Origin of the sequence: Comamonas sp. GB3 AK4-5 (assembly GCF_041320665.1) — a bacterium.
Lineage (GTDB): Bacteria > Pseudomonadota > Gammaproteobacteria > Burkholderiales > Burkholderiaceae_C > Comamonas.
Genome location: NZ_CP166730.1, coordinates 3,193,652 through 4,116,397 on the forward strand (window position 1 = coordinate 3,193,652; position 922,746 = coordinate 4,116,397).

Below are 922,746 nucleotides of genomic sequence, written 5' to 3' on the forward strand. Positions count from 1 at the left end.
GCGTCTAATTCCATGTCGGCAGTAATTGATTGTCTAGTCAATAGTTGACGCAGCAATGTATTCGATTCCGCCCCGCTCGTCGCGCCCCTGCTGCGATCAGGGACAACACCCACCGCCTGCGCCGGCCTTTATCGCCGCGTCAAAAAATCAAATTTCATAGCGGCCATAGCTTTATGCATCGGCGCCAAAGGCCTTTTTTACTCCAATTTCTTGGTGCAAGGCCTGCGCCGTGTTTTCCCTGAGCTGTCGCCTGCAAGCCCCATCCTGGGGCGCGGCGCTTTCCATAATGGTTCTTCACAGACCCATTTCAGGAGTGCTTTCGTATGCGTGCAGCAGGCAAATCCACCATCGTCACCGGCGCCGGCAGCGGCATTGGAGAAGGCATTGCGCGGCGGCTGGCCGCCGAAGGAGCGCGCCTCATCGTCAATGACATCGATGCCGCCAAGGGCGAGGCCGTGGCCGCCAGCATTCGCGCCGCAGGGGGCGAGGCCCAATTCATCCAGGCCGATATGACGCGCAGCGCCGATGTGCAGGCCCTGGTGGCGCGCACGCTGCAGCATTACGGGCGGCTGGATGTCTTCATCAACAACGCCGGTTGGACCCACCGCAACCGCCCCATGCTGGAAGTGAGCGAGGCTGAGTTCGACCGGGTGTATGCCGTCAATGTGAAAAGCATCTATCTCTCTGCCGTGCACGGTGTGCCGGCCATGCGCGCCAACCCACCGCTGGCCGATGGCAGGCCCAGCGGCGGCAGCTTTATCAATATCGCCTCCACCGCCGGCCTGCGCCCCCGGCCGGGGCTGACCTGGTACAACGGCTCCAAGGGCGCGGTGATTACCACCAGCAAGTCCATGGCGGCCGAGCTGGGGCCAGACCAGATCCGCGTGAACTGCATCAACCCCGTGTTCAACCCCGACACCGGCCTGGCTGCCGAGTTTGCCGGCGGCCCGGTGGACGATGCCCGCCGCGCCAAGTTTCTGGCCACCATTCCGCTGGGCCGTTTTTCTACTGCACAGGACGTTGCCAACGCGGCCCTGTACCTGGCCAGCGACGAGGCTGCCTTTGTCAGCGGCGTGTGCATAGAGGTGGACGGCGCACGGTGCGTGTGAACACCATGCCCTAGCCCACCCAAGGCATACCGCCTTGCGGGCACAATTGCTTTCCTATGGTCGACCGAGTGATTCCCGTACTGCCGCAGCGCCCTGCACCGCTGCAGCCCCCGCTGTCCGCTGCCGCAGCCGCGCCCTCTGGCGTGCTGCGGGATGCACTTGGCCGCTCCTTGCATGATTTGCGCATCAGCGTCACCGACCGCTGCAATTTCCGCTGTGCCTATTGCATGCCCAAGGAAATCTTCGACAAGGACTACCAGTACTACCTGCCGCATGCGTCCCTGCTTTCCTTTGAGGAAATCACCCGCCTGGCCCGCCAGTTCGCCCTGCATGGCGTGCGCAAGCTGCGCCTGACCGGGGGCGAGCCCCTGCTGCGCAAGAACGTGGAAGCCCTGATCGCCCAGCTGGCCCAGTTGCGCACCCCCGACGGCCAGCCGCTGGATTTGACGCTGACCACCAATGGATCGCTGCTGCGCCGCAAGGCCCAGGCCTTGAAGGACGCCGGCCTGCACCGCGTGACCATCAGCCTGGACGGGCTGGACGACACCGTGTTCCGCCGCATGAACGATGTGGACTTTCCCGTGGCCGATGTGCTGGATGGCATTGCCGCTGCGCGTGAGGCCGGGCTCTCGCACATCAAGGTGAATATGGTGGTCAAGCGCGGCACCAACGAGGACCAGATCCTGCCCATGGCCCGCCACTTTCGCGGCACGGGCGTGACACTGCGCTTTATCGAATACATGGACGTGGGTGCCACCAATGGCTGGTGCATGGACGAAGTCCTGCCCTCCGCCGAGGTCATCGCCCTGCTGCAGCGCGAGCTGCCCCTGGTGCCGCTGTCAGCCAGCGCACCCGGTGAAACCGCGCAGCGCTGGGGCTATGCCGGCAGCGACGGCCAGCACGACCCGGCCCTCGGTGAGGTGGGCGTGATCAGCAGCGTCACCCATGCTTTTTGCGGCGACTGCAACCGCCTGCGCCTGTCCACCGAAGGCCAGCTCTACACCTGCTTGTTTGCCAACCAGGGCTGGGATTTGCGCCAGTTGCTGCGCGATGGGGCGGGCGACGAGCAGTTGGCCGCCGCCATTGCCGCCATCTGGCAGGGCCGCAGCGACCGTTACTCCGAGCTGCGCAGCCAGCTGCCGCCCTCCTTGGCTTCGGCCACACCACAGCGGCGCATTGAGATGAGCTATATCGGGGGGTGAACAAACTCCCCCCTGAGTCGCCTACGGCGCCTTCCCCCCAAGGGGACGACACCAGCGCGGCGGAGCGGCCCTTGCGCGGTGTCTCTGCCGTGGGGTACGCCAGTTTTTTACAGCAAGAGCGCAACCCCAGCTTTTGAAGCGCCACGGGAATCCCCATGGTTACGCCATGCCTCCTCCCGAAGGACCGCATCAAAGCGCAATGACAGCGCCCACCTTCTACGCTGGCGCCCTGGCTTCACTCCCTCGCCCCTCCGGGGAGAGGGTGGGGGTGAGGGAGCGGCCAGCACGGCACGGGGCATCCCTCACGAGAGCTGTGTGCACAGCAGCGCCGCTACACTTGGCATCTTTATGCACTCTAACGCGCTCTGTACCTGCGTAAGCAGCTACGTTTTTTGAAAACGATGATTGTTGCTTCTGACATCACCGGTCTGGTACTGGCCGGCGGCCGTGGCAGCCGCATGGGCGGGGTGGACAAGGGCTTGCAGCCTTTTACCGGCCTGCCGCTGGCCCGCCACGCCCTGCAACGCCTGGCGCCCCAGGTGGGCGGCATGCTGCTCAACGCCAACCGCCACCTCGATACCTACCGCAGCTGGGGCACGCCCGTGGTGACCGACACGGAGGCCGATTACCCCGGCCCCCTGGCCGGCTTTCTGGCCGGGCTGCTGCACTGCCCCACGCCCTGGGTGCTGGCCGTGCCCTGCGATACGCCGCGCTTTCCGACCGATCTGGCCGCACGCATGGCCGCGGCGGCCCATGCTGCAGGCGCCCCGCTCGCCGTGGCGCTGGCTCCCGAAAGTGAAGCTGGCCACGCAGGTGTGCTGCGCGCCCAACCGGCTTTTTGCCTGATACACCGCAGCCTGCTGGACAGCCTGCAGCGCTTTGTCAGCGAGGGTGGCCGCAAGATTGACCGCTGGACTGCCCAACACCCGCTGGCCCAGGCCTGCTTTGACCAGGCCGGCGATGACCCGCTGGCTTTTGCCAATGCCAACACCTTGCAGGAGCTGCAGGCACTGGAAGCCCTGACCACCACGCCCACAGACCCGGAGAACGGCTGATGCCCTCTGTTGCCCAATTGCTGACCACGCTCGGCGCCCAGGCCGGCGCCATGCGCGTGGACCAGGTCCAGGCCCTGCTGCACGCCCTCGTCCGCCCCGTGACCGAGACGGAAACCCTGCCGCTGCACCAGGCCCTGGGCCGCGTGCTGGCGCAGGCCGTTATCTCACCGGTTGATGTGCCGCCGCATGACAACGCGGCCATGGACGGCTATGCCTTTGCCAGCAGCCTGCTGGCGGGCTGCGATGCCGCTACTGATGCGCCAGGCGACATCGGCCTGCCCATTGCCGGCACCGTGCTGGCCGGCCAACCCTGGCAAGAGGTCGTGCCCCCGGGCCAGGCGCTGCGCATCATGACCGGCGCCATGATGCCGCCGGGGCTGGACACCGTCGTGCCCTTTGAGCTGTGCCAGGTCGATGCCGAAACGCAGCAGGTGCGCTTTGCGGCGGCCTCCCTGCGCGCCGGTGCCAACCGCCGCCAGCGCGGCGAAGAGCTGGCCGCTGGCGCCACCGCCCTGGCTGCGGGCACCCGCCTGGGCCCGGCCGAGCTGGGCCTGGTGGCCGGCCTGGGCCTGCCCCAGGTGTGCGTGCGCCGCCGTTTGCGCGTGGCCTTGTTTTCCACCGGCGACGAGATTCTGCAACCCGGTGACGCGCCCCGCAGCGGCGCCATTTACGACAGCAACCGCTTTGCCCTGGCCGCCGCGCTGCAGCAACTGGGCTGCGAGGTGCAAGACCTGGGCGCCGTGGCCGATGAACCCGCAGCCCTGCGCGCCATCTTGCTGCAGGCCGCACAGGCCGACGCCATCATCACCAGCGGCGGCGTCAGCAGCGGCGATGCCGACCACACCCAGACCATGCTGGCCGAGCTGGGCGATGTGGCCTTTTTGCGCATCGCCATGCGCCCCGGCCGCCCACTGGCCGCCGGCCGCATGCAGGGTGTGAATGGGCAAAGCGGCCCTTTGCTGCTGGGCCTGCCTGGCAACCCCGTGGCCGCCCTGCTCAGCTTTGCCCTGCTGGCCCGCCCGGCCTTGCTGCAGGCCATGGGCATGCATACCGACCAGGCCGCACCCGCCATGCTGCAAGTGCCACTGGCCGTGCCGCTGCGCAAGCGCGCCGGCCGCACGGAATTCGTCCGCGCCACCCTGGTCCGCAATGCCCAGGGCCGGGTGGAGGCCCACCCCACCGGCAACCAAAGCTCGGCCATGCTCAGCAGTCTGGTACAGGCCGACGCCCTGCTGTGGCTGGCACATGCGCCCGGCGACCTGGATGCGGGCACCCTGGTGGACGCCCTGCCCCTGCACGGCTTGTTCTAAGAACGTGTTCAATGTCTCTACGCAGGCGCGTTGGAACGCAATCGGGATGAGTTCGAAGCGATGGAGCGCAGCTTGCACCTGTGTGCAAGCAAGCTTCAGCGCGAAGAAATCGCCCGATTTCGCTCCAACCCTGTGGGCCAGTGCCTTTGCGGGCGGTCTACTGTGTTGCGAATCCTCGCAATAGCGCGGCTATTGCTGCGGTATCGCGCCTTGTATCCCATCCCGCAAAGACGCTGGCGCGCCACGAGGAGACTTTGAACACGTTCTAAGCTAAAAGCCCTTCACGGCGAGAAAGCGCCTGCGCATAGAGGCTCTCGAACCGAGAGGCAATGGCTTGCGGGCGCATCATGGGCGAGGCCTGCATATGCCGACGCAGCTGCTGCCGGATCTCGTCAAGGTGCTCGGCATGGCTGGCCAGTTCGACCGCGCAGGCCACATAAGCATCCTCATCCACGGTAGACCATTGCTCACAGCCCAGGCTGTGCAAAATGCAATGCGTCAGCCGGCTGGCGCTGCGGCTGCCTGGCAGGGTCACCACGGGCACACCCATCCACAGGGCGTCGCAGCTGGTGGCGCCGCCCCCAAATGGAAAAGGGTCCAGCGCAATATCGATGTGGTGATAGGCCTGCAAATGCTGGGAAGTGGCCGGCTGCAGCTCAATGCGCGCGGCCTCTATGCCTTGCGACTCGAACAGGCCCAGCACCCGCCCGGCCGAGCGCGGGTCAGCCAACTGCTTGGTCTTCAGCAGCAAGCGGCTGCCGGGAACCGCATGAAGAATGCGTGCCCACAATTTGACAACCGCCACATTGAGCTTCTTGAGCTTGTTGAGCGAGCCAAATGTGATGTAGCCCTTTTCCAGCGCAGGCAGGCGGTTCACCTCGGGAGATTGCCAGTGCGGCATATAGCCCAGCGAGCCGCCCGGCACCCGCAGCAATTGCTCGGTGTGATAGTGCTCGGTCATGCCCGGCGGATCGATCCACGCATCCGTGATGCGAAAGTCCATGGCCGGCAGCCCTGTCGTTCCCAGATAGCCCAGGTAGCTCATCAACACCGGAGCAGGCTTGTGCGCCAGGGCGGTGACTCTGCTGCCCTGGGTATGGCCCAGGCAATCCACCAAGACATGCACGCCATCGCTGCGAATCAGTGCGCACAACTGGCTGTCGTCCAGGCCGTGAATGGGGCGCCACAGATGGCCGTAGCCCATGAGCTGCTGGGTGTATTCATCCACCACCGGGCTTTGCGCATAGCAAACCACTTTGACCTTGGCGGGGTCATGGCCCGCCAGCAGCGGCTCCAGGTAATGCCGCATGGCATGGGATCTGAAATCGGCAGACAGATAGCCCACCGTCATGACCGCCCCGGGTTGCCAATCCAGCGCCGGAGTCTGGGTACCTCCCCTGTGCGCCAAGGGGTACCGAAGACCCCAGCTTCTGTGCCGCTGAAACACTTCGGCATCGCTGTGGCGATCGCTATGGAGCAGGTTGAAGAGCGTGCCGCCCCATTTGTTTTGCTCCGCCTGGTCTTTGAGATTGCTGTCCAGCGCGATGGCCCTGTCATAGCACGCAGCAGCCTCCTGCTCCAGCTCTCTTTCGGCCAGCACATTCCCCAAATTATTCCAAGCCGATGCCAGCTTGGGATTGATCTCCAGGGCTTGCCGGCAGCAATGCTCTGCCTGCTCCAATTGCCCGTCCATGTGCAGCACATTGCCCAGATTGCTCAGGGCCGCTGCCGAGTAAGGCATGTGAAAAACGGCGCGCCGGTACAGGTCCATGGCGCTGAAGCCCTGCCCTTGGTCCAGCAAAATATTGCCGGTGTCATTGAGCAGCGACGACAGCCCTTGGGCCTGCAGCTCGGCCAGGCCGGCATTCCCAGCAGCCCGGATCCGCAGCAGCACCTTCTCCAGCAGGTCGATCAATGCACGGCGTGCAGGCAGAAAATGGGGCTGCAACCCAATGGCGCGCTGAAACTCCCGGGCCGCAGCCTCACTTTGCCCCAGCTGGCGCAATGCCTCGCCGTGGTTATGGGCTACCAGCGCGTCTTGACCGAATGCCTGTACCGCCTGCGCCAGATAGGGCAAAGCCAGCTCCGGCTTGCCCGTGGACAGCAGCCATTCGCCGCAAAGATATTCCATCTTGGGGCCATGTTGGGCCGTGAGCTGCTGCACGAATTGCTGCAGTTTTTCCGCGTCATGCGGGGCCTGCAGTTGCTGCTGCAGCGACTGCATGACCGCTTCATCGATTTCACTCATGGTGTGTCCCGGAAAAGCCGTTGTAGAGACTGTGCAGGCTGCGACCCTGCTTTGCCTTGTGCCCCCAGGGGTGCACCAGGCACCCACGGGGGCGGTACTCAAAACTGGTAGGAGGCGCTCAGCCATACCCGCGTACGGTCTGCATCCGGCTCGGACTGCGAAGCCGCCGAGCCATTGCGCCGCGCCACGGCCAGGTCCAGCTTGACGGGCTTGGCGTCATAGCGCACGCCCAGGCCACGGCCGGCAATGGAGCGGGTGTTGTGCCCCTGCGACCAGGGCGACTTGTTCAGGTGCACCGAGCCCGCATCCACAAACACATAGGGCTGCCAGGCCGGAGCAAGCTGCCAGCGCAGCTCCAGCTGGGCCAGCCAGCCCCGGTCTCCTATGGCCTCCCCCGTGGGCCAGCCGCGTACCCCGGTGCTGCCACCCAGCGTCATCTTCTCGGAGCCATCCAGGTTTTTGTTTGCCCATTGCGCGGAAACGCGCCCATACACGCTCCAGTTGCTCACCACGGATTGAATCCGGGCCGCATCCAGGTTGAGGCGGTTGTAGCGGCCGGCCGTGCGGGCAGTGAGGTGGTCGATCTCCAGCTGATCGTCACGCAGCTTGAGGTCACCGGCATGCAAGGTCATGCTCCCCCAGCTCACGGCATGGGGTTCGATCAAATCGCCGCTCAGGCTCAGCACCACGGCCTTGACGTTTTTGCGCTCGGAGCTGTGCAACGCATCGCGGTGATCGCGCAGCGTCCGGTACTGCCAGCCCGCAGAGGTCCGGATGTTGGCGTTTTGCGTGCGCAGCAGCGGATAGCTGGCCCCCAGGAAAAAAGTGTCGGCCGTGCCATGTGCATCCAGTGCCGAGAACTCCTTGCCCAGTTGGTAGTCGGTGCGGCTGAGCTGGGTTTGCAGCCGCCAGCCATCGACACCCAGGGGCAGGCTGTAGCTGGCCGCGGCTTGCCAAGTCTTTTCCCGCGTGCCCAGCACATCGATGCTCGCCTGGTCTCCAAAAACCAGCCCCGGCTGGAACTCCAGGCCAGCGCTCAGGCGCTCACGGCCGGAATAGCGGTTGCCATAGTTGTCCAAGGCCACCTGGCCCTTCCAGCGGTCGGTGGGCTCGGCCTCCAGCAGCAAATCTGCCTCACCCACATTGGCCCCCGGTCGCAACACGGAACGCGTGCTGAGGCCGGGCAGATCCGTCAACAGCAGCAGGCTGCGGTGCAGCTGCGCCTGCGTCACGGCCTGCCCTGGCTGCATGGACGCCAGCCAACGCTGCGCAGAAGCGACCACGGCATTGTCACTGCTCTGCGCCAGCACCTGGCCATAACGACCTTCCAGCACATTGATCTGCAGCACGCCGCTGGAGAGGTCTTGCTCGGGCAACCAGGCCCGGGCCACCAGATAGCCCTGGTCCTGCAAATAATGCGTCACCTGCTGCGCGAGGGCACGCAGGCCGTTGAGGTCCAGCGATTGGCCTATGACCTGGTCCAGACCTGTGGCGGCACGCAAGCGCACCATGTCAACGCCCAGGACCTCTTGCACGCGCACCTCACGCAGCACCACACGGGGCCCTGCAGTCGGTGCGCCATCTGCCTTGCGCTCATCCTTGAACGCCTCCGGCAATGCCGGCGCAGCCGCCGGAGGTGCCGGTGCGGGCCGGTTTTCCTGCAGCAGCCTGCCGGCATCCGGTGGGCGCACATGCTGCGCCTCCGCCGGAAGCAAAAGCCCCATCCAACCCACAAACCCTAAAAAACAACTTTGACGAACTGCATGAGGTGGCACAAAGATCTCCCAGCGTGAGCGATTTTTTTCAGAAGGCATGCGTACAACCTCAGTTCAGTTGTTGCAGTTGTTGGGAGGGAGGCTTGGCGCCTTGCACCGTCAGATCCAGCTTGGACTGCGGTGGCTCGGGGAAGTCTCTGTCCTCGTGCTCAATGGCATTGCGTGCCAGCCAGATGGGCTCGGGGATCACAGGCGTCACGGCTTGTTGGGTGATGTCCGCCAGCGCCGTCAACGAGGGCGCAAAGCTGTAGTTGCCCGCATCGGCCCCCGCCAGGGTGATGCCGCGAATGGTCACCGTTTTGCCCCACCCCACGCTTTCCGTATCGAAGCTGCCAACCCCACCCACACTTAGCACATCGCCCGCAATGTGGTCATCTGACAGGCTGATGTGGACGCTGGTGTTGCCGTCATAAGCCTTGCCGCTGGCCGTGGCCACCACATTCAGCGCCCGCTGCGCGACGTCGGCCTGGGTGGTGGCCGTGGTGTTGAAGCTGTAGTTGCCTGCATCGGCACCGGCCAGGGTGATGCCACCCACTGTGACGGTCTTGCCCATGCCGGCGTTCTTGTCGTCAAAGCTGCCGTTGCCGGCCAGGGTCAGCACATCGCCGGCAATGCGGTCATCGGTAAAACTCAGCTGGGCCAAGGTGCTGCCGTCATAGACCTTGCTGGCCGCCGTGGCCGCCACATTCAGCGCCCGCTGCGTGATGTTGGCCCGGGTGGTGGCTGTGGTGTTGAAGCTGTAGTTGCCGGCATCGGCACCGGCCAGGGTGATGCCGCCCACGGTGACGGTCTTGCCTGCTCCGGCGTTCTTGTTGTCAAAATTGCCACCGCTGTGGCCAACGCTCACATCATCGCCAGCGAGGTAGTTGCCCACCAGCGTGGCAGTGGCCAAGGTGTTGCCGTCATAGACCTTGTCGCTGGCCGTGGCCGTGACGGTGAGAACGCGTGGCGTAATGTCTGCGGCCCCTGCGGGCGCCAACGCCTGGCCGTCGCGGTACAGCGTGCTGTTTTGTGTCCCGTTAAAGCCGGTGATCCGCAAAGGCGTTGTAGTCACGACCTTGTTTTTTCCCACGTTCTTGTCGGCAAACTGGAAAACATCAGGCGCTCTGCGCAGATTGCTGTCGTTGTGGAAATCCAGCCCCTGTAAATCGGCCCATGCATCGGCACCTACTAGACCGTCGTAAACCTTGTCCTTCGCCCACAAGGTGGCGCTCAGCCTATGGCTATCGATTTGCAAATCCCCCGCCAGCATCTTGGACAACAGAATGATGCCGGCCTCTGCATTGGCGATGCCTTTGCCGTCCCGCACCTGCAGCTTCACAGTGCCTGTGCCTGCATCAATGGTGGTGCCGCGCTCCTGAATGATGTTCCCAGGCCCCTTGTCTCGGTGCGCATCCACCACGCCGCTGGCGGCTGTGTCGTTGGCCACCAGGGTGAGGTTGCCATCGCCGGTGTGCATATCGGCCTTGAGCAAGATGGAGCGGCCGGCCTGCAGCGTCAGATCGCCGCCCTTGGCGCTGCTCACCTTCAAGGCATCGAGCAGGCTGATATCGGTGTTGGCCTGCAAGGTGACTTGCGCGCCCGTGGCCAGCAGATTGGCCAGCGTGCTGACGTTGAGGGTGTAGTCCGATCCGGGGTCCAGTGCATAGACCAAAGGACTGGGTTGTCCCCGACTCAAAATATCGACGCGACCACGTTGGGCGTTGTAGTGGGGCGAAGCCACCAGAACAGCGCCATTGCTGAGCTCGTGAACACCATCGGTCGGGTCCCACTCCCACAAATCCGTCGCCCCCATATGGTCCTCAGTACGCACACCGACCAAGCTATTGCGACTGCCGACCACCCCCATGGTGCCTGCTGTGCCATTGCCCAAAGTCACAGCCCCTGCTTCTGCTTCCGTGCCATTCGCCCACGCCGAGCTGAGTACCACATAATCGCCATTCGAAAGGGCTGCAACGCCATCAAGGCCAACCTCGTCACCCACCTGGCTACCCACCAGACTGTTGTTGCTGCTGACCACGCCGGTGATACCGGCTGCGCCATCGCCCCAGGTCACCGCTCCCGCTTTTTTTGCTGTGCCATTGGCCCAATTGGAGCTGACCACCACATAGTTGCCATTGGTGAGCGCTGTGACCTGCGTCCCCCATCCCTTCCCCACCCTGTCACCCTCTTGGCTGCCGACCAGACTGTTGCGGCTGTTGATCTCCCCCTTAATCCCCGTAAGCCCATTAGCCCAGGTCACCGCTCCTGCCTCTTTGACCGAGCCATTGGCCCAGCTGTAGCTGGCCACCACATAGTTGCCATTATTGGTAAGGGCCGTCACATCCCACCCCACCTGGTCACCCTCTTGGCTTCCCACCAGGCTGTTGCTACTGCTGACTTCACCAGTCATCCCCTTGGTTCCATCGGCCCAGGTCACCGCGCCTGCATTTTTTGCCGAGCCATTGGCCCAACTAGAACTGGCCACCACGTAGTTGCCATTGCTCAACTCCGTGAGTGCGTAGTAGGAGCTCCCCACCAAGTCGCGCTTTTGACTCCCCACCAAGCTGTTGCCGCTGCTGACTACACCCGCAATACCTTTCAGCCCATCACCCCAGGTAACCGCCCCCGCTTCGGTTGCAGTGCCATTGGCCCATTTGGAACTACTCACCACGTAGTTACCATTGCTCAGCGTCCAGATTTGGGTGCCCACATAGTCACCGACTTGGCTACCCACCAAGCTGTTGTTGCTGCTAACCGCCCCTTTAACTCCTGCGGTGCCACTGCCCCAGGTTGCGGCACCGGCCGTGGCGGTTGCGCCATTGGCCCAAAGACTGCTTTGCACCACATAGTTGCCATTGGTGAGAGCCGTAACCCCTCCAAAACCTACACGATCCTTGGCTTGGGTTCCCACCAGGCTATTGCTGCCGCTGACGACGCCGGACACGCCTTGAGTACCACTCCCCCAAGTCACCGCACCTGCTGCTGCTTGTCCCGCATTCGTCCAATCCGGTGCAATGACTACGTAGCTGCCATTGCTGAGCGCCGTAATGTAGAGGCCCACCCGGTCCCACTTGTTGCTACCGATCAGACTGTTGCTGCTGTTGACCTCACCGACAGTGCCGCCAAAACCATTTCCCCAGGTCGCTGCACCGACCTGTGAGACGCTCCCATCGGCCCAGCTCCAGCTGCTCGCCACATAGTGGCCATTCGTGAGTGCTGTGACACCACCAGCACCAATTTCATCGTAGGCCTGGCTCCCCACCAAGCTGCTGCTGATCTCACCCACGGTGCCATTCAAGCCGTCACCCCAGGTCACCGCCCCTGCCTGTTGGAGCGAGCCCTTGTCCCAGTATGGACTGGCTACCACGTAATTGCCGTTGCTCAGGGCCACAACGCTATTCGGGTTCTTCAAGTTCCCCAAAATCCCTATCTGATCTCCGGCCGTGCTACCCACCAAGCTGTTGCTGCTGCTGACCACGCCAAACACACCTGCGGCACCACTCCCCCAGGTCACGGCTCCGGCCTTTTTCTCTGCGCCATTGGCCCAATTTCCGCTGGTTACCACATAGTTGCCATTGCTTAGTTCTGTAATGCCATCCCACCCCACCTTGTCACCCGCCTGACCGCCGACCAAACTATTGCTGCTGTTGACCTCTCCGGTCACTCCTGCAGCACCACTGCCCCAAGTGACAGCACCTGCGAAATTCCCCCAGTAGAAGCTGCGAACCAGATAATTTCCGTTACGCAGCACGGTAACTTCGTCTAGATCACCTCCTAGCAGCGCATCTTGTCCGCTCCCCACCAGGCTGTTGCTGCTGCTGACCATGCCGCTGACCCCGGCCGTACCACTGGCCCAGGTCACCGCTCCCGCCTTTGTGGCTGAGCCATTGGCCCAGTAGGAGCTGACCACCACATAGTTGCCATTGCCCACAGGGATGATGCTGGGGTCAGGGTCCCCGTCATTGCGCAGCCCGACCTTGTCGCCGGCTTGGCTGCCCGTCAGCGTGGAGACCAGCGTGCCATCCAGCTTGTACAGACGCACAGCGCCGGCATTCGTGGCAACGGTGTTGTCATAAGGTGAGGCCACGGCGACATAGCCATTGCTCACCTCCACAGCTCCGCTCGCGCCGTGCATATCGTCCGGCTGAGGATTCGCATAAGCCAGCGGCGTGACCGTGTAGCTGGGGCTATTGGCTCCATTGCTGATGGTGATGTTCTTGGGGTCCAGCAGCACCTGCCCCGCCCGGCCCTTGGCCGCCGTCACATCCACCTGGGCCGCAAACGCCAGCGCCCCTTTGCTCGAGGCCTCCACCTTGCCACCATGGCCGCCTTGGGCACCGCCCTTGGCATCGATCTTGGCGGCCACGCCCGTGCCTTGTTCGGACCACACCACCACCATGCCGCCATCCCCTTGGCCCGTGGCATTGGCGCTGAGCTGGCTGCCGGCCGTCACCGTGGTGCTGGCGGCATTGCGGATGTCGGCATCGCCCCCTTGCCAGCCACCACCCACACGCACGCGGCCACCGCCTTGGGCGCCATTGGCGCTGAGCTGGGCGCCGGCCAGCGTCAGCTTCTGGGCCGTAACCGAGACATCACCGCCCACACCGCTGTGGCTGCTGTCGGCACGGCTGCTGCCCGAGAGATAGGCGCTGGCACCGCCATCGATGCGCACGCTGCCACCGCCTTGCGTGCCGCTGGCATTGAGCTGGGCCGCTGCGGTCTGCTCCAGGCTCTGGCTGCTCTGTAGATGGATGCTTCCGCCCTTGCCGTGGCTACCCGTGGCACTCCACTGGCCCGCATCGACCATGGCCCGGCCGCTGGCTTCGATGTGCCCCCCACTCTGGCCATCGACCTTGAGCTGGCCGGTCTGCACAATGGCTCCGCCTTCGGCACTCAGCCTGATGCTGCCGCCCTGGGCCTGCAAGCTGCTGGCCTCGATCAACCCAGTCTGGTTCACCACCGCATTGCCCAGATTGGCGGCCGCCTTGGCGCTGAGCAGCACATGGCCGCCCTCCACCACAATGGCGCCGCCGTTGGCGATCTGTGCATTCAGCGCACCCTGGCTGATTTGCATCTGCACCGGGCCACCAAAGTCCAGCGTCACGGCCTGGCCAGCGCCGAGCAGCACATTCCCGCCCGGGGCCTTGATCTGGCCGTCGTTGACGATGCGGGCCGCCACCAGGGCCACATGGCCGCCCTGGGTCGCTTCAATCTTGCCCTGGTTGATGATGGCCTGGGTGCTGCTGCCGCTGAGCTGGTAGCGCCCCGCCATAAAGTCCGCATCGCTGAGCTTGAGCGTGCTGGCCAGCAGGCCGCCCACATTCACCTGGGCCGTGGGGCTGAACACCACGCCATTGGGGTTGAGTAGGAACACCTGGCCATTGGCACGCAGGGCACCCTGGACGGAGCTCACATCCGCACCCAGCACCCGGTTCAGCGCCACAGCACTGGCCGAGGGCTGGTTGAACTGCACGCTGTGGCCTGCGCCGATGTTGAAGCTTTGCCAGTTGGCAACCAGGCGATCACTGCCCTGGTTGACGGTGAGCTGCGTGCCGCTTTGGCTGATCTGACCCTTGCCTGCAACCACCTGCCCGCCCGTGGGCAGAGCCTGGGCCATGACCACGCCTGCGCCGACCAGGGCGGACACCAGCACGCTGAGTCTGGCGATCCACCGCATGGGCGCCGCAGGACCTGATTCGGACCGTGATCCACCCGATGCGGAACCCGACACAGAAGCCGTCTCGGGAACCACCACCACGCATTGCTGCGCATGACTCCAGATGGTGCGATAGATGTGGTTCATACGAGCCTTCCGCCTTGAATTGAATCAGTTGGAAAAAATCGTAACAATCGACTATCTGAATCAACTTCGCTTATTTCTCGTACTTTTGTAGTCCCCTCCTCACATAAGCTGTCGTCTTCTGCGCAGTACATAGGCATGTGCTGCCAAGCACTGCCACCGCTTTTTTTGAAAACGCAGAAACCCCCAAGCGACCGCTTCAAGCACCCCGGGTTTGAAGGCCTGGCCACGTTGACACCGTCCTGCGTGGAAAGAGAGCGCCTGAGAGAGCGGGAGCGCAACAAGCGCAAAAAGCAATCTGCGTGGATGCAGACACAGATGCAGATGCCATCGGGCCCCGCACAAGGTGCTGTACGCCTCTGCCAATACCGTTCCAGATGCGCTTGCGTGCGGCACAGCTTGGCTTGGTACGCCTGGGTTTGCCGTGCTGCCGGGGTATTTTTTGTACGGCAGAAACGACAATGCCCGCTATAAAGCGGGCATTGTGTGCGGCAAGCTCTGGTGGTGCTTGCCTGGATTTGGTAGGCGCGATTGGACTCGAACCAACGACCCCCACCATGTCAAGGTGGTGCTCTAACCAGCTGAGCTACGCGCCTGTCGTTGAAGCTGCAATTGTAGCAGGCCTATTTGAAGCTTTTGCGCTCGCCGTGCATTTTTTGTCTGCCGCGCTGCGGCTTAGGGCACCAACGCAGCATCCTGCAGCTGGCGCCGCCACAATGTCTGCAGCCTTTCTTGTGAGACCTATGCAATTCACTCAACCCGGTATCTTGGCTCCGCTGCCCACTGTGGGCCGCTATGTATTTTTCTCCGTGCAGGGCAATGCCTCTGCCCTTCATTCCGCGCTGGGCCAATTGCGTGTGCACGCCGACGGCCTGCACACAGTCGTGGCCATAGGCCCTGCACTGGTGCAGGCGGTTTCCAGCGAGGTGCCCGGCCTGCGCGCCTTTCCGGCACTGCAAGGTGTGGCTCCTGCGCATTCCGCACACACCGACTCGGCCCTGTGCCTGTGGCTGCGGGGTGAAGAGCGCGGCGAGCTGCTACTGGCCACCCGCCGCCTGGTGGAGCTGCTTGCCCCCGCCTTTGCACTGGAGCGCGTGGTTGACGCCTTCCGCCACGGCCATGGTCCCAATGGCTATGGCCGCGATCTGACGGGCTACGAAGACGGCACCGAAAACCCGGTGGATGCACAGGCCGAAGCCGCAGCCTGTTTCCATTGCAGCACCATGGGCCTGCATGGCTCCAGCTTTCTGGCGCTACAGCAATGGGAGCACAACATACCCGCCTTCCATGCAATGCAGCCCCATGCACGCGACCATGCGATGGGCCGGCGCCTCAGCGACAACGAAGAGCTGGACGATGCGCCGGAGTCCGCCCATGTCAAACGCACCGCGCAGGAAAGCTTTGAACCCGAGGCCTTTTTGGTGCGCCGCTCCATGCCCTGGTGGAGCCACCCCAGCGATGGCAAGGACCGCATGGGCCTGATGTTTGCGGCCTTTGGCCATTCGCTGGACGCCTTCGAGGCCCAATGGCGCCGCATGCTGGGTCTGGACGACGGCATTGCCGATGCCCTGTTCCAGTTCTCGCAGCCCCTGACGGGCAGCTACTACTGGTGCCCACCGATGCAGCAAGGCCAGCTGGATTTGCGCTTGCTGGGGGTGTGAAACCCAAGACCTCTGAACGCGTAGCGCATCGCGTCAGACAGGAGCACCAGGGCCAGAAACCACTCTGCCGCGACAAGGCGCGGCAGAAAGAGGAGCACGGGGGCGAGCCGCTCACAACGGCGGCACACCCCCAGCTCTGCCCCACACTCAGGCTTCGAGCAGGCGCACGCCCTTTCTGACCTTGAAGGCCAGCAAGACCATGACCAGGCCCAGTAGCACGGCGTACAGGGCCAGCACCCACAGCATGGCCATCATGCCGGCTCCGGGCTGGGCCAGCACAAAACCGCCGAACAGCACAGACATGGCGCCGCCCAACACCAGCAGCCACTCGCCCCGGATCTCCTTGCGCAGGCGCAGCGCCGCAATGATTTGCATCACGCCGGTGACCAGGGCCCAGGCTGCGATGTAAATCGTCATCACCAGGGCGGTCACGGCTGGCGCCACCACGGTCAGCACGCCAACGATCACACCCACCAGACCCCAAAGCATCAGCACCCACCAATGGCCGCCCAGGCCCCGGCCACGGATGGCCGCGTACATGCCCAAAATGCCGTCAACAAAGGTGAAAACACCAAAGGTCAGCATCAGCGCCACCAGAGAAACCCCGGGCTGGGCAAAGGTCAGCACGCCAAATGCAATGGCCACCAGGCCACGCAGCAGCAGCACCCACCAGGTGCGATGAAGAAGAATGGACAGGGGGTTGCGTGCCATAAAGGGTTCCTTGAAATGGGGGGCGAACAATGCCCGAATGCATAGACATTGCCGTCGACGTAGGCAGGCGTTTGTAGGCTGAGCGCCCAAACCCTCCGCACAAAAAGCCACCCTTGATGTACATCAAGCAGCATGAGCCCTCCTCGCCCAGTCTGGGCAAAAGCCGCGAGGCCGCAAAGCGCGCGCCTCCAGCCGGACCCAGCGATCACCCCGCTTTATGCGGGCGATCCCTGCAATGCCCACAGGCCGGCATGGTGGCCGCGCACAAAGGCCTCTTCCAGCACCGAGTAGCCGGCCCAGTCGCTGTGGGCAAACACCAGGCGCTCGGCCTGCGGCAGCGGCAAAAGCGGCACGCGCTCACCATTCCATAGCTGCTTACGTGCTCCACCACTGCTTTGCAGGGCGATTTGGCTCAAAAACTGTTGATCACCAGGCCGGGGGATGGCCATGGCATGGCCGTAGCGGGTGATCTCCATGCGCGTGGCGCGTGCCAGCAGATCGGCGTGCGGGGCACCCAGGCTGGCCACGATGCGATCGCGCCAAAAGGTCCAGGGTTGCTGCAGCAGTTGCTGGCGCCCGTCGGGCCAGTCGCCCAGGGCCTGGTAGTAGCTCAGCACCGTGGGCTGGCGGCGCAGCCGGTCCAGGCGCTGGTGGCCGGCATCCACATAGCCCAGGCCACCGGCATTCGGGTCTTGGTAGAGCACATTGTCCCAGGCCGGCTCGGCCCCGGGGTAATCGGCCAAAGGCCGGTCCAGGTGCAGATTGGCCACCAGCCAGGGCGCCCAGGAAAGGCGCTGCGCCAGGCTCTGCACAAAGCCCGGGGCATTGCGCACCACGCGCGCAGCCACCCAGCTGGGCAGGGCCACCACGCAGCGCGCGGCCTGCCAGCGCACATGCTGCTGCCGGACATGGTCATAGCCGTCCACCTGCACACCGTCGCGCTGTGCGGTGATGGCCAGCACGCTGCAGTCGCTGCGCTGCTGCACATGGCTGAGGCGCTGCACCAGCTGCTGCACCAGCCAGCCATTGCCCTGGGCCCAGGTCAGCACCTGGTCACCGCCCTCCTCGTTTGCAGGCGCTTCACCGCCACGACGCGGCGTATGAAAGCCGCGCCGGCTGGCGAAGTAGTGCACGCCGGCCCAGGCCGAGACGCGGGCAATGCCGGCGCCAAAATCATCGCGGCAGCAGTAATCCAAATACCACAGCAGTTGGGGGTCATCGATACCCTGGACCGCCAGCCACAGGTCAAAGCACTGGCCATCCAGAGCCGCGTGCGATGGCGCCAGCGCACCGCCTTGCCAGCAACGCGCCGCCGGCAGAGAAAAGCGCGCCGCAGCCGATGCGGCCTGCACCAGCCGCTCCCATTGCTGGTATTGCTGCAGCGTGCGCGGGGCCACGCCCTCCACGGGCAGCAGGCCTTCGCTCCATTGGCCATTGCGGTAGTGGCGCTCCTGCGGGCTGTGGCAAAGATGGCGCTCGTCATACTGCCAGCGCCCGGCCACGCGCTGGCGCAGACCCAGCTCCTGCAGCCAGTCCTGCACCTCGGGCGCATCGTCGCTGGGCAGGGGCAGGTAATGCGCGCCCAGTGGACAAGCCACGCCTGCCACGCTGCCGCCCTGGCTGTTGCCGCCCATGCGCTCCTGGGTGTCCAGCAACACGGCAGCCACACCCTGCTGGTCCAGCACCCGCGCGGCCGCCAGGCCTGCCAGACCACCGCCGGCAATCACCACCGGCACGCGGTGCACCACGGCGGGTGTGGGCAGTTCCAGCCCCTGGACCAGGCGCTGCCAGAACGGCCGCAGGCTGTGGCCGCGCTCCAGGGCCGTGCCGCTGTAGCCGCCCGCCAAATCTTGCAGCTGCGGCGCGGGCGGCGTGCAGCCAGCCAGAGCCAAGGTGCCCGCCCCCATGGCCTGCAGCCATTGGCGGCGCTGCAGCACCGGTCCGCCGCGTGCTACCTGATTCAATGCGCCACCTTGCCCCATTCCTGCTCGTAGGTATGCACCAGCACCTGGTTGGACAAACGATTCACCTCGGCCGGCACACGGTCCATATCCAGCGGGAAATTCACCATCTGCGCCAGCGTGGGCAGGGTCAGAAAACGCAGGCCCTCCGGCAGCGCTTGCGGCATGCGCCAGGGCCGGCGGCTGGCCAGCACAAAGCCCCATTCACCAAAGCTGGGCACATGCACGTGGTAGGGCGTGGTGGCAAAGCCCACCGACTCAATCGTCTGCACCACGGTCCAGAAGCTCTGGCGTGCAATCAGTGGCGAGGTGGTCTGCACCACGGCATAGCCGCTGGCGGCCAGGCGCTGGTTCAGCAGCGCATAAAAACTGTTGGTGAACAGCTTGCCAATGGCAAAGTTGGTGGGATCGGGGAAGTCCACGATGACGACGTCGAACACCTCAGACGTCTGCTGCAGCCACTGGAAAGCATCGGTGTTGACGATGGACACACGCGGGTCATTCAACACCCTGCCATTGAGGGCGCTCATCAAGGGGTTGTGGGTGAACAGCGCGGTCATGGCCGGGTCCAGCTCCACCAGGGTGACGGCTTGCACACCGGGGTATTTGAGTACTTCGCGCACGGCCATGCCATCGCCACCGCCCAGCACTGCTACTTTCTTTGGAGCGCCATGTGCAGCCATGGCAGGGTGTACAAGGGCTTCGTGGTAGCGGTACTCGTCACTTTGCGCAAACTGCAGATTGCCATTGAGGTACAGGCGCGCGCCCTGGCGCCCCTGGGTGACCACGATGCGCTGGTAGGCGCTGCTGCTGCTGAGCACGATGCGGTCCTGGTAGAAATGGTCATCGGCAATGCGCGTCAAATGCTCCGCCCCCCAGATGCCCGTGCCCAGCGTTGCCAGCACGGCCGCACAGCTCCAGGCATGGGCGCGGAAGTTGCGCAGCTCATGGCGAAACAGCCACAGCGCCCACACGGCCACGGCCGCGTTCATAAAGCCGAACAGCAGGCCGGTGCGCACCAGACCCAGCTGCGGCACCAGCACCAGCGGAAACGCCAGCGACACAGCCAGCGCGCCCAGGTAGTCGAAGGTGAGCACCTGCGACACCAAATCCTTGAGCGAGGCATTGCGCTTGAGGATGCGCATCACCAGCGGAATCTCCAACCCCACCAGCGCACCCACCAGCAGCACCATGCCGTAGAGCAAAAAGCGAAAAGCCCCGGGCACATAGGCATTGGCCAGAAACAGCACCGCAGGCAAGGCACCGCCAATCAAGGCCACCAGCAGCTCGACACGCAGAAAATGCGCCGGCAGCTGGTCTTCAAAATAGCGCGACAGCCAGGAGCCAATGCCCATGGCAAACAGATAGGTGCCGATGATGGTGGAGAACTGCAGCACCGAGTCCCCCAGCAGATAGGACGCCAGCGCCCCCGCCGCCAGCTCATACAGCAAGCCGCAGGCCGCAATCACGAACACGCTGGCCAGCAGCGCCACATCCATAGACCGGGGCCCTGCGCGCTGCGCCACTGCTTTCACATTCACCACATCATCCATGGACTCTTTCCATCTCGCTCCGCACCAGAACCGCCTCGTGCTGGCAACCCCTCACCCCTCCCCTCTCCCCGAAGGGGCGAGGGAGTAAAGCCCGAAGGGCCCGCAGCATGCCATCCCCACAGGAATGACAGGCACGCCACCGCCCCTCCAAGTAGACCCGCGCCGCACAAAACCGGCGCAGCCCAAGCCAGGGCACCGCACAAGGGTCGCCCCGCAGCGCCGGTGCCGTCCCCCTCCCTCGCACAGCGAGAGAGAGGGGGAAGACGCGAAGCGGCTCAGGGGGTGTCAAATTCAGGCGTCTCAGTGAATCGCCGCAGCCACGATGATGCTGATGCCCAGGCACATGGCGGCCACCACCATGGCCAGAGCCTTGTTGTGCTTTTCCACGATCTCGGCCCACATGTCCACGGGCGTGATCTTGTCGATGATGATGAAGCACAGCCAGAACACCACCACGCCCACCAGCGCGTAGAGGATGGAGCCGAAAAAAGCCTGGGGATTGAACCAGTTGAAGTTCATGGCAAGTTCTCCTTGTCTGCCGGAAAAATCATTTGTGGCTGCCACCCGAGGTGTAGCCGCCATAGGAGCCGCTGCTGGAGCGGCTGTAAGTGCAATTGGGATCGGTGCGCGGATCGCAGCTCGGGCTGGAAATACAGGCCCGCAGAAACGGCAGCAGGAACAGCAGCAAAAACAGCCAGAACAAGATGGTGCCCAGGCTGAACTTGCTGCCCGACAAGGGGCCGGCCTGTGAGCGGTCCTTGAGCTTGCCCACACCAAAGGCCTGGGCCAGGGTCTCTGCCGAGACCTGCTGGCCATGCGTCCAGGTGGTTTCGCCCTGCTCGGTCTCCTGGGCCAGCGAAGACCGCTTGCCATGGTTCACATAGTCCACGTTGTCGGTGGTCTGCCCCTGGCGCACCGGCCAGTAAAACTCGCCTTCCGCGTAGTCTGTGCTGGCCTGGTAGGTCGATTCGCGCACATATTGCTTGCGCAAATAGGTGGCCGTCCCCCCGGTCTTGGACAGCTTGGGCACACCGCTGACCACGCGCGCCATGCTCCAGCCATCTTCGCTGTCGACCAAGAAGGCAAAACCTGCCTTGCGCTGGTAGAGCAGGTATTCGTCCCAGCTGAAGCTTTCGTTGCCGTCCTCGTCCTGCTCATGGCCGGTGCGCCTTTGAAAGCCCACGACCTGCCAGACCAGCCCGTCGAGCTGGCCTTCGCTGCCCAGGGGAATCTGGGGCTTGATGCGGCGGCGCTGCTCGGCATATTGCAGCGCCTGGCCCAGGCCGGCCGACAGATCGACCAGGCTGCCGCAGCTGGGGCAGCTCAGGGTTTTGCTGCCGCCAAAGCGCAGCTCCAATGCGGCCGCGCAATGCGGGCAATTGAAATGCTGGCCCTGCTCACGCTGCAGCGCCGGGCCTTCGCGCAGGCCCTGCATCTGCAGCGCATCCAGCTGCACGGGCATGCCCAGGCTGCTGCCGGGCGGCTTGCTGCCAAAGTCCACGGACCACACCCGTTCCTGGGGGTCGCGCAACTCCACCAGCTTGAAGCTGCGCCCTATGGGGGGCAGCTCGGTCAGCTGGCCCTGGGCCGCAGCCACCTGGGCGTTTTGCACGCTGCTGACGGTGAACTCATCGCCCCCCGCCATCACCGCGCGCCCCAGCTTCCAGTCGCGGGCCACAAAGCCCTTGGGCTGAAAGCCCGGAGGCTGCCAGGGGCGCGACAGCACCCAGCTGCCGTTGTCCTCGCTCAGCCAGCCCAGTTGGCCGTCGCTGAAATCCAGCACCCATTCATTCCACGCGCCGGCATCGCTGCGCAGCTGCAGCCGCCCCACCACGGTGAAAGGGATGGATACCCCCCGGCGGTCGGGCGCCTGCCCGGTGGCGCCGATCTGCAGCGGGCTGTAGTCCTCAAAGACTTCGGCCATGCTGCCCACGCGCTCCAACACCTCACCGCGCCGCGCCACGGTGCTGCGGCAAAACGCGCAGACAGCAAATGCCGCTTGCGCGTTGGCGAAATGCACGGGCGCGCCGCAGCCAGGACAGGGCGCGCTGTAATCACGCTGCGATGGACTGGAAGCCATGGGTACCAAGGTCTGAAATCGATAAAAAAGGAGCAGCCTGTGCACACTCCCTACGGCGTGCAGACTGCCAGAGCATGAAAGCAGCCGCAGTATAGGCGCAGCCTGCTACGGATTCAGGAGCCGCACCTATCCACCCTTCCCGCTCTATTCGAGCCTGCCCTGGCATCCATTACGCAATGGGCAGGAGCGGGGACCAAAAAACAAAAAAGCCTCTCGCTTTGGAAAGCGAAAGGCTTTTTGATTTTGGTAGGCGCGATTGGACTCGAACCAACGACCCCCACCATGTCAAGGTGGTGCTCTAACCAGCTGAGCTACGCGCCTGTGTTTGTTCGAGAAAGCGATTCTAGCACGGTTTTCAACGCCTTCTGGCCGAGCGCACACCAGGCACGCCAGAAACAATGCCCAGCACCTTGTTCAGCCGCACGGAGTCGGAGACTTCCACGGTGAACGTCATCCAGGCCGTGCCCTTGACGGACTGGGTCTGCACACCGATCACATTGGTCTTTTCACGGGCGAACACTTCCGAGATGTCGCGCAGCAGGCCCTGGCGGTCAGCGGCTTCCACGGCCACGTCCACCGGATAGACCGCCGAGTTGACCGCAGCCTTGGGTTGGCCCCAGGCCACGTCGATGACCCGCTCCTCATAGCGCGCGGCCATCTCACGGAAGTTGCTGCAATCGGAGCGGTGCACGCTGACGCCCTTGCCCCGCGTGACAAAGCCACGGATATCGTCCGGCGGTGCGGGCTTGCAGCATTTGGCCAGCTGGGTCATCAGCGAATCCACGCCGACCACCAGCACGCCACCTTTTTGCGATTCGCTGCGCGGCTTGCGCACCACCTGCTGTATGTCTTCCTCGGCCGCAACGGGCTCAGGGGGCGGACGCAGCACGATCTCGATGTTGCGCAGCGAGTATTCGTCCTTGCCCACCACCTCAAACATGCCGTCGGCCGACTTGAAGCCCAGCTGCGCAGCCAGCTCGTCGAGCTTGGTGGCGGTCTTGCCCTCGCGCTGCAGCAGTTTTTCCACGGCTTCGCGGCCACGGGTCACGGTTTCATGCGTGGCCTGGGCGTTGAACCAGGCACGCACCTTGGCCTTGGCCCGGTTGCTGGTGAGGTAGCCCAGATCGGAGTTGAGCCAATCACGCGAGGGGCGCCCCTCCTTGACGGTGGTGATCTCCACGGTCTGGCCGCTTTGCAGCGGGGTGTTCAGCGGCACCATGGCGCCGTCCACGCGTGCGCCCCGGCAGCGGTGGCCCAGGCTGGTGTGCACGGAATAGGCAAAGTCCACCGGCGTGGCGCCCTGGGGCAGCTCGATCACCGCCGCATCGGGCGTGAGCACATAGATGCGGTCGTCAAACAGGTTGCGGTGGGCAGGCCCTTCGGACAGATCCTGACCCCAGGCCAGCAACTGGCGCAGCACGGCGATCTTGGCGTCGTACTCGCTGGTGGCGGACACGCCGGCATAGCCCTTGGTGCCGGCCTCTTTGTAGGCCCAGTGCGCGGCCACGCCATGCTCGGCGTGGTCATGCATGGCCTGGGTGCGAATCTGGATTTCGATGGCCCGGCCCTGGGCATCGCGCACCACGGTGTGCAGCGACTGGTAGCCGTTGGGCTTGGGCTTGGCGATGTAGTCGTCGAACTCCGATTCGATGGGCTGGAAATGCTCATGCACCCAGGACAAGGTGGTGTAGCAGTCCTTGACATTGGGCACCACCACGCGCAGCGCGCGGATGTCGAACACCTGGTCAAAGTCCAGCGACTTGCCGCGCATCTTCTTGACGATGCTGTAGATATGCTTGGGCCGGCCCTGCACCGTGGCGCTGATGCTGTAGGCACGCAGCTCGGATTCCAGCCGCGCACGCAGCTGTTCCATATAGATCTCGCGCTCGGCCCGTTTTTCGTCCAGGTTCTTGGCAATCTGGCGATAGGTCTCGGGCTCCAGAAAGCGGAAGGACAGGTCTTCCAGCTCCCACTTGAGCTGCCAGATGCCCAGGCGATTGGCCAGCGGCGCAAACACATGCAGGGCCTCGCGCGCCATCGTCGGGGACACGACGCGCTTGGTGGCCGCGTAGTAGCGCAGCGTCTGCAGGCGCGAAGCCAGGCGCAGCAGCACCACACGCACATCGCGCGAGAAGCCCAGCAGCATCTTGCGCACGGTTTCTGCCTGGGTGGCGAGGTCATCCACGCGCTGGCCGCTGCTGGCGGCATCGCGCGCCTGCTGCTGCACATGCATCAGCTTGGTGGTTTCCACGGCCAATGTGGCGAAGTTGGCGCCAAAGGCCTTGGTCAGCACTTCCTGCGGCTTGTTCAGGTGCAGGCTGGCATAGACCAGATAGACCGCGGCCTGCATGGTTTCCGAGCCGCCAATGCCATACAAAATGGCGGCCACCGCATCGGCGTGGGCCAGTGCGTTTTCACCTGTACCCAGCAATTCACCGGCCAGCAGCGGCTCGGCAAAGGCGCGTGCGCGCACCAGGGCATTGGCCTGGTCCGGCATGGACTGCGAGGTGGCCGCAATCAGTGCCGGCGTCATCGGCACGGTGCCCCCGGTTGGCGAGCCTGCCTCCACGGTGGTGGGCGGCAAAGAGGTCACACTTCTCATAAGCGCCCCCCCCGTCCGACCTGGCTTTGCAGCTGTTGTTGTTCTTGCGTCATTCACTGCCCAATAAAAAATCCCGCACGACCTGAACCTGGTCGGCTGCGACCAAGGTGGGGGCATGTCCCACATTTGCAAGCGTGATGCATCGTGCGCGGGGCCCACGCTGCTGCATGGCCTGTGCCGTGGCGGCGGTCAACAGGTCGGACTGTGCCCCATGCAAGAGCAAGGTCTGTGCCGTGATCTGGTCGTACAGCTGCCACACCAGGGCCTCGCCCTGGGCCGCATCTTGCTGGGTCATGGCACGCAGCGCCACACCAATGGCCGGGTCATAGTGCAGACCCAGCCCCCCTTCAGGCAAGGGTTTGAGCATGGGGGCCGTCAGCGCCAGCCACTCGGCATCGGTGTGTGGACCGAAGCCGGCCGAAATCATGCGCAGCGATGCCGCTGCCTGCTCGAGATTGGCGAAATGCACCGGCTCGCCCACATAGCCGGCGATGCGCTGCAAGGCCGCCCACTCCAGCGCAGGGCCTACGTCGTTGAGCACCAGGCGCCGAATCGGCGCAGGCAGTGGCAAATGGGGCTGGCCCGCCAAGCCCATGCCGATCAGCCCGCCCATGCTGGTGCCTACCCAATCCAAGGTGGATATAGGCGCCTGCTGCTGCAGATGCTGTAGCAGCACCAGCATGTCCAGCGCGTATTGCGGCACGGCGTAATGCAGCGGGTTGGCCAGCCATTCGCTCTGGCCGCGCCCGGCAACGTCCGGGCAGATGACACGGGCATGGGGGGCCAGCGCCTGGGCCAGCACATCAAAGTCCCGCCCCTGCCTTGTCAGGCCGTGCACACACACCACCACATGCGGGTGGGTGGGATTGCCTGTGGCATTCCACTCCCAATAGGCCATACGGTGATCGCTGCGCACGGGGCCTGTGGATGCCTGCTGGGCAGCGCCGGGGCAGGTTACGTAGTTCAGCGTAGGTTCAATCATCAAACAGACTTTCCGAGGCGCACCCCATAATGGACGCTTGCCCATCGTAATAGATTCGGAGATGCTGCATGCTCAAAGGAAAAACGGCACTGGTGACAGGTTCCACCAGCGGGATTGGCCTGGGAATTGCCCAGGCACTGGCGCGACAGGGCGCCCATGTCGTGCTCAACGGTTTTGGTGATACCGAAGGCCCCATGGCCGCAGTGCTTGAAGCCGGCAAAGCCCATGGCGTGCGCGTGGCCCACCATGGCGCCGACATGAGCAAAGCCGAAGACATTGAGGCCATGATGGCCTTCGCTGCCAAGGAGTTCGGCCAGGTGGACATTCTGGTGAACAACGCCGGCATCCAGCATGTGGCCAATGTGCAGGACTTCCCCGTGGACAAGTGGAATGCCATCATTGCCATCAACCTCAGCAGCGCTTTTCACACCACACGACTGGCGCTGCCTGCCATGCAAAAGACCAACTGGGGCCGCATCATCAATGTGGCCTCCGTCCACGGCCTGGTGGGATCGGCCCAGAAATCGGCCTATGTGGCGGCCAAGCATGGCATCGTGGGCCTGACCAAGGTGACCGCACTGGAGAACGCCACCTCCGGCGTCACCTGCAATGCCATTTGCCCCGGCTGGGTGCTGACGCCCCTGGTGCAAAAGCAGGTGGATGCCAAGGCCCAGGCGCAAGGCATCTCGAACGTCGACGCCACCAAACAGCTGCTGGGCGAGAAAGAGCCCTCCATGCAGTTCACCACCCCCGAGGAACTGGGCGAGCTGGCCGTATTCTTCTGCTCCCCCGCCGCCAACAATGTGCGCGGCGTGGCCTGGAATATGGACGGCGGCTGGGCTGCCCAGTAAGCCCCCGGCCCTGAAAAATCAAAGCCCTGCGGCCTCTGCCCAGGGCTTTTTTCATGCGCAACGGATGGCAAAACAGGTGTGTCGTACCCAGGCTGTATAAAGCTGGCGCGCCCCATCCCCGAAACACCGCGCAAGGGCCGCCCCGCCGCGCCGGTGTCGTCCCCTGGGGGGAAGGCGCCGAAGGCGACTCAGGGGGGGATTCACTTACTGCAACTGCACCGACCCCGAGACCTGCACTTCCACCTGGGTCTTGCCGGCTTCCACAGCCAGGGGCGCTGCCTCGCCAGCGTCCGCTGCCATGGCGGACTTGAACATGGCGCCCTGTGCCATATAGGGGCGCATGCCGATTTCATTGCTGTTCACCGATACCTCCCGCAGGCTGTAGTTGCGGAAACCAAAAGCTTTGCTCAGGCTGGCCGCCTTGGCCTGGAACTGGCTGATGGCCTGCTGCTGGGCCTCACCCTCCACCTTGGCTCGGCCCTCTTTGGACAGACCGAACGCCACCTGGCTCACCTGCATACCCTGCACCTTGGTGGCCTGGCTGGTGATGCGGTCAAAGTCCTTACCCTCCAGCACCAGCTGCGCCCGACCTTGCCAGCCTGCCAGCTTGCCGTCCTTGCTGTTGGTGCGAGGCGCCACGGTGAATCCTTGCGTGCGCACTTCCATGGCGCCGTTCTGTGCCTGGGGGCGCACCGCCGCCAGCGCCGCATCCACCACCTGCTGCAAGCGCTTTTGCACGGCAGCCGCATTGCTGCCCTCTTCGGTGGCAGTCAGGGTGAGCATCAGCAAATCCTGCGTGACTTCCACCGAGCCGGAGGCTGACAGCTGCACCACGTTCTGTGGTGCGGCCTGCACCACAGTCTGCGCCATGGCATTTGCGCCCCATGCGCCGACCGCCAGGGCCAATGCCACACCCAGGCCACGACATACTGCTTTTTGCTGCATCACCACTCTCCTCCAAGGGAAAAAAAGACGTTTTCAGCAGCCGCAGCAGGTGCTGCGCTGCAATATCTGCCGACCATACCACCGTCGGGCTAGAGTCCCTGCGTTACGTCAAACCACACTTGCTCCGCAGGGCAACACTTGTAACACTTGGTCAGGGTGCCACCAAAAAACGGTTTTTGGGGCTCCAAGATGGTCAAAATTGGCTCTGTTACAAATTGGACTAGGACTAGGGATACCCATGGCCTCAACGAACAACCGTACCGACAAGATCTTGGTGGTGGATGACGATGCCCGCATCCGTGATCTGCTGCGCCGCTATCTCACGCAAGAAGGCTTCGAGATCATGATTGCCGAAGACGGCAAGGCGCTGAACCGCATCTTGCTGCGCGAGACGGTGGATCTGATCGTGCTCGACCTGATGATGCCGGGCGAGGATGGCCTGTCCATCTGTCGCCGCCTGCGCTCTGCCAACGATCGCACGCCCATCATCATGCTGACCGCCAAGGGCGAGGATGTGGACCGCATCGTCGGTCTGGAAGTCGGCGCCGACGACTACCTCGGCAAGCCCTTCAACCCCCGCGAACTGCTGGCCCGCATCCACGCCGTGCTGCGCCGCCGCCCGCCGGTCGAAGCCCCTGGCGCCCCTTCGGGCGACAACGAAGTGGTCAATTTCGGCCCCTTCACCTTCGACCTGGGCACCCGTGTGCTGCAAAAGAATGGCGAGGAGCTGGCCCTGACCACGGGCGAGTTCGCCATGCTCAAGGCCTTGGTGCGCCACCCGCGCCAGCCGCTGTCGCGTGAAAAGCTGGCCTTGCTGGCCCGTGGCCGCGAGTTCGAGCCCTTTGACCGCAGCCTGGACGTGCAGGTGTCGCGTCTGCGCAAGTTGATTGAAGAAGATGCTGCAGCGCCGCGCTACATCCAGACAGTCTGGGGCGTAGGTTACGTCTTCGTACCAGATGGTGCGAATTGAGCCCAGTAAGATAGGCCGTTGTCCGATGCTGATTGCCTGCCACCGCGCACCCCGCGGTGGCAGGTATCGCCACGGCCCGACGAAGGCTTTCTGACCATGCGTGCTTATTCCGCCAGCCCCCCTTCCGCCAGCGCCTCTGTGGCAGCCGGCAGCACGGAACACCGCCCCCCTGCAGGACCTGCGCGCTCGCGCATGGGGCTGAATCTGTTCTGGCGCACTTTTTTTCTGCTGGCCCTGCTGCTCGTCGGCTGCATCCTGGCCTGGCTGCAGACGCTGCGGGCCTTCGAGTTCGAACCCCGCACCCTGCACACCGCGCAACAGGTGGCCTCGCTGGTCAACCTCAGCCGCGCCGCCCTGGTGCATTCCGACGCCATCAACCGTGTCTCGCTGATCAAGACCATGGCCGATCAGGAAGGCGTGCGCATTCTGCCGCGCGAGCCTGGCGACAAATACGAGGCCATGGACCACACGCCCCTGAGTCTGCGCCTCACCGAGGAGCTGACCCATCGCCTGGGCTCGGGCACCATCGTGGCGCGCAGCGTCAACGGCGAGCCAGGCCTGTGGGTGGGCTTTTCCATCAATGGCGACCGCAACTGGCTGCTGATGGACCGCTCGCGCTTCAGCCCGGCCGGCGGCCGCACCTGGCTGGTGTGGCTGATCACCGCCGGCATTCTGTCGCTGGCCGGCGCGGCCGTGATTGCCCGACTCATCAACCAGCCGCTCAAGCAGCTCAGCGACGCGGCCAACCGTGTGCGCGATGGCGATTTCGAGGCCAGCCAGCTCGACGAGCAGGCCGTGACCAGCGAAATCCGCGAGGTCAACATCGGCTTCAACCGCATGGCCCAGAAGTTGGCCAAGCTCGAGCAGGAACGCGCCGTGATGCTGGCCGGTATCTCGCACGACCTGCGCACGCCGCTGGCCCGCCTGCGACTGGAAACCGAGATGAGCGTCACCGACGATGTGGCACGCGACCACATGGTGGCCGACATCGTGCAGCTCGACGCCACCATCGACAAATTCCTCGACTACGCCCGACCCGACCATGTGACGCTGTCCACCGTGAATCTGCATGCCGTGGTGTCGTCCTGCGTCTATGCCGTGCAGGACCACCGCGAGCTGCAGATCAATATGGCCGTCCCCGAAGACGTGTATGTGCTGGCCGATGAGGTGGAGCTGGCCCGTGTCATCTCCAACCTGCTGGAAAACGCCCGCCGCTACGGCAAGACGCCCGACACCGACACCACCTTGGTGGACATCACCCTCAAGCGGCGCGAGGACTGGGTGGTCATACGCCTGCGCGACCACGGCACCGGCGTACCGCCCGAGCAGCTGTCCGCGCTGATCCAGCCGTTTTTCCGCGGCGACTCCGCCCGTACCGCGGCCGCAGGCGCGGGCCTGGGCCTGTCCATCGTGGACAAAACCGTGCAGCGCATGGGTGGCGCGCTATCGCTGTCCAACGCCCAGGGCGGCGGCCTGGCGGCCCATGTGCAGCTGCAATGCGCCGTCCATGCCTCGGAGGCCGATGCGCCGCAGCGCCTGCAACGCCCGCTGATCAAGCGCCAACTGCCACCGCGCAACCACAGCACAGACCGCAGCCTGCAGGAAGACCTGCTGGACGACTGAGGCAGCGCGCCAGCGGCTGCGCTGCGCCCCCAAAAGCCAACAGGGAATGCGGGGCATCACAGTCGCCCGCATTCCCTGAGCCCGCTCAGGCCTTGCGGTACAGCAAGGCCGCGGCACGCGCCTCCATGGCCTGCAACTGGCCCACCGGCCCCAATTTCTCGGCCGTCTTGGCCTTCACATTCACCTGGTCCAGCTCCACACCCAGGGCCTGGGCAATGCGCTCGCGCATGGCCGGAATATGCGGCGCCAGCTTGGGCGCCTGGGCCACCACGGTGCTGTCCACATTGCCGATCTCCCAGCCCTTTTCACGCACACGGCGGGCTGCCTCGGTCAGCAAACGCACCGAATCCGCACCCTTGAACTCGGGGTCGGTGTCCGGGAAATGCCGGCCAATATCGCCCAGTGCGGCGCCGCCCAGCAGGGCGTCGGTGATGGCATGCAGCAGCACATCGGCATCCGAATGCCCCAGCAGTCCGGTCACGTGGGGAATGTCCACCCCACCGATGATGAGCTTGCGGCCCGGCACCAGGGCATGGGTGTCCCAGCCTTCTCCAATACGAAAATTCATAGCACTCTCCGCAGATGGCTGTAGCGCCAACTGCCAAAAACAAGGTTGATTCAAAAAAACGGATTGCCCTGGGCTGGCGGCGGTTCGCGCCGGCCCTGGAAGCGCTCCGTGGTGGCGCCCAGCTTGCGCTGCGACAGCACCGCCGTCGCCAGGGCAAAGTCATCCGGGTAGGTCACCTTGAAATTTTGCGCCCCACCGGGCACCAGTTTGGGGCGCAGCCCCATGGCTTCCATGGCGCTGGCCTCGTCGGTCACCGCCGAGCCGGTACGGCCCAGTGCATCCAGCAGCGGACCGATGCGGAACATCTGCGGCGTCTGCGCCAGCCATTTGTCGCTGCGGTCCACCGTGGCCGCCACACGCACGCCTGAAGGCCCGGTGACGGCGGTCTTGAGCGTGTCCGGCAGCTTGTGCGCCAACAGACCGCCCACGGCATCACCTTGGCAGGCATCGATCAGCGTACGAATCTGCTGCGGCGTGATCAGGCAGCGCGCCGCATCATGCACCAGCACCCAGTCATGCTGGGCTGCCCCCTGGGCCAGCAAGGCCTTGAGCCCGCCCTGCACCGTGTCCGCGCGGGTAGCGCCGCCACAGGGCACGACCACACAACCAGGCACCGGGTGGTTCTGCAAAAAAACATCGCCAGGGGCCACGGCCACCAGCGTGCCAGCCAGCCCGGCCGTGCCGGCAAAGGCCGCCAGCGTGTGCAGCACCATGGGCTGGCCCGCCACCAATTGGTATTGTTTGGGCAGCTCAGGGGCCGGGCTGCCCGGGGCAATCGCCCGCAATCCCATGCCCGCGCAAGGCACCAGCCCCCAAAAGCGTCCAGGAAGGCCATGGGGCGGATGGGGGACAGAGGAAGGGACAAGCAAGTCAGTCATGGCCGGCATTCTAGAATCGGGATCCCCTGTCGCGGACTTAATCTCTCGGCGAACGGCGCCCTGCGCGCGCACTGCCCTTTTTCCCTCATGCAACTGCCTTCTCTCTCGCCCGGTAAACGCTTCACCCTTCCCCGCCCCGTAGGCAGTGCCGATGCACTGCAGCTGGCCCGTCTGGCCCAACGGGAACGGGCAGCGGGCCGCATTACGGCCATCGTCACCGCTGATGCAGGAGATGCCCAGCGGCTGATCGACGAGATGGCGTTCTTCGCACCCGAGCTGCGCTGCGCCCTGTTTCCCGACTGGGAAACCCTGCCCTACGACACCTTCTCGCCCCACCAGGACCTGATCAGCGAGCGCCTGGCCACGCTGTGGCGCATCCGCAGCCGCGACCACGAAAGCGGTGCCGATGTGGTGCTGGTGCCGGCCACCACGGCCTTGTACCGGTTGGCACCGCCCTCCTTTCTGGCCGGCTACACCTTTCACTTCAAGCAAGGCCAGAAGCTGGATGAGGCCAAGCTCAAGGCCCAGCTGACCCTGGCCGGCTACCAGCATGTCTCTCAGGTGGTGAGCCACGGCGAGTACGCGGTGCGCGGCGGGCTGATCGACCTCTTCCCCATGGGCTCGCCCGTGCCCTACCGCGTGGATTTGTTCGACGACGAGATCGACTCCATCCGCACCTTTGACCCCGACAGCCAGCGCAGCCTCTACCCCGTGCCCGAGGTGCGCCTGCTGCCCGGGCGCGAATTCCCCATGGACGAGGACGCGCGTGCCAAGTTCCGCCACCGCTGGCGCGAGCTGCTGGAGGGTGACCCCACGCGCAGCCGCATCTACAAGGACATGGGGCAGGCCATCGCCACGGCCGGCATCGAGTACTACCTGCCGCTGTTTTTTGACGAGACCGCCACCGTCTTCGACTATCTGGGCGAAGACGCCACCCTGGTGCTGCATGGCGATCTGGAGCCGGCTTTCCAGCGCTTCTGGGCAGACACCCGCGAGCGCTACCGCCTGGTGCAGGGCGACCCCGACCGCCCGGCCCTGCCGCCGGAAATCCTGTTTTTGAATGCCGAGCAGTTCTACACCACGGCCAAGCCCTATCCGCAGCTGGCCCTGCGCTCCGGCGTGGACGATGTGGCCGACAGCGCCGTCTTCCAGCAGTTGCCACCGCTGGCCGTGGTGCGCGGCGCCGAAGAACCACTGGCCCGCTTGCAAGCCCATATTGCCCAGGCCGCCCGCCGCGTGCTGGTGCTGGCCGAAAGCGATGGCCGCCGCGAAAGCCTGCTGGATTTTCTGCGCGCTTCGGGCGTCAACCCGCCCGCCTTCGACTCCCTGGCCGAATTCCAGGGCGATGCAGGCGAGGGCCTGGGCATTGCCACCTCCAACCTGGCCCAGGGCTTTGCCTGGGTGGAGGAAGGCATTGACTTCGTCACCGAGACCGAGCTGTTCGAGACCACCGGCAGCACGCGCCGGCGCAAAAAGCAGGAACAGGTCAGCGATGTCGACGCGCTGATCAAGGACCTGTCCGAGCTCAAGGTGGGCGACCCCGTGGTGCACAGCCAGCACGGCATTGGCCGCTACCAAGGCCTGGTGAATATGGACGTAGGCCAGCAGAACCCCGACGGCACGCCCGCGCTGCAGGAGTTTTTGCACCTGGAATACGCCAAGGACGCCGTGCTCTATGTGCCCGTCAGCCAGCTGCAGCTGATCAGCCGCTATACCGGCGTGACACCCGAATCCGCCCCCCTGCACAGCCTGGGCAGCGGCCAGTGGGAAAAGGCCAAGCGCAAGGCCGCCGAGCAGGTGCGCGATGCGGCCGCCGAGCTGCTCAACATCTACGCCCGCCGCGCCGCGCGCCAGGGCCATGCCTTCCGCTACAGCGCCCAGGACTACGAGCAGTTTTCGCAGGACTTCGGTTTTGAAGAGACCGCCGACCAGAACGCGGCCATCCACGCCGTGGTGCACGACATGATCAGCCCCCAGCCCATGGACCGCCTGGTCTGCGGCGATGTGGGCTTTGGCAAGACCGAGGTGGCCCTGCGCGCCGCCTTTGTGGCCGCCATGGGTGGCAAGCAGGTGGCGTTTCTAGCGCCCACCACGCTGCTGGCCGAGCAGCATTACCAGACCCTGGTGGACCGCTTCTCCAAATGGCCGGTCAAGGTGGCGGAGATGAGCCGCTTTCGTTCCACCAAGGAAATCAATGCCGCACTCAAGGGCATTGAAGACGGCTCGGTGGACATCGTGGTGGGCACGCACAAGCTGCTGTCCGAGAAGACCCAGTTCAAGAACCTGGGCCTGCTCATCATCGATGAGGAACACCGCTTCGGCGTGCGCCACAAAGAGGCCATGAAGGCCTTCCGCGCCGAGGTCGATGTGCTCACCCTCACCGCCACCCCCATTCCCCGCACCATGGGCATGGCCCTGGAGGGCCTGCGCGACCTGTCGGTGATTGCCACCGCGCCCCAACGCCGCCTGGCCATCAAGACCTTTGTGCGCAGCGAAAGCAATGGCGTGATCCGCGAGGCCGTGCTGCGCGAATTGAAGCGCGGCGGCCAGGTCTACTTTCTGCACAACGAGGTGGAGACCATTGAAAACCGCCGCCAGAAGCTGGAAGAAATCCTGCCCGAGGCGCGCATTGCCGTGGCCCACGGCCAGATGCCCGAGCGCGAGCTGGAGCGCGTGATGCGCGACTTCGTGGCCCAGCGCTTCAACATCTTGCTGTGCTCCACCATCATCGAGACCGGCATCGACGTGCCCACAGCCAACACCATTGTGATGAGCCGGGCCGACAAATTCGGCCTGGCCCAGCTGCACCAGCTGCGCGGCCGTGTGGGCCGCAGCCACCACCAGGCCTATGCCTATCTGATGGTGCCGGATCTGGACAGCCTGACCAAACAGGCCCAGCAGCGCCTGGAAGCCATCCAGCAAATGGAAGAGCTGGGCAGCGGCTTTTACCTGGCCATGCATGACCTGGAAATCCGCGGCGCCGGTGAGGTGCTGGGAGAAAACCAGAGCGGCAACATGATGGAGATCGGCTTTCAGCTCTATAACGAAATGCTGGCCGAGGCCGTGCGCAGCCTGAAAAATGGCAAGGAGCCCGATCTGCTGAGCCCGCTGTCCGCCTCCACCGACATCAATCTGCACGCCCCTGCCTTGCTGCCCAACGACTACTGCGGTGATGTGCACCTGCGCCTGTCCTTCTACAAAAAGCTGGCCACGGCCAAGACCACCGAGCAGATCGACAATCTGCTCGAAGAAATCGTCGACCGCTTCGGCAAGCTGCCCGCCCAGGCCCAGACCCTCATCGACACCCACCGCCTGCGTGTGCTCTCCGAGCCCTATGGCGTGCTCAAGGTGGATGCGGCGCCCGGCGTGATCAGCATCACCTTCAAGCCCAACCCGCCGATTGACCCCATGCAGATCATTCACCTGATCCAGAAGAACAAGCACATCAAGCTGGCGGGCAACGACAAGCTGCGCATAGAGCGTACGCTGGAAGACCCCAAGGCCCGCGCCCAGCTGGTGCGCGATGTACTCAAAAGCCTGGGCCAGCCGCTGCGCGCCGAGGCCAGCGCTGCAGCCTAGGGTCCGCAGCAGCAACTACCGAGAAACGCCACATGCTCGAAGCCGTTCTGGAAACCGTGGTGGCCCTGATCGCCCTGGGCATGGCTGCAGCCATGCGCCCCTGGCGGCTGTTGGGCGATCGCCAACTGCCCGGGCGCGATGCCCCGCGCCTGGCCTCTCCGTTGTGGACGCCGCTGCTCTTCATCCTGGTGGTACTGCCCTGGCTGTGGGCTCTGCCCACGCTGCACAAAATGCCGCTGCAGCTGCAATGGTCCGGTGCCTGCCTGGTGATGCTGATGCTGGGATGGCCCCTGGCCATGCCCACGCTGGCCCTGGTGGGCGCCATCGCCTGGCTTCTTTCGCCCGGACTGGATGCGGCCGAGGCGCTGCGCCTGGTGGTCTGGCATGGCATGCTGCCCGCCACGCTGGGCCTGTTGTGGGGTGGGCTGCTGCGCCGGCGGCTGGGTACCCGGGTGTTTGTCTACATCTTTGGACGAGGCTTTGTCGGCACCGTGCTCAGCCTGTTTGCGGCCAGCATGCTCTCGGCCGCCATGGGCCACCAGCTACCCGGCGTCAACGAAGACCTGTCCACGATTGCCCGCTGGCTGATGGCCTGGGGCGACGCCGTGGTCACCGGCATGGCCTGTGCCATCTGCGTAGCCTACCGCCCGCAGTGGCTGGCCACCTGGTCCGACAATTTATACCTTTATGGAAAAACCCGCTGAGATGCAGGCCCCATCAGCTACAGACACTATCAAAGATGGGGGCTCCGTGCTGCGCAGTGCTTTGGCCGTCGCGCATGGCTCGGCTCTGCTCCAAGGCAGCGTGCTGAGCCAACACCCTCGACAACCACCGCGCCTGCTGTCACTGCATGGTGGTGGCCAGACCGACCACCGCCGCATGGACTATCTGCTCGCACCGCTGGCCGCAGCCGGCTGGAGCAGCGCCGCCTTCGACCATATCGGCCACGGTGCCACCGGCGGCAGCCTGCAGGGCTCCAGCCTGAACGACAGACTGGCCCAGGCCCGCAGCGTGGTCACGGCCCTGGGCCTGCAACGGCCCGATGCGCTGATCGCCTCCAGCATGGGGGGCCACACGGCCTGCAGCCTGCTGGATATGCTGCAGCCGCGCACCCTCATCCTCTACTGCCCTGCGGCCTATGTCAGCGCGGCGGAAGACCTGCCCTTCGGCCCGGCTTTCCAGCACACGCTGCGCACCAGCACCGACTTTGCGGCCTCGCCCGCCTTTGTCGCGCTGCGCCACTTTCGCGGCCAGGTGCTGCTGGTCTGGGGCGAACATGAGCAGGTCATACCACCTGCCGTGCAGCAGCTCTATGCCGACAGCGCCCGCGCTGCGGCCAGCCTGGATATCGTGCGCCTGCCCGGCGCCGACCACCGCCTGCACCTGTGGCTGCAGCAGCAACCCGAGCAGGCAGCAGCGCTGCAACAGCGCATCACCCAACTGCTGCACCAGGCCACCGCGCCCCAGCCCCATCAAGGCTGAGGCCCGCCCACCTCGGCCAGGCGGGCGGCAGGGGATAATGGCGTCTGGTACGGCCATGCCTCACATGCTTGCCACGCACCGAACGCCCCTCCCATTCCCGCATTCACCTGCCCTGTTTCCCATGAGCGCTGCTACCGAATTTGCCCCCGGCCTGACCCTACAGAACACCACCGCACCGCAAAAGCTCAGCGACTACCGGCTGATTGCGTTTGATATGGACTCGACGCTGATCACCATCGAGTGCATCGATGAGATTGCCGACGCCACGGGCAAAAAGGCCGAGGTGGCCGCCATCACCGAAGCCACCATGCGCGGTGAAATCACCGACTTCAAGGACAGCCTGCGCCAGCGCGTAGGCAAGCTCGCCGGTGTGACCGAGGCCGATATGGCCCGCGTGGTGCAGGAACGCCTGCAGCTGTCACCCGGCGCCAAAGCGCTGGTGCAGGCCGCACAGGCTGCAGGCCTGAAGGTGCTGCTGGTCTCGGGCGGTTTTACCTACTTTGCCGAACATGTGCGCGGCCTGCTGGGCATCGATTTTGTGCGCGCCAATGTGCTGGAGATGGAGGGCGGCGTGCTCACCGGCGGCCTGGTGGAACAGCCCTGGGGCGATATCTGCGACGGTGCCGAAAAACGCCGCACCCTGCTGGAAGTGGCTTCGCTGCTGGGCATTGAGCCCGCCCAGTGCATTGCCGTGGGCGATGGCAGCAACGACATCCCCATGATGCAGGCGGCCGGCCTGTCCGTGGCCTACCACGCCAAGCCGCGCGTGCGGGCCGAGGCCAAAGTCTGCATCAACCAGGGCGGCCTGGACCGGCTGCTGGAAGTGCTGCACTAAGAACGTGTTCAAAGTCTCGCCAGATGTGAGAAGCTCGCAGGATGAGAAAAGGCTACCCCAGCGATATCAAGCGCGAGCAGTTCGAAGTGATCCGGCCAATGCTGGAGAGTGCGCGCAAAAGGACGGCCCCACGCAAGGTGGAGCTTTACGAGGTGTTCTGCGCCGTGCTGTATCTGCTGCGCACGGGCTGCCAGTGGCGAGCGCTGCCCAGCGACTTTCCCAAGTGGCGCACGGTGCATTCGTACTGGGCGATCTGGAGCGAGCCCCGCGAGGAAGGCAGCCTGCTGGAGCAGGCTTTAAAAAAATCAGGTTGGCGCGGCCCGCGAGAAACTGGGGCGCAACGCATGCAGCGCGTTCTTGATTGTGGACGCGCAGAGCGTGAAGAACACGGACACGGCGGGGCTGAAGGGCTATGACGCGGGCAAGAAGGTCTGTGGGATCAAGCGCCACATTGCGGTGGACACGCAGGGGCTGCCACATGCCATTGCGGTGACCACGGCCGAGGTAACGGACCGCAAAGGTGCCCTGCAGGCCCTGCAGCGCTGTAAGCGGACGTTGGGGCGAGTGCAAGGCGTGCTGTGCGACAGCGGCTACGTGGGCCAGCCCTTTGCGCAGGGCGTACAAGAGATTCTGGGCGAGCACGTGACGGTGCAAATCGCCAAGAGGAGCGAGATGCACAGCTTTAAGGTCATGCCCAAGCGCTGGGTAGTGGAGCGCAGCTTCGCCTGGCTGGAGAAGAACAGAAGGTTATGGAAAAACTGCGAGCGTTGGCTCAACACCAGCTTGCAGTTCGTCCATCTGGCGTTCTTGGGGCTCTTGCTCAGGAGACTTTGAACACGCTCTTAGAGCGTGTTTACGATCTCCTCGCGGCGTACCAGTGTCTTTGCGGGATGGGATACAAGGCGCGATACCGCAGCAATAGCCGCGCTATTGCGAGGATTCGCAACGCAGTAGACCGCCCGCAAAGGCACTGGTCCTTCGGATTGAAGCGAAATCGGGCGACTTCTTCGCGCTGGTTCTTGCTTGCACACGAGTGCAAGCTGCGCCCCATCGTCTCGAACTCATCCCGATTGCGCTCCAACGCGTCTGCGTAGAGATCGTAAACACGCTCTAAGCACCAAGCTCCCACATGAAAAAAGGCTGGCCGCATAAGCGACCAGCCTTTTTGATTGAAGAGGCAGTGCTCAGAGCGTGTCGGCCATGGGCTTCCAGCCGCCATCCGCAGCCTCAAACATGGGTATATGGCCCAGCGCCTTCACGCGCGCTTGCCATTGCGGACCCAGTTCGGCCAGCACCTTGCGCCATTGGTGGCCTTCGCTCAGCACCACGGTCAGGCCCACCACCTGGGCACCTGCGCGCTCCAAAAGGCGTATGGCCGACAGCGCGCTGACGCCGGTGTTGATCACATCGTCTACCAGCACCACACGCTTGCCACGTACACGCTCGACCAGGGCCGGGTCCAGGTAGACGCGCTTGCCCTTGGTACTGGTGCCCGAGGTGGCAGCTTCGCTCAAATCCTCGTCATACCAGAACTTGCGCGAATGGCCCAGGGCCACGTAATCGGCCATGCCCAGGCCACGCGCCACCAGGCGCGCATAGTCCAGGCCCATGGTGGGTACGGCGGCAATCACCTCGGGCTGCAGGCTGGCAGCGGCCTGCGTCATCAGCGGCGCCAGCGCATCTTCCACAGTGAAGCTGGTCTGGTTGGACATCAGCAGCGCAATCGCCTTGTCGCCCGTGGGCAGCACGCGCAGCGGCAGCTCCAGCGTGCTGCCATCGAACAGTGGCACGGTGTAGCTGCGGAAAAAAACCGGGCCTGCGCCCGGCAGCGCACGCGACGCTGCGGCCGAACGCCAGTGCGCCGCATAGGACGGCAGCGGGTCTTGAGAAGAGAGACTCATGATCGGGGCAAAAGAAAACAAAGGATGTGGTGCACCAGGCCGATGCACCACAGCAGAGGTCAGCGCGGCAGATTGCCGACCACGCCTTCCACCAGCCAGTTCATCTGCAGCTTGTCGGCATCGGGCAGCTCGGCTCCGCTGATGCGCACCTTGCCGCTTTGGTCACGCACGGTGCCGGCAAACACGGGCTGCTTGCCCGAGGCAATGTCCTTGCCGCGCTGCTCCACGGCCTTTCGCACATTGGCGGGCAGCTTGGCGCTGAAGTGGTCGTAATGGATGGCGCCATCCTTCATGCCCAGCCACACATTGTCCGGCTTCCAGGTGCCGGCCAGTACCTCACCCACCACCTTGCTGTAGTAGCCGCTCCAGTCCAGGCGGGCCGCGGCCAGCTGCTGGGCACCGCCCCACTGGCTCATGTCGGTGTCCCAGCCAAAACCGTAAGCGCCACGCTCCTTGGCCACTTGCAGCGGCGCGGGGGAGTCGGTGTTTTGCATCAGCACGTCTGCGCCCTGATTGATCAGGGTCTTGGCGGCTTCCGACTCCTTGGGTGGATCGTAGAAGGTGTTGACCCACAGCAGGCGGGTTTGCACCTTGGGATTGACGGCGCGTGCGCACAGCGTGAAGGCATTGATGTTGCGCACGATCTCGGGAATGGGCACCGGGGCCACCACACCAATGGTGTTGGTCTTGGTCATGTGGCCGGCGATGGTGCCGTTCAGGCAAGCGCCTTCATAGGTGCGGATGTCGTACAGGCCCAGATTGGGCGCACCCTTGAAGCCGGTGGCATGCTCAAACGCCACCTTGGGGAAGTCACGCGCCACGCGGTGCATGCCGTTCATGAAGGGGAAGGCGCCACCAAAAATCACCTTGGCGCCTTGTGCTGCCAGGTCACGGGTCACGCGCTCGGCATCGTTTTCGGCCACGTTCTCGACAAAAATGGTTTCCACCTTGTTGCCGAACTTCTTTTGCACTTCCTGGCGGGCCAGCTCATGGGCATGCGACCAGCCGGCACCGCCCGCGGGGCCTATGTACATAAAGCCCACCTTGACGGGGTCTGCAGCGTGGGCCGATGCCATGGCGGCAACATATCCCAGGGCAACTGCCGTGGGGCCAAAAATAGAGCGAATGGGGCGCATAGAGAACTGAAATACGGGAGATGCAACAAGCCCGAAGCGCTGGCGGCAACGCTTCGGGGATTTTTCCAGTATTCGATTTTGCAGATAAAAGGTATCTGTTTTTTCAAAAACCAGCATCTTTTTAGCGTCCCCCATGCTCGCCACTTGCGCAGCAGGCCGTCCAAACTGCACCTTAGGAACTGTCCGACACCGCTTGCCACCCCCACTCGCTAGACTGGCTACGGTCTTTTCACCTCTCACTCATCCAAGGTTTCTCCATGAGCACATTGAAAATTGGCGTGATCGTCGGCAGCAACAGCAAGCAATCCATCAACAAGCAACTTGCGCAAGGCCTGGTGAACCTGGCCAAAGACCGAGCCGACTTTGTGTTTCTCGATATTGCCCAGCTGCCGCTGTACAACCGCGACTTCGATGGCACGCCCGCCGCACAGCCTTTTGAAGAGTTCAAGGCCAAGGTGCGCGGCTGCAGCGGTTTGCTGTTTGTGACGCCCGAGCACAACCGCTCCGTGCCTGCGGTGCTCAAGAACGCCATCGACGGCGGCAGCCGTCCCTATGGCCAGTCGGCATGGGGCGGCATTCCTGCGGCCATCATCGGCACCTCGCCCGGCGGCCCCGCCACCAGCATGGCCCAGCAGCACCTGCGCAATGTGTTTGTGTTTGCCGACATGCCCACCATGCAGCAGCCCGAGGGCTTTATCCGCTGGACCGAAGGCCTGGTGGACGCCAATGGCCAGGTGGGCAGCGCCAGCAAAGAATTTCTGAACAAGTACATGGAAAAGTTCCTGGCCTGGGTGAAGCTGCACCAGCCACGTTGAACCCCATACCAACCGCGACACCCCTGCTCCAAGTTAACCGCCCGCATGCCGGGCGGTTTTTTTCGCCCGGACACCATGCCAGAGCGCAGCAATGGCCCGCGCCATCAAAACCATAGCTGCCTATGTAGATACACCTAGCGCTTCAGGGTATTTCGTGCACCACCACAACCGCGCTGTTTGTGCACCTGGATACATTTAGAATGACAACAGCGGCCCCATAACGTCTCACTCCTCGCGCCGTCATCGCCTCGTCCCAATGGCAGCCTCAACGCTGACCGCCTGGGACCACCTCCTCCACCCTGCATACACCCAGGCCCGTGCAAACACGCACTGGCCCGGCAGCCTGGCATCGCCATCTGCCCTGCATGGACCACTTTGATTGGATTTCTTTGTGAAGACCTCGTTCCGTTCCACCGCTTCCGTGATCGCCCTGGCCATTGCAGCACTGTCCGTCCCCTCCCTGGCCCAGGCCAAGCGCATGGGCGGCGGCAAGAGCGTGCGCCCTGCCAGCATTGGCTCGGCCCCCGCCAAGCCTGCAGCGGCACCGGCTACACCTGCGGCAGCTGCCAAGCCCAGCACACCCACTCCTGCGGCCACCACACCTGCTGCTGCCGCAGCACCCGCTGCCGCTCCCGCCACTGCGGCAGCGCCGGCCCGCTCCTCCGGCATGATGGGCACCATGGCCGGAGCCGCCGTGGGCGCCGTCGCTGGCACCATGGCCGGCAGCGCCATTGCCGGTGCCATGAACAGCCCTGCCGACAAGGATGCCGAAGCCAAGACCAAGGCAGCTGCTGAAGCCAAGGCCGCTGAAGCCGAAGCGGCCGAGCTGCAAAAGCAGCTGGACGCAGCCAAGGCCAAGGCGGCAGCCGCCCACGCAGCATCCAAATAAGCCTGTCATCCGCCTACGGGCGGACAACCCCTTCGCCCCGCATGCCCACGCTGCGGGGCGTTTTTGTTGGGGTGCCGCAAGACCAGCAAGCTGGGCGGTCTCCAGACCGGCACCACACCCTCACCCCAACGATCCGGCCCACACCGGCCGCGCCCTGCTGCTGGCCAAGCGAGGGAGTTGCATGCTGCAAAGGCTGTAGCTACGCCCTGGGGCCACGCTGTCGCAAAGGCTGCAGCAGCTCGGCCAGGCCGTTGTGGTCCAGCTCATGCATGAGCGCCAGCAACTGTCCCAGCCGGCCAGGCGGGAATCCTTTGCGGGCAAACCAGGCCAGGTAATTGCCTGGCAAATCGGCCAGCAGCATGTCCTTGTGCTTGCCAAAAGGCATGCGCGTCTGCACCAGCGCCTGCAAGTCTTCAGGCTGCATGGATGCCTTCGGTTCGATATTGCATAAAAACCACGTTTTTTATAACCAAAATTGAAAACCTGCTGTTCGAGGACAGCAGACGTACTAGACTAGCCGACAGCCAGCGCCTGCTCCCCACAGGCGTATTCATGCCGGCCCCATCGCCGATTGTCCCCTCGCTAAGGAACGCAGACCATCATGTTGAAGAAGACATTTACCGCCGTAGCCATCGCCGCCCTGGCTCTGTCCGCCCAGGCTGCCGATGTGCTCAAGGTCGCCGCCACCGCTGTGCCGCACGCCGAGCTCCTGAACTTCGTCAAGCCCAAGCTCAAGGCCGACGGCGTGGACCTGCAGATCAAGGAATTCAGCGACTACGTGCAGCCCAATGCCGCCGTGGAAGACAAGCAGTTGGACGCCAACTTCTTCCAGCACCAGCCCTATCTGGACAGCTACAACAAGGACCGCAAGAGCTCCTTGGTGATGGTGCCCAACGGCAAAATCCATGTGGAGCCCTTTGGCGCCTACTCGCAAAAAATCAAGAACATCAAGGATCTGAAGGATGGCGCCACCGTCGCCATTCCGAATGACCCCTCCAACGGTGGCCGCGCGCTGCTGCTGCTGGCCAAGCAAGGGCTGATCACACTGAAGGACCCGAACAGCCTGACCGCAACGGCGCTGGACGTGGCCAAGAACCCGAAGAAGCTGAAGTTCAAGGAACTGGAAGCTCCCTTGCTGCCCCGCGCCCTGGCCGATGTGGATCTGGCGCTGATCAACACCAACTACGCCATTGAAGCCAAGCTCAATCCCACCAAGGATGCGCTGTTCATCGAAGGCGCCGATTCGCCCTACACCAACATCGTCGTCGCCCGCAAGGACCGCGCCAACGATCCCAACATCGCCAAGCTGATCAAGGCCCTGCACAGCACTGAGGTGAAGCAGTTCATCCAGGAAAAGTACAAGGGCGCCGTGGTGCCGGCCTTCTGATCGCCTGTCCTGCACCTCTTCCAAGATATCCCAAGGCGCCGCCAGTCGGCGCCTTTTTCATGCCTGCAGCCCGCCACAGTCCGGTCTGCCCTGCCCGGTCGTCGCTCTTTGCGCACGCTGGTCGCACTGCCCATGGTGGCGGTCGACAAAGCCCGCTGTAATGCACGCCTGATGCGCGCATTTAGCGCAGATCAACTCCATTGTCAGTAGGCGGTCCGCCCTGTTTCGCGTACAGACACTGGCTGGCATGATGCTGCGCTACTTGCATGCACACCCGGTGCGCACCACCGTGACACCGGGATTACCAACCAGATACTGCACCACCCATGAGCCACACCGAAGCTCCCGCCACACCTTCTCTGGACAAAGCCATCATGGAAGGCCAGAACGAAGTGACCCGCCCCAAGACCCTGGAAGTGTTTGAGAAAAAACACGGTGAAGAGCTGGGCAAGCACACCATCAACTTCCGGGGCGACATCGCAGAGAAGTTCGGCTACGACAAGATCCTGCCCATCTCCCACGCCAAGGCGACCGGCAATGTGGTCTACATCCAGGGCAAAAGCGGCAAGACCGGCCAGGAAGGCATCTACCAGATCATGGCCAACCAATGGGGCCTGCTGGAAGTGCTGGCCAGGCTCGACTGAGTCCTTGAATCGCCTGCGGTGCCGTCCCCCATGGGGACGTCGGCCTTTGCAGGGACAGCGGCGCTGCCTGCACAGGCCCTTGCCGGCCGGCCGCCTCCCGCAAAGAAATCGCCAGTTCCACAGGCTGCAGCAGATACATAGCATCTCTGGCTCGCAAGCCTCCGCTTTCAAGCCGCCCTGCCAGCGACCGCATCGCCCACAGCTTGCCGCTGCAAGCAGCGGCTCACTATTCAGGCGAGGCCGCTATCCAGCCCCTGCCACACCCACAGCGCCAGGCCCAACATCATCGCGGCCGTCAGGCCATCGAGCAGGCGCCAGGCCCGGGGCTGGGCAAACCAGTGCTTCAGCCTCCGACCCAAGGCCATCAGGCTGGTGAACCAGACCACGCTGGCACTGGCGGCACCGGCCACGAAGACCCATTTCAGCTCTCCCTCCTGGCGTGCGCCTATGGTGCCCACCAGCAGCACCGTGTCCAGATAGACATGGGGGTTGAACAAGGTGATGACGACCAGCGTGCCCACCACCCGCCACAGGCTGCGCCCCCCATGGCCGGCAGCACCCATTCCGGTCGATGCGCTGGCCCAGACGGCCCGCCGCAGTGCCATCAGGCCGTAGACCAGCATAAAGACCACACCGCCCAGGCCCAGGACATAGGCCCAATCCGGGTGCCGATCCAAGAGCTGCGCCATGCCAGCCACACCCATGCCGATCAGCAGCGCATCACTGAGCACACACCACACCACGCAGGCGCGGACATGCCGCTCCTGTACCGCCTGGCGCAACACATACAAGTTTTGTGCGCCAATGGAAACAATGAGTGAGAGACAGACCGTAAAGCCGGCCAGCCATGCAGTGAAGAGGTTGCTGTGTGCCATAACCCCTTGATTGTCCAAGGCTGGCACAAATTAGTAAAATTAAACTATCTGAACAATCTTAAATTAATCTAAATGCTGGACTACGCTGGACTCGAGGCCCTGGCCGCCGTGCTGCGCGAGGGCAGCTTTGACCGTGCCGCACGCAAGCTGCATGTGACCCCCTCTGCCATTTCACAGCGCGTCAAGCAGCTGGAAGAACGCGTGGGCCAGGTGCTGGTGCTGCGCGGCCAGCCCTGCTCGGGCACCGAGGCCGGCCGGCGCCTGGTGTTGCATGTGGAGCAAGTCGCCCTGCTGGAAAACGAGCTGCGCCGCCACAATCCCGAGCTGGTACCCGAAGGCCAGGTGCCCCGCCCCACGCTGAAGCTGGCCGTGAATGCCGACTCGCTCAACAGCTGGTTTGTGGATGCCATGGCCGCCTTCACGCGCGACGGCAACGAGCTGCTGGACATCAGCATCGACGACCAGGACCACACGGCCAAACGCATCAAGGAAGGCGAAGTGATGGCAGCCATCACCGCTTCATCCAACCACATCACCGGCTGCAACACCTGGCCCCTGGGCCGCATGCGCTATGTGGCGGCCGCCAGCCCGGAATTCATTGCCCGCCACTTTCCCGATGGACTCACCAAGGAAGCCATGGCCGTAGCCCCCATGCTGGCCTATGGCCGCAAGGATGGCATGCAGGATAAATGGCTGCAGCAGCAAGGCCTGGCCTCACGCACGGCCTCGCCGCGCCATTGGCTACCTTCGGCCCATGCTTTTGTGCGTGCCTGCGAGGCAAGCGTAGGCTGGAGCATGCAGCCCACGGTGCTGATACAGCGCTATCTGGATGCCGGCACCCTGGTCGAGCTGTGCCCCGGCAGCGATATGGTGGTGGACCTGTACTGGGCCCATGCCCGCAATGCCCAGGCCGGGCTGGAACGGTTGACCCAGTGCATGATCAACGCAGCGCGCAACTGGCTGGACCCCATGCCGGCGTCGACCGACTGATGCCGCTGCGGCGTTGCCACCGATAAAAATAGTCGTACAAGCAGCGCTGATGCGCTGTGGCAGCTATCAAAAGAGCAGGTGCTCCAGGCTCAGGACTTGGCCGGAGGATGTGCGCTGCAATGCATCTCCAGCACATGGAAATTCAGCAGCTGAGTGGCCAGCACCGTCTCCCACAGAAAACAGCCCAGCGCGGCCAGAAAGGTCAGCACGCCCAGCAAAAAGCTGATCACGGCAAACAGCTGCTCCTCCACCCCCCAAGCCTGGCCCATAAACAAAAAGACGATGGTCAGGCCGATCAAAAAGCCGCACAACGTCAGCAAGCCGATGCTGACATTGGCAATACGCCCGCGCCGGCGCAGATACAGCAGCTCGGTCAGCCCGCGTTCGATGGTCTGCGCCTCCTGGCTGCCCCGCACCATGTCCTCCACCACGCGCGCACGGTCGATGATGCGTGCCAGGCGCCCCGCTACAGCACCAATCATGCCGGCCACGGCCGTCAACAAAAACACGGGGGCCACAGCCAGTTGCACGCTGTGGGTGGCGGTAGCCATATCGATGACGACGCTCATACAAGTAGGGCGAATGCGAGTGAAGCTACGCATTGTCACCGCTTTGTGCCTGCACTGCCCTGCGCCGGCGAAATGGGCAAGAAACCTTCACAGCTTGCGCCAGCACAAAGCACGCCCCGCGCAGTGTTGACGTGGCTCAAACCGGCCCCGCACACGCGCGGCGATAGTGCTGCCATCCCCTCGATTCAGAAAGGCTTTTACTATGAAGATGCTGGTTGACCTTTTCTCCACAGACTACGGCCTGATGAGTCTTGCCGTGATCGTTATCATCCTGATCATGGCCGTGTACTTCACCATCCTCTTCCTGGGGAAGATCAAATCCGGCCCCACCGCGCACGACCCAACCGCACAGCCCACCACACCCAAATAACCAGAAGACCAGCTCGGCTCGTTGTTGCACTCAAGCCCGCTGCCTGCGGGCTTTTTTGCACCCCATCCCCCCTGACTCAGCGGCGCGGCAGCAGGGGATAGACCGGATCGGTATAGCCCGGGGTGGACGGATGGCCCGGCGCCACCAAGGCAGCCACCATGACCTCTTCCTCGGGTGTGATCGCGATCTCCAGCGCGGGCAGATAGTCCTGCCACTGCGCCCGCGTGCGCGGCGCGGCGATCAGCGCCCTAGCATCGGCCCCCCCGCAAGTTGGCGAAGTAGCTGCAACTGTTCACGCTGAATCACAATGAGCTCGCTCCACTGTGTTTGCTGCAACTGATCTATTTTTTCGTGAAGCAGCATGATTTCAAGCTCCGCCTTAAGGTTCACTTCATAGTCATGCTCGCTTCGGATACGATCCTTGTCTGACTGTCGATTCTGGGACATCAGAATAATGGGCGCCTGAATGGCGGCCAGCATGGACAAAAACAGATTCAGAAGAATATAGGGATATGGATCAAACGTAGATCCTCGTGCAGAAAGAAGCAGTGTGTTGAGCCCTACCCAGGCCAACATCGTTGCTCCAAACAGGGCAACAAATATCCAAGACCCGCCAAATGTGGCAACCGCATCCGCTGCGCGCCCCCCCAAACTGGACGGAGGCAGCTCGAGCTCCTGCGCAACATTGCGCGAGATATGCTTTCTTCCAGCAATATGCTGCGCCACCTTGAGCATTCTTTCGTCCAAGGCATCGAAGGGGGTCTCAAGTCCCCTATCTACAGCAGATTTTTTCTTGGGCATAGAACCTCCTTGGTGCATGATCCATAAAGCGAGCTTTCCACCTGCGTCTGCCAGGCTCAACCTATCGCTGGCAATCCGCAGCCACCATGTGCGTGACTTGCAAATACTCTATGCGCTTGCATTTTCGCAGTGCCAAGGAATCCCCTCCTCGCCGAAATAAACCAGAATGCGGCGGTTCGACGGATCGCTATCTGCAACATATTGCTACAGCATGGTTATAACTATTACCTCACAGTGAAGACGCAGCATTCATCTCGATTCGCTGCAAACGGCTAAGGAGTAGTCAAATGACTCAAAACACCCAACCCGGCCAACCAAGCCAAGCCCCAGGCAAAAAGCCTGGCCAAGCTGAACAGTCTTCCCCCAAGACTCCGAATCAAGGACAACCTGCTCAAAAGCCTGTCGAGCACAACAAGTAACCAAGCTCTTCGCTTTAGACCTGCTTGAAATTCATTCAGCCAAACAACAAACAGCCCGCGATTGCGGGCTTTTTGGATTGTGCGCTTGCTAAAAAAGCCGGAGCACCTTGCACCGGGGTGCTAGGGCTTGATTTCCATCCGAGCCTGGGACACCTCACTCCCTGGATCTTCTTCCACAGGTACGCCCACGGACACCGGTTTTTTCTTAGGAGGACAGTCTCAAAAAACAAGAAGCCGCCGTAGCGGATCCGGGTCCATTGAGGTCAGCAATGGTCTTGCTGAGCTTTTGAATCCTCGCCCCACTAGTGGCCACGATCACGATCGTGAGATGAGGAGGCTGAGCATCGCAGACCAGGACGCCTACGGAGTGCACCATACCCAGGTATGAGGACGCACCAACAAGCTATCCCTGAAGGGCATAAGGCGCGCCCTGCCTGCCTGCGGAACGCTGCGCAAGCGCATCAAGTCCCTTGGAGATGCACACGCATGGCAAGCGCCAGCCAGACCGGCCAGGGGCTTGGACACAGACTTCTGCCTGCCCTTATGCCCTTATGCCCTTATGCCCTTATGCCCTTATGCCCTTATGCCCTTATGCCCTTATGCCCTTATGCCCTTATGCCCTTATGCCCTTATGCCCTTATGCCCTTATGCCCTTAATTTTCAATACCATTAAGCCGCCACGGTCTATATATATCGTAAATATTTTCATGCAAACGGTTTTCCCCCATAAATTGGAGTATTGTGGATCAGTCAGTTAACCCTAATTGACAACAAGGACCGGAGGTCCACATGAAACTCACAGAGAAAACAATTCACAATATTCAAAGCCGAAGCGATAATCTACCAGATGTCGATAGCCACGCCATACATCGCGACGACTATCACCGCACGCCAGATGATCCAAAAAACAAAAATTACATTCAACCGAATAAAGATCAAGCGGCTTCTCACCGAAAAGATGCAGCGCCAAAGCGCTAAAGGCATCCAAAGAGCAAGATAGGGGTAGATATGTTTGTACTTCCACTCACCCCATGGGCAAAAATTTATGCTGCAGTTAAAAGCATTTTTCCCCACGGTTCAAAAATAGAACCACTCCCTCAAAGGCCAGCCAAAAAATCTCTAACCAAAGAGGAAATAGCAATCCTAGAGGATGAGTACATGATAAATCGTGACGCTTAATTAAGCACTCATTTTGGGTCAAATAAACCACTGAGCCACTATTGCCACTTGATAGTAGCTCTTTTATTTCAACCAGTCCGGCCCACGCCATGCGAGCTTTTTTTCTGGAGCCCCACCCAGCACGCAGCGCAAGGCATGCAGCCAACGCCAATCCCAGCCACCCTGACCATGTGCAGGGCAACCGGAAAAAGGCTTTGATCTCACAGATGGGGAATTTTGCCCGCGAGCATGGAAAGACGTCTCTCACCAATCCTTGCGCCGGGGTGTGCGCAGCGGCAAGGAGTCCGAGCGGTGCGCCGTTGTCGAATCTGCTGCAATGCAGGCTGTCATGCAGCACGCAGGGAGGCCGCTGCAGTTCGCCCTGCCGCTGGCCCGACTCACTGGACAGCGTCCTGCAGATCTGCTCTGGATAAGCGAGACCACATTTCCAATGGATTCTTGCACGTCACCAAGGGAAAACGGCCGCCAAGCTGGGAGTCGAGCCAACGGGCTCACAACTGCCCTCGTCGATGCAATACGGTCTTGCAAACGCAGTTCAAGGTAGCTGTTGGTCAACGAGAAAGGCGGCCGGGCTTGATGAGACAGCCGGTATCCGCACGGCCCAGGCCCTGGGGCTGCGCCATGGAAGGAATGACGGTGGACGACGTGCACGCAAAGTGGGAAGAGAGTCAAGCCCGCACAGTGAGCCGCCCAATTTGCGGAACACCGCACACTGTGCGGTCCGCACTTCACTATCGACTTTATAGCACCAGCTTCAATGGCTACGCAGATAATTGGTGCCCCGAACCGGAATCGAACCGGTACGCCCGATTAAAGGCGGCGGATTTTAAGTCCGATGTGTCTACCAATTTCACCATCGGGGCCAAGACGGATTTGGCAAGACGTCCGAGCTTTGGGGCCGCAAGACGCTACGCGCTGAAATCCGAAAAGGACTGCATTATGGGCCAAGTCGGCCCTGCTCCCGGGCCGGTGCACCACTTTCTTCGCCCCAGCCACCCAGCCAGCGCTGGCTCCTGCCTAAATCGTCGGGCAATCCAGGCGCTGGTCGGCAGCCACACCCAGCTGCACTTGGTGGATGGACAGCTCCAGACCTGGCGCGGAGCGAATGCCAAAGGGCATGTCCAGCTTTCTCAGATCGGCTCCCTGCTTTCTGAAGCATTTCAAGGGAATGCCTGCCGTAAACCATTGCTTGTGTGGCAAAGACTGCAGCCAGGAGGCAATCTGCAGTGCTCCACGCTTGCCGCCTCCCGAAACATAGGCCTCCACCGGCCCCTGACTGGGCAGCGATTCGATACGCAGGGTGACCGTCAGCAGCAGCTCGCCATTGGCCTGGCGCTCAAAGTCCTTGGGTGGGCTCGAAGACAGCTCCCATGCCCCTGCTTGCTCGCCCGCCCACTTGATGCTGCGCGCATCCTCTTGCGCCTTGAAGTCCAGCGCGCTCACCGTCACTGGCGCATGGCTGGCGCCCGCCACATGTCCCTCGGCATCAAGCACTCGAGCCTGGATGCCTGCGCTGGCCACACCGCGGTGAAAAAGCACGCTCTCATCCGAAGCGGAGGCCGTGACCCCGGACTGCTCGGACAGCGCGGCCAGGTTGCCGTCATCCTGGTAGCGCAGGCCGTAGCCAAATGGGAACTGCGCCACATAGCCCGTGTCGTCGATGCTGCTGACATCAGCGCGTGCCGGCCATGAAAAGCTGAGCTTGCCCTTGAAGTCATGCTGCTGCGCGCCTTGCGGGTTGCGCAAAACAACATCCGCCACGCCACCACCTTCAGACCCTGGCAGCCATATTGCCGCGAATGCATCGGAGGCATTGATCTCCTGGTTCACCCACAGTGGCCGGCCCGTGATGAACAGGGAGACCACCGGAATGCCATCGCGCTTGAGCTGCTGGATCAGCGCCAAATCCTGGCCACGACCGGACTTGTAGAGGCGATTGGGAATGTCTCCCTGGAACTCTGCGTAAGGGTCCTCGCCAAACACCACAATGGCCACATCGGGCTTTTGCCGGTAGCGACCATCGATGGCCAGCTCCGTACTCCCACCCGCCGCATCGATCTGGCTTTTCAGGGCCTCATAAATCGTGTCGGCATGGGGGAAGTCCGCCCTTTTCGTGCCGCTTCCCTGCCAGTTCAACGTCCAGCCGCCCGATTGCTTGCTCACATTATCGGCGCCATCACCCGCCACCAGCACGCGCTGCGTGGGGGCCAAGGGGAGAATGCCGTTGTCGTTCTTGAGCAGCACCAGCGACTCCCGCACGGCCTGCCTGGCCACCGCACGGTGCGCGGGCGCTCCCAGCAGCTCGAACTTGCCACCGTAGGGGCGCAGCGAAGGCTTGGGCTGCTCGAACAGGCCCATGCGCAGCTTTACCCGCACGATGCGCTTGACCGCATCATCCAGGCGCTCCATCGCGAGGCGGCCTTCCTTGACGGCCGCCAGCGTGCTTTCGTACATGCCTTTCCAACTGTCAGGCGCCATGGGCATGTCCACCCCCGCCCGGTAGACCGCAGGGCAGTTTTGCGGGCTGCAACCCGGGATCTGTCCATGGCCATTCCAGTCCCCTACCACAAAGCCTCCGAAATGCATGCGCCCCTTCAGCACATCGGTCAGCAGTGCCTGGTAGCCATGCAGCTTGATGCCGTTGAAGCTGTTGTAGGAAGCCATCACGGACTGCGCCCCTGCAGCAATGCCAGTCATATAGCCGGCGGCATGGATGTCGCGCAGCGCCGCTTCAGAGATGCGTGTGTCCCCTTGATCGTGGCCTTCAAACGTGCCGCCGTCTCCCACAAAATGCTTGATGGAGGCCATCACCCGGTCATCACCCAGAAAGCCCGGCTCACCCGCCTTGCCCTGCAGGCCTTCGACCATGGCGCGGGCATATTCCGCTACCAGCTTGGGCCTCTCCGAGTAACCTTCGTAGCTGCGCCCCCAGCGCATGTCACGCGGCACGGTGACGGTGGGCGCAAACGTCCACTCCATGCCCGTGGTGCGGGTCTCTATGGCCGTGATATGTCCAATGCGCCGCACCAGCTCCGCATTGCGCGTAGCCCCCAGGCCAATATTGTGCGGAAACAAAGTGGACCCCACCACCTTGCTTTGTCCATGCATGGCATCCAGCCCCCAGATGATGGGGATGGGCTTGCCGCCGCCACGGGTGTCCATCGATGCCTCCCAGAAGGCATCGGCCATCTCCAGCCAGGCCTGTGGCGTGGCGTTGTACCTGCCACCGGGATGGGAATTGCCACCCGCCAAAATGGAGCCCAGCCGGTACTTGCGCACATCATCCGGGGTGATGCTCGCCAGATCCCCTTGTATGGTCTGCCCGACCTTCTCCTCCAGCGTCATGCTGGCCACCAGTGCGTTGACGCGCGCCTCCAGCGCCTCATCTGGTGCAAGCGGCCACTGCACCTCGGGCCAGACTTCAGGGTGAATAGGGCTGTCCGAAGCAGCCACCGCCTTGGCCGAGGTTGCGTCCGCAGCCTCCCGGTCGGTGCAAGCAGTCAATGCCAGTGACAGCACGGCGACCAGGCCGGAAAGAGGCAACCAGGTCAGGGGAAGGTAAGGCCTTCTGATCATGGGGGAGCAATGAGGTGTGATGGCAAAGCCGAGAGCTGCAGCAGCGGACGCCCGGCGCAACCGGTCACGCGAAGGCACACGCCCCGCGCACGTTGTGGTGCACGCTTGCCGCAGCCAACATGCAGCACAAAGTCTATGAGTACCCACTCTTCGCACGCCATAGGGTTGGCGCTCGGGTGTTGAAAATGAAATACCTCAACCGCTGCGGCGCATAGCTCATCGCATGTGCACCCTGGCGGCGCGCTGCGCAGGCCGTCTTCCCGATCCGGCGCAAGGGCTATCCCTCTTCACCACCGCCCCACACGGCCTCATACCACCCATACCGCAGCGCGGGCCGCCACCACGCCTCCCGCAGGACTTGCGGACTCTCGCCGCATGCACCCGCCACCCGGATTGGTATGAAGTTTGCACACGTCTTTCCGCAGTCCCTGATTTCACCGCTCCCTGCCTGCAGCCTGTAACGCGCCCATCCATGCATTCCTGCAACGACAGCAGGCTGCCTATGCGGCGGAGGTGGCCTTGTGGCGCAACGAGACGGCCAGCGCCACCGCGCCGGGCACAGACCGTCCGCCCATGGCGGCGGCAGGAGGCGATGCCGTGGTGACCGACATCTCTGACAGCGTGCGGAAGCTCCTGGTCGAAGTAGGCTAGGCGGTAGCGCCTGGGCAGACACTGGCCATTTTCGAAGCCATGAAGATGGCGTTTCCGGTCTGTGCCGCGCGGGCTGGCACCGTCACTGCGGTGCACTGCCAGTCGGGCAAGACGGTGGTTGCCGGTCAGGCCTTGCTGGAGATACAGGCGCTCGACGCCTGAGCGCACAGGGGCTCGCAGGCCGCCTAGGCATGCGAAAATGCAAAAAGGAGCCGAAGCTCCTTTTTTCACCACTGCGACAGCTTGCGCTGCCTGCTTTTTCAAACCGTGGAGCGGGAAAACGGGTTCGAACCGTCGACCTATACCTTGGCAAGGTATCGCTCTACCAACTGAGCTACTCCCGCAATATATGGAGGCGCGAACCAGAGTCGAACTGGTCTAACCGGATTTGCAATCCGGGGCATAACCGCTTTGCTATCGCGCCGTCACAGGATGACTTGCGTCACCCTTTCACTTCTAACCTGGAGCGGGAAAACGGGTTCGAACCGTCGACCTATACCTTGGCAAGGTATCGCTCTACCAACTGAGCTATTCCCGCGTTGCTTCAGTTACCTGAAGCGGCTGCAGAGCCGAAGCTCCACAACAAATGTGGAGCGGGAAAACGGGTTCGAACCGTCGACCTATACCTTGGCAAGGTATCGCTCTACCAACTGAGCTATTCCCGCGTTGCTTCAGTTACCTGAAGCGGCTGCGAAGCCGAAGCTTCACAACAAATGTGGAGCGGGAAAACGGGTTCGAACCGTCGACCTATACCTTGGCAAGGTATCGCTCTACCAACTGAGCTATTCCCGCGTTGTTTCAGTTACCTGAAACGGCTGCGAAGCCGAAGCTCCACAACAAATGTGGAGCGGGAAAACGGGTTCGAACCGTCGACCTATACCTTGGCAAGGTATCGCTCTACCAACTGAGCTATTCCCGCATTTCTATCGAGCCTTGTATTCTATAACGAAGCAACGCTGCGATGGGATGAATTGTAGCGTAAATTTTTGACCGCATTTTTCAAATGCAGTCAAAAAACTCAATGCTTCACGGCTCCCGAAGGGTCAGCAGCCTTCTCACCCTTGTCAGCAGGCGCGGCGGCGGCCACTTCCTCTTCAGTCAAAGGCACGGGCATGCGCTCCAGCGCCACCTTGAGCACCTGATCGATCCACTTGACGGGGATGATCTCCAGGCCGCTTTTCACATTGTCCGGAATCTCCTGCAGGTCCTTGACGTTCTCTTCAGGAATCAAGGCTGTCTTGATGCCACCGCGCAAGGCGGCCAGCAGTTTTTCCTTCAGACCGCCAATGCCCGTGACTTCACCACGCAAGGTGATCTCACCGGTCATGGCCACATCGCTGCGCACGGGAATGCCCGTAAGCGCCGACACAAAGGCCGTGGCCATTGCCGCACCAGCGCTGGGGCCGTCCTTGGGCGTGGCGCCATCGGGCACGTGCACGTGCACATCGCGTTTTTCGAACAGCTCGTCCTTGATGCCCAGCATCTTGGCACGGCTGCGCACCACGGTACGTGCAGCTTCCACCGACTCCTTCATCACATCGCCCAGGGAGCCTGTACGCAGGATGTTGCCCTTGCCCGGCATCACGGCCGCCTCGATGGTCAGCAGATCGCCACCCACCTCGGTCCAGGCCAGGCCCACGACCTGACCGACCTGGTTTTGCTGCTCCGCACGGCCATAGGTGTACTTGCGCACGCCCAGGTAGTCGGGCAGGTTGTCGGCCGTGACCACCACCATGGGCTCCAGCTTCTTGAGCTGAATGCCCTTGATGACCTTGCGGCAGATCTTGGACAGCTCACGTTCGAGCGAACGCACACCCGCTTCACGGGTGTAGTAGCGCACGATGTCGCGGATGGCGGATTCCTCCACCTTCAGTTCACCTTCGCGCACGCCGTTGTTGCTCAGCTGCTTGGGCAGCAGATAGCGCACCGCGATATTGGTCTTTTCGTCTTCGGTGTAGCCCGACAGGCGAATCACTTCCATGCGGTCCAGCAGGGCCGACGGAATATTCATGGAGTTGGAGGTGGCTACGAACATCACGTCCGACAGGTCGAAATCGACCTCGACGTAATGGTCACCAAAGGTATGGTTTTGCTCGGGGTCCAGCACTTCCAGCAGCGCACTCGACGGATCACCACGGAAATCCATGCCCAGCTTGTCGATCTCGTCCAGCAGGAACAGCGGATTGCGCGCCCCCACCTTTTCCAGGCTCTGCAGCACCTTGCCCGGCATGGCGCCAATGTAGGTGCGGCGGTGACCGCGGATTTCCGCCTCGTCACGCATGCCACCCAAGGCCATGCGCACGTATTTGCGGCCGGTGGCCTTGGCAATGGACTGACCCAGCGAGGTCTTGCCCACACCGGGAGGGCCAACCAGGCACAGAATGGGCGCCTTGACCTTGTCCACACGCTGCTGCACCGCGAGGTATTCCAGAATGCGGTCTTTGACCTTTTCCAGGCCAAAGTGGTCGGCATTGAGCACCTCTTCGGCGTTTGCCAGGTCGTGCTTGATCTTGGTCTTTTTGCTCCAGGGCAGACCCGTCAGCACATCAATGTAGTTGCGCACCACCGAAGCTTCTGCCGACATGGGCGACATCAGCTTGAGCTTTTTCAGCTCGGCCTCGGCCTTTTTGCGGGCCGCCACCGGCATCTTGGCCAGCTTGATCTTCTTTTCGATCTCTTCCAGATCCGCGCCGTCTTCGCCTTCGCCCAGCTCTTTCTGGATAGCCTTGACCTGCTCGTTCAGATAGAAGTCACGCTGGTTTTTTTCCATCTGGCGCTTGACGCGGCCACGGATGCGCTTGTCCACATTCAGGATGTCGACCTCGCGCTCCAGCTGCTCAAACAGGTTTTCCAGACGCTCCTTCACATCGGCCAGGCCCAGCACCTGCTGCTTGTTTTCCAGCTTCAGCGGCAGGTGGGCGGCGATGGTGTCGGCCAGTCGGCCCGGCGAATCGATGCCAGAGATCGAGCTCAGGATTTCCGAAGGAATCTTCTTGTTGAGCTTGACGTACTGGTCGAACTGCTGCGTCACGGCACGGCGCAAGGCTTCCACCTCGCTGGAAGGCGTGGCGTCTTCTGCCTCGGCCTGCGCACGTGGCACGCTGGTGAAGTGGGTTTCGTGGTCGGTGATGCTGTCCACCTGGGCACGCTGCTGGCCTTCCACCAGCACCTTCACGGTGCCGTCGGGCAGCTTGAGCATCTGCAAGATGGTGGAGATGCAACCCACCTCGAACATGTCGTCGGCAGACGGCTCGTCCTTGGACGCAGTCTTCTGCGCTACCAGCATGATGCGGCGGTCGCCTTCCATGGCCAGCTCCAGAGCCTTGATGCTCTTGGGGCGCCCCACAAACAGGGGAATGACCATGTGGGGAAACACCACGACGTCGCGCAGCGGCAGCAGCGGCAGGTCGACGGGTGTATCGGTCACGGGAGTAGTACCTGACATGGTATTCCTCAGTAATGCTGCAGAACATGCTCTGCAGCGGATATCGGAGAAGCCAGGCTGGCCCAGCGGCCCTGGGCCACTGGCTTGCACAGCCTTTCAGAGAAGCATGCGGGCGCCATGGGCGCACCGCATACCTCTGCCCACAGACTCAGGCGGTCTTGACCGCTTCGCGGTACACCAGGAGCGGCGCCTTGCCGTCCTCGATGGTGGATTCCTCCACCACCACCTTGGCCACACTGTCCATAGTGGGCAAATCAAACATGGTGCCAATCAGCGCTTGTTCAAGGATGGAGCGCAAACCACGCGCACCGGTCTTGCGAGCCAGGGCCTTGCGGGCAATGGCATTGAGTGCGCCAGGGCGAATTTCCAGCTCCACGCCTTCCATGCCCAGCAGCTTGCTGTATTGCTTGACCAGGGCGTTCTTGGGCTCGGTCAGAATCTGCACCAGTGCATCTTCGTTCAGCTCCGCCAGCGCCGTCATCACCGGCATACGCCCCACCAGTTCAGGAATCAAGCCGAACTTGATCAGGTCTTCCGGCTCGATTTCCTGGAACATCTCGGACAGCGAGCGCTGCTTCTTGCTCTTGACCGTGGCGCCAAAACCGATGCCAGAGGCCTCGGTGCGGTTTTCGATGACCTTCTCCAGGCCCGCAAACGCACCACCGCAGATGAACAGGATGTTGGTCGTGTCGATCTGCAGAAAGTCCTGGTTCGGATGCTTGCGCCCGCCCTGGGGCGGCACGCTGGCCATGGTGCCTTCGATCAGCTTGAGCAGCGCCTGCTGCACGCCCTCACCCGACACGTCACGGGTGATGCTGGGGTTGTCCGACTTGCGCGAAATCTTGTCGATTTCATCGATGTAGACGATGCCGCGCTGTGCACGCTCAACTTCATAGTTGCAGCTTTGCAGCAGCTTCTGGACGATATTCTCCACGTCCTCACCCACGTAACCGGCTTCGGTCAGCGTGGTGGCGTCGGCCATCACAAACGGCACATCCAGCTGGCGCGCCAGGGTCTGGGCCAGCAGCGTCTTGCCCGACCCCGTAGGGCCCACCAGCAAGATGTTGCTCTTGGACAGCTCGACCTCGTCCTTGCCGGCCTTGTCCTTGTGGCGCAGGCGCTTGTAGTGGTTGTAAACCGCTACCGCCAGGGTGCGCTTGGCCTGGTCCTGGCCAATCACATAATTGTCCAGATTGGCCTTGATTTCTGCCGGCGTGGGCAGATCGCCTCGGGCTTCACGGGCGGCATTGCCTGGCAACTCGTCACGGATGATCTCGTTGCACAGATCGATGCACTCGTCGCAGATAAAGACGGACGGCCCAGCAATCAGCTTCTTCACCTCATGCTGGCTTTTGCCGCAGAAGGTGCAGTAGAGGTTTTTCTCGCTGGAAGTGCCTTTTTTCTCGGCCATGGGGGCAGTGCCTTGTTACAAAGAAGAGGAAAAACAATGATACCAACAGGAAAAACGGCGCACTCCGTGTGGAATAACGCCGCACTCCCTCGGCTTCGCGGTGCTTAGGAGCGCCGAGCAATCACCTGGTCCACCAGACCATAGTCCTTGGCTTCATCAGCACTCAGGAAATAGTCGCGCTCGGTGTCGCGCTGGATCTTTTCCAGCGACTGACCAGTACGCTCTGCCAGGATGTTGTTCAGCTGCTCGCGGGTCTTGAGGATTTCACGGGCGTGAATCTCGATCTCCGTGGCCTGACCCTGCATGCCGCCCAGCGGCTGGTGGATCATGACCTTGGAGTTGGGCAGCGCAAAGCGCTTGCCCTTGGCCCCTGCAGCCAGCAGGAAAGCACCCATGCTGGCAGCCATGCCGGTGCACAGCGTGGACACATCCGGCTTGATGAAGTTCATCGTGTCGAAGATGGCCATGCCGGCGCTCACCGAGCCACCGGGCGAGTTGATGTAGAACGAGATGTCCTTGTCGGGGTTCTCGCTCTCCAGGAACAGCAGCTGCGCCACCACCAGGTTGGCCGTTTGGTCATTCACCGGGCCCACCAGGAAGATCACGCGCTCCTTCAGCAAGCGCGAATAGATGTCGTACGACCGCTCACCGCGGCCGGACTGTTCGATCACCATAGGGACCATGCCCAAACCCTGTGTATCCAATGCGCTCATAGTTCTCTCCTGTCAATTTCAGCAATGTAGCCTAGCCAAGAAATGAAATGGGGCTTGTGCCGCAAAGCACAAGCCCCGGTGATGAAAAGCCTAACGGGGACTTTCTGCCAGCAGCCCGCCCACCGTCAGGTCAAGCCGCTTTAGGCCTGACCCATCAGCTCATCAAACGACACAGCCTTGTCGCTCACCTTGGCCTTGCCCAACACAAACTCGGTCACATTGTTTTCCAGCACCACGGCTTCCACTTCAGCCAGACGCTGACGGTCGCCAAAGTACCAGCGCACCACATCTTCCGGCTTTTCGTAGGAAGCTGCCAGCTCATCCACATGGGCCTTCAACTGCTCGGGCGTGGCTTCCAGCTTGTTGGTCTTCACCAGCTCGGCAACCACCAGGCCCAGACGCACGCGGCGCTCGGCTTGGGGCAGGAAGATGTCTTCGGGGATTTCAGCATTGGCTGCATCCTTGATGCCGCGCTGCTGCAGGTCGGCGCGTGCGCCTTCCAGCAGACGGCCCACTTCGGCTTGCACCGAAGCCTTGGGCAGCTCCAGCTCGGCCACGGACACCAGAGCGTCCATGGCGGCTTGCTTGTTGCGAGCCTGCACGCGGAACTTCACTTCGCGCTCCAGGTTCTTCTTGATGTCACCGCGCAGACCGTCGACCGTGCCGTCAGCAATGCCCAGCGACTTGACGAAGGCTTCGTTCACTTCGGGCAAGTTTGCGGACTCAATCTTCTTCACGGTCACCAGGAAGTCGGCAGTCTTGCCGGCCACATCCTTGCCATGGTAGTCCTCGGGGAAAGCCAGGGGGAAAGTCTTGGACTCACCGGCCTTCATGCCGCGCACTGCGTCTTCGAATTCCTTAAGCATCTGGCCTTCGCCCACCAGGAACTGGAAGTCTTCGGCCTTGCCGCCGGCAAAGGTTTCGCCGTCGATCTTGCCTTCAAAGTCCACGGTCACGCGGTCACCGTCCACAGCGGCTTCGGCAGCGGGGCGCTGAGCGAAGGTGCGACGCTGCTTGCGCAGAATGTCCACGGTCTTGTCGATGGCTTCGTCGTTCACTTCAGCGGTCAGCTTTTCGACAGCGGCACCGGCCAGATCACCGATCTTCACTTCGGGGAAGACTTCGAAGATGGCGTCGAACTGGGCTTCGCCTTCGGCAGCGCCTTCCTTTTCGGAAATACGCGGCTGGCCAGCCACGCGCAGGCCGGCTTCATTCACGGCCTGTGCAAAAGCCTCGCCCACCTTGTCGTTCAGCACTTCGTACTGCACGGAGTAGCCGTAGCGCTGTGCCACCACGTTCATGGGCACCTTGCCGGGACGGAAACCATCCATCTTCACCGTGCGTGCCACCTTCTTCAGGCGCGAATCGACTTCGGTCTGGATTGCGGCGAGGGGCAGGCTCAGCGTGATCTTGCGCTCGAGCTTTTCAAGGGTTTCAACAGTAACTGCCATGATGGTTCCTAAATCTCGGGGAAAGGGTGGACCGTGCCGGCTGCAGTACAGCCTGCACCGTATTCCGCAAAGTCTCACATGGATGGTGCGCGGGGCCGGACTCGAACCGGCACGGTGTTGCCACCGTCAGGACCTAAACCTGGTGCGTCTACCAATTTCGCCACCCGCGCGGTCTCTATAACTGCAAAGCCGGCAGGCGCGCTGCCGGCTTGTGCGTTAGGGGTCAACCTTGGATTTTAGCGTGGATTCTTTGGGCCCCATGGATTTTCACTTTCAAACCTTCAAATTTGTGTAGCCGGCGCTATCTCTGTGAGCCACGCCCTCACGCCTTTTCAGCCGCAGAAAACCGGCTGCCCCAGGCCGGGGCAACCAGCAAGGGCCGCACCACTGCAAAGGCAGCCCCCACATGAGGCCGCTCAGGTGGTGATATCCAGCCCCGGCTTTTTCACCCTGAACCAGGCTGCATACATGGCGGGCAGGGCCAGCAAGGTGAGCACCGTCGCCACCACCAGCCCACCCATGATCGCCACGGCCATGGGCCCCCAGAACACGCTGCGCGACAGCGGAATCATGGCCAGCACGGCGGCGGCGGCGGTCAGCACAATGGGCCGCAGGCGGCGCACGGCGGCTTCCACGATCGCATCCCAGGCCGGTACGCCCCGGGCGCGATCCAGCTCGATCTGGTCGATCAAGATCACCGAGTTGCGCTGGATCATGCCCATTAGTGCGATCACGCCCAAGAGCGCCACAAAGCCGAAGGGGCGGTTCAGCAGCAGCAGGGCTGCGGCCACGCCGGCAATTCCGAGCGGACCTGTCAGGAACACCAGCATGGCGCGACTGAAGCTGTGCAGCTGCAGCATCAGCAGCGTGAAGGTGAGGAACAGCATCACCGGCACACCGGCCGCAATCGAGGCCGATCCCTTGGAGCTTTCCTCCACCGCACCTGCCACTTCGATGCGGTAGTCCGTGGCGCCCTGGGCATGCCACTGCGCCTCCAGCTGGCGCAGCTGCGGCAGCAGCGCAGCCGTCACCGTGGCGCCTTGCAGGCCTTCGCGCACATCACCTTGCACGGTGATGGCGTAGTTGCGCCCTTCCCGCCACAGCACGCCCGGCTCCCAGCCCATGACGGGCTTGGCAATCTGCGTCAGCGGAATGGATTTGCCGCTGGCCGTGGGCAAATAGGCGTTGGCCACCTGGGAGATGGCCTCGCGCTCGCTGCCTGGCACGCGCAGCACGATGTCGATCAGCTTGTCGCCTTCGCGGTACTGGCCCACAGCGGCACCGCTGAAGCGGATGCGGGCTGCCTGGGCGATGGACTGGCTGCTCACTCCCAAGGCCCGCGCCTTGTCCTGATCGACCTCCAGACGCATCACCTTGACGGACTCGTTCCAGTTGTCATTCACGCCGCGCATATCGGCGCTGGCACGCAGCATCTCCTTGACGGTGTCGGCACGCTGGCGCAGCTGGGTCGGGTCGGTGCCTATGACGCGAAACTGCACCGGATAGGCCACCGGTGGACCGCTGGGCAGCAACTTGACCCGCCCGCGCGCTTCGGGGAATTCCTGGGCCAGCAGCGCAGGGAATGCCTGCAGCAACCGATCGCGTTGCGCCAAATCCTTGGCCAGCACAATGAACTGCGAGACGTTGCTCTGCGGGAAGACCTGGTCCAGCGGCAGATAAAAGCGCGGCACGCCCGTACCCACCCACACGGCCACGTTCTCCACGCCGTCAAGCTGCATGAAACGCTGCTCCATGCGCTGCACCACGGCCTCGTTGGCTGCAAAGGCCGTGCCTTCGGGAAACCAGGCATCGACCAGGATTTCCGGGCGATTGGAGTCCGGGAAGAACTGCTGCTGCACCCGCGTCATGCCCACAATGCCCAGCCCAAACACCAGGGCCGTGGCGCCAATGGTCAGCCAGCGGTGCTGCACACACCAGTACACCGCGCGGCGAAAGCGGTTGTAGAACGGGCTGTCGAACACCTCATGCGGATCCTCGCTCATGCCCGGATGCACCTCATGCTTGGGCTGTTTGAGGAACAGCGTGCCCAGATAGGGCACAAAGTACACCGAGGCCAGCCAGCTCAACACCAGAGCCACCACGGTCACAGCAAAGATGGCGAAGGTGTATTCCCCGGTCATGGACTTGGCCATGCCAATGGGCAAAAAGCCGGCCGCCGTGATCAAGGTGCCGGTCAGCATGGGCTTGGCAGTAATCTCGTAGGCAAAGGTGGCCGAGCGCAGCTTGTCATAGCCCTCTTCCATCTTGCGCACCATCATCTCCACCGCAATGATGGCGTCGTCCACCAGCAGGCCCAGGGCGATGATGAGCGAGCCCAGCGACACCTTGTGCAGCCCTATGCCCCAGTACCACATAGCCAGAAAGGTGGCGGCCAGCACCAGCGGAATCGTCACCCCCACCACCAGGCCGGGGCGCGGGTCGATGTACCAACGCTTCCACCACACCGAGGCTTCGGCACGCTTGTGCAGGCCCAGGCTGACAAAGCTCACCGCCAGCACCACCACCACGGCCTCGATCAGCACCTTGATGAATTCATTCACCGACTCGGACACCGCACGTGGCTGGTCCTGCACATTGGCCAGTTGCATGCCTGCCGGCAGCGTGGCCGCAATGCGCTCCACCGCCGCATGCAAGCCCTTGCCCAGGCGGATGATGTCCCCGCCCTTGGTCATGGAAATGCCCAGCGCAATGGACTCCTGGCCCTGAAAGCGCACCTTGGTCGCGGGCGGGTCCACATAGCCGCGCGTGATGTCGGCCACATCACCCAGGCGCAGCTGGGCGCCCGAGGCACCGCGAATCGGCATGGCGCGCAAGTCCTCGATGGCGGTGAACTGGCCGCCCACACGCACCTGCACCTGCTCATCCGGCGTTTGCAGCACACCCGCGCCCTCGATGGCGTTTTGCTGGCTGAGCTGGCCCAGCACCTGGTTCATATCCAGACCCAGCTGCGACAGCCGTTGCTGCGATAGCTCGATGAACAGCTTCTCATCCTGCGCGCCGAACAGCTCGACCTTGGCCACATCCGGCACGCGCAGCAGTTGCTGGCGCACCTCGTCGGCCACGGTCTTGATTTCGGCGTAGCTAAAGCCCTCACCCTGCAGGGCATAGATCACGCCATACACATCACCGAATTCATCGTTGAAGAACGGCCCCTGCACGCCCTGCGGCAAGGTGTAGCGCATATCCCCCACTTTCTTGCGCACCGTGTACCACAGCTGGGGCACGTCGCCGGGGCGGGATTTGTCCTTGAGCTGGAAGATGACCTGCGACTCCCCCGGCTTGGAATAGCTGCGAATCTTGTCCGCATAGGGCACATCCTGCAGGGTGCGCTCGATCTTGTCGGTCACCTGCTCGGCCACCTGCTGGGCCGTGGCACCGGGCCAGTAGGTGCGGATCACCATGGCGCGGAAGGTGAAGGGTGGATCCTCATCCTGCCCCAGCTGGAAATAGGCCGCGCCCCCCAGCAGCAAGATGACGATCAGCAGATAACGGGTGAGCGGAATATGCTCCAGCGCCCAGCGCGAGAGATTGAAGCCGGCTTTGGGTTCCTGGCGTGCCATGGTCAGCGCCCCTGCTGCGCTGCTGCGCCGGCCTGCTCTGCTGCGGACACTTCGGATTTGATAGCAGACCCTGCTTCACCAGCCTGCGTTACAGCCTGTTTTGGCGCATATTTATCCTGGTAGACCGTCACATGCTGGCCCTCGGTCAACACATGCACGCCCGCCGTCACCACCTGCATGCCCGGCGCCACGCCCTGGGCAATCACCGCCTCGTTGCCATCGGCCGAGGCCACCGTCACCAGCTGGCTGCGCACGGTCTTGGCCTGCGAGTCATACACCCACACCGCCGATTGATCTCCCTGCGCGCGCAGCGCCGTGGTCGGCAGCTTGATGAGCGCCGTCCCCGCCGGGCCCATGCCCTGGGGCAGGGCATACACGGTGGCCCCCAGGGGCAGGGGCGCATCGGCCGCCAGCGCCACCTTCACGGCGTAGGTGCGCGTCACCGGGTCGGCCGCAGCCGCCAGCTCGCGCACCTTGCCCTGCAGCAGCGCCCCGCCATCGGCCCAGGGCCGCACCTGCACGGCCTGGCCCACATGCACCAGGCCGCGCTTGTCTTCGGGCACAGCCAACACCACGTCGCGCGCGCCGTCCTGGGCAATGCGCACCACGGGCGCGCCGGCTGCCACCACCTGGCCAGGTTCGGCCTCCACGGCCGTCACCACACCGGCCACATCGGCCACCAACCGGGTATAGCCGCTTTGATTGGATTGGGATGCGGCATTGGCCTTGGCCTGGTCCAGCTGCGCCTGGGCAGATTTGAAGGCGGCAGAGCGCCGGTCCAGCTCGGCGCCGCTGATGAAGTTCTTGTCCTTCAGCGCCTGGTAGCGCGCCAGATCGGCCGCAGCCAGATCGCGCTGCGTGGTGGCCGCCGCCATCTGGGCCTGGGCGGCCTGGGCCGCCAGGGCGTAGTCGCTGCCATCGAGCTGAGCCAGCAACTGGCCGGCCTGCACACTCTGGCCCACATCCACCAGGCGCTGCACCAGCTTGCCCGCTACACGAAAGCCCAGCCGCGACTCGGTGCGCGCGCGCACCTCACCGGCGTACTCCAGCGTCGCCGTGGCGTTCGATGCCCCCACGGTGACCAGCTTCACCGCGCGCACAGGCTCCTCGGCTGCAGGCTTGCGCGAGCAGCCCGCCACAGTCAACGCCACCGTCACTCCCACCAGCACACCGGCCCACGGCGTGCGTCCCCAAGCGCAAGGCTTCATCGCCATTCCCACCCTTACTTACTGACTAGCTGGTTATTAAAAGATTCGGCATATTAACCGCAGCACGGCGACAATCCACCGCGTGAAGTCCACTACCCCCGCCACAGCGACCAAGGCCTCGCTTTCCCAGGCCGCACCGGTCACGCATTACGAGAACTTTCCGGTCGCCTCCCTCCTCTGCCCACCGGCGCTGCGCCCACCGATTGCGGCGCTCTACCACTTTGCCCGCAGCGCAGACGACCTGGCCGACGAGGGAGACGCCACACCGTCTCAGCGCCTGGCCGACCTGGCGGCCTACCGCCAGGAGCTGCACGCCGCGGCCGCTGGCAGCCCGCCCGGCCCGCGCTGGGCCGGCATCTTTGGCCCGCTGCAATATGCGCTGCAGCAACACCATCTGCCCGCGGCACTGCTGGACGATTTGCTCAGCGCCTTTGCCCAGGATGTGGACTTCAATGCCCGCGCCGCCAGCTATGCCGACCGCGACCAGCTGCTGGATTACTGCCGCCGTTCCGCCAACCCCGTGGGCCGGCTGCTGCTGCATCTGTATGGCATACAGGACGCCACCAGCCTGCAGCAAAGCGATGCCATTTGCAGCGCACTGCAGCTGATCAATTTCTGGCAGGACCTGAGCGTGGACCTACCACGCGGCCGCCACTATCTGACCGATGCCGACTGCAGCCGCTTTGGCGTGCAGCGCGCCGATCTGCTGCAGCCCCAGACCACGGAAGCCAGCCGCGCCCTGGTGATGGACTGCGCCACCTGGGCCCGCGCACTGATGCTGCAGGGCGCCCCCCTGGTGCACCGCCTGCCCGGGCGCGCAGGCTGGGAGCTGCGCCTGGTGGTGCAAGGCGGGCTGCGCATTCTGGACAAGGTCGAGGCCTTGCAAGGCAACAGCCTGCTGCAACGCCCCACCGTGAGCAAGGCCGATCTGCCGCGCATGCTGTGGAAAGCGTTAAGGATGTCACCCCCCTGAGTCGCCTTCGGCGCCTTCCCCCCGCTCTTCGCTCGCTACGCTCGCGGGCAGGGGGACGCTGCCAGCGCTGCGGGGGCGGCCCTTGCGCGGCAGCCCTGGCCTGGGCCGCGCCCGTTTTACGCACCTAAGAGCGTGTTCACCATCACCTCGCGGCGCGCCCGCAAAGCCACTGGCCCGAAGGGTTGAAGCGAAATCGGGCGATTTCCTCGCGCTGAAGCACATCGTGCCCCCGCTCTCGCTTCGCCGCAGGCAGCACCAGTTTTACGGCTACGCCCCCAAGCTGGCCGCTATGGCAGGAAAAGCCTTCCAAAGCTTATGGATGCGCATAAGCACCCTCACAATCCATAGCAAACCCCATCGCTGACTTAAGTAACCACCCTGCTTGCGAGCCGCCGGCTGCTGGCGCATGCTGGTCAGCGGTCCACCCTCACTTTCGCGCTCCAGGCCTACGAGGTATTTCCATGCATGTCAGCGTGTTCGATCTGTTCAAGATAGGCATAGGTCCCTCCAGTTCCCACACCGTCGGCCCCATGGTGGCGGCCCTGGATTTCGCCTTGGGGCTGCAAGCCCGGGGCCTGCTGCCCCAGGTCGACAGCGTGACCGTGGAGCTGTTTGGCTCCCTGGCCGCTACCGGCATAGGCCATGCCACCGACACCGCCGTGCTGCTGGGCCTGGCCGGCCACAGCCCCGAGACCGTATCCGCCGACGCGGCCCAGACCCTGGAGGCGCAAGTCGCTCGCAGCAGCCAGCTGCAGTTGCTGGGCGTGCACCCCACGCGCTTCATCACCCAGCGCCAGATGCTGCTGCGACGCAAAAGCCTGCCGCGCCACCCCAATGCCCTGCGGCTGGTGGCGCATGACGCTGCTAGCCAGTTGCTGCACGAGGCGGTGTACTACTCGGTGGGCGGCGGCTTTGTGGAAGATGAAGCCGGCCAGCGCATAGGCACACCGCCCGGCCCGCCGCTGCAAGATGGCACGGCCGCCGTGCCCTACCCCTATGCCAATGCCCTGCAGTTGCTTGCCAGCTGCCAGGCCCGGCAGCTATCCATAGACACCCTGGCCTGGGCCAATGAATGCGCCCAGCGCGAAGCCGCTGCCGTGGCCGAGGGGCTGGACCAGATCTGGCAGGTCATGGACGCGGCCATCACACGCGGCTGCGCGGCCCAAGGCCTGCTGCCCGGGCCGCTGCGCCTGCCCCGGCGCGCTGGCGCATTGATGACCCGCCTCAAGACCCAGGCCGGCGAGCGCCCACCCGACCCGCTGGCTGCCATGGACTGGGTGAATCTCTACGCCATGGCGGTGAACGAGGAAAACGCCGCCGGCGGCCGTGTGGTGACCGCACCCACCAATGGTGCGGCCGGCGTGATTCCGGCCGTGCTGCGCTACTACCAGCGCTTTATCCCCGGTGCCGATGCCACCGGCATACGCCGCTTTCTGCTGGCCGCCGGCGCCATTGGCGCCATCTACAAGCGCAACGCCTCGCTGTCGGGCGCCGAGGTGGGCTGCCAGGGCGAGGTGGGCGTGGCCTGCTCCATGGCCGCCGCCGGCCTGGCCACCGTGCTGGGCGGCACACCGGCCCAGGTGGAGAACGCGGCCGAAATCGGCATGGAGCACAACCTGGGCATGACCTGCGACCCGGTCGGCGGACAGGTGCAAATCCCCTGCATAGAGCGCAATGCCATGGGCGCCGTCAAAGCCATCAACGCCGCGCGCATGGCCTTGCTGGGCGATGGCACGCATTTTGTCTCGCTGGACCAGGTGATCCGTACCATGGTGCAGACCGGCGCCGATATGAAGAGCAAGTACAAGGAGACTTCACGCGGCGGGCTGGCGGTCAATGTGGTGGAGTGTTGAAACACCCCCCTGAGTCGCCTTCGGCACCTTCCCCCCGCTCTCGCGTCGCTGCGCTCGCGGGCAAGGGGACGACACCAGCGCGGCGGGGCGGCCCTTGCGCGGTGTCTCTGGCTTGAGCCAGGCCTGTTTTTACACGGCTTGGACGCTGGTCAATCTTTGCAGTGACGAAGAAGTCCCCCGTCGGTACGGACTGCCTGCTCTTGGGTCAATCACCCTGAAACGAACGCACAGAGCGCAGCAGCAGCTACTTTTTCAAGAGCACCCGCCTACTCGGCGGCGCCGCCTCACGCCAGCGCGGGCGTATCCACAGGCTGGGCCGACAGGGCCGATCTGCCCATGCCGGTCGATCCGCGTGGTGCGGCCACCGGCGCGGCCCTTGCCCCGCTGGCACTGGCATCCAGCACAAAGCGCGAGGCCATGGCGGCCAGCTGGCGGGCCTGATCCTGCAGCGAGGACGAGGCGGCCGAGGTCTCTTCCACAAGGGCTGCATTTTGCTGGGTCACATCGTCCAGATTGGTGACGGCGCTGTTGATCTGCGCCAGGCCACGCGACTGTTCGCGGCTGGCTTCGGCAATTTCGCTGACGATGTCGGCCACGCGCTGGATGCCGGTGACGATGTCCTGCATGGTGGCGCCGGTGCGGTGCACCTGCTCGCTGCCCACGCGCACCCGGTCCACCGAAGCGGTGATCAGCGTCTTCACTTCCTTGGCGGCTTCGGCGCTGCGGCCGGCCAGCGAGCGCACCTCGCCAGCCACCACGGCAAAGCCGCGGCCCTGCTCGCCGGCGCGCGCGGCTTCCACGGCGGCATTCAGCGCCAGGATATTGGTCTGGAAGGCGATGCCATCGATGACGGCAATGATGTCTTCGATCTTGCGCGAGGACACATTGATGTCCTCCATGGTCTGCACCACCTGGCTCACCATCTCGCCGCCGCGCTGGGCCACATTGGTGGCGGTGGAAGCCAGCTCGCTGGCGCGCACGGCGCTGTCGGCGTTGTGCTGCACGGTGCCGGACAGCTCTTCGGTTGCGGCGGCCGTCTGCTCCAGCGAGCTGGCCTGCTGCTCGGTACGGGCCGACAAATCCTGCGTGCCGGCGGCCACCTGGGTGGATGCTCCGGCAATGGCTTCGGCACCATTGCGCACCTGGGCAATGATCTGGTGCAAATGGGTGCGCATGGCCTCCATCTGCCCCAGCAGCGAGGAGATTTCATCCCGGCCGTTGCTGTGGATATGTTGGGAGATATCGCCCTCAGCAATCGCCTGGGACGCGGCCTGGGCCTGCTGGAAGCCCTGGCGCATGCGGCGCAGCAGCGAGACGGACAGCAGCGTGGCCGGCACACCGCCCAGCAAAATCGCCACCACAAACACCAGCAAGCCCATGTGGTAGTGCTGCTCGGCCTCCTGGTAAGCCACATCGGCCTTGCTCACCTGCAGGCCCTTGAAGGCGCCCACCAGGGCCACCAGCATGTCGCCTTCTTCGCGGCCGGTGGCCAGAAAGCGCTGCATCAGCTCGGGCGTGAAGTTCCCCCCCGTCATGGCGGTGATGTACTCCCCCATTCTGGCGTTCCAGGCTTCTTCCACCCGCACCACCTCCTCCAGCATGGCTTTTTCCTGCGGGTCCTGGGTCTTGGCCAGCAGCTCTTTTTGCATCTGCGCACCACGCTCCAGATTGCCGCGCACCGTGTCCAGGTGATCGGTCACCGGGTGGTCATGCAGCGCGGCCAGCGGGCTGTCGGGCGCATGCTGGTAGGCCAGCAGCAGTTGGTTGCGGCTGTGCAAGGCCGTCTCGGTCAATGCATCGGACAGCAAGATGCGCTGCAGCGATTCTTCATGCAGATTGCGCAGACTGTCTCGCGCAGACACCAGGCCATACCAGCTCATGCCGATGACAGCGACCAAAGAGAGCCAATAAGCCACAAACACCAGCGTATAGCGTTGGGTCAGTTTCAGCGCATTGAAATTCAGCATGCCCAGCCGTCCTCATGTGCAAAAAAATCGATATCCCACCATGGTAGAAGGATTGCCCGCGCTTCCGTAGGGGGGCGATGTTCACATCCGACACTCACTTGATCCACATCAAGCATGCGCCGCATGCGGCACGGCCTCGCGACATGGGACAATGCCGCCCCTATGACACCGGAACAGTACGTCCAGCAAAAAGCCGCTGCCTCGGGCAGCAGCTTCTACTACGCCTTCATGTTTCTGCCGGCCGCACGCCGCGCTGCCATCACGGCGTTCTACGGCTTTTGCCGCGAGGTGGACGATGTGGTGGACGAGGTGCACGACGCCGGTGTCGCCGCCTCCAAGCTGGCCTGGTGGCGCAAGGAAGTGAGCCAGGCCTTTGCCGGCCAGCCCAGCCACCCCACCATGCAGGCGCTGATGCCCCATGCCCAGGCCTTTGGCATCGCACCACACCATCTGCTGGCCGTGATCGAAGGCTGCGAGATGGACCTGGAGCAAACCCGCTACCTGGACTATCCCGGCCTGCAGCGCTACTGCCATCTGGTGGCCGGCGTGGTGGGCGAGGTCGCAGCGCGCATCTTTGGTCAGAGCAGCGAACAAACCACCGCATACGCCCACAAGCTGGGCCTGGCCTTTCAGCTCACCAACATCATCCGCGACGTGGGTGAAGACGCACTGCGCGGCCGCATCTATCTGCCCATCAGCGAGCTGCAGCAGTTCGATGTCAAGGCGCACGAAATCACCAAGCGCGAGTATTCCGAGCGCTTCACCGCGCTGATGCGCTTTCAGGCCGCACGCGCCCACCAGCTGTACGACGAGGCCTTTGCCCTGTTGCCCGATGCCGACCGCCGCCCCCAGAAGCCAGGCCTGATGATGGCCAGCATCTACCGCACACTGCTGCGCGAAATCGAGGCCGCCAACTTCCAGGTGCTGCACCAGCGCATTGCGCTGACGCCGCTGCGCAAGCTGTGGCTGGCCTGGAAGATGCAGGCCCTGGGCCGCATGTAGCCCATGCAGGCCGCAGTTTCACAGCACATTGCCGTCATCGGCGGCGGCTGGGCAGGTCTGGCCGCCGCCGTAGCCCTGGTGCAACGCGGCCACCAGGTGACCGTGTGGGAGACGGCCCGCCACTGGGGCGGCCGTGCCCGGGCCCTGAGTGTGCGTGACACGGCAGGCCAGGCACTGACGGTGGACAACGGCCAGCACATCTTGATCGGTGCCTACCGCGACTGTCTGGCGCTGATGCGCACCGTGGGCGTGGACACCGAAACCGCCCTGCTGCGCATACCGCTGGATTTGCGCCATGCCGACGGCAGCGGCCTGCAGCTGCCCAACCTGCCCCCGCCCTGGGATGCGGCGCTGGGCATCGCCCGCGCCAAGGGCTGGACATGGCAAGACAAATACGCCTTGCTGGCCCGCGCCACACGCTGGAAGCGCTCTCATTTCCGCTGCAACGCCCACGACACCGTGGCCGATATCTGCCAGGGCCTGCCTGCACGCCTGCTGCAGGAGTTCATTGATCCGCTGTGCATTTCGGCCCTCAACCTACCGGCCGCACAAGCCAGCGGCGTGGTGTTTCTGCGCATATTGCACGACAGCCTTTTTGCCGGACGCGGTGGCTCCGACCTGCTGATTCCGCGCACCGACCTGGGCCAGATTTTCCCCTGCGCCGCCGCCACCTGGCTACAGGCCCAGGGTGCGCAGTTGCACCTGGGCCAGCGCGTGCACCAGCTGCAGGCCTGCGGCGCCGATGCCCAGCAAGGCTGGCGCGTCAACGGCCAGCCTTTCGATGGCGTGGTGCTGGCCACCACCAGCGCCGAGGCCGCGCGCCTGGCACTAACTGCCGCTCCCGGCCTGCACGCCACCCGCAGCGCCTGCGAGCACTGGGCCGGCCTGGCCGACGCCTTGCCCCACACGGCCATTGCCACCATCTATGCCCAGCAACTGGCAGCCGTGCCCCGCACCCTGCCGGCCCCCATGGTGGCACTGCGCACCAGCGCCCAAGCCCCGGCACAGTTTGCCTTTGACAAAAGCCTGCTTCAGGGGCCACCCGGTCTGCTGGCCCTGGTGGTCAGCGCCAGCGACGCCCAGCCCGGCCATGACCGCGCCCGGCTGCAAACCCTGGTGCTGGAACAGGCCCGCCAGCAGCTGGGCCTAGGGCCGCTGCAGGCACTTCGTACCGTGGTGGAAAAACGCGCCACCTTTGCCTGCACGCCCGATGTGCAGCGGCCCCTGGCCCATGTGGGGCCACATTTGTGGGCCTGCGGCGACTATGTGCAAGGCCCCTACCCGGCCACCTTGGAAGGCGCCGTGCGCAGCGGGCTGGAGATGGCCAGGGCATTTGAAAAGCCACTGGGCTGACTGCCCACACCAGATAGGTTTCCAGGCATGCCACGGGTATCTCCCAGGCCCGCCAGACAGGGGTTTGACAGATTGGCGCGCCAAGATGGCGGTTTGGGCGCGGCCACCACTGCATCGCACGCGCCAGTTTGCTGGAGACCTGCCATGCCTTTGCCACCGCTTTACCCACCTTCCCGTGTCCCTGCCCTCAACCGTCGCCAACTGCTGGCAGCCGGCGCCGGCCTGGGCCTGGCTTCGGCCCTGCCGCATCTGCATGCCCAGACCGGCTGGCCCAGCAAGTCCATCCGTTTTGTGGTGCCGTTTGCGCCGGGTGGCAGCTCGGAAATCATTGCCCGCTCCACGGCGGCCGAGCTCAGCAAAAACCTGGGCCACAACGTGTATGTGGACAACAAGCCCGGCGCGGCTGGCAATATCGCCATGAGCGAGGTGGCGCGCGCCGATGACCAGCACACCGTGATCCTGGGCCATATCGGCACGCTGGCGGTGAACCCCTACATCTTCCCCAAGCTGCCCTACGACCCGAACAAAGATTTCCGCCCCGTTAGCCTGCTGGCCAAGGTGCCCAGCCTGTATGTGGTGCACCCGGACTTCCCGGCCAAGAACCTGCGGGAGTTTGTGGCCTATGTCCGCGCCAACCCGGGCAAGTTCAGCTACGGCTCGGCCGGCAATGGCAGCGCCGGGCATCTGGCCTTTGAATACCTGAAAGCCACGGCCAATCTGTACATGCTGCATGTGCCCTACAAAGGCACCGGGCCGATGATGACCGACCTGCTCTCCGGCCGGCTCGACGCCGCCTCGGTCGGCGCCTCGGCCCTGCTGCCCTTTATCAAAAGCGGCAAGCTGCGCTGCATTGCCACCGGTTCCACCCAGCGCCTGGCCCAGTTGCCGGATGTACCCACCGTGGCCGAGCAAGGCTTTGCCGGCTTTGAGATGACCCAGTGGTACGGCATGCTGGCCCCGGCCACCCTGCAGGCCGCCCATGTGGAACGCCTGGCCGCCGAATGCCAGAAAGCCGTGCGCGCACCCGATGCCTTGAAGCGTCTACAAGGCGATGCGGCCGACCCCATGGGTGGCACACCCGCCGAGTTTGCCCGCTTTATTGCGGCCGAACAGGCCCGCTGGAAGCAGGTGCTGCTGCGGGCCCAGGTGAAACCTGACTGACCCCCTGTGTCGCTTCGCGCCTTCCCCCTCTCTCTCGCTGCGCGAGGGAGGGGGACGACACCGGCGCTGCGGGGCGGCCCTTGCGCGGTGTCCTGGCGAAAGAGGGCTCGGCATGCTGCAACGGAAAGACTAGCCCCTCGCTTTAAGGATCGCCGGAGCGGGCCTGCGCTGCGCAGTGGGACTTCGGTAAAGCCCCACAACGCCGAGACAGCGCTTCAGGCTAGGCGCTGACCCGCAGACAGTACGTGGGTACGGCAAGGGCCAGCAACACCGCATGAAGCGCTGTATCGGCGCCTCAAACGATTAGCCCATCCTGACTTGCATCTCAGACCCAGAGCTTTTCAGCGCTCCATCCACCACTGGATAACGATCTTGGCCAGATAGCCGATAAACCCCACCCCCAGACCCAGAAAAATCACAAAGGTCCCGAACTTGCCGGCCTTGGATTCCCGCGCCAGTCGCCAGATGATGAACACCATGAAGGCGATGAAAGCTCCCACCCCGTAGGTGAGGAAAAATTGGGCCAGCTGTTCTTCTGTATAGCCAAAGATCACGACGTTCTTCTTTTCACAAAACCCTGCGGCCCTCCCCTTCTGCAACGGACAGATCACGCGCAGCAAACGCGGATGCATCCACCAGATCCCGGTAGGCATGCCAGCTGGCATGGCCCAGCATCGGCATCACGGCCACCAAGCCGATCAACAGCGATCCCAGCCCCAGCAGGGTAAACAACACAATCCATCCCGCCCACCAGGCCATGGCCAGCGGGTTCTCAATCACCACCAGCCAGCTGGTCAGCACCGCCTGGTAGACGCTGATGCGGCGGTCCAGCAGCAGTGGCATGGCCACCACGCTGGAGGCAAAAATCGGCGCTGCCAGCAGACTGCCCAGGGCCAGCCAGATGGCAAACCAACGCCCATCCGGCGCCAGCACCACATGCACGATGAAATCCACCGGCGTGGCAATGCGCACCGGCACATACAAGGTGATCAGCGAGGCCGACACCAGCACCCAGCCCGTGGCCGCCAGCGCCAGCAGCAGGCCAAAACGCACCAGACACCAGTAGCTGCCCGGATCGCTGCCAGCCTTGCCTCCATGGGCCTGCTGCCAGCTGGACCAGGTGGCCCGCACGGTGTGCCAGGACACGGTTTCGCCTCGCTCCAACGCACGGCTGATGGCATACAAGCTGGTGGCAAGCACCGGCCCGACGATGAGGAAACCCGAGAGGGCTCCCGCCATCAACCAAAAGCGATTGTGCCCCACTGCCAGAATGAGCCAGCCGAGCAGCATCAAGAAAACACCATGGGCCAGGCTCAGGGCCGGCGCTCGGCAGATGTCTTTCCAGCCCAGGGCCAGCCATTGCAACGGCTGGAGCATGCGGATGGCATGCACCGTGGGCAGATCCATGGTGGCGGTGGGTGTCAGGATACCGGGCATAGGCATTGCTCCTGTGGTGTGGCACAGGCACCGACCATGGGCCATCGGCAGGGCTGCTTGCCCCTGCCCTGCCCGCCCCGTCAGCTCAGTGGCCAGCCGTCTGCAGCAGTGCGCACAGCTGGTGCAAGTCGGTCACCGTAGCATGGGGTGCCGGTCCCTGTGCGGGCCAGTCTACGCCTTGGCGATTGAGCCATACCGCGTGCATACCCGCATCCAGGGCCCCGACCGCATCCAGCAGCGCGTCATCGCCCACATGCAGCACCTGGGCCACCTCCACCCCGGCGGCCTGGGCTGCGGCCTGGAACATGCGCACATCGGGCTTGGCATAGCCTGTGCTGCCCACGTTCAGGCTGGCGTGAAAAAAGCGCCCCAGCCCAATCTGCTCCACGTTTGCATTGCCATTGGACAACGCCACCACCGGCCAGCGCGCGGCCAGAAACTCCAGGGCCGGCAAGGCGTCGTCGTACAGATCGACTTTTTGGCGCTGGGCAAAGAAGTGATCGAATGCGGGCTCGGCCAGCGCGGGGTCATCTCCGGCCTGGCGCAGGGCGCGGCGTATGGATTCACGGCGCAGGCCGCTCAGGTCATGGCGCAGCGCGGGGTGCTCGCGCTCCACTGCCATGCGAATGGCGCGCACGGCTTCGGTGCTGCCCAGCATGGTGGCGGTACGCGGCGCATGCTCGCCCAGCCACTGCAGCAGCACGGCTTCGGCCCGTGCAATCGCCGGCCACACAGGCCACAAGGTGTCGTCCAGGTCCAGCGTAATGGCGCGTATCGCACTGAAATTTTGCATAGCGGGTGAGCATACTTCAGCGCGCTGCGCGGCCCGGCGCAGAGGGGCCTGATGCAGCGAATATGTCAGCATATGTCACAAAACCAAGCTATATGGCGGGCCGCATGGGCCAGCTAGGCTGACAGCCCTGCAGGATTTGCCACAATCGGGGCATGCCCTCACGCTTTGCCCCCGAACCCTCCTTGCCCGCAGGACAGCCCGAGCGCCTGGCCGTGCTGCTGTGCAACCTCGGCACCCCCGACGCCCCAACCCCTTCGGCGGTGCAGCGCTATCTGGCCCAGTTTCTGGCCGATGACCGCGTGGTGGAGATTCCCAAGCCGATCTGGAAGCTGATCCTGCACGGCGTCATCCTGCGCAAGCGCCCCAAGGAGTCGGCGGCCAAATACGCCACGGTGTGGGATGCCGAAAAGGGCTCACCCCTGCTGCACTGGACGCGCCGCCAGGCCGAGCTGCTGCAGGAATGGATGCGGGGTGCGGGCTGCGATGTACTGGTGGGCTACGCCATGCGCTATGGCAATCCGTCCATGGCCAGCCAGCTCGATGCGCTCAAGGCCCAGGGCGCCACGCGCATTCTGATTCTGCCGCTGTATCCCCAGTACTCGGGCACCACCACGGCCAGCGTCTGCGACGCCGTGTACGACTGGGCCAAGACCCAGCGCCATATCCCCGAGCTGCGCTTTGTGCACCGCTACTACGACGACCCGGGCTACATCCAGGCCCTGGCCCAGCGCGTGGCCCAGCACTGGCAGACCCATGGCATGGGCCGCCACCTGGTGCTGAGCTTTCACGGCGTGCCCGAGCGCACCCGCGACCTGGGCGACCCCTACCAGGCCCAATGCCTGGAAACCGCGCGCCTGCTGGCCGAATGCCTGGGCCTGCCCCAGGAGCAGTTCACCATCACCTTCCAGTCGCGCTTTGGCAAAGCCAAGTGGCTGGAGCCCTATACCGAACCCACGCTGGTGGCCTTGGCCCAGGCCGGCATCCATGGCGTGGACGTGATCTGCCCGGGCTTCACCAGCGACTGCATAGAAACGCTGGAAGAAATCGACCAGGAAGCGCGCGCCGCCTACCTGCAGGCCGGCGGCAAGCAGTTCCACTTCATTCCCTGCCTGAACGACACGCCGCACTGGATCGATGCGCTGCGCACACTCACCATGCGTCACATGGCGGGCTGGCCGGTTCCGGCCTATGTGGCCCCTCCCGTGGCTGCAGTGCCGCAAGCAGCGCCGCCCGACACAGAGGCTGCTGCCATCGCCCCTGCCGAAAGCGATAGCCCTTCCACCTCCCAGGCCAGCTGAGGCCAGCGCTTGTGTCTCCTGCCCCGGCCTGGCTCAGGCCGTGGCAGGCAAAATCCAGGCGGGATATTTCCGCAGCAAATGCCCAGCCGCTGCCCGCACCGCATCCTGGGCCTGCTCGCTGATGGGGGGCAGGCTTGAGCCCTTGCGCTTGACGATGCCGACCGAGCGGATCGGTCCATCTTCAATCCGGCACAAACGCATGCCTTTCAGGTCCAGCAGGGGTAAGACGCCCAGATAGGGCTGAATGGCAATGCCCACGCCCTGGCGCACAAACCCTGCCGCCGTGGTCACCTGGTCGAACGAAAGCTTGGGCCTGAACACAATGCCGCGCTGCAAAAAGGCGGCGCTGACATATTCCTTGGCCGTGCTGGCGTCGGTACCGCTGATCAAGGGCAGCTCCAGCAACTCCTCCATCTGCATCACCGGGCGCACCTGCTGCGTCCAGGCCGCCGGGGCCAGCAGCGCAAAGCGGTCGCGCATGATTTCTTCATACTCCAGTTCGGGGTGCGAGGGCGCGGCCGAGGCCAGCGCAAAGTCCACCTGGTAGTTCAGCAAACGCTGGATGGTGGAGGCGTTCGTGCCGTCATAAATGGTGAAGCGTGTGCCCGCCACCTGGGCCTCCAGCTTGGCGCAGACCTGGGGCAGCAAGGCATGGGCCATGGAAGGAATGGCGGCAATGGGAATGTGGTGTGCCTCCTTTTCCACCAGGCTTTGCATATGCTGCAGGCCGCTGTCGAACTCTCCCACCACGCGCCGGGCCAGACTGGTCATGCGCTCGCCCGCCGGCGTCAGCCGCACCGAGCGCGTGGTGCGCTCAAAGAGGACCACATTCAGCTCGTCCTCCAGGTCTTTCACGGCCTTGCTCAGCGATGGCTGGGTGACAAAGAACTGCTCTGCCGTGCGGCTGAAATTCAGCGATTCGGCCAATGCCAGAAAGATGCGCAGTTGGCGCGGCGTCACATTCACATCGACTTCCTTGTGTGCGGATTGGGGCTGTCCGCCGCAGCGGAGGCAGACCTTTTTCCATGGCGGGCAATTAATTCTTTCAGTCTATCAATATATAGAAATAAAGAATTTCAGGAATTAATAACCTCTGCCTAGAATTTCCATCAAACGGGCGGAAACCACCGCCCAACAACCAAGATGGAGACCTTGCGGAATGTTGAAATTGACGGACAAAGTGGCCCTGGTCATGGGCTGTGGCTCGGTGGCACAGGGCTGGGGCAATGGCCGCGCCATGGCGGTGTTGATGGCCCGCCAGGGCGCCAAAATCTTCGGCACCGACCTGAACCTGGCAAATGCCGAGGACACACGCCAGATCATCGAAGCCGAAGGCCATAGCGCCACCATCATGCAGTGCGACTCCACCCGGGCCGAAGCGGTGGAACAAGCCGTCAAAGCCTGCATGGCGCTGCACGGGCGCATCGACATCCTGGTCAACAACGTCGGCCTGTCCCAGCCGGGCGGCCCGGTGGACATGAGCGAAGCCACCTGGGATGCGCAGTTCGAGATCAATCTGAAGGGCGCATTCCTTGCCTGCAAGCATGTGCTGCCCATCATGCGCCAGCAGGGCACTGGCTCCGTCATCAATGTCTCGTCCGTGGCCGGCATGCGCTATGTGGGCAAGCCCCAGGTGGCCTATGCAGCGGCCAAGGCGGCGCTCATCCAGTTCACCAAGACCACGGCCGTCATCCACGCTGCCGAAGGCATACGCCTGAACTGCGTGGTACCGGGGCTGATGCAGACCCCGCTGCTGGACAACCTGGTGCAGAAATATGCGCAAGGCGACAGCGAAGGTTTTCTGGCCCGTCGCAACAACCAGGTTCCCATGAAGTACATGGGCAGCGCCTGGGACACGGCCCATGCCGCGCTGTTTTTGGCCGCCGACGAAAGCCGCTATGTGACCGGCACCGAGATTGTGGTGGACGGCGGCCTGATTGCCTGCACGCCTTAAACCTTCGCATCTGCACACCCCAGATACAGACCCAGAGCGGGCCACCACGGCCCGGGGTTCTGCCGCCCACAAAAAGACCCACAGAGTCCGGGCACGGAACCCATTTCCCCACCACCCCAAAGACCCAGGAGACAACCATGGCCTTTTTGAACCGACGCGCCTTCCACGCCGCCCTCTTCACCCTCTGCGCCGGCGCCAGCACATGGGCTGGCGCGCAAGCCTACCCCCAGCACCCCATCCGCATGATCGTGCCCTTTGCACCCGGCGGTGCCGTGGACCAGACGGCCCGCATCATCGGCACGGCGTTGGGTGACAAGCTGGGCCAGCCCATCGTCATCGAAAACCGCCCCGGTGCCGGCGGCTCCATAGGCGCCACCGAAACCGCACGCGCCAAGCCCGATGGCTATACGCTGATGCTGGCCCTGGACACCCAGGCGGCCAACTACCAGATCATGAAGGGCCTGCGCTACGACACCTTCAAGTCTTTTGACTACCTGAATCTGCTGGTGACCACGCCCCAGGTGCTGGTGGCCAAGGGCGATCTGCCGGTGAAGACTCTGGAAGACCTGATTGCCTACATCAAAGCCCACCCCGGCACCACCTATGGCACCTCGGGCCTGGCCTCGGCCGGCCATATCAACAGTGCCCAAATGGCGCTGGCCCGCAATCTCCAGACCACCCACGCGCCCTACAAGGGCGCCGCCCCCATGATCACCGATCTGCTGGGCGGGCATCTGGACTTTGCCTTTGCCGGCGTCTCCGTGCTGCACCCCCATATTCAGTCCGGCAAGGTGCGGGCGCTGGCCGTGGGCTCGTCACAGCGCTCGGCCATGCTGCCCGGCGTGCCCACCATGAGCGAATCCATTCCCGGCCTGGAATACCCCACCTGGGTCGGCCTGACCGCCCCCAGCGGCATGCCGGCCGAGGTCCGCAGCAAGATTCTGGCGGCCACCAACGAAGTCATGCGTGACCCGGACATCGTCAAGCGCTTTACCCAAAGCGGCTTCGATGTGGTGAACAGCACGCCAGAGGCATTCAAGGCCCGGCTGGAAAAAGACGCCGCCACGCTGAAAGAGCTGATCCAGAAAAAAGTGGTGACTACCGACCCCGCCTGATGCCAAGCCGCCACCTGTCTTGACCCTGACCTGCATCTCCTGCAGGCGCCAGGCAGGTGGCGCAGGTGGCACCTGCACCGTCACCGGCTTCTGCGCCTCCCAAGGCCCTCCCCTCTCTCCCCGATCCCCAGCGAGTCACATCATGTTTATTTCCGTCAACCCTTTCTCGGGCGCACAGCTCGGCCGCTATCCACTGGATACCCCACAGGCCGTTGAACAAAAGCTGCAGCAAGCGGCGCAGGCCCAGAAAGCCTGGGGGCAGACCGCGCTGCCACAGCGCTGCGCCCTGCTCGTCCAGGTGGCCCAGGTGCTACGCGCCAACCAGGCACGCTATGCGGAGATGATCAGCCTGGAGATGGGCAAGCCGCTGCAGGAAGCCGAGGCGGAAATCGAAAAATCCGCCTGGACCTGCGAGTTCTACGCCCAGGCAGCCCCGGGCTATCTGGCAGACATGCCCGTGGCCAGCAATGCGGCGGACAGCCGCGTGGTGTTCGACCCACTGGGCGTGGTGCTGGCCGTCATGCCCTGGAACTACCCCTTCTGGCAGTTCATCCGCTTTGCCGCACCGGCGCTGGCCGCCGGCAATGCGGCTCTGCTGAAGCACGCCAACAATGTGCCGCAATGCGCACTGGCCCTGGCCGAGGTCTTCGAGCAGGCCGGCGCACCCCAGGGCCTGGTGGCCACCTTGATGGTGGAGGCCGCATCGGTCGCAGGCATTCTGGCCGACCCGCGCGTGGCCGCAGTCACGCTGACCGGCTCCACCGCAGTGGGCAAGCTGGTGGCCGCACAGGCCGGCAGCCTGATGAAAAAGCAGGTGCTGGAGCTGGGTGGCTCCGACCCCTTTATCGTGCTGGCCGACGCAAATGTGGAAGCCGCCGCCGCGGCCGCGGTGAAGGCGCGCTTTTCCAACACCGGCCAAAGCTGTATTTCCGCCAAGCGCTTCATCGTCGAGGCCAGCGTGGCCGATCGCTTTGTCGCGGCTTTTTGCGCAGGCGCCAGCCAGCTCAAGCTCGGCGATCCACTGGACCGCAGCACCACCATGGGCCCGCTGGCCAGGCTGAATCTGCGTGACGATCTGCATTCTCAGGTGCAGCGCAGCGTGCAGGCCGGTGCCCGCATCGCACTGGGCGGCCATCCCGTAGACGGGCCCGGCTTTTTCTACGCCCCCACCATCCTCGACCATGTCACCCCGGACATGGCCGCCGGCATGGAAGAAACCTTTGGCCCCGTCGCCGCCGTGATCCGTGTGGCCAACGCCGAAGCCGCCATCCAGGTGGCCAATGCCACGGAGTTTGGCCTGGGCGCCGCGCTGTGGACAGCCGATATGGAGCGCGCCCAGCAACTGGCCCGCCGCATTGAAGCCGGCGCCGTGTTCATCAACGGCCTGGTGGCCTCCGACGCCCGCCTGCCCTTTGGCGGCATCAAGCAATCCGGCTATGGCCGCGAACTGGGTGAGTTTGGCATTCGCGAATTCACCAACATCAAAACCGTCTGGGCCGGCCCGGCGCGGTAAACCTTTGATGAACCAGAAATGCCAGCCGGAGTGGGCCTCAGAAGCCCAGCTGCACGTAGAACCGCGCTCCACAACGCCAACACGGCCCCACTCTGCGTTCCGAGATTCCATCACCCACCTTTACCTCCAGAGATAACACCATGATCAAAACCGCATCCAACGCCGTGCTGCTGCAAACCGCCCACATCAAAACCCATGACCGTGGCGGCGGTGCCAGCACCATGCCCCTGGTGGGCAAAAGCCAGGGGGCCACGGCCTTTATCACCGGCTACACCCAGTTTGGCGGCGGAGCCGAGATTCCCTTTCACCACCACAACGCCGAAGAAAGCGTGGTGTTGATCGAGGGCGAGGCCATCTTCGACATCGACGGTCAATCGATTCCCGTCCAAAAGGGCGATGCGACTTTCATCCCGCCCAATGTGCCCCACCGCTTTCGCAACGCCTCGGCCACCGAGCCCATGAAGATTCTGTGGATTTATGGCTCGCCCGATGCCACGCGCACCCTGGTGGACAGCGGCGACACCCGCCCCATCGCGGCGGAACACAAGAGCTGAAGCCTTTTTGGGGAGAGCCGAATGATTGTCGAGATCGCTGACTTCAAGGTCGCACCCGAGGAGCAGTCTGTTTTTTGCGAACAGCTGCAGCGCGGTGTGCGGGAGGTGCTGTCACAGGCCCGGGGCTATCTGGGCCACCGCGTGCTGGCCTGTAGCGAAACACCCAGCCGCGTGGTGCTGATGGTGGACTGGCGCAGCCTGGAAGACCACACCGTGGGCTTCAGGCAGTCACCCGCCTTTGCACAGTGGCGGGCCATCATCAGCCCCTTTTTCGCCGCCGCCCCGCAGGTGGAGCATTTTGTGCCGAGCGCAGACTAGGTTCCCGCCAGGAATTGGGCAGTACCCGTGCCTATTGCAGGCCTGCCCGTAGCAGCGCCTGCAAGCCTGGAGGCAATTGCCTAGAATCCCACCCAGCGCACCACCGCCGTGCGCCTGCGCACGAGCTGCGCAGCTCCTGTCTTTCTTTGGGCCCGGTCTGTTCTGATCCTCGGCCCCGCGCTTTCCCTGATCTTGTCTTTGTTTGCCGGTGCCGTCCCGGCAGCATGTGCTTTTTGTAGAGGCTGTCGAGCGCCCTTTGGCACTCTTCGGCGCTCTCGCACCCGACACAAGGAAAAGCACAACAATGAACACCCCCACCACGGCCGGCACCGGCCAGCCCACCGAAGTCACAGGCTATAGCTGGAAGGCCCTGGCCGGCTCGGCCGTTGGCTATGCCATGGACGGCTTTGACCTGCTGATCCTGGGCTTTATGCTCACCGCGATCTCCGCCGATCTGCAGCTCACACCCGGCCAGGCCGGCTCGCTGGTGACCTGGACGCTGATTGGCGCCGTGGCCGGCGGCATCTTCTTCGGTGCGCTGTCCGACCGCTACGGCCGCATCCGCGTGCTGACCTGGACCATCATGCTGTTCGCCGTGTTCACCGGCCTGTGTGCCTTTGCCCAGGGGTATTGGGATTTGCTGGTCTACCGCACCATTGCCGGCATCGGCCTGGGCGGTGAATTCGGCATCGGCATGGCGTTGGCGGCCGAGGCCTGGCCAGCCCGCCACCGTGCCCGCGTGTCTTCTTATGTGGCCCTGGGCTGGCAGGTGGGCGTGCTGGCCGCAGCCCTGCTGACCCCGCTGCTGCTGCCCTTGATTGGCTGGCGCGGCATGTTTTTGGTGGGCGTGATTCCCGCCGTGGTGGCCTGGGTGATTCGCAACAAGCTGCACGAGCCCGAGGTGTTCACGCGCAAGCCCGCACCCGCCAAAGGCGAGCGCTTTGCCGCCTTCAAGCTGCTGGTCAAGGACAAGGCCACCACCAAGACCAGTCTGGGTGTGATCGTGCTGACCTCGGTACAGAACTTTGGCTACTACGGCATCATGATCTGGATGCCCAGCTTTCTGTCCAAGCAGCTGGGCTTTGGCCTGACCAAGTCCGCCATGTGGACCGCCGTCACCATCGTCGGCATGATGCTGGGCATCTGGGTCTTTGGCCACCTGGCCGACCGCATAGGCCGCAAGCCCAGCTTTCTGATCTTCCAGCTGGGCTCGGTCATCATGGTGCTGCTGTATTCCCAGCTGCAAGACCCCACGGCCATGCTCTGGGCCGGCGCCGTGCTGGGCATGTTTGTCAACGGCATGATGGGAGGCTATGGCGCCGTGATGAGCGAGGCCTACCCCACCGAGGCCCGCGCCACCGCGCAAAACGTGCTGTTCAACATCGGCCGCGCCGTGGGCGGTTTTGGCCCGGTGGTGGTGGGTGCCATCGCCATGGGCTATGGCTTTCAGGTGGCGATTGCGCTGCTAGCGGCCCTCTATGTGATCGACATGATCGCCACACTGTGGTTGATCCCCGAATTAAAAGGCCGGGAACTCTCCTAAACACGGGGCAGCCGCCTCATTTGAAGGCGGCCATACAGCGCTTGATGCTTTGTTACGTGCCCTTGCCGTATAGGCATACTGTCTGCGGGCACGTGCCGCGCCTGAAGCGCTGTCTGGCCGTTGGGGTTTTGCTTTAGCGCTCACTGCGCTTTTCAAGCCCACTCCGGCAGACATCCTTTTGCAATGACCTAGCAGGCATATGCATAGAACAAATAGTTCATTGAAGCTTGGCAGCCGGGGTCAGAAAATAACGGCTTTCCCTCGCTATGACCCGCAGTGCCAACCAGCGCTGCGGCAGATGCCATGAACCAGAAACTGATTGCTGCGGCCCTGCTGCTTTCCAGCAGCGGCTGGGCACTGGCGGCGCAGCCGCTGTTGGCGCCCGCCGCCCTATCGCCTTTGCTCAAAGACCCCCAGCTGCGCGTGATCGACATCCGTGACGCCAAGGGCTTTGCCGTGGCCCATATCCCCGGTGCGGTGAATGCACCCTATGGCCAGTGGCGCGGCCCGGCCAGCAACCCCGGCGAGCTGCCGGACCAGGCCAAGCTGGTGGCCCTGGTGCAATCGCTGGGCCTGACGGCGCAAACCCACGCCGTGATCGTCTCCACCGGCAAGGACGCCACCGACTTTGGCGCCATGGCCCGCGTGTACTGGACGCTCAAATCCCTGGGCTTGACCGAGCTGTCCATCGTCAACGGCGGCATGCAGGCCTGGGATGCGGCCAAGCTGCCCACCACCAGCACACCGGTGCAAGTCGCTCCCAGCAGCTACGCACCCCGCTTTGATGCGCGCTGGCTGGCCACGCGCGATGAGGTGCAGCAGCATGTGAAGCTGAGCAATGCGGTGCTGGTGGACTCGCGGCCCGATGCCTTCTACCAGGGCAAGACCCAGGCGCCTGCCGCCAAACTGGCCGGCACCCTGCCCAGCGCCGTGCAGCTGGACTTCAACCAATGGTTTGTGCCCGGCAGCTCCACTTTTGTGGAGACGGCCCAGGCCAAGCGGGTGGCGGCCCGCATACAGCACGGCCCGGACATGGTGGCCTTTTGCAACACCGGCCACTGGGCCGCCACCGACTGGTTTGGCCTGAGCGAGGTGGCCGGTCTGCCAAATGTGCGGCTGTACGCCGGCTCCATGGTGGACTGGACCCAATCCCCCGATATGCCCGCCATGCAAAACATGCCCGGCCGGGGCGAGCAGCTGCTGCGCGCCACCAAGCAGTGGTGGGAAAAAAAGCTGAACTGAGCCTGCGCACCATTTCATAAAAAAGTGAGCTTTCCAAGCGCATGCAGCGCCAACTTCAAGCATAAAACACCTTGAAGCACCGGCTGCAAGCACACAGGCTGCTCCTGCTTTTCAATATTCGCCTTTGCTATGAAACGACTTCCCTTGGCCGCCTTGATGGCTATTTTCTTTGCCTGGCTGCTGTGGACCGTGTCCCTGCGCCAGGCCGCGCTGTTTGCCGTGGGCATAGGCCTGGGCGCCGTACTGGCGGGCCAGCGTTTTGGCTTTACCACCGGCTGGCGCATGCTGGTGGAAGACAAGGACCCCTCCGGCGTCTTCGGCCAGCTCCTGCTGCTGGCCCTGGCCGCCGCCATGGCCATGCCGCTGCTGGGCCACTTCCCTGAGCTGACGGCCGCGCTTGGCCCACCCAGCATCAGCCTGCTGGTGGGCGCTTTTGTGTTTGGCCTGTGCATGCAGATCGCGGATGGCTGCGGCAGCGGCACGCTGTACAAGGCCGGCATGGGCATTCCCATGAACTCTGCCATCCTGCCGCTGTTTGCCATCGGCAGCTTCATGGGCAGCCTGCACCTGGGCTGGTGGCTGGACCTGGGCCGCACCGCCCCCGTGGGCCTGGTCACGGCCTGGGGCTGGGAGCGGGCCCTGGCCGCCACGCTGGCAGGCCTTGCCGTGATTGCCGTGGGCGTGGGCCTGTACTGCAAGCGCGCCCAGTTACAGGCCGGCCGCACACCAAAACCTTTGTTCGTGCGCAAATGGGTGCTGGGCGCCGTGCTGCTGGCCCTGCTGGCCACCGTGAACCTGGTGGTGGCCGGCCAGCCCTGGGGCGTGGTCTATGGCTTTGGCCTGTGGGCAGCAAAAATCGCCAACGCCACGGGCACGGTCGATCTGACCAGCAACTGGTTCTGGAGCCAGCCCGGCAATGCGGCCCGGCTCTCCGAGACCGTGCTGCTGGATGTAACCAGCATCACCAACATCGGCATTCTGGCCGGCGCGCTGTGGGTCAGCGCCGGCAAGCCCGCCGCCGCCAAGCCCTTGACGGGCAAGCAATGGGCCGTGGCCCTGGTGGCCGGCCTGGTGCTGGGTTACAGCTCACGCCTGGCTTTTGGCTGCAATGTGGGCGCCATGTTCTCGGGCATTTCCACCGGCTCCATCCATGGCTGGATCTGGGTGCCTCTGGCCTTTGCCGGCACCATCTTTGGCCTGCGCATACGCCGCCATTTCGGCTTTTAAAACAAGGAAAATGCCATGACACAGCCCACCCTTTTGCGCTCGGCTTTCTGGATCGTTCTGGTCGCTTTCATTGCCTGGGACTACGGCCACTCCAAGCCCGTGGACCTGCGCTTTGAAGCGCCCTTGATTGCGGCGGGCTCCGGCCAGGCCGCGCAAGGCGGCCACTGCTCCATGCCGGACTGATACGGTTTTTTCTTCAACCGTCTGACGCGACTGCGGTCGTCCCTCAGCCCATGCCCAGCCCCGCACGCGGGGCTTTTTTCATGCCCCTACCAAGGCACGTGAGCAGCTGCCGGCCCCGGGTGCGAGGGGAAGTGCGGCAGCACTTCTTCGGCCAGCTCCTGAATCACCTCGGTCACCGGCCGCGGCGAAAACTGAATGCCCAGGGCCGCGTGGTTGACGCCCGCCGCCTGCCATTCCTGCAGCAAAGCCAACAGCCCCTTGCGCCCGGTGCGCAGCACAAAGCCGCCACGCAGCGGCGTGCGCGGATGGTCCGGGTCATCCACCAGGTCCAGCCATTCATTGGTCATGTGCGGACGGAAACCGCCATCGGGAATCCGCTCGCGCCAGGCGCGGATTTTCTCGGCCAGATGCCGGGGGCCTTGCGGGGTATGGGTGGCCTGTGGGTAGGTGAGCCAGCCATCGGCATATTCGGCCAGCCAGTCCAGTGACTGCCCCGATGCACCGGTGACCATCAGAGGGATCGCACCGGTCACGGGCTTGGGCAATAGCTCGGCCTGCTGAAAGCGCCCCAGCGGCGAATCAATGGACAGGCTGCCGCCCTGCATGAGCTGGCGAAAATACGCCACGGTCTGCGCAAACCGTGCGCCGCGCTCCCCATGCTCCAGGCCGTAGGCAGGAAATTCCACAGGCCTGTCACCCGAGGCAATGCCCATCACCAGGCGTCCACCCGAGAGCTGGTCTATGGTGCTCGCGGCCTTGGCCAGGTCGATGGGGTGGCGCAGCGAGAACACCGCACTGCCGGTGGCCAGCGCCACCTGCCGGGTCCTGGCGGCCAGAAAAGCCAGATAGGTGAAGGGGTCGAAGACCTGGCCGGCATCGCCGAACTGGGGGTCGAACAAGGGCACGTCGCGCACCCAGACTGCGGCAAAACCCCGTTGGTCTATGGTTTCGACCAGCTGCGCCTGGCCGGCCAGCACGCCCATATCGCCTTCAAAAAAGCGCAGGGGCAGAAAAATCCCCAGGGTCAGCCGGTCGGGGGCAAACATGCGCCGGTAGCCGGGGTGGTTGTGGAATGCAGAAAACGGCGCGCCCTTGGGGGCCGCAGACAGGTGTGGGTGGTTCATGGCGGCTCTCTTCATGCGCCGGTGGCCGGCTCGGGCAAGACCACGCCACGGCGCACGGCCGGCCGCTGGGCAATGCGCGCATGCCAGGCGCTGAGATGCACATGGCCGCTGAAGTCGAAATCGATGATGCGGGCGATATGCATCCAGCCGAAGTGGGCGATATCGGCAATGGAGTAGTCCGCACCGGCCAGGTAGGGACGGCCATCGGCCAGATGGCGGTCAAGCACGGCCCAGGCCTGCTCCGTCAGCTCACGGTAGCGTGCGATGGCCGCTGTATTGCCCGGGTTGGCAAACAGCTCGAAATGCACGCGCTGGCCCATGATGGGCCCCACGCTGGAGGCATGAAACTGCAGCCATTTGACGGCCTCCCAACGGCCTGCCGGATGCGGCGGCAACAGGCGACCGGTCTTCTCTGCCAGATACAGCAGGATGGCCGCCGACTCGAACAAGGTGATGCCGCTGTCTTCATCGCGGATGACGGGGATGCGGCCATGCGGGTTCAGGGCCAGAAAATCCGGCTGCCGGTGCGCCCCATCGGCAATGCGCACATGGTGCAGCTGGTAGGGCAGCGCCAGCTCTTCCAGGGCAATGCTGGCCTTGAAGCCATTGGGAGAGCTGTCGGTATAGAGGTGAATCATGGCTTTCTTTCATGCTCCAGCGTCCGCCAACAAAATAAGTCTGGCTAAATCTTCAAGACATCTGGAAAATGCATTCTGCTCACTGATACCTTATAAGAGAAACGATTAAATCTTTCTCATAAATTTAGAAAATCTAAACCATGAACCCCGTCTTCCCCTTGCTGGCCCTGCGCGCTTTCACGGAGGTCGGGCGACACGGCAGCATCAAGCATGCCGCCGAGGCCCTGGGCGTGACCTCGGGCGCCGTCAGCCAGCAGATACGGCTGCTGGAAGAGCGTGTGGGCCTGCCGCTGTTTGTGCGCAGCCGCCAGCGCATGGGCCTGACCGAGGCTGGCGCCCGTGTGCATCCGGGCCTGGTCATGGCCTTCGACCAGATCGAGAACGCCTTGCATACGCTGGAGGCGGCGCGCGCAAGGCCGAGCATCACCATCAGCACGCAGCCTTCTTTTGCCGCATCCTGGCTGGTGCCCAGGCTGGGGCGCTTCACCCACCGGCATCCGGAGATCGAGGTCCGCGTCGAGGCCTCGTCCGCCCTGGTCGATCTGCAGCGCGAGCGGGTGGACATCGCCATACGCCATGGTCTGGGCCAGTACCCCGGCCTGCTGGCCCAGCCCTTGATGGCCCCGGTGCTGCTGCCTGTGGCCAGCCCCGGCCTGCTGGCCAGCATGGCCCCGGTCTACACCCCAGCCGACTGCCTGGCCTACCCCTTGCTCCAGGATGCCGACCGTGCCGACTGGGCGCTATGGCTGGCCGCCCATGGTGAGGCCGACGACCCGCGCGCCGAACGCGGCACGGCTTTTGAAGATGACTATTTGCTGATACGGGCGGCCGTGGCCGGCCAAGGACTGGCCCTGGTTCCCCAGGAATATGCCCACGAGGAAATCACTGCAGGCCGCCTGGTACAGGTGCTGGACAAGCCCTGGCCCGCGCGCTTTGCCTACTACCTGGTGACGCTGCCCCACGCCATGCAGCGCCCGGAGGTGCAGGCGTTTGCCGACTGGATATCCGAAGAAACGCGCAGTTCCCTGGTCTGATCGCCCTGCCTTCGCGGTTGGCGCAGCAAGCTATCGCCGCATAACAAGGCTAACACTGTCAAAAAACTGACAAGCTGATAGCACCCGCAAACTATAAAAAACAGAGCATCAAGTGCTTTACTCATAAGCATTTCAAAGATGTTTGATATGCATTCCCTATCGCACTGCACTCTTCCAGGGCTAGACCAAATGTTTCAATAAGTGAATCGACTGACAAAATTTAACAACTCTCTGCCTCACGGTCTGGTCAGCCGCTGCGCTGCCTGGTCTTTGGGTATCTCCCCCCTCAGGAAATTCGCATGAAACAAGTCAGCATCCGCGCCCGCCTGTGGCGTCTGGTGAGCGCGCTATTGGTCTTGCTGGTGGCTTCGGCCCTGGCCTTGATGTGGCAGCTGCAGGTGGCCAACCAGCGCCTGTCCACCATCTACAACGACCGGGTGCTGCCCATGCAGCAACTCAAGGTGGTGGCCGACAGCTATTCGGTCAAGCTCATCGAGGTGGCCACCAAGGTCTATGTCCAGCAAATCCTGCCCGAGCAAGGCCAGCACATGCTGGAGGAGCAGCGCGAGCGCATGGGCCAGTCCTGGGCGGCCTACCTGGCCCACCCGCTGCTGGACAGCGAAAAAGAGCTGGTGCACCGCATCGAATCGCTGAAAGAAGCCTCCCAGCCGCGCCTCAAGGAACTGGACAGCGTGCTGGCCAATTACGACATGGACCGCATGGGGGCCTTCATCGAGTACAGACTGTTCCCCACCGTGACCCCGCTGGCCAAGGCCTTTGACGAGCTGATCACCATCCAGACCGCAGAAGCCCAGACCCAGTACGAGGTGGCCCACAGCGACTATGAGCGCCTGCAGCTGATCAGCGCCGGCGTGCTGCTGGCCATTGTGGTGCTGGGCCTGGTGTCGGCGCGCCGCTTGATACGCGCCATCATCCAGCCGCTGGACCAGGCCGTGCAAATCGCCGAAACCGTGGCCCAGGGCGACCTCACGGCCCGCATAGGCGCCCACGGCAACGATGAAATCGGCCGCCTGCTGGGCGCGCTGCAGACCATGAATGGCAATCTGGCCCAGGTGGTGGGCCGCATCCGCAGCGGCAGCGAATCGATTGCCACCGGCGCCTCGCAGATCACCATGGGCAACAACGACCTGTCCCAGCGCACCGAGACCCAGGCCTCCAATCTGCAGCAGACCGCGGCCTCCATGGAGCAGCTCACCGCCACCGTGCGCCACAACACCGATGCGGCGGCCCAGGCTTCCAGCCTGGCCGTGCGCGCGGCCGACACGGCCCGCCAGGGCGGCGATGCCATGCGCCAGGTGACGGAGACCATGCAGACCATCTCCGCCAGCTCGGGCAAGATTGCCGACATCATCGGCGTCATCGACGGCATCGCCTTCCAGACCAACATCCTGGCACTCAACGCCGCCGTGGAAGCCGCACGCGCGGGCGAGCAAGGCCGTGGCTTTGCCGTGGTGGCATCGGAAGTGCGCTCCCTGGCCGGACGCAGCGCCGAAGCCGCCAAGGAAATCAAGCTGCTGATCCAGCAAAGCGTGGACCAGGTGGGCGACGGCGCCCGGCTGGTGGATGACACCGGCCACACCATCCAGGCCATCGTGGAGCAGGTGCAGCAGGTTTCGTCGCTGATCAACGAGATCAACAGCGCCAGCCAGGAGCAGGCCCGAGGCATCTCTCAGGTCAGCGACGCGGTCTCGCAGCTGGACCAGGTGACCCAGCAGAACGCCGCCCTGGTGGAGGAAAGCGCCGCTGCCGCCACCAGCCTGAACCAACAGGCCGAAACGCTGACGCAGATGGTGGCCACCTTCACCTTGAACGACTATGCCGGCATGGAGGCCATCGACGGCATGCGCGCCCCGGCCATGGCTCCTGCAACCCTGTCCGGCACAAGGCTGGGGAGCGCGGCCCTGCCTCACGCCAACACAGCACGTATTGCGGCAGAGGTCTAAACCACGCGGCCCAACCGGCCGCACACCGCACCAGGGGAGCGCCATGCGCTCCCTTTTTGCATTGGCCGCCATACCGCAGCCCACAAGCCAGAAACCTGTTTACGCCCTGGCCGGAAAGCCATGTGCCCTGGCCGCCCACGCCAGACCGCAGGCCACGGCGATCAGCGCCAGTGCCACCCAAGGCAGCAGCACAATGCCGACCGCCTGCAACAGCAGGCCACCCGCCAGACCACCTGCGGCGATCGCCAGATTCCACGCGGTGACGAGCAAGGACTGCGCCACATCGGCGCCCTCACCTGCGGCCTGGGCCGACGCGGTCTGCAGCAAAGGCGCGGCCCCACCAAAGCTCAGCCCCCACAAGGCCACGGCCAGATAGACCGCGGCCGGCCACCCGCCGGCCATGGCCAGCACCAGCACCGCCGCCGCGAAGCCCGCCAGACTCACCAGGCTGAGCCGGCGCAGCATGCGGTCAATCCACAGACCGCTGAGGCCCAGGCCCACCATGGAGGCCAGGCCAAACACCAGCAACACCTTTCCCACCTGTTCTGCCAGGCCGGCCGGCGCCACCAGCGGCATCACATAGGTGTAGAGCATGTTGTGGGCCAACACCCACAGCACCAGCACGGCCAGCACCGTGCGCACACCGGCAGTGCGCCACACCTGGCGCAGCGGCTTGCGCTGCTGCGCGGCCTGACCCGGAGAGTCTGGCACTTGCAGCGTGATCCAGGCCATCACCAGCAAAGCCAGCAGCGAGATGGCCGCAAAGCTGGCCCGCCAGCCCAGCGCGGCGCCCAGCCATGCGCCCAGTGGCACCCCCAGTGCCATGGCCAGGGGGGCCCCCACACCGGAGATGGCCAATGCCCGCCCCGCAAGATGGGGCGGCACCAGACGCCGCGCGTAACCGGCCAACATGCCCCAGATCAGGCCCGTGGCCATGCCCGCCAGCAAACGGGCCGCCAGAACCAGTCCATAGCTGCTGCTCCACGCCGTGACGCTGTTGAACACCAGAATGGCCGACAGCGCCACCAGCAGCAGCGGACGGCGACGCCAGCCCAGGGTGGCAGCCGTCAGCGGTACCGCGGCCACCAAAGCGCCCACGGCATATGCCGTGACCAACTGGCCCGCCTGGGTGGGCGTGATCTGCAGATCGGCGCTGATGGGCAGCAACATGCCGGCAGGCAGGGTTTCGGTCATCAACGCCAGAAAGCCGGCCATGGCCAGGGCCAGCAAGGCGGCCAGCGGCAGCCGGTCGGAAGTGGGCGCTACAGCAGCCGCAGAAACAGAAGCCGCCGCAGATGCCGCAGCGGTGCAGGAAGAAGGGGTCGTCATCGGGATTCCTTGCCCGCAGCCACCATGGCTGTCGGGGGTGGTTGGCAGTGTGGGCCCGGCAACATTAAAGAAAAACAGGCTACAGTTCAAAATTCTTGTGACTACCAAGTCATCAATCAAAAGAAAGACACGCCATGGAACATCTGGGCGCATTGCAGGTGTTTGTGCGGGCCGGTGAGACGCGCAGCTTCACTGCGGCGGGGCAGCAGCTGGGTATCTCGGCCTCGGCCGTCAGCAAGGCCATCGTGCGGCTGGAAGCGCGCCTGGGCGTGCGCCTGTTCCACCGCTCCACACGCACCATCCACCTGACGCCCGAGGGCACCTTGTTTCTGGAGCGCTGCCGCCGCATCCTCTGCGAAGTCGAAGCGGCAGAGGCCGAGCTGCAGCACACACAGGCCACGCCCAGCGGCCTGCTGCGTATCAGCCTGCCCTCGGTGGGGAGCTTGTTCATGCCTTTGCTGGGCGCGTTTCAGCGGCTGTACCCCGACATCACGCTGGACATCGACTATTCCGACCGGCTGGTGGATGTGATCGAGGAAGGCTTTGATGCCGTGATTCGCTCCGGCACGCCCAGCGACTCCCGCCTGACCGCGCGGCGCCTGGGCAGCTGCCGCCGCGTGCTGATTGGCAGCCCGGCCTATTTCGCCCAAACCGGCACACCCGAGCGCCCCGAGGACCTGGCCCGCCACGCCTGCCTGCTCTACCGCTTTCCCAGCACCGGCAAGCTGGATGTGTGGCCGGTGCTGCGCGGCAGCGCCCTGTCGCCCCAGGAGCTGCCGGTGGGCATGGTGACCAACACCCTGGACCCGCAGCTGAGCTTTGCCGAGCAGGGTTTTGGCATTGCCTGCCTGCCCGAGCTGGCGGTGCATGCCCCGCTGCAGCAAGGCCGGTTGGTCACGGTGCTGGACGCCTACAACCAGGAGCAGATGGTGTTTTATGTGCTGTGGCCCGCCAGCCGCCAGCTCTCGCCCAAGATCCGGGCCTTTGTGGACTTTGTCGCGGCACGGCTGTTTCGGCCTTGGCCCGAGGGCGTGGGCACGCCGGTCAGCGACAGCGGCGCCCCCGCATGAAAAAAGGGAGCGCCTCGCGCTCCCTTGCAGGTGACTGCAGCCTGATGGCTGCAGTCAGTCTCCCCGCTAGACCGATGCCGTGGGGCTGCCGCCATGCAGGGCCATGCGGCGCTCGGCCCAATGCTTGAGTGCACGCGGCACGATGAGCACGGACAGCACGATGATGATCAGCGTCAGCGACATGGGGCGCTGCAAGAAGATGGCAAAGCTGCCTTCGCCAATGGCCACCGCATTGCGCATCTGTGCCTCGGCCAGCGGGCCAAGAATCATGCCCACCACCACCGGTGCGGTGGGGAAGTCAAAGCGGCGCATCAACACACCCAGCAGGCCTATGCCATACAGCAGAAACAGATCGAAGGTGCTCTGGCGCATGCCATAGGCGCCCACGGTGGCGAAGATCAAGATGCCGGCATACAGCTGGGGGCGCGGTACTTTCAGGAGCTTGACCCACATGCCCACCATGGGCAGGTTCAGCACCAGCAGCATCACGTTGCCGATGTAAAGCGATGCAATCAGCGCCCACACCAGGGCGGCCGAGCTGGTGAACAGCTGGGGGCCGGGGTTGATGCCGTAGTTCTGGAAAGCGCCCAGCAGCACGGCCGTGGTGTTGCTGGTGGGAATGCCCAGGGTCAGCAGCGGAATCAGCGCCGCCGTCACCGTGGCATTGTTGGCGGCCTCGGGGCCGGCCACGCCTTCGATGGCGCCCTGCTTGCCGAACTCGGCCTTGTTCTCGCCCTTGGCCAGCTTTTTCTCGGTGGCATAGCTCAAAAAGGTCGGGATCTCGGTGCCGCCGGCGGGAATACAGCCAAAGGGCGTGCCGATGATGGTGCCGCGAATCCAGGCCGGCCAGGAACGCTTCCAGTCGCGTGCCGACATATGCACCCGGGTCAGCTTGTTCTGCGACTCCTCCACCTTGCCCTCGAACAGCGCCGCATACAGCACCTCGGCCACGGCAAACAGGCCCACGGCCACCAGCACGATGTCGATGCCATCGAGCAGCTCCATGCGGTCGGCCGTGTAACGGGCCGAGCCCGAGATCTGGTCCATGCCCACGCAGCCCAGGGCCAGGCCCAGGAACAGCGCCGTCATGCCGCGCAGACTGCTTTGGCCCAGCACCGCGCTCACGGTGGTGAAGGCCAGCACCATCAGCATGAAGTACTCGGGCGGGCCCAGCTTGACGGCGAAGTCAGCCACCGTGGGCGCGAACAGCGTCACGATCACCGTGGCAATCGTGCCGGCCACAAAGGAGCCTATGGCCGAGGTGGCCAGGGCCGCCCCGGCGCGGCCGCTCTTGGCCATTTTGTTGCCCTCCATGGCCGTGACCATGCTGGCCGTCTCGCCCGGGGTGTTCAGCAAAATGGAGGTGGTGGAGCCGCCATACATGGCGCCGTAGTAGATGCCGGCGAAGAAGATCATCGAGGCCGTGATCTCCACCTTGGCGGTGATGGGCAGCAGCATGGCCACGGCCACGGCCGGACCGATACCGGGCAGCACGCCCACGGCCGTGCCCAGGGCACAGCCCAGCAGCGCCCACAGCAAATTGATGGGTGTGGCGGCGGTGGCAAAGCCCGCCATCAATGCGTCAAACAGTTCCATTACAGCCACCCCGTCTCGGTCAGGCCCGGTAGATTGATGGCCAGGAATTGCGTAAAGGCCCAAAACACTGGTGCCGCAATCAAGAGGCCGACCACGGCGTCCTTGAGCAAGGTCTTGGGCGTCAGCGTATGTGCCTGGTGGGCCGCGCGGCGCAGGCCTTGCACGGCAAGGAGATAGCACAGCGTGCAGCTGATGATGAAGCCCAGGTGCTCGATCAGCCCGGCGTTCAGCAGCATGCCGGCCGACACCCAGACAAAGGCGCCGATATCGGCACGGCCCGAGCCACCGCCGGAGCCGGCATGGCGGTAGCCACCGGTTTTGGCCTCCCAGACCAGCCACAGACCGCACACGGCCAACACGGCCGCGCACAACCAGGGCACAAAGGCCGGGCCCACGCCGCCATAGCCGGCGTCGCCCGCGATATGCGAGGCACCCCAGGCCATGCCGGCAGCCAGCAGCACCACGGCAGTGCCCACAGCGGCCTGCCATTTCGCAGAAGGAATGACTCCGTCCTCCGGCGTCGAGTCGGCAGACCGCATCTCAGTGTCTGCTGCAATAGGTTTTGTCATAGATGTCTCCTGATAAGGAGGGCGCTGGAGGCGATTGGCAAGCCAACAAGCTTCTAGCGCATATGCAGAGCGCATAGACCGCTCCGCTTATGAGAGCACCGCAAGCGGTGCAAGTAAATTCAGTGAGTACAACAGGCCCTGAAACCGACGTAGCCTCGCCCCCCTATACCAGGGCTGCCGCGCAAGGGCCGCCCCGCAGCGCTGGCAGCGTCCCCCTGCCCGCGAGCGCAGCTCGCGAAGAGCGGGGGGAAGGCGCCGCAGGCGACTCAGGGGGGTGTTCAGACCATGCCGGAGCGGGTCATGGTGTCCCGCAGGCTGGCAAAGTCCTTGTCCACAAAGCTGGCAAAGGCGTCGCCGGCCAGCCATGCGGGCGTCCAGCCGTTCTTTTCCAGGGCTTCGGCCCAGGCCTTGCTCTTGGTGGCTTTTTCCACCTTGGCGATCAGCTCGTCGCGCTGGGCCTTGCTGATGCCGGGGCCGGCATACACGCCGCGCCAGTTGCCTATGGACACGTCGATGCCCTGCTCCTTGAGCGTGGACACATTGGGCAGGTCCTTGAGGCGCTCTTCCGAGGTCACGCCCACAGGCTTCATCTTGCCAGTGGCGATGTATTCGGCGAATTCGCTATAGCCGCTGCCGCCAATGGTCACATTGCCGCCCAGGATGGCGGAGATGGCTTCCCCGCCCCCACGGAAGGCCACGTGGTTGATCTTGGCCGGGTCCACACCCACGGCGCGGGCGATCATGGCGGCCGCGATGTGCTCGGTGGAGCCGCGCGAGCCACCACCCCATTTGACGGAGCCGGGGTCTTTCTTGAGCTGGGCAATCACCTCGGCCATGCTCTTGTAGGGCGAGTTGGCGGGCAGCACAAACACGTTGTATTCGCTGGTCAGGCGCGCCAGCGGCGTGGCCTGGGCCAGGGTCACCGGCGGCTTGCCGGTGATGATGCCGCCCAGCATCACAGCCCCCATCACCATCAGCGCATTGGCATCGCCCTTGCTGCCGTTGACGAACTGCGCCAGGCCGATGGCACCGGCGGCACCACCCTTGTTGTCATAGGTCACGGTCGAGGCCACGCCGGCATCGATCAAGGCCTTGCCCAGCGCGCGGCCCGTGGTGTCCCAGCCGCCGCCGGGGTTGGCCGGCAGCATCATCTTCATGGCCACGGAAGCTTGTGCCGACAGGGGCAGGCTGCTGGCGGCTGCCAGTGCCATCATGGACTTGAGAAAGGTATCGCGTCGCATGGGTGTCTCCTTCTGAATTTATGGATACGCTTCCTGGCAGACCATGCGCGGCGCGGCCCGCAGGAGGTCTGCCGATCATGCAGCGCCAGCCTGTCAAACCGCTGTCCACCAATCCCCGTGAAAACCCCAGGTCACCATGCCGCAGCGCCAGCTTGCGCGGTGCTATGGTGCTGCGCCATGCAGATACTGCTTGTCGAAGATGACCTCAGCATGCAGGCCACGCTGCAACGCGCCCTGCTGCGCCGCGGCATGCAAGTGCACCTGGTGGGGGATGGCCTGCAAGCCCTGCAGCGCTGGCAGGCCCAGCCACCCGACGCCCTGGTGCTGGACCTGAGCCTGCCCGGCCTGGACGGTCTGGAGGTGCTGGCCCAGGGCCGTGCCCTGGGGCTTGCCACGCCAGTACTGGTGCTCACCGCCCGCAGCACCGTGGGCGACCGCGTGCTGGGCCTGAATGCCGGTGCCGATGACTATCTGCCCAAACCCTTTGATCTGGATGAGCTGGAAGCGCGGCTGCGCGCCCTGTTGCGCCGTAGCAGCACGGCGACAGCCGCCCCCTCGGGCTCGGACCACAGCGTGCAGCTGGGCCATATGCGCTATGAGCGCGACAGCGGCGCTGTTTACCACCTGGGCGAGCCCATGGACTTCACGCCACGAGAACGTGCGCTGATGCAGGCGCTGCTGGCGCGCCCCGGCCAGGCCGTGGCCAAGGAGCGGCTGTATGCCCTGGTGTTTCCGGGTGAAGCCACCGTGCAGTACGAAGCCATCGAAGTGGTGGTTTACCGCCTGCGCAAAAAGCTGGCGGGCACCGGGGTGGACCTGGTGACGCTGCGCGGCCTGGGCTATTTGCTCAAGCAAAGCCAGGGCTGAAGCCATGTCCGCGCCCACGCCGCCCCCTCTTGCGCACCAGGTTCCGCCGCAGCTGGAGCGGCCGCTGCTGCTGTGGCATCGCTTGTGGCCCCCCGCGCCCTGGTCGCTGCGGCGCCAGCTGCTGGTGGGCATTTTGCTGCCCGTGGTGCTGTCCATTGGCTTCAACACCGTCAGCCTGTACCGGGAGTCGCTGCAGACACTGCACACCGCCTATGACCGCACGCTGCTGGCTTCGGCCAAAAGCATCAGCGAACAGCTGGATGTGGACGGCTATGACGAACATGCCCAGCTGCGCTCCATCGTTCCCTATTCGGCGCTGGAAATCTTTGAGGCCGACAACCAAAGCCGCATGTTCTACCGCGTCTCCACCCTGGATGGAGAGCTGGTGTCTGGCTTTGCCGAGCTGCCGTTTTGGCGCGGCCAGATTCCCATGCGCCCGCCCTATGCGGCCCTGGTGGATTTCTATGACGCCAAATTCCGTGACCAGCCCGTGCGCGTGGCCGTGCTGCTGCAACCGGTGGCCAGTGCCACGGGCCGCAGCATGGCCGTGATCCAGGTGGCAGAAACCCTGGAGCTGCGCCGCACGCTGGCCCTGCACCTGCTGGCCGATACGCTGTGGCGCCAGGCCCTGCTGGTGCTGCTGGTGGTGCTCACCGTGCTGCTGGTGGTGCAGCGGGTGACGCGCCCGGTGCGCCGCATCAGCCAGGCCATGGCTCAGCGCCCGCAGGGTGACCTCAGCCCGCTGGCCCCGCCTGCCGCACCGCGTGAGCTGCAGCCGCTGCTGGAAGCGACCAACCAGGTCATGGCCCGGCTGAGCCGGCTGCTGCAGCACCAAAAGCGCTTTGTGCGTGATGCGGCCCACCAGTTGCGCACGCCGCTGGCCGTGCTCAAGACCCAGGTGCAATCGGCTCGCCGCGGCGATATGCCGCCAGCCGAGGCTCTGGCCGAGATCGAAACCACGGTGGACCGCGCCACCCAGCTGGCCAACCAGATGCTGGCCCTGGCCAAGGTGGAGCAGCTGCGCCAGGCCCCGGCCCCAGCGGCGCCCATGGCCTGGGATGCCATCGTGCGCGAGGTGGCCCTGGACCTGGCCCCACTGGTGGCCGACAAGACCCTGGACTTTGAGCTGCAGGCCGATGCCGCGGTCTGGGTGCAGGCCCCGGCCTGGATGCTGCGCGAGCTGGTGCGCAATCTGCTGCACAACGCCATACGCCATGCGCCCGTGGGCAGCCCGCTGCGCGTGCAACTGCAGCCTGCGCCCCAGCCCTCTTCTGCCCAGGACGTCCCGTCCATGGCGCTGCTGCGCATCACCGACAGCGGCCCCGGCATCAGCGCTGAGCTGCAGCAACGACTATTCCGTCCTTTTTCAGCAGGCGACGGCCATGGCGGCTCCGGCCTGGGCTTGGCCATCTGCCATGAGATTGTTCTGGCCCTGCATGGCCACCTGCAGCTGCGCAACCGCCATGCGCCTGGCAGCGACACCATCCACGGCCTGGATGCCGAAGTGCTGCTGCCCCAGGCTTCACTTTGAACCCTCGCTGCATGCGTAGCCGCCGACATACATTCGACATACAAACCGGCCCGGGCACAGGCACAATGGCAGCCATATGAGCGATCTGCTTTCCATGCGACTGGACAAATGGCTGTGGTGTGCGCGCTTTTACAAGACGCGCAGCCTGGCTGTAGAAGAAATCGGCAAAGGCCGCGTCAGCGTCAACAATGCGCCCACCAAACCTGCACGCGAGGTACGGATTGGAGACAGCATTGCTCTGCGCCAGGGCCCGCTGCCACGCACCGTGGTGGTCAAGGCCTTGAGCGGCATGCGCGGGCCGGCCCCCATCGCCCAGCAGCTGTATGAAGAGACGGCGGAAAGCCTGGCCGAACGCCTGCGTCTGGCCGAGGAGCGTCGCCTGGCTCCCGAACCTGCCGACAGCATTGCCAGCCTGCGCGATGGCCGCCCCACCAAGCGCGACCGCCGCCAGATCGACCAGGCGCGCAGCGGCTGGGGCGATCGCTGGAGCGCATCGCTCGATGATGTTTAGCACCTGACAGCCTCGCTGCGCTTTCGCACACCACGCTCGACTTTGCATAGCAGCTTGTGCTGATCTGCTCAGCACTGCAGCGCATTTCCCCCAGAAACCCGGCGCCACCTCGGGCTGCCGCATTTCAGGTCCAATGGCCGCTGTTTTTCGGTCAGCCTGGGCGAAATGCCCTTTGAAAATTTGTGAAATCCGGTTCGATATGGACACGCACAGCACGTGCCGTGATCTGCGCCAGCGCCCTGGCGCTGCTCCCCTCCCTCCACGCCAAATCCCCACCCGCTCCCAACGCTGCTGCCATTTCTGCCGCAGCCACAGGCTTTGCCGATTGCCCGGAGTTTTTTGCCAACGGCAGGCCTCCGGCGATTGCGCCCCAGCCACGGCTGCGCGCGCTGTGCTATGACGCCTTTGCCGTGCTGCACAGCGGCAGCACCAAGACCCCGGTCTATGTAGCCCAGCGCATGAACCGCGCCCTGGTCGAGGACGCTAACGAAAAGCGCAGCAACCGCTTCTATGCCGATGCCCGTCTACCCCGCGCCGAGCGGGCCGAGCTGGACGACTACAAGCGCTCCGGCTACTCGCGCGGCCATATGGCACCGGCAGGCGACATGCCCACGGCCCAGGCCATGGCGCAAAGCTTTTCGCTGGCCAATATGGTGCCCCAGTCCATGGCACAAAACAGCGGCCCCTGGGCCCGCATCGAGCAGGACACGCGCCGCTACGCCCACCGCGCGCGGGGCGATGTCTACATCATCACCGGGCCGGTGTTCCAAGGCGAAGCCGGCACCATAGGCGCCAACCATGTGCATGTGCCTTCCCACCTGTTCAAGCTGGTTTACGACGCCCAGACCCAGCGCGCCTGGGTGCATTGGCAGGCGAATGCCGACGATGCGACGGTGACGCGCCCCATCAGCTACCAAGAGCTGGTGCGCCGCACTGGCATCGAATTTCTCCCCGGCCTGCAAGTGCATTGAATATGCCGTCTTGATGCGAAGCCTTGCGGCTTCGTGGTGCCTCGTTTGGGGGCGTCCAGACAGCGCTTCATGCTTTGTTGCTCGCCCTTGCCGTACAGACGTACTGTCAGCGGGCGAGACGCCGCGCCTGAAGCGCTGTCTGGGCGTTGTGGGGATGACCCAAGCGCTTGCTGGACTGCGCTGACCCGCTCCGGCGGCCTGACCAGAGCCACAGGCCTGCGGCCACTCAGATGTTTTTGGTGGAGATACCGGCAGAGCCAAAACTCGCCATCTCGCGCAGCACGGCGCAGGCGGAAACGAGCAGCGGCCAGACTGTGGCCGCGCCCGAGCCTTCGCCCAGGCGCATCTGCCAATCCAGCAGCGGCGCCCCCCCCAGGGCCTGCAGCAGCAGCGTGTGGCCGGGCTCGCCCGAGCGGTGGGCATAGACGCAGCGTTCCAGCACCGCAGGGCGCAGGCGGCTGGCCACCAGCACGGCGGCCGAGGTGATGAAACCATCCACCACAATCACCCGGCGCTCCACCGCGGCTTGCAGCACGGCGCCCACCATGGTGGCCACTTCCAGCCCGCCCATGGCAGCCAGCACGGCCAACGGTTCAGTCACATCGGCATGGTGGTTCAGCACGCTGCGCAGCACCTCCACCTTGCGGCGCAGGCCCTCGGCGTCCAGGCCCGTACCCATGCCGCTGACGCTGGCCACATCCAGCTGCCCCAGCCGCGCCAGCAGCAGCGATGCGCAGGAGGTATTGCCAATGCCCATCTCGCCCAGCAACAGGGCATTGCCCGGCAGCTGTTTGACCAGGGCCATGCCGTTGTGGATGGCCATGCGGCATTCCTCCGCCGTCATGGCCGGGCCAGTGCTGCAGTCGCGCGTGCCATAGGCTACCTTGCGCCGCCACAGGCGCGGCTCGCCGGGCTTGGGCAACTTGTCTTCGGGGTCTTGCTCGCGCCGGTCTATATCGCGGGCCACACCACAGTCCACGATGTTCAGGTGAATGCCCTGGGTGCGCGAGAGCACGCTCACCGCTGCACCGCCGGCCAGGAAGTTCTCCACCATCTGCCAGGTCACATCCTGGGGATAGGCAGACACGCCACGCGCCGCCAGCCCATGGTCGGCGGCAAACACCACCATCTGCGGGGCCTGCAGCACAGGCGGCTCCGTGCCCAGGATGCAGGCCAGTTTCAGGGCCAGGCGTTCGAGCTGGCCCAGCGATCCCACAGGCTTGGTCTTGTCATCCAGCAGATGCTGGACATGCCGGGTGAATGCCTCGTCCTGGATGGAGGCCACGGTGGGGAGAAAGTCGTGCATAGCCAAAAATGGGAGGCGCCCGTCCATGCCTTCACGGCAGGCTGCGCTCCAAAGTGGAGAAAGCCCCAAGTATCGTCCTGCCCACACGCCCGCAGATCAATGCCAGGGTGCATTTCACGGCTGTTGCTCGCAGCTTTCATGCGCACCGAATTGAATCACTCATGCACCAAATTCAAGTTACTTGACAAATAATCAAGTCACTTGAAAAATAAACACCGCCGCTCGTTCAGCGGTTGCACTGCAGTCTCATGTGTTCATCTGAATGCGAGGAAGCAAGCTATGGCGCTTACACGACGTGGTTTCATTTCAAAAGGATCAACGCTCGGAGCGAGCGCTGCGCTGATCCACAGCACGGCCGCCACCACAGCCTGGGCCAAGAACGAGCAAACCCTGGTCTTTGCCGCTGCCGGCACCGTGACCAGCAGTTGGGATCCCAGCTCGCACACGGTGGCCCCGCAAATCACGGCCGAAGGCTTTCTGTATGGGCATTTGACGAAATGCCCGATGCGGCCCGGAAATGCCAGCGAGATCCTTCCTGACCTGGCCACCAGCTGGAAGGTCATCGACAAATTCACGCTGGAATACAGCTTGCGCAAGGGCGTCCGGTTTCACGACGGCAAGGAGTTTTCGGCCGAGGATGTGAAGGCCACCTTCGAATACGCCTCGCAACCGGAAAGACCCGCCTCCGCCTGGTACCCGGGTCGCGTGGATGTGGAAATCGTAGACCGCTACAAGATTCGGCTGAACACCCAGAAGCACGGCTACCCCGCTCTGAACTTCTGGTATTTGGTGGGCTTTTTGCCCATTCTTTCTGCCAAGGACGTGGCAGACCCCGCCACCTTGAAGCGGCGCCCCAACGGAACAGGGCCCTACCGTTATGTAGAGACCAAGGGCGACCAGATCATTTTCAAAGCCTTTGACAACTACTACGAAGGCAAGCCCCCCATCGACCATCTGGTCTGGGCCTATGTGCCCGATGCCAACACCCGGGTGCTGGGCCTGCTCAATGGGCAGTACCACCTCGCGGAGCGGCTGGAGCCGGAGCAATATGCCTCGCTCAAGCAAAACCCACGCATCGTCACGGACCGCAGCCTCTCCAGCGAAAACAAATACCTCCACTTCCGCTGCAACAAGCCCCCATTCAATGACCTGCGCCTGAGGCTCGCCGCCGTGCATGCCATTGACCGTGCACAGGTGCTGACCGTGGTCGGCGATGCGGGGCAGAACGCAGGCTGTCATCTGTCCCCCGTCAAGTTCGGCTACACCAACCTGGCCAGCTACCCCAAGTTCGACCCCGCACTGTCGCAAAAGCTGCTGGCTGCCGCCGGCTTCCCCAAGGGCAAGGGGCTGCCGGATATCGAATACATCACCTCGGTGGGTTTTTACCCCAAGACGCGCGAGTACGGAGAGCTCATCACCGGCATGCTGCAAGAGCAAGGCTTTCCGGTAAAGCTCACCACGCTGGAGCCTGCGGCATGGGAAGAACGCCTGTACCGCCGCGCCGACGGCCAGGGGCCTGGCCACATCATCGATGTGGGCTGGATCACCGGCTCTCCCGAGCCAGACCTGGTGCTGCGCCCCAACTACCACTCGAAATTCGCGCTGGTCAACGGCATCGCAGACCCGCAGCTCGATGCCTCGCTGGACAAGGAGCGCAATGCAGACACCGTCGAAGCCCGCCAAAAGATTCTGCAGGAAGAGACGCTGCCGCTGATTGCGAGCAAGGTGCCCAGCCTGTCGCTGTTCTCTTCGGTCTTTTTGCGCGCCATGACCAAGAACCTGCAAGGCGTCAGCTTCTACCCCAACGGCCCTGTCGACCTGAGCAAAGCGCGCTTTATCTGAGCCCCACGCGGCGCGCACGCCGCATCCACCGCCCCAACCATCACGGCTTGCGAATACAACAGGCCGGGGTGACGCTCGTTCACGCTTTGCGCAAGGCCTTGCCATGACATTTGCCATCGAGTTTTTTGCACGCCGCATCAGCCAGGGCCTGGTGATTGTGTTGTTGGTGGCTTTCGCCATCTTCACACTGCTTCGCGTGGTGCCGGGGGATCCCATCCGCATCATCCTGGGGCCCATGACGCCCGCCAATGTTCTAGAGGAAACCGCAAAGCAGCTCGGCCTGCGCGACCCCATCCCGGTGCAGTTCACGCGCTTTCTCGGCGAAGTCGCCACCGGTGACCTGGGGCATTCCTTCATCCGTGGAGCGCAGGGCGGGAGCAGCAGTGGCACGCAAGACACCCAAAGCCCGGGCAATGCAAGCCGCGCCTCCGTTGCGCAGCTGATTGCAAGCGCACTCCCCTATTCGCTGCAGCTTGCCGCGCTGGGCGTTTTTTTCGCCTTGATCGTCGCCATTCCCATGGGGCTGGGCGCCGGTTTGAACGCAGGGCGCTGGCCCGATCGCATAGGCCTCTACACCAGCTCGCTGTTCGTCTCCCTGCCCAATATCTGGGTGGGGGTCGTACTCATTTATTTGCTGTCCGCCAAGGCGGAGCTGCTGCCAGCGATTGGCTACCAGGGGTTTAGCTACACCATCATTCCGGCCATGGTCCTGGCCATAGAGCTGGCGCCGGTCATGATTCGGTCGATCTCCGTCTCGGTCGCCGCCAACCTGGGCGAGGCCTACTTTGACGTAGGCCTGGTGCGCGGCCTGTCCTACCGGGCCATGGTCACCCGGCATGTGCTGCGCAATGCCTCCATCCCTTTGCTCAACCTCTTTGGCGCGCAAATGATCGGCATGCTTTTGGGCGGGCTGTTCGTGGTCGAGTACATCTTCAGCTATCCCGGCATCGGCTTGCTCACCATCAACGCCGTCTTTCAGCGCGACTTCCCCATCATCCAGGCCGTTGCCATCCTCGCAAGCAGTGCCCTGGTCTCTCTCAACATGCTGGTGGACTATCTGTCCACCAGCATTGACCGGCGCTTGAAGTTCTGATGGAGACGTCCATGCCACACCCCGTGCATGCGGCGCGACGCGCCGGCATCAACGAGCGCATTGTGCGCAGTGCGTGGAAGCACACCGAGATGAAGCTGGCCTTTGCGATCTTTGCCATGCTGGCATTGCTTGCCGTTTTGGGCCCCTTGCTCATTGATGCGTCGGCCACGCGCATGAACGTCGCGGAGCGTTTTCTGCCTCCCGCCTTCATGGAGGGCGGATCGCTGCGGCACTTCATGGGCACGGACCAGCTGGGTCGCGACCTGCTGCTGCGCTCCCTCATCGGCCTGCGCAATGCCTTCGCGATTGGCCTTGTCAGCGTCGTCGGCATGTTCGTGCTGGGCTGTGCCATCGGCATCTTTTCGGGCTATCGCGGCGGCTGGGTGGACATTGCGCTGATGCGTCTGACCGACGTGCAGATGTCCATCCCCGTCATCATTTTGGCCATCACCATTTTGGGCATGTCGCGCCCCACCGCCCTCTCCGTGATTGCGGTGCTAATCCTCTCGAGCTGGCCGGTGTATGCGCGCGTGGCCCGCAGCGTCACGCTGGCGGAGCGCCAGAAAGAATATGTGCGGGCCGCCCAGATTCTGGGCGCCTCCGATATGCGCATCATGGCCAGGCATATTGCGCCCAGCGTGTTGCCTCCCATGGCTTTTGTGGCGGTGCTGGACGTGGCACGCATGATGATTTTTGAAGCCATCTTCGGCTTCATCGGCATAGGCATACAACCGCCAACGCCCACCTTCGGCACCATCATCTCCTCGGGCACCCAGTACCTGCTGAATGCCTGGTGGATCACCATTGTTCCTGGCGTGCTGCTGGCCCTGGCATTGAGCAGCCTGAATCTCATCGGCGGATTCTTGGAACGCGCGCGCAACCAAGCCCTTCAGGGAGTGGAGTGATGGGACCTCAAGCTGACGCGCTCTCGCCGCCCCCGGTTCTGGTGGTCGACAAGCTGGCCGTGGAGCTTTGCACCCATGGGGCGCCGCGCAAAATCCTGACGGACATTGGCTTTTCCATTGCCTCGAACGCCGTGCTGGGCATCATCGGAGAGAGCGCATCCGGGAAGACCGTGCTGTCCCGGGCACTGGTGAATGCGCTGCGTGCACCACTCCAGATCTCGGGGGGGCAGGTGCGTTACCGCGGCAAGGATTTGCTCCAGTGCACGCCCGCCGAGATGCGCCAGCTGCGGGGAAGAGAAATCGCCTATATCGGCGCCAATCCGGGCAGCGCACTCGACCCCACGCTGCCGGTAGGGCATCAAATCCAAGAAAAGCTGCTCGCGGTGTCACCGGGCATGGAAAAAAAGGCGGCCAAACGCCGGGTGATCGAGGTGCTGGATGCGGTGCGCATTCCTTCCGCAGCCAAGCGCTTTGACGAATACCCGTTTCAGTTCAGCGGCGGGATGCTGCAACGTGCCTTGATCGTGGACGCCCTGGTCTCCAACCCGCGTCTGCTCATTGCGGACAACATCACTCAGTCGCTCGATGTGACTGTGGCGGCCCAGATCCTGCGTCTGCTCAAGGAGCTGCAGCAAGACTTTCACACCGCCATCGTCTTTGTGTCTTCACTTCTGGGCATCGTGCGCGATATTGCCGACCAGGTGATCGTGCTCGACCAAGGCCGCATCGTGGAGCGCGCGCCCATTGCTCGCCTGATCGAACAGCCGGAACATGCCTATACCCGCGCACTGCTGGAACGGGTCCCCAGAATCTGGGGCGTGCAGGCACCGCCGAAGGCCGTGCTGGGCGAGACCATTCTGGATGTGCGTGCCGTCGTCAAAAGCTACGCGGTGCGCAACCAGCGCGCGCTTTTTGCCACCCAGAAAATTCAGGCGGTACGCGGCGTCTCGTTCTCCGTCAGAAAAGGGGAGAACGTCGGCATCATCGGGGAGTCGGGCTGTGGAAAGTCAACGCTTTCCCGCCTGCTGAGCTGCCTCGAGTCCCCAGACAGCGGTGCGGTTTTTTTTGAAGACACCCATCTCGGGGCTTTGCGCGGCCGCGAGCTGCTGCACATGCGGCGGCGCTTTCAGCTGCTGCTGCAAGACCCCTACAACGCCATTGCGCCCCATGCCACCATAGGCCGGACGATCTCGGAGCCGCTGCGCATCCATTCACCGCTGCGGGGCCAGGCGCTGCGCCAGCGGGTGATGGCGCAGATGGTCGAGGTGGGGCTGTCCCCCGAACTTTTTGACAGCCTGCCCGTGGGCCTCAGCGCCGGGCAGCGTCAGCGGGTCAACATCGCCCGCGCGCTGATGCTCGAGCCGGAGCTGCTCATCCTGGATGAAACCTTGTCAGCCCTCGATCAGGTGGAGCAGGCCAAGCTGCTGGATCTGTTCAAGCAGCTTCAAGCGCGGCGCGGCATCACCTATGTCTTCATCTCCCACGACCTGGCCATGGTCCGCCGTGTCTGCTCCCGCATTGCCGTCATGTACCTCGGCCGCATCGTGGAGCTGGCCGACAACGACGCCATATTCAGCCGCTCCTGCCACCCCTACACCCGCGCCTTGCTCAGTGCCGCGCCCAGCATCGAAGCAAAGCCCTACAGGACGGAAACCTATCTGCTAGAGGGCGAGCCACCTGACCCCATCCAGATCCCTCAAGGGTGCAGCTTTCGCACGCGCTGCCCATTTGCCATGGCGCAGTGCGCAGAAGTTGACCCCATACTCAGACCGGTCCAGGGAGAAGGCCTGGTGGCTTGTCACTTGGATGCTGCGCGCATGCCGGACGCGCGCAACATGCCAGGCACGCAGCCCCACACCCATGCCCCCCCCTCTGCTGCGCGGAACTACACACCGCCCATGGCTTGAAACGTTTTTCAACAGGGAGTATGTGATGCGACTTCAGGGAAAACGGGCGCTGCTCATTGGCGCCGCCACCGGCATAGGACGGGCCTGTGCAGAAGATTTTGTGCGCAACGGCGCGCGCATCGCCATCGCCGACATCAACAGCGCGGGCGTGCAGGAGGTCATCGCGCAACTCGGCCCCTTGGGGGCATCAGCCCATGGCCTCGGCTGCGATGTACGCGATGAAGCCTCGATGCGCGAGGTGGTGCGCGATGCGGAACGCCTGCTCGGCGGCCTGGATACCCTGGTCTTCCTCGCGGGCGCTATGCGCGTAGGCAAGGTCGATACCTTCGAAGCAGAAACCTGGGACGCGATCTTCGCGGTCAATGCGCGCGGCACCTTTCTGGCCGCCAAATACGGCGCACCCGCCCTGCGGCGCGCGGGCGGCGGCAGCATCACCACCACGGCCTCGCTCGCTGGGCTGCGCGGTGCGCCGGGCATGAGCGCATACGCGGCTGCCAAAGGGGCTGTGATCGCCTTCACCACGGCCTTGGCCCTAGAGCTGGCGCCCGACCATATCCGGGTCAACGCCGTGCTGCCAGGGTGGATTGACACGCCCTTCAACCGCCCAGCCATAGACCATATGGGGGGCGACGCGTTACATTCTGAGATCGTTCGCCGCGCCGTCCCCCTGGGGCGACAGGGCGTTCCCTCGGAGGTCTCCCCCATGTATGTGTTTCTGGCCTCAGAGGAAGCCAGGTACATCACCGCCAAGGCGATGATGGTGGATGGGGGAATGGCCCACTGATAGCTTTGTGGATAAGCCCTGGGGCAGGCACCCCCAGGGCTTTAGCGTATCCCGCCAGATTGAGCAGTATGGACAGAGTCAAGAAAAGTGTTGCGCCAGCCGACCCCGCCCTCGATGAATCGCGTAGAAGACTCGGCGTCAAGCTCAAGCTCGCCAGACAGACCAAGAACCTGACATTGCGCACGCTGGCTGAGCTGAGCCAATGCTCCGAAAGCCTTCTCTCCAAGATCGAGAATGGAAAAGCGCTGCCCTCTTTGCCCCTGGTGCACCGCCTGGTGCGGGTGCTGGACTCCAATGTGTCGTGGCTGTTTGATGAGACGGACCCCGACGAAGGCCCCATCTACCCCGCCGGCAAGCGCCCCCTGATTACGCTGGAGCGCAAACGCGGCGCAGGCGGGGTCTCCTTCGAGCGCATCATCCCCTTCAAGAACGGCCATTTGCTGGAGTGCACCATCCACCACATCGAGGTCGGGGGCCATAGCGGGGCCTCCATCACCCATGAGGGTGAAGAGGTGGGCTATGTGCTGTGCGGCCATGCCGAGCTGATTCTGGACGGCGTCAGCTACGAGCTCAAAGCCGGTGACGCCTTCTCCTTTCGCTCCCACCTCCCGCATTCCTACCGCAATATCGGCAAAGAGCGCGCCAGCATCTTCTGGGTGTGCACGCCACCCACGTTTTAAAAAAATCGCCTCCACCCGGAAGGCAGAAGCGATTGCATCATGGGCTTTGCATCACCCCCAGGCGGCGCAGCCTGGGTTGATGCAGCTGTCCTGATTTACTGCGACACCGGCACCTGCTCGGTGTACTCCATCAGCATGCCGCCACCTTCCACGGAACCGCTGACATGGCCATGGCGCATGCGCTGCTCGCAGCTATGGCGGTCGGTATCGGCCTTGAACACCTGGCAGCGGGCCATGGCATTGCGCTCGTACTGGTTGGCGCTTTGCGGGCCGCCCAACTGCCCCTGGCGCTCGGCCTGGCGTGCGGCGGCGGCTTCCCGGGCCTGCGGGTTGCCCATGTGCTGGCGGTGATCGGCCCTGCGCGGCTGTGCATGGCGCGGCTTGTTGTGCCGGGGCTGCGCATGGGGCGGCTGGTGCATGGGGGCGACCTGGGCATCGGCCGCAGGGGGCGATGCCGGCGCAGCAGGCGTGTCGCTGCTTTGTGCGAGTGCCCAGCCCGCCATGCTCAAGGCCACGGCACCTACCGTGGTCTGCAGCGTACGCAATCCAAAGTGTTTCATTTGGCAACTCCATTACCAAGAGTGGATAACAGCACTAGATTGCCGTTTTTGCACAGCGACGCTATCGGCCCACCCCTGCTGCCCCTGCAGGCCGCAGCCTACAGCGCGCTCTCGGCGGCCGGCGGCACAAACCACTGCCCCACGCCTTGCGCCAGCCGCGCAAACACCTGGTCCAGGCTGGGGGCGGACTCTCCAAACAAGGCATGGACCACGCTGGCGTTTTCAAACAGGCCATGCAAATAGGTGCCGACCACAGCCGGGTTGCCGCCCTGCCACCACATGCCGGGCAGCAGCTCTTGTGCGGGGTCTGCCGCACCGGCTTGCATATCGGCCCGCAGCTGGGTCTGTCCGTGGTGGATTTCATAGCCCTGCACACGCACCCCACCCAGGGCCTGCCAGGGCGGCAGCAGCGCCGGCAGGGTCAGCGTGGTGGGCTGCACGGTCTTGTCCTGGGCAAACAGCGTCACCAGTGGCAGCAGACCCAGGCCTGCGGCATTGCCATCCACACCATGCAGATCAATCAGCGCCTCACCCAGCATTTGCAGGCCGCCGCAAATGCCCAGCACGCGTTTGCCGGCCTGGGCATGGGCCACCACGGCGGCATCCAGCCCCTGGCTGCGCATCCACTCCAGGTCGGCCACCGTGGCCTTGCTGCCGGGCAGAATGACCCAGTCCGCATCCAGCAGCTGCGCGGGCGAGCGCGCCCACACCAGGCGCAGGCCGGGCACTTGCAGCAGGGGCTGGAATTCATCGAGGTTGCTGATGCGGGGATAGGCCAGTACCGCCACCGTGGTGTGCACGGCCTGGCCTGCGCCCTGGCTGCCACGGTCGTCGAACACACCGTCCTCCTCGGGCAGGCCATGGGCCCATTGCATGGGAATGCAGGCCACCGTGGGCACGCCAGTCTTCTCCTGCAGCATCTGCGGCGCGGGCGCCAGCAAATTAGCATCGCCCCGGAATTTGTTCAGTACAAAGCCCTGGATCAAGGCCTGCTCATCGGGAGGCAGCAAGGCCCAGGTGCCGTACAAATGGGCAAATGCCCCACCCCGGTCGATATCGGCCACCAGCAGGCAATGCGCCGCGCAATGCTTTGCCACGCGCATATTCACCACATCGCTGGCATGCAGATTGATCTCGGCCGGAGAGCCCGCCCCCTCGATCACCACCACATCGTTTTCGGCCCGCAAATCGTCCAGGGCCTGGGCAATCTGCGGCCAAACCTTGAGGCTGCGGCCGCGCCAGGGCATGCGCGACAGCGCCTCGTCCACTTGGCCAAGCAAGACCACCTGGCTGCGCGTATCGGCCTCGGGCTTGAGCAGCAACGGGTTCATACGCACATCGGGCGTGCAGCCCGCAGCCAGGGCCTGCAGGTATTGGGCCGTGCCAATTTCACCCCATTGCCCATCGGGCGTGGCCACCACGCGGGCGTTGTTGCTCATGTTCTGCGCCTTGAAGGGCGCGACCTTATAGCCCTGTGCCCGGTACCAGGCACACAAGGCCGTGGCCACCCAGCTTTTGCCGGCGCCGCTGCTGGTGCCCAGCACCATCACGCACAGCGCGGGCCGTTGGCCGGCCTGGGGCTGCGGCAGTTGAATTTGCGGGTTCATGTTCTCGTTCTCTTCAAGCATTCCAGGCGGCTTGCAGCGCGGCCTGCGATGCCGGTGGCAGCACGCCCAGGCGCACAGCCCCTAGCAGTCCAAAACTGGCGCAGTCGCGCAGCTTGATGCCCTGGGCACGCAAGGCGGTCAGGCGCTTGGCCAGATCGCCTGCATCCAGCGGCAGCCGCGCCACAAAGTAATTGGCTTGGTGGCCGGGCAGCACCTGCCAGCCCAGGCGCGCGCACAGCGCCAGCTGCTGCGCCTTCCAGGCGCGCAGCTGGTCCAGGCTGTGTGCCAGCCATTGCTGTACCTCGGTCGTGACCCAGGCCTGCAGCATGGCCACGCCGTGCGCCCCCACCACCCAGGATGGCGCCAGCGCGCGCAGCGCCTGCATCTCGGCCGAAGAGACATGCACGGGCGCAATCGCATAAGCCGCGCGCACCCCTGTCATTCCCAGGGCCTTGTTGGGCGTCCACAGCTGCCACAGGCCATCCAGATGGCGCGCGGGCGCTGCCCCTTCCAGCCACAGCGGGCGGTAAGCGCAGTCGAGTACATGCCAGGAACGTGCACCCTCACCCCAACCCTCTCCCTGGGGGAGAGGGGGAAAGCCTTCAACCTCAAGTTGCCCCAAAGGGCTGGAGGGCTCGCACCACCAGTGCAGCTCGGCCTGTTCACGTCCCTGCTGCGCCAGACCCCAGACCGCAGCGGCCTGGGCGTAGTCACCATAGTGGTGCGGAGGCAGGCTGATGCCACGGGCGCCGCTGCGCAGCGCATGCTGGGTCAGGCGGTGAATCAGCTCGCTGCTGCTGCCGCCTATGAGCAGGCGCTCCAGCGCCACGCCGTGGAAGGCCGCCAGCTGTGCGCGCAGCTCGGTATAGAGCGGATCGGGGTATTGCGCCCCATGGGCGGCCTGCAGTGCAGCCTCTGCGGCGGGGCAAGGCCCGCAGGCATTGCGGTTGGTGGAGAAATCATGGGCAGGCACGCCCAGCGCGTCCGTGCCGCCATGCAGGTTATCCGCCATGGGTGCTGGTCCTCCACATCCACAATGCAATCAAAATCATAGCTGCCAATGCGCAGACCACCTGCGTTACAAGCACTTTAGATGCCAAAGCCACGGCACGCAGCAGATCGGCAGATTCCGGTGCACTCCCCTCGGGGTTGAGCTGGTAGACGCCGGGCTTGGACAGGTGCACGCCCAGCGCCTGGGCCATGGCCCCCATGGGCCAGCCGCCATTGGGCGATGGGGTGACGGCGGCATCGCGCCGCAAGGCCTGCCAGTTCAGGCCACCGGCCAGCAGCGCCAGCCAGGCTGCCGTGAGGCGGGCCGGCAGCCAGCTCAGCACATCATCGGCCCGTGCCGCCCATTTGCCAGCCCATTGCCAGTGGCGGCGCTGCGCGCCCTGGCCGCGCCAACCGGGATAGCCCCACATGGCATCGGCCGTGTTCGCCAATCGATACAGCGCCGCGCCCGGCAGGCCGGCCACGGCAAACCAGAACAGCGGAGCAATCACGGAGTCATTCAAATTCTCGGCCAGGGTTTCGATGGCGCTTTCGCGCACCGTGGCGGCATCCAGCTGTGCGGTGTCGCGGCTAACCAGCCAGCGCAAACGCTCGCGCCCTGCGGGCAGCGACTGCTGCAGCGCGGCTTCCACGGCCAGCACCTCGTCCTTGAGCATGCGCCAGGACAGCAGCGGCTTGAGCAGCACGCCCACGACCACCCCGGTCAGCCACCAGGGCTCGTAGGGCAGCAGGAACAAGACCACCCCGTACGCAATAAAAACCAGAGCAGCCAATGCGCACCACAGCAGCGCTGCGAGTACAAAACGCTGGTAATCCCGCGCGACTTCTTCGCGCGCGGCCACACGCTGGCCCAGCCAGCCCAGGGCTTTGCCCATATAGACCACGGGGTGCAGCCAGGTGGGGGGCTCACCCCACAGCCTGTCCAGCGCCAGGGCCACCACCACGGCCAGCAGCGCGCCAAGTCCATGGCGCGCCCACAGCAGCTGGGCTGCCACCTCGGGCGCCATCCATGCCTTGTACAGCCAGGCCAGCGGGCTGAAAGACCAGGCCAGCAACTCCCACCAGGTGATAGCAGTCATGCCTTGTTATGCGCCAGAGTGCTGGCCCGCAGGCGGCGGAGCAATGCGCGAGGCATCCCAGAGGTCATCCATCAGCATGTCTTCCAAGGGCGCGCGGCTGGCCCATTTTTCCTGCTGCAGCATGGGCTCGGCGTAATAGGCATTCACCGGCCCCAGGCACAGCACACCCAGCGGGTGGGCGCCGGGTGGCATCTGCAGCAGGGCTGCCAGGGCCTGGGGATCGAAGATGGACACCCAGCCCATGCCCAGCCCTTCGGCGCGTGCGGCCAGCCACAGGTTCTGGATGGCGCAGCCGCTGCTGGCAATGTCCATCTCGGGCAGGGTGCGGCGACCAAAGATATGCGCCTCGCGCCCCGGCGGCATGGCCACCACCAGCACCTCGGCCGCATCCAGCACGCCCTGCACCTTGAGTTGCATAAAGTCTTCCTCGCGCGCGCGCAGGGCCCGGGCCGTGCGCACACGCTCTTCTTCCACCAGCGCGTGGATGGCCTGGCGCAGCACCGGGCTCTTCACCCGGATGAAGCGCCAGGGCTGCATAAACCCCACGCTGGGCGCATGGTGGGCGGCACGCAGCAGGCGCAGCAACACTTCGCTCTCCACCTGGCCGCCCGCGAAATGGCGCATGTCGCGGCGCTCGTAAATCGCGCGGTAGACCGCGGCGCGCTCGGCCTCGGTAAAAGGCGTGGCGGGGATGGTGGAAGCGGGGGTGGGAACATCAGGCTCGGACATACCGACCATTGTCGGCCAATCCCCCTCTCCTGCCAGTCAGCGACCTCAAAGAAAGCGTGAACTTTTCGCGCATAAAAAAAGACCTCCGAAGAGGTCTTTGCAGCAAAGCGGCGGGCGATAGTCAATGGCCCGACGCGCCCTGTCTGGCTTAGCTGCCCAGGTGCATGGTGAAGCGTGCGCCGTTGTTCAGCTCGCACTCGCCGGTGCCCAGCGCGTTGGAGTTCATCTGGTAGCTGCACTTCATCCAGCCACCGCGGCTGCCCACGCCATTGGCCATGCCGCCGCGGCTATTGCCTGGGTTGCGTGTGGCTTCGCCGGTATAGGTTTCGCCAGCCACATTGGCGGTGAAGATGCCGCGACCATGCAGGTCGTTGGTCACCGTGCCCTGCACCGCACCGTATTTGGCGGCCAGGTCGTTGGCGGGATACATGCGCGCATTGAAAGTGACCGTGCTTGCCACGGGCTGCTGCGCGCTGGCAGCAGCCGCTGCGGGCGACTGCACAGGACCACCCACCGTGGGCTGCATGGGCACCACATAGCAGGCGCTGAGCAGGCCGCTGAGGGCCAGCACGGCTGCTGCCTGGGCTGCACGAAGACGGTGACGGGTCACAAACGCAATACTGGTATGCATAGAAGATTCAAAGAAAGCAGGCACATACCTGCGTGCCGCGCAGTCTAAGCGAACTTTTTTTTATTACAAACAAATGCACCAGCGATTCACACCTTTGACATGCTGCTGCGCCAGCGCGGAGATGGTCAAGAATGGTCAATCCTCAATGCCGCGCTGGGCCGGGATACCCGCCTGGAAAGCGTGCTTGATCAGCTTCATCTCGGTCACGGTATCGGCCAGATCGATGAGTTCCTGCGGGCAACGGCGGCCAGTCAGGCAGACATGAACCTCCTTGGGCCTGGCCTTCAGGGTCTCCAGCACGGACTCCAGCGGCAGCCAGCCATAAATCAGCGGGTAGGTGATTTCGTCGAGCACCACCAGAAAGTATTCGCCCGACAAGATGGCTGCCTTGGCCTTTTCCCAGCCATCGCGGGCCAGCTGAGCGGAATGCTCCAGATCGCGGCTTTTCCAGCTGAAGCCGTCGCCCAGGCCTTCGATGGGCAGGCCCACCTGATCGGCCAGGCGATGCTCGCCAAAACGCGCCGTGGGCACCTTCATGAACTGGAAGACCTTGACGGCCTTGCCCCGGCCCGTGGCGCGGAAAGCCAGGCCGAACGCGGCCGTGCTCTTGCCCTTGCCGTCGCCGGTGTTGATGATGACCAGGCCACGGCGTTCGCCCTCGGGCTTTTCATAGGGCTTTTCGGAGGGAGGCGTTTCTATTTGCATGGGGAGAGTGATTCAGCAGATTCAAAAAAGCGGGCCGCCGCAGCGGCCCACGCGATATCAAAAAACGTGCTTAGAGCCGCTCACACGACCCAGCAAATCGAAGATTTGCGCTTGAGACGAGGCGCGAAGTCGCAGGCAGTACAGAGGTACGACAAGACGAAGCAACGACGTATCAAGGGTTGTGTTAGCAGGTCTCAGACCGCCTGGTAGACGCGGCGCTCCACCAGGGCGCTGCCTTGCAGGCGCTGCCAGGATTTGGCCAGGGCCAGCACCGCCAGATCAATCAGGGGCTCCAGCAGCACCACCGTCATATAGGCCGCGCCAAAGCGGCTGATGTCGGCCAGATTCGTCGCACCGGCGCCCTGGCCGTAGATGGCCCAGAAACCCACCCACAGCACAATGCCGCCCTGGTAGGCCACCGACAGCTTCAAGGTTTGCGTGTAACTCAGGTCCACATAGGCCATCTGCTGGGGTACCACGCGCCGCGCCAGAGCGGCAGTGGCAAACAGCGGCACCAGCAAGGTGGTCACATTCATGCCGTACTGGGGCAGGTCTTGCGGCGCAAAAAACAGGCTTTGCACCAGCAGGCCGACAGCCAGCCCGATGGCGGCCGGGGCCGCGCCAAAAATCAGCAGCAAGGTGGTGCCCAAAATCAGATGCACCTCGGACACGCCCACCGGGTGGTGGGGAAACACCTCAAAAAACACAAACACCAGCGCAGCCGCCAGGGCCGAGCGCAACAGCAAGGCCTGTGGCCCGCTTTGCCGCCACATGCCCCATGCCAGCCTGGCCGTATACGCCAGCGCGGCGGTGGCCGTGGCGTAGCTCAGCAGTATCTTGCTTCCATCCACCAGACCCGGTTCGATATGCATGGCAGGTTTCCTTCCACTGTTTGGCATTGCGTGCAATGCAGGTTAAAAATCAATGTGCCCTTCAGCGCTTCAGCGGGGCAGCGCCATCCACAGGTCTTCCACCTGGCAGATGCGGATGCGGTGATCGAACACGGCTTCCAGTGCGGCATGGGTTTCCGGTGCCTGGCAGGCACCGTGGTGCACCACCCGGCCGCTGGCCATCACCACCATATCGTCAGCCATCAAGGCGAATGACAGCTCATGTAACACGCTGACCACGGTGCTGCCCTGCGCCACCAGGGCACGCACGGACTGCATCCAGTCGGTCTGGTGCGGTGGGTCCAGATTGGCCAGGGGCTCATCCATCAGCAGCACCTGGGCCTGCACCGCCAGCGCACGGGCCAGCAGCACGCGCTGGCGCTCGCCGCCCGAGAGCTCCACCACCGGCCGGTGGCGCCATTCCCAGGCATGGGTGGCGCGCAGGCAGCGCTCTACCACGGCATGGTCTTCGCTGCTGGGCGCCGCCAGCCAGGCCTGGTGGGGCAAGCGGCCCAGCAGGGCCACGTCCAGCACGGTCAGGTCTTCGGTCACCACTTCGCCCTGGCCCAGCCAGGCCAGGGTCTGGGCTCTTTGCTTGCGCGGCCAGGCCGCAAGCGGCCGGCCCAGCAGCTCCACCCGGCCTTGCAGATGCGAGGCCGGCCACAGGCCACCCAGCACCTTGAGCAGGCTGGACTTGCCCGCGCCATTGGGGCCGACGATGCTGGTCCAGCGCCCTTGTGCGAACTGCACGGACAGCCCATGCAATATGGGGGTGGAATGCACGCTGGCGCAAATGCCATGCGCTTGCATAGCTATAGATTCGGGAGTTTTTACCCTGCTCATCGCCGCCCTCCGATGCCGGTGCTGCGGTGCATGCGCCACAGCAGATAGCTGCCGCCCAGGGCCGCGGTGAGCACGCCCACGGGCAGCTCCTGCGGGGCGACCAGCCAGCGCGCCAAAATATCGGCCGCCAGCAGCAGCACACCACCCATGGCCGCCGCCAGCAGCGTGCTGCGGCCATGGCCTACCCGCACCAGGCTGCGCACCAGATGCGGTGCGGCCAGGCCCACAAAGGCAATCAAACCGGTTTGCGCCACCGAAGTGCCGGTGGCCAGCGCCAACACGGCCACCAGGCCATAGCGCAGCTGGGTCAGCGGCAGACCCAGGCTGGTGGCCGTGGCCTCGCCCAGGCTCAGGCCATCGAGCACGCGGGAGCAGACCCAGGTGGCCAGCGCGCACAGCAGCAGCACGGCCGCCATCAACGCACAGCTTTCCCAGCCCACAAAGGCCGAGGTGCCCAGGGTAAAGGCCTGCATGGCCTGCAAAATATCGGGGTGGCGCAGCTCCAGCAGATCACGCACGGCGCCCAGCACCACGCCCACAATCACCCCGGCCAGCAGCAGGCGCAGCGTGTTTTGCACATTGCGCGCCAGCACCACGGTAAGGCCCACGGCGCAGGCCGCACCGGCAAAGGCCATGCCCGTCATACCCAGGCGGTAGACCAGGCTCAGGCTGGTGAGGGACGAGCCCATCAGCACCAGGCCCAGGGCGCTGCCCAGCGAGGCGCCCGAGGCGCTGCCCAGCAAATACGGGTCGGCCAGCGGGTTGCGAAAAAGGCCTTGTGCCACCGCGCCCGCCAGGCCCAGCAGTGCACCGGCCAACCAGGCCCCCATGGAGCGCGGCAAGCGGATGTCCATCACGATCTGCCAGGACGTGGCGTCGTCGCGCATGCGCAGCACGCTTTCCCAGCCGGTGCTGCCCACGCTGGCACCCACGGCCAGAAACAGCAGTGTCAACACGGCCAGCAGCCAGGCCAGCAAGGCACTGCGGCGCAGGCCCGGTGAGCGATCCAGATCGGTGGCCGCCATTACCGCCCTCCCTGCGCCTTGCGCGGGGCCTTGTCTATCAGGCACTGGGCGATCAAATGCGCGGCCTCGGCCATGCGCGGTCCGGGCCGCACAATGGTGAAGGACTGTTGGTCATTGAAGACACACAAATGCCCGCCCTTGATGGCTTTGAGGCTGTTCCAACCCGGATAGGCCGTGGCCGCCTGCATGCTGCGGTTGCCCAGCAAGATCACATCGGGCTGGGCACGCAGCAAGAATTCGGGGCTCAGGCGCGGGAATGGGCCCAGGTCGGCGGGCACCACGTTGTCCACGCCCAGCAGGGTCAATGTCTCGCCGATGAAGGACTGCGGCCCGGCCGCATAGGGGCCACGGCTCACTTCAAAATACACCCGGCTGTGCTTGACCTCTGCCGGAATGCGCTGTGCCGCATCGGCCACACCGGCCTGCAGCGCGCGCCACACGCGCTCGGCACCTTGCTCGGGCGCCACGCCCAGCAACTGGCCCAACTGACCCAGCACCCGGTGCACACCGGCCTGCGACTTCATGTCCAGCGCGGCCACAGGCAGACCCAGGGCCTCCAGCCGCTCCGCCGCTTTCGAGGAATGGGACAGCAGCACCAGATCGGGCTTGAGCGCCACCACCGATTCCACGCTGGGGTCCAGCCCGCCGCCCACCACGGGCAGCTTTTTGATCGATGCCGGCCAGTCGGAATAGCGATCCACCCCCACCAGCCGGTCACACAGGCCCAAGGCGCAGGTGCTTTCGGTCAGCGAAGGCAGCAGGCTGACAATGCGCTGCGGTGGCTTGGCCAGCTTGATGGTCTTGCCACGGTCATCCGTGATGGGCTGGGGCGCCAGCCGGGCCGACTCGGCCAACACCGGAATGGCAGCCGCACGCTGGGCAGCCGACAGCGCAGGCTGGGCTTGTGCCGCAGCAGACTGGGCCGCCATGGCAGTGCCCAGCAGCAGCGCGGCCAAGGCCGTGCCCAGCAGCAGCGCGGCCAAGGCCGTGCGCCGCAGCGCAAAAACAAGGAGTTGAAAGCTCATTTCAAGCACAGCGGTAGGCCCGCTGCCATCAAGGTGGCGCGGCTGCATGTACGGGCCACATCCTGGTTCAAGACACCGAGCGCATCCACAAAGGCTCGCACTTCGCGGCCCAAGGGGATCACGCCCAAACCAATTTCATTGCCCACCACCACCACGGGGCCGGGGCAGCGCGGGAGAACTTCCAGAAAGAGAGCACGCTGCGCGCTCCAGTCCTGCGCTGCAGCCTGATTGGATGCGGAAGACACGGCATCCTCCATTGGCATCATCCAGTGGGTCAGCCACAGCGTCAGGCAGTCCACCACCACTAGGCACTGCGGGCTGCTATGGGTCTGCAAGGCCTGGGCCAGCAGCCGTGGCGCTTCCACCGTTTGCATACCGGGCACGCGCTCGGCGCGCTCGACCTGGTGGCGGGCAATACGGGCGCGCATTTCATCGTCCCAGGCCTGGCCGGTGGCCAGATAGACAGCCTGGCGGCTGGGCGCGGCGTCCATCCAGTCGCGCGCGGCCTGCTCGGCACGACGGGTCTTGCCGCTTTTCTGGCCGCCCAAAATCAGCTCCTGCCAGGGCGCTGTGGGCTTGGATAGGGTGGGGCTCATGGTGTGCACGGGCTGCATTATGAAAGTGCGTGTGCGACGCTTGCGACAGCGCCCTCTTCGCCTGCTGCATCGCCTGCATCACCCCAGCGCAACGGCTCGGCGCCGAACAGCGCAGCCACGGCACGCGGGTGCGAAGCAAACCAGGCGTGAAAATAGCTGGCATGCACGCTGCCATGTTGGTAGACGGCCTCGCCCTTGCCGGCCTCTGCCTTCTGGCGCGCCCGGCTGGTGCGCGCCACTTCGGTGGCCGTGCAATCAAAGCGCGAATAGTGAAAGGTGTGGCCGCGCAGCACGCCGCCTTGCAACACGCATTGCTGCATGCCCAGACCGGCCAATTTGTTTTGCATTTGGCCAGTGCCAGGCAGGATGCCCCACAGCGGCTGGGCCTGGCCATCCACATCGCTCATCTGCTGGCCCAGCGCCAGCATGCCGCCGCATTCGGCCCACACGGGCTTACCCGCCGCCACATGGGCTTGCAGATCGGCCTGCAGGCTGCGGTTGGCCGCCAGTGCAGCCGCATGCAGCTCGGGGTAGCCACCGGGCAGCCATAGCGCATCGCAGGGCGGTAGGCCTTCACCTGCCAACGGCGAGAAGAACGCCAGATTGGCCCCCATGGCTACCAGACAATCCAGATTGGCCGGGTAGATAAAGCTGAAAGCGGCATCGCTGGCCACGGCAATGGTGCGGCCCCGCAACCAGGGCTGGGGCGCCTCCAGGGCGGCGGTCGGGGCTGGAAACTCCACGCTAAAGCGCAGCCAGTCTTCCCAGCCCATTTGACCCAGCGGGGTCTCTGCCAATTGGTCTGCCGCAGTGTTCAGGCGGGCCATGGCATCGGGCAGCTCGTGCGCGGCCACCAGGCCCAGATGACGCTCGGGCAGCAATGGCCCATTCTTGCCCTGGCCCAGGGGTGGCAAGGCGCCCAGCCACAGCGCGGGCGTGCGCAAGCTGGTCTGCAGCATATGCGCATGCATGGTGCTGGCCACGCGGTTGGCCAGCACGCCGGCCCAGGGCACACCCGTCTGGTATTGCTGCATGCCCAGCACCAGGGCACCAAAGCTGCCGGCCATGGCCGAGGCATCGACCACCAGCAACACCGGTATGCCCAGCTGCTCGGCCAGATCGGCTGCTGTGGGGCTGCCATCGAACAAGCCCATCACGCCTTCGATGAGGATGACATCGGCCTCGCCGGCCGCCGCGTGCAGGCGGGCGCGGACCTCGTCCATGCCCACCATCCAGCCGTCCAGGTTGTGCACGGGCGCGCCACTGGCCAACTGGTGCCAATAGGGATCGAGAAAGTCCGGCCCGCACTTGAACACGCGCACCCGGCGGCCCTGTCGGGTATGCCAGCGCGCCAGGGCCGCCGTGACGGTGGTCTTGCCCTGGCCGGAGGCCGGTGCGGCAATCAGCAGGGCTACGCAGTGGTGGACTGGGGCAGAAGCAGAGGTCGTGTGTGGCATGCGAACTTTCTCAGGCATTGCAGGTGGGCTGTTCGGGCATCCGTATGGCCCTAGTGGGGCATCCACTTGAGGCCCACCCAGAAGGTGCGGCCCGGCGTGGCGTAGTCCTGGGCCAAGGTGTAGTCCTTGTCCATCAGGTTGTCGACGCGCGCGGTGAGCGTGAAGTCCCTGGCGATTTGCCGGGACGCGGACAGGTTGAACAAGGTGTAGCCGGCCAGCGTCATCACCTTGTCATCCTTGCCGTTATAGCGGCGGCTGGCCGCCTGCATTTCGGCTCCCAGGGTCCAGCCTTGCACAGCAGCATCCACGCCCAGGGTGGCAAAGCGGCGTGAGCGGCGCTCCAGCAGCTTGCCAGTCTCTTCGTTCTTGGGGTTTTGAAAATCCACCGAGCCATACCACTTCAGCATGCCGGTGCGATAGGCGCCAGCGATGGTAATGCCCTGCAGCAAGGCGCGATCCACATTCACATAACAGGACGGCATGCCGCAACTGCCCAGCCCCTTTTGGTAGGACACCAGGTTCTTGAGCTTGTTGTGGTAGAGCGTGATGCCCAGGTGATTGCCCTGCTGCGCCCAGCGCAGGCCGATTTCCTTGTTCAAGCTCTCTTCAGGCGCCAATGTAGAGTCGCCATAGGCCGAGAAACGCTGGTACAAGCTGGGCACACGAAAGCCGGTCGAGGCGGAAGCCGTAGCCCGCCACTGGGGGGCGAAATCCCAGCCATAACCAATGCCGCCCGTGTTCTTGCGACCAAAGTCACTGTCATCGTCACTGCGGGCATTGAGCTGCACGGTATGGTTGCCATATTTGGCGCCATAGCCTACGGCGATGCCTGTCTGATCGCGTTCCTTGCGGTTGGTGTTTTTCAGCCCTGTGTTCTCCAGCGCATCTTCACGCCGCTCCAGCGCCAGGCTCAGCGTCCCCTGCCCCAGTTTCCATTCGTTTTGCAACAGCAAGGTGCGCAGCCGGGTTTCCGCCTCATAAAGGCTGGTGCCCGTGGTCTGGTAGCGGTTGGTGGACTCGCTCACGGACAGACGTGTGCGGTAGCCCTCTGTCCACTGGGCCGCCCATGTCAAGCCATAGGCATCGAACTCACGGATCGCCCGATCGTCCTGGATTGATTTGGTGGCGTCATAGCCCGCATCGGATTTACTGGTCAGCGCCGTCAGATCCAAGCGGTGAACCTTGCTCAGCTGCAGACCCACGCGCGCATTGGCGGATTTGCGGGTGTAGCCATCACGGTCTTCGTTGTGCACCCCATTGGTCTTGGAGTCAAAGCCCTTGCTTGTCGCATAAGAAACGCCCAGTGCGTAATCCACGGCACCATGCGCACCGCTGAGGCCGGCCTCGCCCTTGCTGCTGCCGTAGGTACCGGCGCCAACCCCAATGAAAGGATGCACTCCATCTTCGCCACGTTTGGTGAAAATCTGCACTACCCCCGCCAGGGCGTCCGAGCCATACACAGCACCAGCAGCACCGCGCAGCACTTCGATACGGTCTATCAAATCAACGGGCAAGGATTCCCACTGCGCGCCACCCGAGCCGTTTTGTCCATCCACCCGAATCCCATCGATGTACACCGCCGTGTGCTGCTTGCTGGCGCCCCGCAGGTACAGACTGGTGTCGGATCCTGGACCACCATTGCGGGTGATCTGCACGCCGGGCAACTTGGCCATTACATCTTCCAGGGAGCGGCCAGCCTGCTGGTCCAGCTGATCACGGTCCACCACCGTGATGTCCGCCACCACATCGGCCAGGCGTTGCTCGCTGCGCGTGGCCGACACCACTACATCATCCAGATTGGCGGCATGCACCGTTGCTGCAGCCAGTGCCGTCAGCCCCACGGCCACGCTGGCGGCATGCGCGGCCAGCGACGAAGCAGCGCCCGCGCACTGCTGAGAAAACGAACTCATTGGAGAAATCAGAAAAGTCCGCCCGCGCCAGCCTCCCCGCCAGCAGTGGGCAACCACATGCCCTGCCAAAGCGGGCACACCTGTGTTGGCCGGTATCCGGGCTGGTCCTCCACACCATCGCCTTCCCACATGCTTGTTCAAGGCATGCAGTGGCTGTGTTGAATGGCGGGGGTGCAGCATATGCACCTAGGACTCACCGTTGCGGGGGCAGCGCAGGCTGGGCATGTGGGGGGCCCACGTCGCCGTCCTGCTTCCCGTTGAACTGCCACGCGTGAACCGCGCGACGAGCACCAACAGGGTGCGATTCTAAAGAGTGCCGGAGCCCACGCCCCACAAGCAGGGGAATGGGCTGCAAACGGGGACTACGCGCAAGCCCTCTTCAGAACTTGTAGGCGGACACCGCATTTATGCGCCTGGAACGCCGAACAGCAAGGTCTGGCATAGGAAATTCCAACTTGTTGCAGGCGCGAAAGCCTACAATCGCTACCCTCTATGTCCATGACCTCACAGCCTTCCCTGATCGAGCCGCTGGCAGAGCGTGTTGATCGCCTGCTGGTGCGGCATGCGGAGCTCCAACGCACCAATACCCTGTTGGCCGAACAAGTCGCCGCCCTGACGCAGGAGCGCGATTCGCTGCGTTCGCGCCTGCACGCGGCACGCTCCCGTGTCGACGCCCTGATTGCACGCTTGCCCGTCAACCAAGAGGGATCATGAGCCAGATCGAAGCACGCATCCTGCAGCAAGACTATCTGCTGACCTGCCCCGATGGCCAAGAAGCCCCGCTGCTGGCTGCCGTCGACCGCGTTGACGCGGAGATGGAACGCATACGCAACACTGGCAAAGTCCGCTCGCGCGAGCGTGTGGGCGTGCTGGTGGCCGTGAATCTGGCCTTTGAAAATGCAGCCCTGAGCGAGCGGGTGCAGGCATTGGAGCAAGAGCTGGACCTCAACCTCGAAAGCACGCCAACCGCCCTGCCGGCCACCGAGACCACCCACAGCGACGAGGACACGCCGGCGCTGATGACGGAGCTGCAGGCACTGCTGGCACAGCGTGAGCTGGAGCTGCTGCAGGCCCAGCATCTGATTGCACGCATGGAAGCCGCACTGGATGTAGAAAGCCAACTGCTGTAACGGCTTTGGGGATTGTCGGCACTGCGGCCAGAAGCGCAGTAAAATAACGCTGTCTGCAAGGCCGCTGCGCTTTATATTTCCTTGAACCAATGCTCCCTGAGCACGGGCTTGGTACATTGCCAGGCAAGCGTGATCGTCTCGCGTTAGATGAACCCAATGCTTGGTTGCCCTCGCCCACCTGAACCCCCGGTTCAGGATGACGGCGTAGCGGTTTTTGCAGACACCTTTCGCCCCGCCTTCCCAGGCAGCGCCGGCGAATCGGCAGAGGCTGTCGCTCCGGTCCGCATATCCCCCACATCCATTCCCGCCGTCTGCGCCCGCAGCATGGCCAGCACCGTGGCGCTTTCAACGCCTGGTGCACACAAAAAGCCCTGGTAAAAACCGCAGCCCATGCTCTGCAGCATCTCGCGCTGCGCCTGGGTTTCCACGCCCTCGGCCACGATTTCCACGTCCAGCGCCCGTCCCAGGCTGACCACGGCTTCCACAATGGCTTTGTCGCTGGCATCTTGCGGCAGGCCGCGCACAAACGACTGGTCCACTTTCAGCTTGCTGATGGGCATGCGCTTGAGATAGGCCAGATTGGAATAGCCCGTGCCGAAATCATCGATCACCAGTTGCACGCCCAGTGCCGCCAACTGCTCTATGCATTGGACGATCACCGGCTCTTTTTGCAGCAGCACGGATTCGGTCAACTCCAGCTCCAGCCAGCAGGCCGGCAGGCTGTAGGTGCTCAACAAACCAGACACGCGCACGGCGAAGTCTGGCTGCAGCAGCTCCAGCGAAGAGACATTCACCGAAATCTGGATGGCAACGCCCTGCTTGAGCCAGCGCGCAGCCTCGCGAATGGACTGCTCCAGCACCCAGGCGCCCATCTTGACGATAAAGCCCGACTCTTCCGCCAGGGGGATGAATACTGCGGGTGACACCACGCCCAGTTGCGGATCGGTCCAGCGCAGCAGGGCTTCGCAGGCCACGATGCGGCCCGTGGCCATTTCCACCTGGGGCTGATAGACCACGCGCAATGCCTCATGACTGAGCGCCTGACGCAGGGCATGCTCCATTTGCATGCGCCCCAGCAGACCGGTGGACATGGCGGGCTCGTAAAAGCCGTAATTGCCCTTGCCATTGGCCTTGACGCGGTACATGGCCGTATCGGCCTGCTTGACCAGCTCATCCAGACTGCGACCATGGTCGGGATACTGGGCCATGCCGATGCTGCACTGCACCGAGAACCCCAGTCCATCCAAGCCAAAGGGCTCACGCATCACGTCCTGGATGCGCTTGGCCACGCGCTCCGAATTGGGCATTTGGCAGTGGTGCAGGTAGAGAACGAACTCATCACCCCCCAGCCGGCACAGCACGTCGTGCGGGCGCAAACAGGATTGCAGGCGCTGCGCCACCAGCTTCAGCACGCGGTCCCCGAACTGGTGACCCAGTGAGTCGTTAATGATCTTGAACCTGTCCAGGTCCAGGAACAGAACCGCAAAGCTGCTCTCGGGCGACTCGGCAATGGCCCGCTCGACATGCTGCCCCAGAAACAGGCGGTTGGGCAGCCCGGTCAGGGCGTCGCTGAAAGCCAGTTGCTCGATCTGCTGCTGCGCGGCCTGCTGCTGGGTGAGGTCGCGCATAAAGCCCACGCTTTGCTGCAGCTTTCCATGCTCGTCCCGCGAAGCCACCCAGGACAGGCGCACGGCACACAGGCTGCCATTGGCCCGCTGCAAGGTACGGTTGCCCTCCCAGTAGCCCACATCACCCCAGGCACGTGCCACCTCTTCCTGCCAACCCTGCTCGCAGTAGTCGAAAAGCTCTGTAGCGCGCGTCCCTTCTGGAAAGCCTGCTCCCAAAAGCTGTGTGCAAGCCGGGTTGGTCTTGACAATGGCACCTTTCGCATCCGCGATGAAGATGGCATCCAGACTGCTCTCGAAGACCTGGGCTGCAACCCGCAACCCGTTTTGAATTTCGGTGGCCTGCGTGATGTCGCGAAAGGAAAAAATACGCCCTGCCGGCACACCGTGGCGCAGCAGGGGCACACTGCGCCGCTCCACCACGCGCCCATCCAGCAGCTGCAGCGCGTCGCATGTGTGCAGCTGTGGCTGCTGCCCCAACTGCTCGAGCAATTGATCGTATGCCTTGGGCTGCTGCACCTGGCTGCGCAGAAAAGCCAGCACGGCACTGTCATTGCGCTGCAGCAGCAATGCGTTGGGCATGGCCCAGATTTCCGCCAGCTTGTGGTTGAAGGCCCGAATCTGTCCGTCCGCGCTACACACCAGCATGCCGTCCGCAGCAGAGTCCAGCGTGGCGCGCAACTCAGCCAGCAGGCTTTCCAGCTCGCGCTCCGTGGCGTCCTGCTCGCTGCGGTCCATCAAGGTCCAGATCAGCCAGCCTGCGCCATGGGCATCCTGAATCTGGCGAATGCATTGCTCCACCGGTATCACCCGGCCGCTGGCATGCAGCACCTGGGTGTAGGTGACCTGCCCCTGGGCAATATCGGCCAGGTCGTTCCAGCGGTAGACATCCTGCGGCGCTGCCGCCAGATCGCGCACATGGCAGCCCTGCAGCTGCTCGCGGGGCAGGCCCACCAGTTGCTGGGCCGCGCGATTGGCATACACCACCGTCAGCGATGAGGGCGCAACCACCCAGACCGCCTCACTCATCCAGTCAAAGGCCTGGCACCAAGCCTGCAGAGGATGCGTGCTCATGACACCTCCCCTTGCTGAACCAGCAACGGAACGGCCCGCTCGAAGAAATAGCACACACGTTTGCGCGGAAGGAGATAGTCCAGCACCTCGCGCGGCAGCTGCGATGGCCGCAGGCTGCGCTTGATCACCACCCCGGGCAGCTGCGCCAAGGCCACGGGCTGTGCATCGTCTTGCGCCACATCGGCCTGGTACAGCAGCACCTGTGGCTTGAGTGGCTGCGCGCTGTCCACCGCCACCACCATGCCGTAGCGCTCATCGCTCAGTTGCACCACCGAGCCCGGGGGATACACCCCCAGCACGCGCACAAACAGCTCCACGAACTCGCGCGTGAAACCGCCGCGGCGTTGGGCAAAAAGCACGGAAAGGGCCTCGTGCGGCGTCATGGCCGAGGCCAGACCCACCGGATTGCACAGCTTGTCATAGCAGTTGGTCAGCGCCAGGATTTGCCCTTCCACCGTCAAGTCCTCCTGCAGCAGGTGCAGCGGGAACCCCGACCCATCTGCCGCCTCGTGGTGCTGGGCAATCGCCGTCAACACCCGTGCCGACAGCCCCATGCGCTGGGCATAGGCCACCGAAGCCCCCACATGCTTTTCATATTCCTGCCGCTGGCCATCCGTGAGCCCAGGCAGGTTCTCTGCACAGCGCGGATCGATATCAAGCTTGCCCACATCGTGCAGCAAAGCCGCCAGACCCAGATCCATCAAGCACGCCGCATCCAAGCCATGCGCCTTGCCGAGCAGCAGCGACAAGACCGTCACATTGATGGGGTGGGCACCTTGCCGCTCCCCCACGTTTTCGGACAACAGCCGGATGGTGGTCTGCGAGCTGTCCAGCAGCTCGGTGATGTAGTCCCCCACCAAACGCTGGCTGGTTTGCAGAGCTTGTTCGGGAGCGCTCACCACCTCATCCAACACCTTGCGGTATCCATCAGCTGCCACCGTAAAGCGTTGGTTGCACATTTGCAATGCGGCACGCTCCGTACGGACCGCGAGTGGTCCGTCTTCCTGCGGCTGACTCCGGCGGGGCGGCACGCTTTGTCCCGAAGACCTGGCCTGCATCAACAGGGGGGCAGGTATGCGCAAGGGCTGCTGCTCCGTACCGTCACCTTCTGCAATTGAAAGGGAAAGTAAAGCAGGCGATATCTCCGCATCACTTTTGGCAGGAATACAACGGATTGAGCGTATTCCCAGCGACTGCAGCGCCTGGATTTGCTCCGGGCTGCCGATGCGAAAACTGCTCACAGGAAAAGGATGGCGCAGCCAGCCGATGTCCAGCTGGATATACATGCCTATGCAGACATCCTGAATATCGATGAAAAGGGATTGCGTCACATCGTCTCCGCCACCCAAAACGGCCAGCGCATCAACCCAAACGCCTCATTATGACGACAGACAAAGCCACATTAGCTTGTAGGCACCCAACTTATCTGGTTGCCCCCATGTGATTTCACCTGCACGCCACATATGTCAGCGGCACCACTGCGAGGGCTGCACCACCACATCCATCCACAACGCCCAGACAGACACAGCCACCAGCAAGGCACCCGCCACCCGCATGCCCCAGGCCGCACGCCACTGGGGCAGCACGCTGACGCGGCGCCACAACCAAGGCCCAGCCGCCAGCCACAGCCCGGTGCCGACACCAAAGGCCAGCATGCTCACCGCCCCCAGCCACACGCTACCGGCCAAAGCAGCCACCAAAACGCCAGAGTACAGCAAGCCGCAGGGAAGCAGTGCCCACAGGCAACCGGTGAGCCAGGTGCCACCCGGCATATGCAGCCAGCGCTGCACCACCGCCCACAGCTGGCGACCGCTGCGCTCCAGCCAGGCAGGCTGGCGTGCCTGAAACAGCAGCAGCAAACCCCAAGCCAGCGCGGCCAGGTGCAGCATCACCCACAAGGGGTGCAGCGCCGTGGTGCGATCGGAAAACCACGCGACGCGCTCCATGGCATAGGCTGCCACGCCACCCAGCGCTGCATAGCCCAGCAAACGCCCGCCATGAAAGGCCAGCCAACGCGCCGAAATCCGGGACTGCCGGGCCGGCTGCACACCATCCGCATGCACGGGAATGCTGGTACGGGTGCCGGCTTCCGGCCCCAACTCCAGCCCCGTCACCGCCGCGCAAGGCGCTGCGCACATTGCAAGACAATGGGGCCCACCCACGAGCCCCATGAAAAATGCCGTCCCCAACAACGATAGCCACATGGGCTAGATGATCCGGGAAAACCGTGCCCGGGTCTTGCCAGCCTGCAAATGTCGGTCAAACACCATGGCCACTCCGCGCACAAAGAACCAGCCCTTGGAGGTCACGCGCACACCGTCGCTGCGAATCTCCACCAGACCTTGTTCTGCCTGCGGCTCCAGCAGCTCCAGCTCATTGGCAAAGTAGCTCTCGAAATTCAGCAGCCAGGCTTGGCTCATGGGCTCGAACAGCACCTCGCCCTGGCACATCAGCGCCATGATGACAGCGCGGCGCACCAGATCATCGCGGCTCAGTGCCAGACCGCGCACCACGGGCAGTTGCCCCTGGTCGAGGAAGTCGTAGTACTCCTCCAGCGTCTTGGCGTTCTGGCTGTACGTCACACCCACGCGGCCGATGGCCGACACACCCAGCGCGATCAGATCGCAATCCGGCTGCGTGCTGTAGCCCTGAAAGTTGCGGTGCAGCCGCCCCTGGCGCTTGGCGATGGCCAAGGCATCGTCCGGCAGCGCAAAGTGGTCCATGCCCACATAGACATAGCCGGCCTGCATAAAGGCATCAATGGACCGCGACAGCATGGACAGCTTGTCACCGGCTTGCGGCAGCTCTTCCGTCACGATGCGGCGCTGCGGCTTGAAGCGCTCGGGCAGATGGGCATAGGCATACAGCGCAATGCGATCAGGGCGCAAGGCAGCCACCTGCTCCAGCGTCCGGTCAAAAGACTCGGCCGTCTGGCGTGGCAACCCATAGATCAGGTCCACATTGATCGATTGAAAGCCGATGTCGCGTGCGGCCTGCACCAGCTCGAACACCTGCTCGGCAGGCTGCTCACGGTGCACGGCTTTTTGCACATCGGGATCGAAATCCTGCACACCAAAGCTCAGGCGGTTAAAGCCCAGGCGCGCCAGATGCAGCAGGCGCTCGCGTGTCACCGTGCGCGGGTCGATCTCGATCGAGTATTCCCCTACGGCCTCGAAGGAAAATTTCGCTCGAAGCATCGTCATCAGTTGCGACAACTCGCTGTCAGACAAGAACGTAGGCGTTCCGCCGCCAATGTGCAGCTGGCTGACGGCCTGCCCCTCACCGCAATGCGCCACCTGCAAAGCCACCTCTTTTTCCAGGTACTGCAGATAGGTGTGCGCACGCTCATGGTGCTTGGTGATGATCTTGTTGCAAGCGCAGTAGTAGCACAGCGATGCGCAAAACGGCACATGCACGTACAGCGACATGGGCAGCGCCTTGGCGGCCGAGTTGAGTTTGCGTTGCTGCAAGGCCAACTCGTAATCTCCAGGGCCAAAGGCTTCGATAAATCGGTCAGCTGTGGGATAGGAGGTATAACGGGGCCCAGGCACGTCATACCGACGAAGTAGCTCTGGCGTTACAGCAGTCATTGTGTGAATTCCTTGTGTGCTGGCTGCACTGTGCCCCAAGCAAGAAATGTCACACTTGACACTCATCAAGATACAAGCAAACTACACCTGCGACAATTTGATTCAAATCATTCGAGCCTTCCCTCCACTTTTCTGCTTCGATCCCCCTCGCCCCACATTCCGATAATCCTTCAGCATTACGTCCGATGGCCCGTTCCGCGGGATCCCAAGGCGTCATTACCATGACCCCCCCCCCCATCAAAGTTACCTGCTCCAATTGCAACCTGCGCGAACTGTGCATGCCCAGCGGCCTCAATGAGCAGCAGCTGCAACGTATTGATGAAATTGTGGCGACCCGCCGCAAAGTAAAGCGTGGAAGCACCCTGTTTCGCAATGGCGAGGCCTTCACCTCGCTCTATGCCATCCGTACCGGCTTCTTCAAGACCTGCGTGGCCACGGAAGATGGCCGCGATCAAGTCACCGGCTTCCAAATGGCAGGCGAGATCATTGGCCTGGATGGCATCGTGCACGACCACCACACCTGTGATGCCGTGGCACTGGAAGACGCCGAAGTCTGCGTGATGCCTTTCGATCGCCTGGAAGATCTCTCACGCGAAGTCACGGCACTGCAGTCCCATGTGCACAAGGTGATGAGCCGCGAAATCGTGCGCGAGCATGGCGTGATGCTGCTGCTCGGCAGCATGCGCGCAGAGGAGCGCCTGGCCGCCTTTGTGCTGAACCTGGTGCAGCGCCTGCATGCCCGCGGCTTTTCCTCGTCCGAGCTGGTGCTGCGCATGACGCGCGAAGAAATCGGCAGCTACCTGGGGTTGAAGCTGGAAACCGTCAGCCGCACCTTCTCCAAGTTCGTCGAAGAAGGCCTGGTCGAAGTCAAGCAGCGCCATGTGCGCATCCTCGACACCGAAGGCCTCAAGCGCATCGTCAACAGCCAGCACGAGTGCGCATGATCCACAGCCCACGGCAGCTGATGCCGTGCGCGCCCTATTGAAAAAGCCTCCGTACGGAGGCTTTTTTTCATGGTGGCATCTGCACCACATCAGGCGGATGCGGACGCCGCGTCGTTGATCTCCCGGGGCGAAAGCGCCAGCAAACAGGTCATCGCCGAAGCCATGATGGTGATGCCCCAGAACACAAAGAAAGCGGCGGTACAGACACCCAAGCGCGACGTCTCGGCACAGGCTGAGAACCGAGGCAGATCCAGTGGATCGACAAAGGCGAAGACCAACATCTCCATCACCCCGGCGGCCAGAAAGGCCGGCCAAACAATCCACATCCAGCGACGCAACAGCATGGGACTCTCCTTGTTGAGGGATACGCACTGCCATTGTCCCCAAGCTGGGCGCGGGCGCTCTAGCAGATACCCTAAACATAAAAAAAGCCTGCATTGCTGCAGGCTTTTGAAGGTCAGCGTCTAAACGACCTTATTTGCTGCCACGCAGCAAGGCCTTGAGCGCGCTTTGCAGACGCTGGGCATCGCTGTCACTGCGGGCAGCGGCCAGCACGGCGGCCACATCCTGCTCCCAGGTGGTGCGGGGGTCAGCGGCCTTGCGGTTGGTCAGCAGCTGCAGCTGCAGAGCGCGGCGGGCAGACAGTTGGTCGGCCGGCGTGGGAACATCGGCCGCCATTTCCAGGCGCAGCAGCGACTGGGCAGCATCGCCCTGGGCAGCACCCGACACAGCAGCCTGCCAGCTGTTGCGCGTCGCATTGCTGAGCTTGCCCAGCTCTTGGGCAGCGGGCAGCAAAGCCGCATCGCGCTGGCCCCAGGCATCCATCAGTTGGGTCAAGGCTTCACCGTGGGCCTGGGCCGTCAGCTTGCGCAGCGCAAACTGGGCGTGGTCCATGGCTTCGCGCTGTGCACGGAAAGCCGCATCACCCAGGCGTGGGCCACGGGGCGTACGGTCGGGGCGCTCGAAACGATCACCGCGATCACCACGCTCCGGACGGCCAGGCTTGCGCGCAGCGGGTGCCGGTGCGGCCTCCTTGCGCATACCGGGGCGGTCATCACCACGCACCGCCTTGATCGGGCGGGCCACGGCCGGCGCTGCGGGGGCAGCTTCGCCCTCCGCTGCGGACGGGCTTGCAGCTTCGGCAGCAGCGGCCGCAGGCGCGTTGCGCAGCACTTCTTCCAGCCCTGCCACGGCGGCGCGGATTTTCTGGACATCGCCGTCGGCATTGGCGGCTTCCAATTGCTGCGAAGCTTCCAGCACGGCACGGTCATGGGCACTCAGCGTGGCGGGGTTCACGGCCGTGCGGGCGCGGTCACCGCGCTCGGCCGGCTTGCGGCTGAAAGCCTCATCCAGCGGCTTGCGGAAGGCATCCCACAGCTTTTGCTCCTGGCGGCGATCCACCGGCACCTCCTGGGCTTCAGCCTGCCAGCGCTGCTGCAGCGCCTTGATGGCGGCGATTTGCAGCGCGGGTGCATTGCCCAGCGCCTGTGCCTCTTCGATCATGGCGTGGCGGCGTTGCAAGCTCGCTTGCTGCACGCGCTGCAGCGGGGCTTCCGCCTCGCCCATGGCCTGGCGCCATTGCTGCTGCAGCTCGGCATACAGCTTCTCGCCCACATGACCGCCTTCACGCCAGCGCTCGGCAAACTGGCGCAGGCTGCGGGCCATGCCCTTCCAGTCCTGGCTGTCCTTGACCGACTGGCCCCAGGCGCGCAGCTCTTCAATCAGCGCGGTGCGCGAGGCCTTGTGCTCGGCCGATTCGCTGCGCAGCTTGTCCAGCCAGCCCTCCACCACCTTGTAGGCGGTGTTGCAGGCCTCATCAAACTGCTTCCACAGACCGTGGTTGGGCGCGGAGCCCTGGTCCAGCTGCTTCCATTGCTCACGCAGCTGGCGCAGCGACTCCTGCACCTTGCGGCCACCCAGGGATTGACCTTCCGGACGCTCCAGCAGCGCCTTGGCCTTGGCCACCAGGGCTTCGCGCTCGGCATCCACGGCCTGGGGCTTCCAGCCTCGGGCATCGCCCGCCTGCACCAGCAGCGCATCCATTTGCGCCAGCACTGCGGCGTCCAGCGAGCGGCCATGCTGGCGCAAGGCGGCGCGCAAACCGGCGATGGCGCCGGTCTTGTCTTCGCTGCCTTCCAGCAGGGCTTGCAGCGCCTGCGCAGCCTGCAAGACCACGGCGGCAGCCTTGATGGGGGCGTCACCCTTGGCGGGCTGGGCAGCTGGCGTCTCGGCAGCCAGCTCGGCCGGCAGACCTCGGCCCACGCGAATTTCGTCGGCCCACACGGGCACGGTGGGCAGTGCAGCTTCGGCGTTGTCGGCAGCGGCCTGCGTGGCGGCCAGTGCGGAAGAGAAAGCCTCCCACACCACGTTCAGCTGATCGCGCGAGCCGGTCAGCTGCTGGGCCAGGCGGGCGTCCAGGCTGGCCCAGGCGGCGTCTTCGGTCAGTGCCTGGGCCTGCTCTTGCCAGCGCGCCACATCGGTGCTCAGGGCTTGCTGCACGGCGGCGGCGTCTTTCCACGACTTGGTGGACAGCACTTCGATGCGCTGGGACAGCAGCACGGCGGCTTCCTTTTGCACCTGCACGCGGTGCTGCAGGTCTTCTGCGGCCTTGATGCGCTCGGCCAACTGGGCCTTGTAGCCTGCCAGCGGCTCGCGCGACAGCGGTGCGCCGGCCTTGGCGGCTTCACGCTGCCAGGCTGCGGCATCGGCCGTGTTCAATGTAGGCTGGGCCAGCAGGGCCTGGGCTTTTGCCACCCATTCCACGGCGATGGCGTCCTGGTCCTTGGCACGGCGCAGCTCGTCCAGGCGGTCACGCACGACACGGGCCGCGCCCTTGTCGCGCACATTCATTTCCTTGAACACGTCCTGCAGCACATCCAGTGCAGGCGCAGTGGCCAGCCATTCGCGCAGGCGTGCCGCACGGTCGCCCGATGTTTCTGCAGAAAAAGCACCGCCAGTCACCGTATCCAACGGGTGGGCCTCGGGGGATTTGGCCGGGGTCGGGTTCACTTCTGGGGCTTCAGACATTTTTCTGCTTCAAAAAAAGTTGGTACATGTGTGTGTAAATGCCCCGCACGCCCATGCGGCGGGGCCATAAAGCAAGCGCGCGAGCCTGGGGCAGGCGCGGCCAAGTGGGGTATTTTCCCCTTTATTGCCGCTCAGCCCCAGCGAATCACTGAACTGCCAGACTCAACTGGGCTTTTGCCTCGGCATCCTTGCCATCGGCCTTGGAATTCCCCAGGAACAAACGGGCCATATCAATGCCCTGCGCCGCCAGGTAGCTGCGCACGGCCATGGCCCGCGCCACCGCCAGCTCTTGCATGGCGGTAGAGGGCAGCGGCAGTTGCTCGACCAGCAGCTTGCGCATGTCTTCGGGCGGCAGCGATTTGCTCAGGCCCACCACGTTGCGCGGCTTGTCGATGGAGGCTTTGCGGTAGATGGACTTGAGCCGGCTTTCGCGCTCCTTGTCGGTCAACTCCGTGTCGTCGTCCTCGTTTTTACCGCGCTGGGCGATCTGCGCCTCCAGGCGAGCGGCCTGCCAGCCCTGGGCATCGAGCTTGGTGGAGGCACTGCCGGCCACCGTGAGCTTGAGCGCAGGCTTGTCCTTGAGCGACTTGGCAATCTTCTCCAGCTGCGCCTTGGCTGCTGTGTCCAGCGTGGCCACGCCAGCAGGGAAGCTCACATCGCCACCGCCTTTTTCGTCACCACCAAAAACACCTGCCAACAGCGAGAACGGCGCGGTGACGGCCTTGAGGATGAGATTGCCAATGACCTTGAAGATCACCGGCCCCAGACGGAACTGCGGGTCGTTGAGCGAGCCGCTGATGGGCAGGTCGATGTCAATGACACCGTTGCGGTCTGCCAACAGTGCCACGGCCAGCTTCACGGGCAGCGAGGCTGGCGCGCCCTGCACGGCGTCGCCAAAGGTCAGCTGGTGCAGCACCAGATTGTTGTTGGCCGTGAGCATGCCGTCGGGCTTGACCTGGTAGTGCACGTCCACGCTGAGCTTGCCGCGCTCGATGCCATGGCCGGCGTATTTGACGGCATAGGGCGTGAGTGGCGGCAGCTCCAGATCACGCACCTTGCCGGTGATGTCCAGCGCCAGCGGCTTCACCAGCGGGTTGAGCTTGCCGGAGATATCCAGACTGGCAGTGGACTGGGCCATGCCCTGCAGCACCAGATCGGCCATCTCCGGCGGCTGGCCTGCTGCCGGCGCCACCGAGGAGAAGGCACTGAGTGAGCCGGCCAACTGGGTCAGATCGGCCGTGTAGTTGGGCTGGATGAAGAAGTCCGAGAACTTGACCGTGCCATCCAACAGCTCCACCGGCCCCACGACAATGCGCGGCGCCATGGGATCTGGCGCTACAGACTCAGGAGCTGCTGGTGCCGATACGGTCTTGCTCTCCGATGGTTTTGCCTCTGCATTTGGCGCTGCATCTGCTGCTGCTACGGCTTCAGGAGCACCTGCCAGGTCCTGCAAATTCAGACGGCCATTGGGCTGGACCACCACGCGGGCAAAAAAGCTGCGCAGCGCCGTCTTTTGCACCTGCACCGACAGCGGCTTGCCCGGCTGCAGGTCCACGGCCAAGCCCGTCAGCTGCAGCTGCTTCCAGCGCAACAGGTCTTCGCCGGCCTCCATGGTGGTCTTCTCGGCCGTACCCGTGCGGTGCATGGTTTGCACATACACATCCTGCAGACCGGCCTGGCCTTGCACCTGCACCCGGGGGCCCTTGCCCTGGTCGGCATAGCGCACCAGGCCGTCAAAGCCGGCGTAGGCGGAGCGCAGGCGCATATTCACCACGCCGTCCAGATAGCTTTCAAACAGGTGCAGCGGCAGGCGCTGGGCCTTCAGCTGGCCCTCGGCGCTCAGGTGCGGCGCCAGATGCAGGCGGCCGTCGAAGCCCAACTGGCCATCGTTCTTGCCGGCGCGCAGCAGCCCGCGGGCGTTGACCGGCTGCACACGGGTCTGCAGCTTGACCACGATGGGCTGCTTGCCCATGCGGCTGTCCAGGCCCTGCACATCCAGGTTCAATCCCGACAGGCCCATGCGCACCGGGCGCACGGCCTGACCGTCTTCGAGCAACACCACACCATCGCGAATGCGGGTGTGCTGTGCCTGCACCGACCAGGCGGGGCCGGCGGCCGCTGCTGTGGCCTGGGTCTTGGGGACCACCGCCACCTGCTGCACCGGCGCCTTGCGCAGCCAGGACTCGTACATCCACTGGCCTTTTTCGTTGCGCGACAGCTTGACCTGGGGGGCATTCAGCTGCAGCAGCTCGGTCTGCACCGTGCGCTGCGTCATGTCGATGCGGGCGTTTTCCACGGCCAGGCGCTTCCAGGCCGCCAGCGGCGCCTTGTCTTCACCCAGGTTCAGATTGCGCACGGCGAGCTGGGGCACCACCGCAAACACATGGCCGCGGTTCCAGGCCAGCCCGGCCACGCCGTCAGCCTGGGCGCGCAACACCGGTTGCAAAAACTGCGACACATAGGCACGCCCCACTTCAAAGGGCACACCGTCCAGCTCCAGGCCCAGTTGGCCGCGCTCCAGCGTGCCATGGCCGGACAGTCGCGCATGCGAAGCGCCTTCGTAGCCTGCCAGGGCCAAGCGCCCCTGGAATTGGCTGTCCCCTTGCATGGGCCAGGTGACATGGCTGCCGGAGAGGTTCAGGTCGCGCACGGCCAGCTCGGCCGCAGGGCGCACCGTGGCATCGCTCCAGCTGATATGGCCTTGCTGCACCTCCCAGTGGGCGACCTCAATCTTCCAGGGTGTGGGGGTTGCGGCGGGGACTGCCGTACCTGCCTCTGCCTTGGCTTGCACAGAGGCCTCAGCTGCCAGGGTGTTTTGTGCTTGCGGCTTGGACTGCTGCGGAAACTGCAGCAACTGGCCTTTGGCGTCCAGCCGCAGGGCCAGCGAAGGCTTTTGCAGGCTGACACGGCCCAGCAGGACCTGCCCAGTCAGCGGCTGCACATCGGCCAGGTCGATGTCCAGCGCCTCCCACTGCAGCCAGTCCTGGCCGGCCAGATCCTGGAGCTTGGCGGCCTCGGCGCGCACATGGCCACTCAGGCGCACCACGGCATCGGTTTGCTGCTCGAAAGCCACATCCACCTTGGCCTGCAGCACGGCGTCTTGCAGCTTGAGCGGCAAGCTGGCGGGCCAGTACGGCAGATAGGGCTTGAGGTCCAGGTCCTTGACCGTCAGCGTGGCCGAAGTCTTGCGGTCCTGGGCAAAAGGCGTGCTCTGGGCCTCGCTGGCAAAGCGGCTGCCATTCAGATCAAAAGACAGCTCCGGCGCCACATGCACCTGGCGCTTGGAAGGCAGGCTGCTCACAAAGGGCAGCTTCAGCTCCAGATCCTTGAGCGCGTGTTGTGCGCCCGCAACTTCGTCATTGAAAGCCAGGCGGCCATCGCTGATTTCGATGTTGTAGAGGGCAAAGCGCGGCAGCTCGCTGCTGCTTTCCTCGGGCTTGTCCGTCTGGAACTTGTCGAGGATGTCCTGAATGTCCAGCTTGCCGGGGGCGACCTGGGCCAGACGGATATGGGGGGAATCCACCTGGATGGCATCGGCCACCGGGCCCCAGCGCAGTAGAGAAGACAGCTCTGCATCTATATATATGCGCGCTATGGAAACCTGGGGCTCGCTTTGGCCATCGGCGCCTGCCAGCGCCACATCGCGCAGCGTCAGTTCCATGGACCAGGGCGAGAACTCCACCTTGCCCACGGACAGCTGCCTGCCCAGGGCCTGAGAGCCATGCTTTTCAATCAGCTGCCGCGCGGCCCATGGAAAGCTCAACCACGCGAGCATCCACAGCCCCAACACCGCTGCGAAGACCCAACCCAAGCTGCGCCACAACTTTGCGCTGCGCCAAATTTGCACCTGCATGTGGATATGCACCCTCTTTTTGTCTATGGAATCTATGGCTATCTTGCCAGCCGTGATTGCAACAGAAATTACAGCATCGCACTGGAATAGGCGCAAAAACGAGAAAGCCCGGAGCCAGCTACACCGACTCCGGGCTTCACGGCTGGCACAAGGCGCAGCCGTTGTGGGTCATGGGGAGAGAAGCGTCCCGCATGCCCGGAAGCAATGATTGCCTCCATGAGCGCCTCAACCCTCTTCACAGGTACTGGCACCTTGGCGGTCCAGACCATCGTTGTGCAGAGGCTTTCGGCAGACGTCCGCCAGAGCAGACGACCTCGATTTAATCACGGTCATCGGGAAAAACAATTGTTTCTTGCACTTTTTCACAACTCAAACATAGCAAACGCTTACTAAACAAATCCTCTTGCATCTTCATCAATCCCGACAGGCCCCAAGCCCAAAAAACTGGATACCCATACATGGTCTTTATATTTTTTTATAATTAAGGAAAAGATAAATAGTGTTGACCTTGTATTTAGCGGCCCTCTAGAATCCGCCCACTTTTGTTTTTAGTCATTGTTTTGACGTTTTTCGCTGCTTTCTGATCACGTTCTTTCTTCGTGATCCTCCCGCGCTCCCCCATGCAAGGACCGCAGCACCACCCCCACTGGGTGCCAGCCTACAGACCCTCGGTCCTCCAGACCGCTGCCAGATTGGCACCTCATGAAAGGAATGCTATGCCTGCATCTCTACAGGTAGTTTCCGGATTGCGTACGTTCATCAAAGACGTCGCCGACGGATTCATTGAAATCACCCACAACGGCTTTGCCCTGCTTGGACTGGCCGTGGCCTTTGTGGCCATCTTGCTCGTCAGCCGCCCCGATCTGCGCCACTCCGGCGAAGCACAGCTGCGCGATTGGCTGCAAGAGCGCCAAGTGGCCACGCTGGGCTCGCCCGTCGAGCCCGGCGCCGTGGACCGCGCCACCGCCACCAACCCCAAGGAGCTGCCCAAGGAGCAAGCTGCCGTGGCTTTTTGGCTGAGCAAAAAATACCGCGTGGCTCCCGAGCCACTGGCGGCACTGGTCTCCGAAGCCTATGAACTGGGCGAACGCAACCAGCTCGACCCCACGCTGATCCTGGCCATCATGGCCATTGAGTCCAGCTTCAATCCCTTTGCGCAAAGCTCCGTCGGCGCGCAAGGCCTGATGCAGGTCATGACCCGCGTGCACACCGACAAGTACGAGCATTTCGGCGGCCAGCTTGCGGCCTTCGACCCCGTCAGCAATCTGCGCGTAGGCGTGAAGGTGCTCAAGGAGTGCATTGCCCGTGCCGGTTCGCTGGAAGGCGGCCTGCGCTACTACGTGGGCGCAGCCAATCTGGAAAGCGACGGCGGTTATGCCGCCAAGGTGCTGGCCGAGCACCAGCGCATCCGCCAGATCACCGGCCGCCCGGTGCAGGCTGTGCGTCCGCCGGCCATGCAGGCCAAGCAGGACAACGCCTCCAGCACGGTGGCTGCAGCCGATGTGGCCATCGAAACCCAGCCAGTGCTGAACTAAGCCTCGAGTTTTCCCCTTTCAGCCGGCGGCCCGCCGGCTTTTTTACGTCTGTCTGCCCCAGGTCCAACCCTGGGCCTGCGACGGAGACCTGCCCACAGAGCCCAACCGCCTGGCCGCCCTCAGCTACACTAATGGGGTACGCAACTGGCGATAGGCGCAGACTTTGATCTGCCGCTGACGTGGAAACCGGCAGACTGCAAGGTCTGTGAACCACCGGGGAGCGTACCGCTGAGAGCCGCCGCCATGGCGGCTTGCAAGTGTTTCAGCCGTTCGCCTGGGCAGCCCTTGGCCTCAAGGGAATAGCTAGTTCATAGGACTGCCATGTTTCAACGTACCGACACCGTCGAAAAAGTCGACCCCGAACTGTTTGCCGCCATCCAGGCTGAAAACCACCGCCAGCAAGAGCACATCGAGCTGATCGCCAGCGAGAACTATTGCTCGCCCGCCGTCATGGAAGCCCAGGGCTCCCAGCTGACCAACAAATACGCCGAAGGCTACCCAGGCAAGCGCTACTACGGTGGCTGCGAGCATGTGGACGTGGTCGAGCAGCTGGCCATCGACCGCATCAAGAAGATCTTCGGTGCCGAAGCCGCCAACGTGCAGCCCAACTCCGGCTCCCAGGCCAACCAGGCCGTGCTGATGGCCTTTGCCAAGCCCGGTGACACCATCATGGGCATGAGCCTGGCCGAAGGCGGTCACCTGACCCACGGCATGCCGCTGAACATGTCCGGCAAGTGGTTCAATGTGGTGTCCTACGGCCTGAACGCCGATGAATCCATCGACTACGACAAGATGGAAGCCCAGGCGCGCGAGCACAAACCCCGCATCATCGTGGCCGGTGCCTCGGCCTATGCCCTGCACATCGACTTTGCACGCTTTGCCAAAATAGCCAAGGAAGTCGGCGCCATCTTCTGGGTGGACATGGCCCACTACGCCGGCCTGATCGCCGCAGGCGTCTATCCCAACCCCGTGCCCCACGCCGACGTGGTCACCACCACCACCCACAAGAGCCTTCGCGGCCCCCGTGGCGGCGTGATCCTGATGAAGGCCGAGCACGAAAAGGCGCTGAACAGCGCCATCTTCCCCGGCCTGCAAGGTGGCCCGCTGATGCATGTCATCGCCGGCAAGGCCGTGGCCTTCAAGGAAGCCCTGACGCCCGAGTTCAAGGCCTACCAGGAGCAAGTGGTGAAGAACGCCAAGGTCATGGCCGAAACCCTGATCGCCCGCGGTCTGCGCATCGTCTCCGGCCGCACCGAAAGCCACGTCATGCTGGTGGACCTGCGTGCCAAGGGCATCACCGGCAAGGCCGCTGAAGCCGCCCTGGGTGCTGCCCACATCACCATCAACAAGAACTCCATCCCCAACGACCCGGAAAAGCCCATGGTCACCAGCGGCATCCGTGTGGGCACGCCCGCGATGACCACCCGCGGTTTCAAGGAAGAGGAAACCCGCATCACTGCCAACCTGGTGGCCGATGTGCTGGAGCACCCGAACGACGAAGCCAAGCTGGCCGCTGTGCGCGCCAAGGTGGCCGAGTTGACCGCCAAGTTCCCGGTCTACAGCAAGTAAACCCAGCCGCAGGCGCGCCGCCATGAAGTGCCCTTTTTGCAGCCACCCGGATACCCAGGTTGTGGAGACCCGTGTGGCTGAGGATGGCAGCTTCATCCGGCGGCGGCGCCAGTGCGGCGATTGCAGCAAGCGCTTTACCACCTACGAGCGGGCCGACGTGAGTTTTCCCGCCGTGGTGAAAAAAGACGGCAGGCGCATCGACTACGACCGCAGCAAGCTGCAAGGCTCGTTTCGCTTGGCGCTGCGCAAGCGCCCGGTGCCGGCCGGCCAGGTCGATGCGGCCATGGAGCGCATCGAAGAGCAGCTACTCACCGCTGGCGTGCGCGAGCTGCCATCCAGCCGCATTGGCGAGCTGGTGATGAATGAATTGAAAAAACTGGACAAGGTGGCCTACATCCGCTTTGCCAGCGTCTACCGCAGCTTTGAAGACATCGAAGACTTCAAGCACCTGGTGGACGAGGTGCGCAACTGAGCGCCCCCAGGGCGATCTCTGCCCGGCGTGGGCAAAGATGCCTCTCTCAAAAAGAGAGCACCTTCTGCTGACACTGACTCAGTTTCCCATATAAATCGCCCCAGATTCGTGGCTGCACAAGCATAGGCCGCTATGCATTTCACTGTGTTGAAGGCTGCAAGCCGTTCCGCTGCTGGAACACTGTTGCCCATCTGCGCGCCTAGGCAGCGATGGCGCCGGCACGTAGCATGAGGGCTACACCATGGATTTCGATACTTCCACCCTGAGGACCGCCCTCACCCTCTACGCACCCGGCGTGGTATTTGCCAACGTGCTCTTGCAGCAGTTGGGCCTGCCCCTGCCCGTGTTGCCCACGCTGCTGCTGGCCGGCAGCCTGGCACCCAGCCTGCCGCGCCTGGCCGCCCTGCTGGCACTGGCCTTGCTCGCCGCCATGCTGGCCGACAGGGCTTGGTACCTGGTGGGCCAACGCTTCGGCTCGCGCGTACTGGCCTGGATGTGCAAGCTCTCCATCAACCCCGGCAGCTGCATCAGCCAGACGGCCGACCGCTTTGGCCGCTGGGGCGCCTGGTCGCTGCTGCTGGCCAAGTTCATACCCGGCTTCTCGGCCGTGGCCGCACCACTGGCAGGCGTGCTGCGCATGCCTGTTGCCCGCTTCACCTTGGCAGCTGCCGGTGGCGCATCCCTGTGGGCCGGCCTGGCACTGGGCACGGGCTGGCTGCTGCGCCACCAGGTGGACCGCGCCTTGACCATGCTGCAAACCCATGGCCCGCTGCTGGCCATGGCTGCAGCGCTGCTGCTGGTGCTGTGGCTGGGCAGCAAGCTCTGGCGCCGCCAGCTGTTTCTGCACCTGGCAGCCATGCCCTCGGTCACCGCTGCGCAATGGGCGCAAGCCCAGAGCTGGGAGCGGCCACCGCGCCTGCTGGATCTGCGTGGCCCGGCGCTGGTTGCCGAGCTGGGCGAGATTGCCAATGCCCAGACCGTGAGCCTGGCCCAGTTGCCCCGCCTGGTACGCCCCTGGCCGCGCGACACCCACATCATCACCCTGTGCGCCTGCCCGCACGACGCCACGGCCGCCCGTGCAGCCCAGCGCTTGCGGCGTCTGGGCTTTGCCCATGCCTGCCATTTCCAAGGTGGCTTTGATGCCTGGAAGACATTGCAGCCCGTGCATGCGCCTGCAGATGCCGTGCATGCGGCCCAGCTGCAGGGCGCATAAAGAAGGCGCACACCCCCTCAGAACGTGTTTACGATTTCCTCGCGGTGCGCCAGCGTAGAGATCGCAAACACGCGCTCCAAAAGCAAACGCCCCAAGGCCAGGGCCTGTGGGGCGTTCAACGTTGCGGTGCAGCCTTTTTACGCAGCCGATGCCGGAATGGGCGCCAGCCCCGAGTCCACATCGCCGCATTGCGCACGGTGGCGCAGGGCGTGGTCCATGACCACCAGGGCCAGCAAGGCCTCGGCAATGGGCGCGGCGCGTATGCCCACGCAAGGGTCGTGGCGGCCCTTGGTAATCACCTCGGTGCTCTGGCCATGCACATCGATGGATTCGCGCGGCGTGATGATGGAGCTGGTGGGCTTGACGGCAATACGCACTTCCAGGTCCTGACCGGTGCTGATGCCACCCACAATGCCGCCCGCGTTGTTGCTGCGAAAACCCTCGGGGCTGAGCGAATCACCATGCGTGGTGCCGCGCTGGGCCACACTGTCCCAGCCCGCACCGATCTCCACGGCCTTGACGGCGTTCAGGCCCATCATGGCGTAGGCAATATCGGCATCCAGCCGGTCATACAGCGGCTGGCCCAGGCCCACGGGCATGCCGCTGGCCTGGATGCGCAGCGCAGCGCCGCAGGAGTCGCCGGACTTGCGCAGCTGCTCCATGTATTCCTCATAGCGGCCCACATCGGCCACAGGTGCGAAAAAGGGGTTGTGGGGCACATGCGCCCAGCTCTCGAACGGGATCTCCAGCTCGCCCACCTGGCTCATGCAGGCGCGAAACTCAGTGCCGAACTTTTCTTTCAACCACTTCTTGGCCACGGCACCTGCAGCCACCGTGGGCGCCGTCAGTCGCGCCGAGGAGCGGCCTCCGCCGCGCGGATCACGTATGCCGTATTTCTGAAAATAGGCGTAGTCCGCATGACCGGGCCGAAAGCTCTGGGCGATGTTGGAATAGTCTTTGCTGCGCTGATCGGTGTTGCGGATCAACAGCGCAATCGGCGTCCCCGTGGTCTTGCCCTCGTAGACGCCAGAGAGGATTTCCACGGCATCGGGCTCGTTGCGCTGGGTGACGAACTTGCTGGTGCCAGGGCGGCGGCGGTCCAGGTCGCGCTGAATGTCCGCCTCGCTCAATTCCATGCCCGGAGGGCAGCCGTCGATCACACAGCCAATGGCCGGTCCGTGAGATTCACCGAAGTTGGTGACCGTGAAAATGGTGCCAAAGGTATTGCCGCTCATAGGCGGTAATTATGCCCGTCCGCCCAGAGTGCCGCGCAGCTGAACGGAACATGGTTAGGATTTGGAACTCTCTGTCGCCCCTCATTGCCCGCATGACCTCTTCTTCAGCGCCTCGAAACGGCCTCGCTCTACGCCAGGCCCTGGACAGCAGCGATGCAGCATGGATAGTCACCGACACCCAATGCCTCACCTGCCAGGTCAATGCCGGTTTTGAGCGCCTCTTAGGCTGGTCCGAACAAGCACTGCTGGGCCAGCGTCCACTGCAGCTGCTGCTGGGCGAGGCCCAGGACAGCCCCCTGCCCACCCACATCCAGCAAGTCCTCACGAGCCACGGCCGCTTTGCGGGCGATCTGCAATTGCGCCACCGGGACGGCCATATGTTGTGGGTGGCCGCCATCATCAACCGCATCCCCGAAGCCGGCGAAGTGATGGTGCTGACCGACATCACCTTCTCCAAGCGCCTCCACGCCCTGCAAAAGCAAGCACTGGAAGACGTGGCCCAAGAGCGCCCGCTGTCCCTGCTGCTGCAGCGTCTGTGCGAAGAAATTGAACGCATCGCGCCCGAGTTGGCCATGGGTGTGCTGCAGGTCGACGAACAGGGGCACCTCCACCCCTTGGCCTGCCCCAGCCTGCCCCGGGATGCGCTGGAACGGCTGAACAATCTGCCCATAGGCCCCGACATGGGCGCCTGCGGCCAGGCGGCCTTCCTGGCCCAACCCGCCACCGAAGACGACCTGCGCCGCGCTCCCGCCCATCTGCAAAGCCTGAGCCAATGCCTTTTGCAGGCCGGACTGCAAGCTTGCTGGGCCGCCCCCATCTTCAGCCGCGAGCGCCAGGTCATCGGGGTGTTGGCACTGTATTTCCGTGAGCCACGCGGCCCACACACCCAGCACCTGCACATGGCGCAGACCTGCATCCACCTGTGCACCGTGGCCATGGAGCGCGAGCATTCGCGGGCACGCATCCACCAGTTGGCCTATTACGACCCGCTGACCCAACTGCCCAATCGCAATATGTTCCACCGCAGTGCCACCGATGCACTGCACGCCGTCCAGGGCCGCAGCTGTGCACTGCTTTTTGTGGATCTGGACCGTTTCAAGCTGGTCAACGACAGCCAGGGGCATGCCGCAGGTGATGCCTTGCTGTGCGAAGTGGCCCAGCGCATTCGTGCCACGGCCCGCCCCGGCGATGTGCTGGGGCGGCTGTCCAGCGATGAGTTCGCCTTGCTTTTGCCCCAGTGCTCGGCCACCGAGGCCGAAGCCGTGGCCCAGCGTCTGCTAGGACGCATTGCCGAGCCCTTCACCATTGGCAATGCCGTCAATATTCCGCATGCCAGCGTCGGCATCTGCACCTACCCGGAAGACGGCACCGACATCAACACCTTGCTGCGCCATGCCGACCAGGCCATGTATGTCGCCAAACAGCATGGCCGTCAGCGCTGGCAGCGCTTCTCGCCCGAGATCAACCAGTTCACCCAGGACCGCGTGGCCATGGAGCATGCGCTGCGTGAGGCCCTGCACAACGGCCAGCTGCAGCTGCACTACCAGCCCCAGGTTCTCAGCCACACGCTCGGGCAGCTGCATGGTGTGGAAGCACTGGCCCGCTGGCAGCACCCCGAGTGGGGCTATGTCTCCCCCATGCGCTTTATCGCCGTGGCCGAAGACGCCGGCATGATCCAGGACTTCACCCAGTGGCTGCTGGAAACAGCCTGTCACCAGCTCGCGCTGTGGCGCAGCCAGGGCGTGCAAGTGCCACAGGTGGCGGTCAACCTGTCGACCAAGAACTTCCACGACCCGGAATTCGCCCAATCGGTGGCCAGCGCCCTGCAACGCCACGGTCTGGCCGCCAAGGATCTGGTGCTGGAAATCACCGAAAGCGTGATGCTCAACGCCAGCCCTGCCACCCTGGCCAATCTGGAATCCCTGCACCAACTGGGCCTGCAGCTGTCGCTGGACGACTTTGGCACCGGCTATTCCAGCCTGAGCTATTTGCACCGGCTACCGATTTCCGAGATCAAGCTGGACAAGAGCTTTGTGCAGGATCTGGGCAACAGCGTGGCCGCCGAAGCGCTGATCCGCTCCGTGCTCAGCATTGCCCACAGCCTGCACATGACCGTGGTGGCCGAAGGCGTGGAAACGGCCGAGCAGCGCCAATGGCTGCAGCAACAGGACTGCCCGGTGCTGCAAGGCTATCTGTTCTGCCGCCCGCTGCCGCCCCAGGATCTGCCGGGCTGGATCCTCAGCCACCGCGCACGCCAATCCGCCAGCGCGGCGCCCACGGCCGACATCACGCATTGAGCGCAACACACCTTGCGCCGCACCACTCACCACTGGGGCGCCGCACTGCCCGGCGGCATCGAGGGGTAGTCCCATGCCGCCGGCGTGTGTGAAAACTGTGCGCTATGGCGCACGGCCTGCAGCCGGCCAAACCCGCTGTCCAGCGTCTCCAGATAAGGCATGACATCCGGTTTGGCCTGCTGCCCGATATCGGCAACAGGCTCCACGCGCCCCAGACTGCGCAGCCAGCGGGCCACACCCGCCAAGCTCAGCCGCACGCGCCAGCTCCCGCCCTCGCGGGCCTGGCGCAGCAGCGCGGCCTGCACGCCAAAGGCCAGCCAGAACCCGGCGCTGTAATCCAGTGCCTGCATGGGCAAGGCCCGTGGCTGGTGGGTGCCGTATGCCGCGGCCTCATCGGCATTGATGCCGGTCGCCGTCTGCACCAACGAGTCAAAGCCCCTGCGCCCGCCCCAAGGGCCCTCCCAGCCGTAGGCACACAGCTCGCCCACCACCAGACCCGGGCGCTGCTGCACCAGCTGCTGCGGCCCGCAGCCCAGCGCCTGCAAAGCCCCTGGCCGATAGGCCTGCAGCAGCACATGGGCCGAGCCCAACAGTTGCTGCAGCGCAGCCTGGCCCGTGGGGGTGCGCAGATCGACATGGGCCGAGCGCTTGCCCCGGCTGGTATCGGCAATGGCTTCGATATTGGGCAGCTGTGGGCTGTTGACCAGCATCACATCGGCACCATAGGCCGCCAGCGTGCGCCCGGCCACCGGGCCGGCCAGGATACGTGTCAGGTCCAGCACCTTCAGACCCGCCAAGGGCCGCTGCTGCGCTTCCAACGCGGGCCACGGCAGCGGCGGTGCATCGCCCAGGCGCTCCAGCTGCACCAAAGGGGCTGCTGCAATGACGGCCTCCTGCCCCAGGGCCTGCCACTGCGCATGGCTGCGCGAGGCGACAATCGGCAAGCCGCGCTCGGCCGCGCGGGCCTCGAAGTCATCGGCCCGCCAGCGGGTCAGCGCTTGCGCCACGGCCTCGCGCGGTGTGTCCGCGCCCATGGGCAGTCCCAGCAATGCCAGCGCGCCATCGCGGTGGTGGTCAAAGTTGGCATGGATACGCACCCAACCCGGCACACCCACGGCCTGACCGCAGGCATACAGGCCGGAGATGGGAGCCCACAGTGCGGGCTGCTGCCCGCCAAGCGTGAAATAGCCGCTGGCCTCGAAAGCCGCGTGCTGGGCATCCACCACCACCTGCTGCACCGGGCGCTGCGGGTTGCGCCATTGCTCCAGCTGCGTGGCGGCCAGTGCGGCGGCGGCCACGCCGGCCTGTACGGCATCCACCGCAGCAAAGCTGCTGTGAAAGCCCAGGGCCTGGCCCGTCAGCGCAATCTGCGACAGGGCTGCCTGCGGCAACGCGCTTGCAAGCCATTGCTGGGACAGTGCCGTGAATGCGGTGTGCGCCCGCGCAGCGCACCCGTGCGGCAGGCTGGCAAGGGCTGGGGAATCGACAAGCTGTGTCATGAAAAACCTCCTGGTGGCGGGCACCGCAATAGGGCCCGCATACGCCCCGCATTGCACGCCCTACCCTTGTGCAGCGTCAATCTTGATTGGGCCAATCCACTCGCTCTTGCACAAGCCTGACATGCAGGGCCATGGGGCAGCGCTAGGATGCGACTTAGAACATGTTCTTCGCGCCTCTTGGCGATCTCTACACCCCAGCCCCCATGTCACGCCCTCGCCCACCCACCACTGGCGAGCCCTGGCTCGACGCCGGCCAGGCCGCCGCCCTGCTCGGCGTACAGCGCTCCAGCCTGTACAGCTATGTCAGCCGGGGACTGCTGCGCGCCCACGCCGTGCCGGGCCAGCGCGGCAAACAGTATCTGCAGGCCGATGTGCAACGCCTGGCTCGCCAGCGACAGGCCGTGCGCAACCCTGCGCAGCTGGCCCGCTCCACCATGGACTGGGGCCAACCGGTGCTGGCATCGGGCATCACCCTGGTGCAAGGCGGGCAGTTTTTCTATCGGGGCAGGAACGCGGTGCAGCTGTCCGGCCATGCCAGCCTGGAAGAAACGGCCGCGCTGTTATGGCAGCAAAAAATGCCGTTTACGCCCACCACATCTGCACCAGAAGCTATCCATGCAGGAGCGCGCGCAGTCACCCTGGCAGCCCGGATTCCCCGCAGTGCAGACCAGGCCCTGGCCGCCTGGCATGGCATGGGCTTGCAGAGCCAAGCCGGGCAAGCCCCCCGGCAACCACCCGCTGGCGCCTGGGTGCTGCTGCACCAGATGTGCGACGCCTTGACCGGCACAACCCCACCCTCCCATGCAAGCTATGTCCAAGCCATGCAAGACGGCACCGGGCTGGCCGCGCTGCACCTGCGGCTGGCCGCACACTGGTGCACAGATCGACAGGGCACGGACCTGCTGCGCCGCGCGTTGGTGCTGTGCGCTGACCATGAACTCAATGCCTCCAGCTTTGCCGCCCGCGTGGTCGCCTCGACCGGCGCCAGCCTGCATGCCAGCGTGGGCGCGGGGCTGGCCGCACTGTCCGGCCCACTGCATGGCGGCATGACACAGCAGATCGCCGCACATTGGCAGGAATGGCACCGCACCCCCAGCTTTCCTGCATCGCTGCAGACCTTGCTGCAAGCCACCCAAACGGGGAAAACGCCCAACTACTGCGCCGGCTTCGGCCACCCGCTATATCCCACCGGTGATCCGCGCAGCATCAGCCTGCTGGCACAGCTGCCGCCCGATGCAGACCGCGAGCGTCTGGTCCACCGCGTGCTTGCCACCACCGGTCTGCACCCCAGCCTGGACTACAGCCTGGTGGCGGTCGAGCATGCCCTGGCACTGCCTGCGGGGGCAGCCTTTGTGCTGTTTGCCCTGGGCCGCACTGCAGGCTGGATCGCCCATGTGCTGGAGCAAAAAGCCTCGGGGCAGTTGATACGGCCCAGGGCCCAGTACACCGGCCCAGTCCCACAAATGCCCCAGGAGCTACCCCTCTCTGAGATCTCGACACCCAGACGCGTCATCCGCTTTTAATGCAGCACTTGAGAAGCTTGGCGGCGCGCCACTCAAAACAAAGGCGGCCCGAAGGCCGCCTGACGAGGACTGGGGCGCAGCTTATTTATTCAGCGCTCTGGCGCTCGCCCTCGGGCCAGTCACGGATATAGGCCTTGAGCATGCGGTTCTCAAAGTTCTGGCTGTCCACCACGGCCTTGGCCACGTCGTAGAAGCTGATCACGCCCTTGACCTGGCCCATCTCCATGACCGGCATATAGCGCGCATGGCGCTCCAGCATCATGCGACGCACCTCGTCCATTTCGGTTTCCAGCGTGCAGGTCAGCGGCGCGTCATCCATGGCGCTGCGCACCTGCAGCGTGCCCACGCTGCCGCCGTTCTTGACCACGGCCTGGATCACCTCGCGGAAGGTCAGCATGCCCACCACATCGTCATGCTCCATCACCACCAGGGAACCTACGTCCTTGTCGGCCATGATTTCCACCGCACGGGCCAGTGGTTCATTCGAGGTCACTGCATACAAGGTGCTGCCCTTGACGCGCAGTATGTCGCTCACTTTCATGTCGGGGTCTCCGGTTCTTGTTCATGCCAGTGGCCCGCTACCTGCGGGCCTTGCGGCTAAATATAGCAGGGCATGGGCATGCCATCGCGTGTGCATGCACCATCTTGGTCACCCAGGCGCGTGCTTTTTGGCGCATACCATGTCAGCATGGCCCGTCCATGCCATGCACGCTGACCGCGAAATGCGCCAAACCTTTGCTGTGCGTGCCTGGTGGCCGGCCCTGGATTCCCCGGGGTCGGCCCGCTTTTGACAAGAACTTTCGGAGACCACAAGATGCCCGGTTACGCCGATCCTGGCTTTGACACCCTGAGCCTGCACGCAGGCGCCCAGCCCGACCCCGCCACCGGCGCCCGCGCCGTGCCCATCCATTTGACGACGTCCTTCGTCTTCGAATCCAGCGACCACGCGGCCAGCCTGTTCAATCTGGAACGCCCCGGCCATGTCTACAGCCGCATCAGCAACCCCACCAACGCGGTGCTGGAGCAGCGCGTGTCTGCCCTGGAGGGCGGCGTGGGCGCGATTGCCGTGGCCAGCGGCCAGGCCGCGCTGCACCTGTCGATTGCCACGCTGATGGGTGCGGGCAGCCACATCGTGGCCAGCACCGCGCTCTATGGCGGCTCGCAAAACCTGCTGCATTACACGCTGCGCCGCTTCGGCATTGAGACCACGTTTGTTGCGCCCGGCGACATCGATGGCTGGCGCGCCGCCGTGCGCCCCAACACCAAGCTGTTCTTTGGCGAGACCGTGGGCAACCCCGGCCTGGACGTGCTGGACATTCCTACCGTCTCTTCAATAGCCCACGAAGCGGGCGTGCCGCTGCTGGTGGACTCCACCCTCACCTCGCCCTGGCTGATCAAGCCCTTTGCGCACGGGGCGGACATCGTCTACCACTCCGCCACCAAATTCCTCTCGGGCCACGGCACGGTGATTGGCGGCATCGTGGTCGATGGCGGCAGTTTTGACTGGGAAAAGTCCGGCAAATTCCCCGAGCTGACCGAGCCCTACGACGGTTTCCACAACATGGTGTTCAGCGAAGAGAGCACTACCGGTGCCTTTTTGCTGCGTGCCCGCCGCGAAGGCCTGCGCGACTTTGGCGCCTGCATGAGTCCACACAGCGCCTGGCTGATCCTGCAAGGCATAGAGACCCTGCCGCTGCGCATGGAACGCCATATGAAGAACACCGAGAAGGTGGTGCAGTTCCTCGCCAGCCACCCGCTGGTAAGCCGTGTGGGCCACCCCATGCTGGAGACCCACTCCTCCCACGCACTGGCCCAAAAACTGCTGCCACGCGGCGCGGGCTCGGTGTTCAGCTTTGACATTGCCGGCAACCGCAACCAGGGCAAGAAGTTCATCGAAACGCTGAAGGTCTTCAGCCACCTGGCCAATGTGGGCGATTGCCGCTCCCTGGTGATTCACCCGGCCAGCACCACCCACTTCCGCATGAGCGATGAGGCCCTGTCCCAGGCCGGCATCAGCCAGGGCACGATTCGCCTGTCGATCGGCCTGGAAGACGCCGACGACCTGATCGACGACCTCAAGCGCGCGCTCAAGACGGCGGAGAAGGCGGCTTGAGCCACCTCGCCATATTCAATAAAAACGCCTCTAGCGCTTACCCATACAGCGAGACAAGCTATGTTTTTTGAAGTCAACAAGGCACGTATCTACGCCTACACCGGCGGCAAGGCCTTTGATGCCGCCAAGCCCACTGCCATCTTGATCCACGGCGTGCTGTGCGACCACAGCGTCTGGGCCCTGCAAAGCCGCTACCTGGCCAACCATGGCTGGAATGTGCTGGCCGTGGACCTGCCCGGCCACTGCAAAAGCGGCGGTGCTGCCCCCAAGTCGGTGGAAGAAGCCGCCGCTTTTATTGCCCAGTTGATGGATGCCGCAGGCCTGACCCAGGCCGCGCTGATCGGCCACAGCTGGGGCAGCCTGATTGCCATGGAAGCTGCCGCGCAGCTGAAGGAGCGCATCAGCCATTTGGTGCTGGTGGGCACGGCCTTCCCCATGAAGGTGGCGCCCGCCATGCTGGACGCCGCGCTGAATCAGCCGGAAAAAGCCATTGCCATGGTCAACACCTTCTCGCGCGCCACGCTGTCCCCCCCCAATGGCGCGGGCAGCTGGGTGTTTGGCGCCGGCATGGCCCTGGGCCGCCGCGTGCTGGCCAGCAACCGCGACGTCAATCTGCTGCACACCGGCTTTCTGGCCTGCGACAGCTATGCCAGCGGTGAAGCCGCCATGGCAGCCCTCACCTGCCCCACGCTGTTTGTGCTGGGCGAGCAAGACCAGATGACACCGCCCAAGGCGGCCAAGGGATTGATCGATGCCGCCAAGGCTGCGGGCAAACCGGTCAAGGTGCAGATGATTCCCAATGGCCACAACCAGATGACGGAGTCACCGGACGCCACGCTGTTTGCGATTGTTGAATTTCTGACACCCCCCTGAGGCACTGCGTGCCTTCCCCCCGCTCTCGCACCGCTACGCGCTGCGGGCAGGGGGACGACACCGGCGCTGCGGGGCGGCCCTTGCGCGGTGTCCCTGAGCTGGGCTGTGCCTGTTTTACGCACCAGGACCTGAGTTTGGGGAAACGGCATGCAAGCCCCCCCCGTGGGCACATCGCGCCCATTCCCGCTATTCGCACCGCTACGCGTTGCGGGCAGGGGGACGCTGCCAGCGCGGCGGGGCGGCCCTTGCGCGGCAGCCCTGGCGTGGGCCGCGCCGGTTTGATGCACCGGGGCCTAGCTGGGGGTTCGGTGGTAGGAAGCCCCTGTGAGTACATCTTCCTGCTGCGTGCTCATGTGCAGAGAGATACTGCCAGCGCGGCAGGACAGCCCTGGCACGGCAGGCCTGATGAGGCTGTTTCATGCGCTGTGACGAATTCGCAGCAAGCGCGGGGCCAACGCAGGATCAAGGCTTGCGCGGCAGGTTTTGCTTGAGCGTATAGCGGCCGGTTTTGGCATTCACCAGCAGCTCAAAGCGAAAGCGCTGGTCGTCGTGGCCGTTTTCGGCCTCACCCAGCACGCGCACGCGGCCGTCGCCGGTCGGTACACAGCGCAGGCCATGCAAGCTGATCTCGGCGTGGTCGTTGTTGAACTCGGCAATGCTCAGCCCTTTTTCCACCGCCCAGTGCGCGCCATGGTCTTCGCTGCGCACCCAGTCCACAAACAGCATGTCCTGACCATAGAGCTGGGCTTGTATGACGCGGAACTCGCCATGGCGCTCCCCCTTGCTCCAGCTGCCGCAGCTCATGATCTGGCGGATGCTGGCCGGGTGGTAGTCCCAGATCTCTTCATAGCCCACCACGCGGCCCAGGGCCTGGGCCTGCAAGGCCGACAGCAGAAAAAACAGCAAGGCAGCGATTTGGGAAGTCATGTGCTGAGTGTAAGAGCGCGCCCTGAACGGCCTTGCGACGCGACTGGGTAGCGCCTACCCCACACGCTCTGATAATGGCGCGTTCGGATTTTGCCCCCATCGCCCATGCACACCGGCCTCTCTTGCTCCAGCCCTCTTGCTGACATCGTCCAGTACGCCGCGGCCATCCGGCTCTCCGGCCTGCAGCCACGCCGCACCTTGAACCTGGCCGACAAAAAGGCCGATTGGAAAGCGGCCCTGGCCACGTTGCGGCGCTTTGCCGCCAGCCCCGGCTGCCGGGCGCCGCTGCAGCTGCAGGCCCATGCCGCGCTGGAGAACTACTGGCAATGGCAAGCCGCCGGGCAAGAGGCTTGCCACTTGCTGGTCTACGGCATCGACCTGGGCCTGCCCGCCGCCACGCTGCGCCCGCTCTATTTGGGCACGGCGGCGTTGTGGCGCGATGCGGCCACCGTGGCCGAGCATGCCCGCCAAGGCATGGCCCAGGCCACAGCTGCGCCCTATGGCATGCCCGCGCCCATTGCCACGCGCACGGCCGACTACCGCTATGCCGTGCTGCTGAGCAGCCTGGCCGTGCTGCTGGATGCACCCGAGGCCATTGCTGCCCTGGTGGAGCACACGCTGGGCTTGGACACCGACCGCCTGCTCGACTACCTCAGCGCCGCGGCACTGGAGCTGGAACAGGCCAACGACGATTTATTTCACCGCCGCCCCTATGGCGCGCTGGCAGCGTTCTTCGACCAGTTGGGCGACGCCCTGCCCGACCCGCTGGTGGGCTATGTGCAAAGCCAGTACAGCGACTTTCACCGCCTCTCGCCCAAGCAGCAGAAAAAAGGCGGCCCCTGGCTGGGCACCTGGTATTGGGCGCTGGAGGTAGCGGCGCTGTCCGCCCTCTATGGCTGGGACGATGCGGCGCTGCGTGCCAGCCCCCACTACCCAGCCGATCTGGTGGACTTTGCGCGGGAGCGCCAAGCCCTCGATGGTCTGTAGCCTTGCCGCTCACTCCACGGCCTGCAGAAACTGCGCAATGCGCGCCACCATGCGCTCGGGCTGCTCGCGGTGGGGCACATGGCCGCCGCCGACCACAATCTCCTGCTCCACCGGCCCTGGCACCCAGGCCGCGATATTGCGGGGATGGGCCAGGGAGCCGTATTCGTCCTGCTCGCCATGGATGGCCAGCACCGGGCAGCGCACCTGGCGCAGCGCGGCCTCCAGGCTGTAGTTGGTAAAGGCCGGCGACAACCAGGTGTCCACCCAGGCCGACAGCACCCAGGCTGCTTTGTCGCCGTGGTATCTGGCCAAACGCTCCAGCTGACCAGGCTGGGCAAACTGATCGCGTGCCACGCGAATGCCCTCCAAGGTTCGCTCTTCCACAAAGGTCTGGGCCGATGCGGTCACCAAGGCCACACATTGCTGCGGATAGGCCGCGGCCACATGGGCCGCCATGCCACCGCCCACGCTGTGGCCTAGGGTCACAAAGCGCTCCATGCCCATAGCCTGGCAGACCTGCGCAAAAGTCTCGGCCTCACGGGCCACAAAGTCGGGCGCCAAGGGGCCGGGAGCGGCATCGGACAGGCCAAAGCCCAGCCGGTCATAGGCAAGCACCGTGCGCTGCGTGGCCTGGGCCAATTGCGCCGGAAAGTCACGCCACAGCGCCACCGAGCCCAGGGAGTCATGCAGCAACACCACAGGAGCCAGCTTGGACTGGGACACGGGCACAGGCTGCCAACGCTGCGCCTGCAGCTGACCCTGGGCCGTGGGAATGCGAAAAGTGTGAACGTTCTCGGTCATAAGACGGAAAAGACAGAAACCATCACGGCGGCCCTAGGCATTGCCCCGCTGGTGCTGCCCCATGGTCCGCCGTATAAAAAGTGCAGGAGCGGCCCAAGGTCGCCCCGTTCTCACCAGCATAGCCTTGCCAGGAGCCATGCCATGTCCGATGCGTCCTCACACACCTATGCCGCCGTCTCCGGCGTGACAGAGGCTGTCGATCCACGCAGCTTGCACAGCTTTGCCGAGTTCTACCCCTTCTACCTGAGCGAGCACAGCAACAGCAACTGCCGGCGCCTGCACTTTCTGGGCTCCAGCCTGGGCCTGCTGTGCCTGGCCGCCGCGCTGTGGTGGCGCCAGCCCTGGTTCGTTCTGCTGGGCCTGATGCTGGGCTATGCCTGCGCCTGGATAGGTCACTTCGGCTTTGAACACAACCGCCCCGCCAGCTTTAAGCGCCCGCTCTACAGCCTGATGGGCGACTGGCGCATGTATGCGGATATGTGGCGGGGAAGAATAAGCTTTTAGCTCCCCCTGTGCCGCTGCGCGTCTTCCCCCTCTCTGGCGCTGCGCGCCGGAGGGGGACGGCACCAGCTCGGCGGGGAGGCCCTTGCGCGGTGCCCTTGGCTTGGGGCAGCGCCGAATTTATGCGTATGGGAAACACCTAGCGTTGCAAAGCGCTTGCTATGCGCTTGCTATGCGCAAGAATAAAAAATGAGCATCAGATGCTCACCACCAGCGGATCTCAGGCCCTTAATGGCCTGAGTTGCTTTCTCCATCTGCACAGCACGCTCACTTTTTGCTGAGCGCGCTCGACCCTCTTACGCGCTGGGTGCGGGCGTACCCACTTCGTCGCCGGGCAGGTTGCTGGGGATTTTGGGCAGGGCGGCACGCAGCAGGGCGCTGTCCCAGCCGGCGCCGGTCCACAGTGGGGCGGTGCTGTCGCTGCGCACCAGCAGCAGTTGCTCCAGCAGCGGCTCCAGCAAGGTGGTGTCGGGGTCGGCCAGCAGCACATAGCGCGGCTCGCCCTCTTCCAGGTAGGCCGTGCCTGCGTCGGGCATGGCACCCACCCAGCGCATGGTGGTCAGCACGGCCAGGGCCGGCTCCAGTTGCAGCCGATCCACCCGCAGCCGCTTGGCCAGGGCCTGGCAGGGCATGCCGCGCTGGGGCTGGCCGCGCAGCGGCTCCAGGGCGGCGATGATTTCCAGCGCCAGCTCGAAGTTCCAACCCTGGTCATCGGCCTTGCGCCCCATGCCGGTGAGCAAACTGGGCAGATAGGCCGCGACCACGGCGCCCAGCAAGAAGATCACCCAGCAGACATAAATCCAGATCAGCAAAATCGGCAGCGTGGCAAACGTGCCGTAAATCACCGAATAAGTGGGCACGGCCACCAGATACAGGCCCAGCACCTTCTTGGACAAGGCCATGCCCAGGGCCACAAACAGGCCACCGGCCCAGGCATGGGGCCAGCGCACCGGCGTGTTGGGCACATAGTGGTAGAGCGCGGCCATGGCGGTGGACAGCAGCAGGAATTCCACCGAGTTGAAGGCCCATTGCACAGGCTCGGGCAGCGCCACCACCAGGCCCTTGGAGGCCGACAGCACGTACGAGGTGGTGGCAATGCTCACCCCCATCAGCAGCGGCCCCAGCGTCAGCACCGCCCAATACACCAGCAGGCGCTGGCCCAGCGGGCGCAGGCGCTGTACACGCCAGATGTTGTTGAGCGTGCGGTCCATGGTGAGGATCAGGCTGATCACCGTCACCACCAAAAAGCCCAGGCCCACCACGCCCAGTTGGCTGGCCTTGGAGGCGAACTGCATCAGATAGCCCATGACCTGGGCCGCAATCTCGCCGGGGATGAGGTTTTCCACCAACCAGCTCTGCAGCGTGTTCTCCAGCCGCGCAAAGCTGGGGAAGGCGGTGAACACCGACAGCAGCACGGTGAAGAAGGGCACCAGCGCCAGCAGCGTGGTGAAGGTGAGGCTGCTGGCCGTCAGGCCCAGGTTGTCCTGGGTGAAGCGGCGTTGCAGCGTGGCGAGCGTGTTGCGCCAGGGAAAGACTTTGAGCGTTTCGCGCAAATGGCGCAGGCGCGTGCGAGCACGGTGAAGGGTCAAGGGCATGGCCTATATGATGCCAGCCCCATGCAGTCCTTCCCCCAACAACAACCCGATGGTCCCGTAGCAGTCACCCGGTGGCTGGCCGTGGGCAGCGTGCTGGCCCTGATCGTGCTGTGCCTGGCCTGGGAGCTGTGGCTGGCGCCGCTGCGCCCCGGTGGCTCCTGGCTGGTGCTCAAGGCCTTGCCGCTGTGCCTGCCGCTGGCGGGGCTGCTCAAGCGCCGCATGTACACCTACCGCTGGGTCAGCCTGGTGATCTGGCTGTACTTCACCGAGGGCGTGGTGCGCGCCTGGAGCGACAAGGCGCCCGGCAATCTGCTCGCCCTGGTGGAAATCGCGCTGTGCCTGGTGCTGTTTGTGGCCTGTGCCGCCCATGTGCGACTGCGCCAACGCGCAGCCAAAGCGGCAGCAGCGGCTTAACAAATTCTTCAATGCCTTCTGGTCGGTGCCGCTTTCTGAGGCGGCCATACGGCGCTTGATGCCGCGCCTGAAGCGCCGTCTAGCCGTTGTGGGGCTGGATGAGGCGCCCGCTTTGCTGCACAGGCCCGCTCCAGCAGCCCCACCACGCCCTCAAACCCAAGGCATTCACTCCACCACCATGCCTTCATAACGTGCCAGTTGCTGCACCTGCGCAGCCAGCGCATCAAACAGCAGTTGCGCGGCCGGTGACAGCGCGCGGCGCGGGCGCTGGATCAACAGGGTGCGGCGCAGAATCCGTGGCGCCTGCAGCACGCAAAAGCCCAGATCGCCCCGAGACGGGTGCATGGCCGTGAGCGCCGGCACCAGGCTCACGCCCAGGCCCAGGCGCACGGCGTCAAACAGCAGGGCCGGGTTGGACACGCGCAGCGGTGTTTGCAGCACATTGGCCGGCATGCCCGGCGCGGCGGCCAGCAACTGGCTGATGGCGGTGTCCGTAGTCAGGCCCACAAAGGGCAGATGGGCCAGGTCGGTCGCCACCAAATGCTTGGCCTGCAGCAGCGGCTCGTCGGCCCGTGCCACCAGGCCTATGGCGTCGCTGACCAGGGGCTGTGTCTGCAACTCGCCGCCCGCGGGGTGGGCCGCCCCAATGCCAAAGTCCACCAGGCCGGCCTGCACGCGCTGGGCAATGCCCTCGGCGCTGTCTTCCACCAGCTCCACCTCAATACCGGGGTGCTGGGCCCGCAACTGGGGCAGCGCCGGCAGCAGCAACACGGCCAGCACCGAGGGTGCGGCCGCAATCCGCACACGGCCGCGCCGCAAGGCGGCCAGATCGCCCAGATGCTGCACGCCCTGCTCCAGCGCATCAAAGGCCTGGCGCACATCCTGCAAAAAAGCCTGGCCAGCCGCCGTCAGCCCCACGGTGCGCGTGGTGCGGTCAAACAAGCGCATGCCCAGCGCCTCTTCCAGCTGGCGTATGGATTCAGACAGGGCCGACTGCGTGATGCACAGCTCGCGCGCCGCCGGGGCAAATGCGCCCTGGCGCGCCACCTCGTCAAAGGCGCGCAGCTGGCGCAGGCTGAGATTGTTCGGGAAAACCGGCATAACCAAGCAATTTATTCCGATTGTTCCGCAGTCTGCCATGGCCTAGGCTTGGGGTTTGGCGGTATCCCCCTCAACCCCATGTGCTGCGGGCTTAGGATGCACACCGTCTTTCTCCTCTCCCACCTTCTTCTGCCATGACTTCCACTGCCCTGCTCGATACCCTGCGCGCCACCGTCGGCGCTGCCCATGTGCTGACCGAGGGCGACCTGAGCGCCTATGAACAGGACTGGCGCAAGCGCGTGCACGGCAAGTCCCTGGCCGTGGTGCGCCCGGCCAACACGGCCGAGGTGGCCGCCGTGGTCAAGGCCTGCGCAGCGGCCAAGGTGTCCATCGTGCCCCAGGGCGGCAACACCGGTCTGTCGGTGGGCTCCACGCCCGATGACAGCGGCCAGCAGGTCGTGCTGAGCCTGACGCGCCTGAACCAGGTGCGCCATATGGACCGCGACAACCTCACCTTCACGGTGGAGGCCGGCTGCATTCTGCAAAACCTGCAAGACGTGGCGGACAAGGCCGGCCTGCTGTTTCCGCTGTCGCTGGCGGCCGAAGGCAGCTGCACCATTGGCGGCAATCTGGGCACCAATGCCGGCGGCACCCAGGTGGTGCGCTATGGCAATACCCGCGAGCTGTGCCTGGGCCTGGAAGTGGTCACGCCCCAGGGCGAGGTCTGGGACGGCCTCAAGGGCCTGCGCAAGGACAACACCGGCTATGACCTGCGCGATCTGTTCATCGGCAGCGAAGGCACGCTGGGCGTCATAACCGCGGCCACCATGAAGCTCTTCCCCCAGCCTGCGGCCCAGCTCACAGCCTTTGCCGCCGTGCCCAGCATGGAGGCCGCCGTGCGCCTGCTGGGCCTGGCCCACCAGCATCTGGGGGCGGGCCTGACAGGCTTTGAGGTCATGGGCCAGTTTGCGCTGAGCTTGGTGGTCAAGCATATGCCGCAGCTGCGTGTACCTTTTACCGATAACGCCGATGCGCCCTACTGCGTGCTGCTGGAGAACAGCGACAGCGAATCGGAGCAACATGCCCGCGAACGCTTCGAGCATTTGCTGGAGCTGGCGTTTGAAGACGGCTGCGTGCTGGATGCCGTGGTGGCCGAAAGCCTGTCCCAGGCCCACGACCTCTGGCATATCCGCGAAAGCATTCCGCTGGCCCAGGCCGAAGAAGGCCTGAACATCAAACACGATATTTCGATTGCCGCCTCGCGCATTCCAGCCTTTGTGGAGCATGCCGACGCCCTGCTGCAGCGCGAGATTCCCGGTGTGCGCCTGGTCAACTTCGGCCACCTGGGTGACGGCAATCTGCACTACAACGTGCAAGTGCCCGAGGGCGAAGACGGCAAGACGTTTTTGCGCGACAAGGAGGCCCTGGTCAACCACCTGGTGTATGAGGCCGTGGCCGAATTTGGCGGCTCGTTCTCGGCCGAACATGGCGTGGGCGCGCTCAAGGCCGACAAGCTGGAGAAATACCAGTCACCCGTGGCCCTGGGCATGATGCGCGCCATCAAGAATGCGCTGGACCCGTTGGGGATGATGAATCCCGGTTGTATCTTGAAATAACTCCCCCTGAGGCGCTGCACGCCTTCCCCCTCTCTGGCGCTATGCGCCGGAGGGGGACGACACCGGCGCGGCGGGGCGGCCCTTGCGCGGTGTCCTGGCCTAGGCAGCGCCAGTTTTATAGGCTGCGCGTGCCGCTCGCGGGCACAAAGCAAAGCATCAAGCGCTGTCTGACCACAGCAAGCCCGCCTACTTGGGCTGCATATCCTTGTGGTTGTCCAGCTGGGCTTGCACAGAGCTGGGCCAGGCGACGGTGGCGGCGGGGTCTTGCTTGTCTTGCATCTGGCCGGCGTGCAGCAGCCACACGCGCAGCGCGTTCTGGGCCAGGTCGATCACCACGGCCGCTTGCTCTTCGCCGCCTTCGTGCGGCTTGTTGCCGCTGATGTAGAGCAGCTCACCCTCTTGCTCCAGCGGGCCCGAGGTGTCCAGATTCGTCAGCACCACTTCGTAATCGGCGCCCAGCAAGGCCTGCAGCCGCTCGGCCAGTGGGCCTTGGCGCAGAAAGTCCACGCCATCGCTGCGGTAGTGCCCCACCTGGGCGCGCAGGCCCTCCAGCGAAGCGGGTGCAGGGGCCGCAGCAGGGGCGGCCTCACTGGTCGCGGCAGGCACCTCAGGCGCGGCGACCGGCGTTGCCGGAGCCGGCGCCTTGTCGCAGGCGACCAGCAATCCGCCGGCCAACACCAATGCGGCCCATGACCAGGGCTTGCGCACCGCGCTTGTACCATTGTTTTGCACCATATGACCTCCTTGTAAAAACAAACGGGAAGCATAGCAACAGGTGCGCACTGCAGCTGCATTCAACAGCGTTTTGTGTCTGTGTTTACGCTGTAAGAAAAACACCTGCTTCGCCATCAGACAAGCCCTGAAGCCTTCTTGGCTGTGGCAATAGAGCATCCCAGACTGGGACATTCGCCCCGGCCGCGCCAACAGCGGTGCAGCTGGGATACGATTTCGCCCTAGCTTTGTCACCTTGGCCCATGAAACAGTACCTCGACCTCGTCCAGAACATCTTTGACAACGGCAGTTGGCAAGACAACCGCACGGGCGTCCGCACCCTCAGCCTGCCGGGTGCCATGCTGCGCTTTGATTTGCAGCAGGGCTTTCCTGCGGTGACCACCAAGAAACTGGCCTTCAAGTCGGTGGTGGGCGAGCTGACGGGCTTTTTGCGCGCCTACCGCAGCGCGGCCGATTTCCGTGCCCTGGGCTGCAAGGTCTGGGACCAGAACGCCAATGAGAACGCCCAGTGGCTGGCCAACCCCTATCGCCTGCAGGAAGACGATCTGGGCTCGGTCTACGGCGTGCAATGGCGCCAATGGCCGGCCTACAAGCTGATCGACCCGCAAGCGCCCCAGGGCCAGGCCCAGATTGCAGATGCCATCAGCCGCGGTTTTGCGCAGATTGGCGCCGTGGATGGCGCTGATGGCCAGCCCTCGGGCGTGCTGCTGTACAAGGCCGTGGACCAGCTGCGCCAATGCCTGGACACCTTGATCAAAGACCCGGGCAACCGCCGCATTCTGTTCCACGGCTGGAACTGGGCCCAGCTCGACGAGATGGCCCTGCCCCCCTGCCATTTGCTCTACCAGTTTCTGGCCAACCCCAGCAAGAAAGAAATCTCGCTGTGCCTGTACATCCGCTCCAACGATGTGGGCCTGGGCACGCCCTTCAATCTGGCCGAAGGCGCGGCCCTGCTGCATCTGGTGGGGCGCCTGACGGGCTATACACCGCGCTGGTTCACCTACTTCATAGGCGACGCCCACATCTACGAAAACCATGTGGACATGCTGCGAGAGCAGCTAACGCGCACGCCCCACGAGATGCCCAAGCTAGTGCTGTCGGACCGCATTCCCGACTACGCCGTCACCGGCAAGTACGAGCCTGAGTGGCTGGAAAAGGTCGAACCTTCGGACTTTGCGCTGGAGGGCTACCAGCACCACGCCCACATCACGGCGCCCATGGCAGTTTGATGCCGGACCGGCCCAGGGCCTCGCCCTGGGCACCTGCTCCCGCCACCATTTGCGGCATTGCCTCTTCACGCCTCTCCCGCCTGAAAGCCTATGGATTTCCGACAGCTGCGCCAATTTGTCGTGCTCGCGTCCGAGCTGAACTTTCGCAAGGCGGCAGAGCGTTTGCACATGACCCAGCCGCCCCTGAGTATTGCCATCAAGCGGCTGGAGGAAGACCTGGAGGTCAAGCTGTTCGAGCGCGACCGCCAGGGCGTGCGGCTGACGCCTGCGGGCATGGTGTTTCTCGGCGAGGCCCAGCGCCTGATCGAGGGCGCAGACAACGCCGTCAAGGCCACCCAGGATGCGGACAAGGGCCAGATCGGCACGCTCAGAATCTCGGTGGTGCCCAGCGCCTCTTTGGAGTTGCTGCCGGACATCTTGGAGCGCTTTGCCCAGCGCTTTCCATCGATTCGCCTGCGCCTTTCCAGCGGCAGCTCGGTCAGCAGCGTGGGCGAGGTGCAACGCGGCGAAATCGACGCCGCCTTGCTGGTGCCACCCGCCTTCGGCCTGCCCTCGGTAGCGTTCTTTCCGCTGTGCAAGCCGCGCCTGGTGCTGGCCCTGGCAAGCAGCCACCCCATGGCCCAGGCCGAAACGGCCAGGCTCAGTCAGCTCCAGGGTGAGCCCCTGGTCTCGCTGGCGCATTCGGACAGCCCTGGCTTTGCGGGCGAAATCATGCGCCTGTGCCAGCTGGAGGGCTTGGCACCCAAGGCGCTGTACGAGTCTTCGCATGCCCTCATCACCCTGCCCCTGGTGGCGGCCGGGCAAGGCATTGCCATCGTGCCGGAGTCCTACCGGCGCATCCAGCTGGACAAGCTCCGCTATCTGGAGCTGACCGACTCCGCCGGTGAGCCGTTGCGCTACCCCATTGCCATTGCGGCCCAGGAGCACTGCAGCAACCCCGCTGTGCGCTGGCTGGTAGAGGTGGCGCAGCAGGTGCTGGGCCAGGCCTCACCTGCCGCGCCACCGGGCGACTAAGCCTGTATTGGCATTAACGCCCGGGCTTCAGAATGGCGGCCCACTTGGCCTGCTCTTGCTTGACCCGTGCCTGAAAGGCCTCCTGCGAGGTATCGACAGGCTCGCTGCCGCGCGAGAAGACCTTGTCTTTGGCCGCATCGCTGCGTGCCACCTGGGTGATGGCCGCATTCAGGCGCTGCAGCACCGCATCGGGCGTGCCCGCCGGCGCGGCAATGCCCGACAGCGAACCACCTTCTATGCTTTTTCCCAGCACCTCTTTCACCGTGGGAATGTCGGGCTGGTCCGCCAAACGCCGTGCAGAGGTCACGGCAAAGGCGCGGATCTGCCGGCTCTTGATGAAAGACTGGGAGGTGGCGGCCGAGATGGCGGTGGCGTCAGCCGTTCCGCCCATTACCGCCGTCAGCGACTCCGTGCCGCTCTTGTAGGGCACATGCAGCCACTTTGTGTGGGTGGCCTGCTGCAGCAGCTGCAGGATTTGGTAGTTGTCCGAGCCCTCGCCCGCCGTGGCAAAGCTGATTTTCTCCTCGCCCTTGGCGGCGGCATCGATCACCGCCTGCAAGCTGGTGTAGGGGCTGTTTGCGCTGACCGCCAAAATATTGGGCGTGTTCGCCAGCATGGCGATATAGCTAAAGTCCCGCGACGGGTTGTAGGGCAGCTGGGGGTAGATATGCGGGTTCACCGCGAATATCCCGTTGGTGACCACCAGCAAGGTGTACCCATCAGGCTTTGATTTGGCGACCATGCCGGCCGCAATCGAACCGCCGGCCCCCGGGCGGTTTTCCACAATCACGGGCTGGCCCAGCTGCTTGCTGATGCCATCGGCAAACACCCGGGCGGTGGTGTCGGTCACGCCACCGGCCCCAAAGGGCACGATGAGGCGCAGGGGCTGCTGCGGCCAGGTCTCGGCGGCCTGGCTCCCCCAGCTGGCGGCGCCCAGCAAAACAGCCATGGCGGCGCGGCGAGGGATGCAGTGGGTGCGGTGGGTGAACTTCATTGTGTGGTCTCCATTTCAACAATTGTCTTTTGCAGCGCTGCACGCTGCTGCGCTGCCAGCGGCAGCAGCGGCGCACGCAGATGGCCTGCATCCACGCCCCGGATCTCCAGGCCGGCAGACACGGCGCGCGGCAGGCCGTAATCCAGCAGTTGGTTGAGCAAGGGCTCCTGGCGGCTGAGCCACAGGGCCGCGCCCTTCCAGTCCCCGGCCACCACGCAGCGGTAGAAATTCAGCACCTGGGCCGCGCAGACATTCGGCGCTGCAGTGCACCAGCCCTTGGCACCCGCCGCGAATCCGCTTTGGGCCATTTTGCTGACGCCGACAAAAATATCGACCTGGTCGCCACAGGCTTTGCGCAATGCCGGTATTTTTTCGGGATTGGGGCTGGCCTCTTTCACCATGGTGATATTCGGAATGCTGGTGATTTTCTGCAGCAGCTCCACCGACATATCCCAGCCCGTAGTAAATGGGTTGTTGTACGCCATAATGGGAATAGAAACCGATTCAGCCACCGCTTGAAAATACCGGAGCAGCTCGTTTTCGGTGAGCGTCCAATAGGTGCTGGGCAATAGCTGCAGCGCGGCGGCGCCTTGGGCCTCGGCAAACCGGGCGTGGCGAATGGTGTGCGTCGTGCTCAGGCTGGAAATGCCCACCAGCACGGGCACACGGCCTGCGGCCGCCTGCACCGTGGTGCAGACCACCTCGTCCCGCTCCGCATCGCTGAGATAAGGCAGGCAACCCACACTGCCCAAAGGCGCCACGCCATGCACGCCGGCATCGATCAGCCGATTTACATGCGCTGCCAGCAAGGCATTATCAATCTCGCCATTGGCCTTGCAAGGGCTCAGCAGATAACCAACGATTCCGGTGATTTTCATGGTATTCCTCAGAAATTGCTGGCAGCGTAATCGAAGGAATCCAGGCAGGCCAATATTATCGAAAGGGGTGACTGATATATTTGACGCATATGCACTCGGTGCGCCTTGGGTGATTCACATGCCCGCTCACCCCAAACAGGTGAAAACCCTTGCCACCACTGCAACAGGAGCACGGCCTGGCCGGGTACGCATGGCACATGGCCGCTGCTCCGCCACGCCTGCGGACGCGGCAGAGAACCGCAGAGCAGCGTCAGGCTTTGGCAACACCCCCACCGCCTGGCCGCAGTTCCTAAGAGAAAATCCATGCCATCCGCGATGGAAGGGCTTGGCCCGCGCTATCGCTTGCGGAGCACCTATCGCCCTTCACGCCTGCATCTGCAGCATGAAACACCTGCAAACCATGACGGCATGCGCGATAGCTGCTCCTGTTTTATTTTTTGAAAAAGTCCGCCTATGTCCTTGACCGTGAACCTGATCTACGCCCGCGCCGCCAACGGCGTCATCGGCAAGGACAACGCCATGCCCTGGCATCTGCCCGAGGACCTGGCCCACTTCAAGACGCTGACCCAGGGCCACCCCGTCGTCATGGGCCGCAAGACCTGGGATTCGCTGCCCCCGCGCTTTCGCCCGCTGCCGGGGCGCACCAATATCGTCGTCACCCGCCAGGCCAACTGGCAAGCCGACACGCAGCCCGACCCCGCCAATGCCACCACCGTACGCGCCAACAGCCTGGAGGCCGCCTTGCAAGAAGCCGCCCGCCACGGCAGCAACGTGTGGGTCATGGGGGGCGCGCAAATCTACGCCCAGGCCCTCCCCCTGGCCCAGCGCGTGGAAGTGACCATCATTCACCAGGACTTTGACGGCGACGCCCACGCCCCCACGCTGGGCGCGGAATGGGTGGAAGCGGCACGCAGCGACCATGTCAGCGCCAAGGGCCTGGCCTACAGCTTTGTGACCTACACCCGCCGCCAGGGCTGATGGCCGCGCCGCGCTGTCCTGAATGCACTGTTGCCTGTGGGCCGCAAAGCCCCGGCAGCCCAGTGTTATGCTGCATAGCAACATAATTCACCACATCACCGTCTGCCGTATCGTCCCATGAGCCTCATCCACACACTCCCAGCCGGCCCACTGGATGTCGTGGGCGATATCCATGGCGAGCTCACCGCCCTGCGCGAGCTGCTGCGCCACCTCGGCTATGACCGCTTTGGTGTGCACCCCGAGGGCCGCAAGCTGGTGTTTGTGGGCGATTTCTGCGACCGCGGCCCCGACAGCCCGGCCGTGCTGGAATGGGTGCAAAACTTGGTCCAGGCCGGCCATGCCTATGCCATCTTGGGCAACCACGAAATCAATCTGCTGCGTGAGGACCCCAAGGATGGGTCTGGCTGGTTCTTTGATGTGCGCTACCAGAGCGACCAGGTCAAATACGCCCCCTTCAACCGCCCAACCGAAGGCCAGCGCCAGCGCATTGTGGAGTTTCTGTCCACCCTGCCCCTGGGGCTGGAACGCGAAGACCTGCGCATCATCCACGCCGCCTGGGTTCAGCCCCAGGTAGAAGCAGCCCGTGCCATGCCGGCCGGCCAGGTGCGCCACGAATACGACCGCTGGGAGCTGGAAGCCGCCCGCATCGCCCGCGAGCGCTGCATTGCCGCCCGTATGCAGCAAGAGTGCCACGACTGGCCCCACAGCCTGGAAGACCACGAACAAAAGCCCCCGCTGCTGCCCGCCCATGCCGACCACGAACTGAACAAGGGCATGGTCAACCCCCTCAAGGTGCTCACCACCGGTGTGGAACGCGCGGCCCAGGCCCCGTTTTATGCGGGCGGCAAATGGCGTTTTGTGGAGCGCGTGGCCTGGTGGAACCAGTATGACGAGGGCGTGCCCGTCATCGTCGGCCATTACTGGCGCCGCCTGCATCCGCCGGAAAAACCCGTGCATGGCAAGCAAGAGGAAGAGCTGTTCGGCAGCACCGCGCCCACGGCCTGGCACGGCCTGCAGCGCAATGTGTTCTGCGTGGACTACTCCGTCGGCGGCCGCTGGGTGGCCCGCCGCGCCGGCGAGCCGCTGCAGTCCCGCTTCAAACTGGCCGCCCTGCGCTGGCCCGAGCGCCAGCTGGTGTTTGATGACGGCACCCAGCGGCCCACGCTGGAATTTCAGGCGACGGGCCATCCGGCCTGAGCCTGTACCAGGCTGCCGCGCGGCAGCAGGGCAAACACCGCCGTCAAAGCACGGTGCACCTCTTTCACAGGCCCTGCCCAAGCCTCCCACTCCCTCCGGCCTGCCTTGGCCCAGAGCTCCATGTCATGGACTGCACAGGGCCCGGGCATCTTGCCGGCAGCGCCCCTGGGGAGCACATCTTTGCTTGAACCCGGCGCACCCAGCCGCAGAACCGCATAAGACCTTCTTTGCGCCGAAAAACACACAGCGCATAGGTGGTGTTGGGCTTTTCTATATTGATTTTTTGTTAATCAAATGAATCTGCAATCAATGAATTGCATGAGATTGCATGCAATTCATGCAGGAATGAGCACTGAAATCAATATACATCCATACATATTCAAAAATACTTGATGATATTTTCAATACTTTAACAAAATATTATTCAGCTCTGCTACAAATTCTAGACAGGGTTAGTCCCAGTGCATAAAAAATGGACGAAAGAATAATATTCAAAAGCATATTAAATATTTTCTTATTATTTCATGATTAGATATCAAAATATTCGTCCTGTTTTTTGGTCATCCTGGATTTTTTCAAAATGAATTTTTCTTTTTCTTCTACATTATTTTTCTACGAACAATTGGGTTTTGAAACAAGCAACATTATGCGGCATAAAGAGTTTGCGAAACAAACCCCATGGTTTTCAGGATTTTTCATGATGATATTTTCACCATGGATAGAAATACTCATTTTTCAGCACGCTGTCAAAAGATTACCAAAAAATTCAAAGTGCATCGCTGGAGCACTTATACTTTTATCTCTCCAATCCCTTTTGGAATGGCCCATGGATTAAATTTGGCTTTTCTTCCTGCCTTAGCGGCTGGATTAACTTGGCCTCTTTTTATCAAATTCTAGATTCTCCGCAGGGAAAACCATTTCTTTACACATGGAAGCTTCACTTTATGCAAAACAGTTTTGCATTCTTTTCATGGATATATGATTAATAAATAAAGCATATGAATTGAGCGTAATCGCATAAATCAATGCATACATGTCATCCCCATATGGAAAACAAAACGCCTACGCTAACCATCAGAAAGTAACTGTAATTTTTATACAGGATAAATAAATGTGGCAAAACATAATCCAGTATTCGAAAAATTTAAGGTTAAACAATTATTCAATTATCAACATTAAAAAAATTCACCCTATTGCTCTTGTGATTTTGGCTTATTTTGCAATGAAATTAGCCTTTGCTTCTGCATTCTTCTTCTATGAGCAACTGGGTGTGGATGCCAACGGTGTAATGCAGTTTAGAGAATCTGACAAAAAACATCCTTGGGTAGCTGGGTTTTTTGTAGTTCTCTTAGCTCCATGGCTTGAAACTCTGATTCATCAACATGCAATCAAACGATTGTTCATCTGGTGGAAAATCACCAATTCAAGTATTTATATCTTTATTTCCGCCATATTGTTTGGCATAGCACATGGATCCAAATTGGCTTTCTTGCCTGCATTCATGGCAGGTGTGGTGCTTGCCACAGTTTATCAACTACGAGATCATCCACCAGGAAGACCATTTTTTTACACATGGATGGTTCATTTTATGAATAATGGTATTGCATTTTTCATATGGAAAACAACCTCTAATTAAAATGCAATTTATAGCCTTGAGCTCATGCCTGCCGAATTTAGCCCCGTCTTGACCACCAGCGATCAATTCACAATAAATCTCCAGCTCTGCAAGCGGTAGGCCTATGGGGCGTTTCTTGCCAGATCAACCAAGGATGCGATGGCGGCATGGACAGAAAGCGTCACAGGAACCTCGGTCAGGAAGCATGACAAACAAAACACCAACTGCAGCCCCTACCGCTCCCGCGTAGAGCACCACTGCACAGCAAAAACGCTGACCAGCACGACCACCAGCCCCAGCAGGGCCGTGCCCGTCATGGACTGACCCAGCAAGGCCCATCCCAGCACCACGGCGGACAGCGGGCTGAGCAGGCCCAGCGATGCCACGGCCACCGTGGGCAGACGGGCCACACCACGGAACCAGAGCGCATAGGCCAGCAAGGCGCCAGCCAGGCAGAGGTAGGCATAGGCGGCCCATTGCGTGGGGGTGAGCGCAGGCAAGGGGGCATCCACCCACCATGCCACCGGCAGCAGCATCAAGCCGCCCAGCAGCAGTTGCCAGCCCGTCAGCGCCAGCACGGGTAAATCCATGCGCCAACGGCGTGTGAGCCAGACACCGCAGGCCATGCAGGCTGCCCCCAGCAAGGCTGCAGCCATACCCACGGGCTCAAACACGGTTTGTGGTGACAGCAGCAGCACGGCCATGCCACAGACGCCCAGCAGCGCAAACCACAGGGTTGCGCTGCCAGGGGCACGGCGGTCTGCCACCCAGGCCAGCACCATCACCAGCAAGGGCTGTATGGCGCCCAGCACCGCAGCCAAACCACCCGGCAAGCGATAGGCCGCCACGAACAGCAGCGCCTGAAACACGCCGATGTTGAGGGCGCTGAGCACCAGCAGCCGCCACCAGGCGCTCCTGCCGGGCATATGCCGCGTTATCAAAAGCAATAGCAGGCCTGCAGGCAGCACCCGGATCAGTGCTGCGGTGAAGGGCCGATCCGGAGGGAGTAGCTCCGAGGTGACGATGTAGGTAGAGCCCCAGATGGCGGGAGCCAGCGCCGTCAGCAGGACGTCCCGCCAATAGTGCAGAGGGTTTGCAGCAGACATGTGTTATCTTCAATTCAAGATAACTTCACTGTGAAAGCAGATTATCTTGAAGTCAAGACAAAACTACAATCCACCCACGGAGCCAGCCCGCGATGCCGTGGATACCATCCTGGAACAATGGCGCCGAGAACGCCCGGACCTGGATGCCAGCCCCATGGGGCCCATAGGCCGCATCAAGCGTTGTGCCGCGTTGCTGGAGCAGCAGCTGGAAGCTGGTTTTTCCGAGTTCGGCCTCAGCCTGTGGGAATTCGACATGCTGGCCGCGCTGCGGCGATCCGGCGCGCCCTACTGCCTCAGCCCGACCGCGCTGTTTTCCATGCTGATGGTGACCTCGGGGACCATGACCCACCGACTCAAACGGCTGGAAAGCTGCGGCTGGGTGCTGCGGGTCCCCAATGCGCAGGACGCACGCAGCAGCCTGGTGCAACTCACGGATACAGGATTGGCACTGATTGATCGCGCGGTCGAGGTGCATGTCGAGAACGAACGGGCAATGCTGTCGGCCATGCCGGCCGATGCGCTGGAACAGCTGGATGCACAGCTCGCCACGCTGCTGCGCGTGCTGGAGGCGCCAAGCGACAGCCTCAGCCCCGCAAAAACAACCTAACCACGCTCAAAACACCTCCCATGCGTCACACACCCCCTCAAAAAATCATCATCGTCGGAGCAGGCATTGTGGGTGCGTCTTTGGCCTACCACCTCGCCCGCAAAGGGGTGAGCACCACGGTCGTCGAAGCCGAAGACATTGCCTCAGGTGTCACCGGTCGCACATTCGGCTGGATCAACACCTCACGCACCGGGCCCGATCCCATCCGCGCCTTGCGCAGCGCCGCCATCCATGAATATCGCCGGCTCGAGGCCGAACTGCCGGAATTGCAAGTGCAATGGACCGGTGCGCTGACTTATGGCGAGGCAGCAGCGCCTGGGCTGCAAACCACAGCGAGCATGGCCACCGCCAACATGGTGACGCGCGCCCAGATCCTTGCACTGGAGCCCGGCCTCAGGCACCCGCCACACCAAGCTTGGTATGCGCCAGAAGATGGTGCACTGGATGCGGTGAAAGCAGCACATGCCTTGATAGCTGGGGCCCAGGCGCATGGGGCCAAGCTGCTCACCCGGACACCTGTTCTCGGCTTGATGGCCCAAGGCACACAGATCACCGGCGTGGAAACCAGCGCAGGCATGCTGGAGGCGGATTTGGTCGTGCTGGCTGCAGGCACTGGCATAGCCAAACTCGTTGAGAGATTCCATATGCCCCTGCCCATCGAGGCCTCCCCCGCCATTTTCATTCGCTACCGACCACGGCCCAAGCTGCTGCACACCATTGTCTCCGGCCCGACCATGGAAGTGAGACAAGCCACGGATGGCGTCTTGCTGGCGGCAGAGGATTACGTCAGCGACTCAGCAGAAGACCAACCCGCAGCCGTGGCACAGCGAACCGCCAGGGCCATTGAAGATGGGCTGCAAGAGGCCGCCCCTGTGGAGCCCGAATGGTCTTGCATAGGGCTGCGGCCCATTCCCCGTGATGGCCTGCCCATCATTGGCTATCCCCCTCAGGTGGCAGGCCTCTATGTATGCACAATGCATCCGGGGGTCACGCTCGCGGCAGTTGTGGGTCGCCTTGCCAGCGAGGAAATTGTCGATGGGCAGCAGGATCCGGCCCTTGCTCCCTGCAGGCCCGAGCGCTTTCTGGCGCCGCATTCCGAGTCTTTACCGGTACACGCATCGGTTTAGATGCGTGTTCACCGAGCGCAGCGCTGCTGCGGCTTTACCCCATCAACCCTCAGCCCTGCCCGACAGCGTGGCATCGATCTGTTCCAGCACGCGCAGCGCAGCGTGATGCCGTTCCAAGGCACGCTCGTTCCATTGGTGCTCGGCCAGGGGCTGCACACTGCACTCGCCCGGCAGCGGCAGGCCGCCATCCATCAGGGCCTGCAGGCGGGGCACAAACACCCATTGCAACCACGCTTCGATCTGCAAGGTGTCAAACATGAAAGGCATGGTGGATGCCATGGCCTGCTCGCTGGGCGGCAAGGCGCTCCACAGGCCGGCGTCGCGCAGCGCGGCTTCCAGTTGCTGCAATTGCGCACGCAGCTGCTGGTGCTGGGCGCTGGGGGTGGTGTTTTCGCTCATGGCCGGTATTGTCCGAACTTTTGCTGTCCCCGCCGTCCGTGGGGCATCCAGCATGGCAGGCTGCAGCCTGCGTCCGGCTTGCTACGATCGGGCATTCCCTGGCGCAGCGGGCTGCGCCGGCCCTGCGCGCCTCGTTGCGCCCTCTTTGCTTTTTTCCGGATTACGTCATGCAAATAGCCACGTGGAACGTCAACTCGCTGTCGGTGCGCCTGCCCCAGGTTCTGGCCTGGCTGGAAGCCAACCCCGTCGATGCCCTGGGCCTGCAAGAGCTCAAGCTCAGCGACGACAAATTCCCCTTCGAGGCCCTGCAAGCCGCCGGCTACCACGCAGTGGCCCATGGCCAAAAGACCTACAACGGCGTGGCCTGGCTGACCCGCAGCCCGGCACACGATGTGGTGCGCAATATTCCCGGCCTGGATGATCCCCAGGCTCGCACCATTGCTGCCACGCTGGATACGCCCCAAGGCCCGCTGCGCCTGATCAACTGTTATTTCGTCAACGGACAGGCACCGGGCACGGACAAGTTCGCCTACAAGATGCAGTGGCTGCAGGCCTTGCAGGACTGGGTAAAGGCGGAGATGGCCCAGCACCCGCAGCTGGTGTTGGTGGGTGACTTCAATGTGGCGCCCGAGGACCGGGACTCCTACGACCCGGCTGGCCTCAAGGACACCATCCACCACACCATGGAAGAGCGCGCGCATTTCCAGGCGCTGCTGGACCTGGGGCTCAGCGATGCATTTCGCATGTTCGAACAGCCGGAGAAAAGCTTTTCCTGGTGGGACTACCGCATGCTGGGTTTTCAGAAGAACCGCGGCTTGCGCATCGACCATATCCTGGTCAGCGACGCGTTGCGCCAGCGCACCACGGCCTGCCACATTGACCGTGCCCCCCGCAAAAACCAGCAGCCCAGCGACCACACCCCCGTGGTGGTACAGCTGGCTTAACGGAGCTGGGCGGGCCCAGAGCCTGCTGCCGATCTCCGCTCCGCTGCGCCCACCACGCTGGGCGCAGGGGCGTTGACCTTAGAACGTGTTCACGTTCTTACGGCGCGGAGCAGTGGCGCCAGTGCTGGCGCACCCACTGCAGCTTGTCATGGTGCAACTGCAGCTGGTGTGTCTGGCGCTGCAGCAGTTGCAGCAGCTCCGGCATCAGCGTCTGCGTCTGCAATCCCTGGTAGGCAGCAAGCAGCTGCACCTCCAGCATGTCGCATTGCTGCAGCAGGAGGTCGGTGTCGGTGTCCGACCACCAAAGCCGCAGCCGCATACGGCCTTGGTGCAGGCGCAAAGCCAGATGGCGCAGCGGCGCGCCCCAGTCCCACGGCAGCGGAGCAGGCAATGCCAGCCCCAGTTGGGCCAGCATATCGGCATGGCGCTCCACCACTTGGTAGACAAAGGCCGCAGGGGGTGGATCGGTCTGCGGCAGCAGCAGTTGCAGATCGCCCGATGCCTGCAGCAGCTGCAAGCGCAGATCGCACACCTGACGGGCTACACGCACCGCATCGCCAGTGGCGCGGCCACGCTGCTGGCAGGCCTGGCCGCGCAGCCATGCGGCCTCTGCTGCGCCACGCACCTGGCCCCAGGCCAGCAGGCTGCCCGTGTCGCAGGACTCCCAACGCTGCTCCAGCACCTCCTCTACGCCGGAAAAGTCGGTGGCAGCATGGTGAAAAGCCGCCTGCCAGCCCAATGCATAAGCAGGGCGATACTGGTCGTAGCTGCGCCCCGGCGCGTAATACGGCTCATGGCTGAAGGCCGCATGCCAGAAGGCATCTTCCCGCTGGGCCTGCTTGCCGGCACGCAGCCCCTGCATGCCGAGCATGGGCGCGCCATCGCTCTTGGCTGCCAACGGCGCTTTCGGGCCCGCACCACGGCGAGCAGAGTGCTTCTGCCTGCTTTCGGGTGGCACATCCCCCGAACGAAGCTTGTGAGGTGCACACGCATCCACGCGGTTTGGCTGGAACGAAAAAAACGGTAGAAGGGCTTTGCCCATGCAGCAACGACTCCCAGTGCGGCAAAAGAAGAAAGCCGCCATTGTGAAAAATCGTCCACAACCCTGAAGTCAGCAGGTGCTTGCACCCAATGTAGGAATACCGCTGCATCCGACAGAAGGTATACGCAAAAGCAGCGCAAAGGCGTCTGCAGGCGGCTAACCCCTTTTCTACCGTCAGGCGTCGCCCGCGTCCTCCAGGCCCAGCTCCTGGATCTTGCGGGTGATGGTGTTGCGCCCTATGCCCAAACGCTGGGCCGCTTCCATGCGGCGCCCGTGGGTCACGTCCAGGGCAGCCCGGATCAGCTGCGATTCAAAGCGGCGTGTCAGCGCATCCCAGACATCGGGGTGCCCGGCCGAGAGCAGCTGCGTAGCTTCCACGGCCAGGCCCTCGTCCCACAACGCAGAGGCGGTCGCCACGGCCTCTGGCACGTCATAGAACGCTGGCATGGACACCACGGGCATGGCCGCGTTGGCGAAAACGGCCGAAGCCGGAGCGCTATCTGCCGCCGCCACGGGGACAGGCTCCGCAGGCACATGCAGCACTTCGGGCGGCAGATCCTGTACGGAAATCACCTGGGATGGCGCCATCACCGTCAGCCAGTGGCAGATGTTCTCCAGCTGGCGCACATTGCCGGGGAAACCAAACTGCGTCAGCCGCTGTAGCGCCTCAGGCGCAATGCGCTTGGGCTCCACGCCCAATTGCTTGGCGCTTTTCTGCAGAAAATGGCGCGCCAGCATGGGAATGTCTTCGCCGCGCTCGCGCAGCGAAGGCAGGCGCAGGCGGATCACGTTCAGGCGGTGGAACAAGTCCTCGCGGAATGCGCCGTCACGCACGCGCTGCTCCAGGTTCTGGTGGGTGGCCGCAATCACGCGCACATGGGTTTTGACGGCGGAATGCCCGCCCACGCGGTAGAAATGCCCGTCCGACAGCACCCGCAGCAAGCGGGTCTGCAGCTCGAAAGGCATGTCGCCGATCTCATCCAGAAACAAGGTGCCGCCTTCGGCCTGCTCGAAGCGCCCGCGCCGCTGCGTCTGCGCGCCGGTGAAAGCGCCGCGCTCATGGCCAAACAGCTCGGACTCCAGCAAATCCCTGGGGATGGCAGCCGTATTGATGGCCACGAAAGGGCCATTGGCCACGGGCGAGTGGCGGTGCAGCGCACGCGCCACCAGCTCCTTGCCGGCCCCGGATTCGCCGGTGATCAGCACCGTCACCTGGCTCTGGCTCAGCCGGCCTATGGCGCGAAAAACATCCTGCATGGCGGGCGCCTGGCCCAGCATTTCGGGCATGGCGGCCTGGCGCTCTTCGCTGACCAGCTCGCGGTTGTTTTCCTCCGCCGCGCGGCGGATCAGGGCCACGGCCTTGGGCAGATCGAAAGGCTTGGGCAGGTATTCGAAGGCGCCGCGCTGGAAGGCTGAGACCGCGCTGTCCAGATCGGAGTAGGCGGTCATGATGATGACAGGCAACTCGGGGTCTTGCGCACGCACCTGCTCCAGCAGCTGCAGGCCTGTGCCACCGGGCATGCGGATGTCGCTGACCAGCACCTGCGGCCCCTGGCGTTCCGGGTCGCCCGGGGGCAACGCACTCAAGGCATCCAGCACCTCACGCGGGTTGGTGAAGCTGCGTGTGGGCAGGCTGTCGCGGGCCAGCGCCTTTTCCAGGACGAAGCGGATCGAAGGGTCGTCATCTACTATCCAGATCGGCTTCATGTTCGCGTAACCCTTTTCTCTCTATGTGAATGGCCAAGACCTCAAGGCAGCGGGACGAGGATGCGGAAATCGGTGCACCCCGGGCTGCTCTCACATTCGATCAGCCCATGGTGGCGCTGCACAAAGGTCTGCGCCAGCGGCAGCCCCAGGCCCGACCCACCATCCCGGCCTGTCACCAACGGATAGAAGATCCGTTCCTTGATGTGTTCAGGCACGCCCGGTCCGTTGTCAATCACATGCAATTCCAATGCCAGCTTGTAGCGCTGGCGACCAATCGTTACCTGTCGGGCCACGCGGGTGCGCAGCGTGATCTCGGCATCACCCTTCTCTATCCGCTCGGACAGCACCTGGGCGGCGTTCTGCACAATGTTCAGCAGCGCCTGAATCAGCTGCGCCCGGTCGCCCCGGAATTCGGGGATGGAGATGTCATAGTCGCGCTGAATGCGCAAGCCCTGCGGATACTCCACCAACACCAGGGAGCGCACGCGCTCGCAAACCTCGTGGATGTTGACGTCCCCCACCTGGTGGGGGTGGCGGTGCGGAGCCAGCAGCCGGTCCACCAAGCTTTGCAGGCGGTCGGCCTCATGGATGATGACCTGGGTGTATTCCGTGAGCTCACGGCTTTCCAGCTCCATCTCCAGCAACTGCGCAGCGCCTCGGATGCCCCCCAGCGGGTTCTTGATCTCATGGGCCAGATTGCGCACCAGCTCCTTGTTGGCCGCCGCCTGCTCCACCAGGCGCTCCTCACGGTCCTGGCGCACCTGCTGGTCCAGCACCCACAGCTCCACCACCACCTCGCCGCTGTCCTCCAGGGGACTGACCGTGACATGCACGGTCAAGGGCTCCTGCACCGGCCGCACCAGGCTGGTGTCAAAGCGCATGGCGGCGTAATCCAGCCCCTTGCCGCCGGCCAGCGCCTGGTCCAGCAGCGCGGGCTGGGAAAAAAAGCTGGAAAAGCGCCCCCCTTCCAGCATGCGGCGCGACATGCCCAGAGTGCTTTCCAGCGCGGCATTCGCAAAAATCACCTCCCCCTCGTGGCTGAGAACCACGGCCAGGGTGGACAGCATGTCCAGCGCGGCAAAGCGCAGAGCATTCGGTTGCGTAGAGGTCATGCAAATACCAAGCAAGCACAGTGCCTGCAAGATGCGCCCATATCAAAACAAGAGCATTGTGTGCGCGCTGCAAGCGCGTTGCACCGCATTATGGGCGTGAATCAAGGCAAACGGTCCAGCTCGCGCTGGATGCTGGCGATGTCGCTTTCCTGGCGTGCCATATCGGCCTGCAGGGCATCCACCCGCTGCAGATAGCCCTGGGGGTTGCGCAACTCCAACGCCGAACGCTCAGGGCTGCCCTCGTTGTATGCAGCCTTCAGGCTGGCCAGCTGCGCCTGGGCCTTGTTCAGCTCGGCCTGCAAAATGGCCCTGGCATCGCTGTCGCGGGCGCGCTGCTGCGCCCCATTCGCCCGAGGCACAGCAGGGGCTGGCTGCGGGGTTACAGCAGCACGGTTGCCACTGCCCGCCGCGCCATGGATGACGGTGACCTGCCCGCCCTCCACCAGCTTGCAGCCCCGTTCCTTGGCCATGCGTGCCTGGTTGGTGTATTCATTGCCGCAGCGGTAGATGTTCTGCGCCGCCACGCCTGCGCTGGCACCCAGGCACACCAGCCCCCACAGCGCCCCACCGGTTTTCAGCCCCATACCGCCCTCCTCTCCAGGCAGCCTGTGAGCCACCGCTCGGCCATGCTCGCATGGAAGCCCCGGCGCAGAACGCAAGAAAGGCGGCCGAGGCCGCCTTTCATCCATGGCCTGCAGGCGCGGTGGGCACCTGCAAAAACCGGGCGCTGTGCTTACAGCGAGTAGTACATATCGTACTCAACGGGGTGCACGGCCTGGCGCAGGCGGGTCACTTCACCCATCTTCAGCTCGATGTAGGCATCGATCATGGCATCGCTGAACACACCACCCTTGGTCAGGAAGGCGCGGTCGGCATCCAGCGCTTCCAGGGCCTGGTCCAGGCTGTGGCACACGGTGGGCACCAGCTTGTCTTCTTCCGGAGGCAGATGGTAGAGGTCCTTGGTGGCGGCTTCGCCGGGGTGGATCTTGTTTTCCACACCGTCCAGGCCTGCCATCAGCAGCGCGGCAAAACCCAGGTAGGGGTTCATCAGCGGATCGGGGAAGCGGGCTTCCACGCGGCGGCCCTTGGGGTTGCTCACGTAGGGGATGCGGATGGAGGCGGAGCGGTTCTTGGCCGAGTAGGCCAGCTTCACCGGGGCTTCAAAGCCGGGCACCAGGCGCTTGTACGAGTTGGTACCAGGGTTGGTGATGGCATTCAGGGCACGGGCGTGCTTGATGATGCCGCCGATGTAGTACAGCGCGAAGTCGGACAGGCCGGCATAGCCGTCGCCGGCGAACAGATTCTTGCCATCCTTCCACACGGACTGGTGCACATGCATGCCGGAGCCGTTGTCGCCCGAGTAAGGCTTGGGCATGAAGGTCGCGGTCTTGCCGTAGGTGTTGGCCACGTTCCAGATCACGTACTTTTGCAGCTGGGTCCAGTCGGCGCGCTCCACCAGGGTGGAGAAGCGGGTGCCCAGTTCGTTCTGGCCTGCACCGCCCACTTCGTGGTGAAACACTTCGACAGGAATGCCCAGGGATTCCAGGATCAGCGACATTTCGGCGCGCATATCCTGGGTGCTGTCGACCGGGGGCACGGGGAAATAGCCACCCTTGGTGCGCGGACGGTGGCCGCGGTTGCCACCTTCAAACTTGGTGCCGGTGTTCCACGGTGCTTCGTACTCTTCGATTTCGAAGAAGGGGTTGTGTGGCTCGACGCCCCAGCGCACGCCGTCGAAGATGAAGAATTCGGGTTCGGGACCGAAGTAAGCGGTGTCGCCCAGGCCCGAGGCCTTCAGATAGGCTTCGGCGCGCTTGGCCACCGAGCGGGGATCGCGGTCGTAGGCCTTGCCGTCACCGGGCTCGATCACATCGCACTGCAGAATCAGCGTGGTTTCTTCAAAGAAGGGGTCGATGTTGGCGGTGTTGGGATCGGGCATCAGCAGCATGTCCGAAGCTTCAATGCCCTTCCAGCCTGCGACCGACGAGCCGTCGAAGGCGTGGCCCGACATGAACTTGTCTTCATCAAAGTGCGACAGGGGCACGGTCACGTGCTGTTCCTTGCCACGGGTATCGGTGAAGCGCAGGTCGACGAACTTGACGTCGTTTTCCTCCACCATGTTCATCACGTCTGCAACGGTCTTAGCCATCAGGTCTCTCCTGGAAAAGCGCTTGGTAAATGTACGGGGGATGTAAAGCAGAATGCGTGCCAGCTTGCACGACCCTGGGATGCACCCAGGGGTCCGCCGCAGCACATGGCAGCAGACCGGGCAATCACCAAAGCGGTGCAATCTGGCGCTTTTTCACAAGGCGAAAAGCAATGCACCAATTTAGCGCTCAACTGCACCATATTGGTGTAATCAGGCCAAACCAAGGCCCAGGCCTGACATCCATCGCCCGCAAGTGTAGCTGTGCGGACTGTGGTTTTGTCGCTGCGGGCACAGGATTCCCATGCGCTGAAGACTATGCGCCGTGCGCACCAACTTCCACTGGGGCCGCATACCCCTGCCGCGCCTGCTGGCGCAGCTGCTCCAGCGCGGCCAGGCAAAAATGCGCAAACCACAGTGAGGAGAAGGCCAGCACCAGGGCGTAAATCCAGATGGCCAGCGGCACCAGCAGCCAGAACAGCGCCACAAACAGCACGCCCGAGGCCCACACCACACTGGGTGCAGCGCCCAGCACCCCGCACACCACCCCCATGAGCAGCAGCGACATGCGATGGCGGGCAAACAATGCCTGGCGCTCGGCCTGGCTAGCATGCTCGGCCAATGCATCAAAGGCCATGACACGGTAGGTCAACCAGCCCCAAATCAATGGCGGCAACACCAGCACCAGCGGCGGAATCAGCCACAGCGGAATGCTGAGCACCAGCAGCAGCAAGGCCGCCGACGTGGAACCCACGGCCCAGGCCAGAGACTGCCACCAGGGAGCCCCCTGCTTGCGCTCCAGCGTGGGAAAGCGCCGCTCGGCCACCCAGGCCACCAACTGGGGCGTCATGAACAGGGACACCAGCATCAACACCAGCAGCACCAGGACCGCAGAGCTCACCAGCACCAGCAGCATGGCGGCAAACCAATCCACGCCCCAACCCCAGCCTTGCTGCTGCAGCCAATCCCATACGCGCCCCAGCCAGCTCACGCCTTCCAGGCTTTGCACGGTCCATTGCAAGGCCGGTTGCCAGAACAGCCAGGACAGCAGCATGGCCAAGACGGCCATCAACAGCAGGGGCAACAAAGACCAGGCCACGACCTTGCGGTGCAGGCAATGGCCCAGGGCGCGGGCCAAGGAGGTGAACAACAAATGCATGCCCGCCAGCATAGCGCCAGCCCGCCCCTGCCCGGTGCGCTCAGAGCGTGTTCACGATCTCTACGCAGGCGCGTTGAAGCGCAATCGGGATGAGTTCGAGCCGATGGGGCGCAGCTTGCACCGGGGTGCAAGCAAGCTTCAGCGCGAAGAAATCGCCCGATTTCGCTCCAACCCGAAGGGCCAGTGCCTTTGCGGGCGGTCTACGTCGTTGCGAATCCTCGCAATAGCACAGCTATTGCTGCGGTATCGCGCCTTGTATCCCATCCCGCAAAGACGCTGGCGCGTCGCGAGGAGATTACGAACACGCTCTCAGGCCCGGTTCACCAGGCGCAGCAGGCCTTTCCATTGCTGGTCCCAAAAGCCCCGCCCATAGTCGCGCAACTGGCCTGCGGCATTGGGCTGGACCTGGTCGCGCACGCCCGTGGGGTCCCAGCGCAGCTCGAAGTTGGCCGTGCCCCACAGCATGTCCCACCAGGGCAGCAGCACGCCGAAGTTGTTGCCACGGGCCTTGCGGTTGCGCACCGAGACCTGGGCCTCGTGGCCTATGCCTATGGTGTGGTGACGGCGGTGAAAGCGCGGGCTGACCCACAGGCGCTCGCCCACGCTGCCAAACCACAGGCGCAAATTGGCATGCTGAAAGCTCTCGCTCAACTGGGTCAGCGCCACCAGCAGCACAAACTGCGCGGGCTGCACGCCAATCAGCTGGGCCACGATGACGATGATGCTGTCGCGCACCACATCATCCAGCAGGTGGTTGCGGTTGTCGCTCCACATGGTCATCTGCCGCTGCGAGTGGTGCAGCGCATGCAGCTTCCACCACCAGCCCCAGCTGTGCTGGCCCCGGTGAATCCAGTAATCCACCAGATCAAACACCAGCAGATAGAGGATGAAGCTGACCCAGGCCAGATCGGTCACGCCCGGCCACAGGTCTTCCAGCTGCAAGCTGGGCATGCCCCAGACATGCAAGTGCCCGAACAAGGCGTTCCAGATCGGATCCAGGGCAAAGAACAGCCCCAGGCGAAACAGCCCCAGGCGGTGCACCAGGGTGTAGAGCACATCCACGCGCACGGACTGGTGGTCGGTCACCGCCTCCACGGGTCGCCAGCGCTGCAGCGGGCCAATCACCAGCACCAGCACCACCAGCTGAATCAGCCCCACCAGCAACCAGCCGGTGGCATCAAAGGCATCCTCCATCCAACTGGCCATGCCCAGGTGGTAGAGCGCCGGCTGAACCACGCCCTCATACAGGCCTTGCTGGGCCTGGCCAAACCATTGGGACAATGTTTCCCACACCATGTCATTCCTTCACTGCGGCAGCGCCCGCATGGGCCTGCACCCAGGCGCGCAAGTCGGAGTGCGTATCCAGGGTGCGAAAACAAAATCCCTTGGCCTGCAGGCCCACAATCAAGGGCTCCAGCACGGCCGGTGCCCAAGGGTCTTTGCGCGACCAGATGCCTAGGTGGGCCAGCAGCACATCGCCCGGGCGAATGCGCGCCAGCGCCTGCTGCAGCAAGGCCTGGTTGCTGAATTTTTCGCTGGACAGCTCATCGCCCAGAAAGCCCGCCGGCGACCAGCCCACATGCTTGAAGCCACAGGCCTCGGCCGCCTGCAAGAGCTGGGGCGAGGTCTTGCCGCCCGGTGCCCGCCACAGCGGCAGCGGCGCCTGGCCTGTGGTCTGGCGCAGCCAGTCGCTGGACTTGCGAATTTCCGCGCAGTACTGGGCCGCGCTCATGGTCGTGGCCTGCTCTTTGTTGGGCCCTTGCGAGGGGCGCACGCGAAAGCTGGGTGCAGCCGCCGTGCCCTGGTCACCACGCCAGTAGACATGGTCCCAGGTGTGGCTGGCAAAGCGGTGGCCTTCCTTGGCCCTGGCCTGCCACCAGGGTGCCCAATGCTGGCCCAGGCTGCCATCGCCTTGCTGCGTGGCCTCGTTGGCGACAAAGAAGGTAACGCGCACCTGGTGGCGGCGCAGCACATCGGCCACCAGATCGGCCACGCCCATGTGGCCGGTGTCGAAGGTCAAATAGACTGGCTTGTCGCAGTCTTTGACGTCTTTAGGGGCTACAGCGCCCGCCCTATCTGCATAAGCAGCTATGCAAAACGCAGCACCCGCCAGCATGGCAACGCGGGCGACATATCGGTAGGTGGCCATGCACCCTCCTCTCGCAGACTCTGCGGGTTCAACGTGGCGAGTGGGCCAGGGTCCACACGCCATGTGGCGACTTGCCCACCTTGACCTGGCGAACCACTTTTTTCTCCACCATGTCGATGACGCTGAGCTTGCGTGCCCAGCGCGAGGACAGATAGATATAGCGGCGGTCCGTGGTCACGTCCATGCAGTCCGGGCCGCCCGGTGCCGGGTAGTTGTCCGCCACGGTGTGGCTGAGCATATCGATCTTGCTGATGGTGTTGGCCACGCGGTTGCTCACCAGCAGGTGACGGCTATCGCCCAGAGCGCGGAAAGCGTGCGCGCCCTTGCCCGTGGGGATTTGCCCCACCCGCTTGGCCGGCGTGGCCGCAGCGCCCGGGGTGATGCTGAACACCTCGACGCCATCGCTGCCGGTCAGGCCGATAAAGATGAACTTGCCGTCCGGGCTGCCATACAGATCGGCCGGCATGGTGCCCGTGGGCACGCGCCACAGCAGCTTTTGCGTGGCGATGTCGATGGCCACCAGCTCATCGCTGTCCTGCATGGTGGAGTAGATGGTGGTGCTCTTGGCGTCGATCCACAGGTGGCTGGGCGTCTTGCCGGTGCTGATGCGCTGCACCAGCTGCGGGTTGCTGCCATCCCAGCGGTAGATGTCCACATGGTTCAAGCGGTTGGCCGCAGTGACGAACCACTTCATGTCCGGCGAGAAGCGCAGGTGATAGGGATCGACAATGTCGCGCACGGTGCGCTGGATGGCGGCCGTGCGGGGGTCGACAAAGGTCAGCGAGTCGCCCGTGGCATTGGCCACGATGATGGATTTCTCATCCGGCGTCAGATACAGGTGGTGCGGCTCCTTGCCCGTGGGCAGGCGCGCGGTCTCGGCCCAGGTGTTGGGGTCGATGACGCTGATGGTGGCGTCCAGCGAGTTGAGCACGAACACGGGCGGCAGTTTGGCACCCGCAGCGGCGGCGGGTGCAGACGCGGGCGTGCCTGCTGCCCCGGTGGCTGCGGCCCCTGGAAGTGCGGCCAGGGCCGGGGAAGAGATTGCACCCAGCAGCCACGACAGGCTTTGACGTTTGGAACGAGAGACCACCACAGAGACACCACTTTCAAAAATGAGCCCGCAGTGTATGCCTGCTGTTACGACTTGGATACAAGCTTGAATGCATGACCCGGGCATCGCGCATTTTCACGACAGCGCAGCATTGCCCATGGTGCAGCACACCGCCGCGCAGCGCCATGCGGCGGGCAATGCCAATGGCGTCAAAACAGGCAAGTATTCTGCATTTATAGCTACCAATTAAATAGCATCAATCGCCTATGCATGGCGACTTTCAAAGCCCTTCTTGGCTTAAATCACCAACACAGCAGCACAGGCCGCTCACTTTTTGCTATACGCACCCAAGCTGCGGTGGATCGGCACCACAGCGGGCACAAAAAAAGCCCCTTGCGGGGCTTTCAGCATGAGGCCAGAGGCTCAGACCTTCCACTTCTCCAGCAGCTTGGCCGGAGTCAGATTGTCGTAGTTCTCGAAGGGCTGGTGAATCCATGGATTCGTGGGCAGATCTTCCACCGAGTAGTCGGCGTGGAAGGTCGACAGGCCCTTGGTCCAGACCACGGCGGTGCGCAGCTCGGTGATCGGGGGGTAGTTGTCCTTGAGCATCTTGACCACGGCATTCAGCGTCACGCCGGAATCGGCCAGATCGTCCACCAGCAGCACACGGCCGGCGATCTCGCCCTTGGGCGTGGCGATGAAACGGCCGATGTCCAGATGGCCACGCACCGTGCCGGCTTCGGCGCGGTAGGAGCTGGTGGACATGATGGCCAGGGGCTTGTCAAAAATGCGGCTCAGGATGTCACCGGGGCGCAGGCCGCCACGGGCCAGGCACAAAATGGTGTCGAACTCCCAGGCGGACTGGTGGATCTTGATGGCCAGCTTTTCAATCAGGCCGTGGTATTCGTCGTAGCTGACGTACAGGTGCTTGCCGTCTTCAGTCAACATAAGGTTGGCTCCGGTATTTCGCGTGTTGAATGGTGAGAAGGTGCGCACCGCTTTAAGCAGCGCTGTAGGGGTTGTGCATCAGGATGGTGTGATCACGGTCGGGGCTGGTGGACACCATGGCAATGGGCACGCCCGTCACTTCCTGGATGCGGTCCAGATAACGGCGCGCATTCACCGGCAGCTTGTCGTAGTCGGTCACACCCACGGTGGAGTCGGTCCAGCCGGGGATGGATTCATAGATGGGCTTGCAGCGCTCGATGTCGTCCGCACCCAGGGGCAGCAGATCGATCTTCTCGCCATCCAGCTCGTAGCCCACGCACAGCTGCAGCTCTTCGATGCCGTCCAGCACATCCAGCTTGGTGATGCACAGGCCCGACAGGCCATTGATCTGGGCCGAACGCTTGAGCAGCGCGGCGTCAAACCAGCCGCAGCGGCGCGAACGGCCGGTGGTCACACCCTTTTCGGCGCCCACGGTGCTCATCACATAGCCGGGGGTGCCTTCCTTTTCCCATTCCAGCTCGGTGGGGAAAGGACCGCCGCCCACGCGGGTGCAGTAAGCCTTGGTGATGCCCAGCACATAGTGCAGCATGCCCGGGCCCACGCCCGCACCAGCGGCCGCATTGCCGGCCACGCAGTTGGACGAGGTGACATAGGGGTAGGTGCCGTGGTCCACGTCCAGCAGCGTGCCTTGTGCGCCTTCAAACAGCAGGTTGCTGCCCTGGGCATGTGCATCGTTGAGCTCACGCGAAACGTCGGCGATCATGGGCTTGAGCAGCTCGGCGTGGCGCATGGCTTCTTCGTACACCACATCGAACTGCACTTCGCCGTTCTGCATGTAGGGGGCCAGCGCAGCAGGGAACTCCAGCTTTTGCGAGCCCAGCACGTTCACCAGAATGTGGTTGTGCAGGTTCAGCAGCTCGCGCAGCTTGGTGGCAAAGCGCTCGGGGTGCTTCAGGTCCTGCACGCGCAGCGCACGGCGGGCGATCTTGTCTTCATAGGCCGGGCCAATGCCCTTGCCGGTGGTGCCGATTTTCTGCACACCGCCTTGTTCGCGGGCCGCTTCGCGGGCCAGGTCCAGCGCCTGGTGGAAGGGCAGGATCAGCGGGCAGGCTTCGGACACGCGCAGGCGGTTGCGCACCTGCACGCCGGCCTTTTCCAGGCCTTCGATTTCTTCAAACAGCTTGCCGGCAGCCAGCACCACGCCGTTGCCGATGTAGCACTTCACGCCGGGGCGCATGATGCCGCTGGGAATCAGGTGCAGCGCCGTCTTCACGCCATTGATCACCAGGGTGTGGCCTGCATTGTGGCCGCCTTGGAAGCGCACCACGCCTTGGGCGCTTTCGGTCAACCAGTCGACCAGCTTGCCCTTGCCTTCGTCACCCCATTGGGTGCCGACCACGACCACATTGCGACCTTTGCTTGCTTTCATAGTCTATATCCGTTGAATTGGAAAAATGCCTCAGATGGCTTGTACGACCCATTGCCCGGCACGCAGCACAAGCTCCCGATCGCAGTGGAATTCATCAACTTCGCTCCCATGGCCCGGCAGCACGCAGACCACGGTCTCGCCCTGGGCGCGCAAGGCTGCAATAGCCTGCGCCTGGCTGGCATCGCTGGCCCCCCAGGGGGCACGCACAGCGGCCTTGAGCGGCCGGTTGGGCACCACGGCCACCAGCTGCTTGACGTCGAGCGAGAAACCGGCCGCAGGACGGTTGCGGCCAAACACGGCCCCCACCTCGTCATAGCGGCCGCCGCGCACCAGCGCATCGCTGGCACCCGGGGCATACACCGCATAGCGTGTGCCGCTGTAATAGTCATAGCCGCGCATATCGGCCAGGTCCACCGTCACCTGCACGCTTTGTGGCAACTGGGCGGCAAACCATTTGAGATGCTGGAGCACATGCTGGGTGCCGGGCACACGGGCCAGCACCTTCTCGGCCTCATCCAGCACGCTCACATCGCCATACAGCTGCAGCAAGGCCTGCAGGCCTTCGCGCGAAGCCTGGGGGAAGCTGCGGGTGATGGCGGCCAGGCTGGCGGCATCCTTGGCTGCCAGTGCCGTGTAGACACGCTGCAGCACGCTGGGATCCACCAGCACCCCTGCCAGCAGGCTGCGCACAATGCGCACATCCGCCAAATCCAGAATGAAGTGCCCCACCTGGGCGCTGTGCAGACAGGCCAGCGCCAGCTGCAGGGCTTCGAGGTCGGCTTCCGGGCCGGCATGGCCATAGATTTCCGCACCGAACTGCAGAGGCTCACGCGTGGCGCGGGGACGGTCCGGCGTGGTGTGCAGCACAGGGCCGCAGTAGCACAGTCGGGTGACGCCCTGGCGGTTGAGCAGGTGGGCGTCGATGCGGGCCACCTGCTGCGTCGTGTCGGCGCGCAGGCCCAGCGTGCGGCCGGACAGCTGGTCCACCAGCTTGAACGTTTGCAGGCTGACCGCCTCACCCGAGCCGGTCAACAGCGACTCCAGGTACTCCAGCAACGGCGGCATGACCAATTCATACCCGTAGCTGCGAGCGGTGTCGAGCAGGCCTCGACGCAATTCCTCGATGTGCCGAGCCTCGGAAGGCAATACATCGGCGATGTGATCCGGCAGGACCCAAGCAGACATGGAAAAATGGAGAGGCTGTTAAAAAGGCGATTCTACCGGCTATCGCAGCCAGCACCTATAAGCAGCGCCCGCAAGGCCTAGCCGGCACGCGAGTTATTGCAGCACCAGCAGCAGGAGCAGGCCAACTGCGATACCCAGCAAACCGAAGAAACGCAGCTGGCCGTCGCGCAGGGCCAGCATCTGGGTGAAAGCGCGGCGCCAGGCCGCAGGAAACAAAAAGGGGCCAAGCCCCTCGATCACCAGCACCAACGCCAGCGCCATCCACAACGAATCGGTCATGGATTCCATGGAAGGGGCTGGCGTGGGTGCATCACAAGGCCTCAGCGTGCGCTGCCGCTGCTGCGCATGGCCTTGAAGAAGTCGGACGATGGGTCGACCACCATCACGTCGCTCTTCTTGTTGAAGCTGGCCTTGTAGGCCTCCAGGCTGCGATAGAACTGCGCGAACTGGGGATCGCGGCCAAAGGCCTCGCCATAGACGCGGGCAGCCTCGGCATCGCCCTGGCCCTTGATGATCTGAGCATCGCGGTAGGCATTGGCAATGGTGATGTCACGCTGGCGATCGGCCTCGGCGCGAATTTTTTCACCCTCGGCCGCACCGGTGGAACGCAGCTCGTTGGCCACGCGCTTGCGCTCGGCCTCCATGCGGCGGTAGACCGACTCGGTGATGGTTTCGGCGTAGTCCACGCGGGTGATACGCACGTCCACGATGTCCACACCCCAGGGCTTGGCGCCGCTGACAGCCTCGGCCACTTCGCGCTTCACATCGGCCATCAAGGCCTCACGCTTGGAGGAGAGCAGCTCGCGCACGGTGCGGCGGTTGATCTCTTCCTGGAAGGCGTTGCGCACCACACGGTTGAGCTGCATGGCACCGGCCGACTCGTCCAAACCCACGTTGCGGATGTACTGCGAGGGCTCGGAGATGCGCCAGCGCACATACCAGTCGATGACCACGCGCTGCTTTTCTGCCGTCAGCATGGGCTCGGTGTCGGTGCTGTCCATGGTCAGCAGGCGCTTGTCGATGTAGCGCACGTTCTGGAACGGCGGCGGCATCTTCCAGTTCAGGCCGGGCTCGGTGATCACTTCCTTGATCTGCCCCAGGGCGTAGACCACACCGAACTGGCGCTGGTCCACCACAAAGAGCATGGAGCTCAGCAGGGCCAGCACCACCAGCAAAGAGGAGACAAAAAATCCTATGCGGTTCACGAATCGCTCCTAGCGGGACTCACGTTCACGCGAGCGGTTGGCATCGCGGGCACGGGGGTCAAGGGTAAGGGTGGACGGCGGGACGACCGAGGGCGTCGTGGCAGGTGCGGCAGCCGAGTCAGAGGCGGCAGCGCCAGTTGTCTGGCTCACGCCCTGCATGATTTTGTCCAGCGGCAAATACAGCAGGTTCGAGCCTTGGCGCGACTCCACCAGCACCTTGGTCACATTGCTGTAAACCTGTTGCATGGTCTCGGTGTAGAGGCGGTCACGGGTGGCCTGCGGCTCTTTCTTGTACTCGGTCAGCAAGGAGCTGAAGCGCTGGGCATCACCCTGGGCTTGGGCCGTCAGGCGAGCCTTGTAGGCCTCGGCTTCTTCCTTCAGGCGTGAAGCGGTACCGGAGGCACGCGGGATCACGTCGTTGGCGTAGGCCTGGGCTTCATTCTTGGCGCGCTCGCGCTCCTGACCCGCCTTGAGCACATCGTCAAACGCGGACTGCACCTGCTCGGGCGGGCGCACACCACCTTGCTGCAGATTGATGCCCACCACTTCCACGCCCACTTTGTAGCGGTCCAGAATGGTCTGCATCAGATCGCGCACGCGGGGAGCAATCTGGTCGCGCTCCTCGGCCAGGGCCGAGTCCATACGCATCTTGCCCACCACTTCACGCACGGCGGTTTCAGCCGCCTGCACCACGGCTTCCGCCGGGCTCTTGCTCTCGAACAGCCAGGCGCGCGCGTCTTTCAGGCGGTACTGCACGGCGAACTTGATTTCGACGATGTTCTCGTCTTCCGTCAGCATGGCCGATTCGCGCAGGCCCGTGCTCTTGATGATGGTGTCACGCCCCACATCCGCCGAGCGGATCTGCGAGACATACACCAGCTCGTGGTTTTGCACCGGGTAAGGCAGACGCCAGTTGAAGCCGGCCCCCACGGTGGAGTGGTATTTACCGAACTGGGTGATCACGGCCTGCTGGCCTTCTTGCACGATGAAAAAACCCGTTCCCAGCCAGATCAGCACCGCCACGCCGGCAATCAGGCCCACGCCCATGCCGGCATTTTTCATGTCGGGGGGCGTAGCGCCGCCATTGCGACCACCGGATGCACCGCCACCCGAAGGCGGCTTGCCGCCGAACAGGCCGGAGAGCTTGCGGTTGAAGTCCTTCCAGATCTCATCGAGGTCCGGAGGCTGACCACCGCTGTTGCGCGGATCACGGCCACGGGGCGGCTGCGCCGGCGGAGGTGGCTCGGGCCGGTCTTGCTCGGGACGGGGGGCATTGCCTTCGTCGGAGTTCCCCTCCCCTCCTCGGCCCCAACGGGGATCGTTCAGGTTGAACATTCCCCGCAGACGCTCTGGCAACACCGCCCAACGCGGGGTGCGATTCAAGAAATTCATGCGAAAAGTCTCAATTTTGAAAAGACACAGTTGTTCGGAAGCATTGTGCCCAAGCCGACGCCCTGGCGTTTACAAATCGGCAGCGCTGTCTGGGGTCATATCTTCCGGCACGGCTGCACGCGCCAGCACGGTATCGGCCAGCAACTGCCGCAAGGCAGGCAGGCCCTCACCCGAGCGGGCGCTCACGAATACCCGTGGCACCGCCACACTATCGACTTCGTAGCAGTCCAGGAGTTCCGCTGGACGTTGCCCAGGCTCCAACGCATCGAGCTTGTTGAACACCAGCACCTGCGGAATATCGTGGGCGGCAATCTCGGTCAGCACCTTGCGCACCTGCTCCATCTGCTCGGGGAAGGTGGGGTTGGACGCATCCACCACATGCAGCAGCAGATCTGCATCCACCGCCTCTTGCAGCGTGGCCTGAAAGGCATCCACCAAACCGTGCGGCAGGTCCCGGATGAAACCCACCGTGTCCGACAGGGACACCGAGGTGGCGGCCTCCGTCAAATACAACTGGCGCGTAGTGGTATCCAGCGTGGCAAACAGCTGGTCAGCCGCATAGGCGCGGGCCTTGACCAGGGCATTGAACAGCGTGGATTTGCCGGCGTTGGTATAGCCCACCAGGGAGATGTTGAACACATCCCGGCGTTCGCGCTGGCGGCGCTGGGTAGCACGCTGCTTCTTGACCTTTTGCAGCCGCTCCTTGGTGCGTTTGATGGCGTCCGCAATCATGCGACGGTCCAGCTCGATCTGCTTTTCACCGGGGCCGCCACGGCCACCGATACCGCCGGCCTGGCGCTCCAAGTGGGTCCAGCGACGCACCAAGCGGGTGGCGATGTACTGCAGCCGCGCCAGCTCCACCTGCAACTTGCCTTCATGGCTGCGGGCGCGTTGGGCAAAGATTTCGAGGATCAGCAGCGTGCGGTCGTTGACCGGCATCTCCAGGGCGCGCTCCAGATTGCGCTGCTGCGCAGGGCTGAGGGCCTGGTCGAACAAGACTTCTTTGGCGCCATGCATCTGGGCCAGCATGCGGATTTCATCCGCCTTGCCGCTGCCCACGAACAGCGCGGCATCCGGCACCTTGCGCTTGCAGACAAGACGCGCAACGGGATCCAGGCCAGCGGTCTGTGCCAGCAACCCCAACTCTTCCAGCTCTTGGTCGAAATGGGGCAGACCGAAGTCCACGCCCACCAGCACCACCGGTGCGGCAGCGGCTTGCGAGTGATCAGCCATGGATACCTCGCTGTGCAACAACCGTCACACCGCCCTGCGGCTGGCGCAGGGAGATGAACGAAAAAAACAAACTCAAGCGGCGGGAGCTTCGTTGGTGTCGGCAGTGGAGAAGTTCACAGCGCGACCGGGAACAATGGTGGAAATGGCGTGCTTGTACACCATCTGGGTGACCGTATTGCGCAGCAGCACCACGTATTGATCGAAGGACTCGATCTGGCCTTGCAGCTTGATGCCGTTGACCAAGTAAATGGACACTGGCACATGCTCACGGCGCAGTGCGTTCAGGAAAGGATCTTGCAGGAGTTGGCCTTTGTTGCTCACGATATTCTCCGTGTTCGGAAATGTTGTTGTAAACCTACACCTTAACACAGCCCTGCCATACCAACCCCATCCAGGGGTTGGCGGGCTGTTCTACGGTTAGCTGCCGCTCTTGTCGGCAAAAGGATTCTGGGAAGTCTTCATCTCGATGCGCAAGGGCGTTCCGACCAGGTTGAATTCCTTGCGGAATCGCCCTTCCAGAAAGCGCTTGTAGGCCTCGGTGACATGCTCCAGCGAGTTGCCATGGACCACGATCACCGGAGGGTTCATGCCGCCCTGGTGGGCGTAGCGCATCTTGGGGCGGTAGGCGCCCACTTTTTTCGGCGTCTGGTATTGCACGGCTTCGAGCAGCAGGCGGGTGAGCACCGGCGTCGGCATCTTGCAGGTCGCAGACTTGTGCGCCTGGGTCAGCGAAGCCCACAGCGGCCCCAGACCCTGGCGCTTTTGTGCCGAGATGAAGTGCAGCGGCGCAAACTTCAAAAAGGACAGACGCGTCTCGATGGAGCGCTCCAGCATCTGACGCTGGTAGTCGTCCACCGCATCCCATTTGTTGACGGCCACCACCACGGCGCGCCCGCTTTCCAGCACATAGCCGGCGATATGGGCGTCCTGGTCGGTCACGCCTTGCGTGGCATCGATCAGCAGCAGCACCACGTTGGCGTCTTCGATGGCCTGCAAGGTCTTGACCACCGAGAACTTCTCGATGGCCTCAAACACCTTGCCCTTGCGGCGCAGGCCGGCCGTGTCGATCAGCTCGAACTTCTGGCCGTTGCGCTCGAACGGCACCGAGATGGCGTCGCGCGTGGTGCCCGGCATGTCAAAGGCCACCAGGCGCTCTTCACCCAGCCAGGTGTTGATCAGCGTGGACTTGCCCACATTCGGGCGCCCTGCCACCGCCAGGCGGATGGGGGCTTTTTCCACATCATCCAGCGTCTCTTCTTCGGGATCGGGCAGCTTCAGCTGGCCCAGCGCCAGCTCCACCACACCGCGCACGCCCTGGCCGTGGGCAGCAGAAACGGCCTGCACACCACCCAGACCCAATTCATAGAATTCGGTCAGCTGGGCGCCTTCGAGCATGCCCTCGGCCTTGTTCGCCACCAGCATGGCAGGCTTGCCCAGGCGGCGCAGATAGCCTGCGATCTCATGGTCCTGTGCCGACACGCCGGCGCGGGCATCCACGATGAAGAGCACCACATCCGCCTCGGCCACGGCCTGGCGCGTCTGCTTGGCCATCTCTTTGAAGATGCCCTTGGATGCATCGGGCTCAAAGCCGCCCGTGTCGATCACGATGTACTCGTGCTTGCCCTGCTTTCCCTGGCCATAGTGGCGGTCACGCGTCAGGCCGGCAAAGTCGGCCACGATCGCATCCCGCGACTTGGTCATGCGGTTAAACAAGGTTGATTTGCCCACATTGGGCCGCCCGACGAGGGCAATTACTGGCTTCATTCCGAAGAAAACCTGTCAATCCGGCCGGAAGCCGTAAACGCCGCCCTTGCGCGTCACGACCACCAGCGTATCCGCGGCCACCACCGGTGCGGCAGCCACGCCCGATCCATCTGTTTGGAGGCGATTGAGGTGCGAGCCATCCTGCTTGGACAGCACATGCACCGTGCCCGTGTCTTCGCCAAGGATGACAGAACGCCCCAACAGCAGCGGCGCCGTCAGGCGACGGTGCTGCAAGCGCTCCACCGACCACAGCTTTTTGCCGTCGGCAAAATTCCAGGCCTGCACCACGCCGTTGCTTTCTGCACCGGCCAGCAATTCTGCATCGCCTGCAACACCCACAGAACCTCTGGCAGTTTGCGTCCACAGCACCTGGCCGCGGGCGGCGTCCACGCAGCCCACGCTGGACTGAAAGGCGCGCATGCACAGCACATTGCCCTGCGTGGTCGTGGGGCCCAACAGGTCCACCATGCGCTCCACGTCATTGGTGCCGCGCGAGCTGGCCATGGGCGCTTCCCACAGCACCGAGCCGTTGTCCGGCTGGTAGGCCACCAGGCGGCCGGCCATGCCGGCGAGCAAGGTGTTGCCATGGGCCTGCAGCACGCCAGGCTGGCGCAGCACCAGGGGCTCGCCCGAGCGCTGCTGCGACCACAGCAACTGACCGTTGCGCGCATCAAAAGCCGACAGCGTGCGGTCTGCCGCCACCACGAACACGCGGGCACCAGCCACCAGCGGGGCGGTGTAGGCGCCTGCAGAAAGGCGTTTGCGCCATGCGGCCTTGCCGTCGATGATGCCCACCAGCTCATTGGTCTTGGTGACCACGGCCGTGGTCACGCCATCGCTGCCCATGCCCGCCACCAGGGGCTTGCCCACGGTAGCACGCCAGACATCCTGGCCGTTGCGGGCATTGATGGCTGCCACGGTGCCCTCATCGGCTGCCACGTAGACAGTGTCACCCAGCACATGCACGCTCAGGCTCATGTCCTTGATGGCGCCCACGCGGGCCGTCCAGGCCTGGCGAATGTCCAGCTTGACCACATTCGGCCCCAGATCCAGTGGCTGGGGCTTGCTGCTGCCAAACCAGGCGCAGCCACCCAAGGCCGTCACCATGGCAGCAGCGGCGCACCAGCGGCCCACTGTCCAACCCATTTCCGCGCCTTGCGCGCGCTGTGCCCGAATCTTCACTTTGCGGTCTCCGTGCCGCCGGCGGCGGTCGTGGTTGCAGTTGTCACGCCCAAGGCATTGAGCTTGAACTCCACCAGGCGGCGATAGTCCACCTGCTTGTCCAATGCCTGGTAGGCGCGCTGGTAGGCCTGCACGGCTTCTTCGGCCTTGCCCTGCAGCTGCAGCACGTCACCCTGGCGGTCGGCCACGGCACCGGCAAACTCGGCAGGAAAGCTTCCTGCCAGCAGGCGGCTGGCGCCGTCCAAATCCTTTTGCTCCATCAGCACCGCAGCCTGGCGCAGCTGCGCCACGGCCTTGAGGCCGGCATCGCCGGCATGCTCGACCACCCAGGTCAGCGAGGCCTTGGCGGCGTCCAGCTGGCCGGCATCGGCCTGGGCCTTGGCGGCTGCCAGCGCGGCCTGGCCGGCTTGCTCGGTGCTGCCGTACTTGCTTTGAATGTCTGCCAGCGACTGGGTGATGCGGCCTTCATCCTTGGCCTCCACGGCGGCCTGCACGGCATCGGCCAGGGCCGAGGCCTGCACGGCCTGGCGCTGCTGCCAGTACTGCCAGCCATTCCAGGCGGCAAAACCACCAAAAACCACCACCAGCACGGCTGTGATGGGAGTGCCCCAGCGGCTCCAGAAATGCTTGATCTGGTCGATCTGTTCTTGTTCTTCGAGGTCGAGATGCGTTGCCATGACGGTTCCGTGCTATCAGGTTAAGCGTTCGATTGTAGGGTGCCCGCCCATTGCGCCACTTCGGCCAGGGATTGCTGCTGCTGCCGACCTTCGCCGTCGCGCAGCGACTTCACGGTCACCTGGCCCTGGGCCAGCTCATCGGCGCCAAAGATCAAAGCAAAACGCGCGCCCGATCCGTCGGCCTTTTTGAACTGCGACTTCATGGAGCCCATGCCTTCGGCACCGGCCGTGTGCATTTGTGCCCGCACACCGGCCTCACGCAGCTGCGTGAGGGTGCGCAACACCACCGGCATGGCGGCCACATCGGGGACGATGGCGTACACATCCAGCTCGGGCTCGGGGATGGGCGTGCCCAGCTCCTTGACCAGCTCCAGCACACGCTCCACACCCAGGGCCCAGCCCACGGCGGGTGCGGGCTTGCCGCCCACTTGCTCAATCAGGTAGTCGTAGCGGCCACCGGCGCAGATGGTGCCTTGCGAGCCCAGCAGATCGGTGACGAACTCGAACACCGACAGGTTGTAATAGTCCAGGCCACGCACCAGGCGGGGGTTGACCGACCAGGGCACGCCGTTGGCATCCAGAATGGCCTTCAGACCGTCGAAGTGGGCCAGCGAGGCCTCGCCCAGATAGTCCAGCAGCTTGGGCGCTGCATTCACCATGTCCTGCATGGCGGGGTTTTTGGTGTCCAGCACGCGCAAGGGGTTGGTGTACATGCGGCGCTTGGCTTCCTCGTCCAGCACATCGGTGTGCTGCTCCAGGTAGGCAATCAGCGCTGCGCGGTGGGCCTGGCGCTCTTCGGGCTGGCCCAGGCTGTTGATTTCCAGGCGCCACTGCGTGAGACCCAGGCGCTTCCACAGCGCCACGGCCAGCAAAATCAGCTCGGCATCCACATCGGGGCCGGCAAAGCCCAGGGCTTCGGCGCCGATCTGGTGGAACTGGCGGTAGCGGCCGCGCTGCGGACGCTCGTGGCGAAACATGGGGCCCATGTACCACATGCGCTTGCCGCCGTCATACAGCAGATTGTTCTCGATGGTGGCGCGCACCAGGCTGGCCGTGCCTTCGGGGCGCAGTGTCAGGCGCTCGCCGTTGAGCTTGTCTTCAAAGGAGTACATCTCCTTTTCGACGATGTCGGTCACCTCGCCAATGCCGCGCACAAACAGCTGGGTGTGCTCGACGATGGGAGTGCGCACATTGCGGTAGGCAAAGCGGCCCATCAGGTTGCGCACCTGCGCCTCCAGCCATTCCCAGCGGGCGGACTCGCCGGGCAGGATGTCATTCATGCCTTTGACGGCGCTCAGTTTTTCGGTCTTTGCCACTTCAACAATCTCTTTAGGGTTGGGGCAGGCTATGTAATTTTTATAGCTGCTCTAGCGCTCTACGCCAGCAGCTGCAAAGCAATTCATACGTAAATCGTTGCTTCAAGCGCTGGTGTAGCTATGGTTTTTATTGGATTGTGCCAGCCGTTCAGCCCTGGCCACCGTAGCGGCGCTGCACGTAGTCCTGCACGATGGTCTGGAATTCCTGGGCAATATGCTCGCCGCGCAGCGTCATGGCCTTTTCGCCATCGATGAACACCGGCGCCGCCGGTGCCTCGCCATTGCCGGGCAGGCTGATGCCGATGTCGGCATGCTTGCTCTCACCCGGACCGTTGACGATGCAGCCCATGACGGCCACCTTCATGGCCTCCACGCCGGGGTATTGGGTGCGCCACACCGGCATTTCGCCCCGCAGGAAATCATCGATCTGCTTGGCCAGTTCCTGGAAGGTGGTGCTGGTGGTGCGGCCACAGCCCGGGCAGGCCGTGACGCTGGGCACAAACACGCGCAGCCCCAGGGACTGCAGGATTTCGGAGGCCACCACCACCTCTTGCGTGCGGGCCTCGCCCGGCAGGGGCGTGAGCGAGACGCGAATGGTGTCGCCAATGCCCTCTTGCAGCAACACGGACAGCGCGGCCGTGGAAGCCACCGTGCCCTTGGTGGCCATGCCGGCCTCGGTCAGGCCCAGGTGCAGTGCGTAGTCGCAGCGCTGGGCCAAGGCGCGGTAGACGGAGATCAAATCCTGTACGCCGCTGACCTTGCAGGACAGAATGATGTTGTCGGGGTTCAGGCCAATGTTCTTGGCCAGCTCGGCCGAGCCAACCGCCGAGGTGATCAGCGCCTCGTACATCACCTGGCGTGTTTCCCAGGGCTGGGCACGGCGGCTGTTCTGGTCCATGAGCTCGGCCATGATTTCCTGGTCCAGCGAGCCCCAGTTCACGCCGATGCGCACCGCCTTGTCGTACTTGGCGGCGATCTCGATCATCTGGCCGAACTGCTTGTCCTTTTTATCGCCCTTGCCCACGTTGCCGGGGTTGATGCGGTATTTGGACAGGGCCTCGGCGCAAGCCGGGTAGTCGGCCAGCAGCCGGTGGCCGTTGTAGTGAAAGTCCCCCACCAGCGGCACGTACTCACCCATGCGGTCCAGCTGCTCGCGGATATAGGGCACGGCGGCGGCGGCCTCGGGGGTGTTGACGGTGATGCGCACCATCTCCGAGCCGGCCTGGGCCAACTGGCGCACCTGGATGGCGGTTTCCACGGCATCCACGGTGTCGGTATTGGTCATGGACTGCACGCGCACCGGCGCGTCGCCACCCACGGTGACCACGTTGTTGCGCCAGACCACTTTGGCCTGGCGCGATTTGCGCGGCAACGGACTGGCAATCGCAATCGGACCGCCTGCCTGCTGCTGCAAATTTTGCGAATCTTTCACTTCTTACTTCACCTCAAATCGGGCCACGTTCTCGCGGGCCACGGTCCCCAGATCGAACACGGCACCGCTCACTTGCACATCGACCGCATCCACGCGGCCAATCACCACCGACAGCGGCTTGGCTGCCTGGGTTTCAAAAAATTCACCCGCATTCAGGGTTTTTTGCTCCAACACCTTGCCGCCACCGCGCACCTGGATCCAGGTGGCCGCGCGGGCCTGAATGCGCAAGGTGGCAGCGCTGCCAGCCAATGCATCCTGCGCTGCGGGAGGCGCGATCGGCACAGCCACTGGCGCTGGAGTTGGATTTGGGGCCACCTGCGGTTGCACGGCGGGCTCGGAAGCCAGCGGCGCGGCGGCAGAAAGCAGGCTGGCAGGCGTCACCGCCGCGGCAGCAGGGCTTTCCATCTGCGCAGCCACATCGGCTGCCGGAGCTGCGGCAGACTGCTCGGACAACAGGCTGGGCTGGTCCGCCGTGACATCCGCCGCAGGGAACGCAGCGGGCGCAGGCGTGGCGCTGGATACTGCCCCCCCCATGGCCCGCTCCGAGCGCTCCTGCACCGACGCCACCACGGCATCGCGCAAATCCTGTTGCTGCGTGAAATACCAGGCACCGCCGCCGGCACCGGCCAACAAGGCCAAGGCCAGCCATTTCCAGACGCCTGCGGCATGGGGGGTGTCGTGCACCGAGCGCACCGCCTTGTCGCGGAAGGGCTCGTTGATGCCAGGCCCCGGAGCCGTGAACTTTTGCGTAGCCGCAGACTTGGGCAACAGCGCCATGACGGGCGTCGCATCCACCTGCAGAGCTTTGCAAATGCTCAGTGCCAGCGAACGGGTGAACACCGCGTCCGGCAAGGTCTGCCAGTCATCGGCCTCCAGCGCCCGTAGCTTGGCCACGGGCACCTTCAGCACATCGGCCAAGGTGGACACATGCATGCCAGCGGATTCGCGGGCATGGCGCAACAGACTGCCAGCAGTCTGGGGGGCTGGGGACGTATCAACGAGTTCTGTCACATCTGCTTCCTGGAGCTCAACCACTGAAAGCTCCTTGCTCATAACGTTGCCATTCTTTGGAATCTGGATAGCGCCGCTGCAGCTGGTCTGCAAGCTGGCGCATGGCTGCCGCATCGCCCACGGCCCGTTCCACACGGATACCCAGCCACAGCGATTCGGCATTCGCATACTCACCATTGTTCAGGCGGCGGACATAAAAGCGCGCACGCTCCAAGTCCTGGCGCCGAAACAGCAAATCCCCAAGATGGTAGGCGATCACGGGGTTGCCTGCATCCATTTCATGGGCTTTGAAGAAAGATTCTTCTGCACCGGCCAGATCACCCGAGCGCCGCTGGCACATGGCCTTGGCCATCATGGACTGGGCCCGCGCCCCATAACGGGGCAGCGCCATCACTCGCTCCAGCGCCGCAATCCCCTGTGCATACCGCCCTTGCTCGCACTGCAGCCACCCGGCATTGTGCAGGGTATTGGGCTCACCGGGCTGCAAGGCCAGGGAGCGATCCAGGCTGGCCTGTGCTGCCGGCCAGTCCTGCAAGGCCATCAGGATCAAGCCCTGCAGGTTGTAGGCCTCGGCATTTGTGGGCTCGGCCGCCAGGGCCTGCGCCACCTCTCCCAGCGCCACCTGGTGCTGCCCTGCCTGGTAGTAGCTGACGGCCAGCTCCATGCGGATGCGGGCACGGCGGGCGGTATCCGGCATCTCGGGCGTCGCAGCAGCAGCCGCAGATGCTGTCCTTGCAGCACCAGGGGCCGCGCAGCCCGTCAAAAATCCCAGCAGCAATGCAGTTGCACCCCATGTCATGGTCCACCGTTGGCAGAAATCCCTGGCATTCCCGGAGTGCAAGCGCATAAGGCCTCTTGTTGCTGGTGTTTCTGTCTTTGCTCGCGCTACCCGCCTACCCGGCCACCGGCTTCAGCACGATGGTGCGCTGCTTGGCCATGCGCTCCGCCGCGCGGGTGCGGTCCTTCACGTCTCCCGCCAATTGTCCACATGCGGCATCGATGTCGTCGCCGCGCGTCTTGCGCACCGTGGTCACAATCCCGGCGTCGCTCAGGTATTTGGCAAAAGCGGCCACGCGCTCGTTGCTGGAGCGCAGCAGGCCCGATGCGGGGAAGGGGTTGAAGGGAATCAGGTTCAGCTTGCACCAGGGCTTGCCATTGCCGTAGCTGCGAATCTGCTCCACCAGCTGCTTGGCATGCTCGGGCTGGTCGTTGACGCCATCGAGCATGCAGTACTCGAAGGTGATGAAGTCGCGCGGCGCAAACTCCAGATAGCGCTGGCAGGCCTGCAGCAGCTCTTCCAGCGGGTATTTTTTGTTCAGCGGCACCAGGTTGTCGCGCAGCAGATCGTTGGGCGCGTGCAGTGACACGGCCAGCGCCACGGCGCAGTCCTGGGACAGCCTGTCCATCATGGGCACCACACCCGAGGTGGACACGGTGACGCGGCGGCGCGACAGGCCGTAGCCGTGGTCGTCCAGCATGGCGCGCAACGCCGGCACCAGGGCACTGTAGTTTTGCAGCGGCTCGCCCATGCCCATCATCACCACATTGGTGATGACACGGGTGCCGGTCTTCAGGTGCTGGCGCAGGAAATGCTCGGCAAACCACAGCTGGGCCAGGATTTCACCGGTGGACAGATTGCGGCTGAAGCCCTGGTGGCCGGTGGAGCAAAAACGGCAGCCCACGGCACAGCCCGCCTGCGAGGACACGCACAGCGTGCCGCGGTCGTCTTCGGGAATGAATACGGATTCAACGGCATTGCCGTCACCCACGTCGAACAACCACTTGATGGTGCCGTCGCGGGATTCATGCTGGGTGATGACAGGCAGCGGGCGAATTTCCGCCTCGCGCTGCAGTTTTTCACGCAGCGACTTGGCCAGATCCGTCATCTGGTCGAAGTCCTTCGCGCCACGCTGGTGGATCCAGCGGAACAGCTGGGTGGCACGGAAACGCTTTTCCCCCAGTTGCTCGCAATAAGCAACCAGCCCCTGGAGGTCGAAATCTAAAAGATTGGTAGTCATATCTGCATGCCCTGACCCCTGCATGGGCGAGACCCCCCATGCAGGAGGGCCGCCATAGCAGCAGCCTTGGCCAGCATGGGAGTCATGGAATTAACGTGCGTAGACGTTCATGCCGGGGAAGAAGAAAGCGATTTCCACAGCGGCAGTTTCGGGAGCGTCGGAACCGTGCACGGCGTTGGCGTCGATGCTGTCGGCGAAGTCGGCGCGGATGGTGCCCTTCTCAGCCTTCTTGGGGTCGGTGGCACCCATCAGTTCGCGGTTCTTCAGGATGGCGTTTTCGCCTTCCAGGGCTTGGATCATCACGGGGCCGGAGATCATGAAGTCCACCAGATCCTTGAAGAAAGGACGGGCAGCGTGCACGGCGTAGAACTGCTCGGCTTCGCCGCGCGACAGGTGCACCAGCTTGGCAGCAGCGACCTTCAGGCCGGCGTTTTCAAAACGCGAGTAGATCTGGCCGATCACGTTCTTGGCAACTGCGTCGGGCTTGATGATGGAGAGGGTGCGTTCGATAGCCATTTGATTTTCCTAATCAGGTTTAGTTTGTTTTTTGCCACACCGGCAAAACCCTTGATTCTACCGGGGCGGCATAAAGCCTTGGTGAGCGAATCGCAATCCGCTCAACGACTTCCACCGCGGCGACCGCCGGAACCCTTTTTCTGCGTGGCGCGATAGCGCTCCAGGCTGTCCCTGCCGATATAGCCGGCCGAAGTCTTCAGGGGGTCGGGCTGGGAGCTGCGCTTGGCGCGCACGGCGCTGCTGCGTGCCGCACCTTCGTCGCCAAACAAGGCGCCCAGACGTGCTGGACGATCGTGCTCGGGCGCATTGCCCTCCTGAAAGCGGCGAGCCGCCTGCGGGCGCGAGGCACCGGGGCCACCACGGCGGCTGCCGGCACGGTCCGCGCTGGCGCGGCGCTGGCCTGTAGCAGCGCCTTCACGCGGCGCGGCCTTGGGGATGACGGAGCCAGCCGCCTGCATCAGCGCCTGAATGTCTTTTTCGTCCAGCTCCAGCCAGGCACCACGCTTGAGACCCTTGGGCAGCATCATGGCGCCATAGCGGATACGAATCAGACGACTGACCGCATGGCCCACGGCCTCGAACATGCGGCGCACCTCGCGGTTGCGGCCTTCCGAAATGGTGACCCGATACCAGCAATTGGCTCCTTCACCGCCGCCGTCCTCGATGGAGCCAAAAGCGGCTTCGCCATCTTCCAGCTTCACCCCGTCCAGCAGGCGCTGCTTTTCTTCCTTGCTGAGCGCTCCCAGCACGCGCACGGCGTATTCGCGCTCCAGGCCGAAACGTGGGTGCATCAGGTTGTTGGCCAGGGCGCCGGAGCTGGTCAGCAGCAGCAGGCCTTCGGTGTTCAGGTCCAGACGCCCCACCGACTGCCACTTGCTGTTGTGCAGCTTGGGCAGCTTGCGAAACACCGTGGGGCGGTTTTGCGGATCGTCATGCGTCACCACCTCGCCCACGGGCTTGTGGTAGGCGATCACCCGTGCGGGTGGCGGCTCGATGCGAAAGTGAATGGGCTTGCCATTGACCTTGATCTGGTCGCCAAACTGCACGCGCTGGCCCACGTGGGCAGGCTCGTTGTTGACCGAGATGCGGCCCTCGGCAATGAGTTTTTCCATTTCCAGGCGCGAGCCCATACCGGCCTGGGCCAGCACCTTGTGCAGCTTGGGCGATTGGGCCTCGGGCTGCAGCACGCGCTTGGTGGGCTCCAGCTCTTCGCGGGCTTCATCGGCGTCGAGCACGCCCGACACCACATCTTCAAAAGCGTAGCCCTGCGCATCTTCTTGCGCAATTTCCGCCATGGAAGGGGTCACAGGAGATGCGGCGACCCGGGGTGCAGCGGCGCGTGACGCACGCGCGCCGGCCAACGAAGGCTTGCCTGGGGCGCGACGCCCCTGGTTTTTGGAATTCATACGGTCCATTCACTGCGCCAAAGGGCGCAGACATAGTGATCAAACTGCGGCAAAGCCTTGAAAGCGGGTTTCAAAGCCTGGCCCATGTGTTACCTGTTTTTCCAGATCCAGCTCTGGTTGGCATCGCCTTCGGCATCACCATCACCCGCCTCATCGGGCTCTGGCTGCTCTGGCTGCTCTGGCTGCTCTGGCTGCTCTGGCTGCTCTGGCTGCTCTGGCTGCTCTGGCTGCTCTGGCTGCTCTGGCTGCTCTGGCTGCTCTGGCTGCTCTGGCTGCTCTGGCTGCTCTGGCTGCTCTGGCTGCTCTGGCTGCTCTGGCTGCTCTGGCTGCTCTGGCTGCTCTGGCTGCTCTGGCTGCTCTGGCTGCTCTGGCTGCTCTGGCTGCTCACCAATAGCATCCTCGATCCGCGCGCCCTCCGGCAAAACACCTTGGGCTTCCAGCTGCGCAAACAAATTCGCCTGCACTTCGGAAGACTCCAACATGGGCAACTGGTCCAGCGACTGCAGCCCCAGGTCATCCAGGAACTGGCGGGTGGTGGCAAACAAGGCCGGCCGGCCCACGGTTTCTCGGTGGCCGATTTCCTCGATCCAGCCGCGATCCTCCAGCTGCTTGATGATCAGGCTGTTCACCGTCACACCGCGGATATCCTCGATATCCCCCCGCGTCACCGGCTGGCGATAGGCAATGATGGCCAAGGTCTCCAATGTGGCGCGGGAATATTTAGGCGGCTTTTCCGGGTGCAGGCGATCCAGATAGATGCGCATGTCGGGCCGGCTTTGAAAGCGCCAGCCCGTGGCCACCTGCACCAACTCCACACCCCGCTGGGTCCAGTCGCGTTGCAGGGAAAGCAGCAAGTCCTTCAGCGTGTCGGTGCCCAGTACGCCGTCAAACAGCGCGCGCAAGTCCTTCAGCGGCACCGGCTGGTGCGCACAGATCAAGGCGGTTTCGAGCACCCGTTTCGCATCTACCGTATTCATAAGCGGAGATTTTCGGGGGAAAAGAACGGATTGACGTTCTATGAGAGTGCGCCTTCACAGGCGTGCCACACAGCGCCATCGCCTTGCCCCGAAACCCATCGGGGCACAGCAAGGGCTGTACTAATCGGGCGGATTGTAGCGCAGCCCCAAAAACTCGACTGCCGCCATGAAATCCGAGGGCGGCTGGCTGCGCAGCAGCAAGGCCTCGCCCGTGATGGGGTGGGCAAAGCCCAGCCGGTAGGCATGCAAGGCCTGGCGCTGCATGCCCGCCATAGGAGCGCCGGCATACAAGGTGTCGGCCAGCAACGGATGCCCCAGCCAGGCCATGTGCACGCGGATCTGGTGGGTGCGCCCGGTGTGCAGCTTACAGTGCACCAGGCAGGCCGCGTCCATGCCATCCACCAGCTGGATATCGGTCTGCGCCGGCTTACCCGCCTGGCTACCCAGGTCCACCACGGCCATGCGCAAGCGGTTGCGCGGGTCGCGGCCAATGGGCTGGCGCACCTCGCGCAGGCCACCGCGCCAGGCGCCCTGCCCCAGGGCCAGGTACTGGCGGGAGACATCGCGCCGCGCAATCATGGCCACCAGCGCATCCATCACCTGCCGGCTCTTGGCCACCACCATCAAACCACTGGTGTCCTTGTCCAGCCGGTGCACGATGCCGGCGCGCGGCACCTGGGCCGCAGCGGCATGGTGGGCCAGCAGGCCGTTGAGCAGCGTGCCGCTCCAGTTGCCCGGCGCGGGGTGCACCACCAGGCCGGCCGGTTTGTTGACCACCAGCAGGTGCGCATCCTCATAAACCACATCCAGGGCCATGGCCTCGGGGCGGAAAGACTGGCTCTGCGCCGTGGGCCGCATCTCCACCTGCAGCCGGTCACCCAGGCGCACCTTGGCAGACGGCTTGGTCGCCACCACACCCTGCACCTGCACCGCCCCCTGGGTCAGCAGCTGCTGCAGATAGCTGCGCGAAAACTCGGGCACCAGCTCGGCCAGGACCTTATCCAGGCGCAGCCCATGCAGGCTGGCTGGCACCTCTACGGAGCGCAGCTCGGCCTGTTCGGTGGACAGACTCCACTCGTCGCTTTCGGCGCCTTCCACGGACTCGGCTTGCTCCGTCACGGACATTTCCTATTCATGCATGGACAAAAAAGCCAGTGCCCGCAGGCACTGGCTGTGTGGAATCGGCTGCCTGCGGCAACTCAACGCGAAGGCAGATAGCGCGAGGGATCAACCGGCTTACCCTGGCGGCGCACCTCAAAGTGCAGCTTGACACGGTCGGCGTCGGTGCTGCCCATTTCGGCAATTTTTTGACCCTTCTTCACATTCTGGTCTTCCTTGACCAACAGCTTCTGGTTGTGGGCGTAGGCCGTCAGATAGGTGTCGTTGTGCTTGAGGATGATCAGATTGCCGTAGCCACGCAGGCCCGCGCCGGCATACACCACGCGGCCATCGGCCGCGGCGGCCACGGGGTCGCCCGCCTTGCCGCCGATGTCCACGCCCTTGTTGCGCGACTCATCAAAGCCACCCAGCACCGGGCCGGATGCGGGCCAGATAAAGCCCATGCTGCTGTCGCTGGCAGGTGCCGGCGTCTTGGGTGCGGGCTCTGCCGGCTCGGCACTGCCACCACCCACCACCACCGGTGCCACGCCGCGGCCACCCGAACTGGAGCCGGCCGAAGCCGTTGCGCTGCTCGGCGGCACCACGCGCACCACCTGACCCACTTCGATCAGGTTGGCGTTTTCCAGATTGCTCCAGCGGGCAATATCCTTCCAGCTTTGGCCATGCTCCAGGCCGATGCGGATCAGCGTGTCACCCGGCTTGACGGTGTAGTAGCCCGGCTTGCCGGCATTTTCGTAACCCGGCAGGGTGGAAGGATCCACCGCCGGTTTGGAGGAAGACGAAGAAGAGCTCGTGGACCGTGAACCACGGTCTTCCACGGGAGCCTTGTTCACTTGTGCGCAGCCCGCAAGAATTCCTCCTGCAACGACCAACGTTCCCCAAGCGCTAAGGCTTCGCGTAAACAACATATGTAATTCCCTTTCAGGCAATCCCCGATTTTAGAGGGACAAAATTCACCGCTTCCAATACGGCTTCTTGGAAACCGTAAGGAGTTTTGTCTATCACCAGCAGAATCTGCTGGCCATTGCTGCGGGCCATAGGCGCCACCAGGCGCCCACCTACGGCCAACTGGTCACACCAGGCGACAGGCAAGGCGTCACCGCCCGCGGCCGCAATGATGCCCGCATAGGGCGCTCCTTGCGCGTAGCCCTGCATCCCGTCCCCAAACAACAGATGCACATTGGTGAGTCGCAAAGGACGCAAATTGTTCCGCGCTTTTTCATGCAGACCGCGCAAACGCTCCATGGAGTAGACCTCCTTGGCCACCCGCCCCAGCACCGCAGCCTGGTAGCCGCAGCCGGTGCCGATCTCCAGCACCCGCCCCAGGCCGCCACGCGCGCCTTCGGCTCCCAACAGCAGCTCAATCATCCGCGCCACCACGCTGGGCTTGGAGATGGTCTGCGCCAGCCCGATGGGCAGGCTGGTGTCTTCATAGGCCTGATTGACCAGGGCCGTGTCCACAAACAAATGCCGCTCCACCGTGCCCATGGCCTGCAGCACGGCGGCCGATGTGATGCCCGATGCCGCCAGGCGCTGCACCATGCGCGTGCGCACGGCAGCCGAGTCCAGCCCCACGCCGCTGGGGGCGTACATGGCGGCTGCAGCCGGCTTGGCACCCACACCGGCGCGCACAGGGCGCCCCGCAGCCGGGGCACTGGTCAGCGGCCCCAGGCGTGCGGGAAAGCTCGGGCGCTTGGGTTGGTTCATGCATCCTCCTTGCGGGCCGCAGCTGTTTCCAGGCGCGCTGCGGTCTGCGCCCAATACACCAAATGGTCGTGATCGGTCAGGTCCACCTTCAGCGGGGTCACCGCCACATGGCCCTGGGCCGTGGCGTAAAAGTCTGTGCCTTCGGATTCATCCTTGGCCGCCCCTGCGCTGCCAATCCAGTACATGGTCTCTCCGCGCGGGCTGACCTGGGTGATCACCGGCTCGGCCGAGTGGCGCCGCCCCAGGCGGCAGACTTTCAGCGCACCCAGCCGGGACAGCGGCAGGTTCGGAATATTCACATTCAGCAGCCAGGGCGCCGTGCCCAGCAGCTTTTGCTGCATCAACTGGGCCACCATGTCGCGGGCCTTGGCGGCGGCGGCATCCAGCTCCAGCCAGTCGCGCTCCACCTGGGAAAACGCAATCGAGGGCACTCCAAACAGATAGCCCTCCATGGCGGCGCCCACGGTGCCGGAATACACCGTGTCGTCACCCATGTTGGCGCCGTTGTTGATGCCCGAGACCACCAGGTCGGGCTTGTAGCCCAGCAGCCCGGTGAGGGCGATGTGCACGCAATCGGCCGGCGTGCCGTTGACATAGCGGAAACCATTGGCGGCCTCGCGCACAGACAGTGGCGAGTGCAAGGTCAGCGCATTGGACTTGGCGCTGTTGTTGTGCTCCGGCGCGACGACCTCCACATCGGCAATGGTCTTGAGGGCGGCGTGCAGGGCGACGATGCCTGGCGCCTGGTAGCCGTCATCGTTGGAAATAAGAATCTTCATGCTGAACAAAAGGTTGCCCGGATTGTAGGGGCAGCCTCTGCCTCCCGCATTCTTGTCACCCGCACGGAACTATCCGGCATCGGCCAAAAGTGATACGTTCTGTCACACTCCAACACCCTGCAGCTTCCCCATTGCAAAGGACCATCCGTGGCTGAGCGTTCCGTTCCCGATATTGCGCGAGAAACCCTCAAATTGCTGGCCAACCGACGCCTGCCCCCCACGCCCGAGAACTACCAGCTGGCCTACGAGGAAGTCGCCGGCCACCTGCCCACGCCCCCCTTCCCGCACAAGGCCCTGCGGCAGATCTTTGGCGTGCTGCCCACCCAGTCTGCCGTGCAAAAACGCATTGCCCTGCACTTCAACCAGGCCATCAACGACCAGAACTGGCATGGCATTCAGCAGGCCATCCTGGCCTATGCCCATATGGACGAGGTCAAGAATGCGCTGCAGCCTGGCGGCGGCGCCCAGGCCCCGGCCATGCCGCAAATGCTGGATGTGCTGCCGCCCGAGCTGGCCGAGCAGCTGGCCCGGGTGCTGGACCATATCCTGCCCATGCTGGCGGAAGAGGCCGACCAGCGCATGCACGACCTGACGGACCAGTTGGTGAATTTCCTGCGCGTTTCCCCGCCGCCGCTGCAAGACCTGCTGCATATGCTGCAGAACTACGCCTACCGCCTTTCCTTTGCCACCGAGGACCAGGCCCAGCGCCGCCGGGCCATCCAGGGCATGCTGCAGACCTCCGTCACCCACACGGCCGAGCTCAACGCGCATGACACCATCATGCAGACCCAGAGCCAGCAACTGCTGGCCGCCATGGAAAAGCCCTGGACGCTGCGCCACCTCGACCAGCTGCAGCAACAGCTGCAAACCCTGCTGCTGCGCGAGCTGGACCTGCATGACAAGACCCTGGAGGTGCAGGAGCACATCAAGGCCTTGCTGGGCGAAGCCCTGCAACGCCTGGCCGTCCTGTCCGAAAACAGCAGCACCCAGACCGGTCACATCGAGCAATGCGCCAGCCGGCTGGAACAGGCCAAGGGCCTGGCCGACATGGCCAGCGTGCTGGAGGAACTAGTCGGCGCGGCCCGTGCCATTGCCTCGGACAACCGCATCGCCCATGCGGCTTTGCAAGACCTGCGCGACCGCTCCGAAGAGGAGCAGCGCTCCATCCAGACCCTGCAAAAAGCCCTGGACAGTGCCGAAGAGCTGGCTCGCCACGACCCCCTGACCCAGGCCCTGAACGCCAAAGGCCTGGAAGAGACCCTGGAACGTGAGCTGGCCCGTGCCCAGCGCCACCATGGGCCTTTGAGCCTGGCCTCCATCGCACTGGAAGGCCTGCAAGCCCTGGCGGTGGAACAAGGCATGGCCGTGGTGGAACAGGCCCAGCGCCACCTGGCCGTGGTGGCCCGCTCCGTGCTGCGCCCGCAAGACCAGCTGGCGCGTGACCAGCCCAACCATTTCTTTCTGCTGCTGCCCTCCACCACGATCGAAGACGCCCGCCAGGCCCTGAATAGGCTGCAGCAGGAACTGATGCAGCGCCCTCTGCTCAGCGAAGACGAAAAAACCGGCCTGCAGTTCAGCGCCGGCCTGGTGCAGGCCTGGCCCATGGAGTCACGGCTGGACCTGCTCAACCGCGCCGACCAAAGCCTGCAGGACGCCCGCATGGCAAGCCCCGGCAGCCACCAGGCCCGGCATTAACTTTCCCAACCCCTGCTTTCAGCAGCCCCATGCCTACTGCGGCCAGGGGCTGCTGCAGCCCGCGCCTGCGCCGCGCCGGGGGAGCAGCGACAATCAGCGCCCACCTTTTCCATTTTTTCACCGGCTTCGCGCCCCCTCCATGTCCTTTGCTGCCCTGGGCCTTGCCCCTTCCCTGGCCCACGCCGCCCAACAACAGGGCCTGATCGCCCCCACCGCCGTGCAAAGCGCGGCCCTGCCCGCCGTGCTGCAAGGGCAGGACCTGCTGGCCTGCGCGCCCACGGGTTCGGGCAAGACAGCCGCCTATGTGCTGCCCCTGCTGCAGCAGTGGATGCTGGCGGATGCACCCGCCGGCCCACGCCCTACCCACACCCTGGTGCTGGTGCCCACGCGCGAGCTGGCCAGCCAGGTGGCCGAGCTGCTCTACCACCTGGGCCAAAGCCTGGGCCGCCGCCCCAAGGTGGCCGTGCTGGTGGGTGGCGTCTCCATCAACCCGCAGCTGCTGGCCTTGCGCGGCGGCGTGGACTGGGTGATTGCCACGCCCGGCCGCCTGCTGGACGTGGTGGAGCACAGCCGCTTGCAGCTGGACCGCATCCACAGCCTGGTGCTGGACGAGGCCGACCGCCTGATGGACCTGGGCTTTGCCGAGGAGCTGGACCGCGTGCTGGCCCTGCTGCCCGCCACCGGCCAGCGCCAAAGCCTGCTGCTGTCCGCCACCTTCCCACCCACCGTGCAGGCCGTGATCCCCCAATTGCTGCGTGCAGACCATGCCAAGGTGCAGGTGGAAGACACCCACCAGCAGGACGCCACCATCGTGCAGCGCGCCGTGCTGCTGGACGGCAGCGCACGCACCGCCTTGCTGCGCGAGCTGGTACAGGCCGCCGGTGCACCGCGCACCCTGGTGTTTGTGGCCAGCCGCTACAGCGCCGAGCATGTGGCCTTCAAGCTCAAGGCCCATGGCATTACGGCCCGCGCCTTCCACGGCGAGCTGAGCCAGGGCGCACGCCAGGCCGCGCTGCAGGACTTCAAGACCGGGTCGCTGCAGGTGCTGGTCACCACCGACCTGGCCGCACGCGGCATCCACATTGCCGAGCTGCCCCAGGTGGTCAACTACGACCTGCCGCGCTCCCCCACCGACTACACCCACCGCATAGGCCGCACCGGCCGTGCCGGCAGCAGCGGCCTGGCCATCAGCCTGGTCAGCCCCGCCACCCAGGCGCATTGGCAGCTGATTGCCAAGCGCAATGCGCTGGAACTGCCACTAGAAACCCTGGACGCCTATCCGCTGACCGAACAGCCCCCGGCCCGCGCCCCCCACGAGGACGGAGACAACGGAGGCATCAAGGGCAAGCGCATGAGCAAAAAAGACAAGCTGCGCGCTGCCGCAGCCGCTGCTGCGGGCGGACAATCCCAACCCGATCCGCATTGAGTTTCGCTGCAACGCAGCCCCCAACCGCCACCCGGCATGCCCCGCCAAAACACCAGTCCCTCCGACTTTCCCGCCGCCATACGCCAGCAGATTGCACAGCTGGCGCAGCGCATCACCGCCGAGCGCAAGCGCCTCGGCGCCACCCAGGTGCAATGGGCCGAGCAACTGGGCATTTCCCAGCCCACCATGGCCCGATTGGAGCGCGGTGACCCCGCAGTCTCCATGGCCACCTATGTGGCCTGCCTGACGCTGATCCACCCGACGCTGGACCTGACGGTTCTGCTGCCCACGGCAGACACCGCTGCGGCGAACTCCGCTCCCAATCCGATAGCTATAACTGCTGATGCAGAAAGCGCTAGCGGCATAAAACCCATCAAACACAGCAGCGGCAGCAGCGCTACCACATCGGACCCGCTCACCGCCGAGCAGCAGGCCCAGGTCGCCCAGCAATTCGCCGCCGCCAAGGCCGCGCTGGACGCATTCAAAAGCCCGGGGTTTTAGAACCTCCCCCGGAAGAAATCCTGGATCGCATGGCGTTTTGATGCGCTTGGCTCCCCTATGTCTGGGCTAAGTCTTGCTGCCCAGACTGCATGGCAATTCCTTCACCGCCCAAGGAGCACGCCATGCACCCCATACCTGTCACCCGCAGCGCCGACTGGCTCAACAAGGTTCCGGAAATCACGCTGTCGTTCTGGATCATCAAAATCATGTCCACCACGGTGGGCGAAACCGGGGCAGATTTTCTGGCGGTCAATGCCGGCTGGGGCCAGGGCCTGACCCGCGCCGTCATGGGGACCTTGCTGGCAGCCGCCTTGCTCCTGCAGCTGCGCAGCCGCCGCTACACACCGTGGATGTACTGGTTGACCGTGGTGCTGGTCAGCGTGGTCGGCACCCAGATCACCGATTGGCTCACCGACGGCATGGGCATCAGCCTCTACCTCAGCACGGCCTTGTTTGCCGCCATGCTGGCCGCCATCTTCTTTGTCTGGTACCGGGTGGAGCACAGCCTGTCCATCCACAGCATCGTGACACGCAGGCGCGAGCTGTTTTACTGGTCTGCCATCCTCTGCACTTTTGCGCTGGGTACTGCGGCCGGCGACCTGGCCACCGAAGCCCTGGGCCTGGGGTTCACCTGGGGCGCGCTGGCCTTCGGTGCACTGATTGCCGCCACCTACATGGCCTGGCGCCTGGGCGGCCATGCCGTGCTCACCTTCTGGCTGGCCTACATATTGACGCGCCCATTCGGGGCCGCACTGGGCGATCTGCTGACCCAAGCCAAGACCTATGGTGGCCTAGGCATGGGTGCCATGACCACCAGCGCCCTCTTCCTCACGGTCATCGTGCTGCTGGTAGGCATGGCGCAGTACAGCCAGTCTGCAGTCCGCCCCAGCGCAGTGATCGCCAAATAACTTGTTTCACACCAAGGAGCCACCATGTCCACCTTCATGCCCAAGCACCTCCGCCGCTCTGCAGCCGCCCTATCCGCCACCTTGCTTTTGGCCTTGGCGGCCGGCTGCTCTCCCTCACCTTCTCCCACCCCTGTTCACGGCAGCGCAGATGCCGCAGCCACCGGCGCCCCCCAGACCGCCATGGCCCATTCCAAGCTGGGTGATCTGTCGGCGTTTCGCAGCATTGCCATCGATGTCAACACCCTGGTGGACAGCGGCAAGCTGCCTGCCGCCAAGGAGCGCATCAAGGATTTGGAGCGGGACTGGGACCAGGCCGAGGCCGGCCTCAAACCCCGGGCCGCCAGCGACTGGCATGTACTGGACAAAGCCATCGATCAGTCCCTGTCCGCCTTGCGTGCCGACACGCCCAATCCTGCGGCCTGCAAGGCCGCCATGGCGGCCCTGCTGAAAACCTTTGACGCACTCCAGAACCCCGCCTGAGCCACAGGCGTGTAGGCTGTGCGCATTGCCATGGAGGCTGCATGCGGGTATTGCTGGTGGAAGACGATCCCATGATTGGCGCTGCGATGCAGGCCGCATTGAAAGATGCGTCCTATGCCGCAGACTGGGTGAAGAACGGGCAAACCGCCCTCTCCACCTTGGCGGCCCAGGCTTACGACCTGGTGCTACTGGACCTGGGCCTGCCCGGCAAGAGCGGGCAGGAGGTGCTGGCCAACCTGCGCGCCCAGAACAATCCGGTGCCCTTGCTCATCATCACCGCGCGCGACGGCCTGGAAGACCGCTTGCTGGGCCTGGACGGCGGGGCTGACGACTATGTCACCAAGCCTTTTCAGATGGCGGAGCTGCTGGCCCGCATGCGCGCCGTGCTGCGGCGCAAAGGCGGCCAGGCCGCGCCCCAGTTGGGCAACGGCGTGCTAGCGCTGGACCCGGCCAGCAAAACCGCTTGCGTACAGGGCGGCACCGCGCAACAGCTTTCCGCACGCGAGTTCGCCCTGCTGCAGGCCTTGCTGCTGCGGCCCGGCGCCATTTTGTCGCGCAGCCAGTTGGAAGGCCATATCTACGGCTGGGGCGAAGAGGTGGAGAGCAATGCCGTGGAATTCCTCATCCACGGCCTGCGGCGCAAACTGGGCAGCGAACACATCAAAAACGTCAGGGGCTTGGGATGGATGGTGGCCAAAAACGTGTGAATGCCTCGCTGCAACGCAGGCTGTCCCTCGGCCTGTCACTGGCTATTGTGCTGGTAGCCCTGGTGGCCGGGGTTTTCTCTTTTCTGTCCGCCATGGACGAGGCCCATGAGCTGCAAGACGATGTGCTGCGCCAGGTGGCGCAGTGGGCACAAATCCAGCCCTTGCCCGCCTCCGTGACCCCACCCCGTTTGCAAGGGGTGGAAGAAGAGGCCCGCGTCATCGTCCAGCATCTGGGCAGCGGCCCTGCCACGCCAGGCTCGCTCGCGCTGCCAGCCGGCTTGGCCGATGGGCTGCAAACGCTGAATGTGGGCGGCCAGCCCTACCGGCTGCTGCTCAGCACCTCAGCCTCTGGCGAGCGCCTGGCCGTGGCCCAACCCTTGGCCTTCCGCGACGAAATCGCCCGTGACAGCGCGCTGCGCACCGTCATGCCGCTCTTGCTGCTGGTACCGGTGCTGCTGCTGATCGTGGCCGCGCTGGTGCGCCGCATGTTCCGGCCCATGGCCGCGCTCGCCCAGGAAATCGAGCAGCGCGCCGAGCATGAGCTGCGCCCCGTTGCGGAGCAACAGCTTCCAGCCGAAGTACAGCCTTTTGCCGCCGCCATCAACCGCCTGCTCGCAAAGGTGGAGCAGTCCATGCAAGCCCAGCGTCGTTTTGTGGCGGATGCGGCCCACGCGCTGCGCTCGCCGCTGACGGCGCTGTCGCTGCAGGCGGAGCGGCTGGCGGAGGCCGAGATGTCCGCCCAGGCGCAGGAGCGGCTGGCCGTGCTGCGCCTGGGCATAGAACGTGGTCGCCAACTGCTGAACCAGTTGCTGAACTTGGCCAGGGCCCAGTCACCTGCCGAGCGGGCACCGGCTCCACTGTCCGCCCAGGGCCTGTACCGCCAGGTACTGGAAACGCTGATGCCGCTGGCCGAAGCCAGGCAGATCGATCTGGGGGTGGAAGGCGAGCAGGACGCTCAGCTCTGGGCCTGCGAGCTGGACCTCTTCACCCTGCTCAGCAATCTGGTGGACAACGCCATTCGCTACACGCCGCCAGGGGGCCGGGTCGATCTGTCGGTACACACCCACCAGAACCAGGCCACATTACGCATTCAGGACAACGGCCCCGGCATTCCATTGGCCGAGCGGGACAAGGTGCTCCAGCCTTTTTACCGCCTGCTGGGCAACGATCAAACCGGCTCGGGCCTGGGCTTGTCCATTGTGCAAACCATTGCCCAGCGCATGGGCGCGGATATGCAGCTGGATTTCAGCGACCCGGAACGGCAAAGCGGCTTGCGCGTGGAGATATGCCTGCCGCTGTACCAACCTACGCACCAAGGGCTATGACGCAGGGGCAGGTATGCAGGAGTGGGCTTTTGCATTGCCACAATGCCTACCACAAGCCCCCACAACGGCCAGACAGCGCTTCAGGCGCGGCGCGCGCCCGCAGGCAGTTGAACATACGACCAGGGCACGCAACAAAGCATCAAGCGCTGTATGGGCACCCCCCAACGAGGCACCGACAAAGCCGCAAGGCTTTGCAAAAGACGCTCAACCACGCCAGCTCAGCTGGGGGAAATTCCTAAAACGCTGTCAGCCCACTGTTTTCAACGGTGCATTCCCATGCCCATGGCCAGCACGGCGGCGATATTGCGTGCCGTGCTGCGCACATTGTGTTCGGCCTCGGCCAGCGCTTCGGGCAGCGTGCAGATGCGGCTGAGCACGCTGAAGGTGGCATCTATGCCATGGGCATGCACCAGCTCGGCGTTCTGGCCCAGGCTGCCGGCAATGCCAATCACGGGCTTGCCATGGCGCTTGGCCACGGTGGCCACGCCAAAGGGGGTTTTGCCAAAGATGGTTTGCTGGTCAATGCGGCCCTCGCCAGTGATCACCAGGTCAGCATCCTGCACGGCCGCGTCCAGGCCCAGAGCCTGGGCGATGATTTCGCAGCCCGGCCGCAGCTGGCCACGCAAAAACGCCAGCATGGCCGCCCCCATGCCACCGGCCGCACCGGCACCCGGCACGGCATCCACGGCCACACCCAGATCGCGCGCAATGATAGCGGCGTAATGTGCCAGGGCCGCATCCAGGCGCTCCACCATGGCGGGGGTGGCGCCTTTTTGCGGGCCGAAGATGGCCGAAGCGCCGCGCGCACCGGTCAAGGGGTTGTCCACATCGCAGGCCACATCGATGCGGCAGTCACGCAGGCGTGCATCCAGGCCCGAGGCATCGATGCGCGCCAGCTGCGCCAGCGCTGCGCCGCCACGCTCCAGGTCGTTGCCGGCGGCATCCAGCAGCCGCACGCCCAGGGCCTGCAACATGCCGGCGCCGCCGTCATTGGTGGCGCTGCCGCCCAGGCCCAGAATCAGCTGGCGCGCGCCGGCATCCAGGGCCGCGGCAATCAGCTCGCCCATGCCATAGCTGGTGGTGATTTCGGGGTTGCGCTGCGCAGCCGGCACCAGGGCCAGGCCGCTGGCGGCGGCCATCTCGATCACGGCCGTGCGGCCGTCACCCGTGAGGCCGTAAAAGCCGGTGACGGGTTGGCCCAGTGGGCCGCTCACCTGTACTTGCACCAGCCGGCCCTGCGTGGCCTCCACCATGGCCTGCACCGTGCCTTCGCCGCCATCGGCCATGGGCAGCTTCACATACTCGGCCTGGGGGAAGACCTGGCGAAAGCCCAGCTCGATCTGCGTGGCCACTTCCAGCGCCGACAGGCTTTCCTTGTAGGAGTCGGGGGCGATGACGATTTTCATGGCCTGCGCTCAGTCCTCTGCGGCAGTGGCTGCCTGGCGCTCGCAGGCCAGGGCAATGGCCCCCGCAATCGCTGCACGGGCCTGGGGGCTGTTCTTCCAGCAGCTCGTCCCCACCAGCGCGGCAGCGCGCTCCACCACGTCCAGCATGCTGGCTTGGGACAGCTGGCGCAGCGAGGCAAAGCCCAGTTGCTCCAGGCGCGCCACCACCGTGGGGCCCACGCCTTTGACGCCCAGCAGCGCCTGGCGCTCTTCAATGGGAAAGCCCATGGTGATCTCCTGTAGACGGATGATTTTCAGTATGGAGAACCATAGCACGGCATGCGCGTGCAGCTTGCGTTCTGGCGGTGCAAGCCTTTCACCCCACCCCCTCGAAGGAACAGGTCAGGGCGCTTTGCTTCATCCACCAAATCGCTCTCGATAGACCACGGGCGTAATCCCCAGCCGCCGCACAAACAAATGGCGCAACGCCTGCTCCGATCCCAGACCCACCTTGGCAGCCACGGTTTTGAGCGGCAGCGTGCCCAGGTTTTCCAGCAGCTGCTTGGCCCGCTCCAGCCTGGCGTTTTCCACAAAGGTGCTGGGGCTGCAGCCGGTCTCCTGCTGGAACACGCGGCGGAAGTTGCGCTCGCTCATGGCTGCCTTGTCGGCCAGCAAGGCCAGGGGCATGGGCTGGTCCAGGTGCGCCAACACCCATTGCTGGGCGGCCTGCACGCCGCTGTGCTGTGTGGCCTGCGCCGCCAGCGAGACGCTGAACTGCGACTGCCCGCCCGGGCGCTTGAGGTACATGACCAGATCGCGTGCCACATCCAGCGCCAGCGCGTGGCCAAAGTCCTGCTCCACCACGGCCAGCGCCAGGTCGATGCCCGCCGTCACCCCGGCCGACGTCCAGTAGCCGCCGTCGCGCACATAGATGGCATCGGCATCCACGGCAATGGCGGGATAGCGCTGGGCCAGCAACCCCGCCACGCTCCAGTGCGTGGCCGCGCGCCGCCCATTGAGCAGGCCGGCCGCCGCCAGAAAAAAGCTGCCGCTGCACAGGGCAATCATGCGCCCCACCTGCGGGGCCACACGGCCCACCCAATCCACCAACCCGGGCGATGCGGCCAGCACCTGCTCGATGTGGCGCGAGCCCACCAGCAGCACGGTGCAGCCCGTGCCCTCGGCCTCCAGCTGCGCCAGTGAATGTGTGGCCTGCAAGCCCATCAAAGTGTCTGACTGCACCAGACCGGTTTGCGCGGCCACCACGCGCACCACATAGCCATCGGCCAGGCCCTGCTGGCGCAGATGCACATTGGCGTAATCAAACACCGACATCGGGCCTATGGCCTCCAGGGCCTTGAAGCCGGGGTAGACAAGCAGATCGACGCGGTGGGCGCCTGCGTGGCGGTGTTCCATACAAAAATCAGAGCATTGTGTGCATAGAGGGCAAGCACCACAGGCCTTTTTGATAAGAAAACCGCAGCGCGCTGGCGCCGACTATACGCAAGCCAGTCCCATGGCTGCGTCACCGCCACGGGCGGCCGTCGTTACAGTCAGGGCTTGTTCCGGTTCCGTCTCTCCCCCTGCCCATGATTCCTGCCCCGCTGTTCTCCATCCCCCAGCTCCTGCTGCTGCTCTCCCCTTTTCTGGCCATGGCACTCGGCGCCGGACTGTTGCTGCACGGCCTGCTGTGGTGGAGCCGCCACCGCCATCTGACTGCCGCACAGCGCCCCCGCTTTTGGCGCCCCACCACCATCGTGCTCGCTCTGCTGGTGCTGGCCGGCGGTATCTGGGGAGGGGTGCTGCTGTGGAAGATGCAGCAGATCAGCCACCAGGTCGAGCTGCGCGCCCATTACCGCCAAAGCCGCCAGCAGTTTGTGCTGCCCCAGGACTTTCAATATGGCGAACTGGTGATTCCCCAGGGCAGCCTGGTCAACCGCTACGACCCTTTTGACAACGGCGAACCCCAGCGCCCCTTGGGTTTGCGCGGGCTGCGCACGGTGCGCTTTCCCCATCCCGTGCAGGTGGCCGGCGTCTGGGCCACGGCCATGGAAACCGGCCCCACACGGCTGGAACTGGCGCGCGACCAGTCAATCAGCCCGGTGTTTCACTTCGACAGCAAGGCCAACAACGGCTATGGCGCCTGGGTCAAAGACCCAAAGCGCAGCCACCTGGCCTGCAAGCAAGGCGAATACGCCTGGTTTGAGGTCCCCCTGATTCCCTACGACATCCAGGAGGAGTTCGGCAAGCCCGGCCCCGACGGCCCTGAGGCGCGCTTTCGTCCCAGCCAATGGACCGTCACACGCTGCGAAAGCGACTGGGGGCCTATCGAGGTCAAGCCCGTCTACACGGGCGCCGGCCCCGACGACGCCCAGCCCCAGGTCTGGGGGCCGCTGCTACCGGACAGCGGGGACTGAAGCCTCAGCCCTGGCGGCTTATGCCACTTATGCGGTCATGCCTTGCTGCGCCTGCCCAGCATGGGCACGCAGTTGGGCAATCGTCTGCTGGTAATCGTCAGAACCAAAGATCTCGGTACCGGCCACGATGGTGTCGGCCCCCGCAGCCACCACGGCGGCGATATTGGAGCGCTTGACCCCGCCATCCACCTGGATGCGAATACCTGGCGCCAGGCGATCCAGCAGCGCCCGTGCGGCCTGGATCCGAGGATAGGCCAGCGGCAAAAAAGACTGCCCACCAAAGCCGGGGTTGATGGTCATGATCAAGACCATGTCGAGCTTGTCGTGCAGATGCTCCAGCACCGCCAGCGGCGTGGAAATATTCAGCGCCAGACCGCTTTGGCAGCCCAGGTCCCGAATCCGTTGCAGGCAGCGGTCCACATGGGGCGTGGACTCGTAATGGATGGTGATGGCATTCGCGCCGGCCTCGGCAAACTCCTCAATCAAGCGCTCGGGCTGGGCCACCATCAAATGCACATCCATGGGTGCCTGGATGCCGTGCTTGCGCAGGGCCGCCAGCACGGGCACGCCAAAGCTCAGATTGGGCACAAAGCAGTTGTCCATCACATCAAAGTGAATCATGTCGGCCCCTGCGGCCAGCACACGTTCGACATCGGGGCCCAACTGCGCCAGGTTGGACGGGGCAATCCGCAAGGGGTGGCGAGAGGTGTGGCTTGTCATATCCAGGAGAGGGGTGAAGTTGGCGCGCATGGTAGCGCTGTTCCAACTTCGAATAACGAAGCAACGCAGCGGCGCCGGCCCGGGCATGGATGAAATTCGGCTATCGATATACGCAAACCGCACTTCATTCCAAATTCATCTGAAGTTAGATTTCTTAACAACTATTTCAGATGAAGGATTCTCCATGCCCCGCTTTTCTGTGACCCGTATTGCCGCCGCTGCCGTGCTGGGCCTGTCCACATTGCCCTCCTTCGCCCAGAACCTGCCCGCCGAGGTGCGCCTGGCCTGGGCCGGCGGCCCGCGCGTGTGGGTGCTGGGCAAGATCGATGGTTCTTTCGACAAGGCCTTTGGCACCAAGACCCGGTGGGTGCAGTTCGCCTCGGGCGCCGATGTGCTGAGCCTGTTCGCCGCCAAGGAGATCGACATTGCCCGCTTTGGCTCCAGCCCGGCCGCCGCCGGCATTGCGCGCAAGCTGCCCATCGAGGTGATTGGCACGCCGGAGATCATTGCCACGGCCGAGCGATTGATTGCCCGCGACGGCATAGCTGATCTCAAAAGCCTGGAGGGCAAGACCGTGGCCTATCCGGCCAATTCCACCGCGCAATACGCTTTCGAGCAGGCGGTGAAGCTGGCCAAGGTGGACCGCAGCAAGATCAAGACGCTGACGCTCAAGCCCGCCGAAATCGTGGCCGCCTGGAAACGCGGCGACATCGATGCTGCCTATGTCTGGGGCCCTTTCACCCAGCAGTTGGAGGCCAGCGGCGGCAAGCAGATCTATGTCACCAAGGATTTGCAAAAGCAGCAGGTGCTGGTGTTCAACAACTTTGTGGTGCGCAAGGAGTTCGCAGAGCAAAACCCCGAGCTGGTGGCCAAGTTTTTGCGCGTGGTGCAAGACAAGGTGGAGCAATACCACAAGGACGAAGAAGGCTCGGTGCAGGCCATTGCCAAGCACCTGGACATTCCGGCCGACAGCGTACGCACCACCCTGGCCGGGCTGGAATACCCCTCACTGCAGCAGCAGCTGACGCCGGCTTTTATCGGTGACGACAAGACCAAGGCGAACTCGCTGATCACCCGGGCCTACAAGGACTCGGCCGAGTTCCTGGCCAGCATTGGCGAGCTGCGCAAGCAGGAGATTCCGGTCAACTACGGCCCCTACATCAACACCCGGTATCTGCAGCGCGCTGCGGCCACCAAGTAAGCAGGGGCAGCCATGTCCCTGTCTTCACCAACCTCGCTGCCGCTGTACCTGCCGCCCGCCACGGCCCAGGCTGCGGTAGCAGTGGCGGCGCCATCGCCCCATCGCCCCGCACGCTCTCTGTCCACGGCCGGCCGGCTGGCCCTGGTCAGCACTGCCAGCGTGCTAGGCGTGCTGCTGCTGTGGCAGGCCAGCGGCAGCCTGGGCTGGGTCGACCCGCTGATGCTGCCGGCCCCCTCCGAGCTGTGGCAGACCCTGGTCGAATTGGCACAGCAAGGCTATCGCCAGACGCCGCTGTGGCAGCATCTGCTGACCAGCACCTTGCGCGCTCTGGTGGCCTTTGTGGCCGCCATCCTGGTGGGTGTTCCCCTGGGTCTGTCCATGGGCCTGTCACCCACGCTATCCGCCGCGCTCAACCCCTTTGTGCAGTTTCTGCGCCCTCTGCCCAAGATTGCGCTGGTTCCCCTGGTCATCGTCTGGTTCGGCATTGGTGAGGGGGCCAAGTTCTTTCTGATCTTTATCGCCACCGTGCTGAGCATTGTGGTGGGCGCGGCCGCCGCCGTGGCCCATGTCAGCCAGGCCAGGCTGCGCGCGGCCCAGACCCTGGGCGCCAACCGCCGCCAGCTGTTCAGCCATGTGGTGCTGCCCCATGCCCTGCCCGAGCTGTTCACCACCGTGCGCCTGGCCATTGGCATAGGCTGGACCTCGCTGATCGCCGCCGAAATGGTGGCCGCCAACTCCGGCCTAGGCTGGATGGTGATCAATGCCGGCAGCTATCTGCGCACCGATGTGGTGATGCTGGGAATTTTGCTGCTGGGCCTGATCGGCTATGGCTTTGACCTGCTGCTGGTGCGGCTGCAACGCCGCTACGCCCCCTGGGCCGGAAAGGACGCATGAGCACGTCATATCACCCCACAGGCCATGAGCAGGGCCGCATCCAGATTCAAGGCGTGAGCAAGGGCTTTGCCCAGCCGGGCAGCAACGCGCAGCAACAGGTGCTCAGCGATGTCTCGCTGTCGCTGCACCATGGCGAATTGGTCTGCCTGCTGGGCGCCTCGGGTTGCGGCAAGTCCACGCTGCTGAATCTGGTGGCAGGCTTTGAGCAACCCGACAGCGGCCAGCTGCTATGCGACGGCCGCCCCATTACCGGCCCGGGGCCGGAACGCGGCATGGTGTTCCAGCAGCCCACGCTGTTCCCCTGGCTCAGCGTGCGCCAGAACGTGGGCTTTGGCCCGCGCATGGCAGGCCAGCGCGCGGCCGAGTACGCGGCCCGTGCCGATGCGTTTTTGCGCCTGGTGGGCCTGGCCGACTTTGCCGACCACCATCCCTGGCAGCTGTCCGGCGGCATGCGCCAGCGCGCCGCCCTGGCCCGCGCCTGGCTGCCGGAGCCGGAAATCCTGTTGATGGACGAGCCCTTTGGCGCCCTGGATGCCCAGACCCGGCTGGCCATGCAGGAGCTGTTGACCAACATCTGGCAGCACAAGCGCACCACCATTTTGTTTGTGACCCACGATGTGGATGAGGCCTTGTTTCTGGCCGACCGCGTGGTGCTGCTGTCGTCGCGCCCAGGCCGGGTGCGCGAGGAATTACTGGTGCCATTTGAGCGCCCGCGCGGCTTTGCCGATCTGGTGGCCGACCCGCGCTTTGGCGCCCTCAAACGCGACATCTTGCATGTGCTGCGTGAAGAAGCCAGCAAGTCACTGCAGGGGGTGGCCGCATGAGCGCGCCCCGCCTGGTGGGCGTGCTCGGCGGCATGGGGCCGCTGGCCACGCTGGACTTTTTGCAGCGGCTACTGGAGGTGCGTGCGGCGCGGCGCGACCAGGAACATGTGCCCACCGTGACCTGGAATGTGCCGCAGATACCGGACCGCCAACTGGCCCTGGCCGGTGGCGGCGCCGACCCGCTGCCCGCCATGCTGCAAGGCATTGAGCGGCTGAATGCCGCCGGCGCCAGCTGCATTGCCATTCCCTGCAACACCGCCCACGCCTGGTATGAGCCCCTGAGCGCCCACAGCCGCGCGCCGATTTTTCACATCGTCGACGCCACGGTGCAGGCGCTGCTGGCCGACGCGCAACAACACCGCCCCCGCATCGGCCTGATCGCCACCCGCGGCGCACTGGAGCAAGGCCTCTACCAATCCAGGCTGGAGGCCGCCGGCCTGGACTATCTGACCCCCACGCCCCAGGAGCTGGACCAGTTTTTCATGCCCGGCTGCTATGCCATCAAGGCCCATGACATTGCCAGCGGTGGACGCCTGCTGGCCCTCAGCGCCGAGGCCTTGCTGGCGCGCGGGGCCACGCGGCTGGTGCTGGCCTGCACCGAGGTGCCGATTGGCCTGCGTCATGCCGCGCCCGAGTTGTTGGCGCTGAGCGTGGACCCGGCCACCGCCCTGGCCCAGGCCTGTTTGCGCCACTGGCAACAAAGCTGAGCCACAGAAAACCACCATATGCGGACATAAAGCCTGCGCGACCGGCCATGGTGGTCGCCTGCGGCAGGGTGCGGCCAGCGAATGCCCTACAGTGGGGCTTTCGCCGGGCGCGCCCACCTTGATGGCTGCGCGCCCCCGTGCCCGCTCCATCGAAAGACCCGCCCATGAAATCCCGCGCCGCCGTTGCCTTCAAAGCCGGAGAACCCCTGCAAATCGTCGAGATCGACGTGGCCCCACCGCAAAAAGGCGAGGTGCTGGTCAAGATCACCCACACCGGCGTTTGCCATACCGATGCCTTCACCCTGAGCGGTGACGACCCCGAAGGCATCTTCCCTGCGGTGTTAGGCCACGAGGGCGCGGGCATTGTGGTGGAGGTGGGCGAAGGCGTGACCAGCGTGAAGCCCGGCGACCATGTGATTCCGCTGTACACCGCCGAATGCGGCGAATGCCTGTTCTGCAAGAGCGGCAAGACCAACCTCTGCACCGCCGTGCGCGCCACCCAGGGCAAGGGCGTGATGCCCGACGGCACGACCCGCTTCAGCTACAACGGCGAGCCTGTTTACCACTACATGGGTTGCAGTACCTTCTCGGAATACACCGTGGTGGCCGCCGTGTCGCTGGCCAAGATCAGCCCCGAGGCCAACCCCGAGCAGGTGTGCCTGCTGGGCTGCGGCGTGACCACCGGCCTGGGTGCGGTGAAGAACACCGCCAAGGTGCAAGAGGGCGACACCGTGGCCGTGTTCGGTCTGGGCGGCATTGGCCTGGCGGTGATCCAGGGCGCGAAGCTGGCCAAGGCCGGCCGCATCATCGCCATCGACACCAACCCCGGCAAATTCGACCTGGCCCAGACCTTTGGCGCCACCGACTGCGTGAACCCCAAGGACAACGACCGGCCCATCCAGCAAGTCATCGTCGAGATGACGGGCTGGGGCGTGGACCACAGCTTTGAATGCATTGGCAACACCCAGGTGATGCGCGCCGCACTGGAATGCGCCCACCGCGGCTGGGGCCAGAGCGTGATCATCGGCGTGGCAGGCGCCGGCCAGGAAATCTCCACCCGCCCCTTCCAGCTGGTCACCGGCCGCAAGTGGATGGGCACGGCCTTTGGCGGCGTCAAGGGCAGGAGCGAACTGCCCGGCATGGTGGAAGACGCCATGGCCGGCCGTATCCAGCTGGAGCCCTTTGTGACCCACACCATGGGGCTGGCCAAGATCAACGAGGCTTTTGATCTGATGCACGAGGGCAAGTCGATTCGCTCGGTGGTGAATTTCAGCACCCCCTGAGTCGCTTCGCGCCTTCCCCCTCTCTCTTCGGGAGGGGGACGACAGCCTCGCGGCGGGGCGGCCCTTGCTCGCTGTCCCTGCGCTGGGCCGCGCCAGTTTTGAGGCCGCACCCAATAATTTAAATGGGTGAGCGGCCCATGCTTTATTTGCACTGTTTTCAAGACAAAACCACCGCAAACGCTGCCTCATCAAGCGCTGGCAGCTTTTCTTTTAGGAACACTTTCCATGGAACTCAAATCCGCCCACGCCTGTTTTGGTGGCGCCCAGCGCTACTACCAGCACGACTCGCGCGAGATCGGCCTGCCCATGAAGTTCTCGGTCTATCTGCCGCCCAAGGCCGTGATGGGCGAGAAGGTGCCGGCCCTGCTGTATCTGGCCGGACTGACCTGCACCGAAGAAACCTTTATGACCAAGGCCGGCGCCCAGCGCCTGGCTGCGGTGCTGAACATCGCTCTGGTCGCCCCCGACACCAGCCCGCGTGGCGCCAACGCCCCCGGCGAGGCGGACAGCTGGGACTTTGGCGTGGGCGCCGGCTTTTACCTCGATGCCCAACAGGCCCCGTGGGAACGCCACTGGCGCATGGAAAGCTATCTCACGGATGAGCTGATTCCCCTGCTGGCCCGCCACCTGCCCATCGACACCCAGCGCCTGGGCATTTTTGGCCACAGCATGGGCGGCCATGGGGCGCTGACGCTGGCGCTGCGCCATCCGGGTCTGTTCAAAAGCCTGTCGGCCTTTGCTCCCATTGCAAACCCCATGAACTGCCCCTGGGGTCAGAAAGCCTTTGCGGGCTATCTGGGTGGGACTTTGGAAACCCACCAGGCCGTCTGGGCCCAGCATGACGCCAGCGCACTGATGGAGGCCCAGGCCAAGCCGCCCTACCCGGCCGGCATCCTGGTCGACCAGGGCCTGGCCGACAAGTTTCTGCATGAAAAACAGCTGCTGCCCGAGGCCTTGGAGGCCGCCTGCGACAAGCTGGGCCAGCCGCTCACGCTGCGCCGCCATGCGGGCTATGACCACGGCTACTACTTCATCCAGAGCTTTATCGACGACCACCTGCGCTGGCATGCGCAGCAGTTGCTGGGCTAGAGGATGGGCCAGGGTGTGGCCCCCAGACCTTGCTGCACCCGGAAGATGTCCGACACCGTGTACAGGCCCACGCCCGGCTCCAGATGGCGGTTGTCGGGGCCAGTCTCCACGCAGGCCTTGACCAGCACCAGCTGTGCTGCGGGGTCGGGCATGAACTTCATGCCTGACACGGAATATTTGGAGATGCGCTCGCGGCCGTCGTTATAGCGCTGGCCGCGGGCGCGCGCGCCCTCCAGCTCCTGCATGGTGGGCACATGGTCGAACACCGTCTCATAGAACTCGATGACGGGGCTTTCATTGGTGCGCGCGCAGCGGTGTACATAAAGCACATGGAAGGCTGCGCCCACCTGCAGCGACACCACATCGCCCGCGCGGTAAAAGCTCAGGTGGTCGGGCATGGCTGGCGAGCGCTTGAGCGGGGCGGGAGGCGTCTGCAAAAAAGCCGTCTTGATGGCCTCGGTCTTGCGGAAAAAATCGTCATCTAAAGCCACCGCCTGGTTCAGTGCATCCATACCAGCCTCGGCCCTGGCGTTGATGGCCTGGTCCTGTATGCCGTATTTGTGCAGCAAGATGGCCAGGGCCACGGCCGTCTTGTGGCGGTACAGCGCCGACGCGACCGCGTCCCCGGCCTGCAGCACGCAGTTCCAGCGCTGCAGCAGCGGCGGCAGAACCCGGGTAGGGTCCACGGGGTCTTTCTTGTTGCCGAGCATGGCCCAGGCCACCAGCCGGGCAATGTCTTCATCCAGGGCCTGGACCTGGGTGTCGGCCGCCAGCTTTTTGAGGGCTTGGGCATGGGTCATGGTTTTCATGGACGCCATTGTGGCGCGGCGCGCCCCCTCTTCCGTCTCCGTCGCCTGCGTTCTCCAGGGCCGCGGCCTTCAAAAAAGTGACAAAGGCCTGGGTCCGGGGGCTGCGGCCCTTGCGCGTGGGCACCAGGGCCACCACATGGGCGGCGCCAAAGCTCCAGTCCGGCATCACCCGCTCCAGCCGCCCGGCCGCCACGGCGGCGGCTGCGTCCCATTCGGAGCGCAGCACCAGCCCCATGCCGTCCTCGGCCCATTGCCGCGCCACGCTGCCGTCGTTGCTCACAAAAGCGGGGGTGATGCGCAGCGTCTCGCCCTTGCGGCCACCCTCGGCAGGCCGCATATGCCACAGCGTGACGTCCTCATCGTTCTCGCGGATGCAGATACAAGCGTGGCGGGCCAAGTCGGCCGGGCTGCGCGGTCTGCCATGGGCGTGCAGATAGGCCGGGCTGGCACACATCCAGCGCTCGTTGGCCGCCAGCGGATGCGCCACCCAGGATGAATCGCGGACGCTGCCCACATGGATGACCACGTCCGAGTCATAGCGGTCCGGCCAGGGCGTTTCGCGCAGGTCCAGCTGCAGCTGCAGCCCGGGATGCAAGCGTGAAAAGCGCGACAACAGCGGCGCCACATGGGTGCGGCCGTAGCCAAAGGGGGCAGCCACCTTGAGCGTGCCGGTCAGGCGCTGGTCGTCGCGCTGCAAAGATTCTTTCAGGCCATCGAGCCGCTGCAGCAACTCATAGGCCTCGCGGCCAAAACGCTCCCCTTCGGAGGTCAGCTGCAGCTTGCGCGCGGTGCGGTTGGCCAGCACCAGGCCGAGCGTGCCCTCCAGCTTGCGCAGTCGCATGGACAGGGCCGGCGGCGTCACCCCCAGCGAACGGGCCGCCGCGCTGAGAGAGCGCTCGCGCAGCAGCGCGGCGGCAAGGCGCAGATCATCGATTTGCATATTCAGCTGAGCTTAATGATTGATGACGAAATAGTGAAAACCAAAAACATCTGCCCAAGCCTACAGTAGAACCATGCCAAACACTTCTTCCCCCACTCTCGCCACAGCCAGCGCCTACCCCAGCGCCGTGCTGTTTGATCTGCTCACCGCCTTGCTGGATTCCTGGACGGTCTGGAATGCCGCCGCCGGCTCCGAGTCCATGGGCCGCACCTGGCGCGCCGAATACCTGCGGCTGACCTATGGCTGCGGCGCCTATGTGCCCTACGAGGCCCTGGTGCGCCAGGCCGCGGCCAACGTCGGCCTGCCAGCCACGGCCCCACAGGCCCTGGAAGACCACTGGGACGAGCTGCCCGTGTGGAGCGGCGCCAAGGAACTGCTCAGCGCACTCAAGCCCCATTGCAAGCTGGCCGTGGTGACCAACTGCTCCCAGCACCTGGGTGAACGTGCTGCCGCGCGCCTGGGCATTGACTGGGATGTGGTGGTCACCTCCGAAGAGGCGGGCTTTTACAAGCCAGACCCCAGGCCCTACCAGCTTGCGCTGCAGCGCCTGGGCGTTCAGGCCGGCGATGCCGCCTTTGTGGCGGGCTCCGGCTACGACATGTTCGGCACGGCCAGCGTGGGATTGCGCACCTATTGGCACAACCGGGTGGGCCTGGCCCGCCCCCAAGGCGCCCCCATTGCCGAGGCCGAATCCCCCTCGCTGGAAGCCGCCCTGCCCTGGCTGCAGCGCTTTCGCCAGGCCAGCACCTGAACGACCACCCCCACAAGGCTTGAACCATGCAACACCGAATCCGGCGCGCGGCCGCCCTGGCTGCAGCGTGCAGCGTCTCCCTGCTCACCCTGCACAGCAGCTGGGCCCAAACGGCCTTTCCCACACGCCCTGTGACCCTCATCGTGCCGTTTCCGGCCGGCGGCCCCAGCGATGCGCTGGCCAGAGCGCTGGCCCACAAAATGGGCGAGCAGCTGGGCCAGCCCATGATCATCGAGAACCTGGGCGGCGCCAACGGTGTCATCGGCCTGACCAAGGCCCTCAAGTCCGCACCGGACGGCTACACCATTGCCTTCGGCGGCATTGGCACCCATGTGGCCAACGCAGCGCTGTACAAAAAACTGGCCTATGACCCGGTGGCGGATTTCGCCCCCATAGGCCCGGCAGGTGCGGCCCCCATGGTGTTGCTGGCCCGGTCTTCGCTGCCGGCCTCCAATCTGCGCGAGTTTGTGGGCTGGGCGGCCAAGAGCCGTGCCAATGCCTCCTATGGCAGCGCGGGCGTGGGCTCCATCTCCCACTACGGCTGCGTGCTGCTGCTGTCTGCGGCCAAGCAGAACATCACCCACATCCCCTACAAGGGTGTGGCCCCGGCCATGAACGACCTCATGGGTGGGCAGACCGATTTTCTGTGTGACCAGACCACAACGGCCCTGCCCCAGCTGGCGGGCGGGCGCATCAAGGCCATTGCCGTGCTGTCCAACACCCGCCTGCCCCAGCTCCCCCATGTGGCCACCGCCGCAGAGGCCGGCTACCCCCTGGACATCCGCTCCTGGAACGCCTTCTTCGCGTTGCGCGGCACACCCCAGCCCGTGGTGGCGCGCCTGACCACGGCGCTCCAGCATGCGGTCGCAGACCCTGCCTTGCGCAAGCAAATGGAGGGCCTGGGCGTGGACCTGCCCAAGCCCGCCGAAACCACTCCCGCGGCCGTGTCTGCCCTCATTGCCCGCGGCCTGCGTGAAGACGTGCCCGCCCTCAAGGCCAAGAGCGAATACCTCGATTGAATCCCGCACCCATATGCCCAACCATCTCACCACCATAGACACCCCTGCGGCCGTCATCTCGCTCGAGAAGATGCAGCGCAATATTGCGCGCATGCAGCAGCAGGCCAATGCCCTGGGCGTGCGCTTTCGCCCCCATGTCAAGACCACCAAATGCGCCGACGTCGTGGCCGCGCAGCGCCATGCAGGCGCCACCGGCATCACGGTGTCCACGCTGAAAGAGGCCGAGCAGTTCTTTGCACAGGGCGTGACGGACATTCTGTACGCCGTGGGCATGGCGCCCCACCGGTTGGCCCACGCGCTGGACCTGCGCCAGCGCGGCTGCCAGCTGCAAATCCTCACGGACAGCGTGCAAGGCGCACAGGCCATTGCCGACTTCGGCAAGCCGCATGGCCATGCATTTGAGGTGCTCATCGAAATCGACACCGATGGCCACCGCTCCGGCATCCAGCCGGAAGATGCCGTGCTGCTGGAGGTGGGCCAAGTGCTGCACCAGGGTGGCATGCGCCTGGCCGGGGTGCTCACCCATGCGGGCTCCAGCTACGAACTCCACACACCGCAAGCGCTCATGCAACTGGCCGAGCAAGAGCGCACCGGCTGCGTGCGGGCCGCACAGCGCCTGCGCCAGGCCGGCCTGCCTTGCGAGATTGTCTCGGTCGGCTCCACCCCCACGGCGCTGGCAGCGGCTTCGCTGCAGGGCGTGACGGAGCTGCGTGCCGGCGTCTACGTGTTTTTTGACCTGGTGATGCGCAATGTGGGCGTGTGCCGCGAGGAGGACATTGCCCTGAGCGTGCTCACCACGGTGATTGGCCACCAGGCCGACAAGGGCTGGGCCATTGTTGACGCCGGCTGGATGGCCATGAGCCGCGACCGCGGCACCTCCAAGCAGCAGCGCGACTTTGGCTATGGCCAGGTCTGCACACTGGACGGCAGCCCGCTGCCCAGCTATGTGCTGTCGGGCGCCAACCAGGAGCACGGCATTGTGTCGGCAGAAGGCGCCGCGGACACCGACATCGTCCAGCGCTTTCCCACCGGCACGCGGCTGCGGATTCTGCCCAACCACGCCTGCGCCACAGGCGCCCAGTTTCCCGAATACCACGCGCTGGCCGACGACGGCTCGCTGCAGACCTGGGGGCGCTTCCATGGCTGGTGAATCCACTCTGGGCACGGCAAAGGCCGAGCCGCAATATGTCCAGGTCGCCGCGCTGGCACAGCCCGGCGGCCACTACAGCCATGCCTGCAGCGGTGGCGGCATGGTGTTCATCTCCGGGCAACTGCCCATCACCCCGGCCGGCGAGCGCCTGGTGGACGCCCCGTTCGAGGCCCAGGCCGCCCAGGTGCTGGCCAATGTCCAAGCCGCCTTGCTGGCCGCGGGCAGCCAAATTGACCAACTGGTGCAGGTGCGGGTCTATGTGGACGACATCGCCAACTGGCCTGCGTTTGACCAGCTGTACCGGGCATGGGCCGGAGCCTCCCGCCCCGCCCGCGCCGTGGTGCCCACCGGGCCGCTGCACTTTGGCTGCAAGGTGGAAATGGAGGCCGTGGCGCTGTTGTGAGCACCGAGCCTGTGGGGCACAAGCTACCGCCTAGAGACCGCCCCAGCGCACCGGCAGCGACTCACTGCCACATCGCTTGCGATGCGAGAGCGGGCGAAGGTGATATCAGGGCAATCGCATCTAAATTCTCAGCCTGAGCGCTTGCCGGTATGACCCCTTCCCCCGCCGGGGGAAGGCGGGGATGGGGGCTGCAGCGTGTACGGCATCACCGCTGTTGGTGTCGCCTCCGCTGCAGACCCCCACCCCAACCCTCCCCCGAAAGGGGAGGGCTTTGATGACATTGGTTTCTTGATGTGCTTGCCCGAAGGGGACATGACGTACCCACGGATATGGCTTGCACCTCGCCCAGTCCCCATCAGACCCCCTGCGCATAAAACTAGCGGGGCCAAAGCCAGAGACACCGCGCAAGGGCCGCCCCGCCGCGCTGGTGTCGTCCCCCTGCCCGCATTGCGTAGCAATGCGAGAGCGGGGGGAAGGCGCGCAGCGCCTCAGGGGGGTGTCATCAACACCCCAGAAAATGCTGCCCCAGCTGGTCCGCCACCAGCAACGCGCCATAGACCTGTTCCACCGTCACGCCGCCGGGCATGTTGTGGATGGTCTCGCCAGCGGCGCAGGCCAGCTCGGCCACGGCGCGCATCTTGGCGGGGATGTCTTCGGTAATGTCCAGCTGCGCCAGCGTAATGGGCAGGCCCACGGCGTGGCACAGCGACATCACTTCCTGCATTTCCGCGTTGGAGGCGTTTTCCAGCGCCAGTTGCACCAGCACACCAAACGCCACTTTTTCGCCGTGATAGAAGTGGTGGGTTTCGGCCACGGCGGTCAGGCCGTTGTGCACCGCGTGGGCAGCGGCCAGGCCACCGCTTTCAAAGCCCACCCCGCTCAAATAGGTGTTGGCCTCAACAATGCGCTCCAGCGCCGGCGTCACCACCTGGGCCTGCACGGCCAGCATGGCTTTTTCACTCTCTTCCAGCAGGGTGTCGTAGCAGAACCTGGCCAGGTTCAGTGCGGTCTGCGTGGCCGGGCCGCCGGCCATGGTGGCAGCGCTGCTGCGCGATGCGGCGCGCGCCTCGAACCAGGTGGCCAGGGCGTCACCAATGCCGGCCGCCAGCAGCCGCGCCGGTGCACGGGCGACGATGGCGGTGTCCACCACCACCAGGGCGGGGTTGGTGGGCAGCATCAGATAGCGGTCGAATTCGCCGTCATCGGTATAGAGCACCGACAGCGCGCTGCAGGGCGCGTCGGTGGAGGCGATGGTGGGGGCCACGGCCACGGGCACTTTCTGGAAAAAAGCCACGGCCTTGGCGGTGTCCAGCGTCTTGCCGCCACCAATGCCGACGATGGCGCTGCGCCCGTTTTGCGTGGCCAGCTGGCACAGGCGATCGACCTCGCCCTGCGAGCATTCTCCGTTGAAGGCGACGATGTCCATGGCCAGCCCGGCCTTGCTGAGGCTTTGGCGGATGGTGTCTTCGGCAAAGCCCAGCACGAACTTGTCGGCAATCACCAGCCAGCTGTCCGCCAGCGGCTTGAGATAGTCCCCCAGCCGTTGCAGCGCATCGGCCCCTTGTACATATTTGCCGGGCGATTGAATGACGCGGTCCATGGAAACTCCTTCTTGAAATTGCACATTGCCTGCGCCCTGTCCGCCTTGTGGGCAAGGACATGACGCAAGTCAATTACAGCCCGGAGCAAAAAACCGGGGCTTGCGTCAAGTCAGGAAAAAGGCGATGCGCTGATCGACGCCAGCATCAGCCCCAAGGCGGCAGCCCGCCATCGCAGCGCACCCGCCTGAGCGGCAGCCAGGGCCCACTCACTCACCCGGTGCGGCAGCTGGAGAGCGCTCACCTGCCGGGCGCACCCTCACGTTCGTGCTCGTGCTCGGGCATGCCCAAGCCGCCCAGCGAGGGGGAATCGCTGGCCCGGTGTCCGCCCTGCGTCTTGGACATGTACAAGGCCTGGTCTGCACGGCGCATGACGTCTTCCATGCTGGAGTCTGAGGGCTGGAAATGGGCCATACCCAGACTCAGCGTCGGCGCAGGGCCACCGTTTGCATAGGGTTGCAGCACCCGCATCCCGGTCTGCAGCAGTTGCTGGGCCAAGGCGGCAATGTCGGCCATGGTGCGGCCCTGGCACAGGATGGCAAATTCATCCCCGCCCAATCGGCACACCCAATCCTGGGCAGCCACCAGCGGCTGCACCGCATGGGCCAGATCCCGCAAAGCCCGGTCACCGGCGGGGTGACCCAGGCCGTCATTGATGGCCTTGAAGCGGTCCACATCAAAGCTCACTAGGCAGGCAGACCGGGCCTGATTGCAGAAATCGGCATAGGCCTGCTCCAGCACCTGCATCAGGCGGCGCCGGTTGGGCAAGCCCGTCAACTCATCGCACATGGCCTGCTGCTGCAGCAACTGTTGCATGCACTTACTGGCCGTGATGTTGCTGGCCACCCAGACCACCGCTTTTTCGCCCCCATACAGCTGACCCAGTGCCGTGACACGGCCCTCAAACCAGATGGGCTCCACCGGCCCCTCGGTGGGCAGGCCCCGCACATCGTGGGCGCTCAACTCGTACTCCACCACCAGCATTTGCCTGCTGGCCAGTGCATGCTTGATTTGCTGCACAAACCACTGCGCCTTTGCGACGGTCAGCACGTCCGCAATCGACTTGCCCACCAATGAACTTCCGTCGTGGTAGTAGCGCTTGTCTTTCCCGCCCAGGATGGCTGCGTAACGACCTGACTCCGTCAGGATGAAGGTCGGATCGGGCAAGCTGTCGCAAACCGACTGGTATTGGCTGTGCGTTAAAACAGAAGCGTCAGACATAGAGGCATCAGACATGCTGGCAGGCCAGAAACGGGGCGCAAATACAAGTCGCGAATACGGGTCGCACATACGGGTCGCAAATTCTCGCAGATCCACTCGGTCGGGGCTGGCATGCGGCCTGGCCAGCGCGCCTAGGCCTGCCAGCTCCACCAGCGCAGCGTGGGCTGCTCGCTGCGGTCGTCCGGGTCATCCACCTCAAACCCCAGCTCCACCCCGCCCGCCGTGCGCAGCACATGGGCATAAGGCAACAAGCCCGGGCGCGCGCAGGGCTGCACCGGCAGGCCCTGCCCCTGGGCCAGGCGCAGAAATTCCGCCATGGGCCTGCCGTAGCGCAGCAAGGCGCTGTCGGCAAAGCGGATCTGCCGCCCGCCATAGGGCTGGCCTACCCAGGGGTTATCAGAGAACACGCAGTACAGCGTGCGGCCGCTGTCGAAGTGAAATTCCAAGCTGCCATAGCAGGCGATGACGGGAAAGCAGCTGGTGCTTTCCACCGCGTAGGGAACACCGTCTTGGGTTTCCACTTCGTCCGGCGGTCCCAGCATGGCCGCCAGCGCTTCCGGGGAAAGATCACGGCACGGCTGCAATGCCCCCAGCCTGCCGGTCTGCAAAAACGCGAGCAGCGAAATCCGCTGCTTTCTTTTCTTCATGCCGTGGTTCCAGTCCTCTGCATTTCCGTCATGCATGATGCCGCGCGCATCATCCACGCCCCCTCAAGCTGTGGCGCCCATGCCGGAGCGCCACAGCACACTGGCAGCATCGCCCTCCCGCGCAGCGAGAGGGCGCATGCGCCAAAACCCATTCACACGGTATTTTTCTGCAGCCGTACCGAGCCAAAGGTCATGAACACCAGCGTGTTGCCCGCTGTGCCGCGGTAGACGCCATTGGCCTCGGCCAGCCGATTGGCCACGGCAGCAAAGCTCCAGGCATCGTCTTCGCTGCACTGCAGCTTGCGCTCGGTGAAGGCTGCGGCGCCCTGCAGCTGGCCCCAGTCTCGGGCCAGCTGTGCATGGGCACCCAGGACTGCGGGCACCGAGGGGTGGTCCCAGCCCCACAAAAAGCTGCCATCCGCCTGGTTGTACGTGCCCACCACCTGGATCGCGGCCGTGGCCACGGTGCCGTCGGCAAAGTCAAAGGCAATGGTGCCGGCCTCCAGGTCTGCGGACCAGTTTTTTTCTTCCCCCAGGTGCCAGCTCGCGGCATGCGCCGTGGTTTGCAGGTCCAGCCCCTCGCGGGCTACGTGGATGAATCTCTCGGTACTGTCGCTCATGGCAATAAGCATAAGGCACAGCAACGGTGGTGACCGCTTGCACAGCCAGCGTTTTCTACAATGCCTGCCACCCTCATTGACCAAGGAAGCATCCATGCAGACACACAAAGTCGCCGTCGTCACCGGAGCCGGCTCCGGCATTGGCAAAGCCACGGCCCTGGCCCTGGTTGCTGATGGCTGGCAGGTGGTGCTGGCCGGCCGCCGCGCACAACTGTTGGAGGAAGTGCGCCAGGCTGCACAAGAGCGCCACCAGGCCGCAGACCGCGTGCTGGCCGTACCTACCGATGTGACCGATGCGGCTGCCGTACAGCAGCTGTTTGCCCAGGCCGTGGCGCACTTTGGCCGTGTGGACCTGCTGTTCAACAACGCTGGGCGTGGCAACCCGGCGGGCTCGTTTCTGGACTGGTCGGCTGCAGACTGGCAGGACGTGGTCAACACCAATCTCAACGGCATGTTTTATTGCCTGCAGCAGGCCTGCCGCGTGATGCGTGACCAATCCCCCCAGGGCGGGCGCATCATCAACAACGGCAGCATCTCCGCCCACACGCCGCGCCCCAATTCCGCCGCCTACACCGCCACCAAACACGCCGTGATGGGCCTGACCAAGACCGCCGCCCTGGACGGCCGTGCCTGGAATATTGCCGTGGGCCAGATCGACATCGGCAACGCCGTCACCGAGCTGGCCGCACGCATGGCCAAGGGCGTGCCCCAGGCCAATGGCGAGATCGCGGTGGAGCCCATGATCGATGTGGCCACCGTGGCTCAGTCGGTGCTGTATATGGCCAATCTGCCCCTGGAGGCCAATGTGCTGTTTCACACGGTGATGGCAACCAAGATGCCGTTTGTGGGGCGGGGATGATTTGACGGGCTGAGCGCCTGCTCACGGCTGCGGATTCAACTGGTCAATGCAACACAATGACTGCCTCTGGCGCAAGGAGTGTTGGCATGAAGCAAAGACTGCGGATTTACTACACCGAAGCTCAGAAGGCACTGATGTGGGATCGCTGGAAAGCTGGTGATACCTTGCATGAGATCGGCAAGCTGTTTGACCGACCGCACACATCCATTCACACCATCCTGAGCGCGACAGGGGGTATCCGGCCACCCGCAAGGCATCGGGCACGTTTGGCCCTGTCTCTGGCTGAGCGCGAGGAGATATCGCGCAGCCTGGCTGCAGGTGAGTCCATCCGCTGTGTAGCCAAGCGTTTGAGACGAGCAGCGTCCACCGTCAGCCGTGAACTCCTGCGTAACGGCGGCAAGACTTCCTACCGAGCTACAAAGGCAGACGAGGCGGCCTGGGAACGAGCACGTCGCCCAAAGACATGCAAGCTGGCTTGTAATCCTGAACTGGCACAGACCGTGGCAGGTAAATTGCAGAGTCAGTGGTCGCCTGAGCAAATAGCAGGGTGGCTCAAACGCACTTACCCGGGCGAGAAGGATTTGCAGGTGTCTCACGAAGCCATCTACCGCACGCTTTTTGTTCAAACACGCGGGGCTTTGAAGAAAGAGCTTCTGGAGCATCTGCGGCGTACCAGAGGGATGCGTCGCTCACGCCATTACACGCAGAAAACGCCCATCCATGGCCGGATCGTCGATGCAGTGCCCATCAGCGAGCGTCCAGCCTGTATCGAGGATCGGGCAGTGCCTGGCCACTGGGAAGGTGATCTGTTGTTCGGCGATGCCTACAGCCAGGTTGCAACGCTGGTGGAGCGCCACACCCGCTACGTAATGCTGGTCAAATTGGTGGACAAGGATTCGTACACCGTGGCAGCAGCGCTGGCCAGGCATGCGCAGACCTTGCCACAAGAGCTCTATCGTTCCTTGACCTGGGATCGCGGACCGGAGATGGCGGGACACAAACGATTCACCGTGGCCACCGACATCCAGGTCTACTTCTGCGATCCACAAAATCCATGGCAGCGCGGAACGAACGAAAACACGAATGGCCTGCTCCGGCAGTACCTTCCCAAGGGCATCGACATCTCAGGCTACTCGCAAGATGAGTTGGATGTGATTGCGAGGAAACTGAACGAACGGCCCAGAAAAACCTTGGGGTACAGGACCCCGGCTGAGCTGTTTAACGAATGCGTTGCATTGATCGGTTGAATCCACACTCGGCAAGGGGCACTCACACATATAGCTTCCAAAAATCCAAGCGCTCGCTAGCTATTTATCAGAAAGCGAAACTTCAAAGGAGATTTTTTTGAAATCTCCACACAAACGTTGAATGACGATTATGGATTGGATACACCGTCATGTCTGTGAGCATCGCATGCCAGCCTCCAGAGGTCGGCAGAATAAATAATCGCCAAACTCAGCTACCGCCAAATACTGTGGTTACAGCACCATGCGAAAGTCAAGTCCTTAGTTTTCATGATGCCAACACGCCCCCGGCGATAAATAGCGCAAATCCCAAATACCAGATCCGCATGAACCACGGATTGGCTTCATACTTTCTCGCATAGACGTAAACGTAAAATGGCAAAATAAAACAAAGTACTCCCCGGAGAGGATTGCTAGTGAAAGCACGAAGCGCAATTCCAAACTGTGCCGCAGCAATTGAGGTTAGGCCAAGCAAAATTGCAATCGTCGGAAGATATATAGGCATAAATGGACTAACTAACGGGATTTATCCCGAAGGCCTCGCGGGATATTTTTTAAAAACCGGGAATTTCTTGAGATACCGTTGAAAAATAGCTAGGCCAACCGGCCATTAAAATTCAAAACGAACGTCTTTAACAATGTGGTGCTTGCCCCAGTGGAAATTACAAACTCGCGCAACCTCAGCACCTTCTTTGCTTTCAGGAACACATCCGCCTTTGATCGTTACAGATTTCCCCCCTTGCTTTGACAATGGAAATTCTATGGTGAGCCCTTCCGGGATCACATGGTCAAGCTGGACGTTCTCGGAGTAATCATCGACGAGGGCAAATATCATGACCTTATCGGCCTTCAACGTATAGAGGTCATGCTGGAAAGCGGCCCCAGGCAAAAGACACATCTCAATTACGGAATTCTCGACCGTCTGTTGCCTACATTGTGGTGGCTCGGCTGCTTGCACGAAAAATGATGCACACAAAAATCCTATAGATAGAGCAATATTTTTCATTGAATTTTATCTCTGATGAAGAAGAGAATCGGGAGATACAACCTAGTCAAAACCTGATTTTCTCTTAGGCGGAAATCAGCTAAATTCTAAGTCGCGCGAGATGAATTCACCTCATAAACCTTCAAATCCCTATCCCCAATCCCCAGCCCCACCCAACTCCCCCGCCACGTCTGAATATGCTCCGACGCAAAATGCGCATCCAGCGCGGCCTGGTCGGTCCAGCATTCCTTCACATGAATCAGCCCGGGCACAAACAAGTCCTCGGCATAGCCATATTCCAGGCAGCCCGCCTCGGCGCGTGAGGCTTCGACCATGGCCCGCATCACGGGTTTGGCACGTTCCAGGTTTTCGGGCGGCAGGCGCACAGTGCCCACGATCAGCAGCATTTCGGACTCCCCATAGAAAACGCCCCCACGCCGAAGCGAGGGGGCGATGTTGGTGAAACATCCTAAAAGGTCAAACGTACCGAATCCTGACAAGCAGCTGCCGCATTCAAAATAGGAGCAGCTGGTGCAGACAGGCCAAGGGCTAGAGGCTGCAGCGATGTTTAGCTGGCCCCCATCCCCGCCTTCCCCCGGCGGGGGAAGGTGTCATACCGGCAGGCGCTGGGCATGCATGTCCCCTGGAAAGAAAGCGCTTATGCAGGCGTTTTGCCCTGGCGCATATCCGTCGCAATCTGCGCCAGCACCGCAGGCAGATCAGCCACGCTGCGCACCACATAGTGGGCACCGGCGGCCTTGAGTTTGGCTTCGGCCCGGGCCACGCGGGCATCGACTTCGGCAGCCCGGGCCTTGGCATATTCGGCCAGGCTGTAGCCCACCTCGTTGCCGGACAGGCTCAGGCCCACGGTCCACATGCCGGCGTTGCGGCCCTCGACGATGCCGGGCACGGTGTCGTCCACCTTGACGCAGGCGCGCACGTCGGTGATGCCCAGCGCCAGCACATTGGCCAGGGCCATGAAGGGGCCGGGGCGCCCGCCGGCGGCCAGCTCGTCACCGGCCACCACATGGTCGGGCGCAATGCCGGCGGCCAGGGCCTGTGGCAGCAACTGGTTCAGCACCTCGCGCGGGTAGCCGGAGCAGGAGCCCACTTTCAAACCCTGGGCGCGCAGCCATTGCAGCAGCTCTACCGCGCCGGCGATGGGGGCGGAGAACTCCCCCACCTTGGCGATCTGCATGGGCATGAAGCGAGCGTAGATGGCATCCACATCCTTGTCTTCGGGAGCGCTGCCGAACTGGGCTTGCCACTGGCGGGCGATGCTTGGGTCCTGCAGCAGCTGGTGGATATGGTCCCATTTGGACAGGCCCATGGGCCCGCGCGCCTGGGCCAGGGTGATGGTGATGCCGAAGGTGGCAAAGGCCTCGACAAAAATCTGTGTGGGTGCCAGCGAGCCAAAGTCCACCAGCGTGCCGGCCCAGTCAAAGATGACGGCCTGCAGCGGTGCCAGGTTGGCAGTGGAAGAAGAGCGCGCAGCGGCAGAAACGGCGGCGGGGTGGAGGTTCTGGGTCATGGCGGAGAAGTTTCAAAAAAGTGAGCTGTCTGTGCTGGTGCAGTATGCGTTTCAAGGTATTCCCATGCAGGGCCTGCATACCGGCAGTAGCGACGCAGCGCAGGGTTGCGTCATTGGCAGCCATGCTAGGGCTGACATATTTCTGCCATGTGAAAGATTCAGAATCGGCCGCCATAGCTTCCATAGACAAAAGCTGGAGATGCACTCCGGCCCCCTCCCTTTCTGATTCGCCGCTTTGCCATGAGTACCGCCCGCTACCGCGCCTTTGTGGCCGTGGCCCACCATGCCAGCCTGAGCGCTGCCGCCCGCGCCCTGGGGGTGAGCCAGCCCACGGTGTCCACCCAGATTGCCGCGCTGGAGCGAAGCAGCCGCAGCGCGCTATTTCACCGCCAGGGCTATCGCATGTGGCCCACCAGCGCCGGAGCCCGCCTGCTGCCGCTTGCGCACAAGCTGCTCGCCCTGGAGGCCGAGGCCGACTTTCTGCTGCGCGATGCCGGCCAGCTGAACCAGGGCGAGCTGAAGATTGGCGCCGTGGGCCCTTTCCATGTGATGGAGATGGTGGCCGCCTACCGCGCCCGCCACCCCGGCATGCAGCTGTCGGTGCGCGTGGGCAATTCCCAGCAGGCGCTGCACGACCTGGAGCACTACACCACCGATGTGGCCGTGCTGGCCGGCCTACACGAGCGGCCCGAGCTGCTGGCGCGGCCTTATACGCGCCACCCCATCATCGTGATGGCGCCGCTGGCCCACCCCTTTGCCCAGCGCAGCGAGATCGCGCTACAGGAGCTGCACGGCCAGCCCCTGATCTGGCGCGAGCAAGGCTCCACCACCCGCACGGCCCTGGAGGCTGCGCTGGCCGCCCATGCGGTGCAGCCGGTGACGGCGCTGGAGATAGGCAGCCGCGAGGCCATACGCGAGGCCGTGGCCCATGGACTGGGCCTGGGCACGGTCTGCGCCTCGGAGTTTGTGCCCGACCCGCGCCTGCGTCCGGTGCGCATTGCAGGCGAGCCGGCCCACACCACCACCTATGTCTATGCCATGCGCGAGCGCAGCGACAGCCTGCTGCTGAAGTCGTTCTGGGCTGCTGCGTTTGGAGAAGCTTTGCCGACTGCATGAGCGCTCAGGACTGCGAAGCCCTGGATTGATGCACCCCGGAGCGGGCCAGGGAAGTGGGTCGGGCACTCAGACCGCCCCCCACAACGGCCAGACAGCGCTTCAGGCGCGACGCTGGCCCGCAGACAGTACTTGCGTACGGCAAGGGCCAGCAACAAAGCATGAAGCGCTGTATGGCCGCCTCCCAACGAGACAACCAAGCACTCCCAAACATTCTTCAAAACAAGCTCTGCTGACCTGACAGCAAGCTGTGGTGGTACAGACTGCAATCAAGCCGCACCCGCTCGCGGTTCAACCCCAGCTTGCGGCAGGCCAGGGCAAAGCGCTGGCCCAGCATATCGGCCCATGCGCCCTGGCCCTTCATGCGCTGGCCAAACTGGCTGCTGTAGACCTTGCCCTCGGCCCGCTGTTCCTCGCTGATGCCATGCAGATCGCGCACCCGCTCCAGTACGCGCTGGGCGCGGTCGGGGTAGTGCTGGCGCAGCCAGGCTTCAAACAGGGGCGCCACCTCCCAGGGCAGACGCAGCACGGCATAAAAGGCCTGGCGCGCGCCGGCCGCGTGGGCTGCGGCCAGCACCTGCTCCAGGTCATCGTTCAAAAAAGGGATTTGCGGCGCCAGGCTCACGCCCACGGGCACACCGGCCTCGGCCAGGATGCGCACGGTGCGCAGCCGCCGGTGCGGCGCTGCGGCCCGGGGCTCCAGCCTGCGGGCCAGCTCGGGCTGCAGCGTGGTGAGGGTGACGTACACGGCCACCAGCCGCTGGCGCGCCAGCGGCACCAGCAGGTCCAGATCGCGCTCCACACCGCTGCCCTTGGTGACGATGGAAAACGGGTGGCGCGCCTGGGCCAGCACCTCGATCACACGCCGCGTCAGCCCCAGCTCGCGCTCTATGGGCTGGTAGCAGTCGGTGACCGAGCCCAGCATCACGGGCGCGGCCCGGTGGCTGGGCCTGGACAGCTCGGCCCGCAGCACTTCGGGCATATTGGCTTTGGCAATCAGCCGGGTTTCAAAGTCCAGCCCCGGCGAATAACCCAGATAGCCGTGGGTGGGCCGGGCATAGCAATAAATGCAGCCATGCTCGCAGCCCCGATAGGGGTTCAGCCCCAGGTGAAAAGGCAGATCGGGCGAGTCGTGGCGGCTGAAGGCGGATTTGCACTGCTCCCACTCCAGTTGGGTGTGCAGGGCGGCGGGTGTAAAGGCATCGTCTTCGCCCTCAGCGCCCTGCCCCCAGCCGTCGTCCATCGCCTCGCGCGCATCGCGGGCAAAGCGGTGGGCAATCTGGCTGAGCGCGGCCCGCCCCTTGTGCAGCGTGACGGGCTGCAGGGCGTCGGGGGTATCAGGGTGGGAGGGCTGCGGCATGGATTTAACTGTATATAAATACAGTTATTTGCACAAGGTGTTTTTCACGGCCAAGGCTTTCCAGGTTGAACCATGCAGAAACAAATAGCGACCCGGTACAGTGATGGAGCGCACTACTAGCTCCTTTTTTTAAAGTTGCAAGCCGCTGTCACATATCGCACTTCGGCGTGCGGGATCGCTTGGCAGAAGCGCCCGGCCGGCAGACAATGGGCCTATCGCACCAAGATGGTGCTTTTTTCACGATGCCTTGGCCCGGACAACCCCGTTGCCCGGGCTTTTGTCCGTGTGGACTTGGCCATACAGCGCCACGCGCACGGTTCAACCCCTTCCACCGCAAGGAGCCCCATCATGGAGCGCAAGCCCACCATCACTCTGTCGACCCTGGATCTGGAGCGCATCGAAGCCCTGCTGGAGAAGATGTCTGGCGATTTCCCCGGCCGCGACACGCTGGAAACCGAGCTGGACCGCGCCGATGTGCTGGAGCCCTCCGAGATGCCGGCCACCGTGGTGACCATGAACTCCACCGTGCGCTTCACCCTGCTGGAAAGCGGCAAGACCAACACGCTGACCCTGGTCTACCCCCGGGAAATGGATGGCAGCGCGGACAAGGTGTCGGTGTTTGCCCCCGTGGGCATTGCCCTGCTGGGCCTGAGCGTGGGCGATGAGTTTCAGATGCCCAGCCCCACCGGCCAGAAGGTGACGGTGCGTGTGGATGGCATCGACTTCCAACCCGAAAGCGCGGGCGAGCTGCACCGTTGAACGCATGGCGCCCAGCCAGGCTGTGTGCCCGCGATTTCACTCCATGCTGAAATATTTAAATCCGCAGGCACAATACAAAACATGTCTCAGATCTCGCCTCTCCCTTCGCTGAATCGGCAATTCGTCTCACACTTTGGCGAAATGGGCAGCCGCTGGGGCATCAATCGCACCGTCGGCCAGATCTACGCCCTGCTCTATCTGTCGCCGCGCGCGCTGAATGCCGAGGAGATTGCCGAGACGCTGGAGTTCTCGCGCTCCAACGTGAGCATGGGGCTCAAGGAGCTGCAGTCCTGGCGACTGGTCAACCTGCGCCACCACCCCGGCGACCGGCGCGAATACTTTGAAGCGCCGCAAGACGTGTGGGAGATCTTTCGCCGCTTGGCCGAAGAGCGCCGCCGCCGCGAAATCGAGCCCACGCAGTCCATGCTGCGCTCGGCCCTGCTGGAATCGGCCCAGTCCGAAGACGAGCAACATGCCCAGCAGCGCATGCAGGAGATGTACCAGCTCATCGAAAAGCTGATGACCTGGTTTGACGATGTGCAGCGCCTGCAACCCGAAACTGCCATGCAGCTGATGGGCATGGGCTCGGCCGTCACGCGTGTGCTGGAGATCAAGGACAAGCTCACCGGCCGCGGCAAAAAGCCCGCTAAGGACGACAGCCAAGACTGAAAAAAGGCCTGCAGATGCAGGCCTTTGTTTTTGCGCGCATCACCACAACGCACGGTATTGGGTGGCAGGAGTGGGTCAAAAAACCGCAGCGGGCCCCAAAGCACAACCACAACGGCCAGACAGCGCTTCAGGCGCGACGCTGGCCCGCAGACAGTACTTGCGTACGGCAAGGGCCAGCAACAAAGCATGAGGCGCTGTATGGCCGCCTCCAAACGATTAACCATCCACGGCCTTCAGGGCTGGCTTCAAGGCTTGGTGATCTGGGCGCGCAGGGCGCGTAGCTGCGCCTTGATGCGCTGCGTGTGGCCAATCCCCATGCGCAGCAAAATCTTCTGCCCCGCTGAGGCGTTCTGCAACTCGCTGTCCGCAAACTCATAACGCAGCCAAGGCTGCTGCGGCGCCTGTGGCACGCCCGGCTGCGCCTGGCTGTGGACCTGCACCAGCTTCAAGGCCAGCGGGGCTGTCGGATCGGGCGTGGCCAGCAGATGGTCTATCACCGCCACCAGCCTGTCATTGAAGCGCTGGCCGGGGTAGCCCAGATTCTCATAGGCCTGCTGCAGCACGGGGTAGACGCGGCGGTACAGGGCGGCGCCCTGCTCCACGTTCAGACCCGCCACAAAGCCCACCACTTCGTCATAACGTGCTGCGTTTTCTGCAGCGATCGTCATACCGCCATCGTCGGTGCGAGCCACCACCATGCGGCCTCCCACGGGGTGCAAGGGCCACAGCCGCACTGCGGCCTGGCCGCGCGCCAGATTGTCCACCGTGGCCGTGATGCGGCGGGCCTGGTCATCGGTGGCCACAAAGCGCAGCGTGGCTTCGCGGCCCAGCCATCCACTCACGGCCTGGGCCAGGGCCTGGCCGTCGTCCGCCACCAAGGGCGGGCGCCCCTGGGCATCGGCGGCGGGCTCTATGGGGTGGGAGGTGGCGGCCGCTTCGCTCGGCGCGGGCGCAGGCACGGCCTCCGGTGCAGGGCTGGGCTCGGGCGCCGCAGCCGGCGCTGCAGCAGTGGCCGGCGCCTGGGGTGCAGGGGCTGCAGGCGGTGCCTCTCGCCCCCATTGCCACCAGGCCGCGCCACCGGCTGCCAACAACAAGGCAAACAGGCCCAGCTTGGCACCCAGGCCCAGGCCCTTGGCCTGGTGGTGCAGGCGGGAAATGGGCTCCCCGCGTGCATCGGCGGCAGAGTGGGCTGCGGCGGCCGGAGCCGCTGGCGTGCGGGGCTCCATGCGGGATGTGGGTTCAGGCATGCGGAAATCCTCTCATCAACACCCGCCCACCCTAGCAGCAATCCCCGTTCGGGGCTTGTACACCTTCCTTGCGCCAGGGTCAGGTATCGGGGGGCGTACAAAAAAGGCCTGCCCTCTTTCGAGGACAGGCCTTGGCTGCGCAGTGACAGCGCGAACGCTTAATCGGGCTTAATCCGGCAGCTTGCTGGTGCGGTCCAGGATGCGGCGGCGCGTGGCCTCGTCATCCATCAGCTCAAACCACATGGCGTTGAGCACGGCAAAGGCCGCTGCCAGGGGCAGGCCCAGGATCCAGGAGAAATACCACATACGGTTTCCTTTGCTTTGGTATTTAGTACGAGTGGCCTTGGCCGGTGGCAATCGCCACCGCGTCCACCTTGCCACGCAAAATGCTGTAGACCCAGCTGGTATAGGCCAGGATGATGGGCACAAAGATCAGCGCGCACACCAGCATGATGAACAGCGTCACATGGCTGGAGGACGAGTCCCACACTGTGAGGCTGAAACGCGGGTCGATGGAGGACGGCAAGATCATGGGGAACATGGCCGCACCCACGGTGAGGATGATGCAGGCCACGGCCAGGCCGCTGGCCAGCAGCGCCAGCCATTCACGGCGGCCACGCATGCCCAGAGCGCTCACCAGAGGCAGCAGCACACCCAGAGCCGGCAAGGCCCACAGCAGGGGCTGGCGCGCAAAGTTGGCCATCCAGGCGCCTTCGCTGAGCGCAGCGGTCTTGCCCAGGGGGTTGGATGCGCCCACGGTGTTGATGGCGCTGGTGATGACATAGCCCTGGATGTCCAGCGCAATCCACACACCGGCCAGTGCAAACAGCACGGCCGTCAGCAGCGCAGCCAGGCTGCCCCAGCGTGCGGCGCGTTGGGCCACTTCACCCTCGGTCTTGAACACCAGCCACGAGGCACCATGCATCAGCAGCATGCACAGCGACACCAGGCCGCACAGCAGCGCGAACGGGGTCAGCAGGCCGAAGAAGCTGCCGTCGTAGTAGATGCGCAGGTCTTCACCCAGGCGGAAAGGCACGCCCAGCAGCACATTGCCCATGGCCACGCCGAAGATCAGCGCGGGCACGATGCCGGCAATGCACAGCACCCAGTCCCAGGCATTGCGCCAGCCCGGCTCCTCGCGCTTGCTGCGGAACTTGAAGGCCACGGGGCGCAGGATCAGCGCCACCAAAATGGCGAACATGGCCAGATAGAAGCCGGAGAAGGACACGGCATACAGCTGGGGCCAGGCGGCAAAAATGGCGCCGCCGCCCAGAATCAGCCACACCTGGTTGCCCTCCCACACCGGGCCCACGCTGTTGATGACCACGCGGCGCTCCACGTCGGTCTTGGCCGTGGCGCGCAGCAGGGCCATGGCGCCCAGGTCAAAGCCGTCGGTGACGGCGAAGCCGGTGAGCAAAATGCCCAGCAGCAGCCACCAGATGACGCGCAACACGTCATACGAAATCAGTTCATGCAAGATCATGTTGATTGCTCCTTAGCTTTGCGCACGCGCCAGTTTTTCGATCATGGGCTCGTACAGGCTCAGGTGGGGCTCGCTCTCATGCTCCGGGCCCTTTTTGATCGCACGCGCCATCAGCTTCATCTCGATGATGAACAGCACGGTGTAGATCAACACAAAGCCGGCAATGGTCAGCAGCAGCGTGGTGGCACCCAGGTGGGACACCGCCATGGCCGTGGGCAGCACGCCTTCGATGATCCAGGGCTGGCGACCCAGCTCGGCCACCACCCAACCGCACTCGGCAGCAATCCAGGGCAGCGGAATCGAGAACACGGCCAGCTTCAGCAGCCAGGGGTAGGCGTCCAGCTTGTGGCGTACCGACAGCCAGAAGAAGGCGGCGGTGAGCACGATGAAGAACATGCCCAGGCCCACCATCACGCGGAAGGTCCAGAACAGCGGGCCCACGGGGGGCACGGTGTCCTTGGCAGCCTGGGCGATCTGGGCTTCGGTGGCCTGGCGCGGGTCGTCCACATAGCGCTTGAGCAGCAGGGCATAACCGAGGGCGTAGCCCTTGTCCTCGAACACGGCGCGGGCGTCGGGCGGCACCTCGGCATCGCTCTTGGCGGTGCGGATGATTTGCAGCGCGTCATACGCCTGGATACCGGCGCGGATATGGCCTTCGGCGCTCTTCACCAGCTCCTTGATGCCGGGGATTTCGGTGTTCAGCGAACGCGTGCCGATCAGGCCCATGGCCCATGGAATGTGCACGGCGAAATGGGTTTCGCGCGCTTCGCTGTCGGGGAAGCCGAAGGCGGTGAAGGCGGCCGGTGCGGCTTCCGTCTCCCACATGGCTTCGATGGAGGCCAGCTTCATCTTCTGGTGCTCGGACGACAGATAGCCGGACTCATCGCCCAGCACCACCACCGACAGCGAGGCCGCCAGGCCGAAGGAGGCCGCCACGGTCATGGAGCGCTTGGCCAGGTGCAAATGACGGCCCTTGAGCACATACCAGGCCGAGATGCCCAGCACGAACAGCGAGGCCGTCACGTAGCCGGCCGAGACGGTGTGCACAAACTTGGCCTGGGCCACCGGGTTGGTCAGCACGGCGAAGAAGTCGGTGACTTCCATGCGCATGGTCTGCGGGTTGAAGGCTGCGCCCACGGGGTTTTGCATCCAGCCGTTGGCAATCAGAATCCACAGCGCCGAGAAGTTGGAGCCGATGGCCACCAGCCAGGTGGCCACCAAGTGCTGCACCTTGCTCATGCGGTCCCATCCGAAGAAGAACAGGCCCACGAAAGTGGCTTCCAGGAAGAAGGCCATCAGGCCTTCAATGGCGAGCGGAGCGCCAAAGATGTCGCCCACATAGTGGCTGTAGTAGCTCCAGTTCATGCCGAACTGGAACTCCATCACCACGCCGGTGGCCACGCCCATGGCGAAGTTGATACCGAACAGAACGCCCCAGAACTTGGTCATGTCGCGCCAGATGGTGCGGCCGGTCATCACATACACCGTTTCCATGATGGCAACGAGTATGGACAGGCCGATCGTGAGTGGCACGAACAGAAAGTGGTAGAGCGCCGTTATCGCGAACTGCAGCCGCGATAAATCGACGATGTCGAGGTTCATGGGGAAGTCCTTTCTCTCTTAAAAATCTGGGGTCATGCCCTGCTGCGCCACGCCATCGGCGTCCTCACGCAGCTGCGCCAGCACCCGCGCGAACTCGGCCGAGCCGCGCGGTGCATCCAGCACCGGTCGTCCTTGTTCCAGCCACAGCACGCGGTCGGCCAGCTCGGCCTCCCGGCGCAAATGGGTGGCCACCACCACGGTGCGTACCTGTGCCTGTGTTTGCATCTGCTGCCGCAAGCGCTGCAGCACATCGGCTGCGGTGGCGGCATCCAATCCTTCGGTGGGCTCGTCCAGCAGCCAGCAGCCCGCCGGGTGCAGCAGCAGCCGCGCCAGCGCCAGGCGCCTGGCCTGGCCGCCCGACAGACCCAGGCCGCCCTCGCCCAGCAACGTGTCCAGGCCTTGCGGCATGGCGCGCACATCGGCCGCCAGGCCTGCGTCCTGCAAGGCCTGCCACAGCGCGGCATCGCTGGCCTCGGGTTGGGCCAGCAGCAGGTTGTCCCGCAGGCTGTCCTGAAAGAGTTCGGTGCGCTGGGTCAGCCAGGTCACGGGCTCGGCGGCCACGCTGCCCTGCAGTGCGAGCAGCTCGCCGGCCAGCAACAGCAGCAATGTGCTTTTGCCCGCGCCGCTGCGGCCCACCACGGCCACATGCTCACCCTGGCGCACCACCAGGCTCAAGGGGCCCAGCACCACGCGCTGGCTGCCATAGGGCCGGGTGGTGGCCGACTGCAGCGACAGCGCCACGCCGGCTGCGGGCCGCTGCGCTATCAAGCTGCTAGCAGCATCTGCGCTCTGTACCTGCGGTGCAAGGCGTTTGATGGCCAACAAAGTACGACCGGCCTCGGCGGCCCCCCGGCGCAAGGCGGCAAAAGGCTCCATGGCGGCCAGGGCCACCAGCAGGGCCAGGGCGGCGCCGGGCGCGCCAATTCGCCCTTGCTCGGCCAGCGCGGCCACGGCCAGCAGCACACCGGCCAGGGTCAGTGCACCAGCCGCGCCATAGCCCATGCTGGCCCTGGCCTCCAGCCGGTTGAGCTGTCGATCAGCCTGGGCCACACGCTGTTCGGTGGCGGCCATGCGCTCGCACTGGGCGCTCAAGCGCCCCGCCATCAGCAAATCGGTTTGTCCAGCCACCAGGTCCACGGCCTGGGCCCGCAGGGCCTCCAGCGCCACGGCGCGGCGGGTGGCGGGTCTACGGGCCTTGCGCGCCAGCCAGACCGCCAGACCCACACCGGCCAGCAGCAGCCACAGACCCAGCAACAGGCCCAGCCACCAGCGCATGCCAGCCAGCACCACGGCCGCCAGCAAGGCCGCGCCACAGGCCGCAGCCAGCGGCACCAGCAAGCGCAGATAGAGGCTGTCCAGCGCATCCACATCGCTGGTCAGCCGCTGCAGCCAGCGTGCGGGCCGCATGCGCAGTTGCCAGGCGCTGCCTGCCGGCGCCCAGCTGCGAAACAGGCGCTCGCGCAGCGCGGCCAGCACGGCCAGCGTGGCGTCATGGGTCAGCAGGCGCTCGGCATAGCGCGATCCGGTGCGCCCCAGGGCCAGCAGACGTATGCCGGCGCTGGGCATGAAGACATCAAAAACCAGGGCCGTGAGCGGCACAAGACCCGCCATGGCCGTGGCGGCAATAAACCAGCCCGACAGGCCCAGCAAGGCCATGCCCATCAGCACCGTGAGGCAGGCCATGGCCATGCCACCCAGCCACAGGCGGCGCGGTGCCATGGCGGCCAGCGCCTTCAGCATGGTGCGCACGGCGTGGGTGTGTTTCATGGGCAGACCTCTTCGGGCGTGGAAGCCGGCGCCCGCTGCGCCCTGCTGGCCCGCTCATCTGTGCCAGGCATGACCACAGTGCGGTGCATGCGGGCCGCCAGCAGCGGATCGTGCGTGGCCACCACCAGGGTGCGGCCCTGGGCCAGCTGCAGCAAGGCCTCGGTCACCTGGTCGGCCGTGGCCTGGTCCAGGTGGGCCGTGGGCTCATCCACCAGCAACAGACCGGCCTGGGGAGCTGCCGTGGCCAGCCGGGCCAGGGCCAGGCGCAGGGCTTCACCGCCGGAAAGGCCTTGTCCGCCCTCCCCCAGGCTGTTGCTGGGCCGGGCTGCAAGCACCTGGCCCAGACCGGCCCATTCCACCGCCTCGGCCACCGCCCGGGCCGAGACACCGGGCCGCTGCAGGCCCACGTTGCGCGCCACCGAGCCGGCAAACACATGGGGCTGCTGCCCCATCCAGGCGATGCGCCCGCGCAGCGCGGCAGCGGTTGCCTCGGTACAGGCCACGCCGTCGATATGCAGCTCGCCATAGCTCAACGGCAGCAGGCCGGCAATCTGTGCCAGCAGCAGCGACTTGCCGCTGCCGCTGGGGCCCCACAGGGCCACATGCTCGCCGGGCTGCACCTCCAGATCGATGGCGGGCAAGGCCTGGTCCACACCCGGGGCCTGTACCTGCACGCCTTGCAGCAGCAGATGGCTGGCCGCCTGCTCGGGATGGGCACTGGGGCTGTGCAACGCACCGGGCAGCGGTTGGCGCGGCAGGGTCAGCTGCTGCAGCGTCTGCATGGCGGCTTCACCCGCAGCGCGGTCATGCCAGACGGCGGACAGCTCACGCAGTGGTTCGAAAAAGCTGGGGGCCAGCAGCAGCACAAACAGGGCCTGGCCCAGATTGAGCTTGCCCTGCCAGGCACCAAACTCCAGATGGCCCAGCAGGTGAAAGCCCACATAGACGGCGACCATGGCCACGCCCAGAGCGGAGAAAAGCTCCAGCACGGCCGAGGACAGAAAGGCGATGCGCAGCACGCGCATGGTGCGCTGGCGCAGGGACTCGGCATGCGCGCGCAGGCGCAGGGCCGTGGCGTCCACCGCGCCCAGGGCGCGCAGCGTGGTCATGCCACGCAGGCGGTCCAGCAAGAAACCATTCATCTGCCCCAGTTGCACCATCTGCTCTTCGCTGGCGGCCTGGGCGCGCCAGCCCACAATGGCCATGAACAGGGGGATCAGGGGCGCAGCCAGCAGCAGAATCAAAGCGGCCACCCAGGACTGGGTGGCCACGGCCAGGGCAATCACCGGCGACACCAGCATCACCCGCCACATGGCGGTCTGGTAGCGCGAGAGCCAGGGAACGATGGCTTCGGCCTGCTCGGCCACAGCGCTGGCCGCCAGACCCGAAGGCGGACGCTGGCGGTCCAAGGGCGAGGCTTGCGCCAATGCCTGCACCACCTGGCCGCGCAGCACTTGCAGCGCGCTGCGGGCGCTATCAAAGCTGCAGCGCATGCCATGCCCATCGCTCCAGGCACGCAGCAGGCCCAAAACCAGCAGACCGGCTGCCAGCGGCATGACGGTGGCCGCCTGCCCATCGGCAATGCGTTGGACAGCCAGCGCCAGCAGCGCGGCCTGCGGCAGCCACAGCAGCGACGCCAGCACCGACCAACTGCTGCCACGGTCCAGCCGCCGCCCTGGCATGCGGGATTTGTGCAGCGCTTGATCAGAGTCAGGCACAGATGTTTTCCTCTCTGTTTCAGTATTTACTGAAATTTCTGCATATGTTAAATCCAACGCAACACCTGCCTTCGCCGGGATACAGGAAACCAAGTGAAACACTGTGGTGTTGACTGCGATCAATTTTTATGTCCGACGAGCGGTTTATAGCAAGCTTTATCGCGCCGTCAAAATCACTTCAAACCGGCCTGTGCCCGCTGGGCACGCCCCTTCGGCGCAGGCCGGCGATGACCATGGCTGCGGCTGGGCTTATGCAGGGCTTTGAGTGTGTGTTTACGTTGCAGGCGTAGAGCAGACGCTGCAAGCCTTCACCAAGAGGCAAGGCTGGAGGGGAAAAGCGACAACCGAGAGAAATGGCGCGCTGTCCGACAACGCCCCCTGGCGGTGTGTGGCAAGGCGCCAAGGGCTGGCGGGTATCCCCCAAAAAACAGAGGGGCATAACGCGCATGCGGCACGCGCTTGCCTGCGCACCGGGCGAAAAAAGCCTGGGGCATGGCGGCCCTGCGCACCGCGAAGGTGGCAGGCCGCCAGGGGCGCAGCAGGCGCCTGGCATGCGCCTGGGAGGCTATGCCGTGGCTGCTGCGCGCCCAGGAAAAAACGGAAAACGACCGCTCAGTACTGCAGCGGCGTGACGTCAATGCTTTCGCGCGGGAAGTTGTTCTGCCACACCAGTGGCTTTTTCTTCTTCTCGGCGGCCAGCGGGAGCTCGCCGTCCCAGACCTGGGTCAGCGGTGCGGCTTCAAAGCCCTTGCTCAGGGCTTGCACGCCTTCGCTGTACTGGGCCAGGCTCCACTTGGCAGCACCTGCGCGCTGCAAAAAGGCCACGATTTTTTCCGGAGGATTGGGCGCCATGCAGCGGAAGGGCACGCTGACGGCCATCATCGCGGCATGCACGCCTTCGGTGATTTTCTGGGGCTTGCCCATGGTGCAGGCAATGCGCTTTTGCGAGGCACGCACGCTGGCGAACAGCTGCACCGCAGCGGGCTCCAGCGCCTTTTTTTCTGCATCGCTCAGCTGCACGTTTTCCAGAAAAGTCTCGGCCAGCTCCTTGGGGTAGTCGCGATCGACTTCCTGCATTTCGGTGACGTTGATGAAGTCACCCTGACCCGGGCTGGTGCGCGTCGGGCGCAGGTAGGCGTTGAGCGCCTCCATGGCCTTGGTGTCGATATGGACGATGGACTTCAGGAACAGATCGGTCGCGGCCTGTGGAGTGAGTTCGGCCGCTTGCACGGAAGTGGCCAGTGCCAGAGATGCCAGCGCCACGGCGCCCAGGGATTTCAATTGCATAGAGATGGAAAGCAAACAGCGCTCCACAGAGCGCGCAAAAAGACAAACCCCTGCGCTACAGGCCGGCTCTTGAGAAGAACGACCTGGCACACAGGGGCTTGGAAGCTGCACGCGGCAGGCCATGGCCTGCCGAGGCGGGCAAATTGTAACTATCAAACGCTCTGGCGCCGCAACGCCAAAGCCTGCGGGCTCAGGCCGCCAGTTGCAGGCGCTGGCGGGCTGCGGCGTATTCACGCTTGAGGCGTGCCACCAGCTCGGCCGTGGGCACCACCTTGTCGACGGCGCCAATGCCCTGGCCGCAGCCCCAGATGTCTTTCCAGGCCTTGGTGCGGCCGGAGCCAAAGTTCATGGCGCTGGCATCGGACTGCGGCAGGTTCTCGGGGTCCAGGCCGGCCGCACGGATGGAGGGGGCCAGGTAGTTGCCATGCACGCCGGTGAACAGATTGCTGTAGATCACATCGTCGGAGTTGCCGTCCACGATGGCCTGCTTGTAGTCATCGGTCGCACGCGCTTCTTCGGTGGCGATGAAGGCCGAGCCGATATAGGCAAAGTCCGCGCCCATGGCCTGGGCCGCCAGCACGGCGTCGCCAGTGGCGATGGAGCCGGACAAGGCCACGGGGCCGTCAAACCACTGGCGGACCTCCTGGATCAGCGCAAACGGGCTCTTCACCCCGGCGTGGCCACCGGCGCCAGCGGCCACGGCGATCAGGCCGTCAGCGCCTTTTTCGATGGCCTTGCGGGCGAACTTGTTGTTGATGATGTCGTGCAACACCACGCCGCCCCAGCCGTGCACGGCCTGGTTCACGTCCTCGCGCGCACCCAGGCTGGTGATGACGATGGGCACCTTGTACTTGGCGCAGACCTGCATGTCGTGCTCCAGGCGGTCATTGCTCTTGTGCACGATCTGGTTGATGGCAAAAGGCGCCGAAGGCTGCTCGGGATGGGCCTTGTCCCAGGCCGCCAGGGTTTCGGTGATCTCGGCCAGCCAGTCTTCCAACAGCTCGGCAGGACGGGCGTTGAGCGCGGGCATGGAGCCGACGATACCGGCCTTGCATTGCTCGATCACCAGCTTGGGATTGCTGATGATGAACAGGGGCGAACCGATGACGGGCAGCGACAGTTTTTGCAGCGCGGCTGGAATTCTGGACATAACAAGGTCTCCTCTAAAGTCTCGAATATGACAAAAAAGAGCTGAAACGCCTGCCACACAAGCGACTCCAGCTCTCTTTTTGATATCAGTCCAACAAGGGACTCAGAATGCTTCCTGGGGCAGAGCCATCACGGCATCCGCACCATGCAGCACCGATGTGGCCTGACCGGGCACGCGGGTCAGGATGTGATCACCATAGAAACGGGCCGTGGCTACCTTGGCCTGCATGAATTGCACATCCTCGCCCGCTGCCGCCTTGGCCTGGGCCACCAGCAGTGCGCGGCCCATTTGCCAGCCGGCCACCAGGTTGCCGGTCAGCATCAGATAGGGAACGCTGCCGGCAAACACGGCGTTGGGGCTGGCCTTGGTCTGGCCGGCCACAAAGTCCACCACCTGCAGGAACGATTCGCGCGCGGCCTGCAGGCGATCGGCCAGGGCCACGGCATCCACGCTGGTACTGGCGCGCAGCGCGGCTTCGGTCTTGGCGATCTGCTCGGCAATGGCCTTGGCCGAAGCGCCGCCGTCACGCGCCGTCTTGCGGCCCACCAGGTCATTGGCCTGGATGGCGGTCGTGCCTTCGTAAATGGTCAGGATCTTGGCGTCACGGTAGTACTGGGCGGCGCCGGTTTCCTCGATAAAGCCCATGCCGCCGTGCACCTGCACGCCCAGGCTGGTGACTTCCAGGCTCATTTCGGTGCTGTAGCCCTTGACCAGAGGCACCATGAATTCATAGAAGGTGGCGTTGGCCTGGCGCACTTCGGCATCGGGATGCTGGTGGGCCGCGTCATAGGCCGCCGCGGCCGTGCTGGCCATGGCGCGGCAGCCCTCGGTGTAGGCGCGCATGGTCATCAGCATGCGGCGCACATCGGGGTGGTGAATGATGGTGGCGCTGGCCTTGACCGAGCCGTCCACAGGGCGGCTTTGCACGCGCTCCTTGGCGTACTGCACGGCATGCTGGTAGGCGCGCTCGGCCACGGCAATGCCCTGCACACCCACGGCGTAGCGGGCCGCGTTCATCATGATGAACATGTACTCCAGGCCACGGTTTTCCTCGCCCACCAGATAGCCCACGGCACCGCCGTGATCGCCAAACTGCAGCACGGCCGTGGGCGATGCCTTGATGCCCATCTTGTGCTCGATGCTGACGCAATGCGCATCGTTGCGCGCGCCCAGCGAGCCGTCCTGATTCACCAGGAACTTGGGCACCACAAACAGGCTGATGCCCTTCACGCCCTCGGGTGCACCTGCCACGCGGGCCAGCACCAGGTGGACGATGTTCTCGGCCATATCGTGCTCACCGTAGGTGATGAAGATCTTGGTGCCAAACACCTTGTACGTGCCATCGGCCTGGGGATCGGCCTTGGTGCGCACCAGGGCCAGATCGGAGCCGGCCTGGGGCTCGGTCAGGTTCATGGTGCCGGTCCACTGGCCGGAGATCAGCTTTTCCAGGTAGGTCGCCTTGAGCGCATCGCTACCCGCGGTGAGCAGGGCTTCGATGGCGCCATCGGTGAGCAGCGGGCACAGCGCAAAGCTCAGATTGGCGCTGTTGAGCATTTCCACGCAGGCCGCGCCCACGGTCTTGGGCAGGCCCTGGCCGCCGAACTGGACCGGATGCTGCAGGCCTTGCCAGCCGCCTTCGGCGTACTGCTTGAAGGCATCGGCAAAACCCAGGGTGGTGGTGACCTTGCCATCCTTCCACGAAGAGGGGTTCACATCGCCGGGCACATTCAGCGGCGCCACCACGCCTTCGCACAGCTTGGCGCATTCTTCCAGCACGGCCTGGGCGGTCTCCAGACCGGCATCTTCGAAGCCGGGGATCTGCGCCACTTGCTCGATACCGGCCAGATGCTCCATGGCAAACAGCATGTCTTTGATCGGGGCCGCATAACTCATCTTGTCACCTTTGCGTTGTGGATTTGAATCGATGTGGAGGGCGGCCTCTGCTCCCCGCCGGGGGCAGAAGGCGGCACCAAGGTCCATGGGCATGTCTTGCAGCGCAAGCCACAGGACATGCCCATGCATCCTGGGCAGATGTGAAAAGAGGGGCAGCAAGCCCCTCTTTTCACATGCCGTCGATTACAGCGCCTTCACCAGTTCCGGCACGGCCTGGAACAGGTCTGCCTCCAGACCGTAGTCGGCCACCGAGAAGATCGGTGCTTCCGGGTCCTTGTTGATCGCCACGATCACCTTGGAGTCCTTCATGCCGGCCAAATGCTGGATAGCGCCCGAGATGCCTGCAGCGATGTACAGCTGCGGCGCCACGATCTTGCCGGTCTGGCCCACTTGCAGGTCGTTGGGCGCATAGCCTGCGTCCACCGCCGCGCGCGAGGCGCCAATGGCCGCGCCCAGCTTGTCGGCCAGCGGGGTCATCACTTCGTTGAACTTCTCGGCGCTGCCCAGGGCACGGCCACCGGAGACGATGATCTTGGCGGCCGTCAGCTCGGGACGGTCGTTCTTGGTGACTTCACGACCCACAAAGCTGCTCTTGCCGGCGTCAGCCACGGCAGCCACGGTTTCCACGGCGGCCGAACCACCAGTGGCAGCAGCAGCGTCAAAGCCCGTGCCGCGCACGGTGATCACCTTCACGGCATCCGTGCTCTGCACGGTGGCCACGGCGTTGCCGGCATAGATGGGGCGCTCGAAGGTGTCGGCGCTGTCCACCTTGGTGATGTCGCTGATCTGGCCCACGTCCAGCTTGGCCGCCACGCGCGGGGCCACGTTCTTGCCCGAGGCCGTGGCCGGGAACAGGATGTGGCTGTAGTTGCCGGAGGCCTGCACAGCCAGCACCTGGGCGGTCAGGTTTTCTGCCAGGCCGTCTTTGAGGCTTGCGCCGTCGGCATGGATCACCTTGCTCACACCAGCGATCTGGGCAGCGGCAGCGGCAGCAGCGCCGGCGTTTTCGCCAGCCACCAGCACATGCACCTCACCGCCGCAGGCCTTGGCGGCCGTCACGGTGTTCAAAGTAGCGCCCTTGAGCGAAGCGTTGTCGTGTTCTGCGATGACGAGAGAAGTCATGTTCAACCTCTAAATTCTTTACGTTCTTGCGAAGTCTGGGATGGAAAGACAGGCCCCTGAAACCGACGCAGCCCAGGTCAGGGCAGCGCGCAAGGGCCGCCCCGAAGCGCGGCTGCCGTCCCCCTGGGGGGAAGACGCGAAGCGGCTCAGGGGGTCAGATCACCTTCGCTTCGTTTTTGAGCTTGTCGACCAGAGCGGCCACATCGGCCACCTTCACGCCGGCGCCGCGCTTGGCGGGCTCGGAGACCTTCAGCGTCTTGATGCGGGCCGTCACGTCCACACCCAAGTCCTCGGGCTTCACCGTGTCCAGCTGCTTTTTCTTGGCCTTCATGATGTTGGGCAGCGTCACATAACGCGGCTCGTTCAGGCGCAGGTCGGTGGTGATGATGGCGGGCGTGTTCAGGGCCAGGGTCTCCAGGCCGCCGTCCACTTCGCGCGTCACATTCACCTTGTCGCCGGCCACTTCGACCTTGGAGGCGAAGGTGGCCTGGGGCAGATCGGCCAGGGCCGCCAGCATCTGGCCGGTCTGGTTGTTGTCGCCGTCGATGGCCTGCTTGCCCAGAATCACCAGGCCGGGTTGCTCTTTGTCCACCAGGGCCTTGAGCAGCTTGGCCACGGCCAGGGGCTGCAGCTCGACATCGGTTTCCACCAAAATGCCGCGGTCGGCGCCAATGGCCATGGCCGTGCGCAGCGTCTCCTGGCATTGCGCCACGCCGCAGGACACCGCGATCACTTCCGTGACCACGCCTTTTTCCTTCAGGCGCACGGCTTCTTCCACCGCAATCTCGTCAAACGGGTTCATGCTCATCTTGACGTTGGCGATGTCCACGCCTGTGCCATCGCTCTTGACGCGGACCTTGACGTTGTAGTCCACCACCCGCTTGACTGGGACCAATACCTTCATGCTGCGGCTCCTTGATTTGTTGGAAGATTGACGTTTACGTAAACCAAATTCATTTTATGCGGCGGCGCAGCAGCTTCCAGCGGAATTCCTGACAATCCCCGCGCCCACAAAACGAACGATCGTTCTATTTTATGACTTCGTACACGAAATGACACAAGGCTTGCGGCAATCCAAGGGTTAACACCCATCTCCGGACCGCAAGCTGATGCCGAATCAGGCCTGCCAGCGCGGCTGGCGTTTTTCGGCAAAGGCCTGGGCGCCCTCCTGGGCGTCGGCGTCCATCATGTTGGTGGCCATGGTCTGGCCCGCCAACTGGTAGGCGGCATCCAGACCCAGTTCCCGCTGCTGATAGACCAGGGCCTTGCCCATGCGCACGGCTGTGGCCGGCTTGGCCAGAATGGATTGCACCAGGGCGTCGACGGCTGCATCGAGCTGGTGGGGCGCCGCCACGCGGTTCACCAGGCCGTTTTGCAGCGCGGTGGCAGCGTCGATGAAGTCGCCGGTGAGCAGCATTTCCATGGCCTGCTTGATGGGCAGATTGCGCACCAGGGGCACGCTGGGCGTGGCACAGAACAGGCCGTAGTTGATGCCGCTGGTGGCAAAGCTGGCCTCGGTGCTGGCCACGGCCAGATCGCACTGGGCCACCAGTTGGCAACCCGCTGCCGTGGCCATGCCATGCACCCGCGCGATCACGGGCACAGGCAGCTTGGCAATGGACAGCATGACCTTGCTGCACTGGGCAAACAGCTGCTGGTAATAGGCCAGCTGCGGGTGGGCAGCCATGTCCTTGAGGTTGTGCCCGGCGCAAAACGCCTTGCCTTCCGCAGCCAGCACCACCACACGCGCCGAGGTATCGGCCGCCACCGCATCCAGCGCCTGCTGCAAGGCCGCCAGCATGGGCGCACCCAGGGCATTGAAGCGCTGGGGGTCATTCAAGGTCAGGCGCACCACGCCCTCGGGGCTGCGCTGCACGCTCAGCAGTTGCGCATTGTTTTGCATATCCGTCACACCAACATTCCTCCGTTATCCATGGCTGCCATGCGCCACTTTCGATTCTCGGGCTTGCAGGCAGCCCCTCACCCCGGCCCTCTCCCCCGAGGGGGCGAGGGAGTAAAACCAGGGGCTCCGCAGAGACCCGCAGCGTTTCTGTCAGTGGCAGCCAGCAAGGGCCGCCCCGCAGCAAAGGCTGCCGTCCCCCTGGGGGGAAGCCGCAAAGCGGCTCAGGGGGGAGCTAAATATCCGCCAGCACCCGCACATGCGCTTCCACGCTGCGTGCCAGCGCGCTCATCACATAGCCGCCTTCCAGGCAGGAGACGATGCGCCCCTTGGAAAAACGGCGGGCCACATCCTTGATGCGGTCGGTGATCCAGGCGAAGTCCTGCTCGTTCAGCGCCATCTGGCCCATATCGTCTTCGCGGTGGGCGTCAAAGCCGGCGCTGATGAAGATCATCTCGGGCTTGAAAGCCTCCAGCCGTGGAATCCACATCATCTCGACCAGCTCGCGGATATCCATGCCCTTGGTATAGGCCGGCACCGGCAGATTGAGCATATTGGGCGCCGGGTCCTTGTCGCCGCTGAAGGGGTAGAAGGGGTGCTGAAAGAAGCTGACCATCAGCACGCGCTCGTCACCGGCCAGAATGTTTTCCGTGCCGTTGCCGTGGTGCACGTCAAAGTCGACGATGGCCACACGCTTGAGGTTGTGGCGCTGCAGTGCATGCAAGGCGGCAATGGCCACGTTGTTGAAAAAGCAAAACCCCATGGCCTTGCCACGCTCGGCGTGGTGGCCTGGCGGGCGTATGGCGCAAAAAGCGTTTTCCAGACGGCCATCGACCACGGCATCCGTGGCCGCCACGGCGGCGCCAGCCGAGCGCAAGGCCGCATCCAGCGTGTGCACATTGATGGAGGTGTCGGTATCGAGCGGCGAATGGCTGGGGCCTCCGGCCTGCACCTCTTCCTTGAGCCGGTCCGTCAGACCGCGCAATGCCGCGATGTGCATGCGGTCATGGGCCAGCTCCACATCGGCCAGCGAAGCCAGCGGCGCCTCGATGCGCTCCAGCCCATCGAAGACCCCGGTGATCAGCAAGCGGTCTTCGATGGCATCGAGCCGCTCCGGGCATTCCGGATGCCCCGGGCCCATTTCATGTTTCCAGCAATCCCTGTGGGAAAAATAGCCCGTTCTGCCCATTTCTCTTGTCCCCGTTTTTGTTTTTTTCGATCTTGTCCCTTGGATGCAGCGCGGCTTTTGCGCTGCTCCAGGCGCTTTTCAGACCAGCTTACCATGCGGGTCGCAGACCGCTTACAGCGAGTACATGACTGTATTGCGGGCCTGTTGCCCACTGCCAACCCCGACAATACCCACGGTTTTGTACATCTGGCGTACAGCCATCGCACAATGAGAAAATCCGCGCTGCAGACCGGGTTGGCGTGCAGGCAATCCGCCCACCCTATCCGGCCAGCGCCCAGCATGCCCAGTCTGCGTGCGTGGCAGCGGGAGCCCTCTTCCTGCCCGGCCACCGCGTCGCCTTCTTTGAGATTTCATGAACCGTCTGCTCTCTGTTGCTCTCGTTTGCATAGCTGCCAGCACGCTCCCCGCTTGCGCGCAAAGCCCCAAACCCTCTCAACCCAACAAAAACCGCAGCCAGGCTCCGGCCAGCCCCCACTACGGCCAGCGCGCCGATGCCCTGCGCTGGGCCGACGCATTGGCCCAGCAGCAAGGGCTGGACGCGGGCTGGCTGCGCCAGCAGCTGACCCAGGCCAAGCAGCTGGAGCAGGTGCGCCGCTTGATGACGCCCAGCACCGCCCCCAAAAAGGCCACGGCCCGCAGCTGGGCCAACTACCGCAGCCGCTTCATTGACCCAGTGCGCATACGCGCCGGCCTGCGCTTTTGGCAGGAGAACGCCGCAGCGCTGGAGCGCGCCCAGCAAACCTATGGCGTGCCACCGGAAATCATCGTCGGCATCATCGGCGTGGAAACCGTCTACGGCCGCAATATGGGGAGCTTTCGCGTACTCGATGCGCTGGCCACGCTGGCGTTTGACTACCCACCCAGCCACCCGCGCGTGGCCGAGCGGGCGGCCTATTTCCAGGGCGAGCTGGCCCAGTTTCTGACCACGGCCTGGAGCAGCAAGCAAGACCCGACACAAACGCTGGGCAGCTATGCCGGCGCCATGGGCCTGGGCCAATTCATGCCCAGCAGCCTGGCCCGCTTTGGCGTGGACTTTGACGGCGACGGCAAGGTCGACCTCAACCACAGCACCACCGACGCCATAGGCTCGGTGGCCAACTACTTTCGAGGCCACGGCTGGGTGCCTGATATGCCGGTGCAATACGGCGTGACCTTCAAGCCCGAGGGCGCCGACATGGCCACGCTGCTGGGCCCGGACATCAAGCCCACGTTCACCGCAGAGCAACTGCTGCAGCTGGGCGCCGTGCCCCTGGATGGCGGCATGCAACACCAGGGCCCGCTGGCCTTGGTGGAACTGCTCAATGGCGCCGATGCCCCCAGCTATGTGATCGGCACGCAGAACTTCTACGCCATCACCCGCTACAACCAATCCAGCTACTACGCCATGGCCGTCTACGAACTGGGCCAGGAAGTGGCCGCCGCCCTGCGCGATGCACAGGCCACAGAGTCAGCAGAGCCTGCCCCAACGACCCAGACCACATCGCCACGCAACGCCCAATAAACCAGCGTTACGCGCTATCAAAAACGGGGCATCAAGCCCCGTTTTGTTTTTTCATGCAGTGCAAAGGCCGAGCTCTTCAGCTCCATAGCCCATGGCGCTGCGCATGAAACTGGCGCAGCCCACCCCAGGGCACCGCGCAAGGGCCGCCCCGCCGCGTTGGTGCCGTCCCCCTCCCTCGCGCAGCGAGAGAGAGGGGTGAAGGCGCACAGCGCCTCAGGGGGTGCATTTCAAAACCTTTTCATCTGGCAAGTGGTTGGCATCTCGGCCTGCTTGGCCGATATCTCGCGCACCACACGAAAGCCGTAGCCCGAGCCCTCCACATCAAACTTCACGCCGGCGCTGCCCTGGCGCTCCATCACGCCCACTTCCAGCGGCTGCTGAAACTGGTGGTCGGCGGCCCGCATATGGGCCTTGCGGCCTGCCAGTTCCACCTGCATGTTTTCCATGGCGCGGGCCACGGCGGCGGCTTCGGTGCTGCCGGCTTTTTCCATGGCCTGGGCCAGGACCTGCACCATCATTTGCTGGCGCAAATGGGCGTAGTCATCTTCAGGCTTGGGAAAGCGCTGACGGAAACGCTGGTAGAACTGCTCGCTGGCCACGCCGTGAGAGTTGGGCAGCCAATCGGCCACGGCCACCACCTTGCCCACGCCGGCATCACCTAAAGCGGCGGGCGCGCCCATGGCATTGCCGTAGAAGGTGTAGAACATGCCGTCAAAGCCTGCTTCGCGCACGGCCTTGACCAGGAGCGTCAGGTCGTTGCCCCAGTTGCCGGTGACCACCGCCTGGGCCCCGCTTTGCTTGATTTTTGCGGCATAGGGGGCAAAGTCCTTGACCCGACCCATGGGGTGCAGCTCATCGCCGACCACCGCCACATCCGGGCGCTGCGCAGCCAGTTGGCGCCGGGCCTCGCCCAGCACGGCCTGGCCAAAGCTGTAGTCCTGGCCTATCAGGTAGACCCGTTGAAGCGCCTTGTCGGCCTTCACCATCTGCATCAGCGCAGCCATGCGCATATCGGCATGGGCATCAAAGCGGAAATGCCAGAAGCTGCAGCGCTCGTTGGTGAAGGCCGGGTCCACTGCGGAATAGTTCAGAAACAGCACGCGCTTGTTCGGCTCGCGCTGGTTGTGCTTGTTGATGGCATCCAGCAGCGCCGAGGCCGTGGCCGAGGAATTGCCCTGCATGATGATGCGGGCACCGCCGTCAATGGCCGCACGCAGGGCCGACAGCGCCTCTTCGTTCTGGCCCTTGCTGTCATAGCGCTGTATCACCAGCGGGCGGGCGCCACCGGCAGCTGCAGGCAGCCGCACACCACCGCGGGCATTGACCTCCTCGGTGGCCATCACGATGTTGCGAAACACCCCTTCGCCCGTATTGGCAAAAGGCCCGGACAGGCTCTCCACCAGCGCCAGCTTGATGGGCTCGCCCGGAGTCGCTGCGGCAGCCGCCAGCCCCCAGGCTGCCAACGCCGCCAGCAACAGCTGGCGCAACGGCGATGCCGTCTTTTGCACACGCAATGGCGACGTTTGACGGGTTTTCAACACCGCCACAGCAAATTTATTCATACCAAAATATCCCTTGAAAACCTCGCGGCAGCCTGCAATTGCTTGTCATGCGGCCACACCATCGAAGCGCCGCGCAGTGTATAGGAGCCCTAAAACCATGTTCTTCGCATCGCCCGTGATTCGCCGTTCCGCTTTCGCAGCCCCCCACCAGGCCGACCTGGCCCTGCAGCGTTTCCTGCAAGCCTCGCAGCAAGCCGCAGCAGGCAGCACCGGCTACAGCGCCACCACCACCGAAGACGCCACCACCTTGAGCGTGGACGTGCCCGGCCTGGCCCGTGAGCAGCTGCAGCTGCGCATCGAAGACGCGCAAGTCCACCTCAACAGCATCGAAGGCGCCCCCCGCCAGGTGCGCCGCAGCTGGGAGCTGCCCCATGCCATCGATGCCGCTGCCAGCAGCGCCAAACTGGAAAACGGTGTGCTGACCCTGGTGCTGACCCAGCGCAAGCCCGTGGACCAGTCCGTGAGCCTGAATATTCAGTAAGCGTGTGTTTGCGATCTCCTCGCAGCACGCCAGTGGCTTTGCGGGATGGGATACAAGGCGCGATACCGTAGCAATAGCCGAGCTACTGCGAGGATTCGCAACACAGTAGACCGCCCGCAAAGCCACTGGCCCCCAGGTTGACTGGCCTGCCACCCTTTCTTCCTCCTCTTGGTTAGCACGGCAGTGCCAGACGACACGAAGCCCGCCGCGTGGTCACACGCTGGCGGGCTTCTTCTTTTTTTTGGGGGTAGACGCATTGGCACAACATGCGAAAGCGTTGGTTGCTAGCCGGGACAGTTGTCAGCACTTACGGGCCTCTCGCAGGTGCTCATACGTTATGCCTTAAACGAACCGTTGTTTCTTGGTTCCGGATGCAGGCCTTGATGACCTAAATCGAACTGAGCATGTTTGTCCGCGCCTATCTCCGAGCTTCAACACAAGAACAAGATGCCACCCGCGCTCGTGCAGCCCTGGAGTCCTTCACCGCTGAGCGCGGGTTGGCTGTGGCTGCGTGGTATGTAGAGAATGAGTCAGGGGCCAGCCTGAAGCGCCCTGAGTTGTTCCGGCTGCTGGGAGACTGCCGTCCTGGCGATGCGCTGCTGATCGAGCAAGTAGATCGTCTGTCACGCCTGAACGATGCCGACTGGGACGCTCTGAAGCGTGAGATCGGCGTGCGTGGCGTGCGCATCGTTGCACTGGACTTGCCCACGTCCTGGCAGAGCATCGCCACCACGGACGAAACCACGGCCCGCATCCTGGCCGCTGCTGCTGGATATGCTGGCGGCGATAGCCCGCAAGGACTACACAGACCGCCGCCGCCGTCAGGCTGAGGGGATTGCCAAGGCCAAGACCGGAGGGGCCTACAAGGGCCGCAGAGAGGACACAGAGCGCAATGCGGCCATTGTGTCCATGCTGTCCAAGGGCATGACGTGGAGCGAAATTCAAAAGGCTACAGGGTGCAGCCGTAGCACCCTGAGCCGGTTGCGTGAGCGAATTCATGCTTCAGATCAGCCGACCTTGAATTGAGATTTGAAGGCGGCGATTGCATCGCTTTTAGTTTATTCCAAGTTTCTGGAAAAATATCTTGTTTCGCATAACTGCATCATTCAAAAGTTTTGTCCAGGATATCACTTCAATATATATGTTTGCACCTTTGTGATAATCGAACCACCCTTGGCGATCCGGCATAGGTGTAAAACTTTTCTCGTCCTCTAACCAGCTCCTGACTTTTTGATTTAGATCACAAACAACATATCCGTAAAATGGAGTGTTGTCGGAGATTTGAATCTCTCGCCCAGTTGGTGTTTTGAATTCGCCTCTCCTTATTTTTAGAGTATATCTAATTATCTGTGCTATTGGATCTTCGTTCGATGAAGGGTTCGTAAAGTCGTCTCTTCCAGGGCGTTTAAATTCGAAAATAGTGACAGGATTTGATGGATTGTTTTCGCCACGCATTGCGACACGGTGACCGTAAACAATAACGTCGGAACGATCTGTATTGCCTCCATCCAGTGGAATGTCCGAGGTTACGTAATTCGTAAAGCTAAGTCGTTCGTCCAGCATCCAAAGGTTATGCCCTTCATACGGAACAGAATCGGAGTCATTGCGTCGGGGGAAGATAATGTCGTGCACTACAGCTTCTGTTTGATACTTCCCGTCATCGCGATATTCGAGGCGTTTTTCCAGTAGGTCTAATAAATATTTTCTTAGTGCAACGTAATGGACTAGCTCGCTCTTACTTGATTCACTAATGGCATCTGCCAACTGCCTGCTAACATCCTCGCTTGGTTCGTCCGCGCCTTTGTCTAATATTTTCTTAACACGCTCACGCAGCTTTACTTCTGTTTTGAATTTTTGTTCGTGAAGTATCGCTTCTATCTCTTCTGGCGTGGGGTGCATTGGAAATGCAGAAAAATCCACTTCTTTGATGGTTTGTTTGTGCCAAGGAGCTTGCTCTGCAATATATTGATTAATCGTTGCAATTTTCTTTTCTAATCTTGTGCTGACTTCCGAATCAAAGAACGTTTTTGCAAATTCTGCTGCCTCACTCTCAATGGCGGATTGCGTTATCTCGCCGCAGAGATCAGAGTTTCCATCCGATTCTTTTTTAAAAGTAAAACCGCCTCGCTCTACTGATACATTGTCATCTAGATAGCTGCTGAAGACATAGGCCTTGACAATGTAGTTTCTGCCTGGAAGATCTGGATTTGAGTTTGGTTCGACAAACTCGTCTTCAAATTCGGGTATATATTTATGCATGGCGGAGGCTTCTACCTCTCGCTTATGGGCAACCAAACTAATTTTGCTGACCTTGGTTCCTGGCGAAAATATCTTAAAGAGTCTTACCTTAAAGGCTTGTTCTTCATTGACGTCGTTTATCGAAAAATTATCCGATGAGAGTTTTAACTCATGAATGACTGCGTCAGCGCTTGAAAGATAATGATTCAGCGTGATGGGCTCGGATTCGTTGTTATCAACTAATAAAATATCGGGGCACTTGTAATCTTCCGCTATAAAATATGGTAAAAGCAGTTCTACCAGACTTCTTGCAATTGACTTGGCGGATGCTGTTAACGGGGTCTTATTGCGAAGGCCTGTAAGGGTTATGGATGTCCCTGTTTGATTGGATGTGCTGGCAATTTTGCTTTCTTTTACGATGAAATGCTTTCCTTCGCCCATTTGGAAGGTTCGTGTCCAACACCTTTGATCTTGGTCTTGGTAGGTGCTTGAGATAGTAACTTTATCGAAATATTTGAGATAGGTAAGCCGGCCAAAACCTTTTCCGCCCTCGTTGATTTTATGATCACTGTATAAGGTGTCGAACGACTCTCTGTTGGCATCATCAAACCCTATACCATTATCTGATACTGAGATGATTTCTATGCTTTTATCTCCCGATGAAATTCCATCAAGGTCTTTTTGCCCGTTGCGCTGTAAATTAATTTTTATTAATCCATCATCTTTTTTTATTGAATGGATAGACTGAATTGAGTTAACAACTGCTTCGACAATCGGTGTATATACAGAGGTTTTTGAACGGATATTTTCTATTGCGCGTCGAATATTGATGTTACTCATTTTTTCTCCCTTTTTGTGCTTGCATATTCAAGTCCTTGCTCGACCACCTGCGTATTCTTGTTGCTGCAATCTTAGCGTGGGTGTGTTCGCGCTGCCCCCGCATAGCGCAGGCTGAGTCAGTAAATGTGAACCTGCCTTCCAGGCCTTCATTCGCCGTAGTGCAGTCCGTTGTAGGCGGTCGTTAGCTCTCGTCGACGTAGCCAGCTCGTCGTACTATCTACTGTCACGTGTGTCGTGCTACATGCCAGTCGCCTTGTTAGTCTGGAAACAATGAGGTGCAGAGGAGTTTTTTTCCTATGCACAAGTTCCACGTCTGTGTGACACAAAGACATTGTTTTCGCCTATTATTCGGTCGAATCGCAGAAGCTGCTATTGAGCACAAAAGTGTGTGCCACATCCCATCGCCCACTCCATCACCCCCACGCAAGATGGCCTAATTACAGTACCCAGGCCATCACTCCACCAAACAACAACGCCACCCCCCAGGGTGGCGTTGTGCTGAGATAAGCACCGCAGACCTGCCGCGCAGACAGGCAGGGTACATGCGGGGACTTACTCGTGCCGCAACGCCTCGATAGGGTCCAGGCGTGCGGCGCGGCGGGCGGGGAAGTAGCCGAAGAGCACGCCGATGGCGGCCGAGAACACAAAGGACAGCAGGTTCACCCCGGCGTTGAAGACATAGGGCACGCCCATGAGCTGGGCCAGGCCAAACGAGGCAGCGGTGGCAATCAGAATGCCCACCAGACCGCCCAGTGCGGCCAGCACCACGGCCTCAATCAGAAACTGCAGCAGCACCTCGCGCTCCAGCGCGCCAATGGCCAGGCGCAGGCCGATTTCGCGGGTGCGCTCGGTGACGCTGACCAGCATGATGTTCATGATGCCTATGCCGCCCACCAGCAGGCTGACGGCGGCCACCGCACCCAGCAACGTGGTCAGCACCTTGGTGGTGCCGGCCATGGTGTCGGCCAGCTGCTTGGTGTCCAGCACATTGAAGTTGTCCTCGTCGCTGGGAGCCAGCTTGCGCAGCTCGCGCAGCAGCTGGTTGAGGCTGGTCTTGACGCGCTCGGCATCGCTGCCGTCTTCCATGGACACCAGAATGGTGTTCAAGCGTTTGCTGCCGGTGACGCGGCGCTGCAAGGTGTTGAGCGGGATCAGCACGGTGTCGTCCTGGTCGTTGCCGAAGGCGCCCTGGCCCTTGGATTCCAGCAGGCCCACCACCTCGCAGGAAAAGCCCTTGATGCGCAGCGGCTGGCCCAGCACATCGGCGCTGTTGCCATACAGCTCACGGTGCAGCGTGGCGCCGATGATGCACACGGCCGCGCCGGCGCGCAGCTCGTCAGCGCTGAACTCCCGGCCCTGGGCCAGCTTCCAGTTGCCGGTGATGAGCCAGTCGTTGGTGCTGCCGATGACGCTGGTGGACCAGTTGCGCCCGCCGGCTACCACGGTGGCGCTGGAGCGTGCCTCGGGCGCCACGGCCTGGATGCCGCCAATTTGCTGGGCAATGGCGGTGGCGTCGGTGTCCTTGAACGAGGGCGCCACCGAGGAGCCCGCGCCCATGCGCTGGCCCGAGCGTATCTGCAGCAAATTGGTGCCCAAACCAGCGATCTGGTTTTGCACGGCCATGGTGGCGCCGTTGCCCAGCGTAACCATGGTGATGACGGCGCTGACGCCGATGACAATGCCCAGCACGGTCAAAAACGAGCGCAGCAGATTGCGGCGTATGGAGCGCAGCGCCAGCCAGATGGTGTTCCACAGCATCACGCGCCTCCTTGCTCGGCCAGCACCACGGCCGGGTCTGGGTCGGCGGCCACCGTGGCGCGGCGCAAGGCCAGGGGTGGGTTGGGCAAATCGCTGTCCATGCGCCCGTCCTTGAAGCGCACGATGCGCCGGCTATAGGCCGCCATTTCGGGCTCGTGCGTGACCATCAGCACGGTGATGCCCTTGTCGTGGTTGAGCTTCCACAACAGCTCCATGATTTCCTCGCTGCGCTGGGTGTCCAGATTGCCCGTGGGCTCATCGGCCAGCAGCACCGTGGGGTCGGTGACGATGGCGCGGGCAATGGCCACGCGTTGCTGCTGGCCGCCCGACAGCTCGGCCGGTGTGTGGTGCTCCCAGCCCTTGAGCCCCACGGCCTCCAGGGCGCGAGCGGCGGCAGCATGGCGCTCTACCGCGGGCTCGCCCCGGTACAGCAGCGGCAGCTCCACATTCTCCTGGGCCGTGGTGCGTGGCAGCAGGTGAAAGCCCTGGAACACAAAGCCAAAGTAGCGGCGGCGCAGCCGGGCGCGCTCATCGCGCGACAGGTTTTCCACATGCACGCCCTTGAACAGATAGGCGCCGCTGCTGGGCCGATCCAGACAGCCCAGGGTGTTCATGGCCGTGGACTTGCCCGAGCCGCTGGGCCCCATGATGGCCACAAAGTCACCCTGGGCGATGTCCAGGTCCACGCCCTTGAGGGCCTGGAAGGCCAGGCCGCCTTCGCCATAGGTCTTGGTCACGCCCTGCAGGCGAATCAGCGGCATGCCGCCATCGCCTGCGGGCGGTTGTGCTGCGGGCTTCATTTCGCGGCCCCGCTGCGCTGGTCGGTGATCAGGGCCACGCCTTCTTGCAGCTTGTCGCTTTCCACCTCGGTCATGCGGCCATCGCTTTGGCCGGTCTTGACCTGTACGGCCTCGGGCTGGCCGTTTTCCAGCACCCAGACATAGCGGGTCTGACCCGGGCCCTGGGCCTGCTCGCCCCGGCCCGCGCCCTGGCGGTTGCCGCGCGGTGGGCGCGGCATCAGCTGGCCAACGATGCCACTAGAGCCGCCTGCGGACTGGGGCTTGCCGCCTGCCTGTGGCGCGCCAGCGGCCGGTGCGGCCTGACCGGGCGGCTGCATGCCGGTGGGCGTAAAGCGCAGCGCCGCATTGGGCACCAGCAGCACGTTTTTGCGCTCGGTGGCGCGTATGGTGGCCGAGGCCGTCATGCCCGGGCGCAGGCTGAGGTCGTCGTTCTCCACCTCCAGCCGCGCCACATAGGTGACCACGTTGTCGGTCTTGGTGGAGCCATAGTCCACGCGCGTGACGGTGGCCGGGTAACGGCGCGAGGGATAGGCGCTGACGGTGAAGCTGGCGCGCTGGCCTTCTTTCACCTGGCCCACATCGGCCTCGTCCACCGCCACTTCCAGGCGCAGCTTTTTCAAGTCTTCGGCCACGGTGAACAGGGTCACGGCCTGCAGCGAAGCGGCCACGGCCTGGCCGGGCTCGACCGAGCGGGTCAGCACCACACCGTCGATGGAGGCCTTGACGGCCGCCTTGGAGAGATTGGTTTCATCGGTGGACAGGGCATGGCGGGCATCGTCCACCGAGGCCTTGGCGGCCAGCAGATCGGCCTCGGCCCGGGCCAGGGTGGCACGGCTGCCATCCAGCTCGGTGGCCGAAGGCACCTGCCCGCCCGAGAGGCGACGCACCTCTTCCAGGCGTGCCAGATTGGCCTTGGCCTCTTTCAGCGTGGCCTCGACCTGGTGCTGCCTGGCCTGGGACGAAGCCAGCGTAGCGCGCGAGCGCCCCACCTGGGCGTTGAGCTTGTCGGTGTCCAGCTCCACCAGCACCTGGCCTTTTTTGACGGTGTCGTTGACATCCACCCACACCTTGCGCACCGTGCCGGACAACTCCGAACCCACGCTGACCGTGCGCGTGGGCTGCAGCGTGCCATTGGCCAGCACGGTGAGCGTCAGATCGCCCTGCTTCAAGGCTTCGGTCACATACACGGGCTTGGCCTTGGCCTTCTGGTCGGCCTGCCACCACAGCAGGCCACCCGTGGCTGCCACCACGGCCACGGCGCCTATCCAGAGGGTGGGGCTTTGCCACCACTTGCGCGCCAGGCCATCGCCCAGCAGGTCTTGCACTTCCTGGCTGCTGGAAGTTGGGGGGGTCTTCTTCATCACTATCGGTCCTGAAAATCGGGTCTGCGGGGGTCTGTGTTCTGGCTGCGGGCGGGCTGGTGGCCACCCCATGGCTGCTTGGCTTACTGCTGCGCGAAAGCGCTGTCGGCTACGGTGGTGGGGGTCCAGCCCCCACCCAAGGCCTTGTAGAGGCGGATATGGTCTGTGCCTATGCTGGCCGCCACGGTGGAGACGCTGTCCTGCGAGCTGAGCAGCGTGCGCTGGGTGTCCAGCACGGTCTGAAAATCGATAAGCCCGCTTTGGTAGCGCTGGTTGGCCAGCAGCGAGGCATTGCGCGCCGCCGCCTCGGCCTGGCGCAACTGCACCAGCCGCGCCTTATCGCCCTGCAATTGCACCAGCGCATCTTCCACCTCCTGCAATGCCGTGAGCACCGCGGCCTGGTAGCTGGCATGGGCCTGCTCCACGGCAGCGCTTTGGGCCCGGATCTGGGCACGGTTGGCTCCACCATCAAACAAGGTCGCCGACAGGCCTGCGGCCATGCTGGCCGCCACCGAGGCCCCATTGGTCAAGGCGCCCAGGGTCAAGGCACTCAGGCCCAGCGAGCCGCTCAGGCGCAGGCTGGGGTAGTTGGCCACTTCCTGGGCCGACAGATTGGCCAGCGCGGCCTCCACCTTGTGCTGGGCAGCGCGCACATCGGGACGCTGGCGCAGCGTATCGGCCGGCAAGGCCAGGGCCAGGTCGTCCGGTGCCTGGGGCACGGGCTGCAGTGCTTGCAGCTGCGCCTGCAGCGCGGCCGGGGGCTGGCCCGTCAGAATCGCCAGCGCGTGGCGCGACTGGGCCAGGCTGGACTGCAGGGCCGGCAGCTGCGCCGCTGTCTGGTAGGTGGACTGGCGCGCCTGCTCGGCCTCCAGCGAGGTGGCCAGACCGGCCTGCACCCGCCACTCGGCAATGCGCTGAGTTTGCTGCTGCAGGGCCAGGTTTTGCTCGGCAATGCGCAGCCTGTCCTGCTGGCCGCGCAGCTGCACATAGGTTTGCGCCACCTCGGCCGCCAGCGACACCTGCACGCCTTCCAGCGTGGCCTGGGCGGCCTGCACATGGGCCTCGCCTGCGGCCACGCGATTGCGCTGGCCGCCCCACCAATCAGGCTCCCAGCTGGCATCCAGTCCGGCCGAATAGCTGTTGCGGGCATCGTTATTGCCCTGGCGGCTGCGGCCGCTTCCGGCACTGGCCCCAGCCTTGGGCAGCAGGCCTGCGCCCTGCACATCGCGCGTGGCACGGGCCTGGCGCACGGCGGCCTCGGCACTGTGCAAGCTGGGATTGGCCTGCAAAGCCTGCTCAATCAAGGCGGTGAGCTGGACATCACCAAAGCGCTGCCACCAATGTGAAAGCTCTTGCGGCGACTGCGCCACCATGGTCTGGGATGGCGGTGCCGCTTGCCACTGCGGCGGAACGGTCAGCACAGCCTGCGGTGGCTGCAAAGAGGTCGTATGGCTGCAGCCCGCCATGACCAGGCTGACTGCAGCGGCCACCGCCCAGGCGGCAGCAGGCACCACACGGTGCGTGCCAGCGGGGCGGGAGGTGGATGGGGAAAAGGTGGATTCGGGCATCGGCTGTCCTGTAACAGTATCCGATTGTGTCCAAACCCTGTAGGGCTACGGCAAACTCTGTGTGAAGCCAGAGTAAAGCCTTGCGACCCATGCATGAAAACCGGCGCTCATGCAGGCGGCACCTGCATAGACAGCTCCCAAAACAAAAGCAGCCACCGAGGCTGCTTTGGGCATGGGATGCAGCGATTCTTACTGCAAGGTATCCAGCGGCCAGCGCGGCTTCACATCAAAAGCATAGTTTTTGTGCGCCTGCTCGCGCCCGGCCTGCAGGCGCATGGCGGCGGCCATGGCAATCATGGCGCCGTTGTCGGTGCACAGGTGCAGCTCGGGGTAGTGCACGCGAATCTGGCGCTTGGCGCAGGCCATGTTCAGCTGTTCACGCAGCAGCTTGTTGGCCCCCACGCCGCCGGCCACTACCACGCGCTGCATGCCGGTCTCCTTGAGTGCGGTCATGGTTTTGCGCACCAGCACATCCACGATGGCGGCCTGGGTGCTGGCGGCCAGGTCGCACTTGCGCGCTTCCAGCTCGTCGCCCAGTTTTTTGGCCTGGGTCAGCACCGCCGTCTTCAGGCCGGCAAAGGAGAAATCCAGATCGCCCGAATGCAGCAGCGGGCGCGGCAACTTGAAGGCCTCGGGATTGCCGCCTTCGGCCAGCTTGGACAGCACCGGGCCGCCCGGGTAAGGCAGACCCATCAGCTTGGCGGATTTGTCAAAGGCTTCGCCTGCAGCGTCGTCAATGGTCTCGCCCAGGATTTCATACTGGCCCACGCCATCCACCCGCATCAGCTGGGTGTGGCCGCCCGAGACCAGCAGGGCCACAAAGGGGAATTCCGGTGGGTCTGCACTCAAAAAGGGCGAGAGCAAATGCCCTTCCAGGTGGTGCACGCCCAGCACGGGCTTGTCCAGGGCCGCGCCCAGGGCGCAGGCCACACCGGCGCCCACCAGCAGCGCACCGGCCAGACCGGGGCCCCGGGTGAAGGCCACCACGTCCACATCTTTCAGCGTGCAACCGCTTTCTTGCAGCACATGCTCGGTCAATGGCAGCACGCGGCGGATATGGTCGCGGCTGGCCAGCTCCGGCACCACCCCGCCATAGGCGCGGTGCATGTCGATCTGGCTGTGCAGGGCATGGGACAGCAACTGGGGCACGGCTGCGCCACCTTGCAGGCGCACCAGGGCCACGCCGGTTTCATCACAGGAGGATTCGATACCGAGAATCAGCGAACTCATGGCCGCCAGTGTAGAACCTGCGGCCATGTATTGCTGGCAGGCGGGCATTGGCCAGCCTGTTTTTTGCTATCGAAGCCGTAGCTTCCTGCGCTGACATCACGGGCGGGTGCCGGTGATGTAATGCTCCAGCTGCTGGATGGTGAACTCCTGCTCGGAAATGATTTCCTTGACCAGGTCGCCAATGGAAACCATGCCCAGCACCTGGCGCTGGGCATTCACCACCGGCAGGTGGCGTATGCGCTTTTCCGTCATCAGCGCCATGCATTCCACCGTGGTCTGGCGCGGCAGCACGCAGTGCACCTGAGCCGTCATCACCTCGCGCACCGCCGTGCTGCTGGAACTGCGGCCCTGGAGCACCACTTTGCGGGCGTAGTCGCGCTCGGTGACGATGCCGGCGATGCGCTCACCCTCCATGACCAGCAGCGCACCAATGCCGTACTCGGACATGCGCTGGAGCGCGGCAAGCATGGTGTCGTTCGGCGCCACGCTGTGCATGGGGCTGTTGTTTTTGGCACGCAGAATGTCCGCCACTGTCTTCATACGGGTTCTCCTTGGGCTGTCACAGCGCCAGCACTCCATCGGCTGGCAAGCCGGCAAGCACACCGTGCCAGTGTGCGAGGGGCAAAACCGTCCAGCAATCAGGCGATGCCCGTAGCCCCACCCCATCCCAACAAAAAAGGCAGCCGCAGCTGCCTTTGTCGCTTCACGCCCCACAGCGCTACGCGTAGCGCCTCAGGGCGTGTTGTTTTACCGGCGATTGCCGAACAGGCTGCCACCGATTTTGATCAGATCGCTCAGGCCGACCTGACCGTCGCCATCCTGGTCCAACAGGCTGCCCAGCAAGCCGCCACCCAGACCGCCCTGGCTTTGTGCACGGGCCTTTTCCTGGCCCAAGGCCTGACCCAGGCCGCCCACATCCAGGCCACCGGCTTGCACGCGCTGGGCCAAAAAAGCCATCACGATAGGGGCCAGCATCTGCAGCAGGCTGCCGGCCTGGTTGCCCAGACCCGTGGCCTGACCCAGACCGGCTTCGGCCTTTTGCTGGCTGCCGCCAAAAATCTGCCCCAGGATGTCGGCAGCGCCGCCCTGGGAGGCGCCACCTGCGGCACCACCGCCCAGCACGGCACCCAGCAAATCGCCCAGGCCACCCAGGCCTTGCGGCATGGCAGCGCCCTGGCCCTGCTGCAGCGAATCCATCAGCTGGGCCGCGCCCTCGGGCTGCTGGGCGTTGTGGCCCAGAGCACCCAGCATCATGGGCAGCGCCGTGGCAACCGCCGACTGCACCTGCACGGAATCCATGCCCAGTTGCTGGGCCATCTGCTGCATGGGCGCGCCCTGCAGTTGCGTCATCAGTTCATCAGCCCAGGAAGAAGTGGTGTTCACGGTGAACTCCTATATCGGAAAAAAGTCGGATTGCATGGTACATGGGCGCCCGGCCTCTCGGTCGGGCGCCCATGCAGGGAGGGGGCCCATTCACAATGTTTAAAAACTTTCCCACTCGGCGTCGGCTGTAGCAGGGGCTGCGACCTTGGCCCTGGCCGCAGGCAGGGCCGGGGCCGTACGCAGCGCAACTGGCCGCGCAGCACCCAGCATTCCGGAAGGCATGCGGGGCGCATGCACAGGGCGAACGGGGCTGGCTTCTCGATCACCCAGCATATGGGGCGGCAGACGGAACACGCCCACGGCATGCACCAGCTCTCCGGCCCGGTCACGCAGCTGGCGTGCACCCTGGGCGGATTGCTCCACCAGGCCGGCGTTTTGCTGCGTGCCCTGCTCCATCTGGGTGATGGCCTCGCCCACCTGGGCCACACCCTGGCTTTGCTCATGGCTGGCGGCACTGATCTCGCCCATGATGTCCGTCACACGGCGGATGGAACTCACCACGTCCTGCATGGTGGAGCCGGCCTGGTCCACCAGCTTGGAGCCCTGCTCGGTCTGCTCTACGCTGGCATCGATCAGGGCCTTGATTTCCTTGGCCGCAGAGGCAGAGCGCTGGGCCAGGATGCGCACCTCGCCAGCCACCACGGCAAAACCTCGGCCTTGCTCGCCGGCGCGGGCGGCTTCCACGGCGGCGTTCAGCGCCAGGATATTGGTCTGGAAGGCGATGGAGTCGATCACGCCAATGATGTCGGCAATGCGCTGCGAGCTGGTGTTGATGCCCTTCATGGTGTTCACCACCTGCATCACCACCTCGCCGCCTTGCACGGCCACGCTGCTGGCAGCCACGGCCAGCTGGTTGGCAGACTGGGCGTTGTCCGCGTTCTGGCGCACGGTGGCGCCCAGCTGCGCCATGGAGGCGGCGGTTTCTTCCAGCGCGGCGGCCTGCTGCTCGGTGCGAGCATTCAAGTCGGTATTGCCGCTGTCTATGCCTTCGCTGGCCGAGGCCACGCCACGCGCGTTCTGGCGCACATTGGACACCACCGTCGCCAGCTCCTGCTGCATGGTGTGCAGCGTGGCCATCAGGCTTTCGCCGTCACCCTGGCGCAGTTGTACGGCGGTGCTCAGATCGCCCTGGGCCACGGCACGTGCCAGGCATACGGCTTCCTGGGGTTCACCACCCAAGGCGGCAAACAGGTTGCGGATGATCCAGCCCCCCAGCGCCATGGCAGCCAGCACCGCAAAGATGCTCGCTGCCAGCAGTTGCAGACGGGCGCTGCTGTAGCGCTGTTCTGCAGCCGCCACAGCCTGGTTGCCCTCTTCGGCATTGGCATCCACATAGCCCTGGATGGCACCCAGCAAGGCTGCCAGCAGAGGGCGGCATTCGGCGTTCATCTTCTCGATGGCCGCATCCTGCTCACCGAGCGAGGCCTTTTCGACGATCTCCAGCGCCACGGGGCCGTAGCGGCTTTCGATCTGGGCAATGCGCTCCACCATGGCACGGTGCTCGCTGCTGCCTTGCTGGGCCACGGCCTGCTGCAACTGCTGCAACAGGGCCTGGGTGCTGGCATGCGCCTTGGTCACGGCGGCTTTTTCCAGCTCCACATCGGCCAGGGTGCGCACCAGCACCAGATTGCGCGCAGCCATGGCGCGGGCGTTCACCGCGTCGGCCAGGCGGGTGGCCAGTTGGCTTTGCGCGGCCACGTTTTCGTTGTAGTGGGTAAAGCTTTCATTGGTCGTGCTCAATGCACGTACCGCCACCAAAGCCACCAACAGCACCAAGGCGGCCAGCAGGCCAAACCCCAGCGTCAGCTGTTTTTTCACGCCCATCGTGTTGCGTTCGCTGCTGCGTTGCTGCATGCGTTCACTCCTGAAAAAGAAAAAAGGGGGAAGGCAGCCCCCTTGTGTGTATGTATTGGTGCGCAGTCGCTGCGCATTGCATGGTTGACCATGCTTCGCCTGTGCAGCTGCGCTGCAGACAGGCTGCCTTGCCGAGGTCTGCGCAGGTCTCTGCGCCACGGCCTATGTTTGTGCTGGTTCGCAGCATGCACGGACATTCCAAACCGCGTGTTGGAATAGCTCAAGGAAAGTGGCCTTTCCTTTACAAAATGTAAATTCTTAACAAATACGGCCTTTTTACCGTCTTTTTCATGCCATATAGAATCCATCAGAAGGAAACAAATCATTCCAAAGAGGAATAACAAAGCCTCTCCGCCGCAGTGCAACATTTGCATATGAACAAAAAATATTAAGCACATAACGATTCGGCAAAATAAAATATAAGTCATGTCCATCCAGCATTACCTCAAGGAAATCGGCCGCGGCAAGGACGGCGCGCGTGCCCTGTCACGTGCGCAGGCTGCCGATCTGATGGGCCAGTTGCTGGACGGCCAGGTGGATGATCTGGCCACCGGCGCTTTTTGCGTGGCCATGCGCATCAAGGGCGAGACGCCCGAAGAAATGGCGGGCTTTCTGGACGCCATCCACCAGCGCCTTCCCTTGCTGCCTCCGCAGCCCCAACCCTGGGTGGTGCTGCCCAGCTACAACGGTGCGCGCAAGCTGCCGGTGCTCACCCCGCTGCTGGCCCTGCTGCTGGCACGCGAAGGCCTGCCGGTGCTGCTGCATGGCGGCACCACCGAAGCCAGCCGGACCACCAGTGCCCAGGTGCTGCAGGCCCTGGGCCATGCGCCCACCGCCACCTTGGCCAGCATTGCCCCCGGTCAGCTGTGCCATTGCAGCGCCGAAGCCCTGCACCCCGGCCTGCAGCGCTTGTTGAATGCCCGTGCAGCCATAGGCCTGCGCAACCCGGCACACAGTCTGGTCAAGCTGCTGAACCCGCTGGGCCGCAGCGCCCAGCCCGCCCTGGTCGTGGGCAGCTATACCCACCCCGAATACGCCACCTCCATGGCCGCCACCCAGGCCCTGGTGGGCGCCACAGCCTTGCTGCTGCGCGGCACCGAGGGCGAGTCCGTGGCCGACCCGCGCCGCCACCCGGCCATGACGGCCGTGCTGCGCGGCCAGTTGCAAGCCCTGCAGGAAAGCCAACGCGGCACGCTGGCCGATCTGCCCGCCCTGCCCGATGGCCACAACATAGAAGCCACGGCCCGCTACACCCAAGACATCCTGGCTGGCCTGCAGCCCGTGCCCAGCCCCATTACCCAGCAGCTGCTGTATCTGAAGCAGCTGCATGCCCAGCTGTCTGTGCAGCTGCAGACCGCTTTTGCGGGAGAACAAACATGACCGCCCCCACTGCCTTGTCCTCTTCTTTGCCCGGCCGCTGCACCCTGGTGGGTGCCGGCCCTGGCGACCCCGAGCTGCTGACGCTCAAGGCCCTCAAGGCCATACAGGGCGCCACGCTGCTGCTGGTGGATGACCTGGTCTCGCCCGAGATCGTGGCCCATGCCCCAGCCACGGCCCGCGTGGTCTATGTGGGCAAGCGCGGCGGCTGCCAAAGCACGCCCCAGGCCTTTATCGAAAAGCTGATGCTGCAGGCCGTACAGGAGGGTGAGCAGGTGGTGCGCCTCAAAGGCGGCGACCCCTTCATCTTTGGCCGTGGTGGCGAAGAGGTGGAGCATTTGCGCACCGCAGGCGTGGAGGTCGACGTCGTCAACGGCATCACCGCAGGCCTGGCCGGCCTGTCCAGTCTGGGGGCGCCGCTGACCCACCGCGACCATGCGCATGGCGTCGTCTTCATCACCGGCCATGCCAAGCCCGGCGACGCCGGCACCGACTGGCAGGCCCTGGCCGCCACGGCCCGGGCCGCCAAGCTGACGCTGGTGATCTATATGGGCGTCAGCTCTGCCGAGCACATCACCGCAGGGCTGCAGGCCGGCGGCCTGCCAGCCCACACACCGGCAGCCATCATCCAGCACGCCAGCCTGGCACAGCAGCGCCATGCCATCACCACGCTGGGCGAGCTGCCCGCCACCTTGCATGCGCAGCAGCTGGGCAGCCCCAGCGTGCTGGTGGTGGGTGATGTGGTGCGCGGTGTGGCGCAGTGGGCGCTGCAACCCGAGGCCGCAGCGGCGGCCCAGGCGCTGGCAGGCTAAGTCTGCCTAGCGCTACGCTTGCGAGAGCGGGCACTGCATGCAGGTGCTTGATTACCGCCTCGTATCCCCTGATTAGCTACATGCCTCAGATGAAGCTTCACGACGAATTGCACTGCTGCGCAGACATGACGTTCTGAGGCCGGGACTCGCCCCGGCAGGCGACTTCATTTTCTTGAGCGCTCAAGAAAACAGAAGCAAAAGAAACCGCCCCTGCTGCCCATGTCCCTGCGCTGCGCTGCGGGCAAGCTCGGTGCTCGATCCCAGGGCGGTGCCGCAGAACTCGCGGCGCGGCTATGCCGCTCTGCTCACACATGCTGCGGCAAGCTTGACCACGAAGCAGCTGTGTCCTGCGGCACAGCTGCCCGCCCCGGGATCTGCGCGCCGAGCCATGGGCAGAAGGGGGAAGGCGGGTGCCGAATACCGGCCCTGCGAAGGCTGCGCTATTGGCAAACCTTATTTTTCATCTCTCGACACCAGCCGCTTCGTCACACTGCTGGCGCTGCGGTTGTTCCCCTTCTATACACGCCTGCGGCGCACAGCACACAGGGCCGCATGGCTACCGCAGGACAGCCATGCTTTGTAGACTGACTTGCCGCGGCTGTTCGAGCAGAGCGCTGAAAGCGCGCAGCGAGTTTCGCGGCAGGCCCTGCGTGTTGGGTGACGCAGGTTGCCCCGGTGCGATAGCGCAGGGGTCGGGGATAGCAGGGGCGCATTGGTCTCCACTTACATGGCTACGCCATATAAGTTCCGCCCCACGCAGGCGTGAACTTCGCCTACCTTCTTGTGCGAGCAAGAAGGTAGGTCGCCCGCCGGGGCGAGTCCCGGCTTCGGAATATCACTTCACAGCAGTGCCTGAGATAAGAATCTAATCAGGTCGTATCCCATCCAAACCCAGGCTGCATCGACACCAAGCGCTCTTATATGGACGAGAAGGCCGCCATGCCTTCACGCTCAAGCGACCCTCACAACGCGAAATGGGCCGAGGCCGTGATCTCCACCTCCACGGTGGCATTCTTGGGCAGCTGGGCCACGCCAATGGCCGAGCGCGCCGGCAGGCCGATATCGCCCAGCACCTCCACCAGCAATTCGGAAGCCCCGTCGGCCACTTCGCTGTGCTGGGTGAAGTCGGGTGTGCAATGCACATACACCGTCATGCGGCACATGCGCTGCACGCTGTCCAGGCTGCCCAGCGTGCGCTGCAGCAGCATCAGGGCGCGCAGGGCAGACACCCGCGCCGCCTTCTGCGCCTGGGCCAGCGTGGCGGCCCCAGCCGCAGGCTGTGCAGACATGGGGCCCAGCGAGGCCATCACCCCGTTCAAGCGCGGCAGTTGGCCGCTGACATGCAGCATGCGCTCGTCGCGCACTACGGGGCGGTAGCTGCCACCGGGGGCAATGTCCACATCCATGGGGCAGTTCAAGGCCTGGGCGGCTTGCGCCAGTCGCTGGTCACGCGTCATCAAAAACTCCTTCATCCACAAGATCGGTACAGGCCATGCAGGCCTTGCTGGTGGAGATGATAGGAGCCCAAGGCCTGCAATCTGCCCGATTTCAGTAAAGATAGGCGTGGTCCACCGTCTGCACCGGGCTGGGCCGGCCCATCACCACATGCAGCTGGCCATGGCGCACACCGCGTTCGGCCATGATGGCATTGGCCAGCGCCCTCACCTCGCTCACCGGGCCGCGCAGCTGCAGGGTGACCAGGCATTGCTGTGCATCGACATGGACCTGGGTGGTGAAAATCCCCAGGGGCGAGCGCAGCTGCTGGAGCTGCTCCAAACGCTCCAGACGCTCACTCAACTCATGCGCCTGCGGTCCACGCACATAGGACAGCACGGCCATGCACAGGCCTTGGGCCTGGCACAGCTCACGCTGCTGGCTCAGTCGCGCATCGAGCAGGTCGCGTATGGCTTCGGAGCGGTTGGCATAGCCCGCGCGCTGCATATAGCGCTCGAACTCGGTGGCCAGTTCATCGTCCAGGGAAATGGTGAATCGTTGCATGCCCAAAAAACCAGCAAATACAGTGCCCGGATGCGCTCTCACCCCGCACCGGACATGACAGATACGCAAACGCTACAAACCGAGCGCCCACAAAAAAGGCTGGCCGCGCTTGCGCGATGCCAGCCTTGACGCCATCCGGCAGACAGCGCCACAGCGCATGCCTTGCCGGGGTCGCTTGTGGGTTCAGGTGCCGATCACACCGCCGTCATTCTTGGTGATGACCAGGGTGGCCGAACGTGGAATGCTGTTGCCGCCACCAGGCCAGTGGCTGTCACCGCCCTCGCCCGGGTGCTGGATGTTGATGAACATGGTGCGGCTGTCAGGTGTGAAGCTGATGCCCGTGACCTCACACTCCTTGGGGCCCACCAGAAAGCGGCGGATCTCCTTGGTCACCGGGTCGGCGCACAGCATCTGGTTGTTGCCATGGCCGGCAAAGTCACCGCTGTTGCTGTATTGGCCATCGGTTTCAATCCACAGGCGGCCGTCACGGTCAAAGGCCAGGCCGTCCGGGCTGTTGAACATATTGTCTGCCGTGACATTGGCCGAGCCGGCGCGCAAGTCCTTGCGATCGCTGTGCACGGCGGGGTTGCCTGCCAGCACAAAAATGTCCCACTCGAAGGTGGTGGCCGCCGCGTCGGCAGCGGTTTCGCGCCAGCGCACGATCTGGCCGTAGACATTCTTCTCGCGGGGATTGGCCTCATCCACCACCTTGCGGCTGCTGTTGTTGGTCAGCGTCACATACACCTCGCCGGTGTGCGGGTGCACGGCCACCCACTCGGGGCGATCCATCTTGGTGGCGCCCACGGCATCGGCCGCAAGACGGGTGTGCACCAGCACGGCGGCCTGGTTGGCAAAGCTGGCATCGGCCTGCAGCTTGGGGTTGGCGCTCTTGTCCAGCAGCAGCCATTCGCCGGTGCCGGCAAAGTCGCCCACCACCTGGCCGGCGCCAAAGCGCGCCACATACAGCTTGCCGCTGTCCAGCAGGCGGCTGTTGTCGCCGCCCTTCACATACTTGCCGTCCGAGATGAATTTGTAGATGTAGTCATGGGCCTGGTCGTCGCCCATATAGACCACGGCGCGGCCATCCTTGGTGAGCGTGAACGCCGCGTTCTCATGCTTGATGCGGCCCAGGGCGGTGCGCTTCTTGGGAATGCTGGTGGGGTTGAAGGGGTCGATCTCCACAATCCAGCCAAAGCGGTGGCTTTCCTGCGGCTCTTTCACATAGTCGAAGCGCTGCTCATGGCCTTCCCACATAAAGGTGCTGGCCTGGGCCGAAACACCGTAGCGCTTTTGCGCGGCCGTGCGGCGGTCTTCGCCCGCCGTGGTGCCGAAGTAGTTGTTGAAATTTTCCTCGCAGGTCAGGTAGGTGCCCCAGGGGGTCCAGCCATTGCCGCAGTTGTTGATGGTGCCGAACACGCGGCGGCCGCTGGCGTCACCCTTGGTTTGCAGCAGGGCATCACCCGCGGCAGGGCCGGTCAGCTCCATGGCCGTGTGGGCCGTGATGCGGCGGTGGTAAATGCTGTCCTTGGCCAAGCTCCATTTGCCCTGGCCGTCGCGCTGGATGTGGATCACCGACACGCCATGGGCATTCATGGCCTTGTGCACATGGTCACGGCTCCACTTCTTGGCCACAGCCTCGCCCTGTGTGCCAAACAACCATGTGTACTGCTTTTTCTTTTCGTTGACCGTGCAGTACTCGTGGTTCATCACCAGCAGGCCTTCGTCGTTCTTGCCGTCCAGGGCAAAGAAATGCATGCCGTCGTGGTTGTCACCCACCTGCAGTGCCTGGGCGGCCGCGTCTTCGCTGCCGTCGCCCTTGAAGGCCGGCGCAGCCGCCAGCAGCGGCGTGCCCCAGGGGGCCAGCACCGTGGCGGTGTAGCCGGGGGCGATGTGCACCGCGTCGTCGGTATGGATAGGGATGGCGCTGAAGCCCATCAGCGGTGCGCCGCTGCGGCTGCCTGCGCCTGAGGCACAGCCCGCCAGGCCAGCGACGCCGCTGCCCAGCCCCAGAAACATGGCGGCAGACAAGCCCGTTCCCTGGCGCAGAAAGCCACGGCGCGAAACGGCCTGGTCCACCACGCTCTGGAAATGGGGGTTGTCCGAAAGATTGGTGGGCAGGTCTTCGCTGTCGATAGCGGTGGATTGCAGGCTGTCAGGCGAGTACATACTTCTCTTGCATCATCGTGGGAGATGCCGGCATTGTGAGAAGCCTCTGTGTCAACGCCATGACAGCGCACAGCCACGCGCCTCGGGGCGCCCCCCTAGAACACGCAGCCGAGCCATGGGGAAGCCTGCGCTGCAGCCAGCAAACGCAGCAACCCTGGCCGTAAAAACTGGCGCGCGCCACACCAGAGCACCGCGCAAGGGCCGCCCCGCCGCGCCGGTGCCGCCCCTCTCCATCGCGTAGCGATAGAGAGGGGGAAGCGGCGAGCCGCTCAGGGGGTGATTTTTCTAGTTTGCGCGAAGCGCTGCGCCACTTCCTTGCGCATGTCCTTACGAATCAGCGCGGCCTGCCAGCGGCGGTGCTGGTCATCGGTTTCCAGCTGCAGCGCGGGCACGGCAGCGGGCTTTTTCTCGTCGTCCACGGCCACCATGGTGAAAAAGCAGCTGTTCACATGGCGCACCACCTGGCTGCGAATGTCTTCGGCCACCACCTTGATGCCGATTTCCATGGACGAGGTGCCGGTGTAGTTCACGCTGGCCAGAAAGGTCACCAACTCACCCACATGAATGGGCTGCAAAAACATCACCTGGTCCACGCTCAAGGTGACGCAATAGCGCCCTGCATAGCGGCTGGCGCAGGCATAAGCGACCTGGTCCAACAGCTTGAGAACAGCGCCCCCGTGCACATTGCCGGAGAAGTTGGCCATATCAGGGGACATCAGCACCGTCATGCTGAGTTGGTGTGCGGGCAAATTCATGGGCCGCGATTTTAGGCAAGCCCAAGCCATGGCATCCGGCTGCATTCAGATACCCCCGGGCGCTGACATGGGCTGGATGACAAGTATTTACTTCCTTCGCAACTTGCTGGCATGCACATCAAAAAATTGCTCCTATACACTCGCGCCCACCAAGGCGTAGACACCAAAAACTTTCATGCTGGGCAAACTCAAAAACTTCACCGACAGCCATGGCGAGCTGCGCACCGGCCGGGGCCTGATCACCGGCGTGATTGCACTGACGCTGGGCACTTTGTGCCTGCTGGGCGTGCTGGCCTTTCACTTTCCCGAATACCTGACCACGCCCGAGCTGCGCAAAAGCTATGACATCAGCCTCATGCGGCAGATTCTCTTTTGGTCCATGGTGGTAGCTGGCGGTCTGTCCCTGGCCAACATCATCTTCAGACGCTCGCGCTGGCTGTCTAGCGTTGCCTTCGGCCTGGTGGCGGTCTCCGCCCTGCTGGGCGGGCACAAGGTGGAGGTGGACCCCAACTTCCCCTCTCACACGCCCTATATCGGCCTGGACTGGTTCATTCTCGATCTGCTGGGCAGCTCGCTGATCTTCATCTTCATCGAGAAGCTGTTTGCCCTGCGCAAGGACCAACCCGTGTTCCGCGCAGAGTGGCAGACCGACTTTCACCACTTCATCGTCAACCACATGGTGGTGGGCTTTGTGCTACTGGCCACCAACCTCATGGTGCACAAGTTCTTCGGCTGGGCCGCACATGACGGGCTGCGCGGCTGGGTGCAGGAGATGAACTTCTGGGTGGCGCTGTTCCTCATTATTTTGGTGGCCGATCTGGTCCAGTACTGGACCCACCGCGCCTACCACGAGGTGCCCGCGCTGTGGCGCCTGCACGCCGTGCACCACAGCGTCAAAAGCATGGACTGGCTGGCCGGCTCGCGCCAGCATATTCTGGAGCTGCTAATTACCCGCACCCTGGTGCTGGCGCCTATTTATGTGCTGGGTTTTTCCAAGGAAGTGATTGACGCCTACATCGTCATCGTCGGCTTTCAGGCCGTGTTCAACCACGCCAATGTCAGCGTGCGCCTGGGGCCGCTGCGCTATGTGCTGGTCACGCCCAACTTCCACCACTGGCACCACAGCCAGGACCAGGAGGCGCTGGACAAAAACTATGCCGCCCACTTTGCCTTCCTCGACTACCTCTTCGGCACGGCCGTGAAGAGCGACAAGCTCTGGCCCCAGCAGTACGGCGTGCTGGGCGACTATGTGCCCAATGGTTTTATCAAGCAGCTGAAGTTTCCGTTTACGTGGAAAGGGTGAACTCCCCCTGAGGCGCTGCGCGCACCGCATAAAGCTGGCGAGTGCCCCCAGTTCAGAGACAGCGAGCAAGGGCCGCCCCGCCGCGAAGCTGTCGTCCCCCTGGGGGGAAGGCGCGTCAGCGACTCAGGGGGGCTATTCCCAACTAAAGGACAATCGCCTTTTTTGCTCTCTCGATTGTTGTGTCCTCTTTTGATTTTGATGCCGTGGTTCTGGGCGCCGGCGCGGCCGGGCTGTTTTGTGCGGCACAGGCCGGCCAGCGCGGGCTGAAGGTCTTGCTCATCGACCATGCAGCCAAGGTGGCCGAGAAGATCCGCATCTCGGGCGGCGGGCGCTGCAACTTCACCAACCGCGACCTGGATGTGCGTGCGCCGCACAAGCATTACCTGGGACAGAACCCGCAGTTCTGCCGCTCTGCCCTGTCGCGCTACACGCCCCAGGACTTCATCGCGCTGATGGAGCGCCACGGCATCCCCTACGAGGAAAAGCACAAGGGTCAGCTGTTTGCCACCACCAGCGCGGAAGACATCATCCGCATGCTGCTGGCCGAATGCGCCACAGGCGGCGTCGAGCGCTGGCAGCCCTGCAACGTGAAAAAATTGATGTTTTTGGCCGCTGAAGCTGATACAGAGCGCACAGGAAGCTATCAAATTCATACCGACCGCGGCCTGGTGACTACACCCAAGCTGGTGCTGGCCACCGGCGGCCTGTCCATTCCCAAGATCGGCGCCAGCGACTTTGGCTATCGCCTGGCCCAGCAGTTTGAGCTGCCCCTGGTGGAGCGCCGCGCCGGCCTGGTGCCGCTGACCTTTGACGGCGCGGCCTGGCAGCCCTATGCCCAACTGGCCGGCCTGGCGCTGCCGGTGGAGATCAGCACCGGCAGCAAGAAAGAGCGCATGGCCTTTCACGAGGACCTGCTGTTCACCCACCGTGGCCTATCGGGCCCGGCCGTGCTGCAAATCTCCAGCTACTGGAAAGATGGTGCGCCACTCTGCATCAATCTGCTGCCCGGCGTGGACGTGGCCCAGCTGCTGTCGGACGCCAAGCTGCACTCGCGCAAGCTGGTGGTCAACGAGCTGGCCCAGCATATGCCCACGCGCCTGGCCGAGGCCTGGGTGGCCCAGCACCCCGAGCTGCAGCGCCCCATCAACGAGGCCGGTGACAAGGCCCTGGCCAAACTGGCCGAGCAGATCACGCGCTGGGAGATCGCCCCCACCGGCAGCGAAGGCTATAAAAAGGCCGAAGTGACCCTGGGCGGCATCGATACCAAGGCCTTGTCGCAGCAAACCATGGAATGCAAAACCCAGCCCGGGCTGTATGCGATTGGCGAGGTGGTGGACATCACAGGCTGGCTGGGTGGCTATAACTTCCAGTGGGCCTGGGCCAGCGCCACGGCCTGCGCCGAGGCCATGGCAGCCTCACGCTAAACCACGCATTTTTCAATCGCCCACCACTTCCTGCCAGCGCTGTAAACCCAGCCAGTCGCGCAGCGCCACGGCTCCGGCGGGGCTGATCGCCAGCGCCCGCGTGCCCTGGCGGCGCAGCAGCCAGCCGCGCTCCAACCCATGCTGGCACATGCAGGCGCCCAGCACACCGGCCAGATGTGGGCGGCGCTCGCTCCAATCCAGGCAGGGGCGACACAAGGGCCGGCCCGAGGCCTTGGGCACCGCCATGGCCCGCGCCAGCAGCTCGCCCTCCACGCCCCAGCGCGCCAGCTCGGCAGCAGCGGGGGCCAGCAGGCGGGCACTGCGCCCGTCTTCGCCCCAGGCCAGGGCGCCCTGCGCCAGCAAATGCTCTGCAATGGCCACGCCCAGGCGCCCGGCCAGATGGTCGTAGCAAGTCCGCGCGGTACGCAGGGCCGCATCCTGCGGGCCCACCTTGGGCCGATCCAAGCTGGAACCAGGCCCCGCCACGCGCATCAAGCCCTCCAGCAGCTGCGCCACCTCGGCCGATGCCAGGCGGTGGTAGCGATGCCGGCCTTGGGGCTGCACCTGCAACAGGCGGGCCGCCACCATCAGCGCCAGGTGGCGGCTGGCCGTGGCCGGTTGAATACCGCCGGCCTGCGCCAGCTCCCGTGCCGTCAGCGCGCGGCCATCCATCAAGGCCCACAGCATGGCGGCGCGGGCGGGCTCTCCAATCAAGGCGGCCACCTGGGCCAGGGCTTGTGCATCCATGGCCGCCAGTGTGCGCGCAAAAAACGGGGCCATGCTTCGCTGGGGAGCAAAGCATTTCGCCCGCGGCCGGCGCCATGCTCGGGGCTTGTGCATTCACCTTCCTGCCCCATGTCCGCAACACCTGCTTCTCTCCCCTCTTCCTCGCAGCAGCCCATGATTGCCGTGCTGTTTGAAGTCACTCTGCAGCCCACGCAGCGCCAGACCTATCTGGACCTGGCCACCCAACTGCGCGCCGAACTGGAAACCATGGAGGGCTTTGTCTCCATCGAGCGCTTTCAAAGCCTGGCGCATCCGGACAAGCTGCTGTCCCTGTCTTTCTGGCAGGACGAGGCCGCCGTGGCCCGCTGGCGTGCCCGTCCGGAGCACCGCAGCGCCCAGGCTGCGGGCCGCCACAGCGTGTTCAGCGACTACCGCCTGCGCGTGGCCGCCGTGCTGCGCGACTACGGCCTGCACGAGCGCGCACAGGCACCCGCCGACGCCCGCACCGTGCATGGTTAAGCGACCTGCCAAGCCCGCCTGGTTTGGCAATGGCGCAGAACACGGCTATAATGCTCGACTTTGCTGGCAACCCCGTCCGCCATACTAGTTGATAGAGACGGGGACAACCGCTGTACATGGCTCTCAGGCCCGATCTTCCCGAGAACCCGCTGACAGCACAGATATATCTGGAAATTGAATGACTACCATCCGCGTCAAAGAAAACGAACCCTATGAAGTTGCTCTGCGCCGCTTCAAGCGCACCATCGAAAAGCTGGGCCTGCTGACCGACCTGCGCGCTCGCGAGTTCTACGAGAAGCCCACTGCCGAGCGCAAGCGCAAGAAGGCAGCTGCCGTGAAGCGTCACTACAAGCGCGTTCGCAGCATGCAACTGCCCAAGAAGCTGTACTAATCACAGCCTCTAGGTTCGCTGGCTTTTAAAACAAGCCACAAACCCGCGCTAGGGACGCCAAGCGCGGGTTTTTTGTTTTTCGGCCACCGCTGGCGTGATTGTCCGGCGGTGACCTCCCACCCCAGGAGAGAAGTTATGAGCCTCAAGGCCCAGATTACCGAAGACATGAAGACCGCCATGCGTGCCAAGGACAGCGCACGCCTGGGCACCATCCGCCTGCTGCAGGCCGCGATGAAGCAAAAGGAAGTGGACGAGCGCGTGGAGCTGGACGATGTGGCCGTGGTTGCCATCGTCGACAAGCTGATCAAACAGCGCAAGGACTCCATCACCGCCTATGAAGGTGCCAACCGCCAGGACCTGGCCGATGTGGAAAAGGCCGAGATCGAGGTGCTCAAGGTCTATCTGCCCGAACGCATGAGCGAGGCGGAAATCACCGCTGCCGTGGCCGCCATCGTGGCCGGGCTGGGCGCCACCGGCCCCGGCGACATGGGCAAGGTCATGGGCGCCGTGAAGGCCCAACTGGCCGGCAAGGCCGATATGGGCCTGGTGTCTGCCGCCGTCAAGGCAGCGCTCTCCAAATAAGCGCTGTACTGCGACCGCTTCGAAAAGCACCTTCGGGTGCTTTTTTCATGCGTGCCTGCAGCCGGTGCGGCCAACCTCATTCCAGCTGGCGATACACCGCCTCGGCCAGCAGCTGCAGCCGCTCGCGTGGCAAGGCTGCGCTGAGGGCATAGCCCTGGCGGCCATCGATCCAGTAAAAGAGCTGGCTTGCGCCATCGCTGGACCATTGGAACGCCACTGGAGCGACTGCGGCCTCGCCCGGCCGGGACAGCACCGACACATACAGCGTCACGCGCTGACCCGCGCCATCCTCGTACATGAGCTGCGCCCGCGCCTGCCCGGTTTCACCGGGTAGCAAACGCCCGCCCATCAAATGAAAGCCCTGCGCATCCAGCACCGGGGCTTTGAGCTGCACCCCCAAGCGCTTGGACAGCCATTGCACCAAATGGGCCTGCTGCTGCGCGGCCACTTCGACCGGATGACGTTGCTCGGGAACATACACCGCATGGGCCGCAGCCGCCTCGTGCACAAACACCGGCAGCTGGGCTGCGGCCTGCATCGGTGCCATGGCCGTTTGCTGCCGACCCAGGCCATACCCCATACCCAATCCCATGCACAGCATCAGCCCCGCCGCCAGTGCATGCGGCCAGTGCCATTGCGATTGCACAGGGCTGCGCCGCAATGCACTGCGCAGCCGGGGCGGCACCGGCTCGTCCAGCAGCGGCGCATGCAAGGCCTGCAAACCGGCGCTCTGGGCCTGCAGGCCCGCCATGCGGGCTGCTTCTTCCGGGTGCTCGGCCAACCATTGCGCCACTGCTGCAGCGCTTTCAGGTGAGAGTTCACCATCCACCCAGGCATGGAGCATGGACTCATCGGGACGGCGGGTTGACATCACACACACTCCTTCATTTGACGGCCCTCAATGTGGGGGCGACAGGCCTCTCTCCCTCCATCAAGCGGCGCAATTGCTCGCGTGCCCGTGCCAACCGGGACATCACCGTGCCTATGGGCACATCCAGCATGGCGGCCGTCTCTGCATAGCTGAATTGTTCCATGGACACCAATAACAACACCTCACGCGCCTGCGACGGCAGGCACGCGAGGGCACGCTCCAGATCCAGCCGCAGCGACATGGCTGCCGTGGGGTCATGGCTGGGGCTGCAGGCCTCATCCCACTCAACCATGCGGTGCAGCCCCGTCTGTTGCCACTGGTTGGCATAGAGGTTGTGCATCAAGGTCAGCAGCCAGCTGCGCAAGGCTTTTTGCACCGCTTCAGAAGAAGCCGCTTCGGGCGGACGCCACAGCCCCCATTTCAGGCAGGCCCGCTCCAATGTGTCTTGCACCAAATCATCCGCGCGGGCAGCATCGCCCAGCAGCACCCGCGCATAGCGGCGCAAGCGCGGGATATGGGCAATGGCGGCGTCGACATCCACGCGGCACCTTACTCAGGGTTTGACCACATGCCAGGCGTTGTTCAGAAAGCCATCGCCCGTTTTGTCACCGGGCTTGGCATCCTTGGCCCAGTAGTAAAGCGGGCGCCCCTTGTAAGCCCATTGCTTGCTACCGTCGTCACGTGCCACCACGCTCCAGTCTGCGCTTGCGACTGCGTTTGCGGGCGCCATCAAGGGCGGCCAATTGCTGGCACAGCCGCCGTTGCACACGCTCTTGCCCGAGCCCACGGCATCTTTGTCAAAAACATAGAGCGTCATCTGGTTAGACCCGACCAACACGCCATTCAAACTCGTGGCCGGAGAGGGCGCCGGCGTGATGGATGCGGTAGAGCAGGCCGCCAGCAGAGCGGATGCCAGGATGGTGAGGGAAGCGGTGCGAATCATGAGGTCTCTCCTTGAGGTTGACCTACGGTAAACAGTGCTGCGTGCCGTTTTATTCCATGGACTGACAAATTATTCGACCTGCGCAAAGTGCGCCTGCAAAAACTCCACGGCCACGCGCACCTTGGCGGAGCGGCTGAGACGGCTGGGGTAGACGGCCCAGATGTTCGCCTCCTGCGTCCAGGTCGGCAGCAGTTGCACCAGGCGCCCGGCCGCCAGATCGGCACGCACATCCCAGATGGAGCGCAGGACGATGCCATGGCCATCCATTGCCCATTGCACCGCCATCTCCCCATTGTTGCTGGACAGCGGCCCCGTCACCTTGAGCGAGCGCTCTTCGGCCCCGGCGCGCAACTTCCACACGCCGAAGGGATGGTCGCGCTCCTTGATGACCAGGCAGTCGTGGGCAGACAGCTCGTCCACGCTGCGCGGCATGCCCTTGCGTGCCAGATAGGCCGGCGCGGCACACAGCACGCGGTGGTTGTCAGCCAGGCGCCGGGCAATCAGGTGCGGCGCAATCTCGTCGCCCACGCGCACATCCAGATCAAAGCCTTCGGCCGCCACATCCACAATGCGGTCAAACACCTCCAGCCGCAGCTGCAACCCAGGGTGACGCGCTATCAGTTGCGAGAGTGCTGGCGCCACCACATGGCGGCCAAAGCCAAAGCTGCTGCTCACCCGCAGCAGGCCGCGCGGCTCGCTGCGGGTGGTGCCCACGTCCTGCACCAGATGGTCTATGTCATCCAGAATGCGCTGCGCCCACTGGAACACACGCTCGCCCTCTTCCGTCACCGCCACCCGCCGCGTCGTACGGTGCAGCAGCTTCACCGCCAGCGCAGCCTCCAGCAGCCGGATGCGCTTGCTCACATAGGCCGGAGATACACCCAGCTCCTGGGCCGCCGCCGCAAAGCTGGCGCGGCGCACCACCACCAGCAGCACGCGCAGGTCTTCGGGCAAGACATGGGGTAAGGGCTTTTTCAACACGGTATGTAAACAATCAAAGCACAGAGCAGGGATTGTCTTCAATAAAGCGCAGGCCACAATGGAAGCATTGCCAATGGAGAAACCATGTCCCAACCCAAGAAGATTGCCGTGATCGCCGGCGACGGCATAGGCCGCGAAGTCATGCCCGAAGGCCTGCGTGCGCTGGAAGCGGCAGCCCAGCGCTTCGGCCTGCCGCTGGAGTTTCACCACTTTGACTGGGCGCACTGCGACTACTACGCCGCGCACGGAAAAATGATGCCGGATGACTGGAAGGCCCAGCTCGCGGGCATGGATGCCATCTTCTTCGGCGCCGTGGGCTGGCCCGCAACGGTGCCCGACCATGTCTCGCTGTGGGGTTCGCTGCTCAAGTTCCGCCGCGAATTCGACCAGTACATCAATCTGCGCCCGGTGCGCCTGTTCGAGGGCGTGCCCTGCCCGCTGGCGGGCCGCAAGCCAGGCGATATCGACTACTACGTGGTGCGCGAAAACACCGAGGGCGAGTACACCTCCCTCGGCGGCATCATGTTCGAAGGCACGGACCGCGAGATCTGCATCCAGGAGTCGGTCTACAGCAAGCAAGGCTCCGAACGTCTGCTGAAATACGCTTTCGATCTGGCCCAAAGCCGCAGCAAAAAACACGTGACCCTGGCCACCAAGAGCAATGGCATCGCCATCAGCATGCCCTGGTGGGACAAGCAGGCCGACGCCATGCACCGGCACTACCCCGAGGTGACGCTGGACAAGCAGCACATCGACATTCTCACGGCGCGCTTTGTGCTGCAGCCTGGCCGCTTTGACGTGGTGGCCGCCACCAATCTGTTTGGCGACATCCTCTCCGACCTGGGCCCTGCCACCACCGGCACCATAGGCCTGGCCCCCTCGGCCAACCTCAACCCCGAACGGAGCTTTCCCTCGCTCTTCGAGCCGGTGCACGGCTCGGCCCCCGACATCTACGGCCAAAACATTGCCAACCCCATTGCCATGGTCTGGTCCGGGGCCTTGATGCTGGACTTTCTGGGGCACTCGCAAGGCCCCTGGCAAGCGGCGCACAATGCCATCGTCACGGCGATCGAGGACGTGATCAAAACCGGCCCCAAGACGCCAGACCTGGGTGGCAAGGCCAACACCACGCAGGTGGGCGAAGCGATTGCACAGCGGATTGCACAGGGCTGAACAGGCCCGGGTGCCGGCTGTCCCTGGCTTTCCGAAGGACTGCTTTGTGTTTTGTCTGCGCCGGCTCTAGAAAGGGCTTTTGCCGTGCGCGGTGCCGCAGGCAATCTCCTCACAAGGAACCGGCCATGGATACAGAGCAGCTCCTGCAGTCCTTTCTGGAAGCCTCGCCCGGTGCGAACGCACTGGAGGGCAGCGCCCAGCAAAAAATCTTCTTCGCCGCCATCGCCCAGCTCAGTGGCGGCAGCCTGCGCCTGCCGCCACGCAGCCCCGACACCCAGCATGTGCTGCAGCTGCTGCACCAGCAATACGGCGAGCGATTGCAGCTGCATGAGGTCTATGGCTTTGGCCTGGCACAAGACGCCTTCAAGGAAGAAGCCAAACGCCATTGGCGCACCACCGGCCATCTGCTGACACTGGACGCAATCACCCTGCTGTCCGTGCGCTGCCACGAGGATGGCGAAGCCGTGGTCCAGGTGCTGCAGGCCCCAGAGGCAGCAGCCCTGTGCAAAACGGTGCTGCAGGGCATGCTGGACCTGATGCAGCGCCACACCCACCAGTTGCAGCAGAGCTTCAATGCCTCGGCCTTCTTCAGCGACTACCGCCGTGTGCTGCCCCATGGCGGTGGATTCTTTCAGCTCCACACCCCGCGCGAGTTGGACGACTTTCACACCGTCACCGACCGCTACCGCATGTATTTGCTGGGCAAGCAGGGCATGCCCACTCACCTGAGCCGCTTTCTGGGCTGGAGCCAGGAAAGAGGGAGCCTGGCGCGCTTTGCCAGCGATTCCGGGGAAGTGGATGTCGATGCCTGCGATGTGCTGTTTTGCGCCGGGCTGCAGGAAGACCACCCCCGCCTGCTGAAGCTGGCCCAGCGCGCAGCGCGTCCCACCTCCTGGGCCTTGCGCCCACGCATCCACTACGACCCCTTCGACGCCTCTCCCTATAGCGTGGTGATCGAACAGGCCACGCACGGCCATCTGCGCGTGGACACCACCTGGGTCTACTTCGCCCAGCAGCGTGAAGCCCTGCATTTTTGCGAACGCTATCGCGGCGCGCAGCCCGGCCTGCTGGAGACCGTGGACCCGCAGGATCTCACCGCCCTGGGCGTGACCAAGCTGGAAGGCGCTGCCCTGGGCAAGCTGCAAGGCGTGGCCCTGGCTCCCGAGCCCGCCCGCATGAGCTGGGGGAAAGTAGCCCCCTGAGTCTAGCTCCCCCCTGAGTCGCCTTCGGCGCCTTCCCCCAGGGGGACGGCAGCCTTGACTGCGGGGCGGCCCTTGCAGGCTACCCTGACTTGGGCCACGCCAGTTTGAAGCAAGCTGGGCCTGAGCAAACACAGAAGTCCCTGTGGGCACGGCCTCCTTGCTCCGAGGGGGGCGGCAGCCTTGGCTGCGGGACGGCCCTTGCTGGCTGCCCTGACTTGGGCCACACCAGTTTGAAGCAAGCTGGGCCTGAGCAAACACAGAAGTCCCTGTGGACACGGCCTCCTTGCCCCGAGGGGGGAACGACAGCCTTGACTGAGGGCAGTCCATGCTGCGGGGCGGCCGGCGTAGGCCCTTGCTGGCTGCCGCTGCCTTGGACAACGCCAGTTTTATGCGGCCTGGATCACAACAGGTCTTAACAGCATGCGAGCCATACCCTAGGGAACAAGCGCAGCTCTTCCGGGAAGGGGACGATGGCCTTGGCTACGGAGCGATCCTTGCTGGCCATCTCGCGCCTGGGCTGCGCCGGTTTATGCGGCCTGGCTCAGGACGCTCCGCTTTGCGGCGCCGGTTCCGGCCCGCCTTGTTGGCGCTGGTGCAGCCAATGCTCCAGATCCTGCGGCGCCAAGGGACGGGAAAACAAAAAGCCCTGGGCCACGGGGTAGCCCTGCTCATGCAGCATGGCGTTTTGCACCGGTGTTTCCACCCCTTCCGCCACCACGGTCAGGTGCAGACTCTGGCCTATGCCCAGGATGGCACGGCTCAAAGCCTGGGCCGTGGCGTCATGCTCCAGGTCGGCCACAAAGCTGCGGTCCAGCTTCAGCTCGCTCACCGGCAGGCGGCGCAGATAGCTCAGGCTGGAGTAGCCGGTACCAAAGTCATCCATGGACAGGCGCACCCCCTTGGCATGCACCTCGGCAATGGTCTTCATGGTGCTGGGGTTGGTGTCAAGCAGCACGCTTTCCGTCAGCTCCAGTGTCAGGTCTTGCGGCGCCAGGGCATGGTGGTCCAGGGTGTCGGCAATCATGCGCGGCAGGTCCAGGTTGTGAAAGCTGGTGGGGGAGAGGTTGACCGACACCGCCGGCACCATCAGCCCCTGGGCCCGCCACTGGGCCAGTTGCCGGCAGGCCTCGCCCAATGCCCAACGCCCCAGCTCGGCGATCAGACCGCATTCCTCGGCCAGCGGAATAAAGCGCGCCGGGGAAATCTCCCCCAGCTCCGCATGGGTCCAGCGCGCCAGGGCTTCCACGCCATACAGCTGCCCGGTCTCCAGATCAACCTGCGGCTGGTAATGCAGCTGCAGCGCTGCCTTCTGCAAGGCGTCGCGCAGCGCCAGCTCCAGCGCCAGGCGCTCCTGTACCAGCTGGTTCATTTCGCTGCTGTAGAAGCTGAAGCTCCCCCGCCCTCCACTCTTGGCCTGGTACATGGCCATGTCCGCGCGCTGCAGCAAGGTCTCCATATCGCGGCCATCGGCGGGGTACATGGCAATGCCTATGCTGGCCGACACGGCCAGCGTGGCATCGGCCACCTGCAGCGACGCGGCCAGCAAGCCCTGCAAGCGCTCGATGGTGTAGGTCACATGCTCTGCGTCGCACTGCGGCAGCACCACCACGAACTCGTCGCCGGACAAACGCCCTGCAATATCCGAGGCCCGCAACACCTCCTGCAGCCTGGAGGCCACATGGCACAGCAGCTCATCACCTGCCGAATGCCCCAGCGAATCATTGACCTGTTTGAAACGGTCCAGATCGATGAACAGCACGGCCAGCTGTTCTTCATTGCGCGCCGCACTGGCAATGGCCTGCTCGGCCCTGGCCTGCAGCAGGCTGCGATTAGGCAGGCCGGTCAGGCTGTCATAGAAAGCCAGCTGGCGAATACGGGCACGGGCGCGTTCACGCTCCAGTGCCAGCGTGCACAAATGCGTGCAGGCATCCATCAGCTGCTGGTGAAAGTCCAGCAAATCCCCTTTCAGGGTTTCACGAAAATAGAGCGCAAAAGTGGCGACCACCTCCCCCTCGCCGTTGCGTATGGGCGAGGACCAGCAGGAGCGATAGCCCAGCATCTGCACCAGATGCTGGTAGCCACTCCACAGCGGGTCGGTGCTGATGTCGTCCACGCGCACCGGCGTATTGCGCCAGGCCGCCGTGCCGCAGCTTCCGGCCTTGGGCCCTACGGCCATGCCATCCACCTGCTGCGAATAGGCCGCAGGCAGACTGGGGCCGGCCAGGGCGCGCAGGCATTGGTTGGCATCCACCTCCAAAATGGAGACGGCCACCTCGGGGGCAATGCGCTCCACCTCCCGGCACACCAGCTCCAGCACCTCGGTCAGCGGGCGCTCGCGGGCCATGGCCTCCAGCACCCGGTGCTGCAAGACCTCATGCATCTTGGCGCGGGTAATGTCGGTGAGCACCGTGATGGTGTAGCGCCAATGCCCGTCGGCATCCACAATGGGATTGCTGGTGACCTTGGCCCAGTAACGCTGGCCCTGCTTGCCCACCACCACCTCTTCCCGCCCCACGGGCTGGCCTGCGCGCAAGGCCCCGCGATAGGTCTGGGCAAACTCTTCCGGCATTTGCGGCACCAGCAAGGGAATCGGATCTGCCTCCGCCAGCTCTTCGCTGCGCCAGCCCAGCATGCGGGTGAAGCCGCCGTTGACATAGAGGATGCGCGAGTGACCGTCGCTGATCATGACGGCCGAATCCGTGGCATCGGCCACCAGGGACAGGCGCTGCAGATGCTCTTGCTGCTGCTGCTCCTGCGCTCGGCGCTCGGTGATGTCGGTGGCCACTTTCAGGATCTGCACCACCTGGCCGCTGGTATCGTGCACCGGCGCATAGGTGGCCTCCAGCCAGCAGCGGCTGCCGTCGCCACGCACGCGCTCCACCACGCCGGAATGGGTGACGCCGCTGCACAAGCGGGCCCAGAAATGCCGGAACTGCGCCGCATCCTGCGGCGTACAAAAGCTCTGGTAGCTGCGGTTCTCGGCCTGCTCCTGCGTCAGCCTCAAGATATCCAGATACCGGCTGTTGGCCCGGCACAGCGATCCGTCCAGCGCAAACGCTGCAATCGCCATCACCCGGTCCAGCGCCTGCCACTGGGCCCCATGCAGCCCCCCCAAAGACGCGCTTGCAATTCCCTCAACCATCATGCTTCCTTTGCTTTTTTTCTGCGGTGGTCACAGCGCAGCGACCGTGCATCGATTGCCGGCAGCAATCTTAATGATGGCTTTAATATTTACAAACTATGGGTGCATGAAAATTTTTTGCTTGTGCCTGCGCTTTGCATGCTGCTTGGCCTGGATCAGAAAATGCGCTCAAACAGTGGCGGCCATACAGCCCGCCAGCCCAGCCGCACAGGCCCCAAAGTGACCACCCACCACACCGCGGCCAATGCCTTGCGCGGCCCCGTCCACCGCTGCACAGGCCATCAGCCAAATGTCAGCTCGGAAAGTAGGCTGATCCACACCATGAAGAACACTGGCTCATACGCCCCCTGCCGGGCCGCCACCAGCCGCCATGGCAGTGCATGCGGGCACACCCGCGCAAAGCACCCAAGGCAAAGAAGCAGCCATAAAGCACAAGACGCTCAAGCGCATGGAACTCCGGCTTTACAAGCCCCATGCCATGACCACAAAGCGCATCCCCCAGATGGAGCTGGCGACCAGTCCCCTCGCAACAAGGGCACTGCCGTCACGGCGCTGGCATGCATGCCACCGTAGCCAATGCCACGGGGCGGCCTTGCGCCTGGCGCGCGGCGACAAAGGCATCAAAGGCCTGGGCACTGGTTTTTCCGGGCACATAGCCCCAGCTTTTGAGCGCCGTGTTCAACAGCACGGGTCGATAACGCAAAAAGTCCAGTTGCTCGGGCCCATAGCGGCTCACACCCAGATGAGAGCCCAGCCACAGAGCCGCTTGCAACAAGCCCGCAGGCAGCACGCGTGTGGTTTTCCCCAGGCGCTCCGCGATCTCGTGAATGGTCAACGCCCCATCACCTGCCAGGTTGTAGCAACCGGGAGCCGCCCCCTGGAGTGCATGCAAGATAGCGCCGGTCACATCCTCATCCCAGATGAACACAAACGGGCTGTCGCTGCCGCGTATCGCCAACAGACGCTGCTTCTCAAACAGCGCCGTGATCTGGTTGTCCACACGCTCGCCCAGAATGGTGCCTATGCGCAACACGGTTTGCTGCAGCTGTGGATGGGCCTCGCGCCACTCTGCCAGCATTTCCTCCACTAGCCTTTTGTGGTCGGAATAGGCAAATACCGGGTTACCACGCAAAGGATGGTCTTCGACAATCCAGGGAGCGTTATCAGCGTAGTAGCCATAGGCTGCCCCGCTGGACGACACTACCACATGCCGCACGCCCGCTGCCACACACGCGCCCAGCACATTGCGCGTGCCGTTGACATCCACATCGTATTCAAAGGCTCGGCTCGAACCCTTGCTCGGCGTCACGATGGAGGCCAGATGCACCACGGTGTCGATATCGAATTCGCGCAAGGTATCGACCAAACCACCATCACGCACATCCTGTACGCGGTAGACCATGCCGGGCTGGCGCTGCTCTGCGGGCACTTCGCGCACATCCAGTGCCACCACCGTGGCACCGGCACGCCGGACCAAGGCGGCCACCACACTGCGCCCCAGAAAACCGTCCCCCCCCGTCACCAACACGCGCTGCGCACGCGCGGTGGAGACCTCCAGGCCCATAGCTTGATCGCTCATGCCTTCACTCCTTGCTGCGATCCGCCTTGCGGCACTTTGCGCCTCCACCACGACGCAAGCGCCAGACCCGCAATGATGTCCCAGAACCCCCACACGCCCGCCACCACAGCCATGCCGCCCAGGCCTCCAAAAAAGCTGAAGATCAGTACCAGGCCCAAGCCCGCATTGCGCACCCCCACTTCCATGGCCACGGCCCGGCGCTCATAGTCCGCCAGGCCGGTAACGCGCGCGCACCCGTAGCCCGTGGCAAAAGCTATGGCGTCATGCAAGGCCACGGCCAGCAGCACTAGACCCACATAGTCGAGAAAGAAACGCCAGTTGCCGACAATGGCACCCACGATGAAACCGACCAAGGCCAGCAGACTCAGTACATGCACGGCTTTCTTGATGCGCTGCGTGCCCTGCGGGAAGCGGTGCGCACACCACAGACCCAGCACAAACGGCAGACCAATGATGGCCACGATATGGCCCACCATCTCCAACGGGTTCAGCGCAATCGTCTGCAGCAGGGCCGACGCCGTAGGATGCATGCCGCCCCACAATGCAAAGTTCAGCGGCATAACCACCACCGCGATGGCATTGGAGATCGCCGTCATCGAAACAGACAGCGCCACATTGCCGCGAGCGCGGTGGGTGAGGATGTTGGAGATATTGCCCGGCGGGCAGCAAGCGACCAGAATCATGCCCAGCGCAATGCTGGGCCCCACGCCCAGCAGCAAGGTCAGGGCGTAGGTCACGGCCGGCAGCACCAGAAACTGCGCAGCAATGCCCACCGCCATGGCCCAGGGCATGCGGGCCACGCGGCGAAAATCATCCAGCCGCGTATCCAGCGCAATGCCAAACATCAAAAAGCCCAGCACCCCGTTCAGCAAGGCCAGCGCAGCGGGGTTGAAGTTCAGGCGAATGTCATCAACGGGCAGCATGACTCGCTCCCTGTGCTACGCCCTGGCCCACAGCGGCAGGCAGCACAGCAGCTGCTTCACGCACCGTGCGGCGATACACGTCCTTGTTCACGTAATACGCCATCCGCTCCAGCTGCAGATAGCGGTAGCCGCCGCTCAGATCGGGAGCCGGGCCCGCCACCTTGGCCTGAAAGCGCAGAGCCGCCGGAGCCCGGACATCCAGGCCATGAAAGTAACGCGCCACCAGCTCGGCCTGCTCGTAGCGCCCCTGCCAGCCCAGGCCGCTGGCCTCCAGCATGCCCAGCACGGCCAGACGGTGGTAGCGCGGGTTGAAGATGTTCAGGTACAGCCGGGGCGCCATGCCACTCCAGTTGAGCAGAGCCTTTTCCATGAAGGGATAGTGCAAGGTATAGCCTGTGGCCAGAAGCACCAAGTCGTAGTCCTGTTGCTTGCTGTCTTTGAAGTGCACGGTGTGTCCGTCAAAGCGGGCAATGTCGGCCCTTACCTGGATGTCGCCATGACCCAGGTGGTGCAGGATGAGCGAGTTCACAATGGGGTGGGACTCGTACATCTTGTAGTCGGGCTTGGGAAAACCGAAACGCACCGGATCCCCCGTAAACCACTTCAGCACCTGGCTGTCCACTTTTTGCTTCAACCAACGCGGCAAAGAACGCTTTCCGCCCAAGGTGTCGGCCGGCTTGCCAAACACATACTTGGGTACGAAGTAGTAGCCACGGCGCACCGATATGTCCACGTTCTGCGCCGCATGCACCGCATCCACCGCGATGTCGCAGCCCGAGTTTCCGGCGCCCACGATCAGCACCCGCTTGCCTTTGAGCTGCTCGGCCGTTTTGTACTGACAGGTGTGCAACAGCTCGCCGGCGAACTGGCCGAAAAACCGTGGGATCTGCGGCTCCGACAAGGTGCCATTGGCGATCACCACGCCTTTGTAGACAGCGCTTTCCAGTGCGCCCTCGGCATTGCGTACCGTCACGCGCCAAGGTGTGTCCGCGTCTTCGGGGCGCACAGGCTCCACCTTTTCCACCCGCACGTTGAAGCGAAAGTGCCGGCGCAGATCGAAGCGGTCGGCAAAGTCGCTGAAATAGCGGGTCAGCTCCCGGTGGCTGGGGTAGTCGGCCACTTCATCGTCCATGGGGAATTCCGTGAACTCCGTAGTGCGCTTGCTGGAAATCAAATGAGCTGAGGCATAGACCGTGGAGCGTGGGTTACGGATGTTCCACAATCCACCCACATCGCTGTAAGCCTCAAAGCCCTGAAACGCAATGCCGCAGCGCTGCAGATTGCGCGCCCCGGCCAGCCCCGAAGGGCCGGCACCGATCAAGGCCACCATGGTCTCCGTGGGCTGTGCCTGGCGGGTCGCTGCGGGCGCCGTATGGCGGTCATTTCGCATGTTTTGTCTCCCTCGTTTTTGTGCGCTGCATTGGACGGGTCATGGTCCGAGGCTCTCCGTGCCACGCACATCTAACATTTGCATGCACTCTATGTTCAATGCTAAAAATCCCGAAAATTTTTAGTGAGGCGTCTCATTTTTCGAGATTTATGACAAAAACAAGCCTGCCACCAGCACTGCGCCTCTTCGATCTGCTGGAAATCCTGGTGCGTGAAGCCCGGCCTGTGAGCCTGACCGAAGTGGTGGCCCTCAGCGGCTGGCCCAAACCCAGCGTGCATCGCCAGCTGATGCAACTGGAAGCCGGCGGCCTCCTGGTACGCGAGCCTGATGGCCGCCGCTTTACCCTGGCGACACGACTGCTGCGTTTGGCCGAAGCCACCTTGGCTGGGAGCGCCCAGCAAAGCGTGCGCCATGCTGTGCTGCGACAGTTGGTGAGCGATATTGGAGAGAGCTGCAATCTCACGGCACTGTCAGGCGCCGAGGTGGTGTATCTGGACCGCATCGAATCGGCCTTTCCACTGCAGCTCAATCTGCGCCCCGGGACCCGTGTGCCGGTGCACTGTTCGGCCAGCGGCAAGCTCATCCTGGCGCATATGGCGGCCGCGCGGCGCACCGCCTTGATGGATGGGTTGCCGCTGCCGCGCTACACGGCCACCACCTTGACCACACCCCAGGTTCTGGACGAAGAATTCCGCCGCATTCGCAAACAAGGCTATGCCGTCGATGCCGAGGAATTTGTGGAAGGCCTGGTCTGCGTGGCCGTTCCGGTATGGGGCAATGACGGCCGCAGCGTGCGCTGCGCCGTGGCCGTGCAAGCCCCGGTGGCGCGCATGAACCTGGCCCAAGCCCTGGAAAAAGCCCCGCGCCTGCATGAAGCCGCCAAGGCCCTGGGCCGCACGCTCTCTTGAGCGAAGAATGTGTTCAACGTCTCCTCGCGGCGCGCCCGCAAAGCCACTGGTCATCACATTCCAATTTCTGGACTGGAGTGAAATCGGGCGATTTCTTCGTGCAAAAGCACAGCTTGCATCCCGGCGCAAGCTGCGCCCCATCGACGCAAACCTATCCCGATTACGCTTCAACGCGCCGTAGAGACTTTGAACACGCTCTTCGCACGCCCTAGCTGCGCCGCCGCAGCCAGCGCCCACCAAACTGGTTCACCACCATGCCCAGCAGCACGCCCACCGTGCCCAGCCATTGCAGGCCCGTGGGCAACTCGCCCAGCAGCAGCATGGCCGACAACAGCCCAATCACCGGCACCAGCAGCGACAGCGGTGCCACCGTGCTGGCCGCATAACGCTGCAACAACCGCGTCCACAGGCCATAGCCCAGCAAGGTGGACAGCAAGGCCAGATAGGCCACCACCGCCAGCTCGCGCAGCCCAAAGGCCTGCAGTTGCTGCAGCATTGACTCCGCCCCCTCCACCCACCAGGACAGCGCAAACAAGGGCAGGATGGGGAACAGGCTGGTCCACACAATGAAGGACACCGGCTCATACGGCCCCTGCCGGGCCGCCACACGCGTGAGCAGATTGGAGCCCGCCCACATGGCTGCGGCCCCCACGGTGAGCACAAAGCCCGCCAGGCTCATCTCGGTGGCGCCATCGCCATGGGCCGCCCCAATCAGCACCAGGCCGGCGATGGCAATCGTCAGCCCCATCCACTGCCAGCGCTGGGGTTTTTCGCCCAGCAGGGCAGCAGCCATCAGCATGGTGATGAAGGCCTGGGTCTGCAACACCACCGAAGCCATGCCCGCCGGCATGCCCAGCTGCATGCCCGTGAACAACAGACCGAACTGGCCCACGCCCTGCACCAAACCATAGGCGGCCAACAGCCCCCAGGACAGATTCTTGGGCGGGCGCACAAACAGCAAAAACGGCAGCGATGCCGCCATGAAACGCAGCGCGCACAGCAGCAGCGGCGACACCGTGGCCAGGCCCCACTTCATGACCACAAAATTCAGCCCCCAGACCACAATGACCACAAGGGCACTGAGCCAGTCGGTGCGGGACATGCCATGGGCAGAAGAAGAGGCAGCAATCATGGATGGAGTAGTGGTCAAGGCCAAAGCAGCCCGCCAGTATGACCTGTGCCGCGGCTCGCTGCAGTCGCAGCCAGCACTCGGCGATATAAGCATTTCAGCCCGCAAATGCAGAGCCTATCAGCCACTACAGCTATCAATAAAAAAGCAGCCCGCAGGCTGCTTTTTTGAATAACGAGAATTTCAGAGAGCGTGCCCACAGGTGTGGCAGGCATAGCGCCTCAACTCAACAAGGCCCACGCCGCACAAAACTGGCACGGCCTACGTCAGAGGCACCGCGCAAGGGCCGCCCCGCCGCGCTGGTGCCGTCCCCCTGCCCGCGAGCGCAGCGACGCGAGAGCGGGGGGAAGGCGCAAAGCGCCTCAGGGGGGTGTCGCAATCAACTCCCCGCAACTTTCATCTTGTTGATGAGGATGGAGCCCACGGTCTTGGCACCGTAGTTGTAGGCATCGGCGCCAATGGCCTCAATGCCCATGTACATGTCCTTGAGGTTGCCGGCGATGGTGATTTCCTGCACCGGGAAGGCGATCTTGCCGTTCTCCACCCAGAAGCCGCTGGCCCCGCGCGAATAGTCGCCGGTCACATAGTTCACGCCCTGGCCCATCAGCTCGATCACAAACAGGCCGGTGCCCAGCTTTTGCAGCATGGCGTCCAGGTTGTCGCCGGCGCGGGTCAGGCGCGAGGTGAGTGTGAGGTTGTGCGAACCACCGGCATTGCCCGTGGTCTTCATGCCCAGCTTGCGGGCCGAGTAGCTGGAGAGGAAATAACCCTCCACCCGACCGGCATCCACCACCTTGCGCTGGCGCACCTTCACGCCCTCGTCGTCATAGGGCGAGCTGCCCTTGCCCCGCAGGATGAAGGGGTCTTCCTCGATGTCGATGTGCTTGGGGAACACCTTCTTGCCCAGCGAGTCCAGCAAAAAGCTGCTCTTGCGATAAAGCGTGCCGCCGCTCACGGCCTGGACAAAGCCCCCCAGCAGGCCGGAGGCCAGCGAGGACTCGAACAGCACCGGGCATTCGGTGGTCGGGATCTTGCGGCTGCCCAGGCGGGACAGGGCGCGCTGCGCAGCGTAGCGGCCCACGGCCTCGGGCGATGCCAGCTCCTTGGCGTCGCGCATGGAGCTGTACCAGTAGTCGCGCTGCATCTCGCCATGCTTGCCGGGCAGCGAGGCAATCGGCGCCACCGACAGGCTGTGGCGCGAGCTGGCATAGCCCCCACGGAAACCACGGGTGTGGGCGCTGAAGAAATGGCTTTGCTGGGCCGAGACGCTGGCGCCTTCGCTGTTGGTGATGCGCTTGTGCGTGGCCAGGGCCGCGGCCTCGCATTCCAGGGCCAGGCGTGCGGCCTCTTCGCTGCTCACATCCCAGGGGAAGAACAGGTCCAGGTCGCGGTGCGTGGCTTCGGGAGCGATGTCATCGGCATCGGGCAGGCCGGCCGTAGGGTCTTCGGCGGTGAAGCGGGCAATATCGTAGGCGGCTTGCACGGTGCGTTTGACCGCCTCTTCCGAGAAGTCCGAGGTGCTGGCATTGCCGCGGCGCTGGCCGACGTAGACCGTCACGCCCAGCGACTTGTCGCGGTTGCGTTCCACGGTCTCCAGCTCGCCTTTGCGTACGCTAACGCTCAGGCCGCAGCCTTCCGAGGCGTCGGCCCCGGCATCGGTGGCGCCCAGCTTCTTGGCATGGGCCAGGGCCTGGTCAACCAAACCTTCAAAAAATTCACGGCGATAGCTGAAACCGGAATCGGCCTGCACGGCGGTGGAGCTTGTGGCGCTGGAGCGGGGTTTTTTCATAGCGGCGGATATGATAGCCGCCACTGCAGCGCGCCCTGCGCTGCCAAGACAATTGCCCCCTCACCATGTCACGCAAACCCACCAAGGGCTACTTCGTGCGAGGCAAGTTCGTCGCCGAAGGCAGCGAACTCGACCTTGAACTGAAGGCCGAACTCAAAGGCACTTGGGACTCCACCAAGACCGACCTCAAGCGCGAAAGCGATGCCCTCCAGGATCTGGGCAAGGAATTGCTCACGCTGCGCCGCGGCCTGCTGGAGCGCCTGCAGCTTCCCGACAAGCTCACCGACGCCCTGCAAGAAGCCCTGCGCATCACCAACTTTGAAGGCAAGCGCCGTCAGATGCAGTTCATCGGCAAGCTGATGCGCAAGCTCGACGAGCAGCAGATTGCCGCCGTCAAGGATGCGCTCAACGAACAACGCACCGGCGCCAGCATCGTCAAGCAGCAAACGCAAATTGCCGAGCTGTGGCGCGACCGCCTGATCGCCAGCGACGACAACCTGGGCCCGTGGATGGACCAGTTCCCGGCCACCGACACCCAGCAGATCCGCGCGCTGATGCGCCAGGCCCGCAAGGACGACGCCACGGCCCAGGCCAAGGCTGCCGAGGCCGAAGCCAAGGGCCAGACACCGCCACCCGCCACCAAGGGCCGCGCCTACCGCGAGCTGTTCCAGCTGGTGCGCCTGCACATCACCGGTGACGAAGCCGACGGGACCGAGGCCGACGCCGCCCCCGAAGATGACGATGCATGAGCTGCCCCCGGCCGAGCCGGTGAAGATCGGCATTGTCTCCATCAGCGACCGCGCCAGCAGCGGCGTGTATGAGGACAAGGGCCTGCCCGCGCTGCAGGACTGGCTCACGCGTGCCCTGCACAACCCCATCCACTTCGAGGCACGGCTGATTCCCGACGACCAGACGGGCATCAGCCAGACCCTGGTGGAGCTGGTAGATGCGGGCTGCTACCTGGTGCTGACCACGGGCGGCACCGGCCCGGCGCTGCGCGATGTCACACCCGAGGCCACGCTGGCCGTGGCCGACAAGGTCATGCCCGGCTTTGGCGAGCAAATGCGCCAGATCAGCCTGACCTTTGTGCCCACAGCGATTCTGTCGCGCCAGGTGGCCGTGGTGCGGGGCAGCAGCCTCATCATCAATCTCCCGGGCCAGCCCAAGGCGATTGCCGAAACCCTGGAAGGTCTGAAGGCCGCCGACGGCCAGCAGCAGGTGCATGGCATTTTTGCCGCCGTGCCCTATTGCATAGACCTGATCGGCGGGCCCTATCTGGAAACCCGGGACACGGTATGCAAGGCTTTCCGCCCCAAGACCGCACAAAGACCTGCACGAGGCTGAGCGCTCGCCACATATCCACAGGGCCGCAAGGCCCTGTTGTTTTTTGAGGCCTGCGCTCTGCCCCTGCCGGCCATGTGCTGCACAGCCGCCGCCCCGATCCAGAACGGTGCCCAACCACAGCATTGCAAAAATCCATAGCACTTACTGCGCTTGCAAGCTGCATCTTGCAGTCAAATCTATTGGAAACCCAGGCTGCGCCAGCGCAGCGTGCTCCACTATCTACGGAGCATCCACGGCTGCGCCCATTGGGAATTTCCCCTGCGCAGCGGCCCGGTAGGCAGCCGTAAAGCACCGTGCCAGCATGTATCAGCGAACCAAACAACGACCTGATCCACAACATTTCTGGAGGAAATTCGCATGCGGCAGCACCCCACCCCCTTGGCTTTGGCAATCGGCGCACTGGCATTGAGCCTGGGCAGCGCACAGGCTCAGTTCAAGGAGCCGGCCACCGTCAAGATCGGCTTCATCACCGACATGTCCAGCCTCTACGCCGATGTGGAGGGCAAGCATGGCGCCACCGCCATCCAGATGGCCATCGACGACTTCGGCGGCAAGGTGCTGGGCAAGCCCATCGAGCTTATGACGGCCGACCACCAGAACAAGGCCGACATTGCCGCCAGCAAGGCCCGCGAATGGATTGACCAGCAAGACATCAGCCTGGTGTTTGGCGGCACCAACAGCGCCACCGCCCTGGCCATGGCGCAGGTGGCTGCCGAGAAAAAACGCATTTTTGTCGACAACGGCGCCGGCAGCTCGGCCCTGACCAATGAGCAGTGCACGCCCTATACCGTGCACTACGCCTTTGACACCGTGGCCCTGGCCAAGGGCACGGGCAAGGCCGTGGTGGAAGCCGGCGGCAAGAGCTGGTTCTTCCTCACCGCCGACTACGCCTTCGGCCATGCGCTGGAGGCCGACACCTCCAAAATCGTGCAGGCCAACGGCGGCAAGGTGGTGGGCGCGGTCAAGACCCCGCTGAACGCCAGCGACTTCTCCAGCTTCATGCTGCAGGCCCAAAACAGCAAGGCCCAGATCCTGGGCCTTGCCAATGCCGGAGGCGACACCGTCAACTCCATCAAGGCGGCCAAGGAATTCGGTGTCACCAAAACCATGAAGCTGGCCGGCCTGCTGGTGTTCTTCAGCGACATCCACAGCCTGGGCGTGAAGAACACCGAGGGCATGCAGTTCACCGCGCCCTGGTACTGGGACATGAACGCCGAGTCGCGCAAGTTCGCCGACAAATTCATGGCCAAGACCAAGCGCCGCCCCAGCGAAATCCAGGCTGCCGACTACTCCGCCACCATGACCTGGCTGCAGGCCGTGCAACGCGCCGGCACGCTGGAGGCCGACAAGGTCATGGCCGAATGGAAGAGCAAGCCCATCAAGGACTTCTTCGGCGAAGGCATGATCCGCCCCGACGGCCGCTACGCCCACGATATGTATTTGATGGAAGTGAAGTCTCCCGCCGAATCCAAGGGCACCTGGGACTACTACAAAATCGTCAAAAAGCTGCCGGCCGACCAAGTGTGGACCACCAAGGCCGAAAGCAAGTGCCAGTACTGGAAGTAAGGCCAGACAGGCTGGCCCGCTGCAGCGCGGGCCACAAGCCTAGGACTTGAAGCCCAGCACTGCACCGGCCAGCCCCTCACCCCACCCTCTCCCCAAAGGGGCGAGGGAGAAAAACCAGGGGGCCCAGCACATACAACAAGCGCCCCCATGCCAGGGCACCGCGCAAAGATCTACGCCGGCCACGCCGCAGCAAAAGAGCCCCACAGCCTATGAAACTGGCGCACCCCATGCCAGGGCACCGCGCAAGGACCGCCCCGCCGTGCCGGTGCCATCTCCCTCCGGCGAAGCCAGAGAGGGGAAAGACGCGAAGCGGCTCAGGGGGAGCTTCTGTCCTTCAAAACGAATGCGCAATCCCCGCATAAAACCCGCTCTGCGCACCACCAGCGACCGGGGCTGCACCTTCTGTGACGATGCCGAAATCAGCCCCCCCTTTGTTCGCCACCCTGCCCACACTGGCATACAGCAAGGTGCGCTTGGACAGGCTGTACTCGGTTCCCAGCATGAACAAATTGGCCGATCCACCGCCGTTGTTCAGCTTTGTGCGGTAGGCCGCAGCGATCAGAGCCAGCGGCGTGCTCGGCTGGTAGCGCGCGCCAAGCCAGTAATGCGTGGCCTTGTCGGAGCCACTCGTTACATCGGGGGCCGAAAGTTTTTCATAGGCTGCAAACAGCTTGGCCGGCCCCAGCGTTGCGGTCCCCCCCAGCACCATGTGCTTGGAGGTGGTGTACAGATCGCTGTACCGGCCATTGGCATCCCGCACCACGTCGTAGATGAGGCGCAGCTCCACGCCAGACGTGGCGTAGGTCAAGGCAATGGCATCCTTGCGCGAGGCGGTGTTCGAGCCTGCCTGCTCGCCCAGGCTGGTCAGCACAAAGCCGCTGAAACCACCCAGATTCGGGGTCTCGTAATAAATCATATTGCTATGGCCGATCCAGTTTCGACCCTTGACCAAGGTGGCTGAGCCCATGGTCTGCTGGCCTGCGGGGTCCAGGGCCCACACGGCATCGGAGACCGGTATTTCCCGGCCCAGCTTGAGCACCCCCATGCTGCCTTTCAGGCCCACGGTGGAGCGACGGTTGAAAGACAGCCCCTCGTTGCCGGCACCTGCCCCACCCTTGGGGGCATTGAATCCGCCCTCAAGTTGGAACAAGACCGAGAGCCCACCCCCCAAATCCTCCACGCCCTTGAACCCCCAGAAGCTGGTTCCCCACTCATTGCCGGCCGCGCGCCAGACATTGCCGGTCGTTTGTGTACTGGAGTCATAAATATTGGACTGGTAGGCCACGCCGGACACCACGCGCCCATAAGCCGTGACCGAACTTTGTGCGTGGACCAGACTGGCCGCGCCAGCCAGTGCCACCACGGAAAACCCTTTGAGTAACTGCTTCGTCATTGCCATCTCGATCTCCTTGCTTGGAATACGTATGGATGAACCTTTCGGAAGCAGCCACACGTCCCCCATCAAGGGCCCGGCTTGGCAACCCAGCGCACTCCCCTGCCAGCACAGACGGCAAGACCAGGCAATGCAACAGCGTATCCGGGGACGGTATCTGCGACTATCAAGGCTTGCATGTACACAGAAGCACCCAGTCTCCCGCTGAGTACCTAGAGGGGAAGCTCGCTGCATTGGCGCCCATTTTTCGCTTGGGAGCGTCCATGGCCCGGGCTGCAAAGCAAAGCCCGCAGGCCCCTTCTTCACTCGATGGAAGCCCCCCGGCATGCAAGCACCAACCACGGCATGTCCATCGTATATGTCCCCCTTTTTGCCGAGCCATTCCCCTGTGCCCATCCCGGCAATGAACACCTTGTAACCACGCCTGCGGAATCACGGAAATTCAATTTTTATCGCGCTCCAAACAGCTGCCAGCCCCCCCCCAATCAAGGCTCAGCGCGCCATGGATGCTCCTGGACAAAGGGCTTGACCTAGCCTCAGCCCGCCGCAAAAACAGTGCTCATAGACCAAGCCTGCATGCGCAAAACCAACAGTGGCCCCGCAAAAAAGGCCTGTTGCCGTGGTGGCGCCGCAAGAACTGGCCATCCGCCCCATCGCACACATCCATAGAGCTCTTTCCATCAGGCTCGGTATCCTGTGACAAATGCTGGCCAATGCCAGGGCACTGCGTCCTCTCCCGCGCAGCGCAGAGAAAAACGCATTGACACACTGACGCCGCTGCAGCGGCGCCCCATCGACTCGAACCCATCCCGATTGCGCTCCAACGCAGCTGCATAGGAACCGCTGTTTTTTACATCCAATCTCCATCCTGGCTGCAACGCCTGCACATCGATCCATGCCAGAGTGCTAAGTTCGAACATTTGGCGAAGCGCTGGGCAGGGAGTTTTGACTCTGCAGCGGCATACGCAGCAGGGAAAGCATGAAGTTCAAGCGCAAGTCGACCGTAGCCGCCGTGATCGGCGCCTGCCTGGTCGCAGGCATCGCGGTGTGGCAGCTCAAGGCCACCGCCCCCATCCAATACACCACCGCTGCCGTCACCGTCGGTGACCTGGAGCAGACGGTGCTGGCCGTAGGCCGCCTGCATGCCAAGGAGCTGGTCTCGGTCGGTGCCCAGGTGTCGGGCCAGGTCCAGCGCCTGCATGTGGAGCTGGGCCAGAAGGTCAAGGCTGGCGACCTGATTGCCGAAGTCGATGCCCAGCCCCAGCGCATCAAGCTGCGCAATGCCGAGGCCTCGGTGACGGCCTTGCAGGCCCAGTTGACTGCGCGCCGCGCCGCACTGGTCCAGGCCCAGCTGAGCTTCCAGCGCCAGCAGGAGCTGATACAGGCCGATGCCACCTCGCGTGCCGACCACGAGGCCGCCAAGGCGGCGCTGGACACGGCCCAGGCAGAGATCCTCGCCCTGCAGGCACAGATCGAGCAGGCCTACACCCAGGTCGAAACCGAGCGCATCAACCTGGGCTACACACGCATCGTCGCGCCCATGGACGGCGTCATCGTGGCCGTGGTCACCAAGCAGGGGCAGACGCTGAATTCCTTTCAGACCACGCCCACCATCGCTCTGCTGGCCAAGCTCGATGTGATGACCGTGCACGCGGAGGTTGCCGAGGCCGATATCGACAAAATACAGCTCGGCCAAGCCGTGTGGTTCACCACTTTGGGCAGCGGCCGCCAGCGGCATGAGGCCAAGATAGAGCGCATAGAGCCGGCCCCCACCTCCATCGTCAACGACGCTGGCGGTGCCGCGGCAGCCACCGCCACACCGACCGCCAAGGCCATTTACTACAACGCCCAGTTCGACGTGCCCAACCCCGAGGGCCGACTGCGCCCGTCCATGACCGCCCAGGTCACAGTGCGGGTGGCCCAGGCCGACAAGGCGGTACTGGTCCCCGCCGCCGCGTTGGGCGCACGCAGCGCCGACGGCGACAGCTATGCGGTGCGGGTGCTTGAGGGCCAGGGCAAGCTTGCCGAGCGCCAGGTGCGCCTGGGCCTGCGCACCAATGCCCAGGCCCAGGTGCTGTCGGGCCTGGCGCCGGGCGAGCAGGTGGTGATCGGAGAGACCGGCCACGCCACCACTGCCGCAGCCGAAGGACTGTGAGCATGGGCCAGCCATTGCTGCAGATGCAGGGCCTGCGCCGGGAATTCCCTGCCGGCGACACCACCGTGGCGGTGCTCAAGGACATCCACCTGGAGATCGAGGCCGGCGAGATGGTGGCCATCGTCGGGGCCTCGGGTTCGGGCAAGTCCACGCTGATGAACATCCTGGGCTGCCTGGACCGGCCAACCTCGGGCAGCTACCGCATCGCCGGCCGCGAAACCGGCGAGCTGGACCCCGACGCCCTGGCCGCGCTGCGGCGCGAGCATTTCGGCTTTATCTTCCAGCGCTACCACCTGCTGTCCGACCTGACGGCCCAGGGCAATGTGGAGCTGCCCTCCGTCTACGCGGGGACTTCGGTTGCCGACCGCCATGCACGCTCGGCCGCACTGCTGCAGCGCCTGGGCCTGGAAGACCGCATGCAGCACCGACCGGGCCAGCTCTCGGGCGGCCAGCAACAGCGCGTGTCCATTGCCCGCGCGCTCATGAATGGCGGCGCGGTCATTCTGGCCGACGAGCCCACGGGCGCACTGGACAAGGCCAGCGGCGAGCAGGTCATGCGCATATTGCAGGAGTTACATGCCGGCGGGCACACCATCATCTTGGTGACCCACGATATGTCGGTCGCGGCCCATGCCTCGCGCGTGATCGAGATCAGCGACGGCGCCATCATCGCGGACCGGCGCACCGCGCCGCTAACACCTCAGGCCGCCCTGCTGCCTGCCACCCAGGGCCGCGCGGCCTCCTGGCGCGTGTGGGCCGATCGTTTTGGCGAGGCCTTGCGCATGGCGCTCAGGGCCATGAACGCCCACCGCCTGCGCACTTTTTTGACCATGTTGGGCATCATCATCGGCATCTCGGCCGTGGTGTCCGTGGTGGCGCTAGGGCGAGGTGCGCAGCAGCAGGTCATGAACCAGATCAGCGAGCTGGGCACCAACACCCTGGACATTTTCCCGGGCAAGGATTTTGGCGATACACGTGCAGCGGCCATAGAGACCTTGGTCGCCGCCGACGCCCAGGCCCTGGCCGAGCAGCCCTATGTGGACAGTGCCACACCCAGTGTGTCGGTCAACATCACGGCGCTGTATCAGGAAAACGCAGCATCCGCCCAGGTCACCGGCGTGGGTGCCGAGCATTTCCGGGTGCGCGGACTGCGCCTGGCCTCCGGGCGCTTTTTTGACCAGCGCGACATGGACCTGCATGCCCAGGTGGCCGTGATCGACCAGAAGACCGCCTCCGCCCTGTTCCCGGGCCACCCCAGCCCGCTGGGTGAAATCGTGCTGCTGGGCCAGATGCCGGTAGAAATCGTGGGCGTGCTGCGGCCCGCGCAAAACAGCTTCGGCGGCTCCACGCCCACCTTCTTCGTGCCCTACTCTGCGGCCGCCACGCGCCTGGTCGGCAAATACCACCTGGACAGTATCACCTTGCGCATCAAGGACGCGGTGCCGGCCGAGGTCGCGCAAAAGGCTGCCACGGCCTTGCTGACCGAGCGCCACGGCGGCAAGGACTTCTTTGTCTGGAACTCCGACCAGATCCGCCAGACCATCACGCGCACCAGCAACACGCTGACGCTGCTGGTCTCGGCCATCGCCATGATTGCGCTGTTGGTAGGCGGCATCGGTGTGATGAACATCATGCTGGTCTCGGTGACCGAGCGCACACGGGAGATCGGCGTGCGCATGGCCATAGGCGCGCGCCAGTCGGACATCTTGCAGCAGTTCCTGATCGAGTCCGTGCTGGTCTGCATCGTCGGCGGCGTTCTGGGCATCTCCCTGGCGCTGGGCCTGGGGCTGCTCGTCAGCCTGGCGGGCGCCCCCATCCAGCTGTCGTTCTCGACCACCTCCATCGCACTGGCCGTGGCCTGTTCCTCGCTAATAGGGATCAGCTTTGGCTTTCTGCCGGCACGCAGCGCCGCACGCCTTGATCCCGTACAAGCCCTGTCCAGAGATTGAACATGCATGTTTTGAAAACCGGTTGGATCGTAAGTGCCCTGGCCCTGGCGGGCTGTGGCGCACTCACGCGCACCACGTACGAGGCACCACAGGTGCTGTTGCCCGCGCAGTTCGCGCACGCGCCTTCCGTCACTGCCCAGCCGGTGACAGATGCCTGGTGGCATGCCTTGGGCGACCCACGCCTCAACGCCTGGATGGACCTGGCCCTGGAGCGCAACACCGACCTCGCCGCAGCAGGCCTGCGCGTGCGCCGCGCCGCACTGCAGGCCCAGCTGGCCGGCCACGCCCTGCTGCCCCAGCCTGGCGCCACAGCTAGCACCGGTGCCAGCCGGCCGTTGTCAGGCAGCCCGCGCAGCACCACAGAGAACGCCAGCGCATCGCTGAGCGTGGGCTGGGAGCTGGACCTGTTCGACCGCCTGGGTGCACAGCGCGATGCCGCCAGCTTTGAGGCCCAGGCCAGCCTGCAGGACAAGCAGGCAGTGACCCTGACCCTCACCACCACCACGGCCGGCCTGTACTGGCAGCTGGCCCAGGCCAATGAGCGCCTGGAATCCGCCAGCCACAGCCTGGCCTATGCGCGCCGCACGACCGAGCTGGTCCAGGCCCAGTACCGCAGCGGCGCGGTCTCCAGCCTGGCGCTGCGCGAGGCCCGCCAATCGCAGGCCCAGCAAGAGGTCTTCTGGAGCCAGTATGTCCAGGCCCGTGCCGAGCTGCGTCAGGCCCTGACCGAGCTGTTCAGCGGTGCGGACGCCCCCGGCGGCGAGCCGCTGGCCTTGCCCTTGACCCCTCTGCCCTCCGTAGAGGCCGGCCTGCCCGCCGAGCTGCTGGGCCGGCGCCCGGACCTGCGCGCCGCCGAGCTGCGCCTGCGCGCCTCGCTGGCCAGCAGTGACGCCGCCGCCGCGCGCTACTACCCCACGCTGTCACTGACCGGCAGCCTGGGCGGCTCCAGCAGCGCCTTGCTCCAGCTGCTCAGCAACCCCGTGGCAGCGCTGGGCGCCAATATGACGCTGCCCTTTCTCAATGTGGGCGAGATGCGGCTGAACACCGCCATTGCACGCACCCAGCATGAGGAAGCCGTGGTCAACTTTCGCAAGCTGCTGTACACCGCACTGGCCGAGACGGAAAAAGCGCTGTCGGCACGCACCCAGTTGCAGGAGCAGGAGCAGGCACAGCAGCGCTCGCTGCAGGAATCTGTAGCAATCACCCGGCTGTACGCGGCACGCTACCGCGCCGGTCAGGTCCCGCTGCGTGCCTGGCTCGATGCCCAGGAACGCCAGCGCACGGCCGAACTGGCCCTGTCCGCATTGCACCTGCAACAGCTGCAAAACCAGCTGACGCTGTACAAGGTGCTGGGCGGCGGTCTGGAATCAGCAACGCTGCCAGAACAAAGCCAGGACCTGAGCATGCGCTCCCGCTCCGCTGAGATCCCAGCCAGGGCTACCTAGAATGCACAGGTCACTACCCATGCAGCCCGTGTCCGCTGGTGTTCTCTCTGCCCCGTCGCCATGCCCTCTTCCCCGTCCAGCCCTGCCCACATCCGCCTGCTTGCCGCTTCCGACGCCCCCGCGCTCTGGGCTTTTGAACGCGCGCACCGCGCCTATTTCGAGCAATGGGTACAGGCCAGACCCGAGCGCTTTTACAGCGCCCCAGGCTTTGCAGAGGAAATGGCCGCATCCCTGCAGCGCCAGGACAGTGACCAGGCTTTTCACTATCTGATTTGGGAAGGCGAGGCCCTGGTAGGCCGCATCAACCTGACCCAGGTGCGCCGCACCCACTTCCACAGCGCCTCGCTGGGCTACCGCGTGGCCCCGGACTGCGGCGGCCGTGGCCTGGCCAGTCTGGCCGTGGAGGCGGTGCTGCAGCAGGCCTTCAGCACCCACCAGCTGCAACGCATAGAAGCCGTGGCCCGGCCCGAAAACCAGGCCTCGGTGCGCGTGCTGCAAAAACAGGGCTTTACCCAGTTCGGCCACTCCCGCCGCAGCTTTGAGCTGCATGGTCAGTGGTTTGATTTACTGTGTTTTGAACGGCACCGCGAGGCTTTTTGAGTCCAAGAAGGGACTCAGACACCGCTGTGCTTCAAATGAATGAGTGGATAAGGCCTTCCCTGTCCATCCAGCGGCGAGCGGCCCGTGCGCTCAAAGCCCATTTTTTCGTAAAAGCCCACGGCCTGCGCATTCTGCTCATTGACGTCGGTGCTCATCTGGGGGTGCAGCGCCAGGCCATGGCGCACCAGGGCGGCACCAATGCCGGTCCCGCGGTAAGCAGGGTCCACAAACAAGGCCTCCATATGCCCGTTGTCTATGAGCATGAATGCCAAGGGGTAGTCCTGGCGATCCACCGCCAGCCACAGCGGGGCCTGGGGCAGAAAACCGCACACCAATGCGTCAATGGACTGCCTGTCTTCTGGCGTCAAAAAACCATGGGTGGCGTCCACTGCGCGGCGCCAGATTTCAATCGCCCGCTCGCCATCCTCGGGGCGGGAATTTCGAATCATCGTCATACTTTCCTTCGGAGTCCTGCCAGACCCCGTCTCACACCGCAGCAGACCCGCCGCGGCCTTGATTGCACAGGCTGCGCCCCAGCAACTGGCCTGGCCAGCCATCCACGCTGAAGGTCGAAATGCGCGCATAGCCACAGGACTCATAAAACTGCACCAGCGCGCCCGAGCCGCCACCGTAGCAGTCCACACGCAAACGCTGCACGCCCGCAGCCCGGGCACGGTCATCGGCAAAGGCCAGCAAACACCGCCCTATGCCGCGCGCCCGCGCATCGCGCGAGGCCACCAGCACGCGCACATAGATTTCCGGCTCCGTGGCGGCGGGCACATAGGGCTGGGCCTCTCCCAAAATCAGAGCAGCCAACAGGCGGCCATGTTCATCCTCCACCACCCAGGCTTCGGGCAAGGCACAGGCGTCCTCCACCAGTTGCACCCGCCGCGGCAATGCAGACCAGGGCTCGCTCCCCCATTGGCCCTCATTGCCGATCTGCACAAACCAGGCCATCACCTCATCGAAGACCTGCAGCACCGCAGGTACATCCAACGCCGTGGCCCGGCGGATCAGCAGCGGCTTATCGGTTTCTTGCATCACTCCCCCAGCTCCTTTTCCCACATCATCAAGCAGATCATGGTGCTGCTTGCGCCATGCCTGCAGCGCTGTCTGGTGAAGATATTTCCCAGCAGCCAAACAGCACCAACCCTGCTGCCTGCGCCAGGGCCATGAAAGCCTTGTTGTCCAGCTGGCAGCGGTATTGCAGCTCGTATCCACGCGCCATCGCATGGCGGGCAGCGGCGCGCAGCAACTGCTTGGCGCAACCATTTCCGCGTGCTGACTCCAGCGTCAGCACACCGATATCCGCCAGCGGCACACCACCCCAGGGATAGGTACTTGCGATGCTGAGCAAACGGCCATCCTGACCCAGGGCTCCAAATACGGCCCAGTCGTCCAGGTCGATCAATGCGGCATCAAGATCCTCCTGGCTGACATGGCGCTCGAATTCGGCGAACAAGGCGGCATCGCCTGCATGCAGGCTGCGGACATGGTCCGCATCGGTTTCGGCGACCCAAGCTCCACGCGCGGAATCAGGCAGATAGAAAAGATTGTCGGCACCATGCATCACGATGCCGATCTGCTGCAGCCCCTCGCGCACCACGGCCTCGGACAACGGGCCACCCGCATCCCATATGGCTGTAGCTTTCAGCGATTGCGCCACGTCGGGCCGCAATGCGATGGCAGTGTGTGCATCACCCACGGTATGAAGAATCGTGACTCTTTCATCCGCCTCCAACTCCGGATTGACCACCACACTCAGCTTGCTGTCACGGTAGAGATCAGTGCCTATGAAAGGCGCCTTCCAGTATCGGTATATCGGTTCAGGAAATTTCATAAGCTGCCCATCTGACCGGCCCAGCGTGGCACCTGCCAGCAGGATGGTCCACGGCTTTCCAGCTTCAATTGCACTGCCGTAAAGGCCGAAGTACGAGCCCGCCATTCGGGAACCTATACCCATGCCGCGCTGCCCCTGATGAGATGGCAAGAACCGACCACAGCATATCCCATGCAATTTGTTCAGTATACAATGAACAATTCAAACAAAAAAAACCTAACGATGGATAAAGAGAAAGTGCCCACGCAGCAAGCTCGCGAATTGTTCATCGAGCGCAGTGCCATTCAGGCAAAGAACAGCGGCTTGCCCCGCATTGCAGGGCGCCTGATTGGTGTTTTTTTGCTCGATGGTGGCCCCATCAGCTTTTCCGAACTGGCTGAGCGCATGCAGGCCAGCCGAGCCAGCGTCAGCACCAACACCCGTTTGCTGGAGCGCCTGGGAGTCATCGAGCGGGTGACCGTGCGCGGCGAACGACAGGATTACTTCAAGCTGCAGGCCAATCCGTTTGCAATATCCATCGAGCAAAGCATCCAGGCATGCCAGCGATTCTCGGTCTATGTGGATGAGCTGCTGTCGGACTGCGAACTGGCCAAAGACGCGGTGGCACGCCTGCAGGAGGCCCAGCACATTCACAAGGTCACCGCGCAAGCTCTGCAAGACATGCTAGCCAAACTCAATCACGATGGCTGGAAGACCTCGCAGTTTCAGCCCCCTGCAAAGCCTGTGGGCGTCAAGAAAGAAAAGAGAAATGGACCTCCCCAATAACATGACCAAACAGACAGCCGCCGATTTCCTCACGGCCCTCCCCATCTCTGACGGCCTGGTGACAGTCAGACCCATGTCCGATGCGGATGCCCAGGCCTATGCCGCCGGAACCGACGATGCCCAGGTCCAGCGCTTTGCCCACCTTCCGCTGGAAAAATACAGCACGCAGATCGTGCTCGACATGCTCCATGGCGTGATTGCAGACGGGTTGCGCAATGGGACATTGGCGATTCTCACCATTGCCGACGCCAGCTCCCAGGAGTTTCTGGGAAGCTTGGTGATCTTTGACATCCAGCCGGAGGATGCAGAGGTTGGCTATTGGGTGGCACCCGCGCACCGGGGCCGGGGTGTCTCAGGTCTGGCACTCAGGCTGAGCATGGAGATTGCACGCAGCCTGGGCTGGAAAAGGCTTCGTGCCCGTACGGCTCAAGACAATCCCGCCTCGGAAAAAGTGCTGCTCGCCGCTGGATTTGTTCAGCAAGGCCAAGCACAGCCAGAGCACACCCCCTCGGGAAAAATTGAGATAGGCGTGCACTACAGCATTGCGATCTAAGGCCCCTGGCGCACTGGCGTTATAAGAGCATATGTGCCTTCCTGCGGAAGCCTCGGCACACTATGGGAGCTCCCAGTTGGATGCCTCCTGCCACCAGGTTTCTGTCCTGCCTGCCTCAGCAGCAAAACCAGAGGGAAAGACTGCACCATGACCTTCTACGCCACCCTTGCCACCACTCTGCACCGGCCGCTGTGCTGGTCCTTGACCGGACTGGCCATCGCCGCACTGGCTGCCTGCCAGTCCGCGACTCCTGCTTCACCCTGCACCGTAGCTACGGCCCTCGTGGTCCCCAGCACGCGCTGGTATGCAGCCCTCGATACAGGCCATGCCTCGCCGGATACGGGCCACACCTCCCCCGATACCGGCCATGCAGGCCCTCGCTATACCCCGCCGGCCGCGCCGCCACTGACACCGCCGCAGCGCCCAGCCTCTACGCCCATGGCGGCACCTGTGCAGGTGGTGCCGCAGCACCCCACACCCGCAGCAACGCAGAGCGAGCCGGAAACCAGCGAGAGCGGCGCCCCTGCTGCTGCACCCAAAGCGGATAGCCCTGCGCAGAACGCACCAGCGCCACAGCCTTGATAGGCTTCCATCACCGATTACGCCAGGTCTTCAAACAGCCCTGCTTTACGCACCAGCAGCAGCGTCTTGCCGCTCCCACCGCCCCATGCCCATGGTGAGCAGCAAGGCCATGGCAAACAGCCCTGTGGCCAAGCAGAGATTGGCCACGACACCGGGCCCATCCACCAACTGGCCTCCCATCCAGGCCCCCAGGCCAATGCCCAGGTTGAAAACGGCCACATACAAGGAAGAAGCCACCTCCACGGCCTGGGGAGCCGCCTTGACCATCCAGCCCATCAGGCCCACCGACACCCCGCCATAGGCCAGACCCCAGAGCAGCAATACGGTACTGCCACCCATGGGTGAGCCGCCAAGTGCCAGAAACAGCAGCGGCACGCACAGCAGGCCCAGGGCAATGGCCATCAAGGCCCGTACCGAGCGCTGTGGCGCGACGATGCCGACGAGAAAGTTGCCCGCCATACCGGCCATGCCATAGGCAAACAGCAGCGCGCCCATCCATTGCGCATCCAAGCCGGAGACCAACAGCAACAGCGGGCGCACAAAGGTGAACACCGCAAAATGCCCGGCCACCAGCAGCGCTATCAACACCAGGCCGGCCTGCAGCTTGCGGTTGCGCAGCTGTGCGCCAAACTGGCCCAGCGTGACCGAATAGGCCACCGGCAGCGCTGGCAGAACAGCGAGGTGCAGCAGCAGCACCAGGCCGCTGAGCAAGGCCATGCCGGCAAAAGCCCAGCGCCAGCCCGCAAAGTCACCGATCAGCGCTCCCAAGGGCACACCCAGTACCGACGCTGCAGCCACCCCGCCAAAGATGATGGAGCTGGCCAGCCCCACGGCCGCAACAGGTACCAGCCGGGCTGCCAAGCCACCGGCCACGGCCCAGATGCCGCCCATGCAAAACCCCACCAGCACCCGCGCGGCCAGCAGCCAGCCCAGGCTGGGCGCCAAGGCACAGGCAATGTTGGCGGCCATCAGCAGGGCCAGCAGGCCGCACAGAATCCTGCGCCGGTCCACGCCGCCCGCCGCCAGCACCACCAATGGCGCAAACAGCGCCGCCAGCAACGCCGGCAAGGAAATCGCCAGGCCTGTGGCACCGGCCGATGCGCCCAGTTGCTCGGCCATAGGCGTCAACAGGCCCACGGGCAGCATCTCGGTGGTCACCACCGAAAAAGTGGCCAGGCCTACGGCGCCCACGGCCAGCCAGGGATGGCGGGCCGCAGCCCCGCTGAAGTCGGATGAAACAGTCATGCTTGGAATGCTTTGCAATGAAAAAACGAAGCTCAGGCCGCAGCCGTCGTGGTGCTGCCCTGCACAGGCAAACGCCTGTGGCCCCAGCACGCCACGGCCAGCACCACCAGGCCGGCGCACAGTGCAATGCCAAAGCCGGCGCGGGTGCCTGCGCCATCCACCACCTGGCCGGACAGCGCTGCGCCCAGGGCCACGCCGGCGTTCAAGCCGGCCAGCAACCAGGTCATGCCCTCGGTCAGGCGCTGCGCGGGCACCAGGCGCTCCACCAGCGACATAGCCACAATCAGCGTGGGCGCAAAAAACAAGCCTGCCACCAGCACGGCCGCGGCCAGGGCTGCGATATGGCTCACCAGCAGCAAGGGCAGCGTGGTGATGGCCGTGGCCAGGCCGCCCCACAGCAGCAAGCGGGGCAAGGGCGTGGAAAGCTGGAGCGCGCCAAACAGCAGGCCTGCGGCGCAAGAGCCCAGGGCATAGGCCGACAGCACCAGGCTGGCCATGGCGGGCTGGCCCTGCTGCGCCGCAAAGGCCACGCTGCCCACATCCACCGTCCCCACGATCACGCCCATGGCCAGCATCAACAGCGCCAACAGGCGCATGCCGGCCAGGCGCATCACCGAGCCCGCCCCCTGTGCTCCGGGATCCCATGCCGCCACCGGCAGCTCGGTGCCCCGCTGTGCCAGCAAAGCGCCCGTGCCCAGCAGCAGCAACAGCGCCGCGCACAGCAGACCGGCCTGGGGCAGCACGGCCACCGTCAGCCCCACAGACAGCGGCGGCCCGGCAATAAAGCTCATTTCGTCCAGCACCGCCTCCAGCGAGTACGCGGTCTGCAGCTGTGGCCGCCCTCGGTATAGCGCGGCCCAGCGCGCCCGCACCATGGCCGACATGCTGGGCATGCAACCCATCAGCACGGCGCTGGGGAACAAGGCCCAATCCGGCGCCTGCCAATGGGATGCGGCCAGCAGGCACAGCATGCCGATGGCGCTGAGCACCGATGCCAGGGGAAGCACCTTGCGCTGGCCATGGCGGTCTACCAGACGGGAGATTTGCGGCGACAGCAAGGCATAGCTCAGCACCACGGTGGCCGACACCGCCCCCGCCAGGGCATAACCGCCACGCAGCTGCGACAGCATGGTGATGACGGCAATGCCCGTCATGGGCAAGGCCAGCCGGGCCAGCAGTCCGGCCAACACCAAGGCCTTGGCACCGGGCGCGGCCAGCAGTTCGCGATAGGGATTGTTCATTCGCACTCCGAAAGGGCATGCGCTTGCCCCGAGAGCGCAGTCAAGAGAAAATACATACAAGGCGTATGAATACTATCGCTCATTCATACGATGCGTATGTATAAACCCATTCACCACAAGGAGAAGCGCCATGGCCCGCCGCACCCGCGCCGATATGCAAGCCACCCGCGCCAGCCTGCTGACCACGGCCCGCAAGTTCTTTTGTGACGCAGGCTATGCCGCCACCTCCATGGACGAGCTCACCGCCCAGGCCGGCCTGACCCGTGGCGCGCTCTACCACCACTTTGGCGACAAGAAAGGCCTGCTGGCCGCCGTGGTGGAGCAGATCGACGCCGAGATGGACGAACGCCTGCAAGCCATTTCCCACCATGCCAAAGACCCCTGGCTGGGCTTTCGCCGGCGCTGCCGCGCCTACCTGGAAATGGCACTGGAGCCCGAATACCAACGCATCGTGCTGCGCGACGCCAAGGCCGTGCTGGGCGGCGCCTCGCCAGAGTCACAGCGCCACTGCGTGGCCTCCATGCAAACCCAGCTGGAGACATTGATCGCACAAGGCCTGGTGGCCAAGGCCCATCCCCAGGCCCTGGCCTCGCTGATCTATGGCAGCCTGGCCGAGGCTGCGTTCTGGATTGCCGATGGCGAAGACGGTGACACCCGCCTGAAGCAATCCACCACCGCGCTGGAGCTGTTGCTGCGCGGCCTGCACACCCCCGCCTGACCCACCATGCCACTGACGCCCCTCCCCACGCCGCTGCAGCCCGAATTTCTGCCCCTGGTCCATGCCGTGCGCGACCGCCTGGTCAACGCCCTGGGCGTGCGGCTGCACAGCCTGTATCTGTACGGCAGCGTGGCCCGCGCCACGGCGCAGGCCGGCCGCTCCGACCTGGACCTGAGCCTGGTGCTGACAGGCCCGCTGACGCCCCAGGAGCAGCAAGCGCTGGAGCGGCTGCGCCAGCAATTACAGGCCCGCCACCCCGTGGTCAGCAAGATCGACTTTGACCTGGGCGAGCTGGCCCAGGTGCTGGACCCTGCTCAGCATGACAGCTGGGGCTATTGGCTCAAGCACGAATGCCGCTGCCTGCACGGCGAAGACCTGGGCGCACGCTTTGCCTTGTTCACCCCCTCCCCGGCGATTGCGCGCGCCCTCAATGGCGACTATGTGCAAACGCTCTGCGACTACGCACTGCGCATTGCCCAGGCTGGCGAGCCTGCTGAACGCCTGCGGCTACAAAAAGAGGCCGCACGCAAGCTGGTACGCGCCACCCATGTGCTGCGCACCGAGGCCGACAGCCACTGGCCGCGCAGCCTGGAAGACTACGCTGCATTCTTTGTGCAACGTCACCCCGATATGGCCGTGCAGATGGACTTTTTTCTGGTCCAGGCACGCGATCCCGATGCCGATGGCAGCGACTTTCTCCACCGGCTGAGCACCTTCACGCAGTGGCTGCAGCAATGCGAGCAGGCAGGCCCACCCACACCATGAGTGCCCCATGAACGCCCAAAAATTTGTGGGAAACTGGCGCAGCCTCAAGACCGAGCTGCTTGCGTCCTTTACGGATGCACAGGCCGGCACCGAAGTCGCCGCCATGGTCCAGGCCCTGCGGCTCACGCCCGCACAACACACGCAGCTGCGCACCGTTCTGGACGCTGCGCTGCGCGACACCCTGTACACCCTGCTGCTGGGCCTGGACGGCGCCGCCAGCATCGGAGGCGACCAGCAAAGCTATACCCTGCATGACGAAAACGGCCAGCTGGTGGCCGAGCCCGGCGAGCTGGAGATGGCGGCCTGGGAAGCTTTTCATGGCGAAGACGCTGCGTAGACAAAGCAAGCACCTTCGCGCATTCATCGCCCAGCAACCCGACCCCACCGCCCCATGCCCCTCTCCACCCAAACTCCCCGATTTCCCGAAGCGCTACACGCCCTGGCGCAGTTGCGCGCCCAACTGGTTGAGGAACTGAAACAAGGCCGGCGCGACCGCCTTGCACACAAGCTGCAGCTCGACGACGCCATTGCCTGCCTGCAATGGTGTGAGGCCCATTCCATCACCGCGTCGGCCAAAGTCACCCAGCTGCCGGAAACACGCACGCGCACCCCGTCTTCCGAATACCGAATTTTGGAAGACCATGAAACCGAGGACCGCAGCATCTGGACCGAGCTGCAGCAGGGCGACCAGCCACTGCGGCCTTCGCCCGGCATGCTGCTGGTCGATGCAGGCCTGTGGCCGGATTAGCGCCTAGGCAAGTGGGACTCACGTAGAGCTCAAGCAGGGCAATTGCTTTTATTCTGATAGCGTATTCCGATTGCACCATAAGCGTTTCAACCGCTTCAACCGCTTTCTTTATCTGCTGCCCCGCCGCAGCTATCACCTTCGTCAGGACCACCCCATGGCATGGAAACGGCTCGCCGCGTTCCCCGAACAAAAAATCATAGGCAACTACCAGATCGAGTACTGGGCGATACGCGACGGCAAGGTCTGGCACCAAAAGCGCAAGCTCGCTGCGGCCGACCCGGCCAGCTTTGAAGTGTTTGAGGGCCTGGACTTCATCGCCCGCGATGTGCACAGCGTTTTCCACGCCTGGAGCCGCTTGCCCAAAATCGACAGAGACAGCTTTGTGCAACACGGCACCTACTGGCGAGACCGCCACAACGTGTACTGTGAATACGAAACCTCACTCCGCCCGCTGGCGAACAGCGACCCCGCCAGCTTTCGCGATCTGGGCGGTGGCTATGGTGCAGACAGCCAATGGGCCTGGTATTGGGGCAGACACATCAAAAGCTGCGTGCACAGCCAGCAGCTGCAGGTGGTGGCGGACAACCCGCTCTACGCCTATGACGGCCATCAAGTCTATTGCGACGGCAAGCCCTTGCGCGGTGCCCACCCGGGCAGCTGGCGACCGCTGCCCAGCGGCTTCTCGGGCGACGACCATGGCATTTACTACCTGGAACGCAAGCTGCCGCGTGTGGACATGGCCAGCTGGCGGCATCTGCACGGCCCATGGTCCAAGGACCGCAAACAGGTCTTCTGCATGAACCGCGTTGAGCCCAGCTTCCACCCCGACAGCTTTGACCAGGCCAGCGCCATGGCCCGCCAGGCCGCAGCAGCCTGACGCATTTGCACCTTTTCTGCACGCCCGCATCGTGAGGTGAGGCGGGCTATCTGCCCTTCAAAATTGGCCTGCCATCACTACCGAAATTGGTCTGACACACCAGACCATTACATGGTCAAAATTCACCGCAACCCAGGGCTGGCAACGCGCGCCAGCAAAGCCGGCCCTTGCAGTTTTTTGATTGTGAAAAGGACATTGCAGATGCAGACCAACACCCCATCGCTCACCGTGCGCCCCGTGGAAGCACAGGACAAGGAACAGTGGCTGGCCTACTGGGCCCAGTACCAGGCCTTCTACAAGGTCACGCTGAGCCAGGAAACCACCGAAAAAACCTGGGCCCGCTTCTTCGACCCCACCGAGCCCGTGCACTGCGCTGTTGCCGCAGACGGCGAGCGCATCCTGGGCTTTGTCACCTTGGTCTACCACCGCTCCACCTGGGGCCAAAATGACTTTTGCTATCTGGAAGACCTCTACGTCCGCCCCAACACCCGAGGCCAGCAGATAGGCAAGCGGCTGATCGAATATGTGCAGCAGCAGGCCCGCGAAAAGCAATGTGACCGGCTTTACTGGCACACCCAGGAAAGCAACCACACCGCGCAGCGCTTGTATGACTGGGTGGCAGAGAAACCAGGGGTGATCGAATACCGCATGCCTTTGGGCGCAACGGCCTAGCCGGTCTGGGGGGGGTCTGGTGTTTTTGTGGGGCAGGTCTACCGCCATCACAGGACGGCCAAGTGCGAAACGCATACGGCATACTCCAGACAATGCCCACTGCCCCACCAGCCACCCAGCATGACCTTTTCCCGGTCTTGTTCCAGACCGCCAAGGCTTTCGAGTCCTGGCTGCAGAAGCAGCACAACACCTCCGACGGCCTCTGGCTCAAGATCGCCAAGCGGGGGGCGAATGAACCCAGCATCACCTACCCCGAGGCGGTGGATATTGCCCTCTGCTGGGGCTGGATTGATGGTCAAAAGAAAAGCCTTGACGACCAGCACTTTCTCCAACGCTTCACGCCAAGACGCGCGCGCAGCATCTGGTCGAAAATCAATGTCGGGAAGACAGAGGCACTCATTGAAGCGGGCCGCATGCAAGCGCCGGGCCACGCACAGATTGAGGCTGCCAAGAGAGATGGGCGCTGGGAACGGGCATACGATGGCCCGCGTACCGCCACAGTCCCCGAGGATCTGCGGGCCGCGCTGGAAGCCGCGCCGCAGGCCAAGGCTTTTTTTGCAACGATCAATGCCAGCAATCGCTACGCGGTGCTATCGCGTATCCAGACTGCAGTGAAAGCCGAGACGCGCACCAAGCGCATCGCCCAACTGGTGGGGATGCTCGCGCGCGGCGAAACCCTTCATATCGCCAAGCCCAAGCCCCAAGGTAAATAGCACACAGCGCGATGGATCATCGCTACAGCGCAGGCCTACACACCACTCCATGGAGAAACGATGAAATACGACGATGCGTCCTGGCACTACGGTGGAGACTTCCCCTCCGACCTCCCCGAGGCCGCAGGCGCCACCCACATCGGCATGTTTCTGGCTTGGCTGCTGCGCAAAGGCTACGCCAGCGAGGAGCTGGCCGAGGAAGCGGAGGAAGAAATCGAACAGCTGCAAAACGAGGAACTGACCGGCGCCCAGTTTTTGCTGCGCGTGTTGGACGAGAAATTCACCGACCAGGAACTGACCGACGAAGGCAATGCCTTTACCCTGGCCTATTACCGGGGCGAGGACCACGACAGCAAATTCGTGGACGACTACTTCGCGGCCTTTGGTGTCAACGAGCAGAGCATGTATGGCGTGGCGGATAGCTGGGCACATTTCCACAAAGTCGCGCCCATGGTCGATGCCCGCTACCAGGCCTGGGTGGCGGCTGGCAGGCCGCAGTACATGGTGTGATGCGTGACTGCGGGCGCTAGCAGCTCGGGCAAAGAGCTTGCAAGTTGGCTTCTATCGCCAATTTCCATCCAAAGCGCAAAATAGCGGGGTTCTTCCAACCGGAGCCCTGTTGATGAAAACGCTCAACGTCAAACGGTTCTGCATGGCCACAGTCCTGGCGCTCGCGGGCGCTGCGGCCCAGGCTGCCGGATTTCAGCGTGGGCTGGCTGCCAACGCTGAGGGCAAGCCACTGGAAATCGGCATCTGGTATCCAAGCCCCGCAGCTGTCCAGTCCACCCCAGTTGGATCGAAGACCCTGCAGGTTGCGGTCAATGGCCCGGTACAAGGCAAGGCCTTGTCGCTGGTGGTGATCTCTCACGGGAGCGGTGGCTCCTTCCTGGGTCATTCCAATACGGCGATGGCGACGGCGCTGGCCGACGCCGGCTTTGTGGTGGCGGCCGTCACACATGCAGGCGACAACTATGCCGACCAAAGCCGCAGCGTCAACATCATGGACCGGCCCCTGCAAATCAGCCGGGTGATTGACCATATGCTGAGCAGCTGGAATGGCCGCGCCGCCATCAACCCGGAGCGCATCGGTATGTTTGGTTTCTCCGCAGGCGGCTTTACCGCGCTGGTGAGCATCGGTGGGGTGCCCGATTTTTCCAAGACCGATGCCGTCTGCCGTCAACACCCCGGTGACTTTGCCTGCCAACTGCTGGCCAAGAACAAGCAACCCATCGTGCTACCCCCTTCCTCCTCCACGGCAGATGCCCGCATCAAGGCCGCAGTAGTGGCGGCGCCAGCGCTAGGCTTTGTCTTTGCGCCGGATGGGCTGCGCAAGGTCAAAGTGCCGGTACAGCTGTGGCGCGCCGAAAATGACGTCCTGCTTCCGCATCCACGCTATGCCGAAGCGGTGCGGCTCGCACTGCCGCAAGCGCCGGACTATCACGTCGTTCCCCGCGCAGGACATTTCGACTTTATGGCGCCATGCGACCAAGCACAGGCCGCGCACTCGCCCGACATTTGCGCCAGTGCCACTGGCTTCGACAGGGTGGCATTTCATGCGCGCTTCAACGCAGCGATAGTGGACTTTTTCCGCAAGACGTTGGGCGCACATTGAAGCGGGCCACGAGGCATAAGACATAAGGCATAAAGCAGGCAGATTCAGCCAAGGGAAAACAAAGGCCTAGAGCCCCCAAGCCACTCCCCATCACAAGCCCGGGTGAGAATAGCGAATGGCTGCCAACTGACTGCAGAGGACTTTCTTGATCTCCATTCGCCCCATTGCCCCTCACGAGTGGGCCCAATACCGAGACCTTCGCCTGCAAGCGCTACAAGACGCACCCTATGCCTTTGGCAGCACCTGGGAGGCTGAAGCCAGAAAGACGGATGAAAGCTGGTCCACACAGATCACATCAGCGACTTCTGGCGATATGGACCTGGCACTTTTTGCCTTCAACAAAGCGCAAGCCTGCGGCCTGGTCTGGTGCAAGCTGTCTGCTGCGGAGCCCGGCGTGACCCACATCTACCAGATGTGGGTGGCCCCCGCTGCGCGTGGCCTGGGCGCCGGCAATGCCCTGCTAGCGCAGGCGCTGGCCTGGGCAAAAAGCCGTGGATCGCACCTGGTTCGGCTGGGGGTCACCCACGCAGACTCCCCTGCCATGCGCTTGTACCGTGCACATGGCTTTCGCCCTGTCGGAGACATGGAGCCGCTGCGCGAAGGCTCCGAGCTGATGGCGCAGGGGATGGAACTGGTGTGGAGCGAGCCGGTTGCAGGCTGAGGGTTGGGAGTGGACTCAGACCCATCGCTACCATCGGCAAGCCACGTTCATTTTTTGCGCGAAACGGTGGAGAACCCCAGTTGCTCCAGCTTTTCATAGGTTTCGAGCAGCAGGGTGGCGACTTCGGCAATCGTGATTCGCAAGCTCTTGGCTTTCTCGCGCATGTGCTCATAGGCTTGCACATCGTCCATGCCTTGATGCTCAACCAACGCACGCACGGCCTTCTCGATTTGGCGGCGCATCTTCATCGTGTTCTCGAGCTTGTCGATCTTGCCCTGCAGCCGTTGCTGAAAGCCTTGCGATGCACGCGCCAGCACCAGCGTGCTCAGGATGCCGGAGGAGCGAAACGGTTTGGTAATCACACCATGTGCCATGCTGTCGAGCAAGAGCTTCAGCGTGGTCGGGCTTTCGTAGTCCGAGAGTGCCACCAGCGCGGCATTCACCGTGCTTGCGTTCCAGTCACCACAATGCTCCAGGTCTTGAGACACGTGAAAGAGAATCACATCGCAATCGCGTGGTGGCTCTGGCGGCATGGGCCAGGTGATCTTCAGCTTGCAGCCGATGCGCTGCAGCTGCTGCACAAGCACGTCGCGGTCTTCGCCTGGCGGATGGATGACGGCCACGCAAATGCTGCGCAAGTCTTCATAGAGTCTGCGTAAGCTTGAACTCATTGTCTCTAGCCCAGCCAGAATTTGGCGAACCCGAACGTGGAGAGATACGGGTCTGGCTTGACCGGTTCGTCCGTCTGCCACAGCAACTCAAAAGTCCCATCGGCGCGGCACATGCCAATGCGAGGGGTGAGGCTGCAGTGATTGTTGTCGGGATCGATCGTGATGACTCCTTCGGGTGAATCAAATTCGATTTGGGCTGCAGCCTCTACCAGTCTGCGGCGGTCCATGCTGCCGGCGATTTTCAGGGCTTGGGCAAACAAATGCACTTGCGTGTAGGCCATCTCGGACCATGTACTCGTTGGACGATCACCAAAGCGTTCTTTCCACAAGGCCACGAACTTCTGATTGCGTTCGTTTTGCAACGACGAGAAGTATGTCGCCGACGTGATGTGACCTTCGCACAGTTCAGGTCCGATGAGCCGAATCTCTTCCTCGGCCATCGACAAGCTGGCAATGGGCACACGCTTGGGGTCCATGCCAAACTGCGGATACATCTGATAGAGCTGGCGTGCGGCCTTGCCCACCATGGTGGAAAAAACCACCTCCGGTTGCGCTTCCTTCAAGATGCCGAGCACCGATTCGATCTGGGCCGTGGTCGCATCAAGTGGCAAATAGATCTCGTCCAGAATATCGCCGCCGTGCTGCTCGACGATGTCGCGCATGATGCGATTGACTTCTCTGGGATAGATGTAGTCGACCCCGAGAAGAAAGAATTTCTTGCCGTGATTTTTCAGCAAGTAAGCAGCCAGCGGCGCACTGTTCTGATTGGGCACTGCCCCGGTGTAGATCACATTGGGCGAATATTCAAAACCCTCGTAAAACGAGCAATACCAAAGCAGCGCATTGTTTCGCTCAACTACGGGCAGCACGGACTTGCGACTGGACGATTGGGAGCAACCAAAGATTACATTGACCTCGTCATCCACGACCAGACGCATAGCCAGCTTGCGGTACTGCGTGGGGTCGCATTGAGGGTCATAGGCAACGGGAATCAGCGGCCGATTCAATACACCGCCCTGGCGGTTGATCTCCTCAATGGCCAGCGCCGTGCCAAAGAAATGCTCCGATTCGGTGACGCTCGTGGGGCCCGAACGAGAGTACAGCACGCCGATGCGCCAGCCTTCTTCCTGGGTGTGTTCTTGCGCCATGGACTAATAATCAAAAATCTCTTGCAATTGCGCAGCACTGCGTGATTGCTGCAGTGCGAGCATCAGCACGATACGGGCCTTCTGGGGGCTGAGGTTGTCGGCAAACACTGCCCCCAAAGCCTTCAATGTACTGCCACCACCTTTGAAGCCATAGACCGGAACAACCCGTCCATTGGGCACGCGCGTGGAGATCACCACGGAAATACCTTCTGCAATAACCGCAGCGACAGCATCGTGCAAGGCTTCATTCACATTGCCAAAGCCCAGGGCCTGAATGATGATGCCGCGCGCACCGACTGCCGCCGCCGCACGCACCATATCGCCGGAAGCACCGGCAAACATGGGAATGATCTCGACGCGGGGAAGCACTGCACACTCCAGCGCAATGTGCTGACGCCGTGTGCTTTTGCGTGAGAACACCACGCGGTCTTCATCCACAATGCCCAGAAAACCGAAGTCACCGGACTTGAACGACTCGACATCGCTGGTATGCGACTTGGTTGCTTCACGCGCGCTGTTGATCTGGTTGTTCATCACGATCATCGCTCCCATGCCTGGGCTGCGTGGATCGATGCAGACCCGCACAGCATGGAGCAGATTGCGCGGGCCATCGAAGTCCGGTGACGACGCATTGCGCTGCGCGCCCGTCAATACCACCGGCTTGGATGCGCGAACGGTGAGGTCGAGAAACCAGGCCGTTTCCTCCAGCGTGTCGGTGCCATGCGAGATCACCACGCCGCACACATCATCGCGCGCCAAGGCGGTCTCGACGCTTTGCTGCAGCGTGATCCAGCGCTCGGGGCACATATAGTCCGAGGGCACATTCGAGAGATTGAGAACATCGAGTTGAGCGACCTCCGCCATCGCGGGAATCGAGGCGGCAAGATCTTCACCCGACAGCGCGGGCACCACGGCACCGGTCACCAGATCGATCTTCATGGCGATGGTGCCGCCCGTAGATATCAGTTGGCAAATTGGCGTAGGCATGGTCTTTTCACACCCTCAGATGGTCAAACACGGCATCCATGGCGTCGCTCGATTTGGTATTGCCCTCGTCAACGATTTCGCCTTGCTTGAGAATCGCGAATCGATCGGCCACTTGCAGCGCAAAAGGCACGTTCTGTTCGACGATGAGCATGCTCGTTCCATGCTTTTCGCGCTCGTAGCTCAGGGCATTGGCAAGGCGATCGATCACCGAAGGCTGCAGACCTTCGGTGATTTCGTCGAGCACGATGATGGCCGGACGCATCATCAATGAACGCGCGAGCAGCAGCATTTTTTGTTCACCGCCAGACAGTGTTCCGGCCAGTTGCTTCAGACGCGAGGTAAAGACCGGGAACAGGCGTTCGATTTCGGGAAAGCGCTCCTCGAACAATGCCTCGTTCGCCAGACCCAGGCGCAGATTGTCGTGAATCGGCAGATCGGCAAACAGGGCATGCTCCTGCGCTGCGTAGGCCACACCTTTACCAGCAATGCGGTGGGGCGGCATGCGCGTGATGTCCTCGCCTTGCAGTTGCACGCGGCCGGTTTTCTTGGGCAGAAAGCCGGTGATGGTCTTGAGCAGCGTGCTCTTGCCCATGCCGTTCTTGCCGAGCAAAGCCACGGCTTCGCCGCGCCGGATGGTGAGCGAGAGATCGCGCAGCACCATCGAGCTCTTGTAGCCGCTTGAAACGCTATCCAGACTCAGCATGGTGTCGCTCATTGCGCCTCCGATGGTGTGTGGGCGCTGCCCGAGTAGATGGTCTTAACCAGCGGTGAGTTCACCACCTCGCTGAAGCTGCCCTCCATGACGATCGCGCCCTGGTGGAGGACGGCGATGCGCGTGGCGATTTGCTCTACGAAATCCAGATCATGCTCAACCAGCAGGCAGCACAGCTGGTATTTGTGCGCCAACGAGGAGAGTACTTCGCCGATTTGGGTGCGCTCGGTTTTGGTGAGACCCGCCGTGGGCTCATCCAGCAACACGATGCGGGGCTCGAGTGCAAGCACCATGGCCAGCTCCAAGGCTTGCTGTTCACCGTGCGAGAGATCGCGTGCCACGGTATCGAGTTTCGCACCCAGCGTGGTCATCTCCACCACATGCAAAGCGTATGCGGGCAGTCGCAGTGTGTGATCGCGTTTGAACAACGATGGCCGCTCCAGCTGCGTGCCTGCAATGCGCAAGCTTTGTGCGACCGTCAGCGTCTCGAAGATGTTCGCGTTCTGGAATTTTCTACCCAGACCGTAGTGCACGCAGGTCTCAGGAGGGGAGCGTTTGATGTCGTTGCCGCACAGCTCGACGGTGCCCGAGGTGCGGGCCTCGCCATCGCTCATGCAACGCATCATGGTGGTCTTGCCTGCGCCGTTGGGGCCGATCAAACCAACGAGTTCTCCTGCCTTGGCTTGTAGATTGATGCCCTTGAGCACCTGCAATGAACCAAAGCGCTTGGTGACCTCTTTCATTCGGATCGCGAAGGTGTCTGGCGTTGGTGTGGCGGCTGTGGTCGGACGCTCTTTCAGCTTCGGTTTGATGGCCGCAGACAGCACAAGACCAAGTGGCTTGAGTGCCAGAGGAATCAGGCCCTGCGGGAACAGGATGATCACGACAATAAAGGTCGCCCCCAGAATCAGCTGCCAGGCAAACGGCATGCTGGCGCTGAGATAAGCCGTTGCCACGTTGATCAGCACAGCACCAGCGAGTGGGCCCCAAAGTGTTCCGCGTCCGCCGAGTGCCACCCAGATGATGAGCTCTGTACCAAGCGCAAAGCCGGTGAGCTCCGGAGCCACCACGCCGCTGAATGCGCCATAGCCGAAGCCTGCGATGGAGGCCCAAACAGCCATGGTGATCAGCAGAAAGATCTTCACCAACGAGGTGTTGATGCCCAGATAGGTACAGCGCGATTCGTTATCGCGAATGGCGCAGAGCACCTGACCCGCGTCACTGCGCACAAAGATCCAGCCCAGCGCACCCGCCAGCACCAGCAGACCGCCCGAGATCCAGTACCAGGCTTCGATCGAAAGGTCGAAAGTCTCATAACCCGTGAGACCCGAGCTGGAACCGGTCCAGGTGCCGCCGGAGAGCAGCACTTGTGTGAGCACGATGGGCAAGACCAGCGAGATGAGCGTGGCAAAGAAAGGCGATGCTCCGCGATAGAACGACAGCCAGCCCACAAGCGCCGCCACCAGTGCGCCAGCAACGATGGCAGCCACGATCGCCATGAAAATCGTGGCCGTGCTGAATCCCCAATGCGTGAACACCAGCCCTGCACTGTAAGCACCGATGCCGAAAAAGGCCGCCTGCCCGAAGGTGAGAAAGCCCGCGTAGCCCCACAAAATGTCGACGGTGATGGCGGCAATGGCAAAGAAAAAAGCCTTGATGAGGATGTTCTGCAAATAGGTGTCGAACACCCACGGGCCGCCCACGACGATGAACAGGCCAATGGCTATCAGAATAAGGGCGGCGCTGGATGATGCGCCGCGTCGCAGTGGCACTGCACCGGAGGGCGCTGTTGCAGTCAGAGAGTCAGCCATGTGCAAAGCCTTTCGGACGGATGCGCAATGTGATGGCGGCCAGCACGGCAATCGTGAGCCCGCCGAGAACAGGGTTGGCATAGGTGCTCACCAGAACCTGGGCAGAACCGAAGACAAGGCAGGTGAGCAGCAGACTCCACATCGAATGCCCCGAAACCATGACCAGCATGAAGGCACTCACCAGCCAGGGCAGGCCCATATTGGGGTCAACACTCGACAGCGGCGTGATCATGGCCCCGGCCAGCGTGCCAAGCCCCGCGCCAAGACTGAAGGTGACGAATCGCACGAATCCGGAGTGAATGCCAAGGCTGCTGGCCAGATCCTCGTTCATGATGACGGCACGCGTGTTCACGCCAAAGCGGGTCTTGTTCAGCAGCATTGCCAGCAGGGCGCAGAGCACGATGGCTACCGGGATCAACAGCAAACGGTAGGCCGAATAGTCCACGCCGAACAACAACCAGGTGCCCGACAGCGGCGCGTCGGCAAATTGCACCTCGCGACCAAAAGCCATGACCACCAGCTGGGCAATCACAATGCCGAGCCCCCAGGTCGCGAGGATGGCATCCAGCGGGCGTTTGTAGAGCGGTCGCACGATCAGGTATTCCACCAGCATGCCAGCAGCCACACCCACGACAAATGCGAGCGGCCATCCCAGCCATGGAGTGATCTGCAACTTGGTCACCACAAAGCTTGCGTAGCCACCCAAGGTCAGCAGCGCACCATGAGCGAAGTTGACGATCTTCATGACCCCGAACACCATCATCAGCCCGACGGTGACAATGAACAGCATGCTTGCCGTGGTCAACAAATCAAGAATCAGCGCCATGGACGCTCCTTTTCATTGACGCGTGCATGCGCATTGCATGCACGCGTCCAGGTCACAGGGATTTACTTGATATTGGGGCACTGTGCACCGGGGTCTACATTGGTGAAAGTCTCCAGAATCTTGACCGAGCCATCGGTCTGAATCTGTCCGAGGCGCATGGACAGCGGCGTATGGCGACTCTTGTTCATCTGCACCACGCCGCGCGGGCCGTTGAAGGAAACCTCGCCCAGCGCCTTGACCACCTTGGCTGAGTCCACGGAGCCCGCTTTTTCGACCGCAGCCTTGTAGAGATAGAAGGCTTCGTACTGCGGCTCGGAAAGTTCGTTCGGTGTTTTGAGATCGCCGCCGAATTTTTTCTTTATGGCTTCGAGAAACTTCTTGTTTTCCGGCGTGGCGATGCTGGTGAGATAGGAGGCGGAGAGGAACATGCCCGCAGCCACATCGCTCATGGTTTTGGCCGTGCCTTCGTCAATGGACAGGTTCCCGTAGGGCAGCGAAAGGCCTGCACCCTTGATCTGCTTGGCGAGCGACACATTGGGTGCACCGCCTGCTGTCGCGCTAATCAAGGCATCTGGTTTGGTCGAGCGGATTTTCGAGACCACCGAAGTCCAGTCGCTGCCATCGATGGGCAGGTAGTCTTCGCCCACCACCTTGCCGCCCTTTTGTTCGATGTACTTCTTGGTGAAGTCCAGCATGCCGCGGCCAAAGGCGTAGTCGTTGCCAACGAGGTAGAAGGTCTTGGCGTTGTGGGCCTTGGAGAAGTAATCCACCATAGGTGCAACTTGCTGCTCGGGCACCCAACCATTCACATACATCCAGCTGTTGCACGAGCGCCCTTCGTAAAACGACGAGTAGATGAAGGGCACGCGGCCCTTGTTGATCACCGGAAGCGCAGCGTTGCGCGCCGCGCTGGTTTCCATGGAGATGATGGCGTTGACCTTTTTCTGGAAAATCAACGTGTCGTAGGCTTTTTGTGCACCCACAGCCCCGGATGCATCGTCAACGATTTCAAGCTCTACCTTGCGGCCCAGGATGCCACCGGCAGCGTTGATTTCCTCGACCGCCAATTGCGAGGACTGCACCACGGCCGGAGCCACGACGCTATTGGCACCGGACAGACCGACCGCGACGCCGATGCGGATGGAATCGGCGGCTTGGGCCTGCTGCGTACCCAGGATGGCTGCGGTAACCGCAGCAACGCGGAAAAGGGATGTGAAGCTTTTCATTGGTTTCTCCTTTGATGTTTCGTGGTGAGGAACGCGAGTCAACGGAAATCAGTGACGGGGAAGAGGCCAGCCCGTGCCCAGCATCGGGTCGTAGAGGTCGTCACGGCGATCTCTGAGCACATGGTTGAAGGCGTTGAGCTGGCGTGCCTGGCGCGTGGCCTTCAGGTTGATTTGGGCGTAGAGGATTTCTTCCTGCGTGTTCGATGCAGGGCCTGCCAGCGGCCAGCCTTGCGGGCCCACGATGAGGCTTTGACCAATGAATGGCTGATCGCGCTCCACGCCGACGCGGTTGGCACAGACGATGTTCAAGCCATTGCTGTGCGCGTTGGCCATCGCCAGCGTGGTTGCCATGGCCTGCGTGCTGTCCGGCTGCCCAGGCATCGGCACCCAGTTCGTCGGCATGGCAACAATGTCGGCCCCCAACGTCGCAAGCAGGCGGTAGGTTTCGGGGAACCAGCCGTCATAGCAAACGACCATTCCGATGCGGCCAATCTCGGTGTGAAAGATGGGCAGCCCGGCATCGCCCGCTTCGAAATACAGGTGCTCGTCACCCCACAGATGCAGCTTGCGATAGGTGCCGATAAAGCCTTCTGGCCCCACCAGCACGGCGCAGTTGTACAAGCGGTTTTCCACACGTTCGGCGATTCCGGCAACCACGTACACATTGCAGCGACGGGCGACTGCGGCCCAGGCCTGTGTTGATTCACCATCAGGAATGGACTCGGCAAGCTCGAACGCTTCGCTTCTGCTTTGAAAGACATAGCCGGTGTTAGCCAGTTCAGGCAAGACAATGAGTTTTGCGCCCTGAGCGGCAGCCTGCTCAATCAGCTCGACAGAGCGGGCGATGTTCCCTTTTTTGTCACCAATACGGGGGGCCATTTGCACACTTGCCAGAGTGACTGACGGAAATGCGGAAGAGCCAGGCAATACAGACATGCAATCTCCAAAAACAAAAAGCCCCTGACTACGCTCAACGCGCATATCAGGGGCTTTCATAGCCGGTATGTAACAGCAATATTGCTGTGGCTAGAAGAACATGAGTTCCTGCAGCTGGACGGATTCTGTCTGATTTACGGGCGCCTCATTTCAGGTAATTACCCTTGGACGCGACAAGCGCACGCCGACATCTTTTCAGCATCCGTGACGCGGCACTGGGCAATGCTCTTCGGCAAGAGCGCATTCTTCAGAATGCGCTGCTTCGCGCAGGGAGATGAGCCACTCCTTCGCAGCAACACCCCACAAACAAAAAGCGCAGACCCCGTCTGCGCTTTCTCTTTGATAGCTGCCAGCGCCCACTACACAAGCGCTACAGCCCTTATTCACTCAAAAGCAGCCCTCACCGCGCCGTCGTATCCGAGGCGATGGGAATGTAGAAATCCCCACCCGCCTTGTTGAACTCCTCCGCCTTGGCCTGCATGCCCACGGCAATGCCTTGCTCCTCGGCCACGCCCTGCTGTTTGGCGAATTCGCGCACCTCCTGGGTGATCTTCATGGAGCAGAACTTGGGGCCGCACATGCTGCAGAAATGGGCCACCTTGGCACTGTCCTTGGGCAGGGTTTCGTCGTGGTAGGCCTGTGCGGTGTCCGGGTCCAGGCCCAGGTTGAACTGGTCCTGCCAACGGAAGTCGAAGCGTGCCTGGCTCAATGCATCGTCGCGCGAGCGGGCACCGGGGTGGCCCTTGGCGACGTCGGCGGCGTGGGCGGCGATCTTGTAGGCGATGATGCCTTGCTTGACGTCGTCACGGTCGGGCAGGCCCAGGTGTTCCTTGGGCGTGACGTAGCACAGCATGGCCGTGCCAAACCAGCCGATCATGGCAGCGCCGATGGCGGAGGCAATGTGGTCGTAGCCGGGGGCGATGTCGATGGTCAGCGGGCCCAGGGTGTAGAACGGGGCCTCGTGGCAGTGCTTGAGCTGCTCGGTCATATTGGCCTGGATCATGTGCATGGGCACATGGCCGGGGCCTTCGATCATGGTCTGCACATCGTGCTTCCAGGCGGTTTGCGTCAGCTCGCCCAAGGTCTTGAGCTCGGCAAACTGGGCTTCGTCGTTGGCGTCGGAGGCACAGCCGGGGCGCAGGCCATCGCCCAGCGAGAAGCTCACGTCATACGCCTTCATGATGTCGCAGATGTCTTCGAAATGCTCGTAGAGGAAGCTCTCGCGATGGTGGGCCATGCACCACTTGGCCATAATGGAGCCACCGCGCGAGACGATGCCGGTGCGGCGCTGGGCCGTGAGGTGGATATAGGCCAGGCGCACGCCGGCGTGGATGGTGAAGTAGTCCACGCCCTGCTCGGCCTGCTCGATCAGCGTGTCACGGAAGATGGGCCAGGTCAGGTCTTCGGCAATGCCGCCCACTTTTTCCAGTGCCTGGTAGATGGGCACGGTGCCAATGGGCACGGGCGAGTTGCGGACAATCCAGTCGCGCGTGGTGTGGATGTTTTTGCCGGTGGACAGGTCCATGACGTTGTCCGCACCCCAGCGAATGGCCCAGACCAGTTTTTCCACCTCTTCTTCGATGCTGGAGGTGACGGCCGAGTTGCCGATGTTGGCGTTGATCTTGACCTTGAAATTGCGGCCAATGGCCATGGGCTCGATTTCAGGGTGGTTGATATTGGCCGGGATGATGGCGCGGCCTCTGGCCACCTCGTCGCGCACGAATTCGGGGGTGATGATCTTGGGAATGGCGGCGCCCAGGCTGTTGCCGGCCAGGCGAGCTTCGCGGGCCGCATCCTGCATGTACTCGGCCATCCACTCGCGGCGGCCGTTTTCACGCAGGGCCACATATTCCATTTCCGGCGTGATGATGCCGCGCTTGGCGTAGTGCATCTGCGTCACATTCTGGCCGCTCTTGGCGCGGCGCGGCTGGCGTTGCAGGGCTGCGGCCTCGGCACGCAACTGGGCCACGCGCAGGTCTTCCTCGCCGCGCTTGCCGCCGTCGTCCAGGGCCACACGCTGGCGGCCCACATAGAGCTCGCTGTCACCACGCGCCTCGATCCAGGCACCGCGCACGCTGAGCAGGCCCTGGCGTACATCGATGTTCACGGCCGGATCGGTATAGGGGCCGGAGGTGTCGTAGACGCTGACCTGCTCGCCATTGGTGAGCGCAATATCGCGCACCGGCACGCGCAGCTCTGGGTGCACCTGGCCCTGCAGATAGCTCTTGGTAGAGGCCGGAAACGGCTGGCGCGACTGGGCCAGCAGCTCGGCAAAACGGGTGGCGTCCGGCGCATTGCCAGCGGCGGGGGTGAAGATGGAATCAGGGGCGTTCATCGCGGTCTCCTCAAAGCGGTGGAAATGCATCAACGCTCCGTGGAGTGCTGGACCGCTCTGATTCGGCATGCCATGGGCTGTTTGCCATTGCACACCTCCACCTGGGTCAAGCGCTGCAGCAGAGCCATCTGTGCTGCGCTTTTCCTCTGCCATACAAGATGACAGCCATGGCCGACACGCCCCAAGGTCAGCCCATAAAAGACAAAACCCCAGTGCGCGAGGCGCCTGGGGTGGGCAAGGCAGCGCGGATTGGGGGCATGTGCAGCGGTTTCTCAAAACCCACTTTGCCTCTCTTCCTTGCGCCCTGCTTCAGGGTCCCGCTCTTCTTCCGCCGGCATGAACCGGATCAAGTTCGTCGGGTTCGTTTGCAGCCATTTTTCAATGGCTGCTCACATCTCAGCGCTTTCGCACACCCCGGAGCAGAGGGCAGTATAGGACAAGAGGGAGGTCGGCATGGTCACATGCCGTGGGTGATGATGGGTTTATATGTGGTCGATGCCGGAGTCCTTTGACGGCACAACTGCAGCTTTCCTTTGCGATGGGCTGCTGGCCGGGTCTCGCCCCGGCCAGCAATTGCAAGCACAAAGCATCAAACAAAAAAGCGCTCATACCCATCAGGCACAAGCGCTTCTAGCTCTGAAATTCAGAGCATCAACACATCACACCGCAATCGCCGATGCAGATCCCGCCTGCTTGCGCAACTCGAACTTCTGGATCTTGCCGGTGCTGGTCTTGGGCAGCTCACCAAAGATGATGACGCGGGGCACCTTGTAGCCGGCCAGGTGCTGCTTGCAGTGGGCAATGATGTCGGCCTCGGTCACCACGGCGCCGGCCTTGATCTCCAGGAAGGCGCAAGGTGTCTCGCCCCACTTCTCGTCGGGCTTGGCCACCACGGCGGCGGCCAGCACGGCGGGGTGGCGGTACAGCACGTCTTCCACTTCGATGGAGGAGATGTTCTCACCGCCGGAGATGATGATGTCCTTGCTGCGGTCCTTGATCTTGATGTAGCCGTCGGGGTACTGCACGGCCAGGTCGCCGCTGTGGAACCAGCCGCCACGGAAGGCCTCGTCGGTGGCCTGTGGGTTCTTTAAATAGCCCTTCATGGCGATGTTGCCGCGGAACATGATTTCACCCATGGTCTCGCCATCCTGGGGCACGGGCTGCATGGTTTCGGGGTCCAGCACCTCGGCCGAACGCTGCAGATGGTAGCGCACGCCCTGGCGGGCGTTCAAGCGGGCGCGTTCGCCAATGTCGAGCGCGTCCCAGGCCGCATGCTTGGCGCAGACGGTGGCGGGGCCATAGGTTTCGGTCAGGCCGTAGACATGGGTCAGATCAAAGCCCATGGCCTCCATGCCCTCGATCATCGAGGCCGGGGGCGCAGCGCCGGCCACCATGGCCTTGACGCCGGCGGGCACGCCCTCCTTCATCGCCGCAGGCGCGTTCACCAGCAGCGATTGCACAATGGGCGCGCCGCAGTAGTGGGTGACGCCGTGGTCGCGTATGGCGTCAAAAATGCTTTGCGGATCGACGCGACGCAGGCAGACGTTCACGCCGGCGCGTGCGGCCACGGTCCAGGGGAAGCACCAGCCATTGCAGTGGAACATGGGCAGCGTCCACAGATAGACCGCGTGCTTGGGCATGTCCCATTCCAGCACATTGCTGATGGCGTTGATCTGGGCGCCGCGGTGGTGGTAGACCACGCCCTTGGGATTGCCGGTGGTGCCGCTGGTGTAGTTCAGCGCAATCGCGTCCCACTCGTTCTCGGGCAGCTCCCAGGCAAAGTCGACATCGCCACGGGCCACAAAGTCTTCATACGTCACCTCGCCCAGTTGCACGGCGGGCTCGCCATACAGCGCATCTTCCACGCGGATGATGGTCAGCGGCGCCGTGGACTTGCGCAGCGGCAAGGCCTTGGCGATCAGGCCGGCAAACTCGGGGTCCACGATCAAGGCCTTGGCCTCGCCATGGTCCAGCATAAAGGCCAGGGTTTCGGCATCCAGGCGGGTGTTGAGCGTGTTGAGCACGGCCCCTGCCATGGGCACACCGAAGTGGGCCTCCACCATGGGCGGGGTGTTGGGCAGGATCACGGCCACGGTGTCGTTCTTGCCAATGCCGATTTGCCGCAGGCTGCTGGCCAGTTGGCGGCAGCGCGCATAGGTCTGGCCCCAGCTCTGGCGCAGCGCGCCATGCACGATGGCCAGGCGATCCGGGTAGATGGTGGCGGTGCGCTCGATGAAGTTCAGCGGGCTCAAAGCGGCGAAGTTGGCCGCGTTGCGATCCAGGTGGTCGTTGTAGGGGCTGCTCATAAAAAGTGTCTCTCGAGTCAAGTTTTGTACTCATTTTGCTGCAACTGCACAACACAGGCTTACAGCCCCTGACAACCCTCGCCTATTGCGCCGCAGTGCTTTCGATGCTGCAGCGCCGACACGCACTTTGGATGCCGCGCCTTTGATGCCGCGCAATACCACGCATCCGGCTCTCAGGTGCAATACCTACACCATCTGGACTGAGTCCAATTTCAGCAGCAGCCATGCTGCAGGAGTCGGCCCCGTCCAATGCCCAGGGCTGGCAGCCCCCGTTGCCAGCGCACCGGGTGGTGGTGGGTGCGGCGCCAAGGCCCCGCACCGCGATTCCTCTACACAAGCGTCTGGAACCACACAATGCAAAATACCTTCCGCCCCCTCGTTGCCGCCGCCATGCTCGTTGCCGGTCTGGCCAGCGCCTACAGCTGGGCCATGAAGCCCGACAACGAACCCATCTCCCCCGTCACCCCTGCCGTGATCAAGAACCCGGCCATGGTGGAGCTGGGCAAGAAGCTGTGGTTTGACCCCCGCCTGTCCAAGTCCGGCTTCATCTCCTGCAACAGCTGCCACAACCTCTCCATGGGCGGCAGCGACAACATCAAGACCTCCATCGGCCACAACTGGACCGAGGGCCCGATCAACTCGCCCACGGTGCTGAACTCCAGCATGAACGTGGCCCAGTTCTGGGACGGCCGTGCCGGCACGCTGAAAGAGCAGGCCGGCGGCCCCATTGCCAACCCCATGGAAATGGCCTTCACCCACGAGCTGGCCGTGGACATGCTGAGCTCCATCCCTGGCTACAAGGTCGAGTTCAAGCAGGTGTTCAAGAAGGACAAGATCGACATCGACCAGGTGACCGATGCCATTGCCGCCTTTGAGGAAACCCTGGTCACGCCCAATGCGCGCTTTGACAAATGGCTCAAGGGCGACCAGAAGGCCTTGAGCAAGGACGAGCTCGAAGGCTACAAGCTGTTCCGCGACAGCGGTTGCGTGGCCTGCCACAACGGCGAAGCCGTGGGCGGCAACTCCTTCCAGCGCATGGGTCTGGTCGAGCCCTACAAGACCAGCAACCCCGCAGAAGGCCGCTCTGCCGTGACCGGCAATGACGCCGAGCGCTTCAACTTCAAGGTGCCGACCCTGCGCAACGTGGAGCTGACCTATCCCTACTTCCACGACGGCGCCGCCGACACCCTGAGCCAGGCCGTGGACACCATGGGCCGCATCCAGCTGGGCAAGAATTTCAGCAAGGATGAAAACGCCAAGATCGTGGCCTTCCTGAAGACCCTGACCGGCGACCAACCCCAGATGGTCATGCCCATCCTGCCGCCTTCCAGCGACAGCACCCCACGTCCCACGCCTTTCGACAAGAAGAAGTAAGCCGCAGGCGCGCCGCACCGGCGCGCCTTGCTGGTCTTTCTGAGTGGCCCGCCACCCCGGGCTATCTCCCTCGCGCGCGCCAGGCTTTGCCGGGTGCGCGTTTTTTATTCACAATAGCCATTTATCGCTTTCGTGCCTGTGCACGAACTCCCCCCGCTCCCATGCTCCAGCGCACACCTGCCCGCCGCCCCAGCCGTCCCCGAGACGCCGCGCCCTCGACTGCGCCGGCGGCCGCGCCGAGCCTGCGAAGCTGCGCCGTGCCGCAACTGCCACAGGCGCACGAGGGCGATGTCCAACTGGCCCAGCGCCTGCAACGGGCGGGGCTGCAGCCCACACGCCAGCGCCTGGCCATTGCCCGGGTGCTGCTGCGCCAGCCCACCCATATGCATGCCGACCAGGTGCTGCAGGCCGCCCGAACGCATTACCCGGCCCTGTCGCGCGCCACCGTCTACAGCACCCTGCCCCTGCTGGTGCAGCACGGCCTGCTGCGCGCCCTGCCCCTGGGGCTGGAGCACCAGGTCTATGACTCGCGCACCGATGCCCACCCCCATCTGCTGGTCGAAGAAACGGGCGAGGTGATGGACCTGCCACCCGATTGCATCCGCTGGGATGCCCTGCCCGCCATGGCATCCGGGCTGGAAATCGCCGGCATCGACCTGGTGGTGCGCGTGCGCCGCACGACCTCCGCAACGCCTGCACCTGCTGCCACATCGGCGCCAGCGCCCCGGCGCGCCGGCTGACCGCCCGCTCGCCCTTCACCAGCCCCGCGCTCCCTCTGCAGCCCGTCCACCGGCCCACATCCTGCGGGCCACGGCAAGGCCGCCGCATGCGCGTCACTCTGCCCTGCCACGCCCCGCTGCACCCCATTCCACCCGGCCAATCGGACAGCATCGTCCGAAGAATTCTCCAATTACCCCCATGGAAGTGCTGATTTTTTCACGCCTTTCAGTGCACACCATCGGGCCACAGAAATCACAAATATCCAATAAATTCAATCACCTGCAGCACATCAAGACCACCTAACACCATTCCACATCGCGCGCAAACTTACGTCTTATATAAGACATCAATTACAGCAATAGATGTTTTTGTCATTTCTTTTCTACAATGCAGGAATGGATTGCGCAGAACCGCTCTGACCAGAGCGCCGGTGCAATTCTTTTGCATTTTGTGTTTCAACGAGGAACGCCCGGGCATGTACCTGGGCGGAGGAGACCGGCCCGCATCCACCGATGCGGGCCTTTTTTATGCCCGGGCCAGCAGACTGAGCATGCCCATGGCCCCACGCTCTAAGCCAGCGCCGTCTCGTGCAGATAGTTCCAGCGCACCGCCTGCTCCGCGCAATGCAGCAGCACCACCGAACAGCGCACGGTGCTCAGCCCATTCAGGTGGTGGGTCTCCCGGTAGCGCATGGCGATATGGCTGCCGTCCTGCCACACGGGCTCCATGTCGCTGACTTCCATGCGCAGCCCCGGCTTGCTGCCGGCCGCGCGCGCAAAGGCCTGCTCCACCTGGTGAAGACCCACGACCTGGCCCGAGGTGGCCACCATGCTGAAGTCCTCGGAAAAAAGCGGCATCAGCTGCTGCAAAGCGGCGTGGGCCGCCTCGGCCTCGCCGGTGAAGATGCAGTGGATCAGTTCGTGAACCCGCAAGATGCTGCGCTTGGCAGCGTCGACCGTGGCCTGCTTATGCATAAAAAGCTTTCTGTGGGCGCAATGTGCGCAGTTGCAAAATCGGCGCCAGGCCAGCGAGTGCAGCCAGGGCAAAGGTAAGGCGGTAGGCGCGGACCATATCCATGCGGTGCAACAGCAGGTTGAAGACCATGAGCAGCGCTGCAGCGCCCACGCTGAAAGCCATTTGGCGGTTGATGTTCCACAGCACGCTGGCCTGGTGCGTGTCCTGGCCGTCAAAGTCCAGCAGCGCCGTGGTCTGGGCGGTGTTGGCGCCCATGCCCCCGCCCAGGCCCATCAGGCCGTAGGCAGCGACCAGCATCCCCATATCCGCTGTGCTGTCCACCATCACCAGGCAGGCAATGCCCAGACTGTGCAGCAGCATGCCGGTCAGGAACAGGCGCGGAGCACCCATGCGGCCATAGACCCGGCCACCCAGCACCATGGCCACCAGAGCGCCGCAGGCGTAGACCAGCATGAACATGCCCGTGGTCTCGGCGCGCAGCTGCAAGCTGTCCTGCAGGTAGAAGATATTGAGCAGATTGACGCCGGTGAAGATGCCGGGCACGGCGTAATAGACCAGGATGGAGACCCTCAGCCTGGGGCTTTTCAGCAGCCGCAAGTCCACGATGGCATTGTCTGTTTGGCGGCCATGCCGCAGATACAGCCCACCAAACACCGCGCCGGCCGCCAGGCACAGCAGCACCGTCACGCCCTCTTGGCCCGCGCCATACAGCGACATGCCCAGAAGCGCGCAGGCCAGCGCCGCGCTGATGAGCAGCAGGCCCCAAATATCCGGGCGCAGCGGCGCGCTCAAGCGCGTTGTGACGGATGTGGGTGACAGCGCTTGCGCCGGTGCATCGCGCACCCAGCACCAGCACAGGGCGGCCGCCAGCAAGGACAGCGGGATGTTGGCGTGGAACACCCAGCGCCAGGAGCTGTGGTCGACAATCATCCCGCCCAGCATGGGCGACAGCGCCGGCGCGATCAGCGCCACGGCCATGACCAGGGTGGAGACGCGGGCCCGCTCCTCGCCCTGGAACAGATTGAACGCCATCGCCTGCCCCACGGGAATGAGCAGGCCGCCTGCCATGCCCTGAACCAGGCGCCAGCCCAGCAACTGCTCAAAGCTGGCGGCCTGACCGCAGGCCCACACCGCCAGGCTGAAGGCCAGCATGGAGGCCGTCAGCATTCTTCGCGCGCCCCAGCGGCCAGCCAGCCAGGGGCTGAGCGGAATGACCAGGGTCAGCCCCAAAATATAAGCATTGCCCACCCAGGCGCTGCTGGCGTTGCTGGCCCCCAGCTCCGCCGTGATGCGCGGCAGCGCCACCACGGGCATGAAGATATTGATGCAATCAATAAAAAAGCCCAGCAAAAAAACCGTGGCCATGCGGTAGCGGTATGTCATCTTCCATCCTTGTGAGCCGGCATGGTGCAGCCGGCCACAGCGGCTGTCGATGCGGCTATGCTTGAATCTCTGTTTAATGGGATTGAACAATGGCCCGCACTGCCATCCACACACAGCTGCACCGGGTGCAAACTTTCTTGGCGGTGGTGGACTGCGGCTCCTACACCAAGGCGGCCGACTACCTGTCCATCAGCAAGGCCATGGCCAGCCTGCATGTCAAAGCTCTGGAAGAGTCGTTGTCGGTGGCGCTGCTGCTGCGCAACACCCGCAGCATCTCGCTGACCGAATCCGGCCAGGCCCTGTACGACGAGTTCCAGGACATCGTCAGCGGAATCGACCACGCGTTTGAAAGCGTCATGCAGCGGCGCAGCCGGATCACGGGCCATTTGCGCATCAGCACCACCAGCGAATATGGCGAGCGATACCTGCTCCCGCTGATTGCCCGGTTTGTGAAGCGGCACCCGGACATCACCATCAGCTACGACACCAACTCGTCGCTCAGCGATCTGGTGGCCGAAAAGCTGGATCTGGTGGTGCGCCTGGGCAGCCTGGCGGACTCCAACTTCAAAAGCCGCAAGCTGGCCGACTACGCCATCTGGCTGGTGGCTGCCCCGGCCTTTTTGGCCCGCCACCCCATCCACGCGCCGGCAGACCTTGCCACCGCACCCTGGATTGCCAACAGCAACCTCAGCGCCCCCACCCAATGGCGCATGCAAGGGCCGCAAGGCCAGAGCATCGAGGTCGGCGGGCCCATGGCCCACCAGTCCAACGCCTCCTCGGCTATCCGCAGCCTGGCGCTGGCGGGCCTGGGCGTTGCCGTCTTGCCGGCCTGGCTGGTCGAGGCCGACCTGGCCAGCGGGGCGCTGCAGCGGCTCTTGCCCGCTTACAACCTGCCCCAACAGGCCATCAGCGCGGTATTCCCCAACAGCCGCCATCTGCCGCGCAAGACGCGCGCCTTCATTGATTTTCTCTGCGAGCACCTGGGGCCCACGGCGTGATGCCGCCGCCCAGGCAACTCCTTTTTTGAGAGCATCTACTGCTGATACAGACTGGATCTTGAAGCCAAACAAATTGGAAACCGAATAAGCACAGGCGATAGGCGCTACGGTTTTTGCAATGCACAGCCGCCTGCAGCGGATAGCCGCCATGGCGCACAATACGGCCGGTGTCCATCCCCCAGTCTTTTCTCCAGGAGCTGCTCGCGCGCGTCGATGTCGTCGACGTGGTGGGTCGCTATGTGCCGCTCAAAAAAGGCGGTGCCAACTTCATGGGCCTGTGCCCCTTCCATGGAGAGAAGTCGCCCTCCTTCAGCGTCAGCCCGTCCAAGCAGTTCTATCACTGCTTTGGCTGCGGCAAGAACGGCAATGCCATCAGCTTTTTGATGGAGCATGCCGGCATGGGCTTTGTCGAGGCCGTGCAAGACCTAGCCCAGCAAGTGGGCCTGCAGGTGCCGCAAGACGATGTGAGCCCGGCCGAGCGCGAGCGCCAGGCCGCGCAAAAGCGCCAGCAGGCCTCGCTCACCGATGTGCTGGAGCGCGCAGGCGACTCCTACCGCAAGCAGCTCAAGGACGGCGCCCACGCGGTGGACTACCTGAAAAAGCGCGGCGTTTCCGGCGCCATCTGCAGCCGCTACGGCCTGGGCTATGCGCCTGCGGGCTGGCGCCATCTGGCCGGTGTGTTCCCGGCCTATGACGATCCGCAGCTGCAGGAGGCCGGCCTGGTCATCGTCAACGAGGACGATGACAAGCGCTACGACCGCTTTCGCGATCGCATCATGTTCCCCATTCGCAACGTCAAGGGCGAATGCATAGGCTTTGGCGGCCGTGTGATGGGGGACGAAAAACCCAAATACCTGAACTCGCCCGAGACCCCGCTGTTCCACAAGGGCCGCGAGCTCTACGGCCTGTTCGAAGCCCGCAACGCCCTGCGCGAAAAAGGCTATGCCCTGGTCACCGAAGGCTATATGGACGTGGTGGCCCTGGCGCAGCTGGGCTTTCCCAACGCCGTGGCCACGCTGGGTACGGCCTGCACGCCCGACCATGTGCACAAGCTGTTTCGCTTCACCGATGCCGTGGTCTTCAGCTTTGACGGCGACGCTGCCGGCCGCCGCGCCGCGCGCAAGGCCCTGGAAGCGGCCCTGCCCTATGCCAGCGACACGCGCAGCGTGAAGTTTCTGTTTCTGCCGGCCGAACACGACCCCGACAGCTTTATCCGCGAGCATGGCAGCGACGCCTTTGCCCGCCATGTGGGCGACGCCCTGCCGCTGTCGCGCTTTTTGCTCGACGCCATCAGCGAAGGCTGCGACCTGGGCCAGGCCGAGGGCCGCGCCCGCATGGCCAGCCAGGCGCGGCCGCTGTGGAATCTGCTGCCCGAGGGCGCGCTCAAGCTGCAGCTGCTGGCCGAGATCGCCGGCAAGGCCCAGCTCTCCAGCAGCAATCTGTCCGAGCTGTGGGAGCAGACCGCCGCCCAGGAAGCCCGCTGGCAGCGCGGGGGTACCGCCGCCCACCCCCAGGCCGCCCCCAGCGCAGCCCCGCCCCCCGGCGAATGGGCGCCGCCCGATGCCGACTGGGGAGGCCCTGCAAACTATGGCGGTCACAGCGCCCATGAGGGCTGGGGCGATGCAGGCGGCCAGGCCTACCACCCGGCCGCCGACGGTGGCGGCTATGGCGCGGCAGGTGGCTATGGACGCGACCCGCGCGGCAGCGGCCGTGGCAACTGGCGCGATGGCCAGGCAGGCGCTGGCAATGGGGCTTATGGCGGGCGCGGCCGCAAGCCCTGGAGCAAGGACCGCAAGGACGGCAATGGCTGGAACGATGCCCCCCGCCTGCCACGCATTCCCCAGCCCTTGGGACCGGACCAGGCCGCCCGCCTGCTGCTGGCGCATATGGAATTCATGGAGGAGCTGGCCAACGAAGACCTGGACGCCCTGGTCAGCCAGCCCGCGCCCCATGGCCCGCTGTTTGCCTGGGTGGAAAGCCAATACCAGGAGCATGGCGCCCAGTCCTGGGCCGTGCTGCAAGGGCGGCTGGGCGACAGCGCCGAAGCCAAACTGGCCCGCACGCTCATGGAGGGGCCCCACGGGCAGCCCGAGGGCGAGCTGCCCGAGCTGCGCTGCGAGCTGCGCAGCGTCATCAACCCCATGCTGGCCAAACGCCTGATGGAGCTGGAAAAGCAGGCCCTCTCCGAAGTGGCCACTGACCCTCTGGCCGTGCAGCGTTACCGCGCGCTGCAGGAGCGGCGCAAGCAACTTTCCGCACAGCCGCAGCCAGCGCCCTGAGCGCCCTGGCGCGGCACCTGCCCCGCAAATTCTGGGCCATCCCGGCGGAACGCCACTCCCAGGCCTATACCATTCACAGGTTCACAAAGTCTTCAGCCCAAGCTGGCAAAGACTTTGTTGGTGATCTCTGAAAGGAAATAGGCATGCGCCGTTTTGAACTGGTCGAAGGAACGGCCAGCAAGTTCTGGGAAATCGAGCAAAACGACAGCGAACTCAGCATCGCCTGGGGTCGCATAGGCACTGCGGGTCAAAGCCAGACCAAGTCTTTTGCCGATGCGGCCAAGGCCCTGGCGGCGCTCAACAAGCTGGTCAAGGAAAAAACCGCCAAGGGCTATGCCGAGACCGGCGCCACCGCGGTGGTGGGTGCAACGCCAGCAGCCACCTCGGCCACCGCACCCAAGCCGGCTGCGGCCAAGACCGTCAAAACCGCCAAGCCTGCAGCCCCGCCAGCCAGCGCGGTGCCTGCCGCACCCGCAGCCCCCGCCGAGAGCCTGGACGCGCAATGCGAGCGCGTGTTCGAGGCCGTGCGCGCCCAGATCGAGGACGGCACGCTCAAGCTGGGCCATGATCTGTCGGCCGCCCAACTCAAGCGCCTGCATGGCGTGAGCGATCGGGGTGCCACCATGGCCTTCGAGCAGCTCAAGTCCACAGGCATGCTTTACGGCTGGGGCAGCACGGCCAAGGTGCAGGACAAGGCCCAGAGCATTGCCAAAGAACTGGGCGAGGAAAGAGCCGAGCAGATCGCAGAGATGGCCGAGCAATCCCAGCCAGCGCTGGTGGTCGCAGCGACCGACACCAGCACGCCGCCCTGGGCCCAGGGCGAGCTGCTGCGCCTGCCGGCCAGCCTGCGCAATCTGGCCTATGCCACGCGTCGTCACCCGCAAAAGCCCAAACCCGCGCCCAGTGCGGCCGCGGCCTGGCATCTGGTGCGCCCCATGGCCAAGGACAACGGCCGTGTCGACCTGGCCGGCTGCGATCCCGTGCTGCGCCCCGCGCTGGAACGCATGCTCTCGCGCCTGACCCAGTCCGAGCCCGTGGCCGACACCGAGGCCGACAGCGCACTGCTGGCCCGCGCCATGGGCACGCGCCGCTACCACGGCGATGTCGAAATCGGCGCCAGCACGATCAACTACCTCGTGGCCCAGTACGGCCTGCCCGGCGCCATGGACATTTACCTCGCGTCCCAGCAGCTCCAGGTCAGCAGCAGCTACGACAGCAAGGCCAAGGGCCATGTCAGCACGCTGCACAGCACGGTCACCGGCCCGGTCTCGGACAGCTGGTATGGCCCCCTGGGCGAGACCGAGGAGCAGATGCGCAAGCACCTGTCGGCCGCCCCCGAAGCCGAGTGGCAGGTCTGCGCCGAGAAGATTGCCGCGGCCCTGCCCACGCTGCACCCCAGCCGCAAAACGGCCGTGGCCCTGCTGGTGCCCGAGTGCACCGACATGGCCGATGCCCTGGCCTTCGAGCTCACCGCCGAAAAAGACACACCCGAGAGCGCGCACTGGCTGCTGCTCACGGCCACCGACCCGGCCGCCATCGCAGCCCTGGTCAAGGTCAAGCAAAGCTATTCCAGCGGCCTGTGGGACAACCAGCGCATGGTGGCCACCTTGCTGCTGGAGCGCGGCCTGGACGCTCTTGCCTTGCTGGAGCGCGGCGCGGCCCAGGATGAGGCCGGCGACGCCCTGGCCGCCATGGGCACGCCCGAAGCCGTCACCGCCCTGGCGCGCGTGGCCAGCGGCTCCAAGGGCGCACTGGCGCGCCTGGCCCTGGCGGTGGACCGCTGGCCGCTGGCGGCCATGGTGGCCCTCGCCAAGCTGATTGCCTCGGGCGGCAAAGACGCCGGCTTCCTGACCCCCAGCCTCACACGGCTGCTGCGCGCCCACAGCGGGCAGGTCGATGCGCTACGCCCCTGGCTGGACAGCGCAGCCCAGGCCACCATAGACCGCCAGCTGGCCCTGCTGGCCGGCCCCGCCGAGGTGGCCGCCGTGAGCGAGCTGCCCCAGGTGCTGGCCGCCCCGCCCTGGCAGGCCAAGGTACAGAAAAAGGCCGCCACCGCCCTGGCCCTGGAGCCTTTGACGCTGGAGCCCACCGAACAATGGGCCGATGGCGCACGCGACAAGGCCTTGGAACTCAACCAATGGGAGCAAAAGCGCTTTGACAGCGCCAGCAAGAACGTGCTGGAGCTGGTGGACCGACTGGGCTTTGACGACAACAAAAAACAGTTCAAGCACCCCCTGGAAAACGCCGCGGCCGCCATACGCCAGCGCGACACCGAGGCCTTGATCACGGCCTGGCGCGCCATGGTGGAGCAGCGCAAAAAAGAGCGCTACTACTGGTTTTACTTCTACGCCGAATACATCAGCCTGCTGCCCGAAGAGATGGCCGCCCCGTTCTGGAATGCCGTGGCAGGTGAGGCCACGGACACGCGCGGCGTGGACTTTATGGCTGCCAAGCTGGGCCTGGCCGGTTTGCCCGGCCTGCTGGCCATGGTGCGCAGCAAGCCCAGCGAGAACCTGGAACTGGCGCTGAACTTTGGCGCCGTGGAGCTGGCGGCCCCTGCGGCCCGGGCCTTTGCCAAGCTCAAGTCGCTGCGCGACGCGGGCCGCCAATGGCTGCTCAAACACCCCGAGCATGCGGCCTGCGCGCTGCTGGCACCGGCCCTGGGCAAGCCCGGCGAGGCACGCGACTGCGCAGGCTCCGCCCTGCGCCTGCTACAAGCCAACGGCCATGCGGCCTTGCTGCAAGAGGTGGCGGCGCGCTATGGCCGCGAAGACGTGGTGAACGCATTGCAGGCCGTGCTGGATGAAAACCCGCTGGACCGCTTTCCCACCAAGCGCAGCAAGCTGCCCGAATGGTGGCAGCCGCGCGGCTGGCGCCGCCCGCAGCTCGCCAACGGCAAGGCCTTGCCCGACGAGGCCTTGGACGCCCTGGGCCAGATGCTGGGCTTTCCCACCAACGAAGAGGTCTATGCCGGCATTGCCGATGTGCAGGCCGCCTGCCTGCGCGAATCGCTGGCCGACTTTGGCTGGGACGCCTTCAGCGCCTGGCTGGAGGCCGGTGCCCCCAGCAAGGAAGGCTGGGCGCTGACGGCCCTGGGCGCTCTGGGCACGGACGAGACCGCGCGCAAGCTCACTCCCTTTATCCGCGCCTGGCCCGGCGAATCGGCCCATGCCCGCGCCGTCACCGGCCTGGATGTGCTGGCCGGCATTGGCACCGACGTGGCGCTGATGCTGCTCAACGGCATTGCGCAGAAGATCAAGTTCAAGGGCCTGCAGGACAAGGCCCGCGAAAAAATCAATGCCATTGCCGAGGCCCGCGGCCTCTCCACCGAGGAGCTGGAAGACCGCCTCGCCCCCGACCTGGGACTGGACGCCCAGGGCACTTTGAGGCTGGACTTTGGCCCGCGCGCCTTTGTGGTGGGCTTTGACGAAACGCTGAAGCCCTATGTGCGCGAGCTGGACGCCGATGGCCGCCCCGGCGCACGCCTGCCCGATCTGCCCAAGCCCAAGAAGAGCGATGACGCGGCCCTGTCCAAGGAGGCAACCGAGCGCTTCAAGCTGCTGAAAAAAGACGTGCGCACCATTGCCAGCCAGCAGCTGCTGCGCCTGGAAGTGGCCATGTGCGCGCGCCGCCGCTGGACGCCCGCGCTGTTCCGCATGTTCCTGGTCGAGCACCCGCTGGTGCGCCACATCGTGCAGCGCCTGATCTGGGGCGTGTACGAGCTGCCGGGCCAGACCAGCTATGGCGGCCAGCTGCAGGCCTGTTTCCGCGTGGCCGAGGATGGCAGCTTCACCACGGCCGAGGACGATGACTTCGAACTGCCCGAGGGCGAGACCATCCGCATCGGCGTGCCCCATGCGCTGGAGCTGTCGGCGGCCGATGCCGCCGCCTTTGGCCAGGTGTTTGCCGACTACGAGCTGCTCCAGCCCTTTGCCCAGATTGGCCGCGACACCTATACGCTGAACGAAGACGAAAGCAAGGCCCTCAAGCTCGAGCGCTGGAAGGGCGCCAAAGTGCCCACGGGCCGTGTGCTGGGCCTGGTTAACAAGGGCTGGCGCCGTGGCCAGGCCCAAGACGGCGGCGGCATCTGGTATTTCACCAAGCCCCTTGGCAACGGCAAGGTCATCGAGCTGTATCTGGACCCGGGCATCATCGTCGGCATGGTCGACGAATACCCCGAGCAGGAGCTGGGCGACGTCCATGTGGGCAAGCCCGCCTCCTGGGGCGAGATCGACAAGCCCGAGGCTTTCACCATCCTTGATGAGATTTCGGCCAGCGAGCTGGTCCGTGACCTGGAGGCGCTGCGCGCTTGATAAATCCCCCCCTGAGTCGCTGCGCGCCTTCCCCCTCTCTGGCTTCGCCGGAGGGGGACGACACCAGCGCGGCGGGGCGGCCCTTGCGCGGTGTCCTGGCCTTGGGTCGCGCCGGTTTTGTGCGCTGCGCCCCTCTTTACTCCCTCGCCCCTTTGGGGAGAGGGTGGGGGTGAGGGGCCTGCTGGCACAGCGCAATACGCTGGTCTCACCCGCCTTCGCTTTGACCATCCAACACACAGAAATTTGTATGGCGACTTCACGTAAATCGACATCCAGCGCGGCTGCAGGCCAGCCTGTTTTGCAGCGCCCGCCGGCGGAAATCCAATACGCCGCGCAGCTGGCTCAGCTCCAGGCCCTGGACGCGGGCCAGCCGCGCCCCCCGGGCTGGCGGCTCAGCCTCAAGGCCGCGCGCAGCTTTATTTTGGGCGATGCGGCTCTGGGCATTGCGCCAAAAATAGTGGCCCCCGTGGCCGGCATAGAGCGCATGCTGGTGACCCTGGCCACGGGCCGGGGTTTGATGCTGGTGGGCGAACCGGGCACGGCCAAGTCCATGCTGTCCGAGCTGCTGGCTGCGGCCGTCTGCGGCAGCTCCACGCTGACCATCCAGGGCGGTGCCTCCATTACCGAGGACCAGATCAAATACGGCTGGAACTACGCCCTGCTGATCAACGAAGGCCCCAGCCCGCGCGCCCTGGTGCCGGCTCCGCTCTACCAGGGCATGCAGGCCGGGCAGATCGTGCGCTTTGAAGAAATCACGCGCGCCCCGCTGGAGGTGCAGGACTGCCTGCTGGGCATGCTGTCCGACCGCGTGATGGCCGTGCCCGAACTGGCCGGCGAGCACGGCATGCTCTATGCCCGCGAAGGTTTCAACATCATTGCCACGGCCAATACGCGCGACCGCGGCGTCAACGAGATGAGCGCGGCGCTCAAGCGCCGCTTCGACTTCGAGACCGTGTTCCCCATTCTCAACTTCGACAGCGAAATGGCCCTGGTGCAAGAGGCCAGCGCCCGCCTGCTGGTCCAAAGCGGCATTCCCCAGACCTTGCCCGCGCCCGTGCTGGAGCTGCTGGTCACCACCTTCCGCGATCTGCGCGGTGCCGGTGACAGTGGGAGCGGCGGCGCCATGGACAAGCTCAGCGCCGTGATGTCCACGGCCGAGGCCGTGAACGTGGCCCATGCCGTGGGCGTGCGCGCCTGGTTTCTGGAGCAGCGCGAGGGCTCGCCCCAGGACCTGGTGGACTGCATTGCCGGCACCGTGGTCAAGGACAATGCCGACGACCGCGCCAAGCTGCGCCGCTACTTTGAGCAAAAGGCGGCCAAGCGCCAGGGCGCGCACTGGAAGGCGTACTACGAGGCAAGACATAGGCTTCCATGAAGCTCCCCCTGAGTCGCTACGCGCCTTCCCCCTCTCTCTCGCTGCGCGAGGGAGGGGGACGACAGCCTAAGCATAGGGGCGGCCCTTGCTCGCTGTCCCACGCCTGGTACGAGCCAGTTGCATGCGCATCGCCCCGCCCTGGATTGCTGAGATGAACCTTCCTGAAATCATTGGCGTACGCCACCACAGCCCAGCCTGCGCGCGGCTGGTGGCCCGGCGCATACGCGCGCTGCAACCTGCCTTTGTGCTCATCGAAGGCCCGGCAGACTTCAACGCGCGCCTGGACGAGCTGGCCCTGCCCCACCAGTTGCCGGTGGCCATTTACAGCTATCTGTCCACGGGTGAAGTCCACCACGGCTCCTGGTCGCCATTTGCCGAGCATTCGCCCGAATGGCAGGCCCTGGTCGTGGGCCGCGAGACGGGGGCGCAGCTGCGCTTTATCGACCTGCCGGCCTGGCACAAGGCCTTGGGCCAGCTGGAAAACCGCTATGCCGATGTGGCCGACGCCGAGCACGAGCACCAGGCAGAGGCTTACGAACAGGCGCTGGAGCAGCAGCTGTCCGTGCAAGGGCGCGATGCGCTGTGGGACCATTTGTTCGAAGATGGCTGCGAGGATGGTGAGCTGGCACAGCGCCTGTCCACCTACTTCGCCCACCTGCGCCCGGCGCACGAACCCGGCTCCTTGGGCAACCAGCAGCGCGAGCAGATGATGGCCCGCTGGATCGCCTGGGCCATGGCCCAGGGCACCGGCCCGGTGCTGGTGGTGTGCGGGGGCTACCACGCCCCGGCGCTGGGCCGGCTGTGGACCGAGGTGTCCGCAGAACTCCCGGAGACGCCGCTGCCTGATTCCACTACGGAATCAGGAGCTATCAGCGCTGATGGGCCCAGCGACGCACCGCGTTTTGGCTCATTTCTCGTGCCCTATACCTTCAAGCGCCTGGATGCATTTGCCGGCTATGCCGCAGGCATGCCCTCGCCCACCTGGTACCAGTGGCTGTGGGAGCATGGCAGCGAGGGCGCGGCCCGGCGCGCGCTGCAGGCCGTGCTGGGCCGCATGCGTGACAAAAAACTGCCCGCCTCCACCGCCGACCTGATGGCCGTGCACGGTAAGGCCCTGGGGCTGGCACGGCTGCGCGGCCATGTGCAGCCGCTGCGCAGCGACTGGCTGGATGCCATGGCCGGCGCCCTGGTCAAGAACGCGCTGGATGCCCCCCTGCCCTGGTCTTACCGCGGCCCGCTGCGCCCGGGCACCGACCCCGTGCTGGTGCTGGCCATGGATGTGCTGGCCGGCGACAGCGCGGGCCGACTGGCCCCTGGCACGCCCCAGCCGCCGCTGGTGGCCGCCGTGGCCGCCGAGCTGGAGGCGCTGGGCATCAGCTTGCGCGGCACGCTCAAGCTCGATCTCTTGTCCCAGACCGACCGTGCCAAAAGCCGCTTGCTGCACCGGCTGCAGATTCTGGAGCTACCCGGCATCCGCCGCACGCAGGGCCCGGAGCTGGCCCTGTCGGCCGAGCGCGGCGAGCAATGGGAGTTGCGGGCCCCGCTGGAACAGCAGGCCGCGCTGATTGAGGCCGGCGCCTGGGGTGCCACGCTGCAGGACGCCGCCCGCGCCAAGCTGGAGGACCAGCTGCACCGCGCCCAGGGCCGCATAGAGCCGCTGGCCCAGGGCCTGAACCGCGCAGCCTGGGCCGGTCTTTCTGCATTGAGCGACCGCTTGCTGCGTGAGCTGCAGACCGCCGTGGCCAACGAGGGCCGCTTTGAGGCTCTGGCCCCGGCCCTGGGCCTGCTGCATGTGCTGCTGCGCCACGGCCAGACGCTGGGCATGGCTGGCGCACCCGTGCTGCGCGTGGTGGTGCAAGCCGGCTTTGACCGCGCGCTGTGGTTGCTGGAGCCCGCCACCGTCATCCCTCCCGCCGAGATGGAAGCCCATTTGCAGGGCTACAAGGCACTGAAACAGATCGTCAGCGACAGGCTGGCCGCACAGCCCGGTGACGGCCAGGCCCTGGATATTGAGCCGCTGCGCGCCCTGGGCCTGTGGCAACGCAAGGCTGCCGACCCCGCTGCCGCGCCCTTAAGCCGTGGCGCCGCCCTGGGTGCGGCCTTCAGCCTTTCGGGCCGGGTGGCCGAGACCCGGGCCATGACCCAAGCCATTGCCCAGGCCGCGCCCCAGGACGTCAGCCTGGAACAGGCCATGGGCCTGCTGCGGCAGCTGCCCCCGGCCACGCTGGGCGACGCCCTGGCCGGCCTGCTGGCCCTGGCGCGTGAGGCCCTGGCCAGCGAGCCCGGCTTTGCCGCCGGCCTGGACGCCCTGGTGCGCACATTGGACGGCATGGACTTTGCGCTGGCCCTGCCCGCGCTGCGCTCGGCCTTTGCCTGGCTGCCGCCGCGTGAGCGCGCCGCCCTGGCCGAGCAGGTCTTGCAGTTGCATCAGGCCACGCATTTGTCCCAGCGTGTGCTGACAGGCCCCTTGCAGACCGCGCTCACCCCCAAAGAAACCGCGCAGGCCACGGCCTGGGAAGCCCGGGCCGCACAGCGACTGGCGATGTGGGGCATAGACACAGGAATCGAACATGGCCTTTGACATTACCGAGCCCCTGCAGCGCTGGCGCTTGCTGCTGGGTGAATCCGCCGAAGCGGCCTGCGGCAGCCTGGGCGAGCAGGCCCAGGCCGCGGATGCGGCCCTGGACTGGCTCTACGGCCGCGACCCGGACCGCGCCCAGCGCGGTGAACGTGCGGCAGGTCTGGGGCCTTCGGCCCTGTCCACGCCTGACTGGATCAACACCATCCACCAGCTGTTCCCCAAAGAGGTCATAGAGCGGCTGGAGCGCGACGCCGTGGAGCGCTTCGGCATTGACGAGGTGGTGACCAATCTGGAAGTGCTGGAGCGTATAGAACCCTCCGAATCCCTGCTGCGCGCCGTGCTGCACACCAAGCATTTGATGAACCCCGAGGTACTGGCCGCAGCACGCAAGCTGGTGGCCGAGGTAGTGCGCCGCATCATGGAGAAAATGGCCACCGAGGTGCGCCAGGCCTTTGGCGGCACGCGCGACAGGCGCCGGCGATCGCGCATCAAGATTGCGCGCAACTTTGACTTCAAGCACACGATTGCGGCCAATCTGCACCGCTGGGACCCCAAAAGCCAGCGTCTGTACCTGCAGACCCCGCTGTTCAACAGCCGCACGCGCCGCCATATCGAGCCCTGGGACATCATCTTGCTGATCGACCAGAGCGGCTCCATGGTGGACTCGGTGATCCACAGCGCCGTGATGGCGGCCTGCCTGTGGCAGCTGCCCGGCATGCGCACCCGCCTGGTGGCCTTTGACACCGAGGTGGTGGACCTCACCGCCGATGTAGCCGACCCCGTGGAGCTGCTGATGAAGGTGCAGCTGGGCGGCGGCACCTATATCGCCAAGGCCGTGGGCTATGCCCAGTCGCTGATCAGCAACCCGGCCAAAAGCATGGTGGTGCTGGTCAGCGACTTTTACGAAGGCGGCAGCGACAGCGAGCTGGTGCGCCGCGTGCGTGCGCTGACCGAAGCCGGCACCAAGGTGCTGGGCCTGGCCGCACTGGATTCCGAAGCCCAGCCCGCCTACGACCGGGAAATGGCCGCGCGCCTGGTGAGCGTGGGCGCCCAGGTGGGCGCCATGACGCCGGGACAGTTGGCCGGCTGGCTGGCCGAAAAGGTGCAGGCATGAGTCGCCCCGATCTGCTGGAGCTCACACCACAGGCCTTGACGGCCCTGGCCAATGCCGGTTTTGTGAAGCGCGCGCAAAAAGACGTGGCCGCCGGCCTGCTGCCGCGCATAGAGGCCGCAGACGACGGCGAAGTGGCGGCGCATTTTGACGATGGCGTCAGCACCCGCTTGCCCCCAGGCCGCACGCTGCGCGACGCCAGCTGCACCTGCCCGGCCAGCGGCATGTGCCGGCACCGGGTGATGCTGGTGCTGGCCTACCAGGCACAGGCGCAAGCTCCAGAGCAAGACAGCGCGCCGGCTTCGGGTTCTGCCACCCAGGCTCAGGAGCCGCTACAGGCCGAGGTCTGGACGCCGGCCGAGTTTGACGACGCCGCCTTGACCCAGGTGTTCTCGCCCTCGGTCCAGGCCCAGGCCGGCGAGCTGGCGGCCCAGCGCCCGGTGATTGCCCTGCTGCCCGGCGTGGGTGAGCAGCAGCCGCCCAGCGCGCGCCTGCCCATGTGCAGCGTGCGGTTTTTCTCGCGCAGCTCCCTGGCCCATGCACGCTGCGACTGCAAGCAAGGCAGCGGCTGCGCCCACGTGCTGATGGCCGTATGGGCCTACCAGCAGACCGGCCCCATGACCGCCGATGCGCCCGAGCGCATGGTGGAACTGGGCCCGCGCCTAGGCAGCGCCACCGCCCCGGCACCCCAGGCCCGCAAGCTGCTGGACAGCGAAGCCGCACGCAGTGCACAGCAGGCGCTGGACCAGTTGCTTGCCGCCCTGTGGCTGGATGGTGCCAGCCAACCCTTGCTGGCTCTGGCCGCACGCTTTGAAGCCTTGCGCACCCAGGTCCAAGCCCTGGGCTGGGCCTGGGTGGACGATGGGCTTCATGAACTCTGGCAGCTGCTGCAGGCCCACCAGGCGCGCAGCAGCCGCTTTGATGCCCACCGCCTGCTGGCCGTGGCGACCGAACTCTGGGCCAGGCTGCGCGCCGCCGCCCATGCAGAGGGTTGCCAGCCTGATGCTGCACCGCCCCTGCTCGCCAGCCAGATTCTGGGCCTGGGTGTGAAGGGCGAGCTGGCGCTGGACCATCTGCGCCTGGTTTCCCTGGGCGCGGCGCTGTGGCGCAGCGAGACCGCCGAAGGCGCCAGCCTGCTGTTTGCCGACCCCGATACCCAGACCGTCACCGTGCTGGAGCGCGAATGGCCGCTGGCCGATGACAACAACACAGGCCCTGCGGCCACGGCCCTGCTCCACCGCCGCGTGGCCGGCTTTCCGCTGCGCCAGCTGGCCAGCGGCCAGGTCATCACCAAGACCGCCGTACGCCGCGCCAACGGGCTGATCGACATTGGCGCTAGCACACGCCAGACCGGCGTCATGCCGCTGTCGCCCCGCTCCTGGGACGACCTGGCTGCACCGCTCAAGCACCACAGCCTCGCCACGCTGCGCCAGGCCCTGGAATCGGCCCTGCCCGACTTTGCCACCCCACGCCAGGCCGCCACTGGCGCGGCCGCTGGCACCGGCGGTGCCCTGCATGTGCTGGCCAGCGAGCAGCTGCGGCTGCTGGAGCAGGCCTGGGATGCAGGCGCCCAGGTCTTGCATGCAAAGCTGGCAACAGGGGAGGAAGCCGGAGCAGATGCAGAGGAGCGCCATGTGCTGCACCTGGCCCTGCCCCACCACGCCGCCGCACCCGCAGCCGTCGACACCCTGGCCCGGGCCTTGGCCGGCGAATGGGGGCCGCTGCGCGCCGTGGCCGGCAGCGTGCAGCTGCAGGCGGGTCAGTTAGTGATGCAGCCCCTGGCCTTGCTCACGGTCGAACGCGGCCTGGCCCTGCAGGCCGAACCCGGTGCCGGCCCGCAGCAACTGCCCCTGGCCCAGGGCAGTCCGGAGCGCGGTGCGCTGCAAGCGCTGACCGCATCCAGCCTGGACATGCTGGCCGTCTGGCTACGCCAAGGGCTGCGCCACCAATCCGCCTCTGGCCTGGTACGGGGCGGTGAGCAGGCCAGGCAGCTGAGCCAGGCCGGGCTGCCGCGCTGCGCGGCCTTGATGCAAGAAGCCCTGAACAAGCTCAGGGACAGCGAGCACCCGACCCTGCTGGCCAGCCTGGGCGCTTTGACGCTCTTACTGCAGGATCAAAAATAAATGTGCGAGAGCTCTTGACATCTTGCAAATCGTTATAATATGAATCTTATCGGCAAGAGCGACAGCAACACCTCCGGACCCGGCCCCCGTGACAGACCTCACGTGGATTGCAGCAAGTGCATGGCCAATTTCACCGCAAGGACTGCACACCAAATGTTCGCCCACCCATCTTGCCACCGGGAGCCCGTCCGCTCCCCACATGCTGCGGCCTAGGCCTTGGCATGTGTTGAATGCGCCGGGTATCGAGGCGCTTGCTTTCCATCTTTGTGTTTGTGTATCAGCTCGTTGTCTCCGCTTTTACCGTGAGGTGTGTGCATGCCCGTATCAAAGTCCGCGAAGTCCCAGCAGGCCCTCGAAACTTCCGCGAAGTCCAAGACCTCTTCGGCGGCTGCCAAGAAAACAGCAGCCGTGAAAAAGCCCGCCTCCACCAAGGCGGCTGAAGCCAAGAAAGACCCCAACGTGGCAACCAAATCTCAAGCTGAACTCAAAGCCCTGGCCGACGAACTGCTCGCGGCCGATGCCAAGAAGCGTGGCCGCAAGAAAGCCGATGCGGTAGAAGGCGACACCGCCGACGCTGAAGCGCCTGCCGTCAAAAAGCCTGCGGCCAAGAAGGCTGCCGCCAAAAAGGCCCCAGCCAAGACTGCAGCCGCCACCAGCGATGACAAGGCTCCGGCCAAGCGCGGCCGCAAGCCCAAGGCCGAAACCACTGCCAAGGGCAAGGGTAAGGCTGGCATGTCCGATGACATGGATGATGTCGACATGGACGGCGAGATGGACGGCGAGGTCGACGCCGACCTCGAAGTCGAGACCGAAGTGGAAGCAGAAGTGGAGAGCACGCCCACGACCACGGAAAAGGTCAAGCCGCTGCGCATGAAGATCAGCAAGGCCAAGGAGCGCGCCTTGATGAAGGAATTCGGCCTGGACGAAACCGTCCTGACCGAAGAGGAAATGAACACCCGCCGTCAGCGCCTGAAGGCACTGATCACGCTGGGCAAAACACGCGGCTACCTGACCCACAGCGAAATCAACGACCACTTGCCCGACAAGCTGATCGATGCCGAAACGCTGGAAGTCGTGATCTCCATGCTCAACGACATGGGCGTGGCCGTGTACGAGCAAACGCCCGACGCGGAAACCCTGTTCCAGAACAACGTGACGCCCACGGCCACCACGGTGGAAGAGGCCGAGGAAGAAGCCGAAGCCGCCCTGTCCACCGTGGACTCGGAATTCGGCCGTACCACCGACCCCGTGCGCATGTACATGCGTGAAATGGGTACGGTGGAGCTGCTGACGCGCGAAGGCGAAATCGAAATCGCCAAGCGCATCGAAGGCGGCTTGATGGACATGATGGAGGCCATCTCGGCCTCCCCCGCCACCATCGCCGAGATCCTGGGCATGGCCGAGGAAATCCGCGAAGGCAAGGTAGTCATCTCCACCATCGTCGACGGCTTTGTGAACGCCAACGAAAACGATGACTACGTGGCCGAAGAAGACTTCGACGAATACGACGAAGAGGACGACGACGACGGCAAGGGCGGCTCCAAGGCGCTGACCAAGAAGCTCGAAGAGCTGAAGAACGAAGCCCTGTCGCGCTTTGACAGCATGCGCGGTCACTTCGAGAAGATGCACAAGGTCTACGACAAGGAAGGCTACGGCTCGGCCACCTACCTGAAGCTCCAGAAGACCATCACCGAGGAGCTGATGACCATCCGCTTCACGGCCAAGACCATCGAGAAGCTGTGCGATCTGGTGCGCGCCCAGGTGGATGATGTGCGCAAGAAGGAACGCGAGCTGCGCAAGATCATCGTGGACAAGTGCCGCATGCCGCAGGAAACCTTTATCAAGGATTTCCCGGCCAACCTGCTGAACCTGGACTGGGTGGTCAAGCAAGCCGCTGCCGGCAAGCCCTGGAGCACGGTGCTGGAACGCAATATCCCGCCCGTGCAGGAACTGCAGCAAAACCTGATGGACCTGCAGTCCCGCGTGGTGGTGCCGCTGGACGAGCTCAAGCGCATCAACAAGCGCATGAACGACGGCGAGCGCGCCAGCCGCGATGCCAAGAAGGAGATGATCGAGGCCAACTTGCGCCTGGTGATCTCGATTGCCAAGAAATACACCAACCGTGGCCTGCAGTTCCTGGACCTGATCCAGGAAGGCAACATCGGCTTGATGAAGGCCGTGGACAAGTTCGAGTACCGCCGCGGCTACAAGTTCTCGACCTATGCCACCTGGTGGATTCGCCAGGCCATCACCCGCTCCATCGCGGACCAGGCGCGCACCATCCGTATTCCGGTGCACATGATCGAGACCATCAACAAGATGAACCGCATCTCGCGCCAGCACTTGCAGGAATTTGGCTTCGAGCCCGATGCCTCCATCCTGGCCGCCAAGATGGAAATCCCCGAGGACAAGATCCGCAAGATCATGAAGATCGCCAAGGAGCCCATCTCGATGGAAACCCCCATCGGCGATGATGACGACTCCCACCTGGGCGACTTCATCGAGGACCACAACAACACCGCGCCGGTGGATGCAGCCATGCAAGCCGGCCTGCGCGATGTGGTCAAGGACATCCTCGACGGCCTGACCCCGCGCGAAGCCAAGGTGCTGCGCATGCGCTTCGGTATTGAAATGTCCACCGACCACACGCTGGAAGAAGTGGGCAAGCAGTTCGACGTGACGCGCGAGCGCATCCGCCAGATCGAAGCCAAGGCGCTGCGCAAGCTCAAGCACCCCAGCCGCTCCGACAAGCTGCGCAGCTTTATCGATTCGCTGTAAGCGCTATCCAAGCGTCATCGCTGCTGCCCCGCCTGCGCGGGGCATAGCAAACAAAGCCTGCCAGCTCTCGCTGCGCAGGCTTTTTTATTACGTCACAACACAGCCTGCTCTTTCATGCCTGCCAGAGCGGGCCCGCGCCGTGCTGTGGGCACCCAAGCACCAAACCCAACGGCCAGACAGCGCTTGAGGCGCGGCGCGTGCCCGCAGACAGTATTCGCATACGGCAAGGGCTCGCAACAAAGCATCAGGCGCTGTATGGCCGCCCCCAAACGAATAGCGTTCCAAGCCTCATAGACAACAAAAAGCCGCGCAATGCGCGGCTTTTTGGCGAAAGAGCGTGGACTTATTCCAGCGTCAGCTTTTGCTTGGCCACCACCTGCTTGTAGATGGCGAACTCATCCTTGCACTCCTTGGCAAACTGCTCGGGCGTATTGCCCACAATGACCGAACCCGTGTCCTCGATGCGCTTGCGGATGGCGGGCTCCTGCAGCACCTTGCGCACGGCGGCGTTGAGCTTGTCCACCACTTCCTTGGGCATGCCCTTGGGGCCGATGATGCCGTAGAAGGCCATGCGGTTCACAGGCTCCAGGCCCACTTCCTTGAAGGTGGGCACATCGGGCAGCACGGCCAGACGCTCGGGCGCGGCCACGGCGATGGCCGTGAGGCGCTTGTCCTTGATAAAGGGCAGAGCCGAGGGCAGGTTGTCCAAAATCATGGGGATCTGGTTGGCCACGGCATCGTTCAGCGCCGGGCCCGCTCCGCGGTAGGGCACGTGAATCATCTCGATGCCGGTCAGGCTTTTGTACAGCTCCATCAGCATGTGCTGGATGCCGCCCGTGCCAGAGGAACCGTAGGAGTACTGGCCCGGGTTCTTCTTGAGCTCGGCCTCGAAAGCCTTGTAGTTGGCCGCACCGGCGAACTTGGGGTTCACGGCGATGACATTCGGCGTGGCCGCAATGTTCACCACCGGCGTGAAGGCGGTCAGCGGGTCATAGGGGTTCTTGGGGTTGATGGCCGGGTTGGTGGCCATGGTGGAGACGGTGGCAATGCCCAGGTTGTAGCCGTCGGCCTTTTGGCGCGAGGTTTCCAGCGCACCGATGACGCCACCGCCACCGCCACGGTTTTCCACAATCACGGGCTGGCCCAGCTCTTTACCCAGAGGGTCGGCGATCACGCGGGCAATGATGTCGGTCGTGCCACCGGCCGCAAAGGGCACCAGCAGCCTGATCGGCTTGTTGGGGAACGATGCATCTGCCATTGCTGCGGTGCTGGCCAATGCCAACACCACGCCCATCCAACTACGACGATCCATGGGAGTACTCCTTGCCTATGTATCCAAAAGGAAAGAGGGATGCTAAACGCTGGGCTTTGTAGGCATGGGCGTTTTGCGACGGCAGATTGATAGGTGTTTACCCAGGGATTACATGCAAATTGCCTATCCATTGACAACATACTCCGGCGGGGCAGGCCACCGATGCACGCTGGCCCTGCTGCCCAAGCTGTCCCTTCTGCGCCAGCCTTGAACTTCTCCCAGGCCCGCTCTCCCACGCGATGGGCGTATGCTTGGCGCCCGTGAATTACGCCCAGCTTCTTTTCCCCGATTTCTCCCTGATCTTGCTGGGCTATTTGCTGTGCCGCTTCAGCCCGCTCAACCGCCCCGTCTGGCAAGGCGTCGAGGCACTGGTGTATTACCTGCTGTTCCCGGTGCTGCTGTTTCACTCCATCGTCAAAAGCCCGCTGGACTGGACCACCACCTCCAACCTGATTGCCGCCGGCGTGTTGTCTGGCGTGGTGGGCATTGCCCTGGCCTACAGCCTGCCCTGGTGGCCGGGCCTCAAAGGCCATGTGGACCGGCGCGACCATGCCAGCGCGGCCCAGGTGGCGTTTCGCTTCAACTCCTTTATCGGCCTGGCCCTGGCCGAACGCCTGGCCGGCGCCCAGGGGCTGCTGCTGATGTCGGTGCTGATCGGCTTTTGCGTGCCCATGTTCAATATCGCTGCCGTCTGGCCCATGGCCCGCGCCGGGCAGCAAAGCTTTTGGCAGCAACTGGTGCGCAACCCGCTGATTGTGGCCACGGTCAGCGGCCTGGTCGCCAATTTGCTGGGCTTTCGCATGCCCACCTGGCTGGAGCCACCGGCCAACCGCCTGGGTGCGGCATCGATTGCACTGGGCCTGATGTCGGCCGGTGCCGGTCTGCAGCTGGGGCTGTTGACACATGCCAAGCGCCTGTCCGTGGCCGTGCTGGCCATCCGCCATGGCGTGCAGCCGCTGCTGGCCCTGGCGGCCATCCACCTCCTGGGCCTGCAAGGCGACCAGGCCCTGATTCTGCTGCTGTTTGCCGCCCTGCCCACGGCCAGCACCTGCTATGTGCTGGCGGCGCGCATGGGATACAACGGGCCCTATGTGGCCGGGCTGGTGACGCTGTCCACCGTGCTGGGCGTGGCCAGTCTGCCGTTTGCGCTGTCGCTGGCGCCTTGAGCCCACTCCCGAGACAGAAGCGTTGAGCGCTTTCAGCGCAACAACTTCAAGCACAAATACATCTGATACCAAGCACCTATCAGCGCTGACAGCTCTCTTTTTTAAAAGATCCGACTGCGCTTATGGCCGGCCTGCACCCTGCGCCAGCGCCCATTGCACATGCTCGCGCACCAGGTCGCTGGGGTGTTCGGCCTGGGCTTGCAAGGCAGTGCACACGGCGTCGCGCTCCAGGCCTTGGGGCAGACTGCGCAGCGCATTGCCCAGGGCTACGGCGATGTTGCGCAGCCAGCGCTCATGGCCTATGCGGCGTATGGGGCTGCCCTCGGTGCGGCGCAAAAAGCTCGCCTCATCCCAGGCAAAAAGCTGCACCAGCGTGCTGCCGGCCAGGCCATCGCGGGCATCAAAGTCCGGCAGCTGACTGGGCTGGGCAAACTTGTTCCATGGGCAGGCCAGCTGGCAGTCGTCGCAGCCATAGATGCGATTGGCCAGCAGCGGGCGCAGCTCCAGCGGGATGGCCCCGGCATGTTCGATGGTCAGATAGGAAATGCAGCGGCGTGCATCCACCCGGTGTGGCGCCACGATGGCGCCCGTGGGGCAGGCCTGCATGCAGGCGCTACAGCTGCCGCAATGCGCACTGACGGGCTCGGTAGGCGCCAGCGCCATGTCCACAAAGATTTCACCCAGAAAGAACATGGAGCCCGCCTCCCGGCTGAGCACCAGGGTGTGTTTGCCGCGCCAGCCCTGGCCGCTGCGCTGGGCCAGCTCGGCCTCCAGCACGGGCGCCGAGTCGGTGAACACGCGGTGGCCGAAAGGGCCAATTTCCTGGGCAATGCGATCGGTCAGCTTTTGCAGCCGCGCACGCAACACCTTGTGGTAGTCGCGGCCACGAGCGTAGACGGAGACAATGCCTTCTTCAGGCCGCTGCAAACGCGCAAATTCCACGGCCTGCCAGCCTGGTGGTGTAGCTTGGGGCAGATAATCCATGCGCGCGGTGATGACGCTGAGCGTGCCCGGCACCAGTTCGGCCGGCCGGGCGCGCTTGAGGCCATGGCCTTCCATATAGTGCATCTCGCCATGGCAACCGGCGTCCAGCCATTGCAGCAGCCCGGGCTCTGCCGAGGACAAATCCACACCGGCCACGCCAATTTGGGAAAATCCCAGCTCGCTGGCCCAGTCTTGTATTTGAGGAACGAGTTGACTGCTGCACACCATACCCCCCCGATTGTAGAAACCCCTGCCCCCCTTGCCGAGCAATTACGCACCTGGCACAGCGAGGCGGACACCGCCGCTTTTGCCCAGGCACTGGCGCAGCTGCCTGCGCTGCGCAATGCCTATGTCACCTTGCACGGCGACCTGGGCACGGGCAAGACCACGCTGGTACGCCATCTGCTGCGCAGCCTGGGCGTGACGGGCCGCATCAAAAGCCCCACCTACGCCGTGGTGGAGCCGCACGAGGCCGAGGGCCTGTTCATCTGGCACTTTGACTTCTACCGCTTCGACGATCCGCGCGAATGGGAGGACGCGGGTTTTCGCGACATTTTCGCCAGCCAGGGGCTGAAACTGGCAGAATGGCCGGAAAAGGCCGCAGCACTGACTCCTGCTGCGGACCTAGCTATCCATATAGAAGCAATTGACGACACGCAGCGCCGCGTGAGCTTGCGCGCCCACACGCAAGCCGGTGTGCACATGCTGCAGCATTGGCCCGCATGAGCGACGAAAACATCCCCCGCCCTGCCTCATCTGCTCCACTGAGCCGCCGCCATCTGTTGCAGGCAGGCTCATTGGTGCTCTTGCTCGGCACCCAACAGATTGCGCGCGGCGCCACCATCGTGGCGGTGCGCGTCTGGCCCGCCCCCGAGTACTCCCGCGTCACGCTGGAGTCCGACACCCCCCTGGTGGCCAAGCAGTTCTTTGTGGCCTCGCCGCCCAGGCTGGCGGTGGACATCGAGGGCATCGATCTCAACCCCGCGCTGCGTGAGCTGGTGGCCAAGGTCCAGGCGGATGACCCCAATATCAAAGCCATACGCGTGGGCCAGAACTCACCCAATGTGGTGCGCCTGGTCATCGACCTCAAGCAGGCCGCCGTGCCCCAGGTGTTCACGCTGCAACCTGTGGCCGCCTACCAGCACCGGCTGGTGTTTGACCTGTACCCGGCCGACCCGGTGGACCCGCTGGAGGCCCTGATCAGCGAGCGCCTGCGCGACGCCGGCCCCCAGTCGGCCCAAGCACAAGCCCACCAACCCAGCATGGGCAGCGGCGTGCCGCCGGAAGCCGATCCGCTGGGTGAGCTGATTGCCCAGCAAGGCAAGAAGCCGACAGCCACCACCCCGGCCACCAAGCCCGCAGGCACTGGCACGCCTCCCGCCCCGCCCACCGTGGTGGCCACGGCCCCACCGCCACCTGCGCCGCCGCCCGAGCCCCCACCCACCAAGCGCCCGGTCAGCCCCAGCGTGGCCACGGCCCAACGCACGGACCGCATCATCGTCGTGGCCCTGGACCCTGGCCACGGCGGCGAAGACCCTGGCGCCATCGGCCCTGGTGGCACACGCGAAAAAGACGTGGTGCTACGTATTGCCCATTTGCTGCGTGACCGCATCAACGCCAGCACCATAGGTGGCAGCCCCATGCGCGCCTTTTTGACGCGCGATGGCGACTTCTTTGTGCCCCTGGGCACCCGCGTGGAAAAAGCCCGCCGCGTACAGGCCGATTTGTTCATCAGCATCCATGCCGACGCCTTCACCACACCGGCGGCCAAGGGCGCCAGCGTGTTTGCATTGAGCCAGAAAGGCGCGTCCAGCACGGCCGCTCGCTGGCTGGCCAACAAGGAAAACCAGGCCGACCTGGTGGGCGGCATCAACGTCAAAAGCCAGGACCGCCATGTGCAGCAAATGATGCTGGACATGAGCACCACCGCCCAGATCAACGACAGCCTGAAGCTGGGCACCCACCTGCTGGGACAGATTGGTGACATGGCCAAGCTGCACAAGCCCCGCGTGGAGCAAGCCGGTTTTGCCGTGCTCAAGGCTCCCGACATTCCCAGTGTGCTGGTGGAGACGGCCTTCATCAGCAACCCCGAGGAAGAGGCCAAGCTGCGCAGCGCGACCTACCAGGTACAGCTGGCCGACGCACTGATGCGCGGCATCAAGCTGTACTTCACCAAAAACCCACCACTGGCCCGCAACCGGTCGGTGTAAGCCTGCGGCCCACCTCGGGCCACAGCCAAAAGGGGCCGCATGCAGCGCATTGCCGCCGTGGCCCCTTTCGCGTCTCCTCCCCAGCGCACGCAGATACCGCCGTGCGTTCTGTGCATGCCTTGCCATGCACAGACCATGGGCCAGCTGTACGCCGCATCTTGCTGCCCCTTTATCCAGCAGCAGCGACCTTCCTACAAGCCAACAGGAAATCGCCGCATGGCGCGGCTGCGCCATGTGCCATCCACCGCCCCTACCTCCCAGCACGACGGCAGGTACTTTCTACATCTCCCCGCCTCCTTTAGCTTGGAGTCTGCGCTGCGCAAAGCCCTGAATCACCTTGGCTGAAGCTGGCTGCAGTCCCTATCGCAACGGCCAAGCGGGGATGAAGCCACTACCCGCCAGGCCATGGCTTTCGGTCTTTGCGCCAGCACAGCCCCCCGACTGTCTGTCTGTTTACAAGAGGCAAGCCCCTTCGATGCATCGCCCGTCTTTCAGAGCGTTCCCGCCATTTCGCACCGCCCTCTACGCCTGCGCCGCAGCGCTCCTCACCGCATGCCTGAGTCCATCTGCTGCAACGGCTTCTGAGGCGGCCCCCAGCCGCGAACAGCTTTTGGCGCAAGCCCGGCACAAACGCGATGCACAGCAGTGGCAAGCGGCCTTGCATGATTTCCAGCAGGGGCAGGCCCGCTTCCCCCATGAGCCGGGTTTTTTGTACGGAGAAATCTATGTGCTGGCGGATGGAGGACAAGCTGGAGCGGCTTATGAAAAGGCCACACAGCTGCTGGAGCGCCACCCTCACGATGTCGATACCTTGCTGGTCATGGCCTATACCAGCTTGCGCCAACACGGCCCTTTTGCGGCCCTGGAATATGCCGACCGTGCCCAGCAACTGGCGCCTGATCGACCTTATGTAGCACGTGAATACCTGCAAGCGCTGCGGCGGGCCGACATGCCGAATGCAGCGCTGGAATGGGTGGAAAAACACCCCAACTTTCTGCCACCTGCGGAAATGCGCGTGCTGCAAGCCGATGCGGTTGCAGAAATCGTACGGCTTTCCGATGTGGATTCCCGCTCGGAAGCAGAGCGCTTTCAACTAGCAGATGAGGCCCTCGCCCAATATCAGCGGCTTTTTCCGCAATGGCTGCAGGCCGGCCCTGAAGCACAGGCTCTGGTGCAGCGGGCACGCACCGACAGGCTTCAGGCGTTGCATGCCCGCTTTTACATGTCCGAGCTGGTGCGGGAATACGAAGACCTGGTGGCAAGCCAAGCCGAGATACCGCCGTATGCACTGGCGGATATCGCCTCGGCCTATCTGTATTTGCGTCAGCCGGAAAAATCCCTGGCCATTTACCAGCAGTTGATTGATGCGAATTACATGCGCAATGACGACATCATTCGCCAAAAACAGGATTTCGGCCTGCTCTACTCCTATTCCGATGCGGGAGATGTGAGCACCGCCCAAAATACCGCCAGCCCCATGCCGCAGGACTTCAGTCCGTGGCGTTATGTGGAGGGGGAGAAATCCAAGGTTCCCAACGCCTCTTATCTGGATGCCGTGCATGCATCCACCATGATGGATTTCTACGCCAACGATACGGTTGGCGCCCAATCACGGCTTGGGGGCATGGTCGCTGGCGCACCGGTGAACAATCATTTGCGCACCGATCTGGCGTGGATCTACCGCTCCAGAGGCTGGCCAAGGCGCTCCGAAGCAGAGCTCAAAGTGGCAGAGACCTATGAGCCCAGGGACATGGTCGTACAACTGGGCCAAGGCAATACCGCCTTGAGCCTGCAGGAATGGCGGCAAGCCGAGGCCATCAACCAAGACACCTACCAGCGCTACCCAGAAGATGTTCGCGCCCAGCGCCTCAATCGTTTGTGGGAAGTTCACAAACTCTCCGAACTCCGCATCTCTGCCTACAGGGGTTTGAGCAAGCAAAACCCCGTGTATGGCAGCCGTTATTTTGGTCTTGAAACCGTTGTCTATACACCACCCATTGATTACAACTGGCGGCTTTTTGCGGGCGCCGCCCATTTAACCGGGAATTATGAAGACGGTAAGGCGCAATACAACTTTGAACGCGCAGGTGTGGAATGGAGAAGCCGCAATTGGACCAGCGAAGCAGAGGTTTCGAGCAACCGCTACGGCTTTGGCCAACGCCCAGGCGCCAGAATATCCAGCACCTACAACATCAATGACCAATGGGGAATCAGCGGGGCAGCCAACTGGCGCTCACGCGCCCCCCCCTTGGACGCGCTCCGTCAAAACATCAGCAGCAATAGCGCAGAAATCAGCTTGCGCTGGCGACAAAGTGAGCGCCGAGAATGGGATATATCCATTACACCCTCCCGGTTCAGTGATGGAAACCAACGCATTGATGTGCTGCTCAGCGGCAAGGAACGCCTTCTCACCTTCCCTCGCTGGTTTCTCGACCTGGGGATCGAGGGCTATGCCACGCGTAACAAGCTGAACAATGTCAACTATTACAGCCCACAAAGAGAATATGGCGTTCTGCCATTCCTCAATTGGAACCACACCATCTACCAGCGATATGAGACCGCCTGGAGGCAAAACGCCAGCATAGGGTTTGGCGGTCTTTATCAAAAAGGCTTTGGCAATTATGCAACGCAGATGCTGAGCTATGGCCAGCGCTACCAACACAACAGTGTTTTTGAGCTTGGCGGCACCATTTCACTGAATCGACGCGCTTATGACAGCATTTATGAACGCGAATGGCGTTTGGTGCTCGACATGATTTACCGATTTTAATCCGATGCCCCTATGAAAACAAAAAAACTCTTCGGAAAAATTCTGCCGTTTTTGATGATTCTGGCATCTTGTCTTGCGCTTTCCGGCTGCGCCCAAAGCCCTGTGGCCTACGTACCACCAGCGCAACGCCCAGTCGCCAATGCAGACAAACCCTGGCCCCACAACAAATACCTGGCTATTGCCTACCATGCCATTGAAGATGGTGTGGCCGACCAAACCTTTCTCTCGGTCAGAACAGACCAATTGGTTGCGCAGCTGAAATGGCTGAAATTCAACGGCTACCAAGCGGTTTCCATTGACCAAATACTGGCAGCCAAGCGGGGTGGGCCGGCCTTGCCACCCAAAGCGGTTCTGCTTTCATTCGACGATGGCTACCGTGATTTCTACAGCCGCGTCATCCCGGTCCTCAATGCGTTTCAATGGCCTGCTGTGCTGGCACCGGTAGGTAATTGGCTACTCACTCCTGGTGACAAAGACGTTGTTTTTGGAGATACCCCCGTACCACGGCATATGTTCCTGAACCAGGCGGAGTTGAAAAAAGTGGCCCAGTCTCCGCTGATTGAAATTGGTGTGCACACCTTCAGCTCGCACAAAGGCGTGCTTGGAAACCCTCAGGGCAATTTACTCCCCCAGATTTCCAATCGAATATACCTGTCAGATGCACAGCGCTACGAGACCACAAGTGAGTACCAACACAGGGTTGCCACAGATGTTCGCAGCATCACCCAACTGGTCAAGAGCATCAGCGGGAAAAGTCCTAGAGTGTGGGTATGGCCTTATGGCAATGTGAATGGAGAAGCGCAAGCCATTATCAAACAACAAGGCTATGAGGTCTTTCTGACCCTCGACAGCGGTCTGGCCAGCGCCAGCCATACAGACAATGTCCCCAGGCTGCTGATGTCCGGCAAGGATAATATCCAGTCCTTTTCCCAGCTGGTTTCCAACACCGAAGCCCCATTCACGATGCGGGTAGCCCACATTGATCTGGACTATGTATTCGACCCAGACCCCGATCAGCTTGTGAAAAACCTGGACGCTCTAGTCCAGCGTATTTTCGACATGGGCATTACCGCAGTTTTTCTGCAGGCTTTTTCTGACCCCGATGGGGATGGACTGGTAAAGGAGGTTTATTTCCCGAATCAGGTGCTGCCTATCAAGGCAGATTTATTCAACCGCGTAGCCTGGCAGCTGATGAGCCGTACCGATGTCAAAGTGTATGCCTGGCTTCCGGTACTCAGTTTAGACCTTTCTGCCGCACACCCCCGCGTCGCCGCATATGATGCCAAGACGGGGAAAATTTCGGTTGATGCAAAGCAATACCAGCGCCTGAGCCCGTTCAATACGGCGAACAGACAAGCCATCACCTCACTGTACGAAGACCTATCGCGTCATGCAGATTTTGATGGGGTTTTATTCCATGACGACGCCATTCTTTCGGACTTCGAAGATGTCAGCCCCGATGCGCTTGCTTATTACCACACACAAGGCCTGCCAGCCGATATCCATGCCATTCGCTCCTCACCAGAGATGATGAAGCGCTGGACCAGGCTGAAATCCAATTACCTGACAAATTTCACCGTGGAGCTGGCCAATGCCGTGAAGTCCATTCGCGGCCCTGACATCAAGACTGCGCGAAATATATTTGCTACGCCAGTGTTGAATGAGGAATCAGAAGAGTGGTTTGCACAGAATATTGATGAATTTCTCCAGACCTATGACTGGACCGCTCCAATGGTCATGCCTTATATGGAAGGGATTGCACCATCCCAGGCCAATCAATGGATTGGAAGACTCGTCGATGCCATCGCCCAAAAGAAAGGGGCTCTCGACAAGACCGTTTTTGAACTACAGGCCAAAAACTGGGAAATCAAAGATGAGCAGCCAGGAAGCCATATTGATTCCCAAACCATTGCCGAGTGGATGCGCACCATCCAGTTGCATGGCGGGAAGAATTTTGGCTACTACCCCGATGATTTTGCGGTGGACCAGCCACGTCTGTCCGTCATCCGTGCCCATATGTCAACCAACTGGTACCCCGCGCCATGAAAGACCGAATCGTTGCCTTTGTGCTGATGTTGGTGGTCATTGCCATGCCTTTTGCAGTCGCCATGGCGGTCAATGACAAGCTGGTGCTGGATTTCGTGTTCTTTTACCCCTTGCTCATGTCCGCACTCTGGATGACGGGAGGCTTGTACTTTTACGTGCGCATGGAGCGCAAATGGAAATGGGGAGAGCGCCTGGAAGACCGCGAAGTCCCGCCGCTGCCAGGCGATCCCCAGGTCACCATCATCATTCCCTGCTTCAATGAGGAAAAGAACGCTGAAGAGACCTTGCTGGCAGCCTTGCAGCAGCGCTACAGCCATATCGAGGTGCTGGCCGTCAACGATGGCTCCACCGACGGAACTGCCGGCGTGCTGGACCGCATGGCGGCAGAGCACCCCAAGCTGCGGGTGCTCCATCTCTCTGAAAACCAGGGCAAGGCCATGGCGCTGCGCATGGGCGCTCTGGCGGCCAACAGCGAATACCTGGTGTGCATTGATGGCGACGCCATCCTGGACCCCGATGCTGTGACCTTTCTGGTGCGCCCCATGCTGGATATACCCCGCGTGGGCGCGGTCACCGGCAACCCGCGCGTGCGCACCCGCTCCACCTTGGTGGGCATGGTGCAGGTGGGCGAGTTTTCTTCCATCATTGGATTGATCAAGCGCACCCAGCGCATTTATGGCCAGGTGTTTACCGTCTCGGGAGCCGTCGCGGCCTTTCGCCGCCAGGCCCTGGACCGGGTGGGCTATTGGAGCCTGGATATGGTGACCGAGGACATCGACATCAGCTGGAAGCTGCAACACGATCACTGGTCTGTTTTCTATGAGCCTCGCGCCCTGGCCTGGATCTTGATGCCCGAGACCTTGCGCGGCCTGTGGAAGCAGCGCTTGCGCTGGGCCCAGGGCGGAGCCGAGATTCTGCTGAAGAACTTCGGCAGCTTGCTGCGCTGGCACAACCGCCGCATGTGGCCGCTGCTGGTCGAGTTCACACTCTCCACCCTGTGGGCTTACGCCTTTGCCCTGTCCATCTTGCTGTATGTGGTCGGTCTATTCGTTCAACTGCCAGCACATATCCGGGTGGACACCCTGTTCCCCCCGGCCTTCACAGGTCTGGTGCTGGCCGCCACCTGCTTGCTGCAATTTGCCGTCAGCATGGCCATCGACCGGCGCTATGAAAAAGGACTGACGCGCACTCTTTTCTGGGTGGTCTGGTATCCCATGGTTTTCTGGATGGTCAGTCTCTTCACCAGCCTGGTCAGCTTCCCCCGCGTCATGCTGCGCAGCCAACGCCAGCGGGCCCGCTGGGTCAGCCCGGACCGAGGGATCAAGCAACTGGATGGAACGCCATGACGCTCAACATGCCCACCGCCTCCACGCCCTTGTCACTGGAGGTCAACACCGCCACGATGGTGATCCGCACCCAGCGCTCCAAGCTGCGCTATGCCCTCGACGTTGTGCTGACACTGCTGGCCTGGCTGGCATTTGCCTACCTGTTCGCACAAGGCATCTGGGCCGTGGGCACCGGCCGCATGGAGGGGCTGGACATGCCTTTCATCTCCCGCATGCAACCCTCCATGGGCACCCTGAGCACCTATGCACTGGCCATGCTGCTGCAAGGCCTGCTGCTGGTGGTGTGGGCGCTCTACAACTGGGGCCGCTTTCGCAGCAAGCAGCGGCGCAGTGCAGACGCTGCGGTCTCCGACGAAAGCCTGACCCACCGCTACGGCATAGACATCCCCACGCTGCAGCGCTTGCGCACCCAGCCTGTGTCCGTGATCTACCACACGCCCGACGGCTCTATCGCGGCCGTCGAGCCGCTGTGGGCAGCCGCACGCAAGCCATCCATGCAGGCACAGTCCGCAGAGCTTGCTTGACCCCAACCGCCTGCAGACCCATCTACCATCTGCACGCCCCAACGCAAAAAGCCACTGCCTTGCCTGCAGTGGCTTTTTTTCATCCAGCGCCTGCCCCTGGGCTCTGGTTCTTTTTCAGGAGCAAATCACGCACGCTGTAGATGCGCTCGGGCCTTGTGGAGCCCCCGCAGCAGCAGCCTCAGGCCGCGCGCTTGGCGCTATCGCGCCCCGCGCGCCAGGCACCCAAAATGGCAATCAAGCCCGGCACCAGAATCAAGCCCCAGATGATTTTCTCCAGGTTGTTGCGCACCCATTCGAGGTTGCCAAAGAAATAGCCTGCCGTGGCAATACCCACCACCCACAGCAGCGCGCCCAGCACATTGAACAAGGTGAACCGGCTGCGCTCCATATGGGCAACACCCGCCACAAAAGGCGCAAACGTGCGAATAAAGGGCATGAAGCGCGCCAAGATGATGGTCACGCCACCATAGCGCTCGTAAAAGCTGTGGGCCTGGTCAAAGGCCTTGCGGTTGAACCAGCGCGAATCCTCCCACTGAAACACCTTGGGGCCCAAATGGCGTCCTATGCTGTAGTTGCACTGGTCGCCCAATATGGCCGCCGCCAACAGCACCGCCATGGCCAATGGCAGCGACATAAAACCTGCGCCACACAGGGCTCCGACGATGAACAGCAGCGAATCCCCGGGCAGAAAGGGCATCACCACCACGCCGGTTTCCACAAACACAATCAAAAACAGCAAGGCGTAAACCCAGGGCCCATAGGCCACCACAAAGGCTTCCAGGTGCTTGTCCACATGCAGGATGAAGTCGATCAGAAACTGGACAATTTCCACAATACGCTCGCTCTCAAAGGAAGGCGGGAGCCCCTAGCGGGCGCCCAAACTGGGGCGTACTGTAGCGCGTCCCCATGCCCCTGCAAGGCGGAGACTTGCACGAAAGGCATGCGGATGTCACACAAAAATACAACTGCATCGACAGATCAAGTCAACGGTTGGAATTGATTACATCTATTCACCATCCATGCGGTATTTCTTCGCAGACCATCCCTTGGCATAGGGCACAGTACAAGCACACCAACAAGGAAGTTGGTATTTCTTGCTCCAAGGAGAACGAATGATGTTGAAAAAAACCATGGCTATTTCTACATTGGCATTGGCGGCTTTGGGTCTGGCTGGCTGTGCCTCGCACCCAACCAATCGCCAAATCGGCACCGGCGTAGGCGCCGTGGCTGGCGGTATGGTGGGCAGTGCCCTGTTTGGCACCACCCTGGGCACCGTGGGTGGTGCTGCTGCCGGCGCGCTGATCGGCAATGAAATGGGCGGCAACAGCCGCCGCCGCTGAGGCGGCCACTGACGGCTGCCAACGGCCATCACCTGCGCTGAGCGCCCTGCGGCCCTGCCCCACCCGGAGCCGCATTCTTGTGGGAGCTGTTCCGCCCTGAAAGCCCAGCTATTACACCTGCCCACGGCCCCAGCACCTGCCGCTGCATAAAATCGGGGCCAATGACTTCTCCCGACACCAGCCCGGAACGCCGGCGCATCCAAGAACTTCCCGACGAACTCATCAGCCAGATCGCTGCAGGCGAAGTGGTGGAGCGCCCGGCCTCGGTAGTGCGCGAGCTGGTGGACAACGCGCTGGACGCTGGCGCAACCCAGATCACCTTGCGCCTGCTGGCCGGCGGCGTGCGCCTGATTGCCGTGGAAGACGACGGCATAGGCATCCCCCGCGAAGAGCTGCCCGTGGCCCTGCGCCGCCACGCCACCAGCAAGATCCGCGATCTGCACGATCTGGAAACCGTGTCCACCATGGGTTTTCGGGGCGAGGCCCTGGCCGCCATCGCCTCGGTGTCCGAGGCCGCCATTCTTTCGCGCCCAGCCGGCCAGGACAACGCCTTCTTGCTTGACGCCCGCAGCGGCGAGCTACGCCCCGCCGCCCGTGGTCAAGGCACGACGCTGGAAATCAAGGAGCTGTTCTTCAGCACCCCTGCGCGCCGCAAGTTTTTGAAAAGCGACGCCACCGAGCTGGCCCATTGCATTGAATCCGTGCGCCGCCATGCCCTGGCCCGCCCGGACGTGGGTTTTGCCATCTGGCACGAAGGCAAGCTGGTCGAGCAGTGGCGCGCCGTGCCCTCTGGCACGCCCATGGCAGAGGCCCTGGCGCTGCGCCTGGCCGATGTGCTGGGCCAGGAGTTTGTCGACAACACCTTGCCCGTGCAACGCACCAGCAGCAACGGCATCACCGTGATCGGCCGTGCCGGCCTGCCGGACGCGGCCCGCTCGCGCCCCGACCAGCAGTACTGCTATGTCAACGGCCGCTTTGTGCGCGACAAGGTGCTGACCCACGCCGCCAAGAGCGCCTACGAAGACGTGCTGCACGGCCACAAGCAGCCGCTGTACGCCCTCTACATCGACATCGATCCCGCGCGCGTGGACGTCAACGTCCACCCCACCAAGATCGAGGTGCGCTTTCGCGACAGCCGTGAGGTGCACCAGGCCGTGCGTTACGCCATCGAGGACGCCTTGGCCGCCCCACGGGCCGCGCTGCTGGCCGCCCAGGCAGCCCAAGACACCCCCGGCACCGACGCCCCCCCAGCTGACGGCAGCGCCGCAGTCTCCGCCAGCATGGCTGGCGGCGCCGCACCAGCTGCTGCCTGGCAGCCCCAGGCGCCAGCACGCACGCCCCAGATGCAATACGCCATGCCGCTGCCCGAGCGCGCCGGCCATGTGGTCAACGACATGACGGCGCTGTGGGCGCCCATGCGCGAAGGCGCTGCGCAGCCGCCTCTGCCCCACAGCCCGGCACCACAGGGGGACACCGCGGCAGCCACCAACGCCACAGCCCAAGGCCAGGCTGCCGCCCCCTGGAATGCCACGCAGCCGGAACCGGCGCCCGGCGCAGATGCCGCAGCCCCCGATGCAGCGGCCTGGCCCCTGGGCCGGGCCGTGGCCCAGATCCACGGCGTCTACATCCTGGCCGAGAATGCCCAGGGCATGGTGATTGTGGACATGCATGCGGCCCACGAGCGTATCGTCTACGAGCGCCTCAAATCCCAATTGGGCAATGACCAGCCCATTGCCAGCCAGCCTCTGCTGATTCCCGCCACCTTTGCCGCCACGCCCCAGGAGGTGGCCACGGCCGAGGCCCATGCCGACACCCTGCGCGAGCTGGGCCTGGAAGTGGCGCCGTTCTCCCCCAAGACCCTGGCGGTGCGCGCCGTGCCGTCCACCCTGGCCCAGGGCGATGCCGTGGAGCTGGCACGCAGCGTGCTGGCCGAGCTGGAGCAGCAAGACGCCAGCGGCGTGGTGCAGCGCGCGCGTAATGAAATCCTCGCCACCATGGCCTGCCACGGCGCCGTGCGCGCCAACCGCAAGCTGACGCTGGACGAGATGAACGCCCTGCTGCGCCAGATGGAGAGCACCGAGCGCTCCGATCAATGCAACCATGGCCGCCCCACCTGGCGCCAGCTGAACATGAAAGAGCTGGACGCGCTGTTTCTGCGCGGCCGCTGAGACCCCGTTTTTCCCTTGTGCCCTCCATGGACTCTTCTTCCCGCAGCCTGCCCGTGACCCCATTTTTTGCCCGCGTGCGCCAGGCCCTGCCCGATTTTTCGCCCACCGAGCGCAAGCTCGCCCAGATGGTGCTGGACCAGCCACTGAACCCCGCCGGCTACAGCGCCAGCGAACTGGCCCTGCTCACCGGCGTGTCGAATGCCACCGTCACCCGTTTCGTGCGCCGCCTGGGCTTTGAAAGCTATGACGAGGCCCGCCGCCAGGCCCGGCTCGACAGCACCCCCAGCGGCGTGCCGCTGTCCGTACATGTGGCCGAGCACGCCCCCACACCCATGCAGCTGTGGCAGCAGGTGCAGGAAAACGTGGCCGCCACCGTGGCCCAGATTCCGGCCACGGTGATGGATGCCATGGCCGCCGCCCTCAACCAGGCGCCCCAGGTGTTTTGCATGGGCCTGCAGCAAAACCATAGCCTGGCCACCCATTTGCGCTGGCAACTGCGCCACGGCCTGGGCAAGCGCGCCTATCTGGTGCCCGACCTGGGCGAAACCGTGGAAGACGTGCTGCCCCGGCTGGACACCCACGACCTGGTGGTGCTGTTTGCCCTGCACAGCACCGACCCGCTGCTGGCCGAGGTGGCCCAGGCCGCGCGCGCGGCAGGCGCCAAGGTGCTGTGCATGACCGACCTGGGCAGCAGCGCCCCGGCCTCCGACTGGTTGCTGCGCTGCCACACCAGCGCCTACAGCCGCAACGATGCCAGCGCCCAGCGCCATGTGCCCCCAGTGTTTGACACCACGGCCGCCTCGGCCCTGATCTACAGCCTCACCGCCCATGCCGTGCAATGGCGGGCCACCCCTTTTGAGCTGGTGTAGCGCCAGCGCAAACCTCCCCCTGCAGGCTCGCATACACAGCAGCCCCGCCCCCAGCAAGGCGCACAGGAGCGCATCCATCAGGGATGCGTCCCTGTGCGCCTTGTGGTTTTTGGCATGTGCCAAAACGGTGCATACAGGCCTGCATCGCACCAAACCACCGAATCCATGCACCAAACTTATAGAAGTTATGCCCAGATTGATGCATAAATGCATACATTTTTGGCATAATTTTCTTCTTCGCACTTCCGCGATCGATTTTTTGTCTGCTGAAAGCTCCCGATGAAGTACGCCTCTCTCGACCAGTTCCTGCAAGAAGTTGCTGCCCGCAACCCTGGCCAGCCCGAATTTCTGCAAGCCGTCACCGAAGTGATGGAGTCTCTGTGGCCCTTCATCGAAAAAAACACCAAGTACGCCGACAACGCCCTGCTGGAGCGCCTGGTCGAGCCCGAGCGCATCATCCAGTTCCGCATCAGCTGGACCGACGACAAGGGCCAGGTGCAGGTCAACCGCGGCTTCCGTATCCAGCACAGCATGGCCATTGGCCCTTACAAGGGCGGCCTGCGTTTCCATCCCTCGGTCAACCAGTCGGTGCTGAAGTTCCTGGCCTTTGAACAGACCTTCAAGAACGCACTCACCACCCTGCCCATGGGCGGCGGCAAGGGTGGCTCGGACTTCGACCCCAAGGGCAAGAGCCCGGCCGAAGTCATGCGCTTTTGCCAGGCCTTTGTGCAGGAGCTGTTCCGCCATGTGGGCCCCGACACCGACGTGCCGGCCGGCGACATCGGCGTGGGCGGCCGCGAAGTGGGCTTCATGGCCGGCATGTACAAAAAGCTGTCCAACAACGCCGCCTGCGTGTTCACCGGCAAGGGCCTGAGCTTTGGCGGCTCGCTGATCCGCCCCGAAGCCACAGGCTACGGCACCGTCTACTTCGCAGACGAAATGCTCAAGACCCGCGGCAAATCGTTTGAAGGCATGACCGTGTCCGTTTCCGGCTCCGGCAACGTAGCCCAGTACGCGGTGGAAAAAGCCATGGCCCTGGGCGCCAAGGTCGTGACCATCTCCGACTCCTCCGGCACGGTGTACGACAAGAACGGCTTCACCCCCGAGAAGCTGGCCCTGCTGATGGACATCAAGAACAACAAGTACGGCCGCGTCAGCGACTACGCCGCACAAGTGGACGGCGTGGAATTCCTGGCCGGCCAACGTCCCTGGTCCATCAAGGTGGACGTGGCCCTGCCCTGCGCCACCCAGAACGAGCTGGATCTGGCCGACGCCAAGGCCCTGATCGCCCACGGCGTGCAATGCGTGGCCGAGGGCGCCAACATGCCCTCCACCATCGAAGCCGCCAAGGCCTTTGAAGCCGCCGGCGTGCTCTACGCCCCCGGCAAGGCATCGAACGCTGGCGGCGTGGCCACTTCCGGCCTGGAAATGTCGCAAAACGCCGCCCGCCTGGGCTGGCCCGCCGAAGAGGTCGACGCCCGTTTGCTGCAAATCATGCAAGGCATCCACGCCGCCTGCGTGAAGTACGGCAAGCGTGCCGATGGCTCCATCAGCTATATCGACGGCGCCAATATCGCCGGCTTTGTGAAGGTGGCCGAGGCCATGCAGGCCCAGGGTGTGATCTGATCACCAGCGCAAGCATCCATATGCAGACAGGGGCCCTTGGGCCCCTGTTTTTTCTTCATCGCCTCAACAACCGTCCTGCACTTTCCCAAAGCCCTGTGCACCATGACTGCTGCACCGCCTTCGGGCAGGGAATCAATCGGCTGATTTCAATCATGCCCGCTGGACACCCAAAGCGCTCTGACCGATAGTCCCTGCTGCGTCTGTTCACGCCACAACCGCGCCATCCGCCATGCCAACCAGCCACAGAGCACCCAGCCAACCAGCCCGATGAACCAGCCTATCAAAAACACCAGAACAAACCACTGCAGCAGCACCGTCAGCGGGCCCGCACGCCGAAGCAAGACCCAACAGATGGGAGCCAAGGCCAGCGCAACGAGGGGCGTGTAAACAAACATGGCCATATAGCCGCTGCTGCCTTCAAACCCCGAGCCGAAGAAGTCCGGTTGAAAAAAGAAGATGAAGATGGCTGAGGCTGCAGCGAGAAACACCCCCAGCGCCAAGGCCAAAGCGCCACGTGACAGGGAAGAAATGGGTGGAGAAATGGAAGAGGACATGGCGGACGCGCCATGGTCCGAAGCAGGCGGAGTCATGCGAGAAGATGGCAGTCAGTCAGCGAATCAGTGAGCGAATGCGGGGCAGTCCATCGTATCAGCGCAGGACACGAGAACACCAAACACCTCCCACATGCTGCGAGAAGAGTCGCATCACAGCGCTAACCAGACCGACAGCAGCATGGCGGCCCCCGATAAGGTCAACAACCCCAGCACCAGTTGCCGAAAACGCGCCTCGCTGATGCCTATGTACAGCCGCGTTCCCAGCCAGGTGGGCAACAACATGGCAGGTGCCACCACGGCAAACAGCGGCAGCATGTCACGCGTCACCATGCCGGTGCCCAGATACACGCCCATGGTCACCAGCAGCATGGACAGATTGAAGTTCTGTATCACCGCCCGCTGCACGTCCTTGGGATAGCCGCGCAGCGTGCACCACAAGGTGGGCACCACGCCGGTAAAGCCCCCCACCCCGCCCAGCACACCTCCGGCAAGGCCAGAGACGCCATCGGCCCAACGCCCGCCCACCTTCAGTGCCGGCCAACGTGGTGCCAGCAGCATCAGCGGGCACCACAGCACCAGCAGGCCGCCCAGCAGCGCCTTGAACCACAGCATATTCAGCTGGGGCAGCAGCCACACACCCAGCGGAATCCCCGCCAACCCGCCCAGCACAAAGGGCAGCAGCTGCGCCCACACAAAGCCCCGGCGCACGGTAAAGGCCGCCAGCAACTGGCCCAGTAGCGCGCCAAACACCGTCAGCACGGCGGCCAGCTGCGGCGGCAGCACCCAGGCCCAGAACGACATGGCCACCATGCCAAAGGCAAAGCCCGACAGCCCCTGCACAAAACCAGCCACCCCGGCGCCCACCGCCACCACCAGCCATACCGACTCCATAAGCTCCCTCTTTTCTTGGAAATACACCGCCTCGCACCACGAGGAGATGGGGCGGATTCTGGCCACAAGCCATAAGTAGAAAATCGCGAATTCTTATTGGTTAATATGTTTTTACTTATGAAAGAAAAGCCGCTGTGACGTCCCATCCAGACCAGACGCTGGCCCGCCGCCTGGCCCAGCGCCTGAAGATGAAGCATTTGCTGCTGCTGGTCGCCATACAGCAGCAACGCTCCCTGACCCGTGTGGCCGAGCAAATGGCCACCAGCCAGCCCGCCGTCACCCAGGCCCTGGCCGAGCTGGAGTCCTTGTTCGGCGCAGCACTGTTCACCCGCTCCTCACGCGGCATGGCACCCACGGCCCTGGGTGCGCTGGTGCTGACCCGCGCCCAGACCCTGCTGGCCGATCTGGACCACTGGGCCCTGGACATTGCCGCCGTGGCGCAGCAACGCGCCGCCCATTTGCAGGTAGGGGTGATTCCGTTTCTGCCCGGCCGCATGCTGGCCCAGGCCATAGACCGCACGCGCCTGCAGGGGCGACGCACCACCGTGACGCTGCACGAGGCCACCAGCGACCAGTTGCTGGCCCGGCTGCGCACCCACGAACTGGACTGCGTGATCGGCCGCACCTCGGCCATTTTGGACATGGACGGCCTGCGTCACACCGTGCTGTATGCGCAAACCCCGCAGTTGGTGGCCCATCGCCGCCTGGCCGCACGCCTGGGCCGGCGCCCGCTGGCCTGGGCCGAGCTGGCAGAGCTGGACTGGGTGCTGGGCCCGCGCAACACCCCCATGCGCGAGCAGATCACCGATTTCTTTTTGCGCGCCGGGGTGGAGCCACCGCCGCCCTATGTCGAAAGCCTGTCTGCCAAGGTGATTGGCGAGCTGGTAGCGGCCAATGAACGCGCCGTCTCCATCGTGCCGGCCGACATTGCCCAGGAGCTGGTGCGCATTGCCGGCGTAGCCATCGTGCCCCATGCCTTCAACTGGCAGCTGCCGCCGATTACGCTGTTTCAGCGCAAGGCCGGTGCCCAGTACGCCGAGCTGCAGCACTTTGTGGAGGCACTGCAGCAAGCCTGTGCCAACCTGGCCGGCACAAACCCTTGAATGCGCTGCACTTTGCTGCGCTGCTCTGCACCAGCCACGGGCTTGGCCTAGCATGACGCCCCTTTCCGCCGTGCCCGCTGCTGCGCACGGCTTCGCGTGCCGGTTGGCTGCCCTCTGCGCAGCCATGGCCTCCGGCCTTGTGTCTGTCTGCTTTTCTGGCTTTTCCCGTGACCCTGCGCACCCTCTGCATGCCCGCCGCTGCCTGCCTGGCCGCCCTGTCTTTCTCCGCCCTGGCCCATGATGGAGGCCTGCAGATCTATGGGCGCATCAACACCTCGGTGGAGCGCAGCACCGAAGACCACGCCCACACCAGCGGTGTGCGCAATAACGAGTCCTTTTTCGGCTTTCGCGGCAGCGAAGACCTGGGCGGCGGCCTGAGGGCCGGGTTCATCCTGGAAAACGGCTTTGAGTCGGACACCGGGGCCAACACCGACAGCGCCTTCTTCAACCGCAAGAGCGAGGTCTACCTGGCCGGCGACTTCGGCATGCTACGCATGGGCCGCATCATCAGCGAGGCCTATTACGCCACGGCCGACATCGTCAACGCGCACAATTTCGACACTGGCACCTCGGCCGACGCGCTCTACGCCTTTGTCTCCAACGGCGCCAACCACCTCTCCTACCGCGCGCCCACCTGGAACCACCTCACGGTCGAAATCGGCACCAGCCTGCACGAAAAATCGGCAGAGCCCGCCAGGAACGCCTGGGATCTGGCGGCCAACTACGAGCGTGGCGACTGGTCCTTCGGCCTGGGCTATGGCGACTGGGGCCCGGCCCGCCAGGCCACGCTGCGCGCCACCTACGCCCTCAATGACAGCTGGACCTTCTCTGCCTATCACCAGTACAGCCGGGGCTGGGACCATGCCAACTACGCAGTCGACGCCAGCCAGGGCGGTCGCCACACCACACGCCTGGCCAGCATCTACACCCAGGGCGCCAATGAGTACCACGTCAACGTGGGCTATGCCGGCAAGGCCGCAGGCCAGGGCGACACCCAGGCCCTGCAATGGACCCTGGCCTACAACCACAACTTCAGCAAGCTGACCAAGGTGTATGCGCTGTTCACCCGCATCCACAACCGCGACCAGGCCAGCTACGGCACGGGTGTGCAAGGCGGCGATCTGCGCTCGTTCGGCGTGGGCATTCGCCAGTATTTCTGAGCATGGTCGCCGTCTCAAAGAGGAGCCCTCGTGGCTTCTCTTTGCATGCAGCACTCTTTATTCAATAGCAACCTATGCGCCATGCATATGCGCCAGCTGCACTTTTTCTTTGTAACTTCGGCTTGCGAATTTCCGCTGCAGGACTACAGCGTTTTCGCCGAATCTTTGTAACATCTGCGGGCATGAAACGATTCATACGCCAGCTGCGTGCCTGCACGCTCGCCACCTTGCTGCCACTGGCCCCTTTGGCCGCAACCCATGCCGCGCCACCTACCGCTGCGGCCAATCAGGAAATCGAGCATTTGATTGTTCACCTCCGCAACTCGGGCTGCGAGTTCCAGCGCAATGGCAGCTGGTTTGACAGCAAGCAGGCGGCCGACCATCTGCGCAAGAAATACGACTACCTGCTTCGAAAAGACTGGGTGGCCACGGCAGAGGACTTCATCACCCGCGCCGGCAGCGAAAGCAGCATGAGCAGCAAGCCCTACCAGGTGCGCTGCGCCAACCAGGCGGCAGAGCCCAGTGCGACCTGGCTGCGCACCGAGCTCGAGCGCTACCGCAGCGCCCGCAAATAAGGCCGTTCAGGCCATGGGTGTGGCGCTGGCGCGCTGCACCGCCGCATCACACCAGCGCTGCGCCACCGCGGGTGAGGTGGTGCACACGGCCTCGTGGGTGACGGTGGTGACGGCACGCTCCAGCAGCTGGATATCGGCCTCATGCTGGCGCGCCACATGCGGGTCTTCAAAAAATATGGCGCGCTGGCAGCGGCGCTCCAGCACCAGGTCGGCAATCTGGGCATCCCCGCCCAAGGGGCCGCTGTGGTAGCGGTCCACCCAGGGGCGGTCCGTGGGCCAACCCTTGCTCCAGGCCAGCTCGTTGAGCTTTTGCCCTGTGGTGCCCGTGCCCACACGGCGCGCAAAGCGCGACAGCAATGCGAAGTTGCGCGCGGCAAAGTCCAGCATGGCCGGCTTCATGGCATCGTGGGCAATCAAGGCCACGGTCTGGCGCTCCAGGTCATGGAAGCGGTCGGCGCTGCGATCCGGCACCAGACCGGCATGGATGCGCTCCATCTCCACCCAGTCGCGGGTGCTGGCCACGGTAGACAAAAAAGGCTTGCCATGGATCACGCACTGGCGCTTCAGGGCCAGTGCCTCGGGAAAGATGGAGGACGGGTCCACCGGGTCCGTCAGGTAAATGGCGCCATCCAGCACACGGCCTTCACCAGGCATTCCCACCACCTCGGCCACCAGCTTCATCAGGCCACCATCGCGTCCATAGGGGTAGCGCACCAGGCCTTTGTAGCCCTGCAGCATGGCGGCTGCGGCAATGGCGTCATAGGTGCGGCCCACGGTGTGAAAGCCCAGCTGCAGCTGCCGAATGCCCGGCTCGCAGGCGCGCAGCAGGGCAAACAGGGCTCCATCTTCGTTCTGGTGGTGCAGGCGGTTGGCGGCGAGTCCCAAAAGCATGGTGGCGCATTCCTCTCAAAAGGCTGGAGCCGCCAAGCATAGACGCAAAAGCCGGCACGGCCTGGAGAAATGACCGAGGGGCCATTTGTCTGGCCGCCATGGCTGTGGGGCACGGCGGGGCCGCATGAAGTGCGGGCCCGTCGTTACCGTGGCAGCTATTCCACGCCTGCACCACCCTGCCATGACTTCCTGCACCGGCTACCCCGACATCGATGCCATCAAGATCGTGCACACCCCTGCCAGCGTCAACCACGCTCTGCAGGCCGGCTGGATCTTGCTGCAGGTTCACAACGCCCCGCCCACTGCGCACCAGGAACATGCCACGCTGATCTTTGTATTGGGCCGCCGTCGTGGCAGCAGCACCCGCGACAGCAATGCCGGCCCGGCCGAGCGCCCCTACTTTGACCTGCAGCCCGGTGACGATCCCGAGCACCCGCCCGTGAGCACCTTGCAGCAGCTGGAAATCCCCCCCTCGCCATCAGGCAGGTGACACCGAACCGCATCTCCACCCAGGGCAGCACCGCAGCTGCGCCCTGAAGGAAACCCTGGTGCCGTGGAAAGCGGCAGGGCTGCGGTATCCTCGGCCCAGTTTTTTCCAGCCTGCGGACGCCCGCCATGGTCCGGTTTGCCGGGCCATTTGCTTTTCCAGCACCGGGCTTTCGCACCCAGCCGCTTTCCCACGCCATGACTGCCTCGCTCCCTCTGCCCTGCATTGCCATCGCTGGCCCCACCGCATCCGGCAAAACCGCTGCGGCCCTGGCACTGGCTGCCGTGCTGCAGCAGCGCGGCCTGGCCGCAGAAATCATCAGCGTCGACTCCGCCTTGGTCTACCGCGGCATGGACATTGGCACGGCCAAACCTACGCCCGCCGAGCTGGCCGCCGTACCCCACCACCTGATCGACATTCTGGAGCCCACACAAAGCTATTCGGCCGCCGAGTTTGTGCGCGACACCGAACGCCTGGTGGCCGAGATTCGCGCGCGCGGTGCCGTGCCCCTGCTGGTGGGCGGCACCATGCTGTACTTCAAGGCCTTGTTTGAGGGGCTGGACGAAATGCCCCCCGCCGCCCCCGAGGTCCGCGCCCAGCTGGATGCCCAGGCTGCCGACATCGGCTGGCCTGCCATGCATGCCGAGCTGGCCAAGGTCGACCCCGAGGCCGCGGCCCGCCTGGCTCCCGGCGACAGCCAGCGCATCCAGCGCGCGCTGGAGGTGTGGCGCGTGTCCGGTCGGCCGCTGTCCAGCTTCCACACCGCCAAAGACCCATCGGCCCCGCGCTTTGATGCCACGCTTTTCTCGCTGGAGCCCACCGACCGTGCCTGGCTGCATGCGCGCATTGCCCAGCGTTTTGAACAGATGCTGGAGCAAGGCCTGGTGGAGGAAGTGCGCGCCCTGCGTGCCCGCCCCGAGCTGCACCTGGACCTGCCCAGCATGCGCTGCGTGGGCTACCGCCAGGTATGGGAAGAACTGGATTGGCAAGAGCGCGGGAGCAAGCCCGCGCTCAACCTGCACCTGGTGCGCGAAAAAGGCATTGCCGCCACCCGCCAGCTGGCCAAGCGCCAGATCACCTGGCTGCGCGGCATGCGAGAGCGCCAGACCATTGACTGCCAGGCACCCGACGCTATCGCCCAGCTGGTGATGGCCGCATGGGGCGTGGTGCAGGCCCGGCTGCCGCGCTGAAACCGCGCCAATGTGGCCCGGCAGCCGCTATCCCTTGGATAGCTGTTGCTGCAGATACAGCCTGCATTTCACAGAGGAATCCATCAAAAATCATTGCTGTCTCGGTAAAGGCAGCTATGGTTTTTTTCATGTCATTGCAGACCCGGCTGCCGCCTGGACTGCCTGCCCATCCACCGCATCGGCCACGCTCCAGGCCGCATAGGCCTGCGGGGGCAGCGCGGCCAGGTTGGCGCGCTGCAGCAGCACACGCACGGCATCCTTGCAGCGCGCCAACCGCAACTCCACGCCCCATTGCTGCATTTGTGCGGCAAAGCTGGCCAGGGCTTCCAGGCTGCTGCCGTCCAGATCGGAAGACTCCTCCAGGCTCAGCACCAGAGCCTGCAGCCCCGCACCACGCCCAGCTTGCACCTGGGCACCCAGGGCGGCAAACACCGCCTCGGCATTGCCAAAGAACAGCGGCGCCTCGGGTCTGGCAATCAGCAGGCCGGCCTGCACCTGGGCCTCGGGGTTCAGCGCTGCATCCACAAAATCATGGGACTGGGGCAAACGCCCCAGCCAGCTCAGACGCGGCTGGGCAAAGCGTTTGAGCAGCATGGCAATGCTGACCGCAATCGCCACCAGCAAGCCATCGAGCACGCCAAACAGCAGCACGGCGGCCAAGGCCGCCAGCACCACCAGCCGGTCGCGCTTCCAGGCGAAATAGGGTTTGAGCGCCGCCGGGCTCAAGCTATGGCCCACGGCATGCATGACCACGGCGGCCAGCAGGGGCTCGGGAATGCGCTCCATCCAGGCCAGCAGTTGCCAGACCAGCAAGCCTATGGCCGCGCAGGCAATCAGGCCTGCGGCCTTGCTCCGCGCCCCCGCCACCTCGTTGGCCGAGCTGGCCGAGTAGCCCGCCCCCACCGGCAGGCCCTGGAACAGCGCCGACAAGGTATTGGCCGCGCCCAGGGCCAGCAGGTCGCGGTTGGGCGAGACCGCATCGCCATGGCGCAAGGCCAGGCTGCTGATGGAGCTGTACGACTCGGCATACAGAATCAAGGCCAGGGCCATGGCCAGCTGGCCCACACGCAGCCACTCGGCCATGGCCAAGGTCGGCAGCTCGGGCCGTATGCCCCCCAGCGCCATGGACCCCACGCTGGCAATCCCCCAGGCCTGGCCATAGCCCAGGCTTTGAAAAACAATGCCGGCGGCAATCACCAGCAAGGCCCCGGGCACGGCCTTGAAGCGCCCCAACAGCCGCAGGGCCAGCAAGCCAGCCAGCAGCATGGCGAGGCCCGGCATATGCCAGGACCGCCACTGGCTGAACAGCTCCCAGCCGTAGCGCAGAAAATCGCTGTGCACCGGGTGTACGCCCACGGCCACGGGCAGTTGCTTGAGCACAATGGTCAGCGCCAACCCCAGCGCAAAACCGCGCAGCACGGGCTTGGCAATGAACTGCGACACCGCACCCAACCTGGCCAGGGCCGCCAGAAAAAAGATCACCCCCGCCATCAACACCATGGCCAGGCCCATGGCATGCTGCTGCGCCCCGCTCACATGCAACACCGACGCAGTGGCCGCCGCCAACACCGCCGCCGAGGACGAAGTGGACGAAACGATGGCAAAACGGCTGCTGCCCAGCAAGCCATAGGCCAGCAGACCGGCAAACAAGGCCACGACACCGGCCTGGGGCGGCACACCAGCAATGCCGGCATAGGCCACGGCCTCGGGCAGCAGCAGGCCAGCGATCGACAGGCCTGCCACCCAATCAGCCCCCCGAGGCAGTGACGGCATTCGCATCGGAGCACTCCTATTCTTTGATGGGATGGGTAAATCTTTTGGAGGCGGCCAGAGCCAGTAGCCCGCCCCAAATCTGCCGCTCAGGGGGTTGACTGAACCCCTGCCCATCCCGGAAGGAAGCGCGCCTGCGGGCCGCGGGCCAATGCCACGGCAGCCACCACAGCCGACTCGGGCAGGCCTTGGCCGCCCTGGCTGCTCAAGCTCTTTTTGTCGAAATGCGGGCGAAAGAAATCGGCCCACAAAAACTCCACAAAGGGGGCGGAGTCCTTGGCATAGCCGCCGGCCTTGCGCACCTCGCCGGCCAGGCTGCGGTAGGGGTCGTCCTTGAGCTGCTCCAGGCGCTTGGGAATGGCGCTGAATGCCTGGCGCCGGCCTTTTTCGTCGTAGGGATGGGTCCAGTGGTGGAACTCCATCAGCCGCCAGAACATATCCGGCTCCACCGCGCTGTAATCGGCCAGCAGCATGACCCAGACCTGGTCCACGCTTTCTTGCATCAGCGCCTGGCCCAAGTGGTGGTGGTCCACGATGAAGAAAAGCCCACGCGGCCCGCGCACGGCCGGGAACCAGTGGCTGTGCAGCAGCTTGTCTCTGGCCTTGGATTTGAGTTGCGCCCATTGGGCGCGTTTGACGGCCACCTCGGCGGCCCCCACCGTCATTTGCGTGGGCCGCAAATCGGCCAGCGCGACCTGCTCCATATGCTGCTGAATCGGCATTGCAACTCCTGCGACAAGCAATGCCCCATTGTCAGCCAAGCCCACGCGGCCCGGGTTGGCAGTGGTCCAGGGTGATGCAAAACAGCAGCACCCAAGACCATTTGCCCATTCACCCCGGCGCGCGCACCCGGTAGCTTTTGCTCTCGAAAGCCACCTCCACCACATCCCGGCGCTGGTTCACCGCCAGCGTCATGGCAAAAAACAGATTGCACAGCAGATTGCAGGCTCGGGGCAGCACGGCAGGCACTTCACGCCCCTCCTGCTCCACACGCACCATGCAGCGAATGGCTTTTTTGGCGGCCGACCGACATTGGTGCAGCTGGGGCACGGGCGCGCTGCCGCGCGGCAGCACAAAGGCGTGCAGACGCTCGCCGGCTTGCGCGCGGTAGTAGCCCAACCGATCTTTCAACCAGTCCAGATCGCTTTCCTCCACCGCCAGCTTGCCGCGAATCGAGCCATTGATGTGAAAGGCCAGCGGCTGCAGCCGGTCCAGATCGGCCAACAGATCGGCGTATTCCGGCGGCGTGGCGGCCAGTGCGCTGCCAATCAGGGCGCAGAGCTCGTCGGTGGTGACTTCGAAGTCACACAGATAGGAGGTCTCGCAGATAAAGGGGTAGCACACCTCGTCGAGGATGGGGCTGGGCTTCATATCGGGTCTTTCCATGCAGCGGGCATGACCGCGGCAGTCTGTGGCATCTGCAGGCAGCGTGCCAGCACCGCGGCCGCCACGTCCAGGCGTGGGCCAGGTCGGGTCACGGCGCGGCTTTCCGCCTGACTCAGACGGCAGACCTGGCCGGTGCGCACGGCGCGCAGCTTGGCCCAACCCGGGCGCTGGGCCAGCTCTCGCGCCGTGGCGCCATGGGTTTGAATGATCAGGTCCGGATCGGCCTTGAGCACAAACTCCGGCGCCAGACGCGGAAACGGCCGGTCACTGACTGGCACGATGTTCTGCACCTCCAGCAACGCAAGCAGCTGCCCCATGAAGGAGCCGGGTGCGGCAGCAAACAATGCGGCATCCACCTCCAGATACACACGTGGAGCCGGGCGCCCCTGGCGATCCTGCTGGCTGCGCTGCACCACCTGCATCATTCTTTGCTGCAGCAGCTGCCACAGCGCCTCGCCTCTTTGCTGCTGCAGCACGCTGTCCACCTGCAGCAGCATGGCCCTCACCTCGGGCAGGGTGCTGGCATCCGCCACCACCACGCGCAGGCCAGCGGCCTCCAACCGCCGCTGTGCAGGCGGCACCCGCCCCATGAACACCACATCGGGGCGCAGCTGGATGATGCGTTCGATATCAGGCTCCCAGGTACGCCCCAGCTGAGGCAGATGGCGCACAGCCGGGGGATCTTCGGAAAACACATCCACCCCCACCAGCCGCCCGCAGGCCCCCAGCGCACACACGGCCTCTGTGAGCGAGGGCAGCAAAGAAACAATGCGCTGCGGCGCGGGAATGGGGGCTGGCAGCGGCGCAGGATCGGCCACCGCCCAGCCCGCCACGGCGCACAGCAAGGCGGCAGTGGCCTGGCGCAGGGTACGCAGGCAGGGGTTTAGTGCGGCGTCCATTTCAAACTGACAAAGAAGGTGCGGCCTGCGCTGGCGTAGCCCTTGCTGGGGGCATAGTCCTTGTCTGCCACATTGTTCAGACGAGCCAGCAAGCGCCAGTCCCGGCTCAATGCACGCTCGGCATACAAGTTCACCAGACCATAGCCGGGCAACTGCTGCGTGTTCTCGGCATCGACTTGGCGCTGGCTGTACAGCTGGGCTTCACTGCCCAGGGTCCAACCGGCCAGCTGTGTGTCTGCATAGAGCTTGAGCATGCGCTTGGAGCGGTAAGGCAGCAGCTTGTCGTTCTCCTGATTCTTGGGCTGCATGAAGTCCAGCGAGCCGCCCATATTCCAGCCTGCCACCCGGGTCGAGCCGGACAGTGTCAGACCCGTCAGCTCCACCTTTTCCCAGTTGCGATAGCAGTTGCAGGCTGCAGAACCGCTCCATTCATAGGTGATCTGGTCCCGGATCTTGTTGCGGTAGACCACGGCCGACAACTTGTTCTGGCCTTGCTCGAAATGCAGGCCGGTTTCAATGTTACGGCTGCTTTCCGGGCGAAGATCAGGCGAAGACTGGCCTGTGAAACGCTCATACAGCGTGGGAGTCCGAAAGGCTGTGCCTGCCGAAGCCACCCAGCGCAGGCTGTCGTTGATCTGCAGCCCATAGCCCACGCCTCCGGTGGTCTTGCTCTTCTGGTCGCGCACATCATCGTGGCGCATATGGGCATTGAAGCTGTGCGCCCCGGTTTGCCAGCCCCAGCCCAAGGCAATGGCGTTTTGCACGCGCTTGCTATCTGTATTCACAAGAGAGGAATAAGGTGAGAGCGAGTAATCTGTCTTCAGACGGTCTTCCGTACGCTCATAGTCCACGTTGAAGCGGTGCCCGCCCAATGTCCAGATGTTCTGCCACAGCAGGCCTGCGCTGCGGCCCTCGGCCGATTCCGGGGCGCTGGTGTGGCGGTCGGTGTCCATGCCGGTGTGCGAGAGCTGCACCACGCTGCGATAGCTGCCCGTCCACTGGGCTGCCCACTTCACGCTGGCCGTGGTGGTTTTGACAATGTCGAAATCATCAAATGGCGCGGGGCTTTGATCGTATTGGGCCTTGAGACGGTTGTAGCGCAAGCTGCCGTCCAGAGTGTGGATGCCGGTCTTGTAGCCCAGGTTCAGCCCCACCGAGCTGTTGGAATATCCGTCTTTATCGGGATTGGGCGCCCATTGATTACCCGGATTCACATCCCAGCCATCGCTGCGCTCATCCGCCAGATTCAGTGCATAGCTCAGGCCATTGACGCCACCGGAAATCCCTGCGGCAGCCTTGCTGCTCTTGTGGGTGCCATAGCCCAGCTCCACATAGGGCACGGGCGCACCTTCCTTGCCTTTGCGGGTGAAGATTTGAATCACACCACCCATGGCATCCGAGCCATAAATGGCAGCGGCAGGGCCGCGCAGCACTTCAATGCGTTCGATCTGCGCCAGCGGCAACGTCGCCCACACAGCGCCGCCTTGCATTTCCTGCGTGCCAAATCGCACACCATCCACAAACACCACGGCATGCTGATTGCTCATGCCGCGCAAATACACGCTGGTGGCTTGCCCGGGCCCGCCACTGCGGTTGATTTGCACGCCAGGAACCCGCGCCAGCACATCGGCCACACCAACCGCGCCAGAGCGTTCAATCTCTGCACTGTCGATCACGGTCATATCGGCCGTCACGCTTTCCAAAGACTGGGGCATGCGTGCGGCCGTCACCACGGTTTCGGACAGTCGCGACGCCGAAGCGGTTTGCGCCAGCACGCCGGCGCTGCACAAGGCCATGACGGCGCCCGCCACAGCAGCCAGAGGACAACGCACACGGGCGCACAGGCCTTCCGCGGAGAATTGCTTGAAGTTTTGCATCAATGAATCAAAGGTTGGCACCGGCGTCCCCGCCCGTGCAGCTTGCACCACCAGCCGCCTGCGGACAGGTGCTGAACCTTTTGGCCGGTATCCAGACTGGCGCACCCGCTGCCTCGGCCTTCCCAGAGCGCCAGGCTCCAGTGGCGGGAAAAGAGACAGGGTGGTCTTGCGACCGGTGCGCTCACTGTTGCGGGGGCAGTACATGCTGTGCAGGCTGCAAGGCCTGCATCCATGTTTCCCGTTTAACCACAGCGCCAGAACAGCGCCGTGAGCACCAAAGGCCGGCATTGTACGAAGCCTGGCTTACAGCCCGCTTGTGTGAGAGCTCCCTCACATGCTGCACCGCTTGCACTGTGCCGTGCCTCGCAAGGAGGCAGAAAAGAGCACCGTCCCGCCGGCAAGAAAATGGGCCCGCACCGCGCAAGCTGTCCCATGTAAAAAGCGCCTGCAGGGCTTGCAGGCGCTTGCGGGGCAAAGGCCCGATGCATCCCTCCGCAGGCCTAGCCCCGAGGCTTGCTGGCAGGCAAGGCCGGCGGCTGCGCCGCGCTGAGGGCGGGGACTGCCGGGGCGTGCCGGGCGATGGCTGCGGTGCTGCTGCCCGCAACCCGGGCCGCAGCGCTCTTTCGGGCCTGCTCGCGCGCCTGGCGGCGTTGAAAGCGCAGCAGCTCCTTGTCGTTGCGGCGGATATGCAGCGACAGCCAGTCGCGCAGCACGCTCGACAGCTGGGCCGCCACGGTGATGCTGCCGGCCTGCAGCTTTTTCTCCAGGCTCCACAGCTGGTCCATGAAATGCTGGTGGCCTATCTTGTGGTTGTCCAGATCCGGAAAACCCATCTGCGCCATGATGTGCTCCTCATTGCGCAGATGCTCCTGGGTGCTGACGATCACCCTGTGCAAAATGGTTTCCACCACAGCCCGGCCCTGGCCTTCGCTGGTGGCGGTGTGCAACTCGTTGACCAGCTCCACCAGCAGGCGGTGGTCTGCGTCGATGGGGCCGCCATCGATCACCATGTCATCGGCCCATGCAAAGTAAGCCATGGATCAGGCCTCCAGTGCCGGCAGCGCCTGTCGCGCGGCCAGTGCAGGCTGGGCATAGGTCAGCGTGGTTGCCGTGCCCTTGAACACGCTGACGGCCTGCACCAGCGCCTGGGCCTGAGCCTCCAGCGACTGGGCTGCGGCGGCCGATTCCTCCACCAGGGCCGCGTTGGACTGGGTGACCTGGTCCATCTGCATCATGGCCTGGTTGATCTGCTCGATGCCATGGGTCTGGTCTTCGCTGGCCTCGCTGATCTCGTTCATGATGTCCGCCACGCGGCGCACGCTGACCACGATTTCGTCCATGGTACTGCCGGCTTTTTCCACCAGCGTGCAGCCGTTGCCGACGTTGTTGACCGACTCGTCGATCAGGCCCTTGATTTCCTTGGCGGCCTCGGCTGAGCGGCCGGCCAGGGAGCGCACCTCGGAGGCCACCACGGCAAAGCCCCGGCCCTGCTCGCCTGCGCGGGCCGCTTCCACGGCGGCGTTCAGCGCCAGGATATTGGTCTGGAAGGCAATGCCGTCAATGATGCCGATGATGTCGGCGATCTTGCGCGACGAGGTGTTGATGGCTTCCATGGTGTGCACCACTTCGCCCACCACCTGGCCACCGCGCACGGCGACCTTGGAGGCGGTTTCGGCCAGCTCGGCAGCCTGGCGGCCGTTGGCGAAGTTCTGGCTCACGGTGCCGGCCAGCTCCTGCATGGCGGCCGTGGTTTCTTCCAGCGCACTGGCCTGCTCCTCGGTGCGGCCCGACAAATCCAGGTTGCCGGTGGCAATTTGCGAGGTGGCCGTGGCAATCGCATCGCTGCCGTTACGCACCTCGCCCACGATGTCCGAAAGGCTGTGGTTCATGGTCTGCAAGGCCATCAGCAGCTGACCGGTTTCATCCTGGCTGCGCACGGTGATGCGGCTGCCCAGATCACCTGCGGCCACGGCCTGGGCCACTTGCACGGCTTCACCCAGCGGCCGGGTGATGGCGCGGGTGATGCGCCAGGCCAGGAACAGGCCCAGCCACATGGCTGAAAAACCAATACCCGCCACCCACAGGCGAGCGGACTGGGTGTCGTCCACCGCCTTGTGGCCGGCATCCACCACCAGCTGCTTTTCGATCACGGCCAGGGCATCGGCGTTTTGCTGCACCTGCCCCAGCTGCACCAGGGTGGTGCCCAGCAGCTCCTGGCGGGCCGCATCATCCTGGCCGGCGTCCAGCAGCTCGTAAAAGCGCTTTTGCGATTCCACATACAGGCCGCGCGCGGCCTCGGCCTTTTTCAGCAGATCGCGTGCTTCGGGGCGCTTGATCTGCTCATTGAGCAGATTGAACGCAGCCACAAAGCGCTCGCGGCCCTGTGTGATCTCGGTACGCAAGACCTGACGCTCGGCCGGCGCGCTGACCAGCTGCTGCACCGTGCGCCGGGCATTGGCCAGGGCAATGGTGCTGAGGGTATTGGCCGCTTCGGTCTTGACCCATTCCACATCGATGATGTCGCGCGTGGTGTGGCCCACGCTGGTCAAGCGCACCACGGACACCACGAGGATGATGAACATCAAGACATTGATGGTGAAAAAGGCCAAGCCCAGCTTGGCGCCAATACGCAGGCTGCCACCTGCGGTGAATGAGGGAAGAGGCATGGAAAAGAGAAGAAGGGAACAAGCCAAAAAATGCCCCACTGTCTAGCAGCGGGCGTCAAACATCTATTGATACACCAAGTAACAACTTATCACGCCTGACTTACCGCAAGCTTTACGCGAATTCCCCTCCCCCAAGGCGCAGCGGCCACGCAAGCCCATTGCGCCGCCACGCCCGCAAGGCCCCAGCACCCACGGCGGCCACACAGCCTTTGCAAGCTTCACGTAAGCATGCACTACCATGCAGGCATGCAATCTTTATTCGCTTCTCCCATTTCTCTTCGCTGGCTGCGCCGTGGCGCCCTCACCCTGGCCGCTGGCCTGTGCCTGGCACTGACGGCCTGCGGCGGCACCATGGCCTCCAATGCGGGCAGCAGCTCGGGCAGCGGCATCACGGTGTTTGGCGACATCGACGCCAACGCCTCACGCACCCGCTGACAACGCCCCGCCCATAAAAAATGCCCCGCCAGGCAAGGCCTGCGGGGCATGGGCACACGGCGAAAGCGCTGGCTTATCCGCCGTGGGCAGCGATGTCGCGCTCCACTTCGGCGTGGATGGCCTGCACCCGTGCAGAGGGGCCCTTGCCCAACAGGCTCACCAGCACAATGGCCAGGCTGGACAGTGCAAAGCCCGGCACGATCTCATACAGCTTGAACCACTGGTATTGCTGCCACACCAGCACGGTGACGGCACCCACCACCATGCCGGCCAAGGCGCCATTGCGCGTCATGCGCGGCCACAGCAGCGACAGCAGCACCAGCGGGCCAAAGGCCGCACCAAAACCGGCCCAGGCATTGCTGACCATGGACAGCACCTTGCTGTCCGGATCCTGGGCAATGGCGATGGCCACCACCGCCACCGCCACCGCAAACACCATGGCCCGGCCGAACCAGACCAGCTCTTGCTGGCTGGCCTGCTTGCGCAAAAAGGTTTTGTAGATGTCTTGCGTCAACGCACTGGAGCACACCAGCAGCTGGCAGGACAGGGTGCTCATCACCGCAGCCAGCAAGATGCCGGCCACACTGGTTGCAGCCCGAGCGCTACAGACAGCGCTGGTGCATGGCACGGGCGAAACCGGGCATTCTAGTTGCCTGCGCCAACCGCCCCGGCGCAGCCCGGCCTGGCCACCCGCTGCTGCGGCCCGCACCGCCATGTGGGCACTCACCTGCACCCGACACACAGGCCGCCGAAAGCTTCCCATACCTAAAAATCTAGGCATTTACCCTGAGTCTTCCCCACAGCTTGCTTGCACAACCCTGTGGACAAGTCGTTCCCGCCGCGTGCAAAGCAGATGTAAGCAATTGATTTTATTGAACCCTTATTAAGCTGCCCAGAAAGCAGGCAGGGCGCACAGGCTTGCGGGCTCGCCCAGCCTGCCGCCGCCATCACGCCTAGACTGCACGCCTGCGCGGCCATGGGCTCTCAACAGATGCTCGCCGCCGTACCGATTGTTCTTCTGGATGGAGTGTGGAGCGCATGTTGCAGGCCTTGCTGGTGCTTTTCGTTTTTCAGTGGCTGGGCCAGATGCTGGTCACCGCCCTGGCGCTGCCGTTTCCCGGTGCCCTGGCCGGCACCTTGCTGCTCTTGCTGGCCCTGCTGTGGAAGAACACGCTGCCGGCCTGGCTGGAGCAGACCGGCCATTTCCTGCTGCAAAACATGATGCTGCTGTTCATTCCCACCATCGCCGGGGTGATACTGCACTTTGACCGCCTCTCGCGCGAATGGCTGCCCTTTGTGGCTTCTTGCGTGCTGGGCGCCTTGCTCACGCTGGCCGCCACCGCTCTGACCTTCAAATGGATGATGGGCCGCGAACGCGCCCGCCACGGCAATGCCGCGGAGGACCAGGCATGAACGAGGCCCTTTACCTCAGCCTGAACCGCACCCTGGTCAGCATGCAGGCCGGCCCCCTGCCCTGGCTGATTCTGACCATTGCCTGCTATCTGGCCGCCGTCTGGCTGTACAAGCGCAGCGGCCAGCAGCCCTGGCTGATTCCCGTGTTCACCGCCGTGCCGGTGATTGTCTGCGTGCTGCTGCTCACCGGCACGCCCTATGCCATCTACCAGCAGGGCACGGCTTGGCTCAGCCTGCTGGTGGGCCCGGCCACCGTGGCCCTGGCCCTGCCGCTGTATGCCCAGCGCGCGCGCATTCGCCGGCTGTGGCGGCCGATTGCCGTCTCGCTGACGGTGGGCTGCATCGTGGCCCTGCTGTCGGCCGTGGGCATTGCCTGGGTGCTCGGGGGATCGATGGAAAGCATCGTCTCGCTGGCGCCCAAGTCGGCCACCATCCCCATCGCCCTGCCGCTGGCGGAGCGCTTTGGCGGCCTGCCCTCGTTGGCCGCCGTGGCCGTGGCCATCACCGGCATTGCCGGCACCATTCTGGCGCCCTGGCTGCTGCGCCGCCTGCACTGCACCGACCCCGCCGTGGAAGGCTTTGCCCTGGGCTTGACGGCCCACGCCATAGGCACGGCCCGCAGCATTCAGATCCACCCCACGGCCGGCGCCTTTTCAGCCCTGGCCATGGGGCTCAACGGTGTGGCCACCGCCGTCGCCATGCCGCTGCTGATGGCTTTGCTGTAAATCCTCTTTTGTTCTTTGCCAAGTCTTCGACTTGGTGGGTGAATCGTTTCGAGGCGCCCATACAGCGCTTCATGCTTTGTTGCTCGCCCTTGCCGTATTAAGAGCATGCTTACGGTCTCTACGCAGGCGCGTTGGAGCGCAATCGGGATGAGTTCGAAGTGATGAGGCGCAGCTTGCACCCGTGTGCAAGCAAGCTTCAGCGCGAAGAAATCGCCCGATTTCGCTCCAACCCTTCGGGCCAGTGCCTTTGCGGGCGGTCTACGTCGTTGCGAATCCTCGCAATAGCGCGGCTATTGCTGCGGTATCGCGCCTTGTATCCCATCCCGCAAAGACACTGGCGCGCCGCGAGGAGATCGTAAGCACGCTCTTCACTGTCTGCGGGCGAGACGCCGCGCCTGAAGCGCTGTCTGGGCGTTGCGGAGGGCGATCCGGCGCCCTCTCGTCTTCTCTGGCCCGCTCCGGCCAACCATCGTCAGTCGCTTCGCTCCCAGAACAGGAGCTGCTAAAGCTTATCTACTCTCCGCTCCAGCCTGTTTTTTCTAGTTTTGCCCAGCCCTGCGCCGCCAGCCCCAGACTGCGCCCAGGATCAGGGCCATGCCCAGCCATTGCGCAGTCGTGGGCCAGGTGCCAAACCACAGCAGGTCCACCAGCAAGGCCATGGCCGGGTAGATAAAGGACAGGCCGGCAATGGCCTGGGCCGGCAGGCGCTGGAAAGCGGCATACATCAGCGTGTACATGCAGGCCGTGTGCACCAGGCCCAGCACCAGCACCGCCGTCCAGGCCCGGGCGTTGAACACCGGCGCCCCGCCCCAAAGCCACACCGGCCCTGCCAGCACCAGCGCACCCAGGCCCATTTGCAGCATGGCAATTTGTGCCGCAGGAATGCGCTGCAGGCGCTGGGTGAGCAGCGTGGCCACCGCATACAGGCTGGCGGCCAGCAGCGCCAGGGCCACTCCGGGCCAGGTGGTGCTAGCAGTCTGGCCGCCCTCCAGGCCGCTGCTCAGCGCCACGCCCAGCAGGGCCAGGCCCAGCCAGGGCAGGCGGCGCAGCGGCAAGGCCTGCCCCAGAAACAGCGCCGCCAGCACCAGCAGCACAAAGGGCTGCACGTGATAGACCACAGTGGCCACGGCAATGCTGCTGTAGCCATAGGCGCTGAACAAGGCGATCCAGTTGCACACCAGGGCCACCCCGCCCAGGCCCAGCCAGCCCCATTCTCGGCGCGTGGGCGCCACCCACTGGCGTGCACACACCACCCAGACCGCCAGGCCCAACCCTCCCAGCAGGCAGCGCAGCCACACCACCCACAGCGCAGGCAGCCCACTTTCCACCACCAACAAACCGATGGTGCCGGACAGTGCCATGGCCAGCACCATGCGCCAGCTACCGCCTTGGAGGGCTGGCGGTGAGGCCGCGGCTACCGGCATGGATGGAGGTAAAGCGGTGCTGCGGTCTGCAGCGTCATGGGAATGCAATGTCGTCATGCCCCTAGCGTCGTTCATTGCGCGCAGCGCATCAATTCATCGCTATTCAATTTACTATTGCACGCCATTCAACAGTAAAGCGGTTTATGCGCAACGAACACGCCCTGGTGCCCGAGATGCTGGTGTTTGCCACCGTGGTGGAGCTGCGTGGTTTTGCCGCCGCCGCACGCCGGCTGGAGCTGACCACCTCGGCCGTCAGCCGCAGCGTGGGCCGGCTGGAGGCACATTGGGGCGCCAAGCTGCTGCACCGCACCACCCGCTCCGTCTCGCTGACCGAGCTGGGCGCCGAGGTCTATGTCGGCTGCGCCCGTATGGCCCAGCTGGCGCGTGAGGTGCACGCCACCGCCGGCCACTATGGCGACACCCCGCGCGGCAGGGTGAGGATGACGGCGCCCGAGGTGTTTGGCGAGACCTGGCTGGCACCGCAGCTGCCTGCCTTTCGCACACGCTGGCCGGAGGTGGAGCTGTCGGTCCAGCTGACGGACCGCATGGTGGACCTGACGGAAGAAGGCCTGGACCTGGGCATACGCCTCACCACGGCGGCACAGCTGCCGCCCGGCATGGTGGCGCGGGCCCTGTGCCAGGTGCGCTATATCGCCGTGGCCTCGCCCGAATGCTTGCGCCTGCTGCCTGCGCCGCTGGAACACCCCGGCGACCTGGCCAACCAGCCCTGCATCACCCTGGGCTATGGCGAGTTTCAGAACCAGCTGTGCTGGGAACCGCAAGACGCGGCCGGGCAGGCAATGCCCCAAACCCCGGTGGAGTTGCGCGTGCATGCGCCGCTGTCCATCAGCAGCAGCGTGGGCATTCTGGCCCTGGCCCTGCGCCACCAGGGCGTGGGCATCGTGGTCGACTTTGCCGCGCGCGAAGCCCTGACCCAGGGCCGGCTGGTGCAGCTGTTTCCTGGCTGGCAACTGGCCGGCCCCTATGCCACGCGCACGGCCTACGCGCTCTACCCACCCACACGCCATCTGCCACTGAAGGTGCGGGCGTTGATTGACCACCTGGCCCGGGGTGACGACTGAATGCGGGCTGCCACGCAGTGGTGCGGCCACATCGGATGATGCTGATTTCAGGAGCTGCTGGTGCACGCCCTGTCTGCATGAAGTGCCGTTTTAGTGTGAAGTGAGTTTTAGGGCACTCATTTCCAGGTGCTGCCATGGAGAGACAGAGCTGCTTGCCATGGGTGAAAACTGCGTCGTGTCGGAGAAAATCTTGCCCGTGAAAATTCTGACCAAACCGGGGTTTTATGGACTTCGGCATTCGGCCAGGAGCTGTCGAAAACCAGGGGCCGTTTTCGGGTAGGCTTGCTGTAAGCGCCAGTGTCGTTATTGCAATGCGAACCTAACTTTGAGCACAAATTTTTATGACACCCCAGCAGAAAAAACAGCTCAGCTACGCGAAAGATCGACGGAACACGTACGGCGAAAACAATAAATCCTCACGTAAGAACATTCCTCTTGCCAAAGCTCTCGACATTCGATCTGAACGTCGTGCCCAAGACTCAGCGCTGGCAAAGGCCGTTGTGGCCCAAGACGTTAATCAACTGGATGAAGTTGAGAACTCCGTTCGATCAACGAAGCCAAGGCAATGGCGGAAATGGCCTGACCAGCCGCTTGGAGACGTTCTCATCCGCAAGAGCCTTCTCTCGGGGAAGAATGAGGTCTAAGTTCATTGTTCTCTGAAAGTTGCATTGAGTGGCTGCCTCCGGACGCTGACTCCATGAGCATCGACAGGCTGCTTGGGGTCGAGGCTGTGTGGAAACTCAAAAACTTCACCGGCATCTCAGCCAATGGGTCAACAAGCTCTTGCATTTCGTGGTGTTGAAGATTTTTTCCCTCAAGAACGACCTGTCCCCTCCCAATCGGGCATCCAACGCCGTTTCTGACTCCAATTTCACCCTTTAAAAGGGCTCACCTGCCTACCAGACGCATTGCAGCCATGGTTCTTGCGAACCCAAGAATTCCAAGCACTCGCTTAAGGTTGTAGGCCAGCACATTCAAGCTCATCTCGGTGCTCACATTCGGCAGCCGCCTGGTTAGGAAGTGCGTGTACCCCATCCAATGCTTGAGCGTGCCGAACACATGCTCCACCGTCCGCCTTCTCACCATCATGGCGTCAGGCATTTGGTCCAAACGCTGCTGCGCTCGCTCCACGACGTCTTCGTGCTCCCATCGACTGATGCGGCGGTAATCGCTGGGCGTGCACTGGGATTTGATTGGGCATTGTTTGCAAGCGCTGCTCCAGTAGCGTCGCATTTGCAGACCTGCCTCCTCGCGGGTGAAGCGGTAGATGGCCCGCTGTCCTGCGGGGCACTGGTATTCGTCATCTTTCTGGATGTAGATGAAGTCTGAGCGATCGAAGCGGCCTTTGGCACGCGCACCAGATGTATTGGGCTTGGGAAGAATGGCTGCTACACCAGTGTCTTCGCATGCTTTGATCTGCTCACCACTGTAATAGCCACGGTCCGCAATGGCTTGCAGCTTGCGTTTGCCCATGGCCTTGCGTGCAGCCAGTGCCATGGCAGCAAGAGCACTTCTGTCATGGCCTTGATTGATCACTTCATGGGCGACGATCAGATGATGTTTGGCATCTACCGCTACCTGAACGTTATAGGCCACCATGCCAGAGCCTCGGCCACTGGTGGCCATGGATCTGGCATCTGGGTCTGTTGTTGATAGCTGCTTGTCCGGCTGCTCTTTGAGTTGTTCCTTCACCTCATCGAGTGCCTGCATTTGTTTGCGCAGCAAGGCTATCTTGTCTTGGAGTCGGGTGGTCCGCGCCTCAAGCTCCGCAGGCTGCGTGCGATCTGCTGTATCCAGATCTGCCAGGTAGCGCTGAATGCTTTCTTCGATCTGCTGTTGGCGCTTGTCAATCTTGCCCAAGGTGAAGTTCTTGTCACGAGTGTTGACGGCTTTGAACTTGCTGCCATCAATCGCTACCAGAGCCTTGGTAAACAGCTTCAGATCACGACACAGCACTACGAACCGGCGGCATACATTGCGGATGCCTGCGCCGTTATCTCGACGGAAATCAGCGATTGTTTTGAAGTCAGGTGACAAACGGCCAGTGAGCCACATGAGCTCCACATTGCGCTGCGCTTCACGCTCCAGGCAGCGGCTGGATTGGATGCGGTTGAGATACCCGTAGATGTAGACCTTGAGCAGTACCGCAGGGTGATAAGCCGGGCGACCTGTGGCTGCAGGTGTTGCCCCATCAAAGCCCATCGAACACAAGTCCAGTTCTTCAACGAACGCATCGACAATGCGCACGGGATTGTCTACACCCACAAAGTCATCGAGACACTCGGGCAGCAAGGTCACTTGCTCGCGGGCCTGGCCTTCAATGAATCGCTTCATGGGTCACCTCGCTAAAACCGGGTGCTGTGATTTTAAATTTTGAAGCGTGAGCGGCCAAGCGTTTTCACACAGCCTCGGTCGAAAGCAGCCCCCTCTTGAGCCAGCTGGACTCTCAAGCAAAGATGCACCCTGCTTCCCCCTGGCCTGGCCCGGTTGTCCCCATTCTCCCTGCCCAAGCTTGTGGACAAGCGCCGCCGGGCTCCGGGATAAGTGGCTTAAGCCTTTGTCAGGTAACGCCTTTCCCATGGCCGCTTATTTTTTAAGCAAACCAGCTTGAGATACCCCATAAGCAGCGCTTTTTGTTCCCTGCCGCCCTGTTTGATGGGCTTGAAACGACTTCTTTCCACACCCAGGGGGCAACTTCCTTGGTTTTCCCCAGTTACCCCCATTCCCCGGAGACAAGCTTGTGGACAAGTGCGAATAGCCACCGGGATAACTGACTTAAGTGCTTGTCAATATTCAACAAAACACCATGCGCTTAATTTTTAGGCAGTCTTGCCTGGCAAGCCCGGCTTGCGCACGGCTTCGGCCCGCGCCAACAGCCACTGGCTGAACACGCGCAGCGCCGCTGCGGGCTGGGCGCCTTCTGCCAGGGCGGGCGTGACCAGGTAATAGGCCCGGTTGCCGCGCAGCGGGCGGTCGCAGGCGATCACCAGATCGCCTCGGGCCAGCTCCTGCTCGATCAGCATGGGCGGCATCAAGGCCACGCCCAGGCCCTGGCTGGCGGCCACGGCCAGCATGGAAAACAGCTCCAGCCGCGCGCCGTCTAGGGCGCGCGGGGCGTCCACCTCCATGGCGTCAAACCACTGCTGCCAGCCATAGGGCCGCGTGCTTTGCTGCAGCAGCGGCATGCCAGCAATCACGGCCGGGCTCACGGGTTGCCAGGCCCGACCCAAATCACGTTCCTGGGCCGTGGCCAACAACTGGGGGCTGCATACGGGCAGGGTTTCCTCGTCCATCAGCCACTGGGCCTGCACGCCCGGCCAGTGCGCCACCTGCTCGGGCGTGCCGGCGTACAGCGCGGCGTCAAAGCCTGTATCGGCAAACAGAAAAGGCCGGGTCTGCACATCGATGTGCACGCGGATATCGGGGTGGGCCTGCAGCAGTTGCGGCAGGCGCGGCAGCAACCAGCGCGTGGCAAACGTGGGCACGGCCGCCAGATTGATGGTGCCGCCTTCGCCCTGGTGGGCCATCAAGTCCAGGGTGTCGCGCTCCAGGCCCTGCAGCCAGCGCGCCACCTGCAGGGCATATTGGCGGCCGGCCTCGGTCAGCAGCACGCCATGGCGGGTGCGCTTGAACAGGGGCAGGCCCACAAACTCTTCGAGCGCAATGATCTGGCGCGAGACGGCGCTTTGCGTCAGCGCCAGCTCTTGCGCGGCCTTGGTATAACTCTCGTGGCGGGCTGCGGATTCAAAACAGGCCAGGGCCTGGGTGGAGGGAATGGCACGACGCATGCAAAACCTTCATGCAACAAAGCGGATAACGCCTTGCATTAGGCCATATCTGCGGGTTTTCCACATCAATAAATGCGTTTCACTCATACATGGATGCAATCAAATCGTTTGCCACGCTCTGGCAGCCTGCCTACTATCGTGCCCATGGGTAGCTTGGAGCCCGTTCCGAGCAGCCCGAGTATTTCCCCGCACCGCACCATGCAACTGGCGCGCCCCTTACCAGGGCACCGCGCAAGGGCCGCCCCGCCGCGCTGGTGCCGCCCCCTCCGGCGAAGCCTGAGAGGGGGGAAGACGCAAAGCGGCTCAGGGGGGTGTTTTAGATTTCTAGGAGACAACGACATGGCCAACTTCCAATGGGACGACCCCTTCCACCTCGACGAGCAGCTGACCGAAGATGAGCGCATGATCCGCGACGCGGCGCGCAGCTACTGCCAAGACAAGCTGATGCCCCGCGTGCAGTCCATGTTCCGCAACGAGTCCGTGGACACCTCCATCTTTCGCGAAATGGGTGAGCTGGGCCTGCTGGGCCCCACCATCCCCACCGAATACGGCGGCTCCGGTCTGAACTATGTGAGCTACGGCCTGGTGGCCCGCGAGATCGAGCGCGTGGATTCGGGCTACCGCTCCATGGCCTCGGTGCAGTCCTCCCTGGTGATGGTGCCCATCAACGAATTCGGCACCGAAGCCCAAAAGCAGAAATACCTGCCCAAGCTGGCCAGCGGTGAATTCATCGGCTGCTTTGGCCTGACCGAGCCCGACCACGGCTCCGACCCCGGCTCCATGGCCACCCGCGCCTACAAGGTCGACGGCGGCTACAAGCTCAAGGGCAGCAAGATGTGGATCACCAACTCGCCCGTGGCGGACGTGTTCGTGGTCTGGGCCAAGGAAGTGTCCGAAGGCGGCGCCGTGGGCCAGATTCGCGGCTTCATCCTGGACAAGGGCATGAAGGGCCTGTCGGCCCCCGCCATCCACGGCAAGGTGGGCCTGCGCGCTTCCATCACCGGTGAGATCGTCATGGACGATGTCTTCGTGCCCGAAGAAAACGCCTTCCCCGAAGTGCGCGGCTTGAAGGGCCCCTTCACCTGCCTGAACAGCGCCCGCTTCGGCATCGCCTGGGGCGCCATGGGTGCGGCCGAGTTCTGCTGGCACACCGCCCGCCAGTACACGCTGGACCGCAAGCAGTTTGGCCGCCCCCTGGCTGCCAACCAGCTGATCCAGAAGAAGCTGGCCGATATGCAGACCGAAATCACCCTGGGCCTGCAAGCCGCCCTGCGCGTGGGCCGCATGAAGGACGAGCACCAGAACGTGGTGGAAATCACCTCCCTCATCAAGCGCAACAACTGCGGCAAGTCGCTGGACATTGCCCGCCTGGCACGCGACATGATGGGTGGCAACGGCATCTCCGACGAGTTCGGCGTGGCCCGCCATCTGGTGAACCTGGAAGTGGTGAACACCTATGAAGGTACGCACGATGTGCATGCGCTGATCCTCGGCCGCGCACAGACCGGCATCGCAGCTTTTGCTAACTGAGGGCGCGGCGCATACAAGCCCTGATACGTCGTTGTGGAGCCTGGTCGTAGCGCTGCTACTGCCTGCGGCTCCACGCCTCGTCTCAGAACTTGTCTGCTCCGCTGGACTGTGGTTTCGCTAGCCCAGCCCGTGCATCCGCTGTGCCTGCCGGTATGACTCCTTCCCCCACCGGGGGAAGGCGGGGATGGGGGCTCACACAGGCCGCGGCCCCCTCCTAACCCTCCCGGGCTCTGCTTGCGCTTGTGGGATACAGCAGCCCTGACATCTTCTGGGGCGGCTATTTATTTCATAGCCACCTTAGCGCCGACGCATTGGGTTCCGGATTGATTACGACGCAAAACCCAAGCACATAGCGCACAAGCTGCTTCTATTTTTTGAGCGCTCTGGCGCTGCTTTCTCTTTCGGATGGATTGGATATGAACGCCTCCGTTGCACCCCCCAAAGCCGCGCTGGCTGGCATCAAGGTGCTGGACCTGTCCCGCGTGCTGGCCGGGCCCTGGGCCACGCAGATGCTGGCCGATCTGGGTGCCGATGTGATCAAGGTCGAACGCCCGGTGGCAGGCGACGACACGCGCCACTGGGGGCCTCCGTTTTTGAAGGACGAGGCCGGCAACGACACGCGCGAGGCCAGCTACTTCACGGCCTGCAATCGCAACAAGCGCAGCATCACCGTGGACATGGCCCACCCTGAGGGCCAGGCCCTGCTGCGCCGCATGGCCCAGGAAGCCGATGTGGTGGTGGAGAACTTCAAGGTTGGCGGTCTGGCCCAATACGGCCTGGACTACGACAGCCTCAAGGCCTTGAACCCCAAGCTGATTTACTGCTCCATCACGGGCTTTGGCCAGGATGGGCCCTATGCCGAGCGTGCCGGCTACGACCTGATGGTGCAAGCCATGTGCGGGCTGATGAGCATCACCGGCCATGCCGATGGCGAGCCCGGCGGCGGCCCTTTGAAGGTGGGCGTGGCCGTGGTCGATGTGTTCACCGGGCTCTATGCCAGCAACGCCATCCTGGCCGCGCTCAATGCCCGCGACAACGCGCGCTGCGGCACAGGCCAGGGCCAGTACATCGACATGGCCTTGCTGGATGTGGGCATGGCCGTGCTGGCCAACCAGGCCGCTGGCTATCTGGCCACCGACAAGGCGCCAGGCCGCGCCGGCAACATCCACCCCAGTCTGGCGCCCTACCAGGACTTCCAGACCAGCGACGGCAATGTGCTGCTGGCCATTGGCAACGACGGCCAGTTCGCCCGCTTTTGCGCCGCTGTGGGCCAGCCCGCCTGGGCGCAGGACGCACGCTTTGCCACCAACACCGCCCGCGTGCAGCACCGCAGCGAACTGCTGGCCTTGATGGTGCCGCTGATGCAAACCCGCGCCACCCAGGCATGGATTGCGCTGTTCGAGGACAAGGCCGTGCCCTGCGGCCCCATCAACACCGTGGCCCAGGCCTTTGATGATCCGCAAGTCAAGGCCCGAGGCATCCGCATGGAGCTGGCCTGCGACAGCACGCAGACCAACGCCGAAACAGGCAGCAAGCGGGCCACGATAGCCACCGTGGCCAGCCCCATGCGCCTGTCCGCCACCCCCGTGACCTACCGCCACGCCCCACCGGCCCTGGGCCAGCACACCGATGCGGTGCTGGCCGAGATGGGCCTGGGCAGGGAGCAGATCGCCGCACTCAGAGCCCAGCACGCCATCTGACCGCGCCGGCCGCGCTGAGCCAAGCCGATGCGGATGTGGACGGCATTCACCGCAGCGGCATGAAACTCCGATTTAAAAGACCTTCGCAGCATATTCATGCGCGAGGGTTTTCTGCATTATCAAGATAATCAAACTACCGAGTGTTACAAGGGAAAACACCGAATAAAAAGTAATTTTCCAGGCTGGCAAATATAAAGCGCCCCACCTAATATCCGTGGCGTTTGACCACAACACAAAACGGAGATGACAACATGATTCGTCGCAGCCTGCTCGCACTGGGCATCCTCGCCGCCTTTGGCACCGCAGCACAAGCCCAAAACTACCCCACCAAGCCCATCAAGCTGCTGGTGCCCTTTGCCGCCGGCGGCACCACCGACCTGGTGGCCCGGGTGATTGCAGACCCCCTGGGCCGCGAGCTGGGCCAGCCCGTGATCGTGGAAAACCGTGGCGGTGGCGGCGGTGCCATCGGTGCAGCCGAAACCGCCCGCGCCCCGGCCGATGGCTACAACCTGGGCATTGCCACCGTGTCCACCACGGCCACCAACCCGGCCATCAACCCCAAGATTCCCTACAACGTGTTCACCGATTTCACGCCCATCGTGAACATCGCCGCCACGCCCAATGTGATTGCCGCCAACCCCAAGTTTGTCGGCAAGGACTACAAGGCCTTCCTGGAAGAGGTCAAGAAGAACCCCAACAAATACTCCTACGGCACACCCGGCACCGGCTCCATCGGTCACCTGATGATGGAAATGTTCATGCTGGACACCGGCACCCAGATGCTGCACGTGCCCTACCGCGGCTCGGGCCCTGCCATCAACGACGCCGTGGCCGGCCAGATCCCGCTGCTGTTCGACAACTTCCCCTCCACCTTGCCCTTTGTGAAGGAAAAGCGCTTGGTGGCCCTGGTGGTGGCTGCGCCCCAGCGCCTGGCCGTGCTGCCCGATGTGCCCACGCTGGCCGAAGTCGGTCTGCCCGGTGTGAACCGCATGGCCTATTACGGCGTGGTCGGCCCCAAGAACATGCCCAAGGAGATCGTCACCAAGATCAACGCCGCCGTGCACAAGGTGCTGCAGGACCCGGCCGTGCGCAAGCGCATCGAGGACACCGGTTCGCTGATCGTGGCCGGCACGCCCGAGAAGTTCGCTGCCGAAATCAAGGCCGAATACACGGCCTACAAAACCGTGGTCGACAAGCAAAAGCTGACCATGGAGTAAATAGCCTTCCGGCTTGAATACCCCAACCCCGCCATGCGGGGTTTTTTATTGGCTGGGCCCTATAAAAGAGGGAATGCATGAGTTTGAAATGGTTTGATAAATATCAAATCACTAAACCCTGCTGAATATCCGAGCTCTGCCGAATGGGCCGATATTCATTCAACGCCCATGCTTCAAACCGACACCGGTTTCACCGCAGAAGGCTTGAGGCCAAAACACTGGCGAAAAGCCGCCGAAAAATGCGTGCTGCTGCGGTAGCCGGCCAGCTGCGCGGCCTGGGCCACGGACATTCGCCCCTGCTCCAGCGCCGTGCGCGCACGCTGCAGGCGTTGCTGGCGCACAAAGCGCCCCAGGCTCTGCCCATCCGCCACCGCCGGGAAATGCCGCTGCAAATGGGCCAGGCTCATGCCGGCATGCTGGGCAATGGCGGGCAGGTCCATGCCATCGGCGGCGGGCGTTGCCAGCCAGTCGCGCAATGCGGCCAGGCGCAGCTGCTGGCGTGCGCCCGTAGGCCGCTGCCCCAATGCATGGCCGCCTGCGCCATGGGTTGTGCCCCTCCCGCCTGCCTGCCCCTCCACCGGCGCGCCCAGGCTGCCCAATGTCTCCAGCGCCTCCAGCGCGATCTCCAGGCAGCGGCTCTGATACCACAGGCGCTGCAAATGGGCGGGCAGCACACGCCCCCTGTGCAGCTGGTCCGCCAGCGCCAGGGCCCGTGCCGAGGGCTGCCAGGGCGCCTGGGCCAGGTGTTTGGCCATGAAGTCCCGCACCGCCCCCTCCAGCACACCGGCCTGCTCCAGCCACTGCGGCGTCAAGGTCAGCACCAGCTTGCGCTCGCGCCGCCCTTCGCGCCACTGACGCATAAAGCGGTCGGTATGCGCCAGCGCCACCATGGCCCCGCATTGCGCCGGCACGGCAGCACGCAGATGCAGGCGCAGATCGCCGTAGAACAGCTCGGTCTCCCCTTCCAGCAGCAGCGCGATCTTGATGCCCGGGTACAGCAGATTCGAGGTGCGCATGGTGCACAGGTCCTGCACCGTGGTGCGGTAAAGCACCATGCCTGGCTGCACCGTCATCACCTCCATCTGCCCCAGCAGCACATCGGTGGCCGGCGTCACTCCCAGGTCGCCCACGATGTACTCCTCCCCCATGGGGTGGAGTGAGCGCTCTATATCCAGCACCTGCAGCTTGCGGCGCAGGCCTGCGTCAGAACCAGTGTTTTTGGAGCGAAATTCAGACATGCAGCAGCATCTAGGTCAGAGCAGAAAATGGCGAGTAAATAAAATCGATTCTCATTTAAACACATGCCAGCCGGCGTTTTTCCGTCATGTTCACTGTCTTGCGTCCCCTCTCCCTGGCCTGTCTGTGTGCAGCCGCCAGCCTCTCCCATGCCCACACCACTGCGGACGCAGAGGAGCAGCTGGGCACCGTGGTGGTGACCGCCAGCGGCAATGCCGTGGATATCAAGGATGCGCCGGCCAGCATCTCCGTCATCACCCAGGAAGAGCTGCGCAGCCGCCCCTCCCACGAGCTGGCCGAGCTGCTGGCCGGCGTGGAAGGGGTGACGCTGAACCGCAGCGCCAATGGCTCGCCCACCCTACAGATGCGCGGCTTCGACCAGGCCTACACGCTGATGCTGATCGATGGCAAGCGCGTGAACTCCAGCACCTCCATGTTCCGTGGCGGCTCGGCCTATGACAGCGGCTGGGTGCCGCTGGACGACATCGAGCGCGTGGAGGTGGTGCGCGGCCCCATGTCTTCGCTGTATGGCGCCGACGCCATCGGCGGCGTGGTCAACATCATCACCAAGCCCATAGGCACACGCTGGAAGGGCTCGGTCACGGCCGAGACCGTGCTGCAGCAGGACCGCGACCTGGCCGACAGCCAGAAGCTGGGCTTTTTGCTCAGCGGCCCGCTGGTGAGCAACAGCCTGGGCATCAAGCTCTATGGCAATTACGACCACCGCTCGGACAGCAAGGCCGAGAGCCGCTTCAACGCCGGCTACCCGCTGTTTGCCAGCACGCGCAACCGCCATGCCGGCGGCCAGCTGGCCTGGCGGCCCGATGCACGCCAGACCATCACCTTCGATGCCGACACCAGCAGCAAGACCCAGGGCATGTACACCATGGAGCGCGACGCCTTTGCGCTGCGCCACAAGGGCAACTGGGGCGCGGCCACCACCGAGCTGACGCTGAGCACCGACGAGATCCGCAACCTCAAGGGCATGATCGACACCCAGAACAACCCCAACCACTCCAACACCTACGGCCTGAACGGCAAGGCCAGCTTTCCGGTGGACTGGGGTAACCAGTTCCTCACCGTGGGCTTCGACGCCCGCAAGGAAAAACTCTACGACCCCGCCAACCTCAGCGGCTGGCCCGGCGTGCCCTCCACCCAGGGCAGTCCGACCACCTCGGTCTCCCAGTTCGCCCTGTTTGTGGAAGACGAAATCCGTATCACCGAGCGCCTGGCCATCACCCTGGGCAACCGCTTTGACCACCACGAGAACTTCGGTGGCAACCACAGCCCCCGCGCCTATGGCGTGTTCCACCTGAACAATGCCTGGACCGTGAAGGGCGGCATCTCCCGCGCCTTTCGCACGCCCACGCTGGTGCAAAACAGCCCCAACTGGGGCTCGGTGTCCTGCGGCAGCGCCACCACCGGCTGCTACATCATCGGCAGCAAAGACCTCAAGCCCGAAACCGCGCTGAGCAAGGAAATCGGCCTGCAATACCAGCAGGGCGCGCACAACGCCAGCGTCACCGTGTTCGACACCAAGCTCAAGAACATGATCGACATCGAAAGCCGCACCAACAATGCGGCCCTGGCACCCGGGTACGACAACTTTGTCGGCTTTTTGCCCGATGGCCGCCCCATCTTCAGCTACCAGAACATCAACAGCGCCCGCACCCGGGGACTGGAAGCCAGCTGGAAATGGCAGGCCACGGCCAATCTGGGCTTCAAGACCGCATACACCTATCTCTCGGCCAAGAACACCAGCAAGGCGGTGCACGCGCCACTGCTCAACCGCTCGCGCCACAACCTCAATATGAGCGCCGACTGGCGCCTGAATGCCCAATGGAGTCTGGCTGCCAACTGGCGTTTGCAAAGCGCGCAGGCCCTGAACACGGCCAATACCGTGCGCAAGCCCGGCCATGGTCTGGTAGACCTGAGCGCGGCCTGGCAACTCAACCCCAGCACCACGCTGCGCGCCGGCATTCTGAATGTGGCCGACCGCACATTTGAGCGCATCAACGCCAGCGACTACAGCGAAGAAGGCCGCCGTTTTTACCTGTCGCTGAACGCCCGCTTCTGACTCCCGCTTTACCCGGTCTGCCACACCACCCTGCACAGCCCGGCAGGCCTTTTCCTTTTTTGCTTGCATGACCATGGCCCTGCTTTTCACTGCCCGCCCCCACAACCCGCACCAGCGCCCAGTTGCGCCCCTGCCTGGCCGATGGGCCATCCCTCTGTCCGCACTGCTGCTGGCAGGCCATGGCCTGTCCCTGGCGGCCGCTTCGCTGGCCGAAGGGGATACCGTCGAGAAAAAGGCCGCCAGCACGCTGCGCTGCCAAACGTTCCCCCTGCCCACGGCCCACAGCGGCTGGCAAAGCTGTGCTGGTGCACTGCAGGGCGCGGAGCTGGCCGTGGACGCCCCTGCCGGCCAGCTGCTGCTGTGGACGCTGGATGGCGGTACCCACGCCCACCAGGTCCAGCTGCACGGCCCGGATGGCGCCCTGCTACGCCAATGGCCTGCCGTGCACAACGGCGCGCAGGATCTGGGCTGGATCACGCCCCTCGCCGGCACCTACCGGCTGCGGGCAGACAAGCCCTATTTCACGCAGGAAGCCGCCGATGCACCGCCCATGCAGTGGCGGCTGCGCGCCAACGGCCCTGCCCGCGCCGACAGCGCTGCGGCGGCCTTGGCCACACCCGCAGCCACTCCACCGGCATCACCGCTGTTGCTTCAACTTCAGGAGCAGCTTGCACTTGCTAGCAAAGCGCAGAAGGCCGATTTGATTCAAAGTTTCTGGCAGACCGTGCAAGCCCGTGGCACACCGCTGCTGGAAGCCCTCCCCCATCCACAAGAGGCCCTGGCCACCTTTTTGTGGCGCGCGCCGGCCGGCACCGCCGACCAGGCCCATGCCGTGCGGCTGGACTGGGCCATGCGCTCGGCCGACACCCCCCGGCTGCAACAGCTGCCGGGCACCGACATCTGGCAGCTCAGCCTGCCGCTGCCGCGCGGCCTGCGCGCGGCCTACCAGCTCGTGGTCGACCCAGTGCGCCATCCCGCAGCAGAGGGCCAGGCCCTCAGCCGCATGCAGCAAATGCAAACCCAGCAGCTGGCCGCCCAGCGCGATGCGCTCAACCCCCATGTCTGGCATGCGGGCAACCCGGCGCTGTCCGCCGACAGCGCGGCCGCCCGCCATGCCCAGCGCTCGGCCCTAGACATTCCCGCCAGCGGAGCGCTGCACAACCAGGCCAGCAACAACCCGCTGCCCGCGCTGAATGGGCAGCTGCAGCATCTGCGCTTTGCCAGCAGCCAGCTGGGCAATACCCGCAGCCTCAGCCTCTATCTGCCGCCCGGCACGCATACGCCCGCCAGCCTGCCCTTGCTGCTGCTGTTTGACCGCGAGGCCTATCTGGAACGGGTGCAACTGCCCCAGCGCCTGGAAGGCTGGATCGCCCAAGGCCAGATCCTGCCCATGGCCGTGCTGCTGGTGGCCAACCCCACGCGCGAAGACCGCGCCAAGGAGCTGCCCCCGCACAGCGATGCCTTTGGCCGCATGCTGGCCACCGAGCTGCTGCCCTGGTTGCGCGCCCGCACCCCAGCGTTGGCGCGCAATGCCAGCCAGGTGGTGGTGGCAGGCTCCAGCTACGGCGGCCTGGCCTCGGGCTATCTGGGCTGGGCCCACCCCGAAGCCTTTGGCAATGTGCTGAGCCTGTCCGGCTCCTACTGGTGGGCCCCCACGCCCCCCACCGGCCAGGCCGCGCACCGCTGGAGCGAGGGTGACTGGTTCATGCAGCAGGTGGCGCGGAGCCCCACCCGCCCGGTGCGCTGGCACCTGGGCTACGGCCTGCTGGAGCGTGGCGTCAACGGCGAAGGCGGTCTGGTGGACAACAACCGCCACCTGCGCAATGTGCTGCAGGCCAAGGGCTACACGGTGAGCAGCGACGAATTCGCCGGCGGCCATGACTACTACGCCTGGGACCAGGCCATCTTGCGCGGCCTGCAGGCCCTGGGCTTCAACGGCCCGGCCGCAGCACAGCTCACCAAGCCTTAATCCACCCGCAATTGCGCGGCCAGGCACTGCAGCACGGCGTCCACCTTGGGCAGCAGTTGCCGACCCACGGGCCACACCAGGTGCAGGGGCAAGCCATCGGTGGCCAGCGCGGGGCAGAGCTGCACCAGCGCGCCGCTGGCAATGTCTTCGCGCACCAGCCAGGTGGCCAGCTGGGCAATGCCGCAGCCGGCCTTGACGGCGGCCACCTGGGCCTCGGCATTGCCCACCACCACCCGGCCTTCCACCTCGCGCCGCTGCACCGGCCCGGCTTGCTGCGCCAGCAGCCAGGGGCTGGTGCTGCCATCGGCCTTGCCATAGAGCACGGCCGCATGCTGCAGCAGCGCAGCGGGCGAGCCGGGTGTGCCCTGGCGCGCCAGATAGTCCGGTGCGGCGCAAAAAATCAGGCGCTCGCTGCCCAGATAGCGGTGACCGATGTTGGCAGGCCAGTGCGCGGGCCCGCCTATGCGCACGGCCAGGTCTATGCCCTCGTCCTGCAGATCGACAAAGCGGTCGGTGAAGGACACATGGGGTCGCAGCTGGGGGTGCTGCTGCATCAGATTCAGCAGCAGCGGCCAGACACACAAACGGCCAAAGGTGGCCGGCATGTCCAGGCGCAAACGGCCCACGGGCTCGCTGCGCTGGGCGGCCAGCACGGCCTCGCCCTCTTCCAGATCGGCCAGCACGCGCACACAGGTGCGGTAGTAGGCAGCGCCGGCCTCCGTCAGCGCCAGGCTGCGGGTGCTGCGCGCAAACAGCCGCGTGCCCAGGCGCTCCTCCAGCCGCGCCACGCTTTTGCTGACGGCAGAGCTGCTCAGGTGCAAGCGTTCTGCCGCTGCGGTAAAACTGCCAGCGTCGGCCACTGCCACCAGGGTGGCGATGCCTTTGAGCCGCTCCGAAGCCATCATGGCGCCCTCATTAGAGAATTCAGTTCATTAATTCTAGGAAAAATCATCCCGGATAAGAAATTGATTCACCCATAGACTGCCGCCGGTTCATTCGACGGAGTCTTTCCCATGTCTTCTCTTTCAGTCGCCGGCACCGCGGGCGGCGCCTCCCGCAGCGGCCTGTCCATTGCCATTCTGGCGGTGGCCGCTTTTGTCATCGTCACCACCGAATACCTCATCGTCGGCCTGCTGCCCGCGCTGGCCCGCGACCTGGGCATCTCCATCTCTGCCGCGGGCCAGTTGGTCACCCTGTTTGCCTTTACGGTGATGCTATTCGGCCCGGTGCTGACGGCCTTGCTGTCCCACCTGGCACGCAAGCCGCTGTTCATTGCCATCTTGCTGCTCTTTGCCGCCTCCAACGCCCTGGCGGCCGTGGCGCCCAATGTCTGGGTGCTGGCCCTGGCCCGCTTTGTGCCGGCGCTGGCGCTGCCGGTGTTCTGGGGTACGGCCAGCGAGACGGCAGGGCAACTGGCCGGTCCACAGCGCGCCGGCCGTGCCGTCTCCCAGGTGTATCTGGGCATTTCGGCCGCGTTGTTGTTCGGCATTCCGCTGGGCACGCTGGCCGCCGACGCCATAGGCTGGCGCGGTACGTTCTGGGTGCTGGCCGGTCTGTCGCTGGCCATGGCCTTGGCGCTGGCGGTCTTTATGCCCGCTGTCGCGCCGTCACCGCGGCTGCGCCTGGCCGAGCAGGCAGGCCTGCTGCGGGATGGGCGCTTTGTGGCCCAGGTGCTGCTGTCGGTGCTGGTCTTCACCGCCATGTTCACGGCCTACACCTATCTGGCCGACCTGCTGGAGCGCGTGGCCGGCGTGGCACCTGCCCATGTGGGCTGGTGGCTGATGGGCTTTGGCGCCATAGGCCTGGCGGGCAACTGGCTGGGCGGGCGCTGGGTCGAGCGCAGCCCGCTGGGCGCTACAGCGGCCTGCACGCTGCTGCTGGCCCTGGGCATGGCGGCCAGCGTACCGCTGGCGGATTCCCCTGCCTTGTTGGTCCTGGCGTTGGCGGTCTGGGGCATTGCCTATACCGCGTTGTTTCCCATTTGCCAGGTACGTGTCATGCAATCGGCCCGGCAGGCCCAGGCACTGGCCGGCAGCCTGAATGTATCGGCCGCCAACGCCGGTACCGGTCTGGGCGCCATCATCGGTGGACTGGTGATTGGGCAATGGGGCTTGGCGTCCATAGGCCATGTGGCCGCCGGCATTGCCCTGCTGGCCCTGCTGATGGCCTTGTGCATGCGACGGGCAGATCGCTAGCGCTGGGGCACAGGGTGAAAGCTGCCCGCCCATTTCCAGGTGGCATAGGCACACCACAGCAGGCCCAGCAAGGCCAGGCTGCCGCCCACATGGCCCAGGTGCTGCATGCCGGCATGGGTGCCCACCTGGCTGCCCAGCAATGCGCCGGCGCCTATGCCCACATTGAACAGGCCGGAGAACAGCGACATGCCCACATCCGTGGCGTCTGATGCCAGGCGCAGCACCTTGGCCTGCAACACCAGGGCCATGCCCAACATGGCTACGCCCCACACGGCACACACCGCATACAGGCCGGGCAACCAGGCCGTGCTAGGCAGCAGCAGCCACAGGCTGGCCGTCAGCACCGCCAGCGCCAGCAGCAAAAAGCTGCGCGGAAAACGCAGGCCAAAGGCGCTAAAGCACAGACTGCCCACAATGCCCATGCCGCCGAACAGCAGCAGCACCAGGGTGGTGACATGAGGGCTCAAGCCGCCCACCTGCTGCACCAGGGGCTCGATATAGCTGTAGACGGTGAACTGCGCCGTCACCATCAGGATCAAGAGCGCATAGGTGGCCAGCAGGGCCGGACGGCGCAGCAGCATGGGGATGGAGCGGGCCGAGCCCGCGTTCTCGCTGGGCAGCAGCGGCAGCAGCGCACGCAGCACCAGCATCACCGCCAGCGCCACCACGCCGATGACGCCAAAGGTGGTGCGCCAGCCCAGGGCCTCGCCCACCACACGGCCCAGTGGAATGCCCAGCACCATGGCCAGCGTGGTGCCGGTGGCCAGCAGGCCCAGGGCCTGGGTCTTGCGCCCCGCAGGGGCCACGCGCACGGCCAGCGCGGCCGTGATGGACCAGAACACCGCATGCGCCAGCGCAATGCCTATGCGGCTGACGAGCAGCACGCCATAGCTCCAGGCCACGGCCGACAGCGCATGGCTGGCAATGAAGAGCGCAAACACCCCCATCAGCAAACGACGGCGCTCCCAGTGGCGCGTGAGCAGCATGCAGGGCAGCGAAGCCAGAGCCACCACCCAGGCGTAAATGGTCAGCATCAGGCCCACCTGCTCGGTGCGCATGCCAAAGCTGGCGCTCAGGTCGCTGAGCAAGCCCACGGGCACAAATTCGGTGGTGTTGAAGACAAAAGCGGCCAGCGCCAGCGCAATCACGCCCACCCAGGCACGAAAGTCAGATACCGCCACGGGCGCCACGGAAGATTCACGAGAAGAAGACATACAAAGCATCAAAAAAACCGCAGACCCGGCCCCAAGCAGGCCGGGTGCGGGGTCCGCATGGTACGCCTCTACAGGATATGCGCGCGGCGCAAATTGTTGTACGCTACAACCATATACACGCCCACCAAAGGCCACCATGGCTGCCGACACCCACCTGGTCACCGCCGTCCGCACCGCATCGCGCACCATGGTGCGCGAGCTGGGTTTTATGCACACCACGCTGGCTGGCAGCGATTATTCGCCTTCCGCAGTGCACACGCTGCTGGAGCTCGAGATCCAGGGCGCCCTCACCGCGGCCCAGTTGGTGGGACTGCTGGGGCTGGAGAAGTCCAGCGTCAGCCGCCTGCTGGCCAAGCTGGAAGCCGCCGGAGAAATTGCGCCAGGCAGGGCCAGCGATGCCCGCGCCAAGCCGCTGCAGCTGACGGCCCAGGGCCGGCAAACAGCCGCAGCCATCCATGCCTACGGCCAGCAGCGGGTGCAGACAGCGCTGCGCCACCTGAACCCGGCGCAGCAACAGGCCGTGGCCCAGGGCCTGGCCACTTACGCTGGCGCGCTGCAGGCCAGCCGCCAGGGCGAGACCCAGGCCCGGCCCCCTGCCATCGAGATTCATGCCGGCTACCGCCCCGGGCTGATAGGCCGCGTGGCCGAGATGCATGCCTGCTTCTACGCCCGCCATGCCGGCTTTGGTCAGTTCTTTGAAAGCCAGGTAGCCAGCGGCCTGGCCGAGTTTGCCGCCAGGCTGAGCCAGGATGGCAACCAGATTTGGTGCGCCACGCTACATGGGCGCATCGTGGGGGCCATCGCCATCGATGGCCAGGACCTGGGTGGACAGCAAGCCCATTTGCGCTGGTTCATCTTGGACGATGGCTGCCGTGGCCTGGGTGTGGGCCAGCAATTGCTGCGCACGGCCCTGGATTTTTGCGACGTACAGGGCTTTGCCGCGACCCAGCTGTGGACTTTTGCCGGCCTGGATGCAGCCCGCCACCTGTACGAGGCCCAGGGCTTTGCCCTGGTGCACCAGGCCACCGGTAGCCAGTGGGGCAGCGCGGTGACCGAGCAGCAGTTCAGCCGCCCTCGGCCTGCCGGATGCCGCTAACAAAACCATAGCTGTCTGTACAGATGGTGTCTGCACTTACCGTGTATTTCAGTGCTTGTTGCCAGAATATGTACGAGCGCTGCCTTGCTCACCCGGCACATGGTCCCGACAACTGATACAAGGTCTATGGCATGGGGCAGCCATGCAAATACAAAGCGCATACCCTAGGCCAGCCAGGGCCACCACGGCCACGTTGACAGCAGGGCTGGCACAGGGACCAATGCCCACCAGCCCGCGATGTCCGTGGGAACTTGATCTCTGAGAGGCCATCGATATGTTGGATTTGGGTACGCATTGGAAGCCTGTACGCCGAATGCTGGGTGCCGCGATGTGGATGGCCGCCATCTGCCTGCCGCACAGTGGCAACGCACAAGTCTCACGCCTCGAAGTCACGCCACTCCAGTCGGTCACGCTGTCCGACCAGGAGTTCCTGATCGGCCGCGAAGACGGCAAACCCGTGGTGATCGCCGGGGAGCTTCGCCTCCCGGGCTTTGGCGCTGGCCGACGGCCCCTGGTCATCCTGCTGCACGGCTCCGGCGGCCCGGGCTGGGGCGTCGTGGACTGGGAGCAAAAGTTTCTCGACATGGGCGTGGCCACTTTTGTACTCGACAGCTTTACCGGCCGCGGCATTGTGGACACCACCAATGACCAGGCCCAGCTCGGTCGCCTGACGCAAACCGTGGACGCCTACCGCGCGCTGGCACTGCTGTCCCGGCATCCGCGCATCGATCCCCACCGCATCATGCTGATCGGATTTTCCCGAGGGGGGCAAAACGCGCTGTACGCCAGCCTCAAACGCTTCCAGCGCATGCACCTGACCTCCACCACGCCGCCTTTTGCGGCCTATGTCGCCTTCTACCCGGACTGCAGCTATACCTACCGTGACGACGAGGAGCTCGCTCCCGCACCCGTGCGCATTTTTCATGGCACTGCAGACACCTTCAGCCGCTCCAGCACCTGCCGCGCCTATGTGCAGCGGCTGCGCGCCAAAGGCCAGGACATTCAGATCACCGAGTACCCCGGGGCACAGCATGTATTTGACTCACGGATACTGCAGCAGCCCATCGCACTGCCCCAGGCACAGAGCACACGCAACTGCCAGACCATAGAGTCCGAAGAGGGCAAGCTGGTGAGTGCCACCACCCGCCAGCCCTTTAGCTACGCCGACGCCTGCGTCGAGCGCGGCGCAACCATGGCCTATGACGAGCAGGCCGCGACCGAGGCGGAAAAAGCCGTGCGCAAACTGGTCACCGAGATGCTCAAACCCTTGAGCCCAGCCCTGCTCAATAAGCTACCGTGAACCGGCTGCGCGAGTGCAGATGCTGCTCCAGCGCATCCACCAGGGCCACGGCCAGGTCCTGGGCCGAGATATCGCCGGGCTGCCCATCGGCCTGCATCAGCGGCGCGTCCTGGCCGGTGCGGTACTGACCGGTACGCCCCTTGGACTGTGCGGCCGAGCCACCGTGAAAGCCCACGGCCGGGCTCAGCAGCGTCCAGTCCAGTGCGCTCTCGCGCTGCAGCTCGGTATACATATCGCGGGCCGCCGTGGCTCCGGGCTTGATGGCTGCGGGAAAGTCCGGGTCATCCACCAGTTGCTGGCCATTCACCACCAGGCTACCCGCACCGCCCACCACCAGATAGCGGGGCACGCCTGCGGCCTTCACACCCTGCACGATGGCGCGTGAGCCCCGCATGAAATCGGCGTAGATATTCGGATTGGTCCAGCCCGCGTTGTAGGCGCTGAGCACGGCATCAGCCCCCGCCACGGCCTGTTGCACCTGGGCGGCATCCAGTACATCGGCCTGTACGGCCTTCAGCTGCGGCCGTGCGGCCAGCTTGGCCGGGTCACGCACCAGGGCCACCACCTCATGGCCGCGCGCCAACAGCTCATCCAGCACCACGGAACCCACAAAACCGGTAGCGCCAATCAATGCGACTTTCATTTTCTTCACTCCTTGTGTATGCAACAAGCCTGAAGATTACGCCGCTGCCGCCGCCAGAAAAAGCCTGTACCGCCACCATGACCTTGAAGCTGTGCTTCAAAATAGCCGCCATGGAAGACCTCAAACGCATGGCCATCTTCGCCACCGTGGTGCAACAAGGCTCGATGAGTGCGGCGGCACGCCTGCTGGACATGAGCCCCTCGGCCGTCAGCCAGCAAATGCGCCAGCTGGAACGCAGCGCCGGCGTCACCCTGCTGCATCGCACCACCCGCCAGCTGACGCTAACCGATGCCGGCCAGCGCTACTACGCCCAGTGCGCCGCCCTGTGCGAAGCCGCCCGCCGCGCCCAGGCCGAGCTGGCAGCCGAGCGCCAGCAACCCAGCGGCGAGCTGCGCCTGTCTACCCCCGTGGGTTTTGCCCCCCATGCCGCACCGGCGCTGGGGGCCTGGCTGGGCCAGCACCCGCAGCTGCGCTTGCGGCTGCTGGTGGACGATGCGCCCATTGACCTGGTGCAGGGCCGTGTGGACCTGGCCCTGCGCTTTGGCAAGCAATCCGACTCCAGCTGGGTGGCCCGCCACCTCGGCGCATCACCCACCGTGCTGTGCGCCGCGCCCCAGTGGCTGGAAACCTGGAACCAGCGTGCGGGCCGCCCGCTGCAAGCCCTGCCCGGCCACCCCAGTGAACTGGCCACGGCCGAGTGGCTGCAGCAAAGCCATGCCGAGCACCCGCAGCTCAGTGAGGAATGGCGCCATGAAGCCAGCGGCGAGCGCTTTTCCCTGCAAGCCCTGCCCCGCATGGTGAGCAACCACCGTGGCACCGTGCAGCATTTGTGCGAGGCCGGCCTGGGCCTGGCCCAGCTGACGCTGTTTGATGTGGTGCAGCCGCTGCGTGAAGGCCGGCTGCTACGCCTGCTGCCCGACTGGGATATGGGCCTGCTGGACCTCTGGGCCGTCACGCCCGAACGCGATGCACTGCCCGCCAAGGTCAGGCAGGCGATAGACGTGCTGCGTGCCTACTTTGCGCAGTTGCCAGGAGTACAGCCCCGCAGTTGAGCCACGCCCTGGGCCTGGATGGGCGTGGAGGGCAAACAGGTGCTGGACTTGCCATGGCGGAGATGGATTTATGGGTAGCAAGCACCACAGAAAACACAAGGGATTTACGCTTCTTAAGGCGTAAATCCCTTGTTCTGCATGCGATAGGCGCTATCAAGTTTTCAAACCATCAACCACCGCACGCCTCGCGTGCAAGCGTTCAGCGCCGGCACTGCCACCGCTCAGTAGCGCCCGCTCAGCAGCGAGCCAAAGCCGGGAGCGTAGGTTTTCAGGCCCAGCTTCTTGAGCATCATGTAGGTCGTGGCCACGGAGGAGGAAATGACAGGCAGGCCCAGCCGGTCTTCGATCGGCTGGATCGACCCCAGCGACGGCATCTGCACGCAGGCGGAAGCGACCACAGCATCCACACCCTGGATGTTGAGCTTGCGGGTGATCTCGATAGGCGCCATGGGGTCCTGACGACCGACCTCCAGGTTGTCGGCGATCTCCAGCGAAATGCTGTCCACCACCTCGATGCCTTCGTTCTCGATGTAGTCGATCACCAGCGCCGTCAGCGGTTTCATATAGGGTGCCAGCAGCGATACCTTCTTGGCACCGATGGCTTTCAGCCCATCCACCAGCGCGCCGGCACTGGTCACCACCGGGGCGGGGCCGCCGGTTTCCTGGGTACGGCGCTGCAGACGCTCTTCGGCCACGCGATGGTAGCCCCGCCCCATGCTCATGATGGCGACGAGGCAGGCATAGCCCAACACATCCACACGGGCGTCGGCCAACTCGATGGCGCAGCGGTCGGAGTCGGCATCCATGGCGGCCAGCTCTTCCTTGGTCACCTTCTGCATGCGCATGCGGCTGGAATGGAAGGTGAAGCGCTCGGGCTCCACCTGTTGGCGCTGCCACAGCATCTGTGGGATTTCCGTCTCCATCGTGGTGTTGGAGCTGGGAACGATTTGTCCAATACGGTAGTTTTTCTGCATTTCAGTCCACGCTGATCTTGTTGTCTTGAATGATGCGGCTCCAGTGGGCCGTATCCGCTTTCACCAGGGCGCCCAGCTCGCGCGGCGACATCACCACGGGCTCGATGCCCTGGAGCTCCGCGCGCTGCTTGACCGCTGGAGATTCGAGGGCAGTCGTGACGGCTGCCGCCATCTTCTGCACCACGTCGTTGGGGGTACCCGCCGGGGCAAACAACGCCACCCAAGCCTCGGGCTGAAAATCGGGCAGACCGGCTTCGGCCGTGGTCGGCACATCGGGCAGCATGGGGTGGCGGGTCTTGCTTGTCACCGCCAGCGCGCGCAGCTTGCCGGTTTGTGCATGTGGGCCCACAGAGGGCGGTGTGCTCATGAACAGCTGCACCTGGCCGCCCAATACATCCTGCATGGCGGGGCCCGAGCCCTTGTAGGGCACATGCACCAGCTCGGTCTTCGTCATCTGGGCAAACAGTGCCGTTCCCACATGCGACAGTGAGCCCGCCCCCTGCGAGGCGTAATTGATGGTGCCTGGGTTTTTCTTTGCATAGCTGATGAACTCAGCCAGGTTCTTCGCCGGCAAAGAGGGGTGCACCACAATCACGTTGGCTGCCTTCACCAGCATGGCCACCGGCACCAGATCGCTTTGCGACCAGCCCGGCTTCTTGAACAAGCTGGGGTTGCCCACGTGGTAGGCCGAGTACGAGGCCAGCAGCGTATAGCCATCCTTGGGCGCACGCGAGACGGTCTGGTAGGCAATGTTGCCGCTGGCGCCGCCACGGTTTTCCACCACGACGGCCTGGCCCAAGGTCTTGGTCAGCGAGTCCGAAACGAGGCGCGCGGCCGCGTCCACCACCCCTCCGGGAGGGTTCGGCACCACCAGGGTGATGGCCTTGGATGGGTAGTCACTCGCAGCCGCGCCACCGATCCCCGCAACCGCTATGGCCACGCCCCCGGCCAACTTGCTCAAAAAGATTTTTCTGTTCATTGCTTGTCTCCGTCGTCTTCATTTCTGTGCTGAACGAAGCTATTCTTCCTCAATCTTTTCTTCTTATTTAACGTATCTACTCAACCATCATTCGGCTTTGGTTAAGGAAGACATGATCCATCTGCACAAAACCGACCCTGTCTCCCTGCAGCTTTTTGTCACGGCAGCAGACGCTGGCAGCCTCACTGCCGCAGCACAAAACAACGGCATCTCGCTGGCTGCGGCCAGCAAGCGCATCGCGGATCTCGAACATCACCTGGAGGTGAAACTGCTGGTGCGCAGCAAAAGCGGTGTGGTGCCCACGGCCGCAGGGCAAAGCCTGTACCAGCATGCGCTGCAGGTGCTGGCGCGCATGGAACAACTGGTGCTGTCCATGAAAGACTTTGAAAGCGGCGCCACCGGCCAGCTGCGGCTGGCAGCCAACACCAGTGCACTGGCCGGTTTTCTGCCCGATGTGCTGGCGCACTACAACAGGCTGTACCCCGGCATTTCGCTGGATGTGGAAGACATGCTCAGCGAGGAAGCCGTGCGCGCCGTGGAGACGGGGGTGGTGGAGCTGGGCATCATTGGCGAGAACACGGTGATGGGCGCTTTGGAACGCATCGTCTGCGACGAGGACGAGCTGGTCTTTCTGCTGCCCGCCCACCACCCTCTGGCCGAGCACGCCAGCATCGACATCAGCGATGCGCTGCAGTTCAACTTTGTGGCGCTGGCGCGCTCCAGCTCACTCAGCCGGCTGATTGGCACCCAAGCGCAGTTGCTGAACATGCCGTGGAAAATCGTGATCCAGGTGCGCAGTTTTGAGTGCGTTTGCCGCATGGTGGCCGCCGGCCTGGGCATGGCCGTAGTCCCCTCGAAAGTGGTTCGCAGCCTGGTGCAGGACGACCAGGTGGCCGTGCGCCCGCTGCGCGGACTGGCACTGCGCCGCCGGCTGGTCATGGCCATGCGCAACCAAGGCAGCATCTCACTGCCTGCGCGCAAATTTGTGGATCTGGCACTTCAAAAAATAGAGCACAAGTAACCATCCACACCTGCACTACCGAGCTGTGAAGCGAAGCAATTCATTCAGTCCAGCGACACCCTGCCCGCCAAGGTAAGACAGGCACTGGAGCGGCTGCGTAGCTACTTTGTCCAACTTCCCGGCGTGGTGGGACGACGCAGCCCCTGAGACGATGCAAGAGGGTGTTCAATCCCACCGTCTCCATACATACGTAGCACCTGGGCAATGGTGACGTGGTAGCCATCCAACCACTGGGCCTGTTGGCGCTTGGCCTGCTGGTGTGCAGGATGCTCCATCAAAGCACGGAGCGCGTCCATGCTGTCCCAGTAGTACACATTGGAGATCTGTTGGGTGCCCGGGTTCTCCCAAGCCTCCTCGCCCAGATAGCCTGGAATGGATTTGGCAACCTGGGCAATGGTGTTGTCCAACGCATGGAATGCGTCGTCGAATTCGCGCTTCACAAAGGTGAATGTCGAGGTGTAGACAGTGGCAGGCACATCAAGTCTCCATCAGATGGGTCATCGCAGCGGCCACTCCGGGTGGCCGGGCGGGGCATCTTAGTTCTGCAGGATTCCGCCCATGTATCAAGCCGTCATGCGCCAGGCCAGATACAGCGCCACCATGGCCAGCGTGCACAGCGTGACGGGAATACCCAGGGCCGCATGTTGGCGCCAGCCAATGACCACGCCATGCCGGCGCGCTGCGTCCACCACGATGATGTTGGCAATGCTGCCCACAATGAAAAGATTGCCGGCAAAGGTGCTGACCAGGGCCAGCAACGTGCCCGCCATGGGGTGCTGGGCCACTGGCAGCAGCAGCATCACCGCCGGCACATTGGAGACCAGGTTGGACAGCACAAACACCGCAGCAAACAGCGTGGCTGGGTGCTCCAGCTGCACACCGTGGGCTGCGGCAGCCGCCACCCACTGCGCTGGTTCGCCCGTGCGCTGCAGGGCTGCATTCACCACAAACAGGCCCACAAACAGCACCAGCAGCTGCCAATCCACCAGGCCCAGCACGCGGCTGGAGTGCAGGCGGCGGCTGAGCAGCAACACGGCAGCGCCAATCAGCGCCACCACCTCATGCGGCCAGGGGCTGAAGAGAAACGCCAGCAGCACAGCCAGCGCCACGCCCAGGCCCTTGGCGGTCTGCCAGGGTTGCAGCGGGGTGTCGGCCGCTGTGGTGGCTGGCAGGGCATTGCCTTGCGCCAGCCGCCAGCGCCCGCGCACCCCAAGCACGATCAGCACCCAGGTCAGCGCCAGACCCAACAACACGGGCAGGGCCGCATCGGCGGCATAGCCCACAAAAGACATGGACAGCGACTGGCCGATCAGCATGTTCTGCGGGTTGCCAATCAAGGTGGCTGCCGAGCCTATATTGGCCGCGCAGGCAAGGGCCAGCGCAAACGGCACGGGGTTCAGCCGCTGGCGCAGACAGGCTTGCACCAGCACCGGCGCCACGGCCAGGCACACCACATCGTTGCTGAACACGGCAGACAGCACGCCCACGGCGGCAATCAACGCCGCCAGCAAGGTGGGCGGCGCCACATGCAGGCCTGCCACCCGCAGCGTGACCCAGTCGTAAAAGCCGCCCAGCTGCATCTGGGCCGACATGATCATGAAGGCAAACAGCAGCAGCACCGTGGGCAGGTGCACGGCGCGCGCAGCCTCCTCCACCGTCAGCGCGCCGCCCGCAATCACGGCGATTGCCCCCAGCAGCGCCACGCCGGTGCGGTCCAGTTGCAGAAAAGGCAGGCCGCCCAGCACCATGCCCAAGTACACCAAGCCAAAAACAAGCAGCACAAAAGTAGTCATAAAAAACGGGGGCTGGAGTGGGTGAATCGTTTGGAGGCGCCCATACGGTACTTCATGCGGTGTTGCTCACCCTGGTCGTACAAGCGTACTGCCTGCGGGCAAGCGCCTAGCCTGAAGCACCGTCTGGGCGTTGTGGGGGCGAGCCACCCCTGTGCTGTGCTGCGCAGGCCCGCTCCGGCAGACATTTCAAGAGCGATCTCTCGTTTTGCAAGCATGTTCTCTTATTTCAGAGCAGCGCCTGCAGATGGCAGCAGCGATTGCAACAGATTTCACCTTGCATCGATGGAACTGCAAATACCGGGCGCTCTCTTTTTTTACAGATACTGCAGCCATGCGCTACATCGTCATCGGCACCAGCGGGGCCGGCAAATCCAGTTTTTCCAACAGCCTGGCCCAGGCCCTGGGCTGTGCGCATATCGAGTTGGATACGCTGTACTGGGGGCCGCACTGGCAGTCTGTGCCCACCGCAGATTTTCTGGCGGGTGTGGAGCAAGCTACCCAAGGCACCCACTGGGTGGCCGATGGCAACTACAGCGTGGCGCGCGAGCTGCTGTGGGGCCGGGGCACGCACATCATCTGGCTCAACTACGGCCGGGCCACGGTGTTCACACGGGTGCTGTGGCGCACCCTGAGCCGGGCGCTGCGGCGCACACCGCTGTTCCACGGCAACCGCGAATCCCTGCACAAATCATTCTTCTCGCGCGACTCCATCCTGCTGTGGTCACTGACCACCTTCACCCAGAACCGCAAGAAATACAGCCAGCTGCGCCAGAGCCCGGAGTACAGCCATCTGCAGTGGACAGCGTTCACCCACCCGCGCCAGGCCACAGCCTGGCTGGCGGCGCGCAAGGCTGCGGTTTAAAAAGCACAAGGGCCTGTAGCCATATCGACCGCAAGCCCTTGTTCTACCTGCATCAGCAGCTCTCAAATCAGATATTCCAGCGCTACTCATCGCCCTGCGCCACACTGCTGCCGCCCCCTGGAACCAGCCTGCTGAACAGGTTCAGCAACAGGCTTCCAAGCCAGCCCATGGCGCATAAAACAGGCACACCCCACACAAGGGCACCGCGCAAGGGCCGCCCCGCCGCGCTGGTGCCGTCCCCCTGGGGGGAAGGCGCCGCAGGCGACTCAGGGGGGAGCACAGTCAAGCGTCGTTATCGCTGTCTTTCTGGTTGTGCGCCTCGCCACGCTCATAGATGGCATGGGCACGGCCCACGATCAGCGGGTCAACGCGGCCCACGCGCGCCAGGTCGCGCTGGGTGTAGGGCAGGCGGCTGAGCACATAGCGCAGCGCATTCAGGCGCGCGCGCTTTTTGCAGTCGCTCTTGACCACGGTCCAGGGTGCATCGGCCGTATCGGTCTCGAAGAACATGGCCTCTTTGGCGCGGGTGTAGTCGTCCCATTTGTCCAGCGATGCCTGGTCGATGGGCGAGAGCTTCCACTGCTTGAGCGGGTGGGACTCACGTTCCTCGAAGCGGCGGCGCTGCTCCTTGCGGCTGACGCTGAACCAGAACTTGATGACGTGGATGCCTCCGCCCACCAACATGCGCTCGAACTGGGGCGCCTGGCGCATGAATTCACGGTATTGGGCGTCGGTGCAAAAGCCCATCACGCGCTCCACACCGGCGCGGTTGTACCAGCTGCGATCGAACAGCACGATCTCGCCCGCCGTGGGCAGATGCTGCACATAGCGCTGGAAATACCATTGGCCCAGCTCGGTCTGGCTGGGTTTTTCCAGGGCCACCACGCGTGCACCACGGGGATTCAAATGCTCCATGAAGCGCTTGATGGTGCCGCCCTTGCCGGCCGCGTCGCGCCCTTCAAAGACGATGACCACGCGCTGGCCGGTGTCCTTGACCCAGGCCTGCAGCTTGAGCAGCTCCACCTGCAGGCGGAATTTTTCCTTTTCATAGGCCGAGCGGCGCAGCAAGTTTGCATAGGGGTAGCCGCCCTCTTTCCAGTCCTTGGCCAGCTCTTCGTCGGGGTTGGGCTTGGGCTCGTCCTTGCGGTGGCCGTGGTCCAGCTGATCCAGCGCCTTGCGCAAGGCTTTCTGGTCGTCGGGGTCGGAGCCTTCCAGCAGGGTGCGCAAGGCCTTGGCGCGTTCCTGGTTGCTGCCAGGACCGTCGAGCACAGACATGACGGCCGCCACGCGCTTTTTCTGCGCGGCCTGCGTGGCCTGTCCGGCCTCGTATTCCTCCAGCGCCCTGTCGCTGTGAATGCCTTGGGCCACATCGCCTTTTTCCGTAGGGCGGCGGCCATGACCGGCCTTGGCTGCAGCCTTGCCCGCCGCTTTGGCCATGGCTTTGTCGACCGTCCTGGTCGGCTTGGCCGGCGCGGATGCGGCCTGGTTTTGGCCGGCCTTTTTCGCAGCAGGAGGCGTAGCTTGTGGTGCGGAGGGTGCGGCCGGTGTGGCGGCAGGGCTGTCAGAGGTGTTGTTCTTCATGGGCGTACCTTGGAAATTGCTGCGCCTTTGCGCACCTGACATGGCATGCGGGCCCACCCCGCACTGCAATGTGGCCAGGGTGTGACAGCAGCTTGCTGCAGTCAACCTTACCACTGCCGCAGCATGGGCTGGCCCCCAAGATGCCCTGACTGTGGATCGAAAAAAACAAGGGCCCACCGAAGCGGGCCCTTGCTTTTCAACAGGACGGCATGTGGGTTGCACGCCGCAGCACCGGACTTATTCCAGCGGCTGCTTGTTGCCGCCCACATAGCGGCTGAGTGTGTAGCTCGGATTCTTCATTTCGCCATTCGGCTCGAACGCGATCTTGGCGGTCACGCCCTGGTAGTCGGTCTTTTGCAGGAACGGCAGATAGACCTTGGGGTCGGCCGAGTTGGCGCGCTTCATGGCGTCGGCCATCAGCATGGTGGCGTCGTAGAAGTAGGGGCTGTAGACCTGGAACTGGCCGGGGTACTTGGCGTCATAGCGCTTCTTCCACTCCGCGCCGCCAGGCATCTTGGCCAGCGAAGAGCCGCCTTCGGCACAGACCACGTTCTCCAGCGGCTTGGCACCCGCTGCCACCTTGGCCAGCTCCACCACGCAGATGCCGTCGCCCCCGAAATACTTCACATCGGTCAGGCCCAGCTGGGCCATCTGGCGCAGCATGGGGCCGGCCTGGCCATACATGCCGCCGTAGAAGATGCCCTGGGGCTTTTTGGCCTTGATCGAGGTCAGGATGGCCATGAAGTCGGTGGCCTTGTCGTTGGTGAACTCGGTGGCCACCACTTTCACGCCCAGTTTTTCAACTTCCTTTTTGAACACATCGGCCAGGCCTTGACCATAGGCCGTACGGTCGTCGATCACGGCGACCTGCTTCAGACCCAGGGTCTTGGCAGCGTAATTGGCCAGCGCAGCGCCCAGGGCGTTGTCGTTGGCAATGACGCGGTAAGTGGTCTTGTAGCCGGGCTTGGTCAACGCGGGGTTGGTGGCCGCACCCGTGATCATGGGAATGCCGCAGTCATTGAAGATCTTGGACGAGGGAATGGCCACGCCCGAGTTCACAAAGGCCACGGCGCCGGCCACCTTGTCGTCGCACAGCTTCTGCGAAGCCGCCGTGCCCTGCTTGGGGTCGGCGCTGTCGTCTTCGGCCACCAATTGGAACTTGACCTTTTTGCCGCCGATTTCCATGCCCTTGGCATTGAGGTCCTCAATGGCCATGCGCACGCCGTTTTCATCGTCCTTGCCGAAATGGGCCTGCGGGCCCGAGACGGGGCCGATGTGACCGATTTTGATGACCTCCTGAGCCATGGCTCCCGAAGCTGCGATTCCACCCACCAGGCCCGCGACCGCGAGCGTAACTGCCTTAACGCGCATGCGACTATCTCCATTGGTTGAAACAAGTTGCCAAGCTAGGGCCAGGCCCCCGACTTCACATCGGTGCTTTCCCTTTGCAGAAACCGTGCCTGCGGTCACACAGCCACAGGTAGGGCACTGAGGGCGTCATTTTTCTCCCATGTGTGCCGCGCCGGCACAGTGCCGTAGCGCCACAGAAACGCGGAGATTCCCCAGGTCGCAAGTCCCTTTGTATGCGCTAACTCACCGCAGCAGCCTGGCTGCGGGGCAGGCTTTCAGCCCGGCAGGTCCGGCGAGGTTTGGGCATCAAAAACGCCTCCAGCGCAATTGCGGAGCGCTGCAGCAGCTCCTCAAAATGCAGCAGCCGCCCCTTGCAGCCAGCGGGCAGTCACCCGGATTGGGCCGACAGCCCTGCCAGCCCCTGCACCACGGTGGGGTAGCGCAGGCGCAGGCGCAGCTCGGTCTTCAGCCGCTGGTTGCGCAAGCGGCGCGACTCGCCCATGAAGCTCAGCATGGACAGCGGCAGACTGCCCTTGGCTTCGGCCAGGCTGATGCGTGGCAGACGTGGCAGGCCGCTGAGATCGGCCGCCAGATCGAAGTAGTCGCCCATGTGCAGCTCGCTGTCATCGCTGGCATGCACGGCGCGCTGCGGCCTGCCCCGCCACAGTGCAGCCAGGCAGGCGCGGGCCAGGTCATCGGCCTGGATATGGTTGGTGTAGACGTCATCGCCTGCCTGCAGCACGGGCTGGCCCTTGCGCAGCCGCGCCACCGGCGTGCCACCTTCGCGGTCCAGCGCATAGATGCCGGGCACGCGCAACACGCTGGCGCGGGCACCGGTCTGCAGCGCCCAGCCACGCAGCGCACGCTCGGCATTGGCCCGGCGCTGGCCACGGGCCGTTCCGGGGGCCAGGGCACGGGTTTCATCCACCCAGCTGCCCTCGCAATCGCCATACACGCCCGTGGTGGACATATAGACCAGGGCCTGGGGCGGTGTGCGCCGCGCCAGGGCCTGCAGCAGGTGCTCGGTGCGCGGGTCGCGCCACCAGGCCTTGGGGCCCGCACCTTCGGCCGGCGGCGGTGCCAGGTGCAGCACGCGCTGGCCCAGCCCCGCCAGCCGGGCCAGGGTGGCGGGCTGGTCCAGATTGCCCTGCAGCGGCGTGATGCCGGTGGCGCGCAATGCGGGGGCGCGCTCGGCGCTGCTGGTCAGCGCCAGCACACGCACGCCGTGGCGGCCCGAGGGACTGGTTTGGAGGTCACGCGCCACGCGCAGGCCCACGTCGCCGCAGCCCACAATCAGCAAGCGCGTACGGCGAAAGCGCGCTGGCAGCGCCCCGAGAGGATTTTGGTTTGAAGGCACAATGGAAGGTTGATTTTTTCGAGCGAGGTTTACGCACCTCAGGCAGGTGCAGCCCGGAAGCCGCTTGCCAGTGACAGGGCCTCGACCACCTCGCCAAGGATAGCCAAGCCATGACCGACTCCGCCATTCTCCCCCACCAGATCACCGTCCAGCCCAGTGGCCGCCAGTTCGCCACCCAAGGTGCGGAGACCATTCTGGCCGCCGCCATCCGCAGCGGTGTGGGCCTGCCCTATGGCTGCAAGGATGGGGCCTGCGGCTCGTGCAAGTGCAAAAAAATCAGCGGTGCGGTGGTGCACGACAGCCATTCCGACAAGGCGCTGACGCCCGAGGAAGAAGCCCAGGGCTTTGTGCTGACCTGCCGCGCCACGCCGCAGTCCGATGTGGTGTTGGAATCGCGCCAAGTGACGGATGTGAATGCCTTCCCCATCAAGAAGCTGCCGGTGCGCGTGGCCGCCCTGAACCCGCTGTCCCACGATGTGATGCAGCTCAAGCTGCAGCTGCCTGCCAGCGAAAAATTCCGCTATTACGCCGGCCAGTACATCGAATTCATTTTGCGTGATGGCAGCCGCCGCGCCTACTCCATGGCCACGGCCCCGCATCTGCAGGAGACGGCACCCGGCGTGGAACTGCACATCCGCCACATGGCCGGCGGCAAGTTCACCGACCATGTGTTTGCCGGCATGAAGGAAAAAGACATCTTGCGCGTGGAAGGCCCTTTCGGCAGCTTCTTCCTGCGCGAGGACTCGAGCAAGCCCATGGTGATGCTGGCCTCGGGCACGGGCTTTGCCCCCGTCAAGGCGCTGATCGAGCATATCCGCCACCAGGGCATCACCCGCCCCGTGGCCCTGTACTGGGGCGGCCGCCGCCCTGCCGATCTGTATATGCATGCCTGGTTGCAGGAGCAGGCCGCCAGCCTGCCCAGCCTGACCTATGTACCTGTGGTCTCCGATGCCCTGGCCGAAGACGGCTGGACTGGCCGCACCGGCCTGGTGCACCAGGCCGTGCTGGACGACTTTGCCGACCTGTCCGGCCATGAGGTCTATGCCTGCGGTGCCCCCGTCATGGTGGATACGGCCCGCAGCAGCTACACCGCCCAGCGCGGCCTGCCCGAAGAGAGCTTCTTCGCCGACGCCTTCACCTCGGAAGCCGATAAGTAAGCCGGCTGCCACGCCATGCCGCAGCCCCGCAGCCTGCGGCATGGACATGTACTCTGTGCTAGCGCGCACGATTCCACAGCGCTCGGAAAGCTCTCCGCCTTTCCCTGCGTGCATTCCACACAAACACGCAAGAAAACGCGTAAGTGAAACCATGTGAAACATGAACGTGCAATTTTTTGCACAATCAAGCCCATCATGATGCAGCGTAGAACCCTTGCCCTGGCCACCGCCGCCTTTGCGGCCGCCGCCTTCTCCCCTTTGGCCCAAGCCTTTGGTACCCAGCAACAACCCATCCGCCTGATCGTGCCTTTCGCGCCCGGCGGCCCGCTGGATGTGACCTCGCGCGCCCTCGCCGAGAGCGTGCGCAACACGCTGGGCACGGTGATCATCGAGAACAAGGCCGGCGCCGGCGGCAACATCGGCGTGGACGCCATTGCCAAGGCCGCCCCCGATGGGCTGACCATTGGCCTGTCCACCACCGCCACCCATGCCGTCAACCCCTGGCTGTATTCCAAGCTGCCCTTTGACGCCGACAAGGACTTTGCCGCCATCACCCAGATGGTGCGTGTACCCAATGTGCTGGTGATGAATGCGGCCCGCGCCGAGCAGCTGGGCATTCACAGCCTGGCCGACCTGATCAAGTACGCCAAGGCCCATCCCGCCAAGCTGAACTACGGCAGCGGTGGCAACGGCAGTGCCGGTCACCTGGCGGGCGAGCTGCTCAAGCAGCGCGCCGGCATCCACGCCCTGCATATTCCCTACCGCGGCGCCAACCCGGCCCAACTGGCCCTGCTGGCCGGCGAGGTGGACTTCAACATCGACAACCTGGCCGCCGCCGCCCCCAACATCAAAAGTGGCAAGCTCAAGGCCCTGGCAGTGACCTCGCTGCAGACCTCGCCCATGCTGCCCGACGTGCCGCCGCTGGCCAACACGCTCAAGGGCTTTGCCATCGACACCTGGTGGGGCCTGGTGGCACCGGCCGCCACGCCCAAGGACGTGATTGCCAAGCTGAACAAGGCCTTCACCGACGCCCTGCGCGCCCCGGAAACCCAGACCCGCTTCAAGACCTTGCTGGCCGAGCCTGTGGCCACCACGCCCCAGCAGTTCGAGGACTTCATGGCCGCCGAGCGCGCCAAGTACAAGCCCCTGGTGGCGGCCTCCGGCGCAAAAGTCGATTAACCCCCTGAGACGCCTAGCCTTCCCCTTGCCCACACCGCCTCAGGCAGTGAGCCAAGGTTTCAGCCAGCAAAAAACAACGCCCTGCGGCCTCGGCCTGCAGGGCGTTTTTCATGCTTTACTCATCAATAGATAGCGCCTTATGCGCTATCCATCTGCGTTAAAGGCGTCTTTGACACTCAGTTTGGTGCAGCACTGCCACAAGCCCAGGCCGCAGCTTCTGCCGGCCGCCCCAGGTCCACGCGCCACAGCTGGCCCAGTTGGTCGGAGGCGACCACAGTCGCCGCTGCCAAGGCCGGATAGCGCTGCACCAGCGCCGCCTTGCCCACCACCCAGCTCACCGGCGTGCTGCACAGGCGCTGCTGCCACTGACCCGGCTCCAGCAGCGTGCGCCCTGCCTGCACGGGCAAAAAGGCAGCGGCGTCCTTCACCTCTTTGCGCCAGTTGTCGTTGACTATGGGCTCGCTCCAGGGGCTCACCAGCAGCATGGGAGCCTGCAGCCGGGCATAGAAGGGCGTGTCGTACAAATAGGTGTCCACCATGAACACCGGCTCGCTCGGCCTGTGCTGCGCGGCCAGCGCCCGGCCCAGATCGCGGGCGGTGTAACGCTGGTCCTGCGCCAGGTACAACAGCACGGCCAGCGACGCGCAAGCGCCGACGGCCAGGCTCAGCCACCACAAATGCCTGCGTTCGGGATGGGATGCCAGCGCCATGGCGATGGCATCCCCCATCAACCAGGCCAGGGCCGGAACCGCGGGCAGCACATAGCCCACCAATTTGGACGCTGGCCAGGAGAAGAACAACACCACCACGGCGGCAAAGCAGGCCATCAGCAAGCGCACGGACTGTGCGGCGGCCTGGTCTATGGCGTCCTGCTCCGCCACACGCCAATAGCTGCGCGCCCACATCGCGCGTGACCACAGCCAAAAAGGCAGGCTGCTGAGGGCCAGCACGGCGGGGTAGAACCACCAGGGCTGCACATTGTTGAAACCGCTGGCGGCAAAGCGCTGCAAATGCTGGACCACAAAAAAGTAATGCAAAAAATCCGGAAAGCGCAGCTGCATCAGCCAGAACCAGGGCACAGCCACCAAGGCAAACAACAGCACACCAGGCAGCGAGCACAAGGCCCAGATACTGCGCCAGCGGCGGCGCAGCAGCAGCCAACAGCCCACCACCAGGGCCGGCAGCACCAAGCCGATCAGACCCTTGGCCAGCACACCCAGCGCTGCCAGCCCATAGGCCAGCAGCAGGCTGCGCCGAGACGGCAGGCCTTGCTCAAAGCACAAAGCGGCATGGGCCAGGGCCAGCACGGTGGCCGTGATGCAGCCAGCCACCAGCATGTCCAGATTGGCAAACTGCCCGCCCAGATAGAACAGTGGCCAGGCCAGCAGCACGGCCACGGCGTAGCGCGCCGTCTGCAGCCCATACCAGCGCCGGGTGAACAGATACAGCGACCAAATCGCCATCCATGCCCCCAGCAGCGGGGCCGCGCGGCCTGCGCCCTCGTGCATGCCACCCAGCTTCAGTGCCAGGGCCGTGACCCAGTAAAACAGCGGTGGCTTGTGGAAAAACGGCAGGCCGTTGAGGCTGGGCGTGAGCCAGTCGCCCGAGCGCAGCATCTCCCAGGCCACGGTCACATAGCGGCCTTCGTCAGGCAGCATCAGCGGCCGCATCCATGCGGTGATGGCCAGCAGCAAGGCAATGCCCAGCGCCATGGCGACGGACTCGCTCCTTCGCCCCCATTGCAGCCACGGCAGCGGGGTGGGAGCCAGATGGGAAACAGCGCCGCGAATGCGGCGGCGGGTGCGCGAAAATGCGTCGGTGTGCAAGATATCCATGTGTTGCCCAATTTCCTCGAGCCAAAGACCTTGCCGCGTTCCATGCGACGGCCTCTGCCCAGCGATGCACAATGCATGCCCAGGATGAAAATTGGCTGAATGTCCACCTCCAAAGCCGCTGTGCGGCTTTCCCCCTGCGAGACGACAACCTCGGCTGTGAGAGCGTGAACACGCTCTGAGACAGCTCTTGCTCGCTGCCTCAGGTCTGGAACCTGCCAGTCATGTCGCAGCCCTTTGACAGGCTGCACCGGCCTTGCGCCTTTCTGGCCTGGAACTGCCAGTTTGGTGGGCAACGCCTTGACGGCAAGCACCGGCCTTGCGCCTGAAATGGCTTGGGCACTCCCGGATGCGCCAAAGGCAAAAGAGGCCCATCACCCCAACCCTTGGCTGACCGCAGCAGCCATATTGCCCGACAAGTGTGACGGCACCAGGGAAGCCCCTGGTGGCTTGTATAGCTATGGTTTCGGGTGTTTTCAGCGTGCCGCTTGCAGCATGCCGGGGCACCAGGCCTGCGGCGCTTGCTGCAGGGCGATGCGTTGCTGTGCCACGGCGGCCAGCTGGGCCGGGGTGACCAGGGCCGGGGCCAGCTCGGCCAGCGGCAGCAGCACAAAGGCCCGCTCCCACAAACGGGGATGGGGCAGAGTCAGCTCGGGGGTGTTCAGCTGCAGATCACCGTGCAGCAGCACATCCAGGTCCAGGGTGCGCGGGGCATTGCGGTAGGGCCGCTCGCGGCCGGCTTGCAGCTCGATGGCCTGCAGCGCGTGCAGCAAGTCCAGCGGTGCCAGCGTGGTCTGTACCGCCGCCACCGCGTTCAAAAAGTCCGGACCGCTGGCATCAACCGGTGCGCTGGCGTACAGCGACGACAGACCTGCCAGCTGTGTACCCGGCAGCCGGGCTATGGCCTGCACCGCCTGGGCCAGGGACTGGCCCCGGTCCCCCAGGTTGGCACCCAGACCGATAAAGGCCTGCTCGGCAGCCTGGGCTGCCGATGCATTCACCTTCACTCGCCGCCCTCGCCCGCACCGGCTGCGCCACCTGCACCGGTAGGCTTGCGGCGGCGACGGCGGCGCTTTTTGGCAGCGGCGTCACCCTCGGGCAGCAGCGCGTCCAGCGTGTCGGCACGCGGGGCTGCAGCGGGGGCCGCATCTTCGCCGGTCACCGGCTTCTTGGGGCTGCGGCGTGCAGCAGGCGCTGCACTTTTTTGCCGCAGACGCTGCTCTTCACGGGCCTGGGCCACCAGGTCTTCGCGGCGGGCGTCGTCGGCCTGCTGGAATTCCTGCCACCAATTGGCCAGGGATTCCTCGACCTCGCCCACATCGGCACGCAGGCGCATGAAGTCAAAGCCTGCACGGAAGCGCCCCTGGGCCACCATGCCAAACGGGGTGGCGCCGCTGCGCTTGTCAAATCGGGGTTGCATGACCCAGATCTCGCGCATGTCGGCGGCCAGCTTGCCGCGGCCGGAGACATCGCCTATGCGCTGGTCAAACACCTCGTCAATGGCTTCCTGCAGCGCCGGGAAGGCGTGAAAGCCTCGGTGCATGCGCTGCTCCCAGCCCTGCTTGACGTCTTGCCACAGCACGCAGGCCAGCAAGAAGCTGGGGGCCACGGGCTTGCCTTCGCCCACACGGCGGTCGGTATCGGCAAGAGCGGCGGTGACAAAGGGGTGATCGGCACGCTCCACCACCACATCCAGCAGCGGGTAAATGCCTTTTTCCAGGCCCAGCTTTTTCAGCTGCGCAATCGACGACAGCGCATGGCCGGTCTGCAGCAGCTTGAGCATCTCGTCGAACAGGCGGCTTTGCGGCACTTCGCTCAGCAGATGTTCGCATTCGATCAAGGGCTTGGCGGTCTTGGGTTCCAGCTTGAAGCCCAGCGGCGACAGCTTGGCCGCAAAGCGCACGGCACGGATGATGCGCACCGGGTCTTCGCGGTAGCGCGTGGCCGGGTCGCCAATCATGCGCAGCACTTTTTTCTGCGCGTCCTGGATGCCCTTGTGAAAGTCCACCACGACCTGGCTTTCCGGGTCGTAGTACATGGCGTTGACGGTGAAGTCGCGGCGCGTGGCGTCCTGGTCCTGCGGGCCCCAGACGTTGTCGCGCAGCACGCGGCCGCTGGCGTCCACCGCATGCTGCATATGGGCCAGTTGGGCCTTGCTGGTGCGTTCGTTGCCATCCACATGCTTGGCCTGGCTGTTGTCCAAAAAGGCGCGGAAGGTGGAGACCTCGATCACATCATGCTCACGCCCGCGGCCATACACCACGTGCACGATGCGAAAGCGCTTGCCGATGATGAAGGCGCGGCGGAACAGGTTTTTCACCTGCTCGGGTGTGGCGTCGGTGGCCACGTCAAAGTCCTTGGGGCGCAGACCCAGCAGCAGGTCGCGTACGGCGCCGCCGACGATATAGGCCTCGTAGCCGGCGTCCTTCAAGGTGCGCACCACGTCGACGGCGCGGCGGTCAACCAGCTCCGGGTCGATGCCGTGCACGGCCACTGGCACGTCCTCGCGCTTGCCGAACTGCGGCTTGCGCGAACGGGGGGCCGCAGGGGCTTTGCCCAGCAGTTTGTCGATGATGGTCTTGATCATGGTGTCTCGCTAAACAGGTCCAGCACGCGCCAGCCACGTTCCTGGGCCAGGGCGCGCAGGCGCGCATCAGGGTTGGTGGCCACCGGGTGGTCCACATGTTCGAGCAGGGGCAGGTCGTTCATGGAGTCGCTGTAGAAGGTCGACTCCACATCGCCCCAACCCAGGCCGCGCTCGGCCAGCCACGCCGTCATGCGCACCACCTTGCCTTCGCGCATATTGGGGGTGCCCTCCACCTCGCCGGTGTACCAGCCACTGGCGTCACGCGCCAGCTCGGTCGCCAGCACATGCTGCACACCAAAGGCCTGGGCGATGGGGCCGACCACAAAGGCATTCGTGGCCGAGGTGATGACCACCACATCCCCCGCATCCAGATGGGACTGCACCAGTTGCAGGGCCACCGGTTTCATAGCGGGGCGGATCACCTCGTCCATGAAGCGCGCATGGGCCTCTGCAGCTGCCTGCGGCCCACGGCGCACCACCTGTTCGGTGGCAAAGCGCACGTAGTCTGGGATGTCCAGACGGCCAGCCAGGTAGTCGGCAAAGAATGCGTCGTTGCGGCGGCCAAATTCGGCGCGTTCGCACCAGCCCAGGTCAATGGAAAACTCACCCCAGCCATGGTCGGAATCCAACGGCAGCAGGGTGTGGTCAAGGTCGAACAGCGCCAATCGAGGGCGCTGCGTTGCGGTGGAGACGGACATGAAAATAGTGTGCGTTGGAGGGCCGTGGCGACAAGGCCATGGGCTTATTCGGTTTCCAGCATGGTCTTGAGCAGCGGAATGGTGATGGCGCGCTTGTTGCGCAGGGCAAAACCGTCGAGCATGTCCAGCAGCTGCATCAGACTGCCAAGGTCACGCGAAAAACGCTTGAGCATGTAGTCCATGACATCGTCGCTCAGGAACACGCCCCGGGCGTCGGCTTCCTGGCGCAGCACAGCCCGGCGCTCGAACTCGTCGAGCAGATGCAGCTGGAACACATGGCCCCAGCCCAGGCGGCTGCGCAGGTCGTCGCGCAGATGCAGATCGGCAGGTGGCAGGTCGCCCGCGCAGAGCAGCCAGCGGGGCGTGCCCGATTGCGGTGCCACGGCGTTGACGAACCAGTTGAAGGCGCGGGCCTGCTGCATGGGCGTGTACTGCTGCACATCATCCATGATGACGGCGGCCCAGCGCTCGTCGAATTCGGGCGGAAAGCCCGTGCTGGCATCCATCCAGCCCACTTCGGCCCCCTGCTCGCGCAAGGCCGCATGCACGGCCTTGAGCAAATGGGTCTTGCCCGATCCGGACACGCCCCACAGATAGGTGGGCACGGGCGTCGAAGCCGACGCGGCCGCCACGCCATCACCCACCCAACTGCGCAGATGCTGGACCACGGCGGCATTGCTGCCTTCGTAGAAGCGCGACAGCGACGGCCCGGTGGGCAGGCCGATGTCCAGGGCCAGCTGCCTCATCGCGGCCACGCGAAGACCTCCTCTGGGAGGAGGACCATGGGAATCCGAACAATGGAGGCAGGCTCAGACAAGAACAGCAGCATTCCGAGTGGGTTGAAAGAACAGCGCGCCAGACCAGCGTTGGCGCGGCGTGACCCGTTTGCCTGCTGTGCCCTGTTGGCCTGGGCAGGCCGAAAACCGGGCAGCGCGCGTAGGATTCTAGACCGGCAGGCCCGTCCGCGCGGGCAGAAGGTTTGCGCCGGCCTGCGCGACCACCTTCCCGGCACGTGGGCAATCGTCGCACCATGGGCCGGGTGAATGGGCTCTCGCTTTAGAATCGCGGGATTCAGCCCTGCCCCTGGGCCTATCTTGCACAGACGACGCCATGAGCTCCACCACTCCCGCTTCCACTCCTATTTCCTACAAAGACGCAGGCGTTGACATCGACGCAGGCGACGCCCTGGTCGAGCGCATCAAGCCGCTGGCCAAGAAGACCATGCGCGAAGGCGTGATGGCGGGCATCGGCGGCTTTGGCGCGCTGTTTGAAGTGCCCAAGCGCTACCAGGAACCGGTGCTGGTCTCCGGCACCGACGGCGTGGGCACCAAGCTCAAGCTGGCCTTCGAGTGGAATATGCACGACACCGTGGGCATTGACCTGGTGGCCATGAGCGTCAACGACGTGCTGGTGCAAGGCGCCGAACCGCTGTTCTTTCTGGACTACTTTGCCTGCGGAAAATTGAATGTGGACACCGCCGCTGCTGTGGTGGGCGGCATTGCCAAGGGCTGCGAGCTGTCGGGCTGCGCCCTGATCGGCGGCGAAACCGCTGAAATGCCCGGCATGTACCCCGATGGCGAATACGACCTGGCCGGCTTTGCTGTGGGTGCCGTCGAAAAATCCAAGATCCTGACCGGCAAGAATGTGCAGCCCGGCGACGTGGTGCTGGGCTTGGCCTCGCACGGCGTGCATTCCAACGGTTTCTCGCTGGTGCGCAAGTGCATCGAGCGGGCGCAAGCCCAAGGCAGCCTGCCCGCCTCGCTGGATGGTAAGCCCTTCAAGGCCGCCATCATGGAGCCCACCCGCCTGTACGTGAAGAACGTGCTGGCCGCGCTGGCCCAGCACCCCATCAAGGCCCTGGCCCACATCACCGGCGGCGGTCTGCTGGAAAACATCCCCCGCGTGCTGCCCGAAGGCGCCGGCGTCGACCTGAAGGCCGGCAGCTGGCCCCAGACCGAGCTGTTTGCCTGGCTGCAAAAGACTGCCGGCATCGATGATGTGGAAATGAACCGCACCTTCAACAACGGCATTGGCATGGTGGTGGTGGTGGCGGCCGATCAGGCCGAAGCCACGGCTGCCACGCTGCGCGGCCTGGGCGAGTCGGTCTACGCCATCGGCCAGATCGTGGAGCGCAGCAGCGGCGCCGCCGTCCAGGTTCGCTGATTCACCTCTCCTCTTCGCAGCACCACAGGGCGCAGACACCATGGGACGGAACTCCTCACAACTGCCCAGCATCTGCTCGCCCTCGCCGCCTTCGCGCGGCGTGCTGATTGCCAGCTATGTGCTGATGGCTGGCGCGCTACTGCTGGTCATGGAGCGCAGTCTGCTGCCCGGCCTGCTGTGCGCCTGCGTGGGCTTTCAGCTCACGCGTGCACTGGCTGGCGGCATCACCCGGGTGCAGCGGCGCCCCCAGGGCGCCATGCCCGAGCGCTGGGTGCAGAATCTGGCGGCCACGGTCATCGTGCTGGCACCGCTGATTTTGCTCAGCAGCGCGCTTTCGCACACGCGCTACTACATCATGGATGCGCCCCAGCAGTACCGCGAGCTGCTGGACTATCTGGCCCGCACGGTGCTGGAGCTGCGCGAAAAGCTGCCCCATGACTTCACTGCCCAGCTGCCGCAAGGCGCGGCTGACATCCAACGCATCATTGCCAACTACCTGGCCAACAAGGCCGGCACCCTGGCCATTGCCGGCAAGGCCTGGCTGGCCGCCATTCTCCATGCCTATGTGGGCCTCTTGATCGGCGCCCTGGCAGCCGTGCGCCCGCGCATTCTGCCGAGCAAGCCGCTGACCATGGCCTTGCACCGCCGCATCTCGCTGCTGGGTGAGTCCTTTCGCCAGATCGTGGCGGCCCAGTTCTGGATTGCGCTGTTCAACACCATGCTGACGGCACTGTTCCTGCTGGTCATCCTGCCGCTGTGGAGCCTGGAGCTGCCCTACACCCCGGCGCTGATCACGCTGACTTTTGTGGCCGGCCTGGTGCCCATCGTGGGCAATCTGCTGTGCAACGTGGTGCTGACCATCGTGGGCCTGTCGGTCTCGCCCGTAGCCGCGGCCGCCTGCCTGGCATTTCTGATCCTGATCCACAAGGCCGAGTACGTGATCAACGCCAGAGTCATAGGCCAGCGCACCCATATGGCCGTGTGGGAGCTGCTGTGTGTGATGTTTGTGGCGGAGTCGGTGTTTGGCCCGGCCGGCCTGGTGGCCGCGCCGCTGTTCTACGCCTACCTGAAGAAAGAGCTGGTTGAGGCCGAGCTGACCTGAACCGGGCGAAGCACTGCCTCAAAAAGCAGAGCTGCACATACCGATGGCTCCTGAATCTCCGGCACTTTTCACCCCAAAAGCCAAAGAGCACCTGCTGAAGGTGCTCTTTTTTTATGCAGCTTGCCCGTGAAATCTTTTCTGGTAGGCGCTGGGCGGCTGTCCAAAGCTTTGCTTGAAGATGGCGGCGAAGGCACTCGGGCTTTCATAGCCATGCGCAAGTGCCACCTTCAGTACCGAGGCGCCGGACACCAGCATGGGAACGGCCAGCAGCAAACGGGTTTGCCGACACCAGGCTCCAAAGTTCAGACCGGTCTCGCGCTGAAAAAGGCGGGCCAGCGTGCGCGGGTGCATATGCAGCGAGCGCGCCCATGTCCCCAGGTCCACGGGCTCGGCCGGGGCATTGATGAACCGGCGGCAACGCGCCAGCAGCGCGGCATGGGTGGGCATGGGCACATGCAAGGCCAAGGGCTTGGCCTCCTCGATCTCGTCGAGTATGAGGTTCATGATGCGCTCGGCCCGCCCGCCCGCCGGGTAGTCCAGCGGCAGCTCCATGGCCACCACGATGAGCTGCAGCAGCAAGGCCGAGACCTCGATCACCTGGCAATGCGGCCATAGCGCGGGCCTGAGGCCCGGCTCTACAAAGACGGTGCGCATGGCCACCGGGCTGCCCGCCATGGTGATGTCATGACTGGCACCCGGCGGCACCCAGACCGCGCAACCCGGCGGCACGACCCAGCTGCCACCTTCCGCGCGGATCAACATCACGCCCTCGGTGGCATGCAGCAGCTGCGCCCGCCGGTGCTTGTGCTGGGGGATATAGGCATTGGCCGGCATGTCCGTGCCGTAGACCACCACGGGGCGGGCGGTTTGCTCGCCATGCATGGGAAAGGCATGCGGGTCTGGCATGGGAACCAGCTCGGGCGCTGGCAGGGAGCTGCGGGCTGGCGGCGGGGCCGAACTGAATTTCACGGTGACGCACCCAATCTGTCATTTTCACGATGATTGTTGTGAATTCTGCGCAGGAATGCAATGTCCCGCTTTTCTACGATGGACCGCCTCTCCACCCTCGTCTGAAAAGGAAGTTCTGATGTTTTTCACCGGTACTCGCGCCGCCCTTGCCTGGAGCTTGCGATGAATCGTGCACGCCTCGGTTTGCTCACTGGCACCCATGCCGTCAACGACTTGTATCAAGGCCTTCTCCCTGCCCTGCTGCCCTTTATTGCCCTGGAGCGGGGCTATAGCTACACCGCCGTCAGCGGGCTCATGCTCGCCGCCATGGGGCTGTCCAGCGTCATACAGCCCTTGTTTGGCCTGTATGTCGACCGTGCATCGCGCCCCTGGATGGTGCCGCTGGGCTTTGTGACTGCTGCCATCGGCCTGGTGCTGGTGGGCATGAGCCCGGACTACTGGGTCAGCTGGGCCGCCGCCGTGCTGTGCGGCCTGGGCATTGCGGCCTACCACCCGCCCGCAACCGTGGCCGCGCGCGTCGCCGGGGGAAGCTCGCAAAAGGCCATGAGCGTGTTTTCGGTGGGCGGCACCATCGGTGCGTCGTTCGCCCCGCTGCTGGCGACGGCTGCGGTCGGAAATGGTCAGCTGCACCACAGCTGGCTGCTCCTGCTGCCAGCTGTGGTGATGCTGGTGGTATGGACGCTCTGGACCCGGCGCGATGTCCAGAACACCCGCTCGGCAATGGCCAGCCCTGCCCACACACTCAAGACAACGCAGCAGACCAATGACTGGCGTGCGTTCTTTTTGCTCTGTGCGGTGATCGTGGGCTGGTCCATACCCTATGTGACCGTGCTCTCCATGCTGTCCCTGTACGTCACCCGCGAGCTTTCGGGCAGCGCCTTCATGGGGGCGGCCGCGCTGACCACGCTCACCGCAGCGGGGGCTGTAGGCACCTTGCTGGGCGGCTGGATGGGTGACCGCTGGGGACGCATACCCGCCATCCGCCTGGGTTATCTGCTGGCCTTGCCGGCCATGGGCGGTCTGGCCATGGCCTCTTCCGCCGAGATGGCCTGGGCCTGCACGCTGGCGCTGGGCGTTTGCATGTTTCTGCCCTTTGCCCCCCAGGTCACGCTGGCCCAGGACTACCTCCCGCGCAACCAGGCCACGGCCAGCGGCATCACCTTGGGCCTTGCCATGTCCATAGGCGGCATGGTGGCACCGCTGTTTGGCATGCTGTCGGACGCCTATGGCCTGCGCTACACCGTAAGCACCGTGCTCTGCGTTCTCTGCGCCGCCTGCCTGCTGGCCTGGTGCATGCGGGAGCGTGCATACAGCCCACAGCGCCTGGCTGCGCAGATGTAAAAAGGACACCGACTCAAGCAAAGCCAATCTGGCCGAGCCAGCCGCTCTCCTTCTGCGAGCGGAACCGGCTCATCAAAAAGCAGAGCAGCAAGCGCACAGAGTTCGGTAATTTCCGGTACTTTTCACCGCAAAAACAAAAGAGCATCCACTATGGATGCTCTTTTTTATGCAGCGCACATCGGCGCCCCTGGGCCACTCAAAGGCCGGCACGCAGCTGGGCCAGCTGCTCCTCGATCATGTCCAGATCCTGAGCCGACTCGGCATGCCGGGCATAGGTTTGCAAATCCTGGATGGCGTCGCGGCGCTCACCGTGCTCCATGCGCACCAGACCGCGGTCGCGGTACTCGCTCCAGTTGCTGGGCGTGAGCGTGATCAGCCGGTTGATCACTGCCAGCGCCATGGCGTCGTCGCTCTGCTGGCGGTGGATGGCTTTGAGGTTGCGCAGCATGCGCTCCAGGATGTCGCGGTGGCTGGCCGGCTGCAAAAACATGCCCATGGGCGGCAGCTCTTCGCCTTCCAGCCCCCAGGCTTCCTGGTAGGGCTCCAGTCGCTCGCTCAGTGCCACAGCGCTCAGGCCACGGCCCGTCAAAGGGTCTTGCACCACCAGGCCTTGCGGCAGCTGCACCTTGACCAGGAAGTGACCAGGAAACGAGACACCCTGCGCATGCAGCCCTATGCCGTGGGCCAGCTCCAGCCACAACACCCCCAGCGAAATGGGAATGCCGCGGCGGGTGTCCATCACCCGGTGCAGATAGCTGTTGTCCGGGTGAAAGAAGTCATTGTGGTTGCCGCCATAGCCCAGGTCGACATAGAAGAACTGGTTGAGTATGGTCAGGCGCTGCGCGCCATCGCTGCCCCAGGGAACACAGTCCCGCAGCAGCTTGAGCATGCGCTCGAACTGGTAGAGCGCGCCCTGCACATCCAGCTGCGGGTCCACATCCTGGCCCAGGCTGATGGCAGCCTCCAGCAGCAGGCGCGGCTCGTCGCGACGCACCAGGGTTTCAAAGTATTCCAGCGGGGTAGGCAGTCCAAAATCGAGTTTCATTTTTTTCTCACACTTGGCTGCCGCAAGATCACCGGCGCAGCAGCTTTCTCAGGGGTGCCCCTGCCAACGCCAACACCCCGAAGTACACACAAGCAGACAGTGCCATCGCACCCAGCATCAAACCTGCTCGCTTGCCCTCAGGCAGCGCCAGCCAATCAAAGGCCTGGGAGAACCAAAACAGCAAGGCCGCCAACAGCAAGGCAGCCACCGTGATCTGAATCAAGAGTTTGCCCCAACCCGGCTCTGGACGAAAGGCCTTACGTCGGATAAGTCCTACAAGAAGCCAGCTCGCATTCACCAGCGCCGCCACCCCGATCGACAGCGCCAACCCCGCATGGGCCAGCCAGGGCACCATCACCAGATTGAACAGCTGGGTCAGCACCAGCACACAGACCGCAATCTTCACCGGCGTGCGAATGTCCTGGCTGGCGTAATAGCCGGGCGCCAGCACCTTGATGGCCACCAGGCCCACCAGGCCTACGCCGTAGCCGATCAGCGCCAGGGCAATCTGCCCCACATCGCTGGCATGCAGCGCGCCGCGATAGAACAAGGTGGCCACCAGCGGCGTGGCAAACACCAGCAGCCCCACGCCACAGGGCACAGCCAGCAGCAGCACCAGACGCAGACCCCAGTCCAGCATGGCGGAGTATTTTTCGCTGTCGTCCGAGGCCTTGGCTGCCGCCAATTGAGGCGTCAGCACCACGCCCAGGGCCACACCCAGCAAGGCGGTGGGAAACTCCATCAAGCGATCGGCATAAAACAGCCAGGTCACGCTACCCGGCGCCAGATGGGACGCAATCTGGGTGTTGATCATCAGACTGATCTGGGCCACACCCACCCCCAGCAACGCCGGCCCCATCAGCTTCAGAATGCGGCGCACGCCGGCATCGCTCCAGGCCAGACGAACAGCACCCCAGGTCACGCCAATGCGCGGCAGCAGCCCCAGGGAGCGCAGCGCGGGAATTTGCACCGCCAGCTGCAGCACACCACCCACCATCACACCCGCCGCCATGGCATAGATAGGCTCGATGCCGCGCGCCTGAAAGTACGGCGCCAGCCACCAGGCAGCGGCAATCATGCTCAGGTTCAGCAACACCGGCGTGGCCGCCGACACCACAAAGCGCCGCCAGGTGTTAAGCACCCCCGCCGACAACGCCACCAGCGACATGCAGCCTATATAGGGAAACATCCAGCGCGTCATCTGCACGGCAGCATCCATGCTGCTGCGGTCCCGCTCCAGACCACTGGCCAGCAACCACACCAGCAGCGGGGCACCCAGCACACCCAGCACGCACACCAGCAGCAGCACCCAGAACAGCGCCGTGGCGACATCGGAGATCAGGGCGCGGGTGCGGGCCTCGCCTTCCTTGGCTTTGGTGGCAGCCAGCACCGGCACAAAAGCCTGGCTGAACGCACCTTCGGCAAACAATCTGCGAAACAGATTGGGAATGCGAAAAGCCACATTGAAGGCGTCCGTGAGGGCATTGGCGCCGAACATGGACGCCATGAGCAGATCGCGCAGCAGGCCTGTGACGCGGGAAGCCAGCGTGAACAGGGAGACGATGGAGGCAGCTTTGAAAAGTGACACCCCGGCAGTGTAGCGACAGCCCAGGACCGTTTCCGGCGCCAGGGCTGTGGACTGCCGTTGGTACGCGCGCCATGTGTTTCCAAAAACTGTTTTTGCCACAGCCGCATAAAACTGGCGCGTCCAGGCCAGGGAAAGCGAGCAAGGGCCTGCGCCGGCCGCGCCGCCCCGCAGCGAGGCTGTCGCCCCCTTGCCTCCCTGCTTCAGGGGACGGCGCACAGCGCCTCAGGGGGTGCTATACTATTCGGCTTCGCTGACATCATCCCCAGACACCTCAAGGAATACACATCATGGCAACCAAAGCCAAAAAGAACCCCCGCCTGGCCTCCGGCCGCAAGCGCGCCCGCCAAAACGTCAAGCTGAACGCTGCAAACACCTCGCTGCGTTCCAAGTACCGCACCGCTGTCAAGAACGTCGAAAAGGCTGTCCTGACCGGCGACAAGGCCAAGGCTACCGAACTGTTTGCCAAGGCACAGTCCGTGCTGGACACCATCGCCGACAAGGGCATCTTCCACAAGAACAAGGCTGCTCGCGATAAGAGCCGCCTGTCCGCTAAGGTCAAGGCCTTGGCCGCCGCCTAATCCACTTAGGCATCGCACGGATGGCGCAAGCCATCTGCCGTTTGCAACGGGTGCGCTGACAGCGAATCAAAGAAACCGCCTTCGGGCGGTTTTTTTGTGCCTGCATTCTGGAAAAAGAAAAATCACTACTCCAATAGCAAGAAATACTGTTTGATACACATCAAAAAACAACACATAGTAATAATACTCACGTCAAACAGAAAAATTTTTGGTAGCCGAGGCCTGCAACATATCGCGGGCCTTTTTTTACCAGTCAACCACTTGCTAAAAACATGAAAAAAACGCTCAAAGTCCTCATCGGTGCCCTGGTGGCGCTGGTCGTGGCGGCGGTACTGTTCCTGTACTGGCCGCTTTTCCCCCGCTCCGTCCCCGAAGCCGAGAACGAACAACCCGTGGACGTGGTGATGGTCGGCGCCGGTGTGATGAGCGCCACCCTGGCCACCTATCTGCAAGAGCTGCAGCCCGACTGGAAGATTGAGGTGTTCGAGCGCCTGGACGGCGTGGCCCTGGAAAGCTCCAACGGCTGGAACAACGCCGGCACCGGCCACTCCGGCTTCGCCGAGTTGAACTACACCCCCCAGCTGCCTGACGGCTCGGTAGACGTCAAGCGTGCCGTGAACATTGCCGAGCAGTTCGAGGTCTCGCGCCAGTTCTGGGCCCACCAGATTGGCCGCAGCCACCTGGGCGCCCCCGAGACCTTCATCAACCCCACCGGCCATATGAGCTTTCTGTGGGGCGATGAAAACATCGATTTCCTGCACAAGCGCCAGCAAGCCCTGATCCAGAACCCCTTGTTCTACGGCATGGAATATTCCGAAGACCAGGCGCAGATCAAGAAGTGGGCCCCTTTGATGATCGAAGGCCGTGACCCCAAGCAAAAGGTTGCCGCCACCTATATGCCCCTGGGCACCGACGTCAACCACGGCGCCTGGGCACAGCAGCTGGTCAGCTCGCTGCAAAAAACACCGAACTTCAGCCTGAAGCTGCAAAGCGAGGTGACGGCCCTGCGCCAGAACGCCGACAAGACCTGGAACGTGACCGTGGCCGACCTGGCCAACAACCGCCAGGAAAAGACGGTCAAGGCCAAGTTCGTCTTCGTGGGTGCTGGTGGTGCCGCGCTGACGCTGCTGCAGAAATCGGGCATTCCCGAATCCAAGGACTATGCAGGCTTTCCTGTGGGCGGCCAGTTCCTGTCGATTGAGAACCCTGCGCTGACAGCCCGCCACACCGTGAAGGCCTATGGCATTGCGGCCACCGACTCCCCCCCCATGTCCGTGCCCCACCTGGACGCACGCAACATCGACGGCCAGTCTGTCGTGCTGTTCGGCCCCTTTGCCCTGGCCACCACCAAGTTCCTGAAGACCAGCTCCTGGTGGGATCTGTTCTCCTCGGTGAACCACGACAACCTGGTGAGCATGCTGCGCGTGGGCGTGCACAACCTGGACCTGGTCAAATACCTGGTGCAGCAAGCCGAGCTGACCGACGACGAGCGCCAGGCCGTGCTGGCCCAGTACTTCCCCAATGCCAAGCGTGAAGACTGGCGTTTGATCACGGCCGGCCAGCGCGTGCAAGTCATCAAGCGCGACCCCAAGGACGGCGCCGTGCTGCAGTTCGGCACCGAAATCGTAGCCGCCAAGGACGGCAGCATTGCCGCCCTGCTGGGCGCTTCGCCCGGCGCCTCGACCGCGCCGCAGATCATGCTGAATCTGATGAAGAAATCCTTCCCCGAGCAGATGGCATCCGGCGAATGGCAGGCACGCATCCAGCAGATCGTGCCCTCCTACGGCCGCAAGATCAACGAGGACGCCGCCTACACCAACGAAATCCGCCGCATGACCAGCACCGCCCTGCACCTGCCCTATGTGGATGTGCCAGTCGATCTGGGCAAAAAGGCAGCAACCCCTGCCGCAAATACCGAAGCGGCTCCCGCGCTGACTCCTGCTCCTGCCGCTGCACCGCAAAACCCCACGCAGCACAACAAGGAAATGCAGGCACTGTAACCCCTGCAATCACTGCCCCGCCGGCTTGATGCCGGCGCCCAGCCCCGCACTGCGGGGCTTTTTGCGTGCCAGCCAGGGCTTTTTTACGCGCTCATCCAGCGCTCACACGGCCTGGACACCGCCCTGACTGCGTGCGCCCTCTCTTCTTCCATGGCTCCATCGCCCCACTCCCTCACCCACGGCAGCATCGGCACGGCACTCTTGCACTTCGCACTGCCGCTGCTGGGAGGGTATGTGCTGCAGTCGCTCAATGGCTCCATCAATGCCATCTGGATTGGCCGCTACCTGGGGGAGGCCGCCCTCACCGCCGCCACCCACGCCAACAACCTGGTGTTCGCCTTGATTGCCCTGCTCTTCGGCATCAGCCAGGCCAGCAATCTGCTTGTGGCCCAGGCCGTGGGGGCACGCAATCTCGCGCTGGCGCGCGAGGTCACGGGCACCGGTGCCAGCCTGTTCCTTCTGGGCTCGCTGCTGATCTGTGCCGCTGGCTGGCCGCTGTCACCCTGGCTGCTACAGGCCATGGGCGCCGATCCGGCCGTGGCCCTGCTGGCCGTGGGCTATCTGCGCGTGATGTTTCTGGCCCTGCCACCGCTGCTGCTCTTCATCTATGCCTCGGCCGTGCTGCGTGGCACGGGCGATACGCGCACGCCGTTTGCCTTTTTGATGGGCGTAGCCCTGCTGGACGCCTTGCTCAACCCGCTGCTGATCTTTGGCCTGGGCCCGCTGCCGCGTTGGGGCATGACGGGCTCGGCCCTGGCTTCGCTGCTGGCCAACAGCTGTGGCCTGCTGCTCCTGCTCATCTGGCTGCGCAAGCTGCGCCATCCGCTGTGGCTGGGTCGGGGCGATGCAGGGCTGCTGCGCCCGCGCTGGCCCATTGCGCGGGCACTGGCCCTCAAGGGTCTGCCCATGGGCCTGCAAATGCTGCTGACATCGCTCACCCTGGTGCTGATGCTGACCCTGGTCAACGCCCAGGGCATGCAAACCGCCTCGGCCTACAGCGCTGCCATGCAGCTGTGGACCTACGTGCAAATGCCGGCCATTGCCATTGGCACGGCCTGCGCCACCATGGCTGCACAGAACATGGGCGCAGGCCAGTGGCAGCGCGTGCGCGCCACCCTGTACGCTGGTCTGCTGTGCAATCTGCTGCTCACCGGCGGGCTGACCCTGGCCGTGCTGGCCCTGGATGACCATGTGCTGGCCCTTTTTCTGCCCTCGGGCAGCCCCGCACTGGAAACCGCCCGCCATCTCAACCGCATCGTGCTGGGCTCCTTTGTGCTGCTGGGCGTGAGCTGGGTGTTGTCGGGGGTGATGCGCGCCACCGGCGCGGTCTGGATACCGCTGCTGATCCTGGCCATAGGCCTGCTGGGCGTGCGCCTGCCCGTGGCCGCCTGGCTGCAGCCCTGGTGGGGTGAGCAAGCACTGTGGTGGAGCTTTCCCATAGGCGCATTGGCCAGCATGCTGCTGTCCATGGCCTATTACCGCCAGGGCCACTGGCGCCGTGCGCGCTGGTGGGGTTGACGCCCCCAGAGGTAGTGCGCGCCTTCCCCTCCGAGGGGGACGGCAGCCTTTGCGGCTGGGCGGCCCTTGCCGGCTGCCTCTGATTTGGGGCGCGCCAGTTTTGTACGGCGAGGGTCTTATTTCGAGGCCGGGTGGCATGCCCGTCCCATGGGTTCGGAACGCCTATTTCGCGAAGGAGACGGCAGCCTTGGCTGGGGCAGCCCATGCCGCGGGGCAGTGCGGCCGGCGTTGGCCCTTGCTGGCTACCTCTGATTTGGACTGCGCCGGTTTTATGCAGCGCGCACATGCTGCATTCAGGACAGGTTCGTCCAAACAAAAAAGCTTCCTGGCGGAAGCTTTTGCATGGCTACGCGGCGCTCATCCCTTGGCCGGCGCATCCGGAATCAAACAGGCCTCGGCGACTTGCAGCTGGTTGTCCTTGGCAAAGTTCAGCACAAAGTCCCAGGCCATGGGCTCGTAGTCGCGCAAGTCGGAGTGGATGATGACGCACTTGATGCCGTTGATGGAGGTCGGCACGCACCAGGGTGAATAGCTCAGGTGGCTGCCAGGCGTGGCGCCACCAGGACGAAACTGGCTCATGACCCCCGCCAAGCGCTCCGCCCAATCGCTGGGGCGGAAGGTTTTACCCTCCAGGGTGACACCCTGGATGAACAATTCTTTGGAAGAAGGGGAGGCCATCGGAGAGGTTTCTTAGTGAGACAGGCCACAGCTGCAGGATCGCCACCGGTGCGCCAAGCCTCACATTTTAATTCTTATACAAGACTTACCCGCATCTCCCTGTGACTACCCGACCAGACCATGGGTGCGTTCGCATGGCTGTGATGCGCAATCCTCAACTTTCCCGCTGCACCGTCCCCCTAGAATCGGGCTTGGAATATATGCCTGGCCTGCCCGCATCTGCAAAAAAGCCATGTGCATATCTTCACCCCCTGGCTGCGAACCCCACAAGACACGCGCCAGGATTCACGCTATTACCGCTTTGTCAGGAGAGTTTTCATGTCCGCTCACATCGAGGCAACCTCGCCCCACGTCATGCACACCTACGGCCGCGTGCCCATCGCGCTGGAACGAGGCCAAGGCTGCCGCGTGTGGGATGTGAATGGCAAGGAATACCTGGACGGTCTGGGCGGCATCGCCGTCAACACCCTGGGCCACAACCATCCCAAGCTGGTGCCCGCGCTGCAAGACCAGCTCACCAAGCTCATCCACACCAGCAACTACTACCATGTGCCTGGTCAGGAAGCGCTGGCCCAGTTGCTGACCGAGCGCGCCAAGATGACGAATGTCTTCTTCTGCAGCACCGGCCTGGAAGCCAACGAAGCCGCCATCAAGATCGCCCGCAAGTACGGTGTGGACAAGGGCATTGCCAACCCCGTGATCGTGGTCTATGACCACGCTTTCCACGGCCGCTCCATGGCCACCATGGCCGCCACCAGCAACCCCAAGGTGCGCAACGGCTTTGGCCCGCTGCTGGAGGGCTTCATCCGTGTCGCCCCCAACGACATCGAAGCGCTCAAGGCCGCCACGGCCGGTAACCCCAACATCGTCGCCGTGATGATGGAGCCCATCCAGGGTGAAGGCGGCCTGCACCCCATGCGCGCCGATTACCTGAAAGATGTGCGTGCCCTGTGCGACGCCAATGAATGGCTGATGGTGCTGGACGAGGTGCAGACCGGCATAGGCCGCACCGGAAAATGGTTTGCCCACCAGTGGGCAGGCATCGTGCCGGACGTGATGACCCTGGCCAAGGGTTTGGGCTCGGGCGTGCCCGTGGGCGCCATCGTGGCCCATGGCAAGGCAGCGAACGTGCTGCAGCCGGGCAACCACGGCTCCACCTTTGGCGGCAACCCCCTGGCCATGCGGGCCGGTGTGGAAACCCTGAAGATCATGGAAGAGGACAAGCTGCTGGAGCACACGGTCGCCGTGGGTGCCCACCTCAAGGCCAAGCTGCAGTCCGAGCTGGGCAGCATCCCCGGCGTGATCGACGTGCGCGGCCAGGGCCTGATCATTGGCGTGGAGCTGTCCAAGCCCTGCGGCCAGCTGATTGGCCAGGCGGCCGAAGCAGGCCTCTTGATCAGCGTCACCTCCGACACCGTGATCCGCATCGTGCCGCCGCTGATTCTGAGCGTGGCCGAAGCCGATGAAATCGTCGCCCGCCTCAAGCCCCTGGTCCAGGCCGTGCTGGCCGACTGAATTCCGTGGAAAATGACTGTATGAAGCATTACCTGCAATTCAGCGACTTCACAGCCGACGAGTACGGCTACCTGCTGGCCCGTGCGGCCCTGATCAAGAAAAAGTTCAAGGGCTACGAAAAGCACCACAGCTTGACCGACCGCACCATGGCCATGATCTTCGAGAAGGCCAGCACGCGCACGCGTGTCAGCTTTGAGGCCGGCATGTACCAGTTGGGTGGCTCGGTGGTGCACCTGACCACGGGCGACAGCCAGCTGGGCCGCGCCGAGCCCATCGAGGACAGCGCCCGCGTCATCAGCCGCATGACCGACCTGGTGATGATCCGCACCTTCGGCCAGGACAAGCTCGAGCGCTTTGCCGAGTACTCGCGCGTGCCCGTCATCAACGGCCTGACCAACGAATTCCACCCCTGCCAGATCCTGGCCGACATCTTCACCTTCATCGAACACCGCGGCTCCATCAAGGGCAAGGTGGTGGCCTGGGTGGGCGACGGCAACAACATGGCCAACACCTGGCTGCAGGCGGCCGATCTGCTGGGCTTCAAGGTGCATCTCAGCACCCCCGGCGGCTATGAGGTGGACGAGCAGCTGGCCTTCAACGGCAAGCCCGTGCATGCGGACTGCTACCAGGTGTTCAAAGACCCGCTCGAAGCCTGCAAGGGCGCCGATCTGGTGACCACCGATGTCTGGACCAGCATGGGCTACGAGGCCGAGAACGAGGCCCGTCGCAAGGCCTTTGCCGACTGGTGCGTGGACGCCGAAATGATGGCCGCGGCCAAGGGCGACGCCCTGTTCATGCACTGCCTGCCCGCCCACCGCGGTGAGGAAGTGGAGGCCGACGTCATCGACGGCCCCCAATCCGTGGTCTGGGACGAGGCGGAAAACCGCATGCACGTGCAAAAGGCACTCATGGAATATCTGCTGCTGGGTCGCCAACCGGACTAATCCGGCCGCTCTTCCATGTCTGGGCTCATCCGCATCACTTCACCCATGCAACTGAGTCCCAGCACATCCCCACACCGCCAACAGGCCTTGCGCCGGTTGGCGGTGTTTTTGTGTCCGCGCCGCCCCAGCCTGAACAGCGTGGGCGATGCGCGTTACGGCTACTGCGGTGGCCTGCTGGCCCTGCGCCAGCCGCATGTGGCACGCCATAGCCGCGTGCCCTCCTTCTTCGGGCCACGCAAACGCTTTGCGGCCCAGGTGCGCGCGCTGTATGTGCGCATCCACAGCTTCTATCTGAAGCTGCTTCAAGGTCATACCTAGGGACTTCAGGTCCGGGGCTTTGCCCCGCTTTGTTTCCTGGTGCGGGCTGCCTTTCCCTTGCGGAAAGCGCGGCCCGCTGTGAGTGCCCTCTTGACCTGAAGCGACCCCATGTCCGACTCCGTACACCCCTGCCTGCGCTGCGGCGTTTGCTGCACCAATTACCGCGTGGAGTTTTCCATTTACGAGCTGCAATCCATGGGCGGCAGTGTGCCCGACCACCTGGCCCACGAGGTGCCGGGCAATGGCAACCGCGCCCGCATGAATGGTACGCAGCAACACCCCGTACGCTGCGCCGCGCTGGCCGAGCTACCCCAACTGGGCGAAGGCTGTGTGGGCTGCGGCATCTACGAGCAACGCTCACGCCCCTGTCGCGACTTTCCCTTTGCCTCCTATGGCTGCCATGACACCCGCGCCAAGTTTGGCTTGGTGGCACTGGATGAGGACGAGGTGGCGCACTGGCAGTTGGCGGCGTAACCTGATTAGCGATCTGCCTCAGATGAAGCTTCACTCCGAGTTGCACTGCTGCGCGGACATGACGTTCTGAGGCCGGGACTCGCCCCGGCAGGCGAGCTACTTTTCTTGCTCGTGCAAGCAAAGTAGCCAAAAGAACACGCCCCTGCTGCCCATGTCCCTGCGCTTCGCTTCGGGCAAGCTCGGTGCTCCATCCCAGGGCGGCGCCGCAGAACTCGCTGCGCGGCATAGCCGCTTCACTCGAACAACCGCGGCGAGTCAGACCACGAAGCAGCTGTGTCCTTCGGCGCAGCTGCCCGCCCCGGGCTCTGCGCGCCGAGCCATGGGCAAAAGGGGGAAGGCGGGAACCGAATACCTGCCATGCGTGGACGGCGCTACTGGCGAACCCTATCTCCAAACCCTCACTCAATGCCCGGTGCTTCGTCACACTGCTGGCACTGCGGTTGTTCCCCCTTCTATACACGCCTGCGGCGCACAGCACACAGGGCCGCATGGCTGCCGTAGGACAGCCATGCTTCATCCCGCGGCTGTTCGAGCGGAGCGCCGAAAGCGCGCAGAGAGTTCTGCGGCAGGCCCTGTGTGATGGGTGACGCAGGTTGCCCCGGCGCGACAGCGCTGGGGACGGGGATAGCAGGGGCGCATTGGTCTCCACTTACATGGGTACGCCATATAAGTTCCGCCCCACGCAAGCGTGAACTTCGCCTACCTTCTTGTGCGAGCAAGAAGGTAGGTCGCCCGCCGGGGCGAATTCCCGGCTTCGGAACATCACTTCACAACAGTGCCTGAGACAAGTATCTAATCAGGAGTGATTCATGCCCAACCACAGCCCATAGGTTCAGCTCTTACGCATGCTGCTGGAGCAGCTATCACCGCCGCAAGCGCTACAGCCACCACAAGCACCCGCACTGGTCTTGGGCGCCAGCGCCGGGTGCAAGCGCCCGGCCTGCTGGCGCCAACGCTGCGGCAGATAACGCCATAACAGCGACAGCACGGCGGCAGCCACGATCACACCCACCAGAATGTCTTGCCACATCACACGCTCCTTCGCTACCACCCCAAAGCCAGGGCCACGCGGTAGGTAATAAAACTGGCCAGATACGCCAGCCCAAACAGATAGCCCGCCATGATCAACGGGTAACGCCAGCCATTGGTTTCACGCTTGACCATGGCCAGGGTGGAGATGCAGTGCGGCGCAAACACAAACCACACCAGCAAGGACAGCGCCGTGGCCAGCGACCAGCTGCCCGCGATCAATACACCCAGTTGCTCGGCCACATCGTCGCCCGTGGCCGACAGCGCATACACCGTGCCCAGGGCGCTCACAGCCACCTCGCGCGCAGCCATGGCCGGCACCAGGGCAATGGCGATCTGCCAGTTAAAGCCGATGGGCTCCAGCACCAGTTCCATCCACTGGCCGATCTGGCCGGCATAGCTGTAGCGGATCGCACCTTCGGTAATGCCCTCGGGCGCACCGGGGTAGCTGGCCAGAAACCACAGCACGATGCTCACCGTCAAAATAATGCCGCCCACACGGCGCAAAAAGATCATGGCGCGCTCGTACAGGCCCAGGGCCAGGCTGCGCAGACTGGGCCAGCGGTAGGAAGGCAACTCCATCAGCAGCGGGGTGCGCGCCAGCTTGCTGCGGCCCAACTGGGCCACCCAGGCCACGGCCATGGCACTGGCAATGCCGCCCACATACAGCGCAAACAACACCAGACCCTGCAGATTGAAAACCGCGCCCACCGTGCGGTCCGGGATGAAGGCCGCAATCAGGAGCGCATACACCGGCAGCCGCGCCGAGCAGGTCATCAGCGGGGCAATCATGATGGTCAGCAGGCGGTCACGCCAGCTGGGGATGGAGCGCGTGGCCATGATGCCCGGCACGGCGCAGGCAAAGCTGGACAGCAGCGGGATGAAGGAACGGCCCGACAGGCCCACCGTGCCCATGATGCGGTCCAGCAAAAAGGCGGCGCGCGGCAGATAGCCCGAGTCTTCCAGCACCAGGATGAAGAAGAACAGAATCAGAATCTGCGGCAAAAACACCAGCACCGCGCCGGTGCCCGCAATCACACCCTCCACCAGCAGGCTGCGCAGCGCGCCTTCGGGCAGCACACCCGCCAACCATGCACCCGCATGGGCCACGCCGACCTCTATGCCATCCATCAAGGGCGCAGCCCAGCTGAACACGGCCTGAAAGATCAAAAACAGCGTGGCCATCAGCAGCAAACTGCCCCACAGCGGGTGCAGCACCACGGCGTCGATGCGGTCATCGCGCTGTGTGGGCATGGCGGGCTCTTGCACCGCGGCGCGCATGATGTCCGCCACCTGCTGGTGCAGGGCCAGCAGTTGCTCGCGCGTGTTGCGGCCCACGGCGGGCGTGAACTGGCCTTCTGCCACCACAGGCGGCCGCAATGCGTAAGCAGCCTCGCTGTCCAGCCAGGCCAGCAACTCCCTGGCGCCGGCCTGGTGAATGCCCACGCTCTCCACCACGGGCACACCCAGCAGCGCGCTGAGCTGGGCTGTGTCGATCTGCAAGCCCTGGCGGCGGGCCATATCGCTCATGTTCAGCACCAGCAGCATAGGCAAGCCCAGGGCGCGGGCCTCCAGCACCAGGCGCAGGTTCAGACGCAAATGGGTGGCATCGGTCACACAGATCAGCAGCTCGGGCGGTGCCTCGCGCCCATGGGCGCCGGTAACGATGTCGCGCGTGATGCGCTCGTCCTCGCTGTGGGCATCCAGGCTGTAGGTGCCCGGCAGGTCCAGCAAACGCACGCGGCGTTTGGCCGGGGTGTTCAGCCAGCCTTCCTTGCGCTCCACCGTCACGCCGGCGTAGTTGGCCACTTTCTGGCGTGCACCGGTCAAGAGATTGAACAAGGCCGTCTTGCCGCAGTTGGGATTGCCCAGCAGCGCGGCGCGCAGCGGGGCCTGTTCACTCGCAGCGGAAGCGGTTTTGTCCAGCACGATCTGGGATTCGCGTGCGTTCATGGCTGAGCCTCCACCTGCACCAGCACCTTGGAGGCCTCATGGCGGCGCAGCGCAAACCGGGCCTGGCCCACGCGCACGGCCAGGGGATCGGGCCCGGGAAAGCCGGTGGCCACAATGCACACCGACTCACCTGGCAAAAAACCAATCTCCATCAAACGCAGCAGCAGCTCCTGCTCTTCTGGGGTGGTGGCAGGGGCCAGGTCGACCACACGGGCGGGCACGCGGGGCGCCAGACGGTCCAGCCCAAGCACAGCGGCGGCGGGGCTGGAATTCGCAGCGGAGGCCGCCGTTTGTGGTGCTGCCGAAGAAAGGGTTTGCATACCGGATTTTACTGATTTTGATTCTTATTTTCCGTTCTCTCCCCTGCTATTGCACAGCGGAACCAGAGCGGGCCACGGGGACTTTGCCAGCGCACGCTCACGCGCTGCGACCGTCCCCATGCGCAGCCCGCATTTTCCGGCGAGAATTCCGCCCCACTCTTTTTCTGCCTCCCCCATGAGCCATCCCTGCCTTGCCTGCGGCGCCTGCTGCGCGGCCTTTCGTGTGGATTTTTCCGTCCACGAGTCCGAGGCCATGGGTGGCCCGGTGCCCACAGGCCTGGCCGAGGAGGTGAATGATTTCACCTGCCGCATGCGCGGCACCGACTACGCCCGACCACGCTGCGCCGCCCTGGTGGGCACTGTGGGTGAGAAAGCCCATTGCGGCATTTACGAATGGCGCCCCTCGCCCTGCAGGGAATTCGCCATGGGCTCGGACGCCTGCAACCGCGTGCGGCTGCGCGTGGGTCTCAAGACACTCCCCTGAGAACGTGTTCAAAGTCTCGCCAGATGTGAGAAGCTCGCAGGATGAGAAAAGGCTACCCCAGCGATATCAAGCGCGAGCAGTTCGAAGTGATCCGGCCAATGCTGGAGAGTGCGCGCAAAAGGACGGCCCCACGCAAGGTGGAGCTTTACGAGGTGTTCTGCGCCGTGCTGTATCTGCTGCGCACGGGCTGCCAGTGGCGAGCGCTGCCCAGCGACTTTCCCAAGTGGCGCACGGTGCATTCGTACTGGGCGATCTGGAGCGAGCCCCGCGAGGAAGGCAGCCTGCTGGAGCAGGCTTTAAAAAAATCAGGTTGGCGCGGCCCGCGAGAAACTGGGGCGCAACGCATGCAGCGCGTTCTTGATCATCGACGCGCAGAGCGTGAAGAACACGGACACGGCGGGGCTGAAGGGCTATGACGCGGGCAAGAAGGTCTGTGGGATCAAGCGCCACATTGCGGTGGACACGCAGGGGCTGCCACATGCCATTGCGGTGACCACGGCCGAGGTAACGGACCGCAAAGGTGCCCTGCAGGCCCTGCAGCGCTGTAAGCGGACGTTGGGGCGAGTGCAAGGCGTGCTGTGCGACAGCGGCTACGTGGGCCAGCCCTTTGCGCAGGGCGTACAAGAGATTCTGGGCGAGCACGTGACGGTGCAAATCGCCAAGAGAAGCGAGATGCACAGCTTCAAGGTCATGCCCAAGCGCTGGGTAGTGGAGCGCAGCTTCGCCTGGCTGGAGAAGAACAGGAGGTTGTGGAAAAACTGCGAGCGTTGGCTCAACACCAGCTTGCAGTTCGTCCATCTGGCGTTCTTGGGGCTCTTGCTCAGGAGACTTTGAACACGCTCTGAGTCGCCTTTGGCGCCTTCCCCCCGCTCTTCGCTTGCTGCGCTCGCGGGCAGGGGGACGACAGCGCAGCATAAGGGGCGGCCCTTGCTCGCTGTCTCTGGCTTGGAACACGTCCGTTTCATACACAAGGCCATGAGATGGCCCGAGCCACCATCCTCCGCGCAATTGCGTTCAATACAGAGGGCGCAGCAAGGGCCACAGTGCGGCCTTGTGAAAGACCTCTCCCTGCTTTTTACCTCTTTGCTGCCCATGGCCAGCTTTGCCCTGGTGGGCGCCATCACGCCCGGCCCCGTCAATGTGCTGGCCCTGCGCCATGGCAGCCAGGGCGCGCAGCGCCAGGCCTTGCTGTATGTGCTGGGCGCCAGCCTCAGCTATGTGGGCGTGGTGGCTACCATGGGCCTGGGCGCCACCCAATTGCAACAGTTGCTGCCCCGGCTGGCCCGCAGCGGCCAATGGCTGTGCGCAGCCTATCTGCTGTGGCTGGCCTGGAAGCTGGCACGCGCGCCTGTGGGCCCGCAGACCTCAGACCCGGACCAGGCGCCCCCCAGCTCCTGGCAAGCCTTTGGCCAGGGCGTGGCGGTGCAAACGCTCAACCCCAAGGCCTGGCTGTTCGCCCTGTCGGCCGTGGGGGTGTTTGTGCTGCCGCATGCCTCCACGCCCCTGACGGCCCTGGGCCTGCTGTGCGCCGTGTCCCTGCTGGCCTGCCTGCTGGGTGTGGGCTGTTGGGCCGTGCTGGGGCGGGCCCTGGTGCGCTGGTTGACCTCTGCCCGGCGCCAGCGCGCCCTGCACGGACTGCTGGCCGCGCTGCTGGTGGGCAGCGTGCTGGGCATGCTGGCATGATGTGCCGGCCGCTCATTGACGCGAGCGCCACCATGAAGCAGCTCCCATCACAGGTTCACCAATTTCACCGCCATCCACAGGCCCCATGGCTGGAGCTGCGCGTGAGCCTGTCTTCACCGCATTGCTTTCGCCTGCATGCACACGATGAGTACTCAATCGGCATCATCGACGGAGGCCAGGCCTTGTTCAGCCATGCTGATGGGCCCGAGCGCGTGCGCCAGGGCAGCGTGGTGTTGATCGAGCCCGGCCGCTGGCATGCCTGCAACCCGGATGAGATCACCCACTGGTCCTATCGCATGCTGTTTGTGAAAGCCGACTGGCTGCATGCGCAGCTGCAGCTTCCCGCCCTGCGCTTTCCCGCACGCGCGCTGCATGACGCCGCCAGCTCCGACATTGCGCACCAGCTTTGCCAACCGCTGGCGGCCGCAGACGACATTGCCGCACACACGTCATTGCTACTGAGCTTTCTGCGCGCCAACGCAGAGGTGGACGATCAATCCATTCCCGCGCAAGCCATTGCAAGCAATCAGGCCATACGCCACGCCGTGGAGCAGCTGCATGCGCAGCCGCAGGCCGACACCACCGTCGCATCACTGGCCCAGGCCTGCGGCATGAGTGCTTCGCGCTTTATCCGCCACTTCAAGGCCGCCACCGGCGTCACCCCCGGTGCTTATCGCCTGAACCTGCGCCTCAACGGCGCCCGCCGCCTGCTGGCCCAGGGCGCGGCCCTGGCCGATGCGGCCCACAGCATGGGCTTTGCCGACCAGGCCCATTTGCAGCGCAGCTTCAAGGCCCACCATGCGCTCACGCCGGGGCGCTACGCGCTGGGCGCGAATTGCCCCCCTAGCCCCTGATACTGCCCTCGGGATTGCACGCCCCCCACATCGCCCGCCACGATCGCTGCGATACTTGCTGGTTTTTTCAGCAACAGGACTTTGGGGCGCATGGCCGACTTCCACGATATCCAACAACGCGAGACTGGTCTGAAGCAGCACCTGACCAGCGCCCAGATGGTGATGATTGCCATCGGCGGCGCCGTGGGTACAGGCCTGTTCATGGGCAGCGCCTTTGCCATCGGCTTTGCCGGTCCAGCCGTGCTGGTCAGCTACGCCATTGGCGCCTTCATCGCCCTGCTCTTGATTGGCTGCCTGGGCGAGATGACGGTGGCCCACCCCACCTCCGGCTCCTTCGGCGCCTATGCCGAGTACTACCTGGGCCCGCTGGCCGGCTTTGTGCTGCGCTATGCCTACTGGGCCGCCCTGGTGCTGGCCGTGGGCATGGAGGTCACGGCCGTGGGCATGTACATGGCCTATTGGTTCAAGGACGTGCCCCAATGGGTCTGGGTGGGCATCTTCTCGGCCATTTTGATCGGCGTGAACCTGCGCAGCGTCAAGGTCTATGGCGCGGTGGAATATGGTTTTTCGGCCATCAAGGTGGCGGCCATTGTGGCCTTTGTGCTGATTGGCGCCTATGTGGTGTTTGGCACCACCACGCCCGGCATCGGTTTCGAGAATTACAGCCTGGGCGGCGGCTTTTGGGCCAAGGGTGCCTGGGGCATGTGGCTGGGCGTGATCGTGGCCATGTTCAGCTACCTGGGTGTGGAGGCCATTGCCGTGGCAGCCGGCGAGGCCCAGCATCCGCAGCAGGCCGTGCAGACCGCGATGAAGACCACGGTACTGCGTCTGGTGCTTTTCTATCTGCTGACGCTGGCGCTGATGCTGGCCATCGTGCCCTGGACCGATGCCGCCACGCAAACCAGCCCATTCGTGCGTGTGATGCAGGTGCTGGACATTCCCTTTGCCGCCGGCGTGCTGAACTTTGTGGTGCTGGTGGCCGCGCTGTCGGCCATGAACAGCCAGCTCTACACCACCTCGCGCATGATGTTCAGCCTGGCCCGCGCCCAACAGGCCCCGCGCGTGTTCGGCATCACCAATGCCAACGGCGTGCCCGTGGCCTCCATCCTGGTGTCCAGCCTGGGCGCGGCCGTGGCCATGTTCATCAACGCCTTCTGGCCCAAGGAATCCTTTGTCTGGATGATGTCGATCGCCATGTTCGGCGCCATGTTTGCCTGGTTCATGGTTTTCGTCACCCACCTGGCCTTTCGCCGCCGCCGCACACGCGATGGCGCGGCCCCTGTACCGTTTCGCATGTGGGGCTTTCCATGGCTGACGCTGCTGGGCGCGCTGTTGATGGGGGCTGTGCTGCTCACCACGGCCTTCACGCCGGAGTTCCGCCTGACCCTGGCCTTTGGCCTGCCCTGGCTGCTGGTGCTGACCGGCATCTACTACGTGAAAAAGCGCTGACATTCGCTGAGGCGCCCACTCAACGCCCCAGGCAATGACACAGTGCTGTCATTGCCCATGGGCACCATGGCGGCTCTTTCTCTAGAGCCTCGCATGCATTCTCTCCCCCTGCACCGTATCGCTGCCGCCAGCCTGGTCGGCCTGTTGTCCCTTTCCGCCCTGGCCGCCGATGCGCCGGCCTATCCGGCGGTTCTGGCCGGTCACGCCGTACTGCCGGCGTTGAGCGTGTTGCCCGCACCAAACGATGTGCCAGCCGATCTGCGCAGCAGCGGCAAATACACCCAGATTCAACCCACGCGCACGCTGGCCAGCATCGAGGGCAAGTCCAATGGCCGGCCCACTGGCATCAAACTGCCTTTTGATGGCCAGCCGCTGCAAGGGCATTCCGGCGTCAAGCGCATGGCGGATGGCAGCTTCTGGATCATCACGGACAACGGCGCCGGCAGCAAAGCCAACTCGGCCGACTTCATGCTGCACCTGAGCCGCTACAACGTGGACTTCAAGAGCGGCAGCTTCCAGCGCCTGGAGACCGTGTTCCTGCACGACCCGGACCGCAAGGTGCCGTTTCGCATCACCCAGGAAGGCACGGAAAAGCGCTATCTGACCGGCGCCGACTTCGACCCCGAGAGCGTGCAGATCATCGGGCAGAACATCTGGATTGGTGAGGAGTTCGGCCCCTATCTGATCCAGGCCGATCTGCAAGGCAAGGTGCTGGCCGTGTTTGACACACTGGTCGACGGCAAGCCCGTGATCTCGCCCGACCACCCCAGCGCCCGCACACCGGCCGCGCCCGATGCCAAGCCCACCGTCTACCCCGTCAAACGCTCCAAGGGCTTTGAAGGCATGGCCGCCAGCCCCGATGGAACAAAGCTCTACCCGCTGCTGGAAGGCCCGCTGTGGAAGGCCCAGGCCGAGGCCGGCGGCGCCTACGAAAGCGAAAACGGCCACACCTATCTGCGCGCACTGGAGTTCGATGTGGCCCAAAAAGCCTGGACCGGCCGCCACTGGAAATACCCGCTGGAAAAGCCCACGCACTCGATTGGCGACTTCAATATGATCAACGCCACCACCGCCCTGGTGATCGAGCGCGACGACGGCGAAGGCACGCCCGACCAGGCCTGCCCGGCCGGCACCAAGCGCACGGATTGTTTTGACAGCCTGCCCAAGTTCAAGCGCATCTACAAGGTGGAAATGAGCGAGGCCAATGTGAACGGCCTGATGCGCAAGATCGGCTACATCGATTTACTCAACATCCAGGACCCCAAGCAGCTGGCGCGCAAGCCGCTGACCCAGGGCGTGCTGCAGTTTCCCTTCTTCACCATCGAGAACGTGGACGTGGTGGATGGCGAACACATCGTGGTGGGCAATGACAACAACCTGCCCTTCAGCAGCAGCCGTGCGCCCAACCAACAGGACGACAACGAGCTGGTGCTGCTGAACGTGCGCAGCCTGCTACAAGCCCAGTAAACCCTGCGGTCACTGCCGCTGGCCTGCGCACGCCGCAGAAGAAAAACGTCGATACTTCAAGCCTGCTGCCTTGTGGCCGCAGGCTTGTTTTTTTGCACGAGACACAGCCCCATGACTGCTTCCCCTTCCCGCACGCTCTGGGACATTTCCCCCGCCATCCACGCCGGCTCGCCGGTGTTTCCCGGCGACACGCCCTATAGCCAGCAATGGTGCGCCACCATAGGACCGGACTGCCCGGTGAATGTCAGCGCCATCCACCTCAGCCCCCATGTGGGCGCCCATGCCGACGCGCCGCTGCACTATGACCCGCAGGGCGCCAGCATTGGCGCTGTCGACCTGGAGCCGTTTCTGGGCCGCTGCCGCGTGATCCATGCCATGGGCTGTGGCCCGCTGGTGCAATGGCAGCACATAGAACACGCCATCACCCCCGCGCTGCCACCGCGCGTGCTGGTACGTACCTACCAGCGCGCGCCCAGCAGCTGGGACAGTGATCTGGCCGCCTATGCGCCCGAGACGGTGCAGCGCCTGGCCGATCTGGGCGTGCAGCTGATCGGCATAGACACCGCCAGCATAGACCCGGCCAGCAGCAAGACCTTGGACAGCCATATGGTGATACGCGCGCGCGGCCTGCGCGTGCTGGAAAACCTGGTGCTGGATGGGGTGCCCGAGGGCGACTACGAGCTGATTGCCCTGCCACTCAAGCTCATCGAGGCCGACGCCTCTCCCGTGCGCGCCGTGCTGCGCGCACTGACATAACCGAGAGCGCTCACCCATTTCAGCGAAATCTGCGTTTTACGCAGATGGGTACTGCGTGAGCAGCTATCAAAAAAAACAGAACCTATTTTCCATGCCCATCACCTTGCAAGACTGCCAGACCCTGGACGCCAACGACCCCCTGCGCAGCCTGCGCGCGCATTTCTCCCTGCCTGCGGACAAGGTCTATCTGGACGGAAACTCCCTGGGCGCCCTGCCCAAAGCCACGGCCGCGCGCATGGCCCAGGTGGTGGAGCAGGAATGGGGGCAAGACCTGATCACTGCATGGAACAAGGCCGGCTGGATCAACCTGCCCCAGCGCCTGGGCAACCAGTTCGCCCCCTGGATTGGCGCCGGAGCCGGCCAGGTGGTGTTCACCGACACCACCTCCATCAATCTGTTCAAGGTGTTGACCGCCGCAGCCCGCATGGCCCGCGCCGACCACCCCGAGCGCAAAAAACTCATCAGCGAGCGCAGCAACTTCCCCACCGATTTGTACATCGCCCAGTCCGTCTGCCAGGAATATGGCCTGGAGCTGGTGCTGCTGGAGCCCGAGGAGATTGCGGTCCAGCTGCAAAGCGATGTGGCCGTGCTGCTGCTCACCCATGTCAACTACCGCACCGGCGCCATGCACGATATGGCGGCCGTCACGGCCCGTGCCCATGCGCAAGGCATTGTCTGCGTCTGGGACCTGTGCCACAGCGCCGGCGCCGTGCCCGTGGACTTGCTGGGTGCCGATGCCGACTACGCCGTGGGCTGCAGCTACAAATACCTCAACGGCGGCCCCGGCGCCCCGGCCTTTGTCTGGGTCAACCCACGCCTGGCCAACCGTTTCTGGCAGCCGCTGTCGGGCTGGTTCGGCCATGCCGCCCCCTTCCAGTTCACACCCGACTACCAGCCTGCCCCCGGCATCAACCGCTATCTGTGCGGCACCCAGCCCATGCTCAGCCTGAGTGCGCTGCAATGCGGGCTGGATATCTTCACCGCCAGCGAGGCCCTGGGCGGCATGGCGGCGCTGCGCGAAAAGTCCCTGGCGCTGACCGACTTCTTCATCTTGCTGGTGGAAGAGCGCTGCCAGGGCCACGGTCTGGGCCTGGCCACCCCGCGCAGCCATGCAGCGCGAGGCTCCCAGGTCTGCCTGACGCGAGAGGAAGGACTGGGTGTGGATGGCAAGGACAGCGGTGCCTACGCCATCATCCAGGCCCTGATTGCCCGCGGCGTGGTAGGCGACTTCCGCAAGGGCGACGGCGGCAAACACCTGGACATTCTGCGCTTTGGCTTCACCCCGCTGTATGTGGGCTTTGAAGACGTGTGGAACGCCGTGGAGCATCTGCGCCAGGTGCTGGTGTCGGGTGAATGGAAGCGGCCCGAATTCAACCAGACCCATGCGGTGACTTGAGCCCCTGGGTCGCCTTCGGCGCCTTCCCCTGGAATAGGGAGACAAGGGGACGACGGCGGAGCGTAAGGGGCGGCCCTTGCTCGCTGTCTCTGGCCTGTGTCGCGCCAGTTTTTGGCAAACCCCGGGCACAGCCCTGCCACCAGCCACAGCACCGCCCGCTAGCACTCGGGCACGGGCAGGTGGTTGAACTGCCCCTTGAACTCCTGCAGCGAAAAATGCGTATGCACCTGGCGCACCGCCGGCAGGCGGTGCAGCCTGCGCTGCAGCAGCTCGGAATAGGCATCGAGATCCTGGGCCACGACCACCAGCAGAAAATCGGCAGCCCCGGAGATGCCATGCACCATGAGCACCTCTGGGATCTCGCAGACCGCGGCTTCAAAAATGCGTGACGCCTCTTCGTTTTGCCGGTCTATGCCCACCAGCACAAAGGCCAGCACGCCATAGCCCAGGGCACGCCGGTCCAGGCTGGCGTGGTAGCCGCTGATCACGCCCTCATCTTCCAGCCGTTTGATGCGCCGCCAAGAAGGCGACTGCGACAGATTGACCCGCTGGGCCAGCTCGCCCGAGGTCAGTCTGGCGTTGTCGCGCAGCGCCTGGATCAGCAGGCGGTCGGTCTTGTCCAACTCGATAGGCATAGATCACCTTTTAATGCATTCACTCGAGAATAAGTTATCCAATATTTTGCATACATAGGGATAACAATTAACGTCTATAGATGATCGACGCATAGCATCCACTCACCTTAAACCACGGGGAGACCATGCATGTCCGCCTTTGAAGACATCGTCCGGCGCGAGTCCGGGCTCAAACAGCAACTGTCTGCAGGACAGATGGCCATGATTGCCATTGGCGGCGCTGTCGGCACAGGCCTTTTCCTGGGCAGCGGCTTTGCCATCGGCTTTGCGGGCCCCAGCGTGCTGCTGAGCTACGCCATAGGCGCACTGATTTCGCTGTTGCTCATGGGCTGTCTGGCAGAGATGACCGTGGCCCATCCCACCTCGGGCTCGTTCGGCGCCTATGCCGAGCACTACATCGCGCCCTGGGCCGGTTTTCTGGTGCGCTATGCCTACTGGGCTGCCGTGGTGCTGGCCGTGGGCACCGAAGTGACGGCCGTGGGCCTGTACATGGGTTATTGGTATCCCGATGTGCCGCGCTGGATCTGGGTGGCCTTGTTCTCGGCCGCACTGATCGCCGTGAACATGATGAGCGTGAAGGCCTTTGGCGCTGTGGAATACAGCTTCTCGCTGATCAAGATCGTTGCCATCGTGGCCTTCATCCTGGTCGGTGCCTGGGTGGTGTTCGGCGCACCCACACCCGGCGTCGGCTTTGCCAACTATGTGAACAACGGCGGCTTTTTCCCCAACGGCCTGTGGGGCACCTGGGTGGGCGTGGTCATCGCCATCTTCAGCTATCTGAGCATTGAAATGATTGCCGTGGCAGCGGGCGAGGCCAAGGATCCGCAACGCGCCATCACCAGCGCCTTTCGTTCGACCATGGTGCGCCTGGTGGTGTTCTACCTGGCCACGATTGCCTTGATGCTGGCCATCGTGCCTTGGGCACAGGCGGGCAAGAACGGCAGCCCCTTTGTCACCGTGATGCAGGCCACCGGCATACCCGGCGCGGCCGGCATCATCAACTTCGTGGTGTTGATTGCGGCCTTGTCGGCCATGAACAGCCAGCTCTACATCACCACACGCATGATGTTCAGCCTCTCGCGCGCCGGCCATGCACCCGCCGTGCTGGGCCGCGTCCATGCCAACGGCGTTCCTCTGCCGGCCCTGCTGCTGTCCTGCCTGGGCATTGCCGTGGCGACCATCTTCAACATCGTCAATCCCGAGCAGTCCTTCATGCTGATGATGGCGGTGTCCATGTTTGGCGCCATGTTCACCTGGTTCATGATTTTCGTGACGCATCTGTTCTTCCGCACGCGCAGACAGCACCTTGGCCGCGAAGCCACCAGCTTTCGCATGTGGGGCTTTCCGGCCACCACGCTGCTGGGTGCCGCTCTCATGTTCGCCGCCCTGGTGTCGACGCTGTTCACCGATGTGTTCCGCCTGACGCTGCTCACCGGCATCCCTTTCTTGTTGGTGCTGGCAGCCGTCTACAGGCTGTGGTATCGCAAGGCCCCAACCGTGCAGCTCGCGCCGCAGGCCTGAGGCACAGACCTAAGGCGCAGAGCACCAGAAAAACCGCTGCAGCCCTTTCTAGCAAAGCGCCATCAGCTATCAAAAAGGAAAGAAATGATCACATTGCAAGACTGCCAGGCCCTGGATGCCAAGGACACATTGCGTGCATTGCGCGCACATTTTGAATTGCCCGATGGCGTGATTTATCTGGATGGAAATTCATTGGGTGCCCAGCCCAAAGCCGCCGCTGCGCGTGCACTCCAGGTGGTGCAACAGGAATGGGGCAAGGGCCTGATCCGCTCCTGGAACGACGCGGGCTGGATCAGCCTGCCCACCCGGCTGGGCGACCAGTTCGCCCCCTGGATTGGCGTGGATGCGGGCGAGCTGGTGTTCACCGACACCACCTCCATCAACCTCTACAAGGTGCTCACGGCCGCAGCCCGCATTGCGCGCGAGGATGCGCCCACGCGCAAAAAAATCATCAGCGAGCGCAGCAACTTCCCTACCGATCTGTACATCGCCCAATCGGTCTGCCAGGAATACGGCCTGGAGCTGGTGTTGCTGGAGCCCGAGGAGATTGCGGACGCACTCACCGAAGAGGTGGCCATCTCCATGCTCACCCATGTGAACTACCGCACAGGTGCCATGCTCGATATGGCGGCCATCACCGCAGCCGCCCATGCCAAGGGGATTTTGTGCGTCTGGGACCTGTGCCACAGCGCAGGCGCCGTGCCGGTCGACCTCAAAGGCGCGGATGCCGACTTCGCCGTGGGCTGCAGCTACAAGTACCTGAATGGCGGCCCCGGCTCGCCGGCCTTTGTCTGGGCACACCCACGTCTCATCAACCGTTTCTGGCAACCGCTGTCGGGCTGGTTCGGCCATGCCGCACCCTTCCAGTTCACGCCCGACTACCAGCCCGCCCCCGGCATCAACCGCTATCTCTGCGGCACCCAGCCCCTGGTCAGCATGAGCCTTTTGCAATGTGGGCTGGACGTTTTCACCCAGACCGAAAAATACGGCGGCATGCGGGCACTGCGCAGAAAGTCGCTGGCGCTTACCGATTTGTTTATCGCCTTGGTCGAGCAGCGCTGCGCAGGATATGGCCTGGGACTGGCCACACCCCGCGAGCACAGCCAGCGAGGCTCCCAGGTCTGCCTGACGCGAGAGGAAGGCCTGGGCGTGGATGGCAAGGACAGCGGTGCCTACGCCATCATCCAGGCCCTGATTGCCCGCGGCGTGGTGGGTGACTTCCGCAAGGGCGACGGCGCCAAGCACCTGGACATTCTGCGCTTTGGTTTCACGCCGCTGTATGTGAGCTTTGAAGACGTGTGGTGTGCCGTGGAGCATCTGCGCCAGGTGCTGGAGTCGGAGAAATGGAAGCGCCCCGAGTTCAACCAGATCAACGCGGTCACTTAAGCCCCCCTGAGCCGCCTACGGCGGCATCCCCCCAGGGGGACGACAGCCTCGCTTCGGGGCGGCCCTTGCTCGCTGTCTGCTGGCCTGCGTCGCGCCAGTTTTTTGCGCAGCACCCCAATCAAGTACCGGTGTTTAGTGAGGCGTGCCATGGGCACCTCCTGAGTTTGCTTCGCCGGAGGATGCCTGCCTCGCTTCGGGGCGGCTCTTGCTCGCTGTCTGCTGGCCTGTGTCGCGCCAGTTTTTTGCGCTGCACCCCAATCAAGTACCGGTGTTTAGTGAGGCGTGCCATAGGCACCTCCTGGGTTTGCTTCGCCGGAGGATGCCTGCCTCGCTGCGGAGCGGCCCTTACTCGCTGTCTGCTGGCCTGTGTCACGCCAGTTTTTTGCGCAGCGACCCAATCAAGTACCGGTGTTTAGCGTAAAGCGTGGCGGGGTTCCAGGCAGGCCTTGGTGTAGGCCTTTGCGGGTCGTCTTGAGCCTGCGCCGCGCCAATTTTCTAGACTATGGGGTCGTACAACGCTCACAGCTCACCGAGATACCCATGCCCCAGCGCATTGCCATTCTGGACTTTGAAACCACGGGCATGAGCCCGGCCCATGGCGCGCGGGCGGCCGAGGTGGGCATTGTGTTGATCGAGGGCGGCCGCATTGTGGACCGCTACCAGAGCCTGATGCATACCGGCCAGCACATGCCCTGGAACATCACCCAGCTCACCGGCATCACCAGCGCCATGCTGCAAACCGCACCGCCGGCCGAGGCCGTGATGCGCGAGGCCGCCGCCTTTGTGGGCAGTGCGCCCCTGGTGGCCCACAACGCTTCTTTCGACAGCAAGTTCTGGGTGGATGAGCTGCAGCGCGCCGGCTGCGAAGCCCCCCATGCCTTTGCCTGCACCGTGCTGCTGTCGCGGCGCCTGTATCCCGAGGCGCCCAGCCATTCCCTGGGCCGCATCGTGCGCCACCTGGACTTGCCCCCCGCCGACAAGGCCCACCGCGCCCTGGCCGACGCTGAAATGACGGCCCATTTGCTGCTGCGCATGCAGGCCGACCTGCAGCGCCGCTGGCATATTCCCAAAGCCGATCACGCCCTGCTGCAACAGCTGCAGATCTGCCCCAAAAAACATATGGGCACGTTGCTGCAGCGGCTGTCCGATGCACATATCCAGCCTGCGCTTTTTTGACTGCGCCTCCCTGAAAAACAGCCCCAGGAAAGCCAGGCGTGAGATCCGGGCTTTGAGATGCCTGCAGGAGCGGGGGTCTCCAGCGCAACAGGCACTCGTCCCACCCCACAGCGGCCAGACGGCGCTTCAGGCGCGGCGCGCGCCCGCAGACAGTGCATGTGCACGGCAAGGGCGCGCAACAAAGCATCAAGCGTCGTATGGCCGTCTCAAAACAAGGCGGCATTCAAGCCGTAAGGCTTGAGAAGGCCTGTGCCAGCCAATACAGCCGCCTCACGCATACCCCCTGCGTTGCGTGAAACCTCGGCGTTTCAACGCAGCGCGAGCATCACATTCAACATGGCCATCACCGCCACGGCCGCCATATCCACCAACAGCACCTGCCGCTGCACCAGCCGGCGCTGTGCCAAAGCCCCCTCCGGCGCCAGATGACAGGCCATCTCAATCTTACCGGGCGAGGCCATCAGCAATAGCGAGGCGCTGACGTTGTGCACCGCCATAAAGGGCAGCACGGCCACGCCCAGCGCCTGGGCAATCTCGGCCTGGGGTGCTGCAAACATGGCATTGGCGCCCGTGTTGGAGCCCGTCACAAAGCCACCCAGCGCTCCCACAAAGGGAGCAGCAAACACATACAGGCTGCCGCCCTGGTCCAGCGCATGGGCCAGCTGGGCCGCCATGCCGGACACCGCCATCAGCACGCCCAGCACAATGAACAAGCCGGTGACCGGCGCCACCTGCCCCCAGGAGCACAGCACGCGCTGCCCCACCTCGCTGCCCGGGCGGCCGCGCGCAAACCACAGCGCCGCCACAAACAGCCACAGCGCGGGCGAGGCCAGCAAATGCCCCATACCTGTCCATTGCAGGGCACGCACCACCACGCCAGCCAACAGCACCCCACCCAGCAACACACCATAGGCCTGCAATGCCCGCCAGCCCAGGGAAGGCAGGGCAGCAGGCTTTGGCCCACCCCGGTTGCGGCGCCGCGCCAGCCACAGAAACAGCACAATCATGGTCAGCGCGCCCAAGGCACCCGCTGGCGGCGTACCCACCACGGCATTGGCCAAGGCCACCGCCGCCGTCAGCAACAGGCCGGAGCCCACGCCCTGCAACACGGCCTGCCCTCGCTCGCCCGGCGCACTGGCCAGCCAGGCTGCCACGGCACCGGTCAGCACAAAAGGAATGGCGCTGACCCAGGCCGAGGCCAGGCCCAGGGCATCCAGCGGCAACCCGGCCATGGTGGCGGCAATCAAGGTGCCCGGCCCCATGGACCCCCAGGGCACGGCGCACAGGCCCAGCAGCCCGATCACCGCCACCTTGCGCGCCGGCAAGCCGTAATGCGCCAGCAACGGAATGCCGATGGTGATGCCTATGCCAAAGCCCGTGAGGGACTCGGCAAACGGCGTGACGCCATGCACCACCAGCAGCACCGCCCCCACGCCCGAGCCGGTCTGCCCCAGCACCCACTGCGCCAAGGCCTTCTGCGCCCCCGCCACCCGCAACACCTCGGACAGCAGCAGACCACCGCCGACAATCAACACCACCTCCACCAGCACGGGTAGCCACATGTCCATGGCCTGGCCCGCCTGGGCCAGCCTGAGCGGGAAAGCCAGGGCCACGCCGCATGCAGCCGCCAACACGCCCCCCAAGGCCGCATACAGCGAACGGGCACCGCAGACCAAGGCCACAATCACGACCACGACGGGCAGTGCACTGAGCAGCAGATACATTGAAGTCACCTTGCACAAATATTTCTTATGAGAAATTTTATTTGCACATAGGAAATCCCACAAGACAGGAAACCACTTTGAACACCGCCGAATCCGAACCCGATGTGCAATTTGGCCTGGCCGTGCGTGCGCGCCGGGCGCAGCTGGGCATCACCCTCGACCAGCTGGCCACGGCCAGCGGCGTCTCCCCCGGCGCGCTGTCGCGGGTGGAGCGCGGCCTGCTCAGCGTGAGCCTGCGCAATGCCATGGCGATTGCCCGGGGGCTGGACTGCGAGCTCAGCGAACTGGTGCAGCAGCCCGTGGCCCAGGTCACGCGGGCCGGCGACTATCTGCGCTTTGTGGACGACAACACGGGCGTGGAGCGGCTGGCCCTGGCCCAGCCCACGCCGGGCATCAGGCTGCTGCAGTACAGCCTGCCGCCGGGTGCAACCTCCAGCCATTTCGCTGCCCACCGCACGGGCACACGCGAGGTGTTCCACATCCTGGCAGGCCAGGTGCGGGTGTGGAGCGGCACGGAATCCACGCTGCTGCAGGCCGGAGACACCGCCACCTTGGTGATGGACACCGAGCACCATTTCCGCAATGAAGGCGAGATAGCCGCCAGCCTGATGCTGCTGGTGATCAGCCCGGGCGGCTAAGCCTGGGCCGGCATCTCACCTTGGGCAAACACCTCCTTGGCTGCAAACAAGCCATTCAAGGCCGCAGGAAAGCCGGCATACACCGCCATTTGCATGATGGTCTCGACGATTTCCGTGCGGCCCACGCCCACGTTGAGGGCGCCCTGGATATGCACCTTGAGCTGGGGTGCGGCATTCCCCAATGCGGTCAGTGCGGCCACCACGGCGATCTCGCGGCTTTTCAGGTCCAGGCCGGGGCGGGAGTAGATGTCGCCAAAGGGAAACTCGATCAGATAGCGCGCAAAGTCCGGGGCAATGTCCTCCAGGCTGTGCAGCACGCGTTCGCCGGCTTCGCCGTCAATTTCGCGCAGTTTTTCCAGCCCGCGCTGGTAGCGGTCGTTGGTGTGCATGGTCATGTCCTTTTTCAGCAGGTGGTGAATCCGTTGCCAGGGACTGCTCATGGGCAAAGTAGTGCGCGATCTTGGCCCGCAAGGCCGTAGCGGCCCGGCGCTGGGCCGCAATGTCGGCCAGCACATCTTGCAAATGCGCCTCCAGCATCTGGCGGCGCGCGGCCACCGTGGCGTCCCCCACGCCACGCAGCTGCGCAAACACCAGCATCTGGGCGATGGGCATATGCGTTGTGCGCAAGCGCAGCAGGAATTCAATCCAGGCCATGTCCGAAGCCGCATAACGCCGCTGCCCACCAGGCGCACGGCCAACCGCTGCGATCAGGCCTATACGCTCGTAATAGCGCAGGGTGTGGGCCGAAAGGCCGGTGCGCTTTGCGACTTCGTCGATGCTCAGAAGGGATTCCATGGGACGATTCTCGAAATTGGAGTGCACTCCAAGTCAAGCAGCTTCTAGGAGACGGCTTGCATCTTTTGGTTAAAGACCCCGTCAGCCCTTATGGCAAAAGCACAGACTGCTCTTCATTTTGAAGTCGCGCTTTTGAATTCGTGTTTGGGAAGTCGCTCCGGTGAGATCGCTCAATAAGCCTTGGCCGACAGCGAGGCCCACAAATGCGCGGCCACCAGGGCCCGCCAGGGTGCAAATTCCAGCAGCCAGTCGCGGGTCTGGGCCTCGGTGACACGCTCCACGCCCAGCAGGCCAGCCAGGGCCTTGCGCACGGCCACATCGCCGTGCAGGCTGCCATCGGGCCAGCCCAGGCCGCGCAGCAAGGTGTAGTGCACGGTCCATGGGCCTATGCCGAGCACGGCCAACAGTTGCTGGCTGGCGGCGTCGATCTGGGCCGCCGTCATCTGCCCGGCATCGCTGGCGCAGGCCCAGTCCTCTATGGGCAGGGCGCCGCTGTCCACCAACACGGCCAGGGCCAGCAGGGCCCGCGTCTTGGACTGGGAATAGCCAGCGGCGCGCAGCCCGGCCTCGCCCAAGGCCACCACCTGGGCGGAATTGGGATAGGTCCGCAGCGGTGATTGGCTCTCTGTGCCCGGTACACCGCCCAGGGCCTGCCCTGCGGCGCGAATCAGCCGGCGGCGCAGCGTCACGGCGGCAGCCACGCTGATTTGCTGACCGGTGATGGCCCAGGTCAGCGCCTCCCAGGCAGTGGGCGCAGCCGGCACATGCAGGCCGGCCTGGGCCCGCAGCAAGCGGCCCAGCTGCGGGTGTTGGGCATGGGCCGCCTCCAGGGCTGCGGGGGGATAGGCCAGGCCCAGCATGCGGCGCACGGTGCCCGCCCAACGCGCCTGGGTGTCTGCCGATATATCGGCTTGTGGCTTCTGAGGCAGGTGCAGGGTGGCATGCAATTGCAGCGGGGCCTCGCGGCCTGCAGCAGCGCCCTCCCAGCACAGCTCCAACCAAGCCGGTTGGCCCTGCCAGTCCAGGCCTTTGCGCAGCCGCATCTGCGGCCCCTGTTGATCCAGCTGCTCGGCCAGCTGTTCGCTGTCGCGCTGGTGAAAGCCCAAGAGCTCCTGCCAACGGTAATCGGGTGGCAAGGTCTGCACATGCAGCAGCGGCTGCCAACCGTTTTGTTCAAGCTTTTTTGCCATTGCACGCAGACTGTATCTGCACAGAAAGCTATGGTTTTAAAACAATCCTGGCAGCGCCAGATGTGGATCGCGACCGGCCTGCACCGCCTCGCGCAGCAGCAGGGCGCGTTTGCGCTCCACACCCCAGCGGTAACCGGAGATGCCGCCGTCATTGCGCACCACGCGGTGGCAGGGAATGGCCACCGCCACCGGGTTGGCCGCGCAGGCGCCGGCCACGGCGCGGCTGGCACTGGGCTGGCCTATGCGCTGGGCCAGCTCGGTGTAGCTCACGGTCTGGCCTGCCGGAATGGCCCGCAAGGCCTGCCACACACGTTGCTGAAACGCCGTGCCCTGCACATCCAGCGGCAGGGCCAGTCCCTGTGCAGGCCGCTCCACCAGGGCCGCCACCTGGGCCATGGTGCTCTCGAAAGCCGCATCGCCCCCGACCAGCTCGGCCCGGGGAAAGCGGTCTTGCAGCCCATGCACCAGGGCCTCGGCGTCATCGCCCAGCAGCACGCAACACACCCCCTTCTGCGTGGCCGCCACCAGCAAGCTGCCCAACGAGCATTCGCCCACGGCAAAGCGTATGGTTTGCTGCGCGCCGCCGGCGCGGAACGCAGCCGGCGCCATGCCCAGCATGCGCGGCGCATCCTTGTAAAAACTGCTGCTGGCGGCATAGCCGCTGCCATAGACCGCATCGGTGACCGAGTCCGACCGCCCCGGCTGCAGCGCGGCCTGCACGGCGCGCGCGCGGTGGGCCTTGGCATAGGCCTTGGGCGTCAACCCCGTGGCCTGCTGGAACATGCGGTGCAACTGCCAGGGACTAAGCCCCACACGCTGCGCCAGCTCGGCCAGCGCGGGCGGGGCATCGCCTTCCAGCCAGCGGCAGCAGCGCGCCACCAGGGCGGCGCTGCCGGCCGTGGTGGGTGCGGTGGAGACAGCGGATGCGGCGGGGGCGAGTTGGGCGGTGGTCATGGCATTCTTTGCAGCAGGCATGGGCGCACTCTAGCGCGCTGTGCGCGCCTGTGCCTCCACGTTCTTGCAGGCCGCATATGGGTTACGCTTTGCGCTGTTTGACCGATTGCCCCACAGCCCTACCACGCCATGACCACCGAATCCTCCGGCTGCCCCTTGCACGGCAGCGGCCGCCCCGCCTCCATCGTCCACGAAGAAAAAGCCCAGCTGGATTTCAGCCAGGACATGAGCTATGGCGACTATCTGCAGCTGGACCAGATTCTGTCCGCGCAAAAACCGCTGTCGCCCGCGCATGACGAAATGCTGTTCATCGTCCAGCACCAGACCAGCGAACTGTGGATGAAGCTGATGCTGCACGAGCTGCGCGCCGCCACCGCAGCCATCGCCAACCCGGCCCAGGACAGCAAGCCCGAGGCCTTCAAGATGCTGGCCCGCGTCTCGCGCATCATGGAGCAGTTGGTCAACGCCTGGACCGTGCTGTCGACCATGACGCCGCCGGAATACTCGGCCATGCGCCCCTATCTGGCCAACTCCAGCGGCTTTCAAAGCTACCAGTACCGCTGCATCGAATTCTCGCTGGGCAACAAGAACGCCGCCATGCTCAAGCCCCATGCCCACCGCAGCGACCTGCTGGACCAGGTGCAGGCCGCCTATGCGGCCCCTTCGCTGTACGACGTGGCCCTGCAACTGCTGGCCCGCGAAGGCATTCACGTTCCGGCCGACCGCCTGCAGCGCGACTGGACCCAGCCCTATGAAGCCAGCGAGGGCGTAGAGCAGGCCTGGGCCCAGGTCTACCGCGACCCGCAGCGCCACTGGGACCTGTACCAGCTGGGCGAGAAGCTGGCCGACATCGAAGACGCCTTCCGCCTGTGGCGCTTTCGCCATCTGACCACGGTGGAGCGGGTGATCGGCTTCAAGCGCGGCACCGGCGGCACCGGTGGCGTGAGCTATCTGAAGAAGATGCTGGACGTGGTGCTGTTCCCCGAGATCTGGAGCGTGCGCACCGCGCTGTGAGAACCGGTTCAAAGCAGCACCCTGACGTGATGCCTCCCAACAGGCGCCAACGCGCCCACCCCACACCCCTCTGAATTGCCTCAGCCTCCATGCCCCGGCATGGAGGCACCACGTACCAAGCCCCGCACACCCATGGTGTGCGGGGCTTTTTGCTGCCTGCACATCTGGGCAGGCCTGGGCACAGCCCTGACAAAACAGTGCGCCTGCAGCGGCGCACTTTCGGATCTTTCTGAAGCACAGCAAACGCCTGGCTTGCCATCCTCAAAGCCATCAGGACAGGACGCATTCCGCCGTCCATGCCCATCTCCCTGCCCAGGCTCGGCGCGCTGACACCGGCGCGCATGCAGGTGCCCTCCGCGCCACCACTGCCGCCCTGCGCACGGGATGTGGCACGCGCCTGCATTCCAGCCCGGAGATTTGTTGCATTGCCACGCCCCAGCCTGCCTGCTTTTGACCCCGTGATCGTTATTCCCCCCGGCACTTCAGCCAAGTCCACGTATTGCGCCTGCACTGAGGAGGCCATGTGATGCACACCATGCCCGCATCTCAGCGTTATGTGCGCCGGTTGGTGTATACCGTGGCACAGCCGGATTGGAGCGTTCTGGAGCAGGGGCCTCGTCCATGGCTGTGCCTGCATGGCGGCCACAGCGAAACCCTTCAACAAGAGGTGCGCAGCATCACCAGACACCTGGACCAGCAATGGGTTTGGCGCGGCATGGACAAAAAACACGCGGCCTCGCTGCTGGTTCCGCTGGATGAGGCACTCCATGCCCACGCCATGGAGCACTGGTTCCCCCAGCAAACCGGCCTGATCGTGCTGGGGCCGGAGGATGGCCGCAGCTTGCTCCGGCATTTGCAGCGCCTGCGCACGGTGGTGGCGTCCGATGGTTTTCCTGTTCCATTCAGCCTGCACGCCATGCGTGCGCTGGAAGAGCTCTGCGAGGCCTTGCCGGCCGAGCGCCTGGCCAAGCTGTTCGGACCCATAGAGCGCTTGATCTGGCACACAGGCGATATGGCAAGCGGGGAATACTTGTGCGCTGCGGCCCCATGGACAGCCCCGTCTGCCACGGCGGATGCGCTGCCCAATGCAGAAACCAGCGAGGCGGCCATCAGGCTCACGCAGAGCGACGAGGCCGCGCTGGAGCAGGCCAGCCACGCCTGGTTTATGCGCGACTGCGCACGTGAATTTCGCCAGCGCTTTTCGGCCTATGGCCTCCCGGACCAACAGCCGCAACTTTGGCGGTATCTGGCCCAGTTCACCCATGAAGCCAGCGAGGAGCTGGGCTTCTCCACCGAGCGTGATCTGCGCCACTACATGGCCTTGCGCTTTGCATACCCGCCATCGTGCTTTGCCAAAGACTCCGCGCTGTGGGAGCTCTTGATGGCAAGGCAGCTGGACAGCCAGCAGCGCTTGTCCGCAGCACAGGAGCAGTTGCAGGCATGGGCGCTGTTGCAAGACATCTCTTGCGAGCAGCCATAGGCTGACACGGCGGCCCAGCATGCGCTGAAAGAGGCAAGCGCGGAGTGCCTGGCGAAACAGGGGGAAACAAGGAGCAACAGGGGGCAATTCCCCCAGGGCGCGTGGATGATCTCAGAGCGTGTTTACGATCTCTGGCCCGCGCCCCTGCGCGACAGCGCGGGAGCAAGGTTTTCGCTAGGCTTGCGCCCCAGGAGATTTCCCGCCCGTGCCCGCCGATACCCCCACCGCTGCCTCTTTGGCGCCCCCTGCCCCGCCGCGCCCTGATCCCAGCTTGCTGCTGTGGACCATGCTGCTGTCCCTGCTGTCGGCCTTTGCGCTGAGCCAGGCCTATCGCACCATCACCGCCATCATCGCCACGGGGCTGATACAGGACTTTGGCATTTCCTCCCAGTCGCTGGGCGCATTTGCCGGACTTTTCGGCCTGTCCTTCGGCGTGGCCCAGTTGATGATGGGCATAGGCATGGACTTGTATGGCCTGCGCCGCACCGTGCTGCTGGCGTTTCCACTGGCCACCCTGGGTGCAGCGCTGTCGGCACTGGCGCCCAGCTACGGCTGGCTGATGCTGGCGCAGCTGCTGATTGGTGTGGGCTGCTCACCGGTGTTTCTGGCCAGCACGGTATTCATCTCGCGCCACTTTCCCAGCGAACGCTTTGCCTTCTTCTCGGGCATGGGCATGGGCGTGGGCGGCCTGGGCCTGCTGTTCACCGGCACGCCCCTGGCCTGGGTGGTGCAGCATTTCAGCTGGCGCACCGGCTTTGCCCTGCTGGCGGGCTTGTCGCTGCTGTCCTGGCTGTTGATTTTCTGGCGTGTGCACGAGCCGGCCCTGCCCCAGCATGCCCAGCAGCCGCGTGAAACCTGGCTCCAGGCCCTGGGCCGCTTTGCCGCACTGTTCAAGCTGCCGCATACCCTGGGCATTTTGATGCTGGGCATGTGCTGCTATGCGTCCTTTTTGTCGCTGCGCGGGCTGTGGCTGGGCCCGCTGCTGATCGATCGCTATCAGTTCTCCCTGGTGGAAAGCGGCAACGTGGCCCTGGTGGTGTCGCTGGTCTCGCTGTTCACCCCGGCCCTCTTCGGCCGCCTGGACCCTGGCCCCATTCGCCGCCGCCAGTGGCTCAACCATTTCTCGTTGCTGATGGCCTTGCTGTTTTTGCTCTTGGCCTTTTTGCACCATGCCGCCGCCAACATCGCGCTGATCTTGCTGATGGGCCTGGTTTCGGGCTATGGCATTTTGCAATATGCCGATGTGCGCTCCTCCTACCCACCCGAGCTCACGGGCCGTGCGCTGTCGCTCTACACCATGGCCATGTTTCTGGGCGTGGCGCTGATGCAGTGGCTCACCGGCCTCGTGGCCGCCTGGGCCGAGGGCCGCGGCATAGAGCCTTATCAGGCGGTGATGGTCAGCATTGCCTGCATGCTGGCAGCGGCCTCCACCGCATTCCGCTGGCTGCCCAGCTCACCACTTTTGGCGCACAGCAAAACATGAGACAGCCCTGCGGCACACTGCCTGCATAGACTGTGCATGCTGCAAAGCATGCAAACCATTTTTACAAGGAGACCACCCCATGTTCAGCCACATCATGGTTGGCACCAACAACCTGGATGCCGCCCACAACTTCTACAACAGCCTGCTGGGCACCCTGGGCGCCAAGCCCGGTTTTGTGGACCGCCACCGCATTTTCTGGCGCCATGCCGGCAATACCTTCAGCGTATCGGTGCCCATCAATGGTGAGCCGGCCAATGTGGGCAACGGCAGCACCTTTGGTTTTGCGACCGAGTCCATCGAGCAGGCCAATGCCGCCCATACGGCCGGCCTGGCCGCCGGTGGCGTGACCTGCGAAGACCCACCCGGCTGGCGCGGCGAAGGCAAGGGCGCCATGTACCTGGCCTATCTGCGCGACCCGGACGGCAACAAGATCTGTTTGGTGTATCGCCAGCCGAAAGCTTAAGCCCCCCTGAGCCGCTGCGCGGCTTCCCCCCAGGGGGACGGCGGCCTCGCGGCGGGGCGGCCCTTGCTCGCTGCCTCTGTCCCCGGGCTGCGCCAGTTTTGCGGGCTTGGGGCCATGCACACAGGCCACTTCTGTGGTCTTTTCCTGGTGTTGCGCCGATGGGGGCACAAGCAGCTCTCTATTTCAAAGGAGCCCAGACGTAGAAAAGCCCGCAGCGAGATCCGGTGCGGGCTTGGGTATTGGACGATGACTCTTACGCGGTCACCGTTTTACGGCAGAACGTCTCTGCAGCTGTCACTTGTATTTTTCTCGTCGGGTGCCCGACGTGCTGGCGTGAGATCAGCATTGTTTGCGCAAACAACAGGCGGATTATAACCTCACTGTATATTTTTTGCAAGTCATAGACTTTTAGGCTCTATACAAGCGACTGCTTTAGAGCGCGTTAACGCTCTCAGGCCTCGGCCTTGAAACCGGTGCTGCGCACCACGGGGCCCCATTTCTCCAGATCGGCCTTGAGCAACTGGGCAAACTCCTCCTGGCTGCCCGTGGTCACGCCAAAGGCCATTTCGCCCAGGGCTTTTTGCACCACGTTCAGGTCAAAGCAGCGGTTGGCGGCAATGTGCAGGCGCTCAACCACCTCGGGCTTGGTGCCCTTGGGCGCCAGCAGGCCCACCCATTCCTGGGAGGTCATGTGCTTCATGCCCAGCTCGGCCAGGGTAGGTACCTTGGGCAGCTGGGGAATGCGCTGCGGGCTGGAGACGGCGAGGATGCGCAGCTTGGGGCTTTGGGCATGGGGCACGGCCTCGCTGACCACATTGCAGCTGGACGTCAGTTGCCCGCCCATCACGTCCTGCAGCGCCAGCGAGCCCCCTTTGTACGGCACATGCAGATAGTCCAGACCGATGCTGGCGGCATACATGGCCCCCAGAAAGTGCGGCGTGGTGCCGGCACCGGGCGAGCCGTAGCTGGCTTGCTGGGGATGGGCCTTGAGCCACGGGCCCAGCTGCTGCAGCGTGGTGACACTGGCCGGCACGGCCGGGCCGATGCTGATGCTGTAGGGCACGGCGCAGAGGTTGGACACCGGCACCAGATCGCGCAGCGGCTGGTAGCTGAGCTTGTCGTACACATGGGGGTAGATGGTGAGGATGGAGCCGGGTGTAACCAGCAACGTGCGCCCATCGGGGGCAGCGTTCTTCACCACATCCACCGCAATGCGGCCGCCAGCGCCGGGGCGGTTGTCCACCACCACGGTGCTGCCCAGCTCCGCCTGCAGTTGCTGGGCCAGCTGGCGCGCCACAAAGTCGGCAGCGCCCCCGGCGGCGAACCCCACCACCAGGCGCACCACGTTCTGCTGGGCCTGCGCCACAGCGCCCAGAGACAGGCCTACAGGCAGGGCCGTGGCGGCCAGAAATTGACGACGGGAAAGCATGTGCGGGAATCCTTGGCGTTTTCAACAATCGATTCGCGGTGTGGAGATATTCACAACGCAGGGTTTGAAAATCAAAAATAAGGCCCCACAACGCAGGCAATCCGCTGATTTTGCTGGTGTTTTTCGGCGCAAAAGAACAAGCAACGCATTCAGGTTCTAGGTATATTCCATCTTGTTTCAATGCTATGAAAGTGATAGCCTTCATAGGTACGCAAAGGTGTTTATAAATCCACCCCAAATCTGCTTGAATATTGCAGTCAGACCCCATGCTGCAGCGGATACCTGCAGCCACCGGCATCTGCAACCATCCTGATCCGAGGGCGGGCAGCGGGCCAAAGCCGGGCATTTTGCTCGGGTGCCATAGCCCGCCAAGCTAGCACCCCTCACCCATAAAAAACCTTTCTCAACCTTTATCTGCCAACATCAGAAGCTATCCAAAAGAGAGCTGTTTGCAATGCCGCACTGCAACGCAAGCGACGGCGTTCCGGTCCATACTGCGCGGCTGGTGGCGCCATGGGGGTTCCCCACAACGAGGAGCAGACGTGCAATCGGCCCAGGGCGAATGGTTTGACGAGGCGTATTACCAGCGCTTTTATTTCGACAAGAAAACCAGCGTGATCGACCCCGCCCACGCGCAGCGCCTGGGTGCATTTGTCTGCGCGTATCTGGCTTATCTGCGCGTGCCCGTACACCGTGTGCTGGATATGGGCTGTGGCATTGGTTTGTGGCGCGAGGCCGTGGCCCAGCATTTTCCCGGCGCCCATTACCAGGGCGTGGAATTCAGCGACTATCTGTGCCAGCGCTATGGCTGGGCACAAGGCTCGGTGGTGGACTGGCAGCCCGCAGACGGCCAGCCCTTCGACCTGGTGATCTGCCAAGGCGTGCTGCCCTATCTGAACCCGGCCGATCTGAAAAAAGCCCTGGCCAACCTGGGGCGTCTCACGCGTGGCGGCCTCTACATCGAAGCCGTGGCCCGCGAAGACTATGAGCGCGACATCATCGACGACCAGCTAACCGACCCGCGCCTGCACCGCCACCGCGCCGAGCTGTACCGGCGTGGCCTGTCCCCCCACTGCAAGGAGCTGGGCGGCGGCGTATGGCTGAGCCGCCGGGCCGATCTGCCGCTGTTCGAGCTGGAGTGCCTGGGGGGTTAGAGCGTGTTCACGATCTCCTCGCGACGCGCCAGTGTCTTTGCGGGATGGGATACAAGGCGCGATACCGCAGCAATAGCCGTGCTATTGCGAGGATTCGCAACACAGTAGACCGCCCGCAAAGGCACTGGCCCGAAGGGTTGGAGCGAAATCGGGCGATTTCTTCGCGCTGTGGCTTGCTTGCACCCTGGTGCAAGCTGCACTCCATCGCTTCGAACTCATCCCGATTGCGCTTCAACGCGCCTGCGTAGAGATCGTGAACACGCTCTTAGGACCCAGCCTGCGCCCTACATTCGCGCTTTCGATTGCAAAAACAGAGGGAAATTCGCCCGTGCCCATCTCGACACGCCCCGCCATTTACACCGGCCTGCTGGCATGCACATTGCTGCTGACCGCCTGCAAGCAGTCTGCCGACACCCCCGTCAGCGCCCCTGCCATCGCCGCTCCCGCTGACAGCGCCATCCCACCAGCCGCTGCAGCGGCCCGCGTGGTGGACCAGCTCTTTCTTGCAGACACCATAGGCATGAACCTGGCCCAGGTGGACAAGCTGGTCGGCCCGGCCGTGCGCTCCGCGCTGCATCGCCACCAGTACCGCGTCGATGGTTGCGAGCTGACGCTACGCACCGATGAGGCCGACCAAACCGTGCAGGCCGTGGAAGTGGCCATCACGCCCAGTTGCCAGCTTTCGCTGCAGCCGCTGCTGAGGGACTATGCCGGCGAACCAGCGACGCAGCTGCAGGCACTGAACTTTGCCCGCTTTGCCGAGATGCTGTCCGGCGCCAGCTACTACGCCGACTGCCTGAGCATGTGTGGCAATGCCGCCGACCCCGTGGTCACGCTGCATGCCGAAGACCCGCGCGCGCTGCACCTGCTGGAGTTCGCCATCGAAGTCCCGTTGGTGGGCGACGCAGCCCTGAGTGCAGCCGATCACTGGCGCAAGACCATGGAAACGGCCGAGTCCGAAACCTATGTGCTGGACAACCGCTTCAACTGCGAGCCCCAGCGCTTTGCACCGGTGGTAGCGCCGGCCTTTGCCCCCATCCAGCCCGCCGTCTTCATCTTTGGCCGCGACCTGGGCTACGGCAGCGACGACTGCTCCTGATGAGAAGGGGGGACAGACCTGCCTGCCCCCATGTCCATGCGCCGCGGTTTGCACGGCATTGCGAGGACAATCGCGGCCGTGCCTTTCTCGACCGCCTCCTCCGATATACCCACCGTCCCCGGCATCGCCACGCCAGCGGCCTTGCAGCCCCATGCGGTCTCCCGCCTGCGCAGCGCGCGCCTGGCGCGCAGCACCCGGCCGTTTCTGGCCCGAGGCGGTCCCAAGGGCGAGCGCTGCGAGGGCTGCCGGCTGCGCCCCAGCCACTGCATGTGCGCGCTGCGCCCCCATCTTCCCACCCAGGCCGGCTTTTGCCTGCTGATGCATGACGCCGAGCCGCTCAAGCCCAGCAACACCGGCTGGCTGATTGCCGATGTGGTGCAGACCACCCATGCCTTTGGCTGGAGCCGCACCGAGGTAGACCCCGGCCTGCTGGCCCTGCTGGCCGATCCGCAATGGCAGCCCTATGTGGTGTTTCCCAGCGAGTATGTGCAGCCGCCTGAGCGTGCGGTGCACAGCGTGCAGCCACCTTCGCGCGTAGACGGCGCTATGGATTTGCGCAGCAACGGCCAACCCACATACGTGCCAGAGGCCCAAAAGCCCTTGTTCATCTTGCTGGATGCCACCTGGTCCGAGGCACGCAAGATGTTCCGCAAAAGCCCCTATCTGGACCGTTTTCCGGTGCTGGGCCTGCAGCCCGAACAGATCAGCCACTACCGGCTGCGCCGCTCCCAACGCGACGACCATTTCTGCACCAGCGAGGTGGCGGCCCTGTGCCTGGAGCTCAGCGGCCATCCACAAGACCTGCGTGCCGGCCAGGCCTTGGAGGCATATCTAGAGGTCTATACCCACCATTATTTGCAGGCCAAGCAGCAGCAGCCAGCCGACCGAAACAGCCCGGCACACACCCGGCTGCAACACGCGGTGGCGGCCGCCTTCAACGCAAAGAAGTGAGCGCCTCACACGGCCTTCAGGCGGCCTGACCAGCGAAAGACAGGTTTACGTTTCGCTGTGGGACAAGACGCAGGGACCGTAGAGGAGCGGAACCGCTCCCCCTCTGAAACCCGAGCGGGTGCATAACTTTCTGTCACGCTTCGTTTGTCACCCGTAGGGGCATATAGCGCTATTTGCGACCACGGCGCCACTAGAATCGCCCCAGACCCACGACTTCACGTGGGCCAGGCATACCGCTTGCGTATGCCTTGCAGCGCACCCTTTTGCGGCGCCCTGCCCCCTTGCGACTGCCATGCAGTCCCCCGATACGGCGATGCCCCAGGCATACGTCACCGCCATTGCAGATGATGTTCCTGCAATGCCTTGTTCACCGCCGCCAGGCCCGCCTGGCACCAGGAGGCCATGCGTCTTGACTTCCCCCCCTATCAAGCTGCAATACAACCCGGCACTGGACGGCCTGCGCGCCGTGGCCATCTTGCTGGTCCTGCTCTCCCACGCCCATGCGCCCATGTTCGATGGCGCCTTCTTCGGCGTGGACCTGTTTTTTGTGCTCAGCGGCTACCTGATCACCACCTTGCTGCTCAAGGAAATGCAGGCCACGGGTCGCATCGATTTCTGGCAGTTCTACCGCCGCCGCTTTTACCGGTTGATGCCGCCTCTGGCCTTGTTTTTGCTGGCCTATGTGCTGCTGGCCCCCCATATCTGGCCCGACCTGGAAGATGTCAACAGCGACGCCCTGGTATCGCTGCTTTACCTGGCCGATTACGGTATTGCCTTTTTCGACAGCCCGGACACGCTGCTGCACATGTGGTCGCTGTCGGTGGAGGAGCATTTCTACCTGATCTGGCCTGTGGTGCTGCTGTGGCTGGTACGCCGCAGCACACCAGCCACGCTGTGGCGCTCCATTGCCGGTATTTTTGTGCTGGGATGGGCCTGGCGTGTGCTGTCGGTGCTATGGGGCCAGGAGTTCTACGAGGTGTTCTTCCGCTTTGACACCCGCAGCACCGGCTTGCTGCTGGGCGCCTTGCTGGCCGCGCTGGTGGCCGATGGGCATCCGCTGCTGGCCCGCATGCAGCGGCATCTGCCGCGCCTGATGTGGATTCCGCTGGCCGTGCCGCTGCTGATGGTGTTTGAGTGGGGTGATATGGGCGCCCTGGTCTGGGGCCTCACCGTGGTGGAGCTGGCCGCGCTGGTGGTGCTGGTGGCCGTGCTGCCCGGCCAGGGCCTGGTGTACGAGATGCTGTCCGCGCCTTCGCTGGTCTACATCGGCAAGCTGTCGTATGGCATTTATCTCTGGCATTACCCGGTGGTGCGCTGGCTACGGGCGGAATTTGCCTGGCCCGTGGCCGTGGTGCTGGGCTTTGTGATCTCCAGCGCGCTGGCGGCACTGTCCTTCTACACCATTGAGCGCTGGGCCATGCGCCGGCGCGATGTACGCCCCAAGGCGCCTGCACCACAGGCAGCTGGTGCTTCTGCCCTGCACAAGCCGTCCGCCACCGTGGCACGCAGCCGCTGAACAACACCTGCAAAAACAGCCTGTGGGTACAGGCTGTTGGCTTGATCGGGGCGCGGCATCCGGCCGCGCACTACCGGTCTCAGGCGGAGGCTGTGCCGCCAGCTCCGTTCTTCAAAAAGGCGTAGAGCTTTTCCTTGATCAGCAGCTTTTCCTTTTTCAGCTTCTCGATCTCGCTGTGCAGACTGGGGGTGCGCCTGTCTTCCAGGTTTTTGATCTCATGGTCCAGGGCGTTGTGCTGGTCAAACAACCGGCTGAAATGGCGGTCATTGGCGCGCAGTTCGGCGATACGTTCACGGTACTCAGGAAACATCCTCACTCCTTTGCTCGATCAGACTGGGGCACGCATGCCCAGGCCTGGTGCGGCCCGGGCATGTTTCATCATAACCACCTGTCCACCGCACACGGTGGGATGCCATAGCCGGCGGCGCGGAGATCCTCGGCCCACGGCCCCGGCCCTTCAACCCGCTGAAGACAGCCTGGAGTTACAAGGTGCTGGCGCTGGAACCATCACCCCGATACAACCAGGGCAGGTCCATGACGCGCTCGCCCAAGAGCTTCAGCGACAGATCGCGCCCCCAACGCACAGGGCCGCTGGCGTGGAAGATGCGGCCATTGCGGCGCGAGCGGGCCTGCACACGGGCCGCACGCTGCCAACGGTTCAGTGCATAGCGGCGCAGGCGCAGGTGCACGTCCAGGTCGTCCATGGCCAAGGCACGCTGCAGCTCGGCCGCATCCTCGATGGCCATGCCTGCGCCTTGGGCCAGATAGGGGAGCATGGGGTGGGCGGCATCGCCCAGCAGGCCCACCAAGCCTTGTGCCATCTGGTCGGCACTGCTCAAAGGGGCTCGGCCAGACAAGGGCCACAGCCGCCACTGCACGCCGGCAGCCGGCACAGCGCGGATCAAATCTTGCAGCGGTGTATGGCAACGGGCCAGCACCCGCTCCAGGTCGGCCGCATTGGCATCATGATCCCATTCCTGCATATTGGCCGGCGCCGGGCCTTCGATGATGGCCACGATGTTCAGCAGCTCCCCCCTGCGCAGCGGGTACTGCACCACATGCATCTGCGGCCCCAGCCAGGTGGTGACGCCATCGCTGCGCAAAGCGGCAGGCAACCGGCTTTGCTCCACCACGGCCCGGTAGGCCAGATGGCCTGTGGGCATGGCGGAGCCATCGTTCAGTAGTTGGGCCCGCAGGCTACTCCAGACGCCGTCTGCGGCAATCAGGGCATCACCTTCCACCGTTTTGCGGGCCGAGGTGGTGATGGTCACCGTCTGTGCGGTCTGCACCAGGGACTCAACCGTCTGCCCTGCATTGATGTGCATGTCTGCGCGTGCGCCCACGGCCTGCAGCAGCACGCTGTGCAGATCGGCGCGGTGAATGGAGAGGTAATTCGCGCCATAGCGCTCCACCATGGCTGCGCCCAGAGGCATACGCGCCAGCTCGGCGCCGTTGATGGCGCTGCGCACACACAGCTGGGCGGGCACGGCCGCCACTTCCTGCAATGCGCGCTGCAGGCCCCAGGCCTGCAAACGCCGCACCACATTCGGCCCCAGCTGCACGCCGGCCCCGACCTCGCTGAAGATGGGGGCGCGCTCGAACAGGCGCACATCCCAGCCGGCATGGGAGCTGGCCAGCGCTGCTGCCAGCCCGCCAATACCACCACCAGCAATCAATACCTGTTTTCTCATGGCCATGGATTGTCCGCCCTGGTCTGCAAGGGTTAAAAATAAATTGTACGGATATTGACACATCGCAGTATCTGCCCACGGCAAACCCAGCAACCATCACACACACCAATACGGCTCACCCGCTCATTTACCAGACGAAACAGGCACGTTACAGGACGATTCTTGCAGTTTACATTCCAGATCAGACTGAGGCGCTGCACCCGAAGAGGGTGAAGTACCCACCACTCGGCGGTGAAAGACCCGCGGCACAGCCGCCAAAGAGGATGTTATCGCCTCCAGCTCGGCAGGAATTTCACCCTGTTTGCAAGCCCTCCTCCCAAAGTCTCAGTGCCGCGTCAGGACAAAAAAAAGCCCGCTGATTGCGGGCTTTTTGGGGAGGTGAATCCGATCAGATCGCGAATTGCTCGCGAGCTTGGTTTTCGATCCACTTCGGAGCCTTGCCGCGACCCGTCCAGGTCTGGCCGGTTTCGGGGTTGCGGTACTTGGGGGCCACTTTGCCGCCTTGGGAGCCACGTTGGGTCTTGGCAGGAGGAAACACATCCTCAGCGCTCAAGCCATATTCGCTCACCAGGGCGCGCACCTTGGCCACGGCGTCGGCCAATTCGCTCTTGCGTGCTTCTTGAATCTTTTGTTCCAGCTGTTCACGCTGCTGCAGAAGTTCTTTGTAAGAGGTCATGAATGCATCCTTTCAATAATGGACGAATTATAAAAACAAAATCCAAATTGTGCTGCCGCATGCGAATACGCAGTATCCACAAGTGCGGATTATAAAAATATGCTGCAGGCGCAGGGCACAAACAATTGAAACAAAGTGCTTTCATTGCCATATAGACAGGCTTATTGCCATATCACGCGATGTAGCGCCCCAAGCCCTATTGCAGCGTTACATGATTGATAACAGGAATCTGTTGTCAAAACACCATATCAAGCAGCTGGGGCGCGGGATAATCCCAGCCCGCGCCCCGAGCTGGGCTTAGATACCGGCTGGCAGCTTTGAATCGCGCAGCAACCGCGATGCAAAGCTACCAGCCCTTGTGCAGGAGAAGACCTTGGCCTATTACTTGATTGGCGACATCCAGGGATGCCATGGCGCATTCCAGCGCCTGTTGCAGCAGATGGACTTTTCACCCAGCCGCGACACCTTGTTTTTACTGGGCGACCTGGTCAATCGCGGGCCGGACTCCGCCGGCGTGCTGCGCCAATGCATGGCCTGGGGTGATGCCGTGCAAGCCGTTCTGGGCAACCACGACCTGCACCTGCTGGCCGCTGCCCATGGCATGCGCAAATCATCGCGCCGCGACACGCTGGCCAGCGTGCTGGATGCGCCGGACTGTGAAGCATTGATCGACTGGCTGCGCCAGCAGCCGCTGGCCCGCAGCTGGCACGATGCCCATGGACAGCGCCTGTTGATGCTGCATGCAGGGGTGCAGCCATCCTGGACCTTGGATGACACCCTGGCCCTGTCCGAAGAGGTCCAGCAGGTGCTGCGCGGCCCCGATCTGGCCGATTTCCTGCGCGTGATGTATGGCAACTTGCCTGACTGCTGGCATCCGACGCTGGACGGTGATGAGCGACTGCGGGTGATCGTCAACACCCTGACCCGCATCCGCTTTTGCAGCGCCGAAGGGCGCATGGATTTTGACAGTGCAGAGTCGGCCGAGCACGCTCCAGCCGGGCTGATGCCCTGGTTTGACTGCCCCGACCGCCGTACGGCCCAGGACGTGGTGGCCTTTGGCCACTGGTCCACCCTCGGCCTGATCAACCGGCCCCAGCTGATGGCACTGGACACCGGCTGCGTCTGGGGCGGCCAGCTGACCGCCGTGCGCCTGGACAGCGATCTGCAGCAGCGCCAGCTGTTTCAACTGGACTGCGAGCAAGCCCAGCAACCGGGCTGACCTCCGGCGCACAGCGCCTACCCTCTTCATGCAAAAAGCCAGCGTTCGCGCTGGCTTTTTGCATGGGAGCTTGCGCTCCGACACCGCCCCTCAGGGGAAGAGGAGTTTAAAAACTCCCGGCGGGCTTGAACAAGGCCGCCAGCTTGCGCTTGGACTTGGCCGTGGAGCCGACACGGCCCGGCAATGCGGTCTGGGTCGACACATCCCACGATGCGGTGGAGGACTCGTCCGGTGCCTCGTAGGGCTTGTCAAAGAAGGGATCTGCCGGCGCCGCACGCAGCGGGCGCCCCATGCCCCGGCCCACCGGGCGGTAACCCGCCGTATGGGCAGAACCATAGCCGGCATCGTCGCGGCTGCGGCGGTGGCTGCCATATTCACGCTCGCCACGTTCACCGCGCTGTTCGCTGCGTTCACTACGGTCTGTGCGCTCACCACGGTCGCTGCGTTCGCTACGGTCACGGCGGAACGATGGCAGCTCGTAGCTTTCCACATCGATCTTCTTTTTGATCAGCTTCTCGATATCGGCCACCAAGCGGGTATCGCTGTTGGACACCAGCGTCACGGCCAGGCCCGAGGCCCCGGCACGGCCGGTACGGCCAATGCGGTGCACATAGTCTTCGGCGTTGAAGGGCACGTCGTAATTGAACACCGCCGGCACATCCTTGATGTCCAGGCCGCGCGCAGCCACGTCGGTGCACACCAGCAGGTCGACTTCGCCCTGCTTGAACGCGTCCAGTGCCTTCAGGCGCTCGTCCTGGCTCTTGTCGCCGTGCAGTGCGGCAGCGCGCAGACCGTCGCGCTCCAGCGCGCGGGTCAGGCGGGCACAGCCCAGCTTGCTGTTCGAGAACACAAAGGCCTGGCGAATGCCACGCTCCTTGAGCACGGCGCAGATGGTGCGGCGCTTGTCGTCGTCATTCGCACTGTAGAAACGCTGCTCCACGGTGGAAGCGGTTTCGTTGGGCCGCGCCACCTCGATGGTGACGGGGTCCTGCAGATAGCTGTTGGCCAGGCGCTTGATCTCGGGCGAGAAGGTGGCCGAGAACAGCAAGGTGGTGCGGCTCTTGGGCAGGTGGGAGAGGATGCGCTGCAGATCCGGCAGAAAGCCGATATCCAGCATGCGGTCGGCCTCGTCCAGCACCACGTATTCCACCTGGTTGAGCACGGCGTTCTTGGCTTCGATGTGGTCCAGCAGACGGCCAGGGGTGGCCACCAGGATTTCCACGCCCTTCTTCAGCTCGGCGGTCTGGGGCTTCATGTCCATGCCGCCAAACACCACCGTGCTGCGCAGCTTGGTGTGCTTGGCGTACAGCGCAATCTGCTGGGCCACCTGATCGGCCAGCTCCCGCGTGGGCAGCAGCACCAGAGCACGCACAGGGTGGCGCGCCGGTGAAGCCGAGGTGTTTTCATGGCGCATCAGGCGCTGCAGCAGCGGCAGCGAAAACGCTGCCGTCTTGCCGGTGCCGGTCTGGGCGGCGCCCATCACATCCTTGCCGGTCAGCACCACAGGGATGGCCTGGGCCTGGATGGGGGTCATGGACTCGTAGCCCATTTCGGCCACAGCACGCGCCAGCGGCTCCGCCAAGAGAAGATTGGAGAAAGAACTTGTCATGGATAACGCTATTGTCGCATTGCCGGCAAAGATGACTGCATGCGCGCTACAAATCCGGGCTGCAACAGCGGTCACCCCGGCCCCTGGCGACACCGGCCAGGGTAGAAAACCACGGGCATTACAGCGACGCGGCCGAGAAAGTGTCGCAGGCCTTGACGCTGCCGCCTTGCAGCCCGGTCATGAACCAGCGCTGGCGTTGGGCACTGCTGCCGTGGGTAAAGCTGTCAGGCACCACCTGGCCGGTCTGGGCCCGCTGCAGCGCGTCGTCACCAATCTTGGCCGCCGCATTCATGGCCGATTCCACATCGCCCTGCTCCAAGATCTGCCGTGCAGCCTGGGCATGGTGGGCCCAGACGCCGGCCAGGCAATCGGCCTGCAGCTCCAGCTTGACGGAAAGGCGGTTGTATTCCACCTTGCTCACGCGCCCACGTATCTGGTCCACCTTGCCGCTGATGCCCAGCAGGTTCTGCACATGGTGGCCCACCTCATGGGCAATCACATAGGCCTGGGCAAACTCACCGGGCGCACCCAGCTGGTTTTTGAGTTGGTCATAAAACGACAGATCGATATAGACCTTCTGGTCTGCAGGGCAATAAAACGGCCCCATGGCCGCCTGGCCCGTGCCGCAGGCCGTGGGCTGCACCCGGCTGAACAACACCAATTTAGGGTCTTGGTACTGGCTGCCGTTCTGACGAAAGATGCCGGTCCATACGTCTTCGGTATCGGCCAGCACCGTACGCACAAAGCGCGCCATCTGGTCATTGGCCGGTGTGGAATGCGCGGGGGCACTCTGCTGCGCCACGGGCGCACCACCGCCACTGAGCAGACCCAAAATGGTCAGCGGATTGATGCCCAGCGCCCAGCCACCCAACAGGGCCACGACGATGGTGCCTATACCAATGTTGCGCCCGCCAAAGACAGGCCCGCCCCCACCGCCGCCATTGTCCGAGCGGCGATCTTCAACATTCTCGGATTCCCGGTTACCGTCCCACTTCATGGCGTGTATTCCTCATCACTGGCGGCATGGTATATGCACCAGGGTCGCCATTATGGGGCGGCGGCCGCAAAGCTGCGCAGAGCGCATGGACGCTCCCGGAGCGGATCTATGGCCTCAGAGCGTGTTCAAAGTCTCCTGAGCAAGAGCCCCAAGAACGCCAGATGGACGAACTGCAAGCTGGTGTTGAGCCAACGCTCGCAGTTTTTCCATAACCTTCTGTTCTTCTCCAGCCAGGCGAAGCTGCGCTCCACTACCCAGCGCTTGGGCATGACCTTAAAGCTGTGCATCTCGCTCCTCTTGGCGATTTGCACCGTCACGTGCTCGCCCAGAATCTCTTGTACGCCCTGCGCAAAGGGCTGGCCCACGTAGCCGCTGTCGCACAGCACGCCTTGCACTCGCCCCAACGTCCGCTTACAGCGCTGCAGGGCCTGCAGGGCACCTTTGCGGTCCGTTACCTCGGCCGTGGTCACCGCAATGGCATGTGGCAGCCCCTGCGTGTCCACCGCAATGTGGCGCTTGATCCCACAGACCTTCTTGCCCGCGTCATAGCCCTTCAGCCCCGCCGTGTCCGTGTTCTTCACGCTCTGCGCGTCCACAATCAAGAACGCGCTGCATGCGTTGCGCCCCAGTTTCTCGCGGGCCGCGCCAACCTGATTTTTTTAAAGCCTGCTCCAGCAGGCTGCCTTCCTCGCGGGGCTCGCTCCAGATCGCCCAGTACGAATGCACCGTGCGCCACTTGGGAAAGTCGCTGGGCAGCGCTCGCCACTGGCAGCCCGTGCGCAGCAGATACAGCACGGCGCAGAACACCTCGTAAAGCTCCACCTTGCGTGGGGCCGTCCTTTTGCGCGCACTCTCCAGCATTGGCCGGATCACTTCGAACTGCTCGCGCTTGATATCGCTGGGGTAGCCTTTTCTCATCCTGCGAGCTTCTCACATCTGGCGAGACTTTGAACACGTTCTCAGAGCGTGTTTACGATCTCAGAACGTGTTCAATGTCTCTACGCAGGCGCGTTGGAACGTAATCGGGATGAGTTCGCAGCGATGGAGCGCAGCTTGCACCAGGGTGCAAGCAAGCTTCAGCGCGAAGAAATCGCCCGATTTCGCTCCAACCCGAAGGGCCAGTGCCTTTGCGGGCGGTCTACTGTGTTGCGAATCCTCGCAATAGCACGGCTATTGCTGCGGTGTCGCGCCTTGTATCCCATCCCGCAAAGACGCTGGCGCGCCGCGAGGAGACTTTGAACACGTTCTCAAGGCGTACTGGCCTGCAAGCGCGCTGCCTGCGTGGCCTCCGCCGGCGCATATCCCACATGCGGGGCATTGCGACTGGCTTCCTGCGCATGCACCATATGCTCGCTGGCGGTGTCGAACATGGCATACAGCAGGCCAGCAATGGCCAGCAAACCCAGCGCCACCAACAGCCATTGCCATTCCGCCCGCTCCAATGTGCGGGCCACCCTATCGCGTGTTCTTTTCATCGAGCGCCTCTCCCAATCTCCGACGAAAGGAATGCTACGTAGCCGATCCAGGATGCTCGCCCCCACTTCACCCCAAGATGCTGTAGGAAGAGACCTCATGCCACCGGCCCTGTGGGCGACAGCTCTTTGATCGGCCAGCACAGCAGCCACGGTATAACCACGGCATGCAAGTCCTGTCTGCCCCCCTCGCGAGCACCATGCCTGCTCCACTCCCGCCCCTGTCTCCCACCGCTACCGCAGCCCTGCTGCCCTGGAATGCGCTGGCCCAGGAACTTGCTGCCGTGCTGCAAGACCCCCAGGCCCAGGTGCCGCCACGCATCGTCATGCCCCTGCCCCAGGGTGGCAGCTTGTTCTGCATGCCCGCCAGCGACAGCCAGGTGGCCATGACCAAGCTCATCAGCTTCACCCCTGGCAATGCCGGTACGCCCCGCCCCACCATTCAGGGCGATGTCACCATCTTCGACATCGCCACCGGCGAGCGCCGCCTGATCGTGGATGGCCCCACCGTCACCGCGCGCCGTACCGCCGCCGTGTCGCTGCTGGCCGCCCAACGCTTTGCACCCAACCCTGCCGGCCCCTTGCTGATCATCGGTGCCGGTGTGCAAGGCCAGTCCCACCTGGAAGCCTTTGCCGCAGGGCTTGGCACCCGGGAAGTCTGGGTGGCCTCGCGCAGCGCCAGCAGCGTGCAGGCCCTGGTCGATCACGCGCAGTCACTGGGCCTGCAGGCCCATGCCGTGCAAGACCTGGACCAAGCCGTGGCCCATTGCCCCAACATCGTCACCTGCACCCCGGCCCAGGAAGTGGTGCTGCACCATGCTCCGCGCAGTGATGCCTTCATCGCCGCCGTGGGCGCCTTCACCCCCCGCATGGTGGAGCTGGCCCCCGGCCTGTGCCAGCAGTTCGCGCGCCAGGGGCAGGTCATCGTCGACACCTCGGAAGCCGAGCATGAAGCCGGCGATCTGCTGCAAGCCGGCCTGGATGTGGCCAGCTTCCCCACGCTGGCCCAATGCCTGCGCCAGAACCTTGCCCGCCCCACAGGCCCTGTGCTGTTCAAGAGCTGCGGCTGGGGCGGCTGGGATCTGGCCGCAGCACGCCTGGCAGCGCGCAGCCACCGCGCAGGCTTGAGCGCTTCCTGAGCCGCTGCACATGAGCCCGGACGCCTCAGCCCTCCCCTTGCCGCGCAGCCTGCGCACCCCGCTGGCATGGGGGGCCGGGGTGCTGGCAGCGGTGCTGACATTGCTGCTGTGGCTGGCCTTTGCCGAGCTGCAGAAAAACCGGCTGGCACGTGAAGCCGGCCAGGCCTTGCAGGTGCTGGCAAACAGCGGTGCCCAGCAGCTGGCCGACGAGCTGTTCGCACGCAGCCAGCTGGTGCAGGTGCTGGCCCAATCACCCGATCTCTGGCATGAGGGCTTGGAGACTCCGGCGGTCCAGGCCTTGGTCACACGCATTCCGCTGATTCGCCCCTACACCGCCTGGGTCGGTGTGGCCGATGCCCAGGGGCGAGTGGTGCAAGCCAGCGGCGACCTGCTGGAGGGGCGCAGCGTGGCGAACGCGCCCTGGTTCACGGCCGGCAGCCAGGCGGTCTATGTCTCCGATGTGCTGCCCGCCAAGCTGCTGGCGCCTTTGCTGCCCGCCAGCGCCTCGGGCGAGCCACCGCTGCTGGTGAGTTTTTCCGCGCCCATCCAGGCCGGCGGTGCACTGCTGGGCGTGCTGGGCCTGCACACCCACTGGGATTGGGCCCGTTCGACGCTGCAGACGCTGCGCGCCACCCTGACTCCGGACAGCCAGGTGGCACTGTTCATCTTCGACCGCCACGGCCGCATGCTCTACGCCCCTGCTGACCAGCTGACGGCCACGCCTGTCGATGGGCCGGCGTTTTTGCCAAAGACCGCGCCGCCCCAAGCCCCACAGCCCCCCTGCCGCATGCTGCGCTGGAGTGACAGCAGCACCCCTTTTCTGACCGCCGTGGCCGCCCTGCCCTCCCGCAGTGCAACCAGCGACCAGGGCTGGTATGTGGTGGCGCGCCAGCCCGTGGCTGCCGCCTCTGCCACCACCCCGTCGCTGCTGCAGGCAGGCGCTGCCGCACTGGCGCTGGCTTTGCTGGCTGCGGCCCTGCTGTGGTGGCTGAGCCGGCGCACGGTGCATGGGCTGCACAGCCTGACGCAGGCTGCCCTGCAGTTCAACGCCGGCAACCCGCCCGCCGCATTCCCACAGCTGCACAGCAGCCGCGAGCTGCAGCAGCTGTCACATGCCTTGCGCGGCATGGCCCAAGGGCAGCAAGAAGGCCCGGAGCCAAAGAAAGGTCTGTGGGATCAGCAGGCCGAAACCGACCCGCTGACCGGCCTACTGAACCGGCGCGGCTTTGGCGCCCAGCTCCAGTTCGCCACCGCCCTGGCCCGCCGCAGCGGCCGGCCGCTGTGCCTGATGGCACTGGACATCGATGGTTTCACACAGCGCAGCCCGCCTTTGCCCCCCGAAGCCCATGGCCAGATCCTCCAGGACCTGGCCCGCCACCTGCGGGCCAGGCTGCGCGACTCCGATCGGGTGGCCCGCTGGGGCGAAACGGAATTCATGGTGTTGCTGCCCGACACCCCGGCCGAAGATGTGCAGCGCATGGCGCTCGACATTCTGGCCACGGTCGAACAGCACCGCTGGCCCCAGGGGGGAGCGCCGACGCTGAGCGCCGGCATCACCGCCCTGCACCCCACCTTGCACAACGGCACGGAAGACACGGAGGCTGCGCTGCTGCAGCGCTGCGATGAAGCCCTGCAGCAGTCCCGAAAGATCGGCGGCAACCAGGTGCATTTCCAGCCCTGAATAGCGCTCAACAGCGCATCCACTCTGCGTGCGCAGCTATAAAAAAAGCGCGGAGTCCATCCGCGCTTTTTGTGGGTCTGAAAAGGCCAATCAGGTCTTTGGCAGGGTCACGCCATGCTGGCCCTGGTATTTGCCGTTGCGGTCCTTGTAGCTGGTCTCGCACTGTTCATCGCCCTGGAAGAACAGCACCTGGGCACAGCCCTCGCCCGCATAGATCTTGGCTGGCAGCGGCGTGGTGTTGGAGAACTCCAGCGTCACATAGCCTTCCCACTCGGGCTCGAAGGGCGTGACGTTGACGATGATGCCGCAGCGCGCATAGGTGCTCTTGCCCAGGCACACGGTGAGCACATCGCGCGGAATGCGGAAGTACTCCATGGTGCGGGCCAGCGCAAAGCTGTTGGGCGGGATGATGCAGTAGTCGCCCTCGAAATCGACAAAGCTTTTCTCGTCGAAGTTCTTGGGGTCCACCACGGTGCTGTGGATGTTGGTGAACACCTTGAATTCACGTGCGCAGCGGATGTCGTAGCCATAGCTGCTGGTGCCGTAGCTGATGATCTTCTTGCCGTCGGCTTCGCGCACCTGGCCGGGCTCGAAGGGCTCGATCATGCCGTGCTGCTCCGCCATCTTGCGGATCCATTTATCGCTCTTGATGCTCATGCCGGTTCTTTCGCGTTTGTTGTTGTGTCGGCGCCCATGACGCCGAAGCCATGGCCCTATTTTCCGTGAGATTTGCTCCCCCCTTCAAACCACGGAATAGAGGGCCATCAGACACACTCGGAAACCTCTCCATTTTGCATTAATGCTCAAATTGAGAATAATAGGTCTTTTGCCACCTCAGAGACCGCCATGCCCTCGACTGCCTGCGCCGCCCCTGCAGCCTTGCCCCACAGCATCGCCACCGCCTGGGAACAGCTTCCGCCACCGCTTTCTGCAGCCCAGCGCCAGGCCGCCATGGCCCGCATCCAGGGGCTGCTGCAGGCCCACAACGCCGTGCTGGTGGCCCACTACTATGTGGACGGTGCATTGCAAGACCTGGCCCGCGCCACCGGCGGCTGCGTGGGCGATTCGCTGGAAATGGCCCGCTTTGGCGCCGAGCATCCTGCAAGCACCCTGGTCGTGGCCGGCGTGCGCTTCATGGGGGAGACGGCCAAAATCCTCAGCCCCGGCAAGCGCGTACTCATGCCCGATGGCAATGCGACCTGCTCACTGGACCTGGGCTGCCCGGCCGAGGCCTTCAGCGCTTTTTGCGATGCCCACCCCGACCGCACCGTGGTGGTCTACGCCAACACCAGCGCCGCCGTCAAAGCCCGTGCCGATTGGGTGGTGACCTCGTCGGTGGGCGAGGACATCGTGGCCCATCTGCACGCGCGGGGCGAAAAAATCCTGTGGGCGCCCGACCGCCACCTGGGCGCCCATATCCAGCGCCAGACCGGTGCCGACATGCTGCTGTGGCAAGGCGCCTGCCTGGTGCATGACGAATTCAAGGCCGAGGAGCTGGCCGCCCTGGCCCGCGAACACCCCGACGCGGCGATTCTGGTCCACCCCGAATCGCCCGAGGCCGTGGCCGCACAGGCCACCGTGGTGGGCTCCACCACCCAGCTCATCGATGCCGTGGGCCGGCTGCCAGCCCAGCGATTTATCGTCGCCACCGACCAGGGCATCCTGCACGCCATGCGGGAACGCTACCCGGACAAGGAGTTCATGGCCGCGCCCACGGCCGGCGTGGGCGCCAGCTGCAAAAGCTGCGCCTTCTGCCCCTGGATGGCCATGAACCAGCTCGATGGCGTGGAGCAAGTGCTGCGCCACGGCCATGGCGCCATCACGCTGGCGCCCGAGCTGATCACCGCCGCACGCCAGCCACTGGAACGCATGCTGGCATTCGCCGCAGCCCGGCGCCAGCGCGTGCGCAGCAGCGGGGAATTGGCGCAAGACATGCCGCTGTTCACGCATTTTGGTGCGGCTTGAAATTGGGACACCCCCCTGAGTCGCCTGCGGCGCCTTCCCCCCGCTCTTCGCGTCGCTGCGCTCGCGGGCAGGGGGACGACACCAGCGCGGCGGGGCAGCCCTTGCGCGGTGTCTCTGGCGAATGGGGCCTGTCACGCAGCAGCAGGAGCGCACCGCCTGCCTGAGGTATGACCCCTTCCCCCACCGGGAGAAGGTGGGGATGGGGGCTTGCCCCGGCTATTTCTCCCTCGCACCGAAGGGGAGAGGGTGGGGGTGAGCCGCCCCACACAACACAGCGCTCTACATCACGGAGATCACACCCCATGCAAGCCTCACTTCCCGACATCCCACGCGCCGATGTGTTGATCATCGGCGCGGGCCTGGCCGGTCTGAGCGCAGCACTGTCGCTGCCGGCCACGCTGCGCGTGGTGCTGCTCAGCAAAGGGCCGCTGTCTGCATGCGCCAGCGCCTGGGCCCAGGGCGGTATTGCCGCGGTCCTGGACGCAAACGACAGTCTGGAGGCCCATGTGCAGGACACGCTGAACGCCGGCGCCGGCCACTGCCGGCCCGAGGCGGTGCGCGCCATCCTGGCCCAGGCGCCGGACGCCATGGCCTGGTTGTGCGCCCACGGCGTGCCCTTTACCCGCAATGCCGATGGCAGCCTGCATCTGACGCGCGAGGGTGGCCATGGGCAGCGGCGCATCGCCCACGCGGCGGACTGCACCGGCCACGCCGTGCACGGCGCTTTGCTGCAGGCCTGCCGCCAACGCCCTCACCTCACCCTGGTGGAGAACGCCACGGCACTCGAGCTGTTGACGGCCGCCGATGGCCGCTGCGCCGGCGCCCTGGTGCAGCAGGCCGACGGCATGCTGCTGCACTGGGCTGCGGGCCACACCGTGCTGGCCAGTGGCGGCCTGGGCCGGCTGTACAGCCACACCACCAACCCCGAGGGCAGCAGCGGCGACGGCGTGGCCATGGCCTGGCGTGCCGGCTGCGCGGTGGAGGACCTGGAGTTTTTGCAGTTTCACCCCACGGCGCTGCAGATTGGCGGGCACTCCGTAGGCCTGGTCACCGAGGCCTTGCGCGGCGAAGGTGCGCTGCTGCGCCTGCCCGATGGCCAGCGCTTTATGCCGGCCTATGACGCCCGCGCCGAGCTGGCGCCGCGCGATATCGTGGCGCGCGCCATCGCATCTGAAATGGCCCGCCATGGCCTGGACCATGTGCTGCTCGATATCCGCCACCGCCCGCGCGCCTGGCTTGACGCGCATTTCCCCGGCGTCACCGCGCTGTGCGCGGCCCATGGCCTGGACCTGGCCACCCAGGCCATCCCCGTGGCGCCCTGCATGCATTACGCCTGCGGTGGCGTGCGGGCCAATGTGGATGGCAGCACCGGCGTGGCCGGCCTGTCCGCCATTGGCGAGGTGGCCTGCACCGGCCTGCATGGCGCCAACCGCCTGGCCAGCAACTCCCTGCTGGAATGCGTGGTCACGGGCCGCGCAGCCGGCGCGCGTATTGGCACTCTGGCGCCCAGTACCAACGGGCAGTACGCGCCCCAACCGCAAGCAACCGCAGCCGCAGCCGCCGAAGCAGACCACCGCATCCTGGTCGCGCTGCAACAGCTGATGCAAACCCAGGTCGGCCTGGTGCGCCAGCGCCAGGGGCTGGAACAAGCCGTGGCGCAGCTGGACGCCTGGCGCCGCGCCCTGCCCCTGGGTGCTGCCTCCAGCCTGCCGCTGCGCAACCGGCTGGACACGGCCTGGCTGATTGCCAGCGCGGCCCTGCAACGCGGCCACAGCCTGGGCGCCCATGCGCGCAGCGATGCCCCGCTCAACGCGCAATAACGGCTTGCTCAATCAAGCGGTCATCGCCCAGCACAATCATCGCAAACAGCAGCTCGTCCAGGCTTTCGGCCTGCGCCGTCTTGCGCGCCAGGAGCGGCGTGCAGCTGGGGTTGAGGATGATGAAATCCGCCTCGCAGCCCGGCTGCAGATTGCCAATGACTCCCTCCAGGCCCAGCGCCCGGGCTGCGCCCGCCGTGTGCTGCCACCACAGGGCCCCGGGCTTGAGGCTAAAGCCCTGTTTGGCATGGCCCTCGCGCCCCACCACATAGGCTGCCTGCATGGTGCGAAACGGCGAAAAACTCATGCCTCCGCCCACATCGCTGGCCAGGCCATAGCGAAAGCCTGCGGCATCGGCCTTCAGATAATCAAAGTAGCCGCTGGACAAAAACAGATTGCTGGTGGGGCTGATGGCCGCCGCCGTGCCGGTCTCGCGCAGCAGGGCGCGGTCGGCCTCGTCCAGCCAGATGCAATGGGCATAGACCGCGCGCTCGCGCATCAGGCCAAAGCCGGCGTACACGTCCAGATAGCTGCGTGCCTGCGGGTAGAGCCCACGCACCCAGCGGATCTCATCCAGGTTTTCCGAGGCATGGGAATGCACCCAGACATCGCTGTACTTGGCCGCCAACGCGCCCGCGCCGCGCAATTGCGCCTCGCTGCTGGTGGGCGCAAAACGCGGCGTGATGGCATAGCCCAGGCGGTCCACGCCGTGCCAGCGGCCAATCAAGGCTTCGGTGTCGATCAAGCCCTGCTCGCAATCGTCGCGCACGCCGTCGGGGCTGTGGCGGTCCTGCAGCACCTTGCCGGCCATCATGCGCATGCCGCGCGCCTGCGAGGCCGCCATGATGGCGTCCACCGACGCTGGGTGCGAGGTGGCAAAAGTCAGCGCCGTGGTCACGCCGTTGCGCAGCAGCTCATCCAGAAAAAATTCCGCCACGCCGTCCGCATAGGCCCGGTCGTGAAAGCGCGACTCGTGCGGGAAGGTGTAATGCTCCAGCCAGGGCAGCAGCCCATCGGCCGGCGCGCCAATCACATCGGTCTGCGGATAGTGGATGTGCATGTCCACAAAACCCGGTGCAATCAGCCGGCCCGGCAGGTGCATCACTTCGGCACCAGGGTGCTGCGCCCACTGCCCCTGCAGCGCCTGCCAGCTGCCGGCGGCCAGCACGCACTCCCGGCCTTGGGCATCGGGGCCCACGGCCAGCAGGCCGTCGCTGTCGTACTGGGGGCTGCCGTCGTCGGCAAAGCGGAGCAAGGCGGCGCGGTAGATCTTCATGCCACCCAGCATAACGGGCAGCTACCGTTCTGTGCAGCAGGTTTAGAAAAACAGGAGCAGCCTGTGCTTTAACGGTCAGCGCTTCACATGGTTTCATGCTTGAAACGCTGAACCTATATGCAGTGCATGCTCCTGCTTTTACCCACGTTGCGCAGCACAAGTTCACTGCGGCCACTTCATCTCGCCCTTGAACACCTTGGCCGACAGCTCCAGGGAAGAGACGCCACCCAGGCCCGGATAGTCGTGCAGGACCCCATTCACCAACTGGGTCGCGTTCTGCGCCGCAGCCGCCCGGCGCTCGAAGTTCTGGATATAGCCCTGGGTAAATCGCAGGGCCTCCAGCCCCTGGGGTACGGCACCCACATAGTGGCCGGGCACCACATGGCGGGGGTGCAGCGCGGCGATCTCGTCCAGCCGCTGCAGCCAGTTGGCGCGTGCGGCAGGGGTCTGGGCATCGGCCATCCACACATGGATGCCGCTGGACACGGCCACACCGCCGAGCACCGTCTTCAGCGACGGCACCCACAGATAGCCATGGCCGCCATGTGCACCGCCATAGCCCTTGGGCTCGACGCGCTGGCCGTCCACGGTGAAGTGGTCGGCCACAAGCGCCGTGGGCAGCAGCAGTTGCTTGGGCGCGTTGCCCTGCAGGATGGGGGTCCAATAGGCCTGCTTGCCCTGCATCTGCTTCTCGATCGCCGCCACGGTCTGCGGCGCGGCCACCACGCGTGCCTGGGGGAAGGCCGACTGGATCACATCCAGCCCGAAGTAATAGTCCGGATCGGCCTGGCTGATGTAGACCAGCTTCAGCGTCTTGCCGGTCTGCTTGATTTGCTCGACCAGGGCCTGGGCGTCATTGCGCTGGAACTGGGCATCGATCAGCACGGCCTCGGTCGGGCCGCTGAGGATGGAGGCCGACACCGGGAACAGCGATTGCGTGCCCGGGTTAAAGGTCTGCAACTGCAAGGCGCTACCTTGCTCCTGGGCTTGCGCTTGCGCCTGGGCTGTGCCCAAAAAGCCACCGACGGTGGCAAGAGCGATCAGGGCCGATGCGGCCAGGGTGTGACGACGGTTCATGGTCTGTGCTTTCGGTGAGGTCAGCGCCGGATCAGCGCAAGACCGCAACCTTAAACAAGCCAATCCGATCGATAAACAGCACAATGATCAATAACTTGTTGCATGAATCGATCGGATAAACCATCAACTTATGGACCGCATCACCGCCACCCAGGTTTTTGTCACCATCGCCCAGCGCGGCAGCCTCACGGCGGCGGCGGATGCACTGGACATGTCGCGCGCCATGGTCAGCCGCTATCTGGCGGAAATGGAGGACTGGGTGGGCGCCCGCCTGTTCCACCGCAATACACGCCGCATCGGCCTGACCGCCACCGGCGAGCGCGTGCTCCGGCACAGCGAGGAGTTGCTGGCCCTGTCGCAGCAGCTCACCCAGGGCGCCGGCAGCACAGACACGCAGCTCAGCGGCCTGCTGCGCGTGGCCTGCTCACACTCTCTGGCGCAGGCCACCCTGGTGGGCATGGTGGGGCGGTTTCTGGCCCTGCACCCCCAGGCCTGCATCGACCTGCAAACCACCGAACGCACCGTGGACCTGGTGGAAGAGCGCATCGACCTGTCGATCCGCATCAGCAACACGCTGGACCCATCACTGATCGCGCGGCCCCTGGGTATCTGCCGCTCCGTGGTGTGCGCAGCCCCCAGCTACCTGGAGCGCCAGGGCCGCCCGCAGGCCGTGGCCGATCTGGCGCAGCACAACTGCCTGTCCTATGCTTACTTTGGCCACAACCACTGGCCCTTCACCCAGGACGGCGCGGCCATCGAAGTGGCGGTGCGCGGCAACCTCTGCGCCAACAACAGCACGGCCTTGCTGGAAGCCACGCTGGCGGGCGTGGGCATCAGCCTGCAGCCCTGGTATGCCGCCGCCGCCCATGTGGCGCGCGGCACCATCGAGGTGCTGCTGCCCGAGGCCGAGCCCCTGCCCCTGGGCATCCATGCGGTCTACACCTCCAAGGAGCACCAGTCCCCTTTGATGCGGGCGCTGCTGGATTTTCTGGTGCAGGAATTTGCCGGCTGCGATATGCAGCTGCCGCAGGGGCTGCCACAGGCGTAGAACGCAGCGCTCATTCAGCCATAGGCAACGCTGGGGCAGGTCCAAGACCCGCAGTGAAAAGCGCAAACAGCTCGGAAGGGCTGCGCACATCCAGCTTGGCATAGACATGGCGTCGGTGGCTTTTCACCGTTTCGCTGGCAATGCCCAAGTGCTGGGCGATGGACTGCAGGGAATGGCCTTGCAGCGTCAGACGGGCGACTTCTGCCTCGCGCGGCGAGAGCGCGCCGACACCAAAGCGTGCCAGCGCATCGCGAAAAGGGAGCGCCAGCGATGGAGCCGCAAGCCCTTTTGCCGCAGCCGTATCTGTGCCGGCGTCGGCATGACGGGACAAGATGGCCAACAGCCAGGGCTGCAAAGGGTGGAGCGAACGGGCTTCCGAGGCCGCGTAATGCTGGCCGGCTCCCAGGGACACCGACAACAGCCCACCATGGCTTGCACACACCAGCTGGACCTCATCCTGGCCCACGGCGTCGCGAAAGTAGTTTGCGTAGTAATCGGTCTGTCGAAAGCAGTCGGGCGCCACATCGCTGAGCCAATGCAGTCCTGGCCCGAGTCCGTTCTCGAAGGCCTGGAAAAAAGGATCCAGACGGTACATACCTTCCACATAGCGTGTGACCTGGGACTCCGCTGCACTGGCGACCCAGTCAAACTCCAGCACCACCGTGGGTGCCTGGCGGGGGTAGTACCAGGTCACCAGCGCATTTTCAAACGCCAGGCGCACACGCAGCAGTTTGAAAAATGCAGGCCAGAAATGCACAGAGCCCAGCGCATGGGTAGCCTCTGCTGCGGCTTCAAACAGGGGCCGCTCCGCCGCGCAATCCATGGAGGGAGGGTTCCAGCTTGTCATGTGTTGTCGTCACCGGGCCAGCAGCCGTTGCAATTCGGCGTGGGGAATGCCGGGGCTGCGGCGCCCATCCAGCCCGACCATGCTGCGGCCCGCCACCAGGGCGTTGACGACTGCCTCCTCGGTGGCTTCGACAACGGCGGTATAGAGCGCATCCACATGGCCCCAGGGGACAAAGCACAGAGAGCGCAGCACAGCATCTTCGGGCTCGCTGCCGGGAAAACGGCTGTCCAGCGCTCCCGCATTGGCCGTGGAAAATGCCATGAACAAATCCCCGGAAAAATGCGAACCACAAGTGCCTGTGCGGGCAATCCCCAGGCCAACCCGCCGGGCAAGCGCCTTGCATTGCAGCGGCAGCAAGGGCGCATCCGTGGCAACGATGGCAAGACACGAACCCGCGCCAGCCGGGGCATCGCCAAAATGGGCTTGCAGTGGATTGTCTGCAGCCAGGGCCGCGCCCACATCCACACCGCCTATGCGCAACTCCTGCCGCACGCCAAAGTTGGCTTGCAAAAACACGCCCACCGTAAAGTGCTGCGCCCCAAAGCGCACCTGGCGGGAGGCCGTGCCATTGCCCGCCTTGAAGGCGTAGCAGTTCATTCCCGTGCCGCCACCTGCGGCCCCTTCGGGCACCGCGCCGGAGGACGCCGACTCCAGGGCCAGCGCCGCGTGCTCCGGCAGCACATGCTGGCCATTGATGTCGTTGAGATAGCCATCCCAGGTCTCTCCTACCACCGGCAGCAGCCACTGCCGCCCCAGCTGCGGCTGCTGCTGCAACACCCATTGCAAGCTGCCATGGTGGCAAGCACCCACGGAATGGGTATTGCTCAGGAGAATGGGCATGGCCAGGCCGCCGCTTTCCTCTATCCAGGCACTGCCCGTGAGCTCGCCATTGCCATTGAGCGAATGCAGGCCGGCCGCGCAGGAGCGGCCCAGCGCCTGGCGTCCGCGCGGCAAGATGGCGGTGACGCCGGTGCGAATGGCCTTGCCGCTGCCGGACTCCCCCAGCAAGGTGACGCAGCCGACCTCCACCCCCGGCACATCGGTAATGGCATTCCAGGGGCCGGGCACGCCGGCAAAATGCAGCCCCAGATCGCGGGCACGCGGCGCGCCCCCCTCCAGCGGGGTATGTCCAATCAAGGGCGGCAACGCGGTATTCGTCCAGGGCATTCGCCAATTCCTCTGTGGTGATTCCAATTTCCAAGCAAGACCAGGTCTGCGCAGTTTTTGAACAGGGTTTCAGGAATTCAGCGGCGCTTGCCCACGGAGCATGCCTATAAGGCAGGCCACAAAAGGCAAGGCCGCCAGCAACGCGCTCAAGGCCACGCTGCCACCGGTGAGCAGCGTGAAGTTGGACAGCACCAGTGTGGCGCAGCCCAGCAGGCCCAGCAGCGCCAGTGCCGGCGCAATGCGGCAGCGAAACACATCGTTTCTGGCCAGCGCGTGATGGCGCGAGAAAAACACATAGACAGCGGCCGACGTGGCAAAGAGCAGCAACACCATGCCCACGGTGGCCACACCGGCCATGGAGCCGAATACCGACACCAGAGGGTCCAGCCGGAGCAGGGCAAAGATGGCAATGATGAGCGCCGCCGTGATGGTCTGCACCAGGGATGAGAGATGGGGCGATGCATGGCGCGGGTGCACACGGCCCAGGGCTTGCGGCAAAAGCCGTTTGCGCGCCAGCACATGCTGGTAGCGTGCCAGAACATTGTGAAAAGAGAGCACGCAGGCAAACAGGCTGGAAATCAGCAGCACATTCACGATGTCGCGGCCAATGGGCCCCAGATAGGTCTGGGCATTGTCCAGCAGCAGATTGCCCTTGCCTTCCAAGGTCTGGTTGGCAGCGGCCTTGACGTGGTCGACACCTTCGGCAATGACCAGCGCCCAGCAGGCCAGCGCATAAAAACTGCCCAGCAGCAGCACGGACAGGTAGGTGGCACGGGGAATCGTCCGCGCAGGCTCCCTGGCCTCATCCCGGAAGACGGCCGTCGCCTCGAAGCCGATAAAGCCCGTCAACGCGAACAGCACCGCCACACCCAGCGAGCCCTCCAGAAACACCGAAGGCTTGAAGGATTGGATATTGATGCCCGAAGCTCCGCCGCTGACAAAGATCATGGTGCTCATGGCCACCACCACCAGCACTTCACAGGCCAGGGCAATGCCCAGCACCCTGGCGCTCAGGCTGATATGCCTATACCCGAGCCAGGCCACCAGCGCCAGGGTGGCAAACGCATAAACAGGCCAGGGCACCTCAGGGCCGCCATAGGCTTTGACCGTGTCATTCACCGCCCAGCCCATATAGCCATAGATGCCGACTTGAATGGCCGTGTAGGTGACAAGGGCCACCAGCGCAACCCCCATGCCGGCCCGGTGGCCCAGCCCCTTGCTGACATAGGAGAAAAAGGCCCCGGCCTCGTTGACATGGGGCGTCATGGCCACAAAGCCCATCGAAAAAAGAAACAGCACGGCCGAGGCGATGATGAAACCCATGGGGGCTCCGGCGCCGTTTCCCAGGCCCATCCCTAGCGGGATGTTTCCGCCAATGACGGTCAAGGGTGCCGCCGCCGCGAGCACCATGAGGGCAATGCCGGAGACTCCCAGGCTTCCTCTCAGCTCACCGCTTGCGGGCGTTGCACCGATATCCTGGAAGCGGTCTTGAAGATTGCTTGCTGTCATCAAGGCACCTTTGTGTCTGGTCCACATGAAACCTGTGGAGCAGCATACAAAGCGGTCTCGGTTGTCGACAGAGTGATTGCAAGTACCCACATCGGGTGATGCAAGCAGAAGAGATCGCAAACTGGCTCCGGGGCAAGCCCGGTTCGCCCGAATGGTGCGGCGCAACTGCAGCATCTACCATGGCCCACATGTGTGCATGCCCCGCGCTGCACCGCTTTTTCACCCCGTTCTGGAGAGCGCCCCATGCCCATGTTTGTCGACACCTCGCCCCCTGGCCAATGCATTTTCTGCAAGCTGGTGGCCGGAGAGATTCCAGCTGCCACCATTTACGAAGACGCGCTGACCATTGCCTTTATGGACATAGGCCAGGTCAACCCCGGCCATGTGCTGGTGGCCACCAAGCGCCATGCCGTCACGCTGCTGGAGCTGACACCGGCCGAATGCGCCGCCGTGATGCAAACAGCCCAGCGCGTGGCCGTGGCAGCCGAGCAGGTGTTTGGCCCGGACGGCATCACCCTGTTCCAGGCCAATGGCGCGGCCGGCGGGCAAACCGTTTTCCACTTTCATATGCACATGCTGCCCCGCCATGTGGATGACGGCATGCACCTCACCTGGCCACGCAAGGAACCCGGCATGGCCGTGCTGCAAGGCTATGCCGAGCGGCTGCGCACGGCATTGGCAGCGGCGGAAGCTGCCTGATATTTGCAGCAAATGCTCTGATTTAGAGAGCTGCTGATGCCCATACTGCAAGGGCTACAGCGGTAAAACACTTGAAATTCCCGTGTTTCCCATCTGGCTGGACCCACCCTCACCCCTGCCCTCTCCCGCCCAGGCGGGCGAGGGAGTAAGACAAGCGAGCAAGGGCAGTAGCCGCACAGCACTTGGTCCATCAAACTACCAGCCGGAGCGGGCCTGCGCCGTACAGTGGGCGCTGGGACATTTTCCACAACGCCCAGACGGTGCTTCAGGCGAGGCGACTCGCCCGCTGACAGTACTTGCGTACGGCAAGGGCGAGCAACGACGCATCAAGCGCCGTATGGGCGCCTCCGCACAAGGCGGCCACCCAAAGTTCAAGCGCGTTGCGCGAACCTCAAGAAGCAAGCATCCAGCTGCTGCACCCAGGCCGCCTGCTGCTGCGGACTGGCAAAGCTCGCCTCCAGGCTGTTGCGCGCCAGCTGGTAGGCATGTCCGGCATGCATGCCGGTGGCGGCAAACAGCTGCACATAGTTGTCGTTGACATAGCCGCCGAAATAGGCCGGGTCGTCCGAGTTGACCATCACCTTCAGCCCGGCCTCCAGCAAGCGCGGCAGATTGTGCTGTGCCAAGTCATCGACCACGCAGAGCTTGAGGTTGGACAGCGGGCACATCGTCAGCGGCATGCCACGCTCGGCCAGGTGCAGCATCAGCGCGGCGTCTTTCTCGGACTGCACACCGTGGTCCACCCGCTCCACCTGCAGGTTGTGGAGAGCATCCCACACATAGGCAGGCGGGCCCTCCTCGCCGGCATGGGCCACCAGGCGCAGGCCCAGCTGCCTGGCGCGGGCAAACACGCGGGTGAATTTCTCCGGTGGGTGGCCAAGCTCGCTGCTGTCCAGGCCCACACCGATGAACTGCTCACGAAAGGGCAGCGCCGCCTCCAGCGTGGCCTGGGCCTCAGCCTCGCTCAAATGGCGCAGAAAGCACAGAATCAGCTCGGCGCTGATGCCCCACTGCGCCTTGGCGTCGTGGCAGGCGCGGTGCAGGCCGTGGATGACGGTGCCCATGGCCACGCCGCGCTCGGTATGGGTTTGTGGGTCAAAGAAAATCTCGGCCCGCACCACGTTGTCCTGCACCGCGCGGCGCAGATAGGCCATGGCCATGTCGTAGAAGTCTTCCTCCTGCAGCAGAACGCTGGCACCGGCGTAGTAGATGTCCAGAAAGCTCTGCAGATCGGTGAAGGCGTAGGCCGCACGCAAAGCCTCCACATCGGCATAGGGCAGGTCCACGCCATTGCGCTCGGCCAGGGCAAAGATCAGCTCGGGCTCCAGCGAGCCTTCGATGTGAATGTGCAGCTCGGCCTTGGGCATGGCGCGCAGCAGCAAAGGGAGGCGGGAGGGTTCCACGTCAGGCACAGCGTTCATCTAGGCACACTCCAAAGATGGGGCCGCAGGCAGGTGGCCAGCGGCGATGGGCAAGAGGCCCGTAGCAGCGATTAGGACATAGCGGCCTGCTCTGCAGCCGATTTTGCGTGCAGATTGTGTGCCCGAACGTTCACCCCAGCCCACCGGCGAACGCAAATCCATGGTCAGCGCGCCGGCATGGCGGCGCCCTATCCTGCCCAACAAAAAGGCTGCCCGGTGGGCAGCCTTGTGGAGCATGGCGACGGGCAGATGCCCGAACGCCTTGCAGCAGCGCCAGCGCGGCTTACTTGGCGCCCGGCACCTTGCCTTCCACGCCCTTGACGTAGAAGTTGATGCCTTGCAAGAAGGCGTCATCGGCGGCCTTGTCGGCGGCCAGGGCTTCCTTGCCGTCGTTGGTGGCGATCGGGCCCTTCCAGATCACAAAGCTGCCGTCCTTCAGGCCTTTTTTGACCTCTTCCACCTTGGCCTTGGCTTCGGCGGGCACGTCGGCAGCGATGGACACCAGGTCGATGGCGCCTTCCTTCACGCCCCACCAGCTCTGGCCCGTGGTCCAGGTGTTGTTCTGCACGTCATTCACGACCTTGGTGTAGTAGGGCACCCAGTCGATCACGGCCGAGCCCAGGTGGGCCTTGGGGCCGTAGGCCGTCATGTCCGAATCCCAGCCAAAGGCGCGGGCGCCCTTTTCCTCGGCGGTCTTGAGCACGGCGGGCGAATCGGTGTTCTGGAACAGCACGTCGGCACCGCCATGGATCAGGCTGGTGGCGGCTTCGGTTTCCTTGGGAGGGCTGAACCATTCGTTCACCCACACCACCTTGGTCTTGATCTGGGGGTTCACGCTCAGCGCGCCCAGGGTGAAGCTGTTGATGTTGCGGATCACCTCGGGGATGGGCACCGAGCCCACCACGCCCAGGGTGTTGGACTTGGTCATGGAGCCGGCCACCACGCCGGCCAGGTAGGCGCCTTCGTAGGTGCGGCTGTCATAGGTGCGCACATTCTCGGCCGTCTTGTAGCCGGTGGCATGCTCCCACTTCACATCCTTGAAGTCGCCCGACAGCTTCTGGATGGTGTCCATATAGCCGAAGGTGGTGCCAAAGATCAGCTTGTTGCCCTGGGTGGCGAGGTCACGCAGCACGCGCTCGGCGTCGGGGCCTTCGGACACGCTTTCCACATACGTGGTCTGGATCTTGTCGCCAAATGCGGCTTCCAGCTTTTTGCGCGCCTGATCATGGGCAAACGACCAGCCACCGTCGCCCACAGGGCCCACATAGGCAAAGCCAATCTTCAGCGGCTCGGCCTTGGCAGCGGGTGCGGGGTCGGCAGCGGGGGCTGCCGGTGCCGGCTCTTCCTTTTTGCCGCAGCCCGCCAGAACGGCGGCAGTCACGGCAGACAGGGCTGCCAGCTTGAACAAAGAGCGCTTCTTCAGATCAGTCATGGATATTCCTTCTGGAGGAAAGTGGGTGTTGGGGGCTGGGCATTTGCACAGGGCCCAAGGTGGCCAGGGCCTGTTTCGCGCAGAGGCGCTATGGTTGCACAGTTTGGGCCGGGAATCTGCCTTGCAGCCTCCCGGCCGCCACGCTGTACCCGGCGCACAACGCCGTCGAATGCCCAAACCCGTTGCCATAGGCCAGCGCATGCCAGGAGCGCACCACCTTGGCGCGCAAACGCCCGCAAAAAAGCCTCCCGAAGGAGGCTTGGGAGGGCAGCGTGCTTACTTGCCGTCGCTGCCGGGCACCTTGCCTTCCACGCCGTTGACGTAGAAGTTGATGCCGCGCAAGAAGCCGTCGTCCGCCACCTGGCCGGCAGGCAGCACTTCCTTGCCGCTGTTGTCCTTGATGGGGCCGGTCCAGACCGCGAAGGAGCCGTCCTTCATGCCGGCCTTGGCCTTCTCGACCTTGTCCTTGATTTCCTGGGGCACCTGGTCGGCAATCTTCACCAGATCCATGGCGCCTTCCTTGACGCCCCACCAGTAATTACCGCCCTGCCAGTTGCCGGCCAGCGTGTCTTCCACCACCTTGGTGTAGTACGGCGTCCAGTTGATGACGGCCGAGCCCAGGTGCGCCTTGGGAGCGAAGGCGCTCATGTCGCCGTCCTTGCCAAAGGCATAGGCACCACGCTCTTCCGCCGTCTTCAGCACGGCAGGCGAGTTGGTGTTCTGGTACATCACGTCCACGCCGCCGTTGAGCAAGCTGGTGGCGGCCTCGGTCTCCTTTGGTGGGGCGAACCATTCGTTCACCCACACCACCTTGGCCTTGATCGTGGGATCGATGGCCTGGGCACCCAGCACAAAGGAGTTGATGTTGCGCACCACTTCAGGAATCGGCACCGAAGCCACCACGCCCACGGTCTTGGTCTTGGTCATGGCACCAGCCACCAGACCCGCCAGGTAAGCGCCTTCAAAGGTCTTGCTGTCGTACACGGCCACGTTGTCGGCCTGCTTGTAGCCGGTGGCATGTTCGAACTTCACGTCCTTCAGGTCGGCTGCGGCCTTTTGCACAAACTCCTGGTAGCCAAAGCTGGTGGCAAAAATCAGCTTGTTGCCCTGTCCGGCCATGTCACGCACCACGCGCTCGGCGTCGGCGCTCTCGGGAACGCTTTCCACCATGGAAGTCTCGATCTTGTCTGCAAACTTCTCCTGGATGGCCTTGCGGGCCAGCTCATGCTGGAAAGTCCAGCCGCCGTCGCCGATGGGGCTGACGTACATAAAGCCGATCTTCAGCTTGTCGGCAGCCGCCGGAGCCAAGGCTTCGGGAGCCGCAGCAGGGGCCGCAGCCTCCTCCTTCTTGCCGCAGGCCGTCAGCACGGCCAGGGACATGGCCGACAGGCCAACCATCTTGATCAGGGCACGCTTGGTGGTCATTGCTATTTCCTCTTTATTTTCAAAACGTCTATTGTCCCGCCGCCGCTAGCACTTGGTACAAGCAACAGCCCTCAAAAACTGGCGCGCCCCAAGCCAGAGACACCGCGCAAGGGCCGCCCCGCCGCGCCGGTGTCGTCCCCCTGCCCGCGAGCGTAGCTAGCGAAGAGCGGGGGGAAGGCGCGCAGCGACTCAGGGGGGTGTCACGACCCCGGATAAAACGGCTTGCCCAGCGAGGCCGGCATATTCGCCCGAATCCAGGCCGGATTGCGCGAGATGATAACCAGCACAGCTATGGTGGCCAGATACGGCAGCATGGACAGCAGCTGGCTGGCCACCTGCACGCCGGTGGCCTGCAGGTGGAACTGCAGCATGGTCACGCCGCCAAATAGGTAGGCGCCCAGCAACACGCGGGCAGGCCGCCAGGTGGCAAAAGTGGTCAGCGCCAGGGCAATCCAGCCACGGCCGGCCACCATGCCCTCCACCCACAGCGGGGTGTAGACGGTGGACACATAGGCGCCGGCCAGGCCGCACAGGGCACCGCCCGCCATCACAGCGGCCAGGCGAATCGGGCGCACGGCGTAGCCGATGGCATGGGCCGACTCGGGCGACTCACCCACGGCGCGCAGCACCAGGCCAGCGCGCGAGCGGTACAAAAACCAGACCAGCACGGCAGCCAGCACCACGGTGATGTAGACCAGGGGGTGCAGCTTGAACAGGGCCGGGCCCACCACCGGAATGTCCGACAGATAAGGCACGGCGTACTTGGGCAACTCGGGCAGCTTGGCCTGCACATAGGACTGGCCAACAAAGGCCGAGCAACCCACGCCAAACAGGCTCAGCGCCAGGCCGGTGGCGTACTGGTTGGTGTTCAGCCAGATGACCAGCAAACCAAACAGGCCAGCCAGCAAGGCCCCTGCGGCCATGCCGGCGGCAAAGCCCAGCCAGGTGCTGCCGGTGTGCACCACGGTGGCAAAGCCGGCCAGCGCGGCGCACAGCATCACGCCTTCGGCGCCCAGGTTGACGATGCCGGCCTTCTCATTGATCAGCAGGCCCAGGGCGGCCAGGGCCAGCACGGTGCCGGCGCTCAGCGTGGAGCCCAAAAGCAGTGCGTAGGCATCCATCACTGGCCTCCCTTCACGGCAGCGGGAACTGCTGCAGCCTTGGGCGCCGAAACCCAGCGCACCCGGTAGGCAATCAAGGTGTCACAGGCCAGCAGCGTGAACAGCAGCAGGCCCTGGAACACCCCCGTCAGGGATTTGGGCAGGCCCAGGCGCGACTGCGCCAGCTCACCGCCGATATAGAACATGCTCATGAGAATGGCGGAAAAGATCATGCCCACGGGGTGCAGGCGGCCCACAAAGGCGACGATGATGGCAGCAAAGCCGTAGCCTGCCGGCACATAGGGCGTGAGCTGGCCTATGGGGCCGGCCACTTCCAGGGCGCCCGCCAGGCCGGCGCAGCCGCCCGAGATCAGCAGCGCCGTCCACAAGGCCTTGCGCGAAGAGAAACCGGCATAGCGCGCCGCAGCCGGGGCCAGGCCGCCCACTTGCAGGGCAAAGCCTGCCTTGGTGCGAAACAGGAACACCCACAGCAGGCCCGCGCCCAGCAGAGCCAGCAGCGTGCCGATGTGCACGCGCGTGCCTTCAATCAGCTTGGGAATCTGCGTGACCCGCTCGAACATCTTGCTCTGCGGGAAGTTGTAGCCCATGGGGTCCTTCCAGGGGCCGTAGACCAAAAAGCTCAGCACCAGCGTACCCACATAGACCAGCATCAGGCTGACCAGGATTTCATTGGCATTGAACTTGTCGCGCAGCAGGGCAACGATGCCCCCCCACAGCATGCCGCCCAGCACGCCGGCCACAAGAATAGCAGGAACAATCCAGGGCCCGGTATCCGGCCCCGCCAGCAAGGCCATGCCACCGGCTGCCACGGCGCCGATGACGAACTGCCCCTCGGCACCGATGTTCCAGACATTGGAGCGAAAGCACACGGCCAGGCCCAGCGCAATCAGCAACAGCGGCGTGGCCTTCATGGCCACTTCGCCCATGGCATAGGTGGTCTTAAGTGGCTCCCAGAAAAAGGCCTGCAGTCCCTTGACCGGGTCCTTGCCCAGCACCATAAACAAGGCCACGCCAATCAGCACCGTGATGCCCAGCGCCAGCAGCGGCGAGCCATAGGTCCACCAGCGCGAGGCCTGGGGGCGTTGTTCCAGCTTGATCATGCCTGCTCTCCCGCCTGGCCCTGCTGGCGGTCGGTGCGCGCCAGGTGCTGCTGCACCTCGGCATGCCACAGGCCGCTCATCCATTCACCGATTTTTTGCACTGTGGCCTGGTCCCGGTCCACCGAAGGGCTCAGGCGGCCCTTGGCCACCACATACAGGCGGTCGCTGATTTCAAACAATTCGTCCAACTCCTCGCTGAGCACCAGCACGGCGCAGCCCGCGTCGCGCAAAGCCAGCATCGCGCCCCGGATCTGCGCCGCAGCGCCCACGTCCACGCCCCAGGTGGGCTGGGAGATGATCAGCAGCTTGGGCTGGGCATCGATCTCGCGGCCCACAATGAATTTCTGCAGGTTGCCGCCCGACAGCGACTTGGCGGCGGCATTCGGCCCGCCCGCCTTGACGTTGAAGCGGCGGATGATGTCCGCCGCATGCGCCTGCAACTGCCCCATGCGCAGCCAGCCGCATGGGCCTACGGCGTTCTGGCGCGTGAGCAACAGGTTGTGTGCCAGGCCCATGCTGGGCACGGCGCCCCGGCCCAGGCGCTCTTCGGGCACAAAGTGCAGACCCAGAGCGCGGCGCTGGCCCGGGCCCATGCGGCCGGCGTTCTGGCCCAGCACCTGCACCATCTCGGGCGCAGCGCGGCGGTCCTCGCCAGACAGGGCATAGAGCAATTCCTTCTGGCCGTTGCCGGAGACACCGGCAATGCCCACCACCTCGCCGGCGCGCACATTCAGCTCCAGGTCGATCAGGTCCACGCCAAAGGCGTCGGACTTGGGCAGGGCCAGTTGCTGCACCTTGAGCACCACATCGCCAGTGCGGGGGGCGCGGCGCGACAGCGCCGGTGGCTCGGAGCCAATCATCAGCCGCGACAGCGAGGCATTGCTCTCGTTCTGCGGATTGCACACGCCCGTCACCACACCGCCGCGCAGCACGGTGCAGGCCGTGCACAGCTCGCGAATCTCATGCAGCTTGTGGCTGATGTAGAGGATGGAGCAGCCCTCGGCGGCCAACTTCTTCAGCACCACAAACAGTTTTTCCACGGCCTGGGGGGTCAGCACCGAGGTGGGCTCGTCCAGAATCAGCAGGCGCGGATTGGTCAGCAGGGCGCGGATGATTTCCACGCGCTGCATCTCGCCCACCGACAGGGTGTGCACCGGGCGCAGCGGATCAATGTCCATGCCATAGGCGCTGCCCACTTCGGTGATGCGGCGCGTCACATCGGCCAGCGGCATGCCCTTGTCCAGGCCCAGCCACACGTTCTCGGCCACGGTGAGGGTGTCGAACAGGCTGAAATGCTGGAACACCATGGCAATGCCCAGCTGGCGCGCTTCCTGGGGGTTGCGGATGGAGACGGGCTTGCCGTCGAAGTAAACCGCGCCTTCGTCAGGCTTGACCGCACCGTAGATGATCTTCATCAGCGTGGACTTGCCAGCGCCGTTTTCTCCCAGCACAGCATGCACTTCGCCAGGCTGCACCGCCAGCGACACCCCGCTGTTGGCCACCACGGCCGGGTATTTTTTGGTAATGCCCTCCAGCTGCAGTCGCGGTGGTGTCACACCGGGCGCGGGGGTCGTATCGGGGGGATTCATGGCGGGATTTTCTCTCAGTTTGTTTCCTGTGCGGCGCGGAATCGGGCTTAACCGCTGGCGCTTGCTGGGCTATATGCTATTTTTTAGTGAGCACCAAAGCGACGTCTTTCACCGCTTCGCGCAGCCAGGCTGCGGCTGCGGACTGGTGGGTGCGCGCATGCCACAGTTGGTAATAGGTCAGTCGTGGTAGGGCCACGGGGCAGGGCAGGATCTGCAGCGGCAGCCGGGACACAAAGCGCTCGCAGAACTGGCGGCCCGTGGTCAGCACCAGCAGGCTGCCGGCCACGATGTCGGGCATCAGGCTGAAATGGGCGCAGCGCGCGGTGATGTTGCGCTGCAGGCCCTGGCGCTCCAGCTCCACATCGATGACGCCGCGCGCGCCCGGGTAGGTGGGCATGGGGGCGATATGTTCGGCCTCCAGCCAGTCGGCCTCGCTCCAGCCCCGGCGCACGGCCGGATGGCGCTGGCTGACCAGGCAGACCACCTCGTCCTCAAACAAGGAGCTTTGGTGCAGCTCCGTGGGCGGTGCCGGCCAGTTGCCGATCACCACATCCACCTCGCCCTGGGCCAGCTGGGTCTGGTAGTGCACATCGTGGCTCAGGCCCATGAGCTCCACCGGGCAGCCCGGCGCGCGGGCCTTGAGGTGGGCCACCAGCTGGGGCAGGAACAGCGGGTCCAGATAGTCGCTGGCGGCGATGCGAAAGCTGCGCGTGGCCAGGGCCGGGTCAAAACTGCGGGCGTTGGTGAACAGCCCCTCGGCCGCCCGCAAGATGGCGGCGGCCGGCTCCACCATATGCAAGGCGGCGTCCGTGGGCTGCATGGCTGCGCCCGAGCGCACCAAGAGCGGATCGCCCGCCAGCTCGCGCAAGCGGCGCAGCGCCGTCGAGACGGCCGGCTGCGACATGCCCAGGCGCACCGCTGCCCGCGAGACATTGCGCTCCACCAGCACCGTGTGCAGGATGCGGATCAGGTGCAGGTCAATCTTGTCAAACAGGGCTTGCTCGCGCATGGAGGGAAAAGAAAAAAAGGGTTCGGTATCGGGTGGCCGGGTGGAAGCTGTCGGCAGTATGGCGGCCATGGCGCAGAGGCAGCCCCGGGGAAGTCCCGCCCGAGCGCATCTGCGTGGAGGGGTTCCGGGCATGGCCACAGGCATGCCAGGGCGGTGCCGGTGGCTGCCGGCGCCGCCTCACTGACTCAGTGTTGCTGCACGGCCTCGCCTGTCATGACCGCCTCGTCCAGCTTGGCTTGCCAGTACACCAGGCGCGCGTTGTGGCGGGCCATCAGGGCGGCATCAATCTCTTCCTTGTGGATGTCGGAGAAATCTTCCAGCTCGTTCACCAGGGCGGCCATCTTCACTTCCAGCTGCTCCACCTGCTCGGCCAGCAGCTCGGATTCGGACTTTTCGGTGCGAAACGGGTTGGCCATGGCATTCAAAAAGCTGCTGCCTTGGTTTTGCTCGATGGTGGACACGGCGCGCTTGGCCTCGTCATACAGGGCATGCATGGTGTGGAACTCGGCCATGCGCTCGTTAAAGCGCTCGTGCAGGATTTCCTTGAGCCGGGTTTCCGTCTGCAGATAGTCCTCGTAGCGCTGCTTGACCTCGGTGCTGCGCGCCTTGTGCTCGGCCCGGGTCAGCGGCCCTTCGATGCGAAACAGCCCGGCAAATACCAAAAGCGCCGCCATGCCATACCACAGCAGCCAGTCCACCGGCAGCTGAAAGCCGCCCCAGATCAGCAAGGCCGTGCCCACCAGGGCCAGGGTGTAGATCACCTGGCGCTCATAGCGCACGGCGCGCGGCAGCGGAATCGGCGCGAGCTTGATCACCGCATGCATGCGCAGCGGTTCCTGGGCTTGCGGCAGCTTCAGCTTGGCCACGCGATCCTTGGCCTCCTCTGCGCGGAAAGTGGGCGGGACAGTCACCGGCTGCGGCGTCGGAGCGACCTGGGCACCGACGGACCAGGACTTCAGGCGGTCCTTGGCACGTCGAAACAGGGCAGAGAAATTCATGGGGCCATCCCCGGCGGCAGACTGGTGATCACCCTGAGAGTCTACCAAGTTCGCCCCTGCTGCCTGGGGGCGTATATCCCCTTAATCGCAATCAAACCGTTATGTGACTTGCTTTTCATGCTCCCAACTTTGCAGCTGATGCTATGCGAAGTGCCGGATGCCGCCCATACGCCGGTGCATATGCAAGGACCCCGGCCCTCACGTACGCTGCCGCTGTATACGGCTTTTTTCATCCAGCCACCCGGCAGACGGCCCACCAGAACGCCTCCCCATGAGCACCCCCACCATCCACTTTCTGCGCAGGGGCCAGCCCGTCACCCTGCACAACGTCCCGCCCGACCGCACGCTGCTGGAAGTACTGCGCGAAGACCTGCACTGCAGCGGCACCAAGGAAGGTTGCGGCGAAGGTGACTGCGGCGCCTGCACCGTGGTGCTGGGCGAGCGCGTGGCCACAGCCGGGCAGGACCCGCAGTTGCAGCTGCGCGCCATCAACAGCTGCATACGCCTGGCGCACTCCGTGAATGGCCTGGCCCTGTGGACAGTGGAAGACCTGGCCCATGACCCCCACATTGCCCACACCGCCGGCCACCCGCTGCACCCCGCGCAAGAGGCCCTGGTGCAGTGCCACGGCTCGCAATGCGGCTTTTGCACCCCCGGTTTTGTGATGAGCCTGTTCGGCATGTATGAAAACCACAGCCGGCACGGTGAAGCCCTGACACGTACGCAGGCGCAGGAAGCGCTGTCCGGCAATCTGTGCCGCTGCACCGGCTACCGCCCCATTCTGGAGGCGGCCCAGCAGATGGACCAACTGCCCACCGCCCCGCTGGACCAGCTCACCGTTCTGCAAAAACTGGAGCAGCTACCGCGCTTGCAGAGCCATTCTGAAGGCGATTTCAGCTACAAAGCCCCTACCGACCTGCAGGAGCTGCTCCAGTTTCGCGCAGCCCATCCCCAGGCCCAGCTGGTGGCTGGCTGCACCGATGTGGGCCTGTGGGTCACCAAGCAGCACCGCCGTTTTGCCCAGGTGCTGGATGTCAGCCGCGTGGCCCAGCTGCGGCGCATCGAACAGCAAGATGGCGCACTGCACCTGGGCGCTGCCGCCACGCTGACGGATGCCTTTGCCGCCCTCGAAGCCCATTACCCCGAGCTGCACCGCTTTGCCGCCCGCTTTGCCGGCCTGCCCGTGCGCAACAGCGGCACCCTGGGTGGCAATGTGGCCAATGGCTCGCCCATCGGCGACTCCATGCCGCTGCTGATTGCGCTGAACGCCCAGGTGGTGCTGGCCAGTGTGCGCGGCGAACGCAGCCTGCCCCTTGAGCAGCTCTACACCGGCTACCGCCAGAATGTGATGGCGCCGGACGAGCTGCTGGTGCGCATCCACATGCCGCTGCATGCCACCCAGCCCACGGTCAGCGCCCAGGCCCACTGGCAGCTGCTGCGCGCCTACAAGGTGAGCAAGCGCCAGGACGATGACATCTCCGCCGTGTGCCTGGTGCTGCGCGTGGCCGTGCAAGACGGCCTGGTGACCGAGGCCGCGATAGGCGCCGGTGGCGTGGCTGCCACCCCGGTACGCGCCACCCTGGCCGAGGACGCGCTGCGCGGCCAGCCCTGGAGCGCAGCCACCGTGCAGGCCGCCGCTGCCGCGCTGCAGGCCCAGTTCAAGCCCATCTCCGATATGCGCGCCAGCGGCACCTACCGCCGCCAGCTGCTGGCCAGCCTGATGACGCGCTTCTGGAACGAGAGCCAGGGCCACCCCGCCACCACCCTGGAGCAGATCACCGTGGAGGTGCAGCCATGAACACCGTGCATGAAGCCGCTGTGACGGCCACCGCCCCGGCCGTGGGCCAGTCCGCCTTCCACGAAAGCGCCATCGCCCAGGTACAGGGAACGGCCCAGTATGTGGACGACATCCCCGAAGTGCGCGGCACGCTGTATGCCGCGCCCATTCTCAGCCGCGTGGCCCATGGCCAGCTGCATGGCGTGGATGCAGGCAAGGCCCTGACCCAACCCGGCGTGCGCGGCGTGGTGCTGGCGGCCGACATTCCCGGCGACCCCATACTGGCCGCCTTCGGCCATGACGAACCCATTTTTGCCTTGGACAGCGTGCAATACCAGGGCCAGGTCATAGGCTTGGTGGTGGCCGACAGCGTGATGGCCGCCCGGCGCGCCGCACGCCTGGTGGAGGCGGACATCACGCCCCTGCCCGCCATTCTCGATGTGCACCAGGCCCGCAAGGCCGAAAGCTATGTGCAACCCCCGGTCCATGTGCGCCGGGGCGATGCCGCCGCCGCCCTGGCCGCTGCGCCCCACCGCCTGCAGGGCAGCCTGGAAGTGGGCGGGCAGGAGCATTTCTATCTGGAAGGCCAGATTGCCTATGCCCTGCCCATGGAGCAGGAGCAGTGGTGGATTTATTCCAGCACCCAGCACCCGGGCGAGGTGCAGCACTGGGTGGCCCATGCCCTGGGCATTGGCAACCACGCCGTCACCGTGCAATGCCGGCGCATGGGCGGAGGCTTTGGCGGCAAGGAGACGCAATCCGGCCACCTGGCCGTATGGGCTACGCTGGCCGCGCGCAAGTTCCATGCCCCGGTCAAGCTGCGCCTGGACCGAGATGACGACTTCATGGTCACCGGCAAGCGCCACCCTTTCGCCTACGCCTGGGATGTAGGTTTTGACACCACAGGGCGTATCTCCGGCCTGGCGCTGGACATGCTGGCCAACTGCGGCTTCAGCGCCGACCTGTCCGGCCCGGTGGCCGACCGTGCGGTGTTCCATGCCGACAACGCATATTTCCTGTCCGACGTGGCCATCAGCTCCTACCGCTGCAAGCTGAACACCCAAAGCCACACGGCGTTTCGCGGCTTTGGCGGGCCACAGGGGGTGATCGTCATCGAAGCCATCATCGGCGACATTGCCCGCAGCCTGGGCCTGGACGCCCTGGCCGTGCGCCGCCGCAACTACTACGACGCCGACCCGGCCGCCGCCCGCGATGTGACGCATTACCAGATGCGGGTGGAGGACAACATCCTGCTGCCCATCACGCAAAAACTGGAGCAGTCAGCGCGCTACCAGCAAAGGCTGGCGGCCATTGCGACCTGGAATGCCGACAACCATGTGATCCAGCGCGGCATCGCCCTCACCCCGGTCAAGTTCGGCATCAGCTTCACGGCCACGCTGTTCAACCAGGCCGGCGCCCTGGTCCATGTCTATACCGACGGCACGGTGCAGGTCAACCATGGCGGCACCGAAATGGGCCAGGGCCTGCACACCAAGGTGGCGCAAATCGTGGCCGACGAGCTGGGCGTGCCCCTGGCCCAGGTCAAGGTCACGGCCAGCGACACCAGCAAGGTGCCCAATGCCAGCGCCACCGCCGCCAGCAGCGGCACCGACCTCAACGGCCGCGCCGCCCAGTACGCGGCGCGCAGCGTGCGCGACAACCTGGCCGCCTTTGTGGGCGGGCTGGACCAGTGCGGGGCCGGCGCCGTCGACTTTGCCGGCGGTATGGTGCTCACACCCAAGGGCCAACGCGCCTTTGCCGATGTGGTGCAGGCGGCCTACGCCAACCGCATCCAGCTGTGGAGCGATGGCTTTTACCGCACGCCCAAGATCCACTACGACAAGACCACCCTCACCGGCCGGCCCTTTTACTACTTTGCCTACGGCGTGGCCTGCACCGAGGTAGTCATAGACACGCTGACCGGCGAATCCAAGGTGTTGGCCATTGACGTGCTGTATGACGCCGGCCGCAGCATCAACCCCGCCATTGACATCGGCCAGGTGGAGGGCGGCTTCATCCAGGGCATGGGCTGGCTGACTACCGAAGAGCTGGTGTGGAACGACCAAGGCCTGCTGACCACGCACGCCCCCAGCACCTACAAGATTCCGGCCACGGGCGATGTGCCGGAGCATTTCAAGGTGGCGCTGTATGGCGAGGCCAACCGCGAGGACAACGTGGGCGGCAGCAAGGCCGTGGGCGAGCCGCCCTTTATGCTGGCCGTCAGCGTCTACGAGGCCCTGCGCCACGCCATTGCCAGCCACCATTCCAAGCAGGGCCGCACCACGGCCCCGGTACGGCTGCAGGCACCGGCCACGGCCGAGCATGTGCTGCACGCCCTGCAAACACCGTAAGCACAAGCGGGCGATTACTCCTTTTTCAGGAGCTATCACTGCGTTCTGTATCTACGCAGAACGCCGATTTCACCTGATTCCTCCGCGCTCACTGCGGGCGCGGCTCCGCCTGCATCCGGCCCTGTACCGCCCGGCCCTGGCCCTGCTGCTTGGCTTCGCGGCATGCGGCCTCGGCGGCGCGCAGCAATGCCGGGGCGCTGACGCCTGCGACCTCGGTCCGCAGCCAGCCCACGCTCAGGCCCAGCGCATAGCACTGGGGGCCCACACGCGGCGACCAGGCCTGGGCCACATCGCACAGCCGCCAGGCCAGGGCCTGCACACTGCCCTCCTCCTGCGTCTGGCGCAGGCACAGCACAAAGGCATCCCCTTCCATGCGGGCCGCCATGCCCTCCAGCCCCCGCTCGCGGTGCAGCAGCCAGGCCACCTGGCGCAGCACCTCGTCCCCCGCAGCGCGGCCTGCGGTGGCATTGAAGGCGGTGAAATAGTCCACATCCACCCACAGCAAGGCCATGGGCGTGGGCGCTGCGGCGGTGGCACACCAGGCCTGCAACTGGTGCACCAGTGTCTGGCGATTGGGCAGGCCGGTCAGGCGGTCATGCGCATCCAGCCAATTGGCCTGGCCGCGAATCTGGTGCAGCGACTCGGCATCTTCCAGCAACCACAATATGCCCAACTCCGCAGGCTGCAACACCACGACCTGCACCTGCAGGCCCATGGCGCGCCCGCCTGGCTGCTGCCAACCCAGCTCGCTGCGAAACTGGCCAAAACCAATCAGGCTTTCCATGGCCTGAACGATCCAGGCCCTGGCCCCGCTCTGCCCCTGCAGCAGTTGCTCCAGGCTCAGCCCCACCAGCGCGCCGGGCTCCATCCCCAGCAGCCAGCCTGCGCGGCGCGAGGCGTGGTGCAACACATTGCCTCGCGCCCAGATGACGCCCATGGGCATGGCCTCCATCATTTGCACCAGCGCAGACTCCAGCTCACCCACCGTCGGCTGGTAATCGGCCTGGCTGGCTTCGGACATGGGCCAGGGCATTTGCGGGGGCGAGGCGGTGGCGGCTTCCTGCACGCCCTCGCTGGACAGCTGCGGCAGCGCTGCGCCTTCAAGCGCCAAGGCATTGCGGGCCTGCAGACGCGACAGTCTGCGCTGCAGCCATTCCAGCATGCCCAGCAGCGCCAGCGCCATGACCACGGCCAGACTGATCAGGCCCAGCCACTGCCAGGGCTCGAGCCGCTGCATGCCCCGCAGTGGTGCAGACACATCCCGCACCACCACCACCTGCCAGCGGGGCAAGGGCAGGCCCACCCGGGTGAGCAGCAGCGTGCCCCATAGCTGGGTGTCGGCATTGGAGGTGGTGGTGGACGACAGCCTATCCCAGGCGCTGCCATGGCTTTGCAGCACCTGCGGCACATGGCCCAGTGCCTGCTGGTTCTGGGTTTGCGAATGGGCCAGCAGCAAGCCCTCTGCATCCAGCAGCATGAACTGCTGGTCCTGCGCGTCTTCTGTGTCGTCTTGCTGGGGCAGCAGGCTTTGCGGGGGAATGCGTACCACTCCCGCCAACGCACCACGCACTGCCCCATCCGCCTGGCGCAGTGGCACCGTCAGCAGCAAGCCCAGCAAGGGACTGGTTTCCTCCCAGGGCTGCTGCCCCACGCGGGGCTTGCCGTCGTTCAGCGTGCGGCGCAGCACATCGCGCAGCGCACTGCTGTCTGCCGGCGCTTCACCCGATGGGACATAGCTCACCAGGCTACCGTCATAGCCCGCCATGACCAGGGTGTCAAAAATACCGGTGTAGCCCGCATCCTCACGCAGCAAAAGCTCCAGCACATAGGGACTGTCCAGCATGCTGGAATGCACGCCCTGCCCCATGGACTGCAGCACGCGCTGGTAGGTTTCGATGCGCGTGTCCAGCGAACGGGCCACGAAGCGGGCCGCCATTTCCTGCTGGCGCCGCTCATCCCGCAGGGTGTCAACGTCGGAGAAATGGGTCAATCCACCCAGACACAACATGCAGGCCAGTGCCAGTGCCACGCCAAAACGCAGCATGGACCTCGACCACCAGGAGATCGGGTGAGACTGCGTCGAGGGCCGCAAAAAAGGTCTGCGCCGCCCGCCGCTGAAAGGCGTTGTGGGTTCCGACATGGACCATGGGTGTAAGAACGAACACCCACTATAAAAAAGCCTCCGCCGGTCTCTTGCAGGACGAACCCTGCACCCCGCCCCGGTTTTTCCCTAGGTCCGAGGTCGCCAGAACAGGATCACACCAGAAGTCCTGAATCCGCTTCAGGCGCCGGTGCGCGCTTTAGCTCCCTGCCACCACCTGCAACGCCGAGGGATGGGGCAGATTCAGCACATTGCCGGTGCCGGCAATGAGGCCGTGCTCGCGCAGGTGGCGCAGCACGCGCGAGAAGGTTTCGGGTGCAATGCCCAGCTGGGCAGCGATCAATCGCTTGCGCTGGTGTAGCGTGACCTGCATGGCCCCGTTGGAGTCATGCTGGGCATGGCGCAGCAGCCATTGGGCGCAGCGTGCTTCCGCGTCCTGGGCCAGGCGGCTGACGGCGGTTTCCGTCTGCTGGCAATAGCCCTGTGCCATATCGCGCACCAGGGCCTGCACTGTGGCGGGCAAGGCCACAACGCCCTGGCGGAACTCTTGCAGCGAGACCCGGCGCAGTCGCACGCGGGAATCGGCCACCATGTCCACGCAACTGGGACGTTCGGTCAGCACAAAAGCGGCATCCAGCCAGGCAGGGCCTTCCACCAGACCCAGTTGGTGGCGCATCTGTCCTTCGTCACGCACACCCAGCAGCACGCGGCCGCTGTCGATGTACAGGACTTCGCGCGGGTGCTCATGCCGTTGGCGCAGCACCTGGCCGCTGGCCAGCACCTCAGCATGGGCGAACGGGTCGAAAGACGGAATGTGGAACATGTCCGGACTGTGCCCGCGCGCGCCCAGGACGGGTTTGAGCAAAATCAAATGTTGTGCGCCCGGGCGGTGAAGGTGTGTGCCAGCTCACACCGCTCCAGGGGCTTATTGCACCGCCGCACCGCTCTCAAACCAGCGCTTGAAGCTGTTGCGCTCTTCATCACTCAAAGCACCTGGGTTGCCGAAAGGCATTTTGCGCAGCTGCACCACCTGGGCGTAAATCTGCTGGGCATGGCTTTTGACGTCTTCGGGCGTGTCGAACTTCACGTTCTTTTGCGCGATGGTGGCGCTGCTGTGACAGACCACGCAGTGCTGCTGCATGATGGCGCGCACATTTTCATAGCTGCCAGCGCTTGCGGCAGCTGCGCCAGAGGTCGATTCGACACCAGATGTTGCAGGAGCGGCATCAGGCTGCTCGCCCTGCACCACCACCTGGCCCACGGGGGCCAGGCTGACGGCAGGCGTGGCCGGCTGGGGTGCGGGTTTGAGCCAAACGGCAGTGGCGATCAGCAGCAGCACGCCCACGGCGGCGTATTTCCAGGGATGGGGGTTGCGGCCCAGCTTGTAGCCATGGCGCATGACAAAGAACTGGCGGATGGCCGCACCGGCAAACATCATCAGAATCAGCACCAACCAGTTCTGCGGGTGGTTGTTCAACCAGCCGTAATGGGTGGACAGCATGGCAAACAGCACCGGCAGCGTGAAATAGGTGTTGTGCACGCTGCGCTGCTTGCCGCGCTTGCCGTGGATGGGGTCCACGGGTTTGCCGGCCTTGAGGTCGGCTACCACGGTGCGCTGACCGGGAATGATCCAGAAGAACACATTGGCGCTCATGGAGGTCGCCAGCATGGCGCCCATCAGCAAAAAGGCGGCCTGGCCGGGGAAGAGGTGGCAGGCCAGAAAGGCCGCAATGCACACCAGCACCAGCACCAGAGCGCCGACGATGGCATCTCCTTTTTCGCGCTGACCAAAGACGCGGCAAATGCCGTCATACAACAGCCAGAACACCACCAGAAACGCCAGCGCTGCCGCAATCGCCATATGGGGCGACATCAGCGGGTTGGCCGGGTTCACCAGGTAGACATTGGCATTCCACAGATAGGACACCGTCAGCAGCGCAAAGCCGGACAGCCAGGTGGTGTAGCTTTCCCAGAAGAACCAATGCAGATGCTCGGGCAGCTTGGGGGGCGAGACGGCGAACTTGACCGGGTGGTAAAAGCCCCCGCCATGCACGGCCCAAAGCTCGCCGCTGACGCCCTGCTTCTTGAGGTCGTCATCCACTGGCGGCGTCAGACTGCTGTCCAGGAAGACGAAGTAAAACGAGGAACCGACCCAGGCAATGGCGGTGATGACATGCAGCCACCGCAGCAGCAAGTTGGCCCAGTCGAGAATGTAGCTATCCATAGCGCTCTACTCTGGCGGCGTGGGGCCGCCTGTGAGATCCAACTGCTCACCACTGCGGAGGCTCTGAGCAGAGAAAAGGGCCGCGCACCTGGGCTGGAGCGCCGGAGCACCGCTGCGACCTGTTTTTGTAAACACAAAGTGTATGCAAATTGAATGCCGGCGCCACAACAAATAGGGGGCTGCCACCCCGGGCATACCCTGAGCTGCACGGTGCACCCGCCCAAGGGGTTGGCAGGGCTCAAAGGCTGCGGGTCTGCATCAGCTGGGCGGCCACGGCCACGGCAATCACCTCGGGCTCCTTGCCCTGCACGCCCGGCACTCCCATGGGGCAATGCACCGCATCCACGGCCGCCGCATCCAGGCCTCTCGCGATCAAGCGGCGGCGAAAACTGGCCCATTTGCTGGCGCTGCCGATCAGCCCCAGAAAAGGCAGATCCCCCACGGCATGCTGGCGCGCCAGGCAGGCGAGCAGGATCTCCCAGTCCTCGGCATGGCTGTGCGTGAGAATGAGCACGCGGCTGCCCGGGGACAGATCGGCCACGGCATCCTGCACAGGGTCGGCCTGAACCCATGTGGCACGCGGTGCCCATGGCGCAGCCGGCTCGGCCCTGGCGTCGGTCTCTGCCCGCATGCCTGGGCGGCTGTCCACCCAGGTGGTCTGGCAGGGGAGGTGCTGCAGCAAGCGCACCAGCGCCTGGCCCACATGACCCGCCCCAAACACCGCCACCGGCATACGCGGACGCTGCAGATGCTGCCAGTGCGGCAGGTCTTGCGCCTGCACACGGGCGTAGCCCAGATGCACCACGCCACCGCAGCACTGCCCCAGACTAGGGCCCAGCGCATAGCGCAGCACGCCGGCCTCGGCCCGGCCTTGCAAAACCGCTCGGGCATGGGCCAAGGCCTGGTATTCCAGATGGCCTCCGCCAATGCTGCCCACCAGCGCCTCCATGCGCCCCGGTGCCAGCCCCGTGGGCACGGCCATCCAGGCACCCGCTTCACGCGGTGCCGATCCCTGTACCCGCTCCACCCACACCAGGCAGGCGGGGCCATGGACCAGGCTGGCCTGCAGTTCCTGCCATGCGTTCACTACCGTCATACCTTGCTGAGCCCTTACCAGAACACCTTGCCCAATGAAGTTGCCGACAGACGTTAGGATGGGTGCCTGTCTCCTGCTGCTGACAAGCAAGCCGCTTGCCAGTTGGCACACTCACTCAGGATACCTTTACGCCATGGCTGAACCTACGCCCTCCACCCCCTCGTCTTCCCCAACCCCGCAGCGCTCGGGCCGCTCCTGGCTGTGGCGCGGCCTGGCAGCCGGAGTGACCGCGCTGATGGCAGCCTGCGGCTCCGTCCCCCATCTGGGCGGCAAGCTGGGTTCGGGAGGAGGCGGCCCGTCCGCCGGCTCCAGCGCCGCATCGCGCGAATACCGTCAGGATGCCGCCCGCCATATCTATGCGCGCAACCAGCACCGTATCTACAAGGGCCAGCTGCCCCCCATGCTCTACGCCGTGGGCGTGCTGGAAGTGGAACTGGACCGCAGCGGCAATGTGCGTCGCCTGCGCTGGCTGCGCGCCCCCAGCCATGCACCCGAAGTGGTGGCCGACATCGAGCGCACCGTGCGTGCGGCCTCGCCCTTCCCTGCCCCCTCCCGCATGAGCGGCAAGCTGACCTATACCGATACCTGGCTGTGGGACCAGTCGGGACGCTTTCAGCTCGATACCCTCACCGAAGGCCAGCGCGGGGAGTAGCAACTCCCCCCTGAGGCGCCTACGGCGCCTTCCCCCCAGGGGGACGCTGCCAGCGCGGCGGGGCGGCCCTTGCGCGGCAGCCCTGACGTTGGGGCGCGCCAGTTTCGTAGTCCATTAGCGACCAAGAACACCCAGGTTGGCCGGAGCAAGCCTGCGCAGCACAGCTGAACTCCAGTACCCCACCACAACGGCCAGACAGCGCTTGAGGCGCGGCGTGTGCCCGCTGACGGTACTTGCGTACGGCAAGGGCGCGCAACAAAGCATCAAGCACTGTATGGCCGCATCAGCACGGCCCACCTACGTAAAAACTAAGACCCCCGATACGTTGAATAGCTCCAGGGGCTGACGAGAAGCGGCACGTGATAGTGCTGGTCCGCATGGGCCACACCAAAGTCCAGGCTCACCTGGTTCAGGAAGTTGGGCTCGGGCAGTTGCACGCCCTTGGCCTTGAAATAGGCCGCTACGTTGAAAGTCAGCCGGTAGGTGCCAGGCTTCAGGCTGGCGTTGTCGAAGAGCGGCGCATCGGTGCGGCCATCGTGGTTCAGCGTCAAGGTCTGGAGCAGCGTGGCGCTGTCGCCTTGTGTGGCAAACAGCTTGACTTGCATGCCGGCGGCTGGACAGCCATGCATGGTGTCCAGAACATGTGTACTCAGGCCCATAAAGTCTCCATTGGTTATGGCACAGGCCGCAGGATCAGGGCCTGTTTTTTCAATGAAGTGTATACAAATACTGCACACCCATCAGCCATAAGAGCGCGTCTCTTTTTTTATTCGCTACGCAGAAAGGCGAAATCACGCCCCGGCGCGGCCGCCAGCAGGCTGCGCGTATAGGCATGCTGGGGTGAGGAGAACACCTGCTCCACCGCGCCGCTTTCCACCACCTCGCCCTGGTGCATGACCAGCACATGGTCGCAGATCTGGCTGGCTACGCGCAGGTCGTGCGTGATGAACACCATGCCCAGATCCAGTTGCTGCTGAACCTGGTTCAGCAGTTGCAGGATTTGCGCCTGTACCGACACATCCAGGGCCGAAACCGCCTCGTCGGCAATCAGCACCTTGGGCCGGCAGGCCAGAGCCCGGGCAATCGAGATACGCTGACGCTGCCCCCCCGAGAACTCATGTGGATAGCGGTGCAGCGCAGCAGGAGACAGCTGCACCAGCTCCATCAAGGCCTCCGCGTGGGCCCAGGCTTTGGCATGGGGCACGCCGAAGTTGCAAGGCCCCTCGATGATGGATGCTCCCACGGTCCGGCGCGGATTGAGCGAGCGATAAGGGTCCTGGAAGATGACCTGCACCATGCGGCGAAACGGCGACAACGCCCGCCTCTGCTGCTGCACGACGGAACACCCCTCCGCCAAAATATCGCCGTGGCTGGGATCGATCAGCCTGGCCATGCATCGCGCCAAGGTGGACTTGCCGGAGCCGGACTCGCCCACAATCCCCACGGTTTCACCCGGTCTCACCTGCAGCGAGACATTGCGCACCGCATGCACCACGCGCCGACGGCGCGGCCAAAAGCCCGAGACATAGGTCTTGCCCATGTTTTGCGCCTCCAGTAAAGGATAGGGCCCAGCAGGCGAGTCTGTGACGAGGGGCCGCTTGCTTCCACCCAGCACGGGCACTGCGTTCAGCAACATGCGGGTATAGGGCCTGGCCGGCACGGTCAGCACCTGCTGTTTGCTGCCCAGCTCCACCATATGGCCTTGGCGCACCACCACCACTTCGTCGGCGATTTCGGCCACCACACCGAAGTCGTGGGTGATGAAAAGCACTGCCGTGTGGTGCTCCATCTGCAGAGCTTGAATGAGTTTGAGGATTTCGGCCTGGGTGGTCACATCCACGGCCGTGGTCGGCTCGTCACAGATCAGCAGTGCAGGCTTGAGGATCAGGGCCATGGCAACGCCTATGCGCTGGCGCTGGCCCCCCGAAAGCTGGTGGGGGTAGGCGGCATAAATACGCTCGGGATCGGGCAGCCGCACCCGGGCCATGATGTCCAGAATCATTTGACGCCGCTGTGCCCGTGGCATATGCAGGTGCTGGGCCAGCACTTCATCGATTTGCGCACCACAGCGCATCACGGGGTTGAGCGCCGTCATCGGCTCCTGAAACACCATGGCCATCGCCGGGCCGCGCAGGGCGCGCAACCGCGAGGCTGAGGCACGCAGCAGGTCTTCGCCCTGCAGCACGATATGCCCTTCTGCCGGCTTCATACCCTCCGGCAGCAGGCCCATGATGGCATTGGCGATGATGGACTTCCCCGAGCCCGACTCGCCCAGCAGGCACACCGTCTGCCCTCGCTCGATATTGAAGGAAATCTGGCTGACGGCGAGCTCGCGGTCGCTGCCCTGAGGCAGGGCGATGCTGAGGTTCTGGATGGAAAGAATGGGCAGCACGGACATTCACCTTTGGCGTTGGTTGAACTTGGGATCCAAGGTGTCACGCAGGCCATCTCCGAGCATGTTCACAGCCAGCACGGTAAGCCCCAGAAAAATGCCGGGCAGCAACACGTTGTGCGGGTATTGGTTGAATTGCGCACGCCCCTCGGACATGAGGTTGCCCCAGGTGGCCATATCGGCCGGCAGCCCCAGCCCCAGAAAGGACAGAATGGCCTCCACCAAAATCGCCGAGGCACAGACATAGGTGGCCTGGATGATCAGTGGCGCAGCCGCATTGGGCAGGATGTGGCGCAGCAGCATCTTCCATATGGGCGTATCCAGCGCGATGGCCGCTTCCACATAAGGCTCTTCGCGTAGGCTCAACACCACAGAGCGCACCAGGCGCGCCGTGCGCGGAATTTCGGGAACGGCAATGGCCACCACCACGGTGGGCAGGCTACCGCCAAACAAGGCCACCAGGCTGATGGCGAACATCATGCTGGGGATGGCCATGACGCCATCCATCAAACGCATCAGCACATTGCCAAGGCGGCTGAAATACCCACCCACCAAGCCGAACACCATGCCGGTCAACATCGCCAGGCAGGTGGTTGCCAGGCCCACCAGCAGCGAGACACGCGCGCCATACAGCACGCGGCTCCAGATATCGCGCCCCAGGCTGTCGCTGCCCATCCAGAACCAATGTGCAAACACCTCGCCCGACAGCGCGTGGAACGCCCCCTGGGAGCCGGGCAACATATTGGCGCTGCTGGGGTCCATGGCCGTGGGATCTATGGTGTCCAGCCACGGAGCCATGGTGGCCATCAGCACCAGCACCAGCAGCACACCGCCCCCCAGCCGAACAGAGCCATTGGCCCACATGCGCAGCCACAAGGAACGGCGCCGCCAGGGTGGGTCCTTGTCGTCCCATGGATAGCCGGACTGGGTGGAAGCCATAAGCACCTCAGTAACGAATGCGTGGATCGAAGAGCAAATAGCTCAGGTCAATCAGCAAATTGATGCAGACATAGGTCAGCGCGAAAAACAGTGTGATGCCCTGAATCAACGGAAAGTCACGCGAGAGCACGGCATCCACCGTCAGCTGCCCCAGGCCGGGGATGGCAAAAACGGTCTCCGTCACCACCACACCGCCCATCAACAAGGCCATGCCAATGCCAATCACCGTGACGATGGGTATGGCGGCATTCGCCAGCGCATGGCGCAGCAGCAGCTGCAGCTCCGAAATGCCCTTGGCACGGGCCGTGCGGATGTAGTCTTCGGTCAATGCTTCGGCCACGGCGGCGCGGGTGACGCGGGCAATCAAGGCCATATAGATCAGGGACAAGGTGGCGGCCGGCAGCAGCAAATGGCGCAACCACGGCCACAGGCCTTCATTCAGCCTTGCATAGCCTTGCACCGGCAGCCACTGCAGATGCAGGCCGAACAGCCAGATCAGCACATAAGCAATCACAAAAGAGGGAACCGAAAAGCCCAGCGTCGAGATACACATCAAGATGCGGTCCAGCCAGCCACCACTGCGCCAGGCTGCAGCCACTCCCAAAGGAACGGCCACGCCCACGGTCAGTAGCAGCGTGATGGCGGTCAAGGACAAGCTGGCCTGCATGCGCTGGCCAATCAGCTCGGCCACTGGCCGCTTGATGAAATACGACTCCCCCAGATCACCGTGCAACAACTTGCTCCCCCAGTGCACAAACTGCACAGGCAGGGATTGGTTGAGCCCGAGCTTGTCGCGCACCTTGTCTATGTGCTCGCTGCTACCCGCATCGCCCACGATGGCCGCCACCGGATCGCCCGGCGCCAGCCGCAGCATGGCAAACACGAGAATCGCCACCACCAGCAGCACGGGCACCGTGGCCAGAACCCGCCGAATCAGAAAAGCCAGCATCACTCTCGCCTTTCACCAACAGAGATAAGAAGCCCGTCTCGCGGACCCAGCATCACTCAGTGATTCACAACACGACGCATAGAACTGGCGCCCCCCAAACCTGGGCACTGCCCTCAAAACTGGCGCGCTGCACGCCAGGGCACCGCGCAAGGGCAGTCTCGCAGCGTCGGTGCCGCCCCCCAGCGCCAGAGAGAGGGAAGACGCGCAGCGGCTCAGGGGTGTTTCATTGTTTTTTGATATTCCAAAACACATTCACCGGCGCATGCAACACGCCGCGGATGTTTTTGCGGTAAGCACTCAAAACGGTGTATTCACCTATGGGCGCGTAAATCCCGGTTTCCAGCACCTGCTGCTGGATGGCCGCGGCCAGCGACTTGCGCACGGGCTCATCCCGGGCTGCCAGGAACTCGGATTTCAGCGACTCCAGCTTGGCATCGGTGGTCCAGCCAAACCAGCCCCGCTCACCATTACCCGTCATGGGCGCAAAAAACAGCGGATTCATGCTGTCCGCCATCCCCCAGCTGGTGATGAACATATTCCAGCCGCCTTTTTCCACGGGGTCTTTCTTGGCCCGGCGCGTGACCAGTGTGGGCCAGTCCATGGTCTGCATATCCACATTGAAGCCGGCCTGCTTGAGCAACTGGGCCATCACCGGAGCCAGCTTGTTGAGCATGGTGAAGTCCGCAGGATGCATCAGCACCACAGGCTTGCCGTCGTAACCGGCCTCCTGGAGCAAGGCCTTGGCCTTGGCCAGCATCGGGACCCCGGTGAAGTAAGCGTTCTGGGTGGTGGCGTATTGCGAGCCGCAGGGGTAGATGGAAATGCAGCCGCTGTAGAGGGCCTTGTGCACCTGCTGGGCGCGCATCAGCGCCTCCTGGCTGATGGCCATGATGGCGGCCTGGGCCATCTTGGGATTGGTAAAGGGGGGCACCTTGTGGTTCAGGTGCAAGGTGTACGCCCCTTTGGGCAAGGTGGGGTCCAGCACCACCTGGGCATTGGCCTTGAGCGCGGTGTATTGCTCGGCAGGCACCCACTCGATCATGTCGATCTCACCATTGAGCAGCGCATTGGCCTGGGTCTGGGCATCCTTGAGAATGACCCACTCCATACGGTCCACATACACCTGCTTTCCACCCGCTGTGCCCGAGGGCGGTTCTGTGCGAGGAATGTATTTGGTGTTTTTGACATACACCACTTTTTCCCCGGGACGGTACTCATCCTGCTTGAAGATATAGGGGCCCGAGCCCGTGGCATCATCGATCTGCTGGTCCGCAGGTGTGGCCGCCACGCGCGCCGGCATGATGAAGGGCGGGCTGGATGACGGTTTGCCCAGCGCCTCCCTCACCATGCCGAAAGGCTGCTTGAAAACCATGTGAAAGCTGCGCTCGCTCAAGGCGTCCATGCGATCGAGTGCCGCCATCATTTTTTGCCCCAGGGGGTCGCGCTGCCCCCAGCGCTGCAGCGAGGCAATCACATCGGCAGAGGTCACCGGTTTTCCATCATGGAAGGCCAGGCCTTTACGCAAGCTAAAGCGCCAGATCTGCCCATCCTCGCTGACCTCGTACTGGTCCACCATCTGGGGCTGTACCCGGCCTTGCGCATCCACGCCAAACAAGGTGTCGTAGACGTTGTAGCCGTGATTACGCGTCACAAAAGCCGTGGTCCAGATGGGGTCCAGGATCTTCAAATCCGCCTGCGGCACCACCCGCAGCACCTTGGCCCCGTCCTGGGCAATGACTGCGCTTCCCCAGGCCAAGATCAACCCTGCCACGAGCTGCGAGAGCTTTAGGTTTTTTCGCATTGCCATGCCTTTCATGAAAGACAGAACGGATGGAGCCTGCCTTGCAGGCCTGCGGTCATGCACCCCGACCGCTGCACTGCAAACGCCTGCATATTTCATACCTGCTTTTTGCCGCCCACATAACAACAGCAAGCGCACACTTTTTATTTTTCTATTTCAGAAAGCGAGCGAGAGAACGTCGCCATATTCTTTCAGAAACAAATAACGTAAGTGCTTACCCACACAAAAAACACGGCATGACTAACCCCAGGAATCGCTTCGTAAACTGACGCGGCTTGCATGCCTATCGTGCGCCCAGGACATGCGCCAGCGCGCAGCCTCCGTGAACGCTCGCAGCCGCCATGACGCGTTCAGTCTCTTCACCTCCACCACAAGGAAGCCAGATGTCCATGCGCTCCTCCTGGATCGCCACCAGCTTGGCATGCGCCACCCTGGTGGCCTGTAGCAGCCCCGGCTCAGTGCCCATGCCCACAGCGCAGGCCACACCCCGCACCGTCATGCCCAGTGCATCGCCTGGGGCACCTCCATCGGATGCCATCGTGCTGTTTGATGGCCGCAACCTCAGCCTGTGGGAGGCATCCAAGGACCATGCACCGGCCCAGTGGAGCGTGCATGACGGCGTGGTCACCGTCAACAAGTCCGCTGGCAATATCCAGACCCGGCAGCATTTCACAAACTACCAGTTGCACCTGGAATGGCGTGTGCCCGAGGACATCAGCGGAGAAGGCCAGGCACGCGGCAACAGCGGTCTTTTCCTCGCCTCGACCGGGCCCAAGGACGAAGGCTATGAAATCCAGATCCTGGACTCCTGGCAGCACAGCACCTATGTCAACGGCCAGGCCGCGAGCGTGTACAAGCAAGCGCCACCGCTGGTGAATGCCATGCTGCCGCCAGGGCAATGGCAGCGCTATGACGTGGTATGGACCGCGCCGGTATTCACCGCCCAGGGCACGCTGCAATCACCGGCTTACGTCACGCTGCTACACAACGGCGTGCTGGTGCAAAACCACACCCAGTTGGCGGGCGAGACGCTGTTCCAAGGCGAGCCCAGCTACAAACCCCATGGCGCAGCCCCCATCAAGCTGCAGGCCCATGGCGATCCCTCGGAGCCCATCAGCTTCCGCAATATCTGGGTGCGCCCGCTCTAAGAACGTGTTCAATGTCTCTACGCAGGCGCGTTGGAACGCAATCGGGATGAGTTCGAAGTGATGGAGCGCAGCTTGCACCCGTGTGCAAGCAAGCTTCAGCGCGAAGAAATCGCCCGATTTCGCTCCAACCCGAAGGGCCAGTGCCTTTGCGGGCGATCTACTGTGTTGCGAATCCTCGCAATAGCACGGCTATTGCTGCGGTGTCGCGCCTTGTATCCCAATCCCGCAAAGACGCTGGCGCGCCGCGAGGAGACTTTGAACACGTTCTAAACGCGTTTTGGCGCGCAAGGCCGGCCCTGGGCAGGGCCCGCCTTGCGCTTTGCAACATTCTGATGCCCGGGCTTTCCCGCAGCGCGGGCGCTCTCCATGCTTGCACCATTTCGGGGCCGTCTACACTGGCCCGACACTTGCTCGCCTGCAACGCCATGACGGTGCAGGCCTGCAGCCTGAAGGGCGTGCAGCGCCGTCTGCCCCCTCAATCCCTTGTGTGAAAAGGAGACAGCATGTCTATGCCTACCCCCTGGATAGCCAGCAGCATGGCCCTGGCCATTGCGGCCCTGGCTGCCTGCAGCAGCCCCCAGTCCTCAGCCCCCGCTGCCACGTCTGCCACCACCGCTGCGGCGCCAGCGCAAACCGCAGCCGGGCAGGCCGCCGCGGCGGCCTACGACTTCGACATGGATGTCTTCCACCCTGTGCAGGCACGCCAGGGCATGGTGGCCAGCGAGCAGGAGCTGGCTTCGCAAATCGGTCTTCAGATTCTCAAATCCGGTGGCAACGCGGTGGACGCCGCCGTGGCCATGGGCTTTGCCCTGGCCGTGGCCCTGCCCAATGCCGGCAACATCGGCGGCGGCGGCTTCATGATGCTGCATGACGCCAAGTCGGGCAAAGACGTGGCACTGGATTTTCGCGAGGTCGCCCCCGCCCGCGCCACCCGCGATATGTACCTGGACGCGAAAGGCAATGTCATTGACGGCAAATCGCTCTACACCCACTACGCCGTGGGCGTGCCCGGCACCGTGGCCGGCATGGAGCATGCGCTGAAGAAATGGGGCTCCATGCCCCTGTCCCGCGTGATGGCCCCGGCCATTGCCCTGGCGGAAAAAGGCTATCCCGTCAGCGTGACCCTGGCCAAGACCCTGGGCCAGGAGAAAAAGAATATGGGCCAATGGCCCGCCACCCAGGCCGTGTTCTGGAAGAACGGGGCTCCGCTGAAAGCCGGTGAGCTGTTGGTGCAAAAAGACCTGGCCCAGTCCATGCGACTGATCAGCCAGCAAGGCGCAAAGGCCTTCTACGAAGGTGCCATCGCCCAGAAGATTGCCGCTGAAATGCAGCCCTATGCCGGCGCCCTCACGCTGCAGGACCTGCGTGACTACAAGGTGGTGGAGCGTGAGCCCGTGCGCGGAACCTACCGTGGCTACCAGATCGTGACCATGCCGCCGCCCTCCTCCGGTGGCGCCCACCTGGTACAGATACTGAACATGCTGGAACGCTGGCCGCTGAACCAATGGGGCGCCAACAGCGCGCAAAGCATCCACTACATGGCCGAGGCCTCCAAGCTGGCCTATGCCGACCGCTCCGAATACCTGGGTGATCCCGGCTTTGTGAAGGTGCCGCTGCAGGGCCTGAGCTCCAAGCGTTATGCCGACGAGCTGGCCGCCACCATACAGCCCGGCAAGGCGCGCGCGTCCAAGGACATCAAGCCCGGCAAGCCCCAGCCCTATGAAAGCAACCAGACCACGCATTACTCGGTGGTGGACAAGGCTGGCAACGCCGTGGCCGTGACCTATACGCTCAACACCAACTTCGGCACCGGCATCGTGGCCAAGGGCACGGGCATTTTGCTGAACAACGAAATGGATGACTTCGCCGCCAAGGCCGGCGTGGCCAATGCCTACGGCCTGGTGGGTGGCGACGCCAACTCCGTGGCCCCGGGCAAGCGCCCGCTGTCATCCATGACGCCCACCATGGTGCTGCAGGGCGGCAAGCCCGTGCTGGTGACCGGCAGCCCTGGTGGCGCCCGCATCATCACCACCGTGCTGCAAACCGTGGTCAACACCATCGACTACCAGATGAACCCGGCCGAGGCCGCTGCCGCCCCCCGCATCCACCACCAGTGGCTGCCGGATGAGCTGCGCATTGAGAAAACGCTCAGCCCCGATACCGTGAACCTGCTCAGGCAATGGGGCCACAATGTGGCCGTGAAGCCCTCCATGGGACGCACCCAGACCATACAGCTGCGCAGCGGTGTGCTCTATGGCGCCTCCGATCCGCGCAACCCCGACGGCAAGACGCTGGGGTACTGAGCCTGCACAGCCGGCCTTGTGCCGACTTCCCATGCCGCGCCTTGAGCGCGGCTTTTTTATGCATGCGGCATGTCGGACCCCGTGGATTTCCCCTATTCCTTATGCGCCATTGTTTGCAGAAATTGTATACAAAGCAAATGACGAGTCGCTATGATGAACCCAATGGACAACTCCACCACCAGCACCATCGCCGACGCGCTGACCCGCGCCATCGTCGAACACAAACTGCTGCCCGGCACCAAGCTGGCCGAGCAAAAACTGGCCGATCACTTTGGTGTCTCCCGCACCCTGGTGCGCCAGGCCTTGTTTACCCTGTCCCAAAACCGCCTGGTCACGCTGGAGCCGGCGCGGGGAGCCTTTGTCAGCACCCCGTCTGTGGAAGAGGCCAAACAGGTCTTTGCCGTGCGCTCCATGCTGGAAAGCGAGATGACCCGCGCCTTTGTGCGCCAGGTCACGCCCGCGCAGATCAAAAGCCTCAAGGCCCATATCGCCGCGGAAAAGAAAGCCATGACCGGCAACGATGTCGGCCAGCGCACCGAGCTGCTGGGCGATTTCCACGTGGTGATGGCCGCACTCATGGGCAACCAGGTGCTGGCCATGCTGCTGGGCGATCTGATCTCGCGCTGCGCACTGATCACGCTGATGTACCAGAGCACCAGTGCGGCCGAACACTCGCATGAAGAGCATGAGGCCATCGTCCAGGCCCTGGCCCGCAAGGACGAAGCCACCGCAGTACGCCTGATGCAAGAGCATCTTTTGCATGTGGAGCAAGGCCTGACCTTTGACCGCGACCTGCCCAGCAGCGACCTGTCCATGGCCCTGTCCTCCGTCACTCCCTGATTTTCTACCCACGCCATGACCTACGACGCCACCGCCCCCTACCCCCGCGATCTTGTTGGCTACGGCCGCCAGCAGCCCCATGCGCAATGGCCTGCCCAGGCCCGCGTGGCGGTGCAGTTCGTGCTGAACTACGAGGAAGGTGGCGAAAACCATGTGCTGCACGGCGATGCTGGCAGCGAGCAATTCCTGTCCGAGCTGTTCAACCCGGCCGCCTACCCCGCGCGCCATATGAGCATGGACGGCATTTATGAATACGGCTCGCGCGCCGGCGTGTGGCGCATATTGCGCGAGTTTGAAAAGCGCGGCCTGCCGCTGACCGTGTTCGGCGTGGCCACGGCCTTGCAAAAGCACCGCGAGCTGGCCCAGGCCTTTGACCAGTTGGGTCACGAGGTGGCCTGCCACGGCCTGAAGTGGATCCACTACCAGAACGTGCCCGAAGAGATCGAGCGTGCGCACATGGCCCAGTGCATGGAGATTTTTGAAGACATTTACGGCCATGACGGCGACCACGGCCTGGGCTGGTACACCGGCCGCGACAGCCCCAACAGCCACCGCCTGGTGGCCGATGACGGCCGCTTTGCCTACGACAGCGACTACTACGGCGACGACCTGCCATTCTGGATGAAGCTGGCCAAGACCGATGGCAGCCTCCACCACCAGCTCATCGTGCCCTATACGCTGGATGTCAACGATATGCGCTTTGCCCTGCCCCAGGGCTATTCGCATGCAGACCCGTTCTTTCAGTACATGAAGGACACGTTTGACACCCTGTATGCCGAGGGTGACCCCAGTGGTGAAAACGCCCCCAAGATGATGAGCATAGGCATGCACTGCCGCCTGCTGGGCCGCCCCGGCCGCATCACCGCGCTGCAGCGTTTCCTGGACCATATCCAAAGCCACAGCAACGTCTGGGTGTGCCGCCGCATCGACCTGGCCCGGCACTGGGCCCAGCGCTTTCCCACACCGACGCTTTGAATAAAAAAAGCCTCCAGCGCTTGGTACATCTGCGCTGGAAGCTCATATTTTGATAGGAGACACCATGGCCTTGACCCTGGAACAACTCAACGCAGCGCCCGCAGAGCAAGCCGTGGCCCTGCTGGACGGCCTGTACGAACATTCCCCCTGGATTGCCGCCGCTGCGCTGGCCCAACGCCCCTTCCAATCCCTGGCCCATCTCAAGCACGCCATGGTGCAGGTGCTGGCCCAAGCCTCTGCGCAGTCGCAGCTGGAGCTGATCCGCGCCCACCCGGAACTGGCAGGCAAGGCCATGGTCGCCCAATCGCTCACGGCCGAATCCACCAATGAGCAGAACAAGGCCGGGCTGACGGCCTGCACGCCCCAAGAATTCGCCCGCATCCAGCAGCTCAACGCCGACTACAACGCCCGCTTTGGCTTTCCCTTCATCCTGGCCGTGCGCGGCCCGCGCGGTACAGGCCTTGCCAAGCAGGAGATCATCGACAGCTTTGCGCGCCGCCTGGCCAACCACCCCGACTTTGAGCGCGCCGAGGCGCTGCGCAACATCCACCGCATTGCCGAAATCCGCCTGAACGACAAGTTCGGCTACGAGCCCCTGCTGGGCCATGACGTATGGGACTGGCAGGAAAAACTCAGCGCCCACACCGACCCCGGCTATGCCGAGCTGGGCCAGCTCACCGTCACCTACCTCACCGACGCCCACCGCGCCTGCGCCCAGCGCATCAGCCACTGGATGCGCGACTGCGGCTTTGACGAGGTCGAAATCGACGCCGTGGGCAATGTGGTGGGCCGCTACCACCCCGCCAAGGAAAGCGGGAAATACCTGCTCACTGGCAGCCATTACGACACCGTGCGCAACGGCGGAAAATACGATGGCCGCCTGGGCATCTTCGTGCCCATGGCCTGCGTGCGCGAACTGCACCGCGCCGGCAAGCGCCTGCCTTTTGGCATCGAGGTGGTGGGCTTTGCCGAGGAGGAAGGCCAGCGCTACAAGGCCACCTTCCTGGGCTCGGGTGCGCTGATTGGCGACTTCAAGCCCGCATGGCTGGACCAGCAGGACGCCGACGGCATCACCATGCGCGAAGCCATGCAGCATGCCGGCCTGTGCATTGACGACATTCCCAAGCTGCAGCGCGATCCGGCCCACTATCTGGGCTTTGTCGAGGTGCATATCGAGCAGGGCCCGGTGCTCAACGAGCTGGACATTCCCCTGGGCGTGGTCACCTCCATCAATGGCGGCGTGCGCTATAGCTGCGAGATGCTGGGCACGGCCAGCCACGCAGGCACCACGCCCATGAACCGCAGGCGCGATGCCGCTCTGGGCGTGGCCGAACTGGGCCTGTATATGGAACAGCGCGCTGCGCAAGACGGCGACAGCGTGGCCACCATCGGCATGCTGCAAGTGCCCAACGGCTCCATCAATGTGGTGCCGGGCCGCTGCCTGTTCAGCATGGACATGCGCGCGCCCACCGATGCCCAGCGCGACGCCATGGTCCAAGACGTGCTGGCCAAACTGGAAGAAATTGCCCTGCGCCGTGGCCTGCAATACCAAACCGAGCTGGCCATGCAAGCCGCCGCAGCCCCCAGCGCACCGGCCTGGCAGGCCCGCTGGGAAAAGGCCGTGAAAGCCCTGGGCGTGCCGCTGCACCGCATGCCCAGCGGCGCCGGCCACGACGCCATGAAGCTGCATGAAATCATGCCCCAGGCCATGCTGTTCACCCGCGGACTGAACAGCGGCATCAGCCACAACCCGCTGGAGTCCACCACCAGCGACGACATGCAGCTGGCCGTTGACGCCTTCAGCCATGTGCTGGAGCAGCTGGCTGCCGGATAACCACCGCCGACAAGAGACAAACACCATGACCCCAAACCGCCAAGCCACCTATGCCGCGCTGGACGCGTGGATCGACCAGCATTTCGACGAGCAGGTGCAGTTTCTCCAGGCCCTGGTCCAAGTACCTACCGACACGCCACCGGGCAACAACGCCCCGCATGCCGAGCGCACGGCCGCGCTGATACAGGCCTTTGGCTTTGATGCCGAAAAGCACGTGGTGCCTGCGCAAGAGGTCAAGGACTACGGCATGGAGTCCATCACCAACCTCATCGTGCGCCGGCCCTATGGCCAGCCCGGCAGCGGCAAGACCATTGCCCTGAACGCCCACGGCGATGTGGTGCCTCCCGGTGAAGGCTGGAGCAAAGACCCCTATGGCGCCCAGATCGAGGGCGGCAAGATGTATGGCCGCGCCACGGCCGTGAGCAAGAGCGACTTCTCCACCTTCACCTTTGCCGTGCGCGCCCTGGAGGCCGTGGCCAAGCCCGCCAAGGGCGCGGTGGAGCTGCACTTCACCTACGACGAGGAATTTGGCGGTGAACTGGGCCCGGGTTGGTTGCTGAAAAAAGGGCTGACAAAACCCGATCTGATGGTGGCCGCCGGCTTCAGCTACGAAGTGGTCACCGCCCACAACGGCTGCCTGCAGATGGAAGTCACCGTGCACGGCAAGATGGCCCATGCCGCCGTGCCCCACACCGGCGTCGACGCCCTGCAGGGTGCCGTGACCATCATGAGTGCGCTGTATGCCGAGAACACGAAGTACCAGCAGATCACATCCAAGGTGCCTGGCATCAAGCACCCCTATCTCAACATCGGCCGCATCGAAGGCGGTACCAACACCAATGTGATCCCCGGCAAGGTGGTGCTCAAGCTGGACCGCCGCATGATCCCCGAAGAAAAGCCGGCCGAAGTGGAAGCCAGCATACGCGCCGTGATCGCCCAGGCCGTGGAGGCCTTCAACCGCCAGCACGGCTACCAAGGCGAAGACGCGGTGCGCGTGGACATCAAACGCCTGCTGCTGGCCAACGCCATGACGCCGCTGCCGGGCAACGCCCCGCTGGTGGATGCTATCCAGACCCATGGCGAAGCCGTGTTTGGTGAAAAGCCGCCCGCCGTGGGCACGCCGCTGTACACCGATGTGCGTCTGTATGTGGAGCGCGGCATTCCCGGTGTGATCTACGGCGCCGGCCCCCGCACCGTGCTGGACAGCCATGCCAAGCGCGCCGACGAGCGCCTGGAACTGGAAGACCTGCGCCGCGCCACCAAGGTGGTGGCACGTTCGCTGGTGGATTGGTTGGGGTAAATAAGCCCCCCTAAGTCGCCTACGGCGCCTTCCCCCCAGGGGGACGACAGCCTCGCTGCGGGGCGACCCTTGCTCGCTGTCTGCTGGCCTGGGTCGCGCCAGTTTTCATGTGCAGGGGATCTGGAGCTTGGCCCCAGCTCTTCGCTCGCTACGCTGCGCGGGCAGGGGGATGACACCGGCGCGGCGGGGCGGCCCTTGCGCGGTGTCTCTGGCCTGGGGCGCGCCAGTTTCGTACGCTGTGCTCTGATCTTGCACCCTCTCCCGCTTGCGGGAGAGGGAAGGAGTCAAGACTCATCGCCCCGAAGTCCTGCAAACGCTTGATCTTCCAGCACAGGTAGCTCACTGAATAGGAGCGCCGCAGACAAAAAATAGGCTGGCCCGCCCTCTGCCGCGAGGAGATCGCAAACACGCGCTGACCGCATTCGGCGGCCCTTGTGATGCACTCGCCACTGCACGCTCGCCCTTGCGCAAAAAACCGTGCGAACTGCGACCAGATGTCGGAAATCTGGCAGCTGATTCCCTGATGGATAGTACTCACTTTTTGTATACAAATAGCAAGGTCAATTCGCGCAATCCTGCCGTTCTCCCCCTCGGCATCTGCAACAAGGAGCCTTCTGTGAGCACTGCGTCCATCCGCTCTTCTGAATCACCAAGCGCCTCACCGGCCTCAGCCCATTCCAGCACCGCACATATCAAACCCGGCTACGACCCTCGCTTGACCAATGAGGACCTGGCCCCGCTGAAGCACCAGACCTGGGGCAGATACAACATCTTTGCATTCTGGATGGCCGACGTGCACAGCGTGGGCGGCTACATCACGGCAGGCAGCCTGTTTGCGCTGGGGCTTTCGAGCTGGCAAGTCCTGGTCGCCTTGCTGGTCGGCATTTGCATCGTGCAGTTTTTCTGCAACCTCGTGGCCAAGCCCAGCCAGGTCACGGGCACACCCTATCCCGTGATCTGCCGCGCCTCCTTTGGTGTGCTGGGCGCCAACATCCCGGCCATTATTCGCGGCCTGATCGCCGTGGCCTGGTATGGCATACAGACCTATCTGGCCTCCAGTGCCTTCATGATGCTGGCCCTGCACTTCTACCCCCATCTCGCGCCCTATGCCTCGGTGGCAGAGCATGGTTTTGCCGGCCTGTCCACGCTGGGCTGGGCCGCCTTCATGCTGATGTGGGTGCTGCAGGCCCTGGTCTTTTGGCGCGGCATGGAGTCCATTCGCAAATTCATAGACTGGGCCGGCCCCGGCGTGTATGTGGTGATGGCCGTTTTGTGCGGCTGGCTGGTGTGGAAGGCAGGCTGGCGCAATATCAACCTCAACCTGGGGGGAGTGAAGTTCGCGGGCTGGGATGCGGTTCCCGTGATGCTGTCCGCCATTGCGCTGGTGGTGAGCTACTTCAGCGGTCCCATGCTCAACTTCGGCGACTTCTCGCGCTACGGCAAGAGCTTTGAGGCGGTCAAAAAAGGCAACTTCTGGGGCCTGCCGGTGAATTTTTTGTTTTTCTCCCTGCTCACCGTGGTCACCACCGCTGCCACCCTGCCGGTGTTCGGCACCCTCATCACAGACCCCGTGCACACGCTGGAGAAGATAGACAGCAGCACCGCCATTGTGCTGGGCGCGCTGACCTTCATGATTGCCACCATAGGCATCAACATCGTGGCCAACTTTGTCTCGCCGGCTTTTGACTTCTCCAACGTCTCGCCCCAACACATCAGCTGGCGCACCGGCGGCATGATTGCTGCCGTCGGCTCCATACTGATTACCCCCTGGAACCTCTATAACAACCCCCAGGTGATCCACTACACGCTGGACATTCTGGGCGCACTCATAGGCCCGCTGTTCGGCATTTTGATTGCCGACTACTACGTGGTGCGCCAGCAAAAAGTGGTGGTCGATGACCTCTACACCCTGGACACCCAGGGCAGCTACTGGTTCACCAAGGGCTACAACCCCAAGGCCATCTGGGCCATCATCCCTGCGGCCGCAATTCCCATGCTGTGCGTACTCATTCCGGCATGGCAGGCTGCGGCCAATTACGCCTGGTTCATGGGCATGGGCCTGGGTTTTTCCATCTACACCCTGCTGAACCGAAAGCACTGAGACTCCCATGCATATTCTGATCATCAACCCCAACACCACCTGGAGCATGACCGAGAAGATCGGCGCATGCGCGCGCTCCGTGGTGCGGGCCGGCACCCAGGTCACCGCCGTCAGCCCGGCTATGGGCCCGGCCTCCATAGAAAGCCATTACGACGAAGCCCTGGCCGTGCCCGGCCTGCTGCAAGAGATTGCCAAGGGTGAGCAAAGCGGCGTGGATGGCTATGTGATTGCCTGCTTTGGCGACCCTGGCCTCAAGGCTGCCCGCGAACTCGCACGCGGCCCCGTGGTCGGCATTGCCGAGGCCGCCATGCACATGGCCAGCATGGTGGGCTCGCATTTCAGCGTGGTCACCACGCTGGGCCGCACCATGGGCCAGGCCTGGCACCTGGCTGAGATCTATGGCATGCAGCGCTTTTGCGCCAATGTGCGCGCCTGCGAACTGCCGGTGCTGGAGCTCGAAGTCCCGGGCTCCAACGCGCGCGAGCGCATCACCGACGAATGCCGCCGCGCCCTGGCCGAAGATGGCTGCGACAGCATTGTGCTGGGCTGTGCCGGCATGGCCGACCTCTGCAAGCAGCTGCAGCAGACGCTGGGCGTGCCCGTGATCGACGGCGTGGCCGCCGCCACCACCATGGTGGAGTCACTGGTGCAGCTGGGCCTGTCCACTAGCAAGCAGGGTGAGCTTGCACGCCCTTTGCCCAAGGCCATGAGCGGGGCACTGGCAGGGTTTACGCTGGCGCCCCCCAGCCGCCCCTGATCCGAACGCCTTGCCGCCTACACCGCTTGCTGCTGCAAGCGATAGGCAGCCGGCGTGGCACCAAAGCTGCGGCGAAACAGGCTGATATAGCTGCTGACACTGGCATAGCCCAGGTCCAGCGCAATGGCGGTGACGCTCTGCCCCTCGGCCAGCATCTCCAGCGAGCGCAACAGGCGCACGCGCTGGCGCCAGGTGCTGAAGTTGAAGCCGGTCTCGGTCACAAACCTGCGGCTGAGGGTGCGCGTGCTGAGCGCTCCCCAGCTGGCCCAGGCATCGATATCGCGTGCATCGGCAGGGTTGGCAATCAAGGCCTTGGCAATGCGCAGCAAGCGGGCATCGTGGGGCAAGGGCAGGCCAAAGGCTTCTATGGGCAGGTGACGGATTTCATCCAGGATCACGGCGCAAATATGTTGCTGGGCCGCACTGTGCGCCAATGCCGCCTCGGGAGAGGCGCTGGCCAGTCGCAGCACGGCTTCGCGCAGCAGGCCGGAGACGCGAATCGTGCAAGGCTGCTTGGGCAGGTCGGCGCAGGCAGGCTCCGCCACATAAGCGCTCCAGCCATGGTAGGGGCCGTGGGAGCGCCCCGAATGCCGGTGGCGTGGCGGCAGCCATACCGCATGGATGGCAGGCACCACCCAGACCGCATCTTCCACCTGCACCGAAATCAGCCCCTTGAGGGAGCCAAACAACTGTCCGCGCGCATGCTGGTGCGGCTCGGAAGAGAGCTCTTGCTCCTGCCAGCGGGTGGCGGCGATCACGCTGGGCCCCTCGGCGGAATCGATGTACTGGCCCAGTTGCAGGAAAAGATCAGACATGGCGGATTTTCGCTATTCAATGTCTTGAAAATTCTATACCCGCCAAATCAAGGCGTTTTAAGCTGCCGGCATACCCATTGCACAAGGTGTGTCCATGTCTTCACTCCCCCCTCCCTCCCAACCCTGGCATGCCGATGTCCCACGGGCCATCGACCTGGACAGCCTGTACCAGCCGCCCACGGAGCGGATTCAGCAAGGCGTGCTCGATAGGTTGCAGGACTTTCACTGCGCCTACCTGGCCCAGGCCCGGTTTTTCTGCCTGGCCACCGGTGATGGCTGCGGCCTGGATGCCTCTCCGCGCGGTGGCCCTGCGGGCTTTGTCCAGGTGCTGGATGCCCACACCCTGGCCTTTGCCGATTGGCCAGGCAACAACCGGATCGCGTCGCTGCGCAATCTGCAAAGCGACAGCCGCCTGGCCATGCTTTTTCTGTTCCCCGGCCTGGAGGTTTTCCTGCGCATCAACGGCCGAGGCCGGGTCTCGACCGATGCACAGCTGCTGGACAGCTTGGGCGAAGCGGGCAAGACGCCCAAGACCGCCACCGTGGTGCGCATCGACGAGGTGCTGTTTCACTGCGGCCGCGCCGTCAACCGTGCCCAGTTATGGCAGGCCGATGCCCAACTGGACCGCAGCGACCTTCCCAGCGTAGGCCAGGTCATGGCGGCCATGGGCAAGCTGCGCGGCGAGGCCGAGCCCAGCAGCAGCGAGGTGACGCAGGCCGATGCCCACTATGCGCACGCCATGCGCCACGCGCTGTACTGAGCCCCCAAGCCCCGCTATCCCTCGCCGCCCGTCTGCACACCGGGCCGGCATGCCGCTTGCTTGTGGAGGGAATGTCAGAAAACACGAGGGGCTTGTCACCACGGCCCGGTGCGGATGCAGCATCGGCGCGCAGGCCCGCATTCCATGATGCAAAAAGGCCTTTTGCTCCGCAAAATGAAAATGCGCGATCGACAGTCGATCACACCGCAACAGGGGGCAAACCCCTAGCAAATCGCGCCACAAACACGGGTGAACCCGAAACTTTTATTCACCCATTTTGTATACACTTTTTGCATGGATTTCGGTCTACAACCATGTTGTCCCGGCATCCGACTCCGTCAATCAAGAAGGAAAAAGGCGTCCATGCAATCGTCCGTCCACCCCGTCGATGAGATGCTGCCCACGGGCAAGCTCACCGCCCTCGGCCTGCAGCATGTGCTGGTGATGTATGCCGGTGCCGTGGCCGTGCCGCTGATCATTGGCCGTGCACTCAATCTGCCTCCCGAGCAGGTGGCCCATTTGATTTCGGCCGACCTGTTTGTCTGCGGCCTCATCACCCTGGTCCAGGCCATGGGCACCACGCGCTGGTTCGGCATCAAGCTGCCGGTGATGATGGGCGTCACCTTTGCGGCCGTGGGCCCGATGATTGCCATGGCCCAAACCACCAGCGGCCCTGCGGGCGCGGGGCTGATCTTCGGCTCTGTGATTGGTGCGGGCGTGGTCTCCATCCTCATCGCTCCCGCCATCAGCCGCATGCTGCGCTTCTTCCCACCCGTGGTGACAGGCACCATCATTGCGGTGATCGGCATCAGCCTGATGCGTGTGGGCATCAACTGGATTTTTGGCAACCCCGTGGGGCCGACTGCGCCCAGCGTGCCCAACCCCGAACACCTGAAGTGGTTGTCGGAAGCCCAGGCCATGGCCGGCGCTCCAGGCTCCCAGCTGGCGCCCGTTCCCAAAGGATTTTCCGTGGTGCCCAGCCTTCCCAACCCCAAATACGCCGACCTGACCGGTGTGGGCATTTCGGGTGCTGTGCTGCTGACCATCTTGCTGATCGCCCGCTTTGGCAAAGGCTTTCTGGCCAACGTCTCGGTGCTGGTAGGCATTGTGGTGGGCGGCATCATCACCGCCGCCATGGGCCTGATGGACTTCCACAAGGTGGGCGAGGCCAAGTGGTTCGAGCTGATCCTGCCCTTCGAGATTGCGGCCCCCATCTTCGACCCCTGGCTGATCCTCACCATGTCGCTGGTGATGGTGGTGGTGATGATCGAGTCCACCGGCATGTTCCTGGCCCTGGGCGACATGACGGACAAGAAAATCTCCCAGCAAGACCTGACCCGTGGCCTGCGCACCGACGGCCTGGGTACCTTGGTGGGCGGCATTTTCAACACCTTCCCCTACACCAGCTTCTCGCAGAACGTGGGTCTGGTGGCCGTGACCGGCGTGAAGAGCCGCTGGGTCTGCGTGGCTGGGGGCGTGATTTTGCTCGTCCTGGGCTTGCTGCCCAAGATGGCGGCACTGGTCGAGTCTCTGCCCACCGTGGTGCTGGGCGGCGCGGGCCTGGTGATGTTCGGCATGGTGGCGGCCACCGGCATCCGCATCCTCTCGAACGTGGACTTCCAGCACAACCGCAACAACGCCATGATTGTGGCGGTATCGATTGGCGTGGGCATGATTCCCCTGGTGGCCCCCAATTTCCGTCAGTGGATGCCCCATGCCATTCATCCACTTATTGAATCCGGTATTCTTCTGGCCTCGCTTTGCGCCGTGCTGCTGAACATGTTCTTCAACGGCTCGCGCGGCGATAACGAAGCTGCCATCCGTGCTGCACGCCAGGCCGACGCCCACTGAGGCCCCGACCGAGTCTGTAGCCACCTGCCCGGCCACCGCCGGGCCAGCGCCCCCTGGTTGATACCGCATTCCAGGGGGCTTTGGCGTTTCAACCCCATACAAATCAATAGTTGCTTTCCTCTGAAGCCGTACTTCCGCCAGAGCGTGTCGGCCATCAGGTAAGCTCCATGTCAGCTCCGAGTTTTTTCGTTGAGATTTCCGTATGACACAAAACCTGTCCACCGCAGAACAAGCCTTGCGTGACGCCGCACGCGACTACCACCGCAGCCCCGTCAAGGGCAAGATTTCGGTGACCCCCACCAAGCCGCTGTCCAACCAACGTGATCTGTCCCTGGCCTACTCGCCCGGCGTCGCCTATCCCTGCCTGGACATCGAAGCCGATCCCAGCCAGGCCGCCGAATACACCTCGCGCGGCAACCTGGTGGGCGTGATCACCAATGGCACGGCCGTGCTGGGTCTGGGCGATATCGGCCCCCTGGCCGCCAAGCCGGTGATGGAGGGCAAGGGCTGCTTGTTCAAGAAGTTTGCCGGCGTCGACGTGTTCGACATCGAACTGGCCGAGCGCGATCCGGACAAGTTGATCGAGATCATCGCTGCCATGGAGCCCACCCTGGGCGGCATCAACCTGGAAGACATCAAGGCGCCCGAGTGCTTCTATATTGAGCAAGAACTCTCCAAGCGCATGAACATTCCGGTGTTCCACGACGACCAGCACGGCACGGCCATCATCTCCAGCGCCGCCCTGCTCAACGGCCTGGAGCTGGTGGGCAAGGACATCGGCGCCGTGAAGGTCGCCGTCTCCGGCGCTGGTGCCGCCGCCATTGCCTGCGTCACGGTGATGGTGGGCCTGGGCGTGAAGCGCGAAAACGTCTTCATGGTCGACTCCAAGGGCGTGATCTACGAAGGCCGCCCCGGCGGTCTGGATGCCTCCAAGGCCCAGTATGCACAAAAGACCGAGGCCCGCACCCTGGCCGACGTGGTCAACGGCGCCGACGTGTTCCTGGGCTGCTCGGCCCCCGGCGTGCTGACGGCCGACATGGTCAAGACCATGGCCGACAAGCCCATCATCCTGGCCCTGGCCAACCCCGAGCCCGAAATCCGCCCCGAACTGGCCAAGGCCATTCGCCCGGACTGCATCATGGCCACCGGCCGCTCGGACTATCCCAACCAGGTCAACAACGTCCTGTGCTTCCCCTACATCTTCCGTGGCGCGCTGGACTGCGGCGCCACCAAGATCACCGAAGCCATGAAGCTGGCCTGCGTGCGTGAAATCGCCGCCCTGGCCAAGCAGGATGTCAGCGACGAAGTCGCTGCCGCCTACCAGGGCAAGGAGCTGAAGTTCGGCCCCGACTACCTCATCCCCACGCCTTTCGATGTGCGCCTGATTCTGCGCATCGCCCCGGCCGTGGCCCAGGCCGCCGCCGAATCCGGCGTGGCCACCCGCCCCATCGAGGACATCAAGGCCTACCGCGAAAGCCTGACCCGCTTCGTCTACCAGACCAGCATGTTCATGCGCCCGGTGTTTGCCGCAGCCAAGTCCAATGTGCAGCGCGTGGCCTATGCCGAAGGTGAAGACGAGCGCGTGCTGCGCGCCGTGCAGACCGTGCTGGACGAAGGCCTGGCCAAGCCGATTCTGATCGGCCGCCCCGGCGTGATCGAGGCGCGTATCGCCAAGGCCGGCCTGCGCATGCAGCCCGGCGTGGACGTGGAAATCTGCGATCCCGAAGACGACCCACGCTTCCGCCAGTACTACGAGGCATACCACCAGCTGATGAGCCGCGACGGCATCACCATCGAAGGTGCCAAGTCCGTGGTGCGCCGCTCCAACACCGTCATCGCCTCGCTGATGGTGCAACTGGGCGATGCCGACGCCATGCTCTGCGGCCTGGTGGGTCGCTTTGACAAGCACCTGGCCCATATCGAGGAAGTGCTGGGCCACAAGCCCGGCGTCGATCGCCTGGCTACCGTCAACGCACTGATGCTGGAAAACCGCACCCTGTTCATTGCGGACACCTACATCAACGAAGACCCGACTGCCGAAGAGCTGGCCCAGATCGCCAAGATGGCGGCCGACGAAGTGGCACGCTTTGGCCTGCCCCCCAAGGTGGCCTTCCTCTCGCACAGCAACTACGGCTCGTCCACCCGCAAGTCCGCACTGAAGATGCGCGAAGCACGCAACCTGTTTGCGGCAGCCAACCCCGGCATCGAATGCGACGGCGAAATGCACGGCGATGCAGCCCTGGACGAGAAGGTGCGCCAGCGCACCTTGCTGGACAGCAGCCTGCACGGCGAGGCCAATGTGCTGATCTGCCCCAACCTGGACGCGGCCAACATTCTGTTCAACGTGCTCAAGACCACGGCAGCCCATGGCACCACCATCGGCCCCATGCTGCTCGGCGGCGCGGCCGCAGCCCATGTGCTGACACCCTCGTCCACCGTGCGCCGCGTGGTGAATATGACGGCCTTGGCGGCCGCCCAAGCGCAGAAGAAGTAAGCCCCCTGAGACGCTGCGCGCCTTCCCCCCAGGGGGACGGCGCCAGCGCGGCGGGGCGGCCCTTGCGCGGTGCCCCTCATTGGGGCGCGCCAGTTTCATGCGCTGTGCCCTTGGCCTTGGGGCCTGCCAGTTTTGTGCGCTGCGCCCCTGGCTTGATTCCCTCGCCCCTTCGGGGAGAGGGCCTGGGTGAGGGGCAACCCCGCACTGCCCCACTACCAAGCCCTTGGCCTGTGCCAAGGGCTTTTTTCATGCTGTATGGCGCTACATAAAACAGGAGCATCCACAGCGCTTACCGTCAGTGTTTCAAATAGAAAAATATCTGAAACCCTTTCTACTCCAGCATCACAAGCTCCTGTTTTACAAGCTACGCCGCTTTTACCCAACCCAAGCTTTGCGCTATGGGATGCATGCTGGACTGCTTCGACCCACTCCAAGCGTGATGCACGCCCCCAGCTTGCGGCCGAGCAAGCTCCACGCCAGGTGGGTGAATTGATACGCCAAACAGACATTGGGCCTACATAGGTATCCATGTCCAAAAAACCAGCTTTCACCCCATCTCGCAGACTATGATCGCCGCGCTCCCAACAGCAAAGGGATGCTCGCAGCTTCACCAAATGGGAGCGCGCAGGCTTTCCCGCTCTTGCGTCAATATTGCTTGGCTTGCTATGTGACCAGCCCATTTACTGGCATGGAGACCATTTATGTGGACCAACCGCCGCTCAGCACTGGCCTTCTTATGCAGCATGGCGGGAACAAAAGCCCTGCCGGGCTGGGTGGCCCACAGCCAACGTCCACCGAACTTCATCATCATCCTTTGCGATGACTTGGGTTATGGCGATATACAGCCAACGGGTGGTCACCTCATCCCCACTCCGCAGCTCAACCGCATGGCGCGCGAGGGAATGGTGCTCACCGACTACTATGCCCCCCAAAACCTCTGCACGCCCTCACGGGCAGGGCTGCTGACCGGCCGCTACCCCATACGCAGCGGCCTGGCCTGGGGAGTGATCTTGCAGCCCGATAGGCGCATCCTGCCCATGACCGAAGTGACCATTCCTGCGGCGTTGCGGCCTGCGGGCTATGCCTCCGGACTCTTCGGCAAATGGCACCTGGGTCACCAAGGGCCTGACTGGCAACCCACCAAGCACGGATTCGATTATTTCTTTGGCATTCCGTACAGCCACGACATGCAACCGCTGCCGCTCTTCACAGACACCGGGCCTGACACTAAGCCAACGGAAGAAGCACCAGTGATGAGCGAATTGCAGCAACGCTTCTACGGCGAAGCAGAGCAATTCATCGAAACCCACAAAGATCGCCCATTTTTCGTGGAACTGGCGTTGAGTGCCCCGCACCTCGCGAACTACCCCAATGCCAGGTACCGCGACCCAAAGATGCAAAGCGCCTATGCCGAAGTCGTGGAGGAAATTGACACCATCGTCGGCCGCCTGCTCGACAAGCTGCGTCAGTTGCGGCTGGAGCGAGACACGCTGGTGATCTTCACGTCAGACAACGGCCCCTGGTATGAGGGATCCAGCGGCGTGCTGCGCGATCGCAAAGGCGGTGCTGGCTACGATGGCGGTTACCGCGTCCCTTGTCTTGCCTGGCAGCCTGGCACGGTGCCCGCAGGAAAGCGCGGCGACTCCATTGCCATGGGCATTGACTTTCTCCCCACCTTTTGCGCCATGGCGGGGCAGACGCTACCGGAAAGCACCTTGCTTGATGGCAAAGACATCCGTGCGGTGCTGACCCAGGGCTCACCCACGCCGCATGACGCCTTGCTGTTGTTTGATGACGAAGAGGTAGCGGCAATCCGCACGCAACGCTGGAAATACGTCGCCCAGACCCATTTTCATGGCAAACGCCTCGCTATCGATGACCACTACCCTCAGCTCTATGATGTGTCGGTCGACCCGGGGGAGAACTACAGCGTGCACCACCGCTACCCCGAGGTCCTGGCGGCCATGCAACAGCACTTGGCGCAGGCACGCAGCACATTCGGCCCCTTGAAGCGGGGCATACCAGGGTTTGGCCGCCCCCAAGAGTTGAATGTGCCGCCCAAGGCCTAACCCCACTCCTTTCGGACTATCAGAGTTAGGAGCACTCACTGACTATAGGCAACAGATTTGCGTGTGTTTGAAGCAAAAAAACGAACACCAATCTGTGCGAGGCGCTCAATTTTTATCTAGTGCAAGCATGGGTATCATGCCCTGCCTGTTTTTCAGTGGATAAAACCTGTGACCGTCCCGCCCCCTGCCCTCCCCGCCAAGCTGGTGCGCATAGACGCCAGCGACCTGTCCCAGGCCCGCAGCGGCCAGCCCAGCCGCCCGCTGCGCGGCCACACCACGTACAAGACGCTGGATGTGTTCAGCGGCAACAGCGGCAAGGCCCATGCCGGCGTGTGGGAGGCCACGGCCGGCGCATTTCAGTCGAATATCCAGGGCTATATCGAGTTCTGCCACATTGTGGAAGGCAGCTGCCGCCTGGTGGACCCGGACGGCACGGTGCACCACTTCCGGGCAGGCGACAGCTTTGTGCTGCCCGATGGTTTCTGCGGCCACTGGGAAGTGGATGAGCGCGTGAAGAAAGTGTTTATCACCACCGAGGTGGATACCGCACCGACAGAGACAGCTAACGCGTGAAGTCATGGAGGACGCGCACCGCCAAAGTACTGCCCAGCGCTGTTTTATGTGTCGGATCACGTACCTGGCATGCGACATGCAATACCTGACGGCATGAGCACCTGCCCGGCAGGTGCCATACCTCGATTCCCCTTCAGGAGGCGCGCATGAGCATCACGGTCCAGGACCAGCGTTTTTTGGGTGGACAGCCCTTGTCCGCCAGCGACACCCGGCATCTGCGCCAGGCATTTGTCTGGGCCCATGCGGCGCGTGCGCGTGGCAATCGGCCCTTTGGGGCCGTGGTGGTTGCACAGGACGGGCGCATGCTGGCCGAGGCCTTCAGCAGCTCCTGCGAAACCGGCGACTGCACCAGCCATGCAGAGATGAATGCCATCCGCCAACTGGGCAACCCGCGTGTACCCGCCGAGGTGCGGGAACAGGCCACGCTCTACGCCTCGGCCCAGCCCTGTGCCATGTGCGCCTGCGCCATCTGCCATGCCGGCATTGGCCGGGTGGTGTATGGCCTGGATGGAGAGCGCCTGCTGCAGCTCCACCCCCATCTGCGCGGCAGCACCCTGGACTGCCGCACCGTCTTTAACAGCGCCACCTACGCTGTGCGCTGCATTGGCCCTGCCCTGGTCAGCGAAGCACTGGCGGTGTACGAAAACCACTGGCTGCCGCCCTTGCCCTGACCCGGCAGCTCAACGCATGCGGAACACTTCCAGCGTGCGGTGCAGTGCGCCGGCGTTCTGGCTCATATGGCCGGCCGAATGGGCCGAGCCTTCGGACATGCTGGCGTTCTGCTGGGTCACGATGTCCAGCTCGCCAATGGCCTGGTCCACCTGGGCAATGCCGGCGGCCTGTTCGCGCGCGGTCAGCACCATGGCCTGCACCATCTCGCTGACCTGGTCCACCGACTGCACGGCCTGTGCAATGGTGGCGCTGGCCTGCTGCATGCGCTCCGCCCCCTGGTGGATGCGCTGGTTGGAGCCCGAGATCAAGACCTTGATCTCCTTGGCCGCTTCGGCGCTGCGCTGGGCCAGGGTGCGCACCTCGCCCGCCACCACGGCAAAGCCCCGGCCCTGTTCGCCGGCACGGGCTGCTTCCACGGCGGCGTTCAGCGCCAGGATATTGGTCTGAAAGGCAATGCCTTCGATGGTGGTGATGATCTGCGACATCTGCTGCGAGGAGTCACGCAGCCCGCGCACCAGGTCTTCCACCTGCTGCATGGCCTGGCCGCCCTGCTGGGCCAGTTGGGCGCTGGTGCCGCTTTGCTGCAGCACCTCTTCGGTGGTTTGCTGGGACTGGGCCACGCTGCCCGCCAGCTCGGCCATGGCGGCTGCGGTTTGCTGCAGGCGATCGGCCTGGGTTTCGGTGCGCTGCGACAGGCTGCGTGCACTGTGGGACAGGTCGCTGGCCAGGTGGCTGAATCCATCGATCTCATCGCGGGCATCACCCACCACGGCGCGCAGGTTGTAATGCACCTGCTGCAGCTGCTCCATCAGCAACGCCATGGGGTGGCGACCCGACATTTTGGGTAGCGGCACTTCCAGCTGGCAGCGGGCCAGCTCTTTGGCCAGTTGGTAATTGGCGGCAAAAGGCAGCGTGACCGTGCGGTGCAGCCACACCATGCCGCCCACGGCCCACAGCAGCATGACCGCGATCTGTGCGGCCAACTGCCAGGGCTGCGTCCAGCCCAGCACTGCAGGCATGGCGCCCATCAGCAGCAGGGGCAGAACCACGGCGCCCAGGCGCTGGGTAAGGCTGGCGCGCTGCAGCTTGCCCAGCCGGTTGCGCAGCCCGCGCTGGCGCACATGGCCGGCATGCAGCATCACTTCGGGCCGGGGTTTGCCGCGCTCTTGCACCAGCTGGGCATAGAGCTGCTCGGCGGCCTGCACCTGCTCCCTGGAAGGCTTGGCGCGCACCGACATATAGCCCACGGGCTTGCCGCCCTGCAAGATGGGGGTGACATGGGCATGTACCCAATAGAAACCGCCCCCTTTGCGCTGGTTCTTGATCACGCCCTTCCAGCTGCGGCCATGGCCTATGGTGGACCACATGTCCTTGAATGCCTCGGAGGGCATATCGGGGTGGCGCACCATGTTGTGGGGCTGGCCCATCAGCTCTTCCATGCTGAAACCGCTGACCCGCACAAAGGCAGCGTTGCAATGGGTGATATGTCCTCGGCTGTCCGTGGTGGACATCAGCAGTTCATCGTCCTGCAGTGGAAATTCGTGATCGATGGCGGAAATTTGGGAACGCATAACGGGACGGCACGGGCATGGAGCCCAGTGAAAAGTGGTGGAGAGGGCTGCGCCTGGCGGCATGTCACATGCATCAGCGCTGTTGCCAGGGCACTGGCAAGCGCTTGGCCGCCCAATCGGCGCAAAAAAGCGGGGTCAGATCAACATGGGGGAATGGGCTGCGCCCTGGCCGGCATTGCAACTTGCCCGAGATCCATGCCCGGCTCTGCCCTATGCCATACCGCGATCCTGGCGGCAGAAGCATTTTCTACCGTCCGTCGTAAAAACGTATCAATATGTAAATTCTACAAAAACATTCCCCACCAGGCCTTGATGCAGCACAAGATTTTTTTGCCCGCTTGTGTGCAGGCCCGATGGCCCTCCGCCATGCAACGGCTTGTTGATTGCCTCGGCCTGTGCTTGAATGCGCACATTTTTTCAGCAACGTAAGAAAATATGATGACATGGGGAGGGCTGCTGCGACTGGGCAGTGCACTGATCGTCGCCGCACTGCTGCAAGGCTGCGCCAACACCACCAACACCGGCGCCATCGGCTTGCAGCGCAGCCAGTTGCTGCTGGTGTCCAGCGAAGCCGTCAACTCCCAGGCAGCCAAGGGCTTTCAGCAGCTGACCAGCGATGCCCGCTCCAAGAAGCTGCTCAACACCGACCAGGCCATGACCCAGCGGGTGCGCAAAATCGGCCAGGACCTGATCGCCCATGTGGCCGTATTCCGCCCTGACGCCCAGAACTGGGCCTGGGAGATCAATGTTTTCGAGTCGGACGAGATCAACGCCTTCTGCGCTCCCGGGGGCAAGATCGGGGTCTACACCGGCATTGTGCGCAAGCTGCAACTCAGCGATGACGAGCTGGCCGCCGTCATGGGCCATGAAATCGCCCATGCCCTGCGTGAGCACTCGCGCGAAAAAGTCTCGCAGCAAGTCCTATCGAATGTGCTCACCGCCACCGTGTCGGCCGCCGCTGGCATAGACAGCAGCTTGCTGGATGCGGGCTCCAATCTGCTGGTGCACCTGCCCAACTCCCGCGCCATGGAGCTGGAGTCCGATGTCATCGGCCTGGAACTCATGGCCCGCGCCGGCTACAACCCAGCGAACGCGTCCTCGACCTGGAAGAAGATGCAGCGGCTGAGCGGAGGCCAGCAAGGCGCGGGCTTTCTCAGCACCCACCCCGCCAACAACGACCGCATCACCACGCTGGAGGCCTATGTCCCCACCGTGCTGCCACTCTACGAAGCAGCGCTGCGCGCCAGGCCCCCAAGCCGCAAGCATTGAAAAGGTCTTGCGCCCCATGCGTAGGCGCACCGCAAGGAGGTTCAACACGTGCGCAGTAGCATGGGGCTGCGCATGCTGTCACCGGGGCCAGCCCCCATAGCCGCCCAATGCAGGCCTGCACACCATGGGCGGCACCATGCATGTATTTCTCCCTCGCATTCTGGCCTTCGATATTTTTGGCACCGTGGTGGACTGGCACGGCAGCATCGTGCGCGAGATGCAACGCTATTACCCGCAAGTGCCCGCCGCCGACTTTGCCCGCGCCTGGCGCGCGGGCTACCAGCCGGCCATGGAACAGGTGCGCAGCGGGGCCCGGGGCTGGGCACGCCTGGATACCCTGCACCGCCAGATACTGGACAGCATCCTGCCCCAGTTCGGTCTGGGTCATCTGGACGAGGAGCAGCGCCAGCAGCTCAACCGGGTCTGGCAGCGGCTGGCCCCCTGGGGCGATGCTGTGGCCGGCCTCAGCGAGCTCAAGCAGCACTTCACCATCTGCACGCTGTCCAACGGCAACCTCGGCCTGCTGACGGCCATGGCCAAGCATGCGGGCCTGCCCTGGGACTGCATTCTGAGCGCCGAGGTTTTCAGAGCCTACAAGCCCAGCCCCTCGGTCTACCTGGGCGTGGCCGACATCTTTGGCGTGGAGCCCAGTGAAGTGATGCTGGTGGCCGCCCACCACAACGACCTGGCAGCCGCGCGCGGCTGCGGCCTGCAGACCGCGTATATCGAGCGCCCGCTGGAGTTTGGTGCCGACCAACCCAAGGACGTCTCTGCCCAAGCCGGCAATGGCTGGCATGCGCGCAATCTGCTGGATCTGTCACGGCAGCTGCAAACCACCAGGACGGTTTGATTGCGCAGGCCGCTGCCTTAGAGCGTGTTCACGATCTCCTCGCGACGCGCCAGTGTCTTTGCGGGATGGGATACAAGGCGCGATACCGCAGCAATAGCCGCGCTATTGCGAGGATTCGCAACACAGCAGACCGCCCGCAAAGCCACTGGCCCGAAGGGTTGGAGCGAAATCGGGCGATTTCTTCGCGCTGGCGCTTGCTTGCACCCCGGTGCAAGCTGCGCCCCATCACTTCGAACTCATCCCGATTGCGCTCCAACGCGCCTGCGTAGAGATCGTGAACACGCTCTTAGCCTACCTAGGCTTTTGCAATACCCTGGCTCAAGGGGCAGGCCTGCGCCTCGGTCTGCGTGCTGTCCGCCGTGGGGCGCAGCAGATGCAGCAGCATGGCCTTGTGCCGTGGGCGCAGGGCCTCGATGTCCTCGGCACTCAGTGGATTGCCGCTGGCCAGAATCATGAACAGGCTGTGCAGCAAAGGCGTCATCAGCAGACTCCAGTCCAGCAGCTTGGAGTTGCAAGGCAGCAGACCTTGTTCAATGCCGTGGCGAATCAATCGCTCGTGGTTTTTTTCCGTCTGCTGGATGACCTGCTGGTACCACTGCTTGATGGCTGGCGGCAGGCGTGGGCTTTCGGCGAGCAGCAAGCGCAATGTAGGCAAGACACCGGGAAGGGCCAGCCGCCCCAGCGAATGCTCGACAAAGGCATCCACCAACGCTTCCAGGGTTTGCACTTCTTCGGGCCACCAGCGGAAGTTTTCATCCAGCGAATGCTCCAAAAGCCTTTCCAGCAGCGATTGCAGCAGCGCTTCCTTGGAGGCGAAATGGGCATACAGCCCGCCTTTGGAAAGGCCGGCGGCCTTCGCAATATCGTCCATGCGCGCAGCCGTATAGCCGCAGCGTGCGAACTCAGACAAGGCGGCATTCAGTATCTGGCAGATACGAAGTTCCGCAGGAAGGCGCTGCCGCAAGGCAGGGGAAGGAGCAGACATGGCAATGGGGCAGCAGTCAATTTTGGCTGCCATTCAATCACAACTTGCGTGCTTCCCACTGACTCCGCAGCAATACAGGCCTGGGCATGGCTGCGGGTGGCACCACCAACAGCATAGGCAGCGCTGATGCGACGCCCTCCACGGCCCCGTAGCAGTACAGCGGTGCAGCCGCCGCGGCCGGGCTGCTGTGGTGAGCGGTCTACCTGCCTGACTCTTGCTGCACTGGTTGGCGCAAATGGAAAACCACCATGGCCTGGGCCAGCAGCAATGCCAGATAGCCCAGGGTTTCCATCAGCTCCTCCAGCACCATCACCTGCGTGCCATACCAGTCCTCCAGGCGTACAAAGCCATGCCCTTCCGCATTGGTGGCAAGCACCATGTACGCCACAAACTGCCCCAAGGCAAACAGCGGCAGGGCCCGCTCACGCGCCAGGCGCAGCAACACCTCACTCCACACCCGGTAATGCAGCCACCAATAGGCCGCAAGAAGCCCCATGGCAGCCAGCACATAGGGCACAGCGGGGCGATACCAGAGATGCTTGGAACTCCAGGACGGCCCCCACTCGGTCATCATTTCCGGCGGTACAAACACAGCCCCCCAGGCGAGCTCTCGCCCCAGAAATGCGATCCAGAACAGTGCGGCAATGGCCAGCAAGGCCTTGCTACTCGGCGTACGCAATTCGCGAACGGCCGCCATGGCGGCCAGGCCACCGGCCAGCAAAATGAAATTCTGTGCGCCTTCCAGTGGACCGCTTTCCCACGCCGTCCACTGCGGCATCAAATCCATCAAGGGGAAAGCACAGAACGCCCCCAGAAGAATCAAGAAATTCCACCACATGAAGTGAGGGGCTCGGCCATGGGCGTCTGCCCCTGCGGCTTCGAAAATTGTCGTCATAAAAACCTGTTGGGAACCCAGGCAGGCCTGCAGTCTTGCTGCCATGCCTCGCCCATCACAGGCGGCCTTGTGTGGCTGTAGCGCTCGGCCCCAGCACAGCAAGACCGCCAAAGCAGTTTGCGGTTTTGCATTCTATTAAAAACCGACCAGTCGGTTTTTAATAGACCTACGCCATGCCACAGCTTGTGGAGGCTATGTCGTTCTTTTGAACATCAAGCAGCCACAAATACCCCATTGCACGGGGTTGCGGTCAGGTGCTTTTGCCGAGCCGAAAAGCAGGCCGTGTCGCAAAAACTCAGGCCTGCAACATGGGCACCGGCCGAAATGGCTTGCCACTACACCGCCACCAGGGATCTGATCTCGTCGGCAATATCCGGCTGAAACCGGGCCGCGTAGCGGACCGCTCCACGCTCCATCACCACCACGTGATCGGCCAGCTCCAGGGCAAAGTCCACATACTGCTCGCACAGCAGCACGGCTAGGCCGCGCTCCTTGGCCAGCATGCGGATCACCCGGCCTATGTCTTTGATGATGCTGGGCTGTATGCCCTCGGTGGGCTCGTCCAGAATCAGTAGTTGGGGCCCGGGTGCCAGCGCACGGGCAATGGCCAGCTGCTGCTGCTGGCCGCCCGAGAGGTCACCGCCGCGCCGCTGCAGCATCTCCTGCAGCACGGGAAACAGCTGGAACAGGTCTTGGGGAATGGGCGTGCGCCCGCTGCGATAGGCCAGGCCCATGCGCAGATTGTCTTGCACCGTCAGCCGCCCGAAGATCTCCCGCCCCTGGGGCACATAGCCTATGCCGGAGCGGGCGCGCTCATAGGGCGTGTGCCCCTGTATGGCCTGCCCCTGCCAGCGGATGCTGCCGCTGCGCAGCGGCAACTGGCCCATCAGGCTTTTGAGCAGCGTGGTCTTGCCCACGCCGTTGCGCCCCAGCAGCACCGTGACCTGGCCGGCCTTGGCCGTCAGGCTGACATCGCGCAGTATGTGGGAGCCGCCGTAGTACTGCTGCAGATTGCGAACTTCAAGCATATGGCACTGCCCATTCCTTTGGCGCTGGAGCGCCTTGAAAATTCATAGCATCTCTTGCTTTGAAAAAGCCAGACCCCAATGGTTTTCACCCTGAGTCGACGGCTGCAAGCGCATTGATAGCTCATTTTTTAGCGACCAAGGTACACCTCGATCACGCGCGCATCGGCCTGTACCTGGGCCAGAGTCCCCTCGGCCAGCACCCGCCCCTCACACAGCACGGTGACCTGCTCGCTGATGGCCTGGACAAAGCCCATGTCGTGCTCCACCACCATCAGCGAATGCTTGCCCTTGAGCGACAGAAACAGCTCGGCCGTGCGCGCGGTTTCCGCATCGCTCATGCCTGCCACGGGTTCGTCCAGCAGCAAGAGCCTTGGCTCTTGCACCAGCAGCATGCCAATCTCCAGCCACTGCTTTTGCCCGTGGGACAGCTCGCCGGCCTGGCGCTGCAGGCTGCCTGCCAGGTGGATGGTGTGCAGCACCTCGGCCAGCCGGTCACTGTCCGCGCTGTCCAGGCGAAAGAACAGGCTGGGCCACACCGCGCGGTCTTGGCCCTTGTGCGTTTTCAGCGCCAGCTCCAGGTTCTCGAACACCGTCAGCTGCTCGAACACCGTGGGCTTCTGGAACTTGCGGCCAATACCCAGCTGGGCAATTTCAGGCTCGTTGTGGCGCAGCAGGTCGATGGTGGAGCCGAAAAACACCGAGCCGCTGTCCGGCCGGGTCTTGCCGGTGATGATGTCCATCAGCGTAGTCTTGCCCGCACCATTCGGGCCGATGATGCAGCGCAGCTCACCCGGGGCAATGTCCAGACTCAGGCCGTTGATGGCCTTGAAGCCGTCAAAGCTCACATGCACATCATCCAGATACAGGATCCGGCCATGCGTGGTGTCCAGCTCGCCCGGCGTGGCAAGGCGGCCATAGCCAGCGGCCCGCCCACCGGATTCTGTCTGTAGCGCGGCTTCGCGCTGGGCATGTGCCAGCACACGGCGTGCGCCCTCGTCCATCAAATCAGGCGTCATGCGGCGCCTCCTTCCTGGCTCGCAGCCTGCCGTGCAACCTGGTGTGCAATTGGCGCACCAGGCCGGCCAGCCCCTGCGGCAGCCACAGCGTCACCGCCACAAACAGCGCGCCCAGAAAATACAGCCAGACCTCGGGTGCCACCACGGTGAGCCAGCTCTTGGCCCCATTCACCAACACGGCGCCCGCCACCGGCCCCACCAGCGTGGCACGCCCCCCCACCGCGGCCCAGACCGCTATTTCGATGGAACTGGCCGTCGACATCTCGCCCGGGTTGATGATGCCCACCTGGGGCACATACAGCGCCCCGGCCACGCCACACATCATGGCGCTGAGCACCCAGATGCTGAGCTTGTAGGGCAGCGGCGCATAGCCCGAAAACATGAGCCGTGTTTCCGCATCGCGCAGGGCCTGCAGCACACGGCCAAACTTGCTGGCCACCAGCCAGCGCGCCAGCAGATAAAAGCCCAGCAAGGTGCAGCCCGTGATCACAAACAGCAGCATGCGCATCTGCGGCGTGGCCAGCGGATAGCCCAGGATGCGCTTGAAATCGGTAAAGCCGTTGTTGCCACCAAAGCCCGTCTCATTGCGGAAAAACAGCAGCATGGCGGCATAGGTCAGCGCCTGGGTGATGATGGAAAAATACACCCCCTGGATGCGCGAGCGAAAGGCGAACCAGCCAAAGATAAAGGCCACCAGCCCCGGCACGGCCAACACCAGCACCACCGTGGCGGCAAAGCTGTCCGACAGCTGCCAGAACCAGGGCAACGCCTGCCAGTCCAGAAACACCATGAACTCCGGCAGCGCGCTGCCGGTCTGGCGCATCAAATACATGCCCATGACATAGCCACCCAGCGCAAAAAACAGGCCATGGCCCAGGCTGAGAATGCCGCTATAGCCCCAGATCAAATCCATGGCCAGGGCGCAGATTGCGTAGCACATGATCTTGCCCAGCAGGCCCACGGCATAGTCGGACAGATGCAGTGCACTGCTGGGAGGCACCCACAGATTGAGCACCGGCGCCAGCGCGCACACCGCCAGCAAAGCCAGCACAAAAGCCGACCAACCCGCACGCGACAGCAACGGCTTGCGCCGCGGCAGTTGCAGCCGCGGCACCGAAGCAGAAAGAGTGCTCACATACATCTCAACCCTCCATCACACGCATACAAAGGCACAGGTGCACAGCGCTGGATAAAGCGCGCTTCCGCCAGGAACACCGCGCAAAAGCCTAGGCCGGCCGCACCGGTGCGCCCCCTGGGGGAAAGCGCCGCAGGCGACTCAGGGGCTCCGGCACAACACCCCGCTCCGCTTGAAACCACGACGCACAAAACTGGCACAGCTCAGACCAGAGACACCGCGCAAGGGCCGCCCCGAAGCGCCGGTGTCGTCCCCTGGGGGAAGGCGCCGCAGGCGACTCAGGGGGGTCATGCTCTGCCTTTCAAAGCAAACAAGCCCTGCGGCCGCTTCTGGATAAAGACGATGATCAGCACCAGCACCGCGATCTTGGCCAGCACCGCTCCGGTCCAGCCTTCGAGGAATTTGTTCAGCACGCCCAGGCCCAGGGCGGCATAGACCGTGCCTGCCAGCTGGCCCACACCACCCAGCACCACCACCATGAAGGCGTCGACGATGTAGCTCTTGCCCAGGTCCGGCCCCACATTGCCCACCTGGCTCAAGGCGCAGCCGGCCAAGCCAGCAATACCGCTGCCCAGGGCAAAGGCCAGGGTGTCCACCCTGGCCGTGTTCACCCCCGTGCAGGCTGCCATGGCACGGTTTTGCGTCACACCGCGCACAAAAAGGCCCAGGCGGGTGCGGGCAATCAACCAGGCCACGCCCGCCAGCACGGCCAGGGCAAACAGCACAATCACCACACGGTTCAGCGGCAGCATGAGATTGGGCAACAGTTGCCAGCCCCCACTCATCCACGCCGGGTTTTCCACGCCCACGTTCTGCGCGCCAAACAACGAGCGCACCAGCTGCATCAGCACCAGGCTGATGCCCCAGGTGGCCAGCAGCGTCTCCAGCGGGCGGCCATACAAAAAGCGCAACACACCGCGCTCCATCACCGCCCCCACCAGGGCTGCCGTCAAAAAAGCCATGGGGGCCGCCACCAGCAAATAGCCGTCAAAACCGCCCGGCAAGTAGCTGCGAAACAGGGACTGCACCACATAGGTGACATAGGCGCCCACCATCATCAGCTCGCCATGGGCCATGTTGATGACCCCCATCAGCCCATAGGTGATGGCCAGGCCCAAGGCCACCAGCAGCAAGATGCTGCCCAGGCTGATGCCGGAAAACACCACGCCCAGACGCTCGCCCCAGGCCAGGCGGTCATCCACCTCGGCCAGCGCGCGCGTCAGCGCCTTGCCCACCTTGTCGTCGCCCTCCTCGGCCAGACGCTCGCTCAGCAGCCGCCGGGTGGCCGGCGTGGCCGCACGCGCCAACTGGGCTGCGGCGGCCATGCGCTGGCCGGCATCGCTGCTGCCCAGCAGGGCTGCAGCACGGGCCTGCTGCAGCGCGGCTTGCACGGCAGCATCGCTTTCCTGGGCCAGCGCCTGCTCCAGCAGCGGCAGGCGCTCGGGCGTAGCATCTTGCTGCAAGGCCTGGGCTGCGGCCAGGCGCTTGGCGGCTTCGGCATGGCGCAGATCCAGCGCAGCCAGGGCGGTGTCGATCTCGCTGCGTATTCGGTTGTTGCTCACCACAGCCTCGGCATCCGCAGGCATCAGCACGGCCTGGCCGGTGACGGGGTCTACCGCCTGCTTGCCCTGCACCATCCAGGCCCTGCCCTGGGCCAGCACCACCGTATCGTCGGCCAGAGCCCGCAAAAAATCTGCCGTGCGCGCATCGGGCGCCAGCACGGCGGCCTGCAAGGCGGCGATGCGGCTGTCGCTGCCTCCGGCCGCCATGGCCTGCGCCTGCTCGGCCGTCAAGGCCTGGGCGGGGGCCGACAGCAGCCCAGCCAGCATGACAGCGCCCAGCAGGAGGCTGTGCAGGCGCAAGCGCAAGCGCAGCATTCGCCACAATTTCCACATGCAGAAATTCTTCCAAAATAAGAGCATGGTGTGCGCTCTGTATCAGCGTTTTAAGGCGTTTTGATCAAAACATTTTTCGAAAGCGCCGGCCGCCCACCAGAACGGCCAGAGCTCTCTCAGGCACAGGGGGTTACTTTTTCTCGGGCTCGTCTTTTTTCTTGTCGTTGCCGGCAATCAAAGGGCTCCAGGGCTGGGCCTTGATGGGGCCTTTGCTCTTCCACACGACGTTGAACTGGCCATCGGCCTTGATCTCGCCGATGAACACGCTTTTGTGCAGGTGGTGGTTTTTGGCATCCATCTGGCTGGTGATGCCACTGGGGGCCTGAAAGGTCTGGCCCGCCATGGCGGCAATCACCTGGTCGACCTGGGTGGTCTTGGCCTTTTCCACGGCCTGCTTCCACATGTTCACGCCGATGTAAGTGGCCTCCATGGGGTCATTGGTCAGCGGCTTTTCCTTGTGGCCGGGAATGTTCTTGGCCTTGGCATAGGCGCTCCACTTCTGGATGAAGGCCTGGTTTTCCGGGCTCTTGATCGACTGAAAGTAATTCCAGGCCGCCAGATGGCCTACCAGGGGCTTGGTGTCCACACCGCGCAGCTCTTCCTCGCCCACACTGAAGGCCACCACCGGAACATCCCTGGCCTTGAGACCGGCATTGCCCAGCTCCTTGTAGAAGGGCACGTTGGAATCGCCGTTGATGGTGGACACCACCGCCGTTTTGCCGCCCTGGCTGAACTTTTGGATGTCGGCCACGATGGTTTGGTAGTCGCTGTGGCCAAAGGGCGTGTATTTTTCGTCGATGTCGCCGTCCTTCACGCCCTTAGCTTTGAGGTAGGCGCGCAGGATTTTGTTGGTGGTGCGCGGGTAGACATAGTCGGTGCCCAGCAGCACCCAGCGCTTGGCACCACCGCCGTCCTTGCCCATCAGATAGTCCACGGCGGGAATGGCCTGCTGATTGGGCGCGGCGCCGGTGTAGAACACGTTTTTGGAGAGTTCTTCCCCCTCATACTGCACGGGGTAGAACAACAGGCCGTTGAGCTCTTCCACCACCGGCAATACCGACTTGCGCGACACGCTGGTCCAGCAGCCAAAGATCACGGCCACCTTGTCCTTGCTCAGCAGCTGGCGGCTGCGTTCGGCAAACAGCGGCCAGTCGGAGGCCGGGTCGACCACCACGGGCTCCAGCTTTTTTCCCAGCACGCCGCCCTTGGCGTTGATCTCGTCAATCGCCATCAACACCGTGTCTTTGAGCACGGTTTCCGAAATCGCCATCGTGCCCGAGAGGCTGTGCAGCACGCCCACCTTGATGGTGTCGGCAGCCTGGGCGGACAGGCCAAAGAATCCAAAGCCGGCAAGGGCCGCCGCTGCGGCCAGGGTTGTGAAACGACGCGGGTGCATGAAAACCTCCAAGGCTGGTCTATCGCCCGCCGCAGCGCGACGGGTTCAGCATCTCCTTGCAAGTCGCGTGCCACTTCTTTGCACTGCAGGTACACGCAATAGACAGCTCACGCTTTTGGTTCCATCCACAGTCAGCCGCGCACCAGATCCAGGCGGCCTTGCACCATCAACCCGAGGCCTGCACGGTGTTGAGCTGAAACACCATGCCCGGATGCGCTCCTTTGCTGCGCATCCACGCCCTCCAGTCACTGGCCGCAATCACCGGTGCCTGGCGCACAGTGGCGGGCCTGGCCTCGTAAACCAGCAAGGCCATGGGCTGCTGGCCACCCTGCAGCTGCATCACCGGCAGGGTCAGCACACGTTTACGGTACTCGCCCAGGTCCTGGGGCCACAGGCCTTCTATGCCATCCATGGCCTGCTCCAGTGCATCGTCCATGGGATAGACCTCGGCCAGCACGGCCTGCTCTCCGTGCAGCACCAGGCCCGGATACCAGCCCAGGTCATACAAAGTCCCCGTCAGCAGGGTCTTGCCCTGGCAGGCGATACCGGGCCTGAGCTTGGCGATGTCGTTGATGCAGCCCGCGCGCAAAGTGCCATACACCGCCACATGGGCGGCGCCGCAAGCGCGCCACACCGGCTGCGCATGATGGACAACGCCTGGTTCATCCAAAGGGAGCGATATATCTGCAGACTTCGTCATGAGGCTTCATCCATTCCAGTGGCACACAGCGCAGGCACACGCAAAAAACACACCCATCCAGTCTGCAAGCCGTTTCTGGATGAGAACAGACACTCTTTTTTACGGAGCACGGCCCTCCGACGCCTATGCTTTGCCTTTCCGCCACTCGCCATTCCCGCCATGCTCCCGCTGTTTGCACAAACACCCCCACCGCCCTATTACGCGGCCATCTTCACCTCGCAACGCACGGTAGGGGAGCGGGGCTATAACGACATGGCCAACCACATGGCCGCACTCGCCAGCCAACAGCCCGGCTACCTGGGCGCTGAGAGCACACGCGATACCGACGGCTTTGGCATCACCGTGTCGTATTGGGAGAGCGAAGCCGCCATTCAGCAATGGAAGCGCAACGCCGAACACCAGGTCGCCCAGCACAAAGGGCATCGCATCTGGTATCAGCACTTTGAGCTGCGCATCGCCAAGGTCGAGCGCGCCTACGGCATGGGGCACGAGCCCAGGGCCATCGCAGCCAGCAGCTAAGAACATGTTGATGGTCCCTACGCCCCCATGTGGGCGCACGGTTGGCGCCCAAGCGCAAAACCCCGATGCGCTTGTGTAGAATCGCAGCTTCCGGAGGTTTGGGTGAGTGGTTTAAACCAGCAGTCTTGAAAACTGCCGAAGGAGTGATCCTTCCGTGAGTTCGAATCTCACAGCCTCCGCCAGCACACTAGGAAACAAGCGCCTTTCAGGCGCTTTTTCTTTCCTACCCATCAATCTACCCATCATTGATGAAGGTGCTTAAATTGCCAGAAATTCACACCTCATCATCCGTCTGGTAAACACCATCACCGCATCGAGCGCTGTAGCATTTGCGCATGACAGATGCTCTTCCTGATGAAGCAGAACTACGCCTCCTTGCAGCCAAAGAAGAAGGCCGCCGGGACTATCACAGAATGCGCGGCGAGTTCCGCCCGCCTTATCCGTTTGGCACCAGAGAGTACAACGCGTACGAGAACGAGTGGAAGCAGGCGCTGAAGCGCGCAAGCTCGGCGTACGGCTGCTGGACTGCTGATCAATATTGGTGCCCAGAACCTCCGGAGCCGACACTCTACAAGGCCCCAAAGGAGAATGAGTACGCGCGGCGTAAGGGCTGATTTTCATTAGCGTGCGGGTTTATCTGCCCCATCTGTAAAACGAAAAAAATGCCCCCAGGCAACCCGGTGAAGGGCGCCTGGGGGCGTGTTGGTTTCAGGGATGGGAGACTTGCTCGCTAGCGCAGGTACTCAAAGGTCACACTGCGCTTGGAGACGGCATAACCACCGTGCTGCGGCTCCAGCGTGCCAATGTCGGCATTCTTGAAGCGGGCCGAGCGAGGCAGGCCGGTGCGTGCATCGGGGATCGTGAAGAAGCCGATGCGGCGGATGGTGTTGAAGTACCAGTCCTCAAAGGCCAGCGAATCCTCCGCCGTCTTGAACTGCAGCACCGCTGCTTGCTCCACCACCACGCGGTGCTGGCCCACCCGCATCTTGGACAGGCCCTTCTCCATTTCCGACTGGATGATGCCGGGGTCAAACTTCTCGCTGGACCCCGAGTAGAGGACGTTCACATATTCAGGCAGTTGTGCCATTGTTTTCTCCTTGTTCACGATTGATTTGCGCTGGATGACGCCCGCCATACCGGGCTGCCATTTACATGCCCATTTGCTTTCTGGCGCGCATTGCTTGACCTATTTGCCCGCTGTCGGTGCTCAGCTGACTGGCTACTGCACCCACAGCCTGCTTCACAAACACATCGATGATTTCCGCCCCGCCCGGCCCACGGCGACTGGTCTGCTCAGTCGTAGTTCCTGGGGCGGTATGAATATTGACAATGGTGCCGCCCATCCCCCCGGAAGATGAGCCCGGTGTAGATGGGCGTGCTGCTCGGGCTATGACGGGGCCGCCGTTCGCATACCCACGCAGCCCTCGCCTCATGGCCTCGACAGTGGCCACCCCACCAGCCCTGGCCACATCCTCCTGAGACCAGACCACCTCGCCGCGGTGCACAACACCGGCAGCCTCGTACTTGCCGCCGTCCCCGGTGTAGCCCCCTGTGGCCCAGCTCCCCGGCTTGAGCCCCTGGGCAGCATTGCCACCAGAAGCACCAGCAGCGCCAGCAGCACCTCCACCGAAGAAGCCGCCGAGCACCGAGCCCAAGAAGCCGACCACGGCCTTTTGCATCTGAATGCGGATCAGGTCGGCAATCACGCTGTTGGCGAAGTCCTTGAAATTCAGCTTGCCGGTCATGGCGAAGTTGACCAGCGCATCCTCCATGCCACCAAGCATCTTGGTGGCGAACTGGTTGGACTGCTGGTAGGCGTTCTGGGCGTTCTCGACATAGGTGTTGAACGCAGATTGCGCCCCCGAAGCCCAGTCCCTCTCCTTCTGTCGCTTACGCTCCAGGGTGCCTTCAAACATCTGCACCTCCTTGTCCTGGGCATCCTTGATGACCTGCAGGCGTTCGGCGTACACGTCGCGCACACGCTGCACCTCGTCCTTGGTGTTGGCCTTGGCCAGCGCACTGGTCTGCTCGGACTGCAGCTTGCGCAGCTCGGCCTGGTGCTGCTGCATCAGCTGGATGCGCTCGCGCAGATCCGCTGCGGCCTGGTCGCCCATCCCGTAGGTGGAGAGCTCCAGGTCGTACTGCTGCTGGCGGGCAATCAAACGCTCCTGAGCCTCGAACAGGAAGTTCTGCCGCTCCAGCTCGTCCGAGCGCTTTTTCTCCTTGTCCTTGGCCTCGTCTGCCTGCCGTGCCAGCCCCTGGGCCTTTTCCAGCTGCTCGCCCGACAGCTTCACCACCCCGCGCTTGAGGTCGCTGACCAGCTTTTCATAGACCGTCAGGTGCTGGGTCTTGTCCAGCTGATCCTCCAGCTGCTTGAGGTACTGGGCCGCCTGGGTCTTTTGCTGGTTGGCAGCAGACTCTGAGGCCGAGGCGTATTTCTTCTGCGCGTCCTCACGCTTTTTCATAGCGTCCAGTTGGTCCGCCAACCCAAGCAAGTTCTTTTCCTGCTCGGGGGAAATGTCTTTGTAGGCGCCTTTGTCGCCCAGGCTCAGCTCGTACCGGATTTCTGCGCCCGTGTTTTGCTTTCCGAACAGCGCCACACGCTTTTGCAGATCTGCAATGGCCTTGCCGGCCTGCTCGCTGTAGGTCTGCAGGCCCGAGCCCGCCCCCGTGGTGGCTGCCTGCACGCCGAGGATCGCAGCGGCCAAATCACGGGCGCGGTCTGCCGCATTCTTGGAGGCTTGCTCCGAATCGCTGACCCGGCCCGCGTACTGAATCCAGCTGCTCAGCACATCAGGGCGGATAACGGCACGGGTAGAAAACCGCTCGATGACCTCAGACAGTGAGCCGCCAGCGGCCCGCGCACGGTCCAGCTCTTGGCGCAGCTCCTGGGTAATGCCATGTCCCAGGCGATCACGGAAGCCCCGGGCCACGGTGTCCACGAAGCCGGCAAAGGTGCTGTCTGCCTCCTTGGCCGCGTCGGCGGCCTGCTTCGTAGCATCCGCCAGCGCCGCCTTTTGCTGGTCGCGTGACAGCTCCTTGAGTTTGGCGCTCAAGGTCTCCGAGGAGCCGGATAGCTCGTCCAGCTTGGACTTGGCCCCTTCGGACTTATCGCCCATGGCAACAAAGGACATGGCCACCAGGCCCGCGCTGATAGCCAGGCCAGCAGGCCCACCCAGGATGCCCAGGGCTGCACGCCCGATGGAGGTGTAGGCACTCTGCGCAATCGTCAGCCGCTTGACTGCGGCCTCGTGGGCCAGCGTGGCCGCTGTCACCTGGGCAGTCTTGGAGGTCAAAGAGTGCATCGCCTGCACCTTGGCCAAGGCTGCAGCGGTCGCAGCAACGGCGGCACGGGCATCTTGCAGCTCAGCTGCCGCCTTGCGCTGCCCCTCACGCGCCGACAGGGCCGAGGCTCCTGCGGCAAAGGTGGCGCCGGCAGCGTAGCGGGCTGTGCCCACCGTCACGGCCGCAATGGCACCTACAGCCAGAGTGTTGAAGCTGCCCCCCAGCAGGTTGATGCCATCGACCAAGGTACTGGTAACGCCAAGGGCCTGGTTCTGCTGCCCGATGAACTCCTGGTAGGCGTTGCGCAGATTGCCCAAGGCATCCGCCACGCTGGTGGGCATGGCCGCCACCCGCTTCATGGTGGGCTCGTACTGCGACACCAGGGTGTTGACCAGCTCATTGATGCCAACCTTTCCGGACACCCCCAGGGCTCGGATTTCAGCGGCGGTCTTGCCCGTCGCTTCGGCAAGCGCGTCCACGATGGTGGGCATGGTGCCGGCAATCGAGTTCCAGGCGTCAGCATCGACCTTGCCCTTTTGCAGCGAGGTCGATAGCGCCGCCATCGCATTCTTGCCCTTGTCGGCACTGGCAGAGTTGACCACCAGCAGGCCGCTAAAGGTGTCGATGGCGTCAATGGACTGGTCCAGCGACAGGCCCATGCTGCGCAGCGCCGGGGACATTTGAATGAAGCCCTCGCGGGTTTCGTTGACCGCCCGAAACGTGACGGCAGCAGACTCGACCATGCGCTGCTGGGCGTGGTTGTACTCATCGGCGCTCTGGGTGGCCATCTCCATGCGGCTGGCGTACTGCCCCCAGGTGTCCGCCGTATCGATCATGCTGGCGGCACTGGCCCCGGCAAACACTGCGGCAAATGCTCGCTGTGCGATCTTGGCGGCGTTGGCCGACTGGTCCCCGAGCCTGGTGATCTTCACACCAATGCTCTCGATGCTGTCGCCCGAGTCGCGGGCCATCTGCTGCCATGCTCTGGCCGACTCGCTCGCGTACTTGCGCTGGTTCTCCGCAATGGTGCGGGCGCGGCGTTCGCCTACCCGCTCCGCAGCCGTCATGCCCTGCTCAAAGCCGGCATACCGCGCCACCAGGTCCACGGTGAGCGTTCCCAGGGAACGGGACATAGAAGCTCCAAAAAAGAAACCCGCACGGGGCGGGCAGGGAAATACCACCCACTGGGCGGTGCGTCAGCGCCATGTCTCCATGGCGGTTTGCAGGTCTGGAGCCACCTCCTGGGCAGGCTCCGCCGCGCGCTCATACATGAGGAAGGTTTCCAGCGCCGGGGGCTTGCTGCCCTTCTCGCGGGGAACCGTGCAGCTCACGGTGTGGGCAACCACGGCGGCGGCATGCTCGATGCGGCGGGCACAGTCCAGGGGGCCGTGCTTGTCGCGGTATGCCATCCAGGCCAGAAACTCGGCGTAGGAGATGTTTGCCTTCGCCTCTGTGATGGTTCGCCCACCAATGCCGGCCAGCACAAGCTCGTGCCAGACCTCATCAGCGGGCGACAGCTCGCGGGGCGTTCACCTCATCGATCACCCCCACCATGGCCCAGGCCGCCGAGGGGTTGAGCCCATAGGCCTGCTCATAGGTCAGCTGCTCGCTGGCGTCTTCCCCGAAGCGGATGCACAGGGAAATCATGTGAGCCAGCGCGGCCCGGTCCTTGACGGCGTCCTTGTCCATCAAAGACTTCTCCACCACACCAAAGGGCTGGCGCACCACGAAGAGTTCCCCGGAATGCACCTCACCTTTTTCGTCAGTCCACTCGATGGACTTCTTGACGGGGTGCGGGTCCACAAAGCCCCCGCGCTCTTGGAAGGAAGAAAGCTGCAGCATGTTCATTGCTCCTTGCGCACCCAGTCGGATTCACCCGAGCGGCGGATGGTGATGGTGGACTTCACCACCGAGTTGCCCTCCAGGTTGAAGGGGAAGGTCTTCACATGGCCATCGAAGATGAACCAGGTGCGGGTCTTGGGCAGCACCAGCTTGCCGTCGCCGCTCGTTGCGGGCGCGGTGGGGGGCTCCGTGCCATCCGACCAGCCCACGGCCCACTGCAGGGGCACATTGCGCAGCTCGTACAGGCGCACATGCGAAGGCACACGGGGGTCAGCCTGGATAGTCAGCGTGGCCTCGGCCGGCGTCTCCAGGCCTGGCAGATAGGTGCGGGACTTGCGCGCAGACAGCGGCGTGGTCTCGATGTCGTCGGCACTGTCCGCGCCGGGGTCGAACTCGGTGGCGTCATCGATGACGATCACCTCCAGTTGTGTGGGGTCGTCCTTCTTTGGGACCAGGGCGTACACCTCGGTGCCTTGAGTAAGCAGGGCCATTTTTTCAGTCCTATGAAATAAAGAAACCGCCTCTGGGGCGGTCGTTGGTGGAAAAAAGAAAACCCGCTCAGGGCGGGCCGGGTGGCGTGGTGCGCAGCGTGATCCAGGAGACCTCCAGGGTCTGGCGAAAGCTCCCCGTCTCCGGGTCGCGCCGCTGGCCAAAGGACTGCACGGTGCCGCGCAGCTCCAGCGCGTGCTCCAAAGCATCGACCACGGCCTCCATCGAGTCCTGGGACTGCGCCCACACATCCAGGCGGATCTGTGCCTGGCGGTGTGTGGGCCGGCCTGCCAGCAGATTGCCGCGTGTGCCTGCCGCCTCGTAAAAGGTCACATAGGGGTAGATCCTTGGGTCGTCGGGGTTGTGGCCCATGGGGTGGATGCGGGGCGGATCGCCCAGCAGTTCGGTCACGCCCGGGTCAGCTGCGGCGGTTTCGTAGAGCGTTCGGTTATCCATACGGCCTCACTTCAAGGCATTGCGAACGTCTGCCGCCTTGGCCTGGCGCCGGATGGCCCGGTCCAGAACCTTGTCCAGGTTGGAGGCAAAGGACTCAACAATGGCCGCCTCCTTGCTGGTCACGCTGGGCAGTAGGAAAGGCTGGGCTGGCATGTTCTCGGTGCCGAACTCCAGCATGCGCCAGTACCAGGTGCTGCCCCCTGTCTCGAAGACCTTGCCGACGCGGCGCTTGCGCACGTTCTCCTTGGTGTTGGCATAGGAGGCGGCGCCACCGGCCACCCCCAGCCGCAGCTTGAGGCCTCCCGCCCGCATCTCCGAGCGCTTGGAAGAGGAGCGAATGACGATGTTCTCCCAGATCTTGTGCATCGGGGTGTCGGGGTCGTCCAGCTCCTGGGCACGTCGCACAGCCTCGTCCTTGGCGATGGTGAAGGCCGTGCGCATCGCCCGCCTGGTGGCCTTGGCCGTGCCCAGGGCACCCAGCGCCCGCATCTTCTTTTGCAGGTCTTCCAGCCCTTGCAGGCTGGTTTCGGTTTTAGCCATTAGCCACCCCCGTCGAGCACATCAGCGTCAGATACTCCAGGCCGGTGTCCTTGTCGGGCAGCACAGCGTGGATGGTGTAGACCTTGCCCCGGTACTTGATGCGCAAGGTGTGCGTCACATCGTCCCGGTAGTAGATGGTCATGCGCACATCCACCTTGGACTGCACAGCCGCAGCGGCGATGAAGTCCCTGCCGCTCAAGGGCTCCAGGCTGGCCCAGACGCTGGCATGGTCCACCCAGGTGTGCAGGGTTTCGCCATTCTTCGGATCACGGGTGGTCTGCTTGCGCTGGAGCGTGATGTGGTGTTGCAGCTTGCCGGTGTCGATCATCGCGCCCCCAGGAACTGCGGGGCAATGGGCTTGCCGCTCAGGTAGGTGGCGGGCGGCGAACCGTCCCCATCGTCGTCATCGACCATGGAGGCGGCCACCACGGACACCAGGCGGTCAATGCTCTGGGCCTGCGCCTGGATGGCCGCAGCCAATGCATGGTTGGAGTCGGCCACATCCTTGTTGCTCAGAATGACCAGTTCGGCCCAGTCGGGCATGGGTGTGCTCATGATTTCCTCATCTCAGTGAACCCCGGGCCGGCGCATGCCAAAGAGCATGCTGGTGGCGGCCTGGGGAAGTGCGAAGCCGTAGCCGTGCTGCGGGTCCACGCGGTTGGCCTGGGAGCCGTCACGCTCGCGGTACAGGTAGTTGACCGTCACCAGGGTGGCCATCTGCACCTTGGGCGGGATGCCTTTGGGCTGGCCCTGGTCGTCGGTGGGCACGCTGCCATCCTCGGCAAGAAACGGGCGGCCATGCCGCCCCAGGTAGTCCAGCACCATGTCCGAGGCTGCGGCGATCTTCAATCGCAGGTCATCGTCGTCAGCCGTCACATCGGGGCCCTGGCGCAGCTGGGCGCGGGCCTGTTTCAGTGTCACAAGCAGTCTCATGCGTCCTCCGTGATCGCCTTGGGCGCCGGCAGGGTGTTGTGGCGGATCTGCTCGATTGGGTAGTCCTGCTGCTGGCGGTAGACCGTCTCGCCTCCGGGAATCGGTGGCAAGTTCAGGCGCTTGCGGGCGTTGTTGATGGTCAGGATGCTCCCGTCCACGCCGACCTTGAGCGTGTCCATCTGGGTCTTGCTGTCCATGCGCACCAGGGCGCCCACGTCCAGCTCAACACCGGCCACCTTGCCGTCAAAGCCCAGCCCACGGTCCAGCACCGCCTCCATCTCTTCGACCAGGATCTGAATGCAGTCCGAGTAGTAGGCCCGCTCCCGGCCCTCGATGTTGCTGTGCGTCGGCTCCTGGCCCACGCCGACCTTGAAGCCGGGGACATGGAAGACCGAGCACACGCGCTCATCGGACCATTTCAGGGTCTCGATCAGCTGTGCATCGACCGCTGACATGCTCATGGGGATGAATTTCCAGTCACCCTCCACCACGGCCACACCACCGGCTTTATCGCCTGCGTGGCCGCCGTCCCACTGCTGCTGCAGCTCCTCGGCCTGGCCATCCTCCAGGGCGCCGGGGGCAATCAGCAGGCCTCCAGGCTGGGCCTTGTTCGTGAAGAACTGCAGCATGTTGTCCTGGATCTTGGTGGCGATCCCGGAAGCGATAGCCGCGGCCATCAACGGCGAGATGCCCACCAGCGGGTGGAACATGCAGTTGGTGCGGTCGTGGATGATCTCGCTGGCGGGAACCGTGACCCCATCCACACGCAGCCCGGCCAGGTTGTCCGAGCCCAGCTGGTAGAACACCGCGCCGTTCTCAGCCACCAGGGGCAGCACCTTCCATGGGTCCAGTACATGCAGCGCCTTGACGCGGCCGCCTCCATCTCGCTCCTTGAGCGCATAGGTATTGCCGGCCTTGAGCTTGGACATGATCCACCACTGGCGGAATTGCACAGCGGTCTGGTAGTCGTTGGGAACGCTCAGCACATCGGCCCGCGCATCTGCAGTCTCTTCCCAAATATCGCCTTCCACCTTGGCGGCCAGGTAGGCCCGCATCTTGCCCACGTCGTTGGCAATCAGCGTCATGCAGGCAAAGACGATGGGAGAGAAAAGCGTCTGCTCATCTCTTGGTCCCGTGGTGCGATGCTGCCAGGCACCCGCAAATGGCTCGGTAATGCGGCGCCACAGACCTGGCCGCCCAGGCGCTGGTGCCGGCGTGGCGGCCTTGGTGCCCAGCATGCGGCCCAGGAATCGGGGCATTGCCAGTTTCATGCCTGCCCTTTCTTGGCCTTTGGTGTGGCTGGTGCACGGCGACGGGGCGGCGCCTCGCTCGGCACCTCGGCGGCTTCCGTGGTCAGAAACTGCCCATGCCCCAGCAACTGCAAGATGGTGGCCTGCTGGCGGTCCATGCGGCGCTGCTTGCCGTTCTTGTAGGTGAATATGACTTTCAAGGGCTTCTCCTTTCGCCATGAAAAAAGGGACTCCCTTTTGGAAGTCCCCTGTCGCCTAGCGACGCAATCAGCCGCCTGTTTGGCCCCACTTCACGCCGGTCAGCAACTGCACGGCGCTGTCGCGGCGCTTGGCCCAGTTCAGCTCACGCTGGGCCAGGAAGGCCACGGACCGGGTCTGCCACATGCTGACCAGCTCGGCCGACTTGGGCGTGGTGCTGTCGTGGCCGGGGTCGTTCGCCATTTCCAGCGAGGCCTGGTCGGACTGGTCGATGGTGAAGCCACCCTCGTCGGCAAAGTACACGTCCGAGGCGTTGACCAGGGCCACCACGCCCTCGGGCACGTAGTCCGACACCAGAACCGGCATGCCCTCGAAGATGCCGCCCGCCATACTGACTTCCGGGAACTCGCGGCCACCCAGAGGGTTGCGCATCATCGACAGTGCCAGCGCCGTCATGCTGCCCATGATCCAGACGCCAGACTTGGGCGGGTTCTTGGCGGCCAGGAACTTGGCCAGCACCGCCTGCACATCCTTGCGCACGGCCTCAACATCCACACCGCTGGAGGCAATCGGCGTCACGCCATGGGTGATCGAGGCAGGCGAGATTCCGGCCACCTCTGCCTTGTCGGGGTTGATGAAGTCCATGTCCAGGCGCTCGGACAGGGAGGCCACCAACTGGTCACGCAGCATGGTGTCGGCCTTGACCGAGGCGCGCTCCATCAGCTTCTTGGACAGCACCGCGATATTGCCCACCATCAGAGGCTGCAGAGTGCCGGTGTTGTAGCCGTAGTTGGTCAGCGGAACGGCCTTGCCTTCGCCCACCCAGTAGCCGGCGCCGCCCGAGGTCTGGATCAGCGACGGCGTGTTGAACAGGGCCGGATGCAGGGAGGGAATGCCGTTCAGGCCGAACTGGCCCAGCAGCATGGCTGGGCGCAGGAAATCCACGAAGTCGAAGAAGAAGTTGTTCTGCAGCACCAGATTGCCCGCCCACTCGGGATTCATCGTGCTTGCACCAGGGACTGCCGCCTTGGCCATGGCCAGCACGCGGGGGTCCAGATCGCCAGACTGCGATTCCGCCAGTTGGGCGGCATAGACCGTGTTGCCCTTGGCCTGGAACTGCAGGCGCACCCACTGGGCCAGGGCCAGGCCTTTTTCGGCATGGTTGTGCTGCACGGTGATGTGCGGGGTGCGGGTGGCTGCGGCCGTAGTGGTAGAGCGGGAGGCTGCGGCAGCCTTCTCGCTGGTGCCGTGCACGGGCTTGGCGCCGGCAGCCAGCTCGGTCTCCATCACGCGCAGGTCAGCAATCTCTTGGTCGATGGCCGTCATCTCCACGGTGATGGCGCCAAAGCGTGCCTGCTCCTCAGCCGACTTGGTGCGGCCCTCGCCGGCGGCCTTGGTCTGCAGCTCGGTGCGCTCGCTCGACAGCGTGGTGCGCTTGGTTTCCAGCTTCTGGATTTGCTCTTGGATGTTCATGGATTTGCCTTGTGTTTGGGCATAAAAAAACCCGCCAGCGGCGGGTGCTTCGGAAGTGCCCGAAACGGGCGGCGGTGGATTCCCCGGACTGGGGACGCCATCGCGTGGCAGGCCCGCAGGCAAGCCACCTGCAGACTTGATCGAGGTAATGGAGGCGTCCTGGTTGGCCGGGATGGGCACCACGGACAGCTCCTGCCAGTCCCAGGCCCGCACCAGCAGGCCGCCTGTGCCCAGCTGGGTGCAGTCCTCCATTCGGTACTGGTAGCCAACAGACAGGCCGCGCACCAGCCCGGCCTTGATGCTTTGCCAGGCCTCCTCCAGCCGTGCAGCCATCTGGCTGGGCATGTCGGCGGTGGGCTTGGCCAGCTTGGCCCGGATCTCGATGCCGGTGGCGGTGACAGTGGCGGCGATGACCTGGCCCACCGGCTGCTCGCGGTCGTGCATCCACAGCAGCGGAAGCGGCAGGCGGAACTCAGCGCCAGCCGGGTCCACAATGTCGCCGTCCCGGTCGGTGCCGATGGTGCTGGCAATGCCGGTGATCTCTCGGGCGTCTTCATCGGCGCTCTTGAGCACCACCGCGCCATACATGTGACTTGTTTGCATACCTACCTTCTGAGAAAGCGGATTTTGAGTTTCTGGGGTGCCGCCTTGCGGTGCGGCATGACCCCGATGGCCATGGCCAGGGACACCATCCCGTCGATGCGCCCTGAGGTCTTGGCCTTGGTGAATTTGCGATTGCCTGCCGCATCGGAGACCGTGACGGCGTTCTTGGCGCAGGTCTCCAGCACCGGGTGGCCGCCGTGCTTAAGCTTGGCGCCCAGCAACCAGGCCTCCAGCTCGCGCAGTGCCGGCGACATGGAGATGAAGCCCTGGCCGAAGTCAGTGAAGCGCTCCAGTTCCTTCTCCGTGAAACCGGCCTCCTCAAGGTGCCGGCGCAGGTGCCGCATGTTGTAGCGGTCAAAGCCCAGCGCCTGCACGTCGTAGGTGTCGAACACCACGCGCAGCCGGTGGGCCACAAAGGCGTATTCCACCGTGCGCCCGGGTGTGGCCTCCAGATAGCCTTGCTTGGCCCACAGGTCATAGGGCACACGGTCAGCGCGGGACTTCTCAGCCAGGCCATCACCGGGCAACCAGAAGGTGGGCAGCGTGCTGCCGTCCTCGCCCACCAGCACCAGGGCCGTGAGGTCGTTGACGCTGGACAGGTCCAGGCCGCCCCACACTTTTTTGCTGCGCAGGTCAGCAGGCTCGCCGGCGTTCTCGCGCCAGATGGCTGGAGCCACAAAGGGGCTGCGCGCCTCCACTCGCTGGTTCAGGATCAGGTTTCGGTACTGCGCCTCACGGCTGGGCAGGCGCTTGGCCGCCTGGGCCTGCTGGCGCACCTCCTCCTGGTTCATGAAGGCGTCAAAGTGCGGATTGGCCGCACGGATGGCCTCATCTGAAAACGGGTCCATCTCCAGCGGTGCCGTGTGCAGCGCCACCTTCAGCCGAGGATCTGCGCCGGTCAGGGCGTCATCGATCAGCAGGCTCAGCAGGTCGGCATCCGTGGGTGCCTGGGTGCTGATGATGATGGAGAGCGGGCTGTCGTGGGCGGCCGAGGCCGTCTCCATCGCCTCGAAAAGCTGTGAGGATGGGCCTTTGACCTGGCCCAGCTCGTCGTGGACCGTGAACACGGGCGACAGGCCGTAGGCCGTGGCGGCGTCAGCAGACAGCGCACGGTAGGTAGTACCCAGCTCCACGCAGACCAGCATCTTGGCCGAGTCCTTGACCTGCACCACCTCAACCAGGCCGGGCGACATGCGCACCACCTTGGAGGCGTAGCCAAACAGGATGGCGGCCTGGTCACGGGACTGGGCCGCGCTGTACAGCTGGCTATTGGGCCTGGCCTCCGGGCCGCAGGTGTGCAGCAACAGCAAGAAGGCACTGGTCGCGGTCTTGGCGTTCTTGCGCCCCATGGACAGGATGAAGGTCCGCGTCGGCGTGTCGTAGAGCTGCCGAATCCAGCCCTTTTGCGCATCGGTCAGCCGCACGGGCTGGCCCACCAGCTTGCCATCCGGGATGCGGCACCAGGCCTCAATCCATTGGATGTTGCGCTCTCCTCTGGTCACGCAGGCAGCTCCCAGGGCTTGGGCGTGCGCACCAGCCCGGCTGCGCTACGGCCCACGGTCTTGGGGTCCGTGGTCGCCTGCCGGGTGATGCGCAGCCGCGTTGCCAGCGATGACGCAGAGCGCACCTCACGCTCACGCATGGCCAGCAGCTTGTCGTAGCGCTTGAGGCCGTCATCGGTCCGCAGCCACTCCCGCTCAAAACTCTGCAGCTCGTCGGCCAGCACCTGGGCTTGCACCACATGCTGGCAGTACATCTCCAACATTTGCCGGTGCGTCTCCGTGAAGGCTGCAGCCGGTTGGTCATTCACCAGCCGCGCCCACACCGCCTGCTCCGCATCGCTCAGATGCATGGATGGCGTCAGCCGGCTCTCGCTCACCAATGGCCCTACCTGGGCCGCCACTGCCACAGAGGCAGCGGACTTGCGGCCTCTTGTGGCCATAACTTTTTTACCTTTTTTCTGGACGTTTTTGAAAGGAAAGAGTGGGGGGTGGCTTTTCACCCGACCCCTTCGACTTTTTCCGACCACGCCCCCCGGTTTAGAGCACTCTCCAAGACCACCAGAGGCCCCTGTGGCGCTTCATTTGCCTGGGTGCATGGGGTATCAACCCTGGACAGCCTCGGGCTCTGCATCCACTGGAGTCTCCACAGCGATGCTCACACGCATGTTCACCTTGCGCCTGGGATTCGCCTCGGGACTCACGCTGGTTTCAAACTGCAGCCTCACGCCAGCGGCATCCAGATTGATGCCCTGCTGCTCGGCAATGAAGTTGGCCGCCAACTGCTCCAGCAGTGGCTGGCTAAAGGTGGCGCTGTAGACGTCACGCAGGTGGCGTTCAGTCTCAATCACAAGGGTCTGGGTCATTGGCTCACCTCGGCATTGGTCGCGGCACGGGCACGCATTGCAGATACCAGCTCACCCGCAGGGCTGTGCATCTGCGCTTGCCGGATGGCTTCATGCATACGGTCAGCACGGGCTTGGCGCTCTTCACTCTTGCGCAGCAATGCCAGCATCTCGGACAGCATCTGGTTCTGCTTGTGCACCGCCTGCTCCAGCTGGCTCAGGCGTTGGTCATTGGTTTCATTGCTCATGGTCATTCTTTCTCGGGTCTATGGATCACCACACCACGCGGCCATCCGGTGTGAAGGTAGAACGTGGAGTGCTTCCGTTCTCGATGCGCTGCTTGTCTGAGCTGTGGCATGTCTGGCACAGGGACTGGAAGGGGCCTCGCCAAAACTTGATCAGGTCACCACGGTGGGGCTCGGTGTGGTCGCACACCGTGGCCACCTCCACATAGCCCTTGGCCTGGCAGAAAGCACACAGTGGGTCTCGCTGCAGCTGCTGCTTGCGGATGGCTCGCCAGCGGGGCGTGGTGTACCAGGCAGAGAACTGGCCAGAACGTCCTCTGGTTCGTTGGTTCATGGTGTTGGAGCTGCCGCCAGGCCCCCTCCCGCGTGGCAGTGCGCGGGCAACCTGGAGACTTGGCGGCAGCATTCGAAAATGGGGGATGGCCTCGGGCTGGCCGAGGTCGTCAAGGGAGGTGATGTATCGCAACTGACCCGATAACTCGGGTGAGTGGATGAAGTGCAGCTTTTACCCTGCATTGGGCAGGGTGCGATTTCAAATCCGACCCTTGCCAGGCAGGCCACCGCTTCAGGTGTCTGCCCAAGGGGTGGGTCTCGACGCCCAGAACGGGTGCCCAGCTTGCCGCGAGGTTGCCCCGCTACACCCACCGCTTGGCATGCATGAAAAAGCCACCCGGAGGTGGCGTTTAATTGAACGGAGGGCCCTGCTTAGTCCTGCCCGTCCAAAACCTCAACACTCATGAGCGCATTGGCGGGAAAACCATGGTGCAGCGGAGCTGCATCAATGTCTGGAAACCATTCGCAGGAGACACTACCCCTCTCGCCAAGATAAGTCACGGTCATTGACGGACCACCGCTTTTCAGCCGAACTACATCGCCAACTTGAAACATACTTACTTCTCCTCTGTTTGCCAATATCGACAGATATCAAATGGAGATGCAACCGATGGTTTCAATAGCAGCTCCGAAATAATAAGATAGTGCCATCACAGAGTGACGCCCCTAAAAATGCAATCAACAACCAACTTCGATTCGTGGCTTGATGAGATCAACATTTCCGATCCTGCGGATGTTTATGCCCTACACACAGCAATTGATGGAGAAACATGGTTCGCAAGCTTTGAGGCGAAACGTGCTCCAAATGGGAAGTTAATAGTCACTGCGCCCGGAGAGTCAACAGCATTAGTTCTTGTTTCTGATCATGCCAAGGAAAGCTTTCTAAACCTACTCTGTGCTCAGTACGTTGAAGGAGGCATGGGCATCGGTGCCTGGTATGCCATGCATCAAGGCTTATCCTCCGATGACTGAGAGAGGGGTGACAGACCTCAACCATAGGACTTACGGCACGCGCCGCTGGCCGAGTGCCTTTTGCTAATCCCCAGCTCCGCTATAGCTCGCGGTCGAAAGAGACTGCGCGTCCCGCCCTTGTCGCGCAGTCCTCGGCTGGTTCGAGGTCAATAAAAAAGCCCCGCACTTGCCGAGGCTTGATGTGGATGAGTCATGAAGGAGCGGAGCTCAGGCTCCGGATGGCATACGATCAATCCCTCATGCAATCATCGCCAGGAGGGCGGAAATGAAGTACACGACAGAAGAACTCATACTTGCCGCACTTGTTAGAGAAAGGGCAGGAGAGATCTTTGACGTCAAATATGACGATGCGAAGGAGCGCGGCGATGATATGGATCGCTGGATTAAAAATCACTCGCCTTATGACTTTGTCGAAAACGCGACAAAGGACTTCGAGGGAGTCGCCGAACAAATCCGACAAAGCCGCACTAAATAAAGTCGACTAGGCAAACCAACCTACTCCCCAAAACAAACAAAGCCCGCAGGCGAACCTAGCGGGCTTTTTCTTTGGTCACACCTCCGGCTACCATAGGGCAACCGGGACGCACGACTCGGTGTCGCGGAGTATTGCGCGATTGTGCATCACCTTGTCAAGTGGTGCAAGCGGTACACGTTCCAAAACATGCGCAGTCCCTCGATGCGGGTCTTGATCCAGGTCGTTGTGGGGATCTTGAGCTGGCGGCGGATAGCGTGCTGCGGCAGGCGCTGCGGGATATAGAAGGCGTGCAGAACGCGGCGGTACGGCGCGGGCACCTCGTTCAGCGCACGATGCACGTTCATGGCACTCCAGTCCGGGATGAAGGGCGCCAGCGGCTCCTCGCGCTCGGCATCCGGCACAGGTGGCGGCGTGTAGCGGCCCTCGGCACTGGCGCAGCGGCGCTTCTTGTAGCGGTCCTGGGCCCAGGCTCCGTACTTCTCCAGCAGCTCCTCGGCTTGGCGCAGGTCAGCGGGCACGGTCAGATTCGGGTCTCGGCGCATCAGTTGTTCTCTTTCTTCAATTTGGTCAGCGGTATTGCTTGCGCAGGTGGTTCAGCAAGTCAGCGCGAAGGTGTGGCGGGGTATTCAGCAGGGCTTGGCGCATCTGCTCGCGGGCGGCAGGGCTGTCGCCCCAGTGGTCACAGGCTCGCTTGGCGGTCTGCAGCAGTTGCTGGGTGATGCGGCTGGACTCCAGCACCAGCCGGATCAGCTCTGCCTTGTGCTTTCTCACCAGGGTGCGCTGGCGGTCTGTCAGGGTGTCGGCGGGGGCCGTCAGGGTCTTGCCATCTGGCGTGCATTCCAGGTCAATGCCCTGGGCCTGCAGCTCCTCAAGGATTGCGCGGGCGGTCATCAGAACGCCTCCTTGGGGCCGGGCTTGATCGGCACGACGTTGGAGGCCTGGTTCTGGCCGTTTTCAGATTCCGCCAAGGTTCCAAGATTCCAAGATTCCGCGTTTTGAACATTGGAGCCTTGGGAATCTTGGGTGGAATCTTGGGAATCTTGAGCCCCAGGAGGGAGCCGCCAGTACCAACCATCACGCGGGCCGTCCTCGCCCTTTTTGCGAATAACGTTTAGCTTCTTGGATGCGGACCAGACCTGCTTCTTGCTGAAACCAGCTCGCAGAAGGCCACGCTGCGCGGTGTCCACCGGCGTCCAGCAATCGGCAGTCAGAGCCTCACGGAGCATGTCGCAAATGTCCTGTGCGTTGTCCTCTTCGTCGCCTTCTGGATCGGTCAGCAGGTCACGGGCATTCCCTTGCACGGCCTCGCCCCAGGCAATGCGCGATGCCTGAATGCCTGAGAGCGGCTCGCACTGCTCCAAGTGGTAGTTGAAGCCGCCCTCATCCGGGCCGATGTTGGACTTGCTTCGTGCCAGGATGCGGGCGTCCTGGCCGTCTTCCAGGCTCTTGACCTTGGCGGCCACCAGCACCACGCGGGCCACGGCGGTAAACGCCACACTGCCCACCACGCGCTGGGCTGGGTCCGTGCCCTGACCACCCTTGGCAAAGTGGGTGATGCCCAGCACCGCGCAATCGCAGGCCGTGGCCAGGTTGACCAGGGGTTGCAGCGCCCGCCGCACCTCGGTGTTTTTGTGGCTGTCACCCGTGACGGCCGACACCACGGGGTCGATCACCAGCAGGCGGATGCCGCCAATGTGCTGGATGGCCTGCAGCAGCCCAGGCAGATCACGGGATGGGTCAAAGGGTTGCACCTCTCCATCCTCTGTGCGCGCTCCCTCGATGAAGTAACAGCGGCTGCGCTCAGCGCCAGCAGCAAGCAGCCGGGGCAGCAGCGTGTCGCCCGGGTCGTCCTCACCGCTCCAGATCAGGATGTTGCCTGCCTCGCACTGGCTGCCATCAGGCCAGGCCCCGCCGATAGTGATGGTTGCGCCCATGGTCAGCGCCAGAGTGGTTTTGCCCTGGCCAGGGGCGCCGGCCAGGATGTGCAGCTTGCCCAGCGCCAGCCAATCCTTCCACAGCCACCGGATGGGCTCGGGGTTCAGGTCAGTCCCGCAGGTCAGCAGCACCTGCGTGCCCTGGGCCTGGGGTGGCGGTGCCTCGGGGAAGTCATCCAGCTGCGGGAAGGTTGGAGGGTTGCGGGCAATGTCCGCATCCACTGCAGCAAAGGCCGCGTCTGTTCGTGCATTCATTGGTACACCTCCGCGATGCGCAGCACTCGCCCAGCGGCTTGCATCAGGCGTGTGCGGTCGTTGTTGGAAAGGGTCACGCCCTGGGCCACATTGCCCGCAGCTATGGCGATCAAGTTCACCTCGGTCATCAGGACGTCCAGGGCCTGGCGCGGGGTGAATGGGGCCGGGTTGGTGGGGGCAGGCCTGCCGTCATCCACCCAGGCGCCCAGCTCCTGGGCCGCCTCGATGAATTCCAGGCCGTGGAGGGCCATGTGGTAGGCCAGCACGTCCCCGCCCTTGGCATTGCAGGCCATGCACACCCATGCACCGGAGTGCAGGTTGATGCGCATGCTGTCGCTGCCACGGTGGAAGGTGCAGGCCGTGGTGACCCACTTCTTGCCTCGGCCCAGCTTCAAACCCTGGGCCTCGAAATAGCTCTGCGGGTCGGGCAGGCGGTCGCGTTCAAAGCCCATGTCAGCAGCCCCCCTGGTTCCAGCGCATCAGGTAGCCAATGGCATTGGCACGCAGCTCAGCCGCCTTCTCTGGCGTGCGGTGCGGGGAGTTCGCCAAGTCCAGACACAAGACGGCTTCGGAGATTTCAATCCAGGCACGGATAAACAGGTGCTCCATGTCATCCATGGCAGAGACCAGCGCCAGCGCGTCAGGGGCATTGAACTGCTGGTCCCAGGCGCGCACCTCGTTGACCAGGCGCCTGGCTTCGCGGTTGGTGACCGGATCGCCTTCCCAGCTTTTGCCCACCGGTGTGGTGACCAAGGGCGCAAACTTTGGGCAAGGCGCCGCCTGCGCGGGTGTAGCCATAACTTCGTTCATGCTGCACCGCCTTCCTTGATGGCCTGCAGCATCTCCCCATGCGAGCAGTCCGCCAGGTTCGCCATGTCCGCAGCAAGGTATGCACCCATCCGTGCCAAGGTGCGAATGCGCACGGTGCCACCGTCGTCGTCTGCAATGGTCAGAAAGAGCTTTTCCATCCAGTCGAGTGCGTCCGCAGCAGTGCGGGTTGGTGCAATCACATCCTCGGGCCACTTCACGCCAAAGACGGCACTGCAATCCATGTGAGCCAGTTTTTGGCAAGGCTCCGCCATCACTGCCACTTGGGCAGCGTTTTTCTTGGTCGTCATGGTTTAGCCCTCCAGGCTCAGGTCGAGCCCACGCAGGGCGGACAGGGCTTGCACGGCTTTGCGGCGTGCAGCGGCGATATTGGCCTGGGGCTGGCTCAGGTAGTGCAGCGCCATAGCCATGGCGTTATGCGCCTGGGCGTGCAGCTGGATAGGGTCAGGGGTGCCCGTGGTGGGCGATGCGGTGCGGATGGCTGTGGTGCTGGTCATGGACAGGATTCCTTCGAGAGAATCAAGGGGGCCACCGTTTGCGTTCTTACGCGCATCGGGTGGAGTGTGGTGGTTAAGAACACGCTCGAAGACGTGCGGCAGTCCTTGCGGATATGCCCCACCACACCCCGTAACCATGGCGGATGGTGCATGCGAGCGCACCAGCCTCAAAAAAATGGGCGTGACAAAACCCCGCTTGACGGTGGGGGTTGCAACCTCTTCGAGTGTGGTGTTCTTACGCACCGGGCCTCTCGGCTTGCGGTCAATGTAGCACGACTGGCAGCTCGATGTGAAGGAGTCAGGTCCAAGATTCCCAATGCTCCAACGTTCAAAACGCGGAATCTTGGAATCTTGGGCACACAGGGGATGTTGATGACTCGGGTAAACGCTCATCTTTAGTTGCCTCCCACCGCTCTCAGCAGCTTCGCTTGCGCACGGCGCTCGCGTGCCTTTGCGCTCAACAATGCACGATATTCAGGCTTTGTCGCCCCCATCATGGCGATCCATTCCCGCGAGTTGCGGTCGATGTCCGTGTGCTGGTTGCCCGTTTGGCTGCGCCACTGGATGTAGGCTTCTTGCAGCCTCAGCTTGGCGCTCTTGGCTTTTTTGACTGCCTCGACATAGTTGGCAGCTTGCTCGCAGACTTTCACGAGAGTGCTCACGTAAATCAGGTCTGCGCCATCGATCTGTGAGGTGGGCGATTTACTCATTACTTCACCTCTACTTGAGCATCACGCCAGGCAATGAGCTGGTCACCAGGGATGACCGTACAGCGCGGAGATAGGCGAATGGGCTGAGGGAAGCCGGGGCGGGTCTTGATCCAGCGCCAGAGAGTTGCGGTGCCAATGCCCAGCAGCTCAGCGGCTTGCTTCGGTCGATAGGACTGGGAAAATGAGGCCAATGTTCACTCCATCTAATCCCGCGTTGCATCAGTACTGCGGTATGGGAGTGAGTAGAAAAGTTCTGGTTTTTTTTCGCCTCTACGTTGTTCTAGTTTTTTTGAGCATCAACGTAGGGCATCGATGCCACTGGCAACAACACGCGGCCCAACAGGCAGGTCAAGGTGCTCGCCCAACCTTCCCACAAAACCTGCAAACCAGCTGGCCGCATCCTTCGGAGGATAAACACCGGTCATTGCATGAACACGTTCAGCCAGCATTGATACATAGCCGCGAGCACGCATCAGCAAAGGCTTACTGGTGGTGTCTGGCGTGAATTGCTGGACAGCATAGTTCGACGATTTTTCAAGTGCATCAACCCAGTCCCACGCGAACGACAACAAACTCCCGTTTGGCTGCTTGATAGCAGCTTTGACCGCATCGTTCAGGGCAACAGGCGGGGTTGTCCCGTAAGCAAGATAGTCAGTGTGGGCTTGCAGTGCCTGGTGCGCAGGGACACTCAGTGCATTCAAGCTGGACAATAGACGGTGGGCATCGCGTGCAATACGTTCGATCTGCGCTCGCTGGACTTGAACTGGCAACAGTTCACCATCCATAACCATTTGCCCTATATCGTTGGCAAACTCAATCAGGGCTTGCCTTTGCTCGGCTGTCAGAGGTGATTTCGCCAGATGCAGTAGCAACTCTTCTCGCAATGTGCATGGCAAAAATTCCGGATTTATCCAGCCACCTTCTCCTGTAGAAAAGTCTGGCTTTTCAATGTGTCGCATTGGGCACCTCAATTGCAAAAGTAAAGATTGATTCCTAGCCTAAAAAAACCGCCCATGCAGCCATCATCTCGGCCCGCTTGGCAAATAAGTCGCCGCGCCGGTATGCCGCTTCCACGGCATTGCCGATGGTGTGGGCCAGGGCCATTTCGGCCACCTCTCGCGGGTAGTTGGTGCGCTCGGCAGCCCAGTCGCGGAAGGTGGAGCGCATACCGTGCGGCACAGCGTCCAGCTCCATGCGCCGCATCACAGCGGTGAGCGTCATATCGGACAGCACGCCACCACGGGGAGCGGGGAACACCAGCTCGTTGCCCTCGATGCGCGGCAGGTCTGACAGCAGCGCCAGCGCCTGGGATGACAGTGGCACTCGGTGCTCCTTGTGGGCCTTCATGCGCTCGGCCGGAACGGTCCACACTGCAGCGTCCATGTCGATCTCTGTCCAGGTGGCACCGCGCACCTCGCCAGAGCGTGCAGCGGTAAGCACCAGGAACTCCAGCGCTCGCGGTGAGATGCCTTTGCGCTGGTGCAGGTCTGCCATGAAGCCGGGCATGGCATCGATGGCCAAGGCGCGGTGGTGGACCACGCGAGCAATCTTGGTGGGGGCCGGCAACAGCTTGTCGAGGTGGCCACGCCAGCGCGCAGGGTTCTCGCCTTCACGAAAGCCGCGCACCCTGGCCCAGTCCAGCACCTGCTCAATACGGCCGCGCAGCCGGTTGGCAGTCTCGGTTTTGTCTTTCCAGATGGGCTGCAGAACATTCAGCACATGCGCCTGGCCAATGTCTCCAACCTGCAGTTTTCCAATGAGTGGATAGGCGTAGGCTTCAAGCGATGCCGTCCATTGCGCACGGTGCTTGGCGTTGCGCCATTCATCACTCTTCGCGTCGATGAGAGCCAGGCATGCGGTCTCAAACGTCATGCTCTTGGCCTGCTCTGCTCGCAGGGCGCTCAGGGCTTGTTCGCGCTCAAGGATTGGGTCAGTACCCTGAGCAATCTTGGCACGGGCCTCTCGCGCTTTTTCCTTGGCCCCTGCAAGGGTCACGCCAGGAAAACCTCCCAGCCCCATGTCACGCCGCTTACCGCCGATAGTTGCCCGAAGAATCCATGAGCGTGCGCCACTGCGGGTAATCTGGAGGTACAGCCCGGGAACCCCACCAATAGCGTGCATTCCAGGCTCTTGCAGCCTGCTCACAGCAAGCGCTCCAAGCTCTGTTACTTTTAGACGCATTTAGTCTCCGTCGAACTATTTGCCGTTTTCTGTACCCATCAATCTACCCATCAATAGGTATGAGATTGGTAGCGACTATAGGCGATTACGTGAGACAAATGTAATAGCAGAGTGTTTTTACCCCATCTGATGAAATGAGACTTTTTGAGGTTTCGTGATTCCCTATCTCGTCGGTCACAGCCTCCGCCAGCACACTAGGAAACAAGCGCCTCTCGGGGCGCTTTTTTCTTGCCTTCGCCAGCCTGATCTTGCCCTTGCTTCGTGCAGCTCCTGGCCCACGATGGGCCCGCCTTTTTCACGTAGTGCATCCCTGCCTGTGGCGCTTACAAAAAGCCATCCGCTCCACTGCCTGCTGCCGGGCCAGCTCACGCACCACGAGCCCGCCCTCGTGCATGCGACTTGACACTGATGCGTTCTGGCAGGCGCTAGAAGCACGCTGCTGCATCCTCGGGATTTTTCTTCATCAATTTGTCATGGACATAACAAAGTGCTGAAGCGGACTGGTGCTCGCCCTGGTCAAAGCGCGCGGTTCCATCGCGTTCAACGTGTGGACACCAGTGGCGAGTAGGTGGTCGATAACGGTGGGCGTTGCGGCTGAGCCGAATGGCCGAAGTTCGACCCCATCCGAATCGCAGTGGCCGAGCGATTGAAGAGACCCAGCTCATTCGACGGTCGCATCACACTGCGAGCCGACCCCGGCGCCTTGCCCTCCACCACTGGGGTACGCAAGGCCAGGGGCAAGAGCTGTGCACTCAAACACTCGTAGGGCAGCGTACGGATACCGTTGACTTCGATGGCGATACACGACTTCTCATTCTTTTCTTGCGCCACGGCAGCAGTCGCATAGGCCGCAAAAAACAGTGTGGCGACGATCACGGTGCAGTGCATACGCGTTGTCCTTTCCCTAGCCTGTTCCGTATTATTTCACGCCAATATTGATACTTCAACGACAACTTATCGCCACAATGATTTCCGGGATTTCACTTCATAACCCCGTCATTAACAGGCCATAAAATACCCCTGCCGCAATAATAATGATCGATAAGGGATCAGGATGCTTTGTAGCATTCCTGAAGGAGTATCTCTACAAAACAAAGACATGCATTACCGCCTTTCTTCTTCAGGAGGGCGAGATTATGTAAATACCTTGTTACGCGGTCTTCAGCATGCAGCGTCTGTTCGCGAAAAACAGTTTTATCCACCGTCATGAATGGATGCTGTGGCGTGCACGGAAACACAAAAGTTTTGGAGATTCCTTGATGGAAAGAAGGACGGCAAAGCGTAAATCCAGGTCGGGGGCAGGGTCCAACGGAAACCGGGTGACGATGACCGAGCTGGACGAGAAGCTATCGGAGTGGGTCGGTGTGGCGAGGAGTAGCGGGCCGGTGATTGTCGATCGCTATGAGGCCCCCTGGGTCTGCATCGTCTCGTACCCGACCTGGCACGATATCAGCCACCTGAAGTCATACATTCCCGGGGGGGACCATGAACTGGTGTCCCTGCGAGAAGTGATTGACAACGCATTCGCCTATGAGGGCGATGCACTCACCGATCTGGTTGACCGCTGCGAGAGCGAGGTGGCACCCAAGTTCGTCATCCGCGCGTGGGTGCTGCAAATCGTCTATTCAATCGGGCACGCGGCCATCGTTCGTGAAGCCCTGGCCTACAACATGCTTTGGCGATGGTTTGTTGGCTACACCGGCGCCTGGGAGCCACTGCCGAAAGCAGAGGCTTTCATCCATGACATGCGAATGGTCAGCACCGACCCACGCGTCGTGCAAGTCGTGCATCGCTGCCTGTCGAAGAATATTGTCACGCAACCTGAATTGAGCGAATTTCGTATCAATTTTGGATTACTCGACACATTGCATGCCCATTATTCCGACATGAAACTCGGAAGTCACAAAATAATCCCAGTGCACCCGCCCTCGCAGGGAGCAGACCCGACAACTCCTGGTTAATTTGACTGGGCGATGGGGTTTTAGCCCCATCCAACGCCAATCTCCCGAACATTTCCTATTTGGTTCCAAAAAAGCCTCTGGCAGGGATGGCTGCGTCTATTTTCAGACTAAATATCCCGATTTTTATACATCATCTCGTCAAGAGTGCTCATTAATCTAAAGCTGGTTCGGAAGGGTTTGTCCGTGATCGCTCTTTAACCTCCGATCTTTCAATTCACTGGCTTCAGAGAAACCGTTGACACCCAGACAACTTCAGGAGCGCGCAATCGATGCGGAGAGTTTTTTCACCCATTTCAGCCATGCGAAAGCCGCGCTCACGTCGCATGTTCGCCCGGGTCGCCTTGCTGGCCATCGGCATCCATGGAATGCTGGGAGCCAGCGCCTCCCATGCACAGTCAGATGAGCTCGCCAACCCGGCAGCCGCAGCCAAACCGGGGCGGGTCACCATTCGCGAGTACATCGTGCGCGGCAACTCCACCCTGGACGCCGAGACCATCGAAAAAGCGGTCTACCCGCACCTGGGGCCCGATCGCACCATGGCCGACATCGAGGCCGCTCGCGATGCACTACAAAAGGCCTACAACGACGGCGGCTACCAGTCGGTCTACGTTGACTTGTCCGAACAACAGGTTATCGGCGGGGTAGTGATCCTGCAGGTGGCAGAGACCAAGGTCGGGCGGGTGCGCGTCACCGGGGCCCACTACCACTCCCCCATGGAAATTCGCAACCAGGTGCCAGCGCTGCAGGAAAGCGAAGTGCCGAACTTCCGGTTGGCGCAGGCCCAATTGGGCGAGCTCAATCACACGCCCGACAGACAGGTCATTCCCAGCGTCAAGCCTGGGCAAATCCCCGGCACCATGGATGTGGACCTGCAGGTTGACGACAAAACCCCCTGGAGCTTCAGCGCCGGCCTGAACAATGACTACAGCGCCGACACCAGCAACCTGCGCGCCACGGCGACCATCAGCCACAGCAATCTTTGGCAGCGCGGGCATTCAGCGTCCATCACCTTCTTCACCGCCCCCCGGGAAATGGCGGACTCCAAGGTTATGTCCGCCTCCTATTCCGCACCACTGAGCAAGCGCTGGAGCCTGGACTTCTCCGGCTACAAGAGCGACAGCAACGTGGCCACGGTGGGCGACACCAATGTGCTGGGCAAGGGCCATTCGGTGGGCGTGGCTGCCCGCTATACCTGGGAGCCCATGGGCAGCTGGTCTCACTCGACGGCGATCGGGCTGGAGTTCAAGGACTTCGATGAAGACCTGCAATTCGGCACGGACAGCCAGAGTGCGCCAATCAGCTACACGCCCATCACGCTCTCCTACAACGGCTACCGGACAACGGAGGCCTCGCAGTCCGCAATCGACCTGGGCCTGATCGGCGCTTCACGCAGCTTCTTCAGCATCGGCAGCGACGACAACGCATTCAACGACAAACGCTGGCTGGCCAATCCGAGCTTCTTGGTCTTCAAGGGCAATCTGAAGCACACGCAGGACTTCGCGCGTGGCTGGCAAGTGCAGGGCCGCGTCAACTTCCAGCTGGCGTCAGGGCCACTGGTCTCCAACGAGCAGTTTTCGGCAGGTGGCACCACCAGTGTCCGTGGCTACTACGCCGCCGAACGCACCGGCGACGACGGCTATCTGCTGGGTGCCGAGCTGCGCACGCCATCGCTGGGCACATGGCTCGGTACGGCGGTCAGTGAGTGGCGCTTCTACGCGTTTGCAGAAACCGCAGGCCTGCGGCTGCGCGATCCACTACCCGAACAAGAGGCGCGCTATCAGCTGGCAAGTGTGGGCCTCGGCACGCGCCTGCGGCTCTTCAACTGGTTCTCCGCAACCCTTGACTGGGGCTACCCGCTACGGGACGGACCCCAAACGGAAAAGCACGACCCTCGCCTGAATTTCAACCTTCACGCTAGTTTTTGACCCCTTCTGAGTCTTCCGGAGATCACGACGATGTTACGAACGCTCATATGCCTGCTTGTTCTTGTGACAAGCGCCCTTCTTCCTTCTCTGTCCTATGCGGCCGACTGGTGGCAGGGGGAGTGGAAATACCGCAAGCAGATTGCGATCGACACCACTCCGGGCGGCGGCGCGATCGGTGAAGCCGTCGGCCGCACCCCATTGCTGGTGCGCCTGCACACCGGCAACTTTTCCTTCGAAGGTGTGGCCGAAAACGGCTCGGATCTGCGCTTCATCGCAGCCGACGGCAAGACGGTTCTCAATCACCAGATCGAGAGCTTCGACCCACTGCTGGGCATCGCCACCATCTGGGTGGACCTGCCCCAGATCGATGCGGGCAGCCGCCAGGACATCTGGCTGTACTACGGCAATGAGGCCGCGCCCAGCAGCGCCAATGGCCAGCTCGTCTTCGACCCCAACTACCTGCTGGTCTATCACTTTCATGAGGCGGCCGATATACCGGCACGCGACACCTCGGCCTACGGCAACCATGCGCAGACTGCAGCTGGCACCGCCATTGACAGTGTTATCGGGCGAGGCCTGCAGCTGGCTGGTGGTCAGGCACTCGTATTGCCCGCGTCGCCTTCTCTGGCGTTGGCTGCGGATGGCGAGTTCACCTTCAGCGCCTGGCTTCGCGTGGACCAGGCCAGCGGCGACCAGCTCATCTATGCGCGGCGCGACATGGGCCATTCGCTGCTGATCGGCATCAGCCAGGGCGAGCCCTTTGTGGCCGTTGATGGCCAGCGCAGCAACCAGGCCCAGCCGCTCACAGCGGGAGCCTGGCAGCATGTGGCAGTGACGGCCAAGGGGCAGCAGGTACAGCTTTATGTCAACGGCCACCCCTCGGCATCCTTGGCGGTTTCGCTGCCGGCCCTGACATCGGCAGCAGCCATTGGCGCAGACATCGCTGCAGCACCGGCCGCGACCCTGCCCGATAACACCGCGCCCGCAGCCTTCGTGCCTTTCTCGGGAGCCATCGATGAGGTACGCATCTCCAAGGTCGCCCGCCCGGCGGCACTGATCCTGGCTGACGCCATCGCCCAAGGCAGCGAGTCCCGCCTGGTGCAGTACGGCACTGACGAGCAGCAGTCCAGCCTTCACCTCGGCGGCCTGGCATTCCTGATCAAAGCGGTGCCCTTCGATGCCTGGATTGTGCTGGCCATTCTGGCCTTCATGATGGTCCAGACCTGGATCGTCATGATCAGCAAGAGCCGTCGCGCCAAGCTGCTGCAGAACCGCAACGAGGCATTTCGCGAAGCATTCGGCAAGGTCGGCACGCACCTGGAAATGCTGGCCGATGACAGCCGCGCCAAGGAAAAGCTCCAGGACTCCTCGCTCTGGCGCCTGTATGCCGTCGCCGTCAATGAACTGCGCGTGCGCCGCCAGCAAGGTGCCGAGACCTACTCGGGCTCCAGCAGCACCACCATTGAAGCGATCCGGGTATCGATGGATGCGGCTCGCACCAAGGAAATGCAGAAACTGGGTTCACGCATGGGCTTGCTGTCCAACGCGATCGCAGGCGGCCCTTACATCGGCCTGTTTGGCACGGTGCTTGGCATCATGGTGGTGTTCCTTGGCACCGCCATGGCAGGCGATGTGAACATCAACGCGATCGCCCCGGGGATGGCCGCTGCGCTGCTGGCTACTGCGGCAGGCCTGTTCGTCGCCATTCCGGCCTTGTTTGGCTACAACAGCATCCTCGGTCGCAACAAGGAAATCAGCGCCGACATGCGCATCTTTGTTGATGAGTTCGTCGCCCGCCTGGCCGAAGTTCACGGGGAGTCTCTGACAGCGGCGCCCCTCCATCACCCCACGCGACAGTCTGCGCCCATGGGCGTGGCGCCCGCCATCTGAGGAGGGCCGCAATATGGTCTCCATCTCTTCTTCCGTCGATGACGACGAAGGCAGCGCCGTCGACAGCATCAATGTCACGCCCCTGGTTGACGTGCTCATGGTGGTGTTGGTGATGTTCATCCTCACCGCGACGGCACAGATCGCCGGCATCAAGATCAACCTGCCCAAGGCCAGTTCCAGCGTCTCCCTGTCGCAGCCCAAGACCAAGGCGATCTCCATCAACGAAGTCGGCCAGGTCTTTCTGGATGCGTATCCGGTCACGCTGCCGGAGCTGGAAGACAGGCTGCGCACCGAAAAAGCGCTGACTCCGAACGTCCCTGTGATTGTGCGCGGCGACCAGGTCGTGCAATACCAGAAGGTGGTCGAAGTGCTTGATCTGCTGCGCCGCCTGGAGCTGTCGCAAGTCGGGCTTGTCACCGGCAAGCCCCACTGAAGGCGAGAAACCCCGTGACCGATCGCAATTCCCTGCCACCACCCGAGAACCACGGGGGTGATCCGCTCGACAGCTTCTTCGCCCCGGAGCAGCCCGTGGCGCGTCGAGATCTCATGCCTGTGGTCAAACCTGTGGCCGCCATAGCGATCGTGGGCCTGCTGGCCTACTTCGCCTGGCAATGGGCCCACCAGACCTCCGGGGTGCAGCGCAAGCCACCGGAGCTGACCGCCATCACCCCCATCTCACCGCCGCCGCCCCCTCCGCCGCCCGAGCGGCCGAAGGAAGAACCACCGCCACCCGAGCAGCAGGTGTTCGAGCCCACGCCAACCCCTGTCGACGAGCCCAAGCCTGCGGATGAGCCCAAACCCGCTGACGAGCCGAAAGCAGCCGATGCCAATGCCGATCCGATGCAGATGAACGCAGATGCCCAGGCCGGCGGCGACGCTTTCAACATCGGTGCGGGGGCCGGTCGCGGCATGGGAGGGTCGGGAGGTACAGGACGAATTGGCAGCGCGACGTATGGACAGTACCTCGGCTACGCACTCCAGAAGCTGGTGCGTGAAAGCGACAGCACCGGCTACCTGGCGTACCAACTCGACGTCGACATCTGGATAGACCGTGAAGGCCGGGTGACCAACGCCCAGATCAGGCATTCCAGCGGTGATACGGAAGTCGATAACAAGGTTGCAACCGTATTGCGCAACGCCGTGCTGAGCCAGCGCCCGACCTCGACCACGACCATGCCTGTAAAGGTACGACTGAACAGCCGCCGTCCCTCCTGAAGCGGACGATCTTGATATCTATGTGGAGCAGATGCGTATGAAGTTTCAACCCACCCAGCTGGCCCGCATGATGGCCCTGGCCTTGACATTCGGAGCCATGCAGCCGCCCGCGCACGCCCAGACGGCAGGCGGAGCGGATGTGACGGTCGAGCTGATCGAATTGCTGGTGCAGACCGGCGTGATCAAGCAGGAACAAGCCAGCACGCTGCTCGCGCGGGCCAAGGCCAAGGCACAAGCCAAGGTGGCACAGGCGTCGGCAGACCCCGGCGCCGCCACCGCGCAGCCGGGCGATGTGCGCGTGCCCTATATCCCGCCATCGGCGCGCAAGCAAATCCAGCAGGAAGTCAAAGAAGAAATGATGGTGCAGGCCAAGGCCGAAGGCTGGGCAACGCCCAATACCTTCCCGGACTGGGTCTCGCGCATCACGGTCGAAGGCGATGTGCGCGCACGCAACGAATCGCGCCTGTACGACAGCCGCAACAGCGACGAGATCATCGACTTCGCCGCCTTCAACAAGAACGGGCCGGTTCCCACCGTGGTGGGCAACACGGCAAATCCCTACGATCTTCCCTATCTGAATACCCGCAAAGACCACCGCAATCTGTGGCGCTACCGCGCGCGGCTGGGCGTGTCGGCCGTGATCTCCGATCGCTGGACATCCGGCATCCGCCTGGCCAGCGGCAGCGACAACAACCCAGTATCCACATCCGATACCTTGGGCAATGACATGGGCAAGAAGAGCATCTGGCTCGACCAGGCCTACATCAGCTACCAGGCCGCGCCCTGGGCAAAGGTGACGGTAGGCCGTGCAAGCAATCCGTTCTGGTCCACCGACATGCTGTATTCGGACGACCTCCAGTTCGACGGCATCTCGGCCCAGCTGTCCCATGCGTTCCAGGACCAGCCTGTGACTGCCTTTGGCAACCTGGGGGTGTATGCACTGGATTACGCCAACACCCCCTGGCGTTCGGACACGGGCACCGAGGGCAAGAACGAAAGCAAGTGGCTGCTGGGTGCACAGATTGGCGCATCGTGGAAGGCCAATGCCGACCACACCCTCAAGGGTGCGCTGGCCTATTACCAATTCGAGAACATCGCAGGCCAGCGCTCCTCGGCCTGTACGGTCTACGCCTCGTCCGACGCCTGCGACACCGACTGGTCGCGCCCGGCCTTCATGCAAAAAGGCAATACCTTGTTCTTGCTGCGCGATATCCGCCAGTGGTCGTCCGACTCATCTGACTGGAACGAGTGGCAGTATGTAGGCCTGGCGTCCAAGTTCAATCTGCTGGACATGAACCTGTCGTGGGATGCACGCCTTTTCGACGGCCTGGGGCTGCGCCTGGATGGCAACTACATCCACAACCTGGCGTACAGCAAGGACAAGATGATTGCCCGCGCCGGTGGCCTCAGCAATATCGCGACCAATGCCGAGGGCTCCAGCGGCACGACAACAGGTATCCAAAGCGGCGCCGACGCCTGGATGCTGCAAGCCACCGTCAGCCGGGGCATGAAGCTTGACCGCGCCGGCAACTGGCGCATCTTCGCGGGCTACAAATACATCCAGCCGGACGCCATGCCCGATGGCTACAACGACAGCGGCTTTCACCTGGGCGGCACCAATGCGCGCGGCTATTTCCTGGGTGGCTCGTATGCCTTTGACAAAAACGTGTCGGGGCAAATGTCCTGGAGCAGTTCAAAAGAGGTCTACGGCTCACCGCTGTCGATCGACATGATCCGCTTCGACCTGAACGCACGGTTCTGAGGGGAGAAGCGTCATGAGGCAATCCTTGAAACATGCTGCAGGCTGGGCCCTCGGGCTGGTGCTGGCATTGCCAGCCTTAGGGCAGGCACAGAGCCTGGAAGAGCGCTTGCGCACGCAGCTGCGCAATACGGCCCAGCGGCTCCAGCAGGTGCAGAGCCAGCAGGCACAGATCACGGCAGCCAAGACCACCGCAGAGGCCGAGCGCGACGCGGCGCAACGCGAGTTGACGGCTCTGCGCTCCGAAGTGGAGGGTCTGCGCACCCGTGCAGCTCGCCTGCTGGACGAGCAGACCGCGCTGCGGCGCCAGGCCCTGGCGCAAACCGCGAACAACCACGACCAGATGCAGCAGGCCCAAAAGGCACAGACCGCCTACCAGGCACTGGAACGCCAGGCCACCACCTGGCAATCCGAATCCTCATCGCTCAAAGCCAAGCTGGCCGGGCGCGATGGCCAATACCAGTTGTGCGTTGCCAAAAACCAAGCGCTCTACCAGGCTGGCCGGGAGCTGCTGACGGCCTATGAGGCATTCGGCACTGCGGATCTGCTGGCCCTGCGCCAGCCCTTCTCCGGCAGCGGGCGGGTGTTGTTCGACGAGAAAGCCCAAACCTTCGGCGACCGCCTCTACCAGGGCCAAGTCGATGCAGGCACACCGCCGGACGCGCCCATTGCCAAGCAATAAGGCCTGCGGACCCCATCCCCCCTCGACCTTCACCTTCACCTTCACCTTCACCTTCACCTTCCACCATTTGCAAGTCCAGGAACAACGATGAGCGATATGACGATGATCCATGCCTTGAGTACCGAACGCCTGCAGGAGCTGCTGCATTCCATGGGATACCGGGTGACCGTGTCCGAACGCGCTGGACAGCGCCAGCTGTTGAGTGCGGCCCAGGGCATAGGGTTTGCAGTGCGTCCGGGCAACCCGGCCAAGACCGAGGGTGAATTCATAGACTACACGCTCAGCTGCGCGCTGCGCGTTCAGGGCGAGCTCCCCGCCGGGCTGACCAGTACCTGGAACATTGGCAAGCGTTTTTCCAGGCTGACCAGCCAGGGCGAATTCCTGGTGCTGGAAAAAGACGTGATCATCACCGGGGGGGTGAGCCAGAACTACCTTCGCGCGACGGCCGATCTGTGGGACCGCCTGCTGCAGGAATTTGTCCTTTTCCTGCGCGAGTATGTGTCGACCAACACCACGCCATCCGCCAACCACCAGGACGATGCCGATCCCGCGTCTGCCGCCTTGCCTGCCGCCGAAGACAGGGCAGGCGATGAAGCAGACAAAGCGCCGGCCTCCGCTGGCGAGAAACCCTCCCCCCAGAAAACGCACAAAGCGAATGCAGGAGCTGCACTATGAACCGCAAGCACTGCCAATCCATGGTCCGAGGCCTGTTCAAGGCAGGTGTCTTGCTGGCCCTCCACGCGCCTGTGGCCTGGGGGCAAGAGGCGGATCACCCCGTGGCCTCCTCCGGCAACGTCTCGGTTTCCAGCCAGGAGATACAGACACAGCTCGCCGCCCTTCCGCCGGCGCAGCGCGAGCAACTCGCCAAGCACCCTGCTGCGCTGGAGCAATGGGTCCGGGCAAGGCTGGTCGACAAATTGCTGCGCCAAGAGGCCAGCACCCAGCAATGGGACAAGCGCCCCGAGGTCGCTAGCCAGATCGAGAAAATGAAGCAGGAGTTGGTGGTTCGCTCCTATCTGGCATCGGTCAGCAAGGTGCCTGATGACTACCCGACGGATACCGAAGTGGCCGCCGCGTACAGCCGGGTCAAGGACAGCCTGCTCAAACCGGCAGGCTATCGCGTCAGCCAAGTCTTTCTTGCAGCGCCCCGCACGGATACCGCCGCACAGGAACAGGCCCGAAAAACAGCCACCGAAGTGGTGAAAAAGGCGCGGCAACCCAAGGTGGATTTCTCCAAGCTGGCGTTGGAATACGGCAAGAAAGACGCACCACCGTCCACCGACACCGGCTGGGTCACATTGGAGCAGTTGCTGCCCGAGGTCCGCAGCGTAGTGGCCCGCCTGAAGCCGGGAGAGGTATCCGAGCCCGTGGCGTCGGCGGCGGGTCTGCATGTGCTCAAACTGGTGGATATGCGCCAGGCCCAGCCTGCGACGCTTGACGAATCCAGGGAAGTGCTGAAGACACGCCTGCGCCAGGAACGCCAAAGCCAGATCGCGCGCGCATACCTTGACAGCCTTGGCAACGCTGCAGCCATCAAGGTGGATACCCAGGCGGTGAAAGCCGCCCAGGAAAGCAGCAGCGCCGGTGCCAATACCCGCCAATAGGACGCAGCAAGTGGCCGCCACAAAGACCGGCCCCCGGCAGAGCCAGGGGGAGCGAAAAAGACCTTGGCATCGCATCTGGCACCGCCTCTTTCGGGCACTGCTGGGTGGTGTGATCGGTGCCGGCATGTCTGCGGCCCTGCAGGCCGAGGCCGGTCTGGTGACGGCAGACCGTGCTCCCCAGGCCTGGTTGGCCTATGCCGCCTTGGTCCAGACCCGCATAGAAGACGCCTTGGTCGCAGACGATGCGCTGCTGCACCAGTTGCAGCAAAGCGCGGAAAGTGCCGTGGTGGCACGGGTCTGGGTCAATACCGAGGGGCGCATCTCTGCCGTTGCACTGGCTGGTCAAGCCAGCGCAGGGGTCGAGCCAGCACTCCAGGCCCGGCTGATCGGCTTGCCAATCAGCCAGACGCCGCCATCAGGGCTGCGCTGGCCCATCGTCCTGCAATTGGATTGGTCGGGCATACAGGCGCTGGAGGCATCCACGCAGCCGGCGCTCACGCCATCCAAAGAGCAGGACATGATTTGAGGCAATGGAGTGTCTTTCGCACGCACTTCCGTGCGGGGACACTTTCTCAAGACCGCCGCAGTCCAGGCAGCATGCATCAGTGCACATGTTCAATGCCCTTGCTTGGCAACACAGGCCGCACAGGCGCATGGATACGAATGGCCCGACCGGCACGCTCCAGGACCACACCATCGGCATCGATCGCCTTCAGCGTGACGCTCTGCATCACGGGCTCGCCCACCAAATAGGGCTGTGGTGCAGCGCCATTGATGCTGAGCAGGGCCACCGCGCGGTCGCTGCGCTGCGCCAGCCCGAGCACCGCCACGTTCAGGCGCACCTCGCCCGGCCCCAGCCATTCCGCCAGGGCTTTGCCTGCGGGGTCTGCTGCCGGCAGCGCCTGTGCGGGCGGCGGCAGCACTTGCGTTTTGACGTCAAGCAGCTTCATGCCCCAAAAACACAGGCCGCCGGCAACGATCAGCGCGCCAACGGTATGCACCATGCGAACACGCTCAATGGATGAACTCTGGATTCGGATCACTGCAGCAGGCTCCTTGGAATAATCGCACGCTGGCCGTCGTCAATGGCAACGCGGAGAAACAGCAGTGATACCAGTCACATATTGAAGTTTCATGTCAACGCCATAATCGGCACCTACCATGTCCGCTATGGCCTGCATTTTGTTGCCCAGGCCTTTTGCTCAATAGCGCCATGAGTCCCAACCATCGAAAGCGTGGATTTTCTCTGATCGAAGTCATGGTGGTGCTGGTCATTATCGGCATCGCTACCGCGGCCATCAGTGTCAATATCAGCGCCAAGCCTTCCGACACGCTTCGGCTGGATGCGCGCGAGCTGGCGCAGCGGCTGACGGCCGCACAGAACGAGGTGCGTCTGGATGGGCGGGTGATCGCCTGGCAATCGCTGGGCGAGGGCTATCGGTTCACGCGCGGCGTCTGGGTCAGTGTGCCCGGCAGCGTCGTGCCGGCCCTGTCTACAGCGGGTGCGCTGGACCTCTTCGAACGCGACGATGTGCTGCGGCCGCGGCAATGGCGCGCTGGCGCGGTGGACGTGATGCCATCGCGGCCGCTGTTGCTCACCTCGGAGTGGATAGGCAGTCCGCTGCGGCTGGAGCTGCGCAGCGGCAACAACAAGGTGGTGCTCGAACGCGATGCCACCGGCGCTTTTGTGGTGCCTTGAACCATGACCCCACCTTGGCCTTCAGCGCTGCCGCCACGCCCGGCCCAAGCAGGTTTCACCTTGATCGAGGTGATGGTTGCACTCGCTATCGTCGCCGTGGCGCTGGCAGCATTCGTGCGCATGACCAGCCAGACCACCACCGACCTGGGCGCCATCGAGCAGCGCACGCTGGCAATGCTTTCGGCGGAAAACAGCATCGCCGAGTTGCGCATCGGCAATCTGCCTGCAGCCGGTGTCCAGTGGGTCGACTGCCCACAAGCCGACCAGGCCTTCGTCTGCCGCGTGCACATCGGCCCCTCACAACAGGGCATGCGCACGGTCTCCGTCGATGTCTATCCGGGGCGCAACAGCGACCAGCATCTGGGCAGTCTGCAAACACAGCTGGCGGAGCCGCAAAAATGAGCCCGCCTCTGCAGAGCAGCCCACCGCATGCGGCCAGACAGAGCGGCTTCACACTCATCGAGGTGATGATTGCCATCGTCATCATGGCGCTGATCAGCCTGATTGCCTGGCGTGGATTGGAAAGCATCAGCCGTGCCAACACCACCCTCCAGCTGCGCAGCGAGGAGAACGCCCGCTTGGTGCGCACCCTGCAACAGATCGAGCGCGACATCAGCTGGCGCACCACCATCGAGCTACCTTCGGCCAGCACCGACATCCCTCCGCAAGGCAAGGAAGCCGAGGCATCCAACCCGCCAAAGACAGGTGGCAGGCTCGGACAGCAGCCGCAGTTGCAGGCACTCCTTCCGGTTGGCATGGAAGTCCGCAGGGGCCATCCCGCCACCTTCTTCATCGAGCTGGTCCGGGCTGCCCCCGCAGCGCCGGGCCGCTGGCAACGCGTGCAGTGGTGGTTACAGGGCAGCACCCTCTACCGGGCCGCGGGTGAAACCGCCGCCCAATACCCCATCCCCGCACCGCGCAGTGCAGACCGCGTGGCCGTGCTGGAAGGCGTGGACTTCTTCGCCATCCAGGCCTGGGAGCCTGACCGGGGCTGGCGGAGCCTGCCTGCCAGCGCGCAGGCAAGGGCGTCGGCCTCGGGCCTGGAGGTCACGCTCAGGCTGGCGCATGGCGGCGGGCCGGCATGGCGCTATCGCAAGGTGATTGCGCTCCGCTGAATGGGTCCAGGCCGGCCTCCCCCCGCCCCACAACGGCCTGGCTTGCGCGCTCGCATGCATTGCGCATGGGCCTTTTTCCTTGTTCTATCTTGCCTTGCCTTGCTTTTTTTCCGCTAGTTGATAACGCCTTACTAATATTGCGGCCAAGGCCTGAAACTCCATTTCTCACCGCTAATCTCCGGGAATGCAACAGCGCAGAGGCGAGAAAAAATCAATATGACAAACACATGAAGAATGTTCGGGATAAATCTGGCAGTTAATCTAAAAAACACCTGATCCCGGGAATAAAGCGGGCTTTTTCTCCCGGATTTACTCCATCAACATGACACCGAAAAATGAGAGCATTTCCGGGTAGCAAAAAACATGACCTGGAGATGGAGATGGATCGAGTCGTCAGATCAATGCGTGGTGATCTGCCATATCAGCGTGGCTTCTCTTTGATCGAAATCATGGTCGTTTTGGTGATCATGGGCGTTCTTGCCGCATTGATCGTCCCCAACCTCATGGATCGCCCCGATCAAGCCCGCGCAACCGCTGCACGCCAAGATGTGGGCGCCCTCCTGCAAGCGCTCAAGCTCTACAAGCTGGACAACGGCCAGTACCCCTCCGCCGACCTGGGACTGCGTGCACTGGTGGAAAAGCCGAGCTCCGGGCGCGTGCCACAGAACTGGCGCCCATATTTACCCCGCTTGCCCAACGATCCCTGGGGCAATCCATACCACTACCTCAACCCCGGAATCAACGGAGAGATCGACGTATTCTCGCTTGGCGCAGATGGCCAGCCGGATGGGGAAGGTACCAGCGCCGATATCGGCTCCTGGCAACTCTAGGCAACACCATGGATGGATTCGAGGGACTGCCGGGAGGGTGCAGTCAAAGACCGCTGTGCTTGCGTCGGCAAGGTGGAATGGCTGTGGTCAGCGTGTTGTTGATCGTGGTGGTCATCGCGCTGTTGGCCGTGACGCTGATGGCCCGCCAGACGACAACGATTCGCGCAGCCCAGACAGAGCAAAACCGCGTAAAAGCCCATTGGCTGCTGCACGGTGAACTGAGCCGGGTGCAAGCCCTGCTGCGCACCGAAGCGCAGCGCACACCGCTCACACAGCGCGATGGCGCCTGGGCACGCCCTGTCGCGGGCATTGTGGTGGGTGAGATAGCGGGCGAGCCTGCACGCGCCTTTATCGAGGTCACCGACGAACAATCCAAGTTCAATCTGCGCAACCTGGTGGATGCCGGCCAGATCGACCTGCGCGAGCTAGAGGTGTTTCAGCGGCTGTGCGCCCTGCTCGGGGTGCCGGACGAGCAGGCATCACGGATTGCAAGGCGTGTGGTCCTGAGTTCGCTCGAAGCGGACCGGGAGACCACAGCCCCCCCATCCCCTGACCCTGAACAAGCAAAAGCCGCACTTGCCGCCGCGCAGCAATTGGGGCTTGCGCCCCTGGGCCATCGCGACCAGGCCCCCAGATTGCGTGACGTCTTCAACTTGCTTGCCGTGCCAGGTATTGACGCCGCCAGCGTGGCCCGGCTGAGTCCCCACATCACCATCTTGCCGCAGCGCACCTGGATCAATGCCAATACGGCTGGGCCGGAGGTGCTGGCCGCCTGGGTGCCAGGACTTTCCGTAGGCCGCGCGCAAACCTTGCTGGAGGCCCGCGACCACGGCCAGTGGTTCATCAATCGCGGCGATTTCACCAACCGGCTGCAAATGCCGGAGATCGAAGAAGCCGACATCCTCATCGGAATCACCAGCCAGTGGTTCCGCATGTCTGGCGCCTTGCGGACCCCGCACACAACGCTGCTGCTCCAGGGGCTGCTGCACGACGACAAAAAATCCCTGCCACAGGTGGTGTGGCTGCGGGAGGGTGCATGAGCGCTAGCAAAGTCGATTTGCTGCGGCTGGTCTTGCCGCCTTCCCATGCCTATGGCGGCGCTGCGATCCGCTGCGCCTGGCGCTTACCCGGAGGGCAATGGCACAGCGCGCTATTCGATGACTTGGGCGCAATCGCCGCACGCTACCTAGCCGGTCGCTTGGAAATCTGCCCCCATCCCAGCGATGTCTCGGTGACCGAGGCCGATCTGCCACCGCTGCCCCCCAAGCGCCTGCGCCTGGCAGTCCGCGGCGTGGTCGAGCTCTTGGCCCTGCTCCCACCTGACGAGCTGGCCATCGCCTTCGGCCCCCGCAGCGGCGCCGGCAAGGTGCCGGTCGCCTGGATGTCGGCGCAATGCCTGGCCCAAGCGCTGCACGCACTCCAGCAGCATGGTCTTCGTGCCGATGCGGTCTTGCCGCCACCGGCCTTTCTCCCTTCGCCAGACGGTGGCGACCCGGGCCATGCCGCCACCGCCATCGTCATCGACGATTGGGTGATCATGCGCACCGGCCCGAACGATGGCGCCCTCCACCCCCTGCCCATGCAGTGCAGTGCAGCCGAGCAGCTCGCACTCCGACTGCAGCCGCTACTGCCTCCCGCTGGCCAGATCCAATGGCTGTGTGAAACCGGCGTTGCCGATAAAGCAGACCCTGTGCCCTGGAGCGGTGCCGGCTGGGGATGGACATTGCCCCAAGCCCATTCCGGCACGCCATCTTCCGGATTTGCAGGGCTTCGTCCCGCGCTGGCCTGGGGCGCCGCAGCGCTGGCGGTGTGGTTGACCGGTCTCAACCTCCATGCGCTGCGTGTCGCGGCAGAGGGGCAGGCCTTGAAGCAGCAAATGGCTGCCCAGGTCAAAGCGGCATTTCCCGAGCTGCCCATCGTCCTCGACCCCTTGCAGCAGGCGCGCCAGTTGCGCGATGCACGCAAGGCCGGAACGGCAAGCACGGCCACACCGGACTTCAGCACATTGCTTCGGGCATCTACCGCCTTGCTGACGCAGTCCGCAGGCCAGGTCCAGCGCGTGGACTACCGTGACGGCCAGGTCGAAATCCGTTGGCGCGATGGGGCAATGCTCAGGGCGGCCGAGCTCGAGGCCCTGCAAGGCAAGGCCGGAGAAAGAGGCTTGGTGCTGGAGTCGGATGCCACGGCCGTTCGCCTGCGCGTCAACGCGGAAAAATCTGGCAAGTCCAAAACACGCCCCTCCCCGGAGCCTGCTTCATGACCAGGTGGCAGGACAGGCTTCGCACCCGACACATCTCCCCCCTGATGCACAACGCTCTCTCCAGCCTGGGTAGGCTTGCAACGCGCTGGCGTTCCCAGCTGCAGCCACTCCAGCAGCAAACCATCAGCCGCTGGCGTGGCCTGAGCGCGCGTGAGCGCCAGCAGATGAGGCTGATGGCTGGCGTGCTGGCCGGCGCACTCATCTGGTTTTTGCTCATGCGGCCGGCACTCCACACCTTGCGCTACTGGGGCAGCGAGCTGCCACGGCTGCGCGCGCAATCCACCGCCCTCCAGGAAGTCCTGGCCGAGGTCGGCGGACCACGGATGGCCCAGGACACAGCACCCGCCACGCCCGCCCAGCGCATCGCACACAGCCTTGATCAAGCCGGGCTGGCCGGCAGCTATCGCGTGGCCGAAGCCGACAAGGCACTGCACATCACTTTCGAAAAAGCGGTGGACGCATCCCGGCTGGCGACCTGGCTGCTCCATGCACCGGCAGCGCTGGAGCTGGCGGTTCAGCACGTCACGCTGGAGCGCATTGCAAGCAGCGCCTCCGCAACGCAGGACACCCTGGTGCAGGCCTCTGTGAGCCTGGCACCACAAACAAGAGACAACATATGAATTCCATCGGAGTCGGAGCAGACCAAGGCCTCAAACGGTGTGCGCTGGCGTACTGCCTTTTTCTTGCAGGCTGTGCCAGCACTGGGCCTGACGCACCACTCTTTCGGGAGGGGACCTATGTGCCCAGCTCCGGCAACGCGGCAGACACGGCATCAGCGGCCCAGCAGCCTTCGCCAGCCACGGCAATGCCCGTGGCAGATGCAACGCTGGGCCGAGGCGAGCGGGTGGTCCGTCCTCTGGCCAGCAGCCGGGCGGGCGGCAAGCACAGCACCACGCCCCCACCGCGCGAAGGCGATGAAGAGCGGGTGGTGCTGAACTTCCAGCAGGCCGATATCCATGCCGTCATCGGTGCGCTCTCGCGCTTCCTGAGGCGCAATTTCCTGATGGACCCGCGCGTCAAAGGCCAGATCGACCTGGTCTCCGACGGCCCCATAGGCGCCAAGACGGGCTATGACATGCTGGTCTCCGCACTGCGCATGCGTGGCTTCACCATCGTGGAGGTCGGCAACGTCAGCCGCGTGGTGCCGGTGGCCGACGCCAAGGTGCAAGGCGGCGCAGTCAACGACCCGCATACAGCCAGCGGCATCGCGACCCGCACCTTCCGCCTCGCCTATGAAAATGCCGACACCCTGGTCCCGGTGCTCAGGCCCATGATCGCGCCGGAAAACAGCATCGCCGCCTATGCCTCCAACAACACCATCGTCATCACCGACTACGTAGACAACCTCGAGCGCATCGCCAGCCTCATTGAAAGCATAGACACCCCGGCCTCGCTCAACACCGAAATGGTGAAGATCTACAACGGCGTGGCCGTCGACATCGCAGGTCTGGCCAATGACGTGCTGCAGCAGCAAAGCGGCGGCGGCAGCGGCGGGGGAGCCAGTGGCGGCAGTGCACGCCATGACATCATGGTCGTCGCCGATCCCCGCTCCAACAGCATCCTCATCCGCTCCAGCAGCCCATCGCGCACGGCACTGGCACGCGACCTGGTTCTCAAGCTCGACAACGCCCAGGATGACCCTGGCAACCTGTATGTGGTCTACCTGCGCAACGCGCAGGCCACGGCGTTGGCCGGAGTCCTCAAGGGGCTGCTCACCGGCGAGGCCAGTGACACGGCACGTGGCAGCGATAGCAGCGCCCGCGCCGCGCTGGGTGCGGGCGGCATGCTTGGCGGCGCAGGCAGCAGCAGTGGCACGTCGCCGGCCTCCTCCACCAGTGCCAGCAACAAGTCCGCCACGGGCGCCAGCAGCTCCGGCAGCCAGCGCTTCGCAGGCACAGGCAGCGGGGCCTCGTCGCATGGCACATCCGGCAACGCCAGCGGCGGCGCGTTCTCGGCCAATGGCGTCACCGTCCAGGCCGACGCTGCCACCAACACGCTCTTGATTTCCGCGCCCGAGCCCATGTACCGCAGCCTGCGCCGCGTCATCGACCTGCTCGACCAGCGCCGCGCACAAGTGCTGGTCGAGAGCCTGATCGTCGAGGTCACGGAAACCGACTCCGCAGAGCTCGGCGTCCAGTGGATGGCTGGCGGCGGGCGTGTGCGCGCCGGCACCAACCTCGGCGGCAGCGGCATCAACACCAGCGCCACCACAACCATCGATGCTATGCCCAGCGGGCTGAACATAGGCATCGTCGATGGAAGCATCAGCGTGCCCGGCATCGGCGACATCCTCAACCTCAAGATGCTGGCCAACGCCCTGGAGAGCAAGGGCGGTGCCAACATCCTGTCCACCCCCAACATCCTCACGCTGGACAACGAGATGGCCTCCATCATGGTTGGCAAAACCATCCCCTTCGTCACCGGCAGCTACGTCACCAGCGGCAGCAGCACCGACAACCCGTTCCAGACCATACAGCGCGAAGACATCGGCCTCAAGCTCAATATCCGCCCCCAAATTTCCGAAGGCGGAGCCGTCAAGCTCGACATCTACCAGGAAGTCTCCAGCATCGACGAGGCCAGCACCAGCAGCAGCACCTCCGGCACCATCACCAACAAACGGGCCATAGACACCAGCGTACTGCTGGACGACGGCCAGATCATGGTGCTGGGCGGCTTGATGGAAGACAGCGTCAACAACAACCGCGATGCAGTGCCTCTGCTGGGGCAAATCCCTTTTCTGGGCGCCCTGTTCCGCTCCGACAGCCGCCAGCGCTCCAAGACCAATTTGATGGTGTTCCTGCGCCCCTATGTGATACGTGACGCCAGCGCAGGGCGCGGGCTGACGCAGGACCGCTACAACTTCATGCGTGCCGCGCAAAGCCGCATGCAGCCTGGCGACACGCCCTTGCTGCCCGATCTGGCAGCCCCCATCCTGCCACCAGCGGGCGTGCCAGCGGCCGGGCGCAAGCCGGCCGTGGACCTGCGGCCCACGCAATGGGAAGAGACCCGCCAACAGACAGCGCCGCCCACCCAGGTCTCCAGCGAGGAGCGCGAGCGGCCCAAGCCCGCGCCATCCCAACCAGCCGTGCTGCATTCGCACCTGCCGGCCCCGCTCGGCGTGACCGGAGATCCTGCGCTGCTCTATGCCACCCCCGCCACCAACAAGACGGTGGTGCAAGTGGCGGATATGCCCGTGCAGGAAGACGCAGAGCGGGCGGCCAAGCGCTTGCGCGTCAGCGGCCTGCCGGCCTATATCGTCGGCGGCCCCGGCGGCATGGGCTTTGCCGTGCGGGTCGACCTGTCACGCGACGCCAGCACCGTAGACCGCGCAATCGCGCTGCTGCGCGAGCTGGGCTACCAGCCTGAGCTGGTGGTCACACCATGAACCAGCTGCCACCAGCCCATCAGGCTCTGCCCCACGCCTGGGCGCGCAGCCAGCGCATTGCCGTGGAGCGCGATGCTGCCAACCCGTGCCTGGCAACCAGCCCGCGCACGCCAGGCTGGGCCTTGGCCGAGGCCGTGCGCCTGACGGGCATTGGCGCCTGGCGCGAGATCGACGAGCCCGCCATGGAGGCCCTGCTCGCAGCCAGCTACGCCGAGGCTGGCAGCGCCGCCGATGTGGTCGGCGCCGCCGAATCGGAAGTGGATCTGGAGCGCCTGATGCAGGACATTCCGGCCATCACCGATCTGCTCGATGCCCAGGACGATGCCCCGGTCATTCGCATGATCAACGCCCTGCTGGCCCAGGCCGCGCGTGACGGCGCCAGCGACGTGCATTTCGAGGCCTTTGAAACCCATTCCGTCGTGCGCTACCGCGTCGACGGCGGCCTGCGCGACGTGGTCCAGCCGCGCAAGGCCTTGCATGCCGCGCTGATCTCGCGCATCAAAATCATGTCCCAGCTCGACATCGCCGAAAAACGCATACCGCAAGACGGCCGCATCACCTTGCGCGTGGGTGGGCGGCCCATTGACGTGCGCGTCTCCACCGTGCCCACCGTGCATGGCGAGCGCGCCGTGCTGCGCCTGCTGGAAAAAGACGCCGGCCGCCTGCAGCTGCAAAAGCTGGGCCTGGCCGCCGACACCCTGGACGAGCTGACCCGTCTGATCCGCCAGCCACATGGCATCGTCCTGGTCACAGGCCCCACCGGCAGCGGCAAAACCACCACACTCTACGCCGCGCTGGCCCAGCTCGACAAAAGCGTGAGCAACATCCTCACCGTCGAGGACCCGGTCGAATACGACCTGCCCGGCATCAACCAGATTCCCGTGCACAGCAAGATAGGCATGAGCTTTGGTGCGGCCCTGCGTGCAGCATTGCGGCAAGACCCGGACAACATCATGATCGGCGAGATCCGCGACCTGGAAACCGCGCAGATCGCCGTGCAATCCTCGCTCACCGGCCACGGCGTGCTGGCCTCGCTGCACACCAACGATGCCATCTCGGCCGTCACCCGCCTGACCGATATGGGCATAGAGCCTTTTTTGCTGGCCTCCTCGCTGCTTGGCGTGCTGGCGCAGCGCCTGGTGCGCTGTCTGTGCCCCGCATGCAAGCTGCAAGAGATCCAGGAAGACGGCCAAGAGCAGTGGATGCCCGTGGGCTGTGCCCACTGCAGCCATTCCGGTTTCAAGGGCCGCACCGGCATCCACGAGCTGTTTGTCATCGATGAGCAGATCCGCCGCATCATCCACGACGGCGGCAACGAGCAGGCCATGCGCGAGGCCGCACGCAGCCGTGGCATGCGCACCATGCGCGAGGACGGCCAGCGCTGGGTGGCCGCTGGCATCACCACGCCCAAGGAAATCCTGCGCGTCACACGCGACGACGGCTAGGAGCGCCCACCATGCCCCGCTTCCAGTTCGAGGCCGCCAACGCAGCCGGACAAATCCAGCACGGCGTCCTGGAGGCCGAGTCCTCGCGGGCAGCGCGCCTGCAACTGCGCGAACGCGGTCTGACCGCGATCGAGGTGCACGAGACCCTGGCCGGCAGCGCGCCCTCGTGGCTCAGTCCACGGCTCGGCGCCGCCGACCTCTGCTGGGCCACCCGTGAACTGGCCAGCCTGCTGGGCGCGCGCCTGCCACTGGAAGCGGCACTGACGGCCACCATCGAACAGGCAGAGAAAAAAGTCACCGCCGAGGCCATGGGCCATGTGCGCGGCCATGTGCGCAGCGGCATGCGGCTGGCCGACGCCCTGGCCCAGCGCCCACGCGATTTCCCCGATATCTACCGCGCCCTGATCAGCGCGGGAGAAGATTCTGGCGACCTTGCGCGCGTGATGGAAAAGCTGGCCGACTACCTGGAAAACCGGGACAACCTGCGCAGCAAGATGCTCACGGCCTTTATCTATCCCGGCGTCATCGCCCTGGTGTCGGTGTGCATCGTGATCTTTCTGCTGGGCTATGTCGTGCCCCAAGTCGTTGGTGCCTTCTCGCAGGCCCACCAGGACCTCCCCAGCATCACCCAGTTCATGCTGGCGTGCAGCGACTACGTGCGCGAATGGGGCTGGCTCTCCGCCAGCATGCTGGCAGGGGGTGTTTCGCTGTGGCGCTGGTCCTTGCGCGACCCGGCCATACGGCTGCGCTGGCACAGCACGGTGCTGCGCTTTCCCATGCTGGGAAAGTATGCGCTGGGCACCGACACCGCGCGCTTTGCCTCCACCCTGGCCATCCTCATGGATGCTGGCGTGCCCTTGCTGCGCGCGCTCGACGCTTCACGCCAGACGCTGGGTAATGAGCGCCTCAAGGCCTGCGTGCTCGACGCCACGGCCCGCGTGCGGGAAGGCACGCCGCTGGCTTCGGCCCTGCGCGTGCAAAAAATCTTTCCCTCCAACCTCATCCACCTGGTGGCCAGCGGCGAAAAAACCGGTGCCCTGGCGCAGATGTTGGACCGCGCCGCCACCAACCTCGCACGCGATCTGGAGCGGCGCGCAACACGCCTGATGGCCTTGCTGGAGCCGGTGATGATCCTGGGCATGGGCGGCATCGTGATGGTGATTGTGCTGGCCGTGCTCCTGCCCATCATGGAAATCAACCAGATGGTGCAGTGAGGGCTGCACGCACGCATGCGCGACCCGGGCCGTTGCGGCCCATGTTCGGGTGGGAAGACACCCGCAGTCGGGAGAGCGGGACTGGGGCCGACGGGCCGCAAAGAAGCGCCACATACACAAAGACCCAAGCCTAGGCCCTCAGCAATACATGCTGGGCCCTTGCCCGCCAATGCTTGATCGGGTTGGCGTGATGCATCTACAAGGCTTTTCGGCAGTTTTTCTCTACCGAAAAAGCACCATCAACGTTTGAAAAATCGGGAGAAATTTTATCCAGACTGGAGATTTTCTTTCGTCTCCATGTCACTGCCCGTCTTCAGGATGAAGTAGCCGCCCTGCAAGGCGACAAAGCCCCCACTTGGGGTGCGGGCCTTGTCTGGAATATGCCCGCACAAGGCCCTGGCTGGGCCCTTCAACGCTTTACTTTTCATCTTTGTTAAAGGAGCAATTTATGAAGCACAGCAAACTCAAACGGCAAGCGCTATTCGCCATCGTCGCGACCGGTGCCATGGCCGTAACGTGCGCGACCTCTGCACAAACCGTCCAGGGCGGCGGCTCCACACTGGCCCAGCCGCTGTACGAAGAGCTTTTTGGCATTATTGATGGCTGGCCCAGCCAGGTGACCGGCACCTGGTCCTATGTGGGCGTCAACAGCGGCACCGGTAAGTCGGCGTTTATAAACAACACAGCTTCGTCGTTCGGCAAGGCCGGCAATGTCCACTTTGCGGGTAGCGAGTCGGCGCTGACCGCGCAGGACATCGTCAACTACACCACAGCCCACAACAATGGCAGCAACTCCACGGGCACCAACTACGGCCGGCTGATTCAAATCCCCATCGCCCTGACTTCGGTAGTGCTGCCCTACAGCGCCCCCAACGGCAGCGGCATTACCGAACTCAATCTGACGCGCCAACAGGTGTGCCAGATCTTCTCCGGCCAAACCACCACCTGGGGCGCTTTGCTGAACAGCGCCGATTACACCCCCATCACCCTGGTCTACCACGCCAAAACCAGCGGCACCACCGAGCTGCTGTCCAACTTTTTGGCAGCGTCTTGCACTGACTATCTTCCAGCCGATCAATCGTTCACGGTCTCCAACAGCTTTGCCACGATGGTGTCCAATGCCGGCGGCATACGCAGCAACTGGGTGGCAGCCACCGGCAGCTTAGGCGTTTCAACTGCAATGGAGACATCCGGCCGCATTGCCTACCTAAGCCCGGCTTACACCTTCCCGCCCAGCGACGCCGAAAGGGTCGCCAAAATCGATGGTGCGCTGCCCTATTCCATCACATTTCCCAGCAGCGCCAAACCGCCGGCCAATGTGGTGGCCCGCAACAACCCGCTCAACTGGGTGCCCAGCTATGAGCTGCCCTGGGACAGCGCCGTCTACCCCATATACGGCACGGTCAATATGCTGTTCAACCAATGTTATGCCGACGGCACGGGCAGCGGCACCGTGGGCGCTGCGGTCAAGGACTTTTTGACCAAACTCTATGACGGCACCTTTGATGCCTCCATTGAAAGCAATTACTTCATCAAGCTGCCGGCCGAGTGGAATAGCGCCATCAGCACGGTCTTTCTGACACCCACCAACAGTCTGGGCATTGGCAATACCTCGGTATGCAACGGCATAGGCCGTCCTTCATAAGCGCTTTTCAGCCAGCGGCCAATTCCTGGCCGATGTTTTCAGCAGCGCCCCATCAGTCCGTCGGATGCACCCACATCCGGCGGATTTTTTTGCGTATTGCCGCTGCCCTGTAAATCTCCGATGGCGGATATGCCCGTGCGCGGCAGGGTCGCTGACTCTGTCCCACAGCCCATTCCAGGCGCCTCACCGCCCCACACATGGGCAGCCTCCCGTCAAAGCCGCATGCACTCTCAGCTCGGAATGCGCAGCGGTTTTTTTTGCACGGTAAAGCCCAAAAAAATCAGCACCGTAGACGCTTGATCAAGCCCATTGCGGCCCATGTTCGGGTGGGAAAGCATCCGCAGTCGGGAGAAGCTGACTTGGAGCGGTAGGCAAGGTGAGCGCCCCACGCTAGCAAAGGCGCATATCGCCGCCCCCGGCTACACAGGCCAAGCGCTTGTCTCTCAACACTTTGGCGGCTGTTTTGCGGGCCCAGACAAGGGGTTTAAAAGAGCGATACCTCACCACCCAAAATTGCCGTAAGCGCTTGAAAAATCGGGAGATTTTTTATCCACACCGGGGATTTCGTTTCGTCTCCATGTCACTGCCCATCTTCATGATGAAGACGTCGCCCCACATGGCGACAGAGCACCCACACAGGGTGCGGGCGTTGCCAGGAATTTACCGATACGACGCCCTGGCTTGGTTCTCGACTTCTTCCATTTTCATCCTTGCTAAAGGAGCAATTTATGAAACACGCAAACCTCAAACTGAAGGCGCTGTCCGCCATCGTCGTGGCCTGCACCATGGCGGTAGCGGGTGCAGCCTCGGCGCAAACCGTCCAGGGCGGTGGCGCCACACTGCCCCAGCCGCTGTATGAAGAACTCTTTGGCATCACAGCGGGCAAAGCCAGCCAGGTGCTGGGTACCTGGAGCTATGCCGGCACCGGCAGCGGCACCGGCAAGTCGGCCTTTCTGAACGACACGGCCACATCCTTCAGCAAAACCGGCCATGTCCACTTTGCCGGCAGCGATTCCGCGCTGACCGCCACCGAAGTCGACAACTACAACACGGCCCACAACAAAGGGAGCAGCTCCACGGGCGACAACTTCGGCCGGCTGATCCAGATTCCCTCGGTGCTGACCGCGGTGACGCTGCCCTACATGGCCCCCAGCGGCAGCGGCATTACCGAACTCAATCTGACGCGCAAGCAGGTGTGCGAGGTCTTCTCCGGCCAAACCACCACCTGGGGTACTTTGCTGGGTACTGCCGACACCACGCCCATCACCGTAGTCTACCGCTCCGAGGGCAGCGGCACCTCCGAGCTGCTGTCCAACTTTTTGTCAGCGGCTTGCGGCAGCTACCTGCCGACCGACCAATCCTTCACGGTCTCCAACAGCTTTGCCACGGTGGTGTCCAATGCCGGCGGCATACGCAGCAACTGGGTGGCTGCCACCGGCAGCGGCGGCGTTGCAACCGCAATGGAAACGGCTGGCAGCATTGCTTACCTGAGCCCGGATTACAAGTTCAAGCCCGACGATGCAACCCTGGTCGCCAAGATCGATGGTGCACTGCCCACGGCCATCTCCTTCCCCACCGACACCAAGCCGCCAGCCACCACAGTGACCCGCAACAACCCGCTCAACTGGGTTCCCAGCTATGTGCTGCCCACGGACAGCGCCGTCTACCCCATTTACGGCACGACGAATATGCTGTTCAACCAGTGCTATGCCGACGGCACGGGCAACGGCACCGTGGGCGCTGCGGTCAAGGACTTTTTGACCAAGCTCAGCAGCGGCGCCTTTGACACCACCATCACGGGCAACTACTTTGTTCCGCTGCCAACCGAGTGGAGCAGCGCCATCAGCTCGGTCTTTCTGAACTCGAAGGGCAGCCTGGGCATTGGCAATACCTCGGTCTGCAACGGCATAGGCCGTCCTTCCTGAGCCTGTACACCCCAGCAGTTGATCTCGGCGGAAACGGCGGCCGCTGTTTCCGCCCGGTCTGAACCGGGCCGCCGGATGCTCCCACATCCGGCGGATTTTTGGCGTATTCCTGCTGCCCAGCCCATCTCCCATGGCGGAACACGCCCATGCGCAGCAGGCAACCGATCAGGCGACCTCTTCCATGGCCCCTATCCACTCCGCGCTCCATTCCACTGCCCGCTCCCCGCGTTCCAAGCACACCGCAGGCGGGTGGCCACGGCAGCTTCCCCTGGTCGAGGCCATGGCCCTGGCCCTGCTGGGCCTGGCCTCGGCGCCCGTGGCCGCCCAGTCGGCCACGCCGGTGGGCAGTGCCTGGTTTGCCACCACCTCCAGCATCAACACGGCACGCAGCAGCGCGCGCGCGGCCAGTCTGGCGGGCACCGAGGCCGCCCGACTGCGCCAGCAGCAGGCCGCGCAGCAAACGCTGCAGGCCTCGGTAAGCAATCTGGAGCGCACCGCTGCGGCCATTGCAGCCCAGCAGGCAGCACAGCTCGCCGCGCGCCAGGCCGCCAGCCTGGCCAGCACCAGCGTGCCCGACGGCCTGGTGCAGGGAGGGTTGTGGGACAGAGATGACGACGGCCAGCTGTTGCAATGGACAGGGGCCGAACGCGCGCTGCAAACCGTGGACGATGAGGGCCAGACCACGGTCACCATAGAACAGACCGGCAGCAAGGCCTTGCTCAACTGGGACAGCTTCAACGTAGGCAGCCACACCAGCGTCGACTTTCTGCAAAACAGCAGCGATGCCGTGCTCAACCGCGTGGTTGGCAGCAGCGCCAGTCCCAGCCAGATTCTGGGCAGCATCCATGGCGACGGCACCGTCATGGTCCTCAACCAGAACGGCGTGGTCTTCACCGGCAGCAGCCAGGTCAATGTGCGCAATCTGGTGGTTGCCGCCGCCACCATCACCGACGCGCAGTTCCTCGACAACGGCCTGTATATCGACACCAACGGCACTGCGCCCACCTTCACCGCAGCGCAAGGCGACATCGTGGTCGAGGCCGGCGCGCAAATGAGCACGGCGGCGGCCGAGACCTCCACGGCCGACGGCGGCTATGTGCTGCTGCTGGGCGCCAATGTTGCCAATGCCGGCCAGATCACCACGCCCGGCGGGCAGACGGTTTTGGCCGCAGGCGACAGCTTCTACATCCGCAAGGGCGTGGGCACCGATGCCAATTTCAGCTCCACCACCGCCGGTAACGAGGTGTCCACCAGCACGGTAAACAACAACGGCAGTAGCAACGGCACCGTCACCCAGACCGGTCTGATCACCGCCACCACAGGCGACATCACACTCACCGGTCACGAGGTGGTGCAGGCCGGTGTGGTCGTGGCCAGCACCTCGGTGAGCAAGCGCGGCACGGTGCACCTGTCCAACCGCGTCAGTGACGCTGGCGGCACGATCACCCTGGCCCAGGGCGCCACCACCGCCGTGCTGGTCACGGACAGCGAGGACACCGCCTACGACAGCCAGCGCGACGCGGCGCTGCAAGACCTGGACAGCAGCAGCCCCAACCTCATCAGCGGGGTTTTTGACAATCTGAGCAAAGTCACCGACCGCAGCGATCTCTCGCGCATAGAGATCGTCAGCGGCCATACCGTCGAATTTCAAAGCGGCTCCCTGACCCTGGCCACGGGGGGGGAGATCGTGGTCAGCGCAAGCCTGCGCACGCAGGTCAACGACGGCGCCCTGCTCGATGTCTCCGGCGCCGTGGGCGTGCCAGTGACCATGGAGTCCAACAATGTGGCCGTCAACATCCAGGGCAACGAGCTGCGTGACAGCGCGGGCAACCGCGACAGCACCGATCTGAACAACAGCGATGTCTGGGTCGACCGCCGCAGCCTGGTCTATGTGGCCGCCTCCGACGACTACGACAGCGAGCGCTGGTATACCGCGGGCGGTCTGCTCGAAGTCAGCGGCTATCTGGCCACCAACGGCCACCAGGCCGGCGAATGGATGGCCCAGGGCGGCAGCGTCACCTTCACCGGGGGCGATCTGGTGACCCAGTCCGGCTCCAGCATCAATATCTCGGGCGGCACACTGGATGTGCAAAGCGGCTATATCTACCAAACTTGGCTGCAGGGCAGCGACGGCCGGCTGTACGAGCTGTCCAGCGCGCCCGGCGATCTGGTCTACGAAGGGCTGTACCAGGGCTATGCGCTCAGCAGCGAGCGCTGGGGCCAGACGCTGAGCTTCTACAACCCCTTGATAGGCAGCAGCCAGCGCTATGAGGCCGGCACCACCGTGGGCCGCGATGCCGGCAAGCTGGTGGTCTCCACCAGCAATGCGCTGCTGGAAGGCAGCGTGGTGAGCGCCGTCTACCAAGGAGACCAGCAGACCGAGGCCCCGCAGGCCGAGCTGGATGGCTACAGCCAATCACAGTCCGCCGTGGCCCGTGCGGGCCAGTTGATTGTGGGCCTGTACGCCCCGGTCTACGAGGCCGAAACCGGGGCGCTGGACTATGAGCTGTCGCCGCTGCTGGACAGCGTGACCCTGAGCGAGGCCGTGGAAAACATGGCCTCTGACCTGGCACTGGATGAGGCCGTTCCCACAGAGCGCCAGGGCAGGCTGCTGCTGGATGTGGGCGATGTCAACGGCTTGGGGCTGGGCACGCTCAAGATCGCGGCCAAGGCCGGCATTGCCGTTGACAGCCCGCTGCAAGTGGCCGCAGGCGGCGAGATCGTGCTCTATGCCCCGGCCGTGGAGGTGGCGGCCAATCTCACCGCCCGCAGCGGCAACATACGGCTGGGCAATGTGCTGGAGCAGCCGGACGCCGGCGCGAGCATCAAAACGGTGCAAGACACTTTCATCCCCCTGCCAGCCGGACTGGAAGGCGGCGTGACCGTGCATGCCGATGTCACGCTGGACGCCTCGGGCCTGGTCGGCGATCTGCGCGAGGACGGTGCCGAGGCCAGCGTCCAGGCCTATGTGGATGGCGGCACGGTCAGCCTGCGCTCCACCGAGAGCGTGACGCTGCAAGCAGGCTCGCTGATCGATGTGTCCTCCGGCACCACGGTGCTGGCCGACGGCAGCATCAGCGGCGGCACCGGGGGCAATGTGCAGCTGGGATCAGGTCTACAGGGGATCAATGCCGCGGCGGTATTGACGCTGGCCGGCGATATTCGGGGTTATGGCGTTGAGGGCGGCGGAACGCTGCAAATCGAATCGGCCAGTGCCATCTCCATTGGCGCAGATATTCTGGCCACCGATGGCATATTGGTGGCAGGCGAAACCACCGAGGCTGGTTTGATTTTACTGGAGGATTATGAAGTCAAGGCCGGAGAAATACTTCCGGTGGATTACTCCTATATCACCGATACCACGCCAGCGGGCGAAATTGCTGAACTTGGCCTTCGTGATGGGGTTAGCTTTATACTGACAGAGGATTGGTACCCTAGCGAGGAGCTGATTTCCTTGCTCGCGAGTAACTTTATGACCAGGGGAAATAATACAAGCTGGATAATTAATCTTCTCGCGTCGGAAAGCTATTATGTCAATGGTGTGCAGTTTACATTATCAGACGTCACCTTGACTTATGATGGATCCTTCAGGGCGAAGACAAAATTGGGTGAACCATACCAAAACTTCGAATATTTACCAGCAGGGTTGAAGATTTCTATTCACACTGGCAGTGGTAAATATTTCGCTGGATACGAGGTGGAGGCCAATGTCTTTCCTAATGGTCTTCCCTCGGTGGCGGTTACCCACACGGTGCCTGCTGGCTCGGTCTCCCCGGTCGATCTCACACTGGCAGCGGGCACGCTGATTTCGGCCAGCACCGCGCTCAGCCAGCAGGCCGTGGTGGCCGCTACCACCACCTTGCCCACAACGCTGTTCCAAAGTGGTTTTTCCAACTATGAATTGCGTGCCTACAACGGCGTGCTGGTGGCCGATGGCAGCAGCCTGGAAGTGCACATGCCGGTGCTGCAAGCCGACAGCGCCTGGCTGTTGGCCGCCAGCGGGCTGGACGGTTTGCTACAGCCCGTGCTGCCCGATCTGTATACCGAGAACGACGAGGAGCGCACGCTCAGCCAACGCGGTGGCGCCAGCCTGTCGCTGGCAGCCGGCACTGCCAATGAGGACTTCACCACGGTCGAAGCCGGCGACAGCGGCAAGCTCTCCCTGGGCGCCGGCACCAGCGTGTTGGTAGACCCGGGCCAGTCCATTGCCCTGTCCAGCCGCGGCAGCCTGAGCGTGGATGGCCTGCTGCAGGCCCAGGGCGGCAGCATCACCCTGCTGGGGCCCATGACTGCCACCTCAGAAACAGGTCTTCTGGAAGAAGGCGGCGGCGTGGGCGATGGCAGGGCCAATACCCGCTCCATCACGCTGGGGGCCAATGCCGTGCTGGACGCCTCGGCCGCCAGCCAGGTGGTCTATGACCTATTGGGCCGCCCCTATGGCCTGCTCAGCGATGGCGGCAGCATTGTCATCGGCGGCACGCTGCAGGAATCGGGCAGCCGCGCGCTGGCCTCAGATGCCTTTGTGCGCATCGCAGCCGGCGCACTGGTTGACGCATCGGGTGGGGCGGCGCTGCTCGATCTCGACAACACCGGCAGCAGCAGCACCGTGGTCAGCAACGGCGGCAGCATCAGCATTGCCTCGGCCAGCGGCCTGTACCTGGACGGCACGCTCAAGGCCGAGGCGGGCGGCACGGGCGCCTCGGGCGGCAGCCTCACGGTGGCACTGGAAGCGCCCAATTACCTGATCAGCGCGGCCGACAGCGCCGTGCTGGCGGTGCGCGAGCTGCTGCTGGTGCAGAGCGCGGCCGAGGAGAAAGACCAGAACGCCGCATCGGATGCGCTGGACTACGGCCATGCCATGCTGGGTGTGGACCAGGTGCAGGCCGGTGGTTTTTCCACACTCACGCTCTACAGCAATGGGGCCGTGAGTTTTGGCGGCGATATGGAACTGTCGCTGGAGCGCGAGCTGCGCATTTATTCGGGCGCGCTGACGGTGGCCGATGGCGTGGAGCCCTCCATCCTGGTGGCGCTGGCCGCACCTTATGTATTGCTGGCCGGCATCCACGACAACGGCAGCTTGTCCATTAAGTACACCAGGCCCTCCTACCAAGGCGGAGTCAGCACGCTGGACTCCGAGGCCACGCTGAGCGCCACGGCCGATCTGATCGACATCAAGGGCTATGTCACTCTGGGCCTGAGCGCCACCGTGAACCTCGTCAAGGAGGAGCGGGCCGGCTTTGACCAGCTCAACCTGGTCAGCAGCGGCGACATCCGCTTTGTCGATGCAGAGCTCATCCAGAACGGAGGAAACAGCGGCTATGTGACGCAGCTGCTGTCCAGCGGCGACATGCTGCTGCGCGCCGCCCAGCTCTACCCCGCCACCGGTGTGGGAGCGCGCGTGCTGGCCGGGCGGGCCAGCGCCAGCGCTTACGACCTCGAGGGGCTGCTACTGATAGAACGCTATGACGCCAGCGCCGCCGACCCCGCCCTGCCCTATTCGGTATATGGCAGCCTGACCCTGGGCGCGGCCACCGTGGTGCAAGACGGCGTGGTGCGCGCGCCGCTGGGAGAGATTGCGTTGGGCACCAATGCGTCCGATGCCGTGGGGCTCACCACCACGCTGACGCTGGGGGACGGCAGCCTGAGCTCGGTCAGCGCCAGCGGCCTGGTCTACCCCTATGGCGGCACCAGCGATGGGGTGAGCTGGACGTATGACGGCCTGGCGCCCACGCTGGAAGGCGTGGGCAGCGAGCCACGCATCACGCTGTCGGCAAGCAGCGTGGCGGTGGAAGATGGCGCCATGCTGGACCTGTCGGGCGGCGGCGAATTGACCGGTGCGGGCTTTGTGTCAGGCCGCGGCGGCTCCACCGATGCGCGCTACACCCCGCTAATGCAGGTGGGCGATGAGGGCTTTAGCCTGCCCGGCCTGGACACCAACCCCATTTATGCCATCGTGCCCGGCTATGCCAGTGCCTATGCACCGGCCGACAGCACGGGCGCGGTCGAGCCGCTGATAGGCCAGCAGATCACCATCGCCGCCAACGACATCCCCGGCCTGGCCGCCGGCACTTACACGCTGCTGCCATCCAGCTATGCGCTTTTGCCCGGGGCTTTTCGCGTAGAGCTCAATGGCAGCGCCACGGGCAGCCAGCTCAGCGCCAGCGCGGTGGCGCTGCGCAACGGCTCTTACGCGGTCACCAGCCTGCTCAGCACGGCCCACACCGGCATTGTCAGCAGCCTGGCCAGCCCGCTCATCATCACCCCGGCCGAGGTGCTGCGCACCTACTCGGAATACAACGAAACCAGCTACGCCGCCTTCATCACCGCGCAGGCCGAGCTCAACGGCACGGTGCGCGCGCTGATTCCAGCCGATGCCGGCACGCTGCTCCTGCGCCTACCGTCTTCGCCGGCCAGTTCCCTGAGCTTTGAGGGGCTGGCCGACTTCAGCCCCGATGAAAGCCAGGACGGCCATGGCGGCACGCTCACGTTGCTCGTCCAAGGCTCCTCTCTCAGTGACGGTGCCATCGAGATTCTGGCCGATGGCGCAGCCCCCACCACGGGCTTTGGCGGTGCCTCGGTCTATGCCCAGGACCTCAACGCCATAGGCGCATCCCGCATGGTCATTGGCGGCCTGCTGTATTCCACCTATGGCGTGACCAGTACCGGCGACAACAGCAACTACCTGCGGATCAACGCCTCACTGGGAACGGGCAGCATTGTGCTGCGTGAAGCGGCCGTGCTGCGCGCGGCCGAGGTCTTGCTGATTGCCTCCAGCCTCACGGAAGCCATCACCATAGAGCCCGGCGCGGGCATCAACACCCTGGGCCAGGGAAGCGTCCCCTATGACACCAGCGACGGCTATTACTACATGCCGGGCGACAGAGCCATGCTGGCCGTCTCCAACGGCTGGCTGGACATGCTGGCCCCCGTGGCTGCGAGTGCTCCACGGACAGCGGGTGCCGGCCCTATTTCCATAGGTGTCTGCGAGAGCGACAGCGGCTGCAGCAGCGGCACCACCCTGTATGCGGAAGGCACGCTGGCATTCGCCACGCTGGATGATTTTGCGCTGGACGAGGCCGTGAGCCTGGGGGCCCGCAATATGCTGCTCTCGGTGGGCACGGTCAATGTGGGCAGCAGCGCATCCCTGGCCGCGGTGGCGGCGGCCGGCAGCCTGAGCAGCGGCCTGGTCTTCAACCAGGACTTGCTGGACCTGCTGCTGCAGGGCAATACCGCCCAAGGCGTGCCGGCGCTGGAGCAGCTGGTGCTGAGCGCCAGCCAGTCCCTCAACTTCTTTGGCGACGTGAGCCTGGACACCACCGACGCCCAGACCGGCGAATCCAGGCTGGACCAGCTGGTGCTCTCCACCCTGGCCATCTACGGCTATGGCGATGCAGACGATGTAGCCAGCATCACCGTGGACACGCTGAGCTGGGCCGGCCTGGACGGCGAAGCGCCCACACCCATCAGCGGCGGGCGGGGCAGCGGTAGCGGCAGCCTGGTGATCAACACCCAGGTGCTCACATTCGGCTATGGCGACAACGCCCAGCCCAGCGGCGTGGACGCATACACACGCACCATCTTGGGCTTTGCCAATGTGACGCTCAACGCCAGCGAGCACATCACCGCCAACCAGCAGGGCGCGCTGGCGGTGTACCAATCACACAGCGTGGGCACGGACGGTACGCTGCTCTATCAGGGCGGCGAGCTGACCCTGGTCACACCGCTGCTCACCGGCGAGGGCGGCTCGGTCAACCACATCAGCGCCGGCGGCAGCCTGCAGCTGCTGGCACCCACAACCGGTGCGGCCGATGCGCAGGCCGTGGTGTTGAACGCGGCCATAGAGACCGGCGCCGAGCTGCAGCTGACGGCGTCCAGCATTCTGATCGACACCACGGTCGCCCTGCCCAGCGGCAAATTGAGCGCCACAGCCGAGGGCGATATCACCCTGGCCGACGGCGCCTACCTGGACCTGTCCGGCCGCACCATCCAGATGTATGACAGCAGCAACTACTCCTGGGGCGGCGATGTGCTGCTGAGCAGCAGCGCAGGCCATATCAGCCAGGCGCCAGGCTCCACCATCGATGTTTCGGCCGAGAACAACAGCGCCGGCCTGATCACCATCACCGCCTTGGCCGAGGGTGCAGGCATTGTCAGCCTGCAAGGCACGCTGCTGGGCAGCGCCAGCGGCGATTACGATGCCGGCGGCAGCAATGTGCCCTATAGCGCGGGCGGGGTGGAGATTCACGCCCAGTCGCTGGGCAGCAGCGGCACGCTGACCGAGCAGTTTGCGGCCCTGAATGCCCAGCTCAACCAGGGCGGGCTGACCGGCAAGCGCAGCTTTCAGCTCAAGCAGGGCGACCTGCTCATTGAAGACGAACTTCAGGCCAGCGAGGTCGACATCTCGCTCGACGCCGGCGCGCTGACCGTGAGCGGCACCATCGATGCCAGCGGCGAGCAGGTGGGCAGCATACGCCTGGCCGCCGCCAAGGGCCTGACCCTGACCGGCACGGCCTTGCTGGATGCCCACAGCAGCGCGCTGCGCGTGGACAGCTATGGCCAGATCATAGCCAGCCCGAACCGCGCCACGGTGGAGCTGGATGCCGGCACGGGCCGCCTGGTGCTGGAGGACGGCGCCAGCATAGACCTGCGCCATGGCACGCAATCCGAGGGCGGCGACGGCGCCAACCGCGGCACGCTGGACCTGTATGCCGCCCGCCTTGACGGCAGCGGCCAGGCCGGCACACCCCAGGCCGCCACTTTTGGTGATGTGGCCATCGATGCCAGCGGCGAGGTGAATGTGCTGGGCGCCCAGTCCATCGCTGTCTATGCCAGCTACAGCTATGGCGATGCGCCTTACGGCACGGATGCGGCCGCTGACGGCCTGCCCTATCAAGTTATCACCCAGGCCTATCTGGACAGCAAGAACGCCGAGGCGGCCAGCTTTGTCACCAACGCCTTGCAAAACACCGCGCTGCTGGGCACCCGGCTGGCCGGTCTGTACAACAGCCGCTATGCCGATGTCTTTCACCTGCGCCCGGCGGTGGAAATCACCAGCGCCACCAGCGACGGGAACATGATCGTCAGCGGCGACCTGGATCTGTCGGGCTACCGCTACACCAGCCTGAACGCCAGCACGCCACAAACCGCGCTCTATGGCTCCGGCGAAGTCGGGCAGCTGACGCTACGCGCCGGCGGCGATCTGCGCATTTACGGCAGCATCAACGACGGCTTTGCACCGCCACCGGCCAGACCGGACGACGAAGGCTGGGTGCTGACGTCGGGCCTGCAGTCCTTTGCCGGCGATGTGGTGATCCCCGTGGCGGGCATCACCCTGGCCGAGGGCACGGTCTACCCGGTGGGTAAGACGCTCAACTACGCCATCACCGCCAGCAATGTGACGCTGCCCAGCGGCACCACGCTGCCGCTGACCATCACACTGGGCAGTGCGCTGACCCTGCCCGAAGACACGGTGCTGGCCAGCGATGTGCTGGCCGCCAATGGCAGCGTGCTGCTGGCCGCCGGCACGCTGACAGGCCCGGGCGGGCTGACCCTGCCGGCCGGAGCGCGGTTGCAGGCCGGAACCACCTTGCCGGTGGCGGTGAAGCTGGCCAGCCTCACCTGGCCGGCCGGGGCCGCGCTGCCCGTGGCCATGACCCAGGCCGTGGCGCTGACGCTGCCCCTGGGCGCCGTCATCCCCTGGGGCACGAATGTGGTGCTCGCAGGCGGTGCCGACTATGTGGACCTGCGCCCCCAAGATGCCAATGGCGACTACATCACGCGCAGCAACTGGGCCGTGGCGGAAATGCTGCCCGCGGGCTCCCAGTCCTGGAGCCTGCGGCTGGTGGCCGGGGCTGACACCGAGGCCGCAGACAGCCGGCTGACAGGCCTCCATGGTGGCAGTCTCAGCCTGGCCGACACCGCTTATGTCGTCGAAAAAACCGAGGGCAGCTCGGCCATCTTGCTCAACCTGGCGGGGGCGCAGACATTGGCCGATGCCTTCGGGCTGCCCGATGGCTACGGCAGTGTCAGCGAGCTGATAGGCAAGACCGAGGCGGAGATTGTTGCCCTCTACGGCGGGCTTTCATGGGACGACTTTGAAATGCCCGGTTTTTGGGATGCCACGGCAGGCCATATCGTCGCCAGCGGGCTGACCCCGCAGGGCGCGAATGCGCTGGAGGCCGCATTCGGCCTACCGGACGGTATAGACAGCAGCGGCGGCCTGGTGGGCCAAAGCGAGGCCGAGATTGTGGTCCTCTATGGGGGGCTTTCCTGGGACGACTTCGAGATGCCGGGCTTTTGGGACGCAGACAGTGGCAACAGCCTCAGCCTGGCCACGACGGTGAGCGTCAAGGGCATGTCCTTGAGCGTAGTGCGCACCGGCACCGGCGACCTGGACATTGCCACGGCCGGCGATTTCGCCATGAAGTCGCCCTATGGCGTTTACACCGCGGGCACCCAGACCAGCCTGGGCGACGTCAGCCTGGACGCGGCCTACAACCAGGCACGCGCCCCTGCGGTCGACGGCAGCGTGCTGGGCGGCAATGGCAGTGCCTACGAGGCCCTGGTCAGCGGCAGCGACAGCCTCTACCAGGCCTGGTACCCGGATGGTGGCGGCAATCTGTGGATGGCCGTAGGCGGCGACCTGACCGGCGACTCCTGGAGCACCAGATTCAGCGGGATAACCGCCAGCACCAACCAAACAACGGCCAGCTCCAGTGTGAGCAACTGGTTGTGGACCCAGGGCACGGGCAGCACGCAGGCGGTGGACACGATTCCGACCGCCTGGTGGATCAACTTCGGCAGCTACACCTATACCGACGACCTCTATTCAAGTACCAGCAGCTGGCCTACGTTGACCGGCTTTAGCGGCCTGGGCACGCTGGGTGGCGGCAATGTGAGCGTGCGTGTGGGGGGCGATGCGGGCATGGTCCATGCCGTGTCCACCGGCCTGGCCACCGTCAACAACGCGGGCCGCAGCGAAGGCATTGTGCTGGCCGTGGGCAGCACCGGGCGGGTGCTGGAGGATGGCAGCCTGGTACTGACCGGTGGCGGCGACCTGGACCTGCACATAGGCGGCGGCTGGAACAGCGATGCGGATGCGCGGCTGACCGTCTCCGGCAACAGCGCCAACGCCCAGACCCACGAGCTGTATGGCGCCCTGGTCAATCTGCGCGGCAGCATGGTGGTGACGGCGGGCCAGATAGGCACCATAGAGCTGGACTATGGCAGCAGCGCACAAGACAGCCATGAAATCCGCGCGACCGATCCCTACACCTCCAGCCGCTCTTTGGCCACCGGTGGTCTGATGCTGGTGGAGGGCGACAGCACGGCCAGCATCTCCAGCCGCGGCGATCTGGTGCTGGGGGCCGTGGCCGATGCCGGCCTGCTGGATACCGACAGCTTTGTGGCCTATAGCGGCGAGATCTCGGGTGCGGCCGGGGTCAGCTGGTTCAGCCTGTGGACCGACAACACCGCCCTCAGCCTGTTGAGCGCGGGCGGCAATCTGGCCTTGGTCACCGCCCCCAGCGAAACCACGGCAGGCAGCAATTACGCCTGGGACTATGCCAGCAATAGCGGCTGGTTTTTGCTGCCGGGCAATGTCAGCGCGGTGGCCTTGCTAGGCAGTATTTACTACGGCACCTCGGCCGCCAACTACAACCTCAACAGCAAGGCCAACGACTGGAACACCGGCGGGCTGCTGCTGGCGCCACTGGGCAGCGGCAGCATCCAATTGCTGGCGGGCGATTCCATTTATGGCGGCGGCTATGCCATCAGCAGCTCCGGTGCTGACACCACAAGCATTGCCACGGTTGGCAACCCGGGCTTTGCGGGTTTCGACAGTGATGGAACTGCCGTCGTCAGCAATACCAGCGAAGATTTTGCGATGCTGGATGTGGACGCCCTCCCACTGTTTGCCTTTGGCGCCAATACCGTGGGCAGCGAGCGCGGCATCGCTGATGCTGGCAGCGAACAGTCCATATCGCGCTTTTACGCGGTAGAGGGCGATATCGTCGGCCTGCGCACCGGCTCCGTGGTGGTGTACGTAGCGGGGCCGCGAGCAAACGAAACCGACTATGTGGCGCTGGGGGCTGTTGCCGTGCGCGCGGGCCGTGACATTGTCTATACGGGCACGCGCACCGACGAGAACAGCTCCGGGGATTCAGACTTCATCAACGATTGGTTTTCAGCCAACACCACGGGCAATCTGATCGTCCACACCGATGCCACCGATGTGTCCGTAATCGAGGCCGGTCGCAACATCCTCTACGCCAATTTCAACATTGCCGGCCCGGGCACGCTGGAAATCAGCGCGGGCGGCAACCTGGTGCAAAACGATGTGGCCAACCTCACAAGCCTAGGCCCGGTGGTCACGGGCGACAGCCGCCTCGGCGCCAGCATTGTGGTGCAGGCCGGCGCCACCGCCAGCGCCAGCGCCAGCAATTACGCCGGCTTTTTGGCGCAGTACCTGGACAGCAGCAATCTGGCCGATGCCACGCAAGCGCTGGCCGACCAGGCGGGCAAGGTGGTCAAGACCTATGAAAACGAGCTGCTTGAATGGCTGGGCGAGCGCTATGGCTTCTCGGGCAGCGTGGAGGAAGGCCTGACCTACTTTGCCAGCTTGGCACCCGAGCAGCAGCGCATCTTTGCGCGCCTGGTGTATTTTGCCGAGCTGCGCGAGGGCGGGCGCGAATACAACGACGCGGACAGCAGCCGCTACGGCAGCTATCTGCGCGGCCGCAATGCCATCGCCTCGCTATTCCCCACCGAGGACGCAGAGGGCCAGGCCATCAGTTACGCCGGCGATGTGCTGGTCTACGGCGACGCGGGCATACACACCAATGTGGGCGGCGATATCCAGGTGCTGACCCCGGGCGGCGCCCAGACCTATGGTGTGGAGGGCGAGGCGCCGGCCGCTACCGCAGGCCTGATCACCCAGGGCCAGGGCGACATCCAGCTCTATGCGCTGGACAGCATATTGCTGGGGCAAAGCCGCATCATGACCACCTTTGGCGGCGACATTCTGGCCTGGTCTGCCGAGGGGGATATCAATGCCGGTCGTGGCAGCAAGACCACGGTGGTGTACACGCCGCCGCGCCGCGTCTACGACAACGTGGGCAATGTCACGCTCTCGCCCGATGTGCCCAGCACGGGCGCCGGCATTGCCACGCTGGCACCGATTGCCGAAGTGCCCGCCGGGGATGTGGACCTGATTGCGCCGCTGGGCACCATCGACGCGGGCGAGGCCGGCATCCGCGTTTCGGGCAATATCAACATCGCGGCGCTGCAGGTGGTCAATGCGGCCAATATCCAGGTGCAGGGCGAGTCTGTGGGCATCCCGCTGGTGGCCACGGTGAATGTCAATGCTTTGTCGTCGGCCAGTTCCTCGGCCAGCTCGGCCACGCAAGCGGCCCAGGAGGTCATGCGCCAGCAACAGGCCGCGGCACGCCAGAACCAGCGTTCGGCGGTCTCGGTGCAAATCCTGGGTTTTGGCAATGAAGCGCTGTGAGCCACGCCCTCCAGCGAGCTGCTCTTCGCTTTGCTGAAAACATGTTTGCGATCTCTATGCAGGCACGTTCTGAGCGCAGCAACCAGGATGCAGTGCGGGCGCTGTATGCCTGAGCATTGGAGGGGCAGATTGCTCTGCGGGCGGTACGGGCCTGGGCGCTGTGCCTGGCCAAGACCGGCCAGGGCCTCTGGCATACCTGGCACAGCGGGCACGCCTGGCTGACGGTGCTGCCCGCCGTGGCGCGGCAAGAGAGCGTCCTGCCCGTCCGCACCGCCATCCCCCCGAATTGTGGAGCTGGACCGCTTTTTTCCAGGCCTGCGGCCTCTCGAGCGCGCAGGCCTGGAGGCGTTTGGGTTGATGCCGTTTCAGGCTGTAGCGCCGTCCACACCGCCATCGATGCCAAGTGTCCAACAACGGCATTGAAAAAAAATTCAATTGAGCATGAAGGTGGGCAAAAACATACTTCAACGCAACAAAGGGAGACGGCCCTCGCCCACAAGCCGCCAGCTCCCCAAACCAGACCTTGAAGTTGGAAGGAAAGCGATCAGATGCCAGAGCAGAAAAGCCAAGGGGCGCTCACCGGGATACATGTGCTGGATCTCTCCCGCATTCTTGCCGGCCCGAGTGCCACGCAGTTATTGGGCGATCTGGGGGCGGATGTCATCAAGGTGGAACGGCCCGAAGAAGGTGACGACACCCGCAAATGGGGGCCTCCCTATATTGCCGACACCGAAGGCCAGCCCACCCGCGAGAGCGCCTACTACCTTGCCGCCAACCGCAACAAGCGCTCGATTGCCATCGACATCGCCAGTGAAGACGGCCGCCAACTGATTCACCAGCTGCTTGCCAAGGCCGATGTGCTGGTGGAGAACTACAAGGCCGGAGGACTGGCCAAATACGGTCTCTCCTACGAGCAGCTGCGCGCCCAATATCCGCGCCTTGTCTACTGCTCCATCACCGGCTTTGGCCACACCGGCCCCTATGCCAGCCGCCCAGGCTATGACTTTCTCATCCAGGGCATGGGCGGCATCATGAGCCTCACCGGGGTGCCCAAGGGTGAGCCCATGAAGGTGGGCGTCGGCATTGCCGATGTGATGACCGGCATGTACGCCACGGTGGGCATCCTGGCCGCACTCCAGCACCGCGACAAGACCGGAGAAGGGCAGCACATCGACATCTCGCTGCTGGACACGCAGATCGCCTGGCTGGTCAACGCGGGCACCAACTACCTGGCCGAAGGGAAACTGCCCACCAGGCTGGGCAACGGGCATCCCAACATCGTGCCCTACCAGGTGTTCCCCACCGCCGACGCACCGATGATTCTGGCGGTCGGCAACGACGCGCAGTTCCGCCGCTTCTGCCAGGTGGCGCAAGCCGAAGCACTGGCCGACGACCCACGCTATGCCACGAATGTGCAGCGCATCGCCCACCGCGAAGCACTGTGCGAACGCATATCCGAACTGCTGAGCACCAGCCCACGCAGCCACTGGCTGCAAGCGCTGGAGCATGCGGGCGTGCCCTGCGGGCCGGTCAACGATCTGGAAGATGTGTTCAGCGATCCGCATGTCATTGCACGGGGCTCCGAATTGCGCATGCCCTGCGAATGGGCCGAAGGCGGCGAAGTCCGGCTGCTGGCCAATCCGCTGAAGATGTCTGCCACGCCCCCCAGCTACCGCCGCCCTCCTCCGCGCCTGAACGAGCATGCCCAAAGCGTGCTGAGCGACTGGCTCGGTCAGCACTAAGAACGTGTTCAATGTCTCTACGCAGGCGCGTTGGAGCGCAATCGGGATGAGTTCGAGTCGATGGGGCACAGCTTGCACGCGTGTGCAAGCAAGCCCCAGCGCGAAGAAATCGCCCGATTTCGCTCCAACCCTTCGGGCCAGTGCCTTTGCGGGCGGTCTACTGTGTTGCGAATCCTCGCAATAGCGCGGCTATTGCTGCGGTATCGCGCCTTGTATTCCATCCCGCAAAGACACTGGCGCGCCGCGAGGAGACTTTGAACACGTTCTAAGCCGCCCCCGAATTCCATCCCCCCCTTCCGGAGACCATGTATGTACGAACTCACCAAAGAACAATTCGATCTGCAAGCACGTGCACGCGAACTCGCGCAAACGGCATTCGCCCCCACGGCTGCCGACACCGACCTCACCGAGCAATACCCCTGGGACAACATCGCCAAACTGCGTGATGCAGGTTTTATGGGCATGACGCTGCCCAAGCGCGCGGGCGGCCAGGGTTTGAGCTATCTGGATGCCGTCATCGTGGTCGAGGAAATGGCCAAGGCCTGCGCCACCATGGGCCGCATCACCGTGGAAGCCAATATGGGCGCCATCGGTGCCATCGCCACCTACGGCACGCCCGAGCAACTGAAGATCGCCGCAGAACTGGTGCTGGGCGGCGACAAACCTGCGATCTGCATTTCCGAACCCAATGCCGGCAGCGCCGCCAGCGAGATGACCACGCGTGCCGATCGCAAGGGCGACGAGTACATCCTCAACGGTGAGAAATACTGGATCACGGGGGGAGGCGTCTCCAATCTGCACCTGATCTTCGCGCGCGTGTTCGACGACGGCGTGGACCAGGGCGTGGGGGCCTTCATCTGCGTGCGCGACCGCACGCCGGCCGATCAGCTCGTTGTTGGCCGTCGTCTGTATGCCATGGGGGTGCGCGGCATTCCCGAGACGCATCTGGAGTTCCGCAACCTGCGCGTGCACAAGTCCATGCTGGTGGTGCCACCGGGCGGTCTCCAGCGTGGTTTTGCCTCGCTCATGAATGCCTACAATGCCCAGCGCGTCGGTGCCGGCACGGTGGCCCTGGGCATTGCACAAGGTGCGTTTGAGGAGGGCATGGCCTATCTGAAGACGCGCCAGCAGTTCGGCCGCCCCATCGCCGAGTTCCAGGGCCTGCAGTGGATGCTGGCCGACATGTCCACCCAATTGGAAGCGGCCCGCCTGATGCTGCGCCATGCCGCGGCCAGCGGAGAGCATTTCCCCGACCTCGACAAGGCGGCGCGCGCCAAGATCATGGCCGCCGAAACCGCCAACAAAGTCACCAACGATGCCTTGCAGTTCTATGGCTCATCGGGCTACGGCCGCCACAATCCCATGGAGCGCCATGTGCGCGATGCGCGCATGTTCACCATCGCTGGCGGTACGGCGCAAATCCTGCGCACACAGGTGGCGTCCAAGCTGCTCAATATGAAACTGCCGCAGACTCGCGATGGCTATGCAGCACAGAGCAAGACCTGAAAATCGCACCACCGACAACAAAAAAGGAGACAAGCCATGATGGCCATGCCAGAAAAATTCCAGCGATTCGTCACCGACTTCACCCAGGTGATCGACCAGCACCAGGGCGATGAGCCCTCCATCCTCCAACAAGGTGGCGCGGTGCTCAAACAGCTGATTGAAAAAGACGACTGGCTTCCAGAGCGCTACGCCAAGCCCGACCCGCAGTACTACCAGCAATACCTGCTGTACGCCGACCCGCAGGAGCGCTTCTCCGTCGTGAGCTTTGTCTGGGGCCCGGGCCAGAAGACCCCCATCCACAACCACACGGTATGGGCCTTGATCGGCATGATGCGTGGCTGCGAAGTCGGTGAGCTGTTCGAATCCGCAGAGGATGGAAAGAGTATGCGCTCACTGGGCTCGGAGCAGCTCAACCCCGGCGATGTGGACTGTGTCTCGCCCACCATTGGCGACATCCACCGCGTCTCCAACCTCTACGACGACCGCGTCTCCATCAGCATCCATGTCTACGGGGGCAACATCGGCCGCATCTCGCGCCATGTGTTCGTGGCGGAAACCGGTGAGCGCAAGCCCTTTATCTCCGGCTATTCCAACGAAGCAGAGCTGAAGGCCGCCTGACCGGCAGCGTTGCCGCAAAGCGCTGCCTCGTCTCCCTGGGCGCACGCTGGTAGGCCGCGGGATCTTGTACCATTCCTCCAGCCCATGACTCCATGGGTTCGGTGGGAAAAAGACGATGCACCGTGGCACAAGGTCGGTGAAAGCAAAAGGGATGGACGCTGTGAATCTGGGGGGCAAGCACGATTTTCCGACGCTCAAGCAACTGGAGCTCCTGCTGGCGCTGGTGCAGGCTGACGGCATCTCCAGCGCCGGTGCCAAGCTGGGCCTGTCGCCCTCCGCCACCAGCCATGCGCTGCGCGCCTTGGAATCCTCGCTCGGGGCCCCTCTCATTGACCGCAGTGCCCCCGGCGCCCCGCTGACCTATGCGGGCGAGCGCATTCTTCCCCTGGCCAAGGAGGTGTTCGCCTCCATGCAGCTGATGAAGTCCATCGCCCGCTCGGATGCAGACCTCAAGACCGGCCAGCTCTACATCGGCTCATTCGGCGCCAGCGGAACCTTGAAGGCCCTCCCCCCTCTGCTCAAGACCTTTCGCGCCAAACATCCCGGCGTTGATGTGCACATCATCGAAAAACCCGAGGACCAGGTCAGCCTGGACCTGATGGAGCACCGCATCGAACTGGCCGTGGTTCCGCTGCCCAAGCTCGAGCTGGAAACACAGACCCTGGCCATGGACGAGCTCGTGGCCGTGCTGCCCGAGGGCCATCCGCTGGCACAGCAAAGCGTTGTGCAACTGACGGAGTTGATGGAGTACCCGTTTTTACTCACCCGTGCGGGCTCCAAGCCGCTGATCTATCGCTTGCTGCTCAAGCATGATCTCAAGCCGCGCATTGCCCACGAGCTCCACCAGATCACATCGATCCTGCAGTACGTGGCCGATGGCCATGGCGTCTCCATCCTGGCCAGGCTGGCCCTCCCGGATGCGATTCCCGGCATTGTCTACAGGCCGCTCACACCCACGACCCAGCGCTACATTGCCCTGGCATGCCAGAACGCCAACCGGCTCTCGCCGGTGGCCCGCGCCTTCTGGAGCGAGGCCGCGAGAAGCCGCTGAAACACGGCCGGATCTAAAAATCCGCAGCGCCTTTCGAGGCTTTTTCAGACCTTTTTTGCCTCGCATTCGCGAGACGAACTGTTGCGCCCTGCTTGCGCCAAGCACCCCCTTGGCACACCCGCACTGCACCGCACTCCATGCTTTAAAAATATCCAGTTTCAGCCTCTAAAAAAGCTAGCCATCCCCTCTCATTCATTCAATACATTTTGTACTCGGATGACTTCGCGCCCTGCTCACCCAGGAGAACGCGCAGCACCGGATTCAAGAGCTATCAGAATCAAAGGAGACATTGGTGAAACGTATATTTCTCTCGGCTGTGGCCGTGGCAGCCAGCATGCTTGCAATGGGTGGAAACGCTGTTGCACAGGACTATCCCAAAAAAGGCAAGGCGATCAATTTGATTGTCCCGTTTGCGCCAGGTGGCGCATCGGACATCCTGGCGCGCATCGTCGGCCAGAAGCTCACCGAGCAATGGGAAACCCCCGTCATCGTGCAGAACAAGCCAGGTGGAGACATGGTGATTGCGCTGCAGTCCGTCGCCCGCTCGGAAAAAGACGGCTACATGATCGGCTTGACCACCAGCAGCTTTGCGCTCAACAAGGTGGTGAAGAAGGACTTCCCCGTCGACCCTATTGCGGACTTTGCCTTCATCGGCACCATAGGGCAGTCGCCTTATCTGCTGGCCGTGAGTTCGGACTCCAAGATCACGAACTTCAAGGAGCTGGAAGCCGCATCGCACGCCAAGAACAGCAAGTTCAGCTACGCCTCCTGCTGCTTCGGCACCTACTTCGCGGCCGAGATGATCAAGAACGCCACCAAGCTCGATGGTGTGCATGTCCCCTACAAGGGCAGCTCGCCAGCGCTCAACGCCATCCTGGCCAAGGAGGTGGAATACATCATCGACACCACCACGGCGACCAAGCCGTTTGTGACTTCCGGCAAGCTGCGTCCCTTGATGGTGACTGGCCGCAAGCGCTCGGCCTCTTTCCCCAATGTGCCCAATATGAGCGAAGCGGGCGTGCCCGGCGACTTTGAAGTGGGGGTCTGGTATGGGTTTGTCTTCCCCGCGGGAACACCTGCCGACATCGTCAAGAAGACCAATGCGGCGCTGAACAAGATTCTCGCCATGCCCGAGGTCAAGGCAAAGATCGAGAGCTTCGACATCGAAGTCATGACCTCCACACCGGAGCAAATGACCGCGCGCGTGCACAGCGATCTGCAGTCCTACATCACCACCGTGAAGGCCGCCAAACTGGAATTCGGCAACTAAGAACGTGTTCACGATCTAAGAACAAGGGTGCCTCGGCACCCTTTCCCATGGCTTGCCTGCAACCTCTCTCCCTCTTTCTCTCAGATGCTGGATTTATTGACCTGGGGCACACCCAACGGGCACAAGGTGCACATCATGCTGGAGGAATGCGATGCGGTTTATCGCATCCACCCCGCCGACCTCAACGACAAGCCAGGCTTTGCTGCGCTGATTGCGCCGCACAGCGTCAATGGCAAGATTCCGGTGCTCATCGACAGTGATGCCGGCCATGGTCAGCCCCTCACGGTGTTTGAGTCGGGCGCCATACTCATTTACCTGGCGGAAAAATACCAACGCTTTCTCTCGCAGCAGCCCGTGGAACGCTGCGCGGCCATGCAGTGGCTGATGTTCCAGATGAGCGCTGTCGGCCCCATGATGGGCCAGTTCAACCACTTCAGAGGGCGCGCCAACCCCGATGACGCCTACGCCCTGGAGCGCTTTGGTGGCGAGGTGCGCCGCATCCATGCGGTGATGGAGCAGCAGCTGCAAAACAATGCCTACTTTGCGGGCGATCAGTACTCCATCGCGGATATGGCCATTTTTCCTTGGCTACGATTGTCGGAAAGGCTGGGCATTGCATGGCCCGACTTTCCGCAGCTGCACGCTTGGTACCAGAAGATTCAGGCACGCCCTGCCGTGCAGCGTGCACTGGCGCTTCCCTCTCTCACCCCCACGACCAGGACATGACCATTTCCAATACATTCGATCTCATCGTCATCGGCGCAGGTTCGGGCGGCATTGCCGCCTCGCGCCGCGCTGCCAGCCATGGCGCCAAGGTATTGCTGATCGAGGGCACGCGCGTGGGCGGCACCTGTGTGCTACGTGGCTGCATTCCCAAAAAACTCATGATGTATGCCTCGGAAATGCGCAGCGTTTTCTCCGAGGCCGCGGCCTTTGGCTGGAACGCGGTGTCCACGGAGTTCGACGTCGCACGCTGGACACAGGCCAAGGACAAGGAGCTGGACAGGCTGGGGGCCGTCTATGACCAGATGCTGGCCAACTCCGGTGTGCAAACGCTGCATGGACATGCACGCATCGTCGGCAAACAACTGGTCGAGGCCAATGGCCAGCACTACCGGGCCGAGCGCATTCTGATCGCCACCGGCGGTGCGCCGTCCACGGATGGCATCCCCGGCATCGAGCAGGCCTGGACCTCCGACGACATCCTGCAGCTCGACGCGCTTCCCCAGTCGCTGCTGGTGATTGGCGCCGGATACATTGCCGTCGAGTTCGCCTCCATTCTTGCCAAGCTGGGCGTACAGGTGTCCATGGCCTACCGTGCCGATCTGCCGCTGCGCGGCTTCGATGAAGACCTGCGGCAGCAGGCGGTGCACGCGCTGGAGAGCAGCGGCGTGCAACTGCACCCAGGCATGCAGGCACAGGCACTGCTGAAAACCGAAGCAGGCTTTGCGCTGCAGCTCGCCAACGGAGATTCTCTGCGGGCCGATGCCGTGCTCAATGCCACAGGCCGGCGGCCCAATGTGCGCAATCTGGGGCTGGAGAGCGTGGGCATTCACACCGATGCGGCAGGCGCCATTCCCGTGGATGCGGACAGCCGCACCACGGCACCTGGCGTCTGGGCCATTGGTGACGTCACCAACCGCGTCAACCTCACGCCGGTGGCCATTGCGGAAGGCCGTGCGTTTGCAGATACGGAGTTTGGTGGGCGCGCTGTGCAGGCCAGCCATGCCAATGTGGCCAGTGCCGTGTTCTGCTCCCCTCCGATTGCCACCATTGGCCTGACCGAGGCCCAGGCCATGGAGAAAGGGCCTTGCGATGTCTACACCAGCCAGTTCCGCCCCATGAAGAAGGCTTTTGTGGGCAGCCAGGAACGCACCTATATGAAGCTCATCGTGGACCGGGCTTCCGATCGCGTGGTCGGCATCCATATGCTGGGCGCCGATGCCCCCGAAATCATTCAGGGCCTGGCCATTGCCATCAGTGCAGGAGCCACCAAGCGCGACTTCGACAACACCATGGCCATGCACCCGACTTCCGCCGAAGAGTTTGTGCTGATGCGAGACCCCGCGCGCAGGCACGGATGAATCCAGGCATGCGGGTGACGCTGACGTGGACGACCTCTGCGTCAGCGTCGCCCGCCGGCTTAGAGCGTGTTCACAATCTCTACGCAGGCGCGTTGGAACGCAATCGGGATGAGTTCGAAGCGATGGGGCGCAGCTTGCACCCGTGTGCAAGCAAGCCACAGCGCGAAGAAATCGCCCGATTTCGCTCCAACCCTCCGGGCCAGTGGCTTTGCGGGCGGTCTACTGTGTTGCGAATCCTCGCAATAGCACGGCTATTGCTGCGGTATCGCGCCTTGTATCCCATCCCGCAAAGACACTGGCGCGTCGCGAGGAGATCGTGAACACGCTCTTAAGAGTCCCAGTCCACCGTGCTGAACGATGAAAGCAGCAGCGCCGTGAGCGCATCGTGCGCATTGGATGCGCGCGTGATGAGCGATACAGGCCGTTCGAAATTGGGCAGGCGCACCACATGCAGATTGGGACTGGCATGCCAGGCCGCACCGCGAATCAGCGGCACGATGGAAATGCCCAGCCCCTGGCTGACCAGGGCCGCAATCGCATCCAGCGAATTGAGTTCCATCGACGGCTTGGTCATCACGCCACACTTCATCAGAAACTCATCGATGAGCTGCCCCGCCCAGGTGCTGCGCTCGAATGCGATATAGGGTGTGGCGGACTTGAAGGCCTGCGCGAGATCCTGATAGGGCACCTCTGCCGGCGCGAGCAATGCAAAAGGCTCGCTGTAGAGATAGTGCACATTCAGGTTGGTGGGAAAGCGCTGCGGCGGCTCGGTCACGATCGCCATATCGAGCGTGCCGCGGTTCACCTGTGTCAGCAGCTCTCCGGAGATGCCGGCAACAATCTTCACCTCCAGGCCGGGGTTCTTCTGCGTCATTTCCTTGAGCAGCTGCGGCAGCACGCCGCCCAGGGCGCTGTTGATCACCCCCAGCGACAGAAAACCACCGATGGGGCCGCCGCCCTCGAGCGCCTTCATCTCCTCGTAGATCGACACCATCTTCTCGGCCAGCGGAACCATCTGCCGGCCCGCAGAGGTGAACTCCAGCGAGCGCTTGGTGCGCACGAACAAGGCCACGCCCAGCTCGTCTTCCATGTTCTTGAGCTGAACGCTGACGGCGGCCTGAGAAAGGTGGACTTTCTCGGCGGCTGCGACGATGGTTCCATAGCGATGCAGCGCAAGAAACGAGTGCAGCGATCTGATCAACATGGCATAGCTCCCGAATTTCTGCCGTCCCCGGGCACGATCATGCCCGGGGATTCACGCCGAGCAGCGAACTATACGACGGGCTTGCGCGGCAACACGCTTTCGTAGGCGGCCGGGTCTATGCCCTGCTCCTTCAACACCTCGTCCGTGTGCTGGGCGAATGCCGGGGGACGGCTGCGATAGCTTGCCGGCGTGCGCGACAGCTTCACCGGCGCACCCGTGCCACGGTAGTCGTCGATATCGACGATCATTCCCCGGTGGTGGGTGTGCGGATCGTCCACCACCTGGTCGATGGTGCGCACCGGCCCGCAGGGCACACCCGCCGCCACCAGCTCCTGCGAGACTTGCAGGCCATCGCGTTGCGACAGCAGCCCCACCAGCTCCTCGCGCAATGCATCGCGATGGAGGTTGCGCGATGCATTCGTCACAAAGCGCTCATCCACACTCAGCCCCGGTTTGCCCAGCACCTTGCACAGCGTCACAAACTGGCGGTTGTTGCCCACGGCCAGAAACAGCGGCACGGTGCGGGTCTCGAAGGCGTCATAAGGGCAGATATTGGGGTGGCGATTGCCCGAGCGCTGCGGCACCTTGCCATTGAGATAGAAGTTGGGCAAATGCGGATGCAGCATGGACACGCCGGAGTCGTAGAGCGTGGCTTCGACGAACTGCCCTTCGCCGCTGCGGTTGCGTTCCTGCAGCGCCAGCAAAATGCCGATCACGCCATTCATGCCGGTGACCATGTCGATGATGGGAACGCCCATGCGCAGGGGCTCGCCCTGGGGCTCGCCGTTCACGCTCATCAGCCCCGTCATGGCCTGCACTGCGGCGTCGTAGCCGGGCTGGCCGCCGTAAGGGCCATCGGCACCGAAGCCGGAGATGCGGCAATGCACCAGGCGCGGAAAGCGCTTGCGCAGCGCATCGCCACCCAGTCCCCATTTCTCCAGCGTACCGATCTTGAAGTTCTCGATGAACACATCCGCATCTTCCAGCAGTCGCAGCAGCAGCTCCTGGCCAAGCGGCTGGGTCATATCGATGGGTACATCCCGCTTGTTGCGATTCACGCCAATGAAATAGCTCGCCGCATCGCCCACAAAGGGAGGGCCCCAGGCGCGCGTCTCGTCTCCCATGGGAGGCTCGACCTTGATCACATCGGCGCCGTGGTCTCCCAGAATCTGTCCACAGAAAGGGCCACCCAGCACCCGGCTGGCATCAATCACACGCACGCCTGCCAGCGCACCGGTACTCATTGGTTTAGTTTGCATGGGCCATCTCCTGGGTCAACTGTTTCGCAAAATCGGGATAGGTTTCTCGAAGCTCATCGAGCACCCGGCCTCTGAGCAGCGCCAGCGTGGCCGCATCGGGAGACGGCGTCACGCTCAACTGCGGATCCACGTCGAATGCAAAGCCCGTTGCGGCCTTGATCTCGTCCAGCGTGTGGCCTGGATGCATATGCAGCAGACGGAAACGCGCCAGCTGTGGATCGAACATGAACAGCGCCAGGCCGGTGAGCAAGGCGTACGGACCACCTTTGCGGTAGACGCTGGGGTCGCTCGTTCCAGGCGCGCTGATGAAGTCGACCTTGTCCACAAACACCCGCGGCGAATGCTCCTCACGAAACAGGATCACCTTGGGCACGGTGAAGTAGAGGTAGGCAGAGCCAAACGAGCCCGGCCAGCGCACACGGGTATTGGGGTACTCGCCCACGCCCACCAGGTTGATATTGCCCTGGCCATCGATCTGCCCGCCACCCAGGAAAAAGGCATCGATACGCCCCTGGCCTGCGCAATCGAACAGCTCTGCCGAGCCATTGGTGAACAGGTTGTGCTTGACCGAGCCCAGAATAGACAAGCGCACAGGAGGCTCTTTGAGCGCCTCCTTCTGCGCGCGCAGCAGCATGGCAGCGGCAGCAGGAATCGGTGAAGACGCGCCGACAGCCACATGGCGCGCCCCATCCAGGAGCGAGGCGATCGTGACGATCAGCCGCTCACGCAAAGTCACTTCGCTCATGCGTACACCTCCGCCATCCATTGCTGAAACCCTTCTTCGGTCTTGGCCTGTTGCGCGTAGCGCTGCAGCGCTGCGGTATCGGGTGCGTACTCGCCCCAGAGGCCATAGGGCCAGGCGCCTTTTTCGGCTACGGCAATGCCGTCGACATAGATGGCGGGCAGCACACCGGCTGCCGTGACCTCATCGTCCAGCAGGCGGTGGTCCACGATGCGTTCCACCGTCACGAAGTTCTTGCGGCTGGCATAGGCCATGGCCGCAAGTTCGCGCCGGCGGCCAATCCAGACATTGCCCTCCCGGTCTGCCATGGGCGCGTGAAACACCGAGACATCGGGGTGCAGCGCAGGAATCGCCACCACCGGATCCGGCTCCACCGAAAACAGGTTTTGCATGACGCGCCAGTCCGAGCGGTGCATCAACACATCCGTGCCGATCAGGCCGCGCAGCGTGGTGAATGGCGAGCCCTTCTGGGCCGCCATCAGCCCGGCATGAATGGCCGGGCAGGTGCTGTCCTTCATCTGAATCGAGCGGTTGGCAATGGCCCGCATAAAGCACGGTGCACCGCCCGCCTCTCCCAGGCTCACGGCACTGGTTTCCAGGCTGCGAACCAGCCCAGCGCCGATCAGAATGTCGAACGACAGACCGGCAGTGGGCACACCCACCAGATCCAGATTGCGCGGCGCGCGGCGCAGCAACGCAGGAACGATGGCCATGGGCACACCTGCGTAATCCACCGGCATGGCAAGCCGGCAGCCATCGCTGATTTGCGCGGCGATGTCATCCACGCTCATCGCTGCCATTGTCTGTGGCATGTTGTCTCCTTTTCATTCTCTTTAAATGCTTTTCCTGTCTTCTTCCGAGACATTGCCCATCATAGATATCGAAGTTTTTTGAGCAAAACTAAAAATTAAGCTGCTCAGCATCGGAAAAAACGATTCTTACGATGCCAAAGGCCTGCGGCTCGTCTCTTCCCCTTGCCAGATGCGCCCCCATGCCCCATTGCCCTGGCTGCAAGCACTTCGAGTGCCCACGTTAGCAATCCCGTATTGAAAAAAAGCTCAACTGGGCATGAATTTGCACGCAGTACCCAGGGCCCCATCCGGCGGTCCGCCCTTTGAATTGAAATCCACAAGGCACAAGCACAAGGCCGTCAGGAGCAGCAAACCAGCTGGCATGCCTGTGGATGAGAAATACCTGCTGCAGACGGTTTTCCCTCGCTAAAAAGACCCAGCGATTCGGCATCAGCAAGTGCAGCGAAGACCACCCGGCAAACCGCAGGTTTGCGGTCGAGACGAGGCGTGGAGCCGCAGACCGCACAGAGGTACGGCAAGGCGAAACAACGACGTATCGAGGGTGGTGTTAGTCGTTCTGCAGGTAAGGCGGTGGCCCTGGGTCAGGCCACCATCCCCCATTCAGGCATGTGCAGACTCAGTTCTGCACCAGACCGGAGTCGACAATCAACGGTGTCCAGGTTGCAAAGTCGGAAGCCATGACCTGGGCGAAGTCGGCCGCGCCCTTGTATTCCACCTCCATGATTTTGGAGATTTTTTCTCTGACCACAGGGTTGGCCAGCGTCTTTTGAACCGCGTCCTGAAAGCGCGTATTGAAGGCCGCACTGGCCTTGCTGGAGCCCAGGAACCCCAGCCACAGCTCGGACTCCACATTGGGAATGCCCTGCTCTGCCATGGTGGGCACATCGGGCAGCAGCGGGAATCGCTTGCTGCCGAAGACACCGAGCACTTTCAGCTTCTTGCCTTTGTGGCGCTCCACAAAGTCGCTTGCGGTGTCTATCCCCGCATCCACCTGGCCGCCCATCAAGTCATTCGCCATCGGGGCACCGCCCTGATAGCCGATGGGATTGGGTTTGAGCTGGGTCGCGAGAGCGAATCGCAAACCGGCCAGATGGGTCAAGGAACCCGGTCCCATATTGCCGTAGATGAAATCACCTTCCTGCTTGCGCAGGGCGATGAACTCCTTGGCGTTGCTGGCCTTGTGCATAGAGGGCACGGCCAGGGCTGCCGGCATGGTTCCAACCTGCGCCAGCCCCACGAAGTCCTCTTTGAACTTGAAGTCCTTGGCGTTTTGAAAAACGATGGAGTTCACCAGCACGCCATTGAAGGCGAACACCACGGCGGCACCGTCTCCCTGGGTGCTTTTCAGCGCCGACAGCGCAATCCGGCCTCCGGCACCCGGCTTGTTTTCGACGATGGCCATGCGCCCCGTGTGTTCCTTGATGCCATCGGTGAGCATGCGTGCAATGACATCGGCACTGCCCCCGGGGGCGTAAGGAACGATGATGCGCAAAGGCGTGCTCTGCGCCTTGGATGCCATGGGCACCGCCATCAAAAGTGCGGTAAGTGAGAGTGCGATGTAGTGTCTGCGATTTTTCATTGTCTGCCTCCTTGTGCCCGTGCTCTTTTGGCGCGGGCTTTTTTGTGCGTTGAAATTCACGTAACCATCGAATGTGAAAAATTCGTCTTCTTTACTGCTTTGACAGTTCTTTCTGGTTCATCCCCATTTTTCAAAGCCTGGCGCTTTCAAATCAGTGCCTGCGTTGAGGTCTCGATGGCCTTGCGGCCCATCACTCCGCCTTGATATTGGCCTGCTTGATGATCTTTCCGTTCTTCTCATAGGCCGATTGCACGGCCGCCGCGAACTGCGAGGGGGTTTGGGAAAGCGCAATGTTGTCCAACTTCTGCACCCGGTCACGCAACTCCGGCTGCTGCAGCGAGCGGTTGATTTCGGTGTTCAGGCGCTGCACGACCTCGGGGGCCATGCCAGTCGGGGCCACAAAGCCGAACAGCGAAGTCATATTGGCATCGGGATGACCCAGCTCGGCCAGGGTTGGCACATCGGGGACGGCTGGCAGGCGCTCCGGGGAGCCCACGGCAATGATGCGCAGCTTGCCGCGTTGAACCAAGGCGTTCACCGGCTCCGAGGGGTTGATCAACAGAATGTCGAACTGCGCGCCCACCGCATCCGGGAGCAGCTGCGAATCGCCTTTGTAGGGGATGGGAACCAGATTGCTGCCCGTCTGGCGGCGCAGCTGCTCGATGATGATGTGACCGACCGAACCAAAGCCCAGGCAGGCCATGGTCACACTGCCGGACTTGGCTTGTGCAAAAGCATCCGCCAGCGTTTTGCCCTTGAAGGCTTCCGTGGCGCAGACATAGACCGGCGAGTACATGACCGGTGCCACGGGGACGATGTCCTTCATGGGATCGAAGCCAACCTTCATCAGATGCGGGCTCAGCGTGATCGGGCTGATGGGCGTGAAGGCAAAGGTGTGGCCGTCCCCGCCCTCTTTGACCATGGCATTCATGCCCATGGTGCCTGCAGCGCCGGGGCGGTTGTCCACCACAATGGATTGCCCCAGCGCCGTGGACAGCCGCTGCGCCACCAGCCGCGCAACGATATCGGAGACACCGCCGGCCGAATAGGGAACGATGAGGCGCAAAGGCTTTTGCGGCCAGTTGCTTGCCGCAAGCGCTTTTCCGGCAACGCCCCAGACTGCAGCCGATGCCAGCAGGCTCAATGCCTGGCGACGCTGTGGGTTGAAGTGATTTTTCATTGTGTCTCCTTGTGGGTGGTGGCAAACCAGCGGCGCACCAGGCGGTCCCAGAAACGGGCGCCCAATGCAATGTTGTCGTCGTTGAAGTCGTAGCTCGGGCTGTGCAGGTTGACGCCCGGCTGGCCATTGGCGCCATTGCCTATGAAGCCGTAGGCGCCCGGCACCTGTTCGAGTATGAAACCGAAGTCCTCGGCCGTCATGGCGGGCTGCACATCGGTGTGCGCATGGGCATCCCCCACCAGCTCGCGCATCACCTCGCCCATGAAGCGTGCTTCATCCCGGGTGTTGCAGGTGCTGGGGTAGCCCGGCTTCCACAGCACCGTGGCCGTGGCGCCATGCGCGGCGGCCACATGCGTTGCGATGCGCTCAACCCCGTCCAGCATGCGCTGCAGCGTCTGGGGAGACAATGTGCGGCAGGTTCCATAGATGGCGGCATCGTCCGGAATGATGTTCTCCACCGTGCCGGACGCTATCTTTCCGACCGTGAGCGCCACGCTGTCGAGCGGATCCGTGGCCCGCGAGACCAGGGTCTGCAACTGGCCGACGATGGCGCACGCCACAGGGATGGGGTCTATGGTGGTGTGCGGCATGGCCGCATGCCCGCCACGCCCTTGCACACGAATCTCGAAGCGGTTGGCCGAGGCCATGATGGCTCCCACCCGCACCCCCATGGCCCCTGAGGGCAACGAGGGCCAGTTGTGCAGGGCAAAGACCGCATCGCAGGGGAACCGGGTGAAAAGTCCCTCTTCCATCATGACCCGCGCACCTGCGCCGCCCTCTTCTCCAGGCTGAAAAATCAGGTGCACCGTGCCTTCAAAATCCGCTTGTTTGGCCAGCAAGGTGGCCGCCCCCAGCAGCATGGCCGTGTGGCCATCATGGCCGCAGGCATGCATGCGGCCTTCGTGCGTGCTCTTGTGCGCAAAGCTGTTCAGCTCCTGCACCGGCAAGGCATCCATGTCGGCCCGAATGCCGATGGAGCGCACAGCGGCGCCAGCAGCGGGTTTGCGCCCCTGGATGGTGGCCACGATGCCGGTCTGTGCCAGCCCTCGGTGCACCGGCAGGCCCAGCGCCCCCAGATAGGCCGCAATCCTGTCGGCCGTGCGGTGCTCCTCAAACTTCAGCTCGGGATGCGCATGCAGATCGCGGCGAAACGCGACCAGCTTTCCCAGATAGGGAGCGATGTCGGGACTTTCAGGCTGAGGAGAGTGAGACAAGGTGTTCAGCATGAAAGCCTCTTCAATGGTTGCGAACGACGACGGAGCGGACGCTCAGATAGGCGTCCAGGGCTTCGGGGCCGCCCTCCGAGCCATAACCGGAGTCCTTGAGGCCACCAAATGGCAGCTCCGGGCTGGTAGAGGCCGGCATGTTCAGCCACATCATTCCCACCTCCACCTTGCGCGACAGCAGATCCGCATGCTTGAGCGACTCGGTGAAGCCGTAGCCGGCCAGACCGAATGGCAGGCGGTTCGCTTCAGTGATGGCCTCCTGCAGATCGGTAAAGGACCGAATGGAAGCAATCGGTCCAAAGGGTTCTTCATTGAAGACTCTGGCGGTCAGCGGAACCTCTGCCAGCACCGTGGGCGCCCAGAAATTCCCGCTATCGCCCATGCGCTTGCCACCCGCCAGCAGTTGCGCACCTTGCTGCAGGGCGTCGTCCACCAGCTCGGCCATCGCCGTCAGCCGCCTGGGGTTGGCCAGCGGCCCCATCTCCGTGTGCGCCTCCAGCCCATTGCCCACCTTCACGCCGGCCGCGTAGCGCGCCAGTGCATCGGAAAATGGCTGGACCACGCTCTCGTGTACCAGAAAACGTGTGGGGGAAATGCAGACCTGCCCCGCGTTGCGGAATTTGGCAAAGCCCGCCGACTGCACCGCCAGGTCCAGATCGGCATCCTCGCAAACAATCACCGGAGCATGGCCGCCCAGCTCCATGGTCACGCGCTTCATATGCGCGCCTGCCAGCGCCGCCAGCTGCTTGCCCACTGCGGTAGATCCGGTGAACGTGACCTTGCGCACCACGGGGTGGGCAATGAGGTAGTTCGATATCTCGCCGGGGTTGCCATACACCAGCCCCAGCACACCTGCAGGCAATCCCGCATCGGCCAACGCAGCCACCAAGGCCGCAGGTGCGGCCGGCGTTTCTTCTGCGGCCTTGGCGATCACCGAACAACCCGCAGCCAGTGCCGGGCCCAGCTTGAGCACCAGCTGGTTGATGGGAAAGTTCCAGGGCGTGAAAGCGGCCACCGGCCCCAGCGGATCGCGCACCACGGTTTGCCGTATGGCCTGGTCGCGCCGTGATGGAACAAGGCGCCCGTAGACGCGAAGGCCTTCGTCCGCAAACCACTCGATGCTGTCGGCCGCCGCCAAGGTCTCTGCCTTGGCCTCTGCCAGCGGCTTGCCCTGCTCCTGCGTCAAAACATGGGCAATGTCGGCCGCACGTTCACGCAGCAACGCCGCTGCCTGGCGCATGATCTTGCCGCGCGCTACGGGCAGCATGTCGCGCCACACCGCGAAACCGCGCTGCGCCGCGGCCAGTGCGGCATCGAGATCATCACGGCTGGCGCAAGCGACACGGCCTATCTCCGCGCCGGTTGCCGGATTCAAAACCGGCAGCGTCGCGCCGCCGGATGCAGGCCGCCAGCGGCCATCAATAAAAAGTTGCGTATCGGGATAAGTCATGGGGAGACCATTGCCCCCGGCGCGCGGATGCGCCGGGAGGCTGTATGACGGAAACGGGAGTGCGGACTTTTGTCTGGCACTGCTGGCTGAAAGCTGGTAGCGGGCCGCCCCGCCACGCGCTCAGATCATCAATTCGATGAGAAACGGCGCTTGCTTGTCGAAGCTGCGCGTCATCAGCTCGGCACAGGCTTCCAGCGTGGTCGCCCGGGCGGCGTCCACACCCATTCCGTTGGCCATGCGCACCCAATCCAGCGCGGGATTACCCAGATCCAGCATGCTCATTGCCGTTTCACCCGGCGTGGCGCCGACGTTGGCGTACTCGCCAATGAGGATGTTGTATTTGCTGTTGTTGAGGATGATGGTCGTCACCGGCAGTTGCTCGCGCGCCTGCGTCCAAAGCGACTGCAGCGAATACATGGCCGATCCATCGGCCTGCAGATTGATCACGCGGCGCTGCTTTTTCGCCCCCAGTGCAGCGCCTGTGGCCACGGGCATGCCATCCCCGATGGCGCCCCCGGCCAGGTGCAGCCAGTCATGCGCCGGCGCGGCATGCGTGAACTTGTAAAAGCCCCGCCCATAGGAGATGCTTTCATCGGAAATGATGGCGTTTTCGGGCATCAATGCCGCCAGCGTCTGCGCCAGTCCTTCGGGTGTGGGGGCGCCACGCACGACCTCGGGACGTGGCCCCGGATCGGGCATGCGCACCTCGGGCGCGCCCAGCGCCTTGACCAATGCCTGCAGCGCTTCGACCGGGTCCTGGTCGGGGCGGGAAAGCGTATGGAAAACCGCATCGCTACGGTGCTGGATAGAGGGCATGCCGGGGTAGCCAAAGAAACCCACGGGAGGCGTGGCGTTCACCAGGATGATCTGGCGAAAGCGCTCCAAGGCCTTGATGGCAGCCTCCATGTTGTAAGGCACCCGCTCCAATTGCATGTTGCCGCGCCCGCGTGCCACATGGGAGGTGACATAGCTGGCCATCACGCTGGCACCGGTGGCCTGCGCGACCCGCCAGGCCAGCGCCTGCCCCTGGGCCAGCACGGCCGGGCCTGCCAGCAAAATCAGCACATCGGAGTTGTCACGCAGCGTGCGTGCGGCACGCTCCACCGCCCCGCCATCAATGGCCGGTGGCTGCGGTGCTTGCAGGGGCTGGCCCACCACTCCGCCCTCCTGCCACGACACATCGGCCGGCAGGATCAAGGTGGCGATCTGTCCGGGGTAGGTGCTGGCGGCACGCACCGCCTCCACCGCATCGCGGCCCAGGTCTGGCGTGCTGGTACTGGTGTGCACCCAGGCGGAGACCGTCTGCGCCATGCCTGCGGTGTCCCCCGTCAAAGGTGCATCGAAAGGACGGTGGTACACCGCTTGATCGCCCACGATGTTCACGATGCCGCTGCGCGCGCGGCGCGCGTTGTGCAGATTACCCATGCCGTTGGCCAAACCGGGCGCACAGTGCAGCAAGGTGCAGGCGGGCTTGCCTGCCAGGCGGTAATAACCGTCGGCCATGCCGGTGACCACGTTCTCCTGCAAACCCAGCACGCACTTCATGCCTGGCACCTGATCGAGTGCGGCCACAAAATGCATTTCACTGGTTCCGGGATTGGCAAAGCAGGTATCGATGCCTGCTGCCAACAATGTCTGCACCAGGCTCTTGGCTCCGTTCATATCTCTGTCTCCTTGAATCTATTTGTTGTGTTTGGGGCCCATTCTGGCAGTCAGGCAACAAGCGCCTGCGGGCTTCTCGCGGCCCGCGCAGCGGTCAGCGCCTCCCCCAGTCGCCTGCAGCCTTGCGCCACCTCTTCCAGCGAGGGCGTGGCAAAGGACAGGCGCAGCGTGAAGCGGTCGACACCATCGGCCTGGAATCCTTCCCCAGGCACAAACATCACACCGCGGGCAATGGCATGCGTCAGCAACTCGGCCGCGCTGATGTCTCCCGTCAGGCGCGCCCACACAAACATCCCGCCCGAGGGCTCATGAAAGCTGATGGCATCGCCCAGCTCCTGGCGCAGGCCGTGGGCCAGCGCGCGGCATTTGGCGCCGTAGGCAGCGCAGATATGGCCGAGATGGGTGTTCAGACGCCCGCTGGCCAGATACTCTGCAGCAATGCCCTGCACCCAGGGCGAGCTGCCCACATCCGCGCTTTGCTTGGCAACGGAGCAGCGCTTCAGGATTTCCACCGGCGCAACCGCCCAGCCCACACGCAATCCTGGGGCAACAATCTTTGAGAGGCTGGACATGTGCACCACCCAATCCTGCGCACCCGGGACCTGGCTTGCCAGCGCCATCAACGAAGGCACGGCATCGCCCGAAAAACGCAGACCGCCGTAGGGGTCGTCCTCCACCAAAACGAACTGGTATTGCACCGCCAACTGCAGCAAGCGGATACGTCGCTCCACGGTCAGCGTTGCGCCCGATGGGTTGCTGAAGTTCGGGATGGTGTAGAGCAGCTTGGGGATTTCCCCCTGCGCGCTCGCACTGGCGAGCATGCGCTCCAGGGCTTGTACATCCATGCCCTCGGCAGTCACCGGTACCGCACTCACCTGAGCCTGGTGCGCCTGCACGGCCTGGATGTTGGTGGAGTAGGTGGGTTGCTCGACGAACACGCTGTCGCCCTTTTCCACCAGAACGCGCAAGACCAGATCGAAGGCCTGCTGGGACCCCGTCGTCACGATGATGTTCTCGGGGGTGGTGTGCACATCTCTCTCATGCATCAACTGCACGATCGCTTCCTTCAACCGCGGCGTTCCCTCCGTGGCACCGTACTCCAGGCAAGCCTTGCTGTTGGCAAAAGCGCGCTCGGAAGCAGCGCCCAGCCCCTCCACATCGAACAGCTGTGGATCCGGATAGCCACCCGCAAAGGAAATCATCCCGGGCTCACTGAGGTGCTTGTAAAGCGCACGTATGGGAGAGCCTTTGGGATTGAGGTAGACGGAAGAAAATCGATACATGACAACTGCGCTGTGCGTAAGGTGGTTTGCTCTCGACATCGGGAAAACCCGTTGTGCTTAATACGTAGGTCTTTCCAAAAACTCATTCCTTGCCATTCACTTCAAATGCAATGGCTTGGTATTTATCTCTGGTTTTAGGGCATTCTTCCCCTAGCACAGCAAATGCGTAAAGCAATTTAAAATTACGATGTGATGACTTTTATGAATCAACATGCTGCGCAACCGCATTCCTCCCATGGCCGCATTGATCGCATTCGAGGCGGCGGCAAGACATGAAAGCTTCACGCTCGCTGCGCGAGAACTCTTTCTGACCGAGAGCGCCATCTCGCGCCAGATCAACGGCCTCGAATCCAATCTCAACATCCGCCTGTTCGTGCGTGTCAAGCAGCGGGTGGTGCTGACCAAGGCCGGCCGCCTCTATGGCGAACAGATCAGAGCGTCCCTGCGCGCCATCGAGCGTGACACGCGCTCCATCTCGGCGCATGGAAGCGGAGAAGGAAGCCTGGAGCTGGCCGTGCTTCCCACCTTCTCGCTGGAGTGGCTGATCCCGCGACTGCCCAGCTTCTATGCAAAACACCCCCATATCCGCGTGAACATGGGCGTTCGTTCCAACCCGTTTTCCTTCAACGAGGAGCATTTCGAGGCGGCCATCCACCACGGCAAGCCAATCTGGCCCTGGGCGACCTCCGAGCTGCTGTTTGGCGAGGAAATGGTCGTGATCGCACGCAAGGATCTCATCGGCGACAGCATCAAAGAGGCCGCCGACCTGCTCAAATTTCCCTTGCTGTTCTCGACCACCCGCCAGGAGTCATGGCGAAAGTGGTTTGATGCCGCCAAGCTGCCACCAGGCACAGCGCCCGAACGCAGCGTCGGCTTCGAGCAGCACTCCATGATGATCCGGGCGGCAGAGTCGGGACTCGGCATTGCACTGGTGCCCGAGTTCTTCGTGCCAAAGACGGCCTGGGACAACGGCGTGGTGCGCGCGCATCCCCTGTCCATCCCGGCAGAGGATTCCTACTACCTCGTCTACCCCAACAATATGCGCCACAGCGCCCCGCTGGAAGCGTTCCGCCTCTGGATTCTCGAAGAGGCCAAAACATTTGCACAAACGCTTCTACCGCACTCGCACACAGCGGCTTGAACAAAGCAAGAACGCCGCGCGAGACTTGCGCTATCGCGGAATTTCGATGGGTACAAACAAACGCGCCCCACCGCGCTGCACCAGCAGCGCGACAGCGCCATCGGCCTGCCGCACCAGCTCCGCCATGGCTTCCAGCGTGGCCACCGGCTGACCGTTGAGTGCCAGGATCAAATCGCCCACCATCACGCCGGCACGGGCGGCGGTCACATTGATCTGCTGGACTAGCAAACCACCTTCGATGCGCAGCAACTGGCGTTCTTTGCCCGTCAGCACCCGCACCCTCAGACCCAGCGGTGCTGCGGGTTCGGGTGCAGCCTGGGCCATGGGCATGCCCTCCAACCGCTCCACCAGCACCGTCAAGGACAGCGGCACCGCATCGCGCCACAACGACAGCACGGCCGGCTCGTCCGGTGGCAGATCGGCAATGCGCTCCAGCGCCTGGGCGGAGTGGGCGATGCGCTCTCCCGCCACCGCCACGATCACATCGCCCGGACGCATGCCTGCACGATCGGCCGCACCACGCGGCTGCACATAACTCACCAGAGCCCCCTGGGGTGACGGCAAACGAAACGACGTGGCCAGGGCCTGGCCGACTTCCTGCACAGCAATGCCTATGCGTCCACGCGTCACCACGCCGCGCTCTTGCAACTGGTGTTTGATGCGCATGGCCACATCAATGGGAATGGCAAACGACAGCCCCTGGTAGCCGCCGCTGCGGCTGTAGAGGCGGGCATTGATGCCAATCACCTCTCCCCGCAAATTGAACAGCGGCCCCCCGGAATTTCCGGGGTTCACCGCCACATCGGTCTGCAGAAACGGCATGTAGTCGGCCCCAGGAAGCACCCGGTTGCGAGCGCTCACAATGCCTGCAGTCACCGAGTTGCTGAAACCAAAGGGCGAGCCAATGGCCAGTGCCCAGTCCCCCACGGCCGTGGCGTCCGGATCACCGATGCGCACGGCAGGCAGCCCCTGGGCCTCGATCTTGAGCAGGGCAATATCCGATACCGTATCGGAGCCTACGAGCCGGGCCTTGAACTCGCGCCTATCGGTCAGCCGCACCTGGATATGGCTGCCGCTGGCCACCACATGCGCGTTGGTGAGGATGTATCCGTCATCCGAGACGATGAAGCCCGAGCCCAGACTGCCCTCCTCCACCCGCGACGACCCCGCAACCGCCGACCTTGCCGGCATATCGGTGGGAGCCACCGAAATATTGACCACGGATGGCCCCCAGGTGCGAGCCAATACCGAAAAATCCGACGCATTCCACGACTGAATCGGGGCGCATCCCATGCCGCCGGCCAAGGCCACGGCCATGCACAGAACCGCCAGCCATCGATGCAGTGGCAATGGACTGGGCCTGCCCATCAGCCCTTGTCCAATAGATGCAATGCCAACTCCATCGCCATGGGCTGGCGCAAATCGGCCGGCGGGGCTTCACGCAAAGGCTCGGTGCTGAGCAGCTGTCGCAAATCTGCATCGGCTTCCGCCTTGCCCAATGAGTCAAACTCCAGACGCTCCACCTGGCCTGCGGGCCCCACCCACAGGCGCAGCACCAAGGGCGTCGCCTGCGTCGCAGCGGTCCTGGCACCTGTCGGCACAGCCTGCATGCGTTCCTGCATCCAGGCATGCAGCCGCAATACGGCCTGATTGCCGGAGTCGGCCAACCTATCTTGAAACTGCTCGCTGACCTGTTGGGCATAGGCCATCCAGTGCGCTGGAATGGCGGTTGCCGCCTGCGCCGGTGTTTGCGCCAGCGCAGGCGTGGTGGACAAGCTCAGGCCCAGCCCCATGCCACCCAGCACATGGCGCATCAGCGACCACAGACCCGCCTTGGTGGTCGAGCGTTTTTTTGACACGGCGAAATCCCCCAAAATCATGCTGCTGCGCCGCCCTGGCAATGGCGCAGCAGCGCTCCCAAAAAACAGGGCCGAAGCCCTGTCCATCCCCCTCAGGCGGCCACCGCTTCAGCGGGCTCTACGGCAGCTGCCGTGGCCTGAGGCTGCTCCAAAGCGCTGTCCTGCGCAGCGGCAGCAGAAGCTGGTTTGAAGTTACGCAGGTGCTGGAAGAACTGGCCCATCATCTGGCTCCACAGCTGCAGCATCACATCCAGATGCCCGGGGGTGACGCCACCGGCGACCAGCACATCCATCTCCAGCACCACAAAGTCGCCATGCTGGGCCACACGCGCAAAGCGTTTGCTGCGATGCCAGTCGCTCACCACACCCTCGGGCAGCGTGCCGCCTTCCACCCGCAACGGGCAGCTCAGGGTCAGGTCCACATATTCACCGGCGCGCAGGGCATTGCCCCACAGCACCTGAAAGCCAATGCCCTGGCTGGCACTGTGCAGACGCACCACACCATCGTGCTCTACGGCGGTGACGGCGCAGCCCGAAGCCTTGATGGCTTCGGCCACCTGCTCGGCATTCATGGAGAAAAGCAGCTCGCCAGGGGTAGCGGCGGGCATGGATTCGGCGGCGTTTTTTGCGGATTGCTTGTTGCTCATATTCAGGCTCTGGATCAAAAAATGGGAAGGGAGTAAAGACGCGCCTTGCGCTCAGTTGACTTTTTTCAGCAGCGCGTCCAATGCCGCGCTGTCGATGCTGACGCTGGTGGCCGGCGCCAGCTTGGCCAGATAGGCATTGACCAGTTCCTGCTGCTTCTGCTCGCGCAGGGCCGCCTGCAGACGGGGTTTGACCTCGTCCAGCGTAGCCACCCGCGCGGGCTGGCTGGCCAGCAACTTGATCACGTGAAAGCCTGATGTCGATTGCACCGGCTCACTCACCTGGTTGGGCTGCAAGGCCGCGACGGTGCTGCGGATTTCCGGCAGCATCTGCTCCAGCGGCAGATTGCCCACCTCACCACCTTGCGCGGCGCTGCGGGCGTCTTGCGATCGGGCCTTGGCCAGGGCTGCGAAGTCGCCCTGGCGGGCCTGTCCGGCCAGCTTGACAGCGTCAGCGCGCACGGCTGCAATCGCCGCCGCATCCGCACCAGGAGCGGTCGGCAGATAGATTTGCGCCACACGGTAAGTGGCCGCCATGTTCAGATTGGGCTTGGCACGTTCATAGGCAGTGCTCACGTCGGCATCGCTGGGAAAGCCCGCAGGCAGTTGCGTCACCGACTCCAGATAGCTGCTGCTGACAATGCGGGCCGTGATGTCCTTGATGGCAGCATCGATGCGCGCCTTGACTTCAGGACGATCCGCCCATTTCTTTTGCTGGGATTCGCGCAGCAGCGCTTCACTGGCCAGGCGCTGGTGCAGCCAGTTCTCAAGGCCTACGCGGTTGCCGTTGACCTGGGTGCGCTCGGCCTCGGGCATGCTCTGCAGCAGTCGCTCGACTTCGGCAGGTGCGATGCTGATCGCACCCAATTTGGCAACCGCGCCCGCCGACGCCTGTGCGGAGGGCGAGGCAGCTTGCACGGCCGCGCTGCCCATCAGTGCTGCCAGCGCCAGGCTCAGGGCACTGCGCATACGGTTGTGACTCAAAACTTTCATGGATTTCCTCTTTGTTGGGGCACCGGATACGGCCCCATAGCCGCTGCGCTGCAGATACCGGCGCCTTGCCGCATCGCGCTCCTCGCCGTATTGAGCGCATAGCTGCATGTCATCCCTGTGACCCCAGGCCCAAAGGCCTAGCGATTCCAGCGGCAAAAGCAGCAACAGGGGAGCGAACATGGGGACGCCAGATGCACGCATAGCGATCTCAGGGCTTGGCTTCCGGTCCGATATGCAATGTGTCGCCCGTCTCCTGCGCTTGCTGCAGGGTCACGGCCTGGGCATCAAACTTGCCCTGGTACAGGCGGTCGCCATACTGCTGGGCAATTTGCTCGTACTTCACCCGGCTTTGTGCCGCAAAGGGCTGGCGCGCCGCCAGCAGCGTATTCAGGTCCATCTTTTCATAGGCCTGGAGCACCTCATGGCCCAAGGCGTACAGCTGCTGGTTCTTGGCTTCGCACTGGGCGATGGCGGTCTGCTGCAGCTTGGCATCGCTGGCTAGGCGCTGGCGCTCCGCCTCTGCGGTACGTGCCATTTTCAGCAGCTCGTCGTAGGCCAAGCGGAACTGCTGTACCTGGGCATTGGCCTTGGCTGTGGCCTCCCTGGCCTGCTGCACGTCGCTATCGTGACGGCCGCGCGCATCACGCTCACGGCTCAGTTGCTGGCGGCTTTGTGCCAACTCGGCCTTCAAGGCCTCGACGTCGGGCGATGGCGCGGCCTTGGCCGTCCCCGCCACACCGGCTCCACCTGCCGCAGCACCGGACTTGAGCAGGGCCAGCTCGTTGTTGGCCTGTTGCAGCTGGCTGGTCACCGAACGCAGCTGGGCACGCAGGCGCTCTTCCATGCTTTGCTCCTGGGCATGTGCCGTGGTCAGCCACGTCGCACAGGCCAGTGCCACCAAGGCCATGCAGACATGGGCTTTCCCCCCCTGGGCTTTAAACAGCTTCATGTGTTTTCCTTCTAGAAACGCGCATTGAATTCAAGCTGCAGCATGTCGACTTGATAGGGGGCGCCATAGACCTCCTTGGTGGACATCCAGCGGCCGGTGAACCAGGTGTTCTTGTCGATCGCATACGAGCCGCCGATGTAATAGCCGCGCGCATTGGTGCCGCCCATGTGGAAGGAGGAGTCGTTGTAGCCATCAGGCATGGCATCGGGCTCTATGCGCTTGTAGCCCGCCAGCACGTTCCAGTCGCCACGCGCTGCAGGGCTGGGCTTGCCCAGGGTGGCTTGCAGCATGTAGGCATTGCCACCGCTCTTGAAGTCGGCCTTGGTCGGAATCAAGGGGGCATTCGCACCATAGTTGTTGATGATGCCGCCATTGGCGCGGCGGAACATCTCATCCTTGTCGTAGGCCATGTTGCGCACCAGGTTGGCATCCAGGCGCAGACCGAAGCCACCGGCCACCTTGGTGTCCCAGCGCATGTTCACATCCAGCAGCTGGAATTTCGAGGCCAGGCCAAAGTACTGCGGCTGGGCCGTATTCGCCGGGTCGTTGGGGTTCAGCGCAATATTGCGCAACAGCATCAGCGTATTGCCCTTTTGCATAAAGGCGGGGCGCGCCCAGTCGGTGCTGCAGGTTTCAGCGCCGGCATACAGCGCGCAAGGGGTCGACAGCTGACCGTTGACATTGCGGAAGTCGTAGTACGCCAGCGCCCCGCGCAGGCGGTTGTGGTTATCGAGCTTCCAGTTGGCACCGGCCTGCAGGCCCAGCAGCCATTTGACCTGGCTGGATGCCTTTTCGAGCGAACGCGAAGGGAAGTTGTCCGACGAATACTCCAGCGGAATAATGCCCAGCGTGCCAAACAGCTCCAGGTCTTTGTTGGAAGGCAGCGGCTTTTGGTATTGCAGCGCAATACCGTCCAGATTCAGGTCACTGGAAAACAGCATGTCGGTCGCCACAAAGGGGTTGGCAAAACGTCCCCCGGTCACCGTCACCCCGTCAAATGGCTTGTGCGACAGCCAGGCCTGGTCCAGCCAGACATTCTTTTTTCCCAGGCCGCCGCCCAGGGTCTGGGTGGTCGACACCGGGCTGCTGTCGCTGCCGGTGGCAAGGCGCACGCCTGCCTGGGTGGACTCCGATATCTCGGCCACCACGCCGATACGCGCCCTGGCACGCAGCTGGTTCTGGCGGTTCTGGCGCGTGTTGAGCAGGGGCGGAAAACCGGCTGCCGTATTGAGGTTCACGTCATAGCCGTTGCCATTGTTGATGGCGCCGTAATCCACGACTTCGTTGCTGTTGCCCCCCGCGAAGAAACGCGACTCGCTGCGCACCCGCATATCGCCTTCAAAGCGTATGCGCTGGGTCCACTCCGGGGTCTCATTGGGCGCCGCCCAACCTTCGGCCTTGGCCTGGGCCATGACCTCGCCCTTGATCTCGTTGCGGATCTCATCGCGCACAGTCTGCGAAATATAGGGAACGCGCACATCGCCTGCAGCGGGTCGCAAGGCATTGGTGGAGCCCGCCGCCGTTCCTGCAGCCACAGCAGCAGCTTGGCGCTGTGTCTGCTGGGCGGCCATCGACTCGGTCTGCGCCTGGGCCAGCAAGGCCTCGCCCACATCCTTGGCAAGCGCCCCACTTTGGATCAGGCCGCGAATGAGCTGGACCATGGCGCTGTCCTTGACCGGAGCATCCCATTTCGAGGTTTGCGCGTGGGCCGTCAAGGAGGTCAGCGCAATGGCCGCTGCCACGGCGGCGGCCTGCGCACTGCGGGCCAGCGGAGGGCATCGCAGCGCAATACGCCTTGCGGCAATGGAGGGAGAGACGAAATAAGTCATGGTTGAAACAGAAATAGGGGGAGAAGCAAAAGAGCGGCCAAGAACTTGCAAAAGGCTCAAGGGCGGCGGCCGTTCATGGCAACGCGCATGGGGAAGCGCATGGAGGGCGGTGGTCGTTCATCCATGACCTGGAGTTCGCGCAGCATGGCCAGCACCAGCTCTTCGGTCTTGTCGTTGCTGCTGCCCTGGGCAAGCTGCACCTTGGTGATACGACCATCTGCCGCCAGCCACAGGTCAACGCGCAGATCGCTGAACACCAGGCTGCGGGTGCGGGGATCACGCGCAAGGGCCTGCTGCAGCTTGGCCGAGATGTAGCGCTGGTAAGAGCCGGCACCCAGCCCACCACCACCGCCGGTCATGCCCCCTCCGCCGCCTACGGCGATGCCGTCGGTGCCGGCCTGGGCATCTGCATTCATCGTCATGGGGTCACCCATATCCTGGGAGGGGCTGGGCGCGGCATCGTCCATGGGCTTTTCCATGGACTCGACCGGCGTGGGCTCGACCTCGGTGATCTGGGGCTCCACCTTTTCCGGCTCGGGCTCAGGCAGCTTCTCAGGCTCTGGCGGCGGTGGTGGAGGCGGCGGCAACATCACCATCGACGTTGCGGCCACCTCGCGTTTGGTGCTGGCCGTACCGGCCAGCAAATACCACAGCACCGCCAGCGCCACCAGGCCCACAGCCACACCCATCGCCCAACCGCCCCAACGACGCCACCAGGTGGCGGCCGGCGTGGGCTGCGGTGCATTGGAATTGCGCATAGTCAATTGGCACTCCTCACGCGGCAGGCTTGCCGGTCACGAGGCCAATCTGGTTCAGGTCGATGCGGCGCAGCAGGTCCAGCACCTCGACCACCTTGGCGTACTGCACGGCCGAGTCGCCGCGCACGATGACGGGGAAGTCCGGCGACAGCGCCTTTTCGGTGCGCAGACGCTCTTCCAGCTCGGGCAGGGTGACCGGATAGGCATCCAGGAACACGCGGCCGTCGTTGTCGATGGAAATCGCCTTGGTCTTGGGCTTTTCCAGGGCCACCGAAGCGCTGGCCTTGGGCAGATCCACCTTGATGCCGGGAATGCTGGCATTGCTGGTCAGGATGAAAATCACCAGCACTACCAGCAGCACGTCCACAAAGGGCGTGATGTTGATGCCCCCGGAGCGCTTCTTGGTGCCGAATTTGGCAGCTGCATTGGCCATGGCTCAGGCACTCCGCAGGTTGCGGCCCTCGCCCTGCTCTTCGGCAAGGCGGGTGGCGAACTCATCGACAAACACGGCCATGTCGGCGCCGATGGCGTCCGAGCGCGATGCCAGCCAGTTGTAGCCAAACAATGCGGGGATCGCCACACCCAGGCCGGCCGCGGTACACAAGAGCGCGGCCGCCATGCCGGGCGCCACCGAGTTGATGTCCACAGCCCCGGCCATGGCCGCCACCACGAACACCAGCATGATGCCGATCACCGTGCCGAACAGACCTACGTAAGGCGCACCTTCGATGGTGGTCGACAGCCAGTTCATGCGCTTGGACATGCTTTCGTTTTCGCGCACCATCACGCCGTCCATGGCGGCGCGGATGGCGCCGATGGTGGCCGTCGACACCGCATTCAGGTCATAGCCACGGGCATGGCGGCGGCCCATTTCTTCGATGGCCACCGCATACAGGCGCCACAGAGAGGAATCGCTTTTGACCGACTCAGGCACCCTGCTGCCCTTGGCCAAGCTGTCAAGCGGGGCTCCCGCCGTCTCGCGGAAGAAGCCCATGAAGACCGCATTGGCGCGCGAGATGGCGCCGTAGCTGCGGCCCTTGCCGATCATGATCATCCAGGAGAAAGCCATCATCAGGCCCAGCACGGCCACCACAATCCAGGCATCCAGCGGCATGGCGGCCAGGATGAAGCCAAAGTGGCTTTTGCCGGCCTGCTGCTCATCGGCACCAAAAGCCATCATGCGTGACTCGGCACCTTGCGATACGGCGTCAGCCAGCAGCAGGCTGTCGGGGCGGGCCAACTTGGAAATGCGCAGCTCGTCGATCGCGCCCACAAAGGGAGCAAAGCCGGCTGCGGCCACGGTGTCCACACCCAGCGATGCAGGCGTGTTGAGCGCCGGCAGGGCCACCGCCAGCGTGGCCGCGGGGTGGCCGCCAACCAGCAGGGTCACGGCCTGGCCTTCGGCCTTGACGGCCAGGTGCGACCACTGACCAGCCTGTATGGGCTGACCCGGGTTGCTGCGCTGGCCGTTGACCTGCACAAAGGGCACGCCCAGGTCCACCCCCACCACCAGCTCACCCGCGCCATCGCGGCGCGAATACACCACCTGGCGAGCGCCCAGCGTTTCGGGGCGCACCCAGGCGCTGAAGGTGAAAGCGCCACCGGCAGCCACCGCCAGCGAAGGCGAGGCAGGCAGCGCCAAGGCGGCATTGCCCAGCATGGCACCGCGGCCGATCAGGGTGGCTTCTGCCGAGGGCGTCATGGTTTGCGCATGGTTGCCATAGGCCGTGGTGTCGCGTGCGGGCACGCCGCTTTCGGCAAAGTGGTAGATCAGCGTGTAGTCCGGATCGAAAGTGCGCTGGCCATTGCCCGATGCAGGGGCTTTTTTGTTGCCGTAGTACATCCAGATCTGCTGGGGTGTGGCCACCGGCAGCGCGGGCATGTCCACCCAGATCAGGGCCATGCCCAGCAAGGGGTCGAACTGTTCGATCTGGTGGTTGAGCACCGTCTTGTCGTCGCCCGCGATAAAGCGCAGGTCCGCGCCGGTATCGCTCACGCCGTCAAAGTTGAAATTGCCGGTATGCAGGCGCACCAGCACGGGGGTGCGCCCCGCATCAGCGCCTATGGCCCCGCCTTGCGGGCCGGCATCGATGGTGATGGGTTTGCGGTAAGCCCAGTCAGCCTGCCACCAGGCCGCTTGCGCCAGGCTCGGCAAAAGAGCGCTCAACGCCGAGAAAATCAGGAAAAAAATACGTCGCATGACAGGATGTCTCCGAGGACTCGAGAAAACGAACTACGAGGAATCAGCGCCGGCTCAATAGCTGGCATTGAGGTTGAAGGTGAGACGAGGCTCATGCTTTTGCGTGCGCGGCCCGTCCTTGAGCGGATAGCCCAGGTCCAGTCGCGCGCTCAGGCCCTGACCCACACGGAAGCTGGTGCCGACACCCAGTGATGCCAGCGAAAATTTGGACTGCTGCTCGACCATGGGCGTGCGCAGGCGCAGGTGGGCGGCGTCGGCAAAGACATAGGCACGCCAGCCTTCTATGGAATCGCCCAGCCAGGTCAACGGGCGGGTGCGCCACTCCAGCGATGCCACGGTTCCGACATCTCCCGTGGTTTCGGCCGAGAGATAGCCGCGCACGGAGTTGGCACCGCCAGCGGCGATCTGCTCACCCGACACCAGCGGAGAGTCGGTCAGCTGGCCCGCGAAACGCCAGCCCAGCTGGGATGCATTGGCCAGCGCATAGCTGCCGTTGAAATCAGCCTTGAGCACCTGAAAGCTAGAAGAGGCCTTGTAGCGCTTGTAATGAAAAGCCCGCCAATCGCTGCCCCATCCCAGAAGACTGCGCGTACCGGTCACGACCGAGAAGCCCAGGCCGTACTGCAGTTGCTCCCCCTGATAAAAGCCCGAATAGGCCAGGGTGATGGGCGCGTACTTGAGCGGCACATCGTCACCGCCTTGGCCAAAGCGCAGGGATTCCTTGTTGTTCTTGAAGTCCACACCCGCGCTGAAGTTGTGCCACCAGGAGCCGCTGTCGGGCACGGTGTAACCGGCCTTCAGGCCCACGCCATAGCCCTTGCCGATCACGCTGGTTCCGCCCACGGTGGACACATTGCTGTCGGAGCTGTAGGCCGAGACGTCGAGACTCCAATGCGTGCCGCGCACAGGCGCCGAGTACGAACCAGACCAGACCCGGGTCTGGTTCAGATCTTCCGGCGTGGTGAAAATGCTGAGCGATGCGCTGTGCCCCAGCTGCCACAAATTATCATGACCGATGGAGGCAGACAGGCGCAAAGGCTTGGTGTCGGCGCTGCGGTCATTGTTCAGGCCCAGGCTGGCACGCCATGGACTGCTGTCCTCCACCTTCAGGTCCACGTCCATGGTGCCGGGCATGCTGCCCTGGCGTACCAGTGGCATGACCTGGCGTTTTCCGGTGCGGTTGAGCACGGTGAGCTCTTGCTGTGCCTGGTTGAAGTCGGGTACCGCACCTTCACGCAAGGCGGGAACCTGGTCACGCACTTCCACGGGGGAGCTGTATGCAGAGCCCACCACTCGCACCCGGCCCACACGGGTTTCATTGACCTGCAAAAACACCAGACCTTCCGTGACCTGTTGCTCCGGCAGGTCCACATACACGGACTGGTAGCCCCTGGCCTGGTAGACGGCCAGCAAGGCATCGCGTGCGCTTTCAATGTCCTTCAAGGTCTTTCCCGGGCCCAGAAAAGGCGTCACCGCTTGCTCGATGGCATAGGCATCCAGCACGGTATTGCCCCGCACGATGTACTCCATGACATCCACGGCGCGCTCTGCCTGCTGCGGTGCTGCGGAATCTAGCTGTTGGGCCTGCGCCCATACGGGCCCTACAACTGCGCACACGACCATGGCTGCCAGGCTTTTCGCACTTCGCTGCACAAGGCCTGCGCTCGTTCTCATTGCATTCATTGGATGAACTCGATTCCCAAAATCTGGTGTCCGGACACAAGGTGGCATTGCCATCGTGAAGTGTTCAGATGACAGAAAACACGTCCTGATACATAGACGTTTGGGGTTTGGCGAAACCGCTATTTGTCACGAAAACTTCATAAAAATCCTTGGCCGCCCTACAGGTCGCCGATGACAGAACCACAACCGTCATCAACACGCCTTGTGGTGCCCGGACAATGCCCAGCCTTGCGCCAAGCTGCGCCACACCCCTCATACGGAGTGACTTCGGATGGATACCCACAACCGCTCGGGCACGGCTGCGCATTGGCCGGCCTCTTGCACCGAACACAGGGGCAACTGGTTTGTTTCACCGCCAAGCTGGGCCGAGGGCCAGGCTGTGGGAGGCCCATGGCAACGGATGCCCGCAACAGGACTTGTGGCCGCGCTTTTGAGCACATGGCTGTGGCCAGCCACCTGCGCAGCGCAAGCCCCTGAGGCAGCGCTGCCTCAGGTGAATGTCTCGGCATCGTGCTTGGAGGTCGAGGTTGACGGGCAGCGTGTGCCGCCCTCGTTTGAATGCCTCACCAGCAAGCTCAGCCCCCAACCCCAGGCGGCGCCGACAGCGGCCCAGCGCCATGCCAGCGATCCCCTGGCGGCCGAGGCCATCACCCAACGGCCATCCAACCAGCTGGGTCTGTTCAACCGCGCGGCCACAGGCCATCGCATGGGCAATCAGTTCGGCATCTCGGCCTTTCCACAGCGCCCACCCGAAACGCCGGGGACACCCAGCCCGATTCCGTCCATTCCACGCTGAGCGCGCCCTCTTCCATCAAAACAGAGGCATGCGGGCCGGATGGCGCACGCACGCTCCAGCCTTCCCCAAAAGCAAATGCCCGCCCCTGCGCACGAGCGCAGGGGGCGGGCATGGGTGCGCGCTAGAACGTGCTTAGAGCCACTCACACAGCCCAGCAAATCGAGGATTTGCGTTTGAGACGAGGCGCAAAGTCGCAGGCAGTACAGAGGTACGAAAAGACAAAGCAACGACGTATCAAGGGTTGTGTGAGTGGGTCTTACTGCTGTAGCTGTCGACGCTGCTCTGGATTCAGGCGTGCGGCCTGCAGGGGATCGACATCCTTGCCCACGGCCACCAGTTGCAAGGCGCTTTGAGGATCGTAGGCAGCCACACCGGCGGGCTTGCTGGTCGCGGCCGAGGGCTGGGGCAGCTTGCCACCGCCCTCCATGGACTCATTACCGAAGCCCAGCACCCGCACCGTGAATACCGAGGGCATCGCCTGACGCGCTGCAGCCCGCTCGCGCTGCAGCACGTCCTGAGCCGCAGCCGTGGCCTGCGAGGCTGCGGCACTGGCATTGCTGAGCGCTCCCACGTTCACCGCAGCCACCATGGGTATGCCCACGGCCTTGCCCTGCACCTGGATGTTTTCGGCATTGACCACCTGCAGTGCGGCCAGATTCACATTGCCCGAGACACGGATACCGGCCTCGCCCGCATCAATGGTGCCCAAGGGGGCAATCAGGTCGATGTCTCCCGGCGGCACTTCGGCAATCGGGTTGAGCGTGGCAATACCCGCGCCGGTGTTCGGCGTGGACGGTGACAGCATCACATTGCCGATGTTGTCATAGACACGTCGCTGCGGCGTCGCCACCACCGTGGTCTTGGCGCCTCGGCCGGCGTTGATATCGCCTTCGGCCGACCAGCCCAGAATGTTGCCGCCGAAGGTGGTGAACACCCGGCTCTGGCCCATCAGGATATCGCTCTTGGAGAAGATGTTGATATCGCCTTCACCCTGGGTCAGTACACCGGAGCCCGCGCCCGGCGGATAACCACCGTCCACGCCAATCAGCGTGCGCCCACCCGGCACCAGCAGATTGATGTTGCCACCGAAGTCTGTGTGGATGCCTGCGTCGTTGATCTTGTAGTACGGCGTGTCGTAGCCGGGGCTTCCAGCTGCAATCCATTCCGCCTCGGAGAGGTATTTCACGCCCGGCTGCGGACGCCAGGTTCCCACCACGTCCACAAACTGCTTGAAGTAGCGCGCACTGCTGAACATGGTCAGATCGCCCTCATAGGCAATGGCCTTACCCTGCGCGTCCTTTGAAGGCAGCAGCGTTTCGATGGCTTCGCGGCCGCGCAGATAGCTGCCGTAGCGCTTGCCGTCCACATCGTTGTACTCGCGACCGGAGGCCTTGAGCTCCGCATAGTAGACATTGCGCAAGAAGGCGCTGCGTTGCTCGGGCGGCAGAGCGGCAAAGAAGCTGCGGGCGTCCATGCTCGCTGCATCGAAATGCAGGCCACGGCCATTGGCCCCGCCAAAGCGCTCCGTCAACCAGTTCACCAAATGCAACTGGCTTTCGAGTTTGTATTCGCGCGCCAGATCACGATTGGCCGCCGTGCTGCCGGCGGCCAACGCGCCATTGCGTACGCCATCCAGCTCCACCTGCTTGGCAGCCAGGAAGGCCGATGCACCGGCCTCGTCGCCGGTGTAGCCGAACTCATGCTTCAGCCACTGCGCCAGCGTGATCGAGCCGTCATAGATACGCACAGCCTTGCCCGGCTGGTCTGCCAACGGCAGCGACAGGTTGGCCAGGTTGGCGGGGTCCAGATAGCGGTCGGCGAAGGCGGTCCAATCGGCACCATGCTGACCCAGGCCTGCCGCCACCGAGATGGCGGCGCCACTGCTGCGGTCACCCGGCTTCACATTGACCACAGCCCCCAGGCTGCGCAGCTCGGCCTTGTCGGCCATGTAGACATTGCGTCCGGCGCTGATGTCGAGCAGACCCGGCCCCGCAATCTTGAAGCTGCTGAAACGGATGTCGCGCCCGGCTTGCACCACAGACACATCATCGGCACTGGTGTGCACAATGAGGTTGCCCACCATGGAGCCAAAACCCTGCGTGTCGATCTTGGGTGGTGCCGAGGGGTCGGCAAAGTACGCAATGTTGTACCAGTCCAGCGCCCCTCCTGGAGTTCCATAAGCAGAGTCCACAGGGTCATAGGCACCCAAGGTGGTACCTGAGTTCACGATGTCGCGACCGGCCCGCATGGCCAGTGCGCCACCGCCGTCATACCAGGTCGGCAGCGAACCCGGCTTGCCGGAGGATTTCCGGCCACGGTAGATGATGCTGCCTGTGCGCAGCCCCACCAGGTCGCCTTCCACCGCGTAGTAGCGCGCAGGCTCCTGGCCCACATAGACATGGCCCGAAGCCGTGGGCGGGGTAAAGGCGAACAGCGGGTAGCGCTGTTCCACATCACCCTTCAGAGCGCCAGACAGCATGGGGCCTGCAGCCATGGTGTTGGGGCTGACGTTGTGAATGACTTCCAGACCAAACCATGCGGGGTCACCACGTCCGACAAAGCCTGGTGTGAACGGATTGGGCAGGGCCGTAGGATCGGCACCCGAGACGGAGAAACCCGCCCCTTGTGCGTAGATCGAGCCCCGGGCCAGCAGCTCCAGCTGACCTGTGCCGTGGGCCACAAACTGCTCGGCCACTGGGGACGGTGCCAGCGTCACCGCAGGCTGGAAGGGATCGTTGTTTTCACCGGCCGTGATCGACTTGACGAACTTTCCGTAGTACACATTGCCACTGGCCGATGCTGCTCGCAGCACCGAGGGATACATGAAATTGAGATCGGTGATGAGGCTGTCCGTCCGTTTATGCCTGTCGTGCATGGCCATCGTGGGCGTGAGATTTCCGCCCGCCGCCAGCAGATCCACAGCGGTCGCAGGCGTCCACAGCGAGAACCAGCTCCAGCCGTTGCCCGCATAGGACTTGCCGTTGGCGCTAAAGGGCGTACCGCCATGGTATTGCGGCACGCGGCCGGCATCGGTGACATTGCCCAGCACCAGGTCGCCACGCGATTCGATGCGCACGCCGGCATCGCCCAGCACCAGCACGGGGCCGCCAGCCGTCGAGGCGTTGGAAGCGGTGAATGCGTCGTAGGGACGCGACTCCTTGGGGTCGCCGCCGCCAAAGCTCTGTGCTATCGAGCCCACCGCACCGGCCTGCATGCGCAGGGCACCGCGCAAATTGGTGAAGCTGCCGTTGAGGTCCAGCCGGTGCGTGCCACCCACGGCAAAGCTGTTGGCCTGGGGTGCACTGTTGCCCCCGGTGAAGGCGTTCAGCGTCGCGTCGCTGTTGAAGCCGCCGCCTATGCGGATGTCCAGATCGCCGCCCCCTGTCTGCACCAGCTTGCCATCGCTGCCTACGCGGCCGGTGCTGGCCACCGCCAGATTCAGGCCCGAACTGCGGTTGATGTAGTAGGCCCCATGGTCGCCACGGGCCTGCAGCATGCCGGCATTGCCGCCCGCCTCCAGCAGCAGATTGCCACCGCCCAGGGTGCCAAAGCCCGTGAAACCCGTGAAGCGCGGCATCGTGGCGAACACGTTGTAAGGGCTTTCCTCACGCGAGGGGACATAGGTGCCGAAATTGATCCACCAGGCCGTGGGCAGGGCTACATCATCCACACCGGCCACGCTGCCTGAGCCCTGGCGCCACAGCCAGTTGCCCACCGAAGCCGTACCGGTGATACGTTCTGTACGGTAACCCAGGGCATCGCTACGCAATGCTCCCGAGGTACGCCCTATGCTGTCGCCGCTGATGTTGCCACCCGCGCGCAGCAACAGATTGCCGCCGGCCTCGGGATACCAGGCCTGGTAGAGGCTTTCGCTCCCTCCATTAACCAAACCTTCAAATGATCCGCCGAACTCGCCCAGCACCGAGCCATTGAACACGCTGCGCGGCTGGTTATACGGGTCGGAAGCTCCCGCTGCGGCCAGCGCGGCCGAAGGCGTGCCCGCCGTATAGACACCAAACAACGAGCTGGTGGCAATGTTCTTGGCCGAGACCAAGCGCAGATCACCTGTGCCGGTGCGCACCACGCTGGGCAATTGCTCACGCGCCGGTTTGACCATAAAGACATAGTCCGGTGGTGTGGCGGGCGTCACCACGCTCACTGCCTCGCCATGGCCATATTCATTGAGATTGCTCATGGAGTCCCAGATCAAGCCGATCTCCAGCAGCAGCTCTATGTCACGCGCACCCACAAGGGCGCCGGGCACGATAGTGGGCACTTCGTAGCCCCAAGACGCATACATCTCTAAATCCGCCAGCAGGGCCGCCGGAAAGCTGTTGCTGTAACGGAAAACTGCGGGGGACCCCGTACCCGGCACGGCGGAGCGCTCCCCCCCCATGCCGTAGTGCATATCGGACAGGCGCAGATGGCCAGCGCCTCCCGGCAAGCTCGCCAGGCGATCGGCCGCAGCCGTATCGGCCCCTGCCACCAGGCTGATATCGAAGGACTGCGATCCCGCCGCCAGCATCGGCGCCAGCGCCCAGATGCGGCCCTGGTTGCCCTGGGCATCACGCGGGCGCAAGTCCACGCTGTCCACACCGCCAGGCAGCTTGACATCGGTTTCACTGGGGATGAAAGCGCCTTTTTTCAAATCGATAGCGCTGGACAGCACCACTGCATTGCCGGAAGGCGGTGCCGGCAGGGCCACGCCGGCCGGCCAGGTCATGGCAGCCATCCGCGCGGCCCCTGGCAGGCGAAAACCTGCATCCAGCTGCGTCTGGGCTGGCAGCGTCACCGCATCGGCCAGCACGCTGCCAGCGGCATACAGCAGTTGGCCATTGGCGTCATGCACGGCCGCACTCAACACCGTGCCACGCGCCAGCGACAGCGGTTGCGCCAACGCGGCCTTTGCCGGCAGCAGCGTACCTGCGGCCATTTGCATGGCGTTGATGGGCAGCTCGTAATTCAGCACCTTGCCGGAGTTGAACACCGTGCCGGCATCCAGCGTGACCATGCCGTCGCGCGGCACCACCACGTCGGAGGCCCATGGCTGCTGGCCCTTGGTCAGCAGCCAGCCCACGCTGTCAAACGATGGCTTGAGGCGGCTGCCGTCAAAACCGTCGCTGATGCTGCCGAACACATCCAGATCGCCCTGTGCGCGCAGTACCAAGGCACCGGCCTCACCCGAGCCATGCACCAGGGTCCGCTGCGTATGCGGATTCACGCTGGCATAGCGGTGGCCCGAAAGGTCGATGTCGCCATCCACATGCAGATTCCCGTCAGGATTGACCGCCAGGTTGGCCACGACCTCCACGCCGGGACGCAGGTGGAACTGATCCTGGTAGGCCCGCAGGCCTGCCAACTTGCCATTCATGAGCGTGCCGTTGGCCAGTGCCGCGTTGATAAAGGTACGGCTATCGTCATTCAGGCGGTTGAGGTAGTCCTGGTCTATGACCTGGTAGCTTTTGCCGTCGGTGGTGGTTTCGGTGCCCGCTGCGGCCGTGTTATCGGTGATAAAGGCATTGACATGGATGGACTTGGCACCCGCGATGGCAACCGTGCCTGCCGCATCAATGGCTACGTCATTGCTGCCCACGCGCGCTGCATTCAATGCCACGGTGCCAAAGTTCTGCGCGCTGCCAGCCACGCGCAAATCCATGCGCGCGCCGCTGGCAATGGCCAGCAGGCCCGTGCCGGAATCAATTTCGATCACGGCGCGATTGGGTGCCTCAATAGGCTTGCCATAGCTGTCCACGCGCAGCACGCTGGCGCTGGCATCGAGCACAGCAGCATTACCCAGGGTCACGCCGTTCTTGGCCGACAGGCGAATGCTGCCCGCCTGCTCGCCGCTGGCATCGATGCGGCCATTCACAGTGAGCTGCCCCTGGTCCAGCGAGACATTGATTTCATGGGCCTTGAGCTCGTTGCCCAGGTTCAGATCCCCCTGGCCCAGTCGGAAGCTGCGGCCGCCGAAAACACCGCCTTCAGTCAAGCGGTGGTTGAGGCCCGCAAAATCATCGATGCTCTGGCCATGCAGCTCGATACGGCCTGCCAGATACGGCACCAGGGTGCCGCCCGCATCGTAGTGGCCGCTGCTGTGGCCATCCATCTGCCCTGTGAGCGCGATATGGCCCTGGGTTGCGGCGACCGTCAGTTTGCCGGCCCGGTTGTGCTCCGCAGACAGATTGATATGCGATGCATCCGCTTGCACCACATCGCCCGCCCGGCTTTGCAGCGCCACATCGCCACCCCAGCTGTATTTGCTGACATCGAAGAAGTCAATCTTGCGGCCGGCAAGCTCCAGTTGGGCGCCGGCATTCAGCGTCACATCCCCTTGGGCAGACAGGCTGAGCTTGCCGCTGGGCAGCAGCACGGCAGTATCCAGCACCAGTTGGCCCCCCTTGCTGTCCAAGGCCAACTCGGCCCCCAAGGCGGCGGCCAGCGTCGCGTTGTCGGGAGCAGCTGCCCCACTGCCGCTCACATGGATGTCGCCACCGGCCGTGATCTTGTTGATGGAGCCGGCCGTGCCGGTCAGCAGCGGCGTGCTGATGAACAGGTCGCCGCCGCTGCGGGTATAGGCCTTGGCCACGGGGTCCCAGGCACCTTGCGTTGCATAGAAGGCCAGCGAGCCCTTGTGGGTCGCTGTCACACGCTCGCTGGCATTCAGATGCATGCTGGCAAAGCCCAGCGCCAGCCTGTCGTGGTCGCGCACGGTGTCGGGCTGGGTCTTGGGCCCGTAGCCGAATACGATTTCACGGGCATCAACCACCAACTGGCCTTGGCCCGTACCGGGGCCGCCAGCCACGATGCTGCCCGCTGGCGTACGAGAGCCGGTCCAGATCAGCGTGTCGGTGTGGATCCGGGCCACATCACCCGCATCGCCATACCCGTAGATGGCGGGCGTGCCCAATACCAGGCGCTGCAGGGCCGACTTTCCATCTGCGCCGTAGGTGGACAGGGTGACATCGCCGAAGAAGTTCACCGATTCGCGTGCCGTGAGCGACAGCGCTTCCAACGCCGGAGCCCCGGTGCTGGTGTCACCCAATAGCAGGCGGTCCAGCACCTGCTGGTTCAGCACCATGCCGGCCGGCAAGGCGCCACGGGCGGCTGCACTCTCCAGCGCCTGGGCACTGCCGATGTTGACCCCACCCAGCGCCAGCGACAGATTGCGCGTGCCATAACGCACCGCATCGCCCAACACAAAGCGGTTATCCGTGGCGGTGGCGATGGTGCCTTCGGAGTAAAGACGGGTGTCACCGCTGCAGTGAGCCCCCACGGCACAGACACCGAGTTCAATGGCGCCTGCGCCAACCCTCGGGTCGTTGGGATTGGGCGCTGCCGGCGCCAGCAAATCCAGTTGATTGTTGGACACGGCCAACACGGAGACGGGGCCTGGCTGGTAGATATAGCCCTGCTCGGCGCCGTAGCCAGTGCGTCCCTTGCCCAGGGTGTTGATGCTGGCCCCTTGCTCCAGAGTGATGCCACCATCGGTGCGCCCGCTCATGAGGAACACATCGGCCGCTTCCAGCTGGGCCCCGCTACGCACAATGATGTTGTGCGTTTCAGCACCACCGATCGCGATGGTATTAGCGTGTTGCAGTGAGCCGGTTTGGGAGTCGATATAGGTCGAACTCAGCCGCCCCCCGATTTCCATGCGCGAGGCACCCACCTGGTTGAGCATGTCGGCATGCACCGAAATACCGGTAAAGCCTGCGGTGGGTGCGGCATCTTGCGCCAGTATTTCGAAGTTCGTTCCTCCCAGCACACGCAGCACCGTTCCCTTACCCTGGTCAGCCGGTGTGCCTTGCACCTGGGCCGCGAAGCGCAGTTGCGGCAGCTGAAAGGAACCCGCTGCCGTGGACGAAATCAGCATCAGGTTCAGTGCCTTGCCATCACGCTCCAGCAGCGGTGCCGGAGCGCCTTCGCGGGCGGCCTGCTGCAGCGCAAATTCGGCATAGCTGGTTTCGTTGTACTGCGAGTAGGTGCGCAGTGTGTCTGCCGCCGTCAGGATGACCTGGGTCGGCAGCGCATCGCTGTAGCCGGTGTTGGCAATGCCCAATTGCGCCGAGGTGCTCCAGGAACCATTGCGCATGGCCGTGGTGCTGCCAAAGGCAATGTGGCTGCTGGCCAGGCCGTTGAGCTCAACCCGGAAGGCCCCCGGCAGCAAGGCGTAGGTAGACGGCATCAGCGTATAGGTGCCAGCCGGCAGCCCGGGCACGCCTTCACCAATGGTGATTTGGCGGCCTATGGCCGGATCGCCCGCACCCTTCTCCGACGCCACAGGCGCATAACCCGCCTGGGCGCCCGGCACAATGGCATAGACCGGGTTGGTGGCCAGGCCCGGCAGCACAAAGCGACCTTCGGCCATTTGCACCAGCGGGTTGATTCGGGCATCGGTGGAGCCGCCACGGCCTTGCAAAAAGGCTGCACCCGTGAGCTCACCGCCGCCAGACAGATCAATCACCGCACCATCCTGGGCATTCAATGCATGGGTCTTGAATTCGATGCTGGGCTCTCCGCCAATGCCGACATAGACCGCATCCTTGCCGTTGTAGTTATAGGTCAGCCCGTCGACCGTGCCGCCATAAGGCATGGCCAAACCCTTGGCGCTGACCGAGGTGATACTGCCTGGCAGCAAGTTGACGACGCCGGTATAGCCGTTGCTACCAGCATCTCCCAGCGTGATGGAGCCCAGCGGAGCGCGCAACACCCCCCCCTGGTTGATGGTGGCGGCAGTGAAGCCCATATTGCCGAACACGCTATAGGGCATGGCGGGCAAGGACGTGCCTATGCGCTCTATGTCGAGGCGGCGCTCCTGATCGTAGGAGCGCAGCACATTGCCCCATTCGTTGAGCTTGCTCACCAGGCCGACGGTGACGTTGCCCCCACCATAAATCTGCGCTGCTGCCAGCGTGGTGTCGCCCGGTGAATACAGGCTGGCGCTGCGCAGGCGCAGGTCACCCTGGCTGGCGATGCGCACCGTGCCGAAGGCATCGCGCTCCACTGCCAGATTGGTCGGACCGTTGAGTATGATGTGGCTCCTCGTACCAAAGCCGACCTCCCCCACGATATCCACCATGCTGCCTTCGAGCTGCAGATGCGCATTCTTGGCCAGCAGCGGCACGCCCAGTTGCCCCCCGCCAGCATTGACGTTGCCCGAGCCAAACACCGGATTCGGCATGATGGAGCCGTCAACCTCTCGACGTTCTGAGCCCGAGAGGCGCAGATAAGCAGCGCTCAGGCGTACCTGGCTGTCGCGGGCGGCCTGGGTCGAGAGACCTATGCTGCTGGCCGTGAGGTACAGCGCCTGCTTCATGTGCAGATCAATGCTGCCATCGAAGCTCAGCAAGCCATTGGCATACAACGCTGCCGTGTCAAAACCGCCAGCCTGGATTGCATCTACGCCAAAACGAGCCTTGCCGTAAACCAGGCTGTCATGCTTCTGACCGGCCTGCACGCTGTCATCCAGCCCGCTGCCACCAAACACCTGCTCGATCACCAACTCGCGCGGAACGCGCACAGCATCATCGACGGCGGCGCCTTTTTTGCTGAAGCGTTCAACGCCCAGGTACACCGGTGTTTCCAAATTGATGGCCAGTGTTCCGCCCTTGGCGCCTGCGCCACCGGCATGGGCCGAGAGCTGGCCGTCGATGAAAAGGCCGTTGGCGGCACTCAGCGCAATGGTCCCGCCGTTGCCGGCCAGGGAGATATCGCCCTGGCCTGGTACATGAATCAGCCCGCTGGCACCCGAGGCGTTGAGCACCGCGCCCTTCTTGACCACGAGGAAAGCGTCTATGGCGTCGACATTGCGCGACTCCAGGCTGTATTTCGCACCCAGCTCTATGCTGCCGCCGCTTTGCACCACGCCATAAGAATGGCCATTGCCATCCAGGGCGGTATGGGCCTGGCCAGACACGTCGAGAACGGCATGCTCGCCAATCCACAACGAACGTGCGTTGGGCACGCCAGCCGGACGGTTCAGATCCGTGCCAGAGCCGAAGTCCCCGCCCAGCACCGCAATCCGCCCACCATGCGCCCGCAGCTCACCCTCAATGGTGATCTGGGCATTGCCAGCCAAGCGGATGCTTTGCCCCGGATCGACCTTCAGCTCTGCGCCCTTGTCGATCAGCAACGAAGCTGTTTGGACCACGGAGCCGGCGTTGAGCGCAAGGCTGGCGCCTGCGCGCTGCTTCATCTGTTTGCGGGCGGGGTCTTGCACAAACAACGGCGCCTCCCAAACCTCCAGCACCTTGGAAGGATCAGCGCCAGTCTGCATACCCTGAGCCTTTGCCGAATCGATCCGCAGCACCGGCATGGACACTTCCAGCTTGGCGCCTTCGGCGACCGTCAGCCCACCCACCGCATTCACCTCGTAATGCGAAAAACCTTGTTTGAAAAGGCCTGTGTCCAGCAGCAAACCACCACTGCCACCAACTTGCCCGCCGATCACCACGGCCTCGCCGGTCTGCAGCATCATGGTGCCGCCTCCCTTGACGCCATGCCCCCGCAGCTCACCCTCCAGCACCAACTGCGTGGCTCCACCGACTCCTTGTGCAGGAATACCGGTAGCCAGCGTCACATCGCCACCTTTTCCGCCACTCAGGCTGCCCTTTGCATTGAGCGCGGCTCCCGAAGACACATCAATCAGGCTGGCATCACCCAGCTTGACGTCGCCAGAGCTACGCAGCACCACACGACCGCCATTCACAAAAGGCAGGCTGCTGTTGTCCGCATCGAGCACCTGATTGCTCCACAGGCCGCGAGCGTCCAGCGTCACATGCTTGCCCACCGTCACTTGCCGGGTATGGCCGCTCGCTGCGACACCGCCTATGGACTGCTCCTGCCACCCCGAACCGCTGCCGGTGTGCTGCGTCACCATGTCACCAAGCTGAATGCTGCCGCCACGCGCCGTGAGATTGGCCTCCACAGCCACATCGCTGGCATGCAGCGCAATCTGCCCCCCTGGCGTGACCTGCAAGGCTTCGTCTACGGCAATCCGGTCCTTGGCATAAACCTGCAATGCCCCCAGATTCTGCGCGTTGATCCAGGCTGCATCCAGATGCGTTCCAGCCCCGGGCTGCCCCCCCAGGGTGACATCAGACATGACTGCCGCAGGTGACTCACGCAAGCCCTTGGTATTGGCGTCATAAACAGGCGTCAAGGCGCCGATGATGAGCTGGCCGCGTTGTGCCACCGCGGTCTGGGCCTGCCGGTATCCGTCCAGCGCTGCATCGCGGCCTCGTGTCTGGCGCTCGCCCTGGAAGGTGCTGCCATCCACCGCCCCCTCCAGTTGGGCCCCTTGCGTGGCAATCACCAAACGGCCCGCATCGCGGCCCACGGTGTAGCCATTTTCCAGGCGACGCCCCGCCGCAATCAGCGGCGCGGCATAGGTTTCCGTCACGCCCCAGCGTGCATGGGTGGACTCAAACCCCTGGTACAGGCCTGTATAGCGCAGATCACCCGGCGCGGAAGAGGCGTTGTAAATGCGGCCATCAGCCCCCTTCAAATAGGTCTGGTTCACATAGCCGGTCTGCACATCCAGCGAGCCCCCCGCCAGATTGATCAGGCTGCCCTGGTGGGTGTGGACCTGGCCGCCCGCAAATTGCACGGTGCCGCCCTGCGCCATCCATTCACCAATGCCATGGCCCGTGATGCCCAGATACCCGCCCACTTCCAGCAGACCACCTGCGGTGTACCAGCGATCCGTCTCGTAGCCGTTGGTGCCAGCCGGCACAAACACCAGGTCGCGGCGGTCTACCCAGATGTTCTTGTTGTTAAGCCCTTTGGCGTCGCGGTTGACGGAGGCATCACGCTGCTCGTTGCCCTGGACGTTGATGAGCACATTGTTGGACTCCATGTCCACGCGCACGCCCACGGCACCCGAGACATCGATGACCGCGCCACTGGCCACATCTGCCTGCGCTGCCTTCACCAGCACCTGGCCGCCCGTGGCCACCGTCAGCGAATCGGTACGGAAATCCACAGCGCCGGCGCTGTCGATCAGCACCAGCGACTGATCGCGCCGATGCTGCACGCCGTCACCGGCTTTGTCCGACTCCTTGATCAAGGTCTCGCGCTGGGCGTCCAGCGCCGTGGTCGCAGACTCCTCGAGCAGCACGCTGGTCACGCTGCCCTCTTCCAGCGCGATGTGCCCACCGGCATCACCTGCGGCATTGCTCAGATGCACCGTGCCCCGCGTATGCACCGAGGTGCTGGCAACGGCCACCCCTTGCTGGCGCACATCGTGCCCGGTGAGTGTGATGTCGCCCGTGCTCGCCTGGATCAGGCCGCTATTGCGCACCAGGCCCGCTGCCGAACCCGGATTTCGCAGGCTGCCCACCACATTGCCGCGCGTGCTGGAGTTCTGGTTGGCGTCCGAGCCCTGGCCGCGCTGGATCACAAAGGCATCACCTGCCGCGAGCACGGTCTGGCCTGAGGCCGTGGTGATCTCGCCCGCGTTGTGCGTCTCGCGGCCGACCAGCAGCACATAGCCGCCGCCCTCGGTCACGCTGGCGGGCTTGTGGGTTTGCAGCCTGGCACCCGCTTCCACGACCACGTCGGCCGTGGCAGCGCCGTGGCTGAAGCTGCTGGCGTTGCTGCTCAGGTCATTCGCAAAGGTCGGAATATAGGCCGTACCCTGGGCGTCGCTGAACAGGCCTTTTTTGAACTGGGCATCCGACATGCCGACGGCCGCCGCCGCCAGGTTGCGGGTGTTGATCTGGCTGGAGCCGCTGAAGATGATGCCGTTTTGGTTGACGATGAGCACCGTGCCGTCGCCCTTGATCTGCCCCTGGATCTGCGAAGGCCGTGCATTCGGATCATTGACACGGTTGAGCACCGCCCAGTCTTTTTGCTGCAAAAACTCCAGCGTGGTGTTCTTGCCCACGTTGAAGCTTTCCCAGTTCAGAATGGCCTTGTCCGCGGTCTGCTCGACCGCCACATGGGTCTTGCCATCGGCCGTGGTCTGCTTGGGTGCGTTGGCGTTGATCCAACCCGCAGTGAGGCTGTTGCTGTCTATCTTCAGACCGCCTTCGCCCAGCCCATCCGGCACGCCACCACCTGCAGCCAAGGCCGCCGCACGCGCAGCAGCCTGGGCCGCCTGCTGGGCCGCGATACCGCGCGCTGCCAGGTTGAGATTGGTGATGGAGCGCACCAGTTGCTCATTGGCCTTGTTCTGCTGCGCGGCCGGGCTGCTCGAAGACATGGCTGGCAGACCATTGGGCAACATGCCGGTTTGCGCCGCCGTGTTCTGCACCGCGCCCTTGGCGGAAAACCAGCCGGGGCTGAAGGCCGTCTGCGCACTGGCTTGCACCATGGTGCCTCCGGCCACCAGGGTCAGGGCAATGGCCTGTGCGATGGGTGCCCGTCTAAACACACGGTAGCGGGTGCGTTGAGTGGCTTGATCCTTGCTGCTTGCGCGTGTGTTCATCTGAGTTCTGCCCAATGGTTGAGTCGACACCGTTCGGCTGCCCTCCCATATCGGCCAGCCTCATCGATGCAGGAGACCTGGCTGCACGTACACAAGCGTTTGCAGCAAAGCCCCTCCGATATGGCTACAACGAACTGTTCAACTCAAACCCGCAAGAGATTCCGCAAAATTTCTGCAACGCCTTGGCATGCATGGGCAGCACAGCATCTCTGTCCACGCGGCCTCACCGCAGAACATGAGACAGGACATGGCCCAGCAACCACCTAACTCAGCAGCAGCAAACCGCCCGGCAATGCACGCGCCTTCAATCCGAAGACATGCTGCAGCTGTATGAGGGCAAGATCCAGCGACGCGATGGCGAAGTGGCCCGTGACATTTTTGGTGCGCGCAGCAGCATTGACCAGCACTACGCGACCAGGGCGATAGCGGTTGATCTCATCCAATGCATCACCCAAAGGGGTCTGCTTGAAGACCAGCAGGCCACGTCGCCAGGACGAAAGCACCTGCGGATCCACTGCATTCACGCGGCTGACAGAGACCGCGTCATAAATGACTTGCTCGTTGGCCTTCAGCGTCTTGCCGCCCAGGGGGTGCGACAAATGCACCTCCCCGGCAATACAGCTCACGCAAACCTGCTGCGCCACATGGCGGACTTCAAATTGCCCGTATGCAGCCGCCGCACTGCCCACACCTGCCCGCACGAAAAAAGGCTGGCCCGAGAGCGTCAACTCAATAGCAGCCTCTCCGCTGACTAGGTCCAGGCCCACCACCTCATGTCCTTTCACCTGCGGGCTCGCATTGGTTCGGGTGTTCAAGGTGAGATGGACATGCTCTCCCAGGTCTATGGCGCGCTGCTCCCCCGTACCGGTTCGGTAATCTGCCCGCCATTCGGAAGATGTGGGCCAAAGTCCCCAGGGGGAGTAATTCACAGCGACCAATGCCACGACCGCCGTGCTGGCTGCCGCTCCGAGGAAGGCTCGACGCCCGCGCAGCCCATGCTCATACGCCCCCACCAAATCTGCTTGAGACTGCAGCAATGCGCCTGCTGGCTGCTTCAGCCTGTCCCAACGCCGCTTGGCTTCCTGGTAAGCGCTTTGATGCGCTGCACTGGCATGCACCCATTGCCGAAAACCTCGGGCATCTTCAGCGCTGGCAACACCGGAATGCAGCACACGCAGCCACTGCCAGGCCTGCTGCAGCAGCATCTCGCGGGAGGCATCCCGATGGTTCTCTGGTGTTTTCATTGTGTCGTGTCTAGCTGCCGGCGCTGCAAAACGCATTTTTGAATCATGCCGGCAGGCACGCCATAGCGCCGCCGGTCTTTTGATCCACTTCATGCAGTTGCAACGAACCACGGCCGGGGAAACCGCAATTATTTACGCCCCAGAAGGTCCATATGTGCATCAAGCACATCATGGGCACGCCGAAGTTCATATTCGACGGTTCGCAGCGAAGTCCCCAGCCGACCGGCCACATCTTTTTGCGCCAGACCCTCCCAGTGCACCAGCACCAAAATGACACGACGGCGCTCCGGCATCAATGCCATGATTTGCGACAGGGCGCTGAGATCCGAGCGCGCCTCAGCCGTTCGCTGTGGACAGGGCGCGGGATCCTCCATCTCCTCCAACAGCGCATCCACCTCTTCGCCCGACAAAGAGCGGCGCTGCCTGCGCTGAATATCGGCCGCAATATTCGTCGCCACGCGCATCAGATAGGCTCCAGGCTGCTCAATCAGTCGGCGATCGTCTTTGTCTTTGACCCGTACCCAGGTGTCATGCAAGGCATCACTGGCCAAATCGGCATTGCCCAGCACCAACGTCAGGCGCCGCTTGAGACTGGCATAGCTCTTGTTGAGATAGTCCAGCAAAACCGGTGGTGCTTCACCCGACATGCTCAGTGCCCTCCCCATACCGGGCCACAGGCTGCAGCCCCCGGCGCATCAGGTGTCAGCGACATCGTCAACGGCTGCTGCACCACCTCGGCCGGCGGTGCGCTGCCAAGGCGCAGTCCGCGCAAGGCATGGAGCAGCAGGGCATCGCGCTGTGCATCGCCGCTGCTGTCCAGCAAACGCGGTGACACCAGCTGCCCCTCTGTATCCAGCTGAAAACGGAACAAAGAGTGGTAGCTGCCGGGTGCAGTACGCGCGTCAGCGCACAAAGCCCTCAAGACGCCCTGCTGGATCTGGCCCGCATAGGCACTTTTTTGCAAACGCTGCAACATATCCATTGCGTTTGCACTGCCTGTGTCTGCCTCGGCTTTGAGCACATAAGTCTCACCAAACTCGGAGCGCAAACGCTCGGCCCTCAAACCCGTGCGCTCCAGCAGTTGACCCAAAGCCTGCTCGGCGCTCAGGCGGCCACGCACTGCGGAGGACATGCGTCCGTCAAGCATGCTCGCATCAAAAAGCGCAGGCTGCCCGGAGATCTCACCGAACCGATGCAGTGCGACCGCCAGCGGCTGTGCTGCAATATCAAAATCAAATACATGGGCCGTCGAGGTTGCAACACCTTGGGCTTGCGGGACGCGCGAAGTCTGCATGGGAAAGCTACTTATCTGCGGCGCTGCCTCGGCATATGCACACTGCATGCACACCATGGCAACCCAAGGAATCCAGTTGCCCCCTCCAGAATGCCCCACCATCAGCTCCCAGCGATGTCACAGCGAACGCTGCCGCATGCAGGCCAGCGCAAACTCAACATCGAGAAAGACACGAGGTTCTCCAGCACAAAGTCACTCTTCAGGGAGTGAGTAAATGCTAGTTTCAATCTGTGACATTTTGATGATGGGGCGCTGAGCCCCTGCCTGCGGCCGAGATCGCCTCCGGCGCCACTGGTGGCAGTACACCGTCCCGGAACTTCCGGGCCGCGCTGGCTCCACCCTGCCCATTCAGGGTGGCGTCACACCGCTAGACCCAGCGCCGCATGGCAATCCGCCGCGTTGCAGGCAGCCCATGCGCGACTTCGTCGGCCAATACATTCCGCAGGCGCTCCCCCAAGGGAGAGGCTGGCTGGAACCCCAACCTGGCATATGCAGGGGCGTTCCAAGCGATATCGGAGAAGGTGGTCAGGGTCAGCGCCGCCAGCCCCTTCGCTGAAGCATGGGTACAGGCACTGTGCATGAGCAACTTGCCCACACCTTTTCTCTGCCAGTCCGCATGCACCGAGAGCTCCCACAGGTGCAGCTCATCGTCAAAAACTTCCGCGCTGGCAAAGCCCACGGGCTGCCCTGCTTTTGTTTGTGCAAGCCACACCGTGCCCTGCGCAATCAAGCGCTCATGTTCTTGCAGTGCCATCACATCGCCCTCGGCCAGCCACGCGAGGCCGGGCGCGTTTTTGAACAATTGGCCAGCGGAATGTTCAATGGGCGGCAAAGCCGCTGCGTCTTCCAGGCGCGCGAGACGAACCAACATGGTGTGCAGATATCCAAAGCAATGGGCCGGTATTGTGCCAAGCACATGGGGCAATCAGCTAAGAGCGTGTTCACGAACTTATAGCGCATGCAGCAGGTGGTGCATTGTTGAATGCAAGGCACAGGAGGTTGTTCCTTGCGGGGCTTAATCTCCCCATGCAAACGCCGCACACTTCAGCCTTTCCCATTTTCCCCCTGCCATCTGAAGGAAAGGCTGCATGAAATCCTCAGCCGCTTTGTTTGCCCTGGCCATTGGCGCATTCGCCATAGGCACCACCGAATTCAGTCCCATGGGCCTGCTGCCCGTGATTGCCGACGGGGTGCAGGTCAGCATTCCCACCGCCGGCATGCTGGTGTCTGCCTACGCCGTGGGCGTGATGGTGGGTGCACCCGTCATGACCCTGCTGCTCAGCCGCTTTGGCAAGCGCAGCGCCCTGATGACGCTGATGCTCATCTTCACCCTGGGCAATCTGTTGTCCGCCATGGCACCAGGCTATGTCACCTTGCTGCTGTCGCGCCTGGTCACCAGCCTCAACCATGGTGCTTTCTTTGGCATAGGCGCCGTGGTGGCGGCCAGCGTGGTGCCCAAGGACAAACAGGCCAGTGCGATTGCCGCCATGTTCATGGGCCTGACCATTGCCAATATCGGCGGTGTGCCCGTGGCCACCTGGATTGGCCAGCAAGTGGGCTGGCGCCTGGCCTTTGGCGGCACGGCCGTGCTGGGTCTGATCACCATGGCGGCCCTGTGGCTGGCCTTGCCGAAAGGGCTGCCCGGCCAGCGCCCCGATGTGCGCCGAGAACTAAAGGTGCTGACCCGCCCCGAGGTGCTGCTGGCCATGGGCACCACCGTGCTGGGTGCGGGTGCGATGTTTACGCTCTACACCTATGTGGCACCGGTGCTGGCCGAGATCACCCAGGCCAGCCCGGGCTTTGTGGCCCTTGCACTGGTGCTGATTGGCATTGGCTTCACCCTGGGCAACAGCCTGGGCGGGCGCCTGGCCGACTGGTCACTCGATGGAGCCACCAAGCTCATCCTCGCCGCGCTGGCCGTCACCATGGCCTTGCTGCCGTGGCTGCTGAGCACCCATCTGGGTGCGGCCATAGGCCTGGTGGTCTGGGGTGCCGCGGCCTTTGGCATCGTACCGCCGGTGCAGATGCGTGTCATGCAGGCTGCGGCCCAGGCTCCGGGCCTGGCTTCATCCGTGAACGTCGGCGCCTTCAACCTGGGCAATGCCCTGGGGGCCGCGCTGGGCGGTGCCGTCATCAGCCAGGGGCTGGGCTATGCCGCCGTGCCTCTTGCGGGCGCAGCATTGGCCGCTGGTGGCCTGGTCCTGGTCTGGCTGGGCAGCGCAGGCCGCCGCCCTGCGGCCTCGACCCCCTCTCTCTGATTTCCCCTCTCACCCCAGGAATTTTTTCATGAGCAGCATTCCACTCTTTGGCGTCGGCACTTTTCGCCTGACCGGCCAGGCCGCGATCGATTCGGTGCGCAACGCACTGGACCTGGGCTACCGCACCATCGACACGGCACAGATTTACGGCAACGAGGCCGAAGTCGGCCAGGCGGTGGCAGAAAGCGGCATCCCGCGTTCCGAGCTGTTTGTCACCACCAAGATCTGGACCGCCAACTACGGCCAGGAAAAGCTGGTGCCCAGCCTGCGTGAAAGCCTGAAAAAACTGCGTAGCGACTATGTGGACCTGACCCTGATCCACTGGCCTGCCCCGGGCAACGGCGTGGAACTGGGCGAATACATGACCGCTCTTGCCGAAGCCAAGGCCCTGGGCCTGACCCGCCAGATCGGCATTTCCAACTTCAATATCGAACTGACCCGGCAAGCCATTGCCGCTGTTGGCCAAGGCGAGATTGCCACCAACCAGATCGAGCTCAGCCCCTATCTGCAAAACCGGCAGCTCACCGCCTTTCTCCAGGCACAGGGCATTGCCGTGACCTCGTACATGACCCTGGCCTATGGCAAGGTGCTGCAAGACCCGGTGCTCGCGGGCATCGCCGCCAAGCACCAGGCCACGGTGGCCCAGGTGGCGCTGGCCTGGGCGCTGCAGCAGGGCTATGCCGTGATTCCCTCCTCGACCCAGCGCAAGAACCTGGCCAGCAATCTGCGGGCCATAGACTTGAAGCTGGACACCGAGGACATGGCCCTGATCGCCACGCTGGAACGCAACGGCCGCGAGGTCAACCCCGAGGGACTGGCTCCGGTCTGGGATTGAGTCAGAGCCCCGCTTTGACGTAGAAGGCGCAGCTAATCCCCTGCACAGCGGGCTACCTCAAGAACCTCCTGATCACGGAACCAGCCGCCTATGCGTCGCACGCCCATGGGAAGCCCGCACGCATTCTCTTGCACGGGCACCTGGGTCACGCTTCTTCGCATGCGAGTGCGCCATCACTGCGCTGGACCACAAGGCCATATCGGCCAGCGCAGCGCTATCGGAAGATAAATGCCAGCACCGCCTCACAATGTGCCTCGATCGACTTCTCGCACATTGCATCCATGCCATGCGCATATTTCATTTCAGCGGTAAGCAGATAAGGCACCTGGGCGATGGCGGTAATCATGTACAGCAGCATGACTGGTTCGATGTCGCCCAGCACGCCAACCTGCTTGCTGACCTCTTGGATCAGTGGGAGCGTGTTTGCATCATGGCGCGGGCGAATAATGGTTTCGGCCATCCATTTCAAGCGCTCTGAATCGCGGTTGGCCTCCTGCATCATCAGCCGCGCATGTTCTGGGTGACGCGCGCAATAACGCACGTAGCTGCGAATGTGATCTTTCACAGCGTCCAGTGAGTATTCCTTCGTACCAGGCCTGGGCGCCACCACCTCCTTCGCATACCGGTCGAATAGGTAGGTGACGCTCTCGCGCCAAAGCGCCTCCTTGCTACCGAAGTAGTAGCGAATCATCGCGTGATTGACTCCCGCCATCTCCGCGATGCCGCGCAGGCTCACTGCCTCAAAACCACGCGTCGAGAACTGCTCCAGCGCAATGCCAAGTATCTCGGCGCGCGTATTTTCACTTCGTTCTTGTTGCGGCTGTCTGGCGACCGGCATCTTCACCTCCCTCACAAAGCGGGCCTCTTATCGTGCGTCTAGGGATTGTACGGAGCCGAAAACGACGCTTCCGTTCTTGACTCCTCGATACCGCCACGAATAAATTATCCACATGGATAGTTTATTCGTGCGTGACTTGCGGGCTGCCTTGAACTTGGTGTCTCCAGCGCCGTCACGCCCAGCGAACGCTAACGCGGTCGATCACAGAAATTTCGTATTGAGGAGACGACTCAATGGCGCTTGTGAATCTCGACCCCGCAGCGTTGCCTGCGTCCCTGGCTCCCGCGCAAGAGCGCACTGAAAGCCTCCCGTTCCGGACCAAGTTCGGCTTCGGTATCGGCGATTTTGCGTTCAACCTGTACTGGGAGACGACCACGCTCTACCTCCTGTACTACTACACCGACGTTTTGGGTCTGTCGCCCATCATCGCCGGTTGGATTTTTGGCGGAGCCATGCTGTGGGATGCCTTTTGCGACCCGGTGGCCGGATATATCGCCAACCGCACGCGCTCGCGCTGGGGTCGCTACCGCCCCTATCTGCTGTTCGGTTGCATCCCGCTTGCCATCAGCTTTGTCACCATGTTTATTCCAACCAGCGCCCAAGGCGCCAGCTTGGTGGCCTTGGTTCTGGGCTCGCACATGCTGTTCAGATCCTCCTATACCGTTTTGTCCATGCCCTATAACGCGCTGATGGCAACGCTGACGGATGACAGCAGGGAACGAGGAAGCCTTGCCGCCTACCGGATGCTGTGTGCAAAGGCCGCTGGTCTTTTTGTGGCCCTGTCCACTTTGGAGTTGGTACATGTCTTCAGCCCGGCGGACGAGAAGCATGGATTCCTGATGGTGATGATCCTGTACGCCGTACTGTCTCTTCCCGTCTTTCTCTTCACCTTCTTCGCCACCAAGGAGCGCACCCAGCCCGATGCACATACGCTTTCGGTACGCGACGCATTGGCGGTCGTGCTGCACAACCGCGCCCTGTTGCTGGTCTGTGGCATGGCCTGCGCCTTGTCAGCGACTGGAACCTTTTTGTCGAAGACGCTTCCTTACGTGATGAAGTACGCCTTGCTCAGGGAGGATTTGATCGGGCTTGCAGTGGGCATCGTCACACTCCAGGCCTTCATCACCATCCCGTTCTGGGCCTGGGTCATGCGCCGCACCTCGAAGCGGCTGGTCGCCCTGTCCGGCGGCATCCTTGGCATCTGCACCTATGCCGTCCTTGGCTGGCTGGGCACGCCAAGCATCACTGCCCTGCTCTTCCTGCTTGCCATCATCGGATTCGCCAGCGCCGCCACCATGCTTGCCATGTGGGCCATGATTCCCGATAGCGTGGAGTATGGCGAGTGGCGTACCGGCGTCCGTGGCGAGGGAACGATCTTCGGTGTCTTTGCCTTCACGCTGAAAAGCTCACTGGCCATCGCTGTAGGCGGTGTCGGGCACCTTCTCGACGCTGTCGGTTTCATCGCCAATCAACCCCAGACACCAGCGGCAATCTCGGGCATATGGGCCATGTTGTGGCAAGGCCCCATCACCTTGCTCAGCATTGCCATGCTGTTCGCCTTCTTCTATCCAGTCTCTCCTGCCGCGCACGCGCAGATACGGGGTGCGCTGCGCCAGCGCCAGAGGACTTCGCCCCCGCACTGATCTCCACATCCCTGCTTTTCACCTGGCTCAACCCTGCCGGCGAAAGTGCAATGCCCACGCCGCCCCTATCGTCATAAAAGGCACCACCAATGCGACTGATCTATATTGATATTGACACGTTGCGCCCCGATCACCTCGGATGCTATGGCTACCATCGCAACACCAGCCCCAACATCGACAAGCTTGCATCCCAAAGCCTGCTGTTCCGCAATGTCCACGCCTCGGACACGCCATGTCTACCAAGCCGTACCGCGTTGCTGACCGGCCGCTTCGGCATCCACAATGGCGTCGTCAATCACGGCGGCAAAGACGCTGATCCGGTCATCGACGACCTCAACCGAAAATTCCGATCGCAGCTTCACCTCGACAGCTTTCCCTTCCGCCTGCAACAAGCGGGATTGAAGACCGTGAGTGTCAGCTCATTCGCTCAACGGCACTCGGCATTTCACTGGTACGCCGGCTTTAATGAAGCCTACAACGTGGGAAAGTTTGGCAATGAGACTGCGGACGAGGTCCATGCCCTGGCATCGAACTGGCTGGCACGACATGGCCAGGAAGACAACTGGTTTTTGCATGTGCATATGTGGGACCCACACACGCCCTACCGGGCCGCTCCGGAGTATGGAGAGCCTTTTGCCCACACCCCCTTGCCTGCATGGTTGACCGAAGAGGTGCGCGGCAACCACTGGCGGGGCTGTGGCCCACACAGCGCACAGGAATGCACGGGCTTTGCACCAGACGAAGCCGCCCGCGCCCACTATCCACGCCAGCCTCAAAGCATCCCAGACATGGCGGCAGTTCGCGCCATGTTCGATGGCTACGACACCGGGGTGCTGGTTGCCGATGAATATGTGGGAAGGCTGCTGGCCCAGCTGGAGGAACTTGGCGTTGCAAGTGATACCGCCGTGCTGCTGTCATCCGACCATGGTGAAACCCTGGGCGAGCTCAATATCTACGGCGATCATCAGACAGCAGATCAATACACCACGAACATTCCCCTGCTCCTCAAATGGCCTGGCATCGAGGCGGGACGGGAACAGCATGCCTTTCACTACCAGATCGATGTCACCGCCACCATTTTGGAATTGCTAGGCCAGAGTGTTCCAGAAACCTGGGATGGTGTTTCGTTCAGCCAAAGCCTGAAGGCGGGAACGGATGCCGGACGCTCCCACCTTATTGTTTCGCAAGGTGCATGGACCTGCCAACGTGGCGTTCGCTTTGAAAACTGGATGATGATCTGCTCTTTGCATGACGGCTACCATTTGTTCGACGACGTCATGCTGTTCGACCTGGAGAGCGATCCACATGAACAACGCAATCTCGCCGATCAGCGGCCCGATATCGTTGAAAAGGGAATGGGCCTGCTCAAGTCCTGGGAAGCCGAAATGCTGCCCACTGCAGCGCGCGGAAGAGACCCCCTCGTCCATGTCGTAAAGGAGGGAGGCCCCTACCACGTCAGAGGCAGTTTGCGCAGCTATCTGGATCGCCTGGAGGAAACCGGGCGCAGCGCCCTGGCCCAGGCGCTGCGGTTCAAGCACGCAGAGGAAAATTGAACCGTCCCTCCTCTGTAGACCGCTGCTTGCTTGAAGGAGCGACGACAGTCATCCGGGATGCAGACGATTTTCCGAAATGGACATGAAGAATCCGGTGAACATGGTGGCGCGACATGACCGCTTCGCCGGCCGAAATGGCTGCATTCCAAGGCTTACTCAGCTGCGTATCCACATAGCGGGCCGCCTGCCCATACGCGCTCGGTGTGATCAGCTTGGATCGACAGCGGCCTGCTCCCAACCACCACCCAAGGCCTTGTACAGCCCCACGCTGGCCAACAAACGCTCCTGGTGCAGCTGCACTGCCATGCCCTGGGCCTGGTAGAGCGTTTGCTGCGTGGCCAGCAAGGTCATCAGCGTCTCGCTCCCAGCCCGGTAACGGGCTTCGGCCAGGGCCAAGGCCTTGCGGGCCTGGACCAGCTCCTGTGCCTGCGCCTCGGCCTGGGTCTGGGTTCCAGCCACGGCATGCAACGCCGTCTGCACATCGCCAAAGGCCTGGACAATGGCCTGCCGGTAGCCCACCAACAACTCCTCACGCCGGGCATCGGCCAGATCGCGGTCTGCAGCCAGGCGACCCGCGTCGAAGATGGGCGCGGCCAGGCCGGCTGCCAGCGAGTACAAGGGGTTGTCGAACACGCGGCGCAGGCTGTCGTCGCCGGAGCCCACCTGGGCCGACAGGGTCACGCGGGGCAGCATGGCGGCCCGTGCGGCCTGCAGATTGGCCTGTGCCGCCGCCAGCCTGGCCTCGGCCCGCGCGATATCGGGCCTGCGGGTCAGCAGTTCGGCGGGCGTTTCGGACTGAATCCCGGGGATGCGCAAAGACGACAGACTGTCTTGCACCAGCGGCATGCTCTGTGCCTGCCCCAACAGCAGCGCCAGCGCGGTGAGTGATGCGGCCTTTTGTTGCTGCATCAGCGCCAGAGCGCGCTGCTGTGCGGCCACCAGGCCACGCTGCTGGGCCAGCTCCAGCGCAGATGCCGCACCCAGCCCGGCCCGGGCCTGCACCAGTTGCAGCAGGCGCTGCGCGCTTGCCAGATTCGACTGTGCAATACCTTCACGCTCCTGCAAGGCCATGCTGGTCAACCAGGCGCTGGCCACCGCAGCCTCCACCGTCAAACGCACCGTATCCCTGTCGTAAACACTGGCCTGCAAACTGGCCTGTGCCGCATCCCGCGTGGCGGAGTTGCGCCCCCAGAAGTCCAGCTCATAGCTAGCCGACAGGCCTGCCTTGAAGCCATTGCCGGCGGCCTGGGAGTGCTTATCCAGACGGCCTTCGCGCGAGGCGTCCAGGCTGGCATTCACCTCAGGCAGCAGGCTCGCACCCGCATGGCGCAAACTTGCACGGGCCTGGTGCACGCGGGCAACTGCGGCCGCCACATCCCAGCTTTGCTGCTGGGCCTGCTCCACCAAGGTGTTGAGTTGGGCATTGCCAAAGCTGTGCCACCAGCGCTGGCGGACCACATCGCCCGCCGTCACACGTTCACCCGTGCGATCCTGCGCCCATTGCCCCGGCAGCGCCGGGGCTTGCGGCCCGCCCTGGCCTGTTCCTTGCGGAGCCGCACAGCCTGCCAGCACCAGGACAGCGCTCCAGGCCACCACCGTCTTTACCCTTTGCATGCCTACTCTCCTGCCAGGGCCCGCACGGGGTCCAGACGCGCCGCCGTCTTGGCGGGCATATATCCAAAAATCAGGCCCGTGAGCACCGCACACGCAAAAGCGCCCGCCATGGCACGCACGGAGAACACCACGGGCACGCCCGACGCCATGAGCACCACGCCCACGGCCAGGCCGGCCACCAGGCCCACGGAGCCTCCCACCAGAGTCACAAGGCTTGCCTCGGTCAAAAACTGGCGCAATATGTCACTCTGGCGCGCGCCCACGGCCATGCGTATGCCGATTTCGCGTGTGCGCTCGCGCACCGTCATCAACATCACATTCATCACGCCGATGCCACCCACGACCAGGGAGACCGCCGCAATCAGGCCCAGCATCACGGCCATGCTCTGGCGCGTGGCGGCCTCGGCCTGTATGCGTGCGGCGGCATTGCCTATGCCGAAGTCTTCGCGCCCGCCGTGGCGCGCCAGCAGCAGCTGGCGCATGGCCTGCTCGGCCTCGTTGACCACCTCCGAGGAAGCGGCCTCCACCACCACATAGTCGGGCTGGGTCTGCGCCTGGTAGACGCGCGCCCGCCCCGAGCGGTAAGGGATGAAGACCATGTCGTCATAGTTTTGCGCACCCGAGTCCGCGCCGCGTTCGCTCATCACGCCAATGACCTCGAAGGCCGAGCTGCCGATGATGAGCTGCTGGCCCAGCGGATGGGGGGTGTCGGGGAAGAAATGCTGGTGCGCCTTGTGGCCCAGCACCACCAGTGGCGCCAGATCCCGGTCCTCGGCCTCGGTGTAGTAGCGTCCCTGGGAGGGCTTCCAGTGGTGCACCAGGGGCATCTCCTCGCTGGCGGCAAAGACATAGACCTGCTTGTCCACCTTGCCAAAGCGCACCGTAACCGGGTCCCCGATGACGGGCATGACACGCCGTATCTCGGGCAGCTCGCGCAAGGCAGCCAGGTCTTCTTCGGTGATCTGGCCCGCAGGCCCGCCCGTTGCAGGCGGCTGGCTGCCCATGTAGAGAATGGCCGTGCCCATGGTGCCCATCTGTTCGACCACCTTGCGCCGCGCGCCCTCACCGATGGCCAGCATGACGATGACCGACACCACGCCGATGACGATGCCGAGCAAGGTGAGGCTGGTGCGTACACGGTTCATGCGCATGCCGCGCCAGGCGCTGCGTGCGGCCTCGGCCAGCTCAGCCAGCCCCACAGAGGCACGGCGGGCTGCGGACTGCGGCAGCTGCTGCAATGGCTGCTGCACAGGCATGGCAGGGGCCTCGCCCGCCGGCGCAGTCTGCAACGCGCTGTCGCCGATGATGCGCCCGTCACTGATCTCTATGACTCTTTTGGCCTGGGCCGCCACGGCCCGGTCGTGGGTGATGAGGATGATGGTGTGGCCCGCATCCGCCAGTTCCTGCAGCAAGGCCATGACTTCGGTGCCGCTGTGCGAATCCAGGGCACCTGTGGGCTCATCGGCCAGGATGATGCGCCCCCCATTCATCAAGGCCCGTGCTATCGACACACGCTGCTGCTGGCCGCCAGACAGCTGATTGGGCCGGTTTTGCAGGCGTTCGCCCAGGCCCAGGCGCCGCAGCAGCGCTTCGGCGCGCCTTGCGCGCTCCTCCTTGGGCAGGCCTGCGTAGATGGCGGGCATCTGCACGTTCTCGCTGGCGCTCTCGGCGGCAATCAGGTGATAGCCCTGAAAGACAAAGCCAAAGGCCTCGCGCCGCAACCAGGCCAGCGCATCCGCGTCGAGCTGCGAGACGTCCTGGCCCTGAAAGTGGTAGCTGCCTTCACTGGGCCGGTCCAGGCAGCCCAGAATGTTCATCAGCGTGGACTTGCCCGAGCCCGAGCTGCCCACCACGGCGACAAACTCACCGGCATGGATGTCCAGATCAATGCCGTGCAGCACGGTCACGGCAGGCTGGCCGCTGTCGCCGCCGCCGTAATGCTTGCGAATACCGCACAAAGCGATCAACGCGGGCTGCGCCTGCGGCGCGGCGCTCACGGCACTCACCATTGCAGCCACCGCAGGCCACGCTCTTGCGGCGCTTCGCCGACCACCACGCGATCGCCCTCCGCCAGGCCTTCCAGCACCTGCACCTGGTGGCGGCTGCGCACGCCCAGCTTCACGCTGCGCGCCTCGGGCTGACCCCGCGCATCCAGCACGCGCAGCTGCGCCCCGCCTCCATCGCCCTCTTGCACGGCCGCCAGCGGCACGGTCAATGCCTGGCCGGCATGGGCGGTGACAAAGACCACCTGGGCCGTCATCTGCGGCATGAGCTCGGCGTCTTCGTTGTCCACATCGAACAGCACCGTATAGACCACGGCCTTGGTGGCCGGCGCAGGCGCCTGGCCCGTGCTGGCGGCCTGTGCCTGACCGGCTGCAGGGGCTGGCAGCACCTGGCGCACAGCGCCACTCCAGCGCCGGGGCTTGGCCTGGCCGGCGCCGCCCAACGTGGTGAAGTACACGGCCATGCCTTCCTTGACGCGGCGTACATCGGCCTCGGACACCTCGGTCCAGACCGTCATGGCCGAGAGGTCGGCAATGCGCAGAATGTTCGGTGTCTGGTAGGTGGCATTCAGCGTCTGGCCTTCGCGCGCATCCACCGACACCACGGTGCCCGCCATGGGGGCATAGATGCGTGTGTAGCCCAGGCGGGCCTCGTCGGCCTGGAGAATGGCCTGGGTCTGGCTGATCTGCGCCTTGAGGTGGTCCATGCGGGCCGCCGCCATGGCCTGGTTGGCCTCGGCGGTCTGCACATCCTCCTCGCGCGTGGCCTCATGCTGGTTCAGCTGCTGCTGGCGTGCCAGCTGCTGCCCGGCCAAGCGGGCCTGGGCCTGTTGCTCGGCCAGCTGGGCGCGCAGGCCTGCCAGCGAGGCGCGGCCCGCATCCACCGTGGCGCGCTGCACGCTGGGATCGATCTCCACCAGCAAATCACCCTTGGCCACCTGGGCCCCGGGCTCCACGGCCAAGCGCATGATCTGGCCCGACACCTGGGCGCCCACATCCACATAGCTGCGTGGCTGCAGCGTGCCTATGGCCGTGACCGTGGCCTCGATGTCCGTACGTCCTGCGGCCTCGGTCTGGTAGAGCGCAGCTGGAAGCTGCGAACGCCACAGGCCCCAGGCCGCAGCGACCAGCACCACCAGGGCCCCCAGACCCACCCAGCGTTTCTGCGCACCCGTCATAGCGCCTCCCCGTAGCTGTCGAGACGCAGTGAAAGCAGAAAACCCATGGCACAAACCCTGAAACTACGGAAAGAAGAATGACGGAAAGCAGTGACCCCGGAGGCCTCATGCCCCCCAGATGAAAGCGGGCGCACCCGCCAGCAGCGCCGCCCAGGCCAGGCCGGCGGCCCAGCGCGGTGCCGCGCTGATCAATCCCACCACGGCCAGGGCCGCCAGAGAAATCCAGCCCAGCCAGGCCACGGCACCCACCGTGGCGCCCCAGGCCGCCACGCAGGGAAAGACCGCAGCGGCCAGCGCCACCGTGCCCACGCAGCGCAGCATCCAGCGCTGCGCTGCAGGCAGTTCATACCTGCCGGTGAGCTGCTCGTAATGGCGGTCCATGGCAAAGGCCAAAGCCGCCATGCCGGCAAAGCTCAGGGCCAGTGCCCAAAAAGATGCGTACAGCGCATTCATGCCGCCACCTCGGCTTCCGCCTGGTCTGCCGGCTGTGTCGCGCACGCGGGACGGCTCTCTTTGTCCGCTGTGGTTTTGCGCCCCAGGCGGCCACCGCGCAAGGCCCAGACCGATGCCAGCCCGGATGCCAGACAGAACAGCTCCACGCCCGCACTCTCCCAATCGCCTTCGGCCATGTAAGCGGGCAAATGCTTGCCCATGGTCAGCCAGCTCAGCAGCGGCAGCAGCAGGCACAGCGCGGCCAGCGCAGCCAACTGCTGCCGCCACGCCACGGTGGGAGAGACCCACTGCGCATGCGCCAGCGTCAACAACCACAGACCGAAGAACACGGCCAGCTCCCAGTCATCGCGGTGTGCAATCCCCACCGGCACCAGCCGGTTGGCCCACAGATAGCCTATGCAGGCCACGCCCAGGCCGGCGATGGCGGCCACGTTCAGCCCCTCGATCAGTCGGTAGACGCGGGCCGTGGCCGCGCCGAACTCGCCTTGGTGCTTGCTGCGGCGCTTGACCATGAAAAGAATGGAGCCCGTGGCCATCAGCGCGCTGCCGGCCAGGCCGCAGACAAAATACAGCCATTTCATGGCCCAGCCACCAAACTTGACCATGTGCAGCCCACTCATGACGGACTGCGCCTGCGAGGACACGCCGCCATCCACCTCGCCCGGCAGGCGCACGCGCAGCACCTCGCCCGTAGCGGCCGAGAACATCACCATGCCGGAGGTCGCACTCAGGCGTTGGGTGGCTTGCGCATCGCTGTTCCAGCCGTAAATGCCGATGCGGGCCGACGACTCTCCGGGCTGGTAGATCACCACGGCGCGCACGGCCTGGCCCATCAACTCCTGGCCCTTGCGCGCAAAAGGCTCCAGGTCCGGCACGGCCAGCGGCTCGCCGCTGCGCTGCTGCAGATAGGGATTGTCCAGCTCACGCAAAAACTGCTGCTGCGCCTGCTCACCCAGGCCGTATTGGCTGATCTTGGGTGCCGGCATAAAGGTGATGCCGGAGATCACGATGCCGGTGAAGGCGATCATGAACAGAAAAGGCAGGGTCAGCACCCCGGTCGCGTTGTGGGCATCCAGCCAGCTGCGCTGGCCCTTGCGCGAGCGAAAGGTGAAAAAGTCCTTGAAGATGCGCCGGTGCGTGATGATGCCGCTCACCAGCGCCACCAACATGGCCATGGTGGCAAAGCCCACGATCCACAGACCCCAGCTGCCCGCATGCAGCTCGTGGTGGAACTCCACAAAATGGTGGCCACCCAGGGTCTGGCGGACGGTGGATGGCGGCAGGTCCACGGGTTGTCCCGTGGCATTGTCCAGGCGCTGCATGGCGTATTCGCGCTGGCCGTCAAACCAATAGGCCGTCAACCGACCGCCGCCTTGCGCATCCGCAGGCCATAACTCCCACATCTCCGCGCCCTGGTGCTCGCGGGCCATATAGCTCAACCCCCATGCCAGGCGCTGGGTCAGGTCAGCCCCCTTGGGCGCCTGGGCCTGTGCGGCCTCCTCGGCATGGTGCTCGGGCGTCATCCAGTGGGTAATGGATTCCTCGAACACCGCCAGCGTGCCCGTGAGAAACACGGCAAACAGCAGCCACGAAAACCACAGACCGCACCAGGTGTGCAGCCAGGCCTGGGCCTGGCGGAACCCGCCGGCGCCGGCTCCCGTCTGGTTGGCGGCAGCGGCCTGGGCGTTTTTCTTGTTGTCGGTCATTTCCATCTCAGCCTCCCAGCGCCCAGGCTGCGGCCAAGATCGCAGCGCTCAGTCCCAGCAACCAGCCCCACATGCGCGCCTGAGAGACCGGTGAAAAGGCCCAGATGGCCACCACCACATGGGCCACAAAGCTCCATTGCATGCCGGCCAGCACGGCCTCGGCCCTTGGGATGGGCAAGGCAGCAGCCAGCAGCACGGCCACGGCGCTGGCCAGGGCATAGCCGCCCAGCACGGCGGCCAGCAGGCGCGAAAGAATGGAAAAGCCCGGTCGGGCCGCAAAAGCAAAGGTCATGGAATCAATGGCCAAAAGCAAAAAGTGGGGAACGGCGGGGGCATGAATGTGCCCCTCTCATAAGACATGACAAACGAAACCGCAAAAAGGGCCATCCCATAGCCGGAATGGATTCGGACTCAGCCCTGCGCAGCGCACGCGTGAAGACGGAGCCTTGCTTCAAGGCGCCCAATGATACATTTGTAAAAAGAATCATTCCTATTTGTAGGCCAAAAGCAAACCACCGAGAGAGCCAGACATGGCGCTGGTCGCGGGGCTCCAGCATAGGTTTCAAAAACTTCTAGCCTCAAAACCTTTCCACGCCTGCACTACCAGCTACTGAATCAGGAGCATGGCTGTGCAGACGTGGCAGCACTCAGAAAGATCCACGCAATGTCAGCACCGCATTGCGCGGCGTGCCATACCAGTTGCCATTCGAGGTGGAGCCCACACGCTCGTAGTACACCTTGTCCAGCACATTGTTGAGATTCAATGCCAGCGTCCAGCGGGGATCGATGCGGTACTGAACCATGGCATTCAGCACCCCATAACCTCCCTCTTTGAAGCGGTAGGGCGTCGCGTTGAAGTTGGCGTCATACAGCGATCCATTGACCGAGGTCTTGCTCTGCACATGGGTAGAGCCGCCTACCTGCCAGTTCGACCATGCACCGGGCATGCGATAGACCGTGGACAGCTTGAGCAGATGCTTGGGCGTGATGGTGCTGTAGCTGGTCTCCGTGCTGCGGTCCTTGGTCTGGTTGAAGGTATAGCCTGCCGCCAGCTGCCAACCTGGCCGCACTTCCCCACCCACCTCGACATCAAAGCCGCGGCTGGTGACCTTGCCCTGGGGCAGATAGCAGCAGTTACCAGCCCAGGGATCGTTGCTGGTGGTGTAACGGGTATCGACCACACCGGCGCCTGTGCGCTCCACGTTGAACACGCTGAACGTGGCGTTCAGGCGGCCATCCAGCAGCTCGCCCTTGAACCCGGCCTCATAGCTTTTGCCCTTGACCGGTGCCAGCGAAGTTCCAGGCTGCGGGCCTGCCTTCAGCAGCGCCTGGGGCTTGAAGATCGAGGCATAGCTGACATACGCCGACCACTGCGAGTCCAGGTCATAGATCACACCACCATATGGCGTCACCTTGGTCGGCTCACCGAAATCGGTGCGCGAATCCAGGGTGCGGTTGCCAGCGGCATCGACACTGGAAATGCCCTGAAGAAAGTCATAGCGGCTGAGACGGGCACCTGCAATCACATGCAGGCGGTCCGAAGGGTGCAGCCGCAGCACACCGTAGGCGCCCTTTTGCTTCTGGCTCCATGGATCGAAGATCGAAGTCAGCGGCACGTTCATGTCGGGATTCCAGGCATTTCCGGCAAACACATCAGCAGGCACCATCCAGTTATCAACCGGCTTGCCCGTTGCCCAGGTTCCTTGCGCGCGCTGCCAGTCCATCCCGAGCAGGAATTCATGGTTCTTCCCCAGCAGGCCAAAGGTGCCACTCAGGTTGACGTCCACGATGTCCTGCTGGCTAGAGGTCGCATAGCGGCCACCGCCCCAAAAAGCTCCGGCTCCGGTTTGGGGGTCGATAGCGCCATCCACAAAGGCCGTGACCGCATTGGCATCGGCTTTCACCCGCGTCAGGCTGGTCTTGAGCTTCCAGCCATTGGAGAAGCGGTGATCCAGCTGGGCAAAAAGCTCGGTGTTCTTGGTGTCCCAGAAAGTCCATGGCTGCGTCAGGCTGGTGCTGCGCGGCAGATCCAGGGGGCGTCCGTCACTGTAGCGAGGCATGCCCGATCCAGAGCCATTTTCATGCCGTTTACCATAGCTTCCGCCCAGGGTCAGCAAGGTGCTGGGAGTCAGATCCGCCTCCAGCACGCCATAGATTGCAGGCTTTTCCAGGCTGCGGTCTTTCAGGTGATAGTCGCGCTTTTCATAGACGGCCACCGCTCGCCCGCGCACACGACCATCCGCGCTCAGCGCGCCCGTAGCATCCAGCATGGTGCGGCCACTGTCCCAGCGGCCAAGGGATTGCTCCAACACCAGCTTGCGCTCGGACAGCGGCTTCTTGCGGGCCAGATTGACGATGCCGCCCGGGTCCCCCATCCCACCCAGCAAACCAGAGGCACCGCGCATCACCTCGACACGGTCATAAAAAGCCATGTCCTGCTGCGGTTCATAGGTGTAGGCGCCCAAGGCCAGCGGTGCGCCACCGTCGATCTGCATGCTGGTGATCTGGAAGCCACGTGCATAGAAATCAAAGGAGCTGAAGCTGGAGCGGTTGACCGTGACACCAGGCATCTGCTTGAGCGCATCGCTGACGTTGAGCAACTGCTGGTCTTCGAGCTGCTGGCGCGTCACCACCGACACCGACTGCGGAATCTCCCGGAACGACTGGTCTGTTTTCGAGGCAATGCTGGTCACGCGGCTGGTGTAGGAGCCCGTTCCCTCGGTCGTCCCATCCGCTGCGCGACGTGCCGCGACCCGCACCTCTGCCAGGCCGGCCTCGGTGGCTTGCACCACCGGCATGGTCCGCAGCACATGGCTGCCATCGGCGCGGCGCACAGCCTCCAGCCCCGTCCCCCTCAGCAGCATGGCCAGGCCATCTGCTGCGCCAAAGCGGCCCTGCACACCGGCGCTGGTCTTACCCTGCACCAGCCCGGTGGTGCCGGCCAGCAGCAGGCCCGATTCACCCAGAAAGCGCGTCAGCACCTCGGCCAGAGGCCCTGCAGGAATGGCATAGCTGCGCACGTCCGCTTCCGCGGCGGCCTGGGCCTGCGGGGCTGGACTCCGGGCCTGGGCGGCAGACATTCCGGCACCTGCCATGCTGCCCATCAGCAGCAACTGGATGGCGGTGGCCACAGAACGGTGGCCTGGCATGCGACGCGGCACAGCCGCGCTGGGAGACAAGAGATGGCGACGGGACATGAAACCCTCTGGAACGGTGAAATGGTCAACTGCGATACGAACGCCCCGCCCCAGGCCATGGCCTGAATGCCGTGCCTGTAGGGCACCTTGGGGAGTTCTTCGCTCTGTTGATCGAACAGCTCCAGAAAAAGTGGAAGTCGCGCCGCAAAAAAGTCCCCACCAATGCGGCGCATGCCGTGCTAGCCACGTACGGCGGGCTCTATCCGGGTCCACCACGGCATGGTGTGGCGCAGCCGGATGGGTAGCACCGCCTGCAGCATGGCCAGGGCTGCATCGGTGTCATGCAGCGGGTAGCTGCCCAGCACGGGGAGCTCGGCCAGCTCAGGCGCCAGGGACAGATGCCCCTGGCGATAGCGCCCCAGTTCCTCCACAAAATTCGACAGCGCCATGCCATTGGCCAGCAGAACGCCCCGGTTCCAGGCTTCATGCACGGGATCGACCACTGCACTCGGGCCGACGGAGCGGACATCGAAACAGACTTGCCTGCCCGCAGGTACCGTGACGGACTGCGATGCATCCACAGGCTGGATACGCACCGCCCCCTCATACACCGCCAGCAGGCCTGCCTGCCCCTGCAGCCGGGTGGTAAAGCGCGTACCCAGCGCCTGCAGGCGTGCCCAGGGCGTGTCGACCACCAGGGGCCGCTGCGGATCGGGCGCGGTCTGCACCAGCATCTCCCCCGAGCGCAGCAGCAGACGGCGCAGATCGCGGGTGTAGTGCTGGTCCACCGCGCTCGCGGTGTTCAGCCAGATGCGCGTGCCGTCATCCAGCGCCAGCGCCCGCATTTCCCCCGTGGCCGTGCGGTGGTCGGCCGTCCAGGCCGCCAGTTGCTGCGGCAATGGCGTGTGCTGCCACAGGCCCCAGCCCAGCGTGCCCGAGCCGGCCAGCACCGCCATGCCACGCAGCAGCTGGCGCCGCGTCATGCGTTGGCGGGCCGTGCCATAGGCCTGGGCGGCCAGCCGGGAAGCGCTGCTGTCCAGCTGCAGCGGCTGAAACTGCTGGCTGACGCGCTCGACAAAAGCCCAGGCCGCTGGGGCTTCGCCCTCTGCCAGCCAGGCCTGCCACCGCGCCTGGTCGGCGGGCGTGGCCGTGCCGGACTGCAGCAGCGCAAACCATTCGGCCGCCTGCTCCATGGCGGCCAGGGAAGGCATCTGCACAGGTGGAAGCCCTGGCCCGGAAGGCAAAAAGCCCTGGCTCACGACGCAGTCATCCATGCCGCAGCCGGCTCCGGCGACGCCAGCTTACGCGCCTCCAGCTGCATGCAATGCAGCATGGCCTGGGCGATATAGCTGCCCACCATGCGCGAGGACACCCCCAACTCGGTCGCGGCCTCCTGGTGCGTCATACGACAGGCCATCACCAGCACAAAAGCCCGCGCGGCCTTGGGCGGCAGGCGGCGTAGCATCTGGTCGATTTCCTGCAGCGCCTGCAGCACCATGGCCTGGTGCTCCGCAGAAGGCTGCAATGCCTCGGGCTGGGCCGCCAGCGTGTCCAGCCAGGCCTGCTCGACCTCGCGCCGGCGCCACAGGTCAATGCACAGGCCATTGGCCATGGTGCGCAGATAGACGCGGGCCTCAGGCACCGTGCCGAAGTGGCGCGGCGTGACCAGCAAGCGCACAAAGGCATCCTGCGCCAGGTCGGCTGCGTCCAGGGCATTACCCAGGCGTTTGCGCAACCAGCCCTGCAACCAGCCATGGTGACTGAGGTACAGGCTGGCAATGTCGGAGTGCGGCGTGTTGGAAGCGGTGGACATGGAAAGCGGCGGCCGGCACAGCGGACCGGAATCGCCGGAATAAACGAGAATAATTCTTGTTCATTCTATATCTCCATTTCGCAGCCTGGCCTGGGGCGGCCTCCACCATGGCCTTGCAAATCGCGGTGATTTAGAGCGTGTTCATGATCTCCTCGCGGCGCGCCTGCGTAGAGATCGTGAACACGCTCTGAGGCCGCCAGCACAGACTGGATTTGCACCTACGGCTCCGCGATCAGGAGCAAGACAGGCAGGTATTTCCTGCGAACTGAATATGCCCAGGGAGCAAACCGGCGCCACGATTTGCGACACCAACACCTGATGCTGGCTTGGCAGCCAAGGCTGTCAAAACCTGCGTTCCCAGCAGACCTAGGGTTAACCGCAGATAGGGGCTGTACCGATCAACTGTACCTATTAATGTGGGTACAGTGAATTTACATTGCATCGTCGGCCATACAGAGCCGAACACATGGCAGGAAGGCGCACAGTCCTCTTCGCCTGCATGACATAAAAGGAGACAAGCATGAAGACGAGCAAGAAATTCGCCTACAGCGCGGTGGTAGCAGCCTTGTTGACGGGTGCAGGCGCATTCGCCCAGGACATCAAGATTGGCTACAACGCCGACCTGTCCGGTAGCGGTGTGGCCGAGCTGGGCATTTCGGGACGCTGGGCGTTTGAGGCCGCCATCGAAGACGTCAACAAGGCCGGCGGCATCCTGGGCCGCAAGGTGGTGGGCGTCATCCGTGACGACTTGGGCACGCCGCCCAAGTCCATCCAGAACATGACGGAGCTGATCGACAACGAAAAGGTGGCCGCCGTGGTCGGCCCCGCCAATTCCGGCAACGCCCTGGCCTGGCTGCATATCCCGCAGCAAAAGAAGATTCCGGTGGTGGTGCCGATTGCCACCGGCACGGAAGTCACGACCCGCTACGCCAAGGAAGCCCAGAACTACCTCTTCCGCGTCTCCATGGTCGACCGCGAGCAAACCGCCTTGCTGGGCGCTTATGCCGCCAAGAGCTCGAAGACCAAGAAGGTCGCCATCATTGCCGACTCCACGGGCTACGGCCAGGGCGGCACCAAGGACGCCACCGACATCCTGGCGCTGCACGGCATCAAACCGGTGGCCGTGGAAAAGTTCGGCCCCAAGGACACCGACATCACCTCCCAGCTGTCCAAGATCAAGGCTGCCGGCGCCGACACCGTCATCGTCTACGGTCTGGCGGATGGCACGGCCCAGGTCGTGCGCAGCATGGAAAAGATCAACTACCTGCCCACCACCCTGGGCGCCTGGGGCAATCTGAGCTCGCTGTTCCCCAAGATGACCGGCCCCACCCTGGCCCCCCACCTGATCATGGCGGCCTCCACCACGGAAGACACCAGCGCCAAGACCAAGGCACTGGGCGAGCGGATTCGCAAGAACTTCCCCACGCTGACCACCTTCCCCGCCGCCGCGCAAGCCTATGACTCGGTGATGCTGATTGCCGCCGCCATGAAGCTGGCCAACAGCACCGAGGGGCCCAAGGTTGCCGCCGCACTGGAAAACCTGGACTCCGTGCCCGGCGTCATCAAGACCTATAACAAGCCCTTCACCAAGGCCAACCACGAGGGCCTTGGTGTGCAGGACTTCTACCTGGCCCGCTGGAAAGGCAGCGATGTCGTCAAGTACGAGGACGACATCATCAAGGGCTTCCAGCCTGCTGACCTGAAAAAGTAAGCAGGCCATGACCTGCACCGCTCGGCGTTTGCGCCGGGCGGATTTTCCCGTTGGAAAAAGCGGCGCCACCCAGGTAGCGCTCGCTCTCGTGACATTGCATCCATTCATACAGACCTGCACTGCCCGCTTGCTTGCGGCAGCACATCTGCGTTTCCCAGGCTGATAGGAATCTCTCAAATGCAAGCCAGCATTCTTCAAGCCATCTTCAGTGGCCTGGCCTTGGGCAGCATCTATTCGCTGGTTGCCCTCGGCTTCAACATTACCTACAACACAACCAAGACCTTCAACTTCGGCCAAGGGGAGTTCCTGGTCGCGGGGGCCTTCATCGGGGTTTCCGTGCTGCTGCTGCTGGCCGGCCACGATCTGCAAGGCTCGCTGGAAATCGCCGAGGTCACCTTGGCGCGCTACGGCCTCAGCCTGGCCGCCACCTTTGTGCTGATGGGCGCGCTGGGCGTGGTCCTGTACTACACCGCCGTGCGGCCCTTTTTTGGCAAGCCCGGCTTGGCATGGGTGATGAGCACCATAGGCTTCGGCATCATTGTCCAGAACATTGCACTCGCCATCTGGGGCCCTTCACCCATGGTGATGCCCTCCCCGCTGGGCAACGATGTCATCCGCATCGGCGGCGCCGGCGTGCTGCCGCAAGAGATTCTGGTGCTGTGCATCAGCGTGGCCCTGATGCTGTGCCTGGACCTCATCATGCGCAAAACCCGTCTGGGCAAGGCCGTGCGCGCCGTGGCGCAAAGCGGCCCTGCAGCGGTGCTGATGGGCATCAATGTCACCGCCATCATCGTGCTGGCCTTCATCGTCAGCTCCAGCCTGGCAGGCATTGCCGGCCTGCTGATTGCCCCCATCACCACGGCTTCGGTCTTCATGGGCCTGACCTTGGCACTGAAGGCTTTTTCGGCCGCCATCGTCGGCGGCCTGAGCAACCCGCGCGGCTGCATGCTGGGTGGTTTCCTGCTGGGCATTCTGGAAGCCATGGTCGGTCTGTGGCAGGCCGAGCTGCGGGAAATCAGCATCTTCCTGCTCATTATTTTTGTTCTGGTGCTCAAGCCTGAAGGCCTGCTCGGCCAGCGTCTGGTGGAGAAAGTCTGATGGGGCAATACAAACATCTTGCCGGCGTGGCCATCTTTGCCGCCATCGCCGCACTGCTGCCACTGGTGACAGATAACGGCTTTTACCTGAAGGTCGTTTTCATGGTGGGCATCAACTATCTGGCTGCCTCCGGCCTCAATGTACTGGTGGGCTACACCGGGCAGAAGTCGCTGGGCCATGCCGGCCTGTTTGCGGTCGGTGCCTACACCGCAGCCTTGCTGACCGCCCGCATGGAGTGGAACCCCTGGATGGCCTTGCTGGCGGCCGGTGTCGTGGCCGGCGTCTTCGGCGTGTTGATTGCGCTGCCCGCCTTGCGCGTCAAAGGTCCGGCCCTGGCCATGGTGACCATCGGCTTTGGCGTGGTGGTGGAAAAAGTGGTCTCGGAATGGCAGGACGTTTTTGCCGGCCAGCAAGGCATTTACGGCGTGCTGCCCCTGTCCATCAACGGCCATATCTTCGAGATGCGCGAATGGGTCTGGCTGGTCCTGGCGCTGGGGGTCGCAGCCCATCTGATGATGCGCTCGCTGCTCAGCGGCAAGTTCGGCCGGGCCTTCATGGCGGTGAACACCGCTGAAGTCGCGGCAGAAAGCGTGGGCGTCAGCGTCTACAAATTCAAGGTGCTGGCCTTTGTGATCAGTGCCGTCACCTGCGGTCTGGCTGGCGCGCTGGTGGCACAGCAAAACCAGTACATCAACTCCGACTTCATCACCTTCAATCTGTCCATCTTCTTTCTGCTGATCGTGCTGTTCGGCGGCAAGTCGGTCTATGGCCCGCTGCTGGGCGCCCTGGTGCTCACGCTGCTGGACGCCTTCCTGGCCCGCTGGCCCGGTGTGCAGCATTTCACCTATGGTGCCCTGCTGCTGTTCGGTCTGTATGTCATGCCCGACGGACTGTCGGGCACAGTGTCCAAGCTGTTTGCCAAGCGCAAGCCTGCCTCGCAAGGCAAGGCCATACCGCTGCCAACCGCCTCCTTGCGCGAGCTGGCCAGCGCACGCACGGTCAATGTCCAAGGCCCGCTGCTGCAAACCGAAGGGCTGTACAAGGCCTATGGCGGCGTGGTGCCCACCAACAACATCACCATAGACCTCCAGCCAGGCCATGTGCATTCGCTGATCGGCCCCAATGGCGCGGGCAAGACCACGCTGCTCAACATCCTCTCGGGCATCATCCCGCCAAGCAAGGGAACGATCCGCTTTTGCGGCGAGAGCATTCTGTCCAAGCCGGCCCACCAGATCTGTGCCATGGGCCTGGGTCGCACCTTCCAGAACCTGAAGCTCTTTGCCGACATGAGCGTGATCGACAACGTCAAGGTGGGGCTGCACCAGCATATCTCCGCCGGCTTTGGAGCCTATCTGTTCGGGCTTCCCTCGGCGACAAGGCAAGAGCACGACGCCACGGCCCAGGCCATGCAGGTGCTGCAATTCCTGGGGCTGGACGCCAAGGCCCATGAAACCGCAGGCAGCCTGCCCTACGGCCTGCAGCGTCGGGTGGAGCTGGCGCGCGCGCTGGCCACCCGGCCCAGCCTGCTGCTGCTGGATGAGCCCGCAGCGGGCCTGAACCCTCAGGAAACGGAAGAGCTGACCGGCGTGATCCGCAGCATCAAGGAGCTAGGCATCACCGTGCTGCTGATCGAGCACCACATGGACCTGGTGATGGCGATTTCCGACCATGTGATCGTGCTCGATTACGGCGAAAAAATTGCCGAAGGCACGCCCACCCAAGTGCAGAAAAACCCACGCGTGATCACCGCCTACCTCGGTGCGCCGGACGATGACGAGGAGCTCGCTCCTGCCACCCACGTGAATTCATTGGAAAACAAGCATGCATGACACCCCTGTTTTGCAAGTGAAAGACTTGCAGGCCCGCTACGGCGCAGTGGAGGCACTCAAAGGCATTTCGCTGGAGGTCCATCCCGGCGAAGTCGTCACCATGATTGGCGGAAACGGTGCCGGGAAAAGCACGCTGATGAAGGTGATCTCGGGCCTGGAGCCCGCGCATTCCGGCAGCGTTTTCTTCAAGGGCCAGGACATCACCCGCATGCCCGGCCACCTGCGGGTGCCACTGGGCATTGCCCAATCGCCCGAGGGTCGCCAGGTCTTTGCCGACCAAAGCGTGCGCGACAACCTGATGCTGGGCGCCTACCACCGCAAGGCCAGCCGCGCCGAGCTGGAACACGACATCGAGGCCCAGTTCCAGGCCTTCCCTCGGCTCAAGGAACGCCAGCACCAGATGGCCGGCACCATGTCCGGCGGAGAGCAGCAGATGCTGGCCATTGCCCGCGCGCTGATGGCCAAGCCTCAGCTGCTGCTGCTCGACGAACCATCGCTGGGCCTGGCGCCCTTGATCGTCAAAGAGATTTTCGCCATTGTGCGCAGCCTCAAGCAGCGCGACATCACCATCTTGCTGGTGGAGCAAATGGCCAACCAGGCCCTGGGCGTTGCCGACCGCGGCTATGTGCTGGAAACCGGAAAAATCACCCTGGAAGGTTCCAGCGCCGCACTGCGCAGCGATGACAAGGTGCGTGCGGCCTATCTGGGCAGCCACTGACGACCGCGCCCTCCCTATCTCATTTCTCCCCCCTCGCTTCTTTCACCGGGCGACCAGGCCACAGCGCATGGCTCGCCTCCCCTTTTTGCAGACAAGGCGCCCTCGCGGCGCCTGGGAGTTCCCGTGATCGACATCCACGCCGACAGCACGATCGGAGAAGCCCTTTTCTCCGCTGCAGAACGCTATCGCCACCACAGCCTGTTGTGCATTCCCGAAAATCCGGCCCGCAACTACCTGCCCGCAGGTTGTGAAATCACCTACCAGCAGGCGGCCGATACCATCCGCCAGCTGATGCAGCACTACGCGGCTGCCGGCTATGGTCTGGGGCATCGCGTGGGGCTGCTGCTGGACAGCCGCCCCGAGCACATGTTGCACAAGCTGGCCTTGAATGCGCTGGGCGCATGCTGCGTCCCCGTCAACCCGGACTACCGGCCGCGCGAATACGCCTATCTGATCGACCATGCCCAGGTCGATCTGCTGGTGGTCTTGCAAGACCGGCTGGAGCACACACAGGCAGCGCTGGCACACAGCAGCCACCAGCCTCCCGTGGTGGCGCTGGAGGCATTCGCCACCGCCCTGCCGCCCTGCCCGCGCAGCGCGGAACCGGGCCTGGTCGGTGCCGACACGCCTGCCAGCATTCTGTACACCTCGGGCACCACGGGCAGGCCCAAGGGCTGCGTGCTGTCCCACCGCTACGAGCTGGCGGCGGGACAGGCCTATGCCCGCTTGGGCGGGCTGGCCACCATTGCAGCGCAAGACCGGCTGTACAACCCGCTGCCGCTGTTTCACGTCAACGCCTCCATCCTGTCCTTTTTCTGCATGTTGCTCACGGGCGGTTGCCAGATCCAGAGCGACCGTTTCCAGCCCTCTCGGTTCTGGAAGGAGGTGGTGCAGACCCGCGCCACCATTGCCCACTACCTGGGCGTCATCATGCAGATGCTGTTCGTCCAGCCGCCCTCCGATCTGGACCGCGCCCACCAGCTGCGCTTTGCGGCTGGAGCTGGCGTGGAGCCGCAGCTGCATGCCGCATTTGAAGAACGCTTTGGCGTGCCCTTGCTGGAGCTCTGGGGCATGACCGAAATGGTCAGGGTGATGATGGACTGCCATGCCCCGCGCCAGGTTGGCACACGCGCCTTTGGCCAGGACCGGCCCGGCGAAGGACTGGAGGCCCGCGCTGTGGACGAGCAAGACCAGCGAGTGCCCGACGGCAGCGTGGGCGAGCTGGTCATACGCCACTCGGAGCACAGCCCCAGGCAGGATTTCTTCTCCGGCTACTACAACGACCCCGAGGCCACCGAGCAGGCCTGGCGCAGCGGCTGGTTCCATACCGGCGACATGGTGGTGCGCGACGCCACAGGTGTTTTCCATTTCATGGACCGGCGCAAAAACATCATCCGGCGCTCCGGCGAAAACATTGCGGCCGCCGAAATCGAGGCCTTGCTGGTCACCCACCCCTGGGTGGAAAACGCCGCCGTCGTGGCGGTGCAGGACGAGATACGTGACGAAGAGGTGCTGGCCTGTGTGGTCCTCAAGCCCTTGTCCAGCGCTGCGGAGCAGGACCGCGACCAGATCGCGCAGGCACTGTTCGACTTCTGCCACCAGAACCTGGCCTATTACAAAGCTCCGGGCTGGCTGTGGTTCGCCCAGCATATTCCCACCACCGGCACGCAGAAGATCCAGAAGCACGCCATCTTCCCCAAGGACACGGACCCGCGCTCCTTGCCCGGCATGATCGATCTGCGCAAGCGCAAAAAGCGCGGCTAGACACGCGGAGAAAACGCTGAGAAAAGCCTTTTGCCAGCCTCCGCTTTACAGCAGGAGGCCGGCAGGGCTTTGCATCAAGGCGTTGCCAGCAGCTCCTTGGCGCGGTCCACGCTGACATTGCGCTCCGCCACCAGCGCCGCGGCAATGCGCTGCACCTGCTCGCCTTCAGCACCCGCCAGCATGGCGATGTTGCGGGCATGCAAGGCCATATGGCCGCGCTGAATGCCTTCCGTGGACAGTGCCCGCATGGCAGCCAGGTTTTGTGCCAGCCCCACTGCGGCAGCGATTTCACCCAGCTCCTGCGCGCTGCCCACCTGCATCAGGCGCAGCGCCCAGCGGGCCAGCGGATGGGTCTTGGTGGCACCGCCCACCAGGCCCACCGGCATGGGCAGCTCGATCGTGCCCACCAGATGGCCTGCCCGGTTCTTTTCCCAATGGGTCAGCGAGGTATAGCGCCCCGAACGCGCCGCATAGGCATGGGCCCCGGCCTCCACCGCACGCCAGTCGTTGCCGGTAGCCACGATCACGGGGTCGATGCCATTCATGATGCCTTTGTTGTGCGTGGCCGCCCGGTAGGGGTCGACCGCGGCAAAGGTGTAGGCATCCAAAATGCCTTCTATGACCTCCTCGCCCTGGTATTGGGCGCTGGTCAGCTGTTCGGGGCTCAAGGTGACAGATGCCCGCGCCAGCCGCAAATCCGCCAGGTTGGACAGGATGCGCAAGCGCACGCTGGAGCCGGTGATGCGCTCCAGCAAGGGCGCCACCATCTCGGCCATGGTGTTGACCGTGTTGGCACCCATGGCATCGCGCACATCCACGATCAGGTGCACCACCACCATGGGGCCACGCGGTGTGTGCTCGAACACATGCACTTCCAGGTCCTTGCAGCCACCGCCCAGGCCCACCAGCACCTTGTCCTTGGAGTTGGCCAACTCCACGATCTCGCTGCGGCGGGCCAGCACGGCCTGGCGTACGCCATGCGGGTCTGTCATGCCCACCATCTGCACCTGCGCACGCATCAGCGGCAAGGACGAAGAGGTGAGAAAGCCGCCGCTGCTGCGCGCCAGCTTGGCCATGAACGATGCCGCCGCCACCACCGAGGGTTCTTCCACCACCATGGGCACCAGCACATCGCGACCATTGACCTGGAAGTTGGTGGCCACGCCCATGGGCAGCTCAAACAGGCCGACCACGTTTTCGATCATGCCGTCGGCCGTGCCCAATGGCAGGGCGCCCGGCCCGGCCAGCAGCTGCGCATCCTCAGGACTCATGTCGGCCGCACGGGCCAGCACGGCCAAACGCTCTGCCGGCTGCATATCTCGCATGCCACTGACTCTGGAATCCATCCCCATTTGTGCTCCTTGGGCTTTTTTCTGCCCGCTGTGGACCGGTTGCCCGGCCCTGTCATGTTGGTGTTGCCACGCTGGTCATGACTCTAGGCGCGCTGTACCCTTTCAGACAGGTACAGTTCAGCGGAACAGAAATCATGACCCTCCCCATGCCAGGCTTTGAATCTTTGGCGGAATCGATAGAGCGCGAAATACGCCATGGCGCCTACAAAGCGGGCGAGAAGCTGCCCTCCATACGCGAGCTGGCGCGCTTACGCAAATGCGCCAAGAACACCGTGGTCGTGGCCTTTGAATTGCTGGTGGCGCGCGGCCTGGTGGAGCCGGTTCGGGGCTCGGGCTTTTATGTCAAGGAGCTGCCCATACGCGTGGAGCTGGACAGCTCCAACCACTCCCTGGGCCGGGCCCGCGACACGGCATGGCTGATCCGGGAGCAGCTCAAGAACGACCCCAGCTCCATCCCCGCAGCCGACGGCTTTCCGCCCACCGACTGGCTGGCCGGCGCCCGCCTGGACAAGGTGCACCACAAGGTCGCCCGCAGCGGCCTGGGCACGCTGTTCAACTACGGCAACCGCTTTGGCTATTTACCGCTGCGCCAGCAACTGGTGCGCAAGCTGGGCAGCCTGGAAATTACAGCCGACCTGCAGCAGATCATCCTCACCCATGGTGCCAACCAGGCCATGGACCTGGTCATGCGTTACTTTGTGCCGCCAGGCGCCACGGTGCTAGTGGATGACCCGGGCTACTACTTTCTGTTCGGCAAGCTCAAGGTGCATGGGGCCGCGATTGTGGGCATTCCCCGTACAGCCACAGGCCCCGATCTGGAGGCGCTGGAGCAGGCCATCATCCGCACCCGCCCGCGCATATTTTTCACCCAGTCGGTGGGCCACAACCCTACGGGCTCGGACCTGTCGGCCGCCACGGCCGTCAAGCTGGTGCAGCTGGCAGAAAAATACAATCTGCTGCTGGTGGAAATGGACCCGCTGGCAGACCTCAAGCCCAGCCAGAAGCTGCGCCTTTCCACCCTCGACCAGTTGCAGCGCACCATTTACATCGGCACGTTCTCCAAGTCTCTGTCGGCCGCGCTGCGCGTGGGCTTTATTGCCTGCAGCGCCGATCTGGCATCCGAGCTGGCCGACCTCAAGTCCATCATCCATGTGAGCAGCTCGGAGTATTCCGAGCGCACGGTCGATGCGATTTTGCGCGAGCGCTCTTACGACAAGCATTTGCTCAATCTGCAGTGCAAGCTCAGGGACGCCACGGCCAACGCCTACCGCTTTCTGGAAGGACTGGACGCCACGTTTTTTTGCCGCCCCCCCGAAAGCCTTTATGTGTGGGCCAGCTTTGCCGGCATCCCGGACTCCACGCGCCTGGCCGAATGGCTGGGCCAGCACAATGTGACCGTGGCCCCGGGCAAGATCTTTTGCCCCCACACCAACACCCCCTGCGCCACCATGCGCCTGAACACCGGGGTCGTGGCCAGCGAAAAACTGCAGACCATTTTGAGAACCGCCATTCCCCAGTACCGGGCGTTGGTGGCCGCGCAGGCCAGCAGCGACTAAGCAGCCGACCTCACAGCCCGCATGTATGACGTTGCAACCAACGTCTGCCAGTGACGTGACAAGCTTTGGAGACTTCGGCTGGAATTCCTCACGCGCCTTGGGTGCTACTGAATAAAAACTCTCAGCCCCCTGCATCAGAATTTCCCTCGCAGAATCACCGCCATATTGCGCGGCTCGCCGTAATAGTTGCCTGAAACCGAGGTTCCCATCGTTCGGTAATAGGTCTTGTCCAGCAGGTTGTTCACGTGAAAGGTCAGTGCCCAACGTGGGTCAAGGCGATACTCCGCCATCAGATTCCATACGGCATAGCCACCTTGGGTGTATTTGAACGGGACAGTAGGCCCATCGAATTTTCCGGTAGTTGCATTCCAGGTTGCAGCCGTGCCTGTCACATACTGCTTGCTTTGAATGTTGGCTCCGCCGCCGAGCTTCCACTGCGAAGCCTGATCCGGCAGCTGCCAAGTTCCCCAGAGCTTGAGCAAGTGCCGCGGCGTAATGCTGCTGAAGGGCGCATCGGTCGCTTTGTTACGGTTGTGGTTGTAGGTATAGCCCGCATAGAGGTTCACGCCACCTACCACCTCACCACTGATTTCCATGTCAAAGCCCTGGCTGACCGTCTTGCCGCTGGATACGTAGCAGCACTGCCCCGAACGCCAGGTAATGCCCTGCAGCGGATAATGAGGATCTAGCACGGCCTGGTCGTTCTGCTCTGTTCGATAGAGCGCAAAAGCTGTATTGAGCTTTCCATCCAACAACTCACCCTTGATGCCTAGCTCGGTGGTAGAGCCGTGCATGGGCTCCAGACCTGTTCCTGGTGCCGGGCCAGCCTTGTACTCTGCTTGCGGCTTGAATATCTCGGCATAGCTGGCATAGGCCGTCCATTGCCCATTCAGATCATGAACCAGGCCTGCAAACGGGACAGCCTTCGTCGGCTCGGAATAGCCCGTAGATTCCTGCGCCCCCCAGGCTCCTGAAACATCGCGTTCGCGGTAGGCCGCGCTGTACTTGTAGCGGTTCAGGCGTGCCCCGGCAATGAGCTTGGTTCCTTCTGCCAGTTCCATTCGCAAAGTGCCATACAACCCGTATTGCTTTTGTCCGTAGGGACCGTAGCTGCGCAGTGGATCCGCATTCATCACCGGCTCGGGCCATGGGGTGTTGCCTGGGTTGAATACGTCAAGCGGCCGCCCGATAGGGTTGGTGCTGTAACCGTAGTCATATTGGCGGCTGCTGATGTCCTGCATGTCTGCCCCGACCAACAGCTCATGCGTGCGACCCAGTAGCTTGAATGCGCCGCTGAGGTTCACATCCAGCAAGTTCTGGCGATTCCAATATTCGGTAGGGATACCAAGCCAGCGCGTTCCCTGCGCGGTCAGTGGGTCCACGGCCACCGCCCCAAATGCGGCCTTGGTCATCCCATGCTGACGCGCGCGGGTCGCATTGGCCCTCAGCGTCCATTGCGGCGCGACGCGCCAAGTGAGTTTGGCGAACGCCTCTTTGGAATATCCATCCATATAGGCCCAGTCTGTGGTCAGACTGGTGTGGCGTGGCAGTCCCAGGTCGGCGCCTGTGCTGTAGCGTGGCAGGCCTGCGCCGTTGCCATTTTCATGCAGGCGCTGCTCACGCATGCCCAAGGCCAGCGTGGCTGTCGGCCCAAGGTCGGCTTCGAGCACCCCGTAGAAGAAGGGTTTCTCGCTGGAGCGACGGTCCGTGAAGTATTTGCGGTTTTCATAAGCGATGACGGCTCGGCCACGCAATTTCCCATCAAAAGCCAAGGGGCCCGATGCATCGAATTCCGTGCGGTAGTTGTTCCAGCTGCCTGCACTTGCCGTGAAGCTGAACTGAGGCGTCGCTGTCGGCATCTTCCGTACAAGGTTCACCGCTCCCCCCGGATTTCCGGTGCCATTGAGCAAACCAGCCGCACCGCGCAACAACTCAATGCGATCGTATTCAGCCAGGTCATAGGCCACGTTGGCATACAGACCTGTGTCCATGGGTGCGCCGCCGTCCAGCTGGATGCTGTTGATCTGAAAACCACGCGAGTAGATGTTGGGCAATCGGTAATTGTTGTCCGTTACGGTCATACCCACGGCCTGTTCAGCAGCCTTGCCCAGGTCGGTGATGTTCTGGTCATCCAGCCGCTGCCGGGTCATCACCGCCACCGACTGCGGCATCTCACGCATCGCCTGTGCAGTCTTTCCCACGGTGATCGCATCACTGGTGTAGGAACCTGTGCCCTCCGTTTCCCCCAAGCGTTGGGCCGCAACGCGTACTTCGCGCAGGCTGTAGTCCACCGGCACATGCACTTCTGCCACGGGCTGCAGCATATAGCTGCCATCGGGTCTGCGCAGTGCTTGCAGCCCGGTGTTATGCAACAGCGCTGCGATCCCCTTTGCCTGCGTATGCCGCCCTTCCAGCCCCGGGCTGCGCAGGCCCTGCACCTGCTCCTGGGTGAAGGACAGCAACAGGCCCGAGGCGCGGCCGAAGCGGTTGAGTGCCTCATCCAGCGGGCCGGCGGGAATGCGGTAGTCGCGCAGGGCATCGGCCGCAGCGGCGGAAGGTGCAGGTGCCGCATTTTCTGCAGCCACCTGCGCCGCAGCGCTGGCGCACAGGCCGGCAGCAGCCAGGGCCAGCACCAGACGGTGAACAGCCCATGCAGGGGCCGTAGAGGAAGAGGAGAAATGCGCAGAATGCGCCTGCGCCAAAAGATCAGCCATGGTGGTCAGGGCCCGAAGGCCGAAAAAATGAAGTGCAACCCACCGGCAAAAGACCGCACCGGGTTGGCCCACAGGCGGTGCGCACCGCCTTCCTTAGCCATGTCCCGCAAGCTGCCAAAACAGCCCACCTCGGCTGAAAAAATGGGGGAAATGCGTGCATGTGCTGCCCAGGGCCACCGAAGCGGCTTTCTTTTTTCATAGCTGCCTGTGCAATAAACACCATAGTTTCAGCAGCTTTTAAGGCGAAGACTCCGACAGCATCTGCGCAAGCCGCTATCAGCTCCATAGCACTGCAATTTCGGCAGCTTGCGAGCACTTGCCGCAATGGCGCTCTACAACGCGCCCACCGGGCCTATGGCCAGCTCCTGACTGCCCCACCAGCGGGTCAGCGTGCGCACTTCCAGGTGCAGCAAGCTGCCCAAGGCCAGCATCACCCGGGGCACATCGTCCAGCGGATAAGTACCGGACACCTGCAGCCCCGCAACTGCCGGGTGGCAGACCAGGGTGGCGGTGCTGGCAGGCTGCAAGGCCTGCAACACGGCGTCCAGCCGCATGCCGCGCGCCACCAGCATGCCATCCACCCAGGCCCAGGCATCTTCCCGCGCGGGTTCGGGCGTTTGCACCTGGTGGGCATCCAGCCAGGCCTGCTGGCCGGCCGGCAGCACCTGCCCAGGTGCCAGGCGAGGCTGCAGCTGCACTGCACCTTCGTAGACGGCAACCAGGCTGCGGCCATCCTCCTCGGTGCGCACGGTGAAGCGGGTGCCCAGGGGGCGCATCTCACCCGCCATGGTCTGCACCACGAGGGGGCGTGCGGGCTGCTGGGTGTCGGGGGCCGAGGTGACATAGACCTCACCGGCGCGCAGCAGCAGCCGGCGTTCGCTGCGGTCATAGACCACATCCAGCGCGCTGCCGCCCTGCAGCACCAGCTGCGTGCCGTCATCCAGGGTCAGGCGCCGGCGTTCGCCACGCGGCGTGCGCACATCGGCCACCCAATTGCGCCAAGAATTGCGCCAGGGCATGTGCGACTCCATCTGCCAGGCCGCTCCACCACCAAACACCAGCAACACCAGGGCCTGGACCGCACGACGCCGGCCCGCACCGCGCCGAGGGGCCAGAGCGGCATGCGCCAAGGCCGTGTGCGGCGCATCCACCACGCCCTGCAGCCGCTGCTGCACCGCCTCAACGCGCTGCCAGGCCTGTTCATGCAAGGGGTTCTGGCAGCGCCAGGCCTGCCATTGCTGGTGCATGGCAGCGCTGTCCGGCGCTTCCTGCAGCTGCAGCCACCACTCCACGGCCTGCTGGGCAATGGCCTGCGGCAGGGCCTCCAAACCGGCCGGGGCGCTCATGCGGGTTCTGCGGCGATGGCCGCCATGCAATGCATGCCGGCCTGCACCAGATAGCGTTTGACGGTGGTCAGCGACAGATTCAGGGTGGTGGCGATATCGGCCTGCTTCATGCCATCGAGCTGGGCCAGCAAAAAGGCGCGGCGCACGGGCTCCGGCAGCCCGTCGAGCATGCGGTCTATGGCGTCCAGCGCCTCCAGCAGCAGGGCCCGCTCCTCGGGCGATGGGGCCATGGCCTGTGGCAACTGGGCCAGCGCCTCCAGATAGGCCCGTTCGAGTTTCTGACGGCGGTAGTGGTTAGCCAGCACGCGCTGCGCCACCGTGGTCAAAAAGGCCCGGGGCTCCCGCGCCTGCACCGGCTCCTCGCGCGCCAGCAGGCGCACAAAGGTGTCCTGCGCCAGGTCGGCAGCCTGGTGCACATCACCCAGCTTTTTGCGCAACCAGCCCTGCAACCAACCATGGTGGTCGGTGTAGAGGGTGGTGACTTCGCGGTGCAAAGCAGTTTCGGCGGCGGGCATGGGGAGCAGCGATGGATCTGGGAAACATCAAATGATATCAATTCTCATTTAATGTTTCCAGCTATGCAGAATTCTTTCTGCTCCGGCCCCACCGCCGGCTTTGCACGATGCAACTGCTTCAATGCAAAAACAAGAGCACCATGCGCTTTCATTTATTGGATCGTAGCCATAAAGGCACTTGAATCCCGGGTATGGAAAGCACAAGCCGCTCGCTTTTTAGAAGTCGTAGCGCATGCCCACATTGACGCTACGCGGTGCGCCCCAGGTGTACTGGATGCGGCCGGCGTCCCGCATGCTGGCGAAGTAGCTTTTGTCGAAGGCGTTTCTGACATTGAGGCTCAGGCTCAGGTACTGGTTCACGCGGTAGCGCGCCATCAGGTCCACAACCCAGAATGCGGGCTGCTCCAGCGCCCTGGCCGATGTCTTGCTTTGCCAGCGTGTGGATACACCTGCGGTCAGGCCACCCAATGCGCCGCCGAACTGGTAGGTTGTGCCCAGCTTGAATTGGTTTTTGGGAAGATAACTTGCGCTGCTCAGGCTGCTGCTGTTCATCACATAGCCGCCCTGTGCCTGCCAGCCACGGGCCAGTTCGCCCGAAAGCTCCAGCTCATAACCGTGCCGAGAGACGCCCGAGACGGAGCGGTAGATGCTGGTGCCATCTGGCATTTGGTCTCCGGTCAGCTCGGCTACGTTGTCGGTCTTCATCCAGAAATGGGCAATGCTGGCATTCAGGCGTTTGTCAAAGAACTCGCCCTTGGCGCCCACCTCATAGGTCTGGCCTTCTTCGGGGTCCAGCATCCGGCCTTGCGCGTCAATGGCGCTTTGCGGCTTGAAGATGCTGGCATAGCTGCCATAGAGCGAGACGTTCTCGTGCATGTCCAGCACCAACCCGGCATAGGGCGTGATGACGCCATTTTTCTTGTAGTCATTGTTCGACCAGGCATAGGGCGTGAGGTCGTACTGCTGGTAGTTTGTGATGCGCGCCCCCGTAATCAACTTGAGCGGATCGGCCAGGCTGAAGCGGCCTGTAGCGTAGAAAGAACTGCGCTTGGAGCTGAAATGGCTGTGGTTGTCTTCCGGGTAGCTGTCCAGATCGGGGCGCGCAATAGCGCCGCCACCGTTGGCGTAATCCAGCCCCAGATTGCTGAGACGGTCGCTGCCTGAATGGGCATCGGAGCGGGTGCGCGCAAAGTCGGCCCCGAACATCACTTCATGCCTGCGGCCGAAAAGCTGGAAGGGCCCTTGGAGTTCAAGCGCTAGCCCGCGGTTGCGGTTGGTGTAATCGCGCGTCCAGGACACATCGATGGCCTCGGGCACCGCAGTCCACCAGTAGCCCGATTCCGCATAGGGATTTTTCGTCTGCTCTTCGCTAGCCCGCAGCTTGGCTGTCCAGCCGCCGCCAAAGCGATGCTCCAGATTGGCAAAAAGCGTATGGGCGTCTTGTTCATAACCCGACCAGGGCGCCGCCACATTGAAGGAGCGCGGCCCCAGCCCCAGGTACTGGCCGTTGGCCGCATAGGCCTGGATCATGGCGGTGTCGCCTGCGCCGTAATACTCGCGGTGCCGGTAGATGAAGCCGACATTGAGCAGTGTGTCCGACGTCAAATCGACATCCAGCGTGCCGAAAAGCGTCTGGTTCTTGCGCTTGACGTTATCGCGAAAATCCTTGCCGTCCGCCGCCGCAGCCACGATGCGGCCACGCACCGTGCCGCTGGCGTTGAGCGGCCCACCCAAGTCCACGTCGGTGCGGTAGTTGCCCCAGCTTCCCGCGCTGGCCCCCACACTGGCCTTGAATTCATGTGTCGGGCGCTTTCGAACCATGTTGACGGTGGCCCCGTACTTGCCATCTCCATTCATCAAACCCGACGAGCCCTTGAGCACTTCGATGCGGTCGATCTCCACCATGTCGTCCATCGAATACTGTTTGTGCGTATCAACAGCCCAGCCGCCCGCCATCTGGCGCATCCCATCGACTTGCAGGTTGACGTTTTCACCACGCACAAAAAAGTTGTTGGCATCACCCTGGTGGTCAACGAACAGGCCTGGTGTCTGCTCCATCACATCCGTGAGCGTCTCCAGCTTGAAGTCGTCCATGCGCTGGCGTGTCATCACGCTGACGGACTGTGGCGTCTCGCGCAGCGACAGCGCCAGGCCCGTGGCCGTGCGGCTGGGGCCGGTCTGGGTGTAGCTGCCCGTGTCCTCGGTAGTGCCGCTGCGCTCGGCCTGGGCCTGCACCCGCACTTCGGCCAGCGTGGCGCCCGCAGCCGCTCCGGCCGGGAGCACTTCTGCAACGGCACGCAGCACATAGCTGCCCTGCCCGGCCGCCTCGGCCTGCAGGTCTGAGCCAGCGAGCAGCCGCTCCAGTGCCTCCCGCACGGTATAGCGCCCCTGCAGTCCTGCCGTGCGCTTTCCCTGCACCAACGCGGGCGGCACACTCACGCTCACGCCGGCATCGGCGGCAAATGCCGTCAGAGCCTGGGCCAGTGGCCCGGGTGGCACCAGGAACTGGCGTGGCGCCGACGCAGCTGCCTGTGTCTGCATCACCGGCTGGGCCAGGGCCATGCCTGGTGAGACCGCGAGCACAAGGCCCACGGCCATCAGCACGGCCAGGCCTGCCTGGGAAATGGGGTGAAGCGGAAAAGGTGCGCTGGACTGCGAAACCATGGTGTGTGTTTCCTTGAAAAATACGGGTCGATGAAATGGCTTGTCATCGAACAGGACACACCGGTTTCGGAAAAGGGGCCAAGCCTGGCTCCATCAGGGCAAAAAATCAGGCAGCGGGCAGCAAGGTGACCCAGTAGCGCGTGCGGTACAGCAGGCGCACGGGCAGCAGTTGCATGAGGTTGTGCAGCACGACCTCGGTATCGGCCAGCTGGAAGGCGCCCGTGAGGCGCAGGCCGGCCACGGCCGGATCACAGCGCAGCAAACCGTGGCGGTAGCGGCCCAGCTCGGCCACAAAATCGTCCAGACGCACATCGTCCACAGCCAGCACGCCGTGCACCCACTGGCCGGCGCCACTGGCCGCTGGCTGTGCCGCCTCAACCTGGTCGCGGTCAAAAGCCGCCTGCTCGCCAGCTTGCAGCCGCAGCACCGTCGCGCTATGGCGCGGGCACAGCTCCACCGCGCCCTGCTGCACAGCCACCTGGCTGCGCTCACCCTCTGTGCGCACGCTGAAGCGCGTGCCTATGGCCCGCACCCGGCCCTGGGGGGTCAACACCAGCAGGGGGCGGTGTACAGGTTGGGGGTCGGGCGCCGTTTCCAGCCAAACTGCCCCAGAGCGCAGATGGATAGTGCGCTGGTAGCTATCAAATTCAATGTCCACCGCGCTGGCCGTGTCCAGGGTCATGCGGCTGCCGTCGGCCAAGGTCCAGCCGCGCCATTCCCCCGTGGCCGTGGCGTGGCTGGCCGACCAGCGCTGCCAGGGCTCGACCCGCCAGGCCAGCCAGCCCGCAGGCGCGGCCACCATCAACACCGCCAGTGCACGGGCCGCATCGCGGCGCGCCAGGCGCTGGGGCCGGCGCAGGCTGGCACTGCCCAGTGCGGGCGGCACCCCAGCGGCGCGCTGGCTCACGGCCAGGGCACGCTGCCAGGCCAGCTCATGCTCGGGCGCCCGGGCACGCCAGGCCGCGCAGGCCTGGTGGTCGGCGGCAGGGGCATCACCCGCCTGCAGCCGCACAAACCATTCGGCGGCCTGCAGGGCCACTGCACGCGTCAGCACCGGCGGCATCTCAGCAACTGGGCCGGTCCGGTTCATGGCGCCAGCAAAATGCATTCGGCCATGGCCTGGGCCATATAGCGCTTGACGGAGCGCAGGCCCATGCCCAGCTCCTCGGCAATGGCCGCATAGGTGAGCCCATCGACCTGGGACAACACAAACACGGCCCTCACCTTGGGCGGCAGGCCATCGAGCATGGCATCCAGCTCCTGCAGGGCCTGCAAAATCACCAACTGCTGCTCGGGCGAAGGCGCCTGGGGTTCAGGCAAGGCGGCCAGCGCGGCCAGATAGGTCTGCTCCAGCGACTGGCGGCGCAGGTGGTTGATCAGCAGCCGCCGCGCCACCGTGGCCAGGTAGGCACGCGGCTCACGCAGCGGCGCTGCCTGCAGCCCGGACTGGCCCGCAGGCGTGGCCAGCAGGCGCACAAAGGTGTCCTGGGCCAGGTCTGCGGCCTCCCAGGCATTGCCCAGACGTCGGCGCAGCCAACCCTGCAGCCAGCCATGGTGGTCGGTGTAGAGGGTGGCGACTTCGCGGTGCAAAAGGCTGGGTGAAGAGGTCATGGCGAGAGCCCGGGTGTATTGCAGGCCCGGGTACCGCAATCAAACAAGAATCATTCTTATTCAATTGTACCTATAAGACCATCCCCACCGGCACCACGCTCAGAAGACGTAGCGCAGATTGGCCTTGAAACTGCGTGGCGCGCCCCAGAAAACCGAGTTGTAGTTGCCAATGCCCGCGTAGTAGTACTTGTCGAACAGATTGTCGACGCTGAAGGTGGCCTTGAGCTGGCGGCTCAGCTGCACCCCAGCCACCAGCCCCACGACGGTGTAAGCGGGTTGGCTGAAGCGCCGGTCTGCTCCCGCAATCTGCTGCGTGAAATAAGTCCCGCTTTGCCACTGGACATTGCCTCCCACGCTCACATGCTTCCAGGTCCCAGGCAGGCGATACATCGTGGCCAGCTTGAAGGTCTTCTCGGGCTGGTTCGCACTGACACGCTTGCCATAGGCATCGCGCGGCTGGATATAGGTGATGCCTGCGCCCAGCTGCCAGCCCGGCTGCAGCTCACCAAAGACCTCCAGCTCCACGCCCTTGGTGGTCACACCTTGAATGGCCACAGAGGCCACGCCGCCGTCGGGCCGTGTGGCACCACTGGGGTCGTTGATGGCGTAGTTGTCCTGCTTCAGCTGAAACAGTGCCGCGCTGGCGTTGAGTTTGTTCTCAAGGTAGCTGCCCTTGATACCGAGCTCATAGCTTTTGCCCGTCAAGGGGTTCAGCTGGCGATCCTGGGCATCGTAGTTGTATGCCTGGGGCTTGAAGACATCGGTGTAGGAGGCATAGACCGTGTGCTGGCCATCCACATCCAGGGTCACGCCCGCATAGGGGATGAACTTGCCATGGATCTTGGTGGAAGCGTAGCTGGAGCGCCCCAGCGCATTGATGCTGGCCAAACTCCACGCGTAGTCGGTGACACGGCCACCCAGGATCAGCGACAGCCGATCGGAAGGCTGCAGCACAGTGGCCGCATAGGCAATCTTCTGGCGGGCATTCACGTCAAACCGCGACCACCATTCATAAGCCGTGGGCTGGCTGGCGTTGTTGTCCCAGTGAAAAACATCCGGAATCAGGGCATCGGTATCGCCATCCGAGCGATTCGATACGGCCTTGGTACGCGCGCTGCCATAGCCCAGCACCAGCTTGTGATCACGCCCGCCCAAGGCGTATTTGCCGGACAGCTGCAGGTCCATGCTGTCTTCCGTCGTATCGGTATTGAACTGGGAAGCACCACCCGCATAAAACCCGTGGTCCACGCTGTGCGTAGTGGCGTCAATGGTGGCACTGCTGATGCCCGAGATGACCTCCCGCGACTGGTAGGTGCGCCGCCCCAGATGGGCCTTCAGATTCCAGCCGCTGCCCAGCTCATGCTCCAGCGTGGCAAACAGATGCTGTGTATCTTGGTCACGGTGCGCCCAGCGATCGGCCGCATTTGTGGAGCGGGAGAACCGCGCCACCGTCCCATCCGAGAAGAAGGCCGGCAGATGGCTGTTGGTCGTTCCCTGGCCTTTGTTCTGCTGGATGTTGAAGCCCAGCGACAGCGTGGTCGACGCCGCCAGATCGGCTTCCACAATGCCGTACAGCAGCGATTTGCGCGTCTTCAGGTAGTCGATAAAGCTGCGGCTGTCCTGGGCTGCAGCCACCAGGCGCCCACGGATGCGGCCATCTGCGCTCAAGGGGCTGGAGAGATCCACCTCGCTGCGGTAGTCATCCCAGGAGCCGACATCCACGGATGCATGCCCCTGAAAATCCGCCGTGGGCCGCTTGCGCACCAGGTTGATGACCCCGGAAGGATCACCCACGCCATTCACCAGGCCTGTTGCGCCCTTGAGGATTTCGACACGGTCATAAATGGCAGAGTCGGTCAGACTGTAGTTGTCACGCACATTGCCGCCGGCGCTGGACAGGCTGGGCACGCCGTCGAACTGAAAGTTCTCCACCTGAAAGCCCCGGGCATAAAAGCTGTAGCCCTCGGTGTTGTCGCGGTTCACCGCAATGCCTGGCGTCTGCCGCAGCACGTCGGCAATGCCCTGCAGGCCCTGGTCGTCCATTTGCTGGCGCGTGATCACCGTGATGGACTGCGGTGTCTTTTGCAAAGCCAAATCCAGCTTGGTGGCCGATTCACTGGAGCGGGCGATATAGCGCCCCGATCCCTCCGTGGGCATGCTGCGTCCGGCCTCGGCCGTCACCTTCACTTCGCCCAGCATGGCCCCCGGCCCTGCCGCAGCGCCCGGCACCACCACCGGCAAGGCCCGCAGGGTATAGACACCGCCGCTGCCGGCCACCGCCTCCAGCCCCGTGCCAGCCAGCAGGCCGGCCAGGCCATCGCGCAGGCCATAACGGCCCTGCAGGCCGGGCGAGGTCTTGCCCTGCACCAGGGCCGGCGGCATGGTGATGCTGATGCCCGCGCGCACGGCAAAGCTGGCCAGGGCCTCATCCAGTGCGCCCAGCGCGATCTGGTAGTTCTGCATGGTCTCGGCCTGCGCCGCAGCAGATGCGGCCAAGGTCTGCGCCTGGCCTGTGCCCGCCGTGCAGGCCATGGCAATCAGGGCGCAACGCGCCGCCAGCGCCAAGGCATGGCGCGGGGTTGCAGGGTGAAGGTGAAAAAACGGGCGTGCCATGGACGATCGGGCTCCTGAAGCTTGTTGTGCAAAGTTCTCCTAGGCTTCACACGCCAGAAAAATAAAAGGGACAGATTTTTTGCAAAAAATGCATCGCATTTGCTTTCCGTAATGTCTGGAATCAAGCGCTGTGGTTTTCGAGGCTGCCCCTCACCCCCACCCTCTCCCCGAAGGGGCGAGGGAGTCACACCAGGGGGCAGTACGCAAAACCGGCACAGCGCTGGCAGTACCCCAAAGCCAGAGCTGCCGCGCAAGGGCCGCCCCGCAGCGCGGGCAGCGTCCCCCTGCCCGCGAGCGCAGCGACGCGAGAGCGGGGGGAAGGCGCACAGCGCCTCAGGGGGGTGTCACCAGAGTCACCCAGTAGCGAGTGCGATAGCGCAGGGCCACGGGCAGTACCTGGGGCAGGCTTTCCAGCACGGCCGTGGTGTCGCCCTGCAGCTGAAAAGTCCCCGAGATACGCAACTCGGCCACGGCGGGGTCACAGTGCAGCACGCCGGGGCGGTAGCGGCCCAGCTCGGCCGCAAAGTCCGCCAGCCGCATATTGCGCACCTGGAGCACACCATGGGCCCAGCCCTCCGCGTCGGGCGTTACCACCTCCGCAGCAGCGATGGACTGTGCCGTCATACGGGTTTGCTGGCCGGCCTGCAGCACCAGCACCTGCTCGGGTGCTGCGCGCGGGCGCAGCTCCACCGCGCCGTCGAGCACGGCCACGCGCGTGGTATCGCCGTCCTGGCGCACGGTAAAGCGCGTACCCAGGGCACGCATGCGCCCCTGGGCCGTGGCCACCACCAGGGGGCGCGGCGGGAGGTGCGCATCGGCTGCAGTTTCTATGTAAATCGCCCCGTGCAGCAGGTGCAGCAAGCGTAGATCGCTATCAAACCTGATGTTGACGGCGCTGGCCGTGTCCAGCTGCAGCCGGCTGCCATCGGCCAGTTGCAGCGTGCGGCGCTCGCCCGTGGCGGTGTGCAGATCGGCCAGCAGGTCGGCAGCACCACCGTGGCGCCAGGCCAGCCAGCCCGTGGGCGCGGCCACCAGCAGCAGGGCCAAGGCCTTGACGGCCCGGCGCCTTTGCGCGGCAGCGCGGTTCAACACCGGCAGCGCCAGCGAGGGCGGCAGCCGGGCAAAGGTTTGCCCCACATGTTGTGCGCGCTCCCAGGCTACGGCATGCGCGGGATGGGCCGCATGCCAGTGCTGCCAGCGCTGCCGGTCCTGGCCGCTGGCCGCGCCGGACTGCAGCAGAAAAAACCACTCGGCCGCCTGCAGCGCCATCTGCTCGCTGATGGCCTCCGGGGCCACGGTCTGCACCCCGCTCATGGCTGCAGCAGAATGCAGCGCGCCATGGCCTGTGCCATATAGCGCTTGACGGTGCGCTCGCTCAGGCCCAGGCGGGCGGCGATCTCGGCATAGCCCAGGCCTTCGAGCTGGGCCAGCAAAAAGGCGGCGCGCACGGCTGGCTTGAGGCCGTCCAGCATGGCGTCCACCTGCTGCAGCGTCTCCAGGATGATGGCCTGGTCTTCGGGCGAAGGCGCCATGGGCTCGGGCAGTTGGGCCAGGGCCTCCAGATAGGCCTGCTCCAGCGAGCGGCGCCGGTACAGATTCGCCAGCAGGCGCTTGGCAATCAGCGTCAGATAGGCGCGCGGCTCGCGCAGCTGCCAGCCGCCCTGCTTCTCGGGCGTGGCGTCTGGCGCATCCAGCAGACGCACAAACGTGTCCTGCGCCAGATCGGCCGCATCGCCTGCATGGCCCAGCCTGCGGCGCAGCCAGCCCTGCAACCAGCCATGGTGGTCGGTGTACAGAGCGGCAATATGCTGATGGTCAGGGCTGTGCGCGGCAGACATGGCGTCCCGGTTCCTTGGCGGGACAACAGCCCCAATTAAACAAGAATCATTCTTATTCAATTGTAGCCGTTTCGCGCTGACCGCGAACATGGCTTCTTACCGCGGCTGCCAAGCGCCTCAAAAGTGGTAGCGGGCCGTCAGGTTCACATTGCGCTTGTCGCCATAGACGCCGGTGCCGTAGGAGCCCAGGCCGGGCATATAGGTCTTGTCGAACAGGTTGTTGATGTTCAGCGCCAGCGACCATTGCTTGTCCACCTCATAGCGCGCCATCAGTCCCACCAATGCATAGGCGCGCTGGTCCGCACGCCAGTAAGGGGCACTCGACTGCTGGAAGTAGGTCAGGCTCTGCCAGGTCAGCGAGCCGCCCACGGTCCAGCGCTGGCCCACGCCGGGCAGGCGGTAGCTGGTGCTGAGCTTGAACAGATGTTTGGGCTGGTTGGTGTTGACCGCGCTCAGAATCACATCGGGCTGCGCCGGCGCCTTCGATGTCCGATAGGTGTAGCCACCATAGACATTCCAGCCCGGTGTGATGGTGCCGGAGACCTCCATCTCCACGCCCTTGCTGGTCACCCCGTCCATGACCACATAGGCTTCCTCGCCAGAGCCGGGGTTGGTGCCGACAAACTGCGGCGCATTGCGCTGCTGGATATGGAACAGCGCCAGCGAGGTGTTGAGCTTGCCATCCAGCAACTCGCCCTTGACCCCCACCTCCTTGCTCTTGCCCGTCAACGGCGGCAGGGGATTGCCGGCCCGGTCCTTGTAATAGGTCTGGGGGTTGAAGATGTCGGTATAGCTGGCGTAGAGCGAGAACTGCGAGTCCAGGTCATACACCACGCCGGCATAGGGCACGGTCTTGTGTGCCACGCGCAGCTGATTGCCCACGCTGTAGCTGCCATTGAGGCCCGTGGTGTCGTCCAGCATGTCGTACCAGCTCACACGCGAACCCAGAATGACAGACAGCGCATCCGTAGGCCGCAGGCGTGCCGCCGCAAAAGCCCCCTTCTCCACAATGCGGGTCATGCGGTGGTTGCGCAGCACAAAGTTGGGCCGTGGCGCCGAGCCATCCCATTCAAAGTAATTGCCCACAGGGCCATAGGCGTTGTTGTAGCCGGGCGCATGCCGGCGCTGGCGCGACCAGCTGGTGCCAAAGCTCAGCTCATGCTCGCGCCCCAGCAGCTCAAACGGCCCGGACAGCACGGCATTCACCGCATGGGTTGTCGCATCCGAAGGAATCTTGTTGGACAGCATGTTCACCCCCAGCCCGGTGACCGGGTCCACCATGCCGTGGGCCGCCACGCCGACTTCCACATCACGCGACTGGCGCAAGCGGCCGGCCGAGACATCCAGCTTCCAGCCGTTGGCAAAACCATGTTTGAGCTCGGCAAACACATTGGTGCTGTCGTTGTCCCAGTACGACCAGCGCGCAGCGGGATTGAACGAGGTCGGGAAATGCGTGCGGCTGCCGTCCGTGAAGAACAAGGGAATGTGGCCAAAGCTCGCGCCCCGGGCGCGGGTCTGCATATGGTCCAGCCCCAGGCTCAGGGTGGTGTGTGCCGCCAGATCGGCTTCCACAATGGCGTAGAGATTGCGTGCATTGCGGCTGTAGTCATCCACCTGTGACTTGGCGTTCTGGGCCACGGCCACCACGCGGCCACGCACGCGCCCATCGGCCGTGATGGGGGTAGAGATGTCGGCTACGCCGCGCAAGCGCTCATGGCTGCCTATGCCGGCCTCCACCGAAGCCTGGAACTCACGGCTCGGGCGCTTGCGCACCAAATTCACCACGGCCGAGGGGTAGCCCGCCCCCGTCAGCAAGCCGGTTGCGCCCTTGACCACTTCCACCCGGTCATAGATGGCGCTGTCGGCCAGCGAGGTGGTGTATTGGTTGGCCGCGTCCATGGTGTTGGGCACACCATCGAACTGGAAGTTCTCTATGGAGTAACCACGTGAATAAAAGGTCGTGCGCTCGCTGTCATTGCGGCCCACGGTGACGCCCGTGGTCTTTTCCAGCACCTCGGGCAGGCTGGTCAGCCCTTGCTCGTCCATCATCTGCCGGGTGATCACCGTGGCAGACTGCGGCGTCTCGCGCAGCGACAAGCCCATGCGCGTGGCCGTTCCACTCTGGCGCACGGTGTAGGAGCCCGAGCCTTCGGTGGCCGTGCTGCGTTCCGCCTGGGCCGTCACCTTCACCTCGGCCAGGCTGCTGCCCGCATGCAGTGGCTGCGCCTTTTTTTCCAGGCTGTAGCTCCCGCTGGGCCGCTGCACCAGTTGCAAACCGCTGCCAGCCAGCAGGCGCTGCAGCGCCTCGTACGCAGTGAAGCTGCCCGCCACGGCGGGGCTGTGCAGGCCCTGGGTCAGCGCGGGGTCGAAAGACAGGGCCATGCCCGCGCCGGCGGCCACTTCGGCCAGGCTCAGGCCCAGCGGGCCGGCGGCGATGCGGTAGCTCTGGACAGTCTGGCTGGCTGCGGGCGCCTGCAGGGCGGCATCGGCCGCAGCATGGGCCGTGCCAGCAGCCAGGGCCATGCCCAGCAGGCTCAGACGGACAGCAGCCGCCACGGGGTGGTAAACAGGGCGCGGGGCCAGGGAAACAGACATGGGAAACAGTCCTTGCGCAAAAGCCATATGAAAGGGTTCACAGGCTTTGCCAAGCGAGAACGCAAAAGGTCTCAGCTGCGGTGCAATTTTTTTCAGGTGTGCGGCATTCACCGGGCCAGCAGCGTGACCCAGTGGCCACGCCAGCGGCGCGCCACCTGCAGCGGGTAGGTGGACTCCAGCATGGCCAGGGCCTGGTCGGTATCGGTCAGCGGGTAGGCCCCCGAGATGCGCAGCTGCGCCACCTCGGGCGCGCATTGCAAGACACCGGAGCGGTAGCGCGACAGCGCGGCGCAGACCGCATGCAACGGCATGGCGTCCGCCACCAGCATGCCTTGCACCCAGGCCTGTTGGGCAGCTGATACGGGCTGCAGCGCCTCCAGGCCTTGCGCCGTCAGCACGGTTTGCTGCCCGGCCTGCACCACCATGGCGGGAGCCAGGGCCTGGCTGGGCGTGGCCTCTACCGCCCCCTCGGTCACGGCCAGGTGCACGGCCGCATCGCTGCAGCGCACCGTAAAGCGCGTACCCAGGGCGCGCAGCAGCCCCAGCGCGGTGTGCACGGCAAAGGGCCGCTGCGCGCCACTGGGATCGGCCGCGGTTTGAATAGAAATCGCCCCCTTGCGCAAGTAGATCAAGCGCTGGCTGCTATCAAAAACAATGTCTACCGCCGTGGCCGTGTCCAGCAGCAGGCGGCTGCCATCGGCCAGGGTGAGGTGGCGTTGCTCGCCGATGGCGGTGTGCGCATCGGCCGTCCAGCCCTGCTGCTGTACCAGGCTCCAGCCCAGCCAGCCTGCAGGGGCCACGGCCAGCAAGGCGGCCAGCTTGGCCACCACGGCGCGGCGCTGGCGGTGGCCATGGCGCACCGACCGGTCCAGGGCCGGCATGGCCAGGGCGGCGGGCAAACCACCCAGCTTGCCCATCAGCGACTCGGCCCTGGCCCAGGCCTGGTGGTGGGCAGAGCTGGTCTGGCTCCAGCGCTCGAAGTCCGCGCGCTCGGCGGGGCTGAGCGCACCGCCATGCAGGCGCACCAACCAATCGGCAGCCTCGTCCAGCAGGCTTTCTGCCATGGCCTCTGGCGCCACGGCGCTCACGCCGTCAACGCCAGGCATTGGCGAAAGGCCTGGGCCATATAGCGTTTCACGCTGCTCAGCGACACGCCCAGCTGCTGGGCGATGTCTTCGTACTTCATGCCATCGAGCTGCGAGAGCAGAAAAGTCCGCCGCACCAGGGGCGGCAGCGCATCCAGCATGGCGTCGATCTCGTTGAGCGTCTCCAGCACCAGAGCACGCTGCTCGGGCGAAGGCGCCTCGGGCTCGGGCAGCAGGGCCAGCGCCTCCAGATAGGCCTGCTCCAGCGCCTGGCGCCGGTACCAGTTGACCAGCACGCCCTTGGCCACCGTGGTCAGGTAGGCACGCGGGGTTTGGAGGACGCCCACATCACGCGCTCGCAAAATGCGCACAAAAGTGTCCTGCGCCAGATCGGCCGCATCGCAGCTATTGCCCAGGCGCCGGCGCAACCAGCTCTGCAGCCAGCCATGGTGGTCAACATAGAGGGTGGCGACTTCGCCATGCGTGGCGCAGGAGGAAGAGTTCATGGCGGATGCCCGGGTCCTGTGCGGAGCCTGGCATCCGCATCAAACAAGAATCATTACTATTTGTGGATTCTAGCCTGGGCAGGCCCTGGGCTATCATCGCGGCCTTTTCCTTCCCCACACGCCGACAGCGTTTTTACGCGGCAGCCGCGCGACGATATGAGCGACTATCTCAAGGCCCTGGCGCTGTCCTCGGCGCTTTCCCTGGCAAGCGCCCCCACCCAGGCCGCGCCGCCCCAGGGCATACGGCTGCAGGACGCCAGGCACAAAGCGATTGCCCTGCCTCGCCCGGCCCAGCGCATCGTCTCGCTGCAGCCCTCGTTCACCGAGGCCATCTGCGCCCTGGGCGGCTGCGATGCCCTGGTGGGCGTGGACCGCTATTCCACCTGGCCGGCACAGGCCACCGCCCTGCCCCAGGTGGGCAGCATCCGGGACCCGGACATAGAACGCATCATCGCCCTCAAGCCCGATGTGGTGCTGGCCCGGCCCAACCACCGTGTGGACGAGCGCCTGGAGCGCCTGGGCATCACCGTGCTGACCCTGAATGCCCAGACCTATGAGGACATGGAGCGCGAGCTGGAAACCCTGGCCCAACTGCTGGGCCGCCCGGGTGACGGCACCAGGCTGTGGCGGCAGACGCGGGAGCGGCTGGAAGCCCTGCGCCGCCAGATGCCGGCGCAGTGGCAGGGGAAAAAAGTCTATTTCGAGCTGCACAGCGGCATGGCGGCTGCGGGCGAGGCCTCGTTCATAGGACAGACGCTGCAAAGCCTGGGCCTGGTCAACATCGCCGGGCGCGACCTGCCCATGTACCCCAAGCTCAGCCCCGAATATGTGGTGCGCGCCAACCCCGATCTGATCATCACCATGGCCGACCTGCCCGTGCCGCCCCCCGAGCGCCAGGGCTGGGGCCGCGTCACGGCCTTGCGCGGCAACCACTACTGCCGCATTCCCAATGCCGAGTTCGATGTGCTGGTGCGCCCCGGGCCCCGCATCGACGAGGCGGCGCGGCAAATCGTGCAATGCCTGCAGAAAATGAAAGTCTCCCCCTGAATCGCGATGCGCCGGAGGGGGACGACACCAGCGCGGCGGGGCGGCCCTTGCGCAGTGTCCCTGGCCTTGGTGTGCGCCAGTCTTAGAACGTGTTCAACGTCTCCTCGCGGCGCGCCAATGTCTTTGCGGGATGGGATACAAGGCGCGATACCGCAGCAATAGCCGCGCTATTGCGAAGATTCGCAACACAGTAGACCGCCCGCAAAGCCACTGGCCCGAAGGGTTGGAGCGAAATCGGGCGATTTCATCGCGCTGGCGCTTGCTTGCACACGAGTGCAAGCTGCGCCCCATCGCTTCGAACTCCTCCCGATTGCGCTCCAACGCGCCTGCGTAGAGACTTTGAACACGTTCTTAGACGCTACGCAGCATATTTCACGCGCTGTGCTCGCAGGTTGTTCAGAGCATTCCAGAAAATGACGTCGCCTGCCGGGGCGAGACCCGGTCTCGGAATGCAAACTCAGCACAACAACCCAATTCGGCGCCAAGGCTCATCTCAGGCATGGCAGGCGATCAACCCCATCCATCCTCACTCCGGCAACACCAAGCCCACCGCATCCGGCCAGGCCCGTACCAAGCGCTGTGCCCCAGCAAACTGCGGCCTGGCCGCCGGTGACTCGCAATCCACCAGCACCTGAGACAGGCCTTGGGGGCCGCGCTGCTGCTCCAGCGCCAGCACATCGGGGCTGCGAAAGTCGCTGAGTAGCCACAGGCAGGCGGGCTGGCCCTGCTGCTGCGCACGCCGGGCCAGCAGTTCCCAGGCCTGGTGCACGGCCAGGGCCAAAGGCGTGCCGCCGCCGCCACCTAAGGGTTCGATCAGCGCGGCATTCCAGCGCGGTGCGCGGCCGGGTGGCAGCCGCCAATGCACCTGGCCGGCGCCAAAGCACAGCAAGGCCACGGGCATGCGCTGCAAATAGGCCCAGCGCATCCATTGCAACACCAGGCCCTTGGCGCGCGCCAGGGCACCGCTGGCCATGGAGGCCGAACAGTCCAGGGCAAACACATGCAGGGTCTGGGGTGTCGTCAGGGCCTGGCGCCAGCGCAAATGCGCGGGCTGGAGGCCTGCCTCGGGGTCGGCCTCCAGCAGGCGGGCACGCAGGCTGGCCGGCCAGTCCAGCATGGCGCCGGCATCGCCGGGCATCACACCCGGGCGCGTCTGGCCGGCCAGGGCCGCACCCTGGGCTGGCGTGTTGGCTCGCCCTCGCCCCCGGCCCGCAGGGCTTAACGCGGCAGGCCGGGGGCGCGGGCTTTTTTTGCGGCCAGGGCCTCCATGGCGGCCTGGGCCAGGGCATCACCCAGCGGGGGCGCGCAGAGGGTACTTGCCTGGGGCAGGGGCTGACCCCAGCCCTGGGGAGGTTGTTCCAGGGCCTGGGGGGCGCTGCCAGCCTGGCCTTTTTGATCCGCACCAGGAGCCGGCGCCGGACTGTGCATGGACTGCGCCGGGGACGGTGCGGGTGCAGCAGCTGGCTTACTCGCGGCGCTCTGCGATGCCAGCACCTGCTGAGGCTGCGCATCGGAAGCCGGCGCGGACTGTGGCTGTGGCGGCTGGGTCAACGTCGGCTGCTGCGGCTCTGCCCCACGGTGGGCCAGCACCAGGGGCGCGACCCGGGCCACATGCTCGGCCTCTATGGCCGGGCTTTGCTCCCAGGCCGCCAGGGCCCGGGCCGCGCGCAGCATCACCAGATCGGCACGCAGGCCGTCCACCTGGGCCGCAATGCATTGCTGAGCCACGGCCTCGTGGATGGCATCGCTCCAGGGCAGTTCGTCGGGGTTGGCGCAGCGTGCACGCGCCACGCGCAAACGCTCTGCCAGCGCGGCCTGCTGGGGCGCATGCTCCCGGGCAAAGCCTGCAGGGTCCAGCTCAAAGCGCAGCCTGGATTTGACGATGGCGCTGCGCAGCTGCACGTCCTGGGCATTGGCCAGCTGCACGCACAGGCCCAGCCGGTCCAGCAGCTGCGGGCGCAGCATGCCTTCCTCGGGGTTCATGGTGCCTATCAGCACAAAGCGCGCCGCATGGCTGTGGGAGATGCCGTCGCGCTCCACACGGTTCACGCCCGAGGCGGCCACATCCAGCAGCACATCGACGATGGCATCGGGCAGCAGATTGATTTCGTCCACATAGAGCACGCCGCCATGGGCCTTGGCCACCATGCCGGGGGCGAACACCAGTTCGTTGCCGGCCAGGGCCTTGCCCAGGTCCAGGCTGCCCAGCACATGCTCCACCGAGGCCCCCAGCGGCAGCGTGGCAAACGGTGCGGGCGCCAGCAGCTCGGCCAGGGCCCGCGCCGCCGTGGACTTGGCCGTGCCGCGCGGCCCCTGTATCAGCACGCCCCCCAGGGCGGGCTCAATGGCAGCCAGCAGCAGGGCTTGAACCAGTTGAGGCTGCCCCTGAATGGCCACCAATGGAAACACTGGCGGTAATGTGGAGACCGTCATTGCGATGCCCGTCCTTCCATGAATTCTTCCTGCTCCAGCATGTGCGTCAGCAGTGTCTGGTGCATGTCCTCGGGTCGCTCCCACATGCCACGGTCTATGGCCTCCAGCAGGCGATTCACGATATCGCTCAAGGCCTGGGGATTGTGCGCGCGCAAAAAGCCGCGCACGGCCTCGTCTTCCACATAGGCCTGGGCCACCATCTGGTAGTGGCGGTCGGAGACCAGGGCCGTGGTGGCGTCAAAGCCAAACAGATAGTCCACCGTGGCCGCCATCTCAAAGCCGCCCTTGTAGCCGTGGCGCATGGCGCCGGCAATCCATTTGGGATTGGTCACGCGGGCGCGCACCACGCGGCCGATTTCCTCGGCCAGCGAGCGGATCTTGGCCGAAGCGGGATTGCCATGGTCGCCGTGGTAAATGGCCGGTTCACTGCCACCCAGATGGCGCACGGCGGCCACCATGCCGCCCTGGTGCTGGTAGTACTCGCTGGAGTCCAATAAATCGTGCTCGCGGCTGTCCTGGTTTTGCAGCACCACGTCCAGGGCCTGCAGGCGCGTTTCCAGTGCCTGGCGCGCGGGCAGGCCGTCGGCCTGCTGGCCGTAGGCATAGGCGCCCCAGTGCAGGTAGTGGCGGGCGAAATCGCCGGCATCGGTCCACTGCCCGGTGCGCAGCATCTCGTGCATGCTGGCGCCATAGCTGCCTGCGGGTGCGCCAAACACGCGCCACAGCGCCTGCTCGTGGGCCTGGTCTGCGTCCATGCCCTGGGCGGCCCAGGCGGCGGCATCGCGCTGCACGCGCGCACGCAGCGGGTTGTCTTCCGCGTCTTCTTCCTGCGCGGCCACGGCACGCACGGCGGCGTCGAACATCTGCACCACATTCGGAAAGGCATCGCGGAAAAAACCGCTGATGCGCAGCGTCACATCCACGCGCGGGCGCTGCAGGCCCACGCGGGGGATGACCTCAAAGTCCAGCACGCGCTGGCTGCCCGGCGCCCATTTGGGGCGCACACCGATCAGCGCAAAGGCCTGGGCGATATCGTCGCCGCCGGTGCGCATGGTGGCCGTGCCCCAGACCGAGATGCCTATGGCCTGGGGATACTCTCCATGCTCTTGCAGATAGCGCTCTATCAGCCGCTGCGCCGATTGCTGGCCCAGGGCCCAGGCGGTCTGCGTGGGAATGGCACGCGTATCCACGGTGTAGAAATTGCGGCCCGTGGGCAGGGTGTCGCAGCGCCCGCGCGAAGGCGATCCGCTGGGCCCGGGCGGCACAAAACGGCCCTGCAGCGCGCGCGAGAACTGGCGCAACTCTTCGCTGCCGCAGGCATCCAGGGCCGGCGCCACCTCCCGCCCCAGGCGTTCCAGCACGGCCTGGGTGTGAGGCCAGTCTTTTGCTATTTGTGGATCCTCCAGCAGCTGCAGGGCCAGCAGCTCCAGGCGCTCGCGCGTATCGCCGCCATGGCGCCAAGGGCCGGCATCAATGGCCGCCAGCAGCGCCGGGCGCGGGCCGGCCCAGGGGGCCGCCGCATCCATGTCCAGCGGGTTCCAATCGCAACCCGGTAAATCGGAAAAGAGATCGGCCACCAGCGCATGCAGCAAACCTTGGGCGCTGTCGCCCTTGCCGGCGCTGGGATAGCGGGCCAGGGACAGCAGCGTGGAGGTGCGCAGCGATCCCTCGGGCGAACGGCCAAAGATATGCAGGCCGTCGCGGATCTGGGTTTCCTTCAGCTCGCACAGATAGGAATCGATGCGCTCCAACAGTTGCGCGTCCGCATCGACCTTCTGCTCGGCGCTTGGACCGTCGCTCTGTACCTCGGCCTTGGCCTCCAGCCCCAGCTCGCGCAGCAAATCCTGCTCGCGGGCAAGCTCCAGAATCTGGCGGCGCAGCATGGTGGCGCGGCGCTGGTCCACCAGCAGGGCCTCGTAGTACTCGTCCACCAGCCGCTCCAGCTCCTGCATAGGGCCGTGGTTTTCAGCGCGCGTGAGCGGCGGCATCAGGTGGTCGATGATCACGGCCTGGCTGCGGCGCTTGGCCTGCGCACCCTCGCCGGGGTCATTGACGATAAAGGGATAGACATGGGGCAGCGGCCCCAGGATGGCATCGGGCCAGCATTGGCTGGACAGGGCCAGGCTTTTGCCCGGCAGCCATTCCAGATTGCCATGCTTGCCCACATGGACCATGGCGTCCACACCAAAGCTGTCGCGCAGCCAGAAGTAGAACGCCAGGTAATGGTGGGGCGGCACCAGCTCGGCGTCGTGGTAACTGGCGTAGTCGTTCTTGCCATCCAGCGCGCGTGTGGGCTGTATGCCCACAAACACATGACCCAGCTGCAGCCCCGCCACCATGAACCAGCCCTGGCGCAGCATGGGGTCTTGCTCGGGCGCGCCCCATTGGGCCTCCAATGCCGTGCGCATGGCCTCGGGCAGCTGCTGCAGGCGCTGGCGGTAGGCCGCCAGCGAATAGCCCTGGCGGGCCGGGCGCAACGCCCATTGTTTGGGGTCGTTGGCAATGCCTTGCTGCAGCTGCTCCATCAGCGCCAGGCCGCTGGTGGGGCGCGCTGCGGCATCGCCCAGGTTCCAGCCATCGCGCTCCAGCTGGGCCAGCAGCTGCATCACGGATTCGGGCGTATCCAGGCCCACGCCGCTGCCCATGCGGGCCTCGCTGCCGGGGTAGTTGGCCAGCACCAGGGCCACACGCTTGGCTGCGGCCGGCTTGCTGCGCAGCAGGCACCAGCGGGCCGCCAGCTCGGCAATCCATTGCACGCGGTCGGGCTCGGCCTGGTAGGCCACAACATCGGTCTGGGTCAGCTCGCAACGGTGCACCAGGCCTTTGAAACTCATGGCCCGGGTCATGATGCGGCCGTCCATTTCGGGCAGCACCACCTGCATGGCGATATCGCGCGGGCGCAGGCCCTGGGTGTCGGCCAGCCAGTCCTCGCGGTTGCTGCCGCTGGCAATCACCTGCAGCACGGGAATATCGCCGGCCAGGGTGTCGATCTCGCCCCCCGTCACGCCTGCGGCCCGAGCGTGTTCGCCCAGGGCCGCAAAAGCCGTGGTGTTGAGGATGAGCTGCACCTGGTGGGCGGTGCACAGCGTGCGCAGCGTTTGCAGGCACAGCCCGTCCTTGAGCGACTCCAGCGCCAGCGGCAGCGGGTTCAGGCCCTGGGCCAGCAAGGCCTGGGCCATGGCATCGAAGGCCTCGGTGTTGGCCGCCAGCAGATGCGAGCGATAGAACACCAGCATCACCACGGGTGCGCCCGGCGTCCAGCGGGACTGCAGATCGTCCAGGCCGGGAAGATGCGTGGCGCCGCCTTGTACCCCGCCTTGCACCCAATCCAGCGGCACATGCACGGCCACCGGCGGCAGCAGGCGCACGGGCGCCCCCTCTACCGCCCTGCCCAGGCCCCAGGCCGCGGCCATGCGCAAGAATTCGCGCGCATTGCCCAGGCCGCCCGCACGCAGGTATTGCCACAGCGCCCGGCTTTGCTCGGGCGCCAGCGTGCCCCTGGCCAACAGCTCGGCGTCTTCCTGGCTGTCGCCCGAGAACAGCGCCAGCTTCTGGCCTTTTTGCAGGGCAAGCTTGCGCAGCTGCTCTATGCCATAAGGCCAGCCCGACTCGGCGCCCAGGTGGTCGACGATGACGGTCTTGGCGTGCTGCAAGACCTCGTCGATGTACAGATCCAGCGAGGCGTTCTGGCGCAGATGCAGCAGATTCGCCAGGCGCAGCGAAGGAGCGTCAGGCTCGGCCTGCTGCCAGATACGGTAGGCATCGGCCAGCAGGGACAGCGTGGTGTCGGCCGAACTCAGCACCACGATCTCGGCCGGGGTCTGATCGAGGCGGTTGATGATGCTGTCGTCTTCGACAAAGCCACCGGGGCGGGTGCTGAGCAGGTGCATGCTTCAATAATAAGAGCTGTTGATGCTCTAGGGATAAGCGTTAGAGGCCGATTTTCCTTGTGAGGGCACGAGGCTCCCCCTCACCCCTGCCCTCTCCCGCAAGCGGGAGAGGGGGCGCAGACAGCGTGGTTTTTCTCCCTCGCCCGCCTGGGCGGGAGAGGGTTGGGGTGAGGGTGGAGGGATGCGTCACCAGGCTTCAAGCCGCAGCGTGCGCCAACTCCTGCTGCAGCACCTCGGCATTCAAACCCTTGCCAATAAACACCAGACGCGTTGCGGCCTTCTCATCCTCACGCCAGGCGCGGTCGAAGTAAGCGTCAAAGCGGCGGCCCACGCCCTGCACCAGCAGACGCATCTTCTTGCCCGGCAGGGCCACAAAGCCCTTGACGCGCAGCACCGCGTGCTTTTGCACAATGGCTTGCAGCGCCTGCATCAAACGGTCGCGGTCCACGGCGCCCAGGTCGATGAACAGCGAGTCGAATTCATCGTGGTCATGGTCTTCGTCATGGTCGTGGTTGGAGTGGCGCGCATCGATATGCAGCTCGGCCGCACGCTGCTGGCCCAGCAACACCGACAGGGGCACGCTGCCCTGCACGGCTTCGATCATCTTCACCTCGGCCGGCACCTCTTCGGCCACCAAGGCGCGCACCTGGGCCAGTTGCTCGGGCGTGACCAAGTCGGCCTTGGACAGCACCACCAGGTCGGCGGCCGAGAGCTGGTCTTCAAACAGCTCGTGCAGGCTGGCGTCATGGTCGAGGTTGGGATCGTCCTTGCGCTGGACGTCCACGGCATGGGGGTCATGGGCAAACTGGCCGGCGGCAGTGGCGGGGGTATCGACCACGGTGACCACGGAATCCACGGTGAACACGCTGGCAATCTCGGGCCACTGGAAGGCCTGAACCAGGGGCTTGGGCAGGGCCAGACCGCTGGTTTCGATCAGCAGCACATCGATGTCCGCGCGGCGCTCGGCCAGGGCCTTCATCACCGGGAAGAACTCCTCCTGCACCGTGCAGCACATGCAGCCATTGGCCAGCTCATAGATCTGCCCTGCCTGGCCCCCCTCTTCTGCGCAGCCTATGGCGCAGGTCTTGAGGATTTCGCCATCAATGCCCAGCTCGCCAAACTCGTTGACGATGACGGCCACACGCAGACCCTTGGCCTGCTCCAGGATATGGCGCATCAGCGTGGTCTTGCCGCTGCCGAGAAAGCCGGTGACGATGGTGGCGGGGATTTTGGTGGTTTGCATGGATCAAGCTCCTGAAGAGGTTTCGCGAGGAATCGGGGAAAGCGGTGGGGAAGATGTGGCGGATGCGGGATCGGTTTCTGTAGGCTGACCCGGCAGGCCATGCACACACAGCCTGCCATCAACCTCACCGTGCAGCACATGGCGGCTGAGCACGGTCTGCATCTCGCCTGCGTCGGTGATGGGCCCATACCAGGCGCCTTGGGGGTAGACAATCATCAGCGGGCCGTGGTTGCAGGGGTATTGGCAGCTGGTCTGCAGCAGCATGAGGCGCTTTTTGAGCTGTGGATTCTCGCGCACCACGCGCGCCAAATCCGGCCACAGCTGCACCGCCCCCTTGGCCGCACAGCGCGGCCCCATGCACCACAGCACATGGTGGCTGTGCTCCGGCACGCTGGACCAGCCCTTGGGGTCATGCTCCCAGGCATCGTCGCCCACCACGGCGGGCACATCGGCCGTATCGGGTGCAGACAGCAGCTGCCGCACCGTGCCTGCCAGCGTCTCGGCCAATTGGGGGGCCTCGGGCAGCGGGGGCGCAAAAATCAGCCTTGGGGTGCTTTCATGTTCACCACGCCCGACACGTCCAGCGCGCCAGCGCATGATGAGCTTGTGCATCCAGCGGCGCAGTGCGGGCTCGTCGGGCACCATGACCGGCACGATGACCACGGTGTGCGCGGCCTGGCAGGCGTCCAGGGCCTCGGGCAAGGCCGGCTGGTAACGGTCCACAAAGGCAGGCTGCACCACGATCTGCGTCCAGGTCGGCTCCATGCCCTGTGCCTGCATACCGGCCTGCAAGCTGGCATGCACATGCTCTGCCAGCAGCGCCAACTCGGCCTCGCTGGCGGCATAGACCGCACCACGTCCGAGCAGGATGACGGCCAGCGAATTCGAATGCGGAGGAGAGAGGACGGTGTTCAACGCTCGGCCTCCTGGTTGAAGTGCACAGCGTTGACGGTGATCTGCCGCTCGGGATGCAGCGCGGCCGCCAGCCGCTGCGCCGTCTCCACATTGCGCGGACCGGGCGTGGCCTCGGCATAGCTCATCACAAAAAAGCGGCGATGGCGAATCGCACTCACCGCTTCCAGCTCTTTTTTCTGCAGCAAAAAGTCAATCTTTCCCTGTGCATTGGGTGTGCCGTAGTCCACGATGATGATCCACTCGGGGTTGCGGTCGATCACATCTTCCCAGTTGCCCTTGGGCCAGTTATTGGCCAGGTCGGCAAAGATGTTGCTGGCGCCGGCCTCATCCATCATGGCCTGGGGCATGCCAAAGCGGCCCACGGTGGTGGGGAGTTTCTCGCCGCTGTCAAAGACAAAGACGCGGGGGCGCTGCGCCACACCCTGCATCTGCTGCCTCAGCTGCTGCAGCGCTGCGCGCAGCGGCGCCATGCGCGCCTCGGCCTGCGGCCGGATGCCAAAGATGCTGGCCACGTTCTCCATGTCCTGAAAGCCATCGTCCAACGCCACGCGCTCGCGCTGCTGTACGCGAATGCAGGACTCGGACAGCACATAGGACGCCACACCATGCTCGGCCAGGCGCTCGGGGGTGACGCCGCCCGGGCGAAAGCCGTAGCCCCAGCCGGCAAAAACAAAGTCGGCGTTCACGCCCAGCAGGCTCTCCATATTCATGCCCTGGGCCGACAGATTGGGCACCCGTTCCAGCCAAGGCGAGAGCTGTGGGCTGATGGTTTTTTGCGACGAGATACCGCCATAGCCTGCCAGCTTCTCGCCCAAACCAAGGAACAGAAACATCTCTGCAATATTCACATCATGTGTGACGGCGCGCTGGGGCACGCGGTCATAGCGTGCGGGCTGGCCGCACACATCGATGACCACGGGAGGATCATGCCGCTGAACATGGGCCTGCTCGCCTGCAGGCTGCTGCGCCTGCTGCTCGCCGCACCCGGCTGCGAGTACAGCCAGGGGCAGCATGCAGGCTTGAAACCAAAATCTGCGCATGCCCATCAGAAACGCAGCTGCGCCATCAGCTCCACGCTGCGGCTGGTGCCCAGAATCCACTGGGTGTTGTAGGCCGAGGTGGCATAAACGCGGTTGGTGAGGTTGCGACCAATCAGACTCAGCGTGGTCTTGGGGTTCACATTCCAGCTCACCACCGCATCCACCAGGGTGTAGGCAGGCAGGCGCTTGGCATCGCTGTTGGCGTTGTCGCCAAAGCGCTGGCCCACATGGCGCAGGCCCAGCGAGGTGCGCCAATCACCCATGCGGTAATGGCCCCACAAATTGGCCGTGACCTTGGGCACATTGGAGGGACGGTTGCCGGCGCGGTTGGCGCCTCCTGCCTCGATCAACTCGTCAAATTTGGCGCGGGTATAGGCCGCATTGGCTTCCAGGCGGAAGGCCGGGGTCACATTGAAGGCACCCGCCAGTTCCAGCCCATTCGAGGACTGCTTGCCGCCCTGAATCGACAGGGCCGAATTGTTCGGGTCGCGCGTGATGATGTCGTTCTTGGTGATCTGGAACAGCGCCGCCGTCCATTCACCACGGCCTGCTGCCAGTTGCTGCTTGAAGCCCAGCTCCTGCTGGCGGCCCTTGCTCAGCGTAAAGCCCGTCTGCGACTCTGCAAGAGACAACAGGCTGGTGACAGGATCATGCCCAGTGCTCATTTGCGCATAGACGCTGGACGCTTCGTCCAGCTTATAGGTCGCACCCAGACGCCATGAGGTGCCGTTCAAGTCTTTGTCAAAACCCGTATTGGCAGGCAAGTTCCGGCGCGAGAACTCATACCAGTCGCGCCGTATGCCGCCCATGAGCAGCCATTGCGCATTGATCTTCCAGGCATCTTCTATGAACAGCGCGTTCTGGCGCAGCGTAGAGTCCATGCGCGGCGTATAGGCGTTGGCGCTGATCCAGGAGCCCGGCACGGGATCGAACGCCGACACATTGGAAGTGCCGGTGTACGGCGAGTTGTTGCTGTTGCGGAAGTTGGTGTGAGACACATCCCAGCCCAGTGCCACCTGGTGGGCGCCGGCCTTCCAGTCCAACGCCATGCGATTGCCGTTTTGCTGCAGCGCATGACCAATCTCCAGATAGTCCGAGCGCGCCACCGTCCCTGCCAAGGGATCGTACTTATAAGCTTCAATGTTCTTCCAATGCCGGTCAGAACTGAAGTGGTAAAGCTCGTTGCGCAGGCTCAGTGCTTCATTGACCTGCCAACTGGCCTTGGCCTTGAAGCGCCGGTCACGGTAGTGAATATCGCTGTCCTCGGAGTTATAGCCCTGGTCCTTCAGCTCCCGCGCCAGGCGGCCATCCACCACCGGGGTGCCGTAGTAACGCGAAGGTGCCTGGCTGCTGATATCGGCCGTCAAATCGAAGGTGAGATCGCTGCGTGGCTGCCAGCGCAACGCACTCATCAGCTTGGCGCTCTTGCTGTCGTCAAAGGGGCGCGAACCATCGCTGCTGGCGCCATAGGCATCCACACGGTAGCTCAGGGTGTCGCTGATGGCACCGGTGCTGCCCACACCCACACGGGCCGTGCCGTGGTTGCCGCCGGTGAGCATGAGCTCGGTGGAGCGCTCGCGGCTGGGTTGCTTGCGGATGGCATTGACCGTGGCGCCCATGGTACCGCTGCCATACATCAACGAGGCCGGGCCGCGCAGCACCTCCAGGCGCTCATAGCCCCAGGTGTCCGAGGGATAGTTGATCGTGCCCGAGCCCACGCCCAGCATGATGCCGTCCTCGGCCACACCCACCGAATTCACGCCGGCAAAGCCACGACTGGAAAACGACAGCCCGCCATTGCCCGGCGAGCCAGCAGCCGTCAGGCCCACGGTGCGGGTCACCGCATCTACCGTGCCCCGGTCGGCGCGTTCTTCCATTTGCTCGGCCGACACGCCGCTGACACTGGCGGGCAGGTCCAGCACACGCACATCCACATGCGAGGCCGATGTGGCAGGACGGTTGGTGTCCAGGGCCGCTTCGACCTGGCGGGCCTCCTGCACCGTCACCTCGGGCAGAGCTTGCTGGGCCAGCACGGCTGCTGGCCACAGCAGCGCCAGTTGCAGCGCTGCGCTGCCGGTGCAAAGGGAAAAAGGAGGGGCCTTGCCGGAGAACGTAGAAGCGGCGAGAAGAGTTTGTGTATTGCGCATTTCAAAAAAGGCTGGAACCGCCTGATGGGAAAGCTGCGCAGACAAAGGCTTCGCCGGGGACGGCAATGCGCTCTGGAATTCCGGCCGCCATCCGCACCCCGCAGACAGTTATAGCAAGCGCCAGTCGCTGGGCGACGGCGCGCTGTGGCGTTTCTACAGGCCGGTCTCCGGGCTCACAGGCAGCGCATCACTGCGCCTTCTCACTCCGCCTTCCCGGGTGGCTCGCACACATGTTTTTGTGAGCAAACCGGCCCAGTGGCCGCAAGCGCGTGAAGCGACTTGCATGGGGTGTTTTCCTGCATACCGTTGCGGGGGCAGCCAAGGCATGGCGGTCTCAGAACATGTTCTCAAACCGGACCTTGTTCCCGTTTCACTTGCTGCAAAGCAAGCACCTGCTAAAACAACGTGTCCCTAAGGGCACGGGGCAGGAGTCTATCAGCCGATCCCGCGACCTGCCGGGGCAACCGTTGCGGGCCGAGGTCATTACCAGGGCCGGTTACAGCAGCGCTTGCGGCACATACTCGATCAAGAGCTTGCCCGTGCGCGGGCTGGTGCTGACCAGAGCGCGCACGCCGTAGACCTGGGCAATGGTGTCCGCCGTCAGCACCTGGGCTGGTGTGCCCTGGGCCACCAGGGCGCCGCCTTGCAACAGGTAAAGGCGGTCGCAGTAGTGTGCTGCCATCTGCAGCTCGTGCAGCGCGGCCAGCGTGGTCAGGCCCAGGCTGCGTATCAGATTCATCAGCTCGAACTGGTGGCGCACATCCAGGTGGTTGGTGGGCTCGTCCAGCACCAGCATGGGAGCCTGCTGGGCCAGGGCGCGGGCCATGAGCACGCGCTGCTTTTCTCCGCCGGAAAGCGTGGAAAACATGCGTTGGGCGAGGCTCTGCGCGTCCACGCGCTGCAAGGCCTGCGCGACGATGTCCAAATCCTCTTGGCTGTCGCGCGCCCATGCGGCCTGGTGGGGGATACGGCCCATCAACACCACGTCCTGCACGCTGAGGGCGAACTCGCTGCCGTTCTCCTGGGCCAGCACGGCCATGGCGCGCGCATTCTCGCGGGCACTGCTGCGCCAGACATCACGCCCCTCTAGCAGCACGCTGCCACTGGCAGGCTGGAGGATGCGGTAGATCATGCGCAGCAACGTGGATTTGCCACTGCCGTTGGGGCCCAGCAGACCCACAAACTCACCCCGGCCCACATGCAGGCTGACATCGCGCACGATATGGGCCGCCGCCGCCTGCCAGTGCAGGCCCTGGGCCTGCAGTTGCATGTCTAACTCGCTCATAGGCCCAGACCTTTGCTGCTGTTTTTGCGGCACAGCATCCAGACAAAAAATGGGCCCCCCAGCAGCGAGGTGATGACGCCCACCGGCACCTCGGCCGGCGCAAAGCTGATGCGCGAAACAACATCCACCCAGACCAGAAAGATGGCACCCAGCAGCGCTGCCACGGGCAGCACGCGCCGGTGCTCGGCACCCACCAGCATGCGGGTGATGTGGGGCACCATCAGGCCGACAAAACCGATGGGGCCGGTGAGCGCCACCAGCACACCGGTGACCATGGAGACCAACACAAACAGCCAGCGCCGCGTGCGCGTGGTGTCCACACCCAGCGTGGCCGCGCTTTCCTCGCCGGCCAGCAAGGCATTGAGAGCGCGCGCCTGCCCCAGCAACAAACCCATGCCCAGCAGCAGCAGGGCCGCAGGCAGGCCCAGATCATCCCAGCGTGTGCCGGCCAGGCTGCCCAAAGTCCATGTCAACACGGAGTTGGCGAGCTCGCGCTGGCCCGAGGTCAGCACCATCAGGCTGGTAACGCCGCCCAGGCAATAGGCCACGGCCACCCCGCCCAGAATCAGGCGCGAAGCCAGCAACTGCCCCTGGACATGGGCCAGCAGATAGACCGCCGTACAAGCCGTCAGCGCACCCGCAAAAGCCCCCAGTGGCAAGGCCAGATCGCCCGCAAACGCCAGCACGCCGAAGGCCAGCACAGCGACCGCCCCCACCGAGGCGCCCGAAGACACGCCCAGCAAATAGGGATCGGCCAGCGGGTTGCGCACCATGGCCTGCATGGCCACGCCCACCAGGGCCAGGCCGGCCCCAGCCAGGGCCGCCAGCAGCACGCGCGGCAGCCGTATGCGCCAGACGATTTGGTATTGGGACAGACTCCAGTCACCGGGCGGCAGCTCCAGGCCCAGCCGCAGCCCCAGCTCCTGGGCAGCGATATGCCAGGCCTGCTGCGGCGCGATGCGCACAGGGCCCAGGGTGATGGCCAGCGTCAGCGACAAGGCCAGCAGAGCCAGCAGGGCCAACAGCCAGTAGCGCAGGCGGCGGCGCTGCAGCGCGAAGTGCAAGCTGCTCATACTCATGGCTGCGCCACCCGCTCAGGGTGCAAGGCCTGGGCGATGCGGCGCACGGCCTGCACATTGCGAGGACCGGGCGTGGCCTCGGCAAAGTCCAGCAGCACAAAGCGCTGCTCGCGTATGGCCTTGAGATGGGAGAGCTCGGGCTTGCGCAGCAGAAATTCTTTTTTGCCCCCGGGCGTGGGCCTGTCGTTGTCGACGATGACGATCCAGTCCGGATCGCGGTCAACCACATCCTCCCAGTTGCCGCGCATCCAGCTGCTGCCCAGATCGTCAAAGATGTTGCTGCCGCCTGCAGCCTCGATCATGGCCTGGGGCATGGCGTAGCGGCCTGTGGTCACGGGAATGTCGGTGCCGCTGTCAAACACAAACACCTTGGGCCACTGCGTAATGCCTTGCAGGGCCTGGGCCAGGACCCGCAGCTCGGCGCGCTGCCCATCGACCAGATCCTGGGCACGCTCGGCAATGCCGAAGATACGGCCCAGGTTGAGCAGGTCGTCAAACGTGTCCTCCAGCGATACGCGCTCGCGCTGGATCTTGCGTATGCAGGATTCACTGAGCACGTAGCTGGCAATGCCCAGCTCGGCCAGGCTGGCAGGCGTGATCTGGCCTTCGCGAAAGCCATAGGACCAGCCGCTGAAGACAAAATCCGGCTGGGCATGGATCAGTGTTTCCAGGTTCATGTCCTGGCTGGACAGATCGGGGACCTGGGCCAGCTGGGCACGCATCTCCGGCGGCAGCCGACTCAGGTCACGCAGGCCCCCATAGCCCACCAGGCGATCGCCCAGGCCCAGGGCCAGAAACATCTCGGTGATGTTGATGCCATGGGTGACTGCGCGCTGGGGTATGCGCTCGTAGAGCACGGGCTGGCCACAGACCTGGAGGCGCAGTGGCGCGCGCGCTGCGGCCACCGCTGGGTCTGCGGGTGCAGCCGTCTCCAAGGCCTGCGCCGCTGGTTTTTCGCAGCCCGCAAGCCCCAGGGCCGCAGCACAGAGCAAAACGGGGCGTAGCAAAGACAGGAGCTGCATGCGCGCGTACTTTCTAGGTTTCACGGTGTTTTCCATCTGAATTCAAGTCCACATACGCACTAACAGCTATGGTTTTACTGCACTCAGAAGGTGAACTGCGCGCTCAGATCCACACGCCTTCCCTCACCAGGGTAGGCCTGGGCAGCTGCGGCATTCGACACCGCCGAATAGGTGTAGAGCTTGTCCGTGAGATTGCGCAGGCTGAGACGGTAGGTGGTGCCGGGCTTGGGCCGCCAGCTCAGCGCCGCATCCCAGACGGTGTAGCCTGCGCTGCTGGCGGTGTTGACATCATTCGCATAGCGCTGGCCCACGGCTCGCGCCCCCAACGAGGCCTGCCAACGGCCCCAGCGGCTGTCCGTGCTGTAGTGGGCCCAGAGATTGGCCATATGGCGCGGCACATTCAAAGGCCGCTTGCCTGCAAAGTCCACACCATCCTTGAGCAGCTCGTCGTACTGGGCATCGACCAAGGCGTAGTTGCCCTCCAGCCGCCAGTTCGGGCTCAGACGCAGCACGGCGCTGAGTTCCAGACCCTGAGACGATTGCTTGCCACCTTGAACCGATTTGGTTTTGTCGTACGTGTCTTGCGTGACGATGTCGGTTTTTTCAATGCGATAGGCTGCCGCAGTCCACTCGCCCCGTCCTTGCGCAAACTGCTGCTTGAGCCCCACCTCAAGCTGGCGTGCCTTGGTCAGCTTGTACCGGCTGTTAGCGAGATTCAGTGTGGCGATATTGCCCACCGGGTCATGACCCTGGGAGACCTGGCCGTAAACACTGGTGGCGGCGTCGAGCTTGTAGGTCAGCCCCAGGCGCCAGGCCGTGCCGCCCAAGGTGGTGTCAAACGATGAGGCCCCCAGCAGATCGCGGCGCGACATATCGGTCAGATCGCGGCGTATGCCGGCCAGCAGCAGCCACTGTGGGCTCAGCGTCCAGGCATCTTCGGCGTAGAAGTCATGCGTGGTGGTGGTGGTCTGAAAACGATCCACCATGGGGCTTGGACTGTCCCAAGGGCCATGGGGAGAGCTGTCCACTGGCAGGTCGATTTTTCGATTGTCGGAGTTGCCCGAGTAGCCAAACTTGGTCCGGCTCACCTCCCAGCCCAGCGCCAGCTGGTGGGCACCCGCATTGATGCGCGACTCCAGCCGGTTGCCGGTCTGTTCCAGGTCATGGGCCAACTCCAGATAGTCGCCGCGCTTGACCATACCGGTACTGCGATCGTAGCGATAGGACTCAATGTTGCGCCAATAGCGGTCGGCCTTGAAGTGGTAGAGCTCGTTGCTCACGTTCAGCCAGTCGTTGACCTGGTAGTTCACACGACCACGCACGCGCTGGTCTTTGATGCTGATGGCGCTGTCATCGGTGTTGTAGTTGCGGCCCAGCAGTTCCTTGACGATCTTGCCATTCTCCGTGGGCGTGCCAAAGTAGCGCGCTGGTTTTTGGTCGCTGTAATCGGCCAGCAGCTCCATGCGCAGCGCTGCGCTGGGCTGCCAGCGCAGCGTGCTCATCAGCTTGCCGCCATGGGCACGGGCCATGTCGTGCTCGCCATTGGTGTAGTGGCCATAGGCGTCCACCCGGTAGCTCAAGGTCTCGCCCAGCGGGCCTGCAGCGCCCAGGCCCAGCTTGGCCGCACCGTCCGAGCCCGCGCCCAACAGCACTTCGCGCACCGGCTCGCGGCTGGGCTGTTTGCGCACCAGATTGGCTGTGGCTCCCACCGTGCCGCTGCCATAAACAATGGAAGCGGGGCCGCGCAGTACTTCCACGCGCTCATAGCCCCAGCCATCGCTGGGATAAGGCACGGTGCTGGAGGCCACGCCCAGGCGCACGCCATCTTCGGCAATGCCCACGGAGTTGGTGCCGGTAAAACCACGCGCGCCAAACGACAGGCTGCTGTAACTGGTGGGCGACAAAGGTGCCATGCCCACGCTGCGGCCGATGATGTCGGCCGTGCGGATGTCGCCACGCTCCTGCCAGGTCTCGCTGTCCACCACATCCAGGCTGGCGGGCAAATCGCGCGTGACGATGCCGGTACGGCTGCCCGAAGTCGACGGCAGGGACAGGCCCAGACCGCCCTCGGAAGTCACGGGTGCCGACTTGACCTGCACGGTGGGCAGACTGGCATCAGCCTGGGCGGACGTCCTGGGCTTGCTTGCGGCGCCTTCAGCCGCCTCGGCTTCGGCAGCCTGGGCTGGCACGGCCAGGCCCAGCGAGGCCAATAGCGCAGCGCAGGTCCAGGAATTCCAGGTGGGTGAAGAAAATGGCAGCGCCTTGGCATGGCGGGCTGCGGGGTAAAGCTGGTGCTTCATCGTTGTCAGAGGCTCACGACTTGCACATGCCGCATGCACGCAAGGCCTCTGGTGTCCAGGGGCTGGCCTTGCTGTATGACGGCTTGCACAGTCTTGGCGCAGCGACGCCTGCCTGCCCATGACCGCCCCATGCCGAGGGCCACACGCCACCATGGCGCCAGCCGCAAAGCCTGTTGCTGCCACACTGCACCCCGCAGGCGTTTGCTGCAAATGCCGCACGCCACGGGTCCCTCAACCCATGGTGTGCGACGCTCAACAGGCCGGTCTCCGGGCTTGCAGACAGGCCACCAGAAGGTCCGGGGCCTTAGTCGCTTCGCCTTCCCAATGCCGCCGCGCAGCTCGCAGGAGCTCACGTAGGACATCAGTGGCCGGCGCCTGTCTTGCAGGACGCCATGAAGCGGTTCCATACGCTGCATCCACCATCGGGCCAGCAGGCCTTTGTGTGGATGGATGCCGCGTAATGTCTGTTTACCGTTGCGGGGGCAGCCAGGGCTTTGCACCCTGTTCCCGTTTCACCCGGAGCAAGCCCCGGGCACCTGTTGCATGACTGGTGAAGACGGGCCAGATCGGCCCCTTCCCAATGCGTCGCGCAGTATAAGGCCAGGTCTTGCGCCCACCGGGCTGGGCTGGCCTTGGTGGACGGCGGAGCAAAGCGCCCACCGATGCGGGCGGACATCCTCAGGCCTGCTGCTTAGAGCGTGTTCACACGGCCCAGCAAATCGAAGATTTGCGTTTGAGACGAGGCGCGAAGTCGCAGGCAGTACAGAGGTACGACAAGACGAAGCAACGACGTATCAAGGGTTGTGTGAGCGGGTCTCAGCGCAGCCAGCGCGCACTCACCCAACGGGCCAGCAGGTCGAGCGCAAAGCCCAGGCAGCCGATCAGCACAATACCCGCCATCAGCTCGTCATAGGCCAGGCGGTCCCGGGTGTCGAGAATAAAGTAACCCATGCCGGCCGAGACGCCCAGCATTTCTGCCGGCACCAGCACGATCCAGCCAATGCCCAGGGCCAGGCGAAAGCCGGTGAGCACGTGAGAGACGATGCCGGGCAACACAATCCGCCACACCACTTCAAGGCGTGTGGCTGACAGGCTGTGCGCCAGCTGCAGCCAGCTTTTGTCCAGCGCCGCCACGCCGGCTGCGGTGTTGAGCATGATGGGCCAGACTGCGGCAAAGCTGAGCAGAAAAATCACCGGTGCCTCGCCCACGCCCAGGGCCATCACGGCCAGCGGCATCCAGGACAGGGGCGAGACCATGCGCAGAAACTGGAACAAGGTGCCCGTGAGCTTGGCAAACAGCGGCGACAAGCCCAGCCAGATGCCCAGCGGCACGCCTATCAGCAGTGCCAGCAGCAGAGACAAGCCGATGCGCTGCAGGCTCAGCGCCATGTGCAGCCATATCAGCCCGTCCTGCAGCAGCCGCCACAGGGCGGAAAAACCTGCCTGGGGGCCGAAGGCCTGGCGCAGGGCATCCACATCAGACAGCTGCCGGGCGCCCAGGGCCCACAGGGCGACGGCCAGCAGCAGCCCCAGCACGGGCCAGCCCAGCCGACTCAGCCACGCAGTGCGCACCTGCCTCATACCGCGATCACCTCTTTGCGCGTAAAGCTCTCGGCATGGCCAAAGGCCTTGAGGCCGCCCACCTGCTGCAGGGCTTTTTTGACAAAGCGGTCGTCCACCAGGTCCTTGGCCACAAAGCCGGGATCGAGTTGGTGCAGAAATTCCACATTGCCTTCCAGCTGCGTGGTCTGCAAGGCCTTGACCAGGGCCTCGGTGTAGGAGGCATAGGGATAGGGCTGAAAGTCGATACGGCGCTGGTTCCAGGCCGGGTGGTGGATGACGCCATCGCGCTGGTATTGCGCCATTTCGGTGGCCACCAGCACCTTGGACAGCACGGGCAGGCTATGGGGCGTGTAGCGCCCTTCCCCGCTGCTGGCCAGCAGCTTGGCCGTGTCCAGCTGGTTGTTGCGTGTCCACAGCTGGGCCTTGACCATGGCATTGGTCACGCGCTGGGCCCACTCGGGGCGCTCGGCGATGTCGCGCTCGGCCAGGGTCAGCAGGCAGCAGGCGTGGTTCTGCCAGACATCCCCCACAAAGCGCAGCACCTTGCCCACGCCAGCCACCTCGGCCGCCGCCACAAAAGGCTCGGCCACGATGTAGCCGGCCACCGCCTTGGAGGCCAGGGCCGAGACCATTTCGGCCGGCGGCAACACCAGCAGATTGACCTCATCCGCCGCCAGGCTGGCCTGGCGCGCACGGCTGACGGCCTTGAGGCCGTTGGCCCGCAACAGCTGCTGCAGCACCACGTTGTGGATGGAATACCAGAACGGAATCGCCACCTGCTGGCCGCCCAGATCCTTCACCGACTGAATGTGTTTGGCCACGGCCAGAGCCGAGCCATTCATGTGATTCCAGGCCACGACCTTGGCACCAAACTTCGAGCCATAGCGCACAAACAGGGTGGAGGGCGAAAGCAGGTGCACCACATTCACCTGGCCGGCCACAAAGGCTTCGATGATTTGCGCCCAGGTGCGGAACATGCGCGGCTTTTCGGTGCGCAGGCCCTCGGCCTCGAACAATTGGCGGCTGTGGGCCACCAGCAGCGGCGTGGCGTCGGTGATGGGCAAATAGCCTATGCGCACCGGCACATCGTCACCCTTGCTGGCTTGCGCGGCCGCATCGCCGGCGCGCAGCAAGGGACTGGCGGCCGCGCCGCTGAGGGCGGCAATGCGCAGCCAGTCGCGGCGGCTGATGCCGCAGTCGCAGGTGGAAGCGGCGCAGACATGCTGGTAGGTGGAACGCAGAGATTCGTCGTGCATGGAAAAGACTCCCGGGTCAAACAGGAAGAAAAAACAGAGCAAGGTATGCGCAGCGCCAAAGCCGCGCGGGCCGATTCAGCGCGGACAGCTGACGTCGGATGTGTTGGCGGGGCGGGCTTCTGCCGCGCCGTGCAGCGTGCGCAGGGCCGCCAGGATTTCCAGCCGCAGTGCGGTGACCGCGACCGTCGCCTCCACGCGGGGATGGGGGATGTCCACCTTCCACATCCGCACGATGTGGCCGGCATGCGGCCCAAAGCGGCCCATCAGCACGATGCGGTCGGCCACCAAAATAGCTTCGTCAATATCGTGGGTGACCAGCAAGGCGGCGGTGTGCCAGCGCTGAACCAGCTCTACCAGCAGCTCCTGCATCTCGGCGCGGGTGATGGCGTCGAGTGCGGAAAACGGCTCGTCCGCCAGCAGCAGCTGCGGCTGCCGCGCCAGGGCGCGTGCCAGGGCCACGCGCTGGCGCAAACTGGCGGCATCCAGTGCCGGCTGGTGTTTGAAGTCCAGGCCAAAAGCCACGTTGTGCCAGACACTCAACCAGGGCAGCAAGCTGGCTTGCTGAAACACCACGGCAGCGCGGGGATGGGGCTGCGTCAGCGCCGTGCCCAGAAACTCCACCAGGCCTTGCGTGGGAGCTTGCAGGCCGGCCAAGGTGCGCAACAAGCTGGACTTTCCGCAGCCGCTGCCGCCCAACAGGCAGACGATTTCCTGGGCGTGAATGTCCAGATCAATGCCGCTGAACACCGGCGCACCCGGTGCATAGCCAAAGCCCAGGCCGCGCGCCTGCAAGGCCAGCGGGGCTGTGCGGGGCTGGGCAGCCAGCGCCGTCAGCTCCGCATCGGCCAGGGGCGCATTCATGCGGCAACACCGGGTGCAGCAGCTGCGGTGGCCGCCTGGGCTTGCCGCTGCAACTCGCCTTGCAGCTGCGTCAGGCTGGGCGTGACCACGGGCACAAAGGCCGACTCCTGCAGGCGGCGGCCAAAGTCGGGCAGCTGGTCACGCAGATAGGCTCGGCCACCCGAGCCCTGCAGCTCCAGCTGTATGGCTTCCTGCACCAACGCGGCCAGTTGCAGGCGCACCTGAAACAGCGCGGCGGCGTCGGCCTCGAAGCGGCCGCTTTCCAGGCCTTCACCCAGCGTGGCTTGCAAGCCCTCAAGCAGCTCCCAGGCATGGGCAATGCGCGGGCGCAGCACATCGCGTGCGGAGCCTACCTGCTCGGCCGCACGCAATGCCGCACGCACCAGGCCCACCGACATGCCGCATTGCAGGCTCAAAAACATGGGCCGGGCGCGCTTGAGAAAGGCCGGGCCATTCACCGCCAGCACCCCATGCAGGGGCACGGCCACATCGCTCAGCGTGATGGCGGCCGTGTTGCTGCCGCACAGGCCCAGCAGATCCAGGTCAGCCGAGCGCTGCACGCCCGCGGCCTGGCTGTCCAAGGTCACCACCAGGGGTGGGCTGCCGGCTTGCTCGGCCTGTACCGCAGCTGCCACCGTGAAATGGGGACTGCGCAAATTGGTCACCCAGGGCAGACGCCCCGAGACCCTGCGCTCGCCCTGGGGCGCAGCGTGCTCCTGTACCTGCAAGGGCTCCAGCGCCGAAAGAAACTTCATGGCGTTGGACAGGCCCGTGGCCCCCGCCGTGTGGCCGCTCAGCAGGCCGGGCAGCCAGGCCTCGCGTGCCACGGGGTTGTCGGTCACGCACAGATAGTCCACAAAGGCACGCTGGGCCCACAGCACAAACGCTGCCGTGAGTGAATGCTCGGCCACCTGAGAAAGTGCCTCCACCGCATGGCGGGCCTCACCGCCGGCGCCGCCCCACTTGGCTGGCACGCCAATGTGGGTCAGCCCGGCCTGGGTGAGCTGGGGCAACACGGCATCGGCCGCCTCGTTGCTGCTGTGCAGCGATTGCGCATGGCTTGCCAGCCAGGTTTGCAGCGCTGGCGCCACCCATTGCGTGCTCATGATGCAAACACGCCGGGGGCAAACGGCTGCAGCTCGGGGTTGATGGCGGGCTGGCCCAGGTTGTTGGCAAAGTTGCACAGCGTGGCCAGGCTCACGCCCAGCACCACCTCCAGGGCCTGCTGGTCGTCATAGCCTGCAGCCTTGAAGGCGGCCAGTGCCTCGTCAGAAACGGCACCACGGCTGGCGATCACCGCCTTGGTAAAGGTTTGCACCGTATCCAGCCTGGCATCGCCTGTGGCTTGGCCGCGCTGCAGCTGCAAGCTGGTGGAACGATCCAGGCCCAGCTTCTTGGTGACGATGGCGGTGTGGCCCGCCAGGCAGAAATCACAGCCGTGGGTGTGGGCGGCGGTCAGTTGCACCACTTCACGTTCGGCCAGAGACAGGCTGGCGCGGGCGTTGATACCGGACACCGTCAAATAGGTTTCCAGTGCCGCCGGAGCGTTGGCCAGCAGCGCAATCAGATTGGGCACAAAGCCGTTGTTGGTCAGCGCCTTCTCCACCAGGGGCTTGCTGGCCTCCGGGACCGTGGCGAGGGTTTGCAGGGGAATTCTGGACATACGACGCTCTCACTTCAAAGGACCGGACCATGGCATGCCAAAAATCAAGCCATAGAAAAATTGCAGCGATTATGCGTCGACCAGAAACCGAGATTCAAAGAATATTTATTTATTAGTATATAAAATATAAAAAGCGCATATGCTGTTTATAAATATGATTTCCAAATTATTAATCAATATATAAATACACCAGGCAGCAGTTATTCAATTCACTGAAATTTAATCAGTTTCGCATCCCAAGATGTACAGAAGCGTTGGAAGTGCTGCGGAGAGAGGCATATCCACTGCGCTTACCGAATGCCACCTGCCATATGCCACTGGCGGATCTTGGCACCAGGATCTTGGCACCAGGATCATTCAGCCATGCACAAGCCGTTGCCTGCCGCCGTCGCCCATAGGCAGCGCTGAAATGGGCTCAGTCCGGCTTTCTACCTGCAGGGATGCTGCGGCCAACGGCCATTTCCTTGGCCGGTCAAATCGATTTGGAATAGCAGTGAAAGCCAATGGAGGTGCGCTTTCTGCGCCGCTCTCTGCGGACTTCCTGAGGGGCTTCCACGGAAGGCGACATCGAAAGCTCGACCTTGCCCACCGCCACGTCAAACACCACCGAACAAGCCCCGTCTTTTCGGCTGAAATACACCAACGTTGCATCACAGCAGCCTTCGAAGGCGCCCAACACGATCTGCCCGCCCTGCTCCTGGAACACGGCTCTGGCGCTTGCACCCTGGCTCACCACCACCCTGTCACCCAGCTGGATCGCCTGCCCCACCTGGGCGGAGAAGACCTTGCCGTTGCGCATGATCCGCACCCCTTCGCTGCTTTCAATCAGCATCGCGTCGGGCTTGTCCTTTTTCAAGCTGGCCAATGGCGGCGAAGCGGCAAAACATGCACTCACAGTTGCGCCTCCTTGCGCGTTGTTTCGGCCTCGGCAATGGAGCGGCCACGGGGGCCCGAGCTTTCGATGCAGTCGATCGACAGGCGCTGGTAGTTGGCATCTTCGGTGACGGGGGGCAACTGGTAAGAAGCCTTGCAGGCCTTGCCCTCCCACTCCACGGTCAGCTCTCCTTGCTGGCTTTCCGCCGGGAGCATGACCAGCACACGGCCTCGGGTATCGGTCAGGCCAATGCGCTTGCCCCACAGGCCGACCTGGGCCCCAAAAGGAAAAGGCTTTCCTTCGGCGGTGCGCAGCTCGAACTGGACGCGGCGCCCCGTCTCTGCCTTGAAATGCGCCACGGTCATGGCGCCACGTGTGGGCACGAGATGCTGCGCAGCGTTGTCAAAGTCGACATTCTTGGGCGCACCACGCGTATCCAGGCTGACCAGGTTGGTGCGATAGGGGTTGGCATTCGGGATCACCGCGTAGCCATTGGAGCCGGTTTCCACGCCGGCATAGCTGGAGATGCCCACACCGGGCACCGGCGGCTCCACCTTGGCCAGGATAAAGGTTTCCCCCAGCGATTGGCTGACATTGACGCCGCCGCCGTGCGCCACCACCGAGCCGGCTGCGGCAAAGCTACCGGAGTGGTAGCCGCTGCCGTAGGAGTAGCCAGCGTCCATGCGGGCAAACGATGTCAGCATGCCCATGGAGGCTGCAGCATTCGCCTGGCCTTCGGCCGTGCGGCCACCGGACACCATGTAAGAGATTTCGCGCTCCGTGGGCAGCAACCCGGAAACACCGGCCTGCACCGACGTTCCATTCTTGTCACGGCTCAGGTTGCTGAATCCCTGCGGAGCCTTGGCATGTCGGCCCAGCGGGATATTCAGCGTCAGCATCAGGCTGTGGTTGTTGCCACTTTGGCTGCTGCCATAAGTGGAATAGATGTTGCGCGAATAGGTGTAGCCCAGGTTGTAGCTGACCTGGCCCCAGGTATTGCCATAGCTCAGCGACAGACTGCGCGCATTGGCGCCGCTCCAGCCCTTGTCAAAGGAGCCGCTGAAGTACAGATTGCCCTGCCCGATCTGCTGCGCCAGGCTGATATCCAGGCGCTGGCGCGAGGAACCTTGCCCCCAGAACATCCCGGGGCCGAACTGTGCTTCGCTGGCCAGCACGTGATCGCTCAGGGTTCTATAGCCCTGGCTCAGGCTGCGCTGAAGGTTGACGGAAATATTGGAGCGGCTGCTTTCGATGAATTTGCCGTAGCGCATCTTCAGACGCTCGCCACTGGCTCGCTCGCCATGCACGCTGCTGCTGGAGTGCGTCCCGTCCACGGAGATGGCACCCCAAGCGGTGTTCAGCCCCACGCCCAGAGAATAGGCACTGAAGCCTTCGGAGGCATTCAGACCCATGGCCAGCGTGGTGCTGGTGTTGAGGCCATACAAGGCCGAGCCGCTCAGGAAACTCGGCTTGGTCTGCATGTCGTTGTTCAGGCGCACCTGCCCCATCGCGGCGTCGTATTTGATACGGCCTTCACGCACCATCAAGGGCGGGCTCGAAAAGGCCTGACGCAGCGTGCGCCGCGTGCCATTGGCTTCGATGATGATGATCTCCAGGTCGCCGCTGCCGCCCGAAGGAGAAAGGTCTTGTATCTCGAAAGGGCCTGCCGCCACATTGGCGCTATAGATCAGATAGCCGTTTTGGCGCACCTCCACGGTGGCATTGCTTTCCGCCGTACCGCGAATCACCGGCGCATAGCCTTGCTCGCTATCGGGCCGCATGGCTTCGTCCGAGATCAGTTGCGCGCCCAGGAATCGCACGTTGTCAAACAGCTGCGAGCGGGTGTAGCTCTCGCCCAGTTGCAGCTGGGCGCTGAGCTTGGCAATGCCGCGCTGCGCATAGGTGTTCTGGCTGGTGAACTTGGTGGACTGCCCGCTGCCCGAGGTCACATAGGAGTTGTTGCGCACGCGCCAGGCACCCAGGTTGGCCCCCATTTGCAAGCCCGCGCTGATGCTGTTGTTGGAGCCTTCACCATCTGCCTTGTCCTGGCGTACGTTGACGTTGTAGTTGAGAAAGCCCGCACGCTCCCCATCGTCCCACAGCGATGGGTCCACATAGCCACGGCGGCTGACGGCCAGATAAAGCTGTGGAATGTCCAGGTTCAGGCGCAGGTTTGCCATGTCATAAACCGCCGTGGCACCGGGCACCCACTCGGGCAGGCGCAGGCAGCTTGCATCGGCATCCGGGGTCTGCGGCAGCTTGTCAAAATCCACCCCCATCTGCAGCAGCATTTCGGGGGTCAGGCAGGGCTCGACTTCACCCGTCTGCGGGTTATGGCTGAACTCAATATCACGCCGGCCCACCAGCAACTGGTTGACATGCAGCTCCGTACGCTGCACGCCTTCAGGCACACCGCTGCCGGCCAGCAAGGCCTGCAGGTCCGTCATGGACGCGCTGCCATACAAAAAGGCCATGTTGAAACTCTGGGAGATGGCGCCACTCAAGGCCGCCATCTGCACCACGCCCGGCGACTCGGGTGCCTGTGCTCCCGCCAGCAGCGCCCCGGCAGCCACAGAGGTGTTGGGCAGCACCAGCTCGGCCACCTGAATCACGTCCGCAGGCAAGGATGCGGATTTTTGGAGGGAATATGCGCCGGCATCGGCGGCCGCGACCTCCTGCTGGCCTGCTTCCAGCGCAGCCCAAGCGGCAGGCACCATCACAAACGGCAGCACGCCCACGCAAACCGCCTGGAGCAGTTGCTGGCGAACCGTCAGCGAAGAGGAAACAACAGCGTTTGGGGACATGGCTCTGCGCAATGGGGACGAAAGAGGGAACAACGCGGTGCGCAGCACCTAGCTGTCCTCGGACTCAGGCCAGGGAGGCATTCGTGATGCTGATCCGTGATGTGTCGTTGCTGCGCCCTGCCGCTGGGATGGGTAGGGAGCTGCTTGCAGCTTTCAGTGCATCCGGCGAGGACGCTTTGGCTGCTTGGCGCGTACCGAATTACTTGGCCGCAGACTCCACAGCCTTGGCCTGCGCCTTGGATTCACCGGCCAGCTGGACCTCATAGGACTCGGCACTGCCGTAGTCACTGATGGCCTTGAAGCTGAGCTTGGTATTGCCTGCCAGCGCAAACGGCAGCAGGCGGGTCTGGCCGGGCTCGACCATGCCCGGGCTTTTCAGCTCCTTGCCGCCAACGCTCTGCAGCAGGCTCATGGACACATGAAACGCGCTGGGGTTGTGAATCTGCAGCATGGACGCACCGTCCTTTTTCACCACAGACCATTGCAGGTCCGTCGGGGCCTGCTCTACCGTCCCCGGAAGCCCGGATGGACGAAAGAAAAGTTTGATTCGCTGGCGTATGGCGATTTGCAGATGGTTCTCTTCATCGCTGGCCTGCGGGATTTCCTGCACATTCAGCCAAACAACGGTTTCCCTGTCGCGAGGCAAATCATTTTTGCCACCCGCATAGAGGACACGCATGACCTGCTGTCCCTGGGGAAGCATCTTGGCCAGCGCCGGGCTGATGGCAAATGGCAGCTCTGCGCTGTCATTTTCAGAATTGGTTTCCAACCAGGATTGAATCAATACGGGAGATTCTTCATTGCGAACGACAATGGAGGCCTCTTGCTGTTTTTCCAGCAAGACCATACGGGTAGCGCTCAACGATATGGACGCCAATGCACTGCTGGCATGCAACATGGCTGCTGCAGTCAGGATTGCCGAGAACGTTTTTTTCATTGTTGAGGCTGCCATTATTTTTCTCCGATGATTCAAAATAAAAACCTTGGCAGGCGGCTGAATGTCCTGCCAAGGTTGACCAGGCCTTACTCGTAAGACAGGGTGTAGGCCACGGTGGCCTTGGCCGCACCGGCCTTCACATCAGCAGTCGACTTGCCGGCTTGCAAGGTGTAGTAAGCCGTCAGCGGGATGCTGAAAGTGCTGCTGCCGTTGTCAGGAGCGTCCACGGTTGCCATGCCGGAGGTGAAGTCCAGAACGGTGTCGTCGCTCACCAGCATGATCTGCACGCCCTGCGCGCCGCCGGCCACGGCAATACCCTTGCCCACGCGTGCCGAGGGCTTCAGATCCAGCGAAACCTTGGTGCCGCTGGCGCACTCGACGTTCAGGTCGATGTTCTTGGCAATGGTGCTCAGCTTGCCGCCAGACACTGCGGGGTTGGCTTCCGTGCCCAGCGTTTCAGCGGAGTGCGGGCCCATGGAAACCAGCATGTTGGCGCCCGAAGAAGAAGCTCCGGTGCTGGTCACCTTGCAGGAGTCCGCCGTGATGCTGCCTTCGAAGGTGATGGTCCCTGTCGCGCCGATAACGGGGGCAGCTTGTGCGCCGGTGATGGCAAAGGCGGAGAAAATGGCCATGCTGATGAATGATTTTTTCATGATTGAACTTCTCTTTTATTAAATGAATCGGCAAGCCTTTTCAATCTGGACCACAAGGCCATCCAAGGCTTATCGGCATATGCTTTTATCAAGCACACCGCCAGTGTAAAAAAGAAGATATGAAAATAATCTAGGAAAATTCCTAAAACCAAAATCCTAGAAATAAAATAAAAATCCCAAAAAAATAAAAAGTCAAATATCTTTAACAGAATAATTTCAGAATATTCTTATTTGACAAATTTTTATAATTCATAGCATGAGAGCATGCAAAAAAATAGCACTGGGCTACTTCCGGATCCCCAGAAGCCCCCGCGCATGCTCAACTTGCTGCTGCAGATGTTTGTCATCGCACTGATTACCTGCTCCATCATGGCAGTGGGTGCCTATGTATATGCGTCGGTGATGAGTACTGTTTCAGAGTACCGCAGGCTTTTGAATTCCGGTGCCTACAACGCGCAAATGTTCCTGAACCAGCGGGAGATGCTGCTGCGCTCGCTCGCAGCATCTGCGGTGCGGCCTCCCCCACCGTCCGCGCTGCGTTCTGCAGACCTGTCAGACAAAGTGGCGCCACAGCTGATGCTGCTGCCGTTTCCTTCACAGAATCAAGGCAATGATTGGGCACTGGCACTGACACCACGCCTGCACAGCGGCATAGAGCGCTCGAATGCGCGCCTGATCTTCAGCGCCCCCTCTCCCAACCGCAGCTATGCGCTGGAAAGCGACGCCAGCGGCAAGCTGCGCTGGGTGCCGCGCGAGCCGGAGCTGGTGTGCAGCATCCTGCATTTCGCCAACCTGCCTGAAAACGCCAACCACCCCGTGGTCTGGCTGCGCCAGCCCGGGGCCCGCGAGCGCATGGCCGTTTACGCCCCGATTGACCGCAACGACACCAGCAACGGCTGGCTGGGCATGGAGCTCAAGGATTTGCACCAGCTGCTGCTGCTCCAGCAGCCTTTGGAGAGCAACTACACCTTGATAGACAGCCACGGCAGCGTGGTGCTGCAAAGCCCCAATGCCGCCAACCTGGATGCCATGGAGCTGCATCAGGAGCTCGATCATTTCGGCTTCTCCGGCCCTGGGTGGATACCGCAGCACATCGTGTTGAGCAAGTCCATTGGCTCGGGTGGTCTGCGCGTGATTTATTCCATTCCCATTCGCCAATTGGTGCACGACAGCAAAGGTCGGCTGTACAAGGTGGCCTTGGCCGAGCTCATTTTCGTGGCTTATGTGCTGCTGGGCGTGCACGCACTCAGGCGTTTGTTTTTTATCCCGGCACAGCACCAATATGAGCAGCTGGTGGACAGCGTGGCACTCAACCGGGAGCTGATCACCGCAGCCCCCGTGGGACTGGCGCTGGTCAGCAGCGCCGAGCACAGCGTGTTGCGCGAGAACCCGCAGGCACGCGACTGGATAGAGCATGACCCAGGCTGGACCAGCCGCCTCGCCAAGCATGGTGCGCAAAGCATGCACAGCGATGTCGACCTGAGTGATGGACGCATTGTCCACGTCACCTCTATCGCGCTGACTTACCGTGGACAGCCTATTTCGCTGTGCACCGTCACCGACGTCACGGCACGCAAGCAGGTGGAAGCCTCGCTGATCAATGCGCGCCAGCTGGCAGAGGACGCCAGCCGGGCAAAAACCCGGTTTCTCGCCACGATGAGCCACGAGATCCGCATTCCCTTGTATGGCATCACCGGTGCAGTGGAGCTGCTGGACATGACAGAGGTCAGCGCGCAGCAACGGCACTACCTGGGAACCTTGCGCCGCTCCATGACCACGTTACGCCGCACGGTCGACGATTCGCTGGATCTGTCCCGCATCGAGGCAGGCCATGTGGAACTGGTGCAGCAGGATTTCTGTCTGCTGGAACTGGCGGATGAGGTGATTTCTGCTTTTGCGCCACATGCAGAAAGCAAAGGGCTGCGTATTTACGCCATTGTCGAACCCATGCAGGAAACCCGCTTGCATGGTGACCCACAGCGCATACGCCAGGTGCTGGACAACCTGATCAGCAACGCCGTCAAATTCACGGATGCGGGGCAGGTCGTGCTGCGCATCAAACAGCTCACGGCCGACAGCAGCGCACCCACCATCTTCTTCCAGGTCAGCGACACCGGCATCGGCGTGGAGGCCGAGCTGATGCCGCGCCTGTTTGATCCTTACTTCCGCTCCGACTCCGTGCAGGCCCAGCATATCCACGGGACTGGCCTGGGACTGGCCATTTGCCAGCATCTGGTGAAATTGATGCACGGCAGCTTGCGCACCATCAGCCAGCCGGGTCTGGGCACCAGTATTTCTTTTTCACTGCCGTTGCTGCCCGCCTTGGACAGTGGCGGGGTTCAAGCGCCTCGCCTGGAACCCGGCCCTGTCTATGTGGACGGTCTGCTGCCCGATGTGGTGCGCAACCTCTGCCAATGGCTGCGCCATTGGGGCGCGCTGGCCATTGCCTACCAGGGGCCCCAGCATGTGCTGTCTCCACATGGTGTTTTGGTCCAGGCATGGCCGCCATCGGGGCAGACACCGGATTGGTCTGGCCCGAGCGTCCTGGCCAGACCCTCCCCTGGAGCACCAGGGAACACCGAGAGTGTGGCCCCGGCCTATTCGCTGCGCGGCATCGCCGAAGCCGTGCAGCGTGCCCAGCAGGGACGGCCGTCGTTTCAGCAACCGCACCGACTCATCGGCCAGCAGCCGCAGCTGGGGCTGCGACTGCTGGTGGTGGATGACAGCCCTATCTGCCAGCAGATCTTGCAGGAACAGCTGGAAGCATTGCATTGCAGTGCCATCGCTGTGTACGAAGGACGTCAGGCACTGGGCCGCAATGACCTGCGGAACTTCGATGCCGTCATCGTCGACCTGAACATGCCCGGCATGTCGGGCTACCAGGTGGCTTCGGCTCTGCGAAGCCACGGCTACACCAGACCCATTGTGGGCATGACGGCCAATGCCTGGCCGGACCCCCAGTATCTGTGGCAAGCCGCCGGGATGAACAGCCTGCTGATCAAACCCCTCAGCCTGTCGATGCTGCACGAGCAACTGCAATCCATCACCAACAAGGAGACACCCCCTCATGCTTGACAACTACCACATCCTCATCCTCGATGACAGTCCTGTGCAATGCATGCATGTAGCGGCCATGTTGAAGGAAGTCGGCTTCAGCCGCATTGTTCAAGCCCACACGGCGGGGGAAGGTCTGGAGCGCATGCGACGGCAACCGGATCAGATCGTGGTCCTGGACCTGGACATGCCCGATACCGATGGGGTTCAGTTCATCGACCGAATTGCCAGCTGCGGATTCACGCCCATGCTGGCCATCTCCAGCTCGCACTCACGCCGCATTGTCAAAAGCGTCAGCCTGATGGCCAAGGAGCGCGGCTTCCCCGTCATCGGACATTTCCCCAAGCCCTTTTCGCTGCAACACGCCCATCAGCTGCGACGCCAGTGCCTGGCCTTTTGCGAAGCCAATCTCGATGCAGCGCCACAGCCTCCCGCGCTCCTGGCCCCCCTGCCTGCCGCACCGGATGCGCTGTGGAACATCGACATGCTGCGCCAAGCGCTGCGTGGAGACACCATACAAGGCAGGTTTCAGCCCAAGATGAGTCTGCACACGGGCCGCATCGTCGGCGCCGAGGTGCTGGCGCGCTACATCCCCGCGCATGGTCAGGAGACCCTCCCCGAGTTTTTTCTTCCGGCGGTTCGCCAACATGGACTGGAGCAGGAGCTGCTGTTCAAAATGCTCCATGACGGCCTGCAAGCCCACTGCACCTGGCGCAAGCTTGGCTACCACGTCCCGGTTGCGGTGAACCTGTCCGTTCCCCTGCTGCAGATTGCCGACCTGCCCGACCGCCTGCATGCCGTGGTGATCGCTGCCGGCGTCGCGCCTGGCAGCGTCACCTTCGAGCTGCTGGAGGACGATGCCGTCAACGCACCCAGCCTCTATCACATGGGCGCGAGCCGCATGCGCCTGAAAGGTTTTGGCTTGGCCCAGGATGATTTCGGCCGCGGACACAGCACCATGTACAACCTGATCTCCACCCCCTTTACCGAGCTCAAGATAGACCGGGCCTTTGTCAGCGGCGCCTGGAACGATGAAGTCCGTTCTGCCGCCCTGATGTGCGCTGTCACGCTGGGCAAGGAACTGGGCTTGAGTGTGACCGCCGAGGGGGTGGAAACCCAGGAGGACATGGACCTCATCAAACGCATCGGCTGCGATTATGCTCAGGGCTTCTTCATTGCGGCAGCAGTCAACACCGCCCAGTTTTTTCGCGTGCTCGAGCAGCCATCGACCATGGTGTGAACCACTTCCCCTGGTTGCTCCGGCCGGTCTTTTGCACCAAAGCAAGCAAGTTCCTGGCTAACCTGCGATGCTGGTGGTCACTATCACCCCCAAAAAAACCAGCTTCATCGACGCTATCCAGGGATGCCGAACACCTCTTTCAACGTCATCACACGGCATTTGCGCCGGCAAAGTCTGACCATACTCGGCAGCATCGTCATGATGCTGGTGCTTTGCGGCTTGCTACTCGCTGGTGCGCAGAACATCATCGAGCGCAAGCGCGACGCCTTGACCGACGACTTCGCCAACACCGTTTCCTACGTGCAGGAGCAGGAGCAATTCCTGCTGCAGCTCCGGGTCCAGAACGGACGCCTCACGTCGCTGTTCGACTCCCGCAGCATCCGGCCCGGCGCGGAAGGCCAAGCCAGCCATGTCGCCCTGGATCGCAGCCTGTATAGCGGCGACCTCCCTTTCTCCGTCATAGAAGAGACGCAAACCAGCAGTGAGAATCCGGCACCGCACCAGGTCTATCTGTCGCTGGGCCGCTATCTGGCCGACCACTATTTTTCATTCTGGGCCTTCTCCTACTTTCCCTCTCCCAGCGTGATGCTGCTGAATGAAAGCGATGACGTCCGCATCAGTGTTCCTGCCATCAGCGCACCGGGGTTTTCAGAGACCATGCGCTCGCAGGAGTTCGACCAGATTCTGTCGTTGATCCGCAAGCAAACCCAGGCAGCGGCCAGCAGCGCGCTGCAGCCGCCTTTGTCTGCACAGAGCACACAGGTCCTGTGGATCGCCATGCCCGGCCTGCCCAACAAAATGCTCGCTCTGGTGTCTGCCAATCTGCCATCGCAGGCATGGCAGGAGGCCATAGGGCATCGCCCGCAGACCTATCTGGCCTCTTTGATGAGCCGCCAACGCCTGAGCACGGCCGATGATGTCGAGCCTTTTGCATTCGAGAACGATTTCTGGCTCAGCCATGCCGAGCAAGGGCTGCTGCTGGGGTCGCCCGACCTGCCACAAACCCGTAGCGATGGATTCACGCTGACCGCCAAAGGCTTGGTGCTGCGCCTGCACAGCCGGCAAGGAGACTGGACGGGCCATTACCTCATCGGCTACGGCAGCTTCTTCCGGTCCAGTGCCTGGTGGCTTCCCGTGATTGGCCTGTGCATTGTGGCGCTGGCCCTGCTGATGGGGCTGGGCTATATACGCTGGTACCGACACAGCGTCATTGACCCTGCCCAGAAGGCCCAGAGCGATTTGCTGGAAAGCGAGTCCTTCAATCGCACCCTGATTGACACGGCCCCCATTGCGCTGTGCCTGCTCACACGCAGCCAGGGCGAGGTGGTGTTTGCCTCCAGCCAGGCCCAAAACTGGCTGCCGCTTGCACAGACATCGCTGCTGCCGCACCAGCCCGATCTCGAGACCGTGCGCAGACAGATCCTTCACGCCACACAGCCAGGCGTCATCGAACAACTCGACCTGGAAAACGGCCGCAGCCTGCATATTGCCTACGCACCCACGCGCTACCAAAAGCAGGACGTGGTGCTCTGCGCCATCACCGACCTCACGACCCGTGCGGAAGAGCAGCGTGCCTTGGAGCGCGCCAAGACGGCCGCCGACCAGGCCAATGAGGCCAAGACCACGTTCCTCGCCACCATGAGCCACGAGATTCGCACCCCGCTGTACGGGGTGATTGGCACGCTCGAGCTGCTGGCCCTCAGCAAGCTGGACCGGCAGCAAAGCCTGCATGTACAACGCATACAGGCCTCCTCGCAACTGCTGCTGCGGCAAATCAGCGACATATTGGACGTCAGCAAAATCGAAGCGGGCCAGCTGCAGCTGGAGATTGCCCCCTTCGATCCCCGCGAACTCGTTCAGCAGTGCACCGCGTCCTATGCGGCCATGGCGCAGCAAAAGAAGCTGCTGCTGTTTTCCTGCATCGACCCCGACATCCCGGAGCAGTTGCTGGGCGATGCCTCCCACCTCCGGCAGATCCTCACCAACCTCATCAGCAACGCCATCAAGTTCACGCAAGTCGGCCATGTCATTGTCCGCCTGCGTCTGGTGCAGCATGCAGGCTCGCAGTGCCTGCTGCGGCTGCAGGTGGCCGACACCGGCATGGGCATCACCAAAGACCAGATGGCCGAGCTGTTCACCCCCTTCTACCGTGCCCACACGGGCAAGCACACGGTTGGGGGAACCGGTCTCGGTTTGTCCATCTGCAACCGCTTGGCCCAGCTGATGCAAGGGCAGCTTCAAGTGACCAGTGAGCCCGGTCTGGGCAGCAGCTTCACGCTGGAGCTGAATCTGCTGCGCAGCAGCGCCGAGCCCAGCCAGCCACCGGATCTCCAAGGGATTGAGTTGCTGGTGCGCACCCCCCACAAGGAGCTGTCGGAGCATGTCTGTCGCTGGCTGAACCTGTGGGGCGCCAAGGCCCAGATCGCCCAAAGCGCCCTGCCTCCGGCAGCCGATGGACTGTGGCTGCTCGACCTCCTGATGCCCGCCAGCCAAGCACCCTCTGCAGACTGGCGCCCGCGCTACCTCAACCTGCCGCCCAGCACCATGCCCTCATCCCACCCAGACATCGACAGCTACAGCGTGGACAGCATTGCCAGAGGGCTGGAGCGCCTGGCGCGGCAGCGCGCACCGCAGGCACCCGCTGCACCGGACACCTTCGCCCTCAGCTCTCCATTGCATGTACTCATCGCAGAAGACAATCCGATCAACCAGGCCACGCTGAGCAACCAGCTGGAGCAGCTGGGTTGCACGGTCAGCATCGCAGGCAACGGCGAAGAAGCGCTGACGCAGTGGAACATAGAGCCGCACGACCTGGTGCTCACCGACGTCAACATGCCCTGCATGAATGGCTATGAGCTCACGCAGCAACTGCGTGCCATGGGGGTCAGCGCGCCCATCATTGGCGTGACGGCCAACGCCATGCGTGACGAAGAGCAGCGCTGCATGCAAAGTGGCATGAATGCCTGGTTGGTCAAACCCATAGAGCTCAAAGACCTGTACAAACTGCTGTGCCAGTTCACGCCGCAGTCCACAGAGAATGCGCGTGCCCTTGAGCCTGCGACGGCGGCTGCAGTGCAGCGCCAGCAGATGCTCTCCATCCCAGTGCCCGAGCAATACCGCAGCGTCTTTCGCAGTACCATGCAAAAAGACATTGCGCTGTTCGGGCAAAGCCTGCGGGAGCGCGACATTGCAACGGCCCTTCAGAAGCTGCACCGCATGCGGGGCGCTTTGGCCGCAGTCGGCAGCCTGGAGTTCGCCAATTTTCTGGGGCAACTGGAAGACAAGCTCTCCCAACAAGGCTGGGAGGCTAATATGGCCGATCAGCTGGCTGTCGCACATGACATGCTGGAAGAAATGCTGGCCAACACCTAACACTCCGATACCCAGGATTTCTGCATATAAAGATTCAGCAACGTTATGCAAAAAATACGTGTCATCATCGCCGATGACCATCCTTTGATGGTCATGGGAGTCAAAGATTTACTCGCCAAGGATGCCAATATCAGCGTTGAGGCCGAAGTATTCACGCCCACAGAGCTCTTCAATCAGCTGGAAAAATCCCTTCCGGATGTGGTCATTACCGACTACACCATGCCCGATGACGAATGCTACGGCGATGGCATCAAGTTCATTCAACTCCTTCTGCGCCGCTTTCCTGAAGTCAAGCTGATTGTGCTGACCATGCTGTCCAATCCCCTGATTATTTCCTCGCTTTACGAAGCCGGTGTGCAGGCAGTCGTGCTGAAAAAGCACAACCTCAATGAAATCAACCGCGCCCTGCATATGACGAGCATGGGCATCCAGTATTACCCACCAGGCTTTCAAAAAGAAATGCGTTCAGAGCATGGCAGTGCGGTGCAAGAGCGTATCAAAAACCTCTCCCCCAAGGAGTTTGAAGTCCTGCGTCTCTTCTACCAGGGCAAGACCGTCGGTGAAATTGCCGAACACCTGAACCGCAGCATCAAAACCGTCAGCACGCAAAAAACCACGGCCATGCGCAAGCTGGATGTGAAAAACAACCAGGACCTGATCACCTTCTGCATGGAGCATGGGCTTTTTCAGCACTGAACACTGAAACTGCTATCGACTCCCGTCTTGCGCAAAAGCTTCAGGTTTTCTTCTGAAATTTTTCTCCCCTTTCCGCATCAAATTTCCGGAAAGCATAAACACGGGAATCAACGCCATGTGTTGCCAATCTCGGGCATCCCACCCCGGAGGTTTGCCTGCTCATATATGAGCACCGCAAAAAATATAAATATTTGATATGCGTGATGCCGGGCGAAACCAAGGCCGTGGTCACCTTCATGTAGGGCTACGCCCTGTCGTGCGTTTCTGACATACCCAGAATATGTGCCCAACCACACCGTCCGTCGGACGCTCGACATTTCCTTACGTATACTCTGAAAGAGACCCTTCATCTCTGGCCAAGGTGACCATGTTGCGCATGCACAGAGCGCCCACGCAGCAAGACTGCAGGCCGCTCCATGCACCTGGAGACTGGCCACATTGCGTGGCCTGACCAGACATGCATTCCTGCACCACCGGATGGACCGGCTCACGCTCGCTCCCCAACCGCCCACGAAAACCGCCTAAACCGCGTTTTGCCCAGGAGGAATACATGCACCCCGCCCAAGCCCCCCAATTCAATCTGCCCTGGACCCTGGGCCGGATACAGCCCCAGGCCTGCAGCTGCGGCAGTGTGGTGTGCCACCTGCTGTGTGAGCGGGTAATGGCCGATATGTCCCGGCGCATGTTCGTCGGTGGTGTGGCCGCCACGCTGGCACCTTTTGCCGCGGCCGCCCAGCCTGGCAGCGATGCCAAGGAAAGCCCCAAGCAAGGCCCGCGCCCGCTGCTGTTCACCAATCTGCGGCTTTTCGACGGTTCGGGCAAGGCCCCCCGCACCAGTGTGCAAGTGCTGGTCGAAGGCAAGCTGATCACGGCCCTGCCCTCTGCAGCGGAAAAGGTCGAAGGCGCCCAGGTGATCGACTGCCAGGGCAAGCTGCTGATGCCCGGGCTCATCGACACCCACTGGCACACCATGCTGGCCGCCATCCCCCAGACCACGGCCATGACGGCCGATCTGGGCTATCTGTACCTGGCTGCGGCGCAGGAAGCCAAGCGCACGCTGCTGCGCGGTTTTACCTCGGTGCGTGATGCGGGCGGTCCGGCCTTTGCGCTGAAGCGCGCCATTGACGAGGGCATGGTGCCCGGCCCGCGCATCTACCCCAGCGGGGCCATGATTTCCCAGACCTCGGGCCATGGCGACTTCCGCCTGCGCAGCGAAGTCCCCCGCGCAGCCAACGAGCCACTGAGCCTGGTGGAACGCGTGGGCGTCTCCATGATTGCCGATGGCGAAGCCGAGGTGCTGCGCCGCGTGCGCGAGCAGCTGATGCTGGGCGCCTCCCAGATCAAGATGCTGGCCGGCGGCGGCGTGGCTTCGCTGTACGACCCGCTGGACAGCACGCAGTTCTCCGAACGTGAGCTGCGTGCCGGCGTGGAAGCGGCGGCGGACTGGAACACCTATGTGATGGCCCATGTCTACACCCCCAAGGGCATACAGCGCGCCATCCGGGCCGGCGTCAAGAGCATCGAGCACGGCCAGCTGGCAGACGAAGCCTCGGTGCGCATGATGCGCGACGAAGGCGTGTGGTGGAGCCTGCAGCCCTTTCTGCAGGACGAAGACAGCAATGCCTACCCCGACGCTGCACGGCGCGAAAGCCAGCGGCAGGTGGCCCAGGGCACCATCAAGGCCTATGAAATGGCCCAGAAATACGGCATCAAGACCGGCTGGGGCACGGACATTTTGTTCAACCCCAAGAACACGGCCACGCAAGGCCGCCAGCTGGCCAAGCTCACGCGCTTTTATGACCCGCTGACGCTGCTGAACCAGGCCACGGGCAAGAACGCCGATCTGCTGGCACTGTCGGGCGAGCGCAACCCTTACCCCAAGGCCCTGGGGCGCATTGTCCCCGGCGCATTCGCCGATCTGTTGATTGCCGATGGCGACCCCTCTGCCAACCTCGACTTCCTGGCCGATCCCGAGCGTAATCTGCGTTTGATCATGAAGGATGGCGCCATCCACAAGAACACACTCTGAGTCACTTGCATGCCTACATCCTCTTTTTCACACACGCTGCGCAGCACCGCGGCCTGGACCACGGGGCTGCTGATGCTGGGCACGGCATCGGCCCAGACTGCCGCAGAGGAGAGCTGGCGCGTCCAGCTCACGCCCTATGTATGGATGACGGGACTGGAAGGGCATATCCGCCCCGTCGAAGGCGCACCCACGGCCCATGTGGACAACTCCTTTTCCGACGTCCTGCAGAACCTGGATGCAGCCTTTTTCCTCACCGGGACTGCCCGCAAGGGCCGGCTGGTGCTGCAGGGGGATTTCAGCTATGCATCCACCTCGGACAGCGCCAGCCTGCCGCTGGGGCTGTCGGCCCATGCCAAGGTGCGCCAGACCTCGGCCACCCTGACCGGAGGCTATAACTGGCCGCTCACGCCCAGCTCCAGCGTGGACCTCATGGCTGGCATGCGCCTGTGGGACATCAAGGCCCATGTGCGCGTGCCCGGCCTGGCAGCCACGCAATCTACCACCCACTTTGTCGACCCCATCGTGGCTGCACGCTGGCGCCAGGATTGGGCTGCGCAATGGTCCACCCTGGTCTACCTGGATGTGGGCGGCTTTGGCATGGGCTCCGACTCCACCTGGCAGGCAGTGGGTGCGGTCAATTACCAATGGAGCGAGAACCTCTTCTTCTCGCTCGGCTACCGGCATCTGCATGTCAACTACCGCGATGACGGCAAGCGCCTGGATTTCAACCAAAGCGGACCCATGCTGGGCGCCACGCTGAAGTTCTGAAGGTCTGAAATTCCCCCTGTGGCCGCTGCGCTCATGGCACGGGGGGTGGGCTGATCTCCCCGCTGCTTCACGCGCTCCTGCATGCCGAGCGCGAAAACAGCGCTGCGGCACCCCAAACGCATGTGGCGCGCACACACCTTCTCGCCAGCCCACCATGGCCCCTATGCGGCCCATGTCCGGCCCCACACAGCGCATGCACATACCGGATCTATACCAAGGTATATCCGCGCCTTCCCAAAAGTGGCTAGACGCTGTCGGAGGGAATCTAGAGAATTACCCGTATTGTTCAAGCAGCGTTCTGCCTCCCCCCGGCCGCTGTCTTGTGTTCTTCCCTCTCCATGGAGATACCGCTATGGAACCCGGCCCTCATAGGTGCTTGTGCACCGCCTCTTCCCCGACCAGCACATGGCGCAGCGCGTGCCATGGCTCATCCATCTGGCTGCAGCCCGAAGGCCTTTGATCGCTTTGTGACAGGGGGTCTTCGCTCAGCCGCAATGACTGCGAGACCCTCATGACCCGTCAACAACTCAATATCGCCCTGCGCGCCGCCCTGATGTCGCGCAATGTGCACCAAGTCCGCGCCCTGCTGGCCACCTATGGCCTGCCTGCTTTCGCCAATGCAGTGGCGCATTGCTCCCCCCGCGTCGCTGCCGACGCCCTGAGCCTGCTCCCCCAAGACAACCGCAACGCCGTGCTGCGCCATCTGCCGCGCCAGCTGTGCGACAGCCTGCTGCCGCTGGGTATTGCCGTGACCACGCCCTATCCCACCCGCCGCATGCGCTGGGGCCTGCTGACCTGGAGCGATGCAGCAGCCCGCATCCACGCCTGACTCTCTAGGCCACCTCCACCGCAGCGTGGGGGTGGCCTTTGCCTTTTTCTTTTCCCGCAAGGAACTCCCATGACTTTCCGTATGGCCGCCATGCTGCGACCTGGCTCTGCCCTGCTCCTGGGCAGCCTGCTCAGCGCCTGTCACCCCAACACCGCCTCTACCGACGCCCAGACCGCGGAAGTGCCGGCCCTGCGCCGCCAGGGCAATGTCATCGAAGTTCCCCAGGGCTCGCCGCTGTTGGCCAAGCTGCAGGTGGAGGCCGTGACCACGGCCGAACTCTCCACCCCGGTCAGCGCACCGGCCAGCATCGAGGCTGCGCCGGAAAAGCTGGTGAAGCTGGCCCCGCCGGTGGCTGGCCGCCTGGTGCAAATCCACCGCGCACTGGGTGATGCCGTGCGCGCAGGCGATCCGCTGTTCACCATGGACTCGGCCGATATGGCCAATGTGCGCGCCGACCAGGCCAAGGCCCAGGCCACGCTGCTGCACGCCCAGCGCGAAGCCGATCGCCAGAAGCTGCTGCTGGATGCGGAAATCGCCGCCCGCAAGGACTACGAGGCCGCCGAGCTGGAGCTGGCCACAGCCCGTGCCGATGTGGCCGCCGTAGCCGACCAACTGGCACAAATGGGCGCGCCTTCCAAGGCCGGCAGCCGTGGTGCTTATGTGCTGCGCTCGCCCATCAACGGCCGTGTGGTGGAAATGAATGGCGCACAAGGTGCGTACTGGAACGACATCAACGAATCCGTGATGACGGTGGCCGATCTGTCCACCGTCTGGCTCAGCGCCAGCGTGAACGAGCGTGACCTGGCCAGCGTCACCGTGGGGCAGAACACCCACATCAGCCTGAACGCCTACCCCAACCAGACACTGGAGGGCAAGGTGCGCTACGTGGGTGAGCTGCTGGACCCCGAAACCCGCAGCGTGAAGGTGCGCGTGGCTGTGGACAACCAGGATGGCCGCCTGCGCCCGGGCATGTTCGCCCAGGTGCGTTTTGACGGCCCGGTCCACCAGGCCACCGTGGTGCCCACCTCGGCCCTGCTGCAAAGCGGTGTGGGCACACGCGTTTTTGTGGAGCAATCCGCAGGCCACTTTGTCCCGCGTGAAGTGCAGGTCGGTGCCCAACAAGGCCAGCAGGTGGAAATCACCGATGGCCTGAAGGCAGGCGAGCGCGTGGTCGTCAACGGAGGAGTGCTCCTCCATGATTGAGCGCATCGTCACCCTGTGCTTTCAGCGGCGCAGCCTGGTCTGGCTGGTGTTCGCCTTTGCCGCCCTGTATGGCGCCTTCAGCTGGAAGCAGCTGCCCATCGAGGCCTACCCCGACATTGCCGACACCACTTCGCAGATCGTGGTCCAGGTGCCGGGCCTGGCTGCCGAGGAAATCGAGCAGCAAATCACCGTGCCACTGGAGCGCGCCATGCTGGCCACGCCGGGCATGCATGTGCTGCGCTCGCGCAGCCTGTTTGCGCTGTCGCTGATCACCGTGGTGTTTGAAGACGGCGTGGAGGGCTACTGGGCGCGCCAGCGCCTGCAGGAGCGCATCAACGAAGTCGAGCTGCCCTATGACGCCAAGGCCGAGCTGGACCCCTACAGCTCGCCCACCGGCGAGGTCTATCGCTACACCTTGGAGAGCCCCACACGCAGCCTGCGTGAGCTGTCCGAGCTGCAGAACTGGACCGTCATTCCGCGCCTGAAAAAGGCGGCCGGCGTGGTGGATGTGACCAACTTCGGCGGTCTGACCACGCAGTACATGCTGGAGCTGCAGCCGCAGCGCCTGCTGCAGTACGGCGTGACACTGGCCGAGGTGGTGGAAGCCATCAACGACAACAACGCCAGCGGCGGGGGCAGCGTGCTGGACCGCGGTGAAATCTCCTATGTGATCCGCGGCGTGGGCCTGCTGCGCTCGCTGGACGATATGGGCCAGGTGGTCGTCAAGGCCACGGATGCCGGCGTGCCGGTGCTGGTGAAAGACCTGGGCCGCTTGACCTATGGCGAAGTGGAACGCCGCGGCGTGCTGGGCAAGGATGACGACAGCGACGCCGTCAGCGGCATCGTGCTGCTGCTCAAGGACACCAACCCCTCCCAGGCATTGGAAGGCATTCACGCGGCGGTCAATGAGCTCAACAGCCGCATGCTGCCCGCCGACGTCAAGGTCGTCCCCTACCTGGACCGCACCACGCTGATCGAGCGCACCATGGACACCGTAGGCCACACGCTGATTGAAGGCCTGGTCGTGGTCACCCTGGTGCTGCTGCTGTTCCTGGGCAGCCCGCGTGCCGCGCTGATCGTGGCGCTGACCATTCCCATGTCGCTGCTGCTGGCCTTTGTGTTCATGCACCACGCCCGCATCCCGGCCAATTTGCTGTCGCTAGGTGCCATCGACTTCGGCATCTTGGTGGATGGCGCCGTGGTGGTCGTCGAAGGCATGCTGCGCCTGCGTGAACGACATGCCGGCCGCCCGCTGTCCCCGCGCGACGCCGTGTCGGCCACTTTGCAGGTGGCCCGCCCCATCTTCTTTGGCATGTGCGTGATCGCTGCTGCCTACCTGCCCTTGTTCGCCTTTGAGCGCATCGAGTACAAGCTGTTCGCGCCCATGGCCAGCGCCGTGGCCGCTGCCCTGGCAGGCGCCCTGGCCGTGGCCTTGCTGCTGACACCAGCGCTGGCCTGGCTGGCCTTCCGCCGCCCGCGCAAGATCTTCCACAACCCGGCGCTGCACGCCATGGAAACGCGCTACAGCCGCTTTCTGCAGCGTGCCGTGGGCCGTGGCCGCTGGTGGGTGGCCACCTTGAGCGTGGCCCTGCTGACCCTGGTGGGCCTGGGTGCCACCATTGGCCGCGACTTCCTGCCCTATCTGGACGAGGGCTCGATCTGGCTGCAGGTACAGCTGCCACCGGGCATCACGCTGGACAAGGCCCAGCACATGGCCGACGAGCTGCGCAGCGCAGCCCGCGAGTTCCCCGAAGTCTCTTATGTCGTCACCCAGACCGGGCGCAATGACGACGGCACCGACTACTGGACTCCCTCGCACATCGAGGCCAGCGTGGGTCTGCACCCCTACAAGAGCTGGAAGTCCGGCTGGACCAAGCAGGAGCTGATCTCCCACATGGAAGCACGCTTTGCCCGCATGCCTGGCTATAGCGTGGGCTTTATGCAGCCCATGATCGATGGCGTGCAGGACAAGCTTTCCGGCGCGCACAGCGACCTGACGCTCAAGGTCTTTGGTGACGATCTGGACAACGACCGCCGTGTGGCCGACCAGGTGGTGGCCTTGCTCAAGAGCGTTCCCGGTGCCGCCGACGTGGCCGTGGACATCGAGCCGCCGCTGCCCAATCTGCGCATAGAACTGGACCGTCCCGCTGCAGCCCGCCTGGGTGTCAACGCGGCCGACGTGGCCCAGTTGATCTCCACCGGCATCGGTGGTGCCAGCATCGGCGATCTGTACGTGGGCGAGAAAAGCTACGACATCGCCGTGCGCTTCCCCCTGGAAGCACGGGGCAGCGTGGACGCCATCTCCCAGCTGCGCCTGACCTCAGCCAGCGGAGCCCAGGTGCCGCTGGCCGACGTGGCGCGCATCACCACCACCCAGGGCCAAAGCGTGATCGTGCGCGAAGGCGGCGAGCGCCACATCCTGGTCAAGCTCAATGTGCGAGGCCGCGATCTGTCCAGCTTCCTGGACGAGGCCCGCGCCGCCATTGACCAGCAGATCACGTTCGACCCGCAACATATCCGCCTGGAATGGGGTGGCCAGTTCGAGAACCTGCAGCGCGCCGAAGCGCGTATGGCCGTGATCCTGCCCCTGACGCTGAGCCTGATGCTGGTGCTGCTGTTCGGCGCCTTCGGCAATCTGCGCCAACCGCTGATGGTGTTGGGCATGGTGCCCCTGGCCATGATCGGTGGCCTGGCCGGCCTGCACCTGCGTGGCATGACGCTCAACGTCTCCAGCGCCGTGGGCTTTATTGCCCTGTTCGGTGTGGCCGTGCTGTCGGGCGTACTGCTGGTGTCGCAGATCAACCGCCTGCGCCAGGAAGCGGGCCTCTCGCTGCGCGAAGCCGTGCTCGAAGGTGCGGCCAGCCGCATGCGCCCGGTGCTGATGACTGCCACCGTGGCTGCCTTCGGCCTGATGCCGGCCATGCTGGCCTCCGACCTGGGCAGCGACGTGCAGCGCCCGCTGGCCACCGTGGTGGTCTGCGGCCTGATCAGCGCCACCGCGCTGACGCTGCTGCTGCTGCCCGCGATTTACTACGCCGTCGAAGCCCGGGCCGAGCGCCTGGCCCAACGCCGCGCTGCCCGCTCTGCGGCCCGTGGCGACATCGACTGGGACCTGCTGGATGCGCAAGCCGATGCAGACCTCCCCGTGCAAACCCACACCGGCCATTGAGGCCAGCGAGGACTGTCATGCGTTTTGTCTTTTCCCAACTCCGTCTGACGCAGGCCATGCGGCTGGCCTTGGGCGGCCTGGGCCTGGCCTGTGCCACGGCCGCCCTGGCCGGCCCGGCCGCGCCCGCCGGCACCGCTGCTACCGCAGCGGCCAAAGCACCTGTAAGCACCACGGCCAGTGCCCTGGCCAGCGCCCAGCCCCTGAAGTCCGTGCATTTCTCGGACTACCTGCAGGCCGTGGAAGCCCACAGCCTGGAGCTCAAGGCCCAGCAAACCACCATCACGGCTGCCGAGGCCGAAATTGGCATCGCCGGCCTGCGGCCCGACCCCGAACTGTCCATGGAATGGGAGCGTGAGCGCGTGCGCACCGGCGAGCCTCGCCCCACCACCTTCACCCCCACCCTCAGTTGGGAAGTGGAAACCGGCGGCAAGCGCAACGCCCGCATTCGTGCGGCCAAGAGCCAGGCGCGGGTTACGCAGGCCGAGGTCGATGGCTTTCGCAACACCTTGTTCAACGATGCCGCCACCGCCTTTACCGAGGCCTGCCGCACCCGCGATGTGCTGGCCCGCAAGGAGCAGACGCTGAAGGCATTGAGCGAGGTGGTGCGCGCCAACGAAGTGCGCCGCAAGGCGGGCGACGTGGGCGGCGTGGAGCTGCTGCAATCCCGCGTGGAACGCGACCAGTTCGCCGCCGACGTGACCTCTGCCCGGGCCGAGGCCCAGGCCGCCATGCTGGCCCTGTCGGTACCGCTGAGCCGTCGCATGGCCGAGGTGCTGGGCGCCGGCCAGGGCGATGTGGCGCTGTCCTGCGAGTTCACGCCCTTTGCCCAAGGCAATGATCTGCAGGCCCTGCTGCCCGAGGCCATGCGCGCCCGTGACGACATCCGCATCGCCGAAGCCACCCTGGCCAATGCCCGCGACAAGGCCGATCTGGCCCAGGCCGAGCGCTGGGTCAACCCCACGGTCTCCGTGGGCGTGGGCCGCACCCCCGGCCACGCTGGCGGCGTGGGCAGTGACGGCGAACCCTATGACGCTGCCATGCGTTCGCGCATGCTCAAGGTGGGCGTCAGCGTTCCGCTGCCGTTTTCACGCCTGAACAAGGGCACTTTGGTGCAGGCCGAGGCCGAGGTCACCCAGGCCATCCTGGAGCTGGACCAGGCCCGCCACAAGACCGAGGCCGAGGTGCGTGCCGCGCAATTCCGCTTCCTGGCCGCACATGAGAATGTGCAGCGCTATCGCAACGGCATGTTGGCCGATGCGCAAAAAGTGCTGGAGGGCATACGCTTGTCCTACCGCCATGGTGCAGCTTCGCTGCTGGAGTTGCTGGCTGCCCAGCACTCGGCCGATGAGGCCTACCAAGACTATTTGCAGGCCCAGGCCGATCTGGCCACTGCCACCGTAGAGTTACAGCTGAGCGTGGGACTGCGCCCAGCTCTTTGAAAAGCCTTGCAAGGAGCGAGCCATGCACTTCTTCACGTCCTGGTTTGGTGATTTTTTGCGCCGCCGCCACAACTTGCGGCTGTTTCGCCGCAGTGCGCTGCCAGGCATGGAACGTGGCCCCGGCGGCAAGCCCATCGCCCCGGCGGCCGTACCCGAACAGCTGACCCGCGCCCTGTGGCGTGCGGCCTGCGACGACATTCCCGGCGCGCTGGTGCGCCTGCAGTCCCATGAAGATGGGCTGAGCGATACCGAGGCGGCCGAGCGCCTGCAGCGCATAGGCCCCAACGAGGTGGACCACGAAAAGCCCCTGCCCTGGTGGCAACACCTGTGGCAGTGCTACCGCAACCCTTTCAACGTGTTGCTGACGCTGCTGGCCATCGTCTCCTGGGCCACCGAGGACATCCAGGCCACCGTGGTCATTGGCGCCATGGTGCTGCTGTCCACGGTGATCCGCTTTGTGCAGGAAGGGCGCTCGCAGCGCAGTGCCGAGCAGCTCAAGGCCATGGTGAGCAGCACCGCCACCGTGATCCGCCGCGACCTGGGCACCGAGGCCGCCGAAGTGGCCGAGCGCTACTTTGATGCCCGCATCAACTCCCGCCGCCCGGCAGCACGGCGTGAAGTGGCCATGCGCGAGCTGGTGCCTGGCGACCATATCTGGCTGTCCGCCGGCGACATGATTCCCGCCGACTGCCGCGTGCTGACGGCCAAGGACCTGTTTGTGGCACAAGCCGCCATGACGGGAGAGTCGCTGCCGGTGGAGAAATTCGCCGAACGCCAGCAGCTGTCCGACGGCATTCTGGAGCAGACCAATCTGCTGTTCATGGGCACCAATGTGGTGTCGGGCGTGGCCACGGCCGTGGTGGTGGCCACAGGCAACCAGACCTATTTCGGCCAACTGGCCCACCGCGCCATCGCCACCGACCGTGCGCCCACCTCTTTTCAGGCCGGAGTCAACAGCGTCTCCTGGTTGCTGATCCGCTTCGCCCTGGTCATGGTCCCCCTGGTGCTGCTGCTCAACGGCTTCACCAAGGGCGACTGGATGGAGGCCTTTCTCTTCGCGCTGTCCGTGGCCGTGGGCCTGACACCGGAGATGCTGCCCATGATCGTCACCTCCACTCTGGCCAAGGGTGCGGTGGTGCTCTCGCGCCAGAAAGTCATCGTCAAGCGGCTGGACGCCATCCAGAACTTCGGCGCCATGGATGTGCTGTGCACCGACAAGACCGGCACGCTGACGCAGGACCGCATCGTGCTGGAGCGCCACACCGATGTGTTCGGCAACCCCTCGCGAGAGACCTTGCGCCTGGCCTGGCTCAACAGCTTCCACCAGACCGGTCTGAAGAACCTGCTGGACCGCGCCGTCATCGAGCACATGGACCTGAACCCCGATGCCGCGCTCACGCAGAACTGGCAGAAGGTGGATGAGATCCCCTTTGACTTCGAGCGCCGGCGCATGTCGGTGCTGCTGCGCCCCGAGGACGCCCAGGGCGACACGCTGCTGGTGTGCAAGGGCGCGGTCGAGGAAATGCTGTCCGTGTGCACCCTGGTGCGCGACGGCGATGCCACCGTGGCCCTGGATGCCACCATGCTGGCACGCGTGCGCGCCGTGACCGAGGGGCTGAACACCCAGGGCCTGCGCGTGGTGGCCGTGGCCAGCCGCCAGCTGCCTGCCAGCCCCTTGTCCAGCTACAACTACGGCGTGGCCGATGAGGCCGAGCTGACACTGGTGGGTTACATCGCCTTTCTGGACCCACCCAAGGAGTCCACCGCACCCGCGCTGCAGGCCCTGGCCGAGCATGGTGTGGACGTGAAGGTGCTGACCGGCGACAACGAGCTGGTCGCCGCCCGAGTCTGCGAGCAGGTGGGCCTGGCCGTAGGCCAGCCCGTGACCGGCCCGCAGGTGGAGCGCATGAGCGACTCCGCACTGGCGGCTGCCGTGCAAAAACACCAGCTGTTCGCCCGCCTCACCCCGCTGCACAAGGAACGCATCGTGCACGCCCTGCGTGCCCAGGGCCGGGTGGTGGGCTTCATGGGAGATGGCATCAACGATGCACCCGCCCTGCGCGCCGCCGACATCGGCATCAGCGTGGACGGCGCGGTGGACATCGCCAAGGAAGCAGCCGACATCATCTTGCTGGAAAAAAGCCTGATGGTGCTGGAGCAAGGCGTGGTCGAAGGCCGCCGCACCTTCTGCAATATGCTGAAGTACATCCGCATGACGGCCAGCTCCAATTTTGGCAACGTGTTCTCGGTGCTGGTGGCCTCGGTGTTTCTGCCGTTTTTGCCCATGCTGCCACTGCAGCTGCTAGTGCAGAACCTGCTGTACGACATCTCGCAGATCGCCATCCCCTTCGACAAGGTGGACCCGGAATCGGTGCGCCAGCCCCTGCGCTGGAACCCCCAGGACATTGGCCGCTTCATGCTGTGTTTCGGGCCGCTGAGCTCGCTGTTCGACATTCTGTGCTTTGGCATGATGTGGTGGATCTTCCAGGCCAACACGCCCGAGCAGCAAACGCTGTTCCAGTCCGGCTGGTTTGTCGTCGGCCTGCTGACCCAGACCTTGATCGTGCACATGATCCGCACGCCACGCCTGCCCTTTATTGAAAGCCATGCCGCCTGGCCGCTGCTGCTGGCCACCGTGGTCATCATGGCCATCGGCGTGTTCCTGCCCATGGGACCGCTGGCCGACTACTTCAAGATGGAAGCGCTGCCGCCCCTGTACTGGCCCTTCCTGGTCGCCATCTTGCTGGGCTATGCCACGCTGACCACCGTGGTCAAGCGCCACTACATCCGCAAGTTTGGCTGGCAGTAAGACCATCACGGATGGGGGAATGCATGGAGCAGGCGGCTTGCTAAAGCAGGCGCCTGTTCTTGCGAAGCCTGGGGCTTCGTAGCTGCCCCTTTGGAAGACGGCCATACAGTGCTTGATGCTTTGTTGCCTGCCCTTGCCGTACCAAAGTACTGTCTGCGGGCACGCGTCGCGCCTCAAGCACTGTCTGGCCGTTGGGTTGTTACTTAAGGGCCCGCTGTACTGCGCTGGCCCACTCCGGCTGGCAAAAAACACCATGTTTTTTGGTCCCCATAAAAAGTGCATAGTTCGTCTGTGACAAATATGTCACGGCAAGGCGCTAGGCTTTGTCGTGCAACTCCCTGAACTCACATGCAACATTGGCCCGCCTTCGATCTTTCCGCCACGCTCAGCACGCTGGCCAGCCTGGCCTTGGCTTTCTGCCTGGGCGCATTGATTGGCTTTGAGCGCCAGATCCGCCAGCGCACGGCCGGCCTGCGCACCAACACCCTGGTGGCCGTGGGCGCAGCGGTGTTCGTCGATCTGGCGGTGCGCTTTTATGTCCTGTATGGCGGCTCCCCCAGCCCCATGCAGGTCATTGCCTATGTGGTGTCGGGCATCGGCTTTCTGGGCGCCGGCGCCATCATGAAGGAAGGCGCCAATGTCTCCGGCCTCAACACCGCCGCCACGCTGTGGGGCTCGGCCGCCGTGGGCTGCTGCGCCGGCGCCAAGCTGCTGCCCGAAGCCATTCTTGCCGCCCTGTTCGTGCTGGCGGCCAACACTTTGCTGCGCCCGGTGGTCAACCGCATCAACCGCCAGCCCATGCAGGAGGAGTTCAGCGAAGCCACCTATGCCGTCTATGTGATTTGCCGCCACCCCCACCAGTCCGAGATCCGCGAAAAACTGGTGGAGTGGATGGACCAGGCCAGCTACCCCGTGCGTGACATCGACCACCATGCCTTCGGCCAGGGCAACACCGAAATCGAGGCCACGCTGTACGCCACCGCCGTGGAGGGCGACGAGCTGGACAAGATCATGACGCGGCTGGAAGCCGAAGAAGGCGTGCTGCAGGCCTTCTGGAGTTCGCGGGCGGAGGATTGACCCCCTGAGCCGCCTGTGGCGCCTTCCTCCCCAGGGGGACGACACCGACGCGGCGGGGCGGCCCTTGCGTGCTGTCCTCGCATGGACAGTGTCTGTTTTATAGATGGTGGGACATGCCAATACCATGGGCGGCGAAAGCAAAACGCCCCCTGGCCCACCTTCGTGGTCCTGGCATAGGCTTCAGAGGATATGCAGTGTCTTGGATAGCTGATATGCCAGCGCTTGTTTGCACCCAAGTACCTGGCAGGCCCTCTACCATGTGCACAGCGTCCACGCTTTTTTGCCTACCTACCTTGCCGTGATGATTTCCAGCCTGCTCTCCTCCGCCCGACTGCGCCGCAGCCTGATCGCCATGGTGTTGGGCCTGGCCATGGCCGCCATCTTTGTGGCCGACACCATGACGGAATACGCGGTGGCAGCGGCGGTGTTCCACACGGCAGTCATTCTGGTTGCGGTGCGCTGGTTCAGCCCGCGTACCGTGGTGGCACTGACGGTGCTGTGCATTGTGCTGACGGTGGTGAGCTTTGCCCTCACGCCCGGCGGGCTGTACCGCGTGGGCCTGGTCAACACCGGCATCAGCATTCTGGCCATCGCCATCACCGCCTACCTGGGTCTAAAGATGGTGGCCGCCCAGACCGCCGCCCATGAGGCGCAAGCACAGCTGCTGCACATCGCACGGGCAACCAGCCTCGGCGAGTTGACGGCCTCCATCGCGCATGAAGTCAACCAGCCGCTGGCAGCCATCGTCACCAGCAGCCAGGCCGGCCAGCGCTGGCTCAACCACCAGCCGCCCCAGCTGGAAAAGGCCCACCAGGCATTGCAGCGCATCCTGGCCGATGCCGAGCGCGCCAGCAACGTCATCACCCGCATCCGTGGCATGGCGCGCGGCGAAGCCCCGCAGCGCCAGTCCTTTGTGCTTGAAGATGCAGCGCGTGAAATGGTGGCGCTGTCGCATGGTGCGCTGGAGCAACGCGGCATTGCCGTGCGCTGGGATTTCGCCCCCAATCTGCCTGCGGCCTGGGCCGATCGCATCCAGATACAGCAGGTGGTGGGTAATTTGCTGCTCAATGCCATTGACGCCATGGATGCCGACCATTTGCAGCCCGAGATCACCATCACTGCACGCCGCCTGGGCGAAGACCAGCTGCAGCTGACGCTGGCCGACTGCGGCAGCGGCCTGTCTCCCGCCGTCCAGTCCCATTTGTTCGATGCCTTCTGGACCACCAAATCGCACGGCATGGGTCTGGGCCTGACCATCAGCCGCAGCATGGTGGAAGCCCACGGCGGCCGCATCTGGGCCGAGCCGCGCGGCGAGGGCCTGCCCGGCACGCAGTTTCACATCAGCCTGCCGGCAGCACCAGCTGCCAAGGACGCCCACCCATGAACAGCCCAGCCTCCTCCTCACCCACCGCCATGGTCTATGTGGTGGACGACGACAGCTCGGTACGCGCCGCCATCGAAGACCTGCTGGCCTCCGTCGGGCTGGCCGTGCAGGGCTTTGGCTCCACCGGTGAATTCACCGAACACTGGCGCAGCACGGCCCGCGAGCTGCCTTCCTGCCTGGTGCTGGATATCCGCATGCCGGGCCAAAGCGGCCTGGAATTCCAGCGCCAGATGCAGGAGCTGGGTGTGGATCTGCCCGTGATCTTCGTCACCGGCCATGGCGACATCCCCATGAGCGTGCAGGCCATGAAGGGCGGTGCCATCGAGTTTCTGACCAAGCCCTTTCGCGAACAAGAGCTGCTGGACGCCATCCAGCAAGGCATTGAACTGGACCGCTCACGCCATGCCCAGGCCCAGACCGAGCAGTCACTGCAGGCCCAGTGGGACAGTCTGTCTGCCGGCGAAAAAGACGTGGTGCGGGGCGTGACGGCAGGGCTGCTGAACAAGCAGGTCGCGGCCGAGCTGGGTGTCAGCGAAATCACCGTCAAGGTGCGCCGCGCCCAGGCCATGCGCAAGCTGGAGATCAAGACCCTGGCTGAGTTGGTGCGCGTGGTGGACCGGCTGACCCCCCCCTGAGTCGCCTTCGGCGCCTTCCCCCCGCTCTCGCATCGCTACGCGCTGCGGGCAGGGGGACGCTGCCAGCGCTGCGGGGCGGCCCTTGCGCGGCAGCCCTGGTTCTAGGGCACGCCAGTTTTGTGAGCAGTGCCCTGGCTTCACCCCCTCGCCCCTTCGGGGAGAGGGCGGGGATGAGGGGCAGCCTGCCGGAGCGGGCCTGAGACGCGCAGCGGGCATTGAATCCCACCCCACAACGGCCAGACCGCACTTCAGGCGCGACGCGCGTCCGCGGACAGTACTGGGGTACGGCAAGGACGCGCAACAAAGCATGAAGCGCGGTATGGCCGCCACCAAATGGATCACCACGAAGCCGCCAGGCTTCGCTACCCATTCCGATAGAAATTCAAAAACGAAAAAACCGGCTGTTTGCACAGCCGGGTTTCGTATTTTGGCAGGGGAGGAAGGACTCGAACCCTCGCATGCCGGAATCAAAATCCGGTGCCTTGACCAACTTGGCGACTCCCCTAGCGAAGCCAAGATTCTAGCACGCATTTTTTGCGCACTTTTCAAACCTCGTTAAATTTTCGCAGCAAGCTGCCATTTTGCAGCCACCCCACTTTCCATAGCAGCCATTGCTGCCCCTGCCAGCCTCAGTGCGCCCCGCTCTTCACCGGCGTCTTGCGCAGCACGCTGAAGCAGCCGGCCAACACCGCAAAGCAGCCGGACAGCGCCAGCGCATATTGCTCGGCCTGGCCGGGCTCCTGGTTCCACAGCAGAAACGCCATGGCCAGCAGTACCGCACCCAGGCCCTGGCCCACATGGCGGGCCGAGCCCAGCATGCCGCTGGCAGCGCCGCTGCGGTGCAAGGGGGCCGAGGTGAGGATGGTGAAATTATTGGGCGACTGGAAAAGGGCAAAACCCATGCCGCACAAGGCCATGCGCCACACCACATCCCAGTTCGCCGCGTTCTGCGGCAGCAGGGCCAGGGCCCACAGGCCCAGCGCGAACAAGCCCATGCCTGCGGCACCCAGGCGGCCGGCCGGCCAGCGACCAATCATGCGCCCCACCCACGGCGCGGAAATGGCCAGGGCCAGCGGCCAGGCACTGATCAGCAGGCCCGCCTGCCCGGTAGGCAGGCCACGCACTTCGATCAGCAGGAACGGCAGTGCCAGAAACGCCATGGTCTGGGCACAGAAAGCGCTGATGGAGGCACACATGGACAGCGCAAACACCCGAATGCGCAGCAGGTCCACCGGGAACATGGGCGCACTCAGGGCACGCTGGCGCTGCACATACCAACTACCCACTCCCACGCCCAGCGACAACCACAGCACCGCAGGCCACGGGCTGTCACCGGGTTGCCAGTGGCTGATGCGGTCCACGCCCAGGAACAGGCTGGCGAACATCACCATGTTCAGCCCCCCATCCAGCCAGGACAGCGGCTGCCGCTGCACATCCTCGGCCGCTTCGGGTTGCGGCAGCGAACGCAGGCCCAGCCAGCTCACAGCCAGGGCCAGCGGCAAATGCAGAGCGAACAGCCAGCGCCAGTCCCCCAGGGAAATCACCGCCGCCGCCACAGCCGGCCCGGCCACAAAGGCCAGTGCCACCGTCAGCGAGTTCATTGCAATACCCTTGCCCAGCAGGGCACGCGGGTAGATCAGTCGCACCAGCGAGGCATTGACGCTCAGCACCCCGGCCGCCCCCAAGCCCTGCAACGCCCGCGCCACGATCAACCAATGCAGCGACGGCGCCAGCAAGGCCACCACACTGGCCAGGCCAAAAATCACCATGCCCCACAGATACACGCGGCGGTAGCCCATGCGGTCGCCCAGCGCCGCCAGCGGCAGCAGCAGCACCAATGTTGCAATTTGGTTGGCATTCACCACCCACAGCGTCTGTGCCGGCGCCACCTGCCACTGGCGCGCCACCTGGGGCAGGGCCATGTTCAGCATGGTGCTGTCCATCACGCACAGCACCAGGCCCAGCAAAATCACCGCCATGGCCACATGGCGCTGCGGCGGCGGCAGGCCGTCGCTCTGCTGCTGGCCGGCCTGCTTTGGCAAGGAAGGGGAAGTTTCAATCTGACGCACGCACTGCTCTTTCATTCAACTCTTCAAAAAGACCTAACCATCGCACAGCCTATAAAACTGGCACAGACCCTGGCCAGGGACAGCGAGCAAGGGCCGCCCCGCAGCGAGGCTGTCGTCCCCCTGCCCGCGAGCGCAGCGAGCGAAGAGCGGGGGGAAGGCGCCGCAGGCGACGCAGGGGGGTGTTGCTTCATCTCCCTCTCACACTCAACCACATGCTCAGCACACCGCACAACACCACACCGGCCATGCCCAGCAGGGACTGGGCATCCGGCACCTGACCAAACAGCAGCCAACCCACGGCCATGGCAAAGCCGATCTGGCTGTAGAGAAACGGCGAGATCACCGAGGGCGTGGCATGCGTGTAGGCCTGCAGCAGGATCAAATGCCCCACGCCGCTGCACAGCCCCATGGCGACCACTGCCAACCACAGCTGCCAGCCCTGCACGCTCTGCCAAAACCAGGGCAGCAAGGGCGTGGTCAACAACAGCGGCAACCAGGTGGAATACAGCTGCGTGGTGTGGGGCGCATCCAGCCTGGCCAGCCGGCTTCCCAGCAGCAAATAGCCGCTGCCGCTGAGCAGCAGCCCCACGGGCAGCAAGGCCTGCCAGCCCAGGGCCTGGTCGCTGCGCTCGGGCCGCACGATGACGATCACACAAACCAGCCCTAGCCCCAACAGCAACCAGCGCAGCGGACTGACCCGCTCCTGGTACAGCCAGGCCGAAGCCACCACCACCAACAAGGGACAGGCCGACCAGATGGCCGTGAAATTGCCCAAGGGCATGCTCTGTATACAAAAAAAGGCGCAAACCGAGGTGGTGATGCCAAACAGCGCGCGGCCTGCCTGAAACTGGGCATGACCCGTGCGCAGCGCCGCCAGGCCATGCCGGGGCAGCACCAGGGCCGTGGTGACCAAGGCCTGGGCCAGAAAACGCAGCCACAACACCAGCAACATGGGCAGCAGCTGGCCGGCGAATTTGGTGGCACTGTCCAGCAAGGCGAACAGCGCACAGGCCGACAGCGTGAGCGCAATACCCAGCAATGCCGAGCGCGAAACGGGGATGGACTCCCCTGGTGAAGCGAGGGCAGTCCCCCCGGGCAAGGAGGACATGGGTGTCCACCCTCTCTACAAAAAAAAGCCGGCACACTGTTGCACAGGCAACTTGCATTTTAGGAGCGGTATAAGGCCGCCGCATATGCCTGTTGCCCAGCCCCAGCGCCGCAAGTGGCGATGGCCTCCGTCGCTGGCGACCACGGCAGGCATACAGCTTGCGGCCGCGCCCAAGTCCCCGCCGCTGCAGCCCTGCCCCCATGCTGGGACAATATGGGCCTGCACCGGGCGCTGCCCCGCCCCGCACCACCTCCCCTTTTGCACCCATGACCACGCCCGCACCTGTCCGTGTGCTGTCGCTCATCCCGCCGATGACGCAGCTGAACACGCCCTATCCCTCGACCGCCTACCTCACGGGCTTTTTGCGCTCGCGCGGCGTGGACGCGGTACAGGAAGACCTGGCCCTGGCCCTGGTGCTCAAGCTGCTGTCCAAAGACGGGTTGCAGCAAATCATGGAACTGGTGCAGGCCCAGTACGACGAAGACCCTGATCGCGCCTTCAGCCCGGCCGTGCAAAGCTTTATGGCCCAGCGCGATCAGTACCTGGCCACCATAGACAAGGTCATTGCCTATCTGCAGGGCAAGGACAGCACGCTCAGCCACCGCATCGTGGGCCGCAACTGGCTGCCCGAAGGCCCGCGCTTTGCCGCGCTGGAGCATTACCTCGACGACGGCAGCGGCGACCCGCTGGGCTGGGCCTTTGGCGCCCTGGGCCAGGCCGACCGCGCCAAGCACCTGGCCACGCTGTATTTGAATGACCTGGCCGATGTGCTGCGCGACGCCGCAGACGAGCGCTTTGAGTTTGTGCGCTATGCCGAATCCCTGGCCGGCAGCCAGCCCACCTTCGAGCCACTGGCCGAAGCCCTGGCCGCGCCGCTGACGCTGGTGGACGAGGCCCTGGCCGAGCTGACGCGCAAAGCCATCTGGCGCCAGCGGCCCACAGTGGTGCTGCTGTCCGTGCCCTTTCCCGGCTCGGTGTATGCGGCGTTTCGCATTGCCCAGACCATCAAGGCCGAGTTCCCCCAGATCCAGACCGTGTTGGGCGGCGGCTTTGTCAACACCGAGCTGCGCGAGCTGACCGAGCCGCGCGTGTTCGACTATTTCGACTTTGTCACCCTGGACGCGGGCGAGCGCCCGCTGCTGGCCCTGATGGAGCATTTGCGCGGCGAGCGCGGCCGCTCCCGCCTGGTGCGCAGCTATGTGCGCAACGAACAAGGTGCGGTGCAGTACATCAACATGATGGAAGCCGATATCGCCTTTGCCGAAGTGGGCACGCCCACCTGGGACGGCCTGCCGATTCACGACTATCTGTCGCTGCTGGACATGCTCAACCCCATGCACCGGCTGTGGAGCGACGGGCGCTGGAACAAGCTGACCATCGCGCACGGCTGCTACTGGAAGAAATGCAGCTTTTGCGACGTCAGCCTGGACTACATAGGCCGCTACGAAGGCGCCAGCGCCGTGGAGCTGGCCAACCGCATCGAGGCCATCGTGCAGGAAACCGGGCAGACCGGCTTTCACTTTGTCGACGAGGCCGCACCGCCCAAGGCCTTGAAAGCCCTGGCCACCGAGCTGATTGAACGCGGCAGCGACATCAGCTGGTGGGGCAATATCCGCTTTGAAAAAACCTTCAGCCCCGAGCTGTGCCAGCTGCTGGCTGACAGCGGCTGCATTGCGGTCTCGGGCGGGCTGGAAGTGGCCTCAGACCGGCTGCTGGCGCTGATGAAAAAAGGCGTTTCTGTGGAGCAGGTGGCCCGCGTGACCAAGGCCTTCAGCGAGGCCGGCATTCTGGTCCACGCCTATTTGATGTATGGCTTTCCCACGCAGACCGTGCAGGACACGGTAGACGCGCTGGAATATGTGCGCCAGCTGTTCGAGAACGGCTGCATCCAAAGCGGTTTCTTCCACCGCTTTGCCTGCACCGTGCATTCACCCGTGGGCCAAAACCCCGAGGAATACGGCGTACAACTGGTGCCCCTGCCCGAGGTGACGTTTGCCAAGAACGACATCGCCTTCATCGACCCCACGGGCGTGGACCACGACGCCCTGGGCGCGGTGCTGAAAAAAGCCATCTACAACTTCATGCACGGCATTGGCGTGGAAGAAGATGTGCGCAACTGGTTCCCCTTCAAGGTGCCCAAGCCCACGGTGCCGCGTAACAAGATCGCGAAAGCGCTCCGATAACTCCCCCTGAGCGGCTACGCCGCTTCCCCCTCTCTGGCGCTTTGCGCCGGAGGGGGACGGCACCAGCGCCTGTCGGGGAGACAAGGCGGCCCTTGCGCGGCGCCCTGCGGTGGGCAGCGCCGGTTTTATACGGCGGCAAATCAAGCCACCTCCGTGGCCACGACATGCCTATTCCTTTTCTGGCGCCATGTGCCGAAGGGGACGCAGCGCCCTGACTTGGATCGGCTCCCTCGCCCCTTCGGGGAGAGGGCGGGGGTGAGGGGCTGCCAACCCCAACACAAGAAGCAAAAGGGTGACACAAACTCCAACACAATCACCCTGAAACGCTTATATATCAAGCAGTAACAGCTATCAAAACAAAGCCCCTGGGTTCACACTCAGGGGCTTTGTGACTATGCAGCGCGCTGGCTTATTGGGCCGGGGCCGGCGCTGCAGGCGCTGCAGGCGCTGCAGGCGCTGCAGGCGCTGCAGGCGCTTCTGCAGCAGGCGCTGGCGCTTCGGCAGGGGCCGGCACCACGGCAGCGGGGACGGCGGCGCGCTGGAGCTTGGCGGGCAGCAGCTTGTCCAGCCACTGCAGCTGCCAGGCGCCGGCCAGGGCCAGCACCGCCACCAACACGCCAATCGTGATCCAGCGACCACGGTGGCCGTCGGCATAGGGGTCGTTGGCGCTGAGCTTGGCCGAGGCCGGGACCTTGGCCGTCTGCGACAGGGCATCGCCCAGGCGCAGATTGATGATCATGCGTCCGTTGATGGCCCAGCCGCTGGCATCCAGGATGGGACCCAGGCTGCGCTGGCGCAGCTTGAGCCAGGCAATCAGCATGCTGGGGCAGGAAATGGCCAGCACAATGCCCAGCAGGCCCACGGGAATCCAGGGGCCCATCTCGATGAATTTGCCAAAGATGCCCACCATGACCGCGCTGATCGAGCCCAGAGCCACGCCAATGGCGGCCACGGTGCCCACATCGGTCTTGCGCGCAGCAGGAGCGGCAGGTGCTGCAGCGGGCGCCGCTTCCGTATTGGCGGCATCTGCCAGCTTGTTGGCCGAGGTGTCCAGCCTGACGGTCACGGCGTCTTGCTTGGCCGAGGCGCGCTTGGCCACCTGCTCTTCCACCATGCGCAGAAACTTCTTGTACGGCGAGAAGAAGGCCTGGGCAATGCTGGTGGGGTTCTCGATGATCTTGGTGATGGTGGCATCCCAGTCCTGGCCATCGCGGTCGTAGAACACGCCGTTGCGGCCCACCATCAAATAGTCCACATCACCGGCCGTGAAGGCGGCCACGATGTGGCGTTTGACGCCGTCACGGCGGCATTCGCAATAGGCCAGATAGACCTTGGCCAGCCCGGCCAGCCCGGCGTGGGCATTGGGGTCGGTCACATCCACGGTCAGGTCGCAGCTGCGACCATCCATGAACAGCGTGCCGGCCTGGAAGGCGGCGGCTTCGCTGCGGCTGTAGAAGTCGGCAAACGAGACAAAGTTGTTCAGCAGGCGCAGCAGGTCACGCTGCAGGCGGATGAGCTTTTCCAGATCCCTGGCCTGGGCACCATGGTCTTTTTCCTGGGTGTCACGCGCTATCAGTGCCTGCAGCGTGGCTTCGGCGCCGCCATCGAGCAAGTCCTGAACTTCGGCCTGGGTCAGCTGACCCAAGGGGCTGCTGGGGTGGTCGGCCAGCCACTGCTGGCAAGGGGCCAGCTGCGTCTTCAACGCCTGCCACTGCGCCGCATCCAGCGTGCGCTGCGCGCCCAGCAACGGGGCCACGGCATGGGTGGCCAGGGCCTGCAGCGCAGCCGCCCAGGCCGGGTTCACGCCCTCGGTCAGCGGCAGCACGCCTTCAGGGGTGATGGTGGCCAGCGGCAAGGCGGCAATCGCCTCCGAGGCCGAGGTCAGCTGCTCCGCACCCAGAAGGGCATAGCCTTCCACGCTGGGGCTCAGCGGGGCCTGGGCCTTGGCGTCAAAGGCAGCCAAGCGGCAGCGTGCAAAAAAGTCTTCCACTTTGGCATCCACGGCCGTCAGTGCCTGAGCAGCCGCCACGGCCTGCTCCTGCTCCTGCTCCAGCGTGCAGTGGTGCTCCTGCACCTTCACATGCCAGGCATGGATGGCGCGCACATCGGCAAAGAAGGCATCCAGCTGGGCCTGGCCCATGCCAGGTGCATCATCCACACCGGTTTCGCTGCCATACAGATCCATGATGCGTTGCACCAGGGCCTGCTGGCCGCTTTCCTCCGGCAGCGTGACCGGGTTCAGCAAGCCATCGCCATTGAATGGCAGGGCATTGAGCATGACCAGACGCTCACGCACATCGGCCAGGCTGACGCTGTCCGCGCCTTCGCGGCCCAGCAGATTCAGCACGCGCTGCGCTTCGGCATGCAGGGCGGCGCCGCCAGGCTGGGCAATGTCCAGGCTGGCCAGTTGCAGCACATCGCTGCCGGAGGCCAGCACCTCGGGGTCGCGCACCTGGGCCACCGCCCACTGGCAGGCAGCAATCAGCTCTGGCGCACGGATGCGGCCGTCATGGTCCAGGTCAATCAGGTCCAGGGTTTCGGTATCGAACTCGATGCCCCGGGTCGGGCAGGCCAGGGCCACCCACAGTTTCTTGTCCAGCGAAGCGATGTTCGCAATATCTTGCCCCGTACGGATGGCCACCTGCTCCACGCCACCTGCGCGGAAGAACTGCCATGCGTACCCTGTCTGTTGCTGCTGCATGAAGATGATCTGACTTGAGGGATTCCAGGCCCGTAGGCCTGCGACGGCACGCAAGGTTGATGGCGTTCAGCGCCCATCCCTGCGCAAGAAGCGCCAGTGTAGGCATGCAAAACCGGTCCCAAAGAAAATAATTTTTATCGTCTTGGGCAATATGGCTGGGCTTTTATTGCTCCGCAATGGATAGCAGCGCCGCATAATGAAACACCGCATGCACTGCAGGCCGCGCCCTTTCTTGCCCGACAGCGAAGCAACCACCCGCATCCCATATTGCGAGCCCTCATGAGCGCGCCCGGTTTTTTTCCCAGACCGCTGGCGGCGATGCAGCCATGCCACGCTCCTGCCGGGCTGCGCGGGAAACACCGCTGTACATGACACAATTCGACGCATGTCCGCCCCCACCCCGCTTTCTGCCGACAACCCTTTGATGCCCCGCCTCTACCAGGCGGCTATTGGCCCGTTGCAGACCTCTTACTACCAGCAGCAGTTCGAGCGCTTTGACGTACTGGGCCGCCCGCTTCCCAGTTGGAACTGGGCAGCCGGCTGCTGCACCCTGGGCTGGATGGGCCTGCGCGGGCTGTGGAAGCCTGCCGCCGGCTATGCCGCCGTGCTGGCCTTGCTGATTGCCCTGTGGTGGGCGCTGGACTTGCACCATCTGCTGCCGGCCCCGGCCGCCTGGGCCCTGGCCCTGCTGCTGTTGCTGCTGTGCGTGGTTGTGCCCGGGCTGTGGGGCAATGCCCTCTACCACCACCATGTGCGCCAGCGCACCATGCAGGCGCTGACGCAGTCGCGCACGCTGGGCGAAGCCATGACCCTGCTGCAAGCCCAGGCCCCGACCCCGGCCCGCCTGCAGTGGGCCACCACCGGCCATGCCTTGGCCGCACTGCTGACCGCCGGCCTGGCATGGGCTGCCAGCACCAGCCTGACAACCTCGCCCACCCATTCGCCCGCACTCGCCCAGGCCCCTGCGGACCCTGGCGGCACCCACACCCAGCAGGACATGGCCCGCGCCCTGGCAGCGCTGCAGCCTGCTGCGCCTGCCGATGCAGACGGCACCCCGGCAGAGCCACCCGCCACAGCGCCCGAGCCTGTCGCATCTGCACCCGCCGCCGTAGAAACCCCGGCCGCCACGGCAGCAGACACCAGCGCCGCGACCACCGCAAGCACCACAGCCCCCGCGCTGGCAACCGCCACGACTGCAGCCGCTGCCGCCTTGAGCGCAGCGCCCGCAGCGTCCGGCGACGCCCCCAAGGAGGCGGCAACTCCTCCAGTTCCCCAGGCCGCGGTGGCGAGCAGCAAGGCCACGGACAAGACAGCCTCTGCGGACAAACCTGCCAAGGCCGAGAAGCCCGGCAAGAGTGCCCCTGCGGCCAAGGTCGAAAAAACCGAGAAAGCGACCAAGACCTCCAAGGCGGGCAAGACCGAAGCCAAGGCCGATGTTGCACAGAAAACGGCACTGCAACCGGGCAAGTACTATCTGAACAGCGGCCTCTATGCCCAGCCCGAGAACGCCCGCCGCGTGGCCCGCCAGCTGCGCGAGGCCGGCCAACCGGTGTTCACACAAGCAATCGCATCGCGCAAGGGCGAGGCCACCCGCGTGCGTGTGGGCCCGTTTGAGCAACGCGCCCAGGCCGAAGCGGCGGCCCGCAAGATTCAGGAACTGCAACTGGAAGCACAGCTGTTCCGCCACGCATCGGACTGAAACGCCTGAGCCGGCAGCCTTTCAAGCCTGGATGGCCGGCGGCCGTCGAGACATTTGCTTGCAACTCTATCCCCCGAAACAAGGGTCTGAACTGCTAAGGTCAGCGCTATAGTTTTGAGAGAGGAATCCGTATGCGTACTGCGCTCTGGACCTGGATGGCCATCACGACCGTACTGGCCGGCTGCGCCAGCGGACCGCGCCCCAAACCCGCTGCCCCGGCCCCGCTGCAGCGCTGCAACGCCGCTGCCGCGCAATGGGCGGTAGGCAAGACCAATACCAGCCAGCATGTGGATGAAGCCCGTCGCCGCTCGGGCGCACTGATGGCCCGTGTGCTGCGCGCCGACCAGCCCGGCAACCCGGCGGTCCCTCAGGTCGTCGATGTCGAGCGACTGAACCTGCAAGTCGATGCCACCGGCCGCATCATTGCGGCCACCTGCGGCTAAGCGCGTGTTGACGATCTCTACGCAACACCCTGCAAGCTGGAACCCCAGCCGTCACTGAAGAAGACCTGCTTCGGCAATAGACGCGCAGCCAACCCCGCTGCGGACGGGCTCAGTTATCCGCAAGAAAAAGTTCTTGCAGATCACTCAAAAAATCAAAGCCACGCTCGGTAGGCTGCACCCGGGCCATGTCCCGCTGAATCAAGCCCTTTCGCTCGGCCTCTTCCAAAGCGGTACGGATGGAGCTGATGGGCAGGCCCGTGCGGTCCAGATAGTCCTGGATGGCAAAGCCGCCGCGCAAACGCAGGGCATTGAGCATGTACTCAAACGGCAGGTCCTTGCGGCGCACATCCTCATCGCTGGCCAGGGCGTGACCGGCCAGGGCCGCATCCATATAGCGCTGGGGGTCGCGGATTTTCGCCTGGCGCACGATGCGGTGGGCAAAGCTCAGCTTGCCGTGGGCACCGGCACCAATGCCCAGGTAATCACCAAACTGCCAGTAGTTGGTGTTGTGAAAACACTGGTGGCCTTCTTTGGCGTAGGCCGAGATTTCATAGCGCTGCATGCCCGCCGCACCGGTCATGGCGGTGATGCGGTCCAACATGTCGTAGGCCTGATCGTCCTCGGGCACCAGGGGAGGGTACTTGGCGAAGTAGGTATTGGGCTCGATGGTGAGGTGGTAGATGGAGATATGCGGCGGCGCAAAGGACAGCGCGGTCTCCAGATCGCGCACCAGGTCCTGCTCGGTCTGGCCGGGCAGGGCATACATGATGTCCAGATTGAAGGTCTCGAAGGCGCTGGCCGCCTCTTCCACAGCCGCACGCGCTTGGTCGCCGCTGTGCACCCGGCCTATGGCGGTCAAAAAGCGGTCGTCAAAGCTCTGCACACCAATGGACAACCGGCTCACCCCGGCCTGGCGGAAGGCGCGAAAACGGTCCTTCTCGAAGGTGCCGGGGTTGGCTTCCAGCGTGATCTCGCAGTCCGGCTCCATGCGCAAACGTGCACGCAGGCCACCAATCAACTGGTCTATGGCCTCGGGGCTGAACAGACTGGGCGTGCCACCACCGATGAAGACACTGTGCACGGTGCGGCCCCAAATCAGCGGCAGGCTGGCCTCCAGATCGGCCATCAGCGCATCCAGATAGCGCTGCTCGGGAAAGCCGCGCGCACCGCCCTGGCCCTGGAATTCATGCGAGTTGAAGTCGCAATACGGGCATTTCTTGAGGCACCAGGGCAGGTGGATGTACAGCGACAGCGGTGGCAGCGCAGGCAGGCCCAGCAGGCCGGCGCGCATATAGTGCTGCACGTCCTTGGGCGCCTGGCCCAGCTGGGGCTCGCTGCCCACGGGGTGAAGAGGAATGCTCATGGAAGTGCGCCGCGCTCTGGTCAGGCTGCCAACCAGCTGTTTTTCAGCAACTCCATCATGGCCTTGGTGCTGCGGCCACGGTGGCTGTGGTCGTTCTTGAAGGCCGGGTCCATTTCGGCAAAGGTCTTGCCCTGCTCGGGAATGAGCAGCACCGGGTCGAAACCAAAGCCGTTGCTGCCTCGGCGCTCGGTGGCGATTTCCACGCGCACCCGGCCCACGGCAATCAGGGGCTCGGGGTCTTTGGGCGAACGCACGCCCACCAGGGTGCTGACCATGGCGGCGCGGCGGTTGGTCTCGCTGGCCATGTTCTGCAGCAGCGCCGTCACATTGTTGGCATCGCTTTTTTCCATGCCGAACTGGGTGCAGTAATACGCCGTGTCCACGCCAGGCAGGCCGCCAAAGGCGTCTACGCACAGACCTGCGTCGTCGGCAATGGCCGGCAGGCCGCTTTTCTCGGCGGCAAAGCGGGCCTTGGACAAGGCGTTTTCCACAAAGGTGCCAAAGGGCTCGGGGGCTTCGCCTTCAAACAGGTCGCCCTGGCAGATCAGCTCCACGCCCAGGGGCGCGAACATGGATTGCAACTCGGCCAGCTTGCCGCGGTTGTTGGAGGCGAGAACGATTTTCATGGTCAAAAGTGCGCTCAAGCACAGCAGATGTGCGCGAGAAGCTATGAATCAAGGAGTCTGAAACACCTGGCACCACGCTGCGTGGCCACCCGGCACAGCCCGCCAGTGTCGCCCATTGCACAAGGCCTTGCAGGCTGCCACGGCACCACAGAGCACAGGCCTTGGCACCCATGGGCGCAGGCTGCCCAGAGCGCGTAAAGACAGGGTCGGGCGGGGTGGCAGCTTGCCGGCAGGCTCTGCCAAGACAGGGCTTGCAGAGGCGTCTATAGGCCCCATCCAGTAGACATTTGTGCAGCTACTTATCAGGGATAGGACTAAAGCCGGATAATTGCAGATATTCGCAAGCAACCAATGAAAAGTCCGATGGCAGTTTACAGCATGACCGGTTACGCCAGCGCCCAGCACGCCAGCGGTGCGGACGCAGGGGAAACGTCCTCGCACAACATCCGTTTGGGACTGGAGATTCGTTCGGTCAACAGCCGGTTTCTGGACCTCACCTTCCGCCTTCCCGACGAGCTGCGGGCCCAAGAACCTGCCCTGCGCGCCCTGCTGACGGCCAAGCTCAAGCGCGGCAAGGTGGAAGTGCGCGCCGCCATCGACCAAGATGCTGCATCCAGCCTGCCCCAGCCTTCGCCCGCGCTGCTGCAGCGTCTGGTGTCGCTGCAGGATCAGGTGCAAGCCTGGCTGCCCAAAGCCAATGGCCTGTCGGTCTCCGACGCCTTGCGCCTGTGCGGCCAAGGCCCCAGCAGTGCCGCCAACTGGTCCGAGATTGCCCCGGCCCTGGCCGAACAGGCCCTGACCGAGCTGCTGGCCGCACGTGAACGCGAAGGCAAGCGCCTGGCCCAGATGCTGCGCGATCGCATCCAGCAGCTGCGCGCCCTGGCTACGCAAGCCGGCCCTCTGGTGCCCCAACTGGTAGAACAGCAGCGCCAGCGCTTTCTGGAGCGCTGGCAGGAAGCCATGGGTCTGGCCGAAGGCCAGGTAACGCCCGAAGCCGCCCAGGACCGCGCCCTGACCGAAGCCACGGCCTTTGCCATCCGCATTGACGTGGCCGAAGAGATCACCCGCCTGGACTCGCACCTGGATGAGGTCGAGCGCCTGCTGAAAAAGGGTGGCGACATCGGCAAGCGCCTGGATTTCCTGATCCAGGAAATGCACCGCGAAGCCAACACCCTGGGCTCCAAATCCGCCGCGATGGAGCTGACCCGCATCAGCGTGGACATGAAGGTCCTGATCGAGCAAATGCGCGAGCAGGTCCAGAACATCGAATAAACCGATACCACCAGGGCGCGCAAGCGCCCTTTTTGTAAGCCCTTTTTTTCAAAGCCTTACCAGGCAACCCAACTCCGTAGAGCCATGGAAACCCCAGGAAACCTCTTCGTCGTAGCAGCGCCCAGCGGCGCCGGCAAATCCAGTCTTGTCAAAGCCCTGCGCTCCTTCGATGCGCGCGTCTACCCCTCGGTCTCGCACACCACGCGTGCACCCCGCGGCCAGGAAAAACACGGGCGCGAGTACTACTTCGCCTCTGAATCCGAATTCGATGCCATGGTGGCCAACAACGCCTTCGTGGAATGGGCCAATGTGCACAGCAAGCGCTATGGCACCTCCAAGAAAGGCATCCAAGACCGCCTGGCCAAGGGCGAGGATGTGTTGCTGGAAATCGACTACCAGGGCGCCTTGCAGGTGCGTGCCGCCTTTTCGCAGGCCGTGCTGATCTTCATCCTCCCTCCCAGCTGGGAAGAGCTGCGTTCACGCCTGGAAAACCGGGGCGAAGATGCGCCCGAGGTGATCGAGCTGCGCATGAAAAACGCCGAAAAAGAGATGGCCCAGGTGGAAAAGTTCGACTTCGTTATAATCAACGAATTGTTCGAGAGTGCGCTTTTTGACCTGAAAGCGATCATCCACTCCCAGCGCCTGAAGTACGCCTCCCAGCGCCGCCTGCGGGCCGACGTCTTCGAGTCGCTCAATCTTTCCTGAATTGCATCCCCTGGAGAAACCCGATGGCACGCATCACCGTTGAAGACTGCCTGGAGCAGATCCCCAACCGCTTCCAGCTCGTGCTGGCAGCCACCTACCGCGCCCGCATGCTCAGCCAAGGCCACACCCCCAAGGTGGAGTGCCAGAACAAGCCTGCCGTGACCGCCCTGCGCGAAATCGCCGAAGGCAAGGTGGGCCTGGAAATGCTCAAAAAAGTACCAGGCTGAAATCTGGGCTGATATTTTGCAGCACAGCGTTTCCGCTGGACAATAGAAGCACCGTATCCCGGTGCTTTTTTCTTTCTCTCCGCGGAATATGCTGACCGCGCTACATTTGAGACATGAACGCGGCCCTACCTTCGTCACACGCTACTGATTCTGCCACTGCCCTCCCCTCAGAGACGGGCAGCGGCAAACCCACGGCCTTGGAGGTTTCGACCGCGCATTTCGCGCAGCTGCTAGAGCGCTTGCAGTACATGGACGCCGCCAGCATTGCCCAGGTCACGGAGGCATGGCGCTATGCAGACCAGGCCCACACAGACCAGTGGCGCAGCAGCGGTGACCCCTACATCACCCACCCGATTGCCGTCACCGCCATCTGTGCCAACTGGAAGCTCGATGCCCCGGCCCTGATGGCGGCACTGCTGCACGACTCCATGGAAGACTGCGGCATCACCAAGGATGATCTGCAGGAACGCTTTGGCGAAGCCGTGGCCGAGCTGGTGGATGGCTTGACCAAGCTGGACAAGCTGCAGTTCAACACCCGCGAAGAAAACCAGGCCGAGTCCTTCCGCAAGATGCTGCTGGCCATGGCGCGCGATGTGCGCGTCATCCTCATCAAGCTGGCGGACCGCACCCACAATATGCGCACCATGGGCGATATGCCGCGCAGCAAATGGGGGCGCATCTCGTCCGAGACGCTGGAAATCTACGCCCCCATTGCCCATCGCCTGGGGCTGAACCAGACCTACCGCGAACTGCAGGACCTGGCCTTCCGCCACCTGTATCCCTGGCGCTACAACACACTGGACAAGGCCATTGCCAAGTCCCGCGCACGCCGTCGTGACCTGGTCCAGCGCGTGCAGAGCGACATCGACGCCGCCTTTGCCCGCACCGGCATGCAGGTGCGGCTGATGGGGCGTGAAAGCACGCTGTATTCGCTCTATCAAAAGATGATCCGCCACGACCTGACCTTTGCCCAGGTCACGGACATCTATGGCTTTCGCGTGGTCGTGCCCAGCGTCATCGACTGCTACACGGCACTGGGCGTGCTGCACCAGCTCTACAAGCCGGTGCCCAACAAGTTCAAAGACCATATCGCCATTGCCAAGAACAACGGCTACCAGTCGCTGCACACCACCCTGGTCGGCCCCTCGGGCGTGAGCGTGGAATTCCAGATCCGCACCGAGCAGATGCACATCGTGGCCGAGGCCGGTGTGGCCGCGCACTGGCTGTACAAGGCCCAGGCCGGCGCAGATGCCAACCTGAACACCAAGTGGCTGCAGTCGCTGCTGGACATCCAGAACGAGAACAGCGACGCCACCGAGTTCTGGGACCATGTCAAGGTCGACCTGTTCCCCGACTCCATCTATGTGTTCACGCCCAAGAGCAAGATCTTGGCCATGCCGCGTGGCGCCACCGTGGTGGACTTTGCCTACGCCATCCACAGCAACATCGGCAACCATGTCACGGCCGCCCTGGTGAATGGCGAATATGTGGCGCTGCGTACCGAGCTCAAGAGCGGCGATGTGGTGGAGGTCATCACCTCCGAAGAAGCCAACCCCAATCCAGCATGGCTGGGCTTTGTCAAAACCGGGCGGGCGCGCTCCAAGATCCGCCACCACCTGAAGAACATTGCCCAAACCGAGTCCATCGAGCTGGGCGAGAAGCTGCTGACCCAGTCGCTGCGCCAGGAAGGCATTGCCGCCCTGCCCGATCTCTCGGAAAGCAACCAGGCGCTGTGGGACGAGGTGCTGCACAAGACCGGCAACCGCAGCCATGCCGAGCTGCTGGCCGACATTGGCATGGGCCGGCGCATTGCCAGCCTGGTGGCCAGCCAGATCATGGCCCAGCTCTCCACCCACGGACAGCGGCCCGATGCCCTGCTGCTGACCCAGGAGCGCTTTGCCGCCAAGGACAAGCTCAGCCAGGGCACGGTGATGCTGGACAACCCCAACACTGCCTCCATCCGTTATGCGCATTGCTGCAGGCCAGTGCCGGGCGACCCGATTCTGGGCTATCTGGGCCGCGGCGAAGGCCTGATGGTGCACCACGCCCTGTGCGCTACTGCCAAACGCCTGCAGGCCAAGGACCCTGACCGCTTCATCTCTGTGGAGTGGAGCGACGAAAGCCGCCAGCACCTGTTTGAGAGCGGCATTGTGCTCACCATCAAGAACAGCAAGGGCGTGCTGGCACGCGTGGCTGGCGAACTGGCCTCGCTGAACGTGGACATCCGCCATGTGGACATGGACGACGAGGCCGCCATGGAGACCACCGACCTGCGCTTCATCATCTCGGTACACCACCTGGAGCAACTGGAAGCGTCGCTGCGCAATCTGCGCCGCATTCCCACCGTGGTGCGTGCCACGCGCATTCTGGCGCAAGACTAGCCACCTCCTTCTCCCACCAGGGAGACGACAGCAGCGAGCAGTGCGGCCGGCGCAGGTTCTTGTGCGCGGCCCCTGGCCTGGGCTGCACCGGTTTGGTGTGCCTGGCCCTCACGCACTTGGGGGAGAAAAGCACAGCCTTTGCGGGCTGCCCCTGGCTTGGGCCGGCGCGACAAGATACAGCGCTGATTTTCCGCTTCTGCAGCTCCAGCAGGGCATCCAGGCCTCTGTCCGGCAAGCACACCGCTGCCAGTGCTGGTATACCTAGCGCATGCTGCAATCAGCCTCCATGCTCCAGCCCCTGCCCCAACCGCCTCTTTGCGCACGCACCGGCCACCCCACAGTCTCTCTCTTTTTTGCAGCGCACTGGCGGCGCTGGCTGGCCTCGTTGGCCTTGCTGTGTACCAGCCTGTGGCTGGCGGGCTGTGCGGGTCTGCCCGCCCATGTCCAGCGCACACCCTCCACGGCCTTGTCTCAGCCGGAGCAGACCGCCTTGGGCAAGATGGTGGCCGCACAGCGCATCCAGGCCAAAACGCCCTACCACTCTGGCTTTGTGCTGCTGGGCGGAGCCGAAGCTGCCTATACCGGTCGCCTCGCACTGATCCAGGCCGCACAAAAGACGCTGGACATCCAGTACTACGCCATCCATGCCGACGCCAGCACGGCCAAGCTGCTGCAGGAGATCGCACGGGCCGCAGGGCGCGGGGTACGCGTGCGCATTCTGCTGGATGACTTTCACAGCGCAGGCAAGGATGCGCAGGTCATGCGCATGGCCTTTGTCCCCGGTGTGGAAATGCGCATGTTCAACCCGGTGATGGGGGCACGCAGCTCACCGCCGCTGCGTGCACTGAGCACGCTGACCGACTTCTCCCGCGCCCAGCAGCGCATGCACAACAAGCAGCTGATTGCCGACAACATGGTGGGCATTGCCGGCGGCCGCAATCTGGGCGATGCCTATTTCGATGCGCTGGACAGCGACAACTTCATTGACCTGGACATCCTGGCCGCCGGCGCCGTGGTGCGCCAGCTCTCACGCAGCTTCGACAGCTATTGGAACAATGCGCGTGCCTACCCTGTGGAGTCCCTGCTCAGCCTGTCCGAGCTGGATGCCATGCTCAGCCCCGAGCAACAGGCTCGCATGCAGGCCCACCATAGCCGGAGCGAGCCCAATCCCCGCCAGGCCGAACAGGCCGCCACCCAACAGGCATTGCTGGCCTTGCCCCCCATGGTGCTGGAAAGCGCGCCCTGGATCTGGGCACCCGGCCTGGTGCTGGCCGACCAGCCCGCCAAGATCGCCCTGCCCTCAGACAACGAAGCCCCTGCGGCCGATGCCCTGGCCGAAGCCGAAGCCGAAGCCGCAGCCGCAGCCGCAGCCGCAGCCGCAGCCGAGCCTGCCCCGCTGATACAGACCAGTCCCGCCAGCCGCCGCCAGGCTGCATCTACCAACGCCGGCACAGGCAGCCAGCAGGCCTTGCGCCGGGTGCTGGCCCCCATGGATGCGCAAAGCAATGTGGTCGACGGGCTGTTGACCCTGGTCGACCTGGCACGCAGCAAGCTGCTCATCGTTTCGCCCTATTTCGTACCGGGCGCCGACATGAAGGCGGCCTTCGCCCGCGCCCTCGCCCGCGGTGTGCAGGTCCGCATCCTGACCAACTCCCTGGCCTCCAACGATGCGCCGCTGGCCCATGCCGGCTACGCCCGCCACCGCAAGGAGCTGCTGGCCATGGGGGTGCAGCTGTATGAGCTGCGCAGCCTGCAAACAGGTGATCAGCACTCCACCCTGCGCGGGGCCGCCAGCCAGGTCAATGGTGCCAGCGGTGCCTCCCGCGCCATGCTGCATAGCAAGCTGATGGTGGTGGACGAGCAACTCACCATCGTGGGCTCCATGAATCTGGACATGCGCTCCCAGCTGCAGAACACCGAAATCGCCCTGCTGGTGGCATCGCGCAAGCTGTCCGGGCAGGCGCAGCGCCACATCAGCGCCACCCTGGCCGAAAGCGCCTGGCATGTCACGCTGGGGGCCAACGGCAAGCTGCTGTGGCAGGCCCCGCCCGAGCGCGACTGGGGGGATCAGACCACCGAGCCCGATGCTAGCTTGCCGCTGCGCATGATGATTCACCTCATTGGCCCGTTAGCCCCCGACCACCTGCTGTAAACACATTGTCCAGACGGCTTGGTGGTGCCTCTTTTGGAGGCGGCCATACAGCGCTTGATGCTTTGTTGCACGCCCTGGCCGTATGGAAATACTGTCTGCGGGCGCGCGTCGCGCCTCAAGCGCTGTCTGGCCGTTGTGGGGCGAAGGCAAACGCCTTGCTATTTTTTCAGGCCCACTCCGGCCGGCGAACAACCGGGCTGCTGCTCTATAAAACCCGGGGCAGACTGTCCGGGTCGCTGGGGGCCCAGTCCAGTCCGTACTGTTGATGCTGGGCGCGAATCCAGTCGCCCACATCCTGCTGCACCGTCATCACGCGCACCGTCTGAAAAGCGGTTTCCGCTTCCGGATAGCGGCGGCGCATCAGGTTCAGCCATTGCTTGAGCCGGCCGGCGCGCTGGCCGGGGTTGAGGTCGCGGCAGACCATGTCCCAAAAGCGCTGCAAATGGGGCAGCATCTGCGCCCAGGGCACCACCGGAGGCTGCTCGGCGGGCACGGCATCGGCCAGGGGAAAGCCTTCAGCCACAGCGGCACGCAGCGCCAGCGCCAGGCCGGGGTCGGCCACGCTGCCACGGCCCAGCATCAGGTCCTCGCAGCCCGAACGCTCGCGGCAGCGCAGCGCATCCTGCACGTTCCAGATCTCGCCATTGGCAATCACCGGCACGCGCACCGCCGCTTTGATCGCGGGAATCAGCTCCCAATAGGCCGGCGGCCGATAGCCATCGGCCTTGGTCCGGGCATGGACCACGATTTCGCAGGCCCCGCTCTCGGCCATGGCCTGGGCGCACTCGCGCATCAGACCGGTGTCGTGAAAACCCAGGCGCATCTTGGCCGACACCGGTAATTCCGCCGGCACGGCGCGGCGCACGGCCGCCACCAGCCGGGCAATGGATTCCGGGTCTTGCAGCATGGACGCCCCGCCGCCATGGCGGTTCACCACCTTGGCCGGGCAGCCAAAGTTCAAATCTATCCCCTCAGGCCCCAGTCGGCACAGATTGGCCGCGTTTTCGGCCATGCTCACCGGGTCCGAGCCCAGCAGTTGGGCGCGCACCGGCACACCTGCCAGCGTGCGACTGCCGTGGTGCAGCTCGGGCATATAGCGCTGGAACACCCGGTCGGGCAGCAGCGAGCCGCTGACGCGGATGAATTCGGACACGCAGCGGTCCACACCACCCACCTGGGTCAGCACATCGCGCAAGACAAAGTCCAGCAGCCCTTCCATGGGAGCCAGCAATATTTTCATGGTGCTCATGCCGGCCCTCGCCGGGTCGACCCAAAATACAAGACAAAAAACGGTTTTACGCAGACCCCATCAGCACAGAATGCTCTGTTTTCAAGAGCAATCGCTGCACCCGCTGGCGCACGGCCACGTGGATGCAAGGCGCTGGAGCGCTATTGTCGCCATCTCCCCTGCTGGCTGCAGGGTTCATGGATTTGTCACCCAACGGTGCTGCAATAAGGCATGGTTGCTTCCGACCAGGCCCAGCTCTCCTGCCTCCCTTCTCCCCAAGCCCTCTTGCTGCGCACCCCGCTGGCGGCCCAGGCTTTGGCTGGCCGTACGGCCTTCACGCTGCGCCAGCGCTCCGTGCTGCTGATGGCGGAAGGCATTCCACGCCGCCTGCTGGAGGCCCTGTTCCACGGACAGGGCGCCGTCCTGGTGCAAGAGCTGCTGGACGCCGGCTACCTCATGCTGCTGCACCCGACCTATATGGATGCCCTTCACGCAGCCGACCTGCACCTGGCACGCCTGCGCGCCCAGTTGCAGGAGCTGTGCGAGCGCCTGCTGCATGAGCAAGAGGATGAGCTGGCCCCCCTGCTGCGTCGGTTGCTGTCCGATGCGCCAGACCTTCCCAGCCTGCGCGCTGCCTGCTCCCGCTGGATGCAGGCCCTGATTCACCAGGGCGGCAGCCGCCGCATCCACTGTCTGCGCACCCAGTTGCAGCTGCTGCTGGCGCCCCCAGTCGAGCTGGACGACATGGAAAGCGCCGACGATATGCCACCACCCTCACCGCCCCACACCCGCTGACGCCCTCGCCAGACAGCAAAAAGCCCGCACAGAGACGGGCTTTCAGGTGGAGGCAAACAGGGCTCAGCTTTGCGCTGCAAGGCGCCACAGCGAGGTGACTTCCTGCGCGCGGGCACTGTGCAGCGGGTCGCTGGCATCCTGGGCTTTGCCATGGGTAGGACGGGTGTCCCGCCGCTCCAGCACCTTCAGGCCGGCTTCTGCAATCCAGGTTTCCAACTGGGCACGGCTGCGCAGGCCCAGGTGCTCGGCCAGGTCGGACAGAATCAGCCAACCCTCACCCTGCGGCGCCAGATGGGCGCGCAGGCCTTGCAAAAAGCCGCGCAGCATGCGGCTGTCCGGGTCATACACCGACTGCTCCAGCGTGGTGTTGGCCTTGCCCGGCAACCATGGTGGGTTGCAGACGATCAGACCGGCCTGTCCTTCCGGGAACAGGTCACAGGCTTGCAAATCCACCTGATCGCTCAGCCCCATGCGCTTGAAATTGTCTTTGGCACAAGAGATGGCACGGGGCGAAAGATCGGTGGCCACCACGCGCTCCACGCCACGCTGCAGCAGCAGCGCCGACAGCACGCCGGTACCTACGCCAATATCAAAAGCCAGGGCTTCGCCAGCTGCCGGCAACGGCGCTTCAGCCACCAGATCCAGATATTCACCCCGCACCGGAGAGAACACGCCGTAGTGCGCATGGATGTGGACATCGTCACCCAGCAAAGGCATGGGCACGCCTTTTTTGCGCCATTCGTGCGCGGCAACCACGCCCAGCAATTCACGCAAGGCCACCACACGGGGGCCTTTGGTGACGGCCGCAGCCCCCCAGGCTTCGTTGAAAGCCAGCTTCCAATCGGGCGCACGGCGCAGCGAAATGACATAGTCAGGCTGCACCACCACCAACAGGCTGTTCAGCACGCGAGCGCGCTGGGCCTGGGACTGGCGATAGAGGTGAAAAGCATGGGGGAAGGTGGGCGCATCGGCCTTGGCGCCCACCTGGCGCCGCTGGTGCCTGGCCTTGGCAGACTCGGCGCGCACCGGCTTGTCCAGACGGCGCTTGAGCGCATCCAGCAAATGGCGGGCGTTCTGGAAATCGCCCTGCCACAGCAGGGCCGTGCCTTCACAGGCGAGGCGGTAGGCGGTGTCGGCAGACAGGCTGTCGTCCACCACTTGCAGGCGGCGCGGCGCGGCAGCAGCGCTTTCGCTGTGCCATGCTGCCTGGAAATCCTTGCCCTGGTGTTGCCATTGCAGCATGGGGGGTGCACTTTCTGGGCCTCACGGCCCGCAGGAAAAAAAGATCAGTTCAAGGGGCGCTTGAGGCGCACTTCCTCGATCTTGACGCCGCCAATGACATTGGTCTTGGCCGTGGTCATCTCGCGCTTGAAGCCTGCGGATTCGTGAAAGCGCAGCGCGCGTTCATTGCGCAGCGGCACCCAGCAGGTGACATTGGTACAGCCTTCTTCGGCCAGACCGTCGCGTGCGGCATCCCACAGGGCCACGCCCACGCCTTGGTCCCAATGGGTCGGGGCCGCGTAAATGGCCCAGATCTCACCGGTAGTCTGGCGCGACTTCTCGTCGCGGGAACGGTCAAAACCGACAAAGCCCACAATCTTGTCGCCATCAATGGCGACTTGCACTTGGGGCTCACTATATTCAATGGCCTCGCGCCAATAAGCCTGGCGCTTTTCAACAGACGACATGGCCTTCAATTGGTCGTCTGGCACGATACCTCGGTAGGCCTCCAAGGCGGACGAAGTGTGAATCTGTGCGATGGCCTTCGCATCGCGAAGCGTAGCGGGACGGACCTGGTAACTGGACATGGAAAACGAAACGAAAACAGCGGTTGAAAAACGAAAGCTGGCAATTGTCTGTGAAACGCTGCCGGGACGCACGTCCTATTGCTGTAGCCATTTGCACCAGTACGGCTGTCAGCAGCGCCTTGCCGTGGTATAGCGGATGTGATAGCAGGCGCTTTCACGCCGCGCCGCGCTGCAGGCACATCCATACAGCAGCGTGAAAGCGGGTGACTTCGCCAGAGACAGCGAGCAAGGGCCGCCCCGCCGCGAGGCTGTCGTCCCCCTGCTGCAAAAGTGGGGAGCGCGATCACGATGTCCCCATGGAGGTGGTTGGCCTCTCGCCCAACTCCCAAGCAACCCATACCGTGTGAGCCCGCACGACCCAACACAGAGACAGCGAGCAAGGGCCGCCCCGCCGCGAGGCTGTCGTCCCCCTGCCCGCGAGCGCAGCGAGCGAAGAGCGGGGGGAAGCCGCGTAGCGGCTCAGGGGGGTGTCGTGTGTTTATCCCCAGCGCTTCAACAGCGCCAAAATCTGGTCAAAGCGCACCCCATAGGGCGGGTACAGCCATTGCATGGCGCTCCAGGGCCCTTGCAGGCACACCGCCTTCTGGTGGCTGAAGCGCAAAAAACCATGCTCGCCATGGTAGGCACCCCAGCCGCTGTCGCCCACGCCACCAAAGGGCAAACTCTCATGGGCCACATGCAGCAGCGTGTCGTTGACGGTAACGCCGCCGCTGACCGTGCGCTGCAGCACCGCGTCCCGCGCTTTTTCGTCCTTGCCAAACCAGTACAGCGCCAAGGGACGTGGCCCGGCATTGATGGCGGCAATGGCGTCGTCCAGCCGGTCATAGGGCACCACGGGCAGGATGGGGCCAAAGATTTCTTCCTGCATCAACGCCATATCGGGCTGCACATTCCACACCAGGGTGGGCAGCATCTGGCGCTGGCTGGCATCGCCCCAGCCGGTGCTGGCTTCCTCCCCCTTGCCGGCAGCGGGGTCCAGGGTCTGCACCTGGGCGCCCTGAGCCTGGGCCTGCTGCAGCAGCTGGCGCAGACGCAGTGCATGGCGCTGGTTGATGATGGCCGCATAGTCCGGATTGCCCACCACCTTGGGATAGAGCTGGGCCACGGCCTGGCGATAGGCCTGCTCAAAGGCCAGCTCCTGGCCACGTGGCAGCAGCAGGTAGTCGGGTGCGATGCAGGTCTGCCCGGCGTTGAGCAACTTGCCATGGGCCACGCGCAACGCCGCCTGCTGCATATCGCAGTCGTTGGACAAAATGCAGGGTGATTTGCCCCCCAGCTCCAGCGTGGTGGGCGTCAGGTGCACGGCCGCGGCCTGGGCCACACGCCGGCCCACTGCCGTGGAGCCGGTGAACATCAGATGATCAAAAGGCAAACCGGCAAACTGGCTGGACAGATAGCTGTCCCCCTGCACCACACAAAACTCTTCAGGTGCAAAAAACTGCGCCACCACGGCAGCCAGCTGCGCGGCCGTATGGGGAGCCAATTCGCTGGGCTTGAGCATGACGCGGTTGCCCGCGGCCAAAGCCGCAATGGCCGGGCCCAATGCCATCTGCAGCGGGTAATTCCAGGGGGCGATGATGCCCACCACCCCCAGAGGCTGGCGCTCGATGCGCGCCCGTGCCGGCCACAGCTGCAACGGTGTCCAGACATGGCGCGGCCGCATCCAGCGCTCCAGTTTGCGCAGGGCCTGCTTGAGCTGGGTGCGCAGCATCAACAGATCGACAAACTCCGTGAGACGCACGGAGCGCACGCCAAAGTCGGCCTGCACCGCCGCCGTGAGCACCGCGCCATGCTCGTCGAGCATGCGCTGCACCCGCAGCAGCCGCTCCTTGCGCAGCATGGCGGGCACCGCCACCTGCTGGCGGCTGGCCTGGTATTGCAGCTCGAAAGCCTGTTGCAAAGCGGGAGAAGTCATGCGCCAGATATCCCTGCAAGAAAAGCATTACCGGGCGCCCAGGCCCGAAACCACAACGCGCTCAGTCAGCGCGCGTGAAAAAGGCTATAGACGCCATGCCGAAAGCCCCCTCACCCCAGCCCTCTCCCCGAAGGGCGAGGGAGTCAAACCAAGGGCACGAGGCAGAGAACTGACGTTGTCGCATGCAGCGGCCCTTTCGCCAGGGCACCGCGCAAGGGCCGCCCCGCAGCGACGGTGCCGTCCCCCTCCCGCATTGCGCAGCAAAGCGAGAGAGGGGGAAGCCGCAAAGCGGCTCAGGGGGTGCTTCACTTTATTTCACGCGGCTGCACATCGGTGATATCGCGGGCCACGCTGGCCAGCACACCGCTGCGCTTGCTGCCGGGAGCACTGGCATCGCTTTCAGAAGCTGCGGCTTCCGCTGCACCACCAGCGCTGCCGGCACCCATGGCACCGGCCCAGCTGTTCGGACTGTAGAAGGACCAGGCTGCGCCGGGGCGCATGGGCATGACCCAAGGCGTCACGGGCCGGCCCGTGAGCTTGGCCCAGAGGGCGCGAGCCCCCCAGACCAGGGCCAGCAGGCTGGCCACCGCCAGCAGGGACACCAGAAATACTGCGCCCGCTAGCAGCAGGAAGATGCGGGTGGCCCAACGTATGGCCGTGTGAGCGAAATTGTTCAAAACATCACCTTTCTTGCATGCCAGGCGTGCGGTTCATGCAGCGCTTACTTCCCAACAGGAGTCGCTTGCGAGAACTGGAACACGCCCGGCGCCTGCACCGGATCGACCGCCACCTCGATGACGCTCTTGGGTGGGAACTTACCCTCAAGCAGCAGCTTGGACAACGGATTTTCGATGCGTTGCTGTATGGCCCGCTTCAGCGGACGGGCACCGAAGATCGGGTCAAAGCCCACTTTAGCCAGTTCTGCCAAGGCCTGTTCGGAAACCTGCAAATACAGCTCCATTTTTTCCAGCCGGGACGCCAGCAAACGCAGCTGAATCCTGGCAATAGCCTCGATGTTCTTGGCATCCAGCCCATGGAAGACCACGGTTTCGTCGATGCGGTTCAGGAATTCGGGTCGGAAATGCGTCTTTAGTTCCCCCCACACCGCTTCCTTGATGTCTTCGGCATCCTGGCCCACCATGCTCTGGATCAGCTGCGAGCCGATGTTGCTGGTCATCACGATCACCGTGTTCTTGAAGTCCACGGTACGGCCCTGGCCATCGGTCAGGCGGCCATCGTCCAGCACCTGCAGCAGCACGTTGAAGACATCGGGATGGGCTTTTTCCACCTCGTCCAGCAGCACCACGCTATAGGGCTTGCGGCGCACGGCCTCGGTCAGATAGCCACCCTCTTCATAGCCCACATAGCCCGGAGGCGCGCCAATCAAGCGTGCCACGCTATGTTTTTCCATGAACTCGCTCATGTCGATGCGGATCAGGTGGTCCTGGCTGTCGAACAAAAAGCCCGCCAGCGCCTTGCACAACTCGGTCTTGCCCACACCCGTGGGGCCCAGGAACAGAAAGCTGCCCAGGGGCTTGTTGGGATCGGACAGGCCCGAACGCGAGCGGCGGATGGCGTTGGAGACCGCATTGATGGCCTCGTCCTGGCCCACCACGCGCTCATGCAGCTTGCCCTCCATCTGCAGCAGCTTGTCTTTTTCGCCCTGCATCATCTTGGCCACCGGAATGCCCGTGGCACGGCTCACCACCTCGGCGATTTCCTCCGCCCCCACCTGGGTGCGCAGCAAACGGTGCTGGGGCGCCTGGCCATCGGCCTCGCTGGCCTGGGCCGCCTTGAGCTTTTTCTCCAGCTCGGGCAATTTGCCGTACTGCAGCTCGGCCACCTTGTTGAAGTCGCCCTTGCGCTTCAAATCCTCGATCTGCACGCGGATCTGGTCGACCTCCTTGCGCAGTTGCTCCGAGCCCTGGGCACTGGCTTTTTCAGACTTCCACACCTCTTCCAGGTCGGCGTATTCGCGCTCCAGGTTCTCGAGCTCTTCCTCGATCAGCTGCAGGCGTTTTTGCGAGGCCTCGTCCTTTTCCTTCTTGACAGCCTCGCGCTCGATCTTGAGCTGGATCATGCGGCGCTCGAGCTTGTCCAGCGCCTCGGGCTTGGAATCGATCTCGATCTTGATCTTGGCAGCCGCCTCGTCGATCAGGTCAATGGCCTTGTCCGGCAGAAAACGGTCGGTGATGTAGCGGTTGGAGAGCTCGGCCGCCGCCACGATGGCGGGGTCGGTAATGTCCACGCCGTGGTGGGCCTCGTAGCGCACCTGCAGGCCGCGCAGAATGGCAATGGTGTCTTCCACGCTGGGCTCTTTGACCAGCACCTTCTGGAAGCGCCGCTCCAGCGCCGCGTCTTTTTCGATGTACTTGCGGTACTCGTCCAGCGTGGTCGCGCCTATGCAGTGCAGCTCGCCCCGCGCCAGAGCGGGCTTGAGCATATTGCCGGCATCCATGGCGCCATCGGCCTTGCCGGCGCCCACCATGGTGTGGATCTCGTCGATGAACAAAATCACGCGGCCCTCTTCCTTGGCCACTTCGTTGAGCACGGATTTCAGGCGCTCTTCAAACTCGCCGCGGTATTTGGCACCAGCCAGCAGGCCGGCCATATCCAGCACCAGCACGCGCTTGTCCTTGAGCGTCTCGGGCACCTCGCCCTCGACAATGCGTTGGGCCAGGCCTTCGACGATGGCGGTCTTGCCCACGCCGGGCTCGCCGATCAGCACCGGGTTGTTCTTGCTGCGGCGCTGCAGCACCTGGATGGAGCGGCGGATTTCATCGTCGCGGCCAATCACCGGGTCCAGCTTGCCGGCGCGGGCGCGCTCGGTCAGGTCCAGCGTGTATTTCTTCAGCGCCTCGCGCTGGCCTTCGGCCTCGGGGCTGTCCACTTTTTGGCCGCCCCGCACGGCCTCGATGGCGGCCTCCATGCGCTTGCGCGACAGGCCGTTGTCCTTGGCGATTTTTGCAGCCTGGGTATCGCTGTCGGCCAGGGCCAGCAGCAGCAGTTCGCTGGCGATGAACTGGTCACCGCGCTTGATGGCTTCTTTTTCGGTGGCCTGCAGCAGGCGGATCAGCTCGGAGTTCGGCTGCACCTCGGCGCCGCTGTCCCCCGTGGGCAAGGCCTTGATGGCGTTTTCCACGGCGGTCTGCATGGCAGCCACCTTGGCGCCCGAACGCTCCAGCAGCGCCCGTGGGCCATCCTGCTGGCGCAGCATGGCAGCCAGCAGGTGCAGGGGGTCGATACGGTTGTGGTCATTGCCCAGGGCCAGGGTCTGGGCCTCGGCCAGGGCTTCTTGGAATTTGGTCGTCAGCTTGTCGATACGCATGATGAAGGGCTCTCTCAACAGCAAAAATGGAACTGCTAGACAGGTGGGGACATCTCGGCCACCTTCAAGATATTGCCCCATGCAGCCGCCCTTGTGCACCTGATCTGCATCAAGTGTCGCGTAGGAGAACCTGCCTTGTGCTCGCAATGCTGCGCCCCAGAGAAAGAAGCGCGGAGGCGCAAAACTGACAAGGCCCACGCCAGGGCTGCCGCGCAAGGGCCGCCCCGCCGCGCTGGTAGCGTCCCCCTGCCCGCGAGCGCAGCGAGCGAAGAGCGGGGGGAAGGCGCCACAGGCGACTCAGGGGGGTGCCCCACCACCCCAACGCACAAACTGCGCCGGCGTCACCCCCCAATGGGCCTTGAAACAACGTACCAAATGGCTGGCGCTGGAAAAGCCGCTGTCCATGGCCAAAGCCTGCAGCGTCGTGGCTTGGCCGGCCGCTGCCAAGGCCTGTCTTGCCCATGCCAGACGCCGCTGCATCACCCAGGCATGGGGTGTGCAGCCCATGCTCTGGTGGAACATGCGGGCAAAGTGGTACTCCGACAAGCAGGCCACACCGGCAAGCGCGGGCAGGCTGAGCGCCCTGCTGTGCGCCAGATGGGCCTCCACATGCTCCAGCACCCGGCGCCGCGCCACGGTGGACAGGCCACCCTGCGGACGCTCTGCGGCCTGGCGCTGGTGCGGCGTGGCCGAGCGCAGCACCAACTGGTCCAGCACCTGCTGGCTCAATTGGTCGGCCCGCAGGGCGTCACCGGGCTGGCTCCAGTCCAGCGACTGCAGCTGCTGGGCCCATTGTTGGTAGAGCGGCTCCTGCATGTAGATTTGCGGCGCCAGCGTGCGGGCGCGCGGCTCTGCATCCAGCAGGCGCACCACGCGCTCCGCCCAGGCCAGATCGGAGACATAAAGGTGCAGAAACTGCACTGCCTCGCCCACCACCCAGTGGGACTCATGGGCCACCGGCAGCACGCAGCTGCGCCCCGGCGCCCCCAGGGCCTGGGGCTGCAGCTTGAGGCGCGAGCCATGGCCGCCCGCCAGATAGACCGACAGCGTGTGGTGGCCTTGCTGGGCATAGCGCACCTCATCGTTCTGGTTGGTCCAGACCGCCAGCTCCAGCCCATCACCCAGGCGTGCACGCCGCTGCAGCTGCGCCTTGGAGCGCCCCAGCACCTGGCTCAGGTGGCAAGCGGGCAAGGAGGACTGCGGCATGGGCGTCATGGCGATATTTTCGCGCCAAGCCCTCGCTCCCCTTGGCGGCGCCCCACAAAACCGCAGGAATCTGCCATGGGCTACGGCTGGCAGAGCGCATCATCACCCCCGCTTTTTCGCAGCTTTGGCTGCCCCACTTGGTTTTTTTGAATGATGACGATGCCTTTGTACGCCCTGGTCGTATTGATCTGGGGCTCCACCTGGTTGGCTTTGAAGCTGCAGCTCGGCGCTGTGCCGGTCGAGGTCTCGATTGCCTACCGCTTTGCCTTGGCCACGCTGGTGATGTTTGCCTGGCTGCTGCTCTCGCGCCAATGGCGCACGCCGCGCGGCGCGGCCATTCCCCGCGTGCTGGGCCAGGGCCTGTGCCTGTTCAGCCTGAACTTTGTCTGCTTTATGTACGCCAGCGAGACCCTGGCCAGCGGCCTGGCTGCCGTGGTGTTCTCCACCGCCAGCATCTGGAATGCCCTGCTGGCCCGCCTGGTCTACGGTCGCCGCCTGGCACCCCATGTGCTGGCCGGCAGCCTGCTGGGCCTGGGCGGCCTGGTACTGCTGTTCTGGCCCGAGCTGCAGCATGGCGCCCATGCCAGCTGGAGCGGGCTGCTGTGGGCCCTGGCAGGCACCTTGTGCTTTTCCTGCGGCAATATGCTGTCGGCCTCGCTGCAGCAACTGGGCTTTCGCCCGCTGCAGACCAATGCCTGGGGCATGCTGGCCGGCACGCTGCTGCTCACGGCCTATGCCTTGATCGCCGGCCTGCCCTGGACTTTCGATGCCCGCCCGGAATATGCAATGGGCCTGCTGTACCTGGCGATTCCCGGCTCGGTGATTGCCTTTACTGCCTACCTGACCCTGGTGGGCCGGCTGGGCCCGGAAAAAGCCGCCTATGCCACGGTGCTGTTCCCCATCGTGGCGCTGAATGTCTCGGCCATCTGGGAAGGCTATGTCTGGACCCCGCTGGCCGTGTTGGGCCTGTTGCTGACCTTGGCCGGCAATGTGCTGGTGTTCAAGCCGCCGCGCTGGCTGCAATATCAGCAAGCTCAAAAAGCATAGCTACCCATGCTTTTTACATAAGGCATGCAAGGCCATCACAACAAGAATTCCCACACGACTTGAGGAAAAATGTTGCGCCCCCAACCGCATAAAACTGGCGCGCTCCAGGCCAGCAGACAGCGAGCAAGGGCCGCCCCGCAGCGAGGCTGTCGTCCCCCAGGGGGAAGCGGCGCAGCCGCTCAGGGGGGGGCCTGTAGCCAGCGTGCCAGGGCCTGCTCATCGCTGACGCGCGCATCCACCCAGCGTGCGCCCTGCGCGGTCTGCTCTTTTTTCCAGAACGGGGCTTCGGACTTGAGATAGTCCATGATGAATTCGCAGGCCTGAAAGCTGCTGCCGCGGTGGGCCGAGGTCACGGCCACCAGCACAATCTGGTCCATGGGCTGCAAGGGCCCGACCCGGTGGATGACGCGGGCGCCATGAATGCCAAAGCGGGCCACGGCGCGATCGATGATGGCCTCTATGCTTTTTTCCGTCATGCCAGGGTAATGCTCCAGCTCCATGCAGCTGATGACATCGCCCTCTTGCGCCGCACGGCCGCCCATAGGCGCAAGGGCCCCCTCGGGGGGCAGCGAGGACACGCCAGTGCCGAGCGTGGGGGCTGCAGTCCGGTCACGTACCGTGCCCACAAAGCTGCAGACCGCGCCCACGCCAGCGTCGCCCGCACGCAGGGCTTGGACTTCGGTGCTCAGATCGAAGTCCTGGGTCTGTATGACCACGCGTGCGGTGGCGGGTGAAGTGGCAGCAATCGACATGCACCGCATTGTGGCAGCAGCCGGCCTGGGCAAAACCCGTCCGTGCCCATGCCCCGGCGGCTCGCGGTAGCATTGCCGCCCCGCCCGCACCCTTGATTCGCATGGCCACCGAAACCATACACACCCTGGAGTACATGCTCTACCCCTCGCCACGCAACGAGCACCGCGTGATCTTCGAGCACCAGAGCTTTGTGCCCCATATGTACACCCTGATCCACCTGCCCGACTACGGCTTTCGCGGCAAGGCCACGCTGTTTTCTGCCCAGCGCAAAAGCGATGGCAAGCAGGGCCAGTTGGTGACCTGCGAGCTGGCCGAAGACCAGGCCCGCTTCGAGCGCCTGTTCGAGGCCGATTGAGCCGGACTGCAGCGGATACGCCCATGGACGACACCAGCCAGATCCAGCCCCCAGACAGTTTTGCCGCGCTGTTCCGCGACCGCGCCGGCCGCATCCGCACGCCGCTGGCCGAGGTGGTGGAGCGCTACGAGCTGTGCGAAGACCTGGCCTGCCACCTGGTGGAGCAGGCGCAGACCCTCTACTACAGCGGCAACTCCAGCGAAGAAGGCGTGCTGCTGGGCTTTCACGCCGGCCTGGCGGCCGAGGGCTCGGTGGTCAGCACGCCGGAAGCCGGCTGGGTGATTCAGCGCCTGGCCGAGCTGCTGGAATGGCGCGCACCGCAGCTGCCACGGGGCGAACAAGCCAGCTGATCGCAGCACCAGCCGACTTACCCCCTTCCCCCAAGGGGCCGCAGAAAAAGCCCTTCAAGCACCACGCTGCAGCGCACGCAGACGTTGCCAGCTGAGGACTCGCCAAGCTTCAGAGCCATAGCCCGCCACCAAATCATGGTCTATGGCGGCCCATGCCGCATCCTGCGGGTCCAGCCCCAAAGCTTCAATGAATGGGGCCTGCACCATAAAACATTGGCGCCGGTAGGGCAGCAGAAAACCGCCGGGATCGTTGGCTACCACTGCCCTGCCCTCTTCGTGGCTGGCAAACCAGATGTGCAGCAAGATGCCTGTGCCTGCCGCATGCCAGAAGCTGCCCAGATCTTCACCAGGAGCCGCCAGACCGGACAGCACGCGGCGCGCATGCTCCCAGTCGGCAAAGCCTGACTCACGGGCCACTTCGTGCAGGGCATCGCGCAAACGGGTCGCGCCGGCCTGGCCTTCGCGCCGGGCCCGGTTCAGCTGCACGCGGGCACGCACCTTGAGCTCGTCAACCAGGGCCTCAGGCCGCAGCGCCCGGGGAGCGGCCATGGCCCTCATAGCCTGCCTCCCACGGGGGTGGCCAGCCGCTCCAGCAACCGCTGGCAGTTGGCCAGCGCGGGGGCATCCACCCCCAGCGCGCCCAAGACCTGGTCGTAGACGGCTTGCGTGGTGCGCTGCGCCTCCACCAGCAGTTGTCGGCCGACCGGGCGCAAGCGCACCAGGCCAGCCACACGCTCCAGCCAACCGGTTTTCTCCATGGGTTGCAGCTGGCGCAAGGTGGCCGCAGGTTTTTGCAGCAGCGCCTTGGCCAGGGCTGGCAAGGCCAGCCCGTCCCGGTCATGTTCCAGCGCCTGCAGCAACTGGTAGTCGGCCAGATTCAGCCCATGCCAGTCGCCCAGGCGCTCATCCAGGCGCTGCTGCAACACGGCCTGGGCGCGCTGCAAGCAGGTGCCAAAGTGCAGGGCATCGACCGCGGTATCGGCGCTCATGGCTGGCCTCCTGGTGCAGAGGGCGTGGGTTGCAATTCAGGCTGCAACTCTGACTGCCATAGCACCAGCAAGGTCTGCAGCTCGGCCTCGTAGTCGAAATCAGGATCGGCGCGTTCCTTGACGCGGTCCAGCACCTCAAAGCGAAAGGCCGCCGCACCATGGCGGACCCAGGCCTGGCGCAGTTCCACATCGCGGGGCAGGCCGGTGCTGAGCTCAAACCGTATGCGATTGAGCATGCCATCCACATTGCGGCTGGCGCCCAGACGCAACAGGCCCGCGGCCTCGCAGCGCACGGCATAAATACCCAAAGGGGGAAAGGATTGCTTGTAGTCCCGCACCAAGGCGCGGCGCGCCTGGGAGGAAAGCAGAAGAGAACTTGTCATGACAGTGCTCCGGGTTGCGTGCACAGCCCCCCGCGTTGGGCCCGTACGGCAACCATGGTCTGTCAAGAACATGTGTGATCGTGAAACAGGGGTGAGAGCCTCTTGTGCGGGCAGGCGCCCCCTTGGCACCTGAAGCGCTCATTGTAGAGGCACATGAAAAAGGCTGCCGAAGCAGCCTTGTTGGTTGTGAAAATCCGAGAAAAATCTGGCTGCAGCGCAATCAGCATCTGCGTATACAGCTATCAAACCCGGAGTTTCTGAACGCCGGCATTACTCCGCGGCCTGATCCGCTGCCGCCCAGTCCGCATAGCGGTTCAAGATGCGCTGCACCTGGCCATGGGTCCAGGGTCCGCCCTTGGCGGCGGCGATACCACGTGCGTTCAGCAGCTCGGCCATTTTGCGGTGGGTCAGGCCCTGGGCCGTGAACTCGGCAAACAGCGCAGCATGTTGGCGCGCAAAGGCGTCGGCCGCGCTTTTGCGCTTTTCCACGGTGGCGCGGATGTTCTGGGCCCCCGCCTTGCCCAGTTGCACGCCGCGGGCCTTGGCCTCGGACAAGGCCTGGCGCGTGCGGGCGCTGATGGCAGCATCAACCACTGGGGTGTCGGGGGTCTTGGAACTCATGGCATGACGGGTGGAATGTAGGCCAGCGATTGTCCCAGGAACCACAGCAGGAACAGCACCAGTGGGATATGCACCAGCAGCTGCACAAAGGTGAAGCCCACCAGGTCACGCGCCTTCAGGCCCAGCACGCCCAAAAGCGGCAGCATGTAGAAGGGGTTGATCAGATTGGGCAGTGCTTCGGCCGCGTTGTAGATCTGCACGGCCCAGCCCAGGTGGTATTGCAGGTCGTTGGCCACTTGCATCACATAGGGGGCTTCGATGATCCACTTGCCGCCACCCGAGGGCAGGAAGAAGCCCAGCACGGCCGAGTACACGCCCATCAGCAGCGCATAGGTGTCGTGCGTGGCGATCTGCGTGAAGAAGGTGGAGATATGGTGGGCAATCGTGGCCCCGTCCACACCCTTGACCTCGGTCATGATGGCGGCAATGGCGCCATACAGCGGGAACTGGATCAGCACACCGGTGGTGGTGGGCACGGCACGGGCCACGGCATCCAGAAAGCTGCGTGGGCGCCAGTGCAGCAGCGCACCCACCATCAAAAAGATCAGGTTGTAGGTGTTCAGACCCGAGATGGCCTGGATGAAGGGCTTGCTGCGGAATTCCTCCACCATCCAGCCCACCGACAGCAGCACCAGGAAGATGATCAGCAGCGGGCTGTATTCCAGCCACTCACCGGGGCGCGTGGGCTTGGCGATGGCATGCACTTCCACCGTGGTGTCCACCTGGCAGCTGGCAGCGTCGCGTGCGGTCTTGTCGCCGGGCGCGGTGATGTAGGCCACGATGACGGAGGCCACCATCAGCACGGCCAGCATGACGCCGGACTGCCACAGGAAAATGGTCTCGGTGAACGGGATCACACCAGTGATGTTCAGAATACCTGCGGGCAGGCTGGCCGGGTTGGCCTGGATCTGCGCGGCCGAGGACGAGATGCCCAGGGCCCACACGGCGCCCAGACCCAGATAGGCTGCGGCGCCAGCGGCGCGGTAGTCCAGCTTCAGGTCGGTGCGGCGGGCCAGGGCCTTGACCAGCAGGCCGCCAAACACCAGGCTCAGGCCCCAGTTCAGCAGCGATGCCGTCATGGACACCATGGCCACCCAGGCCACGGCGCTGCGGCCGTTCTTGGGCACACGTGCCAGGGCTTCAATCAGCTTGGAGGCCGGCTTGGAGCTGGCCACCACATAGCCCCCGATGACCACAAAGGCCATTTGCATGGTGAAGGGGATCAGGCTCCAGAAGCCCTTGCCAAAGGCCTTGCTGGTTTCCTGGGCCGGCACGCCGATGGCAAAGGCCGCCAGCACCACCAGGAAGATGCCGACCACGGCGAACACCCAGGAATCCGGGAACCACTTTTCCGCCCAGCTGGCGCAGCGCATGGCAAAGCGCGCAGAGCGGGTCTCCTCGATATGGACGTGAGTTGTCATGCGTTGAATACTTCTTCTGTAAAGAAGCGCTGCATTCTCTGCATGAACGAGGATGGCAATAAGGAAAACCCCAAAGGGATTTCCCTAGTAGGTAGTCACACGTTTGATGCGAATCAAGCCCTTGGCGCGGTGGGTTTCAGCCCCCGGTCACCGGCGGGAAAAATGCCACCTCGTCGCCCTCTTTCAGCAAGGCGTCGGCGCTGCACATGTCCTGATTCAGTGCCATGCGCACCGGCTTTTCCGGTGCCAGCGCCTGCTGCGCCGTGGCATGGCGCGCGCGCAGTTCCTCGCGCAGCGCGCCCACGGTGGCGGCCTGGGTATGTAACTCCTCGCTGCCCGTGTTCATGGCCTCACGCAGCGATGCAAAGTAACGCACGGTAATCTGCATGACGGGGCTCCTCACAGCAGTTCCGAGAATGGAATAAAACGCACGCGGTCGCCGCGTGCAATCGAGGTCTGGGCCGGGTTGTCCACCACACCATCGCCCCAGACGGCCGAGGTCAGCACGCCCGAGCTCTGGTTGCTGAAGATCTCCAATCCGCCCTGCGCGTTGTGGCGCACACGCAGGAATTCGCGGCGCGCATCGGGCTTGGGCAGGTCAAAATGGGCCACGGCCTCCACGGTACGCGGCGCCACGTCCTGCATGCCTTGCAGGCGCAGCACAAAGGGGCGCACCAGCACCAAAAAGGTCATGAAGCTGGAAACCGGGTTGCCCGGCAGGCCCATGAAATGGGCAAAACCGCCGCCTTCTTTGCGCAGCTTGCCATAGGCAAAAGGCTTGCCGGGCTTCATGGCGATCTTCCACAGGCCCAGCTCGCCCAGCTGTTCCACAGCGGGTTTGACATGGTCTTCCTCGCCCACTGACACGCCGGCGCTGGTCAGGATCAGATCGCAGTCCTGGGCCGCAGCACGCAGGGCTTGCACCGTCTGCGCACGGTGGTCGGGCAGGATGCCTCCATCCACCACTTCGCAGCCCAGACGCTGCAGCAGCGCGCGCAGAAAGTAGCGGTTGCTGTTGTAGATGGCGCCGGGCCGCATGTCCTGCGATGCCACGGTGCCGGGCAGCACCAGCTCATCGCCGGTGGAAAACAAGGCCACACGCGGCTTGCGCGACACGGGCAGCTGGGCCAGGCCTATGCTGGCGGCCAGGCCCAGGGCGGCCGGCGTCAAGCGTGTGCCGGCGGCCAGCACGCGGCTGCCCAGGGCAATGTCTTCACCCGCACGGCGGATATGCTGACCCGGTTTGGGCAGGGCGTTGATGCGTACGCTGCCATAGCCTTGGCTGCTTTCCACGGCCTCGCAGTCTTCCTGCATCAGCACCACATCGGCACCGGAGGGCACGGGCGCTCCTGTAAAGATGCGTGCCGCCGTGCCGGGGGCCAGCTCATGGCCTACCTGGCCGGCGGGAATGCGTTGGCTCACAGGCAGCACGGTGCCGGGCACGGCCACATCGGCCAGGCGCAACGCATAGCCATCCATGGCCGAGTTGTCCAGCGGCGGCACCTGCAGCGGCGAGATGCAATCTGCCCACAGCACGCGGCCATCGGCCTGGAACAGGTCCACGGCTTCGGGGGCATCGAGGCGCTGGGCCTGGGCCTGGGCCAGCACGGTGCTCAGGGCCTCGTCCAGCGAGATCAGAGGGGAAGGTTTCACGCAATTGCTCCTTGCAGGCCTGCCGGGCCTCGGTATTCAAAACAGCTGGCATGGGCCAGCATCCAGTCCACGATGGCAGCGGGCTGGTTCAGGTCCAGCAGCGCCACCGTGGCGGGCGGTTGCTGGGGCAAAGAGGCCGGGTCGTCGGTGGCCAGCGCCAGCACCTGGGGGTCATGGGGAAAGCGCAAGGCGCGTGGCTTGACTCCGGGCTCGGGCTGGCGCCACAGCTCCAGCTTGGGCAGCTCGCCCTGTTTGAAGCCCTCCACCAGCACCCAGTCCACCGCAGGGTTCAGCTCGGCCAGCATGGCGTGCACGTCCAGGTCGCGCTCCTCGCCAAACTCGCGCACCAAGGCCAGGCGCCGGTCGCAGACCAGCAGCACCTCTTGCGCGCCGGCCTTGCGGTGGCGCCAGCTGTCCTTGCCGGGGATGTCAATGTCCACATCATGGTGGGCATGCTTGACGGTGGACACGGTCTGCCCCCGCGCACGCAGCTCGGCAATGATCTGTTCCAGCAGCGTGGTCTTGCCCGCGCCGGAGTAGGCAGCAAAGCCCATGGCCTTCATATGCGTTTGCTCTCTTCCAAATAGCAACCGGCGCTTGGTAGCCAAGCGCCGGCATGCATTTTGACCTCAACAGAAGAACCGTATCAATCGCAATGCTGGGCAATGAATGCCTTGACTTGCTCCACGTCTGCAGCCATGACGGTGACGCGCTTGGGCAGGGCTTCGATGCCGTCGAACTTGGCCGGGCGATCGGGCGATCGGCCCAGGGCCTCTTCGATGGTGGCGGCAAACTTGATGGGCAACGCTGTTTCCAGCACCAGCATGGGCTCGGCCCCCAAATGCTCGCGCGCCACCTTCACGCCGTCGGCGGTGTGGGTGTCGATCATCTGGCCAAAACGCTGGAACGTGTCCTTGATGGTGGCCAGGCGATCGGCATGGGTGCTCTTGCCGCTGACAAAACCATACTTCGCCGCCGCATTCTTGAACACGGGGTCGGCGCTCAGATCGAACTGGCCGGCCTTGGCCACGCCATCGACAAACAAAGCCTTGGTACGCGCGCCGTCGCGGCCCACCAGGTCAAAGACAAAGCGCTCGAAATTGCTGGCCTTGCTGATGTCCATCGAAGGGCTGGAAGTCTCATAGGTGTTGGCCGCGCCACGCACCTGGTAGACGCCGGTGCGGAAGAACTCGTCCAGCACATCGTTTTCATTGGTGGCGACCACCAGCTTGGCAATCGGCAGACCCATTTGCCGCGCCACATGGCCGGCGCAGATATTACCGAAGTTGCCGCTGGGCACGGTGAAGCTCACCTTGTCGGCATTCGACTTAGTGGCCTGCAGATAGCCCGCAAAGTAGTACACCACCTGGGCCAGCAGACGGGCCCAGTTGATGGAGTTGACGGTGCCGATCTTGTACTTGGCCTTGAAGGCGTGGTCGTTGCTGACGGCCTTGACGATATCCTGACAGTCGTCGAACACGCCTTCGATGGCGAGGTTGTGGATGTTGGCGTCCTGCAGGCTGAACATCTGCGCCTGCTGGAAGGGGCTCATACGGCCATGGGGGCTGGTCATGAAGACGCGCACGCCCTTTTTGCCGCGCATGGCGTATTCGGCCGCGCTGCCGGTGTCACCGCTGGTGGCGCCCAGAATGTTCAGCTCGGCATTGCGGCGGCCCAGCTCGTACTCGAACAGATTGCCCAGCAGCTGCATGGCCATGTCCTTGAAGGCCAGCGTGGGGCCGTTGGACAGGGCTTCGATGTGCAGCACGCCGTCCAGTTGGCGCACGGGGACGATGGCCTCGGTGCCAAAGACCTCCTGGGTATAGGTCTTGGCGCACAAGGCCTTCAGGTCGGCCGCGGGAATATCGTCGATGTACAGCGACAGAATCTCAAAGGCCAGGCCCGCATAGCCCTGCGTAGCCAGCGTGCTGCGCAGCTGGCTCAGCTTGGCGTCGTCGATCTGAGGGTAGGCAACCGGCAGGTAGAGGCCGCCATCGGGGGCCAGACCTTCGAGCAGGATGTCACAAAAACGCTTGCGGTCGGCGTGACCGCGGGTGGACAGATACAGCATCAGGGACTCGTCAAAAAAACAGTCTGCAGAACGGGCAGCATCTGTGCCGCCAAGCCTGCCATTATCGGTCAGCCGTGGCTCAAGGCTGGAAATAGCGCTCTGCACCAGGCTTGGTATAGGGCTTCAGTTTCTGGAATGGAATCTGAATGCCACTGCCCAGACACACACCCAGGGCATGGCCTATGCCGGAGACCACAAAGCCCATCTTGCCCGGCTCTCGGAACATCAGCGCCATATACGCATCGGGCAGCAGGTCGGTGCATTCTGTTTCGTCTCTGGGCTCGGGCTGCGCCGCAATGCTGCTGCGGATGAACTCCTGCATGCGGGGGCTGAGCTCCAGCTTGTACTCACCGTATTTCGCACCCTTGAACAGCCGGGTGAAGTCCAGATAACCGCCATGCCTCAAATCCAGCGTGAATGGATCGAGATGGTTGTGGGGATGCGCCCCTCCACAATCGGTGGAGCCAGCCTCGACCACGCCCATCACGGCTTTGCTGAGGTAGGTGACATTGATTACTTCCGCGTCATAGCCCCCCAGCGATCCCGCTGCCGGGCCATCGTTGAGATAGATCGAGGCTTTGCAGGCCAAAGCCTCCAGACTCATACCCCAGTGACGCTGCTCCAGGATGGCATTGGTCTGGGCCAGAATCTTGGCGTCGGGATGACGGGTGAGGCGCGGATACCAGAGCTTGGTGCGTGCATCGCGCACGGGTCGCCAGGCCAGGTCGGGGGCCACCACCACTTCCTTGCCCAACTCCAGCCGCTGCTGGGCCAGGCGCAGATAGTCATAAGGCGTGACTTGCTCGCTGATGGCCACGCCTTGCGAAAGCCCGCCGCCAGCACCCCACACAATCGCCTTGCTCACAGCTTCCACGCCCCTGGGCTCCAGCACCTCGGGGTCGTAATGTGCAATGCGTCTGAGGCTGAGCGGCAGCTTTTTGCCATGGATGCCATCCACCCATTCGCCGCTCAGACTGTCGCCTTGCTGCTGCAGACGCCAGACCACGGCACGCCCGCTGGCATCGGTGAACAGCGGCCCCTGATGGCCCAGCGCTTCCGTCAGCTCCGGCCGCAGTGGCTGGCCCTCGGCCAGTGCATGCAACGGCCCCCCGAGTGGAATGTCCACGCCGTGGCGGCGATAGAAATAGCGGCCTTGGCGCGAACCATCGGCCTGGGGCTTGCCCAGCTCCATCACCACCTCGGAGCCGCCCAGCGTGCCGCGATACACATCCACAGGAGCGGCAAAAGCCACAGCAGCGGCGCCCACAGAAAAGGAAAAGGCCAGCGCCATCAGGCGCCAGCCTTTGCAAAAAAAGCCGGTGCGCCGATCGCACTGGCCAGGGATGAATCCGGGTTGCGTGCGATCGTGCATCAAGGCTTTCTTAGTTCAGCTCTTCCTTGCGGATGCGGGTGATGGGTGCCAGCACCGTGGGCAGGGCTTGGATCTCGGCCAGGGCCTGGTCCATATCGCCTTCGCGCGTGTCGTGGGTGAGGATGATGAGGTCGGTCTGGGTCGAGCCCTCGCCGCCCACTTCATCGGCTTCACGCTGCAGCACGGCATCGATGCTGATGCCGGCATTGGCCAGGATGCCGGTGATCTTGGCCAGCACGCCGGCCTCGTCGGCCACGCGGATGCGCAGGTAGTAGCTGGTGACCACCTCGGCCATGGGCAGCACAGGCAGCTCCTTGCCGGCAGCGCCCAGGGTGTTGCTCTGGAAGGCCAGCGGCGGCACGCTGTGGGCCAAGTCGGCGCCGTGCAGGCGGGCAATGTCCACCAGGTCGGCAATCACGGCCGAGGCGGTGGGCTCGGAGCCCGCGCCCTTGCCGTAGTACAGCGTGGTGCCCACGGCGTCGCCATGCACCACCACGGCGTTCATGGCGCCTTCCACATTGGCGATCAGGCGCTTGGCCGGCACCAGACTGGGGTGCACGCGCAGCTCGATGCCCTTGTCCGTGCGCTTGGTGATGCCCAAGAGCTTGATGCGGTAGCCCAGCTGCTCGGCGTAGCGGATGTCGGCGCCGGACAGCTTGGTGATGCCTTCCACATAGGCCTTGTCGAACTGCACGGGGATGCCAAAGGCAATGGCGCTCATCAGCGTGGCCTTGTGGGCGGCGTCCACACCTTCGATATCGAAGGTGGGGTCGGCCTCGGCATAGCCCAGCGCTTGGGCTTCTTTCAGCACCACGTCGAAGTCCAGACCCTTGTCACGCATCTCGGACAGGATGAAGTTGGTCGTGCCGTTGATGATGCCGGCCACCCATTGGATGGAGTTGGCGGTCAGGCCTTCGCGCAGTGCCTTGATGATGGGAATGCCACCGGCCACGGCCGCTTCATAGGCCACGATCACCCCCTTCTCGGCCGCGGCCTGGAAGATTTCGGTGCCATGCACGGCCAGCAGCGCCTTGTTGGCCGTGACCACATGCTTGCCGGCGGCAATGGCTTCCAGCACCAGGGCCTTGGCAATGCCGTAGCCACCGATCAGCTCCACCACCACGTCGATGTCGGGGTTGGCAATGACTTCGCGTGCATCGCCCACCACCTTGGCCGCATCACCGACCACCTGCTTGGCGCGTGTCATGTCCAAGTCGGCCACCATGGCAATCTCAATGCCACGACCCGCGCGGCGGCGAATCTCTTCTTGGTTGCGCTGCAGCACGTTGAAGGTGCCGCCGCCCACGGTGCCAATGCCCAACAGGCCTACTTGGATCGGTTTCATAAGGTTTTAAAATTACCAGTCAAAAGGGACTGCATCGCTTACTGGATATGCGTGTGCAGCTATCAAAATAGGCACGATTTACGCCAACCCGGCAGGGGCAAGTACTTTGCCCTGGGGCACAAGCCATGCGCCCTCCTTGCTGGCGTAAGTCCTCATCGGTTTAGGCCACCGCTTTGTCGGCCTTGACCTTGGCGGGCTTGAGCAGGCTCAGCTTGTCCGTGCCATGGCGCTGGCGGTATTTGGCCAGGAAGGTGGCCAGGCGGTTGATGGCCTCGCGCAAATCGGTTTCATGCGGCAGGAAGACGATACGGAAGTGGTCCGGCTCGGGCCAGTTAAAGCCCGTGCCCTGCACCAGCATGACCTTGGTTTCCTGCAGCACTTCGAGGAAGAACTCCTGGTCGTCCTGGATGGGATAGACCACGGGATCCAGGCGCGGGAACATGTACAGCGCAGCCTGGGGCTTGACGCAGCTCACACCGGGAATGGCATTGATCATCTCCCAGGCCAGGTCGCGCTGCACACGCAGGCGGCCGCCGGCCTGCACCAGCTCATCGATGCTCTGGTGGCCACCCAGCGCCGTCTGCACGGCCCATTGGCCGGGCACGTTGGCACACAGGCGCATATTGGAGAGCATGTTCAGGCCCTCGATGTAATCCTTGGCGGGCTTTTTGTCGCCCGAGATCACCATCCAGCCGGCGCGGTAGCCGCAGCTGCGATAGGCCTTGGACAGGGAGTTGAAGGTGATGGTCAGCACATCGGTGGACAGGCTGCCCAGCGGGGTGTGCACCACATCGTCGTACAGCACCTTGTCATAGACCTCATCGGCAAAGATCACCAGGCCATGCTCGCGGGCGATCTGCACGATCTCCTGCAGCAACTCCTTGGAGTACAGGGCGCCCGTGGGGTTGTTGGGGTTGATGACCACAATGGCCTTGGTGCGCGGCGTGATCTTGGCGCGGATGTCGTCCAGCTTGGGCATCCAGCCATTGGCCTCGTCGCACATATAGTGCACCGGCGTGCCGCCGGACAGGCTGGTCACGGCCGTCCACAGGGGGTAGTCGGGTGCGGGCAGCAGCATCTCGTCGCCGTTGTCCAGCAAGGCGTTGGTGGCCAGGGCGATCAGCTCTGAGGCGCCATTGCCCAGATAGATGTCGTCCAGCGCCACACCCTTGATGCCCTGCTTTTGCGTCTCATGCATCACGGCCTTGCGCGCCCCAAAAATGCCCTTGCTGTCGGAGTAGCCAGCCGAGTTGGGCAGATTGCGGATCATGTCCTGCTGCACTTCCTCGGGCGCATCGAAGCCAAACACGGCCAGATTGCCGATGTTGAGCTTGATGATCTTCTGGCCGTCTTCTTCCATCTTCTTCGCCGCGTCCATGATCGGCCCGCGGATGTCATAGCAGACGTTGGCTAACTTGGCAGATTTCTGGACGGTCTTCATAAGAGGATTTCCGGTTTTTCAGAGGAGAGGCCAAGGCGCACCCGCGCCCCGGTGAAACCTATAATTTGACCACAGTTCCGCGCGTACGCCTTGTGCAGGCGCGGATTGCGGCTGCGCCCGTTGGGACGGTGTGGCATCTTGATCCCAGAAGGAGCACCCGCCCATGAAATTCCAACCCGACCAATCCGACGCGCAAACCATTACCGGCTATGGCCCGGGCTGGCTGGCCGTGAACAAGACCCCGCACAGCCACAGCCTGCTGGTGGGCTCGGACGGCCTGCTGCAAGCCTGGAACTGCAGCCGCTTTGAAGACCTGACGGCCGAGCATTTCGCGCTATTGGCCGAGCAGTCGGTGGAAGTGGTGATTTTTGGCAGCGGCGACAAGTTGCGCTTTGTGCCGCCGGCCTGGCTGGCCCCGCTGATGGCCAAGCGCATTGGCGTGGAAACCATGGGCACATCGGCCGCCTGCCGCACATTTAACGTTTTGTCACAAGAAGGCCGCCCAGTGCTGGCAGCCCTACTTGTTGAGTAGGCTCCTCAGCGGATTTCATTTTTAGGGGGATTCAGGGTAAAATCACAGGTTGCGGTCGGGGGCTTACAGAGTTTGATGCAGTACACCCATACCCTCGGCTTTTCGTAGTTTATATCCGAGAGATAGAAGCGCATGGCGATCGTTGTCAACAAACCCCTTCCTGAATTTGAAGCCAACGCTACCGGCGGGATCAAGGTGTCGAACACCTCCCATACAGGCCAGATCGTAATCCTGTATTTCTACCCTAAGGACAATACGCCTGGCTGCACCACAGAAGCCATGCAGTTCCGCGACAAATACAAGGATTTCGAAAAGGCAGGCGCCGCCGTGTTCGGCGTTTCGCGCGACAACATGAAGTCGCACGATGACTTCAAGACCAAGCTCGAACTCCCCTTCGAGCTGATTGCCGATACCGAAGAAAAAATGTGCCATATGTTCGGCGTGGTCAAGAACAAGATCATGTACGGCAAGAAGGTCAAGGGCATCGAGCGCTCCACCTTCCTGGTCGCACCCGACGGCACGCTGGCGCAAGAATGGCGCGGCTTGAAGGTCCCCGGCCATGTGGATGAAGTCCTCAAGGCCGTCAAGGGCCTGAAGGCAGCCATCAAGAAGGCGGCCTAATCCGACCTCCAGCACTAGCGGCTCGGCCAGTTCGGCCGCTAGATGTGCATAATGGGTCCATGCGTTTGTGCTTCGTGCCCTGCATTCCCTTCATCCGCTCCAAAGCCGCCTGGGTTCCTGACCCGGCGGCTTTGTGCTTTTCCAGCCCTGACATCAAGGCCTGAACACCATGCCCCTGCCTCCCGCACCGACCCGCCGCGCCTCCCGGCTCGCCAAGGAAGCTTTTGACGCGCCCATGCGCGCCACCAAGCGCGCGGCCGCCTCCCTGGCTGAAGCGGTGGATGACGACGCCATCGCACCCAGCGCAAGCCTCCCTGTCGCAAGCAAGGCTCCCGCCGCTCCTGCGGCCGGACGCAAGACGGCGACCAGCAAAGCCCACAGCGCAAGCCCTGCCGCCAACGGGGACAAGACCAACCCCAGCCGCGCCACCACGGCAGCCGCCCAAAGCCTGGCCCGCCAACGCGCCGCCTTGCTGAGCCCCGCCCCCGCCATGCCTGCAGCGCCCGCTGTCGCTGCGGCCGCCCCCGCCAAACCCACGGTGACAGCGGCCGCCGCACCGGCAGCCAAGCCTGCAGCGCCCCGCAGCCGCCAGGCCGTCGAGCCCGCCGCCGCAGCGCCCGCCCCCGCTGGCAACACTGGCCGCGGCAAGACCCACAAGAAGCGCACGGGCACCACCACCTTGTTTGTGCTGGACACCAATGTGCTGCTGCACGACCCGACCAGCCTGTTCCGCTTCGAGGAACACGACATCTACCTCCCCATGGTGGTGCTGGAAGAGCTCGACGCCCACAAAAAGGGCATGACCGAAGTGGCGCGCAACGGCCGCCAGGTGAGCCGCACACTGGATGCCTTGGTCGCCGCACAGGAAGACACCGACCTGGGCGCCGGCCTGCGCCTGAATGCCACGGGCAACAAGAGCAGCACCGGCCGCCTGTACTTCCAGACCGAGCCGCTGGACTACCACCTGCCCACCAGCCTGCCGCAAGGCAAGGCCGACAACCAGATCCTGGGCGTGGTCGAAGCCCTGCGCAGCCACAAGCAAGGCCAACAGGAAGTGGTGCTGGTGTCCAAGGACATCAATATGCGCGTCAAGGCGCGCGCCCTGGGCCTGCCCGCCGAGGACTACCAGAACGACAAGGCCCTGGACGACGGCGACCTGCTGTACTCCGGCGCCCTGGCCCTGCCCCAGGATTTCTGGGACAAGGCCGGCAAAAAGGTGGAGAGCTGGCAGGAGTCCGGGCGCAGCTTCTACCGCATCACGGGCAGCTTTGCGCAGCAGCTGATGATCAACCAGTTCGTCTACTACGAAGCACCGGGCGCATCCAGCCTGTATGCGCGCGTGGTGGAGATCCGCGACAAGACCGCCGTGCTGGAGACACTCAAGGACTACGGCAGCAGCAAGCATGCCGTATGGGGCGTGGCCACGCGCAACCGCGAGCAGAACTTCGCCATGAACCTGCTGATGGACCCCGAGGTGGACTTTGTCACCCTCACCGGCACGGCCGGCACCGGCAAGACACTGATGGCTCTGGCCGCCGGCCTGACCCAGGTGCTGGACGAGCGCCGCTACACCGAGATCATCATGACCCGCGCCACCGTCAGCGTGGGCGAGGACATCGGTTTTCTGCCCGGCACCGAGGAAGAGAAGATGGGCCCCTGGATGGGCGCCCTCGACGACAACCTGGAGTTCCTGGCCAAGGGCGATGGCGGCAATCCCGGCGAATGGGGGCGCGCAGCCACCAATGAGCTGATCCGCAGCCGCATCAAGATCAAGAGCATGAACTTCATGCGGGGCCGCACCTTCCTGAACAAGTACGTCATCATCGACGAGGCGCAGAACCTGACGCCCAAGCAGATGAAGACCTTGATCACCCGTGCCGGCCCCGGCACCAAGATCATCTGCATGGGCAATCTGGCCCAGATAGACACCCCCTACCTGACCGAGGGCAGCTCGGGCCTGACCTTTGCGGTGGACCGCTTCAAGGGCTGGCCACACAGCGGCCATATCCAGCTGGCCCGCGGCGAGCGCTCGCGTCTGGCGGACTTCGCCAGCGAGGTGCTGTAAGCCATGGCCTTCTGGGTTAGCGCACTGAAAATGGTGCCATGGGGCGATGTCATCCAGGCAGCGCCCCATGTACTCAAGGCAGCCAAGGGGCTGCTGAAAAAAACCGATGAGGCCGATGCAGCCGCAGCGGGCGAAGCAGCTGCCGCCATTGGCACGCCTTTGGTGGGCACACCCCACAACGCCGGCGAGCTGGCGCTGCAGCATGTCGTCCAACTGGAGGCCCGCGTGGCCCAGCTGGAGCAGGCGCAACGCGCCTCGGCCCAGCTCATCCAGCAAATGGCCGAGCAGCAGTCGCAAATCGTGCAGACCGTGGGCCTGCTGCGCACCGGCGCCACCCGCCTGGCCTGGGCCTGCGGGATACTGGGCATCGCCGTGGTGGGCTTGCTAATCCATCTCTGGCGTGGCTAAACGCAGCCCCAGCACAACGAAAAGGCCCTATCTGTGCATAGGGCCTTTTCACATCTGCAGCCAGCAGCATTAGCGCCCTCCACTTCACACCCCAGCTGCCATAGATATGCCACCCAGCCTAGGCCAAGGCATGGGTTTTGCCGCCCGCTTTTTGGACGATAGGCCACCGCGTTTGCGCTTAAGGTTGCGCCCTAAGAACGTGCTCACGATCTAAACCCTGGCTCCATTTCATTGCCGCTTCCGACACCGACTATGCAAGACTTCTTCCGCAACACCGATATGTACTCATGGATATTGCTGGTTTCCATTTTCAGCGGGCTGGGGCTTGCCGCCTTCCTGGGAAAGTACACCTGGGGCCGCAAATTCAAGCGTGATGCCGTGGCGGAAGATGAGCTGAAAATCGTGCTGGGTGCCACCCTCTCTCTTTTTGGCCTGTTGATCGGCTTCATCCTGTCATTCGCCATTGGCGGCTACAACACACGCGTGGCGGCAGAAGAGAACGAAGCCATTGCCGTGGGCAATGCATTCCAGCGCACCACCCTTTTGCAGGAAAGCCACCAGGGGCAAGCCAAGCAAATACTGCAGGACTACCTGACGCTGCGCATTCAGTTCTTTGACGCCGAGGACGATGCGCACCGTGCCCAGACCCGCATGGAATCCATTCGCATGCAAACCCGCATGTGGACGCTGATCAGCAAAATCGCCAAGAACGACCCCAACCCCGTCATCGCCACAGCGCTGAATGCCTGCAATGAGCTGTACACGGCCCAGCAAAAAACCATGGCCAGCTGGCGGCACCAGATTCCCAGTGCAGCCTGGGCGATATTGATCTTCTTTGGCCTGTGCTCCAACTTCCTGATTGGCTACAACATCCGAGGCAGCAGCGGACGCAACACCCTGATCTTCGTCATCCCGGCCGTGACGGCCCTGGCCTTGTTCATGATTGCCGAGATTGATGTGCCTGGCAAAGGCCTGATCCACGTCACCCCCGACAACCTCAAGGCCGTGCAGGTCACGGTTGCCAGTGGCGGCCTCATGCCCTGACGCGGTAAGTGCTGCGCGTCCGTGCAGCACATGTCCTGCTACTGGTGCGCTACGCGCTCAATACTCGCCACCGGTGTCATAGCCCATGGCCAGGTTTTCAAAGCGCGTCTGGTTCTTCTGGAAGAACAGCTTCACCGTGCCCGTGGGGCCGTTACGCTGCTTGCCGATGATGACTTCGGCAATGTTCGGCTCTTTCGAGTCCTTGTTGTAGTAGTCATCGCGGTAGATGAACATGATGATGTCCGCGTCCTGCTCGATGGCACCGGATTCACGCAGGTCGGACATCATGGGGCGCTTGTCGGTGCGCTGCTCCACCGATCGGTTCAGCTGGGACAGCGCAATCACCGGGCACTGCAACTCCTTGGCCAGCATCTTCAAGCCCCGGGAGATTTCACCCAGCTCGGTGGCACGGTTGTCGCTGCTGCCGGCGCCGGAGCCACTCATGAGCTGCAAATAGTCCACCACGATCAGACCCAGCTTGCCGCACTGGCGTGCCAGGCGCCGGGCATTGGCGCGCAACTCGGAAGGGGTCAGGCCTGGTGTTTCATCGATATGCAGGCTCACGGTGCGCAGGCGCTCGATGGCCTCGGTCAGGCGCGGCCATTCCTCATCGGTCAGCTTGCCGGTGCGCAGATTGCCCTGATTGACCTTGCCGATGGAGCCCACGATACGCACCGCCAACTGGGCGGCGCCCATTTCCATAGAGAAGATGGCCACGGGCAGGCCTTCATTCAGCGCCACATGCTCGGCGATATTCACCGCAAACGAGGTCTTGCCCATGGAAGGGCGCGCGGCCAGCACCACCATGTCACCGGCCTGCAGGCCCGAGGTCATGCGGTCCAGATCGGCAAAGCCCGTGGGCACGCCAGTGACGTCCATGGGGTTATCCGCCATGTCCTGCACGCGGTCCAGCAGGTCCACCACCAGGGTGTCCAGGGACTGAAAGCCCTGCTTCATGCGCGAGCCTTCTTCGCCAATGGCAAAGATCTTCTGCTCGGCCTCATCCAACACACGCTCCACCGGCTTGCCCTGGGGATTGAAGGCATTGGTGGCGATCTCGTCGCTGGCCGTCACCAGCTTGCGCAAGATCCCGCGCTCGCGCACGATTTCCGCATAGCGGCGGATGTTGGTGGCGCTGGGCACATACTGGGCCAGCTGGTTCAGATACAGCAGGCCGCCGATTTCCTCGGCCTTGCCCATGCCCTGCAGATGCTCATACACCGTGATCACGTCCGCCGGCTTGGAGGCGTTGATCATCTTGCTGATGGCTTCAAAGATCAGCTGGTGCTCGTGGCGGTAGAAGTCCCCCTCCTTGAGCAGGTCGCCCACACGGTCCCAGGCGCTGTTGTCCAGCAGCAGCCCTCCCAGCACACTGGATTCCGACTCCAGCGAATGCGGCGGCACGCGCAGCTGCGCCACCTGCAAGTCGCCCGCACCTGCCGCAGCAGAGGCGCCAAAAACATCATCGGTATCCAAAGGAGGCATCACGGAAGACATGGGGTTCCCAAACGAATCAAGCCTTGATCGTAGCGCCGCCGGCGCACTCCGTCATCCGGCAAGGCCATGCCAGCGCCATTGGCCGGCAACGGGAGCATCAGGCCGATGTAAAACTCCCGAAAAATGAGCAAGTACCGCGCTCTCCAACTGCTTTACAGGCCTGTTTGGCATGCAAAGCGGTGCTGCGCGCAAAACAAAAGCCGCCCAAGGGCGGCTTTTGTGACGGACCGAAAAGATCGGTGCGAAGCTTAGGCGTGATCGCCGGCCACTTCCACGTTCACTTCCACGATCACGTCGGTGTGCAGCGCCACTTCCACGGTGGAAGCGGACACGGTCTTGATAGGACCGTTGGGCATGCGCACTTGCGACTTGTGCACTTCGAAACCGGCCTTGACCAGCTCAGCAGCCAGGTCGTGGTTGGTGACGGAGCCGAACAGACGGCCATCCACACCAGCCTTTTGGCTCATGGCGATGGTGAAGCCGTTCAGCTTCTCGCCCACGGCTTGTGCAGCCACCAGCTTCTCAGCAGCAGCCTTTTCCAGTTCAGCGCGCTTGGCTTCGAACTCGGCCTTGGCGGCTTCGGTCGCACGGCGGGCCTTGCCAGTGGGGATCAGGAAGTTGCGAGCGAAGCCGTCCTTGACTTTGACGATCTCACCCAGGTTACCCAGGTTCACAACCTTGTCGAGCAGAATGATTTGCATGGTTGTGGCTCCTTAGATCTTGTGCTGGTCGGTGTAGGGCAGCATAGCCAGGAAGCGAGCGCGCTTGATGGCGGTGTTCAGCTGACGCTGGTAGATGGCGCGCGTGCCGGTCAGGCGTGCGGGGATGATCTTGCCGTTTTCAGCGATGAAGTCACGCAGGGTGTCGACATCCTTGTAATCGATCTCAACCACACCGGCCACGGTGAAGCGGCAGAAACGCTTGCGCTTGAACAGCAGCGACTGGTTGTTGCGCTTGGGGCGCTTGTCTTTGTTGAATTTCTTGAACGTGGCCATTGCTGGACCTCTTGAAAATTAATTTTGTTGAATGTCTTGGATGTGGAGCACCACAGACTTGCTGTTGCGCGGCGTGGCCAGAAAGCCCTGGAACTTCCAGCTGCTTCCCGGAGCCTGGCGAGCGAGTCGCTCTGCCAGAGCACCGAAGGCCACCGCCTTCACCGTTGCCACCACCTTGCGGGCCGTACCGGCTTCTTGCTGCTGCGATTCGTGATCGAGTCGCAGGTCCAAAGCGGGCAATCCGGCGGGCGTGTAGCGCAAAGGCTGAACCTCGGCGATACAGGCAGTCAAGGCAACGTGGTTTTCCACTCCCAAGGGATCAGGGACTACCGATCAGCTCAGGCCTGTTCGGCTTGGCTGGCCTTGCGGGCTTCTTCACGCTCGACGGTCTTCATCATCGAAGAGGCGGTCGTATCGGCCTTCTTCTTTTGAACCGTCAGGTGACGCAGCACAGCGTCGTTGAACTTGAAGGCATGCTCCAGTTCAGCCATCACAGCCTGGTCGGCTTCGATGTTCAGGCACAGGTAGTGAGCCTTGGCGAGCTTGTTGATCATGTAGGCCAGCTGACGACGGCCCCAGTCTTCTTCGCGGTGCACTTGACCGCCGCCGGCGGTGATCATGCCCTTGTAGCGCTCCAGCATGGCCGGAACTTGCTCGCTTTGATCCGGGTGGATCAACAAAATGATTTCGTAATGACGCATGAAAACTCCCTTTTGGGTTAGGCCCCCCGCTGCGCCTGTAGCGGTGTGGCAAGGTAAAACGATCGATTATAGACTCAGGCAGGTTTCGCTGTACAGTTGCCCACCACAAAATCCCCTGCGACTCCCCGGTCCATAGGCCGGATACCGCTCTGTCCCTTGTGGCTGTGCATCGCCTGGCGCCCTTGAAATCACCCGGCCTTGCCCCCACGGTAATAGGCATCTTTCCTTTTTCTTTCACCCTTAGACACTGCATCCATGTCCGATCAGAACACCAACCCCACCCCGGCTGACGCCTCCACCGAAGAAGTGGAGGCCGCCATGGCTGCCCATGCCACCGGCGAAATGGAACGTCTGCAGGCGGAGCTGGCCGAGCTGAAAGCCAAGAGTGCAGAGCTGGCTGACCAGTTCCTGCGTGCCAAGGCCGAGGCCGAAAACGCCCGCCGCCGCGCCGAGGAAGACGTGACCAAGGCCCGCAAGTTCGGCATCGAAAGCTTTGCCGAAAGCCTGCTGCCCGTCATTGACAGCCTAGACGCCGCACTCGCCATTCAGAACGCCACCCCCGAGCAACTGCGCGAAGGCTCTGACGCCACGCTGCGCCAACTGACCTCGGCGCTGGAGCGCAACAAGGTGGTGGCCATCAACCCCGCCGCCAGCGACAAGTTCGACCCCCACCACCACCAGGCCATCTCCATGGTGCCTGCAGAGCAGGAAGCCAACACCGTGGTCACCGTGCTGCAAAAGGGCTACCTGATCGCCGACCGCGTGCTGCGCCCGGCCCTGGTCACTGTGGCCGCCCCCAAGTAAGCAAAAAAATTAACCCTACTGGCTTGAAGCCCGGGGAAGTACCCCGACTTAAGGGCCAATCCAGTAAATATTTCACCAATTCGGAGCCTCAAAATGGGAAAAATCATCGGTATTGACCTGGGCACGACCAATAGCTGCGTCGCCATCTTGGAAGGCAACACCACCAAGGTCATCGAAAACAGCGAAGGTGCGCGCACCACGCCGTCCATCATTGCTTACCAGGAAGACGGCGAAATCCTGGTGGGTGCCTCCGCCAAGCGCCAGGCCGTCACCAACCCTCGCAACACCATCTACGCCGCCAAGCGCCTGATCGGTCGCAAGTTCGACGAGAAGGAAGTGCAAAAAGACATCAACCTGATGCCTTTTGAAATCGTCAAGGCCGACAACGGCGACGCCTGGGTGCAAGTGCGCGACCAGAAGCTGGCCCCGCCCCAGATCAGCGCCGAAGTGCTGCGCAAGATGAAGAAGACCGCCGAGGACTACCTGGGCGAGGCCGTGACCGAGGCCGTCATCACCGTGCCGGCCTACTTCAACGACGCACAGCGCCAGGCCACCAAGGACGCAGGCCGCATTGCCGGCCTGGAAGTCAAGCGCATCATCAACGAGCCCACCGCTGCAGCCCTGGCCTTTGGCCTGGACAAGAGCGGCAAGGAAGACCGCAAGATCGCCGTGTACGACCTGGGCGGCGGCACGTTTGACGTGTCCATCATCGAAATCGCTGACGTCGACGGCGAAAAGCAGTTCGAAGTGCTGTCCACCAATGGCGACACCTTCCTGGGCGGCGAAGACTTCGACCAGCGCATCATCGACTACATCATCGGCGAGTTCAAAAAGGAACAAGGCGTTGACCTGTCCAAGGACGTGCTGGCCCTGCAGCGCCTGAAGGAAGCCGCAGAAAAGGCCAAGATCGAGCTGTCCAGCTCGGCCGCCACCGACATCAACCTGCCCTACATCACCGCCGACGCTTCGGGCCCCAAGCACCTGAGCCTCAAGCTGACCCGCGCCAAGCTGGAGTCGCTGGTGGACGAGCTGGTCGAGCGCACCATTGCGCCCTGCCGCACCGCCATCAAGGATGCTGGCATCTCGGTGTCCGACATCGACGACGTGATCCTGGTCGGCGGCATGAGCCGCATGCCCAAGGTGCAGGAAAAGGTCAAGGAATTCTTCGGCAAGGATCCCCGCAAGGACGTGAACCCTGACGAAGCCGTGGCCGTGGGCGCTGCCGTGCAAGGCCAGGTGCTGGGTGGCGAGCGTTCCGACGTACTGCTGCTGGACGTGACCCCGCTGTCCCTGGGTATCGAAACCCTGGGTGGTGTCATGACCAAGATGATCACCAAGAACACCACCATCCCGACCAAGTTTGCCCAGACCTTCTCCACCGCCGACGACAACCAGCCGGCCGTGACCATCAAGGTCTACCAAGGCGAGCGCGAGATGGCATCCGGCAACAAGATGCTGGGCGAGTTCAACCTGGAAGGCATCCCGCCCGCAGCCCGTGGCGTGCCCCAGATTGAAGTGGCCTTCGACATCGACGCCAACGGCATCTTGAACGTCTCTGCCAAGGACAAGGCGTCCGGCAAGGAAAACAAGATCACCATCAAGGCCAACTCCGGTCTGTCCGAAGATGAGATCCAGCAAATGGTCAAGGATGCGGAACTGAACGCAGCCGAAGACAAGAAGAAGCTGGAAATCATCCAGGCCCGCAACCAGGGCGAAGCCGCCGTGCACAGCGTCAAGAAGAGCATGGGCGAGCATGGCGACCAGCTGGACGCCGGCGAGAAGGAAAAGATCGAAGCGGCGATCAAGGACCTGGAAGAAGCCCTGAAGGGTGAAGACAAGGCCGCCATCGACGAAAAGACCACAGCCCTGATGACCGCCAGCCAAAAGCTGGGCGAGAAGATGTACGCTGACGCGCAAGCTGCCGCCGGTGGCGCAGCAGGTGCCGAGGCTGCAGCCGGTGGCCAGCAACAAGCTGCTTCCAGCACCGGTGACGACGACATCGTCGACGCCGAAGTCAAGGAAGTGAAAAAGTAATTTGTCATTGACGCAGCGGCCGCATGGACCGCCTGCCGCCGCGCCCCATCCCCCGTTTCGGGGGTGTGCGCGGCTTTGTTGTTCTTGAGAGACTCACCGAATATGTCCAAACGCGACTACTACGAAGTGCTGGGCGTTGCCAAAAGCGCTTCGGACGATGAAATCAAAAAGGCCTACCGCAAGCTGGCCATGAAGCACCACCCTGACCGCAACCAGGGTGAGAAGGCCAAGCAAGCCGAGGAGCAGTTCAAGGAGGTCAAAGAGGCCTACGAGATGCTGTCCGACGCCCAGAAGCGCGCGGCCTATGACCAGTACGGCCATGCCGGCGTGGACCCCAACCGCGGCATGGGCGCAGGTGCGGAAGGCTTTGGCGGTTTCGCCGAGGCATTTGGCGACATTTTTGGCGACATGTTCGGCCAAAGCCGTGGGGGGGCCCAGGGCCGTGGAGGCCGCCAGGTCTACCGTGGCAACGACCTGAGCTACGCCATGGAAATCACGCTGGAAGAAGCGGCCAAGGGCAAGGACGCCCAGATCCGCATCCCCAGCTGGGAAAACTGCGACACCTGCCACGGCAGCGGCGCCAAGCCCGGCACCCAGCCCAAGACCTGCACCACCTGCGGTGGCCAGGGCTCGGTGCAGATGCGCCAGGGCTTTTTCAGCGTGCAGCAAACCTGCCCGCATTGCCGCGGCACGGGCAAGATCATTCCCGAGCCCTGCTCCAGCTGCCATGGCCAGGGCAAGCTGAAAAAGCAAAAGACGCTGGAAGTGAAGATCCCCGCCGGCATCGACGACGGCATGCGCATCCGCAGCATGGGCAACGGCGAGCCGGGCACCAATGGCGGCCCTGCAGGCGATCTCTACATCGAGATCCGCATCAAAAAGCACGACATCCTGGAGCGCGACGGCGACGATCTGCACTGCCAGGTGCCAGTGAGCTTCATCACCGCCGCCCTGGGTGGCGAGATCGAAGTGCCCACCCTGCAAGGCAAGGCCGCCATCGACATCCCCGAAGGCACCCAAGCCGGCAAGCAGTTCCGCCTGCGCGGCAAGGGCATCAAGGGCGTGCGCTCCAGCTACCCCGGCGATCTGTACTGCCACATCGTGGTGGAAACCCCGGTCAAGCTCACCGAGCACCAGCGCAAGCTGCTGCGCGAGCTGGAAGACTCGCTCAAAAAGGGCGGCCCCCGCCATTCCCCCAGCGGCGCCAGCTGGACCGACAAGCTCAAGAGCTTTTTCAGCTGATAGTCCCAGGACGCAGGCCTGTGCACCATGCACCGCGCCTGCCCTCACCCCCAGAAAACGCAGCCCCAGGGCTGCGTTTTTTCATAGCAGCCATCGCTGACGGGCTCTACATCTTCGACTAAAAATAACCGGAGATAAAAGCCACAAAAGCGATAGCCGCTTCGCTTTTGTGAGCAGCCATGCGGCAAGCCCGCGCCAGCCGCGATGCCCTCCCCCACCGCCGGCCACACAAGACATCGCGTTTGACGATGACGACAAGGTGATTTACCATGGAAAATCACCAACACTTCTCCAAACGAGAAGATAACAACGCACTCCCCCCGCCATGAGAAATTCCGAGCGCAGTTTTGCGCGCCGCATCGACCTGACTTCGCTGCAGCTGTTTGTCGCTGTGTGCGAGCTGGGCAGCATTGGCCGTGCTGCCGAGCGCGAATACATTGCCGCCTCCGCCGTCAGCAAGCGCCTGTCCGACCTCGAAGCCGCCGTCGACACGGCCCTGCTCTACCGCCACAGCCGTGGCGTCACCCTGACCCCCGCCGGCGAAAGCCTGCTGCACCATGCGCGCAATGTGCTGTATGGGCTGGAGCGCATGCAGGGCGAGCTGAGCGAGTACGCCGAAGGCGTGCGCGGCCATGTGCGCATGCACGCCAATATCTCGGCCATCGTGCAGTTTCTGCCCGAAGACCTGGGCGAATTTGCCCGCATGCACAGCCAGATCAAGATTGACCTGCAAGAGCACTTAAGCCCCGACGTGATCAGCGCCGTGGCCGAGGGCACGGCCGACATCGGTATCTGCTCCATGAGCGCCGGCAGCGACAGCGGCCTGCAAAGCAAGCCCTACCGCAGCGACCGCCTGATGCTGGTCTGCCCCGAGAACCACCCGCTGGCCGAGCGCGAAAGCCTGGCCTTCAGCGAGGTGCTGGATTGGGACGTGGTGGGCCTGCATGGCGGCAGCTCCATCAGCCTGGCCATGCGCGGCGCGGCCGCCCGCTCCGGCCAGCCTCTGCACCAGCGCATTCAGGTGACCAGCCTGGACGCCATGTGCCGCATGATCGACAACGGCCTGGGCGTGGGCCTGGTGCCGGACCGCGCCTTCGAGCTCATGCACGGCGTGGGCCAGCTGCGCGCCGTGCCCCTGACCGATGCCTGGGCGCAGCGCATGCTCAGCCTGGTGGCCCGCGACTTTGACACCCTGCCCGTCACGGCACGGCTGTTGGTGGAGCATCTCAGCCGCTCTGCTCCCGCCGCCGCTGCGCAGTAGCAAGTTAGCATTCACATATTCACAAAAACCAGTAACCACGAGCACACCATGGGACGCACCCTCTACGACAAGATCTTTGATGAGCATGTCATCCACACCGAGGAAGACGGCACCGCCATCCTGTATATCGACCGCCACCTGGTGCACGAAGTCACCAGCCCCCAGGCCTTTGAAGGCCTGCGTGAGGCCGGCCGCAAGCTGTGGCGCATCAGCTCCGTGGTGGCCACGGCCGACCACAACACGCCCACCACCGGCTGGGAGCGCGGCTATGACGGCATCGAAGATCCGATCAGCAAGGAACAGATCACCACGCTGAACAGCAACATCACCGAGTTCGGCGCGGCCGCCTTCTTCCCCTTCATGGACAAGGGCCAGGGCATCGTGCACGTCATGGGCCCCGAGCAAGGCGCCACCCTGCCCGGCATGACCGTGGTCTGCGGCGACAGCCACACCTCCACCCATGGCGCCTTTGGCGCGCTGGCCCACGGCATCGGCACCTCCGAGGTCGAGCATGTGATGGCCACCCAGACCCTGCTGGCCAAAAAGGCCAAGAACATGCTCATCAAGGTCAATGGCAAGGTCGCCCCCGGCGTGACGGCCAAGGACATTGTGCTGGCCATCATCGGCAAGATCGGCACGGCCGGCGGCACGGGCTACACCATTGAATTTGCCGGCGAAGCGATTCGCGACCTCTCCATCGAAGGCCGCATGACGGTGTGCAACATGGCCATCGAAGGCGGCGCCCGCGCCGGCCTGGTGGCCGTGGACGAAAAAACCATTGCCTATGTGAAGAACCGCCCGCTGGCCCCCAAGGGCGTGGAGTGGGATGCGGCCGTGGCCTATTGGAAGACGCTGCACTCCGACGTCGATGCCAAGTTCGACAGCGTGGTGGAACTGAACGCCGCCGACATCGTGCCCCAAGTCACCTGGGGCACCAACCCCGAGATGGTGCTGGGCATAGACGCGCGCGTGCCCGATCCCGACAAGGAAAAAGACGCCAACAAGCGCGGCGCCATCGAGCGCGCCCTGAGCTATATGGCCCTGGAGCCGGGCAAGCCGCTGAACGACATCTTTGTTGACAAGGTGTTCATTGGCTCCTGCACCAACAGCCGCATCGAAGACATGCGCGAGGCCGCCGCCGTGGTGAAGAAGCTGGGCCAGAAAGTGGCCAAGAACATCAAGCTGGCCATGGTGGTGCCCGGCTCCGGTCTGGTGAAAGAACAGGCCGAGCGCGAAGGCCTGGATGCCATCTTCAAGGCCGCAGGCTTTGAGTGGCGCGAGCCCGGCTGCAGCATGTGCCTGGCCATGAACGCCGACCGCCTCGAGCCCGGCGAGCGCTGTGCATCTACCAGCAACCGCAACTTCGAAGGCCGCCAGGGCGCCGGTGGTCGCACCCATTTGGTCAGCCCCGCCATGGCGGCGGCTGCGGCCATCCATGGCCACTTTGTCGACATCCGCAAGTTCGCTTAAAACTGCTCCACACCCTCACTCAGCGAGCCACACCATGAAGCCCTCTATCTCGATTCTGTTGATCGGCCTGGCCTTCACCCTGGGCGCCTGCAACACCGTTCAAGGCCTGGGCCAGGACGTGCAAAAAGCAGGCAACGCCATCGAGCGCGCGGCGCGCTGACCCTCTAGAACATTTGACCGCCATGCAAAAATTCACCGTGCACAAGGGCCTGGTGGCCCCCATGGACCGCGAGAACGTCGACACCGACGCCATCATTCCCAAGCAGTTTCTGAAGTCGATCAAAAAGACCGGCTTTGGCGTCAATGCCTTTGACGAGTGGCGCTATCTGGACCAACCCGGCCAGCCTGGCGTGCCCGAGTCGGCCCGCAAGCCCAACCCCGACTTTGTGCTCAACCAGCCGCGCTATCGTGGCGCCAGCGTGCTGATTGCGCGCAAGAACTTCGGCTGCGGCTCCAGCCGCGAGCACGCGCCCTGGGCGCTGGATCAATACGGCTTTCGCGCCATTTTGGCGCCCAGCTTTGCCGACATCTTCTTCAACAACTGCTTCAAGAACGGCCTGCTGCCCATCGTCCTGCCCGAGGCCACGATTGACCTGCTGTTCCATGAGATCCAGGCCTTCCCCGGCTACGAGCTGACGATTGACCTGGAGCGCCAGGTGATTGTTCGTCCCCAGGGCGAAGAGATCGCCTTTGACGTCATTCCTTTCCGCAAATACTGCTTGCTCAATGGCTTTGATGACATCGGCCTGACGCTGCGCCACAAGGACAAGATCCGCGCTTTCGAGGCCGAGCGCCTGGCGCAAAAACCCTGGCTGTCGCACAGCCTGGTGCAGGGCTGAACCCATTTCTATAAATAAGCATTAAAGCTTGCGCTGATGCAGACAGGGTCTGCATCAGCAGCTATCAAAACAGGAAAACAGGAAGAGATATGACCCATAAGATCGCCGTACTGCCCGGAGATGGCATTGGCCCCGAAATCGTTGCCGAAGCCGTCAAGGTGCTGGATGCGCTGAACCTGGACCTGGAGCTGCAATCCGCCCCCGTAGGCGGCGCGGCCTATGCGGCCCATGGCCACCCCCTGCCCGAAGCCACGCTGAAGCTGGCCCAGGAATCGGATGCGATTTTGTTCGGCGCCGTGGGCGACTGGAAGTACGACAGCCTGGAGCGCCATCTGCGCCCCGAGCAGGCCATTCTGGGCCTGCGCAAGGCCCTGGGCCTGTTTGCCAACTTCCGCCCCGCCATCTGCTACAAGGAACTGACCCACGCCTCCAGCCTCAAGCCCGAGCTGGTGGCGGGTCTCGATATCCTCATCATCCGCGAGCTGACCGGCGACATTTACTTCGGCCAGCCCCGTGGCCGCCGCGTGGCCACCGATGGCCATTTCCCCGGTGCCGAGGAAGCCTTCGACACCATGCGCTACTCCAAGCCCGAGATCGAGCGCATTGCCCATGTGGCCTTCCAGGCTGCGCAAAAGCGCGGCAAAAAAGTGACCAGCGTGGACAAAGCCAATGTGCTGGAAACCTTCCAGTTCTGGAAGGACGTGGTCACCGAAGTGGGCAAGCAATATCCCGATGTGCAGCTGGACCATATGTATGTGGACAACGCCGCCATGCAGCTGGTCAAGGAACCCAAGCGCTTTGACGTGGTAGTCACCGGCAATATGTTTGGCGACATCCTGTCCGACGAGGCATCCATGCTCACCGGCTCCATCGGCATGCTGCCCTCGGCCTCGCTGAACGACAAAAAGCAAGGCCTGTACGAACCCAGCCATGGCTCGGCCCCCGACATCGCCGGCAAGGGCATCGCCAATCCGCTGGCCACGATTTTGTCGGCCGCCATGATGCTGCGCTTCAGCCTGGGCCTGGAAGACGCGGCCCTGAAGATCGAAGCCGCGGTGCAAAAAGTGCTGGCCGACGGCCTGCGCACACCCGACATCTACAGCGAAGGCACGACCAAGGTCTCCACCCGCGAAATGGGTGACGCCGTGGTCGCCGCGCTGCAAGCCTGATGAGGGCCTACCTGCGGCCCCTGTGCGCCGCAGGTGGCTCATCCACACCCACTTTGCAAAACGTCAAAAAATAAAATTTGTTTTCGCCGATTCGACGAAGGCATTTGACATTCTCGCCAACGCAGCAGCGCTGGTCTTGGCTAGAATGGCGGCTCTTATGTGCGCCAACCGCTTCACCTCTTTGCTGAACCACGCCCCCGCCGCCCTGGCTGGCGTGATGGTCTGCGCGCACACCTCCACCACCATTAAGACGATTACAGGCTGACCCAGCCCGGTTCGTCTTGCGCCCTTTATCCGGCCTCTGACGAGCCGGACGACGACAGTCTGCACACACTGTTTTCACACTGAAAGGGCAATTTCAAATGAGCAAGCAACTGGTAGGCCTGGTCGGCTGGCGCGGCATGGTCGGCTCTGTGCTGATGGACCGCATGCAGGCCGAGGGCGATTTCGCACTGATCGAGCCGGTGTTCTTCTCCACCTCCAACGCCGGCGGCAAGGCCCCGGCCATGGCCACGGTGCACACCCAGCTGAAAGATGCGGGCGACATTGCTGCCCTGTCCCAATGCGACATCATCATCACCTGCCAGGGTGGCGACTACACCAAGGAAGTCTTCCCCCAGCTGCGCGCTGCGGGCTGGAAAGGCCACTGGATCGACGCGGCCTCCTCGCTGCGTATGGAAGACGACGCCGTCATCGTGCTGGACCCGGTCAACGATGACCTGATCAAGGCCAAGCTCGCTGCCGGCGGCAAGAACTGGATTGGCGGCAACTGCACCAACTCCATCCTGCTGATGGGCCTGGGTGGTCTGTTCAAGGCTGGGCTGGTGGAGTGGGTCTCTTCCATGACCTACCAGGCTGCATCGGGCGGTGGCGCCAACCATATGCGCGAGCTGCTCAAGGGCATGGGCGTCGTCCACGCTGCTGTGGCCGATGAGCTGGCCACGCCGGCCTCCGCCATTTTGGACATCGACCGCAAGGTAGCCGCCACCATCCGCGACGACGTGCCCACCGAATTCTTTGGCGCCCCCCTGGCTGGCGGCCTGATCCCCTGGATCGATGTGCAGCTGCCCAATGGTCAGTCCAAGGAAGAGTGGAAGGGCCAGGCCGAGGTCAACAAGATTCTGGGCACCGAGGCCGTCATCCCCGTGGACGGTCTGTGCGTGCGCATCGGTGCCATGCGCTGCCACTCCCTGGCCCTGACGCTCAAGCTCAAGAAGGACCTGCCCCTGGAAGAGATCGAAGCCCTGATCAAGGGCGGCAATCCCTGGGTGAAGTTCGTGGCCAATGACCGCGCACTCACCGTCAAGGAGCTCACGCCTGCCGCCACCACCGGCGGCCTCGAAGTGGCCGTGGGCCGCGTGCGCAAGCTGAACATGGGCCCCGAGTACCTGTCGGCCTTTGTCATCGGCGACCAGTTGCTGTGGGGCGCTGCCGAGCCGCTGCGCCGCATGCTGCGCATTCTGCTGGCGGCCTGATTCGCTTGCTGCTCCCTGTACAAGAGGCCTTCGGGCCTCTTTTTATGGCTCCGCCCATTCCAAAGTACGCACCCGCTTCTTGTACCCAGGCCCCTGCAGCTTGCGCCCTGCATGTCGCTTTGCTGCCACAATACGCCAGGTGCTGCCCGGAGCGCAGCGCGCATGGCCGGCCCGCCTCGGTGCATGGTTTTGCAGCGCAACCACTGGCGTTGGCCCATGCTTTGACCACAGCACAGCCCGTAAAGACAAGCCCCCGCAACGAAGTCCGCGCCCAGCTTGGTCATAATCACGGGGCCAGCTCACCCTAGACCGCTGCCCTGGCTGCGCCCATCTGCCTGGCCTGTGAGGCCGCTTGCATTGCTGCTAAGGTGGGTAAACCACCACTGGACGGGTCCACGGGAGTCCTTGGCGATCAACGACTGCCGCCCAGCGGCACCAACCTTATAAAAAGCACCATGCATCGTTGGAAACTCTCAGCCCTGGCCGCCGCGGCCTTTGTCTCTGCTGCATTGACCCCGACCGATGCCTCCGCTCTGGCATTGGGACGCATCAGCGTGCAATCCGCGCTGGGGGAGCCCTTGCGTGCCGAGATCGACATACCCCTCGCCACCCCTGCCGAGCTGGACGCCCTGAAAGCCGGCATTGCCACGCCCGAGGTCTTCAAGGCCCATGGCATGGAGTATTCGGGCAGTGCCCGCCTGGTGCAGATCGAGGTCGTGCGCCAGGCCGACGGCACGGCCAAGCTGCGCCTGAGCAGCCGTGGCCCGGTGAGCGACCCGTTTGTAGACCTGGTGATCGACGCCAACTGGAGCGCGGGCCAGCTGGTGCGCAGCTACACCCTGCTGCTGGACCCGCCTGCTGCGGCCCAGCCCGCACCGGCCCCCATCGTCACCGCCCCGCAAATCCGTGAAGCCGCCCCCGCCCCTGCAGCACCTGCTCCAGCCTCCGTCACCGGACGCAGCTATGGCAGCGACGGCGCAGCGCCAGCGCCAAGCCCTGCCGCAGCGCCAACAGCACCAGCCCGCACCGCAGCAGCAGCGCCCAGTGCTTCCGCGGCCACCAAGGGCGATGTCACCGTGCGTGCTGGCGACACCGCAGGCCGCATTGCCAACGCCAACCGCCCTGCCGGCGTGTCGTTGGACCAGATGCTGGTGGCCATGCTGCGCGCCAATCCGAACGCATTCATCAACGACAACGTCAACCTTTTGCGCGCAGGCAGCGTGGTCAAGCTGCCCGGCAAAGAGGAAGCCAGCGCCACCACGGCCAAAGAGGCCCGCCAGCTGGTGGCGGCCCAAAGCCGTGACTTCAACGAATTCCGCCGTCGCCTGGCCGCCAAGGCCCCGACGGCCAAGGTGGCGGCTGCCGATCGCGCCTCCTCCGGCCAGGTGCAAGCCCAGGTGCAGGACCACAGCGCCAACGCAGCGGCTGCCGACAAGCTGACCTTGAGCAAGGGCACCGTCCAGGGCCAGCATGCGGCCGAGGAGAAACTGGCCCAGGCCAAGCAGGCGTCGGCCCAGTCCGACCGGACCGATGAGCTCCAGCGCAATCTTGCCGAGCTGCAAAAGGTGGCGGCCGCTTCTGGCGCCCCCGCCCCCGAGGCTGGTGCCACAGCCGATGCATCAGCACCTGGCATCACCGTGCCGCTGACGGCACCCGCCGCACTGGATGCCCCTGCAGCCGAGGCTGTGACGCCCAACACGGCAGACGCAGCGGACTCCACAGCCGCGCCCCCCGCCGAAGCCAGTACAACCGACGCCAAGACGCCTCCCGAAGCCGCCACACCGCCAGCGCCCCCCCCCGATTTCCTGGATGAAATCACCCCCGTGGTACTGCCTGCTGCAGGCGGCATCCTGGCGCTGCTGCTCGGCCTGCTGGGCTGGAACCTGGTAAAGCGCCGCCGTGCACAAGCCGCCGCACCTGACAGCCCGCCCGCAGCAGATGCGACCGAGGCGCACAGCGATGTGCAACCCAGCGCGCAGGCCGCCAGCGCCGAAGCCGCCTCGCAGAACGCCAGCGAAGCCACCGACCCGGTGGCCGAGGCCGAGGTCTACCTGGCCTATGGCCGTGACGTACAAGCCGAGGACATCCTCAAGCAGGCGCTGCAGACCCAGCCCGACCGCCTGGATGTGCACATGAAGCTGGCCGAGATCTACGCCAAGCGCCGCGATGCCAAGGCCCTGGAAGCCGCAGCCCTGAGCGTGCAGTCCCTGACCCAAGGCACAGGCCCTGACTGGGACCGCGTGGTGGAATGGGGCTTGCAGGTCGACGCCAGCAACCCGCTCTACCAAGACCCATCCGCGCCTGCCAACAGCGCCTTCTCGGCGGCCCTGGCCAAGAGCCAGGGTGCTGCTGCCCCCATGGCAGCAGCAGCGGCAGCCACGACCAGCCTGGCCCAGCATCTGCCCCCCGATCTGGATCTGAGCCTGGACATGGACCTGCCCGGCGGCCTGTCCGATGCCTCGCCTGCGGCCGTCGCCAACCCGCCGGCAGCACCCACGCCTTCCGAGTCGGACTTTGCCGCGCTGGAGCCCGACTGGGACGATGCACTGGCCGAGTCCGCCACGCCCGCCACCACCCCGGTGAAGCCGCTGGACCTGAGCACGCTGGAGTTCTCGTTGGACACCCCGCCCGCCACTCCGGCACCGGCTGCGGCATCCGCCCTGGATACCAATCTGGACCTGAGTGCGCTGAACCTGGACCTGGGCGATGCGCCCCCGGCTGCGGCACCTGCCGTGGCGGCGGACGACCCCCTGGCCACCAAGCTGGACCTGGCACGCGAATTCCACGCCATTGGCGACAGCGAGGGTGCTCGCACCCTGGTGGAAGAAGTGATTGCCGAAGCCTCCGGCGAACTCAAGGAACGAGCCCAGCGCCTGCTGGCTGAAATCGACTGATGTTTTCGTGTTTTTCCCCGGCGCATGGCGCCGGACCTGAAGGTGGGCCATGCGCATAGCCCTGGGGGTTTCCTACAACGGCCAGGCCTATAGCGGCTGGCAGAGTCAGCTCTCGGGCAACACCGTGCAAGACCATCTGGAAGCGGCCTTGGGCCGCTTCACTGCGCAAAAGGTCTCCACCCTGTGCGCAGGCCGCACCGATGCCGGTGTGCACGGGCTGATGCAGGTGGTGCATTTCGACACCGCACTGCAACGCGCTGCCAACTCCTGGGTGCGCGGCACCAACGCATTTTTGCCCAAGGACATTGCCGTGCAATGGGCGGCCGAGGTGCCCGATGGCCCTGAAGGCTTTCACTCCCGCGCCTGCGCCACGGCCCGCCGCTACGCCTATGTGCTGCTGCAGTCGCCCGTGCGCCCCAGCGTGGACCATGGCCGCGTGGGCTGGGTATACCAGCCCCTGGATGGCGAGCGCATGCGCGCAGCGGCCGATCTGCTGCTGGGCGAGCATGACTTCTCCTCCTTTCGCGCTGCGGCCTGCCAGGCCAAGACCCCCATCAAGACGCTGCACCGCATTGACATGCACTACCGCCCTGCGGGCCAGGCTCCCATGCGTGAAGGGGAAATGGACTGCGGCTACTGGCGCTTCGAGTTCGAAGGCAATGCTTTTCTGCACCACATGATCCGCAACATCATGGGCTGCCTGCTGTGCGTGGGCCAGGGCGCCAAGCCGGTGGAATGGATGCAGCAGGTGCTCGATGCCCGCTCGCGCGAGGTGGCGGCCCCCACCTTCTCGCCCGATGGCCTGTACTTTCTGGGGCCTGTCTACGATGCCCGCTGGGGCCTGCCTGGCGACACGCCCCCGTTTGCCTGGCTGCCCTGAGCAGCCCCTGCCCTTTTGCCTTGTGCCGACCAGCCTGGGATAGCCATGTCTTCTTTTGCCCACCGCACCCGCATCAAGATCTGCGGCCTCACCCGCGAGGCCGATGTGGACGCCGCCGTCGCTGCCGGCGCGGACGCCATCGGCTTTGTACTCTACGCCCCCAGCCCCCGTGCCGTGTCCGCCGCGCGGGCGGCCGAGCTGGCGCGGCGCCTGCCACCTTTTGTGAGCCCGGTGCTGCTGTTCGTCAACGAGATCGCTTCCAATGTGATAGCTGCCTGTGCAGATATACCAAGCGCTATCGTGCAATTTCATGGTGATGAGACGCCTGAGCAATGCCTGGCTGCCACCCATGGTGGACGCAGGCCTTTTTTGCGCGCAGCGCGCATTCCCCTGGCCGGGGGCACGTTAGGGCTCGACCTCGTAGAATATGCCCAACGTTATTCCCAGGCCCAGGCCATCTTGCTGGACGCCCATGTAGAGGGCTACGGCGGCGGCGGGCAAACATTCAATTGGTCACTCCTGCCACCAAGCGTCGACTCTCACCTCGTTTTGTCTGGTGGACTCACGCCTGCAAACGTGACCGATGGCATCTTGCAAGTACGCCCGCGAGGACACTCGCTGGCGGTTGATGTCAGCTCCGGCGTCGAGGCCACAGGGCCTGATGGCAAGCCCATGAAGGGCATCAAAGACACCGGAAAAATCCAACGCTTCGTTGCGGCCGTACGCGCCGCCGATGCCCAACTTGCTTCTTTTACCGATGTTTGAATATTCCTATCCCGATGCACGCGGCCATTTCGGCCCCTATGGCGGCAGCTTTGCCAGCGAGACGCTGACCCACGCCCTCACCGAGCTGGGCCAGGCCTACGCCAAGTACTGGAGCGAGCCCGAGTTTCTGGCCGAGTTCCGCTACGAGCTGGCCCATTTTGTGGGCCGCCCCTCGCCCGTCTACCACGCGGACCGCATGAGCCGCGAAATGGGCGGCGCGCAGATCTATCTCAAGCGCGAAGACCTCAACCACACCGGTGCCCACAAGATCAACAACGTGATCGGCCAGGCCATGCTCGCCAGGCGCATGGGCAAGACCCGCATCATTGCCGAGACCGGCGCCGGCCAGCATGGCGTGGCCACGGCCACCATCTGCGCCCGCTATGGACTGGAATGCGTGGTCTATATGGGTGCGGAAGACGTCAAGCGCCAAAGCCCCAATGTGTTCCGCATGAAGCTGCTGGGCGCCACCGTGATCCCCGTGGAATCGGGCAGCAAGACGCTCAAGGACGCGCTGAACGAAGCCATGCGCGACTGGGTGGCTAATGTCGACAACACCTTCTACATCATCGGCACGGTGGCCGGCCCTGCGCCCTACCCGGCCATGGTGCGTGACTTTCAGAGCGTGATCGGCCAGGAATGCCTGACGCAAATGCCCGAGCTGCTGCAACGCCAAAAAATGGCGGCCGACCAGCCCGACGCCGTCGTGGCCTGCGTGGGCGGCGGCAGCAATGCCATGGGCATCTTCTACCCCTATATTCCCTTTGAGCACACCCGACTCATCGGCGTGGAAGCGGCCGGCGAGGGCCTGGAAACGGGCAAGCATTCCGCCTCGCTGCAGCGCGGCAGCTCCGGCGTGCTGCATGGCAACCGCACCTTCATCCTGCAGGACGAGCAGGGCCAGATCACCGAAACCCACAGCATCAGCGCCGGCCTGGACTACCCCGGCGTGGGCCCCGAACATGCCTGGCTGCAGGAAATCGGCCGCGCCGAATATGTGGGGGCCACCGACCAGGAAGCGCTGGAGGCCTTCCACTACCTGTGCCGCACCGAGGGCATCATCCCGGCGCTGGAATCCAGCCACGCCGTGGCCTATGCCATGCAACTGGCCAAGACCATGCGCGCCGACCAGTCCATCCTGGTCTGCCTGTCCGGCCGTGGCGACAAAGACATTGGCACCGTGGCCGACCTGACCGGCAACGACTACTACGACCGCCCCAGCATGCGCGGTCACATCGTCAAGGGAGGGCATGCAGCATGAAGCGCATCGCCACCACGTTTGAACAACTGCAAGCCCAGGGCCGCCAGGCCTTGATTCCCTACATCACGGCCGGCTACCCGTTTGCCGCCATCACACCGTCGCTGATGCACGGCATGGTGGAGGCCGGCGCCGACATCATCGAGCTGGGCGTGCCCTTCTCGGACCCCATGGCCGACGGCCCGGTGATCCAGAAGGCCGGCGAGCGCGCCATTGCCAACGGCGTGGGCCTCCAGCAAGTCCTCGCCTATGTGGCCGAGTTCCGCCAGAAGAACACCACCACGCCCGTGGTGCTGATGGGCTATGCCAACCCGGTGGAACGCTACGACCAGATCCACGGCGTGGATGCCTTCGTCAACGACGCGGCCGCTGCCGGCGTGGACGGCATCCTGGTGGTGGACTACCCACCGGAAGAATCCGAGGAGTTCGCCGCCAAGCTGCAGGCCCGGGGCATGGACCAGATCTTTCTGCTGGCCCCCACCAGCACGGTGGAACGCATGCAGCAAGTGGCCCGCGTGGCCAGCGGCTATGTCTACTACGTCTCGCTCAAGGGCGTGACCGGCTCGGGCGCACTGGACACCGACAGCGTGCAGCAGATGCTGTCCGTCATCCGCCAGCATGTGCATATCCCCCTGGGTGTGGGCTTTGGCATCCGTGATGCCCAGACCGCCCAGACGATTGCCCAGTTTTCGGACGCTGTCATCATCGGCAGCAAAATCATCCAGCTGCTCGAAGACCAGCCCCACGAAAAAATCATTCCCCTCGCCATTGATTTCCTGCGCGGCGTGCGCAAGGCGATGGACGCATAATGCGGCACCTTCACCGCATCCCCCTCCGGGAGGATGCGGTGACCCTGCCTGAAAGAAGGAAGACTCCATGTCCTGGCTCGAAAAACTCCTGCCCGCCACCATCCAGCAAACCAAGCCCACGGAACGCCACCAGCAGATTCCCGAAGGCCTGTGGATCAAGTGCCCCAGTTGCGAATCCGTGCTGTACAAGGCCGATCTGGAAAAAAACCAGAACGTCTGCCCCACCTGCAGCCACCATCACCGCGTGGGTGCCCGCGCACGCCTGAACCATTTTCTGGATGCCGAAGGCCGCTATGAAATCGGCCAGGAAGTCATCCCGGTCGACGCACTGAAGTTCCAGGACAGCCGCAAATACCCCCAGCGCTTGAAAGAGGCCCTGGAGAACACCGGTGAAACCGATGCCCTGGTGGTCATGGGCGGTGCCGTCAAGGGCATTGAGCTGGTCGTGGCCTGCTTTGAATTCGAATTCATGGGCGGCTCCATGGGCTCCGTGGTGGGCGAGCGCTTTGTACGCGGTGTGGAAACCGCCATCGAGCAAAAAGTGCCCTTTGTGTGCTTTACCGCCACCGGTGGCGCCCGCATGCAAGAAGGCCTGCTGTCCCTGATGCAGATGGCCAAGACCAATGCTGCCCTGACCCGTCTGGCCAAGAAGGGACTGCCCTACATCAGCGTGCTGACCGACCCCACCATGGGTGGCGTCTCTGCTGGCTTCGCCTTTGTGGGTGACGTGGTCATGGCCGAACCCAAGGCACTGGTCGGCTTTGCCGGCCCCCGCGTGATCGAAACCACGGTGCGCGTCAAGCTGCCCGAGGGCTTCCAGCGCTCCGAGTTCCTGCGGGACAAGGGTGCCGTTGACATGATTGTCGACCGCCGCGAGCTGCGTAGCCGCATCGCCACCAGCCTGGCCATGCTGCAGCGCCTGCCGGCCGATGCCGTGGTGGACAGCGCCGAATAAGCGCCAGCTTCGCAGCAAGCCCCCCACAAAAAAAGCGATCCCGAGGGATCGCTTTTTTCATGCCCGGCAGACGAGCAGCCTCACATCACACTCATGCCGGCCACCACCCCACCCAGCACGCTGAACTGCAGATGGGCCAGCACCATCAGCAGCACCTGCAGCAGCACCAGGGCCGCCAGCGGGGACAGGTCCACACCACCCACCAAGGGGATGATGCGCTGCAAGGGCCGCAGCACCGGCGCGCACAGCCGGGAGAGCACGCCATAAATGGGCGAATGCGGCGACACCCAGGAAAGAATGGCGTAAACGATCAGAAGACCGATCAAACCCGTCAGCACCATGCGCAGCAGGCCGAACAGCGCCAGCAGCGGCACCAGCACCACGGAGCCCGCAGCACCGGCCAGGGCCCACAGCAGCAGGTAGTGCACCAACTGGATCAACACGGCACCCACCAGGCTGGACAGGTCGTACTTGCCCGAGGGCTTGATCAGCTTGCGCAGCGGCATCACCAGCCAGTCCGTCAGCGCGAACACCAGTTGCCCCACCGGGTTGGAGAACGGCACGCGCTGCGTCTGCATATACAGGCGCAGCAAACAGGCCCCCGACACCAGGCCGGCGACCACTTCAAGGAGAAAAGACAGGATTTGTTCGATCATGGATAGCGTTGTGCCGCAAAAATGCTGCGGGAATGTAAAGCCACCAGGATGGGCCTTCCCCACACGCGGGTTTGGATGTAACAAGCTGAGACAACTGGGCTGTGCCAGCCGACCCGGCCCCATGGGAAGATGATAGCGATGGAAAGCGTCCCCCCATGACACACCCGCTGACCTTGACTTCGCTGCCACTGTTTCCGCTGAACACTGTGCTGTTCCCTGGCGGCCAGCTTCCTCTGCGGGTGTTTGAGCTGCGTTACCTGGACATGGTGCGCAAATGCCACCAGGCAGGTTCCCCCTTTGGCGTGGTGGCCTTGACCGGGGGCGACGAGGTACGCCGCCCAGACTCCCCCTCCGAGACTTTTCACACCATCGGCACGCTGGCACAAATCACCCAGCTCGACAGCCACCAGCCCGATCTGCTGCAGGTGCAGTGCCAGGGCCATGCCCGCATCCATGTGGACCGCAAACAAATGCTGCACCTGGGCCTGTGGGTGGCCGATGTGACCCTCATCCCCGTAGACCAGCATGTGGCCGTGCCCGATGACCTGCGCCCCACCAGCCTGGCCCTGGCCCAGGTGCTGCGCAATCTGCACCAGCGCCAGCAGGCCCAGGAAGACCGCATGCATGGCCCCGCCATCGAGCTGCCCCAGCCCCTGCAGCTGAGCGACTGCGGCTGGGTGGCCAACCGCTGGTGCGAGCTGCTGCCCATACCGCTGACACTCAAGCAGCAATTGCTGGAGCTGGACAGCCCGCTGCTGCGGCTGGAGCTGGTCAGCGATGTGCTGGAGCGCGCCGGTATCGTGTTCTGAGGCTGCAGCCTGCCCCATCAAAACCATAGCTGGCTGTGCTGTGGATACGCTGGTCTTGAAGCTATTTCGCTTTGAAACTCAGCAGCCATCAGCAATACACGCTCCTGATTTTTCAGCATCCACGCCCGCGTTTCCGCCCGCCAACATGTCCCACATGCACAAGCCCTGGCGCGGAGATGTCGCACTGCCACGCAGCTTTGGAGCAATAAACTTAAAATGCTGGGTTTTGGCATCTGCAACACCAGCAACAACAGCCTTTGGGCTGCGCTTTTTCATGTCTGACACCACCCATACCTCTGCGGCCGACGCGGCTGCACCCCAGGACGAAAACAAGCTCATCGCCGAACGCCGCGAAAAACTCAAGGCCCTGCGTGAGCAGGTCAAAGCCCAGGGTGGTGTCGCCTTCCCGAATGACTTCAAGCCTGGGCACCGTGCTGCGGCCCTGATTGCCGAGCACGCCGAGAAAGAAGCCGAAGCGCTGGACGCAGCGGCCGCCACCGTCAGCGTGGCCGGTCGCATGATGCTCAAGCGCGTGATGGGCAAGGCCAGCTTTGCCACCATCCAGGACAGCACCGGCCGCATCCAGATCTATGTGACCCGCGACGCCGTGGGCGAAGAGGTCTATGCCGACTTCAAGAAGTGGGACCTGGGCGACATCATTGCCGCCGAAGGCCAGCTGATGAAGACCAAGACCGGCGAGCTGTCGATCAAGGCCAGCAGCATCCGCATGCTCACCAAGAGCCTGCGCCCCATGCCCGACAAGTTCCACGGCATGGCAGACCTGGAGCAAAAGGTCCGCCAACGCTATGTGGACCTGATGATGAACGAGGACGCACGCGCCCGTTTCGTGGCCCGCAGCAAGGCCGTCTCCGGCCTGCGCGACTTCATGGTGGAACACGGCTTTCTGGAAGTCGAAACTCCCATGCTCCACCCCATTCCCGGTGGCGCCAATGCCAAGCCCTTCATCACCCACCACAATGCGCTGGACCAGGAGATGTATCTGCGCATTGCGCCGGAGCTGTACTTGAAGCGCCTGATCGTGGGCGGCTTTGAGCGCGTGTTCGAGATCAACCGCAACTTCCGCAACGAAGGCATCTCGGTCCGCCACAACCCCGAATTCACCATGATGGAGTTCTACGCGGCCTACTGGAACTACCGCGACGTCATGGACTACACCGAGCAGCTCATCCGCGACACCGCCATGAAGGCCGTGGGCACGCTGCAGCTGAGCTATGGCGGCAAGCCTGTGGACCTGGCCGCTCCCTTCGAGCGCCTGACCATTCCCGAGGCCATTGTCAAATACACCGATGCCGGCGAGAACGTCGCCAACCGCGAATGGCTGACCAATGCCCTGAAGAAGCTGGGCATGAAGGAAGACAAGGACAAGCTGTCCACCCGCACGCTGGCCAGCCTGCAGGTGCTGTACTTCGAAGAAGTGGTGGAAGAAAAGCTGTGGAACCCCACCTTCATCATGGAGCACCCCACCGAAATCTCGCCACTGGCCCGCGCCAATGACGACCGCCCCGAGGTGACCGAGCGCTTTGAGCTCTACATCACCGGCCGCGAATTCGGCAACGGTTTCTCCGAGCTGAACGACGCCGAAGACCAGGCCGCCCGCTTCAACGCCCAGGTCGATGCCAAGGACGGCGGCGACGACGAGGCCATGTACTTCGACCACGACTTTGTGCGCGCCCTGGAATACGGCATGCCACCCACCGGCGGCTGCGGCATCGGCATCGACCGTTTCATGATGCTGCTCACCGACAGCGCCAGCATCCGCGACGTGATTCTGTTCCCGGCCCTGCGCCGCGAGCAAAACACCTGAGGACTGTCACGTTCAGCGGCCTGCGGTGGCCGCCTGCGTAACGAAACGCTACACTGGGTCGCACATCGCGGCCCTTTGTTTGTGCGGATGGCGGCGATGCTTTTCAGGAAACACAGGACCCTCGGATGCCTTCTTCCACAGCGTTAAACCCGAGCCTGTCTCAACCGGGCGCTTTGGCACCTCTGACCAACAGCTTCACGGTGCTGGTGGTGGACGATCAAGCATCGGTCCGCCATTCACTGACCCACGAACTGCGCCATGCCGGCGTCACCGAGGTGATGGAGGCTGCGGATGCGCCCTCTGCCGTGCAGATGTTCAAACTCCGCCGTCCGGACCTGGTGCTGCTGGACATCCGCCTGCCCACGCATGATGGCTACTGGGTGGCGCAGCAACTGCGTGAAGCCGAAACCGGCGACTGGACTCCCATCATCTTCCTCTCGGGCCTGGACAATGATCTGGACATCTGGCGCGGCATCGAATCCGGTGGCGACGACTACCTGATCAAGCCCGTCAAGCCCATTGTGCTGATCGCCAAGCTGCGCGCCATGCGCCGCCTGCTGGACATGCGCCGCCGCCTGGTCAGCCTCTCGGCAGAGCTGCATCTGGCCAACCAGCGCCTGAACGAGATGGTGGAGGTCGACGCCCTGACCGGCCTGGTCAACCGCCGCGGCTTTGACCGCATCCTGCACTCCGAGATCGAGGCCGCACGCCGCGAGCAGCAGCCACTGACCTTGATGCTCTGCGACCTGGACCATTTCAAGCGCTTCAACGACACCGCCGGCCATGTGCAAGGCGATATCTGCCTGCGCGAAGTGGGCCGTCTGCTCAAGGAAGTCTGTGTGCGCCCGCGCGATGTGGCCTCGCGCTATGGCGGTGAGGAGTTCGCACTGATCCTGCCCAACACCCCACGCTCGGGCGCCATGACCTTTGCCCGCGCCCTGGGCAGCATGCTGCAGCAGCGGGGCATTCCCCATCCCGACTCACCCATTGGCACGGTGCTGTCGCTGTCGGGCGGCATCACCACCTGCATACCGGACGCCAGCACCAGTGCCGAAAGCATGCTGATGCGCGCCGATGAAGCGCTGTATGCCGCCAAGGCCCAGGGCCGCAACCGGTTTTTCAGCTTCGAAATGCAGATGGATACCATTGAACAGCGCCGCAATTGAGCGCGTGTTTATGATCGCTGCCATACCGCAGCGACAACCTCCCATGCGCCGAGTGACTGGCATGCTGCCGTCACCCCGTCCAGGGCACCGCTGCGGTGCCCTGTTTTTTTGGTAAGAAAGGCTCCCCTCTTCGTGACCCTGCTGCAACGCTTGAAGCAACTTCCCAACCAGCTGCCCACCTGGATGCAGGACTGGCTGGACATCGTCGTCCCTCTGCTCCAAATCGCGCTGATCATCGTCGTCACCTGGCTGCTGCACCGTCTGCTCAAACGCCTGATCCTGCGCGCCAGCGACCACTACCAGTTCCCCCATGAGCTGCTGATGCCCATCAACACCGTGGTGCGCTGGCTGCTCATCGTCAGCGCGCTGCTGCTGACACTGGAGCGGCTGGGTTTCTCCGCCAGCGTGTTGTGGACGGCCTTCACCGGCTTTGCCACCGTGGGCGCCGTGGCCTTTTTTGCGGCCTGGAGCGTGCTGTCCAATCTGTTTTGCGCCTTTCTGATCTTCACCGTTGGCCCCTTCCGCGTGGGTGATCACATCGAGGTGCTGGACACCGCAGAAAAACAAGGTGCTGTGGGCAAGGTGGTCGACATCAACCTGCTCTACACCACGCTGGAGGACAGCACAGCTCCCGAACCCGGCACCCTGCTGCAGATCCCCAATGCGCTGATCTTCCAGCGCGTGGTGCGCCGCTGGCGTGCCGGCACCGAGCTGCCACCCAGCAAGCTGCATCAACCAACGCCTGTGCCACCCACACCAACGGCCGAGCCCGCGCCGGCCCCCAAGAGCCCGTCCTTTCCCTGAGCGCGCAGCCCCCAAAAAGCCCTGTGGTACTTCCACAGGGCTTTTTTCATACGCTGCCCGGCACAGGTGGGTGGCTTGGGCCCTGGCAGAGTATCCACACGGCAGCGCCTGGGTGGGGGTCGCGCCAACTGTTCAGCCAATAAATGCAACAGGTCTTGCCCGCGCATCACCTGTGCGCCATGCGCTTTGGGCTTTGCTGCAGCCCGGCCGCCGTGGCCTGCACTGCCACGGCAATCCAGCCTGCTGCCACCTGTGCAGGCCCCCATCCAGCCTCATACCAGGCCTTCACCAGCACACCGTTTTCCTTGGTGAACACTGGCATTGCTTTTAACTAAGCATCCGCGGCACCCAATTATTTTCCTTGCACATTTGCACATTTGCGCACGGGGTCATGGGCAGTGCGGCATTAGCCTGCATGCACGACGGCTTGAATGCCAGCGACGTGAACACAGCACAAGGCGCACGCAATGCTCACATCTTTTTTTTGCACATCGTCATGCGTTTTTCTTCATTGGGGTAGCGCCCACTCTCGCTGCACCATGGCGGCTATCGCCACCAGCGGGTGGTGGCGTCCCATAGGAAAACTGCAGCATGACCGCAACCACCATCGCATCGCATGTCCTCCCCCCCGTTCTGGAGCAGGCATCTGCACAGGCCCGGCAACAGAGCTTGGCCTACGCCGGCAGCGTGCCACCGCAGCAAGCCTGGCAGCTGGCACAGCAAGGCCTGGCCCTGATTGTCGATGTGCGCTCCACGGAGGAGCGCAAATTCGTCGGCCACATACCAGGCAGTCTGCATGTGGCCTGGGCTACGGGCACGGCGCTGAACCGCAATCCGCGCTTTGCACGCGAGCTGGCAGCCCTGCTCGCCAAGCAAGTACTGACGCAGGAACAACAACCTCCGGCCGTGCTGCTGCTGTGCCGCAGTGGCAAACGCTCGGCCCTGGCAGCGCAGGAGGCGACCAAGGCCGGCATCCCCCAGGTCTTCCACATCAGCGAAGGCTTCGAAGGCGACCTGGACGCACAACAGCAGCGCGGTCACTTCAACGGCTGGCGCTTCTACAGCCTTCCCTGGGTGCAGGACTAGTCACAGCATGAGTTTCGACATTTACCCCATCGTCCAGCAGCTGCGCCAGGTACGCGACCACTGGCGCGAGCAGCAAAATCGCACGGAAACCAGCCACCGCGAGTTCCCCTCCTGCGAAGCCATTGCCAAGGCCATGACAGACCTCAAGGGCGTGCTTTACCCCTTGCGTCTGGGGCCCGCAGATTTGCACCAGTCCGGCGAAGACTTCTATGTGGGGCACACCCTGGATCAGGCATTGCGAACGCTGCAAGCCCAGGCACAGATCGAGCTGCACTATCGCCATCGCAGCCAAGACACCTCCGCCGACTTCGAAGCCCAGGCCACCCAGACCGTATACACTTTTGCCCAAAGCCTTCCCGCGCTGCGCCAGTTGCTGGACAGCGATGTGCAGGCCGCTTTCCACGGCGATCCGGCTGCACACAGCGTGGATGAAATCGTCCTCAGCTATCCCGGCGTGCTGGCGCTCATACACCACCGTATTGCCCACGCCCTCTACCAGCTGAAGCTGCCTCTGCTGGCGCGCATCATCTCCGAGCAGGCCCATGGCCAGACGGGGATAGACATCCACCCCGGCGCGCAAATTGGCCCAGGTTTTTTTATCGACCACGGTACAGGCGTCGTGATCGGAGAAACGGCCATCATCGGCAGCAATGTGCGCATCTACCAGGCCGTGACGCTGGGTGCCAAGCGCTTCCCCAAAGACGCACAAGGCCATTTGCAAAAGGGCTGGGCTCGCCACCCCATCGTCCAAGACGATGTGGTGATTTACGCAGGCGCCACCATCCTTGGCCGGGTCACCCTGGGCCGGGGCGCCGTCATAGGCGGCAATGTCTGGATCACCGGTGACGTGCCCCCCGGCACCCATGTCAGCCAGGCCAGCGCCAATGTGCAACAGGCCCCGCAGCACCTGACCCTGCATCAGGCCTACGGCAACGCCGCGGCGCAGCCGGACTTCAGCGCCCCCGTGGCGAGCTGACATGCTGTCTCAGCGCTTTATCCAGGATTTCGGTCTGGCCGTACGCCAGCTACGCGAGGCCCGCAACTGGTCGCAAGAGCAGTTGGCCGCCCAATCCAACCTCAACCGCTCCTATGTCGGGGAAATCGAGCGCGGCAAGGTCGCGCCCTCGCTGGTCACGCTGCACAAACTGGCCCTGGCGCTGCTGATCAGCGCTTCCGAACTGCTGATCCATGCAGAGCACATCCATACCCTGCGCCAAAGCCAGCTCCAGCACTTGGTGGCTATAGCCGGTTGAGGCCCAAGGGCCTGCATTGAACACTGGGACCTACCTCGTTTTCCCTCAACACTCACCCAGAGGATGACCCATGACAGCACCTGCAAGCGGTACCCACACACTGAGCGACAGCGCTGCACGCCAGCTCGCCAATGCCACCAAGACCGCACCCCAGCTGGCCACCATCAGCCCGCGCTGGCTCACCCATCTGCTGCAATGGGCCCCTGTGGAGGCCGGCATTTACCGCGTCAACCAGGTCAAGCATCCCGAGGCCATCCAAGTCACCTGCACCGCCAAGGAGTCCGAGAACCAGCTGCCGCGCACCTATGTCGACTATGACGAAAACCCGCGCGAATATTTCCTCAACGCCGTCTCCACCGTGCTGGACGTGCACACCCGCATCTCCGACCTCTACAGCAGCCCGCATGACCAGATCAAGGAGCAGCTGCGCCTGACCATTGAAACCATCAAGGAGAACCAGGAAAGCGAGCTCATCAACAACCCCGACTACGGCCTGCTGGCCCAGGTTGCGGAGGAGCAGCGCATCTTCCCCTTGACCGGCGCCCCCACCCCCGACGATCTGGACGAGCTGCTCACCAAGGTCTGGAAAGAGCCGGCCTTCTTCCTGGCCCACCCGCTCACCATTGCGGCCTTTGGCCGCGAGGCCACGCGCCGTGGCACCCCCCCGCCCACCGTCAGCCTGTTCGGCTCGCAGTTCATCACCTGGCGTGGTGTGCCGCTGATTCCTTCGGACAAGGTGCCTGTGGCCGATGGCAAGAGCAAAATCCTGCTGCTGCGCGTGGGCGACCGTCGCCAGGGCGTGGTCGGCCTGTTCCAGCCCGGCCTGCCCGGCGAACAAAGCCCTGGCCTTTCGGTGCGCTTCATGGGCATCAACAGCCACGCCATCGCCTCCTACCTGATCTCGCTGTACTGCTCGCTGGCCGTACTCACTCCCGATGCGCTCGCCGTGCTCGACGACGTGGAGATCAACAAATACCACGACTACGCGGCGCTGGACAGCTACAAGTAAAGCGGGGAGCACCTTGTGACTTCCACCACTGCCCAACCCACGCTGCCCGCTGCGCCCCAAGGCCTGCACAGCAGCCCCATCGATACGGCGGCGCTCGCCCAACTGGCCTCTGCGTTCTTCCGTGCGCTGCCAGGCGAGGCAGCCTCGCCTGCGGGCCCGCAGTCAAGCGCGGGCAGTGCTGCAGCCCCAGCGCTGCCGGCCCCTTCCAGCGCCGGTACACGCAGCACCCGTTTGCCGCTGGGTGTACAGCCTCCCAGTAACCCGGCACCACCGGGCTCGCCCCTGGCCAGTCCCGTGGGGCTTTCACCCAATCTGCCTGGCACACCACTGCCCCTAGGCCAGGCCCCCGGCAGCAATTTGCTACCCAGCCATCCCTCAGAGGTCCTGGCGCTCGCCAACCGTGTACCGACCGGCCAACCCAAGGCCACGGCCGGCAATGGCGTGCCCGATGTGGCCCATACCGCCTTGCCTGCTTACGAGCCCCAGTTGCTCAGCCTGGCTGCGGGGGTACCCCAGGCCCATGCAGCCACGGCACAGAGCGCGGTGCAACCGCCCTCAGACAGCTCGGCGCCTCCGGTATCCGCATCACCCGCATCGCCGCCCACAGCTTCGCCCATTTCTTCGCCCTATTACTTCGCCAACCCGCAGTCCAGCGAGCGTCCATCCACCACAGGGCTGGACGCGCTCAGCAGCCAGGCGCTTGCTGCGCTGGTGGGTCAGCCGCCCGGGGTTCCGCCATTGCATGCCCCAGGTCTGCCAGGCAATCGCAGCCCTTCTGGTGCCCCTGCGGCCAGCCCAACCGCCCCGCAGTTCTACTTTGTCGATGCCGTGCAACTGCCCGGCGGCCATGTAACGCCTGCCACAGCGGGCGCGCGCGTACCAGCGCTCGATGGGGCCGGCGACCGCCACCCGGCCTTTGACGTGCAGGCCGTGCGCCGCGACTTTCCCATTCTGCAAGAGCGCATCCACGGCAAACAGCTGGTCTGGCTGGACAACGCAGCCACCACGCACAAGCCGCGCCAGGTGATAGAGCGCCTGCGCCAGTTCTACGAGCACGAAAACTCCAACATCCACCGGGCCGCCCACGCGCTGGCGGCCCGCGCCACCGATGCCTATGAGCATGCGCGCGAGGTGGTGCGCCGTTTCATCAACGCCCCCGATGTGAATGAAGTCATTTTTGTGCGCGGCACGACCGAAGCCATCAACCTGGTGGCCCAAAGCTGGGGCGGACAGAACGTGGGCACGGGCGATGAAGTCATCGTCAGCCATCTGGAGCACCACGCCAACATCGTTCCCTGGCAGCAGCTGGCCGCTGCCAAGGGCGCCAAGCTGCGCGTGATTCCCGTGGACGATCAGGGCCAGATCCTGCTGGAGGAATACCAAAAGCTGATCAACGAGCGCACCAAAATCGTCGCCATTACCCATGTCTCCAACGTGCTGGGCACGGTGGTGCCTGTCAAGCAGGTGGTTGACATCGCCAAGCGCCACGGCATTGTGACCCTGGTCGACGGCGCCCAGTCCATTGCCCACACGCCGGTGGATGTGCAGGACATCGGCGCCGACTTTTTTGTCTTCTCCGGCCACAAGATCTTTGCACCCACCGGCATCGGAGCCCTCTGGGGCCGCCGCGCGCTGCTGGAGGCCATGCCGCCCTGGCAAGGCGGCGGCAATATGATTGCCGACGTCACCTTCGAGAAAACCGTGTTCCAGCCCCTGCCCAACCGTTTCGAGGCCGGCACCGGCAATATTGCCGACGCCGTGGGGCTGGGAGCGGCGCTGGAATATGTGGAGCGCATCGGCATAGACAACATCAGCCGCTACGAGCATGCGCTGGTGGACTACGGCATGCAGCAGTTGGCCCAGATTCCCGGCCTGCGCCTGATAGGTACGGTGCCGGGCAAGGCCAGCGTGCTGTCCTTTACCCTGGAGGGCTATACCACCGACGAAGTGGGCAAGGCGCTGAACGCGGAGGGCATTGCCGTGCGCACCGGCCACCACTGCGCCCAGCCCATTCTGCGCCGCTATGGCGTGGAAAGCGCGGTGCGGCCTTCGCTGGCCTTCTACAACACCTTTGAAGAGGTCGACCTGTTGGTCTCGATCGTGCGCGGGCTGGCGGGGCAACGGCGTTAAAGCGCGCGCTGCCCCCTCAGAACGTGTTCAAAGTCTCCTCGTGACGCGCCAGCGTCTTTGCGGAATGGGATACAAGGCGCGATACCGCAGCAATAGCCGCGCTATTGCGAGGATTCGCAACACAGTAGGCCGCCCGCAAAGGCACTGGCCCGAAGGGTTGGAGCGAAATCGGGCGATTTCTTCGCACTGTGGCTTGCTTGCACACGCGTGCAAGCAAGCCCCATCGGCTCGAACTCATCCCGATTGCGTTCCAACGCGCCTGCGTAGAGACATTGAACACGTTCTCAGCCACCCCTCTGCCCGAAAGGGCGAGGGAAGAACCCATGGGCACTACGCGCAGAACTGGCGCAGCCCAGCCCAGGGCTCCCGTGCAAGGGCCGCCCCGCCGCACTGGCAGCGTCCCCCTGCCCGCATCGCTTTGCGATGCGAGAGCGGGGGGAAGGCACGAAGTGCCTCAGGGGGGTGTTTCAGTCCAGCGGCCGCAACAACAGCAGCGCGCACAAGGCCAGCATGAAGATGGCAATGCCACCATCCAGCGCACGCCAGGCCAGGGGCTTGCGAAAAACGGGCTCTAGAAAACGAGCGCCAAAGCCCAGCACAGAGAACCAGGTCACGCTGGCTACGCAGGCGCCCAGACCAAATGCCCATTGCGCCATGCCCGGATAGCGCGTGGAAAGGCTGCCCAGCAAAACCATGGTGTCGAGATACACATGCGGGTTCAGAAAGGTGAATGCCAGGCAGGCCAGCAACACCCGACGCCTGCTTCTCTCCTTGCCTTGCGCCACCACCAAGGTGGCGGCACCGCGCCAGGCCCTGTGTGCGGCCTGAAGGCCATACCACCCAAGGAAGATCGCACCACCAAAGCGCAGCGCCTGTAACAGCGCCGGCCACTCGCGCACCATGGCGCCCACGCCGGCAACGCCGCAGAGAATGAGTGCAATATCGCTGAGCGCACAGACCATGACCACCAAAGCCACATGGCTGCGTTCCAGCCCCTGCCGCAACACAAAGGCGTTTTGTGCGCCGATGGCGATGATGAGGCCCGCTCCGGCCACGAATCCGGTAGAGGCGGCTGCAAGAAACATTGGATGATCCACGGGTGCAAGAAAGTGCGCTATGGTGCGGTCGGCATGGAGTTAAGCAAAGCTATTAATTCTTTGTGTCGTCAAGAAAATCTAATCTTCGCCATCCCATGGATTTGGTCCACCCACAGCTGGCCGCCTTTGCGGCCGTACTGGAAGAAGGCAGCTTCGAGGCCGCAGGGCGCCGGCTTTCCGTGACCTCCTCCGCCGTGTCCCAACGCATCAAGGCACTGGAAGACCGGCTGGGGCAGGTGCTGGTTGTGCGCCAGCCGCCCTGCCGCCCCACGCCTGCTGGCGAGCTGCTGCTGCGCCGGGTGCGCCCCATGCAGACGCTGGAAGCAGAGGCCTTGACCGACTTTCTGCCGGAAAAAAACCTGAGTGCCCTGGCCCGGCCGATTGCCATCGCTGTCAACAGCGACTCGCTGGCCACCTGGTTTCTGCCCGCCCTCGCCCAGCTAAACAGACAATACGGTTATCTATTCGATGTGCGGGTGGACGATCAGGACCACACCTTGCATCTGCTGCGCGACGGCTCGGTGCTGGGCGCCGTGACCTCCGAAGCTGCGGCGCTGCAAGGCTGCGAAGTGCAGGCATTGGGAGCCATGCGCTACCAAGCCATCGCGGCACCGGACTTTGTGACGCGCTACTTCCCGGCTGGTGTGGATGCGGCCTCGCTCGCCCTGGCACCCATGATCGTGTTCAACCGCAAGGACGAGCTGCAATGGCGCTTTGTGCGCCGTGTCACCCGCGCCCGCCTTGCGCCACCCATGCACTATCTGCCGACCGCCACGGGGTTTGTGGAAGCCGCCGCACTGGGCCTGGGCTGGTGCCTGGCCCCCGAGTCGCTGGTGCAACCCGCGCTGGCAGCAGGCAGCATTGCGCTCATTGCACCGGAGCGGTGGCTCGACGTACACCTGTACTGGCAGCATGCAGCCGTACGCTCTGCCACCCTGCAAAACATCAGCGCGGAAATACGCCGCGCAGCCCCCACATCGCTGCGTAGCAAAGGCAAATAGGCACAGAAGTAGGCCGGGATATATGCGGCCCTCGGGCCAAGCCCAGCGGCCGGTCTATCCCACTTCATGTCCTTGGTACTTCTGTGCCAGCGCCATGGGCGTGAGGTGCAAGGCCTCGTGCTTCACCATCAGCGCATGCGACCAGTCGACAAAGCACCGAACCTTGGTGGAAAGGTGCTTTCGGGTGGGATAGACGATATGGATGGGCCGAGGCTTCCAATGCCACTGCGGCAGCACGGGCATGAGCAGGCCAGAGCGCACATAAGCCTCTACGGCAAACGGCGCTGCGGGGCAGACGCCCGCCCCAGCCACGCAGGCCGCGATGGCCACATCAGGGTCTTCAAACTGCAGCGCCTCCGCCTCCTGAAACGGTATGCACTGCCCACCATTTTCAAGCTGCCAGGCCAGTCTGCCGCCACCCCGGGGACTGAACCATGTCATGCGGCGGTGCTTCCACAAATCTTCGGGCGCTTGCAGCGGCGCGGCCGCTTTCAGATAGCCTGGGGCGGCATAAAGACCAATCGTCACATCCGCCACATGCCTTGCCACCATGGCCGAGTCTTCCAGGCTTCCCCCGCGGATGGCGCAGTCAATGCCTTCCTCCAGCAGGTTGCTGACACGGTCGCTGCTGCCCAAACGCAGGGCCAGGTTCGGGAACAGCCGCTGGAACTCGTGCAGCCTGGGCCCAATCACCCAGCGGGCAATCGAGCTCAGCACGTCCACATGGATGCTGCCCGCAGGCGCACTCGCGCTGCCCTTGAGGGCATCTTCCACCTCGTCAATGTCCTGCAGAATCTGGCGGCAGCGCTCCAGATACACCTCGCCATCCCTGGTCAGGCGCAAGGCTCTCGTGCTGCGATGCAGCAGCCGAACGCCCAATGCGGCCTCCAGGTCTGAAATACGCTGTGAGACCCGCGCCTTGGGCAGTGCCTGCAATTCAGCAGACCGCGTGAAGCTGCCAGCGTCCACCACAGCCACAAAGCTTTTCATTGCACTGAGCTTGTCCATTTGTTCGCAATAGTTGAACAGTGATTCCTGCAGTTTGGCATTTATCTAAAAATCCAATGCAACTACCCTCACCAAGACGATCAACCCACTGATGCGAGGCCTGAACCATGTTGAACTGCGATGCGAAAACAGGGGTGTGCAAACTCCCCGATCCATCCACCCCTCCATCCCCACTGCGCCCGGAGGCGATGACGGTCCCCACGGTCCGCTACATTGGCGACCCCATGTGCTCCTGGTGCTGGGGCATCTCCCCCGCTCTGCAAGCGCTGGCGGCCTACTGCAAGGACCACCACATCGACTTCAGCGTGCATGTGGGAGGCCTACGTGCTGGCGGCGGAGATGCATGGAACGCGCCCTTCAAGGCGTTTTTGCGCCATGAGTGGGAGACCATCCAGCGCGTCACGGGCCAGCCATTTGGATTTACCCTGCTGGATGAGGCCGCGTTCCATTACGACACCGAGCCGGCCTGCCGCGCCGTCGTGGCCATGTCGCAGCTGCTGGCAGAGCGCAAAGACGCCAGCCAGGCCGTGCTGGCCTTTTTCTCCGGCATACAAAAACAGTTCTATGTAGATGGTGCCGACCCCAAGCAAGCCGCGTTCTATCGCCCGCTGTGCACACAGGCCGGTGTGCCCTATGCGGAATTTCTCCAGCACTTTCTGTCCCCGCAAGCCCAGGCCGCCACCCTGGAGGAATTCCAGCGCTGCCGGAGCTGGGGCATCAGGGGGTTTCCCAGCATCTTGCTGGACAGAGGCGGTGAGATGCGTCTGCTGGCCTCGGGCCACACGACGGGCACCGCATTGATGGAAAAACTGGAATCGCTGTTGGGCGATGCCACTGCCACCTCTTGAGGAAAAAAATGCCTTATCTGCTGCAAGTCGACTTCCCCTACCAAGGTCCTTGGGGCGATGCCATGACGGCCACCATGCGTGGCCTGGCCGAATCCATTGCCAACGAACCCGGCTTGATCTGGAAGCTCTGGACCGAGAACCCCGCTACCGAAGAAGCCGGTGGCGTCTACCTGTTCCAGGATTTACCAACGGCCCAGGCCTATCTGTCCATGCACACCCTGCGCCTCAAAGGCTTTGGTGTGCCCTCGGTGAACGGCAAGATTTTCCAGGTCAACCAGGCCTTGTCCCAGATAGACCGGGCACCGCTTTAGAGCGTGTCCACGCGCAGCGCGACACCCGCCGCTGCGCGCTGGGAAGCCATGGGCGAGCAATCCATGCGGCCGCACCGCCAAAGGTTTCGTTCTTTGTTATTTTTGGTATACCATCTGACAATCAACAAAAATTGGCAAGCGATATGACACAGCCCATGCACCCCAAGGTCTCCAAAACAGACAAGCTCCAACCGGCGAACGCGGAAAGCCTGCGAGACAGCATGGCCGTTGAGCGCAGCTTCCCCACGCTACGGCAGCAGGCCTTGGAGAAGCTGAAGCGCGCCATCGTGGAGGGGCAGTTGCCCCCAGGCTCTCGCTTGGTGGAGCGCAAGCTCTGCGAGCTTCTGGATGTCAGCCGCTCCATCGTGCGCGAATGCCTGGGGCAGCTGGAGGCCGAGGGCTGGATCACCAAGGTGCCCTACAAGGGGCCCACGGTTGCCGTCATCGATGAAGACAGCATTCGCCAGATCTTCGAGATGCGTGCAGCCATCGAAGGCCGCGTGGCCGCCCTGTGCGCAGAGCGCGCCACCGCAGAACAGATGGCCGCGCTGGACGCCACGCTGACCGCGATGCACGCGGCCCAGGCTTCAGGCGATGTCGAAGCGCAGATCGAGACGATCGAAGCGTTTTACGAAGTCCTCCTGGAAGGAGCGGGCAACACCTTGATGGCGGACTACCTCACCTCGCAGCGCAACCGCCTCGCCAGACTGCGCCGGCTCTCACTGTCCCATGGTTCACGCTCCTCCAAGAGCGTGGAGGAAAAGCGCCACATCCTCAGCGCCATCCGCAGCCGTGATGCCCAAACGGCCCAGGCACTGGCCGAGCAGCATGTCTGGAAATCATCGGAGAGCCTGCTGGCCGTCATGCGCCAAGGCCCCCAGCGCAGCTGATCTCACCGCCCATATTTGAAGAATCCATACGCCCAATCTAAAGGAGAGCAGGATATGAAAAACGGTTTGTATATCGCTGGAGAATGGGTCGAAGCCGAGGAACGCTTCGACGCCATCAACCCCTACACGGGACAGGCATGGACCACCATCCCGCAAGCCAGCACCGAACAGGTGAGCGCCGCCATCAAGGCCGCGCGCCATGCCTTCGAGCATGGCTGGAAGCAGACCACCGGACTAGAGCGCGCGCGTCTCCTGTTCCGGCTCGCGGACCTGCTGGAGGAGTCGGCCGACGAGTTCAGCCGGCTGGAGTCCACCGACAACGGCAAGGTGATTCGAGAAACACGGGTGCAGATGAGCCTGGCCGCTCGGCAATACCGGTTTTATGCAGGTTACGCGGACAAGCTCTGGGGCCAGGTCATTCCCCTGGATCAGCGCGATGTGTTTGACTATGTCAGCAACGAGCCGCTGGGCGTCGTCGCTCTGATCACCCCCTGGAATTCGCCCCTGCTGCTGCTGTCCAACAAGCTCGCACCCGCCTTGGCGGCGGGCAACACGGTGGTGGTCAAGCCGTCGGAACATGCCTCGGCCACCACGCTGGAGTTCTGCCGCCTGCTTGAGAAGGCAGGCTTCCCCAAGGGAGTCATCAACGTGGTCACGGGCGACTACCGCGTCGGCCAGGCACTGGTGGGAAGCCGCGACCTGGATCGGATCAGCTTCACCGGCAGCCCTGAGGTAGGCAAAAGCATTGCCGCCACAGCAGGGCGAAATCTGGTGCCCGTGACCCTGGAATTGGGCGGCAAGTCTCCCAACATCATCTTTGAAGACGCCAACCTCCAGCGTGCCACCGTGGGTGCGCTGGCGGGCATCTTTGCGGCAACGGGCCAGACCTGTATTGCGGGCTCACGCCTTCTGGTCCAAAAAACGGTCTACCCACAGGTCGTCGAGGCATTGAAGCAGCGCGCCGAAGCCATTCGCCTGGGCAATCCGCTCGAGCTCGCCACCGAGATGGGCACGGTAGCCAACGAGCCGCAGTTCCTGCGGATCATGGGCAAGATCGCCGCTGCCATGGAAGAAGGCGCACGTCTCGTCACCGGGGGAAGCAGGGCTTCCGGTCCGGGCCTGGATCAAGGCTTTTTCGTGCGCCCGACCATCTTTGCCGATGTCGATAACGCCATGGACATTGCCCAGGAAGAAGTCTTTGGCCCCGTGCTCAGCATCATCCCGTTTGAGACCGAGGAAGATGCCGTGCGCATCGCCAACGGCACACGCTACGGCCTGGCATCCGGGGTCTGGACCAACGATCTTGCGCGCACCATGCGCATGACGCGCGCCATCAAGGCCGGCACGGTATGGGTGAACACCTACCGCGTGAGCGCTGCACAAGCCCCCTTTGGCGGCACCAAGGAAAGCGGTTTTGGCCGCGAAAGAGGGGAAGCCGGGCTGGCAGAGTTCTTGACCACCAAGAATGTGATGATCGACTTCTCCAACGATGAGCGCGATCCATTTGTGGTCAAAAGCTGAGCCGGCTTGTTGATGCATAACGGTAGCCCTTCGCTCGAAGCGGCTGCCTATTGAGATGGGCGCGCCGGCCACTTTTGACCATGGCCGGCGCCGCCCCACCCACAGACCTCCCCAAGCAGCGTGGCCCATACCGGGGCTGCCTCGCCGTGCCAGCTACGCCCCTCCCCTGCCCGCGAGCACCACGGTGCAAGAGCGAGAGAAGGCAGCAAAAACGATGCAGCGAAAATTGGAGCGGCTAAAAAACCGATATCGCCGGCCAAGTTGGGCACCGCATGGAATACGGCATGGGTTCCAGCAAGCACCCAACACCCGTTCTGTGCCGTACAAAAATCTGGAGTCGCTACTTTCCGTGGTGCGACCATCCAGCAAAGGCAGGCGGCCTCACCTGAGCGACGGGCTCACACGCAAGGGCATCGTGTTCATGATGCGCTCGTGTTCATGATGCGCACCGGCCTCCCATGGGAAGAGCGGCCACAAGAAGTCGATTCAGCGCAGATGGAGCAAGCCTTCCCAGCACCCGGGGATGCAGACGAGTCCAAACATCTAAATGCCTGTACGCTTGGCATGCATTCACTCGGCCATCCTATGCATATCGAAGAACGTATCCACATCGCCGTCCCCCCCACGGTCATCGACCATATTTGGAGTGAGGTCGAGCAATGGCATCTCTGGGACCCGGACACAAAACAAGCCCGTCTCCATGGGCCATTCGCCGTGGGAACCAAAGGCCGGATAACTCCCAGCAAAGGCATGGGCGTGCCGATGGCGGTCACAGAGCGGACCGAGGGCCGCTCGTTCACCGTAGAGGGCTACATACCGCTGTTTCGCATGCACTTTGAGCACACGGTTTCTCCGGTCGCCGGGGGCTCGGAAGTCGCCCACCGCGTGTGGTTCACGGGAGCCCTTGCCTTTCTGTTCGGGCCAGGCGTTGCCAAGCAGGTTCGCCAGGGACTTCCTCGAACCATGCGCTCACTCAAAGCATATGCCGAGCAACGCCACCAGCCTCTCAACAGCGATGCCTAAGCATTTGCTCCACCCGACAGCCTGCGACAGCCGCTGAGTTGCGTCGACCGGGCACCCGCTTCTCCCGGCTGCAGCTGGCAACAACTGACAGCTCCTCGCCGCCTTCTCCTCATCCCGCAAAGGCACTGGCGCGTCGCGAGGAGATCGTGAACACGCTCTCAGAGGTGTCGACTAATACACCTGCGGCACCATCATGGCCTCAGGCACCGGATGGCGGATGTAGTCCGCATGCCGCACGCGCTCGGGCAGGGTGATTTCGGGGCGCTGCACCTCGCTGTAGTCGAACTGCGACAGCAAATGGCGTATGCAGTTCAGCCGCGCCTGTTTTTTGTCGTCGGCAGGCACCACCCACCAGGGAGCTTCGGGGATGTGGGTGCGCTCCAGCATGGTCTCCTTGACGCGGGTGTAGTCCTCCCAGCGACGGCGTGACTCCAGGTCCATGGGGGACAGCTTCCACTGCTTGAGCGGGTCGTGGATGCGGCCCAGAAAGCGCAGGTGCTGTTCCTCATCGGTGATGGAGAACCAGTACTTGATCACGCGTATGCCCGAGCGCACCAACATACGCTCGAACTCAGGCACGGAGCGGAAGAACTCCTCGTACTCATCGTCCGAGCAAAAGTCCATCACCCGTTCCACACCGGCGCGGTTGTACCAGCTACGGTCGAACAGCACCATCTCGCCCGCAGCCGGCAGATGGGGCACATAGCGCTGGAAGTACCACTGCGTGCGCTCTCTGTCATTGGGCGCAGGCAGGGCCACCACGCGGCACACGCGCGGGTTCAAACGCTGGGTGATGCGCTTGATGACGCCGCCCTTGCCTGCGGCATCGCGCCCCTCAAAAATGATGACGGCTTTTTGCTTGGTGTTCGCCACCCAGTCTTGGAGCTTGACCAGCTCGGCCTGCAGGCGAAACAGCTCCTTGAAATAGGCCACACGCGCAGCGTTGCTGCTGGCGGTGGCAGATGGCGCCCCGGCCACCGCCGGCAGCCCGTCCGTGCGGTCTTCAATCTCCAGCTCCAGTTCTTCGTCCAGGCTGTCCAGCAAGTCGCTCTCTATGCGACGCAGCAGTTCTTCGCGGTTGTCCCAGTTCATTGCATACCTTGTTGGCTTGCCACGCAGAGGTTGTGGCTACAGCCACACAGGCTAGCGAGCGTCTGCGACGGTTTGATGACAACGCCTGGGCCTGTTGTGCAGCGCCAGCGATAGCGCACAAAAAAGCCGCTGCACCTGCCGGGCAGCGGCTTTCCAAGGCTTTATACGTTTTATGGTCTTTTAGCCATCTAGCGCAGAACCCATATACGCTAGCAGCTCACTTTTTTGATTTTCACGGCTTGCGTGGCTTGACCTTGCTGGCCGCCAGCTTGGAGTTGGAGCGGGCCTGGTCCACATCGGCAGCGCGGGCCAGGGCCACGCCCATGCGGCGCTTGACAAAGCTTTCGGGCTTGCCGAACAGGCGCAGATCGGTGCCGGGAATGGCCAGGGCCTCGTCCACGCCATCGAACACCAGGCCTTCGGCATCCTGGCCGCCATAGATCACGGCACTGGCGCCGGGGTTGCGCAGGCTGGCGTCCACGGGCAAGCCCAGGATGGCGCGGGCATGCAGCTCGAATTCGCTTTGCCATTGCGTGGCCAGCGTCACCAGGCCGGTGTCGTGGGGGCGGGGCGAAACCTCGCTGAACCAGACCTGGTCACCCTTCACAAACAGCTCCACGCCAAACAGGCCCAGGCCGCCCAGGTTGTCGGTCACGGCCTTGGCAATTTGCTGGGAGGTGGCCTGGGCTGCGGCCGACATGGGGTGGGGCTGCCAGCTTTCCACGTAGTCACCGGCCTGCTGGATATGGCCCACGGGCGCGCAGAAATGGGTTGCGATCTGGCCATCGCCACCCTTGGCGCGCACGGTGAGCTGGGTGATTTCGTAGTCAAAGTCGATAAAACCTTCGACGATGACGCGGCCCTTGGCCACGCGGCCGCCGGCCATGGCGTAGTCCCAGGCGGTGGCCACATCGGCCGGGCCGTCGAGCTTGCTCTGGCCCTTGCCTGAGCTGCTCATCACCGGCTTGACCACGCAGGGGTAGCCAATGGCGGCCTGGCCATCGCTGCCGTCAATGGCAGCCTGCAGCTCGGCCTGCGAGTCGCAAAAGCGGTAGGGGCTGGTGGGCAGGCCCAGGGTTTCGGCGGCCAGGCGGCGAATGCCTTCGCGGTCCATAGTCAGCCGCGTGGCGCGGGCCGTGGGGATGACGGTGACCACGCCTGCGGCCTCCAGCTCTTCCAGCATGGGCGTGGCAATGGCCTCGATCTCGGGCACCACCAGGTCGGGCTTTTCGGCCTCGATCAGCGCCTTGAGCTGGGCCGGATCGCTCATGGTGATGGTGCGCGCATGGTGGGCCACCTGGTGGCCGGGCGCGTTTTCGTAGCGGTCCACGGCAATGGTTTCCACGCCCAGGCGCTGCAGGGCGATCAGCACTTCCTTGCCGAGTTCACCGCTGCCCAGCAGCATGACTTTGGTGGCTTGAGGGGTGTAGGGGGTTCCTAAAGTGGTCATGGACAAATCCAGCGGTTGGCGTGAAAACAGCGAAGCCCTGGATCATAGGTGCCCACGATGGCCCATGGAGGCCCACGGCCCATGGACCGCAGGGCTCACCAGCCCTAGCCCAGCAAAATGCTATCGAAATAAAAGCTTCTGATGCTTGATGGCAAAGCGCTACAGCCTGTTTCCACCTGATTAGCTACATGCCTCAGATAAAGCTTCACTACGAATTCACTGCCGCGCGAACAAGATATTCCGAGGCCGGGACTCGCCCCGGCGGGCGACTTCATTTTCTTGAACGCTCAAGAAAACAGAAGCAAAAGAAACCGCCCCTGCTGCCCATGTCCCTACGCTCTGCTCCGGGCAAGCTCGGTGCTCGATCCCAGAGCGGCGCCGCAGAACTCGTTGCGCGGCATGGCCGCTGCACTCGAACAACCGCGGCGAGTCAGATGACGAAGCAGCTGTGTCCTGCGGCACAGCTGCCCGCCCCGGGCTCTGCGCGCCGAGCCATGGGCAGAAGGGGGTGAAAGCGGACACGGGAACCGAATACCTGCCTTGCGTGGGCTGCACTATCGGCAAACCTTATCTCCAAGCCCTCGACGCCAGGTGCTTCGTCACACCGCTGGCGCTGCGGTAATTCCCCTTCTATACACGCCTGCGGCGCACAGCACACAGGGCCGCATGGCTGCCGAAGGACAGCCATGCTTCGTCAACTGACTTGCCGCAGCTGTTCGAGCGGAGCGCTGAAAGCGCAAAGCGAGTTTTGCGGCAGGCCCTGTGTGTTGGGTGACGCAGGTTGCCCCGGCGCGACAGCGCCGGGGTCGGGGATAGCAGGGGCGCATTTTTGGCCTACCTTGTTGTGCGAGCAACAAGGTAGGTCGCCCGCCGGGGCGAATTCCCGGCTTCGGAACATTGCTTCACCACAGCGCCTGAGGCAAGCAGCTCATCACGTGTTTCAGCGCTACTCAGCGAATGACGGAATAGTGCTTGATACGGCAAGGCCCTCGGTCTTTGCACTCACCGTCCAGATAGCGAAAACGCACCCGCACGGTCTGGCCGGGTTTGGGCCATTGGCGGCGCGGCAGCATGCTTTGGTAGTCCTCGGTTTCGGGCTGAAAGCTCAAGGCCGTTCCCGGTTGCGGGCATTCCGCATCGTTGGGCGTGCTGCTGTCTTTGACCCGGGTTTGCAGCTCTGCCGGATTGTTTTGCTTCTCCCGCAGCTGCACCTGCAAGTCACAAATCTTCCACTCTGCGGCCAGGACGGTCTGGCTCTGGCCACACAGCATGGCGATGAAAAAGCCCGCCATCCATGGCAGCCGTGTAAGGCGTTGACGCATGATCCATCCTTATCTCGTGTGCAAGGCCTGCTCCAGATTGCGCCGGGCAGCTGCCTCGAAACGCGCGCTGAAAACCGGCGTGCTGTAGATGCACTCGCGGTCCATGAAAGACTGCAGCACCGCGCGGCGCTTGGAGCGGTAAATCCACGACGGCACCCAAAGATACTCCGCGCGTATCTGCTGCTCGTACTCGGCAAACCGCGCGGCATCGGCGGCCAGAATGCCCAGGTCGATATCGACCAGCAGCTGGGCATCGTACTGCTGCGGCAGGGCCGCATGGCAAGTGGCCATGATGAGGGCATGCACACGCTGCACTGCCGCCTCACCCAGTCCTTGCTGCTGCATGACCCTGGCAGCCCAGTGGGCGCTTTGCAGCTCGTTGTCCTTGGCCCGGGGCTGGTAGACCGCGTCGTGAAACCACAGTGCCAACTCCAGCTCGCCAGGATGCTGCGCTTGGCCCAGCAGGGGTTCGAGCAACGCAATCATCTCCTGCACATGCTGCAGCGTGTGGTAGCTGCGCTGCCCCTCCTGGTAGGCCGCCAGCAGACTGTCCAACACTGCCTGGGGCGCGGGCATGCCCAGCGCAGCCCAGCTGCGCTGCCAGGACTGGGTCAGCATGCCGGTGTGAGGCACATGCTGCGTCACGGGGCTGCGCCGCACAGGCCCGCTCATTCAGGCCTCCGCCCCCATATACACATGGTCGAAGAATGCACGCTCCAGCGCCACGGCGCGGGAGAAGAATCCCGCCGCCTCGGCCCTGGCTGCGGCATCCAGCTGCGGGCCCACGCGGTCCAGCTCGCTGCGCAGCCAGCCCACAAAGTCGCGGAAGAAATCATTGGCGTGCAGCGTGATCCACTCCGCATGCTCAAAGCGCGCCGGCAAGGGCTGCTGTTTCTTGGCAGGCTGGTCGGCCCAGTCCAGGTACAGGCCTTCGGCCACGGCCAGCACGGCAATGCAGTTGGCGTAGGAAAGGCTTTGCGCGGCCTCGTGCATCAACTGCTGAAAAGCCTGGGTCTGGGGCGTAAGCACCGGCGTCAGGCGCTGGTCCTCGGGTACACCCAGGCGGTCGAAGCTGCGCAGGAAATAGGTGTTCTCATCGCTGCAGATCATGGCGGCAAAGCGGCTGAGGCGCACACGCGACGCGAACACATCGGCACTGGCAATGGCCGCGCCCAGCAGGGCCACAAAGCGGTTGATGAACTGGTAGTCCTGCACCAGATAGTGACGCAGCACGGCGTCATCCAAGGTGCCGGCAAAAATCTCATCAACAAAGCGGTGCTGCACGCAGGCATCCCAGTCGGCGATGCTGGCTTGTCGCAGCTGTTCGGCAAAGCCTGGGGAAAGGGCCTGGTCGGCCGGGGTCGAAAAAGTCATGGCAATGCGGGAAAAAACCTGGAGATCAGCGAGCATAGCAAGCGGCCATGCATGCGTTCGCCCTGCAGCGCCTCTATTCCTATGCGGCCTCTTGTTCAATCCACGATGAACAGCTTGGCCCCCACGGGCGTAGACGAGCGATGTGGCTCGGCGTTGTCGGCCACCTGATAGCTCATGCCCGGGTGCAGCACAAAGCGGCGACCATCTTCCAGCTCGGTATGCAGCTCACCCTCCAGGCACAGCAAGATATGGCCTTTCACACACCAGTGATCGGCCAGATAGCCTGGCGTGTACTCCACCATGCGCACGCGCACGGCGCCAAACTGGCGCGTACGCCAAAGCGCGCACCCGGTCTCGCCCGGGTGCTCGGTACTGGGCACATCCGACCAGTCGGTGGTGCCAAAAGGAATCTGATGGAGTTGCATGGTTGCGATTCAGGAATGTGAAAAAGCAGCGGACAAGCTGCACTCAGTGCGTCAGCGGGGCCTTGACGGCACCGCGCTGCGGCACTTCGCCGCAGGCAAAGTCATAGTCCTCGGACCAGACGAGATCGGCCCAGTTCCAGTTGGCGCTGGCCTGCTCCAGGCTCAGCACATGCACACCGGACAGCTCATGCACACGCTCCCGCAACCAGGTGATCTGGTCGCTGCGCACAAAAACCAGGGTGTGAATGCTCCAGCTGGCATCGGTCACGCCCAGGCCTTGCAGTTGCAGCAGCAGCGGGGCATACCATTTGGCCACGCGCTCGTTGAGCTTGTTGACCAGGCCCAGCGGAAAGCCCGAGGCAGACACTTCCACCACATAAAGCTGGCGCTTGCTGGGCCGCAGCGCCACAAAGGCCGGGGCCTGCCAGCCGGCCGCCACATCGTAGTGGTGGGCCACAAAGGTTTCTCCGTTGGCGGTGAGCAGCTGCATCACGGCTTCTTCATGTCGGTCCATGGTGTGGGTCTTGCAAATTCAGCAGCCCACAACCTTAGCCGTTTTTGCACCGTGGCTGCGGCTTCCCACACCCGCCATGTCGTAACCAAGGGTGTGAAAAACGAGGGGGCAGCACACTACCCCATAGGGATAGCTTGCATCTCATGCTGCCTCAAACCAGCCGCAGTCACCAAAAACTGGCGCTCCCACACCAGGGCACCGCGCAAGGGCCGCCTTGTCTCCCCGGTAGGCGCCAGTGCCGCCACCCTCCCGAGCGTAGCGAAAGAGAGGGGGAAGAGGCGCAGCGGCTCAGGGGGTGTTTATCCCCCCTCGCCCAGGCTGATACCGATATCGCGCGCCATCACCAGCAAGCCATGCTGCAGCGGTACCTTGCGCTGGGTGTTGGCCACCTCGGAAATCGCCACGCTGCCGATGACACCGCGCTCCAGCGTGACCATGCGGCCATAGCTGCCTTGCAGCACCAGTTGGGCCGCGTGGTGGCCAAACTGCGTGGCCAGTACGCGGTCAAAGGGCGTGGGGTCGCCGCCGCGCTGCACATGGCCCAGCACCGTGGTGCGCACCTCGCTCTTGAGGTGGGGCTGCAGGCGCTCGCGCAGCACATGGCCCACGCCACCCAGGCGCACGGGGTCGGGGCTGTATTCGATGCGCTCGCGCACCGTCAGGCTGCTGCCTTTTTCCTTGGCGCCTTCGCCTATGCAGATGATGGTGTAGCGCTGGCGCTGCTCACGTTCCTGGCAGACCTGGACGATGGTCTGCAGGTCATAGTCGATCTCGGGCAGCAGGATGATGTCGGCCGCGCCGGCAATGCCGGACTCCAGCGCCAGCCAGCCGGCGTGCCGGCCCATGGTTTCGACAATCATCACCCGATGGTGGCTGTTGGCCGTGCTTTCGATGCGACGCAGGCTTTCTGTCACCGTGGATACGGCCGTATCAAAGCCAAAGCTGCGCTCGCAGTGGGCGATGTCGTTGTCAATGGTCTTGGGCACGCCCACGCACTGCAGGCCCACCTGGGCCAGGCCATGGGCCAGGCTCATGGTGCCGTCGCCACCAATGGCCACCACCACATCCAGACCCAGGGTTTTCACATTGCGGCCCACCTGCTCCAGCGTGGCGGCATCGCGCAGCGGGTTGGCACTGTTGCTGGTGCCCAGCACCGTGCCGCCCATGTGCAAAATGCCCGAAACCTCGTCCCAGTGCAGCGGCTTGACGCGGGGCTGGGCCTCCATCAGGCCTTCAAAGCCATCGGCAATGCCCAGCACCTCGCACTGGCCATGGTTGATCAGGGATTTGGTGACCGCACGGATCACCGCGTTCAGGCCCGGGCAATCGCCACCGCCGGTCAACACACCAACGCGCATGGTAGTTCTCCTTGTTCTGCCAACCCGGCTGCACAAGGCATGCCGGGCAAAGCCGGAATCATCCCATGCCTGCCCCCGTATCGGCTGCGCTCACCGACAAAAAACCAGGTCTTCTCTTCGCCCTTCATTTCAAGGGCGAACGGCCTCCGCCACGGTATGCACCTGCACCCGGTGCTGGCCCGGCTGCAACTGCCACTGCGTGCGGTGAAAGGCGCGCACGCTGTCGCGGTGGGCCACTGACACCAGGGCGCCGCCACGCTGCGCCACCAGTTCACGCAGGCGCTGGTAGAGCAGGGCTTCGGCGGGCCCGTCCAGGGCGCTGGTGCCCTCGTCCACCCACACCCAGGCCGGCCGCTTCAGAAACACCCGCGCCAGCGCCAGGCGCTGCTGCTCACCGCCTGAAAGCACTGCATTCCAGGCAGACTGGCGGTCCAGCTCCGCTGCCAAGCCGGGCAGTTCGGCATCACGCAAGGCCTGCTGCAGCTGGGTATCGGTATAGCGCTCCACAGCTTCGGGATAGGCCAGTGCCGCACGCAAGCTGCCTTCCGGCAGATAGGGCCGCTGAGGCACAAACATGGCGTCCTGCGGGCGCGCCACCTGCCCCTTGGCATAGGGCCAGATGCCCGCCAGACTGCGCAGCAGGGTGGATTTACCTCCGCCCGAGGGGCCGCTGACCAGCACGCTATCGCCGGGCTGCACCCGCAAATCGGACTGCTGCAGCAGCAGCTGGCCTTGTGGCAGGCGCACCTCCAGCGCCTGGGCATGGACGGCGGGGGCATCCTGCAGCTGCACACCGCCTTGCTCGGCCTGGGCCTGCAAGCTGCGGTCAAAACGGTCCAACCGCTCCGTGGTGGCTCGCCAGGCCGCAATATCGGGGTAGTTGTTGACGATCCAGCTCAGCGCGTCCTGCACCTGGTTGAAGGCCGAGGCAATCTGCATCAGCTGGCCCAGTTGTATGGCGCCGCTGAAAAAACGCGGTGCGGCAATCAAAAACGGAAACACCACCGCCGCCTGGCCAAAGAAATTGGTGAACCACACCAACCGTTTTTGGGTCTTGAGCAGTTGCAAATAATTGGCCAGTGCATCCGAAAACCGCAGCGTCAGCTGGCTGCCCTCCACGCGCTCACCGCCATCCAGGGCAATGGCCTCGGCATGCTCGCGCACCCGGATCATGTGGTGGCGGAAATTGGCTTCCAGCAATTGCTGGCGCTTGTTCAAGCCGACCTGGGACTTGCCTATGCAAAAGGTGATGGCACTGCCCGCCAGGCAATACAGCACGGCCATCCACACCATGAACCCCGGAATCTGTAGCACACCGCCGCCCAGCAACTGCGGCAGGCCCAGGTCCATGGCCGCGCTCAGCCCCCACAAAATGCCCACAAAGCTGGCAAAGGTCACGCAGGCATTGAGCAGCCCCATGGCCAGCGTGACGGTGTAGCTGGTGAACAGGTTCAGGTCTTCCTGTATGCGCTGGTCCGGGTTGTCCGGCACCTGGCCGCCGGCCGCATCCAGGCCATAGCGCCCCAGCTCCAACCGGTAGAACGCCTGGTGGACCAGCCAACGCTGCAGCAAATGCCCCGTCAACCAGCGCCGCCAGTTCAGCTGCAGCAACTGGGTCAGATAGAACTTGTAGACCGCAATCACGATATAGACCAGGGCCAGCCACAGAAAGCGCCACAGCTGCTGCCAGAACACCGCACTTTGCTTGTTTTGCAGCGCGTCGTAGAACACCCGGTTCCATTCATTGATCTGCACCAGCATGAACACGGCGGCCAGATTCAGCAGCACGATGGCCGCCAGCAGCCCCCAGGCCTTGGTCTTTTCTTCCGACACAAAATACGGCCGGGTCAGCCCCCATGCGTCTTTGAGCAATGCCAGCTTCTGGCGTCCCTGCGGCGATGGAGGGCGGGTGGTGTGCATAAGACCTCGCTAAAGCGTTGAAGTGCACAAGCTAAGCCCCGCGACTGAAGCCTGGCTTAAAAGATCACGCCGCACAGGCGTGGATCTACGCCTGGCATCTCCCAAAAAATCGCCCTCGCTTGATCTCCATACAATTTGCATTGCAAACACTATTGCTGGTCTATTGCCTGAGTCCCATACTCACCGGCAACCATGCACAAGCAAAACACCAAGGAAAACATGCAAACGTCAGAGCCAGACTGGGTCGTTCCGCTGCGCACAGGCAACGGGCCACGCTATCTGCAGATCGTGCGCATGATTGAAAACGCCGTGGAGACCGGCAACCTGCAGCCCGGTGACCAAATCCCTACGCAGCGCGCCCTGGCCCAACGGCTGGAGGTGGACCTGACCACGGTCACCCGCGCCTACGCCAGAGCCAGGGAACAAGGCCTGGTCAGCGCCACCACGGGGCGTGGCTCTTTCATCGCCACCCAGCCCCTGCACGCAGAAAGCAGCTTCACCGATCTGGGCATGAATGTGCCGCCCACGCCCAGTTGGCTGCACACCAGCCTGAACCAGGGCATCGAACAGCTGCTGCGCGCGCAGGGCATGCGCAACCTGAGCCTGTATGAACCTGCGGCCTTGCAAGCGCAGCTGCTCCAGGCCGGGCGCCAGTGGCTGGAGCCGGCCTTGCCCCAGTTGGTGCAGCGCCAGCCCCTGCTGCTGGCCGCCGGCACGCAAACCGCTTTGTGCGCCATTTTGCTGAGCCGCTGCCAGCGTGGCGAAGCCGTGCTGTGCGACAGCCTGACCTACCCCGGTTTTATGCTGGCCGCACGCAGTCTGGGGCTGCGCCTTGTTCCCGTGGCCGGCGACGCGCAAGGCATGCGGCCCGATGCACTGGACGAGGCCCAACGTGCCAGCGGTGCGCGCCTGCTCTACCTCAATCCCACACTGCACAATCCCAGCACGCTGACCATGGACGCCCGCCGGCGCCAGGAGATTGCCGCCCTGCTGGAGCAGCGCCAGCTCACATTGATTGAAGATGACCCCTACCGCAGCCTGCTGCCCGACGCCCCTCCGCCGCTGACCGAATACACGCAGGGGCGGCGCAGCTTCTACCTGGCCTCGCTGTCCAAATCCGTCTGGCCCGGCCTGCGCTGCAGCTTTGTGCTCGCACCCGATCAAGCCTCGGCCGATGATGTGCAGGACTGTCTGCGTGCCACGGGCATGGGGGCTTCCCCCTTGCTCGCCGGCCTGGCTGCGCAATGGATTGCATCGGGTCAGGCCTTGCGCATTGCCCATGAAGTCCAGCGCGAAAGCCAGCTGCGCCAGGCACTCGCACGTGAGCTGCTGCCCAAGGAGGCCCAGGCGCACAGCCACGGCCTGCATGTCTGGCTACCCCTGCCCGCCCATTGGCCGCAGCAGGTTTTCAGCCATGCCCTGCAGGAACGGGGCGTGGGTGTGGCCACGGCCCAGGCTTTTGCCAGTGCAGCGCACAGCCCCGATGCCGTGCGCATTTCCCTGGGCGCCGCCGACAGCCTGGCCCAGCTGCGCCCGGCGCTGGAGCATATTGCTGCGCTGTGGAACGCAGGCCAGGCCAGGGGAAGCCGGCGGCCTGTGGTCTAGTGTCCTGAAGTAGAAGTTCGTTGAAAAAAATCACCCGAATATCTTCGCCATGCCGCGTTGCCTATCCTCGCCATAGCTAGGTGCAAGCTGCGTTCCATCGGCTCGAACTCATCCCGGTTGCACTCCAACATGCCTGCGTAGAGATCGTAAACACGTTCTTAAAAAGTCTCCCAATCGCCATCGCCCTTGCCTGCGGGCTCTGCAGACTCAGCCATGGCAACAGGGCGGCGCGGCGACGAAGCTGGAGCGGTTGCCGCAACCGGGCGAGACAGCGCTGGCGGCTTTGCCGCCTTCACGGGCTTGGCCGTGCGAACAGGGGCCATGGGCGCTGCCACACCGGGGCGGCTGAGCTGCTCATGCTCGGAGAGCCTGAACACGGCCACCGTTTCCACCAACGATTGGGCCTGGTTGTTCAAACTGCTGGCGGCCGCGGCCATTTCCTCCACCAGTGCGGCGTTTTGCTGGGTGGTCTGGTCCATCTGGGTCACGGCTTCGCCAATCTGGGTGACACCCGAGCTTTGCTCATGGCTGGCGGCGCTGATCTCTCCCATGATGTCGGTCACGCGGCGAATGGCCGTCACCACTTCGGTCATCGTGCTGCCGGCCTTGTCCACCAACTGGCTGCCCTGCCCCACGCGCTCGACACTGGTGTCGATCAGCTGCTTGATCTCCTTGGCGGCATCGGCGCTGCGGCCCGCCAGCGCACGCACCTCACTGGCCACCACCGCAAAGCCCCGGCCTTGCTCACCGGCGCGGGCCGCTTCCACGGCGGCGTTCAAGGCCAGGATATTGGTCTGGAAGGCGATGCTGTCGATCACGCCAATGATGTCGGAGATTTTGTGGCTGCTTTCGTTGATGCTCTTCATGGTTTCAACCACCTCGGCCACGATCTCGCCGCCCTGCGCCGCCACCGTGGACGCATTCACGGCCATCTGGTTGGCTTGGCGGGCGTTGTCCGCGTTTTGGCGCACCGTGGAACTCAGCTCCTCCATGGAGGCTGCGGTCTGCTCCAAAGCACTGGCCTGCTCCTCCGTGCGGCCTGAGAGGTCATGGTTGCCAGCGGCAATCTGGGTACTGGCAGAAGCCACCCCTTGCGCATTGGTGCGCACGGCAGCCACGGTCTGGAGCAGGCTTTGCTGCATGCGCTGCAATGCACCCAGCAACTGCCCCATCTCATCCTTGGAGTCCAAGGTAATCCGGCCGCTGAGATCGCCTCCCGCCACGCGGTCGGCCACGGCAACGGCCTGCCCCAGCGGCGTGGTGATGGAGCGTGTGAGCACGATGGCAATCCCCGTACCCAGCGCCAGGGCGGTCAAAACCAGCACGCTCGCCAGGACGATGGCCTGCTGGTAGGTGCTGTTTGCAGCGGCCCGTGCCGCAGCAGCGCCGACGCGATTGAGTTCCACGCCATTGGAGATGAGGAGCGTGACCTCCGTAAAGGTCTTGGAGGATTCCCCCGAAGAGAGTGCGCGGGCCTCTGCAAAGCGGGCCTCTCCGGCCTCAGACAGCTCCAGCAGCCGCTTGTCGACTGCCAAATACGCGGCCCATGTGGCCTTGATTTTCTGGTTCAGCTGCTGCTCCTCGGTCGAGGAGACCAGCTTGTCATAGGCCTGCATGGCCGCGGCCATTTTGGCCACGGCCTCGTCATGCTGGGCCTGTTGCTCCCGCTTGCCTTCGGGCGTGGTTTCCAGCACCGCGCGCAAAGCGGTGCGGCGTACGACGTTGGCCTGCGCGAGCGTGTCGCCCAATGTCTGAATGCTGGGCAGCCAGTTGTCCGCGATCTGCTCCGTGCCTTCGTAGATGCGGGAGGCCTGAAAATACGCCGCGGCCCCCATCAAGCACAGCAGCAGCAAGATGATTGCAAAGCCCCCGCTCAGGCGCACGCCAATTTTGAAATTGCCAAGAATACCTGCCATTTTGAAAGCCTCCAGATGAAAAAATCTTCGGCATCGCGGGCAGAAAAAGGCCCGTGGGGCTTGGATTTTTTATATTTTTTGACATTTCAAATTTGGCCAGCACGCCTTTGAGGCAATGCGTTATCGCCGCCTGTCTATGGCCGTGCTGCAGATGGTGTTCACGGCCTCCGCTCAGGCCAGCATGCCCCCCAGGGCCATCAGCTTGCGCATCACCCAGGCAGCCAGGCCCAGCACGCTCACGCTGGCGCACCAGATGGCGAGCAGCCAGCCCAGCTGACGCAGACCGGTGTGTGTGGATGGTTTGCTCATCAGTGATAGGCCTCACCGTGGCGGACCTTGCCGCGAAACACGTAGTAGCTCCATGCGGTATAGCCCAGGATGATGGGGATGATGAACAGCGCGCCCACCAGGGCAAAGCCCTGGCTGGAGGCCGGTGCCGCAGCCTGCCAGATCGTCAGCGAGGGCGGCAGAATCACCGGCATGATGCTGATCACCAGGCCCGTATAGCCCAGGAACACCAAGACCAGGGACAGCGAGAACGGGCTGCCATGGCGGCGCTGCGAACCCAGGGTGCGCCACAGCAGGGCCAGGCAGGCCAGCACCAGCAGCGGCACGGGTAGGAACCAGTAAAAGGCCTGGGAGGCAAACCAGCGCTGGGCAATGCTTTCATGCAGCAACGGCGTCCACAGGCTCACCACCGCAATCGCAGCGGCCATGGCCACGGTGCTCAGCTTGGCCGCGCGGCGCAGGCCTTGCTGCAGCGTGCCCTCTGTCTTCAGCACCAGCCAGGTGCTGCCCAGCAACATATAGGCAGCCACCAGACCCAGGCCGGTGAATACGCTGAAGGGCGACAGCCAGTCGAAGGCTCCACCCACAAAAACGCCACCCTGCAGCTCCAGGCCGCTGAGCAAGGCACCCAGAGTCACGCCCTGCATGGCCGTGGCCAGCAGCGAGCCGCCGGAAAACGCCTTGTCCCAGATATGGCGTCGCTGGTCGCTGGCCCGAAAGCGGAATTCAAAGGCCACGCCACGCAGAATCAGGCCCACCAGCATCAGCATCATGGGCAGGTACAGCGCGCTGAGCACGGCCGAATACACCACGGGGAAGGCCGCCATCAGCCCCGCCCCACCCAGCACCAGCCAGGTTTCGTTGCCGTCCCAGACGGGGGCAATGGTGTTCATCATCACATCGCGGTCATGGCGGTTCTTGAAGAACGGAAACAGCATGCCGACCCCGAGGTCGAAGCCATCCATCACCACATACATGAACACACCCAGCACGATGATGCCGGCCCAAATCACAGACATGTCGATTCCCATCAGGGCGCTCCTTTAAAGTACTTGGCCCGAGGCCGAGGGGTTGGCGCCCGAGATGGGGCGCATGGGCTGGTTGTGCTCGCCAGGGCCACCCTCGGGTGGCAGCTCGCCCTCGTGCGGCGGCTGGGCCAACATCTTCAGTCCCATCCAGCTGCCGGTGCCGAACACCAGCAGATAGACCACGACCAGCACGGCCAGCGATACCGCAAGGTGCGAAAAATCATGGTTGGACACCCCATCCGCCGTGCGCATCACCCCATACACCACCCAGGGCTGGCGACCGGTCTCAGTCACAAACCAGCCTGCCAGCAGCGCCACCAGGCCCGAGGGCCCCATGGCCACGCAAAAGCGCTGGAACCAGGGCGCTGCATACAGGCGACCACGCCAGCGCAGCCACAGCCCCAAGGCGCCCATGAGCAGCATCAACATGCCCAGGCCCGCCATGATGCGAAAAGACCAGAACACCGTGGCCACGGGGGGCAGGTCTTCCTTGGGGAAGTCCTTGAGCGCGGGGATTTCGCCATCCCAGCTGCGGGTGAGTACCAGGCTGCCCAGGCGTGGAATCTCCAGCGCAAAGCGATTGTTCTGGGCCTCTTGATCGGGCAAGGCAAACAGCACCAGGGGCACGCCTTCACCGGCAGGTAGATGCTCCCAATGTCCCTCCATGGCGGCCAGCTTGGCGGGCTGGTGCTTCATGGTGTTGAGACCATGCATATCACCCACCAGGGCCTGCAGCGGCGCAGCGGCCAGCACCATCCACAGCGCCATCGATGTCATGCGCTGCACGGCCGCAGTGCGGTGTCCGCGCAGCAAATGCCAGGCACCCGTGCCTCCCACAATCAGCGCCGTGGACAAAAAGGCCGCAATCACCATATGCGCCAGGCGATAGGGGAAGGAGGGGTTGAACACAATGGCCAGCCAGTCGGTGGGCACTACCCGGCCATCCACGATCTCGTAGCCCACGGGGGTCTGCATCCAACTGTTGGAAGCCAGGATCCAGGTGGCCGAAATCAGCGTGCCCAGGGCCACCATCAGCGTGGCAAAAAAGTGCAGGCGCGGCCCCACCTTGTTCCAGCCGAACAGCATGACGCCCAGAAAACCCGCTTCCAGGAAGAAGGCCGTCAGCACCTCATAGGTCAGCAGCGGGCCGGTGATGCTGCCGGCAAAGTTGGAAAAACCACTCCAGTTCGTACCGAACTGGTAGGCCATCACCAGACCCGAGACCACGCCCATGCCAAAGCACAGCGAGAAAAACTTGACCCAGTAGTGGAACAAGTCCTTGTAGACCTCGCGGCGCGTCAACAGCCACAGGCCTTCGAGCACCGCCAGGTAGGAGGCCAGCCCTATGGTGATGGCGGGGAACACGATGTGGAATGACACCGTGAAGGCGAACTGCACCCGGGCCAGATCGAGCGCACCTATATCGGCAAGATTGAACATAGTTATTTACTGAAATTTCGGTAACTTCTGAAATATCAAATCGCAACAGCATGCATGCAACTCAATTTGCACGCATGCTATCCGCTTTTTTAAACCATGCAATCTACAGATAAATTTACATGCAATTTATATTGCATGCAAAACAACGCAGCAGTGCCCGCTGCATCTGGGGCGGGCAAGAGGTGGCAAAGCGGCTGTACGACCCGCTGCTCGGAAGAGGGAGAGCGCGTGCGCTGGGGACCAGGTGCTGTGCAACAGCCGTGCAGCGCAAAAAGGCGCGCAGTCCCGCCGCAATCAGAACGTGTTCACGATCGCAGAACGTGTTCAAAGTCTCCTCGCGGCGCGCCAGTGTCTTTGCGGGATGGGATACAAGGCGCGATACCGCAGCAATAGCCGCGCTATTGCGAGGATTCGCAACAACGTAGACCGCCCGCAAAGCCACTGGCCCGAAGGGTTGGAGCGAAATCGGGCGATTTCATCGCGCTGGCGCTTGCTTGCACACGAGTGCAAGCTGCGCCCCATCGGCTCGAACTCCTCCCGATTGCGCTCCAACGCGCCTGCGTAGAGACTTTGAACACGTTCTCAAGGCCTGCTGATCAGGCCGGGTTCACAGCGTGCGCTGTGGCGCATGGGCCTGGGAAGCGCGCCCAGCCTGCGCCGCTTCCTGCAGCTGGACCTGCTTCAACGGCAAGGTGCCCACACCCAGCGCCTTTTCGATCAGCACTTCGCCGCCTTCGCTGGCCAACTGGTTTTGCAGGCGCGTGAAATCGTTGCACCACAGCTGCTCGGCATCGATGTCGCGGCTGGCGTCACGCTGGGCCTGAAAGGCCACAGCACGGACCTGCATGCGCTGCGCTGCGGGCGCTGCGGCCAGCTCCACGCCGTAGTCGGACTGGCCGGGCTTTTGCACCACGATGCGCCCCTGCTCCAGCCAGGCGGTTTCCATACCCTCATGCACCGCATAGCCCAGTGCCGCCAGCCCTTTGAGCACCGCAGCACGCCGGTGCTGCGCGGCCTCTGCCTGCACCGCTGCTTGCTGCATGGCGTGGGCAGAAGCCAGCCACTGCTGCAGCGCTGCCAATTGCCGGGTCTCCACCACAGACTGCAGCTCCACGCGCATTTCCTGGTTGGCAGCAGGCAAGGCATCCAGCAGGGCCTGTGCCTCCTGATGCAGGGCCGCAAAGGCCTTCGCATCCTGCGCGGCACTGGCCAACTCGATCTGCAGGCTGTCGAGCAGCATGCTGCGGCGCGCATTGCCAGGCTCCGCGATCGCAGCAGCAAGGCGCTGCTCGAAAGCAGCCACGAAGGCCTTCTGACCGCTCCATTCCTGGGTGAGCTGGCGCAGGCGTTCGAGCTGAAGGGTGATGCTCTGCAAGCGTGCATCAGCCTGCTCATCCAGCCACTGGCGCTTCCAAGGAGCTGCGCCATCGCCCTTGTCGCTGTCTGCGGCAAGGCGCTGGGCCAAGGCCATTTGCGCGCTGCTGAGTGCAACCGGCTGCGGCGTCGGGGCGAGCATCTGAAAGCCTGCAGCCAGCGCCTGCTGGGCAGCGGCATCGCTGGCCTCCCCTTGCGCCACCGCATCCAGGCTTTGCTGCATGTCGGCCTGCAGCCCAACACCCTTGTCCTTGAGCGCCTGCAGCAACACCAGAGCGTTTTGCCGGCTGCGCAGGCGCGTGGCGCTGCGCTGGGCGCGCTGCACAGCGGCCTGCTCGTGGCGGCGCTCGGCATCGTCGTGCAGAAAAGTGATTTCGCGCTCTGCCGCGGCGTTGAAGCGCGCAAATGCATCGGATGCCAGCAGCGCCAGCAGCTGCTCTCGACGCGCTGCAGCCTGTGCACGCGCATCGCCGTCTTCTGTCGCCACGGATTTCAGCCAGTGGGCCTGTGCCTGGTCCATGCGCGCCAGCAGCGCATGGGATTGGGCCAGCAATTCTTCCCGCGTTACTACACGCACGACTTTGGGCCCGCTCATGGCAGCACCTCGCTGCGCTCTGTGTCGATGACAGCGGGCTCAGGAATGGCCTCCGGCAAAACCGCCAGCGCCTGCGCAATGGCAGTGCGCAGGCGTTCACGTTCGGCCGCGCCATCCTGGAACCAGGCCTGGGACGACACCCGGTGAATCACCGGCACCGCACGCTGCAGCACATTGCGCCGCCACACCTCGCGTGCCCGCGCATGCTCCAGCAGATCATGGCGCGGGGCATCGCATTCGATGCCGATGGCAAAAATCCCTGTCTGCGGGTGCTCGATGGCGTAGTCCAGTCCAAAGGCATCGCCCTCTGCCGTGGTCGTGGCCGCATGGCCCAGCCCCCGGATGTACGCGCCCACGGCGCTGCGAAAGCCATCGCCCACCGCAGACATATCCACCACGGCCGCTTGCGATGAGGGTGATGCCCAGCGCCCCAGCAAAGCCTTGGCCCCATCCAGATCTGCGCTGGACACCGTGCGCGCATACGCCATATAGCCTTGCAGAAAGTCGCGTGGTGAGGAAAGCGGACGGCGCGTGGTCAGCGCATCCGAAATGTCGTTGATGGGCATGGAGGTCACCATATAGATCTTGCACCGCGAGCGCGTGACCGCCACATTCAGCCGGCGCTCACCGCCTTTTTGCCCCAGCACGCCAAAATTGCGCCGGAACGTGCCCTGGGGGTTGCGGCCGAATGTGGAGGAGAAAACGATCACATCGCGCTCGTCCCCCTGCACGTTCTCCACATTCTTCACGAACACGCCCATGTCCTCGCCATCTTCGTTGCGTTGCAGCTCCAGGCGATAGGCCTCCCGGAAGCTTTCGTCGGCTTCTGCACGTGCCTCCATGGTGTCCTCGATGAGGTCGGCCTGCTTGCGGTTGAAGGTGACCACCCCCACCGAAGGGCGCTGGGCATACGGTGCCCGCCAGATCTCGGCCAGCAGGTCCACCACGCGCTTGGCTTCGGCCGGATTGGTTTGCTCCTGGTACACACCATCCACCCGGATCATCTCTATGGGCCGCGCCGCAGCCACGGCAGAGGGCGAATGGCGCACCGGCACATGCAGGTCGTTTCCATAGAAGGCTGCATTGGAATAGTTGATCAGCTCGCGGTAGGCAGAGCGGTAATGGATTTGCAGCCGCGCATTCGGCAAGCTGGTGCGGGCCAGCTGCAGCAGGTCCGGGCAATCCTTGATCTCGCGGCGGTTCCAGGTTTCGTCGTAGGCCTCGCGCTCTTCCTCGGAGGCGTCTTCCTCCGGCCCTTCGCCGTCGAAGGACTGGGCCTCGTCGCTCTCCACCTTGCTGGAGAAGAATGCCGTGGGCGGCATTTGTTTTTCGTCTCCACTGACCACGCTGACACGGGCACGGAACAGCGAGGGCAGCGCAAATTCCACCGGCATCTGCGAGGCCTCGTCATAGATCACCGTATCGAACAGGGCGGACTTGAGCGGCAGCACGCGGCTGGCCACATCCGGGTTCATCAGCCACACGGGCCGCAGCTTCATCAGCCCCAGTGGGCCGCCCAGGTCCAGAAACTCGCGCAGCCGGCGCGCACGCTGCCCGGTCAGGCGCGTGACGTCCTCCCACTCGCGCAACGGCCGTATCGCGGCCAGGTCATAGCTCTCGCGCAGCAGCGCGCGATTCAACCCGCGCAGCTGCCTATCCAGCTCGGCCAGATGCGCCACCTTGGCCTCCAACTCTTCACGCTCCAGCACCAGCTCGGGACTTGCCAGCTCCATGGAGCGCTTCCAACCCAGGCGCGCCTCGCGGCGCAGAATGCGGCGCACGGCCTCTTCCAACGTGCTCGGCGCCATGGCATCCAGTACATCCTGCTTGCCGCGCAGCTGCCGCAGGGCCTGCAGCGCTACGGGAGAAAGGCGCTCCGCCCGCGCACGGAAATACTGGTAGGCCGCCAGCGTGGGCAGCGCGGCGCACAACGGCTGCCATTGCTGGGCGCAGGCGGCATGGCTGGTCATGGCCTGCGCGCAGGCTTCCACCCAGGCGGGCTCCATCCACTGCGCCAGACGCGCCAGCGCCGCACGGCTGCGCTCGCGCACATCACAGCGCGCAAACACCGCGTCGTACTCGGCATAGAGATGGACGATGGCTTCACGCGAACCGGCCTGGGCTGCGCGGTCCATCTTGCCCACAGCTGGTGCCGACGCCAGCAATTCCGCGCGCTGCGCCGCACGCTGCAAGGCCGCCAATGTCTGGGCCGTGGCGGCGACCATCTCCGCGCCAGCATCCTCCGCCAAGGGCGGCAGCTGCAGCCGCTGGAGCACAGGCTGCAGCGCTGCACGCAGGGGGCGCAGCTGCTGCTCCAGCGCAGTGCAGGCGCGCACAACCGGCAGGCCTGCAGACCCTCCGGCCTCGCCCAGCCCCTGCAGCAAGGCCACCAGACGCCGCCCTCGCAGATAGCGCAGCGGACTCAAGCGGGCCAGCCAGCCTGCTGGCGTGAGGGCTTCACGTACCAGCTTTTCGAGCGTCTGGAGCTGCGAAACGCCCATCCGCGCAACAGCAGGTGAGAGCTTGGCATCCACATCCTCCAGGCGGCAGGCCGCCAGGGCATCACGCAGGCGCAGCAGCTCGGCGATCAGTGCCGCCCCTTCCGCCTCGCCCCCCTGTTGTGCGCGGAACAACGGCAGCCAGCGCGCCAGCTGCACTCTGTCGTCCTCCGCCAGCTCCAGAAACAGTGGCCCATGTGCGGCCAGCCATGCGCGGTGTGGGGCCGGGTCGTCCAGATCAAACGATGCCTGGCTGGACAGCAACACCTGCATGCGCGCGTCTTCCGCAGCCCCCAAAGCCTGCAAGGCCTCGGTGAAGTCCGTGACGGTGGCGGCATCGGCCGTGAAAGCGCGCAGCGCCACCAGCGCACTGTCTTCATAGCGCGCGGGCAGCCAATAGCGGGCCAGCGGCGCCAACTCTTCCTCCAACGCGGCCAGCTCGGCCAGGTTCAAAGGCTCCAGCGTGGGGCGCAGCGCCGGCACATCCAGCGGCGGCGTTCCGGCCTCCAGCTGAATCAGCTCACCCAGCAGCACACGGTAGCTGCTGCCTATGCGCTCATCCATGCGGTGCAAGGCCTCATGGTGGCTGTCCAGCGTGCGCTCCAGCGCCTCCACCCGCGCCGCCAGCTCCTGGCGGCTGCGGCGTATGGGTGCCGCCGGGTCGTCCTTGCGGCGCAGCAGCGCCTCCAGCTGCTCGCGCACAGAGCGGATCACGGGCATGCGGTCGCGGTTCACGTCATTGACCATGACCACACGGTGGCCCAGTCCCTCGGCCACCAGCCGCTTGTGCACCACCTCCAGCGCCGCATGCTTTTGGCAGACGATGAGCAGGCTGCGGCCACTGCCTATGGCATCACCCACCATGTTCACAATGGTCTGGCTTTTGCCGGTGCCCGGAGGCCCTTCCACCACCAGTCCAGGGGCTGTACGTGCACGCAGCACGGCATCCTCCTGCGAAGGGTCGCTGTGGACGGTGAAATAGCGCTCCACCTCCGGCGGGCGCGGCATGGATTCAGCTGTGACTTGCGGCCCCAGACGCAGCGCCGTCTCCAGCCCGGTGCCGGCCGCCGGCAGGGATTTGAGCTGGCGTATGTCCTCGCCAATCGCCTGACCGGAAAAGGTCACATGAAACAGCACGGCCGCACATTCCAGCTCCGTGCTGTGCGGGTCCAGCGGGGTGCGTGTGCCAGGCAGGGCCACCAGGGCCCGTGAACGCGGCAGCGCCAGCGTGCCCAGGGCATCCATCACATCTGCAGCGCGCAGGGCGGAACGGCCCAGCAACGCGTCCACGGCCTTGCGCCAGCGCCCCTCGGCCTCGGGTCCCACCAGGCCCTCCAAAGCGGGGTTGATGCGCACCTCTTCGCGCTCGCCATCAAAGGCCAGGGTGACCTTGCCACGTGCACCCACGGTGTGGCTGAGCTTGACCGGCCAGAGCAGTGCGGGGGCAATGCGCGTGGCCGCACCCGGACGCGCATCGCGGGTGAGCAAAAAGGGAAAGCCGAGGTAGCAGCCATCAATACCGGTATCGCGCTTGTGCAGCAGCGTGTTGCGCTCCAGCACGCTCAGCCGCATGGCAATGGTGGAATCTGTCGGGTCGAAGACCGCAGGATCGAGCGCAATCGCCCGGCCATTGCGTTGCACGATATGGTCCAGCAATGCGCCGGCATCCAGGCGCGGCGTGCTGAACTCGGTCAGGTCCACACGCCCCGTGGTACGCCCTATGGCCATGCGCACCAGCGGGCCGCGCATGACGCTGGTGACGATTTTTTTCTCAAAAAAATCGAGAATCTGCGCGATGTACTGCTGCTTTTGCGGCACCTGCCATTGCGCTTGCGGAATGGCCAGCAGCACCAGGGCCTGCGCCAGCGGAATGCGCTTGTCGATACGGAAGGTATCGGCCCAGCCATTCACCGTCTCGCTGGCACAGCGCGCAAAGCCTTCTATGCGCTCGGCCACCGCCTGCAAGATCTCGCTGCGCGGCCAGCGAATGGTCTCGCGTGCAGCGGCTTCCAGGAACTGGTGCACACCGTGTTGCAATGCCAGGCTACGTGCCTCTTGCACGATCAGCTCACAGGCACGGAATTGGCCGATCTCGGCGCTCAGCACCACGATCAGGTCTTCTTCGCTCAGGCTGCGCCGCTCCAGCAGATTGAGCAGGCCCAGGTGCTCGGTGTCGGGCAACAGCTTGCGCCGCTCTTCCCACTCCGCCGCCAGCCGCACGCGCGAGGTGCTCAGCAGATTGATGCGCAGCGTGTCCTCATCCAGCGCAATGTCCAGATTGCGCGCGCGGTTGCGCACCGCGCCCACACGGGTCTTGAGCTGGCCCAGCCAGCTCTCGGTGCCCAACTCATCCAACACATCCGGCACCGGGCCGGTAATGAGTTCATAAGCCTCCAGCGGATGCTCCAGCAGCCAGCGCGGTGTGACGATCGCGCCCGTGTGAATGGGCGGCATCTCTGAATTCAGCACCTTGAGCGCCAGCAGCAGCTTGAAGTCATCCCCCATCTCCAGCTGTGCAATGCGGCGCAATGCGGCCAACACCTGGGCCGGGGCCTCGGCCTCCTGCACCCAGGTGGTGAGCGCGCCACGCAGCAACTGCTCGCGCGCGGCCTCCCAATGCGGGGCTTCCGCAGCCGCCAGCGCATAAGCGGCCAGCGAATGGTGGGACTCTCCGGCCAGCGTGATCGCCGGCCCTGCCCCACCCTGCCCGGCTGCCTGAGCGCGTGCAGGTGCGGCAACGGCCTTGCCATCCAACCAGTCTTTCACCTGCGCCCAGCCCCAGCGCTGCATGCGGTCGCGTGCCAGCAGGCCGCGCAACAGCAGCTCCATGGATGCATCCAGCCCATCGGGAATGGGCGCACCATTGGCCAGCACATGGATCAAGAAGGCATGCTGGTTCACGCCGGCAAAGCATTCGCCCCGGGTGATCTGCTCCAGCAGCACCATGCCCAGGCTCCACCAGTCCGAGGCGGCGGCCACACCACCGGCCACAGCCTCGGGCGCGGTGTAGCAGGTGATCTCCAACGGCGAGACGATGTCGAGGTCAAACTCCGACAGCCGCGCCGAACCAAAGCCGCCGATGACCAGGTCCAGCGGGTCGCGGTTGCGCACCAGCAATGTGCCTGGCCGCAGATCCCGGTGGCGCAGACCCACCTCAGCCAGAGCCTGCAAGGCCATGCCCAGCTCGTAGACGATTTTGCGCACCGATGCGGTGTCGCCCGCCACCAAACCCAGGTCGGCCAGCGTGCCACCGGTCAACTCCTCGGCCACCTCGTAGGCGCGCTCGTTCCAGCGCCCTATGGCATAGAACTGTGGCACATGCACGGCGGGCACACGCTGCAGGGCCTCATACACCGAGGGGTCGGGCTCGGCACCCTGGTGGTAGAGCGTGAGCACGGCGCGGCGTTCGCCATCCACCTCCTCGGCCAGGTAGCGGTCGCGCAGGCCCACGGCGCTGCTGATGGGGTGCAGCACACGCCAGCCATCGATCACCGTTTCGGCAGCCTGCGCTTCAGCCTCGACATCGTCACCCTCGGCCGCAGGCGCTGGCACCGGCGTTTCTGCCAGGTCCGCACCGCATTGCGCGCACATCAAATCGCCCGCCTCCATGGGGTGGCCGTTGGTACAGACAGGCCCCGCATCCACTGGCGTGATGTGCTCGACAGTGACCTCCTGTGAGTGTTCTGCATCGGCGGGCACCACCACAGCAGGCCGCCAGCCCTGCGGGCGAATAGGCACTTCCACCAGGCTCCAACCGCAGTGGTGGCCATCGGGCATCTGGCCTTCGCAGAACATTTCATCCAGCGCCCGCTCGGTTTCGCAGCTGGGACAAAAGCGGATCATCGTGGTGTCGTGCATAAATTTCTGTCGGGTGCTTCGGTCGTGTGTGCACGGTGGCCATCGGCCTGCAGCAAGGCCTGCAGGCGCTGCATATCACCACGGCCGGGAATGCCTGCCAGCCATACCGTGCCCTGTGCATCGAGCATGAGGTCAAAGTGCCGCTGGCCATCGGCCTGTGCGCGCTCATAGCCTGCAAACAAGGCCTGGCCACGCGGCGTGAGGCAATGCAGGCGCTGGTTGTCGCTGCCGCGCAGGGCCAGGGTGTTCGGGGCCTCCTGCACAAAGGGCTCGGAGATCAGGGCGTCGATCAGCCCAGACATCTGCCCCAGATGCGGCTGCAATGCCTCCCAGGGGTGACCGGAATAAACCAGCACATTGGTGTCGCGCTCGGCGCGCAGGCATTGCAGCAGCGCATGCAAGGCCTCGGGCTGGTCAAAGGGCTCGCCGCCGGAAATGGTCACGCCGTCGCAAGCGGCCAGCCAGGGCGCGATCTGGGCCACCAGATCTGGCGCTGCGATCCGCTCCTGCGGTGCACGCCAGGTATCGGCCGAGATACAACCGGGGCAGCGTATCGAACAGCCCTGAAACCAGATGCCCAGCCGCTTTCCGGGGCCCAGCGTGGTCACCGGAAAATGCAGGCGCGAAAGGCCTAGGTGGGCAGCGTCCACGGTCTGCTCCGCCAGGGTCAACGCGCTGCCAGCGTGAGCGTCTGGGAGGCCAGCGCCGTCACTTCAAAGCGCTGCCCAGCTTGGGCATCGGCGTCAAACAAGGCGCGGGCCAGCGGGTTGAGCAAATGCGCCTCCATCTGGTTGCGTATGCCGCGGCCGCCGTTGGACAGGTCGCGCAGGCACAGTGTCCGCAGGGACGACAGCGCCGCCTCCGCCATGTCCACCTGCAGCTCCTGGGCGCGCAGGTCGGCCAGCGTCACCGCCACCATCTGCTCGAAGATCTGCTGCGCCACGTCTTCACGGATGAAGTCGAAAACGATGATGTTCTCGCCCATGCGGTTGAGGATTTCGGGGCGGTTGAGCACCAGCTTGAAATGCCTGTCGATCTCGGCATGCACCTTGGCGCTCACGGTTTCGTAGGACTCGCTGGCCGAGACATTCAGCGTGCGCCGGCCCTGTTCGTCCATCTTGTAAATGCCCAGATTGGAGGTGAAGACGATCAGGGCCTCGGAGAAATACACCCTGTCGCCACGCCCGCTGGTGAGTACGCCGTCATCCAGGATTTGCAGAAACTTGTCCAACACCCGCGGATGGGCTTTTTCGATCTCGTCGAACAGCACCACGCTGAAGGGACGTTCGCGAATCGCATTGGTGAGCTCGCCACCGGCGTCATAGCCCACATAGCCGGGCGGGGCACCGATGAGGCGTTGGTCCGCATGCTCGGCACTGAACTCCGACATATCGAAGCGGATGTAGGCGCTCTCGTCGCCAAACAGCAAGCTGGTGATGGTTTTGGCCAGCTCCGTCTTGCCCACGCCCGTGGGGCCGGCCAGAAAGGCCACGCCACGCGGGCGGTTGCCACGGCGGTTGCCGCCCACGCCGGTCATGGCGCGTTTGACAATGTCCAGCATGTGCACCACGGCCTGGGATTGCCCCTTCACGCGCTGGCGGATAAAGCGGTCCGCATCGCGGATCTTGCTGCGGTCGATCTTGAGCCAGGGGTCTTCGGTCACGCCCACCTTGTAGCGGCGCACGGCATCGGCCACACGCTCCACCGGCACGCCTTCCACCCGCGCCAGCACGGCGATGGCGTTCATGTCCAGCAGCAGCAGGCCTTCCGTGCCGTCAACAAAGGCGTTCTCGGCCTGCACACGGGCTTCGGGGGCGGCCTCGGCAAAGCCGGCCAGCGGGCGCAGCAAGCCGGGGGCCAGCGCACGCCGCGCCAGCCCGTCGGGCCGCGCCACCGGCACATGGCGAATGCGCGGGTTGCCCACCAGCAGCCAGTCGGGCAGATCGCCCTCCTTGTCCACCACCCAGATCACGGTGTTGAAAAAAGGCTTGCGCTCCGCCCCCGCTGGCCGCGTACGCGCCTGGTGGGACAGCATCAGCGCCCGCGTGAACAGCTGGTGCTCCACGGCCGTGAGGTCGCTGCTGCGTGTGAGCAGGCGCGAGGCGAAATCGATGACCAGTGCGCAGGGCGCGCCCTGGGCCAGGTTGGGGTCGGTCACCAGGCGCTCCAGCGCAGCCGAGAGCATGTCGACACCCGCAGGTGCCTGGCCGTTGGCCACCGTGAGGCCCAGCTGGGTGAGCACGGCGTCGGAGGCCTGGACCTCCTGGCCCGGGCCGTGGATGGCAGAAAAGCCCGACAGCGGCTGGTAGACCAGGGTGTGGGCATAGCCGTGGCGGCGCAGTGCATCGCCCAGCACCTGGTTGAGCGGCTGCGCCGTCACCATGCCGGGTGCAACTTCGGCACATTGCAGATCGCGCACATTGCCGGAGAGGACGAACTGGCTCTTGAGCGGCAAAAAACGCAGCAGATCACGCAGCCACCGACCCGGCTGATAGGCTGACTGGCCCATACATCTTCCTTCACACATGGATTGAATTCTTGGTAGCAGGCACGCGGCGGAAAGCCGCGCAGGCCCACTCCACCGCCGGCAGGCCGCCAGGGATCAGGGCAGCAAATCCAGCGCCTGCAGGTAAGCGGGCTGGCGCATCAAATCGTCCCAGGCCTGGGGTTCGGTCTCGGGCAGCAGGGCCAGGCGACGGGATTCGGAGTCTTCGTCCGGCACCCAGCGGCCATCGCGCAGCGCGGCGTCCATGCCGTCGAGCAACTGGTCCACATGCTCGCCAAAGCCCAGGCTCTGGTTGCACAGCAGCACCATGTCGCAGCCGGCGTTCAAGGCTTGGAGCGCGGCCTCGGTGTAGCTGATGAGCTGGCCATTGATACGGCGTGCACCTTCCATGCTCAGGTCGTCGCTGAAGATGGCGCCGTCATAACGCAATTGGCTGCGCAGAATGTCTTTGAGCCATTTTTCGCTGAAGCCTGCCGGGCGGGCATCCACCTTGGGGTAGATGACATGGGCCGGCATCACGGCCGTGAGCACGCTGGACAGCCAGGGATACGGCGCGGCGTCCTCATCCAAAATGGCCTTGAGGCTGCGCTTGTCCACGGGTATGTCCACATGCGAGTCGGCCTTCACAAAACCATGGCCGGGGAAATGCTTGCCGCAATTGCCCATGCCGGTCTGCAACAGGCCATGCATCAGGCTTTTAGCCAGCGCGACCACCACGCGCGGGTCACGGTGAAAGCTGCGGTCGCCGATGACGGAGCTCTCACCGTAATCCAGATCCAGCACCGGTGTGAAGCTGAAGTCCACGCCGCAGGCGCGCAATTCCGTGCCCAGCACATAGCCGGCCGCCGTGGCCGCATTCATGGCGCGCATGGCACCCGAGCCTTCGCGGTATTTTTTGCCCTTGCCGTCATCCATCCACATCTCACCCAGGGCGCGCATGGGCGGGATATGGGTGAAGCCATCGGTGCGAAAGCGCTGCACGCGCCCGCCTTCATGGTCCACGCAGATCAGCAGGTCGGGCTGCACGGCCTTGATGTCGGCGCACAGCTGCACCAGGGCCGCACGGTCTGCCCAGTTGCGCTTGAACAGGATGATGCCGCCCACCAGCGGATGGGCCAGCCGGGCGCGGTCCACATCGGTGAGGACGGTGCCGGCAATGTCGATGATCAAGGGGGCGTGCAGACGCATGTTGTTTACTCTTTTAAAAATAGCGGCTTATGCAATAGACATATGCATCCGCAGGCGATTTCAATCTTTTTTCTCGACGACACAAAAGCTGGCGGCGTACTCGGACTCATCGGACATGGTGATATGGACGCGCAAGCCCTGCGCCTCAAACCATTGTTTGAGTTCGCCATGCAAGACGATGCTGGGCTGGCCGCTGGGCAGGTTGACCACCTCGCAGTGCCGCCAGGTCATGGGCATGCGCATGCCCATGCCCACGGCCTTGCTGAAAGCTTCCTTGGCCGAAAAACGCGTGGCCACATAGCGCACGCCGCGCTCGGGCCAGCGCGCGCTGCGGCGGCGCCAAACCGCCATCTCGCCCTCGGCCAGCACCTTCTGGGCAAAGCGCTCGCCATGCCGCTCTAGGCTGGCACGTATGCGGCGGATATCGCAGATATCGGTGCCAATGCCGTAGATCATGGGGCCATCCTTTGCACAGGTTTTTTGCAGTCAAACAGGCCGCAAGCGCAATCACAGAACGCTTTAGCAGCTATCAAAACCAGGGTCACACCCGGGCCGCCATGCCGGCATCGATAGCCGCCTGATAGGCGCGCACTGTTTCGGCATAGCCCAGCTCCAGCGCGTCAGCGATCAGCGCATGGCCGATGGAGACTTCCGCCAGGCCAACGACCTGGGCCACAAAGGCGGGCAGGTTGTCGCGGTTCAGATCGTGGCCGGCATTCACCTGCAGGCCGGCATCCAGCGCGGCCTGGGCGGCGGCGGCATAGATGCGCAGCTGTTCGGCATGTCCGGGCGTGCCCCAGGAGGCGGCATAGGGCTCGGTGTAGAGCTCCACACGGTCCGCGCCCACGGCCTTGGCGGCCGCCATCTGTTCTGGCACCGGGTCCATGAACAGGCTGACGCGCACGCCCAGCTGCTTGCACTCGGCAATCAAAGGGCGCAGGCGCTCGGCGTCTTGCGGGAAGGTCCAGCCATGGTCGCTGGTGAACTGGTCTTCGCTGTCAGGCACAAAGGTTGCCTGGTGGGGGCGCACCTGGCGAATGAAGTCCATCAGGTTTTGCGTGGGATTGCCTTCGATGTTGAACTCTGCGGCAGGCCATTGCTGCATCAGCTCGGCCAGCTCGTAGACATCGCTGCTGCGGATATGGCGCTCGTCCGGACGCGGGTGGATGGTGATGCCCTGGGCGCCCGCCGCCAGGCACAGCTGGGCCGCGCGCGCGACGCTGGGAATGCCCAGGTGGCGCGTGTTGCGCACCAGCGCGACCTTGTTGACGTTGACGGACAAAGCGGTGCGGACATTGCCGGCAGAAGAAGCGACGGTAGAAGCGGTCATAGCGATTGAAGGTCCAGCAACAGCTGGCGGGTGCGCAGCGGCGGATGGCCGCAATGGTATTGCAGCAGCGCACGCAGCTGCGGCTTGAGCTTTGCTGCCCCCACTTCGCAAGCGCGGGCAAGGGCGGCAAAGCCATCCACACCGCCCTGACCATACAAGGCTGCATGCAGCGCCAGCCATTGCGCACCGCTGAGGCTGGCACGTGTCTGGCCTGCGGGCTGCAGGCCGGTTTCGGCACCCAGCACATAGTGGGTGTGGGCTTGCAGCGGCTGCAGGGTCTGGGTGTCGCTGTCCAGCGCGGGCAGCAGTCCCAGCTCGCGCAGCAGCAGCAGCTCAAACGCACGCAGCGTGGGCTCCAGCTGTGCGGCAGCGGCAGAGTCTGCACGGCGCGGCGCCGAGGCGGCCGCCAGCAGGCGCACCACGCTGGCATAGGCATCAAACAGCAGGGCGTAGGGGTCTTCACGCGCCAGCAGGCGCATGAGCAACTCGTTGAGGTACATGCCGGTGAGCAGGCCATCGCCCGTGGGCATGACATGGCCGCCCGCCCATTCCGCGCCCTTGAGCGTATGGATGTCTGCCGTGCCATCGCCCGCCAGCGTCCAGTTCAGTTTCAGCGGTTGCAGTGCCAGCAGCACCGGCCGAAAGTTGGAGGTGTGGCGCTTGACGCCCTTGGCCACCAGCGCCACCCGGCCGCGGTGGCGGGTGAAGCATTCCAGGATCAGACTGGATTCGCTCCAGTCGTACTGGTGCAGGATAAAGGCGGGTTCTTCGCTAACGCGTTTGGTGGCCATGATGCCTTGCGAAATAAAGCGTGCACTTTGTCGGCGGCGCTTGCCGTACTGAATGTACTGTCTGCGCGCCACCTTCGCGTTCACGCTTTATTGCGCAACGCATGGGAAGCAAGCGAAGACTGCCGCCGCCATCACAGGGTTTCAGACAGCCCTGCGTAGCGGTCAAGACAAGGCAACGACGTCTCGATGACGCTTATTCGTATCCAAAAGACTTGACGCGGGCTTCATCATCCGCCCAGCCAGACCGCACCTTGACCCACACTTCCAAAAACACCTTGGCGTCGAACTGCCTTTCCAGCTCCTGGCGGGCTTCGGTGCTGATGCGCTTGAGGCGCTCGCCACCCTGGCCAATCACCATGGCCTTGTGGCCGTCGCGCTCCACCACGATGGTGGCGGCCACGCGCATAAAGCGCTTGTGGGCCTTGCTGGGCTCTTCCTCGAACTTGTCGATGACCACGGTGGAGGTATAGGGCAGCTCGTCGCCGGTGAAGCGGAACAGCTTTTCGCGCACGGTTTCGGCGGCGAGGAATTTCTCGCTGCGGTCGGTCAGCTCGTCCTGGCCGTAGAACCAGGGCTGCTGCGGCAGGTATTTGGCGCAGATGCCGTACAGGCGCTCGATGTCCTTCTTGTTCTTGGCCGACATGGGCACGAACTCGGCGAAGGGGTGGCGCTCCTGCATGCTTTGCAGCCAGGGAGCGATTTCATGGCGGCGACCCACTGCGTCCAGCTTGTTGGCGATCAAGAGCGTGGGAATGCCGGGCTTGAACAGCGACAACACCTTGGCGTCGGCCAGGGTGAAGCTGCCCGCTTCGACCACGAACAAGATCAGGTCCACGTCGCCGATGGCACCCATAACCGTCTTGTTCAGCGACTTGTTCAAGGCGGTGGAATGCTTGGTCTGGAAGCCGGGCGTGTCCACGAAGACGAACTGGGTCTCTTCCTTGGTGTGGATGCCGGTGATGCGGTGGCGCGTGGTCTGCGCCTTGCGCGAGGTGATGGAGATTTTCTGCCCCACCAGCGCATTCATCAGTGTGGACTTGCCCACATTGGGCTTGCCCACGATGGCGATCAGGCCGCAGCGCTGCTCTTCCACCGGCACTTCGCGCACGGGCTCGGCAGCGGTTTCTTCTTCGCTGCGTATGGGCGTGGCAGTGGCGCCGGGCTTGGCGCCCGTCAGCATGGCACTGATGTAGTCCAGGCTAGGATCGTTGATGTCAATTTGGCTTTTAGCACGCTCTGCGCCTGCTTTGCCTGCTACTTTTTTCTTCGCAGCGTCGGTCATGGATGTTTCGCTTTCAGTTGATCGAGCAAGGCAGCGGCTGCCGCCTGCTCCGCAGCACGGCGCGAAGCGCCGTTGCCGTTGGCATGGAGGTGAAGTTCCGCAATGGAGCATTCCACCTCGAAGGTTTGCAAATGCGCGGCCCCGGTAATCGCAGCCACTTTGTACTGCGGCAGCTGCATGCGACGGCCTTGCAGCCATTCCTGCAGTGCGGTCTTGGGGTCTTTTTGCACCGCACGCATTTGCGGGTTGATGTCCACCCCTTCGTAGAGGTGGTGCACCAGGCGTTCGGCCTGCAGATAGTCTGCGTCGAGATAGACCGCGCCAATCAGCGCTTCCACCGCGTCCGCCAAGATGGAGGGACGCTGCTTGCCGCCGGATTTGAACTCGCCCTCACCCAGGCGCAGCAGGCTGGGCAGCTCCAGCTTCAGGGCGATCTGGTGCAGCGTACCTTCCTTGACCAGGTTGGCGCGCACGCGCGAGAGGTCGCCCTCGGGCAGCGACTGCAGCCGCTGGAACAGCAAGGTGGAGACGGCAAGACTCAGCACGGAGTCCCCGAGGAACTCCAGGCGTTCGTTGTTATCGGCCGAAAAGCTGCGATGCGTCAACGCACGCTGCAGCAAGGCGGGTTCGGAAAATGTGTGCTGCAGACGCTGCTGCAGAGCAAGAAGACCAGGTAGCACCTAGAAAAAACCTAGAAAAACAAAGGAGGGTTGACTCGGTAAACAAAAAACAGGCTGAACCTGTCAGCGGTGGTCTGGCGACCACAAGGCCCACATTGTCCGCCAAACGCAAAAAACCGGCACAGCGATCACCCCGCGAGGGGCGAACCGTGCCGGCTTATCAGAGCGTGTTCACGATCTCAGCACTGGCGTTTAGTTGAAAGCGCCAATGCGTTTGAAGTTGCCGAAGTTCATCCAGACAAAAAAGGCCTTGCCCACGATGTTCTCGTCCGGCACAAAACCCCAGTAGCGCGAGTCCAGCGAGTTGTCGCGGTTGTCGCCCATGACGAAGTAATTGCCCTCGGGCACCTTGCAGGTCACGCCTTCGACGCTGTAGGTGCAGTTGTCGCGGTAGGCATAGTTGCTGGCGCCTTGCACAAAGGCCGGCACACCCTGGGTGTTGAGCAATCGGTGCGGGGACAGGCCCAGGGTCTCTTCGTACTGGTTGAAGTAGCGCATGGCGTCTTCATCGAAGAAGTCCGGCAGGTCCTTGGTCTCCACGGGCTGGCCGTTGATGGTCAGGCGCTTGTTCAGATAGGCCACGGTGTCACCGGGCACACCCACCACGCGCTTGATGTAGTCCAGGCTGGGCTGCGGGGGATAGCGGAACACCATCACATCGCCGCGCTGCACGGGCGAGCCTTCGGTGATCTTTTTGTTGATCACGGGCAGGCGCACACCGTAGGTGAACTTGTTCACCAGGATCAAATCGCCCACCAGCAGCGTGGGGATCATGGAGCCCGAGGGGATCTTGAAAGGCTCGAACAGAAACGAGCGCAGCACGAACACCACGGCAATCACCGGGAACAGGCCAGCCGTCCAGTCCAGCCACCAGGGCTGAACCAGGGCTTTTTGCTGGCCTTCGGTGGTGTCCACATCCACCTTGGCAATGCCCATGCGGTCCAGCTCGGCGCGGCGCGTCTCCGCAGCCTCGGCCAGGGCCTGGGCGGTTTTCTTGCGGCGGGGCCAGAAGTACAGGCGCTCGGCCAGCCAATAGGCACCGGTCACCAGGGTGGCCGTCAGCATCAGCAGGGCAAAATTGCCCTCGATGGCGCCGGTATACCAGGCACCGACATAGCCCACGAAAGCCGCCAGAACCGCGGCCGTAATCCATTGCATGGCTTGCATCAATCCTCCACTTGCAAGATGGCCAGGAAGGCCTCTTGCGGCACTTCCACCGAGCCAATTTGCTTCATGCGCTTCTTGCCGGCCTTTTGCTTTTCCAGCAGCTTGCGCTTGCGGCTGATGTCACCGCCATAGCACTTGGCCAGCACGTTCTTGCGCATGGCCTTGACGGTCTCACGCGCGATGATGTTGGCGCCGATGGCGGCCTGGATGGCCACGTCGAACATCTGGCGGCTGATGATTTCGCGCATCTTAGCCACCACGGCGCGACCACGGTAGGTGGCCTGCGAGCGGTGGACGATGATGGACAGGGCATCCACTTTTTCGCCATTGAGCAAGATGTCGACCTTGACCACGTCGGAGGCGCGGTACTCCAGGAACTCGTAGTCCATGGAGGCATAGCCGCGCGAGACGCTCTTGAGCTTGTCAAAGAAGTCCAGCACGATTTCGCCCAGCGGCATCTCATAGGTCAGCATGACCTGGCGGCCGTGGTAGGCCATGTTCTTTTGTATGCCACGCTTTTGGTTGGCCAGCGTCATCACCGGGCCCACATAGTCCTGGGGCATGTACAGGTGCACGGTGACGATGGGCTCGCGGACTTCTTCCAGACGGCCCTGGTCGGGCATCTTGGAGGGGTTTTCCACGTCGATGACCTCGCCATCGGCCTTGACCACCTGGTAGACCACGCTGGGCGCGGTGGTGATCAGATCCTGGTCGAACTCGCGCTCCAGGCGCTCCTGCACGATCTCCATGTGCAGCAGGCCCAGGAAACCGCAGCGAAAGCCAAAGCCCAGGGCCTGGGAGACTTCGGGTTCGTACTGCAGGGCCGCATCATTGAGCTGCAGCTTTTCCAGTGCGTCACGCAGCTGGTCGTATTCGCTGGCTTCGGTGGGATACAGGCCGGCAAACACCTGGGGTTTGACTTCCTTGAAGCCAGGCAGGGCTTTTTCGGCAGGGCCCAGGTTGTTGGGCAGCTTTTTTTCCAGGGTGATGGTGTCACCCACCTTGGCGGCCTTGAGTTCCTTGATGCCGGCAATGATGTAACCCACCTCACCGGCCTTGAGTGCGTCGCGCGGCTCGTTGGCAGGGGTGAACACGCCGACGTTGTTGGCTTCATAGGCAGCGCCCGTGGCCATCATCTTGAAGCGCTCGCCCTTTTTGAGCTGACCGTCCACCACGCGCACCAGCATCACGACGCCCACATAGGGGTCGAACCAGCTGTCCACGATCATGGCGCGCAGCGGTGCGTCCAGATTGCCCGTGGGTGGCGGCACCTTGGCAACAACGGCTTCCAAAATATCGTCGATGCCCATGCCGGTCTTGGCCGAGCAGGGAATGGCGTCGCTGGCGTCAATGCCGATCACGTCTTCGATCTCGGCCTTGGCATTGTCCGGATCGGCATTGGGCAGATCCATTTTGTTCAGCACTGCAAACACTTCCACGCCCAGGTCCAGGGCGGTGTAGCAGTTGGCCACGGTCTGGGCTTCCACGCCCTGCGAGGCGTCGACCACCAGCAGCGCGCCTTCGCAGGCGGACAGGGAGCGCGAGACTTCATATGAGAAGTCCACGTGGCCGGGGGTGTCGATCAGGTTCAGGTTGTAGACCTGGCCATCCTTGGCCTTGTATTGCAACGCCGCAGTCTGCGCCTTGATGGTGATGCCGCGCTCTTTCTCGATGTCCATCGAGTCGAGCACCTGGGCCTCCATCTCGCGCTCTGCGAGACCGCCGCAACGCTGGATCAATCGGTCCGCCAGCGTGGATTTGCCGTGGTCAATATGCGCAATGATGGAAAAATTTCTGATGTGCTTCATCAACGAAAAACGTCTGGTAACGAAGTGAATGTGCCTCGCGCGAGGCATGGACAAGGCATGAAAAAAGGGCGCGTCGACGGTGACGCGCCCTGAACCAACAATCTTTGGCAACTGCGATGGTTGGGCTGCTGATTGTAGGCAAAAGGCCTGCGCAAAAGCACCGTTTTTTTGCCACCAGGGTCTTCACCCAAGGTCCGGCAAAACATTTAACCACAGCTTATCCACAGATGCGATTCAGCGAAAATTCGCTTTCGGCAAAGCCCTTCAGCTCCTGGCTCCGCAGCAAGCACCTGCTTGCCATGGCGCCTGGGCGCAGGATGAAAGGGGATTCTACCTAAGCAAGTCCTACAGCGTGGCAGGCATTCCCCATCACCTGGCGCGGCATAGCGACCGCGCCAGTACAGGGGGCATCAAGGCGCAGGGCGCACCAGCACGTACTGGGCCCATTCGCCACGCCGCACCAGCATGTTCACGGGCTTGTTCTTGTCGGCCTTGGCCAGCGCAGCCTCGAAGCCCTTGACATCGGCCACCTCGATATTGGCCACCGACAGCACCACATCGCCCTCGCGCAGGCCGGCACGGGCTGCGGCGTCGGTCGCGGTGACAATGCGCACCCCGCCCTTGACGCTCAGTTCTTTCTTCTGGGCGGCGCTCAGGTCGGAAACCACCAGACCCAGCGACTTGGCGCTGGCCGTGGCAGTGGAGCCTTCGGGGCCCTTGCGTGCGGCCACGGCGTCGTCGGGCTCGACCTCGGCAATGGTGATGCTCAGGTCCTTGGTGGCGCCACGGCGGAACACGGTGAGCGTGCCCTTGGAGCCCGGCTTGGTATTGCCCACCAGGCGCGGCAGGTCGGAAACCTTGTCGATGTCGGTGCCGTTGTATTTGATGATCACGTCACCGGCTTCCACACCGGCCTTGGCGGCAGGCGAGCCGGCTTCGGTGGCCGAGACCAGCGCACCACGCGGCTTGCCCAGGCCTATGGACTCGGCCACGTCCTTGGACACCGGTCCGATCTGCACGCCGATGCGACCGCGCGTGACCTTGCCGCTGGCGCGCAGCTGGTCGCTGACGCGCACGGCCTCGTCGATGGGGATGGCAAAGCTGATGCCCATAAAGCCGCCCGAGCGCGAGTAGATCTGGCTGTTGATGCCCACCACCTCGCCGCGCAGATTCAGCAGCGGCCCGCCCGAATTGCCGGGGTTGATGGCCACATCGGTCTGGATGAAAGGCAGGTAGTCGCCGGTGTCGCGCTGCTTGGCCGAGACAATGCCGGCCGTGACCGAGTTATCGAGGCCGAAGGGTGAGCCAATGGCCATCACCCATTCGCCCACCTTGAGCTTGCTGACATCGCCAATCTTCACGGCCGGCAGGCCCTTGGCGTCGATCTTGACCACGGCCACGTCGGTGCGCTTGTCGCTGCCGATGATCTTGGCCTTGAACTCGCGCTTGTCGGTCAGGGTGACGATGACCTCGTCCGCCCCTTCCACCACATGGGCATTGGTCATCACATAACCATCGGGCGTGAGGATGAAGCCGGAGCCCACGCCGCTGGGCTGGGATTCCCCCTCGCTGTCACCCGGCCCGGGGCGCTGCTGCTTGGGGATATTGGGCACCGGCAGGCCAAAGCGGCGGAAGAACTCCAGCATGTCTTCATCCATGCCCAGAGCCGCGGCGCCACCCTTGCTGACTTTTTCCGTGGTGCGGATATTGGCCACCGAGGGCCCTACCCGGTCCACCAGCGCGGTGAAATCCGGCAGGCCGCCCACGAGCGGCGCCGCAGGGGCCGCGGCGGCAGGCTGGGCCGGAGCGGCCTGGGCTTGCGCCTCCGGCAGTGCCCAGGCACCGCCACCAGCGGCGGCTGCGGCAATCAAGGCCGCCACGCCCAGGGTCTGCAGGGTTTTGCGTTGCTTTGCAGGCATCTTCATCCTTTCCAATCGATCGTGTAACTGGCTGTCATTTCCAACATCTCTGCGCCGCCTGGCGGCGCGGTCAGGGCGCATGCACGGCGATGGTGCGCAACTGGCGCCACCCACCAGCCTGTGCCCGCGCGCGAGAATTGTGAACTTAGAAGACGGGCCGGCATTTTGGTTCCATGCCGCATGGCGTTCCATCATGCACGCAAGCGTGCCCGGTGCTGTAACGCCTTGGCATAAAAAAATGAGCGCCTATCGCGCTCATATGGGGACCAGCGTGCTGTTTGGTGTTGGAAAGTGGCCCTGCATATGCACAAGCAACTCTCCAATCCATAGCATTGCGGCATCAGCGCGGCTGGGAAACCGGCATGGGGGTGTTGGCAAAGCTGGCGTTGCGCAGAAAGTCGGCCGGCATTTGCAGCGACGCCTTGCTGCCAAAGCGCTGGTGGGCCGCCAGCAACTCGTCCAGGCGCGGGTCACGCAAGATGACTTCGTTGCCATTGCCTGTGGCCACGGCGATCACGCCGCCGTCGGCCTGGGGCACGGACATCATGGGCGTTTGCGACGCCAGTTGGGCTGCGGGCGCGCTGCCGGCCTGGGCCAATTGGCTGCCCTGGCCTGCGGGCACCACCACCAGATTCCAGCCCAGGGCGGCCACGGCGGCCACCGAGGCCACGCCCGCCGCCATCTTCCATCGGAAGACCGAGGCGTTGGCCACGGGGTCTGGAACCCGCCCCGCCAGGGCCGAAGTCAGCGGCGGCTGGGCCGGGGCCAGTTGCTCCAACCTCGCGGGCTGCAGGGCCAGTGGCGGCTCCTTGGCCAGTTGGGCACGCAGACCGCCCAGCAGATCATGCTGGCTGTGATGGGCAAGCTCGGGCGAGCGCAGCACATCGCCCACCAGGTGGTAGAGCTGCCAGCTGCCGTGGCCTTCGTTGCCTTCCGCCCACGTCAATGCCTGGGCCAGCTCATCGCCCTGCAATTCACCATCGACCAGGGCCGACAGCAATTCCTTGTTTTTCAGATCATCCGTCATGGGGTTACCTGCTCAATCGGGCCTGCGCCCGCTCCGCGTTCCACACCACTTACTTACCACCGTTTGCCCGATTGGCGCTCCAGCAACGGTTTGACGCGTGCGGAGATGGCTTCTCGGGCTCGAAAGATGCGCGAACGCACCGTTCCGATAGGACAGCCCATGGCGGTGGCAATTTCTTCATAGCTCAAACCCTCGATCTCGCGCAGCGTGACCGCCTGGCGCAAATCCTCGGGTAAAGCCTCCATTGCAGCATTCACGGCAGCAGCAATTTCTCGCGCTGCCAGCACCGTCTCGGGAGTTTCCTCAGTGATTGGTTCGTTTGCAGGCCGAGAAGTTTCATCATCTTCACTCGCACCGTGCAAAGCACTCTCGGTCAGCACCGGATCGCGCTTCATATCCAGCAGCGCCTTCTTGGCCGTGTTCACGGCAATCCGGTACAGCCAGGTGTAGAACTGGGCCTCACCGCGGAACTGGTGCAGTGCCCGGTAGGCGCGCAAAAAGGTTTCCTGGGCGATGTCCTGCACCAGATCGGTGTCGCGCACCATGCGTGCAATCAGGCGTTCGATGCGGCGCTGGTACTTGAGCACCAGCAGCTCGTAAGCACGCTGATCCCCTGCGACCGTGCGCTCCACCAGTTGCAAATCGGTATCGGAAGGTGCGGGAGGTGGGGCGATATGGGGACTCATGCAGCGCGGATGGATTCAGACCCGCTCTTCCCTCAAAGGAGATACGGTGGCCGCCGAATATACCGCACGCCGCCAATCTCCCCAGCATGCGCCATCGCTGCCCGCCTGCAGCCAGCCCGACTGCCAGGCCCCATCCATGCCCTGCCAGGCCACCCACATGGCGGTTTGCAGATCCAGCCGCACCTGCATGGCCTGCAACGGCTGAGGCTCGGCACCGTTCTGCGGCCACCACCACCAGGCGCCGCCATCCCATTGCAACAGGCCTTGCGGCATTCGGCCTGCACTGCGCCACCAGATCCCGCCCACTGCAATCCACTGCGCCCAGCCGAGGGCCACCACCGCCCAGCCTAGAGGCCCGGCCCACAGCTGCCAGGCCAGCAGCAAACCACCCTCCAGTGCCCACAGGGCCGCGCCCAGGCGCAAAGGCCAGCGCAGCCCGGGCACCGGGTAACGCACGGCAGGCGGTTGGTAACGGATGGAAGCCATGGCGGCCACCTTGCCATGAAGGCAGCGCCCAAACAAAACCCGCAGGGCCGTTGCCAGACCTGCGGGTTTTGTAAAGCGAAACTGCTTTAGATGCGCTTGAAGATCAGCGAGCCATTCGTGCCGCCGAAACCGAAGTTGTTCTTCAACGCCACATCGATTTTTGCATCACGCGCGGTATTGGCGCAGTAGTCCAGATCGCAGTCCGGGTCCTGGTTCAGCAGGTTGATGGTCGGCGGGATCTTTTGATCATGCAGGGCCATCACGGTGAACACGCTCTCCACGCCACCAGCGCCACCCAGCAGGTGGCCGGTCATGGACTTGGTGGAGCTGACCACGGTCTTGTAAGCGGCATCGCCCAGCGCTGCCTTGATAGCATTGCTCTCGTTCTTGTCACCCAGTGGGGTGGAAGTACCGTGGGCGTTCAGATAGTTGATCTGGTCCGGATTCACACCGGCATTGCGCATGGCGTTCAACATGGCGCGGCGCGGGCCGTCCATATTGGGCGCGGTCATGTGACCGGCATCGGCACTCATGCCGTAGCCGCTCAATTCCGCATAGATCTTGGCGCCACGGGCCTTGGCATGCTCGTACTCTTCCAGCACCAGCACGCCTGCGCCTTCGCCCAGCACGAAGCCATCGCGGTCCTTGTCCCAGGGACGGGACGCCGCGGTGGGGTCGTCATTGCGGGTCGACAGCGCGCGCATGGCCGCAAAACCACCCACGCCCAGGGGCGAGACAGTGGATTCGGCGCCACCAGCGACGACGATGTCGGCGTCGCCGTACTCAATCATGCGCCCGGCTTCGCCGATGCAGTGCAGGCCTGTGGTACAGGCCGTCACCACGGACAGGTTCGGGCCCTTGAAGCCGAAACGCATGGAAACGTGACCAGCCACCATGTTGATGATGGAGGCGGGCACAAAAAATGGGGTGATGCGACGGGGTCCCCGGCTCGAGAGCTCAATCTGAGTGTTCTCGATCAGGGGCAAGCCCCCGATACCGGACCCGAGCACGCAACCGATGCGGGTCGCAAGGTCGTCGGACAAGGCCTCGCCCGTGGGCAGACCTGCATCCTTCACAGCCTGCTCCGCTGCCGCAATGCCATAGTGAATGAAGGTGTCCATGGAGCGCGCATCTTTGGCGCTCATGTAGTCCTCCACATTGAATCCTTTGACCTCACCTGCGATGCGGCACGAAAAATTCGTGGCATCGAACTTGGTGATGTGGCCAATGCCGGACTTGCCGGCCAAGAGATTGGCCCAGGCTTCAGTCACCGTGTTACCCACGGGACTGATGCAACCCAGGCCGGTCACGACAACGCGACGACGGCTCATGCGTTCAAACCTTATTTTTATCGCTCGGTGCGCTCAAAAGGGCTTAGCCCTTTTGGTGGGTGTTGGCGTAGTCGATGGCGTTTTGCACCGTCGTGATCTTTTCGGCGTCCTCATCGGGGATCTCGATGCCGAATTCATCTTCCAGGGCCATCACCAGTTCGACCGTGTCCAGGGAGTCAGCGCCCAGATCAGCCACGAAGGCCTTTTCGTTGGTCACTTGGGACTCTTCAACGCCGAGTTGTTCAGCAATGATTTTTTTGACACGTGCTTCGATATCGCTCATGGTTTCCCTCAGGGGGTTGTGAATGAACCCGCGATTCTAGCCGTTTCGGGGAAGTCCCTTTCATCCGGCCTGCCGTCGCGAGGAAACGGCATAACTTTCATCAATTACATGTACATGCCGCCATTGACAGCCAATTCCTGGCCTGTCACGTAGCCGGCTCCGGCAGATGCCAGATAGGCCACGGCATGTGCAATGTCCGAAGGCTGGCCCAGCTGACCCAAAGGGATCTGGGCAGCCAAGGCCTTTTGCTGCTCTTCTGGGAGCACGGCCGTCATATCTGTGGCGATAAAGCCCGGGGCCACGCAGTTCACGGTGATACCGCGGCTGCCCAGTTCACGGGCCAGTGCGCGGCTCATGCCGGCCACACCGGCCTTGGCGGCAGCATAGTTGGCCTGACCGGGATTGCCCATGGCACCCACCACGCTGGTGATGCTGATGATGCGACCAAAGCGCTGCTTCATCATGGGGCGAATAGCCGCGCGGCTCAGTCGGAATACGGCCTTCAGATTGGTGTCGATCACGGCATCCCAATCATCGTCCTTCATGCGCATGGAGATCTGGTCCTTGGTGATGCCGGCGTTGTTCACCAACACATGCAGACCACCTTGGTTCTTGACCAGATCGTCCACCAGCGCGTCCACGCCAGCGGCATCGGTCACATCCAGCTTCACGCCACGACCACCATGGGCCGCCAGGGCGGCGCTGATGCGGGCTGCACCCTCGTCGGACGTGGCAGTGCCAATCACCGTGTAGCCACGGGTGGCCAGTTCCTGGGCAATGGCGGCGCCAATGCCACGGGTGGCACCGGTCACCAGGGCCACCTGGGCTTGTTGGGTCGTCTCTGTCATGGGAGCAATTCCTTCACTTCCGCCAGTGTGGCAGGGTCATACAGGGCCACGCCCGTCAATTCCGCATCAATGCGCTTGGTCATGCCAGCCAGCACCTTGCCGGGACCGCACTCTACCAAAGTGTTGATGCCACGGGCCTTCATGGCCTGTACGCATTCCACCCAGCGCACAGGGCCAAAGGCCTGGCGATACAGGGCATCGCGAATGGAGTCGGCGTCCGTTTGCACGGCCACGTCGATGTTGTTGACCACGGGGATCTGGGGAGTCTTCAGCTCCAGTGCAGCCAGGGCGGCCTTGAGCTTTTCGGCCGCTGGCTTCATCAGACTGGAATGGAACGGCGCCGACACCGGCAGAGGCAACGCGCGCTTGGCGCCTGCGGCCTTGACGGCAGCGCTGGCAGCTTCCACGGCAGCCTTGGAGCCGGCGATCACGGTCTGGCCGGGGTCGTTGAAGTTCACTGCCTCCACCACTTCGGCACCACCCAACTGGGCCGTCACCTCGGCGCACACGGCCTTGACCTTGTCGGCATCCAGACCCAGCACGGCAGCCATGGCGCCAGTTCCCACAGGCACCGCTTCCTGCATGGCGGCGGCGCGCAGGCGCACCAGCGGTGCGGCCTGGGCCAGCGTCAGCACGCCGGAGGCCACCAGGGCGGAATATTCACCCAACGAATGGCCGGCCACGGCGGCCGGCATGGCGCCCCCCTCGGCCAGCCACACGCGCCAGGCAGCCACAGCGGCCACCAGCATCACGGGCTGGGTGTTGGTGGTCAGCGCCAGCGCTTCCTTGGGGCCGCTGTGGATCAGGGCCGCCACATCTTCACCCAGGGCGTCGGAGGCTTCCTTCAGCGTCTGGGCCACCACGGGGTGATCGCCCCAGGCGTCCAGCATGCCCACGGACTGCGAGCCCTGACCGGGGAAGACGAATGCAAATTGCGTCATGCGTTGCTCACTCAATAGGAATCAAAAAAGGCTCTACAGCGCACCCTGTGCGCTGCAGGCGCTACATCTTCAGGAGTACGGCACCCCAGGTGAAGCCGCCGCCCACGCCTTCGAGCAGGACGTTCTGGCCTTTTTTCACCTGACCGTTGCGCACCGCATGGTCCAGAGCCAGCGGAATCGATGCCGCCGAGGTATTGCCATGCTGGTCCACGGTGACCACCACCTTGTCCATGGAGAGTTTGAGCTTGCGGGCCGTGCTCTGCATGATGCGGATGTTCGCCTGGTGGGGAATCAGCCAGTCGATGTCGGCCTCGGTCAGGCCGGCCTTGTCCAGCGTGGCGCGGGCGGCCTTGTCCAACACACCCACGGCCAGCTTGAAGACGGCCTGGCCGTCCATGGTCAACAGGGGCGAGCCCAGAATCTCACCGCCGGACACATGGCCGGGCACGCACAGAATGCCCACATGGCTGCCGTCGGCATGCAGATCGCTGGCCAGAATGCCTGGCTCTTCCGAGGCTTCTAGCACCACGGCGCCTGCGCCGTCACCAAACAGCACACAGGTGGTGCGGTCTTCGAAATTCAGAATGTGGCTGAACACCTCGGCCCCCACCACCAGCGCACGGCGAACGCCGCCGGCACGGATCATGGCGTCGGCCACGGTCAGGGCGTAGACAAAGCCGCTGCACACGGCCTGTACGTCAAACACCGGGCAGCCGTTGGTGATGCCCAGCTTGTTTTGCAAGATGGCTGCGGTGGAGGGAAACACCATGTCCGGCGTGGACGTGGCGACGATGATCAGGTCAATGTCCTGGGCCGTGATGCCAGCGGCCTCAATGGCCTTGCGGCAGGCTTCCAGCGCCAGATCGCTGCTGCCCACATCGGGAGCGGCAAAGTGGCGCGCCCGGATACCGGTGCGCTCCACGATCCATTCATCAGAGGTCTCGATGCCGCGCTGGGCCAGCTCTGCAGCCAGATCGTTGTTGGTAAGTCGGCGGGGAGGCAGATAGCTGCCCGTGCCTGTAATGCGTGCGTAACTGGTCATGCGGTAGCTCACTCAGGGTCACCCGTAGTCCCTGCTCCGGGTGCAGCAGCCGGCGCCAACAAAGGGGCCGCTGTTGCAATCCGGGCCCGGACACGGTCAAGCAGGTTGTTGCGGGCCGCATCATACGCACGATTCAGAGCGTGCTCAAAAGCGATCGCATCGGCCGAGCCATGGCTTTTGAACACCAGGCCGCGCAGACCCAGCAGGGCCGCGCCGTTGTAACGACGGTGATCCATGCGCTTCATCAGTGCAGATAACACCGGATAAGCCACGATAGCAGCAAGTTTGGTGAATATATTGCGCTTGAACTCAGCCTTCAGACCACCCACAATCATGGACGCCACACCTTCACTGGCCTTGAGCGCGACATTTCCTACAAAACCGTCACACACCACGATGTCGACCGGGCCCTTGTAGATGTCATTGCCTTCCACATTGCCGTAGAAGTTCAGCGCCTTGGCTTCGCCAGCAGCGCGCAGCAACTCACCCGCGCGCTTGATGGTGTCATTGCCCTTGATGGCTTCTTCACCAATATTGAGCAAGCCCACCGAAGGCTCGCCCCCGTTGTTCAGCGCACTGACCAGGGCCGAGCCCATGACGGCGAATTGCAACAGGTGCTCCGGCGTGCAGTCCACATTGGCCCCCAGATCCAGCACCGTGGTGCTGCCGCCTTTGTCATTGGGCATCTGGGTGGCAATGGCCGGACGGTCAATCCCCTCCAGGGTCTTGAGCAGATAGCGCGACACCGCCATCAGCGCACCGGTATTGCCGGCCGACACCGCAGCCTGGGCCACACCCTCCTTGACCTGGGCAATGGCCACGCGCATCGAAGAATCCTTCTTCTTGCGCAACGCGACTTCCACCGGATCGTCCATACCCACCACTTCGCTGGCCTCAACCAGCGTGGCGCGCGGGTGTGCAAACGACTGCAGGCTGTCCTTGCGACCGACCAGCAGCAGCTGCGCGTCGGGGTGGGAATCCAGAAACTGGCGGCATGCGGCCAGCGTGACACGGGGGCCGTGGTCGCCACCCATGCAGTCAACTGCCAAAATGATCATGAGAGGATGTTGCGCAGGCCTGAGCGGCAGACCGGAACCGGTGCACGCAGGCGGTTTTCAAAAAAACAAAAGCCCGTGCTACCAGAAGTAGCGACGGGCCTTGCGGGTCCGAAGCGCTAGCTCTTAGGCTTCAGACTTGTTCTTCAGCACCTGGCGACCGCGGTACACACCGTTGGGGCTGATGTGGTGACGCAGGTGGGTTTCACCAGTGGTGGCTTCCACAGCGATACCCGGCACATTCAGTGCATTGTGCGAACGGTGCATGCCGCGCTTGGAAGGAGACTTTTTGTTTTGCTGAACAGCCATGATGGCTCCTGAGTCTTAAAAGGGTTGGGGAAAAACGCGATCAGCCCATTAAAGACACGAGGGGATTTCGCGCGAAGCTCCCGATTATAGCGCAAACGTTTTCAACAGGGTTATCCCATGAAACGAATGCTTTGTACCTGTGCCTTGGGCAGGCCAGCAGGGCGAAAAGCCGCCCTACTCAATCCGGGGCGCCATTTTTGCGCAAGCCTTGCAACATCGCAAATGGGTTGGTTTTTTCCGCAGCGGCTTGCTCAAATTCCTCGCTGCTGGACTGTGTGGGCAGATCGACAGGGCAGCTGTCATGGCGGGGCACCAGCGGCACCTCCATCAGCAGCTCATCTTCGATCAGCTGGTGCAGATCAAAGTCGCGGCTCAGCGCCAGCAGGTCTTCCTCGGCCTCGTCGTCCAGGGCCTCGGCCGTGGCCTCGTCGGCCACGAAGCGGAACGACCGCTCCACCTGCAGGTGCATGGGGTCGGCTTGCAGGCAGCGCTGGCAGACCAGGGGCAGATCGGCATCCACCTGCAGATACAACCAGACATGGCTGACGCCATCGGCCTCGGTATGCAGCTCGCCTTCGGCGCGCCAGCGCACCGAAAGACCGTCGGCAGGGCCTTGCGCCTCTTGGGCCAGGCGGGGGTAGTGTGACAAAGGATCATTTCCCGTCAGGGTGGCGCCGGCCTGGGCAAACGCTTTGACATCGAGGTGATCCACAGAGAAATCCTTGCTCATGGCGGCAGTGTAAGAGAATCCCCGCATGCCTGAATCCACCCATTTTTCCGCCCCTGCAGCCCGCCCGCTGATCCTGGGCTCCACCTCGCGCTACCGCCGCGAGCTGCTGGAGCGCCTGCGCCATCCCTTCACCACAGCTTCCCCCGAGGTGGACGAAACCCCACGCCCGGGCGAAACCCCGCATGACCTGGCCCTGCGCCTGGCCCTGGCCAAGGCCCAGGCCGTAGCCGCCCTGCACCCGGAGGCCATTGTGATTGGCTCCGACCAGGTGGCCGATCTGCATGGCGAGCCCCTGGGCAAGCCCGGCACCCATGAGCGCGCCGTGGCCCAGCTGCAACGCATGCGTGGCCAGACCATGCGCTTTCACACCGCCGTGGCCGTGGTCTGCCAGGCCACGGGCTTTGCCCAATGTGAGATGGCCGAGGTGGGCGTGCGCTTTCGCGCGCTGACGGATGCCGAGATCGAACGCTATCTGCGCGCCGAGCAGCCCTATGACTGCGCGGGCAGCGCCAAGAGCGAAGGTCTGGGCATTGCCCTGCTGGACGCCATCGACAGCGATGACCCCACGGCCTTGATCGGCCTGCCCCTGATCCGCACCTGCCGCATGGTGCGCGCTGCCGGGCTGGTGCTGCCATGAGCGCGCCCGCCACCGCCACACTGGGCCGCCTGTATCTGGTGCCGGCACCGCTGGACTTTGGCTGCGACAGCCAGGCTGCACTCACCGATGTTTTGCCCGAGCTGACGCTGCGTACCGCCGCAGGCCTGACGCACTGGGTGAGCGAAAACGCCAAAAGCTGCCGCGCCTATCTGAAACGCATAGACGCCCTGTTCCCGCTGGCCGCCCCGCTGCAGGCCCAGCAGATCCAGGAGCTGCCACGCGAAGCCCATAAAAAAGGTGACCACGGCGGCAAGGGCAGCGCCCAGTTCGACGCCAAGGCCTTGCTGGCCCCTGCACTGGCCGGCCATGACATGGGCCTGGTCAGCGAAGCCGGCATGCCCGCCGTGGCCGACCCGGGCAGCTCCATCGTGCGCGCCGCCCACGATCTGGGCCTGAGCGTGGTGCCGCTGGTAGGCCCAGTCTCCTTGCTGCTGACCCTGGCCGCCAGCGGGCTGAGTGGCCAGAACTTTGCCTTTGTCGGCTATCTGCCCCAGGACGCCAGCGCCCGCGCCCAGCGCATCAAGGAGCTGGAAAATCTGGCCGCACGCCAAGGCCAGACCCAGCAATTCATTGAGACGCCTTATCGCAACGCCGCGCTGTGGCAGGCGCTGCTGCAGACGCTGCAGCCCGGCACACGCCTGGCCGTTGCCAGCGGACTGACGCTGGCAACGGCCTGCATCCAGAGTCACAGCGCCAAGCAGTGGAAAAGCCTTCCCTGCCCGGTGGACAACCGCACGCCGGCCGTCTTTGCACTGGGAGTCTGAGCCACTGTGCAGCCACCAGCCGCGCACACCGCGAAAAACCGGGAAGGCGCGCCGCGTCAGCGTGCCGGCACGGCCGCATCAGCCGCCGCTGGTGCGGCCCTGAGCCACTCGACGATTTTGGCAACGCCGGGTTTCTCCAAGGACTGCACGGCATAACACAGGCCGATACGGCGTGACAGCTGTAATCCGTCCAGAGGTAACACCTCCACCTCTGCCTGCCCGCGCGCCAGCGACTCGGGTACTGCACAGCCTCCAAACCCCGCCGCCGTCAACTCCAGCGCCAGACGCAGCGAGCCCGCATGCGCAGCCGGTGTATTCGCCGCGGCGCCATAAAAAGGCAGCAAGCGCTGGTGCGTGGGATGCTCCGGGCAGACGATCCACGGCAAGGCGGCATCACCGCCATGCCCCGCAGGCACGGCCAGCACATAGGGGTCGAGGGACAACGTCAAAAAGAGCTCGTCCTCACAGCGCTCGTCTTCGGCCGCCAAACGGGCATCGCCAATACAGCCTTCCAGCAGACTCACAAAAAGCGCTGGCACCGCGCTGCGCACCGCGCACACAAAGGCCGCAACCTGTCCCACGGCGATATCCGGACCAATGCCGATGTCAATGCGCGCACCGCTGGCGCCATGGCGGAACTGCTGCGCCATCGCGTCTGTCTGCGACAGAATGCGCCGCGCCTGCGGGTAGAGAATGCGCGCGCTCTCGGTCACGGCCACCCCCCGCGCCTGGCGTATGAACAGCGGCGCACCCAACAAGTCTTCCAGGCTTTTGATCGTGCCCGACAGCGCGGGTTGGCTCAGATGCAGGCGGTTGGCCGCCAGGGTGATGTTGCGCTCTTCAAAGACGGCGGTGAAGGCCTTGAGCTGACGGATATCCATAATTTTTTCCGATGCCTGAAAAAAGAATAAACCATTTGTCCGCAGGAAAACGGCTTTCTAGAATTCATTTCATCGCAAACCATACATGAAACCGATATCTGGAGAGTACCATGTCCACAGAAAAGAAACCGCTCATCATCATCACCGGCGCCAGCTCCGGCATTGGCCTGGCCACCGCCCGCCTGTTTTCCGCGCACGGCCACGCCCTGCTGCTGCTGGCGCGCCGACTGGAGAAGATGCAGGCCCTGGACCTGCCCAACACCCTGGCGCTTTCCGTAGACGTCACCGATCGCGCCGCGCTGGCCGCCGCCGTACAGCAAGGTGAGGCACGCTTCGGCCCTGCCGACGCCATCATCAACAACGCGGGCGTCATGCTGCTGGGTGAAATCACCCGCCAAGATCCGGAGCAGTGGGACCGCATGCTGGACGTGAATGTCAAAGGTGTGTTGAACGGCGTGCACGCCGTAGCCACGGGCATGGTCCAGCGCAAGCGTGGCAGCATCATCAACGTCAGCTCGGTGGCCGGCCGCAAGGCCTTCCCCAACCACGTGGCTTATGTGGGCAGCAAGTTCGCCGTCCATGGGCTGTCGGAAAACCTGCGTGAGGAGCTGTCGACCCACAATGTGCGTGTCACCACCATCGCCCCCGGCGCTGTGGAGACCGAGTTGCTGGGTCACACCACCGACGAGGACATCAAGACCGGCTACCAAGCCTGGAAGGCCGATATGGGCGGCAAGGTGCTGTCGGCCGACGATGTGGCCAATGCCATCCACTATGCCTACGCACAGCCCGAGGGCGTGTGCATACGAGAAATTGTGCTGGCCGCCACCCGCCAGCAGGCGTAACGCGGCTTGCGGCAGGTAGGCCCATAAGAAGAGAGCGCCCATGGCGCTCTCTTCTTATTTATAGATAACGACCTTTTGTCAATGGATCGCTGGCGCCATGCCACGCACGGCCTGTACAGCGCCACCGCCAATGGCGGCGCCAAAGCGCTTAGCCAGGCGTTCGGCAATGTTGTCGCGGCGGGTGTAGTCGATCACCTCTTCGGCCTTGACGATTTCGCGCGCCACATAGTCCAAGCTGCCCAGCTTGTCGGCCAGGCCCATGTCGATGGCTTGCTGTCCGGTCCAGAACAGACCGCTGAAGGTCTCATCGGTTTCCTTGAGTCGATCGCCACGGCCACGCTTGACGGTGTCGATGAACTGCTGGTGGATCTGGCCCAGCATGGCTTCGGCATAGCCGCGCTGCTTTTCGCTCATGGGGCTGAAGGGGTCCAGAAAACCCTTGTTGGCGCCGGCGGTGAGCAGACGGCGCTCCACACCCACCTTGTCCATCACACCGGTAAAGCCAAAACCATCCATGAGCACGCCGATGCTGCCCACGATGCTGGCCTTGTCGACAAAGATTTCGTCAGCAGCCGAGGCAATGTAGTAGGCGGCCGAGGCGCAGCTTTCTTCCACCACCGCGTAGATGGGCTTTTGGTGGATGGCCTTGAGGCGCAGGATTTCGTCATTGATCATGCCAGCCTGCACCGGACTGCCGCCGGGGGAATTGATCAGCAGCACCAGTGCCTGGGCTCCCTGGTCTTCCAGCGCGCTGCGCATGGCGGCAATCACGAACTCGGCGCCGGCGTCCGCGCCATCGGCGATCTCGCCCTTGATGTCCACCACGGCGGTATGCGGACCGGAAACTGCCGCCGTCGACACCTCCTTGGACAGGATCGCCCACAGCAGCGCCAGGCCCAGCAACAGCCAGGCAAAGCGCCAGAACAGCTTCCAGCGGCGACTGCTGCGCTGCTCGTTGAGCGAGGCAAAAGCCAGCTTCTCGAGCAGGGCGCGCTCCCAGCCAGAGGGCTGGGCAGGCGCAGCAGGCCCGGACTCGGGGGCCGCAGAACGCGCCCACAGGTCTTGGCCCGGCAGGGAATCAGGGTGGTCGGAGCCTGGGGTGCCAGGCGTCTGCGAAGAACTCATCTCAAAACTCGACAGGTTGCAAGTTATAGGCAGTATGCCAGCGCACCACGCCCGCACTCTCGCTCAGTGGGATTTTGACCAGGCCACCGCGGCAAGGCCCACCCACGCAATGTCCGCTGTGCGGCGCATAGGCTGCACCGTGGGTGCTGCACAGCAGCCACTCGCCGCTGTCATCAAACAAGCGGCCGGGCTCATAGTCCAGTTCCATGGCCACATGGGTGCAGCGGTTCAGGTAGGCGTGGGCCACACCTTGGTAGCGGACAGCGAAGGCGCGCCAGGTTTGTCCGGAAAAAATCACGTCAAAGGGTACAGCCATGCCGCGCTCGACCAGATCGGTGCTGGTGCACAGGTCCACGGGCGTGTCGGGCGGCAGGGGCATGCGCCCACTATAGGGCTTAGGGCTGCGCCCGCGTAGATTCAGGCCTGCGCAGCCAACCAGCTGTGCAAATCCGCCACACTGTGGGCCACATGCAAGGGGCCGAAGGCGGCCAAGCCCTCGCTGCCATGGGCGCCATAGGCCACGGCCACGCTGTCGCAGCCGGCGTTGCGGGCCATTTCCAGATCATGCGTGGTGTCGCCAATCATCAGCGTGCGCTGGGGCTCCACCCCAAATTCGGCCATCAACTCCTGCAGCATCAGCGGATGGGGCTTGCCTGCGGTTTCGTCTGCCGTGCGCGAGCCATCGAACACGCCCTGCAGGGCCACCGTCTCCAGCGCCTCGTTCAGACCCCGGCGGCTTTTGCCGGTGGCCACCACCAGCCAGTGGTGGCGGGCACGCAGGGCTTGCAGCAGCGGCAGCACGCCGTCAAACAAGGTGACCTGCTCCTGCAGCTTCATATAGTGATGGCGGTAGCGATTGGCCAGCTCGGCGTACTTTTCCGGGGGCACATCGGGCGCTGCATGGGCCAGGGCCGGCGTCAAGGCCATGCCAATCACATAAGAGGCTTGTGCATCGGAGGGCACGGTACCGCCCACATCGCGCACCGCCGCCTGGATGCTGCGGGTGATGGCCACGGTGGAGTCGAACAGGGTGCCGTCCCAGTCAAAGGCGATCAGGTCATAGCGGCGCGGCCGCGACGAGGTGGGTACAGAAGACATTCGTGCTTTCAAACTCCGTAATTCAGATGCTGCATACAAGCTACAGCCCATACAGCCAGCGCCTCACGCATTCCAGGCCAGAGACACCGCACAAGAGCCGCTCCACCATGAGGCTGTCGGCCCTTGCTTCCCTATTTCAGGTAGCGCTCTCAGGAAGACGCGCAGCGGCTCAGAGCGTGTTCACGATCTCAGGGGGTGGCCACAAATACTTCGAGCTCCTCAGGCAACTCCGCCTGCAACGCCACCCGCTCCCCCGTGGCCGGATGGTTGAACTGCAGCCGCCAGGCATGGAGGAACATGCGCTTGAGCCCCTGTTTGGGCAGACGGCGGTTCAGGTCGAAGTCGCCATATTTCTCGTCGCCCACAATGCCATGGCCCTGGGAGGCTAGGTGCACACGGATCTGGTGGGTGCGACCGGTCTTGATGGTCACCTCCAGCAAGCTCATGGCCGGCAGCCCTTGCAACGAACGCGGCGCATGCTGGCTGCGCACCTTGACCTGGGTCAGGGCGTGCATGGCATCGGGGTCGTCGGCCGTGGTGGTGCGCACGCGGCGCTCGCCATCGGGCAGCAGGTATTTGTGCAGCGGGGTGTCAATCACCTTTTTGTTGGCCGCCCAACTGCCCGCTACCAGGGCCAGATAGGTTTTCCCGGTCTCGCGCTCGCGGAACTGGTCCTGCAACTGGACCAGGGCCGAGCGTTTTTTAGCCACCAGCAAAATGCCCGAGGTCTCGCGGTCCAGGCGGTGCACCAGCTCCAGAAACTTGGCCTGGGGCCGGGCCTGGCGCAGTTGCTCGATCACACCAAAGCTCACCCCCGAGCCACCATGCACGGCCACGCCAGCGGGCTTGTCCAGGGCAATCAGGTGGTCGTCCTCAAAAAGAATGGGGAATTCCCTGGGCGGTGCGGGGCGCTCGGCCTTGTCCTGTATTTTTTCCGAGACACGCACCGGCGGCACGCGCACCACATCGCCTATGGCCAGGCGCGAGTCGGCAGCGCAGCGGCCTTTGTTGATGCGCACTTCACCGCTGCGAATGATGCGGTAGACATGGGTCTTGGGCACGCCCTTGAGGTGGCGCATCAGAAAGTTGTCCAGGCGCTGGCCAGCAGCATCTTCATCGACCTGGAGCATGCGCACAGCCGCCTGCGTAGCTTGGGGGGATCGGCTGTCGGCCTGTTTGCCCTCTATAATGTGTTTCACCTGCGCGCTATCTTTGTAAGTGGTTGATTTTGATGGAGTTTAGTCCAGCCAGCCATTTCCTTCGCGCAGAAAGGTCGATGCCACAGACGGTGCACCCATGTTTTTCCAGGCGAATAGGCCTGACGGAGCGGCGCACTGGCTGGCTGGTTGACAGATTGAAACACTGAACGGAATCTTCACGCGGATGGTGGGTTAGAAGCACAGCGCTTCAAACCATCCGCCGAATAAACGTATAGCGAGTATGTGGGCTTTTTTTTCCTGGCTGGTGAGCATCACGCAACGGCATGTGCCGGTGCGGCTGTCTGCTGCCCCCAAGAAAATCCACCCACCGTCTTTTGTTGCCTCTGGCAAGGTCCGCTCACAGCGGCCCGAGCTTTTTGCACGTCTCGCTCCCTGCCCCCTGCCCTTGCCTCCTTTGCTGACCTGATTCAGCACGGCCGCAACCAGGCTTTCTTCGATTCCCTTCCTTTTCGTTTCAACGCGTCATCCAGGCATCACGGCTCCTGAAGAGCCTGTCTTTGATTGCAAAAATCAGGGGCGTGACGGCGAGACAGTCCAGCACTGCCGCCCCCGCCCCTCACGAAAAGGATACGCATCATGAAACGGATGCTGATTAACGCGACGCAGCCTGAAGAACGCCGCCTGGCCATCGTCGACGGCCAAAAGCTGCTCGATTACGAGATCGAAATCGAAGGCCGCGAACAACGCAAGGGCAATATCTACAAAGCGGTCGTGACCCGCGTGGAGCCCTCCCTGGAAGCCTGCTTTGTGGACTACGGTGAAGACCGCCACGGCTTCCTGCCCTTCAAAGAAATTTCCAAGCAGTACTTCGCCGAGGGCGTCTCGCCCAGCCAGGCGCGCATCAACGATGTGATTCGCGAAGGCCAGGAACTGATCGTCCAGGTCGAAAAGGAAGAACGCGGCAACAAGGGCGCCGCCCTGACCACCTTCATCTCGCTGGCCGGCCGCTATGTGGTGCTGATGCCCAACAACCCCCGTGGCGGTGGCGTGTCGCGCCGCATCGAAGGCGAGGACCGTGCCGAGCTCAAGGAGGCCATGGACCAGCTCGAGTACCCCAAGGGCATGTCCATCATTGCGCGCACCGCCGGCATCGGCCGCACCGCGCCCGAGCTGCAGTGGGACTTGAACTATCTGCTCAAGCTGTGGAGCGCCGTGGACGGCGCTGCCAAATCGGGCAAGGGCGCCTTCCTGATCTACCAGGAATCCAGCCTGGTGATCCGCGCCATCCGCGATTACTTCAACAGCGACATCGGCGACATCCTGATCGACACCGATGACATCTACGAGCAGGCCCAGCAGTTCATGGCGCATGTCATGCCCGAGCATGCCGCCCGCGTGAAGCGCTACCGCGATGACGCCCCGCTGTTCAGCCGCTTCCAGATCGAGCACCAGATCGAATCCGCCTACTCGCGCACCGTGACCCTGCCCTCGGGCGGCGCCATCGTGATCGACCACACCGAGGCCCTGGTCTCCGTGGACGTGAACTCGGCCCGCGCCATCAAGGGCGGCGACATCGAGGAAACCGCCACCCGCACCAACCTGGAAGCCGCCGACGAAGTGGCCCGCCAGATGCGCCTGCGTGACCTGGGCGGCCTGATCGTGATCGACTTCATCGACATGGAAGAGTCGAAGAACCGCCGCGAAGTGGAAAACCGCCTGCGCGATGCCCTGCGCCAGGACCGTGCCCGTGTGCAGTTCGGCACCATCAGCAAGTTCGGCCTGATGGAAATGAGCCGCCAGCGCCTCAAGCCCGCGCTGAGCGAAGGTGCCCACATCAACTGCCCGCGCTGCGGTGGCTCCGGCCATATCCGCGACACGGAAAGCTCTGCCCTGCAAATCCTGCGCATCATCCAGGAAGAGTCCATGAAGGACAACACGGCCGCCGTGCACTGCCAGGTGCCGGTGGAAGTGGCCTCCTTCCTGCTGAACGAAAAGCGCACCGAGATCACCAAGATCGAACTCAAGCAGCGCGTGTCCGTGCTGCTGGTGCCCAACAAGTCACTGGACACCCCGCACTACAAGCTCGAGCGCCTGAAGCACGACGACCCGCGCCTGGAAAACCTGGACGCCAGCTACAACCTGGCAGAAGTGGCCGACGACCAGACCAAGGTCACTCGCCGCTCGCAGGAACCCACCAACAAGCAAACCCCCATCATCAAGGGTGTGCTGCCCGATGTGCCGGCCCCCGTGGCCGAGCCACGTCCCCAGCCTGCGGCCCGCCCGGCCACGCAACGCGGCACCGCTGCCGCAGCACCGGCCGCCCAGCCCGCACGCCCCGAAGTGCGCGAGCAAGGCTTCTTCTCCTGGCTCAAGAGCCTGTTCGGCTTCGGCGCTCCGGCGGCACAGCCCGCGCCCGAGCCAACACCGGCCGCCAAACCCGAAGGCCAGCGCGATGCACGCCGTGACGGCCGCAACGGCGAAGGCCGTGGCCGCCGCAACGAACGCGGTGGCAACC

Annotated in this window: 782 protein-coding genes, 12 tRNA genes, 4 pseudogenes and 6 riboswitches (2 of these 804 only partly in view); of the genes and pseudogenes, 346 read left to right on the top strand and 452 right to left on the bottom strand. The window is 63.8% G+C overall.

Annotation, left to right across the window (positions count from 1 at the left end):
• Positions 1-14 carry the beginning of a MarR family winged helix-turn-helix transcriptional regulator gene (locus tag ACA027_RS14450; RefSeq protein WP_370678907.1) on the bottom strand. The gene continues 526 nt to the left of window position 1, outside the view, so 14 of the gene's 540 nt are visible here — the first part of the coding sequence; its start codon is at positions 12-14; its stop codon lies beyond the left edge, outside the window.
• Positions 15-323: 309 nt separating this feature from the next.
• Here ACA027_RS14450 and ACA027_RS14455 point away from each other — a divergent pair, with 309 nt between their 5' ends.
• From ACA027_RS14455 to glp (ACA027_RS14470), 4 genes are all read left to right on the top strand, one after another.
• A complete protein-coding gene (locus tag ACA027_RS14455) occupies positions 324-1,109 on the top strand; it encodes an SDR family oxidoreductase (protein ID WP_370678908.1) in 786 nt (261 codons plus the stop codon).
• A 56-nt stretch (positions 1,110-1,165) separates the two neighbouring features.
• Complete coding sequence (gene moaA / locus ACA027_RS14460; protein WP_370678909.1) at positions 1,166-2,311, top strand: GTP 3',8-cyclase MoaA; 1,146 nt, start codon at positions 1,166-1,168, stop codon at positions 2,309-2,311.
• A 401-nt stretch (positions 2,312-2,712) separates the two neighbouring features.
• Positions 2,713-3,366, top strand: coding sequence for a molybdenum cofactor guanylyltransferase MobA (gene mobA, locus ACA027_RS14465; RefSeq protein WP_370678910.1), 654 nt, complete (start codon positions 2,713-2,715; stop codon positions 3,364-3,366).
• Positions 3,366-4,676, top strand: coding sequence for a gephyrin-like molybdotransferase Glp (gene glp, locus ACA027_RS14470; RefSeq protein WP_370678911.1), 1,311 nt, complete (start codon positions 3,366-3,368; stop codon positions 4,674-4,676). Before mobA ends, glp (ACA027_RS14470) begins: the two co-directional genes overlap by 1 nt.
• Positions 4,677-4,941: 265 nt before the next feature.
• On the opposite strand, the gene ACA027_RS14475 is transcribed toward glp (ACA027_RS14470), so the two are convergent.
• The 4 genes from ACA027_RS14475 to ACA027_RS14490 all read right to left on the bottom strand — a co-directional run bounded on the left by ACA027_RS14475 (position 4,942) and on the right by ACA027_RS14490 (position 15,077).
• Positions 4,942-6,924 (bottom strand): tetratricopeptide repeat protein, encoded by a 1,983-nt coding sequence (locus tag ACA027_RS14475; protein WP_370678912.1) that lies wholly within the window; start codon positions 6,922-6,924, stop codon positions 4,942-4,944.
• Between the two features lie 98 nt (positions 6,925-7,022).
• Complete coding sequence (locus ACA027_RS14480) at positions 7,023-8,648, bottom strand: ShlB/FhaC/HecB family hemolysin secretion/activation protein (RefSeq protein WP_370678913.1); 1,626 nt, start codon at positions 8,646-8,648, stop codon at positions 7,023-7,025.
• Between the two features lie 100 nt (positions 8,649-8,748).
• A complete protein-coding gene (locus ACA027_RS14485) occupies positions 8,749-14,484 on the bottom strand; it encodes a YDG domain-containing protein (protein WP_370678914.1) in 5,736 nt (1,911 codons plus the stop codon).
• Positions 14,485-15,000: 516 nt separating this feature from the next.
• A tRNA-Val gene (locus ACA027_RS14490) sits at positions 15,001-15,077 on the bottom strand.
• A gap of 147 nt (positions 15,078-15,224) precedes the next feature.
• Between ACA027_RS14490 and ACA027_RS14495 the strand changes: the two genes are divergently transcribed.
• Positions 15,225-16,142, top strand: a complete 918-nt coding sequence (locus ACA027_RS14495; protein ID WP_370678915.1) for a Dyp-type peroxidase — start codon at positions 15,225-15,227, stop codon at positions 16,140-16,142.
• Positions 16,143-16,289: 147 nt separating this feature from the next.
• Here ACA027_RS14495 and ACA027_RS14500 read toward each other — a convergent pair whose 3' ends face one another.
• From ACA027_RS14500 to ACA027_RS14535, 8 genes are all read right to left on the bottom strand, one after another.
• Positions 16,290-16,853 (bottom strand): HdeD family acid-resistance protein, encoded by a 564-nt coding sequence (locus ACA027_RS14500; protein ID WP_370678916.1) that lies wholly within the window; start codon positions 16,851-16,853, stop codon positions 16,290-16,292.
• Positions 16,854-17,068: 215 nt separating this feature from the next.
• Entirely contained in the window at positions 17,069-18,835 is a 1,767-nt protein-coding gene (locus tag ACA027_RS14505; protein ID WP_370678917.1) for an FAD-dependent oxidoreductase, read from the bottom strand.
• On the bottom strand, positions 18,814-20,367 hold the full coding sequence (locus ACA027_RS14510; protein WP_370678918.1) for a polyamine aminopropyltransferase: 1,554 nt from the start codon (positions 20,365-20,367) through the stop codon (positions 18,814-18,816). The genes ACA027_RS14505 and ACA027_RS14510 overlap by 22 nt, the downstream gene beginning before the upstream one ends.
• Positions 20,368-20,667: 300 nt before the next feature.
• Complete coding sequence (locus tag ACA027_RS14515; RefSeq protein WP_370678919.1) at positions 20,668-20,886, bottom strand: DUF350 domain-containing protein; 219 nt, start codon at positions 20,884-20,886, stop codon at positions 20,668-20,670.
• 28 nt (positions 20,887-20,914) lie between these two features.
• A complete protein-coding gene (locus ACA027_RS14520) occupies positions 20,915-22,447 on the bottom strand; it encodes a DUF4178 domain-containing protein (RefSeq protein ID WP_370678920.1) in 1,533 nt (510 codons plus the stop codon).
• 244 nt (positions 22,448-22,691) lie between these two features.
• A tRNA-Val gene (locus tag ACA027_RS14525) sits at positions 22,692-22,768 on the bottom strand.
• A 34-nt stretch (positions 22,769-22,802) separates the two neighbouring features.
• Positions 22,803-24,980 carry a bifunctional (p)ppGpp synthetase/guanosine-3',5'-bis(diphosphate) 3'-pyrophosphohydrolase gene (locus ACA027_RS14530; RefSeq protein ID WP_370682594.1) on the bottom strand — a complete coding sequence of 726 codons (2,178 nt, stop codon included), beginning with the start codon at positions 24,978-24,980 and terminating at the stop codon, positions 22,803-22,805.
• A gap of 118 nt (positions 24,981-25,098) precedes the next feature.
• A complete protein-coding gene (locus ACA027_RS14535) occupies positions 25,099-26,031 on the bottom strand; it encodes an alpha/beta fold hydrolase (protein ID WP_370678921.1) in 933 nt (310 codons plus the stop codon).
• A 68-nt stretch (positions 26,032-26,099) separates the two neighbouring features.
• On the opposite strand from ACA027_RS14535, the gene ACA027_RS14540 reads away from it, so the two are divergent.
• The gene (locus tag ACA027_RS14540; protein ID WP_370678922.1) at positions 26,100-26,882 is read left to right on the top strand and encodes a 3-hydroxybutyrate dehydrogenase; all 783 of its coding nucleotides are present in this window, start codon (positions 26,100-26,102) and stop codon (positions 26,880-26,882) included.
• A 204-nt stretch (positions 26,883-27,086) separates the two neighbouring features.
• Here ACA027_RS14540 and ACA027_RS14545 read toward each other — a convergent pair whose 3' ends face one another.
• Positions 27,087-27,827 (bottom strand): SIMPL domain-containing protein, encoded by a 741-nt coding sequence (locus ACA027_RS14545; protein WP_370678923.1) that lies wholly within the window; start codon positions 27,825-27,827, stop codon positions 27,087-27,089.
• A gap of 238 nt (positions 27,828-28,065) precedes the next feature.
• Here ACA027_RS14545 and ompR point away from each other — a divergent pair, with 238 nt between their 5' ends.
• Positions 28,066-28,797, top strand: coding sequence for a two-component system response regulator OmpR (gene ompR, locus ACA027_RS14550; protein ID WP_370678924.1), 732 nt, complete (start codon positions 28,066-28,068; stop codon positions 28,795-28,797).
• A gap of 96 nt (positions 28,798-28,893) precedes the next feature.
• Positions 28,894-30,420 (top strand): ATP-binding protein, encoded by a 1,527-nt coding sequence (locus ACA027_RS14555; RefSeq protein ID WP_370678925.1) that lies wholly within the window; start codon positions 28,894-28,896, stop codon positions 30,418-30,420.
• Positions 30,421-30,505: 85 nt separating this feature from the next.
• Here ACA027_RS14555 and ispF read toward each other — a convergent pair whose 3' ends face one another.
• Both ispF and ACA027_RS14565 read right to left on the bottom strand, forming a co-directional pair.
• On the bottom strand, positions 30,506-30,988 hold the full coding sequence (ispF, locus tag ACA027_RS14560) for a 2-C-methyl-D-erythritol 2,4-cyclodiphosphate synthase (RefSeq protein WP_370678926.1): 483 nt from the start codon (positions 30,986-30,988) through the stop codon (positions 30,506-30,508).
• A 50-nt stretch (positions 30,989-31,038) separates the two neighbouring features.
• The gene (locus tag ACA027_RS14565; RefSeq protein ID WP_370678927.1) at positions 31,039-31,866 is read right to left on the bottom strand and encodes a 2-C-methyl-D-erythritol 4-phosphate cytidylyltransferase; all 828 of its coding nucleotides are present in this window, start codon (positions 31,864-31,866) and stop codon (positions 31,039-31,041) included.
• A gap of 87 nt (positions 31,867-31,953) precedes the next feature.
• On the opposite strand from ACA027_RS14565, the gene mfd reads away from it, so the two are divergent.
• From mfd to ACA027_RS14590, 5 genes are all read left to right on the top strand, one after another.
• A complete protein-coding gene (gene mfd / locus ACA027_RS14570) occupies positions 31,954-35,445 on the top strand; it encodes a transcription-repair coupling factor (RefSeq protein WP_370678928.1) in 3,492 nt (1,163 codons plus the stop codon).
• A 32-nt stretch (positions 35,446-35,477) separates the two neighbouring features.
• Positions 35,478-36,149 (top strand): hypothetical protein, encoded by a 672-nt coding sequence (locus tag ACA027_RS14575; RefSeq protein ID WP_370678929.1) that lies wholly within the window; start codon positions 35,478-35,480, stop codon positions 36,147-36,149.
• 46 nt (positions 36,150-36,195) lie between these two features.
• Positions 36,196-36,927, top strand: coding sequence for an alpha/beta fold hydrolase (locus ACA027_RS14580; RefSeq protein WP_370678930.1), 732 nt, complete (start codon positions 36,196-36,198; stop codon positions 36,925-36,927).
• Positions 36,928-37,048: 121 nt separating this feature from the next.
• Positions 37,049-37,762, top strand: a complete 714-nt coding sequence (serB, locus tag ACA027_RS14585; protein ID WP_370678931.1) for a phosphoserine phosphatase SerB — start codon at positions 37,049-37,051, stop codon at positions 37,760-37,762.
• A 41-nt stretch (positions 37,763-37,803) separates the two neighbouring features.
• A protein-coding gene (locus tag ACA027_RS14590; protein ID WP_370678786.1) for an IS5 family transposase occupies positions 37,804-38,596 on the top strand; the annotation gives its coding sequence in 2 pieces (ribosomal slippage) (positions 37,804-38,063 and positions 38,062-38,596; 795 coding nt in all).
• Between the two features lie 350 nt (positions 38,597-38,946).
• Here the strand turns inward: ACA027_RS14590 and ACA027_RS14595 are convergent.
• Both ACA027_RS14595 and ACA027_RS14600 read right to left on the bottom strand, forming a co-directional pair.
• Complete coding sequence (locus ACA027_RS14595; protein WP_370678932.1) at positions 38,947-39,663, bottom strand: phosphoribosyltransferase; 717 nt, start codon at positions 39,661-39,663, stop codon at positions 38,947-38,949.
• Positions 39,664-39,722: 59 nt separating this feature from the next.
• Complete coding sequence (locus ACA027_RS14600; protein ID WP_370678933.1) at positions 39,723-40,739, bottom strand: BMP family ABC transporter substrate-binding protein; 1,017 nt, start codon at positions 40,737-40,739, stop codon at positions 39,723-39,725.
• A 317-nt stretch (positions 40,740-41,056) separates the two neighbouring features.
• On the opposite strand from ACA027_RS14600, the gene ACA027_RS14605 reads away from it, so the two are divergent.
• Positions 41,057-41,614, top strand: a complete 558-nt coding sequence (locus tag ACA027_RS14605) for an NADPH-dependent FMN reductase (protein WP_370678934.1) — start codon at positions 41,057-41,059, stop codon at positions 41,612-41,614.
• A gap of 391 nt (positions 41,615-42,005) precedes the next feature.
• Positions 42,006-42,503: an ABC transporter substrate-binding protein gene (locus tag ACA027_RS14610; RefSeq protein ID WP_370678935.1), complete on the top strand. Its 498-nt coding sequence runs from the start codon at positions 42,006-42,008 to the stop codon at positions 42,501-42,503.
• A gap of 199 nt (positions 42,504-42,702) precedes the next feature.
• Here ACA027_RS14610 and ACA027_RS14615 read toward each other — a convergent pair whose 3' ends face one another.
• Positions 42,703-42,927 (bottom strand): DUF3820 family protein, encoded by a 225-nt coding sequence (locus ACA027_RS14615; RefSeq protein ID WP_370678936.1) that lies wholly within the window; start codon positions 42,925-42,927, stop codon positions 42,703-42,705.
• A 177-nt stretch (positions 42,928-43,104) separates the two neighbouring features.
• On the opposite strand from ACA027_RS14615, the gene ACA027_RS14620 reads away from it, so the two are divergent.
• Entirely contained in the window at positions 43,105-43,890 is a 786-nt protein-coding gene (locus ACA027_RS14620) for a MetQ/NlpA family ABC transporter substrate-binding protein (RefSeq protein ID WP_370678937.1), read from the top strand.
• Between the two features lie 326 nt (positions 43,891-44,216).
• Positions 44,217-44,534, top strand: a complete 318-nt coding sequence (locus ACA027_RS14625) for a hypothetical protein (RefSeq protein ID WP_370678938.1) — start codon at positions 44,217-44,219, stop codon at positions 44,532-44,534.
• Positions 44,535-44,764: 230 nt separating this feature from the next.
• On the opposite strand, the gene ACA027_RS14630 is transcribed toward ACA027_RS14625, so the two are convergent.
• Entirely contained in the window at positions 44,765-45,409 is a 645-nt protein-coding gene (locus ACA027_RS14630) for a LysE/ArgO family amino acid transporter (protein ID WP_370678939.1), read from the bottom strand.
• 72 nt (positions 45,410-45,481) lie between these two features.
• Here ACA027_RS14630 and ACA027_RS14635 point away from each other — a divergent pair, with 72 nt between their 5' ends.
• A complete protein-coding gene (locus ACA027_RS14635; protein WP_370678940.1) occupies positions 45,482-46,399 on the top strand; it encodes an HTH-type transcriptional regulator ArgP in 918 nt (305 codons plus the stop codon).
• A gap of 89 nt (positions 46,400-46,488) precedes the next feature.
• Here ACA027_RS14635 and ACA027_RS14640 read toward each other — a convergent pair whose 3' ends face one another.
• Positions 46,489-46,968 (bottom strand): DUF2721 domain-containing protein, encoded by a 480-nt coding sequence (locus ACA027_RS14640; protein ID WP_370678941.1) that lies wholly within the window; start codon positions 46,966-46,968, stop codon positions 46,489-46,491.
• 202 nt (positions 46,969-47,170) lie between these two features.
• On the opposite strand from ACA027_RS14640, the gene ACA027_RS14645 reads away from it, so the two are divergent.
• Positions 47,171-47,338: a DUF3149 domain-containing protein gene (locus ACA027_RS14645; RefSeq protein ID WP_370678942.1), complete on the top strand. Its 168-nt coding sequence runs from the start codon at positions 47,171-47,173 to the stop codon at positions 47,336-47,338.
• Positions 47,339-47,414: 76 nt separating this feature from the next.
• On the opposite strand, the pseudogene ACA027_RS14650 reads toward ACA027_RS14645, so the two are convergent.
• Positions 47,415-47,585, bottom strand: a pseudogene (locus tag ACA027_RS14650) (aldo/keto reductase); the annotation flags it as partial.
• Positions 47,579-48,139, bottom strand: coding sequence for a DUF1003 domain-containing protein (locus ACA027_RS14655; RefSeq protein WP_370678943.1), 561 nt, complete (start codon positions 48,137-48,139; stop codon positions 47,579-47,581). The pseudogene ACA027_RS14650 and the gene ACA027_RS14655, both read right to left, overlap by 7 nt.
• A 1,208-nt stretch (positions 48,140-49,347) precedes the next feature.
• Here ACA027_RS14655 and ACA027_RS14660 point away from each other — a divergent pair.
• A complete protein-coding gene (locus ACA027_RS14660) occupies positions 49,348-49,536 on the top strand; it encodes a hypothetical protein (RefSeq protein WP_370678944.1) in 189 nt (62 codons plus the stop codon).
• Positions 49,537-50,511: 975 nt separating this feature from the next.
• Here ACA027_RS14660 and ACA027_RS14665 read toward each other — a convergent pair.
• Positions 50,512-50,600, bottom strand: a tRNA-Leu gene (locus ACA027_RS14665).
• A gap of 154 nt (positions 50,601-50,754) precedes the next feature.
• Positions 50,755-53,313, bottom strand: coding sequence for a glycoside hydrolase family 3 N-terminal domain-containing protein (locus tag ACA027_RS14670; protein ID WP_370678945.1), 2,559 nt, complete (start codon positions 53,311-53,313; stop codon positions 50,755-50,757).
• A 690-nt stretch (positions 53,314-54,003) separates the two neighbouring features.
• Here ACA027_RS14670 and ACA027_RS14675 point away from each other — a divergent pair.
• Entirely contained in the window at positions 54,004-54,126 is a 123-nt protein-coding gene (locus ACA027_RS14675; protein ID WP_370678946.1) for a biotin/lipoyl-containing protein, read from the top strand.
• A 106-nt stretch (positions 54,127-54,232) separates the two neighbouring features.
• Here ACA027_RS14675 and ACA027_RS14680 read toward each other — a convergent pair.
• From ACA027_RS14680 to ACA027_RS14740, 13 genes are all read right to left on the bottom strand, one after another.
• Positions 54,233-54,308: transfer RNA gene (locus ACA027_RS14680), tRNA-Gly, on the bottom strand.
• Between the two features lie 6 nt (positions 54,309-54,314).
• Positions 54,315-54,388 (bottom strand) — tRNA-Cys (locus tag ACA027_RS14685).
• Between the two features lie 38 nt (positions 54,389-54,426).
• Positions 54,427-54,502 (bottom strand) — tRNA-Gly (locus ACA027_RS14690).
• A 51-nt stretch (positions 54,503-54,553) separates the two neighbouring features.
• Positions 54,554-54,629 (bottom strand) — tRNA-Gly (locus tag ACA027_RS14695).
• 51 nt (positions 54,630-54,680) lie between these two features.
• Positions 54,681-54,756 (bottom strand) — tRNA-Gly (locus ACA027_RS14700).
• 51 nt (positions 54,757-54,807) lie between these two features.
• Positions 54,808-54,883, bottom strand: a tRNA-Gly gene (locus ACA027_RS14705).
• Between the two features lie 99 nt (positions 54,884-54,982).
• Positions 54,983-57,409 carry an endopeptidase La gene (gene lon, locus ACA027_RS14710; protein WP_370678947.1) on the bottom strand — a complete coding sequence of 809 codons (2,427 nt, stop codon included), beginning with the start codon at positions 57,407-57,409 and terminating at the stop codon, positions 54,983-54,985.
• 148 nt (positions 57,410-57,557) lie between these two features.
• A complete protein-coding gene (clpX, locus tag ACA027_RS14715) occupies positions 57,558-58,820 on the bottom strand; it encodes an ATP-dependent Clp protease ATP-binding subunit ClpX (RefSeq protein WP_370678948.1) in 1,263 nt (420 codons plus the stop codon).
• A gap of 104 nt (positions 58,821-58,924) precedes the next feature.
• Complete coding sequence (gene clpP / locus ACA027_RS14720) at positions 58,925-59,533, bottom strand: ATP-dependent Clp endopeptidase proteolytic subunit ClpP (RefSeq protein ID WP_370678949.1); 609 nt, start codon at positions 59,531-59,533, stop codon at positions 58,925-58,927.
• A gap of 140 nt (positions 59,534-59,673) precedes the next feature.
• Positions 59,674-60,984 carry a trigger factor gene (tig, locus tag ACA027_RS14725; RefSeq protein ID WP_370678950.1) on the bottom strand — a complete coding sequence of 437 codons (1,311 nt, stop codon included), beginning with the start codon at positions 60,982-60,984 and terminating at the stop codon, positions 59,674-59,676.
• Between the two features lie 83 nt (positions 60,985-61,067).
• A tRNA-Leu gene (locus ACA027_RS14730) sits at positions 61,068-61,154 on the bottom strand.
• Between the two features lie 246 nt (positions 61,155-61,400).
• Positions 61,401-64,565 carry an efflux RND transporter permease subunit gene (locus ACA027_RS14735; protein WP_370678951.1) on the bottom strand — a complete coding sequence of 1,055 codons (3,165 nt, stop codon included), beginning with the start codon at positions 64,563-64,565 and terminating at the stop codon, positions 61,401-61,403.
• Positions 64,566-64,567: 2 nt separating this feature from the next.
• On the bottom strand, positions 64,568-65,773 hold the full coding sequence (locus tag ACA027_RS14740) for an efflux RND transporter periplasmic adaptor subunit (RefSeq protein WP_370678952.1): 1,206 nt from the start codon (positions 65,771-65,773) through the stop codon (positions 64,568-64,570).
• Between the two features lie 82 nt (positions 65,774-65,855).
• On the opposite strand from ACA027_RS14740, the gene hpnC reads away from it, so the two are divergent.
• Both hpnC and ACA027_RS14750 read left to right on the top strand, forming a co-directional pair.
• The gene (gene hpnC / locus ACA027_RS14745) at positions 65,856-66,746 is read left to right on the top strand and encodes a squalene synthase HpnC (protein ID WP_370678953.1); all 891 of its coding nucleotides are present in this window, start codon (positions 65,856-65,858) and stop codon (positions 66,744-66,746) included.
• Positions 66,747-67,207: 461 nt separating this feature from the next.
• Positions 67,208-68,599 (top strand): L-serine ammonia-lyase, encoded by a 1,392-nt coding sequence (locus tag ACA027_RS14750; RefSeq protein ID WP_370678954.1) that lies wholly within the window; start codon positions 67,208-67,210, stop codon positions 68,597-68,599.
• A gap of 284 nt (positions 68,600-68,883) precedes the next feature.
• On the opposite strand, the gene ACA027_RS14755 is transcribed toward ACA027_RS14750, so the two are convergent.
• Positions 68,884-70,566, bottom strand: coding sequence for a methyl-accepting chemotaxis protein (locus tag ACA027_RS14755; protein WP_370678955.1), 1,683 nt, complete (start codon positions 70,564-70,566; stop codon positions 68,884-68,886).
• 162 nt (positions 70,567-70,728) lie between these two features.
• Here ACA027_RS14755 and hpnD point away from each other — a divergent pair, with 162 nt between their 5' ends.
• The 3 genes from hpnD (at position 70,729) to ACA027_RS14770 (ending at position 74,082) form a co-directional block, all read left to right on the top strand.
• On the top strand, positions 70,729-71,568 hold the full coding sequence (gene hpnD, locus ACA027_RS14760; RefSeq protein WP_370678956.1) for a presqualene diphosphate synthase HpnD: 840 nt from the start codon (positions 70,729-70,731) through the stop codon (positions 71,566-71,568).
• A gap of 3 nt (positions 71,569-71,571) precedes the next feature.
• Complete coding sequence (gene hpnE, locus ACA027_RS14765; RefSeq protein WP_370678957.1) at positions 71,572-72,921, top strand: hydroxysqualene dehydroxylase HpnE; 1,350 nt, start codon at positions 71,572-71,574, stop codon at positions 72,919-72,921.
• Between the two features lie 144 nt (positions 72,922-73,065).
• Positions 73,066-74,082: a Bug family tripartite tricarboxylate transporter substrate binding protein gene (locus ACA027_RS14770; protein ID WP_370678958.1), complete on the top strand. Its 1,017-nt coding sequence runs from the start codon at positions 73,066-73,068 to the stop codon at positions 74,080-74,082.
• A gap of 341 nt (positions 74,083-74,423) precedes the next feature.
• On the opposite strand, the gene ACA027_RS14775 is transcribed toward ACA027_RS14770, so the two are convergent.
• The 3 genes from ACA027_RS14775 to ACA027_RS14785 all read right to left on the bottom strand — a co-directional run bounded on the left by ACA027_RS14775 (position 74,424) and on the right by ACA027_RS14785 (position 76,312).
• A complete protein-coding gene (locus tag ACA027_RS14775; protein ID WP_370678959.1) occupies positions 74,424-74,636 on the bottom strand; it encodes a DUF2788 domain-containing protein in 213 nt (70 codons plus the stop codon).
• 13 nt (positions 74,637-74,649) lie between these two features.
• Complete coding sequence (locus tag ACA027_RS14780; protein ID WP_370678960.1) at positions 74,650-75,519, bottom strand: DUF2189 domain-containing protein; 870 nt, start codon at positions 75,517-75,519, stop codon at positions 74,650-74,652.
• An 85-nt stretch (positions 75,520-75,604) separates the two neighbouring features.
• Complete coding sequence (locus ACA027_RS14785) at positions 75,605-76,312, bottom strand: HAD family hydrolase (RefSeq protein WP_370678961.1); 708 nt, start codon at positions 76,310-76,312, stop codon at positions 75,605-75,607.
• Between the two features lie 152 nt (positions 76,313-76,464).
• On the opposite strand from ACA027_RS14785, the gene hemH reads away from it, so the two are divergent.
• Complete coding sequence (gene hemH / locus ACA027_RS14790) at positions 76,465-77,610, top strand: ferrochelatase (RefSeq protein WP_370678962.1); 1,146 nt, start codon at positions 76,465-76,467, stop codon at positions 77,608-77,610.
• 33 nt (positions 77,611-77,643) lie between these two features.
• Here the strand turns inward: hemH and ACA027_RS14795 are convergent, their stop codons facing one another.
• Positions 77,644-78,576, bottom strand: a complete 933-nt coding sequence (locus tag ACA027_RS14795) for a LysR family transcriptional regulator (RefSeq protein WP_370678963.1) — start codon at positions 78,574-78,576, stop codon at positions 77,644-77,646.
• Positions 78,577-78,769: 193 nt separating this feature from the next.
• Between ACA027_RS14795 and ACA027_RS14800 the strand changes: the two genes are divergently transcribed.
• The 9 genes from ACA027_RS14800 (at position 78,770) to ACA027_RS14840 (ending at position 87,259) form a co-directional block, all read left to right on the top strand.
• Positions 78,770-79,564: an SDR family NAD(P)-dependent oxidoreductase gene (locus ACA027_RS14800; protein WP_370678964.1), complete on the top strand. Its 795-nt coding sequence runs from the start codon at positions 78,770-78,772 to the stop codon at positions 79,562-79,564.
• Between the two features lie 137 nt (positions 79,565-79,701).
• A complete protein-coding gene (locus tag ACA027_RS14805) occupies positions 79,702-80,679 on the top strand; it encodes a Bug family tripartite tricarboxylate transporter substrate binding protein (RefSeq protein ID WP_370678965.1) in 978 nt (325 codons plus the stop codon).
• A 142-nt stretch (positions 80,680-80,821) separates the two neighbouring features.
• Positions 80,822-82,192 carry an NAD-dependent succinate-semialdehyde dehydrogenase gene (locus ACA027_RS14810; protein ID WP_370678966.1) on the top strand — a complete coding sequence of 457 codons (1,371 nt, stop codon included), beginning with the start codon at positions 80,822-80,824 and terminating at the stop codon, positions 82,190-82,192.
• Positions 82,193-82,332: 140 nt separating this feature from the next.
• A complete protein-coding gene (locus ACA027_RS14815; RefSeq protein WP_370678967.1) occupies positions 82,333-82,746 on the top strand; it encodes a cupin domain-containing protein in 414 nt (137 codons plus the stop codon).
• 21 nt (positions 82,747-82,767) lie between these two features.
• The gene (locus ACA027_RS14820) at positions 82,768-83,064 is read left to right on the top strand and encodes an antibiotic biosynthesis monooxygenase (protein ID WP_370678968.1); all 297 of its coding nucleotides are present in this window, start codon (positions 82,768-82,770) and stop codon (positions 83,062-83,064) included.
• A 304-nt stretch (positions 83,065-83,368) separates the two neighbouring features.
• Positions 83,369-84,607, top strand: a complete 1,239-nt coding sequence (locus ACA027_RS14825) for an MFS transporter (protein WP_370678969.1) — start codon at positions 83,369-83,371, stop codon at positions 84,605-84,607.
• Positions 84,608-84,910: 303 nt separating this feature from the next.
• Positions 84,911-85,849 carry a sulfurtransferase gene (locus ACA027_RS14830; protein ID WP_370678970.1) on the top strand — a complete coding sequence of 313 codons (939 nt, stop codon included), beginning with the start codon at positions 84,911-84,913 and terminating at the stop codon, positions 85,847-85,849.
• Positions 85,850-85,978: 129 nt separating this feature from the next.
• The gene (locus ACA027_RS14835) at positions 85,979-87,076 is read left to right on the top strand and encodes a YeeE/YedE thiosulfate transporter family protein (protein ID WP_370678971.1); all 1,098 of its coding nucleotides are present in this window, start codon (positions 85,979-85,981) and stop codon (positions 87,074-87,076) included.
• Between the two features lie 15 nt (positions 87,077-87,091).
• Positions 87,092-87,259 (top strand): hypothetical protein, encoded by a 168-nt coding sequence (locus ACA027_RS14840; protein WP_370678972.1) that lies wholly within the window; start codon positions 87,092-87,094, stop codon positions 87,257-87,259.
• An 86-nt stretch (positions 87,260-87,345) separates the two neighbouring features.
• Here ACA027_RS14840 and ACA027_RS14845 read toward each other — a convergent pair whose 3' ends face one another.
• Together ACA027_RS14845 and ACA027_RS14850 are read right to left on the bottom strand one after the other, a co-directional pair.
• A complete protein-coding gene (locus ACA027_RS14845) occupies positions 87,346-88,305 on the bottom strand; it encodes an LLM class oxidoreductase (protein WP_370682595.1) in 960 nt (319 codons plus the stop codon).
• Between the two features lie 89 nt (positions 88,306-88,394).
• Positions 88,395-89,021, bottom strand: coding sequence for a glutathione S-transferase family protein (locus tag ACA027_RS14850; protein WP_370678973.1), 627 nt, complete (start codon positions 89,019-89,021; stop codon positions 88,395-88,397).
• 140 nt (positions 89,022-89,161) lie between these two features.
• Here ACA027_RS14850 and gcvA point away from each other — a divergent pair, with 140 nt between their 5' ends.
• Complete coding sequence (gene gcvA / locus ACA027_RS14855; protein ID WP_370678974.1) at positions 89,162-90,055, top strand: transcriptional regulator GcvA; 894 nt, start codon at positions 89,162-89,164, stop codon at positions 90,053-90,055.
• Positions 90,056-90,354: 299 nt separating this feature from the next.
• Positions 90,355-92,019, top strand: coding sequence for a methyl-accepting chemotaxis protein (locus ACA027_RS14860; protein WP_370678975.1), 1,665 nt, complete (start codon positions 90,355-90,357; stop codon positions 92,017-92,019).
• 99 nt (positions 92,020-92,118) lie between these two features.
• Here ACA027_RS14860 and ACA027_RS14865 read toward each other — a convergent pair whose 3' ends face one another.
• Positions 92,119-93,348, bottom strand: a complete 1,230-nt coding sequence (locus tag ACA027_RS14865; RefSeq protein WP_370678976.1) for an MFS transporter — start codon at positions 93,346-93,348, stop codon at positions 92,119-92,121.
• Positions 93,349-93,482: 134 nt separating this feature from the next.
• On the opposite strand from ACA027_RS14865, the gene ACA027_RS14870 reads away from it, so the two are divergent.
• The gene (locus ACA027_RS14870) at positions 93,483-94,418 is read left to right on the top strand and encodes a LysR family transcriptional regulator (RefSeq protein WP_370678977.1); all 936 of its coding nucleotides are present in this window, start codon (positions 93,483-93,485) and stop codon (positions 94,416-94,418) included.
• A 66-nt stretch (positions 94,419-94,484) separates the two neighbouring features.
• Here ACA027_RS14870 and ACA027_RS14875 read toward each other — a convergent pair whose 3' ends face one another.
• The 3 genes from ACA027_RS14875 to ACA027_RS14885 form a co-directional block, all read right to left on the bottom strand.
• On the bottom strand, positions 94,485-96,014 hold the full coding sequence (locus ACA027_RS14875; RefSeq protein WP_370678978.1) for a tripartite tricarboxylate transporter permease: 1,530 nt from the start codon (positions 96,012-96,014) through the stop codon (positions 94,485-94,487).
• Positions 96,014-96,583, bottom strand: coding sequence for a tripartite tricarboxylate transporter TctB family protein (locus ACA027_RS14880; protein ID WP_370678979.1), 570 nt, complete (start codon positions 96,581-96,583; stop codon positions 96,014-96,016). The genes ACA027_RS14875 and ACA027_RS14880 overlap by 1 nt, the downstream gene beginning before the upstream one ends.
• Before the next feature lie 278 nt (positions 96,584-96,861).
• On the bottom strand, positions 96,862-97,824 hold the full coding sequence (locus ACA027_RS14885) for a Bug family tripartite tricarboxylate transporter substrate binding protein (protein ID WP_370678980.1): 963 nt from the start codon (positions 97,822-97,824) through the stop codon (positions 96,862-96,864).
• A 177-nt stretch (positions 97,825-98,001) separates the two neighbouring features.
• On the opposite strand from ACA027_RS14885, the gene ACA027_RS14890 reads away from it, so the two are divergent.
• The 4 genes from ACA027_RS14890 (at position 98,002) to ACA027_RS14905 (ending at position 101,704) form a co-directional block, all read left to right on the top strand.
• Positions 98,002-98,691, top strand: a complete 690-nt coding sequence (locus tag ACA027_RS14890; RefSeq protein ID WP_370678981.1) for a response regulator — start codon at positions 98,002-98,004, stop codon at positions 98,689-98,691.
• Positions 98,692-98,695: 4 nt separating this feature from the next.
• On the top strand, positions 98,696-100,222 hold the full coding sequence (locus ACA027_RS14895) for a sensor histidine kinase (protein ID WP_370678982.1): 1,527 nt from the start codon (positions 98,696-98,698) through the stop codon (positions 100,220-100,222).
• 76 nt (positions 100,223-100,298) lie between these two features.
• Positions 100,299-100,733, top strand: a complete 435-nt coding sequence (locus ACA027_RS14900) for an RNA-binding S4 domain-containing protein (protein ID WP_370678983.1) — start codon at positions 100,299-100,301, stop codon at positions 100,731-100,733.
• A 239-nt stretch (positions 100,734-100,972) separates the two neighbouring features.
• Entirely contained in the window at positions 100,973-101,704 is a 732-nt protein-coding gene (locus ACA027_RS14905) for a DNA/RNA non-specific endonuclease (RefSeq protein ID WP_370682596.1), read from the top strand.
• Between the two features lie 226 nt (positions 101,705-101,930).
• On the opposite strand, the gene cobT is transcribed toward ACA027_RS14905, so the two are convergent.
• Positions 101,931-103,010, bottom strand: coding sequence for a nicotinate-nucleotide--dimethylbenzimidazole phosphoribosyltransferase (cobT, locus tag ACA027_RS14910; protein WP_370678984.1), 1,080 nt, complete (start codon positions 103,008-103,010; stop codon positions 101,931-101,933).
• A 279-nt stretch (positions 103,011-103,289) separates the two neighbouring features.
• On the opposite strand from cobT, the gene ACA027_RS14915 reads away from it, so the two are divergent.
• The 6 genes from ACA027_RS14915 to ACA027_RS14940 all read left to right on the top strand — a co-directional run bounded on the left by ACA027_RS14915 (position 103,290) and on the right by ACA027_RS14940 (position 110,221).
• A complete protein-coding gene (locus ACA027_RS14915) occupies positions 103,290-104,852 on the top strand; it encodes an ABC transporter substrate-binding protein (protein ID WP_370678985.1) in 1,563 nt (520 codons plus the stop codon).
• Positions 104,853-104,955: 103 nt separating this feature from the next.
• A complete protein-coding gene (locus ACA027_RS14920) occupies positions 104,956-105,945 on the top strand; it encodes an ABC transporter permease (protein WP_370678986.1) in 990 nt (329 codons plus the stop codon).
• 11 nt (positions 105,946-105,956) lie between these two features.
• Positions 105,957-106,850 (top strand): ABC transporter permease, encoded by an 894-nt coding sequence (locus ACA027_RS14925; protein WP_370678987.1) that lies wholly within the window; start codon positions 105,957-105,959, stop codon positions 106,848-106,850.
• Positions 106,850-108,757, top strand: a complete 1,908-nt coding sequence (locus tag ACA027_RS14930; protein ID WP_370678988.1) for a dipeptide ABC transporter ATP-binding protein — start codon at positions 106,850-106,852, stop codon at positions 108,755-108,757. Before ACA027_RS14925 ends, ACA027_RS14930 begins: the two co-directional genes overlap by 1 nt.
• A 25-nt stretch (positions 108,758-108,782) precedes the next feature.
• The gene (locus tag ACA027_RS14935) at positions 108,783-109,541 is read left to right on the top strand and encodes an SDR family NAD(P)-dependent oxidoreductase (RefSeq protein ID WP_370678989.1); all 759 of its coding nucleotides are present in this window, start codon (positions 108,783-108,785) and stop codon (positions 109,539-109,541) included.
• 68 nt (positions 109,542-109,609) lie between these two features.
• Entirely contained in the window at positions 109,610-110,221 is a 612-nt protein-coding gene (locus ACA027_RS14940; RefSeq protein ID WP_370678990.1) for a cupin domain-containing protein, read from the top strand.
• A 95-nt stretch (positions 110,222-110,316) separates the two neighbouring features.
• Here the strand turns inward: ACA027_RS14940 and ACA027_RS14945 are convergent, their stop codons facing one another.
• The 14 genes from ACA027_RS14945 to ACA027_RS15010 all read right to left on the bottom strand — a co-directional run bounded on the left by ACA027_RS14945 (position 110,317) and on the right by ACA027_RS15010 (position 124,289).
• Positions 110,317-110,781, bottom strand: coding sequence for a hypothetical protein (locus tag ACA027_RS14945; RefSeq protein WP_370678991.1), 465 nt, complete (start codon positions 110,779-110,781; stop codon positions 110,317-110,319).
• A 98-nt stretch (positions 110,782-110,879) separates the two neighbouring features.
• On the bottom strand, positions 110,880-112,388 hold the full coding sequence (locus tag ACA027_RS14950) for a cobyric acid synthase (RefSeq protein WP_370678992.1): 1,509 nt from the start codon (positions 112,386-112,388) through the stop codon (positions 110,880-110,882).
• Between the two features lie 13 nt (positions 112,389-112,401).
• Positions 112,402-113,400, bottom strand: coding sequence for an aminotransferase class I/II-fold pyridoxal phosphate-dependent enzyme (locus tag ACA027_RS14955; protein ID WP_370678993.1), 999 nt, complete (start codon positions 113,398-113,400; stop codon positions 112,402-112,404).
• Entirely contained in the window at positions 113,390-114,478 is a 1,089-nt protein-coding gene (gene cbiB, locus ACA027_RS14960; protein ID WP_370678994.1) for an adenosylcobinamide-phosphate synthase CbiB, read from the bottom strand. The genes ACA027_RS14955 and cbiB overlap by 11 nt, the downstream gene beginning before the upstream one ends.
• A gap of 6 nt (positions 114,479-114,484) precedes the next feature.
• A complete protein-coding gene (gene bluB, locus ACA027_RS14965; protein WP_370678995.1) occupies positions 114,485-115,207 on the bottom strand; it encodes a 5,6-dimethylbenzimidazole synthase in 723 nt (240 codons plus the stop codon).
• A gap of 148 nt (positions 115,208-115,355) precedes the next feature.
• Positions 115,356-115,838, bottom strand: coding sequence for a hypothetical protein (locus ACA027_RS14970; RefSeq protein WP_370678996.1), 483 nt, complete (start codon positions 115,836-115,838; stop codon positions 115,356-115,358).
• 135 nt (positions 115,839-115,973) lie between these two features.
• Positions 115,974-116,543 carry a cob(I)yrinic acid a,c-diamide adenosyltransferase gene (gene cobO, locus ACA027_RS14975; protein ID WP_370678997.1) on the bottom strand — a complete coding sequence of 190 codons (570 nt, stop codon included), beginning with the start codon at positions 116,541-116,543 and terminating at the stop codon, positions 115,974-115,976.
• Positions 116,544-116,737: 194 nt separating this feature from the next.
• Positions 116,738-117,415 (bottom strand): energy-coupling factor ABC transporter permease, encoded by a 678-nt coding sequence (locus ACA027_RS14980; RefSeq protein ID WP_370678998.1) that lies wholly within the window; start codon positions 117,413-117,415, stop codon positions 116,738-116,740.
• Positions 117,416-117,484: 69 nt separating this feature from the next.
• Entirely contained in the window at positions 117,485-118,243 is a 759-nt protein-coding gene (locus tag ACA027_RS14985; protein WP_370678999.1) for an ABC transporter ATP-binding protein, read from the bottom strand.
• Between the two features lie 29 nt (positions 118,244-118,272).
• Positions 118,273-119,301 carry a FecCD family ABC transporter permease gene (locus ACA027_RS14990; protein ID WP_370679000.1) on the bottom strand — a complete coding sequence of 343 codons (1,029 nt, stop codon included), beginning with the start codon at positions 119,299-119,301 and terminating at the stop codon, positions 118,273-118,275.
• Positions 119,301-120,326 carry an ABC transporter substrate-binding protein gene (locus ACA027_RS14995; RefSeq protein ID WP_370679001.1) on the bottom strand — a complete coding sequence of 342 codons (1,026 nt, stop codon included), beginning with the start codon at positions 120,324-120,326 and terminating at the stop codon, positions 119,301-119,303. Before ACA027_RS14995 ends, ACA027_RS14990 begins: the two co-directional genes overlap by 1 nt.
• On the bottom strand, positions 120,323-120,922 hold the full coding sequence (locus ACA027_RS15000) for a bifunctional adenosylcobinamide kinase/adenosylcobinamide-phosphate guanylyltransferase (protein WP_370679002.1): 600 nt from the start codon (positions 120,920-120,922) through the stop codon (positions 120,323-120,325). The genes ACA027_RS14995 and ACA027_RS15000 overlap by 4 nt, the downstream gene beginning before the upstream one ends.
• Before the next feature lie 17 nt (positions 120,923-120,939).
• Positions 120,940-122,379 carry a cobyrinate a,c-diamide synthase gene (locus ACA027_RS15005; RefSeq protein WP_370679003.1) on the bottom strand — a complete coding sequence of 480 codons (1,440 nt, stop codon included), beginning with the start codon at positions 122,377-122,379 and terminating at the stop codon, positions 120,940-120,942.
• 50 nt (positions 122,380-122,429) lie between these two features.
• Positions 122,430-124,289, bottom strand: a complete 1,860-nt coding sequence (locus ACA027_RS15010) for a TonB-dependent receptor domain-containing protein (protein WP_370679004.1) — start codon at positions 124,287-124,289, stop codon at positions 122,430-122,432.
• Between the two features lie 69 nt (positions 124,290-124,358).
• Positions 124,359-124,599, bottom strand: a riboswitch (cobalamin riboswitch).
• A 188-nt stretch (positions 124,600-124,787) separates the two neighbouring features.
• On the opposite strand from ACA027_RS15010, the gene ACA027_RS15015 reads away from it, so the two are divergent.
• Both ACA027_RS15015 and ACA027_RS15020 read left to right on the top strand, forming a co-directional pair.
• The gene (locus tag ACA027_RS15015) at positions 124,788-125,003 is read left to right on the top strand and encodes a DUF904 domain-containing protein (protein WP_370679005.1); all 216 of its coding nucleotides are present in this window, start codon (positions 124,788-124,790) and stop codon (positions 125,001-125,003) included.
• Positions 125,000-125,419 carry a cell division protein ZapA gene (locus ACA027_RS15020; RefSeq protein WP_370679006.1) on the top strand — a complete coding sequence of 140 codons (420 nt, stop codon included), beginning with the start codon at positions 125,000-125,002 and terminating at the stop codon, positions 125,417-125,419. The genes ACA027_RS15015 and ACA027_RS15020 overlap by 4 nt, the downstream gene beginning before the upstream one ends.
• A gap of 191 nt (positions 125,420-125,610) precedes the next feature.
• On the opposite strand, the gene ACA027_RS15025 is transcribed toward ACA027_RS15020, so the two are convergent.
• Together ACA027_RS15025 and ACA027_RS15030 are read right to left on the bottom strand one after the other, a co-directional pair.
• Entirely contained in the window at positions 125,611-128,118 is a 2,508-nt protein-coding gene (locus tag ACA027_RS15025) for an EAL domain-containing protein (RefSeq protein ID WP_370679007.1), read from the bottom strand.
• Positions 128,115-129,404, bottom strand: a complete 1,290-nt coding sequence (locus ACA027_RS15030; protein WP_370682597.1) for an HD-GYP domain-containing protein — start codon at positions 129,402-129,404, stop codon at positions 128,115-128,117. Before ACA027_RS15030 ends, ACA027_RS15025 begins: the two co-directional genes overlap by 4 nt.
• On the opposite strand from ACA027_RS15030, the gene ACA027_RS15035 reads away from it, so the two are divergent.
• On the top strand, positions 129,369-129,503 hold the full coding sequence (locus ACA027_RS15035) for a hypothetical protein (RefSeq protein ID WP_370682669.1): 135 nt from the start codon (positions 129,369-129,371) through the stop codon (positions 129,501-129,503). The two genes, ACA027_RS15030 and ACA027_RS15035, sit on opposite strands and share 36 nt — an antisense overlap.
• Positions 129,504-129,584: 81 nt before the next feature.
• On the opposite strand, the gene ACA027_RS15040 is transcribed toward ACA027_RS15035, so the two are convergent.
• Positions 129,585-130,322, bottom strand: coding sequence for a sulfite exporter TauE/SafE family protein (locus ACA027_RS15040; RefSeq protein ID WP_370679008.1), 738 nt, complete (start codon positions 130,320-130,322; stop codon positions 129,585-129,587).
• A 3-nt stretch (positions 130,323-130,325) separates the two neighbouring features.
• Positions 130,326-131,708: an oxygen-independent coproporphyrinogen III oxidase gene (gene hemN, locus ACA027_RS15045; protein WP_370679009.1), complete on the bottom strand. Its 1,383-nt coding sequence runs from the start codon at positions 131,706-131,708 to the stop codon at positions 130,326-130,328.
• A 221-nt stretch (positions 131,709-131,929) separates the two neighbouring features.
• On the opposite strand from hemN, the gene fnr reads away from it, so the two are divergent.
• Positions 131,930-132,652 carry a fumarate/nitrate reduction transcriptional regulator Fnr gene (fnr, locus tag ACA027_RS15050; RefSeq protein ID WP_370679010.1) on the top strand — a complete coding sequence of 241 codons (723 nt, stop codon included), beginning with the start codon at positions 131,930-131,932 and terminating at the stop codon, positions 132,650-132,652.
• Between the two features lie 89 nt (positions 132,653-132,741).
• Here the strand turns inward: fnr and ACA027_RS15055 are convergent, their stop codons facing one another.
• From ACA027_RS15055 to ACA027_RS15065, 3 genes are all read right to left on the bottom strand, one after another.
• Positions 132,742-132,996, bottom strand: a complete 255-nt coding sequence (locus ACA027_RS15055) for a hypothetical protein (RefSeq protein WP_370679011.1) — start codon at positions 132,994-132,996, stop codon at positions 132,742-132,744.
• A gap of 130 nt (positions 132,997-133,126) precedes the next feature.
• On the bottom strand, positions 133,127-135,679 hold the full coding sequence (locus ACA027_RS15060; RefSeq protein WP_370679012.1) for a DUF349 domain-containing protein: 2,553 nt from the start codon (positions 135,677-135,679) through the stop codon (positions 133,127-133,129).
• 145 nt (positions 135,680-135,824) lie between these two features.
• Positions 135,825-139,532 (bottom strand): DUF748 domain-containing protein, encoded by a 3,708-nt coding sequence (locus ACA027_RS15065; RefSeq protein ID WP_370679013.1) that lies wholly within the window; start codon positions 139,530-139,532, stop codon positions 135,825-135,827.
• Positions 139,533-140,248: 716 nt separating this feature from the next.
• Here ACA027_RS15065 and ACA027_RS15070 point away from each other — a divergent pair.
• The 4 genes from ACA027_RS15070 (at position 140,249) to ACA027_RS15085 (ending at position 144,321) form a co-directional block, all read left to right on the top strand.
• A complete protein-coding gene (locus tag ACA027_RS15070; RefSeq protein ID WP_370679014.1) occupies positions 140,249-141,067 on the top strand; it encodes a transglycosylase SLT domain-containing protein in 819 nt (272 codons plus the stop codon).
• A gap of 130 nt (positions 141,068-141,197) precedes the next feature.
• A riboswitch (ZMP/ZTP riboswitch) is annotated at positions 141,198-141,354 on the top strand.
• A 34-nt stretch (positions 141,355-141,388) separates the two neighbouring features.
• The gene (glyA, locus tag ACA027_RS15075; RefSeq protein ID WP_370679015.1) at positions 141,389-142,636 is read left to right on the top strand and encodes a serine hydroxymethyltransferase; all 1,248 of its coding nucleotides are present in this window, start codon (positions 141,389-141,391) and stop codon (positions 142,634-142,636) included.
• 22 nt (positions 142,637-142,658) lie between these two features.
• Positions 142,659-143,108, top strand: coding sequence for a transcriptional regulator NrdR (nrdR, locus tag ACA027_RS15080; RefSeq protein ID WP_370679016.1), 450 nt, complete (start codon positions 142,659-142,661; stop codon positions 143,106-143,108).
• A gap of 241 nt (positions 143,109-143,349) precedes the next feature.
• The gene (locus tag ACA027_RS15085; RefSeq protein ID WP_370679017.1) at positions 143,350-144,321 is read left to right on the top strand and encodes a VTT domain-containing protein; all 972 of its coding nucleotides are present in this window, start codon (positions 143,350-143,352) and stop codon (positions 144,319-144,321) included.
• A gap of 137 nt (positions 144,322-144,458) precedes the next feature.
• On the opposite strand, the gene aroC is transcribed toward ACA027_RS15085, so the two are convergent.
• Positions 144,459-145,556 carry a chorismate synthase gene (gene aroC / locus ACA027_RS15090; RefSeq protein ID WP_370679018.1) on the bottom strand — a complete coding sequence of 366 codons (1,098 nt, stop codon included), beginning with the start codon at positions 145,554-145,556 and terminating at the stop codon, positions 144,459-144,461.
• Between the two features lie 92 nt (positions 145,557-145,648).
• Between aroC and ACA027_RS15095 the strand changes: the two genes are divergently transcribed.
• On the top strand, positions 145,649-147,853 hold the full coding sequence (locus ACA027_RS15095; RefSeq protein WP_370679019.1) for a putative bifunctional diguanylate cyclase/phosphodiesterase: 2,205 nt from the start codon (positions 145,649-145,651) through the stop codon (positions 147,851-147,853).
• A gap of 26 nt (positions 147,854-147,879) precedes the next feature.
• On the opposite strand, the gene ACA027_RS15100 is transcribed toward ACA027_RS15095, so the two are convergent.
• Positions 147,880-149,352: a CoA transferase gene (locus ACA027_RS15100; protein ID WP_370679020.1), complete on the bottom strand. Its 1,473-nt coding sequence runs from the start codon at positions 149,350-149,352 to the stop codon at positions 147,880-147,882.
• Between the two features lie 203 nt (positions 149,353-149,555).
• On the opposite strand from ACA027_RS15100, the gene ACA027_RS15105 reads away from it, so the two are divergent.
• On the top strand, positions 149,556-150,875 hold the full coding sequence (locus tag ACA027_RS15105) for a citrate synthase family protein (RefSeq protein ID WP_370679021.1): 1,320 nt from the start codon (positions 149,556-149,558) through the stop codon (positions 150,873-150,875).
• Between the two features lie 85 nt (positions 150,876-150,960).
• Here ACA027_RS15105 and ACA027_RS15110 read toward each other — a convergent pair whose 3' ends face one another.
• Positions 150,961-151,416, bottom strand: a complete 456-nt coding sequence (locus ACA027_RS15110; protein ID WP_370679022.1) for a CBS domain-containing protein — start codon at positions 151,414-151,416, stop codon at positions 150,961-150,963.
• Between the two features lie 273 nt (positions 151,417-151,689).
• On the opposite strand from ACA027_RS15110, the gene ACA027_RS15115 reads away from it, so the two are divergent.
• Together ACA027_RS15115 and ACA027_RS15120 are read left to right on the top strand one after the other, a co-directional pair.
• Positions 151,690-152,988, top strand: coding sequence for an O-acetylhomoserine aminocarboxypropyltransferase (locus ACA027_RS15115; protein ID WP_370679023.1), 1,299 nt, complete (start codon positions 151,690-151,692; stop codon positions 152,986-152,988).
• A 60-nt stretch (positions 152,989-153,048) separates the two neighbouring features.
• Entirely contained in the window at positions 153,049-153,861 is an 813-nt protein-coding gene (locus tag ACA027_RS15120; RefSeq protein WP_370679024.1) for an alpha/beta fold hydrolase, read from the top strand.
• 462 nt (positions 153,862-154,323) lie between these two features.
• Here ACA027_RS15120 and ACA027_RS15125 read toward each other — a convergent pair whose 3' ends face one another.
• Entirely contained in the window at positions 154,324-154,788 is a 465-nt protein-coding gene (locus ACA027_RS15125; RefSeq protein WP_370679025.1) for a hypothetical protein, read from the bottom strand.
• A 105-nt stretch (positions 154,789-154,893) separates the two neighbouring features.
• Here ACA027_RS15125 and ACA027_RS15130 point away from each other — a divergent pair, with 105 nt between their 5' ends.
• On the top strand, positions 154,894-155,775 hold the full coding sequence (locus ACA027_RS15130; protein WP_370679026.1) for a PoNe immunity protein domain-containing protein: 882 nt from the start codon (positions 154,894-154,896) through the stop codon (positions 155,773-155,775).
• A 9-nt stretch (positions 155,776-155,784) separates the two neighbouring features.
• On the opposite strand, the gene ACA027_RS15135 is transcribed toward ACA027_RS15130, so the two are convergent.
• Positions 155,785-156,576, bottom strand: coding sequence for an alpha/beta fold hydrolase (locus ACA027_RS15135; protein ID WP_370679027.1), 792 nt, complete (start codon positions 156,574-156,576; stop codon positions 155,785-155,787).
• 141 nt (positions 156,577-156,717) lie between these two features.
• Here ACA027_RS15135 and ACA027_RS15140 point away from each other — a divergent pair, with 141 nt between their 5' ends.
• The gene (locus ACA027_RS15140; protein ID WP_370679028.1) at positions 156,718-157,080 is read left to right on the top strand and encodes an Mpo1-like protein; all 363 of its coding nucleotides are present in this window, start codon (positions 156,718-156,720) and stop codon (positions 157,078-157,080) included.
• Positions 157,081-157,373: 293 nt separating this feature from the next.
• On the opposite strand, the gene ACA027_RS15145 is transcribed toward ACA027_RS15140, so the two are convergent.
• Entirely contained in the window at positions 157,374-158,672 is a 1,299-nt protein-coding gene (locus ACA027_RS15145) for a YhjD/YihY/BrkB family envelope integrity protein (RefSeq protein WP_370679029.1), read from the bottom strand.
• Between the two features lie 21 nt (positions 158,673-158,693).
• Between ACA027_RS15145 and ACA027_RS15150 the strand changes: the two genes are divergently transcribed.
• Positions 158,694-159,086, top strand: coding sequence for a DUF2069 domain-containing protein (locus ACA027_RS15150; RefSeq protein WP_370679030.1), 393 nt, complete (start codon positions 158,694-158,696; stop codon positions 159,084-159,086).
• Positions 159,087-159,251: 165 nt separating this feature from the next.
• Here ACA027_RS15150 and ACA027_RS15155 read toward each other — a convergent pair whose 3' ends face one another.
• Entirely contained in the window at positions 159,252-160,187 is a 936-nt protein-coding gene (locus ACA027_RS15155; protein WP_370679031.1) for a LysR family transcriptional regulator, read from the bottom strand.
• 134 nt (positions 160,188-160,321) lie between these two features.
• Between ACA027_RS15155 and ACA027_RS15160 the strand changes: the two genes are divergently transcribed.
• Positions 160,322-161,743: an FAD-binding oxidoreductase gene (locus ACA027_RS15160; RefSeq protein WP_370679032.1), complete on the top strand. Its 1,422-nt coding sequence runs from the start codon at positions 160,322-160,324 to the stop codon at positions 161,741-161,743.
• Between the two features lie 186 nt (positions 161,744-161,929).
• On the opposite strand, the gene ACA027_RS15165 is transcribed toward ACA027_RS15160, so the two are convergent.
• A complete protein-coding gene (locus ACA027_RS15165) occupies positions 161,930-162,478 on the bottom strand; it encodes a hypothetical protein (protein WP_370679033.1) in 549 nt (182 codons plus the stop codon).
• A gap of 239 nt (positions 162,479-162,717) precedes the next feature.
• Between ACA027_RS15165 and ACA027_RS15170 the strand changes: the two genes are divergently transcribed.
• Entirely contained in the window at positions 162,718-163,704 is a 987-nt protein-coding gene (locus ACA027_RS15170; protein WP_370679034.1) for a thymidylate synthase, read from the top strand.
• A gap of 90 nt (positions 163,705-163,794) precedes the next feature.
• Complete coding sequence (locus tag ACA027_RS15175; RefSeq protein ID WP_370679035.1) at positions 163,795-164,718, top strand: LysR family transcriptional regulator; 924 nt, start codon at positions 163,795-163,797, stop codon at positions 164,716-164,718.
• Between the two features lie 13 nt (positions 164,719-164,731).
• Here ACA027_RS15175 and ACA027_RS15180 read toward each other — a convergent pair whose 3' ends face one another.
• Together ACA027_RS15180 and ACA027_RS15185 are read right to left on the bottom strand one after the other, a co-directional pair.
• Entirely contained in the window at positions 164,732-165,712 is a 981-nt protein-coding gene (locus ACA027_RS15180) for a Bug family tripartite tricarboxylate transporter substrate binding protein (protein ID WP_370679036.1), read from the bottom strand.
• Positions 165,709-166,590, bottom strand: coding sequence for a dihydrodipicolinate synthase family protein (locus ACA027_RS15185; RefSeq protein ID WP_370679037.1), 882 nt, complete (start codon positions 166,588-166,590; stop codon positions 165,709-165,711). The genes ACA027_RS15180 and ACA027_RS15185 overlap by 4 nt, the downstream gene beginning before the upstream one ends.
• A 453-nt stretch (positions 166,591-167,043) precedes the next feature.
• Here ACA027_RS15185 and ACA027_RS15190 point away from each other — a divergent pair, with 453 nt between their 5' ends.
• The 3 genes from ACA027_RS15190 to ACA027_RS15200 all read left to right on the top strand — a co-directional run bounded on the left by ACA027_RS15190 (position 167,044) and on the right by ACA027_RS15200 (position 170,401).
• Positions 167,044-167,568, top strand: coding sequence for a dihydrofolate reductase (locus ACA027_RS15190; RefSeq protein ID WP_370679038.1), 525 nt, complete (start codon positions 167,044-167,046; stop codon positions 167,566-167,568).
• Between the two features lie 117 nt (positions 167,569-167,685).
• Positions 167,686-168,765, top strand: coding sequence for a metallophosphoesterase (locus ACA027_RS15195; protein ID WP_370679039.1), 1,080 nt, complete (start codon positions 167,686-167,688; stop codon positions 168,763-168,765).
• Positions 168,766-169,876: 1,111 nt separating this feature from the next.
• Positions 169,877-170,401, top strand: a complete 525-nt coding sequence (locus ACA027_RS15200; protein WP_370679040.1) for a type II CAAX prenyl endopeptidase Rce1 family protein — start codon at positions 169,877-169,879, stop codon at positions 170,399-170,401.
• 212 nt (positions 170,402-170,613) lie between these two features.
• Here ACA027_RS15200 and ACA027_RS15205 read toward each other — a convergent pair whose 3' ends face one another.
• Positions 170,614-171,486, bottom strand: a complete 873-nt coding sequence (locus tag ACA027_RS15205) for an EamA family transporter (RefSeq protein WP_370679041.1) — start codon at positions 171,484-171,486, stop codon at positions 170,614-170,616.
• 46 nt (positions 171,487-171,532) lie between these two features.
• Here ACA027_RS15205 and ACA027_RS15210 point away from each other — a divergent pair, with 46 nt between their 5' ends.
• A complete protein-coding gene (locus ACA027_RS15210; protein WP_370679042.1) occupies positions 171,533-172,093 on the top strand; it encodes a MarR family winged helix-turn-helix transcriptional regulator in 561 nt (186 codons plus the stop codon).
• A 20-nt stretch (positions 172,094-172,113) separates the two neighbouring features.
• Positions 172,114-173,220, top strand: coding sequence for an NAD(P)/FAD-dependent oxidoreductase (locus tag ACA027_RS15215; protein ID WP_370679043.1), 1,107 nt, complete (start codon positions 172,114-172,116; stop codon positions 173,218-173,220).
• A 42-nt stretch (positions 173,221-173,262) separates the two neighbouring features.
• Here the strand turns inward: ACA027_RS15215 and ACA027_RS15220 are convergent, their stop codons facing one another.
• Positions 173,263-173,619 (bottom strand): YqcC family protein, encoded by a 357-nt coding sequence (locus ACA027_RS15220; protein WP_370679044.1) that lies wholly within the window; start codon positions 173,617-173,619, stop codon positions 173,263-173,265.
• A gap of 167 nt (positions 173,620-173,786) precedes the next feature.
• Here ACA027_RS15220 and xth point away from each other — a divergent pair, with 167 nt between their 5' ends.
• The gene (gene xth / locus ACA027_RS15225) at positions 173,787-174,563 is read left to right on the top strand and encodes an exodeoxyribonuclease III (RefSeq protein ID WP_370679045.1); all 777 of its coding nucleotides are present in this window, start codon (positions 173,787-173,789) and stop codon (positions 174,561-174,563) included.
• Positions 174,564-174,660: 97 nt separating this feature from the next.
• Here the strand turns inward: xth and ACA027_RS15230 are convergent, their stop codons facing one another.
• From ACA027_RS15230 to ACA027_RS15270, 9 genes are all read right to left on the bottom strand, one after another.
• Entirely contained in the window at positions 174,661-175,434 is a 774-nt protein-coding gene (locus ACA027_RS15230; protein ID WP_370679046.1) for a hypothetical protein, read from the bottom strand.
• Positions 175,435-175,779: 345 nt separating this feature from the next.
• Positions 175,780-177,312, bottom strand: coding sequence for a nitrogen regulation protein NR(I) (gene ntrC, locus ACA027_RS15235; RefSeq protein WP_370679047.1), 1,533 nt, complete (start codon positions 177,310-177,312; stop codon positions 175,780-175,782).
• Positions 177,313-177,353: 41 nt separating this feature from the next.
• Complete coding sequence (glnL, locus tag ACA027_RS15240) at positions 177,354-178,424, bottom strand: nitrogen regulation protein NR(II) (protein ID WP_370679048.1); 1,071 nt, start codon at positions 178,422-178,424, stop codon at positions 177,354-177,356.
• A gap of 101 nt (positions 178,425-178,525) precedes the next feature.
• The gene (locus ACA027_RS15245; RefSeq protein ID WP_370679049.1) at positions 178,526-179,008 is read right to left on the bottom strand and encodes a hypothetical protein; all 483 of its coding nucleotides are present in this window, start codon (positions 179,006-179,008) and stop codon (positions 178,526-178,528) included.
• Positions 179,009-179,157: 149 nt separating this feature from the next.
• Positions 179,158-180,573, bottom strand: coding sequence for a type I glutamate--ammonia ligase (gene glnA / locus ACA027_RS15250; RefSeq protein ID WP_370679050.1), 1,416 nt, complete (start codon positions 180,571-180,573; stop codon positions 179,158-179,160).
• A 313-nt stretch (positions 180,574-180,886) separates the two neighbouring features.
• Positions 180,887-181,741 (bottom strand): EI24 domain-containing protein, encoded by an 855-nt coding sequence (locus ACA027_RS15255; RefSeq protein WP_370679051.1) that lies wholly within the window; start codon positions 181,739-181,741, stop codon positions 180,887-180,889.
• A gap of 297 nt (positions 181,742-182,038) precedes the next feature.
• Positions 182,039-183,025, bottom strand: coding sequence for a sterol desaturase family protein (locus ACA027_RS15260; protein WP_370679052.1), 987 nt, complete (start codon positions 183,023-183,025; stop codon positions 182,039-182,041).
• Position 183,026: 1 nt separating this feature from the next.
• Positions 183,027-183,878 carry a polysaccharide deacetylase family protein gene (locus tag ACA027_RS15265; RefSeq protein ID WP_370679053.1) on the bottom strand — a complete coding sequence of 284 codons (852 nt, stop codon included), beginning with the start codon at positions 183,876-183,878 and terminating at the stop codon, positions 183,027-183,029.
• A 28-nt stretch (positions 183,879-183,906) separates the two neighbouring features.
• The gene (locus ACA027_RS15270) at positions 183,907-184,971 is read right to left on the bottom strand and encodes a YncE family protein (RefSeq protein WP_370679054.1); all 1,065 of its coding nucleotides are present in this window, start codon (positions 184,969-184,971) and stop codon (positions 183,907-183,909) included.
• A gap of 67 nt (positions 184,972-185,038) precedes the next feature.
• Between ACA027_RS15270 and ACA027_RS15275 the strand changes: the two genes are divergently transcribed.
• Positions 185,039-185,179, top strand: coding sequence for a hypothetical protein (locus tag ACA027_RS15275; protein ID WP_370679055.1), 141 nt, complete (start codon positions 185,039-185,041; stop codon positions 185,177-185,179).
• 173 nt (positions 185,180-185,352) lie between these two features.
• Here the strand turns inward: ACA027_RS15275 and ACA027_RS15280 are convergent, their stop codons facing one another.
• The 23 genes from ACA027_RS15280 to surE all read right to left on the bottom strand — a co-directional run bounded on the left by ACA027_RS15280 (position 185,353) and on the right by surE (position 208,225).
• Positions 185,353-185,877 (bottom strand): phosphoribosyltransferase, encoded by a 525-nt coding sequence (locus ACA027_RS15280; protein WP_370679056.1) that lies wholly within the window; start codon positions 185,875-185,877, stop codon positions 185,353-185,355.
• Between the two features lie 52 nt (positions 185,878-185,929).
• A complete protein-coding gene (locus tag ACA027_RS15285; RefSeq protein ID WP_370679057.1) occupies positions 185,930-187,306 on the bottom strand; it encodes an adenylosuccinate synthase in 1,377 nt (458 codons plus the stop codon).
• A 30-nt stretch (positions 187,307-187,336) separates the two neighbouring features.
• Positions 187,337-188,491 carry an ATP phosphoribosyltransferase regulatory subunit gene (locus ACA027_RS15290; protein ID WP_370679058.1) on the bottom strand — a complete coding sequence of 385 codons (1,155 nt, stop codon included), beginning with the start codon at positions 188,489-188,491 and terminating at the stop codon, positions 187,337-187,339.
• Positions 188,492-188,584: 93 nt separating this feature from the next.
• Complete coding sequence (locus ACA027_RS15295; protein ID WP_370679059.1) at positions 188,585-188,770, bottom strand: DUF2065 domain-containing protein; 186 nt, start codon at positions 188,768-188,770, stop codon at positions 188,585-188,587.
• A 41-nt stretch (positions 188,771-188,811) separates the two neighbouring features.
• On the bottom strand, positions 188,812-189,696 hold the full coding sequence (hflC, locus tag ACA027_RS15300; protein WP_370679060.1) for a protease modulator HflC: 885 nt from the start codon (positions 189,694-189,696) through the stop codon (positions 188,812-188,814).
• 9 nt (positions 189,697-189,705) lie between these two features.
• The gene (gene hflK, locus ACA027_RS15305) at positions 189,706-191,088 is read right to left on the bottom strand and encodes an FtsH protease activity modulator HflK (protein ID WP_370679061.1); all 1,383 of its coding nucleotides are present in this window, start codon (positions 191,086-191,088) and stop codon (positions 189,706-189,708) included.
• A 69-nt stretch (positions 191,089-191,157) separates the two neighbouring features.
• Entirely contained in the window at positions 191,158-192,321 is a 1,164-nt protein-coding gene (hflX, locus tag ACA027_RS15310; protein WP_370679062.1) for a GTPase HflX, read from the bottom strand.
• Between the two features lie 72 nt (positions 192,322-192,393).
• Entirely contained in the window at positions 192,394-192,642 is a 249-nt protein-coding gene (gene hfq / locus ACA027_RS15315; RefSeq protein WP_370679063.1) for an RNA chaperone Hfq, read from the bottom strand.
• 96 nt (positions 192,643-192,738) lie between these two features.
• Positions 192,739-194,085, bottom strand: a complete 1,347-nt coding sequence (gene der, locus ACA027_RS15320; RefSeq protein WP_370679064.1) for a ribosome biogenesis GTPase Der — start codon at positions 194,083-194,085, stop codon at positions 192,739-192,741.
• A 15-nt stretch (positions 194,086-194,100) separates the two neighbouring features.
• Entirely contained in the window at positions 194,101-195,231 is a 1,131-nt protein-coding gene (gene bamB / locus ACA027_RS15325; protein ID WP_370679065.1) for an outer membrane protein assembly factor BamB, read from the bottom strand.
• Positions 195,232-195,263: 32 nt separating this feature from the next.
• Complete coding sequence (locus ACA027_RS15330) at positions 195,264-195,944, bottom strand: YfgM family protein (RefSeq protein ID WP_370679066.1); 681 nt, start codon at positions 195,942-195,944, stop codon at positions 195,264-195,266.
• 20 nt (positions 195,945-195,964) lie between these two features.
• Entirely contained in the window at positions 195,965-197,260 is a 1,296-nt protein-coding gene (hisS, locus tag ACA027_RS15335; RefSeq protein WP_370679067.1) for a histidine--tRNA ligase, read from the bottom strand.
• A 148-nt stretch (positions 197,261-197,408) separates the two neighbouring features.
• Positions 197,409-198,692: a flavodoxin-dependent (E)-4-hydroxy-3-methylbut-2-enyl-diphosphate synthase gene (ispG, locus tag ACA027_RS15340; RefSeq protein WP_370679068.1), complete on the bottom strand. Its 1,284-nt coding sequence runs from the start codon at positions 198,690-198,692 to the stop codon at positions 197,409-197,411.
• Positions 198,693-198,695: 3 nt separating this feature from the next.
• Complete coding sequence (locus tag ACA027_RS15345; protein ID WP_370679069.1) at positions 198,696-199,703, bottom strand: RodZ domain-containing protein; 1,008 nt, start codon at positions 199,701-199,703, stop codon at positions 198,696-198,698.
• 16 nt (positions 199,704-199,719) lie between these two features.
• A complete protein-coding gene (gene pilW, locus ACA027_RS15350) occupies positions 199,720-200,502 on the bottom strand; it encodes a type IV pilus biogenesis/stability protein PilW (RefSeq protein WP_370679070.1) in 783 nt (260 codons plus the stop codon).
• A 94-nt stretch (positions 200,503-200,596) separates the two neighbouring features.
• Complete coding sequence (gene rlmN / locus ACA027_RS15355; RefSeq protein ID WP_370679071.1) at positions 200,597-201,721, bottom strand: 23S rRNA (adenine(2503)-C(2))-methyltransferase RlmN; 1,125 nt, start codon at positions 201,719-201,721, stop codon at positions 200,597-200,599.
• Between the two features lie 90 nt (positions 201,722-201,811).
• Positions 201,812-202,237, bottom strand: coding sequence for a nucleoside-diphosphate kinase (gene ndk, locus ACA027_RS15360; RefSeq protein ID WP_370679072.1), 426 nt, complete (start codon positions 202,235-202,237; stop codon positions 201,812-201,814).
• A gap of 101 nt (positions 202,238-202,338) precedes the next feature.
• Positions 202,339-203,643 carry a pseudouridine synthase gene (locus ACA027_RS15365; RefSeq protein WP_370679073.1) on the bottom strand — a complete coding sequence of 435 codons (1,305 nt, stop codon included), beginning with the start codon at positions 203,641-203,643 and terminating at the stop codon, positions 202,339-202,341.
• 89 nt (positions 203,644-203,732) lie between these two features.
• Positions 203,733-204,620: an SMC-Scp complex subunit ScpB gene (gene scpB / locus ACA027_RS15370; protein WP_370679074.1), complete on the bottom strand. Its 888-nt coding sequence runs from the start codon at positions 204,618-204,620 to the stop codon at positions 203,733-203,735.
• 120 nt (positions 204,621-204,740) lie between these two features.
• The gene (locus ACA027_RS15375) at positions 204,741-205,745 is read right to left on the bottom strand and encodes an RluA family pseudouridine synthase (protein ID WP_370679075.1); all 1,005 of its coding nucleotides are present in this window, start codon (positions 205,743-205,745) and stop codon (positions 204,741-204,743) included.
• Positions 205,746-205,819: 74 nt separating this feature from the next.
• Positions 205,820-206,647: a peptidoglycan DD-metalloendopeptidase family protein gene (locus tag ACA027_RS15380; RefSeq protein WP_370679076.1), complete on the bottom strand. Its 828-nt coding sequence runs from the start codon at positions 206,645-206,647 to the stop codon at positions 205,820-205,822.
• 13 nt (positions 206,648-206,660) lie between these two features.
• Positions 206,661-207,446 carry a protein-L-isoaspartate(D-aspartate) O-methyltransferase gene (locus tag ACA027_RS15385; RefSeq protein WP_370679077.1) on the bottom strand — a complete coding sequence of 262 codons (786 nt, stop codon included), beginning with the start codon at positions 207,444-207,446 and terminating at the stop codon, positions 206,661-206,663.
• Positions 207,443-208,225 (bottom strand): 5'/3'-nucleotidase SurE, encoded by a 783-nt coding sequence (surE, locus tag ACA027_RS15390; RefSeq protein WP_370679078.1) that lies wholly within the window; start codon positions 208,223-208,225, stop codon positions 207,443-207,445. Before surE ends, ACA027_RS15385 begins: the two co-directional genes overlap by 4 nt.
• A 147-nt stretch (positions 208,226-208,372) precedes the next feature.
• On the opposite strand from surE, the gene ACA027_RS15395 reads away from it, so the two are divergent.
• From ACA027_RS15395 to ACA027_RS15425, 7 genes are all read left to right on the top strand, one after another.
• The gene (locus ACA027_RS15395; RefSeq protein WP_370679079.1) at positions 208,373-209,920 is read left to right on the top strand and encodes a GGDEF domain-containing protein; all 1,548 of its coding nucleotides are present in this window, start codon (positions 208,373-208,375) and stop codon (positions 209,918-209,920) included.
• A 139-nt stretch (positions 209,921-210,059) separates the two neighbouring features.
• Complete coding sequence (locus ACA027_RS15400) at positions 210,060-211,346, top strand: DEAD/DEAH box helicase (RefSeq protein ID WP_370679080.1); 1,287 nt, start codon at positions 210,060-210,062, stop codon at positions 211,344-211,346.
• 36 nt (positions 211,347-211,382) lie between these two features.
• Positions 211,383-211,847 (top strand): helix-turn-helix domain-containing protein, encoded by a 465-nt coding sequence (locus ACA027_RS15405; protein ID WP_370679081.1) that lies wholly within the window; start codon positions 211,383-211,385, stop codon positions 211,845-211,847.
• A 122-nt stretch (positions 211,848-211,969) separates the two neighbouring features.
• Positions 211,970-212,755: a hypothetical protein gene (locus tag ACA027_RS15410; RefSeq protein ID WP_370679082.1), complete on the top strand. Its 786-nt coding sequence runs from the start codon at positions 211,970-211,972 to the stop codon at positions 212,753-212,755.
• A gap of 24 nt (positions 212,756-212,779) precedes the next feature.
• Positions 212,780-213,235 carry a hypothetical protein gene (locus ACA027_RS15415; RefSeq protein ID WP_370679083.1) on the top strand — a complete coding sequence of 152 codons (456 nt, stop codon included), beginning with the start codon at positions 212,780-212,782 and terminating at the stop codon, positions 213,233-213,235.
• A gap of 41 nt (positions 213,236-213,276) precedes the next feature.
• Positions 213,277-213,942 carry a response regulator transcription factor gene (locus tag ACA027_RS15420; protein WP_370679084.1) on the top strand — a complete coding sequence of 222 codons (666 nt, stop codon included), beginning with the start codon at positions 213,277-213,279 and terminating at the stop codon, positions 213,940-213,942.
• A complete protein-coding gene (locus ACA027_RS15425; RefSeq protein ID WP_370679085.1) occupies positions 213,918-215,267 on the top strand; it encodes an ATP-binding protein in 1,350 nt (449 codons plus the stop codon). Before ACA027_RS15420 ends, ACA027_RS15425 begins: the two co-directional genes overlap by 25 nt.
• A 260-nt stretch (positions 215,268-215,527) precedes the next feature.
• On the opposite strand, the gene ACA027_RS15430 is transcribed toward ACA027_RS15425, so the two are convergent.
• From ACA027_RS15430 to ACA027_RS15440, 3 genes are all read right to left on the bottom strand, one after another.
• Positions 215,528-216,673 carry a glycerate kinase gene (locus tag ACA027_RS15430; RefSeq protein WP_370679086.1) on the bottom strand — a complete coding sequence of 382 codons (1,146 nt, stop codon included), beginning with the start codon at positions 216,671-216,673 and terminating at the stop codon, positions 215,528-215,530.
• 9 nt (positions 216,674-216,682) lie between these two features.
• A complete protein-coding gene (locus ACA027_RS15435; protein ID WP_370679087.1) occupies positions 216,683-216,940 on the bottom strand; it encodes a helix-hairpin-helix domain-containing protein in 258 nt (85 codons plus the stop codon).
• A gap of 129 nt (positions 216,941-217,069) precedes the next feature.
• Positions 217,070-218,068, bottom strand: a complete 999-nt coding sequence (locus tag ACA027_RS15440; protein WP_370679088.1) for a GlxA family transcriptional regulator — start codon at positions 218,066-218,068, stop codon at positions 217,070-217,072.
• A 173-nt stretch (positions 218,069-218,241) separates the two neighbouring features.
• On the opposite strand from ACA027_RS15440, the gene ACA027_RS15445 reads away from it, so the two are divergent.
• Positions 218,242-219,069 (top strand): hypothetical protein, encoded by an 828-nt coding sequence (locus ACA027_RS15445; RefSeq protein WP_370679089.1) that lies wholly within the window; start codon positions 218,242-218,244, stop codon positions 219,067-219,069.
• Positions 219,070-219,096: 27 nt separating this feature from the next.
• Here ACA027_RS15445 and rpe read toward each other — a convergent pair whose 3' ends face one another.
• Entirely contained in the window at positions 219,097-219,789 is a 693-nt protein-coding gene (rpe, locus tag ACA027_RS15450) for a ribulose-phosphate 3-epimerase (protein ID WP_370679090.1), read from the bottom strand.
• 184 nt (positions 219,790-219,973) lie between these two features.
• On the opposite strand from rpe, the gene ACA027_RS15455 reads away from it, so the two are divergent.
• The 6 genes from ACA027_RS15455 (at position 219,974) to fghA (ending at position 225,787) form a co-directional block, all read left to right on the top strand.
• On the top strand, positions 219,974-220,990 hold the full coding sequence (locus tag ACA027_RS15455; RefSeq protein ID WP_370679091.1) for an ABC transporter substrate-binding protein: 1,017 nt from the start codon (positions 219,974-219,976) through the stop codon (positions 220,988-220,990).
• Between the two features lie 12 nt (positions 220,991-221,002).
• Positions 221,003-221,884: an ABC transporter permease gene (locus ACA027_RS15460; RefSeq protein ID WP_370679092.1), complete on the top strand. Its 882-nt coding sequence runs from the start codon at positions 221,003-221,005 to the stop codon at positions 221,882-221,884.
• Positions 221,881-222,708, top strand: coding sequence for an ABC transporter ATP-binding protein (locus ACA027_RS15465; RefSeq protein WP_370679093.1), 828 nt, complete (start codon positions 221,881-221,883; stop codon positions 222,706-222,708). The genes ACA027_RS15460 and ACA027_RS15465 overlap by 4 nt, the downstream gene beginning before the upstream one ends.
• Entirely contained in the window at positions 222,705-223,415 is a 711-nt protein-coding gene (locus ACA027_RS15470; protein WP_370679094.1) for an aspartate/glutamate racemase family protein, read from the top strand. The genes ACA027_RS15465 and ACA027_RS15470 overlap by 4 nt, the downstream gene beginning before the upstream one ends.
• Positions 223,416-223,579: 164 nt before the next feature.
• Entirely contained in the window at positions 223,580-224,698 is a 1,119-nt protein-coding gene (locus ACA027_RS15475; protein ID WP_370679095.1) for an S-(hydroxymethyl)glutathione dehydrogenase/class III alcohol dehydrogenase, read from the top strand.
• 225 nt (positions 224,699-224,923) lie between these two features.
• Entirely contained in the window at positions 224,924-225,787 is an 864-nt protein-coding gene (fghA, locus tag ACA027_RS15480; RefSeq protein ID WP_370679096.1) for an S-formylglutathione hydrolase, read from the top strand.
• Here fghA and ACA027_RS15485 read toward each other — a convergent pair.
• Both ACA027_RS15485 and ACA027_RS15490 read right to left on the bottom strand, forming a co-directional pair.
• The gene (locus ACA027_RS15485) at positions 225,784-226,596 is read right to left on the bottom strand and encodes a hypothetical protein (protein WP_370679097.1); all 813 of its coding nucleotides are present in this window, start codon (positions 226,594-226,596) and stop codon (positions 225,784-225,786) included. The two genes, fghA and ACA027_RS15485, sit on opposite strands and share 4 nt — an antisense overlap.
• Complete coding sequence (locus ACA027_RS15490; protein WP_370679098.1) at positions 226,526-227,536, bottom strand: LysR family transcriptional regulator; 1,011 nt, start codon at positions 227,534-227,536, stop codon at positions 226,526-226,528. The genes ACA027_RS15485 and ACA027_RS15490 overlap by 71 nt, the downstream gene beginning before the upstream one ends.
• Before the next feature lie 73 nt (positions 227,537-227,609).
• Between ACA027_RS15490 and ACA027_RS15495 the strand changes: the two genes are divergently transcribed.
• From ACA027_RS15495 to ACA027_RS15510, 4 genes are read left to right on the top strand one after another with little or no spacing between them, the layout of a single operon-like run.
• Positions 227,610-228,287 (top strand): HAD family hydrolase, encoded by a 678-nt coding sequence (locus ACA027_RS15495; protein ID WP_370679099.1) that lies wholly within the window; start codon positions 227,610-227,612, stop codon positions 228,285-228,287.
• A 26-nt stretch (positions 228,288-228,313) separates the two neighbouring features.
• On the top strand, positions 228,314-229,306 hold the full coding sequence (locus tag ACA027_RS15500) for a tripartite tricarboxylate transporter substrate-binding protein (protein ID WP_370679100.1): 993 nt from the start codon (positions 228,314-228,316) through the stop codon (positions 229,304-229,306).
• Between the two features lie 13 nt (positions 229,307-229,319).
• Positions 229,320-230,456, top strand: a complete 1,137-nt coding sequence (locus ACA027_RS15505) for a DSD1 family PLP-dependent enzyme (protein ID WP_370679101.1) — start codon at positions 229,320-229,322, stop codon at positions 230,454-230,456.
• Positions 230,446-230,859 carry a RidA family protein gene (locus tag ACA027_RS15510; protein WP_370679102.1) on the top strand — a complete coding sequence of 138 codons (414 nt, stop codon included), beginning with the start codon at positions 230,446-230,448 and terminating at the stop codon, positions 230,857-230,859. Before ACA027_RS15505 ends, ACA027_RS15510 begins: the two co-directional genes overlap by 11 nt.
• Before the next feature lie 502 nt (positions 230,860-231,361).
• Here the strand turns inward: ACA027_RS15510 and ACA027_RS15515 are convergent.
• From ACA027_RS15515 to ACA027_RS15530, 4 genes are all read right to left on the bottom strand, one after another.
• A complete protein-coding gene (locus tag ACA027_RS15515) occupies positions 231,362-232,459 on the bottom strand; it encodes a glycerol dehydrogenase (protein ID WP_370679103.1) in 1,098 nt (365 codons plus the stop codon).
• A gap of 238 nt (positions 232,460-232,697) precedes the next feature.
• Positions 232,698-233,678 (bottom strand): diguanylate cyclase, encoded by a 981-nt coding sequence (locus tag ACA027_RS15520; protein ID WP_370679104.1) that lies wholly within the window; start codon positions 233,676-233,678, stop codon positions 232,698-232,700.
• A gap of 131 nt (positions 233,679-233,809) precedes the next feature.
• Positions 233,810-234,325 carry a hypothetical protein gene (locus ACA027_RS15525; protein WP_370679105.1) on the bottom strand — a complete coding sequence of 172 codons (516 nt, stop codon included), beginning with the start codon at positions 234,323-234,325 and terminating at the stop codon, positions 233,810-233,812.
• A gap of 152 nt (positions 234,326-234,477) precedes the next feature.
• Positions 234,478-234,945 carry a DUF6882 domain-containing protein gene (locus tag ACA027_RS15530; protein WP_370679106.1) on the bottom strand — a complete coding sequence of 156 codons (468 nt, stop codon included), beginning with the start codon at positions 234,943-234,945 and terminating at the stop codon, positions 234,478-234,480.
• Positions 234,946-235,039: 94 nt separating this feature from the next.
• Here ACA027_RS15530 and ACA027_RS15535 point away from each other — a divergent pair, with 94 nt between their 5' ends.
• Positions 235,040-235,804 (top strand): SDR family oxidoreductase, encoded by a 765-nt coding sequence (locus ACA027_RS15535; protein WP_370679107.1) that lies wholly within the window; start codon positions 235,040-235,042, stop codon positions 235,802-235,804.
• Positions 235,805-235,890: 86 nt separating this feature from the next.
• Positions 235,891-237,051, top strand: coding sequence for an IS30 family transposase (locus ACA027_RS15540; protein WP_370679108.1), 1,161 nt, complete (start codon positions 235,891-235,893; stop codon positions 237,049-237,051).
• Between the two features lie 607 nt (positions 237,052-237,658).
• On the opposite strand, the gene ACA027_RS15545 is transcribed toward ACA027_RS15540, so the two are convergent.
• The 3 genes from ACA027_RS15545 to phnX form a co-directional block, all read right to left on the bottom strand.
• Positions 237,659-238,054 carry a hypothetical protein gene (locus ACA027_RS15545; RefSeq protein ID WP_370679109.1) on the bottom strand — a complete coding sequence of 132 codons (396 nt, stop codon included), beginning with the start codon at positions 238,052-238,054 and terminating at the stop codon, positions 237,659-237,661.
• 86 nt (positions 238,055-238,140) lie between these two features.
• Positions 238,141-238,440 (bottom strand): putative quinol monooxygenase, encoded by a 300-nt coding sequence (locus tag ACA027_RS15550; RefSeq protein ID WP_370679110.1) that lies wholly within the window; start codon positions 238,438-238,440, stop codon positions 238,141-238,143.
• Positions 238,441-238,691: 251 nt separating this feature from the next.
• The gene (phnX, locus tag ACA027_RS15555) at positions 238,692-239,564 is read right to left on the bottom strand and encodes a phosphonoacetaldehyde hydrolase (RefSeq protein WP_370679111.1); all 873 of its coding nucleotides are present in this window, start codon (positions 239,562-239,564) and stop codon (positions 238,692-238,694) included.
• Positions 239,565-239,804: 240 nt separating this feature from the next.
• Here phnX and ACA027_RS15560 point away from each other — a divergent pair, with 240 nt between their 5' ends.
• The gene (locus ACA027_RS15560; protein WP_370679112.1) at positions 239,805-240,680 is read left to right on the top strand and encodes a LysR substrate-binding domain-containing protein; all 876 of its coding nucleotides are present in this window, start codon (positions 239,805-239,807) and stop codon (positions 240,678-240,680) included.
• 214 nt (positions 240,681-240,894) lie between these two features.
• Here the strand turns inward: ACA027_RS15560 and ACA027_RS15565 are convergent, their stop codons facing one another.
• Positions 240,895-242,037, bottom strand: coding sequence for a PA0069 family radical SAM protein (locus tag ACA027_RS15565; protein WP_370679113.1), 1,143 nt, complete (start codon positions 242,035-242,037; stop codon positions 240,895-240,897).
• Positions 242,038-242,385: 348 nt separating this feature from the next.
• On the opposite strand from ACA027_RS15565, the gene rnk reads away from it, so the two are divergent.
• Both rnk and ACA027_RS15575 read left to right on the top strand, forming a co-directional pair.
• On the top strand, positions 242,386-242,796 hold the full coding sequence (gene rnk, locus ACA027_RS15570) for a nucleoside diphosphate kinase regulator (RefSeq protein ID WP_370679114.1): 411 nt from the start codon (positions 242,386-242,388) through the stop codon (positions 242,794-242,796).
• An 81-nt stretch (positions 242,797-242,877) separates the two neighbouring features.
• Complete coding sequence (locus ACA027_RS15575) at positions 242,878-243,465, top strand: GbsR/MarR family transcriptional regulator (RefSeq protein ID WP_370679115.1); 588 nt, start codon at positions 242,878-242,880, stop codon at positions 243,463-243,465.
• Between the two features lie 245 nt (positions 243,466-243,710).
• Here the strand turns inward: ACA027_RS15575 and ACA027_RS15580 are convergent, their stop codons facing one another.
• The 13 genes from ACA027_RS15580 to ACA027_RS15640 all read right to left on the bottom strand — a co-directional run bounded on the left by ACA027_RS15580 (position 243,711) and on the right by ACA027_RS15640 (position 259,823).
• Positions 243,711-244,712 (bottom strand): DUF3014 domain-containing protein, encoded by a 1,002-nt coding sequence (locus ACA027_RS15580; protein ID WP_370679116.1) that lies wholly within the window; start codon positions 244,710-244,712, stop codon positions 243,711-243,713.
• Between the two features lie 168 nt (positions 244,713-244,880).
• Complete coding sequence (cydX, locus tag ACA027_RS15585; protein ID WP_370679117.1) at positions 244,881-245,018, bottom strand: cytochrome bd-I oxidase subunit CydX; 138 nt, start codon at positions 245,016-245,018, stop codon at positions 244,881-244,883.
• Between the two features lie 22 nt (positions 245,019-245,040).
• The gene (gene cydB / locus ACA027_RS15590) at positions 245,041-246,195 is read right to left on the bottom strand and encodes a cytochrome d ubiquinol oxidase subunit II (RefSeq protein WP_370679118.1); all 1,155 of its coding nucleotides are present in this window, start codon (positions 246,193-246,195) and stop codon (positions 245,041-245,043) included.
• A 12-nt stretch (positions 246,196-246,207) separates the two neighbouring features.
• Entirely contained in the window at positions 246,208-247,797 is a 1,590-nt protein-coding gene (locus tag ACA027_RS15595) for a cytochrome ubiquinol oxidase subunit I (protein ID WP_370679119.1), read from the bottom strand.
• A gap of 18 nt (positions 247,798-247,815) precedes the next feature.
• Positions 247,816-249,564, bottom strand: a complete 1,749-nt coding sequence (locus ACA027_RS15600; protein ID WP_370679120.1) for an amino acid ABC transporter ATP-binding/permease protein — start codon at positions 249,562-249,564, stop codon at positions 247,816-247,818.
• Entirely contained in the window at positions 249,561-251,246 is a 1,686-nt protein-coding gene (gene cydD / locus ACA027_RS15605; RefSeq protein WP_370682598.1) for a thiol reductant ABC exporter subunit CydD, read from the bottom strand. Before cydD ends, ACA027_RS15600 begins: the two co-directional genes overlap by 4 nt.
• Positions 251,247-251,894: 648 nt before the next feature.
• Positions 251,895-252,569, bottom strand: coding sequence for a hypothetical protein (locus ACA027_RS15610; RefSeq protein ID WP_370679121.1), 675 nt, complete (start codon positions 252,567-252,569; stop codon positions 251,895-251,897).
• Positions 252,570-252,759: 190 nt separating this feature from the next.
• Positions 252,760-253,719: an NAD(P)H-dependent flavin oxidoreductase gene (locus tag ACA027_RS15615; RefSeq protein ID WP_370679122.1), complete on the bottom strand. Its 960-nt coding sequence runs from the start codon at positions 253,717-253,719 to the stop codon at positions 252,760-252,762.
• A 102-nt stretch (positions 253,720-253,821) separates the two neighbouring features.
• Positions 253,822-255,612 carry an acyl-CoA dehydrogenase gene (locus tag ACA027_RS15620; RefSeq protein ID WP_370679123.1) on the bottom strand — a complete coding sequence of 597 codons (1,791 nt, stop codon included), beginning with the start codon at positions 255,610-255,612 and terminating at the stop codon, positions 253,822-253,824.
• 183 nt (positions 255,613-255,795) lie between these two features.
• Positions 255,796-256,734 carry an electron transfer flavoprotein subunit alpha/FixB family protein gene (locus tag ACA027_RS15625; protein WP_370679124.1) on the bottom strand — a complete coding sequence of 313 codons (939 nt, stop codon included), beginning with the start codon at positions 256,732-256,734 and terminating at the stop codon, positions 255,796-255,798.
• 154 nt (positions 256,735-256,888) lie between these two features.
• Entirely contained in the window at positions 256,889-257,638 is a 750-nt protein-coding gene (locus tag ACA027_RS15630) for an electron transfer flavoprotein subunit beta/FixA family protein (RefSeq protein WP_370679125.1), read from the bottom strand.
• Positions 257,639-257,851: 213 nt separating this feature from the next.
• A complete protein-coding gene (locus ACA027_RS15635; RefSeq protein WP_370682599.1) occupies positions 257,852-258,637 on the bottom strand; it encodes an enoyl-CoA hydratase in 786 nt (261 codons plus the stop codon).
• A gap of 232 nt (positions 258,638-258,869) precedes the next feature.
• Complete coding sequence (locus tag ACA027_RS15640; RefSeq protein WP_370679126.1) at positions 258,870-259,823, bottom strand: histone deacetylase family protein; 954 nt, start codon at positions 259,821-259,823, stop codon at positions 258,870-258,872.
• Between the two features lie 352 nt (positions 259,824-260,175).
• On the opposite strand from ACA027_RS15640, the gene mltB reads away from it, so the two are divergent.
• Positions 260,176-261,324, top strand: a complete 1,149-nt coding sequence (gene mltB, locus ACA027_RS15645; RefSeq protein ID WP_370679127.1) for a lytic murein transglycosylase B — start codon at positions 260,176-260,178, stop codon at positions 261,322-261,324.
• Positions 261,325-261,551: 227 nt separating this feature from the next.
• On the opposite strand, the gene ACA027_RS15650 is transcribed toward mltB, so the two are convergent.
• On the bottom strand, positions 261,552-262,886 hold the full coding sequence (locus tag ACA027_RS15650) for a branched-chain amino acid ABC transporter substrate-binding protein (RefSeq protein WP_370679128.1): 1,335 nt from the start codon (positions 262,884-262,886) through the stop codon (positions 261,552-261,554).
• A gap of 97 nt (positions 262,887-262,983) precedes the next feature.
• Here ACA027_RS15650 and ACA027_RS15655 point away from each other — a divergent pair, with 97 nt between their 5' ends.
• The 3 genes from ACA027_RS15655 (at position 262,984) to ACA027_RS15665 (ending at position 264,393) form a co-directional block, all read left to right on the top strand.
• On the top strand, positions 262,984-263,367 hold the full coding sequence (locus ACA027_RS15655) for an Hsp20/alpha crystallin family protein (protein WP_370679129.1): 384 nt from the start codon (positions 262,984-262,986) through the stop codon (positions 263,365-263,367).
• A 404-nt stretch (positions 263,368-263,771) separates the two neighbouring features.
• A complete protein-coding gene (locus ACA027_RS15660; protein WP_370679130.1) occupies positions 263,772-264,197 on the top strand; it encodes a recombinase family protein in 426 nt (141 codons plus the stop codon).
• Positions 264,198-264,276: 79 nt separating this feature from the next.
• The gene (locus tag ACA027_RS15665; protein WP_370682600.1) at positions 264,277-264,393 is read left to right on the top strand and encodes a helix-turn-helix domain-containing protein; all 117 of its coding nucleotides are present in this window, start codon (positions 264,277-264,279) and stop codon (positions 264,391-264,393) included.
• A gap of 27 nt (positions 264,394-264,420) precedes the next feature.
• Here ACA027_RS15665 and ACA027_RS15670 read toward each other — a convergent pair whose 3' ends face one another.
• The 9 genes from ACA027_RS15670 to ACA027_RS15710 all read right to left on the bottom strand — a co-directional run bounded on the left by ACA027_RS15670 (position 264,421) and on the right by ACA027_RS15710 (position 276,399).
• Complete coding sequence (locus tag ACA027_RS15670; RefSeq protein ID WP_370679131.1) at positions 264,421-266,445, bottom strand: ATP-binding protein; 2,025 nt, start codon at positions 266,443-266,445, stop codon at positions 264,421-264,423.
• Positions 266,446-266,997: 552 nt separating this feature from the next.
• On the bottom strand, positions 266,998-268,203 hold the full coding sequence (locus tag ACA027_RS15675; RefSeq protein ID WP_370679132.1) for an ABC transporter permease: 1,206 nt from the start codon (positions 268,201-268,203) through the stop codon (positions 266,998-267,000).
• A complete protein-coding gene (locus ACA027_RS15680) occupies positions 268,203-269,003 on the bottom strand; it encodes an ABC transporter ATP-binding protein (RefSeq protein ID WP_370679133.1) in 801 nt (266 codons plus the stop codon). The genes ACA027_RS15675 and ACA027_RS15680 overlap by 1 nt, the downstream gene beginning before the upstream one ends.
• Positions 269,000-270,364 carry an efflux RND transporter periplasmic adaptor subunit gene (locus ACA027_RS15685; RefSeq protein ID WP_370679134.1) on the bottom strand — a complete coding sequence of 455 codons (1,365 nt, stop codon included), beginning with the start codon at positions 270,362-270,364 and terminating at the stop codon, positions 269,000-269,002. The genes ACA027_RS15680 and ACA027_RS15685 overlap by 4 nt, the downstream gene beginning before the upstream one ends.
• Positions 270,365-270,447: 83 nt before the next feature.
• Complete coding sequence (locus tag ACA027_RS15690; RefSeq protein WP_370679135.1) at positions 270,448-271,932, bottom strand: efflux transporter outer membrane subunit; 1,485 nt, start codon at positions 271,930-271,932, stop codon at positions 270,448-270,450.
• A 189-nt stretch (positions 271,933-272,121) separates the two neighbouring features.
• Entirely contained in the window at positions 272,122-273,162 is a 1,041-nt protein-coding gene (gene tsaD, locus ACA027_RS15695) for a tRNA (adenosine(37)-N6)-threonylcarbamoyltransferase complex transferase subunit TsaD (RefSeq protein ID WP_370679136.1), read from the bottom strand.
• A 96-nt stretch (positions 273,163-273,258) separates the two neighbouring features.
• Positions 273,259-273,702 carry a CBS domain-containing protein gene (locus tag ACA027_RS15700; protein ID WP_370679137.1) on the bottom strand — a complete coding sequence of 148 codons (444 nt, stop codon included), beginning with the start codon at positions 273,700-273,702 and terminating at the stop codon, positions 273,259-273,261.
• A 207-nt stretch (positions 273,703-273,909) separates the two neighbouring features.
• The gene (locus tag ACA027_RS15705; RefSeq protein WP_370679138.1) at positions 273,910-274,545 is read right to left on the bottom strand and encodes a DUF937 domain-containing protein; all 636 of its coding nucleotides are present in this window, start codon (positions 274,543-274,545) and stop codon (positions 273,910-273,912) included.
• 99 nt (positions 274,546-274,644) lie between these two features.
• Positions 274,645-276,399 carry a methyl-accepting chemotaxis protein gene (locus tag ACA027_RS15710; protein WP_370679139.1) on the bottom strand — a complete coding sequence of 585 codons (1,755 nt, stop codon included), beginning with the start codon at positions 276,397-276,399 and terminating at the stop codon, positions 274,645-274,647.
• A gap of 426 nt (positions 276,400-276,825) precedes the next feature.
• Between ACA027_RS15710 and ybiB the strand changes: the two genes are divergently transcribed.
• Positions 276,826-277,779 carry a DNA-binding protein YbiB gene (ybiB, locus tag ACA027_RS15715; protein ID WP_370679140.1) on the top strand — a complete coding sequence of 318 codons (954 nt, stop codon included), beginning with the start codon at positions 276,826-276,828 and terminating at the stop codon, positions 277,777-277,779.
• Positions 277,776-278,588, top strand: coding sequence for a uroporphyrinogen-III C-methyltransferase (cobA, locus tag ACA027_RS15720; protein WP_370679141.1), 813 nt, complete (start codon positions 277,776-277,778; stop codon positions 278,586-278,588). Before ybiB ends, cobA begins: the two co-directional genes overlap by 4 nt.
• A 962-nt stretch (positions 278,589-279,550) precedes the next feature.
• On the opposite strand, the gene ACA027_RS15725 is transcribed toward cobA, so the two are convergent.
• The 4 genes from ACA027_RS15725 to ACA027_RS15740 form a co-directional block, all read right to left on the bottom strand.
• On the bottom strand, positions 279,551-280,045 hold the full coding sequence (locus ACA027_RS15725; protein ID WP_370679142.1) for a RidA family protein: 495 nt from the start codon (positions 280,043-280,045) through the stop codon (positions 279,551-279,553).
• 91 nt (positions 280,046-280,136) lie between these two features.
• Entirely contained in the window at positions 280,137-280,586 is a 450-nt protein-coding gene (nikR, locus tag ACA027_RS15730) for a nickel-responsive transcriptional regulator NikR (RefSeq protein WP_370679143.1), read from the bottom strand.
• A gap of 183 nt (positions 280,587-280,769) precedes the next feature.
• Positions 280,770-282,752: a PhoX family phosphatase gene (locus ACA027_RS15735; RefSeq protein WP_370679144.1), complete on the bottom strand. Its 1,983-nt coding sequence runs from the start codon at positions 282,750-282,752 to the stop codon at positions 280,770-280,772.
• Between the two features lie 269 nt (positions 282,753-283,021).
• A complete protein-coding gene (locus tag ACA027_RS15740; RefSeq protein ID WP_370679145.1) occupies positions 283,022-283,507 on the bottom strand; it encodes an acyl-CoA thioesterase in 486 nt (161 codons plus the stop codon).
• A 175-nt stretch (positions 283,508-283,682) separates the two neighbouring features.
• On the opposite strand from ACA027_RS15740, the gene ACA027_RS15745 reads away from it, so the two are divergent.
• Both ACA027_RS15745 and ACA027_RS15750 read left to right on the top strand, forming a co-directional pair.
• Positions 283,683-284,810, top strand: coding sequence for a sterol desaturase family protein (locus ACA027_RS15745; RefSeq protein WP_370679146.1), 1,128 nt, complete (start codon positions 283,683-283,685; stop codon positions 284,808-284,810).
• Between the two features lie 173 nt (positions 284,811-284,983).
• Entirely contained in the window at positions 284,984-286,234 is a 1,251-nt protein-coding gene (locus ACA027_RS15750) for an NAD(P)/FAD-dependent oxidoreductase (RefSeq protein ID WP_370682601.1), read from the top strand.
• Between the two features lie 12 nt (positions 286,235-286,246).
• Here ACA027_RS15750 and ACA027_RS15755 read toward each other — a convergent pair whose 3' ends face one another.
• On the bottom strand, positions 286,247-287,014 hold the full coding sequence (locus ACA027_RS15755; RefSeq protein WP_370679147.1) for an ArsR/SmtB family transcription factor: 768 nt from the start codon (positions 287,012-287,014) through the stop codon (positions 286,247-286,249).
• Positions 287,015-287,134: 120 nt separating this feature from the next.
• Between ACA027_RS15755 and ACA027_RS15760 the strand changes: the two genes are divergently transcribed.
• From ACA027_RS15760 to ACA027_RS15770, 3 genes are all read left to right on the top strand, one after another.
• Complete coding sequence (locus ACA027_RS15760) at positions 287,135-287,479, top strand: antibiotic biosynthesis monooxygenase (protein WP_370682602.1); 345 nt, start codon at positions 287,135-287,137, stop codon at positions 287,477-287,479.
• 178 nt (positions 287,480-287,657) lie between these two features.
• The gene (gene rpsU / locus ACA027_RS15765) at positions 287,658-287,870 is read left to right on the top strand and encodes a 30S ribosomal protein S21 (RefSeq protein WP_003052999.1); all 213 of its coding nucleotides are present in this window, start codon (positions 287,658-287,660) and stop codon (positions 287,868-287,870) included.
• A gap of 135 nt (positions 287,871-288,005) precedes the next feature.
• Positions 288,006-288,452 (top strand): GatB/YqeY domain-containing protein, encoded by a 447-nt coding sequence (locus ACA027_RS15770; protein ID WP_370679148.1) that lies wholly within the window; start codon positions 288,006-288,008, stop codon positions 288,450-288,452.
• Positions 288,453-288,528: 76 nt separating this feature from the next.
• Here ACA027_RS15770 and ACA027_RS15775 read toward each other — a convergent pair whose 3' ends face one another.
• The 4 genes from ACA027_RS15775 to ACA027_RS15790 form a co-directional block, all read right to left on the bottom strand.
• Positions 288,529-289,323, bottom strand: coding sequence for an anti-sigma factor (locus ACA027_RS15775; protein WP_370679149.1), 795 nt, complete (start codon positions 289,321-289,323; stop codon positions 288,529-288,531).
• Between the two features lie 13 nt (positions 289,324-289,336).
• The gene (locus tag ACA027_RS15780) at positions 289,337-289,864 is read right to left on the bottom strand and encodes an RNA polymerase sigma factor (RefSeq protein ID WP_370679150.1); all 528 of its coding nucleotides are present in this window, start codon (positions 289,862-289,864) and stop codon (positions 289,337-289,339) included.
• A gap of 12 nt (positions 289,865-289,876) precedes the next feature.
• Positions 289,877-290,266 carry a hypothetical protein gene (locus ACA027_RS15785; protein WP_370679151.1) on the bottom strand — a complete coding sequence of 130 codons (390 nt, stop codon included), beginning with the start codon at positions 290,264-290,266 and terminating at the stop codon, positions 289,877-289,879.
• 69 nt (positions 290,267-290,335) lie between these two features.
• Positions 290,336-291,244, bottom strand: coding sequence for a LysR substrate-binding domain-containing protein (locus tag ACA027_RS15790; RefSeq protein WP_370679152.1), 909 nt, complete (start codon positions 291,242-291,244; stop codon positions 290,336-290,338).
• An 87-nt stretch (positions 291,245-291,331) separates the two neighbouring features.
• Here ACA027_RS15790 and ACA027_RS15795 point away from each other — a divergent pair, with 87 nt between their 5' ends.
• Both ACA027_RS15795 and ACA027_RS15800 read left to right on the top strand, forming a co-directional pair.
• Positions 291,332-292,420 carry a tartrate dehydrogenase gene (locus ACA027_RS15795; RefSeq protein ID WP_370679153.1) on the top strand — a complete coding sequence of 363 codons (1,089 nt, stop codon included), beginning with the start codon at positions 291,332-291,334 and terminating at the stop codon, positions 292,418-292,420.
• A gap of 125 nt (positions 292,421-292,545) precedes the next feature.
• Entirely contained in the window at positions 292,546-293,622 is a 1,077-nt protein-coding gene (locus ACA027_RS15800) for a hypothetical protein (RefSeq protein ID WP_370679154.1), read from the top strand.
• A gap of 541 nt (positions 293,623-294,163) precedes the next feature.
• Here ACA027_RS15800 and ACA027_RS15805 read toward each other — a convergent pair.
• The 4 genes from ACA027_RS15805 to ACA027_RS15820 all read right to left on the bottom strand — a co-directional run bounded on the left by ACA027_RS15805 (position 294,164) and on the right by ACA027_RS15820 (position 300,656).
• Entirely contained in the window at positions 294,164-296,764 is a 2,601-nt protein-coding gene (locus ACA027_RS15805; protein WP_370682603.1) for an EAL domain-containing protein, read from the bottom strand.
• Positions 296,765-297,308: 544 nt separating this feature from the next.
• Positions 297,309-298,343 carry an SDR family oxidoreductase gene (locus tag ACA027_RS15810; RefSeq protein WP_370679155.1) on the bottom strand — a complete coding sequence of 345 codons (1,035 nt, stop codon included), beginning with the start codon at positions 298,341-298,343 and terminating at the stop codon, positions 297,309-297,311.
• Positions 298,340-299,266: a bile acid:sodium symporter family protein gene (locus ACA027_RS15815; RefSeq protein WP_370679156.1), complete on the bottom strand. Its 927-nt coding sequence runs from the start codon at positions 299,264-299,266 to the stop codon at positions 298,340-298,342. Before ACA027_RS15815 ends, ACA027_RS15810 begins: the two co-directional genes overlap by 4 nt.
• Positions 299,253-300,656, bottom strand: a complete 1,404-nt coding sequence (locus ACA027_RS15820) for a flavin-containing monooxygenase (protein ID WP_370679157.1) — start codon at positions 300,654-300,656, stop codon at positions 299,253-299,255. The genes ACA027_RS15815 and ACA027_RS15820 overlap by 14 nt, the downstream gene beginning before the upstream one ends.
• A gap of 149 nt (positions 300,657-300,805) precedes the next feature.
• On the opposite strand from ACA027_RS15820, the gene ACA027_RS15825 reads away from it, so the two are divergent.
• Positions 300,806-301,564 carry an IclR family transcriptional regulator gene (locus tag ACA027_RS15825; protein WP_370679158.1) on the top strand — a complete coding sequence of 253 codons (759 nt, stop codon included), beginning with the start codon at positions 300,806-300,808 and terminating at the stop codon, positions 301,562-301,564.
• A gap of 208 nt (positions 301,565-301,772) precedes the next feature.
• Here the strand turns inward: ACA027_RS15825 and ACA027_RS15830 are convergent, their stop codons facing one another.
• A complete protein-coding gene (locus tag ACA027_RS15830; protein WP_370679159.1) occupies positions 301,773-302,696 on the bottom strand; it encodes an EamA family transporter in 924 nt (307 codons plus the stop codon).
• A 376-nt stretch (positions 302,697-303,072) separates the two neighbouring features.
• The gene (gene pmbA, locus ACA027_RS15835; RefSeq protein WP_370679160.1) at positions 303,073-304,482 is read right to left on the bottom strand and encodes a metalloprotease PmbA; all 1,410 of its coding nucleotides are present in this window, start codon (positions 304,480-304,482) and stop codon (positions 303,073-303,075) included.
• 65 nt (positions 304,483-304,547) lie between these two features.
• On the opposite strand from pmbA, the gene yjgA reads away from it, so the two are divergent.
• The 3 genes from yjgA (at position 304,548) to ACA027_RS15850 (ending at position 307,392) form a co-directional block, all read left to right on the top strand.
• Entirely contained in the window at positions 304,548-305,231 is a 684-nt protein-coding gene (gene yjgA, locus ACA027_RS15840) for a ribosome biogenesis factor YjgA (protein WP_370679161.1), read from the top strand.
• A complete protein-coding gene (mog, locus tag ACA027_RS15845) occupies positions 305,224-305,826 on the top strand; it encodes a molybdopterin adenylyltransferase (protein WP_370679162.1) in 603 nt (200 codons plus the stop codon). Before yjgA ends, mog begins: the two co-directional genes overlap by 8 nt.
• A 357-nt stretch (positions 305,827-306,183) precedes the next feature.
• Positions 306,184-307,392 carry an ABC transporter substrate-binding protein gene (locus ACA027_RS15850; RefSeq protein ID WP_370679163.1) on the top strand — a complete coding sequence of 403 codons (1,209 nt, stop codon included), beginning with the start codon at positions 306,184-306,186 and terminating at the stop codon, positions 307,390-307,392.
• 334 nt (positions 307,393-307,726) lie between these two features.
• On the opposite strand, the gene ACA027_RS15855 is transcribed toward ACA027_RS15850, so the two are convergent.
• Positions 307,727-308,785 carry a porin gene (locus tag ACA027_RS15855; RefSeq protein ID WP_370682604.1) on the bottom strand — a complete coding sequence of 353 codons (1,059 nt, stop codon included), beginning with the start codon at positions 308,783-308,785 and terminating at the stop codon, positions 307,727-307,729.
• A gap of 979 nt (positions 308,786-309,764) precedes the next feature.
• On the opposite strand from ACA027_RS15855, the gene ACA027_RS15860 reads away from it, so the two are divergent.
• Genes ACA027_RS15860 through ACA027_RS15875 form a run of 4 tightly spaced genes read left to right on the top strand, consistent with a single transcriptional unit; the run spans position 309,765 to position 314,934 of the window.
• Positions 309,765-310,940 (top strand): efflux RND transporter periplasmic adaptor subunit, encoded by a 1,176-nt coding sequence (locus ACA027_RS15860; protein ID WP_370679164.1) that lies wholly within the window; start codon positions 309,765-309,767, stop codon positions 310,938-310,940.
• 2 nt (positions 310,941-310,942) lie between these two features.
• Positions 310,943-312,889 (top strand): MacB family efflux pump subunit, encoded by a 1,947-nt coding sequence (locus ACA027_RS15865; RefSeq protein ID WP_370679165.1) that lies wholly within the window; start codon positions 310,943-310,945, stop codon positions 312,887-312,889.
• Between the two features lie 2 nt (positions 312,890-312,891).
• The gene (locus tag ACA027_RS15870; protein ID WP_370679166.1) at positions 312,892-314,334 is read left to right on the top strand and encodes an efflux transporter outer membrane subunit; all 1,443 of its coding nucleotides are present in this window, start codon (positions 312,892-312,894) and stop codon (positions 314,332-314,334) included.
• A 60-nt stretch (positions 314,335-314,394) separates the two neighbouring features.
• A complete protein-coding gene (locus tag ACA027_RS15875; protein ID WP_370679167.1) occupies positions 314,395-314,934 on the top strand; it encodes a GNAT family N-acetyltransferase in 540 nt (179 codons plus the stop codon).
• 14 nt (positions 314,935-314,948) lie between these two features.
• Here the strand turns inward: ACA027_RS15875 and ACA027_RS15880 are convergent, their stop codons facing one another.
• From ACA027_RS15880 to ACA027_RS15890, 3 genes are read right to left on the bottom strand one after another with little or no spacing between them, the layout of a single operon-like run.
• Positions 314,949-315,389 (bottom strand): acetyltransferase, encoded by a 441-nt coding sequence (locus ACA027_RS15880; protein ID WP_370679168.1) that lies wholly within the window; start codon positions 315,387-315,389, stop codon positions 314,949-314,951.
• A gap of 31 nt (positions 315,390-315,420) precedes the next feature.
• The gene (locus ACA027_RS15885) at positions 315,421-315,975 is read right to left on the bottom strand and encodes an N-acetyltransferase family protein (RefSeq protein WP_370679169.1); all 555 of its coding nucleotides are present in this window, start codon (positions 315,973-315,975) and stop codon (positions 315,421-315,423) included.
• A gap of 37 nt (positions 315,976-316,012) precedes the next feature.
• Positions 316,013-316,774: a GNAT family N-acetyltransferase gene (locus tag ACA027_RS15890; RefSeq protein WP_370679170.1), complete on the bottom strand. Its 762-nt coding sequence runs from the start codon at positions 316,772-316,774 to the stop codon at positions 316,013-316,015.
• Positions 316,775-316,912: 138 nt separating this feature from the next.
• On the opposite strand from ACA027_RS15890, the gene ACA027_RS15895 reads away from it, so the two are divergent.
• The 3 genes from ACA027_RS15895 (at position 316,913) to ACA027_RS15905 (ending at position 318,674) form a co-directional block, all read left to right on the top strand.
• On the top strand, positions 316,913-317,539 hold the full coding sequence (locus tag ACA027_RS15895; RefSeq protein WP_370679171.1) for a GbsR/MarR family transcriptional regulator: 627 nt from the start codon (positions 316,913-316,915) through the stop codon (positions 317,537-317,539).
• 1 nt (position 317,540) lies between these two features.
• The gene (locus ACA027_RS15900) at positions 317,541-318,092 is read left to right on the top strand and encodes a GNAT family N-acetyltransferase (RefSeq protein ID WP_370679172.1); all 552 of its coding nucleotides are present in this window, start codon (positions 317,541-317,543) and stop codon (positions 318,090-318,092) included.
• A gap of 147 nt (positions 318,093-318,239) precedes the next feature.
• Positions 318,240-318,674, top strand: coding sequence for a hypothetical protein (locus ACA027_RS15905; protein WP_370679173.1), 435 nt, complete (start codon positions 318,240-318,242; stop codon positions 318,672-318,674).
• Between the two features lie 45 nt (positions 318,675-318,719).
• On the opposite strand, the gene ACA027_RS15910 is transcribed toward ACA027_RS15905, so the two are convergent.
• Together ACA027_RS15910 and ACA027_RS15915 are read right to left on the bottom strand one after the other, a co-directional pair.
• The gene (locus ACA027_RS15910; RefSeq protein WP_370679174.1) at positions 318,720-319,919 is read right to left on the bottom strand and encodes an MFS transporter; all 1,200 of its coding nucleotides are present in this window, start codon (positions 319,917-319,919) and stop codon (positions 318,720-318,722) included.
• 32 nt (positions 319,920-319,951) lie between these two features.
• Entirely contained in the window at positions 319,952-321,160 is a 1,209-nt protein-coding gene (locus tag ACA027_RS15915; protein WP_370679175.1) for an MFS transporter, read from the bottom strand.
• Between the two features lie 130 nt (positions 321,161-321,290).
• On the opposite strand from ACA027_RS15915, the gene ACA027_RS15920 reads away from it, so the two are divergent.
• The 10 genes from ACA027_RS15920 to ACA027_RS15965 all read left to right on the top strand — a co-directional run bounded on the left by ACA027_RS15920 (position 321,291) and on the right by ACA027_RS15965 (position 327,926).
• Positions 321,291-321,878 carry a TetR/AcrR family transcriptional regulator gene (locus ACA027_RS15920; protein ID WP_370679176.1) on the top strand — a complete coding sequence of 196 codons (588 nt, stop codon included), beginning with the start codon at positions 321,291-321,293 and terminating at the stop codon, positions 321,876-321,878.
• Positions 321,879-321,884: 6 nt separating this feature from the next.
• Positions 321,885-322,643 (top strand): nucleotidyltransferase domain-containing protein, encoded by a 759-nt coding sequence (locus ACA027_RS15925; RefSeq protein WP_370679177.1) that lies wholly within the window; start codon positions 321,885-321,887, stop codon positions 322,641-322,643.
• A gap of 7 nt (positions 322,644-322,650) precedes the next feature.
• The gene (locus ACA027_RS15930) at positions 322,651-322,980 is read left to right on the top strand and encodes a hypothetical protein (RefSeq protein WP_370679178.1); all 330 of its coding nucleotides are present in this window, start codon (positions 322,651-322,653) and stop codon (positions 322,978-322,980) included.
• Between the two features lie 54 nt (positions 322,981-323,034).
• Entirely contained in the window at positions 323,035-323,391 is a 357-nt protein-coding gene (locus ACA027_RS15935; RefSeq protein WP_370679179.1) for a hypothetical protein, read from the top strand.
• Positions 323,392-323,545: 154 nt separating this feature from the next.
• On the top strand, positions 323,546-324,268 hold the full coding sequence (locus ACA027_RS15940) for a hypothetical protein (protein ID WP_370679180.1): 723 nt from the start codon (positions 323,546-323,548) through the stop codon (positions 324,266-324,268).
• A gap of 201 nt (positions 324,269-324,469) precedes the next feature.
• Positions 324,470-324,940, top strand: a complete 471-nt coding sequence (locus ACA027_RS15945; protein ID WP_370679181.1) for an N-acetyltransferase family protein — start codon at positions 324,470-324,472, stop codon at positions 324,938-324,940.
• A gap of 92 nt (positions 324,941-325,032) precedes the next feature.
• Positions 325,033-325,653 (top strand): YdeI family protein, encoded by a 621-nt coding sequence (locus tag ACA027_RS15950; RefSeq protein WP_370679182.1) that lies wholly within the window; start codon positions 325,033-325,035, stop codon positions 325,651-325,653.
• A 60-nt stretch (positions 325,654-325,713) separates the two neighbouring features.
• Positions 325,714-326,163: a hypothetical protein gene (locus ACA027_RS15955; protein ID WP_370679183.1), complete on the top strand. Its 450-nt coding sequence runs from the start codon at positions 325,714-325,716 to the stop codon at positions 326,161-326,163.
• A gap of 112 nt (positions 326,164-326,275) precedes the next feature.
• Positions 326,276-327,265 carry an alpha/beta hydrolase family protein gene (locus ACA027_RS15960; protein WP_370679184.1) on the top strand — a complete coding sequence of 330 codons (990 nt, stop codon included), beginning with the start codon at positions 326,276-326,278 and terminating at the stop codon, positions 327,263-327,265.
• A gap of 313 nt (positions 327,266-327,578) precedes the next feature.
• Positions 327,579-327,926 carry a GNAT family N-acetyltransferase gene (locus tag ACA027_RS15965; RefSeq protein WP_370679185.1) on the top strand — a complete coding sequence of 116 codons (348 nt, stop codon included), beginning with the start codon at positions 327,579-327,581 and terminating at the stop codon, positions 327,924-327,926.
• A 47-nt stretch (positions 327,927-327,973) separates the two neighbouring features.
• Here ACA027_RS15965 and ACA027_RS15970 read toward each other — a convergent pair whose 3' ends face one another.
• The 10 genes from ACA027_RS15970 to ACA027_RS16015 all read right to left on the bottom strand — a co-directional run bounded on the left by ACA027_RS15970 (position 327,974) and on the right by ACA027_RS16015 (position 340,884).
• Complete coding sequence (locus tag ACA027_RS15970) at positions 327,974-328,597, bottom strand: ANTAR domain-containing response regulator (protein WP_370679186.1); 624 nt, start codon at positions 328,595-328,597, stop codon at positions 327,974-327,976.
• A 5-nt stretch (positions 328,598-328,602) separates the two neighbouring features.
• Positions 328,603-329,745 carry a transporter substrate-binding domain-containing protein gene (locus ACA027_RS15975; RefSeq protein WP_370679187.1) on the bottom strand — a complete coding sequence of 381 codons (1,143 nt, stop codon included), beginning with the start codon at positions 329,743-329,745 and terminating at the stop codon, positions 328,603-328,605.
• A 3-nt stretch (positions 329,746-329,748) separates the two neighbouring features.
• Positions 329,749-330,684 (bottom strand): asparaginase, encoded by a 936-nt coding sequence (locus ACA027_RS15980; protein WP_370679188.1) that lies wholly within the window; start codon positions 330,682-330,684, stop codon positions 329,749-329,751.
• A 55-nt stretch (positions 330,685-330,739) separates the two neighbouring features.
• The gene (locus tag ACA027_RS15985; RefSeq protein WP_370679189.1) at positions 330,740-331,447 is read right to left on the bottom strand and encodes an ABC transporter ATP-binding protein; all 708 of its coding nucleotides are present in this window, start codon (positions 331,445-331,447) and stop codon (positions 330,740-330,742) included.
• On the bottom strand, positions 331,444-333,255 hold the full coding sequence (locus ACA027_RS15990; RefSeq protein WP_370679190.1) for an ATP-binding cassette domain-containing protein: 1,812 nt from the start codon (positions 333,253-333,255) through the stop codon (positions 331,444-331,446). Before ACA027_RS15990 ends, ACA027_RS15985 begins: the two co-directional genes overlap by 4 nt.
• Positions 333,248-334,081, bottom strand: a complete 834-nt coding sequence (locus tag ACA027_RS15995; RefSeq protein ID WP_370679191.1) for a branched-chain amino acid ABC transporter permease — start codon at positions 334,079-334,081, stop codon at positions 333,248-333,250. The genes ACA027_RS15990 and ACA027_RS15995 overlap by 8 nt, the downstream gene beginning before the upstream one ends.
• A gap of 62 nt (positions 334,082-334,143) precedes the next feature.
• Positions 334,144-335,307, bottom strand: a complete 1,164-nt coding sequence (locus tag ACA027_RS16000) for a substrate-binding protein (protein ID WP_370679192.1) — start codon at positions 335,305-335,307, stop codon at positions 334,144-334,146.
• A gap of 48 nt (positions 335,308-335,355) precedes the next feature.
• Complete coding sequence (locus ACA027_RS16005) at positions 335,356-336,243, bottom strand: nitrilase family protein (RefSeq protein WP_370679193.1); 888 nt, start codon at positions 336,241-336,243, stop codon at positions 335,356-335,358.
• A 400-nt stretch (positions 336,244-336,643) separates the two neighbouring features.
• Positions 336,644-338,578 carry a phosphomethylpyrimidine synthase ThiC gene (thiC, locus tag ACA027_RS16010; protein ID WP_370679194.1) on the bottom strand — a complete coding sequence of 645 codons (1,935 nt, stop codon included), beginning with the start codon at positions 338,576-338,578 and terminating at the stop codon, positions 336,644-336,646.
• Between the two features lie 306 nt (positions 338,579-338,884).
• Positions 338,885-339,005, bottom strand: a riboswitch (TPP riboswitch).
• Positions 339,006-339,237: 232 nt separating this feature from the next.
• Complete coding sequence (locus tag ACA027_RS16015) at positions 339,238-340,884, bottom strand: acyl-CoA synthetase (protein ID WP_370679195.1); 1,647 nt, start codon at positions 340,882-340,884, stop codon at positions 339,238-339,240.
• 429 nt (positions 340,885-341,313) lie between these two features.
• Here ACA027_RS16015 and ACA027_RS16020 point away from each other — a divergent pair, with 429 nt between their 5' ends.
• Together ACA027_RS16020 and ACA027_RS16025 are read left to right on the top strand one after the other, a co-directional pair.
• Positions 341,314-342,258 carry a cytochrome-c peroxidase gene (locus tag ACA027_RS16020; protein ID WP_370682605.1) on the top strand — a complete coding sequence of 315 codons (945 nt, stop codon included), beginning with the start codon at positions 341,314-341,316 and terminating at the stop codon, positions 342,256-342,258.
• A 161-nt stretch (positions 342,259-342,419) separates the two neighbouring features.
• Positions 342,420-342,998 (top strand): Fur family transcriptional regulator, encoded by a 579-nt coding sequence (locus tag ACA027_RS16025; protein WP_370679196.1) that lies wholly within the window; start codon positions 342,420-342,422, stop codon positions 342,996-342,998.
• Positions 342,999-343,547: 549 nt separating this feature from the next.
• Here ACA027_RS16025 and ACA027_RS16030 read toward each other — a convergent pair.
• Positions 343,548-343,952 carry a DUF4440 domain-containing protein gene (locus ACA027_RS16030; RefSeq protein WP_370679197.1) on the bottom strand — a complete coding sequence of 135 codons (405 nt, stop codon included), beginning with the start codon at positions 343,950-343,952 and terminating at the stop codon, positions 343,548-343,550.
• On the bottom strand, positions 343,945-345,336 hold the full coding sequence (locus ACA027_RS16035; RefSeq protein WP_370679198.1) for an MFS transporter: 1,392 nt from the start codon (positions 345,334-345,336) through the stop codon (positions 343,945-343,947). The genes ACA027_RS16030 and ACA027_RS16035 overlap by 8 nt, the downstream gene beginning before the upstream one ends.
• An 89-nt stretch (positions 345,337-345,425) precedes the next feature.
• Between ACA027_RS16035 and ACA027_RS16040 the strand changes: the two genes are divergently transcribed.
• The 8 genes from ACA027_RS16040 (at position 345,426) to rpoD (ending at position 362,894) form a co-directional block, all read left to right on the top strand.
• Positions 345,426-346,334, top strand: a complete 909-nt coding sequence (locus ACA027_RS16040) for a LysR family transcriptional regulator (protein ID WP_370679199.1) — start codon at positions 345,426-345,428, stop codon at positions 346,332-346,334.
• 167 nt (positions 346,335-346,501) lie between these two features.
• Positions 346,502-348,613, top strand: coding sequence for a DNA primase (gene dnaG, locus ACA027_RS16045; RefSeq protein ID WP_370679200.1), 2,112 nt, complete (start codon positions 346,502-346,504; stop codon positions 348,611-348,613).
• Between the two features lie 143 nt (positions 348,614-348,756).
• Positions 348,757-352,926, top strand: coding sequence for a DUF4132 domain-containing protein (locus tag ACA027_RS16050; RefSeq protein WP_370679201.1), 4,170 nt, complete (start codon positions 348,757-348,759; stop codon positions 352,924-352,926).
• 247 nt (positions 352,927-353,173) lie between these two features.
• A complete protein-coding gene (locus ACA027_RS16055) occupies positions 353,174-354,301 on the top strand; it encodes an AAA family ATPase (RefSeq protein ID WP_370679202.1) in 1,128 nt (375 codons plus the stop codon).
• Positions 354,302-354,452: 151 nt separating this feature from the next.
• Positions 354,453-356,882 carry a DUF5682 family protein gene (locus tag ACA027_RS16060; protein WP_370679203.1) on the top strand — a complete coding sequence of 810 codons (2,430 nt, stop codon included), beginning with the start codon at positions 354,453-354,455 and terminating at the stop codon, positions 356,880-356,882.
• Entirely contained in the window at positions 356,872-357,996 is a 1,125-nt protein-coding gene (locus ACA027_RS16065) for a VWA domain-containing protein (RefSeq protein WP_370679204.1), read from the top strand. The genes ACA027_RS16060 and ACA027_RS16065 overlap by 11 nt, the downstream gene beginning before the upstream one ends.
• Positions 357,993-360,116 (top strand): SWIM zinc finger family protein, encoded by a 2,124-nt coding sequence (locus ACA027_RS16070; RefSeq protein WP_370679205.1) that lies wholly within the window; start codon positions 357,993-357,995, stop codon positions 360,114-360,116. The genes ACA027_RS16065 and ACA027_RS16070 overlap by 4 nt, the downstream gene beginning before the upstream one ends.
• A 315-nt stretch (positions 360,117-360,431) precedes the next feature.
• Entirely contained in the window at positions 360,432-362,894 is a 2,463-nt protein-coding gene (gene rpoD, locus ACA027_RS16075) for an RNA polymerase sigma factor RpoD (RefSeq protein WP_370679206.1), read from the top strand.
• Between the two features lie 343 nt (positions 362,895-363,237).
• Here the strand turns inward: rpoD and ACA027_RS16080 are convergent, their stop codons facing one another.
• Positions 363,238-364,206 carry a tripartite tricarboxylate transporter substrate binding protein BugE gene (locus ACA027_RS16080; RefSeq protein WP_370679207.1) on the bottom strand — a complete coding sequence of 323 codons (969 nt, stop codon included), beginning with the start codon at positions 364,204-364,206 and terminating at the stop codon, positions 363,238-363,240.
• Positions 364,207-364,466: 260 nt separating this feature from the next.
• Here ACA027_RS16080 and ACA027_RS16085 point away from each other — a divergent pair, with 260 nt between their 5' ends.
• Positions 364,467-365,372: an AEC family transporter gene (locus ACA027_RS16085; RefSeq protein WP_370679208.1), complete on the top strand. Its 906-nt coding sequence runs from the start codon at positions 364,467-364,469 to the stop codon at positions 365,370-365,372.
• A 120-nt stretch (positions 365,373-365,492) separates the two neighbouring features.
• Here ACA027_RS16085 and queG read toward each other — a convergent pair whose 3' ends face one another.
• Positions 365,493-366,584 carry a tRNA epoxyqueuosine(34) reductase QueG gene (gene queG, locus ACA027_RS16090; RefSeq protein ID WP_370679209.1) on the bottom strand — a complete coding sequence of 364 codons (1,092 nt, stop codon included), beginning with the start codon at positions 366,582-366,584 and terminating at the stop codon, positions 365,493-365,495.
• On the opposite strand from queG, the gene tsaE reads away from it, so the two are divergent.
• The 6 genes from tsaE (at position 366,567) to pgaD (ending at position 375,252) form a co-directional block, all read left to right on the top strand.
• The gene (tsaE, locus tag ACA027_RS16095; protein ID WP_370679210.1) at positions 366,567-367,082 is read left to right on the top strand and encodes a tRNA (adenosine(37)-N6)-threonylcarbamoyltransferase complex ATPase subunit type 1 TsaE; all 516 of its coding nucleotides are present in this window, start codon (positions 366,567-366,569) and stop codon (positions 367,080-367,082) included. The two genes, queG and tsaE, sit on opposite strands and share 18 nt — an antisense overlap.
• Positions 367,079-368,566 carry an N-acetylmuramoyl-L-alanine amidase gene (locus tag ACA027_RS16100; protein WP_370679211.1) on the top strand — a complete coding sequence of 496 codons (1,488 nt, stop codon included), beginning with the start codon at positions 367,079-367,081 and terminating at the stop codon, positions 368,564-368,566. Before tsaE ends, ACA027_RS16100 begins: the two co-directional genes overlap by 4 nt.
• Positions 368,567-369,041: 475 nt before the next feature.
• Positions 369,042-371,336 (top strand): poly-beta-1,6 N-acetyl-D-glucosamine export porin PgaA, encoded by a 2,295-nt coding sequence (pgaA, locus tag ACA027_RS16105; RefSeq protein WP_370679212.1) that lies wholly within the window; start codon positions 369,042-369,044, stop codon positions 371,334-371,336.
• Between the two features lie 12 nt (positions 371,337-371,348).
• Positions 371,349-373,382 carry a poly-beta-1,6-N-acetyl-D-glucosamine N-deacetylase PgaB gene (gene pgaB / locus ACA027_RS16110; protein WP_370679213.1) on the top strand — a complete coding sequence of 678 codons (2,034 nt, stop codon included), beginning with the start codon at positions 371,349-371,351 and terminating at the stop codon, positions 373,380-373,382.
• Positions 373,379-374,728, top strand: a complete 1,350-nt coding sequence (gene pgaC, locus ACA027_RS16115) for a poly-beta-1,6-N-acetyl-D-glucosamine synthase (RefSeq protein WP_370679214.1) — start codon at positions 373,379-373,381, stop codon at positions 374,726-374,728. The genes pgaB and pgaC overlap by 4 nt, the downstream gene beginning before the upstream one ends.
• Positions 374,725-375,252 (top strand): poly-beta-1,6-N-acetyl-D-glucosamine biosynthesis protein PgaD, encoded by a 528-nt coding sequence (gene pgaD, locus ACA027_RS16120; RefSeq protein ID WP_370679215.1) that lies wholly within the window; start codon positions 374,725-374,727, stop codon positions 375,250-375,252. The genes pgaC and pgaD overlap by 4 nt, the downstream gene beginning before the upstream one ends.
• 178 nt (positions 375,253-375,430) lie before the next feature.
• Here the strand turns inward: pgaD and ACA027_RS16125 are convergent, their stop codons facing one another.
• The gene (locus ACA027_RS16125) at positions 375,431-376,084 is read right to left on the bottom strand and encodes a DedA family protein (protein WP_370679216.1); all 654 of its coding nucleotides are present in this window, start codon (positions 376,082-376,084) and stop codon (positions 375,431-375,433) included.
• A 283-nt stretch (positions 376,085-376,367) separates the two neighbouring features.
• Between ACA027_RS16125 and ACA027_RS16130 the strand changes: the two genes are divergently transcribed.
• The 4 genes from ACA027_RS16130 to gdhA all read left to right on the top strand — a co-directional run bounded on the left by ACA027_RS16130 (position 376,368) and on the right by gdhA (position 381,255).
• Positions 376,368-376,592 (top strand): glycine zipper 2TM domain-containing protein, encoded by a 225-nt coding sequence (locus ACA027_RS16130; protein ID WP_370682606.1) that lies wholly within the window; start codon positions 376,368-376,370, stop codon positions 376,590-376,592.
• Between the two features lie 161 nt (positions 376,593-376,753).
• Positions 376,754-378,760 (top strand): DNA mismatch repair endonuclease MutL, encoded by a 2,007-nt coding sequence (gene mutL / locus ACA027_RS16135; RefSeq protein ID WP_370679217.1) that lies wholly within the window; start codon positions 376,754-376,756, stop codon positions 378,758-378,760.
• Positions 378,761-378,786: 26 nt separating this feature from the next.
• Positions 378,787-379,629 carry a MurR/RpiR family transcriptional regulator gene (locus ACA027_RS16140; protein WP_370679218.1) on the top strand — a complete coding sequence of 281 codons (843 nt, stop codon included), beginning with the start codon at positions 378,787-378,789 and terminating at the stop codon, positions 379,627-379,629.
• Positions 379,630-379,908: 279 nt separating this feature from the next.
• Complete coding sequence (gene gdhA / locus ACA027_RS16145; protein ID WP_370679219.1) at positions 379,909-381,255, top strand: NADP-specific glutamate dehydrogenase; 1,347 nt, start codon at positions 379,909-379,911, stop codon at positions 381,253-381,255.
• Positions 381,256-381,401: 146 nt separating this feature from the next.
• On the opposite strand, the gene ACA027_RS16150 is transcribed toward gdhA, so the two are convergent.
• Both ACA027_RS16150 and ACA027_RS16155 read right to left on the bottom strand, forming a co-directional pair.
• A complete protein-coding gene (locus ACA027_RS16150; RefSeq protein ID WP_370679220.1) occupies positions 381,402-381,809 on the bottom strand; it encodes a hypothetical protein in 408 nt (135 codons plus the stop codon).
• 150 nt (positions 381,810-381,959) lie between these two features.
• Positions 381,960-382,700, bottom strand: a complete 741-nt coding sequence (locus ACA027_RS16155) for a sulfite exporter TauE/SafE family protein (protein ID WP_370679221.1) — start codon at positions 382,698-382,700, stop codon at positions 381,960-381,962.
• A gap of 188 nt (positions 382,701-382,888) precedes the next feature.
• Between ACA027_RS16155 and ACA027_RS16160 the strand changes: the two genes are divergently transcribed.
• The 3 genes from ACA027_RS16160 to ACA027_RS16170 all read left to right on the top strand — a co-directional run bounded on the left by ACA027_RS16160 (position 382,889) and on the right by ACA027_RS16170 (position 385,538).
• Positions 382,889-383,803, top strand: coding sequence for a LysR substrate-binding domain-containing protein (locus ACA027_RS16160; protein WP_370682607.1), 915 nt, complete (start codon positions 382,889-382,891; stop codon positions 383,801-383,803).
• Positions 383,804-383,970: 167 nt separating this feature from the next.
• A complete protein-coding gene (locus ACA027_RS16165; RefSeq protein WP_370679222.1) occupies positions 383,971-384,963 on the top strand; it encodes a porin in 993 nt (330 codons plus the stop codon).
• 182 nt (positions 384,964-385,145) lie between these two features.
• A complete protein-coding gene (locus tag ACA027_RS16170; RefSeq protein WP_370679223.1) occupies positions 385,146-385,538 on the top strand; it encodes a DUF5329 domain-containing protein in 393 nt (130 codons plus the stop codon).
• 6 nt (positions 385,539-385,544) lie between these two features.
• Here ACA027_RS16170 and ACA027_RS16175 read toward each other — a convergent pair whose 3' ends face one another.
• The gene (locus ACA027_RS16175; protein WP_370679224.1) at positions 385,545-386,429 is read right to left on the bottom strand and encodes a methylglyoxal synthase; all 885 of its coding nucleotides are present in this window, start codon (positions 386,427-386,429) and stop codon (positions 385,545-385,547) included.
• Positions 386,430-386,610: 181 nt separating this feature from the next.
• Between ACA027_RS16175 and ACA027_RS16180 the strand changes: the two genes are divergently transcribed.
• Both ACA027_RS16180 and miaA read left to right on the top strand, forming a co-directional pair.
• Positions 386,611-386,919, top strand: a complete 309-nt coding sequence (locus ACA027_RS16180) for a hypothetical protein (protein WP_370679225.1) — start codon at positions 386,611-386,613, stop codon at positions 386,917-386,919.
• 194 nt (positions 386,920-387,113) lie between these two features.
• Complete coding sequence (gene miaA / locus ACA027_RS16185; RefSeq protein WP_370679226.1) at positions 387,114-388,106, top strand: tRNA (adenosine(37)-N6)-dimethylallyltransferase MiaA; 993 nt, start codon at positions 387,114-387,116, stop codon at positions 388,104-388,106.
• A gap of 126 nt (positions 388,107-388,232) precedes the next feature.
• On the opposite strand, the gene ACA027_RS16190 is transcribed toward miaA, so the two are convergent.
• The 7 genes from ACA027_RS16190 to ACA027_RS16220 all read right to left on the bottom strand — a co-directional run bounded on the left by ACA027_RS16190 (position 388,233) and on the right by ACA027_RS16220 (position 396,704).
• Positions 388,233-389,885, bottom strand: a complete 1,653-nt coding sequence (locus ACA027_RS16190) for a SulP family inorganic anion transporter (protein ID WP_370679227.1) — start codon at positions 389,883-389,885, stop codon at positions 388,233-388,235.
• A gap of 80 nt (positions 389,886-389,965) precedes the next feature.
• Entirely contained in the window at positions 389,966-390,598 is a 633-nt protein-coding gene (locus ACA027_RS16195; RefSeq protein ID WP_370679228.1) for a ParB-like protein, read from the bottom strand.
• Between the two features lie 109 nt (positions 390,599-390,707).
• Complete coding sequence (locus tag ACA027_RS16200) at positions 390,708-391,247, bottom strand: hypothetical protein (RefSeq protein WP_370679229.1); 540 nt, start codon at positions 391,245-391,247, stop codon at positions 390,708-390,710.
• A complete protein-coding gene (locus ACA027_RS16205; protein ID WP_370679230.1) occupies positions 391,244-392,161 on the bottom strand; it encodes an ABC transporter substrate-binding protein in 918 nt (305 codons plus the stop codon). The genes ACA027_RS16200 and ACA027_RS16205 overlap by 4 nt, the downstream gene beginning before the upstream one ends.
• Positions 392,146-394,038, bottom strand: a complete 1,893-nt coding sequence (locus ACA027_RS16210; RefSeq protein WP_370679231.1) for a TonB-dependent receptor domain-containing protein — start codon at positions 394,036-394,038, stop codon at positions 392,146-392,148. Before ACA027_RS16210 ends, ACA027_RS16205 begins: the two co-directional genes overlap by 16 nt.
• A gap of 64 nt (positions 394,039-394,102) precedes the next feature.
• Positions 394,103-394,332, bottom strand: a riboswitch (cobalamin riboswitch).
• Between the two features lie 206 nt (positions 394,333-394,538).
• Positions 394,539-395,075: a bacteriohemerythrin gene (locus ACA027_RS16215; protein WP_370679232.1), complete on the bottom strand. Its 537-nt coding sequence runs from the start codon at positions 395,073-395,075 to the stop codon at positions 394,539-394,541.
• Between the two features lie 3 nt (positions 395,076-395,078).
• On the bottom strand, positions 395,079-396,704 hold the full coding sequence (locus tag ACA027_RS16220) for a methyl-accepting chemotaxis protein (RefSeq protein ID WP_370679233.1): 1,626 nt from the start codon (positions 396,702-396,704) through the stop codon (positions 395,079-395,081).
• 246 nt (positions 396,705-396,950) lie between these two features.
• Here ACA027_RS16220 and ACA027_RS16225 point away from each other — a divergent pair, with 246 nt between their 5' ends.
• Entirely contained in the window at positions 396,951-397,139 is a 189-nt protein-coding gene (locus ACA027_RS16225; RefSeq protein WP_370679234.1) for a hypothetical protein, read from the top strand.
• Between the two features lie 73 nt (positions 397,140-397,212).
• On the opposite strand, the pseudogene ACA027_RS16230 reads toward ACA027_RS16225, so the two are convergent.
• A pseudogene (locus tag ACA027_RS16230) lies at positions 397,213-397,710 on the bottom strand (sodium:proline symporter); the annotation flags it as partial.
• 467 nt (positions 397,711-398,177) lie between these two features.
• On the opposite strand from ACA027_RS16230, the gene ACA027_RS16235 reads away from it, so the two are divergent.
• Entirely contained in the window at positions 398,178-398,552 is a 375-nt protein-coding gene (locus ACA027_RS16235; protein ID WP_370679235.1) for a CidA/LrgA family protein, read from the top strand.
• Positions 398,549-399,277 carry an LrgB family protein gene (locus ACA027_RS16240; RefSeq protein WP_370679236.1) on the top strand — a complete coding sequence of 243 codons (729 nt, stop codon included), beginning with the start codon at positions 398,549-398,551 and terminating at the stop codon, positions 399,275-399,277. The genes ACA027_RS16235 and ACA027_RS16240 overlap by 4 nt, the downstream gene beginning before the upstream one ends.
• Positions 399,278-399,816: 539 nt before the next feature.
• Here ACA027_RS16240 and ACA027_RS16245 read toward each other — a convergent pair.
• Positions 399,817-400,758, bottom strand: a complete 942-nt coding sequence (locus ACA027_RS16245; protein ID WP_370679237.1) for a DMT family transporter — start codon at positions 400,756-400,758, stop codon at positions 399,817-399,819.
• 86 nt (positions 400,759-400,844) lie between these two features.
• On the opposite strand from ACA027_RS16245, the gene ACA027_RS16250 reads away from it, so the two are divergent.
• Together ACA027_RS16250 and ACA027_RS16255 are read left to right on the top strand one after the other, a co-directional pair.
• Positions 400,845-401,783 carry a LysR family transcriptional regulator gene (locus ACA027_RS16250; RefSeq protein ID WP_370679238.1) on the top strand — a complete coding sequence of 313 codons (939 nt, stop codon included), beginning with the start codon at positions 400,845-400,847 and terminating at the stop codon, positions 401,781-401,783.
• A gap of 341 nt (positions 401,784-402,124) precedes the next feature.
• Positions 402,125-402,427 (top strand): hypothetical protein, encoded by a 303-nt coding sequence (locus tag ACA027_RS16255; protein ID WP_370679239.1) that lies wholly within the window; start codon positions 402,125-402,127, stop codon positions 402,425-402,427.
• 244 nt (positions 402,428-402,671) lie between these two features.
• Here the strand turns inward: ACA027_RS16255 and ACA027_RS16260 are convergent, their stop codons facing one another.
• Together ACA027_RS16260 and ACA027_RS16265 are read right to left on the bottom strand one after the other, a co-directional pair.
• Positions 402,672-404,117, bottom strand: a complete 1,446-nt coding sequence (locus tag ACA027_RS16260) for an IS1182 family transposase (RefSeq protein WP_370679240.1) — start codon at positions 404,115-404,117, stop codon at positions 402,672-402,674.
• A gap of 485 nt (positions 404,118-404,602) precedes the next feature.
• Positions 404,603-405,571: a LysR substrate-binding domain-containing protein gene (locus ACA027_RS16265; protein ID WP_370679241.1), complete on the bottom strand. Its 969-nt coding sequence runs from the start codon at positions 405,569-405,571 to the stop codon at positions 404,603-404,605.
• A gap of 339 nt (positions 405,572-405,910) precedes the next feature.
• Between ACA027_RS16265 and ACA027_RS16270 the strand changes: the two genes are divergently transcribed.
• The 3 genes from ACA027_RS16270 to ACA027_RS16280 all read left to right on the top strand — a co-directional run bounded on the left by ACA027_RS16270 (position 405,911) and on the right by ACA027_RS16280 (position 410,018).
• Positions 405,911-407,101: an acyl-CoA dehydrogenase gene (locus ACA027_RS16270; RefSeq protein ID WP_370679242.1), complete on the top strand. Its 1,191-nt coding sequence runs from the start codon at positions 405,911-405,913 to the stop codon at positions 407,099-407,101.
• A gap of 416 nt (positions 407,102-407,517) precedes the next feature.
• Positions 407,518-408,801, top strand: a complete 1,284-nt coding sequence (locus ACA027_RS16275) for a CaiB/BaiF CoA transferase family protein (protein ID WP_370679243.1) — start codon at positions 407,518-407,520, stop codon at positions 408,799-408,801.
• Between the two features lie 251 nt (positions 408,802-409,052).
• Positions 409,053-410,018: a tripartite tricarboxylate transporter substrate binding protein BugE gene (locus ACA027_RS16280; RefSeq protein ID WP_370679244.1), complete on the top strand. Its 966-nt coding sequence runs from the start codon at positions 409,053-409,055 to the stop codon at positions 410,016-410,018.
• A gap of 173 nt (positions 410,019-410,191) precedes the next feature.
• On the opposite strand, the gene ACA027_RS16285 is transcribed toward ACA027_RS16280, so the two are convergent.
• Entirely contained in the window at positions 410,192-411,256 is a 1,065-nt protein-coding gene (locus ACA027_RS16285; RefSeq protein ID WP_370679245.1) for a helix-turn-helix transcriptional regulator, read from the bottom strand.
• 86 nt (positions 411,257-411,342) lie between these two features.
• On the opposite strand from ACA027_RS16285, the gene ACA027_RS16290 reads away from it, so the two are divergent.
• Together ACA027_RS16290 and ACA027_RS16295 are read left to right on the top strand one after the other, a co-directional pair.
• Entirely contained in the window at positions 411,343-413,331 is a 1,989-nt protein-coding gene (locus ACA027_RS16290; protein WP_370679246.1) for a TonB-dependent receptor domain-containing protein, read from the top strand.
• Positions 413,332-413,404: 73 nt separating this feature from the next.
• Positions 413,405-415,300, top strand: a complete 1,896-nt coding sequence (locus tag ACA027_RS16295; RefSeq protein ID WP_370679247.1) for an alpha/beta hydrolase — start codon at positions 413,405-413,407, stop codon at positions 415,298-415,300.
• Here ACA027_RS16295 and ACA027_RS16300 read toward each other — a convergent pair.
• The gene (locus ACA027_RS16300) at positions 415,297-416,205 is read right to left on the bottom strand and encodes a LysR substrate-binding domain-containing protein (protein WP_370679248.1); all 909 of its coding nucleotides are present in this window, start codon (positions 416,203-416,205) and stop codon (positions 415,297-415,299) included. The two genes, ACA027_RS16295 and ACA027_RS16300, sit on opposite strands and share 4 nt — an antisense overlap.
• Before the next feature lie 108 nt (positions 416,206-416,313).
• On the opposite strand from ACA027_RS16300, the gene ACA027_RS16305 reads away from it, so the two are divergent.
• Positions 416,314-417,495, top strand: a complete 1,182-nt coding sequence (locus ACA027_RS16305; protein WP_370679249.1) for an MFS transporter — start codon at positions 416,314-416,316, stop codon at positions 417,493-417,495.
• Here ACA027_RS16305 and ACA027_RS16310 read toward each other — a convergent pair.
• Positions 417,492-418,709 carry a sugar transporter gene (locus ACA027_RS16310; RefSeq protein ID WP_370679250.1) on the bottom strand — a complete coding sequence of 406 codons (1,218 nt, stop codon included), beginning with the start codon at positions 418,707-418,709 and terminating at the stop codon, positions 417,492-417,494. The two genes, ACA027_RS16305 and ACA027_RS16310, sit on opposite strands and share 4 nt — an antisense overlap.
• 136 nt (positions 418,710-418,845) lie before the next feature.
• Here ACA027_RS16310 and ACA027_RS16315 point away from each other — a divergent pair, with 136 nt between their 5' ends.
• Positions 418,846-419,805 (top strand): GNAT family N-acetyltransferase, encoded by a 960-nt coding sequence (locus tag ACA027_RS16315; RefSeq protein WP_370679251.1) that lies wholly within the window; start codon positions 418,846-418,848, stop codon positions 419,803-419,805.
• A gap of 274 nt (positions 419,806-420,079) precedes the next feature.
• A complete protein-coding gene (locus ACA027_RS16320; protein WP_370679252.1) occupies positions 420,080-421,105 on the top strand; it encodes a dienelactone hydrolase family protein in 1,026 nt (341 codons plus the stop codon).
• On the opposite strand, the gene ACA027_RS16325 is transcribed toward ACA027_RS16320, so the two are convergent.
• Positions 421,089-421,748 (bottom strand): NAD(P)-dependent oxidoreductase, encoded by a 660-nt coding sequence (locus tag ACA027_RS16325; RefSeq protein WP_370679253.1) that lies wholly within the window; start codon positions 421,746-421,748, stop codon positions 421,089-421,091. The two genes, ACA027_RS16320 and ACA027_RS16325, sit on opposite strands and share 17 nt — an antisense overlap.
• A gap of 110 nt (positions 421,749-421,858) precedes the next feature.
• Between ACA027_RS16325 and ACA027_RS16330 the strand changes: the two genes are divergently transcribed.
• Positions 421,859-422,800 carry a LysR family transcriptional regulator gene (locus ACA027_RS16330; protein ID WP_370682608.1) on the top strand — a complete coding sequence of 314 codons (942 nt, stop codon included), beginning with the start codon at positions 421,859-421,861 and terminating at the stop codon, positions 422,798-422,800.
• A 221-nt stretch (positions 422,801-423,021) separates the two neighbouring features.
• Here the strand turns inward: ACA027_RS16330 and ACA027_RS16335 are convergent, their stop codons facing one another.
• The gene (locus tag ACA027_RS16335) at positions 423,022-423,774 is read right to left on the bottom strand and encodes an Asp/Glu racemase (RefSeq protein WP_370679254.1); all 753 of its coding nucleotides are present in this window, start codon (positions 423,772-423,774) and stop codon (positions 423,022-423,024) included.
• A 1-nt stretch (position 423,775) separates the two neighbouring features.
• Positions 423,776-424,753 (bottom strand): Bug family tripartite tricarboxylate transporter substrate binding protein, encoded by a 978-nt coding sequence (locus ACA027_RS16340; RefSeq protein WP_370679255.1) that lies wholly within the window; start codon positions 424,751-424,753, stop codon positions 423,776-423,778.
• Between the two features lie 112 nt (positions 424,754-424,865).
• Between ACA027_RS16340 and ACA027_RS16345 the strand changes: the two genes are divergently transcribed.
• Positions 424,866-425,774 (top strand): LysR family transcriptional regulator, encoded by a 909-nt coding sequence (locus ACA027_RS16345; protein WP_370679256.1) that lies wholly within the window; start codon positions 424,866-424,868, stop codon positions 425,772-425,774.
• A gap of 101 nt (positions 425,775-425,875) precedes the next feature.
• Here ACA027_RS16345 and ACA027_RS16350 read toward each other — a convergent pair whose 3' ends face one another.
• Positions 425,876-426,250: an antibiotic biosynthesis monooxygenase gene (locus ACA027_RS16350; RefSeq protein WP_370679257.1), complete on the bottom strand. Its 375-nt coding sequence runs from the start codon at positions 426,248-426,250 to the stop codon at positions 425,876-425,878.
• 87 nt (positions 426,251-426,337) lie between these two features.
• Complete coding sequence (locus tag ACA027_RS16355; RefSeq protein WP_370679258.1) at positions 426,338-427,567, bottom strand: anion transporter; 1,230 nt, start codon at positions 427,565-427,567, stop codon at positions 426,338-426,340.
• A 331-nt stretch (positions 427,568-427,898) separates the two neighbouring features.
• Between ACA027_RS16355 and ACA027_RS16360 the strand changes: the two genes are divergently transcribed.
• Positions 427,899-428,429, top strand: a complete 531-nt coding sequence (locus ACA027_RS16360) for a toxin (protein WP_370679259.1) — start codon at positions 427,899-427,901, stop codon at positions 428,427-428,429.
• Between the two features lie 282 nt (positions 428,430-428,711).
• Here ACA027_RS16360 and ppk2 (ACA027_RS16365) read toward each other — a convergent pair whose 3' ends face one another.
• The 3 genes from ppk2 (ACA027_RS16365) to ACA027_RS16375 all read right to left on the bottom strand — a co-directional run bounded on the left by ppk2 (ACA027_RS16365) (position 428,712) and on the right by ACA027_RS16375 (position 432,717).
• The gene (gene ppk2, locus ACA027_RS16365) at positions 428,712-430,010 is read right to left on the bottom strand and encodes a polyphosphate kinase 2 (RefSeq protein ID WP_370679260.1); all 1,299 of its coding nucleotides are present in this window, start codon (positions 430,008-430,010) and stop codon (positions 428,712-428,714) included.
• 237 nt (positions 430,011-430,247) lie between these two features.
• Positions 430,248-431,315 carry a branched-chain amino acid ABC transporter substrate-binding protein gene (locus ACA027_RS16370; RefSeq protein WP_370679261.1) on the bottom strand — a complete coding sequence of 356 codons (1,068 nt, stop codon included), beginning with the start codon at positions 431,313-431,315 and terminating at the stop codon, positions 430,248-430,250.
• Between the two features lie 433 nt (positions 431,316-431,748).
• Positions 431,749-432,717 carry an SDR family oxidoreductase gene (locus ACA027_RS16375; protein ID WP_370679262.1) on the bottom strand — a complete coding sequence of 323 codons (969 nt, stop codon included), beginning with the start codon at positions 432,715-432,717 and terminating at the stop codon, positions 431,749-431,751.
• Between the two features lie 110 nt (positions 432,718-432,827).
• Here ACA027_RS16375 and ACA027_RS16380 point away from each other — a divergent pair, with 110 nt between their 5' ends.
• Positions 432,828-433,874 carry a CDP-6-deoxy-delta-3,4-glucoseen reductase gene (locus ACA027_RS16380; RefSeq protein WP_370679263.1) on the top strand — a complete coding sequence of 349 codons (1,047 nt, stop codon included), beginning with the start codon at positions 432,828-432,830 and terminating at the stop codon, positions 433,872-433,874.
• Positions 433,875-434,072: 198 nt separating this feature from the next.
• Positions 434,073-435,053 (top strand): Bug family tripartite tricarboxylate transporter substrate binding protein, encoded by a 981-nt coding sequence (locus ACA027_RS16385; protein ID WP_370679264.1) that lies wholly within the window; start codon positions 434,073-434,075, stop codon positions 435,051-435,053.
• A gap of 176 nt (positions 435,054-435,229) precedes the next feature.
• On the opposite strand, the gene ACA027_RS16390 is transcribed toward ACA027_RS16385, so the two are convergent.
• The 5 genes from ACA027_RS16390 to hda all read right to left on the bottom strand — a co-directional run bounded on the left by ACA027_RS16390 (position 435,230) and on the right by hda (position 440,916).
• A complete protein-coding gene (locus tag ACA027_RS16390; RefSeq protein ID WP_370679265.1) occupies positions 435,230-436,888 on the bottom strand; it encodes an ArnT family glycosyltransferase in 1,659 nt (552 codons plus the stop codon).
• 473 nt (positions 436,889-437,361) lie between these two features.
• Positions 437,362-437,886 carry a 2-amino-4-hydroxy-6-hydroxymethyldihydropteridine diphosphokinase gene (folK, locus tag ACA027_RS16395; protein ID WP_370679266.1) on the bottom strand — a complete coding sequence of 175 codons (525 nt, stop codon included), beginning with the start codon at positions 437,884-437,886 and terminating at the stop codon, positions 437,362-437,364.
• 2 nt (positions 437,887-437,888) lie between these two features.
• Complete coding sequence (gene pcnB, locus ACA027_RS16400) at positions 437,889-439,472, bottom strand: polynucleotide adenylyltransferase PcnB (protein WP_370679267.1); 1,584 nt, start codon at positions 439,470-439,472, stop codon at positions 437,889-437,891.
• The gene (locus tag ACA027_RS16405) at positions 439,469-440,170 is read right to left on the bottom strand and encodes an HAD family hydrolase (protein ID WP_370679268.1); all 702 of its coding nucleotides are present in this window, start codon (positions 440,168-440,170) and stop codon (positions 439,469-439,471) included. The genes pcnB and ACA027_RS16405 overlap by 4 nt, the downstream gene beginning before the upstream one ends.
• A gap of 44 nt (positions 440,171-440,214) precedes the next feature.
• The gene (hda, locus tag ACA027_RS16410) at positions 440,215-440,916 is read right to left on the bottom strand and encodes a DnaA regulatory inactivator Hda (protein WP_370682609.1); all 702 of its coding nucleotides are present in this window, start codon (positions 440,914-440,916) and stop codon (positions 440,215-440,217) included.
• A 364-nt stretch (positions 440,917-441,280) separates the two neighbouring features.
• Here hda and purM point away from each other — a divergent pair, with 364 nt between their 5' ends.
• Both purM and ACA027_RS16420 read left to right on the top strand, forming a co-directional pair.
• Positions 441,281-442,333, top strand: coding sequence for a phosphoribosylformylglycinamidine cyclo-ligase (purM, locus tag ACA027_RS16415; RefSeq protein WP_370679269.1), 1,053 nt, complete (start codon positions 441,281-441,283; stop codon positions 442,331-442,333).
• 40 nt (positions 442,334-442,373) lie between these two features.
• Positions 442,374-443,435 (top strand): AI-2E family transporter, encoded by a 1,062-nt coding sequence (locus ACA027_RS16420; protein ID WP_370679270.1) that lies wholly within the window; start codon positions 442,374-442,376, stop codon positions 443,433-443,435.
• A gap of 111 nt (positions 443,436-443,546) precedes the next feature.
• Here the strand turns inward: ACA027_RS16420 and ACA027_RS16425 are convergent, their stop codons facing one another.
• Positions 443,547-444,341 carry a helix-turn-helix domain-containing protein gene (locus ACA027_RS16425; protein ID WP_370679271.1) on the bottom strand — a complete coding sequence of 265 codons (795 nt, stop codon included), beginning with the start codon at positions 444,339-444,341 and terminating at the stop codon, positions 443,547-443,549.
• A 225-nt stretch (positions 444,342-444,566) separates the two neighbouring features.
• Here ACA027_RS16425 and ACA027_RS16430 point away from each other — a divergent pair, with 225 nt between their 5' ends.
• Entirely contained in the window at positions 444,567-445,745 is a 1,179-nt protein-coding gene (locus ACA027_RS16430; RefSeq protein ID WP_370679272.1) for an MFS transporter, read from the top strand.
• Between the two features lie 196 nt (positions 445,746-445,941).
• On the opposite strand, the gene ACA027_RS16435 is transcribed toward ACA027_RS16430, so the two are convergent.
• Both ACA027_RS16435 and murJ read right to left on the bottom strand, forming a co-directional pair.
• Complete coding sequence (locus ACA027_RS16435) at positions 445,942-446,790, bottom strand: SirB1 family protein (RefSeq protein ID WP_370679273.1); 849 nt, start codon at positions 446,788-446,790, stop codon at positions 445,942-445,944.
• Between the two features lie 28 nt (positions 446,791-446,818).
• Positions 446,819-448,378: a murein biosynthesis integral membrane protein MurJ gene (gene murJ / locus ACA027_RS16440; RefSeq protein ID WP_370679274.1), complete on the bottom strand. Its 1,560-nt coding sequence runs from the start codon at positions 448,376-448,378 to the stop codon at positions 446,819-446,821.
• A gap of 287 nt (positions 448,379-448,665) precedes the next feature.
• Here murJ and rpsT point away from each other — a divergent pair, with 287 nt between their 5' ends.
• The 3 genes from rpsT (at position 448,666) to ACA027_RS16455 (ending at position 452,474) form a co-directional block, all read left to right on the top strand.
• Complete coding sequence (rpsT, locus tag ACA027_RS16445; protein ID WP_066536543.1) at positions 448,666-448,956, top strand: 30S ribosomal protein S20; 291 nt, start codon at positions 448,666-448,668, stop codon at positions 448,954-448,956.
• Positions 448,957-449,228: 272 nt separating this feature from the next.
• The gene (mqo, locus tag ACA027_RS16450) at positions 449,229-450,956 is read left to right on the top strand and encodes a malate dehydrogenase (quinone) (protein WP_370679275.1); all 1,728 of its coding nucleotides are present in this window, start codon (positions 449,229-449,231) and stop codon (positions 450,954-450,956) included.
• A 150-nt stretch (positions 450,957-451,106) separates the two neighbouring features.
• Positions 451,107-452,474 carry an MATE family efflux transporter gene (locus ACA027_RS16455; protein ID WP_370679276.1) on the top strand — a complete coding sequence of 456 codons (1,368 nt, stop codon included), beginning with the start codon at positions 451,107-451,109 and terminating at the stop codon, positions 452,472-452,474.
• Positions 452,475-452,831: 357 nt separating this feature from the next.
• On the opposite strand, the gene ACA027_RS16460 is transcribed toward ACA027_RS16455, so the two are convergent.
• Entirely contained in the window at positions 452,832-453,152 is a 321-nt protein-coding gene (locus tag ACA027_RS16460) for a DUF3579 domain-containing protein (protein WP_370679277.1), read from the bottom strand.
• A 318-nt stretch (positions 453,153-453,470) separates the two neighbouring features.
• On the opposite strand from ACA027_RS16460, the gene ACA027_RS16465 reads away from it, so the two are divergent.
• From ACA027_RS16465 to ACA027_RS16480, 4 genes are all read left to right on the top strand, one after another.
• On the top strand, positions 453,471-454,667 hold the full coding sequence (locus ACA027_RS16465; RefSeq protein WP_370679278.1) for an aspartate aminotransferase family protein: 1,197 nt from the start codon (positions 453,471-453,473) through the stop codon (positions 454,665-454,667).
• A gap of 20 nt (positions 454,668-454,687) precedes the next feature.
• Positions 454,688-455,611 (top strand): ornithine carbamoyltransferase, encoded by a 924-nt coding sequence (gene argF / locus ACA027_RS16470; RefSeq protein ID WP_370679279.1) that lies wholly within the window; start codon positions 454,688-454,690, stop codon positions 455,609-455,611.
• A 45-nt stretch (positions 455,612-455,656) separates the two neighbouring features.
• Positions 455,657-455,929: a hypothetical protein gene (locus tag ACA027_RS16475; protein WP_370679280.1), complete on the top strand. Its 273-nt coding sequence runs from the start codon at positions 455,657-455,659 to the stop codon at positions 455,927-455,929.
• A gap of 108 nt (positions 455,930-456,037) precedes the next feature.
• Positions 456,038-456,403 (top strand): YkgJ family cysteine cluster protein, encoded by a 366-nt coding sequence (locus ACA027_RS16480; RefSeq protein WP_370679281.1) that lies wholly within the window; start codon positions 456,038-456,040, stop codon positions 456,401-456,403.
• Between the two features lie 832 nt (positions 456,404-457,235).
• Here ACA027_RS16480 and ACA027_RS16485 read toward each other — a convergent pair.
• Genes ACA027_RS16485 through ACA027_RS16495 form a run of 3 tightly spaced genes read right to left on the bottom strand, consistent with a single transcriptional unit; the run spans position 457,236 to position 459,705 of the window.
• Entirely contained in the window at positions 457,236-457,433 is a 198-nt protein-coding gene (locus tag ACA027_RS16485; RefSeq protein ID WP_370679282.1) for a hypothetical protein, read from the bottom strand.
• Between the two features lie 14 nt (positions 457,434-457,447).
• A complete protein-coding gene (locus tag ACA027_RS16490) occupies positions 457,448-459,385 on the bottom strand; it encodes a ferrous iron transporter B (RefSeq protein ID WP_370679283.1) in 1,938 nt (645 codons plus the stop codon).
• A complete protein-coding gene (locus tag ACA027_RS16495) occupies positions 459,382-459,705 on the bottom strand; it encodes a ferrous iron transport protein A (protein WP_370679284.1) in 324 nt (107 codons plus the stop codon). The genes ACA027_RS16490 and ACA027_RS16495 overlap by 4 nt, the downstream gene beginning before the upstream one ends.
• A 175-nt stretch (positions 459,706-459,880) precedes the next feature.
• Between ACA027_RS16495 and ACA027_RS16500 the strand changes: the two genes are divergently transcribed.
• The 8 genes from ACA027_RS16500 (at position 459,881) to kynU (ACA027_RS16535) (ending at position 467,794) form a co-directional block, all read left to right on the top strand.
• Complete coding sequence (locus ACA027_RS16500; RefSeq protein ID WP_370679285.1) at positions 459,881-460,189, top strand: YkgJ family cysteine cluster protein; 309 nt, start codon at positions 459,881-459,883, stop codon at positions 460,187-460,189.
• 41 nt (positions 460,190-460,230) lie between these two features.
• Positions 460,231-461,023, top strand: a protein-coding gene (locus tag ACA027_RS16505; RefSeq protein WP_370679286.1) for an IS5 family transposase whose coding sequence is annotated in 2 segments (ribosomal slippage) — positions 460,231-460,490 and positions 460,489-461,023 — 795 coding nt in all. Because the reading frame shifts where the segments join, the coding sequence is not laid out codon by codon here.
• Between the two features lie 258 nt (positions 461,024-461,281).
• Complete coding sequence (locus tag ACA027_RS16510) at positions 461,282-461,872, top strand: LysE family translocator (protein WP_370679287.1); 591 nt, start codon at positions 461,282-461,284, stop codon at positions 461,870-461,872.
• 32 nt (positions 461,873-461,904) lie between these two features.
• On the top strand, positions 461,905-462,726 hold the full coding sequence (locus tag ACA027_RS16515) for a helix-turn-helix domain-containing protein (protein WP_370679288.1): 822 nt from the start codon (positions 461,905-461,907) through the stop codon (positions 462,724-462,726).
• Positions 462,727-462,816: 90 nt separating this feature from the next.
• Positions 462,817-464,175, top strand: coding sequence for an amino acid permease (locus ACA027_RS16520; RefSeq protein WP_370679289.1), 1,359 nt, complete (start codon positions 462,817-462,819; stop codon positions 464,173-464,175).
• Between the two features lie 93 nt (positions 464,176-464,268).
• Positions 464,269-465,642: an esterase-like activity of phytase family protein gene (locus ACA027_RS16525; RefSeq protein ID WP_370679290.1), complete on the top strand. Its 1,374-nt coding sequence runs from the start codon at positions 464,269-464,271 to the stop codon at positions 465,640-465,642.
• 111 nt (positions 465,643-465,753) lie between these two features.
• On the top strand, positions 465,754-466,398 hold the full coding sequence (kynB, locus tag ACA027_RS16530) for an arylformamidase (RefSeq protein WP_370679291.1): 645 nt from the start codon (positions 465,754-465,756) through the stop codon (positions 466,396-466,398).
• Between the two features lie 91 nt (positions 466,399-466,489).
• Positions 466,490-467,794, top strand: coding sequence for a kynureninase (kynU, locus tag ACA027_RS16535; RefSeq protein ID WP_370679292.1), 1,305 nt, complete (start codon positions 466,490-466,492; stop codon positions 467,792-467,794).
• A gap of 158 nt (positions 467,795-467,952) precedes the next feature.
• On the opposite strand, the gene ACA027_RS16540 is transcribed toward kynU (ACA027_RS16535), so the two are convergent.
• Positions 467,953-468,429: an Lrp/AsnC family transcriptional regulator gene (locus tag ACA027_RS16540; RefSeq protein ID WP_370679293.1), complete on the bottom strand. Its 477-nt coding sequence runs from the start codon at positions 468,427-468,429 to the stop codon at positions 467,953-467,955.
• Positions 468,430-468,558: 129 nt separating this feature from the next.
• On the opposite strand from ACA027_RS16540, the gene ACA027_RS16545 reads away from it, so the two are divergent.
• The 3 genes from ACA027_RS16545 to ACA027_RS16555 all read left to right on the top strand — a co-directional run bounded on the left by ACA027_RS16545 (position 468,559) and on the right by ACA027_RS16555 (position 472,512).
• Positions 468,559-469,950 carry an amino acid permease gene (locus ACA027_RS16545; protein WP_370679294.1) on the top strand — a complete coding sequence of 464 codons (1,392 nt, stop codon included), beginning with the start codon at positions 468,559-468,561 and terminating at the stop codon, positions 469,948-469,950.
• Between the two features lie 84 nt (positions 469,951-470,034).
• Positions 470,035-471,336, top strand: coding sequence for a kynureninase (kynU, locus tag ACA027_RS16550; protein WP_370679295.1), 1,302 nt, complete (start codon positions 470,035-470,037; stop codon positions 471,334-471,336).
• 540 nt (positions 471,337-471,876) lie between these two features.
• On the top strand, positions 471,877-472,512 hold the full coding sequence (locus ACA027_RS16555; RefSeq protein ID WP_370679296.1) for a PolC-type DNA polymerase III: 636 nt from the start codon (positions 471,877-471,879) through the stop codon (positions 472,510-472,512).
• A 308-nt stretch (positions 472,513-472,820) separates the two neighbouring features.
• On the opposite strand, the gene ACA027_RS16560 is transcribed toward ACA027_RS16555, so the two are convergent.
• Complete coding sequence (locus ACA027_RS16560; protein ID WP_370679297.1) at positions 472,821-474,236, bottom strand: L-lactate permease; 1,416 nt, start codon at positions 474,234-474,236, stop codon at positions 472,821-472,823.
• A 77-nt stretch (positions 474,237-474,313) separates the two neighbouring features.
• On the opposite strand from ACA027_RS16560, the gene ACA027_RS16565 reads away from it, so the two are divergent.
• Entirely contained in the window at positions 474,314-474,874 is a 561-nt protein-coding gene (locus ACA027_RS16565; RefSeq protein WP_370679298.1) for a helix-turn-helix domain-containing protein, read from the top strand.
• On the opposite strand, the gene ACA027_RS16570 is transcribed toward ACA027_RS16565, so the two are convergent.
• The 4 genes from ACA027_RS16570 to ACA027_RS16585 all read right to left on the bottom strand — a co-directional run bounded on the left by ACA027_RS16570 (position 474,871) and on the right by ACA027_RS16585 (position 477,813).
• Complete coding sequence (locus tag ACA027_RS16570) at positions 474,871-475,269, bottom strand: carboxymuconolactone decarboxylase family protein (RefSeq protein WP_370679299.1); 399 nt, start codon at positions 475,267-475,269, stop codon at positions 474,871-474,873. The two genes, ACA027_RS16565 and ACA027_RS16570, sit on opposite strands and share 4 nt — an antisense overlap.
• Positions 475,211-475,669: a MerR family transcriptional regulator gene (locus ACA027_RS16575; RefSeq protein ID WP_370679300.1), complete on the bottom strand. Its 459-nt coding sequence runs from the start codon at positions 475,667-475,669 to the stop codon at positions 475,211-475,213. The genes ACA027_RS16570 and ACA027_RS16575 overlap by 59 nt, the downstream gene beginning before the upstream one ends.
• Before the next feature lie 170 nt (positions 475,670-475,839).
• Positions 475,840-476,859: a DNA-3-methyladenine glycosylase 2 gene (locus tag ACA027_RS16580; RefSeq protein WP_370679301.1), complete on the bottom strand. Its 1,020-nt coding sequence runs from the start codon at positions 476,857-476,859 to the stop codon at positions 475,840-475,842.
• Positions 476,860-476,895: 36 nt separating this feature from the next.
• Positions 476,896-477,813: a methylated-DNA--[protein]-cysteine S-methyltransferase gene (locus ACA027_RS16585; protein ID WP_370682610.1), complete on the bottom strand. Its 918-nt coding sequence runs from the start codon at positions 477,811-477,813 to the stop codon at positions 476,896-476,898.
• A gap of 129 nt (positions 477,814-477,942) precedes the next feature.
• On the opposite strand from ACA027_RS16585, the gene kynA reads away from it, so the two are divergent.
• The 4 genes from kynA to ACA027_RS16605 all read left to right on the top strand — a co-directional run bounded on the left by kynA (position 477,943) and on the right by ACA027_RS16605 (position 482,253).
• Entirely contained in the window at positions 477,943-478,827 is an 885-nt protein-coding gene (gene kynA / locus ACA027_RS16590) for a tryptophan 2,3-dioxygenase (RefSeq protein WP_370679302.1), read from the top strand.
• Between the two features lie 526 nt (positions 478,828-479,353).
• Positions 479,354-480,307 carry a hypothetical protein gene (locus ACA027_RS16595; RefSeq protein ID WP_370679303.1) on the top strand — a complete coding sequence of 318 codons (954 nt, stop codon included), beginning with the start codon at positions 479,354-479,356 and terminating at the stop codon, positions 480,305-480,307.
• Positions 480,308-480,593: 286 nt separating this feature from the next.
• Complete coding sequence (locus ACA027_RS16600) at positions 480,594-481,790, top strand: MFS transporter (protein WP_370682611.1); 1,197 nt, start codon at positions 480,594-480,596, stop codon at positions 481,788-481,790.
• Positions 481,791-481,869: 79 nt separating this feature from the next.
• On the top strand, positions 481,870-482,253 hold the full coding sequence (locus tag ACA027_RS16605) for a VOC family protein (RefSeq protein ID WP_370679304.1): 384 nt from the start codon (positions 481,870-481,872) through the stop codon (positions 482,251-482,253).
• Positions 482,254-482,704: 451 nt separating this feature from the next.
• Here ACA027_RS16605 and ACA027_RS16610 read toward each other — a convergent pair whose 3' ends face one another.
• Positions 482,705-483,682: a Bug family tripartite tricarboxylate transporter substrate binding protein gene (locus tag ACA027_RS16610; protein WP_370679305.1), complete on the bottom strand. Its 978-nt coding sequence runs from the start codon at positions 483,680-483,682 to the stop codon at positions 482,705-482,707.
• A 542-nt stretch (positions 483,683-484,224) separates the two neighbouring features.
• Between ACA027_RS16610 and ACA027_RS16615 the strand changes: the two genes are divergently transcribed.
• The 4 genes from ACA027_RS16615 (at position 484,225) to ACA027_RS16630 (ending at position 488,402) form a co-directional block, all read left to right on the top strand.
• Positions 484,225-484,836, top strand: a complete 612-nt coding sequence (locus ACA027_RS16615; protein ID WP_370679306.1) for a class I SAM-dependent methyltransferase — start codon at positions 484,225-484,227, stop codon at positions 484,834-484,836.
• Between the two features lie 328 nt (positions 484,837-485,164).
• On the top strand, positions 485,165-485,935 hold the full coding sequence (locus ACA027_RS16620) for a hypothetical protein (RefSeq protein WP_370679307.1): 771 nt from the start codon (positions 485,165-485,167) through the stop codon (positions 485,933-485,935).
• Between the two features lie 78 nt (positions 485,936-486,013).
• Positions 486,014-486,886 (top strand): tRNA-uridine aminocarboxypropyltransferase, encoded by an 873-nt coding sequence (locus tag ACA027_RS16625; protein WP_370679308.1) that lies wholly within the window; start codon positions 486,014-486,016, stop codon positions 486,884-486,886.
• A gap of 409 nt (positions 486,887-487,295) precedes the next feature.
• A complete protein-coding gene (locus tag ACA027_RS16630; protein ID WP_370679309.1) occupies positions 487,296-488,402 on the top strand; it encodes an acyltransferase family protein in 1,107 nt (368 codons plus the stop codon).
• A gap of 79 nt (positions 488,403-488,481) precedes the next feature.
• On the opposite strand, the gene ACA027_RS16635 is transcribed toward ACA027_RS16630, so the two are convergent.
• The 3 genes from ACA027_RS16635 to ACA027_RS16645 form a co-directional block, all read right to left on the bottom strand.
• A complete protein-coding gene (locus tag ACA027_RS16635; RefSeq protein WP_370679310.1) occupies positions 488,482-488,712 on the bottom strand; it encodes a YdcH family protein in 231 nt (76 codons plus the stop codon).
• 172 nt (positions 488,713-488,884) lie between these two features.
• On the bottom strand, positions 488,885-490,093 hold the full coding sequence (locus ACA027_RS16640) for an FAD-dependent monooxygenase (protein ID WP_370682612.1): 1,209 nt from the start codon (positions 490,091-490,093) through the stop codon (positions 488,885-488,887).
• Between the two features lie 388 nt (positions 490,094-490,481).
• Positions 490,482-490,769: an H-NS family nucleoid-associated regulatory protein gene (locus tag ACA027_RS16645; RefSeq protein ID WP_370679311.1), complete on the bottom strand. Its 288-nt coding sequence runs from the start codon at positions 490,767-490,769 to the stop codon at positions 490,482-490,484.
• 373 nt (positions 490,770-491,142) lie between these two features.
• Between ACA027_RS16645 and ACA027_RS16650 the strand changes: the two genes are divergently transcribed.
• Entirely contained in the window at positions 491,143-491,988 is an 846-nt protein-coding gene (locus ACA027_RS16650; protein ID WP_370679312.1) for a symmetrical bis(5'-nucleosyl)-tetraphosphatase, read from the top strand.
• A 106-nt stretch (positions 491,989-492,094) separates the two neighbouring features.
• On the opposite strand, the gene ACA027_RS16655 is transcribed toward ACA027_RS16650, so the two are convergent.
• The 4 genes from ACA027_RS16655 to ACA027_RS16670 all read right to left on the bottom strand — a co-directional run bounded on the left by ACA027_RS16655 (position 492,095) and on the right by ACA027_RS16670 (position 496,069).
• Complete coding sequence (locus ACA027_RS16655) at positions 492,095-493,597, bottom strand: DEAD/DEAH box helicase (RefSeq protein WP_370679313.1); 1,503 nt, start codon at positions 493,595-493,597, stop codon at positions 492,095-492,097.
• Positions 493,598-493,715: 118 nt separating this feature from the next.
• Positions 493,716-494,594: a neutral zinc metallopeptidase gene (locus ACA027_RS16660; RefSeq protein WP_370679314.1), complete on the bottom strand. Its 879-nt coding sequence runs from the start codon at positions 494,592-494,594 to the stop codon at positions 493,716-493,718.
• 125 nt (positions 494,595-494,719) lie between these two features.
• Positions 494,720-495,512 (bottom strand): IS5 family transposase gene (locus tag ACA027_RS16665; protein WP_370678786.1). Its coding sequence is split into 2 segments (ribosomal slippage): positions 494,720-495,254 and positions 495,253-495,512, totalling 795 coding nucleotides; the frame shifts between segments, so codons are not numbered across the junction.
• Positions 495,513-495,841: 329 nt separating this feature from the next.
• Entirely contained in the window at positions 495,842-496,069 is a 228-nt protein-coding gene (locus tag ACA027_RS16670) for a hypothetical protein (protein ID WP_370679315.1), read from the bottom strand.
• Between the two features lie 197 nt (positions 496,070-496,266).
• On the opposite strand from ACA027_RS16670, the gene ACA027_RS16675 reads away from it, so the two are divergent.
• Together ACA027_RS16675 and ACA027_RS16680 are read left to right on the top strand one after the other, a co-directional pair.
• A complete protein-coding gene (locus ACA027_RS16675; protein ID WP_370679316.1) occupies positions 496,267-497,205 on the top strand; it encodes a delta(1)-pyrroline-2-carboxylate reductase family protein in 939 nt (312 codons plus the stop codon).
• Positions 497,206-497,215: 10 nt separating this feature from the next.
• On the top strand, positions 497,216-498,886 hold the full coding sequence (locus ACA027_RS16680; RefSeq protein WP_370679317.1) for a sensor domain-containing diguanylate cyclase: 1,671 nt from the start codon (positions 497,216-497,218) through the stop codon (positions 498,884-498,886).
• Between the two features lie 90 nt (positions 498,887-498,976).
• On the opposite strand, the gene dcd is transcribed toward ACA027_RS16680, so the two are convergent.
• Positions 498,977-499,543 carry a dCTP deaminase gene (gene dcd / locus ACA027_RS16685; protein WP_370679318.1) on the bottom strand — a complete coding sequence of 189 codons (567 nt, stop codon included), beginning with the start codon at positions 499,541-499,543 and terminating at the stop codon, positions 498,977-498,979.
• A gap of 189 nt (positions 499,544-499,732) precedes the next feature.
• Here dcd and nadA point away from each other — a divergent pair, with 189 nt between their 5' ends.
• Both nadA and nadB read left to right on the top strand, forming a co-directional pair.
• Positions 499,733-500,851: a quinolinate synthase NadA gene (gene nadA, locus ACA027_RS16690; RefSeq protein WP_370679319.1), complete on the top strand. Its 1,119-nt coding sequence runs from the start codon at positions 499,733-499,735 to the stop codon at positions 500,849-500,851.
• Between the two features lie 302 nt (positions 500,852-501,153).
• Positions 501,154-502,671: an L-aspartate oxidase gene (gene nadB / locus ACA027_RS16695; RefSeq protein ID WP_370679320.1), complete on the top strand. Its 1,518-nt coding sequence runs from the start codon at positions 501,154-501,156 to the stop codon at positions 502,669-502,671.
• Here the strand turns inward: nadB and guaD are convergent.
• Together guaD and ACA027_RS16705 are read right to left on the bottom strand one after the other, a co-directional pair.
• Positions 502,658-503,944, bottom strand: coding sequence for a guanine deaminase (gene guaD, locus ACA027_RS16700; protein ID WP_370679321.1), 1,287 nt, complete (start codon positions 503,942-503,944; stop codon positions 502,658-502,660). The two genes, nadB and guaD, sit on opposite strands and share 14 nt — an antisense overlap.
• A gap of 162 nt (positions 503,945-504,106) precedes the next feature.
• A complete protein-coding gene (locus ACA027_RS16705) occupies positions 504,107-505,021 on the bottom strand; it encodes an MBL fold metallo-hydrolase (RefSeq protein ID WP_370679322.1) in 915 nt (304 codons plus the stop codon).
• Positions 505,022-505,151: 130 nt separating this feature from the next.
• Between ACA027_RS16705 and ACA027_RS16710 the strand changes: the two genes are divergently transcribed.
• Complete coding sequence (locus ACA027_RS16710) at positions 505,152-506,069, top strand: LysR family transcriptional regulator (RefSeq protein ID WP_370679323.1); 918 nt, start codon at positions 505,152-505,154, stop codon at positions 506,067-506,069.
• 10 nt (positions 506,070-506,079) lie between these two features.
• Here the strand turns inward: ACA027_RS16710 and ACA027_RS16715 are convergent, their stop codons facing one another.
• The 3 genes from ACA027_RS16715 to ACA027_RS16725 all read right to left on the bottom strand — a co-directional run bounded on the left by ACA027_RS16715 (position 506,080) and on the right by ACA027_RS16725 (position 509,592).
• Positions 506,080-506,916 (bottom strand): LuxR C-terminal-related transcriptional regulator, encoded by an 837-nt coding sequence (locus ACA027_RS16715; protein WP_370679324.1) that lies wholly within the window; start codon positions 506,914-506,916, stop codon positions 506,080-506,082.
• A gap of 9 nt (positions 506,917-506,925) precedes the next feature.
• On the bottom strand, positions 506,926-508,083 hold the full coding sequence (locus tag ACA027_RS16720; protein ID WP_370679325.1) for a P1 family peptidase: 1,158 nt from the start codon (positions 508,081-508,083) through the stop codon (positions 506,926-506,928).
• Between the two features lie 69 nt (positions 508,084-508,152).
• The gene (locus ACA027_RS16725; RefSeq protein ID WP_370679326.1) at positions 508,153-509,592 is read right to left on the bottom strand and encodes an APC family permease; all 1,440 of its coding nucleotides are present in this window, start codon (positions 509,590-509,592) and stop codon (positions 508,153-508,155) included.
• A gap of 243 nt (positions 509,593-509,835) precedes the next feature.
• Between ACA027_RS16725 and ACA027_RS16730 the strand changes: the two genes are divergently transcribed.
• Positions 509,836-510,291, top strand: a complete 456-nt coding sequence (locus ACA027_RS16730) for an HIT family protein (protein ID WP_370679327.1) — start codon at positions 509,836-509,838, stop codon at positions 510,289-510,291.
• A 371-nt stretch (positions 510,292-510,662) separates the two neighbouring features.
• On the opposite strand, the gene ACA027_RS16735 is transcribed toward ACA027_RS16730, so the two are convergent.
• The 8 genes from ACA027_RS16735 to ACA027_RS16770 all read right to left on the bottom strand — a co-directional run bounded on the left by ACA027_RS16735 (position 510,663) and on the right by ACA027_RS16770 (position 520,386).
• The gene (locus tag ACA027_RS16735) at positions 510,663-511,712 is read right to left on the bottom strand and encodes an adenosine deaminase (RefSeq protein ID WP_370679328.1); all 1,050 of its coding nucleotides are present in this window, start codon (positions 511,710-511,712) and stop codon (positions 510,663-510,665) included.
• 283 nt (positions 511,713-511,995) lie between these two features.
• Positions 511,996-513,144, bottom strand: a complete 1,149-nt coding sequence (locus ACA027_RS16740) for a BMP family ABC transporter substrate-binding protein (protein WP_370679329.1) — start codon at positions 513,142-513,144, stop codon at positions 511,996-511,998.
• Between the two features lie 276 nt (positions 513,145-513,420).
• Positions 513,421-514,569 carry a BMP family ABC transporter substrate-binding protein gene (locus ACA027_RS16745; protein ID WP_370679330.1) on the bottom strand — a complete coding sequence of 383 codons (1,149 nt, stop codon included), beginning with the start codon at positions 514,567-514,569 and terminating at the stop codon, positions 513,421-513,423.
• Between the two features lie 200 nt (positions 514,570-514,769).
• Entirely contained in the window at positions 514,770-515,690 is a 921-nt protein-coding gene (locus tag ACA027_RS16750; RefSeq protein WP_370679331.1) for an ABC transporter permease, read from the bottom strand.
• A complete protein-coding gene (locus ACA027_RS16755) occupies positions 515,690-516,790 on the bottom strand; it encodes an ABC transporter permease (RefSeq protein ID WP_370679332.1) in 1,101 nt (366 codons plus the stop codon). The genes ACA027_RS16750 and ACA027_RS16755 overlap by 1 nt, the downstream gene beginning before the upstream one ends.
• The gene (locus tag ACA027_RS16760; protein ID WP_370679333.1) at positions 516,787-518,379 is read right to left on the bottom strand and encodes an ABC transporter ATP-binding protein; all 1,593 of its coding nucleotides are present in this window, start codon (positions 518,377-518,379) and stop codon (positions 516,787-516,789) included. Before ACA027_RS16760 ends, ACA027_RS16755 begins: the two co-directional genes overlap by 4 nt.
• Before the next feature lie 76 nt (positions 518,380-518,455).
• The gene (locus ACA027_RS16765) at positions 518,456-519,388 is read right to left on the bottom strand and encodes a LysR family transcriptional regulator (protein WP_370679334.1); all 933 of its coding nucleotides are present in this window, start codon (positions 519,386-519,388) and stop codon (positions 518,456-518,458) included.
• Positions 519,389-519,573: 185 nt separating this feature from the next.
• On the bottom strand, positions 519,574-520,386 hold the full coding sequence (locus ACA027_RS16770; protein WP_370679335.1) for a hypothetical protein: 813 nt from the start codon (positions 520,384-520,386) through the stop codon (positions 519,574-519,576).
• 271 nt (positions 520,387-520,657) lie between these two features.
• Between ACA027_RS16770 and xdhA the strand changes: the two genes are divergently transcribed.
• Together xdhA and xdhB are read left to right on the top strand one after the other, a co-directional pair.
• Positions 520,658-522,184, top strand: coding sequence for a xanthine dehydrogenase small subunit (xdhA, locus tag ACA027_RS16775; RefSeq protein WP_370679336.1), 1,527 nt, complete (start codon positions 520,658-520,660; stop codon positions 522,182-522,184).
• Positions 522,181-524,514 (top strand): xanthine dehydrogenase molybdopterin binding subunit, encoded by a 2,334-nt coding sequence (gene xdhB / locus ACA027_RS16780; RefSeq protein WP_370679337.1) that lies wholly within the window; start codon positions 522,181-522,183, stop codon positions 524,512-524,514. Before xdhA ends, xdhB begins: the two co-directional genes overlap by 4 nt.
• A gap of 88 nt (positions 524,515-524,602) precedes the next feature.
• On the opposite strand, the gene ACA027_RS16785 is transcribed toward xdhB, so the two are convergent.
• The 4 genes from ACA027_RS16785 to xdhC form a co-directional block, all read right to left on the bottom strand.
• Positions 524,603-526,558 (bottom strand): diguanylate cyclase domain-containing protein, encoded by a 1,956-nt coding sequence (locus ACA027_RS16785; RefSeq protein ID WP_370679338.1) that lies wholly within the window; start codon positions 526,556-526,558, stop codon positions 524,603-524,605.
• 256 nt (positions 526,559-526,814) lie between these two features.
• The gene (locus tag ACA027_RS16790) at positions 526,815-527,438 is read right to left on the bottom strand and encodes a Crp/Fnr family transcriptional regulator (RefSeq protein ID WP_370679339.1); all 624 of its coding nucleotides are present in this window, start codon (positions 527,436-527,438) and stop codon (positions 526,815-526,817) included.
• A 102-nt stretch (positions 527,439-527,540) separates the two neighbouring features.
• On the bottom strand, positions 527,541-528,839 hold the full coding sequence (locus ACA027_RS16795; RefSeq protein ID WP_370679340.1) for a urate hydroxylase PuuD: 1,299 nt from the start codon (positions 528,837-528,839) through the stop codon (positions 527,541-527,543).
• A 238-nt stretch (positions 528,840-529,077) separates the two neighbouring features.
• On the bottom strand, positions 529,078-529,935 hold the full coding sequence (xdhC, locus tag ACA027_RS16800; RefSeq protein ID WP_370679341.1) for a xanthine dehydrogenase accessory protein XdhC: 858 nt from the start codon (positions 529,933-529,935) through the stop codon (positions 529,078-529,080).
• Positions 529,936-530,068: 133 nt separating this feature from the next.
• Here xdhC and ACA027_RS16805 point away from each other — a divergent pair, with 133 nt between their 5' ends.
• Positions 530,069-530,587, top strand: a complete 519-nt coding sequence (locus ACA027_RS16805) for a hypothetical protein (RefSeq protein WP_370679342.1) — start codon at positions 530,069-530,071, stop codon at positions 530,585-530,587.
• Between the two features lie 308 nt (positions 530,588-530,895).
• Here the strand turns inward: ACA027_RS16805 and uraH are convergent, their stop codons facing one another.
• The 5 genes from uraH to ACA027_RS16830 form a co-directional block, all read right to left on the bottom strand.
• Positions 530,896-531,246 (bottom strand): hydroxyisourate hydrolase, encoded by a 351-nt coding sequence (uraH, locus tag ACA027_RS16810; protein ID WP_370679343.1) that lies wholly within the window; start codon positions 531,244-531,246, stop codon positions 530,896-530,898.
• Positions 531,247-531,353: 107 nt separating this feature from the next.
• Positions 531,354-532,985 (bottom strand): dipeptide ABC transporter ATP-binding protein, encoded by a 1,632-nt coding sequence (locus ACA027_RS16815; protein WP_370679344.1) that lies wholly within the window; start codon positions 532,983-532,985, stop codon positions 531,354-531,356.
• Positions 532,986-533,918, bottom strand: a complete 933-nt coding sequence (locus ACA027_RS16820; RefSeq protein ID WP_370679345.1) for an ABC transporter permease — start codon at positions 533,916-533,918, stop codon at positions 532,986-532,988.
• A gap of 7 nt (positions 533,919-533,925) precedes the next feature.
• Positions 533,926-534,867: an ABC transporter permease gene (locus tag ACA027_RS16825; RefSeq protein ID WP_370679346.1), complete on the bottom strand. Its 942-nt coding sequence runs from the start codon at positions 534,865-534,867 to the stop codon at positions 533,926-533,928.
• Positions 534,868-535,090: 223 nt separating this feature from the next.
• Positions 535,091-536,668 carry an ABC transporter substrate-binding protein gene (locus ACA027_RS16830; protein WP_370679347.1) on the bottom strand — a complete coding sequence of 526 codons (1,578 nt, stop codon included), beginning with the start codon at positions 536,666-536,668 and terminating at the stop codon, positions 535,091-535,093.
• A 383-nt stretch (positions 536,669-537,051) separates the two neighbouring features.
• Here ACA027_RS16830 and ACA027_RS16835 point away from each other — a divergent pair, with 383 nt between their 5' ends.
• The 8 genes from ACA027_RS16835 (at position 537,052) to ACA027_RS16870 (ending at position 547,926) form a co-directional block, all read left to right on the top strand.
• A complete protein-coding gene (locus ACA027_RS16835) occupies positions 537,052-537,816 on the top strand; it encodes a DUF1080 domain-containing protein (RefSeq protein WP_370679348.1) in 765 nt (254 codons plus the stop codon).
• 503 nt (positions 537,817-538,319) lie between these two features.
• Positions 538,320-540,119, top strand: a complete 1,800-nt coding sequence (gene ggt, locus ACA027_RS16840; RefSeq protein WP_370679349.1) for a gamma-glutamyltransferase — start codon at positions 538,320-538,322, stop codon at positions 540,117-540,119.
• 162 nt (positions 540,120-540,281) lie between these two features.
• The gene (locus ACA027_RS16845; protein WP_370682613.1) at positions 540,282-540,959 is read left to right on the top strand and encodes a GntR family transcriptional regulator; all 678 of its coding nucleotides are present in this window, start codon (positions 540,282-540,284) and stop codon (positions 540,957-540,959) included.
• 15 nt (positions 540,960-540,974) lie between these two features.
• Positions 540,975-541,934 (top strand): allantoinase PuuE, encoded by a 960-nt coding sequence (gene puuE / locus ACA027_RS16850; protein WP_370679350.1) that lies wholly within the window; start codon positions 540,975-540,977, stop codon positions 541,932-541,934.
• Between the two features lie 64 nt (positions 541,935-541,998).
• On the top strand, positions 541,999-543,768 hold the full coding sequence (uraD, locus tag ACA027_RS16855; RefSeq protein WP_370679351.1) for a 2-oxo-4-hydroxy-4-carboxy-5-ureidoimidazoline decarboxylase: 1,770 nt from the start codon (positions 541,999-542,001) through the stop codon (positions 543,766-543,768).
• 25 nt (positions 543,769-543,793) lie between these two features.
• The gene (locus tag ACA027_RS16860; RefSeq protein WP_370679352.1) at positions 543,794-545,068 is read left to right on the top strand and encodes an ArgE/DapE family deacylase; all 1,275 of its coding nucleotides are present in this window, start codon (positions 543,794-543,796) and stop codon (positions 545,066-545,068) included.
• 631 nt (positions 545,069-545,699) lie between these two features.
• The gene (locus ACA027_RS16865) at positions 545,700-547,169 is read left to right on the top strand and encodes an NCS1 family nucleobase:cation symporter-1 (RefSeq protein WP_370682614.1); all 1,470 of its coding nucleotides are present in this window, start codon (positions 545,700-545,702) and stop codon (positions 547,167-547,169) included.
• A 7-nt stretch (positions 547,170-547,176) separates the two neighbouring features.
• Entirely contained in the window at positions 547,177-547,926 is a 750-nt protein-coding gene (locus tag ACA027_RS16870; RefSeq protein WP_370679353.1) for an aspartate/glutamate racemase family protein, read from the top strand.
• Positions 547,927-547,943: 17 nt separating this feature from the next.
• Here the strand turns inward: ACA027_RS16870 and ACA027_RS16875 are convergent, their stop codons facing one another.
• Complete coding sequence (locus ACA027_RS16875; protein WP_370679354.1) at positions 547,944-548,741, bottom strand: helix-turn-helix transcriptional regulator; 798 nt, start codon at positions 548,739-548,741, stop codon at positions 547,944-547,946.
• Between the two features lie 94 nt (positions 548,742-548,835).
• On the opposite strand from ACA027_RS16875, the gene ACA027_RS16880 reads away from it, so the two are divergent.
• From ACA027_RS16880 to ACA027_RS16905, 6 genes are all read left to right on the top strand, one after another.
• Complete coding sequence (locus tag ACA027_RS16880) at positions 548,836-549,501, top strand: MSMEG_1061 family FMN-dependent PPOX-type flavoprotein (RefSeq protein ID WP_370679355.1); 666 nt, start codon at positions 548,836-548,838, stop codon at positions 549,499-549,501.
• 363 nt (positions 549,502-549,864) lie between these two features.
• A complete protein-coding gene (locus ACA027_RS16885; protein WP_370679356.1) occupies positions 549,865-551,352 on the top strand; it encodes a nucleobase:cation symporter-2 family protein in 1,488 nt (495 codons plus the stop codon).
• Positions 551,353-551,554: 202 nt separating this feature from the next.
• Positions 551,555-553,846 (top strand): NADP-dependent malic enzyme, encoded by a 2,292-nt coding sequence (locus ACA027_RS16890; protein WP_370679357.1) that lies wholly within the window; start codon positions 551,555-551,557, stop codon positions 553,844-553,846.
• Positions 553,847-554,547: 701 nt separating this feature from the next.
• Positions 554,548-555,915, top strand: coding sequence for a sulfatase (locus ACA027_RS16895; RefSeq protein ID WP_370679358.1), 1,368 nt, complete (start codon positions 554,548-554,550; stop codon positions 555,913-555,915).
• A 168-nt stretch (positions 555,916-556,083) separates the two neighbouring features.
• Positions 556,084-556,488, top strand: a complete 405-nt coding sequence (locus ACA027_RS16900) for a cupin domain-containing protein (protein WP_370679359.1) — start codon at positions 556,084-556,086, stop codon at positions 556,486-556,488.
• Between the two features lie 146 nt (positions 556,489-556,634).
• On the top strand, positions 556,635-557,159 hold the full coding sequence (locus tag ACA027_RS16905) for a nucleoside deaminase (protein WP_370679360.1): 525 nt from the start codon (positions 556,635-556,637) through the stop codon (positions 557,157-557,159).
• A gap of 9 nt (positions 557,160-557,168) precedes the next feature.
• Here ACA027_RS16905 and ACA027_RS16910 read toward each other — a convergent pair whose 3' ends face one another.
• Entirely contained in the window at positions 557,169-558,731 is a 1,563-nt protein-coding gene (locus tag ACA027_RS16910; RefSeq protein ID WP_370679361.1) for a methyl-accepting chemotaxis protein, read from the bottom strand.
• A gap of 435 nt (positions 558,732-559,166) precedes the next feature.
• Between ACA027_RS16910 and ACA027_RS16915 the strand changes: the two genes are divergently transcribed.
• Positions 559,167-560,000, top strand: coding sequence for a M48 family metallopeptidase (locus ACA027_RS16915; RefSeq protein WP_370679362.1), 834 nt, complete (start codon positions 559,167-559,169; stop codon positions 559,998-560,000).
• Positions 560,001-560,124: 124 nt separating this feature from the next.
• Positions 560,125-560,850, top strand: a complete 726-nt coding sequence (locus tag ACA027_RS16920) for a haloacid dehalogenase type II (RefSeq protein WP_370679363.1) — start codon at positions 560,125-560,127, stop codon at positions 560,848-560,850.
• Positions 560,851-561,145: 295 nt separating this feature from the next.
• On the opposite strand, the gene ACA027_RS16925 is transcribed toward ACA027_RS16920, so the two are convergent.
• The 8 genes from ACA027_RS16925 to ACA027_RS16960 form a co-directional block, all read right to left on the bottom strand.
• Complete coding sequence (locus ACA027_RS16925) at positions 561,146-561,835, bottom strand: TetR/AcrR family transcriptional regulator (protein WP_370679364.1); 690 nt, start codon at positions 561,833-561,835, stop codon at positions 561,146-561,148.
• Positions 561,836-562,034: 199 nt separating this feature from the next.
• On the bottom strand, positions 562,035-562,730 hold the full coding sequence (locus ACA027_RS16930; protein WP_370679365.1) for a hypothetical protein: 696 nt from the start codon (positions 562,728-562,730) through the stop codon (positions 562,035-562,037).
• Positions 562,731-563,065: 335 nt separating this feature from the next.
• Positions 563,066-563,758, bottom strand: coding sequence for an urea ABC transporter ATP-binding subunit UrtE (urtE, locus tag ACA027_RS16935; protein WP_370679366.1), 693 nt, complete (start codon positions 563,756-563,758; stop codon positions 563,066-563,068).
• Positions 563,759-563,886: 128 nt separating this feature from the next.
• A complete protein-coding gene (urtD, locus tag ACA027_RS16940; protein WP_370679367.1) occupies positions 563,887-564,774 on the bottom strand; it encodes an urea ABC transporter ATP-binding protein UrtD in 888 nt (295 codons plus the stop codon).
• Entirely contained in the window at positions 564,764-565,909 is a 1,146-nt protein-coding gene (gene urtC / locus ACA027_RS16945; protein ID WP_370679368.1) for an urea ABC transporter permease subunit UrtC, read from the bottom strand. Before urtC ends, urtD begins: the two co-directional genes overlap by 11 nt.
• A 287-nt stretch (positions 565,910-566,196) precedes the next feature.
• Complete coding sequence (gene urtB, locus ACA027_RS16950; protein ID WP_370682615.1) at positions 566,197-567,738, bottom strand: urea ABC transporter permease subunit UrtB; 1,542 nt, start codon at positions 567,736-567,738, stop codon at positions 566,197-566,199.
• Positions 567,739-567,934: 196 nt separating this feature from the next.
• A complete protein-coding gene (gene urtA, locus ACA027_RS16955) occupies positions 567,935-569,200 on the bottom strand; it encodes an urea ABC transporter substrate-binding protein (RefSeq protein ID WP_370679369.1) in 1,266 nt (421 codons plus the stop codon).
• A 166-nt stretch (positions 569,201-569,366) separates the two neighbouring features.
• Complete coding sequence (locus ACA027_RS16960; RefSeq protein WP_370679370.1) at positions 569,367-569,900, bottom strand: gamma-glutamylcyclotransferase; 534 nt, start codon at positions 569,898-569,900, stop codon at positions 569,367-569,369.
• A gap of 159 nt (positions 569,901-570,059) precedes the next feature.
• Here ACA027_RS16960 and ACA027_RS16965 point away from each other — a divergent pair, with 159 nt between their 5' ends.
• From ACA027_RS16965 to ACA027_RS16975, 3 genes are all read left to right on the top strand, one after another.
• Positions 570,060-570,419, top strand: coding sequence for an antibiotic biosynthesis monooxygenase (locus ACA027_RS16965; RefSeq protein WP_370679371.1), 360 nt, complete (start codon positions 570,060-570,062; stop codon positions 570,417-570,419).
• A 92-nt stretch (positions 570,420-570,511) separates the two neighbouring features.
• Positions 570,512-570,601: transfer RNA gene (locus ACA027_RS16970), tRNA-Ser, on the top strand.
• A gap of 153 nt (positions 570,602-570,754) precedes the next feature.
• Entirely contained in the window at positions 570,755-571,033 is a 279-nt protein-coding gene (locus ACA027_RS16975; protein WP_370679372.1) for a hypothetical protein, read from the top strand.
• A gap of 116 nt (positions 571,034-571,149) precedes the next feature.
• On the opposite strand, the gene ACA027_RS16980 is transcribed toward ACA027_RS16975, so the two are convergent.
• From ACA027_RS16980 to ACA027_RS17070, 19 genes are all read right to left on the bottom strand, one after another.
• Positions 571,150-571,506, bottom strand: coding sequence for a hypothetical protein (locus tag ACA027_RS16980; protein ID WP_370679373.1), 357 nt, complete (start codon positions 571,504-571,506; stop codon positions 571,150-571,152).
• Positions 571,507-571,567: 61 nt separating this feature from the next.
• Positions 571,568-574,837, bottom strand: coding sequence for a phage tail tape measure protein (locus ACA027_RS16985; RefSeq protein ID WP_370679374.1), 3,270 nt, complete (start codon positions 574,835-574,837; stop codon positions 571,568-571,570).
• A 63-nt stretch (positions 574,838-574,900) separates the two neighbouring features.
• A complete protein-coding gene (locus tag ACA027_RS16990; protein ID WP_370679375.1) occupies positions 574,901-575,188 on the bottom strand; it encodes a hypothetical protein in 288 nt (95 codons plus the stop codon).
• 19 nt (positions 575,189-575,207) lie between these two features.
• The gene (locus ACA027_RS16995) at positions 575,208-575,546 is read right to left on the bottom strand and encodes a phage tail assembly chaperone family protein, TAC (protein WP_370679376.1); all 339 of its coding nucleotides are present in this window, start codon (positions 575,544-575,546) and stop codon (positions 575,208-575,210) included.
• Positions 575,547-575,548: 2 nt separating this feature from the next.
• On the bottom strand, positions 575,549-576,037 hold the full coding sequence (locus ACA027_RS17000) for a phage tail tube protein (RefSeq protein ID WP_370679377.1): 489 nt from the start codon (positions 576,035-576,037) through the stop codon (positions 575,549-575,551).
• 67 nt (positions 576,038-576,104) lie between these two features.
• Positions 576,105-576,491: a DUF3168 domain-containing protein gene (locus ACA027_RS17005; protein WP_370679378.1), complete on the bottom strand. Its 387-nt coding sequence runs from the start codon at positions 576,489-576,491 to the stop codon at positions 576,105-576,107.
• 6 nt (positions 576,492-576,497) lie between these two features.
• Positions 576,498-577,031: an HK97-gp10 family putative phage morphogenesis protein gene (locus ACA027_RS17010; protein WP_370679379.1), complete on the bottom strand. Its 534-nt coding sequence runs from the start codon at positions 577,029-577,031 to the stop codon at positions 576,498-576,500.
• The gene (locus ACA027_RS17015; protein WP_370679380.1) at positions 577,024-577,359 is read right to left on the bottom strand and encodes a phage head closure protein; all 336 of its coding nucleotides are present in this window, start codon (positions 577,357-577,359) and stop codon (positions 577,024-577,026) included. Before ACA027_RS17015 ends, ACA027_RS17010 begins: the two co-directional genes overlap by 8 nt.
• Positions 577,356-577,586 carry a hypothetical protein gene (locus ACA027_RS17020; RefSeq protein ID WP_370679381.1) on the bottom strand — a complete coding sequence of 77 codons (231 nt, stop codon included), beginning with the start codon at positions 577,584-577,586 and terminating at the stop codon, positions 577,356-577,358. The genes ACA027_RS17015 and ACA027_RS17020 overlap by 4 nt, the downstream gene beginning before the upstream one ends.
• Before the next feature lie 12 nt (positions 577,587-577,598).
• Complete coding sequence (locus ACA027_RS17025; protein WP_370679382.1) at positions 577,599-577,964, bottom strand: head-tail connector protein; 366 nt, start codon at positions 577,962-577,964, stop codon at positions 577,599-577,601.
• Entirely contained in the window at positions 577,961-579,235 is a 1,275-nt protein-coding gene (locus tag ACA027_RS17030) for a phage portal protein (RefSeq protein WP_370679383.1), read from the bottom strand. The genes ACA027_RS17025 and ACA027_RS17030 overlap by 4 nt, the downstream gene beginning before the upstream one ends.
• Positions 579,232-579,414, bottom strand: a complete 183-nt coding sequence (locus tag ACA027_RS17035) for a hypothetical protein (protein WP_370679384.1) — start codon at positions 579,412-579,414, stop codon at positions 579,232-579,234. Before ACA027_RS17035 ends, ACA027_RS17030 begins: the two co-directional genes overlap by 4 nt.
• Positions 579,415-579,481: 67 nt before the next feature.
• Positions 579,482-581,488: a phage major capsid protein gene (locus tag ACA027_RS17040; protein ID WP_370679385.1), complete on the bottom strand. Its 2,007-nt coding sequence runs from the start codon at positions 581,486-581,488 to the stop codon at positions 579,482-579,484.
• 2 nt (positions 581,489-581,490) lie between these two features.
• Entirely contained in the window at positions 581,491-582,990 is a 1,500-nt protein-coding gene (locus tag ACA027_RS17045) for a terminase large subunit (RefSeq protein ID WP_370679386.1), read from the bottom strand.
• Positions 582,987-583,430 (bottom strand): hypothetical protein, encoded by a 444-nt coding sequence (locus tag ACA027_RS17050; RefSeq protein ID WP_370679387.1) that lies wholly within the window; start codon positions 583,428-583,430, stop codon positions 582,987-582,989. Before ACA027_RS17050 ends, ACA027_RS17045 begins: the two co-directional genes overlap by 4 nt.
• Positions 583,431-583,592: 162 nt before the next feature.
• The gene (locus ACA027_RS17055; protein WP_370679388.1) at positions 583,593-583,853 is read right to left on the bottom strand and encodes a hypothetical protein; all 261 of its coding nucleotides are present in this window, start codon (positions 583,851-583,853) and stop codon (positions 583,593-583,595) included.
• Positions 583,850-584,080 (bottom strand): hypothetical protein, encoded by a 231-nt coding sequence (locus ACA027_RS17060; protein ID WP_370679389.1) that lies wholly within the window; start codon positions 584,078-584,080, stop codon positions 583,850-583,852. Before ACA027_RS17060 ends, ACA027_RS17055 begins: the two co-directional genes overlap by 4 nt.
• Before the next feature lie 25 nt (positions 584,081-584,105).
• On the bottom strand, positions 584,106-584,411 hold the full coding sequence (locus tag ACA027_RS17065; RefSeq protein ID WP_370679390.1) for an HNH endonuclease: 306 nt from the start codon (positions 584,409-584,411) through the stop codon (positions 584,106-584,108).
• A 371-nt stretch (positions 584,412-584,782) separates the two neighbouring features.
• Entirely contained in the window at positions 584,783-584,965 is a 183-nt protein-coding gene (locus ACA027_RS17070; RefSeq protein WP_370679391.1) for a YodC family protein, read from the bottom strand.
• Between the two features lie 117 nt (positions 584,966-585,082).
• On the opposite strand from ACA027_RS17070, the gene ACA027_RS17075 reads away from it, so the two are divergent.
• Both ACA027_RS17075 and ACA027_RS17080 read left to right on the top strand, forming a co-directional pair.
• The gene (locus ACA027_RS17075) at positions 585,083-585,382 is read left to right on the top strand and encodes a hypothetical protein (protein ID WP_370679392.1); all 300 of its coding nucleotides are present in this window, start codon (positions 585,083-585,085) and stop codon (positions 585,380-585,382) included.
• A 265-nt stretch (positions 585,383-585,647) separates the two neighbouring features.
• Positions 585,648-585,857: a hypothetical protein gene (locus ACA027_RS17080; RefSeq protein ID WP_370679393.1), complete on the top strand. Its 210-nt coding sequence runs from the start codon at positions 585,648-585,650 to the stop codon at positions 585,855-585,857.
• Positions 585,858-586,003: 146 nt separating this feature from the next.
• On the opposite strand, the gene ACA027_RS17085 is transcribed toward ACA027_RS17080, so the two are convergent.
• The 13 genes and pseudogenes from ACA027_RS17085 to ACA027_RS17145 all read right to left on the bottom strand — a co-directional run bounded on the left by ACA027_RS17085 (position 586,004) and on the right by ACA027_RS17145 (position 593,150).
• Positions 586,004-586,399 carry a hypothetical protein gene (locus ACA027_RS17085; RefSeq protein ID WP_370679394.1) on the bottom strand — a complete coding sequence of 132 codons (396 nt, stop codon included), beginning with the start codon at positions 586,397-586,399 and terminating at the stop codon, positions 586,004-586,006.
• Between the two features lie 25 nt (positions 586,400-586,424).
• Positions 586,425-586,748 (bottom strand): hypothetical protein, encoded by a 324-nt coding sequence (locus tag ACA027_RS17090; RefSeq protein WP_370679395.1) that lies wholly within the window; start codon positions 586,746-586,748, stop codon positions 586,425-586,427.
• The gene (locus tag ACA027_RS17095; protein ID WP_370679396.1) at positions 586,748-588,046 is read right to left on the bottom strand and encodes an AAA family ATPase; all 1,299 of its coding nucleotides are present in this window, start codon (positions 588,044-588,046) and stop codon (positions 586,748-586,750) included. Before ACA027_RS17095 ends, ACA027_RS17090 begins: the two co-directional genes overlap by 1 nt.
• Positions 588,043-588,498, bottom strand: a complete 456-nt coding sequence (locus ACA027_RS17100; protein WP_370679397.1) for a CHC2 zinc finger domain-containing protein — start codon at positions 588,496-588,498, stop codon at positions 588,043-588,045. Before ACA027_RS17100 ends, ACA027_RS17095 begins: the two co-directional genes overlap by 4 nt.
• A 1-nt stretch (position 588,499) precedes the next feature.
• Positions 588,500-588,856: a hypothetical protein gene (locus ACA027_RS17105; protein WP_370679398.1), complete on the bottom strand. Its 357-nt coding sequence runs from the start codon at positions 588,854-588,856 to the stop codon at positions 588,500-588,502.
• A complete protein-coding gene (locus tag ACA027_RS17110) occupies positions 588,853-589,164 on the bottom strand; it encodes a hypothetical protein (RefSeq protein ID WP_370679399.1) in 312 nt (103 codons plus the stop codon). The genes ACA027_RS17105 and ACA027_RS17110 overlap by 4 nt, the downstream gene beginning before the upstream one ends.
• A gap of 3 nt (positions 589,165-589,167) precedes the next feature.
• Positions 589,168-589,371 (bottom strand): hypothetical protein, encoded by a 204-nt coding sequence (locus ACA027_RS17115; protein ID WP_370679400.1) that lies wholly within the window; start codon positions 589,369-589,371, stop codon positions 589,168-589,170.
• 395 nt (positions 589,372-589,766) lie between these two features.
• Positions 589,767-590,081, bottom strand: coding sequence for a hypothetical protein (locus ACA027_RS17120; protein WP_370679401.1), 315 nt, complete (start codon positions 590,079-590,081; stop codon positions 589,767-589,769).
• A complete protein-coding gene (locus tag ACA027_RS17125) occupies positions 590,081-590,272 on the bottom strand; it encodes a helix-turn-helix transcriptional regulator (protein ID WP_370679402.1) in 192 nt (63 codons plus the stop codon). The genes ACA027_RS17120 and ACA027_RS17125 overlap by 1 nt, the downstream gene beginning before the upstream one ends.
• 105 nt (positions 590,273-590,377) lie before the next feature.
• Positions 590,378-591,040, bottom strand: a complete 663-nt coding sequence (locus ACA027_RS17130; protein ID WP_370679403.1) for a hypothetical protein — start codon at positions 591,038-591,040, stop codon at positions 590,378-590,380.
• A 34-nt stretch (positions 591,041-591,074) separates the two neighbouring features.
• On the bottom strand, positions 591,075-591,953 hold the full coding sequence (locus ACA027_RS17135) for a tyrosine-type recombinase/integrase (protein ID WP_370682616.1): 879 nt from the start codon (positions 591,951-591,953) through the stop codon (positions 591,075-591,077).
• Between the two features lie 96 nt (positions 591,954-592,049).
• Positions 592,050-592,262: pseudogene (locus ACA027_RS17140) on the bottom strand (Arm DNA-binding domain-containing protein); the annotation flags it as partial.
• Positions 592,263-592,802: 540 nt separating this feature from the next.
• Positions 592,803-593,150 carry a hypothetical protein gene (locus ACA027_RS17145; protein ID WP_370679404.1) on the bottom strand — a complete coding sequence of 116 codons (348 nt, stop codon included), beginning with the start codon at positions 593,148-593,150 and terminating at the stop codon, positions 592,803-592,805.
• Between the two features lie 278 nt (positions 593,151-593,428).
• On the opposite strand from ACA027_RS17145, the gene ACA027_RS17150 reads away from it, so the two are divergent.
• The 10 genes from ACA027_RS17150 (at position 593,429) to ACA027_RS17195 (ending at position 603,824) form a co-directional block, all read left to right on the top strand.
• Positions 593,429-594,223: a transposase gene (locus tag ACA027_RS17150; RefSeq protein WP_370679405.1), complete on the top strand. Its 795-nt coding sequence runs from the start codon at positions 593,429-593,431 to the stop codon at positions 594,221-594,223.
• 299 nt (positions 594,224-594,522) lie between these two features.
• Positions 594,523-596,148 carry a ShlB/FhaC/HecB family hemolysin secretion/activation protein gene (locus ACA027_RS17155; RefSeq protein ID WP_370679406.1) on the top strand — a complete coding sequence of 542 codons (1,626 nt, stop codon included), beginning with the start codon at positions 594,523-594,525 and terminating at the stop codon, positions 596,146-596,148.
• A 63-nt stretch (positions 596,149-596,211) separates the two neighbouring features.
• On the top strand, positions 596,212-598,038 hold the full coding sequence (locus ACA027_RS17160) for a DUF2341 domain-containing protein (protein WP_370679407.1): 1,827 nt from the start codon (positions 596,212-596,214) through the stop codon (positions 598,036-598,038).
• Between the two features lie 13 nt (positions 598,039-598,051).
• On the top strand, positions 598,052-598,471 hold the full coding sequence (locus tag ACA027_RS17165; protein ID WP_370679408.1) for an ExbD/TolR family protein: 420 nt from the start codon (positions 598,052-598,054) through the stop codon (positions 598,469-598,471).
• Positions 598,472-598,485: 14 nt separating this feature from the next.
• Positions 598,486-599,253 carry an energy transducer TonB gene (locus ACA027_RS17170; RefSeq protein ID WP_370679409.1) on the top strand — a complete coding sequence of 256 codons (768 nt, stop codon included), beginning with the start codon at positions 598,486-598,488 and terminating at the stop codon, positions 599,251-599,253.
• A gap of 37 nt (positions 599,254-599,290) precedes the next feature.
• A complete protein-coding gene (locus tag ACA027_RS17175) occupies positions 599,291-601,015 on the top strand; it encodes a putative porin (protein ID WP_370679410.1) in 1,725 nt (574 codons plus the stop codon).
• A gap of 13 nt (positions 601,016-601,028) precedes the next feature.
• Positions 601,029-601,694 carry a DNA repair protein gene (locus ACA027_RS17180; RefSeq protein ID WP_370679411.1) on the top strand — a complete coding sequence of 222 codons (666 nt, stop codon included), beginning with the start codon at positions 601,029-601,031 and terminating at the stop codon, positions 601,692-601,694.
• Positions 601,695-601,781: 87 nt separating this feature from the next.
• Positions 601,782-602,369, top strand: coding sequence for a YbjN domain-containing protein (locus ACA027_RS17185; protein ID WP_370679412.1), 588 nt, complete (start codon positions 601,782-601,784; stop codon positions 602,367-602,369).
• Complete coding sequence (locus tag ACA027_RS17190) at positions 602,366-603,298, top strand: peptidylprolyl isomerase (protein ID WP_370679413.1); 933 nt, start codon at positions 602,366-602,368, stop codon at positions 603,296-603,298. Before ACA027_RS17185 ends, ACA027_RS17190 begins: the two co-directional genes overlap by 4 nt.
• Positions 603,299-603,422: 124 nt before the next feature.
• Positions 603,423-603,824: a hypothetical protein gene (locus ACA027_RS17195; RefSeq protein WP_370679414.1), complete on the top strand. Its 402-nt coding sequence runs from the start codon at positions 603,423-603,425 to the stop codon at positions 603,822-603,824.
• A gap of 76 nt (positions 603,825-603,900) precedes the next feature.
• Here the strand turns inward: ACA027_RS17195 and ACA027_RS17200 are convergent, their stop codons facing one another.
• Complete coding sequence (locus ACA027_RS17200; RefSeq protein ID WP_370679415.1) at positions 603,901-604,302, bottom strand: type II secretion system protein N; 402 nt, start codon at positions 604,300-604,302, stop codon at positions 603,901-603,903.
• Between the two features lie 209 nt (positions 604,303-604,511).
• On the opposite strand from ACA027_RS17200, the gene ACA027_RS17205 reads away from it, so the two are divergent.
• The 20 genes from ACA027_RS17205 (at position 604,512) to gorA (ending at position 640,594) form a co-directional block, all read left to right on the top strand.
• Positions 604,512-604,997 carry a prepilin-type N-terminal cleavage/methylation domain-containing protein gene (locus tag ACA027_RS17205; RefSeq protein ID WP_370679416.1) on the top strand — a complete coding sequence of 162 codons (486 nt, stop codon included), beginning with the start codon at positions 604,512-604,514 and terminating at the stop codon, positions 604,995-604,997.
• 3 nt (positions 604,998-605,000) lie between these two features.
• Positions 605,001-605,399 (top strand): type II secretion system minor pseudopilin GspI, encoded by a 399-nt coding sequence (gene gspI, locus ACA027_RS17210; RefSeq protein ID WP_370679417.1) that lies wholly within the window; start codon positions 605,001-605,003, stop codon positions 605,397-605,399.
• Entirely contained in the window at positions 605,396-606,112 is a 717-nt protein-coding gene (locus ACA027_RS17215) for a prepilin-type N-terminal cleavage/methylation domain-containing protein (protein ID WP_370679418.1), read from the top strand. The genes gspI and ACA027_RS17215 overlap by 4 nt, the downstream gene beginning before the upstream one ends.
• Before the next feature lie 380 nt (positions 606,113-606,492).
• Entirely contained in the window at positions 606,493-606,942 is a 450-nt protein-coding gene (gene gspG / locus ACA027_RS17220; protein WP_370679419.1) for a type II secretion system major pseudopilin GspG, read from the top strand.
• 77 nt (positions 606,943-607,019) lie between these two features.
• The gene (gene gspK / locus ACA027_RS17225) at positions 607,020-607,982 is read left to right on the top strand and encodes a type II secretion system minor pseudopilin GspK (protein ID WP_370679420.1); all 963 of its coding nucleotides are present in this window, start codon (positions 607,020-607,022) and stop codon (positions 607,980-607,982) included.
• Positions 607,979-609,202 carry a type II secretion system protein GspL gene (gspL, locus tag ACA027_RS17230; protein ID WP_370679421.1) on the top strand — a complete coding sequence of 408 codons (1,224 nt, stop codon included), beginning with the start codon at positions 607,979-607,981 and terminating at the stop codon, positions 609,200-609,202. The genes gspK and gspL overlap by 4 nt, the downstream gene beginning before the upstream one ends.
• Positions 609,203-609,246: 44 nt before the next feature.
• The gene (gspM, locus tag ACA027_RS17235) at positions 609,247-609,822 is read left to right on the top strand and encodes a type II secretion system protein GspM (RefSeq protein WP_370679422.1); all 576 of its coding nucleotides are present in this window, start codon (positions 609,247-609,249) and stop codon (positions 609,820-609,822) included.
• A gap of 119 nt (positions 609,823-609,941) precedes the next feature.
• The gene (gene gspD / locus ACA027_RS17240) at positions 609,942-612,587 is read left to right on the top strand and encodes a type II secretion system secretin GspD (protein ID WP_370679423.1); all 2,646 of its coding nucleotides are present in this window, start codon (positions 609,942-609,944) and stop codon (positions 612,585-612,587) included.
• The gene (gene gspE, locus ACA027_RS17245; protein ID WP_370679424.1) at positions 612,584-614,032 is read left to right on the top strand and encodes a type II secretion system ATPase GspE; all 1,449 of its coding nucleotides are present in this window, start codon (positions 612,584-612,586) and stop codon (positions 614,030-614,032) included. The genes gspD and gspE overlap by 4 nt, the downstream gene beginning before the upstream one ends.
• A gap of 11 nt (positions 614,033-614,043) precedes the next feature.
• Positions 614,044-615,246, top strand: a complete 1,203-nt coding sequence (gene gspF / locus ACA027_RS17250) for a type II secretion system inner membrane protein GspF (RefSeq protein ID WP_370679425.1) — start codon at positions 614,044-614,046, stop codon at positions 615,244-615,246.
• A 448-nt stretch (positions 615,247-615,694) separates the two neighbouring features.
• The gene (locus tag ACA027_RS17255) at positions 615,695-616,891 is read left to right on the top strand and encodes a substrate-binding domain-containing protein (RefSeq protein ID WP_370679426.1); all 1,197 of its coding nucleotides are present in this window, start codon (positions 615,695-615,697) and stop codon (positions 616,889-616,891) included.
• 728 nt (positions 616,892-617,619) lie between these two features.
• The gene (locus tag ACA027_RS17260; RefSeq protein ID WP_370679427.1) at positions 617,620-618,816 is read left to right on the top strand and encodes a substrate-binding domain-containing protein; all 1,197 of its coding nucleotides are present in this window, start codon (positions 617,620-617,622) and stop codon (positions 618,814-618,816) included.
• 181 nt (positions 618,817-618,997) lie between these two features.
• Complete coding sequence (locus tag ACA027_RS17265; protein ID WP_370679428.1) at positions 618,998-632,323, top strand: filamentous haemagglutinin family protein; 13,326 nt, start codon at positions 618,998-619,000, stop codon at positions 632,321-632,323.
• 548 nt (positions 632,324-632,871) lie between these two features.
• On the top strand, positions 632,872-634,065 hold the full coding sequence (locus ACA027_RS17270) for a CaiB/BaiF CoA transferase family protein (protein ID WP_370679429.1): 1,194 nt from the start codon (positions 632,872-632,874) through the stop codon (positions 634,063-634,065).
• A gap of 309 nt (positions 634,066-634,374) precedes the next feature.
• A complete protein-coding gene (gene acdA, locus ACA027_RS17275; RefSeq protein ID WP_370679430.1) occupies positions 634,375-635,571 on the top strand; it encodes a 3-sulfinopropanoyl-CoA desulfinase in 1,197 nt (398 codons plus the stop codon).
• A gap of 36 nt (positions 635,572-635,607) precedes the next feature.
• Positions 635,608-636,189 (top strand): cysteine dioxygenase, encoded by a 582-nt coding sequence (locus ACA027_RS17280; RefSeq protein ID WP_370679431.1) that lies wholly within the window; start codon positions 635,608-635,610, stop codon positions 636,187-636,189.
• 151 nt (positions 636,190-636,340) lie between these two features.
• Entirely contained in the window at positions 636,341-637,240 is a 900-nt protein-coding gene (locus ACA027_RS17285; RefSeq protein WP_370679432.1) for a LysR family transcriptional regulator, read from the top strand.
• A gap of 292 nt (positions 637,241-637,532) precedes the next feature.
• The gene (locus ACA027_RS17290) at positions 637,533-638,510 is read left to right on the top strand and encodes a Bug family tripartite tricarboxylate transporter substrate binding protein (RefSeq protein WP_370679433.1); all 978 of its coding nucleotides are present in this window, start codon (positions 637,533-637,535) and stop codon (positions 638,508-638,510) included.
• 84 nt (positions 638,511-638,594) lie between these two features.
• Entirely contained in the window at positions 638,595-639,236 is a 642-nt protein-coding gene (locus ACA027_RS17295; RefSeq protein ID WP_370679434.1) for a glutathione S-transferase family protein, read from the top strand.
• On the top strand, positions 639,233-640,594 hold the full coding sequence (gene gorA, locus ACA027_RS17300; RefSeq protein WP_370679435.1) for a glutathione-disulfide reductase: 1,362 nt from the start codon (positions 639,233-639,235) through the stop codon (positions 640,592-640,594). The genes ACA027_RS17295 and gorA overlap by 4 nt, the downstream gene beginning before the upstream one ends.
• A gap of 328 nt (positions 640,595-640,922) precedes the next feature.
• Here gorA and ACA027_RS17305 read toward each other — a convergent pair whose 3' ends face one another.
• The 10 genes from ACA027_RS17305 to ACA027_RS17350 form a co-directional block, all read right to left on the bottom strand.
• Positions 640,923-641,798 carry a LysR family transcriptional regulator gene (locus tag ACA027_RS17305; RefSeq protein WP_370679436.1) on the bottom strand — a complete coding sequence of 292 codons (876 nt, stop codon included), beginning with the start codon at positions 641,796-641,798 and terminating at the stop codon, positions 640,923-640,925.
• A gap of 68 nt (positions 641,799-641,866) precedes the next feature.
• Positions 641,867-643,057, bottom strand: coding sequence for a CaiB/BaiF CoA transferase family protein (locus ACA027_RS17310; protein WP_370679437.1), 1,191 nt, complete (start codon positions 643,055-643,057; stop codon positions 641,867-641,869).
• Complete coding sequence (locus ACA027_RS17315) at positions 643,047-643,802, bottom strand: CoA-transferase (RefSeq protein WP_370679438.1); 756 nt, start codon at positions 643,800-643,802, stop codon at positions 643,047-643,049. Before ACA027_RS17315 ends, ACA027_RS17310 begins: the two co-directional genes overlap by 11 nt.
• Positions 643,799-644,611 (bottom strand): CoA transferase subunit A, encoded by an 813-nt coding sequence (locus ACA027_RS17320; protein ID WP_370679439.1) that lies wholly within the window; start codon positions 644,609-644,611, stop codon positions 643,799-643,801. Before ACA027_RS17320 ends, ACA027_RS17315 begins: the two co-directional genes overlap by 4 nt.
• Positions 644,612-645,227: 616 nt before the next feature.
• Positions 645,228-646,190 (bottom strand): Bug family tripartite tricarboxylate transporter substrate binding protein, encoded by a 963-nt coding sequence (locus ACA027_RS17325; protein ID WP_370679440.1) that lies wholly within the window; start codon positions 646,188-646,190, stop codon positions 645,228-645,230.
• Between the two features lie 190 nt (positions 646,191-646,380).
• On the bottom strand, positions 646,381-647,370 hold the full coding sequence (locus ACA027_RS17330; protein ID WP_370679441.1) for a Bug family tripartite tricarboxylate transporter substrate binding protein: 990 nt from the start codon (positions 647,368-647,370) through the stop codon (positions 646,381-646,383).
• Positions 647,367-648,596, bottom strand: a complete 1,230-nt coding sequence (locus ACA027_RS17335) for a M20 aminoacylase family protein (RefSeq protein ID WP_370679442.1) — start codon at positions 648,594-648,596, stop codon at positions 647,367-647,369. The genes ACA027_RS17330 and ACA027_RS17335 overlap by 4 nt, the downstream gene beginning before the upstream one ends.
• 10 nt (positions 648,597-648,606) lie before the next feature.
• Positions 648,607-650,046, bottom strand: coding sequence for an NAD-dependent succinate-semialdehyde dehydrogenase (locus ACA027_RS17340; RefSeq protein ID WP_370679443.1), 1,440 nt, complete (start codon positions 650,044-650,046; stop codon positions 648,607-648,609).
• Positions 650,047-650,166: 120 nt separating this feature from the next.
• Positions 650,167-651,708, bottom strand: a complete 1,542-nt coding sequence (locus tag ACA027_RS17345) for an acetolactate synthase large subunit (protein ID WP_370679444.1) — start codon at positions 651,706-651,708, stop codon at positions 650,167-650,169.
• A gap of 50 nt (positions 651,709-651,758) precedes the next feature.
• A complete protein-coding gene (locus ACA027_RS17350; protein ID WP_370679445.1) occupies positions 651,759-652,991 on the bottom strand; it encodes a PLP-dependent aminotransferase family protein in 1,233 nt (410 codons plus the stop codon).
• A 211-nt stretch (positions 652,992-653,202) separates the two neighbouring features.
• On the opposite strand from ACA027_RS17350, the gene ACA027_RS17355 reads away from it, so the two are divergent.
• Complete coding sequence (locus ACA027_RS17355; RefSeq protein WP_370679446.1) at positions 653,203-654,132, top strand: LysR substrate-binding domain-containing protein; 930 nt, start codon at positions 653,203-653,205, stop codon at positions 654,130-654,132.
• Between the two features lie 30 nt (positions 654,133-654,162).
• Here the strand turns inward: ACA027_RS17355 and ACA027_RS17360 are convergent, their stop codons facing one another.
• From ACA027_RS17360 to ACA027_RS17405, 10 genes are all read right to left on the bottom strand, one after another.
• Positions 654,163-655,482: a trypsin-like peptidase domain-containing protein gene (locus ACA027_RS17360; protein WP_370679447.1), complete on the bottom strand. Its 1,320-nt coding sequence runs from the start codon at positions 655,480-655,482 to the stop codon at positions 654,163-654,165.
• A gap of 17 nt (positions 655,483-655,499) precedes the next feature.
• Entirely contained in the window at positions 655,500-655,991 is a 492-nt protein-coding gene (locus ACA027_RS17365) for a YbaB/EbfC family DNA-binding protein (protein WP_370679448.1), read from the bottom strand.
• A 92-nt stretch (positions 655,992-656,083) separates the two neighbouring features.
• Positions 656,084-656,638 carry a YbjN domain-containing protein gene (locus tag ACA027_RS17370; protein WP_370679449.1) on the bottom strand — a complete coding sequence of 185 codons (555 nt, stop codon included), beginning with the start codon at positions 656,636-656,638 and terminating at the stop codon, positions 656,084-656,086.
• Between the two features lie 51 nt (positions 656,639-656,689).
• On the bottom strand, positions 656,690-657,628 hold the full coding sequence (locus ACA027_RS17375) for a peptidylprolyl isomerase (RefSeq protein ID WP_370679450.1): 939 nt from the start codon (positions 657,626-657,628) through the stop codon (positions 656,690-656,692).
• A 208-nt stretch (positions 657,629-657,836) separates the two neighbouring features.
• Positions 657,837-658,577, bottom strand: a complete 741-nt coding sequence (locus ACA027_RS17380; protein ID WP_370679451.1) for a hypothetical protein — start codon at positions 658,575-658,577, stop codon at positions 657,837-657,839.
• A gap of 11 nt (positions 658,578-658,588) precedes the next feature.
• Entirely contained in the window at positions 658,589-660,406 is a 1,818-nt protein-coding gene (locus ACA027_RS17385; protein ID WP_370679452.1) for a putative porin, read from the bottom strand.
• A 56-nt stretch (positions 660,407-660,462) separates the two neighbouring features.
• Entirely contained in the window at positions 660,463-661,164 is a 702-nt protein-coding gene (locus ACA027_RS17390; RefSeq protein WP_370679453.1) for a hypothetical protein, read from the bottom strand.
• A 16-nt stretch (positions 661,165-661,180) separates the two neighbouring features.
• A complete protein-coding gene (locus ACA027_RS17395) occupies positions 661,181-661,597 on the bottom strand; it encodes an ExbD/TolR family protein (protein ID WP_370679454.1) in 417 nt (138 codons plus the stop codon).
• 3 nt (positions 661,598-661,600) lie between these two features.
• A complete protein-coding gene (locus ACA027_RS17400; RefSeq protein WP_370679455.1) occupies positions 661,601-663,364 on the bottom strand; it encodes a DUF2341 domain-containing protein in 1,764 nt (587 codons plus the stop codon).
• 54 nt (positions 663,365-663,418) lie between these two features.
• Entirely contained in the window at positions 663,419-664,894 is a 1,476-nt protein-coding gene (locus ACA027_RS17405) for a ShlB/FhaC/HecB family hemolysin secretion/activation protein (protein WP_370682617.1), read from the bottom strand.
• 583 nt (positions 664,895-665,477) lie between these two features.
• On the opposite strand from ACA027_RS17405, the gene ACA027_RS17410 reads away from it, so the two are divergent.
• Entirely contained in the window at positions 665,478-665,843 is a 366-nt protein-coding gene (locus ACA027_RS17410; protein WP_370679456.1) for a hypothetical protein, read from the top strand.
• 256 nt (positions 665,844-666,099) lie between these two features.
• On the opposite strand, the gene ACA027_RS17415 is transcribed toward ACA027_RS17410, so the two are convergent.
• The 5 genes from ACA027_RS17415 to ACA027_RS17435 form a co-directional block, all read right to left on the bottom strand.
• Positions 666,100-679,269, bottom strand: a complete 13,170-nt coding sequence (locus ACA027_RS17415; protein ID WP_370679457.1) for a filamentous haemagglutinin family protein — start codon at positions 679,267-679,269, stop codon at positions 666,100-666,102.
• A 263-nt stretch (positions 679,270-679,532) separates the two neighbouring features.
• Positions 679,533-680,606, bottom strand: a complete 1,074-nt coding sequence (locus ACA027_RS17420) for a FecR domain-containing protein (protein WP_370679458.1) — start codon at positions 680,604-680,606, stop codon at positions 679,533-679,535.
• Positions 680,607-680,641: 35 nt separating this feature from the next.
• On the bottom strand, positions 680,642-681,160 hold the full coding sequence (locus tag ACA027_RS17425) for an RNA polymerase sigma factor (RefSeq protein ID WP_370679459.1): 519 nt from the start codon (positions 681,158-681,160) through the stop codon (positions 680,642-680,644).
• A gap of 2 nt (positions 681,161-681,162) precedes the next feature.
• A complete protein-coding gene (locus tag ACA027_RS17430; RefSeq protein ID WP_370679460.1) occupies positions 681,163-681,864 on the bottom strand; it encodes a TonB C-terminal domain-containing protein in 702 nt (233 codons plus the stop codon).
• Positions 681,865-682,174: 310 nt separating this feature from the next.
• On the bottom strand, positions 682,175-682,678 hold the full coding sequence (locus ACA027_RS17435; protein WP_370679461.1) for a GNAT family N-acetyltransferase: 504 nt from the start codon (positions 682,676-682,678) through the stop codon (positions 682,175-682,177).
• A gap of 217 nt (positions 682,679-682,895) precedes the next feature.
• On the opposite strand from ACA027_RS17435, the gene ACA027_RS17440 reads away from it, so the two are divergent.
• Together ACA027_RS17440 and dkgB are read left to right on the top strand one after the other, a co-directional pair.
• Positions 682,896-684,065, top strand: a complete 1,170-nt coding sequence (locus tag ACA027_RS17440) for an MFS transporter (protein WP_370679462.1) — start codon at positions 682,896-682,898, stop codon at positions 684,063-684,065.
• 28 nt (positions 684,066-684,093) lie between these two features.
• Positions 684,094-684,900, top strand: a complete 807-nt coding sequence (dkgB, locus tag ACA027_RS17445; RefSeq protein WP_370679463.1) for a 2,5-didehydrogluconate reductase DkgB — start codon at positions 684,094-684,096, stop codon at positions 684,898-684,900.
• Positions 684,901-685,114: 214 nt separating this feature from the next.
• Here the strand turns inward: dkgB and ACA027_RS17450 are convergent, their stop codons facing one another.
• On the bottom strand, positions 685,115-685,738 hold the full coding sequence (locus ACA027_RS17450) for a TetR/AcrR family transcriptional regulator (protein WP_370679464.1): 624 nt from the start codon (positions 685,736-685,738) through the stop codon (positions 685,115-685,117).
• A 233-nt stretch (positions 685,739-685,971) separates the two neighbouring features.
• Between ACA027_RS17450 and ACA027_RS17455 the strand changes: the two genes are divergently transcribed.
• Together ACA027_RS17455 and ACA027_RS17460 are read left to right on the top strand one after the other, a co-directional pair.
• Positions 685,972-687,381 (top strand): MFS transporter, encoded by a 1,410-nt coding sequence (locus tag ACA027_RS17455; RefSeq protein WP_370679465.1) that lies wholly within the window; start codon positions 685,972-685,974, stop codon positions 687,379-687,381.
• 89 nt (positions 687,382-687,470) lie between these two features.
• A complete protein-coding gene (locus tag ACA027_RS17460) occupies positions 687,471-688,934 on the top strand; it encodes a sulfatase (RefSeq protein ID WP_370679466.1) in 1,464 nt (487 codons plus the stop codon).
• 207 nt (positions 688,935-689,141) lie between these two features.
• Here the strand turns inward: ACA027_RS17460 and ACA027_RS17465 are convergent, their stop codons facing one another.
• From ACA027_RS17465 to ACA027_RS17505, 9 genes are all read right to left on the bottom strand, one after another.
• A complete protein-coding gene (locus tag ACA027_RS17465) occupies positions 689,142-690,548 on the bottom strand; it encodes an efflux transporter outer membrane subunit (protein ID WP_370679467.1) in 1,407 nt (468 codons plus the stop codon).
• 2 nt (positions 690,549-690,550) lie between these two features.
• A complete protein-coding gene (locus ACA027_RS17470) occupies positions 690,551-692,557 on the bottom strand; it encodes an ABC transporter permease (RefSeq protein ID WP_370679468.1) in 2,007 nt (668 codons plus the stop codon).
• Complete coding sequence (locus ACA027_RS17475) at positions 692,551-693,729, bottom strand: efflux RND transporter periplasmic adaptor subunit (protein WP_370679469.1); 1,179 nt, start codon at positions 693,727-693,729, stop codon at positions 692,551-692,553. The genes ACA027_RS17470 and ACA027_RS17475 overlap by 7 nt, the downstream gene beginning before the upstream one ends.
• A gap of 105 nt (positions 693,730-693,834) precedes the next feature.
• On the bottom strand, positions 693,835-694,182 hold the full coding sequence (locus tag ACA027_RS17480; protein ID WP_370679470.1) for a DUF3325 domain-containing protein: 348 nt from the start codon (positions 694,180-694,182) through the stop codon (positions 693,835-693,837).
• Positions 694,179-695,894 carry a PepSY-associated TM helix domain-containing protein gene (locus tag ACA027_RS17485; RefSeq protein WP_370679471.1) on the bottom strand — a complete coding sequence of 572 codons (1,716 nt, stop codon included), beginning with the start codon at positions 695,892-695,894 and terminating at the stop codon, positions 694,179-694,181. The genes ACA027_RS17480 and ACA027_RS17485 overlap by 4 nt, the downstream gene beginning before the upstream one ends.
• Before the next feature lies 1 nt (position 695,895).
• The gene (locus ACA027_RS17490) at positions 695,896-696,180 is read right to left on the bottom strand and encodes a hypothetical protein (protein ID WP_370679472.1); all 285 of its coding nucleotides are present in this window, start codon (positions 696,178-696,180) and stop codon (positions 695,896-695,898) included.
• Between the two features lie 355 nt (positions 696,181-696,535).
• Positions 696,536-699,085: a TonB-dependent siderophore receptor gene (locus ACA027_RS17495; protein WP_370679473.1), complete on the bottom strand. Its 2,550-nt coding sequence runs from the start codon at positions 699,083-699,085 to the stop codon at positions 696,536-696,538.
• 179 nt (positions 699,086-699,264) lie between these two features.
• Complete coding sequence (locus ACA027_RS17500) at positions 699,265-700,236, bottom strand: FecR domain-containing protein (protein ID WP_370682618.1); 972 nt, start codon at positions 700,234-700,236, stop codon at positions 699,265-699,267.
• 44 nt (positions 700,237-700,280) lie between these two features.
• A complete protein-coding gene (locus ACA027_RS17505) occupies positions 700,281-700,838 on the bottom strand; it encodes a sigma-70 family RNA polymerase sigma factor (RefSeq protein WP_370679474.1) in 558 nt (185 codons plus the stop codon).
• A gap of 520 nt (positions 700,839-701,358) precedes the next feature.
• Between ACA027_RS17505 and ACA027_RS17510 the strand changes: the two genes are divergently transcribed.
• The 5 genes from ACA027_RS17510 to ACA027_RS17530 all read left to right on the top strand — a co-directional run bounded on the left by ACA027_RS17510 (position 701,359) and on the right by ACA027_RS17530 (position 707,958).
• Positions 701,359-702,549 (top strand): ABC transporter substrate-binding protein, encoded by a 1,191-nt coding sequence (locus ACA027_RS17510; protein WP_370679475.1) that lies wholly within the window; start codon positions 701,359-701,361, stop codon positions 702,547-702,549.
• A gap of 177 nt (positions 702,550-702,726) precedes the next feature.
• On the top strand, positions 702,727-703,647 hold the full coding sequence (locus ACA027_RS17515) for a branched-chain amino acid ABC transporter permease (RefSeq protein WP_370679476.1): 921 nt from the start codon (positions 702,727-702,729) through the stop codon (positions 703,645-703,647).
• Positions 703,647-705,476: an ATP-binding cassette domain-containing protein gene (locus ACA027_RS17520; protein ID WP_370679477.1), complete on the top strand. Its 1,830-nt coding sequence runs from the start codon at positions 703,647-703,649 to the stop codon at positions 705,474-705,476. Before ACA027_RS17515 ends, ACA027_RS17520 begins: the two co-directional genes overlap by 1 nt.
• Entirely contained in the window at positions 705,469-706,194 is a 726-nt protein-coding gene (locus ACA027_RS17525) for an ABC transporter ATP-binding protein (protein WP_370679478.1), read from the top strand. The genes ACA027_RS17520 and ACA027_RS17525 overlap by 8 nt, the downstream gene beginning before the upstream one ends.
• A gap of 123 nt (positions 706,195-706,317) precedes the next feature.
• Positions 706,318-707,958, top strand: coding sequence for an AMP-binding protein (locus tag ACA027_RS17530; protein WP_370679479.1), 1,641 nt, complete (start codon positions 706,318-706,320; stop codon positions 707,956-707,958).
• A 74-nt stretch (positions 707,959-708,032) separates the two neighbouring features.
• On the opposite strand, the gene ACA027_RS17535 is transcribed toward ACA027_RS17530, so the two are convergent.
• Complete coding sequence (locus ACA027_RS17535) at positions 708,033-709,310, bottom strand: hydroxymethylglutaryl-CoA reductase, degradative (RefSeq protein ID WP_370679480.1); 1,278 nt, start codon at positions 709,308-709,310, stop codon at positions 708,033-708,035.
• A 134-nt stretch (positions 709,311-709,444) separates the two neighbouring features.
• Between ACA027_RS17535 and ACA027_RS17540 the strand changes: the two genes are divergently transcribed.
• Positions 709,445-710,866 (top strand): PLP-dependent aminotransferase family protein, encoded by a 1,422-nt coding sequence (locus ACA027_RS17540; RefSeq protein WP_370679481.1) that lies wholly within the window; start codon positions 709,445-709,447, stop codon positions 710,864-710,866.
• Positions 710,867-711,000: 134 nt separating this feature from the next.
• On the opposite strand, the gene ACA027_RS17545 is transcribed toward ACA027_RS17540, so the two are convergent.
• From ACA027_RS17545 to ACA027_RS17600, 12 genes are all read right to left on the bottom strand, one after another.
• Complete coding sequence (locus tag ACA027_RS17545) at positions 711,001-713,580, bottom strand: TonB-dependent siderophore receptor (RefSeq protein ID WP_370679482.1); 2,580 nt, start codon at positions 713,578-713,580, stop codon at positions 711,001-711,003.
• Positions 713,581-713,912: 332 nt separating this feature from the next.
• On the bottom strand, positions 713,913-714,926 hold the full coding sequence (locus tag ACA027_RS17550; protein ID WP_370679483.1) for a FecR domain-containing protein: 1,014 nt from the start codon (positions 714,924-714,926) through the stop codon (positions 713,913-713,915).
• Complete coding sequence (locus ACA027_RS17555) at positions 714,923-715,441, bottom strand: sigma-70 family RNA polymerase sigma factor (RefSeq protein WP_370679484.1); 519 nt, start codon at positions 715,439-715,441, stop codon at positions 714,923-714,925. The genes ACA027_RS17550 and ACA027_RS17555 overlap by 4 nt, the downstream gene beginning before the upstream one ends.
• A gap of 216 nt (positions 715,442-715,657) precedes the next feature.
• A complete protein-coding gene (locus ACA027_RS17560; RefSeq protein WP_370679485.1) occupies positions 715,658-718,105 on the bottom strand; it encodes a TonB-dependent siderophore receptor in 2,448 nt (815 codons plus the stop codon).
• 106 nt (positions 718,106-718,211) lie between these two features.
• Positions 718,212-719,195: a FecR domain-containing protein gene (locus ACA027_RS17565; RefSeq protein ID WP_370679486.1), complete on the bottom strand. Its 984-nt coding sequence runs from the start codon at positions 719,193-719,195 to the stop codon at positions 718,212-718,214.
• Positions 719,192-719,716, bottom strand: a complete 525-nt coding sequence (locus ACA027_RS17570) for a sigma-70 family RNA polymerase sigma factor (RefSeq protein WP_370679487.1) — start codon at positions 719,714-719,716, stop codon at positions 719,192-719,194. The genes ACA027_RS17565 and ACA027_RS17570 overlap by 4 nt, the downstream gene beginning before the upstream one ends.
• A 99-nt stretch (positions 719,717-719,815) precedes the next feature.
• Positions 719,816-722,329: a TonB-dependent siderophore receptor gene (locus ACA027_RS17575; protein ID WP_370679488.1), complete on the bottom strand. Its 2,514-nt coding sequence runs from the start codon at positions 722,327-722,329 to the stop codon at positions 719,816-719,818.
• 333 nt (positions 722,330-722,662) lie between these two features.
• Positions 722,663-723,643: a FecR domain-containing protein gene (locus ACA027_RS17580; protein WP_370679489.1), complete on the bottom strand. Its 981-nt coding sequence runs from the start codon at positions 723,641-723,643 to the stop codon at positions 722,663-722,665.
• Positions 723,640-724,167, bottom strand: coding sequence for a sigma-70 family RNA polymerase sigma factor (locus ACA027_RS17585; RefSeq protein ID WP_370679490.1), 528 nt, complete (start codon positions 724,165-724,167; stop codon positions 723,640-723,642). Before ACA027_RS17585 ends, ACA027_RS17580 begins: the two co-directional genes overlap by 4 nt.
• Before the next feature lie 117 nt (positions 724,168-724,284).
• Entirely contained in the window at positions 724,285-726,762 is a 2,478-nt protein-coding gene (locus ACA027_RS17590) for a TonB-dependent siderophore receptor (protein WP_370679491.1), read from the bottom strand.
• A gap of 107 nt (positions 726,763-726,869) precedes the next feature.
• The gene (locus tag ACA027_RS17595; RefSeq protein ID WP_370679492.1) at positions 726,870-727,868 is read right to left on the bottom strand and encodes a FecR domain-containing protein; all 999 of its coding nucleotides are present in this window, start codon (positions 727,866-727,868) and stop codon (positions 726,870-726,872) included.
• Positions 727,847-728,353: a sigma-70 family RNA polymerase sigma factor gene (locus ACA027_RS17600; RefSeq protein ID WP_370679493.1), complete on the bottom strand. Its 507-nt coding sequence runs from the start codon at positions 728,351-728,353 to the stop codon at positions 727,847-727,849. The genes ACA027_RS17595 and ACA027_RS17600 overlap by 22 nt, the downstream gene beginning before the upstream one ends.
• Positions 728,354-728,509: 156 nt before the next feature.
• Here ACA027_RS17600 and ACA027_RS17605 point away from each other — a divergent pair, with 156 nt between their 5' ends.
• Complete coding sequence (locus ACA027_RS17605; protein ID WP_370679494.1) at positions 728,510-729,400, top strand: ABC transporter substrate-binding protein; 891 nt, start codon at positions 728,510-728,512, stop codon at positions 729,398-729,400.
• A gap of 526 nt (positions 729,401-729,926) precedes the next feature.
• Here the strand turns inward: ACA027_RS17605 and ACA027_RS17610 are convergent.
• The 21 genes and pseudogenes from ACA027_RS17610 to ACA027_RS17710 all read right to left on the bottom strand — a co-directional run bounded on the left by ACA027_RS17610 (position 729,927) and on the right by ACA027_RS17710 (position 757,365).
• The gene (locus tag ACA027_RS17610) at positions 729,927-730,538 is read right to left on the bottom strand and encodes a VWA domain-containing protein (protein ID WP_370679495.1); all 612 of its coding nucleotides are present in this window, start codon (positions 730,536-730,538) and stop codon (positions 729,927-729,929) included.
• Positions 730,539-730,618: 80 nt separating this feature from the next.
• Positions 730,619-731,833: an ATP-binding protein gene (locus tag ACA027_RS17615; RefSeq protein ID WP_370679496.1), complete on the bottom strand. Its 1,215-nt coding sequence runs from the start codon at positions 731,831-731,833 to the stop codon at positions 730,619-730,621.
• Complete coding sequence (cobN, locus tag ACA027_RS17620) at positions 731,830-735,723, bottom strand: cobaltochelatase subunit CobN (protein WP_370679497.1); 3,894 nt, start codon at positions 735,721-735,723, stop codon at positions 731,830-731,832. Before cobN ends, ACA027_RS17615 begins: the two co-directional genes overlap by 4 nt.
• Positions 735,724-735,919: 196 nt before the next feature.
• Positions 735,920-736,966, bottom strand: coding sequence for a cobalamin biosynthesis protein CobW (gene cobW, locus ACA027_RS17625; RefSeq protein ID WP_370679498.1), 1,047 nt, complete (start codon positions 736,964-736,966; stop codon positions 735,920-735,922).
• Positions 736,967-736,969: 3 nt separating this feature from the next.
• Positions 736,970-737,881: a cobalamin biosynthesis protein CbiX gene (locus ACA027_RS17630; RefSeq protein ID WP_370679499.1), complete on the bottom strand. Its 912-nt coding sequence runs from the start codon at positions 737,879-737,881 to the stop codon at positions 736,970-736,972.
• A complete protein-coding gene (locus tag ACA027_RS17635; protein WP_370679500.1) occupies positions 737,878-738,894 on the bottom strand; it encodes an ABC transporter substrate-binding protein in 1,017 nt (338 codons plus the stop codon). The genes ACA027_RS17630 and ACA027_RS17635 overlap by 4 nt, the downstream gene beginning before the upstream one ends.
• Before the next feature lie 32 nt (positions 738,895-738,926).
• Entirely contained in the window at positions 738,927-741,068 is a 2,142-nt protein-coding gene (locus ACA027_RS17640; RefSeq protein ID WP_370679501.1) for a TonB-dependent receptor, read from the bottom strand.
• A gap of 140 nt (positions 741,069-741,208) precedes the next feature.
• A riboswitch (cobalamin riboswitch) is annotated at positions 741,209-741,479 on the bottom strand.
• 85 nt (positions 741,480-741,564) lie between these two features.
• Entirely contained in the window at positions 741,565-742,353 is a 789-nt protein-coding gene (locus ACA027_RS17645; RefSeq protein WP_370679502.1) for an ABC transporter ATP-binding protein, read from the bottom strand.
• Positions 742,350-743,432, bottom strand: coding sequence for a FecCD family ABC transporter permease (locus tag ACA027_RS17650; protein WP_370679503.1), 1,083 nt, complete (start codon positions 743,430-743,432; stop codon positions 742,350-742,352). Before ACA027_RS17650 ends, ACA027_RS17645 begins: the two co-directional genes overlap by 4 nt.
• Positions 743,429-744,454 (bottom strand): ABC transporter substrate-binding protein, encoded by a 1,026-nt coding sequence (locus tag ACA027_RS17655; RefSeq protein WP_370679504.1) that lies wholly within the window; start codon positions 744,452-744,454, stop codon positions 743,429-743,431. The genes ACA027_RS17650 and ACA027_RS17655 overlap by 4 nt, the downstream gene beginning before the upstream one ends.
• Positions 744,455-744,537: 83 nt before the next feature.
• Complete coding sequence (locus ACA027_RS17660) at positions 744,538-746,754, bottom strand: TonB-dependent receptor (protein WP_370679505.1); 2,217 nt, start codon at positions 746,752-746,754, stop codon at positions 744,538-744,540.
• Positions 746,755-746,994: 240 nt separating this feature from the next.
• Positions 746,995-747,309: riboswitch (cobalamin riboswitch) on the bottom strand.
• A 261-nt stretch (positions 747,310-747,570) separates the two neighbouring features.
• Complete coding sequence (locus ACA027_RS17665; RefSeq protein WP_370679506.1) at positions 747,571-748,335, bottom strand: ABC transporter permease; 765 nt, start codon at positions 748,333-748,335, stop codon at positions 747,571-747,573.
• Entirely contained in the window at positions 748,332-749,573 is a 1,242-nt protein-coding gene (locus ACA027_RS17670; RefSeq protein ID WP_370679507.1) for an ABC transporter substrate-binding protein, read from the bottom strand. Before ACA027_RS17670 ends, ACA027_RS17665 begins: the two co-directional genes overlap by 4 nt.
• 75 nt (positions 749,574-749,648) lie before the next feature.
• Positions 749,649-750,434, bottom strand: a complete 786-nt coding sequence (locus ACA027_RS17675; RefSeq protein ID WP_370679508.1) for an ABC transporter ATP-binding protein — start codon at positions 750,432-750,434, stop codon at positions 749,649-749,651.
• Positions 750,431-751,540, bottom strand: coding sequence for an acyl-CoA dehydrogenase family protein (locus tag ACA027_RS17680; protein ID WP_370679509.1), 1,110 nt, complete (start codon positions 751,538-751,540; stop codon positions 750,431-750,433). Before ACA027_RS17680 ends, ACA027_RS17675 begins: the two co-directional genes overlap by 4 nt.
• Positions 751,537-752,097, bottom strand: a complete 561-nt coding sequence (locus ACA027_RS17685; protein ID WP_370679510.1) for a carboxymuconolactone decarboxylase family protein — start codon at positions 752,095-752,097, stop codon at positions 751,537-751,539. Before ACA027_RS17685 ends, ACA027_RS17680 begins: the two co-directional genes overlap by 4 nt.
• Positions 752,098-752,569: 472 nt before the next feature.
• Complete coding sequence (locus ACA027_RS17690) at positions 752,570-752,953, bottom strand: hypothetical protein (protein WP_370679511.1); 384 nt, start codon at positions 752,951-752,953, stop codon at positions 752,570-752,572.
• A 35-nt stretch (positions 752,954-752,988) separates the two neighbouring features.
• Positions 752,989-755,775 (bottom strand): fimbria/pilus outer membrane usher protein, encoded by a 2,787-nt coding sequence (locus ACA027_RS17695; protein ID WP_370679512.1) that lies wholly within the window; start codon positions 755,773-755,775, stop codon positions 752,989-752,991.
• A 199-nt stretch (positions 755,776-755,974) separates the two neighbouring features.
• Positions 755,975-756,226, bottom strand: a complete 252-nt coding sequence (locus tag ACA027_RS17700) for a hypothetical protein (RefSeq protein ID WP_370682619.1) — start codon at positions 756,224-756,226, stop codon at positions 755,975-755,977.
• Positions 756,227-756,352: 126 nt separating this feature from the next.
• Positions 756,353-756,727: pseudogene (locus ACA027_RS17705) on the bottom strand (fimbria/pilus periplasmic chaperone); the annotation flags it as partial.
• 71 nt (positions 756,728-756,798) lie between these two features.
• Positions 756,799-757,365: a fimbrial protein gene (locus tag ACA027_RS17710; RefSeq protein WP_370679513.1), complete on the bottom strand. Its 567-nt coding sequence runs from the start codon at positions 757,363-757,365 to the stop codon at positions 756,799-756,801.
• 315 nt (positions 757,366-757,680) lie between these two features.
• Here ACA027_RS17710 and ACA027_RS17715 point away from each other — a divergent pair, with 315 nt between their 5' ends.
• The 14 genes from ACA027_RS17715 to ACA027_RS17780 all read left to right on the top strand — a co-directional run bounded on the left by ACA027_RS17715 (position 757,681) and on the right by ACA027_RS17780 (position 781,069).
• Positions 757,681-760,440, top strand: a complete 2,760-nt coding sequence (locus tag ACA027_RS17715; RefSeq protein ID WP_370679514.1) for an ATP-binding protein — start codon at positions 757,681-757,683, stop codon at positions 760,438-760,440.
• The gene (locus ACA027_RS17720; RefSeq protein ID WP_370679515.1) at positions 760,433-761,659 is read left to right on the top strand and encodes an EAL domain-containing protein; all 1,227 of its coding nucleotides are present in this window, start codon (positions 760,433-760,435) and stop codon (positions 761,657-761,659) included. Before ACA027_RS17715 ends, ACA027_RS17720 begins: the two co-directional genes overlap by 8 nt.
• A 123-nt stretch (positions 761,660-761,782) precedes the next feature.
• On the top strand, positions 761,783-765,031 hold the full coding sequence (locus ACA027_RS17725) for an ATP-binding protein (RefSeq protein ID WP_370679516.1): 3,249 nt from the start codon (positions 761,783-761,785) through the stop codon (positions 765,029-765,031).
• 45 nt (positions 765,032-765,076) lie between these two features.
• On the top strand, positions 765,077-765,727 hold the full coding sequence (locus ACA027_RS17730) for a response regulator (RefSeq protein ID WP_370679517.1): 651 nt from the start codon (positions 765,077-765,079) through the stop codon (positions 765,725-765,727).
• Positions 765,728-766,277: 550 nt separating this feature from the next.
• Complete coding sequence (locus tag ACA027_RS17735; protein ID WP_370679518.1) at positions 766,278-767,756, top strand: amidohydrolase family protein; 1,479 nt, start codon at positions 766,278-766,280, stop codon at positions 767,754-767,756.
• A gap of 9 nt (positions 767,757-767,765) precedes the next feature.
• Positions 767,766-768,524, top strand: coding sequence for a hypothetical protein (locus ACA027_RS17740; RefSeq protein ID WP_370679519.1), 759 nt, complete (start codon positions 767,766-767,768; stop codon positions 768,522-768,524).
• 511 nt (positions 768,525-769,035) lie between these two features.
• A complete protein-coding gene (locus tag ACA027_RS17745; RefSeq protein ID WP_370679520.1) occupies positions 769,036-769,353 on the top strand; it encodes a hypothetical protein in 318 nt (105 codons plus the stop codon).
• 69 nt (positions 769,354-769,422) lie between these two features.
• Complete coding sequence (locus ACA027_RS17750) at positions 769,423-770,556, top strand: efflux RND transporter periplasmic adaptor subunit (protein WP_370679521.1); 1,134 nt, start codon at positions 769,423-769,425, stop codon at positions 770,554-770,556.
• On the top strand, positions 770,549-773,725 hold the full coding sequence (locus ACA027_RS17755) for an efflux RND transporter permease subunit (protein ID WP_370679522.1): 3,177 nt from the start codon (positions 770,549-770,551) through the stop codon (positions 773,723-773,725). The genes ACA027_RS17750 and ACA027_RS17755 overlap by 8 nt, the downstream gene beginning before the upstream one ends.
• Before the next feature lie 17 nt (positions 773,726-773,742).
• Positions 773,743-775,164 (top strand): TolC family protein, encoded by a 1,422-nt coding sequence (locus ACA027_RS17760; protein WP_370679523.1) that lies wholly within the window; start codon positions 773,743-773,745, stop codon positions 775,162-775,164.
• Between the two features lie 22 nt (positions 775,165-775,186).
• Positions 775,187-777,973: a magnesium-translocating P-type ATPase gene (mgtA, locus tag ACA027_RS17765; RefSeq protein ID WP_370679524.1), complete on the top strand. Its 2,787-nt coding sequence runs from the start codon at positions 775,187-775,189 to the stop codon at positions 777,971-777,973.
• Positions 777,974-778,321: 348 nt separating this feature from the next.
• Positions 778,322-779,050, top strand: a complete 729-nt coding sequence (locus tag ACA027_RS17770) for an MgtC/SapB family protein (RefSeq protein ID WP_370679525.1) — start codon at positions 778,322-778,324, stop codon at positions 779,048-779,050.
• Positions 779,051-779,351: 301 nt separating this feature from the next.
• The gene (locus tag ACA027_RS17775; protein ID WP_370679526.1) at positions 779,352-780,434 is read left to right on the top strand and encodes a sensor histidine kinase; all 1,083 of its coding nucleotides are present in this window, start codon (positions 779,352-779,354) and stop codon (positions 780,432-780,434) included.
• On the top strand, positions 780,431-781,069 hold the full coding sequence (locus ACA027_RS17780) for a response regulator transcription factor (protein WP_370679527.1): 639 nt from the start codon (positions 780,431-780,433) through the stop codon (positions 781,067-781,069). Before ACA027_RS17775 ends, ACA027_RS17780 begins: the two co-directional genes overlap by 4 nt.
• Before the next feature lie 428 nt (positions 781,070-781,497).
• On the opposite strand, the gene ACA027_RS17785 is transcribed toward ACA027_RS17780, so the two are convergent.
• The 3 genes from ACA027_RS17785 to ACA027_RS17795 form a co-directional block, all read right to left on the bottom strand.
• Positions 781,498-781,574 (bottom strand) — tRNA-Gln (locus ACA027_RS17785).
• Positions 781,575-781,698: 124 nt separating this feature from the next.
• The gene (locus ACA027_RS17790) at positions 781,699-783,048 is read right to left on the bottom strand and encodes an MFS transporter (RefSeq protein ID WP_370682620.1); all 1,350 of its coding nucleotides are present in this window, start codon (positions 783,046-783,048) and stop codon (positions 781,699-781,701) included.
• A 277-nt stretch (positions 783,049-783,325) separates the two neighbouring features.
• The gene (locus ACA027_RS17795) at positions 783,326-784,246 is read right to left on the bottom strand and encodes a DMT family transporter (protein ID WP_370679528.1); all 921 of its coding nucleotides are present in this window, start codon (positions 784,244-784,246) and stop codon (positions 783,326-783,328) included.
• 266 nt (positions 784,247-784,512) lie between these two features.
• Between ACA027_RS17795 and ACA027_RS17800 the strand changes: the two genes are divergently transcribed.
• Complete coding sequence (locus tag ACA027_RS17800; protein WP_370679529.1) at positions 784,513-786,429, top strand: radical SAM protein; 1,917 nt, start codon at positions 784,513-784,515, stop codon at positions 786,427-786,429.
• 409 nt (positions 786,430-786,838) lie between these two features.
• On the opposite strand, the gene ACA027_RS17805 is transcribed toward ACA027_RS17800, so the two are convergent.
• Positions 786,839-789,130, bottom strand: a complete 2,292-nt coding sequence (locus ACA027_RS17805) for a hypothetical protein (RefSeq protein ID WP_370679530.1) — start codon at positions 789,128-789,130, stop codon at positions 786,839-786,841.
• Between the two features lie 385 nt (positions 789,131-789,515).
• Here ACA027_RS17805 and ACA027_RS17810 point away from each other — a divergent pair, with 385 nt between their 5' ends.
• Entirely contained in the window at positions 789,516-790,829 is a 1,314-nt protein-coding gene (locus ACA027_RS17810) for an SPOR domain-containing protein (protein WP_370679531.1), read from the top strand.
• Between the two features lie 131 nt (positions 790,830-790,960).
• Complete coding sequence (locus ACA027_RS17815; RefSeq protein ID WP_370679532.1) at positions 790,961-791,272, top strand: I78 family peptidase inhibitor; 312 nt, start codon at positions 790,961-790,963, stop codon at positions 791,270-791,272.
• Positions 791,273-791,381: 109 nt separating this feature from the next.
• Here ACA027_RS17815 and hemW read toward each other — a convergent pair whose 3' ends face one another.
• Positions 791,382-792,635, bottom strand: a complete 1,254-nt coding sequence (gene hemW / locus ACA027_RS17820) for a radical SAM family heme chaperone HemW (RefSeq protein WP_370679533.1) — start codon at positions 792,633-792,635, stop codon at positions 791,382-791,384.
• Between the two features lie 20 nt (positions 792,636-792,655).
• The gene (rdgB, locus tag ACA027_RS17825) at positions 792,656-793,261 is read right to left on the bottom strand and encodes an RdgB/HAM1 family non-canonical purine NTP pyrophosphatase (protein WP_370679534.1); all 606 of its coding nucleotides are present in this window, start codon (positions 793,259-793,261) and stop codon (positions 792,656-792,658) included.
• Between the two features lie 378 nt (positions 793,262-793,639).
• On the opposite strand from rdgB, the gene ACA027_RS17830 reads away from it, so the two are divergent.
• The 5 genes from ACA027_RS17830 (at position 793,640) to ACA027_RS17850 (ending at position 799,998) form a co-directional block, all read left to right on the top strand.
• The gene (locus tag ACA027_RS17830; RefSeq protein ID WP_370682621.1) at positions 793,640-794,533 is read left to right on the top strand and encodes a YicC/YloC family endoribonuclease; all 894 of its coding nucleotides are present in this window, start codon (positions 793,640-793,642) and stop codon (positions 794,531-794,533) included.
• Between the two features lie 84 nt (positions 794,534-794,617).
• Positions 794,618-795,238: a guanylate kinase gene (gmk, locus tag ACA027_RS17835; protein ID WP_370679535.1), complete on the top strand. Its 621-nt coding sequence runs from the start codon at positions 794,618-794,620 to the stop codon at positions 795,236-795,238.
• A 23-nt stretch (positions 795,239-795,261) separates the two neighbouring features.
• Complete coding sequence (gene rpoZ, locus ACA027_RS17840; protein ID WP_219162602.1) at positions 795,262-795,465, top strand: DNA-directed RNA polymerase subunit omega; 204 nt, start codon at positions 795,262-795,264, stop codon at positions 795,463-795,465.
• 113 nt (positions 795,466-795,578) lie between these two features.
• Positions 795,579-797,846 carry a bifunctional (p)ppGpp synthetase/guanosine-3',5'-bis(diphosphate) 3'-pyrophosphohydrolase gene (locus tag ACA027_RS17845; RefSeq protein WP_370679536.1) on the top strand — a complete coding sequence of 756 codons (2,268 nt, stop codon included), beginning with the start codon at positions 795,579-795,581 and terminating at the stop codon, positions 797,844-797,846.
• A gap of 286 nt (positions 797,847-798,132) precedes the next feature.
• A complete protein-coding gene (locus ACA027_RS17850; RefSeq protein WP_370679537.1) occupies positions 798,133-799,998 on the top strand; it encodes a phospholipase D family protein in 1,866 nt (621 codons plus the stop codon).
• A 205-nt stretch (positions 799,999-800,203) separates the two neighbouring features.
• Here the strand turns inward: ACA027_RS17850 and ACA027_RS17855 are convergent, their stop codons facing one another.
• Complete coding sequence (locus tag ACA027_RS17855; RefSeq protein ID WP_370682622.1) at positions 800,204-801,238, bottom strand: tRNA dihydrouridine synthase; 1,035 nt, start codon at positions 801,236-801,238, stop codon at positions 800,204-800,206.
• A 219-nt stretch (positions 801,239-801,457) separates the two neighbouring features.
• On the opposite strand from ACA027_RS17855, the gene ACA027_RS17860 reads away from it, so the two are divergent.
• On the top strand, positions 801,458-802,021 hold the full coding sequence (locus ACA027_RS17860) for a hypothetical protein (protein WP_370679538.1): 564 nt from the start codon (positions 801,458-801,460) through the stop codon (positions 802,019-802,021).
• Between the two features lie 63 nt (positions 802,022-802,084).
• On the opposite strand, the gene ACA027_RS17865 is transcribed toward ACA027_RS17860, so the two are convergent.
• The 6 genes from ACA027_RS17865 to ACA027_RS17890 all read right to left on the bottom strand — a co-directional run bounded on the left by ACA027_RS17865 (position 802,085) and on the right by ACA027_RS17890 (position 810,287).
• Positions 802,085-803,263 carry a methyltransferase gene (locus ACA027_RS17865; RefSeq protein WP_370679539.1) on the bottom strand — a complete coding sequence of 393 codons (1,179 nt, stop codon included), beginning with the start codon at positions 803,261-803,263 and terminating at the stop codon, positions 802,085-802,087.
• A gap of 44 nt (positions 803,264-803,307) precedes the next feature.
• The gene (locus ACA027_RS17870) at positions 803,308-803,829 is read right to left on the bottom strand and encodes an N-acetyltransferase family protein (protein WP_370679540.1); all 522 of its coding nucleotides are present in this window, start codon (positions 803,827-803,829) and stop codon (positions 803,308-803,310) included.
• A gap of 478 nt (positions 803,830-804,307) precedes the next feature.
• Positions 804,308-805,744 (bottom strand): coniferyl aldehyde dehydrogenase, encoded by a 1,437-nt coding sequence (locus tag ACA027_RS17875; protein WP_370679541.1) that lies wholly within the window; start codon positions 805,742-805,744, stop codon positions 804,308-804,310.
• Positions 805,745-806,049: 305 nt separating this feature from the next.
• Positions 806,050-806,421, bottom strand: a complete 372-nt coding sequence (locus tag ACA027_RS17880; protein ID WP_370679542.1) for a hypothetical protein — start codon at positions 806,419-806,421, stop codon at positions 806,050-806,052.
• A 44-nt stretch (positions 806,422-806,465) separates the two neighbouring features.
• Entirely contained in the window at positions 806,466-809,072 is a 2,607-nt protein-coding gene (clpB, locus tag ACA027_RS17885) for an ATP-dependent chaperone ClpB (RefSeq protein ID WP_370679543.1), read from the bottom strand.
• Positions 809,073-809,369: 297 nt separating this feature from the next.
• Positions 809,370-810,287, bottom strand: a complete 918-nt coding sequence (locus tag ACA027_RS17890; RefSeq protein WP_370679544.1) for a helix-turn-helix domain-containing protein — start codon at positions 810,285-810,287, stop codon at positions 809,370-809,372.
• A 144-nt stretch (positions 810,288-810,431) separates the two neighbouring features.
• Between ACA027_RS17890 and ACA027_RS17895 the strand changes: the two genes are divergently transcribed.
• Positions 810,432-811,325 carry a DMT family transporter gene (locus tag ACA027_RS17895; RefSeq protein ID WP_370679545.1) on the top strand — a complete coding sequence of 298 codons (894 nt, stop codon included), beginning with the start codon at positions 810,432-810,434 and terminating at the stop codon, positions 811,323-811,325.
• A 179-nt stretch (positions 811,326-811,504) separates the two neighbouring features.
• On the opposite strand, the gene ACA027_RS17900 is transcribed toward ACA027_RS17895, so the two are convergent.
• Complete coding sequence (locus ACA027_RS17900; RefSeq protein ID WP_370679546.1) at positions 811,505-812,077, bottom strand: molybdenum cofactor biosynthesis protein MoaE; 573 nt, start codon at positions 812,075-812,077, stop codon at positions 811,505-811,507.
• 101 nt (positions 812,078-812,178) lie between these two features.
• On the opposite strand from ACA027_RS17900, the gene ACA027_RS17905 reads away from it, so the two are divergent.
• Both ACA027_RS17905 and ACA027_RS17910 read left to right on the top strand, forming a co-directional pair.
• Entirely contained in the window at positions 812,179-812,433 is a 255-nt protein-coding gene (locus ACA027_RS17905; protein ID WP_370679547.1) for a hypothetical protein, read from the top strand.
• Between the two features lie 23 nt (positions 812,434-812,456).
• A complete protein-coding gene (locus ACA027_RS17910; RefSeq protein ID WP_370679548.1) occupies positions 812,457-812,783 on the top strand; it encodes a hypothetical protein in 327 nt (108 codons plus the stop codon).
• 54 nt (positions 812,784-812,837) lie between these two features.
• Here the strand turns inward: ACA027_RS17910 and ACA027_RS17915 are convergent, their stop codons facing one another.
• The 12 genes from ACA027_RS17915 to ACA027_RS17970 all read right to left on the bottom strand — a co-directional run bounded on the left by ACA027_RS17915 (position 812,838) and on the right by ACA027_RS17970 (position 824,079).
• Positions 812,838-813,332: a hypothetical protein gene (locus ACA027_RS17915; RefSeq protein ID WP_370679549.1), complete on the bottom strand. Its 495-nt coding sequence runs from the start codon at positions 813,330-813,332 to the stop codon at positions 812,838-812,840.
• 5 nt (positions 813,333-813,337) lie between these two features.
• Positions 813,338-813,772 carry a hypothetical protein gene (locus ACA027_RS17920; RefSeq protein ID WP_370679550.1) on the bottom strand — a complete coding sequence of 145 codons (435 nt, stop codon included), beginning with the start codon at positions 813,770-813,772 and terminating at the stop codon, positions 813,338-813,340.
• Positions 813,769-814,155, bottom strand: a complete 387-nt coding sequence (locus ACA027_RS17925; RefSeq protein ID WP_370679551.1) for a GIY-YIG nuclease family protein — start codon at positions 814,153-814,155, stop codon at positions 813,769-813,771. The genes ACA027_RS17920 and ACA027_RS17925 overlap by 4 nt, the downstream gene beginning before the upstream one ends.
• A 270-nt stretch (positions 814,156-814,425) precedes the next feature.
• A complete protein-coding gene (locus ACA027_RS17930) occupies positions 814,426-814,776 on the bottom strand; it encodes a recombinase family protein (protein ID WP_370679552.1) in 351 nt (116 codons plus the stop codon).
• Positions 814,773-816,197 carry a short-chain fatty acid transporter gene (locus tag ACA027_RS17935; protein ID WP_370679553.1) on the bottom strand — a complete coding sequence of 475 codons (1,425 nt, stop codon included), beginning with the start codon at positions 816,195-816,197 and terminating at the stop codon, positions 814,773-814,775. Before ACA027_RS17935 ends, ACA027_RS17930 begins: the two co-directional genes overlap by 4 nt.
• A 136-nt stretch (positions 816,198-816,333) precedes the next feature.
• Positions 816,334-816,585 carry a molybdopterin converting factor subunit 1 gene (gene moaD, locus ACA027_RS17940; RefSeq protein WP_370679554.1) on the bottom strand — a complete coding sequence of 84 codons (252 nt, stop codon included), beginning with the start codon at positions 816,583-816,585 and terminating at the stop codon, positions 816,334-816,336.
• Positions 816,586-816,596: 11 nt separating this feature from the next.
• Positions 816,597-817,850, bottom strand: a complete 1,254-nt coding sequence (glp, locus tag ACA027_RS17945) for a gephyrin-like molybdotransferase Glp (RefSeq protein ID WP_370679555.1) — start codon at positions 817,848-817,850, stop codon at positions 816,597-816,599.
• Complete coding sequence (gene mobB, locus ACA027_RS17950; protein ID WP_370679556.1) at positions 817,847-818,413, bottom strand: molybdopterin-guanine dinucleotide biosynthesis protein B; 567 nt, start codon at positions 818,411-818,413, stop codon at positions 817,847-817,849. The genes glp (ACA027_RS17945) and mobB overlap by 4 nt, the downstream gene beginning before the upstream one ends.
• A gap of 83 nt (positions 818,414-818,496) precedes the next feature.
• Entirely contained in the window at positions 818,497-819,921 is a 1,425-nt protein-coding gene (thrC, locus tag ACA027_RS17955) for a threonine synthase (protein WP_370679557.1), read from the bottom strand.
• Between the two features lie 79 nt (positions 819,922-820,000).
• Entirely contained in the window at positions 820,001-821,293 is a 1,293-nt protein-coding gene (locus ACA027_RS17960) for a hypothetical protein (RefSeq protein ID WP_370679558.1), read from the bottom strand.
• 10 nt (positions 821,294-821,303) lie between these two features.
• Positions 821,304-822,638 (bottom strand): homoserine dehydrogenase, encoded by a 1,335-nt coding sequence (locus ACA027_RS17965; RefSeq protein WP_370679559.1) that lies wholly within the window; start codon positions 822,636-822,638, stop codon positions 821,304-821,306.
• A gap of 160 nt (positions 822,639-822,798) precedes the next feature.
• Positions 822,799-824,079 carry a pyridoxal phosphate-dependent aminotransferase gene (locus ACA027_RS17970; protein WP_370679560.1) on the bottom strand — a complete coding sequence of 427 codons (1,281 nt, stop codon included), beginning with the start codon at positions 824,077-824,079 and terminating at the stop codon, positions 822,799-822,801.
• A gap of 163 nt (positions 824,080-824,242) precedes the next feature.
• Here ACA027_RS17970 and ACA027_RS17975 point away from each other — a divergent pair, with 163 nt between their 5' ends.
• The 5 genes from ACA027_RS17975 to ACA027_RS17995 all read left to right on the top strand — a co-directional run bounded on the left by ACA027_RS17975 (position 824,243) and on the right by ACA027_RS17995 (position 828,749).
• Complete coding sequence (locus ACA027_RS17975) at positions 824,243-824,611, top strand: Mth938-like domain-containing protein (protein WP_370679561.1); 369 nt, start codon at positions 824,243-824,245, stop codon at positions 824,609-824,611.
• Between the two features lie 132 nt (positions 824,612-824,743).
• Positions 824,744-825,232 (top strand): peroxiredoxin, encoded by a 489-nt coding sequence (locus ACA027_RS17980; protein WP_370679562.1) that lies wholly within the window; start codon positions 824,744-824,746, stop codon positions 825,230-825,232.
• Between the two features lie 169 nt (positions 825,233-825,401).
• On the top strand, positions 825,402-827,297 hold the full coding sequence (locus tag ACA027_RS17985; protein ID WP_370679563.1) for a PhoH family protein: 1,896 nt from the start codon (positions 825,402-825,404) through the stop codon (positions 827,295-827,297).
• Positions 827,298-827,300: 3 nt separating this feature from the next.
• Positions 827,301-827,705, top strand: a complete 405-nt coding sequence (locus tag ACA027_RS17990; protein WP_370679564.1) for a hypothetical protein — start codon at positions 827,301-827,303, stop codon at positions 827,703-827,705.
• A gap of 252 nt (positions 827,706-827,957) precedes the next feature.
• Entirely contained in the window at positions 827,958-828,749 is a 792-nt protein-coding gene (locus ACA027_RS17995; protein ID WP_370679565.1) for a hypothetical protein, read from the top strand.
• 57 nt (positions 828,750-828,806) lie between these two features.
• On the opposite strand, the gene dnaB is transcribed toward ACA027_RS17995, so the two are convergent.
• From dnaB to rpsF, 5 genes are all read right to left on the bottom strand, one after another.
• Entirely contained in the window at positions 828,807-830,246 is a 1,440-nt protein-coding gene (dnaB, locus tag ACA027_RS18000; protein WP_370679566.1) for a replicative DNA helicase, read from the bottom strand.
• Positions 830,247-830,494: 248 nt separating this feature from the next.
• Positions 830,495-830,947: a 50S ribosomal protein L9 gene (rplI, locus tag ACA027_RS18005; RefSeq protein WP_370679567.1), complete on the bottom strand. Its 453-nt coding sequence runs from the start codon at positions 830,945-830,947 to the stop codon at positions 830,495-830,497.
• Positions 830,948-830,959: 12 nt separating this feature from the next.
• Positions 830,960-831,241 (bottom strand): 30S ribosomal protein S18, encoded by a 282-nt coding sequence (rpsR, locus tag ACA027_RS18010; protein WP_370679568.1) that lies wholly within the window; start codon positions 831,239-831,241, stop codon positions 830,960-830,962.
• Positions 831,242-831,259: 18 nt separating this feature from the next.
• Positions 831,260-831,550 (bottom strand): primosomal replication protein N, encoded by a 291-nt coding sequence (gene priB, locus ACA027_RS18015; protein WP_370679569.1) that lies wholly within the window; start codon positions 831,548-831,550, stop codon positions 831,260-831,262.
• Between the two features lie 29 nt (positions 831,551-831,579).
• Complete coding sequence (gene rpsF, locus ACA027_RS18020; RefSeq protein WP_370679570.1) at positions 831,580-831,942, bottom strand: 30S ribosomal protein S6; 363 nt, start codon at positions 831,940-831,942, stop codon at positions 831,580-831,582.
• 255 nt (positions 831,943-832,197) lie between these two features.
• Between rpsF and grpE the strand changes: the two genes are divergently transcribed.
• The 16 genes from grpE (at position 832,198) to accD (ending at position 849,797) form a co-directional block, all read left to right on the top strand.
• Positions 832,198-832,746, top strand: a complete 549-nt coding sequence (gene grpE, locus ACA027_RS18025; RefSeq protein WP_370679571.1) for a nucleotide exchange factor GrpE — start codon at positions 832,198-832,200, stop codon at positions 832,744-832,746.
• Positions 832,747-832,839: 93 nt separating this feature from the next.
• On the top strand, positions 832,840-834,780 hold the full coding sequence (dnaK, locus tag ACA027_RS18030; RefSeq protein ID WP_370679572.1) for a molecular chaperone DnaK: 1,941 nt from the start codon (positions 832,840-832,842) through the stop codon (positions 834,778-834,780).
• 102 nt (positions 834,781-834,882) lie between these two features.
• Entirely contained in the window at positions 834,883-836,022 is a 1,140-nt protein-coding gene (gene dnaJ / locus ACA027_RS18035; RefSeq protein ID WP_370679573.1) for a molecular chaperone DnaJ, read from the top strand.
• Between the two features lie 325 nt (positions 836,023-836,347).
• Positions 836,348-837,283 carry a LysR family transcriptional regulator gene (locus tag ACA027_RS18040; RefSeq protein WP_370679574.1) on the top strand — a complete coding sequence of 312 codons (936 nt, stop codon included), beginning with the start codon at positions 836,348-836,350 and terminating at the stop codon, positions 837,281-837,283.
• Between the two features lie 48 nt (positions 837,284-837,331).
• Entirely contained in the window at positions 837,332-838,753 is a 1,422-nt protein-coding gene (gene leuC / locus ACA027_RS18045) for a 3-isopropylmalate dehydratase large subunit (protein ID WP_370679575.1), read from the top strand.
• 34 nt (positions 838,754-838,787) lie between these two features.
• The gene (locus ACA027_RS18050; protein ID WP_291590461.1) at positions 838,788-838,913 is read left to right on the top strand and encodes an entericidin A/B family lipoprotein; all 126 of its coding nucleotides are present in this window, start codon (positions 838,788-838,790) and stop codon (positions 838,911-838,913) included.
• Positions 838,914-838,935: 22 nt separating this feature from the next.
• Complete coding sequence (leuD, locus tag ACA027_RS18055) at positions 838,936-839,592, top strand: 3-isopropylmalate dehydratase small subunit (protein ID WP_370679576.1); 657 nt, start codon at positions 838,936-838,938, stop codon at positions 839,590-839,592.
• Positions 839,593-839,681: 89 nt separating this feature from the next.
• Positions 839,682-840,761: a 3-isopropylmalate dehydrogenase gene (leuB, locus tag ACA027_RS18060; protein ID WP_370679577.1), complete on the top strand. Its 1,080-nt coding sequence runs from the start codon at positions 839,682-839,684 to the stop codon at positions 840,759-840,761.
• A 22-nt stretch (positions 840,762-840,783) separates the two neighbouring features.
• Positions 840,784-841,026 (top strand): hypothetical protein, encoded by a 243-nt coding sequence (locus tag ACA027_RS18065; RefSeq protein ID WP_370679578.1) that lies wholly within the window; start codon positions 840,784-840,786, stop codon positions 841,024-841,026.
• A gap of 97 nt (positions 841,027-841,123) precedes the next feature.
• Positions 841,124-842,236, top strand: coding sequence for an aspartate-semialdehyde dehydrogenase (gene asd, locus ACA027_RS18070; RefSeq protein ID WP_370679579.1), 1,113 nt, complete (start codon positions 841,124-841,126; stop codon positions 842,234-842,236).
• Positions 842,237-842,691: 455 nt separating this feature from the next.
• A complete protein-coding gene (locus ACA027_RS18075) occupies positions 842,692-845,130 on the top strand; it encodes a FimV/HubP family polar landmark protein (protein ID WP_370679580.1) in 2,439 nt (812 codons plus the stop codon).
• 49 nt (positions 845,131-845,179) lie between these two features.
• Positions 845,180-846,010: a tRNA pseudouridine(38-40) synthase TruA gene (gene truA / locus ACA027_RS18080; protein ID WP_370679581.1), complete on the top strand. Its 831-nt coding sequence runs from the start codon at positions 845,180-845,182 to the stop codon at positions 846,008-846,010.
• Between the two features lie 45 nt (positions 846,011-846,055).
• Positions 846,056-846,775, top strand: a complete 720-nt coding sequence (locus ACA027_RS18085) for a phosphoribosylanthranilate isomerase (protein WP_370679582.1) — start codon at positions 846,056-846,058, stop codon at positions 846,773-846,775.
• On the top strand, positions 846,768-848,036 hold the full coding sequence (gene trpB / locus ACA027_RS18090) for a tryptophan synthase subunit beta (RefSeq protein WP_370679583.1): 1,269 nt from the start codon (positions 846,768-846,770) through the stop codon (positions 848,034-848,036). The genes ACA027_RS18085 and trpB overlap by 8 nt, the downstream gene beginning before the upstream one ends.
• Positions 848,033-848,842: a tryptophan synthase subunit alpha gene (gene trpA / locus ACA027_RS18095; protein WP_370679584.1), complete on the top strand. Its 810-nt coding sequence runs from the start codon at positions 848,033-848,035 to the stop codon at positions 848,840-848,842. The genes trpB and trpA overlap by 4 nt, the downstream gene beginning before the upstream one ends.
• A gap of 67 nt (positions 848,843-848,909) precedes the next feature.
• Positions 848,910-849,797 carry an acetyl-CoA carboxylase, carboxyltransferase subunit beta gene (gene accD / locus ACA027_RS18100; RefSeq protein WP_370679585.1) on the top strand — a complete coding sequence of 296 codons (888 nt, stop codon included), beginning with the start codon at positions 848,910-848,912 and terminating at the stop codon, positions 849,795-849,797.
• 80 nt (positions 849,798-849,877) lie between these two features.
• Here the strand turns inward: accD and ACA027_RS18105 are convergent, their stop codons facing one another.
• On the bottom strand, positions 849,878-850,453 hold the full coding sequence (locus ACA027_RS18105) for a YggT family protein (protein WP_370679586.1): 576 nt from the start codon (positions 850,451-850,453) through the stop codon (positions 849,878-849,880).
• A 155-nt stretch (positions 850,454-850,608) separates the two neighbouring features.
• Between ACA027_RS18105 and ACA027_RS18110 the strand changes: the two genes are divergently transcribed.
• Positions 850,609-851,262: an LON peptidase substrate-binding domain-containing protein gene (locus ACA027_RS18110; RefSeq protein WP_370679587.1), complete on the top strand. Its 654-nt coding sequence runs from the start codon at positions 850,609-850,611 to the stop codon at positions 851,260-851,262.
• Between the two features lie 78 nt (positions 851,263-851,340).
• Here ACA027_RS18110 and ACA027_RS18115 read toward each other — a convergent pair whose 3' ends face one another.
• On the bottom strand, positions 851,341-851,538 hold the full coding sequence (locus ACA027_RS18115; RefSeq protein WP_370679588.1) for a hypothetical protein: 198 nt from the start codon (positions 851,536-851,538) through the stop codon (positions 851,341-851,343).
• Between ACA027_RS18115 and lysS the strand changes: the two genes are divergently transcribed.
• From lysS to ACA027_RS18130, 3 genes are all read left to right on the top strand, one after another.
• On the top strand, positions 851,537-853,087 hold the full coding sequence (gene lysS / locus ACA027_RS18120; RefSeq protein WP_370679589.1) for a lysine--tRNA ligase: 1,551 nt from the start codon (positions 851,537-851,539) through the stop codon (positions 853,085-853,087). The two genes, ACA027_RS18115 and lysS, sit on opposite strands and share 2 nt — an antisense overlap.
• A 125-nt stretch (positions 853,088-853,212) precedes the next feature.
• Positions 853,213-854,253 carry a diguanylate cyclase domain-containing protein gene (locus ACA027_RS18125; RefSeq protein ID WP_370679590.1) on the top strand — a complete coding sequence of 347 codons (1,041 nt, stop codon included), beginning with the start codon at positions 853,213-853,215 and terminating at the stop codon, positions 854,251-854,253.
• A 183-nt stretch (positions 854,254-854,436) separates the two neighbouring features.
• Positions 854,437-855,057, top strand: a complete 621-nt coding sequence (locus tag ACA027_RS18130) for a mechanosensitive ion channel family protein (protein ID WP_370682623.1) — start codon at positions 854,437-854,439, stop codon at positions 855,055-855,057.
• Positions 855,058-855,223: 166 nt separating this feature from the next.
• Here the strand turns inward: ACA027_RS18130 and ACA027_RS18135 are convergent, their stop codons facing one another.
• On the bottom strand, positions 855,224-855,379 hold the full coding sequence (locus ACA027_RS18135) for a hypothetical protein (protein ID WP_370679591.1): 156 nt from the start codon (positions 855,377-855,379) through the stop codon (positions 855,224-855,226).
• A 269-nt stretch (positions 855,380-855,648) separates the two neighbouring features.
• Here ACA027_RS18135 and ACA027_RS18140 point away from each other — a divergent pair, with 269 nt between their 5' ends.
• The 5 genes from ACA027_RS18140 (at position 855,649) to ACA027_RS18160 (ending at position 860,535) form a co-directional block, all read left to right on the top strand.
• A complete protein-coding gene (locus tag ACA027_RS18140; protein WP_370679592.1) occupies positions 855,649-856,143 on the top strand; it encodes a rhodanese-like domain-containing protein in 495 nt (164 codons plus the stop codon).
• A gap of 7 nt (positions 856,144-856,150) precedes the next feature.
• The gene (gene epsC, locus ACA027_RS18145) at positions 856,151-857,119 is read left to right on the top strand and encodes a serine O-acetyltransferase EpsC (protein WP_370679593.1); all 969 of its coding nucleotides are present in this window, start codon (positions 856,151-856,153) and stop codon (positions 857,117-857,119) included.
• A gap of 1 nt (position 857,120) precedes the next feature.
• The gene (locus ACA027_RS18150; RefSeq protein ID WP_370679594.1) at positions 857,121-857,396 is read left to right on the top strand and encodes a helix-turn-helix domain-containing protein; all 276 of its coding nucleotides are present in this window, start codon (positions 857,121-857,123) and stop codon (positions 857,394-857,396) included.
• A gap of 70 nt (positions 857,397-857,466) precedes the next feature.
• Entirely contained in the window at positions 857,467-858,405 is a 939-nt protein-coding gene (locus tag ACA027_RS18155) for a family 2A encapsulin nanocompartment shell protein (protein ID WP_370679595.1), read from the top strand.
• Between the two features lie 15 nt (positions 858,406-858,420).
• Positions 858,421-860,535: a family 2A encapsulin nanocompartment cargo protein cysteine desulfurase gene (locus ACA027_RS18160; RefSeq protein WP_370679596.1), complete on the top strand. Its 2,115-nt coding sequence runs from the start codon at positions 858,421-858,423 to the stop codon at positions 860,533-860,535.
• A gap of 467 nt (positions 860,536-861,002) precedes the next feature.
• On the opposite strand, the gene ACA027_RS18165 is transcribed toward ACA027_RS18160, so the two are convergent.
• Positions 861,003-861,620 carry a LysE/ArgO family amino acid transporter gene (locus tag ACA027_RS18165; protein WP_370679597.1) on the bottom strand — a complete coding sequence of 206 codons (618 nt, stop codon included), beginning with the start codon at positions 861,618-861,620 and terminating at the stop codon, positions 861,003-861,005.
• Positions 861,621-861,727: 107 nt separating this feature from the next.
• Here ACA027_RS18165 and ACA027_RS18170 point away from each other — a divergent pair, with 107 nt between their 5' ends.
• Positions 861,728-862,633 (top strand): LysR family transcriptional regulator ArgP, encoded by a 906-nt coding sequence (locus ACA027_RS18170; RefSeq protein WP_370679598.1) that lies wholly within the window; start codon positions 861,728-861,730, stop codon positions 862,631-862,633.
• Between the two features lie 54 nt (positions 862,634-862,687).
• On the opposite strand, the gene ACA027_RS18175 is transcribed toward ACA027_RS18170, so the two are convergent.
• Complete coding sequence (locus ACA027_RS18175) at positions 862,688-863,623, bottom strand: LysR substrate-binding domain-containing protein (protein WP_370679599.1); 936 nt, start codon at positions 863,621-863,623, stop codon at positions 862,688-862,690.
• Positions 863,624-863,829: 206 nt separating this feature from the next.
• Here ACA027_RS18175 and ACA027_RS18180 point away from each other — a divergent pair, with 206 nt between their 5' ends.
• The 5 genes from ACA027_RS18180 to ACA027_RS18200 all read left to right on the top strand — a co-directional run bounded on the left by ACA027_RS18180 (position 863,830) and on the right by ACA027_RS18200 (position 868,234).
• Positions 863,830-864,489 carry a DsbA family protein gene (locus ACA027_RS18180; protein WP_370679600.1) on the top strand — a complete coding sequence of 220 codons (660 nt, stop codon included), beginning with the start codon at positions 863,830-863,832 and terminating at the stop codon, positions 864,487-864,489.
• 8 nt (positions 864,490-864,497) lie between these two features.
• Complete coding sequence (locus ACA027_RS18185; protein WP_370679601.1) at positions 864,498-864,800, top strand: monooxygenase; 303 nt, start codon at positions 864,498-864,500, stop codon at positions 864,798-864,800.
• A gap of 143 nt (positions 864,801-864,943) precedes the next feature.
• Entirely contained in the window at positions 864,944-865,690 is a 747-nt protein-coding gene (locus ACA027_RS18190; protein ID WP_370679602.1) for a GntR family transcriptional regulator, read from the top strand.
• 54 nt (positions 865,691-865,744) lie between these two features.
• A complete protein-coding gene (locus ACA027_RS18195; protein WP_370679603.1) occupies positions 865,745-867,211 on the top strand; it encodes an aldehyde dehydrogenase in 1,467 nt (488 codons plus the stop codon).
• A 585-nt stretch (positions 867,212-867,796) separates the two neighbouring features.
• On the top strand, positions 867,797-868,234 hold the full coding sequence (locus ACA027_RS18200; RefSeq protein WP_370679604.1) for an SRPBCC family protein: 438 nt from the start codon (positions 867,797-867,799) through the stop codon (positions 868,232-868,234).
• A 171-nt stretch (positions 868,235-868,405) separates the two neighbouring features.
• Here the strand turns inward: ACA027_RS18200 and ppk2 (ACA027_RS18205) are convergent, their stop codons facing one another.
• The 9 genes from ppk2 (ACA027_RS18205) to ACA027_RS18245 all read right to left on the bottom strand — a co-directional run bounded on the left by ppk2 (ACA027_RS18205) (position 868,406) and on the right by ACA027_RS18245 (position 877,689).
• The gene (ppk2, locus tag ACA027_RS18205; RefSeq protein WP_370679605.1) at positions 868,406-869,326 is read right to left on the bottom strand and encodes a polyphosphate kinase 2; all 921 of its coding nucleotides are present in this window, start codon (positions 869,324-869,326) and stop codon (positions 868,406-868,408) included.
• Positions 869,327-869,558: 232 nt separating this feature from the next.
• A complete protein-coding gene (gene purT, locus ACA027_RS18210) occupies positions 869,559-870,776 on the bottom strand; it encodes a formate-dependent phosphoribosylglycinamide formyltransferase (RefSeq protein WP_370679606.1) in 1,218 nt (405 codons plus the stop codon).
• A 950-nt stretch (positions 870,777-871,726) separates the two neighbouring features.
• Entirely contained in the window at positions 871,727-872,098 is a 372-nt protein-coding gene (locus ACA027_RS18215) for a hypothetical protein (protein ID WP_370679607.1), read from the bottom strand.
• Positions 872,099-872,107: 9 nt separating this feature from the next.
• Complete coding sequence (locus tag ACA027_RS18220; protein WP_370682624.1) at positions 872,108-872,716, bottom strand: N-methyl-D-aspartate receptor NMDAR2C subunit; 609 nt, start codon at positions 872,714-872,716, stop codon at positions 872,108-872,110.
• Between the two features lie 54 nt (positions 872,717-872,770).
• Entirely contained in the window at positions 872,771-873,472 is a 702-nt protein-coding gene (locus ACA027_RS18225) for a TenA family protein (RefSeq protein WP_370679608.1), read from the bottom strand.
• A gap of 95 nt (positions 873,473-873,567) precedes the next feature.
• Positions 873,568-873,897: a DHCW motif cupin fold protein gene (locus ACA027_RS18230; protein WP_370679609.1), complete on the bottom strand. Its 330-nt coding sequence runs from the start codon at positions 873,895-873,897 to the stop codon at positions 873,568-873,570.
• A 43-nt stretch (positions 873,898-873,940) separates the two neighbouring features.
• Positions 873,941-874,411: a hypothetical protein gene (locus tag ACA027_RS18235; RefSeq protein ID WP_370679610.1), complete on the bottom strand. Its 471-nt coding sequence runs from the start codon at positions 874,409-874,411 to the stop codon at positions 873,941-873,943.
• 299 nt (positions 874,412-874,710) lie between these two features.
• The gene (locus ACA027_RS18240; RefSeq protein WP_370679611.1) at positions 874,711-875,769 is read right to left on the bottom strand and encodes a 6-phosphofructokinase; all 1,059 of its coding nucleotides are present in this window, start codon (positions 875,767-875,769) and stop codon (positions 874,711-874,713) included.
• A 129-nt stretch (positions 875,770-875,898) separates the two neighbouring features.
• Complete coding sequence (locus ACA027_RS18245; RefSeq protein WP_370679612.1) at positions 875,899-877,689, bottom strand: ABC transporter ATP-binding protein/permease; 1,791 nt, start codon at positions 877,687-877,689, stop codon at positions 875,899-875,901.
• A gap of 192 nt (positions 877,690-877,881) precedes the next feature.
• Here ACA027_RS18245 and ACA027_RS18250 point away from each other — a divergent pair, with 192 nt between their 5' ends.
• Positions 877,882-879,294, top strand: a complete 1,413-nt coding sequence (locus ACA027_RS18250; RefSeq protein WP_370679613.1) for a PLP-dependent aminotransferase family protein — start codon at positions 877,882-877,884, stop codon at positions 879,292-879,294.
• Between the two features lie 158 nt (positions 879,295-879,452).
• On the opposite strand, the gene ACA027_RS18255 is transcribed toward ACA027_RS18250, so the two are convergent.
• From ACA027_RS18255 to ACA027_RS18390, 28 genes are all read right to left on the bottom strand, one after another.
• The gene (locus ACA027_RS18255; RefSeq protein WP_370679614.1) at positions 879,453-881,210 is read right to left on the bottom strand and encodes a methyl-accepting chemotaxis protein; all 1,758 of its coding nucleotides are present in this window, start codon (positions 881,208-881,210) and stop codon (positions 879,453-879,455) included.
• A 171-nt stretch (positions 881,211-881,381) separates the two neighbouring features.
• Positions 881,382-881,519 carry a DUF2474 domain-containing protein gene (locus ACA027_RS18260; RefSeq protein ID WP_370679615.1) on the bottom strand — a complete coding sequence of 46 codons (138 nt, stop codon included), beginning with the start codon at positions 881,517-881,519 and terminating at the stop codon, positions 881,382-881,384.
• Positions 881,519-882,529, bottom strand: coding sequence for a cytochrome d ubiquinol oxidase subunit II (gene cydB / locus ACA027_RS18265; RefSeq protein ID WP_370679616.1), 1,011 nt, complete (start codon positions 882,527-882,529; stop codon positions 881,519-881,521). The genes ACA027_RS18260 and cydB (ACA027_RS18265) overlap by 1 nt, the downstream gene beginning before the upstream one ends.
• A gap of 12 nt (positions 882,530-882,541) precedes the next feature.
• Complete coding sequence (locus ACA027_RS18270; RefSeq protein WP_370679617.1) at positions 882,542-883,966, bottom strand: cytochrome ubiquinol oxidase subunit I; 1,425 nt, start codon at positions 883,964-883,966, stop codon at positions 882,542-882,544.
• 607 nt (positions 883,967-884,573) lie between these two features.
• Positions 884,574-885,935 carry a hypothetical protein gene (locus ACA027_RS18275; protein WP_370679618.1) on the bottom strand — a complete coding sequence of 454 codons (1,362 nt, stop codon included), beginning with the start codon at positions 885,933-885,935 and terminating at the stop codon, positions 884,574-884,576.
• Entirely contained in the window at positions 885,932-892,291 is a 6,360-nt protein-coding gene (locus ACA027_RS18280; RefSeq protein WP_370679619.1) for an AAA domain-containing protein, read from the bottom strand. Before ACA027_RS18280 ends, ACA027_RS18275 begins: the two co-directional genes overlap by 4 nt.
• Complete coding sequence (locus ACA027_RS18285) at positions 892,273-892,941, bottom strand: 4Fe-4S single cluster domain-containing protein (protein ID WP_370679620.1); 669 nt, start codon at positions 892,939-892,941, stop codon at positions 892,273-892,275. The genes ACA027_RS18280 and ACA027_RS18285 overlap by 19 nt, the downstream gene beginning before the upstream one ends.
• A gap of 17 nt (positions 892,942-892,958) precedes the next feature.
• Entirely contained in the window at positions 892,959-894,800 is a 1,842-nt protein-coding gene (locus tag ACA027_RS18290; protein ID WP_370679621.1) for an AAA family ATPase, read from the bottom strand.
• A 93-nt stretch (positions 894,801-894,893) separates the two neighbouring features.
• Positions 894,894-895,985 (bottom strand): beta-N-acetylhexosaminidase, encoded by a 1,092-nt coding sequence (nagZ, locus tag ACA027_RS18295; RefSeq protein WP_370679622.1) that lies wholly within the window; start codon positions 895,983-895,985, stop codon positions 894,894-894,896.
• 60 nt (positions 895,986-896,045) lie between these two features.
• Positions 896,046-896,441: a holo-ACP synthase gene (acpS, locus tag ACA027_RS18300; protein WP_370679623.1), complete on the bottom strand. Its 396-nt coding sequence runs from the start codon at positions 896,439-896,441 to the stop codon at positions 896,046-896,048.
• Positions 896,442-896,526: 85 nt separating this feature from the next.
• Positions 896,527-897,315, bottom strand: a complete 789-nt coding sequence (locus tag ACA027_RS18305) for a pyridoxine 5'-phosphate synthase (RefSeq protein ID WP_370679624.1) — start codon at positions 897,313-897,315, stop codon at positions 896,527-896,529.
• A complete protein-coding gene (locus tag ACA027_RS18310; protein WP_370679625.1) occupies positions 897,312-898,106 on the bottom strand; it encodes a DNA repair protein RecO in 795 nt (264 codons plus the stop codon). The genes ACA027_RS18305 and ACA027_RS18310 overlap by 4 nt, the downstream gene beginning before the upstream one ends.
• Before the next feature lie 193 nt (positions 898,107-898,299).
• Positions 898,300-899,388, bottom strand: a complete 1,089-nt coding sequence (gene era / locus ACA027_RS18315) for a GTPase Era (RefSeq protein WP_370679626.1) — start codon at positions 899,386-899,388, stop codon at positions 898,300-898,302.
• Complete coding sequence (gene rnc / locus ACA027_RS18320) at positions 899,385-900,068, bottom strand: ribonuclease III (protein ID WP_370679627.1); 684 nt, start codon at positions 900,066-900,068, stop codon at positions 899,385-899,387. The genes era and rnc overlap by 4 nt, the downstream gene beginning before the upstream one ends.
• 192 nt (positions 900,069-900,260) lie before the next feature.
• Positions 900,261-901,235 (bottom strand): signal peptidase I, encoded by a 975-nt coding sequence (gene lepB, locus ACA027_RS18325; protein WP_370679628.1) that lies wholly within the window; start codon positions 901,233-901,235, stop codon positions 900,261-900,263.
• The gene (gene lepA, locus ACA027_RS18330; RefSeq protein WP_370679629.1) at positions 901,235-903,043 is read right to left on the bottom strand and encodes a translation elongation factor 4; all 1,809 of its coding nucleotides are present in this window, start codon (positions 903,041-903,043) and stop codon (positions 901,235-901,237) included. Before lepA ends, lepB begins: the two co-directional genes overlap by 1 nt.
• Before the next feature lie 410 nt (positions 903,044-903,453).
• Positions 903,454-904,962, bottom strand: a complete 1,509-nt coding sequence (locus ACA027_RS18335) for a DegQ family serine endoprotease (RefSeq protein WP_370679630.1) — start codon at positions 904,960-904,962, stop codon at positions 903,454-903,456.
• Between the two features lie 340 nt (positions 904,963-905,302).
• Positions 905,303-905,989 carry a sigma-E factor negative regulatory protein gene (locus ACA027_RS18340; protein WP_370679631.1) on the bottom strand — a complete coding sequence of 229 codons (687 nt, stop codon included), beginning with the start codon at positions 905,987-905,989 and terminating at the stop codon, positions 905,303-905,305.
• Between the two features lie 53 nt (positions 905,990-906,042).
• Positions 906,043-906,675 carry an RNA polymerase sigma factor RpoE gene (gene rpoE, locus ACA027_RS18345; protein WP_370679632.1) on the bottom strand — a complete coding sequence of 211 codons (633 nt, stop codon included), beginning with the start codon at positions 906,673-906,675 and terminating at the stop codon, positions 906,043-906,045.
• 15 nt (positions 906,676-906,690) lie between these two features.
• A complete protein-coding gene (locus ACA027_RS18350; protein WP_370679633.1) occupies positions 906,691-907,161 on the bottom strand; it encodes a hypothetical protein in 471 nt (156 codons plus the stop codon).
• An 86-nt stretch (positions 907,162-907,247) separates the two neighbouring features.
• Positions 907,248-908,492, bottom strand: a complete 1,245-nt coding sequence (gene fabF / locus ACA027_RS18355; protein ID WP_370679634.1) for a beta-ketoacyl-ACP synthase II — start codon at positions 908,490-908,492, stop codon at positions 907,248-907,250.
• Positions 908,493-908,535: 43 nt separating this feature from the next.
• Positions 908,536-908,775: an acyl carrier protein gene (gene acpP / locus ACA027_RS18360; protein WP_103044365.1), complete on the bottom strand. Its 240-nt coding sequence runs from the start codon at positions 908,773-908,775 to the stop codon at positions 908,536-908,538.
• A gap of 104 nt (positions 908,776-908,879) precedes the next feature.
• Positions 908,880-909,623, bottom strand: a complete 744-nt coding sequence (gene fabG, locus ACA027_RS18365; protein WP_370679635.1) for a 3-oxoacyl-ACP reductase FabG — start codon at positions 909,621-909,623, stop codon at positions 908,880-908,882.
• Positions 909,620-910,564 carry an ACP S-malonyltransferase gene (gene fabD, locus ACA027_RS18370; RefSeq protein WP_370679636.1) on the bottom strand — a complete coding sequence of 315 codons (945 nt, stop codon included), beginning with the start codon at positions 910,562-910,564 and terminating at the stop codon, positions 909,620-909,622. Before fabD ends, fabG begins: the two co-directional genes overlap by 4 nt.
• A gap of 61 nt (positions 910,565-910,625) precedes the next feature.
• The gene (locus ACA027_RS18375) at positions 910,626-911,606 is read right to left on the bottom strand and encodes a beta-ketoacyl-ACP synthase III (RefSeq protein ID WP_370679637.1); all 981 of its coding nucleotides are present in this window, start codon (positions 911,604-911,606) and stop codon (positions 910,626-910,628) included.
• Positions 911,607-911,614: 8 nt separating this feature from the next.
• A complete protein-coding gene (plsX, locus tag ACA027_RS18380) occupies positions 911,615-912,664 on the bottom strand; it encodes a phosphate acyltransferase PlsX (RefSeq protein ID WP_370679638.1) in 1,050 nt (349 codons plus the stop codon).
• 123 nt (positions 912,665-912,787) lie between these two features.
• A complete protein-coding gene (gene rpmF / locus ACA027_RS18385) occupies positions 912,788-912,970 on the bottom strand; it encodes a 50S ribosomal protein L32 (RefSeq protein WP_003058062.1) in 183 nt (60 codons plus the stop codon).
• 178 nt (positions 912,971-913,148) lie between these two features.
• Entirely contained in the window at positions 913,149-913,700 is a 552-nt protein-coding gene (locus tag ACA027_RS18390; protein ID WP_370679639.1) for a DUF177 domain-containing protein, read from the bottom strand.
• A 25-nt stretch (positions 913,701-913,725) separates the two neighbouring features.
• Here ACA027_RS18390 and ACA027_RS18395 point away from each other — a divergent pair, with 25 nt between their 5' ends.
• Positions 913,726-914,337 (top strand): Maf family nucleotide pyrophosphatase, encoded by a 612-nt coding sequence (locus ACA027_RS18395; RefSeq protein ID WP_370679640.1) that lies wholly within the window; start codon positions 913,726-913,728, stop codon positions 914,335-914,337.
• Positions 914,334-915,122, top strand: a complete 789-nt coding sequence (locus ACA027_RS18400; protein ID WP_370679641.1) for an SAM-dependent methyltransferase — start codon at positions 914,334-914,336, stop codon at positions 915,120-915,122. Before ACA027_RS18395 ends, ACA027_RS18400 begins: the two co-directional genes overlap by 4 nt.
• Positions 915,123-915,178: 56 nt before the next feature.
• Here ACA027_RS18400 and ACA027_RS18405 read toward each other — a convergent pair whose 3' ends face one another.
• Positions 915,179-916,003, bottom strand: coding sequence for a LysR family transcriptional regulator (locus ACA027_RS18405; RefSeq protein ID WP_370679642.1), 825 nt, complete (start codon positions 916,001-916,003; stop codon positions 915,179-915,181).
• A 110-nt stretch (positions 916,004-916,113) separates the two neighbouring features.
• On the opposite strand from ACA027_RS18405, the gene ACA027_RS18410 reads away from it, so the two are divergent.
• Positions 916,114-916,848: an SDR family oxidoreductase gene (locus ACA027_RS18410; RefSeq protein WP_370679643.1), complete on the top strand. Its 735-nt coding sequence runs from the start codon at positions 916,114-916,116 to the stop codon at positions 916,846-916,848.
• A 78-nt stretch (positions 916,849-916,926) separates the two neighbouring features.
• Here ACA027_RS18410 and ACA027_RS18415 read toward each other — a convergent pair whose 3' ends face one another.
• From ACA027_RS18415 to ACA027_RS18430, 4 genes are all read right to left on the bottom strand, one after another.
• Positions 916,927-917,973: a S49 family peptidase gene (locus tag ACA027_RS18415; RefSeq protein WP_370679644.1), complete on the bottom strand. Its 1,047-nt coding sequence runs from the start codon at positions 917,971-917,973 to the stop codon at positions 916,927-916,929.
• A 1-nt stretch (position 917,974) separates the two neighbouring features.
• On the bottom strand, positions 917,975-918,352 hold the full coding sequence (locus tag ACA027_RS18420; RefSeq protein ID WP_370679645.1) for a Rieske (2Fe-2S) protein: 378 nt from the start codon (positions 918,350-918,352) through the stop codon (positions 917,975-917,977).
• A 38-nt stretch (positions 918,353-918,390) separates the two neighbouring features.
• A complete protein-coding gene (locus tag ACA027_RS18425; protein ID WP_370679646.1) occupies positions 918,391-919,071 on the bottom strand; it encodes an HAD family hydrolase in 681 nt (226 codons plus the stop codon).
• A 188-nt stretch (positions 919,072-919,259) separates the two neighbouring features.
• Entirely contained in the window at positions 919,260-920,270 is a 1,011-nt protein-coding gene (locus tag ACA027_RS18430; RefSeq protein WP_370679647.1) for an RluA family pseudouridine synthase, read from the bottom strand.
• A 597-nt stretch (positions 920,271-920,867) separates the two neighbouring features.
• On the opposite strand from ACA027_RS18430, the gene ACA027_RS18435 reads away from it, so the two are divergent.
• Positions 920,868-922,746 carry the 5' portion of a ribonuclease E/G gene (locus ACA027_RS18435; RefSeq protein ID WP_370679648.1) on the top strand. The gene runs 1,220 nt beyond the window's last position, so the window shows 1,879 of its 3,099 coding nt (coding positions 1-1,879); its start codon is at positions 920,868-920,870; the stop codon falls past the right edge of the window.

Coding starts and splice junctions, on each gene's coding strand:
- rpe (WP_370679090.1), bottom strand. CDS start 219,789: ATGACAAGCCACACCTCTCGCCACCCCTTGCGGATTGCCCCGTCCAAC.
- mltB (WP_370679127.1), top strand. CDS start 260,176: ATGAACCGTCTGCTCTCTGTTGCTCTCGTTTGCATAGCTGCCAGCACG.
- ACA027_RS17115 (WP_370679400.1), bottom strand. CDS start 589,371: ATGACCAGCACCACAGCCATCCGCACCGCATCGCCCACCACGGGCACC.
- ACA027_RS17635 (WP_370679500.1), bottom strand. CDS start 738,894: ATGCTGCCCCTGGCTGTACTCGCAGCCGGGTGCGGCGAGCAGCAGGCG.
- ispF (WP_370678926.1), bottom strand. CDS start 30,988: ATGAATTTTCGTATTGGAGAAGGCTGGGACACCCATGCCCTGGTGCCG.
- ACA027_RS14885 (WP_370678980.1), bottom strand. CDS start 97,824: ATGCGACGCGATACCTTTCTCAAGTCCATGATGGCACTGGCAGCCGCC.
- ACA027_RS17575 (WP_370679488.1), bottom strand. CDS start 722,329: ATGGCACGCCCGTTTTTTCACCTTCACCCTGCAACCCCGCGCCATGCC.
- ACA027_RS15820 (WP_370679157.1), bottom strand. CDS start 300,656: ATGCGAAATGACCGCCATACGGCGCCCGCAGCGACCCGCCAGGCACAG.
- ACA027_RS16725 (WP_370679326.1), bottom strand. CDS start 509,592: ATGACAGCAAGCAATCTTCAAGACCGCTTCCAGGATATCGGTGCAACG.
- ACA027_RS16220 (WP_370679233.1), bottom strand. CDS start 396,704: ATGCCTCTTCCCTCATTCACCGCAGGTGGCAGCCTGCGTATTGGCGCC.
- trpB (WP_370679583.1), top strand. CDS start 846,768: ATGTTTGAATATTCCTATCCCGATGCACGCGGCCATTTCGGCCCCTAT.
- ACA027_RS18340 (WP_370679631.1), bottom strand. CDS start 905,989: ATGACGGATGATCTGAAAAACAAGGAATTGCTGTCGGCCCTGGTCGAT.
- ACA027_RS15430 (WP_370679086.1), bottom strand. CDS start 216,673: ATGAAAATCGTCATCGCCCCCGACTCCTACAAGGAAAGCCTGTCGGCG.
- ACA027_RS15455 (WP_370679091.1), top strand. CDS start 219,974: ATGCCCCGCTTTTCTGTGACCCGTATTGCCGCCGCTGCCGTGCTGGGC.
- ACA027_RS15860 (WP_370679164.1), top strand. CDS start 309,765: ATGAAGTTCAAGCGCAAGTCGACCGTAGCCGCCGTGATCGGCGCCTGC.
- mobB (WP_370679556.1), bottom strand. CDS start 818,413: ATGAAGGCCATGGGCTTTGCTGCCTACTCCGGCGCGGGCAAGACCACG.
- ACA027_RS15710 (WP_370679139.1), bottom strand. CDS start 276,399: ATGCAGCAACGCAGCAGCGAACGCAACACGATGGGCGTGAAAAAACAG.
- ACA027_RS17270 (WP_370679429.1), top strand. CDS start 632,872: ATGCCAGAGCAGAAAAGCCAAGGGGCGCTCACCGGGATACATGTGCTG.
- ACA027_RS16225 (WP_370679234.1), top strand. CDS start 396,951: ATGCAATCTTTATTCGCTTCTCCCATTTCTCTTCGCTGGCTGCGCCGT.
- ACA027_RS18085 (WP_370679582.1), top strand. CDS start 846,056: ATGTCTTCTTTTGCCCACCGCACCCGCATCAAGATCTGCGGCCTCACC.
- ACA027_RS18305 (WP_370679624.1), bottom strand. CDS start 897,315: ATGACCGCTTCTACCGTCGCTTCTTCTGCCGGCAATGTCCGCACCGCT.
- ACA027_RS14880 (WP_370678979.1), bottom strand. CDS start 96,583: ATGACAAAACCTATTGCAGCAGACACTGAGATGCGGTCTGCCGACTCG.
- dnaB (WP_370679566.1), bottom strand. CDS start 830,246: ATGTCTTCCGTGATGCCTCCTTTGGATACCGATGATGTTTTTGGCGCC.
- urtD (WP_370679367.1), bottom strand. CDS start 564,774: ATGACGCCTGATTTGATGGACGAGGGCGCACGCCGTGTGCTGGCACAT.
- ACA027_RS14655 (WP_370678943.1), bottom strand. CDS start 48,139: ATGCCCAAGAAAAAATCTGCTGTAGATAGGGGACTTGAGACCCCCTTC.
- ACA027_RS15920 (WP_370679176.1), top strand. CDS start 321,291: ATGGCCCGCCGCACCCGCGCCGATATGCAAGCCACCCGCGCCAGCCTG.
- ACA027_RS16215 (WP_370679232.1), bottom strand. CDS start 395,075: ATGGCTTACTTTGCATGGGCCGATGACATGGTGATCGATGGCGGCCCC.
- ACA027_RS15070 (WP_370679014.1), top strand. CDS start 140,249: ATGCCTGCATCTCTACAGGTAGTTTCCGGATTGCGTACGTTCATCAAA.
- ACA027_RS14950 (WP_370678992.1), bottom strand. CDS start 112,388: ATGAACCCGCAAATTCAACTGCCGCAGCCCCAGGCCGGCCAACGGCCC.
- ACA027_RS17965 (WP_370679559.1), bottom strand. CDS start 822,638: ATGAAACCGATCCAAGTAGGCCTGTTGGGCATTGGCACCGTGGGCGGC.
- ACA027_RS15660 (WP_370679130.1), top strand. CDS start 263,772: ATGTTTGTCCGCGCCTATCTCCGAGCTTCAACACAAGAACAAGATGCC.
- ACA027_RS17350 (WP_370679445.1), bottom strand. CDS start 652,991: ATGTATCGATTTTCTTCCGTCTACCTCAATCCCAAAGGCTCTCCCATA.
- ACA027_RS14535 (WP_370678921.1), bottom strand. CDS start 26,031: ATGATTGAACCTACGCTGAACTACGTAACCTGCCCCGGCGCTGCCCAG.
- ACA027_RS17110 (WP_370679399.1), bottom strand. CDS start 589,164: ATGACGACCAAGAAAAACGCTGCCCAAGTGGCAGTGATGGCGGAGCCT.
- hpnE (WP_370678957.1), top strand. CDS start 71,572: ATGCAGGCCGCAGTTTCACAGCACATTGCCGTCATCGGCGGCGGCTGG.
- rpsU (WP_003052999.1), top strand. CDS start 287,658: ATGACTACCATCCGCGTCAAAGAAAACGAACCCTATGAAGTTGCTCTG.
- ACA027_RS18335 (WP_370679630.1), bottom strand. CDS start 904,962: ATGCCTGCAAAGCAACGCAAAACCCTGCAGACCCTGGGCGTGGCGGCC.
- moaD (WP_370679554.1), bottom strand. CDS start 816,585: ATGCAGATTACCGTGCGTTACTTTGCATCGCTGCGTGAGGCCATGAAC.
- ACA027_RS17980 (WP_370679562.1), top strand. CDS start 824,744: ATGGCGATCGTTGTCAACAAACCCCTTCCTGAATTTGAAGCCAACGCT.
- ACA027_RS17430 (WP_370679460.1), bottom strand. CDS start 681,864: ATGGTGTGCATGCAGTGTGCATATGCCGAGGCAGCGCCGCAGATAAGT.
- ACA027_RS16885 (WP_370679356.1), top strand. CDS start 549,865: ATGCAATCGTCCGTCCACCCCGTCGATGAGATGCTGCCCACGGGCAAG.
- pgaA (WP_370679212.1), top strand. CDS start 369,042: ATGCATCGCCCGTCTTTCAGAGCGTTCCCGCCATTTCGCACCGCCCTC.
- ACA027_RS17280 (WP_370679431.1), top strand. CDS start 635,608: ATGATGGCCATGCCAGAAAAATTCCAGCGATTCGTCACCGACTTCACC.
- ACA027_RS17205 (WP_370679416.1), top strand. CDS start 604,512: ATGAGTCCCAACCATCGAAAGCGTGGATTTTCTCTGATCGAAGTCATG.
- ACA027_RS17390 (WP_370679453.1), bottom strand. CDS start 661,164: ATGCGCAATTCCAATGCACCGCAGCCCACGCCGGCCGCCACCTGGTGG.
- ACA027_RS15670 (WP_370679131.1), bottom strand. CDS start 266,445: ATGAGTAACATCAATATTCGACGCGCAATAGAAAATATCCGTTCAAAA.
- ACA027_RS15525 (WP_370679105.1), bottom strand. CDS start 234,325: ATGAAGAAAAGAAAGCAGCGGATTTCGCTGCTCGCGTTTTTGCAGACC.
- ACA027_RS16895 (WP_370679358.1), top strand. CDS start 554,548: ATGTGGACCAACCGCCGCTCAGCACTGGCCTTCTTATGCAGCATGGCG.
- ACA027_RS17400 (WP_370679455.1), bottom strand. CDS start 663,364: ATGCGACGTATTTTTTTCCTGATTTTCTCGGCGTTGAGCGCTCTTTTG.
- ACA027_RS16390 (WP_370679265.1), bottom strand. CDS start 436,888: ATGGATATCTTGCACACCGACGCATTTTCGCGCACCCGCCGCCGCATT.
- ACA027_RS15850 (WP_370679163.1), top strand. CDS start 306,184: ATGCGGCAGCACCCCACCCCCTTGGCTTTGGCAATCGGCGCACTGGCA.
- ACA027_RS17150 (WP_370679405.1), top strand. CDS start 593,429: ATGCAGCGTCTGTTCGCGAAAAACAGTTTTATCCACCGTCATGAATGG.
- ACA027_RS16465 (WP_370679278.1), top strand. CDS start 453,471: ATGTCCGCTCACATCGAGGCAACCTCGCCCCACGTCATGCACACCTAC.
- ACA027_RS16140 (WP_370679218.1), top strand. CDS start 378,787: ATGGACTCTTCTTCCCGCAGCCTGCCCGTGACCCCATTTTTTGCCCGC.
- ACA027_RS17975 (WP_370679561.1), top strand. CDS start 824,243: ATGAAATTCCAACCCGACCAATCCGACGCGCAAACCATTACCGGCTAT.
- ACA027_RS17855 (WP_370682622.1), bottom strand. CDS start 801,238: ATGAAAATATTGCTGGCTCCCATGGAAGGGCTGCTGGACTTTGTCTTG.
- ACA027_RS17480 (WP_370679470.1), bottom strand. CDS start 694,182: ATGAATGCGCTGTACGCATCTTTTTGGGCACTGGCCCTGAGCTTTGCC.
- ACA027_RS16655 (WP_370679313.1), bottom strand. CDS start 493,597: ATGACAAGTTCTTTCTCCAATCTTCTCTTGGCGGAGCCGCTGGCGCGT.
- ACA027_RS15600 (WP_370679120.1), bottom strand. CDS start 249,564: ATGAAACACACCCACGCCGTGCGCACCATGCTGAAGGCGCTGGCCGCC.
- xth (WP_370679045.1), top strand. CDS start 173,787: ATGCAAATAGCCACGTGGAACGTCAACTCGCTGTCGGTGCGCCTGCCC.
- ACA027_RS16310 (WP_370679250.1), bottom strand. CDS start 418,709: ATGTCTTCTTCTCGTGAATCTTCCGTGGCGCCCGTGGCGGTATCTGAC.
- surE (WP_370679078.1), bottom strand. CDS start 208,225: ATGAAGATTCTTATTTCCAACGATGACGGCTACCAGGCGCCAGGCATC.
- ACA027_RS15970 (WP_370679186.1), bottom strand. CDS start 328,597: ATGAGTTCAAGCTTACGCAGACTCTATGAAGACTTGCGCAGCATTTGC.
- ACA027_RS17325 (WP_370679440.1), bottom strand. CDS start 646,190: ATGAAAAATCGCAGACACTACATCGCACTCTCACTTACCGCACTTTTG.
- ACA027_RS16035 (WP_370679198.1), bottom strand. CDS start 345,336: ATGACATACCGCTACCGCATGGCCACGGTTTTTTTGCTGGGCTTTTTT.
- ACA027_RS17720 (WP_370679515.1), top strand. CDS start 760,433: ATGCTTGACAACTACCACATCCTCATCCTCGATGACAGTCCTGTGCAA.
- ACA027_RS18225 (WP_370679608.1), bottom strand. CDS start 873,472: ATGACTTTTTCGACCCCGGCCGACCAGGCCCTTTCCCCAGGCTTTGCC.
- ACA027_RS15505 (WP_370679101.1), top strand. CDS start 229,320: ATGCCCAACCATCTCACCACCATAGACACCCCTGCGGCCGTCATCTCG.
- ACA027_RS17780 (WP_370679527.1), top strand. CDS start 780,431: ATGAACAGCCCAGCCTCCTCCTCACCCACCGCCATGGTCTATGTGGTG.
- ACA027_RS15565 (WP_370679113.1), bottom strand. CDS start 242,037: ATGCCGCAGCCCTCCCACCCTGATACCCCCGACGCCCTGCAGCCCGTC.
- ACA027_RS17870 (WP_370679540.1), bottom strand. CDS start 803,829: ATGTCCAGTTACCAGGTCCGTCCCGCTACGCTTCGCGATGCGAAGGCC.
- ACA027_RS17850 (WP_370679537.1), top strand. CDS start 798,133: ATGCTCCAGCCCCTGCCCCAACCGCCTCTTTGCGCACGCACCGGCCAC.
- gdhA (WP_370679219.1), top strand. CDS start 379,909: ATGAAGTACGCCTCTCTCGACCAGTTCCTGCAAGAAGTTGCTGCCCGC.
- ACA027_RS14675 (WP_370678946.1), top strand. CDS start 54,004: ATGAAGATGGCGTTTCCGGTCTGTGCCGCGCGGGCTGGCACCGTCACT.
- ACA027_RS15785 (WP_370679151.1), bottom strand. CDS start 290,266: ATGATTCGCACCGCTTCCCTCACCATCCTGGCATCCGCTCTGCTGGCG.
- ACA027_RS16490 (WP_370679283.1), bottom strand. CDS start 459,385: ATGAACGCACGCGAATCCCAGATCGTGCTGGACAAAACCGCTTCCGCT.
- ACA027_RS15260 (WP_370679052.1), bottom strand. CDS start 183,025: ATGGTGTGGGAAACATTGTCCCAATGGTTTGGCCAGGCCCAGCAAGGC.
- ACA027_RS16495 (WP_370679284.1), bottom strand. CDS start 459,705: ATGCAAACCCTTTCTTCGGCAGCACCACAAACGGCGGCCTCCGCTGCG.
- ACA027_RS15155 (WP_370679031.1), bottom strand. CDS start 160,187: ATGCCGGTTTTCCCGAACAATCTCAGCCTGCGCCAGCTGCGCGCCTTT.
- ACA027_RS16080 (WP_370679207.1), bottom strand. CDS start 364,206: ATGGATCGTCGTAGTTGGATGGGCGTGGTGTTGGCATTGGCCAGCACC.
- ACA027_RS17460 (WP_370679466.1), top strand. CDS start 687,471: ATGCGACTGATCTATATTGATATTGACACGTTGCGCCCCGATCACCTC.
- ACA027_RS15200 (WP_370679040.1), top strand. CDS start 169,877: ATGTGGCAAAACATAATCCAGTATTCGAAAAATTTAAGGTTAAACAAT.
- ACA027_RS17090 (WP_370679395.1), bottom strand. CDS start 586,748: ATGACCGCCCGCGCAATCCTTGAGGAGCTGCAGGCCCAGGGCATTGAC.
- ACA027_RS15500 (WP_370679100.1), top strand. CDS start 228,314: ATGCAACACCGAATCCGGCGCGCGGCCGCCCTGGCTGCAGCGTGCAGC.
- ACA027_RS14615 (WP_370678936.1), bottom strand. CDS start 42,927: ATGCAGCCTGAAGACTTGCAGGCGCTGGTGCAGACGCGCATGCCTTTT.
- cobN (WP_370679497.1), bottom strand. CDS start 735,723: ATGCACCTGCTCAGCACCCGCCCCGGTGGCTTTGTCGAAGACGACAGC.
- ACA027_RS16520 (WP_370679289.1), top strand. CDS start 462,817: ATGGCCGACTTCCACGATATCCAACAACGCGAGACTGGTCTGAAGCAG.
- ACA027_RS16765 (WP_370679334.1), bottom strand. CDS start 519,388: ATGCGCGAGCAAGCCCTGTTTGACAAGATTGACCTGCACCTGATCCGC.
- ACA027_RS15085 (WP_370679017.1), top strand. CDS start 143,350: ATGGATTTCGATACTTCCACCCTGAGGACCGCCCTCACCCTCTACGCA.
- ACA027_RS16600 (WP_370682611.1), top strand. CDS start 480,594: ATGCTGCTGTCCCTGCTGTCGGCCTTTGCGCTGAGCCAGGCCTATCGC.
- ACA027_RS17915 (WP_370679549.1), bottom strand. CDS start 813,332: ATGGCCGCTCCCCGGGCGCTGCGGCCTGAGGCCCTGGTTGACGAGCTC.
- truA (WP_370679581.1), top strand. CDS start 845,180: ATGCGCATAGCCCTGGGGGTTTCCTACAACGGCCAGGCCTATAGCGGC.
- ACA027_RS16675 (WP_370679316.1), top strand. CDS start 496,267: ATGCCTGCTCCACTCCCGCCCCTGTCTCCCACCGCTACCGCAGCCCTG.
- asd (WP_370679579.1), top strand. CDS start 841,124: ATGAGCAAGCAACTGGTAGGCCTGGTCGGCTGGCGCGGCATGGTCGGC.
- ACA027_RS17015 (WP_370679380.1), bottom strand. CDS start 577,359: ATGATCGACACCGGCAAGCTGCAACACCACATCACGCTCCAGCGCAAG.
- ACA027_RS15365 (WP_370679073.1), bottom strand. CDS start 203,643: ATGAATTCCAAAAACCAGGGGCGTCGCGCCCCAGGCAAGCCTTCGTTG.
- ACA027_RS18125 (WP_370679590.1), top strand. CDS start 853,213: ATGCCTTCTTCCACAGCGTTAAACCCGAGCCTGTCTCAACCGGGCGCT.
- ACA027_RS18395 (WP_370679640.1), top strand. CDS start 913,726: ATGCCTGAATCCACCCATTTTTCCGCCCCTGCAGCCCGCCCGCTGATC.
- hemH (WP_370678962.1), top strand. CDS start 76,465: ATGCCCTCACGCTTTGCCCCCGAACCCTCCTTGCCCGCAGGACAGCCC.
- ACA027_RS17475 (WP_370679469.1), bottom strand. CDS start 693,729: ATGACGGGTGCGCAGAAACGCTGGGTGGGTCTGGGGGCCCTGGTGGTG.
- ACA027_RS18230 (WP_370679609.1), bottom strand. CDS start 873,897: ATGCAACTCCATCAGATTCCTTTTGGCACCACCGACTGGTCGGATGTG.
- ACA027_RS16790 (WP_370679339.1), bottom strand. CDS start 527,438: ATGTTCCACATTCCGTCTTTCGACCCGTTCGCCCATGCTGAGGTGCTG.
- ACA027_RS17295 (WP_370679434.1), top strand. CDS start 638,595: ATGCTGGATTTATTGACCTGGGGCACACCCAACGGGCACAAGGTGCAC.
- rpsR (WP_370679568.1), bottom strand. CDS start 831,241: ATGGCCACGTTCAAGAAATTCAACAAAGACAAGCGCCCCAAGCGCAAC.
- ACA027_RS17655 (WP_370679504.1), bottom strand. CDS start 744,454: ATGCAGCTCCTGTCTTTGCTACGCCCCGTTTTGCTCTGTGCTGCGGCC.
- ACA027_RS18400 (WP_370679641.1), top strand. CDS start 914,334: ATGAGCGCGCCCGCCACCGCCACACTGGGCCGCCTGTATCTGGTGCCG.
- ACA027_RS18180 (WP_370679600.1), top strand. CDS start 863,830: ATGACGGTCCCCACGGTCCGCTACATTGGCGACCCCATGTGCTCCTGG.
- ACA027_RS15560 (WP_370679112.1), top strand. CDS start 239,805: ATGAGTACCGCCCGCTACCGCGCCTTTGTGGCCGTGGCCCACCATGCC.
- ACA027_RS15255 (WP_370679051.1), bottom strand. CDS start 181,741: ATGCTGGCGGGCATGCATTTGTTGTTCACCTCCTTGGCCCGCGCCCTG.
- ACA027_RS16645 (WP_370679311.1), bottom strand. CDS start 490,769: ATGACCTCTTACAAAGAACTTCTGCAGCAGCGTGAACAGCTGGAACAA.
- ACA027_RS16425 (WP_370679271.1), bottom strand. CDS start 444,341: ATGCCAGACCCGCATGCCTTTCCCATGCATGGCGAGCAAACCGCCCGC.
- urtE (WP_370679366.1), bottom strand. CDS start 563,758: ATGCTTGAAGTTCGCAATCTGCAGCAGTACTACGGCGGCTCCCACATA.
- ACA027_RS17005 (WP_370679378.1), bottom strand. CDS start 576,491: ATGGATAACCGAACGCTCTACGAAACCGCCGCAGCTGACCCGGGCGTG.
- ACA027_RS15185 (WP_370679037.1), bottom strand. CDS start 166,590: ATGAAAATCACCGGAATCGTTGGTTATCTGCTGAGCCCTTGCAAGGCC.
- ACA027_RS14530 (WP_370682594.1), bottom strand. CDS start 24,980: ATGACGCCGGCACTGATTGCGGCCACCTCGCAGTCCATGCCGGACCAG.
- ACA027_RS15415 (WP_370679083.1), top strand. CDS start 212,780: ATGTCCACCTTCATGCCCAAGCACCTCCGCCGCTCTGCAGCCGCCCTA.
- leuD (WP_370679576.1), top strand. CDS start 838,936: ATGCAAAAATTCACCGTGCACAAGGGCCTGGTGGCCCCCATGGACCGC.
- ACA027_RS18140 (WP_370679592.1), top strand. CDS start 855,649: ATGACCGCAACCACCATCGCATCGCATGTCCTCCCCCCCGTTCTGGAG.
- ACA027_RS15040 (WP_370679008.1), bottom strand. CDS start 130,322: ATGTGGCTATCGTTGTTGGGGACGGCATTTTTCATGGGGCTCGTGGGT.
- ACA027_RS17815 (WP_370679532.1), top strand. CDS start 790,961: ATGCGTACTGCGCTCTGGACCTGGATGGCCATCACGACCGTACTGGCC.
- ACA027_RS17500 (WP_370682618.1), bottom strand. CDS start 700,236: ATGCCTTCCCTGGCCGCCATGGAGCAGGCGGCCGAATGGTTTGCGCTG.
- ACA027_RS16280 (WP_370679244.1), top strand. CDS start 409,053: ATGATTCGTCGCAGCCTGCTCGCACTGGGCATCCTCGCCGCCTTTGGC.
- ACA027_RS15405 (WP_370679081.1), top strand. CDS start 211,383: ATGCCCCGCCAAAACACCAGTCCCTCCGACTTTCCCGCCGCCATACGC.
- ACA027_RS17935 (WP_370679553.1), bottom strand. CDS start 816,197: ATGACAACTCACGTCCATATCGAGGAGACCCGCTCTGCGCGCTTTGCC.
- gspE (WP_370679424.1), top strand. CDS start 612,584: ATGAACCAGCTGCCACCAGCCCATCAGGCTCTGCCCCACGCCTGGGCG.
- yjgA (WP_370679161.1), top strand. CDS start 304,548: ATGTCACGCAAACCCACCAAGGGCTACTTCGTGCGAGGCAAGTTCGTC.
- ACA027_RS15140 (WP_370679028.1), top strand. CDS start 156,718: ATGTCCGATGCGTCCTCACACACCTATGCCGCCGTCTCCGGCGTGACA.
- moaA (WP_370678909.1), top strand. CDS start 1,166: ATGGTCGACCGAGTGATTCCCGTACTGCCGCAGCGCCCTGCACCGCTG.
- fabG (WP_370679635.1), bottom strand. CDS start 909,623: ATGACAGAGACGACCCAACAAGCCCAGGTGGCCCTGGTGACCGGTGCC.
- ACA027_RS17165 (WP_370679408.1), top strand. CDS start 598,052: ATGGTCTCCATCTCTTCTTCCGTCGATGACGACGAAGGCAGCGCCGTC.
- ACA027_RS16295 (WP_370679247.1), top strand. CDS start 413,405: ATGGCCCTGCTTTTCACTGCCCGCCCCCACAACCCGCACCAGCGCCCA.
- ACA027_RS15935 (WP_370679179.1), top strand. CDS start 323,035: ATGCCCCTCTCCACCCAAACTCCCCGATTTCCCGAAGCGCTACACGCC.
- ACA027_RS14830 (WP_370678970.1), top strand. CDS start 84,911: ATGAACCAGAAACTGATTGCTGCGGCCCTGCTGCTTTCCAGCAGCGGC.
- ACA027_RS17395 (WP_370679454.1), bottom strand. CDS start 661,597: ATGGCCAATGCAGCTGCCAAATTCGGCACCAAGAAGCGCTCCGGGGGC.
- cobO (WP_370678997.1), bottom strand. CDS start 116,543: ATGCAAATAGAAACGCCTCCCTCCGAAAAGCCCTATGAAAAGCCCGAG.
- ACA027_RS15470 (WP_370679094.1), top strand. CDS start 222,705: ATGAGCGCGCCCCGCCTGGTGGGCGTGCTCGGCGGCATGGGGCCGCTG.
- ACA027_RS17515 (WP_370679476.1), top strand. CDS start 702,727: ATGCAAGCCAGCATTCTTCAAGCCATCTTCAGTGGCCTGGCCTTGGGC.
- ACA027_RS15930 (WP_370679178.1), top strand. CDS start 322,651: ATGAACGCCCAAAAATTTGTGGGAAACTGGCGCAGCCTCAAGACCGAG.
- ACA027_RS18170 (WP_370679598.1), top strand. CDS start 861,728: ATGGATTTGGTCCACCCACAGCTGGCCGCCTTTGCGGCCGTACTGGAA.
- tig (WP_370678950.1), bottom strand. CDS start 60,984: ATGGCAGTTACTGTTGAAACCCTTGAAAAGCTCGAGCGCAAGATCACG.
- ACA027_RS16975 (WP_370679372.1), top strand. CDS start 570,755: ATGACAGATGCTCTTCCTGATGAAGCAGAACTACGCCTCCTTGCAGCC.
- acdA (WP_370679430.1), top strand. CDS start 634,375: ATGTACGAACTCACCAAAGAACAATTCGATCTGCAAGCACGTGCACGC.
- ACA027_RS17370 (WP_370679449.1), bottom strand. CDS start 656,638: ATGAGCAACAAGCAATCCGCAAAAAACGCCGCCGAATCCATGCCCGCC.
- cydD (WP_370682598.1), bottom strand. CDS start 251,246: ATGCCAGGGCGGCGGCTGGACCGTGGCAGCAGTTGGTCGGTGCTGGCG.
- ACA027_RS16920 (WP_370679363.1), top strand. CDS start 560,125: ATGGGCGGCACCATGCATGTATTTCTCCCTCGCATTCTGGCCTTCGAT.
- ACA027_RS14955 (WP_370678993.1), bottom strand. CDS start 113,400: ATGGCGGATAACCTGCATGGCGGCACGGACGCGCTGGGCGTGCCTGCC.
- gspL (WP_370679421.1), top strand. CDS start 607,979: ATGAGCGCTAGCAAAGTCGATTTGCTGCGGCTGGTCTTGCCGCCTTCC.
- rlmN (WP_370679071.1), bottom strand. CDS start 201,721: ATGACTACCAATCTTTTAGATTTCGACCTCCAGGGGCTGGTTGCTTAT.
- ACA027_RS15460 (WP_370679092.1), top strand. CDS start 221,003: ATGTCCCTGTCTTCACCAACCTCGCTGCCGCTGTACCTGCCGCCCGCC.
- ACA027_RS14925 (WP_370678987.1), top strand. CDS start 105,957: ATGCCACACCCCGTGCATGCGGCGCGACGCGCCGGCATCAACGAGCGC.
- ACA027_RS17330 (WP_370679441.1), bottom strand. CDS start 647,370: ATGAAAAATCACTTCAACCCACAGCGTCGCCAGGCATTGAGCCTGCTG.
- ACA027_RS18240 (WP_370679611.1), bottom strand. CDS start 875,769: ATGCGCGTTGGTGTGTTGACCGGCGGTGGCGATTGCCCGGGCCTGAAC.
- ACA027_RS17865 (WP_370679539.1), bottom strand. CDS start 803,263: ATGCTGCAATGGCAACACCAGGGCAAGGATTTCCAGGCAGCATGGCAC.
- guaD (WP_370679321.1), bottom strand. CDS start 503,944: ATGAAGATCTACCGCGCCGCCTTGCTCCGCTTTGCCGACGACGGCAGC.
- ACA027_RS16515 (WP_370679288.1), top strand. CDS start 461,905: ATGAAGCAGCTCCCATCACAGGTTCACCAATTTCACCGCCATCCACAG.
- ACA027_RS15725 (WP_370679142.1), bottom strand. CDS start 280,045: ATGACGCGTGACCAGCGACTGGCGCAAGCCGCCCAGGCCTTGAACTGC.
- nrdR (WP_370679016.1), top strand. CDS start 142,659: ATGAAGTGCCCTTTTTGCAGCCACCCGGATACCCAGGTTGTGGAGACC.
- ACA027_RS17900 (WP_370679546.1), bottom strand. CDS start 812,077: ATGTCGATTGCTGCCACTTCACCCGCCACCGCACGCGTGGTCATACAG.
- ACA027_RS14660 (WP_370678944.1), top strand. CDS start 49,348: ATGAAACTCACAGAGAAAACAATTCACAATATTCAAAGCCGAAGCGAT.
- ACA027_RS16210 (WP_370679231.1), bottom strand. CDS start 394,038: ATGCAAAACTTCAAGCAATTCTCCGCGGAAGGCCTGTGCGCCCGTGTG.
- thrC (WP_370679557.1), bottom strand. CDS start 819,921: ATGCTGTATCTGTCCACCCGCGGTCACGCCGACCGCAAGCGTTTTTGT.
- ACA027_RS17570 (WP_370679487.1), bottom strand. CDS start 719,716: ATGACCTCTTCACCCAGCCTTTTGCACCGCGAAGTCGCCACCCTCTAC.
- ndk (WP_370679072.1), bottom strand. CDS start 202,237: ATGGCTATCGAACGCACCCTCTCCATCATCAAGCCCGACGCAGTTGCC.
- ACA027_RS18135 (WP_370679591.1), bottom strand. CDS start 855,379: ATGCCAGTGTTCACCAAGGAAAACGGTGTGCTGGTGAAGGCCTGGTAT.
- mgtA (WP_370679524.1), top strand. CDS start 775,187: ATGCACTTCTTCACGTCCTGGTTTGGTGATTTTTTGCGCCGCCGCCAC.
- ACA027_RS16720 (WP_370679325.1), bottom strand. CDS start 508,083: ATGCCCTGGACGAATACCGCGTTGCCGCCCTTGATTGGACATACCCCG.
- ACA027_RS17335 (WP_370679442.1), bottom strand. CDS start 648,596: ATGCTGAACACCTTGTCTCACTCTCCTCAGCCTGAAAGTCCCGACATC.
- ACA027_RS17305 (WP_370679436.1), bottom strand. CDS start 641,798: ATGTTGATCAGATCGCTGCACTCGTTTCTTGCGCTGCATCGCTATGGA.
- ACA027_RS16880 (WP_370679355.1), top strand. CDS start 548,836: ATGTCTTCACTCCCCCCTCCCTCCCAACCCTGGCATGCCGATGTCCCA.
- ACA027_RS16150 (WP_370679220.1), bottom strand. CDS start 381,809: ATGTCCTCTTCCATTTCTCCACCCATTTCTTCCCTGTCACGTGGCGCT.
- ybiB (WP_370679140.1), top strand. CDS start 276,826: ATGTCCATCCAGCATTACCTCAAGGAAATCGGCCGCGGCAAGGACGGC.
- ACA027_RS17585 (WP_370679490.1), bottom strand. CDS start 724,167: ATGTCTGCCGCGCACAGCCCTGACCATCAGCATATTGCCGCTCTGTAC.
- kynU (WP_370679292.1), top strand. CDS start 466,490: ATGCCCATCACCTTGCAAGACTGCCAGACCCTGGACGCCAACGACCCC.
- gspF (WP_370679425.1), top strand. CDS start 614,044: ATGCCCCGCTTCCAGTTCGAGGCCGCCAACGCAGCCGGACAAATCCAG.
- ACA027_RS14555 (WP_370678925.1), top strand. CDS start 28,894: ATGCGTGCTTATTCCGCCAGCCCCCCTTCCGCCAGCGCCTCTGTGGCA.
- ACA027_RS15700 (WP_370679137.1), bottom strand. CDS start 273,702: ATGAAGACAGTGGCGGACATTCTGCGTGCCAAAAACAACAGCCCCATG.
- ACA027_RS16255 (WP_370679239.1), top strand. CDS start 402,125: ATGACACCCCAGCAGAAAAAACAGCTCAGCTACGCGAAAGATCGACGG.
- ACA027_RS15220 (WP_370679044.1), bottom strand. CDS start 173,619: ATGAGCGAAAACACCACCCCCAGCGCCCAGCACCAGCAGCTGCGTGCG.
- ACA027_RS16745 (WP_370679330.1), bottom strand. CDS start 514,569: ATGACCACCAAGCGTGCCCTGATCAAGATGGTTGGCCTGTCGGCCATG.
- ACA027_RS16910 (WP_370679361.1), bottom strand. CDS start 558,731: ATGCGTTCCCAAATTTCCGCCATCGATCACGAATTTCCACTGCAGGAC.
- ACA027_RS17155 (WP_370679406.1), top strand. CDS start 594,523: ATGCGAAAGCCGCGCTCACGTCGCATGTTCGCCCGGGTCGCCTTGCTG.
- ACA027_RS16385 (WP_370679264.1), top strand. CDS start 434,073: ATGCAGCGTAGAACCCTTGCCCTGGCCACCGCCGCCTTTGCGGCCGCC.
- ACA027_RS15685 (WP_370679134.1), bottom strand. CDS start 270,364: ATGAAGAAGACCCCCCCAACTTCCAGCAGCCAGGAAGTGCAAGACCTG.
- ACA027_RS14845 (WP_370682595.1), bottom strand. CDS start 88,305: ATGTTTGCCCCCGACCGGCTGACCCTGGGGATTTTTCTGCCCCTGCGC.
- ACA027_RS16525 (WP_370679290.1), top strand. CDS start 464,269: ATGCATTCTCTCCCCCTGCACCGTATCGCTGCCGCCAGCCTGGTCGGC.
- nikR (WP_370679143.1), bottom strand. CDS start 280,586: ATGCAACGATTCACCATTTCCCTGGACGATGAACTGGCCACCGAGTTC.
- ACA027_RS16380 (WP_370679263.1), top strand. CDS start 432,828: ATGACCGACTCCGCCATTCTCCCCCACCAGATCACCGTCCAGCCCAGT.
- ACA027_RS14500 (WP_370678916.1), bottom strand. CDS start 16,853: ATGGCACGCAACCCCCTGTCCATTCTTCTTCATCGCACCTGGTGGGTG.
- ACA027_RS16070 (WP_370679205.1), top strand. CDS start 357,993: ATGAGTCGCCCCGATCTGCTGGAGCTCACACCACAGGCCTTGACGGCC.
- ACA027_RS16200 (WP_370679229.1), bottom strand. CDS start 391,247: ATGAAGCCCAGCCCCATCCTCGACGAGGTGTGCTACCCCTTTATCTGC.
- thiC (WP_370679194.1), bottom strand. CDS start 338,578: ATGAACGCCCCTGATTCCATCTTCACCCCCGCCGCTGGCAATGCGCCG.
- ACA027_RS16980 (WP_370679373.1), bottom strand. CDS start 571,506: ATGGCACAACTGCCTGAATATGTGAACGTCCTCTACTCGGGGTCCAGC.
- ACA027_RS16475 (WP_370679280.1), top strand. CDS start 455,657: ATGCAACTGAGTCCCAGCACATCCCCACACCGCCAACAGGCCTTGCGC.
- ACA027_RS17545 (WP_370679482.1), bottom strand. CDS start 713,580: ATGGCTGATCTTTTGGCGCAGGCGCATTCTGCGCATTTCTCCTCTTCC.
- ACA027_RS16055 (WP_370679202.1), top strand. CDS start 353,174: ATGGCGACTTCACGTAAATCGACATCCAGCGCGGCTGCAGGCCAGCCT.
- ACA027_RS16760 (WP_370679333.1), bottom strand. CDS start 518,379: ATGAATCCCCCCGATACGACCCCCGCGCCCGGTGTGACACCACCGCGA.
- ACA027_RS14920 (WP_370678986.1), top strand. CDS start 104,956: ATGACATTTGCCATCGAGTTTTTTGCACGCCGCATCAGCCAGGGCCTG.
- ACA027_RS17435 (WP_370679461.1), bottom strand. CDS start 682,678: ATGTTGGTTCGTCTCGCGCGCCTGGAAGACGCAGCGGCTTTGCCGCCC.
- ACA027_RS15295 (WP_370679059.1), bottom strand. CDS start 188,770: ATGACCGATTCGTTGTGGATGGCGCTGGCGTTGGTGCTGGTGATCGAG.
- ACA027_RS18245 (WP_370679612.1), bottom strand. CDS start 877,689: ATGCACACCACCCGCCCTCCATCGCCGCAGGGACGCCAGAAGCTGGCA.
- cydB (WP_370679118.1), bottom strand. CDS start 246,195: ATGATCTTGCATGAACTGATTTCGTATGACGTGTTGCGCGTCATCTGG.
- ACA027_RS15810 (WP_370679155.1), bottom strand. CDS start 298,343: ATGAGCGATCAAGCTATGGGCCTGGAGGTCTCCACCGCGCGTGCGCAG.
- ACA027_RS15830 (WP_370679159.1), bottom strand. CDS start 302,696: ATGATTGCTGCCTCTTCTTCTGCCCATGGCATGTCCCGCACCGACTGG.
- ACA027_RS17700 (WP_370682619.1), bottom strand. CDS start 756,226: ATGCTGCAGATTCACAACCCCAGCGCGTTTCATGTGTCCATGAGCCTG.
- ACA027_RS15015 (WP_370679005.1), top strand. CDS start 124,788: ATGACCTCACAGCCTTCCCTGATCGAGCCGCTGGCAGAGCGTGTTGAT.
- ACA027_RS17315 (WP_370679438.1), bottom strand. CDS start 643,802: ATGAGCGAAGTGACTTTGCGTGAGCGGCTGATCGTCACGATCGCCTCG.
- ACA027_RS14640 (WP_370678941.1), bottom strand. CDS start 46,968: ATGAGCGTCGTCATCGATATGGCTACCGCCACCCACAGCGTGCAACTG.
- ACA027_RS18115 (WP_370679588.1), bottom strand. CDS start 851,538: ATGAAAAAGCGCAGCCCAAAGGCTGTTGTTGCTGGTGTTGCAGATGCC.
- ACA027_RS16330 (WP_370682608.1), top strand. CDS start 421,859: ATGGAAGACCTCAAACGCATGGCCATCTTCGCCACCGTGGTGCAACAA.
- ACA027_RS14825 (WP_370678969.1), top strand. CDS start 83,369: ATGAACACCCCCACCACGGCCGGCACCGGCCAGCCCACCGAAGTCACA.
- ACA027_RS17175 (WP_370679410.1), top strand. CDS start 599,291: ATGAAGTTTCAACCCACCCAGCTGGCCCGCATGATGGCCCTGGCCTTG.
- ACA027_RS15160 (WP_370679032.1), top strand. CDS start 160,322: ATGACTTCCACTGCCCTGCTCGATACCCTGCGCGCCACCGTCGGCGCT.
- ACA027_RS18195 (WP_370679603.1), top strand. CDS start 865,745: ATGAAAAACGGTTTGTATATCGCTGGAGAATGGGTCGAAGCCGAGGAA.
- xdhA (WP_370679336.1), top strand. CDS start 520,658: ATGAGCACCCCCACCATCCACTTTCTGCGCAGGGGCCAGCCCGTCACC.
- ACA027_RS15205 (WP_370679041.1), bottom strand. CDS start 171,486: ATGTCTGCTGCAAACCCTCTGCACTATTGGCGGGACGTCCTGCTGACG.
- ACA027_RS16705 (WP_370679322.1), bottom strand. CDS start 505,021: ATGAACCGTCGTCACACCCTGGCCGCATCGGCCCTGATCGCTCTTGCC.
- ACA027_RS15950 (WP_370679182.1), top strand. CDS start 325,033: ATGCCCACTGCCCCACCAGCCACCCAGCATGACCTTTTCCCGGTCTTG.
- ACA027_RS16250 (WP_370679238.1), top strand. CDS start 400,845: ATGCGCAACGAACACGCCCTGGTGCCCGAGATGCTGGTGTTTGCCACC.
- ACA027_RS15640 (WP_370679126.1), bottom strand. CDS start 259,823: ATGGGCAGAACGGGCTATTTTTCCCACAGGGATTGCTGGAAACATGAA.
- ACA027_RS15055 (WP_370679011.1), bottom strand. CDS start 132,996: ATGCTGTTGCGTCGCTGGATGTGGATTGTTTGGCCGGCCTTTCTGGCC.
- rplI (WP_370679567.1), bottom strand. CDS start 830,947: ATGCAAATCATTCTGCTCGACAAGGTTGTGAACCTGGGTAACCTGGGT.
- serB (WP_370678931.1), top strand. CDS start 37,049: ATGAGCGCTGCTACCGAATTTGCCCCCGGCCTGACCCTACAGAACACC.
- rpoZ (WP_219162602.1), top strand. CDS start 795,262: ATGGCACGCATCACCGTTGAAGACTGCCTGGAGCAGATCCCCAACCGC.
- rnk (WP_370679114.1), top strand. CDS start 242,386: ATGGAGCGCAAGCCCACCATCACTCTGTCGACCCTGGATCTGGAGCGC.
- ACA027_RS16290 (WP_370679246.1), top strand. CDS start 411,343: ATGTTCACTGTCTTGCGTCCCCTCTCCCTGGCCTGTCTGTGTGCAGCC.
- hflK (WP_370679061.1), bottom strand. CDS start 191,088: ATGAATTTCTTGAATCGCACCCCGCGTTGGGCGGTGTTGCCAGAGCGT.
- kynB (WP_370679291.1), top strand. CDS start 465,754: ATGACTGCTTCCCCTTCCCGCACGCTCTGGGACATTTCCCCCGCCATC.
- ACA027_RS17555 (WP_370679484.1), bottom strand. CDS start 715,441: ATGCCCGCCGCCGAAACTGCTTTGCACCGCGAAGTCACCACCCTCTAC.
- ACA027_RS17895 (WP_370679545.1), top strand. CDS start 810,432: ATGACGATGCCTTTGTACGCCCTGGTCGTATTGATCTGGGGCTCCACC.
- ACA027_RS17745 (WP_370679520.1), top strand. CDS start 769,036: ATGACCCGTCAACAACTCAATATCGCCCTGCGCGCCGCCCTGATGTCG.
- ACA027_RS17380 (WP_370679451.1), bottom strand. CDS start 658,577: ATGAAGCTGTTTAAAGCCCAGGGGGGGAAAGCCCATGTCTGCATGGCC.
- ACA027_RS18375 (WP_370679637.1), bottom strand. CDS start 911,606: ATGACCAGTTACGCACGCATTACAGGCACGGGCAGCTATCTGCCTCCC.
- ACA027_RS16500 (WP_370679285.1), top strand. CDS start 459,881: ATGAGCCATCCCTGCCTTGCCTGCGGCGCCTGCTGCGCGGCCTTTCGT.
- ACA027_RS17650 (WP_370679503.1), bottom strand. CDS start 743,432: ATGAGTATGAGCAGCTTGCACTTCGCGCTGCAGCGCCGCCGCCTGCGC.
- ACA027_RS18250 (WP_370679613.1), top strand. CDS start 877,882: ATGCACAAGCAAAACACCAAGGAAAACATGCAAACGTCAGAGCCAGAC.
- ACA027_RS14595 (WP_370678932.1), bottom strand. CDS start 39,663: ATGAGTCTCTCTTCTCAAGACCCGCTGCCGTCCTATGCGGCGCACTGG.
- ACA027_RS16240 (WP_370679236.1), top strand. CDS start 398,549: ATGAACGAGGCCCTTTACCTCAGCCTGAACCGCACCCTGGTCAGCATG.
- ACA027_RS16005 (WP_370679193.1), bottom strand. CDS start 336,243: ATGTCTGTATTGCCTGGCTCTTCCGCATTTCCGTCAGTCACTCTGGCA.
- gmk (WP_370679535.1), top strand. CDS start 794,618: ATGGAAACCCCAGGAAACCTCTTCGTCGTAGCAGCGCCCAGCGGCGCC.
- ACA027_RS14645 (WP_370678942.1), top strand. CDS start 47,171: ATGAAGATGCTGGTTGACCTTTTCTCCACAGACTACGGCCTGATGAGT.
- ACA027_RS15230 (WP_370679046.1), bottom strand. CDS start 175,434: ATGCTCGGCATGCAGGGGCTGCGTGCCGGCAAGCAGGCCCAGCGGGAA.
- cydB (WP_370679616.1), bottom strand. CDS start 882,529: ATGGGAATCGACATGTCTGTGATTTGGGCCGGCATCATCGTGCTGGGT.
- ACA027_RS14485 (WP_370678914.1), bottom strand. CDS start 14,484: ATGAACCACATCTATCGCACCATCTGGAGTCATGCGCAGCAATGCGTG.
- ACA027_RS15745 (WP_370679146.1), top strand. CDS start 283,683: ATGCTGGGCAAACTCAAAAACTTCACCGACAGCCATGGCGAGCTGCGC.
- ACA027_RS18410 (WP_370679643.1), top strand. CDS start 916,114: ATGTCCACAGAAAAGAAACCGCTCATCATCATCACCGGCGCCAGCTCC.
- gspI (WP_370679417.1), top strand. CDS start 605,001: ATGACCCCACCTTGGCCTTCAGCGCTGCCGCCACGCCCGGCCCAAGCA.
- ACA027_RS16820 (WP_370679345.1), bottom strand. CDS start 533,918: ATGGCTTCCACCCAGTCCGGCTATCCATGGGACGACAAGGACCCACCC.
- ACA027_RS16995 (WP_370679376.1), bottom strand. CDS start 575,546: ATGCTGCAGCTTTCTTCCTTCCAAGAGCGCGGGGGCTTTGTGGACCCG.
- ACA027_RS16270 (WP_370679242.1), top strand. CDS start 405,911: ATGGCCAACTTCCAATGGGACGACCCCTTCCACCTCGACGAGCAGCTG.
- ACA027_RS14785 (WP_370678961.1), bottom strand. CDS start 76,312: ATGCAAAATTTCAGTGCGATACGCGCCATTACGCTGGACCTGGACGAC.
- lysS (WP_370679589.1), top strand. CDS start 851,537: ATGTCTGACACCACCCATACCTCTGCGGCCGACGCGGCTGCACCCCAG.
- ACA027_RS14990 (WP_370679000.1), bottom strand. CDS start 119,301: ATGGCGGCCACCGATCTGGATCGCTCACCGGGCCTGCGCCGCAGTGCC.
- ACA027_RS17600 (WP_370679493.1), bottom strand. CDS start 728,353: ATGAACTCTTCCTCCTGCGCCACGCATGGCGAAGTCGCCACCCTCTAT.
- ACA027_RS15520 (WP_370679104.1), bottom strand. CDS start 233,678: ATGTCTGACGCTTCTGTTTTAACGCACAGCCAATACCAGTCGGTTTGC.
- ACA027_RS17485 (WP_370679471.1), bottom strand. CDS start 695,894: ATGGAAATGACCGACAACAAGAAAAACGCCCAGGCCGCTGCCGCCAAC.
- ACA027_RS18155 (WP_370679595.1), top strand. CDS start 857,467: ATGACAGCACCTGCAAGCGGTACCCACACACTGAGCGACAGCGCTGCA.
- ACA027_RS16635 (WP_370679310.1), bottom strand. CDS start 488,712: ATGTTTCCTGAGTACCGTGAACGTATCGCCGAACTGCGCGCCAATGAC.
- ACA027_RS16510 (WP_370679287.1), top strand. CDS start 461,282: ATGGCCAGCTTTGCCCTGGTGGGCGCCATCACGCCCGGCCCCGTCAAT.
- ACA027_RS15995 (WP_370679191.1), bottom strand. CDS start 334,081: ATGGCGCTGATTCTTGATTTGTTGACCACGGCAAGCATGCTGTTCATT.
- ACA027_RS16925 (WP_370679364.1), bottom strand. CDS start 561,835: ATGTCTGCTCCTTCCCCTGCCTTGCGGCAGCGCCTTCCTGCGGAACTT.
- ACA027_RS14750 (WP_370678954.1), top strand. CDS start 67,208: ATGCATGTCAGCGTGTTCGATCTGTTCAAGATAGGCATAGGTCCCTCC.
- ACA027_RS15545 (WP_370679109.1), bottom strand. CDS start 238,054: ATGAAAAATATTGCTCTATCTATAGGATTTTTGTGTGCATCATTTTTC.
- ACA027_RS15960 (WP_370679184.1), top strand. CDS start 326,276: ATGAAAACGCTCAACGTCAAACGGTTCTGCATGGCCACAGTCCTGGCG.
- ACA027_RS16065 (WP_370679204.1), top strand. CDS start 356,872: ATGGCCTTTGACATTACCGAGCCCCTGCAGCGCTGGCGCTTGCTGCTG.
- xdhC (WP_370679341.1), bottom strand. CDS start 529,935: ATGACGGTAGTGAACGCATGGCAGGAACTGCAGGCCAGCCTGGTCCAT.
- ACA027_RS17775 (WP_370679526.1), top strand. CDS start 779,352: ATGATTTCCAGCCTGCTCTCCTCCGCCCGACTGCGCCGCAGCCTGATC.
- ACA027_RS18220 (WP_370682624.1), bottom strand. CDS start 872,716: ATGCTGACCCAGTCCTGGCAGCGCAGCTGGGCTGCGCTGGGCATGCCC.
- ACA027_RS14840 (WP_370678972.1), top strand. CDS start 87,092: ATGACACAGCCCACCCTTTTGCGCTCGGCTTTCTGGATCGTTCTGGTC.
- trpA (WP_370679584.1), top strand. CDS start 848,033: ATGAAGCGCATCGCCACCACGTTTGAACAACTGCAAGCCCAGGGCCGC.
- kynA (WP_370679302.1), top strand. CDS start 477,943: ATGACCACCGAATCCTCCGGCTGCCCCTTGCACGGCAGCGGCCGCCCC.
- ACA027_RS15550 (WP_370679110.1), bottom strand. CDS start 238,440: ATGCTGCTGATCGTGGGCACTGTGCGCCTGCCGCCCGAAAACCTGGAA.
- ACA027_RS17615 (WP_370679496.1), bottom strand. CDS start 731,833: ATGACGGTCTCCACATTACCGCCAGTGTTTCCATTGGTGGCCATTCAG.
- ACA027_RS15580 (WP_370679116.1), bottom strand. CDS start 244,712: ATGCCTGAACCCACATCCCGCATGGAGCCCCGCACGCCAGCGGCTCCG.
- urtA (WP_370679369.1), bottom strand. CDS start 569,200: ATGCACCCGCGTCGTTTCACAACCCTGGCCGCAGCGGCGGCCCTTGCC.
- dnaK (WP_370679572.1), top strand. CDS start 832,840: ATGGGAAAAATCATCGGTATTGACCTGGGCACGACCAATAGCTGCGTC.
- ACA027_RS15030 (WP_370682597.1), bottom strand. CDS start 129,404: ATGTATATCCAGCTGGACATCGGCTGGCTGCGCCATCCTTTTCCTGTG.
- ACA027_RS17665 (WP_370679506.1), bottom strand. CDS start 748,335: ATGAGGCAGGTGCGCACTGCGTGGCTGAGTCGGCTGGGCTGGCCCGTG.
- ACA027_RS17910 (WP_370679548.1), top strand. CDS start 812,457: ATGGACGACACCAGCCAGATCCAGCCCCCAGACAGTTTTGCCGCGCTG.
- lepA (WP_370679629.1), bottom strand. CDS start 903,043: ATGAAGCACATCAGAAATTTTTCCATCATTGCGCATATTGACCACGGC.
- ACA027_RS14860 (WP_370678975.1), top strand. CDS start 90,355: ATGAAACAAGTCAGCATCCGCGCCCGCCTGTGGCGTCTGGTGAGCGCG.
- ACA027_RS17425 (WP_370679459.1), bottom strand. CDS start 681,160: ATGTCGGGTGAAGCACCACCGGTTTTGCTGGACTATCTCAACAAGAGC.
- ACA027_RS15095 (WP_370679019.1), top strand. CDS start 145,649: ATGACCTCTTCTTCAGCGCCTCGAAACGGCCTCGCTCTACGCCAGGCC.
- ACA027_RS15110 (WP_370679022.1), bottom strand. CDS start 151,416: ATGAAAGTGAGCGACATACTGCGCGTCAAGGGCAGCACCTTGTATGCA.
- ACA027_RS17580 (WP_370679489.1), bottom strand. CDS start 723,643: ATGAGCGGGGTGCAGACCGTGGCCCCGGAGGCCATCAGCGAGCAGATG.
- ACA027_RS15495 (WP_370679099.1), top strand. CDS start 227,610: ATGCCAAACACTTCTTCCCCCACTCTCGCCACAGCCAGCGCCTACCCC.
- ACA027_RS16640 (WP_370682612.1), bottom strand. CDS start 490,093: ATGAGAAAACAGGTATTGATTGCTGGTGGTGGTATTGGCGGGCTGGCA.
- ACA027_RS17065 (WP_370679390.1), bottom strand. CDS start 584,411: ATGAACCAACGAACCAGAGGACGTTCTGGCCAGTTCTCTGCCTGGTAC.
- ACA027_RS15925 (WP_370679177.1), top strand. CDS start 321,885: ATGCCACTGACGCCCCTCCCCACGCCGCTGCAGCCCGAATTTCTGCCC.
- pgaC (WP_370679214.1), top strand. CDS start 373,379: ATGAAAGACCGAATCGTTGCCTTTGTGCTGATGTTGGTGGTCATTGCC.
- ACA027_RS16175 (WP_370679224.1), bottom strand. CDS start 386,429: ATGCTTTTGGGACTCGCCGCCAACCGCCTGCACCACCAGAACGAAGAT.
- ACA027_RS15800 (WP_370679154.1), top strand. CDS start 292,546: ATGGATACAGAGCAGCTCCTGCAGTCCTTTCTGGAAGCCTCGCCCGGT.
- ACA027_RS17790 (WP_370682620.1), bottom strand. CDS start 783,048: ATGGCGGTGATTTTGCTGGGCCTGGTGCTGTGCGTGATGGACAGCACC.
- ACA027_RS14740 (WP_370678952.1), bottom strand. CDS start 65,773: ATGAAGCCTTGCGCTTGGGGACGCACGCCGTGGGCCGGTGTGCTGGTG.
- ACA027_RS16875 (WP_370679354.1), bottom strand. CDS start 548,741: ATGTCTGATCTTTTCCTGCAACTGGGCCAGTACATCGATTCCGCCGAG.
- nagZ (WP_370679622.1), bottom strand. CDS start 895,985: ATGCGTCTGCACGCCCCCTTGATCATCGACATTGCCGGCACCGTCCTC.
- fabD (WP_370679636.1), bottom strand. CDS start 910,564: ATGACGCAATTTGCATTCGTCTTCCCCGGTCAGGGCTCGCAGTCCGTG.
- ACA027_RS18390 (WP_370679639.1), bottom strand. CDS start 913,700: ATGAGCAAGGATTTCTCTGTGGATCACCTCGATGTCAAAGCGTTTGCC.
- ACA027_RS18190 (WP_370679602.1), top strand. CDS start 864,944: ATGACACAGCCCATGCACCCCAAGGTCTCCAAAACAGACAAGCTCCAA.
- ACA027_RS15440 (WP_370679088.1), bottom strand. CDS start 218,068: ATGGAACACCGCCACGCAGGCGCCCACCGCGTCGATCTGCTTGTCTAC.
- ACA027_RS15740 (WP_370679145.1), bottom strand. CDS start 283,507: ATGAATTTGCCCGCACACCAACTCAGCATGACGGTGCTGATGTCCCCT.
- ACA027_RS16260 (WP_370679240.1), bottom strand. CDS start 404,117: ATGAAGCGATTCATTGAAGGCCAGGCCCGCGAGCAAGTGACCTTGCTG.
- ACA027_RS15025 (WP_370679007.1), bottom strand. CDS start 128,118: ATGAGCACGCATCCTCTGCAGGCTTGGTGCCAGGCCTTTGACTGGATG.
- purM (WP_370679269.1), top strand. CDS start 441,281: ATGAGCTCCACCACTCCCGCTTCCACTCCTATTTCCTACAAAGACGCA.
- glnL (WP_370679048.1), bottom strand. CDS start 178,424: ATGACCTCTACGCAACCGAATGCTCTGCGCTTTGCCGCGCTGGACATG.
- ACA027_RS18415 (WP_370679644.1), bottom strand. CDS start 917,973: ATGAGTTCTTCGCAGACGCCTGGCACCCCAGGCTCCGACCACCCTGAT.
- mog (WP_370679162.1), top strand. CDS start 305,224: ATGCATGAGCTGCCCCCGGCCGAGCCGGTGAAGATCGGCATTGTCTCC.
- ACA027_RS17470 (WP_370679468.1), bottom strand. CDS start 692,557: ATGGTGAGTGCCGTGAGCGCCGCGCCGCAGGCGCAGCCCGCGTTGATC.
- ACA027_RS14505 (WP_370678917.1), bottom strand. CDS start 18,835: ATGGGGCAAGGTGGCGCATTGAATCAGGTAGCACGCGGCGGACCGGTG.
- ACA027_RS14455 (WP_370678908.1), top strand. CDS start 324: ATGCGTGCAGCAGGCAAATCCACCATCGTCACCGGCGCCGGCAGCGGC.
- queG (WP_370679209.1), bottom strand. CDS start 366,584: ATGGTGTGCAGCAGTCAACTCGTTCCTCAAATACAAGACTGGGCCAGC.
- ACA027_RS16335 (WP_370679254.1), bottom strand. CDS start 423,774: ATGCAGAAAAACTACCGTATTGGACAAATCGTTCCCAGCTCCAACACC.
- ACA027_RS14565 (WP_370678927.1), bottom strand. CDS start 31,866: ATGACTGACTTGCTTGTCCCTTCCTCTGTCCCCCATCCGCCCCATGGC.
- ACA027_RS17310 (WP_370679437.1), bottom strand. CDS start 643,057: ATGCAAACTAAACCAATGAGTACCGGTGCGCTGGCAGGCGTGCGTGTG.
- ACA027_RS15805 (WP_370682603.1), bottom strand. CDS start 296,764: ATGGTTGAGGGAATTGCAAGCGCGTCTTTGGGGGGGCTGCATGGGGCC.
- ACA027_RS14805 (WP_370678965.1), top strand. CDS start 79,702: ATGGCCTTTTTGAACCGACGCGCCTTCCACGCCGCCCTCTTCACCCTC.
- ACA027_RS15975 (WP_370679187.1), bottom strand. CDS start 329,745: ATGGCGCAAGAACACACCCAGGAAGAAGGCTGGCGCATCGGCGTGCTG.
- ACA027_RS17145 (WP_370679404.1), bottom strand. CDS start 593,150: ATGCACTGCACCGTGATCGTCGCCACACTGTTTTTTGCGGCCTATGCG.
- ACA027_RS17535 (WP_370679480.1), bottom strand. CDS start 709,310: ATGGGGATGGATTCCAGAGTCAGTGGCATGCGAGATATGCAGCCGGCA.
- ACA027_RS15275 (WP_370679055.1), top strand. CDS start 185,039: ATGCATGACCCGGGCATCGCGCATTTTCACGACAGCGCAGCATTGCCC.
- ACA027_RS15905 (WP_370679173.1), top strand. CDS start 318,240: ATGACCTTCTACGCCACCCTTGCCACCACTCTGCACCGGCCGCTGTGC.
- ACA027_RS17375 (WP_370679450.1), bottom strand. CDS start 657,628: ATGAAAGTTTTGAGTCACAACCGTATGCGCAGTGCCCTGAGCCTGGCG.
- ACA027_RS16025 (WP_370679196.1), top strand. CDS start 342,420: ATGCTCCAGCGCACACCTGCCCGCCGCCCCAGCCGTCCCCGAGACGCC.
- ACA027_RS17200 (WP_370679415.1), bottom strand. CDS start 604,302: ATGGTGCATACCGTTGGCGCGCTGATCGTTGCCGGCGGCCTGTGTTTT.
- ACA027_RS15330 (WP_370679066.1), bottom strand. CDS start 195,944: ATGGCAACGCATCTCGACCTCGAAGAACAAGAACAGATCGACCAGATC.
- ACA027_RS15530 (WP_370679106.1), bottom strand. CDS start 234,945: ATGAGCGACAGTACCGAGAGATTCATCCACGTAGCCCGCGAGGGGCTG.
- ACA027_RS15655 (WP_370679129.1), top strand. CDS start 262,984: ATGTTCTTCGCATCGCCCGTGATTCGCCGTTCCGCTTTCGCAGCCCCC.
- urtB (WP_370682615.1), bottom strand. CDS start 567,738: ATGCTGGCTGGGCTGCTGTCGGCCCCCGCCCAGGCCTTGACGGCCGAG.
- ACA027_RS15170 (WP_370679034.1), top strand. CDS start 162,718: ATGAAACAGTACCTCGACCTCGTCCAGAACATCTTTGACAACGGCAGT.
- ACA027_RS17345 (WP_370679444.1), bottom strand. CDS start 651,708: ATGAACGGAGCCAAGAGCCTGGTGCAGACATTGTTGGCAGCAGGCATC.
- tsaD (WP_370679136.1), bottom strand. CDS start 273,162: ATGAGTTCGCTGATTCTCGGTATCGAATCCTCCTGTGATGAAACCGGC.
- ACA027_RS15515 (WP_370679103.1), bottom strand. CDS start 232,459: ATGGACCGCGTCATTCAATCGCCCGGCAAATATGTACAAGGGGCCGAT.
- ACA027_RS17685 (WP_370679510.1), bottom strand. CDS start 752,097: ATGTCCAGAATTCCCCTGCAAACCCTCGCCACGGTCCCGGAGGCCAGC.
- ACA027_RS18420 (WP_370679645.1), bottom strand. CDS start 918,352: ATGCCCCTGCCGCCCGACACGCCCGTGGACCTGTGCACCAGCACCGAT.
- ACA027_RS14800 (WP_370678964.1), top strand. CDS start 78,770: ATGTTGAAATTGACGGACAAAGTGGCCCTGGTCATGGGCTGTGGCTCG.
- ACA027_RS16930 (WP_370679365.1), bottom strand. CDS start 562,730: ATGACGACAATTTTCGAAGCCGCAGGGGCAGACGCCCATGGCCGAGCC.
- ACA027_RS17135 (WP_370682616.1), bottom strand. CDS start 591,953: ATGACGTTTGAGACCGCATGCCTGGCTCTCATCGACGCGAAGAGTGAT.
- ACA027_RS18405 (WP_370679642.1), bottom strand. CDS start 916,003: ATGGATATCCGTCAGCTCAAGGCCTTCACCGCCGTCTTTGAAGAGCGC.
- rpsF (WP_370679570.1), bottom strand. CDS start 831,942: ATGCGTCATTACGAAATCATTTTGTTGATCCACCCGGATCAAAGCGAG.
- ACA027_RS15010 (WP_370679004.1), bottom strand. CDS start 124,289: ATGAGTTCGTTTTCTCAGCAGTGCGCGGGCGCTGCTTCGTCGCTGGCC.
- ACA027_RS16870 (WP_370679353.1), top strand. CDS start 547,177: ATGCATATTCTGATCATCAACCCCAACACCACCTGGAGCATGACCGAG.
- ACA027_RS17905 (WP_370679547.1), top strand. CDS start 812,179: ATGGCCACCGAAACCATACACACCCTGGAGTACATGCTCTACCCCTCG.
- ACA027_RS18110 (WP_370679587.1), top strand. CDS start 850,609: ATGACACACCCGCTGACCTTGACTTCGCTGCCACTGTTTCCGCTGAAC.
- ACA027_RS14510 (WP_370678918.1), bottom strand. CDS start 20,367: ATGGATGATGTGGTGAATGTGAAAGCAGTGGCGCAGCGCGCAGGGCCC.
- pgaD (WP_370679215.1), top strand. CDS start 374,725: ATGACGCTCAACATGCCCACCGCCTCCACGCCCTTGTCACTGGAGGTC.
- ACA027_RS17845 (WP_370679536.1), top strand. CDS start 795,579: ATGAACGCGGCCCTACCTTCGTCACACGCTACTGATTCTGCCACTGCC.
- ACA027_RS16595 (WP_370679303.1), top strand. CDS start 479,354: ATGCACACCATGCCCGCATCTCAGCGTTATGTGCGCCGGTTGGTGTAT.
- ACA027_RS15795 (WP_370679153.1), top strand. CDS start 291,332: ATGTCCCAACCCAAGAAGATTGCCGTGATCGCCGGCGACGGCATAGGC.
- ACA027_RS17130 (WP_370679403.1), bottom strand. CDS start 591,040: ATGCGACACATTGAAAAGCCAGACTTTTCTACAGGAGAAGGTGGCTGG.
- dkgB (WP_370679463.1), top strand. CDS start 684,094: ATGAGCAGCATTCCACTCTTTGGCGTCGGCACTTTTCGCCTGACCGGC.
- ACA027_RS16735 (WP_370679328.1), bottom strand. CDS start 511,712: ATGAACGCTGTGCCTGACGTGGAACCCTCCCGCCTCCCTTTGCTGCTG.
- ACA027_RS17520 (WP_370679477.1), top strand. CDS start 703,647: ATGGGGCAATACAAACATCTTGCCGGCGTGGCCATCTTTGCCGCCATC.
- ACA027_RS15060 (WP_370679012.1), bottom strand. CDS start 135,679: ATGTCTGAAGCCCCAGAAGTGAACCCGACCCCGGCCAAATCCCCCGAG.
- hda (WP_370682609.1), bottom strand. CDS start 440,916: ATGAGGCAGCTGGCCCTGGACATCGGCCTGCCCACCGGGCCGTCGCTG.
- cobT (WP_370678984.1), bottom strand. CDS start 103,010: ATGCACGACTTTCTCCCCACCGTGGCCTCCATCCAGGACGAGGCATTC.
- ACA027_RS16795 (WP_370679340.1), bottom strand. CDS start 528,839: ATGGATAGCTACATTCTCGACTGGGCCAACTTGCTGCTGCGGTGGCTG.
- ACA027_RS15135 (WP_370679027.1), bottom strand. CDS start 156,576: ATGACCGAGAACGTTCACACTTTTCGCATTCCCACGGCCCAGGGTCAG.
- ACA027_RS15105 (WP_370679021.1), top strand. CDS start 149,556: ATGTCACGCCCTCGCCCACCCACCACTGGCGAGCCCTGGCTCGACGCC.
- ACA027_RS15815 (WP_370679156.1), bottom strand. CDS start 299,266: ATGCTGCCCGTTGATGACATTCGCCTGAACTTCAACCCCGCTGCGCTG.
- ACA027_RS15575 (WP_370679115.1), top strand. CDS start 242,878: ATGTCTCAGATCTCGCCTCTCCCTTCGCTGAATCGGCAATTCGTCTCA.
- ACA027_RS17670 (WP_370679507.1), bottom strand. CDS start 749,573: ATGCACGACGAATCTCTGCGTTCCACCTACCAGCATGTCTGCGCCGCT.
- ACA027_RS15475 (WP_370679095.1), top strand. CDS start 223,580: ATGAAATCCCGCGCCGCCGTTGCCTTCAAAGCCGGAGAACCCCTGCAA.
- ACA027_RS14820 (WP_370678968.1), top strand. CDS start 82,768: ATGATTGTCGAGATCGCTGACTTCAAGGTCGCACCCGAGGAGCAGTCT.
- ACA027_RS14625 (WP_370678938.1), top strand. CDS start 44,217: ATGAGCCACACCGAAGCTCCCGCCACACCTTCTCTGGACAAAGCCATC.
- ACA027_RS18215 (WP_370679607.1), bottom strand. CDS start 872,098: ATGCGTCAACGCCTTACACGGCTGCCATGGATGGCGGGCTTTTTCATC.
- ACA027_RS17080 (WP_370679393.1), top strand. CDS start 585,648: ATGAAGTACACGACAGAAGAACTCATACTTGCCGCACTTGTTAGAGAA.
- ACA027_RS15990 (WP_370679190.1), bottom strand. CDS start 333,255: ATGGCTGACTCTCTGACTGCAACAGCGCCCTCCGGTGCAGTGCCACTG.
- ACA027_RS17415 (WP_370679457.1), bottom strand. CDS start 679,269: ATGAACACACGCGCAAGCAGCAAGGATCAAGCCACTCAACGCACCCGC.
- ACA027_RS16455 (WP_370679276.1), top strand. CDS start 451,107: ATGGCTCCATCGCCCCACTCCCTCACCCACGGCAGCATCGGCACGGCA.
- ACA027_RS16060 (WP_370679203.1), top strand. CDS start 354,453: ATGAACCTTCCTGAAATCATTGGCGTACGCCACCACAGCCCAGCCTGC.
- ACA027_RS15900 (WP_370679172.1), top strand. CDS start 317,541: ATGACCAAACAGACAGCCGCCGATTTCCTCACGGCCCTCCCCATCTCT.
- ACA027_RS15280 (WP_370679056.1), bottom strand. CDS start 185,877: ATGTTGACTGAAGACGGCAAGCACCTGTACGTCAGCTACGACGAATAC.
- pgaB (WP_370679213.1), top strand. CDS start 371,349: ATGAAAACAAAAAAACTCTTCGGAAAAATTCTGCCGTTTTTGATGATT.
- ACA027_RS18130 (WP_370682623.1), top strand. CDS start 854,437: ATGCAGGACTGGCTGGACATCGTCGTCCCTCTGCTCCAAATCGCGCTG.
- ACA027_RS17510 (WP_370679475.1), top strand. CDS start 701,359: ATGAAGACGAGCAAGAAATTCGCCTACAGCGCGGTGGTAGCAGCCTTG.
- ACA027_RS15965 (WP_370679185.1), top strand. CDS start 327,579: ATGGACCTGGCACTTTTTGCCTTCAACAAAGCGCAAGCCTGCGGCCTG.
- ACA027_RS15760 (WP_370682602.1), top strand. CDS start 287,135: ATGATTGCCGTGCTGTTTGAAGTCACTCTGCAGCCCACGCAGCGCCAG.
- mfd (WP_370678928.1), top strand. CDS start 31,954: ATGCAACTGCCTTCTCTCTCGCCCGGTAAACGCTTCACCCTTCCCCGC.
- ACA027_RS15635 (WP_370682599.1), bottom strand. CDS start 258,637: ATGCAAAACAATGCGCAACTGCTGAGCGTGCAGCGCAGCCCCGAGGGC.
- ACA027_RS17020 (WP_370679381.1), bottom strand. CDS start 577,586: ATGAGCACACCCATGCCCGACTGGGCCGAACTGGTCATTCTGAGCAAC.
- gcvA (WP_370678974.1), top strand. CDS start 89,162: ATGAACCCCGTCTTCCCCTTGCTGGCCCTGCGCGCTTTCACGGAGGTC.
- ACA027_RS16235 (WP_370679235.1), top strand. CDS start 398,178: ATGTTGCAGGCCTTGCTGGTGCTTTTCGTTTTTCAGTGGCTGGGCCAG.
- ACA027_RS17595 (WP_370679492.1), bottom strand. CDS start 727,868: ATGCCTGGCGTTGACGGCGTGAGCGCCGTGGCGCCAGAGGCCATGGCA.
- ACA027_RS14735 (WP_370678951.1), bottom strand. CDS start 64,565: ATGGCACGCCAGGAACCCAAAGCCGGCTTCAATCTCTCGCGCTGGGCG.
- ACA027_RS17050 (WP_370679387.1), bottom strand. CDS start 583,430: ATGGCCACAAGAGGCCGCAAGTCCGCTGCCTCTGTGGCAGTGGCGGCC.
- ACA027_RS15215 (WP_370679043.1), top strand. CDS start 172,114: ATGCGTCACACACCCCCTCAAAAAATCATCATCGTCGGAGCAGGCATT.
- ACA027_RS14915 (WP_370678985.1), top strand. CDS start 103,290: ATGGCGCTTACACGACGTGGTTTCATTTCAAAAGGATCAACGCTCGGA.
- ACA027_RS16285 (WP_370679245.1), bottom strand. CDS start 411,256: ATGTCTGAATTTCGCTCCAAAAACACTGGTTCTGACGCAGGCCTGCGC.
- leuC (WP_370679575.1), top strand. CDS start 837,332: ATGGGACGCACCCTCTACGACAAGATCTTTGATGAGCATGTCATCCAC.
- ACA027_RS14475 (WP_370678912.1), bottom strand. CDS start 6,924: ATGAGTGAAATCGATGAAGCGGTCATGCAGTCGCTGCAGCAGCAACTG.
- ACA027_RS17355 (WP_370679446.1), top strand. CDS start 653,203: ATGCTGCGCAACCGCATTCCTCCCATGGCCGCATTGATCGCATTCGAG.
- lon (WP_370678947.1), bottom strand. CDS start 57,409: ATGTCAGGTACTACTCCCGTGACCGATACACCCGTCGACCTGCCGCTG.
- ACA027_RS18105 (WP_370679586.1), bottom strand. CDS start 850,453: ATGATCGAACAAATCCTGTCTTTTCTCCTTGAAGTGGTCGCCGGCCTG.
- ACA027_RS17695 (WP_370679512.1), bottom strand. CDS start 755,775: ATGTCCCCAAACGCTGTTGTTTCCTCTTCGCTGACGGTTCGCCAGCAA.
- ACA027_RS18280 (WP_370679619.1), bottom strand. CDS start 892,291: ATGCACGACACCACGATGATCCGCTTTTGTCCCAGCTGCGAAACCGAG.
- clpX (WP_370678948.1), bottom strand. CDS start 58,820: ATGGCCGAGAAAAAAGGCACTTCCAGCGAGAAAAACCTCTACTGCACC.
- ACA027_RS16040 (WP_370679199.1), top strand. CDS start 345,426: ATGGCCCGCACTGCCATCCACACACAGCTGCACCGGGTGCAAACTTTC.
- ACA027_RS15865 (WP_370679165.1), top strand. CDS start 310,943: ATGGGCCAGCCATTGCTGCAGATGCAGGGCCTGCGCCGGGAATTCCCT.
- ACA027_RS16245 (WP_370679237.1), bottom strand. CDS start 400,758: ATGACGACATTGCATTCCCATGACGCTGCAGACCGCAGCACCGCTTTA.
- glp (WP_370678911.1), top strand. CDS start 3,366: ATGCCCTCTGTTGCCCAATTGCTGACCACGCTCGGCGCCCAGGCCGGC.
- ACA027_RS18040 (WP_370679574.1), top strand. CDS start 836,348: ATGAGAAATTCCGAGCGCAGTTTTGCGCGCCGCATCGACCTGACTTCG.
- ACA027_RS16965 (WP_370679371.1), top strand. CDS start 570,060: ATGCTCCCGCTGTTTGCACAAACACCCCCACCGCCCTATTACGCGGCC.
- ACA027_RS17640 (WP_370679501.1), bottom strand. CDS start 741,068: ATGCGCAATACACAAACTCTTCTCGCCGCTTCTACGTTCTCCGGCAAG.
- ACA027_RS15065 (WP_370679013.1), bottom strand. CDS start 139,532: ATGCAGGTGCAAATTTGGCGCAGCGCAAAGTTGTGGCGCAGCTTGGGT.
- ACA027_RS17710 (WP_370679513.1), bottom strand. CDS start 757,365: ATGAAAAAATCATTCATCAGCATGGCCATTTTCTCCGCCTTTGCCATC.
- ACA027_RS16825 (WP_370679346.1), bottom strand. CDS start 534,867: ATGCTGGCTTTTCTGATTCGGCGGGTTCTGGCCACGGTGCCCGTGCTG.
- ACA027_RS16370 (WP_370679261.1), bottom strand. CDS start 431,315: ATGGCTCAGGAGGTCATCAAAATCGGTCACATCGGCCCCGTCTCGGGC.
- ACA027_RS17085 (WP_370679394.1), bottom strand. CDS start 586,399: ATGCGCCGAGACCCGAATCTGACCGTGCCCGCTGACCTGCGCCAAGCC.
- ggt (WP_370679349.1), top strand. CDS start 538,320: ATGTCTATGCCTACCCCCTGGATAGCCAGCAGCATGGCCCTGGCCATT.
- pilW (WP_370679070.1), bottom strand. CDS start 200,502: ATGACATGGGGTGCAACTGCATTGCTGCTGGGATTTTTGACGGGCTGC.
- ACA027_RS15035 (WP_370682669.1), top strand. CDS start 129,369: ATGGCGCAGCCAGCCGATGTCCAGCTGGATATACATGCCTATGCAGAC.
- ACA027_RS16195 (WP_370679228.1), bottom strand. CDS start 390,598: ATGCCGATTCAGCAGCATATGGAGCAGGTCGCGCTGGCCGATTTGCGG.
- hemN (WP_370679009.1), bottom strand. CDS start 131,708: ATGACTGCTGTAACGCCAGAGCTACTTCGTCGGTATGACGTGCCTGGG.
- ACA027_RS15755 (WP_370679147.1), bottom strand. CDS start 287,014: ATGGCCCCGTTTTTTGCGCGCACACTGGCGGCCATGGATGCACAAGCC.
- ACA027_RS14755 (WP_370678955.1), bottom strand. CDS start 70,566: ATGCTGAATTTCAATGCGCTGAAACTGACCCAACGCTATACGCTGGTG.
- ACA027_RS14515 (WP_370678919.1), bottom strand. CDS start 20,886: ATGAACTTCAACTGGTTCAATCCCCAGGCTTTTTTCGGCTCCATCCTC.
- ACA027_RS14480 (WP_370678913.1), bottom strand. CDS start 8,648: ATGGGGCTTTTGCTTCCGGCGGAGGCGCAGCATGTGCGCCCACCGGAT.
- nadB (WP_370679320.1), top strand. CDS start 501,154: ATGCAAGCCTCACTTCCCGACATCCCACGCGCCGATGTGTTGATCATC.
- ACA027_RS16355 (WP_370679258.1), bottom strand. CDS start 427,567: ATGACTACTTTTGTGCTGCTTGTTTTTGGCTTGGTGTACTTGGGCATG.
- ACA027_RS14970 (WP_370678996.1), bottom strand. CDS start 115,838: ATGCATACCAGTATTGCGTTTGTGACCCGTCACCGTCTTCGTGCAGCC.
- ACA027_RS16905 (WP_370679360.1), top strand. CDS start 556,635: ATGAGCATCACGGTCCAGGACCAGCGTTTTTTGGGTGGACAGCCCTTG.
- ACA027_RS15100 (WP_370679020.1), bottom strand. CDS start 149,352: ATGACACAGCTTGTCGATTCCCCAGCCCTTGCCAGCCTGCCGCACGGG.
- ACA027_RS16715 (WP_370679324.1), bottom strand. CDS start 506,916: ATGACAAGCTGGAACCCTCCCTCCATGGATTGCGCGGCGGAGCGGCCC.
- ACA027_RS14835 (WP_370678971.1), top strand. CDS start 85,979: ATGAAACGACTTCCCTTGGCCGCCTTGATGGCTATTTTCTTTGCCTGG.
- ACA027_RS16750 (WP_370679331.1), bottom strand. CDS start 515,690: ATGGATGCCTACGCACTGCTTTTGGGCTCCACGCTGAGCGCCGGCACC.
- ACA027_RS15020 (WP_370679006.1), top strand. CDS start 125,000: ATGAGCCAGATCGAAGCACGCATCCTGCAGCAAGACTATCTGCTGACC.
- ACA027_RS17760 (WP_370679523.1), top strand. CDS start 773,743: ATGCGTTTTGTCTTTTCCCAACTCCGTCTGACGCAGGCCATGCGGCTG.
- ACA027_RS14600 (WP_370678933.1), bottom strand. CDS start 40,739: ATGGCATCGGCCCACGCTGCAGACCCCGTCAAGGTGGGCTTTATGTAC.
- ACA027_RS15380 (WP_370679076.1), bottom strand. CDS start 206,647: ATGTTGTTTACGCGAAGCCTTAGCGCTTGGGGAACGTTGGTCGTTGCA.
- ACA027_RS17985 (WP_370679563.1), top strand. CDS start 825,402: ATGCCCCTGCCTCCCGCACCGACCCGCCGCGCCTCCCGGCTCGCCAAG.
- plsX (WP_370679638.1), bottom strand. CDS start 912,664: ATGATCATTTTGGCAGTTGACTGCATGGGTGGCGACCACGGCCCCCGT.
- ACA027_RS18290 (WP_370679621.1), bottom strand. CDS start 894,800: ATGGGCCAGTCAGCCTATCAGCCGGGTCGGTGGCTGCGTGATCTGCTG.
- ACA027_RS17495 (WP_370679473.1), bottom strand. CDS start 699,085: ATGTCCCGTCGCCATCTCTTGTCTCCCAGCGCGGCTGTGCCGCGTCGC.
- ACA027_RS17185 (WP_370679412.1), top strand. CDS start 601,782: ATGAGCGATATGACGATGATCCATGCCTTGAGTACCGAACGCCTGCAG.
- ACA027_RS15855 (WP_370682604.1), bottom strand. CDS start 308,785: ATGACGAAGCAGTTACTCAAAGGGTTTTCCGTGGTGGCACTGGCTGGC.
- ACA027_RS15650 (WP_370679128.1), bottom strand. CDS start 262,886: ATGAATAAATTTGCTGTGGCGGTGTTGAAAACCCGTCAAACGTCGCCA.
- ACA027_RS16815 (WP_370679344.1), bottom strand. CDS start 532,985: ATGTCCGTGCTGCCCATTCTTTCCATCCAGAACCTCAGCATCGCCCTG.
- ACA027_RS15690 (WP_370679135.1), bottom strand. CDS start 271,932: ATGCCCGAATCCACCTTTTCCCCATCCACCTCCCGCCCCGCTGGCACG.
- ACA027_RS15190 (WP_370679038.1), top strand. CDS start 167,044: ATGTCCTTGACCGTGAACCTGATCTACGCCCGCGCCGCCAACGGCGTC.
- ACA027_RS14875 (WP_370678978.1), bottom strand. CDS start 96,014: ATGGAACTGTTTGACGCATTGATGGCGGGCTTTGCCACCGCCGCCACA.
- ACA027_RS16890 (WP_370679357.1), top strand. CDS start 551,555: ATGACACAAAACCTGTCCACCGCAGAACAAGCCTTGCGTGACGCCGCA.
- ACA027_RS14605 (WP_370678934.1), top strand. CDS start 41,057: ATGAGCACATTGAAAATTGGCGTGATCGTCGGCAGCAACAGCAAGCAA.
- ACA027_RS17890 (WP_370679544.1), bottom strand. CDS start 810,287: ATGACGCCCATGCCGCAGTCCTCCTTGCCCGCTTGCCACCTGAGCCAG.
- ACA027_RS14540 (WP_370678922.1), top strand. CDS start 26,100: ATGCTCAAAGGAAAAACGGCACTGGTGACAGGTTCCACCAGCGGGATT.
- ACA027_RS15625 (WP_370679124.1), bottom strand. CDS start 256,734: ATGACTTCTCTCGTCATCGCAGAACACGACAACGCTTCGCTCAAGGGC.
- fabF (WP_370679634.1), bottom strand. CDS start 908,492: ATGAGCCGTCGTCGCGTTGTCGTGACCGGCCTGGGTTGCATCAGTCCC.
- ACA027_RS17810 (WP_370679531.1), top strand. CDS start 789,516: ATGTCCGCCCCCACCCCGCTTTCTGCCGACAACCCTTTGATGCCCCGC.
- ACA027_RS16660 (WP_370679314.1), bottom strand. CDS start 494,594: ATGAAGTGGGACGGTAACCGGGAATCCGAGAATGTTGAAGATCGCCGC.
- ACA027_RS17215 (WP_370679418.1), top strand. CDS start 605,396: ATGAGCCCGCCTCTGCAGAGCAGCCCACCGCATGCGGCCAGACAGAGC.
- ACA027_RS15165 (WP_370679033.1), bottom strand. CDS start 162,478: ATGGTGCAAAACAATGGTACAAGCGCGGTGCGCAAGCCCTGGTCATGG.
- ACA027_RS16315 (WP_370679251.1), top strand. CDS start 418,846: ATGGCTGCCGACACCCACCTGGTCACCGCCGTCCGCACCGCATCGCGC.
- ACA027_RS16585 (WP_370682610.1), bottom strand. CDS start 477,813: ATGACCACCGCCCAACTCGCCCCCGCCGCATCCGCTGTCTCCACCGCA.
- ACA027_RS14930 (WP_370678988.1), top strand. CDS start 106,850: ATGGGACCTCAAGCTGACGCGCTCTCGCCGCCCCCGGTTCTGGTGGTC.
- ACA027_RS14630 (WP_370678939.1), bottom strand. CDS start 45,409: ATGGCACACAGCAACCTCTTCACTGCATGGCTGGCCGGCTTTACGGTC.
- grpE (WP_370679571.1), top strand. CDS start 832,198: ATGTCCGATCAGAACACCAACCCCACCCCGGCTGACGCCTCCACCGAA.
- rpoD (WP_370679206.1), top strand. CDS start 360,432: ATGCCCGTATCAAAGTCCGCGAAGTCCCAGCAGGCCCTCGAAACTTCC.
- hflX (WP_370679062.1), bottom strand. CDS start 192,321: ATGGCTGATCACTCGCAAGCCGCTGCCGCACCGGTGGTGCTGGTGGGC.
- uraD (WP_370679351.1), top strand. CDS start 541,999: ATGGCCTTGACCCTGGAACAACTCAACGCAGCGCCCGCAGAGCAAGCC.
- ACA027_RS15445 (WP_370679089.1), top strand. CDS start 218,242: ATGATTCCTGCCCCGCTGTTCTCCATCCCCCAGCTCCTGCTGCTGCTC.
- ACA027_RS15290 (WP_370679058.1), bottom strand. CDS start 188,491: ATGTCTGCTTGGGTCCTGCCGGATCACATCGCCGATGTATTGCCTTCC.
- ACA027_RS18075 (WP_370679580.1), top strand. CDS start 842,692: ATGCATCGTTGGAAACTCTCAGCCCTGGCCGCCGCGGCCTTTGTCTCT.
- ACA027_RS14850 (WP_370678973.1), bottom strand. CDS start 89,021: ATGATTCACCTCTATACCGACAGCTCTCCCAATGGCTTCAAGGCCAGC.
- hpnD (WP_370678956.1), top strand. CDS start 70,729: ATGACACCGGAACAGTACGTCCAGCAAAAAGCCGCTGCCTCGGGCAGC.
- ACA027_RS15435 (WP_370679087.1), bottom strand. CDS start 216,940: ATGGGCTTTCCCATTGAAGAGCGCCAGGCGCTGCTGGGCGTCAAAGGC.
- ACA027_RS17680 (WP_370679509.1), bottom strand. CDS start 751,540: ATGAGCACGCAATGGGTGGCGCCAGCGCTGCAAACCTGGCTGGCAAGC.
- ACA027_RS17000 (WP_370679377.1), bottom strand. CDS start 576,037: ATGGCCCTGCTTACTCAAGGCACCGAGGTGTACGCCCTGGTCCCAAAG.
- ACA027_RS18270 (WP_370679617.1), bottom strand. CDS start 883,966: ATGTTCAATCTTGCCGATATAGGTGCGCTCGATCTGGCCCGGGTGCAG.
- gspM (WP_370679422.1), top strand. CDS start 609,247: ATGCACAACGCTCTCTCCAGCCTGGGTAGGCTTGCAACGCGCTGGCGT.
- ACA027_RS16985 (WP_370679374.1), bottom strand. CDS start 574,837: ATGTCCCGTTCCCTGGGAACGCTCACCGTGGACCTGGTGGCGCGGTAT.
- ACA027_RS16000 (WP_370679192.1), bottom strand. CDS start 335,307: ATGAAAAGCTTCACATCCCTTTTCCGCGTTGCTGCGGTTACCGCAGCC.
- ACA027_RS14870 (WP_370678977.1), top strand. CDS start 93,483: ATGGAACATCTGGGCGCATTGCAGGTGTTTGTGCGGGCCGGTGAGACG.
- ACA027_RS16485 (WP_370679282.1), bottom strand. CDS start 457,433: ATGTGGCAAGACATTCTGGTGGGTGTGATCGTGGCTGCCGCCGTGCTG.
- mutL (WP_370679217.1), top strand. CDS start 376,754: ATGACTTCTCCCGACACCAGCCCGGAACGCCGGCGCATCCAAGAACTT.
- ACA027_RS17465 (WP_370679467.1), bottom strand. CDS start 690,548: ATGCAAAGGGTAAAGACGGTGGTGGCCTGGAGCGCTGTCCTGGTGCTG.
- ACA027_RS15680 (WP_370679133.1), bottom strand. CDS start 269,003: ATGAAGCCCGCAGCACAACCGCCCGCAGGCGATGGCGGCATGCCGCTG.
- ACA027_RS14945 (WP_370678991.1), bottom strand. CDS start 110,781: ATGAAACACTTTGGATTGCGTACGCTGCAGACCACGGTAGGTGCCGTG.
- ACA027_RS17040 (WP_370679385.1), bottom strand. CDS start 581,488: ATGCAAACAAGTCACATGTATGGCGCGGTGGTGCTCAAGAGCGCCGAT.
- ACA027_RS17075 (WP_370679392.1), top strand. CDS start 585,083: ATGCAATCAACAACCAACTTCGATTCGTGGCTTGATGAGATCAACATT.
- kynU (WP_370679295.1), top strand. CDS start 470,035: ATGATCACATTGCAAGACTGCCAGGCCCTGGATGCCAAGGACACATTG.
- ACA027_RS14980 (WP_370678998.1), bottom strand. CDS start 117,415: ATGCATATCGAACCGGGTCTGGTGGATGGAAGCAAGATACTGCTGAGC.
- ACA027_RS15420 (WP_370679084.1), top strand. CDS start 213,277: ATGCGGGTATTGCTGGTGGAAGACGATCCCATGATTGGCGCTGCGATG.
- mobA (WP_370678910.1), top strand. CDS start 2,713: ATGATTGTTGCTTCTGACATCACCGGTCTGGTACTGGCCGGCGGCCGT.
- ACA027_RS16845 (WP_370682613.1), top strand. CDS start 540,282: ATGGACAACTCCACCACCAGCACCATCGCCGACGCGCTGACCCGCGCC.
- ACA027_RS17750 (WP_370679521.1), top strand. CDS start 769,423: ATGACTTTCCGTATGGCCGCCATGCTGCGACCTGGCTCTGCCCTGCTC.
- ACA027_RS17735 (WP_370679518.1), top strand. CDS start 766,278: ATGCACCCCGCCCAAGCCCCCCAATTCAATCTGCCCTGGACCCTGGGC.
- ACA027_RS15610 (WP_370679121.1), bottom strand. CDS start 252,569: ATGCAATTGAAATCCCTGGGCGCCGTGGCGCTGGCATCTCTGGCACTG.
- fghA (WP_370679096.1), top strand. CDS start 224,924: ATGGAACTCAAATCCGCCCACGCCTGTTTTGGTGGCGCCCAGCGCTAC.
- ACA027_RS18235 (WP_370679610.1), bottom strand. CDS start 874,411: ATGGACCGACATGAAGAAGCCGTGATGCAGCTGCTCACCGCCAACGGA.
- ACA027_RS16015 (WP_370679195.1), bottom strand. CDS start 340,884: ATGAGCAGCCCCTACAACGACCACCTGGATCGCAACGCGGCCAACTTC.
- ACA027_RS14495 (WP_370678915.1), top strand. CDS start 15,225: ATGCAATTCACTCAACCCGGTATCTTGGCTCCGCTGCCCACTGTGGGC.
- ntrC (WP_370679047.1), bottom strand. CDS start 177,312: ATGAAGCCGATCTGGATAGTAGATGACGACCCTTCGATCCGCTTCGTC.
- ACA027_RS17540 (WP_370679481.1), top strand. CDS start 709,445: ATGACCCTCCCCATGCCAGGCTTTGAATCTTTGGCGGAATCGATAGAG.
- ACA027_RS16960 (WP_370679370.1), bottom strand. CDS start 569,900: ATGACGAAGTCTGCAGATATATCGCTCCCTTTGGATGAACCAGGCGTT.
- ACA027_RS15535 (WP_370679107.1), top strand. CDS start 235,040: ATGCAGACACACAAAGTCGCCGTCGTCACCGGAGCCGGCTCCGGCATT.
- ACA027_RS17265 (WP_370679428.1), top strand. CDS start 618,998: ATGGCCCCTATCCACTCCGCGCTCCATTCCACTGCCCGCTCCCCGCGT.
- ACA027_RS15000 (WP_370679002.1), bottom strand. CDS start 120,922: ATGAGCCCCACCCTATCCAAGCCCACAGCGCCCTGGCAGGAGCTGATT.
- ACA027_RS14995 (WP_370679001.1), bottom strand. CDS start 120,326: ATGAGCTTTCAACTCCTTGTTTTTGCGCTGCGGCGCACGGCCTTGGCC.
- ACA027_RS17740 (WP_370679519.1), top strand. CDS start 767,766: ATGCCTACATCCTCTTTTTCACACACGCTGCGCAGCACCGCGGCCTGG.
- ACA027_RS17030 (WP_370679383.1), bottom strand. CDS start 579,235: ATGAAACTGGCAATGCCCCGATTCCTGGGCCGCATGCTGGGCACCAAG.
- ACA027_RS17560 (WP_370679485.1), bottom strand. CDS start 718,105: ATGGTTTCGCAGTCCAGCGCACCTTTTCCGCTTCACCCCATTTCCCAG.
- ACA027_RS15880 (WP_370679168.1), bottom strand. CDS start 315,389: ATGACGATGATTCGAAATTCCCGCCCCGAGGATGGCGAGCGGGCGATT.
- ACA027_RS16755 (WP_370679332.1), bottom strand. CDS start 516,790: ATGATCAAGCTGGAACAACGCCCCCAGGCCTCGCGCTGGTGGACCTAT.
- ACA027_RS16180 (WP_370679225.1), top strand. CDS start 386,611: ATGACTTCCTGCACCGGCTACCCCGACATCGATGCCATCAAGATCGTG.
- ACA027_RS16030 (WP_370679197.1), bottom strand. CDS start 343,952: ATGCATAAGCAGGCCACGGTCGACGCTGCCAAGCGCAGCATCTTGCGG.
- ACA027_RS17525 (WP_370679478.1), top strand. CDS start 705,469: ATGCATGACACCCCTGTTTTGCAAGTGAAAGACTTGCAGGCCCGCTAC.
- ACA027_RS16320 (WP_370679252.1), top strand. CDS start 420,080: ATGTTGGATTTGGGTACGCATTGGAAGCCTGTACGCCGAATGCTGGGT.
- ACA027_RS18150 (WP_370679594.1), top strand. CDS start 857,121: ATGCTGTCTCAGCGCTTTATCCAGGATTTCGGTCTGGCCGTACGCCAG.
- ppk2 (WP_370679605.1), bottom strand. CDS start 869,326: ATGAACTGGGACAACCGCGAAGAACTGCTGCGTCGCATAGAGAGCGAC.
- ACA027_RS17285 (WP_370679432.1), top strand. CDS start 636,341: ATGGACGCTGTGAATCTGGGGGGCAAGCACGATTTTCCGACGCTCAAG.
- ACA027_RS16460 (WP_370679277.1), bottom strand. CDS start 453,152: ATGGCCTCCCCTTCTTCCAAAGAATTGTTCATCCAGGGTGTCACCCTG.
- ACA027_RS16130 (WP_370682606.1), top strand. CDS start 376,368: ATGTTGAAAAAAACCATGGCTATTTCTACATTGGCATTGGCGGCTTTG.
- ACA027_RS15120 (WP_370679024.1), top strand. CDS start 153,049: ATGTTTTTTGAAGTCAACAAGGCACGTATCTACGCCTACACCGGCGGC.
- fnr (WP_370679010.1), top strand. CDS start 131,930: ATGACCCCCCCCCCCATCAAAGTTACCTGCTCCAATTGCAACCTGCGC.
- ACA027_RS17095 (WP_370679396.1), bottom strand. CDS start 588,046: ATGAATGCACGAACAGACGCGGCCTTTGCTGCAGTGGATGCGGACATT.
- purT (WP_370679606.1), bottom strand. CDS start 870,776: ATGACCACTTTAGGAACCCCCTACACCCCTCAAGCCACCAAAGTCATG.
- ACA027_RS15145 (WP_370679029.1), bottom strand. CDS start 158,672: ATGCCCTTGACCCTTCACCGTGCTCGCACGCGCCTGCGCCATTTGCGC.
- cobA (WP_370679141.1), top strand. CDS start 277,776: ATGACCGCCCCCACTGCCTTGTCCTCTTCTTTGCCCGGCCGCTGCACC.
- ACA027_RS15150 (WP_370679030.1), top strand. CDS start 158,694: ATGCAGTCCTTCCCCCAACAACAACCCGATGGTCCCGTAGCAGTCACC.
- ACA027_RS17450 (WP_370679464.1), bottom strand. CDS start 685,738: ATGCCGGTCGCCAGACAGCCGCAACAAGAACGAAGTGAAAATACGCGC.
- ACA027_RS17660 (WP_370679505.1), bottom strand. CDS start 746,754: ATGAAGCACCAGCTTTACCCCGCAGCCCGCCATGCCAAGGCGCTGCCA.
- ACA027_RS17715 (WP_370679514.1), top strand. CDS start 757,681: ATGCTCAACTTGCTGCTGCAGATGTTTGTCATCGCACTGATTACCTGC.
- ACA027_RS15485 (WP_370679097.1), bottom strand. CDS start 226,596: ATGAAAACCATGACCCATGCCCAAGCCCTCAAAAAGCTGGCGGCCGAC.
- ACA027_RS14985 (WP_370678999.1), bottom strand. CDS start 118,243: ATGCAAGCGCATGGCATTTGCGCCAGCGTGCATTCCACCCCCATATTG.
- acpS (WP_370679623.1), bottom strand. CDS start 896,441: ATGATCTACGGCATTGGCACCGATATCTGCGATATCCGCCGCATACGT.
- ACA027_RS16190 (WP_370679227.1), bottom strand. CDS start 389,885: ATGCGAATGCCGTCACTGCCTCGGGGGGCTGATTGGGTGGCAGGCCTG.
- dnaJ (WP_370679573.1), top strand. CDS start 834,883: ATGTCCAAACGCGACTACTACGAAGTGCTGGGCGTTGCCAAAAGCGCT.
- ACA027_RS17610 (WP_370679495.1), bottom strand. CDS start 730,538: ATGCCCGGCGATGCCGGCGCCATGCTGGACTGGCCGGCCAGCCTGCGT.
- ACA027_RS18185 (WP_370679601.1), top strand. CDS start 864,498: ATGCCTTATCTGCTGCAAGTCGACTTCCCCTACCAAGGTCCTTGGGGC.
- ACA027_RS17550 (WP_370679483.1), bottom strand. CDS start 714,926: ATGAGCGCCCCGGCCGGTTTGGAGGCCCTGCCGCAGGCCATTGCCCAG.
- ACA027_RS15875 (WP_370679167.1), top strand. CDS start 314,395: ATGCCCTCTTCCCCGTCCAGCCCTGCCCACATCCGCCTGCTTGCCGCT.
- ACA027_RS14780 (WP_370678960.1), bottom strand. CDS start 75,519: ATGCCCGGTATCCTGACACCCACCGCCACCATGGATCTGCCCACGGTG.
- ACA027_RS15285 (WP_370679057.1), bottom strand. CDS start 187,306: ATGAAAGCAAGCAAAGGTCGCAATGTGGTCGTGGTCGGCACCCAATGG.
- ACA027_RS16785 (WP_370679338.1), bottom strand. CDS start 526,558: ATGCTGCGTTTTGGCGTGGCACTGGCACTGGCCTGCATGTTGTGTCTG.
- ACA027_RS16835 (WP_370679348.1), top strand. CDS start 537,052: ATGTCCATGCGCTCCTCCTGGATCGCCACCAGCTTGGCATGCGCCACC.
- ACA027_RS16860 (WP_370679352.1), top strand. CDS start 543,794: ATGACCCCAAACCGCCAAGCCACCTATGCCGCGCTGGACGCGTGGATC.
- ACA027_RS17025 (WP_370679382.1), bottom strand. CDS start 577,964: ATGAGACTGCTTGTGACACTGAAACAGGCCCGCGCCCAGCTGCGCCAG.
- ACA027_RS17830 (WP_370682621.1), top strand. CDS start 793,640: ATGACCGGTTACGCCAGCGCCCAGCACGCCAGCGGTGCGGACGCAGGG.
- clpP (WP_370678949.1), bottom strand. CDS start 59,533: ATGAGCGCATTGGATACACAGGGTTTGGGCATGGTCCCTATGGTGATC.
- ACA027_RS16575 (WP_370679300.1), bottom strand. CDS start 475,669: ATGGAATCCCTTCTGAGCATCGACGAAGTCGCAAAGCGCACCGGCCTT.
- ACA027_RS17590 (WP_370679491.1), bottom strand. CDS start 726,762: ATGTCTGTTTCCCTGGCCCCGCGCCCTGTTTACCACCCCGTGGCGGCT.
- ACA027_RS17925 (WP_370679551.1), bottom strand. CDS start 814,155: ATGACAAGTTCTCTTCTGCTTTCCTCCCAGGCGCGCCGCGCCTTGGTG.
- ACA027_RS16340 (WP_370679255.1), bottom strand. CDS start 424,753: ATGAACAGAAAAATCTTTTTGAGCAAGTTGGCCGGGGGCGTGGCCATA.
- ACA027_RS14935 (WP_370678989.1), top strand. CDS start 108,783: ATGCGACTTCAGGGAAAACGGGCGCTGCTCATTGGCGCCGCCACCGGC.
- ACA027_RS17490 (WP_370679472.1), bottom strand. CDS start 696,180: ATGACCTTTGCTTTTGCGGCCCGACCGGGCTTTTCCATTCTTTCGCGC.
- ACA027_RS16050 (WP_370679201.1), top strand. CDS start 348,757: ATGCGCCGTTTTGAACTGGTCGAAGGAACGGCCAGCAAGTTCTGGGAA.
- ACA027_RS15620 (WP_370679123.1), bottom strand. CDS start 255,612: ATGAGTTATGCGGCCCCGATCAAAGACATGCTGTTTGCCATGGAGCAT.
- ACA027_RS15890 (WP_370679170.1), bottom strand. CDS start 316,774: ATGAAATTTCCTGAACCGATATACCGATACTGGAAGGCGCCTTTCATA.
- ACA027_RS15400 (WP_370679080.1), top strand. CDS start 210,060: ATGTCCTTTGCTGCCCTGGGCCTTGCCCCTTCCCTGGCCCACGCCGCC.
- ACA027_RS15175 (WP_370679035.1), top strand. CDS start 163,795: ATGGATTTCCGACAGCTGCGCCAATTTGTCGTGCTCGCGTCCGAGCTG.
- miaA (WP_370679226.1), top strand. CDS start 387,114: ATGACTGCCTCGCTCCCTCTGCCCTGCATTGCCATCGCTGGCCCCACC.
- ACA027_RS15980 (WP_370679188.1), bottom strand. CDS start 330,684: ATGAAGATCGATCTGGTGACCGGTGCCGTGGTGCCCGCGCTGTCGGGT.
- ACA027_RS15675 (WP_370679132.1), bottom strand. CDS start 268,203: ATGCTGTGGAACACCATCTGGCTGGCGCTGCGCTCCATACGCCGCAAT.
- ACA027_RS16020 (WP_370682605.1), top strand. CDS start 341,314: ATGAAGCCCGACAACGAACCCATCTCCCCCGTCACCCCTGCCGTGATC.
- ACA027_RS17645 (WP_370679502.1), bottom strand. CDS start 742,353: ATGAGCGAGTTAGACATGCAACTGCAGGCCCAGGGCCTGCACTGGCAG.
- hemW (WP_370679533.1), bottom strand. CDS start 792,635: ATGAGCATTCCTCTTCACCCCGTGGGCAGCGAGCCCCAGCTGGGCCAG.
- ACA027_RS15265 (WP_370679053.1), bottom strand. CDS start 183,878: ATGGCCACCTACCGATATGTCGCCCGCGTTGCCATGCTGGCGGGTGCT.
- ACA027_RS17930 (WP_370679552.1), bottom strand. CDS start 814,776: ATGAGTTCCAAGACCCCCGACACCCCAGTGGTTGATGCTGCCATCAGC.
- ACA027_RS14635 (WP_370678940.1), top strand. CDS start 45,482: ATGCTGGACTACGCTGGACTCGAGGCCCTGGCCGCCGTGCTGCGCGAG.
- ACA027_RS15510 (WP_370679102.1), top strand. CDS start 230,446: ATGGCTGGTGAATCCACTCTGGGCACGGCAAAGGCCGAGCCGCAATAT.
- ACA027_RS18310 (WP_370679625.1), bottom strand. CDS start 898,106: ATGGCCACCAAACGCGTTAGCGAAGAACCCGCCTTTATCCTGCACCAG.
- ACA027_RS17420 (WP_370679458.1), bottom strand. CDS start 680,606: ATGAAGTGGATCAAAAGACCGGCGGCGCTATGGCGTGCCTGCCGGCAT.
- ACA027_RS17725 (WP_370679516.1), top strand. CDS start 761,783: ATGCCGAACACCTCTTTCAACGTCATCACACGGCATTTGCGCCGGCAA.
- ACA027_RS16730 (WP_370679327.1), top strand. CDS start 509,836: ATGCCCATGTTTGTCGACACCTCGCCCCCTGGCCAATGCATTTTCTGC.
- ACA027_RS16275 (WP_370679243.1), top strand. CDS start 407,518: ATGAACGCCTCCGTTGCACCCCCCAAAGCCGCGCTGGCTGGCATCAAG.
- ACA027_RS17340 (WP_370679443.1), bottom strand. CDS start 650,046: ATGACTTATCCCGATACGCAACTTTTTATTGATGGCCGCTGGCGGCCT.
- rpoE (WP_370679632.1), bottom strand. CDS start 906,675: ATGAGTCCCCATATCGCCCCACCTCCCGCACCTTCCGATACCGATTTG.
- ACA027_RS14670 (WP_370678945.1), bottom strand. CDS start 53,313: ATGATCAGAAGGCCTTACCTTCCCCTGACCTGGTTGCCTCTTTCCGGC.
- ACA027_RS17730 (WP_370679517.1), top strand. CDS start 765,077: ATGCAAAAAATACGTGTCATCATCGCCGATGACCATCCTTTGATGGTC.
- ACA027_RS18275 (WP_370679618.1), bottom strand. CDS start 885,935: ATGAGCGGGCCCAAAGTCGTGCGTGTAGTAACGCGGGAAGAATTGCTG.
- ACA027_RS17255 (WP_370679426.1), top strand. CDS start 615,695: ATGAAGCACAGCAAACTCAAACGGCAAGCGCTATTCGCCATCGTCGCG.
- ACA027_RS18255 (WP_370679614.1), bottom strand. CDS start 881,210: ATGGCAGGTATTCTTGGCAATTTCAAAATTGGCGTGCGCCTGAGCGGG.
- ACA027_RS14620 (WP_370678937.1), top strand. CDS start 43,105: ATGTTGAAGAAGACATTTACCGCCGTAGCCATCGCCGCCCTGGCTCTG.
- bamB (WP_370679065.1), bottom strand. CDS start 195,231: ATGGGTTGGACAGTGGGCCGCTGGTGCGCCGCTGCTGCCATGGTGACG.
- ACA027_RS17995 (WP_370679565.1), top strand. CDS start 827,958: ATGCAAGACTTCTTCCGCAACACCGATATGTACTCATGGATATTGCTG.
- ACA027_RS17800 (WP_370679529.1), top strand. CDS start 784,513: ATGACCACGCCCGCACCTGTCCGTGTGCTGTCGCTCATCCCGCCGATG.
- ACA027_RS18175 (WP_370679599.1), bottom strand. CDS start 863,623: ATGAAAAGCTTTGTGGCTGTGGTGGACGCTGGCAGCTTCACGCGGTCT.
- ACA027_RS15770 (WP_370679148.1), top strand. CDS start 288,006: ATGAGCCTCAAGGCCCAGATTACCGAAGACATGAAGACCGCCATGCGT.
- ACA027_RS15915 (WP_370679175.1), bottom strand. CDS start 321,160: ATGAACAATCCCTATCGCGAACTGCTGGCCGCGCCCGGTGCCAAGGCC.
- scpB (WP_370679074.1), bottom strand. CDS start 204,620: ATGAATACGGTAGATGCGAAACGGGTGCTCGAAACCGCCTTGATCTGT.
- ACA027_RS16480 (WP_370679281.1), top strand. CDS start 456,038: ATGTCCGACTCCGTACACCCCTGCCTGCGCTGCGGCGTTTGCTGCACC.
- ACA027_RS14900 (WP_370678983.1), top strand. CDS start 100,299: ATGAGCGATCTGCTTTCCATGCGACTGGACAAATGGCTGTGGTGTGCG.
- ACA027_RS15115 (WP_370679023.1), top strand. CDS start 151,690: ATGCCCGGTTACGCCGATCCTGGCTTTGACACCCTGAGCCTGCACGCA.
- aroC (WP_370679018.1), bottom strand. CDS start 145,556: ATGAGCGGCAATACCTTTGGCACCATTTTCACGGTCACCAACTTCGGT.
- ACA027_RS16300 (WP_370679248.1), bottom strand. CDS start 416,205: ATGATGGCTTCGGAGCGGCTCAAAGGCATCGCCACCCTGGTGGCAGTG.
- ACA027_RS16360 (WP_370679259.1), top strand. CDS start 427,899: ATGCGCTACATCGTCATCGGCACCAGCGGGGCCGGCAAATCCAGTTTT.
- argF (WP_370679279.1), top strand. CDS start 454,688: ATGAAGCATTACCTGCAATTCAGCGACTTCACAGCCGACGAGTACGGC.
- era (WP_370679626.1), bottom strand. CDS start 899,388: ATGACCGACGCTGCGAAGAAAAAAGTAGCAGGCAAAGCAGGCGCAGAG.
- glyA (WP_370679015.1), top strand. CDS start 141,389: ATGTTTCAACGTACCGACACCGTCGAAAAAGTCGACCCCGAACTGTTT.
- ACA027_RS18260 (WP_370679615.1), bottom strand. CDS start 881,519: ATGAGCAAACCATCCACACACACCGGTCTGCGTCAGCTGGGCTGGCTG.
- accD (WP_370679585.1), top strand. CDS start 848,910: ATGTCCTGGCTCGAAAAACTCCTGCCCGCCACCATCCAGCAAACCAAG.
- ACA027_RS17320 (WP_370679439.1), bottom strand. CDS start 644,611: ATGCCACAGACAATGGCAGCGATGAGCGTGGATGACATCGCCGCGCAA.
- ACA027_RS15180 (WP_370679036.1), bottom strand. CDS start 165,712: ATGAAGTTCACCCACCGCACCCACTGCATCCCTCGCCGCGCCGCCATG.
- rdgB (WP_370679534.1), bottom strand. CDS start 793,261: ATGAAAATCGTTCTCGCCTCCAACAACCGCGGCAAGCTGGCCGAGTTG.
- ACA027_RS17055 (WP_370679388.1), bottom strand. CDS start 583,853: ATGACCCAGACCCTTGTGATTGAGACTGAACGCCACCTGCGTGACGTC.
- ACA027_RS16580 (WP_370679301.1), bottom strand. CDS start 476,859: ATGGCAAAAAAGCTTGAACAAAACGGTTGGCAGCCGCTGCTGCATGTG.
- ACA027_RS17565 (WP_370679486.1), bottom strand. CDS start 719,195: ATGAACCGGACCGGCCCAGTTGCTGAGATGCCGCCGGTGCTGACGCGT.
- ACA027_RS14810 (WP_370678966.1), top strand. CDS start 80,822: ATGTTTATTTCCGTCAACCCTTTCTCGGGCGCACAGCTCGGCCGCTAT.
- ACA027_RS17805 (WP_370679530.1), bottom strand. CDS start 789,130: ATGCAGCAGCAACAGACAGGGTACGCATGGCAGTTCTTCCGCGCAGGT.
- ACA027_RS15385 (WP_370679077.1), bottom strand. CDS start 207,446: ATGAACCAACCCAAGCGCCCGAGCTTTCCCGCACGCCTGGGGCCGCTG.
- acpP (WP_103044365.1), bottom strand. CDS start 908,775: ATGAGCGATATCGAAGCACGTGTCAAAAAAATCATTGCTGAACAACTC.
- ACA027_RS16170 (WP_370679223.1), top strand. CDS start 385,146: ATGAAACGATTCATACGCCAGCTGCGTGCCTGCACGCTCGCCACCTTG.
- ACA027_RS14770 (WP_370678958.1), top strand. CDS start 73,066: ATGCCTTTGCCACCGCTTTACCCACCTTCCCGTGTCCCTGCCCTCAAC.
- ACA027_RS17060 (WP_370679389.1), bottom strand. CDS start 584,080: ATGAGCAATGAAACCAATGACCAACGCCTGAGCCAGCTGGAGCAGGCG.
- ACA027_RS17010 (WP_370679379.1), bottom strand. CDS start 577,031: ATGGCTAAAACCGAAACCAGCCTGCAAGGGCTGGAAGACCTGCAAAAG.
- ACA027_RS15735 (WP_370679144.1), bottom strand. CDS start 282,752: ATGTACTCGCCTGACAGCCTGCAATCCACCGCTATCGACAGCGAAGAC.
- ACA027_RS14815 (WP_370678967.1), top strand. CDS start 82,333: ATGATCAAAACCGCATCCAACGCCGTGCTGCTGCAAACCGCCCACATC.
- gspG (WP_370679419.1), top strand. CDS start 606,493: ATGGATCGAGTCGTCAGATCAATGCGTGGTGATCTGCCATATCAGCGT.
- ACA027_RS17070 (WP_370679391.1), bottom strand. CDS start 584,965: ATGTTTCAAGTTGGCGATGTAGTTCGGCTGAAAAGCGGTGGTCCGTCA.
- rpsT (WP_066536543.1), top strand. CDS start 448,666: ATGGCAACCAAAGCCAAAAAGAACCCCCGCCTGGCCTCCGGCCGCAAG.
- ACA027_RS14545 (WP_370678923.1), bottom strand. CDS start 27,827: ATGCAGCAAAAAGCAGTATGTCGTGGCCTGGGTGTGGCATTGGCCCTG.
- dcd (WP_370679318.1), bottom strand. CDS start 499,543: ATGAGCATCAAGAGCGATAAATGGATCCGCAAGATGGCGGAGCAGCAC.
- ACA027_RS16205 (WP_370679230.1), bottom strand. CDS start 392,161: ATGGACGCCGCACTAAACCCCTGCCTGCGTACCCTGCGCCAGGCCACT.
- ACA027_RS17100 (WP_370679397.1), bottom strand. CDS start 588,498: ATGGGCTTTGAACGCGACCGCCTGCCCGACCCGCAGAGCTATTTCGAG.
- ACA027_RS17505 (WP_370679474.1), bottom strand. CDS start 700,838: ATGTCCACCGCTTCCAACACGCCGCACTCCGACATTGCCAGCCTGTAC.
- ACA027_RS16915 (WP_370679362.1), top strand. CDS start 559,167: ATGATGACATGGGGAGGGCTGCTGCGACTGGGCAGTGCACTGATCGTC.
- ACA027_RS15825 (WP_370679158.1), top strand. CDS start 300,806: ATGACAAAAACAAGCCTGCCACCAGCACTGCGCCTCTTCGATCTGCTG.
- der (WP_370679064.1), bottom strand. CDS start 194,085: ATGAAGCCAGTAATTGCCCTCGTCGGGCGGCCCAATGTGGGCAAATCA.
- cydX (WP_370679117.1), bottom strand. CDS start 245,018: ATGTGGTATTTCTCCTGGATCCTGGGCCTGCCCCTGGCAGCGGCCTTT.
- ACA027_RS17770 (WP_370679525.1), top strand. CDS start 778,322: ATGCAACATTGGCCCGCCTTCGATCTTTCCGCCACGCTCAGCACGCTG.
- ACA027_RS17385 (WP_370679452.1), bottom strand. CDS start 660,406: ATGACTTATTTCGTCTCTCCCTCCATTGCCGCAAGGCGTATTGCGCTG.
- ACA027_RS14895 (WP_370678982.1), top strand. CDS start 98,696: ATGTCCGCGCCCACGCCGCCCCCTCTTGCGCACCAGGTTCCGCCGCAG.
- ACA027_RS17180 (WP_370679411.1), top strand. CDS start 601,029: ATGAGGCAATCCTTGAAACATGCTGCAGGCTGGGCCCTCGGGCTGGTG.
- ACA027_RS16710 (WP_370679323.1), top strand. CDS start 505,152: ATGGACCGCATCACCGCCACCCAGGTTTTTGTCACCATCGCCCAGCGC.
- ACA027_RS17990 (WP_370679564.1), top strand. CDS start 827,301: ATGGCCTTCTGGGTTAGCGCACTGAAAATGGTGCCATGGGGCGATGTC.
- ACA027_RS14890 (WP_370678981.1), top strand. CDS start 98,002: ATGCAGATACTGCTTGTCGAAGATGACCTCAGCATGCAGGCCACGCTG.
- ACA027_RS14865 (WP_370678976.1), bottom strand. CDS start 93,348: ATGACGACCCCTTCTTCCTGCACCGCTGCGGCATCTGCGGCGGCTTCT.
- ACA027_RS15630 (WP_370679125.1), bottom strand. CDS start 257,638: ATGAAGGTATTGGTCCCAGTCAAGCGGGTGGTGGACTACAACGTCAAG.
- ACA027_RS15870 (WP_370679166.1), top strand. CDS start 312,892: ATGCATGTTTTGAAAACCGGTTGGATCGTAAGTGCCCTGGCCCTGGCG.
- gspK (WP_370679420.1), top strand. CDS start 607,020: ATGGCTGTGGTCAGCGTGTTGTTGATCGTGGTGGTCATCGCGCTGTTG.
- ACA027_RS17440 (WP_370679462.1), top strand. CDS start 682,896: ATGAAATCCTCAGCCGCTTTGTTTGCCCTGGCCATTGGCGCATTCGCC.
- ACA027_RS15985 (WP_370679189.1), bottom strand. CDS start 331,447: ATGAGCGACACCATGCTGAGTCTGGATAGCGTTTCAAGCGGCTACAAG.
- ACA027_RS16830 (WP_370679347.1), bottom strand. CDS start 536,668: ATGCGAAAAAACCTAAAGCTCTCGCAGCTCGTGGCAGGGTTGATCTTG.
- cbiB (WP_370678994.1), bottom strand. CDS start 114,478: ATGACTGCTATCACCTGGTGGGAGTTGCTGGCCTGGTCTTTCAGCCCG.
- ACA027_RS18050 (WP_291590461.1), top strand. CDS start 838,788: ATGAAGCCCTCTATCTCGATTCTGTTGATCGGCCTGGCCTTCACCCTG.
- epsC (WP_370679593.1), top strand. CDS start 856,151: ATGAGTTTCGACATTTACCCCATCGTCCAGCAGCTGCGCCAGGTACGC.
- uraH (WP_370679343.1), bottom strand. CDS start 531,246: ATGGGCCTGAGTACACATGTTCTGGACACCATGCATGGCTGTCCAGCC.
- pmbA (WP_370679160.1), bottom strand. CDS start 304,482: ATGAAAAAACCCCGCTCCAGCGCCACAAGCTCCACCGCCGTGCAGGCC.
- ACA027_RS16345 (WP_370679256.1), top strand. CDS start 424,866: ATGATCCATCTGCACAAAACCGACCCTGTCTCCCTGCAGCTTTTTGTC.
- ACA027_RS18165 (WP_370679597.1), bottom strand. CDS start 861,620: ATGTTTCTTGCAGCCGCCTCTACCGGATTCGTGGCCGGAGCGGGCCTC.
- ACA027_RS15540 (WP_370679108.1), top strand. CDS start 235,891: ATGAAGCAAAGACTGCGGATTTACTACACCGAAGCTCAGAAGGCACTG.
- ACA027_RS15130 (WP_370679026.1), top strand. CDS start 154,894: ATGCACACCGGCCTCTCTTGCTCCAGCCCTCTTGCTGACATCGTCCAG.
- ACA027_RS17860 (WP_370679538.1), top strand. CDS start 801,458: ATGGTTGCTTCCGACCAGGCCCAGCTCTCCTGCCTCCCTTCTCCCCAA.
- ACA027_RS15125 (WP_370679025.1), bottom strand. CDS start 154,788: ATGACTTCCCAAATCGCTGCCTTGCTGTTTTTTCTGCTGTCGGCCTTG.
- ACA027_RS14575 (WP_370678929.1), top strand. CDS start 35,478: ATGCTCGAAGCCGTTCTGGAAACCGTGGTGGCCCTGATCGCCCTGGGC.
- ACA027_RS15595 (WP_370679119.1), bottom strand. CDS start 247,797: ATGAACCTCGACATCGTCGATTTATCGCGGCTGCAGTTCGCGATAACG.
- xdhB (WP_370679337.1), top strand. CDS start 522,181: ATGAACACCGTGCATGAAGCCGCTGTGACGGCCACCGCCCCGGCCGTG.
- ACA027_RS17920 (WP_370679550.1), bottom strand. CDS start 813,772: ATGAGCGCCGATACCGCGGTCGATGCCCTGCACTTTGGCACCTGCTTG.
- ACA027_RS15665 (WP_370682600.1), top strand. CDS start 264,277: ATGCTGTCCAAGGGCATGACGTGGAGCGAAATTCAAAAGGCTACAGGG.
- ACA027_RS16100 (WP_370679211.1), top strand. CDS start 367,079: ATGAGCGACGAAAACATCCCCCGCCCTGCCTCATCTGCTCCACTGAGC.
- ACA027_RS16420 (WP_370679270.1), top strand. CDS start 442,374: ATGGGACGGAACTCCTCACAACTGCCCAGCATCTGCTCGCCCTCGCCG.
- glnA (WP_370679050.1), bottom strand. CDS start 180,573: ATGGCTAAGACCGTTGCAGACGTGATGAACATGGTGGAGGAAAACGAC.
- ACA027_RS15775 (WP_370679149.1), bottom strand. CDS start 289,323: ATGTCAACCCGCCGTCCCGATGAGTCCATGCTCCATGCCTGGGTGGAT.
- ACA027_RS17190 (WP_370679413.1), top strand. CDS start 602,366: ATGAACCGCAAGCACTGCCAATCCATGGTCCGAGGCCTGTTCAAGGCA.
- ACA027_RS17875 (WP_370679541.1), bottom strand. CDS start 805,744: ATGACTTCTCCCGCTTTGCAACAGGCTTTCGAGCTGCAATACCAGGCC.
- ACA027_RS15410 (WP_370679082.1), top strand. CDS start 211,970: ATGCACCCCATACCTGTCACCCGCAGCGCCGACTGGCTCAACAAGGTT.
- cobW (WP_370679498.1), bottom strand. CDS start 736,966: ATGCAAACCACCAAAATCCCCGCCACCATCGTCACCGGCTTTCTCGGC.
- ACA027_RS17795 (WP_370679528.1), bottom strand. CDS start 784,246: ATGTCCTCCTTGCCCGGGGGGACTGCCCTCGCTTCACCAGGGGAGTCC.
- ACA027_RS16405 (WP_370679268.1), bottom strand. CDS start 440,170: ATGTCCGTCTCCACCGCAACGCAGCGCCCTCGATTGGCGCTGTTCGAC.
- ACA027_RS16805 (WP_370679342.1), top strand. CDS start 530,069: ATGGCTGAACCTACGCCCTCCACCCCCTCGTCTTCCCCAACCCCGCAG.
- ACA027_RS16570 (WP_370679299.1), bottom strand. CDS start 475,269: ATGACCATGCACACCAACGACCGCTACCAGCGCGGGCTGGAAAAACTG.
- leuB (WP_370679577.1), top strand. CDS start 839,682: ATGACCCATAAGATCGCCGTACTGCCCGGAGATGGCATTGGCCCCGAA.
- ACA027_RS16435 (WP_370679273.1), bottom strand. CDS start 446,790: ATGAAACTCGATTTTGGACTGCCTACCCCGCTGGAATACTTTGAAACC.
- ACA027_RS16540 (WP_370679293.1), bottom strand. CDS start 468,429: ATGCCTATCGAGTTGGACAAGACCGACCGCCTGCTGATCCAGGCGCTG.
- ACA027_RS16545 (WP_370679294.1), top strand. CDS start 468,559: ATGTCCGCCTTTGAAGACATCGTCCGGCGCGAGTCCGGGCTCAAACAG.
- ACA027_RS15940 (WP_370679180.1), top strand. CDS start 323,546: ATGGCATGGAAACGGCTCGCCGCGTTCCCCGAACAAAAAATCATAGGC.
- ACA027_RS15375 (WP_370679075.1), bottom strand. CDS start 205,745: ATGTCCGTGACGGAGCAAGCCGAGTCCGTGGAAGGCGCCGAAAGCGAC.
- ACA027_RS15490 (WP_370679098.1), bottom strand. CDS start 227,536: ATGCAAATCGATGATCTGCGCCTTGCCGCCGCGCTGCTGCGCGAGCGC.
- ACA027_RS18350 (WP_370679633.1), bottom strand. CDS start 907,161: ATGGCTTCCATCCGTTACCAACCGCCTGCCGTGCGTTACCCGGTGCCC.
- ACA027_RS15885 (WP_370679169.1), bottom strand. CDS start 315,975: ATGCAAGAAACCGATAAGCCGCTGCTGATCCGCCGGGCCACGGCGTTG.
- puuE (WP_370679350.1), top strand. CDS start 540,975: ATGACCTACGACGCCACCGCCCCCTACCCCCGCGATCTTGTTGGCTAC.
- ACA027_RS17120 (WP_370679401.1), bottom strand. CDS start 590,081: ATGAGTAAATCGCCCACCTCACAGATCGATGGCGCAGACCTGATTTAC.
- ACA027_RS16160 (WP_370682607.1), top strand. CDS start 382,889: ATGAAGCATTTGCTGCTGCTGGTCGCCATACAGCAGCAACGCTCCCTG.
- ACA027_RS16770 (WP_370679335.1), bottom strand. CDS start 520,386: ATGAATTTCTCTGCCCTGTTTCGACGTGCCAAGGACCGCCTGAAGTCC.
- lepB (WP_370679628.1), bottom strand. CDS start 901,235: ATGCAAGCCATGCAATGGATTACGGCCGCGGTTCTGGCGGCTTTCGTG.
- pcnB (WP_370679267.1), bottom strand. CDS start 439,472: ATGATCAAGACCATCATCGACAAACTGCTGGGCAAAGCCCCTGCGGCC.
- phnX (WP_370679111.1), bottom strand. CDS start 239,564: ATGACCCAGAACCTCCACCCCGCCGCCGTTTCTGCCGCTGCGCGCTCT.
- ACA027_RS14520 (WP_370678920.1), bottom strand. CDS start 22,447: ATGGCTTCCAGTCCATCGCAGCGTGATTACAGCGCGCCCTGTCCTGGC.
- ACA027_RS17260 (WP_370679427.1), top strand. CDS start 617,620: ATGAAACACGCAAACCTCAAACTGAAGGCGCTGTCCGCCATCGTCGTG.
- ACA027_RS17195 (WP_370679414.1), top strand. CDS start 603,423: ATGTCTGCGGCCCTGCAGGCCGAGGCCGGTCTGGTGACGGCAGACCGT.
- ACA027_RS15245 (WP_370679049.1), bottom strand. CDS start 179,008: ATGGGGCTGAAAACCGGTGGGGCGCTGTGGGGGCTGGTGTGCCTGGGT.
- ACA027_RS17970 (WP_370679560.1), bottom strand. CDS start 824,079: ATGAAGACCGTCCAGAAATCTGCCAAGTTAGCCAACGTCTGCTATGAC.
- ACA027_RS17960 (WP_370679558.1), bottom strand. CDS start 821,293: ATGCACGATCGCACGCAACCCGGATTCATCCCTGGCCAGTGCGATCGG.
- ACA027_RS16740 (WP_370679329.1), bottom strand. CDS start 513,144: ATGACTGATCTGAAGAAGCGCTCTTTGTTCAAGCTGGCAGCCCTGTCT.
- ACA027_RS17755 (WP_370679522.1), top strand. CDS start 770,549: ATGATTGAGCGCATCGTCACCCTGTGCTTTCAGCGGCGCAGCCTGGTC.
- nadA (WP_370679319.1), top strand. CDS start 499,733: ATGCCCTCGACTGCCTGCGCCGCCCCTGCAGCCTTGCCCCACAGCATC.
- ACA027_RS16305 (WP_370679249.1), top strand. CDS start 416,314: ATGTCTTCTCTTTCAGTCGCCGGCACCGCGGGCGGCGCCTCCCGCAGC.
- ACA027_RS18425 (WP_370679646.1), bottom strand. CDS start 919,071: ATGTCTTCTGTACCCACCTCGTCGCGGCCGCGCCGCTATGACCTGATC.
- ACA027_RS17105 (WP_370679398.1), bottom strand. CDS start 588,856: ATGAACGAAGTTATGGCTACACCCGCGCAGGCGGCGCCTTGCCCAAAG.
- ACA027_RS15005 (WP_370679003.1), bottom strand. CDS start 122,379: ATGCCACACACGACCTCTGCTTCTGCCCCAGTCCACCACTGCGTAGCC.
- ACA027_RS16560 (WP_370679297.1), bottom strand. CDS start 474,236: ATGTATCTGCTGCTCAGTGCACTGCCCGTCGTGGTCGTGATTGTGGCC.
- ACA027_RS15615 (WP_370679122.1), bottom strand. CDS start 253,719: ATGTCCAGAATTCCAGCCGCGCTGCAAAAACTGTCGCTGCCCGTCATC.
- ACA027_RS16680 (WP_370679317.1), top strand. CDS start 497,216: ATGAGCCCGGACGCCTCAGCCCTCCCCTTGCCGCGCAGCCTGCGCACC.
- ACA027_RS16610 (WP_370679305.1), bottom strand. CDS start 483,682: ATGCTTTCCCGTCGTCAATTTCTGGCCGCCACGGCCCTGCCTGTAGGC.
- ACA027_RS16325 (WP_370679253.1), bottom strand. CDS start 421,748: ATGAAAGTCGCATTGATTGGCGCTACCGGTTTTGTGGGTTCCGTGGTG.
- ACA027_RS17675 (WP_370679508.1), bottom strand. CDS start 750,434: ATGAATGCGCCCCTGGCCGATGCGGAGCTGACGGCGCTGGCTGCCCAG.
- ACA027_RS17405 (WP_370682617.1), bottom strand. CDS start 664,894: ATGGAGTACATCGTGCGGGGCAATACCGTGCTGGATGCCTATGCCATC.
- ACA027_RS15910 (WP_370679174.1), bottom strand. CDS start 319,919: ATGACTGTTTCATCCGACTTCAGCGGGGCTGCGGCCCGCCATCCCTGG.
- ACA027_RS16670 (WP_370679315.1), bottom strand. CDS start 496,069: ATGAAAAGAACACGCGATAGGGTGGCCCGCACATTGGAGCGGGCGGAA.
- ACA027_RS15195 (WP_370679039.1), top strand. CDS start 167,686: ATGAGCCTCATCCACACACTCCCAGCCGGCCCACTGGATGTCGTGGGC.
- clpB (WP_370679543.1), bottom strand. CDS start 809,072: ATGCGTATCGACAAGCTGACGACCAAATTCCAAGAAGCCCTGGCCGAG.
- ACA027_RS16605 (WP_370679304.1), top strand. CDS start 481,870: ATGTTCAGCCACATCATGGTTGGCACCAACAACCTGGATGCCGCCCAC.
- ACA027_RS15945 (WP_370679181.1), top strand. CDS start 324,470: ATGCAGACCAACACCCCATCGCTCACCGTGCGCCCCGTGGAAGCACAG.
- ACA027_RS15955 (WP_370679183.1), top strand. CDS start 325,714: ATGAAATACGACGATGCGTCCTGGCACTACGGTGGAGACTTCCCCTCC.
- ACA027_RS17455 (WP_370679465.1), top strand. CDS start 685,972: ATGGCGCTTGTGAATCTCGACCCCGCAGCGTTGCCTGCGTCCCTGGCT.
- ppk2 (WP_370679260.1), bottom strand. CDS start 430,010: ATGAAGAACAACACCTCTGACAGCCCTGCCGCCACACCGGCCGCACCC.
- gorA (WP_370679435.1), top strand. CDS start 639,233: ATGACCATTTCCAATACATTCGATCTCATCGTCATCGGCGCAGGTTCG.
- rpmF (WP_003058062.1), bottom strand. CDS start 912,970: ATGGCTGTTCAGCAAAACAAAAAGTCTCCTTCCAAGCGCGGCATGCAC.
- ACA027_RS18200 (WP_370679604.1), top strand. CDS start 867,797: ATGCATATCGAAGAACGTATCCACATCGCCGTCCCCCCCACGGTCATC.
- ACA027_RS16430 (WP_370679272.1), top strand. CDS start 444,567: ATGAATCGTGCACGCCTCGGTTTGCTCACTGGCACCCATGCCGTCAAC.
- ACA027_RS14940 (WP_370678990.1), top strand. CDS start 109,610: ATGGACAGAGTCAAGAAAAGTGTTGCGCCAGCCGACCCCGCCCTCGAT.
- bluB (WP_370678995.1), bottom strand. CDS start 115,207: ATGTCCGAGCCTGATGTTCCCACCCCCGCTTCCACCATCCCCGCCACG.
- ACA027_RS15465 (WP_370679093.1), top strand. CDS start 221,881: ATGAGCACGTCATATCACCCCACAGGCCATGAGCAGGGCCGCATCCAG.
- ACA027_RS15895 (WP_370679171.1), top strand. CDS start 316,913: ATGAGATGGCAAGAACCGACCACAGCATATCCCATGCAATTTGTTCAG.
- ACA027_RS15425 (WP_370679085.1), top strand. CDS start 213,918: ATGGATGGTGGCCAAAAACGTGTGAATGCCTCGCTGCAACGCAGGCTG.
- ACA027_RS16265 (WP_370679241.1), bottom strand. CDS start 405,571: ATGCGTCGTGCCATTCCCTCCACCCAGGCCCTGGCCTGTTTTGAATCC.
- ACA027_RS16555 (WP_370679296.1), top strand. CDS start 471,877: ATGCCCCAGCGCATTGCCATTCTGGACTTTGAAACCACGGGCATGAGC.
- mqo (WP_370679275.1), top strand. CDS start 449,229: ATGAAAAAAACGCTCAAAGTCCTCATCGGTGCCCTGGTGGCGCTGGTC.
- ACA027_RS16155 (WP_370679221.1), bottom strand. CDS start 382,700: ATGGAGTCGGTATGGCTGGTGGTGGCGGTGGGCGCCGGGGTGGCTGGT.
- ompR (WP_370678924.1), top strand. CDS start 28,066: ATGGCCTCAACGAACAACCGTACCGACAAGATCTTGGTGGTGGATGAC.
- ACA027_RS17605 (WP_370679494.1), top strand. CDS start 728,510: ATGAGCGACTATCTCAAGGCCCTGGCGCTGTCCTCGGCGCTTTCCCTG.